The sequence below is a fragment of the Limnobaculum allomyrinae genome (assembly GCF_016649425.1).
GTDB classification, from domain to species: domain Bacteria; phylum Pseudomonadota; class Gammaproteobacteria; order Enterobacterales; family Enterobacteriaceae; genus Limnobaculum; species Limnobaculum allomyrinae.
In genome coordinates this window covers 57672-938212 of record NZ_JADRCR010000001.1, presented here as the reverse complement: position 1 = coordinate 938212, position 880541 = coordinate 57672, and the positions used below count along the sequence as shown (strand labels likewise).

General features: G+C 44.5%; 809 protein-coding genes, 13 tRNA genes, 3 other RNA genes, 9 pseudogenes, 2 riboswitches and 4 other annotated features (1 of these 840 only partly in view). Of the genes and pseudogenes, 411 read left to right on the top strand and 423 right to left on the bottom strand.

Annotated features, from left to right (window positions below; translation table 11 throughout):
* Positions 1-185 precede the first annotated feature (185 nt).
* The 10 genes from I2494_RS04370 to I2494_RS04325 all read left to right on the top strand — a co-directional run bounded on the left by I2494_RS04370 (position 186) and on the right by I2494_RS04325 (position 10957).
* Positions 186-767 (top strand): transglycosylase domain-containing protein, encoded by a 582-nt coding sequence (locus tag I2494_RS04370; RefSeq protein ID WP_218465272.1) that lies wholly within the window; start codon positions 186-188, stop codon positions 765-767.
* 257 nt (positions 768-1024) lie between these two features.
* Positions 1025-1735, top strand: coding sequence for a hypothetical protein (locus tag I2494_RS04365; RefSeq protein WP_218465273.1), 711 nt, complete (start codon positions 1025-1027; stop codon positions 1733-1735).
* Positions 1728-3257 (top strand): GH3 family domain-containing protein, encoded by a 1530-nt coding sequence (locus I2494_RS04360; protein ID WP_228350830.1) that lies wholly within the window; start codon positions 1728-1730, stop codon positions 3255-3257. Before I2494_RS04365 ends, I2494_RS04360 begins: the two co-directional genes overlap by 8 nt.
* Positions 3258-3265: 8 nt before the next feature.
* Complete coding sequence (locus I2494_RS04355) at positions 3266-4657, top strand: B12-binding domain-containing radical SAM protein (protein ID WP_228350829.1); 1392 nt, start codon at positions 3266-3268, stop codon at positions 4655-4657.
* A 6-nt stretch (positions 4658-4663) separates the two neighbouring features.
* Positions 4664-6010 carry a B12-binding domain-containing radical SAM protein gene (locus tag I2494_RS04350; protein ID WP_218465275.1) on the top strand — a complete coding sequence of 449 codons (1347 nt, stop codon included), beginning with the start codon at positions 4664-4666 and terminating at the stop codon, positions 6008-6010.
* Entirely contained in the window at positions 6010-7038 is a 1029-nt protein-coding gene (locus I2494_RS04345; protein WP_218465276.1) for a GNAT family N-acetyltransferase, read from the top strand. The genes I2494_RS04350 and I2494_RS04345 overlap by 1 nt, the downstream gene beginning before the upstream one ends.
* Positions 7035-8342 (top strand): B12-binding domain-containing radical SAM protein, encoded by a 1308-nt coding sequence (locus I2494_RS04340; protein WP_228350828.1) that lies wholly within the window; start codon positions 7035-7037, stop codon positions 8340-8342. Before I2494_RS04345 ends, I2494_RS04340 begins: the two co-directional genes overlap by 4 nt.
* The gene (locus I2494_RS04335) at positions 8339-9682 is read left to right on the top strand and encodes a B12-binding domain-containing radical SAM protein (RefSeq protein WP_218465278.1); all 1344 of its coding nucleotides are present in this window, start codon (positions 8339-8341) and stop codon (positions 9680-9682) included. Before I2494_RS04340 ends, I2494_RS04335 begins: the two co-directional genes overlap by 4 nt.
* 77 nt (positions 9683-9759) lie before the next feature.
* Positions 9760-10407: a phosphatase PAP2 family protein gene (locus tag I2494_RS04330; RefSeq protein ID WP_218465279.1), complete on the top strand. Its 648-nt coding sequence runs from the start codon at positions 9760-9762 to the stop codon at positions 10405-10407.
* Entirely contained in the window at positions 10370-10957 is a 588-nt protein-coding gene (locus I2494_RS04325) for a YybH family protein (protein ID WP_218465280.1), read from the top strand. Before I2494_RS04330 ends, I2494_RS04325 begins: the two co-directional genes overlap by 38 nt.
* Here the strand turns inward: I2494_RS04325 and I2494_RS04320 are convergent.
* A complete protein-coding gene (locus I2494_RS04320) occupies positions 10919-11848 on the bottom strand; it encodes a fatty acid desaturase family protein (protein ID WP_218465281.1) in 930 nt (309 codons plus the stop codon). The two genes, I2494_RS04325 and I2494_RS04320, sit on opposite strands and share 39 nt — an antisense overlap.
* Positions 11849-11969: 121 nt before the next feature.
* Positions 11970-13649 (bottom strand): GGDEF domain-containing protein, encoded by a 1680-nt coding sequence (locus tag I2494_RS04315; RefSeq protein ID WP_218465282.1) that lies wholly within the window; start codon positions 13647-13649, stop codon positions 11970-11972.
* 239 nt (positions 13650-13888) lie between these two features.
* On the opposite strand from I2494_RS04315, the gene copM reads away from it, so the two are divergent.
* Complete coding sequence (gene copM, locus I2494_RS04310; protein ID WP_218465283.1) at positions 13889-14275, top strand: CopM family metallochaperone; 387 nt, start codon at positions 13889-13891, stop codon at positions 14273-14275.
* A gap of 65 nt (positions 14276-14340) precedes the next feature.
* Here the strand turns inward: copM and mbfA are convergent, their stop codons facing one another.
* From mbfA to I2494_RS04295, 3 genes are all read right to left on the bottom strand, one after another.
* The gene (gene mbfA / locus I2494_RS04305) at positions 14341-15297 is read right to left on the bottom strand and encodes an iron exporter MbfA (RefSeq protein WP_218465284.1); all 957 of its coding nucleotides are present in this window, start codon (positions 15295-15297) and stop codon (positions 14341-14343) included.
* A 114-nt stretch (positions 15298-15411) separates the two neighbouring features.
* Positions 15412-18561, bottom strand: a complete 3150-nt coding sequence (locus I2494_RS04300; protein WP_218465285.1) for an efflux RND transporter permease subunit — start codon at positions 18559-18561, stop codon at positions 15412-15414.
* 19 nt (positions 18562-18580) lie between these two features.
* The gene (locus tag I2494_RS04295) at positions 18581-19762 is read right to left on the bottom strand and encodes an efflux RND transporter periplasmic adaptor subunit (RefSeq protein WP_218465286.1); all 1182 of its coding nucleotides are present in this window, start codon (positions 19760-19762) and stop codon (positions 18581-18583) included.
* A gap of 158 nt (positions 19763-19920) precedes the next feature.
* Here I2494_RS04295 and acrR point away from each other — a divergent pair, with 158 nt between their 5' ends.
* The 3 genes from acrR to I2494_RS04280 are packed head-to-tail and all read left to right on the top strand — an operon-like array spanning position 19921 to position 21524.
* Positions 19921-20562 carry a multidrug efflux transporter transcriptional repressor AcrR gene (acrR, locus tag I2494_RS04290; protein WP_218465287.1) on the top strand — a complete coding sequence of 214 codons (642 nt, stop codon included), beginning with the start codon at positions 19921-19923 and terminating at the stop codon, positions 20560-20562.
* Positions 20563-20599: 37 nt separating this feature from the next.
* Entirely contained in the window at positions 20600-20953 is a 354-nt protein-coding gene (locus I2494_RS04285; protein ID WP_218465288.1) for a DsrE/DsrF/TusD sulfur relay family protein, read from the top strand.
* A 34-nt stretch (positions 20954-20987) separates the two neighbouring features.
* A complete protein-coding gene (locus I2494_RS04280; protein ID WP_218465289.1) occupies positions 20988-21524 on the top strand; it encodes a hypothetical protein in 537 nt (178 codons plus the stop codon).
* 11 nt (positions 21525-21535) lie between these two features.
* Here I2494_RS04280 and rsmS read toward each other — a convergent pair whose 3' ends face one another.
* From rsmS to priC, 5 genes are all read right to left on the bottom strand, one after another.
* Positions 21536-21694, bottom strand: coding sequence for a pleiotropic regulatory protein RsmS (gene rsmS / locus I2494_RS04275; RefSeq protein ID WP_218465290.1), 159 nt, complete (start codon positions 21692-21694; stop codon positions 21536-21538).
* Between the two features lie 62 nt (positions 21695-21756).
* Positions 21757-22440, bottom strand: a complete 684-nt coding sequence (locus I2494_RS04270; protein ID WP_218465291.1) for a response regulator transcription factor — start codon at positions 22438-22440, stop codon at positions 21757-21759.
* A 34-nt stretch (positions 22441-22474) separates the two neighbouring features.
* Positions 22475-23971 (bottom strand): sensor histidine kinase, encoded by a 1497-nt coding sequence (locus I2494_RS04265; protein WP_218465292.1) that lies wholly within the window; start codon positions 23969-23971, stop codon positions 22475-22477.
* Between the two features lie 69 nt (positions 23972-24040).
* Positions 24041-25387, bottom strand: coding sequence for a vWA domain-containing protein (locus I2494_RS04260; RefSeq protein ID WP_228350827.1), 1347 nt, complete (start codon positions 25385-25387; stop codon positions 24041-24043).
* A gap of 112 nt (positions 25388-25499) precedes the next feature.
* On the bottom strand, positions 25500-26036 hold the full coding sequence (priC, locus tag I2494_RS04255; RefSeq protein WP_218465293.1) for a primosomal replication protein PriC: 537 nt from the start codon (positions 26034-26036) through the stop codon (positions 25500-25502).
* Between the two features lie 215 nt (positions 26037-26251).
* On the opposite strand from priC, the gene I2494_RS04250 reads away from it, so the two are divergent.
* From I2494_RS04250 to hemH, 9 genes are all read left to right on the top strand, one after another.
* A complete protein-coding gene (locus I2494_RS04250) occupies positions 26252-26632 on the top strand; it encodes a DUF454 family protein (RefSeq protein WP_218465294.1) in 381 nt (126 codons plus the stop codon).
* 152 nt (positions 26633-26784) lie between these two features.
* A complete protein-coding gene (apt, locus tag I2494_RS04245; protein WP_218465295.1) occupies positions 26785-27336 on the top strand; it encodes an adenine phosphoribosyltransferase in 552 nt (183 codons plus the stop codon).
* A gap of 76 nt (positions 27337-27412) precedes the next feature.
* Positions 27413-29440 (top strand): DNA polymerase III subunit gamma/tau, encoded by a 2028-nt coding sequence (dnaX, locus tag I2494_RS04240; RefSeq protein WP_218465296.1) that lies wholly within the window; start codon positions 27413-27415, stop codon positions 29438-29440.
* Between the two features lie 67 nt (positions 29441-29507).
* Positions 29508-29837 (top strand): YbaB/EbfC family nucleoid-associated protein, encoded by a 330-nt coding sequence (locus I2494_RS04235; RefSeq protein ID WP_130593684.1) that lies wholly within the window; start codon positions 29508-29510, stop codon positions 29835-29837.
* Positions 29837-30442 (top strand): recombination mediator RecR, encoded by a 606-nt coding sequence (gene recR, locus I2494_RS04230; RefSeq protein ID WP_218465297.1) that lies wholly within the window; start codon positions 29837-29839, stop codon positions 30440-30442. Before I2494_RS04235 ends, recR begins: the two co-directional genes overlap by 1 nt.
* A gap of 473 nt (positions 30443-30915) precedes the next feature.
* A complete protein-coding gene (gene htpG / locus I2494_RS04225; protein WP_218465984.1) occupies positions 30916-32793 on the top strand; it encodes a molecular chaperone HtpG in 1878 nt (625 codons plus the stop codon).
* 266 nt (positions 32794-33059) lie between these two features.
* Entirely contained in the window at positions 33060-33704 is a 645-nt protein-coding gene (adk, locus tag I2494_RS04220; protein WP_218465298.1) for an adenylate kinase, read from the top strand.
* Between the two features lie 91 nt (positions 33705-33795).
* Positions 33796-34032, top strand: a complete 237-nt coding sequence (locus I2494_RS04215; protein WP_218465299.1) for a hypothetical protein — start codon at positions 33796-33798, stop codon at positions 34030-34032.
* 115 nt (positions 34033-34147) lie between these two features.
* A complete protein-coding gene (gene hemH / locus I2494_RS04210; RefSeq protein WP_218465300.1) occupies positions 34148-35152 on the top strand; it encodes a ferrochelatase in 1005 nt (334 codons plus the stop codon).
* A 72-nt stretch (positions 35153-35224) separates the two neighbouring features.
* Here hemH and ybaL read toward each other — a convergent pair whose 3' ends face one another.
* From ybaL to I2494_RS04190, 4 genes are all read right to left on the bottom strand, one after another.
* Positions 35225-36922, bottom strand: coding sequence for a YbaL family putative K(+) efflux transporter (ybaL, locus tag I2494_RS04205; RefSeq protein ID WP_218465301.1), 1698 nt, complete (start codon positions 36920-36922; stop codon positions 35225-35227).
* Positions 36923-37143: 221 nt separating this feature from the next.
* Positions 37144-38361 carry an MFS transporter gene (locus tag I2494_RS04200; RefSeq protein WP_218465302.1) on the bottom strand — a complete coding sequence of 406 codons (1218 nt, stop codon included), beginning with the start codon at positions 38359-38361 and terminating at the stop codon, positions 37144-37146.
* Between the two features lie 182 nt (positions 38362-38543).
* On the bottom strand, positions 38544-39026 hold the full coding sequence (ybaK, locus tag I2494_RS04195; protein WP_218465303.1) for a Cys-tRNA(Pro)/Cys-tRNA(Cys) deacylase YbaK: 483 nt from the start codon (positions 39024-39026) through the stop codon (positions 38544-38546).
* A gap of 45 nt (positions 39027-39071) precedes the next feature.
* Positions 39072-39908 (bottom strand): TraB/GumN family protein, encoded by an 837-nt coding sequence (locus tag I2494_RS04190; protein WP_218465304.1) that lies wholly within the window; start codon positions 39906-39908, stop codon positions 39072-39074.
* A 202-nt stretch (positions 39909-40110) separates the two neighbouring features.
* Here I2494_RS04190 and I2494_RS04185 point away from each other — a divergent pair, with 202 nt between their 5' ends.
* Together I2494_RS04185 and I2494_RS04180 are read left to right on the top strand one after the other, a co-directional pair.
* Positions 40111-40689, top strand: coding sequence for an Ail/Lom family outer membrane beta-barrel protein (locus tag I2494_RS04185; RefSeq protein ID WP_218465305.1), 579 nt, complete (start codon positions 40111-40113; stop codon positions 40687-40689).
* Positions 40690-41045: 356 nt separating this feature from the next.
* A complete protein-coding gene (locus tag I2494_RS04180) occupies positions 41046-41306 on the top strand; it encodes a hypothetical protein (RefSeq protein WP_218465306.1) in 261 nt (86 codons plus the stop codon).
* Positions 41307-41390: 84 nt separating this feature from the next.
* Here I2494_RS04180 and copA read toward each other — a convergent pair whose 3' ends face one another.
* On the bottom strand, positions 41391-44117 hold the full coding sequence (gene copA / locus I2494_RS04175) for a copper-exporting P-type ATPase CopA (RefSeq protein ID WP_218465307.1): 2727 nt from the start codon (positions 44115-44117) through the stop codon (positions 41391-41393).
* A gap of 935 nt (positions 44118-45052) precedes the next feature.
* Between copA and I2494_RS04170 the strand changes: the two genes are divergently transcribed.
* From I2494_RS04170 to I2494_RS04135, 8 genes are all read left to right on the top strand, one after another.
* Entirely contained in the window at positions 45053-48769 is a 3717-nt protein-coding gene (locus tag I2494_RS04170) for an autotransporter outer membrane beta-barrel domain-containing protein (protein ID WP_218465308.1), read from the top strand.
* 187 nt (positions 48770-48956) lie between these two features.
* Positions 48957-49151, top strand: coding sequence for a hypothetical protein (locus tag I2494_RS04165; RefSeq protein ID WP_218465309.1), 195 nt, complete (start codon positions 48957-48959; stop codon positions 49149-49151).
* A 212-nt stretch (positions 49152-49363) separates the two neighbouring features.
* Positions 49364-51166: an NADPH-dependent assimilatory sulfite reductase flavoprotein subunit gene (gene cysJ / locus I2494_RS04160; protein WP_218465310.1), complete on the top strand. Its 1803-nt coding sequence runs from the start codon at positions 49364-49366 to the stop codon at positions 51164-51166.
* Complete coding sequence (gene cysI / locus I2494_RS04155; protein ID WP_218465311.1) at positions 51166-52863, top strand: assimilatory sulfite reductase (NADPH) hemoprotein subunit; 1698 nt, start codon at positions 51166-51168, stop codon at positions 52861-52863. The genes cysJ and cysI overlap by 1 nt, the downstream gene beginning before the upstream one ends.
* Before the next feature lie 9 nt (positions 52864-52872).
* Positions 52873-53607, top strand: coding sequence for a phosphoadenylyl-sulfate reductase (locus I2494_RS04150; RefSeq protein WP_218465312.1), 735 nt, complete (start codon positions 52873-52875; stop codon positions 53605-53607).
* 99 nt (positions 53608-53706) lie between these two features.
* Positions 53707-53892, top strand: coding sequence for a hypothetical protein (locus tag I2494_RS04145; RefSeq protein ID WP_218465313.1), 186 nt, complete (start codon positions 53707-53709; stop codon positions 53890-53892).
* Positions 53893-54215: 323 nt separating this feature from the next.
* On the top strand, positions 54216-54458 hold the full coding sequence (locus I2494_RS04140; protein WP_218465314.1) for a type II toxin-antitoxin system CcdA family antitoxin: 243 nt from the start codon (positions 54216-54218) through the stop codon (positions 54456-54458).
* Positions 54459-54460: 2 nt separating this feature from the next.
* A complete protein-coding gene (locus I2494_RS04135; RefSeq protein ID WP_218465985.1) occupies positions 54461-54769 on the top strand; it encodes a CcdB family protein in 309 nt (102 codons plus the stop codon).
* Here I2494_RS04135 and yghX read toward each other — a convergent pair.
* Positions 54750-55667: a YghX family hydrolase gene (gene yghX, locus I2494_RS04130; protein ID WP_218465315.1), complete on the bottom strand. Its 918-nt coding sequence runs from the start codon at positions 55665-55667 to the stop codon at positions 54750-54752. The genes I2494_RS04135 and yghX overlap by 20 nt on opposite strands.
* Before the next feature lie 193 nt (positions 55668-55860).
* On the opposite strand from yghX, the gene cysG reads away from it, so the two are divergent.
* From cysG to tam, 5 genes are all read left to right on the top strand, one after another.
* Entirely contained in the window at positions 55861-57297 is a 1437-nt protein-coding gene (cysG, locus tag I2494_RS04125) for a siroheme synthase CysG (RefSeq protein WP_218465316.1), read from the top strand.
* Positions 57298-57329: 32 nt separating this feature from the next.
* Positions 57330-58238 carry a sulfate adenylyltransferase subunit CysD gene (gene cysD / locus I2494_RS04120; RefSeq protein WP_218465317.1) on the top strand — a complete coding sequence of 303 codons (909 nt, stop codon included), beginning with the start codon at positions 57330-57332 and terminating at the stop codon, positions 58236-58238.
* A gap of 7 nt (positions 58239-58245) precedes the next feature.
* A complete protein-coding gene (gene cysN, locus I2494_RS04115; RefSeq protein WP_407657843.1) occupies positions 58246-59709 on the top strand; it encodes a sulfate adenylyltransferase subunit CysN in 1464 nt (487 codons plus the stop codon).
* Between the two features lie 6 nt (positions 59710-59715).
* Positions 59716-60312, top strand: coding sequence for an adenylyl-sulfate kinase (cysC, locus tag I2494_RS04110; protein ID WP_218465319.1), 597 nt, complete (start codon positions 59716-59718; stop codon positions 60310-60312).
* A gap of 199 nt (positions 60313-60511) precedes the next feature.
* The gene (gene tam / locus I2494_RS04105; RefSeq protein WP_218465320.1) at positions 60512-61300 is read left to right on the top strand and encodes a trans-aconitate 2-methyltransferase; all 789 of its coding nucleotides are present in this window, start codon (positions 60512-60514) and stop codon (positions 61298-61300) included.
* A 48-nt stretch (positions 61301-61348) separates the two neighbouring features.
* Here the strand turns inward: tam and I2494_RS04100 are convergent, their stop codons facing one another.
* Positions 61349-62338 carry a sulfate ABC transporter substrate-binding protein gene (locus I2494_RS04100; protein ID WP_218465321.1) on the bottom strand — a complete coding sequence of 330 codons (990 nt, stop codon included), beginning with the start codon at positions 62336-62338 and terminating at the stop codon, positions 61349-61351.
* A 175-nt stretch (positions 62339-62513) separates the two neighbouring features.
* Here I2494_RS04100 and I2494_RS04095 point away from each other — a divergent pair, with 175 nt between their 5' ends.
* The 3 genes from I2494_RS04095 to cueR are packed head-to-tail and all read left to right on the top strand — an operon-like array spanning position 62514 to position 63750.
* Positions 62514-62897, top strand: coding sequence for a hypothetical protein (locus I2494_RS04095; RefSeq protein WP_218465322.1), 384 nt, complete (start codon positions 62514-62516; stop codon positions 62895-62897).
* Between the two features lie 14 nt (positions 62898-62911).
* The gene (locus tag I2494_RS04090) at positions 62912-63325 is read left to right on the top strand and encodes a lysozyme inhibitor LprI family protein (protein WP_218465323.1); all 414 of its coding nucleotides are present in this window, start codon (positions 62912-62914) and stop codon (positions 63323-63325) included.
* Positions 63326-63348: 23 nt separating this feature from the next.
* The gene (gene cueR, locus I2494_RS04085) at positions 63349-63750 is read left to right on the top strand and encodes a Cu(I)-responsive transcriptional regulator (RefSeq protein WP_218465324.1); all 402 of its coding nucleotides are present in this window, start codon (positions 63349-63351) and stop codon (positions 63748-63750) included.
* Between the two features lie 396 nt (positions 63751-64146).
* Here the strand turns inward: cueR and I2494_RS04080 are convergent, their stop codons facing one another.
* A complete protein-coding gene (locus I2494_RS04080; protein ID WP_218465986.1) occupies positions 64147-64608 on the bottom strand; it encodes an NfeD family protein in 462 nt (153 codons plus the stop codon).
* Between the two features lie 5 nt (positions 64609-64613).
* Complete coding sequence (locus I2494_RS04075; RefSeq protein WP_218465987.1) at positions 64614-65534, bottom strand: SPFH domain-containing protein; 921 nt, start codon at positions 65532-65534, stop codon at positions 64614-64616.
* A 472-nt stretch (positions 65535-66006) separates the two neighbouring features.
* On the opposite strand from I2494_RS04075, the gene I2494_RS04070 reads away from it, so the two are divergent.
* Positions 66007-67239 carry an MFS transporter gene (locus tag I2494_RS04070; protein WP_218465988.1) on the top strand — a complete coding sequence of 411 codons (1233 nt, stop codon included), beginning with the start codon at positions 66007-66009 and terminating at the stop codon, positions 67237-67239.
* 294 nt (positions 67240-67533) lie between these two features.
* Here I2494_RS04070 and I2494_RS04065 read toward each other — a convergent pair whose 3' ends face one another.
* The 3 genes from I2494_RS04065 to tesA form a co-directional block, all read right to left on the bottom strand.
* A complete protein-coding gene (locus I2494_RS04065) occupies positions 67534-68388 on the bottom strand; it encodes a co-chaperone YbbN (RefSeq protein ID WP_218465325.1) in 855 nt (284 codons plus the stop codon).
* Between the two features lie 81 nt (positions 68389-68469).
* Positions 68470-69246 carry an SDR family oxidoreductase gene (locus I2494_RS04060; protein ID WP_218465326.1) on the bottom strand — a complete coding sequence of 259 codons (777 nt, stop codon included), beginning with the start codon at positions 69244-69246 and terminating at the stop codon, positions 68470-68472.
* 25 nt (positions 69247-69271) lie between these two features.
* On the bottom strand, positions 69272-69922 hold the full coding sequence (tesA, locus tag I2494_RS04055; protein WP_218465989.1) for a multifunctional acyl-CoA thioesterase I/protease I/lysophospholipase L1: 651 nt from the start codon (positions 69920-69922) through the stop codon (positions 69272-69274).
* On the opposite strand from tesA, the gene ybbA reads away from it, so the two are divergent.
* On the top strand, positions 69893-70579 hold the full coding sequence (gene ybbA / locus I2494_RS04050; protein WP_130591857.1) for a putative ABC transporter ATP-binding protein YbbA: 687 nt from the start codon (positions 69893-69895) through the stop codon (positions 70577-70579). The genes tesA and ybbA overlap by 30 nt on opposite strands.
* Positions 70576-73011: a putative ABC transporter permease subunit YbbP gene (gene ybbP, locus I2494_RS04045; protein ID WP_218465327.1), complete on the top strand. Its 2436-nt coding sequence runs from the start codon at positions 70576-70578 to the stop codon at positions 73009-73011. Before ybbA ends, ybbP begins: the two co-directional genes overlap by 4 nt.
* Positions 73012-73076: 65 nt before the next feature.
* Here the strand turns inward: ybbP and purK are convergent, their stop codons facing one another.
* From purK to I2494_RS04020, 5 genes are all read right to left on the bottom strand, one after another.
* On the bottom strand, positions 73077-74144 hold the full coding sequence (gene purK, locus I2494_RS04040; RefSeq protein ID WP_218465328.1) for a 5-(carboxyamino)imidazole ribonucleotide synthase: 1068 nt from the start codon (positions 74142-74144) through the stop codon (positions 73077-73079).
* Positions 74141-74650, bottom strand: a complete 510-nt coding sequence (gene purE / locus I2494_RS04035; protein ID WP_218465329.1) for a 5-(carboxyamino)imidazole ribonucleotide mutase — start codon at positions 74648-74650, stop codon at positions 74141-74143. Before purE ends, purK begins: the two co-directional genes overlap by 4 nt.
* A 227-nt stretch (positions 74651-74877) precedes the next feature.
* Positions 74878-75603, bottom strand: a complete 726-nt coding sequence (lpxH, locus tag I2494_RS04030; RefSeq protein ID WP_218465330.1) for a UDP-2,3-diacylglucosamine diphosphatase — start codon at positions 75601-75603, stop codon at positions 74878-74880.
* A 9-nt stretch (positions 75604-75612) separates the two neighbouring features.
* A complete protein-coding gene (ppiB, locus tag I2494_RS04025; protein WP_218465331.1) occupies positions 75613-76110 on the bottom strand; it encodes a peptidylprolyl isomerase B in 498 nt (165 codons plus the stop codon).
* A 258-nt stretch (positions 76111-76368) separates the two neighbouring features.
* On the bottom strand, positions 76369-77067 hold the full coding sequence (locus tag I2494_RS04020) for an IclR family transcriptional regulator (protein WP_218465332.1): 699 nt from the start codon (positions 77065-77067) through the stop codon (positions 76369-76371).
* Between the two features lie 281 nt (positions 77068-77348).
* Here I2494_RS04020 and I2494_RS04015 point away from each other — a divergent pair, with 281 nt between their 5' ends.
* From I2494_RS04015 to cysS, 5 genes are all read left to right on the top strand, one after another.
* Positions 77349-79682, top strand: coding sequence for a molybdopterin-containing oxidoreductase family protein (locus I2494_RS04015; RefSeq protein WP_218465333.1), 2334 nt, complete (start codon positions 77349-77351; stop codon positions 79680-79682).
* Positions 79683-79684: 2 nt separating this feature from the next.
* Positions 79685-80239 (top strand): 4Fe-4S dicluster domain-containing protein, encoded by a 555-nt coding sequence (locus I2494_RS04010; protein WP_179038479.1) that lies wholly within the window; start codon positions 79685-79687, stop codon positions 80237-80239.
* A gap of 12 nt (positions 80240-80251) precedes the next feature.
* Positions 80252-81121, top strand: a complete 870-nt coding sequence (locus I2494_RS04005) for a dimethyl sulfoxide reductase anchor subunit family protein (protein ID WP_218465334.1) — start codon at positions 80252-80254, stop codon at positions 81119-81121.
* 110 nt (positions 81122-81231) lie between these two features.
* Positions 81232-81675 carry a RidA family protein gene (locus I2494_RS04000; protein WP_218465335.1) on the top strand — a complete coding sequence of 148 codons (444 nt, stop codon included), beginning with the start codon at positions 81232-81234 and terminating at the stop codon, positions 81673-81675.
* A gap of 168 nt (positions 81676-81843) precedes the next feature.
* A complete protein-coding gene (gene cysS, locus I2494_RS03995) occupies positions 81844-83232 on the top strand; it encodes a cysteine--tRNA ligase (protein ID WP_218465336.1) in 1389 nt (462 codons plus the stop codon).
* Between the two features lie 61 nt (positions 83233-83293).
* Here the strand turns inward: cysS and folD are convergent, their stop codons facing one another.
* Positions 83294-84154 (bottom strand): bifunctional methylenetetrahydrofolate dehydrogenase/methenyltetrahydrofolate cyclohydrolase FolD, encoded by an 861-nt coding sequence (folD, locus tag I2494_RS03990; RefSeq protein ID WP_130591847.1) that lies wholly within the window; start codon positions 84152-84154, stop codon positions 83294-83296.
* Positions 84155-84752: 598 nt separating this feature from the next.
* Here folD and I2494_RS03985 point away from each other — a divergent pair.
* Both I2494_RS03985 and yicI read left to right on the top strand, forming a co-directional pair.
* The gene (locus I2494_RS03985; RefSeq protein ID WP_218465337.1) at positions 84753-86177 is read left to right on the top strand and encodes a glycoside-pentoside-hexuronide family transporter; all 1425 of its coding nucleotides are present in this window, start codon (positions 84753-84755) and stop codon (positions 86175-86177) included.
* Positions 86164-88479, top strand: a pseudogene (gene yicI / locus I2494_RS03980) (alpha-xylosidase). Before I2494_RS03985 ends, yicI begins: the two are co-directional and overlap by 14 nt.
* Positions 88480-89224: 745 nt before the next feature.
* Here the strand turns inward: yicI and I2494_RS03975 are convergent.
* The 6 genes from I2494_RS03975 to I2494_RS03950 form a co-directional block, all read right to left on the bottom strand.
* The gene (locus I2494_RS03975; RefSeq protein ID WP_218465338.1) at positions 89225-89413 is read right to left on the bottom strand and encodes a hypothetical protein; all 189 of its coding nucleotides are present in this window, start codon (positions 89411-89413) and stop codon (positions 89225-89227) included.
* 701 nt (positions 89414-90114) lie between these two features.
* Complete coding sequence (locus tag I2494_RS03970; RefSeq protein ID WP_218465339.1) at positions 90115-90384, bottom strand: hypothetical protein; 270 nt, start codon at positions 90382-90384, stop codon at positions 90115-90117.
* Between the two features lie 272 nt (positions 90385-90656).
* On the bottom strand, positions 90657-93353 hold the full coding sequence (locus I2494_RS03965) for a TOPRIM and DUF927 domain-containing protein (RefSeq protein WP_218465340.1): 2697 nt from the start codon (positions 93351-93353) through the stop codon (positions 90657-90659).
* On the bottom strand, positions 93353-93571 hold the full coding sequence (locus I2494_RS03960) for a hypothetical protein (RefSeq protein WP_218465341.1): 219 nt from the start codon (positions 93569-93571) through the stop codon (positions 93353-93355). The genes I2494_RS03965 and I2494_RS03960 overlap by 1 nt, the downstream gene beginning before the upstream one ends.
* On the bottom strand, positions 93564-93746 hold the full coding sequence (locus I2494_RS03955; protein ID WP_179038084.1) for a hypothetical protein: 183 nt from the start codon (positions 93744-93746) through the stop codon (positions 93564-93566). The genes I2494_RS03960 and I2494_RS03955 overlap by 8 nt, the downstream gene beginning before the upstream one ends.
* Complete coding sequence (locus tag I2494_RS03950; RefSeq protein ID WP_218465342.1) at positions 93739-93930, bottom strand: hypothetical protein; 192 nt, start codon at positions 93928-93930, stop codon at positions 93739-93741. Before I2494_RS03950 ends, I2494_RS03955 begins: the two co-directional genes overlap by 8 nt.
* Positions 93931-94115: 185 nt before the next feature.
* Between I2494_RS03950 and I2494_RS03945 the strand changes: the two genes are divergently transcribed.
* Complete coding sequence (locus I2494_RS03945) at positions 94116-94301, top strand: YlcI/YnfO family protein (RefSeq protein WP_179038306.1); 186 nt, start codon at positions 94116-94118, stop codon at positions 94299-94301.
* Positions 94302-94628: 327 nt separating this feature from the next.
* Here the strand turns inward: I2494_RS03945 and I2494_RS03940 are convergent, their stop codons facing one another.
* The 6 genes from I2494_RS03940 to I2494_RS03915 form a co-directional block, all read right to left on the bottom strand.
* The gene (locus I2494_RS03940; RefSeq protein WP_218465343.1) at positions 94629-95456 is read right to left on the bottom strand and encodes an antA/AntB antirepressor family protein; all 828 of its coding nucleotides are present in this window, start codon (positions 95454-95456) and stop codon (positions 94629-94631) included.
* A 12-nt stretch (positions 95457-95468) separates the two neighbouring features.
* Positions 95469-95819, bottom strand: a complete 351-nt coding sequence (locus tag I2494_RS03935) for a hypothetical protein (protein ID WP_228350826.1) — start codon at positions 95817-95819, stop codon at positions 95469-95471.
* On the bottom strand, positions 95819-96016 hold the full coding sequence (locus tag I2494_RS03930; protein ID WP_218465344.1) for a helix-turn-helix transcriptional regulator: 198 nt from the start codon (positions 96014-96016) through the stop codon (positions 95819-95821). The genes I2494_RS03935 and I2494_RS03930 overlap by 1 nt, the downstream gene beginning before the upstream one ends.
* A 126-nt stretch (positions 96017-96142) precedes the next feature.
* Positions 96143-97030, bottom strand: coding sequence for a hypothetical protein (locus tag I2494_RS03925; RefSeq protein ID WP_218465345.1), 888 nt, complete (start codon positions 97028-97030; stop codon positions 96143-96145).
* Between the two features lie 130 nt (positions 97031-97160).
* On the bottom strand, positions 97161-98375 hold the full coding sequence (locus I2494_RS03920) for a tyrosine-type recombinase/integrase (RefSeq protein WP_218465990.1): 1215 nt from the start codon (positions 98373-98375) through the stop codon (positions 97161-97163).
* A gap of 162 nt (positions 98376-98537) precedes the next feature.
* Positions 98538-98614 (bottom strand) — tRNA-Arg (locus I2494_RS03915).
* Between the two features lie 873 nt (positions 98615-99487).
* Here I2494_RS03915 and I2494_RS03910 point away from each other — a divergent pair.
* The gene (locus I2494_RS03910) at positions 99488-101278 is read left to right on the top strand and encodes a chitinase (protein ID WP_228350825.1); all 1791 of its coding nucleotides are present in this window, start codon (positions 99488-99490) and stop codon (positions 101276-101278) included.
* A gap of 104 nt (positions 101279-101382) precedes the next feature.
* On the opposite strand, the gene I2494_RS20515 is transcribed toward I2494_RS03910, so the two are convergent.
* The 4 genes from I2494_RS20515 to dkgB all read right to left on the bottom strand — a co-directional run bounded on the left by I2494_RS20515 (position 101383) and on the right by dkgB (position 104210).
* Positions 101383-101514: a hypothetical protein gene (locus I2494_RS20515; protein ID WP_267081184.1), complete on the bottom strand. Its 132-nt coding sequence runs from the start codon at positions 101512-101514 to the stop codon at positions 101383-101385.
* 345 nt (positions 101515-101859) lie between these two features.
* A complete protein-coding gene (locus I2494_RS03905; protein ID WP_218465346.1) occupies positions 101860-102192 on the bottom strand; it encodes a hypothetical protein in 333 nt (110 codons plus the stop codon).
* Positions 102193-102799: 607 nt separating this feature from the next.
* Positions 102800-103009 carry a hypothetical protein gene (locus I2494_RS03900; protein WP_218465347.1) on the bottom strand — a complete coding sequence of 70 codons (210 nt, stop codon included), beginning with the start codon at positions 103007-103009 and terminating at the stop codon, positions 102800-102802.
* A 397-nt stretch (positions 103010-103406) separates the two neighbouring features.
* Positions 103407-104210, bottom strand: a complete 804-nt coding sequence (dkgB, locus tag I2494_RS03895; RefSeq protein ID WP_218465348.1) for a 2,5-didehydrogluconate reductase DkgB — start codon at positions 104208-104210, stop codon at positions 103407-103409.
* A gap of 772 nt (positions 104211-104982) precedes the next feature.
* On the opposite strand from dkgB, the gene cspE (I2494_RS03890) reads away from it, so the two are divergent.
* From cspE (I2494_RS03890) to I2494_RS03865, 6 genes are all read left to right on the top strand, one after another.
* Positions 104983-105195: a transcription antiterminator/RNA stability regulator CspE gene (cspE, locus tag I2494_RS03890; RefSeq protein WP_108899827.1), complete on the top strand. Its 213-nt coding sequence runs from the start codon at positions 104983-104985 to the stop codon at positions 105193-105195.
* A gap of 295 nt (positions 105196-105490) precedes the next feature.
* Positions 105491-105709 carry a YgdI/YgdR family lipoprotein gene (locus tag I2494_RS03885; RefSeq protein WP_407657855.1) on the top strand — a complete coding sequence of 73 codons (219 nt, stop codon included), beginning with the start codon at positions 105491-105493 and terminating at the stop codon, positions 105707-105709.
* A gap of 185 nt (positions 105710-105894) precedes the next feature.
* Complete coding sequence (locus I2494_RS03880) at positions 105895-106155, top strand: putative hemolysin (protein WP_218465350.1); 261 nt, start codon at positions 105895-105897, stop codon at positions 106153-106155.
* A 399-nt stretch (positions 106156-106554) separates the two neighbouring features.
* The gene (locus tag I2494_RS03875) at positions 106555-107091 is read left to right on the top strand and encodes a hypothetical protein (protein ID WP_218465351.1); all 537 of its coding nucleotides are present in this window, start codon (positions 106555-106557) and stop codon (positions 107089-107091) included.
* Between the two features lie 87 nt (positions 107092-107178).
* Positions 107179-107832, top strand: a complete 654-nt coding sequence (gene alkB, locus I2494_RS03870) for a DNA oxidative demethylase AlkB (protein WP_218465352.1) — start codon at positions 107179-107181, stop codon at positions 107830-107832.
* A 172-nt stretch (positions 107833-108004) separates the two neighbouring features.
* Positions 108005-108379, top strand: coding sequence for a DUF805 domain-containing protein (locus tag I2494_RS03865; protein ID WP_218465353.1), 375 nt, complete (start codon positions 108005-108007; stop codon positions 108377-108379).
* 319 nt (positions 108380-108698) lie between these two features.
* Here I2494_RS03865 and copD read toward each other — a convergent pair whose 3' ends face one another.
* Together copD and copC are read right to left on the bottom strand one after the other, a co-directional pair.
* Entirely contained in the window at positions 108699-109580 is an 882-nt protein-coding gene (copD, locus tag I2494_RS03860; RefSeq protein WP_218465354.1) for a copper homeostasis membrane protein CopD, read from the bottom strand.
* A complete protein-coding gene (gene copC, locus I2494_RS03855; protein ID WP_228350824.1) occupies positions 109580-110017 on the bottom strand; it encodes a copper homeostasis periplasmic binding protein CopC in 438 nt (145 codons plus the stop codon). Before copC ends, copD begins: the two co-directional genes overlap by 1 nt.
* 350 nt (positions 110018-110367) lie before the next feature.
* On the opposite strand from copC, the gene leuE reads away from it, so the two are divergent.
* The 5 genes from leuE to I2494_RS03830 all read left to right on the top strand — a co-directional run bounded on the left by leuE (position 110368) and on the right by I2494_RS03830 (position 114018).
* The gene (leuE, locus tag I2494_RS03850) at positions 110368-111012 is read left to right on the top strand and encodes a leucine efflux protein LeuE (RefSeq protein WP_218465355.1); all 645 of its coding nucleotides are present in this window, start codon (positions 110368-110370) and stop codon (positions 111010-111012) included.
* 199 nt (positions 111013-111211) lie between these two features.
* Positions 111212-111592, top strand: a complete 381-nt coding sequence (locus I2494_RS03845) for a hypothetical protein (RefSeq protein ID WP_218465356.1) — start codon at positions 111212-111214, stop codon at positions 111590-111592.
* A gap of 54 nt (positions 111593-111646) precedes the next feature.
* On the top strand, positions 111647-111880 hold the full coding sequence (locus tag I2494_RS03840; protein ID WP_218465357.1) for a YceK/YidQ family lipoprotein: 234 nt from the start codon (positions 111647-111649) through the stop codon (positions 111878-111880).
* Positions 111881-112819: 939 nt separating this feature from the next.
* Positions 112820-113461, top strand: a complete 642-nt coding sequence (endA, locus tag I2494_RS03835; protein ID WP_321206094.1) for a deoxyribonuclease I — start codon at positions 112820-112822, stop codon at positions 113459-113461.
* A 242-nt stretch (positions 113462-113703) separates the two neighbouring features.
* A complete protein-coding gene (locus I2494_RS03830) occupies positions 113704-114018 on the top strand; it encodes a hypothetical protein (protein ID WP_130591832.1) in 315 nt (104 codons plus the stop codon).
* Between the two features lie 100 nt (positions 114019-114118).
* Here the strand turns inward: I2494_RS03830 and prfH are convergent, their stop codons facing one another.
* The 3 genes from prfH to I2494_RS03815 form a co-directional block, all read right to left on the bottom strand.
* A complete protein-coding gene (gene prfH, locus I2494_RS03825; protein ID WP_218465359.1) occupies positions 114119-114733 on the bottom strand; it encodes a peptide chain release factor H in 615 nt (204 codons plus the stop codon).
* Positions 114730-115869 (bottom strand): RNA ligase RtcB family protein, encoded by a 1140-nt coding sequence (locus I2494_RS03820; protein ID WP_218465360.1) that lies wholly within the window; start codon positions 115867-115869, stop codon positions 114730-114732. Before I2494_RS03820 ends, prfH begins: the two co-directional genes overlap by 4 nt.
* A 224-nt stretch (positions 115870-116093) precedes the next feature.
* Positions 116094-116720, bottom strand: coding sequence for a YiiX family permuted papain-like enzyme (locus tag I2494_RS03815; protein WP_218465361.1), 627 nt, complete (start codon positions 116718-116720; stop codon positions 116094-116096).
* A gap of 227 nt (positions 116721-116947) precedes the next feature.
* Between I2494_RS03815 and I2494_RS03810 the strand changes: the two genes are divergently transcribed.
* The 8 genes from I2494_RS03810 to tatA all read left to right on the top strand — a co-directional run bounded on the left by I2494_RS03810 (position 116948) and on the right by tatA (position 124072).
* The gene (locus tag I2494_RS03810) at positions 116948-117550 is read left to right on the top strand and encodes a CDP-alcohol phosphatidyltransferase family protein (protein ID WP_218465362.1); all 603 of its coding nucleotides are present in this window, start codon (positions 116948-116950) and stop codon (positions 117548-117550) included.
* A gap of 15 nt (positions 117551-117565) precedes the next feature.
* Positions 117566-118483, top strand: a complete 918-nt coding sequence (locus tag I2494_RS03805) for a phosphatidate cytidylyltransferase (protein WP_218465363.1) — start codon at positions 117566-117568, stop codon at positions 118481-118483.
* 18 nt (positions 118484-118501) lie between these two features.
* Complete coding sequence (locus I2494_RS03800; RefSeq protein WP_218465364.1) at positions 118502-119140, top strand: lysophospholipid acyltransferase family protein; 639 nt, start codon at positions 118502-118504, stop codon at positions 119138-119140.
* Positions 119137-120897 carry a bifunctional alpha/beta hydrolase/class I SAM-dependent methyltransferase gene (locus tag I2494_RS03795; RefSeq protein ID WP_218465365.1) on the top strand — a complete coding sequence of 587 codons (1761 nt, stop codon included), beginning with the start codon at positions 119137-119139 and terminating at the stop codon, positions 120895-120897. Before I2494_RS03800 ends, I2494_RS03795 begins: the two co-directional genes overlap by 4 nt.
* 398 nt (positions 120898-121295) lie before the next feature.
* Positions 121296-121607 (top strand): hypothetical protein, encoded by a 312-nt coding sequence (locus I2494_RS03790; RefSeq protein ID WP_218465366.1) that lies wholly within the window; start codon positions 121296-121298, stop codon positions 121605-121607.
* Positions 121608-121987: 380 nt separating this feature from the next.
* Complete coding sequence (locus I2494_RS03785) at positions 121988-123307, top strand: phosphatase PAP2/dual specificity phosphatase family protein (protein WP_218465367.1); 1320 nt, start codon at positions 121988-121990, stop codon at positions 123305-123307.
* A 19-nt stretch (positions 123308-123326) separates the two neighbouring features.
* Positions 123327-123740, top strand: coding sequence for a hypothetical protein (locus I2494_RS03780; RefSeq protein ID WP_218465368.1), 414 nt, complete (start codon positions 123327-123329; stop codon positions 123738-123740).
* A gap of 137 nt (positions 123741-123877) precedes the next feature.
* The gene (gene tatA, locus I2494_RS03775; protein WP_218465369.1) at positions 123878-124072 is read left to right on the top strand and encodes a Sec-independent protein translocase subunit TatA; all 195 of its coding nucleotides are present in this window, start codon (positions 123878-123880) and stop codon (positions 124070-124072) included.
* A 106-nt stretch (positions 124073-124178) separates the two neighbouring features.
* On the opposite strand, the gene lipA is transcribed toward tatA, so the two are convergent.
* From lipA to I2494_RS03680, 19 genes are all read right to left on the bottom strand, one after another.
* Positions 124179-125144, bottom strand: a complete 966-nt coding sequence (lipA, locus tag I2494_RS03770; protein WP_218465370.1) for a lipoyl synthase — start codon at positions 125142-125144, stop codon at positions 124179-124181.
* Entirely contained in the window at positions 125137-125808 is a 672-nt protein-coding gene (lipB, locus tag I2494_RS03765) for a lipoyl(octanoyl) transferase LipB (protein ID WP_218465371.1), read from the bottom strand. Before lipB ends, lipA begins: the two co-directional genes overlap by 8 nt.
* 142 nt (positions 125809-125950) lie before the next feature.
* A complete protein-coding gene (locus I2494_RS03760) occupies positions 125951-126373 on the bottom strand; it encodes a VOC family protein (protein ID WP_228350823.1) in 423 nt (140 codons plus the stop codon).
* A 252-nt stretch (positions 126374-126625) separates the two neighbouring features.
* Entirely contained in the window at positions 126626-126889 is a 264-nt protein-coding gene (gene ybeD, locus I2494_RS03755; RefSeq protein WP_140918083.1) for a DUF493 family protein YbeD, read from the bottom strand.
* A 125-nt stretch (positions 126890-127014) separates the two neighbouring features.
* A complete protein-coding gene (dacA, locus tag I2494_RS03750) occupies positions 127015-128241 on the bottom strand; it encodes a D-alanyl-D-alanine carboxypeptidase DacA (RefSeq protein ID WP_218465372.1) in 1227 nt (408 codons plus the stop codon).
* Positions 128242-128391: 150 nt separating this feature from the next.
* Positions 128392-129459 (bottom strand): endolytic peptidoglycan transglycosylase RlpA, encoded by a 1068-nt coding sequence (gene rlpA, locus I2494_RS03745; protein WP_218465373.1) that lies wholly within the window; start codon positions 129457-129459, stop codon positions 128392-128394.
* A 10-nt stretch (positions 129460-129469) separates the two neighbouring features.
* A complete protein-coding gene (mrdB, locus tag I2494_RS03740) occupies positions 129470-130579 on the bottom strand; it encodes a peptidoglycan glycosyltransferase MrdB (RefSeq protein ID WP_218465374.1) in 1110 nt (369 codons plus the stop codon).
* 20 nt (positions 130580-130599) lie between these two features.
* Positions 130600-132501 carry a peptidoglycan DD-transpeptidase MrdA gene (gene mrdA / locus I2494_RS03735; protein WP_218465375.1) on the bottom strand — a complete coding sequence of 634 codons (1902 nt, stop codon included), beginning with the start codon at positions 132499-132501 and terminating at the stop codon, positions 130600-130602.
* Between the two features lie 24 nt (positions 132502-132525).
* The gene (gene rlmH / locus I2494_RS03730) at positions 132526-132996 is read right to left on the bottom strand and encodes a 23S rRNA (pseudouridine(1915)-N(3))-methyltransferase RlmH (RefSeq protein WP_218465376.1); all 471 of its coding nucleotides are present in this window, start codon (positions 132994-132996) and stop codon (positions 132526-132528) included.
* Between the two features lie 3 nt (positions 132997-132999).
* Entirely contained in the window at positions 133000-133317 is a 318-nt protein-coding gene (rsfS, locus tag I2494_RS03725; protein WP_218465377.1) for a ribosome silencing factor, read from the bottom strand.
* 158 nt (positions 133318-133475) lie between these two features.
* On the bottom strand, positions 133476-134138 hold the full coding sequence (nadD, locus tag I2494_RS03720) for a nicotinate-nucleotide adenylyltransferase (protein ID WP_218465378.1): 663 nt from the start codon (positions 134136-134138) through the stop codon (positions 133476-133478).
* On the bottom strand, positions 134131-135162 hold the full coding sequence (gene holA, locus I2494_RS03715; RefSeq protein ID WP_218465379.1) for a DNA polymerase III subunit delta: 1032 nt from the start codon (positions 135160-135162) through the stop codon (positions 134131-134133). The genes nadD and holA overlap by 8 nt, the downstream gene beginning before the upstream one ends.
* On the bottom strand, positions 135159-135737 hold the full coding sequence (gene lptE / locus I2494_RS03710; protein WP_218465380.1) for an LPS assembly lipoprotein LptE: 579 nt from the start codon (positions 135735-135737) through the stop codon (positions 135159-135161). Before lptE ends, holA begins: the two co-directional genes overlap by 4 nt.
* Positions 135738-135751: 14 nt before the next feature.
* A complete protein-coding gene (gene leuS, locus I2494_RS03705) occupies positions 135752-138334 on the bottom strand; it encodes a leucine--tRNA ligase (protein ID WP_218465381.1) in 2583 nt (860 codons plus the stop codon).
* A 172-nt stretch (positions 138335-138506) separates the two neighbouring features.
* Positions 138507-139154 carry a hypothetical protein gene (locus I2494_RS03700; protein WP_218465382.1) on the bottom strand — a complete coding sequence of 216 codons (648 nt, stop codon included), beginning with the start codon at positions 139152-139154 and terminating at the stop codon, positions 138507-138509.
* Positions 139155-139327: 173 nt separating this feature from the next.
* Positions 139328-140053, bottom strand: coding sequence for an amino acid ABC transporter ATP-binding protein (locus I2494_RS03695; RefSeq protein WP_108899792.1), 726 nt, complete (start codon positions 140051-140053; stop codon positions 139328-139330).
* Positions 140053-140736, bottom strand: a complete 684-nt coding sequence (gltK, locus tag I2494_RS03690; RefSeq protein ID WP_218465994.1) for a glutamate/aspartate ABC transporter permease GltK — start codon at positions 140734-140736, stop codon at positions 140053-140055. The genes I2494_RS03695 and gltK overlap by 1 nt, the downstream gene beginning before the upstream one ends.
* Before the next feature lie 2 nt (positions 140737-140738).
* Positions 140739-141476, bottom strand: a complete 738-nt coding sequence (locus I2494_RS03685) for an amino acid ABC transporter permease (RefSeq protein ID WP_218465383.1) — start codon at positions 141474-141476, stop codon at positions 140739-140741.
* 97 nt (positions 141477-141573) lie between these two features.
* Positions 141574-142470, bottom strand: coding sequence for a glutamate/aspartate ABC transporter substrate-binding protein (locus I2494_RS03680; protein ID WP_218465384.1), 897 nt, complete (start codon positions 142468-142470; stop codon positions 141574-141576).
* A 512-nt stretch (positions 142471-142982) separates the two neighbouring features.
* Between I2494_RS03680 and I2494_RS03675 the strand changes: the two genes are divergently transcribed.
* The 3 genes from I2494_RS03675 to I2494_RS03665 all read left to right on the top strand — a co-directional run bounded on the left by I2494_RS03675 (position 142983) and on the right by I2494_RS03665 (position 146443).
* Positions 142983-144317 carry an MFS transporter gene (locus tag I2494_RS03675; RefSeq protein WP_218465385.1) on the top strand — a complete coding sequence of 445 codons (1335 nt, stop codon included), beginning with the start codon at positions 142983-142985 and terminating at the stop codon, positions 144315-144317.
* Between the two features lie 43 nt (positions 144318-144360).
* On the top strand, positions 144361-145566 hold the full coding sequence (locus I2494_RS03670) for a mandelate racemase/muconate lactonizing enzyme family protein (RefSeq protein WP_218465386.1): 1206 nt from the start codon (positions 144361-144363) through the stop codon (positions 145564-145566).
* A gap of 214 nt (positions 145567-145780) precedes the next feature.
* The gene (locus tag I2494_RS03665; protein ID WP_218465387.1) at positions 145781-146443 is read left to right on the top strand and encodes a GntR family transcriptional regulator; all 663 of its coding nucleotides are present in this window, start codon (positions 145781-145783) and stop codon (positions 146441-146443) included.
* Positions 146444-146484: 41 nt separating this feature from the next.
* Here the strand turns inward: I2494_RS03665 and lnt are convergent, their stop codons facing one another.
* The 6 genes from lnt to miaB all read right to left on the bottom strand — a co-directional run bounded on the left by lnt (position 146485) and on the right by miaB (position 152360).
* A complete protein-coding gene (gene lnt / locus I2494_RS03660) occupies positions 146485-148014 on the bottom strand; it encodes an apolipoprotein N-acyltransferase (RefSeq protein ID WP_218465388.1) in 1530 nt (509 codons plus the stop codon).
* A gap of 7 nt (positions 148015-148021) precedes the next feature.
* Positions 148022-148900, bottom strand: a complete 879-nt coding sequence (gene corC, locus I2494_RS03655) for a CNNM family magnesium/cobalt transport protein CorC (protein ID WP_130591804.1) — start codon at positions 148898-148900, stop codon at positions 148022-148024.
* A gap of 18 nt (positions 148901-148918) precedes the next feature.
* Complete coding sequence (gene ybeY / locus I2494_RS03650) at positions 148919-149392, bottom strand: rRNA maturation RNase YbeY (RefSeq protein ID WP_218465389.1); 474 nt, start codon at positions 149390-149392, stop codon at positions 148919-148921.
* Positions 149393-149404: 12 nt separating this feature from the next.
* The gene (locus I2494_RS03645; RefSeq protein WP_218465390.1) at positions 149405-150460 is read right to left on the bottom strand and encodes a PhoH family protein; all 1056 of its coding nucleotides are present in this window, start codon (positions 150458-150460) and stop codon (positions 149405-149407) included.
* 165 nt (positions 150461-150625) lie between these two features.
* The gene (locus I2494_RS03640; RefSeq protein ID WP_218465391.1) at positions 150626-150817 is read right to left on the bottom strand and encodes a hypothetical protein; all 192 of its coding nucleotides are present in this window, start codon (positions 150815-150817) and stop codon (positions 150626-150628) included.
* Positions 150818-150932: 115 nt separating this feature from the next.
* On the bottom strand, positions 150933-152360 hold the full coding sequence (gene miaB, locus I2494_RS03635) for a tRNA (N6-isopentenyl adenosine(37)-C2)-methylthiotransferase MiaB (protein WP_218465392.1): 1428 nt from the start codon (positions 152358-152360) through the stop codon (positions 150933-150935).
* 158 nt (positions 152361-152518) lie between these two features.
* Here miaB and ubiF point away from each other — a divergent pair, with 158 nt between their 5' ends.
* The gene (gene ubiF, locus I2494_RS03630; protein ID WP_218465393.1) at positions 152519-153709 is read left to right on the top strand and encodes a 3-demethoxyubiquinol 3-hydroxylase; all 1191 of its coding nucleotides are present in this window, start codon (positions 152519-152521) and stop codon (positions 153707-153709) included.
* Positions 153710-153799: 90 nt separating this feature from the next.
* Here the strand turns inward: ubiF and I2494_RS03625 are convergent.
* The 11 genes from I2494_RS03625 to nagB form a co-directional block, all read right to left on the bottom strand.
* Positions 153800-153874: transfer RNA gene (locus tag I2494_RS03625), tRNA-Gln, on the bottom strand.
* A gap of 26 nt (positions 153875-153900) precedes the next feature.
* Positions 153901-153985 (bottom strand) — tRNA-Leu (locus tag I2494_RS03620).
* A gap of 4 nt (positions 153986-153989) precedes the next feature.
* Positions 153990-154066: transfer RNA gene (locus tag I2494_RS03615), tRNA-Met, on the bottom strand.
* 218 nt (positions 154067-154284) lie between these two features.
* Positions 154285-154359: transfer RNA gene (locus I2494_RS03610), tRNA-Gln, on the bottom strand.
* A gap of 45 nt (positions 154360-154404) precedes the next feature.
* A tRNA-Gln gene (locus I2494_RS03605) sits at positions 154405-154479 on the bottom strand.
* A gap of 25 nt (positions 154480-154504) precedes the next feature.
* Positions 154505-154589: transfer RNA gene (locus tag I2494_RS03600), tRNA-Leu, on the bottom strand.
* A gap of 4 nt (positions 154590-154593) precedes the next feature.
* Positions 154594-154670, bottom strand: a tRNA-Met gene (locus I2494_RS03595).
* 258 nt (positions 154671-154928) lie between these two features.
* The gene (asnB, locus tag I2494_RS03590) at positions 154929-156596 is read right to left on the bottom strand and encodes an asparagine synthase B (protein WP_218465394.1); all 1668 of its coding nucleotides are present in this window, start codon (positions 156594-156596) and stop codon (positions 154929-154931) included.
* A 265-nt stretch (positions 156597-156861) separates the two neighbouring features.
* A complete protein-coding gene (gene nagC, locus I2494_RS03585; RefSeq protein WP_218465395.1) occupies positions 156862-158085 on the bottom strand; it encodes a DNA-binding transcriptional regulator NagC in 1224 nt (407 codons plus the stop codon).
* Between the two features lie 31 nt (positions 158086-158116).
* Positions 158117-159262, bottom strand: coding sequence for an N-acetylglucosamine-6-phosphate deacetylase (gene nagA, locus I2494_RS03580; protein WP_218465396.1), 1146 nt, complete (start codon positions 159260-159262; stop codon positions 158117-158119).
* 22 nt (positions 159263-159284) lie between these two features.
* Positions 159285-160085, bottom strand: coding sequence for a glucosamine-6-phosphate deaminase (gene nagB, locus I2494_RS03575; protein ID WP_218465397.1), 801 nt, complete (start codon positions 160083-160085; stop codon positions 159285-159287).
* A 376-nt stretch (positions 160086-160461) separates the two neighbouring features.
* Here nagB and nagE point away from each other — a divergent pair, with 376 nt between their 5' ends.
* From nagE to I2494_RS03560, 3 genes are all read left to right on the top strand, one after another.
* On the top strand, positions 160462-162411 hold the full coding sequence (gene nagE / locus I2494_RS03570) for a PTS N-acetyl glucosamine transporter subunit IIABC (protein WP_218465398.1): 1950 nt from the start codon (positions 160462-160464) through the stop codon (positions 162409-162411).
* Between the two features lie 249 nt (positions 162412-162660).
* Positions 162661-164328 (top strand): glutamine--tRNA ligase, encoded by a 1668-nt coding sequence (gene glnS / locus I2494_RS03565; protein WP_218465399.1) that lies wholly within the window; start codon positions 162661-162663, stop codon positions 164326-164328.
* A 99-nt stretch (positions 164329-164427) separates the two neighbouring features.
* The gene (locus tag I2494_RS03560; protein WP_218465400.1) at positions 164428-164841 is read left to right on the top strand and encodes a putative signal transducing protein; all 414 of its coding nucleotides are present in this window, start codon (positions 164428-164430) and stop codon (positions 164839-164841) included.
* 53 nt (positions 164842-164894) lie between these two features.
* Here I2494_RS03560 and fur read toward each other — a convergent pair whose 3' ends face one another.
* From fur to ybfF, 7 genes are all read right to left on the bottom strand, one after another.
* Positions 164895-165341 carry a ferric iron uptake transcriptional regulator gene (fur, locus tag I2494_RS03555; protein ID WP_130591792.1) on the bottom strand — a complete coding sequence of 149 codons (447 nt, stop codon included), beginning with the start codon at positions 165339-165341 and terminating at the stop codon, positions 164895-164897.
* Between the two features lie 180 nt (positions 165342-165521).
* Positions 165522-166571 (bottom strand): CobW family GTP-binding protein, encoded by a 1050-nt coding sequence (locus I2494_RS03550; RefSeq protein WP_218465401.1) that lies wholly within the window; start codon positions 166569-166571, stop codon positions 165522-165524.
* A gap of 80 nt (positions 166572-166651) precedes the next feature.
* Positions 166652-166846 carry a YbdD/YjiX family protein gene (locus I2494_RS03545; RefSeq protein ID WP_130591790.1) on the bottom strand — a complete coding sequence of 65 codons (195 nt, stop codon included), beginning with the start codon at positions 166844-166846 and terminating at the stop codon, positions 166652-166654.
* A gap of 94 nt (positions 166847-166940) precedes the next feature.
* Positions 166941-169007: a carbon starvation CstA family protein gene (locus I2494_RS03540; protein WP_218465402.1), complete on the bottom strand. Its 2067-nt coding sequence runs from the start codon at positions 169005-169007 to the stop codon at positions 166941-166943.
* A 610-nt stretch (positions 169008-169617) separates the two neighbouring features.
* The gene (gene fldA / locus I2494_RS03535) at positions 169618-170133 is read right to left on the bottom strand and encodes a flavodoxin FldA (protein WP_130591788.1); all 516 of its coding nucleotides are present in this window, start codon (positions 170131-170133) and stop codon (positions 169618-169620) included.
* Between the two features lie 121 nt (positions 170134-170254).
* Positions 170255-170545 (bottom strand): LexA regulated protein, encoded by a 291-nt coding sequence (gene ybfE, locus I2494_RS03530; RefSeq protein ID WP_218465403.1) that lies wholly within the window; start codon positions 170543-170545, stop codon positions 170255-170257.
* Positions 170546-170731: 186 nt separating this feature from the next.
* Positions 170732-171481 (bottom strand): esterase, encoded by a 750-nt coding sequence (ybfF, locus tag I2494_RS03525; RefSeq protein WP_218465404.1) that lies wholly within the window; start codon positions 171479-171481, stop codon positions 170732-170734.
* 96 nt (positions 171482-171577) lie between these two features.
* On the opposite strand from ybfF, the gene seqA reads away from it, so the two are divergent.
* Both seqA and pgm read left to right on the top strand, forming a co-directional pair.
* On the top strand, positions 171578-172099 hold the full coding sequence (seqA, locus tag I2494_RS03520) for a replication initiation negative regulator SeqA (protein ID WP_218465405.1): 522 nt from the start codon (positions 171578-171580) through the stop codon (positions 172097-172099).
* A 26-nt stretch (positions 172100-172125) separates the two neighbouring features.
* Positions 172126-173769, top strand: coding sequence for a phosphoglucomutase (alpha-D-glucose-1,6-bisphosphate-dependent) (gene pgm, locus I2494_RS03515; RefSeq protein ID WP_218465406.1), 1644 nt, complete (start codon positions 172126-172128; stop codon positions 173767-173769).
* An 83-nt stretch (positions 173770-173852) separates the two neighbouring features.
* Here the strand turns inward: pgm and I2494_RS03510 are convergent, their stop codons facing one another.
* The gene (locus I2494_RS03510; protein ID WP_218465407.1) at positions 173853-174281 is read right to left on the bottom strand and encodes an EamA family transporter; all 429 of its coding nucleotides are present in this window, start codon (positions 174279-174281) and stop codon (positions 173853-173855) included.
* Positions 174282-174670: 389 nt separating this feature from the next.
* Here I2494_RS03510 and I2494_RS03505 point away from each other — a divergent pair, with 389 nt between their 5' ends.
* From I2494_RS03505 to nei, 10 genes are all read left to right on the top strand, one after another.
* The gene (locus tag I2494_RS03505; protein WP_218465409.1) at positions 174671-175027 is read left to right on the top strand and encodes a hypothetical protein; all 357 of its coding nucleotides are present in this window, start codon (positions 174671-174673) and stop codon (positions 175025-175027) included.
* Between the two features lie 127 nt (positions 175028-175154).
* Positions 175155-175355 (top strand): YbfA family protein, encoded by a 201-nt coding sequence (locus I2494_RS03500; protein WP_218465995.1) that lies wholly within the window; start codon positions 175155-175157, stop codon positions 175353-175355.
* 337 nt (positions 175356-175692) lie between these two features.
* Positions 175693-176322 carry a response regulator transcription factor gene (locus tag I2494_RS03495; protein ID WP_218465996.1) on the top strand — a complete coding sequence of 210 codons (630 nt, stop codon included), beginning with the start codon at positions 175693-175695 and terminating at the stop codon, positions 176320-176322.
* 12 nt (positions 176323-176334) lie between these two features.
* Positions 176335-177876, top strand: a complete 1542-nt coding sequence (locus I2494_RS03490) for an MASE1 domain-containing sensor histidine kinase (protein ID WP_218465997.1) — start codon at positions 176335-176337, stop codon at positions 177874-177876.
* A gap of 73 nt (positions 177877-177949) precedes the next feature.
* Positions 177950-179293 carry an MFS transporter family glucose-6-phosphate receptor UhpC gene (gene uhpC, locus I2494_RS03485; protein ID WP_228350835.1) on the top strand — a complete coding sequence of 448 codons (1344 nt, stop codon included), beginning with the start codon at positions 177950-177952 and terminating at the stop codon, positions 179291-179293.
* A gap of 63 nt (positions 179294-179356) precedes the next feature.
* Positions 179357-180388, top strand: coding sequence for an ABC transporter substrate-binding protein (locus I2494_RS03480; RefSeq protein WP_218465411.1), 1032 nt, complete (start codon positions 179357-179359; stop codon positions 180386-180388).
* A gap of 65 nt (positions 180389-180453) precedes the next feature.
* Entirely contained in the window at positions 180454-182532 is a 2079-nt protein-coding gene (locus tag I2494_RS03475) for an ABC transporter permease (protein WP_218465412.1), read from the top strand.
* Between the two features lie 22 nt (positions 182533-182554).
* Positions 182555-183613, top strand: coding sequence for a ferric ABC transporter ATP-binding protein (gene fbpC / locus I2494_RS03470; protein ID WP_407657840.1), 1059 nt, complete (start codon positions 182555-182557; stop codon positions 183611-183613).
* Positions 183614-183754: 141 nt separating this feature from the next.
* Positions 183755-184513, top strand: coding sequence for a Nif3-like dinuclear metal center hexameric protein (locus I2494_RS03465; RefSeq protein ID WP_218465414.1), 759 nt, complete (start codon positions 183755-183757; stop codon positions 184511-184513).
* Positions 184514-184583: 70 nt separating this feature from the next.
* Entirely contained in the window at positions 184584-185375 is a 792-nt protein-coding gene (gene nei, locus I2494_RS03460) for an endonuclease VIII (protein ID WP_218465415.1), read from the top strand.
* Between the two features lie 718 nt (positions 185376-186093).
* Here the strand turns inward: nei and I2494_RS03455 are convergent.
* A complete protein-coding gene (locus I2494_RS03455; RefSeq protein ID WP_218465416.1) occupies positions 186094-187395 on the bottom strand; it encodes a citrate synthase in 1302 nt (433 codons plus the stop codon).
* Positions 187396-188076: 681 nt separating this feature from the next.
* On the opposite strand from I2494_RS03455, the gene sucA reads away from it, so the two are divergent.
* The 21 genes from sucA (at position 188077) to I2494_RS03350 (ending at position 206030) form a co-directional block, all read left to right on the top strand.
* Positions 188077-190887, top strand: coding sequence for a 2-oxoglutarate dehydrogenase E1 component (sucA, locus tag I2494_RS03450; protein ID WP_218465417.1), 2811 nt, complete (start codon positions 188077-188079; stop codon positions 190885-190887).
* A gap of 13 nt (positions 190888-190900) precedes the next feature.
* Complete coding sequence (odhB, locus tag I2494_RS03445) at positions 190901-192127, top strand: 2-oxoglutarate dehydrogenase complex dihydrolipoyllysine-residue succinyltransferase (protein WP_218465418.1); 1227 nt, start codon at positions 190901-190903, stop codon at positions 192125-192127.
* A 221-nt stretch (positions 192128-192348) separates the two neighbouring features.
* The gene (gene sucC, locus I2494_RS03440; protein WP_218465419.1) at positions 192349-193521 is read left to right on the top strand and encodes an ADP-forming succinate--CoA ligase subunit beta; all 1173 of its coding nucleotides are present in this window, start codon (positions 192349-192351) and stop codon (positions 193519-193521) included.
* Positions 193521-194426: a succinate--CoA ligase subunit alpha gene (gene sucD / locus I2494_RS03435; protein ID WP_218465420.1), complete on the top strand. Its 906-nt coding sequence runs from the start codon at positions 193521-193523 to the stop codon at positions 194424-194426. The genes sucC and sucD overlap by 1 nt, the downstream gene beginning before the upstream one ends.
* 181 nt (positions 194427-194607) lie before the next feature.
* Positions 194608-195783 carry a glycosyltransferase family 9 protein gene (locus I2494_RS03430; protein WP_228350822.1) on the top strand — a complete coding sequence of 392 codons (1176 nt, stop codon included), beginning with the start codon at positions 194608-194610 and terminating at the stop codon, positions 195781-195783.
* A 675-nt stretch (positions 195784-196458) separates the two neighbouring features.
* Positions 196459-198030: a cytochrome ubiquinol oxidase subunit I gene (gene cydA, locus I2494_RS03425; RefSeq protein WP_218465421.1), complete on the top strand. Its 1572-nt coding sequence runs from the start codon at positions 196459-196461 to the stop codon at positions 198028-198030.
* A 14-nt stretch (positions 198031-198044) separates the two neighbouring features.
* Positions 198045-199184 carry a cytochrome d ubiquinol oxidase subunit II gene (cydB, locus tag I2494_RS03420; RefSeq protein ID WP_130591769.1) on the top strand — a complete coding sequence of 380 codons (1140 nt, stop codon included), beginning with the start codon at positions 198045-198047 and terminating at the stop codon, positions 199182-199184.
* A 20-nt stretch (positions 199185-199204) separates the two neighbouring features.
* Positions 199205-199306, top strand: coding sequence for a cytochrome bd-I oxidase subunit CydX (gene cydX, locus I2494_RS03415; protein ID WP_130591768.1), 102 nt, complete (start codon positions 199205-199207; stop codon positions 199304-199306).
* Between the two features lie 2 nt (positions 199307-199308).
* Positions 199309-199602: a cyd operon protein YbgE gene (gene ybgE / locus I2494_RS03410; protein WP_218465422.1), complete on the top strand. Its 294-nt coding sequence runs from the start codon at positions 199309-199311 to the stop codon at positions 199600-199602.
* Positions 199603-199746: 144 nt separating this feature from the next.
* A complete protein-coding gene (ybgC, locus tag I2494_RS03405; protein ID WP_218465423.1) occupies positions 199747-200151 on the top strand; it encodes a tol-pal system-associated acyl-CoA thioesterase in 405 nt (134 codons plus the stop codon).
* Positions 200148-200831, top strand: a complete 684-nt coding sequence (gene tolQ, locus I2494_RS03400) for a Tol-Pal system protein TolQ (protein WP_218465424.1) — start codon at positions 200148-200150, stop codon at positions 200829-200831. Before ybgC ends, tolQ begins: the two co-directional genes overlap by 4 nt.
* A 14-nt stretch (positions 200832-200845) precedes the next feature.
* Positions 200846-201280 carry a colicin uptake protein TolR gene (tolR, locus tag I2494_RS03395; RefSeq protein WP_140918032.1) on the top strand — a complete coding sequence of 145 codons (435 nt, stop codon included), beginning with the start codon at positions 200846-200848 and terminating at the stop codon, positions 201278-201280.
* A 64-nt stretch (positions 201281-201344) separates the two neighbouring features.
* Entirely contained in the window at positions 201345-202397 is a 1053-nt protein-coding gene (tolA, locus tag I2494_RS03390) for a cell envelope integrity protein TolA (protein ID WP_218465425.1), read from the top strand.
* Between the two features lie 141 nt (positions 202398-202538).
* Entirely contained in the window at positions 202539-203831 is a 1293-nt protein-coding gene (gene tolB, locus I2494_RS03385) for a Tol-Pal system beta propeller repeat protein TolB (protein ID WP_218465426.1), read from the top strand.
* A gap of 52 nt (positions 203832-203883) precedes the next feature.
* On the top strand, positions 203884-204396 hold the full coding sequence (gene pal / locus I2494_RS03380) for a peptidoglycan-associated lipoprotein Pal (protein ID WP_130591761.1): 513 nt from the start codon (positions 203884-203886) through the stop codon (positions 204394-204396).
* Between the two features lie 9 nt (positions 204397-204405).
* Positions 204406-205170, top strand: a complete 765-nt coding sequence (gene cpoB, locus I2494_RS03375; RefSeq protein ID WP_218465427.1) for a cell division protein CpoB — start codon at positions 204406-204408, stop codon at positions 205168-205170.
* A gap of 210 nt (positions 205171-205380) precedes the next feature.
* Positions 205381-205456: transfer RNA gene (locus I2494_RS03370), tRNA-Lys, on the top strand.
* A 14-nt stretch (positions 205457-205470) separates the two neighbouring features.
* A non-coding RNA gene (locus I2494_RS03365) (RtT sRNA) lies at positions 205471-205592 on the top strand.
* A 56-nt stretch (positions 205593-205648) separates the two neighbouring features.
* Positions 205649-205724: transfer RNA gene (locus I2494_RS03360), tRNA-Lys, on the top strand.
* A 30-nt stretch (positions 205725-205754) separates the two neighbouring features.
* Positions 205755-205877, top strand: a non-coding RNA gene (locus I2494_RS03355) — RtT sRNA.
* 30 nt (positions 205878-205907) lie between these two features.
* Positions 205908-206030, top strand: a non-coding RNA gene (locus tag I2494_RS03350) — RtT sRNA.
* Positions 206031-206368: 338 nt separating this feature from the next.
* Here the strand turns inward: I2494_RS03350 and I2494_RS03345 are convergent.
* Positions 206369-206626, bottom strand: a complete 258-nt coding sequence (locus tag I2494_RS03345; protein WP_218465428.1) for a YjhX family toxin — start codon at positions 206624-206626, stop codon at positions 206369-206371.
* Between the two features lie 497 nt (positions 206627-207123).
* On the opposite strand from I2494_RS03345, the gene aroG reads away from it, so the two are divergent.
* Entirely contained in the window at positions 207124-208179 is a 1056-nt protein-coding gene (gene aroG / locus I2494_RS03340) for a 3-deoxy-7-phosphoheptulonate synthase AroG (RefSeq protein ID WP_218465429.1), read from the top strand.
* A gap of 71 nt (positions 208180-208250) precedes the next feature.
* Here aroG and gpmA read toward each other — a convergent pair whose 3' ends face one another.
* The 9 genes from gpmA to I2494_RS03295 form a co-directional block, all read right to left on the bottom strand.
* Positions 208251-209003, bottom strand: coding sequence for a 2,3-diphosphoglycerate-dependent phosphoglycerate mutase (gene gpmA / locus I2494_RS03335; RefSeq protein WP_130591710.1), 753 nt, complete (start codon positions 209001-209003; stop codon positions 208251-208253).
* Between the two features lie 191 nt (positions 209004-209194).
* The gene (galM, locus tag I2494_RS03330) at positions 209195-210238 is read right to left on the bottom strand and encodes a galactose-1-epimerase (RefSeq protein ID WP_218465430.1); all 1044 of its coding nucleotides are present in this window, start codon (positions 210236-210238) and stop codon (positions 209195-209197) included.
* The gene (galK, locus tag I2494_RS03325) at positions 210232-211383 is read right to left on the bottom strand and encodes a galactokinase (protein ID WP_218465431.1); all 1152 of its coding nucleotides are present in this window, start codon (positions 211381-211383) and stop codon (positions 210232-210234) included. The genes galM and galK overlap by 7 nt, the downstream gene beginning before the upstream one ends.
* Positions 211376-212446, bottom strand: coding sequence for a galactose-1-phosphate uridylyltransferase (galT, locus tag I2494_RS03320; RefSeq protein WP_218465432.1), 1071 nt, complete (start codon positions 212444-212446; stop codon positions 211376-211378). Before galT ends, galK begins: the two co-directional genes overlap by 8 nt.
* Entirely contained in the window at positions 212439-213458 is a 1020-nt protein-coding gene (gene galE / locus I2494_RS03315; RefSeq protein ID WP_218465433.1) for a UDP-glucose 4-epimerase GalE, read from the bottom strand. Before galE ends, galT begins: the two co-directional genes overlap by 8 nt.
* 187 nt (positions 213459-213645) lie before the next feature.
* Positions 213646-214227, bottom strand: coding sequence for a cysteine hydrolase family protein (locus I2494_RS03310; protein ID WP_218465434.1), 582 nt, complete (start codon positions 214225-214227; stop codon positions 213646-213648).
* Positions 214228-214264: 37 nt separating this feature from the next.
* Positions 214265-215767 carry a molybdate ABC transporter ATP-binding protein ModF gene (modF, locus tag I2494_RS03305; protein WP_218465435.1) on the bottom strand — a complete coding sequence of 501 codons (1503 nt, stop codon included), beginning with the start codon at positions 215765-215767 and terminating at the stop codon, positions 214265-214267.
* 258 nt (positions 215768-216025) lie between these two features.
* Positions 216026-216790 (bottom strand): nucleoside-specific channel-forming Tsx family protein, encoded by a 765-nt coding sequence (locus tag I2494_RS03300; RefSeq protein ID WP_218465436.1) that lies wholly within the window; start codon positions 216788-216790, stop codon positions 216026-216028.
* Between the two features lie 506 nt (positions 216791-217296).
* A complete protein-coding gene (locus I2494_RS03295) occupies positions 217297-218526 on the bottom strand; it encodes a phosphopentomutase (RefSeq protein ID WP_218465437.1) in 1230 nt (409 codons plus the stop codon).
* A 221-nt stretch (positions 218527-218747) separates the two neighbouring features.
* On the opposite strand from I2494_RS03295, the gene xapA reads away from it, so the two are divergent.
* From xapA to I2494_RS03270, 5 genes and pseudogenes are all read left to right on the top strand, one after another.
* Positions 218748-219581, top strand: a complete 834-nt coding sequence (xapA, locus tag I2494_RS03290) for a xanthosine phosphorylase (protein ID WP_130591698.1) — start codon at positions 218748-218750, stop codon at positions 219579-219581.
* Between the two features lie 116 nt (positions 219582-219697).
* Positions 219698-220954 carry a nucleoside permease gene (locus I2494_RS03285; protein WP_218465438.1) on the top strand — a complete coding sequence of 419 codons (1257 nt, stop codon included), beginning with the start codon at positions 219698-219700 and terminating at the stop codon, positions 220952-220954.
* 105 nt (positions 220955-221059) lie between these two features.
* Positions 221060-221218, top strand: a complete 159-nt coding sequence (locus I2494_RS03280; RefSeq protein ID WP_130591696.1) for a XapX domain-containing protein — start codon at positions 221060-221062, stop codon at positions 221216-221218.
* Positions 221219-221238: 20 nt separating this feature from the next.
* Positions 221239-222008: pseudogene (deoC, locus tag I2494_RS03275) on the top strand (deoxyribose-phosphate aldolase).
* A gap of 87 nt (positions 222009-222095) precedes the next feature.
* A complete protein-coding gene (locus I2494_RS03270) occupies positions 222096-222989 on the top strand; it encodes a LysR family transcriptional regulator (RefSeq protein ID WP_218465999.1) in 894 nt (297 codons plus the stop codon).
* Between the two features lie 97 nt (positions 222990-223086).
* Here I2494_RS03270 and modE read toward each other — a convergent pair whose 3' ends face one another.
* Positions 223087-223872 carry a molybdenum-dependent transcriptional regulator gene (modE, locus tag I2494_RS03265; protein WP_218465439.1) on the bottom strand — a complete coding sequence of 262 codons (786 nt, stop codon included), beginning with the start codon at positions 223870-223872 and terminating at the stop codon, positions 223087-223089.
* A 193-nt stretch (positions 223873-224065) separates the two neighbouring features.
* On the opposite strand from modE, the gene I2494_RS03260 reads away from it, so the two are divergent.
* The 4 genes from I2494_RS03260 to modC all read left to right on the top strand — a co-directional run bounded on the left by I2494_RS03260 (position 224066) and on the right by modC (position 226949).
* On the top strand, positions 224066-224209 hold the full coding sequence (locus tag I2494_RS03260) for an AcrZ family multidrug efflux pump-associated protein (RefSeq protein ID WP_140918013.1): 144 nt from the start codon (positions 224066-224068) through the stop codon (positions 224207-224209).
* A gap of 213 nt (positions 224210-224422) precedes the next feature.
* Complete coding sequence (gene modA, locus I2494_RS03255) at positions 224423-225196, top strand: molybdate ABC transporter substrate-binding protein (protein ID WP_218465440.1); 774 nt, start codon at positions 224423-224425, stop codon at positions 225194-225196.
* The gene (modB, locus tag I2494_RS03250; RefSeq protein ID WP_218465441.1) at positions 225193-225882 is read left to right on the top strand and encodes a molybdate ABC transporter permease subunit; all 690 of its coding nucleotides are present in this window, start codon (positions 225193-225195) and stop codon (positions 225880-225882) included. Before modA (I2494_RS03255) ends, modB begins: the two co-directional genes overlap by 4 nt.
* Positions 225882-226949: a molybdenum ABC transporter ATP-binding protein ModC gene (modC, locus tag I2494_RS03245; protein WP_218465442.1), complete on the top strand. Its 1068-nt coding sequence runs from the start codon at positions 225882-225884 to the stop codon at positions 226947-226949. Before modB ends, modC begins: the two co-directional genes overlap by 1 nt.
* 311 nt (positions 226950-227260) lie before the next feature.
* Here modC and I2494_RS03240 read toward each other — a convergent pair whose 3' ends face one another.
* Positions 227261-228085, bottom strand: coding sequence for a pyridoxal phosphatase (locus tag I2494_RS03240; protein WP_218465443.1), 825 nt, complete (start codon positions 228083-228085; stop codon positions 227261-227263).
* Between the two features lie 892 nt (positions 228086-228977).
* On the opposite strand from I2494_RS03240, the gene uvrB reads away from it, so the two are divergent.
* Entirely contained in the window at positions 228978-230999 is a 2022-nt protein-coding gene (gene uvrB, locus I2494_RS03235; RefSeq protein ID WP_218465444.1) for an excinuclease ABC subunit UvrB, read from the top strand.
* Between the two features lie 183 nt (positions 231000-231182).
* Here uvrB and I2494_RS03230 read toward each other — a convergent pair whose 3' ends face one another.
* Positions 231183-233831, bottom strand: coding sequence for a hypothetical protein (locus tag I2494_RS03230; protein WP_218465445.1), 2649 nt, complete (start codon positions 233829-233831; stop codon positions 231183-231185).
* A 206-nt stretch (positions 233832-234037) separates the two neighbouring features.
* Between I2494_RS03230 and I2494_RS03225 the strand changes: the two genes are divergently transcribed.
* Both I2494_RS03225 and I2494_RS03220 read left to right on the top strand, forming a co-directional pair.
* A complete protein-coding gene (locus I2494_RS03225; protein ID WP_218465446.1) occupies positions 234038-234310 on the top strand; it encodes a VF530 family protein in 273 nt (90 codons plus the stop codon).
* A 246-nt stretch (positions 234311-234556) separates the two neighbouring features.
* Positions 234557-235030: an outer membrane lipoprotein gene (locus I2494_RS03220; protein ID WP_130591680.1), complete on the top strand. Its 474-nt coding sequence runs from the start codon at positions 234557-234559 to the stop codon at positions 235028-235030.
* 61 nt (positions 235031-235091) lie between these two features.
* Here I2494_RS03220 and yvcK read toward each other — a convergent pair whose 3' ends face one another.
* Complete coding sequence (yvcK, locus tag I2494_RS03215) at positions 235092-236003, bottom strand: uridine diphosphate-N-acetylglucosamine-binding protein YvcK (protein WP_130591679.1); 912 nt, start codon at positions 236001-236003, stop codon at positions 235092-235094.
* A gap of 285 nt (positions 236004-236288) precedes the next feature.
* A riboswitch (molybdenum cofactor riboswitch) is annotated at positions 236289-236426 on the top strand.
* Here yvcK and moaA point away from each other — a divergent pair.
* The 8 genes from moaA (at position 236415) to rhlE (ending at position 242507) form a co-directional block, all read left to right on the top strand.
* Positions 236415-237398 carry a GTP 3',8-cyclase MoaA gene (gene moaA, locus I2494_RS03210; RefSeq protein ID WP_218465447.1) on the top strand — a complete coding sequence of 328 codons (984 nt, stop codon included), beginning with the start codon at positions 236415-236417 and terminating at the stop codon, positions 237396-237398. It overlaps the preceding riboswitch by 12 nt.
* 52 nt (positions 237399-237450) lie before the next feature.
* Positions 237451-237972 (top strand): molybdenum cofactor biosynthesis protein B, encoded by a 522-nt coding sequence (moaB, locus tag I2494_RS03205; protein ID WP_218465448.1) that lies wholly within the window; start codon positions 237451-237453, stop codon positions 237970-237972.
* 8 nt (positions 237973-237980) lie between these two features.
* Positions 237981-238490 (top strand): cyclic pyranopterin monophosphate synthase MoaC, encoded by a 510-nt coding sequence (gene moaC / locus I2494_RS03200; RefSeq protein WP_218465449.1) that lies wholly within the window; start codon positions 237981-237983, stop codon positions 238488-238490.
* Positions 238487-238732 (top strand): molybdopterin synthase sulfur carrier subunit, encoded by a 246-nt coding sequence (gene moaD, locus I2494_RS03195; RefSeq protein WP_218465450.1) that lies wholly within the window; start codon positions 238487-238489, stop codon positions 238730-238732. The genes moaC and moaD overlap by 4 nt, the downstream gene beginning before the upstream one ends.
* A 13-nt stretch (positions 238733-238745) precedes the next feature.
* A complete protein-coding gene (moaE, locus tag I2494_RS03190) occupies positions 238746-239198 on the top strand; it encodes a molybdopterin synthase catalytic subunit MoaE (protein WP_407657854.1) in 453 nt (150 codons plus the stop codon).
* Positions 239199-239385: 187 nt separating this feature from the next.
* Complete coding sequence (locus tag I2494_RS03185; RefSeq protein ID WP_218465452.1) at positions 239386-239964, top strand: flavodoxin family protein; 579 nt, start codon at positions 239386-239388, stop codon at positions 239962-239964.
* 162 nt (positions 239965-240126) lie between these two features.
* A complete protein-coding gene (locus tag I2494_RS03180; protein WP_218465453.1) occupies positions 240127-240828 on the top strand; it encodes a Bax inhibitor-1/YccA family protein in 702 nt (233 codons plus the stop codon).
* Between the two features lie 278 nt (positions 240829-241106).
* Positions 241107-242507 (top strand): ATP-dependent RNA helicase RhlE, encoded by a 1401-nt coding sequence (gene rhlE, locus I2494_RS03175; protein ID WP_218465454.1) that lies wholly within the window; start codon positions 241107-241109, stop codon positions 242505-242507.
* Between the two features lie 138 nt (positions 242508-242645).
* On the opposite strand, the gene I2494_RS03170 is transcribed toward rhlE, so the two are convergent.
* Complete coding sequence (locus I2494_RS03170; protein ID WP_218465455.1) at positions 242646-244244, bottom strand: ABC-F family ATPase; 1599 nt, start codon at positions 244242-244244, stop codon at positions 242646-242648.
* 277 nt (positions 244245-244521) lie between these two features.
* Between I2494_RS03170 and I2494_RS03165 the strand changes: the two genes are divergently transcribed.
* A complete protein-coding gene (locus I2494_RS03165; RefSeq protein ID WP_218465456.1) occupies positions 244522-245262 on the top strand; it encodes a hypothetical protein in 741 nt (246 codons plus the stop codon).
* 336 nt (positions 245263-245598) lie between these two features.
* Here I2494_RS03165 and I2494_RS03160 read toward each other — a convergent pair whose 3' ends face one another.
* Entirely contained in the window at positions 245599-246699 is a 1101-nt protein-coding gene (locus I2494_RS03160; protein WP_218465457.1) for a glycerol dehydrogenase, read from the bottom strand.
* A gap of 312 nt (positions 246700-247011) precedes the next feature.
* Between I2494_RS03160 and I2494_RS03155 the strand changes: the two genes are divergently transcribed.
* From I2494_RS03155 to I2494_RS03145, 3 genes are all read left to right on the top strand, one after another.
* On the top strand, positions 247012-248283 hold the full coding sequence (locus tag I2494_RS03155) for an MFS transporter (RefSeq protein WP_218465458.1): 1272 nt from the start codon (positions 247012-247014) through the stop codon (positions 248281-248283).
* A 42-nt stretch (positions 248284-248325) separates the two neighbouring features.
* Positions 248326-250041: a dihydroxy-acid dehydratase gene (gene ilvD / locus I2494_RS03150; protein ID WP_218465459.1), complete on the top strand. Its 1716-nt coding sequence runs from the start codon at positions 248326-248328 to the stop codon at positions 250039-250041.
* Between the two features lie 105 nt (positions 250042-250146).
* Positions 250147-251067 (top strand): dihydrodipicolinate synthase family protein, encoded by a 921-nt coding sequence (locus I2494_RS03145; protein WP_218465460.1) that lies wholly within the window; start codon positions 250147-250149, stop codon positions 251065-251067.
* A 91-nt stretch (positions 251068-251158) separates the two neighbouring features.
* Here the strand turns inward: I2494_RS03145 and I2494_RS03140 are convergent, their stop codons facing one another.
* Positions 251159-251914, bottom strand: a complete 756-nt coding sequence (locus I2494_RS03140; protein ID WP_218465461.1) for an IclR family transcriptional regulator — start codon at positions 251912-251914, stop codon at positions 251159-251161.
* Positions 251915-252110: 196 nt separating this feature from the next.
* Positions 252111-256085, bottom strand: a complete 3975-nt coding sequence (gene putA / locus I2494_RS03135; RefSeq protein ID WP_218465462.1) for a trifunctional transcriptional regulator/proline dehydrogenase/L-glutamate gamma-semialdehyde dehydrogenase — start codon at positions 256083-256085, stop codon at positions 252111-252113.
* A gap of 637 nt (positions 256086-256722) precedes the next feature.
* On the opposite strand from putA, the gene putP reads away from it, so the two are divergent.
* The gene (putP, locus tag I2494_RS03130) at positions 256723-258213 is read left to right on the top strand and encodes a sodium/proline symporter PutP (RefSeq protein WP_130591663.1); all 1491 of its coding nucleotides are present in this window, start codon (positions 256723-256725) and stop codon (positions 258211-258213) included.
* A gap of 60 nt (positions 258214-258273) precedes the next feature.
* On the opposite strand, the gene I2494_RS03125 is transcribed toward putP, so the two are convergent.
* Positions 258274-259155 carry an AraC family transcriptional regulator gene (locus I2494_RS03125; protein WP_218465463.1) on the bottom strand — a complete coding sequence of 294 codons (882 nt, stop codon included), beginning with the start codon at positions 259153-259155 and terminating at the stop codon, positions 258274-258276.
* A 191-nt stretch (positions 259156-259346) separates the two neighbouring features.
* Between I2494_RS03125 and I2494_RS03120 the strand changes: the two genes are divergently transcribed.
* Positions 259347-259790, top strand: coding sequence for a VOC family protein (locus I2494_RS03120; RefSeq protein WP_218465464.1), 444 nt, complete (start codon positions 259347-259349; stop codon positions 259788-259790).
* Between the two features lie 131 nt (positions 259791-259921).
* Here I2494_RS03120 and I2494_RS03115 read toward each other — a convergent pair whose 3' ends face one another.
* The 7 genes from I2494_RS03115 to glgB all read right to left on the bottom strand — a co-directional run bounded on the left by I2494_RS03115 (position 259922) and on the right by glgB (position 270890).
* Complete coding sequence (locus I2494_RS03115) at positions 259922-260398, bottom strand: AraC family transcriptional regulator (protein ID WP_218465465.1); 477 nt, start codon at positions 260396-260398, stop codon at positions 259922-259924.
* Between the two features lie 126 nt (positions 260399-260524).
* Positions 260525-261082 carry a hypothetical protein gene (locus I2494_RS03110; RefSeq protein WP_218465466.1) on the bottom strand — a complete coding sequence of 186 codons (558 nt, stop codon included), beginning with the start codon at positions 261080-261082 and terminating at the stop codon, positions 260525-260527.
* Between the two features lie 80 nt (positions 261083-261162).
* Positions 261163-263610, bottom strand: a complete 2448-nt coding sequence (gene glgP / locus I2494_RS03105; protein ID WP_218465467.1) for a glycogen phosphorylase — start codon at positions 263608-263610, stop codon at positions 261163-261165.
* Positions 263611-263794: 184 nt separating this feature from the next.
* Positions 263795-265228, bottom strand: a complete 1434-nt coding sequence (gene glgA / locus I2494_RS03100; protein WP_218465468.1) for a glycogen synthase GlgA — start codon at positions 265226-265228, stop codon at positions 263795-263797.
* A gap of 107 nt (positions 265229-265335) precedes the next feature.
* The gene (gene glgC / locus I2494_RS03095; RefSeq protein WP_218466000.1) at positions 265336-266613 is read right to left on the bottom strand and encodes a glucose-1-phosphate adenylyltransferase; all 1278 of its coding nucleotides are present in this window, start codon (positions 266611-266613) and stop codon (positions 265336-265338) included.
* 76 nt (positions 266614-266689) lie between these two features.
* Positions 266690-268699 (bottom strand): glycogen debranching protein GlgX, encoded by a 2010-nt coding sequence (glgX, locus tag I2494_RS03090; protein ID WP_218465469.1) that lies wholly within the window; start codon positions 268697-268699, stop codon positions 266690-266692.
* A gap of 4 nt (positions 268700-268703) precedes the next feature.
* Positions 268704-270890, bottom strand: coding sequence for a 1,4-alpha-glucan branching enzyme (gene glgB / locus I2494_RS03085; protein ID WP_218465470.1), 2187 nt, complete (start codon positions 270888-270890; stop codon positions 268704-268706).
* Between the two features lie 815 nt (positions 270891-271705).
* Here glgB and I2494_RS03080 point away from each other — a divergent pair.
* The 4 genes from I2494_RS03080 to I2494_RS03065 are packed head-to-tail and all read left to right on the top strand — an operon-like array spanning position 271706 to position 275670.
* Positions 271706-272650 carry a 2-keto-3-deoxygluconate permease 1 gene (locus I2494_RS03080; RefSeq protein WP_140917978.1) on the top strand — a complete coding sequence of 315 codons (945 nt, stop codon included), beginning with the start codon at positions 271706-271708 and terminating at the stop codon, positions 272648-272650.
* Between the two features lies 1 nt (position 272651).
* A complete protein-coding gene (dtnK, locus tag I2494_RS03075) occupies positions 272652-273926 on the top strand; it encodes a D-threonate kinase (RefSeq protein WP_218465471.1) in 1275 nt (424 codons plus the stop codon).
* Entirely contained in the window at positions 273916-274899 is a 984-nt protein-coding gene (locus I2494_RS03070; RefSeq protein ID WP_218465472.1) for a D-threonate 4-phosphate dehydrogenase, read from the top strand. The genes dtnK and I2494_RS03070 overlap by 11 nt, the downstream gene beginning before the upstream one ends.
* Positions 274900-274911: 12 nt before the next feature.
* The gene (locus tag I2494_RS03065) at positions 274912-275670 is read left to right on the top strand and encodes a DeoR/GlpR family DNA-binding transcription regulator (RefSeq protein WP_218465473.1); all 759 of its coding nucleotides are present in this window, start codon (positions 274912-274914) and stop codon (positions 275668-275670) included.
* A 51-nt stretch (positions 275671-275721) separates the two neighbouring features.
* On the opposite strand, the gene I2494_RS03060 is transcribed toward I2494_RS03065, so the two are convergent.
* From I2494_RS03060 to pbpG (I2494_RS03035), 6 genes are all read right to left on the bottom strand, one after another.
* Positions 275722-275994 carry a GNAT family N-acetyltransferase gene (locus tag I2494_RS03060; RefSeq protein WP_140918411.1) on the bottom strand — a complete coding sequence of 91 codons (273 nt, stop codon included), beginning with the start codon at positions 275992-275994 and terminating at the stop codon, positions 275722-275724.
* A 7-nt stretch (positions 275995-276001) separates the two neighbouring features.
* Positions 276002-276232 carry a (4Fe-4S)-binding protein gene (locus I2494_RS03055; protein WP_218465474.1) on the bottom strand — a complete coding sequence of 77 codons (231 nt, stop codon included), beginning with the start codon at positions 276230-276232 and terminating at the stop codon, positions 276002-276004.
* Positions 276233-276377: 145 nt separating this feature from the next.
* Positions 276378-276968, bottom strand: coding sequence for a Yip1 family protein (locus tag I2494_RS03050; protein WP_218466001.1), 591 nt, complete (start codon positions 276966-276968; stop codon positions 276378-276380).
* Positions 276969-277153: 185 nt separating this feature from the next.
* Entirely contained in the window at positions 277154-278095 is a 942-nt protein-coding gene (locus tag I2494_RS03045; RefSeq protein WP_218465475.1) for a DUF808 domain-containing protein, read from the bottom strand.
* Positions 278096-278199: 104 nt separating this feature from the next.
* Positions 278200-279126 carry a D-alanyl-D-alanine endopeptidase gene (pbpG, locus tag I2494_RS03040; RefSeq protein ID WP_218465476.1) on the bottom strand — a complete coding sequence of 309 codons (927 nt, stop codon included), beginning with the start codon at positions 279124-279126 and terminating at the stop codon, positions 278200-278202.
* Between the two features lie 254 nt (positions 279127-279380).
* Positions 279381-280298 (bottom strand): D-alanyl-D-alanine endopeptidase, encoded by a 918-nt coding sequence (pbpG, locus tag I2494_RS03035; RefSeq protein ID WP_218465477.1) that lies wholly within the window; start codon positions 280296-280298, stop codon positions 279381-279383.
* 735 nt (positions 280299-281033) lie between these two features.
* On the opposite strand from pbpG (I2494_RS03035), the gene I2494_RS03030 reads away from it, so the two are divergent.
* The 11 genes from I2494_RS03030 to I2494_RS02985 all read left to right on the top strand — a co-directional run bounded on the left by I2494_RS03030 (position 281034) and on the right by I2494_RS02985 (position 292840).
* On the top strand, positions 281034-281639 hold the full coding sequence (locus tag I2494_RS03030; protein ID WP_218465478.1) for a fimbrial protein: 606 nt from the start codon (positions 281034-281036) through the stop codon (positions 281637-281639).
* A gap of 102 nt (positions 281640-281741) precedes the next feature.
* Complete coding sequence (locus I2494_RS03025; RefSeq protein ID WP_218466002.1) at positions 281742-282428, top strand: fimbrial assembly chaperone; 687 nt, start codon at positions 281742-281744, stop codon at positions 282426-282428.
* Between the two features lie 97 nt (positions 282429-282525).
* The gene (locus tag I2494_RS03020) at positions 282526-285084 is read left to right on the top strand and encodes a fimbria/pilus outer membrane usher protein (RefSeq protein ID WP_218465479.1); all 2559 of its coding nucleotides are present in this window, start codon (positions 282526-282528) and stop codon (positions 285082-285084) included.
* A gap of 17 nt (positions 285085-285101) precedes the next feature.
* Positions 285102-285683 (top strand): fimbrial protein, encoded by a 582-nt coding sequence (locus tag I2494_RS03015; protein ID WP_218465480.1) that lies wholly within the window; start codon positions 285102-285104, stop codon positions 285681-285683.
* 34 nt (positions 285684-285717) lie between these two features.
* Positions 285718-286704 (top strand): type 1 fimbrial protein, encoded by a 987-nt coding sequence (locus tag I2494_RS03010; RefSeq protein ID WP_218465481.1) that lies wholly within the window; start codon positions 285718-285720, stop codon positions 286702-286704.
* Positions 286705-287382: 678 nt separating this feature from the next.
* A complete protein-coding gene (locus I2494_RS03005; protein WP_218465482.1) occupies positions 287383-287922 on the top strand; it encodes a fimbrial protein in 540 nt (179 codons plus the stop codon).
* A 97-nt stretch (positions 287923-288019) separates the two neighbouring features.
* Positions 288020-288706 carry a fimbrial assembly chaperone gene (locus I2494_RS03000; RefSeq protein ID WP_218465483.1) on the top strand — a complete coding sequence of 229 codons (687 nt, stop codon included), beginning with the start codon at positions 288020-288022 and terminating at the stop codon, positions 288704-288706.
* A 96-nt stretch (positions 288707-288802) separates the two neighbouring features.
* Positions 288803-289405, top strand: a complete 603-nt coding sequence (locus I2494_RS02995) for a FimD/PapC N-terminal domain-containing protein (RefSeq protein WP_228350821.1) — start codon at positions 288803-288805, stop codon at positions 289403-289405.
* Complete coding sequence (locus I2494_RS02990; protein WP_228350820.1) at positions 289342-291360, top strand: fimbria/pilus outer membrane usher protein; 2019 nt, start codon at positions 289342-289344, stop codon at positions 291358-291360. Before I2494_RS02995 ends, I2494_RS02990 begins: the two co-directional genes overlap by 64 nt.
* Positions 291361-291522: 162 nt before the next feature.
* Positions 291523-291711: a fimbrial protein gene (locus tag I2494_RS20510; RefSeq protein WP_407657853.1), complete on the top strand. Its 189-nt coding sequence runs from the start codon at positions 291523-291525 to the stop codon at positions 291709-291711.
* A 58-nt stretch (positions 291712-291769) separates the two neighbouring features.
* Entirely contained in the window at positions 291770-292840 is a 1071-nt protein-coding gene (locus I2494_RS02985) for a type 1 fimbrial protein (RefSeq protein ID WP_267081181.1), read from the top strand.
* Positions 292841-292891: 51 nt separating this feature from the next.
* On the opposite strand, the gene dusC is transcribed toward I2494_RS02985, so the two are convergent.
* Together dusC and I2494_RS02975 are read right to left on the bottom strand one after the other, a co-directional pair.
* Positions 292892-293827 (bottom strand): tRNA dihydrouridine(16) synthase DusC, encoded by a 936-nt coding sequence (dusC, locus tag I2494_RS02980; RefSeq protein WP_218465485.1) that lies wholly within the window; start codon positions 293825-293827, stop codon positions 292892-292894.
* Positions 293828-293903: 76 nt separating this feature from the next.
* Complete coding sequence (locus I2494_RS02975; protein ID WP_218465486.1) at positions 293904-296012, bottom strand: WG repeat-containing protein; 2109 nt, start codon at positions 296010-296012, stop codon at positions 293904-293906.
* Between the two features lie 280 nt (positions 296013-296292).
* Here I2494_RS02975 and I2494_RS02970 point away from each other — a divergent pair, with 280 nt between their 5' ends.
* Together I2494_RS02970 and I2494_RS02965 are read left to right on the top strand one after the other, a co-directional pair.
* Positions 296293-296853 (top strand): hypothetical protein, encoded by a 561-nt coding sequence (locus tag I2494_RS02970; RefSeq protein WP_218465487.1) that lies wholly within the window; start codon positions 296293-296295, stop codon positions 296851-296853.
* A 90-nt stretch (positions 296854-296943) separates the two neighbouring features.
* The gene (locus I2494_RS02965; protein ID WP_218465488.1) at positions 296944-297783 is read left to right on the top strand and encodes an aldo/keto reductase; all 840 of its coding nucleotides are present in this window, start codon (positions 296944-296946) and stop codon (positions 297781-297783) included.
* A 60-nt stretch (positions 297784-297843) separates the two neighbouring features.
* On the opposite strand, the gene moeB is transcribed toward I2494_RS02965, so the two are convergent.
* Together moeB and moeA are read right to left on the bottom strand one after the other, a co-directional pair.
* Positions 297844-298602 (bottom strand): molybdopterin-synthase adenylyltransferase MoeB, encoded by a 759-nt coding sequence (gene moeB, locus I2494_RS02960; RefSeq protein ID WP_218465489.1) that lies wholly within the window; start codon positions 298600-298602, stop codon positions 297844-297846.
* A gap of 3 nt (positions 298603-298605) precedes the next feature.
* The gene (moeA, locus tag I2494_RS02955) at positions 298606-299847 is read right to left on the bottom strand and encodes a molybdopterin molybdotransferase MoeA (RefSeq protein ID WP_218465490.1); all 1242 of its coding nucleotides are present in this window, start codon (positions 299845-299847) and stop codon (positions 298606-298608) included.
* A gap of 304 nt (positions 299848-300151) precedes the next feature.
* Between moeA and folE the strand changes: the two genes are divergently transcribed.
* Both folE and yeiB read left to right on the top strand, forming a co-directional pair.
* Positions 300152-300823, top strand: coding sequence for a GTP cyclohydrolase I FolE (gene folE, locus I2494_RS02950; RefSeq protein WP_218465491.1), 672 nt, complete (start codon positions 300152-300154; stop codon positions 300821-300823).
* 62 nt (positions 300824-300885) lie between these two features.
* On the top strand, positions 300886-302031 hold the full coding sequence (gene yeiB, locus I2494_RS02945; protein WP_218465492.1) for a DUF418 domain-containing protein YeiB: 1146 nt from the start codon (positions 300886-300888) through the stop codon (positions 302029-302031).
* A gap of 97 nt (positions 302032-302128) precedes the next feature.
* On the opposite strand, the gene sanA is transcribed toward yeiB, so the two are convergent.
* The 4 genes from sanA to I2494_RS02925 all read right to left on the bottom strand — a co-directional run bounded on the left by sanA (position 302129) and on the right by I2494_RS02925 (position 306402).
* Entirely contained in the window at positions 302129-302881 is a 753-nt protein-coding gene (gene sanA / locus I2494_RS02940) for an outer membrane permeability protein SanA (protein ID WP_140918407.1), read from the bottom strand.
* 357 nt (positions 302882-303238) lie between these two features.
* A complete protein-coding gene (locus I2494_RS02935; RefSeq protein WP_218465493.1) occupies positions 303239-304936 on the bottom strand; it encodes an NAD-dependent malic enzyme in 1698 nt (565 codons plus the stop codon).
* Between the two features lie 387 nt (positions 304937-305323).
* Positions 305324-306007 carry a CidB/LrgB family autolysis modulator gene (locus tag I2494_RS02930; RefSeq protein ID WP_218465494.1) on the bottom strand — a complete coding sequence of 228 codons (684 nt, stop codon included), beginning with the start codon at positions 306005-306007 and terminating at the stop codon, positions 305324-305326.
* Complete coding sequence (locus tag I2494_RS02925) at positions 306007-306402, bottom strand: CidA/LrgA family protein (protein ID WP_218465495.1); 396 nt, start codon at positions 306400-306402, stop codon at positions 306007-306009. The genes I2494_RS02930 and I2494_RS02925 overlap by 1 nt, the downstream gene beginning before the upstream one ends.
* 455 nt (positions 306403-306857) lie before the next feature.
* On the opposite strand from I2494_RS02925, the gene I2494_RS02920 reads away from it, so the two are divergent.
* Positions 306858-307070 (top strand): hypothetical protein, encoded by a 213-nt coding sequence (locus tag I2494_RS02920; RefSeq protein ID WP_218465496.1) that lies wholly within the window; start codon positions 306858-306860, stop codon positions 307068-307070.
* The gene (locus I2494_RS02915) at positions 307060-308490 is read left to right on the top strand and encodes an APC family permease (protein WP_321206095.1); all 1431 of its coding nucleotides are present in this window, start codon (positions 307060-307062) and stop codon (positions 308488-308490) included. The genes I2494_RS02920 and I2494_RS02915 overlap by 11 nt, the downstream gene beginning before the upstream one ends.
* 67 nt (positions 308491-308557) lie before the next feature.
* On the opposite strand, the gene allS is transcribed toward I2494_RS02915, so the two are convergent.
* From allS to I2494_RS02890, 5 genes are read right to left on the bottom strand one after another with little or no spacing between them, the layout of a single operon-like run.
* Entirely contained in the window at positions 308558-309493 is a 936-nt protein-coding gene (gene allS / locus I2494_RS02910) for an HTH-type transcriptional activator AllS (RefSeq protein WP_218465498.1), read from the bottom strand.
* On the bottom strand, positions 309459-310331 hold the full coding sequence (locus I2494_RS02905) for a DUF2877 domain-containing protein (RefSeq protein ID WP_218465499.1): 873 nt from the start codon (positions 310329-310331) through the stop codon (positions 309459-309461). The genes allS and I2494_RS02905 overlap by 35 nt, the downstream gene beginning before the upstream one ends.
* A gap of 58 nt (positions 310332-310389) precedes the next feature.
* Positions 310390-311655 (bottom strand): YlbE family protein, encoded by a 1266-nt coding sequence (locus tag I2494_RS02900; protein ID WP_218465500.1) that lies wholly within the window; start codon positions 311653-311655, stop codon positions 310390-310392.
* A gap of 31 nt (positions 311656-311686) precedes the next feature.
* Entirely contained in the window at positions 311687-313354 is a 1668-nt protein-coding gene (fdrA, locus tag I2494_RS02895; protein ID WP_218465501.1) for an acyl-CoA synthetase FdrA, read from the bottom strand.
* A gap of 14 nt (positions 313355-313368) precedes the next feature.
* Complete coding sequence (locus I2494_RS02890; protein ID WP_218465502.1) at positions 313369-314592, bottom strand: MFS transporter; 1224 nt, start codon at positions 314590-314592, stop codon at positions 313369-313371.
* A 362-nt stretch (positions 314593-314954) separates the two neighbouring features.
* Here I2494_RS02890 and I2494_RS02885 point away from each other — a divergent pair, with 362 nt between their 5' ends.
* Entirely contained in the window at positions 314955-315881 is a 927-nt protein-coding gene (locus tag I2494_RS02885; RefSeq protein WP_218465503.1) for a carbamate kinase, read from the top strand.
* 70 nt (positions 315882-315951) lie between these two features.
* Here I2494_RS02885 and rarD read toward each other — a convergent pair whose 3' ends face one another.
* Both rarD and sbcB read right to left on the bottom strand, forming a co-directional pair.
* Positions 315952-316881 (bottom strand): EamA family transporter RarD, encoded by a 930-nt coding sequence (gene rarD, locus I2494_RS02880; protein WP_218465504.1) that lies wholly within the window; start codon positions 316879-316881, stop codon positions 315952-315954.
* A 134-nt stretch (positions 316882-317015) separates the two neighbouring features.
* The gene (gene sbcB, locus I2494_RS02875; protein ID WP_218465505.1) at positions 317016-318446 is read right to left on the bottom strand and encodes an exodeoxyribonuclease I; all 1431 of its coding nucleotides are present in this window, start codon (positions 318444-318446) and stop codon (positions 317016-317018) included.
* Positions 318447-318696: 250 nt separating this feature from the next.
* On the opposite strand from sbcB, the gene I2494_RS02870 reads away from it, so the two are divergent.
* Positions 318697-319536 carry an ion transporter gene (locus I2494_RS02870; protein ID WP_218465506.1) on the top strand — a complete coding sequence of 280 codons (840 nt, stop codon included), beginning with the start codon at positions 318697-318699 and terminating at the stop codon, positions 319534-319536.
* Positions 319537-319585: 49 nt separating this feature from the next.
* On the opposite strand, the gene fucO is transcribed toward I2494_RS02870, so the two are convergent.
* The gene (gene fucO / locus I2494_RS02865; protein ID WP_218465507.1) at positions 319586-320737 is read right to left on the bottom strand and encodes a lactaldehyde reductase; all 1152 of its coding nucleotides are present in this window, start codon (positions 320735-320737) and stop codon (positions 319586-319588) included.
* Positions 320738-321085: 348 nt separating this feature from the next.
* Here fucO and I2494_RS02860 point away from each other — a divergent pair, with 348 nt between their 5' ends.
* Both I2494_RS02860 and I2494_RS02855 read left to right on the top strand, forming a co-directional pair.
* The gene (locus tag I2494_RS02860; RefSeq protein WP_218465508.1) at positions 321086-321610 is read left to right on the top strand and encodes a GNAT family N-acetyltransferase; all 525 of its coding nucleotides are present in this window, start codon (positions 321086-321088) and stop codon (positions 321608-321610) included.
* 785 nt (positions 321611-322395) lie between these two features.
* Complete coding sequence (locus I2494_RS02855) at positions 322396-323109, top strand: DUF1266 domain-containing protein (protein WP_228350819.1); 714 nt, start codon at positions 322396-322398, stop codon at positions 323107-323109.
* Between the two features lie 136 nt (positions 323110-323245).
* Here the strand turns inward: I2494_RS02855 and hisIE are convergent, their stop codons facing one another.
* Genes hisIE through hisG form a run of 8 tightly spaced genes read right to left on the bottom strand, consistent with a single transcriptional unit; the run spans position 323246 to position 330286 of the window.
* Entirely contained in the window at positions 323246-323857 is a 612-nt protein-coding gene (hisIE, locus tag I2494_RS02850) for a bifunctional phosphoribosyl-AMP cyclohydrolase/phosphoribosyl-ATP diphosphatase HisIE (RefSeq protein WP_218465510.1), read from the bottom strand.
* The gene (gene hisF / locus I2494_RS02845; RefSeq protein ID WP_218465511.1) at positions 323851-324627 is read right to left on the bottom strand and encodes an imidazole glycerol phosphate synthase subunit HisF; all 777 of its coding nucleotides are present in this window, start codon (positions 324625-324627) and stop codon (positions 323851-323853) included. The genes hisIE and hisF overlap by 7 nt, the downstream gene beginning before the upstream one ends.
* Positions 324609-325346, bottom strand: coding sequence for a 1-(5-phosphoribosyl)-5-[(5-phosphoribosylamino)methylideneamino]imidazole-4-carboxamide isomerase (gene hisA / locus I2494_RS02840; RefSeq protein WP_218465512.1), 738 nt, complete (start codon positions 325344-325346; stop codon positions 324609-324611). The genes hisF and hisA overlap by 19 nt, the downstream gene beginning before the upstream one ends.
* A gap of 5 nt (positions 325347-325351) precedes the next feature.
* Entirely contained in the window at positions 325352-325939 is a 588-nt protein-coding gene (gene hisH / locus I2494_RS02835; protein ID WP_218465513.1) for an imidazole glycerol phosphate synthase subunit HisH, read from the bottom strand.
* A complete protein-coding gene (hisB, locus tag I2494_RS02830; protein WP_218465514.1) occupies positions 325939-327006 on the bottom strand; it encodes a bifunctional histidinol-phosphatase/imidazoleglycerol-phosphate dehydratase HisB in 1068 nt (355 codons plus the stop codon). The genes hisH and hisB overlap by 1 nt, the downstream gene beginning before the upstream one ends.
* Positions 327007-327020: 14 nt before the next feature.
* Complete coding sequence (hisC, locus tag I2494_RS02825) at positions 327021-328076, bottom strand: histidinol-phosphate transaminase (protein ID WP_218465515.1); 1056 nt, start codon at positions 328074-328076, stop codon at positions 327021-327023.
* Positions 328077-329381, bottom strand: coding sequence for a histidinol dehydrogenase (hisD, locus tag I2494_RS02820; RefSeq protein WP_218465516.1), 1305 nt, complete (start codon positions 329379-329381; stop codon positions 328077-328079).
* A gap of 5 nt (positions 329382-329386) precedes the next feature.
* A complete protein-coding gene (gene hisG, locus I2494_RS02815; protein ID WP_130591617.1) occupies positions 329387-330286 on the bottom strand; it encodes an ATP phosphoribosyltransferase in 900 nt (299 codons plus the stop codon).
* Between the two features lie 46 nt (positions 330287-330332).
* Positions 330333-330458: a sequence feature (His leader region), on the bottom strand.
* A 276-nt stretch (positions 330459-330734) separates the two neighbouring features.
* Here hisG and I2494_RS02810 point away from each other — a divergent pair.
* Positions 330735-331562, top strand: a complete 828-nt coding sequence (locus I2494_RS02810; RefSeq protein WP_218465517.1) for an SDR family oxidoreductase — start codon at positions 330735-330737, stop codon at positions 331560-331562.
* 95 nt (positions 331563-331657) lie between these two features.
* Here the strand turns inward: I2494_RS02810 and artM are convergent, their stop codons facing one another.
* The 5 genes from artM to I2494_RS02785 all read right to left on the bottom strand — a co-directional run bounded on the left by artM (position 331658) and on the right by I2494_RS02785 (position 335384).
* Positions 331658-332323 (bottom strand): arginine ABC transporter permease ArtM, encoded by a 666-nt coding sequence (gene artM, locus I2494_RS02805; protein WP_218465518.1) that lies wholly within the window; start codon positions 332321-332323, stop codon positions 331658-331660.
* Complete coding sequence (gene artQ, locus I2494_RS02800) at positions 332323-333027, bottom strand: arginine ABC transporter permease ArtQ (RefSeq protein ID WP_218465519.1); 705 nt, start codon at positions 333025-333027, stop codon at positions 332323-332325. The genes artM and artQ overlap by 1 nt, the downstream gene beginning before the upstream one ends.
* 11 nt (positions 333028-333038) lie before the next feature.
* Positions 333039-333770, bottom strand: coding sequence for an arginine ABC transporter substrate-binding protein (gene artJ / locus I2494_RS02795; protein WP_218466003.1), 732 nt, complete (start codon positions 333768-333770; stop codon positions 333039-333041).
* A gap of 19 nt (positions 333771-333789) precedes the next feature.
* Positions 333790-334518 (bottom strand): arginine ABC transporter ATP-binding protein ArtP, encoded by a 729-nt coding sequence (artP, locus tag I2494_RS02790; protein WP_218465520.1) that lies wholly within the window; start codon positions 334516-334518, stop codon positions 333790-333792.
* A 275-nt stretch (positions 334519-334793) separates the two neighbouring features.
* Positions 334794-335384 (bottom strand): phosphatase PAP2 family protein, encoded by a 591-nt coding sequence (locus I2494_RS02785; RefSeq protein ID WP_218465521.1) that lies wholly within the window; start codon positions 335382-335384, stop codon positions 334794-334796.
* A 393-nt stretch (positions 335385-335777) separates the two neighbouring features.
* On the opposite strand from I2494_RS02785, the gene nikR reads away from it, so the two are divergent.
* Positions 335778-336236 carry a nickel-responsive transcriptional regulator NikR gene (gene nikR / locus I2494_RS02780; RefSeq protein ID WP_130591610.1) on the top strand — a complete coding sequence of 153 codons (459 nt, stop codon included), beginning with the start codon at positions 335778-335780 and terminating at the stop codon, positions 336234-336236.
* A gap of 79 nt (positions 336237-336315) precedes the next feature.
* Here nikR and yqhD read toward each other — a convergent pair whose 3' ends face one another.
* Complete coding sequence (gene yqhD / locus I2494_RS02775; RefSeq protein WP_218465522.1) at positions 336316-337473, bottom strand: alcohol dehydrogenase; 1158 nt, start codon at positions 337471-337473, stop codon at positions 336316-336318.
* Between the two features lie 328 nt (positions 337474-337801).
* Between yqhD and I2494_RS02770 the strand changes: the two genes are divergently transcribed.
* Both I2494_RS02770 and I2494_RS02765 read left to right on the top strand, forming a co-directional pair.
* On the top strand, positions 337802-338014 hold the full coding sequence (locus I2494_RS02770) for a YccJ family protein (RefSeq protein WP_218465523.1): 213 nt from the start codon (positions 337802-337804) through the stop codon (positions 338012-338014).
* A 133-nt stretch (positions 338015-338147) separates the two neighbouring features.
* Positions 338148-338990: a VanW family protein gene (locus I2494_RS02765; RefSeq protein ID WP_228350818.1), complete on the top strand. Its 843-nt coding sequence runs from the start codon at positions 338148-338150 to the stop codon at positions 338988-338990.
* Here I2494_RS02765 and I2494_RS02760 read toward each other — a convergent pair.
* Positions 338976-339215: a DUF6868 family protein gene (locus I2494_RS02760; RefSeq protein WP_218465524.1), complete on the bottom strand. Its 240-nt coding sequence runs from the start codon at positions 339213-339215 to the stop codon at positions 338976-338978. The genes I2494_RS02765 and I2494_RS02760 overlap by 15 nt on opposite strands.
* 89 nt (positions 339216-339304) lie before the next feature.
* On the bottom strand, positions 339305-339505 hold the full coding sequence (locus I2494_RS02755) for a 2-hydroxymuconate tautomerase family protein (RefSeq protein WP_218465525.1): 201 nt from the start codon (positions 339503-339505) through the stop codon (positions 339305-339307).
* A 203-nt stretch (positions 339506-339708) separates the two neighbouring features.
* Between I2494_RS02755 and cobU the strand changes: the two genes are divergently transcribed.
* The 4 genes from cobU to cobT are packed head-to-tail and all read left to right on the top strand — an operon-like array spanning position 339709 to position 342717.
* On the top strand, positions 339709-340269 hold the full coding sequence (gene cobU / locus I2494_RS02750) for a bifunctional adenosylcobinamide kinase/adenosylcobinamide-phosphate guanylyltransferase (RefSeq protein WP_218465526.1): 561 nt from the start codon (positions 339709-339711) through the stop codon (positions 340267-340269).
* 2 nt (positions 340270-340271) lie between these two features.
* Positions 340272-341015 carry an adenosylcobinamide-GDP ribazoletransferase gene (gene cobS, locus I2494_RS02745; RefSeq protein ID WP_267081179.1) on the top strand — a complete coding sequence of 248 codons (744 nt, stop codon included), beginning with the start codon at positions 340272-340274 and terminating at the stop codon, positions 341013-341015.
* A gap of 3 nt (positions 341016-341018) precedes the next feature.
* Positions 341019-341621: a histidine phosphatase family protein gene (locus I2494_RS02740; protein ID WP_218465527.1), complete on the top strand. Its 603-nt coding sequence runs from the start codon at positions 341019-341021 to the stop codon at positions 341619-341621.
* Positions 341622-341667: 46 nt separating this feature from the next.
* Positions 341668-342717 (top strand): nicotinate-nucleotide--dimethylbenzimidazole phosphoribosyltransferase, encoded by a 1050-nt coding sequence (cobT, locus tag I2494_RS02735; protein ID WP_218465528.1) that lies wholly within the window; start codon positions 341668-341670, stop codon positions 342715-342717.
* A 275-nt stretch (positions 342718-342992) separates the two neighbouring features.
* Here cobT and I2494_RS02730 read toward each other — a convergent pair whose 3' ends face one another.
* On the bottom strand, positions 342993-343703 hold the full coding sequence (locus I2494_RS02730) for a LuxR family transcriptional regulator (RefSeq protein WP_218465529.1): 711 nt from the start codon (positions 343701-343703) through the stop codon (positions 342993-342995).
* A gap of 281 nt (positions 343704-343984) precedes the next feature.
* Here I2494_RS02730 and I2494_RS02725 point away from each other — a divergent pair, with 281 nt between their 5' ends.
* Together I2494_RS02725 and I2494_RS02720 are read left to right on the top strand one after the other, a co-directional pair.
* Positions 343985-344413, top strand: a complete 429-nt coding sequence (locus I2494_RS02725) for a DUF4902 domain-containing protein (RefSeq protein ID WP_218465530.1) — start codon at positions 343985-343987, stop codon at positions 344411-344413.
* A gap of 97 nt (positions 344414-344510) precedes the next feature.
* Entirely contained in the window at positions 344511-345068 is a 558-nt protein-coding gene (locus I2494_RS02720; RefSeq protein ID WP_218465531.1) for an acyl-homoserine-lactone synthase, read from the top strand.
* 93 nt (positions 345069-345161) lie between these two features.
* On the opposite strand, the gene cobO is transcribed toward I2494_RS02720, so the two are convergent.
* On the bottom strand, positions 345162-345761 hold the full coding sequence (gene cobO, locus I2494_RS02715) for a cob(I)yrinic acid a,c-diamide adenosyltransferase (protein ID WP_218465532.1): 600 nt from the start codon (positions 345759-345761) through the stop codon (positions 345162-345164).
* Between the two features lie 297 nt (positions 345762-346058).
* Here cobO and I2494_RS02710 point away from each other — a divergent pair, with 297 nt between their 5' ends.
* The gene (locus I2494_RS02710) at positions 346059-347252 is read left to right on the top strand and encodes an amino acid aminotransferase (RefSeq protein WP_218465533.1); all 1194 of its coding nucleotides are present in this window, start codon (positions 346059-346061) and stop codon (positions 347250-347252) included.
* Positions 347253-347326: 74 nt separating this feature from the next.
* Here I2494_RS02710 and I2494_RS02705 read toward each other — a convergent pair whose 3' ends face one another.
* The 3 genes from I2494_RS02705 to I2494_RS02695 form a co-directional block, all read right to left on the bottom strand.
* Positions 347327-349054: an amidohydrolase gene (locus I2494_RS02705; protein WP_218466006.1), complete on the bottom strand. Its 1728-nt coding sequence runs from the start codon at positions 349052-349054 to the stop codon at positions 347327-347329.
* A 204-nt stretch (positions 349055-349258) separates the two neighbouring features.
* The gene (locus I2494_RS02700) at positions 349259-350611 is read right to left on the bottom strand and encodes an APC family permease (protein ID WP_218465534.1); all 1353 of its coding nucleotides are present in this window, start codon (positions 350609-350611) and stop codon (positions 349259-349261) included.
* A gap of 488 nt (positions 350612-351099) precedes the next feature.
* Positions 351100-351282 (bottom strand): hypothetical protein, encoded by a 183-nt coding sequence (locus I2494_RS02695; RefSeq protein WP_218465535.1) that lies wholly within the window; start codon positions 351280-351282, stop codon positions 351100-351102.
* Positions 351283-351326: 44 nt separating this feature from the next.
* On the opposite strand from I2494_RS02695, the gene I2494_RS02690 reads away from it, so the two are divergent.
* Positions 351327-352895, top strand: coding sequence for an ABC-F family ATP-binding cassette domain-containing protein (locus I2494_RS02690; RefSeq protein ID WP_218465536.1), 1569 nt, complete (start codon positions 351327-351329; stop codon positions 352893-352895).
* A 129-nt stretch (positions 352896-353024) separates the two neighbouring features.
* The gene (gene yajD / locus I2494_RS02685) at positions 353025-353369 is read left to right on the top strand and encodes an HNH nuclease YajD (protein WP_140917913.1); all 345 of its coding nucleotides are present in this window, start codon (positions 353025-353027) and stop codon (positions 353367-353369) included.
* Between the two features lie 78 nt (positions 353370-353447).
* On the opposite strand, the gene I2494_RS02680 is transcribed toward yajD, so the two are convergent.
* Positions 353448-353945, bottom strand: coding sequence for a hypothetical protein (locus I2494_RS02680; protein ID WP_218465537.1), 498 nt, complete (start codon positions 353943-353945; stop codon positions 353448-353450).
* Positions 353946-354302: 357 nt separating this feature from the next.
* Between I2494_RS02680 and rbsK the strand changes: the two genes are divergently transcribed.
* The 3 genes from rbsK to uriT are packed head-to-tail and all read left to right on the top strand — an operon-like array spanning position 354303 to position 357913.
* A complete protein-coding gene (rbsK, locus tag I2494_RS02675; RefSeq protein WP_218465538.1) occupies positions 354303-355526 on the top strand; it encodes a ribokinase in 1224 nt (407 codons plus the stop codon).
* A 30-nt stretch (positions 355527-355556) separates the two neighbouring features.
* Positions 355557-356504: a uridine-preferring nucleoside hydrolase UriH gene (gene uriH / locus I2494_RS02670; protein ID WP_218465539.1), complete on the top strand. Its 948-nt coding sequence runs from the start codon at positions 355557-355559 to the stop codon at positions 356502-356504.
* On the top strand, positions 356501-357913 hold the full coding sequence (gene uriT, locus I2494_RS02665) for a uridine transporter UriT (protein WP_218465540.1): 1413 nt from the start codon (positions 356501-356503) through the stop codon (positions 357911-357913). Before uriH ends, uriT begins: the two co-directional genes overlap by 4 nt.
* Positions 357914-357992: 79 nt before the next feature.
* Here the strand turns inward: uriT and eutH are convergent, their stop codons facing one another.
* On the bottom strand, positions 357993-359246 hold the full coding sequence (eutH, locus tag I2494_RS02660; protein ID WP_218465541.1) for an ethanolamine utilization protein EutH: 1254 nt from the start codon (positions 359244-359246) through the stop codon (positions 357993-357995).
* A 28-nt stretch (positions 359247-359274) separates the two neighbouring features.
* Positions 359275-360714, bottom strand: a complete 1440-nt coding sequence (locus I2494_RS02655) for an FGGY family carbohydrate kinase (RefSeq protein WP_218465542.1) — start codon at positions 360712-360714, stop codon at positions 359275-359277.
* A 245-nt stretch (positions 360715-360959) separates the two neighbouring features.
* Between I2494_RS02655 and I2494_RS02650 the strand changes: the two genes are divergently transcribed.
* The 4 genes from I2494_RS02650 (at position 360960) to I2494_RS02635 (ending at position 364892) form a co-directional block, all read left to right on the top strand.
* The gene (locus I2494_RS02650) at positions 360960-362360 is read left to right on the top strand and encodes an NAD(P)/FAD-dependent oxidoreductase (protein ID WP_218465543.1); all 1401 of its coding nucleotides are present in this window, start codon (positions 360960-360962) and stop codon (positions 362358-362360) included.
* Positions 362357-363571, top strand: coding sequence for an NAD(P)/FAD-dependent oxidoreductase (locus I2494_RS02645; protein WP_218465544.1), 1215 nt, complete (start codon positions 362357-362359; stop codon positions 363569-363571). Before I2494_RS02650 ends, I2494_RS02645 begins: the two co-directional genes overlap by 4 nt.
* A gap of 42 nt (positions 363572-363613) precedes the next feature.
* Positions 363614-364402, top strand: a complete 789-nt coding sequence (locus tag I2494_RS02640; protein WP_218465545.1) for a DeoR/GlpR family DNA-binding transcription regulator — start codon at positions 363614-363616, stop codon at positions 364400-364402.
* Between the two features lie 139 nt (positions 364403-364541).
* Complete coding sequence (locus tag I2494_RS02635; RefSeq protein WP_218465546.1) at positions 364542-364892, top strand: DUF1937 family protein; 351 nt, start codon at positions 364542-364544, stop codon at positions 364890-364892.
* Positions 364893-364950: 58 nt separating this feature from the next.
* Here I2494_RS02635 and I2494_RS02630 read toward each other — a convergent pair whose 3' ends face one another.
* The 4 genes from I2494_RS02630 to I2494_RS02615 form a co-directional block, all read right to left on the bottom strand.
* Positions 364951-365418, bottom strand: coding sequence for a (R)-mandelonitrile lyase (locus I2494_RS02630; protein ID WP_218465547.1), 468 nt, complete (start codon positions 365416-365418; stop codon positions 364951-364953).
* A gap of 37 nt (positions 365419-365455) precedes the next feature.
* A complete protein-coding gene (locus I2494_RS02625) occupies positions 365456-365872 on the bottom strand; it encodes a carboxymuconolactone decarboxylase family protein (protein ID WP_218465548.1) in 417 nt (138 codons plus the stop codon).
* Between the two features lie 131 nt (positions 365873-366003).
* Entirely contained in the window at positions 366004-367383 is a 1380-nt protein-coding gene (locus tag I2494_RS02620; protein ID WP_218465549.1) for a heavy metal sensor histidine kinase, read from the bottom strand.
* An 11-nt stretch (positions 367384-367394) separates the two neighbouring features.
* Complete coding sequence (locus tag I2494_RS02615) at positions 367395-368087, bottom strand: heavy metal response regulator transcription factor (RefSeq protein WP_218465550.1); 693 nt, start codon at positions 368085-368087, stop codon at positions 367395-367397.
* Between I2494_RS02615 and I2494_RS02610 the strand changes: the two genes are divergently transcribed.
* From I2494_RS02610 to I2494_RS02565, 10 genes are all read left to right on the top strand, one after another.
* Positions 368086-368358, top strand: a complete 273-nt coding sequence (locus I2494_RS02610; RefSeq protein ID WP_218466047.1) for a hypothetical protein — start codon at positions 368086-368088, stop codon at positions 368356-368358. The two genes, I2494_RS02615 and I2494_RS02610, sit on opposite strands and share 2 nt — an antisense overlap.
* Position 368359: 1 nt before the next feature.
* Positions 368360-369403: an alpha/beta hydrolase gene (locus tag I2494_RS02605; protein ID WP_407657852.1), complete on the top strand. Its 1044-nt coding sequence runs from the start codon at positions 368360-368362 to the stop codon at positions 369401-369403.
* A 113-nt stretch (positions 369404-369516) separates the two neighbouring features.
* On the top strand, positions 369517-370161 hold the full coding sequence (locus I2494_RS02600) for a flavodoxin (protein ID WP_218465552.1): 645 nt from the start codon (positions 369517-369519) through the stop codon (positions 370159-370161).
* Positions 370162-370171: 10 nt separating this feature from the next.
* On the top strand, positions 370172-370846 hold the full coding sequence (locus tag I2494_RS02595) for a DUF4405 domain-containing protein (protein ID WP_218465553.1): 675 nt from the start codon (positions 370172-370174) through the stop codon (positions 370844-370846).
* Between the two features lie 122 nt (positions 370847-370968).
* Positions 370969-372021: an ABC transporter substrate-binding protein gene (locus tag I2494_RS02590; protein ID WP_218465554.1), complete on the top strand. Its 1053-nt coding sequence runs from the start codon at positions 370969-370971 to the stop codon at positions 372019-372021.
* On the top strand, positions 372021-372755 hold the full coding sequence (locus I2494_RS02585) for a substrate-binding domain-containing protein (protein ID WP_218465555.1): 735 nt from the start codon (positions 372021-372023) through the stop codon (positions 372753-372755). The genes I2494_RS02590 and I2494_RS02585 overlap by 1 nt, the downstream gene beginning before the upstream one ends.
* Positions 372756-372939: 184 nt before the next feature.
* Positions 372940-373215 carry an SDR family NAD(P)-dependent oxidoreductase gene (locus I2494_RS02580; RefSeq protein ID WP_218465556.1) on the top strand — a complete coding sequence of 92 codons (276 nt, stop codon included), beginning with the start codon at positions 372940-372942 and terminating at the stop codon, positions 373213-373215.
* A 419-nt stretch (positions 373216-373634) separates the two neighbouring features.
* The gene (locus tag I2494_RS02575) at positions 373635-374942 is read left to right on the top strand and encodes an anaerobic C4-dicarboxylate transporter family protein (RefSeq protein WP_218465557.1); all 1308 of its coding nucleotides are present in this window, start codon (positions 373635-373637) and stop codon (positions 374940-374942) included.
* 55 nt (positions 374943-374997) lie between these two features.
* On the top strand, positions 374998-375720 hold the full coding sequence (locus tag I2494_RS02570; RefSeq protein ID WP_218465558.1) for a FadR/GntR family transcriptional regulator: 723 nt from the start codon (positions 374998-375000) through the stop codon (positions 375718-375720).
* Between the two features lie 56 nt (positions 375721-375776).
* Positions 375777-375989 (top strand): hypothetical protein, encoded by a 213-nt coding sequence (locus I2494_RS02565; RefSeq protein ID WP_218465559.1) that lies wholly within the window; start codon positions 375777-375779, stop codon positions 375987-375989.
* Positions 375990-376091: 102 nt separating this feature from the next.
* On the opposite strand, the gene I2494_RS02560 is transcribed toward I2494_RS02565, so the two are convergent.
* The 6 genes from I2494_RS02560 to modA (I2494_RS02535) form a co-directional block, all read right to left on the bottom strand.
* Complete coding sequence (locus tag I2494_RS02560) at positions 376092-377423, bottom strand: anaerobic C4-dicarboxylate transporter family protein (protein ID WP_218465560.1); 1332 nt, start codon at positions 377421-377423, stop codon at positions 376092-376094.
* 116 nt (positions 377424-377539) lie between these two features.
* Positions 377540-378139: an argininosuccinate lyase gene (locus tag I2494_RS02555; RefSeq protein ID WP_228350817.1), complete on the bottom strand. Its 600-nt coding sequence runs from the start codon at positions 378137-378139 to the stop codon at positions 377540-377542.
* Positions 378117-378584, bottom strand: coding sequence for a lyase family protein (locus tag I2494_RS02550; protein WP_228350816.1), 468 nt, complete (start codon positions 378582-378584; stop codon positions 378117-378119). Before I2494_RS02550 ends, I2494_RS02555 begins: the two co-directional genes overlap by 23 nt.
* A 278-nt stretch (positions 378585-378862) precedes the next feature.
* A complete protein-coding gene (locus I2494_RS02545; protein WP_218465561.1) occupies positions 378863-379492 on the bottom strand; it encodes an ABC transporter ATP-binding protein in 630 nt (209 codons plus the stop codon).
* Positions 379476-380261: an ABC transporter permease gene (locus I2494_RS02540; RefSeq protein WP_218465562.1), complete on the bottom strand. Its 786-nt coding sequence runs from the start codon at positions 380259-380261 to the stop codon at positions 379476-379478. Before I2494_RS02540 ends, I2494_RS02545 begins: the two co-directional genes overlap by 17 nt.
* A 27-nt stretch (positions 380262-380288) precedes the next feature.
* Positions 380289-381044 carry a molybdate ABC transporter substrate-binding protein gene (modA, locus tag I2494_RS02535; protein ID WP_228350815.1) on the bottom strand — a complete coding sequence of 252 codons (756 nt, stop codon included), beginning with the start codon at positions 381042-381044 and terminating at the stop codon, positions 380289-380291.
* Positions 381045-382560: 1516 nt separating this feature from the next.
* On the opposite strand from modA (I2494_RS02535), the gene I2494_RS02530 reads away from it, so the two are divergent.
* The 14 genes from I2494_RS02530 (at position 382561) to I2494_RS02475 (ending at position 392817) form a co-directional block, all read left to right on the top strand.
* Positions 382561-383157: a fimbrial protein gene (locus I2494_RS02530; RefSeq protein ID WP_218465563.1), complete on the top strand. Its 597-nt coding sequence runs from the start codon at positions 382561-382563 to the stop codon at positions 383155-383157.
* A gap of 117 nt (positions 383158-383274) precedes the next feature.
* Entirely contained in the window at positions 383275-385854 is a 2580-nt protein-coding gene (locus I2494_RS02525; protein ID WP_218465564.1) for a fimbria/pilus outer membrane usher protein, read from the top strand.
* Between the two features lie 90 nt (positions 385855-385944).
* Positions 385945-386670: a fimbrial biogenesis chaperone gene (locus I2494_RS02520; protein ID WP_218465565.1), complete on the top strand. Its 726-nt coding sequence runs from the start codon at positions 385945-385947 to the stop codon at positions 386668-386670.
* Entirely contained in the window at positions 386667-387464 is a 798-nt protein-coding gene (locus tag I2494_RS02515) for a hypothetical protein (RefSeq protein WP_218465566.1), read from the top strand. The genes I2494_RS02520 and I2494_RS02515 overlap by 4 nt, the downstream gene beginning before the upstream one ends.
* Before the next feature lie 131 nt (positions 387465-387595).
* Complete coding sequence (locus I2494_RS02510; RefSeq protein WP_218465567.1) at positions 387596-388039, top strand: hypothetical protein; 444 nt, start codon at positions 387596-387598, stop codon at positions 388037-388039.
* 202 nt (positions 388040-388241) lie between these two features.
* A complete protein-coding gene (locus I2494_RS02505) occupies positions 388242-388490 on the top strand; it encodes an IS1/IS1595 family N-terminal zinc-binding domain-containing protein (RefSeq protein ID WP_218465568.1) in 249 nt (82 codons plus the stop codon).
* A gap of 56 nt (positions 388491-388546) precedes the next feature.
* Positions 388547-388693, top strand: coding sequence for a hypothetical protein (locus I2494_RS02500; protein WP_218465569.1), 147 nt, complete (start codon positions 388547-388549; stop codon positions 388691-388693).
* Positions 388694-388730: 37 nt separating this feature from the next.
* Entirely contained in the window at positions 388731-389846 is a 1116-nt protein-coding gene (locus I2494_RS02495; protein WP_218465570.1) for an LPS O-antigen chain length determinant protein WzzB, read from the top strand.
* A gap of 69 nt (positions 389847-389915) precedes the next feature.
* A complete protein-coding gene (locus tag I2494_RS02490; protein WP_218465571.1) occupies positions 389916-390461 on the top strand; it encodes a hypothetical protein in 546 nt (181 codons plus the stop codon).
* A 75-nt stretch (positions 390462-390536) separates the two neighbouring features.
* Positions 390537-390740 carry a transposase gene (locus I2494_RS20770; RefSeq protein ID WP_456085657.1) on the top strand — a complete coding sequence of 68 codons (204 nt, stop codon included), beginning with the start codon at positions 390537-390539 and terminating at the stop codon, positions 390738-390740.
* A 40-nt stretch (positions 390741-390780) separates the two neighbouring features.
* Positions 390781-391269, top strand: a complete 489-nt coding sequence (locus tag I2494_RS02485; RefSeq protein WP_218465572.1) for a hypothetical protein — start codon at positions 390781-390783, stop codon at positions 391267-391269.
* A gap of 69 nt (positions 391270-391338) precedes the next feature.
* The gene (locus I2494_RS20505) at positions 391339-391467 is read left to right on the top strand and encodes a hypothetical protein (RefSeq protein ID WP_267081177.1); all 129 of its coding nucleotides are present in this window, start codon (positions 391339-391341) and stop codon (positions 391465-391467) included.
* 253 nt (positions 391468-391720) lie between these two features.
* Positions 391721-392263: a hypothetical protein gene (locus I2494_RS02480; protein WP_130591554.1), complete on the top strand. Its 543-nt coding sequence runs from the start codon at positions 391721-391723 to the stop codon at positions 392261-392263.
* Between the two features lie 95 nt (positions 392264-392358).
* Positions 392359-392817, top strand: a complete 459-nt coding sequence (locus tag I2494_RS02475; protein ID WP_130591553.1) for a pyridoxamine 5'-phosphate oxidase family protein — start codon at positions 392359-392361, stop codon at positions 392815-392817.
* Between the two features lie 350 nt (positions 392818-393167).
* Here I2494_RS02475 and ychF read toward each other — a convergent pair whose 3' ends face one another.
* Positions 393168-394259, bottom strand: coding sequence for a redox-regulated ATPase YchF (gene ychF, locus I2494_RS02470; protein ID WP_218465573.1), 1092 nt, complete (start codon positions 394257-394259; stop codon positions 393168-393170).
* A gap of 288 nt (positions 394260-394547) precedes the next feature.
* Here ychF and I2494_RS02465 point away from each other — a divergent pair, with 288 nt between their 5' ends.
* The gene (locus tag I2494_RS02465) at positions 394548-395204 is read left to right on the top strand and encodes a hypothetical protein (RefSeq protein ID WP_218465574.1); all 657 of its coding nucleotides are present in this window, start codon (positions 394548-394550) and stop codon (positions 395202-395204) included.
* Between the two features lie 73 nt (positions 395205-395277).
* Here I2494_RS02465 and I2494_RS02460 read toward each other — a convergent pair whose 3' ends face one another.
* Positions 395278-395412: an entericidin A/B family lipoprotein gene (locus I2494_RS02460; protein ID WP_130591543.1), complete on the bottom strand. Its 135-nt coding sequence runs from the start codon at positions 395410-395412 to the stop codon at positions 395278-395280.
* 521 nt (positions 395413-395933) lie between these two features.
* Here I2494_RS02460 and I2494_RS02455 point away from each other — a divergent pair.
* The 3 genes from I2494_RS02455 (at position 395934) to I2494_RS02445 (ending at position 397064) form a co-directional block, all read left to right on the top strand.
* Positions 395934-396212, top strand: coding sequence for an IS1/IS1595 family N-terminal zinc-binding domain-containing protein (locus I2494_RS02455; protein WP_218465575.1), 279 nt, complete (start codon positions 395934-395936; stop codon positions 396210-396212).
* A 326-nt stretch (positions 396213-396538) separates the two neighbouring features.
* On the top strand, positions 396539-396742 hold the full coding sequence (locus I2494_RS02450) for a hypothetical protein (protein ID WP_218465576.1): 204 nt from the start codon (positions 396539-396541) through the stop codon (positions 396740-396742).
* A gap of 16 nt (positions 396743-396758) precedes the next feature.
* Positions 396759-397064 (top strand): hypothetical protein, encoded by a 306-nt coding sequence (locus I2494_RS02445; RefSeq protein WP_218465577.1) that lies wholly within the window; start codon positions 396759-396761, stop codon positions 397062-397064.
* A gap of 157 nt (positions 397065-397221) precedes the next feature.
* Here the strand turns inward: I2494_RS02445 and I2494_RS02440 are convergent, their stop codons facing one another.
* A complete protein-coding gene (locus tag I2494_RS02440) occupies positions 397222-399669 on the bottom strand; it encodes a trimethylamine-N-oxide reductase 2 (RefSeq protein ID WP_218465578.1) in 2448 nt (815 codons plus the stop codon).
* A 16-nt stretch (positions 399670-399685) separates the two neighbouring features.
* Entirely contained in the window at positions 399686-400783 is a 1098-nt protein-coding gene (locus I2494_RS02435) for a NapC/NirT family cytochrome c (protein ID WP_218465579.1), read from the bottom strand.
* A 970-nt stretch (positions 400784-401753) separates the two neighbouring features.
* Here I2494_RS02435 and I2494_RS02430 point away from each other — a divergent pair.
* From I2494_RS02430 to I2494_RS02420, 3 genes are all read left to right on the top strand, one after another.
* The gene (locus I2494_RS02430; RefSeq protein WP_218465580.1) at positions 401754-402677 is read left to right on the top strand and encodes a glycosyl transferase family 90; all 924 of its coding nucleotides are present in this window, start codon (positions 401754-401756) and stop codon (positions 402675-402677) included.
* A 583-nt stretch (positions 402678-403260) separates the two neighbouring features.
* Positions 403261-404340 (top strand): hypothetical protein, encoded by a 1080-nt coding sequence (locus tag I2494_RS02425; protein ID WP_228350814.1) that lies wholly within the window; start codon positions 403261-403263, stop codon positions 404338-404340.
* A gap of 200 nt (positions 404341-404540) precedes the next feature.
* Positions 404541-406100 carry an autotransporter outer membrane beta-barrel domain-containing protein gene (locus tag I2494_RS02420; RefSeq protein ID WP_228350813.1) on the top strand — a complete coding sequence of 520 codons (1560 nt, stop codon included), beginning with the start codon at positions 404541-404543 and terminating at the stop codon, positions 406098-406100.
* A gap of 85 nt (positions 406101-406185) precedes the next feature.
* Here the strand turns inward: I2494_RS02420 and I2494_RS02415 are convergent, their stop codons facing one another.
* Both I2494_RS02415 and I2494_RS02410 read right to left on the bottom strand, forming a co-directional pair.
* The gene (locus I2494_RS02415) at positions 406186-407490 is read right to left on the bottom strand and encodes an anaerobic C4-dicarboxylate transporter (protein ID WP_218465581.1); all 1305 of its coding nucleotides are present in this window, start codon (positions 407488-407490) and stop codon (positions 406186-406188) included.
* Between the two features lie 70 nt (positions 407491-407560).
* Positions 407561-408985 (bottom strand): aspartate ammonia-lyase, encoded by a 1425-nt coding sequence (locus I2494_RS02410; protein ID WP_218465582.1) that lies wholly within the window; start codon positions 408983-408985, stop codon positions 407561-407563.
* A gap of 135 nt (positions 408986-409120) precedes the next feature.
* Between I2494_RS02410 and I2494_RS02405 the strand changes: the two genes are divergently transcribed.
* Positions 409121-410056, top strand: a complete 936-nt coding sequence (locus I2494_RS02405) for a LysR family transcriptional regulator (RefSeq protein ID WP_218465583.1) — start codon at positions 409121-409123, stop codon at positions 410054-410056.
* A 70-nt stretch (positions 410057-410126) separates the two neighbouring features.
* Here I2494_RS02405 and I2494_RS02400 read toward each other — a convergent pair whose 3' ends face one another.
* Positions 410127-410969 carry an AraC family transcriptional regulator gene (locus tag I2494_RS02400; RefSeq protein ID WP_218465584.1) on the bottom strand — a complete coding sequence of 281 codons (843 nt, stop codon included), beginning with the start codon at positions 410967-410969 and terminating at the stop codon, positions 410127-410129.
* A 118-nt stretch (positions 410970-411087) separates the two neighbouring features.
* Here I2494_RS02400 and I2494_RS02395 point away from each other — a divergent pair, with 118 nt between their 5' ends.
* The gene (locus I2494_RS02395) at positions 411088-411810 is read left to right on the top strand and encodes a sugar isomerase domain-containing protein (RefSeq protein WP_218465585.1); all 723 of its coding nucleotides are present in this window, start codon (positions 411088-411090) and stop codon (positions 411808-411810) included.
* A gap of 71 nt (positions 411811-411881) precedes the next feature.
* Here I2494_RS02395 and I2494_RS02390 read toward each other — a convergent pair.
* Positions 411882-411969 (bottom strand) — tRNA-Ser (locus I2494_RS02390).
* 214 nt (positions 411970-412183) lie between these two features.
* Between I2494_RS02390 and I2494_RS02385 the strand changes: the two genes are divergently transcribed.
* The 5 genes from I2494_RS02385 (at position 412184) to rlmG (ending at position 417448) form a co-directional block, all read left to right on the top strand.
* Positions 412184-413122 (top strand): 2-hydroxyacid dehydrogenase, encoded by a 939-nt coding sequence (locus I2494_RS02385; RefSeq protein ID WP_218465586.1) that lies wholly within the window; start codon positions 412184-412186, stop codon positions 413120-413122.
* Positions 413123-413189: 67 nt separating this feature from the next.
* Complete coding sequence (locus I2494_RS02380) at positions 413190-413927, top strand: phosphatase (protein ID WP_218465587.1); 738 nt, start codon at positions 413190-413192, stop codon at positions 413925-413927.
* 66 nt (positions 413928-413993) lie between these two features.
* Positions 413994-415667 (top strand): DUF4139 domain-containing protein, encoded by a 1674-nt coding sequence (locus tag I2494_RS02375; RefSeq protein ID WP_218465588.1) that lies wholly within the window; start codon positions 413994-413996, stop codon positions 415665-415667.
* Positions 415668-415704: 37 nt separating this feature from the next.
* On the top strand, positions 415705-416271 hold the full coding sequence (locus tag I2494_RS02370) for a TorD/DmsD family molecular chaperone (protein ID WP_218465589.1): 567 nt from the start codon (positions 415705-415707) through the stop codon (positions 416269-416271).
* Position 416272: 1 nt separating this feature from the next.
* Entirely contained in the window at positions 416273-417448 is a 1176-nt protein-coding gene (gene rlmG, locus I2494_RS02365) for a 23S rRNA (guanine(1835)-N(2))-methyltransferase RlmG (RefSeq protein ID WP_218465590.1), read from the top strand.
* A gap of 65 nt (positions 417449-417513) precedes the next feature.
* On the opposite strand, the gene I2494_RS02360 is transcribed toward rlmG, so the two are convergent.
* Together I2494_RS02360 and mdtH are read right to left on the bottom strand one after the other, a co-directional pair.
* Entirely contained in the window at positions 417514-418083 is a 570-nt protein-coding gene (locus I2494_RS02360) for a lipoprotein (RefSeq protein ID WP_130591526.1), read from the bottom strand.
* A 94-nt stretch (positions 418084-418177) separates the two neighbouring features.
* Positions 418178-419383, bottom strand: a complete 1206-nt coding sequence (gene mdtH / locus I2494_RS02355; protein WP_218465591.1) for a multidrug efflux MFS transporter MdtH — start codon at positions 419381-419383, stop codon at positions 418178-418180.
* Between the two features lie 142 nt (positions 419384-419525).
* Between mdtH and rimJ the strand changes: the two genes are divergently transcribed.
* The 3 genes from rimJ to murJ all read left to right on the top strand — a co-directional run bounded on the left by rimJ (position 419526) and on the right by murJ (position 422544).
* The gene (gene rimJ / locus I2494_RS02350) at positions 419526-420110 is read left to right on the top strand and encodes a ribosomal protein S5-alanine N-acetyltransferase (protein ID WP_218465592.1); all 585 of its coding nucleotides are present in this window, start codon (positions 419526-419528) and stop codon (positions 420108-420110) included.
* Positions 420111-420121: 11 nt separating this feature from the next.
* On the top strand, positions 420122-420796 hold the full coding sequence (locus tag I2494_RS02345; protein ID WP_218465593.1) for a YceH family protein: 675 nt from the start codon (positions 420122-420124) through the stop codon (positions 420794-420796).
* Positions 420797-421008: 212 nt separating this feature from the next.
* Positions 421009-422544 carry a murein biosynthesis integral membrane protein MurJ gene (gene murJ / locus I2494_RS02340; protein WP_218465594.1) on the top strand — a complete coding sequence of 512 codons (1536 nt, stop codon included), beginning with the start codon at positions 421009-421011 and terminating at the stop codon, positions 422542-422544.
* 114 nt (positions 422545-422658) lie between these two features.
* On the opposite strand, the gene argS is transcribed toward murJ, so the two are convergent.
* Together argS and I2494_RS02330 are read right to left on the bottom strand one after the other, a co-directional pair.
* On the bottom strand, positions 422659-424401 hold the full coding sequence (argS, locus tag I2494_RS02335; RefSeq protein ID WP_218465595.1) for an arginine--tRNA ligase: 1743 nt from the start codon (positions 424399-424401) through the stop codon (positions 422659-422661).
* A gap of 250 nt (positions 424402-424651) precedes the next feature.
* Positions 424652-425266, bottom strand: coding sequence for a RipA family octameric membrane protein (locus I2494_RS02330; protein WP_456085656.1), 615 nt, complete (start codon positions 425264-425266; stop codon positions 424652-424654).
* Positions 425267-425713: 447 nt separating this feature from the next.
* Between I2494_RS02330 and I2494_RS20500 the strand changes: the two genes are divergently transcribed.
* On the top strand, positions 425714-425845 hold the full coding sequence (locus I2494_RS20500; RefSeq protein WP_267081176.1) for a hypothetical protein: 132 nt from the start codon (positions 425714-425716) through the stop codon (positions 425843-425845).
* Positions 425846-426445: 600 nt separating this feature from the next.
* Here the strand turns inward: I2494_RS20500 and I2494_RS02325 are convergent.
* Entirely contained in the window at positions 426446-426658 is a 213-nt protein-coding gene (locus I2494_RS02325; RefSeq protein ID WP_218465597.1) for a hypothetical protein, read from the bottom strand.
* 397 nt (positions 426659-427055) lie between these two features.
* On the opposite strand from I2494_RS02325, the gene I2494_RS02320 reads away from it, so the two are divergent.
* The gene (locus tag I2494_RS02320; RefSeq protein ID WP_218465598.1) at positions 427056-427304 is read left to right on the top strand and encodes a GlsB/YeaQ/YmgE family stress response membrane protein; all 249 of its coding nucleotides are present in this window, start codon (positions 427056-427058) and stop codon (positions 427302-427304) included.
* A gap of 90 nt (positions 427305-427394) precedes the next feature.
* On the opposite strand, the gene pth is transcribed toward I2494_RS02320, so the two are convergent.
* Positions 427395-427985, bottom strand: coding sequence for an aminoacyl-tRNA hydrolase (gene pth, locus I2494_RS02315; protein ID WP_218465599.1), 591 nt, complete (start codon positions 427983-427985; stop codon positions 427395-427397).
* A gap of 308 nt (positions 427986-428293) precedes the next feature.
* Between pth and ychH the strand changes: the two genes are divergently transcribed.
* Entirely contained in the window at positions 428294-428578 is a 285-nt protein-coding gene (gene ychH, locus I2494_RS02310) for a stress-induced protein YchH (RefSeq protein ID WP_140917843.1), read from the top strand.
* Positions 428579-428753: 175 nt separating this feature from the next.
* Here ychH and prs read toward each other — a convergent pair whose 3' ends face one another.
* The 3 genes from prs to lolB form a co-directional block, all read right to left on the bottom strand.
* Positions 428754-429701 (bottom strand): ribose-phosphate diphosphokinase, encoded by a 948-nt coding sequence (gene prs / locus I2494_RS02305; protein ID WP_047781175.1) that lies wholly within the window; start codon positions 429699-429701, stop codon positions 428754-428756.
* 150 nt (positions 429702-429851) lie between these two features.
* The gene (ispE, locus tag I2494_RS02300; RefSeq protein WP_218465600.1) at positions 429852-430694 is read right to left on the bottom strand and encodes a 4-(cytidine 5'-diphospho)-2-C-methyl-D-erythritol kinase; all 843 of its coding nucleotides are present in this window, start codon (positions 430692-430694) and stop codon (positions 429852-429854) included.
* Positions 430691-431317, bottom strand: a complete 627-nt coding sequence (gene lolB, locus I2494_RS02295; RefSeq protein WP_218465601.1) for a lipoprotein insertase outer membrane protein LolB — start codon at positions 431315-431317, stop codon at positions 430691-430693. The genes ispE and lolB overlap by 4 nt, the downstream gene beginning before the upstream one ends.
* Positions 431318-431556: 239 nt before the next feature.
* Between lolB and hemA the strand changes: the two genes are divergently transcribed.
* The 7 genes from hemA (at position 431557) to I2494_RS02260 (ending at position 437612) form a co-directional block, all read left to right on the top strand.
* Positions 431557-432819 carry a glutamyl-tRNA reductase gene (gene hemA / locus I2494_RS02290; protein ID WP_218466008.1) on the top strand — a complete coding sequence of 421 codons (1263 nt, stop codon included), beginning with the start codon at positions 431557-431559 and terminating at the stop codon, positions 432817-432819.
* Between the two features lie 38 nt (positions 432820-432857).
* Positions 432858-433943, top strand: coding sequence for a peptide chain release factor 1 (gene prfA / locus I2494_RS02285; protein WP_218465602.1), 1086 nt, complete (start codon positions 432858-432860; stop codon positions 433941-433943).
* 9 nt (positions 433944-433952) lie between these two features.
* On the top strand, positions 433953-434789 hold the full coding sequence (gene prmC, locus I2494_RS02280) for a peptide chain release factor N(5)-glutamine methyltransferase (protein WP_218465603.1): 837 nt from the start codon (positions 433953-433955) through the stop codon (positions 434787-434789).
* Positions 434790-434837: 48 nt separating this feature from the next.
* Positions 434838-435230 (top strand): SirB2 family protein, encoded by a 393-nt coding sequence (locus I2494_RS02275; RefSeq protein WP_218465604.1) that lies wholly within the window; start codon positions 434838-434840, stop codon positions 435228-435230.
* Positions 435227-436042, top strand: coding sequence for an invasion regulator SirB1 (gene sirB1 / locus I2494_RS02270; RefSeq protein WP_218465605.1), 816 nt, complete (start codon positions 435227-435229; stop codon positions 436040-436042). Before I2494_RS02275 ends, sirB1 begins: the two co-directional genes overlap by 4 nt.
* Positions 436043-436099: 57 nt before the next feature.
* A complete protein-coding gene (kdsA, locus tag I2494_RS02265) occupies positions 436100-436954 on the top strand; it encodes a 3-deoxy-8-phosphooctulonate synthase (RefSeq protein ID WP_218465606.1) in 855 nt (284 codons plus the stop codon).
* 277 nt (positions 436955-437231) lie between these two features.
* The gene (locus tag I2494_RS02260) at positions 437232-437612 is read left to right on the top strand and encodes a DUF1090 domain-containing protein (RefSeq protein WP_218465607.1); all 381 of its coding nucleotides are present in this window, start codon (positions 437232-437234) and stop codon (positions 437610-437612) included.
* Positions 437613-437703: 91 nt separating this feature from the next.
* On the opposite strand, the gene dauA is transcribed toward I2494_RS02260, so the two are convergent.
* Together dauA and eco are read right to left on the bottom strand one after the other, a co-directional pair.
* Entirely contained in the window at positions 437704-439404 is a 1701-nt protein-coding gene (gene dauA / locus I2494_RS02255; RefSeq protein ID WP_218465608.1) for a C4-dicarboxylic acid transporter DauA, read from the bottom strand.
* A gap of 515 nt (positions 439405-439919) precedes the next feature.
* Positions 439920-440444: a serine protease inhibitor ecotin gene (gene eco / locus I2494_RS02250; protein ID WP_407657851.1), complete on the bottom strand. Its 525-nt coding sequence runs from the start codon at positions 440442-440444 to the stop codon at positions 439920-439922.
* A 378-nt stretch (positions 440445-440822) separates the two neighbouring features.
* On the opposite strand from eco, the gene I2494_RS02245 reads away from it, so the two are divergent.
* The 12 genes from I2494_RS02245 to I2494_RS02190 all read left to right on the top strand — a co-directional run bounded on the left by I2494_RS02245 (position 440823) and on the right by I2494_RS02190 (position 453049).
* The gene (locus I2494_RS02245; RefSeq protein WP_218465610.1) at positions 440823-441944 is read left to right on the top strand and encodes a M42 family metallopeptidase; all 1122 of its coding nucleotides are present in this window, start codon (positions 440823-440825) and stop codon (positions 441942-441944) included.
* A gap of 14 nt (positions 441945-441958) precedes the next feature.
* Entirely contained in the window at positions 441959-442237 is a 279-nt protein-coding gene (gene sgcB / locus I2494_RS02240; RefSeq protein ID WP_218465611.1) for a PTS sugar transporter subunit IIB SgcB, read from the top strand.
* 13 nt (positions 442238-442250) lie between these two features.
* Positions 442251-443564 carry a PTS sugar transporter subunit IIC SgcC gene (gene sgcC / locus I2494_RS02235; RefSeq protein ID WP_218465612.1) on the top strand — a complete coding sequence of 438 codons (1314 nt, stop codon included), beginning with the start codon at positions 442251-442253 and terminating at the stop codon, positions 443562-443564.
* Positions 443565-443608: 44 nt separating this feature from the next.
* Positions 443609-444415, top strand: a complete 807-nt coding sequence (locus tag I2494_RS02230; protein WP_218465613.1) for a BtpA/SgcQ family protein — start codon at positions 443609-443611, stop codon at positions 444413-444415.
* A gap of 126 nt (positions 444416-444541) precedes the next feature.
* Positions 444542-444988, top strand: a complete 447-nt coding sequence (locus tag I2494_RS02225; RefSeq protein ID WP_218466009.1) for a PTS sugar transporter subunit IIA — start codon at positions 444542-444544, stop codon at positions 444986-444988.
* A 2-nt stretch (positions 444989-444990) separates the two neighbouring features.
* Positions 444991-445641, top strand: coding sequence for a beta/alpha barrel domain-containing protein (locus I2494_RS02220; protein WP_218465614.1), 651 nt, complete (start codon positions 444991-444993; stop codon positions 445639-445641).
* Positions 445631-446434: a DeoR/GlpR family DNA-binding transcription regulator gene (locus tag I2494_RS02215; RefSeq protein ID WP_218465615.1), complete on the top strand. Its 804-nt coding sequence runs from the start codon at positions 445631-445633 to the stop codon at positions 446432-446434. The genes I2494_RS02220 and I2494_RS02215 overlap by 11 nt, the downstream gene beginning before the upstream one ends.
* Positions 446412-447068, top strand: coding sequence for a hexitol phosphatase HxpB (gene hxpB / locus I2494_RS02210; RefSeq protein ID WP_218465616.1), 657 nt, complete (start codon positions 446412-446414; stop codon positions 447066-447068). Before I2494_RS02215 ends, hxpB begins: the two co-directional genes overlap by 23 nt.
* 342 nt (positions 447069-447410) lie before the next feature.
* A complete protein-coding gene (locus I2494_RS02205) occupies positions 447411-448994 on the top strand; it encodes a vWA domain-containing protein (protein WP_218465617.1) in 1584 nt (527 codons plus the stop codon).
* A 722-nt stretch (positions 448995-449716) separates the two neighbouring features.
* Positions 449717-450940, top strand: a complete 1224-nt coding sequence (locus tag I2494_RS02200; protein ID WP_321206096.1) for an RtcB family protein — start codon at positions 449717-449719, stop codon at positions 450938-450940.
* 41 nt (positions 450941-450981) lie between these two features.
* Positions 450982-452004, top strand: coding sequence for an RNA 3'-terminal phosphate cyclase (gene rtcA / locus I2494_RS02195; protein ID WP_218465618.1), 1023 nt, complete (start codon positions 450982-450984; stop codon positions 452002-452004).
* A gap of 769 nt (positions 452005-452773) precedes the next feature.
* Positions 452774-453049, top strand: a complete 276-nt coding sequence (locus I2494_RS02190) for a transposase-like zinc-binding domain-containing protein (RefSeq protein ID WP_218465619.1) — start codon at positions 452774-452776, stop codon at positions 453047-453049.
* Between the two features lie 49 nt (positions 453050-453098).
* Here the strand turns inward: I2494_RS02190 and I2494_RS02185 are convergent, their stop codons facing one another.
* Positions 453099-453893 (bottom strand): sulfite exporter TauE/SafE family protein, encoded by a 795-nt coding sequence (locus I2494_RS02185; RefSeq protein ID WP_407657850.1) that lies wholly within the window; start codon positions 453891-453893, stop codon positions 453099-453101.
* 485 nt (positions 453894-454378) lie between these two features.
* Between I2494_RS02185 and I2494_RS02180 the strand changes: the two genes are divergently transcribed.
* Together I2494_RS02180 and I2494_RS02175 are read left to right on the top strand one after the other, a co-directional pair.
* Positions 454379-455572, top strand: coding sequence for a 5'-nucleotidase (locus I2494_RS02180; RefSeq protein WP_218465620.1), 1194 nt, complete (start codon positions 454379-454381; stop codon positions 455570-455572).
* Between the two features lie 43 nt (positions 455573-455615).
* The gene (locus tag I2494_RS02175) at positions 455616-456101 is read left to right on the top strand and encodes a GNAT family N-acetyltransferase (RefSeq protein WP_218465621.1); all 486 of its coding nucleotides are present in this window, start codon (positions 455616-455618) and stop codon (positions 456099-456101) included.
* A gap of 101 nt (positions 456102-456202) precedes the next feature.
* Here I2494_RS02175 and I2494_RS02170 read toward each other — a convergent pair whose 3' ends face one another.
* From I2494_RS02170 to agp, 4 genes and pseudogenes are all read right to left on the bottom strand, one after another.
* Complete coding sequence (locus I2494_RS02170) at positions 456203-457855, bottom strand: putative transporter (protein ID WP_218465622.1); 1653 nt, start codon at positions 457853-457855, stop codon at positions 456203-456205.
* Between the two features lie 323 nt (positions 457856-458178).
* The gene (locus tag I2494_RS02165) at positions 458179-458505 is read right to left on the bottom strand and encodes a YggL family protein (protein WP_218465623.1); all 327 of its coding nucleotides are present in this window, start codon (positions 458503-458505) and stop codon (positions 458179-458181) included.
* Positions 458506-458857: 352 nt separating this feature from the next.
* Positions 458858-459292 (bottom strand): hypothetical protein, encoded by a 435-nt coding sequence (locus I2494_RS02160; protein WP_218465624.1) that lies wholly within the window; start codon positions 459290-459292, stop codon positions 458858-458860.
* Between the two features lie 224 nt (positions 459293-459516).
* Positions 459517-460605 (bottom strand): annotated as a pseudogene (agp, locus tag I2494_RS02155) (bifunctional glucose-1-phosphatase/inositol phosphatase); the annotation flags it as partial.
* 420 nt (positions 460606-461025) lie between these two features.
* Here agp and I2494_RS02150 point away from each other — a divergent pair.
* From I2494_RS02150 to I2494_RS02120, 7 genes are all read left to right on the top strand, one after another.
* Positions 461026-461997: a P1 family peptidase gene (locus I2494_RS02150; RefSeq protein ID WP_218465625.1), complete on the top strand. Its 972-nt coding sequence runs from the start codon at positions 461026-461028 to the stop codon at positions 461995-461997.
* A gap of 24 nt (positions 461998-462021) precedes the next feature.
* Entirely contained in the window at positions 462022-462864 is an 843-nt protein-coding gene (locus tag I2494_RS02145) for a class I SAM-dependent DNA methyltransferase (protein ID WP_218465626.1), read from the top strand.
* A 702-nt stretch (positions 462865-463566) separates the two neighbouring features.
* Positions 463567-466455 carry an autotransporter outer membrane beta-barrel domain-containing protein gene (locus tag I2494_RS02140; RefSeq protein ID WP_407657837.1) on the top strand — a complete coding sequence of 963 codons (2889 nt, stop codon included), beginning with the start codon at positions 463567-463569 and terminating at the stop codon, positions 466453-466455.
* A 278-nt stretch (positions 466456-466733) separates the two neighbouring features.
* The gene (locus I2494_RS02135; protein ID WP_218465627.1) at positions 466734-467507 is read left to right on the top strand and encodes an IclR family transcriptional regulator; all 774 of its coding nucleotides are present in this window, start codon (positions 466734-466736) and stop codon (positions 467505-467507) included.
* Between the two features lie 15 nt (positions 467508-467522).
* Positions 467523-468425: a dihydrodipicolinate synthase family protein gene (locus I2494_RS02130; protein WP_218465628.1), complete on the top strand. Its 903-nt coding sequence runs from the start codon at positions 467523-467525 to the stop codon at positions 468423-468425.
* Between the two features lie 17 nt (positions 468426-468442).
* The gene (gene rhmD / locus I2494_RS02125) at positions 468443-469648 is read left to right on the top strand and encodes an L-rhamnonate dehydratase (protein ID WP_218465629.1); all 1206 of its coding nucleotides are present in this window, start codon (positions 468443-468445) and stop codon (positions 469646-469648) included.
* 84 nt (positions 469649-469732) lie between these two features.
* Complete coding sequence (locus I2494_RS02120) at positions 469733-471028, top strand: MFS transporter (protein ID WP_218465630.1); 1296 nt, start codon at positions 469733-469735, stop codon at positions 471026-471028.
* A gap of 55 nt (positions 471029-471083) precedes the next feature.
* On the opposite strand, the gene I2494_RS02115 is transcribed toward I2494_RS02120, so the two are convergent.
* The 3 genes from I2494_RS02115 to I2494_RS02105 are packed head-to-tail and all read right to left on the bottom strand — an operon-like array spanning position 471084 to position 474228.
* Complete coding sequence (locus I2494_RS02115) at positions 471084-473120, bottom strand: FUSC family protein (protein WP_218465631.1); 2037 nt, start codon at positions 473118-473120, stop codon at positions 471084-471086.
* Between the two features lie 9 nt (positions 473121-473129).
* A complete protein-coding gene (locus tag I2494_RS02110; RefSeq protein ID WP_218465632.1) occupies positions 473130-473987 on the bottom strand; it encodes an efflux RND transporter periplasmic adaptor subunit in 858 nt (285 codons plus the stop codon).
* Between the two features lie 4 nt (positions 473988-473991).
* Positions 473992-474228: a DUF1656 domain-containing protein gene (locus I2494_RS02105; protein ID WP_218465633.1), complete on the bottom strand. Its 237-nt coding sequence runs from the start codon at positions 474226-474228 to the stop codon at positions 473992-473994.
* 1150 nt (positions 474229-475378) lie between these two features.
* On the opposite strand from I2494_RS02105, the gene I2494_RS02100 reads away from it, so the two are divergent.
* The 5 genes from I2494_RS02100 to I2494_RS20765 all read left to right on the top strand — a co-directional run bounded on the left by I2494_RS02100 (position 475379) and on the right by I2494_RS20765 (position 479523).
* Positions 475379-475672 carry an IS1/IS1595 family N-terminal zinc-binding domain-containing protein gene (locus tag I2494_RS02100; protein WP_218465634.1) on the top strand — a complete coding sequence of 98 codons (294 nt, stop codon included), beginning with the start codon at positions 475379-475381 and terminating at the stop codon, positions 475670-475672.
* 410 nt (positions 475673-476082) lie between these two features.
* Positions 476083-477162 carry a YedE family putative selenium transporter gene (yedE, locus tag I2494_RS02095; protein ID WP_218465635.1) on the top strand — a complete coding sequence of 360 codons (1080 nt, stop codon included), beginning with the start codon at positions 476083-476085 and terminating at the stop codon, positions 477160-477162.
* Complete coding sequence (locus I2494_RS02090; RefSeq protein WP_218465636.1) at positions 477152-477403, top strand: DUF3343 domain-containing protein; 252 nt, start codon at positions 477152-477154, stop codon at positions 477401-477403. Before yedE ends, I2494_RS02090 begins: the two co-directional genes overlap by 11 nt.
* 669 nt (positions 477404-478072) lie before the next feature.
* Positions 478073-479098 carry an AraC family transcriptional regulator gene (locus I2494_RS02085; RefSeq protein ID WP_218465637.1) on the top strand — a complete coding sequence of 342 codons (1026 nt, stop codon included), beginning with the start codon at positions 478073-478075 and terminating at the stop codon, positions 479096-479098.
* Between the two features lie 251 nt (positions 479099-479349).
* Positions 479350-479523 (top strand): IS1/IS1595 family N-terminal zinc-binding domain-containing protein, encoded by a 174-nt coding sequence (locus tag I2494_RS20765; protein WP_456085655.1) that lies wholly within the window; start codon positions 479350-479352, stop codon positions 479521-479523.
* 643 nt (positions 479524-480166) lie between these two features.
* On the opposite strand, the gene I2494_RS02080 is transcribed toward I2494_RS20765, so the two are convergent.
* Both I2494_RS02080 and I2494_RS02075 read right to left on the bottom strand, forming a co-directional pair.
* Positions 480167-481060 (bottom strand): dihydrodipicolinate synthase family protein, encoded by an 894-nt coding sequence (locus I2494_RS02080; RefSeq protein WP_218465638.1) that lies wholly within the window; start codon positions 481058-481060, stop codon positions 480167-480169.
* A gap of 304 nt (positions 481061-481364) precedes the next feature.
* Positions 481365-482117 carry an IclR family transcriptional regulator gene (locus I2494_RS02075; protein WP_218465639.1) on the bottom strand — a complete coding sequence of 251 codons (753 nt, stop codon included), beginning with the start codon at positions 482115-482117 and terminating at the stop codon, positions 481365-481367.
* Between the two features lie 155 nt (positions 482118-482272).
* Between I2494_RS02075 and I2494_RS02070 the strand changes: the two genes are divergently transcribed.
* Positions 482273-482833, top strand: coding sequence for a VOC family protein (locus tag I2494_RS02070; protein ID WP_218465640.1), 561 nt, complete (start codon positions 482273-482275; stop codon positions 482831-482833).
* A gap of 57 nt (positions 482834-482890) precedes the next feature.
* Here the strand turns inward: I2494_RS02070 and I2494_RS02065 are convergent, their stop codons facing one another.
* The gene (locus I2494_RS02065) at positions 482891-484045 is read right to left on the bottom strand and encodes a MalY/PatB family protein (RefSeq protein ID WP_218465641.1); all 1155 of its coding nucleotides are present in this window, start codon (positions 484043-484045) and stop codon (positions 482891-482893) included.
* A 113-nt stretch (positions 484046-484158) separates the two neighbouring features.
* Between I2494_RS02065 and cutC the strand changes: the two genes are divergently transcribed.
* On the top strand, positions 484159-484923 hold the full coding sequence (cutC, locus tag I2494_RS02060) for a copper homeostasis protein CutC (protein WP_218465642.1): 765 nt from the start codon (positions 484159-484161) through the stop codon (positions 484921-484923).
* Positions 484924-485005: 82 nt separating this feature from the next.
* On the opposite strand, the gene I2494_RS02055 is transcribed toward cutC, so the two are convergent.
* From I2494_RS02055 to I2494_RS02035, 5 genes are all read right to left on the bottom strand, one after another.
* Positions 485006-486220: a lactonase family protein gene (locus tag I2494_RS02055; RefSeq protein ID WP_218466014.1), complete on the bottom strand. Its 1215-nt coding sequence runs from the start codon at positions 486218-486220 to the stop codon at positions 485006-485008.
* Between the two features lie 169 nt (positions 486221-486389).
* A complete protein-coding gene (locus tag I2494_RS02050) occupies positions 486390-487229 on the bottom strand; it encodes a YaeF family permuted papain-like enzyme (protein ID WP_218465643.1) in 840 nt (279 codons plus the stop codon).
* 35 nt (positions 487230-487264) lie between these two features.
* Positions 487265-488236: a tRNA 5-methoxyuridine(34)/uridine 5-oxyacetic acid(34) synthase CmoB gene (gene cmoB, locus I2494_RS02045; RefSeq protein ID WP_218465644.1), complete on the bottom strand. Its 972-nt coding sequence runs from the start codon at positions 488234-488236 to the stop codon at positions 487265-487267.
* Positions 488233-488976 (bottom strand): carboxy-S-adenosyl-L-methionine synthase CmoA, encoded by a 744-nt coding sequence (gene cmoA, locus I2494_RS02040; RefSeq protein WP_218465645.1) that lies wholly within the window; start codon positions 488974-488976, stop codon positions 488233-488235. The genes cmoB and cmoA overlap by 4 nt, the downstream gene beginning before the upstream one ends.
* Positions 488977-489106: 130 nt before the next feature.
* On the bottom strand, positions 489107-489502 hold the full coding sequence (locus I2494_RS02035) for an MAPEG family protein (RefSeq protein ID WP_218465646.1): 396 nt from the start codon (positions 489500-489502) through the stop codon (positions 489107-489109).
* 421 nt (positions 489503-489923) lie between these two features.
* Between I2494_RS02035 and I2494_RS02030 the strand changes: the two genes are divergently transcribed.
* The 7 genes from I2494_RS02030 to ruvB all read left to right on the top strand — a co-directional run bounded on the left by I2494_RS02030 (position 489924) and on the right by ruvB (position 495538).
* On the top strand, positions 489924-490184 hold the full coding sequence (locus I2494_RS02030) for an FmdB family zinc ribbon protein (RefSeq protein ID WP_218465647.1): 261 nt from the start codon (positions 489924-489926) through the stop codon (positions 490182-490184).
* Between the two features lie 14 nt (positions 490185-490198).
* On the top strand, positions 490199-491971 hold the full coding sequence (aspS, locus tag I2494_RS02025; protein WP_218465648.1) for an aspartate--tRNA ligase: 1773 nt from the start codon (positions 490199-490201) through the stop codon (positions 491969-491971).
* Position 491972: 1 nt separating this feature from the next.
* Positions 491973-492416 (top strand): dihydroneopterin triphosphate diphosphatase, encoded by a 444-nt coding sequence (nudB, locus tag I2494_RS02020; protein ID WP_218465649.1) that lies wholly within the window; start codon positions 491973-491975, stop codon positions 492414-492416.
* Positions 492417-492447: 31 nt separating this feature from the next.
* A complete protein-coding gene (locus I2494_RS02015; protein WP_218465650.1) occupies positions 492448-493191 on the top strand; it encodes a YebC/PmpR family DNA-binding transcriptional regulator in 744 nt (247 codons plus the stop codon).
* Entirely contained in the window at positions 493191-493715 is a 525-nt protein-coding gene (gene ruvC, locus I2494_RS02010; RefSeq protein ID WP_218465651.1) for a crossover junction endodeoxyribonuclease RuvC, read from the top strand. Before I2494_RS02015 ends, ruvC begins: the two co-directional genes overlap by 1 nt.
* Positions 493716-493892: 177 nt before the next feature.
* Positions 493893-494504 (top strand): Holliday junction branch migration protein RuvA, encoded by a 612-nt coding sequence (gene ruvA / locus I2494_RS02005; RefSeq protein WP_218465652.1) that lies wholly within the window; start codon positions 493893-493895, stop codon positions 494502-494504.
* A 17-nt stretch (positions 494505-494521) separates the two neighbouring features.
* The gene (gene ruvB, locus I2494_RS02000; RefSeq protein ID WP_218465653.1) at positions 494522-495538 is read left to right on the top strand and encodes a Holliday junction branch migration DNA helicase RuvB; all 1017 of its coding nucleotides are present in this window, start codon (positions 494522-494524) and stop codon (positions 495536-495538) included.
* A 75-nt stretch (positions 495539-495613) separates the two neighbouring features.
* Here ruvB and I2494_RS01995 read toward each other — a convergent pair whose 3' ends face one another.
* On the bottom strand, positions 495614-495877 hold the full coding sequence (locus tag I2494_RS01995) for a GrxA family glutaredoxin (protein ID WP_108899566.1): 264 nt from the start codon (positions 495875-495877) through the stop codon (positions 495614-495616).
* 295 nt (positions 495878-496172) lie between these two features.
* On the opposite strand from I2494_RS01995, the gene nfsA reads away from it, so the two are divergent.
* The gene (nfsA, locus tag I2494_RS01990) at positions 496173-496895 is read left to right on the top strand and encodes an oxygen-insensitive NADPH nitroreductase (protein ID WP_218465654.1); all 723 of its coding nucleotides are present in this window, start codon (positions 496173-496175) and stop codon (positions 496893-496895) included.
* Position 496896: 1 nt separating this feature from the next.
* On the opposite strand, the gene I2494_RS01985 is transcribed toward nfsA, so the two are convergent.
* Positions 496897-497085, bottom strand: a complete 189-nt coding sequence (locus I2494_RS01985; RefSeq protein ID WP_228350808.1) for a DUF4250 domain-containing protein — start codon at positions 497083-497085, stop codon at positions 496897-496899.
* 114 nt (positions 497086-497199) lie between these two features.
* On the opposite strand from I2494_RS01985, the gene I2494_RS01980 reads away from it, so the two are divergent.
* Together I2494_RS01980 and rlmC are read left to right on the top strand one after the other, a co-directional pair.
* Positions 497200-497694: a type III secretion system chaperone family protein gene (locus I2494_RS01980; RefSeq protein WP_218465655.1), complete on the top strand. Its 495-nt coding sequence runs from the start codon at positions 497200-497202 to the stop codon at positions 497692-497694.
* 44 nt (positions 497695-497738) lie between these two features.
* A complete protein-coding gene (rlmC, locus tag I2494_RS01975; protein ID WP_218465656.1) occupies positions 497739-498884 on the top strand; it encodes a 23S rRNA (uracil(747)-C(5))-methyltransferase RlmC in 1146 nt (381 codons plus the stop codon).
* Between the two features lie 4 nt (positions 498885-498888).
* On the opposite strand, the gene I2494_RS01970 is transcribed toward rlmC, so the two are convergent.
* The 3 genes and pseudogenes from I2494_RS01970 to I2494_RS01960 form a co-directional block, all read right to left on the bottom strand.
* Positions 498889-499386, bottom strand: coding sequence for a methylated-DNA--[protein]-cysteine S-methyltransferase (locus I2494_RS01970; protein ID WP_218465657.1), 498 nt, complete (start codon positions 499384-499386; stop codon positions 498889-498891).
* A 110-nt stretch (positions 499387-499496) separates the two neighbouring features.
* On the bottom strand, positions 499497-500228 hold the full coding sequence (gene artJ / locus I2494_RS01965; RefSeq protein ID WP_218465658.1) for an arginine ABC transporter substrate-binding protein: 732 nt from the start codon (positions 500226-500228) through the stop codon (positions 499497-499499).
* A gap of 125 nt (positions 500229-500353) precedes the next feature.
* Positions 500354-501213 (bottom strand): annotated as a pseudogene (locus I2494_RS01960) (LysR family transcriptional regulator).
* A gap of 263 nt (positions 501214-501476) precedes the next feature.
* On the opposite strand from I2494_RS01960, the gene bla reads away from it, so the two are divergent.
* Both bla and I2494_RS01950 read left to right on the top strand, forming a co-directional pair.
* The gene (gene bla / locus I2494_RS01955; protein ID WP_218465659.1) at positions 501477-502364 is read left to right on the top strand and encodes a class A beta-lactamase; all 888 of its coding nucleotides are present in this window, start codon (positions 501477-501479) and stop codon (positions 502362-502364) included.
* 32 nt (positions 502365-502396) lie between these two features.
* The gene (locus tag I2494_RS01950) at positions 502397-503239 is read left to right on the top strand and encodes an aminoglycoside phosphotransferase family protein (protein ID WP_228350807.1); all 843 of its coding nucleotides are present in this window, start codon (positions 502397-502399) and stop codon (positions 503237-503239) included.
* Positions 503240-503310: 71 nt separating this feature from the next.
* Here the strand turns inward: I2494_RS01950 and rimO are convergent, their stop codons facing one another.
* A complete protein-coding gene (rimO, locus tag I2494_RS01945; RefSeq protein WP_218465660.1) occupies positions 503311-504645 on the bottom strand; it encodes a 30S ribosomal protein S12 methylthiotransferase RimO in 1335 nt (444 codons plus the stop codon).
* A gap of 647 nt (positions 504646-505292) precedes the next feature.
* Here rimO and I2494_RS01940 point away from each other — a divergent pair.
* A complete protein-coding gene (locus tag I2494_RS01940) occupies positions 505293-505835 on the top strand; it encodes a hypothetical protein (protein ID WP_218465661.1) in 543 nt (180 codons plus the stop codon).
* Positions 505817-509821, top strand: coding sequence for an autotransporter outer membrane beta-barrel domain-containing protein (locus I2494_RS01935; protein ID WP_218465662.1), 4005 nt, complete (start codon positions 505817-505819; stop codon positions 509819-509821). The genes I2494_RS01940 and I2494_RS01935 overlap by 19 nt, the downstream gene beginning before the upstream one ends.
* Before the next feature lie 64 nt (positions 509822-509885).
* Here I2494_RS01935 and I2494_RS01930 read toward each other — a convergent pair whose 3' ends face one another.
* The 4 genes from I2494_RS01930 to znuC form a co-directional block, all read right to left on the bottom strand.
* Complete coding sequence (locus tag I2494_RS01930; protein WP_218465663.1) at positions 509886-510455, bottom strand: DUF1523 family protein; 570 nt, start codon at positions 510453-510455, stop codon at positions 509886-509888.
* Positions 510456-510747: 292 nt separating this feature from the next.
* Positions 510748-512433, bottom strand: coding sequence for an aspartate:alanine antiporter (locus I2494_RS01925; protein WP_218465664.1), 1686 nt, complete (start codon positions 512431-512433; stop codon positions 510748-510750).
* A gap of 217 nt (positions 512434-512650) precedes the next feature.
* Entirely contained in the window at positions 512651-513436 is a 786-nt protein-coding gene (znuB, locus tag I2494_RS01920; protein WP_218465665.1) for a zinc ABC transporter permease subunit ZnuB, read from the bottom strand.
* Complete coding sequence (znuC, locus tag I2494_RS01915) at positions 513433-514191, bottom strand: zinc ABC transporter ATP-binding protein ZnuC (protein WP_140918507.1); 759 nt, start codon at positions 514189-514191, stop codon at positions 513433-513435. The genes znuB and znuC overlap by 4 nt, the downstream gene beginning before the upstream one ends.
* A 67-nt stretch (positions 514192-514258) precedes the next feature.
* Here znuC and znuA point away from each other — a divergent pair, with 67 nt between their 5' ends.
* From znuA to lpxM, 3 genes are all read left to right on the top strand, one after another.
* The gene (znuA, locus tag I2494_RS01910; RefSeq protein WP_407657830.1) at positions 514259-515236 is read left to right on the top strand and encodes a zinc ABC transporter substrate-binding protein ZnuA; all 978 of its coding nucleotides are present in this window, start codon (positions 514259-514261) and stop codon (positions 515234-515236) included.
* A 20-nt stretch (positions 515237-515256) separates the two neighbouring features.
* Complete coding sequence (gene mepM, locus I2494_RS01905) at positions 515257-516573, top strand: murein DD-endopeptidase MepM (protein ID WP_218465666.1); 1317 nt, start codon at positions 515257-515259, stop codon at positions 516571-516573.
* 130 nt (positions 516574-516703) lie between these two features.
* Positions 516704-517681, top strand: coding sequence for a lauroyl-Kdo(2)-lipid IV(A) myristoyltransferase (gene lpxM, locus I2494_RS01900; RefSeq protein WP_218465667.1), 978 nt, complete (start codon positions 516704-516706; stop codon positions 517679-517681).
* 57 nt (positions 517682-517738) lie between these two features.
* Here the strand turns inward: lpxM and pyk are convergent, their stop codons facing one another.
* On the bottom strand, positions 517739-519181 hold the full coding sequence (pyk, locus tag I2494_RS01895) for a pyruvate kinase (protein WP_130591446.1): 1443 nt from the start codon (positions 519179-519181) through the stop codon (positions 517739-517741).
* Between the two features lie 276 nt (positions 519182-519457).
* Positions 519458-520303: a MurR/RpiR family transcriptional regulator gene (locus I2494_RS01890; protein WP_218466018.1), complete on the bottom strand. Its 846-nt coding sequence runs from the start codon at positions 520301-520303 to the stop codon at positions 519458-519460.
* Between the two features lie 359 nt (positions 520304-520662).
* On the opposite strand from I2494_RS01890, the gene zwf reads away from it, so the two are divergent.
* From zwf to mdtI, 5 genes are all read left to right on the top strand, one after another.
* Entirely contained in the window at positions 520663-522138 is a 1476-nt protein-coding gene (gene zwf / locus I2494_RS01885) for a glucose-6-phosphate dehydrogenase (protein ID WP_218465668.1), read from the top strand.
* A gap of 73 nt (positions 522139-522211) precedes the next feature.
* Positions 522212-522907: a 6-phosphogluconolactonase gene (gene pgl / locus I2494_RS01880; RefSeq protein ID WP_218465669.1), complete on the top strand. Its 696-nt coding sequence runs from the start codon at positions 522212-522214 to the stop codon at positions 522905-522907.
* Between the two features lie 108 nt (positions 522908-523015).
* Positions 523016-523657, top strand: coding sequence for a bifunctional 4-hydroxy-2-oxoglutarate aldolase/2-dehydro-3-deoxy-phosphogluconate aldolase (locus tag I2494_RS01875; RefSeq protein ID WP_130591442.1), 642 nt, complete (start codon positions 523016-523018; stop codon positions 523655-523657).
* A gap of 544 nt (positions 523658-524201) precedes the next feature.
* Positions 524202-524576: a multidrug/spermidine efflux SMR transporter subunit MdtJ gene (mdtJ, locus tag I2494_RS01870; protein ID WP_218465670.1), complete on the top strand. Its 375-nt coding sequence runs from the start codon at positions 524202-524204 to the stop codon at positions 524574-524576.
* Positions 524563-524895, top strand: coding sequence for a multidrug/spermidine efflux SMR transporter subunit MdtI (gene mdtI, locus I2494_RS01865; protein WP_218465671.1), 333 nt, complete (start codon positions 524563-524565; stop codon positions 524893-524895). The genes mdtJ and mdtI overlap by 14 nt, the downstream gene beginning before the upstream one ends.
* Before the next feature lie 309 nt (positions 524896-525204).
* Here the strand turns inward: mdtI and I2494_RS01860 are convergent, their stop codons facing one another.
* Positions 525205-525549, bottom strand: a complete 345-nt coding sequence (locus I2494_RS01860) for a RidA family protein (protein ID WP_218465672.1) — start codon at positions 525547-525549, stop codon at positions 525205-525207.
* A 300-nt stretch (positions 525550-525849) separates the two neighbouring features.
* On the opposite strand from I2494_RS01860, the gene I2494_RS01855 reads away from it, so the two are divergent.
* From I2494_RS01855 to rnd, 4 genes are all read left to right on the top strand, one after another.
* The gene (locus I2494_RS01855; RefSeq protein ID WP_218465673.1) at positions 525850-527766 is read left to right on the top strand and encodes an ATP-dependent DNA helicase; all 1917 of its coding nucleotides are present in this window, start codon (positions 525850-525852) and stop codon (positions 527764-527766) included.
* 86 nt (positions 527767-527852) lie between these two features.
* Positions 527853-528554, top strand: coding sequence for a tRNA (adenosine(37)-N6)-threonylcarbamoyltransferase complex dimerization subunit type 1 TsaB (tsaB, locus tag I2494_RS01850; RefSeq protein ID WP_218465674.1), 702 nt, complete (start codon positions 527853-527855; stop codon positions 528552-528554).
* A gap of 193 nt (positions 528555-528747) precedes the next feature.
* Positions 528748-530436, top strand: coding sequence for a long-chain-fatty-acid--CoA ligase FadD (gene fadD, locus I2494_RS01845; protein WP_218465675.1), 1689 nt, complete (start codon positions 528748-528750; stop codon positions 530434-530436).
* 79 nt (positions 530437-530515) lie between these two features.
* A complete protein-coding gene (gene rnd, locus I2494_RS01840) occupies positions 530516-531652 on the top strand; it encodes a ribonuclease D (protein ID WP_218465676.1) in 1137 nt (378 codons plus the stop codon).
* Positions 531653-531726: 74 nt separating this feature from the next.
* Here rnd and minE read toward each other — a convergent pair whose 3' ends face one another.
* The 3 genes from minE to minC are packed head-to-tail and all read right to left on the bottom strand — an operon-like array spanning position 531727 to position 533516.
* Positions 531727-531996: a cell division topological specificity factor MinE gene (minE, locus tag I2494_RS01835; protein WP_218465677.1), complete on the bottom strand. Its 270-nt coding sequence runs from the start codon at positions 531994-531996 to the stop codon at positions 531727-531729.
* Between the two features lie 3 nt (positions 531997-531999).
* Positions 532000-532815, bottom strand: a complete 816-nt coding sequence (gene minD / locus I2494_RS01830; RefSeq protein WP_218465678.1) for a septum site-determining protein MinD — start codon at positions 532813-532815, stop codon at positions 532000-532002.
* 23 nt (positions 532816-532838) lie between these two features.
* Positions 532839-533516 (bottom strand): septum site-determining protein MinC, encoded by a 678-nt coding sequence (gene minC, locus I2494_RS01825; RefSeq protein WP_218465679.1) that lies wholly within the window; start codon positions 533514-533516, stop codon positions 532839-532841.
* 149 nt (positions 533517-533665) lie between these two features.
* On the opposite strand from minC, the gene I2494_RS01820 reads away from it, so the two are divergent.
* The 4 genes from I2494_RS01820 to I2494_RS01805 all read left to right on the top strand — a co-directional run bounded on the left by I2494_RS01820 (position 533666) and on the right by I2494_RS01805 (position 536437).
* Complete coding sequence (locus I2494_RS01820; RefSeq protein WP_218465680.1) at positions 533666-533935, top strand: YcgL domain-containing protein; 270 nt, start codon at positions 533666-533668, stop codon at positions 533933-533935.
* A gap of 110 nt (positions 533936-534045) precedes the next feature.
* Positions 534046-535083, top strand: coding sequence for a lytic murein transglycosylase (locus I2494_RS01815; protein WP_228350806.1), 1038 nt, complete (start codon positions 534046-534048; stop codon positions 535081-535083).
* A 155-nt stretch (positions 535084-535238) separates the two neighbouring features.
* Positions 535239-535895: a fumarylacetoacetate hydrolase family protein gene (locus tag I2494_RS01810; protein ID WP_218465682.1), complete on the top strand. Its 657-nt coding sequence runs from the start codon at positions 535239-535241 to the stop codon at positions 535893-535895.
* Positions 535896-535990: 95 nt separating this feature from the next.
* A complete protein-coding gene (locus I2494_RS01805; RefSeq protein WP_218465683.1) occupies positions 535991-536437 on the top strand; it encodes a YcgN family cysteine cluster protein in 447 nt (148 codons plus the stop codon).
* Positions 536438-537064: 627 nt separating this feature from the next.
* On the opposite strand, the gene I2494_RS01800 is transcribed toward I2494_RS01805, so the two are convergent.
* Complete coding sequence (locus I2494_RS01800) at positions 537065-538804, bottom strand: M10 family metallopeptidase C-terminal domain-containing protein (protein ID WP_218465684.1); 1740 nt, start codon at positions 538802-538804, stop codon at positions 537065-537067.
* 578 nt (positions 538805-539382) lie between these two features.
* Positions 539383-541068 (bottom strand): annotated as a pseudogene (locus I2494_RS01795) (autotransporter outer membrane beta-barrel domain-containing protein).
* Positions 541069-542555: 1487 nt separating this feature from the next.
* Here I2494_RS01795 and I2494_RS01790 point away from each other — a divergent pair.
* From I2494_RS01790 to I2494_RS01780, 3 genes are all read left to right on the top strand, one after another.
* A complete protein-coding gene (locus I2494_RS01790; RefSeq protein ID WP_218465686.1) occupies positions 542556-543590 on the top strand; it encodes a YeeE/YedE family protein in 1035 nt (344 codons plus the stop codon).
* Between the two features lie 3 nt (positions 543591-543593).
* The gene (locus I2494_RS01785; RefSeq protein WP_218465687.1) at positions 543594-543821 is read left to right on the top strand and encodes a sulfurtransferase TusA family protein; all 228 of its coding nucleotides are present in this window, start codon (positions 543594-543596) and stop codon (positions 543819-543821) included.
* A gap of 147 nt (positions 543822-543968) precedes the next feature.
* Positions 543969-544343 (top strand): lysozyme inhibitor LprI family protein, encoded by a 375-nt coding sequence (locus I2494_RS01780; protein WP_218465688.1) that lies wholly within the window; start codon positions 543969-543971, stop codon positions 544341-544343.
* A 120-nt stretch (positions 544344-544463) separates the two neighbouring features.
* Here I2494_RS01780 and dsbB read toward each other — a convergent pair whose 3' ends face one another.
* Positions 544464-545003, bottom strand: coding sequence for a disulfide bond formation protein DsbB (gene dsbB, locus I2494_RS01775; RefSeq protein ID WP_218465689.1), 540 nt, complete (start codon positions 545001-545003; stop codon positions 544464-544466).
* A 300-nt stretch (positions 545004-545303) separates the two neighbouring features.
* Between dsbB and fadR the strand changes: the two genes are divergently transcribed.
* A complete protein-coding gene (fadR, locus tag I2494_RS01770; RefSeq protein WP_218465690.1) occupies positions 545304-546020 on the top strand; it encodes a fatty acid metabolism transcriptional regulator FadR in 717 nt (238 codons plus the stop codon).
* A gap of 56 nt (positions 546021-546076) precedes the next feature.
* Here fadR and yegS read toward each other — a convergent pair whose 3' ends face one another.
* Positions 546077-546976 carry a lipid kinase YegS gene (gene yegS, locus I2494_RS01765; RefSeq protein WP_218465691.1) on the bottom strand — a complete coding sequence of 300 codons (900 nt, stop codon included), beginning with the start codon at positions 546974-546976 and terminating at the stop codon, positions 546077-546079.
* A 129-nt stretch (positions 546977-547105) separates the two neighbouring features.
* Here yegS and I2494_RS01760 point away from each other — a divergent pair, with 129 nt between their 5' ends.
* Entirely contained in the window at positions 547106-547450 is a 345-nt protein-coding gene (locus I2494_RS01760) for an antibiotic biosynthesis monooxygenase family protein (RefSeq protein ID WP_218465692.1), read from the top strand.
* Positions 547451-547689: 239 nt separating this feature from the next.
* Here I2494_RS01760 and trhP read toward each other — a convergent pair whose 3' ends face one another.
* The 13 genes from trhP to sbcD form a co-directional block, all read right to left on the bottom strand.
* On the bottom strand, positions 547690-549054 hold the full coding sequence (gene trhP / locus I2494_RS01755; protein ID WP_228350805.1) for a prephenate-dependent tRNA uridine(34) hydroxylase TrhP: 1365 nt from the start codon (positions 549052-549054) through the stop codon (positions 547690-547692).
* Between the two features lie 326 nt (positions 549055-549380).
* Positions 549381-550220 (bottom strand): hypothetical protein, encoded by an 840-nt coding sequence (locus I2494_RS01750; RefSeq protein ID WP_218465694.1) that lies wholly within the window; start codon positions 550218-550220, stop codon positions 549381-549383.
* 54 nt (positions 550221-550274) lie between these two features.
* Positions 550275-550976, bottom strand: a complete 702-nt coding sequence (baeR, locus tag I2494_RS01745; RefSeq protein WP_218465695.1) for an envelope stress response regulator BaeR — start codon at positions 550974-550976, stop codon at positions 550275-550277.
* A gap of 2 nt (positions 550977-550978) precedes the next feature.
* Entirely contained in the window at positions 550979-552382 is a 1404-nt protein-coding gene (gene baeS / locus I2494_RS01740; protein WP_218465696.1) for an envelope stress sensor histidine kinase BaeS, read from the bottom strand.
* A gap of 15 nt (positions 552383-552397) precedes the next feature.
* Positions 552398-553822 (bottom strand): multidrug transporter subunit MdtD, encoded by a 1425-nt coding sequence (gene mdtD, locus I2494_RS01735; RefSeq protein ID WP_218465697.1) that lies wholly within the window; start codon positions 553820-553822, stop codon positions 552398-552400.
* Positions 553823-553863: 41 nt separating this feature from the next.
* Positions 553864-556968, bottom strand: coding sequence for a multidrug efflux RND transporter permease subunit MdtC (gene mdtC, locus I2494_RS01730; RefSeq protein WP_218465698.1), 3105 nt, complete (start codon positions 556966-556968; stop codon positions 553864-553866).
* A gap of 1 nt (position 556969) precedes the next feature.
* Positions 556970-560119, bottom strand: a complete 3150-nt coding sequence (locus tag I2494_RS01725) for an MdtB/MuxB family multidrug efflux RND transporter permease subunit (protein ID WP_321206097.1) — start codon at positions 560117-560119, stop codon at positions 556970-556972.
* Positions 560116-561339, bottom strand: a complete 1224-nt coding sequence (locus tag I2494_RS01720) for an MdtA/MuxA family multidrug efflux RND transporter periplasmic adaptor subunit (protein ID WP_218465699.1) — start codon at positions 561337-561339, stop codon at positions 560116-560118. Before I2494_RS01720 ends, I2494_RS01725 begins: the two co-directional genes overlap by 4 nt.
* Before the next feature lie 202 nt (positions 561340-561541).
* A complete protein-coding gene (locus I2494_RS01715; RefSeq protein ID WP_218465700.1) occupies positions 561542-562027 on the bottom strand; it encodes a FidL-like protein in 486 nt (161 codons plus the stop codon).
* Positions 562024-562824: a hypothetical protein gene (locus tag I2494_RS01710; RefSeq protein WP_218465701.1), complete on the bottom strand. Its 801-nt coding sequence runs from the start codon at positions 562822-562824 to the stop codon at positions 562024-562026. The genes I2494_RS01715 and I2494_RS01710 overlap by 4 nt, the downstream gene beginning before the upstream one ends.
* 203 nt (positions 562825-563027) lie before the next feature.
* Positions 563028-563939, bottom strand: coding sequence for a recombination-associated protein RdgC (rdgC, locus tag I2494_RS01705; protein ID WP_218465702.1), 912 nt, complete (start codon positions 563937-563939; stop codon positions 563028-563030).
* A 116-nt stretch (positions 563940-564055) separates the two neighbouring features.
* Entirely contained in the window at positions 564056-567736 is a 3681-nt protein-coding gene (locus I2494_RS01700) for an AAA family ATPase (protein ID WP_218465703.1), read from the bottom strand.
* Positions 567736-568989 (bottom strand): exonuclease subunit SbcD, encoded by a 1254-nt coding sequence (sbcD, locus tag I2494_RS01695; protein ID WP_218465704.1) that lies wholly within the window; start codon positions 568987-568989, stop codon positions 567736-567738. Before sbcD ends, I2494_RS01700 begins: the two co-directional genes overlap by 1 nt.
* 289 nt (positions 568990-569278) lie before the next feature.
* On the opposite strand from sbcD, the gene phoB reads away from it, so the two are divergent.
* Positions 569279-569968, top strand: a complete 690-nt coding sequence (gene phoB, locus I2494_RS01690) for a phosphate regulon transcriptional regulator PhoB (protein WP_218465705.1) — start codon at positions 569279-569281, stop codon at positions 569966-569968.
* Positions 569969-569991: 23 nt separating this feature from the next.
* The gene (gene phoR / locus I2494_RS01685) at positions 569992-571281 is read left to right on the top strand and encodes a phosphate regulon sensor histidine kinase PhoR (RefSeq protein ID WP_218465706.1); all 1290 of its coding nucleotides are present in this window, start codon (positions 569992-569994) and stop codon (positions 571279-571281) included.
* Between the two features lie 188 nt (positions 571282-571469).
* Here phoR and I2494_RS01680 read toward each other — a convergent pair whose 3' ends face one another.
* Positions 571470-571778 carry an ArsR/SmtB family transcription factor gene (locus I2494_RS01680; protein ID WP_218465707.1) on the bottom strand — a complete coding sequence of 103 codons (309 nt, stop codon included), beginning with the start codon at positions 571776-571778 and terminating at the stop codon, positions 571470-571472.
* Positions 571779-571898: 120 nt separating this feature from the next.
* Between I2494_RS01680 and I2494_RS01675 the strand changes: the two genes are divergently transcribed.
* From I2494_RS01675 to I2494_RS01665, 4 genes are all read left to right on the top strand, one after another.
* Positions 571899-572918: a permease gene (locus I2494_RS01675; protein WP_218465708.1), complete on the top strand. Its 1020-nt coding sequence runs from the start codon at positions 571899-571901 to the stop codon at positions 572916-572918.
* A 48-nt stretch (positions 572919-572966) separates the two neighbouring features.
* Positions 572967-573158 carry a phage integrase central domain-containing protein gene (locus I2494_RS20655; protein WP_407657823.1) on the top strand — a complete coding sequence of 64 codons (192 nt, stop codon included), beginning with the start codon at positions 572967-572969 and terminating at the stop codon, positions 573156-573158.
* Between the two features lie 271 nt (positions 573159-573429).
* Entirely contained in the window at positions 573430-574356 is a 927-nt protein-coding gene (locus I2494_RS01670; protein WP_218465709.1) for a hypothetical protein, read from the top strand.
* 13 nt (positions 574357-574369) lie between these two features.
* Positions 574370-574867: a GNAT family N-acetyltransferase gene (locus I2494_RS01665; RefSeq protein WP_218465710.1), complete on the top strand. Its 498-nt coding sequence runs from the start codon at positions 574370-574372 to the stop codon at positions 574865-574867.
* 86 nt (positions 574868-574953) lie between these two features.
* On the opposite strand, the gene I2494_RS01660 is transcribed toward I2494_RS01665, so the two are convergent.
* Entirely contained in the window at positions 574954-575568 is a 615-nt protein-coding gene (locus I2494_RS01660; protein WP_218465711.1) for a Crp/Fnr family transcriptional regulator, read from the bottom strand.
* A gap of 262 nt (positions 575569-575830) precedes the next feature.
* On the opposite strand from I2494_RS01660, the gene I2494_RS01655 reads away from it, so the two are divergent.
* The gene (locus I2494_RS01655) at positions 575831-576109 is read left to right on the top strand and encodes a hypothetical protein (RefSeq protein ID WP_218465712.1); all 279 of its coding nucleotides are present in this window, start codon (positions 575831-575833) and stop codon (positions 576107-576109) included.
* A gap of 362 nt (positions 576110-576471) precedes the next feature.
* On the opposite strand, the gene trpA is transcribed toward I2494_RS01655, so the two are convergent.
* The 6 genes and pseudogenes from trpA to I2494_RS01625 all read right to left on the bottom strand — a co-directional run bounded on the left by trpA (position 576472) and on the right by I2494_RS01625 (position 583401).
* Positions 576472-577275 carry a tryptophan synthase subunit alpha gene (gene trpA, locus I2494_RS01650; RefSeq protein WP_218465713.1) on the bottom strand — a complete coding sequence of 268 codons (804 nt, stop codon included), beginning with the start codon at positions 577273-577275 and terminating at the stop codon, positions 576472-576474.
* Positions 577275-578465: a tryptophan synthase subunit beta gene (gene trpB, locus I2494_RS01645; RefSeq protein WP_218465714.1), complete on the bottom strand. Its 1191-nt coding sequence runs from the start codon at positions 578463-578465 to the stop codon at positions 577275-577277. The genes trpA and trpB overlap by 1 nt, the downstream gene beginning before the upstream one ends.
* Before the next feature lie 33 nt (positions 578466-578498).
* A complete protein-coding gene (gene trpCF, locus I2494_RS01640) occupies positions 578499-579860 on the bottom strand; it encodes a bifunctional indole-3-glycerol-phosphate synthase TrpC/phosphoribosylanthranilate isomerase TrpF (RefSeq protein ID WP_218466021.1) in 1362 nt (453 codons plus the stop codon).
* Between the two features lie 3 nt (positions 579861-579863).
* A pseudogene (gene trpD / locus I2494_RS01635) lies at positions 579864-580859 on the bottom strand (anthranilate phosphoribosyltransferase); the annotation flags it as partial.
* 91 nt (positions 580860-580950) lie between these two features.
* Positions 580951-581053: a sequence feature (Trp leader region), on the bottom strand.
* Between the two features lie 216 nt (positions 581054-581269).
* Positions 581270-581839: pseudogene (locus I2494_RS01630) on the bottom strand (glutamine amidotransferase-related protein); the annotation flags it as partial.
* On the bottom strand, positions 581839-583401 hold the full coding sequence (locus I2494_RS01625; RefSeq protein WP_218465716.1) for an anthranilate synthase component 1: 1563 nt from the start codon (positions 583399-583401) through the stop codon (positions 581839-581841). The gene I2494_RS01625 and the pseudogene I2494_RS01630, both read right to left, overlap by 1 nt.
* A 43-nt stretch (positions 583402-583444) precedes the next feature.
* Positions 583445-583548, bottom strand: a sequence feature (Trp leader region).
* Positions 583549-583821: 273 nt separating this feature from the next.
* Here I2494_RS01625 and dbpA point away from each other — a divergent pair.
* On the top strand, positions 583822-585207 hold the full coding sequence (gene dbpA / locus I2494_RS01620) for an ATP-dependent RNA helicase DbpA (RefSeq protein WP_218465717.1): 1386 nt from the start codon (positions 583822-583824) through the stop codon (positions 585205-585207).
* A gap of 37 nt (positions 585208-585244) precedes the next feature.
* The gene (locus I2494_RS01615; RefSeq protein WP_218465718.1) at positions 585245-585535 is read left to right on the top strand and encodes a putative quinol monooxygenase; all 291 of its coding nucleotides are present in this window, start codon (positions 585245-585247) and stop codon (positions 585533-585535) included.
* Between the two features lie 64 nt (positions 585536-585599).
* Here I2494_RS01615 and rne read toward each other — a convergent pair whose 3' ends face one another.
* Positions 585600-588887, bottom strand: coding sequence for a ribonuclease E (gene rne / locus I2494_RS01610; RefSeq protein ID WP_218465719.1), 3288 nt, complete (start codon positions 588885-588887; stop codon positions 585600-585602).
* 601 nt (positions 588888-589488) lie between these two features.
* Here rne and rluC point away from each other — a divergent pair.
* On the top strand, positions 589489-590445 hold the full coding sequence (gene rluC / locus I2494_RS01605) for a 23S rRNA pseudouridine(955/2504/2580) synthase RluC (RefSeq protein ID WP_218465720.1): 957 nt from the start codon (positions 589489-589491) through the stop codon (positions 590443-590445).
* A 97-nt stretch (positions 590446-590542) separates the two neighbouring features.
* Here the strand turns inward: rluC and I2494_RS01600 are convergent, their stop codons facing one another.
* Positions 590543-591130 (bottom strand): Maf family protein, encoded by a 588-nt coding sequence (locus I2494_RS01600; RefSeq protein ID WP_218465721.1) that lies wholly within the window; start codon positions 591128-591130, stop codon positions 590543-590545.
* Between the two features lie 387 nt (positions 591131-591517).
* Between I2494_RS01600 and yceD the strand changes: the two genes are divergently transcribed.
* The 15 genes from yceD to nagK all read left to right on the top strand — a co-directional run bounded on the left by yceD (position 591518) and on the right by nagK (position 604399).
* A complete protein-coding gene (yceD, locus tag I2494_RS01595; RefSeq protein ID WP_218465722.1) occupies positions 591518-592039 on the top strand; it encodes a 23S rRNA accumulation protein YceD in 522 nt (173 codons plus the stop codon).
* Between the two features lie 16 nt (positions 592040-592055).
* On the top strand, positions 592056-592226 hold the full coding sequence (gene rpmF / locus I2494_RS01590) for a 50S ribosomal protein L32 (protein ID WP_108899505.1): 171 nt from the start codon (positions 592056-592058) through the stop codon (positions 592224-592226).
* A gap of 14 nt (positions 592227-592240) precedes the next feature.
* On the top strand, positions 592241-593269 hold the full coding sequence (gene plsX / locus I2494_RS01585; RefSeq protein ID WP_218465723.1) for a phosphate acyltransferase PlsX: 1029 nt from the start codon (positions 592241-592243) through the stop codon (positions 593267-593269).
* 6 nt (positions 593270-593275) lie between these two features.
* Complete coding sequence (locus tag I2494_RS01580) at positions 593276-594229, top strand: beta-ketoacyl-ACP synthase III (protein ID WP_130591398.1); 954 nt, start codon at positions 593276-593278, stop codon at positions 594227-594229.
* Between the two features lie 22 nt (positions 594230-594251).
* Positions 594252-595181 carry an ACP S-malonyltransferase gene (fabD, locus tag I2494_RS01575; RefSeq protein ID WP_218465724.1) on the top strand — a complete coding sequence of 310 codons (930 nt, stop codon included), beginning with the start codon at positions 594252-594254 and terminating at the stop codon, positions 595179-595181.
* A gap of 33 nt (positions 595182-595214) precedes the next feature.
* On the top strand, positions 595215-595949 hold the full coding sequence (gene fabG / locus I2494_RS01570; RefSeq protein WP_130591396.1) for a 3-oxoacyl-ACP reductase FabG: 735 nt from the start codon (positions 595215-595217) through the stop codon (positions 595947-595949).
* Between the two features lie 152 nt (positions 595950-596101).
* Positions 596102-596338: an acyl carrier protein gene (gene acpP / locus I2494_RS01565; RefSeq protein WP_029095374.1), complete on the top strand. Its 237-nt coding sequence runs from the start codon at positions 596102-596104 to the stop codon at positions 596336-596338.
* 84 nt (positions 596339-596422) lie between these two features.
* On the top strand, positions 596423-597664 hold the full coding sequence (fabF, locus tag I2494_RS01560) for a beta-ketoacyl-ACP synthase II (protein ID WP_218465725.1): 1242 nt from the start codon (positions 596423-596425) through the stop codon (positions 597662-597664).
* A 137-nt stretch (positions 597665-597801) separates the two neighbouring features.
* The gene (gene mltG / locus I2494_RS01555; RefSeq protein ID WP_218465726.1) at positions 597802-598821 is read left to right on the top strand and encodes an endolytic transglycosylase MltG; all 1020 of its coding nucleotides are present in this window, start codon (positions 597802-597804) and stop codon (positions 598819-598821) included.
* A 2-nt stretch (positions 598822-598823) separates the two neighbouring features.
* Entirely contained in the window at positions 598824-599459 is a 636-nt protein-coding gene (gene tmk, locus I2494_RS01550; protein WP_218465727.1) for a dTMP kinase, read from the top strand.
* Positions 599456-600433, top strand: coding sequence for a DNA polymerase III subunit delta' (holB, locus tag I2494_RS01545; RefSeq protein WP_218465728.1), 978 nt, complete (start codon positions 599456-599458; stop codon positions 600431-600433). Before tmk ends, holB begins: the two co-directional genes overlap by 4 nt.
* A gap of 28 nt (positions 600434-600461) precedes the next feature.
* Entirely contained in the window at positions 600462-601238 is a 777-nt protein-coding gene (locus tag I2494_RS01540) for a metal-dependent hydrolase (RefSeq protein ID WP_218465729.1), read from the top strand.
* A gap of 326 nt (positions 601239-601564) precedes the next feature.
* A complete protein-coding gene (locus I2494_RS01535; protein ID WP_218465730.1) occupies positions 601565-602275 on the top strand; it encodes an RNA ligase family protein in 711 nt (236 codons plus the stop codon).
* Positions 602272-603405, top strand: a complete 1134-nt coding sequence (locus I2494_RS01530) for an AAA family ATPase (RefSeq protein ID WP_218465731.1) — start codon at positions 602272-602274, stop codon at positions 603403-603405. Before I2494_RS01535 ends, I2494_RS01530 begins: the two co-directional genes overlap by 4 nt.
* Positions 603406-603487: 82 nt before the next feature.
* Positions 603488-604399 carry an N-acetylglucosamine kinase gene (gene nagK, locus I2494_RS01525; protein ID WP_218465732.1) on the top strand — a complete coding sequence of 304 codons (912 nt, stop codon included), beginning with the start codon at positions 603488-603490 and terminating at the stop codon, positions 604397-604399.
* A 64-nt stretch (positions 604400-604463) separates the two neighbouring features.
* On the opposite strand, the gene sodB is transcribed toward nagK, so the two are convergent.
* Positions 604464-605042, bottom strand: coding sequence for a superoxide dismutase [Fe] (gene sodB / locus I2494_RS01520; RefSeq protein WP_218465733.1), 579 nt, complete (start codon positions 605040-605042; stop codon positions 604464-604466).
* Positions 605043-605446: 404 nt separating this feature from the next.
* Here sodB and I2494_RS01515 point away from each other — a divergent pair, with 404 nt between their 5' ends.
* Positions 605447-605788: a Grx4 family monothiol glutaredoxin gene (locus I2494_RS01515; protein WP_218466022.1), complete on the top strand. Its 342-nt coding sequence runs from the start codon at positions 605447-605449 to the stop codon at positions 605786-605788.
* A gap of 48 nt (positions 605789-605836) precedes the next feature.
* On the opposite strand, the gene rnt is transcribed toward I2494_RS01515, so the two are convergent.
* Together rnt and gloA are read right to left on the bottom strand one after the other, a co-directional pair.
* Positions 605837-606490: a ribonuclease T gene (gene rnt, locus I2494_RS01510; RefSeq protein ID WP_218465734.1), complete on the bottom strand. Its 654-nt coding sequence runs from the start codon at positions 606488-606490 to the stop codon at positions 605837-605839.
* Between the two features lie 203 nt (positions 606491-606693).
* On the bottom strand, positions 606694-607101 hold the full coding sequence (gene gloA / locus I2494_RS01505) for a lactoylglutathione lyase (RefSeq protein WP_218465735.1): 408 nt from the start codon (positions 607099-607101) through the stop codon (positions 606694-606696).
* Positions 607102-607341: 240 nt separating this feature from the next.
* Between gloA and I2494_RS01500 the strand changes: the two genes are divergently transcribed.
* The 8 genes from I2494_RS01500 (at position 607342) to pdxY (ending at position 613848) form a co-directional block, all read left to right on the top strand.
* On the top strand, positions 607342-607581 hold the full coding sequence (locus I2494_RS01500; RefSeq protein WP_218465736.1) for a DUF1289 domain-containing protein: 240 nt from the start codon (positions 607342-607344) through the stop codon (positions 607579-607581).
* Between the two features lie 161 nt (positions 607582-607742).
* Entirely contained in the window at positions 607743-608264 is a 522-nt protein-coding gene (gene sodC, locus I2494_RS01495; protein WP_218465737.1) for a superoxide dismutase family protein, read from the top strand.
* 341 nt (positions 608265-608605) lie between these two features.
* Positions 608606-609049, top strand: a complete 444-nt coding sequence (gene slyA / locus I2494_RS01490) for a transcriptional regulator SlyA (RefSeq protein WP_218465738.1) — start codon at positions 608606-608608, stop codon at positions 609047-609049.
* Positions 609050-609250: 201 nt separating this feature from the next.
* Positions 609251-610354, top strand: coding sequence for an anhydro-N-acetylmuramic acid kinase (anmK, locus tag I2494_RS01485; protein WP_218465739.1), 1104 nt, complete (start codon positions 609251-609253; stop codon positions 610352-610354).
* A 66-nt stretch (positions 610355-610420) separates the two neighbouring features.
* Positions 610421-610729 (top strand): MliC family protein, encoded by a 309-nt coding sequence (locus I2494_RS01480; protein ID WP_218465740.1) that lies wholly within the window; start codon positions 610421-610423, stop codon positions 610727-610729.
* A 99-nt stretch (positions 610730-610828) separates the two neighbouring features.
* Positions 610829-611482: a pyridoxamine 5'-phosphate oxidase gene (pdxH, locus tag I2494_RS01475; protein ID WP_218465741.1), complete on the top strand. Its 654-nt coding sequence runs from the start codon at positions 610829-610831 to the stop codon at positions 611480-611482.
* A gap of 105 nt (positions 611483-611587) precedes the next feature.
* The gene (gene tyrS, locus I2494_RS01470; protein ID WP_218465742.1) at positions 611588-612859 is read left to right on the top strand and encodes a tyrosine--tRNA ligase; all 1272 of its coding nucleotides are present in this window, start codon (positions 611588-611590) and stop codon (positions 612857-612859) included.
* Between the two features lie 128 nt (positions 612860-612987).
* A complete protein-coding gene (gene pdxY, locus I2494_RS01465) occupies positions 612988-613848 on the top strand; it encodes a pyridoxal kinase PdxY (protein WP_218465743.1) in 861 nt (286 codons plus the stop codon).
* Between the two features lie 82 nt (positions 613849-613930).
* Here pdxY and gstA read toward each other — a convergent pair whose 3' ends face one another.
* The 10 genes from gstA to I2494_RS01415 all read right to left on the bottom strand — a co-directional run bounded on the left by gstA (position 613931) and on the right by I2494_RS01415 (position 624451).
* A complete protein-coding gene (gene gstA, locus I2494_RS01460; RefSeq protein WP_218465744.1) occupies positions 613931-614536 on the bottom strand; it encodes a glutathione transferase GstA in 606 nt (201 codons plus the stop codon).
* Between the two features lie 164 nt (positions 614537-614700).
* Positions 614701-616134 carry an oligopeptide:H+ symporter gene (locus I2494_RS01455; protein ID WP_228350804.1) on the bottom strand — a complete coding sequence of 478 codons (1434 nt, stop codon included), beginning with the start codon at positions 616132-616134 and terminating at the stop codon, positions 614701-614703.
* 126 nt (positions 616135-616260) lie between these two features.
* Positions 616261-616893 carry an endonuclease III gene (gene nth, locus I2494_RS01450; RefSeq protein WP_218465745.1) on the bottom strand — a complete coding sequence of 211 codons (633 nt, stop codon included), beginning with the start codon at positions 616891-616893 and terminating at the stop codon, positions 616261-616263.
* A gap of 19 nt (positions 616894-616912) precedes the next feature.
* Entirely contained in the window at positions 616913-617608 is a 696-nt protein-coding gene (locus I2494_RS01445; RefSeq protein WP_218465746.1) for an electron transport complex subunit E, read from the bottom strand.
* Positions 617609-618235 carry an electron transport complex subunit RsxG gene (gene rsxG / locus I2494_RS01440; RefSeq protein ID WP_218465747.1) on the bottom strand — a complete coding sequence of 209 codons (627 nt, stop codon included), beginning with the start codon at positions 618233-618235 and terminating at the stop codon, positions 617609-617611.
* A gap of 9 nt (positions 618236-618244) precedes the next feature.
* Positions 618245-619294, bottom strand: a complete 1050-nt coding sequence (gene rsxD / locus I2494_RS01435; RefSeq protein WP_218465748.1) for an electron transport complex subunit RsxD — start codon at positions 619292-619294, stop codon at positions 618245-618247.
* Complete coding sequence (gene rsxC / locus I2494_RS01430) at positions 619295-621478, bottom strand: electron transport complex subunit RsxC (protein ID WP_218465749.1); 2184 nt, start codon at positions 621476-621478, stop codon at positions 619295-619297.
* Entirely contained in the window at positions 621471-622049 is a 579-nt protein-coding gene (rsxB, locus tag I2494_RS01425; protein WP_218465750.1) for an electron transport complex subunit RsxB, read from the bottom strand. The genes rsxC and rsxB overlap by 8 nt, the downstream gene beginning before the upstream one ends.
* The gene (rsxA, locus tag I2494_RS01420) at positions 622049-622630 is read right to left on the bottom strand and encodes an electron transport complex subunit RsxA (RefSeq protein ID WP_130591367.1); all 582 of its coding nucleotides are present in this window, start codon (positions 622628-622630) and stop codon (positions 622049-622051) included. The genes rsxB and rsxA overlap by 1 nt, the downstream gene beginning before the upstream one ends.
* A gap of 114 nt (positions 622631-622744) precedes the next feature.
* Entirely contained in the window at positions 622745-624451 is a 1707-nt protein-coding gene (locus tag I2494_RS01415; protein WP_218465751.1) for a formate--tetrahydrofolate ligase, read from the bottom strand.
* A gap of 247 nt (positions 624452-624698) precedes the next feature.
* On the opposite strand from I2494_RS01415, the gene I2494_RS01410 reads away from it, so the two are divergent.
* The 5 genes from I2494_RS01410 to rlmA all read left to right on the top strand — a co-directional run bounded on the left by I2494_RS01410 (position 624699) and on the right by rlmA (position 628742).
* Positions 624699-625694: a bile acid:sodium symporter family protein gene (locus I2494_RS01410; RefSeq protein ID WP_218465752.1), complete on the top strand. Its 996-nt coding sequence runs from the start codon at positions 624699-624701 to the stop codon at positions 625692-625694.
* 210 nt (positions 625695-625904) lie between these two features.
* On the top strand, positions 625905-626831 hold the full coding sequence (locus I2494_RS01405; protein WP_218465753.1) for a Kdo(2)-lipid IV(A) acyltransferase: 927 nt from the start codon (positions 625905-625907) through the stop codon (positions 626829-626831).
* 290 nt (positions 626832-627121) lie between these two features.
* Positions 627122-627331 (top strand): transcription antiterminator/RNA stability regulator CspE, encoded by a 210-nt coding sequence (gene cspE, locus I2494_RS01400; protein WP_047780981.1) that lies wholly within the window; start codon positions 627122-627124, stop codon positions 627329-627331.
* Between the two features lie 199 nt (positions 627332-627530).
* Positions 627531-627737 (top strand): cold-shock protein, encoded by a 207-nt coding sequence (locus tag I2494_RS01395; RefSeq protein WP_130591363.1) that lies wholly within the window; start codon positions 627531-627533, stop codon positions 627735-627737.
* Positions 627738-627920: 183 nt separating this feature from the next.
* Positions 627921-628742, top strand: a complete 822-nt coding sequence (rlmA, locus tag I2494_RS01390; protein ID WP_218465754.1) for a 23S rRNA (guanine(745)-N(1))-methyltransferase — start codon at positions 627921-627923, stop codon at positions 628740-628742.
* Between the two features lie 36 nt (positions 628743-628778).
* Here the strand turns inward: rlmA and I2494_RS01385 are convergent, their stop codons facing one another.
* From I2494_RS01385 to I2494_RS01375, 3 genes are all read right to left on the bottom strand, one after another.
* Positions 628779-630026, bottom strand: coding sequence for a mechanosensitive ion channel family protein (locus tag I2494_RS01385; RefSeq protein ID WP_218466024.1), 1248 nt, complete (start codon positions 630024-630026; stop codon positions 628779-628781).
* A 218-nt stretch (positions 630027-630244) separates the two neighbouring features.
* On the bottom strand, positions 630245-631612 hold the full coding sequence (locus I2494_RS01380) for an L-serine ammonia-lyase (protein ID WP_218465755.1): 1368 nt from the start codon (positions 631610-631612) through the stop codon (positions 630245-630247).
* A gap of 274 nt (positions 631613-631886) precedes the next feature.
* Complete coding sequence (locus tag I2494_RS01375) at positions 631887-632462, bottom strand: CoA pyrophosphatase (RefSeq protein WP_218465756.1); 576 nt, start codon at positions 632460-632462, stop codon at positions 631887-631889.
* A 154-nt stretch (positions 632463-632616) separates the two neighbouring features.
* On the opposite strand from I2494_RS01375, the gene I2494_RS01370 reads away from it, so the two are divergent.
* Entirely contained in the window at positions 632617-632793 is a 177-nt protein-coding gene (locus I2494_RS01370) for a YoaH family protein (protein WP_218465757.1), read from the top strand.
* Between the two features lie 5 nt (positions 632794-632798).
* Here I2494_RS01370 and I2494_RS01365 read toward each other — a convergent pair whose 3' ends face one another.
* Positions 632799-633317, bottom strand: a complete 519-nt coding sequence (locus I2494_RS01365; protein ID WP_218465758.1) for a M48 metallopeptidase family protein — start codon at positions 633315-633317, stop codon at positions 632799-632801.
* A gap of 453 nt (positions 633318-633770) precedes the next feature.
* Between I2494_RS01365 and cspE (I2494_RS01360) the strand changes: the two genes are divergently transcribed.
* Positions 633771-633980: a transcription antiterminator/RNA stability regulator CspE gene (cspE, locus tag I2494_RS01360; RefSeq protein ID WP_130591357.1), complete on the top strand. Its 210-nt coding sequence runs from the start codon at positions 633771-633773 to the stop codon at positions 633978-633980.
* 87 nt (positions 633981-634067) lie between these two features.
* On the opposite strand, the gene I2494_RS01355 is transcribed toward cspE (I2494_RS01360), so the two are convergent.
* Both I2494_RS01355 and I2494_RS01350 read right to left on the bottom strand, forming a co-directional pair.
* Positions 634068-634328, bottom strand: coding sequence for an Arc family DNA-binding protein (locus I2494_RS01355; RefSeq protein ID WP_218465759.1), 261 nt, complete (start codon positions 634326-634328; stop codon positions 634068-634070).
* A gap of 159 nt (positions 634329-634487) precedes the next feature.
* Positions 634488-636431, bottom strand: coding sequence for an exoribonuclease II (locus I2494_RS01350; RefSeq protein WP_228350803.1), 1944 nt, complete (start codon positions 636429-636431; stop codon positions 634488-634490).
* 246 nt (positions 636432-636677) lie between these two features.
* Here I2494_RS01350 and ppnP point away from each other — a divergent pair, with 246 nt between their 5' ends.
* A complete protein-coding gene (gene ppnP / locus I2494_RS01345) occupies positions 636678-636962 on the top strand; it encodes a pyrimidine/purine nucleoside phosphorylase (RefSeq protein WP_130591354.1) in 285 nt (94 codons plus the stop codon).
* Between the two features lie 81 nt (positions 636963-637043).
* Here the strand turns inward: ppnP and fabI are convergent, their stop codons facing one another.
* The 7 genes from fabI to pspF all read right to left on the bottom strand — a co-directional run bounded on the left by fabI (position 637044) and on the right by pspF (position 644520).
* Positions 637044-637835, bottom strand: a complete 792-nt coding sequence (gene fabI, locus I2494_RS01340) for an enoyl-ACP reductase FabI (RefSeq protein ID WP_218465761.1) — start codon at positions 637833-637835, stop codon at positions 637044-637046.
* Between the two features lie 187 nt (positions 637836-638022).
* A complete protein-coding gene (sapF, locus tag I2494_RS01335) occupies positions 638023-638838 on the bottom strand; it encodes a putrescine export ABC transporter ATP-binding protein SapF (protein WP_218466025.1) in 816 nt (271 codons plus the stop codon).
* A complete protein-coding gene (gene sapD, locus I2494_RS01330) occupies positions 638835-639830 on the bottom strand; it encodes a putrescine export ABC transporter ATP-binding protein SapD (RefSeq protein ID WP_218465762.1) in 996 nt (331 codons plus the stop codon). The genes sapF and sapD overlap by 4 nt, the downstream gene beginning before the upstream one ends.
* Positions 639830-640720 carry a putrescine export ABC transporter permease SapC gene (gene sapC / locus I2494_RS01325; RefSeq protein ID WP_218465763.1) on the bottom strand — a complete coding sequence of 297 codons (891 nt, stop codon included), beginning with the start codon at positions 640718-640720 and terminating at the stop codon, positions 639830-639832. The genes sapD and sapC overlap by 1 nt, the downstream gene beginning before the upstream one ends.
* Complete coding sequence (gene sapB, locus I2494_RS01320; protein ID WP_218465764.1) at positions 640707-641672, bottom strand: putrescine export ABC transporter permease SapB; 966 nt, start codon at positions 641670-641672, stop codon at positions 640707-640709. The genes sapC and sapB overlap by 14 nt, the downstream gene beginning before the upstream one ends.
* Positions 641669-643369: an ABC transporter substrate-binding protein SapA gene (gene sapA / locus I2494_RS01315; protein ID WP_218465765.1), complete on the bottom strand. Its 1701-nt coding sequence runs from the start codon at positions 643367-643369 to the stop codon at positions 641669-641671. Before sapA ends, sapB begins: the two co-directional genes overlap by 4 nt.
* 143 nt (positions 643370-643512) lie before the next feature.
* Entirely contained in the window at positions 643513-644520 is a 1008-nt protein-coding gene (gene pspF / locus I2494_RS01310) for a phage shock protein operon transcriptional activator (protein ID WP_218465766.1), read from the bottom strand.
* A 200-nt stretch (positions 644521-644720) separates the two neighbouring features.
* Between pspF and pspA the strand changes: the two genes are divergently transcribed.
* The 6 genes from pspA to I2494_RS01280 all read left to right on the top strand — a co-directional run bounded on the left by pspA (position 644721) and on the right by I2494_RS01280 (position 648842).
* Positions 644721-645392, top strand: a complete 672-nt coding sequence (gene pspA / locus I2494_RS01305; RefSeq protein ID WP_218465767.1) for a phage shock protein PspA — start codon at positions 644721-644723, stop codon at positions 645390-645392.
* A gap of 81 nt (positions 645393-645473) precedes the next feature.
* The gene (pspB, locus tag I2494_RS01300; protein WP_130591345.1) at positions 645474-645707 is read left to right on the top strand and encodes an envelope stress response membrane protein PspB; all 234 of its coding nucleotides are present in this window, start codon (positions 645474-645476) and stop codon (positions 645705-645707) included.
* Positions 645707-646051 (top strand): envelope stress response membrane protein PspC, encoded by a 345-nt coding sequence (pspC, locus tag I2494_RS01295; protein ID WP_130591344.1) that lies wholly within the window; start codon positions 645707-645709, stop codon positions 646049-646051. Before pspB ends, pspC begins: the two co-directional genes overlap by 1 nt.
* A 127-nt stretch (positions 646052-646178) precedes the next feature.
* Positions 646179-646409 (top strand): phage shock protein D, encoded by a 231-nt coding sequence (locus tag I2494_RS01290; protein ID WP_130591343.1) that lies wholly within the window; start codon positions 646179-646181, stop codon positions 646407-646409.
* A complete protein-coding gene (locus I2494_RS01285) occupies positions 646390-647787 on the top strand; it encodes a YcjX family GTP-binding protein (protein ID WP_218465768.1) in 1398 nt (465 codons plus the stop codon). Before I2494_RS01290 ends, I2494_RS01285 begins: the two co-directional genes overlap by 20 nt.
* Positions 647784-648842: a YcjF family protein gene (locus I2494_RS01280; RefSeq protein WP_218465769.1), complete on the top strand. Its 1059-nt coding sequence runs from the start codon at positions 647784-647786 to the stop codon at positions 648840-648842. The genes I2494_RS01285 and I2494_RS01280 overlap by 4 nt, the downstream gene beginning before the upstream one ends.
* Before the next feature lie 79 nt (positions 648843-648921).
* Here I2494_RS01280 and I2494_RS01275 read toward each other — a convergent pair whose 3' ends face one another.
* Positions 648922-650193, bottom strand: coding sequence for an O-acetylhomoserine aminocarboxypropyltransferase/cysteine synthase family protein (locus tag I2494_RS01275; RefSeq protein WP_218465770.1), 1272 nt, complete (start codon positions 650191-650193; stop codon positions 648922-648924).
* A gap of 301 nt (positions 650194-650494) precedes the next feature.
* On the opposite strand from I2494_RS01275, the gene tyrR reads away from it, so the two are divergent.
* Positions 650495-652075, top strand: coding sequence for a transcriptional regulator TyrR (gene tyrR / locus I2494_RS01270; RefSeq protein ID WP_218465771.1), 1581 nt, complete (start codon positions 650495-650497; stop codon positions 652073-652075).
* Positions 652076-652146: 71 nt separating this feature from the next.
* Here the strand turns inward: tyrR and tpx are convergent, their stop codons facing one another.
* On the bottom strand, positions 652147-652650 hold the full coding sequence (tpx, locus tag I2494_RS01265; protein WP_218465772.1) for a thiol peroxidase: 504 nt from the start codon (positions 652648-652650) through the stop codon (positions 652147-652149).
* Between the two features lie 398 nt (positions 652651-653048).
* Here tpx and I2494_RS01260 point away from each other — a divergent pair.
* Positions 653049-653924: pseudogene (locus tag I2494_RS01260) on the top strand (L,D-transpeptidase family protein); the annotation flags it as partial.
* A gap of 412 nt (positions 653925-654336) precedes the next feature.
* Here I2494_RS01260 and I2494_RS01255 read toward each other — a convergent pair.
* The 5 genes from I2494_RS01255 to I2494_RS01235 all read right to left on the bottom strand — a co-directional run bounded on the left by I2494_RS01255 (position 654337) and on the right by I2494_RS01235 (position 658394).
* Complete coding sequence (locus I2494_RS01255) at positions 654337-654549, bottom strand: LPP leucine zipper domain-containing protein (RefSeq protein ID WP_130591336.1); 213 nt, start codon at positions 654547-654549, stop codon at positions 654337-654339.
* A gap of 371 nt (positions 654550-654920) precedes the next feature.
* Entirely contained in the window at positions 654921-656333 is a 1413-nt protein-coding gene (gene pykF, locus I2494_RS01250) for a pyruvate kinase PykF (RefSeq protein ID WP_218465773.1), read from the bottom strand.
* A gap of 333 nt (positions 656334-656666) precedes the next feature.
* A tRNA-Val gene (locus I2494_RS01245) sits at positions 656667-656743 on the bottom strand.
* Between the two features lie 33 nt (positions 656744-656776).
* Positions 656777-656853, bottom strand: a tRNA-Val gene (locus tag I2494_RS01240).
* A gap of 167 nt (positions 656854-657020) precedes the next feature.
* Positions 657021-658394 carry an MATE family efflux transporter gene (locus I2494_RS01235; RefSeq protein ID WP_218465774.1) on the bottom strand — a complete coding sequence of 458 codons (1374 nt, stop codon included), beginning with the start codon at positions 658392-658394 and terminating at the stop codon, positions 657021-657023.
* A 257-nt stretch (positions 658395-658651) separates the two neighbouring features.
* On the opposite strand from I2494_RS01235, the gene I2494_RS01230 reads away from it, so the two are divergent.
* Positions 658652-659260: a riboflavin synthase subunit alpha gene (locus I2494_RS01230; RefSeq protein ID WP_218465775.1), complete on the top strand. Its 609-nt coding sequence runs from the start codon at positions 658652-658654 to the stop codon at positions 659258-659260.
* Between the two features lie 65 nt (positions 659261-659325).
* Here the strand turns inward: I2494_RS01230 and aegA are convergent, their stop codons facing one another.
* Together aegA and I2494_RS01220 are read right to left on the bottom strand one after the other, a co-directional pair.
* Positions 659326-661329 carry a formate-dependent uric acid utilization protein AegA gene (gene aegA, locus I2494_RS01225; RefSeq protein ID WP_218465776.1) on the bottom strand — a complete coding sequence of 668 codons (2004 nt, stop codon included), beginning with the start codon at positions 661327-661329 and terminating at the stop codon, positions 659326-659328.
* Positions 661330-661642: 313 nt separating this feature from the next.
* Positions 661643-663184: a YdgA family protein gene (locus tag I2494_RS01220; protein WP_218465777.1), complete on the bottom strand. Its 1542-nt coding sequence runs from the start codon at positions 663182-663184 to the stop codon at positions 661643-661645.
* Between the two features lie 265 nt (positions 663185-663449).
* Between I2494_RS01220 and fumC the strand changes: the two genes are divergently transcribed.
* From fumC to I2494_RS01200, 4 genes are all read left to right on the top strand, one after another.
* Positions 663450-664847: a class II fumarate hydratase gene (fumC, locus tag I2494_RS01215; RefSeq protein ID WP_218465778.1), complete on the top strand. Its 1398-nt coding sequence runs from the start codon at positions 663450-663452 to the stop codon at positions 664845-664847.
* 343 nt (positions 664848-665190) lie between these two features.
* Positions 665191-666327 carry a sugar diacid recognition domain-containing protein gene (locus I2494_RS01210; RefSeq protein WP_218465779.1) on the top strand — a complete coding sequence of 379 codons (1137 nt, stop codon included), beginning with the start codon at positions 665191-665193 and terminating at the stop codon, positions 666325-666327.
* Positions 666328-666449: 122 nt separating this feature from the next.
* Positions 666450-667715 carry a GntP family permease gene (locus I2494_RS01205; RefSeq protein ID WP_228350802.1) on the top strand — a complete coding sequence of 422 codons (1266 nt, stop codon included), beginning with the start codon at positions 666450-666452 and terminating at the stop codon, positions 667713-667715.
* Between the two features lie 7 nt (positions 667716-667722).
* On the top strand, positions 667723-668871 hold the full coding sequence (locus I2494_RS01200; RefSeq protein WP_218465781.1) for a glycerate kinase: 1149 nt from the start codon (positions 667723-667725) through the stop codon (positions 668869-668871).
* A 58-nt stretch (positions 668872-668929) separates the two neighbouring features.
* Here I2494_RS01200 and I2494_RS01195 read toward each other — a convergent pair whose 3' ends face one another.
* Together I2494_RS01195 and I2494_RS01190 are read right to left on the bottom strand one after the other, a co-directional pair.
* Positions 668930-669067 carry a DUF2770 family protein gene (locus tag I2494_RS01195; protein WP_228350801.1) on the bottom strand — a complete coding sequence of 46 codons (138 nt, stop codon included), beginning with the start codon at positions 669065-669067 and terminating at the stop codon, positions 668930-668932.
* Between the two features lie 10 nt (positions 669068-669077).
* Positions 669078-670277, bottom strand: a pseudogene (locus I2494_RS01190) (MFS transporter); the annotation flags it as partial.
* Positions 670278-670744: 467 nt separating this feature from the next.
* Here I2494_RS01190 and mlc point away from each other — a divergent pair.
* The 3 genes from mlc (at position 670745) to I2494_RS01175 (ending at position 673767) form a co-directional block, all read left to right on the top strand.
* Positions 670745-671962 carry a sugar metabolism global transcriptional regulator Mlc gene (mlc, locus tag I2494_RS01185; RefSeq protein ID WP_218465782.1) on the top strand — a complete coding sequence of 406 codons (1218 nt, stop codon included), beginning with the start codon at positions 670745-670747 and terminating at the stop codon, positions 671960-671962.
* A gap of 260 nt (positions 671963-672222) precedes the next feature.
* Positions 672223-672894 carry a dethiobiotin synthase gene (gene bioD / locus I2494_RS01180; protein WP_218465783.1) on the top strand — a complete coding sequence of 224 codons (672 nt, stop codon included), beginning with the start codon at positions 672223-672225 and terminating at the stop codon, positions 672892-672894.
* 126 nt (positions 672895-673020) lie between these two features.
* Entirely contained in the window at positions 673021-673767 is a 747-nt protein-coding gene (locus I2494_RS01175) for an SDR family oxidoreductase (RefSeq protein WP_218465784.1), read from the top strand.
* A gap of 67 nt (positions 673768-673834) precedes the next feature.
* Here I2494_RS01175 and I2494_RS01170 read toward each other — a convergent pair whose 3' ends face one another.
* The 9 genes from I2494_RS01170 to I2494_RS01130 form a co-directional block, all read right to left on the bottom strand.
* Entirely contained in the window at positions 673835-674974 is a 1140-nt protein-coding gene (locus I2494_RS01170; protein ID WP_218465785.1) for an osmoprotectant ABC transporter ATP-binding protein OsmV, read from the bottom strand.
* Positions 674974-675621 carry an osmoprotectant ABC transporter permease OsmW gene (osmW, locus tag I2494_RS01165; RefSeq protein WP_218466028.1) on the bottom strand — a complete coding sequence of 216 codons (648 nt, stop codon included), beginning with the start codon at positions 675619-675621 and terminating at the stop codon, positions 674974-674976. Before osmW ends, I2494_RS01170 begins: the two co-directional genes overlap by 1 nt.
* Positions 675622-675631: 10 nt before the next feature.
* A complete protein-coding gene (locus I2494_RS01160; protein WP_407657849.1) occupies positions 675632-676558 on the bottom strand; it encodes a glycine betaine ABC transporter substrate-binding protein in 927 nt (308 codons plus the stop codon).
* A 40-nt stretch (positions 676559-676598) separates the two neighbouring features.
* Positions 676599-677315, bottom strand: a complete 717-nt coding sequence (locus tag I2494_RS01155; protein WP_218465787.1) for an ABC transporter permease — start codon at positions 677313-677315, stop codon at positions 676599-676601.
* A gap of 456 nt (positions 677316-677771) precedes the next feature.
* A complete protein-coding gene (locus I2494_RS01150; RefSeq protein WP_218465788.1) occupies positions 677772-678296 on the bottom strand; it encodes a hypothetical protein in 525 nt (174 codons plus the stop codon).
* Positions 678297-678606: 310 nt separating this feature from the next.
* Positions 678607-678948 (bottom strand): DUF1161 domain-containing protein, encoded by a 342-nt coding sequence (locus I2494_RS01145; protein ID WP_218465789.1) that lies wholly within the window; start codon positions 678946-678948, stop codon positions 678607-678609.
* 189 nt (positions 678949-679137) lie between these two features.
* Positions 679138-679509, bottom strand: a complete 372-nt coding sequence (locus I2494_RS01140; RefSeq protein ID WP_218465790.1) for a hypothetical protein — start codon at positions 679507-679509, stop codon at positions 679138-679140.
* Between the two features lie 160 nt (positions 679510-679669).
* Positions 679670-681061 carry an L-cystine transporter gene (locus I2494_RS01135; protein ID WP_218465791.1) on the bottom strand — a complete coding sequence of 464 codons (1392 nt, stop codon included), beginning with the start codon at positions 681059-681061 and terminating at the stop codon, positions 679670-679672.
* Positions 681062-681260: 199 nt separating this feature from the next.
* Positions 681261-681815 carry a hypothetical protein gene (locus tag I2494_RS01130; RefSeq protein ID WP_218465792.1) on the bottom strand — a complete coding sequence of 185 codons (555 nt, stop codon included), beginning with the start codon at positions 681813-681815 and terminating at the stop codon, positions 681261-681263.
* 229 nt (positions 681816-682044) lie between these two features.
* Here I2494_RS01130 and I2494_RS01125 point away from each other — a divergent pair, with 229 nt between their 5' ends.
* The 6 genes from I2494_RS01125 (at position 682045) to I2494_RS01100 (ending at position 686754) form a co-directional block, all read left to right on the top strand.
* Positions 682045-682656 (top strand): class I SAM-dependent DNA methyltransferase, encoded by a 612-nt coding sequence (locus I2494_RS01125; protein ID WP_218465793.1) that lies wholly within the window; start codon positions 682045-682047, stop codon positions 682654-682656.
* Between the two features lie 292 nt (positions 682657-682948).
* Positions 682949-683380 carry a hypothetical protein gene (locus I2494_RS01120; RefSeq protein ID WP_218465794.1) on the top strand — a complete coding sequence of 144 codons (432 nt, stop codon included), beginning with the start codon at positions 682949-682951 and terminating at the stop codon, positions 683378-683380.
* 137 nt (positions 683381-683517) lie between these two features.
* Positions 683518-684399 carry a PstC family ABC transporter permease gene (locus I2494_RS01115; RefSeq protein WP_218465795.1) on the top strand — a complete coding sequence of 294 codons (882 nt, stop codon included), beginning with the start codon at positions 683518-683520 and terminating at the stop codon, positions 684397-684399.
* Positions 684396-685277 (top strand): phosphate ABC transporter permease PstA, encoded by an 882-nt coding sequence (gene pstA, locus I2494_RS01110; RefSeq protein ID WP_218465796.1) that lies wholly within the window; start codon positions 684396-684398, stop codon positions 685275-685277. Before I2494_RS01115 ends, pstA begins: the two co-directional genes overlap by 4 nt.
* Positions 685278-685279: 2 nt before the next feature.
* Positions 685280-686038 (top strand): phosphate ABC transporter ATP-binding protein, encoded by a 759-nt coding sequence (locus I2494_RS01105; protein ID WP_218465797.1) that lies wholly within the window; start codon positions 685280-685282, stop codon positions 686036-686038.
* Positions 686039-686076: 38 nt separating this feature from the next.
* On the top strand, positions 686077-686754 hold the full coding sequence (locus I2494_RS01100) for a DUF7822 domain-containing protein (RefSeq protein WP_218465798.1): 678 nt from the start codon (positions 686077-686079) through the stop codon (positions 686752-686754).
* A 65-nt stretch (positions 686755-686819) separates the two neighbouring features.
* Here the strand turns inward: I2494_RS01100 and I2494_RS01095 are convergent, their stop codons facing one another.
* The 7 genes from I2494_RS01095 to I2494_RS01065 all read right to left on the bottom strand — a co-directional run bounded on the left by I2494_RS01095 (position 686820) and on the right by I2494_RS01065 (position 691499).
* A complete protein-coding gene (locus tag I2494_RS01095; RefSeq protein WP_228350800.1) occupies positions 686820-687590 on the bottom strand; it encodes a helix-turn-helix transcriptional regulator in 771 nt (256 codons plus the stop codon).
* A gap of 56 nt (positions 687591-687646) precedes the next feature.
* Complete coding sequence (locus I2494_RS01090; protein ID WP_218465799.1) at positions 687647-688195, bottom strand: kinase inhibitor; 549 nt, start codon at positions 688193-688195, stop codon at positions 687647-687649.
* Positions 688196-688404: 209 nt separating this feature from the next.
* Positions 688405-688827 carry a DUF2501 domain-containing protein gene (locus tag I2494_RS01085; RefSeq protein WP_218465800.1) on the bottom strand — a complete coding sequence of 141 codons (423 nt, stop codon included), beginning with the start codon at positions 688825-688827 and terminating at the stop codon, positions 688405-688407.
* Positions 688828-688876: 49 nt separating this feature from the next.
* Positions 688877-689149 carry an ATP-grasp domain-containing protein gene (locus I2494_RS01080; RefSeq protein WP_407657848.1) on the bottom strand — a complete coding sequence of 91 codons (273 nt, stop codon included), beginning with the start codon at positions 689147-689149 and terminating at the stop codon, positions 688877-688879.
* A 37-nt stretch (positions 689150-689186) separates the two neighbouring features.
* Positions 689187-689558: a DUF1801 domain-containing protein gene (locus I2494_RS01075; RefSeq protein ID WP_218465802.1), complete on the bottom strand. Its 372-nt coding sequence runs from the start codon at positions 689556-689558 to the stop codon at positions 689187-689189.
* 187 nt (positions 689559-689745) lie between these two features.
* Complete coding sequence (locus tag I2494_RS01070; protein WP_218465803.1) at positions 689746-690405, bottom strand: HAD-IA family hydrolase; 660 nt, start codon at positions 690403-690405, stop codon at positions 689746-689748.
* A gap of 170 nt (positions 690406-690575) precedes the next feature.
* Complete coding sequence (locus I2494_RS01065; protein ID WP_218466030.1) at positions 690576-691499, bottom strand: LysR family transcriptional regulator; 924 nt, start codon at positions 691497-691499, stop codon at positions 690576-690578.
* Between the two features lie 110 nt (positions 691500-691609).
* On the opposite strand from I2494_RS01065, the gene I2494_RS01060 reads away from it, so the two are divergent.
* Entirely contained in the window at positions 691610-692749 is a 1140-nt protein-coding gene (locus I2494_RS01060; protein WP_218465804.1) for an alanine racemase, read from the top strand.
* A 59-nt stretch (positions 692750-692808) separates the two neighbouring features.
* Here the strand turns inward: I2494_RS01060 and I2494_RS01055 are convergent, their stop codons facing one another.
* Both I2494_RS01055 and I2494_RS01050 read right to left on the bottom strand, forming a co-directional pair.
* Positions 692809-693558, bottom strand: a complete 750-nt coding sequence (locus tag I2494_RS01055) for a hypothetical protein (RefSeq protein ID WP_218465805.1) — start codon at positions 693556-693558, stop codon at positions 692809-692811.
* Between the two features lie 188 nt (positions 693559-693746).
* Positions 693747-694559, bottom strand: coding sequence for a class I SAM-dependent methyltransferase (locus I2494_RS01050; RefSeq protein ID WP_218465806.1), 813 nt, complete (start codon positions 694557-694559; stop codon positions 693747-693749).
* A gap of 210 nt (positions 694560-694769) precedes the next feature.
* Between I2494_RS01050 and I2494_RS01045 the strand changes: the two genes are divergently transcribed.
* Entirely contained in the window at positions 694770-695141 is a 372-nt protein-coding gene (locus I2494_RS01045; RefSeq protein ID WP_218465807.1) for a VOC family protein, read from the top strand.
* 59 nt (positions 695142-695200) lie between these two features.
* Here I2494_RS01045 and bhsA read toward each other — a convergent pair whose 3' ends face one another.
* Together bhsA and I2494_RS01035 are read right to left on the bottom strand one after the other, a co-directional pair.
* On the bottom strand, positions 695201-695455 hold the full coding sequence (gene bhsA, locus I2494_RS01040; protein ID WP_218465808.1) for a multiple stress resistance protein BhsA: 255 nt from the start codon (positions 695453-695455) through the stop codon (positions 695201-695203).
* Between the two features lie 243 nt (positions 695456-695698).
* Complete coding sequence (locus I2494_RS01035) at positions 695699-696130, bottom strand: carboxymuconolactone decarboxylase family protein (RefSeq protein ID WP_218465809.1); 432 nt, start codon at positions 696128-696130, stop codon at positions 695699-695701.
* A gap of 89 nt (positions 696131-696219) precedes the next feature.
* Between I2494_RS01035 and pdxR the strand changes: the two genes are divergently transcribed.
* The gene (pdxR, locus tag I2494_RS01030) at positions 696220-697647 is read left to right on the top strand and encodes a MocR-like pyridoxine biosynthesis transcription factor PdxR (protein WP_218465810.1); all 1428 of its coding nucleotides are present in this window, start codon (positions 696220-696222) and stop codon (positions 697645-697647) included.
* Between the two features lie 37 nt (positions 697648-697684).
* Here the strand turns inward: pdxR and I2494_RS01025 are convergent, their stop codons facing one another.
* Positions 697685-698269, bottom strand: a complete 585-nt coding sequence (locus I2494_RS01025; protein WP_218465811.1) for an isochorismatase family protein — start codon at positions 698267-698269, stop codon at positions 697685-697687.
* A gap of 19 nt (positions 698270-698288) precedes the next feature.
* A complete protein-coding gene (locus I2494_RS01020) occupies positions 698289-699353 on the bottom strand; it encodes an alkene reductase (RefSeq protein WP_218465812.1) in 1065 nt (354 codons plus the stop codon).
* 149 nt (positions 699354-699502) lie between these two features.
* On the opposite strand from I2494_RS01020, the gene I2494_RS01015 reads away from it, so the two are divergent.
* The 4 genes from I2494_RS01015 (at position 699503) to nemA (ending at position 703028) form a co-directional block, all read left to right on the top strand.
* Positions 699503-700378, top strand: coding sequence for a LysR family transcriptional regulator (locus I2494_RS01015; RefSeq protein ID WP_218465813.1), 876 nt, complete (start codon positions 699503-699505; stop codon positions 700376-700378).
* A 265-nt stretch (positions 700379-700643) separates the two neighbouring features.
* The gene (locus I2494_RS01010; RefSeq protein WP_218465814.1) at positions 700644-701225 is read left to right on the top strand and encodes a flavin reductase family protein; all 582 of its coding nucleotides are present in this window, start codon (positions 700644-700646) and stop codon (positions 701223-701225) included.
* A gap of 51 nt (positions 701226-701276) precedes the next feature.
* Positions 701277-701876: a TetR/AcrR family transcriptional regulator gene (locus I2494_RS01005; RefSeq protein ID WP_218465815.1), complete on the top strand. Its 600-nt coding sequence runs from the start codon at positions 701277-701279 to the stop codon at positions 701874-701876.
* 54 nt (positions 701877-701930) lie between these two features.
* Positions 701931-703028, top strand: a complete 1098-nt coding sequence (nemA, locus tag I2494_RS01000; RefSeq protein ID WP_218465816.1) for an alkene reductase — start codon at positions 701931-701933, stop codon at positions 703026-703028.
* A 139-nt stretch (positions 703029-703167) separates the two neighbouring features.
* On the opposite strand, the gene I2494_RS00995 is transcribed toward nemA, so the two are convergent.
* Both I2494_RS00995 and I2494_RS00990 read right to left on the bottom strand, forming a co-directional pair.
* Positions 703168-703473, bottom strand: coding sequence for a hypothetical protein (locus tag I2494_RS00995; RefSeq protein WP_218465817.1), 306 nt, complete (start codon positions 703471-703473; stop codon positions 703168-703170).
* Positions 703474-703589: 116 nt separating this feature from the next.
* Positions 703590-704516: a LysR family transcriptional regulator gene (locus I2494_RS00990; RefSeq protein ID WP_218465818.1), complete on the bottom strand. Its 927-nt coding sequence runs from the start codon at positions 704514-704516 to the stop codon at positions 703590-703592.
* 189 nt (positions 704517-704705) lie between these two features.
* Between I2494_RS00990 and I2494_RS00985 the strand changes: the two genes are divergently transcribed.
* Positions 704706-705869, top strand: a complete 1164-nt coding sequence (locus I2494_RS00985) for a mandelate racemase/muconate lactonizing enzyme family protein (RefSeq protein WP_218465819.1) — start codon at positions 704706-704708, stop codon at positions 705867-705869.
* A gap of 390 nt (positions 705870-706259) precedes the next feature.
* Here I2494_RS00985 and I2494_RS00980 read toward each other — a convergent pair whose 3' ends face one another.
* Entirely contained in the window at positions 706260-707696 is a 1437-nt protein-coding gene (locus tag I2494_RS00980) for a DKNYY domain-containing protein (RefSeq protein WP_218465820.1), read from the bottom strand.
* Between the two features lie 206 nt (positions 707697-707902).
* Between I2494_RS00980 and I2494_RS00975 the strand changes: the two genes are divergently transcribed.
* The 3 genes from I2494_RS00975 (at position 707903) to I2494_RS00965 (ending at position 709630) form a co-directional block, all read left to right on the top strand.
* The gene (locus I2494_RS00975; RefSeq protein ID WP_218465821.1) at positions 707903-708703 is read left to right on the top strand and encodes a hypothetical protein; all 801 of its coding nucleotides are present in this window, start codon (positions 707903-707905) and stop codon (positions 708701-708703) included.
* Positions 708704-708783: 80 nt separating this feature from the next.
* Positions 708784-709338: a hypothetical protein gene (locus tag I2494_RS00970; protein ID WP_218465822.1), complete on the top strand. Its 555-nt coding sequence runs from the start codon at positions 708784-708786 to the stop codon at positions 709336-709338.
* A gap of 28 nt (positions 709339-709366) precedes the next feature.
* Positions 709367-709630, top strand: a complete 264-nt coding sequence (locus tag I2494_RS00965; protein WP_218465823.1) for a hypothetical protein — start codon at positions 709367-709369, stop codon at positions 709628-709630.
* A gap of 15 nt (positions 709631-709645) precedes the next feature.
* Here I2494_RS00965 and I2494_RS00960 read toward each other — a convergent pair whose 3' ends face one another.
* From I2494_RS00960 to I2494_RS00930, 7 genes are all read right to left on the bottom strand, one after another.
* Positions 709646-709843, bottom strand: a complete 198-nt coding sequence (locus tag I2494_RS00960) for a hypothetical protein (RefSeq protein ID WP_218465824.1) — start codon at positions 709841-709843, stop codon at positions 709646-709648.
* Positions 709844-710074: 231 nt separating this feature from the next.
* Positions 710075-711202: an MBL fold metallo-hydrolase gene (locus I2494_RS00955; RefSeq protein WP_218465825.1), complete on the bottom strand. Its 1128-nt coding sequence runs from the start codon at positions 711200-711202 to the stop codon at positions 710075-710077.
* Positions 711203-711395: 193 nt separating this feature from the next.
* Positions 711396-712832 carry a 6-phospho-beta-glucosidase gene (locus I2494_RS00950; protein WP_218465826.1) on the bottom strand — a complete coding sequence of 479 codons (1437 nt, stop codon included), beginning with the start codon at positions 712830-712832 and terminating at the stop codon, positions 711396-711398.
* A gap of 38 nt (positions 712833-712870) precedes the next feature.
* A complete protein-coding gene (locus tag I2494_RS00945; RefSeq protein WP_218465827.1) occupies positions 712871-713266 on the bottom strand; it encodes a VOC family protein in 396 nt (131 codons plus the stop codon).
* 29 nt (positions 713267-713295) lie between these two features.
* On the bottom strand, positions 713296-714756 hold the full coding sequence (locus I2494_RS00940) for an AMP nucleosidase (protein ID WP_218465828.1): 1461 nt from the start codon (positions 714754-714756) through the stop codon (positions 713296-713298).
* A gap of 161 nt (positions 714757-714917) precedes the next feature.
* The gene (locus I2494_RS00935; protein ID WP_218465829.1) at positions 714918-715439 is read right to left on the bottom strand and encodes an RrF2 family transcriptional regulator; all 522 of its coding nucleotides are present in this window, start codon (positions 715437-715439) and stop codon (positions 714918-714920) included.
* A gap of 71 nt (positions 715440-715510) precedes the next feature.
* Positions 715511-716179, bottom strand: coding sequence for an FMN-dependent NADH-azoreductase (locus tag I2494_RS00930; RefSeq protein WP_218465830.1), 669 nt, complete (start codon positions 716177-716179; stop codon positions 715511-715513).
* 241 nt (positions 716180-716420) lie between these two features.
* On the opposite strand from I2494_RS00930, the gene I2494_RS00925 reads away from it, so the two are divergent.
* The 4 genes from I2494_RS00925 (at position 716421) to yidA (ending at position 719436) form a co-directional block, all read left to right on the top strand.
* A complete protein-coding gene (locus tag I2494_RS00925) occupies positions 716421-716759 on the top strand; it encodes a metalloregulator ArsR/SmtB family transcription factor (RefSeq protein WP_218465831.1) in 339 nt (112 codons plus the stop codon).
* An 82-nt stretch (positions 716760-716841) separates the two neighbouring features.
* The gene (locus tag I2494_RS00920; RefSeq protein WP_218465832.1) at positions 716842-718131 is read left to right on the top strand and encodes an arsenic transporter; all 1290 of its coding nucleotides are present in this window, start codon (positions 716842-716844) and stop codon (positions 718129-718131) included.
* Between the two features lie 4 nt (positions 718132-718135).
* The gene (arsC, locus tag I2494_RS00915) at positions 718136-718564 is read left to right on the top strand and encodes an arsenate reductase (glutaredoxin) (protein WP_218465833.1); all 429 of its coding nucleotides are present in this window, start codon (positions 718136-718138) and stop codon (positions 718562-718564) included.
* 62 nt (positions 718565-718626) lie between these two features.
* The gene (yidA, locus tag I2494_RS00910; RefSeq protein ID WP_218465834.1) at positions 718627-719436 is read left to right on the top strand and encodes a sugar-phosphatase; all 810 of its coding nucleotides are present in this window, start codon (positions 718627-718629) and stop codon (positions 719434-719436) included.
* Between the two features lie 51 nt (positions 719437-719487).
* Here yidA and I2494_RS00905 read toward each other — a convergent pair whose 3' ends face one another.
* From I2494_RS00905 to I2494_RS00855, 11 genes are all read right to left on the bottom strand, one after another.
* Positions 719488-720495: an NUDIX hydrolase N-terminal domain-containing protein gene (locus tag I2494_RS00905; protein ID WP_218465835.1), complete on the bottom strand. Its 1008-nt coding sequence runs from the start codon at positions 720493-720495 to the stop codon at positions 719488-719490.
* Positions 720496-720629: 134 nt separating this feature from the next.
* Complete coding sequence (fghA, locus tag I2494_RS00900; RefSeq protein WP_218465836.1) at positions 720630-721478, bottom strand: S-formylglutathione hydrolase; 849 nt, start codon at positions 721476-721478, stop codon at positions 720630-720632.
* Positions 721479-721554: 76 nt separating this feature from the next.
* The gene (locus I2494_RS00895) at positions 721555-722673 is read right to left on the bottom strand and encodes an S-(hydroxymethyl)glutathione dehydrogenase/class III alcohol dehydrogenase (RefSeq protein WP_218465837.1); all 1119 of its coding nucleotides are present in this window, start codon (positions 722671-722673) and stop codon (positions 721555-721557) included.
* Positions 722674-722734: 61 nt separating this feature from the next.
* The gene (locus I2494_RS00890) at positions 722735-723010 is read right to left on the bottom strand and encodes a metal/formaldehyde-sensitive transcriptional repressor (protein WP_218465838.1); all 276 of its coding nucleotides are present in this window, start codon (positions 723008-723010) and stop codon (positions 722735-722737) included.
* Positions 723011-723149: 139 nt separating this feature from the next.
* The gene (panD, locus tag I2494_RS00885) at positions 723150-723542 is read right to left on the bottom strand and encodes an aspartate 1-decarboxylase (RefSeq protein ID WP_218465839.1); all 393 of its coding nucleotides are present in this window, start codon (positions 723540-723542) and stop codon (positions 723150-723152) included.
* Positions 723543-723556: 14 nt separating this feature from the next.
* Positions 723557-724405, bottom strand: coding sequence for a pantoate--beta-alanine ligase (gene panC, locus I2494_RS00880; RefSeq protein ID WP_218465840.1), 849 nt, complete (start codon positions 724403-724405; stop codon positions 723557-723559).
* Positions 724406-724429: 24 nt separating this feature from the next.
* Positions 724430-725275, bottom strand: coding sequence for a 3-methyl-2-oxobutanoate hydroxymethyltransferase (gene panB, locus I2494_RS00875; RefSeq protein ID WP_218465841.1), 846 nt, complete (start codon positions 725273-725275; stop codon positions 724430-724432).
* Positions 725272-726114 (bottom strand): Rossmann-like and DUF2520 domain-containing protein, encoded by an 843-nt coding sequence (locus I2494_RS00870; protein ID WP_218465842.1) that lies wholly within the window; start codon positions 726112-726114, stop codon positions 725272-725274. Before I2494_RS00870 ends, panB begins: the two co-directional genes overlap by 4 nt.
* A gap of 47 nt (positions 726115-726161) precedes the next feature.
* Entirely contained in the window at positions 726162-726926 is a 765-nt protein-coding gene (locus tag I2494_RS00865) for a TIGR03915 family putative DNA repair protein (RefSeq protein ID WP_218466031.1), read from the bottom strand.
* Between the two features lie 9 nt (positions 726927-726935).
* Positions 726936-728198: a putative DNA modification/repair radical SAM protein gene (locus tag I2494_RS00860; RefSeq protein WP_218465843.1), complete on the bottom strand. Its 1263-nt coding sequence runs from the start codon at positions 728196-728198 to the stop codon at positions 726936-726938.
* A gap of 481 nt (positions 728199-728679) precedes the next feature.
* Positions 728680-729108: a universal stress protein gene (locus I2494_RS00855; RefSeq protein WP_218465844.1), complete on the bottom strand. Its 429-nt coding sequence runs from the start codon at positions 729106-729108 to the stop codon at positions 728680-728682.
* A 344-nt stretch (positions 729109-729452) separates the two neighbouring features.
* Between I2494_RS00855 and ivbL the strand changes: the two genes are divergently transcribed.
* The 3 genes from ivbL (at position 729453) to ilvN (ending at position 731651) form a co-directional block, all read left to right on the top strand.
* The gene (gene ivbL, locus I2494_RS00850; RefSeq protein ID WP_108899406.1) at positions 729453-729548 is read left to right on the top strand and encodes an ilvB operon leader peptide IvbL; all 96 of its coding nucleotides are present in this window, start codon (positions 729453-729455) and stop codon (positions 729546-729548) included.
* A 112-nt stretch (positions 729549-729660) separates the two neighbouring features.
* On the top strand, positions 729661-731355 hold the full coding sequence (ilvB, locus tag I2494_RS00845; RefSeq protein ID WP_218465845.1) for an acetolactate synthase large subunit: 1695 nt from the start codon (positions 729661-729663) through the stop codon (positions 731353-731355).
* A 2-nt stretch (positions 731356-731357) separates the two neighbouring features.
* Positions 731358-731651 carry an acetolactate synthase small subunit gene (gene ilvN / locus I2494_RS00840; RefSeq protein ID WP_108899404.1) on the top strand — a complete coding sequence of 98 codons (294 nt, stop codon included), beginning with the start codon at positions 731358-731360 and terminating at the stop codon, positions 731649-731651.
* A 74-nt stretch (positions 731652-731725) separates the two neighbouring features.
* On the opposite strand, the gene I2494_RS20650 is transcribed toward ilvN, so the two are convergent.
* On the bottom strand, positions 731726-731914 hold the full coding sequence (locus I2494_RS20650; RefSeq protein WP_407657847.1) for a response regulator transcription factor: 189 nt from the start codon (positions 731912-731914) through the stop codon (positions 731726-731728).
* Positions 731915-732136: 222 nt separating this feature from the next.
* On the opposite strand from I2494_RS20650, the gene I2494_RS00835 reads away from it, so the two are divergent.
* A complete protein-coding gene (locus I2494_RS00835; protein ID WP_218465846.1) occupies positions 732137-733315 on the top strand; it encodes a sugar efflux transporter in 1179 nt (392 codons plus the stop codon).
* Positions 733316-733387: 72 nt separating this feature from the next.
* Here the strand turns inward: I2494_RS00835 and I2494_RS00830 are convergent, their stop codons facing one another.
* Positions 733388-734131 (bottom strand): SDR family oxidoreductase, encoded by a 744-nt coding sequence (locus I2494_RS00830; protein ID WP_218465847.1) that lies wholly within the window; start codon positions 734129-734131, stop codon positions 733388-733390.
* 221 nt (positions 734132-734352) lie between these two features.
* Positions 734353-734538: riboswitch (yybP-ykoY riboswitch) on the top strand.
* A gap of 9 nt (positions 734539-734547) precedes the next feature.
* Here I2494_RS00830 and mntP point away from each other — a divergent pair.
* On the top strand, positions 734548-735117 hold the full coding sequence (gene mntP, locus I2494_RS00825) for a manganese efflux pump MntP (RefSeq protein ID WP_218465848.1): 570 nt from the start codon (positions 734548-734550) through the stop codon (positions 735115-735117).
* A gap of 111 nt (positions 735118-735228) precedes the next feature.
* On the opposite strand, the gene I2494_RS00820 is transcribed toward mntP, so the two are convergent.
* The gene (locus tag I2494_RS00820) at positions 735229-735888 is read right to left on the bottom strand and encodes a helix-turn-helix domain-containing protein (RefSeq protein WP_218465849.1); all 660 of its coding nucleotides are present in this window, start codon (positions 735886-735888) and stop codon (positions 735229-735231) included.
* A 247-nt stretch (positions 735889-736135) separates the two neighbouring features.
* Here I2494_RS00820 and eptA point away from each other — a divergent pair, with 247 nt between their 5' ends.
* Together eptA and I2494_RS00810 are read left to right on the top strand one after the other, a co-directional pair.
* Positions 736136-737773, top strand: coding sequence for a phosphoethanolamine transferase EptA (gene eptA / locus I2494_RS00815; protein ID WP_218465850.1), 1638 nt, complete (start codon positions 736136-736138; stop codon positions 737771-737773).
* Between the two features lie 32 nt (positions 737774-737805).
* Positions 737806-738180, top strand: coding sequence for a diacylglycerol kinase (locus I2494_RS00810; protein WP_218465851.1), 375 nt, complete (start codon positions 737806-737808; stop codon positions 738178-738180).
* 133 nt (positions 738181-738313) lie between these two features.
* On the opposite strand, the gene qseC (I2494_RS00805) is transcribed toward I2494_RS00810, so the two are convergent.
* Genes qseC (I2494_RS00805) through qseB form a run of 4 tightly spaced genes read right to left on the bottom strand, consistent with a single transcriptional unit; the run spans position 738314 to position 742376 of the window.
* Entirely contained in the window at positions 738314-739660 is a 1347-nt protein-coding gene (gene qseC / locus I2494_RS00805; protein WP_218465852.1) for a quorum sensing histidine kinase QseC, read from the bottom strand.
* Complete coding sequence (locus I2494_RS00800) at positions 739657-740319, bottom strand: response regulator (RefSeq protein WP_218465853.1); 663 nt, start codon at positions 740317-740319, stop codon at positions 739657-739659. The genes qseC (I2494_RS00805) and I2494_RS00800 overlap by 4 nt, the downstream gene beginning before the upstream one ends.
* Before the next feature lie 45 nt (positions 740320-740364).
* Positions 740365-741717, bottom strand: a complete 1353-nt coding sequence (qseC, locus tag I2494_RS00795) for a quorum sensing histidine kinase QseC (protein ID WP_218465854.1) — start codon at positions 741715-741717, stop codon at positions 740365-740367.
* Positions 741714-742376: a quorum sensing response regulator transcription factor QseB gene (gene qseB / locus I2494_RS00790; protein ID WP_218465855.1), complete on the bottom strand. Its 663-nt coding sequence runs from the start codon at positions 742374-742376 to the stop codon at positions 741714-741716. The genes qseC (I2494_RS00795) and qseB overlap by 4 nt, the downstream gene beginning before the upstream one ends.
* Before the next feature lie 177 nt (positions 742377-742553).
* Here qseB and I2494_RS00785 point away from each other — a divergent pair, with 177 nt between their 5' ends.
* Positions 742554-742964 (top strand): YgiW/YdeI family stress tolerance OB fold protein, encoded by a 411-nt coding sequence (locus I2494_RS00785; protein ID WP_218465856.1) that lies wholly within the window; start codon positions 742554-742556, stop codon positions 742962-742964.
* Positions 742965-743026: 62 nt separating this feature from the next.
* On the opposite strand, the gene I2494_RS00780 is transcribed toward I2494_RS00785, so the two are convergent.
* On the bottom strand, positions 743027-744391 hold the full coding sequence (locus I2494_RS00780; RefSeq protein WP_218465857.1) for a hypothetical protein: 1365 nt from the start codon (positions 744389-744391) through the stop codon (positions 743027-743029).
* On the bottom strand, positions 744376-745611 hold the full coding sequence (locus tag I2494_RS00775; RefSeq protein WP_218465858.1) for a hypothetical protein: 1236 nt from the start codon (positions 745609-745611) through the stop codon (positions 744376-744378). The genes I2494_RS00780 and I2494_RS00775 overlap by 16 nt, the downstream gene beginning before the upstream one ends.
* Positions 745612-745904: 293 nt before the next feature.
* Here I2494_RS00775 and I2494_RS00770 point away from each other — a divergent pair, with 293 nt between their 5' ends.
* The 3 genes from I2494_RS00770 (at position 745905) to I2494_RS00760 (ending at position 749793) form a co-directional block, all read left to right on the top strand.
* On the top strand, positions 745905-746519 hold the full coding sequence (locus I2494_RS00770) for a LysE family translocator (RefSeq protein WP_218465859.1): 615 nt from the start codon (positions 745905-745907) through the stop codon (positions 746517-746519).
* A 291-nt stretch (positions 746520-746810) separates the two neighbouring features.
* Positions 746811-748856: a TonB-dependent receptor domain-containing protein gene (locus I2494_RS00765; RefSeq protein ID WP_218465860.1), complete on the top strand. Its 2046-nt coding sequence runs from the start codon at positions 746811-746813 to the stop codon at positions 748854-748856.
* Positions 748857-748917: 61 nt separating this feature from the next.
* A complete protein-coding gene (locus tag I2494_RS00760) occupies positions 748918-749793 on the top strand; it encodes an alpha/beta hydrolase (RefSeq protein WP_228350799.1) in 876 nt (291 codons plus the stop codon).
* A gap of 64 nt (positions 749794-749857) precedes the next feature.
* Here I2494_RS00760 and I2494_RS00755 read toward each other — a convergent pair whose 3' ends face one another.
* The 6 genes from I2494_RS00755 to I2494_RS00735 form a co-directional block, all read right to left on the bottom strand.
* On the bottom strand, positions 749858-752380 hold the full coding sequence (locus I2494_RS00755; RefSeq protein ID WP_218465861.1) for a DUF3772 domain-containing protein: 2523 nt from the start codon (positions 752378-752380) through the stop codon (positions 749858-749860).
* Between the two features lie 48 nt (positions 752381-752428).
* The gene (locus I2494_RS00750; protein WP_218465862.1) at positions 752429-754390 is read right to left on the bottom strand and encodes a peptidase U32 family protein; all 1962 of its coding nucleotides are present in this window, start codon (positions 754388-754390) and stop codon (positions 752429-752431) included.
* 217 nt (positions 754391-754607) lie between these two features.
* Positions 754608-754892 (bottom strand): IS1/IS1595 family N-terminal zinc-binding domain-containing protein, encoded by a 285-nt coding sequence (locus tag I2494_RS20760; protein WP_218465863.1) that lies wholly within the window; start codon positions 754890-754892, stop codon positions 754608-754610.
* A 35-nt stretch (positions 754893-754927) separates the two neighbouring features.
* Positions 754928-756787, bottom strand: coding sequence for a TolC family protein (locus I2494_RS00745; protein WP_218465864.1), 1860 nt, complete (start codon positions 756785-756787; stop codon positions 754928-754930).
* Between the two features lies 1 nt (position 756788).
* Positions 756789-758960: a peptidase domain-containing ABC transporter gene (locus I2494_RS00740; RefSeq protein ID WP_218465865.1), complete on the bottom strand. Its 2172-nt coding sequence runs from the start codon at positions 758958-758960 to the stop codon at positions 756789-756791.
* A gap of 28 nt (positions 758961-758988) precedes the next feature.
* The gene (locus I2494_RS00735) at positions 758989-760242 is read right to left on the bottom strand and encodes an HlyD family secretion protein (protein ID WP_218465866.1); all 1254 of its coding nucleotides are present in this window, start codon (positions 760240-760242) and stop codon (positions 758989-758991) included.
* A gap of 957 nt (positions 760243-761199) precedes the next feature.
* Between I2494_RS00735 and I2494_RS00730 the strand changes: the two genes are divergently transcribed.
* The 5 genes from I2494_RS00730 to I2494_RS00710 all read left to right on the top strand — a co-directional run bounded on the left by I2494_RS00730 (position 761200) and on the right by I2494_RS00710 (position 771190).
* Positions 761200-764865 carry an Ig-like domain-containing protein gene (locus tag I2494_RS00730; RefSeq protein ID WP_218465867.1) on the top strand — a complete coding sequence of 1222 codons (3666 nt, stop codon included), beginning with the start codon at positions 761200-761202 and terminating at the stop codon, positions 764863-764865.
* 111 nt (positions 764866-764976) lie between these two features.
* The gene (locus I2494_RS00725) at positions 764977-767067 is read left to right on the top strand and encodes a type I secretion system permease/ATPase (RefSeq protein WP_218465868.1); all 2091 of its coding nucleotides are present in this window, start codon (positions 764977-764979) and stop codon (positions 767065-767067) included.
* Between the two features lie 14 nt (positions 767068-767081).
* Entirely contained in the window at positions 767082-768323 is a 1242-nt protein-coding gene (locus tag I2494_RS00720; protein ID WP_228350798.1) for an HlyD family type I secretion periplasmic adaptor subunit, read from the top strand.
* A complete protein-coding gene (locus I2494_RS00715; RefSeq protein ID WP_218465869.1) occupies positions 768324-770192 on the top strand; it encodes a TolC family protein in 1869 nt (622 codons plus the stop codon).
* A gap of 386 nt (positions 770193-770578) precedes the next feature.
* Complete coding sequence (locus I2494_RS00710; protein WP_168189626.1) at positions 770579-771190, top strand: response regulator transcription factor; 612 nt, start codon at positions 770579-770581, stop codon at positions 771188-771190.
* A gap of 288 nt (positions 771191-771478) precedes the next feature.
* Here I2494_RS00710 and I2494_RS00705 read toward each other — a convergent pair whose 3' ends face one another.
* The 3 genes from I2494_RS00705 to I2494_RS00695 all read right to left on the bottom strand — a co-directional run bounded on the left by I2494_RS00705 (position 771479) and on the right by I2494_RS00695 (position 774505).
* A complete protein-coding gene (locus tag I2494_RS00705) occupies positions 771479-771655 on the bottom strand; it encodes a hypothetical protein (RefSeq protein WP_218465870.1) in 177 nt (58 codons plus the stop codon).
* 840 nt (positions 771656-772495) lie between these two features.
* Entirely contained in the window at positions 772496-773158 is a 663-nt protein-coding gene (locus tag I2494_RS00700) for a DUF3313 domain-containing protein (RefSeq protein WP_218465871.1), read from the bottom strand.
* Between the two features lie 408 nt (positions 773159-773566).
* Entirely contained in the window at positions 773567-774505 is a 939-nt protein-coding gene (locus I2494_RS00695; RefSeq protein ID WP_218465872.1) for a helix-turn-helix domain-containing protein, read from the bottom strand.
* Positions 774506-774717: 212 nt separating this feature from the next.
* Here I2494_RS00695 and I2494_RS00690 point away from each other — a divergent pair, with 212 nt between their 5' ends.
* Both I2494_RS00690 and yjbD read left to right on the top strand, forming a co-directional pair.
* Positions 774718-775617: a manganese-dependent inorganic pyrophosphatase gene (locus tag I2494_RS00690; protein ID WP_218465873.1), complete on the top strand. Its 900-nt coding sequence runs from the start codon at positions 774718-774720 to the stop codon at positions 775615-775617.
* 74 nt (positions 775618-775691) lie between these two features.
* Positions 775692-775955: a DUF3811 domain-containing protein gene (yjbD, locus tag I2494_RS00685; RefSeq protein WP_130591216.1), complete on the top strand. Its 264-nt coding sequence runs from the start codon at positions 775692-775694 to the stop codon at positions 775953-775955.
* 79 nt (positions 775956-776034) lie between these two features.
* Here yjbD and I2494_RS00680 read toward each other — a convergent pair whose 3' ends face one another.
* The 8 genes from I2494_RS00680 to I2494_RS00645 all read right to left on the bottom strand — a co-directional run bounded on the left by I2494_RS00680 (position 776035) and on the right by I2494_RS00645 (position 784042).
* Entirely contained in the window at positions 776035-776334 is a 300-nt protein-coding gene (locus I2494_RS00680) for a c-type cytochrome (protein WP_218465874.1), read from the bottom strand.
* Positions 776335-776342: 8 nt separating this feature from the next.
* Positions 776343-776840 carry a TlpA family protein disulfide reductase gene (locus I2494_RS00675; RefSeq protein WP_228350797.1) on the bottom strand — a complete coding sequence of 166 codons (498 nt, stop codon included), beginning with the start codon at positions 776838-776840 and terminating at the stop codon, positions 776343-776345.
* Positions 776830-777543, bottom strand: coding sequence for an ABC transporter ATP-binding protein (locus tag I2494_RS00670; RefSeq protein ID WP_321206101.1), 714 nt, complete (start codon positions 777541-777543; stop codon positions 776830-776832). Before I2494_RS00670 ends, I2494_RS00675 begins: the two co-directional genes overlap by 11 nt.
* A gap of 2 nt (positions 777544-777545) precedes the next feature.
* The gene (locus I2494_RS00665; RefSeq protein ID WP_218466037.1) at positions 777546-778658 is read right to left on the bottom strand and encodes an ABC transporter permease; all 1113 of its coding nucleotides are present in this window, start codon (positions 778656-778658) and stop codon (positions 777546-777548) included.
* Between the two features lie 13 nt (positions 778659-778671).
* On the bottom strand, positions 778672-779952 hold the full coding sequence (locus I2494_RS00660; protein ID WP_218465875.1) for an ABC transporter permease: 1281 nt from the start codon (positions 779950-779952) through the stop codon (positions 778672-778674).
* 2 nt (positions 779953-779954) lie between these two features.
* The gene (locus I2494_RS00655; protein ID WP_218466038.1) at positions 779955-781349 is read right to left on the bottom strand and encodes a Fe-S-containing protein; all 1395 of its coding nucleotides are present in this window, start codon (positions 781347-781349) and stop codon (positions 779955-779957) included.
* Positions 781350-781506: 157 nt separating this feature from the next.
* A complete protein-coding gene (locus I2494_RS00650) occupies positions 781507-782034 on the bottom strand; it encodes an iron transporter (RefSeq protein WP_218465876.1) in 528 nt (175 codons plus the stop codon).
* 91 nt (positions 782035-782125) lie between these two features.
* A complete protein-coding gene (locus I2494_RS00645) occupies positions 782126-784042 on the bottom strand; it encodes an FTR1 family iron permease (protein WP_218465877.1) in 1917 nt (638 codons plus the stop codon).
* A gap of 646 nt (positions 784043-784688) precedes the next feature.
* On the opposite strand from I2494_RS00645, the gene I2494_RS00640 reads away from it, so the two are divergent.
* Together I2494_RS00640 and uspE are read left to right on the top strand one after the other, a co-directional pair.
* Positions 784689-785438, top strand: a complete 750-nt coding sequence (locus I2494_RS00640) for an FNR family transcription factor (protein WP_130591209.1) — start codon at positions 784689-784691, stop codon at positions 785436-785438.
* A 117-nt stretch (positions 785439-785555) separates the two neighbouring features.
* Complete coding sequence (gene uspE / locus I2494_RS00635) at positions 785556-786500, top strand: universal stress protein UspE (protein ID WP_218465878.1); 945 nt, start codon at positions 785556-785558, stop codon at positions 786498-786500.
* A gap of 64 nt (positions 786501-786564) precedes the next feature.
* Here uspE and pntB read toward each other — a convergent pair whose 3' ends face one another.
* Both pntB and pntA read right to left on the bottom strand, forming a co-directional pair.
* Positions 786565-787971 carry a Re/Si-specific NAD(P)(+) transhydrogenase subunit beta gene (gene pntB, locus I2494_RS00630; protein WP_218465879.1) on the bottom strand — a complete coding sequence of 469 codons (1407 nt, stop codon included), beginning with the start codon at positions 787969-787971 and terminating at the stop codon, positions 786565-786567.
* A 12-nt stretch (positions 787972-787983) separates the two neighbouring features.
* Positions 787984-789516: a Re/Si-specific NAD(P)(+) transhydrogenase subunit alpha gene (gene pntA, locus I2494_RS00625; RefSeq protein ID WP_130591206.1), complete on the bottom strand. Its 1533-nt coding sequence runs from the start codon at positions 789514-789516 to the stop codon at positions 787984-787986.
* A gap of 375 nt (positions 789517-789891) precedes the next feature.
* Between pntA and ydgH the strand changes: the two genes are divergently transcribed.
* A complete protein-coding gene (gene ydgH / locus I2494_RS00620; RefSeq protein ID WP_218465880.1) occupies positions 789892-790845 on the top strand; it encodes a DUF1471 family protein YdgH in 954 nt (317 codons plus the stop codon).
* 214 nt (positions 790846-791059) lie between these two features.
* Positions 791060-792454, top strand: coding sequence for an amino acid permease (locus I2494_RS00615; protein WP_218465881.1), 1395 nt, complete (start codon positions 791060-791062; stop codon positions 792452-792454).
* A gap of 285 nt (positions 792455-792739) precedes the next feature.
* On the opposite strand, the gene I2494_RS00610 is transcribed toward I2494_RS00615, so the two are convergent.
* Entirely contained in the window at positions 792740-793384 is a 645-nt protein-coding gene (locus tag I2494_RS00610; protein ID WP_218465882.1) for a Qnr family pentapeptide repeat protein, read from the bottom strand.
* A gap of 59 nt (positions 793385-793443) precedes the next feature.
* Entirely contained in the window at positions 793444-797331 is a 3888-nt protein-coding gene (gene hrpA, locus I2494_RS00605) for an ATP-dependent RNA helicase HrpA (protein WP_228350796.1), read from the bottom strand.
* Between the two features lie 228 nt (positions 797332-797559).
* Here hrpA and I2494_RS00600 point away from each other — a divergent pair, with 228 nt between their 5' ends.
* Positions 797560-798165, top strand: a complete 606-nt coding sequence (locus I2494_RS00600) for an FMN-dependent NADH-azoreductase (protein ID WP_218465884.1) — start codon at positions 797560-797562, stop codon at positions 798163-798165.
* A gap of 71 nt (positions 798166-798236) precedes the next feature.
* Here I2494_RS00600 and I2494_RS00595 read toward each other — a convergent pair whose 3' ends face one another.
* Genes I2494_RS00595 through I2494_RS00585 form a run of 3 tightly spaced genes read right to left on the bottom strand, consistent with a single transcriptional unit; the run spans position 798237 to position 801379 of the window.
* Positions 798237-798560 carry a YdbL family protein gene (locus I2494_RS00595; RefSeq protein ID WP_218465885.1) on the bottom strand — a complete coding sequence of 108 codons (324 nt, stop codon included), beginning with the start codon at positions 798558-798560 and terminating at the stop codon, positions 798237-798239.
* A 9-nt stretch (positions 798561-798569) separates the two neighbouring features.
* Positions 798570-798731, bottom strand: a complete 162-nt coding sequence (locus I2494_RS00590; RefSeq protein WP_218466039.1) for a YnbE family lipoprotein — start codon at positions 798729-798731, stop codon at positions 798570-798572.
* Between the two features lie 26 nt (positions 798732-798757).
* A complete protein-coding gene (locus I2494_RS00585) occupies positions 798758-801379 on the bottom strand; it encodes a YdbH family protein (protein ID WP_228350795.1) in 2622 nt (873 codons plus the stop codon).
* 156 nt (positions 801380-801535) lie between these two features.
* Between I2494_RS00585 and I2494_RS00580 the strand changes: the two genes are divergently transcribed.
* Both I2494_RS00580 and hslJ read left to right on the top strand, forming a co-directional pair.
* Positions 801536-802522, top strand: a complete 987-nt coding sequence (locus tag I2494_RS00580; protein WP_218465886.1) for a 2-hydroxyacid dehydrogenase — start codon at positions 801536-801538, stop codon at positions 802520-802522.
* Positions 802523-802698: 176 nt separating this feature from the next.
* Positions 802699-803130: a heat shock protein HslJ gene (gene hslJ / locus I2494_RS00575; RefSeq protein ID WP_218465887.1), complete on the top strand. Its 432-nt coding sequence runs from the start codon at positions 802699-802701 to the stop codon at positions 803128-803130.
* Positions 803131-803246: 116 nt separating this feature from the next.
* On the opposite strand, the gene I2494_RS00570 is transcribed toward hslJ, so the two are convergent.
* Complete coding sequence (locus tag I2494_RS00570; RefSeq protein ID WP_218465888.1) at positions 803247-803492, bottom strand: DUF333 domain-containing protein; 246 nt, start codon at positions 803490-803492, stop codon at positions 803247-803249.
* 606 nt (positions 803493-804098) lie between these two features.
* Here I2494_RS00570 and nifJ point away from each other — a divergent pair.
* Positions 804099-807641 carry a pyruvate:ferredoxin (flavodoxin) oxidoreductase gene (gene nifJ, locus I2494_RS00565; RefSeq protein ID WP_218465889.1) on the top strand — a complete coding sequence of 1181 codons (3543 nt, stop codon included), beginning with the start codon at positions 804099-804101 and terminating at the stop codon, positions 807639-807641.
* Positions 807642-807811: 170 nt separating this feature from the next.
* Here nifJ and I2494_RS00560 read toward each other — a convergent pair whose 3' ends face one another.
* Positions 807812-808087, bottom strand: coding sequence for an IS1 family transposase (locus tag I2494_RS00560; RefSeq protein WP_130591195.1), 276 nt, complete (start codon positions 808085-808087; stop codon positions 807812-807814).
* 503 nt (positions 808088-808590) lie between these two features.
* Here I2494_RS00560 and ttcA point away from each other — a divergent pair.
* On the top strand, positions 808591-809514 hold the full coding sequence (gene ttcA, locus I2494_RS00555; protein ID WP_218465890.1) for a tRNA 2-thiocytidine(32) synthetase TtcA: 924 nt from the start codon (positions 808591-808593) through the stop codon (positions 809512-809514).
* Positions 809515-809597: 83 nt separating this feature from the next.
* Here the strand turns inward: ttcA and zntB are convergent, their stop codons facing one another.
* Genes zntB through ydiJ form a run of 3 tightly spaced genes read right to left on the bottom strand, consistent with a single transcriptional unit; the run spans position 809598 to position 814140 of the window.
* Positions 809598-810581, bottom strand: coding sequence for a zinc transporter ZntB (zntB, locus tag I2494_RS00550; RefSeq protein WP_218465891.1), 984 nt, complete (start codon positions 810579-810581; stop codon positions 809598-809600).
* Positions 810582-810637: 56 nt separating this feature from the next.
* Entirely contained in the window at positions 810638-811060 is a 423-nt protein-coding gene (locus I2494_RS00545; protein ID WP_218465892.1) for a hotdog fold thioesterase, read from the bottom strand.
* A 26-nt stretch (positions 811061-811086) separates the two neighbouring features.
* Positions 811087-814140 carry a D-2-hydroxyglutarate dehydrogenase YdiJ gene (gene ydiJ / locus I2494_RS00540; RefSeq protein ID WP_218466041.1) on the bottom strand — a complete coding sequence of 1018 codons (3054 nt, stop codon included), beginning with the start codon at positions 814138-814140 and terminating at the stop codon, positions 811087-811089.
* A 296-nt stretch (positions 814141-814436) separates the two neighbouring features.
* Between ydiJ and ydiK the strand changes: the two genes are divergently transcribed.
* Positions 814437-815534 (top strand): AI-2E family transporter YdiK, encoded by a 1098-nt coding sequence (ydiK, locus tag I2494_RS00535; protein WP_218465893.1) that lies wholly within the window; start codon positions 814437-814439, stop codon positions 815532-815534.
* A 288-nt stretch (positions 815535-815822) separates the two neighbouring features.
* Here the strand turns inward: ydiK and ppsA are convergent, their stop codons facing one another.
* Positions 815823-818219, bottom strand: coding sequence for a phosphoenolpyruvate synthase (gene ppsA, locus I2494_RS00530; RefSeq protein ID WP_267081164.1), 2397 nt, complete (start codon positions 818217-818219; stop codon positions 815823-815825).
* A gap of 300 nt (positions 818220-818519) precedes the next feature.
* On the opposite strand from ppsA, the gene ppsR reads away from it, so the two are divergent.
* Together ppsR and I2494_RS00520 are read left to right on the top strand one after the other, a co-directional pair.
* The gene (ppsR, locus tag I2494_RS00525) at positions 818520-819341 is read left to right on the top strand and encodes a posphoenolpyruvate synthetase regulatory kinase/phosphorylase PpsR (protein WP_218465894.1); all 822 of its coding nucleotides are present in this window, start codon (positions 818520-818522) and stop codon (positions 819339-819341) included.
* 233 nt (positions 819342-819574) lie between these two features.
* The gene (locus I2494_RS00520; protein ID WP_218465895.1) at positions 819575-820624 is read left to right on the top strand and encodes a 3-deoxy-7-phosphoheptulonate synthase; all 1050 of its coding nucleotides are present in this window, start codon (positions 819575-819577) and stop codon (positions 820622-820624) included.
* A gap of 329 nt (positions 820625-820953) precedes the next feature.
* Here the strand turns inward: I2494_RS00520 and lplA are convergent, their stop codons facing one another.
* From lplA to I2494_RS00500, 4 genes are all read right to left on the bottom strand, one after another.
* Positions 820954-821970 carry a lipoate--protein ligase LplA gene (lplA, locus tag I2494_RS00515; protein ID WP_218465896.1) on the bottom strand — a complete coding sequence of 339 codons (1017 nt, stop codon included), beginning with the start codon at positions 821968-821970 and terminating at the stop codon, positions 820954-820956.
* A 98-nt stretch (positions 821971-822068) separates the two neighbouring features.
* Positions 822069-822437: a VOC family protein gene (locus I2494_RS00510; protein ID WP_218465897.1), complete on the bottom strand. Its 369-nt coding sequence runs from the start codon at positions 822435-822437 to the stop codon at positions 822069-822071.
* Between the two features lie 102 nt (positions 822438-822539).
* Complete coding sequence (locus I2494_RS00505; RefSeq protein ID WP_218465898.1) at positions 822540-823229, bottom strand: helix-turn-helix transcriptional regulator; 690 nt, start codon at positions 823227-823229, stop codon at positions 822540-822542.
* A 51-nt stretch (positions 823230-823280) separates the two neighbouring features.
* The gene (locus I2494_RS00500) at positions 823281-823745 is read right to left on the bottom strand and encodes a C40 family peptidase (RefSeq protein WP_130591186.1); all 465 of its coding nucleotides are present in this window, start codon (positions 823743-823745) and stop codon (positions 823281-823283) included.
* 327 nt (positions 823746-824072) lie between these two features.
* Between I2494_RS00500 and ltaE the strand changes: the two genes are divergently transcribed.
* Positions 824073-825128: a low-specificity L-threonine aldolase gene (ltaE, locus tag I2494_RS00495; protein ID WP_218465899.1), complete on the top strand. Its 1056-nt coding sequence runs from the start codon at positions 824073-824075 to the stop codon at positions 825126-825128.
* Positions 825129-825197: 69 nt separating this feature from the next.
* On the opposite strand, the gene tssE is transcribed toward ltaE, so the two are convergent.
* The 35 genes from tssE to cydH form a co-directional block, all read right to left on the bottom strand.
* Positions 825198-825611, bottom strand: coding sequence for a type VI secretion system baseplate subunit TssE (gene tssE / locus I2494_RS00490; RefSeq protein ID WP_218465900.1), 414 nt, complete (start codon positions 825609-825611; stop codon positions 825198-825200).
* A 12-nt stretch (positions 825612-825623) separates the two neighbouring features.
* The gene (gene tssJ, locus I2494_RS00485) at positions 825624-826163 is read right to left on the bottom strand and encodes a type VI secretion system lipoprotein TssJ (RefSeq protein ID WP_218465901.1); all 540 of its coding nucleotides are present in this window, start codon (positions 826161-826163) and stop codon (positions 825624-825626) included.
* A 10-nt stretch (positions 826164-826173) separates the two neighbouring features.
* Positions 826174-827214: a type VI secretion system baseplate subunit TssG gene (gene tssG / locus I2494_RS00480; RefSeq protein WP_218465902.1), complete on the bottom strand. Its 1041-nt coding sequence runs from the start codon at positions 827212-827214 to the stop codon at positions 826174-826176.
* Positions 827178-828944 (bottom strand): type VI secretion system baseplate subunit TssF, encoded by a 1767-nt coding sequence (gene tssF / locus I2494_RS00475; RefSeq protein WP_218465903.1) that lies wholly within the window; start codon positions 828942-828944, stop codon positions 827178-827180. Before tssF ends, tssG begins: the two co-directional genes overlap by 37 nt.
* 14 nt (positions 828945-828958) lie before the next feature.
* Positions 828959-830539, bottom strand: a complete 1581-nt coding sequence (gene tssA / locus I2494_RS00470; RefSeq protein WP_218465904.1) for a type VI secretion system protein TssA — start codon at positions 830537-830539, stop codon at positions 828959-828961.
* Positions 830529-834125, bottom strand: a complete 3597-nt coding sequence (locus I2494_RS00465; protein WP_218465905.1) for an ImcF-related family protein — start codon at positions 834123-834125, stop codon at positions 830529-830531. Before I2494_RS00465 ends, tssA begins: the two co-directional genes overlap by 11 nt.
* Positions 834122-835354 carry a hypothetical protein gene (locus tag I2494_RS00460; protein WP_218465906.1) on the bottom strand — a complete coding sequence of 411 codons (1233 nt, stop codon included), beginning with the start codon at positions 835352-835354 and terminating at the stop codon, positions 834122-834124. The genes I2494_RS00465 and I2494_RS00460 overlap by 4 nt, the downstream gene beginning before the upstream one ends.
* 1 nt (position 835355) lies before the next feature.
* Positions 835356-835619, bottom strand: a complete 264-nt coding sequence (locus tag I2494_RS00455) for a PAAR domain-containing protein (RefSeq protein WP_218465907.1) — start codon at positions 835617-835619, stop codon at positions 835356-835358.
* Positions 835620-835783: 164 nt separating this feature from the next.
* A complete protein-coding gene (locus I2494_RS00450) occupies positions 835784-836209 on the bottom strand; it encodes a hypothetical protein (protein WP_218465908.1) in 426 nt (141 codons plus the stop codon).
* Between the two features lie 96 nt (positions 836210-836305).
* Positions 836306-836980, bottom strand: coding sequence for a hypothetical protein (locus I2494_RS00445; protein WP_218465909.1), 675 nt, complete (start codon positions 836978-836980; stop codon positions 836306-836308).
* A 176-nt stretch (positions 836981-837156) separates the two neighbouring features.
* Positions 837157-837834 carry a hypothetical protein gene (locus tag I2494_RS00440; RefSeq protein WP_218465910.1) on the bottom strand — a complete coding sequence of 226 codons (678 nt, stop codon included), beginning with the start codon at positions 837832-837834 and terminating at the stop codon, positions 837157-837159.
* Complete coding sequence (locus I2494_RS00435; protein WP_218465911.1) at positions 837835-841794, bottom strand: toxin VasX; 3960 nt, start codon at positions 841792-841794, stop codon at positions 837835-837837. It abuts the gene before it with no gap.
* A 27-nt stretch (positions 841795-841821) separates the two neighbouring features.
* Positions 841822-842703 carry a hypothetical protein gene (locus I2494_RS00430; protein WP_218465912.1) on the bottom strand — a complete coding sequence of 294 codons (882 nt, stop codon included), beginning with the start codon at positions 842701-842703 and terminating at the stop codon, positions 841822-841824.
* Positions 842703-845876, bottom strand: a complete 3174-nt coding sequence (locus I2494_RS00425) for a type VI secretion system Vgr family protein (protein ID WP_218465913.1) — start codon at positions 845874-845876, stop codon at positions 842703-842705. The genes I2494_RS00430 and I2494_RS00425 overlap by 1 nt, the downstream gene beginning before the upstream one ends.
* A 4-nt stretch (positions 845877-845880) precedes the next feature.
* Positions 845881-848628, bottom strand: coding sequence for a type VI secretion system ATPase TssH (gene tssH / locus I2494_RS00420; RefSeq protein WP_218465914.1), 2748 nt, complete (start codon positions 848626-848628; stop codon positions 845881-845883).
* 159 nt (positions 848629-848787) lie between these two features.
* Positions 848788-849276 carry an Hcp family type VI secretion system effector gene (locus tag I2494_RS00415; protein WP_108899318.1) on the bottom strand — a complete coding sequence of 163 codons (489 nt, stop codon included), beginning with the start codon at positions 849274-849276 and terminating at the stop codon, positions 848788-848790.
* Positions 849277-849286: 10 nt separating this feature from the next.
* Positions 849287-851002, bottom strand: coding sequence for an OmpA family protein (locus tag I2494_RS20580; RefSeq protein WP_218465915.1), 1716 nt, complete (start codon positions 851000-851002; stop codon positions 849287-849289).
* Positions 851003-851240: 238 nt separating this feature from the next.
* Positions 851241-851900, bottom strand: coding sequence for a type VI secretion system protein TssL, short form (tssL, locus tag I2494_RS00405; RefSeq protein ID WP_218465916.1), 660 nt, complete (start codon positions 851898-851900; stop codon positions 851241-851243).
* Positions 851897-853249, bottom strand: a complete 1353-nt coding sequence (tssK, locus tag I2494_RS00400; RefSeq protein ID WP_218465917.1) for a type VI secretion system baseplate subunit TssK — start codon at positions 853247-853249, stop codon at positions 851897-851899. Before tssK ends, tssL begins: the two co-directional genes overlap by 4 nt.
* A 21-nt stretch (positions 853250-853270) precedes the next feature.
* A complete protein-coding gene (gene tssC, locus I2494_RS00395; protein WP_218465918.1) occupies positions 853271-854809 on the bottom strand; it encodes a type VI secretion system contractile sheath large subunit in 1539 nt (512 codons plus the stop codon).
* Positions 854810-854846: 37 nt separating this feature from the next.
* Positions 854847-855359 (bottom strand): type VI secretion system contractile sheath small subunit, encoded by a 513-nt coding sequence (tssB, locus tag I2494_RS00390; RefSeq protein ID WP_218465919.1) that lies wholly within the window; start codon positions 855357-855359, stop codon positions 854847-854849.
* Positions 855360-855939: 580 nt separating this feature from the next.
* Positions 855940-856701, bottom strand: a complete 762-nt coding sequence (btuD, locus tag I2494_RS00385; RefSeq protein WP_218465920.1) for a vitamin B12 ABC transporter ATP-binding protein BtuD — start codon at positions 856699-856701, stop codon at positions 855940-855942.
* Positions 856685-857686 (bottom strand): vitamin B12 ABC transporter permease BtuC, encoded by a 1002-nt coding sequence (gene btuC / locus I2494_RS00380; RefSeq protein WP_218465921.1) that lies wholly within the window; start codon positions 857684-857686, stop codon positions 856685-856687. The genes btuD and btuC overlap by 17 nt, the downstream gene beginning before the upstream one ends.
* Positions 857687-857778: 92 nt before the next feature.
* The gene (ihfA, locus tag I2494_RS00375; RefSeq protein WP_029095030.1) at positions 857779-858075 is read right to left on the bottom strand and encodes an integration host factor subunit alpha; all 297 of its coding nucleotides are present in this window, start codon (positions 858073-858075) and stop codon (positions 857779-857781) included.
* Positions 858076-858079: 4 nt separating this feature from the next.
* Positions 858080-860467 carry a phenylalanine--tRNA ligase subunit beta gene (gene pheT, locus I2494_RS00370; protein WP_218465922.1) on the bottom strand — a complete coding sequence of 796 codons (2388 nt, stop codon included), beginning with the start codon at positions 860465-860467 and terminating at the stop codon, positions 858080-858082.
* 16 nt (positions 860468-860483) lie between these two features.
* Positions 860484-861467 carry a phenylalanine--tRNA ligase subunit alpha gene (gene pheS, locus I2494_RS00365; RefSeq protein WP_218465923.1) on the bottom strand — a complete coding sequence of 328 codons (984 nt, stop codon included), beginning with the start codon at positions 861465-861467 and terminating at the stop codon, positions 860484-860486.
* Between the two features lie 97 nt (positions 861468-861564).
* Positions 861565-861687, bottom strand: a sequence feature (Phe leader region).
* Complete coding sequence (pheM, locus tag I2494_RS00360; protein ID WP_157953066.1) at positions 861638-861682, bottom strand: pheST operon leader peptide PheM; 45 nt, start codon at positions 861680-861682, stop codon at positions 861638-861640. It overlaps the preceding feature by 45 nt.
* Positions 861688-861831: 144 nt before the next feature.
* Positions 861832-862188: a 50S ribosomal protein L20 gene (gene rplT, locus I2494_RS00355; protein ID WP_027273088.1), complete on the bottom strand. Its 357-nt coding sequence runs from the start codon at positions 862186-862188 to the stop codon at positions 861832-861834.
* A gap of 37 nt (positions 862189-862225) precedes the next feature.
* Complete coding sequence (rpmI, locus tag I2494_RS00350) at positions 862226-862423, bottom strand: 50S ribosomal protein L35 (RefSeq protein ID WP_029095034.1); 198 nt, start codon at positions 862421-862423, stop codon at positions 862226-862228.
* Positions 862424-862520: 97 nt separating this feature from the next.
* Positions 862521-863063 (bottom strand): translation initiation factor IF-3, encoded by a 543-nt coding sequence (gene infC, locus I2494_RS00345; protein ID WP_218466043.1) that lies wholly within the window; start codon positions 863061-863063, stop codon positions 862521-862523.
* A gap of 3 nt (positions 863064-863066) precedes the next feature.
* Complete coding sequence (gene thrS, locus I2494_RS00340) at positions 863067-864995, bottom strand: threonine--tRNA ligase (protein WP_218465924.1); 1929 nt, start codon at positions 864993-864995, stop codon at positions 863067-863069.
* Positions 864996-865242: 247 nt separating this feature from the next.
* Entirely contained in the window at positions 865243-866031 is a 789-nt protein-coding gene (locus tag I2494_RS00335) for a DUF2071 domain-containing protein (protein WP_218465925.1), read from the bottom strand.
* A 77-nt stretch (positions 866032-866108) separates the two neighbouring features.
* Positions 866109-866978 (bottom strand): fructosamine kinase family protein, encoded by an 870-nt coding sequence (locus I2494_RS00330; RefSeq protein ID WP_218465926.1) that lies wholly within the window; start codon positions 866976-866978, stop codon positions 866109-866111.
* A gap of 206 nt (positions 866979-867184) precedes the next feature.
* Entirely contained in the window at positions 867185-867730 is a 546-nt protein-coding gene (locus tag I2494_RS00325; protein WP_218465927.1) for a YniB family protein, read from the bottom strand.
* A gap of 184 nt (positions 867731-867914) precedes the next feature.
* The gene (gene cydH, locus I2494_RS20645; RefSeq protein WP_168189621.1) at positions 867915-868004 is read right to left on the bottom strand and encodes a cytochrome bd-I oxidase subunit CydH; all 90 of its coding nucleotides are present in this window, start codon (positions 868002-868004) and stop codon (positions 867915-867917) included.
* A 297-nt stretch (positions 868005-868301) separates the two neighbouring features.
* Here cydH and purR point away from each other — a divergent pair, with 297 nt between their 5' ends.
* Together purR and I2494_RS00315 are read left to right on the top strand one after the other, a co-directional pair.
* Complete coding sequence (purR, locus tag I2494_RS00320; protein WP_218465929.1) at positions 868302-869318, top strand: HTH-type transcriptional repressor PurR; 1017 nt, start codon at positions 868302-868304, stop codon at positions 869316-869318.
* A gap of 337 nt (positions 869319-869655) precedes the next feature.
* A complete protein-coding gene (locus tag I2494_RS00315) occupies positions 869656-870039 on the top strand; it encodes a hypothetical protein (protein ID WP_218465930.1) in 384 nt (127 codons plus the stop codon).
* A gap of 54 nt (positions 870040-870093) precedes the next feature.
* Here the strand turns inward: I2494_RS00315 and htpX are convergent, their stop codons facing one another.
* The 9 genes from htpX to pgpB all read right to left on the bottom strand — a co-directional run bounded on the left by htpX (position 870094) and on the right by pgpB (position 878195).
* Positions 870094-870966, bottom strand: a complete 873-nt coding sequence (gene htpX / locus I2494_RS00310) for a protease HtpX (RefSeq protein WP_218465931.1) — start codon at positions 870964-870966, stop codon at positions 870094-870096.
* Positions 870967-871192: 226 nt separating this feature from the next.
* On the bottom strand, positions 871193-873247 hold the full coding sequence (gene prc, locus I2494_RS00305; protein WP_218465932.1) for a carboxy terminal-processing peptidase: 2055 nt from the start codon (positions 873245-873247) through the stop codon (positions 871193-871195).
* A gap of 19 nt (positions 873248-873266) precedes the next feature.
* The gene (gene proQ / locus I2494_RS00300; protein WP_218465933.1) at positions 873267-873962 is read right to left on the bottom strand and encodes an RNA chaperone ProQ; all 696 of its coding nucleotides are present in this window, start codon (positions 873960-873962) and stop codon (positions 873267-873269) included.
* Positions 873963-874095: 133 nt separating this feature from the next.
* A complete protein-coding gene (locus I2494_RS00295; RefSeq protein WP_218465934.1) occupies positions 874096-874554 on the bottom strand; it encodes a GAF domain-containing protein in 459 nt (152 codons plus the stop codon).
* Between the two features lie 82 nt (positions 874555-874636).
* A complete protein-coding gene (gene yciH, locus I2494_RS00290) occupies positions 874637-874963 on the bottom strand; it encodes a stress response translation initiation inhibitor YciH (RefSeq protein ID WP_218465935.1) in 327 nt (108 codons plus the stop codon).
* Between the two features lie 16 nt (positions 874964-874979).
* Positions 874980-875681, bottom strand: a complete 702-nt coding sequence (pyrF, locus tag I2494_RS00285; RefSeq protein ID WP_218465936.1) for an orotidine-5'-phosphate decarboxylase — start codon at positions 875679-875681, stop codon at positions 874980-874982.
* Between the two features lie 61 nt (positions 875682-875742).
* The gene (lapB, locus tag I2494_RS00280; protein ID WP_218465937.1) at positions 875743-876912 is read right to left on the bottom strand and encodes a lipopolysaccharide assembly protein LapB; all 1170 of its coding nucleotides are present in this window, start codon (positions 876910-876912) and stop codon (positions 875743-875745) included.
* A 6-nt stretch (positions 876913-876918) separates the two neighbouring features.
* Entirely contained in the window at positions 876919-877239 is a 321-nt protein-coding gene (locus I2494_RS00275) for a LapA family protein (protein WP_218465938.1), read from the bottom strand.
* Between the two features lie 200 nt (positions 877240-877439).
* On the bottom strand, positions 877440-878195 hold the full coding sequence (gene pgpB / locus I2494_RS00270) for a phosphatidylglycerophosphatase B (RefSeq protein WP_218465939.1): 756 nt from the start codon (positions 878193-878195) through the stop codon (positions 877440-877442).
* Positions 878196-878445: 250 nt separating this feature from the next.
* On the opposite strand from pgpB, the gene ribA reads away from it, so the two are divergent.
* Entirely contained in the window at positions 878446-879036 is a 591-nt protein-coding gene (gene ribA, locus I2494_RS00265) for a GTP cyclohydrolase II (RefSeq protein WP_218465940.1), read from the top strand.
* A gap of 69 nt (positions 879037-879105) precedes the next feature.
* Here ribA and cysB read toward each other — a convergent pair whose 3' ends face one another.
* On the bottom strand, positions 879106-880080 hold the full coding sequence (cysB, locus tag I2494_RS00260) for an HTH-type transcriptional regulator CysB (protein ID WP_218465941.1): 975 nt from the start codon (positions 880078-880080) through the stop codon (positions 879106-879108).
* 240 nt (positions 880081-880320) lie between these two features.
* A protein-coding gene (gene topA, locus I2494_RS00255) for a type I DNA topoisomerase (RefSeq protein WP_218465942.1) crosses the window boundary here: on the bottom strand, positions 880321-880541 show its end. 2368 nt of this gene lie beyond the right edge of the window; the window shows 221 of its 2589 coding nt (coding positions 2369-2589); its start codon lies off the right edge, out of view; its stop codon occupies positions 880321-880323.

Below are 880541 nucleotides of genomic sequence, written 5' to 3'. Positions count from 1 at the left end.
GTTAATAAGCATTAGCTAGACATCATCAAAAGTAGTGGTACAATTCCTGTGTTTCATTAATAATATAACCATTTGATTAACATACATAAAAATGTAGTTACTTGTGCTGGCAGGGCCCCCACCCAATTCTGGGGTTCTGTTTTTATAATCTTCATATCCCCTGTTTAATGGCACCGGTCGTCAAAATGATAAAAAAGATCCTCCGTTGGCTATTGTGTATTACAGCTACATTCTTCACTGGCATCATTTTTGCCTTATGCGGTTACTATTTTGTTGAAATCGCCCCCCACCGCAGTGAAATTAATGCATTATCCCAGTCACTGAATCAGGCTTCACGCCACAATCCTCAGGTTGATCCATTACTTTCTGTTATTTACCCATCACCATCGATTTATGTTTATGCCGCCCGGGATCTGTTTTCTAATTTTCATCAGGGACAACGAATTTCTCAGGGAAAATACCATCTGCATAATGCGTTATGGCAGCTTTGGTTAACCGTTTTGTACAGTCAGTCAGAAATAAACTCTGTCTGGTTATCTAATGCCTATTTTGGTACTGATAATGGCAAACCTGTTTATGGCCTTGAGAATGCGGCACGGATTCGTTTTTCGGTTCCTGTCTCTGCGTTGAATTGTTCACAGACCGTCGAGTTGTTGGCAATGCTACATGCACCTTCATTATACAAGGCGAAGCCTGAGTTCTTTAAACAAAGGGTGGAGAAATTGGAGCTGAAGGGGTGCTCAGATCGCAGTGGGAAGCAAGAATAACAGCGTTATGGGCTGGTTAATTATTCAGCCAGAATCATGATAATTAGCTTTGCTTATGATTTTTCTCAATTTTACTAAGCATATACTTGGATTTTACTAAACCCTAATCGTATGGCAGCTGCAAGGCGTGGCTGATACTATAAGCTTGCCCCTGTCATTTTGGGTTGATGAATAACAATGGATTCTTTTGTTGTTTAACGATGGATAGCGACACTGGAAAATATCTATATGTATCTTTCTTATGGAAAAGGTGAGTAATGAGCTATGTTGCCTATTTTCAGAAAATTAATACACTCTCCGTTTCCACGCGACAGCGAATGGCTGCGATCTATTTTCAGTGTTATGCCGGTAGTGATATCAAACGTTTTTTACTGGATCTGGAGAGTAAAGACGAAGTCCTGATGCTGGAGCATAATCAGGAGCTTGTCGGCTTCAGCAGCTTGCAATTCTATCCTTATCATCACTCCATGATTGTTTATTCCGGCGATACGATTGTCATGCCAGAGCACTGGCAGCAGCAGGTATTACATAAAGCCTGGATTCAGCGTATGGGCTTGTTTAAACAGCAACATCCGGGACTGCCTTTATATTGGTTTCTTCTGGTAAAGGGATACCGCACCTATAAATATTTAGTGGTATTTGCCAGAGAGTTTTACCCTCACTGGCAAATACCTCAACCAGAACTTAAGCAACTGGCAGATCGGTTAGCCGAACAGAAATTTGGCCAATTATATAATGCACAACGGGGTGTGGTTGAATGCCCTCCTGATTATGGTTTTCTGGCACAAAAGTTGGCGATTATACCGCCAGCGAGTCTGGCAAAACCGGATGCCCGGTTTTTTCTGGAAAAGAATCCCCATTATGCCGCAGGTCATGAACTGGTCTGTTTATGTGAAATCAGAGTGGATAATTTACCCTTACGCTGCCGTTCTTTACTGTTGAATCCGGTGGTTGAATATCGTGAATAACTCCCCCTGGCATCAGTTTCGCCATAGTGCGAGAAATGAAAATTCATCCGTAAGCGAGCGGCAAATTGCGTGGTTACGCCAGTGTCTGCAGCGCAATCAAAATTCGGCCTATGGTCAACGATATGGTTTCGAAAAAATCCAGAACGTAGTGGATTTTCAGCAACGAGTGCCGATGGTGGATTACGCTGAGCTGAGCCCCTGGATTAATAAACTGGCGTCAAATGAGCTTAATCAACTGTTTGTCGGCGAAGTTGTCGCGTTTGAAAAAACCGGGGGGAGCCATAGTGGTGGAAAACTGATCCCTTACTCTGCGCCGGGACTGGATGATTTTCGTTATGCCTTATCAGGCTGGTTGGCTCAATTGGTTGAACAATTCCAGATCGATCGGGGAAGCGCTTACTGGGCGCTGAGTCCGGCGATTACTCAGGCTACGGTAACGACAGGCGGAATTCCGATTGGCGGTGGTGATGCCCTCTATTTAGGCGCGGAATATTTGAGTGCATTTGCGCAAATTTCTGCTGTTCCGTTAACACTGGCGCAGGTTGTTGATGTTAACGACTGGCAGTTGCTTACCCTCTACTATCTGGTATGTCGTCGCGATTTAAGATTATTTTCGGTCTGGAGTCCCAGTTTTCTGATTCAGTTACTGGAAGGGCTGAGCAGTCGCCAACCGGCGTTATTAGCGTTGCTTCAATTGGGCGGAGAAATTGCGGGTCATCTGTTAGCAAAAGATCAAAGCGCAGCAGATGCTTATCAGTGTTATCTGAAATCTGGAGATACCCGCATTTTATGGCCTCAATTAGAGGTTATTAGCTGCTGGGCAGATGCCTCATCCACAACATTGGTGGCTCAACTGATGAGCTATTTTCCTTCCGTTTCTTTACAGCCGAAAGGGCTGCTGGCAACGGAAGCGATTATTACTACCCCATATCAACAAAATCAACCGCAGTTATGCGTGGACAGTAATTTTTATGAGTTTATCGATCGGCAGGGCCAAGTCTATCTGGCTGATGGTCTAACGGTAAACCATCATTACCAGGTGATAGTAACGACCAATAACGGATTATACCGTTATCGTATTGGTGATATGGTGCAATGTGTTGGATTTCAGCGGGATGTTCCACTATTGCGTTTTACCGGTCGGGCTGGTGTTGTCAGTGATTTGGTGGGTGAAAAGTTAACAGAGAGCTTTGTGAATGACTGCCTGTCTTCTTTAAAAGGTTTTGCCATGTTATGTCCGGATGATAAGACATCAGGCTATTACATGCTGATGGATAAACGATATGTACAGGACAATCAAGATGCTGTTGGCATAGTTGAACAACGATTAAATGAAAATCCGCAATATGCTTACGCCAGAACACTGTCTCAGCTAAGGCCACTAATCTGTTTATCTCTTGAACAACCTGAGCGCCATTATTTAGCCTGGCAATGTGCACAAGGAAAACGACTGGGAGATATTAAAATCCCCAGCCTGATGTCTGATAATAACTGGCGTAAAATCTTTCAAATAGTGGAATAGGTGCCGATATGGAATCTCATGTATTTACACACAATCGTAAAATGAAACTGGTGCTTATTTCACCAAAAGGGCCGCTATATCGTAAACGTGGCGGTATTTTTAAGCGTTCTTTACGCTATCAACCGCTAACGCTGACAACGCTGGCAGCGTTAACCCCTAAAGATTTACCGATAGAAGTGACGCTGATTGATGAAAGCATCACGGAGATTCCAGCCGATTTAACCGCCGATCTGATTGGTTTAACCGTGATTACCGGTACGGCCTCCAGAGCCTATTTTCTGGCCGATCAGTTTCGGGCAAAAGGGATGAGCGTTGTGCTGGGCGGCCCACATGTAACCCTGATGCCAGACGAAGCGGCAGAACATGCGGATACGATTTGTGTTGGTTATGCTGAACAGAGTTGGCCGCAACTGCTGCATGACTTTATGGCTGGGAAGCTTCAAAAACGCTATCAGCAGGCACCAGATTTTAATCTTGACGACTCCAATATGCCTTTTCCTGAGCGCCATCGGTTTAACAGTGAAGATTTCCTCACTCAGGCAGTATTTGAAGCGACACGCGCTTGTACTCATAACTGTGAGTTTTGCGTGGCGCCAACGGCCTGGGGTAGAAAACAGTATCAACATCCGGTTGAGTGGGTGGTGAATGATATTCGGCAGTTTGTGGAGCGTACCGGAAAGCGAAAGCTTATTTTTGTTGATCTGAACCTGGTATCCGATATTGGTTATGCCAAAGCGCTATTTACCGCCCTGATTCCATTAAAGATTAAATGGTTTGGTTTATCGACAGTGTTGATTGCCCATAATGAAGAGCTGATGGAGCTTATGGCCCGAAGCGGTTGCAAAGGCTTATTACTCGGCCTGGAAACGGTGACCACCGGCAGTCTGGGGGATGCGGGTAAGAAGTTCAATTCATCAGTTAACTACAAAGAGCTGGTGGCTAAATTACATAAGTTGGGTATTTCCATTCAGGGTTGTTTTGTTTTTGGTTTGGATCACGATACGGTGGATACCTTTGATGCCACGGTTGAATTAGTGATTGATGCAGGGATCGATCTTCCACGTTTTTCTATTCTGACACCATTCCCGGCTACGCCCTTGTACCAGCGTCTGGAGCAAGAGCAGCGTATTTTAACTAAAAACTGGGAGCTATATGATGCTCAACACGTGGTTTTCCAGCCAAAACTGATGACGGTAAAAGAGCTGGAGGATGGGCATGAAAGGGCATGGAAAAAAATCTATCAGTACAACAATATTGTTCGTCGCCTGTGGAATGCGAAAAATTTCCAACCGCTGGCGATTACAGCCAATCTGGGATATCGCTTCTATGCTCACAATCTGCATAAGTTCTATACCTGTGATTGGCCGATTGAGCATAATCCGGCAAAAAGCAGAGGGTAGAACATTATGCGTCTAACCTTTATTCATCCGGCAATTGGTCACCGGGCAAATGAATCCTATTTACGTTCCTGGCAGATGGAACCCCTGCCTATCGCGACGTTAAAGGGGTTAACGCCAGCGCATATTGAAACACGTTTTTATGACGATCGTATGGAGGTTATTCCCTACGATGAGCCAACGGATGCTGTTGCTATTTCGGTCGAAACCTATACGGCTAAACGAGCCTACCAAATTGCCAGCGAGTATCGCCGTCGTGGTGTTCCGGTGATTATGGGCGGGTTTCATGTGACGCTGGTGCCTGAAGAGGCCGCCCGCTATGCGGAAGCCATCATGACCGGAGAAGCTGAGTCCATATGGCATGAGCTGTTAGACGACTTACAGCACCAAACCTTAAAGCCCCACTATCGCGGAGAACAGACAGATCTCAGCCATGTCCGTGTAGACCGAAGTCTGTTTCGCAACAAACGTTATTTACCGATAGGGCTGGTGGAAACAGGGCGTGGTTGCCGTTTTCCCTGTGAGTTTTGTGCAGTACAAACTTTTTATCAGCGTAAATATCGTCGCAGAGATCCTGATCAGGTATTAAGGGAATTAACTGAACAGAAAAAGCATAAGAAATTGTTCTTTTTTGTGGATGATAACTTTGCCGGCAATATTAACGAAAGTCGGTTGTGGCTTCCTGACTTAGCCAGGCTGAATATGCGTTGGATTACGCAAATGAGTATTAATGCAGCCCATGATGAGAGTTTCTTAAAACAACTGGCTCAGTCCGGATGTAAAGGTGTACTTATTGGTTTTGAATCCCTCAATGAAGCCAACCTGAAACTGATGAATAAAAACTTTAATACCATGAAAGGCGGGTTTGTTCAGGCGTTAGCCAACTTGCGGAAATATGGTATTGCGGTATATGGCACCTTTGTTTTTGGCTACGACCACGATAGTTTAGATTCTTTCCAACAGGCAGTTACTTTTGCTCAGCAGCAGGGAATGTATATTGCTGCTTTTAACCATATGACACCATTCCCCGGCACACCACTCTATGCTCGTCTGCAACAGGAAAATCGTCTTCGTTACCAAAGCTGGTGGTTAGATGATAGCTATCGTTATAACGAGCTGCCATTTTTCCCTACTCAGTTAACACCGCAACAGGTTACTCAAGGTTGTGTTGAAGCGCGCAGGACGTTCTATGGATGGCGTTCTATTGCTAAACGTAGCTGGAATAATCGTCACGACTTCTTTATGTTTCGTAACTATTTTCCTATTAATGCCTTACACCATAATGAAATCAGTGCCCGTAACGGCTACCCGTTAGGTGATGAGACCTGGCAAGGCCCGTTGCTGGAGGTGAGATAGTGCGTTTTCAGACAGCATTGCCGCAGCATAGCCCGTCGCTATTACAATTGCTGGAAGAGAATGCTATGCAAGGCAAGATAGAAATGGTGATGACCCGACGGCCAGACTATTTTTCTAACCTGCACTATTTTGGCGCAGAGTACCCGGTACTGGCAGAAGAAAACGGACAGGCAGTAGGAATGTGTCAGCTAACCCGACATAACGGTTTTGTTAACGGACAACCGCAGCAATTGGGGTATCTGAATAGTTTACGTATTAGTCACGATTATCGACATCGTATTCGTATATTGAAGTCAGGTTTTGACTACCTTAAACAGCAACTGACACCACCGCAATACTGTTATACCAGCATCGCCAGCGATAATCTGACGGCGAGAAAACTGTTGGAAAAAGAGAGCCGGGGATTACCCCGTTATTGCCCATTGGGTGAACTGAGTACGCTGGCAATAAGTACTCAGCGAGGTCGTCATTTAGGATTGTGGCAAAATGAAGCACCACAACAATATCCGGAAGTGGTAGCGTTCTACCATCGGCAGGCGATACGTTATCAGTTAACCCCACAGTTAAGCGTTGAGTGGCTGATAAACTCCGGTTTGCCAGTATGGAGTTATCGGGTGAATGGTGAGTTGCAGGCCTGCGCGGTGTTATGGAACCAACAGCCGTTTAAGCAAGTGATGGCACTGGGCTATCATTCAATCTGGCGCGCCATCAGGCCAATTTATAACGGCTACGCCAGCCTGACGAAGCGGGTTGCATTACCACCGGAGCAGCAGGCATTGGATCAGAGCTTTCTGGCTTTTTTCGCCATTACGGATCCTCAGTATATGCTTTCTCTGATAGATGATGCCTTATCTCGTTGCACTACCCGGGTGCTAACGCTGGGGCTTGCCAGCAGTCATCCGATGTTGAAAGCTGTGATAAAACGTTTCCAGCCCCTGAACTATAAAACCTGTTTATACGGCGTTGATTTAGTTGCCAGTCCACCATGGCTGCAACAGGCAATAGCGCCGGAAGCGGCGATTTTATGAGAATTATTCTGTTACGCCCGAACATGGGCGATTATCGAACGACGGATGCCATGCCGCCGTTAGCCATTGGTATTCTGGCTGCTCGATCGATAGGTCATGAAGTCATTTTTTATGATGATCGGGTAGAAGAAATTCCGGAGACGTTACAGGCGGATCTGATCGCTATTTCTGTTGAAACGTTTACCGCCTTACGCAGTTATCAGTTAGCGAATCGATATCGTGCACAAGGCAATACGGTGGTTATGGGAGGGTATCATCCCACGTTTTTACCCGATGAAGTGCTGGAACATGCGGACAGCGTTATCATTGGTGATGCTGAAGGTGCCTGGGAACAATTACTACAGGATAAGCTTCAGGGAACTTTACAGCGTTATTATTATGGCGATCATAGTCTGCCGCTTAATGACTATCTTCTCGATCGCACTGTCTTCAGCGGTAAAAAATATGCTCCGCTTGAACTGATTCAATATACTCGAGGGTGTCGCTTTGCCTGTGATTTCTGTTCGATTCATGGTTTTTATCACTCCACTGTACGGGCCCGTCCTGTAGAACAACTGCGTGAGGAGCTGTTGGCTTTGGACTCTAATCGGTTTATCGCCTTCGTTGATGACAATCTGTTTGCTAATCGAACTTTGCTTGAAGCACTTCTGACGATGCTTAAACCATTAAAGCGGCGTTGGGGATGTCAAATCAGCATTGACGTAGCGAGAAATACACAGCTTTTAGATCAATTGGCCGAGGCGGGCTGTCGTTTTGCACTGATTGGCTTTGAAAGCCTGAATGCACAAAATTTAAAACAGATGGGAAAAGCCTGGAACCGTGCTGCCGGTGACTATGATGAGGTCGTGAAGGCACTTCACGATCGGGGCATTAATATTTATGGCACCTTTGTTTTTGGTTATGACGAAGATGATGAACAAACCATTCAGCAATCGATTGATTTTGCGTTACGTAATAAGCTGGAAATTGCCAATTTTAATTTGCTGATCCCTACGCCGGGTTCAAAATTATATCAGCGGTTGGCGCAAGAAGGGCGGCTGATTTCACCGCAGTGGTGGAAAGATCCTGACTATCGTTATGGCGATCCGATTTTTCAGCCGGAAAAGATAACGGCGGAACGATTAACGGCTCTTTGCTTCTCGGCTAAAAAGCAGTTTTACAGTTATCCTTCAATAGCGAATCGACTATTGAATTTAAAAAAACGAACCTACTGGAAAGATAGAGTGATTGCTTTGCTAGCCAATATCATTTCGCATCGGGAAATTATCAGAAAGCAGGGCAAACGGTTAGGGGAAAAGGGATGAAACTGACGCTGATTAAACCAACCATCGGACGGATGGAGCACAGTCTCTATATTGATGAAGGCCGCATGGAACCACTGATGTTAGGCATTTTGGCTGCGTTGACGCCGGATGACGTAGAAGTGGTCATGTATGATGACCGGATGGAGCAAATTCCCTTTGATGAAGCGACGGATTTAGTGGCAATTACGGTAGAAACCTATACCGCCCGTCGTGCTTATGAAATAGCCAGTGAATATCGTTCCCGTGGGGTTAAGGTCGTGATGGGGGGAATCCACGCCAGTTTGTTACCCGAAGAGGTGAGCCAGCATGCGGACAGCCTGTTTACCGGTGATGCGGAAACGCTGTGGCATGAACTGATAAACGATGCCCGTCATCATCGGTTAAAAGCGCGTTATGATGCGCCGGCGGGCACCGGGCAAATAACCCATTGCGGATCAGGCGTACTACCGCGCCGTGATATTTTTCGCGGAAAGGATTATTTGCCGATTACTTTGATGCAGTTTTCCCGCGGTTGTCGTTTTGCCTGTCAGTTCTGCGCGGTGAGCCAATATTTTGGGCGTAAGCACTACTTAAGAAAAATTGATGAAGTTGTGCGGGAAATTGAGCAGCAGGAACGTAAATTTATCTTCTTTGTGGATGATAATATTGCATCAGACCAACCAGCACTGATGGAGCTTTGCCATGCACTTACTCCCTTAAAAGTAAACTGGATTAGCCAGGCCAGTCTGGATGTGACCAAAAACAGCCAACTGATGTCGTTAATGCAAAAAAGTGGTTGTTGGGGAAACGTGATGGGTTTTGAGTCCATTAATCCATTGAGTTTAAGAGATGCCAGAAAATCGCCCAATATACGAAATTTCTCCCATTATGCCGATGAAATTGCGGTATTGCGGGATCATGGTATGCAGACCTGGGCTGCCTTCACCTTGGGCTATGACCACGACACCGTAGAAAGTATTGAACAAACGGTGGAGTTTGCCCTGAAGAATCGATTTGCGTTCGCGGCATACAATATTCTGATGCCATATCCCAATACTCCGCTTTATACCCAACTTCAGCAGCAGGGGCGGTTGTTGTATGACCAAAAGTGGTGGCTACATCCTGAGTATCGTTTTAATCAGGCAGCATTTAATCCTAAATTAATGACGGCAGAACAACTGACTCAAGCGTGCCATCAGGCGCGCAGTCAGTTCAATAGTTTACCTTCGATTATTCGGCGCTTTTCAGATATCAGAATGACATTACAATCGTTATCCAGAATGGCTTCATTTTGGCGCTATACGCTCTTGTTTCGTAAAGAGGTTCATAAAAAACATCAGATGCGGTTTGGTCTGAAGTGAAACCAAAAAATAATTCAGGTTATGTAATCAGGTTTTATGAGATTATGAATTAATTACAATTTAATCGATTGAGATAAATGGAATTCGCACCAGAGCCTTTTGCAAAACGTCTGAAAACCTATTTGATTTACTCTTGTTGGGTCGGGGTATTCTTTTTTGGGTTATATCCCACCATCAATTGGTTTACCAGCACACGTACTGATTATTTCTTGCTTTATTTACAGGCAGAATTAGCGATTCCTTTTATTCCGACTTTTGTCTGGTTCTATCTTTCCATGTATTTGGTCTTTATGTTGCCGGTATTTTTTCTGAATACCCGAGACTTAAAGAGGTTAGCCGCTGAACTTATTATTGTGACTGTTGTTGCAGCGATAATTTTCTTATTGTTCCCTGCGCAATTAGGATTCGTTCGTCAGCTACCGGAGAGTGGTATTTATCGGGAAATATTCGAATCTATTTTTGCGTTAGATAAACCCCATAATCTGGTGCCTTCACTACATGTGGCCTATTCTGTCACTATCGTTTTGGCCATATTAAAAAATAGTCAGGCTCTGGTTCGTTATAGCCTGATAATTTGGCTGTCAGGTTTAATACTTTCTACGGTGTTCACTCACCAACATCATTTGTTAGATGTTGTATCGGGTGTGTTGTTGTCGTTTTTCACTTATCAACTTATGGACAGGCGCTATGAAAAAATTACTGATTCTTGTCGTGATGCTGTTTAGCATTACTGTGCAGGCAGAAGAACAGGACAAAGTCATTCATGATGAGTTACGTCAGGCATTACAAACGGTGACCGATGCCATTAACAGCGGTGAATATGAAAAGATGCTGCCGGTTTTGAGTAAAGATATTAAGGCCACCCCTATTACCCAAGAATTTATCGACGGACAGCAGCAAGTAGTACCTTATTTTCAGAAATGGTTTGGCCCTGAGCGTTTTTTAAAGAAGTTAAATATTACCTTTGTGCCAGAGGTTGTGACCGAGCTATCACCAGATAAAACCTGGGGTGTGGTTTATGGCACCGGGATAGAGAAATATAGCCTGAGTGATGGACGCACCTATGATTTTCATACTCGCTGGACGGCAACGCTGGCGGTAGAAGATGGGCGCTGGAAGATAAAAGCCATCCATATTGGTACCGATTTTATGGATAATCCTCTACTGAATGAAGCCCGCGACACCATCATGAAAAGTGCAATAGGTGGTGTCGTAGGCGGTATATTATTAGGGGTGTTATTTGGCTTCTTCGTTTTCCGGAAAAAGAAACGCTAAATCTGCCGGTGCTCCCATTGGTGGCGCAGGGCGAATACCTTTCCACAGACTGAAATAGACCCGCCAGAAACTAGGCTGTTGTGCCTGACGATCAACTAACGAAGGCAGTTGATACCAGGGCACTTCTGGTTTCTGGTGGTGAGCCAGATGATAATGATAATTGAGCGCCAGCCAGCGCGATACCGGCAGTACTTTCAAATTCCAGGCGCCGTTTTTAACATCTCTGCTGCTCCAGGCATGATCAACGTATTGCAATGCTGACCAGTGAAGCGCAAAGGCAATTTGACAGGCGAGGTAGCCGATCCAGTTTAAATCCAGTAGCCAAAACAGCAGTGCCTGATAGCTAAACGACATAGCAATTTCATACCACACACGAAACGCGGGTAACTTGACCAGTTCAGCAACCTGAGGGCCAAAGCCTAATACCGGTGCAATCCTATTGACGAACAGGTTTGAACGGTAGAACCCACAGGCAAGCAAATAAATAGCGTTGCCTAATACCACAAAAAACCAATAAAAGCCCAATAAATTACCCATATAAAGCCAGGCGTTACGTAGCCATTTTGACTGTTGAGGTAAATAATAGTCATACAGCTCTTCATCGGTTCTGTTGCGGCGATGATGGTCCAGATGCGCTTTTTGCTGTAATAAAAATGAGGTGGGAAAAGCCCAACTGGCGATAGTCCCTATAATACGATTACCCCGTTCAGATTTAGCGGCTACGCCGTGTACCGCTTCATGCATCATAGCAAATGGCATATTGTTAATGAGTGCAAAAAACCAAATAGCGGCAACCGCCCAGTACCATGAACTATGGCTGGCTATCCATAAACAAGCAGCTGAAACGATCAGTGATATCAGCAATAAACCCAAATTTAAGGTAAATCTCATCCGTTGTGATCCCATCCATATTTAGCTATTGGCTGATAATATCGAATATGCCAAGCAATCGTCAGGTTATTTATCATAAAACATTGAATATGGCCGGAAGATAGTTGCGATTGATAAAGGGCTATTCGGTGGGGGTTTCAATCTGTTGCGTATAAGTAATTACCCGGTCTTTCCCGCTGGATTCAGCATAGTACAGTGCTTCATCGGCACGGTTAATGGCATGATTAATACTGGAGCGGTCTGCAAGCTCGGTGGTACCGATACTGATGGTAAAATAAACTTTCTCTTTTTCTGATTCCGGAACGGTAACAGAGAGATAGCGGGTTTTTTTGCATAATCTGTCGAGGGTTTTTTGCGCCTGCTGGTTGTCACAGTCATAGAGTAAAATGGCGAACTCTTCTCCACCGTAACGGCAAAACAGATCTTCTTTTCTGAAAAAAGTTTTAAGCAGTCGGGAGAATTTCATTAATACTTCATCTCCGCAACTATGGCCAAAACGATCGTTAATACGCTTAAAGTTATCGATATCTATCAAGGCCAGAGAGGCTTTGTATTGTTGTTCCGCAGGCAAGTATCGGATGGCATCCAGAAATGCCCGACGATTAGAAATTCCAGTCAGATAATCGGTGGTGGCACTTAATTGAAGTTTACGAATTAACTCTTTATTGCGGTTTTCCAGACGATATTTTTCTATCTGAATACTTTTCAGTTTAATCAGTGATTGAATTATAGATTCCAGTTCAAAACTAAAACGGCTTTGGTTTTCATTAAAGTTAATGTTCAGGTCATTATTAGAGAGTTGCGTAATGGCTTTCTGAACCAGCGTAAATGCACCACTAAGTTTAAAGATCATGACTGAAATCGGCAGTATGGCAAACAGAAAGAAGATAGCCAGGAAACACACCATGCTATAAATTTTAATTTTGGACAGGTAGATTTGATTGGCAGAAATATCGATAGCTTCGTTCAGTAATATCCTGTTTAACGCTGAAAGATGATATTTAGCCTGAAAATAGGAATAATTAACCTGTTGTAATCCAATATTGTTACTCGCAGTATGAACAAAATTATTGTAAATAAGATGATTTATTTTAATGGTGTCATGGCTAAAAACCTCGTTGACGAAGTTATCGATCTCTTCACTTTTGTTACTATTTTTAAGGTAATTTTTCTGTATTGAGATTAACCGACTTTCTGTTTCATCAATGGCTCCCAGCAGTTTGATGGCTTTAATCGCTGATGGCTGATCGATTGTTTGAGATACTTCAATATCAATCAATTGATCGATAAGTTCAGTGAAAAAACTATATAGCTGAGTGGTTAATCTGACACCTTCGATGGCGATCATAAACTCAGCGGAGTGGTTTTGAATCTGAATAATCTGATACTCAATAATCGACTCTAATCGATTAAAAGAGTAAGCGCTGGCAAAGCGTTTGTCCTTTCTTATTTCTTCCGATAATCGGTTAACTTCTAAAGCGGCATATTTATCGTGAGGAAATTCACCTGTTTTAGTCTCTTGTTCGGTAAACTCGAGCAGATTATTAATGGCTGTATCGACAGGATGATAATTTATCGGGCCGGCAATCTGATAATAAGAGGCCATTTTTGACGTCTGATGTTCATCATAAATACGTTCACCCGCTATCAACAATAACTGGAGATATTTGATTTTATTTTGTTCTTTGATGTTGGCGCGAAGGTCGGATAAATCACCGCTGATGGTAGAAACAGAAAGAATGCTCAGTGATGTAATAATGAATAAGATAATAAAAATAAAGAAATTTCTAATTTTCATCATTAAGGTTCCGTATGAAACTCACAACCTCAATGTCATGATAACTAATTGATCCCATTTTAGCATAATTTAATAGCCAATCAATTTGCTGCCTTGTCTTAATGTTACTGAATTATCGCCAGATAAAAGCACGATAGTGATTTTTCGACAATACTTTATCGGTAGCCAGTATCACCAAACTAAACTCAGGTTGGTTTGCTGGCTACATGATAAATCCATTTCTACAGTATCAGGTATTCACAATGAAAAAATCTATTTTGGTCTCGCTATTACTGTTCTTTATATGGGGAGCGGTTATCGCGGCAGAGCCGGTTAGCCATAGTGTGCATCAGCAAACCAGTGCGGCTATCGATGGTTCGTTGACGCCGGCAGGCAAAGAATATGCAGCTGCTATGAGTATGATGCATGAACCCATGATGGCTGCGGTTAGAGAACCCGACCCTGATGTGGCCTTTGTGAAAGGAATGATTCCCCATCATCAGGGGGCTATTGAAATGGCTCGTATTGAGCTGAAATATGGTAAAGACCCTGAAATTCGTAAGCTGGCGGAAGCGGTGATTAACGCTCAGGAAGAAGAGATCAACATGATGAATCGTTGGTTAGCAGAGCATAATAAAAGCGTTAAATAATGATGAGAATAACCATAACGCCGCCGGTGATCGGGCGTTGTTATGGTTATCTGAACATGAGAAAATTATGAGCTACCAATAATCAGTCCGGTCGCGAAAACCAGTAATCCCCCCACAACCACCTGAAAAGCAGCCTGCAGAAATGGCGTATCCATATAACGATTGCGTATCCAGGATATTGCCGCCAGTTCAAATATCACTACTACGCCGGAAACCGTCATCGCTGTCCAGAAATCACTGATAAGAAAGGGGAGGGTATGCCCCAGTCCACCTAAGGTAGTCATTATTCCGCAAGAGGCACCCCGCAACCAGGGATTTCCCCGACCGGTCAATGATCCATTGTCTGAAACGGCTTCGGCAAACGCCATGGAAATACCGGCACCAACGGAAGCGGCTAAACCAACCAGAAAGGCTTGCCAACTATCTTTAGTTGCCAGCGCTGCTGCAAACACTGGTGCTAATGTAGAAACAGAGCCATCCATCAGGCCAGCCAGTGAGGGTTGAACAATCTGAAGAACAAACAGACGGTGGGCTGATTTACTCTCTTTTTCCTGAACTTCCGGATTTATCAGCTGCTTTTCTAACTGCTCCGCCCGCAGTTGATGACGATGTTCTTCTGCAGAAAGATCATCTAATAGTTGGCGAATAGCGGCGTCAGTGGTTCTTTGAGCGGCTTGATAATAGAAGTTTTGGGTTTCTATCTCCATAACCTCTGACTGTTTTCTGACTTTATCAATACTCAGTGGGCGATTGAGCCAGATAGGTTTGCGCTCAACAAATCCTTTTACATCCTGACGACGAATTAATGGAATATGATCACCAAACTTTTCCTGATACAGCTTAATCAGGCGGTGTCGGTGTCCATTTTCTTCCCGGGACATAAGTTCGAAAATTTTTGCTGAATCAGGGTAGGTTTCCCGTAATCCTTCTGCAAATTCGTTATATATCTTGTGATCTTCTTCTTCTAACGAGATGGCCAGAGCCAGAATTTCCTTTTCTGAAAGCTCGGAGAAATTCTTCATGATGCCTCCGGAAATTTATCTGATGTGGCCTACGATATTAATCCCTTATTTGTAGTATGTAAAAAAACAGGGGCCGCAATTGCGGCCCCTGAGAGAAGTTAATGCGATCTTAACTTAGGATTTATGTTCAACAGCATGTGAATGCTCGATATCTTCACCGCGTTTACTAAAGCGGCGACGTACCACCACAAAGAACACCGGTACGAAGAAGATTGCCAGTATAGTCGCACTGACCATACCGCCCAGAACCCCGGTACCTACCGCGTTCTGAGAACCGGAACCTGCACCGGAACTGATTGCCAGCGGCAGTACCCCGAGCATAAAGGCCAGAGAGGTCATCAGAATTGGACGTAAACGCATACGTACTGCTTCTAATGTAGCCTCTATCAAACCCTTACCTTCTTTATCCATCAGATCTTTGGCGAACTCTACAATCAAGATGGCGTTCTTCGCCGAGAGTCCGACAGTGGTTAACAAGCCTACAATAAAGTAAACGTCGTTCTCCATACCGCGTAAAGTGGTTGCTACCAACGCACCGACAACCCCAAGTGGAACAACCAACATAACTGAGAATGGAATTGACCAGCTTTCATACAGCGCCGCCAGACACAGGAATACCACAATCAGAGAAATGGCATATAACGACGGAGCCTGGTTACCGGATAAACGTTCCTGATAGGACATGCCAGTCCAGTCATAACCAATACCAACAGGTAGCTGAGAGGCTAAGTCTTCCATCAGTTTCATGGCATCACCACTACTCTTGCCTGGTGCTGCTTCACCCAGAATTTCCATGGAAGGTAAACCGTTATAGCGTTCCAGACGTGGAGAACCATATTGCCAGTGTGCACTGGAGAAGGCAGAAAGTGGAACCATCTGACCATTTGCTCCGCGCACAAACCAGTTGTCGATATCTTTTGGTACCATACGGAATGGCGCAGCAGACTGAACGTAAACTTTCTTCACACGACCGCGGTCGATAAAGTCGTTTACGTAAGATCCACCCAGAGCGGTTGACAGGGTTTGGTTGATATCACTAATCGATACCCCTAAGGCCTGTGCTTTTTCCTGGTCGATAGTCAGTTTAAACTGAGGTGTATCTTCCAGACCGTTTGGACGAACCCCGACTAACATATCAGGATGCTTAGCAATCATACCTAACAGCTGATTACGTGCTTCAGTTAATTTCTCGTGGCCTAAACCAGCCTGATCGATTAACTGGAAGTCGAAACCAGAAGCCGTACCCAATTCAACGATAGCCGGGAGGTTAAAGGCAAACACCATACCGTCTTTAATCTGAGAGAATGCTTTGGATGCCCGACCTACGATGGCTGACACTTTATTGTCTTCCCCAGGACGCTCATCCCATTCCTTCAGTTTAATAAATGCCAGACCCGTATTTTGGCCTTGTCCACTGAAGCCGAAACCGCCAACAGTAAACACAGAAACAACGTTGTCTTTCTCTTTGGTAATAAAGTAGTCGCTAACTTCATCCAGAACTTTTTGGGTTCTTTCTTGAGTTGCACCCTGTGGCAATTGAACTGCCGCCAGGAATACACCCTGATCTTCTTCTGGTAAGAAGGAAGAGGGGAGGCGGATAAACAGCAATGCCATACCCACAACCAGAACCAGATAGATCAGAATATAACGACCGGTACTACCCAAAATATTAGCAACGCTATTGGTGTAGTGATGGGTATTCTTCTCAAACATGTTGTTGAACCAACCGAAGAACCCGGTGGTAGCGCCATGACTACCTTTTGCGACCGGCTTCAGGATGGTGGCACACAAGGCTGGTGTCAGAATCATCGCTACCAATACCGACAGCACCATTGCCGAAACAATCGTAATCGAGAATTGACGATAAATGGCACCGGTAGAGCCGCCGAAGAAGGCCATTGGCACGAATACCGCTGACAGTACCAGAGCAATACCCACCAGAGCGCCCTGAATCTGACCCATGGATTTCCGTGTGGCTTCTTTCGGTGGTAAACCTTCTTCCACCATGATCCGTTCAACGTTTTCTACTACCACGATGGCGTCATCAACCAACAGGCCGATGGCGAGCACCATGGCGAACATCGTCAGGGTGTTTATTGAGTAGCCAAACGCGGACAACACCGCAAAGGTTCCTAATAATACGACGGGTACTGCCATGGTTGGAATCAGGGTAGCACGCAGGTTTTGCAGGAACAGGTACATAACGATAAATACCAGCAGAATCGCTTCCACCAGCGTTTTGATTACTTCGTTAATAGAGATTTTAACGAATGGCGTTGTATCGTACGGATAAACGATTTTCAGGCCGGCTGGAAAGTATCTTTCCAACGCGCTTAATTCCGTTTTAACCGCTTCGGCAGTATCCAGTGCGTTAGCACCGGTAGCCAGTTTGATACCCAGACCAGAGGCTGGTTTACCATCGAAACGAGCAACCACGTTATAGCTTTCACCACCTAACTCAATCGTTGCCACATCTTTCAGACGAACCTGTGAACCATCAGAATTAATTTTTAACAGAATCTGACCGAATTGTTCCGGCGTTTGTAAACGAGTCTGCACAATAATCGAGGAGTTCAGCTGCTGGCCTTTTACCGGTGGTGTACCACCAAGCTGACCGGCTGCGATCTGGTTATTCTGAACTTTAATGGCATTATTAACGTCAAGCGGCGTTAACGAATAGTTATTCAGCTTATTAGGATCTAACCAAACGCGCATGGCGTATTGTGAACCGAACAGCTGTATGTCACCTACACCGTTGGTACGGCTGATAGGATCCTTAATGTTAGAACCCACATAGTCAGCGATATCTTCCTGACTCATGGAACCATCTTCAGAGATAAAGCCGGCAACCATTAAGAAACTGCTGGTGGCCTTTTTAACGCTGATCCCCATCTGTTGTACTTCTTGTGGTAACAGTGGTGTCGCCAGTTGCAGTTTATTCTGAACCTGTACCTGAGCGATATCTGGATCCGCTTTAGAGTCAAACGTCAGGGTGATTGAGGCGTTACCGGCTGAATCACTGGTGGATGACATATACATCAGGTTATCGATACCGTTCATATTCTGTTCGATAACCTGTGTGACTGAGTCCTGTACTGTCTTCGCATCGGCACCTGGATAAGATGCAGAAATAGAAACAGCCGGTGGTGCAATAGTAGGGTATTGCGATACCGGTAGTTGGACTAATGCCAGAGCCCCCGCCAACATGATAATTATGGCGATTACCCAGGCAAATATAGGGCGATCAATAAAAAATTTAGCCATCTGCTACACTCAATCTCGTTTATGATTTCGCTGCTGGTGCGTTTGATGCGTCATCTTTCGATTTTTCTGCATACTCTTTAGCGTTGACAGACGCGCCCGGTCTGATCTTTTGTAGGCCCGTAACAATCACGCGATCACCTGGCTCAAGGCCTTTAGTCACTAGCCAATCAGCACCAATGGCCTGACCGGTAGTAATAATGCGTGACTCAACTTTTCCTTCTTTGTCGATAACCAGCGTTGTGGCTTCACCACGTTGGTTACGAGTGATTCCCTGTTGAGGAACCAGCATCGCGTTAGGTTTTACCCCTTCGTCAACACGGGCACGAACAAACATGCCAGGAAGTAGCTGATTATTTGGATTCGGGAAAACAGCGCGCATGGTAATAGAGCCTGTCGTTTCATCAACGGTGACGTCTTCAAACTCCAAAGTCCCTTTTTCCTGATAAACGCTACCGTTATCAAAAACCAGACTTACTGCTGCTTTGCTTTCCTTCTTCAGTGAGCCGTCAGCCAGTTCTTGCTTCATACGCAAGAAGTCATTACTGGATTGAGTGACATCTACATAGATAGGGTCAAGCTGTTGTACGGTTGCCAGAGCCGTCGCCTGATTTGCATTCACCAATGCACCTTCGGTGACGTTAGATTTGCCAATCAAACCGCTGATAGGGGACATAACCTTGGTATATTCAAGATTGATGCGTGCAGTTTCCACTGCTGCTTTTGCCGCCTGTACGCCGGCTTCACCCTGACGTGCATTAGCTACGGCAGTATCGTAGTCCTGACGGCTAACAAAGTTGTTTTTTAACAGTGGTTGATAACGTTTCACGGTTAAACGCATCAGGGTCGCGTTGGCTTCTGCTTTGGCTAAATCAGCAACGGCGCTGTTATAAGTCGCCTGATAGGTCGCCGGATCGATTTGATAAAGAGAGTCACTCTCTTTGATCATGCTGCCTTCGGTAAACTGGCGTTTAAGTATAATACCGCTTACCTGTGGGCGTACTTCTGCGATACGGAAAGCAGATGTTCGTCCCGGAAGCTCAGTAGTGATATTGATTGGTTGTGTTTTTACCGTTACAAATTCAACTTCTGGAGCTGCGTGTTGGGCGCCCGCGTCGGATTTATTATCGCATCCTACGAGTACTAAACCGCTTGAAAGCATTAGCACCGCTGCCAGAGGCATCACCCCTCTGTTTCTACTCATAGATCAACCTCAACTCAATATTTCAATATCAGTTACCGTTATAGTTAAACTCAGGTAACCACACGGTTATTCTCAAAAAATTTAGTGTGCTATAATACAAACATTCATGTATGTATGTAAGCAATTACACAACACACCGCACATAAAGCATAAAAATTATGGGCCGCAAAACTAAGCAACAATCCCTGGAAACCCGTCAGCATATTCTTGATGCCGCTATGCAGGAATTTTCCCGACGCGGGGTATCCAGCACATCACTGAATGATATAGCCCTGACGGCAGGAGTGACGCGGGGTGCTATTTACTGGCATTTCAAAAATAAGGTCGATATTTTCAATGCAATGTGGACTCAAATAGAGTCTAGCATTGATGACGTAGTGCTGCGATACAGAAATGAATTTCCCTCAGAGCCGCTTTTAGCATTACGCCATACACTTATCTTTGTTCTTCAGGCAACAGTAACCGACCCTCGCCGAAGAACTTTACTGGGTATATTATTTCATAAGTGTGAGTTTGTCGGAGAATTGCTCTCATTACAACAAATTCATCAATCTTTATACCTTGAAAATTATGAAAGAATTGAGAAAGATCTGCGCTTGTGTGTTCAATATAAACAATTGGATGAACAACTGGATATCAGCCTTGCGGCCATTACTTTACGGGCATATATTTGTGGTCTGATTGAGAACTGGCTGTTTATGCCAGAATCTTATTCATTAGAACAGGAAGCCCCGCGGTTAGTTGATGCTTTTATTGACTTAATGAAACACAGCCCTTCTTTAAAGAAAGCGTGTTTTTAGCCTTCGGATAGAGTTACCCCATCACAGGAAATAACGGATGCAACGTATACTGGTTATCGCTAATGGCGCGCCTTATGGCAGCGAACTATTGTTTAATGCTTTACGCCTGTCTATCGCTATTCGCGAGCAGTCACCGGATTGTGAATTGAAACTGTTTTTGATGTCGGATGCAGTGAGTGCCGGGATTCGTGGGCATAAACCTCATGAAGGCTACAACCTTCAGCAGATGCTAGAGATCCTGACGGCTCAAAACGTTGAAGTTAAATTATGTAAAACCTGCACTGATGGCCGTGGTATTAGTCAATTGCCGCTGATTGATGGTGTAGAGATTGGTACATTAGTCGAACTGGCTCAGTGGACGCTGGCGGCAGACAAAGTGCTGACATTTTGATGAGTGATGCTATTTATCAGAATGGGTTTAATCAATGATGCATTCCCGTTCTGTTCTCCGTTCATCACCAGCGGCATTCCTCATATTGCTATTGGTGTTAATTGGAGTTTTACCACTGCTAAGTCAGGTATTGGCCTATTTTTGCTTATTGCTGGTGGATTCCAGTGCCTGGTTTAGCCGCGATTTGGTATTGAGTGAAGGATTTACCATTAGCCGGGTAGGGTTGCTTCAGATAACTCGCTGGTTTTGCCTGGCGGTTTTTTGTCTGGGAATACTGGCGATGGGGCATTTCTATGGCCGTTATATCCCTTTACCACGACAGCGGCTATGGCGTTATATCCCTTTTCTGATTTTTATTCTCTATGCTCAGGTGGTTTGTACACTGGTATTGTCTGCGGGGGGCGAGCCTATCATTGGTCGTCAACCTTATGATTTTGCTTTGCTGGCCTGCTTGCCTTTCCGTTGGATAGCCGTCCACTTAAAAGAACCGCAATGGTTACCACTATTAACCATGTTAACTTATACCCTGTTTAGTACAGGGGTATTTACTGCGCGACAGCAGAATAAGTAATTCAGGCAGGATCAAGTCTGCTTCTGCTCTTGTTCTGCCTTACGTAAAAAATCTTGTTCAACAATTTTCAGCGCGGCCAGTACGGTTTTGGCATCGATTTGGTTACTCTCCAGCAGATAAATCAAATCAACAGCCAGTTTAACCTCTTCAGGTGCTTGTTCCAGCGACATCAATGAATGCCTCGGCTAAGAGTGAGTGGTGCCGCTATTGTAGCGGCTTTTTCTGTCGCCCGTTATTCCTGATAACGATAACCGGCACCGTGTATGGTTTTAATCAGAAGCGGTACAACAGGATCGAGTTCAATCAATTTACGTAGTTTGGATATATGTTGATCCAATGTGCGGCTGTTAGGAAGGTGATCATATCCCCAGGCACAGTCAAACAGCATATCGCGCGTGACAACCTGATTCTTATGCTGCCACAGGCATATTAGAATTTTAATTTCGCGCAATGATAGCTCAATGACCTGCTGCCCACGTTTAGCGCACAGCTCTGCGGGAGATACCTGCAGATCGCCGAACTGAAAAATCTGATCGGGTGAGTTTTGTTTAGCTTTCAAACAACGGCGGGCAATGGTTTTGATTCTGGCGCGTACTTCATGAATACCAAAAGGCTTGTTGATGTAGTCATCGGCACCTAATTCAAGGCCTAATACTTTATCGATCTCTTCTCCTTTGGCGGAAAGAAAAACCACTGGCGTATGCTCATCATTTTTTCTGATTTCTTTGCACACCGAGTAGCCATCCAGCTCCGGCATCATAATATCCAGAATGATGAAGTCAGGCTGTTGTTGCTGGTATTTGGTTAATGCCACTTTACCATTTTCTGCAGTAATGATGCTGTAACCTTCGCGGGAGAGCATATCGCTCAATCCATTACGAATATGAACATCGTCTTCAGCAATTAAAATTTTCATAGCTATTCATCCGTTTTATGCGATCCGTTTTTTCTCAGGTACGCGGAAGACATAGGGTAAATTCCAGTCCGTTATCACGGTTTTCTGCCATTGGTGTACCCGACAGACTCTGTGCTAACTGAAGTGCGATCGTCAGACCAATACCGGTTCCGGTAACGCCTTCGGTAATCTCTGATTTCACCCGATAAAATGGCTGAAATATAGGCTTCAGCTCTTTATCGGGCAGGCCTTTGCCATAATCCCGAACGCGGATATAAATATTTTCATCATCTTGACAGGCGCTGAGCTGAACTTTTTTGCCCTCAGGGGCATACTTTTCTGCATTACTAAGCAGATTGCTGATGATTTGAGTTATCCGGTCGATATCGCTGTGGGTATTCAGATGCCCCTCAACGCTCAGCGCCAGATGAATACCTTTTGCTTCAAATACCGGGGTGAAAATAGTGTGAATCTGCGCCAGCAACTGGTTGATATCCACCGGCTGTAGATTGATTTTAGGTGATTTGGTAAACGTCAGGACATTTTGAATCAGGCGTGACAGGCGGCGACTTTCACTGATGATCACCTCCAGATAGTGAGTATTCTGACTCTCTTCTTCCTGCTCCATCTCTTTAAGCATTTCGGCATACAGCGTGATATTGGTGAGCGGGGTTTTTAATTCATGGGAGACCTGACTGACAAAACTGACCTGTTGACTGGCCAGACGGGTTGCCCGGTTAAATTCACGATACAGCGATAATGCAATTGTTCCCACGGCCAGAATGGCGATGGCTAACAGAGCGAGGGTGAAATAATAGAGCGAGTAGTTACTGTTATTGCTGGCATAATAGTCAATCTTCCAGGCATGAAGCGGGAAGGGCAACGCCTGATTATAGGTTGGCTGTTTAGTTTTATCATAGGCACGGGTCAGTGACTGATACAGCACTTGACCATTGTCTGAAATTATCAGGCTGTCCGGCTCATAGTTGAAATCGATACTGGAAACGATATCCGATAGCAACTTCACATAGGACAGCTTAAAGCCAATGATTTGATTGTTGAGTTTATGCCAGTAAATCAGTACCGGTTGTTGTTGCTCTTGCATTACATACCAGCCGGAATCAGGCCGCTTATCGTCAGATTGATGCTGTTTAGCGATAAGAATGGCGGGGTCCTGAATAATCGGCGTGATGAGCTCGACAAAACGGGACTCTTTTTGATTCAGCGGGTTATACGCATCGGGAAACACCAGTTTGTTATGTTCCAGTACAAACAGTGCTTCGATATCACTGTCCTGAGCAATCAGAGTATTGAGCGACAGAGGATCGAGTTTCAGATAGGCCAGAATAGCGCTCAGACGAATTTGCTTTTGTCCTAACTGCTGCAAAATAAAATCCTGAGTTTGTGCCACTCGAGTTTTTGCCAGCTGTTGGGTTTGATATTCGTTTAAGGTACTTTCCTGCGATAGAGTACGGTATCCAAAATAGCCAATCACTCCGACAATCAGGACAGTGACGACTATAAACAGATAAAGAAACTTTTTAGATTTCATTCCATACCCAACCATGTCATTGATGAACCGGAGATTAGATTACCTAATCCCCGGTGAAAAAAATGTTACTTAGTTTTTAGATTGCTGCTTTTGTGTCTTATAGGTGCTCTCTTTCATACTCTTACGGGAGACTGCCTCAGACTTGCTATCAAGATCTTCAGATAGCTTTTTATTCTCAATTGCGCTACCACTGGCTTTTTCTTTGGCTGCCGGGCTGCTGACGGAACCGGATAAAGCATCTAACGTGGAGGCATTGCGTTGAATAATCTGGTTTGCTTCATCTTTTTTGCCTTCATCCAGCAACTTAATGGCTTTCTCATTTTCAATGTTGGCTTTTTGAATTGCTGAGTCAACCACGATCTCTTCCTGTACCGCCTGTTTTACTGCCTGTTCTGATTTGCTGTAAGCAATATCAATGCGGTTTTCCAGATTATCCTTTTTGCTGGTTTGTAAGTTGTCATAACTGATAACCACATCGGCTAATGGTTTCTTCTCGTTCTCTTTGCCTTTAGGTGGAATAACTTCTAACAGGACATATTTTTCCTGATTGGAATACAGCTGGTTCATTTTTACCGTCACGTTATTGCCTTTAATATCACCTTCACGGCCTAACAGACGCACTGGCTTAGCCCCGTCTTGCAGACGAATGGTAATAGTGACTTCCTGAGCGACAACAGACATGACGTCTTTAAATTCACGCACAAATGCCGCTTCCAGATCGGCTGATTTTTCAACGAAAGCATGGTTACCATCGCTGTAGCTGGCCAGAGCGGTCATCAGGTCTTCGTTGTAGCTGGCTCCTAACCCAATGGTAGTAACGGCGATGCCTTGTTTCGCGGCAACAATACCTAAGTCAGCCAGCTCTTTAGTGCTGCTTGGCCCTACGTTAGCCTGACCGTCAGACAGCAGAATAATGCGGTTTACCTGGTCTTTTTTATGGAATTTATTAACTTCTTTAATGCCTTTGCTGACGCCGGCAAACAGTGCAGTCCAGCCTTGCGGGGTAATTTTGTCATTGATGGTTTTAATCAGTTTTTGTTTGTTATTGGCTTTGGTCGCAGGGATAACCACATGAGCATCGTCGTCGTAAGCAATAATCGAGATGATGTCATCGTCTTTTAACATATTGATTGCCAGTATTGCGGCTTCACGCGCTTTTTCAATACGGTCACCGGACATGGATGTCGAACGGTCAATAACTAATGCCAGATTGATAGGCGTATGTTTATCGGTGTCTTGTTTGGTACCTGTGAGAGAAACCTTCAGGTAGTTATGTTCTTGTGAGCCTTCCAGAATAATCGGAGATGACAATTCACTTTTGGTTATGACATAAGGTGCCGGGGTTACGGCGATCGATGTGGCGAAGGTTGAGCCAGATAAAAGGGCCAGAGCAGAAAACAGATACTTAATATTCATCACATAACTCCTGTAATTGGTGGTGTTCCGTCATTATTGGTGAATTTATTTTTGAGTTGTGTGTTTAATGCATAAGAATGTAACAAATTGTAACCGCTATCTGAAAATAGAATTACAAACCTGATTCCCGGCGTTCAATCTGCTTTTCAATTCGTTTAAGAGCTTGCCGACAGCGCATCAAACGGCCTTCCAGAGCCGCCAGCTCTTTTTGAATTTGCTGTTGAGCCGTCAGGGTAGTTTGCAGAATAAGCTGACTCTCTTTATCTCTCAGCATCTCTTGCAAGCGCCGCTCATAGTCCTGATGCTGAGCCAGCGTTTGATAAATATCGCTGTTGATTTTTACTGCGGTCGTATTACTTTTCCGCAAATTAAGGGTTGCCAGTTCGCGCTGTAACGCGGTGATTTGCGCCACAATTCGCTCAGCCAGAAAAGCCACCTGTTCCAGGCGGTTTTTATCCACTTCTTGCTTTAGCTGATGCAGATTTTTTTCTACTTCAGCCAGGTAATTACTCAGGCGTGAGTCGCGCTGGTTAAACAACTGATCATCGAAGCGGGGAGGCATTACGCCGGAGGCTGGGGCATCGGCAATGGCCTGAGCCAGTTGCTGAACCTGATGCTGTAAAGCCTGTAATAAAGCGCCGGTGTTCATAGGCATCCCTGATTGGTGTAAGGTGGCAATATTGGCCAGACGATAGTGTTTGCTGAAAATCGTGATGACATCTTATATCAGCGGGCGTTTGAATAAAAATTGGATATGGAATTTGGCTGAAATTGCACCAATTGTGCGAGAATGACTATCATTACGTTGGGGGGAGCGCTATTTTTGATTAGACTGACCCCTGGGTTTTCATTACGGGCGGAATTATGTATCGATGGTTTCTTCTCTGCCTTGGCTGGCTGGCGATGGGGTTAGCCTGTCTTGGCGTTATATTACCAGTCTTGCCAACCACCCCTTTTTTATTGTTGGCGGCCTGGTGCTTTGCCCGTTCCTCACCACGTTTTCATGACTGGTTATTGTACCGTTCGTGGTTTGGGCCCTATTTACGTCATTGGCAGACATATCGTGGTCTGCCTCCCGGTGCGAAGAGTAAAGCGATTTTGTTGATCGTTATTACTTTTGCGGTATCGCTGTGGTTGATTTCGCTACTGTGGGTCAGAGTGTTGCTGTTGGTTATTTTGCTGGTGTTATTACTCTTTATGCTGAGGTTACCGGTTATTGATCCATTGCAGCAAAAAAGTGATTAATTCCTTTATTGTGACAACTACCAGTTGCATTTCCTGCCTGCTTTGCATAGATTTGAGCGTTTTTCGCCGCTGTCCCCGTGTTTATTGATGGAAAAATAGACCCCGACACCGGCGTTATGGAATAGAACCGTTAGTTAACCGGGTACATATTTATGACGACGACAGAACAGCAGCTAACGCTGATCAAAGATAGCATTATGACTATCCCTGACTATCCAAAAGCAGGAATCCTTTTCCGTGACATCACCACGTTACTGGAAAACCCGGCTGCTTTTGCCGCAACCATTCAGATGATGGTTGATCATTATAAAGATAAAGGTATTACCAAAATTGTAGGTACTGAAGCACGCGGTTTTCTGTTTGGTGCGCCGGTCGCCTTAGCGTTAGGCGTTGGTTTTGTCCCGGTACGTAAAAAGGGCAAACTGCCTCGCGAAACGCTGCAGGAAACCTATGATTTGGAGTACGGCACTGACGTGCTGGAAATTCATACCAGCAGCATTCAGCCAAATGATAAAGTACTTATGATTGACGATTTGCTGGCAACCGGTGGCACCATTAGCGCTACGGTAAAACTTATTCGTCGTTTAGGTGGCGAAGTGAGCGATGCGGCTTTTGTTATCGAATTACCTGAACTGGACGGTCGTGCACGTTTAGCGGCTCAGGACGTTGAAAGTTATAGCCTTGTCTCGTTTGACGGTCATTAATCCAGAACAAACGTCGTCGCGAATCATCGGCTGTGGTAAGATGTTGCACCTATTTTAATCGACTTTTCTGGTACCAATGAGCTATCAAGTTCTGGCCCGTAAGTGGCGCCCACAAAGCTTTGCAGATGTTGTCGGTCAGGAACACGTTCTGACCGCCATCGCTAATGGTTTGTCCTTAGGACGAATCCATCATGCTTATCTTTTTTCTGGCACCCGTGGCGTAGGCAAAACCTCGATAGCGCGTCTGTTGGCCAAAGGTCTGAATTGCGAAAGCGGCATTACCGCCACCCCTTGTGGTAAATGTGGTAACTGCCGCGAAATCGAAGAAGGCCGCTTTGTCGATTTGTTAGAAATTGACGCCGCTTCTCGTACTAAAGTTGAAGACACGCGTGAATTACTGGACAACGTCCAGTATGCACCGGCCCGCGGTCGCTTCAAAGTCTATCTGATCGATGAAGTGCATATGCTCTCCCGCCACAGTTTTAACGCACTACTGAAAACGCTGGAAGAGCCGCCGGAGCACGTCAAATTCTTGCTGGCCACGACCGATCCCCAAAAACTACCGGTCACTATTCTCTCCCGTTGTTTACAGTTTCATCTGAAAGCGCTGGACGTGGAGCAGATAAAAGGCCAGTTGGACAAAATACTTCAGGCTGAACATATTCAGTCCGAACCCCGAGCGCTGCAATTGCTAGCCCGTGCGGCGGAAGGCAGTATGCGTGATGCCCTTAGCCTGACAGATCAGGCGATAGCCATGGGCGATGGCGTTGTTGCTACCGAATCCGTTAGCATGATGCTGGGCACGTTGGACGATGAGCATTCGCTGGCGTTGGTTGAAGCATTAAATCAGGCTGATGGCGAAAAGCTGATGTCATTAGTGACGCAGATTGCAGCTAAAGGCGTCGACTGGGAAACCTTGCTGGTGGATATGCTGGCCTTGTTACATCAGGTAGCGATGGTGCAGTTATTGCCATCCGCGTTAGATCCGTTACAGCAAAATGAGCAGCGGATGCGTGAATTAGCACGGCAAATGGCTCCGCAAGATCTACAGCTCTACTATCAGACCTTATTAGTCGGTCGTAAAGAGTTAGCCTATGCGCCAGATCGGCGGATGGGCGTTGAAATGACACTGTTGCGAGCCCTGGCTTTTCATCCTAAAGCAGTGATAAAAGCGCCGGAAGCGGTAGCGCAGAATACCAGTACGTCTGCCTCCCCGGTTTCCCGACCGGCTGCGCCTGTCCATGAACAGCGTTATGAAGCACAGAGCGTACCGGTTTATACTCCTCGTGATATGCCTTCTTCTGTTACATCAGAACCTCCTGCGGCAGTAACGGCAGCGCCCGTAGCGCAAACGCCATCTCAGCAAGAGGATCAAATTTCAGCGGGTTTGTCAGAAACCACCGCACAGATGTTACAGGCCCGCAATCAACTGCGGCGAAATCAGGGGAACCCCGACTCAAAAAAGGGTGAACCGGCGGCACCATCAAAAGTGAAGCCGGGATCTTCGGTGCTGGAACGCCTCGCTTCGGCAACCGAAAAGGGTACTGTTGCGCGCAGCAAAGTGCCATCATCCGCTCCCACTAAAAAAGATAGCTATCGCTGGAAAGCACAGCATGATTTTGAAGCGGTTAATGAGCCGGTAGCAACTCCGAAAGCCTTACGTTCGGCGCTGGAACATGAGAAAACCCCTGAACTGTCGGCGAAGCTGGCGCAGGAATCATTAATCAGAGATCCGTGGGCAGCAGAAATAAATCAAATGCCGCTGCCTAAACTGGTTCAACAACTGGCATTGAACGCCTTCAAACAACAGCTGTCTGAGAATGAGGTCTGTCTGCATTTGCGACCTTCTCAGCGTCATTTGAATTCGGAGTCTGCTCAGCAGGTGTTGGCTCAGGCTATCAGCCAATTAGCCGGACATCCGGTCACGCTGACCATTGTTGAAGATGAAGATATGACGGTTAAAACGCCGCTGGAATGGCGTCAGGCTATTTATGAAGAAAAGTTAACCCAGGCTCGGGAATCAATAGCCGCAGACCAGCATATACAGACGCTGTGCCGCTATTTTGAAGCCGAGCTGGATGAAGACAGTATTCGACCCGTATAACCGATCGTTGTTAGCTTAGTTAACGACGATGATTGATTTTTTACCCATAGCAAAGAGAGAGATAACCATGTTTGGTAAAGGCGGCCTTGGCAATATAATGAAGCAAGCTCAGCAGATGCAGGAAAAAATGCAGCAGATGCAGGAAGAGATTGCAAAGATGGAAGTCACCGGTGAGTCTGGTGCAGGTATGGTTAAAGTCACTGTAAACGGTGCTCACAACTGCCGTCGCGTGGAGATCGATCCAAGCCTGATGGAAGATGACAAAGAAATGTTGGAAGACCTGATTGCTGCAGCCTTTAATGACGCAGCTCGTCGTGTTGAAGAGACGCAAAAAGAGAAAATGGCTCAGGTTTCTGGCGGTATGCAATTACCCCCTGGCTTTAAGATGCCGTTCTGATGCAAACCAGCCCACTGTTAGAGTCTTTAATGGAAGCCCTGCGCTGTTTACCTGGCGTAGGGCCGAAGTCTGCACAGCGTATGGCTTTTCAACTGCTGCAACGCGATCGCAGCGGCGGCATGCGTTTGGCACAATCACTGACCAAGGCTATGTCTGAAATTGGTCACTGTCGTGATTGTCGTACCTTTACGGAAGAAGAAGTTTGTACCATTTGTAGCAATCAGCGTCGTCAAAACAGCGGCCAGATCTGCGTAGTGGAAAGCCCGGCAGATATCCACGCCATTGAGCAAACGGGTCAGTTTGCCGGTCGATACTTTGTGCTGATGGGGCATCTTTCTCCGCTGGATGGTATTGGTCCGAATGATATTGGACTGGATCGTCTGGAAGAACGATTAGCATCCGAAAAAATTAATGAAGTGATTCTGGCGACTAACCCAACGGTAGAAGGTGACGCCACCGCTAACTTTATCGCTGAAATGTGCGGTATGTATGGGGTGATGGCGAGCCGTATTGCCCATGGGGTACCAGTGGGTGGTGAGTTAGAGATGGTGGATGGCACCACGTTATCGCACTCTTTGGCCGGGCGACAGCAGATTAAGTTTTAGCTCTGAGATAGTTTCGTCCACCATTAGTCCTGTGCCTGAATCAACATTTGTGCAGGTGGCCGAGCAGGAGGCGCTTGGGCGAGCGCCTCCTGCACCTCCGCGCCTTCGCACACGAATTCAGGTCGCCTGACGGCGACTGCCTTCTTCCTTCATTCGGGCTTACGCACCGGCGCAGAGCCGCTCCCTACGTCGCTGCGCCTCGCCGAACATCCCTGTTCGGCGTGCTACCCTCTTTCAGTCGTCAGCTGAATTCCAGTGCTCCTGAAGGTCAAAATATTAAAGTCAAAAGATGAAGGTCAAAAACTGCTTCGTTGTTGTTGCTTTAGCTTCAGTTATTATGTTTTTTTAACTATCCTCCTACCATTACCTTGAAAACCCTCACCTTAATCCCCATCTGTTTAGCATTCCCATAGAGTCCAGGGCATGTAGAAATCTGCCTGAGTAAAATCAAGTAATTGAGGTAAGTAATGAGCATGAAAAGTCAGGAAACCAGAGGGTTTCAGTCAGAAGTTAAGCAATTATTACATTTGATGATTCACTCTCTCTACTCCAATAAAGAGATCTTTTTGCGTGAGTTGATATCTAACGCTTCCGATGCGGCAGATAAATTACGTTTTCGCGCGCTTTCCAATTCAGATTTATATGAAGGTAACGGTGAACTTTGTGTGCGGGTATCGGTTGATAAAGAGAAACGTACCCTGACGCTGAGTGATAACGGCATCGGCATGACTCGTGACGAAGTGATTGATAATCTGGGTACCATCGCTAAGTCAGGAACTAAAGCGTTTCTGGAGTCGATGGGAAGCGATCAGGCGAAAGATAGTCAGCTTATTGGTCAGTTTGGCGTTGGTTTTTATTCGGCTTTTATCGTTGCGGATAAAGTAACGGTTCGTACTCGTGCCGCTGGAACAGCAGAAGATCAGGGCGTTTTCTGGGAGTCTGCGGGTGAAGGTGAATACACCATTGCAGATATCAGCAAAGCTGACCGTGGTACCGAAATTACACTGCACCTGCGCGAAGGTGAAGATGAGTTTTTAGATGACTGGCGCGTGCGTTCCATTATCAGCAAATATTCCGACCACATTGCTTTACCGGTAGAGATTCAGGTTACCGAAGAGAAAGAGGGCGAAGAGCCGGTGGTTAGCTGGGAAAAGATTAATAAAGCCCAGGCATTATGGACTCGCAATAAAGCGGAAGTGACAGACGAAGAGTATAACGAATTCTACAAGCACGTTTCTCATGATTTCAGCGATCCGTTAGCCTGGAGTCACAATCGGGTAGAAGGTAAACAAGAGTATACCAGCCTGTTGTATATCCCTTCTCAGGCTCCATGGGATTTATGGAATCGCGACCATAAACACGGGCTAAAACTGTATGTTCAGCGCGTATTTATTATGGATGACGCTGAGCAGTTTATGCCGAACTATTTGCGTTTTGTCCGCGGTTTGATTGATTCTAACGACTTACCGTTGAACGTTTCCCGTGAGATTCTGCAAGATAACCGTATCACCCAAAGCCTGCGTAATGCCTGTACTAAACGGGTTCTGCAAATGCTGGAAAAACTGGCCAAGAACGAAGCGGATAAATATCAGCAATTCTGGCAGCAGTTTGGTCTGGTGTTAAAAGAGGGGCCGGCAGAAGATGGTGCTAACAAAGAGAGTATCGCTGGCCTGTTACGCTTTGCCTCTACCCACAACGACAGTGATGCACAAACCGTCTCTCTGGCTGATTACATCGGCCGTATGCAAGAAGGTCAGGAGAAGATTTACTACATTACTGCTGATAGCTATGCAGCGGCGAAAAATAGTCCACATCTGGAGCTGTTCCGCAAGAAAGGCATTGAAGTTCTGTTGTTATCCGACCGTATTGATGAGTGGATGATGAGCTATCTGACCGAATTTGATGGTAAATCTTTCCAGTCAGTCAGCAAAGCGGATGAAGCGCTGGACAAACTGGCGGATGCAGAAACTGAAGAGCAGAAAGAAGCTGAAAAAGCACTGGAACCTTTCATTGATCGCACTAAGACCTTGTTGGGTGATCGGGTAAAAGAAGTTCGTCTGACCCATCGTTTAACCGATACGCCAGCCGTAGTAACTACTGATGCGGATGAAATGTCGACGCAAATGGCTAAGCTGTTTGCGGCAGCAGGCCAGAAAGCACCAGAAGTGAAATACATCTTTGAACTGAATCCAGACCATGCATTGGTTAAGCGTGCATCCGAAGTTACCGATGACGCTACTTTTGGCGAGTGGATTGAGTTACTGTTAGATCAGGCATTACTGGCAGAAAAGGGCAGTCTGGACGATCCAAACAGCTTTATTCGCCGTATGAACCAACTCCTGTTGAAGTAATAATGACAGAAAGTTAACTGTACTAAACAGGCCGATAGTCCATGTCGGCCTGTAAATTTTTATTCATTTGAAAACCGCACAGGGAATAAAACCGGTAAAAAATACAAAAATAGTATATTTATTTCAGTAGGTTAATGTCCTTTTTTGTTTATTATGGCCTTTATCTCTGCTCAATCTGCCTCTTGAGCATCCTGACGTAGGGTGATAAGGTTCGCTGGTTTTCCATAATTTTTATATAAAAGCTAAAATTCTAGGGGATTTACGCAATGCGTATCATTCTGCTTGGCGCTCCCGGCGCCGGTAAAGGCACTCAGGCTCAATTCATCATGGAGAAGTACGGTATTCCGCAAATCTCCACCGGCGACATGCTGCGCGCAGCAGTAAAAGCAGGCTCAGAATTGGGTAAGCAAGCAAAAGAACTGATGGATGCCGGTAAGTTAGTGACCGACGAACTGGTTATCGCTTTGGTGAAAGAGCGTATCGCTCAGCCAGATTGCAAAAATGGCTTCCTGCTTGACGGGTTCCCTCGCACTATTCCACAGGCAGATGCGATGAAGGAAGCGGATATTCAGGTAGATTACGTACTTGAATTCGACGTTCCGGATGAAATCATTGTTGAACGCATTGTTGGTCGTCGTGTCCATGCTGCTTCTGGCCGTGTTTATCATATTAAATTCAACCCATCTAAGGTTGAAGGTAAAGATGATGTTACCGGTGAAGAGCTGACTATTCGTAAAGACGATCAGGAAGACACCGTGCGTAAACGTCTGGTGGAATACCATGCGTTAACTAAACCACTGATTAATTACTACAGTGCTGAAGCAAAAAGCGGCAACACCCGCTATTTCAAAATCGACGGTACCCGCAAAGTTACTGAAGTTAGCGATGAGCTGGCTAAAATTTTGGGATAATTCCCGAACGGTTTGAAGAACAAAGGCGACTCAGGTCGCCTTTGTTGTATATTAAACTGAATGCGTGTCAGATAATTTAGGGATAAATATCATGGTTCAATATCTTCGACTGTTGATGGTTGTCGCATTATTGGCGGGAACCAGTGCCTGTAGTTCTAATCCTGAGGTCGGAGTCATGGAAGCGCCGGGGGTATCATCTTGTGTATCCGCTGAGGAGGATGATGGTACGGCAGACTGCGTTAATTACGCTCCGGATGAACGTGTTGGTAGTGATATTGGAGTTCAGGATGCCGTAGCAGATGCTCCGGCCGTCAGGGCTGTTGAATAGTTTAAATCTCAGGCTATCGCAGCAGGTGCCATAATCAATCAACATAAGGCAGCAAGCGTCGGAATGAGTCAGTATAATATTCACTATTCGCCGCTAACATTTATCCCGGGAAATTATGTCGTCAGAACTCATCACAGATCTCACTGATTCTTCGCTTAATCGGCCTAAAACCGGCATCTTACTGGTTAATTTAGGTACGCCTGATGCGCCAACTGCGGCTGCGGTTAAGCGTTATCTGACTCAATTCTTACAGGATCGCCGGGTTGTGGATCTCAATCCATTGGTGTGGGCTTTTATACTGAAAGGGATAATTCTGCCACGTCGGGCACCCAGAGTTGCGAAACTCTACCATGAAGTCTGGATGGAGGAGGGCTCTCCGCTATTAGTTTACAGCCAGCGCCAACAGCGTGCATTGGCCGCTCGTTTACCACAGGTACCGGTAGAGTTGGCAATGACCTATGGTTCTCCTTCTGTTAAACAGGCACTTGACCGGTTACAAAGCCAGAATATCAAGCGTCTGGTGGTGTTACCGCTCTACCCGCAATACTCCTGTTCAACCACAGCAGCAGCCTGGGATGCACTTTCTGCTGAGCTGGCTAATCGTCGTGATCTGCCGGAAATCTCGTTTATTCGTGATTATGCAGCGCATCCGCTGTATATCGAGGCATTAGCGCGTTCTATTCAGGTGTCATTTGAGCTCTATGGCAAGCCAGATTTGTTGCTGTTCTCTTATCACGGTATTCCGCAGCGCTATGCAGATGAAGGTGATGATTATCCTCAACGCTGTGAAGCCACCACAGCTGGCGTTGTTGCGGCTTTGGGGTTAGAGCCTTCGCAGTACAAAATGACCTATCAGTCGCGTTTTGGTCGTGAAGTCTGGCTACAACCCTATACAGATGAAACCATGCGCTCACTGCCTTCACAGGGAGTAAAATCCATACAGGTGATTTGCCCGGGTTTCGCATCAGACTGTCTGGAAACCATTGAAGAGATTGAACAGCAGAACCGAGCCTTTTTTATGGAAAATGGCGGGGAGAGTTATCACTATATTCCTGCACTAAATGACAGTGCTGACCAGATCGACCTGTTTCAGGCGTTGGTTACCGAACGCGGATTATAATTAGCTTCTTATAAAATAAAGGCCAGTACTTGCCAAACGGCAGGTCACTGGCCTGATTGTTACTACTGAAGATTAAATGGGGCAACCTTCCATCATGGTGTCTTTTTTGCTTTCTCTGTCCTGATGCAATTCATCAATCATACTTTGTGCAATTTCACGCTCACCCATAATCACGTGGTTTGCACCACGTTCAGAAATGTATTCTACTTCGTCATCATAATGGGCTCGGGCAATAATCATCAGGTCAGGGCGTTGAGAACGGGCATAGGCTACAATCTCACCGGCTTCATAACCGTTAGGTGTAGTAACCAGCATACAGCTGGCACAGTCCAGTCTGGCCAATGTCATAATTTCATGATTACCGGCGTTACCCAGAACCGTACTGATATCGCGCTCCCGCAGAATTTCTACTCGTGAAAGTGAATTCTCAACCACCACTAATGGAATGTTCTGATCGTGCAGACGTTCGCAAAGGATATTACCGACCCGGCCATAACCGACCAGGATCACATGGTTACACATATCCACTGGAACCTGTGCCACTTCTTCTTCCACCACTTCTTCAATAATTTGATCTTCAATGGTTTCTGTCTTGGCAAGATATTGCCCAATCAGGTTAAACACCAGTGGGTTAAGCAGAATAGAGAGAATGGCGCCAGCCAGAATCAAACTCTGACCATCTTTATTCAGTACACCTAATGCAACACCCATACTTGCCAGTATAAAGGCGAATTCCCCAATTTGTGCCAGACTGGCAGAGATGGTCAGTGCGGTACGTTTTGAATGGCCAAACATACGTACAATCAGGAACGCGGCAATAGACTTGCCCAGTACGATAATCACCAATGTACCCAGTACAGCTAATGGCTGTTCAATCAACGTCATTGGCTCAAACAGCATACCAACGGAAACAAAGAACAGTACCGCAAATGCATCGCGTAGCGGCAGGGTATTTTGTGCTGCCCGGTGGCTCAGTTCAGATTCGTTAAGTACCATACCGGCAAAGAATGCGCCAAGAGCAAATGAAGCCCCAAACAGCTGCACAGAGCCGTAGGCGATTCCCATAGCGATAGCCAGAACCGAAAGGGTAAACAGCTCGTTGGAGCCGGTACCGGCGCTTTTTGCCAGTAACCAGGGTACTACCCGACGGCCGACTACAATCATCAGTACAATAAAGGCAATTACTTTACCAAGCGTTATGCCCAGAGAAATAGCCAGATTGGTAAAGTCACTGTGTCCTTGCTGCATAATGCCGGTGATCGCGGGTAACAGAACCAGCGCCAGCACCATAGCTAAATCTTCTACAATCAACCAGCCAATTGCTATCTTCCCCCGCTGGCTTTCAATCAGCTGTCTCTCTTCAAGCGCTCGAAGTAACACCACGGTACTGGCGGTGGAAAGACACAATCCAAATACAATACCGGTCATCATATCCCAGCCTAATCCATAAGCCAGGCCCATACCGAGTAGTGTTGCAACGGCTATTTGTACAATAGCGCCGGGAATAGCGATCTTTTTTACTGAAAGGAGGTCTTTGAGTGAGAAGTGCAACCCTACACCAAACATCAGCAGGATTACGCCAACTTCGGCTAACTGATGGGCTAGGGCTTCATCAGCGACAAATCCTGGAGTGTGTTTACCTGCGACAATCCCTGCAATCAGATACCCTACCAGAGGGGAAATTCGCAGACGATTGGCAATGAGGCCAAAAATAAAGGCCAGTACCAAGCCTCCGGCAATAGTGGTAATGAGTGGTGTAGAATGATCCATCAACGCTCCTTTTTGTTGTGGGGGAAAAGGGGACGTTTTAATTTTATGGTATTTATCGTACTTTTGCTTGGGAATATTTGCTATTTATGAAAAAAAGTATCAATTAATTACTGAATCGATTAAAGAGAGCCATTTCTACAATATTGAATCATTATCATCATGCTCCATAAGGTTTTTCCCTGCGTAGAAATTCTTTTTCTACGCAGGAGTCAACCTGATTACTACACCTTATGCTCAATATTTGGTAGCAGAGCGGTCAAAATTCCCAGCAGAGGAAGGAAAGAGCATATATGGTATACCGTCTCTATACTGGTTTGGTCGGCAACATAGCCCAATGCAGCGGCTCCCAGCCCTCCCATACCAAATGAGAGACCAAAGAATAAACCGGAAACCATGCCAATTTTCCCCGGAATCAGCTCTTGTGCATAGACTAAAATGGCGGAAAAGGCCGAAGCCATAACCAGACCAATAATCACGGTTAAAATACCGGTCCAGTACAGTGATGCATAGGGTAAAATGAGGGTAAACGGAGCTGCTCCAAGGATAGAGGCCCAAATAACATATTTACGCCCAATTTTATCACCGACAGGCCCGCCGATGATGGTTCCTGCGGCAATAGCAAATAAGAAAACAAATAAGTGTATCTGAGCATTTTGCAGAGTAACGCCGAATTTATGCATCAGATAAAAAGTATAATAACTACTTATACTGGCCAGATAGAAATATTTAGAGAAGATCAGCGAAAGTAGAATAAATAGCGAAAAGGCAATGGTGCTATTGGGCAATTTCTGTGCGGTAGATGGCCGTAATGGTTTTCCACCGTTGCTACGTTGTTGAGCTTGATACCAACGACCAATTTGTAATAGCACCACGATAGCCAGTAAAGGGGCAATAGCAAACCAGGTTAATGTACCTTTGCCATAAGGTGCAATGAACGCTGCAGCTAATAATGGCCCCAGTGACGCACCAAAGTTACCACCAACCTGGAAGATAGATTGCGCCATACCATGACGTCCTCCGGAAGCCATGCGGGCAACTCGGGATGATTCAGGATGGAATACCGAAGAACCGGTACCTACCAGCGCAGCGGCTAACAGCACCATATGAAAGTTTGAAGCATAAGCCAGCAATATCAGACCAATCAGCGTGAATGCCATCCCTACCGGCAGCGAGAAAGGCTTAGGGTGTTTATCAGTATAGAGCCCGATTAATGGCTGCAATAATGAAGCGGTTAACTGGTAGGTCAGGGTGATTAAGCCTATCTGGCCAAATGACAGTGAAAACTCCCCTTGTAGCATCGGATAGATGGCAATAATCAGGGATTGCGTCATATCATTAAGCAGATGGGAAACGCTGATTGCGCCTAATATGTGAAATGATGTTTTGCGCGAATTATCCACTGTGGGTGGCAATGTATCGGTACTGGTTTGATTTGTCATAGTATTCGTTATTGTTGCTGAAGATGCCTTAGAACATAGCCTAACCCAAAGCACAACCGATAAAGCCCTGAGCCGGACTTTATCGGTTGTACTTATGTTAAATGGGTGTGAAGTCAGTATAGCGTGGTGATGGTTAGCAATAAAAGCGTTATTGTGTGTTAAATCGCCATTTTGGTGAGGAATTAACGGCCTTCGGCTGCAATAGGGGCAAAGGTGGCTGAGGTTAAACGACACAGGTCAGCCGGTGCCAGTTCAATATCTAATCCACGTTTGCCACCAGAAATATACATTGTGGGAAAGGCTTCTGCTCCGGCATCAATGACGGTAGGAAGTCTTTTTTTCTGTCCCAATGGGCTGATACCACCAACCAGATAGCCGGTAACACGCTGAGCCTGCATTGGATCGGCCATTTCTACTTTTTTAGCGGACAGCGCTTTAGCCATTTTTTTCAGATCCAACATGCCGGATACCGGTACAACAGCTACGGCTAACTGTTTTGCATCGCCATTAATGCTGACTAACAGGGTTTTGTACACGCGTTTGGCATCCAGACCCAGTTTATTTACCGCTTCATCACCGAAATTGGTTTCATTAGGATCGTGATCGTAAGGATGCAGGGTATGGCTTACTTTTTGTTTTTTTAACAGATCAACAGCGGGTGTCATAGAAAATACCTTTCAAACTAACTGTCAGTAATATCAAAAATATGGCTAAAGAGGCGTGGTATTATCATAACCCGTTACGCCCGTATTTTCTTTCAATAGCTGTAGCAAATTATGCTCACCAAACAGGTGTAAGGCGCCGACCACTACCACATATTTTCCTTTTGGCAGCGCCAATAACTGCTGCTCCCACTGGCGATTGCGATTGGCAACCATCAGATCGTACAGTTCGCCCCCCATGCCGTAGGGTAAACTAAGGGGTTCATTATTAGGGTGTTGATTTAACCACCAGCCCACCATAATTTGCATTAGCTGTTCGTTATCCTGCCAGTGAGTCAGTGAATCCTGCAATAAAGGAATACCATTATTGGGAAGCTGTTCTAAAAGATTAAGCTGCTTTTGAGCGCCTTCCAGTTCAATAATCGGGATGTCTTGCTGATTTGCAATTTGTATCACTTGGTAGTCAACACCATATTCCCCTTGCAGGCCAAATTGTTGAGCCTGAGTATTTTGTAATACCAGTGCCGCCTGCCAGCCAGACTCTGTAGCGATATGTTTAATGTCCAGTTTGAGCTGTTGGCTAATTTTAGTCAGTTCCAGATACTCAGGTTCACTTAATCGTTCAGATAGATGAGGATAGTCACTACGGCCGTTAAAATTAACCGGTTTGGAAATATCGACTTCAACAATTATTCCATCAGCCTGTTTTAGACGTTCCAGCAAAGGGGCAGGGAGAGGAGACATATCCTTAGTCCCCATATGAATGCTTCCAACCAGATGCAGCTGACTACCGTTAGGCATCACCATGTCATAGGCAGGATAAGCACAAGCCAGTGGTGGAGCTAAACCTAAAACGATAGCCAGTTTTCGCAGAGTTTTGATCATCAGAATTCTCAAGCCAGGAATAACATCAGTTTATTAAGCATTAGTCATGCCAGGGGATCAAGGGGCGTATTATTAATCGATGTAAAAAAACAACTTATTTTAATTGACATTGCAATTATTTCATATTTAATTATTTCGTTTTTTACTTATATATCCGTGCTGTATTAAATGGATGAGTTATATATTTATATAAAGGAATTGTATGAAAAAAGTATTATTAGGTTGTCTTGTCGTTTGCAGTTTAGTTTCAACCAGTACAGTTTTAGCTGACACTCAAACAATATCTGCTGGTTATGCACAAAGCAAAGTACAGGATTATAAAAATATTAATGGTTTTAACCTTCAATATCGATATGAATGGGATTCACCAGTGAGTTTACTCACTTCATTTACTTATATGAGCGGTAGTGATAGCAATTCATATAATGATTCCTGGGGAGACCATTATAAAAATAGTCTTGATGTGAAGTATTATTCTTTATTAGTCGGGCCAGCTTATCGTTTGAACTCTTATGTGAGTTTATATGGTGCTGTTGGTGCTTCTTATACTAAATCTGATGGTTCTTATGAGTGGTACAATAGTGTAGGCGCTGATGAAGATGATGGACATCTGAAAGGCAGTTTGTCTAATAATTCAACCGAGTTTGCTTACGGTGCTGGTGTAATCATTAATCCAACAGACTATCTGTCTTTCAATGTCGGTTATGAAGGTTCAAAATTGGATCTGATGGGTAGCCATAGCATTAATGGATTTAATGTCGGTATAGGTTATAAATTCTAAAGTTGATGCATTGAGCATCATTGCATTAATAATATATAAAGTATTTTTTCGAAAGGCTTCAGCAATATTTTATTGATTAATATTCTAAATAAAGATGAAGCCTTTTTAATATAAGGTTAAATAAAATTTCACTGTAAGTATATTCTATTTAACTCGATATAATTATTTTTTAATGAATGGCTATGATTTGGTTTTATGCCGTTTTGTATTTTTATAGTTATCCATTCCTCAATGTTTAAAATGTGAAAATAAAAATCCGGATGATAAGGACTGTATCAATATCGTTTTAAACCCCAATCAAACGATCTGTTTTTTTTTGTCTAAACTTACCCAATAACACGACTCAGGAAATCATCATGATCAGTTCTCCATCTATAAGCCACGCGCTGGTGATAGCCATTTCGGCAGGTATTCGCGTTAAGGAAGTTTATGAGAGCGTGTCAAAAGTAGAGATGGTGATTTATATGTCCAGTGTATTAACGCTGGATGTTCGTCGGGTTATTGAAAGGGAAGAGCCGTCTTTACGTTACTGGTCAACGGAAGAAACACCAGACAATCCAGCCAGTGAGGGGTTTATCTGTGATGAATACCATGTTGGAATATCATTTCCTAAATAGATGTTGTGATGAATATAAAAGTGCCCCGGCCATGATAAACCACGCAGGGGCACTATTTTGATTCGAGTTTTAACTTTAGCTCAATTACCCTTTAGGTTTAAACCGCAACAGTCGGTTGGCATTCCCTACCACCGTAATAGATGACAGGGCCATTGCTGCGCCAGCGACTACAGGGCTAAGTAACGCGCCGGTTAAAGGATAAAGTACACCAGCCGCGATAGGGATACCCAGGGAGTTATAAATAAAGGCTCCCAGCAAGTTCTGTTTCATATTGCGTAATGTTGCTTTCGACAACGCCAATGCATCGGCAACGCCACTCAGACTATGGCGCATCAGGGTGATAGCCGCGGTTTCAATAGCAATATCACTACCGCCTCCCATGGCAATACCTACATCAGCACAGGCCAGTGCCGGAGCATCATTGATGCCATCACCGACCATGGCAACTTTATGGCCTGCTTGTTGTAGCTGCTTAATGGCATCGGCTTTACCATCGGGTAAGACACCGGCAATCACTTTATCAATGCCAGCCTCTTTAGCAATCGCCTTGGCGGTAACTTGATTATCCCCGGTTAGCATCACCAGTTGATAGCCTTGCTGATGTAAGCGTTGCAACGCCTGAATGCTGTCGTTTCTTAACGGATCGCGGATGGCGAATACCGCCACCAATCTACCGTTTGCTGCCAGTAATACCGGTGTAGCGCCTCGTTCTGCTTCAGTACGAATAGCCTCAGCAGCGGCGCTGATATCTACCTGCTGTTCATTCATCAGACGATCGTTACCCAGCAAGAGTACGGTTTCACTAACGGAACCACTAACCCCTAAACCTCGCAGAGTGCGGAACTCACTGACCTGCGGCAGACTTATTCTTTCTGCTTTGGTCATAATTGCGTGCGCTAATGGATGGCTGGCACCTTGTTCTAATGCCGCCGCCCATTCCAATACCTGATCTTCTGTTGACTGATTAAAGGTATGAATAGCGGTAACCTGCGGTTTGCCTTCAGTCAGAGTACCGGTTTTATCAAAAATCACAGTATCCACTGCGCTGGCCTGTTGCAGCGCATCCGCATCACGCACTAAAACACCTAATTCAGCGGCACGACCAACGCCGGATATAATTGACATCGGCGTAGCCAGACCCAGCGCACAAGGGCAGGCGATGATTAGCACTGTGGTAACAATCACCAGGGTATATACCAGTTGTGGCTGTGGCCCTATCAGATACCAAATCAGCCCGCTGATTAATGCAATAGCGACCACCACCGGTACGAATATCGCGGAGATACGGTCAGCCATACGACCAATTTCTGGCTTACTGCTTTGTGCCTGGCGAACCAGCTTAATGATGCGAGCCAGCGTGGTTTGGTTACCGATAGCACCTGCACGGAACAGGGCGCTACCATCCTGAACCACGGTACCGGCATGAACACGATCCTGTGCTGATTTTTGCTGTGGCATGGCCTCACCGGTCAGCATGGCTTCATCCAGCCAGATCTCACCCTGTATCACTTCGCCATCTACCGGAACCCGATCGCCGGCGGTAAGTCGAATCGACATACCCACCTGAACTTCAGACAGGGGGATCACTTTCTCACCCTGTTCGGTAACCACTTTGGCGGTTGGCGGTGTAAGATCCAGTAGTCGTTCAAGTGCTTTTGATGAACGCTGCCTTGCCCGCTGCTCCAGTGCATGTCCTAAATTGATCAGACCGATAATCATGGCGCTGGCTTCGAAATAGATATGTCGGGCAGCCATCGGGAAAATTTGCGGCCAGATAGCAACGCTGATGGAGTAAATCCAGGCGGCACCGGTACCTAATGCAATCAGGGTATCCATAGTGGCGCTTCGATTCATCAGGCTACGCCAGGCATTCACATAGAAGTGCCCCCCGGCGGCAATCATTACTGCCAGCGTTACCAGACCGGTTACAATCCAGTAAGGTTGGTTATCAGTAGTTACCATCATGGTGCCGCCAAAGACGCCCCACAGCATAAGTGGAATACCTAATGCCAGCGCCAGTGCGGACTGCCAACGGTATTTACGAATACTTTTTTGGGAGGTTTCTTGCTGGCGAGCGCGGCGTTGATCTTCATCCTGAATGATCTCCGCTCCATAACCGGCTTTCTGCACTGCATTGATCAGTTCAGCCTGCTGTGGCTGACCAAAAACCATGGCGCTGCGCTCTGCCAGATTGACTCGTGCCTGTTCAACGCCGGGAACGCTTTCCAATGCCTTTTGAACTTTGTTAACGCAGCTGGCGCAGCTCATACCGCTAAGCAGTAATTGTACGCTGTCATCGTTATCATCTGACATTACGGTTGGTAATACGTCTGCCGGATGGCTATTCTCCGCCGCTGTCATTGGCTCCGGCTTTTCTGATACTGACAGCGGCTCAGTTTTTGGGTGAGTGGTACCCGTGCTCAGGCTGGCTTCATAGCCAGCTTGTTTAACGGCTTCAATGAGTACTGAAGGTTCTGCGCTACCGTAGATGTCAGCTTTATCTAATGTAACATCCGCGGCCAGCACGCCATCAACAGCTTCCAGTGCTTTGGTCGTTGCACCAGTGCAGTGACCGCATGAAAGACCTGACAGATCTAATGTTACATCTGGTTTGGCGGTTTCAGCCTGATAACCGGCCTGTTCAACCGCAGCAATTAACTCAGCGTCAGGCAATTCACTGACGACTTTAGCCTGAGTAACATTTACATCGCTGGATTGTACGCCGGGTAGGGCGTCCAGTGCTTTTTTAACTCTACCGGCACAACCCATGCAGGACAAACCGGTCAGTTGCAAAATAGTAGTGTGTTGCATAATAAACTCCTGATTACTTGCTTAGATTTTTCTACCGTAATTGGCTTTTCTTAGCTGTAATGGAGTTTAAACCTTCCAGCAACGGGAAGGTCAAATGATTTTTTGGTATCTGATAAAAAGGGAGAATATTTATACTTACAGATTTATAACACCCCAATAGCGCCTTAATTATGAATGGTGAATTTTTATTGATTTTTTTATCACTATAAAGCGAATCAGCGGAATTGGTGGGGACATTTATTTCTACATTTAGTGCCGCTTTTACGCATCTGGCGATATCTGAAAAAAATTATTAATACATTGTATTTTATCATTTTTATTTCCCTATTACATTTTAAAACATTTTTTTAATAAGTTTAATAATCTTTCTTAAATGTGTGTCACTTCCGGGTTTTCAGGAATTTTACAACTTATTAATAGAAATAAAGTTTCTTTTTCTCTTATTTTTTTGATGTAACTTTAGGGTTTTGTATATTTTTTATCTTTCAAATACAATTAGTTAATGGATAGTGTGGATTTTCACATATGAATTTTGTGTTGATTTAATCAAGTGTTCTATTTTTTAATTTTATTATAAAAACATCATTTTATAATTTTATTTATTTTTATTTATTTTTTTAATAACGTGTTTTTTATTTTGTTTGTTTATTTTTAAATAGATTTAAATTTTGGTTAAAATGATTGTTTTTCAATCAGTTATAATTTTTTCCTCGTGTGTTTTGATTATTGTATAAATAATTTTTAATTAAGTTGGTGGTGGTGGGTTATTTTATTGACATTAATATTGTGGTGATTTTAATATGCGCGCATTAAAGGTTGCTGAAATTGATATTTTATCATTGAGTATTTTAATTGCTTTCCATTTTGGAAATGGATTGGTGAATTAATTATATGCTCTTGATGGATTTGTGTTTAATACAATATGGAATGTTGATATGAATAAGGTTTATCAGATAATTTGGAATAACACACTGGGACAGTGGGTTATTGCTTCAGAATTAAGCCGTGGAAAAAAGAAATCTGGCCGTGCGATTTCTCGCAATCATGTTGCCGCAGTGGTATTTGGCGGTTTAAGTTCACTCCTTTCTCTGGATGCTAACTCAACTGACTATAACGCTCAAATTTCTGTATCTAACGGTCAGACCTTGACCTTACAGCCGGGAGATACATTAACACCTCCATTAATTACGAATGCGCAGGGTGCGGTTAATGCCTCCGGACTGGGAACTTTGCTCAATGTTGATGGCACGATTATGACCGTGTCAACTGGCCCATCAAGAGCGGGTCATTATGAAGTTGCTATGCTGCTGGATAATGGTGCAGCAGCAAATATTAACCAAACCAGTATTGCATTAACTTCCTCGGACAATAGCGCTGATATCGCCAGAATTTTAAATGGTTCAAAAGCTAGTTTTACTGATTCGAATTTGACTTCAAGTGGCGGAGGGATTTGGGTTATTAATTCTGAGCTAAATATGAATAACAGTAATATCGAATCTACCGGAAATGCAATCAGTGGTTCAAATAATTCCACTGTTTCTTTAACAGACGTTCAAATTAACTTAAACGGCACGGGCTTAGCCAGTACTCAAGCGATAAGCATGATGAACGCTAATAGCTTGACGATGACAAATGTTAAAATAACGGATGCCAGAGATTATTCCAGCGCCATATATACTAATGCCAACACTAATCATATTGATAAATCCAATATTATCATGAATGGCAATGGTACTGACGGAATCGTTTTTGATAGTGGGCTTAATTTGTTTTTAACCGATACCAATATTACCTCCAATGGTGATACTTCCATGGGTTTAATCTCGGCGAATGGAGAAAGCGAGGTTAGAGGTGGAACCATTACCGGGTTAGGCTCTCAGTCTGTAGGTATTAGCGTACAAAACCCAAGTTTTAATCCCTATGATACCGCTTCTAACACGTCGGTTATTTTGAAAGCGACCGGCACTCGAGTTGAAATGTACGGTGATATAAGCATCGGCGTTTCGGCTGAAAGAGGGACAATAACGGAACTTAACGATAGCGATATTATCACTCATGGAAAAGCAAATCTTGCCTATGGTGATTCTGCGGGGATTTTTGTTATCGGTAATAATATTGCTGATGCTACCTATATGACCATTAATAACAGCCGTATTTCTACCAGTGGTGACGGTACTATGGGGCTTTTAACAGGCTATGGTGCAGGTACGGTGTTAAACGGTGGTACGGTAACCACTTCGGGTACAAAGGCCGCGGCGATCAGAGCATACACGTATGGCGCTGATGGTAAATTGATAGTGAATGATACCCTCATCGAAACTCAGGGAGATGAAGGCAGCGTCGGCGTATCCGTTAATGGCGTGGCTCAAGCGCAGTTGAACAATGCAGTGATTAAAACAGCTGGCCAGAATAGCTTTGGATTATCGGCTAACTCTCTCTATTTTGACCATGCTTATGGCTATGATATTTATGCTGAAGCGTTGGGTGCCGGTATTGAAGCTAATAATGTTCAGATTCAGACCACTGGCGTTTCTGGTCATGGTGTTTCTGTCTCTGATGGTAACAGTATTGTTTTGAAAGATAGTTCAATACATACCCAGGGAGCGAACGCTTACGGCCTACAGGCTCATAGTGATGTAGGCAGCCTTCAGTCAGATAACAATCCGGCTCAAATTACGGCTAACAATATTACTATTTTGACTGAAGGGAATGATGCATCTGGCGTAGTCGGTGTTGCTCAGGGCGCTAATGTGAATGCCGTGTTGGTTGAATTAAATGGCGGAACCATTGAGACCAGAGGGGCATCAGCCTCTGGATTAAGTGCTGAAGGCGACACTGACAGCAAAGTAAACATAAACGGTAGTAATATTCAGGTCCTGACCACAGGAGCCGGAGCTTCTGGTTTGTCTGTTAAAGATGGCTCAATTGACTTGAAGAGCAGCACCGTGAAGGCTACTCAGGGAAATGGTATCAATGCTTTAATGAACAGTGAGGTTAACCTGACTGACAGTGAAGTGACCGGTGGCAATGGTATCGGCATTAATGTCGATGGTGCTTCTGCATTTGCCTTTAATGCAAACAACTCTGTTCTGAACGGTGATGTGTTGGTTGCATCAGACAGCAGTACTGATATGACGCTGAGCAACAATTCAACCATGACAGGTGCTGCGCACGGTGTGACTAACCTCAACTTAACGGATAGCCGCTGGAATATGACCGACAGCTCTGATGTCGGTTTGTTGAATATTAACCAATCGACGATCTCGTTTAGCCCTCCGGTTTCCGGCAACTTTAAAACACTATCGGTAAATTCATTAAACGGTAATAACGGTACATTTGTTTTGAATACGGTACTGAATGAAGGTGGTGCCAATACTCAGAGCGATAAAGTACATGTAACCGGGGATGCCAGTGGTGACCATAACTTGCTTGTGAATAATGTGGGTGGTTTAGGTGCGTTGACAGTCGGTGATGGTATTCAAGTTGTTCAGATTGATGGTAACGAGAGTGGAGCCTTTAAACTGGGTAATACTGTCAGCGCCGGGGCTTATCAATATAACTTGTATCAGGGTGGTGTGACTGGCGCTAATGATTGGTATCTGCGTTCTTATCTGGAACCAACACCACCGCCAGCTCCAGAGCCAGATCCAATACCCGCTCCAGAGTCAGGTCTGACACCGGTTCCAGAGTTAGATCCGACACCGGCTCCAGTACCGACACCGGCTCATACGATATCCTATCGTCCGGAAGTTCCTGGCTACGTGGCGGCACCTTATCTGAACGAGCAGTATGGTTTTGATACCATTGGTACGATGCATGAACGTATCGGCGATAATGTCGTACGTAATACGGGTAGTGCGTGGGGACGTATTGGCGGTCAGCATATTGAGAATGAATCTGGCAGCTTTAGCTATGATACCGATACCTGGTTTGCTCAGTTGGGTGCCGACCTTTATCAGGCGACGAATGAAGCTCAAACGGAGATTACCTCTGGCATCATGTTGACGCTGGGTCAACAGAATACAGATGCTAATGACAGCTCCCGTAGTTTGAATCCAACATTATCAACGCAGACAGGTACGGTGGATACTCACGGTTATGGTCTGGGAGCTTACTATACCCGCATGGCACAGGATGGTAGCTATCTGGATTTAGTGACTCAGGGTACTTACTACCGAAATGACTATTCCAGCGATCATAATGCTAAACAGGATGGGTATGGCCTTGCGTTCTCGGCAGAAACCGGTAAGCCATTTGATACAGGGAATAACTGGAGTATCGAACCGCAGGCACAGGTGATGTATCAATATCTGTCGATGAACTCGTTCAACGATGATGTGAGTCATGTTGATGGCACATCACATAATAGCGTGCGTGCTCGCGGTGGTTTACGCATCACCAAACAAATGGACACCATGATGCCTTATGTATTGATGGATGTTATTCATACCATTACGGACTCTCCGGATGTTCGGGTAGCGAATACCACCATGACATCTGATTTCGATAAAACATGGTGGCAAATAGGTAGCGGAGTCAGCGCGAAAATATCGGATAATGCTTCGCTGTATGGTGATGTGAAATATCAGAAATCTTTCTCCTCCAATGTGGATGGTTACAGCGGTCATCTGGGGATCAAAGTTAACTTCTGATAATGCTAAATATCGTTAAGTAAGAAAACAGAAAACAGAAAACGGGAGAATTATTCTCCCGTTTTTCACTTAGAAAATTCATACCTGTTAAGATAACGATGATTATTGACTAAATGACATTTAACTGCCCAATCACTCTGGATAAGGTATGCAGGCTGTTTTGTCGCCCCGCGGGAATCCCAATATATTGCCAATTAATTGGTCGCCGTTAATCACCCCTTCATTAAAGTTGCCGCCATCTGTCGATAACGCTATACATTCCATCGGGATCAATGGGTCTTACCAGTGTGCCGATAAGACTGAATTACGATCTTCCTCTGATGCCGGATTACGCTATCTGGGCTGGGATTATCATGCGAATGAGCCGATGCAGCAGAACTGATGATTCCTCTGCCAGCGCTGCCTGAATCAGATACCGTAAATTGATAATGTTAACTATCAGATAAGCCAGCAATCGTGCCATTGGGTTCAGATATTCAGTAGCGCGACTTCCCCATATGCCTTTTTATTATTTGTTATGTCTATCCATTCTTTAATCTAATGAAACCAGCGGGATACTCTTAGACAGAATAATTCTAAAGGATCCGCATACCCATGTCAGATAAGGCTTTACCTGCACCGGTTTTACCGTTGTCACAGGAACAATTAGAACGGTTGAAGACCGCTACTTCCGGCTTGACGCCGGTACAGCTTGCCTGGGTATCAGGCTATTTATGGGGATTAACCGATCGGGATAGCAATACGCTTGCTGCGGTAATTCCCTCATCAACTTCTGCTACTACACGTCCGGTAACCATTTTATCCGCCTCCCAGACCGGCAATGCACGCAGACTGGCAACTCAGTTGCGTGACGACCTTAGTCATGCGGGGTTAGCTGCAACTTTAGTTAATGCAGGTGACTATAAATTTAAGCAGATCGATCAAGAGCGCCAGCTTATTGTAGTGGCATCAACTCAGGGGGAAGGCGATGCGCCGGAAGAGGCGATTGCGCTATATAAGTACCTGTTTTCCAAAAAAGCACCGGCGTTAAATCAGACGCAGTTTGCCGTTTTTGGCCTGGGGGATATCTCCTATGAAAACTTCTGTCAGACCGGGAAAGATTTTGACCAGCGTCTGGAGGAACTGGGAGCCAGACGCTTGCTGGCAAGAGTTGATGCGGATGTTGATTATCAGTCGTTGGCCGAGCAATGGCGTCATCAAATTGTTGAGCGTTTAAAAGCGGATGTTCCGGCTTCGCTGCCATCAGCGGTTGCCCATACGGCAGGTATCAGTGAAAGTCAGAGTAAATATACCAAAGAGCAACCGCTAATTGCTTCGTTATCGGTTAATCAGAAAATTACCTCTCGTAGCTCCGATCGCGATGTACGTCATATCGAAATCGATTTGGGTGACTCCGGACTAAGCTATCAGCCCGGAGATGCACTGGGTGTCTGGTTTCAAAACGATGCTGAATTGATTGAGACCTTACTGTCAGAGCTGGGTATCGCGGGGGATACTCAGGTTGAAGTTCAGGGTAAGCCACAACCGTTAAGGGATGCACTCAAATATCATTATGAACTGACGCAAAATACTGCTGCGATTGTGGAGTTTTATGCTAATCACAGCGGTGATGCACGTTTGGTTGAGCTGCTGACCGATAAAGCACATTTACAGGAATATGCCCATAACACACCTATTGTGGACATGGTTCGTTACGCACCTTCTGCAATGGATGCTCAGACATTGCTAACGATGTTGCGTCCTATCACGCCGCGTCTCTATTCCATCGCTTCATCACAAGAAGAAGTCGGGAGTGAAGCACATCTTACCGTTGGGGTGGTGCGCTATAGCGTGGATGGAAACCTTCGTACCGGAGGCGCATCTGGCTATCTGGCGGATCGTTTGGAGGAGGAAGGCGAGGTTGCGGTGTTTATTGAACACAACGACAACTTCAGACTGCCGGATGATCCATCCACACCGGTGATTATGATTGGCCCGGGAACCGGTATTGCACCGTTCCGTGCGTTTATGCAACAGCGTGAGGCCACCGGTGCAGAAGGTAAAAACTGGCTGTTTTTTGGTAATCCTCATTTTACGTCTGATTTTCTCTATCAGGTGGAGTGGCAAGGCTATGTGAAAAGTGGTCTGCTAAACCGTATCGATCTGGCCTGGTCGAGAGATCAGCAACATAAAGTGTATGTGCAAGACAAGCTTCGGGAGAACGGTCACGAACTGTGGCAATGGATTCAGGATGGCGCCCATCTTTACGTCTGCGGTGATGCAAACCGTATGGCGAAAGATGTGGAACGTGCATTACTGGACGTTGTGTCAACGCACGGGGCTATGGACTCCGAGCAGGCCGACGAATTTTTAAGCGAACTGCGTATCGATAAACGCTATCAGCGAGATGTTTACTAATGAGCAATGATTCAGAGATTAAACTGTCTGACAACGAACGGCTAAAACGTGAGAGTAACTTTCTGCGTGGAACCATTGCCGATGATCTGAAAGATGGCCTCACCGGCGGATTTCGTGGCGACAACTTTCAACTGATCCGTTTTCACGGTATGTATCAGCAAGACGATCGCGATTTACGTGCAGAGCGGACAGAACAGAAGCTGGAGCCGCTGTTGAACGTGATGTTACGTTGTCGTTTGCCGGGAGGAATTATTACTCCTCAACAGTGGTTGGGTATCGACCGCTTTGCCGCTGAGGATACACTGTACGGCAGCATTCGCCTGACAACTCGCCAGACTTTTCAGTTTCACGGCGTATTAAAAAACGATATTAAACCGATGCATCAACTGCTGCACCGATTAGGGATGGATTCGATTGCTACTGCCGGCGATGTAAACCGCAATGTGCTATGTACTTCTAATCCCGTTGAATCAGAACTGCATCAGCAGGCCTATGAGTGGGCAAAGAAAATTTCGGAACATTTACTGCCGAAGACCCGCGCCTATGCTGAAATTTGGCTGGATGGGGAAAAGCTGGAAACCACCGACGTAGAGCCTATTCTTGGTGCGACCTATTTGCCACGTAAATTTAAAACCAGCGTAGTGATCCCACCGGATAACGATGTGGATCTACACGCCAACGATCTTAACTTTGTTGCCATTGGTGAAAATGGTCAACTGGTTGGTTTTAATGTGCTGGTGGGTGGTGGCCTGGCGATGACTCACGGCGATAAGCTGACTTATCCACGTAAGGCTTCTGAGTTTGGTTATATTCCGTTAGAACATACGCTGGCGATCGCGGAAGCGGTAGTAACCACTCAACGTGACTGGGGTAACCGTTCAGAACGCAAAAATGCCAAGACCAAATATACGTTGGAGCGCGTTGGTGTTGATGCCTTTAAGCAAGAAGTAGAGAAACGAGCAGGGGTGACGTTTGCGCCGATCGTACCTTATCACTTCTCCCGCCGTGGCGATCGTATTGGTTGGGTAGAGGGCATTGATAAGCAATGGCATCTGACACTGTTTATCGAAAATGGTCGTCTGTTGGATTATCCGGATAAACCGTTAAAAACCGGCATGGCAGAAATTGCCAAAATCCATAAAGGGGACTTTCGCCTTACCGCTAACCAAAATCTGATTGTGGCGGGTGTTGCCGCGGAAGATAAAGCCAAAATAGAGAAACTGGCTCGTCAGCATGGATTAATTAATGATGGGGTATCGGAGCAGCGGAAAAATTCTATGGCCTGTGTTTCGTTTCCTACCTGTCCACTGGCCATGGCCGAAGCAGAACGTTTCCTGCCTGATTTTATTACTCAGGTAGAGCAGGTGATGGAAAAACATCAGTTGCCTGATGAACATATTATTCTGCGGGTTACCGGTTGCCCTAACGGTTGTGGGCGGGCGATGCTGGCAGAAGTTGGTTTGGTGGGTAAAGCGCCGGATCGCTATAACCTGCATATTGGTGGTAATCGTGAGGGTACGCGTATTCCTCGTATGTATCGAGAGAATATTACCTCGGCGCAAATACTGTCTGAGCTGGATAGCTTGATTGGCCGTTGGGCCAGCGATCGTCAGGAGCAGGAAGGGTTTGGCGATTACGTTATCCGGGCCGGGATTATCAAGCCGGTGGTTGACTCTGCGCGTGATTTTTACGATTAAGGGGACACAATGTCGTATCTGAATTTAGCCCAATTAAACCAGCTAACAGCGGAAGAGCAGAGAACTGAACTGGCGGAGCTTAACCGCCAGTTAGAGTCATTATCTGCTGCACGGCGTGTTGCATGGGCGTTGGAGAACTTGCCAGAAAACAAAGTACTCTCTTCCAGCTTTGGTATTCAGGCGGCAGTTTGTCTTCATTTGGTTACGCGTCAGCAGCCAGAGATACCGGTGATTTTAACGGATACCGGTTATCTGTTTCCTGAAACCTACCAGTTTATTGATAGCCTGACGGAACAGCTTAAGCTTAACTTGCAGGTTTATCGTTCTCCTTATTCTCCCGTCTGGCAAGAAAGTCGCTACGGCAAGTTGTGGGAGCAGGGCGTTGAAGGTATTGAGCGTTATAACCAACTGAATAAAGTTGAGCCAATGAACAGGGCTTTAGCTGAGTTACAGGCACAAACCTGGTTTGCCGGTTTACGTCGTGAACAGTCGAGTTCCCGGGCGCAATTACCGGTGCTCGCTATTCAGCGTGGAGTATTTAAATTTCTACCGATTATTGATTGGGACAACCGGCAGATTTATCAATATCTGACGGATAATGGTCTGAATTATCATCCTCTATGGGAGCAGGGCTATTTATCGGTGGGAGATACTCATACCACTCGTAAATGGGAACCCGGCATGAGTGAAGAGGAAACGCGGTTTTTTGGTTTGAAGCGAGAGTGTGGGTTGCATGAGGGGTGATATGTGTTGTTGGTTAAGAGGATAAATTGGCTTCAGAGAATATTCCGGTCGTAAAATCAGGGGTGCTTATATCGGCTTGGTGCTCGACCGGGAGACCATATGTACTCAGGATCGGAGTACGTTGGGCTTGGCCGGGCTACGGGCAGTTATGAAACACCTTGCGGTGTTTCACCCTTCGGGCCAGCGCAAGCGCTGTTCAAACAAGCATTCGCCTGTTTGTCGTTGGCTTACGCCAAGTCGACCCCACGCCCATCCCTCCCAACGATTGGCATTGCTAACAGATAGGGCATTTCGTTGGTGTGCGCCAAGTTGATCCCTACGGCAGTTTTTCTCAACTATCAGTATTGTTAACGGATAGGATGTTTCGTTGACTTATGTTAAGTCGATCCCCTTGGCATTTTTATTGCGTATTGCTTCGCAACTTAATGATATGTATATGGATTGAGTCAGACTGTTTGGATAGCATTTATGGCAGTTAATGAAATGGTTTAATAATCAATTTATTTACTGTGTTATCGGGGGTTATGAGTAAGCAGGGGCACTTTACATCCAGGTGTTAATCGGTCACTATATGTGCTATTAACACGTGTTTTTCACAGGGGTGAAAAATGTCAAAGACCCATGCCAAAGTAACCAAAAAGACGGTCAGTGTGACGTTGGATCCAATCTTATATCAAAAGGCTCGCGATATGGGCATTAATCTATCAGCGGTGTTAACTCAGGCTATTGAGGCGCAGTTGCAGGCTTTATCTGTTTCTCAATGGAAACATGATAATCAGCAGGCGATGGAAGAGTTAAATCGAATTAGTGAAGAGAGTGGTTTACTTTCAGATGAGTATCGGGCGTTTTGATGGTGCAATATACCGTCTATCGTAATACCGGTAATAACAAGGATTACCCGTATTTACTCAATGTACAAAGTCATCTGATTGATGCGTTAACCACTCGACTGGTGATCCCGCTTTTCCCCCGCAGCCGGTTTAAAGGAATGGTGCCTCAGCATCTGTGTCCGATATTAACCATCGGGGAAGTTGAGTATCTATTGATGACCCATGAAATGGCCAGCGTGCGCCAAAGTATGCTGGGTGACGCGGTGTGTCAGGCCCAGCATTACCGTGATGAAATTAAAGCGGCCATCGATTTTATGATTGATGGTTTTTAGTGCCATCTGTAGAGATCAAATATTTTCTGAACCAACTCAGGGTTCTGTCCCAGGCAAGCTCTGCTGCCTCTTTGTCATAACGCGGTGTTGAATCATTGTGAAAGCCATGATTAACGCCGGGGTAAATATAGGCTTCATAGGTTTTATTATTGGCTTTTAGTGCGGCTTCATAGGCAGGCCAACCTTCATTAATGCGGGTGTCTGACTCGGCGTAGTGCAGCAGTATTGGTGCTTTAATGTGCGGTACATCTTCTGTTTTGGGTTGACGTCCATAAAACGGAACGGCAGCACTGAGTTCCGGATAGGCAACTGCAGCGGCATTTGCCACACCACCACCGTAACAAAAACCAGTAATGCCGACTTTTCCGGTGGTAGCCTCGTGATGTATTAAAAACTCAATGGCAGCGAAAAAGTCATTCATTAGTTTCGTTGGGTCAATTTGCTGTTGTAGCTCACGGCCTTTGTCATCATTGCCGGGATAACCGCCTACCGAACTCAAACCATCCGGAGCCAGCGCTATAAATCCTGCTTTTGCCAGACGTCGGGCCACATCTTCAATATAGGGGTTTAGTCCACGGTTTTCGTGCACCACGACCACACCGGGTACTTTACCGCTGGCTTTCGCCGGGCGGACGAAATAACCCCTAACGCTGCCGTGTCCCAACGGTGATGGATATTGGATATATTCAGCAATAATTTCAGGATCGGTAAACTCTACCTGTTGCGCATAGCTATAGTCAGGCATCAGTAATGCACCAAGTGCCGCTGCTGATACGCCACCAACCACCATTCTGGTTGCCAGATCGAGGAATTCACGCTTGCTGATGCGCCCGTGTACGTAGAAATCAAAATACTCGAGCAGTGCAGGAGGGAAATCTTTTGCGGTGAGACGAGTCATATGCAGGCTCCAGGTTTGCTGCCATTTAAGTCAGTATAAATAATGGTCTGTAACAGGCCTTTTTGTAAACATAACGTTCAATAATCTTTTCCCTATTCCATTCAGCTATATCAAATTCCATTTGGTGATTTCATTCGTTAGCAACGACTCTCTATAGTCAGGTTATTGTTTTGTTAAGAACCTGAAGGTTATTGTGGATTATTTACCCCTGTTTGCCGATTTGAAACACCGCCCGGTGCTGGTTGTTGGTGGCGGTGAAATTGCCGCCCGTAAGATTGGCCTGCTATTAAGTGCCGGAGCGGACGTGTTTGTGGTGGCTAAAGTGCTTGGTGCTGAGGTAAATAAATTGCATCAGGAGAAGGCATTGCACTGGCTGGCGCAGGAGTTTGATACTCGTCAGTTAGACGATATTTTTTTGGTGGTGGCTGCAACCAATGACAGCACCGTGAATGCAAGAGTATTTCAGGCGGCTAATCAGCGCCGTCGTTTAATTAATGTGGTGGACGATCCTGCCCGCTGTTCATTTATTTTCCCTTCTATTATTGACCGTTCACCGTTAGTTGTTGCGATTTCTTCCGGTGGTAAAGCACCGGTATTAGCACGTTTATTACGGGAAAAGTTAGAAGCGTTATTGCCAGCCAGTCTTGGTCAGGTTGCTGACATAGCCGGTAACTGGCGTACTAAGGTTAAGCAGCAGCTCCATTCATTAAGTGAACGCCGTCACTTTTGGGAGCGCTTGTTTGATGGTCGCTTTGCTTCACTGGTAGCGGCAAATCGAGCCGAAGAAGCGGAGGCTGAGCTTGAGCAACAGCTATATCATCCTGCGTCAACAGTAGGTGACGTTACGCTGGTTGGCGCAGGCCCAGGAGACCCGGGACTGTTGACGTTAAATGGGCTACGGGCCATTCAACAGGCCGATGTGGTACTGCATGATGCGCTGGTTACGTCAGAAATACTGGAACTGGTGCGTCGCGATGCCACGTTAATTAGCGTAGGAAAACGTGCCGGAGCCCATTCCATACAGCAGGAAGAGACTAATCAATTACTGGTTAAATTAGCCCAACAGGGTAAACGTGTTGTGCGGCTGAAAGGTGGCGACCCTTTCATTTTTGGTCGGGGTGGCGAAGAGCTGGAAGTACTGGTTAATGCTGGTATTCCCTATCAGGTTGTTCCGGGTATTACCGCCGCTGCGGGAGCGGCAGCCTATGCAGGAATTCCACTGACTCATCGCGATCATGCGCAAAGTATTACGTTTATTACCGGACACTGTAAGCCTGAATCTGATGGCCTTAACTGGTCACAGTTAGCTCAGGGACATCAAACACTGGCAATTTATATGGGAACAGTAAAAGCCAGCGATATTCAACAACAGCTGATAAATCATGGTCGTTCAGCGTCTACACCGGTGGCGGTTATTAGCAGGGGAACACGCAGCGATCAGAAAGTGTTAAGTGGCACGCTCTCACAACTGTATGAGTTGGCCCGTGAAGCACCAACACCTGCGTTGCTGGTGATTGGTGAAGTTGCGGCGCTGCATCAGCGGCTGAACTGGTTCGGTGAATCTGCTCAGTCATCATTAACATCACAGAATAGTCCGGCGCAGTGGCAGTCGGTAGTCAATCTGGCCTGATGGCCTTCAGACAGAGAATTGAGGTATTGAACGTGGACGAAAAACGACTGACTCACTTACGCCAACTGGAAGCGGAAAGCATTCACATTATTCGTGAAGTGGCTGCTGAATTTGCTAATCCAGTGATGCTTTATTCCATTGGCAAAGATTCATCGGTCATGCTGCATCTGGCGCGTAAAGCCTTTTTCCCGGGTAACTTGCCATTTCCTTTATTACATGTGGATACCGGCTGGAAATTTCAGGAGATGTACCAGTTTCGCGATCGTACCGCCAAAGCTTATGGCTGTGATTTGCTGGTACATAAAAATCCGGAAGGGGTGGCAATGGGAATTAATCCTTTTGTGCACGGCAGTGCGAAGCACACCGATATTATGAAAACCGAAGGGTTGAAACAGGCACTGAATAAGTATGGTTTTGATGCCGCATTTGGCGGTGCCCGTCGTGATGAAGAGAAATCCCGGGCTAAAGAGCGTATCTACTCGTTCCGCGATCGCTTTCATCGCTGGGATCCTAAGAATCAGCGCCCTGAATTATGGCATAACTACAATGGTCAGATTAACAAGGGGGAGAGCATTCGCGTATTTCCGCTCTCTAACTGGACTGAGCTGGATATCTGGCAATACATCTTTTTGGAAAATATAGAGATTGTTCCTCTGTATCTGGCAAAACCACGGCCTATTCTGGAACGTGACGGTATGCTGATGATGATCGATGACAATCGCATTAACCTGCAACCGGGGGAGGTGATTGTGAAACGTAAAGTCCGTTTCAGAACCCTGGGATGTTGGCCACTGACCGGTGCGGTTGAGTCTGAAGCAGAAACCCTGTCGGAAATTATTGAAGAAATGCTGGTATCAACCACCAGTGAACGCCAGGGGCGGGTTATCGATCGGGATCAGTCAGGCTCGATGGAATTGAAAAAACGTCAGGGTTATTTCTGAGGAACAGATGATGAGTGAAGTGATTAATCAGCCTGTCAGCGTGAATGAGGCTATTGCCAGACAGATCGCAGAACAGGGCGGCGTTGAAGCTTATCTTCACGCTCAGCAAAATAAGAGCCTGCTACGTTTTTTAACTTGCGGCAGCGTTGATGATGGTAAAAGTACTCTGATTGGACGGTTACTGCATGATACCCGCCAGATTTATCAGGATCAGCTCACTACGCTGCATAATGACAGCAAACGTATTGGCACTGCGGGTGAAAAACTGGATTTGGCACTGTTGGTGGATGGCTTACAGGCTGAACGCGAACAGGGCATCACCATTGATGTAGCCTATCGCTATTTTTCTACTGAAAAACGTAAATTTATTATTGCCGACACACCGGGGCATGAACAGTACACGCGTAACATGGCAACCGGGGCATCCACCTGTGATGTGGCTATTTTGCTGATAGATGCGCGTAAAGGGGTGCTGGATCAGACCCGTCGCCATAGCTTTATTGCCACGCTGTTGGGGATTCGCCATCTGGTGGTTGCGGTAAATAAGATGGATTTGGTGGGATATCAGCAGTCGGTTTTTGAGCAGATTCGCACCGATTATCTGACGTTTGCTAATCAGCTTCCACAACAAATTGAGATTAAGTTTGTGCCGCTGTCCGCACTGGATGGGGACAATGTCGCCAGCGTGGGCGACAATATGCCATGGTATTCCGGAGCCACACTGTTGGAAATTCTGGAGACAGTCAACGTGGTGGCTGAGCAACAGCAAAAGCCTCTGCGCTTTCCGGTTCAGTATGTGAACCGACCTAATCTGGATTTTCGTGGTTATGCCGGTACCTTATCTTCTGGCGTGATTGAAACCGGACAGGCAATTAAAGTGCTGCCTTCAGGGGTAACCAGCCGAATTAAATCGATAGTGACTTTTGATGGCGAACTTCAAAAAGCCTGGCCGGGGGAAGCGATAACTCTGGTACTGGAAGATGAGATTGATATCAGTCGGGGAGATTTGCTGGTCGCGGCGGAAGATAACAGTTTGCAACCGGCTAGCGGAGCAACGCTGGACGTGGTTTGGATGGCGGAACAGCCATTGCAGGCAGGACAGAGCTACGATATTAAGGTATCAGGTAAAAAGAGCCGGGTACGCATAGAACGTATTGTGCATCAGCGCGACATCAATTCTTTGGAACAACGTCCATCGGAAAGTTTACCTCTGAATGGTATTGGTGTGGTTGAAGTGGTATTTGATGAGCCTCTGCTGTTTGATAGCTACCAGACTAATCAGGAGACCGGTAGTTTTATCTTTATCGATCGGTTAACCAATGTGACGGTAGGTGCTGGCCTGGTTCAGAAAACTGACATCACTCAAAAACAGCAACCAACCTTTAACAGCGATTTTGAACAGGAATTATTTGCTTTGATTCGTCGTTACTACCCTCACTGGGATATCAGTGGGGCCACTAACAAAGGGTGATGGCAGATGGAAAATAACATTGTCTGGCACGCTCATCCGGTTACCCGGATTGAACGGGAACGGCTAAATAAGCATGGCGCTGCCGTGGTTTGGCTGACGGGGCTGTCAGGTTCAGGAAAATCTTCCATTGCCGGTGCGTTGGAGCAAGCGTTATATCATCTTAATGTTCATACCTATTTGCTGGATGGGGATAATGTCCGACACGGCCTTTGTCAGGACTTAAGCTTTTCCGATCGGGATCGTAAAGAGAATATTCGGCGAGTCGGGGAAGTATCAGGCCTGATGATGGACGCAGGATTGGTGGTTATTACGGCATTTATTTCCCCTTATCGTGATGACAGAGAGAGCGTTTTGTTACGTTTACCTGCCGGTCACTTTATTGAGGTGTTTGTTGATACGCCAATTGAAGTTTGTGAACAGCGCGATCCGAAAGGGCTGTATAAAAAGGCCAGAAAAGGGGAAATCACTCAGTTTACCGGCGTTGATTTACCTTATGAGGCGCCTTTGAAACCGGATGTGCATTTGGATGGCAGACGGCCTGTGGAAGAGTTGGTAGCTCAGCTTATTGATTATCTGAAAGGGCGGGGAATCATTAAAAGCTAAACTTTTTATTTCCCTGATAACCAACAAGGCCCGCATGAGTTCTGATTCATGCGGGCCTTGTTGGCTGATAGCCTGATAAATCAGTCCCTGCCAAAACTTCATTATCTTTTTAGTCTTGTATATGTTATTCACTTCAATCTATTGATTCTGTATTTTAGATCTAATCCATCAGCGTATCGGCCGCTAATTAAGGAATATCATGAAAGACTGGAATCCTGACCTCTATTTACAGTTTGAAGCAGAAAGAACACGTCCAGCTGCAGAGCTCCTTTCTCGTATTTTTCATCCGGAAGCAAAACATATCAGCGATCTTGGCTGTGGGCCGGGAAACAGTACCGAATTACTCTATCAGGCCTATCCAAGGGCAAATGTTACCGGTGTGGATAGTTCTGAAACTATGCTGATACAGGCTAAACAGCGATTACCGGCCTGCCATTTTCAACAGGCTGATATTAGTACATGGCGACCGGATATCCCTCAGGATATCATTTACGCGAACGCATCATTGCAGTGGGTGCCGGATCATGATGAGCTGCTTCCTCATTTGTTACAGCAACTTTCCGATCGTGGTGTTTTGGCCTTTCAGGTGCCGGATAATCTGGAGCAGCCATCCCATGCCTTAATGCGCAAGGTAGCGATGGAAGGGGTCTGGTGGGAGAAATACAGTGAGAAGGTATTTAAACGTAGCCCGTTGCTAACGACAGAGGGATATTACGATCTGCTGGCTGGTCATGGTTATCAGGTTGATATCTGGCGCACTACGTTTTATCACGTATTGCCATCGGTCTCTTCTATTGTTGAGTGGGTGAAATCAACCGGACTTCGACCGTTTCTTTCGCCACTGGATGAGGTAGAACAACAACTATTTTTACAACAGTATCAGGCAGAGCTGGAGAAAGTGTTTACATCCCGTCAGGATGGCCAGGTTCTATTGCCTTTCCCCAGATTGTTTGTCATCGCCAGTAAAAAACGTTCAGTAATACATTAATTCAATCGTTAATCGCCTGAGGGAAAATGGGCCTCAGGCGATGAATCATTAGCGCTTACTGATTTGGTCGAAAATACCATCTGTTGAGAAGTGCTCTTTCTGTGCTTTTTGCCAGCCGCCAAAAACCTGATCGACAGTAAACAGACTTAGCTGCGGAAAGTTAGCGGAGAATTGTTTCAGCACTTCCGGGTCGCGTGGGCGGTAGTAGTTTTTAGCGGCGATAGTCTGGCCTTCTTTGGTGTAGAGATACTTCAGATAGGCTTCTGAGACTTCGCGAGTACCATTTTTATCTACCACGCTGTCTACTACGGCAACCGTTGGTTCAGCCAGAATAGACACGCTTGGTGTGACAATTTCAAACTGATCTTTGCCTAATTGTTCAATCGCCAGCAGCGCTTCATTTTCCCAGGCAATCAGTACATCACCGATGCCGCGTTCAACGAAGGTGGTGGTCGAACCACGCGCGCCGGTGTCCAGCACCTGTACATTGTTATACAGCGCCTTAACGAACTCCTGTGCTTTGGCCTGGTCGTTATTATTATGCTTCAGGGCATAGCCCCAGGCAGCCAAATAGTTCCAGCGAGCACCACCGGAGGTTTTAGGATTTGGCGTGACCACATTCAGGCCCGGTTTAATCAAATCGTTCCAGTCGTGTATTTGTTTCGGATTTCCTTTGCGTACCAGAAAAACAATGGTGGAAGTATAAGGTGCGGAGTTATCAGGTAAATGGGTGAGCCAATTCTTATTTAATTTACCATGCTCTGCGATAGCGTCGACATCATAGGCCAGAGCTAAGGTAACGACATCGGCAGAAATACCGTTAATTACCGAGGATGCCTGTTTACCAGAACCACCATGGGATTGCTTAATGGTTACCGTATCGCCGGTTTTATCTTTCCAATAGGTGGAGAAAGCTTGGTTGTACTGTTGGTACAGCTCTCTGGTAGGATCATAAGAGACATTAAGCAGATGTATATCTTTCGCAGATACGCCGGTCGCGGTAAGAAAAAGCAGTATGCCGATATTCCAGTTACGCATGGGTGGTCGCCTCATTAAATGGTTAGGTAATTAACACCTTGAGACTGCCAGAAAATAGAATTGGATAATAAAGAATAAAAAGATACTTTTTATAACAAGAAGGAATATCTCATTTATTTACTTTTAGCCTACGGGGTAGCATGGTAGTGACCATGACAAATTGGGGGTGGGATGAATGAAAGGATTTCTGCGTATTTTACGCTATCTGGTGCTGGTGATTGCAGTGGTTGCAATCTTCTTTACCTGGCAATGGTATTCATTGAAGAAAGAGGCTGAAGCGGCGTTTAACCATAATCCAGTGATTGCGCAATACTTAGGGAAAGTTAGCGTTGAGAAAATGGGTTTAAGCGTATTTTCAGCCCAATGTCCCAGTGGCTGTGAGCATTACCTGATGAAGCTACGTGGTGAAAAAGGAAATGCGATGGCGGTATCGGATTTGTCCAAAGGAAGCGAAGAGCTTTCCTATGCCATTTTGTGCCTGTCCAGCGGTGAGAACATTGCGTTAACTAAAGATGCTGAGTTGATTGTGGCAAATGGACGCGAGTCAGCCTGTCAATAAGCAGCATTAACTGAATGGAAATGATGAAAAATAGACAATGGCTATATGGCGTAATGTTTTCAGTTTTTAGCCTGAATGCTTATGCTGAGCTAGATTGCAGCAATGCGATGAATACGCTGGAGATTAATGCATGTGCCGAGCAAGAGCAGCAAATAGTAGAGAATAAGCTGAATCAAACATATCAAGCAGTGATGCAGATGATGAGTCAACCCGATCTACCCAGTATGTCTTTTGCCGCAGTGAAGAAAGATCTATTAGAGAGTCAGAGAGCATGGATAACCTTTCGAAAAAAAGATTGCGATGCGCTTTATGATTTTTATATAGATGGTTCGATTCGCAATGTAGTGTATATCTCCTGCATGAAGAAGCATGCCGAAAGACGAATTGATGATTTAGATCGTTATCTTACTGGCTCGACCCTGAAGTAGATAATGGATAAGCAGGTGGTGAGATGAATATTAGTCAGGTTGCCGAAAAAACGGGCTTAAGTAGCAAAGCGATTCGTTTTTACGAAGAGAAAGGGTTGATTACAACGCCCAGTCGTTCATTGAATGGCTATCGTACTTACAACTCTCGTAATATTGAGGAGCTGACATTATTGCGTCAGGCTCGGCTGGTGGGTTTTACTCTGGAAGAGTGCAAAGAGCTTTTGGCTTTGTTCCATAATGCCGATCGCCGTAGTGCTGATGTAAAAGCGCGTACGTTGGAAAAAGTGGCTGATATTGATAATCATATTGCTGAGCTGACGAAGATGCGAGAGCGGTTGATGGAGTTAGTTGAACTTTGCCCGGGGGATAATGGGGCTGATTGTCCGATTATTGATAGTTTTACCGGGTGTTGTAAGAAAGATTAGGAATAAAGAGGATTCAGTTTTGAGCCAGTTTCGTCCACTATCAGTGCGGTGTTCGAATAAGCTATTGTGCAAGTGGCCGGGTTAAGGGGGTTGGCGAACCCCCTTAACAATCCCGCGCTTTTGCACCCAAATCCAGATCGCCTGTGGCGACTACCCTCCGCCTTCATTCGGGTTTACGCACCGGCGCTGATTCGGTTTATTCGCCTCATCCATGAGGCTCACCCCTACGGGGCCAGCACGTTGTGCTGTTCAACATTGCTCCTGCAATTTTGTCCGGCGAAGCAGCGCTTCGCCAAATCTCCATGTTTGGCGTGCTACCCTCTTTCAGTTGTCGGCTGAATTTCAGTGCTCAATGAGCAGGTCAGGGGCCAGATAAAGAGCCAAAACACATTTTACTTAATGACTAAGCTCATCCCTGATAGCTTCAACAATCAGGGTGATGCTTTCTACTGCGATGATGCGAACTTCGGTTCCCTGCGGCAGATCTTCTGAGCATCGAATCGGCCAACTGCCGTCCGCCAGATTGATTCGGCCTGCACCGTTAATAATAGGGGAGCTCAGAACCATCTTTCTGCCAATTAGCTGTTTGTCAGGTTGATTCAGATGCTGATTTTCACTGACGGTTCGGGTTTTTAACCAATACCACCAGATAATGGCGGTCACCATTGTCAGAATGGCGAAGTTAACCCATTGCCAGCTCCAATCCATGGGAACAACCCAGGTTACCGCACCAATAATAATCGCAGATACGCCACTCCAGAGCAGATAACCATAGGTTCCCAGTAGTTCGGCGGCCAGTAACAGCCCGCCGAGTATCAGCCAGAAACGATATGGGTAAGCAGCCATGTCCTGAATAATATCCATTATTTTTTCGGCTCGCCTTTAAGTAACTCAGTGATACCGGCAATACTTCCCAGCAGATTGCCAGCTTCCAATGGCATCATCACCACTTTGCTGTTGTCCGCAGAACCAATAGATTGCAGGGCATCAGTGTATTTCTGCGCGACGAAGTAGTTGATTGCCTGAATATTGCCGGCAGAAATTGCATCAGAAACCATTTCGGTGGCTTTCGCTTCCGCTTCCGCGGCACGTTCCCGCGCTTCGGCCTGTAAGAATGCGGCTTGTCTTTCACCTTCTGCTTTCAGAATTTCAGATTGTTTTTGACCTTCAGCGCGCAAAATTGCCGCCTGACGAATCCCTTCAGCTTCCAGAATGTCAGCTCGTTTATTACGCTCGGCTTTCATTTGGGCGTTCATCGCCGCAATCAGTTCTGTTGGTGGACGAATGTCGCGAATTTCAATACGGGTGATTTTAATGCCCCATTGGTTAGTGGCTTCATCAACCACCTGTAGCAAACGGGTATTAATATGGTCGCGCTGGGAGAGCATTTCATCCAATTCCATGGAGCCCAGTACGGTACGAATATTGGTCATGGTCAGATTAAGAATGGCTGCTTCAAGATTGCTGACCTGATAGGCCGCCAGAGCGGGATCCCTAACCTGGATAAAACAAACGGCATCGATAGTTACGTTGGCGTTATCTTTGGAGATAATCTCCTGAGAGGGGACATCCAGCACCTGTTCCATCACGTTGATTTTACGACCTACTCGATCCATAAATGGAATGATCAGGTTCAGGCCTGGCATTAACGTTTTGGTGTAACGGCCAAAACGCTCAATAGTCCATTGATAACCTTGCGGCACGACTTTGATTCCGGCGAACAGTACAAATAAAACCAGCAGCACCAGAATGGCAATCACAATGGCAGAAGCATTAGGCAACATAATATCCATCCTATAATCCTTTAAAGTTTGTATACATTAAGTCTACGCGAAATTTAGTATTAGGGAAGCCAGAATGCGTCGGGAAAGGGTTATCTGACACCGGCTTTTTGAACCTCGCCTGCAGAAAAGTCTACAGGTTGTCAGGGTGAATAAAATTTTTTCAACGATGAGTGAAAATATTTATATCAAAATTATTCTTATTGGTTATAATCAGAAGGTTTGACTACACCTCTCTAAAAATCAATGAATTTGCTTTGTTTCTTATCGCCTTTGGTCGTTAAACCAATAGGTGCTCCTATTCCTGCGCCCAAAATATGGGATGGAAGGATAGGTAAGGTCAGAATGTAAATGGCCTGAGGTAAGCAACACATTGATTAAAGAGGTAATTCCGTAGACAAACGTCCGAATAGTAATAACTGATGACGATATAATTAATAAGGCGGGATTAACAGTGACCAATGAAGTGATCAACCTGACAGAAAGCCAAAGAGCGCCGGTTGTCGAAGAGGCAAAAAGAAGAAAGTATGCCTATAAAGCGGTTATCGCTTCTACCGTCGGTTATGCGATGGATGGATTTGATTTACTGATTCTTGGTTTTATTCTCAACGCGGTAGCTTTGGGATTAGGGTTAACCACCAGTGAGGCGGGATCTCTGGTCACCTGGACGCTAATTGGCGCGGTAATTGGTGGTCTGGTATTTGGTGTATTAAGTGATTACTACGGTCGGGTAAAGGTACTTACCTGGTCAATCGTTCTGTTTGCGGGTTTCACCGGTATGTGTGCTTTGGCACAAGGCTACTGGGACTTACTGATTTATCGTACTATTGCCGGTATAGGTTTGGGTGGTGAATTTGGTATCGGTATGGCGCTGGCCGCCGAAGCATGCCGACCGAATGAGCGGGCGCGCATGTCTTCATATGTTGGTATTGGATGGCAGGCTGGCGTGCTGGCGGCAGCGTTGTTAACACCGTTGTTGTTGCCGGTCATTGGTTGGCGCGGTATGTTCGCCATTGGCGTTATTCCGGCATTGGCCTCTTTCGTTATCCGCCACTATATTGGTGAACCGGAAATCTTTGTTAAAAAGAGCAAAGAAAAACGCAAAGGAAATCCATTTAAAGCGCTGATTTCCGATCGCGAAACCATCAAGGCCAGCATTGGTATCTCGATTCTGACGTCAGTACAAAACTTTGGTTATTACGGCATCATGATTTGGATGCCGTCTTATCTGAGCCAGCAGTTTAACTACTCCTTAACTAAATCCGCCATGTGGACTGCGGTAACCGTCCTGGGTATGGCCTTCGGTATCTGGTTGTTTGGTCAACTGGCTGACCGCTATGGCCGTCGTCCGATCTTTCTTATCTATCAGGTTGGCGCAGCGTTGATGGTATTAGCCTATTCACAACTAACCGACCCGTTTAGCCTGCTGATTGGCGGTGCCATTATGGGAATGTTCGTCAATGGTATGATGGGGGGATATGGCGCATTAATCTCAGAAGTTTATCCAACCGAAGCTCGGGCAACTGCGCAAAACGTCCTGTTCAACATCGGACGCGGTATCGGCGGCCTGGGGCCACTGGTAGTAGGATTAATTGTCTCCCTTTACTCCTTCCAGACAGCCATCGCACTATTGGCCTCACTATACGTGCTGGATATCCTTGCCACACTATTCCTGATCCCGGAAAAAGCCGGTAAACCGTTGGAGTGATAAAATTTATATAAAGCGTTTCGTGTAGTGACCAGATTTTAAAAGTCAATCGTTGGGAGAGACTGCCGTTGGGGGCGACTTGGCGTAAGCCAACGACAAACAGGCAAAGCCTGTTTGAACAGCGCTAGCGCTGGCCCTTAAGGGTGAAATACCGCAAGGTGTTTCATAACTGCCCCTAGGCTGGCTAGGCCCAACGCACTCTGGACTTAAGTACAAATGGTCTTCCGGCCGGGCACAAAGTCTATATATGCACTTTGTTATTACGGCCGGAATATTCTCAGAATCAAAACAACATTAATACAACAACGAATACAACCGACGTCTAAACTTCGCTGCCAGAGCATCACCGGTTCCCAGTGCCGCCAGAATATCTAACATGGTTTTCTTGGCGCTACCGTCTGCGGCATCCAGTGAGTGGGTTAGATGTTTCATTAGCAGGGTTAACGCTTCTTCATTACGTCCAACGGTATGCAACTGCAACGCTAACTGAACCGCCAGTTCGGCATTATCCGGCTGAGCTTCAACCTGCTGCTGTAGCTGTTGAATTTCCGGGGTATCAGCCGCCTGCTTCAGCAGTTCAATCTGCGCCACCAGACCCTGATAGCGAGTATCGCGATCCTGAAGAGGAATGGTTGCCAGAACGCTTTCGGCTTCATCGCTTCGGTTTAGGGCAATCTGCGTTTCTGCCAGCATCAGACCAATATCACTACGCTGATTACTTAACTGCCAGGCATCTTTCAGTAAGGGGAGCGCATCAATATATTTGCCCTCACGCATCAGCTCATCGGCTTCAGCAGCTTTCAATTCTTCTTCTTTCGGCAAGAAACGGTTTAACAACTCCCGAATAGCTTCTTCCGGCTGTGGCCCCTGAAAACCATCGGCAGGCTGACCATCTTTAAACAGATAAACCGTAGGTATCGCCCGAATACCAAACTGCCCGGCAATCATTGGCTGAGTATCACAATCAATTTTTGCCAGCGTAAATTTACCGGCGTATTCAGCCGCTAATTTTTCCAGAATCGGATCTAACAGTTCGCAATGCTGGCTACGCGGAGACCAGAAATAGAACAGTACCGGCACCTGAGCTGACTGCTCCAGTACTTGCTGAAAATTAGACTCGTTGATGTCAATGATGGCATTAGTGGTCATAATAGATTCTCTTTATTCAATTCTTCTTGTAAGCGCTATTAAACAAATATATGTGGGCATTATTATTCGCTTCAAGCGTTGTCAGCCTTTATTTGCCAAAATCTTATCCATCAGACGGTCAGGTAACAGACGCTTGCAAATAGCCATGGCTTTAGTTACCAGCGTGACACGATAGCGGATTTTTGCTCGCGGACTTTCCAGTGCATGACGAACGATGGGAATCAGTGCCTCCGGAGGTAGAGTGAAGCGTTTAGCTACCGGTGGGTTTTTTACCGGACTATCGCTCTGGGTTTGATTCACATTATCGCTAAAGGCTGTGCTAATGGGGCCTGGTTCAATCAAACTAACCTGAATACCACTGCCGTATAGTTCAAGCCGTAACGCATCTGACCAGGCTTCCAGCGCGTATTTACTGGCAGCATAAAGCCCGCGACCCGGGGTGGAGATAATCCCCATCACTGAGCTGGTTTGAATAATACGACCTTCACCCTGTTTCAACATCGACGGCAGAAGAAGCTGAGTTAACTCATGAGCACCAAACAGATTGGTGGAAAACTGCTGTTCAAACTGACGGCGGGAAATGGTGTTCAGCCGTCCGTACACACCATATCCGCCATTATTAAACAGTGCATAAAGTTTACCCTCGGTCATGGCTAATACTTCGGATGCCGCTTGTTGAATACTCTCACTGTCATCAAGGTCTAACCTGACTACTTCAAACCCTTTTTGCTGAAGCATGGCTATATCTTCTGCTTTACGGCAGGTGGCAATTACCCGATAGCCACGCTGTTTAAGATCGGTAGCGGTCACTAAACCAATACCGCTGGAACAGCCGGTAATTAAAATCGCCTTTTGCATAACTTTACATTCTCCGTAATCGGGCTTATTTCGCCTGTTTTTCAGCAGTAAGGCCAACATAAGGAGCCAGGGTTTGCGCCATAAAATCAGCTATTTCTGGCTGTGCTTCGGCAGTAGGGTGCAAGCCGTCAGGCTGCATCAATTCTGGCTTAATGGCGATTTTTTCCATGAAGAAAGGAAGTAATGGAATTTGGTGTTGCTGTGCTAACTTAGGGTAAATTGCTGTAAAGGCATCGGTATATCGACGACCATAGTTTGGGCTGATACGTATTTGCATTAACAGCGGCTGTGCATTAGCTTGTTTCACTAATGTAATAATATGTGTTAAATCCCGTTCAATATCGGCCGTCGGAAAACCTCGTAAACCATCATTTGCGCCCAGTTCTATCAGAACCCAGCGCGGCTGGTGCGTTTTCAGGAGCTCCGGCAAACGGGATAGCCCTTGTGCTGCGGTATCACCACTAATGCTGGCGTTAACTACGGCAGGGGCTTTAGGATTCAATTTCCAGCGTTCACCCAACTGTGTGGCCCAGGCCTGTTGGATAGGAAGCTGATAACCGGCGCTTAAACTGTCGCCCAGAATAAGTAGCGTATCCGCAGCAGCGATACGTATTGATGACAATCCCAGTAATAAAAGGATCGGGATATGCCTGAGAATAATGTTCTTGAAGTTCATCATTTAAATAAATTTGTTGGTGAAGGAGAGCATAAGCTCAACATCCTTACCGGAGTTGAGTTAGTTGTCAAATCTGCTGAAACAATAGCACTAATTGGCGAGTCAGGTTCAGGTAAATCGACACTGTTGGGTATTCTCGCTGGTTTGGATGATGGCAGCGACGGGGATATAAAGCTATTAGGCCAGTCATTACCAGGATTAGATGAGGAGGCCAGAGCCGCATTGCGCGCTCAAAATGTGGGTTTTGTGTTTCAATCTTTTATGTTGGTTCCAACGCTGACAGCGCTGGAGAATGTGCAGTTACCAGCCTTGCTGCGGGGAGACAATGAACGCAGCAGTAAAGAGCAGGCGATTCAGCTGTTAGAGCAGCTAGGATTAGGACAGCGCATCGGACACTTACCGGCGCAGCTTTCTGGTGGTGAACAGCAACGGGTAGCCATTGCTCGCGCTTTCATTGGTCGTCCTAAAATTCTGTTTGCTGATGAACCTACCGGAAACCTTGACCGCCAGACGGGGATAAAAATTGCCGATCTGCTGTTTTCTCTGAATCGTGATTATGCCACCACGCTGGTATTGGTTACCCATGATGAAACGTTGGCGGCTCGTTGCCAACGCAGACTGCGCTTACGCGACGGTAAGCTGTGGGAGGAGTCATGATTTGGCGCTGGTTTTGGCGGGAGTGGCGTTCCCCCTCGCTACTGATCGTTTGGTTCTCCCTAACTCTGGCGGTAGCCTGTGTATTGGCACTGGGCAGCATCAGCGACCGCATGGAGAAAGGGCTAAGTCAGCAGAGTCGAGATTTTATTGCAGCCGATCGGGTGTTAACTGCCAGCCGTCCGATATCTGCTGAGTGGTTGCAGCAGGCGGAACAAAATAAGTTGACGGTAAGTCGCCAACTGTCGTTTATGACAATGGCTTATGCTAACGATGTACCTTTGCTGTCATCGGTTAAGGCTGTTGATCTGAATTATCCGTTGTACGGTAAGTTAGAAACAGTACCCGAAAATCTGCGCCCGGAACCAGGGAGTGTTTTAGTAGCACCGCGTTTGCTGGCGCTGTTGAATGCACATCCGGGAGAGATGCTGGACGTCGGGGATGCCACTTTCCGTATTGCGGGAGAGATTCATCAGGAACCAGACTCGGGTTTTAATCCTTTCCAAACGGCACCGCGTATTTTAATGAACTATGCGGATATCGAAAAGACAGGAGCCGTTCAACCGGGTAGCCGTTTAACCTATCGCTATCTGTTTGCCGGTGCCGAGCAAGATCTTAATCGTTTTGGTGATTTTATTGCCCCTCAATTACGTCCCGATCAGCGCTGGTTTGGTATGGAACAGTCAGGAACTGCGGTGGGTAAGTCGCTACAGCGGGCACAAAACTTCCTGTTACTGTCTGCTATTTTAACGCTGTTATTGTCCGTCGCTGCGGTAGCCGTTTCAATGAGTCACTATTGCCGTAGCCGTTATAACCTGATTGCCGTATTGAAAACCCTGGGAGCAGGGCGACAGTCGCTGCGTAAGTTGGTGATCGGGCAATGGCTATCAGTACTGCTTTTGGCCGCCATTGTTGGCTGTTCTATTGGTCTGCTGTTTGAAAGAGGATTAATGGTGCTGCTGGCGCCGGTTCTGCCGAAAGCATTACCTGCGGCAGGTTTGTGGCCATGGATATGGAGTCTGGGAACATTACTGTTTATCTCTGTGCTGGTTGGCTTACGCCCCTATAAGCAGTTACTGGCAACCCGGCCTTTACGGGTACTGCGTGAAGATGTGGTGAGTAATGTCTGGCCGTTGAAGTTCTATCTACCTATTATTAGTGTTGTGGTGGTGCTGTTACTGGCTGCATTGGTTGGCTTTAACCCTATGTGGTGGGGCGCGCTGTTTGGTATTCTGGTGCTCTCTTTACTGCTGGGGGCTCTTGGTTGGTGTAGCTTGTTACTGTTGCGACATATTACGCTCAAGAGTCTGGCATTGCGTTTGGCAGTTAATCGTTTATTACGTCAGCCGTGGATAACCACCAGTCAGCTTTCAGCTTTCTCATTCTCGTTTATGTTATTGGCTTTGCTGTTTATGTTACGGGGCGAGCTGTTGGAACGTTGGCAGCAGCAAATCCCGCCGGGTAGCCCTAACTACTTTGTGATGAATATGACCAAACAGCAATTACCGGAACTGGAACAGTTCTTTACCAGTCATCAAATTGCACCAGGTGAGTTTTATCCGATCGTACGGGTACGGTTGACCCAAATAAATCAGCAGGAAGCCACTAAACTGGTGAAAGAGGACGATCCGGGGGGAGAGGCAGTTAATCGTGAACTGAATTTAACCTGGCTGCCCGTCAATAAACCATCACCAAACGATATTACCAAAGGTACATGGCCGCCAAAATTGGGTGAAGTCTCCATTGATGACGGTCTGGCGGGACGATTGAATCTGAATATTGGTGATAAGCTGACTTTTAGTGGAGATACCCAAACGTTTGAAGCCACAATTTCCAGCCTACGACGAGTTGATTGGGAAAGTCTGAAGCCTAACTTCTATTTTATCTTCCCGGAAGGTGCGTTGGACAATTTACCTCAAACCTATTTAACCAGTTTCCGCTACCAGCAAGAGGGGCCTGCGCTGGTTCAGCTAAACCGCCAGTTCCCAACGTTGAGCCTGATGGATATTGGTAGCATTCTTAAGCAGATTTCTACCGTATTCCAACAGGTGGCTCAGGCGTTGGAAGCGATGGTGGTATTGGTCGTGGTTTGCGGGGTATTACTGCTGTTAGCTCAGGTACAAGTAGGCATGCGCCAACGGCGACAAGAGTTGGTGGTGTATCGCACACTGGGTGCCGGAAAACGCTTGCTGAGGCGTACGCTGTGGAGTGAGTTCGCTTTACTGGGGCTGGCGGCGGGTATCACAGCAGCGATCGGTGCAGAAGTCTCTTTGTGGTGGTTGCAGTATAAGGTGTTTGATTTTCCATGGCAGCCAAACTACCTTATGTGGATAGTACTCCCACCGTTATGCGCTGCGCTGTTGTCGTTATGTGGTGGATGGTTAGGGGTGAGCCTGCTGAAAGGAAAGGCATTGTATCGACGCTATCAGGAGTAGTTATTTCTGATAATTAAACAGGATTCGTTCCAACAGGAACGAATCCTTTGGCCAACCTTTTCTGGCTAGCTTAATTTTTCTAAAGCCCAGTCAATGCCAGACCAGTAAGCCTTATCCATCATCGGTTTTAGCTGTAATAATGTCTGTTTTAGCGCCTGCGAGGTGGGATGATTCAGGTTTAGATGCCCAACTTTTCTACCTTCACGTACTTCTTTATCGTACCAGTGCAGATGAACCAGCGGCAGTGATAGCCACTGTGGGTTGGTATTGGTACCGATCAAATTGATCATCACTGATGGGGTTGCCACATTAGGTTGTGGCATGGGCAGATCCAGAACCGCGCGTAAATGGAGTTCAAACTGACTGATTGAGGCACCATTCTGTGTCCAGTGTCCGCTGTTGTGTACCCGGGGTGCCAGTTCATTAATCAGTAGATTATCGCCAACAATAAAGCATTCCATTGCCATCACACCAACATATTTCAGCTCATTGAGGATGGCACTAAGCATCTCTTCAGCCTGCTGCTGTAAGTGAGCGTTTGGCTCAGGAAACGCAACGCTGGTACGCAAGATGCCTTCTTCATGCAGGTTGTGAGTCAAGGGATAGAAAATGCATTCTCCCTGATGGTTACGGGCACCAACCAGAGAGACTTCACCGCTAAAGTAGATGCCTTGTTCAACAATGCATTCGCCATAGACTTCGTCAGGTAAATGCTGCTCGTCACCGGGTTTTACACGCCACTGCCCACGACCGTCGTAGCCACCCACCCGCCGTTTCACAATAGCCAGTGAACCGAGGCGATTGAGAATAGCAGGCCATTCGGTTGCTGCGTTTAGTGGTTGCCAGGGCGCTGTCGCCAGATTGAGTTTATCCAGCAATTGCTTTTGTGTCAGACGGTCGGCCAACAGAGGGAATATATCCCGATTAATAAAGCCAGTATGGTTTGCCAGTACCTGAGTTAATGGCGTATCTGGCCAGCGCTCAATTTCAGCAGTAATCACCGCATGCTGGTAAGGAACAGCTTCGGGTTCTGCATCCAGTCCTACGGGATAGACAGCAATTCCTAAAGGTTCTCCCGCCTGACGTAACATTCGACCTAACTGACCATTACCTAATACGCAAACGGGTTTCATACAGGTTCCCTCGGATCGGGATTATTCAATACTTCATCGGTTTGTTTACGGCGCCATTCAGTCAAACGAGTAGCAATTTGATCATCATGCAGAGCCAAAATTTGAGCGGCTAGCAGGGCGGCATTAGCGGCACCGGCTTTACCAATTGCCAGCGTACCAACGGGAATACCACGTGGCATCTGAACGATGGAGTACAGGCTATCTATACCGCTTAAGGCTGCGCTTTGTACCGGAACACCGAGTACGGGTACCAGGGTTTTAGCCGCCAGCATGCCCGGTAAATGAGCTGCACCGCCGGCACCGGCAATGATCACATCAAATCCATTGTTTTGCGCTTGCTCAGCAAAACTGAAGAGCTTATCTGGTGTGCGGTGTGCTGAGACAACTTCAGTATGAAAAGGGATGTTTAAGGCGGTCAGAATGTCGGCGGCAAATTGCATGGTAGCCCAGTCACTTTTGGACCCCATAACAATAGCAATTTTGGCCTTGGCAGCGTTGGCTGGCATAGGTGTGATGCTCCTGTATTAGTGCAGGCAGTAATTGAAATCTTAGGATAAAACATAACGCTACGACATACGGTTATCAACCAAAGCACGATAATATGTCGATACTCCCGGTACGAGGGCGTAGAGGATACCACGGCTCGCAGGTAAGGAAAACGTTTGCGTGGTGTGAATTATTATAATTTGGGCGGAGAAATCAGTAAAAAGGTGACAAAGCACCGATTTTAGAATCAGAGTGGAAAGCTTGCTAACTCAATTTGGTCATCGGGATTGACACGCAATACCGAGCCATTATCGTGCCAGGCACCCAGTACGGCACGTTGGGACAGGCGTCCGCCAATGGTCATATCATGAATGGCCGGTCTGTGAGTATGACCGTGTATCATATGTATTACCTGATGGTCTTTAAGTGCTTTAATGACCGCCAGTGGATTGACGTCCATCATTAAGGAAGATTTAGTGCGGTTACTTCTTTTACTTTGACGACGTAGTTTTCCGGCAATTTTTTGCCGTAAAAATAGCGGCAGGGACAGGAATATTTTCTGAATAATCGGATTACGAATATAACGACGGAAACGCAGATAACCAGGATCGTCGGTACACAACGTATCACCATGCATAATCAATACTTTCTGACCGTAAACGTCGATGACGCACTCTTCCGGCAATAACACCATTTTGCTGCGTTTGGCGAAATCTTTACCGATGAGGAAGTCGCGGTTACCATGAATAAAATAGCAGGGAATGCCTTTATCATGCAGTTCAGCCAGTGCGCGGGCTACGGTATCATGTAGCTCATTGGGATCATCATCGCCGATCCAGAACTCAAACAGATCCCCTAAAATATAGAGTGCATCTGCATGAACAGCCTCCCTTTGCAGAAAGACGAGAAAACCGGCAGTGATTGCCGGTTCATTGTCACTGAGGTGAAGATCGGCGATAAATAAAGTGGTCATCAATGATTATTATTCTTCGTCAACGGTGACGCTATTGATAATCACATCTTCAACCGGAACGTCCTGATGCATACCAGAGCGTTTGGTTTTAACGCTTTTGATTTTATCAACCACGTCTATACCTTCAACCACTTCGGCAAATACACAGTATCCCCAGCCGTCGCCGCTTTCTGAACGGAAATTCAGGAAGTCATTGTCCACCAGGTTAATAAAGAATTGTGCTGTTGCAGAGTGAGGTGCAGCGGTACGAGCCATTGCCAGAGTACCACGGGTATTTTTCAGCCCGTTATTAGCTTCGTTTTTAATGCTGTCGTTAGTGTTTTTCTCATCCATACCTGAAGTGTAACCGCCGCCCTGAATCATAAATCCGTTGATTACGCGGTGAAAAAGGGTTCCGTCATAGAAACCACTACGGCAATAGTCTAAAAAGTTCTGCGCGGTAACCGGCGCTTCTTTAGTGAAAAGCTTTATCGCGATATCGCCATGGTTGGTATGAAGAGTAATCATTAAATATCCTGAAATTTAGTAGTTAATCAATCAACTGTGTATTGTATCTTAAGGCGCTGATTGCTGCACCCATTGGTTTATAGCATTTTGAAATAGTTTACCAGTACTTTATTCTGGTTTTGTCACAGAGGTTGAATTATTAATTTATTAATCGGGGGTTAATAACGTTCATTGTGGCTGTTTGTACATAAATATAAAAATTCCAGCGGAAATTCCATATTAAATCTACCCGCAAGTCACTTGATTAATCGTTAATAATTATAACTTTATCTCTTGTATTGCAGAAATAAGTTGAAGAGCCAAAGGATGTAACTCTTTATGTGTATCAGGCAGAAATCCCATCATAACTGCAGCGCCGATCAGGCGCCCTGATGAGCTAAATATAGGGCAAGATATCGCCCGCGCACCGGGAATACCTTCTGTTTCTGTCAAACGAATAGAGTAGCCAGATTGGATGATTTGATGACGTTCTTCTTCGCTTAAGACTTTTTCATGCTTATAGCTTTCGTCATAAGTTAAAAAGATTTTTCCAGCCGCGCTGTTGCTTAGCGGAATAGGTGTATTGTCTCTGTAATCAATTTCAATATTCTTATTGCTTCGATTGTACTTAACTAAATTAATCAAATTGCCTTTTTGAATAGCAAGGCCAGTAGATATATTCAGGTTATCCCTAAGCTGGGATAACGCATTATTGATGGCCGTTAGCGTACCATTCTGCTTTTGTGCGGCAGTGCCTAATACGGACAACTTATTGCCCAGAGAATAAAGGCTGGTTTCCGGATCCTGATAAATCATATCGCACCGGCTTAATGACACCAGATACTTATGTAATCGACTTTTTGACAGCCCGGACAGGCGCGCAATATCAATTGCTCTGGCTGGTTTATCGTGTTCAGCAAGCGCTTCCAGAATAGTAATTGCAATTTCTACAGAGTTTATACCCTGGGTATCTGACATCCGAAACATGCCTCAACAAACGATAAGAATAGAAAATAACCCGAGAGTTTACCTTTTTTTCGGCGGTCTGACCAGAATAACCCCCTATGGAACTAACCCGAATAGGTCATTGAGGTGTTTTACCGTGCCTAATACTGATTAAGCATAAAGAGGTAAGTTGATCTCGATCAGTACACTATTGGTAAACCATGGTTAACTTATGGTGTCTTTCATGTGTTATTTAATTGAAAGGCGGGCTAATGTGAGGATGACCATAAAACATAAGATGTGGCGGAAACATCATGAAAAACATATCTGATATCAGACTGAATCGTCGAACCTTACTAAAAGGATTGGGGGTAATTGGCCTGGCCAGTATTTCGCCTTGCGCGTTTTCACTGGTTAGTGAGGATAAAAAACCATTACCAAGAGTTCGCTTAAAGCTCAGCGATTATCAGACTTTTCGCTCCACCTGCGCGATGGAGTGTTTACACTGCAATTTAACAGCCTACGTTTATCAGGGCGAGCTGAAAAAGATTGAGGCGAGTAAAGATTTCAACGTGAAGTGTTGCCTGAGGGGAATGAGCCGTACTAAGTGGGTTTATCATAAACAGCGGGTAAAAACACCGCTGCTTCGTGTGGGTGAAAAAGGGGAAGGTAAGTTTAAGCCTATCTCATGGGATGAGGCGTTGGATCTGATTGAGAAAAACATTCGCGATACGATTGCTACCCACGGTAATAAAGGAATGTTGATTTCTACCCATGCAGGCAATATGGACTCGATTAAAAACGACATGGGAAAAGCGTTTTTTGACTATCTGGGTGGTTCAACCAAACAGGCGGGTTCTCTTTGTTGTTCTGCGGTAACCGCAGCCATGATGCCAATGGTTGGATTACGCTATGCAGATATGCGAGATACCATTGCTGATAGTCGTTATATTCTTTGCTGGGGAAATAACCCGGCAGTAACCATGCAAGCCTATTTTAAAGAGTACATCAAGGCACAGGCCAATGGTGCTCGCTTGGTGGTGATTGACCCTCGTTTTAATGAAACGGCGGCGAAAGCCGATGAGTGGATTCCTATTGTACCGGGTACCGATACGGCGTTGGCGCTGGGTATGATAAAAATCATTATGGATGAGCAACGGTATGATGCTGACTTTTTACGTCAACATACAGGCGCCGTCTATTTAGTTGATGCTGAGAAAAAACAGCTACGGGAAAAAGCAGACGATACGGAAAGCTATCTGGTGTATGACACCCTAACGCAAAGTACCGTTCGTCATGATGCGCCAGGGATTGTCCCCGCATTAACTAAAGACGAACTGCCTGCCAATGCTGAATACACCACGGTATTTGAGCTGATTCGCACCGAGTCACAACAATGGGATTTAGCTAAAGTTGAAGCTGAAACTGATGTGCCGGCAGCGACAGTGCTTCGTCTGGCAAGAGAGTATGCCAGCAATAAACCATCGATGATCGTACAGAATATGTCAGGAGCACAGCGCACTGAGTTTGGTACTTATGTTGCTGCGGGGCAGTTTTATCTGGCATTGCTGACTGGCAACATGGGTAAGGCCGGCGGCGGTGTATGTGATGCAGGTGGTGTCCGTCAGATGCTGAAAATCAACGCCCCGTTGCCTGCACCAAAAGAAGTGCAAAAGATTCCACCTATTCCGGTATCAAAAGTGGGGGAGTGGATTGTCAATGAGAGGCCACATCCGATCAATTTCTGGTGGATTATGACCATGGGGGTACTGACTCAGTTGCCTAACACCAATATGGTGAAAAAAGCGCTGAAGAAGGTACCTTTTGTGGTGGTTGCCGACAACCTGATGACCTCAACCACACTGTATGCCGATTTAGTTTTGCCAGTAACCACTATTTTTGAGGACGTCAGCCTGATGGCCGGGGTTCGTAGTCACTATGTGCAACTGATGGAAAAAGCAGTGGAGCCGGTAGGCGAAGCCAAACCTGACTATTGGATTTTTGCCAGACTGGCAGAGCGCTTTGGTTTTGGTGATGTATTTAATCAACCAATCGAACACTACATTGAAAACTGTCTGGCCGGAACCGGAATCACTATTGAGCAACTGCGCAAAGGGCCGATTAAACCAGTTGATGCACCATGGATTCCATTTAAAGACGGTATTTTCCGCACGCCAACCAAAAAGGCCCACTTCTTTATTGAAGAGTGGCAAAAAAAGGACTTCGCGCCCATTGTCACCTATATGCAGGTGAAAGAGTCGCCGAAGGGCTCACCTGAACTTGCTCAGAAGTATCCACTGATGGCGGTTCAACGAAAACTGGCGCGTAGCATTCACTCCAGTCATGGTATGAATGAGTGGATCCTCGAAGTTCAGCGTAATCAACCCAATGTAATGATTCATCCGGATGATGCGGCCAGCCGTAATATTCGTCATGGAGAATGGGCAGTCGTCTTTAACCATCGGGGAGAGCACCGCGCATTGGTGGTTGTCACCCGTCAAATTAAACGCGGTGTTATCAGCCTGGATAACGGCTGGTGGGAACAGCAGGGGGGCAGCAGTAGCCATGTGACTAACGATTTGATTGAAGTACTGGGCACAGGGCATAGCTGTAACAGTACCTTAGTCGATGTCAGAGCGGAGGCATAATCATGGTCAGACAATATGGATTTTTAGTCGATATGCGTGGCTGTTATGGCTGTAAAACCTGCTCAATGGCCTGTAAGTCAGAAAATGCGACACCTACTGGTGTTTTATGGCGTCGCGTCAGAGAGTTTAACTTCGACGACCCTAATGGCATGGCATTTATCAGCATGTCCTGTAACCACTGTGACGATCCCCAGTGTATGAAGGTATGTCCAGCGGATACTTACAGTAAGCGGCCTGACGGTATTGTGGTTCAGGATCATGAAAAATGCATTGGTTGTCGGATGTGTATTATGGCTTGCCCATATAACGCTCCGGTATTTGATCCGGTAGAAGGAAAAACCAGCAAGTGCAACCTGTGTGCAGAACGTTTAGATGAAGGACTGAAGCCTCGTTGTGTAGAGTCTTGTCCGGCTGGCGTATTGCAGTTTGGTGATATTGATGAGCTACGTAAACGTTACAGTGCTGACTTATCACGCATTGAAACGCGCTACAAACTGCCGGATCACCGAATCAGTCATCCAAATATTGTGATCATCCCAGCGGGTGATAAGGAATAAGGAGATACCATCATGTCTGAATATGAACTTCCTTTAGTCTTTTTCACCGTATTGTGTCAGTGGGCCGTTGGCTCCATTATTGCTATTACGGCACTCATGACGGTTCAACCGATATGGTTGAATGAAGAGACGCGTTTTAACCGGTTGCGCTCTATGGCACTGGCTATTTTAGCTATTAACATCGTGGGTTCGTTTTTGTCACTGTTACATCTGGGTTCGCCACTGGGTGCCTATCGCGCTATTTTAGGTATTGGACACTCCTGGCTAAGTCGTGAAGTGGTGGCTTTCTTCCTGCTGAATGGCGTGGTGTTCATCTGGGCTGTAGTGATGTTTCGTTTTAACCGCAATCGTGCGCTGGTGAAAAGCGCCAGTTTTATTGCTTCTCTGGCGGGTATTGCGGCGATTCTGGTTTCGGCACAGGTCTATTATCAAATGGCCAGCCACCCAATGTGGCACTCGTTGATAACCCACCTCAGCTTTATTGCTACGGCACTATTGTTGGGTTTTGTCACCATCAGTCTGATGGTGGCGGTTTATCAATATCGTCAACAAGCGCAACAAGGCAAGACTCCGGGACTGCTGTTAACCGGTATTATGCTGGGTGTGTTGCTTATGTTATGTGTAGTGTTGTGGTACAGCCATGGTCTGAATGGACAAGGCCAGATGGTAGGCAGTGCTATTGCCGTATTAGGCTCAGGCCTGATGGGATGGTTGATCTTTGGTGGATTAATCACCGGAACCGGTGTTGCCACTTACCTGTATAAGCAATCATCTATTTCCATGACAAGCGCTACGCTGTTGATGCTGGTAGTCCTCTCAGCTGCCGTTTGCGGGCGGATGCTGTTTTATAGCGGGGTGATGAGCCAATCCCCTTGGTTCTAAATCATATCAACTGAAGCTGCCCGAAAATTTTATTCTGGCAGCTTTTTCATTATCAAATTGAGAAATAACCAATTTGTCGGTGATGTTAAATAATCTATAAGGATATTTTGATGCTGAAGAAAACCTGTCTGTCTGCTGTGATAGCTGCTGTGTTGCTATCTGTTGGTGTGGCACAGTCTGCTGAGCGAAATGTAGTGATGCCTGAGGGGGCTAAACCTTCAGCACTTTTCTCTCCGGCCATTGAAGCTAACGGTTTTATTTTTACTTCCGGTCAGTTACCTATTGATCCTGTAACCGGAAAGATGGTTGAAGGTATTGAAGCGCAAACGGAGCAAGCGATCGCCAACTTACGTTTGGTTCTGGAAGCGGGTGGTTCATCCCTGGATAAGTTGGTTAAAGTAAATATCTACCTGAATAATATTGATGATTATGCCAGTATGAATAAGATTTATGCCAAAGCATTTAAAGGCGCGCCTCCGGCACGAACCGCTTTGCAGGTAGGTAAGATCCCACTTGGCGCTTCAATTGAGATTGAAGGTATTGCAGTAAAATAGCGTTTTTTGATTAACTTAAATTTGGTTACAGTGGGGGCAGTCATCCTCCACTGCATCTTTTCATAGTGATATATACCTCATGAATCATGGGGTTCCTCTTGCAATGCCCTGATAATCAGGTTTCAATATATCTTTCCAATCAACTAATCAAACGGTAACAGGCTTCCAATGCTAAAGATTTTTAATACCCTGAGCAGACAAAAAGAGGAATTTAAACCCATTCATGCGGATAAAGTCGGCATGTATGTATGCGGGGTAACCATTTATGACCTGTGTCATATCGGGCATGGACGTACATTTGTTGCCTTTGATGTTGTGTCTCGTTACCTGCGTTTTTTGGGTTATAACCTGACCTATGTAAGAAACGTGACAGATGTTGACGATAAAATTATTCGTCGGGCTACCGAAAATAAAGAGAGTTGTGAACAGTTAACCACCCGAATGCTGGCAGAGATGCATGCCGATTTCGATGCGTTAAACATTGCTCGTCCTGATTTAGAACCTCGCGCGACTCACCATATTGCTGAAATCATTGAGCTGGTTGAACTGTTGCTGCAACGTAATCATGCTTATGTCGCTGATAACGGCGATGTGATGTTTGCGGTTGATACCGATTCTGATTATGGTTTGTTATCCCGCCAGAATTTAGAACAGCTTCAGGCAGGCGCCCGGGTTGAAATTGCTGATGTGAAACGTAATCCAATGGACTTCGTGCTGTGGAAAATGTCTAAACCAGGTGAACCGAGCTGGGCATCTCCGTGGGGAGAAGGGCGTCCGGGGTGGCATATTGAGTGTTCTGCTATGAACTGCAAACAGTTAGGTGAACACTTTGATATTCACGGTGGTGGTTCTGATCTGATGTTCCCACATCATGAAAATGAAATTGCTCAGTCGACCTGTGCTCACGATGGCCCTTACGTTAATTACTGGATGCATTCAGGTATGGTGATGGTCGATCGGGAAAAAATGTCTAAATCATTGGGTAACTTTTTCACTATCCGTGATGTGTTGAAACATTATGATGCCGAAACCGTGCGTTATTTCCTGATGTCCGGTCATTATCGTAGTCAACTGAATTACAGCGAAGAGAATCTCAAACAGGCAAGAACAGCTCTTGAGCGCTTGTATACTGCGTTGCGTGGTACGGATGAGGCGGTAAAAGCGCAGGGTAATACCGAGTTTGAAGCCCGATTCCGTGAAGCAATGGATGATGATTTCAATACTCCGGAATCCTATTCCGTATTGTTTGATATGGCGCGTGAAATCAACCGTCTGAAAGCCGAAGATATGGTCGCTGCTAATCAACTTGCTGCGGAACTGCGCCGTTTATCTGGCGTATTGGGATTACTGGAGCAATCTCCGGAATCTTTCTTACAGGGTGCCGGTCACAATGCTGATGACAGTGAAGTTGCAGAAATTGAAGCACTGATTAAGCAACGTAACGATGCTCGTCAGACAAAAGATTGGGCGATGGCGGATGTAGCACGTAACCGTTTAACCGAGATGGGTATCATTCTGGAAGATGGCCCACAGGGAACGGTTTGGCGTCGTAAGTAATTATTTTATGTGTAAAAAAAGCGCCTGATGGCGCTTTTTTTGTTTTTGTATCTAATTAATATCACATAGGATCGTGATAAAGCTCGCAGGCCTGTAAGGTATTCTGCATCAGCGTAGCTACGGTCATAGGGCCAACACCACCGGGAACAGGGGTGATCCAGCTGGCGCGTTCAGCTGCAGCTTCATATTCCACATCACCGACGACTTTTCCGCTTTCTAATCGGTTGATACCCACATCGATAACGATAGCGCCGGGCTTAATCCACTCGCCACGCACAAAACCAGGGCGACCAACGGCGGCAACAATCAAATCAGCCTCTCTGACTTTCTTTTCCATGTTGGTGGTAAAGCGGTGGGTAATGGTGGTGGTACAGCCAGCCAGCAGTAATTCCAGCCCCATTGGGCGGCCAACAATGTTTGAGGCGCCAATAACCAGTGCATCTAAGCCGTAGGTATTGATCTCACAGCGCTGCAGCATGGTAATAATGCCGCGTGGTGTGCAAGGGCGAAGTTTTGGCGTGCGTTGACACAGACGACCAATATTATAAGGATGGAAACCGTCAACATCTTTTTCCGGAGAGATACGTTCCAGAATCTTGATGTTATCAAAGCCCTGAGGCAGTGGTAATTGAACCAAAATTCCATCAATCAGCGGGTCGTTATTCAATGAATCAATGAGTTCAAGCAGCTCATTCTCAGTACAGGTCATATCCAGATTGAATGAACGAGACAAAAAGCCAACTTCTTCACAGGCTCGGCGTTTGCTGTTGACATAAATCTGAGAAGCAGGGTTTTCACCAACCAGAATAACTGCCAAACCAGGCGCGCGTTTGCCTGCCTGAAGGCGTTGTTGAACACTTACGGCAATTTCAGTTCTTAGTTGTTGAGCGATTGCCTTACCATCAATAATCTTTGCTGACATCTGAGAATAGATCCATTTTTTAACAACGGGTGTCATATTCTGTCAGAAGAGAAGCGTTCTGTCAGGGAGAAGTTGTGATTAATTAGAAAAGTGGGGCATCACAGATGATAAAGAGCCTAAACTGTTTTGGTTTGTATCTTATTATCTGACCCAATCCATCCAGATGGCAACCATATAGAAAACTGAACAAAGAAAAATAAAAGAAACGGTATAAATGATCTTTTCCATATCTGACTTTCACTCTTTATTATTTTATTTCGGAGTAAAAGGTAACATTGAAATCTTAACTAATTCTTAAATAGCAAAGTCATATCGAAAATAAGGTGTTGAGCTTGACTTAATAATGACTGAACAGATGAATAATTCCCCCAAAAGTAAACGGTAACCAAATAGAGCACATTAATTTATCGCTGATGCGTTGCAATTTAACGTTATTTTCAATACTCCTATCTCATTAATTTTAAAGATTTTTATTTAAACCCCCTCCGCGATCACATAAATCATAAAACATAAATTCATAATCAAAAAACACAATAGTTACCATTGATAATAGTAACTACAGTGATCAAGTTTATTTTTAACAGTTCAGGGAAAATTTATGCACAACCAGATTTTGTCTAAGCGGGAAAAGATTGGTTATGGATTGGGAGATGCAGCCAGTCATATCGTATTTGATAATGTTATGCTGTATATGATGTTTTTTTATACCGATATATTTGGTATTCCAGCCGGCTTTGTCGGCACTATGTTTTTATTAGCGCGGGCGTTAGATGCCATATCTGATCCTTGTATGGGGTTGTTAGCGGACAGGACTCGCACCCGTTGGGGAAAATTTCGACCTTACATAATATTCGGTGCCATTCCTTTTGGTATTGTCTGCGTATTTGCCTATAGCTCACCGGAGCTCAGTATGACCGGTAAAATGGTCTATGCGGCAGTAACCTATACGCTGTTAACGTTGATGTATACCGTAGTGAATATCCCTTATTGTGCACTTGGCGGCGTTATTACCGCTAACCCTACACAGCGAATCTCTTTGCAATCTTACCGTTTTGTACTGGCTACTGCTGGCGGTATGTTAAGCACCGTATTAATGATGCCTCTGGTAGAACTCATCGGCCAGGGTAATCAAGTGGTTGGATTTCAGGGGGGTATAGCGGTACTGGCGGTAGTAGCAGTAGTGATGTTGGCAATTTGCTTTGCTACTACCAAAGAGCGTATCAGTGATGATGGCGCCACTCAGGGAAGCGTACGTGAAGATTTAAGGGATATTATACGCAATGACCAATGGAGAATTGTTGGTCTGCTGACCATCCTTAATATTTTGGCCGTCGCGGTACGTGGCGGAGCCATGATGTACTATGTGACCTATATTCTGGGTAATCCCGCAGTATTTACGCTATTTCTGGTTACCTATTCTGTTGGCAACCTGTTGGGTAGTGCGGCAGCTAAACCACTGACTGACTGGAAGTGTAAAGTTAGTGTGTTCTGGTGGACTAATGCTGCTCTCGCCGTATTAAGTATTCTTATGTTCTGGGTACCCATTGGTGCCAATATCACCATGTTTGTCTTTATTTTTGTGATTGGAGTTCTGCATCAATTAGTGACGCCTATCCAGTGGGTAATGATGTCCGATACTGTTGATTATGGCGAATGGAAAGATGGCAAGCGTCTGACTGGGATCAGCTTTGCAGGAACGCTGTTTGTACTTAAGCTCGGTCTGGCTCTGTCTGGCGCCATGATAGGCTGGATGCTGGCGGGAGCAGGTTATGAGTCAGGTGCAGCGACACAGAACGATGGCACCTTATCCGTTATTGTTGCTCTTTTTACTTTGATTCCCGGAATTTGTTATCTGCTCAGTGCGCTGATTGCTGCCCGTCTTTATACCCTCAATACCCCATTTATCAATCGTATTCTGGCTGAATTAGCCGCTGGGGCAAAACGTAATGAACAAGAGTTCATCAAATCGTCAACCAACCATTCTATTAAGTCAGCGGAGGGTTTAAGCCATGAAAATCAGTGACGGTAATTGGCTGATTCAGGAGGGGTTGAGTTTACTCCATCCATTATATGTGTTTGAAGTGGAACAACATGAACGTGAAATGGTGATTTATGCTGCACCTCGTGATGCCAGTACACGTGGTGCTCAGGTTGATAGCCCGTTGTTTACCCTGCGTTTTTTCTCTCCCTTGGAGGGGGTGATTGGTGTACGTATTGAGCACTTTTCTGGTCGGATTGCCAGAGGTCCGGATTATCCGCTAATGCCACAAAAGACTCATACTCTTCAGTTTGATGATAATCCACAGTTTGCGTCGCTACAGAGTGGTAATTTGAGCGTACGGGTTACTAAAGGTAATGAATGGTCATTAGACTTCTTGCGTAATGGTGAACGCATTACCGGCAGTGTGGCTAAATCTAATGGCTATATTCAGAATGCGAATGATGGGAAAACTTACCTTTATGAACGTCTCGATCTCGGCGTTGGTGAAACAGTTTATGGCTTAGGTGAACGCTTTACGGCTTTTGTGAAAAATGGGCAAATCATTGAAACCTGGAATCGTGATGGCGGTACCAGCACTGAGCAGGCCTATAGAAATATCCCGTTTTACCTGACTAATCGGGGATATGGTGTATTAGTGAATCATCCTGAGTGCGTCTCGTTCGAGGTTGGTTCGGAAAAGGTATCTAAAGTGCAGTTCAGTGTTGAAGGTGAACATTTGGAGTATCTGGTTTTTGATGGCCCCACACCTAAGCAAGTACTGAACCGTTATACTTGCCTGACAGGACGACCCGCGTTACCTCCTGCCTGGTCATTTGGTCTGTGGCTGACCACCTCATTTACTACAAATTATGATGAAGCAACCGTAAATAGCTTTATTGATGGTATGGCTGAACGTCAACTGCCGTTACATGTATTTCACTTTGATTGCTTTTGGATGAAAGCGTTTCAGTGGTGCGATTTTGAATGGGATCCGGAGACCTTTCCCGACCCTGTTGGCATGTTAAAACGTTTAAAGGCACGGGATTTAAAAATATGTGTTTGGATAAACCCTTATATAGGGCAAAAGTCCCCATTATTTCGTGAAGCAATGGTGCGGGGATATTTGCTTAAACGTCCGAGCGGTGACGTATGGCAATGGGATAAATGGCAACCGGGACAAGGGATTGTTGATTTTACCAATCCTGATGCTTGCGATTGGTATGCCGGACATTTACGCCGTTTGATTGATATGGGGGTAGATTGTTTTAAAACAGACTTTGGGGAACGTATTCCAACCGATGTTCAGTGGCACGATGGTTCTTGCCCACAGAAAATGCATAACCACTATGCCTTTATCTATAACTAATTGGTATGGGACGTTTTGAAAGAAAAGTTAGGAGAAGATCAGGCTGTTCTGTTTGCCCGTTCGGCTTCAGTGGGTGCACAACAATTTCCGGTTCACTGGGGGGGCGATTGCTATGCAACTTATGAGTCAATGGCGGAAAGCCTGAGGGGCGGGTTATCACTGGGATTATCGGGCTTTGGTTTCTGGAGCCATGATATCGGTGGATTTGAAAATACGGCCCCGGCTCATATTTATAAACGCTGGTGTGCATTTGGCTTACTATCGAGCCATAGTCGCCTGCACGGCAGTAAGTCTTACCGTGTACCATGGGCATATGATGATGAAGCCTGTGATGTAGTTCGTTTCTTTACCGGTTGGAAATGTCAATTGATGCCATATTTGTATGCAGCTTCGGTACAAGCCATGCATCAAGGTACACCTGTTATGCGCGCTATGATGCTGGAATTTCCTGAAGATCCCGGCTGTGACTATCTCGATCGTCAGTATATGTTAGGGGATTCGCTGATGGTTGCGCCAGTATTCAGCGAACAGGGAGATGTACAGTTTTACCTGCCACCAGGTCGTTGGACGCATATGTATAATAATCGGGAAATCGCCGGAGGCTGGCATCGTGAACGTCACGATTTCCTCAGTCTTCCATTGTATGTACGGGCTAACAGTTTAATTGCGCTGGGTAATAATGATCAACGTCCTGATTATGATTATAACGATGGAAGTTGTTTCCATTTGTTTGCGCTGGAAGAGGGGGCATCAGCACAAGCAATGGTACCGTCTGCGACCGGAGAGGCTCAGTTTACCTTGATGGTACGCCGTGAAGGTAATCAACTGTATGTGAGCCACAAAGGTCATGCCCGTAACTGGAGTCTATGCCTGCGTAATATTCAACAACCCGTTAAAGTTGTTGGGGGAAGTGTGAAGGACAGCAAGCCAGGATGCATCATTGTGCCGGAGGCTGATACGTTAGTTATAAGTCTGTAATCATTATCGCTCCTGCTGCGGTGGGAGCGATTTTAAATCCCATCCCTGTAAGTACTCATCAGAATCATATCCAGCGTTGCTAAAGCTTATATGCTCACCGTATCGGGCAGGGCTGTTTATTGTCTGTAATTGATGGATCGGACAGGAGAGGTGTAAAACGGGTTATGATTTGAAATACTTTGAAGTCCCAGAAGGAGTAAATATAAAACGTTTTTATTAGATTAAATAGGGTTTTTTATCGATTCGAAAATCATGCCTATACACAATTCTATACACATTTGTTTTTTCTTAACCATTTTTGAGGTTGCTCACTTCAGTCCTGTAGCAGTGGATTTAACGAGATAAAATTTTTGACCTGTTTTTGCTCCAAATATTAGCTAAGGCTGCTCAGCGCAAGAGGTTATGCTGATTACTCGCCGTAAGTCTGTCAAATCCTGTCTAAATTTGCATAAATTAATATAGGCTAGTCAGGCATCAGTCTCGGAATAATTTAGGACATAGCCAATGCTTAAATATGGCTTCAGGTCAGTAATGGCACACACTAATGTTATTATCAGGTGTTTAATCCGTCATAATCAGTCCTAAATTTTAACTATCAACAGAGGGTGAGAAAGCGGCTATTTGTTGAAATAGTTTGTTTGACGAGCTTTACTATGAAATTTTGGCTAACCTCAGGCACAGCAAGGGATAGAGCGTTTTTTTGATGCTCAATCCGTCTAAGTCTGTCAAGGTAAATAAAGCTAAATCATCTGCGGGGTGCTGGTTTCTTCCACTGGTAAGCTGGTGATTTCATTCTTTGGTGATGGCGCTCTTTAGCCGCCAGTGTTGTCGCTATTCTCGTCCTAATCTCTAACAGGTCTTTACCATCCAAGGTTAAGCCCCGCTGATTAGCTACCTCAATTAGCGTTAATTCTACTGTCTGATGGTCTAGCATGATGTACCTCTGAGAACGGCGCTGTTATGAGAACCTATTATCGTTTGTCATGTTATCCGCATAAAGCACTATGCTGCTCTTTGGCGGTTTCCAATTCGATTTCCAGTAAAATACTTGCGTTTTCTTGCGGTCTGGGTGGTAGCTTTTTACTGGTAAAAAACATACTAAATTCTTTATATCAGTGGGCTTATAGCTTGGTTCACACTTAGTTCGCAGTGCGGATTTTTCTGCGTACTATTGCGGATTTTTATCGCTATTCTGATACGTACTCTTCAGGGTAAAACTCTACTCTATCCCGTGCTGACACTGGATAGCTCACATTATTTTCGCTTGGTTCGCACTGCGGACTTCATTCAAAAAACTTTGGTTTTCTTGGGGTTTAGGTGCGTACTTTTTAGGGCTTAATTAACTGATTTAACCCTGTCAGGATTTGGTTTACAGCTTGGTTTGCAGTGGTAACTCTTGGTGGTAACTTTTCATACTGGTAACCAAAATATACCCACCAAAATGTGACACTCATCACACTATATCTTTTGTATATATAAGCAAAAGTGCGTCGGTTTGGTCGGTTGGTCGGTTTTTTATATAAATATTGTTATTTATTAGATGGTTGGTGGCAATAAAAAAACCGACTTTGGCGTTTTCAAGGTCGGTTTTTCTCTTTTAAGGTCGGTTTTCTTGGTGAGTCAGCAACGTTGTGACTATAAAACAAGTTTGTTCTCGTAAATGAAGCTGTAAATTACGTCATATTTTCGAGCATAATTGTGGGCTAAATCTTCTAAAAAACTTGGCGCTAGCATTTCTTTTTGAGTGTCCAGAATATAGCCTTCAACTTTATCCGGTTCTATCATTTTTTCGTTTCGAATAATCAACTGATAGATTGCCTTGAAAAAACGCTCATCGTCCTTTGGGTGCCCTGTGTGCCACGTACTCACCCGAAGCCAGCTATCAAGCGGTGATAAATCTGACATTACTTACTCCCTCTCATATGATGATAAATCAACGTTGACGTTAGCATATTTGATGAGGTCTTTATGGTAAATAGAAATAACCTGCTTCATTAAGTATGTGGCAACCAAGTCGGTTTTTTCGGACTAAAGTCGGTTTAAGGTCGGTTTTTTCACTGCTATTAACTAATTGATATAAAAGGATACTCACATGAAAAACCGACCAACCGACCAACCGACCAAACCGACCTGTTTTTCCTCACATGTGAGAAATATCAGCGTGACTTACATCACAATTATTCTTCTGATTCACCGTCTATCTCTGGCTGGTAGCGCAGAACGATAAAGTGAGGCTGTTTACCATCAACCACCAGCGTTTTCTTAGTGATACCTTTCTTTGGCTTGTCCAGCATACCGGCATCCGCCAAAACCTGAGCAAAGGCGATATGGTTCGCACCTATAGCGATTTCATCTTTGAACACGGTAGGCCATGTATGAAAGACAATCTCTTCACTCATTCGATTTTTTACCCGATAACCGGCAAGGTCTTTAATCGGCAGGTCTCGCGGGTCACTGCTGGGGTGTGGCATATATCGGCTATAACCATAGCGTTGCAAGAATGACTCAGTCTGTTCTATCCATGCCTTAGCCTCTCGATTCTGCATACCAAACTCATTCACCCATGCGTTGAAGCTGTGCTGAAGTGCGTCACGGCTCTCTTGTACCGTCCAGCCAGTAAGATGATGAGATAAGAGCAATGCGGCTTCCAGAACGGCGAAGCGGGACGATACACGGCGAACCTGTTCGCTAGCTTCAGAAGGTAACAGGGATAACCAGCGGCGCTCTGCGGTTCTAGTTGCCTCGGCTGCGGCTTCTTTCTGGCTGGCAAGGTACTTTATCCATTCGCGGCCTACCGCGCCATAATGATTCTGACAGGCATCCCGCATAGCATCAGCATGAGCTTTACCATCAGCATAGCCATGAAACACGGTCGCTTTAGTGATAGGAACGTTTAGCAACCTGACCAGTTGACCGGCATTAACCTTTCCTCCATCAGCACGAATATAGCTCTCAAGGTCAATCTCGCCAGTACTAAAGGCCATAGCCCTCCAGCGTTTAATATCACGGTTACCGCCTTCTTTAGCCCCTTGAATCTTACCCACGCCGTTAAACAGCGCATAAGCAGCATCAGCAACGGCCTTGCGATTACTCCCTTGTCCAATTTCATCCAGCGGCATAAAGCCATCGTTATGAGCAGCCGCTTCGTTCACCAGACCTAACGCAGTGGAATACCACGTCAACTTCAGTCCTTCGGGTTCACCGTAGATACTGGTGGCTGCGTTACCAGTTGTTGTCTTACCTGCTGATGAGCCACCGAACAGATGAACGCCGAACCCGTCAGCATTGGCAAGACCAATCAATGGAGCAGCAAAGGCGCAGGCTATGCCTAACATCATGGAAGGGTTACCCGATGCCAGCAGTCCTACGCTATCTCGCCAGCTTTCCGCTGTCCCTTTCACCGTATAACCTTTAGCCGCAGCAGAACGCCCGTTAAACAATACTGGTTTATCTGGTTCACCAATAACAGAACCATCCGGCATGATGTATGCGCCACATTGCCAACCAGTAGCGCCAGCTATCGACCACATATCCCGCTTACCGCTACGCTGAAGATAGTCAGCAAGGATGGCCCGCAATCCGCTTCTTGCAGTGATAGACAGGCCACCAGCGCGTAACTTAGCCCAACCCTCGCGCTCGCCAATATCACGCATAGGGAGCGCCTCTGTGCGCTCTGTTTGACTGCCTTCAGGCGTCCATTTCAGAATCAGATAGCGCTCGTTATCATCCTCACCAATACCGGCAATGGTCAGCGGGTCACATAACCAGCTTTCACGCTCTATTTGTTCTCCAGTATCCCTGTCAGTTTTTGGTTCAACCCAATACAAACCTCCATGACGAATATCTGCATAAGGCTTTAATGGGTCACGTTTAACGGTCATTGGATTTGGTATTGCTGCTGGTGGCTCAGAATTACACTGATATAGAGACGCATTAAACGCGCCTGTAGCGTATTTTAAGCCGTTCAATTGTCGATAGTCGTCCCAGTCAGCCTTATGCTCTGTTGGTGGCAAGGCTACCCATCCGGCTACGGATTTAGCCGCCTGTTCTGCCTTCTCTTTGCCGGTATTGGGTTCGTCCGGCTTAATATCATTATCAGCAGCAATAATTATTTGCGCTTCAGGGTATTTCCGGCGCATCACTTCAGCAACCGGCTTCAGGTTACCGGCGTCAATAGCCGCTACCGTAAAAGCATCAGGACGCATCAGGTGAACAGATAGAGCCGTTGCTAACCCTTCAGCAATAATCACTGCCTGAATCTGTTCAGGTGGCTTCTGTACAGGATAGAAAGCGCCTTTCTTCGCTGAACCAGCTAATAACCGCTTATTACCTGCTGGTGTAATGGTCTGAGCGGCGCTTACTGCTCCTGACCCATCCACCAGCGAGACAAGTAAACGACCATCAGCCAGAACGGGAAGCGGAAATCCAGTTAGTCCTTTGCCGGTCAGGTAGCTATGCTCATGCTCAATGGCATTTTCTCTCAGACCGGTGTAGCGAGTGAGGAATGCCTGACGGCGTGATACTGCCTCAGCTTCATCCTGTTGCCTGTCAAATGCCATCTTTTGGTTGGTGGTTCTGGTTGAGCAAGTATCACCACCTAACGCCTCAGACACTATCTGCGCTGCCTCATAGTTAGAACATTGTTTTACCTTCCTGACCAGCTCCAAACCGTCACCAGCCCCGCAAACATTACAAAGGTGGGGGCCTCTGCCGTCCTTATCATCAAATCGAAACCGGTCATTTCCACCACAGGCAGGACAGGGGGCGTGAGTGCGAGGGTTCTCCGGCACATTGATGCCAATTGAAGATAATACTTCGCACCAGTGGCCTTGTGCTTTACTGGTTACATCACGGATTAAATCGAGATGTCTCATTAATCTGCCTCTCCCGCATCATGAGCATATTTCCATGCTACATCCAGAACCTCTAAAGCAATGCGCGTCTGATTTCCATCATTCAAAAGAATCAAACTGGCCTCAATCAGATTAGCTATACGGTTTAACTGGTCACGTAAATCCAAAACATCAACCAGACCAGAGCGGCTATTATCAGGGCTCTTCTGAAGGCTTTCATTTGATAGGGATTTACGCATCAGCAACCTCCGAAGACATCAGGGATAACAAGGTATCCAGCTTTTCAAGCAGAATGAAGGAAAGGGATTCTTTTACTGGTGTGTGCTCTGCCGCTTGCAGGCTATAGGTCAGAGCAAGACATTGCTCTACCAGCTCTTCAGATGTTAGCGGAGTTTTATCAATCAGATTATGCATGGCGAACCTCCTGACGAGAAACGAACACCAGAGAAGGGAACCCAGCCAGAGAACGGGCTTCTTGTTCATTAGCAGCAGTGACAGAGATAATCTGAAGTGGGAGAAGGTCAGACAGGCGTTGACGGCCCGAGCCAATAAGAAATGTAAATTTAGGGTGAGTTTGGGTATGCTGTATATCAGCCATAGCGTTAGCCTCATTAACGTTGCGGTTAGAAGCCCTTTGGTGTTAGTAGCACTGAAGGGCTTTGTTATTTCAAGGTGTATTTCACCTTGGGTTCTGAGATTACATTTAAGTGAAATACACTTCAAGTCTTTTTTTTCTTTGTTTTCGCGTATACTGACATACACCTAAATAGTGGAGTATGAGTAATGGCAACCGGCGCGAAGAACGCAAAATCACAAATGACAACTGTTCGAATCCCCCATGATGTAATGGAAGATATAGAAAAATTTAAAGAAGATGGGGAAAGTACTGCGGGCTTTCTCGTAACGGCGGCGAAAGGTGAGATTAAACGCCGACAACGTAAAAAGCCTAAAGAAGAAGCCAAAGACTGAACACACCTCAACGTTGAGGTCTGCTTATTTATCAAAAGGGTAGCATTCGCAGTGTTACCCTTTTTTATGGACTGAAGAAACTCACCTCGCGCGTAGTGATAGTGAGAAAATCTTCCCGCTTGCGTAGTGACTCCGATAAAATCTTCCTGTGCTTCGTGTAGTGATGTTGGAAAAACCTTCACGCGCATAATGACCGCAAGAAAATCTTGGTTATCAGCCTTGTGTAGTGACCACCCGAAAATCTTCATGTCAGGTTTTATCTGGTTCAATCTGCCAGTTTTTGGCAACGAATCAGTCAGGGAAAGAGCCCCGTTCTGTGTGGTGACGTCAGTCATTAGCCACCTCAAGTTGCTTAGCAAGATGGCGTTGTGACAGGCGGGTTAATTCGGTCTTACGCTGGTGATAATCCCAACCAAGCTCTATCAAAGTGATATTGCTCTGTTCAAGATATGAAAGGTGTTTTAACTGGTCGGCGGACATACTGTTGCGAGGGTCACCAGAGATACCATTACCCGTAGCCCATCGCTTGGCTGTCAGGCCACCAAGAACCAGACGGGCTATCATGTTGCTTTCACTGGTGTAGTGGTGAGCTTGCGTTAACTTGCCTTGTTCCGCTCTGGCTAACTCCAAGGCAGCGCACATTGGTTTAAAGTCGTTAGCCGCTGTAATACGAGCCTTTAACTGGTCTCGTAATTTTCGGACATCTTGAGGGGCAATATGCTGTAGCCGCTCTTCACACTGGATAAAGTAACGGCGAACAGCACGGCCTTGCTCATTTCGCTCAACCATAGCCAGTTCTTTAGCCATGCCAAGAGAGATACAGTAATCCTTACTGCGCCGGTCTCCACCTCGCTTAGTTTTCCACTGTTTAATCTGAACACTTTCTGTACTTTGATTCGCCAGATTTGGCGAATCAAAATTAATGTAATCTTGCTCGTAAATAAAACCGTATTCCTCAATCCTTCCCTTAATCCAATTGCTAAAGTCACGTCCAACACCTAAATAAGCGTGTAGCTTCTTAGCGCTGGTGGTTTGTATTTCTCGCCCATTAATATTATTTAAGCTAACCGGAACCAGTTCAGTTAATAAGCCAAGAGCCTGATTTTGGGTAAAGGAATTCCCTGCCGTTAATTCGGCATTTTTAATTACTGTCATATTAATTACCTGTTATGCGGCTTGTTTATCGTCTGGATATAAATTCAGAATGTCGTTTATTTCACTCAGGGTTAATGCTGGATAGCCTGAAGTGGTCGCTCTGGCATTAACCAGACTAATAACACGCTGAACGTCATCACGACAGGCGAAACGGTAGCGGTAATGTGAGCCAATGCCATCAGGGTTTCGCTCGTCTATACGCTCTAAGTGAATAGCGCAGCGGCGTTCTAATTCAGACGCATAATTCCGTCCAGAAGATAACCGGCAATAATAAAGTATTTCATTTTCAGTGAAGCCATTAACGCCAGTACGCAGCATATACAGGCGGGCGCGGTGCTTTTTTGGGGTGCTTTGATTTTTCATTACGCAGCCTCCCCGCGAGACTCAGCGATACGTTGATTAATCCATTCGTTTATTTCACTTTCAATAAACGCAATGGAACGGGTGCCAATCTTTACAGATTGTGGGAAGCGCTTTTGGCTAATTAATCGGTAAATCCACGCCTTGCTGTAACCAGTTCGACGTTGGACTTCAGGTAATCTAATAAGGGTTTGTGGCATTGGTATAACTCCTATAGTAGCCAGTGGTCTATAGGAGCAATTTAGTTAATAAAAATAGTTAATTCCATCACTGTACAATGCACAATGTATTGTCTCCAATGCACAACATACATTATGCGCTGGAGACTACCATTTAACATTGTTCTCCTTGGCATGGGTCAGTATCCAGAGTCGAATAGTTGTAATTTCATAAGAATAACCACGCTCATCTAGCCATACTTTATAGAATTTTGCTGCCGCTGCTGCGGATTTATGATTAGATTTATTTTTTAACCATTCATCGCAGACTATTCTCTTCGCTTCTCTATTACGCTTATGTTTAGAGTTGGTTGCTTTTGCCAATGCTTTCTTTTTTCTATTTTCTTTTATCTTTAATTCGTTATTTTCAGCCTGAATATCATTCGTTATTTTTTTATACTTTCCTGTTTCATGAATAATATTTCCAATAGACAATGCGTTACAGGCTATAATTGTTGAATCAAGAGATGTTAAAGAGATACTTCCTTCAAAGGACTCATAACGCTCTATGACAAAACTAATATAATGAAGAGCCAACGCTGCGTAATATTCTCTCGGTTCAGCATCTAAAAAACCATCTTCATTTTCATTCTCTTTAAGCCAGTCTAATATTTCATATAAAGCATCCACATCGTCCGTATTTTCAGCGCTTGGGCAATCTAAATCATTACTATCACCAATAAACTCTAAATGATGGGTGTACTTATCAAGATATTCCCATTGAAAAGGATACACATCATCGATACTAACTTCTTGCTCGGAATAATAAACCCTTCCTAATATCTCTTCTCGTAACTTATTAATGGCTAAATCTTTTTCTTCTTCAAAATACACTTGAATTAAATCAAAAATTAGATTCAGTACATTTTGAAGTTGCACGTCTGTTCTATTTTTTGCTTTTAGAATTCCCTGAGCTTCATAAGCAATACTGGATAGCTTTCCATATCTGTAAGGAACTCTTTTTTCTAACGAAAGAAATTCAACTTTTTCATCCACCGTGCCACCCCACAGCCTCTAAATTAATGGTTATGCTAGCCACAGAAGTCTGCGGATTTTCGGTAGCGAACCTAGGCATAACCTATTCTTTTAACGGCTACTATAATCTACTGCCGTCTACAAACCAACGTCACGCCCGCTTACCGAACGAGCCATGAACTACATTTCCATCATGCTCTAAACTATCTAGATAATCCGCATACCATTGGAGCATTTCCCCGCGCCCATCCAGATATTGAGCATGGTTATAAGTACCGCGAATACTGTTTTTATCTGCATGAGCAAGCTGAGTCTCAATCCATGCGGTGTTATAACCTTGTTCATGAAGAATTGTGCTCATTGTATGGCGAAAACCATGACCAGTAGCTTTACCGTTATAGCCAATACGTTTTATCACCTGATTTATCGCGGCTTCGCTCATTGGCTTGGTACAATCGTTCCGGCCCGTAAAGACTAATCGATATCGGCCCGTTATTTCTTTTAACTGGCTGAGAATATCAAGCGCTTGGTGCGACAGAGGAACTAGGTGAGGGCGGCGCATTTTCATTCGCTCGCTGGGGATTAACCATAGTGCTTTATCCAAATCGAACTCTTTCCACTCGGCGGCCCTCAACTCAATGGTTCGAACGCCAGTTATCATTAATAGCCGTGTTGCCAGTTGAGTGATTTTACTGCCGTGATATGAGGATAGCGTTTGCAGGAAAGGAGGTAATTCTGGAGCAAGCAGGTGAGGGAAGTGTTTCGATTTAGCCGTTTTTAACGCGCCGGTTAGCTCTGAGGCTGGATTGGTTTCGGCTCTGCCTGTTACGATGGCATAACGAAAGATTTGACCGCATGATTGGCGGACTTTTTTCATCCGTTCAAGGGCGCCTCTTGATTCAATCCGGCGTAATACTTCCAATACTTCTAACGGTTTTATTTCAGAAACTACACGCTGACCAAGGTAAGGAAATATGTCCTTTTCCAGTCCTTCTAACATGTCTGATGCATAACCAGCCGTCCATCCTTCAAGTTTATGCTGATGCCACTCACGGGCCACAATCTCGAAAGTGTTCGCTGCCGCTGCTTTTAGTTCTGCCTTTTCCGTTTTCCGGATTTCACTTGGATTAACATTATTGGCGACTAACTCTCTGGCCTCTGCTTTTTTCTGGCGGGCAGCAGACAGAGATACTTCAGGATAAGTGCCGAAAGATATCATTTTTGGTTTACCGGCGAATCGGTATCGAAAACGCCACCCCTTACTTCCGTTCGGTTCCACCAACAAAGAAAGGCCCTGACCATCATTAAGGGTATAGGCTTTGTCTTGAGGTTTAGCGGTACGTATTTGGATATCTGTCAGCGCCATGTGTATAGGAATTTCCATTGAACGGGTTCTATACACAATCTTATACACTATTGTGTATAGCTTTCAATAGACGCAGGTATACGTCGGGATAACGAAATTTGCTTGTGAGCTAGGATTTATCAAGGTTTAGTAGACTTTGGAATACTTAAAAATATTTTGAAGTGGCGCCCCCAGAAGGATTCGAACCTTCGACCTACGGCTTAGAAGGCCGTTGCTCTATCCAGCTGAGCTATGGGAGCGTAGAAGAAATTGCAATAATTCAAAACACCCTCAGGTGTTCCAGTGGGGTCGAATTATACGGCTCTTGCGGACTCAGTCAATGGCTTTTACGTGTTAATTCGGCGGGAGTGTTGTTTTCATCATCATACTGAATATAACTTAACCAATTATCATAGTTTTCATTATATTGTCGCTTAAAGGTGTCCAATAGAATGAAAGGATAAGCAGTTAAATAAATTAGCTGTTTTAAGAGGGGTATAAACGGAAAAATAGCTTTAATACCGTAAGGACAAGTGATTTATCATCAATGAAGTTCAATGATTTTATTCTGTTTTATATTTTGATATAAATATCATGTGATTAGTTTTTTAGTTGAATATTATCTTAATGAAACTTAAGGGTGATGTTATTTTATTTGAAATTATTCTTGACAAAAACGAGATGGATAATAGTAGTAAATTCAGTGTCAATGAAACTAAAGTATTAAATATTAGATGGGTGATAACATATTTTTATAACTTAAAATTTAATTTAATGCATTGATTTTTAATTAATTATTTTTTATTTGGTTTTGTTTTGTTAGTGTCCGTTTTTTATGTCAATTATTTTTTAGTTTTGTGTAACATATTTTGGCTGATATTTTTTTAATTGTGGTAATTTTTATTTATATCATCATGATTTACTGTGATTTTAATTTTTAATATATTTTTATCATAAATAAATTTCATAAGTTAGTATGAGCTTTAATAATTAAATTTCATTTGCTATAAAATTATTTTTACTTAAATAGACTAAATTAATAGTGTTGCTTGAAATTGACGAGTGAAATTCCCGTCTATTTATTTACTTATTAAGGCAAGAGGTAACACTATGCATTTAAAAAAATAAAAGTTATGGGAGGACTGGCTGCTGCAATAGTTTTCAGTACGTTCTCTGCTCATGCGGTACTTCAGGTCACCAGTACTGCAGCACCCTATACTATCAATGTCAGTGATTTGGACAAGAAAGAAAAGGAGCTGACTAAAGATCCGTTAATGCAGAAAGTGAAAGAATCTATACTCACCGCCAGTAATGATGTTGTGGAACAAATTGCAGCGGGACGCTCTTCAAACCCGGAGAACGTAAAGCGGGTAGAGAAGATTATTTCTCCGGAAGATTGGAATTATCTGTTTCCTCTACGCGCGCCGGAATATACCTATGAAAACTTTCTGAAGGCGATAGGTAAGTTTCCTGCAGTGTGTGGAACTTACCGTGATGGCCGAGATTCTGATGCCATTTGTCGCAAGGGATTAGCTACCATGTTTGCCCACTTTGCACAGGAAACTGGGGGGCATGAAAGTTGGAAACCAGAAGCAGAATGGCGTCAGGGGCTGGTTTGGTTACGTGAGATGGGGTGGAAAGAAGGTGATCCGGGCGGTTATAACGGTGAATGTAATCCGGATGTTTGGCAAGGACAAACCTGGCCTTGCGGTAAGGATAAGAATGGTCAGTTCATGAGTTATTTTGGTCGGGGAGCTAAACAACTTTCCTACAACTACAACTACGGACCGTTTTCTGAGGCAATGTTTGGCGATGTTCGTACCTTGCTGGATAAACCTGAGCTTGTCGCTGATACCTGGTTGAATTTGGCCAGTGCGGTTTTCTTTTATGTTTATCCACAACCACCAAAACCAAGTATGTTGCATGTAATTGATGGAACCTGGCAACCCAATGCTCATGATAAAGAGAATGGGCTTGTTCCGGGATTTGGCGTAACAATTCAAATTATTAACGGTGGCGTTGAATGTGGTGGCCCAACTGAAATCGCTCAGTCACTGAATCGTATCGCTTACTATAAAGAGCAGACCAAATATTTGAAAGTACCTGTTCCAGGTTCGGAAGTTCTTGGTTGTAAAAATATGAAGCAGTTTGATGCTGGTGGTGCTGGTGCTTTACCAATTTATTGGGAGCAGGACTGGGGATGGAGTCCGGATACGCCTGATGGTAGCACTTATGCCTGTCAGTTGGTTGGGTATCAGACACCGTTTACGGCATTTAAACAAGGCGATTACAGAAAATGTGTTGAACATTTCTTTAATGTAAAAGTTGTTGGAGGTAATGAGCCAACACCGACGCCGGAACCAACGCCAACGCCGGAACCAACTCCAGAGCCAACCCCAACTCCTGAGCCGGAGCCAACACCGAATACAGCACCGGTAGCCGTTTTGAGTGGGCCAACGGGCCCGGTAACCAGTGGCGCTCATGTGGTATTGAACGGTGCGAACTCCAGCGATCCTGATGGAGACAAACTGGTTTATAGTTGGATCATACCCGATGGGCAGACTATTTCTGGCGAAGATAAACAGAGTCTGTCATTTACTGCTCCAGAATTGACAGAAGGAAAACAATATCATTTTACCTTGACCGTTTCTGATGGAAAGCTGAGCAGTGCAGCAGAGTATATTTTAACTGTGATGCCGGTTGCTAAACCAGAACCGACTCCAGAACCTACTCCATCAGGTGATACCGGTCAATATCCGGCCTGGTCAGCGAAGAAAAACTGGAAACCGGGAGATATGGTGACCAACCGTGGAAAAACGTATCAGTGTCGTCCATTCCCAAATGGTGCGTGGTGTAATGTTGCTCCAGCCTATTATGAACCAGGAATAGGTTTGGCGTGGCAAGATGCCTGGACTCTGAAATAAGTTAATCAGGTCATTGCTCTCTAACCTTCACGCCAGCAATGTTGCTGGCGTGAAATTAAACGTTATGTGAACTGCAAAGTAAGATGGTAAGAGTAGGTGGGAGCTTAAAAGCTAATGCCAGTGCCGACGCCAATGCTGGCACCAGAACTACCTCCTGAACCGCTGACGCCAGTACCCTGATATGAAGAACAGGCCGCGAGTAGCAGTATCAATATCACTGGCATAATTTTCTTCATCTGTTTTCCTCTATTTAGTGACAAGGTTTTGTTGCGATTTTTTGGTTTTTGTCTCGAAGAGAGATATTGCGTAGATTTTGTCATGCCAACACTGGTTATGTCATTGAATAATTCTGAACTGCTTTGTATAAAGGGACGTTTGTACAAGAGCTGTGTTTTGACCCGAATTGATATAGTGAAAATATGTTTTTATTTCACTTAGATAGCTGAATCGCTGGCGTAGGTTTTTTGAGTATAAATGTTGCCTTTCAATGCCATCAGAGATGGTATTAAAAGAGGATAATTACTAATTTCAAATGAATAAAGTTAGTTAGAGTTATTCTTTCTAATCATATTGTAAATGCTTTATTCTGACATTGACATTGAGTTAGCTTGTTTCAGCATTTTACTTTTATATAACTCATTGTGAAGCTCTACGATTGCTATCATATTTGATATTGATGCTTTATCAGGGCCATAGGGACCGTAAGGCCCAATTTGGGTACCCGGAGCATACATTTTATCCAATGCCCATATGGCACAGCATTGGTTGTTGAGTTCAAAAATGATAGCTTCTTCTGTTGTATCGATAATACTGCCTTTTTTAAGTAAGGTAGTGATAAATTCGTCATAATCACGACTGTATTTTTGTTTATATCGATATCCATAAGCAAGATAGTGGTAGATGGTTTTTAACATAATGTTTCTATACTGTATTGATTTTTATTAGCATAGTTAACATTTTGATATTATCAACTATGGATGGAATATTTTCTTATGTACCTGAGTACAGTGCTCTGGTTATACTGCATATATGTTACATATAAGTTAAATATTAATCTGTTCCTTTATGACTTGAAAGATAAGTCATAAAGCGTGTCATTTATATAATAAAAATAACTGATTGTAAAATTCAATTTTATAAATTGTTTTTAATAATAGTTTTCATTTTTAAATTATGACCCATCCCTAAGTAAGGGAAATCTGGTCGTTATTAAAAACTTCAATTTAACTAAGGGATATGCTGTGGGGTTTTATTTTTTTTGATTAACTCTGAATGGTTATGGTGAAAATAAATTTTTGAATCAAGTAAGTATCAAAAAGATCATATTGATTAATGGCATGTTTTAATGTTAAGCCGAAAGTATTATTTGAAATATGTTTGATGCTTCTATTGTTAATATTTTTAAATTATACATTAAACGTTAACTAAGCAAGTTCTATTCTGTTAGCCGAAATATCTCTTATTAAGAGTGAACTGTAAAAAACAGCAGGCCTTAAACACAGCCTGCTGTTTGACTATCGTTTACTTCTTAAATGCGCCAAACGGATCTTTCAGCATATTGACAATTGAAGTGCCAATCAATGGAATCTTGCCCAGAGTGGCTTCAATGATTTTATTTTCAAAGTTATTGATAGATTCAGCAGCAGCACCCAGACCTAGTTTTCCCAGTGCGGAACCGAAGATTCCAGCACCATTTACTTGTTCAATTTCGCGTTCTGTCAGATTTCTCATTGTCATATCCTTATATTTTTCGAAGTCGAAAATTATATTAAGCTTTATATTTTATTTAATAAAAGCGTTTTAATGTTCTGTGCAGTTCTAATTTATGCACAGGGGTAATTTAATGGCTATCGGATATTAGTCAATGGTGTATTTATACGATCGTGTTGTTTATTTATCGTTATTTGTTTTTATTGAATCTTTTCTTATTTTTAATTTATTTAAATTTAGGAATTGTTTTATTTTTGTCTAAATAATATCATCCGGGTGACATTATTAGCCTTGAAATTATTTCAATTACGATGGTAAGCGAGTTTTAATAATGTAGGAAAGAGAGGGAAGTTGAAAACGTAAAAATATAATTAGCGGATATCGTTAGTCATATCCGCTCTTATTGTAGCTAAAAATGTTAATCCCAATCAGGTGCAAGGCCTTCCGGATTCACCAACCGACCTTCGCATTCCAGCTTAGCGATTTCAGTCATTTCTTCTTCAGATAAATGCAGTTGTTGAGCCAAGAGATTACTGGCCAGATTTTCACGTTTTGTTGAGGATGGAATAACGGCGTAACCTAATTGCATTGCCCAGGCAAGAATTACCTGTGCTGGCGTTGCATTGTGACGGGTAGCAATATTTTTTATGACCTCTTCTTGTAGTGCCTTGCCATAAGCCAGCGTCATATAAGAAGTAATCTCGATGTTATGTTTTTTCGCAAAATTAACAACCTGCTGATTTTGCAGATAGGGTGAGAGTTCTATCTGGTTGGTTGCAATATTTTCTGCTCCAACCGCGTTTATCGCACTTTGCATCAGGGCGATAGTAAAATTGGATATCCCAATCTGGCGAGTTAATCCCAGATTTTTTGCTTTAATCAGTTCCGCCATATACTCGGCAACTGGAACCTCATCGTTAGGTGAAGGCCAGTGAATTAATGTGAGATCAACATAGGAGGTTTTTAGTTTTGTCAGACTTTCGCGCAGGCTGGGGATTAACTTTTCTTTACTCAGGTTAGCAATCCATATTTTTGTGGTAATAAATAGTTCTTCGCGTTTAATACCACTTTGACTGATTGCTATGCCAATATCGGCCTCATTTTCATAAATTTGTGCGGTATCGATAGTGCGATAGCCTAAAGCGAGCGCATTACTAACAGAATCAATGACAACTTCATTCTGAAGGCGAAAAGTACCTAATCCGAACACAGGGATATTCATATCATTTTCTCTTTTGTATGATGGGGATGTAATAACTTTGTTATTGTTTGATCATCATGGCAAAAAAGAGATCGTAGAAAAAGCGGCCTTGCAGCATAACTGTTTTGCTTTAGCAGCAAAGATAGATTGGCTGAAACGGGAAAGATATATCAGGAAATTTTTATCAAATAAAAAATATCCCCATCAGCAGACAGGGATAATCATCTTGGTATTTAATATTTTGTTATTGTAATAGTAGCAGTGACATGATGAACGCCGCTTTGATTACAATGGCATATGCTTGTTCGAACACCAAATTAATAATAGTGATAATAAATTTCTTTTGTTAAGTACTTCTTAATTCGATAACAATAATAAACAGGCTGAAGTAAATTATTTTTATTGATGATTGTTAAATTTTTAAAAAGAGTAATTTATTTTTTATCTTTAAAATTCATTTAGATAGCTTGATATTTGGGTTCTGATTGTCTGCTTGGCTCTTTACTGATCAAGGTGTTGTTTCTTTATCAAGGCTGCTTTTAAATGGCAAGTTGTCACCGAAGTGAAAATAAATGGAAGAAATGATTGTGTAATCCAACTAAGTGTGGCTTAATGATTACCGGTTTGTAGTACAGACCTATTTATGTATAGTAATTTAAAGCAGTTCGCCATTTAGCGTTATCTCTGATATCACTTCTTCAAGAATTCCTTCTAATTAGTTCCCATAAGTAAAACTGACAAACAGACCATCAAATAATTTATGGTAATTTAATAAGAGTTAGAGGAATACACGATGTCTAATACAATGACTGGTTTAGTAAAATGGTTTAACAGCGATAAAGGTTTTGGTTTTATTTCTCCTAAAGATGGTAGCAAAGATGTGTTTGTTCACTATTCAGCTATCCAGGGAACAAACTTCAAAACTTTAGAAGAAGGTCAAGAAGTATCTTTCTCTATCGAGAACGGTGCTAAAGGCCCATCAGCGGTTAACGTTGTTGCTTGCTAATCAGCATTTCTGATAGTTCATTATGTAGAATTGGCCCAGTGGGTTAACGCATACTGAATTATTAATAAAAGCCTGGGATAATTACCCGGGTTTTTTTATGCTTAAAACTTGCCATACTCCCCGTAGAACTCCCTCATTTTACCGCACAAAAAGACTAAAAATAGTGGTTATCACCATCTCTTTTAGCACAACCTGTTTGTCATAGATTGAAATATTGAGCTATGTTTAAAAAGTAAACATACGTTTGATAACAGAAAATCATCTGAAGATGAGCACGATAGGGGAAATTAACATGATTAAAAAACTTACCATGATTTTATCGAGCCTGATTTTAGCATTTGGCCTTTCTGCATGTGCCAGCGATTATGTGATGACCACTAATAGTGGACAAATTATTGTGGCACATGGAAAACCAGTTTTAGATAAAGAAACGGGTATGACCAGTTATGTCGATCAGGATGGAAATGAACATCAGATAAAATCTGAAGAAATTTCAGAGATGGTCGAAAAATAGAGTCTGTTACTAATTCAGAGTGATTATATAACATTAGGGCCCCGCATTATGTCGGGGCCCTAATGTTATATAAGTAGATAATCGGCCAGCAGTAATTGATTATGTGATTTATAGTTAATACAGTCCCGCCAGATTGAGTTGGCGTTTTGCAAGCTTGATAGATATCAGTGAATAGGGGTCTGTTGATGAGAAAAATGATAAACGTAGTGTGTATTACATCAGGGCTATTTGTCGTTGCACTAATTCAAGGGTGCTCTACAGGTTCAAAAACTCAGGATGTTTCTGCTATTGGAGGGCAGGGAAATCCTGCAGATACCTATTGTGCCAGTGTTGGTGGTAAAGTTCAGCCAAGGCAAAATGCAAAAGGCAGCTATTCAGTTTGTTCTTTTAAAGATGGCTTACAGCTTGATACATGGGAACTTTATCGGGCTAATCATAAAAGTTGATCTTGGTTTTTTACATGGATACTAAGTCTAAAGTGGCAACCATTTGGACGATACCTCAAATTTGTTATTGACTTAATTATGCGCTATGCATTAATTTATATAGCGATTGAGCACATCCTCACCGAATGGCTTGATTAGATGTACTGTTAAATTGCTCGCTTCGCCCTGATCGCCATCAGGGCTTTTTCTTTTTCATACTCACCTGACGTCATTTGTTTTAATCTTCTGAATCTGAACAGCTTATCCTGGCAAAAAGTGCTTTTACTCAATTAATTCCAATAATGTCTTTTTGAGAGTGATCCATGATGGGATTCTTGTTGTAGATATCTGGTAAATATCTTTTGCAACATGCTAAAGTTGGGACACTTGGACAGGAATAATCATTAATAAGGGATAATTATGAAGAAAACCATACTTGCATTAACTATATTCATGAGCTTGCCTGCGCTGGCTGAAGATAGTTCAGTGGTGAAAGACAGTATCAAGAGTACGGTTTCCGGGGTGATTGCTGCGGGTAAAGATGCACTTAGCGGAGTGAAAGATGGTGTAGATGATGGACGTCAGTCGGGCAGTAGCATTGATGGTGCTATTATTGTGACAGATAAAGAGAATTTGGCTAAGTATGTTACTGTTTCTGTGTTATCTGCGGAAAAGGTAGCGGAGCAAGAGTATAAACTGACGCTGGCTTTACGTAATAACACCGATAAGATTGTTCGACTGTCGAATCTTAATGAAAGTAAATCACTTATTCTGATTGATAAAGATGGATTTATTTCCTCATTAAAAACGCCACTGACACCAGCAGAATTCGATATCACTATTCCAGAAAACGCAGGCGTTAAGCAACGTTATGTTTTTGGTGGTGTTGAGGATGTTCCTGCAATATTACGTCTTTATGGTATGGATATCACTGTACCCGCTCCTGAGGCTAAGTAAACTTTTCTGATTTATTATTCAGCAAATCATGTTTCCGACGATATTATACGGTATCGTCGCTCTTCCCGGTGTTGAGTAATTGTAACGATGACATTTGACTTATTTGAACACCTTGAGCCACCAGAGGTAGTCCGGGAAGAATTGGCGCCCGGAGCAGTAGTGTTACGCCATTTTGTTCTTCAACATACGAAAGCCATATTGGCTCAGGTAGCGTCAGTTGTTGAATATTCACCGTTTCGCCATATGACCACACCTGGCGGCTATGATATGTCAGTAGCAATGACTAACTGTGGTGATTATGGCTGGGTTACGGATCGTCAGGGGTATCGTTACAGCAGGAAAGATCCGCTCACGGGTAAACCGTGGCCACCAATAGCCCCATTACTCTCCCAATTAGCAATAGAAGCGGCTGAACAAGGGGGCTTTTCTAATTTTCAGCCAAACGTTTGTTTGATTAATCGTCATGCGATAGGCGCGAAGATGTCGTTACATCAGGATAAGGATGAAAAAAACGTTAATTATCCTATTGTCTCTATGTCGTTTGGCTTACCTGCTGTATTTCAATTTGGCGGACTTTTCCGTAGCGATAGTGTCCAAAAATGCGTACTGACCCAGGGAGATGTAGTGGTTTGGGGAGGCGTGTCTCGATTGGCCTATCACGGTATTCTACCGGTAAAAGCGGGTTATCATTCAGATACCCAAGATTGCCGCATTAATCTTACATTTCGTCAGGTTGATTAAGCCGTTTTCTCTATAGACTTAATGAGTAATGATAGCCAGTTATATAAATCTTTTTTAGTCTGATAGCAGATAAGATTTACTGAATGGCAATATTCATCTTCTGTAAATCTAACGTATATTGTTTCGCTAATGGTAAAAGACAAATCAAGTGAATTAACTAAAGGGTGATAGTGTGTCAGATGTATTTAATGCCTGGTTAAATGGATATCGACGAATTTTTGATTATAACGGTAGGGCAAGACGGCGCGATTTTGCCTGGTTTCTGTTGCTGCAGTTAGTCTTCTTTTTTGCTGTTGCCAGCATTGTCAGTATCCTGTTTGGTAATAGCGGGTTGATTACGGAAACCGTCGCCAGTGTACTTATGATGATAACAATATTGACCACCTTGTCATATAACGTTCGACGTTTACATGATTGCGGCCAGAGCGGATGGTGGTGTTTTGGTTATTTGATTCTTGCAGGGGTGTTCATCGTTGCTTCGCTAATGCTAAGGCCAACAGAAGGAAGTAACCAATATGGCCCTGACCCAAGGACTGCAACTCATTAATTTTGCACTATAATAAAAGAGCAGTTTGAGATTGCTCTTTTATTACAGGTGTTCCCGATGGCTGGTTTACCCTTATTTATCTTTATTATCTTTCCTGCCGTACTGGCACTATTCATACGATTTTTTTCCCGACTGGCGGGTAAAAAAGTGAGATTTTTGCCGATCTTTCTATCATTGGTCGTTATCAGTTTTTCTATGTCAGTTGTTTATGTTATTTACCACTATGGTTTTTATCAGCCCAATTAATTTGTATAGACAGAAGTTGTGAGTCTGACTTTTATATTGAAATACATGCGTTGTAAAATTGGAGTAGAAGGACTCAGGTGGGGGGAAGGGTAGCAAACAGGCTGACTAACGAGAGAACAATAATACCCAGCAGGATCTCCATCCCGGTACAGAATGAGAAATACCGTATAGTGTGGCTGCCTTGTTGATTCATTTTGGGTACCAGCCGATAGCGATTATACAGGGCAATCATAATCATCACGATGACCAGAATAACTTTGATTCCGAGCAGTTGTTGATAATCCGATGACCAGTCAACAGGCCAACGTTGCAGAATGAGGGCGCTATTGATGATACCGGTTAAAACGACCAATATGACAGCCAGATGGCCTATACGAGAAAACCGAATTAATGTATGTATGGCATCAGAACGATACAGCTCAACCGACAAATAACGCAGGCAAACTAATAAAGGAATAAGAGCCCCTAACCAGTATCCACCGCAGATTAAATGCAGAGCATGATTTATACGATGTAGCCATCCAATAGACCCGCTATGTAGTGTGGCATGGCCGACAAATCCCAATGAGATTAACAATAAAAAGGCCAACAGGCTAATCAGGTTAAAACGCCAGTAAATAGGAAGAAACAAACAGATAGTGGCAGTTAATGTAAATATAATTTGCCAGCGCCACGCCTGACCAAAGGTGGTTGAGAGGACATCTGCGAGAACGTCTATTTTAATTGTATCTGACCAACCATCTCCCATTAAGCCACTTTGTATACTGAGTAGTCCTGTTGAGGTCAATAGTGCTATCAGTAGGCTATAGGTTAATAATCTGTGTAGATCGTATTGAAGTGATAAACGAAATTTTCCATAACTCAGATAACTGACAAATACGGTGATACCAAACAGTAATATCACCGCACAGAAATGCAATAGTCTGAAAAAAATATAGAGAACTTCCAGACTCATTAATCAGCTTTTACTACAAATTTAAAAGAACCTTTAGTATTGTGACCATCAACAGATACGACATGCCAGTTAACGGTATATTGACCTGTTGATAACGATACTTTTAGTGGGGCGATTAGACGGCTGCTATTGGTGGTATCCAGAAGTAACTCATCGGTAGGTATGACTTTGTCATTCGGACCGAGTAGCTCAATTTTACTGAATTTTACTTCGACCCCTTCTGAATATGTTAATGATATCTCTTTTGGTGAAGTCGTCAGAGTGCTCTCTGCCGCAGGCGTTTGCTGTTTTAGATGTGCATGAGCTAACGCGGAGGGTGAGGCTAAGCTGAATAATATGATGAATAGTGACGTTAATAAGTGAGACAAACGAAAGTACATAGCTTTAACCTCATGGGAAGGAATCAAATGGTGGATCAAAATATTAACATTCTTCATTTTGTCCGTGTAGAATTGATAATAGTGCTCATTGGATGTAAATCAAGTAGTCCACAAAACTTTCCATAACTATTGAATTAATCATTATTTATTTTTTAAAATGATTAATTCTTCTTTTTTATCTAAAATTAAATTTAAATTGGTTTTTAATTCTGGATTTTTGGTTGTTTTATATCTTAATATCTGCTTTATTGTTTATTTATTGGATTTAAATTCTTTTTATTGGATTTGATTTTGGTTTATTTGTCTGTATATTCCCCCTTTAAGGCAACCGATCATTATTTTTTTGGTCGGTGTGGCGCTGAAAGTTTGTTTGGGCAAGTTTTCTGTTTGGTGGGGCGGATACGAAAATGCTTGAAAATTTTGGTGTAATAAATCTTTGGACTTATGTTATTGGTGTAATTTTCATTACATTAATACCCGGACTTAATTCTATTTTTGTACTGACCAGTAGTGCTAAGCATGGTGTAAAAGAAGGATATAAAGCTTCTTTCGGTGTTTTTCTGGGTGATGCCACATTGATTTTTTTGGCATTTATTGGCGTAGCTTCACTGGTTCGCACTTCACCACTATTTTTCAGCATTGTTAAATATGCCGGTGCGGCTTATTTGCTTTATTTGGGTGGGCGTATTCTTTATACCACGCTAATAAAAAGAGAAGGGCATACGGTTGCTGAAACGCCTAAAGCAACCAAAGAGCATACTTTTAGAAAAGCGCTGCTATTAAGTTTGACTAACCCTAAAACGATCATCTTTTATGTTTCATTCTTTGTTCAATTTGTTAGCCCTGACTACCCGAATACGGCGGTTCCATTTTTTATCCTTGGTAGCATATTAGAAGCATTTAGTATGTTGTATCTTTCCGTATTAATTTTTGGTGGGGCGACACTGGCTTCTATGTTCCGCCAGCGCTATGGATTAGCGAAATTATCTAATGGATGTATTGGTACATTATTTTTGGCATTTGGGCTTAAGCTGGCATTAGCAAGCTCTTAGTTTTAAACGATATATCAATGTTTAATGTCAGTTCTCATTTAATTATGGGAACTGGCATTTTTGTTAATAAATTGAAAGTCTGCTTGAGATAAGAGGGATTAACTGATATCAAAGATTAATGTGTTGGATAACGGGAGGTTATTCATTATGTGGCTGTCTTTGATAACAGAATATAAGTATCAAAAAGGGAATCATTAGCATGAGACATCATTTAAAGGCATTACTGGCCATTAGCGCTGTTGCGGTTACATTCAATTTGCCAATTGTTCAGGCAGAAAGCTATCAGGTTTGCATTGATAAATATACTGACGCTTCAGGAAACCGAACGGCATCTCTCAGTGATTGCCAGGGTAATGATTATGTTATTCGTCCTCAATCTATGAGGCCTACCTCTGTTGTTTCTGGTTCAGATCGCCGTATGTATTCCTCCGGCAGTGAACGTCCTTCTGGTCGTAATCAGGTTGATGAGTCTACCTATGCCAGCGATCGTTGGTGTGATGATAGTGGGTGTTATCGTATCCAAAACAAGCGTAATCTTTGTGTACTGGAAGTAACTGGTGAATTGGTTGACTGTAATTAATTTGTATCGATAATTTGTTGGTGTAATCGTTCGGGTAATCGGAAGGAAGTTATAATGATTAAGAAGATCATTATATTAGTCATGTTATCTTCTTTTCTCTGTGGATGTGGCAGTTTCGCCAGCCGGTTCGAAGGAGGATATCATGATGAGTATTACTCTGGTGTGAAATATTCCGTACATCAGGCCAACAGAGGTTATGGAGCTTACTATCTTGATATTCCTTTCTCTTTTATCCTGGATACCGTCATGTTACCTGCAGATATTATTCGTATAGAATCCACTCATTAGTTGCTTATAAACTGATCGGAAATTCAGGTTTTTTTGATGCCGGAAGGAATTGTTTTTAGCACACTTTTATTTTTTACAAACACATTGTTATGAGATTGATAAATAATTTCATAACAATGGTGAAATCACGCTGTGAATTTTTATATTTTCCTGGATTAAAAGAAAAATAAATTAGTGGATGTTATTTTTTGACAGATAAAAAATTCATGAACAAGTGCTATCTGGTGTCATGTCGATATTAGTGGATGAAGCAAATTGATATCTTTTATCCTTAAGGTGTAGGAACGCTTGGGATTACTTTTCTTTGTATAATCAATTGAATGCGTCTTATTTTGTGCTCGGTAATATCGTGAATACCTACAGGTTTGTAGCATTCAGAACATATTGAGCCATAAATATCGTCAAAAGATTCTACCTGTTGGTCAGATCGAAATGATGTGTTACCACACCTTGAGCATTGAAATTTAAAGTCAGGACACATAATCGCCCCTCAATAGGTTTAGCTAATATTTTCTTAAATAATTTATACCATAATTATTATATTAGAATAGGTGTTCTTTAGTACACTAAATTAAGATAACTGTTTCAGTTTGTGTTTTATCTTATGTTTTAGTTATCTTTATTATGTCCATTTAATATTTTTAAAATATATTTGATTGTGTATTTTTTTGTTTCTTTATCTAATTATAAAATTATTGTTATAAAAGTTAATTGTTGGTTAATTAATGTGTAATGGTAACTAATACAATCCTATTTCATTTTCTCTGGCTCTCTCTTTTTTGGGTATCATTTTTGTTTGTCTCCTTACTGAGTATCCGTTAACCTGCGGGCCTGATTTCAATGACTCCAGATATAAAAAATATGATTGGGTATAAATGGTGGGTGAGTACCCTTAGTCTGCTTTTTTTTCCGTTATATGGGTTGACAGCAAAACCAGAAATGTCAGGCCCCATTAGTTTTAATAAAGCCAAGCAACTGGCGATAGAAATCCACCGTGATATGAGCCAGAGCTTTTATTGTGGTTGTTCCATTCAGTGGTTTGGCCGTAAGGGAGTGCCCGATTTAGAAGGATGTGGATACCGAATCAGGAAAAATGTTGAGCGGGCTGGTCGTATAGAGTGGGAACACGTAGTACCCGCCTGGCAGTTTGGTCACCAGCGGCAGTGTTGGCAAAGCGGAGGTAGAAAAAATTGCACTCAAGATCCGATATATAATGTAATGGAAACCGACCTGCATAATTTACAACCTGCTATTGGTGAAGTTAATTACGATCGCTCTAACTTTCAGTTTGGTCAGTGGAATGGGGCTGCCACCCAATATGGACAATGCCAAATGAAAGTTGATTTTAAGAATAGAACCGTTGAACCACCGGAAAGAGCGCGGGGCGTGATTGCACGGACTTATTTCTACATGCGCGATCGCTATCACTTTCGGTTATCTAAACAACAAACAGAACTGTTTGATGTTTGGAATATGTTTTATCCCGTAACTGAGTGGGAATGTGAACGAAATCAACGCATATTGAAGGTTCAGGGTAATGATAATCCATATGTCTCGAAATTATGTGAAAGAGCAAGATAAAATTATCTAAATATTCTGTCGATAGTGATTAGTTTTAACATTTCAATTTCTGATGAAATTTTGTTTTATTGAGCTATATTAAAAATGGAAAAATAAGATATCTGTGTGTTACGTTTTATTTTTTATCACGCAGCTAAAAACTACTCATAGATATTTTTTGATGGTACAATTTGGGCTGAACAATCATGATGTTGTTCCAAGTTGTTGTTATTTTTATAATTAAATTTCAAGGAAATGAATAAATGAAACCTTCCCGCGTTCTTCTTTCTTCTGTTGTTGCTTTTTCTTTACTGGCTTTAAGTGGTTGTGGTGAAAAAGAGCCTGCTAAGGCTGCGGATAATGGTTTGCCAGCTGAGTGTAATGAGTATGTTAATACCATTACTACTTGTGTAAACAAACTGGGTAAAGACAACAAGGCTATGGCCGATCAGTTTAAAACTCAGATGGATGCTGCAACTGAATCCTGGAAACAAATGAGTGATAAAGAAGCGCTGAAAAACAGCTGTAAAGCTGCTATGGATGCATTCAAACCTACTCTGTCTCAATTAGGTTGTTAATCTAATTAATACTCACGCCGTAGTTATATAATTACGGCGTGGTATTGTAGATACTAATTTATTGATAATTCAAATTATTGATATTTCCTTCTGTCATCAACTATGCCGATTTAAAATTCACTCCTTTAAATACCCGTAGGGGATTTCCCCGTTCTATCTGATGATGGAACATACGGCGTTCCGCCTTTAGTTCAGCTCCGGCTTGCTGACGTAACTGCTCCAGACGGTGTGCTATCAATAATATTGCCAGGCGTTTGTTGGCGTGTTGACTTCTTTCTGACTGAACTTTGACACTGATACCCGTAGCAATATGAGTTGCCCGAATCGCAGAGTCGGTTTTATTGACGTGTTGTCCTCCGGGGCCTGAAGAACGTAATGACTCAAATTGAATTTCACTCTCCAACTCTGGATTATTTTGTTCAAATCGGGCAATGCCAATAAACCAATTCTTGCGTCCATGGTTAGGTCGATAAGGGCTATTGCATATCCATAATACCGAACCACACCAATTATCAGCCAACTGTGCCGCCCCGGTGCCATTAAGGGAAACCAGTACCGAGCGAAAGCTATCCGGCTGCCTGGCGGGTTCCATTTCCAGACACTCAACCTGAACGTTAACCGTATTAGCTTCTTTTATCAGCTGTTTTAGCGCTTTAGCAACGGCCAGACAGCATTCATCTGGCCCCTGAGCCGAGGAAATTTGCAATAGTATCATTCGCTTCTGCCTCCACTGGTTTTATAGGTCAAAACTGGCTTAAGGCGAGCCAGAATTTTGATTAACCCTGCTCCAGCCATGCTGTCGATTACAGTCTCAATCGATTTATAAGCTTGTGGTGCTTCTTCATAAATCAGTTGACGATCCTGACAGATAACCCGGCCTCCGAATTCGGTACGACTTAACTGAACCGGAGAGAAACGTTCAGACAAACGTCCCTTGCACTCCGTGCGTATCCATTTTCTGCCTGCACCGTGAGCCAGCGAATGAAGACTGATATCAGAAGCGGTTGGCATTACCAGATAGCTATAATCACCACGAGATCCCGGTATAATGAGTGGCCCCCGATTAGCAGGACTGGCACCCTTACGGTGTAGCCAACCATCAGTGCCGTTAACCTGTGCTGCTTCAACCAGATTGTGGTTAATATCTAACAGGCATTCTCCGGTTGTCTTAATCTGTTCCAGCAGCCGTTGAGCTATGAGGCGGCGATTGAATTTGGCAAAGAGTAACGCCTGATGATGGTCATTCAGATATTCCTCCGCTTCGGGGGTACCTGCCATTAATCCACCATGATTAAAACGTTCGACATGGCGACGTAAAATTGCCTGGCCTAATCCTCGTGAACCGCTGTGCACTAACAGCTGTAGCTGTTGTGGATTTAGGCCTAACTGATTAACTGCATCAGATTGATAAATTTGATCAACCTGCTGCAATTCAGCAAAGTGGTTTCCTCCGCCAACAGAGCCCAGAGCATCAGCAAAAGGAGACTGCATCATTTCCTCAGAAAGATGCTGTTGTAACCATTCAGAGCTGGCAAAATCCCCCATGCGGGAGACGCTTTTTTCTAACTTATCCAGATTAGGTCGTCGGGTCGGTATGGTGGTTTGCCACAATCCCATACCACAACCAATGTCATTACCCACTAATGCCGGATAAAAACGATTTACTGAAAAAAATGCTGCACCAACCGGATAACCTCTACCGGGATGCAGGTCTGGCATACCAACTACCTGAACCATATCCGGTAGTGAGGCGGTGGTGTTTAATTGTTGGATCGCGTTGCTTTCGATCCAGGTGTCATCCGACGCGATATAAGAGACGCGTTCAGATAAAGGACGAATAAAATTGCCCATATACCAATCCATATATTGGAGAAAAGATAAAATCGAATTGGCAGGCCGAAGCCAGGGAGTGTAACGGGTAGGGTTAGTCCTGGAGACGCCTGCAAAGGGTATTTAGTTGAATTTGTTGCATGATATACCTCCTTTGCCAGTGAAATGTGAGTCGAATAAAAAACGGCCGCATCATAGACCGCCGTTTAATAAATAGCAATATCTATTATTTTTGATTTACTCCGTTATTTTTTTCCCACAACGGTTAAAAGTGGTGAGTCAAATATTGCATCAGGAGATATAACGGTTTCATCCAGTGGGATTGACGAACCGTATCGTTCTGCCAGCTTCTTTTTTACTGGGGTGGAGGTGAGATCAAATTCTCGTAATTTTTGCAGGTTACCAATTTTCACACCAAGCGCATTAAAATAAATTTTCCATACCAGCTCTGAACAATATTGCTTCTCATCTGACCAGGAAAAACTCAGGTCATAGGGTGCATTAGCATATATTTGTGCAGCTTTTTGTATTTGACTTTGCTGCTCAACTGTCAGGGGATGCTTGAGCCTTTTAACGACATATTTACCGTTGACACCTCGTTCAATCCATTCATGTAATGGGGTGTATTGCACGCGTTTGGATGCTTCATAAACATAAGGCTTGTTATTTTTAAACAGAATAATACCCATATGGCTGTAAGGTGAATGTGTCGCTAACTGAATAGCCTTACTTTGAGAGGAACGAGATGTGTGGAATATGATGTCTCCTGATTGTGGTTGATAACCATAACTCTTTGGCAAAAAGATAAACAGTGAAACTACCGTGATAATGGCCAGGGTCGTCAGGAGGATGGGAAGTCTGGTTTTGGTCATAGAATTAAAGGGAATTGGTAAAATGATAGTGCCAGCATAACGGGTGTTGATGAAGTGAATGTGAAGTGATTTATGGTACGGGTAGTGAGTTGAATGCAGGAAAATGTTACAAATTAAATTATGCTACAACATAAGTTCCGGGCAGTTTTTGGTTGATTAGCATCTGGGGGTGCTGTAGCGTGAACCCACATATTGTAAGATGTTGTTTTTAGCTGTCACAGGGATTTATGACTCTATACGATCTTAAGCCACGGTTTCAGGCCTTATTGAGACCTCTGTTAAAACGCCTTTTTCGCGCAGGTGTAACGGCTAATCAGGTTACGCTGGCCGCTTTGATAGCATCGGTTGCTATTGGCTTACTGCTCTTCTTTTTTCCTCGTCCTGCTCTGTTTTTAATTTTGCCAATATTTCTGTTTATTCGTATGGCGTTAAACGCCATTGATGGTTTGTTAGCTCGGGAATATAACCAAAAATCAAAACTGGGCGCATTGCTTAATGAAACCGGTGATGTGATCTCTGACGCCGCACTTTATTTGCCTTTTGCACTGTTGCCAGGCGCAACGCCGTGGTTGGTGTTACTGGCAGTATTACTGTCTATCCTGACCGAGTTTTGTGGCGTACTGGCTCAAACAATTGGGGCTTCCCGGCGCTATGATGGGCCGATGGGAAAAAGCGACAGGGCGCTGATTTTTGGTGCTTATGCGCTGGCTATTTTTATTTGGCCAGTATGTATGGAATGGAGCTGGATACTTTTTTCTTTAGTATCTGTTTTATTAGTATGGACCTGCCTGAATCGCTGTCGCCGAGCATTGGCAGAGGTTAACTCATAGCCGGGGAGCCATAATATGAGTCCAATATTAGTTCGTGCGTTAATCATCATGTTTGCTCTGTTGATTGTCGCCAGCATTACCATTCGAGTCATGTCTCTGCGTTCACCAGAACGAGACTGGACAGAGCTGCGTCAGAGAATTAACACCTGGTGGTGGATTGTTATCGTTTTTGCGCTGGCGATTTCTACTCCCCGGGCTATTTCGCTAACGATTTTTGCCATTATCAGTTTCCTGGCGTTAAAAGAGTATCTGACACTTATACCAACCCGGCGTACCGACCATATGCCTTTGTTATGGGCCTATATCGCGATACCGATTCAGTATTACTGGATTGGCATTGAATGGTACAGCATGTTCCTGGTGTTTATTCCGGTTTATGTTTTCCTGTTCTTGCCAATGCGTATGGTACTAATCGGGAATAATAAGGATTTCCTTCACTCCGCTTCAATGCTGCATTGGGGGGTAATGACGACGGTATTTGCTATTAGTCATGTAGCTTATCTGACGGTATTACCTGGCAAACCAGAAACCGGGCCTTTGTTAGTGATTTTCCTGGTTGTTTTAACAGAGTGTAACGATATTGCTCAATACTTATGGGGCAAATCATTTGGCCGCATCAAAGTGATTCCAAAAGTTAGTCCGAACAAAACACTGGAAGGTTTAGTTGGCGGGGTAGTCACCACTATGTTCCTGGCCTGGTTACTGGGTGGAATATTAACGCCGTTGAATGGTTGGGAATCAGTTCTGGTTGGGCTATTGATTGGTGTCACTGGCTTTATTGGCGACGTGGTGATGTCTGCTGTTAAGCGTGATATTGGTGTAAAAGATTCGGGTAAATTATTGCCGGGGCACGGTGGTATTTTAGATCGTCTGGATTCACTGATTTATACCGCGCCGTTGTTTTTCCACGTTTTATATTATTTACACTACTAATTCGCGATGGGGGTCTGAGTGAACCGACTATTGCGTTTACTGTTTGTGGTGTTAGTTGCCTATCCGGTAGTGTTGGCATGGCTGGGTGTTTCCGTGGCTAACCGTAAACGCCTGCCGATAAAAGGGCCGGGAATTATCATTGCTAACCATAATAGTCATCTGGATTTATTGACGCTATTAACGCTGTTTCCACTATCAAAAGTACATTTGGTTCATCCCGCGGCAGCGGCTGATTATTTTCTGAAAAACCGCTGGGTAGCCTGGTTTGCTACCCGGGTGGTTGGCATTATTCCTGTTGTACGTGGTGGCGATCCAAAACAGAGCGATCCTCTGGCCGGGTGCGTTAAGGCGCTACAGGAAGGTAAAATATTAATTTTGTTCCCTGAAGGTACTCGTGGAGAACCTGAACAATTATCCGAATTTAAGTCTGGTCTGTGGTATTTGTGTCAGCAATTTCCAGAGGTACCGGTAACGCCAGTATTTATGCATGGACTGGGGCGTGCAATGGGGAAAGGGCAATGGATACCGGTACCTTTCTTTATTGACGTTTATGTTGATGAGCCTGTTTATTGTCGCTCAGATAAGTCGGTCTTTATATCTGATTTAAAACAGCGATTTGAATCGCTGCAAAATAATGCACAAGGGAGAGAATCATGAGTTTAGCGCAGCCTCGTACCGCAACGGAGAATTGGTTTAAAACGTCTGATGGAACGGAATTATTCTATCGTTGCTGGCCTCAGCACGAAGGAACTGCCGATAAAGTGATTGTACTTTTCCATCGTGGACATGAACACTCCGGTCGTTTGCAGCATATTGTAGATGAACTGAATATGCCAAATGTTCCAATGTATGCATGGGATGCCCGAGGCCACGGTAAAACAGCCGGAGAGCGGGGGTATAGCCCAAGCATAGGAACATCGGTACGGGATGTAGATGAGTTTGTTCGCTATGTTTCTGTTGACAGTGGCGTGCCGATGGAAAACGTTATAGTGATTGCTCAAAGCGTTGGTGCAGTATTGGCAGCCACTTGGGCCCATGATTACGCACCAAAAATTCGTGGACTAATCCTCGCTTCCCCGGCATTTAAGGTCAAACTGTATGTTCCATTTGCCCGCGCAGGTTTAGGGTTGATGAAGAGCTTCCGCGGTTTGTTCTATGTGAACTCGTATGTTAAAGGAAAATACCTGACTCATGATCAAGAGCGGGTTGATTCTTTTAATCAGGATCCTCTGATCACCCGGGCTATCGCGGTCAATATACTATTGGAACTGTACAGCACTTCTGAACGCATTGTGGCGGATGCGTCAGCAATTACTATTCCTACCCAGCTACTGATCTCCGGGGATGACTATGTAGTACATCATAAACCTCAGCATCAGTTCTATCAGCGGCTGAATACTCCAGTTAAAGAGAAGCATATCCTGAGCGGTTTTTATCACGATACGTTGGGTGAGAAAGATCGTCATCTGGCATTTGAGAAGATTCGGGCATTTATCGATAAGCTATTTAGCATGGCTCCACAACGTCATGATTATAGCGAAGAGGATCGCTGGAGTGCCAATGCGGACAAATATCGTGAGCTAATGGCTCCACTGCCGCATTATTCGATAAAACGTTATTATTATCGCGGACTGACTTCGGCAATGGCTTCTTTAGGGAAAGCATCAAAAGGGGTACGTCTTGGTTTCGAGACCGGTTTTGATTCAGGAAGTACGCTGGATTATGTTTATCGTAATCATCCGGAAGGCAGTAATAGCTTTGGGCGTTTTATTGACAAGCAGTACCTGAATAGCATCGGCTGGCGAGGGATCCGTCAGCGTAAGGTTAATATTGAAACATTAATTCGCCAGGCTATTGACGATCTTAAACAGCGTAATATGCCGGTACGTATCGTCGATATTGCTGCAGGCCATGGTCGCTATGTATTAGATGCTATAGGAGATGCGCAGGATATTGAGTCTATTCTTTTACGAGATTACAGCGAGCTGAATGTAGAACAGGGCAAGAAGATGATTGCTGAACGCCACCTGTCAGATAAGGCTGAGTTTGTCGTCGGTAATGCTTTCGATCGTCAAAGCCTGGCTGAACTGACACCAAATCCAACATTGGGAATTGTTTCCGGGTTATATGAGCTATTTCCTGAAAACAAAGATGTTCAGGCTTCGTTAATGGGGCTGGCAGATACGATTCCTGAAGGTGGGCTATTGGTCTATACCGGCCAACCATGGCATCCACAGCTTGAAATGATAGCTCGTTCCCTGACCAGCCATCAGAGTGGAAAACCTTGGGTGATGCGTTGTCGTACACAGGGAGAGATGGACAGCATGGTAGAATATGCAGGATTTGAGAAAAAGATTCAGTTGATTGATGACTGGGGAATTTTCAGCGTTTCTATTGCAGTACGGGTTAAATAGCATTTAAATAATCTGTTTTCGGAGGCCCTTATTTAAGGGCCTTTTTTATTGCTTTTAACTTATTTTTGATAAGTCTTTTTCTTTAGTTAATTTGAATTTTTCTTTTGGTGATTAAGTATTTATTTAATTTGCTTAATTGTTAATTATATTTTGTGCATAACTTAACAAAAAAACATTATTTTGTGAAAAAATTGTTTATCTTAATCTGTTTCTTGTGGTAGAAAATAAATATACAAAACGAAGTTTGCTAACTTAATTAAAAGAATTGTTTGTTGATTATATTTTCATCAAATAATGACGGGTGATTATCTTTATTGAATAATCATTAATATTAAATAAATAGTTAGTAACTAAGATAGATCGCATACAGCGATTTTGTATATGAAAGGAGATTTACCATGAGAGAATTAACGGTAGCAGAAATTAAAGTTGTATCTGGCGCTGGAATCTTTACTGATGCTTTTCGTGATTTTGGTCAGGGGATTGGCGATGCTATTGATATCGGTAATACTCCTGGAAACAAAGGTGAGTATGGTGCAGCCATCGGAAGTGCAATTGGAGCATTAGCAGATGGCGGGCTGAATTTAATCAAAGGAATTGGTGAATTTGGTGTGAATAGTATAGCTCAAGTTGGTGCACCAGTAATTGATTCAGTTTTTAACGGTGTTGCGGCTATTATTAAAGCTATCAATCCATTAAAAATAGGATGATGAAATAACTAAGACTCTCACCAGGGAAATAATATTTTATTTCCCGGTGGGGGCAAGATAATAGTGCTATTGTTCCTGATTCTCCTATTCTAAATTAATAAAATAGATTCTTTATTATTAGTTGATTTAGTTTTAAGTAAGATGATGTTGCTATAAATAATATATATATTATTTAATTTATAAAATTAAAGCTAAAATACAGCACTATTTGAATGATAGTGTGTGAAATATTTTCTGACAAAGGAAACTCATAAACATTATCGAAAGCACTTTCTAAATCAGCATGATTGGTTATGATAAAGCCAGAACAACGCGATAAAAGCGTTAAAAATGCAAACGATAGTGCCGGCTGACGGCGTATCATGGACTGAGTGCGTCGAATGAATGAACTAACATTAAATTCAGATTCTCGCCGGCAGCTTTGGCTACGAGCCGGTGTCTGGCTGCTGTTTTTGGCTCCTTTCTTCTTTTTAACCTATGGACAGGTAAATCAATTTACTGCAACACGAGATGATGTCGAAGTACTGGCATTTAGCTGGGAGTCATCAATTCCTTTTCTGCCCTGGACCATTGTTCCTTACTGGAGCATCGATCTGTTGTATGGCATTTCACTATTTATTTGCACTTCCCGCCGTGAGCTGATGGTGCATGGCTTGCGTCTGGCTATTGCCTCTGTTGCAGCTTGTGTCGGCTTTTTGCTTTACCCACTAAGATTTAGTTTTATCAGGCCAATAAGTGATGGCATGTTTGGTTGGTTGTTTCAGCAATTGGAGATGTTTGATCTTCCCTATAATCAGGCACCGTCGCTGCATATTATTTTACTTTGGCTGCTCTGGCTGCGTTTTTATCCCCATATCTCTGCAAAGTGGCGTTGGTTATTACACAGTTGGTTTGCTTTAATTGGTATCTCGGTTTTGACCACCTGGCAACATCATTTCATTGATGTGATTACCGGATTATTTGTCGGCGTTATTATTAGTTATGCCTTGCCGGTCGCTTCTCGTTGGCGCTGGCAACCAAGTCAGGATCCTTTTGCCCGCCGGTTAGCGCTTTACTATTATTCAGCAGCCTTGGTTTTAGCTGTGCTGGCTTACTGGTTGGGAAGTGTTTTTTGGGTACTGATATGGCCAGCGATTGCATTGCTGATGGTAGCGTTAGGCTATAGCGGGTTGGGGAGTGCGATTTTTCAAAAGAATTCAGCGGGTAGTATGTCACCTTCAGCGCGTCTACTGTTAGCGCCTTATCAAATTGGAGCATGGTGCTCATTCCGTTATTTTAGTGCTAAATACGATCGAAATAATCAGATTACTGAGGGTATTCTGTTAGGTAGTTACCCGCGCCATACTGTATCGGTAAGTGCTGTACTGGATATGACATCTGAATGGCAAAGGAGTACCCGTATTCCTGCCGTGGCCTATATTGCCTGCCCACAGCTTGATTTACTGGCACCGAGTGAAGAAGAACTACAGCATTCCGTACAGGCGCTTAATGAGCTATGTTCCCATGGGCAAGTGTTAGTTCATTGTGCATTGGGATTATCGCGTAGTGCGATTGTGGTCGCGGCATGGCTATTACAACAGCAGCGAGTGAACACCATCGCTGAAGCTGAAGCGATGATTCGTCGGGCTCGTCCAAAGATTATTTTCAGAGAATCTCATCTGAATACTTTGAATCGCTGGGCTCAACGTTACTTAATTTAATCATTGGGAAGATAACAGAATGATAACTGAGCATCCGATAGCAGGAAGAGTATTGGTCGCTACGTTGAATAGCTGGCGTTATTTTGCGGCACTTTCTGCTTTTGCTATGTTATTTACATTGCTTATGTTGTTTTTCGCTGACTACTCAGTGGTAATGCTGGCGATTTCTTTAGTGCTGGGACTTACTTGCCATTACTATTGCTGGCGTTTGTGGATGGACGTTCATCTGTTCAGGATTCTTTATCATTTTCCCGAAAAAACTGAGATTTTTGATACGGCGATCAATAAGTGTTGGGGAAAGAAAGGGGACAATTACCGCAGTCTGGATTCCCGCTGGGCAGGTGCTCGTCAATTGCTGCACCGGGCTGGTTTTTTAGTATTGGTTCAGTGGGGTATAGTTATCCTGACGGTTCTGTTTTCGGGTTTTGAGTAGATATTAGCAACAGAATAAGTACGGATTGTTTTAATCTGTTACATTTCAAAATTGTGCTTGCCTGATATTTATCGTACAAAGAAAGTAGGGTTAATTATGTCGAAGAAATCGACAGCAGATAAAGTAAGAAGGTTTATATGGCTGGTATAAGCATTACTAAATTGTTGATCATCGGTGCGCTGATCGTGCTGTTATTTGGTACTAACAAGTTACGTACTTTAGGCAGTGATTTGGGTGCAGCAATCAAAGGCTTTAAGAAAGCGATGGATAATGACACACCATCGGCAGATGCAACCAATGAAGCTGCTCCGCAGGTAGAAAATAAAAAGTAATTATCTGATTGACCTGCTTTCCAGGTTTATTAAATGAAAAAGCGTGCAATAAGTAGCACGCTTTTTTTATAAGGTTAATCTATCAATTCAGCGTAATCGGACTGGGTTATTTTACTTCTTCACCTTTTGCTTGCATATCAGCATGGTATGAAGAACGAACGAAAGGCCCACAGGCAGCATGAGTAAAACCCATAGCCGTAGCTTCAGCTTTCATTTCATCAAACTCAGCAGGGCTTACGTAACGTTGAACTGCAAGATGATGACGGCTTGGTTGTAGATATTGCCCCAGGGTTAACATGGTGACACCATGAGCGCGTAAATCACGCATGACTTCGATAATTTCCTGATTAGTTTCTCCCAGTCCAACCATCAAACCTGATTTAGTAGGAATATCAGGATGAGCCTGTTTAAAACGCTCCAGTAGTTTTAGAGACCAGCTATAGTCAGCTCCCGGACGAACCTGCCGGTAAAGGCGAGGAATATTTTCCAGGTTATGGTTAAACACATCGGGTGGCGTTGCCGTGAGTATATCTAAAGCACGATCCATTCGACCGCGAAAATCAGGAACCAGCGTTTCAATCTTAATGGTTGGATTCTTATCACGAATTGCGCTGATACAGTCAGCAAAGTGCTGCGCTCCACCATCTCGCAGGTCATCACGGTCAACTGAAGTAATAACCACGTAACGTAACCCCATATCCTGTATGGTTTGCGCCAGCTTTTGTGGTTCATTAGCATCCGGTGCCATTGGACGACCATGCGCTACATCGCAGAAAGGGCAACGACGGGTACAAATTGCGCCAAGAATCATAAAGGTTGCTGTACCGTGATTAAAACATTCAGCCAGGTTAGGGCAGGAGGCTTCTTCACAGACAGAATGCAATCCATTCTTGCGCATTGCTGCTTTGATTCCCTGAATACGGCTGGAATCTGCGGGTAACTTAATTTTCATCCATTCAGGTTTGCGTAGCATCTCCTGACGCTCAGTCTCCACTGACTTTACCGGAATTAGTGCCATTTTGTCAGCATCACGATATTTGATGCCGCGTTCCATCTGAATTGGTTTACTCATAGTCGTTAATATTCCAATAGCTTGGCTCGGGATGTTGATAACCGAGTAATTGTGTAAATTCCTGTATCAGGACAGGATGAACATGTTCAAAGCGGACTGATTCAGTTAGCTGTTTCATCTGAGTCATCTGCATACCCGCGTAGCCACAGGGATTAATACGGGTGAATGGCTCAAGATCCATATCGATATTCAAGGCTAAACCATGTAGCGAGCAGCCACGACGGATACGCAATCCCAGGGAACAGATCTTATCATGATTGACATAAACACCGGGAGCATCCGGGCGGGCTTTTGCCTGAATATCAAAACGGGCGAGAGTTTGGATGACCGTCTGTTCAAGGGCGGTAACCAACTCCCTGACACCCATCTTTTTTCGTTTCAGATCAATCATGATATACAACACTTGCTGACCTGGCCCATGGTAGGTGACCTGTCCCCCACGATCGCTCTGAATTACCGGAATATCACCGGCAGCCAGAACATGCTCGGCTTTACCCGCCTGACCCTGAGTAAATACCCGGGGATGTTGAACCAGCCACAGCTCATCGGATGTGGTACTGATTCTGCGATCGGTGAAGGTATGCATCGCCTGAGATACGGGCAGATAAGGTTGTACCCCAAGTTGACGTAAGATAATGGTGTCTTGTTGCAAGGAGGTCATCATAACGTTGCAAAAATGGTAAAAACATTATACCCACCGTTTGGGGAGACCACCAGACGAAATCGAAAGATTCAGTCTTTTAAAGCAATAGGAGAGCGTCGTGCTATCGAACGACTAAATAGTTTTGATGTTGAAACGGCACCTGTCAGGTGCCGATTTCACTCATAATCATCCAGCCTACGCCATATTTATCGGTGAGCATACCAAATCCACTGGACCAGAATGTGCGCTGAAAAGGTAAATTGACTTTTCCCCCGGAAGAGAGTGATTTAAATAAGCGTTCTGCGTCGACTTTACTGTCTGCTTTCAGGGAGAGGCTAAATCCGTTGAATTCAGGGTGGATGCGGTCGCACTGACCATCCGAAGCCATAAATTGTGAATGCCCCACGCTGACGTTGGCATGCATAATCTTATCTTTCCATTCATCGGGAACTGGGGTAAGCAGTGCGTCAGGGGACTCACTGTAGCGCATGATCATGGTGATTCTGGCACCAATACTTCGCTGGTAAAACTGTAATGCTTCTTCACAGTTACCGGCAAAAAACAGATAAGGCTGGACTTCCATCATATATCCTCTCTATCAATAGTCTGAATTAAAACGGTCGATGGTTTTCCTTATTTCAAGAATAGTGTTGACCACTGAGTTCTGCCACCAGTAGTTGAAATAGCGATGACAAGATATTTAGCAGAGAAATAAATGAATTACGCTGGAGGAAAGGGGGACTTGTCACGGAGGGTTACATAATGGGATGTTTGATTTAATAAAAAACGGACAGAAGAGTTCTGTCCGTTTTATTCATCACGTATTTTCGTTGGCTAATTACAACACCATACGCACAATTTCGATATCACCCAGCTCTTCATACAGTGTTTCTACTTGCTCAATATGAGTAGCATTAATAGTGATAGAGACGGAGTGGTAGTTTCCTTTGCTACTGGGTTTAACCTGAGGGTTATAGTCGCCAGGCGCATGGCGTTGTACCACTTCCACTACCTGGTCGACCAGCTCAGGTTGTGCCAGGCCCATCACTTTATAAGTAAAAGAACATGGGAACTCGAGCAGTTCATTCAGTTTCGTTTTCATGGTTGCTCCAACAAAAATTAAAAAAGTGTATGACCTATAAAAATTATAGCTCCCGCTGTGTGACGGGAGCTATATTTCATCAGGCTTATTGATTAGATGGGGCCTGAAATTTATTTTTCAAGGGACTAGCCAAACCAGCGATGGAATAGCAATTTGATATGGTCAACCATACGACCAAAGAAGCCACCTTCCTGTACTTCGTTTAATACAACTAATGGACGCTGCTCGATTGTTTTGCCATCCAGTTGGAAATTAATGGTACCAACAGCCTGTCCTTTTGCCAGAGGGGCATTAATCTCGCTGTTGGTCAGAGTATAGCTGGCCTTCAGATCGTTAAGACGTCCACGAGGAATGGTTAACGAGGCATTTTTATCGACGCCTAATTGAACACGGTCAGTATCACCAAACCAGACAGGTTCTGATGCAAATTCTTTACCTACCTGAAGTGGCGTAACGGTTTCAAAGAAACGGAAGCCCCAGGTCAGCAGTTTTTTACTTTCAGCTTCACGACCCTTAAAGGTACGTCCACCCATAACAACAGAGATTAAACGCATATTACCTTCAGTTGCTGAAGCAACCAGATTATAACCGGCAGCTGAGGTATGGCCGGTTTTAATACCGTCGACATTCAGGCTGGTATCCCACAGCAACCCATTACGGTTTGGCTGTTTGATATTATTGAAGTAATACTCTTTCTCTTTATACACTGCGTACTCTTCCGGTACGTCACGAATCAGTGCCTGACCAATAATGGCCATATCGCGAGCTGAACTAAACTGACCGGCAGCATCTAAACCATGTACGGTGCCAAAGTGGGTATTTTGTAACCCCAGCGCCTTCACATAGTTATTCATGATATTAACGAAAGCATCCTGACTACCGGCAACGTGCTCGGCCATAGCCACACAAGCATCATTTCCTGATTGAATAATAATGCCGCGATTAAGATCGGAAACTTTAACCTGAGTACCAGGTTGTAAAAACATCAGGGAAGAACCTTTAAATACCGGATTTCCGGTAGCCCAGGCTTCTTTGCTGATAGTAACATTATCATCCAGGCTGATTTTTCCTGCTTTAATGCTCTGACCAATAACATAACTGGTCATCATTTTAGTCAGGCTGGCAGGATCTCTGCGAGTATCGGCATTCATTTCTGCCAATACTTTGCCTGAGTTATAGTCCATCAGGATATAGGCTTCAGCATCAATTTGCGGAACGGCTGGAATGATAGTAGTAAGATTTACATCATCAGCTTTAACGACGGAAGTCGTTCCCAGAGCGATGAATGCGCCCAAAGTCAGACTTTTGAGCAGAGTATGGCGAAATGGTTTTGTAGATAGCGTCTGTTTCATAAGCGGGACAACAATATCCGTAGAAAGTTAATAACGGCCACAGTATAACAGGTGGCCAACCAAGGGGCACCCAACGCGTGTTGTTTTATGGGTATCCGGTGCCGTTGAATTTTTCCATGTCTGTGAGACGATGAGATGGCGACACGCTTATCAGCGCGATGCCACCAAAATAATACTATTAGGCTGTCCCTGGCTTGCTAAACGTTGTTGCAATTCTTGAGCTTGCTCTCTGGTACTGAAAGGGCCTAACTGGATGCGATAATAAGCACCGCCCTCAGACACCATTCCCGGCACATTCAGTTGGCTGCTTAATCTTTTTTGTACTTCCACAGCGTGTTGACGGTTATTAACTGCACTAACCTGAACCAGAAAACCGGTCGAGGTTGCAGTGACTGATTGAGCGTTATCTCTGTCAGGAGAAGCCGGTACGCTGATAGTTGAAGTTGGTGTTACGGGAACATTTACCCTTTCTGCTTGTGTTGGAGCACTAAGCAACAGGCTATGATTATTATCAGCAGGGGTTGGTATCGCAACCCGGTTGTCAGGTTGAGCGGGAATATTTACCGATACTTCCTGTTGAGCACTCAGGCTTTGTTGGGGAGTTGAAATTACCTGATTGCCAATTAATGGGCGACTCTGTAGCTCATAGGAGCGCTTCGCAACGGTTGAACCGATAGTTCCCGGGCCCGATAGTTGACCGTTTGGTGATACAACAATCGCATCCAACCTTACTTTAGTTTGGCCGGTAATATTCAGGCGATCGGCAGCAGCTTTAGACAGATCGATGACCCTGCCTTTGGTAAACGGACCACGATCATTTACTCGTACGACTAACTGGCGACCATTGCTTAAATTAGTCACTCGGACATAGCTGGGAAGGGGGAGAGTAGGGTGAGCGGCGCTTAACTCGTAGGCATCAAAGATTTCGCCAGTTGCGGTTTTGTTTCCATGCAACTCCTGACCATACCAGCTTGCCAACCCCTCTTCACTGAAGTTTTCTGGCTGAGTAATTATGCGGTAGCTTTTTCCTCTTACCTTATAATCTTTCATAGTGCCGATATTATAAGGTTCATAACGTGGCTCAACGCCGCTAATTTCAGCAGCGGGCCCGGAATGAGGCAAAGGAGGCAATGTCGGTGTTTTAGGTGGAGGAGGCGTTGACTCACAGGCCGCCAGCATGAAACCCATTGCACAAATCCATAGCCACTGTTTACGCATCAACTCGTCCTTAAACGTTTTTCGAAAGTAGTTTTCTGTGGGTATGTATCGACATAACAATACCCATCCCGGCCATCAGCACAATTAATGCCGAACCGCCATAACTGATGAACGGTAACGGTACGCCAACTACTGGCAAAATTCCACTAACCATACCGATATTGACAAAAACATACACACAGAGAATCATCACTATTCCGCCAATCAGTACACGACCAAAACTGGTTTGGGCATGGGCCGCGAGCATAAATCCACGAATAATGACGCATAAATAGAGAGCCAGTAGCACCAATACACCAATCAGCCCCAGTTCTTCGGCCAGAACGGCAAAAATAAAGTCGGTGTGTCGTTCTGGTAAAAACTCTAATTGTGATTGTGTTCCATGCAGCCAACCTTTGCCCCACAACCCACCGGAACCAATGGCAATTTTTGACTGAATAATATGATATCCGGCTCCCAGAGGGTCGCTTTCCGGATCGAGTAACATCATGACTCGCCCTCGCTGATAATCATGCATCAGGAAGAACCAAAGGACTGGAATAAAAGCGGCTACACCAAGGGCTGCAACAAATATCAATTGCCAGCTCATACCAGCAAGGAACAGAATAAATAACCCGGATGCAGCAACCAATATTGCTGTCCCTAAGTCAGGTTGGGCTGCAACCAGTAAAGTAGGGAAGAATATGATCACCAGAGCAATACCGGTGTTTTTTAATGAGGGGGGACAGGAGTCACGGTTGATATAGCGGGCAACCATCAATGGAACCGCTATTTTAGCGATTTCTGAAGGTTGAAATCGTACTACACCTAAGTCTAACCAGCGCTGTGCCCCTTTGCTGATCTGACCAAAAACGTCCACCAGAATCAGTAAGATGACACAGAAAATATACAGATAAGGAGCCCAGTTTTCATACACTCGGGGTGGAATTTGAGCCATTACCAACATCACACCAAATCCAAGAATAGTCTGGCTGATTTTTCGTTCCATCATATCCGGATCCTGGCCACTGGCGCTCCATAGTACAAAAAAACTATAGGCAAGCAGAACCAGCAGAAAGAAGGTCATAATGGGGTCAATATGGATTTTGGTCCATATGGTTGGTTTTTTGTTATCGCTCATTGGTTATTTATCAGCCACTGTCAGTCACCATCACTGTGTGATGCATTAAGTTCAGGCATTGCTGTGTTCTGATCGTTCAGCAATATGTGGTCAAGAATACGGCGTACAATTGGACCTGCATTACCACCGCCACCGCCACCGTTTTCAAGAATCATTGAAACAGCGACTCTTGGGCTGTCATAAGGGGCAAAGCCAACAAACAGTGCGTGGTCACGCAGATGCTCTGAAATCTTTTTGGCATTATAGACTTCATTCTTCTTCAGGCCGAACACCTGAGCGGTTCCTGATTTACCTGCGGCTTTATAAGGCGTACCGGCAAATACCCGGCGTGCTGTACCGTTAGGGCGAGAAACCACGCCATACATGCCATCTTTGGCAATTTCCCAGAAACCAGACTTTATGTCACCAATGTGAATATTCTCTTTCTGTTGATAGGGTACTAACTTGCCATTAATTTTTGTGCCGCTGAGTAAATGAGGCGTCTTAACCAGACCATCATTAATCAATGTCACCAGCGACTTAGACATTTGCATTGGTGTGGCAGTCCAGTAGCCCTGGCCGATACCAACTGGTATGGTATCTCCCTGATACCACTGTTTTTTGTGGCGCTTCATTTTCCACTCGCGGGTTGGCATGACACCAGGGTACTCTTCAGCAATATCAATGCCGCTATATTCCCCATAGCCAAATTTTCTCATCCAACCAGATAAACGATCGATCCCCATGTCATAGGCAACCTGATAGAAATAGGTATCAGCTGACTCTTCCAGAGCGCGAGTCACATCCAAATGACCATGACCGGAGCGTTTCCAGTCGCGATAACGTTTATCGGTGTTAGGTAGTTGCCACCAGCCGGGATCATAAATTGACGTTTTCTTGGTGATAACCCCTTCTGATAGTGCGGCGACGGCAACATAGGGTTTCACGGTTGAAGCAGGAGGATAGGTCCCCTGAGTGGTTCGGTTGATCAGTGGCCTGTCCGGATCGTTCAACAATTTTTGATAGTCGCTGTAGGCGATACCATCAACAAACATATTAGGATCATAACTGGGGCTGGATACCATAGCCAGTATTCCACCGTCTCGAGGATCGCTAACAACCACTGCCGCACGGCGAGTACCCAGTAACTCTTCAATATATTTTTGCAGATTTAAATCAATGGTCAGATAGATATCTTTACCTGCCTGAGGCGGTTGTTCATTTAGTTGACGAATCACTCGTCCACGACTGTTGACTTCAACTTCTTCATAACCTGGTTTGCCATGCAGTACTTCTTCGTAATATTTCTCAATACCCTGCTTACCAATATCATGTGTGGCAGAGTAGTCTTGCAGTTGGTCGTTGGCGGCCAGACGCTCTAAATCTTGTGTGTTTATTTTTGAAACGTAACCAACAACATGGGTGAGGGCAGAGCCGTAAGGATAGAAACGGCGCTGATATCCTTTTATTTCTATGCCGGGAAAACGATATTGATTAACGGCAAAGCGAGAAATTTGTAATTCAGTCAGTTTGGTTTTTAACGCAATAGGCGTAAAACGACGTGAGTTTTTACGCTCTTTTTCAAAATTAGCAATATCATCATCATCTAAATCAACAACGGAACGTAGCTCTTCCATTACACCTTTTAGGTTACTGATTTTTTCCGGAACTAATTCAAGCTGATAAATGGTTCGATTTTCTGCTAAAACCACGCCGTTACGGTCATAGATTAATCCGCGAGTAGGGGCAATAGGAACCAGTTTGATACGGTTGTCGTTAGAGCGAGTCTGATAATCTTCAAAACGTTTAATTTGAATGTTATAGAGGTTAGCAATAAGAATAGCGATAAGGATAATGACGCCAACAAGAGCAACCAGTGCCCGGCGTATAAATAAAGCAGATTCTGCCGTGTGGTCACGGAAGGCGTTAGGTTCTTTTTTCATCCAAAAACTATTTCATTCAATTTGCTATTCACGGTGATAAGGATGATTTGTTGTGATGCTCCATGCACGATAGAGGCTCTCAGCCACTAAAACCCTCACTAATGGATGAGGTAAGGCTAATGGTGATAAAGACCAGCTTTGTTCGGCAGCGCTTTTACAGGCGGGGGCTAAACCTTCCGGCCCACCAATCAGTAAACTCACATCGCGTCCATCCTGCTTCCATAACTCCAACTGCTGTGCCAGTTGTGGTGTCTCCCAAGGCCTACCGGGAATGTCTAATGTGACAATTCGGTTACCTTTACCCACGGCGGCCAACATGAGTTCACCTTCTTTTTCCAGAATACGCTTAATATCAGCATTTTTACCGCGTTTTCCCGCGGGAATTTCTGTTAATTCAAAGGGCATATCTTTGGGAAAACGACGGATATAGTCATTAAATCCAGTCTGTACCCAGTCGGGCATTTTAGTCCCTACTGCGATAAGCTGCAGTTTCACCCATTAGCTCCAGAGCTTTTCAAGTTCATATAGTTGACGACTATCTTCCTGCAATACATGAACAATAACATCATCTAAGTCGACCACGACCCAGTCACCGGCATTTTGCCCTTCAATCCCCAGAGGCAGCATACCCGCCTGACGAGCAGATTGAACAACATGGTCGGCAATAGACTGAACGTGTTTACTGGATGTGCCAGTACAAATAATCATACAGTCAGTAATGCTGGATGTTTTACTGACATCAATTCTGACAATGTTCAGACCTTTCAGATCTTCTATTTTATCAATAACGAATGATTGGAGCTCACTACCTTGCAAAGGTTCCCCTCCTGATAAAAATCTCTTCATATTATATGGAACATTCTACTATGTTACGGGCATGACAACATCAGTGGTCATCACCGCAATATAATTAAATGAACTTAACGAAATTTTATGTTTTTTAATCGATGGCGGATGATAGCATGATTCCAGCCTTAGCGGTATAAGCCCTGTTGTTCGATATACTGTTGCACGGATGGTGGCAGTAAGTCATCGAGACTAACGCCATTATGCTTGCGCTGACGAATATCAGTGGCAGAAATATCCAACAGTGGTGTATGGGCAAGGTAGATCAGACCGTTAGCCTGTTGCTTTAAATCATCAATATTGGTGGTACGGTGCTGCTCCAGCCAGCGCTCCAGTTCTGGTGTATCCAGCTTATCGGTATAGCCTGGACGGGCACAAACCAAAAGATGGCAATAATCTAATAGCGCTTGCCAGCGATGCCAGTAGTGCAGTGTCAATAAAGAATCCTGACCAATAATAAAGGCTAAAGGAATTTCTTCCCCTTGTTCACGGCGAATTTCTTCCAGCGTATCAATGGTATAAGATGGGGCCAGACGATGTAATTCACGTTCATCGACGGCAAATAGAGGATTACCGGCCACCGCCAATTTTACCATTTCCAGCCGTTGTTGAGTATTCGCTTCCGGCTGTGGTCGATGAGGCGGGACATGGTTAGGCAAGAGCGTAATACGATTAAGACCCACTTCCTGAGCTAAAGCCTCTACGGGTTTCAAATGCCCGTAATGGATAGGATCAAAGGTGCCACCAAATAAGGCGTGAATAGCCTCACCGCTTTCTATCTTGTCAGACATCTAAACGCGCCTCAGATAAAGGTTTGCCACATAGCAGCATCATAAGACTTTCCAGACCATCCCAAATTGACTGGCCAAAATCCTGTTTGACGATTAACTCAAGCTGGGTGAGTAGGGCGACAGCCTGATTCAATTGAACCGCAGTTAGTCGCTGTAAAGCTTGCGTTAACAAAGGGCGCCGATTTTGCCATATCTTTTGTTGATCGAATAGTGTCCTGAGTGGGGTTTGTTGCATTTTTCTTTGTAAACTCAAAAGATGCAGCAGTTCTCGTTGTAGCGTGCGGATTAAAATCAGAGACTCAGTCTCTTCCAGACGCAACTGATGGAGAATATGAAATGCTCTTTTGGCTTTCCCCGCAAGAATGGCATCAAGCCAATGGTAAGGCGTGAAGTGAGCCGCGTCATTAACTGCCTGCTCAACGCGTGGTAAAGTAAGCTTGCCATCGGGATAAAGCAGCGAAAGGCGTTCAAGTGCTTGAGATAGAGCCAGCAGATTACCTTCATAGCAGTAACACAAGAGTTGTATGGCTGCTTCATCGATTGTTAACTTAAACGTTTTGGCTCGTTGAGCAACCCAGCGTGGTAAATGAGCCTGCTCCGGTGTTAAACAGCTGACATAAACGCTATGTTCTCCCAGCGTTTTAAACCAGGCACTATTTTCCTGTGCTTTGGTAAGCTTAGGTCCGCGTAGAATGAGTAAAATATCCGGATTTAACAGCGCCGCTAATTGTTTTAGCTGTTCGCCAATGGACGCATTAGCACCATTTTCAGGAAACTGAAGGGTAAATATTTTTTTGCTGGAGAAAAGACTGAGAGACTGACATTCAGTAAAGATAGATTCCCAATCAGTTTGGGGACTAAGGTCGTAGCTAAAATTCTCATGAAAGTCTTGTGCTAAAGCAGTCCGACGAATCGCATCCTGACTCTCTTCCAGCAACAAGGGTTCATTGCCATAAAGTTGATAGCAACTGCGCAGCCCCTCATGGAGCTGCGCGTTAAGTTGCTCAGGATAGAGTCGAATCATTGAACCGTTACGGCACCGCGAGTGGGTGTAGTCGGCTGATTGTCTGACTCATCTTCTGGTTGTTCGGTGGTTTGAACAGTGATCAGTTTACGTACCAGCTGTTGCGCCAGTTGTTCTCTCATTTCCTGATAAAGCATTTCCTGTTCTGCATCTTTTGCTAATGCAGTTAATGGGTTATCAAAGAACGAACGAAATACTTTTGCACCAATTGGGTAAATACCTTTCCCAGGAATCATTACTTGGGCATTAGCGTACATAACCATTTGATACTCAGCAGTAGTACCATTCTGGAAAATAGAAACAGTATCCTGACTGGCAGCTAAACCGCCCAATCTTAAAGATGGAGTACTCTTTAAGGTTTTTTCATCAGTCGTTGAACTATCAACAATAGTCACACCACTTTGACGTAACTGGCTACGTACAGCCCTGGTCATTGGGCCATAAGGGTCAGACGTATCCAGAATCAGCGTATTTAACTCGCTAGGGACATTGGTAGTACCGCGTAAGTTAAACCCGCATCCGGCAGTGACCAGCACTGCCATAGCAATGATGATTGTTACAATAGGATGTCGCACATATACTCCTTGGCTTAACCTACAACCAGATTTAAAAGTTTTCCTGGAACATAAATCACTTTACGAAGAGTGACACCATCCAGATATTTAGCAATTTGAGGATCGGCCATCGCTATAGCCTTAACCTGCTCTTCGGTAATATCAGCGGCTACAGTGATTTTGCTCCGGACTTTACCATTAACCTGAACTACGACCAACTTCTCGTCCTCAACCATAGCGGCTTCGTCTGCAACTGGCCATGGTGATGAATCGATATCCCCCTGACCACCTAACGATTGCCACAGGGTGAAACAGATATGTGGGGTAAATGGATAGAGCAGACGTACAACCGCCAGCAAGGCTTCCTGCATTAGTGCACGATCTTGTTCGCTCTCTTGCGGTGCGCGGGTTAACTTATTCATTAACTCCATCACGGCAGCAATCGCGGTGTTAAAAATCTGACGACGGCCAATGTCATCATTCACTTTAGCGATAGTTTTATGCAGGTCACGACGCAGGGCTTTTTGTTCATCGTTCAGGGCGGCAACATTCAGCTCGGCAACGGCACCTTTTGACAAGTGATCATAAGCCAGACGCCACAAACGTTTCAGGAAGCGGTTAGCACCTTCAACCCCTGATTCTTGCCATTCCAGCGTCATCTCTGCTGGTGAAGCAAACATCATGAACAAACGAACGGTGTCAGCACCGTATTTTTCCACGATATCCTGTGGGTCGATGCCGTTATTCTTAGACTTCGACATTTTAGCCATGCCACTGTAGACCAGTTCACGACCCTCTTTATCAAAGGCTTTAACGATGCGTTGTTTATCATCACGTTCTACGGTGACTTCACTTGGCGCAATCCAGATTCGTTCACCGGTGCCGGAGGTATAATAGAAAGCATCCGCCAATACCATTCCCTGACACAGCAGGCGTTTAGCAGGCTCATCGGAAGTAACCATGCCGGCATCACGCAACAGTTTGTGGAAGAAACGGAAATACATCAGGTGCATGATGGCGTGTTCAATACCACCAACATATTGGTCAACCGGTAGCCAATAGTTGGCCGCTGCCGGGTCCAGCATACCTTTATCATATTGCGGGCAGGTATAACGCGCGTAATACCATGATGACTCCATAAAGGTGTCAAAGGTGTCTGTCTCACGCAGCGCTGGTTGCCCGTTATAAGTTGCTTTTGCCCATTCAGGATCGGCTTTAATTGGGCTGGTGATACCATTCATGGTGACATCTTCCGGCAGAATAACCGGCAGTTGATTTTCTGGTGTTGGTACAACCGTACCATCTTCCAGCGTCATCATTGGAATTGGTGCACCCCAATAGCGTTGACGGGAGACACCCCAGTCGCGCAGGCGGTAATTAATTTTACGCTCCCCTACGTTCATGGAGACCAGCTTATCGGCAATCGCATTAAATCCTGCCTCATAATCCAGACCGTCAAACTCACCAGAGTTAAACAGTACGCCTTTTTCCGTGCTTGCCTGCTGGCTTAAGTCTGGTTCTGTCCCTTCTGCGGTTAAAATGACCGGCTTAATCGGCAGGTTATATTTGGTAGCAAATTCCCAGTCGCGTTCATCATGACCCGGAACTGCCATAACGGCGCCTGTACCGTAATCCATCAGTACAAAGTTGGCGATCCAGATAGCCAGTTTTTCACCGGTCAAAGGATGAATAGCATAGAGACCGGTAGCAACCCCTTTTTTCTCCATGGTTGCCATTTCGGCTTCTGCCACTTTGGTATTCCGGCACTCATCAATAAATGCGTTCAGCGCTGGGTTGCTTTGTGCAGCGAGAGCAGCCAGTGGGTGACCAGCAGCAATAGCCACATAAGTCACACCCATAAAGGTGTCAGGACGCGTGGTATAGACCGACAGGCTGTCATCAGAACCATCGACAGCAAACTTGATTTCCACCCCTTCGGAGCGGCCAATCCAGTTGCGTTGCATGGTTTTAACCTGCTCAGGCCAGCTTTCAAGAGTATCCAGATCGTCTAACAGCTGATCGGCATAGGCCGTGATTTTAATAAACCACTGTGGGATCTCTTTACGTTCAATTGGCGTATCACAACGCCAGCAACAGCCATCAATAACCTGTTCGTTAGCCAGTACGGTCTGGTCGTTTGGACACCAGTTCACCGCAGAGGTTTTTTTATAAACCAGGCCTTTTTCATACAGCTTAGTGAAGAACCATTGCTCCCAGCGATAGTAATCAGGATCGCAGGTGGCCAATTCACGACTCCAGTCATAGCCAAAACCTAACAGCTTTAACTGGTTCTTCATGTAGGCAATATTTTCGTAGGTCCAGGGTGCCGGAGCGGTGTTGTTTTTAACTGCGGCACCTTCAGCAGGAAGACCAAACGCATCCCAGCCGATTGGCTGTAGTACGTTTTTGCCCTGCATACGCTGGTAACGAGAAATTACGTCGCCGATAGTGTAGTTACGCACATGGCCCATATGTAGTCGCCCTGAAGGGTAAGGCAACATGGAGAGGCAATAATATTTTTCTTTCGTTGGGTCTTCGGTGACCTGAAAGGTTTTATTTTCTTGCCAATGGTTTTGTACGTGAGATTCAATATCTTCCGGGCGGTATTGCTCTTGCATGGCGACGCATCGTCCTTCTGTTTTAATTTGCTAAATGACTGGCAGTAGCATTTATCTGCAATTGGGAAATAGATCCCCATAGGATAGCCGATAAGCGTCGGCCTCAACAATACTCAAAAGCATGGTAAATGATTTTTATGTTAAATATTTATCGCAAAACAGGGGATGACCTTCAGTTATGAGATTCTGAAGATGAATGTATTGGTGATGTACGTTGTTCACGATAGTAAAACAGACTGGAAATCAGACAGAGAGAGTAGCCAAATAGCTCAGCGCCTTCTTCAACGGCTGCTTTGACGTTATACATTAAGAAGCGAGACTCTTCAGGATGCAGGTTGTACCACAAGAATTTCATGCCAAACAGCCGGGAAAAAATCAGGATGCATACCAAACCAGAGATCATAAAACCGTAGTTGGGTGAACGGGTAAAATTGACCAGTTGCACCAATGTGCTTTTAATATTGAAAGAGACATAAAACAGACAAATGGCAGTAACCAGTAAAGCAGGGTAAAGCCAGAAGCCGTGATGGATCATATCCAGAACACTATCGAACTCACGGATAAGCATACAGCTAAAAAAGCCAGCAATCAGCACACTCGAATTTCTGATATCTACTCTTTTCCATGCCAGTCGCAGAAACAACAGAATGCTTATCAGAAGCATGGTTTCCTGAGAGATCTCAACAAATGAGAGCTCATCCAATTGATTACCGACCAGCGTAATGTCAAGAAACATCATTCCCGTCGCTATCGCGGCAGCCAGCGAATAAAGCAAAAATTGCTGTATGGCACGATACAAGATTGAGAGTTCAGTTTGCATAGACAATTACAATCATTAATAGGCTCTTTGGCACAATAAAACAAGGTGGGAAGTGTATCAAAGTGGTGTGTTTATACAGGACTTAATGTGCTGTTGTCTGAATTTTGTAGATTAGTTGTACAAAGGCTCTGCAAATTGCAGAGCCTTTGTACAGTGAAGGACTAATATTAATATTAGTGCAGAATTTTCGCCAGAAAATCTTTGGCGCGATCGGATTGAGGATTATTAAAGAAGTCATCCTTTTTGGTGTCTTCAATGATTTTACCTTCATCCATAAACAGAATTCGATGCGCTACTTTTTTGGCGAAGCCCATTTCGTGAGTAACCACCATCATGGTCATGCCTTCGTAAGCCAGTTCAACCATAACATCCAGAACTTCGTTAATCATTTCCGGATCGAGTGCTGAAGTTGGCTCATCAAACAGCATGGCAATAGGATCCATGCATAAAGCACGGGCAATGGCTACGCGTTGCTGCTGTCCACCAGAAAGCTGGCTTGGGAACTTGTTAGCATGGCTGGTTAATCCAACGCGATCCAACAGCGCCAATCCTTTCTTTTGCGCCTCATCTTTACTGCGGTTAAGTACTTTAATTTGTGCCAGCGTCAGGTTTTCAATGATTGACAAGTGCGGGAACAGTTCAAAGTGCTGGAATACCATACCAACCCGAGCGCGTAATTGTGCCAGATTAGTTTTAGGGTCGTTAACCGCAATACCATCAACCAGAATAGTTCCCTGTTGAATTGGCTCAAGGCCGTTAACCGTTTTAATCAGGGTAGATTTACCGGAACCGGAAGGGCCACAAACTACGACCACTTCACCCTTGTTCACTTCGGTTGTGCAATCTGACAACACCTGAAAACGGTCATACCATTTAGAAACATGTTTTAAGGAAATCATCAAACTGTCGTCCTTTTTTTCAAATAAGTTACAAGTAAGGAGGCGGATAAACAGACAATAAAGTAGACGAATCCGGCAAATAAAACCATCTCAATTTCGGTACCGGAAGTCTTACCAACGTTAGTCGCGCTGCGGAAGAAGTCCGCCAGCCCGATAACGTACACCAATGCAGTATCCTGAAACAGAATGATGCCCTGAGTCAGCAATAGTGGCGTCATGGCTTTAAATGCCTGAGGCAGAATAATCAAACGCATGGATTGCCACGGCGTCATGCCTAATGCCAGTGCGGCGGAGTTTTGTCCGCGGGCAACGCTCTGTAAACCGGCACGAATAATTTCTGAGTAGTAAGCCGCTTCAAACAGAGAGAAGGCGATAACGGCAGAAATAAAACGAATATCCGTTTGTGGTGACAGTCCCAGAAACTTTTGCAGTAGTTGAGGAACAATCAGGTAGAACCACATCAGTACCATAACCAGCGGTACGGAACGGAAAGTGTTAACGTATGCCGCTGCCAACATACTAATCCAGCGGAAAGGCGGTGGTGCAAGGCGGAAGATTGCTAATGCGGTTCCCCATGCAATACCAAAAACAATCGCGCTGATAGCAATTTTCAGCGTCACCCACATGCCTTCTAAAAGATAAGGCATGCTTGGAATAATGGTACTCCAGTCAAATTCAAGCATCATTATCCTCCAAAGGTGCCAGGCAGACGGGTTTTCTTCTCAACCAGCTTCATCAGTCGCATAACCACAATATTAATCAGTACGTAAGCGATGGTGACAGCAAGGAAGGATTCATAGGCGTAACCGGAGTACTCCAGCAGCTTATTGGCCTGTGCGGAAAGTTCAATCAGACCAATGGTTGATGCCACGGCGGAGTTTTTCACCATGTTAAGCATTTCAGAGGTCAACGGTGGAATAATGATGCGATAAGCGTTAGGTAACAGCACATGGCGATATGCCTGAGGCAGGGTTAACCCTAATGCCAGCGCAGCACCTCTTTGTCCACGAGGCAGTGACTGAATCGCGGTTCTGACCTGTTCGCACACACGGGCACCGGTAAAGAAGCCCAGACAGCAGACAGAGACCACAAAGAATTGAATATTTGGATCCAAGTCCCCTTTAAACCAATCACCAATAGATGCCGGTAATAGTTCAGGCACCAACAGATACCAGATAAAGAATTGTACAATTAATGGCACATTGCGAAATAGCGCAACATACAGGGTTCCCATTCCGGAAAGTACACGGTTAGGAACAGTGCGTAAAATACCAAACAGCGATCCCAGAATAAACGCCAGAATCCATGAGCATATGGATAGTGCTACCGTGACCTGAAAACCGGCCCATAGCCAATCCAGATAGGTAGTATTTCCAAACGGGGCTTGTTCTAAGAATATTCCCCAATTCCAGTTTCCAAACATAACTTAGCCCTTATTATTTCTTTTTATTGACATCCCATTACGCCAAATTGGACGTAATGGGAGCCAACCTAGAGCCGATAACTGCGATGTAACTCTGTTAGTTCAGGGCTTTATCGTTCGGTGCTTTAAACAGTTTTTTCATATCTTCTGACAGTTCGAAGTTCATGTTCAGATTCTTCGGTGGAATAGGCTGTTTGAACCATTTGTCATAAGATTTTTCTGCTGCGCCAGAGGTTTGCGCTTGAGCAATGGTTTCATCCATCAGCTTTTTAAACTGAGCATCACCTTTACGCAGCATACAACCGTAGGCTTCAAATGATTGTGGTTTAGCAACAATTTCCCACTGATCAGGTTTTTTCGATTTTGCTCTTTCGCCCGCCAGTAGTGCATCATCCATCATGAAGGCGACAGCACGGCCACTTTCCACGGTACGGAATGCATCACCGTGGTCTTTAGCACTGATGATTTTCATGTTCAATTTGTCGGAGTCGTTCAGCTTGTTCAGAATAGTTTCTGAGGTAGTGCCTGAGGTGACCGCAACGTTTTTATCTTTCAGATCGGCAAACTCTTTGATGCCAGAATCTTTTTTGGTTAGAAGGCGGGTACCTACCACAAACAGGGTGTTAGAGAAATCAACTTGCTTCTGACGCTCTACGTTGTTGGTGGTTGAACCACATTCAAAATCAAAAGTACCGTTCTGCAACAATGGAATACGGTTTTGCGAGGTAATCGGAATTAATTTGATCTGAAGGTTTGGTAAGTCCAGTTTCTTTTTAACCGCATCAACAATCAGGTTGGAGTAGTCTTGTGAATAACCGACAACATTCTGCTGATTATCATAGTAAGAGAAAGGAACAGAAGATTCCCGGTGACCAACGGTGATGACTCCCGTGTCTTTAATCTTCTTCAGTGTACCATCCAAATCCTCTGCGTGGAGCGCCGTACTTGTCAGACCCATTAAAACTAGCGGTAGTGCTAACTTGCGTAATTGCATGACTTACTCCTTCGTTGTTATCAGTATGATGTTGTAACCGTTTTTTGTTGCCCATCAGTCAGTCAGAAGACCGCCAATGATGTAATTAAAATGTAGTTTAATGCTGTGTTTGTGTAAAACAATTAACACCTTGTTTACCAGTAATTTGCACCATTAGTGAGCGAATTCACAGATATGCTTGCTTTTAGTGCAAATTTGCACCCTATTGGTGCATTCCGTCTTTAACAACCAGAAATTTCAGGATTATTTTCACCTTTTATCCGGCTTCAATAGATATGTAGCAAGGTGCGTGCCAAGTCTGAGATATGTTAAATTTTTGTTTGATAAAGCCACGACTGGTAAGAATCATCAGAAGAGAAGGGGGCAACAGAACATATATCAAAGCAAAGCTGGTCAATATTTGAGCTGATATATGATGTACTGAGATATCATATATCAGCGTAAGCACAGCGAGGTTTTTTCAATTAGTTTGGTATCTCATTTCCTGACAATAAGAATGAGGATAGTGAGGTATGGAGAGACAAACTAATGTTCAGACAGGCAGGGACACATTAAAAACCATCGGCAGACATATTATTCCTTTTGCCTTTATTCTTTATTTTTTCAACTACATGGACCGGGTTAATATCGGTTTCGCCGCTTTACAAATGAATGTCGATTTAGGGATCTCCAGCGTTCAGTTTGGACAACTCGCATCGGTATTCTTTATCTCTTATCTGGTTTGCCAGATACCCAGCAATATGATGATTCAGAAGTTAGGCGCCAGAAGATGGATTGGTTTCATTCTGATTGCATGGGGTGGGGTGACAACACTCCTATTTTTTGCCCAAAGCTTTGAACACCTGATGGTGGCACGTTTGCTGTTAGGGGTATTTGAAGCCGGGTTCTTCCCCGGGATGATTTACTATCTTGCCTGTTGGTTTCCTGCCAAAGAGCGGGCCCGTGTCACGGCGCTGTTTATGATGGCAATCGCAGTTTCCTCCGTAGTGGCAGCACCCATGTCCGGATGGATTATCCAGCACGCCAATTTCTTTGACCATGCTGGCTGGCGCTGGCTATTTGCCATTGAAGGTATACCGACGGTTTTACTTGGCGTTCTGACCTTTTATGTACTGTATGACCGCCCTCAGGATGCACCCTGGTTAACGGACAAACAAAAATCCTGGCTGATTGCTGAATTAAACACGGAAACTCAGGGGCAATCCGCGTGCAATTCAATGACGTTCTGGCAGATTATTCGTAATCCAATTTTATGGCGTCTGTCGTTTGTTTATATGTTTGTTCAGGCTGCTTCTCAGGCCAGTAACTACTGGTTGCCGGGGCAGGTAAAAGGATTTGCTCCCGGTCTGACGGATACCCATGTCGGTTTGATTATGGCGGTACCTTTCCTGTGCGCTATGTTTGCTATGCCTTTATGGGGTGCGCACTCGGATAAACAGGGGGAACGAAAATTTCATGCGGCATTACCGATGCTATTGGCGGGCGCGGCGTTTTTAGTTATTGCTACGGCGTTTTTAGTTATTGCTACGGCTGATTCTATGTCGATTCGGATGTTTGGCATGGTGCTGTTTGGTGTCGGTATCCTTAGTTATTACGGCCCGTTCTGGGCCATTCCTTCCATGTTGTTATCACCTGCCGGTTTAGCTATCAGCATCGCGGTTATTAACTCTTGCTCAAGCCTGGGAGGATTCTTCGCCAATTTAGGATTGGGGTATGTGGCCAAATCCTATGGATCTTATGGTGTCTTCGTGGTGGAAGCGATCCTGTGTGTTATCTCCAGCGTATTGCTTATCACGATGCGAATTCCTCGGGTAAAAGCAAAAACAGACCAAGCCGTAACGGCATAAATTTCGCAGTAACCATTATTTATATAACAGGATGGAGAGTTGTATGAAAATTACCAGCGTTGAAATTTTTGATTGTGAGGTTAATCGTCGGGATCCAAGAATGGCTCGTTTTAACCCGGTGATGGTACGTATCAACACCGATGCCGGTATTAGCGGTATTGGTGAAGTGGGTTTGGCATATGGCGCAGGGGCTAAAGCCGGGGTCGGTATCCTGCGGGATCTGGCACCAAGAATAGTGGGTAAAGATCCCATGAAGTCAGAGGCTATTTGGGAAAACCTGTTTCGGGCTACCTTCTGGGGGATGGGGGGCGGTAACGTCTTCTATGCCGGTATGAGCGCCATTGATATTGCGTTATGGGATATCAAAGGCAAAGTGCTGAATGCGCCCATCTATCAATTACTGGGCGGCAAAACCAACGAGAGATTGCGCGCCTATGCCAGCCAATTGCAGTTTGGCTGGAGCGATACTTTCCAGATGCTAACAACGCCAGAACAGTATGCCGATGCGGCACGTAAAGCGATTGCGGAAGGGTATACGGCGATTAAAGTTGATCCACTACAGGTTGATCGTAATGGTGGGCCGCCGTTAGATTGGGAGATTAACCAGAACTATTTTGGTCTGCTACTCGCTGATCAGTTACGTATGGGAGAAGAGCGTATTGCGGCCATGCGGCAAGCCGTAGGGCCTGATGTGGATATCATCGTGGAAATCCATTCTCTGTTAGGAACTAACTCAGCCATTCAGTTTGCCAGAGCCATTGAGAAATATAATATCTTCTTTTATGAAGAGCCGGTTCATCCACTCAATAGCGATAATATGGCGCTGGTTGCGCGCAGTATCAACATTCCGGTGGCGACGGGGGAACGTTCATATACTCGTTGGGGATACCGTGAATTGTTTGAAAAACAAAGCGTAGCCGTAGTTCAGCCTGATTTATGTTTATGTGGAGGTATTACCGAAGGCAAGAAAATTTGTGACTATGCCAATATTTATGATGCGACGGTTCAAATTCATGTTTGTGGTGGGCCTGTATCAATGGCGGCATCGCTACATATGGAAGCGGCTATTCCAAATTTCATTATTCATGAGCATCATACCCATGGTTTAAAAGCCTGTATTCGTGAACTCTGTACTAACGATTATCAGCCAGTTAATGGTTATTATTCCATCCCCGATCTGCCAGGATTAGGGCAGGAGCTTAATGAGGATATTGTGAAAGATTATCTGGCCTATACCATTACGGCTTAACTATTTTTATCTTCAGCCCCGCCCTGATTCTTTGGGTGGGGCGCTTATTCTGAAAGTATGATGCCATCGCTATATTTTCTTATCGCATAGTATATGATTCGCCTGATTGACTGATAAGAAGGTATTTCGTTACAGGTCTTGGCGATCCATCGGTCGGACGGTTTCAAGGCTGAAACATAGCAATCGTGACAAGATAGCTACAGCGAGGTCGACTATGCATTTAGAGATCCCAAAAACGTTAACTGAAATAGCGGCGGACAAAATTCGTCAAATGATAATTTCCGGCGAATTTGAATTTGGGCAGCAGGTGACGGAAAGCCAGCTATCAGAGCTGTTTGGCCTCAGTAAAACCCCGGTTCGTGAAGCATTATTGCGCCTCTGCTCTGAGCACTTAATTGAAATACGTCCGCGTTGTGGCACTTTCATTTGCCGTCTGACTGCGGAAGAAATTGATAATATCAGCGAATTAAGAATCGCACTCGAAACCTGCGCTATTCACAGTGCTTTAAATAAAAACCGCGAAAAATTGCTTACTGAGCTGCAACAGAATATTCAACGCTGTGAACCTTTTTTACTAAAACCCGATCGTGAAGCTTATCTGGCTTTAGATACTGATTTTCATCGCTCATTGCTTAAGTTTGCCAATAATCCCTATTTAATGGATATGCATCGCAATACCACTACCAAGGTATTAGCCATGCGTAACCGACTCACGTTCTCGCAGGAATATATAACTCGCTCGATTGAGGAACATAAAGAAATTGTTGAGGGGCTGAGTAGTAATAATTCAGAACAGGCATGTCGCGTGCTTAAACAGCATATCAACAGTGGCTTTACCGTACGGGCTAAACGATTATTGAGTGATGTTGCAGAATAGCGGGCTACAGAAATAATGAACCTGTAGCCCACTGAAGCACTCTATTTTGAACGGCGAGACAGCAACCAGGAACCACCGGTCAACAATAAAGTGATTAGCCATACCGGTAACGAACCCCAACGGGCATAAGGCGTCATACCGGTTGTTGGCGCTACCTTAACTTCCAGTACTTGACGTTTAAACTGTGGAATTCGGTCAATTACATCACCGTTGGCATTGATCGCCGCCGTCACGCCATTGTTGGTGCCGCGTAGCATTGGGCGACCCAGTTCTAATGCTCGCATGCGAGCCATTTGAAAATGCTGCAGCGGGCCAATAGAGTCTCCAAACCAGGCATCGTTAGAGATGGTCAACAGAAAGTCAGTATCCGGCGTGAAGTTATCTCTCACTTGTTGACCAATAATCACTTCATAGCAAATGACGCTGGTGATTTTATACCCGGCAACGTTAATCGGTGCTTGCAGATAATTACCTTCGCTGATTGATGACATCGGTAAATCAAAGAAAGCGGCCAGCGGGCGAAGAATCGACTCAAAAGGAACATATTCACCGAAGATAACCAAATGGTGCTTATTATATCGGTTAGCGCCGCCATACTGATAAGGTTGCTGGTTGCCCAATACAATCAGGGTATTGTAGTAATCAGAACGTTGGGGAGTTGTTCGATAATCAATAATACCGGTAATCAGTGCTGAGTTATTTTCACGGAAGTTCCGATCCAGCATGGATAAGAATGAAGCCTGTCTGGTTTCGATATCAGGAATAGCCGCTTCTGGCCAAATAATAATTCGGGATTTGCCGATATAAGGTCTGGATTCATTAACATAAGCTTCCAGAGTAGGTAGCAAATGGTCAGGGCTCCATTTTAGTGACTGAGCGATATTTCCCTGTACTAAAGCCACATCAACGGCACGTTCCGGCTGTTCGGTAAACCATTGAATCTGTTTGAGAGGCCAGGGCAGCAGCATGCAGAGCACGGCAATAATGCCGGGCAGAATACGACGCTGACAAATAGCAAACACCAGCATGCCGCTAATGGCGACCATCAACATATTGATGGCATCAACACCCAGCAGCGGTGCAATTCCTTTCAGCGGCCCATCGACCTGACTATAGCCGAACTGTACCCATGGAAAACCGGTGAAAACCCAACCGCGTAAGAACTCAGTAACCTGCCAGAGCGCGGGGGCCGCCAGCGCCAGGCGCCAGATGGTGGTCTTTGGCCAAAAGCGAGCCAGCAACCAACCAAACAGCATTGGATAAAGGGACAGATAGGCAGCCAGTAGTAATACCAGCCCGATACTGATTGGCATCGGCAGACCACCAAACTGGTCAATGCTGACGTAAACCCAATGAATACCAGACAGAAACAGACCGAGCCCCCACCAAAAACCAACCGACATGGCTTGCTTAGGCGTACGGTTCAGCGTCAGGGCAAGTAAGCCACAGAGCGAAACCAGCGCCATTGGCCACAGGTCAAAAGGGGAGAGTGACAAGGTGCCACAGGCACCTAAAATTAACGCCAGCGGCAATCGAATCCGCTGGCGATCAAAAATATGGGCTACAGCCATGTGATAATTAATCTTCTAACTGTGGTTGTGGCGATTCATTAGGAATCGTGACGTGTACCTGAATAATGCGCCGACTATCCGCCATAGCGACTTTAAACTGGTAACCCTCAATAGAGATGATCTCTCCCCGCGATGGCAGATGACCAAAGGCCTGCATAACCAGACCACCAATAGTATCAACCTCTTCATCACTGAAGTTGGTAGAGAAAACTTCATTAAATTCTTCTATCGGCGTTAAGGCTCTGACGGTGAAGGTGTGACGGCTGAGTTGGCGCACATCCCGGTCTTCCACATCGTCATATTCATCCTCGATTTCACCAACAATCAATTCAAGAATATCTTCGATGGTAACCAGACCAGAAACGCCGCCGAATTCATCAATCACAATGGCCATATGATAGCGTTGTGAACGGAACTCTTTCAGCATGCGGTCAACACGCTTACTTTCGGGCACCACCACCGCCGGGCGAAGAACCTGATCGATAGTGAAAGGCTGAGAATCTTTACTCATAAATGGCAATAAGTCTTTCGCCATTAAAATGCCTTCAATATGGTCTTTATCTTCGCTGATCACCGGGAAGCGGGAGTGGGCTGATTCGATAATCACATCCAGACACTCTTCCAGCGGCTGATTACGTTTTAGGGTAATCATCTGGGAACGTGGGATCATAATATCGCGGACGCGTTGCTCTGCGATATCCATGACACCTTCCAGCATATCGCGGGTATCGGGATCGATAAGATCGTTTTGTTCTGAATCGCGGATAAGTTCGACTAAGTCGCCGCGGTTTTTAGGCTCGCCATGAAAAAACTGGCCAAGAATCAGTGAAAAGAAGCCCTTTTTGGGTCCAGGGCTATCGTTACTTTGTGAATGATCGTCGCTCATGCATTCTTTATTAGTTAGTTAGACTGCGTCTTTTTCTGAGGCGTAAGGGTCAGGATAACCTAACTCTTGCATAATCTCAGTCTCTAAAGACTCCATTTCTTCCGCATCATCATCAATGATGTGATCATACCCTAACAGATGGAGGCTACCATGGACAACCATATGAGCCCAATGTGCGAGTAAAATCTTATTTTGTTCATCCGCTTCCTTCTCCACTATCTGGCGGCAGATGACCAAATCCCCCAACAGTGGCATTTCCATGCCGGGTGGTGCCTCAAAAGGAAATGATAGCACATTCGTCGGTTTATCCATTCCCCTATAGGTATGATTAAGCTGGTGGCTCTCTTCAATATCCACCAGACGAACGGTGACTTCTGCTTCTCGTTGGAAAGGAAGCACCGCCGCATCCAGCCAGCGTTGAATCTCCTGCTCATCAGGTAGCCCTTGAGTATTCTCACAGGCTACCTGTAAATCTAAAATCACGTGATCCATATCTGCCTTCAATTATTGCGCACCGGGCTCAGAGATTTGCTGATATTCGCGTTTGCGCTGTTCTGCCAGTGCGTCTTTACGTTTTTGGTCTTCAGCTTCCCATTCTTCATAGGCGATAACGATACGGGCAACCACCGGGTGTCTGACCACGTCTTCGCTATGAAAGAAATTAAAGCTGATTTCATCAACGTTGGATAATACCTCAATTGCATGACGCAAGCCGGACTTTTGATTACGTGGCAGGTCAATTTGCGTTACGTCACCGGTGATCACCGCTTTAGAGTTAAATCCGATACGGGTCAGGAACATCTTCATTTGCTCAATGGAGGTGTTTTGGCTCTCATCAAGAATGATAAATGCATCGTTTAGAGTACGGCCACGCATATAGGCCAGAGGAGCCACTTCGATAACGTTGCGCTCCATCAGCTTCTCAACCCGTTCAAAGCCTAACATTTCAAACAGCGCGTCATATAACGGGCGCAGGTAAGGGTCGACTTTCTGGCTTAAATCACCGGGCAGGAAACCCAGTTTTTCACCGGCTTCAACGGCGGGGCGGGTGAGCAGTATTCTGCGAATTTCCTGACGTTCCAGTGCATCCACTGCTGCCGCAACCGCCAGATAGGTTTTACCGGTACCGGCAGGGCCGACACCAAACGTAATATCATGATCGAGAATATTGGCAATATACTGAGCCTGATTTGGCGTGCGTGGTTTAATCATCCCTCGTTTGGTTTTGATAATGACGGCTTTACCGTACTCCGGTACCGAATCGGCAATTTGCTCTAAAACGCCAGATTCTTTAATGGCTAAATGTATTTGATCGGGTTCGATATCAGGAATAATTCCACGCACTGGTGCGGTATCAACATAAAGGGTGAGAAGAATATCTTTAGCAACCTCAACACAGGAAGCTTTTCCAACCAGAGTGAATCGATTATCGCGACGGTTGATTTCAATACCAAGGCGTCGTTCCAACTGTTTGATATTGTCATCAAATGGACCACATAGGCTTTTCAGTCGCTCGTTGTCTGCGGGTTCCAGTGAAACTTCCAAAGTATCAATTTTCAAGTAGTACCTCTTAATCTCGCGATGTGATTAATGAATAAGAATGTTTTTTGTACAGCGCTATTTATCTTTAATTATAGATAACTTACATCATTATTCATGTGGGATCTCAAATTCGCAACTATTGAGATAAATTCGATGAAATCACGTTTAGGGGAGGGGAATAACTCAGTGAGCGCCGCCGGTAGCCGCAATACATTGATAGAGGAACCAGCCAACCGAACAGGCGGCAGCCGCAGCCAGAATAAACAGAATGACAAGCACAGGGGATGAACGTTTATTGATATAGAACAGCAGGACGCCCAGAACCAACAACAAAATACACAGCAAGCCGATGGTTGGTAGAATGATCATGCCCATGTTTTACTTTCCCTGTGTCTGATGAATAATAATCTCAATGAAGCAGTAATTTGTGTTTCATAACATCATGATAAACAGGCTTTGTTTATCATGATGTTTTAATATGAAAACGACCTTATTGAGGTTGGTAAACGCCTACGCCTAAATCATCTTCTTTACGGGTACGAGCGATCACCTCTTGCGGTGAAGCCTGAACCCGCAGGTTCATTTGATCTTCGGTTCTTACCAGCTTGCCGCGCAGGGAGTTGGTATAGACATCGACAATTTCTACATCAACGAATTTACCAATCATATCCGGAGTACCTTCGAAGTTAACCACACGGTTATTCTCGGTACGACCGGACAGCTCCATAACGCTTTTACGTGATGTACCTTCCACTAAAATACGTTGGATGCTGCCTTGCATACGGCGGCTATATTGCATCGCCTGCTGGTTGATTCTTTCCTGCAGAATATACAGGCGCTGCTTTTTCTCTTCTTCGGATACATCATCGACCATATCGGCCGCTGGCGTTCCCGGACGGGCAGAGAAGATAAAGCTATAGCTCATATCGAAATCAACATCGGCAATCAACTTCATGGTTTGTTCGAAGTCTTGCAGGGTTTCACCCGGGAAGCCAACGATAAAGTCAGAGCTGATTTGCAGGTCAGGACGTGCCGCACGCAATTTGCGAATAATGGCTTTATATTCCAGTGCAGTATGGGTTCTGCCCATCATATTTAAAACGCGATCGGAACCGCTTTGTACCGGAAGGTGCAGGAAACTCACCAATTCAGGGGTATCTTTATAGACTTCAATAATATCGTCAGTGAACTCAATTGGATGGCTGGTGGTAAAGCGAACACGGTCAATACCATCGATACTGGCGACTAAACGTAGCAGGTCTGCAAAAGTGCAGATACCACCGTCAAAAGCGGGGCCACGGTAGGCGTTAACGTTTTGACCCAGCAGATTTACTTCCCGCACGCCCTGAGCTGCAAGCTGTGCTATTTCGAATAGCACATCATCACTTGGGCGACTCACTTCTTCACCGCGGGTGTAAGGCACCACGCAGTAAGTACAATATTTATTGCAGCCTTCCATAATGGAAACGAAAGCAGTAGGGCCTTCGGCTTTAGGCTCTGGTAAACGGTCGAATTTCTCGATTTCCGGGAAGCTGATATCAACCACCGGGCTACGAGTGCCGCTGGCTTTGTTGATCATCTCCGGCAGGCGATGCAGAGTTTGTGGCCCAAATATGACATCGACAAACGGTGCGCGTTGACGAATGTGATCTCCTTCCTGAGATGCCACACATCCACCCACACCAATAATAATATCAGGTCTGGTGTCTTTAAATGATTTCCAGCGACCAAGCTGATGGAATACCTTTTCCTGCGCTTTTTCACGAATTGAGCAGGTATTCAGCAATAGAACATCCGCCTCTTCAGCATCTTCGGTCAGCTGATAGCCATGGGTACTTCCCAGTAAATCGGCCATTTTAGATGAATCGTACTCGTTCATCTGACAGCCCCAGGTTTTTATATACATTTTCTTGGTCATAGATTCGTTACTCAGTACAGGTTAAAACCCTATGCAGGGCGCGTATTGTAATGGTTTGTTGTTCCCGTGACCAGCTTAAGCATCGCTTCGACGCTGAAGGAATTGTAAAAATCCGGTACACTCTGTGGTAGTAAGGATTAGCGCGGTGTGATAACAACATGAAAAAAACGATAAAACAATATGACGCCATTGTTGTCGGCGGTGGAATGGTTGGCGCAGCGGTTGCCCTTGGATTAGCGCAGGAAGGCTGGTCGGTAGCGGTAATAGAACATGATAACCCGGCTGCTTTTTCCGCTGATAGCGAACCCGACGTGCGGGTTTCAGCTATTGGTTGTACTTCAGTCAATCTGTTAAAGCGATTGGGTGCATGGGATGCTATTGCCTCAATGCGAATTACACCTTATCGCAAGCTGGAAACCTGGGAATGGAATGAGTCTAAAGTCGTCTTTGATGCCGCTTCGCTATCATTACCCGAGTTAGGGTATATGGTAGAAAACCGACTTATTCAACTGGGTTTATGGCAGCAGTTTGAGCACTGGCCATCATTAACATTGCATTGTCCTGCACGCTTAGTTTCCGTTATGCCATTGGAGTCTGAGGCAAAATTGAAACAGGTAACATTAGATAATGGCGAATGCCTGAGTGCGCCTTTAGTGATTGGTGCAGATGGTGCGGATTCAGCTGTCAGAAAGTTTGCCGGAATTGGATTAACCGGTTGGCAATATCGCCAGTCTTGTATGCTGATAACCGTTGAGACGCAACAACCTCAGCAAGATGCAACCTGGCAGCAGTTTTATCCTTCGGGCCCTCGTGCATTTTTACCACTGTTTGGACAATACGCTTCTCTGGTGTGGTATGACTCACCGTCTCGTATTCGCCAATTGCAGTCACTCTCTTTGTCAGAATTGGAAAAAGAAGTACTGCGTGAATTCCCGCAACGTTTGGGAAAGGTAAAAGTGAAAGCCGCAGGTTCATTTCCGTTAATTCGTCGTCATGCCCAACGTTATTATCAGTCTGGCATGGTGTTGGTGGGGGATTCAGCCCATACCATTAATCCTCTGGCTGGGCAGGGAGTTAATTTAGGCTATCGGGATGTGGATTGCTTATTACAGGTATTGCTGGAGGCACGTAAGAAAGGGGAAGAGTATGGTTCTGATAAGGTTTTAAGCCGTTATCAGCGTAGACGCTATCCGGATAACTTACTGATGCAGTCTGGTATGGATTTATTCTACAAAGCGTTTAGCAACCAACTACCACCACTGCGTTTGGTACGCAATCTGGCATTAATGGCAGCGGAACGTTCCGGTAAGCTTAAACAATGGGCCTTGAAATATGCGCTGGGGTTATAGTTAGCCGATTAACTATGCCAAACGGCAGACATAAAAAAACTCGCATCAGCGAGTTTTTTTATGTCTGGATAACCATGCTCAATAAGAGAATGGCTGGGGTACCAGGATTCGAACCTGGGGATGACGGGATCAAAACCCGTTGCCTTACCGCTTGGCGATACCCCACCAGTAATATTGTCGCTGAAGGAAAATGGTGCGGAAGGCGAGACTTGAACTCGCACACCTCGCGGCGCCAGAACCTAAATCTGGTGCGTCTACCAATTTCGCCACTTCCGCAAAATGGTGGCTACGACGGGATTTGAACCTGTGACCCCATCATTATGAGTGATGTGCTCTAACCAGCTGAGCTACGTAGCCAAATATTTTTTGCTTAACCTTCAACGGCGTTAAGGAGCGCATTATGCGGACATGTGTCGTTTTCGTCAAGGTTTTGATCTGCTTGTATAGTCGAAAACAGTCAGATTTGGGGATTAAACGATTTGTTTGATGACTTTTTGAGCAATGAGCAGAGGGGAGAACAAAAGAAAATTAACGCAATGGGAAATAATAAGAAGCACTGAAAGGAAAGAAGGAAATGGCTGGGGTACCAGGATTCGAACCTGGGGATGACGGGATCAAAACCCGTTGCCTTACCGCTTGGCGATACCCCAATAGGAGATAATTTCCAAAATAGCTTATAACTATAAGCAGAAAAATGGCTGGGGTACCAGGATTCGAACCTGGGGATGACGGGATCAAAACCCGTTGCCTTACCGCTTGGCGATACCCCACCCGAGCATTGTCATTGAAGGAAAATGGTGCGGAAGGCGAGACTTGAACTCGCACACCTTGCGGCGCCAGAACCTAAATCTGGTGCGTCTACCAATTTCGCCACTTCCGCAAAATGGTGGCTACGACGGGATTTGAACCTGTGACCCCATCATTATGAGTGATGTGCTCTAACCAGCTGAGCTACGTAGCCATAATAATTGCTTAACCTTCAACGGCGTTGCGGGGCGCATTATGCGTATCTGAGCCACGATCGTCAACTAGTTTTTTCTCATAAAGGGCACAGTTTTGTCTGATTGTTTGGCTAATAACCGATATGTCGATAAAAGCGACAAAAAAAGCATCAATTTGATGAGAGAAGGGTTAAAACCCTTTTTTGTTTCCATAGCAAAACGGGCCGAAGTGGCCCGTTTTTTTAACGCCAGATTAGCGAGTATTTTTATATAACGAATTAGCTTTTATAAGCCGATTGGTGAACACCTACTGCGCGACCTGATGGATCATCCAATTTCTTGAAGGATTCATCCCATTCAATCGCTTTAGCCGAAGAACAAGCGACAGAAGGGCCACCAGGAACGCATTCTGCAGCACTGGGTAGTGGGAAGAGTTCTTCAAAGATTTCACGGTATAAATAGGCCTCTTTAGAGGTTGGCGTATTATACGGGAAGCGGAAACTGGCATTTTGCAACTGCTGATCGCTGATTTGTTCGGCGGCAGTAGCCTTCAGGCTGTCAATCCAGCTATATCCAACACCGTCAGAGAACTGCTCTTTTTGACGCCACGCCACGCTGGCAGGAATATAAGACTCAAAGTTCTTACGAATAATATATTTTTCCATCTTACCGTTACCGCACATTTTATCTTTTGGATTAATACGCATAGCAACATCGAGGAATTTTTTATCCAGGAAAGGCACCCGAGCTTCTACCCCCCAGGCTGCCATCGCTTTATTGGCACGGGCGCAGTCATACATATGCAAAGCCAGAAGTTTCCGTACGGTTTCTTCATGAAACTCTTTTTCGTTTGGCGCTTTGTGGAAGTAGAGGTAACCACCAAATACTTCGTCGGCGCCTTCACCGGATAGCACCATTTTAATACCCATCGCCTTAATTTTTCGCGCCATCAGGTACATTGGCGTTGAGGCACGAATGGTTGTCACATCATAGGTTTCGATGTGATAAATCACATCGCGGATGGCATCCATTCCTTCCTGCACGGTAAAGTGAATTTCATGGTGAACCGTACCTAAATGACGTGCTACTTCCTGCGCAGCAGCCAGATCGGGAGAGCCTTCTAAACCAACGGCGAAAGAGTGGAGCTGAGGCCACCAGGCTTCGCTACGTTCGTCATCTTCAATACGACGAGCAGCATATTTTTTGGTAATTGCAGAAATAACGGAGGAGTCCAAACCGCCAGACAACAGCACCCCATAAGGAACGTCGGACATCAGATGACTTTTTACTGCCTCTTCCAGCGCGTTACGCAGTTCGTATTCATCAGTAGCATTATTTTTAACGTTATCAAATTCCATCCAGTCACGCTGATAATAGCGCTGGATTTTATGGTCGGTACTGGACAAGTAGCTACCGGCAGGGAACTCTTTAATCGTTTTACAAACGGGCACCAGCGCTTTCATTTCAGATGCTACATAAAAGTTTCCGTGCTCATCATGACCGGTATACATCGGGATAATACCAATATGGTCACGGCCTAACAGGTAACTGTTGTTGGTGCTGTCATACAGAATAAAGGCAAACATTCCCTGAAGATCGTCCAGAAAGTCGATACCTTTTTCCTGATACAAAGCCAGAATAACTTCGCAGTCTGACTCAGTCTGAAATTCATATTTATCTTTTAGCTGACGACGCAGTTCCTGATGGTTATAAATTTCACCGTTAACCGCCAGGACATGGGTGTGTACTGCGTTATACAGCGGCTGTGCGCCATTATTAACGTCGACAATGGATAAACGTTCGTGAGCGAGTATTGCCGTGTCAGATGCGTAGACGCCGGACCAGTCAGGACCACGATGACGCATAAGACGAGACATCTCTAATGCTTTTTTCCGCAGCTCAATCGGATCGGACTTAATATCGAGTACACCAAATATTGAACACATTGTTATCTCTCTTATTCCGTTGTCATTGAAGTTACTTAAATTCGGTCATATTAACTTAAGCAAGAATTAAGCCAGATTTTTAGTCAGGTTGCAGAGCGAATCCCGCCTCATTCAGGGCGATACTTTTTAGCATAGCAGCAGATTTGCACCAGGTTAGTGCGATGAAAGGTTTATTTCAGTGCAATGCCTTTAAATAAAACATTACACTGATTTCAAGATGATGTGACAGGTGATAAGTGAAAAAAGTTTTTATAAGCAATAAATATTAGTCGTTACTGTCGCCCAGCAAATGCTGTAACAGGACACCGTTAAGCATTGAGCGTTTTACCAGAGCAAAAGAGCCAATGGCAGAGCGGTGATCCAATTGAGTCGTCACCAATGGCAAGTTTTGTCGAAAGTTAATCAGAACCTGGTTATCAATACAGCGCTGAATAGAGGACAACAACACTTTTTGTGCTTCCGTGATATCGCCGGAAATCACTACTTTTTGAGGATTAAACAGGTTAATGGCTATAGAAATCGCTTTACCTAATTGATGACCGACATAATCAATCACATTAACGGCTAAATCATCACCTTTATTCGCGGCTTTGCAGATAGCAGAAATGCTACAGTCATCCAGGGTCAGCTTACTGTTATAGCCCTGACTGAGAAGGTTACGTACTCGTTGTTCAATGGCAAAATTTGACGCTACGGTTTCCAGACAGCCGAAGTTACCGCAATAGCAGCGTTCACCTAATGGGTCGATTTGAATATGACCGATTTCACCAACGTTGCGGTTTTTTCCCAGGAAGATTTGACCATTGATAATAAAACCGGCACCAGCACCGCGGTGAACGCGAATGAGCATAGAGTCTTCACAGTCTTGAGTTGCGCCGAAATAGTGTTCTGCCAGCGCCAGACTGCGAATATCGTGACCAATAAAACAGCTGATATTAAACCGCTCATGGACTATTTTGCCCAACTGCCAATCTGATACTGAAATATGTGGCATATATTTCACTATGCCATCTTCTGGATCCACCAGACCGGGGAGAGAGATAGCAATAGCGATCAATTCACGGATTTTGTTGCTGTAGGTATCAATAAAGTGAGCAATAGCCTGAAGAAGACCTTTTTCCAGTGCTTCCTGAGTGCGTTCAGGAAGAGAGTAGGGTTCTTCTATCAGTGCTTTACCACTGAGGTTATACAGAGTGATGGTGGCGTTATTACGCCCCAGACGTACAGCAACGGTATGGAAGTTTTTGTTTTCAGTAACAATAGAGACCGCCCGACGTCCTCCGGTTGAAGCCTGTTGTTCAACTTCTTTAATCAGGCCACGATCCAGAAGTTGTCGGGTGATTTTGGTGATGCTGGCAGGGGCCAGTTGGCTAAGTTCAGCGATCTGAATGCGTGATATAGGGCCTTGTTGATCGATTAAACGATAAACTACTGCCCCATTTAACTGCTTTACCAGATCGATGTTACCAATTTGACCGCCTGTCGTCATCGTTACCTCTGTTGTTATTGCCGGATCATGATTATTGTTTTTTCAATAAACCATTAACCCATGTATGAGTGATATTAAAATCATGAGTAAACGCGGTGAGATTGGCCACCTTACCGGTTTCAATGCTGCCTAATGTGTTGGAGACACCCATTGCCCTGGCAGGGTAGAGCGACGCCATACGAAGCGCTTCATCGAGAGGTATACCAATAAATTGAACGCTGTTGGCTACGGCTTCAATCATGGTTAAAGCGGAGCCGCTTAAGGTTCCATTTTCATCTACGCACATTCCGTTGCGGTAATATACTGGTTTACCTGCGAAAATAAAATGATCAATATTGGCACCGGCTGGTGCAGTTGCATCAGTTACCAGTACCAGTTTGTCAGCTTTCAGACGCTTAGCGTTACGAATACTTGCCCAGGCAACGTGGTGGCCATCCGCAATAACGCCGGTATAGATTTCAGGCGTATCAAAGATAGCCCCCATCAAACCAGGTTCACGACCGGTGATATAAGGCATTGCGTTATACAGATGGGTCGCAAAGCTAATGCCGGCAGCAAACCCGGTGCGAGCCTGATCGTAAGTGGCATTTGAGTGACCGGCAGAAACGATGATACCGGCTTCAGTAAGCTGGCGAATAACCTGACTGTCAACCTGCTCCGGTGCCAGAGTAACCTTGGTAATGACATCTGCATTTGCACACAGATAATCAATCATTGCCGCATCAGGTTTACGAATGAAATCGGGGTTATGCGTCCCTTTTTTCAGTACGTTAATATAAGGCCCCTCCAGATGGAGGCCTAAAGCCTGATGGCTATATTTACCAAGATAGCTACGCATAACCTCAATGGCATGTTTCATCATCTCATCACTGGAGGTGATAAGTGTTGGCAGGTAGCTGGTACAGCCTGACCTTTCGTTAGCCTGCTGCATGATTTCAAGGGTTTCAACAGATACAGCCTCCATGGAGTCGTTAAACTGAACGCCACCACAGCCATTAAGCTGAACGTCAATGAAACCTGGTGCCAGTATGGCACCTTGTAGATCCTGAACTTCGATATCTGACGGTAACTCACTTTGCGGGCATACACGCTGGATCAATCCATTGGCAATAATAACCGCGTGGTCATCCAGAATATCGTGGCCGGTATAGATCCGGCAGTGGGTTAAAGCATACATCACACACCCTCGCAGTAGTGGCTTAAAGCGCTTTAATATTTTCCGCCTCTAATTCACGGAAGTATTTAACAGTTTTAATTTTCAGTTCCATCGTGGAAGGCTCATCGCAAACCATGATAGCTTTTGGATGTAATTGCAGCGCAGAAACAGTCCATAAATGATTAACACAACCTTCAACAGCGGCCTGCAGTGCTTGAGCTTTGTTCAAGCCAGTAACCAGAATCATCACTTCTGCTGCGTCCATCAGGGTACCAACACCGATGGTTAATGCATATTTTGGTACTTTATTGATATCGTTTTCGAAAAAACGAGAGTTAGCAATACGGGTATCTTCCGTCAACGTTTTAATACGAGTACGAGATGACAGGGAGGAAGCAGGTTCATTAAATGCAATGTGACCATCATTACCCACACCGCCCATAAATAAGTTTATCTGACCGTATGACTTAATTTTATCTTCATAACGCTTACATTCAGCCTGAACATCGCTGGCGTTACCATCTAATAAGTTAATATTCTCTGGTTGAATATCGACATGATTAAAGAAGTTATTATGCATAAAGGAATAATAACTTTGTGGATGATGTTTCTCTAAGCCAATATACTCGTCCATATTAAATGTAACGACATGTTTGAAGCTAACTTCGCCGGCCTTATATAGTTCAATCAGACGGACATAGGTGCTCAGTGGCGTGCTTCCTGTTGGCAAACCTAATACAAAAGGGCGATCGGCCGTTGGTTTAAACGCATTAATGCGATTTGCTATATGGCGGGCGGACCATAACCCAACGTCTTTTGCACTTTCTAATGGAATAAGTCTCATGTCAAAACCTCTTGGTTACATAACACTGGCTATACTCATACGTGAAGGATAACGTGACATATTGAAATTAATGACTATAACTATAACGCACGTTAATGCAACACGCCTCTGATACTCTGTGAAGCTGATATTTTATATGATAAAATAAGTTGCGGTGTATAGCTAGTATTGTCATCCTGATATTAATCTTTTTGGTGATAATTATCACAAATCTGGAGGTTTTAATTTGCGATGCGAAATATATTTTTTACACTATGAATTAGATTGTGCATGAGTTGTGTCTTGTCTATCGACGGTAGCAGAGTTGTACGGTAGGCGCCTTATTGTTGAGTATAAAAAATAAGTCCTTTTTTAAGGACATGCAGGGGGAAACAAGGTGAATATACTTGGATTTTTTCAACGACTAGGGCGATCGTTACAGCTACCGATCGCCGTATTACCCGTAGCGGCATTGATGTTGCGCTTCGGTCAGCCCGATCTACTGAACCTGGCGTTTATGGCTCAGGCCGGTGCGGCAATCTTCGACAACCTGGCGCTGATTTTTGCTATCGGTGTGGCAGCAACCTGGTCTAAAGATAATGCGGGTTCTGCGGCATTGGCTGGTGCGGTTGGTTTCTTCATTTTAACTAAAGCAACAGTTACCATTGAAGCCAGTATTAATATGGGTGTGTTAGCCGGTATTATTTCTGGTCTGGTTGGTGGTGCGGTATATAACCGCTGGTGTGATATTAAATTACCAGACTTCCTGTCATTCTTCGGTGGTAAGCGTTTCGTTCCTATTGCAACGGGCTTCTTCTGTTTGATTCTGGCAGCGATTTTCGGCTATGTCTGGCCTCCAATTCAGGCGGCTATTCACAGCGGTGGCCAATGGATCGTTGAACAGGGCGCACTGGGTTCTGGTATCTTCGGTTTCGTAAACCGTCTGTTAATCCCGACTGGTCTGCATCAGGTTCTGAATACCATTGCATGGTTCCAAATCGGTGAGTTCACTAACGCAGCAGGTCAAGTGTTCCACGGCGATATCAACCGTTTCTATAACGGTGATGGCACTGCCGGGATGTTCATGTCAGGCTTCTTCCCAATCATGATGTTTGGTTTACCAGGTGCTGCATTAGCAATGTACTTTGCTGCAAAACCTGCGCGCCGCTCAGCGGTAGGTGGTCTGTTACTGTCAGTTGCGTTAACCGCATTCCTGACCGGTGTAACTGAACCACTTGAATTCATGTTCATGTTCCTGGCTCCATTACTGTATTTAGTACACGCCATTTTGACTGGTATCAGCCTGTACGTCGCTACCGCTTTAGGTATTCACGCTGGCTTTACCTTCTCAGCAGGCGCAATCGACTATGCATTAATGTTTAAACTGCCGGCAGCCAGCAGCAACGTTTGGATGCTGTTAGTGATGGGCGTGGTAGCATTTGTGGTCTACTTCCTGTTGTTCTCTTTCATTATCCGCGCATTCAATCTGAAAACACCGGGTCGTGAAGATGAAACTGAAGAAGAAGTCACCCCGGATAACAGCAATACCAGCGAAGGTCTGGATGCTTTAGCCAGCAGCTACATTGGTGTTATCGGTGGTAGCGATAACCTGACCGGTATTGATGCATGTATTACCCGTTTACGTTTAACGGTAAAAGACTCAAGTATTGTTGATAGCACTGCCGCTAAACGTTTAGGCGCAGCGGGTGTTGTTAAGTTAAACAAACAAAGTATTCAAATTATCGTTGGTGCTAAAGCTGAGTCTATTGCTGACAGCATGCGTAAAGTGATTGCTTCAGGTGTTGCACCTAAGTTTCAGGCAGCAGCAACGGCAGCAGCTCCAGTTCAGGCTGTAGCGAATAAACCAGCTGAAGTGAAAAAAGCAGCTTCAGTAAGCACGTTGATTTCTCCAATTACCGGTGAGATCGTGGCGTTGGAAGCCGTACCTGATGAAGCATTTGCCAGCAAGGCAGTAGGTGATGGTATTGCGGTTCGCCCAACGGGTAAAACCGTAGTGGCGCCAGCAAATGGTACACTGGTCAAGATTTTTGGTACCAACCATGCATTCTGCCTGGAAACTGAAAACGGTGCCGAAGTTGTCGTTCATATTGGTATTGATACGGTTAAACTGGATGGTAAAGGCTTCACTCGTTTAGCTGAAGAAGGCGCAACAGTGAAGGCGGGTGATCCGGTACTGGAGTTAGATCTGGATTATCTGTCAGCTAACGCTGCTTCCATTATCAGCCCGGTAGTTGTCAGCAATATTGATGACTTCTCTGGTATCACTGATGTGGCAACAGGTAGTGTAGTTGCAGGACAAACTAAGCTGTTTGATATCAAAGGATAAGATTAGTTTCTTGTCTGTAGATAGTTAAATATGAAGCGGGAAGGTGAATAACCTTCCCGTTTTTTTATTTGTGCTGATTTTAATGTAAAATGCTCCGCATTAATGCGTACGTATAACCTCTTTAATTCAGTCGCTTCTGTTCTGACGCGGGAATCGTGCAACTAACAGTTGTGTCCTGCGTGCGGTTGTTAGAAGATAACAAGTTATACGTTGTGAACGCTTTTGCATTTTGCATAGAGGAAAAAGTAAATGAGTGAGGCTGAAGTTCGCCCGACTAATTTTATTCGTCATATTATTGACGAAGATTTAGCATCAGGTAAACACACGACCATTGTGACCCGTTTCCCGCCTGAGCCAAACGGATATCTGCATATCGGTCACGCGAAGTCTATCTGCCTGAATTTCGGGATCGCACAGGACTACCATGGTCTGTGCAACTTGCGTTTTGATGATACCAACCCGGTTAAAGAAGATATCGAGTATGTGGAGTCAATTAAGCACGATGTTGAGTGGTTAGGTTTCCACTGGGATGGTGCTGTTCGTTACTCATCTGACTACTTCGATCAGCTGCATCAATACGCTGTTGAACTTATCAGTAAGGGACTGGCTTATGTAGATGAGCTGTCTCCTGAAGAGATGCGCGAATATCGCGGTACTCTCACTCAGCCAGGAAAAAATAGCCCATATCGCGATCGCAGTATTGAAGAAAACCTGGCTTTGTTTGAAAAAATGAGAAATGGTGAGTTTGCGGAAGGTAAAGCCTGTCTGCGTGCCAAAATTGATATGGCCTCCTCATTTATCGTGATGCGCGATCCGGTGTTGTATCGTATTAAGTTTGCCGATCACCACCAGACGGGGGATAAGTGGTGCATCTATCCGATGTACGATTTTACCCACTGTATTTCTGATGCGCTGGAAGGGATAACTCACTCACTTTGTACCCTGGAGTTTCAGGATAACCGCCGTCTGTACGATTGGGTTTTAGATAACATCACCATTCCATGCCATCCACGGCAGTATGAGTTCTCTCGCCTGAATTTAGAGTACGCCATTATGTCTAAGCGTAAGTTAAATTTACTGGTGACAGAGAAAGTGGTGGAAGGGTGGGATGACCCACGTATGCCGACTATTTCTGGCCTGCGTCGCCGTGGTTATAGCGCTGCGTCTATTCGTGAGTTTTGCCGCCGTATTGGTGTGACCAAACAAGACAATAACGTGGAAATGGTTGCGTTAGAAACCTGTATTCGTGAAGACTTGAATGAAAACGCCCCAAGAGCGATGGCGGTTATCGATCCGGTTAAAGTGGTGATTGAAAATCTTCCTCAAGGTCATGAAGAGATACTAACGGTAAGCGCACATCCTAATAAACCAGAAATGGGGACGCGTGCTGTACCATTCAGTCGCGAAATTTATATCGATCGCGCTGATTTCCGTGAAGAAGCAAACAAACAGTATAAGCGTTTGGTGTTAGGCAAAGAGGTTCGCCTGCGTAATGCTTATGTGATTAAAGCCGAACGGGTAGAAAAAGACGATCAGGGTAATATCACCACTATTTATTGCCAGTATGATAGTGAAACTCTGGGTAAGGATCCGGCTGACGGGCGTAAAGTGAAAGGCGTTATTCATTGGGTATCCGCATCTCATGCGTTACCGGCAGAATTTCGTTTATATGAGTGCCTGTTTAACGTACCGAATCCGGGGGCCGCTGAGGATTTTTTATCTACCATTAATCCTGAATCACTGAAAGTGGTGCACGGTTTTGTAGAGCCAAGTCTGGCGCAGGCTAAACCAGAGTTTGCTTATCAGTTTGAACGTGAAGGCTATTTCTGTGCAGACAGCCGTCATTCATCATCAGAGCATTTAGTGTTTAACCGCACCGTTGGCCTGCGTGACACCTGGGCTGCTCAGGCAAGCTAATTTTTAGTCTTGATTGAGAATGGTTAATATCAGAAGCCTGTCAGAGCAATCCGACAGGCTTTTTTAACAGTCAATGGATGTATTTTATACGGAGATATTATGGGACAACTGGTTGTCGTTGCTCGCTACTCTTATCCCCTTGAAGCCCAGATAGCAAAAAGCAATCTGGAAGCCGCAGGGATTAGTGCCCATATAGCCGATGTACATACTATCAATACTAACTGGCTTTACTCTGATGCTTTGGGCGGAGTCAGGTTGATGGTTGATAGTGATAATGTGCAGGAAGCTGAAGAGATACTTCGTCAGGACTTCTCTCAATCGGTGATAGAAGAGGCGGGGGAAGATGAAGAAGAATCACAATGGCGCTGTTCTCATTGCGGTAGTAGTGATGTCATCCCTTTTACTAAAGGTAAGAGACCCGCATTTGTGGTGTTTATTTTGTTAGGCTTCCCGCTGTTTAAGTATCAACACGGCATAAAGTGTAATGACTGCGGGGAGTTTACCCAAAAATAATGCCAGCAGTAGTTAGCTGCTGGCATATTTAAATCTGAAGTTACTAAAGCAACTTATTTAGTATCGTGTAACGTATCGTCTTTACGGCAATCACCAGAACTGCATTTGCCATACAGATACAAACTATGGTTAGTTAACTTGATGTTGTATCTTTCTGAAATTTCACGCTGACGTTGTTCAATAAACTCGTCGCTAAATTCAATTACGCGTCCACAATCCAGACAAATTAAGTGGTCGTGGTGATGTTTTTGCGTTAATTCAAATACTGATTTACCGCCTTCAAAACTATGGCGGGTTACGATACCGGCATCATCAAACTGGTTCAGCACACGATATACGGTAGCCAGCCCGATCTCTTCACCCATATCAATCAGTCTTTTATATAAATCTTCCGCGCTAACGTGATGGTTATCTGGCTCCTGAAGTATTTCCAGAATCTTAAGCCGTGGGAGCGTAACTTTCAGTCCAGCCTTCTTCAGTGCGATATTATTATCAGTCATGCAGATTTGTTCCTAAATTCGGGGCGCCATGAATCGCTAGCGAATGATTAACATAATTATAATATACCATTATAGAGCCAGACATATGAAATGAAAACCTTAGGGAGTCAGTTCAAGTTCGATAGAATCGATAGGTAGAATCATAATTCTGATGATATTCAACCGTTACTGGATCTGTTATTAGCTAACGGAGTGTGAAACTGCCGTGGCTAAAAACTCATTTCTTAATGTCTCAACAGGTAAATTACGCCCAATAATAACTAACAGCGTCTTACGAGGCTCTTTCTCAGCCCATTCGGTTCCGTAATCAAAACCAACAACTTTGTGCACACCCTGAACAATCAGACGGCGAGGTTCCCCTTCAATTGCCAGAATGCCTTTATAGCGTAGCATGTCATTGCCATATTTTTCGATGGCCGTTTCCATAAATGCACCAATCAGCTTGATATCAACCTCGCCGGTTTCAAAAACCTGAGAAGTAATATCATCATTCCATGAGCGGGCAAGGGGCCTGGATGTTTGATTTAAAGGACGAAAGTTTGTTGGTGCCTGTGAAGGTGCAGTAGAGGCCACAAAGGTGCCATTAAGATCAAAAGAGTCATCCATATTAAATGCCTGAATACCAATCCAGGCAGCTTTTTCCAGCTTACCGTGCTGAGCTTCACATACCAGTGCTCTGGCGTTAATGTTACGTAAACGTTCTAATAGCAGCGTTTTTGCTTCGCTATCGATACGGTCTAATTTAGTCAAAATAAGTCTGTCGGCAAAACCAACCTGAGAAACGGCAACCCGATGTTCGGTTAGCTGTTTCTGTGCATGTTCACTGTCTACCAGGGTAATAATGGCGTCTAACTGTAGACGTTCACGCAAAATATCATCAACAAAGAAGGTTTGAATCACCGGAGCCGGATCGGCTAATCCTGTGGTTTCTAACAACAGTCGATCAAAATTAAGCTGACCCGCATCCCGCTGCTCTAACAGGTTTTTTAAGGCTTCAGTCAACTCACCGCGCACGCTACAACATACACAGCCATTGGTTAATTCAATAACCTCAATACCGCTATGCTGCCCTAATAGTCCGCCATCTACGCCAACGGCACCAAATTCGTTTTCAATAATAGCGATGCGTTCGCCGGGGTAGTTTTCCAGCAAATGGTTAATCAGAGTCGTTTTGCCTGAACCAAGAAAACCGGTTAATACCGTCACCGGTAACTGAAGTGGGGTGGTCATAACGTGTTGCCTTTTTTATTTTAACCATACGCATTATTGCGTTGGTAAAATATCTGATGTGTCACAAAAAGAGTTAATGTCTAGCAGCAAGAACCATTACCGCTGCCATAGCGAGCCTGCTGACGCTCACGAAAGAACTCTTCATAAGTCATCGCTTCCTGATCCGGATGGGTAATGCGCATATGCTGAACATAATTATCATAGTCAGGGACGCCCACCATCAGACGAGCCGCCTGACCAAGATAGCGGCCAACTTTTGCGAGATCTTCAAACATAAGTGACTTCCCTTAATCAGGATGGCAGTAACCAGCGAATCAATAACCCGATACTGCCATCTTTTTACTATTAATGTCTATTTAACATCAGCGATTACTTAACCGTTGCCGATGCAGGCATTGGTTCGTAAGGTACTTCGTTCGCTGTTGGTGCTGGATTTGAACGCGCTTTAAACGCCGTACGTAAACCAAACACCACCACACTGATCATGACTAACATAAATAGTATAGTCAGACCCGCATCCAGTTGGTTGTTAAATATCAGTGCACTCATTTGATCCAGAGACTTAGCCGGAGCCAAAATTTGTCCCTGATCCAGCGAGGCTTGATATTTTTTAGCCAGAGCCAGGAAGCCAACGCGTGGGTTATCATCAAACACTTTTTGCCAACCGGCAGTCAGAGTACAAACCAGCAGGAAAATGGTTGGTACAACGGCAACCCAGGCATATCTTTCGCGCTTCATTTTGAACAGAACAACGGCGCACAGGGTCAACGCAATCGCTGCCAGCATCTGGTTAGCAATACCAAACAGAGGCCATAGGGTATTGATACCACCCAGTGGGTCAACTACGCCTTGATACAAGAAGTAACCCCATGCTGCGACACACAATCCTGTTGCTGTAATGTTGGCAACAAAAGAGTCAGTGCGCTTCATGGATGGAACAAAAGTTCCCATTAAGTCTTGCAGCATAAAACGACCAGCACGGGTACCGGCATCAACTGCGGTCAGGATGAACAGTGCTTCAAACAGAATGGCAAAGTGATACCAGAAAGCCATCATAGTTGGCCCAGTCAACTGACTCAGAATGTGCGCCATGCCAACGGCCAGAGTAGGAGCACCACCGGCGCGGGATACGATAGTGGTTTCACCAACGTCTTTCGCATACTGAACCAGAACTTCTGGTGTTACGGTAAAGCCCCAGGAGCTAACAACACTGGCTGCGGACTCGACCGTTGGACCAAGAATAGCCAGAGGGCTGTTCATCGCGAAGTACACACCCGGGTCGATAACGGACGCAGCGATTAACGCCATGATGGCAACGAATGATTCCATTAACATACCGCCGTAACCAATAAAGCGGGCATGGGTTTCGTTTTCCAGCATTTTAGGTGTGGTACCGGAAGAGATCAGTGCGTGGAAGCCGGAGATCGCACCACAGGCAATGGTAATAAACAGGAATGGGAACAGATCGCCAGCCCAAACCGGGCCAGTACCGTCAATAAATTGAGTCGTTGCCGGCATTTCCAGGCTAGGAGCGATGATAACAATACCAATAGCCAGACCAACGATAGTACCAATCTTCAGGAAGGTTGACAGATAATCACGCGGAGCCAGCAATAACCATACCGGAAGAACAGAGGCAATGCCGCCATAAATGATCAGAGCCCAAGTCAGCTGTACACCATCAAGGGTAAAAATTGGTGCCAGCGTTTCACTTTTAGCTACTTCACCGCCATAAATAATAGCCAGCATCAGTAAAATGAAACCAATAATTGAGATTTCCCCAATTTTTCCCGGACGGATATAGCGGGTATAAACCCCCATAAACAGCGCAATAGGAATAGTCACACCAACGGTAAAGGCACCCCATGGGCTGTTAATCAGCGCTTTAACGACGATCAATGCCAGCACTGCCAGAATAATGATCATAATCATAAAGGCACCAAACAGGGCAATAATACCCGGTACAGTACCCAATTCGCCTTTCACCAAATCGCCCAAAGAGCGACCATCGCGACGGGTAGAAACAAACAGAACCATAAAATCCTGAACGGCACCGGCAAGAACAACCCCCGCCAGAATCCAGATCATACCCGGCAAGTAGCCCATTTGTGCTGCCAGCACCGGTCCAACTAACGGGCCCGCACCAGCGATAGCGGCGAAGTGGTGACCATAAAGCACGTATTTGTTAGTAGGAACGTAATCCAGACCATCATTGTGGCGATAGGCTGGGGTCATTCGGGTCGAATCAAGGCCAAGAACTTTATTTGCAATAAATTTGCTGTAATAACGATAGGCAATCAAATATACCGATACGGCAACCACCACGATCCAAAGTGCGTTAACCTTTTCACCATTGTTTAAAGCAATGATGGCGAGCCCACAGGCGCCAAGAATAGCGACAGCGAACCATATAATATAGGACGCTATGCTGCGCATAAGCGTTCCTCCTCATTAATTAGAAGATAAATATTAAATAGGAAATTATTGTCGGGCACCCTAAAACAGACATTTATATGATGAATCAATAAAGTCGATATAAACATTGTTATCAGCAATGCAGGGCTCTATTTTAAATAATATGTCGTATCAGCCTATCCCCTCTGTTTATTATGGTTATGCGTTGTATATAACGTAAAATAGTTATATTCCAGTATTTGCCGTATGAGCTATTTTCTATTTGTATTAGTAAGTTAGATTTAAAACTAGATATATAAAAACTGTGTCATCAAATATTTTATTTATATCTGATAACAACTAGCCTAATTATAGTAATGAATTTGTAAAGTTTTCCAATGCGTTTAGCCAGATTGACTTTGCACTCGATCACAGGTTGATGAAATTTTTATTTTAATTTGTGATTTATGTCCACATTAATTATGTGGAGTTAATTTTGCTAAATTATTAGGAAGTTAAATTTATAGCAGGAGATAATAACCACCAGTACAGTTCTGGTGGTTATTATGTATTTGATTATTTGATTATTTGATTATTTGATGTTATGTATTACTTGTTTTTATTAAGTAATACAAAAGCGAAGGGTATAGAATTAAGCAAGATTCATTTCAGCAGAGATTTGTTTCACCCAGGCAGAAACACGCTCAGCGGTTAATTCTGGCTGACGGTCTTCATCGATGGCTAATCCAATAAAGTGTTTATCATCCGCTAAACCTTTAGAGGCTTCAAAATGATAGCCTGCCGTTGGCCAGTTACCTACGATGGTTGCGCCATGAGGTTCAATGATATCGCGAACGGTACCCATTGCGTCACAGAAATACTCTGCATAATCTTCTTGATCGCCACAGCCGAAAATAGCAACCAGTTTACCTTCAAAGTCAATCTCTTCCAGAGTAGGGAAGAAATCATCCCAGTCGCACTGAGCTTCGCCATAATACCAGGTTGGAATTCCCAACAGCAGCGTATCAAAACGCTCAATATCTTCTTTACTGCTTTTCGCAATGTCGTGAACTTCAGCAACTTCTTTACCAAGCTGCTTTTGAATCATTTTGGCAATGTTTTCAGTATTGCCAGTGTCGCTACCAAAGAAAATACCTACGGTTGCCATAACGATTTACACCTTTAATAAATATTAATACGTCGTATTCAATAATATAACATTGTTGATGCTGGTTGGCATCGTTAATCTGTGCTGCCTGGCACAAGGCCCGGAAAGCAGAACAGCGGTTTTATGACGGTCTGGAACGCTGCTTTTTATTCTCATTCAACAACAAGATTTCTATTAATTCACTACGGTTGATTCCCTGTCGGTCAGCCAGTTGATCCAGAACATCAACCGCATCCTGCGATAGCTTCAACTCTACACGTTTTAACCCACGAACTCTGTCACGTCGTAGCTGATTGCGTTTATTGATGCGCAATTGTTGATCGCGGGATAGCATGCTGGTTTTAGGACGACCAGGACGGCGTTCATCAGCGAAAAGATCCAGCGTGGTACGATCTAATTGTTCTTTTGCCATAAAATCAGAATACGAAACCAGATAGAAATAAATTTAATCATTCAGTTTAGGTGACAGCGGTAGTTACAGCAAAAATCATACCCTGCAATGTCACGTCGCCGCGGATGATAACGCAGTAGAATCAGCCAGCCAATGGTTTACCCTGTTAATTCAGCAAATAATTAACTTTCTAACCATCCGATCTCATCATCCTTGCAAAAATTTACGCACAATGCGAATAACATGTTGTGGCTTTTCAGCATGAACCCAGTGACCGCTACCGGCTACAACATAGGCACGGGCAGATGGAAACTGACGCGCGATGGCTGAGCGATAACTGTCCTGAATATAAGGGGAGAGCTCTCCACGAATAAAGATCATGGGATGTGTCCAGGTCGGCACTTCATGCCAGCCAATAATGTCTGCATAGCGTTGTTGTAACACAGGGACGTTAAATCGCCATTCACCCTGATGAAAAGACTTCAGTAAAAACTGAATGACTCCTTCGTGTAAACCCTGAGTCCGCATGATTTCAGCTGCTTCCGTTCTTTGTGTGGCCGCTGAATGCGTCACGGCATTCAGTGCTGCAAAAACATCGTCATGGTGGTTTTCTTGATAGGCGACGGGCGCTATATCAATAACTACCAACTGAGAAATACGCTCGGAGGCGATTTCCGTCAGCTTCATTGCGACTTTTCCCCCCATGGAGTGACCAATCAAAATGACTTGCTGAAGGTTGAGTTCATCGAGTAAAGCCAGTACGTCTTCAGCCATAAACTGATAACTCATTTCATCACTGTGGGGCGATAATCCATGATTACGCAGATCAATTTGTAGTGTTTGGTAATCCTGTTGAAGGTCGCGAGCCAGTACACCAAGATTATCCAGACTACCAAACAGGCCGTGAATCAGCACAATAGTTTGGCCATTTCCCTGAAGGCGATAGTTTAATTTCATAACAATGTCACATATTGGGTTGCTTTGCGTTAGAGTATCACGAGATGAACTTGTATAATTCCCCATGAATAACTAGCAAAGAATTATAGGACAAAGATGAAAACTATCGAAGTTGATGAAGAGCTTTATCGTTATATTGCCAGCCACACGTTACACATTGGCGAAAGCGCTTCTGAAATTTTACGTCGGATGCTTAATTTATCTCCGGCAGTGGCCGCTTCAAAGCAAGAAGCAGAAACAGTCATCCCGGTAGCGGTAACTGCACAGGCCGATCGTGTTCACGATGTTCAAAAACTACTTGATTCCGGCGAGTTAATCGCTCAGAAGAAAGCTGTGGATCGTTTTTTGTTGATATTGTCTACGCTATATCGTGTTGACAGGAGCAGTTTTGCTGACGCGACAGAGTTATTGCATGGTCGAACTCGTGTCTATTTCTCTCATTCGCAGCAAACCCTGTTAAAAAATGGCAAACATACTAAGCCAAAAAATATACCGGATACGCCATATTGGGTGATTACTAACACTAATACTGAACGTAAGCGCAGTATGGTTGAACAGATTATGTTATCAATGCAGTTTTCGGCTGAACTGACAGCCGCTATCTGCCTAACTATTTAATTTTACTGAATTTCAGGGAGAGTGTGATGGGTAATCATTCAAGAGCCGGGCAATTAGCCCGCCAAAGCGATCTGATAAATGTTCCGCAACTGGTTTCTGAATACTATGTTTTGCAGCCAGACAGTGATAATCCCGCACACTCGGTCAAGTTTGGGACTTCCGGACATCGTGGTAGCGCTTGCCGTCAAAGTTTTAATGAAGCGCATATCTTAGCCATTGCTCAGGCAATCGCAGAGAATCGGGCGGCTAATGGAATTACCGGGCCTTGCTATGTCGGTAAAGATACCCACGGTTTATCTGAACCCGCTTTTGTTTCCGTGCTGGAGGTATTAACTGCCAACGGTATTGATGTCATTGTGCAAGAGAATAATGGTTTTACTCCAACGCCTGCTATTTCTCACGCCATTCTTTGTTATAACCGCACAGGAAAGGCACTGGCTGATGGCATTGTGATTACCCCATCGCATAACCCACCTGAAGATGGCGGTATTAAATATAATCCACCAAATGGTGGCCCCGCGGACACCAATCTGACTCAGTGGATTGAAAACCGGGCTAATGAACTGCTGAAAAATGGTTTACAGGGCATTAAGCGTCAAACTCTGGCTGCTGCGAATAACAGCGGCCATATCCACGCACAGGATTTGATTCAACCTTATGTTGAACAGCTCGTGCATGTTGTAGATATGCCAGCCATTCAGAATGCCGGATTAGCTATTGGCGTTGATCCTCTGGGAGGCGCGGGTATTGAGTACTGGCAGCGTATCGCAGATGTATACAAATTAAACCTTAAACTGGTTAATGACGCGGTAGACCCTTCTTTTCGTTTTATGCACCTTGATCATGATGGTGCGATCCGCATGGATTGCTCATCGGAATATGCAATGGCAGGGTTGCTGGCACTTCGGGATAAATTTGATTTAGCCTTTGCTAACGACCCTGACTACGATCGCCACGGTATTGTGACCCCTAAAGGGTTAATGAATCCTAATCATTATCTGGCTGTCGCTATTAACTATCTGTATCAACACCGCCCACAGTGGAGCAAAGATATGGGGGTCGGCAAAACGCTGGTTTCCAGTGCGATGATTGACCGGGTAGTTACCAGTATCGATCGTAAGCTGGTTGAAGTTCCGGTTGGCTTCAAATGGTTTGTTGATGGATTATTTAACGGTACTCTGGGCTTTGGTGGTGAAGAGAGCGCTGGCGCCTCTTTCCTGCGTTTTGATGGTAAACCGTGGTCTACAGATAAAGATGGCATCATTATGTGCCTGTTAGCGGCTGAAATTACCGCAGTAACCGGTAAGAACCCACAGGACCATTACGAGCAATTAGCTCAGCGCTTTGGTGCACCAAGCTACAACCGAATCCAGGCACCGGCAACTCATGCTCAGAAAGCTATTCTTTCCCGCCTGTCTCCGGAAATGGTTACTGCTGATACGCTGGCGGGAGATAAGATTACAGCACGCCTGACAAAGGCTCCGGGTAATGGCGCCTCAATCGGTGGCCTGAAGATCATGACCGATAACGGTTGGTTTGCCGCTCGGCCTTCAGGAACGGAAGAAGCTTACAAAATTTATTGTGAAAGCTTCCTTGGTAAAGAACACCGCGAGAAGATTGAACGTGAAGCAGTAGACATTGTCAGCGCAGTTTTGGCTAAAGCTGAATAGTATGATTTAGCCTGACAGGTCAATTAAGAAAGGGCGTGGTAAGCGATTACCACGCTTTTTTATTATTTGATGTTCGGGAATAGTTATCCCAAAGCAACCAACAGCGCACCGACAGATATTAACCCAATACCGACACCGGTAAATAATGTCACTTTTTCACCAAACAGAATCACTGCCAGAATAACGGCAAATACGACACTGAGTTTGTCTATCGGAGCCACCTGAGAGACGGTACCATTCTTAATGGCCATAAAATAAAATAGCCATGATAAGGCACCCGCTACCCCGCTAAGAACAATAAAGAATAATGCCTTGCGGTCAGCCATTATTTCACCAATCATTTCCAATTTTCCCTGAACGACTACCACGCCAACCAGAAACAGCGCCATAACGATAGAGCGAATGGCCGTTGCCGTATTGGCGTCCAAATGTTGTAACCCGATTTTGCCAAAAATCGCTACCAGTGCAGCGGTGATGGCGGATAGCAGTGCGTATATTAGCCAGGTACTCATAATTTATCCTTCAATATCATACAGAGTAGGCGGGAATAGTTAGGTGATATTACGACTAATTCTCAATAACATACAAGCTTCAGCATAACAAAAACCAGGTTGGTTACTATTATCTGAATGTATTACGCAACTTTGTTAGTTGTCACTGGTGATGCAGAGATTAGCTGATTATGTTACTCGCACAAGTCATTCACATCAGGAATCGTTATGGAAAAGACACAGGAAATTAATCATCAAGAGCGGTTTATTCAACATCATTTTTACCAGAACTTACATCATTTAGCGCTACAGGCAGCGTTGAGAGGAATGGATGATGTGAGCTCTTCGAAAGTAGTATTACAGAAAAAGTTTAGGGGTCGAATGGTTAAGCGATAACAGGATGAATCATCATGTCTCAGGGATACCAATTACATTTCACCCACCAGTTTATTGATATGTTGACCGAAGCCGTTAACCAATCAACTATCAATACTCACTGGATGCAGAATTGCGTGTTACCCAATATTGCACGTTATCCTTGCCAGGGGCGCCTGTTTCTTAATCGTACAGCGACTAACAGTGATAACCAACGCTTAAGGTGGCAGTTGGCGAGGCGGTTTAACTGTAATGAGTTAAGAGAGTGGAGCGAGAATGGCTGGTTGATTATCTATTTGAACAAGCTACCACAGGTTTATTTTTTAGCGTTGATTCCGTTGCCCGCAACGGAAAGTAACAGGATGGAAGAGATTTGGCAGATAGCGAGTTAATATTTTATTTAACTGATCCGACCAGTTGAATGTGTAGTTATTATAGCGTAATATAAATCACAGTTAATCGGTGATTTTTCACCGCGGGTAAATTGCTGTTACTAAATAAGGGGAGGGGCAAGTCATGATGTATCAGAGGTATCCACTCTACCGTATTTTATTACGTCGTACAGGCGTAGTGTTGCTAACCATTATCACACTGCCGTTTATGGCATTTCGCAGTGATAAGAGCCGTTATTACAGCTATTTACATCGAGTGTGGAGTAAAACCAGCACTAAACCTGTCTGGTTGTCTTTGGCTGAAAAAGCACCTAAAGATTTTTATTAAATTGATGCTGTGATTCTCATCATTGATGACAAAATGCCCTGATATTTTATCAGGGCATTTTTTATACTTGCTACTTAATGATTTCTTGCGGCTACAAATTCTGTATTTTTTTACTGAAGATATATTCATTGATATTGAGAAAACAAAATCATTTGATATCAGGTTTAGATAAAAAACCAAACAAAACGCATTCAGATCAGGTGACTCGTTTCACCATTGGATAAAGAAGGTGGACAACAATAAAATTATTCACCACCTTAACACTTTTGATTTTCAGGGTTTGCTATCGTGGAGAATAATGAACATTATCTCCCTATTTCATACAGACCATGCAGATATGATTAATATTGCTCTGATTGATGACCATATTGTGGTGCGTTCCGGATTTGCGCAGTTACTTTCACTGGAAGAGGACATTCGCATCGTTGGTGAATACAACTCTGCCGCACAAGCATGGCCCCATTTATTGAAAGAGGGATGCGACATAGCCATTCTGGATATTTCTATGCCAGATGAAAGCGGTTTGAGTTTATTAAGGCGTATTCGACAGGTTCGTCCCGGTTTTCGTGCTATTTTCCTCAGTATTTATGATACCAACGCTTTTGTGAAAAATGCGGTGGATGCAGGAGCTTCTGGTTATTTAACTAAACGCTGTGGGCCCGAAGAGCTGGTGAGAGCCATACGCGCAGTGCATGGCGGTGGTTTTTATCTTTGTGCTGATGCGTTGCAGGCATTGCGTCAGACGGCTACCATTCCCAAAGAGCTGCAAATGTTAACGCCGAGGGAAAAAGAAATTTTTGATCTGCTGATCGCTGGCTTAAGTGCAAAAGAAATAGGGGAGAAATTATCCCTGAGTCATAAAACGGTTCATGTTCACCGGGCTAATGTGCTGGCAAAGTTGGAGTGTGACAGCATTATTGAGTTGGTTCATTTCGCCCTCGAACATCAGTTATTGGCAGAAAAGTAGATGGTATCCAGACTGGAAGCGCTTCACTCCACAGGGCTGAACTTGTTTGTGATGCTTAGCTTTACACTTGGCTGGGTTGCATTGTGGGGGATAAGCTTCTATCTGAATGCGGATGCTCAACTGGCGGTATTAATGTTTCCTCAGGCATGGACATTAACGCTGCTAATTTTGATCTCAAGACGATATTTCCCGGTAGTCATGCTGTCAGCCTGTCTGATTATTGGCTGGTTGCAGTATGAAAAATTGCTGGATACTAATGTCCTGCTGGCTTCCCCTTGTTTATCTCTGATTATTGCTCTGGTTGCCCGTCGTTTTTGGCACTATTTCACTCTTTACTGGCAAAAGTTACTTATGTTGCTGGCAGCGGTAATGGGTAGCACGATTCTGCATACAGTGTGTCTGGTTCACTGGTTGGATGTTTCATTGTCTGAGATGTTACTCACCACCTTTACCGGTGGCGTATTGCTGACGCCGTTTATCTATTTGCTGTATGAATATTTGAAACAGCAGAACCTGCAAACGTTACTGCCAACGGAAAATATTACGCCGCCGTTGCGTACTTCTTTACTGATTTGGTGTTCGCTGTTTTTTGCTATTGGTATCAGTATTCAACTGATGCTAACGCCTGAAATTGAGCGGTTACTGCTGATCTTTATCTTTTTACCTAACGTATTTATGGCCTATCGCTTTGGTTGGCAAGGCGGTGTTCTGGCTACGTTGTTGGGGAGTGTATTGTTGATTGCCACTCGCCATGCCAGTGGTTCTGAATACAATCCCATGGAACTAAAGTTATTTCTATCCATTCAGGCATTGCTGAGTCTGGGGTTAGGTATTGCGGTTAGTCGTCAGCAACAATTGGTGGAACGTCTGGAGCGTTACCGTAACCAGTTGGAGCGGGAGCTGGATACCCGACGGCAATTGACCGAACGACTGGTGCACACGGAAGAGCAAGTCCGTAAAGATATCGCCCGGGAACTTCATGATGAAATAGGGCAGAACATTACAGCGATTCAGATTCAGGCTGCGATTGTTAACAAAACTACCGACTCACCGATTTCCCTACAGTCAGTACAAAAGATTACTCATCTCTCTCAGCGTATCCATCAGGCTACCCGACAGCTATTACATCAACTCCGACCGCCGGTGTTGGAAGAGATGTCGTTGAAAGATGCGTTAACCCATTTGGCTCAGGAGTTCTCCTTTGCTGAGCGTGGTATTGAGTTTGAACTGAATTATCAATTGGACGACAGGCAGCTTAGCGACACCGTTATGTTTACCTTCTACCGTCTGGTACAGGAATTGCTGAATAACATTAATAAACACGCTCAGGCTAAAACCATTCGGGTATCACTCCATCAGGAGGATAACCAAATGATGACCCTGATAGTTAAAGATGATGGTATCGGTATGCCTGAACAAACCGGCGGAGGCTTTGGTTTACGTGGTATTGAAGAGCGAGTAAGGGCTCTGGGCGGTTACTGGGTACTCTCCCGTCAGGAAGGAACTTGCATAACTGTTAACCTCCCCACAAATTCGATAAATAAAGACCTTTAATTAGGAATTTTTCCTAGTTGCTTAAACCCTTGTCTCATTCATTTTCTGCTGCGTTTATCTACACTTCAAACTAATCGAGGGGGCACCGAGGCTCACTATGTCATTGACGGATGCACAGATAGAACAGCGTTACCGCTACTGGCGGCCCCGACTAATGATGTCGATGATTATCGGTTATGCCGCGTTTTATATGACGCGCAAAAGTGCCAACTTCGCCATGCCTGTGATGCAACTGGAACTGGGTTTGACCAAGGATGATATTGGTCTGATGGGAACCCTGTTTTATCTGGCCTACGGTATCTCTAAATTTGCCTGCGGAATGTTAAATGATAGCCGCAATATGCGCTGGTTTATGGGAGCAGGACTGGTTATCACTGGGGTATTAAATATTCTGTTTGCTTTCAGTTATTCATTATCGGCGTTGTTACTGATTTGGACACTTAATGGATTTTTTCAGGCCTGGGGATGGCCGCCTTGTGCAAAATTATTAACCCGTTGGTACTCCCGAAAAGAGCGGGGATTCTGGTGGGGATGCTGGAATATGTCCATCAATTTGGGTGGGGCCGCAGTACCGTTGCTTTGTGGTTGGTTAGCAATGGAATATGGCTGGCAGGCTGCGCTGTTGGTGCCAGGATGTATTGGTATTGCGTTGGGGCTTTGGCTCTGCCGACAGCTGTATGAAAGCCCTGAGCAGCAAGGATTACCTTCTGTGGGGCAGTGGTTTCATGATCCACTGGAAATTCGACAGGAGCAGTCCAGCCCACCGGCACCGATATTAGTCATTTTTCGGCGGGCTATTTTGTTTAACCCGACTATTTGGCTACTGGGTGTGTCTTACATATTGGTTTATCTGGTACGGATTGCGTTAAACGATTGGGGAAATATCTGGTTGGCAGAGAGCCACGGTATTGGTTTATTGAATGCCAATATGACTCTTTCTCTGTTTGAACTGGGAGGGCTTGCCGGAGCACTGTTTGCCGGATGGGGATCGGACTTACTGTTTCGCGGACAGAGAGCCCCCATGATTTTACTGTTCAGCATTGGCCTGTTTACCACCATGACATGCTTGTGGCTGTCACCGATTCACCATTATGGACTGTTGGCGATTGGTTTTTTCGGTGTGGGGTTCTTTGTTTTTGGTCCACAAATGTTGATCGGTCTGGCGGCGACTGAGTATACCCATAAAGATGCTGCCGGAACCGTAACCGGTTTTTTAGGCATTTTTGCTTACGTTGGTGCGGCACTGGCTGGATGGCCATTAGCTCAGGTATTACATTTTTATAGCTGGTCTGGATTTTTCACCCTGTTGACGTTAGCCACGGCGTTAATAGGTATGTTACTGATGCCCTTGCTGATGCTGGGTGTGGCGAAAAATGATTTTAATGTTTCGGTATCTCGTACTTCCGAAACACCTTAGTAAACCAAAATGACAAGTTGTATGGCTATTTCGTCATCTGAAAACAACACAAGGATCTACATAATGAAAAAAAGTACCCTGTCTGTTCTGATTGCAACTGGTCTGGCCGTGGCGACTCTGGCTACCGGCGCAATGGCTAAAGGTCGTCTGGTAATTTATTGTAGCGCCATGAACTCTATGTGTGAGGAAGAGGCTAAAGCATTCGGTGAAAAATATGATGTGAAAACCTCTTTTATCCGTAACGGTTCTGGTAGTACGCTGGCAAAAATCGAAGCGGAAAAGAAAAACCCACAGGCAGATGTTTGGTATGGTGGTACCTTGGATCCACATTCACAAGCGGGTGAAATGGATCTGTTGCAGCCGTACAAATCTCCTAATCTGGCGCAGCTAATGCCACAGTTCCAGGACCCTGCTACCCGTAAAGGCAACTACTCCTCGGCGATTTATATCGGTATCCTTGGTTATGGTGTAAATACCGACCGTCTGAAAGAGAAAAACCTGCCGGAGCCAAAGTGCTGGAGCGATCTGACTAATCCTGCTTACAAAGGCGAAATTCAAATTGCCGATCCGCAAAGCTCAGGTACCGCTTATACCGCACTGGCAACCTTCACTCAGCTATGGGGTGAGGACAAAGCCTTTGATTACCTGAAACAGCTGAATACCAACATTTCACAATATACCAAGTCAGGTATTGCTCCTGCTCGTAACGCTGCGCGTGGTGAGGCCACTATTGGTATTGGTTTCCTCCATGACTATGCGCTGGAAATTGAGAAGGGTGCACCAATCAAACTGGTAGCTCCTTGTGAAGGTACTGGCTATGAGATTGGTGGCGTTAGTATTATCAAAAATGCCCGTAACCTGGAAAATGCCAAACTGTTTGTTGACTGGTCGTTGTCTAAAGAAGCTCAGGAACTGTCATGGAAGAAAGGACAGTCTTATCAGATCCTGACCAACCTGACGGCAGATCCGGCACCAAACTCACTGAAATTAAACGAACTGAACCTAATCAAGTACGACATGGATAAGTATGGTGCTTCAGATATGCGTAAAGCGCTGATCTCGAAGTGGCTGAATGAAGTGAAAATGGGGCAATAAACTCCATCACGTCCCAATGGCTGTAGCAGCGGCTACAGCCTTTTCACCGCTACTGAGGTCGCGTTATGTCACAATCGCTCACTCTGCACGCTCGTCGTGTATGGGATCCTGTATTCTATTGGTTGCTATTGATAGTGGCTTCTTTTGCACTATTACCAGCGTACACTCTGGATTATGGCCTGTTTGAGTCAACATCCGATGAGCTGTTAGTCAGTTATGCCTGGCACAGCGGTGGGGTTGGCTGGCTGTGGTTTTTACCTCCGCTGTTACTACTTATTCGCCCAATTTCACCTTTATCACAGGAGCATCGCGGTCGTCATTTGTTTGATGCGGGTTATGCACTATTCTGTGTCCTGTTAACCATAGCTACTTCATGGTGGACACAGCAAGGATTAGGTTGGGCCACCGTACCATTGTTTTTCGCCTTGGGTGCCATCATCACTTTAGCCTGTGTGCGTATGGAATGGATGGGCGGCGATCGCTTTGTGATGGGCTCATTGGTGGCTATTGTAGCCCTGATTACCGTATTTATTCTGTTTCCGAGCATCGCTATTTTTGTGCCGATGTTCAAAGATGATAGTGGTGCTTTTGCACCATTCAATTTTATTCAATTACTAACCCAGTCCCATACGGTAGAAGTAATTATCAACTCTATTGGACTGGCCGCCGCCGTTGGTGCGGGTTGTACCTTCTTTGGTCTGGTGTGTGCCATTTACACCACGCGTATCGCTAAACGCTCTGCATTTGTCAGCCGTATCTTCTCTATTTTGCCTATTGTTACCCCTCCGTTTGTGGTTGGATTGGGGGTTACCCTGATGATGGGGCGCTCCGGTTATGTAACCAACTGGATGGTGACATATATGGGGCTGGAGAATACTAACTGGCTGTATGGTTTCACCGGGATATGGATTGCGCAGGTGCTGGCATTCACTCCGATGTCATTCATGATTCTCGATGGTGCTATCAAGACTATTCATCCGTCATTAGAGGAAGCATCCTATACTCTGCGGGCTAACCGCTATCAAACCTTTTATCGGGTCTTTTTACCGTTGCTGAAACCGGCGCTGGCAAACTCGTTTCTGATTGTTATTGTGCAGTCATTGGCGGACTTTAGTAACCCGTTAGTTCTGGGGGGTAACTTCGACGTACTGGCAACTCAGATCTACTTCTATATTACCGGTGCTCAGTTAGATTATCCGGCTGCCAGTACTCTTGGTGCTATTCTACTGCTGTTCTCCCTGTTTGTTTTCTGTATTCAGTACATGTGGATTGGCAAACGTTCTTACGTCACCATTTCCGGTAAGTTCTCTCGGGGTGATGTACAGCCGCTGCCGCCAACGCTGCAATGGGGAATCTCTCTGACGTTATATCTGTGGATTGCCTTTAACGTTTTGCTGTACGGCAGCATCTTCTACGGTAGCTTTACTGTTAACTGGGGTGTGGACTACACGCTGACGCTGGAAAACTTCATTAAGCTGTTTGGACAAGGCTTCAGTGACGGCGCATGGCCATCACTCATTGATACTCTGATTTTTGCCGGTATCGCCGCGCCGATTACCGCCTTCTTTGGTTTGTTGATTGCCTATATCGTTGTACGTCAACAGTTTCACGGTAAAAAAACTATCGAGTTTATTACCATGCTGTGTTTTGCCGTACCAGGAACCGTTGCTGGTGTCTCTTATATTCTGGCCTTTAACAGTGCGCCAGTTTATCTGACAGGGACAGCCGTGATCGTCATTATCTCAATGGTGATGCGTAACGTACCGGTTGGTATTCGTGCCGGTATTGCCGGGTTAGGGCAGTTAGATAAATCACTGGATGAAGCTTCTCTCAGCCTGCGGGCCGGATCGCTGCGTACCATTATTTATATTCTGTTGCCGCTGCTGCGCCCGGCGATTCTGTCGGCGCTGATCTATAGCTTTGTTCGTGCGATGACAACCGTTAGCGCCATTATTTTCCTGGTAACACCGGATACACGGGTAGCAACCTCCTACATTCTTAACCGTGTAGAGGATGGAGAGTATGGGATTGCTATTGCCTATGGTTCTATTTTGATTGTGGTCATGTTAGCTATCATCCTGATATTTGATTATCTGGTTGGTGAAGCACGCATTGCCCGCTCAAAAGCCAAGAACGCCGATTAATCACGGAATGGATACATTGAATATGACCAATCAACCGTCTAAAACAAACTTTGTAGAACTGAAGAATATCAATAAGAGCTTCGGTAAGAACACCGTGATTGATGAGCTGAATCTGTCAATTCCTCAGGGAAATCTGGTCACGCTGCTCGGGCCTTCCGGTTGCGGTAAAACCACCATTCTTCGGCTGGTGGCCGGGTTGGAAAAGCCAACCTCAGGGCAGATTTTTATCGATGGTGAAGATGTCACTGACAGAGCCATCCAGCAGCGGGATATTTGTATGGTGTTTCAGTCCTATGCGCTGTTCCCTCATTTATCGCTGGGGGACAATATTGGCTACGGTCTGAAAATGCTGCGTTTGCCTGCGGATGAAATTCACCAGCGGGTTAAAGAAGCCTTAACGCTGGTCGATCTGGAAGGATTTGAAGACCGTTTTGTTGACCAAATCTCCGGTGGTCAACAGCAACGAGTTGCCTTGGCCAGGGCATTGATTCTAAAACCGAAAGTACTGTTATTTGATGAACCGCTGAGTAATCTTGATGCCAATCTGCGCCGCAGCATGCGGGATAAAATTCGCGAGCTTCAGCAGCAGTTTAATATTACCTCTCTGTATGTCACTCATGATCAGAGCGAAGCTTTTGCTGTGTCGGATACCGTGCTGGTGATGAACAAAGGTAAGATCATGCAGCTTGGTGAACCAAAGCAATTGTATCGCCAACCGGCTTCGCGCTTTATGGCTAACTTTATGGGGGATGCCAACATCTTCCCGGCAACCCTAATGGCAGATGGCGTTGATGTGTTTGGTTACGTGGTACCGAAACCAAAAGAGTTTGGTCAGGCTACCGGTAATTACACCGTAGGCGTCAGACCTGAGGCTGTTGCTCTGGTGCGTGAAGGACAAGATAGCCAAAAGTGTCAAGTGGTGAGCGTTGCCTACATGGGGCCGCAGTATGAAGTTACCGTTAACTGGCACGGGCAAACGCTATTGTTACAGGTAAATGCGACACAGCTTGAACCCTCAGCCGGCGACCATTACTATCTGCATATTCATCCTCACGGTATGTTTATCTTGCCGGAGGAGTAATTTACTAATGTTATCTATTCAGGCCCTTCGGGGCCTGAATAATTTTCAGCGCATTAAAATCGTTGAAAAACGGATATACTTTGGAAAATTATGCCGGGTTACTGTTGCCGGTAAATTCATTTTTGCTTTAAGGAGGTCATCATGCTGAACAGAGAATTAGAAGGGTTGCTGAACGATGAGCTGAAAGTCAGGCAGTTCCGCGACTATGCCCCGAATGGATTACAGGTAGAAGGACGGGCTCAGGTTCAACGCATTGTGACTGGAGTGACTGCCTGTCAGGCATTGCTTGATGCTGCCGTCGAACTTAAAGCAGATACCATATTGGTTCACCATGGCTATTTTTGGAAAAACGACGAACCGGTGATCACTGGTATGATGCATAAGCGACTGAAGACTTTGCTGAATCATGATATTAACCTGTTTGGTTATCATCTTCCGTTGGATGGGCATCCGACACTGGGTAATAACGTATTGTTGGGTGAGGTATTGGGCTTTCATCATGCCAGTTCGTTAGATCCTCTGAGCCCGGATTGCTTAATCTGGCAATCCACGTTAGAGACTCCACTGACCGGTAGTGCACTGGCTGAAAGAATTGCTCATCGTTTAGGTCGTGAGCCCCTTCATTGTGGCGATCATGCTCCGGCTGAAATCCGTCGCGTAGCCTGGTGTACCGGTGGTGCTCAGGATTATATCAAACAGGCAGCAGAACACGGTTTTGATGCATTTATTACCGGTGAGGTTTCTGAACGCACTATCCATATCGCCAGAGAGATGGGCATTCATTTTTATGCGGCAGGTCATCACGCAACTGAACGTTATGGTATTAAAGCCCTTGGCGAGTGGCTGGCAGAACACCATAAGTTCGATGTGACCTTTATTGATATTGATAATCCGGTTTAATTAATATCGAGTATGACTTAATGATGCTCTGCACTATTTATGCAGGGCATCGTTGTTTTAAGGAGTTGATATGCCGGAAGGACCTGAAATTCGTAGGGCAGCAGACAAATTGGTGGATGCGGTTGAAGGTAAAGCCCTGACCTCCGCCTGGTTTGCTTTTCCTGAGTTAAAAGTATTTGAAAGGCAGTTAATCGGACAAACTGTTACTTCAATTGAGACCAGAGGCAAAGCGCTATTAACCCATTTTTCCTCTGGCCTGTGTATGTACAGCCATAATCAACTGTATGGCATCTGGAAAGTTGCGGAACCGGGCAAACGTCCTGAAACTAAACGTGACTTACGAGTAGCGTTAGAAACTGTGGATAAAGCTATTTTGCTCTACAGCGCTTCAGACATTGAGTTGGCGCCACTTGAGATTATCCTTCAGCATCCGTTTTTACAACGCATTGGCCCTGATGTCTTAGATATGACATTAACTGAAGCGGATATTTGTACTCGTCTGTTGGATAAAGCATTTCGTCGCAGACAACTGGGAGGCATGTTACTGGATCAGGCCTTTCTTGCCGGATTAGGTAATTATCTGCGAGCCGAGATTCTGTGGGCTGCGGAGTTACTTCCTCACCATAAACCCGAATCACTCACTGAGTTACAACTGGATAAGCTGGCGCACGCTTTGATTTCTATTCCTCGGCTTTCTTATCAGACGCGAGGAGAGGTGAACCCTAATCATCATCATGGAGCGCTGTTTGAGTTTCATGTGTTTGCCAGAGAAGGTCAAGTATGCGAAAGATGCGGGGCAGTGATTCAGAAGACTGCGCTGTCGTCGAGGCCGTTTTATTATTGTGGTGGGTGTCAGGAGTAATTGGGTTATACCCGTAGAGTAATTGTTTGGGAGAGGTGTAACCCAGAGTTGTGGTGTAGTGGAACCTGATGGGGTATTGAGAACGTTTCGTCCGCAAATCGTGCTGTGTTTTGCTCGGCTATCGTGCGGCGGGAGTGCAGAGGGCATTAGGGCGAATGCCCTCTGCACTCCCGCGCCTTCGCACACGAATCCAGGTCGCCTGGCGGCGACTTCCCTCCGCCTTCACTCGGGCTTACGCACCGGCGCAGAGCCGCTCCAGACGTCGCTGCGCCTCGCCGAACATCCATGTTCGGCGTGCTACCCTCATTCAGTTGTCGGCTGAATTCCAGTGCTCTTAAAGGTCGAAAGATTAAGGTCAAAAAATTGTTTAGTATTCAGGGCGTTGCCCTGAGTCTTTTTTGTCTTTAGATCTTTTAATTGAAGCTAATTGGAGGGAGAGGGTGCCGTGGGGGTCGACTTGGCGTAAGCCAACGAAGTGCCCGTAGGCAGCCTAGGCCCGACGCACTCTGTAGCTGAGTACAGATGGTCTTCCGGCCGAGCACAAAGATAATATGGGCTCCATCGCTATTACGGCCGGAATATTCTCAGAACCAGAGTGTGCAAATGTGCCCACTAATCCTGAGCCAGTGGTCTTTCGATCAAAACAGCATAACCCCAAACAAAAACCCCAGAGCATTACCCTGGGGTTTCCAATCCAACTAAAAAGACTTAAAAAACGTTACGATTTATCCTGACGCTTAGGGATCTGAGAATGAAACTCTCTCTCAGTATAACCGTTATATAGCTGACGCGGACGGGCAATACGGATACCGTCGGTGTACATTTCATTCCAATGGGCAATCCAACCGATAGTACGAGCAATAGCAAAGATCACGGTAAACATAGTCGTTGGGATACCGATGGCTTTCAGGATAATACCTGAATAGAAATCGACGTTTGGATACAGTTTCTTCTCAATAAAGTACGGATCGTTCAGAGCGATATGCTCCAGCTCCATCGCGATATCTAACAGCTCATCGCTAAGGTTCAGCTCTTTCAGTACTTCATGGCAGCTTTCACGCATAACAGTAGCGCGTGGATCGTGGTTTTTATACACACGGTGTCCAAAGCCCATCAGACGGAAAGGGTCATCTTTATTTTTTGCTTTCTCAATAAACTCAGGAATACGATCAACGCTGCCGATCTCTTCTAACATCTTCAGACAGGCTTCGTTAGCACCGCCATGAGCGGGGCCCCACAGAGAAGCAATACCCGCAGCAATACAGGCGAATGGGTTAGCGCCGGATGAACCAGCCGTTCTCACGGTTGACGTTGATGCGTTTTGTTCATGGTCTGCGTGCAGAATCAGAATACGATCCATAGCGCGCTCAATAACCGGATTCACCACATACTCTTCACATGGCGTCGCAAACATCATATGCAGGAAGTTACCGGCATAAGAAAGATCGTTACGTGGATAAATAAATGGCTGACCGACGGAGTACTTGTAACACATCGCCGCGACGGTTGGCATTTTGGATAACAGACGGAACGCCGTGATTTCACGGTGACGCTCATTATGTACATCCAATGAGTCATGATAGAAAGCAGCTAAAGCACCGGTTACCCCACAAAGTACCGCCATCGGGTGAGAGTCACGGCGGAAGCCCTGGAACAGGCGGGTAATTTGCTCGTGAATCATGGTGTGGCGTGTAACAATCTCTTTAAAGGTGGAAAACTGTTCTGGTGTTGGGGTTTCACCATACATCAGAATATAACAAACCTCTAAATAGGTTGAGTTTTTTGCCAACTGGGCAATAGGATAACCACGGTGTAACAGAACGCCTTCATTACCATCAATAAAGGTGATTTGCGATTCACAGGACGCGGTAGATAGGTAACCCGGATCATAGGTAAACAGTCCTTTTGAACCCAATGTTCTTACGTCTAAAACGTCTTCGCCCAGGGTACCTGATAATATGGGTAGCTCAATACTTCTGCCATCATCAAAGACTAACGTCGCTTTTTTTTCTACAGCCATGATTGTCTCCATAATTAATTCAGGTTAAGGGATTCTGGCAATTTATTAGCGGTGAAACCGTTGATTGCCTTTCCTATAAATAACTTGCTATTACATTTGCATAAATTTAGACCATCGTGAAGAGTAATTTTACTTTTTTTTTACAATTTAATGCTTCGTTAGCATTTATTTAACATATTAGATGATGCCTTTCACATAAACTTATTGTTTTTAATGGTTTTTTTATGATTGTGATCGTTGTCACTATTTGGGTAAATTGTTATCAATCTGTTTTTATTTGAATTGTATTTGTAAAATGAGGCTTCTATACTCATGGACACTTCCTGGACGGGATGTGCAACCTTTAGTCAGAAAAAGTAGGTTGTACCTCGTTAGTTGGATATCCGGTAAAGAGTGATTTTTTGAACATAATAATTGATATCACAAAGGGTTATGTTCAGAGAAATAATCTGTTTTAATAGGGGAACGCGGTTGTAATGAAGTGCTCAATTTCGTTTCAATACGCGCCAATTGTAAGCAGCAACAATCGTTTTATCAGTGCTGGATAAAAGCGGATCGAACAACTCTCTTTTAACAGTTCATTAAAATAAGCTTGTCAGCTTTTAGTAACAACGTGTTAGAGAAGAGAGTAGCGGGTTCATGTCGCAACACATACTGAAGCATGAAGCTTAAGAGGTCATAATGCAGAACGGCGCAATAAAGACTTGGTTAGACTCATCCTACCTTGCTGGTGCAAACCAGTCTTACATAGAGCAGCTCTACGAAGATTATCTGACGGATCCTGATTCTATCGATGAGAGCTGGAGAAAAATTTTCGATAAACTGCCTACTGATGTATTAAGCCCGGATCAATTCCATTCAACCACCCGTGATTATTTCCGTCGGTTAGCGAAAGATGCCAAACGTTACACGTCTAACGTTAGCGATCCGGAGAACGACGCTAAGCAAGTTAAAGTTCTACAGCTTATTAACGCCTTCCGCTTCCGCGGTCATCAGAATGCCAATCTTGACCCTATTAAATTACGTTATAAAGAGCCAGTGCTCGAGCTCGATCCTGCCTACCATAATTTAACCGAAGAAGATATGCAGGAAACCTTTAACGTTGGCTCTTTTGCCATCGGTAAAGAGACCATGAAGCTCAGTGACCTTTATCAGGCTCTGAAACAAACCTATTGTGATTCTATCGGTGCAGAGTACATGCACATTACCAACACAGAAGAAAAACGCTGGATCCAACAGCGTCTTGAGTCGGTAGTGGGTCGTGGTACTTATAGCAAAGAAGAAAAGAAATGCTTCCTGCAGGAACTGACAGCCGCAGAAGGGCTGGAACGTTATCTGGGGGCTAAATACCCGGGCGCCAAACGCTTCTCGCTGGAAGGTGGTGATGCGCTGATTCCAATGTTGAAAGAGATGGTGCGCCACGCCGCCAGAAATGATGCCAAAGAAGTGGTACTGGGCATGGCTCACCGTGGTCGTCTTAATGTGCTGATTAACCTGCTGGGTAAACGCCCGGGCGATTTGTTTGATGAGTTTGCCGGTATTCATAAAGAGCATCTTGGCACCGGTGACGTTAAGTACCATCAGGGTTTCTCATCTGATTTCGAAACTGATGGCAACCGTGTTCACCTGACGCTGGCATTTAACCCATCGCATCTGGAAATCGTTAGTCCGGTAGTTATTGGTTCTGTTCGTGCTCGTCGTGACCGACTGAATGCCACTGGCAGCAGTAATCAGGTTCTACCTATTACTATTCACGGTGATGCGGCCGTCATTGGACAGGGCATCGTTCAGGAAACGCTGAATATGTCTCAGGTTCGCGCTTATGAAGTAGGTGGAACCGTACGTATCGTTATTAACAACCAAATTGGTTTTACGACCTCATTCCCTCAGGATGTCCGTTCAACAGAATACTGTACCGACATCGCTAAAATGATTCAGGCACCGATTTTCCACGTCAATGCTGACGATCCGGAAGCGGTAGCGTTTGTGACTCGTTTGGCGCTGGATTATCGCAATACCTTTAAACGCGATGTGATGATCGATTTACTGTGTTATCGCCGTCATGGTCATAACGAAGCGGATGAGCCAAGTGCAACCCAGCCAATGATGTACACTAAAATCAGAAAGCAGCCTACACCACGTAAAGTGTATGCCGATCGACTGATTGAGAATAATGTGGTTACCTCTGAAGAAGTTACCGAGATGGTGAACCTGTATCGTGATGCGTTGGATCGCGGTGAATGTGTCGTTGAGGAATGGCGTCCACTGAGCACCCATTCAATGACCTGGGCACCTTACCTGAATCACGAGTGGGACGAAGAGTATGCCAATACCGTTGAAGTGAAACGCTTGCAGGATCTGGCTCGCCGTATCAGTCAGGTTCCTGAAAGTGTTGAGCTGCATCCCCGGGTTGCTAAAATTTATGAAGATCGCGCCCTGATGGCAGAAGGTGAGAAGCCATTTGACTGGGGTGCTGCAGAAAATCTGGCTTATGCAACACTGGTTGATGAGAGTACACCGGTGCGTATTTCCGGTGAAGACTCTGGTCGTGGCACCTTCTTCCATCGTCACGCGGTAGTACATAACCAAAAAGATGGTTCCTACTATATTCCGTTGGCCAATATTCATAATGGTCAAAGCGAATTCCAGGTATGGGACTCAGTACTAAGTGAGGCGGGTGTTCTGGCGTTTGAATATGGTTATGCCAGTGCCGATCCTCGCACGCTGACTATTTGGGAAGCACAGTTTGGCGACTTCGCCAACGGTGCTCAAGTGGTTATCGACCAGTTCATTAGCTCCGGCGAGCAGAAGTGGGGGCGTATGTGTGGTCTGGTGATGCTGTTGCCTCATGGTTATGAAGGTCAGGGGCCTGAACACTCGTCAGCACGTCTGGAGCGTTACCTGCAACTCTGTGCTGAACAGAATATTCAGGTTTGTATTCCTTCCACGCCGGCTCAGGTTTATCACATGTTACGCCGTCAGGCACTGCGCGGTATGCGTCGTCCGTTGGTGGTCATGTCGCCGAAGTCATTGCTGCGTCATCCATTGGCGATCTCTTCGCTGGATGAGCTGGCAAATGGTTCATTCCAACCGGCTATTGGTGAAATAGATAATCTGAATCCGAAGCAGGTAAAACGCGTGGTAATGTGTTCCGGTAAGGTTTATTTCGACCTGCTGGAGCAGCGCCGGGCGAGCGGAAAAAGCGATGTGGCGATTATCCGTATCGAGCAGTTGTATCCATTCCCTCATCAAGCCATGCAAAATGCTTTACAGGATTACGCCCACGTCAAAGATTTTATCTGGTGTCAGGAAGAACCTTTAAATCAGGGAGCCTGGTACTGTAGTCAGCATAATATCCGTGAAGTGATCCCTGAAGGTGCAACGCTGAAGTATGCCGGACGCCCTGCATCCGCTTCTCCGGCAGTAGGTTATATGTCCGTGCACCAGGAACAGCAAAAGAAACTGGTTGAAGACGCGCTTAACGTAAAATGAATAAGGATAAATAATGAGTAACATAGACATTCTCGTTCCAGACCTTCCTGAATCCGTTGCGGATGCCACTGTTGCGACGTGGCACAAAAAACCAGGCGACAGCGTTGAGCGTGATGAAGTACTGGTTGAGATTGAAACAGATAAAGTAGTGCTGGAAGTTCCTGCTCTGGAATCCGGTGTGCTTGATGCCATCGTAGAAGAAGAGGGTGCAACCGTCACCTCTCGTCAGCTACTGGGACGTTTACGTCCGGGTGATATTACTGGTCAACAAGTTACCGCTACACCTCAGTCGACAGAAGCGACGCCTGCTCAGCGCCAGACTGCCAGTCTGGAAGAGGGCAGCAACGATGCTCTGAGCCCGGCAGTTCGTCGTCTGATTGCTGAACATGGTCTGGATGCTAATGCCATTAAAGGTTCTGGTGTTGGTGGTCGTATCAGCCGTGAAGATGTCACTCAACACATTGCTCAACAGAAAACCAGCCCGGCTAAACCAGCTGCTAGTGCTGAAGCTAAAAAAGCGGACAGCAGTGCCTTATCGCATCGCAGTGAAAAACGCGTACCAATGACCCGCTTACGTAAGCGTATCGCGGAACGTTTGCTGGAAGCGAAAAACAATACCGCTATGTTGACGACCTTCAACGAAGTGAACATGAAACCCATCATGGATCTGCGTAAGCAGTACGGTGATGATTTTGAAAAACGCCACGGTGTGCGTTTAGGTTTTATGTCCTTCTACCTGAAAGCGGTGGTTGAAGCACTGAAGCGTTTCCCTGAAGTTAATGCCTCGATTGACGGTGAAGATGTGGTGTATCACAACTACTTCGACGTCAGTATTGCGGTATCAACACCGCGTGGTTTGGTCACGCCGGTACTGCGTGATGTTGATTCCCTCAGCATGGCTGATATTGAGAAAAGTATTAAGGATCTCGCGGTTAAAGGCCGTGATGGTAAGTTGACCGTAGAGGACTTAACCGGAGGTAATTTCACTATTACTAACGGTGGTGTTTTCGGGTCATTAATGTCTACACCAATTATAAACCCACCTCAGAGTGCTATTTTAGGTATGCACGCTATCAAAGATCGCCCAATGGCGGTTAATGGTCAGGTTGTGATTTTACCAATGATGTATTTAGCGCTCTCTTATGACCACCGTCTGATTGATGGTCGTGAGTCGGTGAGTTTCCTGGTGGCAATCAAAGATATGCTGGAAGATCCTACTCGTCTGCTGTTAGACGTTTAGGTCTTATACCGGTTTAAGCGTTAGTCGACACATATGTAGCCACGGGATCTGTGGCTACATAGCAACACTAAGTTAAGGACGATAGGTACCTATTCTCTGAAGTGTAATGAGAGTACATATCAGAATGAGTGTGTTTTCGAACTTAGTATTCGCTCAGCAAGCGGTATCTTTAGTGTCGAGAGGCGCAGTTCTTTAATCCCTACAATAATGGATAGAACATCATGAACCTACATGAGTATCAGGCAAAACAGCTTTTTGCTCGGTATCGCTTACCGGTACCAACAGGCTATGCCTGTAGCACGGCACAGGAAACGGTCGAAGCAGCAGAAAAGATCGGTCAGGGGCCTTGGGTAGTTAAGTGTCAAGTACATACCGGCGGTCGTGGTAAATCCGGTGGTGTAAAGCTGGCGAAGACTAAAGACGAAGTTCGTGAGTTTGCCGATCGTTGGTTAGGCCAACGTCTGGCAACTTATCAGACTGATGCAGCGGGCTTACCGGTTAATCAGATTTTGGTTGAAACGGCTACTGATATCGATCGTGAGCTTTATTTAGGTGCGGTGATTGACCGCAGTTCTCGTCGCGTAGTTTTCATGGCTTCAACAGAAGGTGGTGTTGAAATCGAGAAAGTTGCGGAAGAGACACCACATCTGATCCATAAAATGGTGCTGGACCCATTAACAGGGCCAATGCCTTATCAGGGCAGAGAACTGGCGTTTAAATTGGGCTTAACAGGTAAACAGGTCAATCAATTTACCAATATTTTTGTTGGTTTAGGGAATCTGTTCCTGCAATGTGACCTGTCTCTGGTGGAGATTAACCCACTGGTGGTTACCGGTTCCGGCGAGCTAATCTGTCTGGATGGTAAGTTGGATGTAGATAGCAATGCGCTATATCGCCAGCAAGAACTGCGCGATATGCGCGATCCAAGCCAGGAAGATGAGCGTGAAGCACATGCAGCGGAGTGGGAGTTAAACTACGTTGCTCTGGACGGTAATATAGGCTGCATGGTTAATGGTGCTGGTCTGGCGATGGGCACCATGGATATTGTTAAGCTTCACGGAGGCGAACCGGCTAACTTCCTTGATGTGGGCGGTGGTGCAACCAAAGAGCGCGTTAGCGAAGCATTTAAAATCATTCTGTCCGATGAAAAGGTAAAAGCGGTATTCGTTAATATCTTTGGCGGTATTGTTCGCTGTGACCTGATTGCTGACGGTATTATCAGCGCGGTTGAAGACGTTGGCGTTAACGTACCAGTGGTTGTTCGTCTGGAAGGTAATAATGCTGAACTGGGTGTTAAAAAACTCAGCGCCAGTGGCCTGAATATTATTGGTGCAGCCAGCCTGACCGATGCCGCTCAGCGTGTGGTCAGTGTAGCAGCCGGGGAGGTTAGATAATGTCCATTCTGATAGATAAAGATACTAAAGTCATTTGTCAGGGTTTTACCGGCAGTCAGGGTACATTCCATTCTGAACAAGCGCTGGAATATGGTACTAAACTGGTTGGCGGTGTGACCCCGGGTAAGGGCGGTACCACCCATTTAGGTTTACCCGTATTTAATACCGTGCGTGAAGCGGTTGAAGCTACAGGCGCTACTGCATCAGTTATCTATGTACCGGCGCCATTCTGCAAAGATTCTATCCTTGAAGCCGCGGATGCGGGGATTAAGTTGATCATTTGTATTACCGAAGGTATTCCGGTTCTGGATATGTTGACGGTAAAAGTGAAAGTTGATCAATTGGGCGTACGTATGATTGGCCCTAACTGTCCGGGTGTCATTACCCCGGGGGCCTGTAAGATTGGTATCATGCCGGGTCATATTCATAAACCAGGTAATGTGGGGATTGTCTCCCGTTCTGGTACATTGACTTATGAAGCGGTGAAGCAAACTACCGATGCCGGATTTGGTCAGTCAAGCTGCGTAGGTATTGGTGGCGATCCGATTCCGGGGTCTAACTTTATTGATATTCTGAAGCTGTTTGAGCAAGACCCACAAACCGAAGCCATTGTCATGATTGGTGAGATTGGTGGTTCAGCGGAAGAGGAAGCGGCTCACTATATTAAACACCATGTTACCAAACCCGTTATTGGCTATATCGCAGGCGTAACTGCACCTAAGGGTAAGCGTATGGGGCATGCTGGCGCTATCATCGCAGGTGGTAAAGGTACTGCTGATGAGAAGTTCGCTGCGTTGGAGGCTGCCGGCGTTCGTACAGTACGTAGCCTGGCGGACATTGGTGATGCGGTTAAAGCTTCGCTGGGAGCTCATGCTGCAAAAAAGATCTCAGCTGAAGTGAATTGATAATAAAAGTCACTTCATGACTAGTTTGTAAAAAAGCCGCTTATGCGGCTTTTTTGTTGTTTGTTATTCAATATTTTTTAGTAATCGTGTTGGTTTTACTATAAAAATCAATAATTATTACTTCAATTATATTATTTATTATAATCATTTGTTGAAGTTATATTGTTGTTTATAATAATATTTGTATATAAACATCCATAATCTGAGAGGTGAAACTCATTTTTGTGGACAATATCATTTTTTGCAACTTTTATCAGAGTCCATGATAGGGATTGTTATGAGTAAGTTATTAAAGCAGAAGTTAGCCGCTCTATTTATTACCGCCTATCGGCTCACTGGCTTTCGGGTTAAAAAATATCAACAGCCCTCTGATATCTCTGATTTAAAGAATATCGCTATTTTCTCTACTACAGCGTTAGGGGATTTTCTTCTCAATACGCCAGCAATTGCCGCTATTCGAAAAAGATACCCTGATGCCAATATCACAATGGTTGTTCATCAGCGAAATGCCATGCTAGTTGAAGGCAGTGATATGTTCAGCAATATCCTCTATTGGGACGGTAAGCTGAATGGTGTACTGAAACTCGTTAAAGCCTTAAGACGGCATCATCTTGACGCCGTGTTTCTGCTGCACTCCAGGGCACCTTATGACATCATTTCAGCAACACTGGCAAATTCAGACATTATCATTAAGGATGTGTATTACAACGACTATTTAGGCCTGCCTACTTTTTATCTCAACCCATATTTATCGGTGCCTGGCCATAAACGGATTGATGATGTGCACCTTATCCATAAAAAAGCAGAATTATTGCAGAGTATTGGAATCATCCTTCCTTCAGTGGAAATGATGATCCCGATTGAATTTCTTCCTGAGAAAAAGCATAGAAAGACAGTTGGCATTCATCCTGGTGCCTCTTCAGAAGAACGATGCTGGCCGATTGAATCATTTGCTATTGTTGCCACACAAATTATGATTAATTTTCCCGATATTGATATCGAACTTCTCGGTGGGCCGGGCGAGATTGAACGCAATAATCAACTGATACAATTATTACTTCCCTTTAGCCAGCGAGTGACAAACTCCGCCGGAAAAACAAATTTGAAGCAACTGGTTGAAAAAATAGCGTCTCTTCAATGTTTGATTGTTGGTGATACCGGGCCTTTACACGTGGCTATTGCAGTTAAGACACCCACGGTTGTTATGTTCCGGGGCACAAAGCATGCCGCAGGTACCAGGCCATTACAGGATTTGGCTCAACATAAAGTATTGATTACTGAAGAAGGATCAGGATTATCATCAATTAAGCCGGATGATGTTCTGAAAGGCGTTTATGAAATAATATCAACTCATTAGTTTTTTGTTTCAGTATCGCAGGATGTAAAACCACCGTCTTAATATCTCTGTTGTAATTTTGCTTTAAATAAGAAGAATTGCAGCAGTTTCTTTGTACTCTACTATTCTTTTTCTATCAGTACTTCATTTTCATCCAATAGAGTCGCTTATTAATATGAACGCTATTTTTTAATAAATAGTGTTTATTGTTTCTTTATTGTTTCTTGTTGTGTGTTTATGTTAATTAATTGTAGCGATTAAGCCATTTTATTTAGTATATATCGCCAAAATAGTAATTAAATGGAATTGAAAAATATTAAATCTATGGTGTAATTAGCGAAAATTGTTCTACATCAATTTTTATGCATGTGTGTTACATATCGATTTTGATTTGAGTTCACAATTCTGATTTTATTGTGAAATACCTATTTATTGTAAGGGATTAGAAGCGTAGTATTTAACGTGTGTTATAGGGTTGTTTAAGTTAATAGGTGTTTATGTTCAACAGGGCAGCGTGGATAGATAGTTAAGCGCTGTATGACTATTAGAATAGTTGATGAAACAAATATTGCTTACAGATTGATGTAAATTGATTTTTTAAGGCATTCACCTCTGGTGAGTAATGGGTGTAAGACAACAGGTACAGCATTAGTTTGGGTTGTTACCGTTTGTCTTCCTGAGGAGCAAGGAGTCAAGATGTTTGATATCGTCGAACTATCACGATTACAGTTTGCCCTGACGGCAATGTACCACTTCCTGTTTGTCCCACTAACGCTGGGTATGGCGTTTTTGTTGGCAGTCATGGAATCGGTATATGTGCTGACAGGTAAGCAAATATATAAAGATATGACCAGATTCTGGGGCAAGTTATTTGGTATTAACTTTGCACTGGGTGTGGCCACGGGTTTAACCATGGAGTTCCAGTTTGGTACAAACTGGTCTTACTATTCTCATTATGTAGGGGATATCTTCGGTGCGCCTCTGGCGATCGAAGGTCTGATGGCGTTCTTCCTGGAGTCAACGTTAGTCGGTTTGTTCTTCTTCGGTTGGGATCGTTTAAGTAAGGTTCAACACTTAGCAGTAACCTGGTTTGTTGCTTTAGGTTCTAACCTTTCTGCACTGTGGATTCTTGTGGCAAACGGCTGGATGCAAAATCCAGTTGCATCAGAATTTAACTTTGAAACCATGCGTATGGAAATGCTCAGCTTTTCGGAGCTGGTATTAAACCCTGTTGCGCAGGTTAAATTCGTTCATACCGTCTCTGCTGGTTATGTAACCGGTTCGATGTTTATTCTTGGCATTAGCGCATTCTACTTACTGAAGAAACGCGATCTGCCATTCGCCAAGCGTTCATTTGCTATCGCTGCCTGTTTTGGTCTGGCTTCAACCCTGTCAGTTATTCTGTTAGGTGATGAGTCTGGTCATGAACTCGGTGATGTACAGCGCGTGAAGCTGGCAGCTATTGAAGCTGAATGGGAAACACAGCCTGCTCCGGCAGCATTCAACATCATTAGTCTTCCTGATCAAAAAGAGATGAAGAACCATTACGCTCTTGAAATCCCTTATGCTTTAGGGATTATCGCCACGCGTTCTTTAGATCAACAAATCACCGGTCTGAAAGATCTGATGACAGAAAACGAGTTACGTATTCGTAATGGTGTTACTGCTTATCAGATGCTGGAAAAACTGCGTGCAGGGGATAAAGACCCAGCGGTACGCGCTGCCTTTGACCAGACCAAGAAAGATCTGGGATATGGCATCTTGCTGCATACACAAGCTAAAGATATCAACAACGCAACAGAAGCTGAAATTAAAGCTGCTGCTGCCAGCACTATTCCAGAAGTGGCTCCGCTTTACTTCTCATTCCGTATCATGGTTGCCTGTGGATTCCTGATGCTGCTGATAATCGGTATTGCGGTATATCAGGTTGCACGTAACCGTATCGGTGAGAAACCATGGCTACTTCGTTTAGCACTGTACGGTATTCCATTACCGTGGATTGCTTGTGAAGCCGGCTGGTTCGTTGCTGAGTATGGTCGTCAACCATGGGCGATTGCTGATGTCCTGCCAATTGCGGCGGCAACATCACACCTGACTACGGGTGATCTGTGGTTCTCAATCATTCTGATTTGCGGACTGTACACACTGTTCCTCATTGCGGAAATGTACTTAATGTTCAAATATGCGCGTCTGGGCCCAAGCAGCCTGAAAACAGGGCGTTATCACTTTGAACAAAGCAGTGCCGCATTAGCGCAAGAAACACGGTAAACAGGAGTCCAGACATGTTAGATTACGATACATTACGATTTATCTGGTGGCTGTTGGTTGGCGTGTTACTGGTAGGTTTCGCCATTACCGATGGTTTTGATATGGGCGTCGGTATCCTTGTTCCTATTATCGGTAAGACCAATACTGAACGTCGTATTATGATTAACAGTATTGCCCCTCACTGGGATGGTAACCAGGTATGGCTGATCACTGCTGGTGGTGCGCTGTTTGCTGCATGGCCACAGGCTTATGCCGCTGCATTCTCCGGTTTCTATATTGCGATGATTCTGGTTCTGGCGGCATTATTCTTCCGTCCGGTTGGTTTCGACTATCGCGGTAAAGTTGAAGATCAGCGCTGGCGTAACCTGTGGGATGGCGGCATCTTCTTTGGTAGCTTTGTGCCAGCATTGGTGTTTGGTGTGGCGTTTGGTAACCTGTTACAAGGTGTACCTTTCAACATCGACAGCATGTCCCACTTAACTTACACCGGTAACTTCTTCCAGCTGTTGAATCCGTTTGCACTGGTTGCTGGCGTGGTTAGCCTGATGATGTTAGTGACTCAGGGCGCAGCATGGCTACAAATGAAGACCACTGCTGAACTGCGTTTACGTGCTCGTGCCGCAACGCAAATTGGTGCTTTAGTGGTACTGATTGCTTTTGCAGCAGCAGGTGCCTGGGTGGTTTATGGTATCGATGGTTATGTTGTAACCTCGGCACTGGATTATACCGCTCCATCTGACCCGCTGAATAAGCAAGTTGCTGTTCAGGCAGGCGCATGGCTGATTAACTATAACAACTATCCGATTCTGTGGGCTGTGCCTGCATTAGGTGTGGTGTTACCGTTACTGACCATCATCAGCTCTCGTTGTAACAGCGGCGGTATGGCATTCCTGTTCTCATCACTGACCATTGCTTGTGTTATCTTTACGGCGGGGATCACCATGTTCCCATTCATCATGCCGTCAAACATTAACCCAAGTGTTAGTCTGACGATGTGGGATGCAACTTCAAGTCACCTGACTCTGACAGTAATGACCTTTGTTGCGCTGATTTTCGTACCAATCGTACTGATTTATACGATTTGGAGTTACGTGAAAATGTTCGGTCGTCTCGATAAGAAACACATCGAAGACAACCACGCTTCACTGTATTGATATCAACAAGGAGCAAAACAATGTGGTATTTTGCCTGGAGTCTCGGTACGTTGCTTGCCTGTGCATGTGGTATCATCGGTGCAGTATGGTATGAAACCAACAACGGGAATAAAGACGAATAATAATGGGTACTGTGTTTAATAAACTGTACGCTATTATGGATAAGGGCCCGTTTCGGGCCCTTTCTTTAATCTTAGCGTTTTCACTGGCGTTCTGCGTTTTCTGGGATCCTGCCCGATTCGCAGCTAAAACCAGTTCTATTGAAATATGGCAAAGTTTTCTGATTATGTGGGCCATATGCACCGGAATTATCCACGGGGTAGGGTTCCGCCCGCGGAGAATTCGCTGGAAAGCCTTTTTTACACCGCTTCCTGCAATTGCGATCTTGATCGCAGGCTTAGCTTACTTTTTGTCATAAGCTCATTTTCACATAGCAAAAATAATGGTCAGTTTTCCTAACTGAGAATTATTTTTGCTCTCATCTGCTGCTTTCCATTCCCAAGTGGTTTGCTCTTGCGTATAGTATCAGTCGGTTAGTTATAGAGTCAGACTGGATATATTTGTGAGTAACTTGCTGTTCAAATGGCCCGTTCGGGTCTATTTTGAAGACACTGACGCCGGCGGTGTAGTTTATCATGCCCGTTATGTGGCCTTTTATGAAAGAGCGCGCACTGAGATGCTGCGCCAATACAATTATAATCAGCAACAATTGCTGAGTGAGCATGTCGCTTTCGCTGTTCGTCGTATGGCCGTTGAGTATATTTTTCCTGCTCGTCTTGATGACATGCTGGAAATTGAAACTGAAGTGGTAGCTATTGGCGGCGCATCCCTTACGTTTGCACAACGCATCTTTGACCAACATGGTAAACTTTTAAGCCAGGCAGATGTGTTAGTAGCATGTATTGATTCACACTTGATGAAGCCAATGAAGCTTTCCAAGTCTATTGTCGCGGAGTTGAAGAAGTGACTGACATGAATATCATGAGCCTGTTTCTTGAGGCTAGTTTACTCGTAAAATTTGTAATGCTGATCCTGGTTGGGTTCTCGATTGCATCCTGGGCCATTATTATCCAACGTACCCGTATTTTAAGTACGGCAAGACGTGAAGCGGAAGCTTTTGAGGATAAATTCTGGTCTGGTATTGATTTGTCGCGTTTGTATCAGGAAAGCAACTCCCGCCGCGATGAGCTGGGTGGTTCCGAACAAATTTTCTATTCAGGTTTTAAAGAGTTCGCTCGCCTGCACCGCGCTAACAATCATGCGCCGGAAGCAGCCATTGAAGGGGCAACCAGAGCAATGCGCCTTTCTCTGAATCGTGAGCTTGAGAACCTGGAAAACCATATTCCATTCCTTGGTGTGGTCGGGTCTATCAGTCCGTATATCGGTCTGTTTGGTACCGTATGGGGGATTATGCACTCCTTTATCGCACTGGGCGCAGTAAAACAGGCTACCTTGCAGATGGTTGCGCCGGGTATTGCTGAAGCATTGATCGCTACCGCAATTGGTTTATTTGCTGCGATCCCTGCCGTAATGGCACACAACCGCCTTAGCTTGCGGGTATTTAAGCTCGAGCAGAATTATGACAACTTTATGGAAGAGTTCACCACAATTCTCCATCGTCAGGCGTTCTCAACAGAGACTAAATAAGCAAGGGGGCTAGCGTGGCGTATAAACGTACATCTCGGCGCAGTAGCACGGGTAAAACAGCTGAAATTAACATCGTTCCGCTATTGGACGTATTATTAGTGTTGTTGTTGATTTTTATGGCAACTGCACCAATTATTACCCAAAGCGTAGAGGTTGATTTACCGGATGCTTCCGATTCCAAAGCAGTTTCTACGGATAATAAACCTCCGGTTATTGTCGAAGTATCTGGAGTAGGGCAGTATGCGTTAGTTGTGGATAAAGAGCGCATTGAGCAGATCCCCGAGCAACAGGTGATTGCGGAAGCTCAGGCACGGTTAAAGGAAGATCCAAAAACAGTATTTTTAATCGGTGGCGCTAAAGAAGTTCCCTATGATGAAGTTATTAAAGCGTTAAATATGCTTCATCGTGCAGGTGTAACCTCTGTTGGGTTGATGACTCAACCGATATAATGGTTGAGTTTAGCTTAGTTAAGTCAGCGGTCTTGTCAGTTCATTTGTTTTTTGGAAGCAGCGAGTGGTAAAGGCAACAGAGCACGAAGATAAACTAAACCGTTCAGTAATGGTTTCGATAATTTTGCATATCCTGGTGATTGGCTTATTGGCGATCGGCGCGTTTATGCAAAAAGATATCCTGACCGGCGGGGGCGGTGGTGGCTCAGTTATTGATGCTGTGATGGTCGATCCTAACGCTATGGCTCAACAGTATGAACGCCAACAGCAACAAAAATCAGATGCCAAGCGGGCAGAAAAACTCAGACAGCAGGAAGTTGACCGTCAGGCTGAAGAGCAGCGTCAACAACAGGCCGCTGAGCAACAACGTCTGAAGCAGTTAGAAAAAGATCGTCTGGCTGCTCAGGAAGCAGCAAAAAAACAGGCGGAACAACAGCAACAGGCCGAGCAGGCAGCGAAGAAAGCGCAGGAAGCACAAAAGCAAGCTGAGGCTCAGGCTGCTCAGGCTAAGGCTGAAGCCGAAGCTCAACAAAAAGCCACGGCAGCCGCTGCAGAAGCACGAAAGAAAGCGGAAGCCGATGCTAAAAAAGCTGCTGATGACGCTAAAAAGCAAACCGAAGCATTAGCTAAGCAGAAAGCGGCAGAAGATGCCAAACAGAAGGCTGCTGCGGATGCTAAGCAAAAAGCCGCAGATGATGCCAAGAAAGCAGCGGATGCGAAAAAAGCCGCAGCGGATGCCAAAAAGGCTGCCGCAGAAGTCGATGATATTTTTGGCGGATTGGCTTCTGATAAAAATGCACCATCAGCTAATGGTGCTTCGGGTGGCGGTACTAAAGCAGGAGCCACGGGGCCTGAGGTTGATGCTTATATGTCGCAGATTCAATCTGCAATTATGCGAAATTTTTATGATGCGCAATTGTACAGAGGTAAAACCTGTACGCTGCGAATCAAGTTAGCACCAGATGGAACCTTGTTTAGTGTTCAGGCAGAAGGTGGGGATCCGGCGCTTTGTCAGGTTGCATTAGTGGCAGCAAGGCAGGCGAAGATACCGAAACCCCCATCAACTGCCGTGTATGAAAAGTTTAAAAACGCCCCAATCGATTTTAAACCACAGTAACTGGAAGATAGATAAAGAGAAATTACGTTTTAGACTTGATTTCTGATTGGTTATAGCCAATATTTGAACGGTTTAAACGTTGTCACTTTGTTACAAACGAGCAATTTATCAAGGCCATTCGGCCGGGATAAGGGAGAGAACATGAAGCATGCATTTCGACTAGCCATGGGTTTGCTGATTTTGTGGGCATCTGTGCTACACGCTGAAGTCAGAATCGTTATTACTCAGGGCGTGGATTCAGCCAGACCAATTGGTGTTGTGCCATTTAAGTGGACTGGTACTGGCGCTGCGCCAGAAAATATCGCTGATATTATTGCTTCTGATTTAAGAAACAGCGGCAAATTTAACCCATTGGCGGCTGAACGTAACCCACAATCACCAACCACCGTTTCTGAAGTGACTCCGGCAGCATGGTCTGCTTTAGGGATCGATGCGGTAGTGGTTGGACAAATCCAGCCAAGTGCAGATGGTGGTTATCTGGTATCTTATCAATTAGTTGATACCTCAACGGCCAGCCCAACGGTTTTATCGCAAAACCAATATAAGATCACTAAACAATGGTTACGCTTTGCGGCTCATACCGCCAGTGATGAAACCTTTGAAAAATTGACCGGCATTAAAGGTGCATTCCGTACTCGTATTGCTTACGTGGTACGTAAAGCCGGTGGTCAATTCCCTCATGAACTGCGTGTATCCGACTATGATGGATTTAACCAGTCAGTGGTTCACCGTTCACCAGAGCCGTTGATGTCTCCGGCCTGGTCTCCGGACGGTAGCAAAATTGCCTATGTAACTTTTGAAAGTGGTCGCTCTGAATTAGTAGTTCAGACGTTATCTAACGGCGCAATTAAGCGCGTTGCCGCTTTCCCTCGTCACAACGGTGCTCCGGCGTTCTCTCCGGATGGTTCTAAACTGGCTTTTGCATTATCAAAAGATGGCAGTTTGAATCTGTATGTGATGAACTTAGCTTCAGGTCAAATTACTCAGGTGACTCGCAGTCGTAGCAACGACACCGAGCCATCCTGGTATCCGGATAACCAAACTCTGGCGTACACTTCTGACCAGGGTGGACATCCACAAATTTATAAAGTGAATATTAACGGCGGTGCGCCGGTTCGCGTTTCCTGGGAAGGTGCTCAAAATCAAGACACGGATGTATCACCAGACGGCAAGTTTATGGCGATGGTGAGTTCCGCGAATGGTCAACAGCACATCGCTAAACTGGATCTGGACACAGGAGCGGTGCAAGTATTGACCGAAACCTTCCTGGATGAAACGCCGAGTATCGCACCTAACGGAACCATGATTATCTATAGTGCCACTGAAGGGCCGGGTAGCGTGTTACGTTTAGTTTCGACCGATGGGCGTTTTAAAGCGCGTCTTCCGGCAACTGAAGGTCAGGTTAAATTTCCTGCCTGGTCGCCGTATCTGTGATGCATGATGTTAAAAATGTATGGCAATCTTATTTATTAAAGGATCGAGAAAAATGCAACTGAATAAAGTGCTGAAGGGGCTGATGTTTGCGTTACCTGTTATGGCTCTGGCTGCATGTAGCAGCAGTGGCTCTGACACTGATGGTAGCCAGTCAGGTATGGGTGCTAATGGCGGTTACGGTATGGGTGGCAACAGTTCATCTCTGGATGAGCAAGCGCGTCTGACTCTGCAACAGCTGCAAAGCAACAACATCGTTTACTTCGATTACGACAGCTACGATGTGCGTTCTGATTTCGCTCAAATGCTGGATGCTCATGCAGCATTCCTGCGTTCAAACCCGTCTTACAAAGTGACTATCGAAGGTCATGCGGATGAGCGTGGTACTCCGGAATACAACATCGCACTGGGCGAACGTCGTGCTAATGCGGTGAAGATGTATCTCCAGGGTAAAGGCGTATCTGGTGAGCAAATGGCTATCGTCTCTTATGGTAAAGAGAAACCTGCAGTATTAGGTCATGACGAAGCTGCTTATGCTAAAAACCGTCGCGCAGTACTTGTTTACTAAGAGAAACTCATGAACCGTAATTTCAGATATCGTTTATTAGGTCTGTCGTTACTGGTTGGCATAGCAGCCCCTGGGGCTGCTATTGCTGCGTCAGATGATGAGCGCCTCACTCAGCTGGAGCGTATATCTAACGCACATGGGCAATTGCTGACTCAATTGCAGCAGCAATTGTCCGATTCGCAGAGAGATATTGATAGTCTGCGTGGTCAGATCCAAACCAATCAGTATCAGTTAGAACAAATTGTCGAACGACAAAAGATTATTTTGCAGCAGATAGATGAACTGGGCAGCAAAGGGGCTTCATCTGCCGCGAGTACTTCCAATACATCATCTGCCAGCGCGGCTACCACCACCGGCACAGCAGCAAGTACCTCAACCGGTGCTGCCGCAGCAAGCAGTGGTAATGAAAAACAGGATTACGATAATGCGGTAACCCTGGCTCTGGAAAAGAAACAGTATGATGATGCTATCACTGCTTTTCAGAGTTTTGTAAAACAGTACCCAAACTCCAGCTATCAGCCAAATGCTAATTACTGGCTGGGACAACTGAATTACAACAAAGGCAAGAAAGATGATGCGTCATACTATTTTGCTACGGTAGTAAAAAATTATCCTAAATCCCCTAAAGCTTCTGAATCAATGCTGAAAGTAGGCATTATCATGCAGGAGAAAGGTGAGAAGGATAAGGCTAAAGCGGTGTATCAGCGTATTATCTCCCTGTATGCGAACAGCGCCAGCGCTAAACAAGCAGAGAAACGTTTAAGCGCTCTGTAAGCTTTTGGTTATTATAATCTGCCTGTATTTTTACCAGATTGGCTATTTTATGAGGTCAGATGGGTAAAGATCAGGCAGTTAGATGCCGAAAGGGAAAATTTTTGTTGCACAAATTCCAGAAGTGATTAATATAAGCCGCCGTTGCAGGGGATAACTGGATACAGCATCCGCATGTAACAGATAGCAAATTAGTAAAGATAGTAAAGCTTAGGGTCGTTAGCTCAGTCGGTAGAGCAGTTGACTTTTAATCAATTGGTCGCAGGTTCGAATCCTGCACGACCCACCATTACTAAGCTTTAGCACGATAGATAATCGTGAGGATGAAGAACCAAAGGTTCGAGTCGAACGCAGTGAGATAACGTTGCCAGCGGCAACGGCCCGAAGGGCAAGGCCAAAGGCCGAGTAATCCTGCACGACCACCATCTAAGCCATTTCATCTTGATTTATTTCGTTGTTATCACTTCAGAATATCAATAATGGGTCGTTAGCTCAGTCGGTAGAGCAGTTGACTTTTAATCAATTGGTCGCAGGTTCGAATCCTGCACGACCCACCATTATTGAACAAGCGCCTAAGGCGCTTTTTTTATGTCTGAAAATCGTGGGGATGAAGAACCCGGGGTTCGAGTCGAACGCAGTGAGACAACGTTGCCAGCGGCAACGGCCCGAAGGGCGAGGCCAAAGGCCGAGTGATCCTGCACGACCCACCATTATTGAATAAGCGCCTAAGGCGCTTTTTTTATGTCTGAAAATCGTGGGGATGAAGAACCCAGGGTTCGAGTCGAACGCAGTGAGACAACGTTGCCAGCGGCAACGGCCCGAAGGGCGAGGCCACAGGCCGAGTGATCCTGCACGACCCACCATTATTGAACAAGCGCCTAAGGCGCTTTTTTTATGTCTGAAAATCGTGGAAAGACATCATCTCTGTTAGTACTTCAATTTACACTTCGCGCCAATATGCAGCATATATAAGATTTCTGGGCTCTGAATGGCATCTGTCAGCGTTATTCTTTCTAAACAGATAAATTCCTTCATCCTGATCTTTTTAAACGCTCAAGGATGGCATAGAGGGGCAACTGTTCAACACAAGGTTTAAATCTTCCATTGATGGTTTGAATAAATGACTGTCTGATTCATTGACTAAAAGAAGTAAAGGCGCAGTTTGACCTGCGCCTTCATCTGCCAAAGCACCAATATCAAACTATTGGTTATCTAACTGAGGGCGAACCGCTCGTAACCCAGCCATAGTGATACGATAAGGTTGACTGTTAACTGATTTGATCAGTTTTTTACGTTTTAGCTTACCGAAAATATCCAGGGTGCAATCGCTAAGTAAATATCCTTCCCGGGAATAACATTCAACGGAAGTGACACGACCAGAGATATCGCGAATATAAGTGATACGTCCACCTTTAGCGAGGACGTGAAGTGTACGTTGTTCTTGACGGGAAATATTCATACTGGAAAAACCTGTTAATCATCATGAGCAAACCTGCAAACACAAGGTGTTCGCATCCTGTTTTAGCGCATTGATAATCAGCCCGACGTAAGGTCGCGGGTGTCTGATTATCTGATGATTACATTCTCCAGCATCAAGCCTCTGATTGAGTTGAAAGGTGTTTACGGCGGGCATAATAACACACATTTTTGGTGTGGAAAAATTTGCTGGCGGGAAGTTGTGAGCCAGATTACATGTTAATCCACCTGTTTTTGGAGCTTCAAGCGTCATTCAGGCAAGCAATTTTTAGTTTTTCAAACACATTGTCACTAAAAGAATGTCTATTTATGGTGCTTTAGTTTATTTGAGTCATTTTTAACTATACAAAACTACGTCATTATCAATTTTTGCCATGTAATTATCTTTAATAAATAATGTCCGTTTCTCCGGTTGTTTGAAGGCAGGGGATTGTTGTAGGCTGTAATATTGTTGTTTGATTAGACACCGGATGGGTAAAAATGAACTACCAAAATGATGATATAAGAATAAAAGAGATTAATGAGCTGTTACCTCCGGTTGCGTTACTGGAGAAGTTCCCTGCTACGGAGAAGGCTGCTTTAACGGTCGCGGCTTCCCGCGAAGCGATTCATAATATTCTGGCAGGTGAAGACGATCGCCTGCTGGTGGTAATTGGGCCTTGCTCTATTCATGATATTGATGCTGCCCTTGAGTATTCTCGCCGTCTGGCTGAAGTACGTAAACGCCTTGATAAAGATCTGGAAATTGTTATGCGGGTTTACTTTGAAAAGCCGCGTACAACAGTGGGTTGGAAAGGATTGATTAACGATCCTAATCTGGATAACAGCTACCAGATTAATGATGGTCTGCGTATTGCACGTAAGCTATTGCTGGATATCAATGACAGTGGCTTGCCAACCGCCGGCGAATTTCTGGATATGATTACTCCACAATATCTGGCGGATTTGATGAGTTGGGGTGCTATTGGTGCTCGTACTACTGAATCCCAGGTTCACCGTGAACTGGCATCCGGTTTATCCTGTCCGGTTGGTTTTAAAAATGGAACCGACGGAACGATTAAAGTTGCGATTGACGCAATCAATGCTGCCGGTGCGCCGCACTGTTTTCTGTCAGTAACCAAATATGGTCATTCCGCGATTGTGAATACCCGTGGAAATCATGATTGTCATATCATTTTGCGTGGTGGTAAAGCGCCAAATTACAGCCCAGAAGACGTGAAAAACGTCAAAGAGAGTCTGAATAAGGCCAAACTGCCGCTGAACGTCATGATCGACTTCAGCCATGCTAACAGTAGCAAACAGTATAAAAAGCAAATGGAAGTGTGCGAGAGCGTGTGCCAGCAAGTTGCCGGTGGTGATAATGCGATTACCGGCGTAATGGTTGAAAGCCATCTGGTGGAAGGGGCTCAGAGCCTGGAAAGCGGCGAACCGCTAATCTATGGTCAGAGCGTTACCGATGCCTGTATCGGCTGGGACGACACCGAACTGTTGCTGCAAAATCTGGCCTATGCGGTTCAGGCTCGTCGCGGTAAGTAATAGAAAGTGTGAAATATAATAAAACGGGAGAGCGTTGGCTCTCCCGTTTTATATTCAACGTAATGTAAGGGCTATTTAGCCTTACCCTGATTAGCTACTGCCGCCGCCTTCGCTGCGATCTCATCCGCATCACCAAGATAGTAGTGCTTGATTGGATTCATATTCTCATCAAACTCATACACCAAGGGTACGCCGGTTGGGATATTGAGTTCCAGGATCTCATCCTCGGTCATATTATCCAGATACTTCACCAGAGCGCGAATAGAGTTACCATGAGCCGCAATAATGACACGCTCACCGCTGGCAATACGCGGTTTAATAACATCGCTCCAGTAAGGAATTACCCGTTCAATGGTGGTTGCCAGACTTTCGGTTACCGGTAATTCAGCTGGTTTTAGTTTGGCATAGCGTGGGTCGTGACCAGGATAACGCTCATCATCTTTAGTCAGCTCAGGAGGGGTAATAGCAAAGCCACGACGCCAAAGCTTAACTTGTTCGTCACCATATTTTTGTGCGGTTTCAGCCTTATTTAACCCCTGCAGTGCACCATAGTGACGTTCATTTAGCTTCCAGGATTTCTCAACAGGCAGCCATTGAGCATCCATCTTATCTAAGATGCTCCACAACGTATGAATCGCTCTTTTTAATACGGAAGTATAAGCAAAATCAAAGGCAAAGCCTTCTGCTTTAAGAAGCTCGCCGGCTTGAGCGGCTTCGGCTCTACCCTTATCGGAAAGTTCTACGTCAGTCCAACCGGTAAAACGGTTCTCTTTATTCCACTCACTTTCACCGTGTCTGACGAGAACTAGTTTTGTTACAGCCATCGTTATCTCCTTTCCATATATTCATTAAATGATAATGATTATCACTATACTCTTATTAAAATAAATTCAAATAGAAGGGTATGACTTAATGATAGATGAAGTTATCCATAACGAGGCAAATCAGAAGAGTAAAAAGCCCGAATTCATCAGTGATATCGGGCTTTTTACCTGGAAGTTAATAATGATGATAGTTAAGCCAAATCAAATTGATAGACAGTTGAAGAACGATAAGTTTGCTCTGGCGTTAACCAACAGTCAGGTTGCGGCCATTCCGGATGATTAGGGCTATCGGGTAAAAATTCGCTTTCCAGAGCGATGCCGGCAAAGCTGCCATAGGTTTTGCCATCGCGAGATGGTGTACCCTGTAAGAAGTTACCGCTATACAATTGAAGCGCAGGTTTAGTGGTAAATACGCTCATCTTCACCTTATTATCCGCAGACCAGAGTAGGGCAGCAGGCTGTTCTCCACTATGGCACTCCGGAGATAACAGGTAAGCATGATCATAACCGCTGACTTTTCGCTGGTATTCATCAGCAAGAAAATCTTGCATCAGGGTTTTAGGCTGACGGAAATCCATACTTAAGCCATTAACCTGCGTCAAATCTGCATCAGGAATACCTTCGCTATTTACCGGTAAGAAGTTATTGGCATTAATTTGTAGTCGATGATGGCGACTGTCCTGATTTTTACCATCCAGGTTGAAATAAGCATGATTGGTCAGGTTGACCGGGCAATCGCGATCGACAGTAGCCAGATAGCTAATTTCTATACGATTAGTTTCTGTCAGGGTATAGGTAACTTCTGCGGAAAAGTTTCCCGGATAGCCATTATCGCCGTCAGCAGAATAGATCTTAAAGGTCACCGATTGATCGCACTGGCTTTCAATTGTCCAGCGGCGCTGATCAAAACTGTTAGCACCACCGTGTAATTGATGATCGCCCTGATTAGCAGCCAACGCAGTTTGAATAGCCTGACGAATCAAACGTGAGTGAGCAATTCGATTGGCATAGCGGCCAACAGTAGCGCCCAAATAGGCACCCTGATGAAGGTAATCTTCCGGTTTGCTGCAACCCAACAGTAATTCACGTACTGAACCATCACCCATAGGCAGGCGGAAGGAGAGCCAGATAGCTCCCCAGTCCATCATTTGAGCCTGACTACCCGATTGGTTTGTCAGAGTAACAATATGAAATGGCTGAGCATCAGGAGCCAGCGCGGCAGTAGTTTCTAGCATAATCCAGCTCCTTCTGACGCCCGGCAAATATAGAACACTTCTTTCATGCCGGTTTGCTGATGATATTGTTGATGTACCACCTGACGGATCTCATCCACCAAATCCTGAGGAGCCAGCGCCACAATACAACCCCCGAAGCCACCGCCGGTCATACGTACACCACCGCGGTTGCCAATAACGGGCTTAATGATTTCAACCAGAGTATCGATCGCAGGAACAGTAATCTCGAAGTCATCACGCATCGAAATATGCGATTCAGCCATCAGGCGACCCAGTTCAGGCAGATTGCCTGCAGCCAGTGCATCAGCGGCGGCCAGAGTACGGGTATTTTCAGTGATTACGTGACGGGCGCGTTTAAATACCAGCGGATCCAGACTGGCTTCAGCCGCATTTAATTGTTCAATTGTTACATCACGTAGTGCAGTCACATTAAAGAAATCGGCAGCTGCTTCGCACTGTTTGCGACGGGTGTTGTATTCACTATCAACCAGTCCACGTTTCACGTTAGAGTTGATAATAATCACTGCCATATCTTCAGGCATAGAAACCGCTTTGGTTTTCAGACTGCGGCAGTCAATCAGCAGGGCATGATCTTTTTTGCCCAGTGAGGAGATAAGCTGATCCATAATCCCACAGTTACAACCAACAAACTGATTTTCAGCCTGCTGCCCGTTCAGCGCCAGCTCTACACCATCCAGCGGCAATTGATATAACACCTGAAAAGCTTTGCCAACCGCCACTTCTAATGATGCGGAGGAACTTAAACCTGCTCCCTGGGGAACATTACCGCTAATCACCAGATCGGCACCGCCGAACCCGGGTGCACGCTGTTGCAGAAACAGAATTACCCCGCGAATATAGTTAGCCCACATATATTCAGGATGGGAGGCGATATCTTCACCGAGAGTGAAGCTATCCTGTTGGTTGTGATAGTCCGCAGCAATCACGCGTACTACATTATCATCACGTTTAGCGCAGCTAATGACTGTCTGGTAATCAATGGCGCAAGGCAGTACGAAACCGTCATTATAATCGGTATGTTCGCCGATCAGATTGACTCTTCCCGGAGCCTGAATAGTCGTGTCAGGGAGATAGTCAAATTGCTGTTGAAAAATAGCCTGGGTTTTTTGCTTTAACTCACTCATTTGGCTCTCCTGACTCATTGTAATGCACATCGCTAACTGCTCTCAGACGTTCTGCGGCCTGCTCTGCGGTGAGATCTCGCTGTGATTCTGCCATCATTTCATAACCCACCATAAATTTACGCACCGTAGCGGAACGCAGCAACGGCGGATAGAAGTGAGCATGCAGTTGCCAGTGTGGATTATCTTGTGCGTTAAATGGTGCACCATGCCAGCCCATTGAGTAAGGAAAGGAGCTCTGAAACAGGTTATCATAACGACTGGTGAGTTTTTTTAATGCCAAAGCCAAATCCTGACTCTGTTCAGCGCTCAGCTCACTCATATGACGAATATGAGCCTTAGGTAATAACAACGTTTCAAAAGGCCAGGCGGCCCAGTAAGGAACAACCGCCAGCCAGTGTTCAGTCTCTACCACCGTGCGGCTACCGTCGGCCATTTCCCGCTTCGCATAGTCCACCAACATGGGGGAATGTTGCTGTTCGAAATATTCTCGCTGCAGCCGGTCTTCCCGTTCGGCCTCATTGGGTAGAAAACTGTTAGCCCATATTTGCCCATGGGGATGCGGGTTCGAGCACCCCATAGCCGCACCTTTATTTTCGAAAATTTGTACCCAGGGATAGCTTTTTCCCAGCTCGTCTAACTGCTGTTGCCAGGTACAAATGATCTCTTCCAAAGCGGGAAGTGATAATTCAGGCAGGCTTTTACTGTGGTCGGGAGAAAAACAGATCACCCGACTGGTTCCCCGTGCGCTTTGGCAGCGCATTAGCGGATCGACAGATTGCTCCGCGTCAGGGGTATCTGGCATCAGTGCGGCAAAATCATTGGTGAACACATAAGTTCCATGGTAATCGGGGTTCACATCACCGGTTACCCGAGTGTTGCCTGCACATAAAAAACAGTCCGGATCGTGAGCTGGCTGCCGGGTATGGTCTACGGATTCTTGCTGCCCTTGCCACGGGCGTTTAGCCCGATGGGGGGAGACCAAAATCCACTGTCCGGTTAGTGGATTAAACCGACGGTGTGGATGATCAACAGGATTAAAACCAACAGTATTGGTATTACTCATCGGGATACCCTTGAGGATTCATTGATTGCCAACGCCAGGTATCTGCACACATATTGTCCAGGTTCAGTTTCACCTGCCAGCCTAATTCATTCGCAGCTTTAGTTGAATCTGCCCAGTAACTGGCCAGATCGCCATCACGACGAGCAGCGAACTGATAAGGAACCGGTTTACCACAGGCTTTACTAAAGGCATTTACCACGTCCAGTACGCTGTAACCAAAGCCGGCACCCAGATTGTAGATATAAGTACCAGGATGATGAGTGACTTTATTTAGTGCGGCAACATGACCATCTGCCACATCGACTACGTGGATATAATCACGTACACAGGTGCCATCCGGCGTTGGGTAATCGTTTCCAAAGATAGAGAGATATTCGCGGCGACCAACGGCTACCTGAGCAATAAATGGCATCAAATTATTCGGGATACCCTGTGGATCTTCTCCCATCAAACCGGAAGAGTGTGCTCCAACCGGATTAAAGTAACGTAATAGCGCTACGCTCATGTCCGGCTGTGCTTTTTGTATATCTTCCAGACACTGTTCGATAATCAGTTTACTGTTGCCATAAGGGCTGGAAGGGCGGCGGGTTTGCATGGTTTCCACATAAGGGGTAACCGGTTGATCGCCATAGACGGTTGCGGATGAACTAAAGATAAAGTTCTTAACACCTGCCCGACGCATAGCATCTACCAGCGTTAAGGAGCCATGAATGTTATTGTCATAATATTCCAACGGCTTGTTGACTGACTCACCTACCGCTTTCAGCGCGGCAAAATGGATAACTGAGTCAATGCGATGTTCTGCAAAAATCTTATCCAGCAAAGCGGCATCGCGAACATCACCGTTGTAGAACGCAGGCTTATGGCCTGTGAGCTGTTCAATACGTTTAAGTACGCTGGCCTTACTGTTACATAAGTTATCGATGATAACCGGAGTATGTCCGGCTTCAATCAGTTGAACGCAAGTATGACTGCCTATGTAACCGATACCACCTGTAATCAGAACATTCACAAGACTCTCTCCACATATAAAGTAATTGAGGCAATGATAGCACAACAAAAATAGGGAAAAAGGTGATCGAGATAAAAAAATGAAAGCGTTTACATTTTGGCGGGAAATAATACATATGGCTATAGTAAAAAGAGGCTCCGCGTCATTAGCGCGGAGCAATCAAAACGATAAAACGGAGTTAACCTGATTATGACGCGTTATGTTCCTGCCACTGCATGCTGGTGGTGATTTCAGCTAATGGCGTCAGAGATTGCATACTTTGTTGATGAAGTTCCGGAGAAGCAGCAGCGCACAAATCTTCCAGAACCGTAACGTTAAATCCCAGATCGTGAGCCTGACGAGCGGTACTCTGGATAGCCATCAGGGAACTCACGCCACCCAACACGATATGGTCATATCCCCGACCGGTTAACCAGTCATAAAGGTTATTGCCTGCGAAGGCAGAAACCGCTTTTTTAATCACCACTTCATCTTCTGGTTGAACATCTAAATCTTTTACCCACTGACAACCAGGATCGCTCAGGCGCAGAGCGCCATTTTTTTTCGCCAGGTTAAACAATGGAGAGTAGGGAGGAATATCGTGGTAATCATCAGCAAAACCAACTTTCACCCAGATTACGGGGATATGGTGTCGACGGGCGAAAGCCACTGCCTGATTAGTTAATGGGATCAGGCGGCGTTCCTTCACTTGTTGGTGGCTACTGTTGGAACGCCCGTGTTCGCCGACAATTTCTTCAATAAGGTCAATGATAATTAAAGCACTGGACATAAGGTTTCCCTGTATTCATTGGCGGACATAATATTTTTCAGTCACTAATTTTAAGCATAGTCGACGAACGACAACCCGGCAGTTGTTCTATTGCATAAGCATAGCTATTGCCGGTAGGAATAAAGCTTAGACGATGAGTGATACATTCAGGTGCATCTTCTGCATGATGGGAAACAAACAGCAGTTGGCTGTTACCTTCACTCATCAACACATCGATCCAGCGTCTGACTAATTGTCGATTGAGTGGGTCGAGCCCTTGTAGTGGTTCATCAAGAATCAGTAGGGTAGGATGTTTTACCAGCGCCCGGGCAATCAGCGTTAACCGCTGTTGTCCCCATGACAGAGCATGAAAAGGGCTATCAGCCTGTTGGCTGAGGCCTAGTATATCCAGCCATTGCTGTGTGAGTTTTTCCTGAGTATCGGAAGTGGCCTGATAAATACCAATAGAATCCAGATAGCCAGAAAGAATGACATTACGTACGCTGGCGCTAACACGATAGTCCTGGTGCAGGCTGCTGCTAACATAGCCAATATGCTTTTTGATGTCCCATATGGTTTCACCACTGCCGCGACGGCGGCCAAATAGCGTCAGATCGTTACTGTATCCTTGTGGATGATCGCCGGTAATTAAACTGAGTAAGGTAGATTTTCCTGCACCATTAGGGCCAACAATTTGCCAGTGTTCATTGGGTTTAACCTGCCAGTTAAGGCCGTTAATAATGGGGCGATCGTTATAGGTAATCAAACAGTTATTCAGAGTGATGAGTGGAGTATTAGCAGGAAAAGTTGGCTCTGTGATAGTTTCAGGCGGAGGTAGAGAAATTCCGGCGATCCGTTCGCTCTGTGCCAGTTGTGCAACCAGAGCCTCTGACAAAATCTCCTGACGAGAACCTATGCTGGTCAAATGACAATCTGCCAGAACGCCAACGTGGGTAATAAAGTCGGGAATTTGGTCAAACCGGTTCAGAACCAGAACCAGTGTCAACCCATTAGCCGATAGCTCCTCCAGTAAATTGGCTAATTGCTGGCGCGAAGCTACATCTAATCCATCGAACGGCTCATCTAAAATCAGCAGGTCGGGAGAGGAAATGAGCGCCTGACACAGTAATGTTTTGCGAGTCTCTCCGGTGGATAAGTATTTAAACCGGCGGCTAAGCAGATGACTGATACCAAACATTTCCGCCAACTGTTGGCATTTGCTCTCATCATGATACTCTAACTGAATGATTTCGGCGGTGGTTCGGCCGGTGTCATCTTCCCCTTCGCTTAACAGATCGGTGTTATTACGCTGCCATTCTTCTTCAATAATTTTTTGTAGTTGTTCAAATGACAGGCGAACAATGTGTTGAAAATTGTTGTAGCGGGAACCGCTAAGCAAGACTAGCTCATCAGACAAGGCTCTGGCCAGCGCCGATTTTCCGCTGCCGTTAGAACCAACAACCCCCCAACTTTCACCTTCATTTAAGCAAAGTGCCGGTAGGGTTAAAGTTTTGGTATCACTTAATCGAAAGCATCCATCAGTAATAGTTAACTGTTTCATATCACGACCTTTGTACTTAGATATCAGTAAGTTCTTATTATTTTCTATGATGTGACTATAGCTGTTTATAAGCATCTCAAAATAAAAGCGAAATGACACCACATAAAGTGCTGCTTTTTAGCTAAACAGCAATTTTTTATTAGAAGGGATGGGGAAATATGCGATGTGAATAGAGGATTATAAATTGTGATGATTAATCTTTGGAGAATGAGCCTGTGAATTCCAGCTCTCACAGGCTTTTCATTAACTAAAATCCGATTAGAAATTATATTTGACCGAATAGATTATACCGTCCTGCAGGAAGCTTTCCCCCAGCCTGTTATCTGCATAACGGTACTGAATTCCGGTAGTAATCGATGGGTTTGGTTTCCACCACTGCGCCACGGCACCGTTGGTACCTTCCTTACCTCCGTTACCGGCGGCATAGCGAGCAGCACGATCAAACTCATACTCTGTCCAGTTAGTCAGTGCGAACTTTTCGTTCCACAGGTTAAAGTCATATCCGGCGACCCAACCAAATACATAACCGTTATTCCCGCTGTAATAGGTTTGGTCGGTGTAGCGCTTGGCAATAAAAGGCTTAAACCAGAACTGATCCAGTTTAACGTTATAGCCTAAGCCATAAAGGGCCATAACATCATGAAAGTTTCTGCCGTTTGGCGAACCATAGGTACCATAAACATGGCCGTACAGATTAAGACCGGTATCCCCAAGATAAATGCGGTTGGTGTTTTTGAAGGTGTAACGCTGTTCACTACCCGGTTTGTCGTGTCGACCGTTGAAAGGGTTTTCCCAGTCGAAAAAGCCATAGGTTTCACCCCAGGTAAAACCTGCACCGCCTTCCAGCTCCAGATAGGCAAAGTCATCTTTATGGGATTTGTTCGAGGTTCGGTGAGTCGTGTGAGATGTCCAGTCAAGATAGTGAATACCGATGTCAGCAAAACCCCACAGGTAATCGGCCTGAGTTGCGGGGCTGACAGCAACAGCAGTAAGAGCAACCATGCCGGAGAGATATTTTTTCATTAATGTTATTCCCTTTGTCCAATAAGCGTATTTGGGAAGTTATCCCGAATAGAATTTGATTGTTGTTATGCCGGAATAAAATGATGGCGCTGTATTATTAAAGGGGGGAAAGAATTAAAACCAATATTCAATTTTTAGTTATCAATATAATTTTAATATGAATGGTAATTAGCCTATTTAAAACAGGCTATTGTGATTATAAATTGAATCAGGATGATTTGATGTGAAATAATTATAATTCATTTTCTGTGATGGAAGTCAAAATATATAATGAAAAACGATAATTAAATTATCGGGTGACTCATTCAAAATGAAATGGTTAATGTTTTGATGTTGCAGCAGGTAATTAATTTGTTAATTAAATGAAGAATGATCTTATAAATAATTTTTACAGATTTAAAATAAATTAAGTATTAAATAACAACGGGGGCGTTAAATATAAACGCCCCCGAATATTGAGCTTAGTTTATTGATTGATTAGAAATAATATTTCTCAAAACAGAGGGTTATCGTTGGAGGGCCTTATTCAGAAAACTGCTGCCTTCATCGAATAGTGGTAGTTCAAACCAGGTAGCCAGACTTTGGCCAATATCAACAAAGGATTCCCTGATTCCCAGGCTGCCGTTTTGTACTTGCTTACCATAAACCAGAACCGGAATGTGTTCACGGGTATGGTCGGTGCCCGGCCAGGTTGGGTCACAGCCATGGTCAGCGGTGATAATGACCACATCGTCATCACGCAATAATGGATAAAGTTCCGGCAGGCGGCGATCAAACAGTTCCAGCGCTGCTGCATACCCAGAAATATCACGACGATGGCCATAGTTTTGGTCAAAATCAACAAAGTTGGTCATCACAATGCTGAAATCATTGTCCTGAGCGGTGGCTTCTAACGTGGCGTCCCACAAAGCATCCAGACCGTTGGCTTTAATCTTTTGACTAATGCCGACTCCCGCATAGATATCGGATATCTTACCAATAGCAATCACTGAACCCCCTGCATCAACCAGCTTTTTCAATACGGTATCTGCCGGGGGTTCTACCGCCAGATCGTGACGGTTACCGGTGCGGTTAAAACCACTGCTGGCATCGCCCACAAAAGGACGGGCGATGACTCGACATATATTATAAGGATCAACCTCTTCACGAGCGATTTCGCACAGTTGGTAAAGACGTTCCAGACCAAAGGTTTCTTCATGACAGGCAATCTGAAAAACTGAATCTGCCGAGGTATAGAAAATCGGTTTACCGGTCGCCATATGCTCTTGGCCATATTGGTCAAGAATTACGGTACCGGATGAATGGCAGTTCCCCAGATAGCCGGGCAGATTGGCTCTGCGTACCAGATTGTCCAGTAAGGTTTGTGGAAAAGTATTGGTTGGCTGACTAAAGTAACCCCAATCAAAACGCACCGGAACGCCTGCCAGCTCCCAGTGGCCGGAAGGGGTATCTTTACCGGAAGAAGCCTCTTTGGCTGCGCCATAGGCAGCACGAATAACCGGATTCTGATTAAATCCAGCGGGTAATTTACCGGTAGCCAGTTGACCCGCCAGCCCCAATCCCAGCTGTTCCAGATGAGGTAATTTTAATGGGCCATGGCGTCCCAGCTCAGCCCGGCCTGTTGCACAATATTCAGCAATGTGTCCCAGAGTGTCTGAACCGGTATCACCAAACGTACCCGCATCGGGAGTTGCTCCCACGCCAAAGGAGTCCATGATTAAAATAATCGCGCGCATATTATCTCCGAATAATAATTCAGTCAGTTAAATTATATAAATTTATATATAACAGGAATTGATTAACGTGGGTGAATTTAATCAATACTAAATCCGTATTGATCTTGTGGGAAAACAATATTGGATAAAGTGATTTGGCAGTCGGTATAAATAACAGGATTAAAAAGAAAAGCTTTATTGCGATTAAAACTAAAAAAACTCAATCAATGAGGAAAACTGTTATGTCACAAATAGAATTATCTCAAAATCCATTTTATGCTGCAGACATTATTCGTAAATATAAACCAGACTTTACACCTCGAGTGGCTTTTATTTTAGGCTCTGGTCTGGGGGCATTGGCTGAACAAATTGAAGATGCGGTTGCTATCTCTTATGAAAAATTGCCAGGGTTTCCGGTTAGTACCGTTCATGGCCATGCGGGTGAGTTGGTATTGGGAACACTTTCCGGCGTTCCGGTAGCCTGTATGAAAGGGCGCGGACACTTTTATGAAGGTCGCGGTATGACCATCATGACCGATGCTATTCGCACTTTTAAACTGTTGGGTTGTGAACTGTTGTTTTCAACCAATGCGGCAGGCTCTTTACGACCGGAAGTTGAGCCGGGCAGTCTGGTTTCTCTGAACGACCATATTAACACCATGCCGGGCACACCAATGGTTGGTTTGAATGATGAGCGTTTTGGTGAGCGCTTCTTCACACTGGCCAATGCCTATGATGCTGATTACCGCGCAGTGCTTCAGCAAGTAGCGAAAGAGTCAGGTTTCCCATTGTCCGAAGGGGTTTTTGTCTCTTATCCGGGGCCTAACTTTGAGACCGCCGCAGAGATACGCATGATGCAGATTATCGGTGGCGATGTGGTTGGTATGTCGGTGGTGCCGGAAGTGATCTCCGCTCGTCACTGTGGTTTAAAAGTGGTGGCAGTATCGGCGATCACTAATCTGGCAGAAGGATTAGGCAAGGTGACGTTGTCCCATGCTCAAACGCTGGCAGCGGCCGAGCTTTCTCGTCAAAACTTTATCACTCTGATTTGCGGTTTTTTACGCAAGCTGGCTTAAAACAGAGAACATCCATAAGGAGACAGGAATGTCTGTACTAATGAAGTTATCTGTGATGTTACATAGCGCGGTGTTACCCGCGATAGGTCAGCCATACGGCGGGAAGGGAAAACAACATGGGAATTAAAAATCGCTTAAAAATCATGTCGTTTTTACAGTATTCCATTTGGGGAAGCTGGTTGGTAACGCTGGGTTCCTACATGATCAATACGCTTCATTTTAACGGTGCATCAGTTGGCGTGGTGTATAGCACTAAGGGGTTAGCTGCGGTACTGATGCCAAGCCTGATCGGTATTATTGCCGACAAGTGGATGAGGGCTAACCGGGTTTATACCTTATGTCATTTGGCGTGTGCGGTGGCGCTGTTCTATGCCGCCAGTATTAATGAACCTGGCCTGATGTTTTGGGTGATGTTGATTAACGCCATGACATTTATGCCAACCATTGCGCTATCTAATACCATCTCTTATTACTGTCTGGAAAAAGCCGGACTGGATACGGTAAGTAATTTCCCACCTATTCGGGTGTTTGGCACCATCGGCTTTATTGTTGCCATGTGGACCATCAGCCTGCTGGGGCTTGAACTGAGCAACATGCAGCTGTATATCGCATCGGGAGCTTCGCTGTTACTGGCAGCTTATTCATTAACTTTACCTTCTATTCCAACGGCGAATAAAAAGCAAAATCAGACCTGGGTCAGTATGTTGGGACTGGATGCCTTTGTGCTGTTCAAAAAGCCAAGAATGGCGGTGTTTTTTCTGTTTGCCATGTTGTTAGGAGCGGTATTACAAATTACCAATACTTTCGGTAGTCCGTTCCTGCACGATTTTGCACTGAATCCGGAGTTTAAAGACAGTTTTGTGGTGAAGTATCCTTCCATTTTGCTGTCGGTTTCGCAAATGTCAGAAGTGCTGTTTATTCTGGCCATTCCATTCTTCCTTAAACGTTTTGGTATTAAAACCGTCATGTTGCTAAGCATGGTGGCCTGGTGTCTGCGTTTTGGTCTGTTTGCCTATGGCGATCCTTCTCCGGTGGGCTTTGTATTACTGATGATGTCAATGATCGTTTATGGCTGCGCCTTTGACTTCTTCAATATTTCCGGTTCGGTGTTTGTGGAACAGGAAGTCAGCTCGGATATTCGGGCCAGTGCTCAGGGGCTGTTTATGACCATGGTCAACGGTGTGGGTGCCTATGTCGGGGCTATCCTGAGTGGTAAAGCGGTGGATTACTTCTCTGTTGATGGGATTAAAGACTGGCACACCACTTGGTTGGTATTTGCTGCCTATGCCGTTCTGCTGGCAGTCGTTTTCTTCTTTACCTTCCAGTACAAGCATCAACCAGAAAAACTGGCTCAAACCAGTATCGCTCACTAAATACTGAAAACAGGCCCGTTTCGGCGGGCCAATATTCTCAGTTGGTCAATTTTTCAGGCCTGAGCATGACGGTCAGGCAATAGCAGTGTGTAAATGGAGTAGTAAATGAAAGAAATTCTATTATCTTCCGGAGTGGGCTTTGCCGTGGGTGCCCTGTGTACATTTCTTCGGGTTCCTATTCCGGCACCTAACGTCCTGCCGGGCGTGTTGACTATTGTCTTCATGTATATTGGTTATCTGGCTATTAAATGGCTCATGCAATAAGAAATAAAGGAACAAGCAACATGCAGAATTTAAAAACCATTGCACGACAGGCACTGAATCTGATGGATCTCACCTCATTGAACGATAATGACACTACAGAGGTTATCAATAAACTTTGTCAAAACGCCAAAACTGCTCATGGTCATCCAGCCGCAGTTTGTGTTTATCCGGCTTTTATTGCGGATGCGCGTCGTGCTTTAAGCGAACAGGGGATATCTGAAGTGCAGATAGCCACCGTCACTAATTTTCCGACCGGAGCGGCGGATGTGGCATTAGCCGAGCGAGAAACGAAGGCTGCTATTGCAGCAGGTGCTGATGAAGTTGACGTGGTATTTCCGTGGCGGCGTTACAGACGGGTGATACCCAAATCGGTTACGATCTGGTTGCTGCCTGTAAAGCAGCCTGCGGTGATAAATTACTGAAAGTGATTATTGAGAGCGGAGAGTTAAAAACGCCTGAATTGATTCGTCAGGCATCCATCATCGCTATTGATGCCGGCGCTGATTTTATTAAAACCTCCACCGGTAAAGTAGCGGTTAATGCCACGCCGGAAGCGGCGGAGATCATGCTTGGTGTGATTGCTGAAAAAGGCGGTCGCTGTGGATTTAAAGCCGCCGGGGGCGTCCGTTCAGCAGAAGAAGCACAAGTTTATCTGGCTATTGCTGCCCGTTTATTGGGCGAAGCATGGATAACACCTGCGCATTTTCGCTTTGGTGCTTCCAGCCTGTTGGCGAGTTTACTGGCAACGCTGGATGATAAACAGTCTGCTATCTCTCAAAATGGCTATTGATGTTTAAATTGTCATGATGAGGTTCTGACTGGCGGTAACATAAACTAACGATAATAAATACCCGGGACAGGAGTCGATGTGGATTCAATTGAACGCGTTTATCGTACTGACCTGAAGCTATTGCGCTATTTTTTAGCGGTAGCGGAAGAACTTCATTTTGGCAAAGCGGCGGTGCGCCTGAATATGTCGCAGCCGCCGCTCAGTATTCATATAAAAGAGCTGGAAGCTCAGCTGGGAACTATGTTGTTTATTCGTCATTCCCGCAGCGTTGCCTTGACCCATGCGGGAAAGGTACTAATGGAAGAGACGCGTAATCTGCTGGCGGCGACCAATCAGGCACTGGCCAGAGTTGAGCAAATAGGTAGGGGAGAAAGAGGGAGAATAGAATTAGGTATTGTTGGTACCGCGCTGTGGGGGCGGTTAAGACCGATTTTGCATAATTTTATTAAAGCCAATCCTACCGTTGATATTATCTTTCGTGAAAAATCCCCCGGTATACAGATGGCCATGTTGGAGCGCCACGAAATTGATGCCGGTATCTGGCGCATGGTTTCTATACCCCCTCAAGGGTTAACCAGCCTGCGATTACAAGAAGCCTCTTTTTTGGTGGCCTTACCGAGTGAGCATCGTCTGGCCCGATATGACGCTATTCCTCTGCACGAGTTAAGAAATGAAGCTTTTGTAACGCTGCCAGCGGTGCATTCGGATTGGTCCTTTTTACAAAAAGTATGCAATAAAGCAGGTTTCTCGCCGCATATTGTCCGTGAGGCTGTTGAACCACAAACGGTGCTGGCATTAATCAGTATGGGATTGGGGATTACGTTGATAGCGGACAGTTATGCTCAAATGAACTGGCCCGGGGTAATTTTTCGACCGTTGGAAGAGCGAATTCCTGCCGATGTGTATGTGGTTTATGATGAATCGCAGATCACTTCAACAACCCTAAGGTTGATTGATGAACTAAAGGTCGTTTCGGCCTAACGCCTTATTATTTGGTTATATCGGATGCCAATTAAATCCTCCGGGTGAGTGAAATAATTGGCACTTGTGCTAACTGACTAAAACCTATTCTGACGATTTAACACAGCGTAGCGATAATGACACTTTCGGCACTAAAGGTTGCCCATAGTGTTTGTCCTGATTGAACAGAGAGTGCCTCTGCTTGCTGATTAGAAATGGTAGAACAGAGCGTTTCTCCCCCATCTAATTGCACTAATACTTCGCTACGGTGTTCGCCGGAGTTTACCGATTTGACGGTACTGCGCAGACAGTTATCACTGACAGCAGGAGGTTGCTGGTGTAAGCCAATTAGCGGTGCTTTGATCAGCGCTAATACCTCTTTTCCCTGAGTAAGTTGCAGGCGAGTTATGCTTTGTTGAGTCAGGGAGGCATGAATTTCAGTTTTACCATCGTTCATCAGTACAGTAACGCAGTCTGGTTGACTCGCAGGCTGTTGATCGAGGATAGTGCCAAAGAACTGGTTACGGGCGCTGGTCTGGAGTGAAAAACGGGCGATGGCAGCCAGCAGACTGTCCAGCGGCATGGCGTCATCTTGTAATACATCAAAAGCTTTTTGCTGTATTTTTTCTAACAGGTCATATAGTTGAAGCAGGCGTTTACCATAGGGTGTTAAATGAGCGCCACCACCACCTTTACCGCCGGTAGCTCGCTCAACTAACAGGTTATCGGTTAACTGATTCATCTCATTAACTGCATCCCAGGCACTTTTATAACTGATCCCTGCCAGTTTGGCTCCCTGACTGATAGAGCCGGTATGCTCAATTTGTTTTAGTAAAGCAATACGACGAGGGTCAGCGAAAAGATGGCCTTGTAATTTTAGGGTAAGTAAGATTTCAGCATTCATCGCGATAAGGTCCGTTTGGTAAAGGCATATGGCATTGTCCTTTATTTTTGTCCTTCTGCCAAATGTACAGGCAGCACAGATAGATGAAAATTATCAGCAGATAGCTGATAAACTCTGTGTTATATTGATTAATACCGCTGGTAATAAAACCAGCGCGGACATGCGTCAGCATGAATAGTTAAATGAGGAACTTATGTTTGAGTTATTAAAAAGTCTGGTATTTGCCGCCTGTATGGTTCCCGTGGTGATGGCAATTATTTTGGGGTTGATTTATGGTCTGGGTGAAGTATTTAACTTTATCTCAAAATTAGGCCCAAGCAAAACCCGCAATAACTAGTTCCGCAAGGGATTAGTGTTAATTTGAATATTATAAGAAGCTGGCCTGCATTGCAGGCCAGCTTCTTTTCGTTTCTGCGATACCTCTTTTCGGTAGTTCTTTCATAAATCAAACATCAATCAATGACAAGTAAACAGGAAATCGTTATATTCTTGTCTATATATCGAAGGCGATATTGCCCGATATTATCGACAATAAAATAACGAGGCTAAAATGAAGAACAAACTGAAACTTACTCTGGTTGGATTGTTAGCTGCTGCTCTGCTACAAACGGCATCAGCCGCAGAAAAGATCACCGTATTTGCTGCGGCATCGCTGACCAACGCGCTGGAAGAGATCGCTACAGATTATAAGAAAAAGAGCGGCGTAGAGGTCACGTCCTCGTTTGCTTCTTCTTCAACGCTGGCTCGTCAAATTGAACAAGGTGCTCCGGCTGATATGTTTATTTCTGCTGACCAGCAGTGGATGGATTACGTAGTCGAAAAGAAACTGATGGATGACAAAACCCGTGTAACCCTGTTGGGTAACGATCTGGTTCTGGTTGCTCCACTTGATAGCCAGTTGAAACACGTTAATGTGAATAAAGTGACTGACTGGTCGTCTTTATTAAAAGATGGCCGTCTGGCGGTAGGCGATCCGGATCACGTTCCGGCAGGTATTTACACCAAACAAGCATTAACTTTCCTTGGTGTTTGGGATCAACTATCACCAAAAATGGCCAGGGCAAACAACGTACGTGCAGCATTAGCGCTGGTTGAGCGCGCAGAAGCGCCATTGGGTATTGTGTATGGTTCTGATGCGGTCGCCAGTAAAAAAGTAAAAATGGTCGGTATATTCCCGGACGACAGCCACTTACCGGTGGAGTATCCTATGGCGGCGGTAAAAGACCATGCAACCCCGGTTGTGCAGGAATTTGCTAAATATCTGACAACACCGGAAGCGTCGGCGGTATTTGAAAAATATGGGTTCAGTCCACGTACTAAATGATGTTATCTCAATATGAGTTAGAAGCCCTGCTGCTCAGCCTTAAAGTGGCTGGAGTAGCAGTCGCTTTCAGTTTACCTGTCGGTATTTTCGTTGCCTGGATTCTGGCTCGCTGCCAGTTTCCGGGTAAAGCGTTATTGGACAGTATTATTCATCTCCCTCTGGTGCTACCTCCTGTTGTTATTGGCTATTTACTGCTAATTGGCTTTGGTCGCAGAGGCATTATTGGTGAATGGCTATATCAGTGGTTTGGTTTTAGCTTTACTTTTAGCTGGCGTGGAGCGGCTTTCGCTTCCGCAGTTATTGCTTTTCCCCTTATGGTCAGGGCAATACGACTGGCGCTTGAAGCGGTTGACACCAAGCTGGAGCAGGCCGCCAGAACACTGGGAGCAGGCTTCTGGCGCGTACTGTTTACCGTAACCTTACCTCTGGCTTTTCCCGGTTTGTTAGCGGGGGTGGTGCTGGCCTTTGCCCGATCGCTGGGGGAGTTTGGCGCGACCATCACTTTTGTATCTAATATTCCAGGTGAAACTCGTACTATTCCCCTGGCGATGTATACCCTGATTGAAACACCCGGAGCAGAAGGCGATGCGGCCCGTCTGTGTATTATCGCTATTTTACTGTCGTTACTATCGTTACTGATGTCTGAGTGGCTGGCGCGCTGGAGTCAACGGAGGCTGAAAGGCTGATGTTAAAACTAAATTTTAAACAGCGCCTGGGAGCTTTGGAGATGGATATCTCAGTTGAAGTTCCCGGAGAGGGTATCACAGCAATTTTTGGCCTGTCTGGCGCAGGTAAAACCTCACTGATTAATGCCGTAAGTGGATTGACGCGTCCGGACAGCGGTGAAATTGTTTTAAACGACAGAGTGCTGGTGGATTGTTCGCGCGGAATTCACCTGCCGCCGGAAAAACGCCGTATTGGCTATGTATTTCAGGATGCGCGTCTGTTTCCTCATTACAGCACTAAAGGTAACTTACAGTACGGTATGCCAGCACAAATGCAGCGACAGTTTGATGATATCGTTGAGCTGTTGGGTATTAGTCATTTATTGAAACGTTTTCCTCTCACTTTATCTGGCGGTGAAAAACAACGGGTAGCCATTGGTCGGGCGTTGTTAACCGCCCCTGAACTGTTGCTGATGGATGAACCATTGGCCTCACTGGATGTACCTCGTAAACGGGAACTGATCCCTTATCTGGAACGTCTGGCGAAAGATGTGAATATTCCCATCTTGTATGTGACCCACAGTATGGAAGAGATTTTGCGTCTGGCAGAACAGGTAATCGTCTTGGATAGTGGCAAAGTGCGTGCCTCCGGGGAGTTGGAAAGCGTATGGGCCAGCGATGCGATGGCGCCATGGTTACAGCAGGATGAACAAAGTAGCGTACTGAATGTGACCTTATTGCAGCAACATGATAAGTATTCGATGAGTGCGTTGGCGTTAGGGGAGCAGTGCCTGTGGGTTAATCGGGTGGATGTAGCGCAGGGGCAAAGATTACGTATTCGTATTAATGCCGCTGATGTTTCTTTAGCACTCACTAAACCACAAGATAGCAGTATCCGTAACGTACTGGCTGCGGAGGTGACAGAAATTCATGCTTCGGACGATCGCATTGATGTGAAGCTGTCGGTAGGTCAACACGCCATTTGGGCGAGGATCACGCCCTGGGCTCGGGATGAGTTACAGATCGAAGTGGGGCAGTCTCTGTTTGCGTTGGTGAAGTCGGTGTCGATTAGTCGTGAGGCATGGTGATGATGATGCTATTTTTGATAGCGCGAATAAATCAACATCTGTGCATATTCCAACCGTAAAAACACGGTGCTTATATCTGTACCGAAAGTGGTCGGTAAACAATTTGTACTTGGTTATGATGTGCGTTGGGCCAGGCCGGGTAAGGGGGCCGTTATGAAATACCTTACGGTGTTTCACCCTTCGGGCCAGCGCGGGTGTTGTTCAAACAGGCTTTGCCTGTTTGTCGTTAGCTGACCCCACGGCGGCCTCTTCAGACGATTGGTTATTTCTTGGCGTAAATATTAAACCACCTTACGTTATCATCACTCTATTTACTGCTGCAAAACACGCTCACGGATGATATTCGCGATGGTAGGAGTGTCATTTTCTCCTGCTACCAGATTGGCGTGCATTTTTACTTCGTCGCTGCTATTGCCCATTGCGACGCCTAATCCTGCCTGAGATAGCATACTGACGTCGTTCAGGTTATCGCCGAAAGCAATGACGTTATTCATGCTGATTCCCTGAGATTCGACCCATTCACGCAGTCTGTTGCCTTTACTGTTACCTTGTTGAGCCAGATCTATCTGGTTATGCCATGAGCGTTCACAGGCCAGTCCCAGCTCTTTTTCTACCAGATTACTGAAATGACTAAGTACATCCGCATCATCGCTTGAGGTAGCAAATTTCCACACGTTATCAGCCTTATCGATCGCCGTTTCGAATTTATCCACATGCAGCATATTCGGGCGTTGGTTTTCCGGCAGGCGGGCAGCCCAGGCATACCAGCGGTCTATGCTGTCATCTTTTTGTTCAAAGGTCATGGCGTTATCAATGTACATCAGGCTTTGAATAGGGTGATTACGCAGTAATTGTGCCACGCGAGTTGCCTGTGGTTTTGTCAGTGGCGTTCCGGAGAGTACCTGCTGCTTTTGGTAGTGATAGGTATAAGTACCGTTACAGCAAATTGCGGGAGTATCCAATTGCAGAGCCTGATAGAAAGGATGAATAGCGACATGATGGCGTCCGGTAACGATAACCACTTTAACACCTTGTTGACGCGCAAGAGCCAGAGTATCGAGAGATTCCTGCAAAATCTGCTTTTGTGAGTTGAGTAAAGTACCGTCGAGGTCGAGAGCAATAATCTGATATTTCATGGTGGCTATATGGTCTGCTGTTAACGTGATAGGAGGGTGTGTAAGTCTCAATTCGAGCATAAAACCAGCATATTATCAAAGTTTAATTCCTGACTCTTTTTATCTGTGATGTGTAACATTTCTGTAACTAAAGCAGGGTATTGTAAAAGAGGGGAGAATTGAGCTGATTAACCTGAACATCATTAAATTGCCACTTTTAGCGGGGTAATACGAAAGTTTATGGTAAATGTGAGAGATCTTTATTCTGAGAAGAAAGAAGGAGGTAGCTGGTGAAATCATGACTCAAAAGAACGACTGTAAAATTTTTTTTCAATTATTTTTAAGAATAAATCGCTGGTAAACAGGATAAAAAAATTTTTAGAAGAGATGTTTTTTGCCGAGTTTCTGAAAAAGTCACCGGACGCAATGCAGCAGTATTAGTAGGAAAATTTTACTTATCCACCATTCCTGTGGATAACCTTGTGTATTAACGTTAGAAAAATCACCTCATCCCAGCCCTGATGCGGCTTTTCCAGTTTTTGTTTGCATTCTCGACGTCGATATAAAGATGTTTAATATCATTCAGTTATTTAAAATCAAGAGGCCAATATTAGACAGTAAATGCTTCAGTGATTATGACTGAAAAAATGAGTTGATTTGAGAAATGTCAACTCGTTTTTGGGGATAAATTACATTTCTATAACTTGACTATTGTCCCTTCTCGATATACCTGCCCTATTAGAGCAATAGTTGTTTTAAAATTAATCTGTTACTTAAATGAGGTTTTTTACTGGTTTAATATACAGTATACTGGAAGTGGTAAAAAACTGTCCAGCTCCACATAATAGAAATTGCGATCTTTATCGGACTTTATTTTCAGATAGCTAATCTTTTAATTCAGGTAGCGTGAATCATGAGTAAAACATTCAAATTAAACTCTGCTTTTCAACCCGCAGGCGATCAACCCGAGGCGATCAGACGGTTGACGGAAGGATTGGAAGATGGATTAGCTCATCAAACGCTACTTGGGGTAACCGGCTCGGGTAAAACGTTTACGATTGCCAATGTGATTGCTCAGTTGGAAAGGCCAACCATGATTCTGGCGCCAAATAAGACACTGGCTGCCCAGCTATACGGGGAAATGAAAGCCTTCTTCCCTGAAAATGCCGTGGAGTATTTCGTCTCTTATTATGACTATTATCAGCCAGAGGCTTATGTCCCCAGCTCGGATACGTTCATTGAGAAAGACGCATCGATAAACGAACATATTGAACAGATGCGATTGTCAGCAACCAAAGCTTTACTGGAGCGACGGGATGTCGTTTTGGTGGCGTCGGTTTCCGCTATCTATGGGTTGGGTGATCCGGATGCCTATTTGAAAATGATGTTACATCTGACGCGCGGTATGATCATCGATCAGCGCTCTATTTTGCAACGTTTGGCCGAATTACAATACACCCGTAACGATCAGGTATTTCAACGCAGTACTTTTCGGGTGCGTGGTGAAGTGATTGATATCTTTCCGGCCGAATCCGATGAGTACGCCCTGCGTATTGAACTGTTTGATGATGAAGTAGAGCGTTTGTCGGTTTTTGACCCGCTCACTGGTCAGGTTCAACAAGTTGTTCCCCGTTTCACTATCTACCCTAAAACACACTATGTCACACCGCGGGAACGCATACTGGAAGCGATAGAAGGCATTAAAGTTGAGCTGGCGGATCGTCGTCGGGTACTCCTGGCCAATGACAAACTGGTAGAAGAACAGCGCCTGAGCCAACGAACTCAATTTGATATAGAGATGATGAATGAGCTCGGTTATTGCTCCGGTATCGAAAACTACTCACGTTACTTATCAGGACGTGGGGAAGGGGCACCACCTCCAACCCTGTTTGATTACTTACCGGCTGATGGTCTGCTGGTGATTGATGAATCCCATGTAACAGTACCTCAGATAGGCGGTATGTATCGTGGTGACCGGGCACGTAAAGAGACGCTGGTGGAATATGGTTTTCGCTTACCTTCGGCGCTGGATAACCGCCCGTTAAGGTTTGAAGAGTTTGAACAACTGGCTCCACAGACTATTTATGTATCAGCTACCCCGGGAAATTACGAACTGGAGAAATCGGGTGGGGAAGTTATCGATCAAGTCGTGCGTCCGACAGGGCTGCTGGATCCGCTGATTGAAGTTCGTCCTGTGACTACTCAGGTGGATGACTTACTGTCTGAGATTCGTATTCGGGTAGAGAAGAACGAACGGGTACTGGTTACTACCTTAACCAAACGAATGGCCGAGGATTTAACCGAATATCTGGAAGAGCATGGAGAGCGCGTACGTTATCTGCACTCGGATATTGATACCGTTGAGCGAGTCGAGATCATCCGCGATCTGCGTTTAGGTGAGTTTGATGTACTGGTGGGGATCAACTTGCTGCGGGAAGGTCTGGATATGCCAGAGGTTTCATTAGTGGCAATTCTGGATGCGGATAAAGAAGGCTTCTTGCGTTCTGAACGTTCACTGATTCAGACCATTGGGCGTGCAGCACGTAATTTAAACGGCAAAGCGATTCTCTACGGCGATAGAATTACTAAGTCGATGGCGAAGGCCATTGATGAAACAGAACGCCGTAGAGCGCGGCAGATAGCCTATAACGAGGCTAACGGAATTGTTCCACAAGGATTGAATAAATCAATTGAGGATATTCTGGAGCTGGGTCAGGGGCTGGGTACGCTAAAACATGCCAAGGGTCGCGGTAAGAAGAAAGCGGCAGAGCCAGAGGCAGATTACACTGCACTGACACCACAGGCATTGGATAAAAAGATCCGTGAACTGGAAGGCAAAATGTATCAGCATGCGCAAAATCTTGAGTTTGAGGATGCGGCTCAGTTGCGGGATCAGTTACAGAAACTGCGGGAGCAGTTTATAGCCATATCATGATGTGATTTTGGGGATTATCCAGCCCCTGTATTGATGGGCTTTAGAGAATATTTCGGCCATAAAAGCAAGGCGTTTATATTACTTTGGTGCCCGGCAGGAATGTTCTCAAAATCTGATTTATCCGGTTTATTTGTAGCATAAAGGCGGCCAACCGGCCGCCTTTATCTTTTCTCTAAAATTACACTATCTAAAATGCCGGAACCCACCAACCCGTCTCTGGAACCCATGAGACAGGTTTCCCCGATCGAACTGATGCACATTTTCCATACGGTTACCTCCCCCCTGGAATTGCCCACCGCCTGAACGACTACCGTCAAAGTTTTGATTAATATTTTGACGTTGCTGAACACGATTTTGTCGATTCTGTTGGAAGTTATCCCGGTTGATATCAGCAGAAGATGAGAAGCTGCGATCTTCAGTGCGCTGATTAGCGCGGGTGCGGGCCAGTTGGTCGCGGTCTACACCGGCATTAGACGGTGGTGTAACCTGCTTAAGCTGACCGTTTGACTGAACCTGTTGCCAACCCTGACCCTTATCATAACGATAAACATGACCGTCTTTACCGGCGTAGAAGCCATTATCGGTATTGACGTGTCCGCCATGGGTAACTTGGCCAGTACTGGCATCATAGTGCACATAACCAGAACCATGAGCGTCGCCAGCGATACCCTGACTGTTAAATGCCCGGGCGGAAGTCGCTCCCTGATCGGTACGAGTGGCTACATGGGCACTATCGGTTACGCGGCCGGTACGGGTATTGACGCTGGTTCTGTTGTTGGCTCCAATGGCATTTCCGGTATCCGGATTGGCAATCGCTGCACCATGAGAAGCAACGGCTCTACCGGTTTGTGGATTATAGCGAACGTTGCCGGCAACGCCGGATTTGATTCCGGTGTAATCGTTGGTATTACGGGCAGCATAGCCATAGCCATGAGTACCCGTGGCCTGATTGTAGAAACTGCCCCTGACGCCAGTACCGTAGTTTCCGGTCCATGGGTTTGACCAGCCAGTACGAACACCTTGTGCAACGGTATTTCCCCAGCGACCATAAACATTGCTGATGGCAACAGAAGGGCCGTCATACCATGGGGTAGGGCCATCCCAATCGTACCAAGGCCCCCATGATGGGCCATACCAGGCGGAAGCCCATGCCCATCCGGCAATAAAGCCAACAGACCAGCCGACGTAAGGGTCATAACCAAAAGCGGCATTATAGCCATAGGTAGCAGGGCAGCCATACCAGACATTACCAACCCAGGCATTGCAAGGATAGCCAGTACCATAAACCACCACGCTATTACTGACGACAGTACCGTAATAACCTGGGGTATAACCGACATACACGACGCTGGAGGTATGTCCATATACATGAACATAAGTAACATAGTGAACCGGTGATGAAGCAGGAATGGTATAGATTATCGCCGGAACCGACAGTGCTACTGCCCAGGGGCCAGTTGATGAAGTCGCTGTAAACCAGATACCATTTTGTACGGCGTAAAACAGATTCTGATTAACTTCAATAACCGGCAACGCGCTATTAACAGCATAATGAAGAGTAGTGCCATCAATGGATTTAAACTGAGCTTTACCGCCGTCATAGTTAACATTAAGTTTTGCCTGCTGAATATTAACACTGGCGGTTTGTGGTATTGAGTTAGCAATCAGCGACTCTTTCGCTTCGGGAGTTCCCGGAATGGATGCCAGTACAGCACTTTTTGCACTGAGCGATGGTATTTTGGCGAAGTCTGCCGGTAATTTTTCACCGGGTACATACGTCCAGGGGCCTTTTGTTGAGTCAGACGTAAACCAACGCCCGGACAATAAAACATACCAGGCATTATTGGTCGCTGAATCAACGAACACATCACCGCTGGTATTGGTAACATACATTAATGCGGTATTTTCAATCGGGGCAAATTGTGGATCGCCATCAACCGTAATCAATTCTGTTGGTGTGGTTGCGGTATAGATAGTTGGATATTTGCCCTCCGCTAATGATTTTTTCATCACATCGCTGGGTTTTTCCATGACATCCACGGCTTTGCTTTTAACCGCTTCTTGCATCACTTGTTCAAAACCATCAGGGATAGTGGTCAGCGGTTGCCAGTTACCATCCAGCTTAGCGGCGGACATCCAGTGATTGGCAAAATAGAGATACCAGCGACTATCCTTCTCCAATAGCAACGAACGGGTATTGATCGCTCGACTGATACTTTCGATGGCAGTTGGTTTCGTTACGGGTTCCCCGTCGATCAGTACTAACAGTGCAGGGGTTAGTGAGAAAATAATTTGAGGTGGTTTATTATCTACCGCAATGCCGACCTGCTGATTTTCCGCCTGATTAATGGCCAGTGAGGCTTCAATTTGATCCAGATTAACCATCAGGTTTTTCTGAGGCAGCGCTTTTTTCACTAATGCCAGATAGTCGTTTTGTTTATCCGGAGCCGTTGGATAATTGGCTTTATCAATGCTGATATCGTGTAGTTGTGCTGTTCTGGCGGCGGTATTGGTATCAATTAATGCTGAAAACCAGATCACACCATAATCCAGTTGAGCCTTTTTCTTACCATTTTTATCGGAGACAGAACCTTTATTAACCGAGATTGCCAGACGTCCCTTCAGAGTATTCCCTTCCAGGCTATCCAATTGTGGCTGATAAAAAGTAATGGGTATCTTGTCAATGGTATAGCTGTGTGGCCAGGGCGCCGTTTGTGTACTGGCGTTTGTGTCAGATGCCGGGGCTGTTTTTGCTGCCTGAACTGGAATGGCAACAGCAAGAGACAGGCTAAGCAGTAAAGCAGTTAATCGATAAGAACGTGAGAGAAACATAATTGTGCCTCATAAGAAAAACCAAAAGCGTTGTAGTTAACTGCGTGATTCATAAGCGTATTCAGCATATAGCGTACCGGGATGCTTTACTAGTTTCCTTGGTTATATTTACGCTATTAATTATTTAAGGTTTAGGCATAAAGTGACCTTGGGACATCGGCTTGTTATACTTAGCCTCTATCGTCAGCACAGGCCGTTAATTTTTTATGCAACATCAATCTAAAGATCCTCTTCACGGTATAACCCTCGAACGTCTGCTGACGACGCTGGTGGATAAATTCGGTTGGGAAGCTTTGGCGCGTGAAGTCAATATCAACTGCTTTAAAAACGATCCCAGTATTAAATCTAGTCTGAAATTCTTGCGCCGTACGCCATGGGCTCGTAAACAGGTAGAAGATTTGTATGTCCATCACCAGTTGAGTCATCAGGCGAGTAAAGGGGATGAGGTGGAAAGTCCTTGGGGGAAATGGGAGAAGTAGTCAGTTTTTTCTATCGCTCACAAAACCAGCAACTCTTCCTGACACCCGATTAATCAATCCGGTGAAAACGCTAATCCCTCAATAAGTTAAACGTTTGATTCACTGGTAGTTTAATCTGTTAATTCATATCGTTTCCGGGGTGAAGTAGCGATCTACTGTTATACTTATTGAATTCACCTGACAGGAATGTCAACGTCGGTGTATCAGGATTGATAGCAGACAATTAAGTCTAAAGGGAGAATCAAGATGAAATCAGCATTTATTAAAACACTGGGTGTCGCTTGCATTGTATTAAGCATGGCAGGTTGTGCCTCGAATATCTCTTCCAGTACATACAATGATAAGCAAGTTGGGCAGGCCAGCCGCACCTATGCGGGGGTAATTGTCAGCTCAAGAGTGGTTGATGTGGAAGGTAACAGCAGCATTGGTGGGCTGGTTGGCTCAGCGGCCGGTGGTGTAGCAGGTTCTGCCATTGGTGGTGGTTTCCGGGCTAATGCGTTGGGTGCAATTGGCGGCGCTTTACTGGGAGGAATGCTGGGCTCATCCGTTGAAAGCAGCGCTTCTAAGCAACAGGCGATCGAGTATGTGATTCAAACTGAAAGCAACGGCATGATTACCGTAGCTCAGGGCATGGATCAACCGCTGTCTAACGGCCAAAAAGTTCTGGTGATTGAAGGTAAACCAACCCGCGTCGTGGCGGATACCCGTACTCAGAAATAGTTGAATAATGAGAATAAAAAAGCGCGAGAGATGAAACATCCTCGCGCTTTTTTATGTTGTTCTATCTGCCAAATTTTTGCAGTGCCGCTTCCAGCGCTTTATGCAGCATTTCACGATCGTGACGATAAGGGATATCTTCCGCTTCCAGAGGTTGTTGAACGATGACTTTGTCAGTAATGCCTTCCGGACTGGTATGCGGGCCAATAATAATACCGTCAATTTTCCGTCCACCGATAGCTTGCTCGATGATATCCATTTTATCTTTCAGACGAAGTGCTGCCGCAGCAGGGCTTAGCTCTTTCGCCAGATTACCAATATAGATGATCTTTGCTTTACTGCGGTGTAGCGCCTGAGCGATTTCAGTGAGTAGCAACGGTGGCAGCAGGCTGGTCATAAAACTTCCGGGGCCAATCAGGATTAGCTCTGCTTCATCAATGGCTTCTATGGCTTCACGGGTTGCCGGGACATGAGGTTCTAACAACAGTTGTTCTGGCATCTGCTTCAGGCTGTCGACATTGACTTCACCATAAACCACATTACCTTCCACATCTACTGCCGCCAAATCTACCGGATGCTCCGACATGGGGATCAGGTAAGCGCGTACTTTTAACAAATTACGAATCAGGTTTATGGCTTCTAAAGGACGGACGCTGAGGTTATCCAGCGCCTTAAGCATCAGATTACCCAGATTATGACCCGCCAGCTCGCCGTTACCGCTAAAACGGTATTCAAACATAGTGGAAGCTACGCTGGGTTCAGTAATCAGCTGGTTCAGACAGTTACGCGTATCGCCCCAGGCAATTCCGCCTTCTGATTTGCGGATGCGTCCTGTTGAACCACCATTATCCGTAGTGGTCACAATGCCAGTAAGGCGCGAACCTAAAGGGGAAAGCGCTGACATTACCCGGCCTAAACCGTGTCCTCCGCCAAGCGCCACCACATGTTCCAGATCGCTTAAAGTGCGATTACGCATAACATTCCTTTTTGTGAAGCTTATTTTTGCGGCATAAGTTAACCGATTTTGAAACAAAAGGCGAAATCTGAGTGATTTTGCATGACATGGGTCAATATTGACTTATATCAAGCTGTATCAGTTAGTTTTTCAGTAAGGTGCTTACAAATAAATTGAAGAATAAACGTTATATAATTAATTACATATCGATTTATAATTCTGGCAGTAAGCTAAATTACGCATTAGTATCTATATATTGCTCTGTTAATCACTCAGTTGTTAGTTATCAACTGAATTAGAGCATACAATGAAATGAAACTCTGAGCTGCTTCGACCTAAGTCAGTCAATGATATGGTGCTGCAGCCGTGGCTTAACGTCACCAGGGTGTATGGTAGAAATGCCTGCGCCTCCCGATATTGGAAAGGTGTTTTATGGTATCGCAACTGACCGATGCTTTTGATCGCAAATTTTACTATTTGCGTTTATCTATTACCGATGTTTGCAACTTCCGTTGCAACTATTGTTTGCCTGATGGTTATAAACCAAATTCAAACAAACGCTTCCTGACTCTTGACGAAATTAAACGCGTTGGGCGTGGCTTTGCTGAGCTCGGAACGGAGAAAGTCCGTCTGACCGGTGGTGAACCTACGTTGCGCCGTGATTTCGTGGATATCATCGCAGCAATCCGGGAAAACTCAGCCATTAAAACCCTGGCGGTAACCACCAATGGCTATCGGATGGCAAGAGATATTCAAAGTTGGAAAGAGGCCGGATTAACCTCAGTAAATGTCAGCGTTGATAGTCTGGACGCTCGTCAGTTTCACGCTATCACCGGACAGGATAAGTTCCGTCAGGTGATGGAAGGTATCGATGCCGGTTTTGCCGCCGGATTCAAAAAAATCAAAGTCAATACCGTGCTGATGCGTGATGTGAACGATCGCAGCCTGGTGACCTTTCTTGACTGGATCAAACATCGTCCAATTCAACTGCGTTTTATTGAACTGATGGAAACCGGCGAGGGAACCGATCTGTTTCGTAAACACCATGTTTCCGGCGAAGTGATCCGCCAGCAACTGCTGGAAAGAGGTTGGCAACAGGCGGTGCGTAGCCGTAGCGATGGCCCGGCACAGGTATTTACTCATCCCGATTATCAGGGCGAAATTGGCCTAATCATGCCTTATGAAAAAGATTTCTGTTTGAGCTGTAATCGCCTGCGAGTTTCTGCTGTAGGTAACTTGCATCTTTGCCTGTTTGGTGAGCACGGTATTTCACTGCGTGACCTGTTAGAGGAAGATAGCCAGCTCGAAGCGTTAAAAGATCGCATTCAGGAAAAACTTCAAACTAAAAAACAGACGCACTTCCTGCATCAGGGTAATAGCGGTATTACGCAAAACCTGTCATTTATTGGCGGCTGATAACCTACAACACGCTGGGTTATCAACAGACATTATGATTTAAGGAGCCTACATGGGACATGCAGCCAGCGAATTTATTCCGGTATCTATTGCGGTATTAACCGTTTCTGATTCCCGCGGGGAAGCAGAGGATACTTCTGGCCATTATCTGGTGGAAGCGGCCAAACAGGTCGGTCATCAGGTGGTTGATAAACGTATTATTAAAGATGATATCTATCAGATTCGTGCGGTAATTTCTGGCTGGATAGCGGACGAGTCTGTACAGGCAGTAGTGATAACCGGCGGCACTGGCTTTACCGTCAGAGATAATACCCCTGAAGCCATTTCACCGTTGTTTGATCGCGACGTTGAAGGCTTTGGTGAACTGTTTCGAATGATGTCTTATGAAGACATTGGCACGTCGACTATTCAGTCGCGTGCGTTGGCCGGTATTGCCAATCAAACCATTATATTTGCCATCCCTGGCTCAACCAATGCCTGCAAAATGGCCTGGGAGCGCATCATAGTCGAACAGCTGGATGCCCGTCACCGGCCGTGTAACTTTTTACCTCACTTAAGCAAAAAACAGAGATAAGCCACGACATGTCACAATTAACTCATATTAATGCTTCCGGCGAAGCGCACATGGTGGATGTTTCCGCGAAAAGTGAAACGGTCAGAGAAGCCAGAGCGGAAGCATTTGTTGAAATGAAAGCAGAAACGCTGGCAATGATTATGCAGGGTAGCCATCACAAAGGTGATGTATTTGCCACTGCGCGTATTGCCGGTATTCAGGCGGCAAAGCGTACCTGGGAGCTGATCCCACTTTGTCATCCGTTGTTACTCAGCAAGGTGGAAGTTTCTCTTGAAGCATTGCCGGAAAGTAATCGTGTACGCGTTGAGTCATGTTGTCGTTTAACGGGGAAAACCGGGGTTGAGATGGAAGCCCTAACCGCCGCCTCAGTGGCAGCCCTGACGATTTATGACATGTGTAAAGCGGTTCAGAAAGATATGGTTATTGGCCCGGTAAGACTGTTGGCGAAAAGCGGTGGCAAGTCTGGTGACTTTTTGGCCGAAGGCGGGGCAGTAACAAAGGAAGATAAAACATCATGATTAAGGTGATATTTTTTGCTCAGGTCAGAGAACTGGTGGGAACCGAACAGTTAGAACTTGTGGCGGAGTACCCAACCGTAGAGGCACTACGTCAGGCTCTGTGCACTCGTGGTAATAAGTGGCCGTTGGCACTGGAACCAGGAAAATTGCTGATGGCGGTTAATCAGACTTTAGTGACCGCAGACCACCCAATCGTAGATGGTGATGAAGTGGCATTTTTTCCACCGGTTACCGGAGGATAAGAGAATGCCAGATATAACGAATACCCGAATTACAGTAAGTCCGGCTGCGTTTCAGGTTGGCGATGAATACCAGTGGTTGTCCCAGTGCAATGATGATGGGGCGGTAGTTACTTTCACCGGTAAAGTTCGTAATCATAATTTAGGTGATAGCGTCAGTGCGTTAACCCTTGAGCACTATCCGGGCATGACGGAAAAGTCACTGGCTGAGATTGTTGAACAAGCGCGCCAGCGCTGGCCTTTGCAGCGGGTCAGCCTTATCCATCGTATTGGAGAACTGTTTCCCGGTGATGAAATCGTTTTCGTTGGTGTAACCAGTGCCCACCGCAGCTCTGCATTTGAGGCTGCTGAATTTATTATGGATTATCTGAAAACCAAAGCGCCGTTCTGGAAGAGAGAAGCCACTCAGGAAGGGGCTCGCTGGGTTGAGTCCCGCGACAGCGACAAGCAGGCTGCTGAACGCTGGTAATTAATCGACGATATTTATTATGTTAAAAAAGATTGGGGAGAGGTTTAAAACGCAAATGGCGTCTGATACCAAACTATCTGCCTAATCACCATCACATTCCCTGCCAGAAATGATATAATTCCCCGGTTACAGAAGCCTGTCTGAAGTTCAGGGCAGGCTTTGTTTTTTCGATTTTGAAGAGGTTTTGATGGCTCGTATAGCAATGGTGTATCACAGTGGATATGGACATACGGCAAAAGTTGCCGAAGCAGTAGCAAAAGGATTATCGGAAATCAGTGGCACACAGGTTGATATATTGCCCATCGATGCGGAAGGTAATTTGCCAGAACAGGCATGGGTTATTCTTTCAATAGCGGATGGCATCATCTTTGGTAGTCCGACCTATATGAGCGGGCCTTCCTGGCAATTTAAGAAGTTTGCTGATGCCTCTTCTAAACCCTGGTCTACGTTGTTATGGAAAGATAAACTGTTTGCCGGATTTACCAACTCCGCCAGTATGAATGGTGACAAGCTTAGTACCCTGGATTATATGTTCCACCTTTCCCAACAGCATGGTGGCATCTGGGCAGGCATGGGTATGCTGCCATCCAATACCAAAGCGGCAACCCGTCAGGATGTTAACTATATTGCCGGTGTTTCCGGACTGATGACGGTTTCTCCTGCTGATGCTTCAGTAGAGGAAGCGCCATTGTCTGGTGAACTGGAAACCGCTCGTCTGTTTGGTCAGCGAATCGCTCAGTTAGCGCAGCGCTGGTCAAGAGTGTAAACCATGCTCAGATATCTGGTGAAAGGAGGTATTTTCATCTATCTTTACCAGACATTACGAAATTATTTTTGCCATCAGGTGTCATAATATGTGATAACCTTGGGTATATTTAGTTGTTTTCACCCCTGTATTTTTGACTTAGAGATAAGAAGGACAAAATTAATGGATCCACGTCACAACGGTACTATCGTAGAACACGCCAATACCGGTATTCAGGCGTTTATGGCTCAGGTCTACGGATGGATGACCTGCGGTCTGTTATTGACTGCATTTACTGCCTGGTTCGTTACCGGAACTGCGCTTCAGTCATTCATTTTCTCCAGTAACATCACCTTTTTTGGTTTGATTATTGTGCAACTGGGCGTGGTGTTTTTCCTGTCCGGTATGCTTAATCGTATTAGTGGCGCTTTAGCCACAACGCTGTTTATGCTCTATTCGGTTCTGACCGGGTTAACGTTATCCAGCATCTTTATTGCTTATACCAGCAGCTCAATTGCCAGTACTTTCTTTGTTACTGCCGGTACTTTTGGTGCCATGAGCCTGTACGGATATACCACTAAGCGTGACTTAAGCAAATTAGGCAGCATGATGATCATGGGTCTGATTGGTATTCTTCTGGCTTCGCTGGTAAATATTTTCCTTAAGAGCCCGGCTCTGACCTGGGCAATCACCTATATCGGTGTGATTGTGTTCGTTGGTTTAACTGCTTATGACACACAAAAACTGAAAGCGATTGGTGAGCAGGTTTCTATTGATGACAGAGAAGGTTACCGTAAGTCTTCTATTATGGGTGCTTTGACGCTCTATTTAGACTTCATCAACCTGTTCTTAATGCTGCTGCGTATTTTGGGCGATCGTCGCTAATATCATCAGCGAGTTTATATTTAATAAGGGCGCGATTTCGCGCCCTTATTGTTTTCAAAAGCCCGCTCATTGCCGATTAATCATGATGTTCCTGAATAGTTACACTAACTGACATAAGTTCTGCTATACTGCTCACATCCGGCGTACTTCGGTCTACGCCATATTCCTCGCGGTAATGCCTCAACGTCATACCTCGTAATAATAATCTCGTCAGGACCGTAGCAAACGACAATCCCTTCAGGGAATGTTTGCCGGGCGAGTCTGGAGTTTTTCCTTATATGTCTTTTAATTCCCTCGGCTTAAGTGCCGATATTTTGCGCGCGGTTGAAGAACAGGGTTATCGCGATCCTACACCTATTCAGCAGCAGGCAATTCCTGTTGTTTTATCGGGTCGTGACTTAATGGCCTGTGCGCAAACGGGTACCGGTAAAACCGCAGGTTTTACGCTTCCATTATTACAGCGCCTGACGGCAAACGGTGAAGCCGCTCGCGGTCGTCGTCCGGTTAGGGCGTTGATTCTTACGCCAACCCGTGAGCTTGCTGCTCAGGTTGGAGAAAATGTGCGTGACTATAGCCGCCATTTAAACATTCGTTCGCTGGTGGTTTTCGGTGGTGTCAGTATTAACCCACAGATGATGAAACTGCGCGGTGGTGTAGATGTACTGGTGGCAACGCCGGGGCGTTTACTGGATTTAGAACACCAGAATGCGGTCGATTTATCTAAAGTCGAAATTCTGGTACTGGACGAAGCCGACCGTATGCTGGATATGGGCTTTATTCACGATATTCGTCGTGTTTTAGCTAAGCTGCCAGCCAAGCGCCAAAACTTGCTGTTTTCCGCGACGTTCTCTGATGAGATTAAAGGGTTAGCATCAAAATTACTGCACAATCCTGCTTCTGTGGAAGTGGCAAAACGTAATACACCATCAGAGCTGGTAGATCAGAAAGTCCACTTCGTTGATAAAAAACGTAAGCGGGAATTGCTGTCACAAATGATTGGTGAAGGCCAGTGGCAACAGGTGCTGGTATTTACCCGCACTAAACACGGTGCTAACCATCTGGCAGAACAGCTGAATAAAGATGGCATTACTGCTTCAGCAATTCATGGTAATAAGAGCCAGGGTGCCCGTACCCGTGCGTTGGATGAGTTTAAGAACGGTAAAATCCGCGTGCTGGTCGCTACCGATATTGCTGCCCGCGGTCTGGATATCGACCACCTTCCTCATGTCGTTAACTATGAACTGCCAAACGTACCGGAAGATTATGTTCACCGCATTGGTCGTACCGGCCGAGCAGAATGTACCGGAGAAGCAGTCTCTCTGGTGTGTGTTGATGAACATAAACTGCTGCGTGATATTGAACGCTTGCTGAAGTTTGAAATTGCGCGTATCGCTTTACCGGGATATGAGCCGGATCCAACGATTAAAGCTGAACCGATTATCAATGGTCGTCAGGGCAGAGGCCCGGGCCAAGGGCAGGGAGGACGTCCAAATTCAGGGCGCACTCGTCCGGCCGCTGGTCAAAATGCGGGCCGTAGTGATAATAGTCCGTGGGGCAATAAGTCTGAGGGACGGGGTGACAATAAGCCGCGTAGCCAGAAACCTCGTTCGGATAAACCCGCTCAGCAAAGACGCGCTTCATTCGCTGGCGCGCGTCGTTCGGAATCAGCGGGTAGTTAAATACCGTTGTGAATGCGTTTGATGTAATAAAAGCCATCTATTTATAGATGGCCTTTTAGATAGCGAGCAAATCAAAAATTATCATCAAACTAAAAGGCCACCTTTATAAGGTGGCCTTTGTTATTTTGTACTGACTAATCAGTTATTGATACCCTGACTACGCAAGTAATCATCATAATTACCGCGGAAGTCGGTGACTTTCTCAGGGGTGATTTCGATGATACGTGTTGCCAGTGAACTAACAAACTCACGGTCATGGGAGACGAAAATCAGTGTTCCCTGATACAGCTCCAGCGCCATATTCAGTGATTCAATAGATTCCATATCCAGGTGGTTGGTTGGTTCGTCCATAATCAAAATGTTAGGGCGAGTCATCATTAGCTTGCCAAACAGCATGCGGCCTTTTTCACCACCGGACAGAACTTTGATTGATTTCTTGATATCGTCCTGAGAGAACAACAGACGACCTAACACGCTGCGTACCGATTGTTCATCGTCGTTCGGCTGCATCCACAGGCTCATCCAGTCAAACACGGTCATATCGATTTCAAAATCTGACGCATGATCCTGAGCATAGTAACCAATGCTGGCGTTTTCAGACCATTTCAGACGACCTGAGTCTGGCGTTAATTCACCGATTAAGGTTTTCAGCAGGGTAGTTTTACCCACGCCGTTGGTACCTAACACGGCAACTTTTTCACCCACTTCCAGCATCAAATTGATGTTTTTAAACAGTGGAGCGTTACCATCATAGCCTTTCGACAAGTTTTCCACTTCCAGCGCATTACGGAACAGTTTCTTGTCCTGTTCAAAGCGGATAAATGGATTCTGACGGCTGGAAGCCTTAACTTCCTCCAACTGAATTTTATCAATCTGACGCGCCCGGGATGTTGCCTGACGGGATTTAGAGGCGTTTGCACTAAAGCGACTAACGAAAGATTGCAGTTCGTTAATCTGAGCTTTTTTCTTGGCGTTATCAGCCAGCAGGCGCTCGCGGGCCTGAGTTGAGGCAGTCATATACTCATCATAGTTACCCGGATAGACACGAAGTTCACCGTAGTCTAAATCGGCCATGTGGGTACAGACCATATTCAGAAAGTGACGGTCATGGGAAATGATGATCATAGTACTGTTACGATCGTTCAGCGTTTGCTCTAACCAACGGATGGTATCGATGTCCAGGTTGTTGGTTGGTTCGTCGAGCAGCAGAATATCTGGATCGGCAAATAGCGCCTGAGCCAGCAATACCCGAAGTTTCCAGCCGGGAGCTACTTCGCTCATCGGGCCGTAGTGCTGCTCTACCGGGATACCAACGCCTAACAGCAGTTCACCGGCACGAGACTCCGCGGTATATCCATCCATCTCACCGTACAGAACTTCCAGATCGGCAACTTTTAGCCCATCTTCTTCACTCATTTCCGGCAGATTATAGATACGATCGCGTTCTTCTTTGACTTCCCAAAGTTCAGCGTGGCCCATAATCACGGTATCCAGAACGCTGTACTCTTCATAGGCAAACTGATCCTGTTTCAGTTTCCCCAGACGTTCATTTGGGTCGAGGAATACGTTGCCGCCAGAAGGAGCCAGATCTCCACCCAGAATTTTCATAAAGGTGGATTTACCACTACCGTTAGCACCAATTAAGCCGTAGCGATTACCGCCGCCAAATTTGACCGAAATGTTTTCAAACAGCGGCTTGGAGCCAAACTGCATAGTAATATTATTGCTGATTAACAAAACGAATACTCATAGTTGAAAGTGTGATATTAGGCACATTATGCCACAGAACGCAGTGGTTTAGGCATCCCTGTGAGCAGACTATTTTTTCTGCATATTTTTAGGCGATTCTTAACAAGGAATCATTTAATACTATAAACAGAAAAAGCCGCATCAATTAATTTCATATTTTATTATTTTATTGTATTTATCTACTGAAACCATTGTCAGACGGCGGTCTCGGCAATATGATGCACCCATTATAGTTGTTATTCTATTTTTGGCAGGGAGTGCTGAAATGCCGGTCATTCTGGTTGTTATTATTCAAATCATGTGTGGCGTTCATGTGGTGAAAACCGGGCAGGAACGTTATTGGTTATATCTTATCATTGGTTTACCGGGTATTGGTTGTGCGGTATATGCACTGGCAATTTTATTACCGGACTTGTTGGGCAGCCGGGATGGAAAACGCTTGCTTGGTAAAGCTCAGGACAAAATGGATCCGGAGCGTCATGTACGTATGTTACGTGATGAGCTGGTGATTACAGAAACCAGTCAGAATTATGTACGTTTAGCGGATGAGCTGTTACGTATTGGCAGACCGCAGGAAGCGGTGACAAATTATCAAAAAGCCTTAACCGGCATCTTCGTTCAGGATCCCGATATTTTAGTTAAGCTGGCTCAGGCAGAGTTTGATAGCCACGATCCGGTCTCCTGCCAGAAAACACTGGAACGACTGATTAATGCCAATCCTGATTATCGTTCTCAGGATGGTCATTTACTGTATGCCAGATCGCTACAGCAAACTGGCGATCTGGCTAAGGCAGAAGATGAATTCAGAGTATTGGTCGAATACTACACCGGACCGGAAGCACGTTTTCGTTATTATCAGTTACTGCTCGAAAAGGGTGATAAGTCAGAGGCTAAGCATCAGTTGGAAACCATTGCTGTGATGGCACGACGCGCTAAACCACACTATCGTAAAATGCATAAAGAATGGCTGACGAAGGTGAATCAGGAGTTGAAGGCGCTGGGATGATGTTGGATTTTTTATTTTAGGTTGCTGATAAATCAGCACTTGCGTATATTCCGACCGTAAAAACACAATGCTTATATCTACACCGATAACGGTCGGTAAACAATCTGTACTTAGCTACGCAGCGCGACGGGCCTGGCCGGGTTAGGGGCGGTTATGAAACACCTTGCGGTGTTTCACCCTTCGGGCCAGCGCAAGTGCTGTTCAAACAGGCTTTGCCTGTTTGTCCGGCAGCTAAAGCTGCTACGACCCCCAACACCCGCCCCTCCCGTCGATTGGCTATCTTAATAAACTGAACTACCAGACTTTATCAGCAGTCTCTTTTGGTTTTTTATTATCTCAGGCGAACAGTTTACGTCTTTGCCCCTCAGCATCAGCCGCCCTCAATGCCGCCAGTACATTTTCTGCGCTGATTTCGTGGGGTTCGTTGTGGATAGTTTCTCCCTGACTGCACGAGGCTTCGGCGACTTTCATCAGGTCATCATCACTGACCTGTTTTAGGCCTATATCTTCCAGTGTGGTTGGCAGACCGACATCACGACAGAATTTATATACCGTATCGATCACTTCGGGTTCCCGGTCGGTGAGCATAAGCATTGCCAGTGTGCCAAAGGCGACTTTTTCTCCGTGCCAGTAGCTGTGGGTTTGTGGCAGTACCGTTAAGCCATTATGGATAGCGTGAGCTGCTGCTAAACCGCCACTTTCAAAACCTAATCCGGAGAGCAGAGTGTTGGCTTCAATAACATGTTCCAGAGCCGGGGTGACCTGCTGTTGTTCACAAGCAGATTTAGCCAGCACACCATATTGTAGCAAGGTGTCATAACATAAACGGGCTAAACCATAAGCTGACATTGGGCCAGGGCGCCCGGTCATATTGCCAGCCATTTTTATGCGGCAATCTTCTGCTTCAAACCAGGTTGCTAATGCATCACCAATGCCGGAAACCAGAAAACGTACCGGAGCCTGAGCAATAATTTTTGAATCAACCAGCACCACATCAGGGTTGCGAGGGATCATCATATAGCGTTTGAATTTCCCTTCCTGAGTGTAAATCACCACTAAAGAACTGCATGGCGCATCGGTAGAGGCCAGAGTGGGTACAATAGCAATAGGTAACTTAAGGAATGCGCCGGTTGCTTTGGCGGTATCTAATGTTTTACCCCCGCCAATACCAACGATTACTTCAGCACCGTAGTTTTGTGCCAGTGCAGAAATACGATCGATCTCTTCATCAGAGCATTCGCTGTTAAACACTTCAACCTGACAGGCAATTTTGCCCTCCAGCGCTTTAGCGATGTCATTACCCAGCTTTTGATGAACGACAGGATCTTGCAGAATCAAGGCTTTCTGACCCAGACGCGATAGTTCATCACCTAAACACTTTTCAACCGCCCCTGAACCTTGTACGTAACGACCAGGGAAAATAGCAGTAGTAATCATTTTAGCTCCTTAATAGTGATAAAAATGGTTACCAGTGCTTATTGTTCTTTATGTAGAACTATTGTTCTGCTTGTGGGTATGTTCTTCCTGAAATGATTAGTCGTCAACTTCAAAATGGCGAAAGTTGCGTCAGTTCACAGATATTCAACTTTGGCAATTTACCCCATTGACTCTTTTATGTAGCGCGAGGAATATTGTTCTGCATATTGAATAATTGTTCTGTATGTAGAACAAATTGCGTAACAATGAATAACAAACAACTAACGTACTCGCGTTTTTTATCATTTAGCGGTTGAACCAAGGAACATAGTAATGAGCACAGATTCAAGTAAACCTATTCCTAAAGGGCGCTGGATGCATATCATCCCGGCAACCATTTTGGTCTATATCGTGGCTTATATGGACCGAACCAATATCGCAATTGGTATTGCCGGAGGTATGGATAAAGACTTAGGCATGACGGCGTCATTCGCCGGACTGGTGGCTGGGATTTTCTTTATCGGTTATATCTTCCTGCAAATACCCGGCGGTCATATTGCAGAACGCTACAGCGCTAAGAAATTTATTGCCTGGACAATTGTCGCCTGGGGAGGATTTGCCCTGCTAACCGGCTTTGTGCAAAACCCAACTCAGTTACTGATTATTCGTTTTATTCTTGGGGTAGCTGAAGGTGGGGTATATCCAGCTATTCTGGCGTTAATCGGTCACTGGTTTCCCAATGAAGAGCGGGCCAGAGCCATTGCCTTTTTCCAGATGAATCTGGCGGTTGCCTCAATTATCACAGGCCCGCTATCCGGCTGGTTGATTGAGCTGCACGGCTGGCGAGAAATGTTCATCATTGAAGGGGTACTGTCACTGGCACTGCTGTTTGTCTGGATGCCGTTAGTATCTGACCATCCTCATCAGGCTAAATGGCTGGATCCACGGGAACGTGAGTGGATTGAGAAAAAACTGGCAGAGGATCGTATGGGGGCTTCTGTTGATGATAAAGCCAGCATTAGCACCATTATTCGTAGTCCAAACCTGTGGAAATTGATTGGTATCTACTTCTTTGTTCAGGTCGGGTTCTATGGTTTTGCGCTGTGGATGCCTAACCTGATTAAAAACCTGACCGGTAGTGGTATGACCATGGTGGGTATGCTGACCGCTGCGCCTTATGTACTGTGTATCTTCGGTCAATACTATATCGCTAAGTGGTGTGACAAGACGATGAATCGTCGTCTGTATACCGCGATCCCTCTGGTTGGTTTTGCTATCTGTTTAACCCTTTCTCTGTTACTGAAAGAGAGCATCTGGCTTTCTTATGGTGTCATGGTGCTGTGTGGCTTCTTCTTACAGGCTTATGCAGGTCCATTCTGGACGCTACCACCGTTGCTATTCCCATCCAATGTGTTAGGTGGTGTACGTGGAACCATTAACGCATTAGGTAACCTGGGTGGATTTATTGGTCCATATCTGGTGGGACTGTTAACCATGACAGTTAGTCAGACGGCGGGCATGTTTGTACTGGTCGCCGCCTTAATGATAGCTGTTTTTCTGTTATTTACACTGCCGGCTATTACCGCCCGGCCACCGAAAAAATAATCAGCAATGTCGTGAAGAATTAATCATTAAAGGAACCACAAAATGAAACAGAAATGTCAGGGCGCTCGTGATTTATGGTCGCAGTTAGATGCACTGCGTATGGGAATGAACTACAGCAAAGAAGATACTCAGAAACCCCAGGTACTGATTGATGACTGTTATGGCGAAAGCCATCCGGGAAGCTTCCACCTCAATGAACTGGGCTATGAAACCATGTTAGGGGTTCATGAAAGTGGTGGCCGAGCAGTACGCCATCATGTCACCGACATTTGTGATGGCTGGGGGCAGGGGCATGATGGTATGAACTACATTCTGGCTTCGCGGGAAGCGATAGCCAATATGGTAGAGATTCATGCATCGGTAGTGCCTTATGATGGCGCGGTACTGATTTCCAGCTGTGATAAATCGGTTCCGGCCCATTTGATTGCTGCTGCTCGTCTGGATATGCCATTGATTCATATTCCTGGCGGTTCTATGCGTCCGGCTCCGAATATGAGCACTTCCGATTTAGGCGGGCTGACGGCCAAACTGAAGAAAGGTGAGATTAGCGTGAAGCAGGTAGAAGCGCATCAGCAGTGCGGTTGTCCTACTGCCGGCGCCTGTCAGTTTATGGGAACCGCCAGCACCATGCAGTGTATGTCAGAAGCCTTAGGTATGGCGTTGCCGGGTAGCGCTATTATGCCTTCTACCATGTCAGAGATCCGTCGGGTAGCCCGTGCAGCGGGGCATCAGGCCATGTATCTGGCAGAGAAGAACATCACCTCAGCCAAAATATTAACGCCGGCGGCGTTTGAGAATGCCATTAAAGTACACGCAGCCATTGGCGGTAGCACCAATGCGCTGATCCATTTACCGGCCATTGCCCATGAATTGGGTTGGGAGTTGAAGCCGGAGATCTTTGACCGTATCAACCATGACATCCCTTATCTCACCAATATTCAACCAAGCGGTGAGTACGTGACAGAACTGTTCTGGTTTGCCGGTGGTGTACCGATGATTCAATGGTTACTGCGCGACAAACTGGATCTGGACGTGATGACCGTAACGGGGCGTTCATTGGGGGATAACCTGGACATGTTACAGCAATCCGGTTTCTTTGAACGTAATCAGGGCTATCTGGCTAATCATAAAGTGAAGCCGGAAGAGGTCATCAGAAAGCCGGAGTCAGCCACCAAGAAAGGCTCCATCGCTATTCTAAAAGGCAATATTGCACCGGATGGGGCGGTTATCAAATATGCTGCCTGCCGTGCCGATATGCATCAGCACGTAGGCCCGGCCAAAGTGTTCAATTCAGAGGAAGATGCGCAGCAGGCGATTATTCATAACCGGGTGAATCCGGGGGATGTGCTGTTTATTCGCTACGAAGGCCCTAAAGGTTCCGGCGCACCGGAAATGTTGATGACTACTGATGCCATTGTGTATGACAACCGTCTGGATGGTCGAGTTGCATTGATTACCGATGGTCGTTTCTCCGGTGCGACCAGCGGCCCGTGTGTAGGGCATGTTTCACCGGAAGCGGCTGATGGTGGGCCAATTGCACTGGTGGAAGACGGTGATTTAATCGAAATGGATGTACCAGCCCGTAAGTTGAATATCGTTGGTATTAATGGTGAGCATAAAACGCCGGAGCAGATTGAGGTCGTTATGGCTGAACGTCAGGCTAAGTGGGTACGCCCGGATTATTCTCATCGTAAAGGCGTGTACAAACAGTTTACTGAGCGAGCGGCTTCGTTAATGGCTGGTGCCTATACCAGTTAAGACTCTGTCATCATAACAGGACAAGTAAGGCCTCCGTCGCGGTTAAACGTGACGGAGGCAAAGTAACAGAGATGTAATTCATTAGTAATAAGACAGGATAATACAATGGCTGACCTGAATAAGTTTAGAGGCGTTTTTCCTCCGGTACCGACGATTTTTCATGCGGACGGACAACTGGACACCGTAGGAATGGGGGCGCTGATTGATAAATTAGTCAATGATGGCGTGAATGGTATGTTAATCCTTGGCAGCGGCGGTGAGTTTTGCCATATGCCTAAAGCACAGCGTTTTGAAGTGGCTGAGTTTGCGGTAAAACATATTGCCGGTCGAGTTCCTGTATTATTAGGCATTAGCAGCCCAAGCACTCAGGAAGTGATTGAGTTTGGCCTGCATGCGGATAAGTTGGGAGTAGATGCCGTACTGGTACTGAATCCTTACTATGCATTGCTTAATGAAGAGTATATGTATAACCACTTCCGCACTGTAGCGGAGAGCATTCGTTCTCCGGTTATTTTGTATAACTTCCCGGCATTAACCGGTCAGGATATCAGTGTAAATCTGATTGCGCGCCTGGCAAAAGAAGTCAGCAATATTATCGGCATTAAAGATACCGTAGATAATATCAGTCACGTACGTGAAATTATTAATCAGGTGCGGCCAATAAGCTCGGACTTTGTGGTGTTCTCCGGTTATGACGAATATATGATGGATACCCTGATTATGGGCGGTAATGGTGCTATTCCGGCAACCTCTAACTTTGCATCTCAGATTACCTGTGGAATTTACCGGGCGTTTAAAGCGAAAGATTATGAAACCATGTTTGAACTACAGCGTCAGTTATCGCGTTTATCAACGGTGTATAGTTTAGAGACACCATTCTTTGGTGTGATTAAACAAGCGATTAAACTGTGCGGATTGAATATTTCTACCGAAGTTTTGGCTCCGGTACAGAAACTATCGGAAGAGAAAAAACAGCAATTGATGAAGGTATTGACCTTTGCTGGCATACCTTATCAGGATCGCTAATTTGTCTGTACAGTAAAAATAGTTATTGAGAAAGCAATCAGACTTTCGTCTATTGGCGAAGGTCTGATGTTTTTTTGGGGCGAGATTCAGGCTACTTTAGTTGTTGAGCCAACTGCTGTCCTGCTTCCATCACCAGAGAGGCCAGATATTCTCGTTTATCGTCCGGGATTTGGAAAGCTACTCCGGAGGTACTAATAGCAGCAATCGCCTTGCCCTGCGGGTTAAGCACCGGAACGGCAATGCAGCGAACGCCCTGACTATCCTCTTCATTATCATAGGCCCAGCCGCGCACACGGATCTCAGCCAGCTCGGCTTTCAGTACATTGATATCGGTAATGGTAGTATCAGTAATACGAGTCAGGACTTTATCTTCCGGCAACAGCGCATCTACTTCTTCATCACTTAAATGCGCCATCAGCGCTTTACCTAAACCGGAACTGTATAACGACAAGCGCTTGCCTTCCCAACTGCGGATAATAATCGCCTGTGGGCTTTCCAGTTTAGTCAGATAGATAGGTGACGAACCCTGTAATACCCCTAAATGGCAGGTTAGATTAGTTTTATCGCGTAATGCTGTCAGTACCGGCAGGGCGATTTTTTTGATGTCGTACTGCTCAACGGCTTTATTACCGAGTTCATACAACCGCAGGCCAAGATAGTATTTATCATTCTCCTGGCGCAGCAAACCGTGAGCCACCATGCCGTTGAGCAACGAAGACGTGCTGCTTTTTGCAATGCCAACGCCCTGATAAATCTGGCTAAAGGTGGCACCATTTTTATCAGATAAAAAGTCACAAATACGAACAACTTTATCCAGCGCAGGAATTTGTGTAGTGATTGTTTTCATCGCGGTACTTATACAATAGGCATTGTTAAAGGAGCTGAACAGAATTCAGGGTAGGCTATAGTATAACCAGTATATGGAATTAAATAAAACGGACATGGGAATCAATGGGATATGGGCGCTGTTTCCCGGGGATTTACTAAGGCGAGTTATCGATAATATACAGGGCTTAGTGTTTACCAAGCCCTGTAATAGCAGATCAACCAATGGTCATTAAACTGGCGTTACCACCGGCAGCGGCGGTATTAATGCTTAATGCACGCTCCAGTATCAAACGCTCTAACAGAATGTTGGTATCCCCATGGGCAAACCCCTGTACCGATAATATTGGCCCGTCGCGCTGGGCGATCTGTTCACTAATCAGTTGCAGTTTGTCGCTGTCGCCGTGGTACAACACGCCGTCAAACGCCACTTCGGTATTATGCCAGTCGGCAACAAAGCCGATTTGTGACTGAACCGGCTCCGGCAGGTTTTTATGCAGCGAACGGGTGAAGTTATGATCTACCCACAACACTTTGGAGCCACTGGCTAAAACAGCGGCCAGTTGAATCAACGCGTCCTGTTCTTCATGATGTAAGCACAAAATACGATGGCGTGGCATTAACGCATAGCTGTTGCGTTCACCGGTCGGGCCGGTAAGCAGACGAATGGTTCCCGCCTGAGAATAATTAGCGTAGCTGTCACATAACGCTGCCAGCGGACGATTCTCTTTTTTCAGTGCCCATTCTTTAAATGCATTTAATGGCTGTAATAGTAGCTCTTTGGTGCGAGTATCCACCAGACGTTCCCGATCGCTACGTGACAGCGCTTTAGCAATGGCATCATCCGGGCGATGGGAAAGCAGGCGATATAGATACAGCGGGCCACCGGCTTTAGGCCCGGTTCCGGATAAACCTTCACCACCAAACGGTTGAACGCCAACCACGGCACCAACAATATTTCGATTTACATACAGATTACCCACGGCTGCCCGCTCAGTAATTTTGGCGATGGTCTCGTCGATACGGGTGTGAATACCCATGGTTAATCCGTAACCTGCCGCATTAATTTGCTCGATTAACTGAGAGACATTTTCACGTTGATAACGCACCACATGTAAAACCGGCCCGAACACCTCTTTGGTTAGCTCGTCGAGGCTTTCCAGCTCAATCAAAGTTGGTTGTACGAAGGTGCCTTTTGTCAGCAGGGCGCTATCTGAATGACAGTCAAATGAAGACTGATAAACTTTACGTCCTTTGGAATGCATGGTTTGGATATGCTGTTCAATATTTGTTTTTGCCTGAACATCAATTACCGGGCCGATATCCGTTGATAAACAATCAGGATTACCCATTTTGCATTCACTCATTGCCCCTTTCAGCATGGTGATGGTTTTATCAGCGATCTCTTCCTGCAAGCAGAGAATGCGCAAAGCAGAACAGCGTTGTCCGGCACTATCGAAGGCGGAAGCAACCACATCGTTAACTACCTGTTCAGTCAGGGCTGAGGAGTCTACGATCATGGTGTTTAAGCCACCGGTTTCGGCAATCAGTGGAATGGTGTGGCCTAACGTATCAAGCCTTCCGGATATGTTACGTTGTAATATCATTGCTACTTCGGTTGAACCGGTAAACATGACGCCGCGAATACGTTTATCATTCACCAGTTTGGCGCCAATGGTTTCACCTTTACCGGGCAGGAGTTGAACCGCTCCGGTTGGAATTCCTGCCTGATGCATTAAACGAATCGCCTGAGCCGCAATTAATGGCGTTTGCTCCGCCGGTTTAGCTAATACGGTGTTACCTGCCGCCAGTGCAGCAGCAACCTGACCAGTAAAAATGGCCAGCGGGAAGTTCCACGGGCTAATACATACCACCGGGCCTAAAGGACGATGGGTTTCATTGCTAAAGTCATGCTGTACCAACTCAGCGTAATAGCGCAGGAAGTCGATAGCCTCACGCACCTCAGAAATCGCATTATTAAAGGTTTTTCCAGCCTCTCTGACTAACAGGCCAATCAGTGGTTGCAGCTGGTTTTCCATCAGGGATGCGGTACGGTTTAGCAGTTCTGCCCGCTGCTCTGATGGGGTGGCTGACCAGATAGGCGCAAAGTTCACCGCGCTGTTGAGTGCCTGCTCGACATCCTGTTCAGTTGCCTCTTTGACCCGTCCAACACAGTCGCGATGGTCTGCCGGATTGAACACTTTCTCTGCTGTTAGGTCACTGTTGGTTTCACCGTCAATCATCGGTTCAGCACACCAGGTATGAGACGCGCCAGCTAACAGGGCGGAGGACAGTGAAGCCAGACGCTGCTCATTAGAGAGATCTAACCCGTTAGAATTCAGGCGTACGTTGCCATACAAATTGCGCGGTAATGGAATTTTAGCGTGAGGTTTACCCAATTCACCTTCCGCCACTGACTGCGCTTCAATCACTTTAACCGGATCGGCCACCAGTTCATCGAGAGTGATACTGTGGTCAGCAATACGGTTAACAAAGGAGGTGTTCGCCCCGTTCTCCAGCAGGCGACGCACCAGATAGGCCAGCAGGGTTTCATGAGTACCCACCGGCGCATAAATACGACAAGGGCGTTGTAACTTCCCATCACTGTGTTTACCCACAACGTGATAGTAGAGCGGTTCTCCCATACCGTGCAGGCACTGGAACTCGTACTGGCCAGGATAGTAGTTATGACCAGCCAAATGATAAACTGCCGCTAAGGTATGGGCATTATGAGTAGCAAACTGCGGATAAATTGCCTCCGGTACCGCCAGTAGTTTACGGGCGCAAGCCAGATAAGCGATATCGGTATACACTTTGCGGGTATACACCGGATAGCCCTCAAGCCCGTCGGTTTGTGCGCGCTTGATTTCGCTGTCCCAGTATGCGCCTTTGACTAAACGAATCATCAGGCGATGCTGGCTGCGATGCGCCAGATCGATCAAATAGTCAATCACATATGGGCAACGTTTCTGATAGGCCTGAACCACAAAACCGATACCATTCCAGTTAGCCAGACGCGGTTCAAAGCAGAGTTTTTCCAGTAAGTCTAACGAGATCTCCAACCGGTCAGCTTCTTCGGCATCAATATTCAGACCAATATCATATTGGCGTGCCAGCAGGGTCAGTTCCAGCAGGCGAGGGTAGAGTTCGATCATCACTCGTTCATATTGAGCCCGGCTGTAGCGAGGGTGAAGTGCCGACAGTTTAATAGAGATCCCCGGCCCTTCGTAAACACCACGGCCATTGGCTGCTTTACCGATGGCGTGAATCGCCTGTTGGTAAGAAAAGAGATAGCGTTGAGCATCAGCTTCGGTGAGTGCAGCCTCACCCAGCATGTCATAGGAATAACGAAAACCTTTATCTTCCTGCTTGTGGGCATTGGCTAAGGCTTCAGAAATGGTCTCACCGGTAACAAACTGTTCCCCCATCAGACGCATCGCCATATCCACCCCTTTGCGGATAAGCGGCTCACCACTCTTGCTGATAATTCGATTAAGGGATGAGGAAAGCTGAGACTCATTGTGAGTGGAAACCAGCTTGCCGGTTAACAATAATCCCCAGGTTGCGGCATTAACAAACAGAGAAGGGCTTTGTCCCAAATGGGAGTGCCAGTTACCGTTACTGATTTTGTCACGAATAAGCGCATCACGAGTGGCCTTATCCGGAATACGCAGTAACGCTTCAGCCAGACACATTAACGCCACGCCTTCAGAAGAGGAGAGAGAAAACTCTTGTAGTAATCCCTGAACCATACCGGCACGACCAATGGCAGTTTTTTGCCCGCGTAGTTTTTCGGCTAGTTTGTAGGCGAGCTGGTGTGCTGCATTGCTTTGCTCTGCGTTCAGGCGGGCTTGTTCCAGCAGTCGCGGAATAATTTCGGTTTCCGGCGTACGGTAGGCGGCAGTAATGGCGGCACGGTTAACGGACTGAGGTTGTACGTTTTCAGCAAATTCCAGAAAAGGCTGGCAAGCCTGCTCGGGTTCTGGCTCTGGCAGAGTATCGTCATCTTGCCGGTTGTCCTGGTCATTGGCCGACAGTTCGAAAGGGATATTACCCTGTTCCAGCTGTTCTAAATAATTGAAAATAGCCTGTTTAATCAACCAATGAGGAGTACGGTCCAGGGTTTGGGCCGCTTTTTTTATTCGGTCGCGTGTCGCTTCATCCAGCTTAACGCCCATGGTGGTCATTCCCATTTTGTTTCCTCTACGCCTGTTGTCAAAATCAGGTAGTTATCATTAAGCTTCTCTCGGATCGCTGCAGAATTCAGTTCGAAAGAAGCGTAAAACATCGAAAAATAGATAAATGGTTAGGCTGAATTGAAAATTATCGCTCACTGAGAATAGGCAGTAAAACCTCAATGTTGCAACTTTGTTTTAATATGGTTGCACCTATTATGTGATCTCGATCCATGATGGTGAATAATTCTATTTAAATGCCATTTTTTGGAATATCTGACAGATGCTTGTAATCTATTGATAAGATATGGATAATTTCGGACTTTTGCGCATCACAGTTTGGCAGGGGAATTTTGTTGCAGGCGGAGTAATAATTTTATAAATGTGATCTGCTGTAACATAAATGTAATTTAATTGTTAATTATATTGTTAATCTTTTATTTTGTTGACTAGGATTGTAAGACGCACTGAATCACAGGTGACACTTTAAATTCGCGTTTTAGTTTATGTCGCGCGCTCCGTTTTCTGGCAGTGGTGAAACTTCGGGATAACATCGCTACCGCTTCTGTTTAATCAGAATCGGCTCAGATCCTCCCGCTAGCAGCGACAAACAACGTCAACTGAATATTTTAAAATAATGAAAGTGGAGAGTTGCATGAGCGCCAGCATGCCAATGTTAGTGACCTTTGTGGTCTATATCGTGGGAATGATTGTTATTGGATTAGCGGCCTATCGGGCAACTAATAACTTTGGTGATTACATTCTGGGTGGCCGTCGTCTGGGGAGTTTTGTTACCGCATTATCTGCCGGTGCTTCAGACATGAGCGGTTGGCTATTAATGGGTTTACCGGGAGCGGTTTATCTGTCGGGTATTTCAGAAAGCTGGATTGCTATAGGTTTAACCATTGGTGCTTACCTGAACTGGCGTATTGTTGCCGGTCGTTTACGGGTACATACCGAGATTAACCATAATGCATTAACACTACCGGATTATTTCACCACTCGCTTTGAAGACAAAAGTCGTATTTTAAGAATTTTTTCTGCGGTAGTAATTTTGATTTTCTTCACTATTTACTGCGCTTCCGGAGTGGTTGCGGGTGCCCGACTGTTCGAAAGTACCTTCGATATGGACTATGGAACCGCATTATGGGTTGGCGCGGCGGCAACTATAGCCTATACCTTTATAGGAGGGTTTCTTGCTGTTAGCTGGACAGATACCGTTCAGGCGTCGTTGATGATATTTGCGTTGATTCTGACCCCGGTGATGGTAATTATCGCGGTGGGTGGTATCGATAGCTCAATGATTGTGATTGCAGCGAAAAATCCGGAATACCTGGATATGTTTAAAGGTTTGAACTTTGTCGCCATTCTCTCACTGTTAGGTTGGGGATTAGGTTACTTTGGGCAGCCACATATTCTGGCGCGCTTTATGGCAGCAGACTCTCACCACGTGATTCACAATGCCCGCCGTATCAGTATGACCTGGATGATTTTTTGTCTGGGTGGCGCAGTGGCGGTTGGCTTCTTTGGTATTGCGTTCTTCTCCAATAACCCGACCTTGGCAGGGAATGTGAGTGAAAACGGCGAGAGGGTGTTTATTGAGCTGGCTAAATTATTATTCAACCCATGGATTGCCGGTATTCTTTTGTCGGCTATTCTGGCGGCGGTGATGAGTACTTTGAGTTGCCAACTGTTAGTGTGTTCCAGTGCATTAACCGAAGATTTCTATAAGGCATTCCTGCGTAAAAATGCCAGTCAAAATGAGCTGGTGTGGGTAGGTCGTCTGATGGTATTGCTGGTTGCGGTGATTGCGATTGTGTTAGCCGCTAACCCGGATAATCGGGTATTAGGTCTGGTGGCTTATGCCTGGGCAGGTTTTGGTGCCGCTTTTGGCCCAGTGATCCTGCTATCAGTCATCTGGTCAGGCATGACAAGAAATGGTGCGTTGGCTGGTATGGTGGTTGGTGCGGCAACGGTATTGATTTGGAAACAGTACGGGTGGTTTAACCTGTATGAAATTATTCCGGGCTTTATCTTTGCTTCTATTGCCATTGTCATTTTCAGCAAGATTGGCAGCCAGCCAACAGAGAAAATGATTGCTCGCTTTAATGAAGCTGAAAAAGAGTTTCAGAGCGAAAAAGAATAATTCATTGATGTGCTTTATTTATGGCGCCAGATGGCGCCATTTTTTTATTCAAAATATCCGTTATTTATCTCTAATTGGCATATAGATGTCGGTGATCAGATCGGCTTCCGGTGTATCGTAAGGACTATTAATATAAATTTCGAACGGTGGCTGGTCTGCACACTCATAACCACTGTCAGGCAGCCATTGGCCATAGAAGGTATTGTAAGCCTGTTCCAGTGTGTTATAGGGGCCCGTATGACGGTATCGTGCATAGCGTCCTGCGGCCAGCTTAATGGTACGAATGTTTTTATCTTCCGGCTCTTTTTCCAGCGGCTGAATAAACTGAATACAGGCATCTGACTGACACTTCTCCGGTGCGGTAGTAATAGGGTCGTCATAGTAGATACCGATACCGTATTTTCCCTGTGCTTCAAGATGATTGGCGGTAACCCATTGCCATAATTGATGGAATGCCTGCTGAATGCCGGTATAGGGGCCAATATGCCTTACGCCATAAACAATAACGTCTTCCCGGGTTTCGATAGTGATATTCATTTTAATGATCTCCGTACAGATTGGGGGATAGATTGAAACAGGAGTTTGACAATCAGGTTGTGTTCCCGCCTTACGATATTGGGCAGGGGATAAAGCAAACTGATGTTTAAAAGCGCGCGAGAAAGACTGAGGCGTTTCATATCCGGCTTCCATCGCGATATGGGTAATAGGAAGTGAGCCGCGGGCAATCTGAGCGGCTGCCCGATCCAGGCGCAATCGGCGATGAGTATCCGCCACGGTTTCTCCCATTAAGGCAGCATAAATACGGTGAAAGTGGTACAGAGAAAATGCGGATGCTTTTGCCAGCGTAGCGATATCTACCGGTTCATCTAACGATGCGGCGATCAGGCGATGAACCCGTTGAACCCGGCGACGATAATTTTGTTCAGTTTTGGACTTCCGCATAACGTATTGTTCCATTTAGTATTTATAATTCCTGAGGGGGATTATAACGAGGGCGAAGTGGAATACTTATCATGGATTGCGGAAAATTGGTTATTTTTTGTTTGATGTGAGATGGGTACGAAAGGGAGAACGTTGAGGCAATGATAATTTTTAAAACCTCAGCGTGTCATGCATATGAAGAGGATACAAAAATGACTAAGAAAGCAAACTGGTTCGATAACGTTGAAAATCGCACTCATCCGTGGCCAGGATTAACCTGGCTGACGGCTGCACTTTGTGTTCCTGATGTCAGAAAGGCCATTGATTTTTATACTAATACTATGAATATGGTGGCCATTGCTGAACTGGAAGATGATGATGGCACCATGCTGTTTGCAAGAATCAGATACAGAGGCACTAACTTTACACTTAACAAGGAACACTGGGATTCAGACCTTCTTAGTCCGTTATCATCAGGGCAGGCACCTGCGTTTATGTTTTATTTGTACGTAGATGATGTAGAACAGCTGATGGAAGCCATGGTTGATGATGGGGCAACGGTTTTGGCTGCGCCGGATAAGATGTTTTGGAGCGATTTGAAGGCCAGAGTGAAAGATCCTTTTGGCTATATCTGGGATATTGCACAAAAGCTGTAAAACATAAAGATTGCTACAAATGTTTATCAGTAGCTTACACCAGTCAATAAATAACAGACTAATAAAATAGCCACATGTTACTGATATAAATAAACATGTGGCTTATAGATTGGCATTTTTATGGTATCCGTTTACTTCCCCGTCACCGGAAAATAAAGGTCAGTTATCAGCTCGTCTTCCGGCGTTTCCATTGGATTATTTCGATACACTTCAAACGATGGCTGGTCGGTTTTCCGGAAGTCACTGGCAGGCAACCAGTTGTTATAAAACTCGTTATAAACCGGCTCCAGCGCAGAGTAAGGGCCGATATGACGATAGGTGGCGTAGCATCCACCGCTTATTAAGACGGGTCTGACAATTTCAGAGAGCTGTTGGTTTGACAGAGAATGTTCAAACTGTAAACAAGCATCGGAACGGCACTGTTCAGGGGCTTTAACTTTTGGGTTGTCGTGGTAAATAGCAATTGCCGACCTAACCTGACTGGTGAGATCTTCCGCCAGTGCCCAGTCCCAAAGTGCATTAAATGCCTTATGAATTTCAGGATAAGGGCCACAGTGTCTGATACCGTAAACAGTGATCGTTTCCCGGTTTTCGATGGTGATATTCATAGCGTATCCCTAAGATTATTCAATCAATGGTAGCAAAGTTAACCACACTAATAGCGTATTTGGATAGAAATCAATGTGCTGTTAAAAATATAGCTCAGTTGCATCTTCACGGTTTATTCATCAGGGTTAATCCTGATGAACGTTACTACTAATAAACGCAATAACGCTTTCGTTGTCTGCCAGAGTCATTTCCCTGGGAATACCGATGTATCCCTCATCGGTAAAAATAAAAATATATTTGTCATGAGTGATGACGGATTTAACAAAGCTCCATTTAAGAGCAATAACGAACTGTGCGCGAATTTGGTTGATACCATGTTCACCAATCTCAATGATTTCATTGTGTTTTGATGGAGCTGCTTGAAGGTGTTTTTTCACTTTTTGGGATAGGCAAAAGTTATAACGAATACCTTCAAAATAGATACCGAATATGAACGCTAAGGCCAGTTTAACCCAGAGATCATAGCGTTCGGGGATCCCATCCCACATCATAGCGACCACAATTAAACAGAAGTAGAAAATAACATTAGCAATACGTTGGAAAATACTCCGACGTTTATTGCTATTTAATACCAGAAACAGACGCGCAGCTTCCTTGTGCTCACGGTAGGGCATTGCCGGGATGGTATATCTGAATTTTACCGTGCCAATATTTCCATCAAATACATCTGATTTATCAGTCATTCCTGTTATTTCCGCGGGTAAAAAAATCCCCTGTCGAAACAGGGGAGTTAATTGCAAAATAATACCACAATATGTTCTGGTTATAGCTTCGTAGGCTTAATTTCCCAAATCTCTTCGGCATACTCCTGAATGGTACGGTCAGAGGAGAAGTAGCCCATATTGGCAATATTCAGTGCTGCTTTACGTGCCCAGAGGTTTGGTTTGCGATAAAGTTTATCCACCTCGTCGTGCATATCCACATAAGAGCGATAATCCGCCAACAGTTGATAGTAATCACCAAAGTTAACCAGTGAATCAAACAGAGCACCGTAGCGATGAGGATCTTCAGGATTAAACACCCCGGTAGCAATTTGATTTAATACCTGATTCAGCTCCATATCTTCTTCGTAGATTTTACGCGGGTCGTAGCCATGGGCTCGCAGCATTTCAACCTGTTCGGTGGTGTTACCGAAAATAAAGATATTCTCATCACCGACATGTTCTTTCATTTCCACGTTAGCGCCATCGAGGGTGCCGATGGTTAAAGCACCGTTCATGGCGAACTTCATGTTACTGGTGCCGGATGCTTCTGTTCCCGCCAGAGAGATTTGTTCTGACAGATCGGCAGCCGGAATGATCATCTGCGCCAGACTCACACTGTAGTTAGGAATAAATACCACTTTCAGCTTGTTCTTGATGCGCGCATCGTTGTTAATCACTTTAGCCACGTCATTGATCAGATGAATAATCAGCTTAGCGTTAACATATGATGAGGCGGCTTTTCCGGCAAAAATAACCGCTTTAGGTACCCAGTCGGCATCCGGAGATTGCAAAATGCGGTTATAACGAGTGATAACCTGTAGCAAATTAAGTAACTGACGTTTGTACTCATGGATTCGCTTAATCTGCACATCAAACAGCGCATTAGGATTAAGAATCACATTAAGGTTTTCAGCGACATACTCCGCCAGCTTTTTCTTGTTTTGCAATTTAGCCTGTTTGATTTGGTCAATAAAGGCCGGGAAATCGATGGCTTCATTCAGATAAGAGAGCTTACTCAGATCGGTGCGCCAGGTTTTATCGATGGTTTTATCCAACAGTTCGGAAAGAGGGCGGTTAGCCAGCCCTATCCAGCGTCTTGGCGTTACGCCATTGGTTTTGTTACAGAAATGGTGAGGGAATATCTTAGCAAAATCGGCAAACAGTGATTTCACCATTAGTTCGGAATGCAGCGCCGAAACCCCATTGACCTTATGACCACCAATAACTGCCAGCCATGCCATTCTTATCCGGCGGCCGTTAGATTCATCAATCAGTGATACACGGCTTAATAAACCCGGATCGTCCGGATAGTGCTCTTTAACCACATTCAGGAAGTATTCGTTAATTTCAAAAATGATTTGCAAGTGACGAGGCAGAATTTTGCCCATCATATCCACCGGCCAGGTCTCCAGCGCTTCACTCATCAGCGTATGGTTGGTATAAGAGAAGATACGAATCGTCATCTCCCAGGCATCTTCCCATTTGAAATTGTGATTATCGATCAACAAACGCATTAGTTCAGGAATGGCCAGAACCGGGTGAGTATCATTCAGGTGAATGGCGACCTTCTCCGCCAGATTGTCGTAGGTTTCATAGGCCAGCCAGTGGCTGTGCAGAATATCCTGCAGCGTGGCGGAAACCAAAAAGTACTCCTGACTTAAACGCAGCTCGCGGCCTGATGAGGTAGAGTCGTTAGGGTAGAGTACCCGGGATACGTTCTCTGAATTGTTCTTATCTTCTACCGCAGCAAAATAGTCGCCCTGATTAAACTTACCTAAGTTAATTTCGTTACTGGCACGTGCTGACCATAAACGCAGAGTATTGGTAGCATCCGTATCATAACCAGGAATAATCTGGTCGTAGGCGCAGGCCAGAATCTCTTCGGTTTCTACCCAATGAGACGTTTTACCTTCGGTTTGCACTCGACCACCAAAGAACACTTTATAGCGGATGTTGTGGCGTGGAAATTCCCAGGCATTGCCGTATTCCAGCCAGTTATCCGGAGATTCCGCTTGCTGACCGTCAACGATGTTTTGTTTAAACATGCCATATTCATAACGAATGCCGTAACCGCGAGCGGGCAGACCCAGTGTCGCCAGAGAATCCAGGAAGCAGGCGGCCAGACGACCCAAACCACCGTTACCCAGACCCGGATCATCCTCTTCATTAATTAACTGCTCGAGATTGAAGCCCATGCTATCAAGAGCCTGAGCCAGATCGTCATAGATACCCAGATTTAAAAGCGAGTTAGACAACGTTCTGCCAATCAAAAATTCCATCGACAGGTAAGAGACGCGACGACCAGACTGGGAGAAATGTGCGCGAGTAGAGCGCAGCCAGCGTTCAACCATCAGGTCTCGTACGGAAAATGAGATAGCATTTAACCAGTCATGCTCTGTGGCCAGCGCCGGTTCTTTACCAATGACAAACTTCAATTTTTCTTGAATGGAATTTTTTAGATTCCGGATGCGTTCTTCGGGTGTTTCAAAATTAAATTGTGAAGACATAGGTTTCGTCCATATTGTGGATGTGTCAGCGTTAAGGGCAAATCCATTTTTTGCCAGAGGCCCTGTGAATTTTAATTATCAGTAATTGGGTTTCATGGTTTGAAACCCAGTTTGGTTTTAAGTGGTATTTCCATGCGATCCCTATTTAAGTTATCGTTCAATATTTCAGCAATGCAAGGAAAAGCTAACTTAAATGTTGGTACATGGTTAAATATTTTTCGGCGGCAATGTCCCAGCTAAAGTCCATTGCCATAGCCTGACGTTGTACCCGGCGCCACTTAACCGGTTCTGCCCAAAGGGCGAAAACTCGTCGAATAGCATCATTTAATTCGTTCACCTGACTATCACGGAAGACAAAGCCGGTGGCTAATTTATCCGCCAGATTTTCCAGTGAGCAGTCAATGACCGTATCCGCCAGGCCGCCGGTATATCTAACCAGAGGGAGGGTGCCGTATTTCAGGCCATAAAGTTGTGTCAAGCCGCACGGTTCAAAGCGACTGGGAACCAGAATGACATCTGCTGCGCCAATGATGTTATGAGCCAGTGCCTCATCATAACCAATACGCACTGCGACTTGTTTAGGGTACTGGCTGGCGATATCCAGATAGGCATCCTGAAGGTGAGCATCGCCGCTACCCAACAGGATAAGTTGACCACCCAATTCCAGCAGTTTTGGCAGAGACTCTAACAGCAGATCCAGCCCTTTCTGGCTACTCAAGCGGCTTACTACACCAAACAGCGGCGCATCAGGAGTAACCGTCAGGCCGTGTTGATATTGCAACGCTGCTTTGCATGCGGCTTTGCCAGCCATCTTTCTCGGATGATAGTTCTCAGGTAACAGAGGATCAGTCAGCGGATTCCATATTTGATAGTCAACGCCGTTAAGAATGCCGGTTAACTTACCGTAATACTGACGTTGCTCAAGCAGGTTTTCCATACCGAAGCCGTATTCCGGACGGGTTATCTCTTTAGCGTAAGTGGGGCTGACGGCGGTGATCATATCCGCGTAATACAAACCCGCTTTGAGATAAGAGATTTGGCCATAAAACTCCAGCCCGTCAGGTTGCATAAAATGAGAAGGAAGCTGAAGCTCATGTAAATGCCGGGCAGAAAATTGCCCCTGATAAGCCAGGTTATGTACGGTAAATACTGAACGAGCCGGATAGCCTCGCGCGGCCAGATAGGCACCTGCCAGTCCGGCGTGCCAGTCGTGGGCGTGAACAATTTCGGGCTGCCAGTAAGGATCGATAGCGCAGGCCAGTTCACAGGCAACCCAACCTAACAACGCAAAGCGTTTATAGTTATCACCATATTCATGTTGACCCCCATCGTGATAAGGGCTGCCGGGACGATCATAAAGGTGTGGGGCATCAATCAGATAGATTCCGACGTTATTATAGGTACCATAACGCAGCGTTATTTTACCGGCAAAGGTCTCCTGTTCGGTGACCAGTGAGGTTTCTCCAATGCCTTGCATCAAGGCGGGAAAGCCGGGCATCAGCAGGCGAACATCCGCCCCTGCGGCAATCTGAGCTGCGGGAAGGGCACCGAGTACATCAGCCAGTCCTCCCGTTTTTAATAGTGGATATAACTCAGAACATGCGTGTAAAACTCGCATCCTAACTCCTGTCTGAAAATAGAAATACCCCCGGTTTGCGATAACTCGCACAAACCGGGTTAAATATTAAACATAATGGATAGTCACCTGATTTTCAGGATTCCTGATTATAATTTCGCCAGCATCTCTCTGTTTATCAAAACAATCCCTCCTTCGGAGCGATAGAAACGGCGTTCATCTTCTGCCACATTTTCCCCCACGACTAAGCCTTCCGGCAAATGGCAGCCCCGATCAATAATACAGCGACGCAGGCGACAAGAACGGCCAACATAGACATCCGGTAGCAATACCGTGGAATCAATGGTACAGAAGGAGTTAACCCGAATCCTTGGAAACAGCACTGAATTCACCAGAACCGAACCGGAAATGATACAACCAGCGCTAATCAGTGAGTTCATGGTCATGCCGTGGCTACCTGAGCGATCCTGTACGAATTTAGCCGGTGGCAGAGGTTCCATATAAGTACGGATTGGCCAGGTTTTATTGTACATATCTAACTCAGGAGTAACCGATGCCAGATCGAGGTTAGCGCTCCAGTATGCGTCAATGGTTCCAACGTCGCGCCAGTAGGGTTCGGCATTCACGTCAGAGGTTACGCAGGAGAGATTAAATGGATGTGCCCATGCCACGCCCTGAGAGACGGCTTTAGGGATTAAATCCTTACCAAAGTCATGATGGGTTTCCATGTTCAGGCTCTCTTCTTCCAGCAGTTGGTAGAGATACTGAGCATTGAATACATAAACCCCCATGCTGGCTAAAGACATATCCGGCTGGTCAGGCATGGCCGGTGGATTCACCGGTTTTTCCAGGAATTGAAGAATGCGTTCATCTTCCCCGATATCCATAACGCCAAATTCAGAGGCGACCTCACGTGGTACAGCAATGCAGGCTACAGTACACTGGCTGCCTTTTTCTACGTGATCCAGCAGCATGCGCGAATAGTCCATCTTGTAGATATGGTCACCGGCCAGAATAACGATATATTCAGCCTTATAACGGCGGATAATATCCAGGTTTTGATAAATAGCGTCAGCGGTACCACGGTACCATTCTTCATGATCTTCACGCTGCTGGGCTGGCAGCAAGTCAACAAACTCATTCATCTCTTCATTCAGAAATGACCAGCCGCGTTGAATGTGTTGTACCAGTGAGTGGGAGTGATATTGCGTTAAAACACCAATTCGACGGATCCCTGAGTTCATACAGTTCGACAAAGCAAAGTCGATAATGCGGAATTTTCCGCCAAAGTGTACTGCGGGTTTTGCTCGTTTGGAGGTTAAATCCTTCAGGCGCGACCCACGTCCTCCTGCAAGTATCAATGCCACCGATTGCTTAGGTAACTGTCTTGCTAACATGAGTTGATGATTGGTGTCCTGTTTAACCATTTTTCCTGCAGCCATCTTAAAATCCTATGTAATCAAATTGAGTCAATAAATACCGGGATCGGTATAGTTAAATTTTTTAGTTTCTATTGCGTAGCACACTAATACTGCGGGGTGACGCAATACATTTGGTATCGCCCACGCCAATATCAGCAACGGAGAACGGCGGGGCGATATGCCATTGTCCGGAAGGTAAGTTCAGGGTTTGTAGTTGGTCGGTACGGTTGATGACAACAAGCCATCCTCCTGACAGTAAAATCTGTAGAGGAAGTGGCTCAGTGCGTTCCCATTCGTCCGTTGACATGGATTGTCCCTGTGCGTTAAGCCATATCACATCTTTATTACCGTTTGACGATGTGGTTTCACCTGTCCACCATGCTTCAGTCGTTAAGGCGGGGATTTGCTTACGCAGTGCTATCAGGCCTGAGGTAAACGCCAGTAGCGCTTGATCGGCCTGAATCCAGTTAAGCCAGGTCAGGGAAGAGTCCTGACAGTAGGCATTGTTATTACCTTGCTGGCTGTTGCCCAGTTCATCACCGGCTAACAGCATCGGTGTGCCCTGTGACAGCAACATGGTGGCTAAAAGTGCACGAATGCTGGCACTGCGACGCTGTAATATTGCCTCGTCCGCCTCCAGTCCTTCGGTACCGTGGTTGTAACTGTAGTTATTGCTGTTTCCATCACGGTTCTCTTCACCATTCGCCTGATTATGTTTTTGATTGAAACTAACCAAATCCCGTAGCGTGAAACCATCGTGGGAGGTGATCTTGTTAATTGAAGCGTATGGCAAACGTTGATGGTGCTGGAAAATGTCGCTGGAGGCGGCATAACGACGGGCAAAAAGCCCCAGCGTTGAAGGCTGTTGTAGCCAAAAACTGCGGATGTTGTCGCGAAAGTGATCGTTCCATTCGGCCATCGGTGCCGGGAAATGGCCAGACTGGTAACCGCCCTGACCAATATCCCAGGGCTCTGCAATCAGTTTGAGTTTTGACAACATCGGATCGTGCTGTAATTGGGTTAATAGTGGAGACTCGGGGGAGAAGTCGGGCGTTCTGCCCAATACGCTGGCCAAATCAAAACGGAAACCATCAACATGACATTCGGTGGCCCAGAAACGCAGACAATCCAGTACCCATTGCATTGCTGCGGGTTGAGTAAGATTTAATGTATTACCGCATCCGGTCCAGTTCTGATAATCACCCCGTTCATCGAGCCAGTAGTAGCTGGGGTTATCAATACCGCGCAGAGATAACACCGGCCCCGGAAGATCCAACTCAGCGGTGTGGTTAAACACCACGTCCAGAATTATTTCAATGCCAGCCTGATGTAGTGCTTTAACCATATCGCGGAATTCAGCGAGTGGCGTGGTTCCAGGACGCTGAGACCAGTAGCCTGGCTCCACGGCAAAAGGTGCCAGCACGTTATAACCCCAGTAATTGGTTAAACCAAGCTGTTGCAGGCGGGGTTCGTCAACATGAAGCTGAATCGGCAGTAGTTCCAGCGCAGTAATTCCCAACCTTTTTAGATATTGAATCATGGCCGGATGGGCAATACCCGCGTAGGTACCTCGCAGAATGGCTGGAATATCCGGGTGGGTTTTGGTCAAACCACGGACATGGGCTTCATAAATAATGGTTTCAGACCATGGCGTCCGGGGGAGAGTGTCGTTTTGCCAGTCATAGCTTTCATTAGTTACGATGCTTTTCGGCATAACGGCAGCACTGTCTGCATCGTCAGGATAATCATTGGCATCGCTCAGCAACGGACTATCCATGACTTTGCCATCCAGCGCCTGACAATAAGGGTCGATTAGCAGCTTATGCGGATTGAAACGGAATCCTCGTTGAGGATCCCATGGCCCATGCACCCGATAGCCATAGCGCAATCCAGGTATTCCGGTTGGCAAATAACCATGCCAGATATCGCCGGTTCGTGAAGGCAACATTAAACGCTGCTCTTCGCCATCCTGATTAAACAGGCACAGTTCTACGTTGTCTGCGTGTGCCGAATAAAGAGCAAAATTGACGCCCTGACCATCAAAATGACTGCCAAGAGGATAAGGACTGCCTGCTGCTAAAGTGACCGTCATGCTACTAATCCTCCCGTTGCAGATAAAGAGTAGAGAGTGGCGGTAATACCAGACTTAACGAGTGTGCCCGATTGTGGGACGATATCTCTTCACTATGAACGCCACCGAGATTACCGGCATTACTACCGTGATAATATTCAGAGTCGGTATTCAGTATCTCTTTATAGTGCCCCGGCAAATTAATGCCCACACGGTAGTTTTCCCGCAGTACCGGAGTGAAATTGCTGATGACAATCACTTCATTGCCCGAATCATCACGACGTATAAAGGCAAAGACCGAATTCTGATGATCGTCTACTACTAACCATTCAAATCCATTTTCAGCATAGTCCAATTGATACAACGGAGCATGTTGCTGATAGCAATGGTTCAGGTCGCGGACTACATTTTGTACTCCGTTATGCCAGCCACCGTGAATAGGGTCTAACAGATGCCAGTCGAGGCTACCGTCGTGATCCCATTCGCGTCCCTGAGCAAATTCACCCCCCATAAACAGCAGTTTTTTGCCGGGATGGGCCCACATAAAACCGTAGTAGGCGCGCAGGTTGGCAAATTGCTGCCAGGTATCGCCGGGCATGCGGCCAAGCAATGATCGTTTGCCATGTACCACTTCGTCATGAGACAGAGGAAGAACAAAGTTTTCCGTATGGGCGTAATACATGCCAAAGGTCATTAAGTTGTGGTGATACTGGCGATAAACCGGATCCAACTTCATGTAGTCCAGCGTGTCGTGCATCCAACCCAAATTCCATTTGTAGTGAAAACCGAGACCGCCAGCTTCAGGTGGCAAGGTTACACCGGCAAAGTCAGTTGACTCTTCCGCTACGGTGATGGCGCCGGGACACTCGATGCCAATGGTTTTGTTGGTATAGCGAATAAATTCGATGGCTTCGAGATTTTCATTACCACCGTACTGGTTTGGTATCCATTCACCTTCCGCCCGACTGTAATCCCGATAAACCATAGAGGCCACGGCATCAACCCGCAGTCCATCAATGCCAAACCGTTCTATCCAATAGAGCGCATTGCCTGCCAGATAGTTTCTGACTTCATGGCGGCTATAGTTATAAATCAGCGTATTCCAGTCCTGATGGTAGCCTTCCCGTGGGTCGGAGTATTCGAACTGTGCAGTACCATCAAACAGTGCTAGGCCGTGGTCGTCACTGGGGAAGTGAGCGGGAACCCAATCCAGCAGAATATTAATGCCAGCCTGATGTGCCGTTTCGATCAGGTAACGAAAATCTTCTAAAGTGCCAAAGCGGCGAGTAGGGGCATACATACCGACCGGTTGATAACCCCAGGAGCCATCAAACGGGTGCTCATTAATCGGCAGAAGTTCAATATGGGTAAACCCCATATCCTTAACATAAGGTACTAACTGATCCGCCAGTTCGCGGTAGCTGAGCCAGCTATTATCGTGCAGGTGACGCCGCCAGGAGCCCAAATGAACCTCGTAGACAGACATTGGCGCAGTAAAGTCATTTGCCTGACGGCGTTGTTGAGTCATTGCCACTCGGGATGGAAGTTGGTTGACGCGAGATGCCGTATCTGGTCGCATTTCGGCGGCAAAAGCATAAGGATCGGCTTTCAGACGAGTGACATTATTGCAGTCGATAATTTCATATTTGTACAGCTGACCCTCATGTATATGGGGAATAAACAACTCCCAGATACCGCTCTCGCGACGAAATCTCATTGGATGCCTGCGGCCATCCCAGAAGTTGAAATCGCCTACTACCGATACACGAGTAGCATTAGGTGCCCAAACGGCAAAGGTCACGCCGTCAACATTGTCCATACTGGTGAGATGTGCACCGAGTCGTTCATAAGGGCGCAGGTGGGTACCTTCAGACAACAACCAGGCATCCAGTTCCTGCAATAGAGGGCCAAAGCGATAAGGGTCTTCAATTATCTGCTGGGCATCTCCCCAATCAATCATTAGCTGGTAGCGATAAGGGGTTTCGCTGGGAGAGAGAGTGCCGGAAAAGAAGCCCGTCTGGTCAGTTTGTGTCAGTGTGAGTAGTATCTTTTGTGTGTCTTTGTCCAAAACGCTGACTTGGCTAGCATCAGGAGCGAAGGTGCGAATGGCATAGCCATCTGCGGTTTTATGAATCCCCAAAATCGAGAATGGGTCTGCATAATGGCCGGAAGTTAGTTGTTGGATCGTGCCTCTGTCAATAGTGCCGGACATCCATATTCTCCCAATATGTTATTTATTGGCTTAAAATAAAAACCCAGCCAATAAAAAATATAATATCGCTAATTAATAGGCGCGATATTAAATTAAGTGCCTTGTTTTACCTTACTGAATCATCAGATTAAAACTGTGAGTTAGTTCTTGTAATTCATATAATAGCAGCTATACAGCTCTTTTCAGCCAAATAGATACCTCTCATTTATTATCACTAAGGGTACCAATGACAGACGGTAAATAAGATAACAATCTTAAATTTCACGATGGAACCTGGCTGTTAAAAGGGTAAAAATAATAATACTTGAGTTTCATTTTTGTAATTAATTCCATATAAATCATCGGTTAATGAAATATTTAATGTGTTTCTCCCCACTTTAATTATTCAAAGGGTTTATTAACGCAGGGATGATCCAATAAATAGTATTGGTATTAATGGTGATTAATTTATGTCTGAATCACCAGGCTGATAGCTTAATTAATATATTCATATTCATTATTAGCATAACCACCTTTTCAGCCAGCGCCAGTTTGTCATCTTATATTGTCTGACAAATAGGTTTTATTTTGATACCACACTATTATTTGCCACTCTGTGATAATTAAATTTTTATGATTATATTTAGTCATGTATAACTAAAACTATTCGATACAATTAAATGAAAGGGAGAGATTGACTGGTTTATTGAGTGATTTAGTTCAGTTGTGATTACATTTAATCAAAAATGATAGAAATGTTATCATGGTCACAGTATGATAATTGTGATTAAATATAATCAATGCTGACCAATAAAAATCACTATGCTGAGGATACAATGAACATTAAAAAATCGATAGAGAAAATCCCTGGCGGCATGATGGTGGTTCCATTAGTTTTAGGCGCCATTATCAATACATTTATACCAGAAGCACTTCAGATTGGTGGGTTTACCACAGCACTGTTTAAGGGCGGGGCAGCACCACTGATTGGCGCATTTCTTTTATGTATGGGTGCGGGGATAAGCATTAAAGCTGCTCCTCGTGCTTTGCTGCAGGGCGGTACTATTACGTTAACCAAATTACTGGTTGCTGTTGCCATCGGCCTTGCCGTTGAGCGTTTCTTTGGTGCGGATGGCATTTTCGGTTTAACCGGGCTGGCCATTATTGCTGCCATGAGTAACTCAAACGGTGGACTCTATGCGGCGTTAGTGGGCGAGTTTGGTAATGAACGCGATGTTGGCGCTATTTCCATTCTGTCACTGAATGATGGCCCTTTCTTTACCATGATTGCATTAGGTGCGGCGGGTATGGCCAATATCCCAATGATGGCGTTGGTGGCTGTGCTGGTTCCATTAGTCGTGGGGATGATTCTGGGTAACCTTGACCCACAAATGCGTGATTTCCTGACTAAAGGTGGCCCACTTCTGATTCCTTTCTTTGCTTTTGCATTAGGTGCAGGTATCGATCTGCATATGCTGCTGAAAGGTGGTCTGGCAGGAATCGCACTGGGTGTTCTGACTACGCTGGTTGGTGGTTTCTTCAATATTAAAGCAGATCGTTTGGTAGGGGGTTCCGGGGTTGCCGGTGCGGCGGCATCCAGTACAGCAGGTAATGCGGTGGCAACGCCATTGGCAATTGCTACTGCTGACCCATCCTTGACTGAGATAGCCAATGCGGCTGCGCCATTAATCGCAGCATCGGTTATTACTACGGCTATTTTGGTTCCGATCCTTACCTCTTGGGTGGCAAAACGTAACGCTCGCTTAGCGGGAGAAAACTAAGATGAAAATGCTGGTCATTGCAGATGATTTTACCGGTGCCAACGATACGGGCGTTCAACTGGCTAAAAAAGGTGCCCGGACAGATGTGCTGTTGCATGAGAAACCATTACGTAGCCATAAAGCCGATGTTTTGGTGATCAATACGGAAAGTCGAGCTGCAACTGCCCGGCAGGCGGCGGAGAGTGTTACCCGGGCTATCAATGCCCAGCTTTCCGCTGATAGTTCATCACTGTTAGTGTATAAGAAAATTGATTCCACTTTCCGCGGTAATGTTGGCGCGGAAGTGGAGGCAGCTATGAAGGCCAGTGGCGCAAAAATAGCACTGGTGGCTGCGGCAATCCCTGCGGCGGGGCGAGTTACGCTCAATGGATTATGTCTGGTAAACCGTATTCCGCTGGTGGAGACCGAATTTGCCAGCGACCCAAAAACGCCAATCCATTCGTCACGTATTAAAGATATTATTGCTGAACAAACGACACTGCCTGTTCATGAAATTTCGCTGGAGCAGGTACGTTCGGGCAAGTTAGCTGAGGTATTGAAACCACTGGCTCAAGGCGCTGAATGTATCGTGGTGCTGGATGCGGAAGTAGAAAGTGACTTATCCGCCATTGCCGACACGCTTATTACACTGGAGCAAGCCTATTTATTGGTTGGTGCCGCCGGATTTGCCGGCGCTTTACCTTCCGAACTTTATCTAGAACCTCGGGAGCGATTACCGGTACTGGTCGTTGCGGGGTCGATGAGCGAAGCGACCCGTAAACAGATTATGTATGCCCAAAGGGAAAAGTCCCTGGCAATCATTGAAGTAGACGTTGAAAAACTGCTCGGTGCAGAAAGCCTGAGTGAAATGAAACAGATTATTACGCAGGCGGCAGACGTATTGCGTCAACACCAACACTGTGTGTTACGCACTTGTAGGGATGAGGCCGCTCGCCAAAAGATTGACCAATTGTGTGAACGCTACCAGCTTAGCCGTCAACAGTTAGGTGACAAAATTAGCTCAACCCTGGGAGCGATAACCCTTGAACTGCTGGCCTTGTCGCAAATAGGCGGATTATTCCTGACCGGTGGGGATATTGCTATTGCCGTTGCGCGCGCACTGAATGCTGAAGGTTATCGTATTTCTGCCGAGGTTTCCCCTTGTATCCCTTGTGGCACATTCGTTAACAGCGAGATTGATGATTTGCCGGTGATTACCAAGGCCGGGGGGTTTGGTGCGGACAACGCCCTGAGCGACGCCATTTATTTTATTGAGGAGATGTATCATGGGAAGTAAAACTATTGCCGTCACGATGGGGGATCCGGCAGGGATCAGCCCTGAAATTATTATCAAAGCGCTGGCTGAAGGTAGTTTGTCAGGCGCGCCGGCGGTAGTGATTGGTTGTCTGCATACTTTACGTCGCGTGCAGGCACTGGGTATTGTTCCTGAAGTGGAACTACGGGAGATTCAGCAAGTATCGCAAGCGCAATTCACGCCAGGAGTTATTCACGTATTGGATGAACCGCTGGCGGATCCTGAAGCCTTGGTACCGGGGAAAGTTCAGCCGCAGGCGGGTGATCTAGCCTATCGCTGTATCAAACGCGCGACAGACCTGGCGCTGGCAGGAGAAGTGCAAGCTATCGCTACCGCACCACTGAATAAAGAAGCATTGCATTCAGCCGGTCATCTCTACCCTGGGCATACTGAACTATTGGCTAAGTTAACCAATACCCGTGATTATGCCATGGTGTTGTATACCGATACTCTGAAAGTGATCCACGTGACCACCCATATTGCGTTGCGTAAGTTTCTTGATACGCTAAATCGCGATCGGGTTGAGACGGTAATTGGTATGGCTGACACCTTCTTAAAACGTGTTGGTTTTGAGCATCCACGCATTGCCGTTGCCGGGGTGAATCCGCATGCCGGTGAGAATGGTCTGTTTGGTGATGAAGAGATAAAAATATTAACCCCCTCCATTGAAGCCATGAAAGCGAAAGGTATTGATGTTTATGGCCCCTGTGCGCCTGATACCGTATTTTTGCAGGCTAACGAAGGTCGTTATGACATGGTGGTTGCGATGTATCACGATCAGGGGCATATCCCACTGAAGCTATTGGGTTTCCATGATGGAGTTAATATCACTGCCGGTTTGCCGTTTATTCGTACTTCAGCCGATCACGGTACCGCATTTGATATTGCGTGGACAGGTACAGCCAAATCTGAGAGCATGGGAATATCCATAGAGTTAGCTCTGAAACTTGCCTGATATACGAGTGCCATGAAAGGACAAAGTCGTCTGGATCAGATTATGGACTATTTAAAAAGCCATAATCTGGTCACCGTTGAACAGTTAGTTGCGGCGATTGATGCTTCACCGGCAACCATTCGCCGCGATCTGATTAAGCTGGATAAGCAAGGTGTGATTATTCGCAGTCATGGTGGTGTTACTCTTGACCGCTTTATCCCCGATCAGCCTACTACCCATGAAAAGATTCACCGTAACCAGCATGAGAAGCAGGCCATAGCTCAGTATGCCGCCGGCATGGTAAAAGCCGGTGATTCAGTGGTATTGGATGCGGGAACCACCATGATGGAGCTGGCTCGTCACTTGACTCATCTCCCGCTACGAGTGATTACCACAGATCTACATATTGCCTTGTTTTTGTCTGCGTTTAAGCAAATCGAAGTTACGATCATTGGTGGCAGAATAGATGATAGTAGCCAATCCTGTATTGGCGATCACGGTCGTCGATTACTGCGAAATATCTATCCTGATGTGGCTTTTGTTAGCTGTAACTCCTGGAGTCTGGAACGAGGCATCACCACACCAACAGAAGAGAAAGCAGGATTAAAACAAGACCTGGCTGCCAATGGACGTAAACGCGTTTTGCTGGCGGACAGCAGCAAATATGGCGCCTACTCTCTGTTTTGCGTAACGCCACTCAACACGTTAACCGATATTGTGACGGACAAAGGATTAACGCCTGAGGTTCAGCATAAGCTACGGCAGCAGCCGTTTGTGTTAAAGTTGGTGTAATAGATGACTATTCTGCACCAAACAGAATAGTCACTAATGATGCTGTTTAATTCAGGCCCGAATATCCTGATATTCAGGCGTGGTATCAAATTCATGTTTCGCGAAAGGGCATAACGGAATAATTTTTCGATGTTCGCCGCGCATCTTCTCCACGACTTTATATACCAACTTTTTCCCTACACCCTGACCCTTTAGTTTTTCATCAACATAGGTATGATCAATAATGGTCAGCTTTTCTCCCGTGGGAACAAAGGCGACCTCAGCCAGCATGTTGCCGTCTTTATCATTGACGTAGAAACGATTTTCACCTTCAAGAATGTTAATTTCCATACTATTTCTCTCTGTATTGCAGGGCACCGCTTGGGCAAGTATCAATCACGCGTTTAACTTCTTCAACGCTGGCATTATCCGGCATAATCCAGGGTTTACGGGACAGTTTAAAAATATTGGCATTTCCCCGCACGCAGTTGCCTGAATGTTGGCATATGTCAGTATTAAAATAGACATCGATTTTTTCGCCGGTATAGCAGCGATAGCCTTTCTCGGTTAGTTCATTGCTCATAAATCGCTCACTTATTTTTATGATTATCTTGTTACCTGTTAAGTATAGATAACTGTTTTAAAAAGGCATTAGGATTTATTCAGAAACAAAAAATCACAGAAATAGAAAAGGGGCGAAATCGCCCCTTACTGACAGATAATGATTATTACCAGAAGTGGGAACCATATCCCCACATTAATACGGTAATGGCCAATAATGCTTCCAACACCAGTATGCCTAAGGCCAGCGTTGAGCTGGAGAAGATAAACCCTTCGTTATGGTCAATATTCAGGAAAGTCGGGATGCCGGAGTAGAGTAGATAGGCGCAATAACACAGGCCAATAATACCCGCTAACAGACAAAGCCATACTAATGGATAGAGGGCAACCAAACCGCTCAAAAACATAGGTGTTGCGGTATAGCCAGCAAAAATAATGCAACGTTCAAGGCTGGGGTGCTGAGTATAGCGACGAGCCATCAGATGAATAATCCTTCCGACAACGGCTACCGCAGCCAGCAACATGCCATAAAAAATAATGGCAATATAGGCAGCCGTAAACAGCGATACTTTTATGGCGGGTTGATCACCAATCATCCAGCCAAACTGAGTGGTTCCAATAAATGAACAGACAACAGGAACGGCTGCCAGTACCAGAAGGTTACGGGTATAGAGATGGGTAATGGTTTCCTTCTCTTGACTGATTTGTTGGAATTCACGGCCAGGATGGGCCAGAAGTCCCCATACGTGATTGAACATCATATGACACCTCCGAGCTTACTGAAAACCCTGTCAGGTAAGAGATCCTGCCTGAGTGCTCAGGTTTCTTCTACGGTCACCAGATAAGTATATAAACAGCGGGAGGGAATAGTTGGAGTGTGGGAGAGAATTGTATTTCAAAACATGTCAACCTGTCGAAAATACGACAGGTTGACAGTGAGATATTAGCTTGCTTTTTCAGCATTTTTCTTCGGTTTAAGTTTACCGAGCAGTGTAACTAGCAGTAACACCACCGCACCGGCAACAACGCCGAACAGCATATTGAGCACAGTAGGGGTTAGCATATTGAGAATGCTACCAACGGTTGGCAACGTTAATACTGACACTGAAGCACCTTCGATAAGGTGGTGAATCATCGGTAATCCGTGAGTCAGAATGCCTCCGCCCACCATAAACATCGCTGCGGTGCCAACAATGGATAAAGTTTTCATCAGGTAAGGGGTAACGTTGACTAAGCCACTACCAATTATGCGAGCAATACTGGCTTTTTTGCGGCTCAGGTAAAAGCCCACGTCATCCAGCCTGACAATACCGGCGACTAAACCGTAAACCCCAATTGTCATGACGATCGCAATGCCGGACATCACTAAAACCTGCTGTAAAAAACTGGCATTGGCAACGGTACCGAGAGTGATGGCAATAATTTCTGCTGACAAAATAAAGTCAGTTCTGATGGCGCCTTTAACCTTTTGCTTTTCATAAGTAGCAATCTCTTCAGGTGACAAGGCGGGCGTCTCCTGATGCTCATTTTCAGTATCGGCTGTTTTAGGATGTAGATATTTGTGGGCCAGCTTTTCAAATCCTTCATAACAAAGGAAAGCACCACCGACCATCAGTAGCGGAGTGACTGCCCAGGGTATGAAGGCACTGATTGCCAGCGCCAATGGCACCAGAATCAGTTTATTCAGAAATGATCCTTTAGCGACGGCCCAGACTACCGGTAATTCTCTGTCTGCCCTAACACCGCTTACCTGTTGAGCATTAAGCGCTAAATCATCACCCAATACACCGGAGGTTTTCTTGGCTGCAACCTTGGTCATCAGCGCAACATCATCCAGAACGGCGGCAATATCATCTAATAATGCGAGTAAACTACTTCCTGCCAATTTTTAAAACTCCTGAAAAAAGGGAAATCAATGTGTCCTTACTCATTATGGAGGCAAAGCTTACCTGATGGGATGTTGGCTGCCTATAGAAAACTTTCAGACTACTACCTTTGAGTTGTTTCCAGCGACTTCTGCTTTTTATAGTTTTTTGCAGCAGCGGGTACTGGCGGGGCTTCTCCGGTTTCCATCCATTTACGTAAACGGTTGGCGTCGGCAAAATGGGTATACTTACCAAATGCATCCAGAACGACTAACGTCACATCCCGATTAGCAATGGTGGTACGCATTGCCAGACAGTGTCCTGCTTTATTGGTAAATCCGGTTTTGGTGAGTTGAATATCCCAGTCGCCTTTTTTAACTAAATAGTTGGTATTGCGGAAATCCAGGGTATATAGCGGATTCTGGAAGGTAACTGTTTTTTCCTGCGTAGTACTTAGCTGACTGAGCAGGGGATAACGTTGGGAGGCAAAAAGCAATTTGGTCAGATCGCTGGCGGTAGAGACATTTTGCTCAGACAGGCCAGTAGGTTCGACATAGTGGGTATGGGTCATGCCCAGTGCCCGGGCTTTATCATTCATTGCCTGAATAAAAGCCTGATAACCACCAGGGTAGTTATGGGCTAACGCCGCAGCGGCACGGTTCTCAGAAGACATGAGCGCCAGAAGTAACATATCTTCACGGGAGATTTTACTGCCGACTTTAACCCGGGAATAGACACCTTCTAATTCATGAGTCTGGTTAATGGTCACCGGAATAACTTCGGATAATGGGAGCTGTTTATCCAGCACGACCATTGCCGTCATTAACTTGGTAATTGAAGCAATGGGAACCACTTTATTTGGTGCAGCAGAATAGATCACCTGACGGTTTTTCATATCAATCACTAAAGCGCTACCGGAGGCAATTTCAGGTTGAGATAAAACAGCGGGTACAGTAGACGATTGTGGGTTAGCAAAGGCATGGGGTAATGAAACGGTACCTGCCGAACATAACAGCAAACCTAACAGGGAATAACGAAGTTTTATGCGCATAGTAACCAATGTTATTTCAGAAAAAGGGTTGGGATAATTCCAATTGGGGCAAGTATAAATGAGGTTGTTGTTTTTCGCCTATGGGACGATATGTAATTAATTATTTTAAACCAGGGCCAAGGCTCTTCGCAGCTAAGTTCAGGTGGTTTACTGGCCGTTATTGGTGCTGATATCAACACCAATAACGGCTGAAACAGGCATAACTGCGGATTGATCTGATTTGTCAGCAGCCTGCGACTATTCCAATTACGGTATTACCCCTGACGAACCTTCTGCTTTTTGGTGCTTTTGCTGGCATCCGCAACCGGTAATGATGGGGTTGTCTCTATCCAGTTCCGCAGTCGGTTTGCGTCGGCAAAATGAGTGTATTTACCGTAAGCATCTAACATCACTAAAGCAACTTCCCGATTACCAATCACGGTACGCATTGTCAGACAGCGGCCTGCTTTATTAGTAAAACCAGTTTTGGTTAACTGAATATTCCAGTCATGGTCACGAATCAGATGGTTAGTATTACGGAATTCGAGGGTATATCTGGGATTTTCAAAAGAAACGATTTTCTCCGGCGTGGTACTAAGCTGGCTAAGCATTGGGTATTTTTTAGTCGCCATGACCAGTTTGCTCAGGTCGCGGGCAGTTGACACATTTTTCTCTGATAATCCTGTCGGCTCAACATAACGAGTATGTGTCATTCCCAGAGATTTAGCCTTAGCGTTCATTGCGCGAATAAATGCTTTATATCCACCGGGGTAATTGTGTGCCAGGCTGGCTGCTGCACGATTTTCAGACGACATCAACGCCAATAGCAGCATATCTTTACGGGTAATTTCACTGCCTACTTTAACTCGTGAATAAACCCCTTTCAATTCAGGTGTTTGATTAATTCTGACCGGAATAACCTGGGTTAATGGTTGTCTGGCATCGAGAACTACCATCGCAGTCATTAACTTTGTAATAGAAGCTATTGGTGCAACTTTATCCGGATTTGTAGCGTAAATAACTTTACCAGTATTGATATCTACAACCAGTGCACTTTGGGATGAAAGACCTATTTGCGGTGATGAAGTCGTTGATGCGTTTTTATTGTTTTTAGCCGTTGCTTCGGGCATTGCCACCATGCTGGAGGACAGGATGAGCAGGCTCAATAAAGAAAATCGAATTTTTTTGCGCATAGTTTACTGACTTCCATTGAGTTATCGGTATAGAACAGGATGTTCTGCTGCTGAAATTATAATTTATAGTTATGCAATTCGCACAGGCAATTTGTGGCATATCGACATAATAATAGGGGGTATTTGTAAAAAAATGTATTCCCGGGGTTTTGGAAGAAATCGTCTTCTAAACATTGCTCCGTTATTAACAGAACCAGAAATCGCTCTTGTACCTTTGCCTGACTTTATATTTAAACAACAAAGAGTAGTTTTTGAGAGGTTATCACTCCCCTAAAAAACAAACCTTCATTATTACTGAGTGGTGATTTATGTTTTTTAAGTTAATTGAATATTTTGTTTAATCATGCATTTTAATTATTTAAATTTTGATTTAATTTTAATTATTAAACTGATAAGTGTCTTTAAATATTCTTAGTTTAAGAAGCGTTGCATTTATTTTTTTATTAATATGTATTTAGTTGTTTTTTGTTGTTATTTCTTTTGTTTTTTAAATTTTTATATTAAAGATTAGTCTCATATTGGAATATTTATAATATTGACTTGAATGTAATGAATGGCTGAATATGGCGGTGTTTTGAGACTCTCTGGATATATTATTTGTTTCTCTGAACGCGGTTCTTTTATTTCTTTTCGCTTAGTTTTTATAAGTATTTATTTAGTTGATTAATGATGAGTTAGGATCGATATAATTTGTCGGTTTTAATTCTAAATGTAATAATGGATTAGGACATTGATATGAAAGTTGAAATTAAAAAAGTATTACTGATTGCAGCGCTGCTGACTGCAATTCCATCATCAGTTATGGCTGGAACTATTACTTTTAAAGGTAAAGTTATTGATGCCGGTTGTACTGTTGATATTGATGCCGGTTGTACTGTTGATATTGATGCCGGTTGTACTGTTGATATTGATGCCGGTTGTACTGTTGATATTGATGGTAATACTGACGAGACGATTGATTTAGGGTCAACACCTAAAGGTGATTTCACCAGTGCGGGTGTGACTGGCGCACCAAAATCTTTCGTTATCAATTTAAAAGGTTGTCCGGTAGCTGGAACAGGTGTTCCAACAATGGCATACGTTAAATTTAGTGGTACCACTGACAGTAAAAATACTTATTTCAAAAATAGCATAACAACAGGTGCTACTAACGTTGCCGTATTGCTGAAAGATGAAAAGGGTAATGACATTATCAACAATGATGGCAATGAAGCGATCGCTATTCCAACTACCGGTGGTGATATCGCTGTGAACTATACAGCGCGTTTAGTTGCTACTGCTACTGGCGTTACATCAGGTGACGTTCAATCTGTGGTTACTTATACCGTTAGCTATAACTAATCATTCGTTAATACCTACAGTTTTGAACCAGGTTACCGCTGGTTCAAAACTGCTTCTGATTTGAAATTTGCTCAGTTTTAACCGATATAAAAGGATTTAATGATGAAATCATTATGGATGCCGGTATTTTTTTCTTTGCTGATGACGACTGTTTTCCCGACAAGTGCCAGCGTCGTTATTGGCGGCACGCGCGTCGTTTTTGATGGCAGTAAGAAAGAAACTTCAGTGTCGTTAGAGAACAAAGATAATGTTGCTAATTTAGTCCAATCCTGGATTACTCCGGCAGATGCAGATACGCCCAGTAAAGACGCCATCATTATTACACCACCGCTATTTCGGTTAGATGCCGGCGACAAGAATGTATTGCGTATTGTTCGTTCAGGAGCACCAATGCCAGAAGATCGTGAGTCGATGTATTGGCTGAACGTTAAAGGTATTCCATCTACGGCAAAAACTTCATCAAGCAATTCGCTACAAATCGCCATTAACTCAAGAGTTAAGCTGATTTATCGGCCAGCAAGCCTGCAAGATACTCAGCCTGAATCATTAACTCAGCAACTGGTATGGGGAAAGAGCGGTAACAATATCACGGTAAATAACCCAACGCCGTACTACATGAACTTTGCCCAAATCAAAGTTAATGGTAAAGAGGTTCCGGAAGTAACTTATGTCGCACCTCGCTCTCAGGCTGTTTTTCCACTCCGTCAAAATGCAGGTAGTGGGAAGGTGACATGGCGAATTCTTAATGATTTCGGCATGGCCGGTGCAGAGCATTCAGCCAGTTTCTAATTCGCACTCTTTTTGTTATGCCGTGATGTGGCTTAAAGGATGAGTTTATCCACATTGCGATCAGGGATTGATCGAAACAGTTAATGGTGTAAGCAAGATGGAATTTTCTAAAAATTATCCTCGTAAATCGGTGATTGCGGTAAGTTTGTTATCGGCGTTATGTATACCCTATGCCGAGTCACAGGATTACTTTAATCCGGCATTGCTTGAAATGACCAGTACAGCGCCTCCTTCTGTCGATTTGTCTTCTTTTGAAGCGGGTGCCCAGGCTCCCGGTATTTATCACGTTGATATTTTTATTAATAAACAACTTGTTGATACCAGGGAAATTGAATTTAAACAGGTTGAGATTGCGCCGGGAAATAATCAGCTTCAACCATGCCTGAGTGTAGCTCAATTAAAAAGCTGGGGGGTAAAAACAGAAAATTATCCAGACCTCGGTGATATCAAAAGCCAGTGCGCCAACTTTTCTGCTATTCCGCAAGCGACAGCTGAGTTCAAATTTAGTGAGCAGCGTTTAAATTTAAGTGTTCCACAGATTGCCATTGTCTCTTTTGCCCGAGGTTATGTACCTCCGGAACAGTGGGATGATGGCATTAATGCATTATTGCTGAATTATAGCGTGTCGGCATCTACCACGGTAATGCGCAACGGTTCTGGCGGTACACAGAATAATCAATATGTTAACTTACGTCCGGGGGGTAATCTTGGCCCATGGCGCTATCGTAACTACTCGACCTGGAATCATGGTGATGATGGACAAGATAGTTGGAATTCTGTCTATAACTATGTCACTCGCGATATTAAATCATTAAAAAGCCAACTGATATTGGGTGATAGCGTTTCACCCTCTGATGTGTTTGACAGCATGGCATTTCGCGGCGCTCAGGCTTCTTCTGATGATGATATGTTGCCGGATAGCCAGCGTGGTTTTGCACCCGTTATTCGGGGTATTGCACGCAGTAATGCGGAAGTAACAATTGAACAAAATGGCTACACCATCTACAAAACCACCGTCCCTCCGGGCGCATTCGAAATTAACGACATGTATCCTACCGGTGGTTCAGGTGACATGCAGCTTACCATTAAAGAATCTGACGGTAGTGAGCAGCATTTAGTGATCCCTTATGCCTCTTTACCGGTATTACAACGTGAAGGCCGGCTTAAATACAGCCTGACAGCCGGACAAACACGCACCAACGATAGCAACGAGCAAAAACTGAATTTTGGTCAGATGACGGCGATATATGGTATTCCCTGGGGCACAACCATTTATGGTGGGGCTCAGCAGGCTGAAAACAAATACAGCTCAGTTGCATTAGGGGCTGGCGTTAATTTGGGGGATGTTGGTGCATTATCGATGGACGTTACTCAGGCATGGTCAAAACTTTATGCTGAAAACGACTCATCGTCATTCGAACAACGAGATGGCCAGTCTTTACGGGTACGTTACAGTAAAAATATTGTCAAAACGGGGACTAACTTCAACGTCGCTGGCTATCGTTACTCTACCAGTGGGTATTACACCTTGCAGGATACGTTGAGTAGCTATAACGATAATTCTGACAATAATATTGGACGACGCCGTAATCGTACCGATGTCTCTTTATCTCAGGATGTGGTGTTTGGCTCTGTCTCACTGAGTTTGATCAATGAGAATTATTGGGACAAAAGCCGTGTGAGTTCAGTCAGCGTTGGTTATAACAATAACTGGAAAAGCATTAACTACGGTTTTAACTATACCTACAGTAAGAACTCAAGAAATAATCGTGATGATAGCGACAATAATCAGAAAAACGTAGATCAGCTGTTCTCCTTCAATGTCAGCATTCCATTAGATAAATGGTTAGCAGGCAGTAGTGCAACTTATAGCCTGAATAGCGCTAAAAACAGATCGACTACCCATAACGTTGGGCTCAATGGTACCGCACTGCAAGATAATAATCTTAACTGGAGTGTACAGGAGGGCTACGTTAGCGACGATCGGGCTAATACCGGTAGTGCCAATGTTACCTATCAGGGAACTTACTCCAAACTTAACGCAGGCTATGGCTATGACGACTATGCCGATCGATTTAGCTATGGTGTTCAGGGCGGAATAGTCGTGCATGGTGATGGTGTTACGCTTTCTCAACCATTGAGCGATACCGTGGTGCTGGTTAAAGCGCCCGGAGCCAAAGATGTACCGGTTAATAACCAAACTGGTGTGAAGACCGATTTCCGTGGTTATGCCGTTGTGCCTTATGCCTCGCCTTATCGTAAGAGTGATATCTCTCTGAACACTGAAGACATCAAAGATAACCATCTGGAACTGGATGATACCAATAAGAGTGTCGTTCCAACCCGGGGGGCTGTGGTGCGTGCTGAGTATATGACTCAGACCGGATATCGGGCATTGATTACTCTTGAGCATGCAAATGCTGTAATTCCTTTTGGTGCCGTAGTGAGCAATAGCAGCACTGGTGATAGTAAGGAATCGAGTAAAAGTAGCATCGTCGGAGATGGCGGTCAGGTCTTTGTTGCTGGTTTACAAGACGAAGGGCAGCTTTTGGTGAAGTGGGGGAAATCAGCCAATGAACAATGCACGGTGAATTACCGAATTTCTCCACAAGAAACCACCTCTGGTGTATTAACTTTACGTGAAAAATGTCTTTAAGGACAGGGAGCATAGTCATGATGGGAACCGACAGCAATAAAGTGAAATGTTGCCATTGGATGCACAATTTATGGTTAAAGGGGTATCTCTTTTTGGGGCTGATGGGCATAGTTTTTAATGCTGCAGCATACAACAATTCTGATTCAGTACCTCTTAACGTTACGGGTTCCATATATGCATCATCATGTACGGTTACTTTTCCTGGCGATATTAATTTAGGCACTTACTATCGACAAAATATATCAATAGCCGGGGCTAATACGTCGGATATTCCGGTTACGGTTAGCCTGACTGATTGCTCACCGTTTATCAGTAAAGCCACGGCAAGTTTTAGCGGAACCGCTTATACCGAAGACGCTGGCTATGAATCTATTCTGTATGCCAATAGCATTGCGGGTGGTGCTCAGGATCTGGGGTTACAACTATTGAGTAGCGATCCAGTGGTTACGCTGGGCAATAATGCTAATTATGTGATCAATATTGATTCCTCAACAAAATCTGCCTCATTGAATATAACCGCCCGTATGTACACCCCACATGGTTCTCCAACAGCGGGTGATTTTAGTGCTGCTGTAACCATCAACTTTACTTATCAGTAAGTTTTGTTATGGCCCGAGATGAAATGGAAGTCTTATGAAAAAATATTTATTTTTAGTTCTGGTTTTTTTTAGCTCAATCACTGAGGTTCATGCAATTTGTGAACGAGCCTGGTTGACTGATATTGCAACTTCAAACCTGACATTACCTAAAAATATTGTGGTGGAGAGTCGTAATTATAATGGCGGCGAGGTGATTTACTCATCCGGGTGGCCGGGTTCCCGGCCTTCAAGTGCACAAATTAACAACTGTGGTGACAACTATGTTGTTGGTTTTTATTATATGAATCCCCCTCAGGCTAATGGTACGCCAGTGGGAGATATGGTGTTTCCTACCGGCCTGACCGGGTTAGGGGTAAGAGTCTACACAATGAATCAGGCCGGCCCCTATGACTATATCAGGGCTATTGATAATAGTTTCCAACCCGGAGACGGAAGGGCTGGTCACAAGTTAAATAACCCCAGCTACCATTTAGAGTTGGTTGCTACTGGCGGGCCGATTAGTTCAGGGATACTTTCCTTTGGTTCACCTATTGCCCGGGTTGATTTCCGGGAGAGTCCCGGAAGTACCTTAGGGGATTCATCGGTAGGTTCCCAATTAACCGTGTCCACCAGTGTGATTACGGTGAAAGCCATGGGGTGCAATGTGACCGGCTCCCCAGTTAATTTACCGCTGGGTAATATTAAGCTGTCTGATTTTGATTCGAATACTAAAGTTGGAACGGCTTCAGCCCCTCTGACATTGAACTGTGAGCCGGGAACGAATGTTTCATTATCCGTAGCGGCTCCTCAGGTGACGTCAGGGGATACGGCCAATAATACCGTGATCGCCTTAACCAATACAGGTTCTCCTGGTGTAGCCAGCAATGTTGGTGTTCAGCTTGGACTTCAGTCCAGCGTGTATAATACCAACAATAATGGCCTGCCGTTGAATACGCCAATTGCACTGGCAACCTCGAAGCGTACCAGCGATGCCGATGGCACGATTAGCGTTACGGGGGGGGCCCCGCATCAATACCGATGACAATTACGGCTACTTACTATAAAACCGCAAGCCCTGTTGGCCCAGGTCAGGCCAATGCCACAGGAACATTGAACTTTACTTATAATTAATGGCACGGAAAGGGCATAATAAAGGTTATGCCCTTATTGGAAGTTATTTAATTAAAATAATGGAATTAAGTAAGCGTTCTTTGATAGTTTCCTAATCCTGGCAAGATGATAAAATCTGACATTAAATGAGTTTTCAGTTTGTATATTTTTCTTCCATATTATCTCTGCATCTACGATGCTTTACCTCTCTATATTTGATTACTCCTGCTAAAAACGCCTCCTTTTATCAACATAATTAAGTTTTCAGTATTAATTATTTTACATTTCCATTCTGATTAAAATTTAGATTTTGTTATTTTTATAACCATATCCATCTTTGTTGGATATTCATTTTTTCTTTTAAGTCCAGATGGTTAAGAGTCTATTATTGGATTTCTAATTATATTGACGGAAATATGCTAATCGCCTAAATACAGGAAAGCCCTTAGTAATTCTAGGTGTTTGCGCCTTGATAAGGTCAAATTGAGCTATTTGTAGCTTGGCTTTTTTGAATTGGTATAAATGTTTTTGAATAAATAAACACTGAGATTTAGATGATATGACTTATCACTCTCTGTTTTTGACTGTAATAATGAATTAGGACATCACAATGAAAGTTCAAATTAATAAAGTATTACTGGCTGCGGCTTTATTCACTGCAATTCCATCATCCGTTATGGCTGGCACCATTACTTTTACCGGCAAAGTTATTGATGCAGGCTGTACTGTTGATGTTGATGGTTCTACTGACAAGACGGTCGATTTAGGTTCAACACCTAAAAGTGATTTAGGTGATGCGGGTATGACCGGAGCACCAAAGGCTTTCACTATCAATTTAACCGGCTGTCCGGTAGCGGGTGCAGGTGTACCGACCACTGCATCGGTTAAGTTTAGTGGAACGACTGATGGCAATAATACGTACTTCAAAAATAGCCTGACCGGCGCAACGGCTGCAACTAACGTTGCGGTATTGCTGAAAGATAGTGGCGGTACAGACATTATTAACAATGATGATAATCAACCGATTTCGATACCGAGTGCGGGTGGTGATATTACTGCCAACTACACTGCTCAGTTAGTCGCTACAGCGACAGGTGTTACATCCGGTGAGGTTCAGTCTGCGGTTACTTACACCGTTAGTTATAACTAATTAATCGTTAACGCATACAGTCCTGAACTGGGTTATCCAGTTCAGAACTGTTTTTTAATTAGTCTGCCCCGTAGTGTTAAAAATAAAGGATTTCACGATGAAGTTATTATGGACCCCCATACTTTTCTCTCTGTGTATAACGACCGTTTTTCAGGCTAATGCCAGCGTTGTTATTGGCGGAACTCGTGTGATCTTTGATGGCAGTAAGAAAGAAACCTCGGTGTCGTTAGAGAATAAGGATAATGTCGCTAATTTAGTTCAATCCTGGATTACACCCGCCGATGCCGATACCCCAAATAAAGACGCCATCATTATTACTCCACCACTGTTCCGGTTAGACGCCGGTGATAAAAACGTATTGCGTATTGTGCGTTCAGGATTGCCAATGCCGGAAGATCGGGAATCAATGTACTGGTTAAACGTCAAGGGCATTCCATCAACCAACAAAAACTCATCAAGTAATTCATTGCAAATCGCCATTAACTCAAGGGTTAAGCTGATTTATCGACCGGTAAGTTTGAAGGATACCGTGCCCGAATCATTAACTCAGCAACTGGTATGGGGCAAGAGCGGTAACAACATTACTGTAAATAACCCAACGCCGTACTACATGAATTTTGCACAAATCAAAGTTAATGGCAAAACGGTACCTGATGTGACTTATGTGGCCCCTCGTTCTCAGGCAGTTTTTCAACTACATCAAAATACAGATAGTGGAAAAGTGTCATGGCGAATTTTGAATGACTATGGCATGGCTGGCGCAGAACATTCAGCCACCTTTTAATTTGCACTCTTTTTGTTCTGTTGAGGTGTGAATGAATTGTCAACAAATTCACATTATTGCCAGGGATAGACAGAGACAGTTTATGGTGTAAGTAAGATGGTAATCTGTAAAAACTCTCGTCGTGAATTGATTATTGCAGCCAGCCTGCTGCCTACGTTATGTGTACCTTATGCCGTGTCGCAAGATTACTTTAATCCGGCATTGCTTGAAATGAATAACTCAGTACCTCCTTCCGTTGATTTATCTTCATTTGAAGAGGGGGCTCAGGCTCCTGGTCGTTATCGTGTTGATGTCTTTATTAACAAACAGCTTGTTGATACGAAAGAGATCGATTTTAAATCAGCAGGAAGTGAACAGAGTAATAGCAAGCTTCAGCCCTGTTTAAGTGTGGAACAGCTAAAAAGTTGGGGTGTAAAAACTGAAAATTATCCCGACCTCAATTCGCTCAATCATCAGTGCGCCGATTTATCGGCAATTCCACAGGCTACTGCGGAATTTAAGTTTAATGAACAACGCCTGAATCTCAGTATTCCACAAATAGCGGTGCTCTCTTTCGCCAGAGGTTATGTGCCTCAGGAACAATGGGATGATGGCATTAATGCACTACTGCTCAATTATAGCGTGCCGTCAGAACCATGCCGCGCCATGGTTCTGACGGCACACAAAATAGCCAATATGTTAACTTACGTCCCGGGATAAACCTTGGTCCCTGGCGCTATCGTAATTACTCTACCTGGAATCATAACGACGACGGACAAAAAAGTTGGGACTCAGTTTATAACTACGTTTCCCGGGATATTAAGTCATTAAAAAGCCAGTTGATATTGGGTGACAGCGTTTCACCATCAGATGTGTTTGACAGCATCGCCTTTCGTGGCGGTCAGGCCGCTTCTGATGACGACATGCTACCAGATAGCCAGAAAGGTTTTGCTCCGGTAATTCGGGGGATTGCACGCAGCAATGCGGAAGTGACCGTTGAACAAAATGGTTACACCATCTACAGAACTACCGTCCCTCCAGGGGCCTTTGAAATTAACGACATGTATCCTACCGGTGGTTCAGGAGATATGCAGCTTACCATTAAAGAATCTGACGGTAGCGAGCAACATCTGACAATCCCTTATGCTTCTTTACCGGTATTACAACGGGAAGGGCGTCTCAAATACAGCCTGACCGGAGGAAGGACTCGTTCTAACGATAGTAGTGACCAAAAAATGAATTTTGGTCAGATGACAGCGATATATGGTATGCCATGGGGCGTCACCCTGTACGGTGGAACTCAACTGGCTGAAAGTAAATACAATTCAGTGGCATTAGATAGTGGCGTTAATTTGGGAGATATCGGTGCATTATCGATGGATGTCACCCAAGCCTGGTCAAAAATACATAGCCCGGACAACTCATCAATTGAACGGCAAAACGGTCAATCTTTACGGGTACGCTATAGCAAAAATATTATTAAAACCGGCACTAACTTCAGTGTGGCGGGTTATCGCTATTCTACCGGCGGGTATTACACCCTACAGGATATGCTGAATACTTATAACGACAATGCTGACAATGATAATGCCGGGCGTCGCCGTAACCGTACTGATATTTCATTATCACAAGATGTAGTGTTTGGTACCATGTCTCTTAGTTTAATCAATGAGAACTACTGGGACAGAGGCCGTATGAGCTCGGTCAGCATTGGTTATAACAACAACTGGAAAAGCATCAGTTATGGTTTTAACTATACCTACAGCAAAAACTCTGACAATAGTAACCGTTCCAACTACGATGATTCCGGTCATGGTAAAAGTACCGACCAGATATTCTCCTTCAATGTCAGTGTTCCATTAGACAAATGGCTATCAGGCAGTAGCGCAAACTATAGCCTGAATAGTGCGAAGCATGGCCCAACCTCTCATAACATCGGTCTTAACGGAACCGCACTACAAGATAATAATCTTAACTGGAGTGTACAACAGGGATATGTGACAGAAGGCAATGCCAATACCGGCAATGCCAATGCCACTTATCAGGGAACTTACGCCAAGCTTAATGCCGGTTATGGTTATGATGATTATGCCGATCGATTTAACTACGGCGTTCAGGGCGGGGTTGTGGTACATGGCGACGGCGTGACGCTCTCCCAACCACTCAGCGATACGATTGTACTGGTTAAAGCCCCCGGTGCCGAAGGGGTTCCTGTTAATAATCAAACCGGCGTGAAGACTGACTTTAGGGGCTATGCTGTCGTACCTTACGCTTCCCCTTATCGTAAGAGTGATATCACTCTGAATACCGAAGAAATTCCTGATAATAACCTTGAGCTGGATGATACCAGTAAGAGCGTGGTTCCAACGCGCGGCGCGGTAGTGCGCGCTGAATATATAACACAGACCGGATATCGGGCACTGATGACTCTTGAATATGCAGGAGGGATGATTCCTTTTGGCGCCATCGTTAGTCAAGCCAGCGATACTGAAGCATCAGCTAAAAGTAGCATCGTAGGAGATGACGGGCAGGTGTACGTTGCCGGTTTGCAAAATGAAGGTCAGCTTTTAGTGACGTGGGGAAAATCAGCCGGTGAACAATGTATGGTGAATTACCGAATTTCTCCACAAGAAACCAGCTCTGGTGTGCTGATCTTGCGTGAGAAATGTCTTTAATGGCGAGGACACAATGATGATGGAAATAAACAATAAAAAAGTGATGTGTTGCCATCGGCGTCAGAGGTTATTGATGAAGGGATATTGGTTCATCGCATTACTGGGCATGGGGTTTAATGCCACTGCGTTTAATGCTTCTACGTTACGGATGGCGCTCACGATCTGGGGCTGCAGTTATTTAATAACGACCCCGTAGTTTCTCTGGGTAATAACACCAGCTATGTGCTGAATATTGATGCAACAACTCAATCTACCGCATTAGTGATGGCTGCTCGCATGTATACCCCCCACGGTGCGCCGACGGCAGGGGATTTTGGTGCAACAGTTACCATTAATTTTACTTATGACTAGCGTGAAATAGCTTGGGTAAATGGGGTTAAGTTCTGCTCGATATGAGATGGATATAATGATGAAAAAGTATTTATGGTTAGTGTTGATATTATGCTCTGTGGTTTCGGAGGTGCATGCAGATTGCAGGCGTGCCGCAGGTAATAATGTTTCTGTTTCCAACCTGACATTACCCTCTAAGATTGTTGTGACCAGTCAGAACTATGTTGGTGGAGAAGTCATTTATGCGTCAAGTTGGCCTGGTTCACAACCGTCGAGCGTACAAATTACCGGGTGCGGAAAAAATTATGTTGTTGGTTTTTTCTATCTTAATGCGCCTCAGGCCAGTGGCACCCCAATGGGCGATATGGTCTTTCCTACTGGTGTAACAGGATTAGGAGTAAAAGTATCCACCATGAATCAGGCCGGTCCTTATGATGCGGTAAGGGCTATCGATAATACTTACCAGCCGGGAGACGGTAAGTCGACACATAACTTGAATCATTCCTCTTACAACTTACAGCTTATTGCGACCGGAGGGCCAATTAGTTCGGGAACGCTCTCTTTTGGTTCTCCCATTGCGCGAGTTGATTTTCGGGAAAGTGCCGGAAGTTCTTCGGGAGATGTGGCATCGCAATTCACGGTATCGACCAGTGCTATTACCGTAAAAGCCATGGGGTGCAATGTAACCGGTTCTCCGGTGAATTTACCTTTGGGGAATATTCAGTTGTCGGATTTCGACTCTAACACTAAGGTGGGAACCGCTTCGGCAGATTTGACACTAAACTGTGAACCGGGAACCAACGTTTCGTTATCTGTTGCTGCCCCTCCGGTGACTTCAGGGGATACGGCTAACAATACCGTGATTGCTTTAACCAATGCAGGATCTCCGGGTGTTGCCAGCAATGTAGGTGTACAACTCGGGTTTCAATCCAGCTTATATAATACCTATGATAACGGGCTGCCGTTAAACACACCGATTACACTGGCAACCTCTACACGTACGACTGATAAAAACGGTACTGTCACGGTCAGTGGTGGTGCACCTGGTTCAATTCCGATCATGGTGACCGCGACGTATTATAAAACCGCAAGCCCCGTTGGCCCAGGTCAGGCTAATGCCACAGGAACATTGAACTTTACCTACAACTAATGGGTATTGGAAAAGGGCATAATCATAATAAAGGTTATGCCCGACAAGATATTATTTGAATGGAATAATGGCGTCGGCAAGTTGTTGCTTATCGGTAATGGTTCTTATTGTGGCAAACAATTCAGCGGCTTCATCATATTCTTTACGTAAATAACCCAACCACTGCTTAGTTCTGGCAATATTATACAGTCCGGTATCAAACGGATTCTCAGTCTGAACGTATTTTTTCAGCAGTTGCAGAACCTGTTCCCATGACATTTTGTTCTGCTGGTGCTTAATCACTGAACCCAAATTGGGAACGTTCAGCGCACCTCTGCCCACCATCAGATCCTGACAGCCGGTTATCTCCAGACAGTGCCGGGCGTCTTCACTACTCCAGATCTCACCATTGGCGATGACCGGAATGGATAAACGCTGGCGAATGTCACCAATTGCCTGCCAATTGATTCTATCCGCTTTATAGCCGTCTTCTTTGGTGCGTCCATGAACCACCAGTTCGCTGGCGCCACCTTGCTGTGCAGCATCGGCAATTTCAAAGCGATGGTCGATAGACTCCCAACCCAGACGGATCTTTACTGAGACAGCTTTATCGGCGGCAACCGCCTGACGCATAGCGCGGGTTACCTGATAGATGGTTTCTGGCGTTTTTAACAGGCTGGCTCCGCCATCACCACCGACGACGCGTTTGGCAGGGCAACCGCAGTTAAGATCTACCCCGTGTGATCCCAGCTCGGTTACCCGAAAAGCATTTTCTGCCATCCACTGAGGGGAATTTCCTAATAGCTGAACACGTACCGGCGTGCCAGATTTAGTTCGTCCACCGTTACGCAGCTCCGGACAAAAGCGATAAAAAGCTTTGGCTGAAAGCAGGGTATTTACCACCCGAACAAACTCGGTGACGCAAAGGTCGTAGTCATTAATCTCTGTGAGAAGCTCACGAACAAAGGCATCCAATACGCCTTCCATTGGAGCTAACATTACACGCATGGGATCACCGAATAATAGATAAAAAGAAGCGGGTGCATTCTGTCACACCCGCCTCAGGGATATCAATGCTGTCAGGCTACTTATCCTTCTTTTTCACTACCTCTTGTCCTTTTTCATCATAGGTCACACCGTTGTACTGGGTGTAGGTGGCTTTATCGCTATCCTGATGATTGGTATAGGTATAAACCGAATCATTAAAGGTGTGAATGATCTGATTTTTGCGGTCAATTAAAAGAGTAACCTTATCATTTTCTACTTTGGCACTGCCGCCCTGAAACATTTCTGCCGATCGATATATCAACGGAATAACTAACTTACCTGAAGTATCAATATAGCCATATTCATCCTTGACACCTTTCACTGCTGCCAGACCGTTAGAGAAGGGATAAATAGTTTCGTATTTGCTGACATCAAGACCGGCATTCTTTCCGCTACGATTAATATAATAACGTTTGCCATGGGCATCGGTTACCGGCAATAGACCATCCTTACCAAAGCTGGAAAAGCTATCCAACTGATAATAATGGTTATCATTGAGTTTTTTACCATTTACATCGTAGATATCATAATGTTGATACAGGTAGTACTTGTCATTTTCAATGGCATAGTAAGGGGTATTACCTTTTAACGGTTCGATGGTGCGGGTAGTGTATCGGGTAATAATATTGCTGCTATCGAAGGTTACAACATCAAAGGTTCCTTTCAGAATAAGCTGAAGGTTATGGCTACTATATATTTCGTAGTTACGATCAAATTTTTTGTTATTGATGTTATAAGCACCGAAAAAATTATCGCTTATTTCAATATCACTATATTTTACAGGTAAGATGATTTGATGAGTTTGTATATTCAATAGCCCCTGAAGACGGGAACGGTCGTTTTCTTTAGTAATATAAACATATTTATTTTGCAGTAGCTTTGGTTCATATTGGCTAAATCTAAAAGGTTGAAGCTCAAGGCGTTTCTCATTTCTGTTTAACCGATAAACGGAAGTATCGTTAACATTTTTATGTGCCTCTGTAGCGTAATAATAATCGCCAACGGCATATTCAAGCCGGTTATAGCGTGGAGCAATAATCCATTCGCCCTGTTCAGATATTAATCCATACTTTTTTCCGGTGTTATCTTGTGCGCTGGTCAGGCCATTAAAGTAACGTTGATCGCTTTGGGTTAGTTGAAATGAATAGGTTTCTCTTTTGGATTCCGGATACAGATACAGGTTAATCGCCGAAACCTCTCCCTGAAACTGATAAGTAGCAATAAAAACCGGTGGGTGAGTTTTATGAGTCTGTTCCTGAGAAGGGTAGTTATTGAGAAAGAACTGTAGCAGTGCTTCTTTATCCGTAATTTGGTGACTTTCTATTTGTTGCAGAGCCTGTTCGGTAAAGGTGTAAAGCAGGCTAATATAATAATTGTCATTACTATAAGATGAAGACCCAAGCGGTTTTAATGCCTGACCGCTGCTGTCGATTCCTTCAACATGAAGAATATTTTTATGGACGGATTCGGACAATTTAAGCTCAACTTCCTGACCGGACATTTGCACCAGTTCAATTTGCTCCTCAACAGATTTATCACCATGACTAAAGTGCAATTGCTTTGACTGAAGGGGTAATGTGTAACTTGCTGTCATTGAAAGACTGGCAATACGTTTGGTGCCATTAAGACTCCCTTTGCCTTCCGTATCAGCACTGCTTATTGTGGCGGTGGAACCATCAATAAAAGTGACGCTGGTAATGTTTAACTCATGTTCGGGATAGTTGTAATCATCATAGTTTTTAATTAATTGAGACAGATGATAGGAATTATAGTTAGTCTGAATAGTCGATAGATCGCCAGAGATGGACTGGTAAAATGACAAACTGTTCAGATATTCATGGTATTTACTGTTTATTTCTGTCGCAGATAATGGAATAAATTTATCTACATGCTCTGTTTGTTGGTCTGTTGTAGAACCTGCGGAAATTCGTATTGAACTAAATTCCTGGTACTTTTTCAGGCTATCGGACTGTTCTCGTAATCTCTTTTTTATTTGTGGGAAGCTGTATTTTTTAAATTCGTTACGAAGTTCTGTTTCCATCTCTGGCGTTATTGCGTGCTCTTGCGCCAGTAAATGAGTGCTGCACAATAAACTCAGTGAGAGTAATGCGTATTTCAACGGCAAGTGAAAGAGCACTTTTGACATAGAGATAAATACCTTTTAATACAGGCTAAACAGCCTGCTTCATTGTTGTTAAATAAATCGAACGGAAATTAAATTTTTCTGACGGTGATTTTGCCATGATATCAATCAGTTTTATCAAAAATAAATTCAACCTGTGTGATTTATCGAGTAAGCAAAATTAAATATCCAATAAAGGATTAATTAACTAAAACAAACCTGACAATTTTATTCGTAATCGCCCAATCTGGTACATACTGTTTATATTCGTTTTATGATTTTAGAATCCAACAGGAAAGCAATCATGGTCAGACAAAATAAGGTGTTTACGCCTTTGTGTAGTGTTTATCAACGATTAATGGGCGTTCTGGCCGTAACCCTGATATTACTTCCCCTGGGACTGGTTCAGGCAGCGGAAGACGATGGCAGCATCTCCTTTGCAGGTAACTACCGAATTGTCGATCCGGAAAGTGGTGAGGTTTCTCCAACGCTATTACACATTAGCCCATATCAAAAAGGTGATGAAGACAATCTGACTGAAAGTCAGTTAAAAAAACGTGCCTGGGTTGCTGAGGATATGGAGACCAAAGAAAAAGTATTTTTTGACCGAATGGACGAGAAGGATAGTGAGGTAGCCGCAGGGCTGAAAGCCCATGGTTGGGAATGTGCAGTCTCTTCACATTTGTTGTTGTGTGGTGGCAAGGTGGGTGAAAAGCCATTTGACGGTGAAGATTTTACCAGTCAAACCGGTTGGTTACTGATTGTGTTGCATCAGGGGCCGGTAGAGCTAATTAAATGTGGGTCTGAGAGTTGCGATGAACCATCAGAGGAACAATCGCCAAATAATGATGACAACATTCTGTAATTGCGGCATCTGAAAGGTTTCTTTAATAACAACTATGAGAGGATACCAATAGAATCTATTTAATTTGACATTAAGCATAAGGACTCAAATATGAAAAAAAGAGGGCTACAGGATAAAGTAAAGCTTAATAATGGTGTGCTCATGCCCCAGCATGGATTTGGGGTATATAAAATCGATAATCAGGCAGATGCCGAAATAGCTATCAATAAAGCGTTGGAGGTCGGGTACCGTTCTTTTGATACCGCTCAGCTTTATCATAATGAAGGAATTCTGGGTAATTTATTGCAGCAAAGTGGCGTTGCCCGCGATGAACTGTTCATCACCACTAAAATTGGTGATGATAATCAAGGCTATGATGCAACGCTCTCATCCTTTGATCTGTCAATGAAAGCGCTAAAACTGGATACGCTGGATTTATTGCTGGTGCATTGGCCAAGCCAACAACATTTTTTCGACACCTGGCGCGCGCTGGAACGATTGTATAAAGAGATGCGAGTACGTGCCATTGGCGTTTGCAACTTCAACGTCAGTCATCTGGATAGATTAGCCAATATGGCAACGGTAGTACCTGCGGTTAATCAGTTTGAATGCCATCCTTACCTGACCCAGTATCCCCTGAAAGATTATTTGAAACAGCACAACATGGTGGCTGAGGCCTGGAGTCCTTTGGGAAGAGGGATGGTTCTTGACGATTCTGTACTAAAAACTATCGCAGAATATTATCATAAGAGCACGGCGCAGATAGTGTTGCGCTGGCATCTACAGCAGGACATGGTAATAATTCCTAAATCGGTTACACCATCACGTATTGCGGAAAACGCGGATATTTACGATTTTGCGCTGTCTGACGAACATATGAAGATGATTGATGGATTGAACCGTGATTATCGCACCGGACAGGATCCGGATGATGTCTATCTGAAAATCTGATGGGTTTTCGTGTTGAATAAGACGTGTTGAGGCGGATAAACGTTATCTGCCTCTGTCATATTAATTGGTCGAGCTGCAAACCGGGCAGTTGGGGTCTCGTGGCAATTTCATTTCTCTAAACTGCATGGTCATGGCATCAAGGGTTAATAGCTTACCGGCCAGCGGTGTGCCAAATCCGGTCAGAACTTTGATTGTTTCTGTCGCTTGCATAGCACCAACAATGCCTACCACCGGTGACATAACACCCGCTTCCACACAGGTTAACGCTTCTGTACCAAACAGCCGGCTGAGACAGCGATAGCAAGGCTCATTTTGCTGGTAGGTAAACACACTGATTTGGCCTTCCATACGAATAGCCGCTCCGGAAACCATCGGTTTACGCAGGGTAAAGCAGTGCTGGTTTAAGCGATTGCGGATTTCAACGTTATCGGTGCAGTCCAGTATAATATCCACTTGAGCAATCAACGCTTGCAGTTGGTTATCGTCAAGATTTTCATTGACCGTATGTAATGCCACGTTGGGGTTAATATCCGCCAGTGTCATTCTGGCGGATTCCACCTTCGCCATACCAATACGGTCGTCACGATGTAAAATCTGACGCTGTAGGTTAGACAAAGAAACCGTATCGAAATCCAGCAGGGTTAGCGAACCAATACCCGCCGCACACAGATATTGGGAGGCCGGACAGCCCAAGCCGCCCAAACCAACAATCAGCGCGGAAGAGGCTTTAAGCTTCTCCTGACCATCAAAATCGAATCCCCGCAGGATAATTTGGCGGTTATAGCGCAGCGTTTCGGCATCGCTTAATTCCGGCAGCATGAGTTAACTCTCCAATAGCGGATTAAATGGCTCAACGGTTACCCATTCACCGGCGGCCACCGAGCCGCGATCCTGTTCCAGCACGATAAAACAGTTTCCCTGACTGAATGAGCTAAACACATGAGAGCCCTGATGGCCTGTGGTTTTTACCTCCAACTCACCCTGAGCATTGCTGGATAAAATTCCGCGCTGGAAATCCATTCTTCCCGGCGTTTTTTTCAGGACAGAGGTAGTTTTCACTTTAATCTGACGTGGTTTTTGCCACTGGCTGTAGCCACTCAGCTTCATTAATAATGGTTGAACTAATTGATAGAAGGTCAGGGCGGCGGAAACCGGATTTCCCGGCAGGCCGCAAAACAGGGAATCGCTTAACTGACCAAAAGCAAAAGGTTTTCCGGGTTTGATGGCCAATTTCCAGAAACTAATTTTGCCCATTTCATCCAGGATCTGTTTGGTGTAGTCCGCTTCACCGACGGAAACGCCGCCGCTGGTGATAACAACGTCTGCCTGTGCATTGGCTTTGGCAAAGGCTTCACGAATAGCCGCTTCATCATCACGGATAATACCCAGATCGATAACCTCACAATCCAGTTTTTCCAGCATTAAACGTACGGCAAAGCGATTGGTGTCATAAATCTGGCCTTCCTGTAATGGTTGGCCGATGGTTTGTAGTTCATCACCGGTTGAGAACAGAGCCACTTTAAGGCGGCGATATACGGTAACCTGATCAACACCCAGAGAGGCCAGCAGTGGAAGCTGAGCAACACCTAATTTTGAACCGGCAGGGAGTACTTCTGCGCCCTGACGAATATCTTCACCGGCTAAACGAATATTTTGTCCTGCCTTTGGCATGGTGGTAAAACGCACGCCGTTGTCCTGAACTTCTGCCTGTTCCTGCATGATGACGGCATCTGTACCGGCCGGGATTGGGGCTCCGGTCATAATGCGGATACAGCTGGCCGCAGGCCATTCACCATGAAATGGCTGACCGGCAAAGGCTTTACCTGCAACAGGCAATATGCTGGACTCGGTAACTTCGTGACGGCGTACGGCGTAACCGTCCATAGCGGAATTATCAAACGGCGGTACGTTCAGCGGTGAGGTTATTGCTTGTGCAGTAATACGATCGGCAGCCTGAGTTAAATTGATTTGCTCGGTTTTGCCAACCGGTTCAACCTGAGAAAGTAATTTATCTAAAGCCTGACTCAGCGTAAGAAGTGAGGAAGAAGTTGAACAACAGTCCATCTGACGGCTCCGTTACAAACCCATAAGGTTTGGGGTGAGGATATAAAAATATCGGTTTATTATGCCCGAACAACAGCCATCTCACAATTTGTTGAGATATGGGTTTCGTCGGAAAATATCTCTGCGGCGGGGGTAAGTCATCAACCATCATCCCAATTTCAAGATAACACTTGGCTTAGAAACATCCGCTTATTTAACAATATTTCTACAGAATGCTGGATAAACCTCGTCGGCTAAATTACAGTGTCAGGCTAAGGTGTGATCCTTATCAAAGATATTGCCATAGATAGGTTGGAGAGAGACGATGTCATCCCTGAGTAAAGAAGCGATGTTAGTTCATGCAGCATTAGAAGCCAGAGGACTGGAGACCCCGTTACGCGGTCAACCTTTGGATGCCGGTACGCGCAAACAGAAAATTGAAGAGCATATGACGTCGATTATGCAGTTGCTTAACTTGGATCTGTCCGATGATAGTCTGGCAGAAACGCCAAAGCGTATTGCTAAAATGTATGTGGATGAGATTTTCTCCGGTCTGGATTACGCCAATTTTCCTAAAATCACCCTGATTGAAAACAAAATGAAAGTGGATGAGATGGTGACGGTTCGGGATATCACTCTAACCAGCACCTGTGAACACCATTTTGTCACTATCGATGGTAAGGCGACCGTGGCTTATATCCCTAAAGATTACGTGATTGGCCTGTCAAAAATTAACCGTATCGTTCAGTTTTTCTCTCAGCGCCCTCAGGTGCAGGAGCGTTTAACTCAGCAAATTTTGCTGGCGTTACAAACTCTGTTGGGAACCACCAACGTTGCGGTATCTATTGATGCTATTCACTACTGCGTGAAATCACGCGGTGTATGCGATGCCACCAGCTCCACCAGTACCACCTCTATCGGTGGCATCTTTAAAAGTAATCCAAGTACTCGTCAGGAATTTCTCCGGGCAGTACGCCACTCCCCACACCATATCTGATTCTGCATTTACCTGTGCAGCACGATGAAAACCGGTCAGTACAGAATAACGGGAAGGCATTAATGCCTTCCTGCCGTTTTGAACAATTGGATAGCGCTCGCGGCCTGGCGCTGTTAGGCATTCTGGTGATGAATATCGGCGGATTTGGTTTACCTAAATCTGCCTATATGAATCCTGCCTATATCGGTATGCCCTCTTTCAGCGACGGTTTGGTCTGGTCGCTACTCAGTACTTTTGTGCAGGGTACCTTTCTGGCTATGTTCGCTATGCTGTTTGGTGCAGGCTTGCAGTTGTTGAGTAAACGCAGCGCCGGATGGAATGTCTCGCGTCTGTTTTGGCTGGCTTTGCTTGGTTTTTGCCACAGTGTTTACCTCTGGGATGGTGATATTCTGCTGACTTATGGTCTGGTAGGCCTTGGCAGCATGGTCATCATTCGTACCACCTCCACATCCCGTAGCCTGATGCGTACCGGTATTCTGCTGTATTTTATTGGATTGGCAATCATGCTATGGCTGGGTTCGCTACCGGGTAGTGGATTCAGTGAGGACTGGACTCCCTCAGCCAGGACTCTGGCCTATGAAACTGCATGGAAGCTAACCGGCGGCGAGCTGGCTCATGCTGAACGTCTGAAGATGACGTTAATGATTCAACTTTCAGTGATTCTTCAGTATGGCTGGGAATTGGCAGGATTGATGCTCATCGGGGCTGGGTTGCTTCATAGCGGCTGGTTATTGGGCAAAGCTTCATTAACCGATTATCGCCGTCAGGGATGGCTTCTGTTCGCGCTTTCGCTGTTAATACATGTTCCTGCCATGATAATGCAGTGGTGGACTGAGTGGGATTTCGTTATTGCCGGATACTATCTTCAGGTGCCTAAAGAAATTGCCGCGACGTTACAGGGAATAGCCTATCTGGCGTTATGGTATGGTTATGGTCAGTCAATGAGCTGGTCAAAAGTCAGCGCCGTTTTGTCGCGAGTAGGGCGAATGACGTTAAGTAACTATCTGCTACAGACGTTGATCTGCACGACGCTGTTTTATCACTATGGCTGGTTTAACCATTTTGATCGCTTACAGTTACTGGCGATGGTACCGGCTATTTGGTGTGTGAATATTCTGTTTTCAGTGCTGTGGCTGAAGTATTTCAAACAGGGGCCGGTTGAATGGCTATGGCGACGGTTGACGAGTTTAGTGGCTGTTGAGTCATGACAGATAATGGTTTCTGAATGGGCAGAGTGGTGATTTAAGCACTTATCTTTACCATATTCCTTCGATTGCTAATCCGAATATCCTTCCCTATGACCTATTAGTGTCCCGAAGCTCTGGCATTTCGCAACGGAGGCACTGTATTTAAATCTTCCAGTTCAAACAGCTGTTCCGGTGATACGGCCGGATAATCCTGCACATCGCCTTCCAGACTGTATGGCGTAGGGATTGGTACCATAGGCCCAAGGAATCGAGGTTCCCGCTTTAAAATATAGAGATCGGTCAGCGCACCAAGTCGGGCTACGACTTCACGCGCGCGCACCATAAACATATTTTTAGGCGAGGGAACGGCATAGCATTGAGCCTTAATACCGCTATGTAACGCGATAAACAAAGCACGTTCACAGTGAAAACGTTGAGTAATGATGGTGAATTCGTTGGCACCAAACACTTTACGCGTACGGATAATTGAGTCCAGCGTTCGGAATCCAGCATAATCGAGCACGATATCAGAGGCAGGAACGCCCGCCTGGATAAAATCCTTACGCATAGTAATTGGTTCGTTATAGTTCAACTGAGCGTTATCACCACTGAGTAACAGGTAGCTAATTTTATTACTGTTATACAGGTTAACGGCACCCTGAATTCGGAATTTATAATATTGATTGATAACGCCGGTACGCACATATTTGGATGTACCCAGCACGACGCCAACATGGCTTGCGGGGAGTTCTTCGATGTTTTCGTACACATAAGGGGCAGTTCGCCAACTAATCCAGCGATCGAGCAGCAGAGCGGTGCATAGCATCAATGCCAGCAACACTAACAGGCTATATATCAATCGTTTCAATATCATAGTTGGTTCATAGTTGGTCATTTTAAAATGAACGGCAGCTCTCAAGGCTACTTTACGGCAAGACCGAAAACAAGATGGCTTAAACTAAAAAATTGCTAAGCAATGAGTAAATTATTCGTAATGGTGAGAAAAGCAGCACGCTTTTAGCTTGCTGACACACTTAATAAATCGATATTTGAGGATATTCCGACGGTAATGGCCCCTGTGGTTATATTTATATTGAGCACGGCCGGAAGATGATATGAGCAATATCGTTTTTACGGCCGGAATGTCCTCAGTAGCGGATTCATTGAGTCAGACAGCGCCTCAATAAATAACGGCTCTGAATCGAGCCGTTATTAAACAATAATAAAATCAGAACGAAGTCCGCTTATACCGGCGATACTGCGGATCCCAGAAGTTATTATCGATTTCTTGCTGCAAGGCTTCATCAGACGTCACAACTGCAACGGATTCCAGCTGTGCCATTTTAGCTACTTTCAGCGCGATATAGCGGGAAACCTGCTGAATGTCATCCACTTCAGGTAACAGAGCACCTTCGCCATGTTTAGCCAGTGGAGAACAGTCAGCCAGTGCGCGACTGGCTGCCATCAACATACCATCAGTAACCCGACTGGCTTTAGCCGCAAGCACACCAAGACCGATACCCGGGAAGATATAAGAGTTATTACACTGAGCAATTGGGAACACTTTATCTTTATACATTACCGGAGAGAACGGGCTACCGGTAGCCACTAATGCGGCACCGTCAGTCCAGTTGATAATATCTTCAGGGCGTCCTTCAACGCGTGAAGTTGGATTAGACAGAGGCAATACGATTGGACGGGCACAGTGTTTGTGCATTTCACGAATGATCTCTTCGGTAAACAGGCCTGCCTGACCCGATACACCAATCATGACCGTTGGTTTTGCATTACGTACCACTTCCAACAGTGAAATAGCTTCATTTTCAGTATGCCAGTGGTTGAGCAATTCATGTTTTTGAACCAGCTTAGACTGGAATTCAAGTAAATTTGGCATCTTATCGGTTAACAGACCAAAGCGGTCAACCATAAATACCCGTTCTCTGGCTTCATTTTCGCTTAAGCCTTCAGCAATCATTTGGGCGATGATCTGTTCGGCGATACCGCAACCGGCAGAACCGGCGCCCAGGAATACCACGGTCTGATCTTTCATCTGGCTGCCGGCAGCGTGACTGGCAGCAATTAAACTACCCAGCGTAACAGCCGCGGTGCCCTGAATATCATCGTTAAAGCAGCAAAGCTCATGACGATAGCGATTAAGCAGCGGCGTAGCGGTCTGCTGTGCAAAGTCTTCAAATTGCAGCAGAACGTTTGGCCAGCGGCGTTTTACCGCACTGATAAAGGCATCAACAAATTCAAAATATTCATCACCGGTAATACGCGGATGACGCCAGCCCATATACAGCGGATCATTCAGACATTGTTGATTGTTGGTTCCCACATCCAGAACCACCGGAAGGGTATAGGCCGGACTGATACCGCCACAGGCGCAGTAAAGAGAGAGCTTACCGATAGGAATCCCCATGCCCCCGATGCCCTGATCGCCCAGGCCAAGAATACGTTCACCATCGGTTACCACAATCACCTTAACGTTTTGTTTAGTGGCGTTTTGTAGCATGTCATCAATATTGTCTTTATTCGGATAGGAGATGAACAGGCCACGGTGGCGACGATAGATATCAGAGAAGTGCTCACAAGCCTCGCCAACGGTTGGAGTGTAAATCACAGGCATCATTTCGCTCATATGATTTTCAATCAGGCGATAGAACAGGGTTTCGTTAGTGTCCTGGATATTACGCAAATAGATATGCTTATCGATATCTGTTTTAAAACCTAAAAATTGCTTATAGGCACGCTCAGCTTGCTCTTCGATGGTTTCAATTGCTTCAGGCAACAGACCGTGGAGGTTAAAGTTACTGCGTTCTTCCTCAGTGAAAGCGCTACCTTTATTCAGCAGTGGGGTTTCAAGCAGGGCAGGACCAGCATAGGGGATATACAACGGACGTTTACTTTCGTGTTCCAGTTCCATGAAATTGGCTCTTTTAGATCAGGTAAAAGGATAGTCGGGCAACTGCGACCCGTAATCGTCCGCCGATTTTAGGAAACTCAACACAAATGTACAATCAATGTTGCTAATATATAGATATTTTGTTGAATATTGAGATCCAAGCGACATAAATCATGAGTTGGCGATTTCGGGTCTTAGGGCGCTAGTCTACCTGAAAAATTTTCTTTTGTTCGGCCTAAGCTGTGAAAAAATGTAAATAAAATAGGGAAATAGCAATTCCCGTTGTTTCTATTGTTTTTAGTTATTTAAGAAAATATTTGACGGAAAAAGCGTTACCCGAAGAAAGGAGAACGGGGCACAGTAAAAGCAATGTGATTGCTGATCATAACCCCGGATTTATTTTATCAATTAGCCAAACAGTTTTACTAACACCGGAAAAACAAACGGAGCAGCCAGCGAAGTAATAATACCGCAGATCACCAGCGCTAAAGAGCTATAGGCACCTTCCTGATAATCTTCTTCAGCGCAACGCGCTGTTCCGAGGGCGTGAGCCGTTGAGCCAATCGCTAATCCTCTGGCGGACGGTGTTTTTATTTTTAACATATTGAGAATTGGGTGACCAAACACCGCACCAAATATTCCCACAAACATAACGCAAATAGCGCTGATGGTGGGAATGCCATGTATAGATTCGGCCGTCGCCATCGCAATGGGTGTCGTGACTGATTTGGGCAATACCGAAGCAGCAATTTCCGGCGATGCACCAAGCAATAATGCGGCAGCGGTACCGGTAATCATAGCAACCAGGCTACCAACCAGACAGATGGTAATGATGGACTTCCAGCGTGCACGTATCTGGTGTAACTGCTCATACAGCGGGAAAGCCAGCGCCACCACGGCAGGCTGTAGCAGATCGTTGAGCAGTGAGCTGCCGGCAAAGTAACGGTCGTAGCTGGTATGAGTCAGTAACAAGACAGGAATGATAATAAACAGCGAAATTAACAGCGGATTAAGCAATGGTTGTTTTAACTTAATCGCCAGTTGACGAGCACCATAAAATGCGACCAGAGTCAGAGGAATAGCCCACCACATTATGATGATTCCTTATCAGATTTCATTCGTCTGATGCCATGCATATAGTGTGAGGAGTAGCCGACCACCAACATGGTTATCAAACTGCTGATCAGACAAGAGATCACCAAAGGACCAAACTGGCTGACGAGCTGAGGATAGTACTTTATTACCCCAACGCTGATAGGAACAAACAGCAAGGCCATATGACGGATAAACAGGTAACAGCCCGGTTTTACCCAGTTGGAGGGTAATATTTGAGTAGAGAGTAAGGTAAAAAGTAATAGCATGCCAATAATACTACCCGGAATTTTCAGGGGAAGCAGGGTAGAGATGGCGTTGCCAGCTAACAAACAAAGATAAATCAGAACAAAGGCTCGGAGGTATTGCCAGCAGAGTCTCAGGAACGGCAGCATAAAAAGTCCCTCTGCATTAGAATTGGATTTATCATACAATTAAATTTTATTAATGTGCTATGGATCACACAATAAATGTAATGAAAGATCGTTTCAAATCATTTCTGAAAAGCATCAAATGGTTCATTGCCGTTATCAGTATAAAACAAAAATTTAACCGCTCATTTTTCATCAAATTAATCGATGTTATTCCTTGTTTATTAAATAGTTTTTTAAGCGCTTTTTTGCAGGTAAAAAATATTTATTTTGCACTATTGGCAAGGGGATTGTTGTGGTGCAAAATGCATCAAATAATGAATAACCGGCGTAAAATGACGTCGGTTATTTTTTTGCATCCGACCAGAGAAAAATGGTTATAAATCTTAAAGATATTAGATTTATAGGGCTTATTCCGAGGTTAATAAATATTCACTTATACCGCTTAATTTTGGTAACTTATTGAATAAGGAATAAAAATGAAAAATACCCTTCTCAAACCACCTCTCTGCGTCGGTAATCAATACCGCCGCAGTGACTATGGCGCACGGCAAATCCAACGCCTTACCCGTCGATGTTATACCCCCTTAAATTTTAGCCGCTTGTTAAGTTATTCCCCTGCGGCCTCTCTGCTTTGTGTGTTATCGAGTAAAAAAGTTGAGAGCATGGGGGAATATGGCTATGTCTATTAGTCTTTCTGCAACTTCTATACCTGTCGCTAACCGCGTTCAACTCAAACGTTCACTAAAACTGTGGCAAATCGTCGTTATCGGTTTGGCGTACCTGACGCCAATGACCGTATTCGACTCGTTTGTGATCGTTTCCGGTAAGACAGAAGGCCATGTCCCAAGCGCTTATATTCTGGCACTGGTTGCCGTACTGTTTACTGCTATCAGTTATGGCAAGTTAGTACGTCAGTTTCCGGAAGCGGGATCGGCATATACTTATTCGCAAAAGGCGATAAATCCTCATGTGGGCTTTATGGTGGGTTGGTTATCATTGATGGACTATATGTTCCTGCCAATGATTAACACGCTGCTGGCAAAAATATATTTGTCGGCACTGTTCCCTGAAGTTGCGTCATGGATATGGGTTGTCGGCTTTGTTTTCATTATGACGGTGATTAACCTGCGTAGCGTTAACTGGGTGGCAAACCTGAATATGATTCTGGTGTTTTTCCAGATTGCTATTCTGGTAGCATTTGTCTATCTGGTTTGGGAAGGTTTACATCTTGGTGATGCTGGCCGATCTCAGGTTGATATCACCAGACCGTTCTTCTCCAGCGAAGCGCAAATGGTACCGATCATTGCCGGTGCAACGGTACTTTGCTTCTCGTTTCTGGGGTTTGACGCGGTTAGTACCTTGTCAGAAGAGACGCCGGATCCTAAACGCGTGATCCCTAAGGCTATCTTCCTGACGGCTCTGTATGGTGGCATCATTTTCGTCACGGTTTCTTTCTTTATTCAGCTCTACTTTCCGGATTTAACCATACTGAACGATCCGGATAACGCAACGCCAGAAATCGCGCTGTACGTTGGTGGTAAGATGTTCCAGTTCATTCTGCTGTGCTGTACGGTAGTTGGGGCACTGGCATCAGGTCTGGCTTCACATGCCAGTATTGCCCGCCTGTTATACGTGATGGGGCGTGACAACGTACTGCCGGAAAAAGTGTTTGGTTATGTGCATCCAAAATGGAAAACACCGGTAACCAATATTTTACTGGTTGGTGTAGTGGCTCTGGCCGCGCTGTTCCTCGATCTGGAAAGTGCCATTTCGCTGATTAACTTTGGTGCACTGGTTGCTTTCAGCTTTGTGAATATTTCGGTTATCTGGTTCTTCTTTGTGCGCCAGAAGCGTAATAAAAGCGCGAAGGATATTTTCAGCTTCCTGATCCTTCCGCTGATTGGCGCAATTATGATCGTTATTCTGTGGCTGAATCTGGAAGAAGATTCACTGCGTCTTGGCTTGATTTGGGGCGGATTGGGGCTGTTGTATCTGATCTATATCACCCGTGGATTCCGCCGTCCGGTACCAACGCTGGGGGCTAATCGGGGAGCGACACCTGCATTATTGCCCGATAATGGTGATAATACAGTCACTGAAATTAAATAATTCCGTGTAATTACCTGAAAGGGCGTCGATATATGGCGCCCTTTTTAGTTACTGTTTAGCGATATTATTATTCCAGATTCGGACGCCGATCGATATTGGTCAGAAAGCCGCTAATCTTTTCATCATTATGTTTAAATAACGATACAATTTCCCGCACCGCTTTGCCCATGCGTTCATGATGGCTCCAGGCCAGAGAGAGCGGGGAAGGTTGACGCTTATTCTCCACTTCTTTAGTAATCAGCTGACCATTATCAATAAAGCGCTGACACAGGTTCTTAGGCAGAAAACCAACCCCCACTCCCAGCAGATGACACTCCAGTTTAGTGTGTAAATCAGGAACTTTAATCTCTTTTTGACCGGAAAGTAGCCAGGCCACCCGTTTAGTGAGTTTGAGAGAGGTATCTTCGATATTGATAGCGGGATAGGCGCGCAGCATATTATCTGTGAGAACACCGCTTTTAGTTGCCAGTGGATGATTGGGGGAGAGAACAAATACCCAGCTAACATCACCAAAAGGTAACAGGCGAATAGTATTGGAGAGTGATTCAGAACCGGTAACGCCAATGGCGAGCTGAAAATCATCATGCAACATGGCGTCCCAGACTCCCATATAAACCTGACGTGAAAGTCGGAATTGAGTAAAAGGAAAACGCTGATGCAGCCAACTAAGTAGTTTTGCTGCGGCACTGGCGTTATAAAGCAGGTTATTCACCACCAGATTAACCTGACGCTCTACGCCGTCGTTAATCTGATTAAGCTCATCCGGCATGCCATCTATCCAACTTAACCATTGATGACAGCGTTCCAGAAGATGATTGCCTGCCGGAGTCAGAGAAACCGTACGAGTGGTTCGCAAAAATAGCTGAGTGCCCAGGCTTTCCTCCAGCATTTTGATGCGATAGCTGATTGCCGCCGGGGTTTTATGCAGATTCTCTGCCGCTTTGGAAAAGCTTTTGCTTTCAGCCACTTTAATAAACGTTCGTAGTGTTTCCTGATCGAGCATAGGGAAGATCCTTCTGGAGGTTTAACTTAAGCCAACAAAGTGCAACGTGCATGCCCAACAGCGTGTCAGCGCCAGAAGTATGACCATGCTGTAATACTCTATCTACAGCCAGTTGGGTCATGGGGGATGAACGAGCCAGACAGTGTAGTAAATGTGTTAGGGATGACGAGTAATGTCCGAGTGTAGCATGATGCAAATAACAAGCGCTGACTTCAGTAGTTAATAAACATAACGCTTTTACTGAGCTATTTATTAATGGTGCCTGTTGTAAACGGGCACGTAAGGTCGGAATAGAATGCAGAATGGCCATTGCACCAACCAGCATATCGTCTCCGCTAGGGGTGAGCCCCGGGCCCAGACCAATAATTGATTGCCATTGGGGTTGTTGTCCTGCAAACCAGTTCGTTAGTTGCTGATGGAAATGGAAAATCAGAGGCGAGGCAGTAGAAATAGCCTGACCTAAATGGCCTGACAAGCCTGTAGGATGTGAAGTGTTTAGTAATAAAGTTGATAGGGCTGAGTATACCGACGATGATAGAATCGGGAGGTGTAGTGCCATAGAGCGTTGAGGGGAAATTAGCAGGTTATCTGACGTGTAGAGCCCTTGCTGACGCATGGTGAACAGATCGCCGACTTTCAACTGTTGATGTAATTGGTCAAAGTCAGCAGTGCGTAATAGCCACCCCATTGGGCTGATGCCCTGACCATAGCGGTGTAGCGTTAAGAGTTCACCCCTGGTGTTTTGTAAATTGATCGCCTGACTGAAACGGCTATGACAGATTAAACTATCGGGCTGTAATGGAGAAAAGGCACTGACCGCCAGCGTGAAACGAGGCATATCTATTTCTCCTGTAGTGGGTGCCCAAAGGCACCCGGTGAATATGATGTTGTTGCAATTACTCAGCTTGAATATTCATAGACTCGGCTAATGCCTCCAGCGCGAGCTCAAAGCAGGGGAGCGGTGCTCGTACCGTACCGGCTCCTACCTGACCGACACCAGCCTCTTTATGAGCAATACCGGTGTTGATCAGTGGCGTAATTCCGGTTTCCACTACTCTGCGAATATCCAGACCTACACAAGCCCCCTGAAAGTTCCATGATGGAATTTGCAGTAATGGATTATGTTGTAAGTAGATTTCGCTCATCTCTTCAGACGTTTCCTGAGCTGCTTCCATTCCGCCAGCACCCACGAAACGCGTAACGCCAGGTGCGGCAATCATCGCGGCACCGCCAACGCCAAAGGTTTCAGTAATGGCACTATCGCCGATATCCGGGTTAGCATCATGTTGACTGAAACCGGTAAAAAACAGTCCCTGAGGTGTATTGACCGGAGCAGTAAACCAGCGATCGCCTAACCCGCTCACCCGAATCCCAAAGTCGCGGCCATTACGTGTCATGGCCGTAACGATAGAACCAGCCTTGATATCAGCAGCGGCGTCCATCACAGCTTTACAGTAAGCCATCGCCAGATTGAGGAAAAATTGGTCGGTGACGCTAAGGAACTGCAATACTTCTCCTAACCGTGCTTTATCGCCATCCTGAAGGGCAATAGAAGGGGCAAGAATTCGCATCAGTAAGGCCGATGCGGCGATATTTCTCTGATGAAACTCATCTCCCATGGTAATGGCCTGAGCCATCAGAGCGGTAAGGTCAATACCATCTTCCATATCACTCAAGGCCTGCTGTAACACTGGCGCAAGCGTGTCGCGCATCCAGCGTAAGCGCCGCTGCACATCATCACCGTAGGCACCAAAACGCATCACCTTACCGATTCCTTCGTTCAGGTTGCAGTAAGCGGAGTTGCCGTGAATTCTGTTTTTAATTTCAACCACCGGCATATTGGCGGAGGTAATACCTCCCATTGGGCCTACCGCATTGACGTGATGGCAGGGAATAAAGTTAATTTCACCCTTTTCCAACAGACTTAAAGCCTGTTGTTCATTCTCAGCCCAGCCTTCAAACAGGCTGGCACCAATACAAGCTCCGCGCATAGGTCCGGTCATATCTTGCCATTGAATGGGGGGGCCTGCGTGTAACAGTACTTTTCCCTGAGCCAGTTCAGGAATAACATCCCGTGCGGTACGTACCCCAACCCAGTATGGGCGGGCTTCTTTGATACGTTCAATGATAGCGGCATTGGCCTCAGAAATAGATGCATACATGATTCGGTACCTTCTTATTAATTCAATGTTATTAATTTAATTTTTTCAGCAAAGCGGCCAGATGTTGATTGCCACCGGCAGCAGGAGCCCATTGATAGTGAACAACCGGGCAGCCGGCGGTTTGTAAATCCTGAGCAAAACTGCGCAAACCTGCATTAATGACTTTTACACCTTGCAGTAGCGGTGGCTCGGTGATTGGTTGATGAGAAGGGTGGCGGGTGGTCAGATGGTGTGCCAGTAATACGGCTTCTTGCAGGGTATTCATCACCACGATATCGCCATTGATGAGAGCATCAATTTGTTCTGCACGCGGCTGTGGGTCTTGCTGAGTACCGGTCACGGTAGCGATCACCACTAACGGATGTTTATTTCCCCGAGCTGTTCGAATCTGGTTGACCGCTTCGACAACAGCCAACGCCGGATCGTCACAGGCTCCATATCCCAGCACCACATCTAACAGTAGCACTCCTGTCTCAGGTTGGTTTGCCAGCTTTTGGATCTCTAATGAGCGAGTGGTAGGGTCTATCATCGGATGTGGCCGACCAACGGTATAAACATCATCTCCCAGGTCGATCAGTTTATGACCTTGGGCATTTAGCATAATGCCTTGGTGGTGATGCTTATCCGTTTCTGCTCCAATTTGATCTGCCAGCAGCATTGCTGCTTCAGCTGCCAGGGTTCCTCCGGCGTACAGACCAAGTATTTTTCTTTCTGTTACATCAGGTTGATTAGTTGCAATCTCTTCCACATTTGCCAGCATTACTGCCAGCTGTGCCGCTTCTGCCAGTGAACTGGCCAACCACACATTACCATCATGACGCTTTTCTGGTTTCGCCCCCAAGAACAGAGCCACCACCGGTTTAGCAATGGATTTCATTGCCGCCAAAACTTTCAGGCGAACGCTTTCTGCAGGCGGTTTGGAAACAAAAGCCAGTACTTTGCTCTGGCTATCTGCTGCCAGCATTTCAAGCGCGCTCAGTGCGCTGATACCACCCACTTCAGCACTCAGATCGCGCCCACCCAAACCTAATGCATGGGTTACACCCTGACGTAGCAGCGCAATTTGTGAGGTGAGTTCCTGAATACCGGTGCCTGATGCGCCTATTACACCAATACTGCCTTTGGGCAGAACGTTGGCAAAGGCCAGAGGAGCGCCAGCCACCATGGCAGTACCACAGTCAGGCCCCATCACTAACAGCCCTTTGGCGCGTGCACTCTGTTTCAGAGCAATCTCTTGCTCAAGGGATACGTTATCGGAGAACAACATGACATTTTTACCGTCATCCAATCCTTGTTGTGCCAGCTCTGCGGCATATTCACCGGCAATGGAAATAAGCAGCAGGTTAGCGTCAGGCAGTTTTTGCTGTGAGCTTTCCCAACGACGTGCTTTTTGCAGATGCTGTCCACCACTCTGGCCTTGAGCTATGGTGTTTAACTCATTTTCCAGAGACGTGCGGATGATATCGATAATTTCCGGCATCTGTTCATGAGTCCGAATCGCCGCGCAAATGTCGTTTGGGGTTGCAGTCGTGAAATCCGAATGCCAGAAGCCCGTAGCTTCTAACAGTGCTTTATTAGCCGGAGTACCCATCATCACAGAGACTTCATCCACTCCCGGTGAGGCGCTTAACTTGCGGGAAATGAGCATCAGACTAACTGAATCCTGAAAACTCCCTTTTTTTACGAAAGCGTAAATCATTGTGTTACCTCAGATTATTTCTTTTCTTTTAAGAACAACATGCCAACCAAACCAATGACTAACAGGATGGCAGAGAGATAGAAGCCAGAGGCCAGACTACCGGTGATATCGCGGGCGGCACCGGTGATGATTGGGGCCAGAATGGACGAGCTCATTCCGATAAAGTTGAACAGACCGAAGGCAGTACTGTAGTTGTTTTCATCAACGCTATCGGCAACCAGTGCTACCAGCACAGGATCGAGAGCCAGCTTGCCAACTAAGCCATAAATGCACAGTGCAATAACAACACCGGTCATACTTGGCATCCAGACAATGGATAACAGGCTCAGAGTGGCGAGGGGAACCAGGATCAGAATTAGGGGTTTACGTTTACCTAAACGATCGGAAATAGAGGAGAACAATAAGGCTCCCGGAATGGAGATCCAGGCGACTAATGAAGAGATAAAGCCAGTTTCATTACCCGGAATACCTCGCTCACTTTGCAGATAATAGGGGAGCCAGGTCAGGATAACGAAGAACCCAAACAGGCTGCAAAACACCATCAGGTAGACGCGCAATAAATTACGGTTTTTCAACAGATCGCCGAGTTTACCTTTTTTAACCGGTACACCATCAGCGCTGGTTTGAGCTTTCTTTTTTTCTTTGATAAAGAACCAGATAGCTAAACCAGTTAAAATGCTGGGGATAGCCATCACGTAAAATGGCATACGCCAGCTGTAACCCTGATCGTAAACCAGCCAACTGGATGACATCAGACCCAGTGCAATACCAAATGCCATACCGCTGTTAATAATGGCACTGCCAAGGGAACGGTACTTTTTCGGGATCTGTTCAGAGGAGAGACCATATTGAGGCCCGTAATAGGTTCCTTCACCGGCACCGGTTACCACGCGAGCAAATAATAATGTTGTCCAGCTTTTGGCCCAGCCGGTAACGGCGGTAAATACGCCAAACAGTAAGAAGCCGGGTACCAGAACCTTTTTCTTACCGATTTTATCCCCCAGAACCCCGGCAGGAACTTGTAATAGAGCATAAGAGAAATAGAATACTGAATTCAGAATACCGAGTTGAGTTCCGGTTAAACTAAACTCTTTTTCTAATTCACCCATGACAGGATTTAATATTGTTCGGTCAGCATACATAAATATCCAACCTAACCAGAATAGAAAAATAGTTACCCACCATGCAGGTATTCCGGTTTTTTGTGGCGTTGCCACATCATTGACTGAGTCTGACATATATATACTCCATGTTTTAATATTATTTAACCTATTCAATAGTCATATTTATTTTTTCGATTAATAAATTTATGACACTGTGTAGAACAGGTTCTGTCAGGGAAACTATATGAATTAATGATACTTTCAGGTGAAGTGCGTCACATTTATTTTATTGTGAGGTAATTTTATTTATTGATGTTTCCATTATTAAAAAATTTTTAAAAGTGATTTATTAAATAAATTTAAATAAATCGAATGATGTTGCATTTAATTATAAAAGAGTTTTTAGGTTATTAATTAATTTCTATCAAGATCACATTTTGTTTTTATATTAAATATATTTTCTCTGTCTGGAGTTATTTCTGGTGATGAGGATTTAAATGAAAAAGACATTAGTGATTGCATTAGGCGGTAATGCATTATTACAACGAGGTGAAGTATTATCTGCTCAGAATCAATATAAAAATATTGAACAGGTTGCCAGCGTTGTTGCTGCACTGGCACCCAAATACCGGATAGTTATTGTGCATGGCAACGGCCCACAGGTGGGCTTATTAGCGCTACAAAATCAGGCCTGCGATCTGGCTCCACCTTATCCATTAGATATTTTGGTAGCGGAAACTCAGGGTATGCTGGGTTATATGATCACCCAAACATTGGGGCAGATGAGCAACATGCCAACTATCAGCAGTTTGCTGACGCGTATTGAGGTCGATCCTGCGGATATTGCTTTCAATGATCCCAGTAAATTTATTGGTCCGGTTTACCCGCCCTCGCAAGAACAGGCGCTGGTGGCGAATTATGGCTATAAGATGAAGCGTGACGGGGAATATTTACGTCGGGTCGTGGCTTCTCCCCGACCACTGCGAGTACTGGAAATAGATGCGATTCGTCATTTGTTATCTCAGGGCAATCTGGTGATTTGTGGCGGTGGAGGTGGCGTACCGGTTGCTCATGGCGAGAGGGGCTTTGTTGGCGTTGAAGCGGTAATTGATAAAGATTTGGCCGCGTCGTTACTGGCAAAAGAGTTAAAGGCCGAGTACCTGATGATACTCACCGATGCTGATGCGGTATATCAGGACTGGGGGACGCCACAGGCGCGCGCTTTACGTAATGTAACGGTAGAGACATTACGACCATTTGCAGCACCTGATGGTTCTATGGGACCTAAAGCACAGGCGGTGATTGAGTTTGTTGAACAGACGGGAAAAACAGCCTTTATTGGTGCGTTAAAAGATGCCGCTGACATTTTAAAAGGAAATAAAGGAACCAAGGTGGTCAGCACACAGGAAGCGATAGTGAATTAGTGAATAGATTCTGCCGCATTATTCTTATATAAAAGCGATGAATAATGCGGCAGGAAAATTCTGAACTATGTTAAATCACTTTTGGTTTTGATTGATTATCCGAAACCAAGAGATCTCCGCGTCGTCTCTGCAGAATCCATCCTTTTAGCAATCCTGACATACAAAACAGCAATCCAATCCAAATCAGGGTGAAGCTAACGCCCTTCACTTTATCGAACGCTTCATTAAATAAGAAGATCGCCAGTAAGAACTGAATGGTGGGTTCAATATATTGGGATAATCCAATTACAGTTAAGGTAGTGCGTTTAATAGCGGCTGCGAAAAATAGCAGAGGCAGCAGGGTGACAGGAGCCGTCAGAGCATAGTAAATGCGAGTTGTGGTATCGGCATCGGTTAATGCACTTTCGCCGCTGGTGGATAACCAAATGGTTAAACCAATGGCTACGGGAAACAGCCACAGCGTTTCAACGGTAAGGGCGGTGATAATGTCAAAACGAATAAATTTACGAATCAGCCCGTACAGCGCAAAAGCGCTGCCCATAATTAATGCTAACACCGGTAATTGACCGTATTGCCAGAGCTGATAACTGACACCGGCAAAAGCAAACAGCACCGCCAGTTTCTGGCTAAGGCTTAGACGCTCATGCAAAAAAATCATGCCCAACAAAATAGAGAATAGTGGATTAATAAAGTAGCCAAGGCTGGCGGCTAAAACCTGATCGTGAGTCATCGCGTAAGTAAAAGTGCACCAGGAGATAGCCATAACGCTGGTACCCAGCAGGCAAAACAGCAGCGAACGTTTATCCTGCCAAACTTCTTGCCAGCGAGTGCGCTGTTTTATCAAAGGACGAACTAACAATAGCAGGGGGAGAGACCATAAAACCCGTTGAGCCAACATTTCAATGGGTTCGGCACCGGGCAACAGGCGATAAAATAGTGGAGTGATACCCCACAATATAAAAGAGAAGATTGCCAGCGCGGCTCCTGATCTGACCATCATAGTGCCGATGTCCTGCTTTAAACGAGTGATGAGACCATGATACACCGCGATAAAACAGAGAGATAGCAGACTAAATCAATTAAAACGCCATATATCAGAGAGTTCTGCTATATGGCGCTAAATAGTAGAAGAGACTAGCCAACTAACTGTTCTGCGTAGCGGAACAGAGCCTTAAGCTGAGAAACTTTGTCTGCATTATCGCTGTGTAGCTGTGCCAGTTGCTCAATTTTAGCGACGTATTTTTCCAGACGTTCTGGACTTAACATCTCCTGACGATGTGCCAGCCAGCGGCGTTGTTCTGCATCATCCAGCGTTTTTGGATAGTTACGGGCACGGTAGCGGAACAACAGAGTTTCCAGCCTGTTATCGCTAAAGGCCAGCGTTAATGCCGGCAGGTTTTCCGGTTTGGTTTTCTGAATGATGCCAATGGCTGCGCGATCGGCATCGCTGAAGAAGCCATCATATAATCGACCATCAACATCAGTGGGCGGTGTAAACGGCGTTGCTTCACTGAAGATAGCAATAACTTTTTCGCGCAGGTCGGGGCTCTGGCGCAGTAATTGAAGATTGGCCAGACAGCGTTGACGATCGATACCTAAACGATCCGCATTTTCCGGCAGCAATGTTTTAGCCGGGGCCAGCACCGGGCACTTATTGGTATGCACCAGTTTTAATGGAACCGGTGATTCACCCTCACCAAGTTCATCACGGCGAGTATAGAGACGTTCACGTAACGTATCGGCATCCAGCTCCAGCAGCGGCGTCATATCTCCGGCTAAGTCACAAACAATTACCGCGTTATTATTATCCGGGTGCCAGGCCAGTGGTGCGATCCAACTGGTATTTCCCCGCAGAGCTCCAAACATACCGGATACGTGAACCAACGGGGTCATTTCAGCAATATCGATCAGATTAGCGACTTTGCGCTTATTTCTTAACTGATACAGATAATCAAACAGTTTCGGCTGGGCTTGCTTCACCAGCTTTGCCATAGCAATAGTGGCGTAAACATCGGACATTGCATCGTGAGCGTGGGTATGTTCCACACCGTTGGCTTTGGTGAGGTGCTCCAGCTTAAAACTGGGTAAGCCATCATCATTCAATGGCCATTGAATCCCCTCGGGGCGCAGGGCATAACAGGCACGCATCACATCCAGTAGATCCCAGCGGGAATTGCCATTTTGCCAGCTATAAGCATAAGGATCGTAGAAGTTACGGTAAAAAATATTCCGGCTCACTTCATCATCAAAGCGAATATTGTTGTAACCCAGAATGCAGGTATTTGGGGCACTAAAACTATCGTGAATTTGACGGGCAAACTCCGCTTCAACCATCCCTTTACTGATTGCTTCCTGAGGAGTAATACCGGTAATCATCACGGCATCAGGATCGGGAAGATAGTCATTGGCGGGTTTACAGTAAATAACTAATGGTTCAGCAATAATATTGAAATCACTATCGGTACGGACACCGGCAAACTGAGCGGGGCGATCGTAGGATGGACTAATACCGAAAGTTTCATAGTCATGAACGTAAAAAGTTGGCTGGTCTGCTGGGTTTTTCATCTTACGAATAGTCTTTAGTTGTCTGCCGGTTATCTGATTTCTGGTTGGTAAGGATAACATTAAAAGCCGAATCAATCGGTAGAATTTATCCATGGCGGTTTAATGTTGTGGGAACGTCCGGGCTTATTGAGGATATAACCATCTCCCCAATGAATAATAATTATTATTGATATAATTACAGTGATTAATTAAGTGGTATAACTAGCTGCATTATCTGTTCTAATTTCATCACTATGGTTGGTATATTTTTATGTCTGAAACTATGCATTCTTATGATCAGGTTAAACGCCGGATTTATCTGCTGTGTTTTAGTATCAAAACTCCAATGGGAAAAGCTGTGTCTCTGTTTTGGGGCGGAATAGCATTACTTATCGTACTGACTGAATTTATGCGGATGGGAGGATTAGGATTTAATTATAATCATCCGGCGTTTTATCATCAGATGGATATCATCTTTGTTTTGTTGTTTTCTTTTGAATATTTGATGCGACTTTGGGTCACACCTAAGTTTATCAAGTATCCAACTTCAGTCATGGGATTGATTGATTTAATTACCACGCTCAGTCTTTATTTGATTTTATTATTTCCTGAGCTGGTTGCGCATTATGAGAATTTTATGAGGTTGGGGCGTATTCTCTGTATTTTGCGCCTGTTTAAACTATTGGGTGTCATGGATGATGTGGCGTTTTTTCATCGTTGTATTTTAAAAGCCAGAAGCAAATTAATCCTGTTCTTATTTTGCATTGTGATTGTAGCAATGATGAGCGGCGGTATTATGTTTGTAATAGAAGGTCCGCAAAATGGATTCACTAATCTGGGATCTTCAATCTATTGGGCGGTAGTGACACTGGCTACCGTTGGATATGGGGATATTACCCCCCATACTATGCCTGGTCGTATTATTGCTTCAATGTTGATTATATTGGGCTATTTGTCACTGGCGATACCCACCAGTATTCTTTCGGCATATGTGATGGCAGAAAGGGAGCATAAAATTTCTTTTCGTTGTCCGATATGTCAACACGTAGAGCATGAACGTGATGCCCGATACTGTAAACACTGTGGTGGCAAACTGAGTAGTAACGGCTGAGGTGAAGAACAGCCCTTTAGATGAACTAAAGGGCTGTTAATATAGTAAATTAATAAATAGAACGGTACAGCGCTTTAATCTCTTCTACGTTAGTATCCCGAGGGTTGCCACCGGTACATACATCGTCAAAGGCGGCCTGAGCCAGCGCATCGATATCATTTTCTTTCATACCAACATCACGCAATCTGGCTGGAATACCAACATCTTTGCTCAGTTGCTTCACTGCATCAATAGCGGCTTCGCGGACTTCTGCCAGCGGCATATCTGCCGCGCCATTAACACCCATAGCAATCGCAATAGCGCGGAACTTATCACCGGTAAAATCGGCGTTGTAAGCCATGATATGTGGCAACAGGATAGCGTTAGCCACACCATGAGGCGTGTCGTAAAAAGCGCCCAATGGATGCGCCATGCCGTGAACCAGACCTAAACCAACGTTAGAGAATCCCATACCGGCAATGTATTGACCTAACGCCATATCTTCAACGCCAACAGGATCGCCTTTTACCGATGCGCGCAGAGAACGGGCAATAATCTCAATAGCCTTCAGATGCATCATATCCGTCAATTCCCAGGCGCCTTTAGTGGTATAGCCTTCGATGGCGTGGGTCAGGGCGTCAATACCGGTTGCGGCTTTTAGTGAGGCAGGCATGCTGGCCATCATTTCGGAGTCAATAATAGCAATAACCGGAATATCATGCGGGTCAACGCAGACAAACTTACGGCGTTTCTCTTCGTCGGTAATGACATAGTTAATGGTAACTTCAGCGGCGGTACCGGCGGTGGTAGGAATGGCAATCATGGGAACACAGGCGTTTTTAGTTGGCGCCACGCCTTCCAGGCTTCTTACATCAGCATATTCAGGGTTATTGATAATAATGCCAATTGCTTTACAGGTATCTTGTGGAGAGCCACCACCAACGGCAATCAGGTAATCGGCTCCGGACTGCTTAAATTTCGCTACCCCTTTTTGCACTACGGCAATCGTTGGATTAGGGATAACTTCATCGAAGATCTCGTAAGGCAGTTTGACTTCATCCAGCAGTTTGCTGACTTTGGTTGCCACACCGAACTTAATCAGGTCTTTATCGGTGACCAGCAGCGCTTTTTTAAATCCGCGTTTTTTCACTTCATCCACAATGTGGGAAATGGCTCCGGCACCGAAATAGGAGGTTTCATTGAGGATCATTCTATTTGCCATGTTATAGCTCCATAAGATTGTTATATTTAAAAGCGATTAAAAATGAATCAATTCTTGAAGTTATCTAAATTGGCAGTTCATGCTGTTTTCCAGCCGGCTGAACCGAACTCCATGTCTATGAACTTAGAGTAATTAACTTTCCTGTCAGAAAATTGATATAGGTTAGGAAAGGGGGGGAACAGTTATTTTTGGTTATTATTTCCAGAAAAAAAGAATAAACATTGATGTCAGGCCTCAAAACAAAATATCTGACTCTAGCCTAATGGAAGGGTTGGCAATAAGGTGACTATTCGGTATGTTTTATCGATCTTCTAATTTCAACTATCAGGATATTTATTTTCTCACATCATGAAAGTTACCCGATTACACAGTACTAATGACGCACTTTTTCCAACCTTTGAACGCCTTTATCGTATCTCTTTCCCCGAATTTGAGCAGCGTACCTTTGAACATCAGGCGAAAGGGTTAACGGCAAAAAACTATTTTCTTCACTGCTACGAAGAGAATTCGCAGTTTGTTGGTTTTGTGGCCTATTGGGTGTTCGCTGACTATCTGTATATCGAACACTATGCCATTAGCGATAAGGTTCGCGGACAGGGTTATGGAACCCGTTTACTGGGGGAGTTGATTGCTTCAACAAATAAAACGGTGATTCTGGAAATTGACCCGGTGGTGGATGATATCTCGCAAAAACGCTTGCGTTTTTATCGCGCATTGGGGTTTGTGGAAAATGATTTCTCTCATGTTCACCCGCCTTATCAGGGTAAGTTTCATGGGCATCAGCTGAAAGTTTTAAGCAGCGGACGAAGGATTACTGAAGCGGAATATCAGCGATTTAATCAGGATTTGAAATCGGTAGTGATGGCGAAGTAATAAATAAAAAAGCCAGCCAGGTGCTGGCTTTTAGGATAGCGGTCTTTTATGAGAATTAAGAATAAATACGGCTCGTAAAAGAAAATGATATCTATAACTGATAAGGTCTAATCTGATTAAGTCAATATGAGTTATTTTCATTTAATCAAGAGTCTTGAAGTTATTTTTAAAGAGATAATTTTAACCATATTGATGATTTTTTTATCTATGAAGATTAAAAAATTACTTTTCAATTTGATAACCAGCCAGCTAATCGTTTAAAAAGACTTATCAACATTTATTTTTATCATTTAATTATTTTTGTTGATTTCTCTTGTGAATTAGTCTGGTTTAAAGTGTTGATGAGTTTTTTGTTATCTGAATGATATCTTTTTTTAAATATCCATATAAATTAATAAGTAATATTTATTTTACGCGCTCTTTTTTTAAGGTGATTGATTCTGGATTTTATTGCTATTTATTGTTTTATAATGAATTTAACTAAATCTTACATCTAAAATTAACGGTTATATTGAAAGGCAAATTTACTAAAAGTAGAATTCAGTTGTTGTGGATTTTTTAGATATGTTGTTGAGTAATTATCAAGATTATCTGGAATTTTCTATCTATCTAAATATAAAGGGAATTAACTAATGTCATATGTATTGATCATTTTTGTTGTTGCTATTTTATTCGGTGGCTCTTTCGCGTATAAAAATTACATAATGAAAAATATAAACTCTCCTGAAGCCAAAGCTAAAAGGAAAGGGACTGGAACAAATCCGGACACTGAAGAGTTTATTAAAATGGAACAACAATATCCGGCCAGAGCAGGGGAAGAGAAAAACTTAGCCTTTGGTGTTTTATTTATCAATGGTGGATTATTTGCCGGGCCAACCAGAACATTACATATTAACGCTAAGGTTGATGACGTTAAAAAGTATGATTTGGACCAATACTGGGATATAAAAGATACTGATTCAGCAAAAGAAACGTTAAATCAATTAGCTTCTCTGCCGTCTAATAATGGTTTCTCCCCATCATCAATTTATTCAGCCAGCGCTAAAACGTTTTTTACTCATTTCGAGAAGCTATCTCCTGAACAACAAAAGGATCCGGCGGAACTTAATAAATGGGTACAGGCTTTAGAGCAAATTAATCAGAATATAAAAGTTGAAGCGTTCGGTAAGATGTATGAACGTTTAAGTTTGAGCTATCAGCAAATTATGGGCCTGCAAAATATTGATGCATGGGATATCGAACGTTTAGCGGGTACCGCCAGAAAATGCTATTTTGCCGGGTACATTACCGAAGATGAATGTTACCAATATCTGGCTCAGGCGCGTAGCCTGGCAACGGCTCGTTATGCTAACTGGCAAGAGTATCTGGTGTCATTTATGACCGGACGCGTAGTTTGTTACAAAGAGACGGGTTTTGATCAGTGGATTGATGTCGCTCAGGGGCTGCTGGAAACGCCAAACAGCATCTGGGATCAGAATAAAGGCTTATGGACTAAGTAAGCTAAACAGGTAGTAAAAAACACCGTCCTCTTATGCTAAAGAGTGACGGTGTTTTTTTATTTGAGTTATTTGGTGAATGACTAAGGAAGAAGACGCCGAGTTATCTTTTCTGTACCCTCGTCAACCAAACTACCTATTACTTATGCCTTTCCCGCAGCCGGTTAATCACTGAACTTAAATTCAAATCTTGATCCTGTAGCAGAACCAGTAAGTGATAAACCAGATCGGATGCTTCATTAGTTAGCTCTTCACGGTCATTCACTGTTGCCGCCAGTGCGGTTTCTACGCCTTCTTCTCCTACTTTCTGAGCAATGCGTTTGGTTCCGCTGGCATACAGTTTGGCGGTGTAAGAGGTAGACGGGTCCGCCTGCTTACGTGAGGCCAACAACTGTTCTAACTGATAGAGAAATGTCCATTCGGTTTCCGCCGGGGCAAAGCAACTGCGGGTACCGTTATGGCAGGTTGGGCCAACCGGACTCGCCAGAATCAGCAGGCTATCGTTATCACAGTCCGGCGTCATGCTGACAACATTCAGGAAGTTGCCGGAGCTTTCGCCTTTGGTCCATAAACGCTGTTTTGTTCGGGAGAAAAAGGTGACTTTACCGCTTTGTTCAGTGGCGTGTAAGGCTTCCAGATTCATATAGCCTAGCATCAGAACTTCACCGGAAACCGCATGCTGGACAATCGCTGGCATCATACCGTCGACTTTTTCCCAATCCAGCTGGCTATGCTGCTGTTGCGTTAACATGTTCTGATCTCCACTTGATTATCGGCAAGATAGCGTTTTAGTTCACCGATATTGATAATTTGTTTATGAAACACCGATGCAGCCAGTGCGCCGTCAACGTTAGCGACGTTAAATGCATCGAGAAAATGCGCCATTGTTCCGGCACCGCCAGAGGCAATAAGCGGAACTTTACAGACCTGGCGTACCAGCTTCAGCTGTTTCAAATCATAGCCGTTACGGACACCATCCTGATTCATCATATTTAGCACAATTTCACCGGCTCCGCGCTTTTGTACTTCCTGTACCCAATCCAGTGTGTTCCAGGCGGTGGCTTTGGTGCGGGCTTCGTCACCGGTAAATTGATAAACCTGATAGCTTTCCTGTTCAGCGTTATACCAGGTATCAATGCCCACCACGATGCACTGCACACCAAAACGGTCGGCTAACTGAGAGATCAGTGATGGATTAGCTAATGCCGGGGAGTTAATGGAGATTTTATCCGCGCCAAACGAGAGGATCTGACCGGCATCTTCAATGCTTTTAATCCCACCGGCAACACAGAAGGGGATATCAATCACTTCTGCTACTTTTGAGACCCAGCTTTTATCCACCACGCGGCCATCGGAAGAGGCGGTAATATCATAGAATACCAGTTCATCCGCGCCTTCTTCAGCATAGCGTTTGGCCAGTGGAACAATATCACCAATGATTTCATGATTACGAAACTGTACGCCTTTAACCACCTGACCATCACGAACGTCCAGACAGGGTATTATCCGTTTTGCCAGCATGAAATGGCCTCCTCTACGTTAAATTTACCGTCCAGCAGGGCGCGACCAACGATCACGCCTTTTACTCCGCTGGTGCGCAGGGCAGCAATATCATTCAGACTGCCAATGCCGCCGGATGCCTGAAATGCAACGTCCGGATAACGCTGGCTAATTTCACAATATAAATCGACGTTGGAACCGGCCAGAGTACCGTCGCGGGAAATATCGGTGCAGAGCACGTGCTTTAAGCCATAGGGAAGATAGCGTTCTACTATCTGTTCCAGTGTTTGGCTGGAGTTTTCCTGCCAGCCGCTAATGGCCACGTTTTTATTACCGTTATCATCAATGCGTACATCCAGCGCCAGTACCAATGCATCGGCACCAAAACGTTTAAACCATTGTTCTACCATTTCGGGCTGGCGTACGGCGGTTGAACCAATAACGACCCGGCTGGCACCGGCATCGATTAAATCACTGACGTCTTGTTCTGTACGAATACCGCCACCAATCTGAACCGGAACCGAAACACCGGCTAACAGTTTACGTAATAAAGGTAACTGGCGAGCTTTTGGATCTTTAGCACCGGTTAAATCAACCAGATGCAGTACCTGAGCACCTTGTTGCTGATATTGTTGCAGGCGCGGCAGTGGGTCGTTGCCATAGTCGCGCTGTTGTCCATAATCTCCCTGATGCAGACGCACTACGCTGCCGTCAATCAGGTCTAATGCGGGAATAATCATCTCAGTTACATCTCCAGAAAGTTTTTCAGCAGTTGTGCGCCGGCCTGACCAGAACGTTCTGGATGAAACTGTACGCCGAAGAAATTGTCTTGCTGTACTGCGGCGGTGAAGGGCTCGCCGTAGGTGGAGTGCGCGATAGTGGCTGAACATACGGGCATAGCGTATCCATGTACGAAATAGAAATAAGCACCGTCCTCGATGCCGCGAAACAGATGATGACCCGCCAGTGGATTGACATTATTCCAGCCCATATGAGGGAGGGGCAGGTTGTCCGCTTTCATCTGCTTGATCGGAGCATCAATAATGCCCAGCGTATCTGTTGAGCCTTCTTCACTGCTTTTAGCCAGTAGCTGCATACCGAGGCAAATGCCTAAAACCGGTTGAGTACAGGCTTTGATTAAAGGGATTAACTCACGTTCGTTCAGTATTTTCATAGCGGCAGAGGCGGAACCCACACCGGGGAGAAATAGCTTGTCGGAGCGCAGGACAATGTCAGGATCCCGGCTCACTACCGGGTTATAGCCCAGGCGCTTTACCGCATAAGCCACCGAAGCCAGATTGGCACAGCCGGTATCTAAAATCACCACTTCCATTACAGCACCCCTTTTGAGCTCGGCAGGGTATTACCCTCTACGCGGATTGCCTGACGCAGGGTACGGCCAAAGACTTTAAACAGGCTCTCCACTCTATGGTGGTCATTCTTACCTTTGGTTTTCAGATGTAAGGTGACCGCCATTGAGTAAGAAAGCGAGTGGAAGAAGTGTTCTACCATCTCTGTGCTCATATCGCCAACGCGCTGATGGGTAAATTCGGCTTTGTACTCAAGGAAAGGACGACCGGAAATATCCAGCGCACAGCGGGCCAGACACTCATCCATTGGTAGCGTAAAACCAAAACGGCCAATACCGCGTTTATCACCCAATGCCTTTTTAAGCGCTTCGCCCAGTGCCAAACCGGTATCTTCAATGGTGTGGTGATCGTCAATAAATAGATCGCCTTTCACATTGATATTCATACGAAAACCGCCATGAGTGGCTATCTGATCCAGCATATGGTCAAAGAAACCAATACCGGTGTGAATTTTGCTGTCGCCCTCGCGATCCAGCCAGACTTCCACATCAATGGAGGTTTCTTTGGTGGTGCGAATAACATGAGCGTGGCGGTCTGACTGAGTTAACTGTTCAACGATTTGATTCCAGCCCAGTGTATCGCGCTGGTAGCGAATACCCTGAATACCCATGTTTTTCGCCAACTGAATGTCAGTTTCCCGATCGCCAATTACCCAGGAGTTCTCATAGTCCATCACTGCTTTATGCATATAGGCCGCCACCATTTTGGTTTTAGGCTTGCGGCAGTCACATTTGTCTGCGGGCATGTGCGGACAGATCAGGGTTTCTTTAAAGCAAATTCCTTGAGAGGAGAGGATCTGCATCATCAGGTTGTGCGGTGGATCGAAATCTTCCTGCGGAAAACTGCTGGTTCCCAGTCCGTCCTGATTGGTGATCATCACCAATTGATAACCGGCATCCTGTAATTTCAGTAGGGCGGGAATGACCTGTGGCTCTAACGCCAGCTTATCTAACCGATCTACCTGAAAGTCTTCAGGGGGTTCGGCGATGATGGTACCGTCGCGGTCAATAAACAGATATTTTTGGCTCATGGCGGCTGTTTTCCTTAAAAGTTTTTCAAAGCGTCAGTGACGGCATCGCATTCACGCTGGGTGCCGATAGAGATGCGCAGGCATCCTTTCAGTCCCGGCTGTTTGTTTTGGTCTCTGAGTATAATTCCTTTATCCCAAAGCGTCTTAAAGGCTTTTTCTGAATCTGTCAGGTTAAATAACAGATAGTTAGTTTCGCTGGGATAAACCTGGGTTACACAGGCGCATTGAGCTAACGTGAGCTTCAATTGATCGCGACGGGCATTGAGTTCCGCTACCCGTTTACGCATGGTGGATATACCCGTTTCACTCAGTGCCTGTGCGGCAATGTCTGCCACCGGTGTTGATAGTGGATAAGGGGCGATCACTTTCAACAGCAGATTGATAATCTCTTCGCTGGCGAGGGTAAAACCACAGCGTAAACCGGCCAGTGCAAAAGCTTTGGACAGCGTACGCAACACCACCAGATTAGGGTACTTGCTGAGCCAACTGACTACGCTGGCTTCAGGACAAAACTCTATATAGGCTTCATCAACCACTACCAGTGCGCGCCCGGCAGTCATTGCCAGCAGTTCACGAATGTCGTCCGGATTGATCAGGTTTCCGGTTGGATTATTTGGACTGCAAACGTAAACCAGTTTTACGCCTTCCAGTGCAGAGGCAATGGCGGGTAAATCTAACTGCCAGTCAGCTTTACTGGCGACAGTCCGGCGTTCAACACCGAGGGTTTCTGCACTTACGCTATACATACCATAAGTTGGCGGGCAGTAGAGCACGGCGTCTTTACCCGGTTCGCAGAAAGCTCGCATCAGTAATTCAATACCTTCATCAGCGCCACGGCTAACGATAACCTGTTCTGGTTTTACGCCCGCGTAAGTGGAGTAGCGTTGAATTACCTGAACCGGTTGGCATTCCGGATAGCGGTTTAAATTTTGCTCTGTAAGCTGATAGCTGGTGGCTTCCGGATATTCGTTGGCATTCAGCCAAACGTCACCATTACCGCCAATACGGCGAGCTGACTGATAAGGCGTTAACTTTCTTACATTATCGCGGGCTAATTGTTCAATACTCATTTACGCCTCCGGATTCAGTTGTTTTAGTTTGGCGACGCGCAAAGAGACAGCCTGTTTGTGGGCGGTCAATTGCTCAGCCTGTGCCAGGGTTTCAATCGTCGGGGCCAACGCCATAAAACCCTGTTGGGTTAGCTGTTGAACGGTCATACGCTTTTGAAAATCCGCTAAACCTAAGCTTGAGCTGGTGGAGGTATAACCGTAGGTCGGCAATACGTGATTGGTTCCGGATGCGTAATCACCGGCGGATTCCGGTGACCAGTCGCCAAGGAACACTGAACCAGCGCTGGTAATTTGCTCCACCAGTGCTTCAGGATCGCGTGTCTGAATGATTAAGTGCTCCGGCCCATACTGATTACTGATATCAACACACTGATCCAGATCCCTTGTTACAATTAAACGACTTTCTGCCAATGCCTGACGGGCAATATCTTGCCGTGACAATGTCACTAATTGTTTTTCAAGCTGCTCAGAAACGGCCTGAGCGATGTCTCTGTCCGGAGTCAGTAAAATAACCTGAGAATCGGGGCCGTGCTCTGCCTGAGATAGCAGATCTGAGGCGATAAAAGCAGGAGTAGAACCGCTATCAGCAATGACCAGAACCTCTGAGGGGCCGGCGGGCATATCAATCGCAGCACCGCCAATGGCCTGACTTACCTGACGTTTGGCTTCGGTCACATAGGCGTTACCAGGCCCGAAGATTTTATCTACTTTAGGTACGGTTTCACTACCAAATGCCATGGCAGCAATGGCCTGTGCGCCCCCCAGTTGAAAAACGTTTTTAATACCACACAGTTTTGCGGCATACAGAATTTCATCGGCAATTGGCGGTGGAGAACATAAAACGACTTCTTTACAGCCCGCCAGACGAGAAGGAATACCTAACATCAATACCGTTGATGGAAGTGGTGCGGTACCTCCAGGAATATACAAGCCGACAGATCTGATTGGGCGAGTAACCTGCTGGCAACGTACGCCAGGTTGGGTTTCGATATCCACCGGTGGCAATATTTGAGCCTTATGAAAGGTTTCGATATTGCGTGCGGCTATAGCCATCGCCTGTTTGATTTCATCGCCTAAACGTTCAGAGGCGGCATTGATTTCCTGCTCGGTAATACGCAGGCTGGTAGTTTGCACTTTATCAAACTTGGCGTTAAGCAGGGTTAGCGCACGATCACCACCGGCTTTCACCTGTTCGATAATTTCGCTCACCGCGGCACTGATACGGTCAGATGCATTTACCGCAGGACGTGAAAGCAGTTCTTGCTGCTGCTGTTTATTGCATTGTTCCCAGAAGGTCAGTTGCATGGTGGTTACTCCATCATTTTTTCGATTGGTAACACCAGAATTGAGCTGGCACCGAGTTTTTTCAGGCTTTCCATGGTTTCCCAGAACAGCGTTTCGCTACTCACCATGTGCATTGCCACGCGGTTTTTATCACCGGCCAGCGGCAGAATGGTAGGGCGTTCGGCTCCGGGAAGCAGGGCGACAATCTCTTCCAGACGATCGTTCGGCGCATGCAACATGATGTATTTAGATTCTCTGGCCTGAATCACTCCTTGCATACGGGTTAGCAGTTTATTGATCAGCTCTTGTTTTTCGTCAGAAATTTCACCATCGCGTTGAATCAGCGTGGCTTTAGAGCGATAGATAACGTCCACTTCACGCAGGCCGTTGGCTTCCAGCGTTGCTCCGGTAGAGACTAAATCACAGATGGCATCCGCTAAACCTGCCCGAGGGGCAACTTCGACTGAACCATTTAAAAGACAGGATTTAAAACGAACTTTTTGTTCGTCCAGATAGCGTTTTAACAAGTGAGGATAAGAGGTCGCGATACGGCTGTTTTGTAAACATTGTGGGCCGGTATATTCGGCATCCAGCGGCATAGCGATAGAGAGACGGCACCCGCCAAAATCAAGGCGACGCAGGGTAGTGTAACGAGGATCTTCTCCCTGAGCACGGCGGCTCAACAGCTCTTCTTCCAGGACGTTTTCACCGATAATGCCGAGATCTACTACGCCATCCATAACCAGGCCGGGAATATCGTCATCACGTACGCGAAGAATATCAATGGGCATATTTTCTGCGAAAGCGATCAGGCGCTGTTGCTGGAGGTTTATTTTGATACCACAGCTGGCGAACAGCTTCTGGGATTCATCACTTAAACGACCTGATTTCTGCATAGCTATTCGTAAACGGCTTTTATCTAACATGGTAATCCTCTTATCTCTCTAATTTATTCTTCTTAAATCGTGGGCATTAAAAAAGCCCTCGGAAGGATTCTTCCGAGGGCTCTCTCTAACATTCTGTTCGCCACTGGAAGATCCGTTGATCGTCTTCCAGCACCAAAGGCCTGAAGACTAATCAGGGTGATGGTGATGATGGTGGTTAAACAGAACGTTATTCATAATATTTTGCGCCTTGAATCAGATAATTTATTTATGTCGCTGCTAAGTAACCTACCCATTGTTTAACAGAATGGCAACTACTTTTTTAAATAATTATGCAGAATGTAGAATAGGTAAGAAAATCATAGCTGAACGATCTACTTTAAATTTCGGACAGTTACCGAATTAAACAGGTAAGGCGGTTAGTTTTGGCTTATATTGTATAACGTTACTCCAATAATCAGAGTCATATATATCTACAGGTAAAATGCAGATGAAGAAGGTTTCCATAATTGGTTTAGGCTGGCTTGGAATGCCGCTGGCACTTTCACTGGCAGGACAGGGATATATTGTCGCAGGCAGTAAAACCACGCAGGATGGCGTTGAAGCGGCCCGCATGTCGGGTATTGATGCGTATCCTTTAGTCATGACACCTTCGCCAGAATGTGATGCAGAGGATTGGGAGCAACTACTGAACTGTGATGTGTTAATCATTACGCTACCGGCCAGCCGGGATCCTGAAAGGGCGGATATCTACCGCCAGTCAGTACAGCTTTTAGTCGATAGTGCTTTGAGTAAGCAAATTTCCCGCATTATTTTTATCAGTTCAACATCAGTATATGGGCCAGGAGAAGGCGAAATAACCGAGGACTCCCCTCTGAAACCAGAACGCGTCTCAGGCAACGCGTTGGTGAGCATAGAAAACTGGTTACATGATATGCCTCATCTTCAGGTGGATATTCTGCGTCTGGCGGGGTTGGTAGGGCCCGAGCGTCATCCTGGGCGCTTCCTGTCCGGTAAACAAGAGCTACCAGAGGGAAACTGTGGCGTAAATCTGGTTCATCAGGAAGATGCTATTGCAGCGATTCAACTATTGCTGAAGCAGCCACAGGGTGGGCATGTTTATAACCTGTGCGCGCCACTGCATCCACGCAAACAGGACTATTATCCGCAGATGGCAAAAAAACTGGGCATAGCACCACCGCAGTTTACGCCAACAGATCGTACATCGCTGGGGCGAATCATTAACGGACAAAAGATATGTCGGGAATTAGGATTTGAATACCGCTTTGAAGATCCGGCACTGATGCCGTTGTTGTAGTTAAACCAAGATAGTCTTCCGGCCGCACTTGATGCTTATATAAGTACATCGAGTGCGGCCGGAATAATCACTAATAATGATTTATTTGACGTTAATTAACGATGCTCAAATGCCAGTGCTTTTTTCTCAATTAACCGCATCATCAGCGTGAGTAAACCATTAACACACAGATAGATAATACCCGCTGCGCCATACACCATCACATCATAGGTTCGACCATACATCAGTTGGCTATAACCCATCACTTCCATCAGCGTAATGGTATAGGCCAGAGAAGTACTCTTGAATACCAGAACAACTTCGTTGGAATAGGAAGAGAGCGCTCGTTTAAAAGCATAAGGTAATAAGATCCGCAGAGTTTGTGCTTTAGACATACCCAATGCAGAGCAAGACTGCCACTGACCCGATGGAATGGCTCGTACTGCGCCGTGGAACAACAATGTGGAGTAGGCCGCGCTGTTTAAAGCCAGCGCAATCATAGCGCACAACCAAGGCTCGGACAGTAATTGCCATAACACCGGGAATTGCTTGATGCCTTCAAACTGGCCCGGGCCGTAGTAAATCAGAAATATTTGTACCAGTAACGGGGTACCGGTAAATAGCGTGATATAACCTTTCACTACCCAATTAATGACCGGCGTTTTTAACGTCAGAACCACGGTAAACAGGATAGCCAGAATCAGTGCCACAATCAGAGAAACAATCGTCAGCGTCAGGCTGGTATGTAACCCTTGTAATACATCCGGTAGATACTGAAACATTATGAAGCCTCCCGTTCAAAGCGCGTAGTACGTCGCTCAATCAGGGAGAGAATATGTTGGCTGATTAGCGTGATGGCTAAATAAACCAGCGCGGCAATCATAAACCAGGTAAACGGTTCCTGAGTACGAATAGCAATACTCTTGGTTTGCAGCATCAGGTCATTGACACTAATCAGTGAAACCAGAGCGGTATCTTTTAACAGAACCAACCACTGGTTTCCTAAACCCGGCAGGGCATGACGCCACATTTGTGGCATGATCAAACGAAAGAAAATTGCACTTTTGCTGATGCCCAGCGCCTGACCTGACTCCCATTGTCCACGAGGAACGGCTTTCAATGCTCCGCGCAGAGTTTGTGAGCCATAAGCTGCATATAGCAATGACAGGGCAATCACGCCACACAGGAATGGGCTAACATCAAAGTTTTCAATATTTAATTGAATAGTGAGGCCCAGCAGAGTGAAACCATCCGCCAGAGTCATCAACAGCTGTGATGCGCCGAAATAGATAAACAGCACCACCAGAATTTCTGGCAAACCGCGTAGTATCATGACAACACCGGTAGCGATATAGCTAAGAAACTTCAGGCGAGATGACTCCCATACGGCGAAAAACATAGCCAATATCAGACCCAACACCAGAGAGCATACTGCCAGGCCGACGGTCATACCGGCGGCGCTGGCTAATGGGAGAATTTCATTCATTATTTGTCAGATTACTTCTGGAACCATTTGTTATAGATAGTCTGATAGGTACCATCTTTCTTGATTTTATCCAGTGCGCCATTCAATTTGTCGCGCAGGTCGGTATTTTTCTGGTTTACTGCAATAGCGAAACCCGTACCAAAATAGGCATTATCTGTGACCCTGTCACCAACACTGGTTAAATCATCATTTTTCTTCAACCATTCAGCGACAACCGCCGTATCACCAAACACGGCGTTAATACGGCCACTTTTCAGATCAAGAATGGCATTCTGGTAGCTATCATAGGCAACCGGTGTGATTTCGGTATGCTTCTCCAGCAGATATTTCTGGTGAGTGGTACCATTTTGCATGCCGACTTTTTGTCCTTTCAGTGCAGCTAAATCAGCCACTTTGCCTTTAATCGCAATAAACTGAGCGGAGTTATCATAGTAAGTGTTGGTGAAGGCAACCTGCTCCAGACGCTCTGGCGTAACGTCCATTGCGGCAATCGCCGCGTCAAAGCGACGGAATTTCAGTCCGGGAACCAGGCTGTCAAAACCCTGGTTGGCAAAAGTGCATTCAGCCTGAAGCTCTTTACACAGCGCATTAGCCAAATCGATATCAAATCCTTGAATTTGATTTTTTGCATCAACAAACTCAAACGGAGGATAGGATGCTTCGGTAGCAAAACGAATTTTTTCTGCGGCGACGGCAGAGAGGCTAAAGCTGGCAAGCAGAGTGGCGACCAGTAATTTTTTCATATCCAGACTCCAGAGAGGCTTAATGGGAGAGATAACCGGCAAACTCTTTGGTTTGCGGGTGAATAAAGGCATCGGCGGTACCGTATTCCACGACATGGCCTTGCTCCATATAGACCACCCGACTGGCAGTCTTTTTGGCAAACTCGACTTCATGGGTCACGATAACCTGGGTAATGCCGGTATCAGACAGTTCACGAATGATGTTTACCACCTGAGCGGTAATTTCAGGATCCAGCGCTGCAGTCGGTTCATCAAATAACAGTATTTGAGGTTCCATCATTAACGCTCTGGCAATAGCCACACGCTGCTGCTGCCCACCAGAAAGGTGTAATGGGAAGCGAGTACTGAACTCCTGTAAACGCAGGCGCGCCAGCAATTTCTCTGCCCGATCGATAGCCGCTTCTTTAGACAAGCCTAAAACCCGACAAGGGGCTTCAATCAGATTTTGCATTACCGTCAGATGGGGCCACAGGTTATATTGTTGAAATACCATACCGACATTACGACGTAATTCACGAATGGCATTTTCTGACGGTGGCTGACTAAAATCAAAGTGGTTACCGGCGATGGAAAGCTGCCCGGAAACTGGCATTTCCAATAGATTTAATACTCTGATAAGTGAGCTTTTACCTGCACCACTAGGGCCGAGTAACACTAAGGTTTCTCCGCTTGGGCAGTCCAGTGTGATGTCAAACAGTGCCTGATGGCTACCGTAGAAACAGTTTATCGCTTTTAAATGAATACTCATGCGCCAATACTGAATAGTAATTAATGCGTTAATGGTAACGTTGACCGGATAGGGATGCAATCAAAGCCGCATAAAATTTGCAACGACTTCACAATTAACGGAAAACGGAATGACTAAATCATCGACTATTTACCGGTCAATGCAGCAGATTTAGTTTAGGCCATGTTTAAAAGCGGCACAAAAGGAGATAACAAAAAGAGTGAGGGAAGAAAGGAAACATTGGCTGCCAAAGACAGCCAATGGGTGTGGCTCAATCATTTTTCTGACAACATTAATTATAGAATTGCGCAATAAACCTCATAGGCAGCCCAACCTAAGACCGCACCAGCCGGCAAATCGATAATATAGTGTTGCTTGGTAAACATACAGGAAAGCGCAATCAGAACCGGGAACAGGAACACCCAAGGTCCCAGAGTACCGTATGCTAATAATGCGGTTAACGTAGCAACGGATACGTGCATGCTTGGGAAACAGTTAGATGAGTCATCAAATTTTTGCACAAACAACAAGAACTTTTCAGACCAGCTTTTACCAGTATTCATGCTACGCCAGTGAGATGGCGTAGAGACTGGAAACAGCATAAAGAATGTCATCTGCATAACCAGAAGAACAATATAGCTGAAAACAATCATGATGAAGTGACGGGAATCTTCCACAATCCAGTTGATATACAAAATGGCAGGATAATAGAGGAAACTGTAAATCCATGACCAGGATGGCCAGAACGGGATTTTTTCGTCAATGGCAGAGCTAAATTCACGAACCTTGGTAATGGTATGGCGTTGAGTAAAAAAGTAAAACTGATAAACACCAACAATCAGAATACCACTTAAAATAAGATTGATAACATAATCGATAGGACTCATGGGTTATTCCCTTAACTGATTTAGTATTGGATCTTGTTGTTATATTGCTCTGTTAATTAATCGTGGGCGATAGTATATAAATTGAAGCAACTTGTGTACCTCAAACTCTGCATAGTCGGCGATTATCGCAACATAATTTGTATCAAACTATGAAAATGTTTCAGATTTACAGCCAGTTAATATAATTGGTTTTGAAACTAAATTTTTGCTTCTTTATATACTGAATGATGACCGTTACCTTCTGAGTAACTATTTATCTGAATATATAACTTGTTGTTATTTATGTAATTAACTCTTTTTAATGGCGCGTTGGCAAATATGCCTGGCCTCGACGCATCAGGACTTTCCCGTTATGATGAGCCAAGACCTGATTGATACCTTTGGAGAACGGTGATGCAGCGTATAACGATTTCTATTGATGACGACCTGATGGAAGAGATAGATAACATTATCAAGCAAAAAAACTATCAAAACCGTTCAGAAGCGATCCGCGATTTAACCCGCACAGGTATTCAGAACTCCTCTTTAGTCGTTGAAGGTAATCCTCCTTGTGTGGCGGCATTGGTTTATGTTTATGACCATGAGTCTCGTGAGTTGTCTAAGCGATTGACGCGTACTTTTCATGAGCAGCATGACTTAACATTGGCCAGTCTGCACGTTCATCTCGATCACGGTAGCTGTATGGAAGTCTCGATGCTGAAAGGTGATGCTGAGCGGGTGGGGCAACTGGCGGAGCAGGTGATTACGGAACGAGGCGTAAGATATGGTAAGTTGGTGATGGTACCGGATAATAGTGGCGGGCATTCCCATCATCACCATCATGATGACGAACATGACCATCATCATGATTAATATTTTCTTTAAAATATAAAAAGAGAAGGCCCGGATTATTATCCGGGCCTTCTTGCTTATTGAACTAACAAAAAAACATTTAACGTGCTGATTCGTAAATCTTCTGACTGTCAGCTAAAGTGATATCGCGGTGTTCGCCAAGTTGAGTCATGCCGTGTTCTTTTAGCTTTTCGATCAACGCAGGGATCGAGCTACCATCTAACTTATAGTCAGACAAGCGCGTAGGTGCCCCCATTTGTTGGAAGAAGTTTTCAGTGGCTTTAATTGCCGCTTCAATGCGCTGATCTTCAGTACCGGTATCAATGTTCCAGACGCGTTCTGCGTATTGTAATAGTTTTTCCCATTTTTGTGCTTTCTTGGCCCGCATAATGGCAGGCAGAATTATAGCCAGCGTTTGTGCGTGATCCAGTCCGTGCATTGCGGTCAACTCATGACCCAGCATATGGGTAGCCCAGTCCTGAGGCACACCAGCACCAATCAGGCCATTTAATGCCATGGTAGCGCACCACATAATATTAGCCCGCACCGCATAGTTTTCCGGCTCTTTTAACGCTTTTGGACCTTCTTCTATCAGTGTCAGCAACAGACCTTCAGCAAAGCGATCCTGCACTTTGGCATCAACCGGATAGGTGAGGTATTGCTCCATGGTATGAATGAATGCATCAATAACCCCGTTAGCAATCTGACGAGGAGGCAGAGTATAGGTGGTAACTGGATCCAGAATAGCAAATTGCGGCATGACGAAAGGAGACATAAATGCTTGCTTATCGCCCGTTTCACGACGGCTAATAACGGCGCCGTCATTCATTTCAGAACCGGTTGCCGGGAGAGTTAATACTGAACCAATGGGTAATGCTTTAGTGACTTTTTTTCCACGGCTGGTGACGATTTCCCAGGTTTCGCCCACATAATCAGCCGCCGCGGCAATAAATTTTGTGCCGTCCAGTACGGAACCACCACCAACGGCAAGCAGGAAATCGATCTTATTGTTATGCACCATTTCTACGGCTTGCATCAGAGTTTCATAAGTTGGGTTAGGTTCAATACCGCCAAATTCAAACAGGGTATATCCCTTCAGCGCATGATGAACCTGCTCCAAAACGCCATTACGTTTAATACTGCCGCCGCCGTAAGTAATTAATACCCGTGCATCGGCAGGAATAACCGTAGGGAGTTGAGCAATCTGACCCTGACCAAACAAAACTTTTGTAGCAAGATGAAGGCTGAAATTATTCATAGTGATAGATCCTGACGGTAACATGATGGATAAGAAACAGTAGTTTTTTTGTTTCAGAAAAGCTTAACAAGATACTTCATTAACATTAACATAAAACCGATGGGTAATTGGTCTGTTTAATGTAAATGAGTGATTCATGGAAGAGGCTAACTTACTGAGTAACAGAATATTCTGTCATAAGGGCTTTAACCAGAACGTTAGATATTGAGTATACTAACGTTATTCACCGGTTTTTTTACGTGCAAAATCACAAGGTTGAACAATACTGTTAGACAGTGCTTTGAAAGTGATAAAGCCACGTCTGAATAACCCGTTGGGAGATATTGAAATGCAAAGACTAAGAATTAAAGAGTGGGCTAAAATTCGTGAAACATCCGTCGAAATTGCAGAGGCTATTTTTGAACTGGCTGATAACGATGAAGTAAAAGCACAGCAAATTTGGGACGAAGGCAGCGATGAAGTTCTGCCACTGGCATTTAGTAAAACCGATGCGGATCGCCTCTACTGGGGGGAAGAAACCATCGAGCGTAAAAACGTCTGATAACTCACCGTATGTTTTAACGCTATTCAATAACGTCGCCTAATGCGACGTTATTGATGTTGATACAGTTGAGCGTAATAACTTCATATAAAACACATATAAATCAATTAAGCTCAGTGCACAGGTTTAATTAATGGATAAAATAACCATGCGCAGACCCTTCTCTTCATATCATCCCTGGCTTTACTGGTTGCGGGTACAACAACGGCGTTTGTTTCGTCAAATAAGCTGGCGACTGGGTTCCCGTCGTTACACCAGCCGATTGATACCAGAACAGCGTCTGGAATATCGTTTTATCAAACACACATCTAAACTTATCCGTAAGTTAGGCAATAGCGATATTGCTCTGCAACATAACAAAGTGATCAACCTTAAACTGGCAACGGTGGCAACCAGCGGTATTGTGATTGCACCGGGGGAATACTTTTCATTCTGTCGTCTGGTGGGTAAACCGACGACAAAACGCGGGTTTGTTGAAGGTATGGAACTCTCTTATGGCGAGGCTCGCCAGGGAATTGGCGGTGGAATTTGTCAGTTAAGTAACCTTATTCACTGGATGGCTATTCATTCACCATTAGTGGTAGTGGAACGAGCTAACCATAGTTTTGACCCTTTTCCCGATGAAGGGCGAATTTTACCCTTTGGTTCAGGTGCTGCCATTTTTTATAACTACATCGATCTGGTTTTTCAAGATACCTTCCAACTGGTATTTAATGTGGCAGAACATCAGTTAGAGGGGGAATTACTGTGTAACAGGCCACGGGAAGTGAAATACCATGTCTATCAGCAGGCACATCGCTTTGTTCGCCGGGGAGAGCAGGTATGGCGACAAAATGAGATCTGGCGAGATATATCAACCAAAGGGCAGGAACCGATAATCCTACAGTCAGAATGTTTGTATCGTAATAATGTGGTGGTCAAATATCACGTGGATTCCGAACAACTGGAGCCGGGGCAGTCATTAACCAGAGGGTAACAGCAGGCTCAGTGTTATCCACGGCACTAAATTAAATATCAGAATGCCGATTTTATATATTGCCATCCCACCGTAGTGAATAGCATCAAAGGTGGCATCAGGGAGCTGAAACCAACGGCGATGCAGACGATAAATCGATGTTTTTGCTAACACTATTGCGATAAACCAAATAATCAAAACAGCATAATTAATTACCGTACAGTAAAGTAAAGCGTGTTTAATCATATAAAAATCCATTGTTTTTTCCCGTACAGTTGCTTTGATTAAACAATGGCAATGCCGAATGGTTGTAACCGCCATTCGGCATTGGCAAATTATTTTTTCTTTCTTAATTCAGTAACGGGAAATCCACCAATTCCCCAGTTGTCCATATCTACTTCATCAATAACCACCAAAGTGGTTGCCGGATTTTTATCCAGGACTGTAACCAATAGCTGAGTAACTCCCTCTATTAGCTGCTTTTTTTGTTCCGCGGTAGCGCCTTCTTTAGTGATTTTAATATTGACGTAGGGCATGACTAAATTCTCCAGTTGGTTTATTCAGAGGTTTTTTTAAGGCGTTGACATTAAATTATGGGCAGCATCAGCCACTTTTACCAGCAACGATTTATCGGTAGTTGAGTGCTGGCGTAAAAAGGCGTTATTCTTAATGCTAACCGGTGTTGATATGGCTACTCTATGAGTGAGATAACCAATAATTGCATGCAGGACAATGAATTATGATTTTGATTACCGGCGGCGCTCGTAGTGGAAAAAGCCGGCTGGCTGAACAACTGGCTAACGAGAAAGCGTCAGCGTGCGGAGGAAACGTACTCTATATTGCCACCTCATTGGTTACTGACGATGAAATGGCTCGACGTATTGAACAACATCAGCAAATGCGGCCTTCGCACTGGCGTACTCATGAAGGCTATCGACAGTTGGGTAATGAGATTCGTCAGCAATCTGCTTTTTTCCCGGTAGTGGTGCTCGAATGCATAACGACGATGCTGACTAACCTTATCTTTGACTGGGCAGGAGATAGCGATCCTGACCGGCTTGATTATTTGGCGCTTGAACGTTGGCTGGAACCACAAATTGATGATTTATTGAAGGCCAGTACCGAAAGCCGAAGTGAAATCATTATGGTAACTAATGAGCTGGGGTGCGGTATTGTGCCTGAATACCCGTTGGCGCGACATTTTTTAGATATTGCCGGGCGAGTGAACCAGAAATTGGCGCAACAGGCGAATGAGGTACACTTTGTGGTATCGGGAATCGATATGAAAATTAAAGGTTAATCATGAAATTTATTAAACTTTTTCTGGTCTCTTTGCAGTTTTTGACTCGAATCCCGGTTCCGGGACGCTATACGGACAGTATTGAAATAAGTGAATATCGTCGAATGGTGATGGCGTTTCCTCTCGCCGGATTAACCGTTGGCTTAATTAGCGCTTTTGTCTTAACTCAACTGTGGTGGGGAAACCTACTGGCTTCAGCCTGTGCAGTTTTGACTATTGCCATGATTACCGGAGCGTTCCATCTGGATGGCTTAGCGGATACCGCCGACGGCATATTTTCTTCCCGCCCAAGAGACCGCATGCTGGAGATTATGCGTGATAGCCGCATTGGTACTCAGGGTGCGTTGGCGCTGATATTCAAGATCTTGCTACATGTACTGGTGGTATATCAGTTAGCTGAAAATCAGGCTTCAGTCGCCCATTTATTGATTGTTGCGCCAGTCGTTGGTCGCTCACTGAGCGTACTACTGATGTACCGACAGAACTATGCCAGAGAGAGTGGTATGGGGAATCTATTTATTGGCAAGATTGAACGAGGGGAATTCTATACCGCCTTACTGATTGGCGTGGTGTTGGTATTTTTGTTCGCCGGTGGATATGGTGTATTGATGGCCGCTGTAGCTGGCGTATTGTTATTGGTTTATCGGGCGTTGATTCAAAGCAAACTGGGTGGACAAACCGGGGATACGCTGGGTGCCGGTATTGAAATCGCCGAACTGCTCTTCCTGCTGTTAATGGTTCATTGATCAATGCGCTTATATTTAGTGCGTCATGGCGAAACTCAAGTCAATCAGCGTGGCGTCTATTCTGGTTCTACCGATCATGCACTTAATTCACAGGGTATCGTACAGGCGGAACTATTGGCTAAAGCGTTATCCGGCATTCAGTTTGACCGAATCGTGACCAGTGGGCTAAGGCGAACTCAGCAAACAGCAGAATATATCTCCGGCATTGATAAACAACACCATCAACGATTAGAAGGATTAGATGAGATCCATTTTGGCCTCTGGGAAGGGCGTCACTATCAGGAGTTGGAGCAAAACGATAGCCAGAATTATGCCAACTGGTGTTTGGACTGGAAGAGCGTTGCTCCCCCTGAAGGCGAAAGCTTTAATCAGTTCAATTTGCGAATTCATCAATCTTTCACCGCCTGGTTAAGTGAAGCTGAAGCAACCGGTTTAGATAACATCCTGTTTGTTGGTCATCAGGGAACCTTACGCTGTATTTTGCTCTCGCTGATGAAAATGCCAGCAGAAGGCTTTTGGTATTTTACTTTCAGGCATGACGCTTACAGCGTTATTGATATTCATCAGGGACATGCGGTGATTCAACAGTTAAACGTTCTGGCCTGATCCATTTATTCTGTTATACAACAACCACAAAAGGTAGTGACTGTTTATGCAAAGCTTAAACCAAATCATCGCGCAAATACGCCCACTGGACAGGCTGGTGATGGAGGAAATGTCCATCAGACTGGATGGTTTGGTAAAACCTGTTGGTAGTTTGGGAAGATTAGAGCAATTGGCTATTCAACTTAGCGGTATTTATCGCAACCTGAATATCAGTGCTTCACATAAACAGTTGATTGTCATGGCAGCAGATCACGGCGTTTATGCGGAGGGGATCACGTTGGCGCCGCAGGCTGTCACCTATTTGCAAATGTTGAATATGGTAAAAGGTGTTTCTGGTGTTTGTGTACTGGCAAAACAGATGAAGGCGGATGTTTTGCTGGTGGACACAGGTATCGATTCATTACCTATCGAGGGTGTTTTAAATTATAAGGTACGTCGCAGCAGTGGAAATATTGCGACTCAGGCAGCCATGAGTCGTGAAGAGGCTATAACACTGTTGGAACGCAGCGCCCGGCTGGCTATAGAGCAGGTTAATCATGGTGTCAGATTAATTGGTACCGGAGAACTGGGAATGGGAAATACCACGCCAGCTGCGGCGATTGTTAGTGTGCTTTGCGATGCTGAACCTGAACACACTGTTGGTGTTGGGGCTAATTTTCCGCAGGATCGCATGCAACATAGAATTGAGGTAGTCCGTAGGGCAATTGCTATTAACCAACCGGATGCTAACGATAGCATTGATGTATTAGCAAAAGTTGGAGGGTTTGATCTCGGTGGTATGGCTGGCATTATGATTGGTGCCGCTGCCGCAGGGGTACCCATTGTTTTGGATGGCTTTCTCTCTTGTGCAGCAGCCCTGATCGCAGTGAATATTGCGCCACAGATTCATCCTTATTTGATACCTTCCCACCGTTCTGCTGAGAAAGGCACACAGTTAGCGTTAGAAAAACTGAATCTTGTTCCTTATTTAGAAATGTCCATGCGATTGGGTGAAGGTAGCGGGGCGGTAATGGCATTTCCAATAATAGATGCTGCCTGTGCGATGGCGACTAAAATGGGGAGTTTGAATGAATCAAATATTTTATTATCAGATTGATTTTCGATTCATCAAATTGCACACAAAATTAGACTGTAGTATTATTTCATTATGGTATTAAATAAAATAAATTTTTTAAAATAATAAATCAATAATACTGCATAGTTATAGGAAGAATAATTATTTATTTCAGGTAACTATTAGAATGATAAGTAACAATAAATGAAATATTATTCTGATTGTGTAGAAATAGAAACGAAAGTTAGTTTAAATAGAAAACAATCAGGCAGATTTCAGCGAATAATATTATTATAATCCCTGCTTATCCATACCATCTATAACAGATTGAGTACCATTGCTTTAACTGTTGCGGCTGTTTTATTAGAGACAGATAGTTTTTTAAGAATATTATTTACATGGAAATTAACGGTTCTGTCACTGATAGACATTAAGATAGCAATTTCATTTGAGGTTTTGCCTTCTGCCGTCCAGCGTAGAATATCTTTTTCTCGTTTAGTTAGCTGATAATCGGCATCATGATTTTCTTGTGGTAAGAGGTATTCTGCCAGACGATTATGGGCAATTTGAGAAAGCCAGATAAGAGAAGGGGCTTGAACCAGCAAGGTTTTAGCGGTGTAGTGCTGGTCGGGACTGGCAAAGGTTAACATTCCGACTCGACCCTCAGAATCTTTCTGAGCCTGAGAAATACCATGGTTAATGCCAAATGCTTTAGCCTCTTCCCAAAAGTAAGGGGATGTTCTGTATAAGTCATCCTCCCAAAATAACGCCTGGGTAGAGCGTAGGCCATGTTGAACGGTTGGATCTATTTCAAAATAATTATTGGAGTGGTAGGCCTGATTCCAGCCAGTGGGGTAGTTATTAATAACTTGTGGTGGCTGTGCTGATAATGGATATATAGGTCTTACTCCGTAAGCACAATATTCAAACCCCAAATCGCTGGCTGCTTTTTGTAATGTTTTAAAGAAGGAATCTTTATCTTTGGTTTTTGATAAATTTTCATAGGTTCGATATAAATTAATTTTCAAAACCGCTTCCTTCGATAGCAAAACATTTAGAAATAACCCAACGGGAAATCGATATCGTTTAACAAGGCAACGACATGATAAATTTTTATACACTTAATTATAATATATACACGAAGCCCGTCAGGTAGCCAGTGCGCAATATAAATTATAGTTAAACAACTGACTGATTGTAGTAACTAGTATACTAATATCATAATTTTGAGCTGTAAATAAAATATGTTGTACTAACCAAGCTTGATCACAACTTAAGATACCAAAGTTTAACACTTAAGGAGATGTGTGTGCAGAAGAAGAAAGACATTGCTATAGAAAATCATGATAAATGCCATGTAAATAGCGTGGACTATCGAATTAAAGTCGATCTCGATTTTTTTAAAAATGTTGAATTTACTCATCTTTATTCTGCTGCGCATGCGGAACCTGAAGATTTGCGTTTTCAAGAGGGCGTGCTAACTGCGATTACCGGCTATACGGAATGGGTTAGTCAAATATCTCCGGTTTTATCAATTGGTTGGGATTGGGAGTTGCGTTATGAGAATGCCAATTGCCAATATGTGAAAATTGGACCCGTTTTTAGTAATATCGCTTTTCATATGGACGAAAATCTACAGAATGAAATGGACGAAGAAGAGTATGTACAGCAGTTACTCGATAGCAAAATAGCTGAGATTGAATGGAGTGAAAAAATTCTTCAGTCTATCACGCAATAATTCAGTCAGATAGCTAGTAGATCTGTCAGGTTACGTTCTGTAATCCAATGTTATTAATATATTTTTCCAATAAATTTACAGTGTGGGAAAATATATCATGGAATTTTTATCAGGTTCACCTCGTAACTTACCTTCTGGATTAGAAAATGAGCTTGCTGCATATCGCTATAAGGTTTTTGTTGAGAAGCTGGGTTGGGAGTTAAATACTCCCATCGGATATGAGCGAGACCAGTTTGATAAGCCTGATACGGTGTATGTTATCGCCAGAAATAGCCGGAAAGAGATCATAGGATGTTCCAGGTTATTACCAACGACAGAACCCTATTTGCTAAGTGAAGTATTTCCTGAGCTATTGAATGGAAATCACCCACCAAGTTCACCTTATATATGGGAAATCTCTCGTTTTTCTGCGCTTGATTTAAATGCGTCCGCGTTGGAAAAGCAGCGGGGTAGTCTTTCATCAGTCGTTGCGGCAGGTTTATTGAAAGAATCAATAAATTACCTTGCCCAGTATAATGTGAAAACCATTGTCACGGTCTCACCCTTGGCAGTAGAGCGATTAATCAAAGGGTTAGGTTATAAAGTTCACCGTGGAGGGCCTCCTGTATTGGTTGATGGCCACCCGGTTATTGCCTGTATTATTGATGTGAGATAGCAAAATTCTCCATCAACAGGTTGATCCTGCGCTCATAGCCAATAAGTTATGCTGAAAACATGATTTATTGGCTATTTAGCTTTTTTTGCTGTGTTACCAGTCAATTCCTTGTCTTGCCTGTAATCCCTGATCAAAAGCGTGTTTTATTGGTCTTAATTCGCTAACAGTATCCGCCATTTCAATTAGTGTGCGATGACAACCTCGCCCGGTGATGATGACTGTTTGCCCTTGTGGACGGCCTTGAAGTGCCTGTATGACCTCATCCAGGTCGATATAACCATAGGTAATCATATACGTCAGCTCATCCAAAACCACCAAATCTAATAACGCATTGGATAGCATTCGTTTACCGTGTTGCCATACCTCTTGTGCAGCTAAAGTATCACTGGCCTTATTTTGTGTTTCCCAGGTAAAGCCGGTAGACATCACCTGAAACTCGACGCCATGCTGAGATAACAGATTTCGCTCTCCACACGCCCAGGTACCTTTTATAAATTGAATAACAGCCGCTTTCTGACCATGACCAACGGCTCGCGCTACGGTACCAAAAGCAGCAGTACTTTTACCTTTACCATTGCCGGTTAATATCAGCAGTAACCCGCGATCCTGCGTGGCGGCAGCTATTCGTTCATCAACTTGCTGTTTAATTTTTTGCTGGCGCTGCTGATAACGTTGTTCGTTTTGATTGGTCATGGTGAGTTTGCCCTTTGGTGAATCATAAGTGCTAAGCTTAGCAACGATTTTTACCTGTTATCCAGAAATATCCAGTCAGATAAAAACAGGATAATCATGCTACTGGCGAGTTTTTTACTTTCAGGGTAATGTGAGGGAGAGTTAAACCAGTTTCAGATGCGATTGATTTATATTGACGCTATCCGTTCCTGATTGTTTATATATATGCCATATAAAAAAGAAAAGAGTCATATGTTTTCGTCAATGATATATAAACACCTGAACAGCGAAGCGTGCAGTCAACTTAAGGGGTAGGGAATGTTTCAACACGTTAATGCATATGCCGGAGATCCAATTCTTTCTTTGATGGAAGAGTTTTCTAAAGATAAGCGTGAGTCAAAAGTGAACTTGAGCATCGGTCTTTATTACGATGAGCAGGGGCGAATTCCTGTTTTAGATTCGGTATCCCAGGCAAGAGAAAGACTGTTTAAAACCAATCATGACCCTCTGGTCTATTTGCCGATGGACGGTATGCCTGCTTATCGTACCGTAACTCAACATCTATTGTTGGGAGAGGATAATCCCGCATTAGCGGCTAATCGAGTGGCAACTATTCAGACGCTGGGGGGTTCCGGAGCTTTAAAAGTAGGCGCCGATTTTTTACATACCTACTTCCCTGAGTCAGAAGTTTGGGTCAGTAATCCTACCTGGGATAATCATGTAGCGATTTTTGAAGGTGCAGGTATTAAGGTCAATCGTTATCCCTATTTTGACAGTGAAACCCGCGGAGTTGCTTTTGAGCAAATGCTGGCAACCTTGAAGACCCTACCGGCAAAAAGTATTGTACTGCTGCATCCTTGTTGTCATAACCCTACGGGAGCCGATCTTCTGCCGGAGCAGTGGGATAAAGTGGTTGAGGTATTGGCAGAACGTGAGCTGATTGCCTTTATGGATATTGCTTATCAAGGCTTTAGTAAAGGTTTGGATGAGGATGTTTATGCCATTCGTGCAGTGGCTAAAGCGGGTATTGCTTGTTTACTGTCTAACTCTTATTCAAAGAATTTTTCTATTTATGGTGAACGCTGCGGCGGCCTTTCGGTTTTTTGTGATAATTCGGATGAGGCATCCAGAGTATTGGGGCAACTCAAAGCGACCGTTCGCCGTAACTATTCGAGCCCGCCATTGAGTGGTGCACTGGTTGTCGCTACTGTCCTGTCCGATCCACAGTTAAAAGCAATGTGGATGGGAGAAGTGGCTGAAATGCGTTCCCGGATTCTGCACATGCGTCAAAAAATGGTTGAAGTGATGACTCAGGCATTACCGGGTCGTGACTCAAGCTACCTGGTGAAGCAAACCGGTATGTTCAGTTACACGGGCTTAACGCCAGAGCAAGTCGATCGGCTAAAGCATGAATATGGTATCTATCTGGTGAGAAATGGCCGTATGTGCCTGACCGGATTAAATGCGACTAACGTTGAGCGAGTGGCTAAAGCATTCTCTGAAGTATTGTAGTTAATAAAAAACACGCCCGATAATCATATTGGGCGTGTTTTTTTATCTACCGCTTAGAGGCTAATATCAATCTTTTATACCAGCCCGGCGCGATATACCGTCTTCCCACCAACAACCGTACGCAGTACTTTTACGTTTTCGATATCTTCCGCGGGAATATTGAACACATTTCGGTCCAGAACAATCATATCGGCAAATTTACCGACTTCCAGCGAACCGATAACATCTTCACGATGTTGAGCATAAGCTGAGTCGATAGTTGCTGCACGCAGTACTTCAGTAACGGTTAGATTGCGATCATTGTCCAGTCTCGGTGGTGTGACACCATCCACAGTACGTCCCTGACGGGTGGCTGCGACCTTCAGGTCGTACCATTCATCCAGACCATCAATAGGCCAGTCGCTACCAAAAGCGACAACGGCGCCGGCATCGATAAATTTAGCGATAGGCTCCAGCTCCTGAAAACGCTGTTCTCCCAACATATGGCGTTCTGCAATGATGAGTTCTGGCGTTGGGGCTGCCCATTGGAAAGAGAGGCAGGCAATGGCTCCCAGACGGGCAAAACGGGCATAGTCTTTGGCATTAACCAGTTCGTTATGGGCCAGCCCCGGGCGAATATCCTTATCAGGATGGGCTACTCGCATTTTTTCAATGGCATCTAAAGCAATGGAGACAGCGCCTTCACCCACGGTATGCAGATGAGGATCAAAACCTGCGGCAGCAATCTTCTCCATCAGTTCATCAAGAATTTCAGGGGTAAAATAGAGGTCACCATAGCGATCGGTAACCTGCCAGTCTGGTTGAGCTTCGGTGCCTTTATTAATGGTATAAGGCTCCAACAGAGAGGCGGTCATGGTTGGTGGCTGCAATACGCCGTCAACAAACATCTTGATATTACGTAAGCCGATTCCCGGTTCTGGTTGCCATTCAGCCTGGTGGTAGCGGTTTGCAAACTCAACGGCTTTTTCTACCGCTCCGGCAACGGCTTCTACACTATGGGCATCATCTGGCGTGATCTCACGGGCAGCCTGAAAACGCACGGTAAGTTGACCTTGCTTTTGCAGTTCGCTAAAGGCATCCAGCTGTTTGGCGGAAACCCGAGCGTCCATCACCGCGGTGACACCCTGAGCGTTAAGGGCGTTTTGCACCAGCGCCGCCACTTTTACCGCCTGTTCAGCCGTCAGAGACGGAATACTGTCAACTGCCCGCATTGCCGGCGCATCTTCCAGTATGCCGTTCAGTTCACCATTTGGATATTTACCAATCTTGCCATCACTGGGTTCAGGTGCATTTTTATCAATACCGAACAGCTCCAGAGCACGACTGTTAGCCAACATGGTGTGGCAATCGTTAGAGAACAGGATCACCGGGCGTTGAGTATTCAGACGATCCATATCGGAACGATACATATCAGTGCCGGCTGGAATCATGCCCTGACGCAGCCATGCGGTCACTTTTAACCAGTCGTTTTCACCTTTCAATACATCTTTATCCAGATGCAGCTGTACGCGTTGCAAAATTTGTTCGATAGTCAGAGACTCATAGTTCAAATGACAGCCAGATAGCTGCTCACCCCCCCAGAATGGGTGCATATGACCATCGATAATGCCTGGCATCATCATTTTTCCCTGCAGATCGATTTGCTCAGTGTTTGCACCGACATAGCCTTGAAGCTGTTGAATATCGCCACAGGCCAGAACTCTGCCACCTGCAATCGCAATAGCATCAACGATGCTGTTTTGAGCATCTGCAGTGTAGATATATCCATTAAAATAAATGACGTCGGCTACGGTATTACTCATCATCAATCATCCAATTGTTGATTAAAAAATGTTACGGGTTGGCGCAATTAACAGCTTCAACCAATGTTTAATTCCCACTGTTGCACTTGCTATCTCTGGTTGAGGGATTAGCAAGAGAGCAAAAGAGGGCGGCTAAAATAACAAAGCGGGGAGAATTGAATTCTCCCCGCTCAGGCGGCACCTGAAACTCATTGATGAGTAACGTTAGCCGATTATCAGGTCAACCTCTTCAGAGGAGATTGCCGGAGGCGTTTTACTGAAGCCTCGGGTAATAAATGCCAGATAAATAGCACCAATCGATAACCAAATCAGACCAACGGTGAGGGCATAGCCGTCCAGGCTAGTCCATAGCCACAGGGTTAACAGAACACCAATGGATGGCAGAATCAAATAGGTAAATAGCTTCATGGCACTGTGAGGCGTTTTGCTGTCAATAACGAAATGCTTAATTACCGTCAGGTTAACGAAGGTAAAGGCAATCAGTGCGCCAAAGCTGATCATTGACACCACCATATTGAGTGACAGCACCAGAGCGAACAAAGAAGTCACGCCAACAAAGATAATCGACAATACCGGGGTTTTCAGCCGTGGGTGAATGTAGGCAAATACCGATTTAGGTACCACACCTTCACGTCCCATGGCATAGAAAATTCGCACAATACTGGCCTGAGAGGTCATGGCGGAAGCAAATACGCCGATGACATAAGCAAAGGTGAATGCAGAGGCCAGCAGCGCACCACCAACTTTACGCATCACCGCCAGCGTTGCGGTATCGGTGTCAGGCAGAAAATCCTGCCATGCCGGATACACCAAATGAGAACAGTAAGAGATGATGATAAACATCACTCCGGCAATAAATACGGTGTACATGATGGCGCGCGGTAGGGCGCGTTTGGCATCTTTAGTCTCTTCTGCCATGGTTGAAATGGCATCAAAACCCAGAAAAGCCAGACAGAGTATGGCTGCGCCAGCGAATAATCCGGATGTCTGCCCCTGTACTATAGTAATTGGCGCCATTAGGGTTTCGATATCAAAATCAATTGGCGTCTGGAAACAGAGATAAAGGAACAGCGCAATAAAAGCTAATTGCATGATGATAATTAGCATATTCATTGAGCTAACCAGTTTAATTCCTAATATATTTAACGAAGTCACGATAAATATAGTGGTGCAAATAATCGCCCACATTGGAATCGCCGGAAATTCAGCATGCAAATAGATACCAATCGCCATGTAGTTGATGATTGGCAGAAACAGATAGTCGAGTAGCTGTGTCCAGCCCACTAAAAAGCCAAGATTGCCGCCAAATGTTTTTTGGACATAAGAGTAGGCAGAACCTGAAAGAGGCAGGGCGCTGGTCATTCGACAGTAGCTGAGTGCTGTAAAAAGAACGGCTGCTAAGGTGATAACATAAGCGACAGGCAGATGGCCTTCGCTGAGTACAGTAACTTGACCATAAGTGGTGAAGATACCTAAAGGAACCATATAGGCCAATCCAAAGAATACTAACGCAGGGGTGGTTAATACTCTTGTCATACGTACCGCATTGTGTTGCATTATTTTCCAAGCCCTTCCCAAAAGCCCTGACCAATGCAGCCTATATATAGTTGATATAGCACTGCACCTGAAATAATCGATGTTGCGCTCATTTTCAGTGAAACCCTTAAATCAAAGCGACATCAGAAATAATGTCTGATAAAAGAGAGCTCAATGAAACGTTGAAAAGCCACACGCTTTTCATCCGCTGGGGTGAACGCAGGGGGCGTACCTTATAGCACTTAAACCCGTTTGGCAATAATTAGTCGCCGCACAGTAAAATTTTATCATAAATAAATTGATGAAAGCCAGATGTGACAAGGCCTGTAGGATGGTTCAATGTGGCGAGTATTATTGATTTAATAAGATAATCTATTGTATGTTTTTTGTTATTCAGATGAATGGATTGGTTACTTTAAGTAATACCCTTTATAAGAACTGAATATCCAATAATGTGACCATTGCCTGAAGACAGATAATAAGAATGATCCATCAGGCTAATTGGCGTTTTAGTTATTCGCTTGTATAACCAAAAGACAATTTGCTAAAGTAAACACACCTGTCTGACTGGAGTTTGCGCCGAAATGAATAAATAACCCTGAATTGCCGATAACAGATATCCATCTTTTTTGAGGCAGGGTTATATATGCGCAAACATCACCATCTTCTTTTTGCTCATCGTTTTTTAGCATATTGATGCTCTGTCTTATCGCCATATTGATTTTTGAGGTGATAAATGACCGCAATTTCTCTTCACCAACTGCATTTTCAGTTCAGCAGTGACAGGGTGATCTTTCAACAATTAAGCCATAGTTTCCTGCCGGGTAAGCACGCTATCGTGGGTGACAACGGCAGTGGTAAATCGGTGCTGGCGGCACTGATTTGCAGACAGTATTTACCCGATGCCGGAACGCTGATTGGGCCAACATCCCCAGGTTTTTTAACTCAACGGTATGATTTTGAGAGAGTGACGATTGCTGATTTTTTAGGCCATGGCACCTGTTTAGCTGCGCTTCGTCGAGTGTTCTCCGGTTATTTTAGTCCGGAAGATTTACTGTTATCTGAAGATAACTGGCTACTGGAGGAGCAATTAAGGCAGCAATTAGCTGATATTAATATCACCGCCGATCCACAACGGCTGGTTGCCTCCCTGAGCGGTGGAGAGCAAACCAGATTAATGTTACAGGCGCTATTTACCGGCGATCATGACTGGTTGATTCTTGATGAGCCGGGCAACCACCTTGATTTAGCTGGCCGTCGCTGGCTCCAACAGGAAATTGAACGCTATGCAGGAAATTTACTGTTAATTAGCCACGATCGCGATTTATTGGAACAGATACCGCAGATTCATGAACTGTCGGAAGGTAACTTGCGAAGTTATGGGGGAAACTACAGTCTATACCAGCAACAAAAACAGGAGCAGCACTCGGCACAATTGCGGCAGTTAGCTCATCAGAAGGAACAGCTTAAAACTTTGCGTATTGCGCAACAAAACAGCATTGAACGGGCGGAAAGGCGTGCTAAAAGCGGTAAAAAGTTACGCGATAGCGGCAGCCAATGTCTGTTACTGCTGGATAAAATGAAAAACAGTGCGGAGATGCGTCGATCTTCAAGCTTACGCCATGCGGATCGTAAAATTGAGCAGACGCAAACCACCATTGCCGATATGCAACAAAAGCTACAACAGCCTAAAGCGTTAAATATGGTCATTGATACCCAGAGCAAAAAGAGTCGTTATGCTGTTCAGATGGATAAGTTGATCATGCCTTATGGCTATCAGGGGGAGATAACTCAAACCATCTTCCCCGGCGAACGCTATTGGTTACAGGGACATAATGGTTGTGGCAAATCAACGTTATTGAAAATTCTGGCAGGGGAGATAATACCTCAATCGGGTACAGTGAAAATGCAGGGCCGTATTGCTTATTTCGACCAGCATCAGTCACTGCTTCAGGATTCACTATCGGTTTTGGATAACCTGCGTTATCTGGCATCAGGCCTGACAGAAAGTGAATACCGGACTCAGTTAGCCAATATTGGTTTTCGGCGAGATAGCGTGTTTAAGCTGGCAGGTTCGCTTAGCGGAGGGCAGCGGGTCAGACTGGCATTACTGGCAATAACCAGTGGTTCACAACCGGCTTCTGTACTGTTGTTGGATGAACCGGACAATCACTTAGATTTACAGGCCAGACAAATGTTTGAACAGGCGATAGCGGGTTATAATGGAACGTTGGTGGTTGTCAGTCATGACCGGCATTTTGTTGAGAACATTGGAGTGACTCATTGTCTGGAGCTCATATCATGATGTTAAACCCTTTGCCGTAACTCGTTGATGGTTTCCATACTGGCTGCTTTTTCTGTTTGTGAAGGTGAGGGGTTTAACTATAAGATATCAGGCAGACAAGGTTTTGATTTTTTAATCTGAAGGTTTCATATGGCCTATATACCAAAGAACTACGCCAAACTTGAGAATGGCTACCGTGAAAAAGCGTTGAAGCTGTTTCCCTGGGTTTGCGGCAGATGTTCCCGCGAGTTTGTCTATTCCAACTTAAGAGAGCTGACAGTGCATCACATCGATCACGATCACTCTAATAATCCGGAAGATGGCAGCAATTGGGAAATGTTGTGTCTGTTTTGCCACGACCATGAACACTCAAAGTATACCGAAGCGGATATCTATGGTTCAACGGTGGTTGCCGGGGAAGATGCTCAACAGGATCAGGGACTGGCGACCCATAACCCGTTTGCTAATTTGCGCGATTTAATGAATAAAAAATAGCCAAAGCGACAGTGCCACAAACGATCGTTCATCACAAGGATTACCCTATTGATGACCGATCGTTTTTATTTTTAGTGGTTAAACCACGGTAATGAAAGGGGCAGCCATTTGCTGTAACCGTTCACACACTTCGTTAAAGGTCTGCTGATTCTTTAGCATGCTTTTCAAAATACGGTACTTACCATGACTGGTGGTAATTTCTAATGCCTCATTATGTTGTGCATTAACCCGTTCCAGTTCACGTATATCACCATACATGATGGTAATCACTTTTGGCCTGACATGACCTTTAGGGTAATTGACGGAATCAGAAGTAAAGATAACGTTCTGCCGCTCAGAAAAGCTATTAAGCAATATGATAAACGCCATCAATGTCAGTAGAGCAAAAATCAGTGCGGTAGCAGAAAGCAGGTACCGCGCCTGTTCAGCTGTCACTGAGGCGGATTGCCCAACAACTAACCACTGCTCGGTGTTATTGATTTGATTATATGAAAACCAGGCTAACCAGCCGAAAAAACCGATACCCATTAAAATAAACAATCGATTTATTTTGTAGGGGTACTTTACGATATCCATGCATTGTTCCTGTCAGCACTGCGATAGGTTCAAAACCATAATGCCAGAGGTTATAGAAAGCCAGAGAGTAACCCAATTTACACATTAGTGCCATTTTGTGTCGGATAATGTGGATGCTATTAGACATCATCCCTGCCAGCCTTCTTCAATACGATTAAAAATTAAATAATTCACACTTTTGATGATATCGTATAACACGCATTTTATAATTAATAATCACCTATTTATCAATCAATTGCAATTAAATGAGCTTCTGTTTACTTCCGTTTGCTTCTGATTTGGACTTGAGTGTATGACTGTAATCACCCTCTGTGTTTTTATCATTAACTACTATTACTCTGGTACAGAGGAGGGAACATGTTTTTAGAAGAAAGAAGAGAGAGAATTCTGACTTTTTTAGATAAAAACGAACGGGCAACGGTAAATCAGTTGGCCTTGATGTTCTCTGTTTCTAAAGAGACGATACGTTACGATTTAAGAGTATTAGCTCAAAAAAGCTTGTTGTTGCGCTGCCACGGTGGCGCTCAGGTGTTACGGAAAACGCTGCAATCGGATCTTATTACCCCATCACCTGATATGGATATTGCCTCGTTACTTAAAAAAATTGGCAAAAAGAAAAAACGGACTTCATTGTTGAGCAACAGCCAAACGGTTCAGGGTAACGTTTGTATCTTAGGTTCTTTTAACGTTGATATTGTGGCAAAAGTAGAACGTTTCCCTAAAGGCGGTGAATCGCTGATGGCAATTAACAGTACCCTTGGCCCCGGAGGCAAAGGTGCCAATCAGGCGATGGCAGCCAGTAATGCCGGTGCAAAAGTACATTTTGTCTGTAAAACAGGCAAAGATCAGTTTAGTCAGTTTGCTTACCGCCATTTAAGTGATTCGGCAATTCATTCTTTTACTCTTTATCAGTCGGATGAAGCGAGTACCGGCAATGCGGTTATCTATGTTTCTCAACAGGATGGGGAAAATATGATTGCTATCTATCCGGGAGCCAATAAAACCATTACTGAAAGCGAAATTATTGCTATTAGTGAGCAACTAAAAAAATCTGACGTATTACTGGTTCAGTTGGAAAATAATTTTGATGCCACATTCAATGTAATGAGGCTGGCCAATGCACTTGGGGTCAAAATCATCCTTAACCCGGCACCCTACTCGCACGAAATATTACAGTTCATTGAATTAGCTAATATTATTACCCCTAATGAAACGGAAGCTTCATTGTTCTCGGGTATTGAAGTGACGGATATGACCAGTGCGCAGAATGCTGCCCGTGAAATCGCCCATAAAGGGGTTCAGACGGTAATCATTACACTGGGAAGCAATGGGGCGCTGCTCTATGAAAACAGTCAATTTCAACATATTCCCGCATTACCCGCCGTTGCGGTAGATACCACCGGTGCGGGTGACGCTTTTACCGGCGCACTAACCGCGGCCATTGCTTCAGGACAGAATCTGGGGTGGGCGGTGAAATATGCCACGGCTTTTGCCTCTTTGGCGGTGGAACGGGAGGGGGCTTCAAATATGCCGACTCATCAACAAGTCATGCATCGGCTCTCGTTAAATGCCGATTTTTAATCACACGTTCAATTCAGGAGTATTAACAACATGGTAAAAAAAATCATTCTGGATTGCGATCCCGGTCATGATGACGCAATCGCTATGTTACTGGCTCACGGTAACCCCAATATTGAATTACTGGCGGTGACGACAGTCGTCGGTAATCAGACATTAGAGAAAGTAACCCGCAATGCGCTGGCGGTGGCGCGGATTGCCAATATTACCGGTGTTCCTTTTGCTGCGGGTTCGGCCCGACCTCTGATTCGTCAGGTAGAAATTGCTCCTGATATTCATGGTGACTCTGGTCTTGATGGCCCGGTACTACCTGAACCGGCATTTGAAGTGGATTCTCGCCATGCGGTAGATTTAATCATTGAAACCATTATGTCTCACCCACCCAAGACGGTAACCATTGTTCCAACCGCAGGTTTAACCAACATTGCATTAGCTGCCCGTCTTGAACCACGTATTGTTGAGCGTGTGAAAGAGGTGGTATTAATGGGCGGTGGTTACCATGTGGGAAACTGGAGCGCGGTAGCCGAATTTAATATCAAAATTGATCCGGAAGCGGCGCATATCGTTTTCAATGAAAAATGGCCATTAACCATGGTGGGGCTGGATCTTACTCATCAGGCATTGGCAACCCCTGATGTGGTAGAAAAAATCAGAGCAGTGGGAACCAATCCGGCTAAATTTGTTCTGGAGCTGCTTGAGTTTTTTGGCACCATGTACAAAAGCGCTCAGGGTTTTGATTATCCACCGGTACACGATCCTTGTGCCGTTGCTTATGTTATTGATCCTTCAGTGATGACCACTCAAAAAGTACCGGTTGATATTGAACTGACAGGAACCTTAACGCTGGGAATGACGGTTGCTGATTTCCGCTCACCGCCTCCGGCAGATTGCCATACTCAGGTCGCCGTAAAGCTTGATCATCAGCGTTTTTGGGATTTGGTGGTAGATGCCCTTGAGCGTATCGGTGAGGTAAAAATATGACCAATACCTCTTCTGGATCTTCAACGGTAAGTGTAACGGTACTGATGACAGCGTTGCTGGCAGCCTGTATCGCCTTTCAGCTGAATGCCAGTATGCTAGGCCCGGTGTTGGTCACTATTGCTGAGGAATTACATTCTGATGAGGCGGCGGTTTCATTATCTCAGACCGCTTTTTTCACTTCAGCGGCACTGTTTTCGCTGTTCTTGCCTCGACTGAGTGACATTGAGGGACGTAAAAAAGTATTAGTCTGGATGCTGGTGATTATGACCGCAGGGACTATTTTAGCCGCCTTAGCACCTAATATTGAAACGCTGTACGTAGCCCGAATTATTCAGGGCGTTTCCGGCCCGGTAGTTCCATTATGTTTATTGATGTTGCGCCATGAAATATCCGATCCGAAAGTTTATGGCACCATGATGGGAATTGTTACTGCGGTAAATGGTGGCATCGCGGGTATTGATGCCATCGCCGGTGGTGTACTGGCGGCTAACTTTGGTTTTCGCTCGGTATTCTGGGTGATTACTGCGGTTGCAGCGATTTCTACCTTGCTGGTGATTAAATGGGCACCCGAATCCCGTCCTTCAGCAGGAACCAAAATGGATTGGCCTGGCGTTGTCTTACTGGTGCTTTCTTTAGCGTCAATGCTGATAGCATTAGGACAGGCAGGAAATATCGCCGCAGTAAACTGGCCGCTGGTGATTGGTTTGGTGATTTTCTCTGTGGTGATGTTTATCTCTTTTTGGCAGGTTGAAAACCGCAGCCAGCACCCGCTGGTAACGACATTCTATCTTAAGCAGCGTAGTACCTGGGCACTGTTGCTAACCACCATTCTGACCATGACAGGGATTTTTGCTATCGTAAACGGTTTGGTTATGTCCTTTGCTCAAAACCAGTCTGTGGGTTTTTCGTTAGGTGCAGATACTGCCGCATTAGCATTTCTGACGCCTTATGCACTGATTGGCTGGTTAGTCGGGCCTTTCTCTGGTCGACTGGCTCCAACTTTTGGTTATAACAATGTACTGCGCATTGGTCTGTCAGGAAGCATTGTGGCGATTCTGTTAATGATGTTTATTGGCCTGCACTCCTTACCGGTACTGATTGCCGCCGTCTTGCTGATAGGCATGACCTATGCGGGGATCGCCAATATTATGCTTAATGGATTAGGGATTGTGTTATCTCCTAAAGATAACCCCGGTTACCTGCCGGGAATGAACGCAGGTGCATTTAACCTGGGTGCAGGACTGAGTTTTGCGCTGCTGCCAGCGGTGCAAATTATGACTACACCAGAGGGTGCCAGCTCACCTGTGGGGTATTTCAATGGAATTACTGTGGGATTAGCCATCACCGTTCTGGCGCTATTGGTTTCGTTTTTAATTCCAAGGCCGGTCAGTGCGGAAGTGAAGCCGTGATGTGATATGGATTTGTGTATCGGTCGTTAAAAAGCCGGGATTACCCCGGCTTTTTATTTATGTGGAATGAATGTGGCTTTTAGCCCATAACCGCCTGAGGTGTCGCTCCCGGTACGGTTTGTCCGGCTTTTTCTTGCTCATCGTCTTCCTGTTGGAAACGTTCAGCCGCAGGAACAGAGATTTTAATGGCGATCATCACTGCCAGGAAACCACCGACCAATTTACCTAGCAGAATTGGAATGACCAGTGTTGGCTGGAAGTTAGCAGTAAAGGCCAGATGATCCCCAATGGTTGCCTGAGCGCATACGCCAAAAGCTACGCACAATACTTTGTCACGGGCACGCATATTAATAAATAAATGGTAAGTGGCAATGATATTGGCTAACACCATAATGAACGCCAGTGCGCCGGTATCGGTTAACTTCAGTACTTTGCTCAATGCGCCAACCATACGTTTGCAGTACTTCTGGAACAGATAACAGATAGGGAAGGTACCTGCCAGCATGATGCCGATATAGCCGGCGATTTCGATGGCTCTGAACAGCTCTTTCTGATCGGCAAACAACGGGTCAAATCCCCACGCGCCAAACACTCTCGCAAATACCCCAGTGAAGTGTTCGATGATGGAACAGGCCAGAACCAGTTTGATAAAGGCATCCATAATTTTGCCGAACACCAGAAAGCCAGCCACCATCAGTTGAGGGCGATACTTCAGACCGGCAGCCAGCAGGAAACAAAATACAAACAGCGGCGCCAGATATTGCAACATCGTGATGAAATCCAGCGTCAGATGATGTAGTGCCGGAGAGTTAGTGGAGATAACATCGCGTACCGGAATATTGTTAAAAGTAATCAGTAACAGAGAAGCTAAGACGCCAAATGGAATACTGATCAGCCCCGCCATAGCACCTAATGCCAGATATTTATGATCCTGACGATTAAGCATGGTTAGCCCCACCGGAATCAAATACACAATGGTTGCCCCGGATGTGTAACCAATCAGCATGGCGGTAATCCACATATCGCGATTAGCGGTTAAGGCATCGGCCAACTGATAGCCGCCCATATCAACCGCGATAATCGATAGCGCAGCGATAGAAACATCGGAACCAACGGCGCTGAATACCGGTCCCAGCAAATGTGATATTGCCTGAGACAGTAAAGGTACCGCGGCCATGATACCCGCCTGAGCCAGAAATACCGGGCCGATAGAGTGTATGCCGTTAACAAACTCTTTTCCCAGCCCGCTGTCTGGTTTAATGATGGAGGCCAGTGCACCGACCAGCGTTCCCACCATGATGAGATAAATAACATAGTTGCCGAACTCAGCCATGGGATATCCTTTTAAATTTATTATTTTATTAACTGCGTAAGTTGCGTGAACGGGCAATAATGTCTTGATACTTTTCCATTACGCCGGACATGGAACTGCGGTTTGGTTTAGTAATTTGGGCATCTTGTTTAAAGCTAATAGGGCGTTCGATTCCCAATCCTTTTCGTGCCAGCATGGCGGCTCCCAGTGCCGTGACTTCACGGTTTGCAGGGGCAACAATGTTTTTTTGAATCAGATTGGCGAGGAACTGTTTGAAATATTGGTTAGAAGACAGGCCACCATCAACAGAGATGGCGTCACCCAGTGGAGAAAGCTTATCCATAGCGAGAATCACTTCTGCCGATCGCACCGCGATGCCTTCCAGTACCGATTGCAGAAGATCTTTTCTTTCGATATCCAACGATAATCCCGCCCAAAGACCAGCGGCAGAACGATCCCAGTATGGACAAGCCAGACCGGACAACGCCGGAACAAAAGCCAGCCCGCGAGATATTGCCGAATCGTTGCTGAAGTCGCTTAACTCATCAAAATCGTCAAGCAGGCCAATTTTTTTCACCCAATTGATAGCGGATGCGGCGTTATATACACCGCCATCCAGACCAAAAATTGGCTTTTGATCGGGAAACTTCCAACATAATGTAGGTAACAGTCCGGAGCCTTTGGTTTCTGCGATAGCCGTTCCGGTTAAGGATTGCAGGAAAGCACCGGTACCAAATGTGACTTTTGCATCTCCCTGATTCCGGCAGCCATGGCCATAGGTTCCGGCAAACTGATCGACAATGACGGCGGTAACCGGGGTAATGTGCCCATCCAAATTAATGCTGCCAAAGTCACCTACCGTATCGCGAATTTCCGGTAGGCAGTGCATAGGAACGCCGAATATTTCGCATAGTTCAGGATCCCAGGTGAGGGTGTGGATATTGAACAGCGAAGTACGGGATGCGGCATTATAGTCAGTGCAGTAAATGCCACATAAACGGTCAAGAAAGAAGGCATCCATGGTACCGATACGCAACTTTCCTTTATCTGCCAGCTGCTTAACACCGACGATATTCTCAATAATCCAGTTCATCTTGCTGGCGGAAAAATAGGGATCGAGTGGCAACCCGGATTTTTGTTGTACTAAGGGTTCCAGCCCCTGATCTTTCATGTGTTGAATACGCTTTTCCGTGCGCATGTCCTGCCAGATGATGGCGTTATACAGTGGTTTTTTGCTATCTGCATGCCAGGCGACAATACTTTCTCCCTGATGGCAGATCCCAAGAGCATCGACCACTTCACAGCCAGACAGACACTTCATCATGTTTGCCAGAATTTCTTCCGGATCGTGTTCAACCCAACCACTGTTTAAGGTGATTTGCTTATGTGGAATGCTCATGGGGGAGTGAGACCGGCCATTTTCATCAAAAACTACGATTCTGGTTCCGGTCGTTCCCTGATCGATGGCGGCATAACGTTGGTTAAGCATTGTTCACTTCCCTAAATATTATTGTTGTAAATTGGAGTGTTTTTTTGATTATCTCGATCAAACGGAAATAAAATCCACAAAAATATCACATTATGTTTCTCATATGTGACAAACATCACAACAAATTAACATTGTGGCATTGTTTTTGTTATTGGTGGTTATTGATGTTGTTTGTGATGTTGATACTGTGGATTTGATGTGGTTTTATGTATTCAGGAAACAAAATTTATCGGGATTACCTGAAGATGAAAAAGCAAAATGACCAGATTTGGGATGTGATCGTCATTGGTGGCGGCGTAGTGGGCTGTGCCGTTCACCGTAAGTTCGCTTTGATGGGCGCTAAAACGCTGCTGCTGGAAAGGGGGGGCGATATACTCTCTGGTGCCAGTAAAGCCAACAGCGCTTTGTTACATACGGGATTTGATGCACCACCAGAAAGTCTGGAATTGGCCTGTATTCAAAATGGCTACCGTGAATTCATGGATATCAAAGACAAAATGAATTTACCGTTGCTGCAAACCGGTGCGTTGGTTGTCGCCTGGAGCGATGAGCAATTGGCTAAACTACCGGGTATTGTTGAACAGGCCCATCGCAATGGTGTGATGGATGTTGAACTGATTGATAAAGAGGAAGTCTATCGGCGTGAGCCCAAGCTGGCAGCCGGAGCTCTGGCTGCGGTAAGTGTACCGGGGGAAGCGGTGATGGATCCGTGGAGTTCCCCATTAGCCTACCTGACTCAGGCGGTGAAACATGGTGCGAGTTACCAATTCCACTGCGAAGTGGAAAGTGGGGCGCTGGAACAAGGAATGTGGGTTTTACAAACCAAAAAAGGTGAGTTTCGTGCCCGTTTAGTGATTAACTGTGCCGGTATTAATGGAGATATTGTTGAAAGTATCTGCCATCCATCACCTTTTCAAATTAAGCCCAGAAAAGGTCAGTTCCTTATTTATGATAAAGCGGCAGCGGAAGACATCAACGCGATTATTCTGCCGGTACCAACTGCAATCACTAAAGGCGTTTTGCTAACCAAAACCATTTTTGGCAATTTACTGCTGGGGCCAACGGCAGAAGAACAGGACGACCGCTGGAAAGCGGAAGTGAAAGAAGAGGTGTTGGAAGACCTGATTCGGCAGGGCAGCAAAATGTTGCCCAGCTTGCATAACTATACGGTAACTGCCACCTATGCAGGATTGCGCCCGGCAACAGAAGAGAAACACTATCGTATTGCTGACTACCCGGAAAAACAGTGGATCTGCGTGGGCGGTATTCGTTCTACCGGGCTGACTTCTGCCTTAGGTGTTGCTCAGCATATTGCCAGTCTGTATTTGCAGAATTTTTCTCCACTGTTTGAATTCAATCCACCTCAAGAGATTATCTGGCCACAAATGCCGGTACTGTCTGAATATCATCAACGTGATTATCAACATGAGCATAATGGCGGCATCGTTTGTCACTGTGAGTTGGTAACCCGACGAGAAATTGAAGCCGTATTTGATTCTGATATCCCGCCGGAATGCCTTGGCGGATTACGTAGACGTACCCGAGCCATGATGGGGCGCTGCAATGGATTTTTCTGCAGTAATAAAGTGGCAGAAATTATTAACGATCGCTTTGAGAACACACTGGCTGTGGAGGTGCTGAAATGAGACTGAATTATGATGCGATCATTATTGGTTCTGGCCCTTCCGGTATTGCTGCTGCTACCGAGCTAAAACAGCAAGGAATTAATAATATTGTGGTTCTGGAACGCGAATCGCAGGCCGGTGGCGTCCCCCGACACTGCCAACATCCCACCTTTGGTTTATTAAGCTTTAAACGTCCGATGAAAGGCGGGGCATTTGTACAAAAGATTCTGGCATTAAGCGCCGGTGTACCGGTAATGACCAATACCACGGTGGTAGAAATTCGCCCAGAAGGAAAGTTGCTGGTCTCCTGTGATAAGGGACTGGTTGAGATGCAGGCTAAGCGGGTATTGATTGCTACCGGCGCACGCGAAACGCCGCGTCATCCGCGTTTGGTCTCCGGGTTACGACCTCAGGGGGTGTTGACGACCGGAGCACTACAGCAGTTTATTTACCTTAACCGCCAGAAACCTTGCCGGAATCCGGTGATTATCGGCAGTGAGATTGTTAGCTTTTCTGCTATCTGGACGTTGCGTAATGCAGGTATTAAAGCCAAAGCGATGATTGAATCTCAGCCACGTATAACGGCCAATCGCCCCTTGAGTTTGTTCCCTGCACTGATGGGAGTACCACTGCATTTAAATAGCAAGTTGGTTGAGATTGGTGGATTAAATCGGGTGGAGTACGTGGTGATTGAGCGTAATGGCCAAAATGAACGCATTGAGTGTGATGCGGTTATCTTCACCGGGGAGTTCACGGGTGAAAATACCCTGATTAGAAAGAGTCATCTCGACTTTATTGCCAATACTGGTTGTCCGGTGGTGGATACGAATGGGCGCTGTTCTGATGCGGCTTACTATGCGTTAGGTAATATGCTGCATCCTGCCGATATGGGAGACCAGTGCTATCTGGAGGGAAAAGTGATTGGGGAGGTAGTTGCCAGAGATCTGCATAAAGAAAATGAATCGGCGAGTCATCGCATTACTATCCAACATGATAACCACATTTTGTTTACTGCACCGGGCTGTGTGGACAAAACGGCAGCCAATAGTCAGTTTGATCTGAATATTCGGGTGAAACAGGCGATTAGTGGACAGGTCACGGTAAAAGCAGGCAGTACCATTTTGTATCAGGGAAATCACCGCTGTATGCCAGGGCGTCGAGTCATGTTGAAAAATGTGAATGCAGAATTGATACCGCTAAATGCTACAGAAATCAGCGTGAGTATCGTATAGTTGAGTGAAAGTTAACTACTTAATAATAGGGTATAAAAATATATGGCTGAAGGACGTTCATCTAATTTCCGGCATCAAACGATTCTGGAACAGTTATCCTCTAACGGTCAGGTATTTGTTCACGATTTAGCTGAGTATTTTAATGTTGCACAGGAAACCATCCGTCGTGATCTGACTAAGCTGGAGTCGCAAAAGTTACTGAAAAAAGTTCACGGTGGTGCGGTGAATATCCAGTCTAAATTTGAGCGAAACTTTTCTGAACGGGCTAAGGTGGCTATTGATGAAAAGAAAGCCATTGCAGTAAAAGCGGCGGGGGTGATTAAGTCTGGCGATACGCTGTTTATTGATTTTGGTTCAACCACGGTTGAATTCAGTCAAAGTGTGAAGATGATTAATAACCTGACAGTGATTACTAATTCACCAGTGATTGCCAGCATCATGCAAGAGAATCCAACCATAGAGACCATCTTAATCGGTGGTCAGTTTATTGGATCTCAATATGCCTGTCTGGGGGCGATTGCCCTGAGAAATATCAGCGAGCTATTTGCCGACTACGCAGTTATTGGGGTGGGTGCCATCGATGCACATCGTGGCATCATGGATCAGAATGTCGACGAAGCTGCCGTAGCCAGAAAAATGCTGGAAAACAGCGATAAACTCATTGTGTTAGCGGATTCATCCAAAGTGAATAAGCATGCGATCAATCTGGTCACCGGTTGGGAGAATGTTGATATTTTAGTCACTACCAGTAAAGATTTTAAGATCGCGGATAAAAGTAATGCGGTTAGCACCAAAGTTATTCTGGCTAATACCACAAGTGATGCGGAATAGATAAATAGCATTTCGCATGAGTTAATTAAAATTTTGTATTCAATGTCAGGCCATTAATTCTATGGCCGGCATTTCCCTACGCCTGATTTAAGGCACTTAAAAATTATCTGATTGATTTATATAATGTAAAGGAAAAATAATGAAGCTCTATTTTATTGCCTGTCCTTATTCAGACCCAAATCCGGAAATTGTTGAACAACGTTTTAACCAGTGCACTGAAGTCGCGGCGAAATTGTCATTAGCCGGGTATGCGGTATATAGCCAAATTACCATGACCCATCCAATTAATGTGGTAGTAAGTGAGCAGGGCAAAAAGATTAGCTGGACGCCTATTGATGAAGCTTATATGGCACGCTGCGATGAATTGATTGTACTGACGTTACCCGGCTGGGATAAAAGCAGTGGCGTAGCGGGAGAAATTGAATATTTTCAATCCCGCGGCAGGCAAGTATGGACATATGATGAGTTCGCGCAGGAGTATGATATATAAGCCGCGGTCAGACAATGGGTTTAGAAGAATCCACGCCATGGCGTGGATTTTTAGGTTATTAGCGCGGGTATTGGCTATCGGTAACTTTTTCCATCCAGGTTACGCTACGTCCTTCCAGTGATTCTGATATGGCAATGTGAACCAGCGGTTGACTGGCTGATGCACCATGCCAGTGTTTAACGCCGGGTGGAATCCATACCACATCACCGGTTTTGATTTGCTGAGCTTCGTTGCCCCATTGCTGTACCCAGCCGGTTCCGGAAGAGACAATCAGTGTCTGGCCAAGTGGATGTGTATGCCAGGCGGTGCGGGCACCTGCATCAAAAGAGACAATACCACCGCCAATTCTGGCGGGAGAGCTTCGCTGAAAACGGGAGTCTACTTTTGCCGTACCGGTAAAATAATCAGCTGCGCCAATGGTAGTAGGTTGAGAACCTGCCGGGCTGACGATAACATTATTCTGCGTTGCCATAGCGGATACAGGTAATGACAGGGCGGCGAGAGCAAGGATAATGGCTTTTTTCATGACGGATTCCTTGGTGATGATCAGACTGAAAATGTGCTTATTTATTTTCTTTAAAAACATCTTTGGCTATTGAAATGGCGGTGACGGAATTTGGCCAGCCGGAATAGAATGCCAGTTGAGTGATGGTTTCAATTAACTCTTCCTGTGTTACCCCATTTTGGCGAGCAAGGCGAAGATGCGAACGTAACTGATCGGGGCGGTTCATCGCCACCAAAGCACTAACCGTAATCAGGCTTCGATCTCTTTTAGATAGCTGTGGGCGTTCCCAGATATCGGCATACAACACGTCATCAGTGAGTTGAGCCATTTTAGGGGCAATATCCCCCATGAGTTGCTGTGCACGGGAAGGGGCTTTATTTTGAGTCGCTGTATCCTGAGCGTGGGCATATACGGTGACTGAACTGGTAAATATTAAAGTGGTGCAGATTAAAGAACGTCTAATCATTTTTTTCATTGTTCATTTCCTTTGTTATCAGTGAAGTTAAATCTGGATATCAACGAAGATGAAACAATGTTACCGAATGACTGATGTCATCAGCCTGACAACCCACTGACATATTTGTCAGAAAGCATTTATTTATCAATTTAGTGAAGGTTAATTGCCAGCGTCAGCCCAAAAGTATTAACACCATGGTGGCTACGGGCAAATACATCGCCCTGATGCATTAATGCCACCGCCCGAACGATAGAAAGCCCCAGGCCATGATGGGTATTGCTACTGGTGCGTGATAAATCCACGCGATAAAAACGTTCAAACAGGCGAGTTAAATGCTCTGAAGCAATGGGCTCACCGATATTCGTGACCGCAACAGAAGCAAAACCCTCTTCCTGGTCGATAACTATTTTAACGGTGGTGTCTGGAAAAGCATGCCGGGCACTGTTTTCCAACAGGTTTGCCAGTGAACGATGAAACAGACGTTTATCGATACGGGCAATAACATCACCCTCTACCTGAATAGTAAGATTCTTCTCTGCAAAAGAGGGCTCTACATATTCTGTCGTTTTAATCGCCTCCTCACGTAAAGAGACTTCAGTTAATTGCGTAGCGTGTTCACCGGCCTGTGCATGAGACAGAAAAAGCATGTCATTGACGATCGACGTCATTCTTTCAAGCTCTTCCAGATTGGATTCCAGTAGATCTTCAAGTTGGTGAACCTCTCGTTTGCGTGACAGGCTTAATTGGGTTTGTCCAATAAGGTTAGTCAGTGGTGTTCTCAGTTCATGAGCCACATCCGCATTAAAGCTTTCTAATTGTTGCCATGCCACTTCCTGACGTTTAAGCACCCCATTAAATGCCATCGCCAGTTTTTGCAACTCATCCGGTAGGGTTGTGGTATCCAGACGTTGGCCTTGAGTTCCGGGCGCAAGCTGGTGTGCCTGTTCACTAAGATGATTAACCGGGCGCATCCCGATTCTGGCAATGGCATATCCCAGTAGCGTCACCAGAAAAACACCAAAAGCCGTAATGATAATCAGCATACGGGTAAATTCATTTAGTGTCCCCATATAGGGTGTGGAATCAATCGTCACCACATAGCGCAACGAGGGACGTTCACCGGCAGCAGGAATTTCTGTAATCAACAGAAACAGAGAGCAGGCATCTTCTGTGGCTCCGGCAACTTTACTGAATCCGTTATCCAAAGCAGCTAAATTAACGCCGGCCGGGGCGGGGCCACCCACCTGAAACTGCGCGTCATCACTGAGAACCCAATACTGAACGCGACCTCCCTCTGCTGCTGACAGATCGGCAAATTTAGTGGCCAGCGTTTGCCAGCCATCCAGTGTTGTTCTGGCTTGAATCCATGGTTCCATCAATGAATGACGGAACAACAGTTCATTATGCATTTGCCTTTGCAGTGAGTCGTGCAGAGAGCTTCTTAACAGAAGGCCAGAGGTGGAGACAATCAGAATGGAAGCTAAAGCAAACATCAATGCCAGTCGGCCAGAGATAGAACGTTTCATCATCAAAGTCTTCACTATTTTGCCGGGTGCTCCGGCCTGATTTCAAGAACGTACCCCATGCCACGTACGGTATGCAGTAATTTCACCGGATAAGGCATATCTATTTTTGCTCTTAAACGTTTAACCGCCACTTCGACCACATTGGCATCACTGTCAAAATTCATATCCCAAACCTGTTCGGCAATCATCATTTTTGACAGTATTTCGCCCTGATGTCGGGCCAGAAGGCTTAACAGAGCAAACTCTTTAGCGGTTAACTCCAGGCGATTTCCTGCCCGGGTAACACGTCGGGCCAGAAGGTCGAGATGTAAATCGTGAATTTGTAATTGAGTGACATCGGCTCCATCACTGGGGCGGCGTCTTAGCAGGGCTTGAATACGTGCAACTAACTCAATCAGAGAGAAGGGCTTAGGCAGATAATCATCGGCACCGTGACGTAACCCCTTAACGCGTTCATCTACTGAACCGCGAGCAGACAGCATTAATACCGGTGTTTGTTTACAGGCACGTAATCCTTCCAAAACACTGTAACCGTCTATGCCTGGCAACATCACATCCAACACAATGGCATCGTAGTCATACTCGAGTGCTAAATATAATCCATCTGTTCCGTTAGCGGCTACATCGACGGTAAATCCCAGTTCGCTGAGAGCCCGATTGATGTAAGAAGAGGTTTTTTCTTCATCCTCTATCAGAAGTAATCGCATGTTTTTCCCCTTTATTCTTCAGGGTGATAATACACCTGTTACCACTATCTTAACGGCTGATCGCCAACATGTAGCTGACATTTTCCTGACATTTTTGTCAGAAAACCTCGATTTTAAACTGACAGAAATGTTATCTGGCGGTCACGTTGATGTCAGCCAACCCCATTTAGACTACCTGAAAATCAATTCCCTTATTCAGCAACTGCAAGGGAGAGTCCGGAATATTAAATCGTTAATTCCCTATCAGGAGACCACTTCTAATGAAACATAACATGTTCAGAACCACGCTATTAGCTGCAATGATAACGATTTCATCTGGAGCAGCACTGGCAGCAGACTATAAGAAAAATCCCTTTACGCTAACGTATGACGGTGCAATTACTGACAATGTGAAAGGCAACGTCAATATTCATCCGGTTACCTATAAGCTTAATGGAATTGATATTGCTGCCAATGTGTATACCCCGGCGAACTATGATCCCGGTAAAACCTATCCAACGGTAGTGGTAGCTCATCCGAATGGTGGAGTAAAGGAGCAGGTGGCGGGTTTATATGCCCAACGGCTGGCAGAACAGGGATATATCTCGATTACCGCCGATGCCGCTTATCAGGGGGCCAGTGGTGGAACGCCGCGTAATGTCGATAAACCCGCTCATCGAATTGAAGATATCCATGGTATGGCCGATTTTATCAGTCAGTATGCCGGTGTTGATGTTGAACGTTTAGGCTTGCTGGGCATTTGTGGTGGCGGTGGTTATTCGCTAAAAGCGGCGCAAACGGATAAACGTTTTAGTGCCGTTGCCACTCTGAGCATGTTTGATTCAGGTCTGGTCAGACGTAATGGTTATGTTGACTCTCAACTCGATACCATCCAGCAGCGTTTAAAACAGGCTTCTGACGCTCGGGCACAAGAAGCAGCCGGCGGTGACGTTATCTATACCGGTGATGCCAAATTGACGGATGAACAGATCGCGCAATTACCGTTTGACCTGTACCGTCAGGGGTTTGAATATTATGGAAAAACACACGCACACCCCAATTCTACTTTCAGATATACCTTGAGCAGCCTGCTCGATTTAATGCGTTTTGATGCCAGCAGCAATATGGATTTAATCGACAAACCGCTGTTAATGATGGCGGGTAGTAAAGCTGATTCCCTGTATATGACACAAAACGCGTTTAGCCTGGCGACCAATGCAAAAGATAAAGAGCTGTTTTTGATCGATGGGGCAACCCATATTGAAACCTATTGGCAGCCGCAATATGTCAATCAGGCGATGGATAAGCTGAACCAGTTTTTTGCTAAAAATCTTTAACGGATAAAACCGTATATGACTTGTCTGTGCCTGGCAGTGATCGCCCCTGTATTAAGAGGATAAGTGTTTGCTGGCAGGCCAAGTTAAATCCTTTTTTACTATCGGGAAACGTCATGAAAAAAATCGTCATTCTTTTTTTGTCAGTGGCCTTCAGTAGCCTGAGTGCTATTGCAGAACCAATAAATCAGCACGGCTCCAAAACACTGATTGTCTATTTCTCTCAGCCAGAAGAGGTGAAGCTAGAGGGGATTGATGGCGTTTCCGGAGCCAGCATTTTAGAAAAAAATAGTCAGATATTGGGCAGTACACAATATCTCGCTCAGGTTATTCAACGTTATACGGGGGGAGAATTATTTCGAATTGAAACCGTTATCCCGTATCCAACACAGCACGAGCCATTACTACGCTACGCGGAACAAGAACTGCGAGATAACCGACACCCCGAATTGAAAGCTAAAATTGATAATCTTGCTGATTACGACAGGATTTTTATTGGCTATCCCATATGGTGGTACAAGATGCCAATGCCAGTGTATAGCTTTTTACAACAGCACGACCTGAGTGGCAAAACCCTCATTCCTTTTACCTCACATGGAGGTAGCCGTTTCTCTGATTCTCTTCGTGAAATTAAACGCCTGCAACCTGATGTTCAATTAATCACTCAGGGGCTGGCTATTTCCAGAGATGATGTGGCAGATGACAGCACCGTAACCAGAGTCAGTGACTGGTTGAATCAATTGGCTAACATGCAGCAATAACGGACTTGAGATGAGAAAAAAATATCAGTGTCAGGTTATGTTGGATGTGGTCATGGTTTCAATTCTACTTTCATTAATGGGATTTCATCTATGGAGTGAATATGTCCACGAATGGCTTGGTGCGGTATTTTTTTTAATGGTGGTATTACATGTGAGTTTGAATATTCACTGGATACAAACCCTATTTCAGGGAGAGTACTCTGCTTTTCGCATCCTGAAACTGGCGATAAATTTTCTTCTGATGCTACTGTTTTTATCTGCGGTGATGAGTGGTGTCATGCTTTCGCGACATATACTTCCCAATTTCATTATGCATAATTCATCTGATTTGGTCCGAAAGATACATATGACCAGTGTACATTGGGGATTCGTCGTTATCGCTTTACACTTTGGCGTTTACTGGAAAATGCTGGCTAATTTCTTCTGCAAAATCTGGCACATTTCACCTGACTCTGTCTCGGTCAGGCGTGTGCTTCCGGCACTTTTAGGCATGGTTTCCGGTTATGGTTTTTATGCTTTTATTCAACGAGGGATATTGCCCTATCTACTACTTCAGGTCGATTTTGCCTTTTTTGATTTTGAAGAGTCAACGCTTCTGGTTTACTGGGATTTTTTTGCCATCATGATTTTTGGGGCTTATCTGACCCGATTTTTGATATGGCTGATAATATTCAGACAACAGTAAGGTGTTCGGCACGGTCTGATAGTAAAAAAGAGACTGAGGTCTTCAAATGTTGAAGTGGCTCTTGTTATTCGGGATACCTTTCGATATATAATTATTTATATATCGAATAAAGAGGATTGCTAATGACATTTTTATCTCGCCGTCTGGTGCTTGCCTGTTTGACTCTGCTTATCTCTTTTTCTACTTTCGCCGATCGCCAGGTTACCGACCAGATTGGTCGTACGGTAACCATTCCTGACCAGGTTGACAGGGTAGTGGTTCTGCAACATCAAACATTGAATCTGCTGGTGCAAATGAATGCTACCGACAAGATTGTAGGCATTCTGGCCAACTGGAAACAGCAATTAGGTAACAATTATGCCAGTCTGGTTCCTGAACTAAACGGTAAAGCAACGCTGGGCGATTTAACCCATGTGGATGCAGAAAGCCTGGTGGCATTGAAGCCACAGGTAGTTTTTGTTACTAACTATGCCCCTCAGGAGATGATCGATAAAATCAGCGCATTGGGTATTCCGGTGCTGGCTATTTCATTGCGTCATGATAATCCGGGGGAACAGTCGAAAATCAACCCAACCATGGATGATGAAGAACAGGCTTATAATTTGGGATTGAGGGAAGGCATTGAGCTGATTGGTCATGTCATCAATAAGCCTGAAGAAGCCAAAGCACTGGTGGATGCTGCCTTTGCAGGCCGCCAAATTGTTACCGATCGTTTAAATTCACTGACAAAACAGCAGCGTGTACGTGCTTATATGGCCAATCCCGACTTGAGCACCTATGGTTCTGGTAAATATACCGGACTGATGATGAATCATGCGGGAGCACTGAATGTAGCAGCGGCCACGGTAAAAGGCTTTAAGCAAGTTTCATTGGAGCAAGTTATTGTCTGGAATCCCCAGGTGATTTTTGTTCAGGATCGTTACCCTAACGTGGTGGATGAAATTACTCATGATGCGAAATGGCAACCTATCGATGCGGTTAAAAATCACCGCGTGTGGCTGATGCCAGAATATGCGAAAGCCTGGGGTTACCCGATGCCGGAAGCTATCGGTTTAGGTGAGTTGTGGATGGCGAAAAAGCTCTATCCTGAAACGTTCAGCGATATTGATATGCGTAAAGAAGCGGATCGCTGGTATCAGCGTTTCTACCGTACTCATTATCAGGGTATTGATTGATGTTAAACGTGCTGGCTGCGGGCAGTTTGCGTCGAGTCTGGACTCCGCTGATGATGAAGTTTCAGGCTGAAACAGGTATGGCGGTGGAGACTCATTTTGGGCCAGCAGGTTTGCTGCGCCAGCGTATAGAAGCAGGTGAAAGCTGTGATCTCTTTGCGTCAGCCAGTGCCAATCATCCGGCGATACTGGCTGAGGCCGGACTTGCCTCAGGTTGTATACCTTTTGCCACTAACTGTTTGTGCTTAACCGTAGCGCGACGGGTTACTGTGGCGGGTGATGACTGGTTGTCATTGCTGAGTAATCCTCAATTACGCCTGGCGACCTCTACGCCGGGGTGTGATCCTTCCGGTGATTATGCCTGGCAACTGTTTGATAATCTGGAACGCTATCAGCCCGGTTTAGGTGAAAGCCTCAAAAACCGGGCGCTATGTTTGGTGGGGGGCGTAAATAGTGTTGCCATCCCACCGGGAGAGATGGCGGCCAGCTGGCTGATTCGTAGTGAGCAAGCCGAAATGTTTCTTGGCTATGCCAGCTATGCTTCAAGTTTGAGGCAACATACGGATATGTTGGTTTGCGATATTCCGGCAGAGATGAATGTAGTCGCTGATTACGTTTCTGCTATATGTAGTGAAATGGGGACGGCTCTTGGCGCATTTCTTCGTACCCCAACGGCAACGTATATTCTTAAAGAGTATGGGTTTGGTGTTGGACTCTCTTCTGGTTCAGATGGCTGAGTTTAATCAGGCTCTGTTTTTATTCTCTTGTTTATAGCATTTAACCTTCTACTCATAACCTAAATTCCCCTACATTATTTGCGGCCAATCTGGTGCTTATTCAACCGATCCCCCTTGTTATAGTGTTTTCAGATAAAGGTGATACCACCTTTGAACATGTCTAAAGCCAATATAATGAGAAAGTATGATGACCAGAAAACCAGAAGGAAAAGAGATACTAATAACCGGTGAAACATTCGGTATTGGTGAAGCGATTGCCAAAATTTATGTGAAAGAAGGCTGCAAAGTTGCTTTACATGATATTGATGAACCGTGCCTGAAGAGGGTGGCCGGTGGAATGTTTAATCAAGGCTTTGATGTTATCTCTCTGGTGGTAAATATAAGATCGTATTGTATGTTTATTAAACAAACCAGCGTTAATAATTCGTATGATGTCTATTTATGCAGTTTGAGTAGATAATAATTAATTTTTATTCTTCCCGGTGCTTTAATATTTTCTAATTATTCAAACCATTAATAATTAACTATTCTGAATGAAATAAAGATTTGTCATTTTTCGGTTCATTATTTTTTCTCTTTAAAAACAATATGGTGACTCATTTTGGTAAAATCTTAACACATTGTCTTGTCTCTGTTTTTTAATCAATTCATGTTAGCTATTGCGATACCCGAGACAAATATCGACTAAGATTAATTATGTAATTACGGGCAAACAGAAGTGCTGGCGAAATAACGAGGTGCCAGTTTACTCTCATGATTTATATCAATGTTGATTAATTAAACACTTCAAATGCAGCTGACAATTTAAATGACTTAATACATTATGCAGAATGTTTTTGATTTCTTATCTCTGCAAATAATAACGATAAGGTGATACAGATGGATCTCTTTTTAGTGCAACTCGCTGTCGTGTTGTTATGTATAGCTATTGGTGGAAAAATTGGTGGAATAGGGCTGGGTGCTGCAGGGGGAATGGGGCTGTTTGTACTGGCGTTTCTGTTTCATCTGGAACCTGATTCTCCGCCGGTTAGCGTCATGCTGATTATTATTTCGGTTATTACCTGTATCACCATTCTTCAGGCCGCGGGAGGGCTTGATCTTCTGGTATCGCTGGCAGAGAAAATGTTACGCACCAGACCCAATGCGATTACTTTTCTGGGGCCATTCGTCTGTTATATCTTCACCATCATGTGTGGAACTTCTTATATTGCTTTCTCGGTTTATCCGGTGATTGCGGAAATCGCTACCGATGCCAGAGTCCGTCCGGAAAGAGCCATGTCTATGTCGGTAATTGCGGCCAATATGGCACTGGTTGCCAGCCCGATTAGTGCAGTTGTGGTGGGAATGCTGGCAAAAGCAGCCTCATTAAATATTACCCTATTGGATATTCTCTCTATTACGGTACCGGGCACGCTGTTAGGTTGTTTAGCCGGTTGTCTGTTTGTGTATAAGAAAGGTGCAGAGTTGTCCGATGATGAGGAGTTTGTTCGGCGTCAGCAGGCAGGTGAGTTCGATTTAACTACACTGTCAGCGGCAAAAATTGGCAATCCGACTCAGGCTAAAATCGGTCTGGCTATTTTTGCCGTTGGTGTACTGTTGATTGTTATTTTGAGTTCTTTTAAAGCGATGAGACCTGAATGGCACGGTGAGGTGATGTCAGTTTCTACCACCTTGCAAATACTGATGTTAACCACTGCCAGCCTGATTATGATTTTTTGCCGCATTCCGCCGGAAAAACTCCATGAAGGTTCGACCTTCAAGTCCGGTTTAATCGGCGTGGTAGGGATCTTTGGCTTATCCTGGATGACCGGTACTTTCTTTGGTACCTACAACGATCTGTTTATTACCAACTTCTCTCATATTCTGAATGAGTATCCGATGGTGTTCGGTCTGGTGCTGTTTTTCCTGTCGATACTGATTTACAGCCCGGCAGCTACCATTATTGCGCTGATGCCATTAGGGGTAGCGATGGGGCTTCCGGCGTATACCCTGATAGCATTACTGCCTGCCGCCTGTGCTGTGTTTATTATTCCCGGTGGTGCGCAAATCGCCTGTGTAGCCTTTGACCGAACCGGCACCACCCGGTTAGGTAAGTATGTTATTAACCACAGTTTTCTGCTGCCCGGTATGGTATCGTTAGTGATGTCGGTTGTTTTTTGCATGTTGATTGCTAAAACATTCTACTGATTTACCGACTAAATAACTTATATCTTATTGAATTAGCGAAGTAAGGGAGCTGTTAATGGGTTCTGAATCGGTTTTTTTTGAAAAAGTGCGCTCGCATATTTTAGAGCAGGCAACTTTAGGCGAACGAATTGAAACGGAAACAGAACTGGCGGCGCGTTTTAAGGTTACTCGCTATCAAATAAGAAAGGTGCTGACCTCGCTGACCCAAATGGGAATTTTAGATAGATCGCCTAAAAAAGGCAGTGTGATTCGCCAGATGAACACCGATACTTTAAGCGATCAGATGCAGATTCAGTTTGGTGCGGCGGGGTTTGATATTAATGAGTTTTTAGAAGCGCGGGTGTTAATTGAGTGTGCGATTCTGCCTTTAGCCATTAAGCGTATGACGCCGGCACTGATGGGAAAATTAGAAAACACCCTGAATCAGATGGAAGAGTTTGCCCATATTCCTTCCAAAGCAGACCAGTTTGACCGGGATTTCCATCTGCTGATTTTGCAGGCCTGCGGCAATCGCGTGTTGCAGGTGTTCTCTGATGTACTGATAACCTACTTTGACAAAACCTCTGCGTTATTGAACTCTTTTGGTCCGGAGTATTTTGTTGATATTGCCCGGCAGGAAAAAGCGATTCTGAGTGCGATTAAAAGCGAAGAGGTTGAGTTGGCGGTAAAACTGTTGCGGGAGCATTTGGTGAATACTTCACAGACTCTGCCGCCAGAGAATGTTGCTGTTAGTAAACCGAAGGTTAAGCGCAATAATAAAAAGGCTGATAAAGAGTAATTTGTTGGCTTTTTGTCTGTTTTGATTTTGGCGAATATTCCGGCCGTAAAGGCGGTGTGTTTATACCAACGTTGTGTCCGGCCGGAAAACCATCGGTACTGAGTTTCCGAGCGCGTCGGGTCTGGATTCCCTGGGGCAGTTATGAAACACCTTGCGGGCCAGCACAAACACTGTTCAAACAGGCTTGCCTGTTTGTCGTTGGTTTACGCCAGGTCGACCCCAGCGGACAACGCTTTGCGTTGCCCCGAAGGGCAGGCGTCAGCCTGTAAATCTCCCCCTCCGATTGGCTATTTTTAGATATAAGATCTAATTGATAAAACTTAATCCAAAAACTGACAAAGGGTAATCTGTCAGTTTTTGGTGTGGTTTAGCTAGAACACAATTTTAGAAATGAAATAGCCTGCAACTACTGCTGATATAACCATCACAAAACCTGGCCGTAGGTAACTGTGGTTGATAACGTATTTACCCAACCGGGTGGTGCCGGTTCGGTCAAAGGCTACGCAACCAATTTGGCCTGCACCGGGAACGATAAAGTCGCCACAGGTTGCCGGGTACATAGCAACCAGCAGCGCAGGGGGGATCCCCATGGCTGCGCCTAATGGCATTAGCGCTGCCACCGTGGCGGACGGGCTGAAGATAACTGCCGAGAAGCAGAACAAAATTAAGCCAAATAGCATCGGCCAGGATTCAACCATGTGTTTGAACAGTTCTTCGAACAGAGGACGATAGGCATCGAAGAAGGTACCGGTCATCCAGAAAATACCGAATACACCAACCACGCCAATTAAACCGGAACGGAATACTGAGCCGGAGGCAAACTTATCGCTGGGTACTTTACTAAAGATAATGATAAACAGGGCTGCTGCCAGCATGACCATTTGGATCAGAGCTGGAGTGGCCAGAGGCACCATTTTTCCGCCCACTTCCCAGGCGGGCAGCAGAGACTTGACGGAGCCAAACAGAATAACGGTGGCAACGCCAATACCAAAAATCAGTACCCCAACTTTAGCGCCAAACGTTGGTTTATAAGCCTGTACTTCTTTTTGCTCAACGTGCAGTGACTGATAGTCACCTGCGGCAACTCTGCGTTGGAATTCCGGATCGTTCTCCAGCTCTTTTCCACGTTTAAATACGGAGAGACACCCACACAATGTACCAATAATGAACGCAGGGATACTCACTCCGAGGATTTGGATAATAGAAACGTCATACATCGACAGGGCTGCTATCATACCTGCGGTTGCGGCACTCATTGGGCTGGCGATAACCGCTATACCCGCGGCGATAACGCACATCGACATGGGCCGTTCGGGCCTGATTTTAGCTTCAGCGGCAACTTCTGCCACCACCGGATATACAGCAAAAGCCACGTAAGCCGTTCCACAAAACATGACAAACAGTGAGCAGATGAAAGGGCCCAGAAAGGTGATTGCGCTGGGTTTTTTCCGCAGCATCTTTTCCGCGACGCGCACCAGAAAATCAAGACCACCGGCACCTTGTAATACGCTGGTACAGGCGATAACCGCGATAATAATTAATAATACGGCAATCGGTGGTGAGGCAGGTTGTAAGCCGAACAGTAGCGTCAGTATACATACACCTAACCCCCCGGCCGCACCCAGTCCAACCCCGCCATAACGTCCACCCACACCGATACAAACAAGTACAACTAACAGTTGAACCCAGAATAATTCAGACATAAGAGTCCCTCCTACAACATGCAAAAAGCACGGCAGTCATATAGGTTATTTTTATTTAAGGCATCAGCGCAGAGTGATGAGCCGATGCCCTATGACATGATTGGCTAGTTCAAGGGCTATAACAGGCTCTTGGCCAGAGCGATCTGCTTAGTCACGGCATCAGGCGCTGTACCGCCGTAGGACTGTCGGGCACCGACTGAGGCTTCCAGCGTAATATCTTCATAGATATCGTTTTCAATTTGTGGATGGAAGCTGTGGTACTCATCGAGTGTCAGTTGATTAAGCTTTTTGCCATGCTTAATGCAGTAGTTCACTACGCTACCTACCACATGGTGAGCATCACGGAACGGAATGCCTTTGCGTACCAGATAGTCGGCCATATCGGTAGCGGTTGAGAACCCACGGTCTGCCGCATCCCGGGTTTTATCTTCATTGATTTTCATTTTCTCGATCATTGGCGCAATAATCTTCAGGCCGGCTTGCAGGGTATCCATTGAGTCATAGACCGTCTCTTTGTCTTCACTCATATCGGTGTTATAGGAGAGGGGGAGGCCCTTCATAATGGTGAGTATCGCCATCAGATTGCCATAAACCCGACCACCTTTGCCGCGCATTTTTTCCGCCACGTCAGGGTTTTTCTTCTGCGGCATAATGCTGGAACCGGTACAGAAATCGTCAGACAGTTCGATAAACTTAAAGTCCTGGCATGATGACATTAAAATTTTGTTCTGCTTTGGCCACAATGGTTGCTTGTAGCGCACGGATATTCTGTTGAATTTCCAGAATAGTCGCGCGCATATGCATTTTAGAGTCCAGCGTGGTTTGGTCGTTTCGGCTTCTTCCGGTATGTAGTTTTCCACCTACGGGGCCTACGATCTCGGTCATGCGTTTTTCAATTGCCATATGAATATCTTCATCAGCGGTACTGAAAACAAACTGGCCGTTTTCGATCTCTTGCTCTACTTTTTTAAGTCCGCTAATGATGGTGTCTGCATCACTTTGGCTGATGATATTTTGACGCCCCAGCATGGTTGCATGGGCGATGCTGCCTTTAATATCGAATGGACATAGCCTTTGCTCAATCATGATGGTTGCATTGAACTCTTCGACAAGTTTGTTGGTTGGTAAATCAAATCTGCCGCCCCATAGTTTTGATGACATGTTACTTTTCCTCGTTAGATTATTTTTTATACATAAAAGAACGTAATGAATCTGAACTACAACACACAGTCATATTGTCGACAATTAAGATTATAAAAACGACAATATGGATCACATAATCGACAAATGAATTTTGACAGAAAGTAATTGTTGTTCTTTTTGTGTGAATTTTTTGTTTAACAATGTGAGAGGTAGGGAGAAAAATGATGAGAAATCAACTCTGACGGATAACGCTATAGGCAGGCTTCTTCGAATTTAAAGAGAAGAGATCATGGGGATTATCCGTTAGTGGTTACGGCTAAAAGGCGGCCATCATCTATAGCTAAATGCTGCCGGGCTAGCGCTTCAACCTCTTTCGGCTCATGAGAGACTAATAACAGGGTGACGGAAAACTCGGATTGTATGGTTTTCAGTGCCTGCCATAAACGCAGTCTGACTGACCAGTCAAGGCTGGAGAAAGGTTCATCCAGTAATAATAATCTTGGTTGGCTAATTAACGCTCTGGCTAACGCTGCCCGCTGTTGTTCCCTACCAGAAATTTGTGAGGGATAGCGTTTAGCTAAATGTTCTATTTCCAGTAACTGTAATAAATCACGGCGCTTTTGCCAATCTTGTGGCTGCTTTGCTGCGTATTGAGCAAGGCGAAGATTGTTTTCTATTGTTAGGTAAGGGAACAGATATAAACGTTGATTTAAGTAGCGGCAAGGACGCTGCCAGATAGGCAATGTATCCATGCACTGGTCCGCAATGGAAATCGAGCCCTGATAGTGAATATTGCCAACAATGGCATTGAGTAACGTGGTTTTGCCACTACCGGAAGGGCCGCATATTGCGGTACAGGTTCCGTGCTCAACGGAAAAACTGACCTGTTTTAAAATACCGCAGGAAAGGTTATTCACTTTTAACATCGGGAATCCCTTTTTGTTGTAACAGATGCAGTATCAGTAACAGGAAGACGGCAAACAAAATTAATAACAGGGCGCAGCCAACCGCTAACGAAAAATCACCGCTGGCAATATTCAAATACACGGCAATAGGCAAGGTTTCGGTTTTCATTCGTGTTGCGCCAGCCAGCATTAGCGTGGCGCCAAACTCCCCCAGTGCACGGGACATTGCCAGCACACAACCACTGAGTAATGAACGCCAGACTAATGGAATTTCAACCAGGCAAAGGGCTTTTAACGGGGTGAGCCCTAAGTTATAGGCCGTATGCACATAGGCGGGAGCGATAGAGGTAAAGGCAGCATAGGCGCTGCGGGTAATAATGGAACAGGCGACATAGGTTTGAGCAATAACAATACCAAAGGGAGAAAACAGCCATTGGGATATCATCGGTGCCACTTTACCTAATGGCCCGGATTGCCCCAGCAACAGCAGCAGCCCAATGCCGACCACTAAAGGTGGCATCACCATTGGCAAATCCAACAGTATGTTGATAATTCGCTTTCCGGGTACGTGCAAACGAGCCATGGCCCAGGCGGCGGGAAGACTGATGATACAGGCCAGCAGCAATGAGATGAGCGCCGTAGTGACAGATAACATTAACGCAAACTGAATCTCACTGTCTGACAATAGCTGGATAAGGTGACTAAAACTCAGTTGAGTAAAGAGTGAGCATAGCGATCCTACGATTAAAAAAAGTAGGATCGCCAGAGGTAATAACGTTAATTTTGCCACCTGTTAACCTGTATCCGTATTAATCAGTTAATTGCACTTTACCGGTAGGTATCCCCGATCGGTAAAGTTTTTTATGCCCTGCGGAGAAGCAAAAAATTCAGCCAGTTGTCTGGCAATCTCCGGCTGAATACTGGTTTTTAGCACGGCAATCGTGGCGACTTCTTCGGGGGTTCCATCCGGCGAAGGTAACAGCGTTAGGGTGTCCTGGTTTTTGATAGCATCAGAACGACCAATAACGGCTGCGTCTACATCACCATTCAGTAAATAAATCAGGAGCTGTTTAATGGTCGTAGCCTGTACCACGATTTTGGCTTTTAGCTCTTTTTCATAACCACTGGCGACCAGTAACTGCTCTCCACTTTTGCCTAAGGCAATGGCTTTAGGATCGCCCATACCAATCTTAAGATTACTTTTCGCCAGTTCAGCCAGAGTATGAATATCACCACCGGTGGCTTTTCTGACGGCCATGACCGGTGTATGAAGTACTAGTGGGTAAGAGGAACTCACCTCTCCCTGTTGCTGCAATTTCTCAACGTAGTCCGCAGAGCCGGGCAGAAAAACATCACCGGTTTTCGTCAGATTAAAGCGGGTAAGGATTTGTCCTGAACCGCCATACTCAATCACCACTTTATGGCCAGTATCTTGTTCAAACTGTTTTACGATCGATTCTACAGGCTGACGTAAACCTGCTCCGGCATAGAGGTGTAATTCTGCTGCGCTGGCAGAATAACTGGCTAGTAGTAAGCTCATCAGGGTAAGTGCTTTTTTGAATAAACGAGGCATAACGGATTTCTCATTATTATTAAATACTGTTCTGGCGTTGGGTTCGATGACTTAGACAGCATGATAAACAAAAGCTATCGATATGTTATTATTTATATAGCGATAATCAATGTAACATGCCTGTTTGACAAAACAAAGATGGTTTGAATACCACTTTAGCGTTGTTTCAATCGACTATAGTGAGGGTAAAAAAGTGATTTACTGGTCCGCTCTTGATCTATTCGTGGCGGAGTAAATCGAGCACCCGACATCAAAGGTGGTATGGCAAAAGTAATCAGATAAAAGATGGAAATGAAGTATTTCGTATTAAAGCTACACACCTTTTGAATCATTATGAATGAATGCGTTTATCCGATTCTATTTTTACGAACAGGACTGATGAAGATGCGATGGTTATTTGATATTACAGTAACTGAAGATCTCGCTTGTCATTGAATGTATCCTCTATTGGTATTTTTACAAAAATATTCCGACACTTTTACCCATCATCTTAACTATGCTAAGTATGAAAAATTGCATTTGATGAAAAAATTAATGAGAAAACCTGAATTTTTTATGGCTGGAATTTAGCAAGTTGATAATGATTCTGAGCAAACCATGGGGTAGTTATAGTTTTATCGCTTTGAGTTTATCGCTAATTACAATGTATTTTTTATTTAATGTAGTATTCATTTTTATCTGCGGCTTACATTTTCATAAACAAGAAAATAAATTAAAACTAAAATCATTTAATTATGTAACTATTTCCTTGGTTATTATTATTTTCATTCTTATCTTTCGCTTTCTCTGAAGAAAAATCAATAATGTTTGCTGTTAATTTATTTGGTTAACTTTTGATTTTATTGGGTATTTTTTTTGATTTCAATCAATTTATATTGAGTGCATTATCTATGATTAAAATTCAAATTACTCATAATTGGTAGTGTCATTATTTTTATTTTAATTATCTTTAAAAAGGTTATTTTTATGTAATGGATTTATTAAATCTATTACTCTTTTTTAAATTTACAAAAAAATAGGTGGATTGAAAAAAAGTTTTATCGGCTATATTCATTAATTATTCATATTAATTATCTTATTAAAATACTACACATTGGGTTTATTGATCGTTTTACTTAATTGAATTGGTTTTTATTGCTGGATTAATCATATTGCACAGCATTATTGATCGTGTTCTAATGCTGAAAAGCGATAAAAAGTGATTTATTGATGTTTTTTTTGAATAAATCACTACATGGTGATTTCAGGGTGATGGGGCGACGTTGCTCTTATTTAATGGACTTTTAAAAACATTAAGATGATAGAAAAATAATTTCAACACATTAAGTTATTCTCATTAACTTATTTTGAAAGATGAATTCTCATGCATATAAAAAGATGAGAGTGTTTACGTGAGTAGAGCATGGATAGCTGCATTCGCAGGCCATCTGTCTGTGTCTCAGATCATGATGATATAACCAAAAAATACACATTGGTTATTTAATTTAGAAAGTGAAATACCAACATGGAGTTTGTTATGAAATTGAATAAATATCTTTTGGCAACCGTTGTGGCAACGGCTTTAAGTAGTGCGGCCGTTCAGGCGGCTGATGGAACGATTACTTTTAACGGTACCGTGACGGATTCAGCCTGTACCGCGATTGCATCTGTTACTGCGGATACCGTAGCAACCGGTACGCCAATTTCAGCTACGCTGACCTTGCCGCCGGTTACCACTACCACGCTGAACGCTGCGACAGGCACTTATGCTGGTCAGACTCCGTTCTCTATCCAGTTAACCGGATGTGAGGCAGCCACAGGGCTGAGCAACGTGCGTGCACTGTTCACCACCTCTAACACGCCGTCTGGTGATGCCCATGTGATGGCGAATACTGCTGCGACAACACCGGCAACTAACGTCGCGGTTGCCATCATGCAACAAAACGGCACTACGCAGATTGACCTCAATGGAGGTATGGGCGGTACCGCAACCGATCCGGGGGCTGCATTACCGGTTGCCGGCTCTCCAGGGCCACTTAATCTGCACTACAAAGCGGCTTATAAGTCACTTAACCAGAGTGTAACGGCCGGTAACGTGACTGGAGTGGCTGATTTCGTCATCTCCTACTTCTGATAACTAACTCACTGCATTTAATAGAAATAACAACCACCACGACAGTGATTGTCGTGGTGGGTATGAAATGACTTAACGGACTGAGAGAAAGTCAAAATGATAAAGTTACCTAAGCGAATGATTATAAGAAAAAAATGCACTTTATCGGTTATTGCTGCGTCGATTTTACTGTCATTTTCTTCTGGCGTATGGGCAGAAGAAAATGACAGTGAATTTGAAAGTGCGTTTTTGCGAAAAGACAAAAATGGCGCTTCGCCAGACATCTTTCTCTACAAAAATGCCATTGCACCCGGAATGAAACGGGTGGAAGTGGTGGTCAATGACCGGATCACCGATGTGTATGAAGTGAATTTTGTTCCTCAGTCACAGGGGGGGCAGGTAGTGCCCTGTCTGAATCGTCGGTTGTTGAATGACGCCGGCGTTAAAACCGAACTGTATGACAACTGGCGAACGTCACTAAAAAATGATGACGGGCCTTCAGAAGCATCAGCCGTTTGTGATGATTTAGAACAGCGTATTCCGGCCGCCAGAGTATTTTATGATGATGCGCATCAGCAATTGCGCCTGACCTTGCCGCAGGAAGCAGTAAATAGCCAGCGATTTCAGATGATTTCGCCTAAAGAATGGGATGATGGTACACCAACCTTACGTACCGCTTATAACGGCTATTTTTATCATTCCCGGCAGAAGAACAGCGGCAGTGATGGCGGGCGACATATTAACAATAGCGCCTTCGTCAGTCTTAATAGTACCGCCAGTTTTGGTGCCTGGCGGGTCTATAGCTTTGATACCTTTAACAAGAATCCGGATCGGGGCTGGCAGAGTAACCATGACCGGTTGTATGCCGAGAGAAATATTGTTTCGCTGAGTTCCAAAATTTCTGCAGGGGATATTTATACCTACACCCCCAGCAATATTATGGGGGTTATCCCACTGCGGGGTTTTACCCTGGGTACTAACGAGCGCATGTTGCTGGAGTCGCAGTTTACTTATGCGCCGATTATTCGGGGAACGGCGCGTACTAACGCCCGTTTGATTGTACGCCAGCGAGGAAACATCGTTTACAGCAGAACGTTGACGCCGGGTGCGTTTGCCATTGATGACCTGTACTCCGCTCAAATGGGGGCTGACCTGGATGTAACGGTAGAAGAGACCGACGGTACTGAGCAAAAGTTCAGCGTTCCTTATACTTCTCTCCCCAATATGATACGACCCGGAGCACTACGCTATAGCTTGTCAGTAGGGGAGTACCGGGATAATCAATCAGACAAACCGGTGATGGGAGCGCTAAGTATTGAGCGGGGATTTGAGGCCTTTACCCTGAATGTTTCCGGTCTGGGCTCAGATGATTACCAGTCAGTTGCTGTGGGTGCAGCCTGGAATATCGGCAATATTGGGGCATTTTCACTGGATATGGCGCAGGCCCGTTATACCTATGACCGGGTATCCGGTCAGCATGATAAAGAGACTAAAAATGGTACCGCATTGCGCCTGCTGTACGCCAAACAGTTTGATACCACCGATACCGGATTACGTATTTTGGGTTATCAGTATCGCTCGGAGCACTTTCTCTCGTTTTCCGAATTTAACAGCCGTAATTACCACCGCCGGGAAGGGTACGATAACGACTACGAAGATGGCGATAGCCTGTGGAACAAACGGCGTCGCAGCCGCCTTGAAGTGAACGTTAATCAGGGAATGCAAGATTACGGCAGCCTTTATCTGACGCTGAGTCAGGATCGTTACTACGGCACCTCAGAAAAAACCACTTCGGCTTCTGCGGGCTATGGATTTATGGCAGGACCAGCCAATATCAGTCTGGCCTATACCTACAGTAAAAATGGCAAAGGGGATAACGATAATTCACTGAATCTGGGCATCAGTATTCCTTTGCGCTGGGGAGAGAGGGGCAAAAATTATAACTCGGTGAATTACAACCTGACCCGCAATAAAGATAACCGTTACAGCCAGTCGGTAGGCCTCTCGGGCAGCAGTCAGAACAGTCCGCTGTCCTACAGCCTGAACGTACAGCGAGATTATCAGGAAAAGTTCAGTGAGTCCGCCTCCCTGAGTTATGACTCCAGTCTGGCGATGCTGAATACCTCTATCAGTCACAGTGACTATTCGGATCAATTTTCGGCGGGGATGTCTGGTGGTTTAGTTCTGTATAAGGGCGGGCCAATTTTAACCCCACGAATGGGGGACACCATCGCTATCGTGGAAACCCCGGGTGCATCAGGTGTCGGCGTGTCAGGCAGTAATAATCAAACCGATTATTTTGGGCGTGCGGTAGTGAACTACCTGAGCCCTTATCGCTACAACACCATTAGTCTGGATACGACTAATACTCAATCGGTAGAGCTGAAAGAGTCTGCCAGAAAGGTGGTGCCCACCGAGGGCGCGGCAGTACTCCTGCGTTTTGCCACCCGAGTGGGGCGACGGGCGATGGTGATCGTTCAGGGCCCAAATGCGGTACCGGTAGGGGCGATAGTGACTGTTGAAGGACAGGATGAAGAGGCCGGTATTGTGGGCAATAACGGTTTGACTTACCTGACGGGACTGGACGCTCGCAACGATGAATTACTGACCGTTTCCTGGGGCAGAAACAACCAGCAGTGTCAGTTTACGTTGCCCAAATTGCCGGATGCCGACGATAAATCACAATGGCATCAGAAAATCCCGGTGAACTGCCGCTGACAGCCAGAGTTAACCCGGAGCAATCGCCCGATATTGAATAGTGATGAATTGAAAGGAAGTGGAAAAATGATGTTGAACAGGCTGAATAACATGAAACGTACAACTCTCGCCGCACTGGCTTTGGGAACCCTGTTGCTCTCGGCACAGACTTTCGGTGCGGTTCGGCCACAGCTAACCCGAATTGTGGCTTATGCAGCCGACAAAGAGACACCGATTGAGGTCATTAATGAGAGTCAGGAAACCTACCTGATTCAGTCCTGGCTGGAGGATTTAAAGGGCAATGAGAACAATCTACCGTTAGTGCTAACGCCGCCGGTAATGAAGATTGCTGGTAAGCAGGAAGGCAAACTGCGTCTGGTGGTGTTACCGGCAGAAATCCCACAGGACAGGGAATCAGTGTACTGGTTGTCGATTCAGGAAATCCCGCCCAAGGCGAAAGATAATGAGAACAATAAACTGGTGCTGGCCATCCGTAGTCGTCTGAAGGTGTTTGTGCGTCCAGAGGGGCTGGATGGTAGTAAGGCCGCCGATGCGGTGAAGTCATTACAGTGGGATGTTGAGCGTGATGGGGGTGAAGTATGGCTAAAGGCCACCAATCCAACCCCTTATTACATCAGTTTTGGCAAGCTGGAACTGAAGGCGGGTGGTACAAACGGCACCACGCTGGAAAGTAAAACAGCGATGCCGGCACCGATGAGCAGCCAGCGCTATGCGGTACCGAAGAGTTTTAAAGGTAAATCAGTAACGCTGACCTACAGTGCGGTGAATGATTATGGTGGGGAGACTGAGGTGTTGAGTACGGGGGTAAGATTATGAAAAAACCGTTAAAATCATTTATTGCTATCGGTGTGTTGAGTCTGATGGCAGGGAATGCATTTGCTTATACTGTAAATCATTCATTTACTTGGGTTACCCCAGACTGTCCAAAATTGTCGGGTTCGGGGAGTTCAGCAAATCCTGCCCTAAATAAAAGTGCGGGATCTTGTACCTTTACATATCCGGATAATAGACCGTTTAACCAGGCAAGAACATTAATCGTAGATAACCATTTGCCTAATGGTTCGGTGCTTTATTCTTGGAGCTATGATAATTTTCTCCCCAACTTTGGTTGGTCCTGCACAAGCTCGGGAATTAAACAATGCGCAAATACTGTAAAATCTAATACAGGAGTAATCGTCAATGATATTCCATATAGATTAAATATGACCTATTTATCCGGCGCCACACAGTTATCCCCTGGTATTTATAAAACTTCAATAGAAGGTATTGGTATAAAGTTTTACCTGAAAGTATCAGGAGATACATTTTATAATTTCGGCACCTGCAACACCTCAACTGCTAGCTACATTGGCGCAAGCGGCAATATTAGTAACCCTGCTGCAGGCAGTGAACTGGTTCTGGGAGGAGGCTCAGGCACCTCCGTTAATGGTGTTCTTTATGCGTCTATGCACTGTGACTCTAACACAGATAACAATATTCCAGGTCGCAATCTGCATTTACTTAAAGGAAAAGTGAATTATTCCATCAGGGCGGAACTGATAAAAACGGGCGATATTACGACGTCAGGGGCATTAAGCATTATAGGTGCAGTGGTGGTTCTTCAATTATAAGTCCAAACCCTCTGAATTTAACGGTTCCTACTAGTGCTTTCCTTGGTGGTGATGCTATCAAGATACAGCAACCAGCGTGCAGATTACGCGGGGCAACAAATTATCAGATTAATTTAGGTCGCTGGGTCAATATGGCCGCCAGTTCTATTCAGCCGAATGTTAGTTTGCCCATTAGTGGAAATATAAAATCGGTGGGGCTGAATCTTGAATGCTCTGGCAAAGTTAATAATGTTGAATTCAGTTTTCAGGATACCGGTGCGTCGCCATTAACTAACCATAATATTAGTATTTATGACAGTATTGGTGGACAAAAAATTGAAGGGCTGGAAGTGGAAATGCTTTATAACGGTACTCGCCTGGATGTCCATAAAATGGGCGAAGCGACGACGACCTATAAAACGAATACTGGTACCCACGGCAGCATAAAAACCAATCCATCCGATTTAACATACAATAGCCAAAGCAGTGCCTCATTCGGAGCGCGTTTTGTTCAGCGTAGCGCTATTAAACGTAATGGAGTGGCTTATACCGGTCCGGTAACCGGAAAAGTTAATATGTTCGTCACCTATTATTAATAAAATAATAAACACTAAACCGAAATTACCAATGGTTAAACATTAAGTTAATACCTATTCTCAATCTGTTTTTGGGAAGCCACTAACACAAGTTTTATTTATAAAATTAACTATTAGCCTTTTGTCATAATTCAAGATTAATTTATTTAACTTATCAGTATTTACAGATTTATTTAAAAGTGAAGTTACAGGAGAAAATACCATGTTCAATAAAAGAATCGTTTGTCGATATTGCTTTAAAGGTAATGCGATTAAAAAACACGGCACTGCACCTTCAGGTTATCAGCGCTATTTATGCGGTCACTGTAAACGAACTTTTCAGGGGGAATATATTTATAACGCTTATAAGTCACCTGAAGAATTAGAAAAAAAGAAAGAGTATTTAAATAAAGAAAGACTCTCCTTACTCAAGAGCCTGTCCAATATTGATAAGCCGGGCATGGTTAATTAATTGAAGGTCATTAAACCCGGATACTCAATAACTATCCTGACCGATAAGAGAGCCTTATGGTGATAACTCATAAGGATATTAATGCAGGCAGGGAGTTATTTTCCATTATTGCTCTCAGCCTGTCACTGAATTACCTGGTAGTGGCAGAAGATAAAGATAGTTTAGTGGGCGGACAGACTAATAATAAGTCGGTTAAGTCATGATGCCGTGCAACCGGCAACCACCAGAGAGATTCCGAATATGAAGAGCATATTTGCAGATAATAACAATCCCCAAACGTTGGGCTATCGACCATCACATAGCGATGAGATTGACCTTATCGACCTTCTGATGCAGTTGTGGCAGGGGAGATGGTGGATAATCACCTTGACCGCCGTGGCATTTTCTCTGGGATTAGCCTATGTGATGGTGGTGAAAGAGCAGTGGAATGCTAAATCCTACCTTACCGCCCCCAGGATTGCCGAGTTTGGCGCTTATCTTGAACAACGACGAGCCTTTGCTCTGGTGCTGGGACTAAACGAAACGCCGACGGATATGTCACAGCGTCTGTTTAACCATTTTACCGCGCTGGCGTTGAGCCCGAATGAAAAATATACCTACCTGTTGAACACTAACTATTTCCGTCAGGAAACCGAAGGGATGACAGAAGTTGAACAGCGGCTTTGGTTGGAACATATGGCAGAAAAGGAGCTGGTCATTTCATCTCCGGATGAAAGAAGACAATTACCTTACTTTATTCTGGAAGCAAAAGCCGACAGCTCAGAGACAGCTAAAGCACTGATGGAAGGCTATCTTACCTTTATTAATCATCGAGTGTTGCAGCGGGAAGATACGGAGTTTCGTAACAGCATTACCGCATTGGTTAATGTCCGACAAAAAGAGCTGTCGGATATCGAATTCAGTTTGCAAACCCAACATGAAAACCAGCTAACAGAACTCACCCGGGCGCTGGAAACTGCCAGACAAGCAGGTATTAAAGACTATTACACCAGTGCCGCCGACAATGGCAATACCAAAATTGAGCTGACCAACAGTGTGCACAAATACATGCTGGGGGAGAATTTCTTAAGCGCGGAGATAAACGGATTAAAAAGCAATCCACTGGTGTATCCGGTTCGCTACTACGATATTCAACGAGAAATACAATTGCTTGCCCCGCTATTAATTCAAACATTACCGGAACAAACCTACAGCTATCAGCGCACGCTGGATGCCTCAGTTAAAAAGCAGCGCCCCAAAGTTATACACATTCTGGCTCTCTGCATTTTGGTGGGGGGAATGATAGGGATAGGTGCCGTTGTATGCCGTGAGGTGTTAATCAATTACCGCCGCCGATGCTCATTGATGAATAGCTGAGTCTGTTTTATTCCCTGTACCGGGACTATCTGATTCTTATTAAACACATTAACAACTAAGGAAACCGTAATGAAACTAACCACGCTATTATCTGGATTGATCCTGGTCCCGACGCTGCTTTTATCCGGCTGCGATAACGAAGAGAAAAAAGCCTGTGAAAACGGCAATATCCTGAGCGGAAAAGCATGCATCACGCTGCCGGATGGATTTATCAAAATGCCGGAAGAAATACTGAAACAGAAATACCCACAGGCACAGCGCCCTAGCGAAGCCTGGTATATGGAAAGTGAGAACGGCAAAGTATCACTGGCTTTCAGTCAGACAACTCAGGCCGTAAAGGCGTCTCAACTTCCGGTGCTGGCTGAAAGTATGAAAACCCAACTGGTTGCCTTCACCCCGAAAGTAGTTGAGGTCACGGTTAACGGCCAAAAAGCAATGCAACTGGAAATGTTAACTCCGGATGGAACCAATCCTGGGAGCCCAAAAAACCTCAATATCATGCAGTTCTCATCGATGAACGACAAACTGCTGATAACCACCTTCAGCGTTAGTGAAGATCTGCAGGACAAATACCTTCAAAACGGTAAAGCGGCACTGGCTAGTCTGGTCTGGTAGTGATTTTGATTAAAACCAGGTCGCTAATTTAACGGTGGCCTGTTTAATTCCATCATATTGATAATACGAATAATAATGAATAACAGGAGTATCACTATGTTAAATAAAAACCAATTCTCAGTACGATGTCCGTTTTGTGAAGGGAGTCATTTTAGACGCTATGGCTATAGCAAAGCTAAAGCTCAGCGTTATTTATGTTGCGACTGCAACAGGACATTTCAGAATAAATATATTTATGTGATTAACCGATTAAAAGTGGCAGAAACAGTAACGGGATAATTTATTCCATTGGAAGTTTTAAATACAGGGAGTCATCAAGATGAAAAAACGAACATATAACGGGTTTATTGTTCTGGGAGTCGTTATTTTTGTTGCCGGACTGGTTTTTTCAGCCACCAGTGGTTATGCGGTTTGGCGTAGTTATGAAAGTATCGGCATTTATACCTTTACTTCTACCGGCGAAATTATGGTGAAAGAGGAGCGGGAACGTACCGGGCGGAGAACCAGTAAGGTGGTTAATCGTCATTATGCCGTGTTTGCATCGGCAGATGGAAAGTACCGTTCGGAAGAAAAGATCTCGCCATCGTTAAAAACCGGGATCTCCCGGGGCGGTAAATATAACCTTGAGCGGGAAGTGTTTATTGATCGAACCGGGGATTACAAAGTTACCGCTCCACAGAGCAAAGATATTCATGACAATCGAGTCCGGACTAATTTTATGGTTGCAGGACTGATTAGTCTGTTTGATGGCGTAATGATTTTTATAACCTGGCGTATGCGGCGGCGGTATATCTTAAATTCGATGTAGATAGTCATCTGTTGATACCGCAACCATTGGATTAAATGAGAGGGAATGATGTTCAGGGATGAAACCGGAATGTTTTTGTTTTCTTTAAGTATTGATATCGCCATGATGGCAATGATGGGTTACGTGATGGTTACTCTGATTATCCTTGTGGTTTCAGGGTGTATTGGTATTTGGGAACGATGTGAGCGAAAAAAGTAATCTGATTTTATCTATTCATGCCCGTTACTGATAAGACATTATTTAGATGTCTGTGCTAGATTCAAATTTATTCATTATCTTACATTTTATGATATTTAATTAACTATATGATCATTATGATTTTTAAGTAATTTTTAGTGTTAGTTTGAGAAGATGTATTTCGTTATAACACACTTTAATTTTAGTTTTTATATCCTCATTGGAAATGAGATGAGTTTAGATAAATAACATTAAATATCTGACAGGAAGAAATATGAAAGTAAAAACATTATTAGGGATGACGATGGTCTTTTTCGCCTTAGCAACGATGGGAGGCAATAGCTATGCGGATACCAAAACCAGATCGGTATTCAATGGAAAAGCCCGTATGGAACTCCCCGCTGAGTATCAGAAAATGCCGGATAACAAACTGAAAGAAGCCTATTCAAGCTCAGGTCGCCCAAAAGAAGCATGGTATATGACGGATCGGAATACCGGCGCAATGGTGACTTTCAGCCAGTTTGAAATGAAGGGTAAAAAGATGGCTGAGTCTAATTTACGCGCCGTGGCTGAGGGGATGGTCGAAGAGTTTGGTTCTTCCCCACCAACGATGAGAGAGGGTAAGGTTAATGGTCGAAAAGTGATCTGGCTGGAATTACAGAAGATGAGCATAAAGTCATCGGGAAAGCGTGCCTCTATGATGCAATTATCTGAGTATCGCGGAAGTTTACTGGTCACGACTCTTATTGTTGATAATGATAAGGGAGATAGACATTATAGCGCGGGTAAACGAGCCCTGAAGACATTGTCTTATTAATTGAGCTGAATGCCGCTCGATAAATATGGTGGTATAACGCCATTATTAAATGAGTCCATTATTGGCGATGTAATGAAAAAGAAAGGAGTGCATTTATGCCGGTTTATCAAGAGAGTATTAAGGTTTTAGAATCCTTATTTGCCAGGGATAGTTTTTTTGCCTTTGCTACCTCAAAAGATAATGTCCCATCGGTCAGAATTGTCGATGCGTTTTATGATGATTATTGCTTTTATATTGTTGTTTCCGGAAGAACTCAAAAAATAAGAGAAATCGCGCTGAATGAAAATGTCGCATTGTGTCATGAAATGTATCGTTTTACAGGCAAAGCATACAATATAGGGCATCCACTTCAGCCAGAAAATCAAGAGATTAGAAGCAAGCTGATTAAAGTATTTGAGCCATGGTACTTTGCTCATAATAACGAAGACAGCAACGAGATGTATTATATTAAAGTAGAGTTAGTAACTGGGTTTTTCCATAAGGATGGAACAGGATATCGAGTGGATTTTATCAATAAGAGCGCAGAATCAATGCCGTTTGAATTTGGTGAGTAGTGAGTCAGTTTGAAAACAGCCAATATTTTATTGAGTAATAATCCACCTGCATAGCAGGTGGCTTTGACACAGCCCCTAAAAGGGGGCTAACTGCTGTATAAACACCATCTCATTACTATTTCTGTATTTCAGTCTGCATAAAACCAAGTCTGTAACTCACATCAATATGATGAAATAAGAAGAATAATCGACTTAGTATTTATTCGGGCAAAGCCCTACAAGAACAATCACCACCTCCAGAGGAGGTGGTTTAAGAATGACAATTAAAAAATCCACGCAGTTGCGTGGATTTTAAGTATTTTGTCGCCCTGATAAATCACCTGGAGATGTTATCGGGTTTGCCAGGTGATTTAGACGTTAAACAAGAAATTCATTACATCGCCATCTTTAACGATATAGTCTTTCCCTTCTGAACGCATTTTACCGGCTTCTTTAGCGCCTTGTTCACCCTTATAAGTGATGAAATCTTCAAAGGCGATGGTTTGAGCGCGGATAAAACCCTTTTCAAAGTCGGTATGGATTTTACCGGCGGCCTGCGGGGCGGTAGCACCGACAGGAATTGTCCAGGCACGAACTTCTTTTACACCGGCGGTGAAGTAGGTTTGCAGGCTTAGCAATTCATAACCAGCACGGATTACGCGGTTTAAACCGGGTTCGGTCAGACCCATTTCAGCCATAAACTCATCACGTTCATCGTCATCCAGCTCGGCAATATCGGACTCGACGGCAGCACAAACGGCAACCACGACTGAACCTTCAGCAGCGGCAATTTCACGGACTTTGTCCAGATACGGGTTATTTTCAAAACCATCTTCATTGACGTTGGCAATGTACATCGTTGGTTTCAAGGTCAGGAAGCTTAAATAACGCAGCGCGGCTTTCTCTTCGCTGTCCAGATTCAGAGCGCGCAACATACCGGCATTCTCTAAATGTGGCAGACACTTTTCTAATGCCGCCAGCTCAATTTTGGCATCTTTATCGCCACCTTTAGCTTTTTTCTGTACGCGATGGATAGCGCGTTCACAAGTTTCCAGATCGGAATGGGCTAGTTCGGTATTGATAATATCGATGTCTTCAGCCGGATCTACTTTGCCTGATACGTGAATAATATTGTCATTCTCAAAACAGCGAACAACGTGACCAATTGCTTCGGTTTCACGAATATTGGTCAAAAATTGGTTACCCAGGCCTTCACCTTTAGAAGCCCCTTTAACCAGGCCGGCAATATCCACGAATTCCATGGTAGTCGGCAGAATGCGCTGTGGCTTAACGATTTCAGCCAGTTGGTCGAGGCGCGGATCGGGCATGGGTACGACACCAGTGTTAGGCTCAATTGTACAGAACGGAAAGTTAGCCGCTTCGATACCCGCCTTTGTTAACGCATTAAACAGGGTTGATTTGCCTACGTTAGGCAATCCAACAATGCCGCATTTAAATCCCATAACTCATCTCACCTTAAAATTGTTTAATATCAGCAAGTTAATCAATACCTTGCTCAAAGCACTCTAAATTGATGCGCTATTATACACATTATGAGATTTTTATCGCTAATTGGGTATATCAGTCGATAGCTAAGGATGAAGAGAGCGGTAGTTAAAACTTTTGCTTTACACCTCCTTTTAAAGGAGTAAGCCACAACCAATAAACAGGATGGTAAGACTGTGATGCAGATGATCCCTTGTTTTATATAAAGATGCTTTAATGAACAAAATTTATCGGGAGATGAGTTAATGGAGCAGTTTTTATTAGATCTTAAAACCGGAATTTTGGACGCACAGTGGTGGAACGTATGGCTTCAACTTGCCATGCTGGGGCTGTTTCTGGTGGGTTACCTCTGGTTTATTCGACTGAAGTCGGGCGCTGAGTTTAAAGCCATGAAAGATAACTTTGCTGAACTGATGGAGCAAAACCGTCGGCTAACTCAGGAAACAGAACAGATCAAACGTGAGTTGGAAAAAGGAACCATTGCCTATCAGATCAAGCTGTCGAAATATCATGACAGAGCAATGACTTCGTTAGACGAAGTCTATTTGGAGTTGTATTCCATTGTATCTGCCGCCAGGCAGTTTTGTTCTTCTTCCCATCCGGACTCTAAGGCTTTTTACGATATTACCCATGAGGTGAAAGCCACTATTAATCGACATCGCTTGTGGATTGATGAAACGCTATATCAGCAGATGATGGTATTTATTGAACAAGCGAAAGAGAAAGTTTCCAGCTCGATGATAAATGAACGACAACTGATTAATATTGAAGCCGGTGAGGAAAGCAGGGCTGAATTTCTGGAAATGAAAGGGGAGTCAATATCTCGTTTTTTAACAGAAGAATTAGACGGAATTATGGGACAGTTAAAACTGGAAATTCAACGGCATTTGAAACCAGAATAATTTAATTCCATAAACAGACAGACCCTCGACAACAATAATGAGGGTCATTATCTGTACTATTTAACAGTTGAAACTAGTAGGTACTTCTCTGTATTGCTTCACCACCAGCTTCAATATCCTGCCCAACACCGCGAGTCGTATTGCAGGCAGACAGCAGACCACAGAAAAGAACTAATGAAAGAATGGCAATAGCACGTTTCACTAACATTGGCATTATCCTCCGTAGAAAGAACAAGGGTGTATGGTTAAGGTTAGTTGAAAACTGAGTGATTACCATAAAAAAATAAAAATTTTAGACTGAGATTATTAAGTATATTTTATGATAATAAATCACTCAGATATATCCGATAAAATATAACTGAGGATTTTCAATGATATTTGAGTATCAAATGTTGGCTAATTGAATGATTTATCAGGTAACATAATCATATTATTGAATTTATTTTCTGTTTCGTGAAGTTGCGATTCAACCTTATCAAACCGATAATACGGCTTGATCGATTTAATTTAAACTGTATATAATTCCCGACCGGTTTATCATTCATTTTATCAACGTTATTGTATTATCAGTTTAGTGGGTAATTAACTGAATGGTAGTGATGTCCGGGATATAAAAATAGATTACTGTAAAAGATAATGCTTTTTCTCTTTACCTTCAGGTATGGAGGAAGGTGGCTGTCTGACATTTATAGTGGTAATGGATGCATATTTTTTAAAAAGGAGGTTATTATGGAAGTGAGGCAGTTAGTTTGTCACCATTGTAATGTACCTGGTAGGATAAGACGTCATGGTCAGGCGCGCTCCGGGATTCAACGTTATCTTTGTGTTTTATGTAAAAAAACATTTCAAGTTTCTTATATTTATCAAGGTCATGAGACAAATATCGCTAAACAGATTAAATCTCTGTTGGCTGAAGGACAAAGTCGTGAGCAAATCTCTCGTTCTTTGGGGGTTAGTCTGAAAAATATAGATCGTCATATTTATATGTTGGAAAGTGAATCTATATAAATAGGTTCTTATTCTAATTTTTATCACATCCAGCGCTCTTTTTATTAAGAGCGCCGTCATTTATATTTTTGATGTTTTTATCAATGCATTTAGATTTCGCCTTAATGAAATCATAAGTAATTTAAATAATTCCTTAATCAATACTCAATATATATTTTATTTAATGCAAATATACCTTTATTTTTTTGCCATTTAAATAAATATGACTATCTCATTCTGAATCATTTATATATATTTCTTTAACGGCACGAATGGCCGTATTGGCGCTATTTGTATATAAACCAAGACTATTTTAAGTAATATTATTACCTTACTAAGGATTCAGGATGAGAGAGCTATCAAGCACAGAAATAGAGCAGGTAAATGGAGCAGGGATTTTTACTGACATAATATGGGACGCAATTCATTTAGCTGTTGATGTACCATCACGTCTTGCCGGAAATGTTGTAGGCGATAAGATTGGTGGAACCATAGGGACTATTATAGCAACGCCGATAAACTGGATTTACTCCCTGTTTAATAAGAAATAATTTTAAGGATGAAATAATGAGAGAGCTAAGTATTGTTGAAGTTGAGCAGGTATCGGGAGCGGGTTTTATTCAAGACTCAATGGCTTCTGTAGGCGGTTTTCTGGGTAAAACGTTTGGTGATACCGGTATTACTGTGGTGAAGGGCATCGCTGGTAAATTCTCACCTGCATTAGGAGCCGGTCTTGATCTTCTGACTTCAACAGGCATTGTTAATGGTGAAAATGTAGGCCATCTGGCGGGTTATACAGCAGGTGCATTTGTTGAAGGTACATTCAGTAGCATTGGCACCAGCTTTAAGAACAAATTTAATTTCTGGAAGTAATGTCAGCAGTAGCTGCGAAGTCATCGAATGCCACATCCAGGTATTAACTTAGAATGACAGCTACATTAACGATATTGAAGTTGTTACGACGCCACCAATAAAAGACCCCCGGTAAATATCCGGGGGTCTTTTTTATGCCGTCATTTGACTGACTAAATTAAGCGCTTTCACCTTTTGGTGGATCAAAAGCGGTTAGCGTTAAAGCAGGGCCAGTGTATTTCTCAATGGAAACTAATGCGGTATTTCCGGAACAGCCGTTAGCCAACTGAGAGGTCGGAATATCAAGGGTTAATACGTTAGCTGCGCCATTTTTACAAATACCGGTCGCTGGATCCAAGTCAGGCCATGCGCCTTCGTGAATACAAACGACACCTTGTTTAATGCCATCAGAGACAACGGCTCCCACTAATACCTGACCACGGTTATTAAACGCTCTGACCAGATCGCCATTAGCGATACCGCGCGCTTTTGCATCTTCCGGATGGATAGTAATTGGTTCGCGGTTAGCCACTGCATATTGCTCACGCAGTTTGGCATAGTTAAGTTGGCTGTGCAGACGATGAGCAGGGTGAGCAGTTAATAGCTGCAACTGTCCCTCTTTGGCGTTACCTTTCCATTCGTCTGGCGCAAGCCAGCTTGGATGGGCAGGACAGTCAGCATATTTAAAGCCCTCGATAGTTTTAGAGAATATCTCAATTTTACCGCTTGGTGTTCCCAGAGGGTTCATTATCGGGTCGGCACGGAACTCAGCAAAACGAATGAATTTTTCATTTTTATCGTTTTTACGCATCTCAATCAGTTTATTTTCCTGCCAGAACTGATTGAACTGCGGCATCGCTACGCGCTGAGCACGGGCACCTTTTTGAGCAGCATCATAGAACTCACGCAGCCAATCCATCTCTTCTTTACCTTCGGTATAGACCTTACGTCCTCCCGGCTTCAGTAATTCAGACATGTCAGCAAAAACATCAAAGTCATTACGTGATTCAAACTGCGGTGGCACAACTTGCTTCATCGGTACCAAATGTTGATTACTGTAATCACCGGTCATCGTCAGGTCGTTACGCTCAAACGATGTGGTGATTGGCAATACGATATCCGCATGTTTAGCGGCAGCAGTCCAGTAGCATTCGGAGATAACAATCATCTCTGGCTTCTGCCAGGCTTTAATCAGCCGGTTAGTATCCTGATGATGTGTAAAGTTAGCACCGCCAGCCCACCAGATCATTTTGATATCCGGGAAGGTCATTTCATGACCATTGTGCTGATATTGACTACCTGGCTTTTCCAGCGCTTCAACAATACGCGCCAATGGGAAACTATTTACCGCGTCGGAAGCTGCCCAGTCATTACCCGCAGACGAGGCTCCGGCTACTGAGGCTGAAATAGCAGAAAGTACACCGCCGCTACGAGTTGGATTACCACCATTAGAGTAGTGGTAGGAGAAACCAAAGCCGCCGCCTTCGGTACCAATCTGGCCTAACATAGCTGCCAGAGTGACAAGCATCCAGTGTATTTGCTCACCATATTGCTGGCGTTGCATGCCCCAACCACCCATGAGCATGGTGCGGTTTTTACTGAAAATTTCGGCCAGCAGCTCAATTTGCTGTGCGGGAACGCCACAGATGGCTTCCGCCCAGGCCGCTGTTTTTGGCGTATTATCACTTTTACCTAACAGATACTCTTCAAAACGGTCATAGCCGGTAGTGTATTTATCCAGGAATGCTTTATCGTGCATGGACTTGGTTACCAGCGTATGGGCAATACCTAATATCATGGCTACATCGGTGCCCATATTAGGTGCCAGCCACTGGGCTTTGTCACCAAAGAACTCAATGGTTTCTGAACGCATTGGGTCAATGGCGATAACGGTTTTGCCTGAACTTTTTAACTGATTAAAGAACTCAAGACCCTGTTCATCAGTACTGCTCCAGGCAATTTTCAGTGTATTCAGCGGGTTGACACCCCACAAAACAACAACCTGAGTATGTTCTAAAATGACCGGATAAGTAGTTTGTTGCTCATAAACCTCAACGGAGCCTACCACGTGAGGCATAATCACTTGGGCTGCACCCGTTGAATAGTCGCCCATATGACCAGAGTAGCCTCCGGCAAGGCTCATATAGCGTTGTAGCAAAGTTTGAGCTTTATGTAATACACCACTGGAGCGCCAACCGTAAGAACCAGCAAATACTGATGCTGCACCGTGTTCTTTACGAATGCGCATATGCTGCTCATGAATCAGCTTCATGGCCTCATCCCAGGAGATTTTTACAAATTCATCGCTACCGCGTTTGCCATCAGGTTTACCCGGGGCATCTAAAAAGCCTTTACGCACCATTGGATATTTCACCCGGGCATTACTGTGCACTTGATCCGGTGCGGTGGTTTGCAGGCTGTTCGGTATGGTTTTTGCCAACGCACCTTTTGATGAAATCACTTTGCCATCTTTGACTTCAACCTGCATGGCACCCCAACGGCCGGCTGTTAGGATCGTACCGGCTGGCGCATCTGCCCAGGCCGGTAATGGAATTGCAGAGGAGATCGCCATCGCCCCTGCGGTAACACCTGCACCTTTAATAAAACCTCTGCGAGTAAGATTCATATGCCATCCTCTTTTATTAGTGACTGTTTATATCTTTGGCGTTGTATTGGAAATACTTGGTTAAAATATCCAAATCCTGTGGAGAGATATCAGTTCTGGCTCCCATGCCTTTTGCCACAGCGGGCCAGGCATTGACGGTATAGTGTTTGGAGGAGATTTTGGCGTGACAGCCGGAACAGTAAACGTTGTCTAAATTTTCGGCGTAGCTCCATAGTGGGGTCAGATCAGACAATACGGGTTCGGTTATGGTGGCGACTAAGGTTACCGGACGCCATTGGTTGTCGTATTCATCCTTAACAAAGTCAGCGTTAATCTTTAGTGCTTTTTCCCCTTGTTCAGTCAATGTTGCGAGAATCAGGCGCTGACCTTTTTCCAGATAGATAACCTGTTCAGCCCCTTTCATCTGGCTTCCGTTCAACTCAACTTGTCGACCGGACGCATCGGATTTCAGCACTTTTAACGCAGTAGCAGGGTAGGCGGTTCCCAGTTCACTGAGTTTGACTGGCTGAACCGGATAGACCAGTTTCGCATCCTGAGAGGTTTGCTTAGCTTCACTCAGTAACGCTTCTTGTGCTTTTTCATCCATTTTAATTTCTGGTGGGAAGTGAGCTACACCCTTATGGCAATCAATACAGGTCTGTTTCTCTTTAATACCCAGTTCATGCATCTTTTGGGCATCGGCACTTTGAGCCTGGATATCCATCGCATCAAATTGATGACATGAACGACAGGTTGCCGAGTCGTTTTGCTGTAATTGGTGCCAAACCGTTTGTGCCATAGCCAGACGCTGCTCTTCATATTTTTCAGGCGTATCAATTTTTCCTGTGACAAACTGATGGTAAACGTCTTTGCTGGCTTTCATTTTTGCCAGTAAGAAATCAACTGGAGCCTGTGGAATATGACAGTCTGAGCATTCAGCACGAATACCTTTCTGGTTTTTAAAGTGAACTGAACCCTGATATTCTTCATAGGCCGCCTGCATCGTATGGCATGAGAGGCAAAAACTGGTTTCTGAGGTTTTGTGTAATACATAGCTGCCACCGCTAAACGCAAACAGCCCCAGCAATAATGCTGAACAGATAAATAGTAAAAACTTTGACTTCCTTCCTGCCATAATAAATAACCATCCTCATTATTAGATTCAGTAGCGTCTGTTATTGGTTGAGTTTTTAATAAAGAAATATCACTACCCATTTATGATTATTAATAATAGTAATTATTTCTATTATTAATGTATATGCAGTACATCACATTATTTTCACGAGTAGATAGATATTCGTTATGTTAAAAAATATATAGCGAAAGTGTTTTTCTGCTATATGGGAATGCGTAGTTTTCATTTCAAAAATAAAATTATTAAATTTTTTAAATCTCATAACAATAAGTAAACATAATTAATTATTTTATGTCACATTCCTGATTTTTTAATATGTTTTTATTATAACTAATTGATATTAAATGAAATGATTATTCTGTTGATATTAGGGGTGATTAGCCAGGATAGCCATGTGGATTGATGAGGTTACATTCTAAAGATTATTGTTCTGATATTTTTTATTTTATAAGTATAAATTATCTACTTTGTTTTACATCATATTTTACTCATCAGCTATGAACGCTATTTTTATTATTAATGTATTTAGCGCAAAGAACTTACAAAAGCCTTTTATAATCGGAGGTTGTGCATTACAGAGTATCCACTGTTACTACTGTTTTTTTGATAAGTGCTATTGAATAGCCATTTAGTAGTGAGCGTTTGAATAACATGATTTATATATTCCTGGTGTTTTGCTTATATATAATGAGGAAAGGTATGTGTGAAATGAGAAAATAATAACCATGGTTATTATTTTATTGGGTTATATTTTGTTTGTGATATTTTGTAAAAAATGGATGTTTGCACGGAACATAAATGAAAAATAAAGAACCAATATCAGGTAGGGTTGGTACAGTTGAGTGGGGGATTATCCTTTCTGATGTACATAACACTGAATTACGTGATAAATATTGCTTTAAAAGCAGAGAGTTTTGATTGGTAAGACTACACTTATTCAAGAGTATTGTGATGCCAGGAAAAGGTATTTATGCATAGTGAGAAGATCCCATTTTATACTAAAAATATTATCAAGGATTTGATTCCCCGATCTTTTTTTCGGAGAAATATTCATCGATTACTCGATAGCATTAGCGACTCTCAACGGGACTACATTGATTATCGAGTGAATTACTACAATAAACTCAATAAGCCCTTTGTTTTGGATGAATCAGCCATTGAATGTGGCAAATTGACGGTTAAGGGTCATCCCAGTAGCTATTATTATGACTTAATGGAGTCTGCACGCTATTTTGATCCTCATCTACGCTTTAACTATTTTCTCGGTGATATAAAGCATATTCCGGATAAACCGACTTTGTTAAAAACGCGGCCAATAGCCGGAGATAATCAAAATTCGGTGTTGTTGAAGCTAAACAAAATACGCCATTTTCGTCTGTTTAATGATTCGATCCCTTTTGAGCAAAAGCGGGATATGGCCGTGTTTCGAGGCGCTTGCTATCAGGATGCCAGAAAGCTGTTACTTGATAACTTTCATGATTCCCCATTAGTTGATGTGGCCGATACCGGGCGATATGCTGATGCAAAAAGAAAGAATCTGATGTGTGAAACTGAACAGATGAAGTATAAGTTCATCATCAGCATTGAAGGGAACGATGTTGCCACGAATCTGAAATGGATTATGCACTCTAATTCTCTCTGTTTTATGCGTAAGCCACGTATTGAGAGTTGGTTTATGGAAGGAACATTGGTTCCTGATTTCCATTATGTGTTACTAAAAGATGATTTTTCCGATTTGGAAGAAAAAATAGCTTACTATTCTCATCATATTGATGAGGCTAAAATGATTATCAATAACGCTAATACCTATGTGTCACAGTTTCTTGATAACGTGCAAGAGACGGCGATTTCTTTGTTAGTGATGAAGAAGTATTTTTCCCTGTCGGGACAGTAAATTGCACTGTTTTCCTGGAAGTAGACAAGACGGTGGTCATTATCCACCGTTCTATTTTCTGATGTATTAAGGTATGCCACTCCATTAAATGTATTATTTAAATAAAATTCGATATTAATTATTACTGATTAAGTAGTAACGGTGGTGATAATTTTAATTTAAATATTTTTTTATCAATTAGATACAATAAGTTATTTTTAAAGTAACAGATTAGTTTTATGATTGTAATCAATAAAAAACCTTTTAATATAAATAGATATATTAAAAGGTTTTCTGATTTCACTATTATAATTCTATTTTTATGGTGATAATTTATACTACGTGAAACACTTTAATAAATGAGTAATTTATTTTTTAATATTTCTTTTTATTTCTAATGGTTACAGGGCTGTCTGATTAAAATCCTTATATTTTCGTAACTAAGGCTACCAATTTGCTAAATGTGTGTGTTAATATTTATACATAGTCTCTTAATTAATGCTTAGCTAATGATCTTTTTTTGTTTTTAGGCAACGCATTTATTTTTGATACTTTGATTTAAGTGACGCATTGGATACGCCTTTCTACCTAAGGGATTTAGATTATGAAACTTAAGCCGCTTGTATTGGCGCTACCAGCGCTATTTTCCTTATCGACGACTGTTCACGCCGCGGTATTTCCCCAGGATCCGTTTGAGCCTAACAAAAAATCACCTGCTATCTCGGATATTCTAAATAACGCTGATTATTCCGATGACGGAGAGCGTATATCGAATGTGTGGAACTCGGTATATCGGGCAACAATTGACGATCACAAATACATTTATAATCGTGAAATTATCAGAACCCGTTTGGATGCGATGGGGCAGATACTCACTATTTCTAACAATTCATACAGCCTGAATACCACCATCAATTCTGCGCAGTTTACCATGCAAAGCAACAGTGTTGCCGTTGGTACACTGGTGAAAGGCACCGTCAGTGATGGTTCAAAAATCTTAGGTGGCTATTTACAGCTTAGCAGTACTGCAAAAGCATTTGATACTTTAGTTGAAAGTAATGGCAGCATATCGGTTAACAACGGAGCTGAAGCTTATAACACAACGGTCATGGCCGGTGGATTACAGGTTATTGACAGTGGTGGTTATGCTCAGGCAAACCTGATTGACGGTGGTAAACAGCAGTTATCCGTTATGAGCACTGCGGTTGTTGAAGATACTTTGGTTAAAAATGGCGGTGAGCAGATTATTTATGGCGGCACTGCAACGAATTCTCATATCGGTAGCGGCAGTTATCAATTAGCCAGTGGTGTCGCTATCGACACTAAAGTCTATGATGGCGGTTTCCAGTTGGTGTATGCCGGTTCTGGTGACGAAAAGATATCCGATCAGAATGGGACTATTTATGCCGGTGGGCGTCAACTGGTTCAGGCCGGTATTTCTGACGGAGCACAGGTTTATGGTTGGCAGTTAATTACCGCGGTTGATGGTGAGTGGATAAATGGCGACTGGATTATGGATGGCACTTCAGTGTCACGTCAGCAGAAGTCAACCAATGCCACCATCCATGAAGGTGGACGCCAGCAGGTACAAACCGGTATTTCTGATGGTGCAAAGGTGTATGGCCTGCAAGTTGTCAGCGGTAGTAAAGGCGGCTGGATTAGTGGCCTCAGGACGGATGGATAGGTAAGCGGCCTCTGGCCCAGAATGCAACCATTTATGGCGGCGGCGTACAGCGGGTTGATTATTATGGTGAAGCTAAAGATACGTTAATTGATGGTGGTTCGCAGTTCGTCGATGAACGTGGTCACGTTGAAAACACCACAATTCAGGGAAATGGTCGTTCAACGATTGCTTACGGTGGCTATTCTACCGGTACCATGGATGTGAATGATGGTTCTTTAACGCTGATTGCCGGTGACAGCCACAGCTGGACCGGAAATTTAGGCAAAGGTGCCTACGCCAGCAATGTGAATCTGAATAGTGAAAACTCACGACTGTACGTTCAACATAATGACACCACTTCTGAGTCAACGGCCACAGTAGCAAATTTAGCCATGAATAATGGTTCGGTTGTTTTTGGTCGTCAGGATGGAAGTGATGCAGGTAAGTATAGTCGTCTGGAGTTGGAAAACTTGTCGGGTACCGGTACCTTTGTGATGAGTACTAATATTAATGGTGAACAGGGGGATTTCCTCAATATTAGTGACTCTATCAGCGGTGCTTTTAACGTTAATGTCAGAGATTCTGGCCAGGAGTTAAGATCGACGATCGCGGGTGTTAATCCCCATCACCTGATTTTTGCTAATGGAAGTACAACGGATAGCTTTACTCTGCTGAACGGCAGCGTCGATCTGGGTGCCTATAAGTACTATTTAGTACAAGGAGAGGCAGGGGATCAGGACAACTGGTATTTATCACCAACATACGTAGAGCCTGAAGTGCCAGGCCCTGTCGATCCGGAAGAGCCGGGCCCTGTTGATCCGGAAATACCTGGCGGTGAAGGCCCGGGAGGTGTTTCGCCAAATCCAGAACCTGAGCTATCAGATAGCGCGAAATCGGTAATTGCGTTAGCTAACGTTACGCCAACCATCTGGGACGGTGAACTATCAACATTAAGAGCGCGTTTAGGTGATTTGCGTGATAACCGTGCACCGCAAAATGGCGCCTGGGGTAAATATATTACTAACCGTTATCGCGTTTCTACCGACAATGTTGGCTATAAGCAAGACATGAATGGTGTCATGCTGGGTGGTGACCATGGAATTGAGCTGGACGGTAGCCGACTGATTATTGGTGGCTTGTTCTCTTATACTCATTCTGAACTGGATTCACGCAGTGGTGACGGTAAAGTGGATAGCTATGCTTTAGGTTTGTACACCACGTGGTTAATGGATAATGGCTATTATCTGGATGGGGTGTTGAAAGCAAACCACTTCAGAACAGAAAACAATGCCAGATTTAACGACGGCAAAACCAAAGGCACAGATAATACCAATGGTATCGGTATTTCTCTGGAAGCGGGTAAGCATATTAAACTGGATAGCTATTTCATCGAGCCTTACCTGTTAGGTTCTGCATTCCACGGTGGAAAAACCAGTTATAAACTGGATAGCGGTATGAAAGTGAAAGCGGATTCTGCACAATCGTTGAAGGCAGAAGTTGGTACCACATTTGGTAAGTCTTTTGTTTTGGCTGATGGCTCTATTATCAAGCCTTATGGCCGATTAGCCGTGAGCCATGAGTTTAAGAAAAACAATGACGTGATTATTAATGATACCGAACGTTTCACCAATGATATGTCCGGCACGGTAGGCAAGTATGGCGTTGGTCTTACTGCACAGTTTAATGACCAATGGTCAACTTATGCGGAAATCAACTACGCTAACGGCAAACATATCGAAATGCCATACAGCGGTCATTTAGGTGTTCGTTATAGCTTCTGATGTCATTGAGAGTTAGCAATGAAAAACGCCATTCTGGAAGGAATGGCGTTTTTTTTGCGTTATGGTTTCCTGAGTGATGAGCCTGTCAGAGAACCAGGTTTGCCAACATAAAGCCCACCGGAATGGCGCAAACAATCCCCAATAAACCGGGCAAGAAAAAAGGATGATTGATAATAAAGCAGCCATTCCATTTTTTGCTCAAAAATGAACCGGTATCATCAGTAGCGATGGCGAATGCGGTGGTGGGATAGATATTGGTGATATACAAGGCGCTAACAGCTACAAAGCTGGCTAAAATCGTCGCTGCATCAACATGCAAGGAGGCTGCAATAGGGATTAATAATGCGCTGGTTGCCCCCTGACTAAATAGTAGGGCACTGGTAAAGAAGAAAACCACCGCCAGCAGCGCAGGATACTCCTGTAGTATTTCTCCGGCTGCAGTTTTTATTTCAGGAATATGTACGCCAATGATGGTTGCGCTTAACCAGACAATACCCAGAACTACAATTAATGATTCGGCACCATCCTGGAAGATTGGCGCTTTCTTTATGGTTGTTAGCTCTACTTTACACATTAATACCATAATGAATGAGGTCAGTAGCATGGTGATCACAATGATATCCTGCGAGCCCAATTTATGACCAATTATCGGTTTAAACAGTAGCATCAGGACAATAAATGAGACACCGCCCAGGAAGATCCACACTGAACGTTTAGCTTCTTTGGTGGCTTCAACTAGTTTTATTTCTGGCGGTATAAAGTTAACTAATCCCTTATTTACTCGTTCAATATAGATAGGATCGTCTTTTAGCTCGATTCCCTGACGACTGGCAACAAACGCCGCTACGGCAGAACCAAATATTGCTGCGGGCATGATAACGCATAAAGCTGAACCGAAACTGACGCCCATCTGTTCAACCACGACGTACATAGCGGCAGTGGCCGCGGATATAGGAGAGGCGGTAATGGCTATCTGAGAGGCGACCACCGCAGAGCTTAGCGGCTGACTTGGGCGAATACCGTTCTCTTTAGCCACCTGCTGGATGACGTTAAGCACCGACATGGCGGTATAACCGGTTCCCGCTAAGGTGGTGAGCACAAAGGTCGTTGCCGGTGCCAGAATATTGATATAGCGAGGGTGTTTTCTTAATAATTTTTCGGCGCACTTAACCATATAACCCATGCCGCCAGCCTGCTGCATCACTGACAGTGCCAGAATGACGGATAATATAATTAACATAACGGCGATAGGAATATCTCCGGGCGGTAACCCAAGGATAAAAATAACAATGGCTAACCCTAATCCTCCCGCCAAGCCTACGCCAATACCTCCCAGACGTGCGGCTAATACTATCGCGCCAAGCAGTATGATTATCTCTAGTATTAACATAATGATTTTCCTTATTATTGTTATAATTCAATCGATTGTGTAAACAGCCCCGTTTAGGGGCGGTTTGACCTCATTGGTTTTCCTGGTGATAGCGATGAATGGCGGCGGCGCTGGCTGTGGGATCGCACATGGTGATTGGATCGAGCAAATAATCTGCCTGTGATTCAGTCAGAATTTTTTCAGCAATCACAACTTCACGGACGCTCAGATTCTGTTCAAAGGCCTGAGTGGCAACCCGACTGCCAACTTTGTATCCAAACAGCGTGGAGATAACCGTGGCTAATGCAGTGCTTTGTTCGGCATAACGACGGCATACTTCAATGTTGGGTTGCAGATCCAGCAAACATTTATCGATAAGAATTGGGATAGCGTTAGTGAGTAGACCGCAGGATTCGAAAAGGGCTTTGATGATTACCGGTTCCCATACATTGAGATCCAATTCACCACCCTCAACGGCCATGGTGATGCTGAGATCGTTACCAATCACCTGATAGGCAATTTGGTTAATCAGCTCCGGAATAACCGGATTAATTTTCCCCGGCATAATTGAGGATCCCGGCTGAACGGCGGGTATCAAAAGCTCATTAAAACCAGCCCGAGGCCCGGAACCTTGCAGGCGAAAATCCGTCGACATCTTCGAGAGAAAGACCGCCAGCTTTTTAATCTGCGCAGCCACTTCAAGATAGCTATCCCCATTTTGTAATCCGTCGAAGAAATTCTCTTCGGCAACAAAGGGTTCGCCGGTGATTTGCTGTAACAGGGGATAGACATGTTCAAGATACCCCTGTTGAGTGGATAAACCGGTTCCAATGGCAGTGGCGCCTAATGGCAGAGCAAAAGTTTGTTTACGGGCTTCTGTCAGCGACTGGTGTAAACGCTTAATTTGATGATGGTAACCGCTAAATTGCTGGCCTACTGTCATCGGTACGGCATCTTGCAGGCAGGTTCTTCCCAGCTTAACGACATGAGCGAATTGTTTGGTTTTTTGTGCCAGCACCTTTTCAAGGCGACTAACGCCAGAGATTAAATCCACCAGATTCAGGCAGCAGGTAATTTTCATTGCGGCGGGGATCACATCGTTGGTTGACTGGCACATATTGACGTGAGTATTAGGATGAACAACATCGTAACCTTTATGACCTGTTAGGATTTCATTAGCCCGGTTAGCAATAACTTCATTCATATTCATGTTGGTGGAGGTTCCTCCACCGCCCTGAAAAATATCAATGGGAAACTGATCGTCGAACTTATGCTCCATCACTTCAGTGGCAGCTTGAATGATGGCTTTGGCAATGGTTGGATCTAGTGCATTAATTTCACTGTTGGCTTGGGCGGCGGCGCGTTTTATGGCCGCAATAGACCAAAGATAGTTAGGGACATCAACAGCGGTTTTACCCGACACCGCGAAATTTAACCGGGCCCGTTCTGTCTGAATACCGTAATAAGCATTATCCGGTATCATCATATTTCCTAATAAGTCTGTTTCGGTTCTCATAAATAAACTCCTGTTTGAATTGACAGGATTCATTATGTGGCAGGGTTTTTATCGAAAATGAGAGCAAGATCGGCTACGAAACAGCAGTTGAGAATATAATGAATAGTATTAAAAATATTTATAATTGGCGTAAATATGAAGAAAGTCACTTTTGATTTGCATCAGCTCAGAGCTTTTATTACGGTTATCGATACCGGCTCTTTTAGCGCCGCTGCCCGCCAGCTAAATCAGACTCAATCCGCTATTTCGCAGCTTATCTTGCAGTTGGAAAAATCATTAGATAGCCAACTGATTGATAGACGGCATCGTCCGGTGAAAGCGACGTTACTGGGGCATGAATGTTATCGCTTCAGCATGAAAATTTTGTCCGAGTGTGGGGAAATGCAGAACTGGTTACATACCATTGATAGTGGGAAATTACCGCGTTTGCGATTGGGGCTGGTGGACTCTGTTGTCGCTATTGCCGGGTTACAAATTTTAAAGTACCTGCAACCTAAAGTGGATAAAGTTAGCCAGATAACCGGCACAGCCCCTGAACTGTTAGCTGCACTACAATCCGGCAAGTTAGATGTGATAGTCACCATGATTCATGGCGATGTGCCGGAATCGCTGTCTCTGTATCCGCTTATTACCGAAAAGTTCTTTGCCGTAACGCCAATAAGCTGGCCGCAACAGAGTCTGGAACAGTTGTGTAAGCGTCAGAATTACATAGCCTATGCCAACTGGACGCCAACAGGTGCACAAACCCTCAACTGGCTGAAATGGCGCAAGCTTAAACCTAATATTCAGTTCGAGTTGGCGAGAGCGGATCACATATTATCTATGATCGCCTCCGGACATGGATGGACACTGGCAACCCCGATGTTTCTTGCTAATGACTTTAGTTTATTGTCATCGCTGAACTGCGATCCACTGTCTGCACCCGGGCTGAGCCGAAAAATGGCGATATTATGCAGAGAAGGGGAGTTGGAGAATTTTATACCGTCATTTACTGTGGATATTAAGCAGTTAGTTGAAGCGACGATTGATGAACATATGACAGAGCGTTGGCCGTGGATGTATCAGCGGTAGAGGTAAGAATATAGGGACTCGAATTTTTGGTTATTAACCTGAATCTCTGTTTCATCACATCCGGAATATATCAAATTGAATTATTTCTTCGATATCTGGCGGGTGTTTCATTAACGGTATTATTGAATTGACGGTGAAAGTAGCTAACAGTCTGGAAACCACATTGCGATGCAATGACGGATAAAGAAAGTGAACTTGTTCTTAATAAAAAACAGGCCTTGTTGATTCGCAGTTGCGATATATATCCACTAAATGACAATCCAACAAAGGTCGCTAAATCTCGTTTTACTGCACTGACACTGCAATGAGCATGGTCGGCCACCTGTTGGAGTGTCACCGGTGATGTGAAGTTATTATCGAGATAATTCAATATCTTCTCTACTCGCTGGTTTCGATAGGGTAAGAGAGGATGCCTTTCTGAAATGTATTTAAGGCCTTTATCCTCGATCAAAAGTTCAAATAGCAATGCAAGCAGGCTCAGGCGAGTCAGTGGCGAGTTGCTGGTTGTTATCTTTCTGAACAATGGCTCACTCAGCTTTGCACACTCAGCAGAGAATTGAATGGCCGGTGAGGCTTGGGAAAATAGTTGGCTTATTGCACGATATTCTTCCATACCGCTAAGTAACTGCCGATTAAACCAGGTTTGTGGGATCAGAATGACAAAAATCTCACTGGCAGAGTCCGTTGGAACACCTTCCCATGAGTGAGGCTGCCAGGGAGCAATAAAGACAAGATCCGGAGAGCTGTAACTGGAGGCATGATTACCAATATAGCGTTTCCCTTCACTGTATAGCGTCAAGGTAAGTTCATATTCATGATGATAATGCCACTTAAAGGGGATGTCGTGCAGCTTTAGGTGCGTTGAAAACCATGAGGTTGTTGTTTCATATCGGAATGTTTCACGCTTAAGCATGGGTTATCTCACGTACAATTTTGAGCTGATTGTGCATTATTCTGCGCTAATACTAAACTAAACTTACCTATCTTTCTGGATAATGAAGGTTATTATTCCTGACAGAGAGCGACATAAAATGATTACTGATTACTTTCACACAAGTCTTCCTCACATCAACAACGTGTTACAGAGCCAGAAAGAACAAACCGAGTGTGTTGCTGAACGAATGGTAAAAACTATTCGGGATGATGGCATTATTTATGCGTTTGGAACAGGTCACTCTCACATGATTCCAATGGAGCTGTTTGGGCGGGCAGGTGGATTAGCTAATGTGTGTGCGATGCTTGACGAAACTATTTTAAATGGTGGTGGGGCAAGGCGTTCGAGCAGGATGGAGCAACTATCCGGGCTCGCCGATGTTATCTGGCAAAGCACGCCGCCAGGTACAGGGGATATGTTGTTTATTGTCTCTAATTCCGGCAGGAATGCCGCTATTGTTGAAATGGCATTGAAAGCCAAAGAGGAAGGGGTTTTTACCGTTGCTATTACTTCACTGGCACAATCAAAGGCTAATATGTCACTTCATCATAGTGGGAAAAAACTGTATCAACTTGCTGATGTTGTGCTGGATAATGGCGCCCCTGACGGCGATGCACAAATGAAATTTGGCGATTATGTTACCGGGCCTTTATCCACGTTAACCGGTATTATTCTTATCAACTCACTGGTTTGTGAAAGTGTACGGTTATGTCAGGAGCGTAATATCCCAGTGCCGCTATTTCAGAGCCAGAATACAGAACGAAAGACAAATAACGATGTGTTGTTTGAACGCTTCGTATCCCGAATTCCTCGTTTCTGAAATGGAAATAACGGCGTTAGTGTAATTGATTCAGAAATGAAAAAGACCTGCTAAAAGCAGGTCTTTAAATATGGCGGTGAGGGAGGGATTCGAACCCTCGATACGTTGCCGTATACACACTTTCCAGGCGTGCTCCTTCAGCCACTCGGACACCTCACCAAATTTTGTGGTTGCAGCAAGGATTATTCACCGCAACGGGGCGCTACTATAGGGAGAAGGCGAGGTTCGGTCAAGTATAAATTCAAGTTCTTGAGCTATTTGGTTAAGCTATCAGCAAATTGTCGTTTATGTCCGCGGATGGAATCAGGTAGATTAGAGGAGTGCTACACATTTACCCTCTGATTCAGCAAATCTTTTATCTTCTGGAGCTGCCATGAATATTCTCTTTTATCATCCTTATAATGATGCCAAACCTTATCTGGAAGGCATTCCTGCCCGTTTGCCGGGTGCAAAAATCAGAGTATGGCAACCGGGGAACGATCAACCGGCAGATTACGCCATTGTCTGGCTACCACCTTATGAAATGCTGGCAGGGCGTAAAGGTTTAAAAGCGGTTTTCAGTTTAGGTGCCGGAGTTGATGCTATTGTTGCCCAATTAAGAGAGCGACCGGAGATGCTGGCACCAGGTGTTCCGCTGGTTCGACTGGAAGATGCGGGCATGGCCAGCCAGATGGAGGAGTACGCCAGCGCGGCGGTATTACGCTATTTCCGCCGTCTGGATGATTATCAACGACTGCAGCAGCAAAGTCGCTGGCAGTTTCTGGAACCCCATACCTATGAAAATTTCACCATTGGCGTGATGGGGTTAGGGATTTTAGGCGCCAGTGTGGCGCAGCGACTGTCATCCTTTGGTTTTTCGGTACGCGGTTGGAGCCGAAGCAAAAAGCAAATTGATGGTGTAACCACATACAGTGCCGAACAGTTGCCTGAATTTCTCAACCAAACCCGTCTGATTGTGAATTTATTACCCAGAACGCCGGATACTCAAGGTATACTGAATAAAGCGTTGTTTGACCAACTGCAAAAAGGTGCATACCTGATCAATATTGCCAGGGGAGCGCATTTGGTCGAAGCGGATTTATTAGAGGCATTAGATAGCGGTCAGCTAAAAGCGGCAACGCTGGATGTTTTTGCTTCTGAACCGTTATCCCGACAGCATGTATTCTGGCAGCGTCCGGAGATTACCATAACGCCGCATATTTCAGCCATTACACAACCCCAAACCACCATGGACCAGATATGCGCTCGGCTGCTGGCTTTTCAGGCAGGAGAGCCAATCAGCGGTATTGTTGATATTATTAAAGGATATTGATCCGTTCCAGACAAGAAATGGATTAGAAACGTTTTACAAGCACAGCAATAAAAGAAGGAAGTTCGTTATGTACCCGGTTGATTTACATGCGCATACCGTAGCCAGTACCCATGCTTACAGTACAATAAGTGATTATTTCGCCATTGCCAAACAGAAAGGTATCAAGCTGTTTGCTATTACTGACCATGGCCCAGATATGGCAGATGCACCGCACCGCTGGCATTTTATGAATATGGCAGTTATTCCTCGTATGGTGGATGGTGTTGGCATTTTGTACGGCATTGAAGCGAATATCAAAAACCTTCAGGGCGAAACCGACTGTGATGAGCAGATGGATAAACAGTTAGATCTGATTATCGCCGGATTCCATGAACCCGTACTACAACCCATGAGTCGCGAAGAAAATACACAAGCGATGATAGCGACTATTGCCAGCGGCAAGGTACATATTATTAGTCATCCGGGTAACCCAAGATACCCTATTGATATTATGGCGGTGGCGCAGGCTGCGGCTAAACATAATGTAGCGCTGGAAATTAACAACTCTTCATTTATTCACTCCCGCCTGGGTAGTGAGAAAAACTGTGTTGAAGTGGCTAAAGCCATTCGTGATGCTGGTGGTTGGGTGGCGTTAGGTTCTGATTCTCATGTGGCGTTTGCACTGGGTGGTTTTGATCACTCTCTCAAAGTATTGAAGGACATTGAGTTCCCCGAGGAGAGAATTCTCAACGTAACGCCGCGAAGATTGCTAAACTTCCTGGAATCACACGGTAAAAAGCCAATTCCTGAACTGGCCTCGCTTTAAGTCCGGTAAGTCATTTATTACCTGAGCGGTTAAACGAAATTCATTAATATTTAAGGATAAATATCTATGTCATTAATTACCTCCGGTCGTTTCCAAACCACGGTACTGGGTGCAGCCGTGGCACTGGCTTGTTCCGTCTCCGCTCAGGCAGATACCCTCACAGAAAAGATGACGTTAAATAACGTTACCGTATTTATTCGTGGTGCAGAGCTGTTTAACAGTGGAAAAGTCACATTACCCGCCGGTGAGAGCGAAGTGGTATTTACCAATATCGCCAGCGGCTTAAATGAACAAAGCCTGATGGTTGAAGCGGATAATGGTGTGGTCGTTCAGTCATCGGGGGTACGCCGTGATTTTCTCAGTGAAAACGTTTCACCTGAAGTGGAAGCACTGAAGAAACAAATTGAAGCGGAAGTTCGTGAGCAAAGTAAGTTGAACGTACAACGTGAGGTAATTCAGGCTCAGTTAGCGGTGCTGGAGAGTAATCGTGCACTGGGTAATGAAAAAGAAGGAACTTCGGTTGAACAAGTAAGCCAAATGTTACAGTTGGTTAATGGCAAAATGAATGAACTCTTGATGAGTGATATTGACCTCAGAGAGAAGTTGACCGACGTCGAAAAAAACATTAATAAGCTGAACAATCAACTGGAAGAAGCCCAACAAAAAAACGCTCAGGCAGTTAATCAAGTGGTGGTGAAGTTTTATGCACCAAAAGCGGCATCCAGCAATATTAAACTTTCCTATGTGATTAACTCCGCAGGCTGGGTTCCTACTTATGATGTTCGGGTTGATAGCATTACGGAACCGGTAAAGTTGGGCTATAAGGCCAATGTGTTCCAGAATAGCGGTATTAACTGGGATAAAGTTAATCTGACCCTTTCTACCGGTAACCCAAGTGAAGGCGCTCAGGCACCGCGGTTATCTCCGTGGTATGTTGATCTGTATCGACAGCCAATTCTGTCGTCGAAAAGTGCCCGATATGAGAGAGAGGTGCCTGCGCCAATGGCGATGCCAGCTCCCGTAATGGAAATGCAGGAAGACAGGGCAGTTCAGGCAGAGATGGCTGCTACTGAGAGAAGAGCTAAGACATCAAAGCCGCTGTCTGACTATGTGGTTACCGATGTTGGCGGTGTGAATACGCGTTTTAGTATCGCTTTACCGTATAATATTGCCGCCGATGGCAAAGGGCATTCGGTGTTGATTAAACAGGTGGATGTTCAGGGGGACTATCGCTATGTGGTAGTACCTAAACTGGAACCGGATGCTTTCTTACAAGTGCAGTTAAAAGAGTGGGAAAAACTGAATCTGCTGCCAGGAAAATCCAATATCTTCTTTGAAGGCTCGTTTGTAGGACAGGGATATATTGATATCCGCAACGTTAAAGAGACGCTGGATCTCTCATTAGGCCGGGATAAGAAGATCGTAGTGACTCGTGAAAATGAAAAACAGGTAACCGGAAAAGCAGAGTTTTTTGGTAACTCAGTCAGTCAGCAATATACCTACACTCTGGATATTAAGAATACCCGGAAAGAACCGGTGAAGCTGGTGGTGCAGGATCAGGTTCCCGTCAGTAAAGATGCTTCCGTTACTGTTGAGGGGCTGAAATATGATGGTGCAACCTTCGATAAAAATACCGGCGAGGTACAGTGGTCGCTGGATCTGACACCAAATGAATTACGTAAACTGGGCTTATCTTATACGGTGAAGTATCCGAAAGATCAGCTGGTTATTGGTTTATAATTATCGTTTTTTTTACTTAAGTTAACAGGTCAATTTGATGAATGAGTTTTCTGTAGTCTGCCGTATTCTGGGTTCACTGTTTTATCGCAGCTCTCAGGATCCGGTTCTGGATCCGTTGTTTGCTCTTGTAGCTGACGGCAAGTTGAAGCAACACTGGCCGCTGGAGCAAGACGATCTGCTGGACCGTATGGGACAGGGATTGGATCGTAAGGTTCTGGAGGCTGACTATCAGGCGATGTTTGCCGCAGAGGGCAGCGTTTCCCCTTATAGCTCTGATTACGAAGACGGAGCAGGAGAAGCGGAGACACGTGCTTTCCTGACTCAATGTGGTATGCCGTTAACTGAAGCACCAGCGAATCATTTTGGCCTGCTATTACTGGCGGCTTCATGGATTGAAGATAATGCGCTGGAATCGGATGAAGTGCAGGCTCAACTGGTGCTGTTTGATGACTATTTATTGCCATGGTGCGGGCGTTTTCTGGGGAAAGTTGAAGCGCATGCCACAACCGCTTTCTTCCGCACTTTATCCATGGTGAGCCGCGAAGCATTACAGGCAATGCGTGATGAACTGGCTGAAGTTTCCGCTGATGAAGGAAATGAATAAGATGGAAACCGTCATTAACAGTGATGAATCAGAACTGGCACCGTCGGTGTTTGCCCATCTGTCGTTAGCCCGTTATCCCGAGTTTGATACTGCCAGCAGTTTGCAGGCCTGGGATGCAGCGGATGAGTACCTGATTAATACTGTCGATCAGCAAAAATTAGCGCAAGGGCCGGTACTGCTACTGAATGATACTTTTGGTGCTTTAGCCTGTGAATTACATCAGTATCATCCGGTAAGCTATGGCGATTCCTACGTTAGCCAACTGGCGACGTTGCGTAATTTACAGCTAAATAATCTGTCGGCTGATAACGTCAGCTTTATTGACAGTGTAACGCCGCTATCAGCTAAACCGGCAGTGGTGTTGATTAAAGTGCCTAAAGCGCTGGCCCTGCTAGAACAGCAACTGTACGCGCTGCGGGAAGTCGTAGGGGAAGATACCCAAATTATTGCCGCAGGAAAAACCCGTGATATTCACACCTCTACGCTGCAATTGTTTGAGAAGGTTCTTGGCCCAACCCATACCAGCCTGGCATGGAAAAAAACGCGATTGATATTCTGTCAGTTTAACCAGCCGCAAGTTGCGCCGTTTAATGAGCTGGTCAGTTGGCCACTGGATGGAACTGACTATCTTATCCATAACTATCCTAACGTATTTTCTCGCACCTCTCTGGATATCGGGGCTCGTTTCTTTTCTGAACATCTGCCGTCCGGATTAACCGGAACGCTGGTGGATTTAGGTTGTGGTAACGGCGTTCTGGGGCTTGGTTTACTGGAACAAAACCCGGAAGCTGAAGTGATTTTCCGCGATGAGTCTTTTATGGCGGTGGAATCGAGCCGGTTAAACGTAGAAAAGAACCGACCGCAGGATATTGAACGTTGCTTCTTTGAAGCTGACCACTCGCTGGCAAATGTTGAACGTAACAGTTTGCAGGGAATTGTATGTAACCCACCGTTTCATCAGCACCACTCGGTAACGGACTACATTGCCTGGCAGATGTTTAATGACGCCAAACGCTGTCTGGCAATTGGTGGTGAGCTGCGTATCATTGGCAACCGCCATCTGGGATACCACCAAAAGTTAAAACGTTTGTTTGGTAATTGTGAATTACTGGCATCTAATAAAAAGTTTGTGATTTTGCGTTCGGTGAAGGCACCAAGGAAGAGCCGCCAGAGCTGAATTGAAGAGTAATAAAAAGGCGCATCGGGTCTTCCGTATGCGCCTTTTTTAATGCGATTAATTCATTATTTAATAAAGTCGAAAACCAGTTTGCCTTCTTCTACTTTAATGCCTTTCGCTAATTTCTGTGCCGTTGCTTCTAACGCACTGTTAGCCGGATTCAGAACATATACCGGTTGGTCATTAAAATAGAGTTGCAGTGCACTATTCAGCAATGGAATAAAGGTTTTCACATTTTTTACTGCACCCTGAGTCGTTTTCAGATCATAGTCTGCCAGTTCCAGATCTTTCAGATAAACGGCACCTTTTACCGGGTCAAAGTCCGGACGGGCGTTGATGGTTAGCTGAAGATTGGCATCCTGATTGCCTAAAATAGATGAAATAGCAAACACGGCATTACCGGTTAACGTCACCTTATTTGGCGTATCGCGACCAATTTTAGCATTCAGATTATTCAGGGATAGATCGGCATTGACCAGACCGCTCAGGTTAAAGCTGCGCGATGCTTTATCAGTATGAGTGGACAAATATTTATTAATTGATTGCTCACTTAACGCATATTGAGAAACCTGATTACAACCAAACAGCAGCCCGATAACCAGCACGGCACAAACGCGGGAAAAAATTCTAAACATACTTACCCTTATATCATTCTATCAAACAGTCCATTTCGCCATAGAGTAGCAATTACTTTATAGACAGAGCAAACCTAAATCCGTTCAGAATATTTCATGATGCCATGGCTTTGGTATTCATACTTCCTGGAGAGAACTGACGATGTAGCGCCAGCGCAGTGATTATTCCGACTACCCCCAAAAGCAACCAGGGAACTTCAGGCAGGTTCATCTCATGTCCAATATCATACAGCCATCCGCCCCCGGTATAGCCAATTGCGCCACCAAAAGCTAAACCTAATTTGCTAAATCCCATATAGCTGGCACGGGCGTGAGGGTTTGACAGGGAAGCGCTTAACGTTTCGCGAGCAGGCTCAGCAATAATCAAACCGAGATAGAAAAAGAAAATCAGGGCCAGAATGCCAGAAAGGGAATGAACAAACCCTAACGGCATCAGACTAAACGTCATTAATAGTAATCCCACCATTAAGCGCTGATCGAGGCGGAAATATTTTTCGCTCCAGCGAGCAATAGGATAGAGCAGAGATAGCGAGAGAATAGCCTGAATCAGATACATCCAACGAATCGTTTCCGGTGCGCCAGAAACTTCGTTTACCAGTAATGGCAGCATTAACATCACCTGAATGGATAACACATAATAACCGGTGAGCGTTAGTACATAGCGACGGAAATAGCTGTCCTTCACTGCCGCTTTAATTCCATTCATGATAGGAGCGCGTACCGAAGTGGAAACCCGATAGGCCGGTAATACAAATGCGTTTAACGCAGCAGCCAGTACGAAGAATGCGGCACCAAACCAACAAACCCAGTGAAAATCATAACGTAGCAACCAACTGCCTAATAGCGCACCAATCACCACACCGGCACTGTCCTGCATCATTAACAGCGAATAGAAACGGCCGCGTTCATGGGGACGGGTTAATTTAATCACTAATGCCACTCGCGGAGGGTCAAACAACGTGCCGCCAAAAGCGGAAAGGGCGCAGGAAAAAATCAGGATCCAGGGCTCATCTGCTAATGCCATGGTGGCAAAGCCTGCGGCGCGTAACAGCATGCCGGTTACTATCAACGGTTTGGCACCAAAACGGTCGGCCAGTGCGCCACCAAAAATTCCTAACCCTTGTTGAAGAAACTGACGCAGGCCTAAAGCCAAACCTACGACTAATGCGGCCCAGCCAAGTTGGTCAACAAATCGAATTGAAATAAGCGGGAAAACGACAAAAAAACCAAGAACAACTAGCAGGTTATCTAATAATAGAAAATACTTACCTAAGCTTCTGACTCGCGATACCCGAGGCATAATTTCACCGTCAGCGAAAAAATAAATAAAACAAGGGGGATTCTGTCGCTATTTTGAACTTTATTACTGAATAACGATACCAATTTAGTACACTATCTTTGTCATTTAATGCTGTCTTTCCATTTTTTATAAGGGGTTCCGGATGTTTGGCTATCGTTCGAATGTTCCTAAGGTATCATTAACGACGGACCGCCTGGCGGTGCGCCTTGCCTGCGAACGTGATGCCTACCGGCTTGCAGACTACTATACCGAGAATAGAGAGTTCCTGAAGCCCTGGGAACCGGTGCGTGACCAGAGCTATTGTTATCCTTCCGGTTGGCAGGTGCGATTAAATCTGATTAATGAGTTGCATAAACAGGGTAATGCTTATTATTTCCTGCTGCTCGATCCCGATGAAAAAGAGGTCAGAGGCGTTGCCAATTTTAGCAATGTCATTCGGGGCGATTTTCATGCCTGTATTCTGGGATATTCCCTTGGACAAAAATGGGAAGGCCAGGGATTAATGTACGAGGCGCTACAGCCAGCATTACGCTACATGCTTAACCAACAGCGAATGCATCGAATAATGGCTAACTATATGCCCCACAATCAGCGCAGTGGAAATTTATTATTACGATTAGGTTTTGAGCGTGAAGGGTATGCTAAACAGTATCTGCGAATTGATGGAAACTGGCAGGATCACGTTATGATGGCTTTAACAAACCTTGACTGGAAACCGGCGATTTAAGGAGTCGATAGATGAAATATCAATTAACGGATAGTGAAGCCCGGATTATCGGCAGTATGCTGGAAAAAGAGGTGACGACACCGGATCAGTATCCTTTATCACTAAACAGCTTAATGACCGCCTGTAACCAGAAAACCAGCCGTGAGCCAGTAATGGATTTAAGCGAACTGGATGTTCAGGAGACGCTGGACAGCTTGCAGAAAAAATATCTGGTACGTACCGCCAGCGGAATTGGTGGACGGGTTGCTAAATATGTCCATCGCTTTTGTAACACTGAGTTTGGTGATTTTAAACTGTCACCGGCCGAGCTGGCGGTAGTTTGCCTGTTATTATTGCGAGGCCCTCAAACTCCGGGCGAATTGAGAACTCGCTCAAACCGATTGTATGAATTTTCGGATATCAGTGAAGTTGAACAGGTGCTGGAAGGGCTGTCCAATCGGGAAGATGGCCCCTATGTTGTTAAGCTGGCGCGGGAACCGGGTAGAAGAGAGAGTCGTTATGCTCATCTATTTTGTGGGCCAGTAGATGCCGCCTCTTTTAGTTCAGCAGGTTCAGCGTCAGAAAACAGGTCGTCAGAAGCCTCAGAAGAGTTAAGTGAACGCGTACAACAGTTAGAGACCGAGGTTGCCTTACTGAAGCAGCAATTGGCCGACCTGAACGAAAAGTTTGAGATTTTAGTTGGTTAGCTGGTGACATTGTCACTAAAAATAAAGTTAATTTAAATCAATTAATTAAGTAAATATTTTCATCCTGAATTGTTGCTGACTAAGTGCGATTCAGGGTGAAAATCACATTTTTATACGCTTTTAGATTGGTGATTCAACGGACTAACCGTACACTACGCCTCAGTCAGCCATCGCACCGATAGCGATGCCATTAATAAGAATCGTTTAATTACATGAATTTATTAAAATCACTTGCCGCAGTCAGCTCAATGACCATGGTGTCACGGATTCTGGGATTTGCCCGTGATGCGATTGTGGCGCGGGCATTTGGTGCCGGAATGGCAACGGATGCCTTTTTTGTCGCCTTTAAGCTACCTAATTTACTACGACGTATTTTTGCCGAAGGGGCATTCTCTCAGGCATTTGTCCCTATTCTGGCGGAGTATAAAACTCAGCAGGGTGAAGAAGCCACCAGAACCTTTATTGCTTATGTATCCGGCCTGTTAACGTTGGTATTAGCGCTGGTGACGTTTCTGGGGATTGTTGCTGCGCCGTGGGTAATTTGGGTCACAGCACCTGGATTTACTGATGAGCCTGATAAATTTGCTTTAACGACTCAACTGTTACAGATTACTTTTCCCTATATTTTACTGATATCTCTGGCATCTTTGGCTGGTGCAATCCTCAACACCTGGAACAGATTCTCTGTACCGGCATTTGCTCCCACGTTATTAAACGTCAGTATGATTGGTTTTGCTTTATTTGGTGCTCCTTACTTCAATCCACCAATTATGGCGCTGGCATGGGCTGTGGTAGTAGGGGGAATCCTGCAACTGCTCTATCAGTTACCGCATCTGAAAAAGATTGGAATGTTGGTGTTACCTCGTCTCAATTTGCGAGACAGCGGCGTCTGGCGTGTTATGAGACAAATGGGGCCTGCGATTCTTGGTGTGTCAGTGAGCCAAATTTCGCTGATTATTAATACTATTTTTGCTTCATTTTTGGCGTCGGGCTCCGTGTCCTGGATGTATTATGCTGACCGCTTAATGGAACTGCCATCCGGGGTATTAGGGGTTGCGCTGGGGACGATTTTATTACCTTCGTTAGCGAGAAGTTTCTCCAGCGGTAATGCAGAAGAGTACTCCGGGTTGATGGATTGGGGGCTGCGTCTCTGTTTTCTTCTGGCTTTACCTTGCTCGGTAGCGTTGGGGGTTATCTCTGAGCCATTGATTAAATCGCTATTCCAGTATGGTCAGTTTAGTGCTCATGATGCAATGATGACCCGTCAGGCGTTAATTGCCTATTCGGTTGGGTTGATGGGACTGATTTTGGTTAAAGTTTTGGCTCCGGGATTTTATTCCCGTCAGGATATTAAAACTCCGGTCAGAATCGCTATTTTCACACTGATTGCTACTCAACTGATGAACCTGGCGTTTATTGGCCCTCTGAAACATGCTGGCCTGGCACTGTCTATCGGTATTGCAGCCTGTCTTAATGCCGGTTTGTTGTTCTGGCAGTTGAAAAAACGTAAATACTTTCAGCCAAAAACGGGTTGGGGGATTTTCTTTCTTAAGTTAGTTATTGCGCTTTTAGTTATGACTGCGGCGTTAGTTGGCATGGTCTATATTATGCCGGCCTGGGATATTGGTAGCATGTTGATGCGTATATTACGCTTGTTGCTGGTGGTCGTTGTTGGTGTCGTGGCCTATTTTGGCACATTGGGTTTATTAGGTTTTCGTATCAGGGATTTTGCCCGTCGGATAGCTTAGGCTGAGTCGTTGTCGGAAGTTAAGTCATCCCGATTAAAAAACGAAACGGAATAACAATATTACCGCAATAATAAAGGCGCCGATGGCGCCTTTAATGTCATCATTAAAACAACATTACATCCGTTCAACCGTTTGAATACCCAATGTATCCAGACCCAGCTTCAACGTACGGGCCGTAAGCGCGGCTAATTTCAGACGACTCTGGCGAGTGCTTTCGTCATCAGCATTCAGAATTGGGCAGTTTTCATAGAAGCCGGAAAACAAGCCAGCCACATCGTACAGGTAAGCACACATCACATGCGGTGTACCTTCACGGGCTACGGTGTAGAGCGTTTCTTCAAATTGCATCAGACGAGTTGCCAGTGCTTTCTCTCGCTCATCAACAATTTTTAGTGCGCCGGTTAACTTACTTTCATCAATGCCAGCGCGTTTAAAAATAGAGGCCACGCGTGTGTAGGCATACTGCATATAAGGTGCGGTGTTACCTTCCAACGCTAGCATGATGTCCCAATCGAACACATAATCTGTGGTACGGTTTTTAGATAAATCCGAGTATTTAACGGCACCAATACCTACTGCGTTAATCACCTCTTTTAGCTCATCAGGCTGCATGTCCGGGTTCTTATCCAGAATCAGGTTATGCAGTTTAGCATCCGCATTCTCAATAGCTTCATCTAACAGATCGGACAGCTTAATAGTGCCACCAGAACGGGTTTTAAACGGTTTTCCATCTTTACCTAACATCATGCCAAACATGTGGTGTTCCAGTGTCACACTGTCCGGAATGTAGCCAGCTTTACGCACAATGGTCCATGCCTGCATCAGATGTTGGTGCTGACGAGAGTCAATGTAATAAAGAATGCGTTCAGCACCTAAGGTTTCATAACGGTATTTAGCGCAGGCAATATCGGTTGTGGTATACAGGAAGCCACCGTCATTTTTCTGGACGATAACCCCCATAGGTTCACCTTCTTTATTCTTGAATTCATCAAGGTAAACGACCGTTGCCCCTTCGCTTTCTACTGCCAGACCTTTGGCCTTAAGATCGGCCACAATACCGGGCAACATCGCGTTATAGATACTTTCACCCATAATGTCGCCAACGGTTAAGGTAACATTCAGACGCTGATAGGTAAGAATATTCTGATGCATGGTCACGTCGACCAGTTTGCGCCACATGGAACGACAATATTCATCACCGCCTTGTAGTTTTACCACATATTCACGAGCACGTTCTGCGAAAACCGGATCGGAATCATAATGCTGCTTAGCGGTACGATAGAAGGCCTCCAGATCGGATAAGGTCATATTATCCGCGTTCTCATTTTCCATCTTTTCCAGATAGGCAATCAGCATACCAAACTGGGTTCCCCAATCGCCAACGTGGTTAGCACGGATAACGTTATGGCCTAAAAATTCCAGGGTACGAACAACCGCATCACCGATGATAGTAGAGCGCAGATGACCCACGTGCATTTCTTTGGCAACGTTTGGTGCAGAATAGTCAACCACAATGGTCTGTTTATGAGCTGGAGTGACATTTAATTTGTCGTCTTGTAATGCCAGTTCCACTTTGGACGCCAGCCAGTCAGGAGCCAGGAAGATATTAATAAACCCCGGCCCTGCGATTTCGATTTTATTGGCGATGGGGGAGAGATCCAGATGGGTTAATACCTGCTCAGCCAATTGACGAGGAGGGAGACCGAGTTTTTTCGCTACGGCCATAATGCCATTGGCTTGATAATCACCAAACTGTGCTTTGGCAGACTGACGCACTTGAGCTTCACAATCTGCCGGTGCGCCAGCAGCAATGAGTGCCTGGGTAATTTTATCTGATAAAAGAGCCTGTATATTCACCGGATTACCTTATTACGACCTGTTATATAATTCTGCGAAAACAGCGGCAAGCTATAAACACCGTTACAATGTTTGAATTGGTGCGGGCTTACCACTTTCTAAAGAAAACCGGTGAATAATACCCGATCTTATGGATTACGTCAGCTTTAGTGCAGAGGAGGAGTGCGAGATAAAAACGCTTATTTGGACAAAGGGTATGCAAATAGGCGATAGACACGGGAGGATTGAAAACAATTAAAGAATGGGAAGACTAGTTATTGGTGGTTTTATACTGTTGTGCGATATCCAACTCTTTGTTATCTATCTCCGCATCATCTTTGGAAGAGAACATGCATAAGAATATATTTATTGCGATAGACAGGAACACCATAATCAGGAATGGAATACACAAGAATAATGTATTCATTAAGGAGAGTGAGACACCATTGATATAAACAAGGTAGTAGAAGAACTTTACGACTGAAATGACGGGCAGAGTACACCAAAAAACAAAGAATATGACATTCAACGTTTTATTGAGTAACAGGGAGGTATTGTTATTTTGATTAGACTTCAGTTCAGAAATCATACGTACTGGCTTTTTTGAGCATTCTGCCAGTTGACTCTCTAACTGACTGACGTGACGATACCAGCTCTTATGCCAGTAATTATTATTTACAGTAACCCGGTACCAGACGTGAGCAATGGTAATACCCATTATCGAAATAACCATTTCGATAAAGTAGGTAATCAATGTAGAGGTACTGAAAAACACAATGCCGAAAAACAGCGTAATAATAGTACTCACAACAAGAAAAAGCATACTTCGTTGCCAGTAAGACTGAGCTTCAGCTTTTTTCAAATTATGTGCGTGCTTGAGCGACATTCTTGTCAAGTGACATAAATCATTGCACACATGTGCATCCTCGGATTTATGCACCGTATCTTTATTTGAGTGCATGTTCATCTATCATCCATTATAGATATACTCCTTACAGCTTACCTGAACAGGCGTTAAGACTCAATGGTCAATACGTAACACCCGCGTGAATAATACATATCTACAGTTTGGATTTTAACAGCTTTTTACATACCGATTTTACCATTAAATGGGGATTAAATTGTATTGTTTGTTGAGTTTACGCAATAATATTCTTACAAACATTAGTTTTTGTGCGTGATTATGTATTGGATTTATGATAATCATGGTAATTGTGTCGTAAAATGTGTTTGGGTTAACTTAATGTGTTGCTTTATAATAAATTATATTAGCTTTGAATAAATTATTAGTATGATGAACCTGAGGTGTTGGAAGATTAACTTTGGTATCCATATGGCTAATCAATCTGGCAACAGCCGTGTTTTTCAGATAAATATTGATAATAAGAAAGCTTTCCTGACAAAAGAGATACCATCGGCAGATGCGACAGATTATCTCTATCATAAAAATGAGCCGTTACAGTAGGTTAATTCTCTGCTTCTGATCTTATTTAAGAGAATTGGTCAGTCAAAATTTAGTTTTATTCTTAAGCTAATGATTGATGAGTGGCGATAAATCAGGTGGTCAAATAACGTTCAAAAATTAGTTGATATACTGCATTCATGTTTTTCCAGCCAGTCAAATATTGAAATTTGTTGATAGTAAATTGACCAATGAAAAGAGGAATGGCAGGACGGCATTCATTTATTGTTTATAAAGCATGAAAATGAGTTTCATCGAGCTGATTTTATCTGGTTTATTATGTCGTTATAAAAGCTATACTAAGGCAATAACAAGGACTATCAGGAACGCACTATTTATGAAGTTTTATCATGAAATCACCAGCGACGGGCTTAATACTGATATATGCTACAGTGTGGTTATTCTGGGTACCCCATTGAGAGCTTCCAGACGTATTCATCATCCGGCTACGCGAATCAGGCAAGAACAAGCAAAGAAAGCTCTCCGGCGTTCTTTGTGTAAAACCAGGAAATTTATCCGTATCCATCAATTATCGGAAGAGGCATGGTCCGCTTTTTGTGACAGATAAGCAGGGTGGTTCTGTACCCGATAATTCGCCTGTCATTATCGGGTTAGTGTTTCCAGTTGTTCAATGACTTCTTTGAAGGTATTAAACGGCCGTTCAGTTAGTAAACGAAATCGGCGCTGATAAATTTCTGCCAGTAGATATTTTGACTCTTTCCTGTAAACCACAAATCCATTTGGTATATCGATCTCAAAGCTGATATTGCCATTAAACACGCTGACAATGTGGCCGTTAACTTCCAGTCTATTCATATTGACTCCAATCCATGTCATCACTATTTATTAAAGCGGTAATTATTAGAAAAAGTTAACCGTATATGCATAAAGATGATTGATACAATATTGAGCAATCGTCAGAAGCTAACACGCCTGTGAAAGAGGAAGTAAAAAGAAGTCATTTTACGAGATTCAGATAGCTTAAAGTCTAAGTTTTAAATAGTTATTTTATATCAATAAGTTAAATTTAAAACCATAATGAGTGATAATGGTTATTCTGTTGAAATCACATACAAAAATAGAAATTTGAACGGGTAACAACTATGATTAACGGGTGGCAACATTAAGGAAAAGGCCGTTCAGCTAATTAGCCGAATTATCGGTGATGATGAACAGCTAGTCTGACAGGAATGTGTTTTTTTTGGAGGTGAATATGGTTTTTATTGCTTGGATTGTATTAGGTTTAATTGTCGGTATTTTGGCTAAATGGATCATGCCTGGTAAAGATGGCGGTGGTTTTATCGTAACCGTTATTCTGGGTATTGTTGGTGCATTAGTTGGAGGATATATCAGTTCCTTCTTCGGTTTTGGAACTGTAGATGGTTTCAATATTGGTAGTCTGGTTATTGCCGTTCTTGGTGCGTTGTTGGTTCTGTTTATTTACCGCAAAATCAAGGGTTAATCAGTTAGCCACGATGTATCTTCAGCCGCTAATCCAGCGGCTGATGTTTTTTGTGGCTGGTATAATTTATTCGCAAAACTCAGTTGATAATTATGCTGTGGCTTTAAAAGCGTGTAATCGATTCATTGCTTTAGTGATATCTTCTTTGATCAGAATATCTGTACAACGCACCGCTTCATCAATGGCTTCATCAATCATCTTCTGTTCAGAGGCCGGTGGTTTACCGAGAACAAATCCTGTTACTTTATTTTTGTCCCCTGGATGGCCAATACCAATTCTTAATCGATAAAAGTTAGGATTATTACCCAGTTTGTTGGCGATATCTTTCAAGCCGTTGTGACCACCATTCCCACCACCCAATTTTAGCTTTGCTACGCCAGGGGGAAGGTCGAGTTCATCATGAGCTACCAGAATTTCATCGGGCGCAATACGAAAAAAATTGGCCATTGCCAGTACCGCTTTTCCACTTAAATTCATAAAAGTAGTAGGAACCAACAACCTGATATCGTCACCAGCGATATTCAGACGAGCGGTATAGCCAAAAAATTTAGCTTCTTCTTTTAACGGTTGATTATGGCGTTCAGCCAGCAGATCAACAAACCAGGCCCCGGCATTGTGGCGAGTTTGAGCATACTCTGCCCCAGGATTAGCTAAACCAACGATTAATTTAATACTACTCACAATCAATTCCTACAAAACAGTATGATGGTATCGGGAAGACAAAATAATAAGCGGCTTAGTTTACTCTTAGTCCATCGAATTACAAAATCAGCTACCTGATAGCCTGATTGAAGCGTTGTACCTATCGACAAAGCGTTGTTATTGCCGTAGCACAAATTGCTAAAATTGCTGTCTAATGAATTGTAAGCAAATTGTAAGGATTATTGGCCAACCTGTGATCGTAGCCACACAAATAATGTATTTACGTGTCTATACTCATAGTGAAAGTAAGGTTAAGTCACTTCAGCAAGCTTTTGGTGGAGGGTACTATGAAACGCAGAAACGCAGTTTTACTCGGCAATATCCTAATGGGACTAGGTTTGGTTTCAATGATTGGCGGCGTAGGCCTGACCATCGTTGGCCATCTGAAGGATGTGGTACTTTTACCCGGAGATCTAGCCCATATACCCGTGATGGGGATTTTCGTTGGCGCCTTAGTGTGGTTGGTTGGTGCTCGTATTGGTGGGCGCGACCGGGTTGCAGATCGCTATTGGTGGATCAAACACAGTGACAACGGTGCTCGCAGATGTGGGTATCGCCATAAACATCTGTAGTTTAAGTTTATGGTTAAGTCAGCCAAAAGCTGAGCAGTAGGGTGTTGTTGTTATTTATTAAATTAACCATCATATAGGTACACTTATTATGATGCTTATCAATTGAAAAGCCCGCTATTCAATACTGAATAACGGGCTTTTTTCATTAGACAATTTTTTGCTAATACTTGAGAAATTAATGCTCAAACATGGCAGAAATTGACTCTTCGTTACTGATGCGGCGAATTGCCTCAGCCAGCATGCCAGAAAGCGTTAATGTACGGACTTTATTAATCGCTTTGATTTCGGCAGATAGCGGAATGGTGTCACAGACTACCACTTCATCAATCACGGAGTTTTTAATGTTATCAACGGCATTACCTGAGAAGATCGGGTGGGTCGCGTAAGCAAATACACGTTTAGCGCCACGCTCTTTCAGTGCTTCAGCCGCTTTACACAGGGTGCCACCGGTATCAATCATGTCGTCAACTAAAACACAATCGCGGCCGTTAACATCACCAATAATATGCATCACCTGAGAAACGTTAGCGCGCGGGCGGCGTTTATCAATGATAGCCATATCGGTATCGTTAAGCAGTTTAGCGATAGCGCGGGCACGAACTACGCCACCAATATCTGGAGAGACAACAATCGGGCTTTCCAGATTTTGTTGTAGCATGTCTTCCAGCAGAATTGGGCTACCGAATACGTTATCAACTGGTACATCGAAGAACCCTTGAATCTGTTCTGCGTGAAGGTCTACAGTTAATACGCGGTCAACACCAACGCTGGAAAGAAAGTCAGCAACAACTTTAGCAGTGATTGGTACACGGGCAGAACGTACACGACGATCCTGACGGGCATAACCGAAGTAAGGAATTACCGCGGTAATACGACCAGCAGAAGCACGACGCAGGGCATCAACCATAACGACTAATTCCATTAAATTGTCATTGGTTGGTGCACAGGTGGATTGGATAATAAAGATATCGCCACCACGTACGTTTTCATTAATTTGAACACTCACTTCACCGTCACTAAAACGGCCTACAGCGGCGTCACCAAGAGATGTATAAAGACGATTGGCTACACGTTGTGCTAGTTCCGGCGTAGCGTTACCAGCAAAGAGCTTCATGTCAGGCACGAGAAGAACCTCAGGCTTGCATCCAGATAAGATATCATCGCGGACAGGGATAGAGCTGACCCATTGATGATATACGGAAATAGAGACCACAAAATGCTGTAAACAGGGCTGACTCCAGAATAGCTTTGGTTACAACATTTAAAGTAGTGCTCATTCTTGCCTTGAGAGTACAGCTTGCAACGGTGAGGTATTGACACCTTGCGCAACAAAACCATGTAACCACTCAGGGGCTTGTTTTAACACGTCAACAGCCGCTGCCTGCGTATCGAATTCCGAAAATACACAAGCACCTGTTCCCGTTAAACGTGATGGTGCATATTCTAACAGCCAAGAAATGAGCTGTTCAACCTCGGGGAACCTTTTTCTTGCGATTGGTTCACAATCATTTAAAAAAGGTGAGGCTAAAAGGGTGGTGAGAGTACGCTTTGGCGTATTTCTAACCAGATCCGGATCGTTAAAGATGAAGGGTGTGGGAATATGTACTCCCGGATGAGCAACTAAATACCATTTCTCTTTTGGTTGGGCAGGCTGTAATTTTTCACCAACGCCTTCAGCAAAAGCAGCATGTCCATAAATAAATACCGGAACATCAGCACCCAGCGTTAATCCAATTTTGCATAATTGGTCGATTGTCAGCCCACATTTCCACAGATGGTTAAGGGCTACCAGTACCGTTGCAGCATTGGATGAACCACCGCCAAGGCCTCCCCCCATAGGTAAAATTTTAGTGATGGAAATATCAGCCCCCAAATGACAATTGCTAAACTGTTGTAGCATTCTGGCCGCGCGTACAATCAAGTTTTGTTCATTGGGAACGCCATCAATTGGCGTTAACAGGATAATCTGATTATCCTGACGTGGTGCAAAATTTAAGGTGTCACCATAATCAAGAAACTGAAACAGTGTTTGTAAATCATGATAGCCGTCAGGGCGACGGCCATTAATATACAAAAACAGATTCAGTTTGGCGGGTGAGGGCCAGTCAACCATCATTGCAGTGTCCAGCTGTCCATTTTCAGTTTAATGCGCTCTTCGTCATGGGCGATTTCCAGACGACTCGGCAGTGCTGGTTGAACGTCCTGATTATAAGCCTGATAGTCAACAGTCCAGGTTTGTCCGTTTTGTTCCAGTGTGACTTTATGCAGGCGAGCTTCTGGTGTCAGCGTGTAATTTTTGGCGTCGGCCGGCAAGCCCAGCATCCACTTACGCATATTATTCAATGGAATGCTCATCCCTGTCAGTTCCTGAATCATCTTTTCGGCATCATCGCTGACATAGCGCTGGCCCTGATCGTCAGTTAACTGCACCAGACCTGGCTGAACGTTTAGCTCCATAACTGTATTACCTAATGGATTGGTTAATACTAAACGGTATTGGTCAGGATTCTGTTGTTGCCAGAAAAATCGGGCATACACTTTTTGTTCAGATGAAAGATAAGCAAAAGCACCACGAGTTTGATATTGAGACAGAGCGGTTACTTGCTGTTGGTGTTTTTGCCACTCAGGGGAAGAGGGCGAAACAGCGGTACCCTGTTGACCGGTTAAAGTACAGGCAGTCAGAAATAGGCTGGCTAAAGGGATCAGTTTTAGAAAAGTAGAAGTCCGTATAAATGTCATGATGTTCTCGCCGGGATCCTGTCGATAACCGATAACGCTAATCACCTTAAGGTAAAACGTCAATCGGATTGTTATTACGTGTTAAAACTAATGGCGTAAAGTATATCTGTTTTGTGCCGATAAATCCCGCAAACGCACTCTCACGATAAGTAGTGACTTTTATTGGTAGTCAGCATCAAGTAGAATATGCTAACGAAATACTGATTCAACTGAGAATCTACAATAACTATAACTATTTAATGACGCTGCTTGCACTTGGAATCAATCATAAAACTGCCCCGGTATCATTGAGAGAAAAGGTTACCTTTTCCCCTGATACATTAGGTGATGCATTGCAAAGCCTGCACCAACAACCTTTGGTGCAGGGCGGTGTCGTGTTGTCTACGTGTAACCGAACCGAGTTGTATTTAAGTGTTGAACAGAATGACAATACGCTGCAACAGCTCATTAAATGGCTATGTCACTATCATCAGTTGTCACCAGAAGAATTAACTAAAAGTCTGTACTGGCATCAGGATTCTGACGCAGTCAATCATCTGATGCGTGTTGCCAGCGGGTTAGACTCTCTGGTTCTGGGGGAACCTCAGATACTGGGGCAGGTGAAGAAAGCTTTTGCCGAGTCGCAGGAACACCGTAAGTTAAATACTGAACTTGAACGTTTATTTCAAAAGTCGTTCTCCGTAGCGAAACGGGTTCGTACTGAGACCGAAATTGGCTCCAGTGCAGTGTCGGTTGCGTTTGCTGCTTGTACGCTGGCTCGTCAGATTTTTGAATCCATGAGCGACGTAAATGTACTGTTAGTTGGTGCCGGTGAAACCATTGAGTTGGTGGCGCGTTATTTACGTGAGCATCAGGTTAAAAAAATGGTTATCGCTAACCGTACACGGGAAAGAGCGCAGCAGTTGGCGGATGAAGTTCAGGCGGAAGTTATCACTCTGCCTGAAATTGATGAACGCTTATATAAAGCGGATATTGTTATCAGTTCGACCGCCAGTCCGTTACCTATTATTGGTAAAGGTATGGTTGAACGTTCGCTGAAAGCGCGTCGTAACCAGCCAATGTTATTTATCGATATTGCTGTACCACGTGATATCGAACCTGAAGTAGGTAATCTGTCAAACGTCTATCTTTATACCGTTGATGATCTGCATGCGATTATTGAACACAATTTATCACAGCGCAAAGCGGCGGCGGTTCAGGCTGAAGATATTGTTCAGCAAGAAAGTGCCAACTTTATGGCATGGATGCGTTCACAGTCTGCCGTTTCCTCTATTCGGGATTACCGTGCAATGGCGGATGGCATTCGGGAAGAGTTAGTGGAAAAGGCGTTGTCCTCCATTGAACAAGGGGCCAATGTTGAAAGTACGATTAACGAACTGGCCCATAAGCTCACCAACCGTCTTATTCACGCCCCAACCAAATCTCTTCAGAAAGCGGCAAGCAGCGGCGATCTGGAACAATTGAATGTATTACGTGACAGCCTCGGGCTGGATCAGTATTAGTTTTCTTTTATTTTTATTCACAAGGTGTTTAGCCACGCATGAAACCTTCTATTGTTGCTAAATTAGAAGCATTACAAGAGCGTCACGAAGAAGTACAGGCTCATCTGGGAGATGCATCTGTTATTGCCGATCAGGACAGATTCCGTGCGCTTTCGCGAGAATATGCACAACTGGAAGATGTCACCAACTGTTTTCGTCAGTGGCAAAAAGTGCAAGAGGATCTGGTGGCCGCAGAAATGATGCTGGCCGACCCTGAAATGCGTGAAATGGCTCAGGAAGAAATCGACGAAGCCAAACAACAAATTGAAACGCTGGAGCAGCAACTTCAAGTACTGCTGCTACCAAAAGACCCTGACGATGAGCGTAACTGTTATCTTGAAGTCCGTGCGGGAACTGGCGGTGATGAAGCGGCTATTTTTGCCGGCGATCTGTTTCGTATGTATAGCCGCTATGCGGAATCCCGTCGCTGGCGGGTTGAGATTATGAGTGCTAATGAAGGTGAGCACGGCGGTTATAAAGAGATCATTGCCAAAGTAACCGGAGATGGGGTGTACGGCCAGCTTAAGTTTGAATCTGGTGGTCACCGGGTGCAACGTGTGCCAGAGACTGAATCTCAGGGGCGTATCCATACTTCAGCCTGTACCGTTGCAGTGATGCCAGAAATTCCAGAAGCGGAGTTGCCGGACATTAACCCGGCCGATCTGAAAATTGATACTTTCCGTTCTTCCGGTGCGGGTGGTCAGCACGTTAACACCACTGACTCTGCTATCCGGATAACCCACTTACCAACCGGTATAGTAGTGGAGTGTCAGGATGAGCGTTCTCAGCACAAAAACAAGGCTAAAGCACTGTCGGTGTTAGGTGCACGTATTCGTGCTGCTGAGATGCAAAAACGTCAGTCTGAAGAGGCGTCAACACGTCGAAATCTGCTGGGTTCCGGTGACCGTTCTGACCGTAATCGTACCTATAACTTTCCTCAGGGGCGGGTGACCGACCATCGTATCAACCTGACGGTTTATCGTTTAGATGAAGTGATGGAAGGAAAACTGGATATGCTAATTCAACCTATTGTTCAGGAATATCAGGCTGACCAACTGGCAGCATTATCTGAGCAGGATGCATAATTTGACACCATGACATTTAATCAATGGTTAGAGCAAGCAATCGCCAGATTAACCGGCGGTGACAGTCCTAAACGGGATGCGGAAATCCTGTTGGGGCATGTGACGGGAAAAACCCGAACATTTCTGATGGCGTTTAGTGAAACAAAACTGGATGCTGAACAGGAATCTTGTCTTGAAGAGCTATTGTGCCGAAGACTACAGGGAGAACCTATTGCCTATCTGGTAGGTTCTCGCGAGTTTTGGTCACTGTTATTAAAGGTTTCTCCGGTCACGTTGATTCCCCGGCCAGATACTGAAAAGTTGGTGGAGTTGGCATTAGAGCGCTTACCCACCGTTGATTGTGATATTCTGGATTTAGGTACAGGCACCGGTGCTATTGCATTGGCGTTAGGTCATGAGCGCCCCGATAGTTCAGTAACGGGTATCGATTTCCAGGCCGAGGCGGTTTCACTGGCGCAAGATAATGCAGATAATTTGAATATCAATAACGTCCATTTTGTTCAGGGTGACTGGTTTGAACCACTTAATGACGCCTATTTTGATATGATCGTCAGCAATCCTCCTTATATTGATGAAAGCGATCCGCATTTGAGCCAGGGGGACGTGCGTTATGAACCAAACAGCGCGTTAATTGCCGCACAGCAAGGCTTTGCTGATTTAAACCATATTATTGAACAAGCACCGGAATACCTTAAGCCGGGTGGCTGGCTATTGCTGGAGCATGGTTGGACGCAGGGAGAGCAGGTACGAACTCTGTTTAAACAGCGAGGCTTTGAATTAATCGCTACCCATCAGGATTACGGTGGCAATGAGCGGGTAACATTGGGACGCTGGTTTAAACATTAAACTTGATTTATCACCGATTAAACACCAAATAAACAGGAACAGCTTTATATGTACATATGGTTAAAACATTTACATGTGCTCACTGCAGTAATCAGTATTGTACTGTTTATTTTACGTTTTTATTGGAAGTGGCGGGGCTCTGCCATCATGCAGCAGCGTTGGGTGAAGATAACACCTCACCTGAATGACACAATTCTTTTTGTCACAGGGATAGTGTTAATCTTTATCACTCACTTTTATCCATTCTCGGTTCAGGGAACCTGGTTAACTGAGAAGCTGGTAGCTGTGGTGATATATATTGTTTTGGGATATATAGCTCTGGGAAAACGGAATCGGAGCCAGATGGTAAGGTCGGTCGCCTTTATGGTGGCGATCCTCTGCCTGTATCTGATAGTTATATTAGCAACAAATAAAATGCCGTTATTTATGGGGTATGCATGAAGCGCGGAAACATAACTGATTTTGAGTTTAACAGTCATCCGTTAAGTGAAGGTATTTACCTGATTACTCGGTTTATTCGTGACGATTTTCCGGAAGATCAGGTTCGTTATGAGTTAGACCAGTTAGCTGAAAAAGCCAGATCTCTGATTTCTGAAGAGCTGGATGCGGACTTACAGCTCGAGCAGTTACTGGAGTTGTTCTACCATACCTGGGGGTTTGGTGGTGCAGCTGGCGTTTACAATTTGTCCGATACCTTATGGTTAGATAAAGTGCTAAAAACCCATCAGGGAGCACCTTCATCATTAGGTCTGATATTGATGTATATTGCTAATCGACTGGATATTCCCCTCTATCCGGTGATTTTCCCAACGCAATTACTGATTAAAGCTGAATGGTTGAATGGTGACAGCTGGGTGATTAATCCGCTGAATGGTGAGACATTAACCAGCCATATTCTGGATGTCTGGCTGAAAGGGCATCTGGGTATCAGTGCTACATTAAGTAATGATGACTTGAGTGATGCAGAAAACAGTCAGATTATTATACGGTTACTGGGTTCTCTTAAAGGTGCACTAATGCAGGAGAACAAACCGGAGCTGGCACTGAGAGCCAGTGAGTTAGCCTTGAGTTTTGATCCGGAAGACCCCTATGAGATTCGCGATCGTGGTTTGATTTATGCGCAGCTTGAATGTAACCACATTGCAGCAAAAGATTTAAACTATTTTGTAGAGCAGTGCCCGGAAGATCCGGTAACGGAGATTATTAAGTTACAGCTTAACAATATTGAACAAAACTCCGTTACGCTTCATTAAGATGCGGTCAATAACGGTGGTTAAATCTGTTAATCAAGAGATTAAGGAAAAGTCAGCATGAGTCAGAAAGTGGTTAAAATTGGTGACATTAAGGTAGCTAACGACCTGCCATTTGTCCTGTTTGGCGGTATGAACGTGCTGGAGTCGCGGGATCTGGCGATGCGTATTTGTGAGCATTACGTTACTGTTACACAAAAGTTAGGCATCCCTTATGTCTTTAAGGCCTCTTTTGACAAAGCCAATCGTTCTTCTATTCACTCTTACCGTGGCCCGGGTCTGGAAGAGGGGATGAAAATTTTTCAGGAGTTGAAACAGGCGTTTGGGGTAAAAATCATTACTGATGTACATGAAAGCTGGCAGGCGCAACCGGTAGCCGACGTGGTTGATGTCATTCAGTTACCTGCATTCCTTGCTCGTCAGACTGACTTAGTGGAAGCTATGGCGCGTACTGGAGCAGTTATCAACGTTAAAAAACCACAGTTTGTTAGCCCCGGACAAATGGGGAATATCGTCGATAAATTTAAAGAAGGTGGTAACGATCAGGTTATTCTCTGCGATCGCGGCAGTAATTTTGGCTACGATAATCTGGTTGTGGATATGCTGGGCTTTAATGTGATGAAGCAGGCGACAGGCGGCCATCCGGTGATTTTTGATGTAACCCATGCCTTACAGTGCCGTGACCCGTTTGGTGCAGCATCTGGTGGGCGTCGCGCGCAGGTTGCGGAACTGGCTCGTTCCGGTATGGCGGTAGGTATTGCCGGTTTGTTTATTGAAGCGCATCCGGATCCTGCACATGCTAAGTGTGATGGCCCTTCAGCGTTGCCTTTAGATAAACTGGAACCGTTCCTGGCACAGATGAAAGCTATTGATGAACTGGTTAAGAGCTTTCCGGAGCTGGATACCAGTAAATAATATTCTACGATAGTGATGTGAAAAGGAGAGCCCGGGCTCTCCTTTTTTAATATGAAATTATTGGTGTTAATTTTTTAACACGCATTAATTTTTATCCCATTAATTATTTATTTTCCCGTGTACTAATGTTGAGTTATATTTCTATTAATCTGCGTTAAGAATCTTTCAGTAAATGCTACTAATTGTTTCAATGGCTTGATAACGTGTGTTTGCGTGTTATTATCCCCAAATTCTCAAAGGGTTGAGGATAATTAATTGCTTTCCAGGGAGATAGCATATGTTTAAGAAAATCTGTTTAATTGTTCCTCTGATTATTTCTCCAGCCGTTTTCGCGGCGGGATCCAACGCGGGTAAAGATTACTGTGCGATAAAAGAGGAGAAAATTAATCAGCAAATAGAATATGCAAAGAAATATAACAACCCAAACCGTTTAGCGGGTTTGGAACGGGCATTAAGTAATGTGAAAGCGCACTGTAGCAATAAAGGTTATATTGCTGATGCCGAGAGTAAGATTGCGGATAAAGAACGCAAAGTTGAAGAGCGTCGTCAGGAACTGGCTGAAGCAAAAGCGTCCGGTAAGTCTGACAAAATCAGCAAAAAGCAGAAGAAGCTTCAGGAAGCGGAAGCCGAACTGGATGAAGCACTCAATTCACTGTAGTTATTCAGTTAATTTATTAAACTTTATCAGTGAAAATGATAAGCCCCGTTTAATGCGGGGCTTTATAACAATGAATTACCAACGTTTCCAATTAGTCAGGAACGCCAGACTTCGCCATTAATGCCTCTTCCATAGAAGCATAGAACGCCAGTTTACCCGCAATCGGTTTAATACCTGCCCGCGCCAGTGTTTTTAATGGTTGATACTGAATATCACAGTTAATCAATTCGGTACCTTCCGGCAGAATATCAATAAATCGTTGGAATGCACTAAGACCACCGGCATCCAGTACTGGCACAGCATCCCATTGCAGGATAATTACTGGTTGATTTTCAATACATAATGCCAGTTCATTAAAGATTCTTTCTGCAGCAGCAAAAAACAACGGGCCGCTAACGCGCATAACCAGACGGTCAGGTGTTGATTCTGTCGTCATTTCTGTTAAGCGTGTCATACGCGCAATGCGGCGCATAAACAGTAATGAGGCCAGAACGATACCAACGGTAATGGCGATAACCATATCAAACAGTACTGTGAGGCTCATACAAAGCAGCATGACAATAATGTCGTCTTTTGGCGCACGGCGTAAAATATCGATAACTTTATGCGCTTCACTCATATTCCATGCCACCAGCAGCAGCAGTGATGACATGGCAGCCAGAGGCAAATAGGAAAGTGCCGGAGCTAAAACCAGTAAAGCCATGATCACCAATACTGAATGAACAATGGCAGAGACAGGGGAGCTGGCGCCTGCCCGAACGTTTGCGGCGGAGCGGGCAATTGCGGCAGTAGCGGTAATCCCGCCAAAGAAGGGTGCGGTTAGATTTCCCAACCCCTGACCAATTAATTCACCATTAGAGTGATGTTTTTTGCCGGTCATACCATCCAGTACCACGGCACAGAGCAATGATTCAATTGCTCCCAGCATAGCCATTGAGAAAGCGGCAGGTAGTAAAGCTGAAATGGTATTCCAACTGAGCTCAACTGTTTTGCCACTGATATCAGGGATGTTCCAGGGCAGCACAAACTGGGGAAGAATGGGTGGAATACCTTGGCCGCTGCTGCCATCAGGCATTAGATAATGAAACTTGGAGCCAATGGTAGCAACTGAATAACCAAACCAGGAGAGTATGGCCATCACGGCAGTTCCTGCCAGCAATGCCGGTAAGTGTCCGGGAATGCGTAATTTTAAACGCGGCCATAATACCAGTACTGCTAAGGTTACGCTGGCAATCAGGGTATCAGCCCAACTGATGGTTGGCATAGCGGAAGCTAATGCAACGACTTTATCGATGTAGTGTTCCGGTACATCCAGCGTCAGGCCAAAGAAATCCTTAATCTGCATGGTAGCAATGGTAATACCGATACCAGAAGTGAAGCCCAGGGTAACTGAGATTGGAATATATTCAATCAGGCGGCCAAAACGAGCCAGCCCCATGATTACTAAAAATACCCCAGACATCAGAGTGGCAATCAGCAAGCCCGACAGGCCAAACTGCTGGGAGACCGGGTAGAGAATAACGACAAAAGCGGCGGTTGGCCCGGAAACGCTATAGCGAGATCCACCGGTAACGGCAATCACAATACCGGCAATAGCCGAAGTGTACAGACCATATTGTGGTGGTACGCCACTGGCGATCGCCAATGCCATTGCCAGCGGAATTGCAATAATCCCTACAGTAATACCGGCAATAATGTCTTTAAGGAAACGTTGAAGTGTATAGGATTCGCGCCAACAGGCATCAATCAGTGCACTGAACGGTCTGACACCGTTAATTCCATGCGTTTTCATCGTGGGATAACCTGACCCTAAAATAGAGCTAAAAAAATGGCGGGCCATCGCGACCCGTCGCAAATTTATCTGATAACCATACTCCCTTTGTAAAATTATTGCATGGGGTATATCAATGAATATGACTATTTCATTGTGAAGTAAAAATAATCGGTGTATTACCCGATAAAATATAATTAATGCTTTGTTTGCTAAGGGTAAATCAGGTGTTAAAAACTAAGGTTAAATCGATCTGAATGTTTAATCAGAAACACGCAGGGGCAGTTCTGACTAACTATCTGATTAATTTAAGTAAGTGCAGTTCATATCAGGTTGAAAAAGGAAGGAATAATACAGAGCGTTTAAGATGTGCATTATCTGATTATAGCGGCTGGTTCACTATTCTCTGTCGGACAGGCTAAAAAACATATTGTGATATCAAAAAGTTTAAACAGGAGGGAATGAAACAGGGAGTAACGTGCAAACAGAATATCTGAATTCAGATGTATCTGAAAGCACGTTGGCAATAACAGCGATTATTTAACTTCTGCCGCGGTGGTTTCATCCGTGGTTGACCAAATGCGGTAACGAACCTGAATATCCTGTGGAGCATAAATTACGATAGGCAATTTGCTGTTATAACGTTGCAGAAACTCACCATGAGGAATAGTGACCAGCGCTTTGTGTTTTTTGCCATCCGGGCAAGCCATCATGGTTGAAACCGGGCCGCTTACATCACTTAAAACAAAGTAGTTATATCCCCATCCTTCGAGATCTTTGTTCTCCAACTTACCGCCGAGCATTTGACGGTTACAGTCGACTTCTATCTCTTTTCCCATCACCAGTTCGACTTTCAGGTTATTTTCATTTTCAACAGCAGGTAGAAAAATAGCGTGGCGAACCTGACCTTTTTGTGCTTCAGGGTAAGGGGCGATCTCTTTCAGTTCCGGCGTTTTAGAGGCTGGAGCAATCTCTTTTGTCACAGATGTTTCCTCTTTCGATGCGGAACCAATATGGTTATGGCTTGGCGTTTCAGCCAGTACATGGGTAGAGATACTCATTAAAGCAGCTATCAGGGTGAGTTTGATCTTCATTCGCTATTTTCCTTCTTTAAATAAACTAATTGTAAGCATTATATGCTGATAGTGATAATGCTTCTACTACAATCGTCGAATTCATGTTTCAGCTCATTACCGATGCCATTTAATTCCATTGTCAGATGAAAAACAATCAAAGCTAATGAGTGAATAATGCTAACAATCACTTTAATTGATTATTTTATTTTGAAATCAATCACAGAACTCACGATTGGCAAGGATTTACACCATTAGTGGTGATGATTGTCACAATTTTAACGCCATTGGAAGCATATAAACGTTCAGTAGTTGATTGAATGGAGGTGGGTTAATGCCTCCTAAATAGCGAAATGGGGCGGATATATGACGTTTGATGTGCAAAAAAATTTACTCAGCTTATTGGCGCTGGATGGAATTTCAGGTCATGAACATAAAATAGCGGCTGTTATGCAGCAGCAGTTTAGCCAGAGTGCTTATCAGGTATGGCAGGATCGATTAGGGAATGTCGTTGCTCAATACGGCAGCCAGGCACCTGATGCTTTCAGATTGATGATCTTTGCGCATATGGATGAAGTGGGTTTCATGGTGCGCAAGATTGAAGAGAATGGATTTTTACGTTTTGAACGAGTAGGTGGCCCGGCACAAATCACGATGTCGGGTTCAACCGTGAGATTGGAGGGTGAACACGGCCCGATACAAGGTTGCATTGGCATTAAGTCTTATCATTTCAGTAAAGGTGATGAACGCACACAGGCTCCAGGTATTGAGCATTTATGGATTGATATTGGCGCAGCAGATAAACAGGATGCTGCACGAATGGGGATTAAAGTTGGAACACCAGTATGTTTATATAATCCACCACAACTTTTAGCCAACGATCTGGTTTGCAGTAAAGCACTGGACGATCGATTAGGGTGTACTGCTTTGTTGGGCGTTGCCGCAGCAGTAGAATCGATGGATCTGGATATTGCCCTTTATCTGGTGGCTTCGGTTCAGGAAGAGTTTAATATCCGGGGGATTTTGCCCGTATTGCGGCGAATAAATCCTGATATGGCCATTGGCATTGATATTACACCATCTTGTGATACCCCTGATTTATCTGATTACTCGGATGTCGTTATCAATAAAGGCCCGGGAATTACCTGCCTGAATTACCATGGGCGCGGCACGTTAGCCGGCCTTATTACCCCACCTAAACTGATCGCTTTTCTGGAAAAAACGGCGGCAGAGCATCAAATCCCGGTACAACGAGAAGTGGCTCCGGGCGTGATTACTGAAACCGGCTATATCCAAATGGAGCAAGATGGCATTCCTTGTGCCAGCCTGTCTATTCCTTGTCGCTATACCCATTCTCCCAGTGAAGTCGCCAGCGTACGTGACCTGAGTGACTGTATTCGATTATTAACCGCCATAGCCAGGGTTAAGGGGCAACAGTTTCCTGTTACCTCCCGTCAGGCTCAGGCACCTGACAACTCTCTCCTATGATGAGGTACAACAAGATGAAGAAGATACTGGTAGCCTGTGGAACAGGCATGTCCACCTCAACCATGATTGCACAGCGCCTACAGGAATACTTAAGTGCGCAAGGGATCCCGGTGAGTACATCTCAATGCTGTCTGAATGAGATCCCTTATAACTGTAGCGGAATGGATCTGATCGTGACATCCATGAAAGTGGATAAAGATTACGGCATTCCCACGTTGAACGGGGCACCGTTATTAATCGGTATTAATGATGATGCGCTTAAAGAAAAAGTCAAAGCACTGTTAAGCCAATAAGGCGGGAGGCGTTATGTTTGATTACATTTTGTCTCTTGGCGGAACTGTTTTCGTACCGATGGTTATGATTTTGATTGGTTTGATTTTCAGAATTCCTGTTCTGCAGGCGGTGAAGGCAGGGGTAACCGTAGGTATTGGTTTTGTTGGTATGGGGCTTGTGATTGTTATGGCTATCGATAGCCTCAGCCCGCCAATAAAAATTATGATTGAACGTTTCGGTCTGAACCTGCACATATTGGATGTGGGGGCAGGGCCAGCCTCTGGTGTGGGTTATGCCACAGCCATTGGTGCCATTATTATTCCGGTGATTTTTTTACTCAATATTGGCATGTTGGTTACGCGATTAACCAAAACCATGAACGTTGATATTTATAACTACTGGCACTATGCCATCACTGGTTCAGTCGTACAGTTAATGACAGGAAATATGATCTATGGCGTGCTGGCAGCAATCTGCCACGCGGCGCTGTCACTGAAAATGGCCGATCTGACGGCTAAACGAGTACAAAACATTGTTGGGTTAGACGGTATCTCCATTCCTCAAGGCTATGGTTCCAGTTCGGTACCTCTGTTTATCTTATTGGATAAGCTTTATAGCTATATTCCATTCCTTAAAGGCCGAAATATTGATGCGACTGAGATTCAGAAACGTTTCGGTATGGTCGGTGACCCGGTGATTATCGGTGTGGTACTGGGGTTGATTTTTGGATTATCCGCTGGAGAAAACTTTAAAGGCACGATGACACTCATGATTACCGTCGCGGCGATTATGGTGTTGTTCCCGAGAATGATCCGTTTGATTGTAGAAGGATTAATGCCCATTTCAGACGGCGCGCGTAAATTTTTCCAGAAATACCTTCATGGACGGGAAGTCTATATTGGTCTGGATACTGCCGTAACTCTGGGGCATCCAACCACCATTGCCGTCGGTCTATTGTTGATTCCGATTATGTTATTGATTGCCAGCGTACTGCCCGGTAATCAGGTCTTGCCACTGGCCGATCTCCCCGTTGCTCCATTTTTCATTTGTATGGCAACCGTGATTCATCGCGGAGACCTGATTCGTACCTTGATTAGCGGCGTCATTGTGATGATTACCGTATTGCTTATTGCCACTCAATTTGCGCCTTACTTCACCGAAATGGCCCGTAATGGCGGGTTTAGCTTTGCCGCGGATGGGGCACAAATCAGTGCATTATCCGTAGGGAACATGTTTGGCTGGTCGATTGTTGAGTTAATGGCAATGGGCATCATTGGTGTTGTGATTGCGGTGGGGGCGGTATGTGCAATGGTGCTGTGGCTACGAACTAAAGAACTGTCAGCATAATTAGTAATTTTTATTCATGTCTTAATTAAACAGGAGTAACAGCGATGAGTTGGCTTAAGTCAGTTATTGGCACAGAAAAAGCGGTGATAGCCATGTGTCATTTTCGAGCACTACCGGGAGATCCGGGATTTGACGTCAGTAAAGGGATGAGCTGGGTAATTGACCGGGCATATGATGATTTGACCGCATTACAGAATGGCGGTGTGGATGCGGTGATGTTCTCCAATGAATTTAGTATGCCTTACTTAACCAAGGTGAAACCCGAAACCTCAGCGGCAATGGCACGCATTATTGGCCAGTTAATGGCAGAAATTCGGGTTCCGTATGGCGTTAACGTGCTCTGGGATCCGGTAGCCTCTTTTGATTTGGCCATGGCGGTAGATGCACTGTTTATCAGAGAAATATTTACCGGGGCTTATGCCAGTGACTTCGGTGTTTGGAACACGAATGTGGGTGAAACTATTCGACATCAGCAACGGATTGGCGCAGAAAAGGTGAAAACTCTGTTTAATATCGTACCGGAAGCGGCTGTCTATTTAGGTCATCGGGATATTCAGTCTATTGCCAAATCAACGGTATTTAACAATCGGCCGGATGCCCTCTGTGTTTCTGGTTTGACCGCCGGGAGTAAAACCGACTCGGCCACATTGAAGTTAGTAAAAGATACGGTACCGAACACAGTCGTGTTGGCAAATACCGGTGTTTGTCTGGAAAACGTAGAGGAGCAGTTGTTGATTGCTGATGGTTGCGTTACCGCCACGCACTTTAAGAAAGATGGCATCTTTGAAAATTTTGTTGATGGCGATCGCGTAGCGCGATTTATGGATAAGGTTCGCAGTATTCGCCAATAGAAAGGGATAAGCAAAATGCTTATCCCTGATAATTAGCCATTCAACAGGCTATTCCCCCGGAGTCTTCGCCAAAAGTACCTTCGGGGGAATATTACAATAACCTAATAGTTAAAGGAGTCAACGATGCTGATTGAGGATTGCAAAACTACGCAGGCTTCTCGCCATGTTGAATCATGGCGAGAAGCAGTGGCACTGGCGGCCACACCTTTAATTGAACTTGGCTATGTAAAAACAGAATATATTCAGGGCATTATTGATAATACGCTGGAATATGGCCCCTATTATCTGATAGCGCCGGGAATCGCCTTACCCCATGCGCGTCCACAGCAGGGGGCTCTTCGTAACGGCGTGGCATTTACCACGTTGTCGCAACCCGTGAGCTTTGGCCATGATGAGTGCGATCCTATCTGGCTGCTTATTTGCGTCAGTGCAACTGATGCCGAACAGCATATAAAGACTATTCAAACGATTGTTTCCTTACTGGATGATTCTGCGTTGATAGCTGAAATACAAAAGGCTAAGAGTGATAACCAACTTTATCAGCTATTACATTCGGCAACGGTGGATATTTGATCATGTTAACCACTATCCATCCTTCATTAGCTTCTGCCAGTCAGCTTGAGTTAGGAAGAACCCTGGAACGGTTGAATGTGGCGACGATAGGGTCGATACATTTAGATATTGAAGACACCAGTTTTATCCGAAACATCACCTTTGGTTTAAAAACGGTTACTCAGGTTGCGGGCGCTACACATCATCCATTGTCGTTTCATTTGATGGTCAGCGACCCATTTCCATGGATTGAATGGCTGAAACCAGTTAATCCAGACTGGATATTTGTTCATGTTGAAACACTGGCAAATCCCGCTGAGATTCTGGCATTAGTCAGAGGAGTTGGCAGTAAAGTGGGACTGGCTTTCAATCCGGCAACGCCGCTGGAGCCTTATTCTTATCTGGCTTCACTGGCGGATAGCATAATGATTATGACCAGTGAACCTGACGGTATGGGACAACGTTTTAATCCTCTTTTGATAGATAAAGTTGTGCAGGCCACATCGTTGTTTAAGTCCATGGAAATTTGGGCAGATGGCGGTATTACCTTTGCCGCAGCCCGCAAACTATATACCGCCGGAGCACGACATTTGGTACTGGGGCGGGCGCTATTTGCTTCAGAGGATTATGTAACAAACGTCGATACTTTTCGGGAGGTGGGGTATGAGCGATAAACGTTCTGATCGAATGCGCAATATCTTGCACTATCTGTGGCAACATAAAAAGATAGAGACGCGTCAGGCTGTTGAACTATTCGGTTATGCTGAAGCATCTGTCAGACGGGACTTTCAGATTATTGTAGATGGCTATCCGGGAATGGTTCGCTGCCACGGGGGGATTGTGTTTGACAAAACCACTGTCGATCAAGAGTACATTTTTGACGTTAAACAAAGTATTCAACGGGTGGCGAAGCAGGATATTGCTCAGGTTGCCCGTAACATGATAAAGCCGGATGACTGCATTCTGCTGGATTCAGGTTCAACCTGCCTGGAACTGGCAAAACGGCTGTCAGACATCTCCGCCAAAGTCATTACCACCGATGTAAAAATAGCCAATCAACTGGGGTGTTATAACCAACTGGAGAGCTATATCGTTGGCGGCATGATTCGCTCCGGATACTTTTCTGTAGGTGAAAGCCTGGCTGTTGATATGCTGAAGTTATTTTCAGCGGATAAAACTTTTATGTCTTGTGATGCATTATCTCTGGAGAGTGGAATAACCAATTCCACGGTTTTTGAGGTTGGGGTAAAGAAAATGCTGATCCAGCGGGCGCGGCAGGTGGTATTACTGGCGGACCACAGCAAATTTGATCAGATAAAACCTCACAGTGTGGCGACGTTACTCTCGATGAGCTGTATTATTACCGATGCATTATTGCCCGAGGAGACGTTTCAACGTTACCGACAGGCGGGTATTAATATCATCAGAGCGGGAGAGCGAGGGTATGACGACGGCTATTATCTTTGATATGGATGGTGTACTGGTAGATTCAGAACCTGTTTGGGTCAAAGTTGAACAAGAAATTTATTTGCAACGTTACAATGTACATTTAAGTGATGAGGATTTTAAAGATAGTGCCGGTATCCGTATCGACAAATTACTGACAGAGCATCACCAACGTTATTCACTTCCGTTACAAGACGTACCTCTTCGCGTTGAAGAAATCGTTACAGAAGTTGGTCGCCGGATTCAAACTCACCCTCAGCCTATGCCAGGTGTTGTTGAGCTACTGGAAACTATTCAGGGACATGGTTTACCGATGGTAGTTGCCTCTTCTTCACCTCAAAAGCAAATTGCCCGCGTATTGGATGCCTTAAATATCAGCCATTACTTCTCTCACCAAATTTCTGCCGAAGGAATGATCAACGGTAAACCTCATCCAGCCGTATTTTTACGCGCAGCAGAAATACTCTGCGTTAATCCGGAAGAGTGTATTGTAATTGAAGATGCCGTTAACGGTATGGTGGCGGCTAAAGCTGCCCAGATGAAAGTGATAGTTATGCCTGCGCCAGAAGCGCGTCAGGATAAACGGTTTGGATTAGCCGATATACAGGTTAATACGTTGAGCGAAGTTTGGCAGGCAATTCAGCAGTTAAAATAGACCTATCCTGCCATCATTCAAACTCGAGTACAGAATGGCAATGTAGTCACAGATTACATTGCCATTAATTATTAAATTTTATAAAAGCTTATCTTTATAGATAAGTTAATCCTCAATTTGTTTTCTGGTATTTAACCTCTCAAAATTAAATTAAAATTTAATTCCATTTAATTTCAATAAATTAAAAATATTTTTTCATAAAATTTAAAAATTGGCACGCTTATAGCTATATATCTGGCATGAAGGGCAGAACGTTAGAACAGATAATCAAAGATTGATTGTGATAACAAAGAAGATGGTGTTCTGCCCACCAGATTAAATTTGTCTCAAAGGAGAATGAGAATGGCGAATGCCCAATTGTTTAAATCACTAAAAGGTCGTTGGTTACCAAAAGCTAATGATAAGAATGAAGCTGGTGGAACGGCATATCGTTTTAATGCAGAACATGCATTAGCTCAGTACGCTGCAACAGGTTGTTTAAATGGCACTTATTATGCTTCAGCAGAAACGCAGTTAGACACCGTAATGGCGTTGTGCTCTCAGGTTGATCCGTTGATGCTGGCAAAGATTGCTGTGTATTGCCGCCAATATGGTTATATGAAAGATATGCCGGCACTACTGTTAGCAATACTGTCCGTTAAAGGAAAAGAGTATTTACCAATGGCATTTCCACTGGTAGTCGATAACGGCAAAATGCTGCGTAACTTTGTGCAGATATTACGTAGCGATACCGTTGGACGTAAATCTCTGGGATCACGTCCTAAAAAATTAGTTCAGGATTGGTTAAATAATGCCAGTGAACGAGCACTGTTATCAGCCGCAGTAGGTAACAATCCTTCGTTGGCGGATGTGGTAAAAATGGTACACCCAAAACCACAAGAAAGCTGGAGAGAAGCCTTTTTTGCCTGGTTAATTGGCAAACCTTACGATGAAAACGCGTTACCGCCAATTACTCGCGCGTTTGAGCAATATAAACGTCAGGGGAATTGTGATGAAGGTGGATTACCGGCAGTACCATTTCAGATGTTGACGTCATTGAATTTAACTCCCGCTGACTGGGCAGAGATAGCAAAGCAGGGCGGCTGGCAGATGGTGAGAATGAATCTGAATACTTTTGCCCGTCACGGCGTATTTGAGTTACCGGGCATGGCAAAAATTATTGCTGATAAGTTAAGTGACAGAAAAAACATAATGCAGGCAAAAGTGTTTCCTTATCAGCTCATGACGGCATATCAGTCGGCCAGTAAAGAGATACCTCTGATGGTACGTGAAGCATTGCAGGATGCACTGGAAATTGCATTAGAAAACGTCTTACCTGTAACAGGAAAGATGGTGGTGTGTCCGGATGTATCTGGTTCTATGCACTCTCCGGCAACCGGTTATCGCCCCGGGGCAACAACCGTAACCCGCTGCGTTGATATTGCGGCATTAATTGCCGCCACGTATCTGCGTAAACAGCGCGATACATTAATTGTACCCTTTGAGTATCAAGTGGTAGAAAGTAATCGGGTAGCCTTGAACCCAAGAGATACGGTACTGACTAATGCAGCCAAACTGGCAGGCGCCTGCGGTGGTGGAACGGATTGTAGTGCCCCGTTGAAATGGCTAAATGCCAAAGGTATTCGTGCAGATTTGGTGCTATTGGTTTCGGATAATGAATCCTGGGGAAGCATCGATAGCAAGAGAAGTGGTGCAACGGAAACTATGCGTCAGTGGGAAATGTTTAAGCGTTTTAATCCGTCGGCCAAACTGATTTGTCTGGATATTCAACCCTACGCAACCACTCAGGCAAAGGAGCGAGAAGACATTCTGAATATTGGCGGTTTTTCTGACACGGTATTTCAGATGATTAGCGCATTTTCCCAAGGACAAATGCAATCCGAACACTGGTTAGGTGAAATTAATAAAGTGACATTGTCACAATAACTGAGCATTGTGGCATAACAGAATAGAGCAGGATGAAAAGGAATTTATCTTCCCGATCATCATAATGTTATGCCACTCCTGATAAAGGAGGAATGCCGATGGAACTACATCATCACTAATGAGGAGGTCACGGGTTCGAATCCCGTCGGTTCCGCCACAATGGAATCGTAGCTCAGAGGCAGAGCACCGGATGCTTGCATCCAATACGTTTCATCACTTTTGTCCTCCGCTTTTTCAGGGCCAGAGTCAGATTAAATAGTTTAAGTAATAGTTGGAATAATTACAGAACAACGCAAACAGGTAACAAATGCCCGCAGGGATTACATGGTTTAGCCGGTTCGAACCCGGCCTCCGCAAGGAGATATCTCTGCATCACTGGTTGTTATCGGTTTGCTTTACCAATCAGCGGTAAATGCAGGTGAAACTACAGTGTTCCCGGTTCGAGTCCGGGTTACTGAGTCATCAGTAATAGCTCAACAGGTAGAGCGAGTGTTTCGCACAATATTTGTTACCGCAGCTAAATACAGGGCGAATGCCGGTGGAACTACATCCAAGTACAAAGGTCGCGGGTTCAACTCCCGCCGGAATCTAACCAGGTTCCGTAGCTCAGTTGGATAGAGCATTGTGAATGTTTCACCAAAACTTGTCGCCCGACCTTAATAAAGACTGTTTGTTGAAATAACAAGACAAACAACGAAATGGAAGAGAATAAAGGATAAATAATGAAACCTTCAATTCAGGTAATGAACGTTGAAAATGGCCGTCCGGTAAAAATGTGGACTCAGGGAGTGCCGGTTGAAGACGAAGCCAAGCGTCAGTTAGAAAACACGGCCAAAATGCCGTTTATTTTTAAACATATTGCAGTGATGCCGGACGTACATTTGGGTAAAGGTTCAACCATCGGCTCTGTTATTCCTACCGTAGGGGCGATTATTCCGGCCGCGGTAGGGGTGGATATCGGTTGTGGAATGATTGCGGTGAGAACATCGCTGCACGCCAGTGATTTGCCGGATAACTTATCTGCGGTGCGAGATGCTATAGAGCGAGCGGTACCACATGGGCGAGAAGTTAATCGATCCAAGCGAGATAAAGGTGCCTGGAATGATGTACCTGACGTGGTAAACCGTGCCTGGTTGCAGTTAGACCCTGACTTTAAGCAAATTATTGATAAGTACCCTAAGTTGAAAAATACCAACAATCGGGTTCATTTAGGAACGTTGGGAACCGGTAACCACTTTATTGAGGTTTGTCTGGATGAGAATCAGGCTGTGTGGTTTATGTTGCACTCTGGTTCTCGCGGTATCGGCAATGCCATCGGAAGCCTGTTTATTGAACTGGCTAAGAAGGATATGCAACGACACTTTATCAACTTACCGCATCAGGATTTAGCCTATTTGGTCGAAGGTAGCGAACATTATAACGATTATGTTTTTGCTGTTGATTGGGCACAGCGTTACGCCCGACTAAATCGTGAAACTATGATGAATAATGTGATTTCAGCAGTGCGTAGTGTTATCACTAAGCCCTTTACTTTAGAGATGCAAGCGGTGAACTGTCACCATAACTATGTACAGAAAGAGCAGCATTTTGGTCAGGAGGTATTGGTTACGCGTAAAGGTGCGGTGAGCGCTCAAGCGGGTGAACTAGGGATTATTCCTGGATCCATGGGAGCTCGATCTTTTATTGTGCGAGGAAAAGGTAACCCGGATGCATTTTGCTCCTGTAGTCACGGAGCCGGTCGAACCATGAGCCGTACCGAAGCTAAGCGCCGCTTCTCAATAGAGGACCAGATCAAAGCGACGGCAGGTGTTGAATGCCGTAAAGATTCGGACGTTATTGATGAGATACCAATGGCTTATAAAGATATCGATGCAGTGATGACCGCGCAGTCAGAACTGGTAGAGATTGTTCATACTTTAAAACAGGTGGTTTGTGTTAAAGGATAATTACCTGACGCTTAAGGTATAAGATTTAGAAGGAACGTGAAGTGCAATGGATTGAAATCGATGGATCAAAAGGCGAAGGCGGAGGGCAAATTCTCCGCAGCGGATTATCGCTGTCTATGATCACGGGTAAAGCGGTACGTTTTACCCATATACGAGCCGGGCGGAGTAAGCCCGGCATCATGCGCCAACATTTAACTGCGATTCTGGCAGCACAGCAGATCTGTGCTGCTCAGGTGAGTGGGGCAACATTAAACTCAACCGAGTTGACCTTCATTCCTGGTCAAATTAAGTCAGGAGACTATCAGTTTGATTTAGGGGGCGCAGGCAGTTGTGCATTGGTATTACAGACGCTGTTACCGGCTTTATGGTCAGCTAATGGTGAAAGTCGGGTGAGATTGAGCGGTGGTACGCATAATCCAATGGCGCCGTCTATCAGCTTTTTACAACAGGTTTGGCTACCACTAATGGCCAAAATGGGTGCTAAAGCGAGTTTAGCGCTGCATCGTTATGGTTTTTATCCTGCAGGTGGTGGTGAAGTAGAGGTTACGGTTTATCCTGTTAAGCAGTGGCAGGCACTGCATATCCCCCAGCGAGGTAAACTGGTTGATATCAGCGCACAAGCTTTGATTGCTGATGTACCTTATTCAGTGGCCGTCAGGGAGTTAAATATCGTAAAGCAGCAGTTAAAGGCAGAACAATCAAAATTAAACTCGATTGACGCATCATCGGCAAAGTGCTCTGGTAATGCGCTGTTGGTAAAACTGCAATTTGAACATTTAGCAGAACTCTTTTGTGCAATAGGTACTAAAGGCAAAGCGGCAGCAAAAGTAGCACTGGAGGCTTGTGATGAAGCTCAGGCCTATTTGAAGTCGACAGCAGTAGTAGGAGAGTATTTAGCCGATCAACTGCTGTTGCCAATGGCAATAGCCGGGAATGGAAGTTTTACAACACCGGCAATAACCGATCATATTTCTACTAATGCTTTGGTTATTAATCAGTTTTTTGATTGTTGTATTGATATTCAATCGATAAATCAAGTCGCAGAAATACATATTCGAAAGTAGTGAAACAGTAAGTCACTCTGTTTCATTGATGAATAGCACCAGAGTCAGATAAAGGCACTCCAATGAGGAGTGCCTTTATTTTTTTAAAGAATGGGTTAGTTCATTTTTGGATTCCGTTTTAGCAGACATTATATTTTTAAAAAAAGCTAACAACCTATTCTTTTTAAGTTAATTCTTACTTTTTTGCGTAAGTTATCTTTTTTTAATTTGGTATAAATAAGGTTTTACTTATATATTTTTATGCCGATTTTGTTAGTATTTATTTTAATCTTAATTTTTAATTTGAATTTTTATTTTGTTGTTGTTTTGTATTTATATATTTATTAGAAATTCAAAATTATTATTCAAATATGATTATTTTTAATTAATAAATATTTAAAAAAATGAATAATTGCTTATTTAATGTAAGTTTCAACTAATTTGAATCATATTTGTATTTAATTAATCAATTGATTTTATTGATATATATTAATTTTTATAATGTTTAATTGGTAATTTCGATTGTTTCTAAATGATCGAGTGTTAAGAACGATTTATTTTGATTTCACTTTCAATTTAATATTAAACTACATTATAAATATGTGCCGATACATTATTAAATGGAATGGGTTTAGATAATAATGCGTAAGCATGACTATATGTTGTGCCGCAAAAAATAATTGTTTCTGTTAAAAACAATCAATTCAAAAATGTCTGAATCCTATCTCTATTACTTGGAAGTGAATAAGCCTGTTGAAACTTTAATACACGCTCTTATTGGGAGAGAAAAATGAAAGCTAATAAACCAATTTGTCATTACTGTGGCGATTCAACAGCTGTGAATCGGCATGGAACAGCGCAAAATGGCTATCCAAGATTTTACTGTAAATCTTGCAAAACAACATTTCAGACCAGCTATATCTATAAGGGCTATGAAGAGAATATCCTGAGACAAATAAAACGTATGTCAGAGGATGGCTATACGCCTGAAAGAATAAGTTACGAGCTAAAAATCGCTTTGACCTCAGTTCGTCAATATATGAAATACGAGACAATCAAGCAGTAATACTATTAAGTTGAATCGTTAGCCTTGACTCAAACAAGGTAAGAGCGGGTTAGACTGATGACGACAAGCGATAAAGCATGGTCATCGCGCTGCAAAGAATAAAGGCAAAAGTGATTAGCTGAAAGGTTCGTTCCGAAATGTTTTTAAGCAAGAATTTAGCTAAGGGGATTGAAAGTATTGAGCCCAGGCTGAGTATCACTGCCAGATGGAGGTCGGTATATCCACCCTGACCATATGCCAGGGCAGAAGCACCAGACAGCAGCATGGTCACAAATACTGAGGTTCCTATTGCTTGTTTGATATTCATTCCGGCATATTTAGTTAAAATGGGTAGCATCACAACTCCACCACCGACACCCGTTGCTCCAATGGTCATGCCTGCTGCGATTCCTGGCAAAATAAAGCGGGAGATTGGTATTGATGTTTTCGTAAGTTCATCATCAATCAACGTGGTAGAGTGAAATAGTTGGCTGCAAAAGATAAAGAGCGACAAAGCGATAGCCAGAACAATTAATATATTGATACTTAACTGAACATATTGATGCCAGGCATCAATGCTGGCTAACAGCGTAATTCCATAGCTGGCAATCAGTGTACTGGGTAACATAATAGAAAGAATGATCAATGAGCGTTTGAGTGGGATATTACCCAAGCGGAAGTGAACTCCGGTTGAAGATATTTTCATTAACATCGACATCAAATTTGCCGTTGCAACCGCAGTTAAGGTATCCATACCAAACAACCAGATTAATACCGGAAGAATAAGAACTCCGCCACCAACACCAGTGGTACTAATAATCAGCCCCAACAGTGCTCCAATAAGCATTTTGGCTAACAGAGCCAGCAACATTGTCATATCAGTGATTTCCGCTAAATCTCTTCACAATCATACCACGTCAAAAATGCACCGGGCTGAAAAATCCCCCGCCTCTAAACACGCTTACAGGACACGTTTAACAACAGTGAGAAAAATCAGGGAAAACCTCGCTGAAAGTTGTCGCTGTAATCAATATTTATCAAAGGGGAACAATCCTGCTATAGCGTAACAAAGAGGGGAAAATGAAATACATTTATCAACCTGACTGGAACAAAAATGAGAAATAATGAATACTGAGTTTCAGTCGTGTTGTTTTTAACGAAAATAAATTTGATTTCGGTGGTACAAACGTTAAATTGACAGCTGATTACAGACATAGCAAACACAGACATCAAGCGCTAAAAATGACTAACAAGAGAGTTAGTGAGTTTACCTAAAAGAAGCCATATGTCTGAAATCAATGCTATGGATGGTTGGGCATCTACAATATTAAAGGGAAATAAAAAAACATTATGGCAATCGATCTATCTAAAACGTTGGTGATAGGTATCTCAGCTACAGCGCTATTTGATTTATCAGCCGACAACGATATGTACCAGGAAAAGCTGCAGCAAGATCCTGATTCAGCAATGAAAGAGTTCCGGCGTTATCTGCGGGGAAATGAAGACAAACCGCTGGATGATGGTGCCGGCATGCCGTTGGTAAAATCAATACTGGCCTTAAATGAGCACAAGAAGGCCAATGATGACGGGCCGGTAGTTGAAATCGTCGTGGTTTCTCGCAATGCGCCTGAAGTTGGTTACCGGGTATTAAAAGAGATCAAAAAACGCGGTTTAAACATTTCCCGTTCAGCGTTTACTTCTGGTGAATCAATTAGCGATTATCTTGACGCATATTATATTGATTTGTTCCTGACAACCGATACGCAAGAAGCGAAACGGGTAATGGATAATAATCAGTGTGCTACTGCTTTGGTGTATGCACCGAAGAAGACGCTTGCTCAGAGCACATTGCCTCAGCTCAGATTTGCTTTTGATGGTGACGCAGGGATTTTTAACGCCATTACCGGCGATCAGACTGAAACATCGATTAACCCGGGGCCTCATGCCAACTTACTGATTAAATTATCTAAGGTACAAGAGCGTATCTCTGAAAGTTTAGATCACTCACCACTTCGGGTTGCATTGATTACCTCTCAAAACAGTTCCAGCGATCCGGCTGAAATGACCATGATTGATACACTGAAGCATTGGGGTATCTATATCAATGATATTTTCTTCCTGGGTGGTTTACAAAAGTCTCGTTTCCTCAAAGCATTCAAACCGCATATTTTCTTTGATAGTCATGATTCTCAGCAAGATGCAGCAGAATTTGATATGCCTTATGCCAAAGTCATGTATACCAATCAAGCTGAAACATCATCGATAGAAAAGAAAGCGGGCGAAGCGGAGGCGTTGGAAGAGGTAAAAAAGTCTGAAACACCAAAAGCAGAAGCTAAAGATACGGTAGAAAAGAAACCGACTGTTGTGGTGGAAGAAGATGACGATGAAGACGAAGATGATGAAAAGCTGACGACGGAAGAAAAGAAAAAAGAGGGGAAGGAATTAGGCGTTTCTTTAGATGAATGCTTGAGTCCGGCTCCACCAGAAGATTTAAGTAATTTGCTAAACAAGTTTATTCGCAAAAAACCAGCTGATGCAGAATAAGGTTGTTTGATGGTTAAGTTAACATCAGGATCCGTTTTTAGTTATGAATGTTGATATTGTTATTGCGGACTACCAGAATTCTGCACAGGGTGAAGATCTGCTGATGCTATTGGATGGTTATGCTCAAGACCCTATGGGCGGTGGCGAAGCGTTAGAACCATCTGTAAAGGCGAATTTACTGGGGGAATTGGCAAAGCTACCTCATGCCTTTACCATTTTGGCTTATGTCGACAATAAGCCGGCAGGTTTGATTAACTGTTTTCTGGGTTTTTCAACTTTTGCAGCCAAACCTTTGGTGAATATCCACGACGTGGTGGTTAGCTCATCATTTAGAGGTTTGGGGCTTAGTCAGAAAATGATGGCTAAAGTTGAACAGGTCGCCCGAGAGAAAGGCTGTTGCAAGATGACACTGGAAGTACTCGAAGGTAATCAAGTGGCTAAAAACAGTTACAGTAAGTTCGGCTTTTCGGGTTATGAGCTGGATCCGCAAATGGGAAAAGCCGTTTTTTGGCAAAAGAAGCTAAGTTAACCAAATAGAAAGCGATGAGTTTGTGTATCGTCTTAAAAAGCAAAGAGCATCCGATAATCGGATGCTCTTTTAGTTTATAAGTAACCTTTAGATTGTTATATCTAAATCCAGAACATCAGCGCCAGAATCTGTGGTGACATAATTCTGAGAAACATAGCTAATGGATACACTGTTGCATAAGCAAGAGCGGCAGCACCACTGGTAGGGTGCATTCCGTTAGCAAAAGCCAATGCAGGTGGATCGGTCATTGAACCAGCCAGTAACCCACAAATGACCAGATAGTTCATTTTGGCTACGGTATAGGCCAGTAAACCGACGATCAGCAGCGGGATTATGGTGATAAGCGCACCATATCCCATCCAGACAATACCGTCACCATTGAGCAAGGTATTAATAAAGCTGGCACCGGATTTAAACCCAACGACAGATAAGAATAGTACTATTCCGAGTTCGCGTAATGCCAGGTTGGCGCTGGGCGGCATAAACCAGTGCATTTTTCCCAGGGTGCCAATTCGACCAAGGATCAGCGCGATAACCAGCGGCCCTCCGGCCAGACCGAGACGTAACGCGGCAGGAAACCCGGGAATAAACAGCGGAATAGAACCCAGTAATACACCAAGTCCAATACCAATAAATACCGGCAACATCTGTACTTGTTGAAGGCGCTGTTGAGCATTACCGACGATATCAGCCACAATATCAATAGAAGAGGGTTTACCAACCAGATTAAGAATATCACCAAAATGTAATGAAAGGCTGCGTCCCGCCATTAGTTCAACGCCTGCCCGGTTGAGACGAGTAATTACTACGTCATAACGGTGCAGATTCAAATCACCAATTTTTTTACCCATGACTTTTTCGCTGGTCACGACTACCCGAGCCATTTTTAGATCGCTGGTGCGGGTGGACAGAGAAACATCCACCTCATTACCAATAAGTAGCTTAGCCTGATTAAGTAATTGTCGATCGCCGACCAGATGCAATAAATCTCCCAGTTGTATTTGAGTAGAGGCGGACGGCACCATCAATACATTGTCTCGTTTTAATCGGGAACAGATAATGCTATCACCATTAATAATAGGGATATCTTGCAGCTGTAAACCATTCAGGTTGGTATTGCACACTTCTACGTTAATGGTTTGCAGATTATCCGCAGAGGCGCCGGACTGGCGATCGAACTCTTTTGCGGACTGGTCAACGCTGATTTTGAATGCCAAACGAATAATCCACATCACCAGCAGAATGCCGCAAATACCAAAAGGATAAGCCATCGCATAAGCCATACCCATTTGGTTAACTAATACACCGTCGGCATGAAGATCGGTTAATACCTGTTGCCCGGCACCGAGAGAAGGGGTATTGGTGACCGCACCAGAAAAAATACCTAAGATAATCGGAAGAGGGATATTGAATAGTTTATGCAATCCGGCAGTCACTACACAACTGAGGATGACCAGTAAAAAGGCAAAGCCATTTAAGCGTAGTCCGGAGCGTCGTAATGAGGCGAAGAAGCCAGGGCCAACCTGAATACCAATAGTATAAACAAACAGAATCAGGCCAAATTCCTGTACGAAATGCAACATGCTTTCGTCAAGTTCAATATGGTAAGCATGGGCAAAGTGACCTACGATGATACCGCCAAATAATACACCACCAATGCCTAACCCAACGCCACGAATTTTCCAGTTGCCAATCCATAAACCGAGTACGGCAACCAGCGCTAACAGGCTGACTGTCAGGGCAATATCACTCATTATAACCATCCTTGCACAGGTGCTTATAGCTCTAGTCGGTTAATCATTTTGATCTTTGTATCGTCAATCTGTTTCAAATACAGACAAACTCATCATAGAGAAAAGTGATATTAAAATTGTGACTGGCTCGGCGAAACAGAGGAATTAGCCACGATAAAAATTGATATTTATCATAATAATGGCATTTGCACGAAACGATTCAGGAAAGAATAGAAAAATGAGTAAACTTCAGCGACCAGGAATAAAGAGAAGGGCTAAAACAGGAAGAGTCTGGCGACGTAATTAATCGCCAGACAATATTACCTGATGGCAAACAGAGAAGATTATTCCCACCAGATATCGTATAACTCGCTGGTTTCGACATTTTCCATGCCGTTTTGTGTTAGCCAGTTAGCAATCAGGGTACGGTGCTCCTCGGTGCAACTGCCGACTTTTTGCAGGCAGATAATACCTTCCCAATCTAAATAACCGCTGCCACCAAAACCAAGGCCGTTGGGCTCGATGACTTCTTTAATCATGCGATTAATAAAAGCGTCAATGGTATCGATATCAGTACCCTGAGCGAAATTCCAGTTAACGGTAAAGCCAATTTCCTGAAACTCATCCAGATGTAATTTTTTACGTAAACGACGACTGCGCTGCTGAGCCATGAGTTCATCCTCTGAAAGAAAAAGGGAATCTTACTCGGATGTGGTGATAGCGTCCAGTCAGAGAATGAACCCGGATATATCGGATTGATAAAAAACAGAAACGATAACTAATCTATTTCTTTTTATCCTCTTCATGAGGATGCTTTTTCTCATGCTTTTCGCGACGTTTTTCTTCAGGGGTTTTCAGTGGTTTTTTCTTCTGATCGTGACTCATGATATTTTCCCATGATGTGTGAGTACATTAATCAGTTAAGACCGGGTTTAGCAGTTATGCAAGTTAAGAGAGAAAATCAGCTAACAGAAAGCATAAAGGGAGAGTTTTGGCGACATCTCCCGATTTTGCATTCAGGCGTTATGAATAAAAAGCAATGCGTACCAGTTTATAAATACCATCTACGGGTTCAATCACCAGATTGTAGCCGTTGTCGCTATTCTCATGCTCAATGATATAACCTTCGGGGCTAACGGCATCGAGAACCTGAGTTTGATCCGCATCTCCCTGACGATATTGGTTGGTTTTAATCAACTTCACCATTTCTGCATCAAATAGTTCATTATATTGAGACAGAAATTCCTCCTCATTCTGAAAAATCATTGGAGAGTGTTCATAATCGCTAAATGGGAAGTTCATCATTTTAGCGACGGCTTCTTTATCCTGGCTGCTTACGGCAAGCTGTAAATCATGCCAGAAAATAGTGAAATCTGAGTGTTTATCAAACTGGTAGTAGCTCTCTGTAGCAGACGCTTCCTGAGCATTAATAGCAGGAGAGAAAGAAATACCAAGCATAACAACCAAAGCGCCTATCATATTTTTCAGCATAGTGAATTACTGTCAGTAAGATGTTATGAGATGAGTATAAATTATATTTGGTAAGTGGTTTATTAGCTGACCAGTAAATAATTTAGTGGCTATCACAAAATATAAAAAAATATCTGAGCAGATTAAAATGTTGTTTGCTGAATAGCAATCACCTCGTGAATCACGAAGTGATTGCCGGATAAAAATGAGGGTTATTCGGTCTTAGGTGTCGATTCCTGCAATGCATTGAGTGCTTTGGAGAAATTTTCAAAAGAGCAGAAACCATTATTATCGACAGGGCAATCACTCATCTCCAGTACGACTCGCTTAGGAGGGTGATTTAGGGTGAGTTTATCGCCACGGCGAATTTGTTCTTTAGTTTGATAAATATATTCAATCTTGATTAAATTTTTATCAGTAGCTTTATCTTTCCAGCGTTCAAAAACAATTTTTCCGCCAATGGGTGTTTTCTCGAACTGACCAGGTAATTGGTATGGCTTAATCTTTAATACCGAAAGTAAAGAAACAACATTCGAGTCATGGCCAACTAACAGGTTAAATTTTGCCGGTTGACGCATTACATCTTGGGTAAAGATGGCATTAATGTACTTAACCAGTGGGGCAGAAACATCTTTGGCTACCAGCGGTGAACCAAATAGTACTTCACCATAACGATCTTTAATCGTTGCCAGCATTTTCCATTCACTATCTGTCTGTATAGCGCCCCAGGCAATGTCCTGTGCCGGAAATCCTTCATAATATTGCAGAATAAAGGCATCTGAAATAGAAGTACCAATGCGCAGAGGGCCACTGACGCCAGGCTCTTTATCTTTAGCAATAGTAAACTCGGCCGGTTCACTGGCTAAATCACAGCGTTTGTCTGTCAGACAGACACTGCCATTTTTATAATCAGTAATTTTACTTAATAAGTCATAAGAGGGCTTTAGCTCTCGATTTAAACCCGCTAATCCATCCGCACTGGCTTCAGCATTCATGGCTGTAAGTGCCGATTGTTTAAATTCCTCAGAACCATCGTGAATAATGGGATTAAAGTTTGGATCCATTACACCGAGGTCGGTTTGATGAAAAATTTTCACGTCGCATCCGGGAAATGCGCCCAGGGTAAAGTATTGAGCCGTGGCAAGCGTTCTTTGCAGGCTGTTGGCATAGATAAAGGTATCTTTAGCCAAAGGACAGGTATCTTTAATGAAGAGTTTTTCCTGTGTTAACCAGGAGCTGACATATTCACCAAAGTAGCTTTCAAGAATACCGCCCTTAGAAGTGAGGTGCCCACCTTTAGTCTCCCACTCTGGCTAGCTTTTCGGTGTTGATATTGCGAGAACACTACCTGAATTAGCCAAAGGTGCGCGCAGGCCATGACGACTGAATAAAACGACCTGTTCCAGTTGATATCCTTCGGGAGTAGCCGATACCACAGGTAAGCAAGGAAAAACAGTCAGTAGACTCAGACTGCATAGCAACGCTCGGTAGTTGAATTTTTTTATCATGACAATATCCATATATTGATATGAAAGGGAGCGATAGTTTACCTGTGAAAAACCAATAATGTGTTGGTTATTTATCACAAAGAAGTTGAATTTATTTCATCTGAACAGAAAATGTGTTGCAATTTGAGTGTGCAATGGCATTTCCACCTCCGAGAGGACTGAACGGCCTTTCAGTATGCTTCAATAGAGCTATCGCCAGCAGAGAAAAAATCTATGTTTAACGCCAATGGTTCCATCATTGATGTGCCCGGAATAAAAGTGGGGCATCAACAGAATATGACTTCGATGACTGGATGCAGCGTGATTATTACTGAGCATCCTTCGGTATGTGGTGTCGATGTACGAGGTTCTGCTCCCGGTACACGGGAAACTGACTTACTGAGTGCAGTTAATGCAGTGGATAAGATACATGCCTTGTTACTCTCTGGTGGTAGTGCCTATGGTCTGGATGCAGCAACAGGCATTATGAAATATCTGGAGGAGCAGCATATCGGTTTCGATGTGGGTGTCGGCGTGGTACCCATAGTACCAGCAGCAGTGATTTTCGATCTTTCACTTGGTGATGCAAAAATTCGACCCGATGCGGCAATGGGATATCTGGCGGCGCAGATTGCCAGTAAAAATAGATATCCTGATGGCAACACGGGTGCTGGCGCTGGCGCAACCGTAGGGAAGTTAGTTGACGATCGTTGGCGCATGAAAGGTGGGTTGGGAAGTGCATCAATAACCCTGTCGAATGGGCTGGTTGTTGCAGCCATGGTAGTCGTCAATGCAGTTGGTGAAGTTCGGGATCCTGATACGCAACGCGTCATTGCCGGAAGCCATGATGGTCAGGGACGAATCCAGGATATGCTGGCTTTGATGCTGCAGAATGTGACCGATCCTGGCCCAGTCGGAACCAACACAACTATTGGTGTAATTGCCTGTAATGCCAATATGAATAAAACCCAAATGACCAAAGTTGCCCAAATGGGTCATGATGGACTGGCCAGAACGATTTACCCGGTACATACCATGAGTGATGGCGATACCTTGTTTGCACTGACTACTGGTGGTATCGATGTTTCGATAAATCTGTTAGGTACGTTAGCCGCAGAGGTGGTGGCCAGGGCGGTAGTTAATGGCGTAAAGGCCGCTATAGGTGTACTTGGGGTTCCTGCATGGCGAGATTTAAATAGAGAATAAGAAAGATAAAGGAAGCAATAATTAATGAATTTATTGGATATCAACCGTCGTTCAATTCCTGCTTTACCGTGGGACTCTGGTGAAAAAATTCCCTGGAACAATCCGGAATTTAGTCAACGTATGCTGGAAAATCATCTGTCGCAACAACATGACTGGGCCAGTCGTCGTTTAGTTGTTATTCAACGGCAGGTCGAGTGGATTTCACAACAATTACCTGACAAACAGGCAAAAATACTGGATCTCGGCTGTGGCCCAGGTCTCTATACCGGGATGCTGGCCAAATTAGGCTATCACTGCGTCGGCGTTGATTTCTCACCTGCATCAATAGCTTATGCCACTGAGCAGGCCAAAAAACAGCAAATAAATGTTGAGTATGTTTTAGCTGATATTCGTGATTATCAATCAGATCAGAAATTTGATCTGATCATGCTGACTTTCGGTGAATTTAATGTATTCACTGCTTCTGATGCTGAACAGATTTTGGCAAATGCCACATGGTTATTAAATGACCATGGTATTCTGGTTGTTGAAGTTCATACTTATGATGAAGTTCGTCGGCAGGGGGAAAGCTTATCATCATGGCAAAGCCATGAGACGGGACTATTCTCCACCAGCCCACATCTGTTATTGCAGGAAAATTATTGGGATGAACAACAAGCTACGGCGACGACTCGTTATCTGATAATTGAGACTCAGCAGGGGAATGTCCTGGAATATGGTTCGACCATGCAGGCGTATACAGAATCACAGTACCTTTCTATGCTTGAACATTGTGGTTTAAAAATGACCCGTCAATTAACACCAGAGCAATGGCCTGTCGGGGAAACCTTTACCGATAAGCTGATAGTTTATGTTGGTTATAAGTAATCATTAGCGTGTGATTAAGCATAAATTTTTTAAATTTAATTCATCTATTTATGCTTACTAAATTTTTTCACTGAAGAAATAATTTATTACAATTTCATTGTATTAAAGTTTTTTGTTTTTTTATTTATAAGTTTTTAATTTGTTTAATTCCATTCATTAAAGAGTTGTTTGATTTCTATGCTCTTTATCTTTCAGAAGTAAGTCATTTCTATCTTATGATTTTATCAGAGATCTCAATCGCAACGTTTTTTCTATAAGTTATTACTCCACTATAAAATTTTGATTAAAAATCAATATATTGGTTTGGTTTTATTGTGTGAATTTCATTTGGAATTATATCAAACACAATAATTAGATCGAAATAATCGATCGAATAATTCAATGTGATAGTATTTATCTATCAATTGTTGTGTGTTTGTTTGATAATAACGATTTGTTGTTTCATAAAATTAACATTACCTTTCCATGGCAATGAATAATTCTTTAAAGCGTGTCTGTTTTATTAATCAATGTATTTTTTTAATTTATATTTGCATTTTTACGTATGATTAATTGTTTGCGGGAATGTGTTTATATTCTTCACTGTTAATGATGATGAAGGATTTATCTGATGAGCAATAGATATAAGCCCCAATAAAATGAATGAGTTAGCTTATTCATTAAAGGATGTTGTTAGTATTTAATGGAGTAGGATGGATTAGTATGGATAGGTCTTTGTATAAAAAGGAATATCAGGGAAAGTTCTCCGGTAAAATCTCAAAAAGTATCTTACAGAATCAGTTAGCCATGAGCGGCTTACTGAGCGTTAGCGTACTGTTTTTTCCTTCGATGGTACTGTCACAGGATATTGGCAGCCAATCGTCTCAAACCATAGTACTGAATGATGGTGATAACATCAGGGCCGATCTTGAGAATAATAGTACGCTCTATGGTGTATTGAATCGTTATAACACCCAGTCTTCAATTAACCTGGCAAATGGTGTCACTATTACGGCGGAAAAGCCAACGGGTCAGGCCAAAGGAATCATTGTTGATGGTACCAACTCAACGCTAACAGCGAATCGTTTAACGGTAAACAGTAAAGGTTTAACCAGTACCGGTATCGATATCGGCGGTAGTAAAAACAATGTTGATTTGGGTACTGGCAGCAAAATTACTGTTGAGGGAACCAACGACGCGCAAGCTTATGGACTTCGTGTTGGTGGAGCATCGACATTGAAAGCCAATGCATTATCTATCGAAACTAAAGGCGGTAATGGTGTCGGTGTCGGCGTGGATAATCAGGGGACATCGGTAGATCTCGGCAAAGGAAGCTCTATTACTACCAATGGACGAGGTAGTGTTGGTCTGTATATTTTTGGTGCCAATGGTAATGCAGCTAATGGGCCTGCCAGTTTTAAAGCGACTGAACTTACTATTAATACCCAAGGGTATAGTGCCTATGGTATCAATGCTCAGAAAAATTCTTTGATCGATTTAGGTCAGGGCAGCACGATTAACACCGCCGGAAATTATGCTACAGGTATATGGAACTGGGGCATACTTAAGGCGGATGCATTAACTATCAATGCCACAGGAGCTGATAGTATCGGTATTGAAACCCGTGAGGGCGGTACCGTTACCGTTGGTGCTAATAGCCACATTTCATCAGAGTTAGCTGGTGGGATTGTTGCTTCCGGCAATGGCGCTATTATCGACTTCACCGGCGGTGAATTAGCCCGCAATACCATTTTCTCCGGTGGTTCTTATGGTGCTTCAGCGCAAGGTTCAGGTTCAGCGATTCATTTATATAATACGGATGTCACTATTGACCGCCGCGGTGCATTAGGACTGGGTCTTTGGACATTGGGCGGTGGTGTTATAACCGCCGATAATCTGACGATTAATGGTGCTGCAGCAACGCGCGGTGTTTATGCCATGACCAATAGCCAGATTGATCTGACAGGAAATACCACAATAACAATGGCGAATCCGTTGGATATGGCGATAGCGACTCAACACAATGATGGCTATGCGGCCAGTCGGATTAATGCGTCCGGAAAAATGATCATTGATGGCGGTATTCTTTCCCGCGGAGGGCTGATTAATATTGATATGGCTTCCGGCTCCCGCTGGACGGGTCAGGCTTACAGTGATGGCGTTAATGGTGGTGCATTAAATATCGCCATGACGGATAGTCGCTGGAATATGATTGCTGATTCTAATTTGGATAACTTAACGCTGAACAACAGTACCGTTGATTTTGCAGAGGATAAAACGGGTTCTTTACTGACGGTTAATCAGTTAAGTGGCAACGGCAACTTCATTATGCGAACGGATATCGTCGGTGATGGCGATGGTGTCAATAATAGTGGTGATAAACTGGTGGTAACCGGCAGCAGCAGTGGCGATCACACGCTGACTATTCTCAATCGAGGTAGCCTGGCAACTACCGGTAATGAAGTGTTGACCGTAGTGGAAACCGCGGATGGTCAAGCGACCTTTACCAATTCAACACAGGTAGAACTGGGTGGTTATCTGTATGACGTGCGTAAAGCGGGGAATAACTGGGAACTGTATTCTTCAGGTGTTTATGTTCCCCCTCCGACGCCGGATCCTGATCCTAATCCAGACCCGGAGCCAGAGCCGAATCCGGGGCCGAATCCAGGCCCTAATCCGGATCCTAATCCCGAACCTGAAATTACTACAACGGCTGACGCAGGCGCCAATTTCCTGAATGTCGGTTATTTAGTGAACTATGCAGAAATACAGACTTTGCTACAGCGTATGGGCGATCTACGGCAAAATAACGAACATGGCGACATGTGGCTAAGAGGCTATGCCGGTAAGTTTGACTCGTTTTCTGGTGCCAAACTGAGCCGTTTTGATATGGATTACAGTGGCGTGCAACTTGGGGTAGATAAGCGAATTTCTCCGGAGTTACCGTTATTTATTGGTACTTTTATGGGGCAAACGCGAGGCAGTCCAAACTATACCAGCGGTGATGGTACAGTCGAGTCGAGCCATATGGGGCTCTATGCCAGTTACATGGCGCCATCAGGGCTATATTTTGATGGCGTGGCAAAATATTCTCGTCTGAAGAATCAGTTTGATGTACTTGATAGCCAGAATAACCATGTTAACGGTAGCGGTAGTTCTGATGGCGTGAGTTTTTCACTGGAGTCTGGTCAGAAATTTAGTTTGAATCAGCCGGGGAATGGTTGGTATATCGAACCTCAGATGCAGTTTACTTATAGCCATCAGGATGCCGCCAGAATTAAGGCGGCTAACGGATTGATTGTTGATTTGGGCAGCTATGAATCAATGATCGGGCGTGCCGGAGCCGTAGTGGGTTATGAAATATTAAGTGGTAATAATGCGCTTAATGTTTATGTTAAAACTGGCTATTTACGCGAATTCTCCGGGGATGCAAACTATCGTTTGAACGGCTCTCTGGAAGAACATACCTTCAAAGGCAACTGGTGGAATAATGGTGTTGGTATCAGCGCCCGGATAAATAAGCAACATACCCTTTATCTGGATCTGGATAGCGCCAGTGGTAATAAATTCAACCAACGTCAGATTAATGGTGGTTATCGCTTTAGCTTCTGATCATTATTCATTTTGCATAACAGGCAGCGATTTATTCGCTGCTTTTTTTTGCCGCCAGTAAGCCGGAAACTCCTTTTTTAACCATTCTTTCTGTTTTCCAACCCATTGTATTTTATTCATTATTGGTCGAATTTTTCCATCATATTGGAATATTTAATGCAAGAAAGTTGGATAAATAATATGCCGTGAGATGAGTATCACAAATTAACAACGTGGTTATTGTTTGCCCGGTTAGACGTGATAAATATGAAGTCTAATATAAAAGAATGAGTTCCAATATGATGGAAATTGATAAAAAATCAAAAGTGCCAGCATTAACCAGAGCCATCGATATTCTCAACTTCGTTGCTGAGAATGGACATTGTTCGGTGACGGATATTGCCTCAAATCTCTCTCTGCCGAAAAGTTCGCTTTATTTAATGATTGATGAACTGAGAAACCTTCGGTTGTTGGCTCAAAGTGAAGATGGTTCTCTGCGTTTAGGATTAAAGTTGATGGAGCTGGGTAGCCGCTCTGTAGAACAACTGGACTTGCGTCGTATCGCCAAAGACTATCTTACTCAGCTAATGCTGGAGACCGGATTAGTTTGTCACTTAGGTATTCTGGATGATAACGATCCTATTTACCTGCTAAAAATAGACTCCAAAAGCACCATTCAGGTGCGCTCATGGGAAGGGAAGCGCCTTTCATTATATAGCTCAGCGTTGGGTAAATGCCTGTTAGCCTGGACAAATGTCGAACGGCAAAAAGCATTGATCTCTGCCATTGAATTTAAAGTCGTCACGCCTTACACCTTAACCTCCGAAGAAGCATTGATGAATGAATTAGCGTTAATTCGGCAGCGTGGCTGGAGCTTCGATAATCAGGAAGATCTACTGAATATTCAGTGTATTTCCGCCCCAATATTTGATTCATCCAACAAAATGATTGCCGCAATTTCGGCGGTAGGAACCACCTTGCAAGTTAATGAAAACAATTTGCAGATGTTAGCGGAAAGAGTAATGCATGCAGCAGAACTGATTTCCAAAGAGCTGGGACATAGTCACAAGTAAGGAGCAAAAATAGTCATGATTCGACCTTCTGGTATATATAGCGCAATGCTGACCCCATGGAAAAATGGGGTGCCTGATTTAGCTGAACTCAGAAAGATTGTTGATTTTCAAATCGATGCGGGATTGACCGGGTTATTTCCTGTAAGTTCGGTTGGAGAATCGGGTCTGATGTCGTTCGAACAGAAGTGTGCGCTGATGGAAACGGTTATTGACCAGGCTGCCGGGCGAGTACCTGTATGGTGTGGTATACCGGCCAGTACTGCGCAAGAAAGCATTGCACTGGGGAAATTTGCCAAAGAGAAGGGCGCGGCGGGTTTAGTTTTGATGCCACCGGTCTTTTATCGCCATTCATCTGAAGTGATTGTCGCCACTATGAAACAGATTATCGAAAGCACAACGCTACCGGTATGTCTGTATAACATTCCATTCTTTGCCGATGCTATCACACCAACAATGGTTGCTGAGCTGGCGCAATTACCAAATGTGGTCGGTATCAAAGACTCGGGGGGTAACGCCGTTGAGTTTATGCAGATGCTCTCACTCTGTGGTGAGGTTAATCCACAGTTTAACGTGCTGACCGGGCGTGAAGAGTTTCTTTATCCATCGCTGAAAGCGGGTGGTAAAGGCTGTATGACGGCGACAGCGGGTGTATTACCTGAAGTCATGGTGAAAATCTATCGCCTGACGATGGAAGGAAAAGATCAACAGGCTCATCAATTACAAATGGCGGCACTGCCAGTGATGATGATGCTGTCTTCATTACCATTCCCACTGGGTTATAAACTGGGAATGGAAATAAGAGGGTTCAACATGGGGGAAACACCATTCCCACAAGTTGATTCAGTAAAAGAAAAGGCTAACTCAATAAAAAATAAACTAGAGAAAGCCCTGCAACAACTTCTAAATATTGCCAACTAGCGAAACAGAGGATAACCATGAACTTACCTAAAATCAAACAGGTTAGAGCCTATTTTATGGGTGGAGCGACCGCAGAGAAGGGGTCTGGCGGTGCGGATTATCATGATCAAGGCGACAAGCACTGGATTGACGATCATATTGCTACACCAATGAGTAAATATAAGCAGTATGAGCAATCCCGTCAGTCATTCGGGATTAACGTGCTGGGCACACTGATCGTTGAAGTAGAAGCTGAAAACGGTGTGAAGGGATTTGCCGTTTCAACCGGCGGTGAAATGGGATGTTTTATTGTAGAAAAGCATCTGAATCGCTTTATTGAAGGCAAATGCGTGTCGGATATTAAGCTGATTAACGACCAAATGATGAACGCCACCATGTATTATTCTGGCTCTGGCGGTCTGGTCATGAATACCATCTCCTGTGTCGATCTGGCGTTATGGGATCTGTTCGGAAAAGTGGTTGATCTGCCGGTGTATAAACTGTTAGGCGGCGCAGTGCGTGATGAGATTCAGTTTTACGCGACGGGAGCTCGTCCCGATCTGGCAAAAGGTCTGGGTTTCATTGGTGGAAAAATGCCGACCCACTGGGGGCCACATGATGGTGATGCCGGTATTCGCAAAGATGCGGCTATGGTCGCCGATATGCGTGAGAAGTGCGGCCCTGATTTCTGGCTAATGCTGGACTGCTGGATGAGTCAGGACGTGAACTATGCGACTAAGCTGGCTCATGCCTGTGCACCATACAATCTGAAGTGGATTGAAGAATGTCTACCTCCACAGCAATATGAGGGATATGCTGAGCTAAAACGCAACGCGCCTCCGGGAATGTTGGTTACCTCTGGTGAACACCACGGTACATTACAGTCGTTCCGTACTCTGTCTGAAACCGGCATTGATATTATGCAGCCAGACGTTGGCTGGTGTGGTGGCTTAACGACGCTACTGGAAATTGCTGCTATCGCCAAATCGCGTGGTCAATTGGTGGTTCCACATGGTTCTTCCGTTTATTCACATCATGCGGTAATCACATTTACCAATACGCCGTTCAGTGAGTTCCTGATGACCAGTCCGGATTGCTCAACGATGCGCCCACAGTTCGATCCTATTCTGCTTAACGAGCCGGTACCGGTTAATGGGCGGATGCATAAATCAGTTCTGGATAAACCAGGTTTCGGTGTTGAGCTAAATCCGGCGTGTAAATTAACTCGTCCTTACACACACTGATATTTGATTAGCCGTTAATTAAATAATAAGCCTGCCGATTAGACGGCAGGCAATATCAAACTCTATATCATTAAGGATCTAGTCATGACTACGGTTCTCAACACGGCTGTAACTAAAACAAGGTGGCGTCTGGTTCCCTTTATGCTGACGCTGTATATTTTGGCCTTTCTGGATCGCGCCAATATCGGTTTTGCCAAGCAGTCCTATCAGTTAGATACCGGTTTAAGTAACGAAGCTTACGCCCTGGGTGCCGGTATTTTCTTTATTGCGTATGCCTGTCTGGGGGCACCAGCCAGTTTGTTAATGAAAAAATTTGGTGCCAGAAAATGGATCGGTGTTACGACGTTATGCTGGGGGGTTTTATCCTCTGCAATGGCTTTTTGTGATACTGAATGGAAATTCCTGACGGTTCGTACGTTATTAGGGGCTGCTGAAGCGGGCTTCTTCCCGGGAATGATTTATCTGACCTCACAATGGTTTCCTCAACGTACCCGAGCCAGCGTAATGGGATTGTTCTATATGGGGGCGCCACTGGCATTAACACTGGGTTCCCCGCTCTCTGGTGCACTATTGGAAATGCACGGTTTTGCCGGACATCCGGGTTGGTTTTGGATGTTTATGATTGAAGGGGCTCTGGCCGTTATGGCGGGCTTCTGGACATTCTGGTATTTGGATGACAATCTGGAAAAAGCGCGCTTTTTAACAGCCGAAGAGAAAAAAGCGTTAATTGATCAGATATCCAGCGAAGAGTCGAAGAAACAAACTTCAAGACTGATGGATGCGGTTAAGAATGTTCAGGTGTGGCATTTGGCAATTATCTATATGCTGATTCAGATAAGTGTATATGGCCTAATTTTCTTCCTGCCAACTCAGGTAGCGGCACTGATGGGGACCACCGTAGGCTTTAAGGCTTCAATGGTGGCTGCTATTCCGTGGATTGCGGCGATGTTTGGTACTTACTACATTCCTCGTTATTCAGACAGAACCGGAAACCGTCGTAATCTGGCCGCGCTTACACTGGCTGTTGCCGGTATCGGTATCGGAGTGTCTGCATTTGCCTCACCGGTAGTAGCTATTATTGCACTATGTTTTGCTGCTGCTGGTTTTATTGCCGTACAGCCGGTGTATTGGACAATGCCAACCAGCATGCTATCTGGCGTGGCGCTGGCCGCCGGGATTGGTTTCGTCAATATGTTTGGTGCGATCGGTGGCTTTCTGGCACCGCTAATTCGAGTGAAAGCTGAAACGGTAATGAATAATTCAATGGCTGGATTGTTGACATTAGCGGTACTGACTCTTGTAGGGGCTATGGTGATTATGGCGCTGAAAAAAGATAAGGTTGCAGAAAACACAACCGGGGCTGTTGCTGAGGCTAAGTAATATCTTTCTGTTAACGTAAAAATAAGCCCCGATAATCGGGGCTTATTTTTTACTATCAGGCTGGTTTTGTTTGTTCCGTCAGGGTACCCGGCATACCAGTGGTGGCTTGTTGTAACTGGGAGAGGGAACAGTAGAGACGCCAAATCAATCCGGCTAGCTCTTTGGCGGAGGCATCATGATGGCGGGAAAGAACGGCGCTCATTTTTTGTAGCTCTTCCAGAGCCACCTCCAACGAGCGTTGTTGAAAGCCTTTTTCTGTCATGATGCCTTTTAAACAGCGAATACAGACTTCCCGAACTACCACCAATGGATCTGAACGGGTTTCCCACTCACGCAGTTGCCATACAACATGGCTACAGTTAAGCAGAACAACGCCCCAACGTAATACCCAAATGCGAACCTGTTCATCTTTACTCTGGGTTAGCTGGCTGATGCGGTGATAGACCATAGACTCGAAATAGCTTTCGGTTTGAGAAGGTTTCTGGCTCAACTGCCCCATAAAGTTACGGCGCAATGCCCGAATAATCCTGCGGCTTTTCACTTTATCAGAGCTGGGTCTCAATATTTGAAAGGCGGCTCCGGCAAGAATAACGCCCGCCAGTTTGCCAAAGTCATCATTAATGTAACTGCTAAAGTCGTAATCAGGAGGATTAGTAATGGTTAAGAATGAACCCATAAAAACGATTAGCTGCCCCCAAAGAGAAGCATAACGAGGATGCTGCAACTTTAGCATCTGCATAGTGAGTAATACCGGAAGTAAAAAGGCGCAGAATACCCAAAAATCATCGATTTGAATCATCAGACCAAACTTAACCATATAACAGGCAATAGAAAGCAGAACGATGGCTTTAATTAATGTCATGACACTATTGATAGGGGAAGGTGTGGCAGAATAGAGAACACAACTGATAGCCGTCAATGTTAATGCAGAAGCACCCGCATCCCATTGGGTATTTATCCAATAGGCACAGCCGATCACAATACATAAAAAAGTTCTTAATGCGTTATAGGCGGCTTCAGTAGAATCGGTGTGTTGAGCGATACTTTTGAATTTCGGTGGTTGCAGGTCACTGTCAGCCGCAGAGGCCTCCAGGCGAAGCAACCAATGGCTGGACTCCAGATAGAGCCAGCAAAAGTGACGCAACCGCAGCCAAACCGTACGATGACGGAAGTCACTTTCATCCGTTGGGTATATTTCTTGTAATAGCTTAGCCAGTCGATACTTATTGGTATCGGGTTTGCCAAGCTCGGTCAGTAAACGATGTAAAACGTCAGGCAAATTTTCAGGTCGATCCGGCCAGTTGATCATCAAACGGCGAATGCCGGAAATTACGCTGGTAAGACGTAATTGCTGGTGCAGCATATAGTTAAGAATATTATTACGCCTACGCAGGCGATAATGGCTCCAGACAGCCTGAATCCTCAATACGTTCATGGTCAATATTTGGTTGATGATACCTTCATGAGAGGTGCGTACTTGTGGTGTAATTTCCGCATGCCACAAGCTTTCAGCATGTTCTAACAGACGGTTATGCATTCTTTTTAGCGAGTCAAGCAGAGTGGAACCATCGGAGGTACTGGGCAAAATCATCATCATGATGGCACCACAAACAATACCAGTGACTACTTCACATACTCGTGCCTGAGTGGTATTAAAAACTTGTAACGAGTCAGTACTGTCCGTCAAAGAGAAGGTAATAATGGCAGCGGTATAGCCCGCCAGAGCAAATGCATACGAGACATTGTTTTGGTAGTGGTTCGATATATAAGTACACAACGATAGCCAGCCAGCAATGGCAAAAGTAAACAACCAGGGGTCGTTCAGACAGCTGCCCGCAATTAACATTGAGGCCAGAGCACCCAACAAGCTCCCCAAAATACGACCTATGCTTTTACTGATAACACCACCAATGGTAGGAAAGCTGACGACTGCCGCAGAGGTCATGGCCCAATAAGGTGCATCTAAATCCAGCAAAAAGGCAACGCCAAGGGCCAGGCACATTGCAATAGCATTGCGCAAAGCATAGCGCCACTGTGCTTGAGTCGCTTTTCCCCAAGGGGTATTTTTCCATTCAAGCCAGGAAATATTCACACTATGCACCTATTGATGAATAGAAACGGAGCAAGTGGTTCCGGCAATTAGCAAAACATTTTCAGGTACAGTGGTGAGCTTTATTCTTACGGGGACTCGTTGAGCAAGGCGAACCCAGGGAACGTTAGGCTTAACATTCATCAACATATCCACATCACCATCGACACTTTGATCGGAAATAGCCCGACCAATACTCTCAACTTTGCCACTTAAAGGAATATTACCGTTATACAGTGTAATGCTGGCGGCATAACCGGGTTTAATATGGCTTAGTTTAGTCTCTTCAAAATACCCCATAACATAGAAAGAGTGGATGTCGACCAGAGCAACCAAAGGTGTACCTGATGTCGCATAACTTCCCGCACGAATTTGTAAGTTGGTCAGATAGCCATCTGTTGGGGCATAGATATTGGTATGGGAGAGGTTCCATTTTGCCTGATTCAGACTGGCCTGTGCGGCTTTATAGTTTGCCTGCATGGCCTGAACGTTGAGATTAGCATCGTCCAGCTCTTCTTTAGAAATGACACCGCCGCTTAATCGACCACGTCGTTCTGCCTCATGATTGGCTTTGCCCAAATCGGATAGTGCTTTTGCCAACGCCCCTTCAGCTTTATCTACTTCAATTTGATAGGCACTGGCATCAATGATAAACAGCAAGTCACCTTTTTTGACCATCTGATTATCAGCAGCATTAACCAGCGTTAGCTTGCCGGAAACTTCAGGGGTAATGTTAACCAGTTCAGCCCTGACTTTCGCATCACGAGTCCAGGGGGATTGCATATAGTAATTCCATAGCCACCAACCAGCGCTCAGGGCAATGGCAAAAATAATGACGGTAGAGAAGTATTTTATGACATTAATCTTCATATGATTACCAATGGGTTAACATCCACATAGCGCCGCTGACGGCAATAATAAATATAGAAAGATCCATCAGGGTAGGATGCCAAATATCGCCAGAGTAAAGCCAGTCGCGAATGGCACGATGAACTAATAACCAGATGATGAAACCAAGAAAAAGCGCTTTAAATATCGGAGGAAAGTAGAGAGAGGCGCCGAACACCAGATCGGATAATGCACTGTTCTTATCTATTAAACCAATATCCACGTTAATGATACCTGTCTGATGTGATGTAAGTTAATTTTGTCAGATATTCTGACTAAGACACAGCGGTATAACCTACATTTACTGAAAAGCTTTCGACTAATACCAGCATAGCACTATCAATTTATAGGATCATTATACTTATCAGACGTGATGTAAGAACAAGCGCTTTACTTACTATTTTTTTATCAAAAAAATAAACCATAATTGCACTTTATTACGTGATACTTATAATAGAATGCGTAGTATGGCAGTAAGAGTTCACCTAAATTTAACTCTGGTTAACTGATGGTAATTAATTATTTTTAGTATAATGCCAATGATAAGATTAGTGTTTAATACTATTAGTCTGTTATTATTATATTTCTATAATTACCCTATGTAGTGCTGATAAAATAGCATTTTAAGAATTATTATAAGCAATAAAATATGAATATACAGGTGCTACTCCGGTAGTCGAAATTACAACAACTTAAATCAAACTTAATCAATAAAAACAATGCAGTAAGTCAATGTTGAGAATATTACAACGATAAAAAAATCATTATCAATAGTTAATAGCTATCAAAATGGTTGTTATGTTAGGAATTAACGATTTGTAATCAAGTGGTTTTAGATATTACTCTCAAGGCCAATGAAGGTGTTTGTTTATTCGCATTATGGTTTTGAATTTTGCTCAATAATTATATTAACCCCCTCATTGAAACGAATGGTTGAAGAAAATTAATATTATTTAATTATTTAGTTTCTACTGATTTGCGATTATCTTTTAAGACTTAATGTCAAGGTTGAAAATAGCGGTGAAGTAGATCATGTTTTTAGCAAATGATGAGCTTGATATTTTGAGATTTGAATTTCAAATATAGAGAGTATCTCTTGAGCTTTTAGAGATTTGAATAGCTATCGGGATTGTTACTCAATGATCCCGGTTTCCTGCTAGGGGTAACCTGTAGCAGGAAAAACAGAATTCACAGTGTGAATAATGAAGTAAACATAATAAAAAGGCTGAATGTTTTTTAAACATAACGGCCAAAGAGAACGGCAACTGGAATCCAATATGGAATGGTGAAATTGTCGTATCTTTATGATGCAAAAGGACATGTGGTGGTTTGTTATATGCTCTTTTTATCAGAAGTATATGAGGAGAAGTAAGATGAAGGAAAATCTGCCTGTTTGTCACCACTGCAGTAAGATAGACAGCGTCCGTAAGCATGGATTAGCGCGCTCCGGAGTGCAGCGCTACTATTGCACATCCTGTAAAAGAACGTTTCAGGTTCGTTATATATATCTGGGAAATGAAACAAATATTCTGCGTCAGGTTAAGGCTTTACTGGATGAAGGAAAGAGCCGGGTAGATATTAGTCATATATTGGGGGTTAGTCAGGGAATTATCGACCGCCATATATACTTGATTACACTGGAAGAAGAAGAAAAGATCGGAGCATAAGCGAATAGGCGAAAGTTTGGCTGCCTGCTTAATACAATGGTGGATTATGCGGTTTTGTATATTGTTAAAAGATATCAGGATCGTCATTTATACCATGTGTCGGATCTTAGTTTAGCCTGAGGGCGAATACCTGACGGGAAGAGGAGGGCAGAAACTCTTCCCGTTTATTATTTCTACAATCTGCTATCTATCCTATCTATTCTGTTTCATTCCACGCTTACCAACTTATCTTATCTGGTAAATGCTTATAATGGTTATTTTTACCATTATAAAGTGTGTTTTCCCTTTGATATTGAAAAGAATAACGTGACTTAAGTACAAGAAGTCCTGTGCAATGCAGTATAAAATACCCTTCAACTTAATAGGTCTATTAGTAGGGATTTATCCCGCCATCAAAGGAAACAACAAAAATGTCTAGATCATGGATATTAATTATCTCAGGTATTGTTATTGGGGCTATTGCGTTAGCGTTGGCTATGGCAGGGAATCCGCCCAATATGGGGGTTTGTGTCGCTTGCTTTATTCGAGATAGTGCCGGTAGTTTAAATCTTCACTCAACAGCAACAGTACAGTATCTGCGTCCGGAAATATTTGGTTTTGTTATTGGTGCTTTTGCGGCGGCATTAATATTTAAAGAATTCAAGGCAAAGGCCGGTTCGGCACCGATTATCCGTTTCACTCTTGGTTTCCTGATGATGACAGGATGTCTGGTTTTTTTAGGCTGCCCATTACGCATGGTTTTACGCATTGGTGCAGGAGATTTAAATGCGGTAATAGGGTTGGTAGGGCTGGTTGTTGGCATTGGTATTGGCAGCCTGTTCCTGAAAAAAGGGTTCTCACTGCCGCGTAATTATAGTCAATCTTCCATTGAAGGAATTCTGTTTCCGGTTACCTGTATTGTTTTACTGATAATGTTTTTGTGGAATAGCGATATCTTTAGCGCCAGCGAGAAAGGGCCAGGCGCCAGTCATGCGCCGGTATGGTTATCCATTATTGCTGGTTTGGTGATTGGTGTGGTTGTTCAACGTACGCGTTTTTGCTTTATAGGTATGGCAAAAAATGTTTTTCTGTCGCGTAACTACAACATGGCTCTGGGTGTTTTAGCCTTAACGCTAATTGTGGCCGCGGGTAATCTTTACCTGGATAAATTTACGTTGGGTTTTGATAATCAGCCAATTGCTCATACTGACGGTGTATGGAATTTTCTTTCAATGATGTTAGTTGGGCTTTGTGGTGTATTCATTACAGGCTGTCCATTACGTCAGTTAATCAGTGCCGGGCAGGGGAGTTCTGATGCCGCGATTAGCGTGTTGGGAATGTTGATTGGTGCCGCATTTGCACATAACTTCTCTTTTGCATCAAGTCCTGCAGGACCGACAGAGAATGGAAAAATTGTGGTTATCGCAGGCATTATTCTGGTATTAGCTATTGGCGTTATCTATACCGTAATGACGCGGAAGTTTCTGGAAAACGCTACGGATGAGTCGTGAATATCTGTTTCTTTTTCATACGCCTCTGGGAGTAATCCAGCTGAAAAAGAGACTAAATGAATGGGGAATCCATTTTCTGGTTATTGATGCTCCCAGAGTGCTCTCAGCAGAGTGTGGCATGGCAATGCGTTTTGAGCTAACTGAATCACACCAATATTCGGCTCTGATAAATTCACAGGTTAAATCGATTTATCAGATAACAACCGAAGGTTATGTTGTTTTGTGGCTGGATGCTCAATAATCAAACAAATATCGATAACAAAAAAAGCGTCCATATAATGGGCGTTTTTTTTTGTGTTTTTTTACTAAAGAAACCATGATTTTGATTCTATTAACTGCTTTTATTGTTTATTGGCGTCTATTGGTCTGATTTGTTTTTTTTCACATTTTCATCCATAAAGATAGCATTATCAGACAATCTTCATCATTAAAGTTACTTATCGACTTTTCTAATTAAATTCTATCTATCAAATTAATCAGTATTAACTCGCTTACTGGAATGCAAAATATAAAATCTCTGCCATTTTTTCGTTTTTTGGATAACGTATTTCCTTAAACTAGTCTAACTTGTAACGTCTATTAAGACTAATAGCATTTGAAAACTGGCTGTTTTATCAGTGTACTGAGTAAAGAAAGGCCACTTCTCAAATAATTAATGGAACCTGGTACAGTAAAAGTGAATTTTGTTATCGGGATGGCGAACTGCCTTCGGGAAATACCTGTTTGTTGTGTATCGGTTATTTAATAAGAATATTCCTATCATGGCTGAATATATGACATTTATTTAGCAAAACCACAGCAATGCCGGGTAGTTATTTTAATACCATCAAAAACTTCGGTTAGCCAATTGGATGTCAGGGCAACATTTTAAATATCCTGAAAGCGAAGTATCAATAAGAAAGAGTGCTAAATGTCTTCATCATCGATCTATCAATGTAATGTTTATTTCGGGCTGGATGTCGCACGAGCTTCAGATATTCTTTATGGTGGATATTTTGAACATCGACTGTCTTCTTCTGCGCAATTAAGTTTATATCATCAAAGAGTTATATTGGATGATATTCGACTGGAGACGGGAAACTATAGTTTCCCTATTATTGCCAGAGGATGCACCCCCTCGGACAGTATATGCATTGGTTTTATGGCGCATGGTAGCGATGTGACCCGTTATAATACGGTGCCTATTGGTACCGATGAAATACAAATTTACCCGGAAGGAACTGAGCTGTTATATCAATCATCCGGGTCATCTCGTTGGGTTATTTATGCCGTTTCCCGTACGAGACTACAGCAGGCAATGCACGCATTTAGTGGTCAGGAAGTGACATTATCAAAAGAGAATATTGTTTCATTAAAATTGCCTGAGGGCTGTATTGATAAGCTGTTAAAGCAAACCAACGAAGTTTTTACGATTGCTCAAAATTGTCCAGATTCCAGTCCCCGAATGGATATTCTCAAACGGTGTCTGGAACAATTATTGCTCAGTTATAGCCAGATCATTTGTGATGCCATGTCGGCATCTTCAATCGAAAAAAAGAGTAGTGTATCTCAGCGCCACAATAATCTTATTTTGGACAGCGAATATTTTGTTATGTCTTGCGATGATGTAAGTGCCAGTTTGATCAATATCGCTCAGCGAACAGGGTATAGCCTTAGAGCTCTTGAACTTATTTTCCGTAATTCGGTAGGTATGTCACCGGGAAAATGGTTTCTAAATCTGAGGTTAAACGGGACATTGCGCGATCTGTTGATGGCGACACCAATAAGTACCGTATCCGGTATTGCTACCCGTTGGGGGTTTCAGCACCTTTCTCGCTTTTCGGAACAATACCGTAAAACCTTTGGTGAATACCCAAGCCACACATTAAATCGAAGTAAGAAGAGAGAGGGAACAGTTTTTTCCGAAAGGGAATTTGAAAGCCAGATAAACTCTTAATCAATTGATTTTATTATTGTAGTGCGAGTGTTTATGGATAAGCCCGGATAAGGGAAGTCACGCTTACGACAAGTTTAAAAATTAGTAAAACTAAATATTTCAGTTTGATTATTATCATTAATATTTAAATAACCAAATATCCAAAAATATATTTTCTGTGTTTTTTTCGTTTTTTGGATAACGGAATAGTGGAACATATATTACATTGTTCGTGTTGTTTCATTGAACCTAAACTAAAGCAGGAGCGCATTATGTTTAAGAAGAAGACGCCATGTCGTTATTGTCAGGATAATCAGTCTGTCAGGAAACATGGAAAGGGACGTGCCGGTTATCAACGTTTTTATTGTGTAAACTGTAGTCGTACATTCCAGGTGAAATACGTCTATTCAGCTTATTATAAAAATCCAGAACCAGCTTTATCCTAAAGATAAAGGTTATTAGAAGTATTTGTCATAAAGTCAATTACCATGTTAGAAATAAGTGATATATCGTTTTGATGATAATTGTCATCTTGATGCTTGTTTCATCATGGTCATAACCTCATGATAACAAAATAGATAATATAAATTATCACTTTAACTATAATTGTGAGGTACTTATCAATACAATTGAAGAATATCTACTGAATAAATAGTTTATCTCTGTTTATTTTATTGAGAAGCCCGTTGAGTAGCGGGCTTTCATTTTAACTGTATCTATAATTACTTCTCTTATTAAGTACACCTAAAAGATCTTCCTTAAATCTTATTAATAAATAAGTTAACTTATTTAGATTGTTATATTTCTTATTTAATTATCGTTTACATTCTTTTAATAAAATTTATATTGATTAATGATGATATCAATTTTTAATATCGTAATAAGTTAAATTAACTATTTGGGATGATTGCAATAGCGTTAGCACGTTTTATGTACTGAACAACAACGCAATTTTCCCTGAAGTGAGCCCTATTTCAGCGTTGAACAGGTTCAGAGATGAAATCATTCTGTCTGTCATTCACACTAAGATGCATAGATAAAATAAACCCTACATAACATAGTAGGGTTTATAGAGCGGTTTAGAGGGTATTATTTAATATCAAATAGCTTGTCAACGGCAGCTAACTGATCTGTATTAAGTTTACCGCCGTAGTTGCGAGAAATTGGCTCAAGGTATTTATATTTTCTGGCTACGGTCGTTTTAATTGTGGTCACGAAATCGTCGCCAATAGCATAGATACCAGATAGTCGCCCAATTTCTTCATGTAGTGCGGCAACTTCGGCAAGATCGTTAGCCTGGTAGGCAGTTTTAATTTTTGTGAACAGTTCTGGTACAACATTATTTAAGCCAGAAAGTACGCCTGCACCACCATTCATTAAATTAGGGACAAAGTATTCATCATAACCAGCAAATATAGAGAAATCTTTACGTACTGGTGCCAGAGCCCGAACAATAAGGCGAGTATGTGAAGAACAGTCAACGGTATCTTTGATGCCAACAAAATTAGGGCATTCAAGAGCGAGTTTTAACACCAATGCCGCATCTACATCGCAGCCGGTACGGGCAGGGAAGTTATAAATCAGCCACTTTCCTTTAAAGCGATTGTTTAAATCGATAAAATATTCATAGAGTTGTTTTGGCGTCTGGGCATAATAGTAATGAGGCAGAGCCATTACAGCTTCATAACCTTCGGCATAAGCGATATCGGCCAGATGTACCATGTCATTAACGCAGGTCGTTGATACGTGAGCAATCATCGGCAGCTTAGTCATCTTACGTGCTTTTTTCAGTAATGCTTCACGCTCATTCAGATTCATGGTGACAAATTCACCAATCGTTCCCATCAATAAGATCCCATCGGTTCCTGAAGCGGCCAGACGATCGAAATGTTTCTGTAACGCATCGTAATCAATTTCACCGCTGGTTTTAAATGGTATGACAGAAGGGCACCAGGCACCGGAAAACAGGGCTTTATTACTCATCTCTTATTCCTCTGATGATTCACAACATAATTTCCCGGGTATGATGCCACCAAGTCATTAATGACATTATCTGACCCGGATGTTTGTTCTGATCGCTTACAACGAAAATGCGGTCATCACGGGCTATATGCTACTGCTCAATTAACTCTCATATACGGGAGTTTTAATCTTGTATGTGAGAGCTAAAACTATACCGAAGATAAAACCGTTGTTAAAGCAACATAATGGTAATTGGCGGAGGCAGATCACAGAATTGAATGATGAATCCGCAGTGAGGTACTTTGCGGCAGGCGGGAAGAAATAATTAACGAATGGATTCAGACAGCATATTGGCCGCGGTTTTTACTAACTCAACAAATTCTGGAATTTTTTCCTCAGGAACCTGAAAACTAACGCCAGACATACTAATAGCAGCGATAACTTTATTATTTTGGTCAAAAACCGGAGCAGAAATACAGCTCACTCCCTCATAATCTTCTTCGTTGTCAAATGCCCATCCTTGCCGACGAACTGTTGCCAGTTCAGCTTTAAATGCGCTACGAGTAGTAATTGTGGTTTTGGTTTTTGCTTCCAGCGTTTCTTCTGGTAACAGGCGGTCGATCTCGGCCTCGGGTAACCAGGCTAAGAGACATTTTCCCAGACTGGAGCTGTGTAATGACAGTCTCTTTCCCAGCCAACTTCGGACAACTATCGCTCCAGGACTTTCAATTTTTGCCAGATAAATCGCAGAAGTATTATCCAAAACGCCTAAATGACAGGCTAATCCGGTGCTATCACGCAAGAAAGTCATTGGATTAATAGCAAGTTCCCGAATATCAAAACTTTCAATTGCACGAATACCCAATTCAAACAGAGTCAGCCCCAAATAATAGCGGCCTTTTTCCTGGCGCAGAAAACCATGGGCGACCAGGCTATTAAGTAATGTCGCTGTTGAGCTTTGGGCCAGATCCAGGTTTTGATGAATTTGGCTAAAAGTGACACTGCCTTGAGCAGAGACATATTTTAAAATACGAGTCGTTTTATCAATGGCCGGTGTTTTGGTGGTAATCTCTTGCATAGCGCTCTGGGTCTGGGGCAGATAGTAAATCGCAGTGTAAAGTAAAAATGAGACAAACTCAAAATGCTGGCTACCATTAACGGTGGTTTTGCGTAACTGGCGTTATTATGAATAATAGTCAACGGTTAGTCGTTTATTAAAGGCGGAGTACAGAAGTGCCATCATTTAAGGATATTGCAGAGCTTAATGATTTACATCAGAGTTTACCGGCATTTGTTGCTAAGTTGCATCAATTGCTTACGCGTCTGGCGCTGTCGTTGGAAACTTATCATGCGGATCATATCTCCGTCCGTTGTTTTCAGAAAACCACGGCAGAACGTTGGCGCAAGGGATTAATGCAGTGTGGCGTGCTGATGTCTGAAAAGATAATCAATGGGCGTCCTATCTGTTTATTTAATCTGCATGAGCCATTACAGGTTGGTCAATGGCAGATCGATTGTGTCGAATTACCCTATCCGGGGGATAAACTTTATCCACAAGAGGATTGGGAACATGTTGAATGGGTCGTACCTGGCGATCCTGAAAGTTTTCACCAAACAGCGCTGGCGCTATTTTCAGATGATATTTTGTTGATGCCACAGCTAAAATTAAAATTCAGTAATCCCACCGGAGAAGGGGAAAGATTACCCAATCCAACCTTGGCGGTAACCGATAATGGAGTAACCGTTAAGTTTCATCCATTCAGTATTCAGGATGTGGTCAGAAGTGAAAGTTAAGCGATGGTAGTAAAGGAAAAAACGGCCACCTTATGATTTAATCGTGGCCGTACTCTGTCAGACTAAAGCGGGTAAGTTTGCTACGGCATTTGCCATACGGGTTAATGCCTGTTCCAGCAACGCTCGCTGGCAGCCAAAATTCAGCCGAACAAAGTTTGGATTACCAAAGTCACTGCCAGGAGATAAACCCACACCAGCCTGCTCAAAGAATGCGTGCGGATTGGTTACTGCTAATCCTGAAGCATCAATCCAGGCCAGATATGTGGCTTCGACGGGCATTAATTTTAGCCCCGGAATCGCATTAATGCTTTCCATTACCAGATCCCGATTACCGCGCAGATAAGTTAATTGCTCCTCCAGCCATTCATCCCCGTTCTGATAAGCTGCTGTTGCCGCAACATAAGCCAGAATATCTACGCTGGGAACAATACCGGCTCTGGCTTCGGTAAAGCGATGGCGTAATGCTGCGTTTGGAATAATGGCAATTGAGGCGCCTAATCCGGCGATATTAAAGGTCTTGGATGGAGACATTAACGTCACAGAACGTTGAGCTGCATCTTCGCTAAGAGAGGCAAAAGGAATGTGCTCTAATCCCTTTTCCAGCAATAGATCACAGTGGATTTCATCTGAACAAACAATCAGATTATGTCGCTGGGCAAAATCAAGCTGAGCCGCTAATTCATGGCGACGATAAACAGTTCCTCCAGGATTTTGTGGGTTACACAACAACAAGAGCTTTTCTGAACCCGATAGTTGATTCTCAGTCGCCTCCAGATCTAACACCCAACGTTTGTTTTGTAGCTTAACCGGTGCAGAAACCTGATTTCGGTTAGCGAAGCGGGCAGATTTCATAAATGGAGGATAGATGGGGTGTGGTGCAATAGTACTTTGCTCCGGAGTAGTTAATGCCCGAACGCATAAGTTTAATCCACACACCAATCCGGGTAGAAAAACCAGCCATTCTGGTTTTACTTCCCATTGATAGCGCTCTTTCATTCGCTGAATGAACACTTCAACCAGTTCAGGTGAAGGGTAGCCATAACCAAATACACCATGGGCTATTCGTTTTTGTAGGGCTTCAATAACAGAAGGAGGAGATTTAAAGTCACTATCCGCAACCCACAGGGGAATAATCTCCTTATCTTCATATTTATGCCACTTATCACTATCGGTGTGACGTCGCTCCACATACAGATCAAAATTAGATGCCATAATAAAACCTTTAGTGCGCCTTTGATTGGGTGTTATTTATTAAAGTGTAGACTACGCCAGATGTGTTCTCTTGCTCAAGAATTGTTTTGTTTTTACTTGATTTAGGGGGAAAGATGTCAAAACTGGAGGTGTGTTGTTATAGCGCCGATTGTGCCATAAAGGCCGAACGCGCTGGCGCGGATCGTATAGAACTTTGTGCAGGCAAGCAAGAAGGGGGAATTACGCCGAGTATCGGCATGCTTGACTGGGTTTCTCATCAGCTTTCTATTCCGGTTCATCCGATTGTACGTCCAAGAGGAGGGGACTTTTGCTATAGCGAAAATGAGTTTGCCATTATTAAACGTGATATTGACCAGATTCGTGATCTTGGTTTCCCCGGTATCGTCATTGGGATCCTGACGGAAGACGGTCATATTGACGTTGAACGTATGCAGCAAATCCTCCGTCAGTCGGAGGGAATGTCTATTACCTTTCATCGGGCGTTTGATATGTGTGCTAATCCGTTACTGGCACTGAGCCAACTGACGGATTTGGGAGTGGACCGTATTCTGACGTCGGGACAACAGCAGACTGCTGAAGTTGGATTACCCTTAATTCGTACCTTGATTCAGCAAAGCCAACGGCCGGTTATTATGCCCGGCGGAGGTATTCGCCTGACCAATATTCATAAGTTCATTGAAGCAGGGGTTCAGGAGATTCATACTTCAGCCTGTCAGACTATTCCTTCCTGCATGCGTTATCGTAAGGCGGGAGTGAGTATGAATACTGACAGTGAGGCCGATGAATTTGCTCAGTTTCAGGTTGATAGTGATATGGTGGCGGCCATGAAGGAAGTTTTTGCTCCCAGCGTGGTACGGTTTCGCCAACAGATAGGGTAACCATCCCCGGATGACATAAAGGCCAGATATCAATCTGGCCTTTTTACTTTGTTATTTTCATCAAATTTTAGAGAGTGGCTAACTACTGATGAGTAATAAACAGCATTTGCGATGGACTACCGACAGGGGTAAAGCGATGAGTGAATGTCAGTTTGCCATTGGTTGGGTCGAGGTTAAATTGAGTGATGTTATCGCTACGCTGGTTCATGGCGTACAGTGACTGACCATCCGGGGAAATAACCAGCGTACGAGTGTAGTCACCATGCGTCCAAATATTATCCGCCAGCGTTAAGCTACCGTTCTCATTAATATTGAAATGAGAAATACTGTTATGCAGACGATTCGCTACATACAGATGATGACCATCCTGGCTGAGCACCAAGCCAGAAGCGAAGCTGGTTCCTTTATATCCATCAGGCAGCGATGAGACCGTTTGTTGTTCTGTCAGTTTTCCATTTTCGGCATCAAATAAATAGATGCTCAGCGTGGAGGACTCTTCATTAATCAAATAGACATGTTTATTCGTTGGGTGAAAAACAAAATGGCGAGGGCCGGCACCTGCTGATGATGCAGCGATAAAAGGTGGATTGTTAGCTGAAAGAACGCCATTACTGCTATCCATCCGCCATTGATAAATACGGTCTAACCCCAGGTCAGTAGAGTAAACAAATTTACCATCAGGATCGCTGGCTATCATATGAGCATGGGGACCATCATGATCGCTAAAAGCGAAACTGCCTTCGACAGCCGCTGCGGGCTTACTTGCTCCTGGTTCTCCACTACTTTGTTTGACCGATGCCGGACGCCCCAGCGAACCATCTTTATTAATCGGGAAACTGGCGATGGAGCCGCTAATATAGTTTGCCACCAGCAGATACCTACCATCGGGGTGAATTGAAAGATAGACCGGGCCAGCGCCCTGAGAGTCAACTTCATTCAGCTTTTTCAAACTGCCATCCTGGCTATTTACGGCATAAGCCGTGAGTGAACCATGTTTTCCACCGTTGTAGTTCACGACTTCACTGGCGACATAAAGATGTTTGCTGTTGTTGTCTAATACCATTTGCGCAGCATTAGGAATATTGCTAACCAGTTTATCTTTTGTAAGCGAACCCTCTTTGTCTACCTTCATCAGGTAGATACCTTCGCCATTAGGATTATAGGTGGCAACATAAGCCATGGTTTCAACGGAAGGCATTGCTGATGGTTCGGTATTAGCTAAAGCGGGAAAAGTAACAAGAGAAGATAATCCAATAATGATATTGCGGTAAATTGCTGTGGTTGCTGAACCATCCATGCGCTTTCTCTTCATATAATCTCCTGTATTTTTATAAAGGTACGACATCCCTTAAAAGTGTAAGTAAGACAAGAGTGAATGCCGGAGTGTAATGATTAACAATGGATTAATGATTACCCCAGATCTTGAAAAGATCAAATAAACCATGCTGAAATTTGGCTTATCCCTGTTACTTGAAGCTAAAGAAGTCCTGAATCGAAGCGGTAGTGTTTTCAACGATACCTTTTTTCAGATGGCCTACATACAACAGTGGTTTATTTGGGGTCAACGAGGCGACATCACCTTCGCGCATATGAAGTAGATCTACAGGGCTGACCCAAACCGGATCGGAAGCAGTGATAGGACGTCCGGCTCGATTGTAGGCTTCAATGACAAACTGGGAACAGAAAAAGCTACCTTTGGCATCATCGTCTGAGCCCAGTTGAACTTTAGCTAATGTGCTAATGCAACTATTGCGGAATTTTTCAGAGAATGGATTCAGGCTACATAACTGACGTGTCATCATAAACGGTGCCATCAAAGCCACACCATTATAGTTATAGCGTTGACCAACCTGTGACTCTGAGAAGTCACGAATGGCTAATGCTTGTTCTACTGATAATTCAGGCACCCGGAAGACAATAATCTTGGAGTTGTGATCCATCACTTTATCCAGAGAAACGATTTGTACTCCACTGCCACCAACCGCCTCAACGACCTGGTCGTTGCCTAAATAAATTGCGGCATGGCTAACCGTTGAAGCGCTAAACAGACGGATGCCTAATGAGGTAGGCCCATAAGGTGAGGTTAACAGAATATCACCAGCAGCCATTTCCGTAGCTGGAATAACCAGACTTCCGCCTTCAGGATAGGAGTGAAGACGTTGCATCTGGATCTCTACCGGAAGTGCATTGGCGGTACCAGGCTGGTCATCTTCTTTTTCCGAAATTTGCATTGTGCAGCCGCTAAGTAAAAAGCAGCCACTGAATACAATGGCAAACAGAGAAATAACGGGTCTGCAAAATATCATGGTTTAATCCTTTAATCCGCTAAACAGACCGAGAGTTATGGTCTTTTAGCTACAATAACAGCCCTGATGGGAGCCGGGTATCCTTCAATAGTTTTACTGTGATCTTGCGGGTTCAGAAATTCAGCTAACGAATCACTGGTCATCCAATCAGTTTTGCGTTGTTCTTCGATGGTAGTAGGGCAAATATCGACAATGCGGATATCAATAAAGCCGCATTTTTCCAGCCAGTTAACCAGAGCCGCCGCTGACGGAATAAAATAGACGTTACGCATTTGAGCATAGCGATCGCCTGGCACTAAAACCTGATGTTCATCACCTTCAATCACGATGGTTTCCAGCACCAATTCACCACCAGAAACTAACTGATTTTTTAATTGATACAGATGGTCGAGAGGAGAGCGACGATGGTAGAGCACTCCCATGGAGAATACCGTATCAAATGCTTTTAATTCTGGTAATTGCTCAATACCTAATGGCAATAAATGTGCTCGCTGATCGCCACCTAACAGTTTACGTACCGCTTCAAACTGGCATAAAAACAGTTGGGTAGGATCGATACCAACGGCTAAATGAGCGCCAGCACCAATCATGCGCCACATGTGATAACCGCTACCGCAACCAACGTCTAACACGGTACGACCAGCTAAAGAAGAGATATGGGGGACAACACGCTCCCATTTCCAGTCCGAACGCCATTCAGTATCAATATGAATGCCATAAAGGTTAAACGGCCCTTTACGCCAGGGCATCAATGTTTTCAAATGCGTTAATATACCCAACTGTTGACCTTCACTCAGTTCAGGAGAGGTATTCGCAGTAACACTGTGTAATAAGTCTAGCGGCTCGGGTTTAATGGTTGGCATATATTCAACGGCGTTAAACCACTGTTTGAATTGTCCGTGATGGGAACTCTTCTGCCAGGCAGCAATTTGTGCCGGCAGAGTTTCTAACCAGTGACTAAGGGGGCCTTTAGCAATCAGTCGGTAAAAATCACCAAACTCAATCATGATTTAGCCTCCTCTTTTACCGCAATCAATGAGCCAAAGTTAAAGCATTGAAACCAGGTTTCGGCATGGTTGAAGCCCGCCTGATGCAGACGAGTTTTGTGAGCTTCAACGCTGTCGGTACGCATGACGTTTTCCAGCATGCTGCGTTTCTGACTGATTTCCAGCTCGCTATAGCCATTCGCGCGTTTGAAATCGTGGTGCATATCAAACAATAATTCACCAATTTGCCGATCTTCAAAACTAAATTTTTCCGATAACACCAGAATGCCGCCGGGCAGCATTCCCTGATAGATTTTATTCAGTAAACGTTGGCGATCATCGGGTTCGAGAAATTGCAGGGTAAAATTCAACACCACCATTGAGGCATTATGAATTTCAACATCACGAATGTCAGCCTCAATGACTTCCACCGGCGTAGCCGCGCGAAAAGCATCAATATGACGGCGACAGCGTTCAACCATTGCCGGTGAATTATCGACGGCAATAATATGGCAGCCATCAACTTTAATATTACGTCTAACCGACAGGGTTGCAGCGCCGAGAGAACAACCTAAATCATAAATATGGGTATTGGGGCGAACAAAACGTTCAGCCAGCATGCCAATCATCGAGATAATATTGGAGTAACCGGGAACGGAGCGTTGAATCATATCCGGAAACACTTCGGCGACCTGTTCATCGAAAGTCCAGTCACCCAGTTTATTTATTGGGGCAGCAAATAAGGTATCGCGGTTTGACATAGCAATAGAAAGAGTCAGAACAATGAAATAAGGGGCACAGTTTATCAGAGCAGTGGGGGAATGTCTGTAAACCCCGCGGCAAATAACCAACAGTGTGATAATGATGGGTTGGTATTTCTGCAATACAAAATTAGTACAGAATCAGAATTTGCTCCCACGGCAAATAATAGATATTGGCACAAATCATCATTACCATAGAAATATAGGTAGCCGCCATACCAGAGCGACGCCAGAACCAGTCGCGATGACGTAAAGCATAATAATGGCTGAGACGACCAGCGAATAACATAATTCCACTAACGTGAACTAACCACACATTAGCGCCATTCATTTCCATAATTACCATTAATATCAGGCTAATAGGAATATATTCCACGGCATTGCCATGAATACGAACAGCCATCTGCAACTCATAAAAGCCGCCATCGCCAAAAGGAACCCGATATTGGGTACGAAGCTTTACTACATCAAGAGATAGCTTAAATAATAGTAGTGCGCCCAGCACGGCATACAGTGCGCTAACCATTTATCACCCCACAGATATGATTTTTTGCAACAGAATAATAACCGGATATAGCAAAAAATTCCGCTATAAAGAAATAAGTTTAGCTTACTTATTATTTTATAAGACAAAAAATATGACGATAAAGTTGAATTATTATCATCAAATTTAATTTTCAGGGAAATAATTAGCAAAGTTGTGGATAAAGCAACGTCATAATTCTTGTTCAGAAATAAGTAAACGAGCAGATTTTAAAAACAAGAGTGCTGATTTTTTGTTCGTTTAAGCATAAATTAGTTTGAATCAGGTTGATGTCACCTGATGTAGCACTTATCGGCAGTGATAATTTCCTTTATAATAGCCGCCTTTTGGGTGACGCTATGGGTTAACATTTCAGCTTCATCCTGAATGAAATAACAAACGATCGGTATTCAGAATCATTATTATGCCTATTTATGAATATGAGTGTGGTATTTGCCACCATCGTCTGGATAAATTACAGAAGTTAGCGGATGCCCCTTTGGTCGAATGTCCGGAGTGTGGTGAATCAGCATTAGTTAAATTGGTCTCCCCGGGAAATTTTCATTTGAAAGGTTCCGGCTGGTATGCGAGTGAAGCCCCGCAAAGCCGTAAGAATACTTCATCAGATACCCCTTGTGCTGGGGCCTGTCAGGCGAATTGCCCGGGCGCAGCATTAGCTGAATAAAAGGATAGATCGTTATGCGTACTCATTATTGTGGACAGCTCAATACCACTCACGTTGGGCAAGAAGTAACCCTGTGCGGCTGGGTCAATCGTCGTCGTGACTTAGGTGGCTTAATTTTTATCGATATGCGTGACCGCGAAGGTATTGTGCAGGTATTTTTTGATCCTGATTGCAAAGCTGCATATGAACAAGCCTCTGAGTTACGTAATGAGTACTGCATCCAGATCGTTGGAACCGTACGTGCCCGTCCTGAAAGTCAGGCAAACAAAGATATGGCAACCGGTGGCGTAGAAATTTTCGCCCATACGCTGAATATCATTAACCGTTCAGAGCCATTGCCGCTGGATTCTAACCAAAATAATACTGAAGAGCAGCGCCTGAAATATCGCTATCTGGATCTGCGTCGCCCGGAAATGGCAGAACGCCTGAAAGCCCGAGCGCGTATTACGGCATTTGTTCGTCGCTATATGGATAGCAACGGTTTTTTGGATATTGAAACCCCAATGCTAACTAAAGCGACACCGGAAGGTGCTCGTGACTATCTGGTGCCAAGCCGGGTACATAAAGGCAAATTCTATGCTCTGCCTCAGTCCCCTCAACTGTTTAAACAGTTGCTGATGATGTCCGGTTTTGACCGATATTATCAAATCGTGAAGTGTTTCCGCGATGAAGATTTACGGGCAGATCGTCAGCCAGAATTTACCCAAATCGACGTCGAAACCTCCTTTATGAGTGCAGAACAGGTTCGGGCCATTATGGAAAAAATGGTTCGTGAACTGTGGGCAGATGTGAAAGGTGTTGATTTAGGCCAGTTCCCAAGCATGACCTTCGCTGAAGCGATGCGCCGTTACGGTTCTGACAAACCGGATCTGCGTAACCCAATGGAGCTGGTTGACGTTGCTGACTTGTTGAAAGATGTTGATTTCAAAGTATTCTCTGGCCCGGCAAACGACCCTAAAGGTCGTGTTGCAGTGCTTTGTGTACCCGGTGGTGCGCAATTAACCCGTAAACAAATTGATGACTACACTCAGTTTGTTTCTATTTATGGTGCTAAAGGTCTGGCCTGGATGAAGGTCAACGATCGTAATGGTGGCATGGATGGCGTACAGAGTCCGGTAGCTAAATTCCTCACTGCTGAGATTATCGAAGCGATGCTGGAACGTACTCAGGCAAAAGATGGCGATATTCTGTTATTTGGTGCTGACAGCTTTAAAGTAGCAACCGACGCCATGGGGGCACTGCGACTGAAAGTGGGTCGTGACCTGAAGATCACTAATGAAAACAGTTGGGCACCGTTGTGGGTTATCGACTTCCCTATGTTTGAAGATGACGGAGAAGGTGGCTTAACGGCAATGCACCATCCGTTTACTTCACCAAAAGAGATGACTCCTGAGCAATTGGTTGCGGATCCTGAGTCAGCTATTGCCAATGCTTACGACATGGTACTGAATGGTTATGAAGTGGGTGGTGGTTCAGTTCGTATCTACAGTGGTCAAATGCAACAAGCCGTATTTGGTATTCTGGGTATTAATGAACAGGAACAGCGTGAGAAATTTGGTTTCTTACTGGATGCGCTAAAATATGGTACACCGCCGCATGCAGGGATTGCATTTGGTCTGGACCGTTTAGTCATGTTACTGACCGGTACTGAAAATATTCGTGACGTTATTGCCTTCCCGAAAACGACGGCAGCGTCTTGTCTGATGACTGAAGCACCAAGCTACGCTAATCCGGCATCGTTGAAAGAGCTATCTATCAGCGTAGTCACAGAGAAGTCAGACAAGTAATATGAAGCAGTTTAAGCGCCCGGAATCTGTGCTGGTTGTGATCTACAGCCGTGATAGCGGACGGGTGCTTATATTACAACGTAACGACGATCCTGACTTTTGGCAATCGGTTACCGGTAGTCTGGAAGCGGGAGAGTCTACGGAACAAACGGCGCTGCGCGAGGTCAAGGAAGAGGTTGGCATTGATATTCAGGCAGAAACGCTGATTCTGCAAGACTGTCAACGCAGTGTTGAATTTGAAATTTTCACACATTTTCGCCACCGTTATGCGCCAGGTACAACGCATAATCTGGAACATTGGTTTTGTCTGGCACTACCCAGCGAGCGTGAGATTGTGTTGACTGAACATCATGCTTACCAATGGTTGGAAAAAACGCAGGCTGCTCAACTGACAAAATCGTGGAGCAATCGGCAGGCGATTGAAGAATTTGTTATTTCTCATTAAGCCTTAACCGGCTTTCGACTGGAGATTTTTTATGGCAGGTCATAGTAAATGGGCCAATACCAAGCATCGTAAAGCGGCACAAGATGCAAAACGCGGTAAAATTTTTACAAAAATCATTCGTGAACTGGTCACAGCAGCCAAATTAGGTGGTGGTGACCCAGGATCGAACCCGCGTTTACGTGCTGCTATCGATAAAGCGTTATCAAACAACATGACGCGGGATACCTTAAACCGCGCTATTGCCCGCGGTGTGGGTGGTGGTGATGATAACGATATGGAAACCATCATTTATGAAGGTTACGGTCCTGGCGGTACAGCGGTTATGGTTGAGTGTTTGAGTGATAACCGTAACCGTACTGTATCTGAAGTTCGCCATGCGTTTACTAAAACTGGTGGTAACCTGGGTACTGACGGTTCCGTTTCTTATCTGTTTACTAAGAAAGGCGTGATTTCCTATGCGGAAGGTACCGATGAAGATGCGGTAATGGACGCAGCATTAGAAGCGGGTGCAGACGACGCTGTGACTTATGATGATGGCGCTATCGATGTTTTCACCACACCAGAAAGCTTTGGTGATGTGAAAGATGCGCTGGATGCAGCGGGTCTGGTGGCTATCGCGGCTGAGGTTTCCCTGATCCCATCAACCAAAGCAGAACTGGATGCAGAAACTGCACCAAAACTGCTACGTTTGATTGATATGCTGGAAGATTCCGATGACGTTCAAGAGGTTTACCACAATGGTGAAATCTCTGATGAGGTTGCGGCAACGCTTTAATGGCCATTATTCTTGGCATTGACCCCGGCTCGCGAATTACCGGTTACGGCGTAATTCGTCAGCAGGGGCGTAAGCTAGAGTATCTCGGTAGCGGTTGCATTCGCACCGCTGTCGACGATCTTCCCACTCGCCTTAAGCTGGTCTACGCCGGCGTCAGTGAAATTATCACCCAGTTTCAGCCCGATTTCTTCGCCATTGAACAAGTATTTATGGCTCGTAATGCTGACTCAGCATTAAAACTGGGGCAGGCGCGTGGTGCGGCAATTGTTGCCGCAGTCAATGCGGATTTACCGGTATTTGAATATGCTGCTCGTCAGGTTAAACAAACGGTAGTCGGGCACGGAGCCGCAGAAAAATCACAGGTACAGCACATGGTGAGAACCTTGCTTAAACTGGCGGCTAACCCACAGGCCGATGCTGCTGATGCGCTGGCAATTGCTATTACCCACTGTCACCTGAGTCAAAATACCATTCGCATGGGCAACGCCAGATTAACGCTGGCTCGCGGGCGAGTTGGAGAATGATTGAGTGAAATGCTGATGCTAAGTGATGCGGCGATCAAATAAATAGAACAAAAGCTGGATATTTATCCAGCTTTTGTTTGTAATACGTGTATAAATAGAGATATTGAGCGGCAGCCCACTTAAGACGAACGTTTATCTTCAGTTTCTGCCCTGTGTAAGCCATAAGGAGCCTGAGTCGTGATTGGTCGTTTACGTGGAGTTATTCTGGAAAAACAGCCACCTGAAGTTTTGCTTGAGGTAAATGGTGTTGGTTATGAAGTGTTTATGCCAATGAGCTGTTTTTATGAATTACCCGATCGGGGTCAGGAAGCCATTATTTTCACTCATTTTGTAGTGCGTGAAGATGCTCAATTGCTATATGGCTTTAATGATAAGCAGGAGCGGGCACTGTTTCGCGAATTGATTAAAGTGAATGGCGTAGGGCCAAAGCTAGCTTTGGCTATTCTCTCTGGTATGTCAGCGCAGCAATTTGTTCACGCGGTTGAACAAGAGCAAATTAGCATATTAGTTAAACTCCCGGGTGTTGGAAAGAAAACTGCTGAACGTTTAGTGGTGGAAATGAAAGATCGCTTCAAAGGGCTTAATGGCGATCTGTTTAACAACAATAATGATTTGCTTCCGCTTAGCCCGTCGAAAAGCGCGGATAACGATGCGGAATCTGAAGCGGTATCTGCACTGGTTTCTTTGGGGTATAAACCGCAGGAAGCCAGCAGACTGGTTAGCAAAGTGGTAACACCGGGTGCTGACAGTGAAACCCTGATCCGTGAAGCATTGCGTTCTGCACTGTAAGTAGAAAGAGAAAAAGCATGATTGAAGCCGATCGTTTGATTTCACCCGTAGCACAGTTTGAAGAAGAAGACCCTATTGACCGTGCAATGCGCCCCAAACTGCTGAGTGAGTATGTTGGGCAGCCCCACGTTCGTGAACAGATGGAAATCTTTATTCAGGCCGCCAGATTGCGTGGTGATGCGCTGGATCATCTGCTAATTTTTGGCCCTCCGGGACTAGGGAAGACCACATTGGCTAATATTGTGGCTAATGAGATGGGGGTAAACCTGCGAACCACTTCCGGCCCTGTTCTGGAAAAGGCCGGGGATCTGGCAGCAATGCTAACCAATCTTGAACCGCATGATGTGCTGTTTATTGATGAGATCCATCGCCTTTCGCCAGTAGTAGAAGAGATCCTGTATCCGGCGATGGAAGACTATCAGTTGGATATCATGATTGGTGAAGGCCCGGCGGCACGCTCTATCAAAATTGATTTACCTCCGTTTACTCTGGTGGGCGCCACAACACGTGCAGGTTCACTCACTTCGCCGTTACGCGATCGTTTTGGTATCGTACAGCGTTTAGAGTTTTATCAGGTCGCCGATCTGGAATCGATCGTTTCACGTAGTGCTCTGTGTATGGATCTTAATTTGTCACAGGAAGGGGCAAATCAGATAGCCCGTCGGGCACGAGGAACACCACGTATAGCTAACCGCCTGCTGCGCCGGGTACGTGATTTCGCCGAAGTCAGAGCTAATGGTGCTATTGATGGCGATGTGGCAACCCGGGCGTTGGATATGCTGGATGTTGATGCTGAAGGTTTCGACTTTATGGATCGTAAGTTGCTACTGGCCATTATCGATAAGTTTATGGGTGGCCCGGTCGGGTTAGATAATCTGGCGGCGGCAATTGGTGAAGAAAGAGAAACTATCGAAGATGTTATCGAACCCTATTTGATTCAACAGGGCTTCATTCAACGTACGCCAAGAGGGCGTATGGCTACTCAGCATGCCTATCAGCATTTTGGCATCACCAGAGATGATGAACGGCGCTAATTTGTGGTTAATAAAGATAAAAAAACCGGAGAACATAGCTCCGGTTTTTTGTTGAGTCAGATTAATTATCAATAATTATTGATACAGGCTCAGATTTTCTTTCGCATAAGCTTCAAAATCAGTGCAACCACCAATGTGAACCTGGTCGATAAAGATTTGAGGTACGGTTTCTACTGGTTTACCAACGGTTTTTTCCAGGTCGGCTTTAGTAATACCTTCTGCATGAATATCAACGTAGTTATAGCTGAAATCGTCGCGTTCCTGACTTAATTTTTCTGCTAATTCTTTAGCACGAACACAATAAGGACACCCAGGACGTCCAAAAATCACAACAAACATGAATACTCCTTAAAATTATTAGAATGTTCGGCTTTTCGCCGTTAGCCAATATGATAAAAACTGCATTACTATGCCCGTCACAGACAGTAAAAAAAAGCAGGAATTACCTGTCAGTTTGATAAATCTTACCTATCTGACACTAACTGTATAAATTTATAAAGAAAAATTTGTGTAAAAAAACATATAGCAGTTGGCCGATGGGGAATCATTTTCTGCCAGAGGTGTTGCTTGTGTTACGATAACCCGTGTTTTAAGCCTATATACACGTTCTACCAACCCCAAATCAGGACTTCTTATGACACCGACCATCGATCTAATTTGCTCTCATCGTTCCATTCGTGCCTTTACACCTCAGCCGATAACAGATGAACAACGTCAGGCAATCATTCGGGCCGCGCAGTCGACATCGAGCTCCAGCTTTTTGCAATGCAGTTCGATTATTCGAGTGACCGATCCCGATTTACGTTTGGCTTTGGTTGAATATAGCGGTGGTCAAAAACATGTGGCTCAGGCGGCGGAATTTTGGGTATTTTGTGCTGACTATCATCGCAATCAGGAAATTTGTCCTGAAGCCGAGCTGGGCTATGCCGAGCAGCTATTGTTAGGGGCAGTAGATACCGCCATGATGGCGCAAAATGCTTTAACGGCAGCAGAATCATTGGGGTTGGGTGGCGTGTATATTGGTGGCTTAAGAAATAATATTGCGGCAGTGACGGCGTTACTGCAGTTGCCAAAACAGGTATTGCCGTTGTTTGGTTTATGTTTGGGTTATCCCGATCAACATCCTGAACAGAAGCCCCGTTTGCCGGCGGAGATTGTGGTGCACGAGAATAGTTACCAACCATTAAATCGGGAGTTACTGGCACAATATGATGCCCATATTGTGGCTTATTACGAGGCTCGTTCAGAAAATAAAAAGCATGTGAGTTGGAGTGAGCAAATAGCCGCCACGGTTCGTAAAGAACGTCGCCCGTTTATTCTGGACTACTTACATAAGCAGGGATGGGTGACTCGTTAAGTTAGCGAAACTGGTTATTGGATGGCTGGTATTGATAACCAGCATCCAATAATTTCTTTATCAATGCTTCCTGGTCAATATCATAACTACGTGCCAAATCATCCAGCGATTCAAATTCATCTCTTAGTTTCATATTAATAATACTAAATAACAGATGAGGCTCCATGGCTAAAAAGTTTCGACGTTGCATATTTTTTCCAGTGATAACATAAAAATTCATAATAACTTACCTCATCCGGTGATAAATAGGGTAATATTCGTGCGTTATTGCACTTTCTTTTTGATTTACTGAGGACATACCATAATGGATAAGCTGATCGTCCCTGATCTGGCCCTAATGCGTAGTTGGCTTGAACAGTTGGGCATCGCCTTTTTCGAATGTGATTCTTGTCAGGCGTTACATTTACCGTATCTGCAAAGCGTGGATGGTATTTTTGATGCGAAAGTCGATCTGCTCGAAAATGTTATTCTGTTCTCTGCCGTGGCGGAAATTCGCCCTGTAGCACTGATTCCTCTGGTTGCGGATCTTAGTCAAATTAATGCTTCATCATTAACGACTAAAGTATTTATTGATGTTCAGGATGACAATTTACCTAAGCTGGTTATTTGTCAGTCTCTGAGTGTTGCTGCAGGTATCACATTAGAGCAATTCCGCTTGTTACTTCAGGAAGCAGAAGAGCAAACCACCCAGATTATTATGGAAGCCAGAGCTAACGAGCTACTGACAGTCAGCGATAACGAGCGTGAAACTGAAGAAGACATTCAGGTGATTCACTCAATTACCCACACTATTCATTAATTTTCCTATATCTGCTTAATCCAATAGCCTCGGAGTCCGTTCTGATGCAGTGCCAGCTTCACGCCGCAGGGCTTTGCTATTCATGCCAATGGATAGACAAACCCTATCCACAACAATTGGAAGAGAAACAGCAAGAATTAATGACACTGCTGGCGTCGATGCCCGTTGAACAGTGTTGTATGCCGATATTCGGTGCTGAGGCAGAGTTTCGTAATAAAGCAAAAATGGTGGTAAGCGGCAGCGTTGAACGTCCGGTGCTGGGGCTGCCTGTCAAACAGGGGGAGGCGGTCGATTTATGCGCATGTCCACTTTATTCGGAATCGATGCGCGATGTGTTTCCGTATCTTAAACAGTTTATCGCCCGGGCAGGATTAACACCTTATAACGTAGAGCGAAAAAGGGGTGAGCTAAAGTTTATTTTGCTTACCGAGAGCCGTTTCAACGGCGGTTTGATGCTGCGTTTTGTATTACGTTCAGAATCAAAACTTCAGCAACTGCGTCAGGCGTTACCCTGGTTACAGACACAGTTACCTCAGTTACAGGTCATATCAGCCAATATCCAACCGGTTCATATGGCTGTGCTGGAAGGGGAGCAGGAAGTCATCCTCACCCGGCAGGATGCGTTAGAAGAGCAACTAAATCATATTCCTCTGTATATTCGACCACGAAGTTTTTTTCAAACGAATCCTGAGGTGGCAGAAACGTTATATGCCACAGCAAGGGCGTGGGTCTCCGCGCTGAATATTCACAGTATGTGGGATCTGTTTTGTGGTGTAGGGGGTTTTGGTCTTCATTGTGCGGCTAATTCCGGAATTAAACTAACCGGCATTGAAATCAGCGCAGAAGCGATAGAGTGTGCTAAACGCTCGGCGGCCGCTATTGGCTTAACTGATATTGAGTTTGATGCGCTGGATTCAACTCAGTTTGCCCGCAGCAAGCATCAACAGAATATTCCGGATTTGGTACTGGTTAATCCACCGCGTAGGGGAATTGGTACAGAGCTATGCGAATATTTGAGTCAAATGTCCCCGGACTGGATCCTTTACTCCAGCTGTAATGCACAAACTATGGCAAAGGATATTTGTCAGCTGAACGGCTATCGGATAATAAGAGTTCAACTGTTTGATATGTTCCCCCACACCGCACATTATGAAGTCCTGACGTTGTTACAACGTATTGAGGCGAAGTAAAGTCTCAGCGCTTATTCTCTTTATAGGGAATGCCTTCCAGTTCTAATAGCGCTTTTTTTACGTGTAAACCACCAGAATAGCCGGTTAATGAATTATCTTTGCCCATCACCCGATGGCAGGGAAGAATAATGGCAATAGGATTAGCCCCCACGGCTCCACCCACAGCCTGAGCACCTTTGGGTTTATTGATCGCAGCAGCAATATCGCCATAGCTAACAACTTTTGCGTAATCGATGAACTTCAACTGATGCCAGACGCTTTTTTGAAACGCTGAGCCTTCCGGTTGACAAGGGATTAAGCTGAAATCTACTTTTTTACCGGCAAAATAATCGGAGAGGGTTTTCACCACCAAACTAATCATTGGATGATGGCTATTTTCAATCCATGTCGATTCTGGCTGGCGACGTTCTACTTCATTGGGTAACCAAAGCTGGCGCAGAGCAATATCGTCTGCCACGATGCGCAATTGACCAACAGGGGAGAGATAGAGTTGATGGTACATAACAGATTACCCTTTAACCGAAAACCAGTGAAAAAGTATATTAACACTGCAAAACTCAAAGTAAAAATGACCTCATAAAGAGGCCATTTTTATATAGCTAACGGAATGAATTATTGCGGAAACCACTTATGGCTGATTTGCTGATAGGTGCCGTCTTTCTTCACCGCTTCCAGTGCGGTATTAATTTTATTCATCAGTTCAGTGTTATCCTGACGTACTGCAATACCTAAACCTGCGCCAAAATAAGCAGGATCGGCAATATGCTCACCCAGAGTAACCAGCTCAGGGCTGGTTTTTAGCCACTCGTTTACTGCGGCAGTATCACCAAATACTGCATCCAGACGACCATTCTTCAGGTCGATAACTGCAGTTTGGTAGCTATCATAAGGAACGGTTTTAATTTCAGGATGCTTTTCATTCATGTATTTCTGATGGGTAGAACCATTCTCCATACCCACTTTTTTACCTTTCATCTGATCAACTGAAGTAATCGTGCCTTTACGAACAATCAGAACCGCAGAGTTCGCGTAATAAGGCTGGCTGAACAGAACCTGCTTGCTACGTTCAGCGGTAATGTCCATACCGGAAATCACCACATCATAACGACGAAATTTCAGGGCAGGAATCAGGCTATCAAATGCATGGTTAGAAAAAGTACATTCTGTTTTCATCTCTTTGCAAAGTGCTTTGGCCAGATCGATATCGAAGCCTGCAATATTGCTGTCTTTATCCATAAACTCAAACGGCGGGTAAGTTGCCGATGATGCAAAACGGATAGGATCAGCGGCTTGAGCAGATAACGCAGCACCAGCTAATAACAGAATGGCTACAACTTTCTTCATGGTACAGACTCCGATAGTAAAAAGGTTATGACTATTTATTCGTATAAATCGAATATATATTCATTAAATATGAATAGGCAAGCAAAATCTTCATTAACGATGAAAGAGATGAAAAAAGAGTCGGTTTACGCCTCCTGACATATCCACTCTTGAAATAGCTGCATTGCAGGAGTGAGATGCTTTGACTTCAGCCGGGTCAGCCAGTAACTCCCCATATTAACTTCTGTATTGAAGGGGCGAACAAGGGCTCCGGTTTCCAGTTCTCGTGCAAACATGTTGGAAGGGGCTAAAGCAACCCCGACATGTTGTATGGCGGCTTCAACCATGAGACGGGAAGAGTCAAAAATCATGCCATTTGGTCGCCATGGGCTGAGGCCTGCATTGATTAACCAGCAATCCCATTCCTCCTCTCGATAAGAACGAAGAAGTGTTTCTTTAGCCAGATCGTCTGGTTTTTCAGCCGTTTAGCGATCTCAGGCGAACATAAAACGGTCAGTGGTGCATCGAATAATAACGTATTGTCACTGGTTGACCAGCTACCCTCACCAAATCGAATGGCGAAATCCAGCCCTTCAGCAGCAAGATTTACCACGTTATTATTGGTCAGTAATTTTAATTCGATGAAAGGGTACTTTTCATGAAATTTCCACAGCCGGGGAAGTAACCAACCCACAGCGAAAGTACCCACAGTAGCGACCGTGAGAACTTCATGAAATTCGCCCCCTTCAAATCGTTTTAGCACTGTCTGGATATGGTCAAAGGCTTCGGTTAATACCGGAAGTAAAACCTGAGCCTGTTCAGTCATCTCCAGGCCACGAGGTAAGCGTTTAAAAAGTACGGTACCCAGCTGTGCTTCGAGTAAACGAACCTGTTGGCTCACCGCCGCCTGAGTGACGTTTAGTTCAAGGCCAGCACGGGTAAAGTTCAGATGTCTTGCTGAGGCTTCAAAAGCGCGCAGTGCATTAAGAGGAAAAAAAGATCGCATTCATCGATACCTATAAGTTTTTCTTTACCCTTGGTGAAAATAACCTTGCTTGTGAATTACTTTATAATGATTGATATTGCTAGAGTTATAACTAATTCAAAATAATAATATCTACCATCATAGCCACTAATTTGACAATGGTAATAGTATTTCTTTTGGTGGGTGAGAGAGCCATTATTTTTTGATGAGGTGATAACGAATAACTGTATTGCGTATTTTGAGAAAGCGATATTTTTAATACATTCTTATTTGACGAGACTAATATGACTAAAAATATGTTGCGGAAAAGTCTGCTGGCAGTGGCTGCTTTTGTACCTTTTATCACTTTTTCTGCACCACTGTTGGCGGCGGCAGCAAACCAAACTTCAATCATTCAGCACAATCTGGCTGAATTAGAAAAAAGTACTGGAGGACGACTGGGTGTTGTACTGATCAATACCGCGGATAATTCAAAGGTTGTTTATCGTGGTGATGAACGTTTCCCAATGTGTAGCACCAGCAAGATGATGGTGGTTGCCGGAGTATTAAAACAGAGCGAAACACAGAACGATCTTTTGAGCCAGCAGGTAGATATCAAAAAGAAAGATCTGGTCAGTCATAGCCCGATTGCAGAACAGCGTTTAAATAAAAAGATGTCATTGTTGGAGTTAAGCGCAGCCACGTTACAATACAGCGATAATGCGGCTATGAATAAGCTGCTCGAGCAACTGGGTGGCCCCAAAAAAGCCACGGCATTTGCGCGCTCCATTGGTGATCAAGCCTTTCGTTTAGATCGTACTGAGCCAACGCTAAATACGGCCATCCCCGGTGATAAGCGTGATACCACAACACCATTGGCCATGGCGGTCAGCTTGCAAAAATTGACGCTGGGTGATGCGCTTGCTGCACCACAGCGAGCCCAATTGATTGAATGGTTAAAAGGGAATACCACCGGTGCCGCCAGTATTCGTGCAGGGTTACCAACAGAGTGGGTAGTGGGTGATAAAACAGGTAGCGGTTCTTATGGCACAACCAATGATATTGCGGTTATTTGGCCAACGGATAAAGCGCCATTAATTTTGGTTACTTATTTTACCCAGAACGAAAAAGAGGCTAAATCCCGCAGAGAAGTTTTAGCATCGGCAGCAAAAATCGTTACTCAGGGTCTCTGATTTTTCATATTAAACAGGATGGGTGTTGAGCATTGACCAGACAAATTACCGGGTTGTCGGAGGGGTTAATCAGGCTACGTGATTATTTGACCCTTTGGCAGCTTACCGAGGATGGAGAACCGTTCCACACCCATTCCAGCTGGCTGCAACGAGTTTGTTATGACAACCGTCCAGCCATGCTTAAAATCGCCCTATCCGCTGAAGAGCGAAGAGGTTCCCAACTGATGATGTTGTGGGATGGTCGGGGGGCTGCCAGAGTGTTAAGGCAAGGTGGTGATGCTATATTGCTTGAGTATCTGTCAGGAGAACAATCACTGGTTAAAATGGCAATGGAAAATCAGGATGATCAGGCTACTTGTATTATTTGTCAGGTCGTTAATCAGCTACATTCACAACCCATAGCGCCGTATGCTGAATTAGTTTCTTTATCAGAGCGGTTCAAATCACTCTCTTTGGCTGCAGAAGAGCTGGGTGGCGTTTTTAGTCAGGCTGAATCCGTTGCTGCCCGATTATTTGCACAACCTCAGGATATAACGATTCTCCACGGAGATATTCACCACGGAAATATTTTGGATGCCGGGGAGCGAGGATGGTTGGCAATTGATCCCAAAGGATTATTGGGGGAGCGAGGATTTGATTTCGCCAATATTTTTTGTAATCCCCGGGCAGATATTGCTACCAGTGCGCAGCGATTTTTCCGACGATTGGAGATAGTGACCGAAACAGCGAATATCGAGCGTAATCGTCTGCTGGCCTGGATTATTTCGTGGTCGACACTTTCGGCAGCCTGGTTTATCGAAGAGGGCGGGAATCCGGAAACACCATTGGCTGTTGCACAGTTGGCACTGAGAGAACTGGGGGATAGCGATTTTTAATTCGGTTTATATAAAAACCCCGGCTGATATGAACCGGGGCTTTTATATTTATCTGTTAAATAGGCGCAGCGTTATCTTGCTACAGAACCCCACAGATCATATTCGTCTGCATTCTCAATAGTGACCTGAACAATGTCGCCCACTTTAACCTGACGCTCTTCATTCAGATAAACTACACCGTCAATTTCCGGGGCATCAGCCATACTTCGACCGATGGCACCTTCTTCATCAATTTCATCGATAATCACCGGTAGCGTCAGGCCAATTTTGTCTTGTAAGCGTTGGGCAGAAATTTGTTGTTGCAACTGCATAAAGCGGTGGAAACGCTCTTCTTTTATCTCTTCCGGTACCTGATCGGCAAGCTCATTAGCCGCCGCGCCTTCAACCGGACTGTATTTAAAGCAGCCTACGCGATCCAGTTTAGCTTCTTTAAGGAAGTCTAACAGCATGGTGAAGTCTTCTTCCGTTTCACCCGGGAAGCCAACAATAAAGGTAGAACGCAATGTCAGTTGCGGGCAGATTTCTCTCCAACGCTTAACGCGTTCCAGTGTGCGTTCTACAGAACCAGGACGCTTCATCGCTTTCAAAATTTTTGGACTGGCATGCTGCAAAGGAATATCCAGATAAGGCAGAATTTTGCCAGCGGCCATCAATGGAATAACGTCGTCCACATGAGGGTAAGGGTAGACGTAATGTAAACGTACCCAAATTCCCATAGTGGAGAGTTGTTCACACAGACTAACCATATCAGTTTTCACCGGCTGACCGTTCCAGAAACCGGTACGATGTTTCACGTCTACACCGTAAGCTGAAGTATCTTGTGAAATTACCAGCAGCTCTTTTACTCCGGCATCAACCAGACGTTTAGCTTCATCCAACACGGAGCCAATCGGACGGCTGTCCAGGTCGCCACGCATGGAAGGAATAATGCAGAAAGTACAGCGATGATTACAGCCTTCGGATATCTTCAGGTAAGCATAATGCTTCGGCGTTAGCTTAACCCCTTGAGCAGGAACCAGACTGGTGAATGGATTGTATTCTGGCTTTGGCGCATAAGTATGAACATGGGCTAATACCTGTTCATAGCTGTGGGGGCCAGTAATTTCCAGTACCTTAGGATGGACTTCACGGATCTGATCTTCTTTCGCTCCCAAACAGCCCGTTACAATAACTTTGCCGTTTTCAGTTAATGCTTCCCCAATGGCCTCCAGCGATTCCTGTACAGCGCCTTCAATAAAGCCACAGGTATTAACGATAACCAGATCGGCACCTTCGTAACTTGGCACCACTTGATAACCTTCGGTACGCAACTCAGTAAGAATGCGTTCTGAATCGACCAGATTTTTAGGGCAGCCTAAAGAAATAAAACCGACTGTTGGAGCATGGGGTGTTGTAGTTTGGGGCATTATACAAAACTCATTGATTTAGTGATTCAGCAGCGAACCGATTTATCGGTATTCACGACTGGTGGCGACTGGGGCAGAATTCTACCGATGTCGAAGCCAAAATCATATAGCCAGATGCGGTGATTTGACTGGCTGATAGGTGGCAGTAGTGTAGAACATCAGACAGATAAAATCAGAAAATTTGAGCTTCAAAATGAATCTAATGTTAAGTGGTCTGATAAAAAACTATGATTCAACTCGTTAATTTTTTATTTTTAATAATAAACAACGCGATTATGTTTTGTGTGTATTTAAAGATGGTCTTCAGTAAAAACAATCAATCGGGCTTAAAAAAACTAACCATTTAGCATTGGTCAATCGATTGGCTTATAAATAATCAGAAATTTTCCGATAAGAACGAATTATCATTACTCTATGTTTTTTAATGATTTTATTTATTAAATGATAACATATTGTTTGTTTTTTATACCATTGTGTCTGCTTAAACGAATATTCTAAATTTTCCCAACGAATATATGAACATTTTTTGCTCTAAAAAGTGTGGATCTACAATGATACTTTGGTATCATTAGTTATCTGTTTTATTCTGTGCTTATTAATTAACAACGCATTAAATAAATATCAATTACTCTTATCCTGGATAGGATATGGACGCAAATATAAAAGGGATTGTTTTGAGCAACTCATTTAACCATTCAAAAACAAACGGTAAACATCCTGAGTATGCGTTTAAAAAGAAACGCATCGCGATGGCTGTTATCGCCGGAGCCTTTTCCACGCTTTCTGCTACTTTTCCGCAACTGGTTAATGCAAATGGCAGCAATATCATTCTTCATCATGACCAGGAAATGACCATTGATACCGAAATGGACATCAGGCCAACTAATGTATCGAGCACTGGCCGCGTGCTGATTGGTTTTCAGGAGTATATAAAAGAAGGGACTAATGGAACCCTTACCGTTACAGAGAACGGTAATCTTACCGCCAGACTAATCAACCTTGCCCGTCACCCAAATTCTTATGCGGTAATGAATGTTGAGAAAGGCGGTAAAGTTCACGTTATTAATACCAGTTATGCTTATCCAATGGCGGTTGGTGGTGACGGTGGAACAACTGACTCGGTTGGGGCGGTTGGAATACTTAATATCACCGGACCGGACCGGGAAGTGAAGTGGTTGTTACCCCGTTAAACCAGTCGCTTTCTCTGGGGAGTGGCGAGGTTTCAATAGGTAGTAATGGTGCCACTGGCTATCTGAATATCACTGATGGCGGAAAGTTTAGCGTCAGAGACAATGATGGTACTGACAGAGGTGTCGGAATTTATATTGGTAGCCGGGGAGCGAATACCACCAAAGGTTATGTAACGGTTGACGGTGCCGGTAGTGAGTTTTATGCCGAAAACAGAATCCTGGTTGGTACCTATAATCAAGGAATACTAACAGTGACTAATGGCGGAACTGCAAAAGCGGATTCCTATATTAGCGTTGGTCGGGTGGAAAATATTCAGGGTGAAAGCCTGCTCTCTGTTACCGGAAGTGGTTCATTAGCACAGGCAGAGAACATCTATATTGGTGAAGGTAACAAGAGCCAAAGTGCGGTTGTTGTAGCCGATGGGGGAACCCTGACCAGTGAAAATAATATTTATATTTCCCGATATTCAGGCTCTCTTGGCGAATTAGTTGTTGGTGGACGTGCCGGAGAAAGCGCATTGGCTGCCGGTACTGTTAATGCCAGTGTTATCCAGTTTGGTCAGAATGGTTTGGTTGGTAACGGTAAAATCACCTTTAATCACACCAATGATGATTATCAACTGAGTGCTACTGTTGTTGGGCTGGGTGCGATTAATGTACTGAGTGGAAATACTGAACTAACCGCAGATAACACGGGTTTTACTGGTAAATTTACTATTGAAAATGACGGTACGCTGACGGCCCGACAACAGCAAAATTTGAGTAATGTTGATATCTCAAATAATGGTACCTTGACGCTGCTTAGCAATAGTGACTGGGAACTGATTAACAAAATTTCAGGTAATGGCCTGATTAATGTTGATACCAATAACAATCAATTTAGTTTCGCTGCCAATACCGGTAATGCTTTTACCGGTACTGTGGCGCTAAACAATACTCGTTTTACGCTTGATTCATTAAACGTTCCACAAAACATTCAGTTCCTGACGGATACGACACTGCAGCTTAATAGTGGCAGCCAGGCAACCGTTGGAGTCGGGGCTCAATCCATTGGCGGATTAACCTTTAATGGTGGTCAGCTATCTTTTGACACAACGATCACCCCAGGTGAGCTGCTCTCTTCTAATTGGGTTGAGACTTCCACTAATAGCGTTCTGGACATTAGTGGTACCGGTTCTATTCAAGTCTCGATGCCGCCTGCTGTACCTAACGATATACCGGTGATTAATGGCAATAAATCTTTGTTAGAGCAAGATGATGAGCAGACGTTAATCATGTTGGTCAAGGCAAATGGCAGCGTGACCGGAACCGGCGGCCAGCTTAACCTGATTGATGAAAACGGTAATGCAATCAGCAATGCTCAACAATTAGATGTGTCTCAAAATGGAAGTGTCGTTGCCAAAGGAACCTACGACTTTCAGTTAAGCAGCGGTACAAATAATGATGGTTTGTACATTGGTTATGGATTAAAACAGTTGGAATTGCAGGGTAGCGGTAATAATGCGCTTATTCTGACGCCTGCCACAGGTTCCAGCGGCTTAGCGACTGACTTGCGTGCCAAACTGACTGGAAGCGGCGATCTGGCCATTGATGCCATGGGTCAAACCGTCTCATTATCTAACGGCGGTAATGATTACACCGGCGAAACGTTTGTTCGTCAGGGGGCTCTGTCACTGGCAAACAATAATGTATTGGGGCAGACATCTCATCTACAGTTAAATGCTGATACTCAGGTATTGATGAATAGCTATCAGCAGTCGGTGGGTAAACTGAGTACGGCGATTGACAGTCAGATAAATCTTGATGATGGCAGCCAACTTACCATTACCTCAGCACAACGAGCAATTGGTGATAATAATGGTGGTTTAATTGCACAAGATACATTAACAGGAACGGGTAGCTTAATACTGGACAAGAGTGCCATGGTGGTAAATGGCACTAATGAACAGTACAGCGGCGATGTAACTCTGAATAACGGCTCATCTGTAGCTTTAGAGCAGGCGAATGGTCTGGGAGCCTCAGGGAAAATTACGGTGACTGGCGCTGACGATAAATTGACGCTATCCATTACACCTGATAATACGATCCCAACCCATGCCTTTACCCGGACGTTGGCAGGCCAGGGCGTTGTATCTTTGCAAGACAGTACCGATATTACCCTGAATGCGGATAACAGCGGCTTTAGCGGTCTGTTTACGGTGGCTCAGGATTCCACATTACGTGCCGCTGCAGTATCCCATTTGGGAAGCGCCAGCATCGATAATCAGGGTGAACTTTACCTGACGGCGAATAATAACTGGATACTGGAAAATGATATCTATGGTAGCGGTGACCTGTATAAGCAGGGCGCTTCCATAATGGTCGTCAATCGTGATTTAACCTACACCGGTAATACAACCGTAGAAAATGGCACACTGGTAATTGGTGACAATACGGGGACGACCGGAGCGCTTTCTGCCAGTGCGCAAGTGAACGTGTTATCCGGTGCCATACTGGGTGGTAGCGGTAATGTTGCCGGAGATATCGATAACGCCGGTATGATTACTGCGCTGAATGCATTATCAGGTTATGAATCTGCTGCTGCCAGCCAATTTACCGTTGGTGGGATTAACAACAACGGTATTATTCGTTTAGCTGGCGGAGCTACGGGCAACCAACTGAATGTGAATGGTAATTATACCGGTAATAGCGGCAGTCAATTAATAATTAATACCCAACTGGGCGACGATAACTCGGCAACGGATAAATTGGTGATTAATGGTGATAGTGCAGGGGCTACCGATCTGATTGTTAATAACATGAACGGTGCAGGCGCAGCAACTCAAAATGGTATTCAGGTTGTGAGCGTGAGTGGCGCTTCAGACGCTGAATTTAAACTGGCTAACCGTGCGGTAGCCGGTGCCTATGAATATTTACTGTATAAAAATGGTACCACGACAGAGGATGGTCATTGGTATTTACGTAATACTACCGAAGATCAATCCGGTGGTGAGGATAATGGTGGCGGCGTTAAACCAGAAGAGGTCACGCCGGAAGAGAGCACACCAATTTATCGCCCGGAAGCAGGCAGCTATATTGCTAATATGGCCGCAGCAAAAACGATGTTTAATTTGCGTCTGGAAGATCGTGAAGGTCGTGCGGAAAACAGCAGTATGTGGCTACGTCAGTCAGGTAGTCACAATCGTCAACGAGAATCTTCCGGGCAATTACGCACCACTACCAACAGTTATGTAATACAAGGTGGCGGTGAAATTCTGTCCCATCAGTTTGGTGCGCAGGATCGTTTAGGCTTAGGACTGATGCTGGGATACGGTAATGCCAGCAGTAAAACACGCTCCACCTTTACGGGTTATCATTCCAAAGGCCGTGTCGATGGATATACCGCTGGGGTATATGGTACCTGGTATCAGGATGCTAAAACCTTAAACGGCCTGTATCTTGATAGCTGGTTGCAATACAGCTGGCTGGATGCCTCAGTCAATGGTGAGAAGTTGTCACAAGAAGACTATGACATTAAGGGATACAGCGCATCACTTGAAGGTGGTTACCGCTTGCCGGTTTATCAGGGACTAAATGGTAATGTGTTTGTTACTCCTCAGGCTCAAGTCATCTTCAATGCGCTGGATGTTAATGACTATCGTGAAACTGGCGGTACCTATGTTCGCTCCAACGGTAAAGATAATGTCCAAACTCGCTTAGGGTTAAAAGTTTCCCGGGATGGCGTTCACGATAAAGATAAAGGAACGAATAAGCTGTTTACTATCTATGCTGCCATTAACTGGCTGTATAACAGTGAAGTGACCGGTGTTTATATGAACGATGTGCATCTGGAGCAGGTTGGTAGCCGTAATATTGGTGAGCTGAAGCTGGGTGCTGAAGGGCAAATAAACAACCATCTTAACCTGTGGACGAATGTCGCTCAGCAGATAGGTGGTGATGGCTACAGTGATACATCAGTTAACGTTGGTATTAAATACCGTTTCTGATGATTGGTCACCATAAAAAACGGCAGCCTTTTGGCTGCCGTTTTCAATTTAGAGTGAATATAAATTACTTAACAATAGAACCATCAGGACGTCTCAGATCTTTACGATCGCGCCAGTTGGTAATAATCGTTGGCAGCGCAGCCTGAATGGCGATCAGAACGAACCAGATAATCCAACCCAGAACTTTCATTACGGTATAAAAAGAGAAACCAGAGGCGTCAAATCCATCAACAGGTTTAATGGAGATAATGTTTTTGAACATATGAACCATATTAAAGCGCCAGCCGTAGTGAACTACCCGGGTAATTTGATTGGCATCATTAGCAGATTGAGCCTGAGCCTGGATATCAGCGCTGTTAAATTTGAAATACCATGGGAAGCTCCAGCCGGTATCTTCATTACGGTAGACCATAATCTTTTTCTTTTCATCGATAGTGTAAATGTAATACACATCGCGCGTTGGGCCATCAGCCGGGTTTTCTGCGGAAATAGGGCCATCGTTATCAACGCGTTTCACTTCAGAACCGGTGATTTTGACAATATCAGTTGAAGGCAGATAGAAGCTGCAAAGAAGAGCAGTACCGATAGCAAAACAGACCAGATAACCGATAAATATTTTTTTGATTAATGACATAAGAATCACGCTTCCCTATGAGTTTTGGGGTAATGCACTTCTTATATTGTATGTCATTGCTTAATGACATGCATGAACAAATCGTGAGAGTTACTGAATTACAGGCAATAAAAAACCCGATAAGTATGAAACGTAAAAATGACTTATCGGGTCAACCTCAATGAGGGAGTTTTAAAGTAAAGCAGTGGCACTATTTAAGACGTGAATAGGTTGAAATAGTTCATCACGTAAGCAAGATTTTTTTCACTTTTTTTACACTTATCCATAATGTCATGATTTATATGAAATTATTTTATGGCAAACTTGGCCAAATGATAATGATTAATGAACCCGCCAGCGTGAGTAATACGTTTGCAATCGCATAGGTACCTGCATAGCCCAGCGCAGGAATGTTACTACGGGAAGTATCACTGATAATTTCCATCGCTGGCGCACAGGTTCTGGCTCCCATGATGGCGCCAAATAGCAAGGCCCGGTTCATTCGTAAAACATAAGCGCCAAACAGATAGCAAATAACGACGGGAACCAGACTAACCAGTAAACCGGCAATCAGCATTTGGCCACCAACCAGTCCCAAATTATTACCAATACCGCTACCGGCACTTAATCCAACACCAGCCATAAATACCATCAATCCGAACTCTTTAACCATATTGAGGGCACCTTGAGGAATGTAACCAAAGGTCGGGTGATTAGCCCGCATAAAGCCCAGCATAATGCCGGAGAACAGCAGGCCGGCAGCATTACCAATACCAAATGAAAAGTTACTGAACTGGAAGGTGATTTGACCAATCATCAGACCAAGAATAAAAAAGGCACAAAAGGCCAACAGATCGGTAACCTGACTATGAATAGAGATAAAACCAATACGTTCAGCTACGCCCTTAACTCGATGAGCATCACCGCTGATTTGCAGAACATCACCGGCATTCAACACGATATTATCGTCAATGGGCATCTCAATCTGACTACGAATAACCCGATTAAGGAAACAACCATGGTCGGTCAGGTTTATCTGACTCAGGCGTTTGCCCACCGCATTATTGTTTTTTACTACGATCTCTTCAGTGACGATGCGCATATCCAGCAAATCGCGTTCAAATACCTCTTTACCATTGCGAAAGCTGGGATCTAATCGGGCATGGGCATCCGGATAACCCACCAATGAAATCTCATCGTTGACTTGCAAAACCGCATCCCCATCAGGGGAAGCGATAATGCCATTGCGACGAATTTTCTCAATATAACAGCCAGTCTGACGATAAATACCCAGTTCACGTAGATTTTTACCCCCAGCCCAGGCTACCAGTTCAGGGCCTACACGATAGGCTCGAATTACCGGCAGATAAACTTTACGTTGGCTATCATGATCCAGGCCGCGCTCTCTGGCGATTTGCTGAGCACAGGTGGATAAATCTTGTCGCTGTAATTTTGGCATATAACGAGCAGCAAAGATTAAGCTGACCAGACCAATCAAATAGGTCAGAGCATAGCCCAAACTGAGATGGTCCTGGGCTGTAGCTAATATCGTTGTATCAGAGGTGGTATGACGCAATGTATCACCGGCACCGACCAGCACCGGTGTTGATGTCATCGAGCCGGCCAGCATCCCGGCGGTGAGGCCGATATCCCATTTAAGGAATTTGCCCAGTCCCAGCGCAATACACATCGCACTACCAACCAGAATCAGAGCCAGTAAAAAATAGTTTTTTCCATCGCGGAAGAAGATAGCAAAGAAGTTTGGACCGGCTTCAACACCAACGCAGAAGATAAACAGCATAAAGCCCAGGCTTAAGGCTTCGGTATTTATCGTAAAATGCTGATAACCCAACAATAAGGAGATAACCAGAACGCCGATTGAGCCGCCCAGTTGAACTGAACCCAGCCGAATTTTCCCTAAACACAAGCCTAATGCTAATACTACAAACAGCAAAAGAATGTAGTTACTGTTTAGCAGGCTGATAATATCAATATTCACAATGTTAACTTTACGTCATTTGCAATGAATGAATAGTGGATTCATCTTTATAATCCACATAAAAAAGAGTCTTGCACTGACGAAAAATCTGTCATCTGCAAGACCTTTATATTTCGGACAGGCTATTTTAAAGCTTATTGCCATATCATTCATACTAAAAAATACGGCTTTACCTCACGAGATCAATAAATTTTTATTCTCTTTATTTCTCATAAGATTAATCGGATTGTCTTTTCATCAAACTAAGGATGAACAAACAGCAGGAGCAAAGCACGACGGAAGGGCCAGCAGGCGTATCGTGGAAAGCGGAAAGCGTCAACCCACCCGTTACGGCAATAATTCCAATAATAACTGCAAAACCAGCCATTTGTTCTGGTGTGCGTGAAAATCTGCGCGCGGTAGCAGCAGGAATAATCAGTAATGAGGTAATAATCAGTGCTCCAACAAATTTCATTGCCAGACCAATAGTTAAGGCAGTGACCAGCATCAGTAATAACCGAACTCTTTCAGGATTAATACCATCAACGTGCGCCAATTCAGGATTAATGGTTACTGATAATAAGGAACGCCATTGCCACCATAAAATCGCCAGTACCACAACCACACCGGCACCAATCATCCATAGATCATTAACCGTAACAGAGAGCAGATCGCCAAACAGATAAGCCATCAGGTCAACACGAACATTCGACATTAAACTGATAGTGACTAAGCCTAAAGAAAGGGCGCTATGGGCCAGAATACCTAACAGCGTATCGACGGCAAACTGAGGGCGACGTTCCAGCCATACCAAACCAACTGCCAGCAACAGGGTGATAGCAATTACTGCATAAAAAGGATTAATGTTCAGTAACAAACCAAAAGCGACACCCAGTAAAGAGGAGTGTGCCAGCGTATCACCGAAATAAGACATTCGGCGCCAAACGACAAAAGAGCCTAAAGGACCTGCGGCCAGCGCCAGTAATACGCCCGCCATCCAGCCCGGAAATAACAGTTCTATCATGCTTTATTACTGCCTGAAGTTTTAAGAACAATACGACCTTGCAGGTCATGTTGATGATTATGACGGTGGTGATAAACCGCTAATTGGCGGGCTCCGCGGTGGCCAAACATCGCAATAAACTCCGGATGTTCAGAGACGGCTTCCGGTGCACCAGAACAGCAAATATGTTGGTTAAGGCACAGCACTTCATCCGTTTTTGCCATAACTAAATGTAAGTCATGAGAAACCATTAATACCGCACAGTTTAGTTCGGTACGCAGTTTCTCGATCAGATCATACAATGCCAGTTGCCCATTAACGTCAACACCTTGGGTCGGTTCGTCCAGTACCAGCAATTGAGGGCGATTTAACAGAGCCCTGGCCAGTAAAACGCGCTGGGTTTCTCCGCCAGACAGTTTTTGCATGGGCATTTTTACTAAATGCTTTGCCTGAACGCGGCTGAGAGCCGGCAGAATATCCTCTTTTTTTACACCGGGACGCAGGCGCATAAAACGCTCAACGGTCAAGGGCAGAGTAGGATCAAGGTGCAATTTCTGTGGCACATAGCCAATACGTAAATCTTTAGGGCAGCTAATTTTCCCTGACGCAGGGGAGACCAAGCCTAAAACAACGCGAACCAGCGTCGATTTACCGGCACCATTTGGGCCAAGCAGGGTAAGAATCTGACCTTCATTCAGGGTCAGAGAAACATCGGAAAGAACTTTCCGGCTACCGAAAACAACAGAAATATGTTCTAACTTAAGCAAACTGGACATTTTTCATTTTTCTTGCAGAATTCAAGATGTGTTATATTATAACATATCAAAGGCAATTACTATTCAAATGAGATTAGAACAAATGCAGCAAACAGCAAATACGAAATGGTTTAACCGCATGATTTTGGCTGGAACACTATTAACAGCAGGCATCGCGGTTAACGCATCGGCCGCGGTTTTAACCTCAACTAAACCACTGGGGTTTATTGCGGCAGCCATTACCGAAGGGGTTACACCGGTAGAAGTACTGCTTCCGGATGGTGCATCGCCGCATGATTATGCGCTTCGTCCGTCAGATGTCCAGAAAATACGTTCAGCGGACTTAGTTGTATGGATAGGTCCGGATATGGAAGCTTTTCTGACTAAACCATTACAACAGGTAAATGAAAAGAAACAAATTCCATTAGCCAGCCTGGATTCAGTAAAACCATTATTGATTAAAGGCGGTGAAGATGACGATCATGATGAGGGGCATCATGAACAACATACTGATAATGCTCACAATCATGACGAACATGACCATCATCATGGTGACTATAATATGCACATTTGGATGTCACCGGAAATAGCGAAACAGTCTGCAATTGCAATTCATCACAAATTATTGGAACTTATGCCACAAAATAAGGACAAATTAGATGCTAATCTTACTCAGTTCGAGAAACAACTAGAGCTGACAAAAGAAAATATTGCTAATATAATGCAGCCGTTGCGTGGCAAAGGATATTTTGTTTTCCATGACGCTTATAATTATTTTGAGAAAACATTCGGTTTAACCCAATTAGGGCATTTTACGATAAACCCCGAAATCCAGCCCGGAGCGCAACGCTTACACAATATACGAACACAGTTGGTTGAGCATAAAGCAGTATGCGTTTTTGCTGAGCCACAATTCCAGCCAGCCGTCATAAATGCTGTCGCCCAAGGGACGAATGTCCGCATCGGAACACTGGATCCGTTAGGCAGCAAAGTAACGTTAGGTAAAGATAGCTACGTACAGTTTTTGACCCAGCTATCCCAACAGTTTACGAGCTGCCTGGAGTAACAGAACGAGGAATTCGAGTAGTGCTCCAAGTCGTTAGAACCATTGCGCTGTTTTATAATAATTTACCACGGCCTCATAAGTTTACCTTTGGGGCTCTTCTGTTTCTCACCTGGAGTATGTTGGTTTGGCAGGCGGCAGTATATAAACCAATAACGGAATCGCCGCTTCCTTTACCCACAACGACCGCAACCGATGGCAGTATTTCAACCGATGCTGATGATGCTGAACCGATGGATCAGCCAACGCCTGATGATGAAATTCCTAAGGATGAGTTGGATGAAACCACCAGCGATGCGTCAACACCGAACGAATATGTGGTTTCTAATGGCGATACTCTTGGCAGTATTCTGACTCAGTTTGGTATGGATGCCTCTGATATTTATTTACTGGCCAATAAGAACAGTGCATTAGCTAATCTGAAAATTGGTCAGCAGTTGAACTGGGTGCTGGATGATGAAGGTACGCTGCAATCGTTGACCTGGGTAGTTTCTCGCCGGGAGACGCGTGTATATGAACGCGCAGAGAACGGCTTTAAAGAAACTATCAATACCTTAAAAGGTGAGTGGAAGAATGCTGTTGTAACCGGAAAAATGGACGGGAGCTTTCTGGTTAGTGCCAGAGCCGCAGGTTTAACGAATTCGGAAATTCGTGCGGTAACCAAAGCGCTTCAATGGCAACTGGATTTTCGTAAGTTGCGTAATGGCGATCGTTTCTCGGTATTACTTTCCAGAGAAGTGCTGGATGGTAAGAATGAGCAAAGCCAATTGATTGGCGTAAGAATGCAGAGCTCCGGTAAAGATTATTATGCTATTCGCTCGGGCGACGGTAAATTCTACGACCGTGAAGGTTCTGGTTTAGCAAAAGGTTTCCTGCGTTACCCAACGCCCAAGCAATATAAAGTGACATCGCCGTTTAACCCGCGTCGTTTGCATCCAATTACCGGTCGTGTAGCACCGCATAAAGGGGTCGACTTCTCTATGCCGATTGGCTCTCCGGTTCTGGCAGTGGGTGATGGCGAAGTCGTGGTCGCTAAATTCAGCGGTGCGGCAGGTAACTATGTGGCGATTCGTCATGGTCGCCAGTACAGCACTCGTTATATGCACTTGAATAAGATTTTGGTGAAGCCTGGTCAGAGAGTTAAGCGAGGCGATCGTATTGCATTGTCCGGCAATACCGGTCGTTCCACCGGGCCTCATTTGCACTATGAACTGTGGGTTAACGAGCTGGCAGTAAACCCATTAACCGCAACGCTTCCACGTTCTGACTCTCTGATTGGTAAGGATCGTGCGGAATATCTTGCCCAAGTTAAAGAAGTAGTTCCACAACTTCATCTCTGAGAATAAAATAGAACGCTGCTAATCATTTGGCAGCGTTCTATTTTTCAAACACTGTTTAATTATTTCTATTCATCAGGTGAGCAGACTATTATCAACTGCAGGGTTGTTCATCTATCTAATGAGTTTTGGCATGCAAAAACAACAGCGTTCAAATATTGAGTTTATTCCCCTATTTAAGAAGTCCTTTTTTCTGCCTAAATATTGGGGCGTCTGGCTGGGGGTTGGCGTTATGCTGTTATTGGCCTATGTGCCAGTAAAAATCAGAAACCCAATGTTGGCATCGTTGGCTAAACTTGCCGGCCGATTTGTGGGCAGTGCCCGACGTCGTGCCAGAATCAATTTATATTATTGCTTTCCTGAATTAAGTGAACAACAACGGGAAGCGATCATTGAACAAATGTTTGTCACCGCCGTTCATTCCACCATGTTGATGGTAGAGCAGAGCGTACGCAGCCCGGAATATCTGATGAAGCGAGTACGCTGGCATGGTGATGAGCAACTGGATGCTATTCGTGCTTCCGGACGCAATGTGATCTTTATGGTACCGCACGGTTGGAGTGTGGATATCCCGGCAATGATGATGGCAGCGCGCGGCCAGCCGATGGCGGCTATGTTTCATAATCAAAAGAATGAGCTGGTTGACTGGATGTGGAATACGGTACGTCGCCGCTTTGGTGGGCGGATGCATGCCCGTCAGGATGGGATTAAACCATTTATCAGTTCAGTACGTCAGGGCTACTGGGGATACTATCTGCCGGATCAGGATCATGGTGCTGAACACAGCGAGTTCGTTGATTTTTTTGCTACTTACAAAGCAACATTGCCTGCGGTTGGTCGATTAATGAAAGTATGCCATGCGGCAATTGTGCCGCTATTCCCGGTTTATCGTTCTGATGAAGGTATTTTAGATATCTATATTAACCCGGAAATGAGCGACATTGCCGACGCTGACCAACATACGATTGCTCGCCGAATGAATGAAGAAGTTGAGAAATTGGTTCGTCCTAATCCGGAACAGTATGTTTGGGTACTTAAGTTTCTGAAAACCAGAAAAGAGGGCGATACAGAGCCTTATAAGCGCAACGACTTGTGGCCAAAGGATAAATAATTTCTATTTCAAATAAAAAGGGCCCATTTGGGCCCTTTTTATTAATGAAAAATCGAATTACTCAATTCGCAGAATACGACAAGTATTAGTACTACCAACCAGCGCCATCACGTCACCCTGAGTAATGATAACCAGATCGCCAGACATCAGGAAACCACGATCGCGCAGTTGATTGGTTGCCGCCATTGCCGCTGCCAGACCATCGCAATCACCCGTAAACATCACCGGTGTCACGCCACGGTAGAGGGCACACAGGTTCAGGGTTTGTTCATGACGAGACATAGCGAAAATAGGCAAACCGGAACTGATACGAGACATCATCAATGCGGTACGACCCGACTCGGTCATGGCGATAATAGCGCTAATGCCTTTCAGGTGGTTAGCGGCATACATCGTCGACAATGCAATGGTGTCTTCAACGTTGTCAAACTCCACATCCATTCGGTGTTTGGATATATTCAGACGAGGCATTTTCTCTGCCCCAACGCAAACGCGAGCCATTGCTGCAACAGTTTCGGCAGGATACTGACCGGCGGCGGTTTCTGCTGAAAGCATCACAGCATCGGTACCATCCAGTACGGCGTTGGCAACGTCCATGACTTCTGCACGGGTTGGCATTGGATTGGTGATCATCGACTCCATCATCTGAGTTGCGGTGATAACCGTACGGTTTAGCTGACGAGCACGTAAAATCAGTTTTTTCTGCACGGCAACCAGCTCAGGGTCACCAATTTCTACGCCCAGATCGCCACGAGCGACCATGATAGAGTCAGATGCCAGAATGATATCGTCGATGGCTGCATCAGTCGCTACGGCCTCAGCACGTTCAACTTTAGCGACAATTTTAGCATTGCAACCGGCATCGCGCGCCAGGCGGCGTGCATAGTTCAAATCTTCACCGGTACGAGGGAAAGAGACGGCTAAGTAATCTACGTTGATTTTTGCAGCAGTGATGATATCTGCTTTATCTTTTTCGGTTAACGCATCGGCAGAGAGGCCGCCACCCAGCTTGTTAATACCTTTATTGTTTGACAGCGGGCCACCAACGGTAACTTCGGTAAACACTTTCATTCCCTGAACTTCAAGTACTTTCAGTTGTACACGACCATCATCCAGTAACAGGATATCGCCGGGAACAACATCTGCAGGCAGGCCTTTATAATCGATACCGACTTTTTCTTTATCGCCATCACCAACAGACAGATTAGCGTCCAACAGGAATTTGTCGCCAACATTCAGGAATACTTTGCCTTCTTTAAAGGTCGACACTCGAATTTTAGGCCCCTGCAAATCGCCTAAGATGGCCACATGCTTACCTAATTTTGCTGAGATTTCTCGAACTTTGTTAGCGCGGAGTTGGTGATCTTCGGGGGTTCCGTGGGAGAAGTTTAAGCGGACTACGTTGGCACCTGCGGCAATGATTTTTTCTAAGTTATTGTCACGATCGGTTGCAGGGCCTAACGTGGTAACAATTTTGGTTCTTCTAAGCCTTCTGGACATGTATCACTCCATTCAACATGATAAGTTTTGACCTAATCAGTGTGTTTTTAAAGCGTTAGTACTAATAAAAATCAGACATATGGTATCTGCCTGACTTTAAAAAATTTCAGTGGTCTTAATTTCTGAGGGGTTTTATACCACTATATAGCTAGCTTCTCAAATAAGAGCTGTCACGTTTCATATCACAGCAGGCTAATCGTTTGCTTAATATCAAATTATCAGGTTTAGTGATTAAACTGTGTTTTCATTTAATTGAAACTGTGCATGAAATAAAGTTTAACGATCTTTATCAAAACGCGATTGCTTCAGGGCATCTTTAACGCGTTTCAGGTTATCTCTGGCAAGGCTGCTGCGGAGGGTAAATCCTGTTGCCAATACATCAATAATCGTTAACTGAGCAAGGCGGGAAACCATCGGCATATAGATATCGGTATCTTCAGGAACATCAAGTAAAATAGAGAGATTGGCGGCATTTGCCAGCGGCGTTCCCTGAGAAGTAATGGCAATCACCGTAGCACCATTTTGGTTGGCAATGCTAGCCAGCTCAACCAGACTTTTGGTTCTGCCACTGTGGGAAATTAACACTACCACATCACCCTGGTTGGAATTCATACAACTCATACGTTGCATTACAATGTCATCAAAATAGATCACCGGAACGTTAAATCTGAAAAATTTGTTCATGGCGTCATGAGCAACAACGGAGGAGGCGCCATAGCCAAAAAATGATATTTTTTTCGCTTGAGTCAGTAAGTTAACGGCTCGATTAATGGCTATAATGTCAAGACTGCTCTTCGCCATATTTAAGCTGGCAACGGCAGATTCAAAGATTTTATAGGTAAAGGCATCGGTGGTGTCGTTTTCATCCACATTGCGATTTACATAAGGCGTTCCATTGGCCAGACTTTGCGCCAGCGCCAGTTTAAAATCAGGAAAGCCTTTGGTATTTAACCGGCGGCAAAAACGGTTAACGGTTGGCTCGCTAACGTTGGCAATTTTAGCTAAGGTAGCAATGCTGGAGTGAATGGCAGTTTGTGGCGCGGCTAAAATAGCATCAGCAACTTTCTGCTCTGATTTGCTTAATGAATCTCGAAATTGGTGAATTCTTTCCAGCATATTTATATCCCGCTGTATTTGCCTATTACATTCAAAGGAGAAATCAATCTCTGATTTGTGGAAATATACTACGTGATATCAGATCGTGCAGTAATAAAGCATTATTTTGTAATTTTTTTTCAGAAAATTTGACTCACATCTGATTTTAACGTTTTAACAGCACGAAAAGAGCAAGTGGATAGCTAAATATTTTTTATATTTAATGGGTTACCTATTAGTCTCGCAAGGGTTTACTACAGGTTTTTACTTTTTTATCCACCTATTTACGTCGGTCAGATAAAGAGGTACATTACTTATGTAATAAAATTACAAGATTTTTTTAAGTCGTACACCTACATTTTTACGGCTTAATTGAGGAGATAGTTATGGTAGATGATTCGATAGCTCAAGCCTGTGATTTAGTCATTTTTGGCGCTAAAGGTGACCTGGCTCGCCGCAAGCTATTACCGTCACTTTATCAACTGGAAAAAGCCTGCCACATTCACCCGGATACTCGCATTCTGGGCGTAGGTCGTGCTGACTGGGATAAGGCTGCTTATACTGATGTTATCGAAAAAGCACTGACCACCTTTATGAAAGAGGAAATCGATCCAGAGGTTTGGAAGCGATTAAGTGCACGTTTAGACTTCTGCAATCTGGATGTTACTGATATTCCTGGCTATAACCGACTGGGTCAGATGCTTGATCAAACCAGCAGAGTCACCATCAACTATTTTGCTATGCCACCAAATACATTTGGTGCAATTTGCCGCGGTTTAGGCGAAGCCGGATTAAATAAATTTCCCAGCCGTGTTGTGATGGAAAAACCGCTGGGTACCGATTTAAAATCTTCTCAAGAAATTAACGATCAGGTTGCTGAGTATTTTGATGAATCTCAGGTTTACCGCATCGACCACTATTTAGGTAAAGAGACAGTTCTGAACCTGTTAGCGCTGCGTTTTGCTAACTCGCTGTTTTCTGCCAAGTGGGATAATACTGCCATTGACCACGTTCAAATTACCGTTTCCGAAGAGGTAGGTATTGAAGGGCGCTGGGGTTATTTTGATAAAGCAGGGCAGATGCGTGACATGGTGCAAAATCACCTGTTACAGATTTTAACCATGATTGCGATGTCTCCCCCGGTGGATTTAAGTGCAGACCGTATTCGTGATGAAAAAGTGAAAGTGCTGCGTTCTCTACGCCGCATTGACCACACCAATATTCGTGAAGCAACGGTCAGGGGGCAATATACTGCCGGGTTTGTTCAGGGACAGAAAGTGCCGGGCTATCTGGATGAAGAAGGTGCCAACAAGCGCAGCAACACCGAAACCTTCGTCTCTCTGCGGGTGGATATTGATAACTGGCGTTGGGCTGGCGTACCGTTCTATTTAAGAACCGGTAAGCGTTTGCCGTCCAAGTGTTCAGAAGTGGTTATCTACTTCAAGAATTTGCCAATCAATCTGTTCCGAGATTCTTACCAAACATTACCACCAAATACCTTAACCATTCGTCTTCAGCCTGATGAAGGCGTAGATGTACAGATCCTGAATAAAGTGCCGGGTCTGGACCATAAGCACCGTCTGCAAACAACCAAACTGGATCTGAGCTTCTCCGATACTTTCCATGAACAGCACGTTGCTGATGCCTACGAGCGTTTGTTGTTGGAAACCATGCGCGGTATTCAGGCGTTGTTTGTTCGTCGTGATGAAGTCGAAGAAGCCTGGAAATGGGTTGATTCTATTATGGATGCCTGGGCTGCGGATAATGAACCGCCAAAACCGTATCAGGCAGGTACCTGGGGGCCCGTAGCATCGGTTGCTATGATCACCCGCGATGGCCGCTCATGGAGCGAATTTGAATAAATAAGACAAAACGATGCCATCCTCTCAGGTTAGAATGGGATGGCTATAACGATTGTTAATGAAGGTAACTACCATGGCAAACTTAACTAACTTCCCATCAACGGATGATTTAAATCGCCGCTTAGCGCAACAGGTGGTCTCTGAGTTGCAAAAAGGAATTGATACTAAGGGAAAAGCGAGTCTTGTAGTCTCCGGCGGCAAAACCCCGTTAGGTTTATTTAAATTGCTTAGTCAGCAGCCATTGGCCTGGGAAAAGGTCACCATTACTTTAGCTGATGAACGTTGGGTGGACAGCAGTGATGATTCCAGCAATGAAAAGTTGGTACGTGAAAACTTATTGCAGGAACACGCAGCTACGGCACATTTTGTCTCATTAAAGAATGAGAGTCTCACGCCATTTGAAGGTGCAGAAGGGATCGAAAAATCTCTGAAAGAGATAGCTAAGCCTTTTGATGTTGTGATTTTGGGTATGGGTGATGATGGGCATACGGCATCATTGTTTCCCGGAGCCGAGAATTTATTTCCGGCACTGGATATGAAGTCTAAACGGCTGTGTATGGGAATGACGCCATTAACAGCACCGTTAGACCGATTAACGCTGACGCTACCTGCTTTGTTGAACAGCCGCCATATCTTCCTGCATCTGGTGGGAGAGAATAAGCGGGCGGTTTACCATCAGGCACAGGAAGGGGATGATGTTAATGAAATGCCTGTCCGTGCGGTAATACACCAAACCCATACGCCGGTAGATGTGTTCTGGTCTGCATAACGATTTAAATAATCCTGCGTGTGGCGAGTCAGTTGCACGTTTATTTTAACGGCTGCGACGTGCCTGGCTGAGTCAGGTATTTGATTAGCCACATGGAGATCTCACGAGATGAAAAACTGGAAAGTAAGCGCTGAAAGTATCCTGTCTGATGGGCCGGTTGTTCCTGTTATTGTTATTAAGGAACTGAAAGATGCCGTTCCTCTGGCTAAAGCATTAGTTGCCGGTGGTGTTCGCGTACTGGAAGTGACCTTGCGTACTCCTTGTGCTATGGACGCCATTCGCGCCATTGCCAAAGAAGTGCCTGAAGCTATTATTGGAGCAGGTACAGTGCTGAACCCTCAACAACTGGCTGAAGTTGCAGCAGCAGGTGGTCAATTCGCTATCAGCCCGGGTTTGACCGAGCCTTTGCTACAGGCGGCTGTTGAAGGCAATATGCCTTTGATTCCGGGAATCAGTAGCGTTTCTGAACTGATGCTGGGTATGGATTACGGTTTACGTGAGTTCAAATTCTTCCCGGCGGAAGCTAACGGTGGCGTAAAAGCGCTTCAGGCAATTTGTAGCGCGATCTCTTCAGTTCGTTTCTGTCCTACCGGTGGTATTACCCTGAACAACTGCCGTGACTATCTGGCGCTGCCTAGTGTGTTGTGCGTGGGTGGTTCATGGTTGGTTCCGGCAGATGCTATTGCGAAGGGTGATTTTAACCGCATTACTGAACTGGCTCGTGAAGCAGTGGCGCACGCGAAAGGTTAATTCTCTCTGTTGTTTGGTTACAGATAAATCCCGTTGGCTTAATAACCGACGGGATTTTTTTATAGCCGTGTTTTAATTATATTAAATGCATATTAATGCAGAGGGACTATTCTGGTACTGATATAAGTTATTTAATGCAATGACTAAAGGTGGTTAAATTTATAAATATATTATCTTTTGTGTGTTTACTTTCGTTATTTCCCTGTGGTAAAAATAGAGCTGTAAATAAACTATTCTGGAGGGGTAAGGGCAAATCGTGGTTTTATCACACGACTGACAACCAAATTTCATGATGAACATTCAACGTTCTGTGCTACAAACATCAACTTTTGTCTTCTTTATTTCAGCTATTTTGGCCAGTGAGCTTAACTGGAGCTCTGCACTTTAGCGTCTTCTCCCAGCCTGTTTGGTATATCAATACATTAATTCTGATGTCGCTAATCTATTTTGCGATGAATAATATTTGCTGTCGGTAAATATTATTTTTGGCATCAAAAAATTTAGTGGTCAGGATTATTAAATAAAAATAATCTGGAGAAGAAAAATGATTTATTGGCTGCTGTTATTAATGGCAATTATTACTGAAGTTATTGGCACTTTATCGATGAAATATGCCAGCGAAACCGGAAGTATTTATGGGCACATCATTATGTATATGATGATTACCCTATCTTATCTTTTATTATCCCTTTCCATTAAACGTGTTGCACTGGGAGTGGCCTATGCTTTGTGGGAGGGCGTTGGGTTTTTATTGATCACCACATTCAGCGTGCTGTTGTTTGGGGAAGAAATCTCAGTCGTTAAAGTCGTTGGTCTGGCAGTACTGCTGCTGGGTATCGTGTTGATTAAGTCAGGCACGCAGAAACCAACAGGGAAATCGCAATCCAAAGTGATGGAGAAACATCATGCAACAGCTTGAGTTTTACCATATCGCATTTTTGGCACTGGCGATTGTATTGGAAATTATCGCCAATATATTTCTGAAACTCTCAAACGGCTTTAAGCGTTTTTGGTTAGGAATACTTTCGCTGGTTTGTGTTTTGGGTGCATTTAGCTCACTGGCTCAGGCAGTAAAGGGAATGGATTTATCCATCGCCTATGCGTTATGGGGTGGTTTTGGTATTGCCGCGACTATTGCTGCCGGTTGGATTCTGTTTGGACAGAAGCTAAACGCCAGAGGCTGGGTTGGATTGATGTTACTACTGCTTGGGATGGTTATTCTTAAGTTAGCGGTTTGATGCTGAACTTAAAAATAATCTTCATTTATTATGGTGCTTAAACAAACCCGATAAATTGGTCTCAATGGGTATTCCGATCGTAAAATCTAATATGCCAATATTGATTTTGTGCCCGACCGGAATACCACCGGCACTGGGTTTCGAACCGATGAGCACCATAGCTGAGAACAGACGGTTTACCGACCGTTTTCGGCGCAGAGATAAGCACCGTGTTTTTACGGCCGGAATATTAACCGCTGCTGATTTGCCAGCACTCCAGATTAATGGCAACAAACCTCAGAGCGCGGTTTGTTTTGCAAAATTCTTAACCTAACATGCCGCCACAATCTTAATTTCCACTTTATATTGTGGCTTCATCAACGCAGCTTCTACGGTACAACGCACTGGCGCATTACCTTCCGGAACCCAGGCATCCCATGCGGCATTCATTGAGGCAAAATCAACCCGATCGGCTAAAAAGATAGTGACGTCCAGAATACGTTCTTTACTGGAACCTAACTGGCTAAGCATGATATCGATATCAGCAAGAACGTTCGCCGTTTGAGCGGTTACGTCTGCATCCAGATTGTCAGGTACGCTGGTATAGTAAATAGTGTCGTTATAAATCACAGCATCAGACCAGCGTTTGGCAGGGTTAATTCGTTTAATTGTCATGGTGTATTGCTCCTGAATTTATCATGGTGATTTCATATTAATGGCATAAGGTTAAGATAACCACTCTTGTGGATCAATTCTCTAATAGAAACAAGCATAAACCTGATGCTAAAAATGTGCATTAGCGCAGCGGTTGTTGGCAAGTCAACTTACTGAATATCAGCCAATTTCTTGTTATATGAGCAAACAGGGTGGTGGTGACAGGTGAGGACAGGCATAATAAGCAACTTCTTTTACCGTATCGGCGCTATGCTGGCGGTCAGACTCATTCAACAAGCTTAACCCAACGGATACTCATACTTGGCAGATGATTTCGCACCCAAAGGTGCACTAGCTCAGGCAATTAGAGGTTTTAAGCCGCGTGAACCGCAGCGCGTAATGGCCAAGGCTATCACTCAGGCAATCAAGAAAAAACAGGAACTGGTGGTGGAAGCAGGTACCGGCACAGGAAAAACCTATGCTTATCTGGTGCCGGCAATACGTTCTAAACGTAAGGTTATCATTTCAACCGGCTCGAAGGCCTTGCAAGACCAGCTGTTCGCCCGCGATTTGCCCACAGTTGCTACCGCACTGGAATTTAGTGGCAAGCTGGCGCTGTTAAAAGGGCGCTCTAATTATCTGTGCCTTGAGCGCATGGAACAACAATCCATGACCGGGGGAGAACTCACTAATTCAACGCTTAACGATCTGGTCAATTTACGCCGTTGGTCGTCCAGCACTGTGGATGGGGATGTAAGTACCTGTACTCAGGTAGCGGAAGATAGCTATATCTGGCCTTTGGTTACCAGTACTAATGACAACTGTTTGGGTAGCGATTGTCCCTATTATAAAGAGTGTTTTGTAGTCAAAGCTCGTCGTCGGGCAATGGATGCAGATCTGGTCGTGGTCAACCATCATCTTTTTTTAGCCGATATCGTGGTGAAAGAGACTGGTTTTGCTGAGCTTATCCCGAATGCCGATGTCATGATTTTTGATGAAGCCCATCAATTGCCAGACATCGCCAGTCAATACTTTGGCCAGCAGGTTACCAGTCGTCAGCTATTGGATTTGGCAAAAGACATTATTATTGCTTACCGCACAGAAGTGCGGGATATGGCGCAACTGCAAAAGAGTGCCGATCGTTTAACCCAAAGTACTCAGGATTTCCGACTGGCACTGGGAGAACCCGGCTTCAGAGGTAATTTACGGGATGTTCTGGAACAACCCGCTATCCAACGTGCACTGTTATTAGTCGATGATGCACTAACTCTGTGTTATGACGTAATAAAAATGGCATTAGGTCGTTCGGCCTTGCTGGATGCTGCTTTTGAAAGAGCGACTCAGTACCGAACACGTCTTGATCGTCTGAAAGATGTTACGATTCCCGGCTATAGCTATTGGTACGAGTGTGGAGCTCGCCATTTTGTGTTGGCGCTGACGCCGCTTTCCGTATCGGATAAATTCCGTGATTTAATGGACGAAAAAAAGGGCAGTTGGATTTTTACTTCAGCAACGCTCTCGGTTAATGATTCTTTGGATCACTTCAGTCAGCGTTTAGGGTTGGAAAAAGCCGAAACACTTATTCTTGCCAGTCCGTTTGATTATGAAACACAAGCATTGCTATGTGTGCCACGTTTTCTGCCATCACCTAATCAATATGGTGGAGCTAAACAACTGGCAGCCATGCTGCAACCACTCATTGAGGCTAATGACGGCCGCTGCTTCTTTTTATGTACTTCGCACCAAATGATGCGTGATTTAACCGAAGCCTTCCGAGAGAGCATGACCTTACCGGTACTGATGCAGGGAGAAACCAGCAAAGGCAAGCTGCTGTCTCAATTTGTTGATTCCGGCAATGCATTACTGGTGGCAACTAACAGCTTTTGGGAAGGGGTAGATGTGCGCGGCGATGCACTGTCCTGTGTCATTATCGATAAACTACCCTTTACCTCACCGGATGACCCGTTGCTTAAAGCGCGCATTGAAGATTGCCGACTGCGTGGCGGCGATCCTTTTAATGATGTTCAACTTCCGGATGCCGTTATCACTCTGAAGCAAGGGGTTGGACGGCTGATTCGAGATACTGACGACCGAGGGGTGATTGTCATTTGTGATAATCGATTAGTCATGCGTCCTTATGGGGCTATTTTCCTTAACAGTTTGCCGCCAGCGCCCAGAACGCGTGATTTAACCAAAGCGATTGAATTTCTTCATCAACGCTCAAAGCCTGATGAATAAAACTGCTCACCTAATGAATAATAACCATCATCAATATGATATGATTGGCGGATTATTTTTATCTGTAATCCCGCCTGAGGTTTTCTATGTCAACGCGAATTCTTGCGCTTGATGCAGCCACAGAAGCGTGCTCCGTTTCCATCTGGAATGACGGTAAAGTTCATGCTTTGTACGAACTGTGTCCTCGTGAACATACCCAACGTATTTTACCTATGGTTCAGCAAATTTTAGCTGAAACCGGTCTTACTCTGGCCCATATGGATGCTCTTGCTTTCGGCCGCGGTCCGGGGAGTTTTACCGGCGTGCGAATTGGTATTGGTATCGCACAAGGATTAGCCTTAGGCGCTGATTTACCCATGATTGGCGTTTCAACACTGAATACGATGGCTCAGGGTGCTTATCGAATGACCGGCATGACGCAAGTCCTGACCGCTATCGATGCCAGAATGGGAGAGGTCTACTGGGGGCAGTATCAACGCTCTTCACAAGGGGAATGGAGCCTGATTAATACGGAGCAGGTTCTGTCACCACAGCAGGTTAAAGAACAGCTTAAATCCACTCATGGTGAATGGGCTATCGCCGGTACCGGATGGGAAACCTATCCGGATATGGCAAACGAAACCGAGGTGATAATTCGTAACGGTAAAATGCCGTTGCCACAGGCAGAGGATATGCTGCCTTTGGCCGTTTCCTGTTGGAAAAAAGGCGAAACTCAAGCGGTAGAGTCGGCAGAACCGGTCTATTTACGTAATGAAGTGACCTGGAAAAAACTACCCGGTCGGGAATAAAGGAAGACCATTCTCGTTTTCCTTTATGCTTTTGTCAGAGAATGTAATTTTTTGATATTACAGTGGTAATAGAATATTAGCCTATGTTAAGCATAGGGATATTAACGGTTAAGTTCACTGTAATCAGTCTTGTTCTGTGTAAAGAATAACCACGACAGAATGAAGACAAAATATCAGATACAGGAGTATTTCATTGAATAAGGTATGGTTATCCCGTTATCCCAAAGATGTTCCGGCAGAGATAGACCCTCAACGCTATCCATCACTGGCGGATATGTTTGAAAATGCGGTGAATCGCTTTGCCGATCAGCCTGCTTATATTAATCAGGGGAAGGTGATGACCTTCCGTCGATTAGAAAAGCGCAGCCGGGCTTTTGCCGCCTACCTGCAAAATTCACTGGGATTGAAAAAAGGTGACAGGGTTGCAGTAATGATGCCGAACCTGTTGCAATATCCGATTGTACTGTTTGGTATTTTGCGTGCGGGTATGGTGGTGGTGAATGTGAATCCACTGTATACCCCAAGAGAGCTGGAGCACCAGTTAAATGACTGCGGCGCAAAAGCGATCGTTATTGTGTCGAACTTTGCCCATACGCTGGAAAAAGTCGTTAAGCAGACGCAAATTGAACATGTCATTCTCAGCAGTCTGGGAGATCAGCTCTCTGTTGGTAAACGTTCTCTGGTCAATTTTGTCGTTAAGTACATTAAAAAACTGGTGCCCAAATACAATCTGCCCGGAGCGGTATCATTTCGTAGTGCTTTACATAAAGGACGTAACCAACAGTATATTAAACCACGGTTATCACCTGATGATTTGGCCTTGCTGCAATATACCGGGGGAACTACGGGGGTGTCCAAGGGGGCCATGCTGACTCACGGCAACCTGTTGGCCAATATGGAGCAAGCGCGTGCTGCCTATATTCCTCTGTTGATTGTGGGTCAGGAACTGGTAGTGACAGCTCTGCCGCTTTATCATATTTTTGCGTTAACCGTAAACTGCCTGCTGTTTCTTGAAGTGGGGGGATGTAACCTGTTAATCACTAATCCACGTGATTTAAAAGGCATGGTGAAAGAGCTTTCCCGTTATCCATTCTCGGCATTGACAGGGGTGAATACCTTGTTTAATGCACTCATCAATGATGAGGATTTCCGCGAGTTGGATTTCAGCCATTTGCGTATTACCGTTGGTGGCGGTATGTCGGTTCAGCGCAGTGTTGCAGATCGTTGGCAACAGCTGACCGGAACCCATTTGCTGGAAGGTTATGGCCTGACCGAATGTTCACCACTGGTTGCGGGTAATCCTTATGATTTGCAGCAATACAGCGGCAGTATTGGTTTACCGGTAGCATCTACGGAAATACGACTGGTTGACGATCGGGGGATTGATGTACCAGAAGGGCAGCCAGGCGAACTTTGGGTCAAAGGCCCACAAGTAATGAAGGGCTACTGGAATCGTCCTGAAGCGACGAATGAAGTGTTAAATGATGGGTGGTTGGCCACCGGTGATATTGTGGTGATGGACGAACAGGGATTTATGAAGATCGTCGATCGCAAAAAAGATATGATTTTGGTTTCCGGATTTAACGTTTATCCTAATGAAATTGAAGAGGTGGTCGCCAGTCACGCGAAAGTATTGGAAGTGGCTGCCATTGGCGTGCCAAATGAAGTTTCCGGGGAAACGGTGAAAATTTATGTGGTTAAAAGAGATCCAAGCCTGACTAAGGATGAGCTTTTAGCACATTGTCGTAGTGGATTAACCGGTTATAAAATCCCAAGAATTGTTGAATTTCGTGATGAACTGCCGAAGTCTAACGTGGGTAAGATTCTACGTAAGGATCTGCGCGATGAAGCTATTAAACAGCAAGCGGGTACTCAAGAGTAATTAGCTTGTGATAAGGCATAGATAACGCCGGTTTTCCGGCGTTATTTGTGTCAGAAACTAACAAATAAGAGACTATGTTTTGGATTATCAACTGATAACAACCGATGTTGAATTACAACAGGTTTGCGAACGTGCCAGTCTGGTTTCACGCATTGCGCTGGATACTGAATTTGTTCGAACCCGAACGTATTACCCCCAGTTAGGATTGATTCAACTTTATGATGGTGAACAGGTCGTTTTAATTGACCCGTTGAATATTCAGCAATGGGAACCCTTTCGCGCACTATTAATTAATCCAAAAGTCATTAAGTTTCTCCATGCCTGTAGTGAAGATTTGGAGGTCTTTCTCCACGAATTTGGCGTATTGCCAGAGCCTATGATCGATACCCAAATACTGGCGGCATTCAATCAACGTTCTCTTTCTACGGGATTTGCAGCACTGGTTGCGGAATATCTGGATATTGAGCTGGATAAAAGCGAATCCCGAACGGATTGGTTGGCGCGTCCCCTAACCGAAAGGCAGTGTATTTACGCCGCGGCAGATGTTTTCTATCTGCTACCTATTGCTGATTTGATTTTGCAAGAGACCGAGCAACTAAAATGGCTGGATGCGGCTAAAAATGAGTGCATGATGATGAGCAAGCGCCGTTGTGAACTGCTTGCTCCTGAAGATGCCTATATTGAGATTAATAACGCCTGGCAGTTAAATCGCCGTCAGTTAGGGTGCCTGAAGCTGTTAGCTGCCTGGCGTTTAAATTACGCCCGTGAACGAGACATGGCGGTTAACTTTGTTGTCAGGGAAGAAAATCTGTGGCAAGTGGCTCGACACCAACCATCATCAATGGGGGAACTGGAGCCATTAGGTCTAAGCGGGCCCGAAATTCGTTACCATGGAAGAACCATGCTGCGCTTAGTGGCCGAAGGTCAGCAGTTGCCGGAAGAAACCTTACCAGAAAAAATATCACGGATAGTAGATCACGCGGGCTATAAGAGAGTGTTTAAAGAGATTAAAACGCTGATTCAGACTATTTCCAGCGAAAGTGGACTGAATGTTGAACTTCTGGCATCGCGCCGTCAGATTAATCAGTTACTGAAGTTTTTCTGGCAGCAAGAGGGCAGCGAACAGCCAGAGCTGATGCAAGGATGGCGAGGACAGCTAATGAGCGAGCGTTTAAGCGCATTGCTTGAGCAGGAAGCCAGAGCCTTTATGTCATAACTGGTAGCCTCAATTAAAGCAGAAAACCGCCTTAAAAGGCGGTTTTTCTCATGTTATAACACCATTCGGTATGATTAACGCTTCACTTCATCATGTTCTGGTAGCGTTACATTCAGCTCCAGTACTGAGATATCATCGCCTTTCTGCTCCAGTTGAACGGTCACCATCTCCGGATCGATCTGCACATACTTGCAGATAACCTCAAGCAGGTCACGCTTCAACTGAGGTAAGTAGTGCGGCTCACTATCGCCGCGACGACGTTCCGCAACGATAATTTGCAGCCGCTCTTTAGCGATATTGGCGGTTGGCTTTTTACGAGACAGGAAAAAATCTAACAATGCCATGGCTTATGCCCCTCCAAACAGTCGCTTTAACAGACCTTTCTTCTCTTCAGTCAGGAAACGGAATGGTATTTCTGCACCTAACAAACGCTCAACAGTGTCCGCATAAGCTAAACCAGCATCAGATTCGGTATCCAGAATGACAGGTTCACCCTGGTTGGAAGCACGTAGTACCGACGGGCTTTCAGGAATAACACCCAGCAGAGGAATGCGTAGAATTTCCAGTACGTCTTCAACGCTTAACATATCACCACGGTTAACGCGGCCAGGGTTATAGCGGGTGACCAACAAATGCTCTTTGATTGGTTCTTCGCCATTTTCAGCACGACGAGATTTTGATGCCAGAATACCCAGAATACGGTCAGAGTCACGTACTGAAGAGACTTCCGGGTTAGTAGTAATAATGGCTTCATCTGCGAAGTACAGTGCCATCAGGGCTCCGCTTTCAATACCAGCGGGAGAGTCACAAACGATAAAGTCGAACTCCATTTCAGCCAGATCTGCCAGTACTTTTTCTACGCCTTCTTTAGTTAATGCATCTTTGTCGCGAGTTTGAGAGGCAGGCAGAATATAGAGGTTTTCTGTACGTTTATCTTTAATCAGTGCCTGGTTAAGCGAAGCATCACCCTGAATGACATTAACAAAGTCATACACTACGCGGCGTTCACATCCCATGATTAAGTCGAGATTACGTAACCCGATATCGAAATCGATAACGACAGTTTTATTTCCTTTTTGTGCTAAACCAGTAGCAATGGCAGCGCTGGAGGTGGTTTTACCAACGCCCCCCTTACCGGAAGTAACAACAATAATTCGTGCCATAAGGTGTTCCTTGTAAATAAGGCTTAATTTAATGATTCAATAGTTAAAATGCTATCTTGCAGAAACAGTCTTGCGCTGCGCTCATAGAATGTAGATGGAATTCTGTCACTTAGCCAATATTCACCGGCAACCGAGACCAATTCAGCAGCTAGCTGGGTACAAAAAAACTGACTGGTAATATCGCCACTGGCACCCGCCAGAGCACGACCGCGCATCATGCCGTAAACATGAATATTACCATCGGCAATAAGTTCGGCGCCGGAACTGACCGAGCTGATAACGATAAGGTCACAACCACGAGCGTAAATTTGCTGGCCGGTACGAACAGGGGTGCTAATTATTCTTGTTTTCGGCGGCGGAGGAGGTGGCGTAGCAGCTTTGGTGACTTTACCTGCCTTGCCTTCTGTCAGCAGTGGTAAACCGGCAGATTGGATAGAGCGTTTTTGTTCATCATTATGATAACCACTTACACCAACGACGCGTAAGCCAGCATCCATTACTGCACGCTGCACCTGTAACCAATCAGCATCAGGTGTCAGTGCAGCTACGTTCAAAACCACGGGCGCATTTTGTAGAAAAGCGGGGGCTTGCTTCACTTTTTCAGTTAAAGCTTCCCGAATGATACTAGGTTCTGAATGATTCAAATGAACAACAGACAGAGTAAAACTACTGCCTTTTAATTCAACTGGCGATTGTGACATCTATCCTACTCAGTTTTGGCCCCCGCTATTATAGCCAGAGCACTGTTTTAATGTTCAATATTGTAAAATGCACGAACGTATAGCTGCATGTTATAGTTAGCGGCATATCTAGGCAAGTCAATGACTCAATTAATTAGAGCGAAAGAACAATGTTGTGTGCAATTTACCGTAGTAATAAACGCGATCAGACCTATCTTTATATTGAGCAGCAGGATGATTTTTCTAAAATCCCTGAAGCATTAATGAACAGTTTCGGTAAACCTGTGTTTGTTATGACACTTAACTTAGAGCAAAGGGCTAAATTAGCCTCAGCCGATATCACCAGAGTAAAACAAGATTTGATGGAACAGGGGTTCTACTTACAAGTTCCGCCTCCGGTAGAAAGTCTGTTAAAAACGCCGGATGACCTCTACGATTAAACCGCATTTAATTTTAAGATAAATGGTTTGATATTATTTGGCGCTTCCATAGCGTTGTAAAAATAGATTTTCTTATGCGGATTACGTAAGAATAATTTGGGATGACGATAGTGAAATTATCGACAATTGCCTGGTTGACAGCTGTAGTGCTGGTTGCCGGATGCAGCAGCAAAAACCTTCAGGCTCAACCAAGTATTAATAACGCTTCAGGTGGCACTTCAGCATCGGAACAAAGTGCGGCTTATAACGAATCACAGTTTCCTGCCTATGTAGAAAAGCTTAAGGCCAGAGCCTTGAGTGAAGGTATCAATCAACAAACTATCGATCAGGCATTTGCGAATGTCTATTTTTTGAGCCGGGTGATTGATTCAGACAAGAATCAGTTAGAAAAAAAGATCACCCTCGATGATTATCTGCAGCGCGTATTACCAACCTGGAAAGTAGAGCGCGCACGCCAAATGTATCAGGCCAATAAAACTAAACTCAATAAGGCCAGTAAACGTTCAGGTGTTCCTGCCAGCTATATTGTGGCGCTATGGGGTATGGAGAGTACTTTTGGCAAACGTCAGGGGAAAGAAGATATCATTTCTGCTCTGGCAACGTTAGCGTTTGAAGGACGCCGTGAAGAGTTTTTTACTAATCAGTTGATAGCCGCATTGCAAATTTTGCAGCAAGGTCATATTCAGGCTGACCAATTTAAAGGTTCGTGGGCAGGGGCAATGGGCCAAAGCCAGTTTATGCCAACTTCATTTCTTAAATATGGGCTGGACGGGAACGGTGACGGACGGATTGATATCTGGAATACTCTGGATGATGTTTTCGCTTCAACTGCAAATTATCTGGCAACCGAAGGCTGGAATTCTAATGAAGGTTGGGGACAAGAGGTTAGGGTAACAAAAGATCTGACGGATAACGTTGTTGGTCTGGAAGATAACAAAGTGAAAACCGTAGCCGAATGGCAAAAACTGGGGATTGTGCTGTCGCATAAAGTCTCCGCTAATCAGCGAGCCTGGATTATTCAGCCTGATGATGCGCAGGGGAGAACATTTATGGTATTTAACAATTTTCGAACTATCATGCACTGGAACCGTTCTACTTACTTTGCGATCAGTATCGGCACTTTGGCAGATAAAGTTGTACAAAACTAAGCGTTTAATCTAAGTTTTTGTTACCGATGTAATGATACTATCGGACGATAACACTCGGACAACACCAAACGATCCGGCATGATGTTGGGTTGAAAACAATAATAAATGACAACATTGATAAAATCAGACAAAGGTTATGAAGGAGTAGCAATCATATGTATCAACATCGGGATTGGCAGGGTGACCTGTTAGAGTTACCTGTGAGTAAAGTGGTTTGCGTTGGCAAAAATTATTCAGACCATATCAAAGAGATGGGGGATAATACGCCTCAACAGCCGCTTCTGTTCATTAAGCCTGAAACAGCGTTATGCGATATTACTCAGCCAATAGCAATTCCGGACGGATTTGGTTCCGTTCATTATGAAGTCGAACTGGCGGTACTCATTGGGTTACCGTTAAAAAATGCAGATGAAGGGCGCGTTGCTAACGCAATCGTAGGATACGGCATTGCTATTGATTTAACCCTGCGTGATTTACAGGCCGAGTGTAAAAAAGCAGGCGAACCTTGGGAAAAAGCCAAAGCATTTGATAATTCCTGTCCTATTTCTGGTTTTATTCCGGTAGGGCAATTTGGTGATGCTCAACAGGCTTCACTATCACTGTCGATTAATGGTCAGGTGCGCCAGAACGGGAATACCCGTGAAATGATTACCCCGATTCTGCCGCTGATTTCTTACATGAGCCGCTTCTTTACGCTGCGCCCTGGAGATATTGTTTTGACCGGTACACCTTCGGGCGTAGGCCCAATTGAACATGGTGATAGCTTCACCGTTGCGCTTAATGGTAAAGAAATTACCAGCCGCGTGTTATAATCGTTTCATATCGTCTAAAACAGACGCCTGTAGCCAACAGTTACAGGCGTCTGTTTTTAGATTAATCCCTTATTTATTAATACCGGAATACCATCATGAGCCAATCCTTTTTTTGGCAGCAAAAAACGCTGCCCGAGATGACCGATGACGAATGGGAGTCGTTGTGTGACGGATGTGGTCAGTGCTGTTTAAATAAACTGATTGACGAAGACACCGATGAAATCTACTTCACTAATGTTGCATGCAATCAGCTTAATATTAAAACTTGTCGATGTAGCAATTACGATCGTCGTTTTGAGCTGGAAGAAGATTGCATCAAATTAACGCGTGATAATTTACCTACTTTTGAATGGCTTCCACCAACCTGTGCCTATCGTCTGATAGCAGAAGGGAAGGCGCTACCGGAATGGCATCCACTGTTAGCCGGTTCTAAATCAGCTATGCATGCTGCCAGAATTTCAGTGCGTCATATTGCGGTTCCTGAGAGTGAAGTGATTGACTGGCAGGATCATATTTTAAATAAACCCGATTGGGCCAGGTAATAATTTGATTTATAAAGTTAAATCTATCTATTGTTAATTGTCTGAGCATAAGTGGAACATTGTCGATAAAATTTGCGTTCAGTATTTTCATTTGGTCGTTATCATTTTCACTCATCCATTTACCATAAACGCTATAGACCATTTGAGCTGAAGTATGTCCCATTTATTTGACTACAATACAGCGGTGGTGAGCCTGATTGTCCTGTTACTACTATCAGTTTTGAGGCGTGAAATGGGCAACCACAACTATATTTCTACTAATTGTTATTGGTCATTTCTTTGTATTAATATTCTCCCACGCGAGCGCATAAATTTTTTCACACCTCATTCCTGTATTAATGGCAATCTGCCAGATATTCCTGACGCATAATGTTTTCTATTTCACGCATAGAGAAGGGCATCCCGTAGCGCGCTTTGTAAGCTACGCCAAAAGCGTGTAAGTCTATATCGACTTTTCGTGTTTATCAGGTGGCAGGTCTGCAAGATTGTGGCTCATGATAATGTCTCTTTTGCCTTGATATTATACATAACAGGGACAAGGGACTATTGTGTTACCCGGCCCCCTTTATTATTCATCCTGAAGATCGGGATTTTATAGGGCACCGGATAACACTTACTACATATGCATTAACCCATAATCATTGATGTTTGTGTCATCATATAATCATCAATAATTGTTGAGTTATTCGCCAGAGGCATCGTTTGACTTGCCATGATATCAACGAGTGACTCTATTTGGTCAATAGATAAAGTCACACCGTCCTGAGTTTTGATTTGTTCCAGTTTAGCGTTGTTGGAATACCATCCATAAACTGTAACTTGATCGGTGGTACCAAGCACGTTAATTAACAGAGATTCATCTCCCCATGAGGAATATTTTGAGAACCATAGTTGATCAATAGAAATATCATTAAACAACAAAATGTCGGTATCTGTGGCTGGTACGTTATTATTATTATATTCGTCTATAGTATCTCGGCCATCTCCTTGACTAAAAATATAAGTGTCACTCCCTCTGAAACCGGCTAATGAATCATTCCCTTTACCACCAATAAGAATATTGTCGCCAAAGTTACCATGTATAGAATTATTTAAATCATTGCCAGTAAGATTTGAGTTAATACTCCATCCTGTATTCAAACGAACATTTTCAACATGCTCAGGCATAACGTATGTAGCAGCATAAATTGAATCTATTTCTATTGTGTCGAAGCCACCATTTTGCTCTTCAATGATACGAAAATCTGTACCATGTATTTGATATAGGTCATTACCATCACCGCCATATAACGTATCACTACCATGTGAAATTAGTTTATCATTACCCGCTCCGCCATATAGAGTATTTGTGCCTGAACCGCCATCTAGCCAATCATTCCCATCACCCCCATATAATTTATCATTACCATCATTCCCACTGATAATATTGTCCAGTTTGTTACCATAGATAATATCATCACCCTGTCCACCAATAGCATTTTCTATATTAGCGCCATAGGCTATACCGATTGCACGTGTACCATCATATTCCCAGCCGTTCCAGGAGGAGTCTTTGATAAATAAATTGCTTCGTGTGCCATCATTCAAATTTAGTTCCACACCTAAAATAAACTCACTGACATCAATGGTATCAATACCACCGCCATCCCAAATAGTCTGAAAGTTTTTTAACGTTTCCGGTGTGTACTTGTATACCGTATTGCCCGCATTATAATTGTAATTAGCACCATATATACTTTGTATGGCTTGTATATCATAAATACCAAGCGTACTAGTGGTAGCCCATGATGTTCCATCTTTTGGACTTCCATTTTCATCGAATTCATAACTTCTGACTTTTTCACCATACACATCGTTAATCAAAGAATGATATGACATTACGGAATCTACCGTTGTATAGTCTGGATTATCGTTAATAGGGCCATCATCAAAGCCTAATAGGTGTAATACCTCATGCATTGTAGTACTTCTTACCTTAGAGCTAATTGAGGTATTTGTATCAGAATAGTTGTTAAGATGTTTAATGGTGATACCGGCCTGTCCTGAGTGGAGGTCGGCCCCGCCCCCCATAGGAAAGCTATCTGTCCCAGAAACAATTTCAAACCCACCTGTTGCGCCAACAGGATAATTAACTTCTTTAAAGTTTATGTTTATTACATTACTAATTTGTTGCAGAGCATCTCGGACCATATTTTTCGCTAACTCATTAGTGATGGGCTCAATAGTCGTATTAGCTGGATTGGTCTCACCAGGCATATACCAATAATAGGTATTACCTTCAGTAGGCAATAATCTGCTGCCTCCTTCCCTGATAAATTGATCAATTTCAGGGTTGCCGGTTAATTTAATATCATTTGCAGTAGCCATATATATCCCCATTAGAATTAATAAAATTTAAGGTAAGTACTGTTATTGTTTCATTCAGTTAATACTTGAGGAGAAACAATGTCGAGAGTTATTATTTTTTGATTTAAAAGAAGAAATAATGAATGCAGTTAAATTAATAACCTATCTGAAAATGAATTGCTATCATTTCATGCGAAATATACAAGCGATATTTTATATATTATTCACTGAACCGTAGGCGCTGGTAAAATATCAAATTCACGCCCTCCATATCAGTATAATTAAAACAGCAGTGGCACAGATACCACTTATGATTGTTGCGAATTCGTCAGGCTGGTTAATATAATTCCCACTCCTTTTCCTGATTTTGCTGTAAAAGTGAATCGACGTTAGCTGTCCATAAGCTGGTTTTAATCGCAACTCATTTACTGTGGTAATGATTCCACACAGTACCAGGTATTACTTTGTCAGTGCGGGCGCTTCATTAATCGATGTAAGTGGTGATTAGATTTCATCACTCACCCTCGGGATCTGGTGCCGTGTCCCGTCCTAAAATACGTTAACAGTTTTTAGGACGGGACAAAGAGGATGACCAATTATCAGAAGCTATATTTAACACCAATAGTCGCCTGAGTATCACTGTAACCGTCTCCACCTATCTGTTGACCAATGCTACCCCACGCATTTAGATTGGTATTTAAGTGGCCTTCAAGGCCAACTTTAATTTCCCCAATGTTACGAGTACCAGCTTGAAAATCTGAAACGCCATTCATGGTGACGCCAAAACGCTTACTGTTATATAACCAGTTAGCTTCAATAAATGGCTGGAACATGCGACCAGTATCATTGTCAAATTCGCTATGACCCTGACGATAGGCTCGTAGCCCTAAGCGGGTGGCCAGGTTATCTCCGTTACCAGTAACCCGGGTACCATTAGCCTCATAGTGATTGTCTGCATGAATTCCCATCCAGGTGAGCTGAGCTTTGGGTTGTAACCAGTAACTGATTCGTTCACTCTGACCCAGTTTGAAACTGTAACCCGTTTCTAAAGACGCTAACCATCCTTTGGAGTCATACTTTTCTTTAGCAAGACCATCTCCCTGAACGGTATTATCAAATCAGGCATATTGAACCCAACTGTCAACATACAGTCCCGACTTGTCCGCCTGATTGGCATACCAGGTACCGTACAGACCAACGGCATAGCCATCAACCTTATTTTTAGCCCGATAAGCGGTGTATTTAGCATCCGTATTACCATGAGCATAACCGTAACCAGCCATCACCCCCAGATGGAGTCGATTAAGACCATCAGTACTCCATTGAGCAACATCGCCACCGATTTGAACAACATAGCGATTGGTTTGAGTTTTAGATTGGGTTGATTTGGTTTTACTACGGTTGTGGCCACCTTCCTGACGTAACCACATACTGGTAACTTTAGTTTTACCCGTTAAGTAGTCAGTGTATTGGGTTTCCCCAAGACGATTATGCAAGCGGGATACAAACATGGTATTTGCTGCTGACAGGTTAGCAATATAGGCACCACTTTCAGGTCGAATGATTTTAGTCTCGTTGGTACTATTATCGTTATTGCCAGGTTCTTCTGGTTTTGGTTCCGGAGCAGGTTCCTCGGGTTTTGGTTCTGGCTCTGGTGTTGGTTCAACGGGCTCAGGTAAAATACTGCTGGTCAGGTACCAGTTATTGCCTGATTTGGCTAAATCGTACTCGTAAGCACCAGCCACAATACGACCACTTTTGACAAAAGCATCATCTGTTGAACCTTGAGTAGAAATAATCTCGATGCCGTCAATTGTTTCAGCCCCAGAGCCTCCGACATTATTAACCATGACATAAGACAAACCGGATGCCTGGCCGTTAACAATTAATTTATCGGTCTCAGAAGTATCGTTATGCAAAACTGTATTGAAAACCAGTGTTCCACCATGACCAATATAATTATCATTAATGGTTAATGTCTGGTAATCACTTCCTGAATGCTGGAAGTTAATAACAGCACCTTGGTTGAGTGTTAAATCAGTGAGTGTTGAGCTGTTTGACATATTCCAAACGGAATTAGTCATAGCTAATGAGATTGTGCCTATTCCTTCGTCATTCTCTTGAGTATAAGAGGAGCCATTCCATAATGATTCATCGGTTAAGTTAAGTATAATTTTGCCGGTTTCAAACGTTGAATAATGTCCGCCACCCGCTACAATATCGCCCTGGATAATATAACGGCCACCAGCAGAACCATTAATAAAACCGCCGGTAGTGGCATACATCGCATTGCTGGTTTGATAAATATTATCACCTGTCATGGTGATAGTATTACCACCTAAAAGGTTGACTACGCCACCATCATAAGCTCTCACGCCATGAGAACCCGCCCACTGTGAACTTTGATTGTTATTAACAATAATGTGGCTATTGGCACCCAAGTTAATAATACCGCCATTAGTTCCATTACTTTCTCCTGATGCATTTACTGCATGGGCATTAAGGCCATTAACGGTAATCGTGGCTCGTTCACCTATATTAAGTACTCCCGATAAGAAGGTTGATGCGGCATGGGCATTATTACGGGAAGTTGAAATTATGGCATCATTCCCTAAGGTAATTTGTGCAGAATCGGTACTCCATATGGCGCCAGCACCGCTACCACCAGAAACAGAAAAATTTGCATTATTACCCAGTACAACCTTGGTTCCGTTTCCATTAGCAAAAAGACCATAAGAAAGACTTTCAATTGCGGTAATCGTTGCATTATTCCCCAGGGTTATTTGACCTGAATTTATCACATAAAGGGCAGAAGCATTCTTTCCTGTGGTCGAAATGGTGGCATTGTCGCCTATAATTGCTATTCCTGAGCTACGACTAAAAATACCGTAGGCATATTCACCTGAGGTTGAAATAGAGGCTCTGTTGCCTAATTTTTTTTCTTCACCAGAAGCCAATACGCCATATTCACGAACTCCTGTTGTAGAAATTTCAATATCATCAACGGGTTCGCTAAATGCTGGTGATGTAAACGGCACTGGGCTAAGTATTGTGGCAATAATGATTGCGATTTTCGAATGTTTATAATTTGAGGAGTTCATAATTTATACGCTCACCTGTAATTGATTAGTTAGAAAAGAAATTATTTCAGGTGGAGTTTTTTTTGGTTTTTGTATTAAAAAATAGAATCCAGAAAAGTTTCCGGGTAATGGTTTTTGATCAGTCATGAGAATACATCCTTATATTAATAACCGTCGATATTATTATTTTCGCAAAAACAATATCCAGTCATTAAATGTATATCATATAACTAACATGTTGCAATGAAAGTTTATATAATAATTTAAATCAATGGATTTAATTGATTTCTCTATGGATTTATTACTTTGTTATATATTTTTTTGAAAATAATTACATGGGTATATATTTCTTTATTTTGCTATATTCATGTTATTAAATGATTAATTATCAGTCTTTGTCGTGCTTTAAATGGATCAAGGGATTGAATAGATTAGTGTATTGATAATAATCAGATCATATAATTATGAAGTGAAATAATTTATTTTTTGAAAGGGTAACTAATCATAAAAAATGGGATTAATAAATTAAAAAAACTTCAATGAAAATTTAATGATGGATATTAAATTAATTACAAGAATTGATATTATTATCAATAAATGATTATTTTTCAGATTGAAGCGTTGTATACTCCACGCTCGTTTGTTTTTACAACTTGATTATGGCTTACGCCATTGAGCTGGAGTTTTCCCCTATGACAGGTCTGTTTTTGGGTCTTCTTCTCGGTTTTGTCATGCAACGTGGGCGTTTTTGCATGGCAGGAGGGTTACGGGACCTTTATTTGTTTCGTGATAGTCGAATGACTATTGCTATGCTAATCATCATTACTCTTCAAAGCATCGGTCTGTTTATTCTTATTGACTTAGGTTGGGCGAAGTTACCTTCGGGAGATTTTCGCTGGCTGGCAACCCTGGTCGGAGGATTGATGTTTGGTATAGGAATGGGGCTGGCAAGTTCTTGTTCTACCGGAGCCTATTATCGGGCAGCGGAAGGGTTAATAGGAAGTATGGTGGCAGTGTTGGGTTTTGTTATATCCAGCTGGTTTATCCGACAGCCAAATGGAAAGCAGATCTTTGCGCCAATTAATGCGCCTTCGTTACCTGATGCACCACTTACCCAAACATTTAATATCTCTCCCTGGATTGCGGTTTCTGTTTTAACTATCACCACGCTGTTTCTGGTATATCGCCATTTAAATAAAAAATCTTATCCTATTCCTCAGCTTCAACCCAGAAAGCAGGGGATTTCCCATTTGCTTTTTGAGGCCAGATGGCATCCTTTCGTTACTGCAACCATTATAGGCATTATTGCTTTATTGGCATGGCCATCCAGCCTGCTTTCCGGACGAGTAGGAGGACTGGGTATCAGTGGGCCAAGCGCGCAACTGTTTTCTTTAATTACTGAAGGAAAAACAGGATTCTTTGGCTGGGCTGGATATTTACTGATTGGAATATTTGTTGGTGCGCTTATTGCTGCCTGGGGAAGTCAGGAACTAAGAGTTCGCTCCCCGGGTTGGAAGGCGTTAGTCAAAAGTTTATTCGGCGGCTTACTAATGGGTATTGGCAGTGGATTAGCGGGTGGTTGTATGTTGGGGAACACAGTGGTTAATACCGCCTGGTTCTCATGGCAAGGATGGCTGTTTATTCCCTGTATTTTAGTCGGTAGTTGGCTGGTAAGTTATTTCACTATTATCATTCCTAATCAATCAATTAAGAAAAGCGAGGCATAACATATGAAAACCATCATACTGGATACCACAGGTAAGCTCTGTCCATTCCCATTAATTGAAGCTAAAAAACATATCGCAGAGCTTAATTCTGGTGACACTTTAGTGATTGAATATGACTGTGCTCAGGCAACCGAAAATTTGCCTCGTTGGGCTGTTGAGGATGGTCATGAAGTGACAAGTTTTAAACAAACCGGTGATGCGCAATGGCAAATTAGTATTCAAAAAGGTTAAGAATATCTATTTTATGATTAACCCTCTCAGGAGGGTTTTTTATGATTTTCTTAGAAGAGGCGTAGTTTCTGATAGTTATATTCTGCTTATAAAAATAAATATTACTGTATAGAATAACGCGTCAAATTAACTAAAAGGTCGTTTAATATGCGTCGAATTCTTGTTGCTTTAACCGTAATGGTATCAGCCAATGCATTAGCGGCGGGCTGTGCGGCACCACGTAATGCCTTCGATCAGGTTTATTGTAGTAGTACCGAGTTTTCTCAATTAGACCGTGATTTAAACCAACAGTATTCTCGTGTGGTGAAGTTAGTCAGTGCAGAACAGAAGGCTATTTTGAAGAAGAGCCAGCTAAATTGGATCAAGCAACGGGATGATAATTGTAGCGAAGAGAAGAGTAGCGGATACTTTGTTAATTTAACCTGCGCTAACAATATGATGAATGAACGTATTGCGTTTCTGAAAGAACGTGAGCGTGAATGTAGCAGCACGGGCTGCGTATCCTCTAAACTGGCTGATTAAGCTAATCGTCTTCTGAGCCTCGCAATGCGGGGCTTTTTTATCTCCGTCACTTTCTAAACGTTACTAACAAAAAAGCGCCATAATCGGCGCCTTTTTGTCATTGATCTTCTGATTGAAATATCAGAGCGGGTTATTGTAGAAAAAACGTCTCTTTGGTTTAACAAATTGAGCAATAATAACCAAAGCAACAATCACTAAGTTAATAGCAAAAATAATCAGTAACCACTGCGGCATTTCCAGAGAAAGGAATGACCACTGTTTTTCACTGCAATCACCATTAGCTACAAATACAGCAGGTAATAGCTTATCCAACGGTAACCAGGATGGGAAGTTAACAAAGATATCGCAAGTATTTGCCGGAGAAGGATAAAGTTGAATCATGGTGTGTTTCCATGTCAACAGAAGACCTTCGATAGTGCTATATAGCCATACAATAATAGCCAAAAAGCGTATCAGCGTAGAGGAAGGTGCCAACATACCAATCAGGGCTGCGCCTAAAATACCAAACAGCGCGCAACGTTCGTAAATACAGAGTACACAAGGTCTCAGTAACATCACGTGTTGGAAATAGAGGGCAATTAACTCAAGTACAATAACAATCAGAGCCAGAAGGAACCAGGCGCTTCTTCCTTTAGAACAGCTATTTAAATAACATAACATGATTAATTCACTTTAATATGTATGAGCGATCGCCGATAGCGGTAGTTTAAACTAGTTTTATTTCTATGCCATCTTTCAAATGACATTATGGTTAAGAATTTCCCTGTTAGCCAAGTATTTCTTCCTGCCTGCTTGATTTAGGGGGAATAAGTAATTTTTTACACTGAAATTAACCTATTTTTGCAATCCAAACCACAGTTTACTCTATTAGATATTTTGGAATGCTATATCCGGCTGTGGGCTTCTGGTATGATGCAACAAATCGTTTTAATTTTTGTACCTTAATGGAATAGCACTTTTATGGTGATCAAAGCGCAGAGTCCGGCAGGATTTGCGGAAGAGTATTTAATTGAGAGCATTTGGAACAACCGGTTTCCTCCGGGGACCATTCTGCCTGCAGAGCGTGAACTCTCCGAACTTATTGGCGTAACTCGTACCACATTGCGTGAAGTATTGCAGCGTTTAGCCCGAGATGGCTGGCTGACTATTCAGCACGGTAAACCAACTAAAGTAAATAATTTTTGGGAAACTTCCAGCCTGAGTCTGTTAGAAACTTTGGTACGTTTAGATCACGATAGCGTTCCTCAGTTAATCGATAATCTTCTGGCCGTCAGAACGAATATTGCCGCTATCTTTATTCGGGCTGCGGTTCGTCAAAATCCGGAAAAAGCCCAAGAGGTTTTAGCTCAGGCGAATGACGTTGAAGAACGTCCGGAGCTATTTACTGAGTTGGATTATAATATTTTCCGCGGTTTAGCTTTTGCCTCCGGGAATCCGATTTATGGTCTGATTCTTAACGGTATCAAAGGTCTGTATATTCGTGTTGGCCGTTACTATTTCTCTAACCCGGAAGCACGTCAGCTAGCCTTGAACTTCTATCAGCGTCTTTCTGAGTTGTGTCGCGACAGATTACACGATCAGGTGATGGAATCTGTGCGTCAGTACGGTAAAGCCAGCGGTATTATCTGGCATAAAATGCAAAGTAATATGCCAAAGGATTTAGCCGAAGCGAATTAATCGGCATTCGAAGTGGTTTAGTGAAAGGGCGCAATAAGCGCCCTTTATTATTGAGTTCAAATTAATAAAGGGCAATTCTCTGGTAAGTGACACCGAATTGCGGCGGGTATTACTTCAATTTGAAATTTATTGCCTTTTAACGGCTCACCATCAAGGTTGAGAATCATTTCATGGTTGGAGGTAATGGTTAAGCTGCTTAAGGATTTCTCGATGATATGCTCACTGTCTTTACCACCCATTAGGCTGGAAAGCAAAGCCGGGAAAGATTCATCTGCCATCAGGATCGCAAGCTGTAGCTGACCATCATTAATTTTCGCCTCAGGACACAAAGGATGACCGCCGCCGGCTTGCTTGCCATTACCGATACCAATAACCAGAGCCTCTCCGGACCAATCAAAGTTATCTGCTGTAATGGTGCACTTGTCAGGTTTTAGCGTATTGGCCTGAGTGATGCCATGTAACAGGTAAGAAAAACCACCTAACGCTGCTTTAAGTTTATCCGGTGTTTCGGTGGTGATTTTGGTACCAAAACCACCGGTAGCCATATTAATAAAATAGTGCTGTTGATTAACCTTCACCATATCAATAGCGACCGGATTACCGTTAAGTGCCAGAGTTAAAGCCTGATAAGGTTGGTCAGGTATTTGGCAGGCGGTGGCAAAATCGTTGGCGGTTCCCAGCGGTAAGATCCCCATGGCGGGTTTGGAATGGCTGTCCAGTTGTACGAGAGCCGTTGCAACTTCATTGATGGTTCCATCACCACCTCCGGCAATAACCAGGTCAGCTTGTTCCCGTTGAGCCTCTGCCACATACCGACTGGCATCACCATATTCCCAGGTGACTCTGACGTCGAGTTGGTATCCTTGTTCCCTGAGTTTTTTTATAGCGTCCCGAACTTCGGGTGTATTGGCACCTTTACCGTTCAAGATAATAAAAGCATTGGGTGAGAGAGCCATAACATCTCCTGAAAGAGAGAGTGACGAAAAGATAAAAACAGTATAACGACTCATTGGCGAGTGATAATATTTTTACCAATTGTTTACATTATAATAATTCGTTGCCTGATAAATATAAGGAACCAAATAATGATTGCAGTAATCTTTGAAGTACAGATAAAACAAGGGCATAAGCAAGAATATCTGGATTTGGCGGCGAAATTAAAACCTTTACTGAGTGAAATTGATGGTTTTATTTCTATTGAGCGGTTTGAAAGCCTGTCTGAGCCAGGCAAAATTTTATCTCTTTCATTTTGGCGCGATGAAAAGGCCGTTCAACAGTGGAGGCAGTTAGAGTTACATCGTCAGGCGCAGGCTAAAGGACGGGCGACAATTTTTAACGATTATCGATTGAAGATTGCCGGCATTATTCGGGATTATGGCATGACGGACAGAGAGCAGGCCCCGGATGATAGTCGTGTTATGCATGGCTAAATTATCGGGAAAGAGGGGGGAATTGAATTTAGAAGAGCCCTAAAAAAAAGAAACCAGCCCAAGGGAGATTGGACTGGTAAGGAGGTGGTTTCTATTAAAGAGATAATAGGAACACAACTAGTTATTAATCTTTAGGACTGAGATAGTAGTCCTTTTATTTGCTAATAGATGTGATCTATTTCTAATAATTTGAATTAAAGCGTGTGATTTTTATCATCGCCAGTGGAAAAAAATGATTTTTATGCACTGTGCGGATTTCTGGTGCTGTTGTTTCCGGCTAAATTGCGCATCAGCAAAGCATATTCCAGATTTACATCATCCGGTACGGGCAGGTAGACCACATGACCATTACCCGGAGCGACTTCTGTTGGCTGACCTTTGCTGGTTTCCATCGATTCAATAGTGAAATGGATATTTCCCTGTGGGGTCATCATCTCCACACTGTCACCAACGGAAAATTTATTTTTTACATCAACGGCGGCTAAGCCATTGCGACGCTCCCCGGTAAATTCCCCGACAAATTGCTGACTGTCAGAAATAGAATAACCGTAATCATAATTTTGATGTTCATCATGCACATGGCGACGAAGGAAACCTTCGGTATATCCACGGTGAGCTAATGACTCCAGCGTTGTCATCAGTGATTCATCAAACGGTTTACCGGCAACGGCATCATCAATAGCCCGACGATAAACCTGTGCGGTGCGTGCGCAGTAGTAAAATGATTTGGTGCGACCTTCAATCTTTAATGAATGAACACCTAACTGGGTCAAACGCTCTACGTGTTGAACGGCGCGCAGATCTTTAGAGTTCATAATGTAAGTGCCGTGTTCGTCTTCAAAGGCACTCATGTATTCGCCAGAGCGAAGTGCTTCTTCAATCATAAACACTTTATCCGTAGGCGCTCCGGCACCTAATGTAGGCTCAACATTTTTTACCGGAATGGGCTCATGAATATGCACAATGTTACCTGTGTCATCTTCTTTACCTTCTTCTACTTTATATTCCCAACGACAGGCGTTAGTACAAGTGCCCTGATTAGGGTCGCGTTTATTAATATAACCTGAGAGCAAACAACGGCCAGAATAAGCCATACATAACGCGCCATGCACAAAAGTTTCCAGTTCAATATCCGGAACCTGTTGGCGAATTTCTTCAATCTCTTCCAGTGATAACTCACGAGAAAGAATTACCCGGGTTAGTCCCATCTGTTTCCAGAATTTTACCGTTGCCCAGTTTACTGCGTTAGCCTGTACAGAAAGGTGAATATCAATATCAGGAAACGCTTCCCGCACCATCATAATCAAGCCAGGATCGGACATGATTAATGCATCGGGCCCCATTTCAACGACCGGAGCCAAATCACGAATAAAGGTTTTTAACTTGGAGTTGTGGGGGGCGATATTAACTACCACATAAAACTTCTTGCCAAGCGCATGGGCTTCATTAATACCTAAAGCCAGATTCTGATGATTGAATTCGTTGTTGCGCACTCGCAGGCTGTAGCGAGGCTGACCGGCATATACTGCGTCTGCGCCATAGGCAAAGGCATAGCGCATATTTTTCAGCGTACCGGCCGGAGAAAGTAATTCCGGTTTAAACATGTTGTTGGTCTCTTAGTCTGATCACAAGTCAGAGCCGCACCTTGAAGGTACAGCCTTGGGAAAATCCCAGGGGCGGAATTGTAGACCTGGTTGAGCGGAATGGCAACGGCAGGGTGAAACAAGTGGTTCGATATTTTTTGATTGCAGATAAAGTCCGATGGATGCGTTTTATGATTGGAATAATGCGCTGAAGGGGGAGATTACCGCCAGTAGAATAGGTCGAAGTGCTTTGTAGCTGAATAAAGATGATCTTCCGGCCGGGCACCATGGTGGTATGTGCAATATCGCGCTTACGGTCGGAAAATTCATCAATGCCAGGTTACTTATCACCAATAAGTGTAGGTTGATCGCAACACCGTCGTTCTATCTACCACATAGGTTGGAAACAACTCCAGCTCCTTGCTGACAGATTTAGTGCAATCATTACGCTCATTCCATTCCAGACAGTCAGTTTTTTTGCCGCCAAGATAGTAAGGTGAAACAGTAAGTTCAATCATTCCACTGGCTCGTTGTTGCTCGTCATACAGATAGCTGATGCTCATGGTTGGGCTGATTAAGGAGAAGGGCTTATTATCGGGTTGATAGAAGAAGCGATATTCACCATTTACTGATTCATCACTACCGCTCAATAAACTATAAGCCATCCGGAATTTATCATCAGTTTTATAGATGCCGTTGGTTATGCCGTTTTCAGCCTTCTTTTCATCACTACCGGAAATGTAATTATCCGTTGAGCTGACGATTAACCCTTTGTCATCTGTATGATAATCAATTGCGCCTTCCCGGGCATAAAACAGTTTATTCATACCAAACAGGGTGACGTTATAACTGTTTCTCCAACCCTGTTGGTTTTTACTAATGTCGTAGCTGGAATCAATACGAAAGCGGAGTTCATTGCGGGTCATTTGAGCATACATACCGGTCAACTGGCCGCAGCGGTCATAGTTAAATTTATAGTAAAAAGCTGACCGGGTATTGTCGCTTTCCGTGATAGTTTCTACTTCTCGGGCATGATTAAACTCAGGCATGCTTAACAGCGCCAGATGATTATTAATAATAATATCTTTGTTCACTGCGCAGTTCTCACTGGTATCAGCATGGGCTACAGAGGCCAGCAAGGCTGGAATAACCAAAACGAAAAGGGAACTCTTAATAACTAAACTCATTAACCTGACAACTCCTGTTGTGTTATTCCATTATGGCTTAGAAAAGTATGAATATTACTCTTCCCAACGGTAGCCTAATCCATATACCGAACGAATGAAGACCCTCTCTGGTGCTAAGGTTTCCAGTTTACGGCGTAAATTTTTAATATGACTGTCCACGGTACGATCGGTTACCACACGATAGTCATCATAAAGGTTATCCAGCAGTGATTCCCGGGTTAGTACCTGACCCGGATGGGTTGACAGGGCTTTAAGCAATCGAAATTCGGCGGCGGTTAGATCAAGGCTGGTATTGTTATAACGAACCTGAAACTGTGATTCATCCAGCTGCAATCCAGATGTCAGTGAGGGTAGCTCTCTGGTCGGTAAATAACAGCGCCTTAAAATGGTTTTAACCCGCGCTACCACTTCTCGGGGGCTATAGGGCTTACAAATATAATCATCAGCACCGATTTCCAGTCCGGACAGGCGATCGATCTCTTCAGTTTTCGCCGTCACCATCACCACCGGAACATCAGAAAACGTACGAATTTCACGACACAGAGTGATGCCATCAACACCCGGTAGCATTAAATCTAACAGGATCAGTGAAGGAGAGTATTGTTTCACCCAGTTAATCACTTCCTGTCCTTGAGTAATCAAATGCGTGCGATACCCGGCAGCTTGAAGATAATCAATTAACAGCTGACCCAGTTTAGGCTCATCTTCTACAATCAATACTGGCGGTAAGTCAGACAATAGGATGTTTTCTGTCATAGTTATTGGGATACCACTTCCGTTACCAACGGTAAGAGTAACTTAATTTCCAGCCCGCCCAAAGTAGAATGACTGGCGCTAATTTCTCCACCGTGAGCATCAACAATATTCCAGCAGATGGATAAGCCTAGTCCTGAGCCGCCGCTGGCGCGGTTGCGTGAAACTTCAGTACGATAAAAACGCTCAAAAATTTGACTCAATTGCTCATCGGTGACGCCGGGAGCAGAATCCTGCCAGTGTAAAAGTATCGATTGTTTAGTCACGGTGGCAGAGATATGCAGTCGTCCCGGCGCATCGTGGTTAGCGGCATCGGTATAGCGCAGGCTGTTCTCTAATAAGTTGTGAAATAACTGCGACAGACGATCCGGATCGCCAAACACCAGAGCGCTTTGTGGTAACTCAGTTTCAATGGCAAGACCCTTATGGCTGAAGCGGCTGTGATAGGCAGCAATCGCCTGCTCCAGTAAGGCTATCAGGTTGAGATTACTCTTTTTGTAGGTTAATGCCCCCAGATCGGATAACGACAGCTGGTGCAAATCATTCACTAATTTAGTCAGGGATCGCACTTCAGCCTGCAAAGAGTGTAATGAGGTCGGGGTTAGCTGACGTACTCCGTCCTCCAATGCTTCCAGTTCTCCCTGCAATACGGCTAATGGTGTGCGTAATTCGTGGGAGACATCGGCAATAAATGCTCGTCGCATGCGTTCATTTTTTTCCAGCGTGTTGGCCAGTTGGTTAAAATCATTGGCCAGAATACCCAGTTCATCTTTACTGGTGACAGGAACCCGGGCGGAAAAGTCTCCGGCCGCCAGTTGATGAGTACCGGTAACAAGGCGTTTTACCCGGGATAGCAGGCTGCGGGAAACCAGTAGTGTAGCAATAGCTGCCAGTAAGGTTGATAGGCCTATTAACATCCAACTGGTGCGATTTTGTTGTTTGGCAAAGTTGATATCGGCACTACGGGTTAGTTTTTCGCTGGGCATACCAACAATCCAGCCGATGGTTTGCCCGTCCAACATGATAGCTTTACGGGTAGCCTGACGTGGAACGGGATGGGAAGACCCGGCGAGGATGTGGTTCTGAGTATCAAAGATCCAGAAGGGAACACGCCATCCCTGAGGCGGTAATGCCCGCTCGTCATTTTCATCATCGCTTTGTTCAACCGAGCGCAATAGTTGGTAAATAGTTTTCTCATTGCGCTGGAGAAATTGCCAGTTCCCTTCATGACGATAGCGTTCAGCCAGCGCATTCCCCAGTAAACTTAAACGCTGCTCATTACTGGAGCGAATATAATCAGTAAAACCACGTTCAAAGCTCAGGCGAACGCCCCAGTGCATGGTAATCAGAACCAACATGCAGGTAGCTAAAATAGCGAAGAACAGTTTTCCGGTAATCCCCATTTTCATTCGATTTGCTTTCCGTCAGTTATCGGGCTTATTACGGCGATTACCGGAACCCAACAAGACGTTTTTGGCGCTGTCTTTGGGCACTCGGGCAAAAATTGCCGTTGGAATTAACATAATTAGACCAATACACAAATAGGTATATAAGAATGCTTGTTGTACTTCAGGGCTACTCACCGCGACGTGATGCATTGAGAAGACACCCAGTAAAATCCCGGCGGTACTCACGCCCAGACTCATAGAGAGTTGCATAACCATCGATAGCAGACTGTTACCGCTGCTGGCAAACTCATCGGGCAGATCTTTTAGCGTCAGGGTATTCATGGTGGAAAAACGTACGGCATTAGTCACACCGAGCATAAATAGCAGAAATGGAATAACAATATACCATCCCAGCATGCCGGCGACGGGGATCATCAGCGTAATAGCCGGTAAGGCTAAGGTCGCAATACTGAGAACTACCCGATAACCATAACGGTTAACGATTTGTACCACCAGACGTTTAATACTCATGCTGCCGATGATCATCGAAATCATCATCAGACCCGCGTGGAATGGAGAAAATCCTAAGCCGATTTGTAAATAAAGCGGTGTCATAAAAGGCAACATTCCGCTGCCAATTCGGGCAAACAAACTGCCGGTCAGTCCCAGCGAGAAGGTGGGGATTTTAAACATCGCTAAATTGAACAGTGGTGCTTTTGCCCGACGAGCGTGCAACCAATAAAGTCCGAGTGCAGCAATGCCGCTGGCACATAACAAGAGGATAGTAGCCGGAGCCAGTCCTAAACCAGAATGGCCATCCAGAGAAAGAGTAATGGTCGCCATACCAATGGCCAGCAAAATAAAGCCAACCACATCAAAGGGGCGCGGCGGCATTTTGTAGTTAGGCATAATCATCAACGTTGCCAGTACGCCGATAATACCAACCGGAATATTAATCAGAAAAATCCAGTGCCAACTGGCATACTCCACCAGAAATCCACCCAGTGCAGGCCCCATCAGCGGCCCAATTTGCCCGGGTAAAGTGACAAAGGTCATGGCTGCCATATATTGTTCCCGGGGAACGATTTTCATCACAGTTAATCGGCCAACAGGTACCATCATGGCACCGCCAATTCCCTGGATCACTCGCGCACGTACCAGCTCCTGTAAATTTTCTGACTGAGCACAAAGCAGAGAACCTAAAGTGAAAAGTACAATAGCAGACAGGAATACGGGCTTAACGCCAATGCGATCGGCTAACCAACCGCTGGCGGGCAACCCTACGGCAACCGTAAGAATATAAGCCACAATCACCGATTGCATTTGTAGCGGGCTTTCATTCAAACTAACGGCCATAGAAGGTAAGGCCGTATTCAAAATAGTGGTGTCCAGCGACTGCATAAAGAAACCCAGAGCCACAATCCACAATTGCCAGCGCACATTAGCAGGGCTATTTTTCATTTTGTATTGGCTCCTCCGGCCAGACTAATGCGGTTAGTGGCTTATGAGTGACGGGTTGTCCCGGTCATCAGTTTTGATGCCGATGACAGGCGACGGTTCTTATACCAGAGTCTTAAGCGATCAAAGTAGAGATAGATCACCGGTGTGGTATACAACGTTAATAGTTGGCTCATTACCAGCCCACCAACAATTGTGATACCCAGAGGTTGTCGTAATTCAGCGCCGTCGCCGCTACCAAGAACCAGTGGAACCGCCCCAAAAATAGCAGCCAGTGTGGTCATCATAATTGGTCTGAAACGCAGCAGGCAGGCCTGAAATATGGCTTCTCGAGGCGTCAGATTACCTTGCCTTTCTGCGGTGAGAGCAAAATCCACCATCATGATGGCATTTTTCTTCACCAAACCAATTAACAACATCACGCCGATCAGGGCTATCAGGCTGAATGGCGTATCAAACAGCTCTAAAGCCAGTATAGCGCCAACCCCGGCAGAAGGCAGAGTAGACAAAATGGTCAGTGGATGAATATAGCTTTCATACAAAACACCCAACACAATATAGACAGTGACGATGGCGGCAATAATCAGGAATATCTGTGATTGCAACATTTCCTGAAATACCTGGGCAGTACCGGCAAAAGATCCTCTGACCGTATTGGGAACGCCTAATGCAGTCATGGTTCGTTCAATGGCCGCGGTAGCTTCTGATAACGAATAGCCGTCCGCCAGATTAAATGAAACGGTAGACGCGGCGGAAAGTCCCTGATGGTTAACCGATAACGGCGCATTTGCCGGCATCCATTGAGCAAAGTAGGAAAGGGGGATGGGTTTACCATCCTGATTGATGACAAACATCTTATCCAGCGCACTCTGATCTTGGGCAAATTCAGGAGCGACCTCCATGACCACCTTGTACTGGTTCAGCGGTTGATAGATGGTAGAAATCTGCCGTTGTCCAAATGCATTATTCAGCAGCGCGTTGGCAGCAGAAACATCAATTCCTAATCGCGACATGGTTTCACGGTTATAGGTGATGGCTATTTCTGCCCCTTTGTCCTGCTGGTCAGAGTTAACGTCCGCCAGTTCAGGCAGGGTGGCAAATGCCGTTCGAATTTTTGGCTCCCATTCGCGCAGGGTACTCAGATCATCAGATAATAAAGCATATTGATAACCGGCGTTAGACTGACGGCCACCGGCTCTGACATCTTGTACCGCCATTAAAAACAAGCTGGCTCCGGGTTCCTGAGAGAGTTTACTTCTCAGTCGGCTTATCACTTGCTGAGCTGAGGCTTTACGTTCAGTGAGTGGCTTCAGAGAGATAAACATCGAACCGCTATTAGTACGTGATCCACCGGTAAAACCGGTGACATTATCCACATCCTGATCGCTACTGACGATTTTCATCAGCACTTCCATCTTTTTTTTCATCGCCTGAAAAGAGATGCTCTGATCTGCCTGTACAAAGCCCATTAGTCGCCCGGTATCCTGTTCAGGAAAGAAGGTCTTTGGTACGTTCATATACAACCAAACGTTGAGCACTATGGTGCTAAGAAAGACCACGAACACTAATCGTGAGTGGTCTAACGTCCAATTAAGGGTGCGGGCATAGCCTTGTTGTAAGCCAATAATGATGCGACCGAAGCCTTGTGATGAAGGGGGACGTTCCTGTTTTCTGGCCCGTAACAAGCGGGCACACATCATCGGCGTTAAAGTCAGTGAAACAATCAGTGAAATTCCAATCGCGACTGACAATGAAATAGCAAATTCACTGAATAAACGGCCGGGCAGTCCACTCATAAATAACAATGGAATAAAAACCGCTACCAGAGAAAGACTCATAGAGAGAACGGTAAAACCAACTTCACTTACGCCTTTCAGCGCGGCATCAAAAGGTTTTAGTCCTGCTTCAATATGGCGGGCAATGTTTTCCAGCACCACAATGGCATCATCGACCACAAAGCCGGTGGCAATGGTTAAAGCCATTAGCGACAGATTATTCAGGCTAAAACCGAGCATATACATGGCAGCACAGGTACCAATCAGTGAAACCGGTACAGCAACCGCCGGGATCAGCGTAGCCCGGCCAGAACGCAGAAACAGGAACACCACCAAAATCACCAGTGCAATAGCAATGACTAATGCACGTTCAACTTCAACCAGTGAGGCGCGGATAGTGGGTGAGCGATCCTGAGCAATCGCCAGATTAATTGCGGCAGGGATATAGGATTGCAGTTCAGGCATTTCGGCGCGAATACGATCTACCGTATCGATAATATTGGCATCAGCAGAACGACGAATCATAATCAGAATAGCCGGAACACCATTTGCCATACCGGCATTACGAATGTCTTGTACCGAGTCGGTGACGGTGGCCACATCCTGTAATCGCACGGCGGACTGATTATTATAATGAATAATAATCGGCTTATATTGTTCGGCGGTCTTAATCTCATCATTGGTTTGAACCTGCCAGTTTTGCTCATCGGCCTTCAGAAAACCCTGAGGTTTACGAACGTTGGCCTGACTAATGGCGGTTCTGACATCGTCTAATGAGACACCCTGATTAAATAGTGCCTGCGGATTAAGTTGTACCCGTACCGCGGGGAGAGAGCTACCGCCAACAGAAACATCACCAACCCCCTCCAGTTGAGAGATCTTCTGCGCCAATTGTGTTGAAGCATAATCGTATAGCTCACCCTGACTGTAAACATCGGAAGTTAACGTCAGGATCATGATGGGTGCATCGGAAGGGTTAGCTTTGCGATAAGTTGGTCTGGAAGGCATGCCGCTGGGCAGCAGATTATGTGCAGCGTTGATGGCTGCCTGTACGTCACGGGCGGCACCATTGATATCCCTGTCCATATCAAATTGCAGAATGATGCGAGTACTGCCCAGTGAACTGGTTGAGGTCATCTCATTAACACCGGCAATGGCACCCAGTGAGCGTTCAAGTGGGGTGGCAATGGACGATGCCATGGTTTCCGGAGATGCCCCAGGGAGAGAAGCACTAACGGAAATCACCGGAAAATCAATTTTAGGTAAAGGAGATACCGGTAATAACCTGAAGCCAAGGATACCGCTGAGAATAATCCCCAATGTCAGCAAAATGGTGGCTACCGGACGGTTAATAAACAGGGCATAGAACTTCATATCACATGCCGCCCTGAGTCGTTTCAGTTGGCTGAGTGATAACCGGCTTATGACGACTCAAACGGTCAAACATCAAATAGATAACCGGGGTAGTAAATAAAGTGAGCACCTGGCTGACTAACAGACCTCCCACCATACAGATCCCTAGCGGTTGACGCAGTTCTGCACCAATACCAGTACTGAGCATGAGAGGTAACGCACCAAGCAATGCTGCCATGGTGGTCATCAGGATAGGACGAAAACGCAGTAAACAGGCTTGATAAATAGCATCATAAGGGGTTTTCCCCTGTTCTCGCTCTGCTGCCAGCGCAAAGTCGATCATCATGATCGCGTTCTTTTTCACAATACCGATAAGCAGAATGATGCCAATAATAGCAATAATATCCAGTTCCTGACCGGATAACATCAGCGCCAGTAAGGCGCCAACGCCCGCACTGGGTAAGGTAGAAAGGATCGTCACCGGATGAATAAAACTCTCGTACAATACGCCAAGTACGATATACATCGTGACAATTGCCGCCAGAATTAACCATAAGGTACTGCTTAAAGAGGCCTGAAATGCCAGTGTGGCGCCTTGAAATTGTGTTGTAATGTCGCTCGGAAAACTCAGTTCCTGTTCAGCCTGAGTGATGGCTTTTGTGGCTTCACCCAGTGAGACGCCAGCCGGTAAGTTAAATGACACGGTAGCTGAGGGAAATTGAGCAATACGGTTAACGGATAATGGGCCGAGCCGTTGTTCAATAGTGGCAATATTGGTTAAACGAATTGACTGACCGCTGCCATTTTTCAGGTAGATATCATCAAAAGCGTTCAGCACTCGTTGCTGATCAACTTGCTGCTCCAGTACCACCCGATACTGATTAGCCTGAGTGTAAATAGTAGAGATCAATCTCTGACCGAAGGCGTTATACAGCGCATTATCAATGCTGCTCATATTAATGCCTAAACGACTGGCTTCATCACGGTTAACATTCACATAAGCGACTAATCCCTGATCCTGCCAGTCGCTGCTGACATCGGCCAGTTCCGGTAATTGCTTAAGACGATCCAGCAACTTAGGTACCCAGAGCGTCAGTTGCTCCAGTGACATGGTTTGCAGTGTGAACTGATACTGGGTGAGGCTTACCCGATCTTCAATCGTTAAATCCTGTACCGGTTGTAGATAAAGAGTGATCCCCGGAATGGCTTGCACGCTGTGTTGAAGGCGTTCAATAATTTTAGGTGCACGGTCATCTCGCTGGCTCAATGGCTTCAGATTAATTTGCAGTCGTCCATTGTTTAGGGTGGCGTTACTACCATCAATACCAATAAAGGACGAAACGCTTTCTACCGCAGGATCCTGTAATAGGATGTTAGTGACAGCCTGCTGGCGTTCAGACATGGCTGAAAAAGAGATGGACTGTGGCGCTACCAGTGTTCCCTGAATCAGTCCGTTGTCCTGTAATGGAAAAAAGCCTTTAGGAATGAACAGATAAAGCAGAACCGTAAGTCCCAACGTTCCGGCTGCTACAGCCAGTGTCGTCCACTGATGTTTTAAGACCAGAGTCAGATAGCGTCCATAACCGGCAATAACTCGTTCAAAAAAACGTTCACAGGCCAGAGAGAAGCGATTTTGTTTACGCAAGGATTCGTGATTTAGCAGTCGTGCACACATCATTGGCGTTAGTGTCAGGGAAACTACGCCAGAAATCAGAATCGCAATGGTCAGCGTCAGGGCAAATTCATGGAACAGGCGGCCAACTACATCCCCCATAAACAGTAACGGTATTAATACCGCCACCAGCGAGATCGTTAGAGAGATAATGGTAAAACCGATTTCCCCTGCGCCTTTCAGTGCCGCATTGAGCGGCTTTTCTCCCTGTTCGATATAGCGGGAGATATTCTCTATGACGACGATTGCGTCATCTACCACAAAACCAGCGGCAATAATCATTGCCATTAACGTCAGGTTATTGATGGAAAAACCGAGGAAATACATCGCGGCAAAGGTACCGATTAATGATAACGGTACTGCTACACTGGGAATAATGGTTGCGGGAACATTGCGCAGGAAGAGATAAATCACCATCACTACCAATATCACCGCCAACAACAGTTCAAATTGTACATCGTTAATAGAGGTGCGAATGGTGACGGTACGATCAGTCAGTATCTGAACTTTTACCGACGCGGGCAGACTCTCTGTCAGTTGTGGCAGTACATGACGGATCTCATCGGCGGTGGTAATAACATTGGCACCGGGCTGGCGTTGAATATTTAAAATAATGGCCTGTTTTTGATTGGCCCAGGCGGCTAATTGAGTATTTTCTGCACCTTCTTCAATATTCGCTATATCTTGCAGACGAACCGGGGCGCCATCTTTATAAAATACGATCAACTGGCGATAGTCCTGTAACGACTTCATCTGATCGTTTGCCGACAGGGTCGCGGAACGAGTAGGGCCGTCAAGGTTACCTTTAGCGGTATTAACGTTGGCACCCGTAATTGCTGTACGTACAGTTTCGCTATCCAGACCGTAGGCGGCTACCGCCTGAGGATTGAGAATAACGCGTACCGCAGGTCGTTCACCACCGGATAAACTAACCAAACCAACGCCTGAAACTTGGGAGATCTTCTGCGCTACTCGGGTCTCTATCATATCCCGTACCTGACTCATGGGTAAGCCATCAGAAGTGACAGCCAGTGTCAGAATTGGGGCATCGGCAGGATTAACCTTACTGTAGATTGGTGGATAGGGTAAATCATTGGGTAGCAGGTTGGTTGCCGCATTAATTGCCGCCTGAACCTCTTGCTCAGCCACATCCAAATCCAGATCGAGCTGAAACTGAAGGGTAATCACGGAAGCGCCGCCGGAACTTTGAGACGACATTTGTTTCAGGCCAGACATCTGACCCAACTGCTGCTCGAGTGGGGCGGTAATGGCTGAAGTAGTCACATCGGGGCTGGCACCAGGGTAGAGCGTCACTACCTGAATCGTTGGGTAGTCCACTTCGGGTAATGCAGAAACTGGCAGAGATTTATAACCCAGTATTCCCGCTAACAGTAGAGCAATCATCAGCAGTGTGGTGGCTACCGGACGTAGTATAAACTGGCGCGATGGCCCACCGCCTGACATTATCTCGTCTGTGTGCTGTTCAGGATATTCGCTCATTTTGTATCCTGCGGCTGACCAGTGGTTTTAGTCTTGGGTGCTGACAGGGATTGTGGCGTGACAACTTCAACTTGCATATCCTGTTTCAGTCGGTCAACACCATCAGTTACCACCCGTTGTTCCGCTTTAATACCGCTGGAAACCACCACAGTCTCGCCGGTACGTAATCCGACCGTGACGGGTTGCTTACTGACTTTGTTCTCGTCATTAATTACCCAGACAAAGTTTTCATTATTGCCAGTCTGAATAGCTGCCGCAGGGACAACAATGGCATTATCCAACGTATCAACCTTAATTCTGGCGTTCACAAACTGATTAGGAAACAGTTGATTATCCTGATTGGTAAAACGCGCTTTTAATTTGATAGTGCCGGTAGCGGTGTCGATCTGGTTATCCAGACTGAGTAGTGTTCCTGTGGTTATTAACTGCTTATTTCCCCGATCCCAGGCTTCAACCGACAAACTTTTGCCCTGATTATAAGCAGGCAAAATAGCATTCAGATCGGTTTCCGGTAAAGCAAACAGCACATCAATAGGGTGGGTTTGGGTAATAACAACTAATCCGGTGCTGTCACCACTGGAAACATAGTTACCCACATCAACCAGCTTCAGGCCAACCCGACCAGAAATAGGGGCAGTAACTTTACTGTACGTCAATTGCAGATTAGCGCTGTCAACGGCCCCTTGCGCTGCTTTCAGGCTACCCTCACTTTGCTTTACCAACGCTTGCTGCGTATCCAACTGTTGTTGTGAGACCATATTGGTTTTAATCAGTTTTTGATAACGGACTAAATCACGTTTGGCATTGCTTAACGTAGCCTGCATATTCAACAATTGCCCCTCAGCCTGGGTTAACTGTACCTGATAGGGGCGAGGATCAATTTCAACCAGTAGATCGCCGGCATTAACTTCCTGACCTTCCGTAAAGTGTATTGCCATGATTTGGCCATCTACCCGATTGCGTACGGTAACGGTATTGGCTGCGGTTACCGTACCCAATCCACTAAGATAGCGAGGAATGTTTTGTACATTCGCAGTGGCAACCTGTACCGGAGGGAGCGGCATATTACGTCGTCCACCGCTGGTGGGTTGGGATGATTTAGTTGCACCTGGTGCCTGAGCTGTATGGCTGTTATGCCAATACAACCAGGCTCCAATAGCAACAACGGCGACAATAATGAGCGGTAGTGGGCGTAATAAACGTTTAAATTGCAGTGTCATGATTAGAAGCTCACTTAAACAGCTCAATGGTGGAGCTATTACTCTGAATTAGTTGGGAATACTGTGATTTTATCAGTATAACTGGTTCGGGGAAAAAAATGATGAAGGAAATATGGAAGTTCGGTAATGAAGCGTAAGCTGGATGTCTGTTTTATGTAATGAAGAACGATGACAGAATCCAGCTAGTTAGCGATGGTGAGTGTTATTCACATAAGAAGTAGGGCAAAGTTCCGCTGGAGAACAGACGCTTTCCACTATTCATTTTGATAATGACCAGATGGGTCGACTCATTTTGTTCAGTACTGAAACGATAGAGATAACGCTCTCCCAACGCTTTAGGCAAATTATCACTATTTTCTAAAGATACCTGTGTAGTGCTTAAAACATAGTTGTTAGCTTTGTTGTGGGTATAATCAAACTGTACTTTGCGATTGATGGTGTAATTGTGTCCATCTACAAGTAAATTTCCCATAATGATGTTGTAACCTTTACCATTACCATCAAAATGAAATCTCATTTCAGAGTTTAATACCGCTTCTTTTTCTTTACTCACTTTTTCAAACAGATAGGTGGTGTTGGCTGAACAGGTGAATTTATTGTTGCCACTGGCATAAAACAGATACAGACCAACCGCCAGTAAGGCAGTAACGATCAATGTGGCAATCACAGATAACTTGATATTGTTCATTTCACTTTTACCACATAGAAATTGAAGCAAGAGGTATTAGATTTATCCGGATCTCTGTCGCAGACCTGAATTGACTCCCGACGATCGTCTGCGGGAAGACTAAAATAGACATTTTTAGGGCTGTCGCAGGCGATGGCAAATTCATCTAACCGCTTTTTCAAATTGGATAAATCAGTAGGCTTTTGATTGTGAATGAAAATATCACACTGTTGATATGTTTCCTGATGATAGTAATCAGCAAAATAGCTCGGTTTGCTGGTAAACATGTCTAAAGCAAAATAGAACACAAAAATAAACAGGGCTGCAACCATCACTATTCGGGTGTAATACCAGAAAAAACGACTTTTAGGCTGTGGCACGGGAGAGGCGTCATTATTACCATTGATCGTAGAGGCGTTGATCAATGGTTTTTTGGCAATATACGGTTTTTCTTTGCTGTCATCACTGAAGGTACGATAGCTGGTGATAACTTTTAGCTCTACATCAGTGGATAGCTGCACACCATATGAGTAGGTGGTCAGGATAGGTTCAAATTCACCTAATTGATGAAAAGCCTGAGTAATGTCGCTCAGTTCAGATACAACTGCTTTAGCTGTGTTAGTAACGTTTTCAGTCTGTTCAATTTCGCTGGTTAGTTGTTCAAAAGGAACAATCTGATAACCACTGTCAATCAGACGCAGAAATAATCGTTTAGCATTACTACTGAGCGTGCTCAATTTACGGGGATCGTCAAGTCGACTTAATCCACCGGTAAAAGTGTTAAACATCACTCGGTCATTAATAATATAGTTATGCAAACATTCCCTCCGGACACTTATTTCTCACTGGTGTTTTAATCTGTGATTTCGCGCATTCTGCACATTAACTCACCAGATTGCAGAGAAATAATAGCATTACGTAAATTGGGGTTATTTCGCTAAAAACAGCTAATTGTTATTTATCATACTAATAGAGATGCTATTTCACCTCTATTAGCATTATCTTTTGTTTTTTAATGCTATTATTCGCTATGCTCACCGCCGAGCGCTTCAATTAATTCTTGAATTAACTGAGCAACTTCGCCGGTCATCAGAGTAAAATCTGCATCAAAGCGCGCAGCATAATCTTCTTTATCAATATCCTGATTTTGATCGCGAATAGTTTCAGTAAATTTAATGCGTTTCAGACTGCCATCATCAGCAATCACGAACTGAATACGCTCACGCCATTCCAGCGCCAGTTTGGTGACCAGTTTTCCTGCTTCAATATGTACTGCAATTTCATCGCTGACCAGTTCCTGGGCCTTACAACGAATAACGCCACCACCCTCAAGAATCGCTTTCAATTCAGCTTCATCCTGCAGAACAAATCCAGTGGGTGCCTGACCAGAACGAACCCATTCGGTAAGCGTTAATTCAATAGGGCTTTCCAGTGTTAAAGGGACTACCGGTAACGAACCTAAACTTTTACGCAGTAGAGCCAGTGTATCTTCAGCTCGTTTGGCGCTGGCGGCATCAACAATAATTAAACCGTTAACCGTATCAATCCACAGACTGGTTTGATTAAAGCGGCTAAATGCGCGAGGTAATAAACTGTGTAATACCTCGTCCTTTAATGCATCTTTTTCAGTCTTTTTTAATTTTCTATGTTGTTCGGCTTCTAACTGCTCAATTTTTGCCTGTAGAGCCTGCTTAATCACCGGAGAGGGCAGAATTTTCTCTTCCTTGCGGGCAACGATCAGAATTTGATTACCTGATACGTGGGTTAAGGCATCACTCTGTGACCCTAAAGGAGAGACCCAGCCTGTTTTTGCCATATCCTGGCTGCCACAAGGGGTAAATGTTAATGGCTTCAGCTGCTTTTCCATCTCATCGGCAGACAGATGGGTTTCGCGGCTGAGGCGATAAATCATTAAATTCTTAAACCACAACATAGTTATTTCCATTAAAAAGAGCAGAGCTCTGTATAAACATAGCCGCCATCATAACCAATCGCAAAGCGTCTTGCTGTGATTTTGGCTAACGAAACTTATGAAATAATTGAATAATGCTATTCTTTGAACCGATCATCCAATTTACTGATACCTAATCCATTCACTTTACGAACCCGAATCTGAACCGGAATTCGTTCTTTCATGGCATCGATATGGCTGATAACCCCAATGATTTTGCCGCTGGCGTTCAGGTTATCTAAGGCATCCAGTGCAATATCCAGCGTTTCGGCATCAAGAGTGCCGAATCCTTCATCAAGGAACAGAGAGTCAATACTGGTTTTGTGGCTGACCAAATCAGACAATGCCAGTGCCAGCGCCAGACTAACCAGAAAACTTTCTCCACCAGACAGGGTTCGGGTATCCCGTAAGTTATCAGCCTGCCAGGTATCGACAACCTGTAGTTCAAGAGCGCCGCTCTCTTTACGCTGTAGCAGATAACGACCATGTAGTCGATTTAGCTGCTGATTAGCCAGATAGACTAAGTGATCCAGTGTGAGACCCTGAGCAAATTTACGGAACTTTGCACCATCACTGGAACCAATCAAATTATTCAGATAGGCCCAATCATCAACTTGCTGTTGAAGCTGAGTAATACGTTCCACCAGTGACTGCTGATTAATCCGGTTTTGTCGATCGTTTTCCAGCTGTTGGCGAATTTCCCCCTGACGGATACTGTTAGCTTTATTCTCTTCAGCCAGTTGAACTATTCGTAGATTGAGGTCTGCAATATTACTTTCTTCTGACAGGGTTTCCGGTCGATGAGCCAGATGCTGTTGCCGATGTTTATTCACTTCGTTAAACAGCGTTTGTGCCTGAGACAACGCATTAGTGAGCGTCTCTTTGAGTTCGCGAAGCTGCTGGTGTAATTCCGGAGGTAACAGGGCATCCAGAAAATCAGCCTGATGACTGAAAGGACTTTGCTGTAACGCTGCGCTAAATTCATCCTCAGCACTGTTAGTTTTTTGTTGCAGTTGCTGTTGTTGAGATAACAGGGTGGAATGCTGCCCACTGAGCGCTGTCAGCCGATCGTTCAGTTGCTGCCAGGTGTTTTTGCTATTGGTCACCATCAGCTCAAGAGCTTGCTGCTGTTGCTGAAGCTGCATTATTGCATCATCAGTTTGCCGATCGCCAAATAGTTGATGGCGTTGTTGTTTGAGCTGTTGTGATTCATGCTGGCAACGGGTGAGCTGCGTCTGGTTTTCTGCGGCTTGATTATTCAGACTTTCCAGTCTGGTTGCCAACGTGGCTATCTGAGTATTCAGGGTAATTAATTGCTGCTCTAATGCTTTTTGGTCATTAAGACGCTCTTGCCACTGCTGCCACTCAATTTTACGTGTGTTATACCAATGATCGTACTGTTCTGGTGGTGGAAGCGTTAGTTCATAATGGGCCAAAGCAGTTTGCAGTTGTTCAGACAGTATTTGGTGATCCTGTTGTAATAACAATCGAGCTTGTTCAGATAGCTGTTGTTGCTGAGTTCTATTCAGCACATCCTGAGCCAGCAACGTCACCCGTTGTTGTGCTTCCTGAGTTGCATTGTGTTGCTTATTCAGCCGATCTTTTTCTTGCTGCCATTGTTGCTCGGCTTGTTCAAGTAGGTTTATCTGCTGTTGTAATTGCTTCTCTTGCTGACGCAGGTTCTCCAGATACTGTTCGAATTGCCCGGTCTCAGTAAGAGATAGCTTGATATCCAGTTGTGTGCAGTGTTGTTGCCACTGTTGGCTGATGTCACCCAGCTCCTGATTCAGATTATTTAACTCTTTTGTCAGCTGATTTTGCTGGTCACCCTGTAGTGCAATTTTACTTTTTAGCTCAATGCCAGCATCATGCAGTTGTTGAAATTCGGTTCTTAATTGAGCCAGGCGTTGCTGGGTATTTGATGTTTTTGACGAGGTGTTTTCAGCCGTTAATGGATGTTCAATAGAGCCACATAGCGGGCAGGGTGAGCCAGGCTGTAATAACGCTCTTTCCTGTTCAAAACGATTAATGATCAGTTCTTGTTCAGCCAGTTTCTCCACATCAGACAGATGGACTTTTTTATCAGCGTATTGTTGGCGTTTGGTTAGCAAATCCTCATCGAGCTGTTTAATGGCCATCGAGAGTTCATTTAGCTGAGTTGATCGAGCCTGATACTGTTTAGTGACTTGTTGATAGCGTTGAAACAACAGCGTGAGAGACTGTTGCCTGTCTCTGGTTTGGGCAAGATTATGCTGTTGTTGTTTTAATCCATTCAGGTCGTGCTGAGTTTGCAGTTGCCGGAAGATAGCATCATTCTGGTCAAAATGTTGTTGCAGTTGTTGAAGCTGTTCTTGATGTCGTTTCTGTGACAATGTCACTTCATTTAACTGTTGATGCAGCTCATCAATCTCTTTTTGCTTAAGCTCCGCTAATTGTTGGGTCTTCTGTAACTCGTTATTAATGCGAGTGAGTTGACCTAATTGCTGTTGCCATAAAGGGAGGTTTTCTCCCCAATATTGATGGTATGGGTGAGATTGAAAATAGTCATTTAGCGTTTGTTGTCGGCTGAGCAGTTGATGTTGTTGTTGCAAGCCAGCGTCATACTCACCTTGCTGTTGTTGCCGCTGTAGGGCGAGTGTAGTATGTGTTGATTCCAGTTGGGTTAACTGGTTGGCCTTATTTCCAATCTGTAAATCCAGCGGCATCACTTGAGTGTTAATCAGGGTACGGGTTAGCTCATACTGTTTAAGCTGTGATTCCCGTTGTTGTTCTGCCTGTTCGTGAGCTTTCAGGGCAATGGCAATCTGTTGTTTGAGTTCGGTTTCAGCTTGAGTGAGACGAACTATTTCCTGTTCATTATCTTGTTGCTCCTGGCGTAAACGCATCAAATGTGTATGCAGAGGACGCAGCTTTTCTGCCGGTTCGCTTCGTTGTAATTTTTCCAGTTGTGGCTGTTGATGTTGCCAATTCTGCTGAGCCAGATTTAGCCGCTGTTGGCACTGAGACTCCTGAAGCAGGTACTCGTCTTGTTTCTCCAACCATTGTTTACCCACCAGCAGGCGTTCAGTTTGCTGAGCCAGCAATTTTTCCTGTGTTTGCAGCTGTTGTGATTGCTGATTTAGCGCCAGAGTTTGTTCTTCTGACAATAATTGTACGCTGCCCAATAGGGTATGCAGGGTATCCAGCTGATTTTTAGCCTCTTTATGGGACAGGAAAACCTGCTCAGAAATATGACCATAAATCTCTGTGCCGGTTAGCTCCTCCAATAGTTCAGCTCGTTCATTGGGTTCTGCATTAAGAAAAGCGGCAAACTCTCCCTGAGATAACATCATGGACTTAGTGAAACGACTAAAGTCTAATCCGGTAATTTGAGCGGTAAGATCGAGCTTATCGCGTATTTTGTCGGTAATGATTTTGCCATCGCGAATATAAGCCAGTTCAACTTTAGGCGTTTGCAGATTACCGTCCGGGCTGCCTTTCGCCCGGCGTTGGCTCCAGAATGCGCGATAGCCAATGCCCTGAACTTCAAACTCTACCTCAGCCAGTGACTCGGCGGTGTGATGGGTCATCAGTTCATTTTGGGTGGGAGATACGTTGAGACGCGGAGTTTTGTGATAAAGCGCCAGACAAATAGCATCCAAAAGCGTTGTTTTGCCGGCGCCAGTAGCGCCGGTAATGGCAAACAGGGCGTTATCGCAAAAGGGTTCCTGTGTGAAATCGATTTTCCACTCGTCTTTCAGCGAGTTGATATTTTTAAGCCGCAGGCTAAGAATGCGCATCACACGGCTCCTTCATCAATAGGATGTTCTGTCTGTTCTGCCATTTCCTCGACTAACGAATGAAACAGTTGTCGTACCCGCTGATGTTGCTGTTGAGTGCTTTGATTATCGTCGTCATCCAGTAGTAACCTGCGTTCAAAGACTTCATTTACCGTGAGTTCTGATAGCGTCTCTTTTTCCTGACGCTGAATGGCCTGTTGCGTGAGTGCTTTACTACGACGCAGTAATATTACTTCAACCGGTAATTGCTCTGCTATTTGCTGTATTTGCCGCTGAATGTCATTCAGGTAGAGGCGTGAATCTACTTCAATATCCAGCCAGATGGTTTTCTGTTCTTGCTGATGTCGAAAACCTTCCAGTGCAGATTTTATTTCCTCAAGATCGCCTTTAATTAAACGCATAGGCTGAAATTGCGGCACGGGAAGCAAAGTAATTTGTGGCTCTGCCTGAGAGGAGAACTCCACCAGCACTACACTTTTTTCCTGACCGCTTTCGTCAAAACTTAAAGGAATAGGGGAACCGGAATAGCGAATATATTCTGATTTAGCCACTTTTTGTGGACGGTGAATATGCCCTAAAGCGATGTAATCCGCTGGGGGGAATGCTTGTGCTGGAAAAGCATCCAGTGTACCGATATAGATATCGCGGACGGAATCACTGGTGGATGCTCCGACAGTGGTTAAATGTCCGGTAACAATAATCGGCAAATGTTTGGTGTACTGTTGTTGCTGCTCCTTTGCCAGTTGGTATATCTGCTGGTAGTGCTGACTGATCGCTTCCAGTAAAGCTTGTTGTTTCTCACTACCGGATTGCCCTGCCTGGCTGGAGAGCACATCTCTTGCCCGAACAAAAGGAATAGCGCATACCAATGCACCGGGTTCACCCTGTAAGTTATTCAGAACGATAAGCTGTTGTTCCGGTTGTTGTGTAACACTGGCTATCACCTGAGTGTTGAGATAGGTCAGTAATTCTCTGGATTCATTGAGCATCGCAACAGAGTCATGATTTCCACCCAATACCACTAACTGACAGCCGGTTGGCTGTAATCCCACTATAAACTGATTGTATAATTCACGGGCATAGCTGGGGGGAGACGTGGTATCGAAAATATCACCCGCCACAATAATGGCATCAACCTGATGCTCGGTAACTTTTTCAGTTAACCAGCGCAAAAATTCTGCATGTTCAGCCGCACGGCTTTTGGTAAAGAAGTATTGTCCAAGATGCCAGTCAGATGTGTGAATAATGCGCATGAATCCTCTCTGTCAAAAAATAGCCATGTGGTGCGCTATGGTTATTGGGATTATACGCAGCAGAGATGGTCAGGACTACCTTAGTGAAGGTTCAATTAACGGAAAACGTTGTTAACGTAATAAAAGTGTCATATATCTGTAGCATAATGCCAATGCACTATAATCCAGCGTACTTTAAGTTGCAGACATATTGACGATGCTATTGGCGTTTCTGCAACTCAAACTATTAGGGTATATAATCATTCAACTCGCATTGTGTTGAGAAAAAACAACAAAGAGCAGAGCCCGCATGATAAAACGCATACTGGTGGTTGAGGATGAAGCACCTATACGGGAAATGATTTCTCTTGTTCTTGAACAAAATGGTTTTCAGGCCATCGAAGCAGCGGATTTTACCGTAGCACAATCTTTACTCATCGAACCTTTCCCCGATCTGATCTTATTGGATTGGATGTTACCGGGGGGATCGGGTATTCAACTGATTAAATATCTGAAGCGCGATCCTCTGATGAAGGCGATTCCTGTGGTGATGCTAACCGCCCGTGCTGAAGAGGAAGATCGCGTCCAGGGGCTGGAATCCGGCGCTGATGACTATGTGACGAAGCCTTTTTCCCCTAAAGAACTTTTGGCGCGCATTAAAGCGGTGATGCGCCGAACGTCGCCGATGACCGAACATGAAGCTTTGGTATTTGATGGCTTAACCTTAGAACCATCATCTCATCGGGTTATGGCGGATGACAAACCGCTGGATATGGGACCAACGGAATACAAACTGTTGCACTTCTTTATGAGCCATCCTGAACGGGTATATAGCCGTGAGCAGCTGCTTAATCAGGTATGGGGAACCAATGTGTATGTTGAAGATCGAACCGTTGATGTATTTATTCGTCGCTTGCGTAAGACCCTTGAAGTCAGCGGTTATGACAAGATGCTGCAAACCGTACGTGGTTCAGGCTACCGTTTTTCAACCCGCTTTTAAGTTAACTGGTTAGGGACTCGCTTGTGCTAGAACGCCTGTCGTGGAAGAGAATTGTCATTGAGCTATTGCTGTTTTGCCTTCCGGCATTGCTGTTAAGCATTTTTATTGGTCATCTGACGCTGTTACTGCTGATTTCAGCACTCGGTGCTTTACTGTGGCACTTTTATAATCTGCTTAAATTATCGCACTGGTTATGGTTGGATCGCAGCATCATGCCGCCCCCAGGGCGAGGCAGTTGGGAACCGTTATTCTATGGGCTGTATCAAATGCAGCACCGCAATCGCCAGCGCCGTCGAGAATTAGCCTCACTGATTAAACGCTTTCGTAGCGGTGCCGAATCGCTACCTGATGCCGTGGTATTAAGTACCGAAAGCGGACATATCTTTTGGTGTAACAAGCTGGCTCAACAAATGCTGGGATTTCGCTGGCCAGAAGATAATGGTCAGCACATTCTTAATTTGATCCGCTATCCACAATTTGCCGAATTTATTAAGCGTAAACAGTTTGATGAGCCATTAACCCTAAAGTTTAATAAAGGCAGTTATATTGAGTTTCGGGTAATGCCTTATGATGAAGGGCATATGTTGATCTCTGCCCGGGATGTATCGCAAATCCGGCAATTGGAAGAAGTTCGACGTAAATTCTTTACCAATGTAAGTCATGAACTGAAAACGCCGCTTACGGTTTTGCAGGGGTATATTGAGATGCTGGGTGATGACGATACTCAACCGGCGATTCGTCATAAGGCGTTAACCAGCATGAAAGGCCAAACTGAACGGATGAGCAGTCTGGTGAATCAATTATTGATGCTATCACGTATTGAAGCAGCGCCTCGCTATGCGTTAAATGAAAAGATTAACGTACCGGTTCTGTTAGATAGTCTTGCCCGTGAAGCCGCTATTTTGAGTAATGGCGAACATCAGCTTCATTTTGATGTTGATGCCAAATTGCAAGTGCTGGGTAATCAGGATCAGCTTTACAGCGCTATGTCTAATCTGGTGTATAACGCTATCAACCATACACCGTCAGGCACAGAGATTAACGTGAGTTGGAAGTTAACGCCTCGCGGTGCGCAATTTAGTGTGAAAGATAATGGCCCGGGCATTGAGCAACAACATATAGCCCATTTGACGGAGCGTTTTTATCGTGTAGATCCATCACGCTCCAGCCAGACCGGAGGCAGCGGTTTGGGGCTGGCAATAGTTAAACATGTGCTGAATCACCATGATTCCCAATTGAGTATTGAAAGTCAGTTAGGGGTTGGAAGTGAGTTCAGGTTTGTGTTGCCGGGAAGGTTAGTGGTGGATAAATAGTTATTGTTTATGAGTATCAAGAAGAGGCAGAATCTAGTTCTGAGTTAGTTTCATCCACTAAGTGTGTTGCGTTCGCAGTAACATTAAGGTGGGTGGCCGGGCAGGAGGCATTAAGGTGGACGCCTCCGTAACGTTCCCTATATTTCTTTGTTAATATGTTCTATTGGGTCTGGAATAAAACAACGATGCTATTTATTAGCATCAGGCTTTACACTATTGATACAGCACTCATCTTGTAAATACTGGATGATACCCTCCAGAACGTCATACTGAGCAATGCACATAAGCGTTCGACTTTCCCTATTTTGCTGAAGTAGCCCAACAGACACGAGTGCTGATATATGATGACTCAGAGTCGAGGCTGGGATTTCTAGCTGCTTTTGCAATTCACCCACAGGTAACCCTTGATTACCCGCTTTGACCAGATGTTTAAAGATAAACAAACGCGTAGGATGACCTAATTCTTTCAATGCCTTAGCGACCATTTCCAGTTGCATATTCAGCTCTCTTCGGTAAGTGATATTTCGATAATACCAGAAATATCTATTGCCTGATATATCATTTCGAATATACTGGAAATATAGTTTTAATATTTATGGAACGTTAAGGATTAAAAGATGAATGATGGGTTAGGTATGTTGATGGATGCGTTAAACATGTTTTTATTTTTGGCTACCGAGCTGTCGCTGTTGTTTCTGGTGATTAGCCTGGGTGTCAGTTTTATACGCCAAAAAGTTCCGGATACTAAAATCCAGACGATGTTGGGTGCCCGTAAAGGTAGAGGATATGTCATTGCTGCACTGCTCGGGTCTATCACTCCATTTTGTAGCTGTTCTACAATTCCTATGTTACGTGGGTTGCTCTCCGCCAGAGCGGGTTTCGGGCCGACACTGACTTTCTTGTTTATCTCACCGCTGCTCAATCCTATTATTGTTGGATTGATGTGGGTAACGTTCGGACTGAAGATCACCTTGCTGTATACCTCCATTGCTGTTGTTGTGTCTGTGTTGTCCAGTTTTTTGCTGAGTAAATTAGGTTTTGAACGGTATGTAATTAATGCGAAAGAGACCAAAGGAAAATCTTGTTCAGTAAGCTGTTCTGCACCAGAGCCAACGCTTCAGGCAGCTTCATGCTGTAACAGTGAACCATTTAATCAACCAAAACGCGTAGTTCAGGTTGATTCGTGTTGTAGCAGTGAGAGCAGTAAGATACCAACAACATCAAGTTCGATATCACTGGCATGGCAGGATGCATGGAAACAGTTCAGGGAGGTATTTCCCTATCTTCTGGTTGGAGTACTGATTGGTTCTTTTATTTATGGTTTTGTACCTACGGAATGGATTGCCAGACATGCCAGTGGTGATAACGTCTTTGCTATTCCATTAAGCGCAGTGGTAGGTATTCCTCTTTATATCAGAGCTGAAGCAATGATCCCGCTGGCGTCGATTTTAATGGCTAAAGGGATGGGGATTGGCGCCGTGATGGCGCTGATCATCGGGAGTGCAGGAGCCAGCTTAACAGAAGTTATTCTGCTGAAGTCTATGTTCAGAACACCGATGATTATTGCATTTCTTACCGTAATTTTAGGTATGGCAGTGTTGATGGGATATCTAACTCAACTATTCTTCCGGATATAAAATAAGAGAGCTTCTATGCTCGCTTCAGCATGATTTATTAATTCAAAGGTGGCGGAAAAATCTCTGCAAAGCTATCAGCGCGTATTGGAGCGGTATGCTTTCCCGCTATTGGGCAAAATGCCTGTGAGCAGCTTGAAAACACCTGACTTTCTTGATGCGTTGCGCCGTGTCGAAGCCACGAACCATTTGGTGTCCATGAAGTTTCTGTATACGGAGTCGGGGGCTGGGGCGGTGACGTGAGAATGCGGCAAGCCTATGGTGCATCGGGTAAAAAAGCCCGGCAAAGGTGGTTATGACTTCTGGGGCTGCACCGGCTGGCCGGAGTGTAATGGAAAATCATAGCCTATAAAAACAGCCTCTTGAATCCGTGAATGAATATTCAAGAGGCTGCTCGATTTTGGGTCATTTGACCTTTCTTGCTGCTTGAGAAACAGTTATTTGTATTGCACCACTGCTGGCAATTTGGTCAGAGAAAAGGCCATTTAGAAAATCATCTTTGAGGATACGGCCAATGAATACAATAAATAGCAAGATATTAGAAAAGATAGGCGACGAAAAAATAGTAGATAAACTCCTTTCTTTGTCAAAGTCAGACTTAAATTCGGTACTGTTAGAAGTTTTTGAAAAACAGACAGATAGGTTTACCGCGGCTGATGTTTTAAAAGTGTTTCAATTGAACCGTTTTTCTACGCCCAGCGATATTAACCCGGCAAATTTTCATGATCTAGAAGCTCAATTACTATTAGCAGCGCAAAAAATGGATATACAGACTGTTCTTCTTTCACCATCTGCTCCTCTTGGAAGTTGTAGCGTATTTGGGTGTGTTGATCAGTACAATATTGTCAGTGCAGTGCGTGGTACAGAAACCTTGGCCGATCCATCTAATATGCTGGCAATTATTATTGCTGACAAATTAAAAAAAAGAAAAGAAAGCAACACGTATCCATTGCATTACGCTGCAACTGCAAGAGTTACTCGGGCGCAACAATATTCGGGCATGGGTTTTTTTGCTCATTTTGGCATTTTTTGTATGGTTTCTTCGGGCAAAGATACTGGATCTTATCGCTGCGAAACAGAGCTTTTGGACAAACATCTTCTTTTTTATAAAGATTTTTTCCAGGAACAATTCAGCACAAAATTATCCATCGTTTTGCGAAAAAGAAATGGATATAAAGATAGTGACGGCTTTTTTGCCAAAATGTCCGAAGTTATTCAAAATGCGTTCCCTGATGTGTCACTTTCTTATGATTCTAGCGATATGGACAATAAATATTATCAGGGGATCAATTTCAAAATATTCGTGGAAATAGATGGTGAAAAGATTGAAATCGGTGATGGCGGATTTGTTGATTGGATTTATCAAATGCTCGGAAGTAAAAAACAAAAATGCCTAATAAGTGGAGTTGGTTTGGATAGGCTTCTCTTTTGTAAGGCATAAAGTGAGAATAAAAATGGAAATTAAAAAACTATCTTACGACTATGTGAGCGACATTGCCATATTCGCCAATAACAAAAAAATTGCAGACAATTTGCGCGATATTTTCCCGCATCCCTATACAGAAGAAAACGCACGGCAATTTGTCGAATTTTGCATTGATACCCCCGAAAGCAAGCAAGTAAACCGTGCAATTTTCCATGACGATAAAGCTGTCGGCGTTATTAGCTTAACGTTGGGCGAAGATGTTTACGCCAAGAGTGCTGAAATCGGCTATTGGTTAGCCGAGCTATATTGGGGCAAAGGGATTATGACCGATGCCGCCAGGCAAATGTGCTGTATTGCATTTGGCCAATACAACCTTGCAAGGCTCTTTGCGGCTGTTTACTCATATAACAAAGAATCTTGTAAAGTTCTGGAAAAATGCGGATTTGAAATGGAAGGGGTGTTGAAAAAATCTGTGTTCAAGAATGGGCAGTTTTTTGATTCCTATATGTATGGCTTAGTAAACTGACAGGAAAACAAAGAATACAGCCACCAGAAGATGCAAAAAACATCATTCCGGTGGCTGTATTTTATTTTGTATTTACTGATTGTTCATCACATGGAGTAACGCGAAAGAAAATCTTCGTCTGTAACAACAAATTTTTTCTTTTCGTATAAAATTGCTCCTTGCTTCATACATTCTTCAATAATTCTATTCACGCTTCGTATTGGAGCGTTAACCTCTTTAGAAAGTTGGATTTTTGTAAGGTTGCATAATGTATTATTTTTATGATGAATGAATACCCTGCGTAAAACACGTTCTTTAATTGTCAATGATGAAAGTTCTTCAATAATATCACTATTGATAATTAACTTATGCGCGATTTCTTGAATCAGAAACTTTGTTGATTCAAAATCTTTACTCAACCATTCTAAAAAATGATCTTTATGCAGGGTATCAACTACACATTCTGTAGACGCAGTTATAGAGACGGGCTTTCTTCCTTTGTAAAATTGCTCTATTTCACCAAAGAAACTCCCCTCTGCATATAGATAGATATTAGAGAATGTTCCTTTTAAAGTTGGAATATACGCTTCTGCCTTCCCCTCTATCATAAAGTATACGGAATCATTTTCTCTTTCTGAGAAAAGGATTGCCTCGCCTTTGCTATATCTTTTGCGCTTAATTTTTTGCCTGAACTTGTCGGGGATTTCATCATATAAATTCATGTTATTTCACCGTAAAACTATTTTGGGTCAAATGACCTATTCGTTTTTATACAAAAAGTTTAGCACGGAACACAAGAGGAAAATTTGTAGAGAAAAAATCTCATAAACGCCAAGCTGCTGCGCACAGTTCGGTATCCAATAAGCATCCCGCATCGAGAATGCGTTTGGTGCCTCTGTGCGTTAGCCCTATGAGAAATGGACTGCTATTTCTCGCTTGTGGCGTTCAAATAACCGCTTTGTAGCATTACAGGCGGTTTTTTATATGGAGCAGCATCGTAGCGGTGTGCCGAAAACTCCAAAAGGAGTTTTGGACATGGCAAAACAGACAGGCAACCGTATGGCGTTCAAAGATTTTGAGGAACAAGCGAATGACTTCATCAGTTTGACATTTGATTATTGTGAAGAAGAACTACGGCGCATCCCGTCACACGACTCGCTTCCGAAGAACCTAAAACGTCAGGCATTAGCTTTTGCCACTATATCAGTACAGCAAAGTATTGAAGCGTTTCTGGCGATATCACAAATAGCAGACAATAAATAATTATAACCTAGGCGCTTGCGAAACGTGTGCGCCTTTCCTTTAATTTCAAGCGCCGAGCCGAAGGCGAGTACGCATCACCTGGAGGGCAGGAGCGCGGTACATGTATCGTGCCTGTCTGCCTCTTCGTTACGTTATACGATTATAAAGGAATATATAGAATTAACGCACATAAGTTGCTTCTCGCCATAAGTTTCCAAACCTTTCCTATTTGTTCATAACCGTACATGAACTTTTACAAATGATTACGGTAACGCTTCATAATTAAAGAATATTGCTGACAGTTCAATATGTTATGGATGAAGTCGTAATCAAACAGGCCCGCTAAACAGCGGGCCTGTAATAAGATAAAACACACTAACTTATCACTTAGTTGCTGCCTTCATCCCTTTAACAAACTCTGCCAGTTTTTCCAGCATAATTTTCGGCTGTTGATGACTTTGTTCGATAATCTTCACAATGGCTGAACCGGAGATAGCGCCCGCTGCGCCGCTGGTGAGAGCCGCTTTTACCTGTGAGGGTTCTGAGATGCCAAAGCCCTGAATAGGCGGCGCTGCATTGTATTCTTTCAGCTTGGCGACCAGATGCTCCAGTGGCAGATGAGCCTTATTTTCTGCACCAGTAACACCGGCGCGCGAGAGCAGGTAGGTATAACCACGGCCATGAGTAGCAATTTGGCGTAATAGTTCATCGTTGGCGTTAGGCGGGCAGATAAAGATTGGCGCGATATTATGACGCTGTGCCGCCAGACGATAGGGTTGTGATTCTTCCAGTGGGACATCCGCAACCAGTACGGAATCTACACCAACTTTTGCACACTGTGCATAAAACTCGTCAATACCGCGACTAAACACCAGGTTAGCGTACATCAGTAAACCAATCGGGATATCAGGGTGTTTTGCCCGGATCTTGCCTAATAACTCAAAGCAAAGTGACGGTGTCACCCCTGAGGCAAAAGCACGTAAGGTGGCGCTTTGAATCGTTGGGCCATCAGCCAGCGGGTCGGAGAATGGAATCCCCAACTCCAGAGCATCGGCGCCTGCGGTAACTAAGGTATCGATAATTTCCAGCGAGAGCTCCGGGTTTGGGTCTCCCAGCGTAACAAAAGGAACAAAAGCGCCCTGGTTGTTGGCAGCCAGACGTTCAAATAATTGTTGATAACGATCCATCAGATTTCTCCCCGCGCTTTTAAAATATCATGAACTGTAAAAATGTCTTTATCACCACGACCGGATAGATTGACCACCAGAATTTGTTCTTTTTCCGGCTCTGCGGCAATCATTTTCAGGGCGTAAGCCAGGGCATGAGAAGACTCCAGTGCAGGGATAATTCCCTCATGGCGGGATAGTTGTTTAAAGGCATCCAGCGCTTCATCATCAGTAATTGAAACGTATTCTGCGCGACCTATGCTGTTCAGGTGGGCATGTTGTGGCCCAACAGAAGGGAAATCGAGACCGGCAGAAATTGAGTAGGACTCTTCAATTTGGCCTTCGCTGGTTTGCATCATCGGTGACTTCATACCAAAGTAGATACCAACGCGGCCGTGTTTTAATGGTGCTCCGTGCTGTCCGGATTCGATACCTAATCCGGCAGGTTCAACACCGATCAGTCGAACGCGGGATTCTTCGATAAAATCGGCGAACATACCAATGGCGTTTGAGCCACCGCCAATACAGGCGATAACCGCGTCCGGCAGACAATTTTCACGCTCTTTCATTTGCTCTTTGGTTTCTTCACCAATCATCCGTTGGAACTCACGTACGATGGTTGGGAATGGATGTGGCCCCGCAGCAGTACCCAGCAGATAGTGAGCGGTATCATAATTACCAGACCAGTCGCGTAGCGCCTCATTACAGGCATCTTTCAGGGTGGAAGAACCACTGTGAACAGGAATAACTTCAGCACCCATCAGGCGCATTCTGAAAACGTTTGGTGACTGACGCTCAACGTCTTTAGCTCCCATGTAAACCCGACACTTTAAACCCAACAAGGCACTGGCTAATGCCGCTGCAACACCGTGTTGGCCAGCACCGGTTTCAGCGATAATTTCGGTTTTGCCCATGCGTTTTGCTAACAGGGCTTGACCCAGTACCTGATTGGTTTTATGAGCACCGCCGTGTAATAAATCTTCACGCTTCAGATACAGCTTGGTTTTACTTCCCGCCGTCAGATTGCGGCACAAGGTCAATGGTGTTGGGCGACCAGCATAGTTTCTCAGTAAATCTTGAAATTCAGCATGAAATGCCGGATCTCTTTGAGCACTGACGAAAGCCTCTTCCAGTTGCTGTAATGCGGGCATCAGGATTTGAGGTACATACATCCCGCCAAACTCGCCGAAATAGGGGTTAAGTAATGTCATGTTATATCCCTTAGTCTTCCACTTTTGTCGTTATTAATAGTTGCGTAGTATGCTAAATACCGCGTTGATTTTAGTAATGTCTTTATGACCAGGCTCGCTTTCCACGCCGGAATTGAAATCCAGCCCCTGACAGCCAAGGTTGGCTGCTGCAGCGGTATTGCCCGGGTTTAATCCACCGGCTACCATTGCCTTGTCCAGCGTTTGGCCTTGCAAAACTTGCCAGTCGAAAGTTTGTCCGGTACCACCAGCACCATTATCCAGGACATAGCAATCAACCTGAGGATGATTCAATTCGGGTAGCTGACCATCAACCGTTTGTGCTTTCCAGATCAGGCAAGTTGCCGGTAAGCGTGAACGTAAGTCATCAATATAGTCGTTATCTTCATTACCGTGCAGTTGAACGGCTGAGAGATTAAGTCGTTCAACCGCCAGACAAATGGTATCGGCTTTCGCATTGCTGAATACACCAACCCAGTTTAATGGGGCTGCAGCTACTACTTTTTGAGCCTGAACTAAATCAATATAGCGCGGCGATTTGCCGACAAAAATTAAACCGCCATATACGGCACCAGCATGATAAGCGGCAGCCGCATCTTCTGATCGGGTTAATCCACATACTTTATTCGCACCGAAAAGAACGCGACGTATGGCCAGATCCAGATTTTCTTCGGACATCAGTGCGCTTCCAATAAGAAAACCATCAGCGTACTGGCTGAGTTCACGCACTTGCTGGTAGTTATGAATACCGGATTCGCTGATAACGATAGTGGATTCAGGTAACTGTGGTGCCATGGTACGGGTACGATTCAAATCGATGGAAAGATCGCGTAAGTCCCGATTATTAATGCCAACAACACGAGCCTGTAGTGCAATAGCTCGTTGTAGCTCACTTTCATTACTGGCCTCCGTTAACACGCCCATATTGAGAGAGTGAGCAACGGCGGACAGCGCGATATATTGTTCATCATCCAGCACTGAAAGCATCAGCAGAACGGCATCGGCATGATAAAAGCGAGCTAAATAGATCTGATATTCATCAATAATAAAATCTTTGCACAAAACCGGTTGATGAACCTGATTACTGACCAGCGTTAAATAATCAAAATTGCCTTGAAAGTATTTTTCATCGGTCAATACAGAAATAACAGAAGCAAAATTACGGTAACTTTCTGCAATGGCACGCGGATCAAAATTCTGGCGAATTACCCCCTTTGATGGAGAGGCCTTTTTACATTCCAGAATAAAAACGCTGTTATCACTGGTTAATGCCTGGTAGAAGTTACGCTCGCTGGGAATAACTTTATGACGAAAGCTTTCCAGTGGCTGTTTTTGACGACGTTCTGCGACCCAAACTTGCTTATCACGAACAATGCGCGTTAATACGGTTTCTTGCATCATTTATCCTCTTGCCGCCAGTGCCTGCACTCTATCGAAGGCGACACCACTATTAATCACATCCATTGCCTGTTGTGCGTTGGCACGCAGATTTTCTTGTCCAAATAATCTCATTAATAATGCCACATTTGCTGCTACAGCAGACGCATGAGCAATTTCACCTTTACCTTGTAACAAGCGAGACAAAATGTCACGGTTTTCTTCAGGTGTACCACCTTCAAGGTCAGACAGGGTATATTGCTTCAGGCCAAAGTCTTGATTAGTTAACTGATAACATACGATTTCACCATCCCGCAGTTCAGCCACTTGAGTTGGGGCATGTACAGCAACTTCATCCATTCCTCCACCATGAACCACGGCAGCCTGTTGGTAGCCAAGTACTTTCAGCGCTTCAGCGATAGGGCGTACCAGTTCCGGGCTGTAAACACCAATCACGGCTTTTTTAGGGCGAGCAGGATTGATTAGCGGCCCCAGCACGTTAAACAGGGTGCGGGTTTTTAATTGTTGACGAACCGGCATGGCGTGACGAAAACCAGCGTGATACTGTGGCGCAAACAAAAAGCAAACGCCTAAATCATCCAGTGCCTGGCGAGAAATATCAGCGGGTAAGTCCAGTTTAATGCCCATTGCCGCCAGCAAGTCAGAAGAACCTGAACGGCTGGATACGCTCCGGTTACCGTGTTTGGCAATTTTGATACCACAGGATGCGGCAACAAACGCACTGGCTGTTGAGATATTGATGCTGTTAGTACCGTCGCCTCCGGTACCAACGATATCGGCAAAATCGTAATCCGGACGCGGGAAGGGCACAGCGTCAGCTAAAAATGCATTGGCGGCGCCAGCGATTTCATCCGGAGTTTCACCACGAACCTTCATGCTAATAAGGGCAGCAGCCAGTTGTGAAGGCTCCAGTTCTCCATGTGCAATGCTGCTAAAAAGCATTTGGCTTTCCTGCTGAGTTAATGATTCAGCACGGAATAATTTATTAAGAATCGATTGCATCATGTCTTGTGTTTGCATTTTCGTGTTCGCCGTTTTTATGAAGATTTGTTTCTTTGCCAGGGTGCTGATCGGTAAGTGAAAAGCGCCCATAAAAAAGCCCGCATTTTGCGGGCTTTTGGCTATTTGCTTTATCAGATGACAAATTGGTGCAAGTAAACCGCCCGCTAAGGGAGGAGTCGCCACCAACGATTTGCTAAAATATTTAATGTCATCATGATATTACCTTTGTGTTGTTGTGTTAGTTATTGACTGCATCTGTGTACTAGTAAACTAGTTTTATGTATCACTGTCAATATATTTAATATAGAAAAATAAAAATATTTTTATTTTTTCAGTTAAATCGATTTTTCAGTTAAAAGAAGAAATTTATTTATCTATTTTTCATATGGTTAATCACTTCAGGAAAGAGCCCATTCTAATGTTTGATCTAACAGACGCGCTCCCTGAGTGGTTAAGATAGATTCAGGATGAAACTGAAAACCACATACGCGATGCTGGTCATGGCGAACGGCCATTACCATCTGATTAAAATGTGCATTAATCGTGAGTTCTGAAGGGATCTCGGTACCTACCAGTGAATGGTAGCGAGCTACGGGCAATGGCGATGATAGCCCTTCAAACATCGCCATACCATCATGGGTAACCAATGATGATTTACCATGCAGGATTTCGCCGGCCTGACCAACAGTGCCGCCATAGGCCTCAACGATAGCCTGATGCCCAAGACAGATACCGATAACAGGCAGCTTGCCAAGTAGAGTGGAGAGTAATTCTGGCATGCATCCGGCTTCTGACGGCTTACCCGGGCCCGGTGAAAGCATTAATACCGGATTACTCATACGTTCAATATGCTGAATAATCATATCGGCAGGTAATTGATTACGATAAATGGTTACCTGATGACCACTGGCACGCAATTGATCCACCAGGTTATAGGTAAAGGAGTCGATATTATCGAGTAATAAGATATCAGCCATTAGAAAATCTCCTTAACCTGATGGGCGCTGGCAATAGCCCGTAATACGGCTCTGGCTTTATTGCGGGTTTCATCTGCTTCTGATTGAGGATTCGAGTCCAGAACAACGCCGGCTCCGGCCTGAATCGTTGCAATACCGTCTTCGACATAGGCGGAACGGATAACAATGCAGGTGTCCAGATCGCCATGGGCGGTAAAATATCCAACCGCACCGCCATAGCTGCCGCGGCGAACACCTTCATATTGAGCAATCAGCTGCATGGCCCGAACTTTAGGGGCACCACTTAAGGTTCCCATGTTCATGCAGGCTTGATAGGCGTGCAGAGCGTCGAGATCCTTCCGGAGTGTACCTACCACCCGTGAAACCAAATGCATTACAAAAGAGTAACGGTCAACTTTGGTTAAGTCGGCCACATAGCGACTACCCGCTTCGCAAATGCGTGCCAAATCGTTACGTGCTAAATCGACTAACATGATGTGTTCTGCCAGTTCCTTGTGATCGGTACGCATATCCAGTTCAAAACGACTATCCAGATCTTTATCCAGTGAGCCGTCAGGTCGACGACCCCGTGGACGCGTACCGGCAATAGGGTAGATTTCAATTTGACGGCTATTGGCTTCATATTTCAGCGCACTCTCTGGTGAGGCGCCAAACAGCGAGAACTCTTCATCCTGCATAAAGAACATATAAGGGCTGGGATTACTCTCTTTCAGGGTTTGATAAGCCGCCAGTGGCGAAGGGCAAGGCAAAGTGAAACGGCGTGAAGGTACCACCTGGAAAATATCCCCACAGCGAATAGATTGCTGTAGCTCACGAACAATATCCCCGTACTCTTCATCACTACGATCGCAATTTAACTGCATACTATCGAGTGCCGGAGCTGTTACCGGAGAAGCAGGTGCACGTAACTGTTGTTGAATTTCGATCAGCCGTGATTTCAACCGCTGTTGTTCAGTATTGTCTTGGCTAAACAGGCTGGCCTGAAGGCGGGAGACGCCATTTTGATGATCGAGAATCAGTAGCGTTTCAGCCAGATAAAAACAGAAATCGGGGCAGCGACGATCGCTTTCCAGAGCCGGTAGATCCTCAAAACCAGCAACCAGATCGTAGGCGAACAGACCACCAAAAAACATAGCGTCACGTTGATCCTGAGGGACACTAACCAGAGTAAGTAACTGACGTAATGAGTCAAAAACTGAGATGGATTTTAATCGGGCGTCTTCATCCTGTACCGCATCAATCTCCGGATAGATTAACTCACGTTGTCTTACACTAATATGGTTCTCGACCTCGTTTGGTAGCCGCTGATCTAACAAAGACAGTAACGCATTACCATTTTCTGTCAGTGCCCGGAGCGTAACCCGGCGCCCTTCAGCGGTAATCCGTAGTGCGCTATCAATCACCAACAGACTTTTTAGATTTTGTTTACTGTCAACTTCAGCTGATTCAAGTAACAAAGTGGACGGGCGATTATTACAGAATTGGGTAAAAATAGCCGTAGGATCGTCACGGTATGGCGTCTCTGCGGTTAATAATTGCATTGTTGGTTTCTGTGTTTGCATGTTGTACGCCAGTATTAGTTAGTTATTTATTAATATTCAGACAATAAAAAAGCCCGCAGTTTGCGGGCTCTTGGGCTATTTGCTTTATCAGATGACAAAATGGTGCAAGTAGGCCGCCCGCTAAGGGAAGTCTCGCCACCAACCTGTCAGTACAATAAGGAATGTCATCATGATAGTTACCTGTTTTAATCGTCCGATCTTGCGTACTAGTAAACTGGTTTTGATGATAAGTGTCAACTGCTTTCCTTGGGAAACATGAAAATTATTTTACGTGATTTAAAACAGGGCGATAGCAGAATGCTATTTGAATGTGTTTTATCAGGGTAACAGTTATAAGCATCAATAAGGCAAAAAATCTGATAATATCTGCTACTCGTCTGGTCTGGGCCAGTCCGTTCACTTTCTGCTAAAGAGTCTTCTGTGAGTACAACACTATCCTTTTCTGAATTGCCGCTGGATAAAGCGCTAATTGATAACCTGCATGAGCTGGGTTATGCACAAATGACCCCAATTCAAGCCGCAGCGCTGCCCGTTATTTTACAGGGGAAGGATGTGGTGGCACAGGCAAAAACAGGAAGTGGGAAGACCGCTGCGTTTGGTATTGGATTGCTGTCCGCTATTCAGGTTGATGCCTATCGGACTCAGGCACTGATACTTTGTCCTACCAGAGAACTTGCCGATCAGGTTAGTAAAGAGCTTCGTCGCCTGGCTCGCGCTATTGCCAATATTAAAGTATTAACGCTATGCGGTGGTCAACCGATGGGAGCTCAGGTAGATTCACTGGCTCATCCAGCCCATATTATTGTTGGTACTCCGGGGCGAATTCAGGATCACTTACGCAAAGGGAATCTAACCCTGCATGATTTAAATATTCTGGTGTTGGATGAAGCAGACCGAATGCTGGATATGGGGTTCTCTGATGAAGTCAACGACATTATCAGCCATACACCATCTCAGCGTCAGACATTGCTGTTTTCTGCTACTTATCCGGTAGATATTGAAAAAATGAGTGAACGAGTTCAACATTCACCCGAACGAATTATTATTGAATCGGCGGATGATCGGATTCATATTGAACAGCAATTTATTGAAGTGACCACACAGCAGCGTATTAGCCTGCTACAGAAAATTCTTTCCAGCATTCAGCCAGAATCATGCGTGGTATTCTCCAACACAAAACGGGACTGCCAGGAGATAGCCGAGACCTTGAGCGCCGCCGGTAGTAGCGTATTGGCTCTACACGGTGATTTAGAACAAAGGGATCGGGAACGAGTGCTGGTTCAATTCGCTAATCAAAGTTGCCGGGTACTGGTAGCAACTGATGTGGCAGCCAGAGGATTGGATATTAAGGATCTTCCATTAGTCGTTAACTTTGAGTTACCTTTTGATCCTGAAGTCTATATTCACCGCATTGGTCGAACCGGTAGAGCGGGGGCGCAGGGAATGGCCATAAGTTTTTGTACGCTGAATGAGCTGCAGCGTGCTCACGCTATTGAAGATTATCTTTCTGAACGTTTAGAGTGGAAACAGGCAGAACGTTTTAACCATAGTGATGTTCAGCCGGTGGTGTCGAATATGTTGACGTTAAGTATTGATGGGGGACGTAAAGCTAAAGTTCGCCCGGGAGATATACTTGGTGCATTGACCGGCGATGCCGGTTTAACCGCGGCTGATGTTGGCAAGATAGCTATCTTTGATACTCAGGCTTATGTGGCTATTCGCCGCCAGCGAGCCAGATTCGCCCTTGAACAATTGCGTAATGGAAAGATTAAAGGCAAAAATTGTCGGGTGTGGTTAATTAAATAATTTTATTGTGATGACATAAAAAGGCTAAGGATCTTAAATGAGCGAAATAACGATTGTTGCAACACTGACTATTAAAGCAGATTTTCAGGCTCCTTTAATGGATGCACTAAAAAAACTGGTTGATAGCAGCAGGGCTGAAGAAGGCTGCCTGCAATATGATTTACATCAGGATAATAAAAACCCATTGGTTTATGTGTTTATAGAACGCTGGGCATCACAAGAAATACTGGATATTCACAGTAAATCGTCTCATTTTGTTTCCTTTGGTCAATTTACTAAAGGCAAAATTGAATCACTGACGATTAATTTAATGTCGAAAGTTTATTAATTTTCTTAAGTGATAAAAAAACCCGCTTAATGCGGGTTTTTTGTTTTTGCTATATCACAATCAATTAATCATCAATTGGAGCCGGTCTTGCGGCAGGAGCGCTGGCATAATTAGTCGCAGCATGACCACCTGCTGAAGGCTTAGCAACGACTTCTTCTTTAGCGGTTGACGCTTCTTCAGGTTTAGCCTGTGGAGCCGCAGGGGCTTCTTCAGCTGTTTCTGACTCAGGCATCACTGGTTTAAAGGCAGGGGAACTGGCAACACTAGACGCCTTCTTCTCAACCGATTCAATATTAATAACTTCAACCGCTGATGTTTCAACTTCAACTACCGTCTGAATCACTTCTTCAACGATAGCTTCAGGTTCAGCATTGAATGACGGAGATGCTGCCGGAGCGGATGAGCTACCACCAGAAATCGCTTCAGGTGCCAGCACTGATTCACTCTTCAATGGTTTTGGTGCTTCAATCGGAGCGATATCAAGCGGTGCAGGTGCTTCAACATGCCATACGGTTTCTACTGATGGCGTAACAACCAGTTCAGTTTCCGCAGCTGGCTGTTCATCTCTTTCAGCAATATAGGTTACCGCAATGGCTGGTTCACTTACCGCTTCAGCAGGCACTGTCACTTCAGCAATAACTGAAGTTGCGACCAGAGGTTCTGCTGCTGTTTCAACGACGGCGACTGGTGCTTCAACAATGGCTGGAACTGCAGATACAGCTTCAGTCCGTTGGTTATTGGCGGCTTCCAGAGCTTCAACCGGTTCGAAAACTTTTACCTGTTCTGTCGCCAGAGCGGCATAGTTAATACAAACTTTACCTGACGCCATCTCTGGTGAAGCCACAGCCAGACTTAATGGCATTGGCGATGTGGTAGGGTACTTTTCATCGCGATAACGACGACGACGTTGTCCACTAACGCGCAGGTGACGAGGAGAGCGGCGAGAACGACGCGGCATGCCGTTGTTGTCAGTTGCGTTGTTATAACCGTTTTTCTCTCCATCAGTTTCATCAATTGCCGGTGTTGGGGCGACGATGTTTTCACTGATAACGGCTGGCTGAGGCAGTAGCTTAATCTCTTCTACCGGAGTAACAGGCGTTTTAACCGCAGCGACGGGTGTAATGTTTTCTGCCGTTTGGTCGTTTTGAGCCGCAACACGAACTTTTTGGTTCATTTGACGACGCTGACGACGTTGAGCTGGCGCCTGAGCCGGTTTTTCTTCCTCTGCGGAAACTTCATTTTCTACAGTGGCTTCCACTTGCTCTGCTTGTGCAGCCTGTTGCTGCTGTTGGCGCTTGTCTTCATTACGACGACGTTGACGTTCTGCACGAGTTTCACGACGGTTTTCATCACGAGGTGTGGTGGTAGCCGTAGCTTCCTGTACATTTTCTTGTGGTGCAGCAGGAGCCTGACGATTATTACGGCGTGATTCCTGATTATTATCGCGGTTTTGACGATCGCTGTTACGCTCGTTGCGCTCATTACGGTCGTTATTACGATCATTGTTACGATCGTTATTGCGGTCTTTACGATTGTTATTACGGCGATTGTTGCGACGATCTTGCTGATTGCCGGATGATTTCTCAGCCGGTGTTTTTTCAACAGGAGCGGCAACGGTTTCTGCTGGCGCTAACAGATTTTTTAATCCGCTAACAAAACGAGAGAACAGACCCGGCCCCGCTGGTTGGCTGGCCACTGGTGTAGCAACAACGGGTGCCTTTTTCTCTTCGACCGGAGCAGATTCTGTAGGCATAGAGAAGCTGGTTAATGCAGGCTGTTCCGGTATTTTACGCTCAAGAACGGTCTCTTCTTCAGATTCGGTTTCAGTTTCGTGCAACTGTGGCAGCATATAGCTCAACACATTGCTTTCTTCGCCTGGTTTTTTACGAATCACTTCATAATGTGGCGTTTCCATACGATCGTTTGGAACCACCACCACGCGAACTTTGCCGCCAGAACGACGTTCAATAGCATTAACTGATTCACGTTTTTCGTTTAACAGGTAAGAAGCAATTTGCACCGGAACAATGGCATCAACTTCTTTGGTATTGTCTTTCAGCGCTTCTTCTTCAATCAGACGCAAAATAGACAGAGATAACGACTCGTTATCACGTACGGTGCCGGTACCATTACAGCGAGGGCAGACGTGATGACTGGATTCACCCAATGAAGGGCTCAGGCGCTGACGGGACATTTCCAGCAGGCCAAAACGAGAGATACGACCAATTTGAATACGGGCACGGTCCTGACGAACGGCGTCACGTAAACGGTTCTCTACTTCGCGCTGATGGCGAATCGGGGTCATATCAATGAAGTCGATAACGATTAAACCACCCAGGTCACGCAAGCGTAACTGGCGGGCAATTTCATCCGCAGCTTCCAGATTAGTATTAAAGGCCGTTTCTTCAATATCACCACCGCGAGTGGAACGAGCGGAGTTGATATCGATAGCGGTTAATGCTTCGGTAGTATCAATAACGATTGAACCACCAGAAGGAAGGCGCACTTCACGCTGGAATGCAGATTCGATCTGCGATTCAATTTGGTAGTGACTAAACAGCGGGATTTCACCAGTATAAGGTTTAATTTTGCTGCTGAAGTCAGGGCGGCCTAACGCGGCGATATGCTCTTTAGCCAGGTCGAGAATTTTGATGTTATCGATCAAAATCTCACCAATATCCGGACGTAAATAGTCTCGGAAAGCACGAACAATAACGTTGCTCTCCTGATGGATCAGGAATGGAGCAGGGCGACTTTCTGCCGCTTTTTTAATGGCTTCCCAGTGTTTTAAACGGAAAGACAGATCCCACTGTAAAGCTTCGGCAGATTTACCTACACCTGCGGTACGGACAATCAAGCCCATGCCGTTAGGGATCTCTAGTGAATCCAGAGCTTCTTTTAACTCCTGACGATCGTCACCCTCGATACGGCGAGAAATACCGCCAGCGCGTGGGTTATTGGGCATCAGAACTAAATAACTACCGGCCAGACTGATAAATGTTGTCAGTGCTGCGCCTTTATTTCCACGTTCTTCTTTATCGACCTGAACAATAACTTCCTGGCCGACATGCAGTACATCCTTAATATTCGGACGACCCTGAGACGCAGAGTTGGATGAAAAATACTCGCGGGAAATTTCTTTGAAGGGGAGGAAACCGTGTCGTTCTGCACCGTAGTCAACAAATGCCGCTTCAAGGCTTTGTTCAACGCGGGTGATCTTACCTTTATAAATGTTTGCCTTTTTTTGTTCATGCCCTGGACTTTCAATATCTAAATCATACAGACGTTGCCCGTCAACTAAGGCTACACGCAACTCTTCCTGTTGAGTTGCGTTAATCAACATTCTTTTCATTAAAAAATACTCATTTTTTTACATTGTCAATTGAGTCTACGCATAGAGGAACTGATGGACAGCGTTAACCGACGGCCCCGAGTCTTATCGCAAAATCGTCAACCTCACGGTTGTCGCCTGCACAGGGGCGCATTATCTCGGTAAGCCTGTATTTCTTTGTGAAAACAGCGCTTTTTATTGGGGAAAGCCGTTCCTGAAATCTGTGGAAATCGGGTCCCTTTATACTATCCAGGCCACTACCCGTAGCTCGCTAATTGCCTGATACTCAATGCGTCTTACGCCATTGCTGCACTACTTGAGCTATCTGCAAATTTCATTTTTCCCTGTTATCTCACTTTAAAGTGAGTCAGGGTAGAAAATCAGCCACATTATCAACTGCCAACTGCATTATGGCAAGGTGACTTTTACTCAGATACATAATAATGTAAAAAACGTGTTAAAGTTAACGACGACAGAGGCTTACATGCCTGAATATGAAGACATACTTGCAACACGTATCTTATTTATTTTTCAGCTCAAATAGCACTATTAGTAAGTGTAGTCATTAAAACAGGTTAATAAGGCATATTTAGCAAAAAATGATCGTGCTAGAATCAGCGTTATGAAAACAAATCAACCAACTGTACAAACTGTCACCATTACTGCCGATACGGCAGGGCAACGCATCGATAACTTTTTAAGAACCATGCTGAAGGGCGTGCCAAAAAGTATGATTTATCGAGTGTTGCGTAAAGGTGAGGTTCGCGTAAATAAAAAACGCATTAAACCGGAATATAAGCTGGAAGACGGCGATATTATTCGAATTCCTCCGGTTAGAGTGGCCGAACGGGAAGAATCAGTCGTTTCCGCCAAGTTAGATAAAGTCGCCGCGCTGGAACACTGCATTCTTTACGAAGATGACTATATTTTGGTCATGAATAAGCCTTCAGGTACGGCGGTTCATGGCGGAAGCGGTTTGAGTTTTGGCGTAATAGAAGGCTTAAGAGCGCTTCGACCAGACGCTAAATTTCTTGAGCTGGTTCACCGTTTAGATCGTGAAACCTCTGGTGTTTTGCTGGTAGCGAAAAAACGTTCGGCATTGCGTTCGTTACATGAACAATTACGTTTAAAGACCATGCAAAAGGATTATCTGGCGCTGGTTCGTGGTCAATGGCAGTCCCATTGTAAAGTGGTACAAGCCCCTTTGCTGAAGAACGTATTGCAGAGCGGTGAACGAATCGTACGGGTTGATGCGGAAGGTAAACCCTCAGAGACTCGTTTTAAAGTAGAAGAGCGTTTTGAGTTTTCTACGCTGGTTAAGGCTAGTCCGGTAACGGGAAGAACTCACCAAATTCGTGTTCATACTTTGCATGCTGGTCATCCTATTGCTTTTGACGATCGCTATGGTGACCGGGAATTTGATCAACAGCTTGAGCATACTGGTCTAAATCGTCTGTTCCTTCATGCGGCCAGTTTGCGTTTTGAACATCCATCTACCGGGGAAACGATGAGAGTAGAGGCGCCGATGGATAAAACGCTTCATCGTTGTTTAACCGTATTACGGGCGCAAAAGTCTTAATTTTTCTGATGATTCGCACTTTTGTCTGGGTTTAATTAAACCGCAAAAGTGCGAATAACTAATTTAGTCCAATCAACATCAGTGACATTGTCACATTTTATTTTCGATTCAATGGATTCATACCATTTTTTATCAGCATATGATTAAGGGCTATTAAAGGAAGCCCAATCAGACTATTTGGATCCCGTCCTTCCAGCCGTTCAAACAGCGTAATACCTAAACCTTCGGATTTAAAACTCCCTGCGCAATACCAGGGTTGTTCTTGATCAACATAGGCTTCTATCTCTTCCTGACTCAGATGACGGAAAAAAACAGTAAAAGGTTCACATATCACCTCTGCCTGTTGATTATCACCGTGATATAAGCAAAGGCCGGTGTAGAAGGTAATAGATTGTCCGCTAGCTTGAGTTAATTGGGCAATGGCGTTTTCCCGATTAAGCGGTTTTCCGGTGATTTGGTGGTTTAGAACACAGACCTGGTCAGAACCAATAATTAAGCTGTCTGGATTATTTTTAGCGACGGTTTCGGCTTTACTGGTTGCCAGCCGAATAACCAACGCTTCTGCAGATTCATTGGCCTGTGGTGTTTCATCCACATCTGGCGCAACACAGATAAAAGGAAGCCCCAGTTTTTCCAGTAGAGCCTGGCGGTAGGGTGATGTTGAAGCCAGAATGAGTGTTGTCATATTTTTTTATCGTATAAAAACATTGAGTTTGTTGAAACAAACATAATAAAGGTAATTCATTCGATAGTCATAATAGGATCGGGAGAGTATTTATTTTCGATGGAATATGATGATTAATTAGTTACTGTTTAATGACTATTAAAATAATTTGAGTGATTAACAAAGCTTATCAATTTATTACGTGGCGGCAATAAATTCTGTTTTTATTTTATAAATTAATAAGTAACCTGGCTTTTTTGGAGTATTTAATTTTTATTAAAACAATAGCGAAACAGCGCCGGCTGTTTTAAACTATGCCCACTCGAAAAAGCTGAGATCGTTAAAAGCACGTTATTTGCGTGCATTTCCTTTGACTATCAGCCATGACAACGATAATATGCGCGCCCTATGCAAAAGGTAAAATTACCCTTAACTATTGATCCGCTCCGTACGGCTCAGAAAAGTCTGGATTACTCAGGTATTTATTCAGGCGCTCAGGCTCAGCGGTTAGCAGAATCAGTAGTAAGTGTGGATGGTGATGTTGAAGCTGCTTTATCATTTAAGATTGATAATCAGCGGTTGGTTGTGATTACAGGGCAGGCCACGGTTCCCGTAACCTTGATGTGTCAGCGTTGTAATGGCAACTTCCCTTACACTATTCACGCAACGTATTGTTTCAGCCCGGTCAAGAATGATGAGCAGGCAGAAGCATTACCGGCAGGCTATGAGCCGATTGAAGTCGATGAGTTTGGCGAAATCAATCTGCTGGCAGTCATTGAAGATGAACTTATTCTTTCATTGCCAATAGCGCCGGTTCATGAATATGAACACTGTGAAGTGTCCGAAGCGGACATGATTTTTGGTGAACTACCGCCAGAGGCGGAAAAACCAAATCCATTTGCCGTATTAGCCAGTTTAAAGCAAAAGTAACCGAGGAGTAAGGTCGATGGCCGTACAACAGAACAAAAGTACCCGTTCAAGACGTGGCATGCGTCGTTCACATGATGCATTGACTACAGCTGCAGTATCTGTGGATAAAGTCTCAGGTGAAACTCACCTGCGTCACCACATCACCGCTGACGGTTACTACCGTGGCCGCAAGGTTATCACTAAATAATCACTGGTGATGCCTTGTCTCGTCTAACCATTGCGTTAGATGCTATGGGCGGGGACTTCGGTCCCTGCGTAACAGTGCCTGCAGCCTTGCAGGCATTGGCTTCTAATCCCGCACTCAATATCAAGTTAGTTGGTAATCCATCCGATATTCAACCACATCTTAATCAATGTGATTCGGCTCTTCTTCAACGTCTTCAACTTATTCCCGCAGAACTAATGGTGGCTAATGATGCCAAACCTTCTCAGGCTATTCGCAATAGTCGTGGCACTTCTATGCGTATTGCGCTGGAATTGTTAAAAGAAGGCGAAGCTCAGGCCTGCGTTAGTGCCGGAAATACCGGTGCGTTGATGGGATTAGCCAAAATGATGCTTAAACCACTGGATGGTATTGACCGCCCGGCGTTGGTGACAGCCTTGCCAAACCAGAAAGGGGGTAAAACTCTGTTACTGGATTTAGGTGCCAACGTTGAGTGTGACAGTGATATGCTGGTTCAGTTTGCTGTGATGGGGGCTGTGATGGCGGAAGAGATTCTGCAAATTAGCAACCCACGAGTGGCGTTACTGAATATTGGTGAAGAAGAGACCAAAGGCCTTGATAATATTCAGGCTGCTGCGGCTATACTCCGGGAAGTTCAACAGATAAACTATATCGGTTATCTTGAAGGTAACGATCTTCTGACTGGCGAAACGGATGTGTTAGTATGCGACGGTTTTGTCGGTAACGTTACGTTAAAGACACTGGAAGGCGTAGTTAGAGTATTCCTTTCATTACTGTCGTCAGGGAAGCGGAAACGATTATGGTGGATGAAATTAATCAGTTATTGGTTTAAAAAGAGTCTTTCCAAACGTTTCGGCCATTTAAATCCTGATCGATATAATGGTGCCTGTCTGTTAGGATTACGCAGTTCCGTGATTAAGAGTCATGGGGCAGCAAACCAACAGGCTTTCACCGTAGCCATTGAGCAGGCAGTGCAGGCCGTGGAACGACAGGTTCCTATGCAAATTGCAGCTCGCCTTCAGGCTGTATTACCTAAGAGTGAATGATCGTCCATGTATACAAAAATTCTCGGTACAGGCAGCTATCTGCCTGTACAAGTGCGTACCAATGCCGATCTAGAGCAGATGGTAGATACAACAGATGAGTGGATTGTCTCCCGTACAGGGATTCGTCAACGTCATATCGCCGCAGCGGATGAAACCGTTGCTACCATGGCATGCCACGCTGCTGATAAAGCAATTGAAATGGCAGGGATTGATAAAGATGATATTGGGTTGATTATTGTTGCAACCACATCATCAAGCAATGCATTCCCCAGCGCTGCCTGTGAAGTACAAAAATATTTAGGCATTAAAGATGCAGCTGCATTCGATATTGCCGCTGCCTGTGCCGGTTTTGCTTACGCCATTAGCGTAGCAGATCAGTATGTTAAAACTGGTTTTGTTAAAACCGCTCTGGTTATCGGTTCTGATGCGTTAAGTCGCACGCTGGATCCAGAAGATCGCGGTACCATTATTCTGTTTGGTGATGGCGCCGGTGCGATTGTGGTTGGGGCATCTGATGAGCCAGGAATTATTTCTACTCATTTACACGCTGATGGTCGTTATGGTGAGTTATTAACCTTACCTAATCACGATCGTGTCGATCCTTCCAAACCTGATTATCTGACGATGAAGGGTAACGATGTGTTTAAAGTGGCGGTAACAGAACTGGCCCACATTGTTGATGAAACCCTTGATGCCAACAATATCGATAAATCTGAACTGGACTGGTTGGTTCCTCACCAGGCTAACTTCCGGATTATTTCCGCTACCGCGAAAAAGCTGGGTATGGAAATGGATAAAGTGGTCATTACGCTCGATCGTCACGGTAACACCTCGGCAGCATCGGTGCCTGCGGCACTGGATGAAGCGGTTCGGGATGGACGTATTCAACGTGGTCATCTTATTTTGCTGGAAGCCTTTGGTGGCGGTTTCACCTGGGGTTCTGCGCTAATTCGTTTTTAAGTTAGGATCTGGAAAAATAATTATGAGTCAATTTGCAATCGTATTTCCGGGACAGGGTTCGCAAACCGTTGGTATGTTAGCTGCGCTGGCAGAAGAGCTTCCTGTCGTTCAGGAGACGTTTGCTCAGGCTTCTGAAGCTCTGGGCTACGATCTTTGGTCACTGGTACAACAGGGGCCGGAAACTGAACTGAATAAAACATGGCAGACTCAACCTGCACTGTTAGCTGCTTCAGTTGCTATCTGGCGCGTTTGGCAACAGCAGGGCGGTAAACAGCCTGCTGTGCTGGCAGGCCATAGCCTGGGTGAGTATTCAGCGCTGGTTTGTGCTGGCGTGTTGGATTTTAAAGACGCGATTAAACTGGTTGAACTGCGCGGTAAGTTGATGCAAGACGCTGTACCAGAAGGTACCGGCGCGATGTATGCCATTATTGGCCTGGATAACGACGCTATCGCGAAAGCTTGCGAAGCGTCGGCTCAAGGGCAAGTAGTCTCTCCGGTTAACTTTAACTCTCCGGGTCAGGTGGTTATTGCTGGTAACAAAGAAGCCGTTGAACGTGCCGGTGCGGCCTGTAAGGCCGCCGGAGCTAAACGCGCTCTGCCATTGCCTGTTAGCGTACCGTCACACTGTGCTTTGATGAAACCGGCTGCAGACAAACTGGCTGAAGCATTAAAATCAGTTAACTTCAACGCACCACAAATTGCCGTAATTAATAATGTTGATGTTAAAGCTGAAGCTGATGGTGAAGCGATTCGCAACGCATTGGTACGTCAACTGTATAGTCCGGTTCGTTGGACTGAAACTGTTGAGCATATGGCGACTGAACAGGTGACATTCCTGTTGGAAATGGGCCCTGGAAAAGTTTTAACCGGATTAACCAAGCGCATTGTAGATACCTTGTCAGCCGCTGCGGTTAACGATCCAGCCAGCTTACAAAGTGCTCTGGAGCTGTAAGCCGGAACCGAGTTTATCCTAAAGGGGAAATGCATGAAGTTAGACGGAAAAATAGCACTGGTCACTGGCGCAAGCCGGGGTATCGGCAAAGCTATCGCTGAAAAACTGGTTTCTGAAGGGGCTCGTGTTATTGGCACAGCAACGACAGAGAAAGGTGCAGAAGCGATTAGCGAATATTTGGGCACTCATGGAAAAGGATTGGCACTAAATGTGACTGATTCCGCATCTATTGAATCTGTGCTTGAGACTATTCGTGCTGAATTTGGTGAAATTGATATTCTGATCAATAATGCGGGTATTACCCGTGATAACCTGTTAATGCGCATGAAAGATGATGAGTGGCAAGATATTATTGACACCAATCTGACGTCCGTTTTCAGATTATCAAAAGCAGTTATGCGTGCGATGATGAAAAAACGTTATGGTCGGATAATTACTATTGGCTCAGTTGTTGGTACAATGGGTAATGCAGGGCAGACAAACTACGCTGCGGCTAAAGCTGGCATTATTGGTTTTAGTAAGTCGCTGGCGCGTGAAGTTGCCTCAAGAGGCATTACTGTCAATGTTATTGCACCAGGTTTCATTGAAACTGATATGACGCGTGCATTGACAGATGAACAACGGTCAGGCATTTTGTCACAAGTCCCAGCTAACCGCTTGGGCGAAGCAAAAGAGATAGCCAGCGCTGCTGCATTTTTAGCCTCTGATGAAGCTGGATATATTACGGGTGAAACCTTACATGTGAATGGTGGCATGTATATGCTATAAGAATCGCATTTTTTTTAAGCAATTTGCGCTAAATTTAGCTAAATAGTTTAAAATTGTGGTTCGACCAGCCGATATTTGGTTGCATCTTTTTCAACATTGAATAAACTACGAAAACCATCGCGTTAGCGAGTTTTGATAGGAAATTTAAGAGTATGAGCACTATCGAAGAACGTGTTAAGAAAATCATTATTGAACAACTGGGTGTTAAAGAAGAAGAAGTCAAAAACGCAGCTTCTTTCGTAGAAGACCTGGGTGCTGATTCTCTTGACACCGTAGAGCTGGTTATGGCTCTGGAAGAAGAGTTTGATACTGAGATTCCAGACGAAGAAGCAGAGAAGATTACTACTGTTCAAGCAGCGATTGATTATATCACTGCTGCTAACGCGTAATCAGACATATCTAGGCGGTCACTCGACCGCCTAAGTTTTTTCTCATTTCCATATACAAATCATTCCCCCTCTGGAGGATTCAACGTGTCTAAGCGTCGAGTTGTAGTGACTGGAATGGGCATGTTATCCCCTGTCGGCAACACTGTAGAGACTACATGGAAGGCTCTCCTTGCCGGGCAGAGTGGTATCAGCCTAATAGACCATTTCGATACTAGCGCCTACGCAACGCGTTTTGCTGGTTTAGTTAAAGGTTTTGACTGTGAAGAGTACATTTCTCGCAAAGATGCCAGAAAAATGGACCCTTTTATTCAATACGGTATTGCAGCTGGCATTCAAGCCATGAAAGATTCCGGTATTGAAGTTACAGCAGAGAATGCACCGCGTATTGGTGCAGCTATCGGTTCAGGTATCGGTGGCCTTGGCTTAATTGAAGAGAACCACAGCGCATTGATGACGGGTGGCCCACGTAAAGTAAGTCCATTCTTTGTACCTTCGACCATTGTGAACATGATTGCCGGTCATTTATCCATTATTTATGGATTAAGAGGCCCAAGCATCTCTATTGCAACGGCATGTACATCTGGCGTGCATAATATTGGTCATGCAGCGAGAATTATCGCGCATAACGATGCCGATGTCATGTTGGCCGGCGGTGGCGAAAAAGCCAGTACTCCTTTGGGAGTGGGTGGTTTTGGTGCCGCACGAGCATTATCTACCCGTAACGATAATCCTCAGGCAGCAAGTCGCCCGTGGGACAGAGACCGTGATGGTTTCGTGCTGGGTGATGGTGCCGGTATTATGGTGCTGGAAGAGTATGAACATGCTAAGAAGCGTGGCGCTAAAATTTATGCTGAGATCGTTGGTTTTGGCATGAGTAGCGATGCTTATCATATGACATCACCTCCGGAAGATGGTGCAGGAGCAGCATTAGCGATGGAAAATGCGCTACGTGATGCTAATGTGACACCGTCACAAGTTGGTTATGTTAATGCACACGGAACATCTACTAACGCAGGCGATAAAGCAGAAGCGCAAGCGGTGAAGACTATCTTCAAAGAAGATGCGAAGCGTGTCATGGTTAGCTCAACCAAATCGATGACGGGCCACCTGTTGGGTGCTGCCGGTGCAGTCGAATCAATTTTCTCTATTCTTGCTTTACGCGATCAGGCAATTCCACCAACCATCAATCTGGATAACCCGGATGAAGGTTGTGATTTGGATTTTGTTCCTCATGAAGCGCGTCAGGTAAAAGGAATGGAGTACGTATTATGTAACTCATTTGGTTTTGGCGGTACTAACGGTTCTGTACTGTTCCGTAAAGTGTAATGTCAGAATAAATAAGTTCTGTAATGAGTAAATAAACGGCCTGGTATATTCACCGGGCCGTTTTGCTTATAAAATCGGGATAATTTCGTTAAACGACCAAACGTTTCAGAAACACGCTTGTAGGGAATGCCAGGGCAATGAAGAAAAAAATTTTAGGGATCTTTGCAATATTGATACTGGCGGGAGCTGCCGGTTTATTTGCCGGATATAAATGGCTACAGAAATATGCAGAGACACCGCTGAATATCGAGCAGGAAACCTATTTCACGCTGCCAGCAGGAACCGGACGCGTGGGTCTGGCCCAGTTACTGGTTGATAAAAAACTGATTGATGAAATTAAGCCTTTCCCATGGTTACTGCGAGTTCAGCCAGAACTGGGGGGATTTAAGGCGGGTACTTATCAGGTCACTCCCGGAATGACTTTAAAACAGTTATTACTATTATTGCGCTCTGGTCGTGAAGCCCAATTCTCGATTCGCTTTATTGAAGGTACCCGGATGAAGGACTGGATGCCTTTATTATCCGATGCCAATTTTTTACAGCACACGCTGAATGGCTTGAGTAATAAAGAGATTGCGGAGAAATTAGGCATTCAGGATCCGGAACATCCGGAAGGATGGCTCTATCCTGACACCTATAATTATACGGCGGGAACCAGCGATCTTGCGGTACTGAAGCGAGCTTATTCACGCATGAAAGCGGCGCTTGATGAAGCCTGGGCTGGCAGAGAAGATAATCTTCCTTATAAGACGCCGTATGAAATGCTGATTATGGCATCAATCATCGAGAAAGAGACCGCGCTGGATTCAGAAAGAGATAAAGTTGCTTCGGTCTTTATCAATCGGATGCGTATTGGTATGAAGTTACAAACAGACCCAACGGTTATTTATGGTATGGGTGACCAGTATAACGGCAATATTACCCGCAAAGATCTGACCACAGCGACCGAATACAATACTTATGTGATTAACGGTTTACCCCCAACGCCAATTGCTATGCCGGGACTAGCCTCACTGAAAGCGGCAGCCCATCCGGCAAAAACGCCCTATCTTTATTTTGTCGCAGATGGTAAAGGTGGACATACGTTTACCACTAATCTGGTAAGTCATAATCAGGCTGTACAGGTTTATCTCAAGACTTTACGAGCAGGAAAATAGGCATGACCAAAGGTAAATTCATTGTTATTGAAGGGCTGGAAGGCGCAGGTAAAACCACCGCCCGGGATACTGTGGTAAAAGCACTGCGCGATAGTGGTATCCAAAATATTGTCTTTACCCGTGAGCCAGGGGGAACACCGCTGGCGGAGAAGTTACGTGAGCTGGTAAAGCAGGGTGTTGGAGATGAAGTTCTGACAGATAAGGCTGAACTTTTAATGATGTATACCTCACGGGTTCAGCTAGTTGAAAATGTGATTAAACCGGCATTAAGTCGAGGCGATTGGGTGGTAGGCGATCGCCACGATCTCTCTTCTCAGGCTTATCAAGGCGGAGGTCGGGGAATCGATAATCAATTGATGACAACCTTGAGAGATACCGTTTTGGGCGATTTTCGTCCGGATCTGACATTATATCTGGATATCCCACCGGAGGCCGGACTAAAGCGCGCCAGAGCTCGTGGTGAACTGGATCGTATTGAGAAAGAGTCACTGGGCTTTTTTGAACGAACTCGTCAACGCTATCTTGAACTGGCACAAGTGGATCCGAGCATTGTGACAATTGATGCATCACAACCATTAGAAAAAGTGACAGCCAACATTCAAACAGCAATACATCATTGGTTGGAGCACCGCACGTGATTTGGTATCCGTGGTTAACGCCCGCCTATAAACAACTCGTGGCTCAATATGCCTCTGAGCGTAAGCATCACGCACTATTATTACAATCCGTGCCGGGATGTGGTGATGAGCTATTAATTCAGGCGCTGGGTCGTTGGCTGATGTGTCAAAACCCGCAGGGGGAAAAGACCTGTGGCGTTTGCCATAACTGTAATTTGATGAAAGCGGGCACTCATCCTGACTGGCATGTGGTTGAGCCTGAAAAAGGGAAGACCGCGATAGGTGTGGATCAAATACGTCAACTGACAGAAACCTTATATAATCATGCGCAGCAAGGTGGTGTTAAAGCCGTTTGGTTTACACAATCTGAATTACTTAGTGAAGCTGCGGCCAACGCTTTACTGAAGACCCTTGAAGAACCGCCTGAAGGCACCTATTTTTTATTAGGTAGCCATGAAATTTCTCAAATACCGGCAACCATACGTAGCCGTTGCTTGTTGTGGACGCTGAGCTGCCCATATGAAGCATTCAGTATTGAATGGCTGTCACGACAGAATGCAGGACAGCAGGAGAGCCTGAAAACCGCATTGCGGCTTAGCCATGGCGCCCCGTTAGCGGCACAACAATTGTTGACCGCGGAAGTGTGGAAACAGAGAGAAGCAGTGTGTCAGGGATTGGATAGCGCATTCTCTCAGCGGGATTTACTGTCATTTTTACCGCAGCTTAATCATGATAACGCCAATGAGCGTATCCACTGGTCCGTTTCCCTGTTGTTAGATGTGGTTAAATATCAGCAGGGTGCAGCAAACTTTGTGGTTAATCAGGATTGCATACTGCTAATACAACGGCTGGCTACGATGGGATCAACTTCGCTATTTAATCAACTGGCACACGATTGGTTAAATTGTCGATATGAACTGCTAAGCGTTGCCGGTGTAAACAAAGAGTTGTTACTGACCAATATGCTAAATCAGGCTGATAGCTTACTGGCCTGATTATCTATTCTAACGAGTTAATATTCCTATGTATTTAGTTGATTCACATTGCCACCTTGATGGTCTGGATTACGCCGGACTGCACACTGACCTCAGCAGCGTACTTCAACAGGCAAGAATGCGTGATGTTAAAGCCTGTCTGGCGGTGTCTACTACACTGCCCGGGTTTAAAACGTTGAAGCAGATGGTGGCCGGACATGACGAAGTATTTCTTTCTTGTGGCGTTCATCCATTAAACCTGGATGAAGTTTACCAACAGGAAGAGTTACTGACGTTGGCTGACGATCCTCGTGTAATAGCTCTGGGTGAGACGGGGCTGGATTACTATTATCAAAAAGATAATATTCCACTGCAGCAAAACTGTTTTCGTCAGCATATCCAGGTAGGGCGAGAATTGAATAAGCCAGTGATTGTTCATACTCGCGATGCACGTACCGATACATTAGCTATTTTGAAAGAAGAGAAAGCGGATGAGTGCGGTGGTGTTCTGCACTGTTTCACGGAAGATTGCGATACTGCCAAAAAGCTTTTAGATATTGGTTTTTATATTTCATTCTCAGGGATAGTCACTTTTCGTAATGCTGATGCCTTACGTGAAGCAGCCCGCTATGTTCCTCTGGATAGAATGTTAGTTGAAACAGATTCGCCTTATCTGGCACCGGTACCGCATCGAGGTAAAGAGAATCAACCTGCGTATGTACGTGATGTGGCGGAGTATCTGGCGGTATTAAAGCGCGTTGAGTTGGAAGAGTTTGCTGAAATTACCACCAGGAATTTTAGTCAATTATTTAAAGTTACGCTGTAACTTAAGTTTCAATTATCCCGGATCGCCAGACAGTGATTGATGTTTTGTCTGGCGATTTGTTTTCTACCCGGTAATAATATTTATCCATAATCTGTTGATAAAGTCATCTTTACCCTGTTAAGATGCGCCCGCCTTCAAGTTACACCGCGTTAAAATCCCTCTGTTTTACGCACTATCATCTGCTCATTTGGGTAGGATGAACTCTGCACAACTATTTCAACGAATCTGTTTTTAACGAATTAATACTGTTAGTCCGCAATCGCGGAATACCAATGTCGGATAGTCTCGTAATGAAATAATGTGCATCTAAAAAATGGATTAGCATTATGGATATGCAATCGAGAAAATATGGCAGAACTTACCATTATCCATTTTCTCCGGGAACCACCAGTGACGATCGTATCAACCATCAATGGTGGTGTGATATTGAAAGGATACCTAACCTGATACATACCGAGAAATTGGATGGTGAAAATAACTGCCTGAATAAATATGGTGTATTTGCTCGTTCTCACGCCGCACCAACACAATCGGCCTGGACCCAGCAGATTCGCCAGCGTTGGCAATTAATCAAAGATGATTTAGGTGATATAGAAATTTTTGGTGAAAATCTGTATGCCATTCACTCCATTGAGTATCACAAACTGGAGGATTATTTCTTTGTATTTGCCGTACGTCATAAAGATATGTGGCTAAGTTGGGAAGAGGTTGGTTTTTATGCCGAGCTGTTTGATTTTCCTCGTATTCCACAAATAGATGTTATTGAAGCAACCAGTGAGTCAGCATTCAGTAGCCTGATTATTCAGCATGCAGGTCAGGAGAGTCATTTTGAATCCTGGGATACGCATTCCCATCAACGTTGTTCGATGGAGGGAATTGTTACCCGTAATAGTGAGGCCTATCCGGTAGCGGATTTTTCTCATAACGTATTTAAGTATGTACGAAAAAATCATGTGAAAACCGATATTCACTGGAAGAGTAACTGGCAGCGAGCGCCGCTTTATTATGAACGAGATGCAACAGGAGGCTTGAAATGAGCTGGATGCTAAGCAGTGATAAGTCATGGCCATTCCTGCGGCAGAATTTTTCATGGGTCGCTGATATGGATGGTGTCATGCAGGATCCGTATCACCATGCCGAAGGCGATGTGTCGGTACATACTCAACATGTATTAGCCGCGCTGATATCATTACCTGAATATCAGCGATTAACGGTGTTACAGCAGGAAGTCTTATGGAGTGCTGCATTGCTTCACGATGTGGAAAAACGCAGTACTACCCGAATCGATTATGATGGACGTATTGTTTCACCCGGACATGCCCGTAAAGGTGAGCTGACTGCACGCCAGATTCTATTTAGGGATCTGGCTACACCTTTTGCTATCCGAGAGATGATAGCTGCTTTGGTACGTTATCATGGACTACCCTTGTGGATTATGGAAAAACAGGATCCACAAAAGTCACTGTTTTCTGCATCCTTACGGGTCGATACGCATTTGCTGGCACTCCTTGCCAAAGCAGATGTACTTGGTTGGGAATGTACTGATGCAGAAGAATTATTAAATCGTATTGAACTGTTTGAGCTGTATTGCTCTGAACAACAGTGCTGGCGACAGGCACGGGAATTTCCCTCTGTGGAAGCCAGATATCGTTATTTCTCTACTGACAATGCATCGCCGGATTACCAACCTTATGATAATTATCAAAGTCAGGTCACGTTATTATCCGGATTACCGGGAATGGGAAAGGATAGCTATATTCAGCAATATTTTCCGTCATTACCAGTAATTAGCCTGGACGATATTCGTCGGCAACATCGTATTGCGCCAGATGACAAAATGGCGAATGGTTGGGTAGTCCAACAGGCTAAACAGCTGGCAAGAGAGAAATTACGGCGCGGTGAAGATTTTATCTGGAATGCGACTAATATTACCCATCAGATGCGTCAACAACTGATAAATCTGTTTGTCAGCTATAAAGCCAGAGTCAGGGTGGTGTACATAGAAGTACCTTATGTGAAATGGAAACAACAAAATAACACCCGAACCTATGCAGTACCCAATATGGTGATGGAACGTATGTTAGCTAAACTGGAGTTACCGGTTCCGGAAGAAGCGCATGAGGTTATTTATTATATTGATGGTCGAATAGAGTCGGCGTTTTTATAGTGTATTTTCTATGATTTAACTGATTGTTAAATCATAGCCTCAAAGGCTATAGTCAGGGATAAATATTATTTAGGAGTCTGATATGTATTATGGTTTTGATATGGGTGGCACAAAGACGGAATTGGCTGTCTTTGATGCAGACTTAAATCAGTTATGGCAGAAGCGAGTTCCAACGCCTAAAGATGATTATCAGGCTCTGCTACAGGTATTTATCGATCTGACTAATGAAGCTGACCAGCGGTTCAATACTAAAGGGCAGATTGGTGTCGGCATACCAGGAATTGTTAATGCTAAAGAGGGAACGGTGTTTACCACCAATGTCCCGGCGGCTAAATATAAACCTCTGGTTGCTGATTTGACTCAATGTTTACAACGCCCGGTGAAAATAGACAATGATGCTAACTGTTTTGCTCTGTCTGAAGCATGGGCGCCTGAGTTTCGGCAATATCCAACGGTACTGGGATTAATTCTGGGTACTGGTGTAGGCGGTGGTTTTGTGGTTAACGGAAAAGTCATTTCCGGGAAAAACGGTATTGCCGGTGAAATAGGGCATTTGAATCTGACAAGTGCTGCTGATAAAGTTCTGACGGATGCGGTACCTCAAATAGTTTGTGGCTGCGGTAAAATGGGGTGTTTTGAAGGCTATTTGGCGGGGCCTGGGTTTGAGCGTATCTACCGTAGCTTTTATCACAACCCGCTGACCGCAGTGCAAATCATTGAGAATTATTATGCGGGTGATGCATCAGCTAAAGTTCATGTTGAACGTTACCTTACCGTCTTATCCATCTACCTCGGTAATATTCTGACACTATTCGACCCGCATTTGCTGGTCATTGGTGGAGGATTGTCGCAGTTTGATGAAATCTATCGCTTATTACCTGAGTATTTACCTCAGTACTTGTATGGTATGGCAACCCTGCCGGCCATTGAGAAGGCGCGTTATGGTGACGCCGGGGGAGCTCGGGGGGCAGCTTGTCTTAATTTGGTAGATTAATCGAGCAATACTTTTAGATAAAAAATGCCGCAATTATATGCGGCATTTTTGTGTTACTGGAGAATTATGCCAGATTTTTAGCAACAAATTCCCAATTAACCAGCGCCCAGAAATTTTCTAAATATTTAGGACGGGCATTACGGTAATCGATGTAGTAAGCATGTTCCCATACGTCTACGGTTAACAGTGGCTTATCGCCATCGGTCATTGGGTTAGCCGCATTGGAAGTATTTACGATAGCTAATTTACCATCAGCTTTTTTTACCAGCCAGGTCCAACCTGAGCCAAAGTTTTTTACAGCTGAATCAGATAATTGCTCTTTAAAAGCTGCGAAAGAACCGAAGTTTTTAACAATGGCGTCTGCCAGTGCACCAGTAGGTTCACCACCTGCTTTAGGCGCCAGACAGTTCCAGTAAAAGGTATGGTTCCAGACTTGAGCTGCGTTATTGAAGATCCCACCAGAAGATTTCAGAACGATCTCTTCTAAAGATTTACCTTCAAACTCAGTACCTTTTATTAAGTTATTCAGGTTAACAACATAGGTGTTGTGGTGTTTACCGTAGTGATAGTCCAGAGTTTCAGCGGAAATATGTGGTTCCAGGGCATCTTTAGCATAAGGAAGGGCTGGTAATTCAAATGACATTTTATTGCTCCTCAAGAAAAAAATAGTGCTCATTGATTTCATCAACCCTGAGTAACCAGTTGTATGAATCATGAGTCATTTGCAAAAAAACTGTTGTTACTTTGTTATAACTTATGATTTTATCAACTTTTTTTTATATTTAAAGGGAAATAGTGGAAAAGATCGGCGTCATAAAAAGATTCATCAATGAAGGTGTTGGTATCAAAGGAACCGGAGAAAAATAAAAATTGCCTGAGAGATTAATTTAAGCTCGAAATAAATCAGGTAATTAGGTTATAAGTCAGACATTATAGAATGTTCTCCGTCTGCTATACTATAACCCTATAAAAAGTGGTATTTTTTCCTGTCAATATAGCCGCTACAATAGTCATACAATAAGCGCAATGTCTGCTTGAGGAAGCAAAATAATGACAACACTAGAAAAGATTCAGCGCCAAATCGCTGAAAACCCAATTTTACTCTATATGAAAGGCTCTCCAAAACTACCTAGCTGTGGTTTCAGCGCTCAGGCTGTTCAGGCGCTGTCTGCTTGTGGCGAGCGTTTTGCATATGTAGATATCCTACAAAACCCTGATATTCGTGCCGAATTACCTAAATATGCTAACTGGCCAACTTTTCCTCAATTATGGGTGAACGGTGAGTTAGTTGGCGGCTGCGATATTATTCTGGAAATGTATCAACGTGGTGAGTTGCAGGCATTGTTGAAAGAAGCTGCTGCAAATGCAGGTTCTCCGGACGCAGAGTAATTAATCGGTTTTGCCATAAAAAGCCCCGAAGAGCGGGGCTTTTTATCGTTAGTCTCTGACTTGCTGGTCAGGCGTTACTGGCCAACCACCAAGTTTCTTCCAACGATTAACCAGTTCGCAAAATAGTTCAGTGGTTCTTTCTGTGTCGTAAAGAGCCGAATGAGCCTGAGAACTATCAAAAGCGATACCCGCCGTAATACAAGCTTTTGCCAGTACAGTTTGCCCAAGTACTAAACCACTTAATGCAGCCGTATCAAAGGTGGCAAAAGGGTGAAAAGGGTTACGCTTCAGGCCTGCACGTTCTGCGGCAGCCATCAGAAAACCATGATCAAATGTGGCATTGTGCGCAACAACAATAGCCCGATTACAGTTCTGGTCTTTAATTCCTTTACGTACCATTTTGAAAATAGCATGCAACGCATCGTGCTCACTGACTGCTCCACGCAGTGGATTAGTTGGGTCGATACCGTTGAAGGCTAAAGCATCAGGAGAAAGTATTGAACCTTCGAAAGGTTCAATATGAAAATGCAAGGATTGATCGCGCATCAACCAACCCTGATCGTTCATTTTTAAGGTAAAGGCAGCTATTTCTAATAACGCGTTAGTTTTTGCGTCAAATCCTGCGGTTTCCACATCAATTACAACGGGATAAAACCCACGGAAACGCTCGCTTAAACTGTTTTGAGTATTATTATCAGACATGTCTACCTGTTCTTTAAAATTTTCAAGTCGCTATTATGCCAAATTTTACTCTCTGATGCTTGGTATAATCGTTATCTTAGATTGAGGTAACCTCAAATTAAGAAATAAAGCTAACCGATCATCAAAAAAGAATAAAATGAGAAAAAGAGGGTGTTTATTGAGCATACCGAAGCATGCTCAACGATTAGAAAAGAAAATATTAATTAGTTGCCCAATGCTTGACTGGCTTGCTTATTTTCGATCAGTTCAATTTTATAGCCATCAGGATCTTCAACGAATGCAATAATAGTGGAACCACCTTTTACCGGGCCCGCTTCGCGAGTAACATTTCCACCCGCCTGACGTATTTGTTCACAGGTAGCAGCAACATTATCAACACCCAGAGCGATATGACCGAATGCCGTTCCCATCTCATAACTTTCGACACCCCAGTTATAAGTCAGCTCAATAACTGCACCTTGACTTTCATCACTGTAGCCGACAAATGCTAACGAGTATTTATATTCGGTATTTTCGCTGCTGCGTAATAAACGCATACCTAATACTTTGGTATAGAAGTCAATAGAACGCTGTAAATTACCTACTCGTAGCATGGTATGAAGCAAACGCATGTCGTTATCCTCTTGGTTGTTAAAACTTTCACTCGGTATTTTCAAACAAGTCTATCTGCTGTCCAGTATACCCGAGACTGAACCGAAGTGTTTAGTGGATTGATACAGTAAGTATCAATCGGAGCGTAGGGGCATCAGTCATGCCTGAATACAATAAACTCCTTGCTTTTTATCATAGTTCAATCTATTACCTATCAATACTGATTATTTTGTCTGCTAAGTAATACACTGAGTCCGACTATGCCACAGCAACTGGAATTTTTTGATATCCCTTCGCCATGCCGCGGCGTTTGTCAAAGTGACAGCCGGGGATATTGTCTGGGCTGCTTTAGAAGTAGGGATGAACGTTTCAAATGGATGACATTAAGTGATACTGAAAAACGTGATGTTTTACGGCTTTGTCACCAGCGTAGGCTCATCCGAAATCGAAAAGCCGTTGGGCAAGATGATAATCAACCAGAGCAACCTTCTTTATTTTAAATTAACTACTTCTTTTTGGTTATTAGCAAGTTAAAACGCTTTCGTTTATTTTACATAGCGTGATAACGATCACTTAGCTTGATGTTTACCCTGCAATTACTTCATTTATCACTCATAATAATATTGCTTACATAATAAGCGATTTATTAAAAGGATAAACAATGAAACGTTATTTAACTGCATTAGCTGCTCTGGTTATTTCAGGTGGGATTCAGGCTGCAACGGTTGAGGTTCCTGTTAATAGTGTTTCCGCTGAAGGAATCGGACAATCAATAGGTAGTGTAACCATTAGTGAAACAGATTATGGGTTGCTATTTACTCCTAACTTGAAATCATTACCAGCAGGTGTACATGGATTCCATATTCATGAAAAAGGAAGCTGCGAACCAGGAATGAAAGAGGGTAAATCAGTTGCTGCATTAGCTGCGGGGGGGCATTTTGACCCGGAGAAGACGGGTAAGCATCTGGGGCCTTATGCTAATGGCCATTTAGGTGATTTACCGGCAATTTACGCTACGGCTGATGGTACAGCGACTTATCCCGTATTAGCCCCGCGTCTGAAAACTATTGGCCAAATTAAAGGCCACGCTTTGATGGTTCATGCTGGTGGAGACAATCATGACGATCATCCAGAACCACTTGGTGGTGGCGGAGCAAGATCGGCTTGTGGCGTAATTAATTAATTTATCACACATATTATTACTTAATTAATTTAACTCTTTTCCACCTATTAACGCCAATATATGTTGGCGTTAATTCCGATCTGTAATTATTTAACATTAATACAGTAATTAATTCAAAATTAATTAATATATCAATTATGATTTCAACTATTTGAAATTAAAGATAAAAATAAATCATCATCTTAATTTGAATGATTAAAGTACATGTTAATTGTCGTTCAAATCATATTTATTGAAATTAATTGCAGATTAATGTTTTAATTATTAGCAATTGAGTGGTGAAAAAAGCCATAATTAGCTTTGTAATAATATCATTTACTTTACTACTATCGGATTAACACATGAATTCAAAAACAGAATATACATTAGGTGCGGATATTGCACGTTTAGTACGTAGCTGGAGAAGCATCATTGATCTTCAGCTTAAACCAATCGGCTTAACTCAAACACATTGGATTACGCTTTACTATCTAAATGGGCTACCTCCAAATCAATCACAAATACAATTAGCGAAAGCAATTGGAATAGAACAACCTTCATTAGTCCGTACTTTAGATCAATTAGAGGGTATGGGCTATGTCAGAAGAGATCCTTGCCCATGCGATCGCAGAGCAAAACAAATTAATCTGACAGAAGATGCCAAGCCAATTTTGAATCAGGTGAAAGAGGTTGTTGATGGCGTTAGAGAAGGCATTCTGCGCGGCGTCAAGGACGAAGAGTTAGCAACATTTGTCAATCTGATCAGGAAGTTTGAGCAAAATATTGCTGATTTATCTGGAAAATAGTTTTCTGGTGAACATCAGATTAAATAACTTCGCGTATTTAATGGTTAAGCACCCCCGTCAGGGGGTGTGCACCTTGTCTCTGTATAAAAAGATATCCCACACTTTCCTCGATTAATCTCTGGCAATTGCTGATTTTTTTGCTCTAATACCTGTTGTGGTCATTTTGATTTATTCATCACAATTATTGAGAAGGTATTAATCATGAAAGCAGGCAACTATATTGGCGTTATGTCAGGTACCAGTCTGGATGGTGTCGACGTTGCATTAGTCGAAATTGATAATGTTGCTGTGACACAAATTGCCAGCTATTCACACCCTATGCCTGTCGATCTCAAAGTAGATGTTTTGTCAGTATGTCAGGGACAAAAGACTACGTTATCTCAAATTGGTCAATTAGATCTTCGTTTAGGTATTTTGTTCGCTGAAGCTATTCAGGGTTTATTGAATACTCACCATATTAAACCAGAAACAATTACTGCTATTGGATGCCACGGGCAAACGGTCTGGCATCAGCCGGATGGGACTTACCCTTTTACGATGCAGCTTGGAGATAACAATCGCATTGCTGCCAGTACCGGTATTGTGACTGTTGGCGATTTTCGCCGTAAAGATATGGCGTTTGGTGGGCAGGGTGCGCCATTGGTGCCTGCTTTTCATCAGGCCTTGCTGATGGTGGAAGATGAGCGGCGAATTATTCTGAATATTGGCGGTATTGCTAATTTATCTTTGTTGATACCGGGGAGGGATGTCACGGGTTTTGACTCTGGCCCGGGGAATATGCTGATGGACGCCTGGATTCAACAACAGCGAGGGTTACCTTATGATAAAGACGCGATGTGGGCACGTCAGGGGCAAATTAGCGAATCTTTATTACAGCAGATGATGTCTGATGCCTATTTTGCGCTACCGGCTCCGAAAAGCACCGGGAGAGAGTATTTTAATATACAGTGGCTACAACATCATTTAATCAATTTTCCTCATCTCAAACCTCAGGATGTACAAATTACGCTGGCTGAGTTAACCGTGCGAACCATTATCGATCAGGTAAAAGCTTCAGGTGGTTGTGACCGATTATTAGTATGCGGCGGCGGTGCGCGGAATCCCTATCTGATGACGCGTATGGCTGAAGTCCTTCCAGAAACTGTCGTAGATACCACAGATAACTACGGCATAAGCGGTGATGATATGGAAGCTATTGCTTTTGCCTGGCTGGCTGCTCGTACACTATCGGGATTGCCAGGAAATTTGCCGGCAGTTACCGGAGCATCCAGAGCAACCGTGTTAGGGGCTATCTACACGCCATAGTCTAAACTTAGATACATCAATCTATTGGTATTCTATTTTTCTTATCATCAACCATGGGAGACAATGATGAAAAAGTTATTAGCCGGGGTTTTCGTTATAGGGTTAGTTGGTTGTACAGTGACAACAGAGCAGCGGGTTGAAGGCACCGCACTTAGTTACCAATGTGAGGGGCAATCGCTGGCTGTGATACTGAATAATGAAAAACAGACAGTTAATGTCATTATTGCCGGAGAACCTCAACTGCTTCATCAGGTGGTGTCTGCTTCCGGTGCGAAATACAGTAATAGCAAATACTCTTTCTGGTCTAAAGGTGATACGGCAATGGTATTAAAAGGTGACGATATCATTATTAACGACTGTAAGCTGGTTCAGTAATCGATTTTTTTCTGTGGATTTTCTTTCCTGCAAGGTTTGAAATCCGACAGCAGTGAGTGCAAGATAAGGCAAAATAAGATACCCATAGGTTTTCTGATTATGCCAACTCAATTAAGTGATGATATTGCTGACCTACGGCGTGAATACACTCAGGGTAGTTTGCGCCGAAAAGATTTACCTGAAGATCCGCTGGTTTTGTTTGAATTATGGTTAAAACAAGCCTGTGAAGCTCAAATCCCCGATCCTACCGCAATGTGCGTTGCTACCGTTGATGCTCAAGGGCGGCCTTCTCAGCGTATTGTGTTACTAAAGCATTATGATGAAAAAGGTTTCGTCTTTTATACCAATCTGGGCAGCCGCAAGGCGCAACAAATTGCACAAAATAATCAGGTTAATTTATTGTTTCCCTGGCACTTTTTTGACCGGCAGGTAATGGTTTCCGGTAAGGCCGAGCGTCTTTCATCCATCGAAGTGCTGAAATATTTTCACTCACGTCCTAAAGACAGCCAGATTGCCGCCTGGGTATCTCAGCAATCATCCCGAATTTCAACCCGTGGCGTATTGGAAAGTAAATTTCTGGAGTTAAAACAGAAATTTCTTCAGGGTGAAGTTCCATTACCCAGTTTTTGGGGTGGATTCCGCGTCAGTATTGAGGAAATGGAGTTTTGGCAAGGTGGAGTAAATCGGTTACACGATAGATTTGTTTATCAGCGTGCAGAAAATCACTGGAATATTGATCGACTGGCACCTTAAATACTGGTCATTGCGTTAATCGGCGTTTATGCTATCCAGTTCATTAAAACTAATTAATTCAGCGGTAATAAATATCGCAACTTATAACAACGGAGTTATGTATCGATGGCGAATAACCTGATTAAACAATTGCAGGAGCGGGGGCTGGTAGCCCAGGTTACGGACGAAGAGGCACTGGCAGAACGACTGGCGCAAGGGCCTATCGCACTGTATTGTGGCTTCGATCCTACCGCTGATAGCTTGCATTTGGGCCATTTGGTTCCGTTATTGTGTTTAAAACGTTTTCAGTTAGCCGGACATCAGCCCGTTGCATTAGTAGGCGGTGCTACCGGTTTGATTGGTGACCCTAGCTTTAAAGCAGCTGAACGTAAACTGAATACCGAAGATACGGTTGCTGATTGGGTGGATAAAATTCGTCAGCAGGTTTCACCGTTCCTGGATTTTGATTGTGGCAGCAACAGCGCCAAGATGGCCAACAACTACGATTGGTTTGGTGGTATGAAAGTGCTGACTTTCCTGCGGGATATTGGTAAGCATTTTTCAGTTAACGCGATGATTAATAAAGAAGCGGTAAAACAGCGTCTGAATCGTGATGATAGCGGAATCTCTTTCACTGAGTTCGCCTATAACTTGCTACAAGCCTATGATTTTGCCTGTCTGAATAAAGAACATGGCGTTGAATTACAAATCGGTGGTTCCGATCAGTGGGGCAACATCACCTCCGGTATCGATTTAACCCGTCGTCTGCATCAGAAACAAGCTTATGGCTTTACCGTACCGTTAATTACTAAATCTGATGGTACTAAATTTGGTAAAACTGAAGGTGGTGCGATTTGGTTAGATCCGAAGAAAACCAGTCCTTATAAGTTTTATCAGTTCTGGATCAACACTGCTGATGCGGATGTGTATCGCTTCCTGAAATTCTTCACCTTTATGAGTATTGAAGAGATTAATGCACTGGAAGAAGAAGACAAAAACAGCGGCGTAGCGCCGCGTGCTCAATACGTGCTGGCAGAGAAAGTAACCCATTTAGTGCATGGTGCTAAAGGGTTAGATGCAGCAAAACGCATCACTCAAAGCTTATTCTCTGGTGAACTGGCGGATATTACCGAAGAAGACTTCGCTCAACTGGCTCAGGATGGTATGCCTGCCGTTGAGCTGGAGAAGGGGGCTGATTTACAGCAAGCGTTAGTCAGTGCAGAGCTGGTACCGTCGCGCGGCCAGGCCAGAACCATGATTAGCTCAAATGCCGTAACCATCAACGGTGAAAAACAATCCAGCCCGGAATATGTCTTCACCGATAGCGATCGTTTGTTTAATCGCTATACGTTATTGCGTCGTGGTAAAAAACATTATTGTTTGCTGATTTGGAAATAAGCTGGAAATAAATTGTTCCATAAATTCGGTCGCTCAGCGGCCGAATTTTTTGCCTTGAGCATAGCATTCGGCGTTTGATATCTGACACAATATTGCTAATACCTTTCTTATATTAGGGACATGCCATCATGAAAAATATCTTATCCATTCAATCCCACGTGGTATATGGCCATGCAGGGAATAGCGCGGCTGAATTTCCTATGCGCAGAATGGGTGTGAACGTATGGCCGCTAAATACGGTACAGTTTTCTAACCATACCCAGTACCGTCAATGGGAAGGGTGTGTAATGCCCGCCAGCCATTTAACGGATATTGTCCGTGGCATCAGTGAAATTAATCAGTTGGTACATTGTGATGTCGTTCTGAGTGGTTATATTGGTTCACCGGAGCAGGGAAAGAGCATTTTAAATGCAGTAGCATCCGTTAAAGCCGCAAATCCTAAGGCGCGATACTTTTGCGATCCTGTGATGGGGCATCCGGAAAAGGGCTGTATTGTCGCCCCAGGCGTTTCAGAATTTTTCTGTCAGGAGGCATTACCTCTTAGCGATATGATGGCACCAAACCTGCTGGAGTTAGAAATATTAAGCGGTAAAACCATTACTTCGGTTGATGAGGTTGTCAGCGCCGCTCGTGAATTGTGTAAACAAGGCCCTGAGCTGATTTTAGTTAAGCATTTGAGTCGAGCTGGTTATCGTGCCGATGCCTTTGAAATGGCTTTGGTTACGCCTGATGAAGCCTGGCATATCAGTCGTCCTCTGGTCGATTTTGGACCTCGTCAGCCGGTTGGGGTGGGTGACATCACCAGTGGCTTATTGCTGGTTAATTTATTACTGGAAAAATCATTACCTGATGCATTAGAACATGTCACCGCGGCTGTTTATGAGGTGATGCTGGAGACCCAGCGCAGAGGGAAGTACGAGCTGCAATTGGTGGCTGCACAGGACAAAATGGTTAATCCGGAACATCATTTTAAAGCAATTAAACTCTAAGATTACATCGATATGTATCGTAATGTTTACAAATAAAAAAACGGGCTTTTAGCCCGTTTTTTATCTTCTGACTAAGAAATAATCAATGTAAGCCTTCAGCTTTAAGCGCAGCGGCTGTCGCTGGTCTGGCGGCAATTCGTTCCATATAAGCAGCCAGTGATTTTAATGCGCTCAGATCCAGTTTAACCGCAGCGGCCCAACGGGTTACGGTAAACAGATAGGCATCGGCTACGCTAAATGATGCACCTAAAACATAATCTTGCTTTTCCAGTACGCTATCAACATAGGTAAATTGCTTAAGTAATTTCTCTTTAGCAATTTTCTTATACTCTTCAGGCGTCTGTGGATTAAACAGAGGGCTAAAGCCTTTATGCAATTCAGTTGAAACAAAGTTCAGCCATTCAATAGCATGATAATATTCTGGTGTTCCTACGCCAGGCATCAGGTGTTTACCCGGAACTTTATGTGCAATGTACTGAACAATAGCCACACCTTCCGTCAAAATACTGCCATCATTTAACTCCAGAGTAGGAACTTGTCCTTTTGGATTGACGGCCAGAAAATCTGCACCATGCTCAGTTTTTTTGGTGGCTAAATCCACTTTTTCTACCGAGTAGTTAAGACCGCTTTCATTCAAAATGATATGGGGAGATAAAGAACAGGCACCTGGCTTATAATATAATTTCATTAAAACTCTCCGAGCAGTTAAAGGTATAAGATTAACGGTATGAAGCGTTAAGGTATCGTATTCTATCCTGCCTGAAAGATGTTTGATATATGTTGTGAAATAGTAACTAAATATCAGTAAAAAAATGGTAAAGCGTAAGTTTAATCAATTAAGTCGCCATTAAGTTATCGTTGATTGTTTTGCATCATTCTGTGTATGAGAGGTGCCGAGATAACCATCAATACCGCAATAACGGCAGTAAAAATGCCAATCTTCATAAACCATTCGCTATATAACGCCAAAGAAATATAAGGGGAATCACTGTTTAATGGGGCGATTGTTTGTGCTGCAATTTTGCCCGCCGTTAGTGCCGCCGCCGCAAAGGTGAAAAACCATATTGAGGTGATAAAGTTTTTCAATTCAGACGGTACCATGCGGTTAACTACGATAAGCCCTAATGCTGAAATAGACAGATGACCAATGCTGTGTAATGCATAACTTAAAATTAACCAGTTAGCAGAGATAAAACCGGAGCTGTCAGAGAAAGCCGCTGCCCAAGGTAAAACCAGAAATGAAGCGGAACAAAGTACCATTCCAATAGCGAGCTTATGGGGAATAGGCAGGTAACTACCCAGCCGGTTATATAAGGCTGCCAGCATAGGGGCGGTAATGATAATCCAAATAGGATTTAGTACCTGAAATTGTTCCGGCAAAAACGAAATACCGAATACCTGATGTGAAACGTGGTTAATAGCAAAAAAATTAAGGGAAGTAGGTATCTGAAGATAGAGCACGAAAAAGACAAACACCATTGCTAACAGAATAAAAATAACACCTATTCTTTGGCGCATTACGGGCTCAAGACGAACGAGCTGTTTCCAATAAAACAGGATATTGGCGATGAATAAAACGGCCAAAATCCAGGGGGCAATGGCTTGATTGTGCAATAAGAAAGTACTGAAAATGATGGCGACAGCGATAATAACTGTTACCAGCAAGATTATCTTTAATGGAACAGGTTGTTGATCGGCCAGGCTTCCATGGTTATTGAGGTAATGTTTACCGAAAATCAGATGAATAATAACCAGAAACAAACCAAATACACCCAAAGAAAAAGCTATATTCCAGTCATAATGGTGAGCAATCCAGGGGGTCAAAAGTATCGAGATAATAGAGCCAAAACAAGCCAGAATGTGGTACAGCGTAAATCGCGTACGGTTGTAAGTATCAGACAGCAGAGACGCAGGTATAGTTTTAAACAGTCCATGTCCTACAGCAATAGTCGCCAGTCCGGGATAAATAAGTCCATTTTGATGACTGGAAAAGACTAACAGGACATAGCCGCTCATCATAACTAATGAACCTAAAAGCAGGCTGCGCCTGATGCCTATAACCTGTTCACCCAGCCAGCGACCAACGGAAATAAAACCAAAAGCTAAAGCAACATAGGTAGAAAACAGTCTGAAAGCATCGGCTTGCGTCAGTTCAAGCTGCCAGACAAAATAGAGAACGAGAATGCTTTGTAAACCGTAATAGCTAAAACGCTGCCATAACTCCAATATTGATACCAGATAGAACGTTCGGGGCTGGTTAAAAAGATCCTGAGTTGCTATAGACACGATCACCTCTGACTTTAAGATCGTCTAACGAGCGGCGATATTGGTTAATTATGGCTTTAAGTTTAGTTAAAGTAGCAGAAAACCCAAGGAGTTATCACCAGATTACGGCCATCTACATGTTGTGTACTATTCGGTTTTTTCTTTAAACTCGCACAGATCTTCAATTAAACAAGAACCACAACGAGGCTTACGAGCAATGCAGGTATAGCGGCCATGTAAAATTAACCAGTGATGGCAATCTACTTTAAACTCAGCAGGAACGACTTTAAGTAACTTTTCTTCTACTAACTCAACGGTCTTACCTGGGGCAAAACGAGTACGATTACAGACACGGAAAATATGGGTATCGACCGCAATCGTTGGCCAACCAAAAGCAGTATTTAAGACGACATTGGCGGTTTTACGACCCACTCCCGGTAAGGCTTCAAGGGCTGCGCGATCTTCAGGTACCTGACTGTTATGCTTTTCAATTAGAATACGGCAGGTTTTAATGACATTCTCAGCCTTGCTGTTAAACAGGCCAATAGTCTTGATGTACTCTTTAACACCATCAACTCCTAATGCCAAAATTGTTTCAGGCGTATTGGCAATTGGGTAGAGTTTGGCGGTTGCTTTATTTACGCTAACATCGGTTGCCTGTGCTGAAAGTAACACCGAGATCAATAGTTCAAATGGGCTGGAGAACGCCAGTTCAGTGGTTGGCGTTGGGTTGTTATCACGCAGCCGGGTTAATATTTCTATGCGTTTTGCCTGATTCAAACCGGGTATCCTTACTTTATTATTTAATGTTTTCACCTGACAGAGTAGAAACTTTTACCTCTGTGGTTTTTTGTTTATAGGCTTTAACTTTCTCATCAATAACATATTTCAATGCCAGTAGAAAACCGAGGCCTAAAAAAGCACCGGGAGGTAATATTGCTAACAGGAAAGCATTATCCAGATGCAACACCTCGATACGTAGTACCTTAGCCCAGGAACCCAACAGAGAATCGGCTCCGTCAAACAGGGTACCATTTCCCAGAATCTCACGCATGCCGCCCAAAATAAACAGCACTATAGTGGCGCCAAAACCCATAGCAAAGCCATCCAGCGCAGATAAAGACACCGGGTTTTGTGCGGCGTAGGCTTCTGCCCGACCGATAACTATACAGTTGGTGGTAATCAGAGGAATGAAAATACCTAATGATTGATACAGGCCATAGGCGTAGGCATTAATCAATAATTGAACGACGGTAACTACGCAGGCAATGATCATAACGTAAATAGGAATGCGGATCTCTTGTGGTACCCAGCGGCGCAGGGCAGATACCGCCACGTTAGTACAAACCAAAACTAATGTAGTAGCAAGGCCAAGTCCAAGAGCATTGGTTGCGGTAGAGGATACTGCCAGCAATGGGCAAAGGCCTAATAGCTGAACCAGCGCAGAGTTGTTCTTCCACAAACCCTGATTAAGCAGCGTCTTTATTTCGCTCATTTACTCTGCCTCACAGTGGGGTAATGACTCAAATTGCTGGTGATGTTGCTGTATATAGAGCGTTGTTTGTTTTACCGCTTTTACCACTGCTCTGGGAGTGATAGTGGCTCCGGTAAATTGATCAAACATACCGCCATCTTTGCGTACCAGCCATTGCTTATCCTGCTCACCATCAACCTGTTTACCGGCAAAATGGGTGATCCAGTCGGAAATGCGTAACTCTATTTTATCGCCCAGTCCGGGCGTTTCATGATGTTCAAGAGTACGAACGCCTAGCACATTACCATTAAAATCAGCGGCAACCATCAATTGAATAGCGCCAGAGTAGCCATCAGGAGCAGTGGTTTCTATTACCGCCGCTACCGGAGCATAACCTTTACGGGCAATAAATAGCCGATGGGCGCTATCGGTTCCTAAAGACTTGTCGGTGACAACGTAACATTCATTCTGTAGTGCATTATCATAAACAGTTGACGGAATAACCTGATCAAAAAGCGCTTTTTGCTGTTGAATCGCCTGTTTCTCAATGGTGGATTTAGTCAGCAGATAAACACCTGAAGTAATACCGGTTGCCAGTGCGGCATAAAGCGCTAACGTCAGGCCGTGTCGTCTCATGGTACTCAGCATGGGGGCTCCTTAGCGATGTCCATAAGCACGAGGTTGAGTATAGTGGTCGATCAACGGTACGGTAATGTTTGCCAGTAAAATAGCAAAAGCTACCGCATCAGGATAACCGCCATAACTACGAATCAGCCAAACCAGTACGCCAACTAACACACCGAAAATCAACCGACCTTTTACCGTAGTAGACGCTGTTACCGGATCGGTAATAATAAAAAAGGCGCATAACATGCTGGCTCCCGAAAACAGGTGAAACCACGGAGCCGCATTATGTGAGGGATCCAGTAGCCAGCCAATGGTGGAGACAATGGCTAGCGTCAGCAGAAAACTAACGGGGAGATGCCATTGGATCACTTTTTTCCCAAGCAGGAATAGTCCGCCAAGCAGGAATCCGACGTTTACCCACTGCCAGCCAATACCCCCCAAACTGTTATAAATGGGCTGACTTAATACTTCAGTAATGCTGTGACCGCTGCGCAGTCCGGTCTTTAAGGTATCTAACGGTGTGGCCTGACTGACACCATCAACCCCTAGCATTAATTTGAACACATCATCACCTTGCGTGCTGTGTCCGCTAAAAATAATACTCAGCGTATCCATCAGGCTGATATGGGTTGCCTGCAGCGGAGCTGGAGGCAACCAACTGCTCATTTGCACCGGGAAGGAGATCAACAGAATAACGTAGCCGACCATTGCCGGATTGAAAGGATTTTGTCCTAAACCACCATACAGCTGCTTGGCGATTACAATAGCGGCAAAAGTCCCGATAACAATAATCCACCAGGGTGCCAGAGGAGGAATGCTGATACCTAATAATAGGGCGGTTAGTAGGGCAGAATTATCACTTAGCTGGGAGGCAATTGGCTGATGTCGCAGCTTTAATACCGCGGCTTCAGCACATAAGGCAACAAATGAAGCCAGCACAACTTGAATTAAATTACCGTAACCAAAGAAATACCATTGAGCAGCAATTCCCGGTATACAGGCCAGTACCACCAACAACATTAATCGCTGTGTTGATTGCTGACTGTGTGAAAATGGTGAACTGGTTATACGAAATGACATCTATTCTTCACCTGTTGCGGTTAACTGAAGTGCGGCCTGTTGAGCTTTACGGGCTTTCACCCGAGCAATAGCCTCGGCAACGGCAGCTTTACGTTCATCGACTTCTGCTACTGGTTGCGTCTCAATGATTTGGTCTTGTTGTTCCGAGAATTCAGATTGCTGCTGTATCTCCTGACGTTGCTCTTTTCGCGCTTTAGCGCGAGCAATAGCTTCAGCTACAGCAGCTTTGCGATCGTCAGCAGGTGATGTGGCTTGTTGAGTAAACGTTGTGTCTTTTTGAACTATGGCGGCGGCAGCAGGCATTGAGTCAGCTTGTTGCTGTGCTTTACGCGCCTTAACACGTGCGATAGCCTCGGCAACCGCATTTTTACGCTCATCAGTATTCGATGTCTCCGAAGAAACATTCTGCTCAACAGGTTTTATTTCATCTTGCTGCTGTTGTCCTTTTTTTGCTTTAGCACGAGCTATAGCAGCCGCCAACGCGGCTTTACGTGAATCTTGTTCAGCATCAACGTTACTGTTAGTGGAGGGTGCAGATTGTTCAGTGACTTGTCGCTGGGCTTTTCTGGCCTGCCTGAGCGCAATAACAGCACTGTTATCCGGTAGTAATTTGCCATCAACGGATTTAATTACCGGTATTGTTGAGCTATTACTATTTTCAACGGATTTTTGCTGATTTACTCGCTCCAGAGCGGCCTGAATAATATGGTTGTCTTTATCATCTAAACGGGTTTCAGCCTTTTTATGGCGTTGTTGACGTGCTAATTTCTCTTTTTCCAGACGAGCCTGTCTGGCTTCAAAACGAATTTTAGCGGTACGAGCCAATTCAGCTAATTGATCTTGCTCGCGTATTTCTGCTTTTTCCTGACGGTAATATTGAACCAAAGGAATATTACTGGGGCAAACGTAAGCACAGGCACCACATTCAATACAGTCGAATAGATTATAGTTGCGTGCTTTTTCATGTTCCTTGCCGCGACTAAACCAATAAAGCTGCTGAGGCAATAATCCAGCAGGACAGGCATCAGCACACTGGGTACAGCGAATACAGGCCTGTTCCTGTTGCGGTGGTTCAATCTCATCGCTGGACGGAGCAATAATACAGTTACTCATTTTGGTTACCGGTACCTGGATATCCGGTAATGCGAAGCCCATTAATGGGCCGCCCATAATTACCATCGGTTTGGTTTGAGGTTGATACTGCATCTGTTTCAGCAATTCAGAGACCGGAGTGCCTAACAAAACCCAAAAGTTACCCTTATTCTGAAGCGCATCTCCTGTTAAGGTAACGATACGTTCAATCAGCGGTTCACCATTAATCACAGCACGTTTGATGGCGTATACCGTGCCAACGTTTTGCATTAACACTCCAATATCCGAGGAGCGTCCACCATGAGGTACTTCAAGTCCGGTAAGAATTTTAGTTAACTGTTTTGCACCACCGGAAGGGTATTTGGTCGGGATAACACGCAGAGCAATATCGGCAGATCCGTTACGCTGTAACGCATCTTTCAACTGCTGAATTGCCTCGGGTTTATTATCTTCAATACCAATCAGAATGCTTTCAGGTTTCAGTATATGACGCAGGATTTCACAACCGGTAATTAGCTCATCGGCGTACTCCTGCATGAGCCGATCGTCAGCGGTAATATAAGGTTCGCATTCAGCGCCATTAATAATCAGAGTTTTTACCCGGCTCAATGCACCATTAATTTTACTGGCGGTAGGGAATACTGCGCCTCCCAGCCCGGCAATACCAGAACGATGAATATGAGCGATTAACTGTTCTGGTGTATAAGAGCGGTAATCATCCAATGCATGTAACTCAGCCCACTGTTCAAGCCCATCTGGTTTCAGGCGAATACAGCGTTCGGGAATGGCAGATGGATGGGTACTTGGATAATAATCGATATTTATCACAGTACCGGATGTGGATGCATGTACCGGTAAAGCCCGATTTTTACCGGTAGTTAGCTTTTGGCCTTTAAAGACATAATCGCCTTCTTTAACCAACAGCTCACCCTCTGGCCCAAGATGCTGTTGCAGAGGGATCTGTAGATAATCCGGTAGCGCAGAACGTCTGATAGGGATAAGACGCGTCTGATCTTTCATCTCCGGAGGATGAATGCCACCATCGAAATCCCAAACTTTGGTTTTTCTAAACTTAGCAAATAGATCAAACATGTGAATTAATCTCTATCACTTTAACAGATATGGCTTGCAGGTCCCATTTCCAGGTTGAAGTTGTCTGTTCTATCGGGCGCATTTCAATGCAGTCAGTAGGGCAAGGGGCAACACAAAGATCGCATCCGGTACAAAGATCGGTGATTACGGTATGCATAGCCCTGGTTGAGCCGACAATGGCATCAACAGGACAAGCCTGAATACATTTGGTGCAGCCAATGCAGTTATTTTCATCAATAAATGCCACCTTACGCACCGGATTACTTTCCATCGTAGTTTGATCAAGCGCTTGAGGTTCGATGCCCAGTGTATCCGCCAGTTTTAGCATCACAGCCTCACCACCAGGGGCGCATTTATTAATCATTTCACCATTATTAGCTACGGCTTCTGCATAGGGGCGACAGCCAGGATAACCGCATTGACCACACTGGCTTTGGGGCAATAGAGCCTCAACCTTATCAACGATAGGATCGGCATCCACCTGAAAACGGCGGGCAGCAAAACCTAAAATAGCACCGCACACCAACGCCAGTAGCGTGAGTGCAATAATGCTGGACCATAAAGAAAACATTAAAACCTTACCAACCCTGTGAAGCCCATAAATGCCAGTGACATTAATCCGGCGGTAATTAACGCGATGGATGAACCTTTAAATGGAGCCGGTACATCAGCAGAGGCCAGACGTTCACGAATAGCGGCAAAAAGAACCATAACAAATGAAAACCCAACTGCAGCGCTAAAACCATACACGGTAGACTGCATAAAATTGTGTGATTGATTAACGTTAAGTAACGCTACGCCCAGCACCGCACAGTTAGTGGTAATCAATGGTAAAAATATTCCCAGCAAACGGTAAAGTACCGGGCTGGTTTTACGCACGACTAACTCTGTGAACTGAACCACAACGGCGATAACAAAAATGAACGCCAGGGTGCGCAAGTAAGACAACCCTAACGGTTCTAAAATATAATTCTCAACCAGCCATGCACAGATGGAGGCAAGCGTCAGCACAAATGTTGTTGCTAATCCCATTCCGATGGCTGTTTCCAGCTTTTTCGACACTCCCATAAAAGGGCATAAGCCTAAAAACTTAACCAACACGAAGTTATTGACAAAAACAGTGCCAACAAAAAGTAGCAAATAATCGCTCATTAAACTGCCTAAAAGAGAAGAAGCCGCCATATTATCAATAATTGGCGGCTTAATCACAACACTGTAAGTGTAGGGGTATTGGTATTTACCTCTATTGAGGTAAATTAAACGGCGTTAGCTCAAGCCAATAATATCCCCGGATTGGTCGATATCAATATTACGATAGGCGGGTAAAGTACCTAAACCCGGCATAGTCATAATATTTCCTGCATAAGCACGGATAAATCCAGCACCGGCAGAAACCCGGAAAGAAGAAATAGTGACAGTAAAATCTTTTGGCACATTTTTTAATGCAGGATCGGCGCTGATCGACAACGGCGTTTTTGCTATACATAACGGAAGATGACCAAACCCGGCTTTCTCCAGTTGTGCTAACTGGTCAGAGGCTTGAGCGGTCAGAACCGCTTGTTTTGCGCCGTAAGTATTAACCAGGGTCTGCACTTTTTCCAACAGGCTAATGTTATCAGGATAAAGTAGGGTAACTTCCTGTTGTTTTTCGCAAACACGGGAAACCAGTTCAGCCAGTTTTGCGGTTCCGGCACCGCCAGCAGCGAAAGCATCACTGATTTCTACACCTTCCGCACCACAAGACAGAGCATATTCGCGCAGATATTCCAGCTCTTCGCCTGAATCAGTTGGGAATCGGTTAATGGCAATGACTACCGGTAAACCATAACGTTTGGCGTTAGCAATATGCCAACCTAAGTTCTGACACCCCTGAGCTAATAGTTCAACATTACTTTCAGCGATTTCCGCTGGCAGTGGTTGCCCTGGTTTAATATTAAACTTACCGCTATTAGCTTTCAGACTACGCAACGTTGCCACCAGAACTACACAGGATGGCTTGATACCGGACTGGCGATATTTGATATTGAAGAACTTCTCCATTCCCATATCTGAACCAAAACCTGCTTCGGTTACAACATAATCAGCTTGCTGCAACCCAATACGGTCAGCGATAACAGAAGAGTTACCATGAGCAATATTGGCGAAAGGCCCGGCATGGATCAGCACCGGTGTATTTTCACTGGTTTGCATCAGCGTTGGCTGGATGGCATCTTTCATTAATACTGTCATGGCACCGGCGACTTCCAAACGCTCTGCGGTAATGGGCTTACCGTGAGTATCGAGAGCAAGGATGACGCGACCAATACGTTGACGCATATCTTTCAGGTCTTCTGACAGCGCAAGGATCGCCATCAGTTCAGAAGCGGCCGTAATATCATAACCATCAGCGCGCTCAACACCGTTAACGCCACCACCGACGCCAACCATTATATGGCGCAAAGCACGGTCATTGTGGTCAACTACACGCTTCCAAAGAATATGGTTGATATCAATATTTAACATTGGCAGGCCAGTTTGCTCGGTAAACTGATCGCCTAAACGGTGTTCATGATACAAACGAGCATCTAATGCGGCAGCGGCCAGATTGTGCGCGGCAGTTATTGCATGGATATCACCGGTAAGATGAAGGTTTAGTTTCTCCATTGGCAACACTTGAGCCTTTCCGCCGCCAGCCGCACCACCTTTCACACCAAACACTGGGCCAAGACTTGGCTGGCGAATACAGGCGATACAGGGTTTGCCGATAAAATTAAAACCCTGACTTAAACCAATAGTGGTCACGGTTTTACCTTCACCCAATGGCGTCGGAGTAATGCTGGAAACTAAAACCAGTTTACCTTTAGAAGCCTGAGGATCGATTAATGACAAATCGACTTTGGCCATACTGGAGCCATAAGGGATAAGGTATTCTGAAGTGATGCCATAACGTTGTGCAATTTCTTGAATTGGCTTAAGTGATGGTGAAGATGCCATTCTCTACATGATCCTATGTATTAAAATCAAGATACCCAGTGGGCGGGAGTAAGCGAAGGCCAAATTATGTCATAAATCAAAGTAAAAAAGGGCAAGAATAATCATTTTATTTGTTTTTTAAGTTTGGCAAATCTGCTGATAATGAAGGATAGGTATCGTTTGCGTCATGACGAAATTTGCATTTTTGCTAAAACCGCATAGATTACCAGATTCTATTGATTAGGTTTGTTGTTGAAGGTTGTTATCCATGTCGTGGTTAAAGTTTTTAAAGGTCGATTCTTTCCTGATAATGCTGATTGGCGTAATGATTTTAGCAACGCTCTTTCCCAGTGAAGGGGATGCCAGAGTATTTTTTGGATATCTGACAAAAGCGGCAATTGCGTTACTATTTTTTATGCATGGAGCAAAACTTTCGCGGCAAAATATCCTTAATGGTATTCGACACTGGCGTCTACATCTGATTGTTTTTGCCAGCACATTTGTCCTGTTTCCATTATTGGGTCTTGGTTTGTCAGTGTTTGTACCTGACCTGATGTCAACAGGTATCTATCTGGGTTTTCTTTATCTTTGTGCTTTGCCTGCCACCGTTCAGTCAGCGATTGCTTATACCTCGATTGCTGGTGGTAATGTAGCGGCGGCGGTGTGTAGTGCTTCAGCATCGAGTTTATTAGGCGTATTCATATCACCTATTCTGGTTGGACTGTTAATGCATACACAAGAGGGGGAGCAGGACACAGTACAGGCAATTATTGATATTGTAATACAATTGATGTTGCCCTTTATTATTGGACACCTTTCTCGTCCCTTTATTGTTAATTGGATTGAAAAATATAAAAAACTAATTAATACCACCGATCGCAGTTCCATATTATTAGTGGTTTATACTGCTTTTAGCGATGCCGTTATTGGTGGAATATGGCATCAGGTTAATCAATGGTCCTTGTTAATTATTATTATTTTCTCAATATTACTATTAGTAATTGTATTAGCTATTAATACCTGTCTGGCTAAATGGATGGGTTTTAGTATCCAGGATGAAATAACGATTATATTTTGTGGATCTAAAAAGAGTCTGGCCAATGGCATACCTATGGCTAATGTGCTTTTCCCTGCCGCATCCGTCGGAATGATGGTGTTACCTTTGATGATCTTTCATCAAATTCAACTGATGGTATGTGCATTTTTAGCACAGCGCTATGCAAGAAAAATCGCTATAATGAAAGAATCATCAGCCTATAAATAACCGTGACAATCTTTAATTATAAAAAGTGTTATTTTATGTAAATAATTGTCTTGATAAGAACTTGCTTATCAAGCCGTTGTCATACAGTATGCACAGCGTTGTCTCAATTACACGTTAATTTGCTATCTCTTTAGCCTATTAATATCTATTTGAACAAAGGCTAAGTTTGTCCATTAGCGCTGCCTTGCAGCAAGAGAAAGCAGAACCTGAATGTCGAAATTTAAACAACCTGAATTTCATTACTCCTACCTGATGCCAAAATATTGGTTAACCTGGTTTGGACTTATTACGCTCTATTTATTAGTGCAGTTACCATACCCAGTGATTCATTTTATTGGTACCCGGACAGGTCATCTGTCAATGCGCTTTTTAAAGCGTCGTAAGCATATTGCCCGGCGGAATCTGGAGCTGTGTTTTCCAAACCTGAGTTTAGACGATAGAGAAAAACTGTTGGTTGAAAACTTTGAATCATTAGGTATGGGGCTACTGGAAACAGGAATGGCCTGGTTTTGGTCTGATAACCGAATCAAGAAATGGTGTAAAGTTGATAATATTGAGATCATGTCGCGTATTCGTGCCGATGGAAAAGGGGTGTTGCTGGTCGGCGTCCATTTTTTAACCCTCGAGTTAGGGGGGCGCATATACGGTATGTATAATCCGGGTGTTGGTGTTTATCGGCCACATAATAACAAATTGATGGATTGGGTTCAGTGTAAAGGTCGCAGTCGTTCAAATAAGTATTTTATTGACCGGCATGATATTAAAGGCATGATTCGTGAACTGCGCAAAGGAGAGATACTTTGGTATGCTCCCGATCATGATTACGGCCCACGTAACAGTGTCTTTGCACCATTCTTTGCCGTTCCTCAAGCAGCAACAACCATTGGAACCAGCATATTAATGCGTCAGGCTAATCCGGTTATATTGCCCTTTACGCCAAAACGGCATACTGATGGTAGTGGTTATACGGTAATGGTTACAGAACCACCAACCGGCTTCCCGATGGATAACTCCACAGAAGCAGCAAAATTTATGAATAAAGTGGTTGAGAAAGAAATATTGAAAGCACCTGAGTTGTATATGTGGCTACATCGTCGATTTAAGACGCGGCCAGCAGGTGAGATATCTCTTTATTAATCAATTTATAAGGGTGAAAAGTAACCAGTTACGTTGTTTTACCCAAAAGAGTGAGAAATCGCTTGCGTTATGTGGTTCATTATGAGTAAATGTGAACCGGCCTGTGCTACAGACCTATTTATGTACGACATTAGAGTAAAGCAGTTCCTTCTTAAAGCCGTTATCTTTTGATTTCGCTTATTAGACGAACATCTTCTTAGTGCCTCCATAAGTAATGACTCTGAAAATCTGGCCATAATGCCTATACCCTATGATGTATGGCAGGTTAACTAATTTAAAGGTAAGTAAAGATGTCCAAGAAAACTGGCAAAGTTAAATGGTTCAATGAAAGCAAAGGTTTTGGTTTTATTGAGCAAGATGATGGTGGTAAAGACGTATTCGTTCACTTCTCTGCTATCGCTAGTGAAGGTTTTAAAACTCTGGCTGAAGGCCAGAAAGTTGAATATACCATTCAAGACAGCCCACGCGGTCCAGCAGCTGCAAACGTTGTTGCTCTGTAATTAGCAGCAAACGTTAAGGAAGATAAGATAAGTCTCTGACTTTCTTAGCTTCAGTGACAAGGAACCCGCATCGCTGATGCGGGTTTTTTTGTGGTCTTGGAACAGAAAATTACTTGAACCTGATATTCCAGGTACAGATGTTGTAAAAACTTACTGTAGAAGGAAATAAAATAACTGAACAAATTAAGAGGTAAAAAATATGACCCTAAGAATGGGACTCGTAAAATGGTTTGATAAAAACCAAGGTATCGGTTTAATTACTCCACTTGATGGTAGTAGCGAACTGTACGTAGATCGTAAATCAATTGCGACATCAACTAAATCATTGACTGAAGGGCAAAACGTAGAGTTTTCTACTTATAAAACTTCCCGCGGTCTGTTAGCAACGGATGTTATCGCATTTTAACCAGTTAATTGACAATGATATGGAGGAAGAGATTAATTAGAGTTTCTGCATTATTAACGTGTTAAATCACAATTAGCACGCCTCTCAAACCTTGCTGCTTTAATGTTATACTTCCTTCATAAAAATTTTATTTACTGATATATCGGTTTTTCCGGTATCCAATATTTTCGTCAGGATTTCGCTATGCAATATCAATGTCCACTTTGTCACCACCCGTTGCAATTGGACAATCAGGTATGGCAGTGCACTCATCGCCACCAGTTCGATCGGGCAAAAGAAGGGTATGTGAACCTGATGCCCGTTCAGCATAAAAAATCTAAAAATCCTGGTGATAACCAAATGATGATGCAGGCCCGCCGCCAGTTTCTGGATGCGGGCTATTACCAACCATTAAGAGATGCCATTTTCTCGTTATTGGATAATTCATTATCTAATGATGTGGCTCCTCAGGCGCTATTAGATATAGGCTGTGGTGAGGGTTATTACACGGGATTTCTGGCTGAAAAACTAAAGCAACGCCGAGATATTACGGTGTATGGGCTGGATATTGCTAAAGGTGCAATACGTTCAGCAGCTAAGCGTTACACTTCAGCTGAGTTTTGTGTCGCATCCAGCCATCTTTTACCCTTTAGCGATCAATCGATGAATGCGGTATTGAGAATTTATGCTCCTTGTAAGGCTCAGGAGCTTAGCAGAGTCATTAAGTCAGAAGGTTTAGTCGTTGCTGTCACTCCCGCCCCCAATCATTTGATACAGCTTAAAGGGCTTATTTATCAAACCCCTCAACCTCATCAGGATAACGAGGAACAAATAGAAGGGTTTTGTCTGATAGAAAGTCAGCGTTTAAGCTATAAATTGAATTTACCGGGTGAGCAGGCGGTTAATTTACTACAAATGACGCCATTTGCCTGGAAAGCCTCAGAGCAATTGATCGCTGAACTTTCTGATAATCCTGATTTTTATTGTGAAACGGATTTTTACATCCGTTTATACCGCAAAAAATAATAAACGGGGCCTAAAGCCCCGTAGAACATCTCATTTTTAAGCCAGATTGTTAACCATTGCCCGCATATCACTACCGGTCGGTGTTTGATGCAATCGCAAACCGAACTGTGGAATGATAGAGAAGATATGGTCGAAAATATCCGATTGAATACCTTCATACTCAACCCAGGCAACCGTATTGGTAAAGGCGTAAATTTCCAAAGGAATGCCTTCGGAGCTTGCCTCTAACTGTCTGACCATTAAGGTCATATTCTGATGAATTCCCGGATGAGCTTTAAGGTAAGCGTGTATATAAGCGCGTAATGTGCCAAGGTTAGTTAACCGACGACCATTAATCGGCAGGCTTAGATCAATATGGTGCTGATGATTATATTGATCGATCTCTTTTGCTTTACTCTCTATATAAGGTTGAAGCAGGTAGCTATGCTGTAGCGACTGCTGTTGGTCAGGTGATAAAAAACTGACGCTGGTAGCATCAATTCTGATGCTACGTTTGATGCGACGACCGCCGGATTCTGACATAGAACGCCAGTTTTTAAACGAGTCGGAAATCAGAGCATAAGTAGGTATGGTTGTAACCGTATTATCCCAGTTACGAACTTTCACTGTGGTTAAGCCAATATCTAATACCGCACCATCAGCACCATATTTTGGCATTTCCAGCCAGTCGCCAATTTTTAGCATATTGTTAGCCGACAATTGAATGCCGGCAACTAACCCTAAAATAGGATCTTTAAATACCAACATCAGAACTGCGGTCATTGCCCCCAAACCGCTGAGTAACAGAGCAGGGGACTTACCAATTAAAATTGAAATAATCAGAATAGCAATGAAAATAGCAGCAATGAGTTTAATGCTCTGGAAAATACCTTTTAACGGTAACTGACTGGCAATTTTAGTTCTCTGAGACAAGCTAAGTAGCGTATCCAGCATAGAAAACAGAGAAAGCAGACCATAAATCAGAATCCATAACTGCGCGCAGGTAAGAATAAACTCCAGAACTTCCGGATCGCGCGTTAGCCATAAGGATGAAACCACGTGAACAATAATACCCTGCAATACAAAAGATAAACGATCAAACAGGTTATGTTCGATAAGTAACTGACGCCAAAACTTATGGTTTTTAGCCTCACTTTTTCTCATGCTTTTGAGGATAACATGGTGAAGAAACAGGTGAATAACCACAGAAAGTAAGATGATCATGGTTAGTGTCAGCACCAGGATAATCATTGGTGTGGCTTCAACGCCCAATTTGCTTAAAATAAGCAGTAAATATTCCCGCATTAACTTCTTCTCCATATAAAAAACCAAATTCAGCAGGCAAAAATTGAGCCATTAACTGAAATACAGCTATTAACCTAATGATTTATCTGGTGGTGTCAATGTCGGATAGAGAATTAATCGGGAAAACAGGCAATTGTGTTGATCGGCAGGTAATAAGTTAGAGAAGTGCAGAATATTATAAACGCCCTCTCAACCAATAAGAGGGCGCCAGGATGATATTAATCGCAGTGAACAACTTTAATAGCCAATCCACCACGTGATGTTTCACGGTATTTGGAATTCATATCCTTACCGGTTTCATACATAGTCTCAATCACCTTATCCAGTGATACTCGAGGTTCACTGGTACGACGTAGTGCCATACGCGCTGAGTTAATCGCCTTAACCGAGGCAATAGCGTTACGTTCAATACAAGGTACCTGAACTTGCCCTGCGACAGGGTCGCAAGTTAATCCCAGATTGTGTTCCATGCCGATTTCAGCAGCGTCACAAACCTGTTGAGGACTACCACCCAGTAACTCAGTCAATCCAGCAGCAGCCATTGAACAGGCTACTCCCACTTCTCCCTGGCAGCCGACTTCAGCGCCAGAAATGGAAGCATTCATTTTGTACAGGGTGCCGATAGCGCCTGATGCCATAAAATAGCGAATATAAGCCTCTGGACTTACTGGCTGGATAAAATGGTCATAATAAGCCAGAACCGCAGGTACAATACCGCAGGCACCATTGGTTGGGGCTGTAACAACACGACCACCAGCAGCATTCTCTTCATTTACAGCTAAGGCAAACATATTAACCCAATCGATAATATTCATTGGGTCGTTAGACAACTTATCAGAAGAGATCAGCATGCGACGCAGTGGTGCTGCTCGGCGTGGTACCTGCAATGGGCCTGGTAAAACACCTTCGGTATTCATGCCGCGATCGATACAATCACGCATGGTTTGCCATACAGCCGCAAAGTAAGTTTCGATTTCTTTTTTGCTGTGCATAGCCAGTTCGTTCTGCATCACCAGGCCAGAGATAGACAGGCCATGATGTTTGCATAAATCTAACAGTTCTGATGCAAATTTGAACGGGTAAGGTACCGTCACTTCGTTTTCAGATGTTTTACCAAAGTTTTCTTCATCAACAATAAAACCACCGCCAATAGAGTAATAGGTTTTGGTATAAATCGTTTTATTGTCGGCGAAAGCGGTAATTGTCATACCATTTTCATGTAATGGTAGATTATCACTGTGGAAAACCATGCCACCCTGGCGAGGGAAATCAACTTCCTGTTGGCCATTAGCCAGAGGGAGACGCTCAGTCGTTTCTACATTACGAATAAAACCAGGAATGGAATCAATATCTACTGTGGCGGGTAAATTACCCGCCAAACCCATAATAATTGCAATATCTGTATGATGACCTTTGCCTGTCAGCGAAAGGGAGCCGTAAACATCCACGACGACTTTACTGACAGAAGAGATTAGCCCTTTATGACAGAGATCATCGACAAACTCTTTGCCCGCTTTCATCGGACCAACGGTATGTGAACTGGATGGGCCAATACCAATTTTGAACATGTCGAAAACGCTAATCACACAAAACTCCTCAGTAGGTAAACTTGTTTAATCATTTGGCCGAAGTGTTAAATAACACCAGAAATATTATGGATATTCATCAGTCAAATGACCTGCCTGAAATTATCTGAATAAGATTTCATCTTGGCTCATAAGCTAATTATAGTCTTTTTGCATAGTGTTCGGCTATAAATATAGTGTATTGAAAGGTATATTCTTGACGGTGATTGCTGGCTTTCTAATCAGTTAAAACTCAAAAGGAAATTAGTTGCAAGAAACTTTAATTACTTGTTAATTAATAAGATATAAAGCCTTTAACTTGAATTGATAAGCGTTGGAGAATAGCGGCGGTAAGTCCCCAGATCAAATTATCAGCATAATAAAGAAAGTAGACACGTAAAGGTTTACCGCGGCGAACAATATCAATGAAATGATAGTTATCACTGTTTAAAGCATAATCCAGTGGGACTTCAAACAGCCTCTCTACTTCATAATGATTTTTACTGAAACTTAATCCGGGAGGTAATACCCCCACAACCGGGGTTACCTGAAAACCACTTACGCTGTCCATTGCAGGGAGCTGACCAATAATCTCAACGTTTCCCGGATTAAGACCAACCTCCTCATAGGCTTCTCTGAGTGCAGTAGTCTCTGGCAATATATCTGTATCATCGGTTGCACCACCGGGAAAGGCGACCTGACCCGGATGTTTACGCAAAGCCGAAGAACGTTTAGTTAACAGCAAGGAAGGGGGCCTGCCATTAATTATTGGGATTAATACCGCGGCTTTTCGTAGCTGATGAGTGTCATAGGCCGGAGGCGGTAATTGAAGCTGAAAACGTTGGATAAAATGTTGAAGAATATCGCTCATTAGCCATTATCACTGAAATTTCTGGTTAAATAGCCGAGATTAACGGGAGATATTCCCGGCGATGTTTCATTCTGTGCTATTATAGCCGTTAGTAAAATGATTTTGTGCAATTGCGCAAAAAAGCTGTTTTATCCTACCGGGAACATAGAAATATATGACTACGATCGGTTCACATGCACTTCGTCACGATCAGCAGCAAGACGCTGTAGAACGCATTCAGCAATTAATGGCCGAAGGAATGAGCAGTGGAGAAGCTATTGCTCTGGTAGCCAAAGAGATTAGAGAAACACATCAGGGCGAGCAAACTTTTGCCTCTTTTGATGATGAATAATTCTTTTACGAATTAGCATCAGAATAAAGCGCACCACATTTCTCCAGGTAAGTAAGATAAAGTCGGGTATCTAACTCCAATTGATGGTAGTTTGGTTCCATATAACAGCATAGATTATAGAATTCTTTATTGTGCTGCTTCTCTTTTAAGTGGGCTAATTCATGCACCACGATCATTCGTAATAATGCTTCAGGCGCTGATTTGAATAAATTTGATATTCTTATTTCTGCTTTTGACTTTAATTTACTACCCTGAATTCGGGATATTGAAGTGTGCAAGCCTAATGCATGTTTGATAATGTGAATTTTATTGTCATAACAAACTTTGTTAACTAATTGAGCATTCTTCATGTATTGGTTTTTTATCTCAGTCACATACTGATATAGCATTTTATCGGTGACGTAGATATGTGGCGCAGGGTAACGGCTTAGTAATAAAGCGCCTAATTTTTCTTGTTTAACCAGTTGAGCTACCTGTAGTTTGAGGTGTTCCGGGTAGCCTGCGAGATAGGGAAGGGAATTCACGTTATTTTTCTTGTGCAAATCAATTTATAGTATAAATAGGTCTTTCATTCTAACAGTTAATAAGTTTTTCTGCATTACAGATTAGTGGGATTAGTTTGATTAATGAAATTAATGTCTCATTATACCTGATGCCTAATTAATATTAGGATAAGAACATTGATAAGTATTTGCTTAACCGTTTCGATGGCAATTAAAAAACAAAAATATGTGCTCTTGATCTAATTTTTTATTCAGTTGCTGAAAACACCTTGCCTAAATTTATTGGATATGCGGTAATGTTTTTGGTCAGTAAAATAGAGCTACTTCAGATAAGTCATTTTGAATCAAGTATTCCCGGCAAGTTCGTTATCCTTAACTTCTTCCAGGTTCTCTTCTTCAGTGCTTAACATAAGTAACCACAACTACCGACCTTTCGTGCCTTTTGGCAGGTTAAACATCAATAGGAATTTTGTAATGTCTAAGAAAACTGGTCACGTTAAGTGGTTCAACGAAAGTAAAGGTTTTGGTTTCATCACTCCAACTGATGGCAGCAAAGATGTGTTCGTTCATTTCTCTGCTATCGTTAATGATGGTTTCAAAACTCTGGCCGAAGGCCAGCATGTTGAATTTTCTATTCAAGACAGCCCACGTGGCCCGTCTGCGGCTGAAGTTGTTGCTCTGTAATTTATTACACAATAACCGTATTGCCAAAAACCCGCATTGAGCGGGTTTTTTATTGCCTGAAAATAGTCAGAACAGAGCTCTTATGACTTAATCAGCTTTTTTCTTCAGCTCTTTTACCGCTTTCTTCAGTACCTTACGAATACGATTCACATCAGAAGCGGGGAGCTCTACGCTACCAGCACTCTTTTTTTTGCTTACAGAGGGCGCTGTTTCGGTCTGACTGGTAAAACTCTCTTCCAGTCGTTTGATAATTTCAGCGTTCATTGAGTGTTTATTGTGTTCTGCCTGGGCTTTTAATTTTGCCCTTAACTCAGCGGGAATTCGTACGCTCAGCGAAGTAATCGTCATAATGATGCTCCCGTTTGACTATATGAAGGAAGAGTAAAACATTAGCTGTTGATAACGTTATAACCTCTTTAATGTAGCGGATAAAGGATAATCAGCAATAAAAGATAAATGCGCGCTGAAAATCAGCGCGCATTCAAAAGATAAGAATAAGAGATGGCGTTAAGAGAGTGATGGAGCGGGACGAGCGATGATGCTACGAGTCTCCATTCGAACCTCTGCAATAGTGACCTCCAGCGAATCACCCTGACGATAAATCACATTGCCATTAAGCTGTATGGTACCGTTCTCTGCGCTGCACACCAGTTCATCACGTACCGGGTGAATAAATGGAGCCGGAATAAATGCCACTGCACCATTTTCAAGCAACTTAATTCTCATGCCGCCGCGGGAGATATCCATAATCTCTGCCTGATAGCGAATGTCCGTTCCTGCTTTATCTTGTAAAAAGCGCGCATATAACCAATCACTGACATCTCGCTCTGCAATACGATTAGCCCGACGGCGTTCTGTCAACGGTTGCATTACACTTTCATCCGGTGCTGTGGATGGACTGTCGTGAATGAGTGCTTTTAATAAGCGATGATTAATAATATCGCCATATTTACGAATTGGAGAAGTCCAGGTAGCGTAAGCTTCCAGTCCCAAACCATAGTGTGGCGCTGGCGTAGTGCTGATCTCCGCATAGGTTTGGTATTTGCGAATACGGCTATCTAAATAGGATGTTGGTTGTTTATCCAGGAAGCGGCGTAGTTCGCAAAATCCATCAAGTGTCAGGATCTTTTCTTTATCAAACTCAGCCCCATTGAGCTCCAAAATATTGATAGCCTGATCGACCAGAGTAGGGTCGAAACCTGCATGGACGTTAAAGATCCCATAACCTAATCGTGTTTTCAGCACAATAGCGGCACATATATTAGCCACAATCATTGACTCTTCTACAATACGATTAGCAATACGGCGGTATTCAGTAATAATATCCAATACCTGACCATTTTCGCCGAGAATAAAGCGATAATCAGGCCGATCTTTAAATACCAATGCATGCTCTGTTCGCCAAGAGATACGGCGTAGTGCAACCTGATGTAGTAACTCTATTTGCTGCGCTATTTCCGGCTGTTCTGGTTTCCAGCCGTCAATACCTTCAATCCAGTCCGAGAGTTTTTCATAATCCAGTTTCGCCTTAGATGTTATCCAGGCACAGAAAAACGCAATATCATCACTGATTGAACCATCTGGAGAGAGGGTTACCTGACAAACCAGTGCCGGACGACGTTGGTTAGGCAATAGGGAGCAAAGATTATCCGATAGTTCTCTTGGAAGCATCGGGATATTGAAACCCGGCAGATAATTGGTAAACGCTCGTTTTAATGCTGTCTTATCCAGCTCACTTCCGGGCTTCACGTAAGCGCTTGGATCGGCAATAGCGATGGATAGTCGAAGCAACTGGTTATCCAGTTGTTCAACGTATAGCGCATCATCCATATCTTCGGTAGATTCGCTATCAATAGTGACAAAGTTTAACTCGGTTAAATCACGGCGAACAATTCCATCATCCTGAATAGTTTCTGACGTCCATTCTGGCGCAGCTCGCTCTAACTGATGACGTGACAATGTCACCCACCATGGTGCTAAATGGTCGTCTCCATGGGTAATGTACTCATTGATTTGCGCCTGAAATCCACGATTATCTTTCAATGGATGGTTGGTTATCTCCGCAACGACCCAGTCCCCCTGAATTAAAGTGTGAGTCAGTCCTTTTACTGGTTTACATGGAATGACATCTTTAATCATTGGATGGTCGGGGATCACCATTAACCGGTCATTCTTTTGCTGAATACGACCAATAAAACGTGTCAGAAAGGGTTCTATTAGCGTTTCCGGTTCTGCTAACTCACGGTCTTTCTCCGTATGAATGGTGGCGGAAACACGGTCACCATGCATAACTTTCTTCATTTGAGGCGGTGGAATAAAGTAGCTTTTCTGATTATCTACTTCAAGAAAGCCAAAACCTTTTTCGGTGGCCTTAACAATGCCTTCAACCCGTGGAGTATTAGCATGAAGTTGCTGTTTAAGCTGAGCGAGCAGCGGGTTATTTTGAAACATATATGAGGAGCGCTATTCAATGAGTTAACCATTTTTATGATGGCTTGTTTTACACAAAAGGCGTGTCGGGAGCAAGCTTATCCTGTCGTTTACCGCAATTAATTGATATGTCATGATAGTGAAGTCCGATAATAAAAAGGTGAATATCGGTTATGCTTCACAAACTGACATTTTGTTTGTGACAATAATTCACTGATTTTCTTAATATAAAGATTCTGTTTTACAACTCACATCAGGTACCCAATTATGCTCAATGTAAATGAATATTTTGCCGGAAAAGTAAAATCGATTGGCTTTGAAAATGGGAGCATTGGTCGTTCCAGCGTAGGGGTGATGGCGGCAGGTGAATATAACTTTGGTACAGCACAACCTGAAGAGATGACAGTGATTACTGGTTCTCTTAAAGTGCTGCTGCCGGGTGCGACGGAATGGACGGTGTTTTCCGCAGGGGAGTCATTCCATGTACCGGGGAAAAGTGAGTTTAACGTTCAGGTATGTGAGAGTACGGCCTATCTGTGCCGCTATTTATAATAATTTCTGATTTGTAGTTAAGAATGTAGTTAAGAATATTTCGGCTTACCGCATCAGCAGTAAGCCGAAATTATGTGAGGATTAGGCTTTTAGCTCAAGCTCATTCATTGCAGCGATGCTGAAACCACCATCAACGTGCAGAACTTCACCACTCACGCCTGCAGACAGGTCAGAGCACAGGAATGCTGCTGAGTTACCTACATCTTCAATGGTCACAGTACGACGAATTGGAGTAACAGCTTCACAGTGAGCCAGCATCTTTTTGAAGTCTTTGATGCCGGAAGCGGCTAATGTGCGAATTGGGCCAGCGGAGATTGCGTTAACACGAACTCCTTCAGGCCCCATTGCGTTAGCCATATAGCGAACGTTAGCTTCCAGAGAAGCTTTAGCTAATCCCATTACGTTATAGTTTGGAATAGCGCGTTCAGCCCCTAAATAAGAAAGGGTCAGTAATGCAGAGCCCGGATTTAACATGCTGCGGCAAGCTTTGGCCAGTGCTACGAAACTATAAGAGCTGATATCGTGAGCAATGTTGAAGCCTTCACGAGTTACCGCGTTTACATAGTCACCATCTAACTGGTCGCCAGGAGCAAAACCGATAGAGTGAACGAAACCGTCGAATTTAGGCCATACTTTAGCCAGTTGAGCAAACAGCTCAGTAATGCTTGAATCTTCAGCAACATCGCATGGTAATACGATCTTGCAGCCCAATTCGTTAGCAAACTCTTCTACGCGAGATTTCAGTCTTTCATTCTGATAAGTCAGCGCCAGTTCTGCACCTTCACGTTTCATTGCTTGTGCAATACCAAAGGCGATTGAACGATTGCTGGCAACGCCAGTAACCAGAATGCGCTTACCGGTTAAAAAACCCATAGCTATGATCCTTGTAGTCAATTTGATGGCCGCCGGAGTATACCCGGAACAGTCATTGTTAAAAAAACGGAGCAATTCTATCATGCACTACGATGGATAGCGCATGTTTGTCATACTGCTCCGATCAGTGATATGAAACAGGTAGCGTTATTGGCTATTTTGGGGTTCCATATTCTGCTACCTGCCGTTAAATATCTGAAACATCTTTACGCCAGTGATCGGCGGTTAACGCTTCGGTAAAGTGGCTGTTAATCATTCGGCGGGTGATATCATGCAGCGGTGAAGCGATAACTTCTGCTGTATTACCGCGTTCAACCACTTCACCATTTTGCATGACCAGTAGTTGGTCGCTGACATGTTTAATCATGCCGAGATGTTGGCTTACATAGATATAGGATATACCGTGCTTTTCCTGTAATTCCATCATTAAATTCACTAGTTGTGAACGCATGGACATATCCAGTGACGCTAATGCTTCATCGGCAATGATAATTTTAGGTTGTAATATTAATGCCCTGGCCAATGCAACCCGTTGTTTCTGACCAGATGCCAGCATTTGTGGGTAATAGTAAGCATGGTCTGGGAGCAAACCCACCTGACGCAAGGTCAGATTAATCTGTTTTTCCCGTGCGGAGGCTTCCAGATTGGTATTCAGCTTCAGGGGAATATCCAACAACTGGCCAATACGTTGTCGTGGATTAAATGAGGTATTTGGGTCTTGAAAGATCATGCGAATATGCTGACTGCGGTAACCATAATCACCAAACTCCAGTTTATGATCTCCGATCATCATTTCTCCCGACGTTGGTTTAATCATGCCGGAAATCATTTTTGCCAAAGTTGACTTGCCTGAACCGTTCTCGCCAATAATCGCCATAGTTTGCTTTTCACGCAGAATAAAGCTGACGGGTTTTACCGCTTCCAGTTCATGAGGGCGAAACAAGCCTGTCCGAAAATGGAAGGTTTTGGATAAATTACGGACTTCAAGTAAGGTACCCATCAGGATGGCTCCTCATAGTTAAGAGGAAAATGGCAGGCAAACTTATGGCCTTTCACATCTCTTAATCGTGGTGTTTCTATGCATTTTTTCTGCGCATAAGGACAACGAGGCCCCAGACGACAACCAATGGGCAAATGCTCAAGAGAGGGAATAACACCCGATAAGGTATTTAAACGGCTTTTATGGGGTAAAGCACGACCAAAATCAGGCATTGCACGAATTAACGCCTGTGTATAGGGGTGGTGAGGTGCAGTCAGTAACTCATCACATAATGCGCTTTCTACCGTTTGACCACAGTACATTACATTAATTCGCGTTGCCCATTTACTCATCATTTGCAGGTCATGACTAATCAACAGAATAGTGGTGTTGTTATTTTGATTCATTCTGGCCAGCAAGCGGAAGATTTGTGCCTGAGTTGTCGGTTCCATTGCGTTAGTGGGTTCATCGGCAATCAGCAATCTTGGTTGATTAGCCAACGCAATGGCAATCATGACTTTCTGACATTCACCTTCCGTGATCTCGTAAGGATAACTGCGCATGATATCTTTGTGGTCTTTAATACCTACCCGATGTAGTAGCTCAATGGCCCGATGTTTACGCCAGTTAAAGCGCTGCCACCAGTGGCCTTTATAAGTCCATCCGGGAATAGCCTGAATTAGCTGGCGGCCGACTCTTTCTGAGGGATCCAGACAGGATTGCGGTTCCTGAAAGATCATTGAAATATTATGTCCCACCAGTTTTCTGCGCTGACGAGGGGTAAGCTTTAATAAGTCGATATCATCTAAACGGAAACGGTCAGCAGTAATACGCCAGTTATCCTTACTGATGCCGCAAATAGCCTTAGCTATCAGACTTTTTCCTGAACCGGACTCACCCACAAGTCCCCGAATTTCTCCTTCGGTTAGGGTGAGGCTGACGCGATCAACGGCTTTTACCGGACCATCGGCAGTCATAAATTCAATGGTGAGATTACGAATATCGAGTAAAGGCATTATTCATCACCCGTAGAGATAGCCCGGTATAACCCATCGCCGAGAAGGTTGACCAGCAATACGCTAATCATAATAGCAGCACCCGGTAACATCACACTCCAGGGCGCTACATACAATAACTCCAGAGAATCTCCCAGCATGGCTCCCCATTCAGGTGATGGCATTTGAGCACCAAGATTCAGAAAGCCTAACGCAGCAATATCCATAATTGCCATAGAAAGTGAACGAGTAAATTCTGTCACCAGTACCGGAGCAATATTTGGCAGCAAACCATTCCACAGAATATAGGCGGTGGATGCACCGTCCAGACGTGCTGCGATAACATACTCCTTTTCCAGCTCATCGTGAACGGTTCTGTATATGGTATGAACCATACGAGGTAATAACGCCAGCCAGATGGCGAACATGGCATGTTCCAGGCGTGGCCCCAGGAAGGCAACAACAATGATCGCCAGTAGTAAAGATGGAATGGCCAGTAACGTGTCCAGCATATGGTTTAATGCAGCAGAACGTAATCCATGACTGACACCAGCGAATAAACCAAGCAGGGTGCCGCAAAAAGCAGCGGCTAAGGTAACCAGCAGCGCTGAACCAAACGTTGGTGCTGCACCATTAAGCAGACGGCTTAACAGATCCCGACCTAAATCATCAGTTCCCAGAAAGAAGGATACATCACCATGACGAGACCAGGACGGTGGCAGAAGCTGGTAACCGAGAAACTGCTGATCGAGCTGGTAGGGTGCGATTAACTCACCAAACAGACACAAAACAATCAACATAACAAAACCATAAAGACCAATCATAGCCAGAATGTCTTTATGGATCCGCTGCCAGATATAGCTCATGGCTCCCGGCATTTTCTTTTCGCGGTATACGTTATCGGAAAGCATACCACTCCTTATTTTTAAAAGGGTTAGTCATTGCGCTAAAGATATCGGCAATCAGGTTAACTGCGATGGACAGACTTCCCATTACGATAATACCTGCGGAGATCACCGCAAAATCCTGTTGACGAATTGCCAGAATTAACCAACGGCCTAAACCCGGCCAGTTAAACACTGACTCAGTGATCATTGCCAGAGCTAACATAGTGGAAAACTGTAAACTCAGTTTAGGAATGATCATCGGTAGGGCATTGTGCAGCACATGACGACGAATAATGGTAAACCGGGACAGACCGCGAGTTGCCGCGGCTTTAATGTAATTCTGTCCAATAATTTGAATGACGCTTTGACGCGTCAGGCGAATAACTTCCGTTGTTGGTGCCACGGCCAGAGTGAGTACGGGTAAAATCAGGTGTTTCAATACGCTGACAATAATTTCTTCACGATAATGTGAATCAGAGAACCAGGCATCAATTAATGCGACGCCGGTAATGGGTTTGATTTGATATAACAAATCATAACGACCGGAAACCGGTAACCAGCCAAGGGTTAACGAGAAAAACAGCATCAGTAGCAATGCAAGCCAAAAGATAGGAATAGAGAAGCCAAACAGAGAAAAGGAGGTAATAATATAGTCAGGCCATTTCTCTTTTGACATGGCTGCCAAAATACCGAGTGGAATCCCTAAGCCTAAAGCAATCACAAAGGCAAAAATGCACAGTTCAAGAGTGGCAGGAAACACAATTTTTAACTGTTCGCCGATAATTTGTCCATTAATGACCGAAGTACCAAATTCTCCCTGAAGCAGGCTCTCCATATAAAAAACGTAAGCATCAAACAGACGCGCACCAGCCAGCGGTGCATTAGGTGTATAGTAGGAAATACTGAAGCTAACAAAGGTTAGAATCAGTAACGTTATCAATGCCAGCAGTAGCCGCCTGAGAATATAAATAATCATTTATTATTCGTCTCTGATTTTTCCCGATACACGCCGGCAAATGAAACGTTGCCCAGAGGACTCAAGACCAGTCCTTTAATATCGTATCGATAAGCCTGAATTCTTAATGAAGAGGCCAGTGGCAGAACGGGCAGCTCTTCCGCCAGAATCTTTTGAGCTTTAGTATAAGTCTCAATTCGCATGGAAAGATCCTGAGAAGTTACCCCTTTAGATAACAACTGATCGAACTCTTGATTACACCAACGGGCGTAGTTAGTTTGTGACTCAATACCGGCACAACTCAGTAGCGGCCGGAAAAAACTATCAGGATCGTTGCTGTCGGTGGCCCAACCAGTTAACGTTAGATCGTGAGCATCATCGCTAAGGCGAAGCTCCTGAAAACGCCCCTCAACGGGAACAATCGTGACCTTAATATTTACTTTGGCCAGATCTGCCTGAAGCAATTCTGCCGTTTTCAGCGGGCTGGGATTATAAGCCTGAGAGGCAGTCGGTACCCAAAGGTGTAACCGAAGGTTATTCACCCCCGCTTCTTTTAATAACTGTTTAGACTTCTCGATATTGTATTCTGTAATTTCTGATTCATTGTCATAAGCCCATGATGTCCGGGGAAGAATCGATGAGGCTGTCTCAGCGGTGCCATAATAAATTGATTGCATCAGACGCGGGTTATTGATGGCGAGTGCAATCGCATGACGTACCCGACGATCGTTGAACGGCGCCTTGCCGGTATTAAACGCCAGATAGGCCACATTCATACCGGTACGTAGCGAAATACGCAAACGAGGATCATCACGCAAGATAGAAAGCTGACTGGCAGCCGGGTAAGCTAAAACATCACATTCACCGGTAAGTAGTTTCGATAACCGACCGGTGCCTCCAGCGCCTAAATCAATGACCACCTGCTGCATTTTAGGTGAGCCACGCCAGTAATCTTTATTACGGTACAAGCGAACAAATTGCCCGGGATGATACTCATTTAACAGAAAAGGCCCCGTGCCTACTGGTTGGCGATCGATACGTTCCTGCATTCCTGCGCGAGTCAGATTATTTGCATATTCAGCCGAAAGAACAGGGGCATAGTGGGTAGCCAGATGCCAAAGGAAAGAGGCATCCGCATTATGCAGTTCAATATCGACGGTATAGTCATTAACTTTACGAATACTTTTTACCGAGTCAGAAAACTGCATGCTGTCGAAATAAGGATAATGCCCACCATTTACCATATGATAAGGCGCTTCAGCATTAAAGATTCTGCTGAAACTGAATACTACATCATCAGCATTCATGGTGCGGGTTGGGGCGAACCACTCAGTGGTTTGGAATGTTACTCCTTTGCGCAGGTGGAAACGGTAAGTTGCACCATTGTTCAGACTTTCCCAACGTTCGGCCAGTTCGGGAATCAATCGATAGGTATAAGGGTCAACATCTAACAAGCGGTCGTATAACTGAGCGGCAATGGTATCAATCATCACGCCGCCATTAGCTATTTGTGGGTTGAAGCTATCAACAACACCGCTGACGCAATAAACAAAACCGCTCTGACGAATATCGGGCTGAGCAGGCTTTGATGGTACCACCGCCGTTGTCGATCCCGGAGTGGTAATCAAGGGTGGCGTTTCCAGTTTCCCGGTTGGTGCTGCCCATGCTGGAAGAAGAAAACCGGCACAGAGCAACGCCCCAATTTTTAAACCGCGCATATATAAAGGATTCTTTGATATATAGTTCAAGTTATCGATTATACAGGAGTATAGCCGTCATCCCAATGCTTAGCATTGCTTAAGCAATGTTTCGTTATAACCGTATAGCAATTATGCGAAAACTGTCTGAAAACTGAGCATTGTCACTGTTTGTCTTGCTCATTCTTGCGTAGCATTCCTCTTAGCTGGTGATAGCTAAGACCTAATAACCTGGCTGCCTGCCGTTGGTTATATTGGGACTGTTCCAGTGCTTTGGTTATCATTGATTGTTCCTGTTGGGATAACCACTGTTTTAGGTCGAGAGGTAATGCGGGTAGTTCAGAGTCAAGTCTGTCATTGCTTGTGACCGACAATTTCTCTGAGTCAATATTCGTGGAGAGGCGTATAAAGGGGTCGATAATAATGTTATCTAAAGGCATTTCATTTTCCCCATGGCGATAAACCGAACGTTCTACCACATTCTTTAATTCACGAATATTTCCTGGCCAGCTGTAGTTCATTAAAGTTTCAACCGCCTGGGGAGTAAAGCCGGGAAAGAAAGGGTATTCCAGCTCTCGGCACATTTGGATCGCAAAGTTATCGGCCAGTAACATAATGTCCTGACGACGTTCCCGTAACGGAGGCAGGTTAATGACATCAAATGCCAGGCGATCAAGCAGGTCGGCACGAAACTTACCGGCTTTTGCCATCGCAGGTAAATCTTCATTGGTGGCACAAACCAGGCGAACATCAACCTGCAGAGGTTGGGTGCCGCCAACCCGTTCTAACTGGCCGTACTCAATTACCCGCAATAGTTTTTCCTGAACCAGCATTGGGGCATTTGCCAGTTCGTCTAAAAACAGCGTACCGCCATCAGCACGTTCAAAACGCCCCAAATGTCTACGTTGTGCGCCGGTAAATGCCCCCGCTTCATGACCAAACAGTTCTGAGTCCAGAAGCGTATCGCTCAATGCGGCACAGTTAAGTGATATAAAAGGGCCTTGCCAGCGTTTGGATAAATAATGCAGACGATGAGCTATCAACTCTTTACCTGTACCGCGCTCACCAATAATTAACACCGGTTTGGTTAACGGAGCCACTTGAGATGCTTGTTCAAGCACCTCAATAAAACTGTTTGCTTCACCAATAATATTATCTATAACGTCAGTCATGGTTAATTTCGCCAATAGTTGGTTTTTTTCATCAAACCATTTTTTGCATGTAAATAGCAACAAAAATTAAATTACTTTAAAATCATAGGATTAAAAAATTTTAAAAGTTGGCACGCTTCTTGATATATCTATGGTAACTAACATGAATGGCAGTACATGCCAGTTAATTGATTAACCACTATGTAGAAGAGGATATAACCATGGGTATTTTTTCTCGTTTCGCTGATATCGTAAACGCTAACATCAGCAGCTTATTAGAGAAGGCTGAAGATCCACAAAAAATGGTTCGCCTGATGATTCAGGAAATGGAAGACACACTGGTAGAGATTCGCTCAACATCAGCTCGTGCACTGGCAGAGAAAAAACAATTATCTCGCCGTATTGAACAAGGGGAGGCTCAACAAGCTGAATGGCAAGAGAAAGCTGAACTGGCATTACGTAAAGATAAAGAAGACCTGGCTCGTGCTGCACTGATTGAAAAGCAGAAAGTTGCGGATTTGGTCGCAGTGTTACAGTCCGAACTGACTATCGTCAATGAAACTCTTGATCGTATGCGTAACGAAATTGGTGAGTTGGAAGCGAAACTGAGTGAAACTCGTGCTCGCCAGCAGGCATTAACCTTACGCCATCAGGCAGCCAGTTCTTCACGTGATGTTCGTCGTCAACTGGACAGTGGTAAAATTGACGCAGCAATGGCGCGTTTTGAACAGTTTGAGCGTCGCATTGATCACATGGAAGCGGAAGGGCAAAGCGTTGGTTTCGGTAAGTCGAAGAGCCTGAGTCAGGAGTTCACCGAGCTGAAAGTTAACGAGCAAATTGATAATGAATTAGCGGCCCTGAAAGCTAAAATGAATATGAACAAAGACGCCTAATCATAACAGGCTGATGAGGTCGCTTATTCAGAAGGTATGGATAAGCGACAATCTAAGAATTCTAGATAAGAAGGAATATCAATGAGTTGGCTACTGGGTTTACTTGCCATACCGCTGACAATATTTATCTTGTTTGTTGTCCCTATCTGGCTCTGGTTGCACTACCGTGGAAAGCAGAGCGATGGTGGGCAATTAAATCAGCAAGATATGCAACGGTTAGCAAAACTTACTGATGAAGCGCAAAGAATGCGTGACCGCATTCAGACTCTGGAAGCTATTTTGGATGAAGAACATCCAAACTGGAGACAACGTTAATGAACAATAAACTGTATCGTATTCCTGATGAAGGCATGATTAGCGGCGTATGTGCGGGAATTGCGCGTTATCTGGGCATTCCGGTACTGGTGGTTAGAATTTTAGCCCTGTTAGCATTAGTGTTTGGTTTCTTCTTTGTCACTGTCGTGGTCTATTTCACCATGGTGTTCTTTTTGGAAAGTGCACCGGTCGAAGAAGCAAACTTGCATAGCCGAATTCCTGCCCGCCAGCGAATGAAGCAAGTTGAACAAGAACTGGCAGCCAGCGAACAGCGTCTGCGCGATCTGGAACGTTATTTGACCTCTGAGACTTTTCAGGTGGAAAGTCGATTTCGTCGCCTGTAATAACGGCATTATAAGTTACGGTCATTATCTTCATACAATGCGGGCAACCCTCTGTTCAGGGAAGCTCGCATCGACATGTCATCATCTTCCGATGAGATAGCATAACCCAAGAGATTCAGGAACAATCATGCAAAAGTCAGCTAAACTGCAGGCTCTTATTCAACCGCTAATCACGATAATATTGTTCTTTGGCCGCTCTTATGCTCCGGCGTTAGTGCTATCATTCCTGTTAAAAAGCAAATTATGGCGACCGGTTCGACTGTTACTGGTCATGTTTGGTGAGCCACTGTTAAGAAAAGTGTTTGGTTCCATTGCCTGGCGCTTTAAAAAGGGTTCGGATGAAACGACTGCAAAATGAAATAAATTCGTTGGTTAACCGCGGGTTGGATCGTCACTTAAGACTGGCGGTCACTGGGCTTAGCCGTAGCGGAAAAACGGCATTTATTACCGCGTTTGTTAACCAACTTTTGAATGTGAATAATGGCGCCCGTTTGCCTCTGTTTTCCGCTGTACGAGAAGAGCGATTGCTGGGAGTAAAACGAATTCCACAGAAAGATTTTGGGATTCCGCGTTTTACCTACGATGAAGGACTGGCATCGCTGTATGGCTCACCGGCGAGTTGGCCAACGCCAACTCGTGGCGTTAGTGAAATTCAGTTAGCGCTGCGTTTTCGTTCCAATGATTCTTTGATACGCCACTTTACCAGCCATTCCACACTCTATCTGGAAATTGTCGATTATCCGGGTGAGTGGCTATTAGATTTACCCATGCTGGAACAAAATTATCTGGAATGGTCTCATCAAATGAACAGCATTCGGCAGGGAGAGCGTGCCGAATGGGCAAAACCCTGGCTTGAACTTTGCGCTAAATGCGATCCGTTAGGGCCGGTTGATGAGAATTTATTGGCGGATATAGCTCAAGCCTATTGTGACTATTTGCTGCGTTGTAAGCAGGAAGGGCTGCATTTTATTCAACCGGGTAGATTTGTGTTACCCGGCGATTTAGCCGGTGCTCCGGCATTACAGTTTTTCCCATGGCCAGAGATTAATCCACAAAATGAATCCCGACTGGCGCAGGCTGATAAGCGAACCAATTGGGGAATGCTGAAAGCTCGCTATGATTACTATTGTCAGCATGTAGTAAAAGGTTTCTATCGCGATCACTTCATGAAGTTTGATCGCCAGATTGTGCTGGTGGATTGCCTGCAACCGTTAAATAACGGCCCACAGGCATTTAACGATATGCGACTGGCTTTGACGCAGTTAATGCAGAGTTTCCACTATGGTCAACGCTCTTTGTTCCGGCGTCTGTTTTCTCCCTGTATTGATAAGTTGATGTTTGCGGCCAGCAAAGCTGACCACATTACACCGGATCAGCACGCTAATTTGGTCTCTCTGCTACAACAGCTGGTACAAGAAGCATGGCAGAATGCGGCATTTGAAGGCATCAGTATGGATTGTGTAGGCCTGGCATCAATACAGGCAACAGATAGCGGTATGATTGAACATCAGGGAAATCGCCTGCCGGCTCTGAAAGGTTACCGCCTGGAGGATGGTCAACCATTAACCGTCTATCCCGGTGAGGTACCGGCTCGTTTACCGGAACCGTCTTTCTGGCAACAGCAAGATTTTCACTTTGATCAATTCAGGCCTAAGCCAATGAGTGTAGACACGCCACTACCTCATATTCGTTTAGATGCCGTTATGGAGTTTTTGTTAGGAGATAAGCTTAAATGAACCAGCCAATAAAAGGGCGCATCACCTTTGATGAGCCACTGTTGGATGAAAAAGAGCCTGTTTTACGCAGCAACTTGCAGTTTAACCAGCAAGAGGCAGAAAACTTCTTTCCTACCGCACCTGAACTGGAAGAGGAGCAGGAAGAAGGCGAAGCTGAAGGCATTATTATGAATGCCCTTAAGCCAAAAACTAGCCTGTGGCGTAAAATGGTCACTTTTGGGCTGGGAGTGTTTGGCATTAGCGTAGTGGCTCAGGGGATTTATCGTATTTCTGATGCAATTCAGAATCACGAATGGATTACGCTGGGGGCTTATAGTGCCGGCGCAATTATTGTTGTAGCCGGTGTTGGCTCAGTGATAACCGAATGGCGTCGTTTATATCGCCTGCGCGAACGAGCGGAAGAACGGGATATCGCCAGAGAACTGTTACACAGTCACGCCTTGGGCAAAGGACGTGAGTTTTGTGAAAAGCTGGCTGTTCAGGCGGGGATTGATAAAAGCCATCCGGCATTACAACGCTGGCAGGCCTCTTTGCATGAAACACAAAACGATCGGGAAGTGGTTTCGCTGTATGCCAAATTAGTTCAGCCAGTGCTGGATCAACAGGCTCGTCGTGAAATCAGTAGTTCTGCTGCGGAATCGGCCTTGATGATTGCTGTCAGTCCGCTGGCCATTGTTGATATGGCATTTATTGCCTGGCGTAATATTAGACTGATTAATCGCATCGCCAGTATTTATGGTATCCAGCTAGGTTATTTTAGTCGTATCCGACTGTTTAAACTGGTTATGCTCAATATCGCCTTTGCCGGGGCTACCGAATTAATTCGCGAGGTAGGAATGGACTGGATTTCTCAGGACATTACCGCCAGATTATCTACCCGTGCTGCGCAGGGAATTGGTGCCGGTTTATTGACTGCTCGTCTTGGCATAAAAGCCATGGAGTTATGCCGTCCATTACCTTGGATGGACGATGATAAGCCACGGTTAGGGGATTTCCGTACCCAACTGATTGCTCAGATAAAAAGTAAACTGCCGAAAGGCGGAAGTCGTAAATAATCAAGGCGGATTTTCCAAATAAGAAAGGCGGCACCCATTATTTATGGCGCCGCCTTTTTTCTTATGATGCGATTAACGACTATCCGGCGTTCAGTGCTTGTTCCAGATCGGCCAGAATATCCTCAATGGCTTCAATACCAATAGATAAACGGATCATCTCTGGCTTAACACCGGCTTTGGCTTGCTCTTCTTCAGACATTTGTCGATGAGTCGTTGATGCAGGATGACAGGCCAAAGATTTGGCATCACCAATATTCACTAAACGTTTAAAGATTTGCAGCGCATCATAGAATTTTACGCCGGCAGAATAGCCGTCTTTCAGGCCGAAAGAGAGAATAGCGGAAGGGGTGCCATTCATATACTTTTGTGCTAATGGATAATGAGGATGGTCTGGCAGACCGGCGTAACTGACCCAGGCAACCTTATGATGCTGTTTTAAGTAGTCGGCAACTTTTCTGGCGTTTTCTACATGACGTTCCATACGCAGTGATAAGGTTTCAAGCCCCTGCAATAGTAAGAACGCATTCATGGGCGAAAGGGCGGCACCACAGTTACGTAAAGGAACGGTTCTGGCGCGGGCAATAAAGGCCGCAGCACCAAAACTTTCGGTGTAGACGACACCGTGATAGGCCGCTTCCGGCGTAGTGAACATCGGGAATCGCTGTTGATACTTTTCCCACGGGAAGTTGCCGGAATCGATAATGGCACCACCCAATGAATTACCATGACCACCAACATATTTGGTAATTGAGTGAACAACAATATCAGCACCAAACTGTATTGGTTTACACAGTACCGGAGAGGCTACGGTGTTATCCACGATCAACGGAACGCCACGGTCGTGAGCAACCTTTGCCAGTCCTTCAATGTCGACAATGTTTCCTGCTGGGTTGCCAATGCTTTCGCAATATACTGCTTTGGTATTGTCATCGATAAGCTCAGCGATTGCCTGTGGGGAGTCATCACGGGCAAATTTCACATTGATACCAAAACCGGGCAGCATATGGGCAAACAGAGTATAAGTACCCCCATACAGCTGTGGTGTACTGACAATATTGTCTCCTGCCTGAGCCAGAGTCTGGATAGCATAACTGATAGCCGCACTACCGGCAGAAACCACGAGTCCTGCGATACCGCCTTCAAGGGCCGCCATGCGCTTTTCTAAAATATCATTGGTTGGATTCATTATTCGGGTATAGATGTTGCCAGGTACCGCCAGATTGAACAGATCGGCACCGTGCTGAGCATTGTCAAACTCATAAGCAACCGTTTGATAGATGGGTACAGCAACAGATTTGGTCGTTGGATCGCTTTGAAATCCATGATGCAGGGCTAGTGTTGCGTCTTTCATTCGCTATTCTCTTTTTTCTATTTTTAGAGGGGATATGTTTAAGGAAATGTTACTTAATCATTGTTTATTGTTAAATGAAACAGGCAAATGATTATTTTAGCCGATTATTCTTTATACTATGCCTTGAAAAGCCTGACTAAATCGTAAAACGGCGTTATTGATGACCATGGTTGAGTGTATCCAATGAGTTTCTGTTAAACCTGTCAACTTTTTGTGACACTCCTCTTCATCTGAACCGGCTCTACGGGTATGATAGGGACAACAATCGTTACCGCGTGCTCGTTAAACAAGGCTATTCACAATGCGTCTTGAAGTCCTCTGCGAAGATCGTCTGGGATTAACCCGTGAACTACTTGATTTGCTGGTTGCCCGCAATCTTGATCTACGGGGCATCGAAATTGATGTCAGTGGCAAGATCTACCTTAATTTTTCCTCTATTGATTTTGATGTATTCAGTGCATTAATGGTGAACATTCGACGGATTACTGGCGTAACCGATGTTCGCACCGTCTCCTACATGCCTTCAGAACAGCGCTTACACGCATTGAGAGCGCTACTGGAATCTCTACCTGAACCGGTGATCTCTATCGATTTGAAAGGGCGGATCGACCTGGCGAACCATGCGGCACTGATGCTGTTTGGCCTTTCAGAGGAGAGAATTCTTACTCAGACCGCATCCAGCCTGTTAAGTGGCTATAACTTCCTGCGTCATTTGGAAGGGGAAAATATCGTTCCCCATTCGGAACGAGCTATTATTCGCGGTCAGGATTACCTGATGGATATCACACCTATCTATCAGAGTGATGACGATCAACAACCAAAAAATGTGACCGGTGCAGTTATTGTTCTCAAGTCCGCTGCCAGAATAGGGCGTCAACTACAGAATAAGAACGTAGCGGATAACAATGCATTTGGTCATATCGTTGCCATCAGCAGCAAAATGAAACTGCTGATAGAGCAGGCCAATAAATTGGCAATGCTGGATGTTCCTTTGCTAATTATTGGCGATACCGGAACCGGTAAAGATGTTTTAGCTCAGGCTTGCCACGTTCGCAGCGCTCGCCGGGATAAGCCGTTTTTGGCAATTAACTGCGCCTCTTTACCTGATGATGTGGTGGAAAGTGAGCTGTTTGGCCATGCGGGAAGCGCGCAGGTTGAAAGCAAGAAAGGATTTTTTGAACAGGCGAATGGTGGTTCAGTTCTGCTGGATAATATCAGTGAAATGTCACCAACCATGCAGGCAAAATTATTACGTTTCCTGAATGATGGCACTTTCCGGCGGGTGGGTGAAGATCAGGAAGTATATGTGGATGTACGTGTGATTTGCGCAACGCAGAAAAGTCTGTTTAATTTGGTCAGCCAAGGCTTATTCAGAGAGGATCTCTACTATCGCCTGAACGTACTAACGTTAACGATCCCTCCGTTACGGGAACGTGTTTCCGACATCATGCCGTTGGCCGAGCAATTTATTACGCTGTTCGCCGATCAGCTCGGCGTTCATCGTCCTAAATTGGCTCCGGATTTAACACCATTATTAACTCAATACGGCTGGCCGGGTAACGTCAGACAACTGAAAAACATTCTTTATCGGAGTTTTACTCAGTTGGAAGGCAATGAGCTACAGGTTAAAGATATTGTATTGCCTGAAGTGTCAGCGGAAATGATGCTGAATAATAACGTTATGGATGGCAGCCTGGATGAGATCTGTAAACGTTTTGAATGTTCAGTATTAACTCAGTTGTATAGCAGCTACCCAAGTACCCGTAAGCTGGCGAAACGTTTAGGGGTATCCCATACGGCGATAGCTAATAAACTCAGAGAATATGGCCTAAGCCAGCCATCCCGTACTGCTGAAAATACAGAAGCTATTGATAATGAGTAAAGCAAAACTCAGTAAAACAGAAGGGAGCCACCGGCTCCCTTTTTCATGCAATGTATTAGATAGTAATGCGATTACTTCAGTACGGCTAATGCAGCATCATAGTCTGGTTCAGTAGAGATCTCTTTAACCAGTTCGCTGTAAATGACGTTATCGTTAGCATCCAGAACAACTACTGCACGAGCCGTTAAGCCTTTTAACGGGCCATCCTGAATATCCACACCATAATTTTGCTTAAACTCAGGATTACGGAATGTAGACAGGGTAACCACATGATCCAGACCTTCTGCGCCACAGAAACGAGCTTGAGCAAAAGGGAGGTCGGCAGAGATACATAACACAACCGTATTGTCGACATCACCCACGCGTTGGTTAAACGTTCTGACGGATGTAGCACAAACAGAAGTATCTACACTTGGAAATATGTTAAGTACTTTGCGTTTACCGGCATAGGTACTTAATGTGACATCAGAGAGATCTTTTGCTACCAGTGTAAATGCTTTTGCACTGTCACCTGCTTTGGGTAATTGCCCGGCAACGGATACCGGATTGCCTTTCATTTGTACGGTTTGAGTCATAACTGCCTCCAGTGAATGTTACTTTAAATTAACAATTAAGTTATCTTAGTCCAACAAAATAGTTTTGGATATCTCAAAATAATTTAGTCTTACCATGAATTGTTGGTGTTATTTCTTCCTGAGCTAATTTTTCTTTTAAAATCAGCTTATTCAAATGGAGTGATGCGATTTTTGCTGGCTTCTATTGTTCTGATTGGCAAAAAAATTGATTATTTTTCGCCGGACAACAGGTAGCATCTCTGTATGAATGATCTGTTTTGATTCATAATAGTTGATGATAGATGTAAACTGATGGTTACCCTCGTCTGCGGTAAACCAGACAAATTAACTGATATAAAGCTGAAGTTTAGGAATTAAGAATGAACCGTGTTTTTGCAGTTTGTAAGGCTGTACTGGCTATGTTATTCGTTGGTCATTTTTCTGTAGCTCAGGCTATGGAATATCCGCTACCACCGTCTAATAGCCGTTTAATTGGTGAGAATAGGGTATTGATTGTTCCGAATGACGGACGCTCACTGGAACGAATCGCCTCAGATTATCAAATCGGCCTGATTGCTATGCTGGAAGCAAATCCGGACGTCGATCCACTGTTGCCAAAAGCGGGTTCAGAATTAATTCTTCCGCTACAAATGATCCTGCCGGATACACCACGTGATGGCATCGTTATTAATTTGTCGGAACTTCGCCTTTACTATTATCCTAAAGGAAAAAATACCGTTATCGTTTATCCAATTGGTATTGGTCAGTTAGGTCGTGATACCCCGGTAATGACAACGACGATTATCGAAAGAAAAGCCAACCCAACCTGGACGCCAACCGCGAACATTCGTAAGAATTATGCGGCAGAAGGTATCATTTTACCGGCAGTCATTCCGGCAGGCCCGGAAAACCCAATGGGTTTATTTGCTTTACGTCTGGCAGCTGCTGGCGGCACCTACCTGATTCACGGTACGAATGCGGATTTTGGTATCGGTATGCGTGTTAGCTCTGGTTGTATTCGCTTACGTCCTAATGATATCGAAGAGCTATTTAATACCGTTCCGGTAGGAACTCGGGTTCAAGTGGTTAATGAGCCGATTAAAGCAACGGTAGAGCCCGATGGTTCTCGTTATGTTGAGATTCATCAGCCATTGTCTAAGTCTGAAAATGACGATCCACAGACTAAGCCAATTGAGATCCATCCTAGTATCGCAACATTTATTAATAATCCATCAACTGACTCTTCCCGTGTGAACGCTGAAATTGAGCGTCGTTCCGGATTACCGTTGCTGGTGAATCGTTAATATCGTTAACGGTAGTGACAAATAAAGCAGTGGGAAAGGTTTCCCGCTGCTTTAATAATATTTCCCGTCATAATGTTTTCCCTTAGATATATTTTCCTGATGTAACTTAATTATTTTCCTTCCGGTTAAATCATCTCATCCTTGATATTCTATTTCGACGAATAATCGCCTGAGCGTTAATTTGAGGCGTTTTATCTATTATGGCTTACATAGACCTTAATTTTCTTTTAATAAGCTTAAAGAGGAGAGGAGGCGCTATTATTGCCATTAAAGAGTGACCGAACCGAAGCAGAAGGTTTAGGGTAGTGCAGATGATGAAACAAAAAAGCGAGAAGCAGTAACTGGCGAATACGGATAAAAAAAATGGCGCACTTAAGTGCGCCATTTCCCCTTACGAGAAATATTATTTCTTGTAAGAACGAGTCATGTTGTCTAAACGTTGGTTAGCACGAGCTGCTTCATCTTTAGCAACTTGTACATCAGAACGTAAAGCAGCAACATCGCTGATCAGTTGAGTCAGCTTGCTGTTAGTTGAAGTGTCAGTGCTTTTCGCACAACCAGCTAACAGAGTAGCACCTAAAATTACAGCACCCAGTACCACTTTAGTACGGTTCATATTTACACCCTCAATTTGAGTTAACTTTTTGCATGTAGCCCGATAAGTATTACACAAACTTTTTCGGAATGAGAATAATTTTTTAACTTCTCGCAAACTATTTTGCTTGTTTGGTTAAAGAATAGTCAAAACAAATTTTTATTTGCGAAAAAAAGGATTTTACGCTACTAAAAAAAGTGAACGTGTGGTGATAAAAAATTTATCTAAAGATAAGTGGGGGAAATAACCCTGTATTTTTATACACCATTATCTATTTTTGGATAAAAAGATATAGCACAATTAGTCAATAATCCTGACAGCAGATTTAACTCCAAAACAGATAAAAAAAAACGCCACCTGAATCAGATGGCGTTTTAATGTTACAAGAGTTGTTAAAGAATATGTACGGAAGCAGTATTTGTTGTGCCGCTGGCAACCAGTGCACCAGATACCATTACGATAACATCATTCTTTTGAGCCAGGCCGCTGGTTAACGCCATTTCTTTACCAATACGGTAGAAATCATCGGTAGATGCGATCTCTTTAACCACTTGAGCGGTAACACCTTTGGTCAGAACTAACTGACGAGCGGTAGTTTCGTTGGTAGTTAATGCCAGAATCGGAGCGGTAGGGAAGTATTTACGGATAGCTTTCGCTGATTTACCGCCTTGAGTAGCCACAACAATCAGTACTGCATCCAGCTTCTCTGAAGTTTCTACTGCGCCACGACACACGGCTTCGGTAATACGTAATTTACCGGAAGAGGTCAGCTTGTCTACGCGGCATGGCATCACACGATCGGTACGATCGCAAATAGTGGCCATGATGGTAACGGATTCCAGTGGATATTTACCCTTAGCACTCTCACCTGACAGCATAACGGCATCAGTACCGTCCAGAATGGCGTTTGCAACGTCACCGGCTTCAGCACGGGTAGGGCGAGGGTTTTTGATCATGGAGTCCAGCATTTGCGTTGCGGTGATAACCACTTTACGAGCCTGATTACACTTCTCGATCATCATTTTCTGAGCAAAGATAACTTCTTCAACCGGGATCTCAACACCAAGATCACCACGAGCAACCATGATGCCGTCTGACGCTTCGAGGATTTCGTCGAAGTTATTCAGGCCTTCCTGGTTTTCAATTTTGGAGATGATTTGAATGTGCTCACCGCCGTGTGCTTTCAAATGCTCACGAATGTCTAATACGTCTGAACGTTTACGGATAAAAGAGGCAGCAACAAAATCAACGTTTTGCTCACAGCCAAATACCAGGTCTTTTTTATCTTTTTCTGACAGAGCAGGTAATTGAATGGATACGTTTGGCAGGTTGATACCTTTGTTTTCTCCCAGGTCGCCGCTGTTCAGTACTTTACACACAACTTCTTTAGCGCGGACTTCGATAACTTCCATACCAATCAAGCCATCGTCAACCAGTACGGTATTACCCACTTTCAGGTCTTCCGCAAAGCCACTGTAGGTCACAGCAACACGCTCACTATTACCAACAACGCTTTGGTCAGTGGTAAACGTGAAGGTTTGACCTGCAACCAGAGAGGCATCATTGCCGCCTTCCAGTTTCATGGTACGAATTTCCGGTCCTTTGGTATCCAGCAGAATAGCTGCTTTTTGACCCGTTCTGGCCAATACTGCTCGCAGATTAGAAATACGTTGTCCGTGCTCATTATAGTCACCATGAGAAAAGTTCAAACGCATTACATTCATACCTGCATTTAGCAGCTTACCCAAAACTTCTTCTGATTCAGTTTTTGGACCGATGGTACATACAATTTTAGTCTTTTTCATGATGATAATTTTTACCGATATTTTTGTGTGGAAAGAAAACGAGAGCCTGCTATTGAGGCTTCAGAAAAGAATACACGCGCAATCAGGTTACTTTCAGTATTGCGAAACATAGCCAATATCGCCAGTCTGTGGATAGAAATCATCCTTTATACCGAAGAAACTGCGGTTTGCTCATCTGCTGAAACCTTTCAACTCACTATTTTGCCTATTATAAAGGGGAAATGCACCAGAAGAAAATGGATAAATGTCGAAATAATAATGTAATAAGCAGCTAAATTTAGTGAGAACCTACAAAAGTGCCGGAAACAGGGGGATGAGAGGGGATGAAAAAAATGGTGCGCCCTAGTGAACTCGAATCACCGACCTCCACCATGTCAAGGTGGCGCTCTAACCAACTGAGCTAAGGGCGCTTTGGAATTCCAGATACTGCAAAAAGCGATATCTGGTGCGTCCGAGTGGACTCGAACCACCGACCCCCACCATGTCAAGGTGGTGCTCTAACCAACTGAGCTACGGACGCATATTCAGTATCGTTAAAGGCTAATACATTAACGATGCGCACGAATATTAACGATGAAGTGACTCACTGGCAAGGAGAAAAAGTGATTTTCTTCTGTCAACATCGCTAACTGGTGACTTACTGTTCAGGCAGCCTCTTTTTTGTCCAGCAGGCTGCCTGAGAAGCGGTTAACGCTGAGCCCGGGATAGAATTAACTCTACAGGTTGTTTTTGTAACCAACGCATACGTAACATCATCAATACAGCAGAAGCACTTAAACCAACGATAAACCCAATCCAGAAACCAGCAGGCCCCATTGCCGGAACCAACAAATCAGTCAGGCCAAGACAATAACCAACCGGTAATCCAATGATCCAATAGGCAGTAAACGTAATGTAGAAGATGGAACGAGTATCTTTATAACCACGCAGAATACCGCTGCCAATAACCTGAATAGAGTCAGAACACTGATATACCGCTGCCAGTAACATCAAATGTGTCGCCATCATGACTACCGCAGGGGTATCGTTGTATAGCAGCGCTATCTGATGACGGAAAACCACAGTAAACAACGCTGTGACAGAGGCCAGACTTAACCCCATGACTAATCCGGTATAAGAGGCCACTTTAGCCTCATCAACTTTCTTCTGTCCCAGTTTAAAGCCAACACGAATTGAGGTTGCTACACCCAGCGCCAGAGGGATGACGAAAACCAGACTACTAAAGTTAAGGGCTATCTGGTGTCCGGCGACAGAAACAACACCCAACGGTGAAACCAGTAATGCAACGACCGCAAACAGAGTAACCTCAAAAAAGAGTGCCAGAGCGACCGGTAAACCGAGGTTGAACAAACGCTTGAGGGTAGGCATACAGGGTTTTTCAAAAGTACTGTATTGAACAATATCTTTCTGAGAACGGGCAGAACGTACATAGAGTTTGAGGCCAATAAACATCACCCAATATACCGATGCGGTAGCAATACCACAGCCTACGCCACCCATAGCAGGAAAACCCAACTTGCCATGAATCATCACATAATTGACTGGTATATTGACCAGCAAACCAATAAAACCAATCACCATACTGGGTTTGGTTTTTGATAATCCATCACACTGGCTGCGATAAACCTGAAACAGCAAATAACCTGGCGCTCCCCACATAATCGCCCGCAGGTAACGAACGGTGATATCGGCCAGTTTCTCATCGATATTCTGCATGTGTTCGATAATATAATGGCTGTTATACAACACCACGATTAAAAATAGGGAAATGAACAGAGCCATCCACACCGATTGCGTTACCTGATGGGCGATCTCTTTTCTGCGTCCGGCACCGTTCAGTTGTGCCACTACCGGAGTCAGAGCCATTAACAACCCTTGTCCAAATAGAATAGCGGGTAACCAGATGGATGTACCAACGGCTACTGCGGCCATATCGGTGGCACTAACATCTCCGGCCATGATGGTATCAACCACACCCATGGCGGTTTGAGAGAATTGGGCTGCAATAACTGGAATGGCTAAAACCAGCAGATTACGCGCTTCACGGATATACTTCTGCACGTACTTACCTTTAATTTATTGAGATTAAAACAAAAAATGTCACTGAAATATGAATACCACAGTGATAAACGAAATGTGAGGGGCATGATTCTACCTGTTAAGCGTCAGTAATCAAATGAAACACACATGATTAAAATTCAGAAAGCAGAATAAAAGCGGAAACTGGATTTGGTTTTTATATCAAATTGCGTCAAACTTCCGATTAGTTGATTTTGTACATCATTAAAATGTCACTACTGATTATTGAGGCCTATTGAATGTTTACCGGAATTGTTCAGGGTACTGCTCCTGTTGTTGAAATCGAAGAAAAAGCTAATTTTCGCGTCCATAAAATGAAGTTTCCTGCCGAGCTGTTGCCAGACCTGGAGACCGGCGCTTCCGTTTCACATAACGGCTGCTGTTTAACGGTAACGGAAGTGAATGGTGATATCGTCAGTTTCGATTTAATGAAAGAGACATTACGAGTAACCAATTTGGGGGCACTTTCTGTCGGTTCAAAAGTTAATCTGGAGCGGGCAGCCAAATTTGGTGATGAAATTGGCGGTCATTTAATGTCTGGCCATGTCATGTGCCAGGCGGAAATCATGAAGATTTTGATTTCAGAAAATAATCGTCAAATCTGGTTTAAGATGCCGGAAGATCTGATGAAGTATGTGTTAAATAAAGGGTTCATTGGTATTGATGGGATCAGCCTGACGATTGGCGAAGTCGTCAAAAGTCGTTTCTGTGTGTATCTGATACCGGAAACTCTGGAGCGTACCACATTGGGAACTAAGCGTTTGGGTGACACGGTTAATATTGAAATCGATCCACAAACTCAGGCTGTTGTTGATACAGTTGAACGTGTTCTGGCCAGTAGAAATTAACCACGCATTGGTCGACAAAAAGACAGACAATCCCCACTTTAATCGTGGGGATTGTTGTTTATGAATCAGGATACTTTATTCAACAGCAATTCTGGTCGATCGTCTTCAGTTAAGAAACTAACAATGCTTTTCGCTGCTTTACGCCCATCAGCAATAGCCGTTACCACTAAGTCAGCACCTCTGACCACATCACCACCGGCAAACACTTTCGGGTTGCTGGTTTGGCAGGCAAAACGATTCAAATGTGGTGCGACGATAACACCGTAGCTATCGAGTTCCACACCCATTTCTACCAACCATGGCATGGCGTGAGGGCGGAAACCAAAGGCTTTGATGACCGCATCAGCAGGTTGTACAAACTCAGAGCCTTGAATCACCTTCGGACGTCGGCGGCCTTCAGCATCAGGTTCACCCATTTCAGTCCTGACCAGTTTCACACCACTCACGTGACCCTCGTCATCCAGTTCAAGTGATACCGGTTGTACGTTGAACATAAACTCAACGCCTTCTTCCCGGGCATTTTTCACTTCTTTCTTGGAACCCGGCATATTCGCCTCATCACGACGATAAGCGCAGGTCACTTCTGTAGCGCCCTGACGAATAGATGTGCGCAAACAGTCCATCGCGGTATCACCACCACCCAGCACCACCACACGCTTTTCTGACAGATTGATATAAGGTTCTTCTTTTAGCTCTGGCAGGTGCATCACTTTTTTAGTGTTGGCAATCAGGAACGGCAGGGCATCATAAACCCCTGATGCATCTTCATTATCCAGTCCTGCACGCATGGATTGATAAGTACCCACGCCAACAAAAACCGCATCATAATCGTTAAGCAGAGATTCGAAAGCGACATCTTTACCAATTTCAGTGTTCAGATGGAACTCAATACCCATACCGGTAAAGATTTCACGACGATGAACCATCACATCTTTATCCAGTTTAAACGAGGGGATACCAAAGGTCAGCATACCGCCAATCTCAGGGTGACGATCAAATACTACGGCATTAACGCCATTGCGAGCCAAAATATCGGCACAGGCCAGACCGGCAGGGCCAGCGCCAATAATAGCGACTTTCTTACCTAATGATTTAACCTGAGACAGGTCAGGTTTCCAGCCCATCTCAAATGCAGTGTCAGTAATGTAGCGTTCAATATTACCTACGGTGACACCCCCTAAATTATGCAAAGTACAGCTACCTTCACACAGGCGATCCTGTGGACAAACCCGACCACAAATTTCCGGCAAGCTACTGGTTTGATGAGAAAGCTCCGCAGCTTCAATGATACGGCCTTGTTTTGCCAGAGAGATCCAGTGAGGAATACGGTTATGCAGTGGGCAAGTCCACTCACAGAATGCATGATTGCCACAGGTAATACAGCGGTTGCCCTGGGTTTCAACTTGCTCAGGGGTGAAGCGTTTATAGATCTCAACAAACTCAGTTTTTCGCAATGGTAAGTCGACTTTAATGGCATCACCACGCGGAATAATAACTTTTCCAGCCAGTTTATTTACCGTGTCATTTTCTACCTGTTGAACGCCTCTGGTTGCTCCCATTGGGTCTTCACGCAGTGCAGCATGACGGAGTTTTTGCTGTTGTTGCTCAAGCAAGTATTCCTGACTAAATACTTTTAATGCTTTAGTCGGGCAATTGGCTACACAAGCTGGACTTTCTGCATCATCGGCACACAGGTCACATTTATGGGCAGTCGTGCGATTTGGGCCGCCATCAGCGAAAGTTACGCTCTCTTCAACCATGCCAATTGCACCAAACGGGCAAGCTAAAACGCAGGTTTTACAACCAATGCATTTTTCTTTATCTAACTGAATACAGTTATCACCATGGGTTAGGGCAGCACTAGGGCAAACCTGAACACAGGGCGCATCTTCACAGTGCCGACAGGTGACCGCGGTTTTAATGCTGGCGGTTTTGATAACTTTAATGCGAGGGAAATAGAGCTCAGGAACCTCAGGGTGTTTGCCCTGATTATGAGTCATGACACAGGCAACTTCACAGACACGACATCCGATACAGGCTTTTGCATCGGCTATGACAAAGCGGTTCATAAATACTTCCTGTAAAGATCCGATTTAATCGGATTGCTTATAATTAGCTATATAGGGATTACCATCACTTTTATTATGGTTATGGTGTTTATCACAGGAAAGCGAGGTTAACAATAGTGAAAATGCTGGAGAAAGTTTGTGAAAAACTGGCTGAGGGCAAATGAAATTGAAACAGAATTTCATTTAATTTTTTGATTGTAAAAAGGTATTTTTGCTAAAGCTTATTAAATACTTATTTGCTGATACGTTTCCGCTGGAAACAAATTATTTCAAGCGGAAACGTTTATTTATTGCTGTTCGATTATTATATGAACTATTCCATGCCAGACATCATAAATAAATTGATGAACTGTTCAGCCGGCATTTTCTGTCCATTCAGATCAATCACACCATCAGCATAGTTAAAGCTGCTGGTAATGGTGTTGTCATCTAATTTGCTGATCATCTTTTGTGCCAGTCCAAGGCTAACCATTTGTTGAACAGATTCTGTTGCCTGAGCTTGAGCTTCTTCAGCAGAAAGGCCATCAGATATCTCATGACTAATTTTGACTTGCTCATTCAGCATAGGGATAGAAAGTTTACTGCTGCTGCTAAATGATTTAATTGAACTTATCAGCAACTGAGACATATCTTCCATCGCCATATTTTGCGGATCGGGTTTCATCATGGTCAAAGACATATCAACCTGACTTTCACCTTTATCATTTTTCCAGATAAAAGGCGCGATGCTGATTACCGGATTAGCGTCAAGGAAAGCCATCAGGTTATTCATCATCATGTTACCGGCCTGTTCGGCTGACTCTTCAGCAGGTATACCAAGGAACAGGTAAGTTAGTTGGTTTGAGTTTTGATTCAGGTATTGCAGTGCTTTGCCATCAAACTGATCCAGCTTGAGTTTCAGACTGCCAGAACCAATGTTCTTCCCCTCGATGCTCATTTGACCGATAGTGGTATCAACCACCTGATTAATAAACTTATCGGTTTCCTGTGCATTGCTGGAAATCAGGAGATTATTGATAACCAATTTTGGCTGTTGCTTAACGGTATAAGTAACGTTTTTCAGTTCAATATCGCTGACGCCTACGCCAAGATCGAATTTACCAATTTTACCGTTGCTTTTTATTGTCAGACCATCCATCACTAACTGGTCTACATCTGTCTCTGCAATAATAAATTTACCAACGCTGGCCGTTGCCTGATACTCCTGGGCTTTATTTTGGGTCACATCAATCTTAGCGCTGTCGTATGACACCGTACGACCTTCATCGGTTAATTCAAACGGAGAACTGGTCAGGGTAACTGCTTCTTCGCCTTTAATAACCTTAGCCACACCATCAACAGTTAATCCACTGAATTTGAATGCATCAGCATTTTTTCCGGTTAACGGTTCCAGCACTAACTTCAGATCAGAACTGCCGCTATAAGAGGTCAAAATATCAACGGAGAGAGGGGACTTACCACCGGCCATTTCAAATAGCTCATTCAGCGAGTCTTGCTTCACCAGCTCGGTTTTTGAGTAAGCCAGTTTAGGAATTAAACTAAATTTTGCCAGTGGGAAAGGGCCATGGCTGACTTGCTGATGGATGGTTACGCTATCTTTCTGCGGGCCTTGATCGCTGGTTTGATCGATCATTTCAAACTGATAATTAATGGTGGAAGAGAAAATACCACGTTGATAATCAGCAACAGAAAGTTTTGCCTGATATTCAGGAGCATTTTTATCAATGTAGGCTTGGGCATCAACAATGGATCTATTTACCTGATCCTGGATCATTTTTCCGGTATACCATGCGCCACCAACCCAGGCACCACCCAGTACGACTAATACACCAACTGCAACTATCGATTTTTTCATCGTTCGTTCATCCTGTTCCTTTGTCGTTAACGACTTACAATATCAGCGCGTAACTATACTCATGACTAACTAAAGTAAGTGCTGATTGTCTGCTGAAAGACAGTCTATAAGCAACAATAGTTAAAAAGATTTTACATATAGTTAAATAATATTAATGATTCTCATCTTCATTAAACAGTGGAATGTCACATATTCCTTGATAGCATTATGAGATGATTGTTACCGTTTATTAACATCTTTATTGACCAGAAATCAGGAGAAACTCATGGTTGCTATGCGTACAGAAAAAGATTCAATGGGCCCGATTGAAGTACCTGAAAACAGCCTTTGGGGCGCACAAACTCAGCGTTCACTGGAGCATTTCCGTATCTCTCAGGAGAAAATGCCTAAGGCGTTAATTCATGCTTTGGCCCAGGTGAAGCGCGCGGCTGCTACGGTTAATATGCAATTAGGATTATTGGATGAGAAGAAAGGTCAGGCCATTATCAGTGCAGCCGATGAAGTGCTGGCTGATAAACATAGCAATGAGTTTCCTCTTTCTATTTGGCAAACCGGTTCCGGTACTCAAACCAATATGAATATGAACGAAGTGCTCGCCAATCGCGCCAGTGAAATTTTAGGCGGTAAGCGGGGAAACGATCGTTTAGTTCACCCTAATGATGATGTAAATAAAAGTCAGAGCTCTAACGATGTATTTCCAACCGGAATGCACGTTGCGGCGGTGATTGCGGTACGTAGCCATTTATTACCGGAGCTGAAAGCATTACATAAAGTTTTAGCCGATAAATCCGAAGCATTTCACGATATCGTCAAAATTGGCCGCACCCATTTGCAGGATGCAACACCGCTAACGCTAGGACAGGAGATTTCAGGTTGGGCAGCAATGCTGTCATATAACATCAAGCACATTGAAAATTCGATACCGCATCTCAGTGAACTGGCTTTAGGTGGAACCGCCGTTGGTACCGGACTGAATACCCACCCGGAATATGCCGTTCGGGTTGCGAAAGAGCTGGCCTCATTAACCGGACAGCCGTTTGTTACTTCTCCAAATAAATTTGAAGCATTGGCAACCTGTGATGCGCTTGTTCATTCTCATGGTGCATTAAAAGGGTTGGCCGCCTCACTGATGAAAATTGCTAACGATGTACGCTGGCTGGCTTCTGGCCCCCGTTGTGGTATTGGTGAAATTGCTATTCCGGAAAATGAACCAGGTAGCTCAATTATGCCGGGCAAAGTTAATCCAACCCAGTGTGAAGCGCTTACCATGCTATGTGCTCAGGTAATGGGTAATGATGTGGCGATTAATATTGGTGGAGCATCCGGTAATTTCGAGTTAAACGTTTATCGCCCAATGATTATTGATAACTTTCTGCAGTCAGTTCGTTTACTGGCGGATGGCATGAACAGTTTCAATCAGCATTGTGCCATTGGTATTGAACCAAACAGAAAACGAATATCTCAATTACTGAATGAATCATTGATGCTGGTAACGGCACTTAATACTCATATTGGCTATGACAAAGCCGCTGAAATCGCGAAAAAGGCCCATAAAGAAGATCTCACTTTGAAAGCATCGGCACTGAAGTTAGGTTATCTGACCGAGGTGCAATTTGATGAGTGGGTCAAACCAGAAGATATGGTTGGCAGCATGAAGAAATAAGGTTGCTTTACTAACGAAACAATGATTTTAAAATCCGTAATCATATTTAAGTGATTACGGATTTTTTAGTGCCAGAAATAATTAGCTAATTCGTGAGCCGCATCCCTCCAGAGCCTTCCTCGAAAACAAAATGATACTTTTTCAATGAACTACAAGGGATTAGCAACTAATTGTTGAATTTATAATCATTATTTTTGTGTAAAACAACAATATACCGTGCCATTTCAATGCTATTTTTGTTTTTTAAACCAAGACATTAATGTTCTTATTCGTTAATAAACAGAGACATCCCAGTCAGTGTCATAACAGTTTGTTTTACCAGAATTAGTTCTGAGAGACTTAAATGCACATTATTCGATCCAATTACCTTAAAGATTCTACCGCGCGCCAGATTGTGCAGCGCACTATGAGTATTATTCACTACTCCGTTAATGTTATGGATGAGCATGGGGTAATCATTGCATCCGGTGAGCCAACCCGAATTCATCAGCGCCATGAGGGGGCCATATTAGCGTTGACTGAAAATCGTATTGTGGAAATTGATAATGCCACTGCCAGTCAGTTGAAAGGGGTTAAACCAGGCATAAATTTGCCCATCAGTTTTCAGGATCAATTGATTGGTGTTCTGGGGATATCCGGAGAGCCTTCGGAAGTCAGAGCTTACGCGGAACTTGTTAAAATGGCCGCTGAGTTAATTATTGAACAGATGGCATTACTGGAACAAAAGCAGTGGGATAAACGCTATCGGGAAGAGCTGGTTAACCAGCTTATTTTACAAGATGTTTATTCAGCATCGTTAAATTCAATGGTCTCTTATCTTGGGGTCAATCTATTGCAGCCCAGAGTAGTCGTGATCGTGGAATTACATCAACCAGACAGCGAGGTATTACGTAACCTGATTGATTTTTTCGAATACAGCGCGCGTGACCATTTGGTTACTTTTACCGACTTCAATGAACTGGTGGTATTGAAACCCATTAATCTCAGGCAAGGAGAGTGGGATCCTCAACAAGAGATGGCCGAGCTACAACGCTTCAGAGGGCAGATTGAGTCAGCAGGATTCTTCCGTATGACAGTCGGAGGCTATTTTGCCGGAGAAGGTGGCATCAGGCGTTCTTATCAAACGGCTAAAGCTACACAGGCGATGGCTCAGCGTTTGAAACTCAAAAATAAATATGTGTTCTATTCGGATCACGCATTACCCGCACTATTAGGCGGTTTAGCCGATAGCTGGCAGGCGCAGGAACTATCAAGAGTATGGTTAAAGCTAGTGGCTCAGGATAGCAAAGGCATTTTACAAACCACGCTGAAGCAGTATTTCGAACAGAATTGTGATCCTTCTCAAACCGCAGCAAGTCTGTATATCCATATCAATACGTTGCGCTATCGATTACAGCGAATCGAAGAGATAACTGCATTGAAGATCAATGATATGCAACAAGCCGCCTGGCTTTACATTGGCATGAAATTGCAAAGCTAGTTTGTATATTTCTACAACTTCTTCAATCAAATCATCCAGCTATTTAGCTGGATGTCTCAAGATTAAATTCGGTTTCACAGACAGTATCTATTATCCCAGTACCTTACTTATGGAGAATAATAATGACAACCGTCTCTGCAATAGGGGCGATAGCGGCTTTAGTGGTTGCCATCGTTCTGATATTAAGAAAAGTCTCACCGGCTTATAGCATGATGATTGGTGCTTTGGTTGGTGGTTTAATTGGCGGCGCCGATTTGGTTCAAACAGTTACGTTAATGGTGACCGGTGCACAAGGTATAACTAACGCCGTATTACGGATTCTGGCCGCTGGCGTGCTGGCTGGGGTATTAATTGAATCAGGCGCGGCAAACACCATTGCGGAAACCGTCGTGCGTAAAGTTGGGGAAACCCGGGCACTATTAGCGTTGGCCATCGCGACCATGTTATTAACCGCCGTTGGCGTATTTATTGATGTAGCGGTGATTACCGTTGCGCCAATTGCACTTTCCATTGCCCAACGAGCTGACCTGTCAAAAATGGCTATTCTGCTGGCTATGATTGGTGGTGGTAAAGCGGGTAATGTGATGTCACCCAATCCCAATTCTATTGCTGCTGCCGATGCATTTAACGTGCCGCTAACCTCGGTCATGATGGCGGGTATTGTGCCAGGAATTTTTGGTCTTATCGTAGCTTACTTTCTGGCGAAGCGTCTGGTTAATAAAGGCAGCAAAGTTGAATCTCATGAGGTGATCTCTCATCAGGCTGGAAGTCAACCGGGCTTTTTAGCGGCTATCAGTGCTCCTTTAGTTGCTATTGCTTTGTTATCACTGCGTCCTCTTGCCGGTATCTCCATTGATCCATTAATTGCTCTACCGGTTGGTGGATTAGTGGGTGCGTTAATGATGGGGCGAATTAAACAAAGTAATACGTTTATGATAGCCGGTTTAAACCGTATGGCTCCTGTCGCCATCATGCTGTTAGGAACAGGAACGCTGGCTGGCATCATTGGTAATTCAGGTTTAAAAGAAGTGCTTATTGATGGGCTTACCGCTTCCGGTTTACCCCCTTATCTGTTAGCGCCAATCTCAGGTGCCATCATGTCAATGGCAACCGCATCAACTACCGCGGGTACCGCTGTGGCTTCCGGTGTATTCAGCCATACTTTATTGGAACTGGGTGTGAGTGCATTAGCCGGTGCAGCCATGATCCATGCCGGTGCCACGGTACTTGATCACTTACCGCACGGTAGTTTTTTCCATGCCACTGGCGGAAGCGTAAATATGCAAATCAGAGAACGCCTTAAGTTATTACCTTACGAAACGGTGATTGGATTAACTATCGCTATTGTTTCTACATTGATGTTTGGTGTGTTTGGACTGGCAGGATAGAGCTAATATGAAAATTGTAATCGCACCCGACTCTTTTAAGGAAAGCTTGTCTGCTATGCAGGTCGCTACTGCAATTCAGCAGGGATTTCATGAAATTTATCCTGATGCTGAATATATTAAAGTCCCCATGGCAGACGGCGGTGAAGGAACGGTTGTTTCTATGGTTGAAGCGACCGGTGGGCAGTATTTTAGACAATCGGTCACCGGCCCATTGGGTCAACCGGTTGATGGCTATTGGGGATTGATGGGCGATGGTAAAACCGCGGTAATCGAAATGGCGGCTGCATCCGGGCTTCATCATGTTCCACCTGAATTACGCAATCCCTTATTGACCACCAGTCAGGGTACCGGAGAGTTAGTTCTGGCGGCGTTGGCGTTAGGTGTTAAACATATTATCCTCGGGATAGGTGGCAGCGCGACTAACGATGGTGGCGCGGGTATGATGCAGGCTCTTGGCGTACAATTTAAAGATGCTCAGGGCAATTCACTCAATGTTGGTGGCGGAGCCCTGAGTAATCTGGCTGACATTGATGTAAGTGGATTAGACCCTCGTTTAGCTGACGTAACCATTACCGTGGCTTGTGATGTTAATAATCCACTGTGTGGGCCATCCGGCGCATCGGCAATATTTGGCCCGCAAAAAGGGGCTACACCAGAAATGGTTAAAACGCTGGATGCGGCACTATTCTCTTATGGTTTATTGATTGAGAAAGTGACGGGAAATTCAGTATTAAATGCAGCGGGGGCCGGTGCCGCAGGTGGAATGGGCGCGGCGTTATTGGGGTTATTAAATGCAGAACTTAAACCGGGTATAGATATTGTTATCAAAGCATTAGATCTGGAGCATCTGTTAGAAGGCGCGGATCTGGTCATTACCGGCGAAGGACGTATTGATAGCCAGAGTATTCATGGTAAAACGCCAATTGGTGTGGCGCGTTCAGCTAAACGCTTTAATAAACCGGTTATTGCACTGGCCGGAGGATTAACTCCGGATCATCAGGTGGTACATGATCATGGTCTGGATGCGGTGTTCTCTGTGCTTACCCGGGTGGGTTCATTGCCGGACGCTTTGCAGCAAGCAGAAGATAATCTGAAAATTACAGCAAGGAATATAGCCAGTATCTGGAAAATGGCTCAAATATCCCCCAAAAATTAACAGGGATACACGTAATAAAGGAGCCTGCGGGCTCCTTTATTTATGTAAATAAAATCAATTACTCATAAAACCAGACATAATAGATATCCAGCAACAGAACAATGATCCAAATAACGATATAAATCATCATATGTTCCCGAATATTATTCATCACTGCCTCAATAATGCGTGATATCAGGTCTTTCTTTTCTTTCACCTTAACCTCTTTAGTGGCTTTTCGGTTTTGCTGATGCTTCCGGCAAACGAGCAAGATAACGCCCGATAAACAGGGCACAAAGTAACATTCCGGCGAGAAATATAACTAATCCAGTCCAGCCATAGTTATGCCAGAAAAAACCACCTAAGGTTCCGGCGATGCTGGAACCGACATAGTAGAAAAACAAATACAGTGCTGATGCCTGACCTTTGGCTCGTTTAGCCCGGTGGCCAATCCAACTGCTGGCGATGGAGTGTGCGGCAAAAAAACCGGGAGTAAAGATCAGCATACCAATAAAGATAAGCCAGATTGATGAAAACAGACTAATACATAGCCCTAATAACATCAGTGCGACAGAGCAGAGAAATACCGGGCCACGACCATATTTTACGCTCAAAGAACCGGCTTTAGGAGAACTAAGGGTACCCGTCAGGTAAACCAGAGAGAGTAAGCCAATAAATGCCTGACTGATATAGTAAGGAGGTTCCATCAGACGATAGCCGATGTAGTTAAATAGCGTAACAAACGCCCCCATTAATAAAAAGCCCTCAGCAAACAGCAGAGGCAGGCCACGGTCATGCCAGTGTAAACGAAAGTTTATTAACAAGGTTCGGGGGCGCAGAGATGAGGGGCGAAAGTGACCAGAAGGAGGCAATATACGCCAAAAGACAATAGCCGCAATCAGGGCAATACAGCCAATGCTACCCAGCGTAATTCGCCATGAGAACAGGTCTGTCATCACGCCGCTGATAAGCCGCCCACTCATACCACCAATAGAGTTACCGCTGATATATAGCCCCATAGCGAAAGCGACAAACATTGGGTCAATCTCTTCGCTAAGGTAGGTCATCGCAACCGCAGCCACTCCGCTTAATGCCAGGCCAACCAACGCTCGCATGATTAAAATACCGTGCCAACTGGTGGTTAATGAACTGGCAATTGTTAGCGTGGCAGCCAGCATCAGGGCAACTACCATCACCGGCTTACGTCCCACAGCATCAGATATAGGCCCGGTAAACAGTAAACCTACCGCCAACATAGCGGTGGAAACCGATAATGATAAACTGCTACTGGCCGGCGAAATGCCAAAATCATGGGAAAGTATGGGTAAAATCGGCTGAACACAATAAAGCAGGGCAAAGGTTGCCAGACCGGCAGAAAACATCGCCGCAGTGACCTTCATAAAATCAGCGGTTCCCCTGACGATAAAAGGAGAACGGGAACGCGACATTTTTACTTTAGTGACGGGATTAGAAACCGGCAAGGTGTTTAAATCAGGTTCAGGGGCTGCCTCATCGGCAGAAGTCTCTGCCAGATTTGTCGGCTCGGGCTTATGCTGTGCCACGATGATTCCTCAGCCATAACTGGCAATAATCAGGAAATTAAAACTATACGTTGGTGACAAATATTGTCGGGTAAACGATAATCGAAATCCATTTATGATATTAGCCGGAAAATGCCAATTTTATTGCTGTCATCATCGCAGGTTGAATAAATAAGAACCAGTTAGCAGTAAACAATGGCTTAAATGATAGAAATAAAAACGAATCCTGTTAATCTGCCTGACGTTGTCGGTTAAATCGTATTGATTTTATTATATATTGCAACACATATAAATTCCGATAGCAGGGTAATATATTCCAAAAGATTTAATCAGCTGTATTCAGAGGCAACAACGTGAATAGAGAAGGGCAGCCGGGCCACATTGACCACATCAAACAGACCAATACTGGCGCGGTATATCGACTTATCGATCAGTATGGTCCTGTATCACGTATTGATTTGTCTAAACTCTCCCATCTGGCGCCAGCCAGCATCACTAAGATCGTTCGTGAATTGTATGATGCCCATTTGGTTAAAGAGACTGAATTCAGTGAAGCGGGGAGTCGTGGTCGCCCGGCAGTCGGTGTCGAACTGGATACTCAGGCATGGCACTATTTAAGTGGCCGTGTTCATTATGGTTATCTGACGCTGGCTTTAAGAGACCTAAGCAATCAGTTAATTATTGAAGAGCAAATTGATTTTCCCATCGATGAAAACAGCTCCTGGCTGGAACGCTTTATCTATCAAATAGAATCTTTTTTTACCCGCCATCAGAAACTGCTGGAGCGTCTGACGGCTATTGCCATTACTATGCCGGGCATCATCGATGCGACTGCGGGTGTGGTACACAAAATGCCATTCTACAATGAAGAAAATGTCCCGTTAGGCCCCATGCTCAGCAAAAGAACCGGCTTACCGGTATATGTACAACAGGATGTCTCTGCCTGGGCCATCAGTGAAGCATTGTATGGTGCGGCATTTGGCTGTCAAAATGTCATTCAGATCGTTATTGATGATGTGGTGGGCGCTTCTGTTATTACCGATGGACGAATTCTTCATGCAGACTCCAGTCGCCGAATTGAGATAGGGCACACTCAGGTAGATCCAAAGGGGAAAGCTTGCTATTGCGGAAATCATGGCTGTCTGGAGACTATCGCCAGCATGAGTAATATTCTGGAGAGAACTCGACAGCTGTTGCCTTCTCATCCCGACTCTATGCTTAATTTCTCACCGGTTACCATTGAAAATTTATGCGATGCGGCTAACAAAGGCGATAAGTTAGCCAGAGAGATCATCTGTTATGTTGGGGAAAGCATCGGACATATCGCTGCAGTGATGGTTAATATCTTTAACCCGGAAAAGATCATCATTGGTTCGCCGTTAAATGCCTCTTCTGGCACGCTCTATCCGGCAATAGAGCAGAGTATTCATCAACAATCTTTACCGCAGTACCGGGCGGATATCCGTATTGCCCCAACTCACTTTGTGAATGTAGGAACCATGCCTGGGGCGGCTTTGGTGAAGATGGCGCTATACAATGGCTCTCTACTGGTTAAGCTTCTTCAGGGATAATCTGCTTTAAAAACTTAAACTTCCATTATTTACCTCTAAATAAGTATAACGCTTTGTTTTTTAAAAAAGATATCAGCTGTTTTAGCAAATCTTGAGCTAACGCAATCTATTCAATCAGGCCTTAGCCTAGACTTTTGATCCTGAGATGAATATCACTGCTTATGAATTCTATTATCTATTTGTTGCTTATTCCGTTTTAGCGACCCGGCATTTGATACGAATCAACCATTTATTTAGAAGGTTTCGGAGCAATAACTTTTATGCCGAATCGATTTTTTGTAACCGGTACTTGTACTGAAGTGGGCAAAACCGTCATTTCACGGGCTCTGTTACAATCGTTTATTAAACAAGGAAAGCGTGCTGTAGGGTATAAACCTATCGCAATTGCTTCCCACACGACCGATGAGGGGGCGCGAAATCATGATGCCATGATTCTCCAATCCTCCTCATCTATCAGTGTTTCTTATGATGAAGTTAATCCGGTAATCATTGAAGATCATGCGGCGTTAACTTATAGCGACAGTCCAATGGATTATGCGCGTCTTTCCCGGGGATTGAGCCATCTTCAATCACAGTCTGATGCTGTGATTGTTGAAGGTACTGGCGGCTGGCGTTTCCTGTTGAACGGTATGCGTCCTATTTCTGACTGGGTGATTGAAGAAAAGCTTCCGGTTATTTTAGTGGTGGGCATTCAGCTTGGTTGCATTAATCATGCAATTTTGACGGCTGAAGCCATTACTCGTGATGGACTGAAGATTGCGGGATGGGTAGCAAATCGAATCAATCCCGGTTTAGCCTATTATGCAGAAACCATCGAAGCGCTTAAACAGAATATTCCTGCACCATTGATTGGTGAACTGCCGTATCTCTCCCGACCAGAAGAACGAGACTTAACCAGTTTTATCGATCTGAGCCGCATAAAAAACAGCTGATATTGCATTGCTGTCATCTCATTAATCAACGATGATGGAAATGTGAGGCAGAAATTGAGTCCTCTCCTTTTGGCTTACCAGTAGCCAAAAGGTTTTCTTATATACAAACAGGCAAGGGGAAATGTAATGGTTGTTTTTGTTACCGGTGCATCTGCAGGATTTGGTCAGGCGATTGTCAGAAAATTTGTTACTCAGGGCCACCATGTAATTGGTGTAGCACGCCGTGCGGAGCGTCTTCAGCAGCTCAAAAATGAACTGGGCGATAAGTTTCTTCCCGTTGAATTAGACGTTTGCGATCGTGAAAAACTACTGGCTACATTAAATACACTGCCGGCTGCGTTTAAAAATATTGATCTGTTGGTGAACAATGCGGGTTTAGCATTAGGCCTGGAACCTGCTAATAAAGCGGATTTCAGCGACTGGAGCACCATGATTAATACTAACGTGACGGCACTGGCATCAGTTACTCATGCCATTCTACCGCAAATGGTTGAACAGAATCGTGGCCACGTGATTAACATTGGCTCAATCGCCGGAACATATCCATATCCGGGCGGAAACGTATATGGCGCAACCAAAGCTTTTGTGAAGCAATTTAGCCTTAATCTGAGAGCCGATCTGGCGGGAACTGCCATTCGTGTGACGGACGTTGAACCAGGGTTATGCGGCACCACTGAATTCTCTAATGTACGTTTTAAAGGGGATGATGCCAAAGCGGCCAGCCTGTATGAAAACGTCCAACCACTAACCGCGACCGATATTGCCGAAACCGTATACTGGATTGCCACTCAACCAGCCCATGTAAACGTTAACCGCATTGAGTTAATGCCAGTGGCGCAAAGCTTCTCACCGTTGAAAGTTACGAAAGATTAGTCATTTAATCCAAATATAAAAGCGCCTGTTCGGCGCTTTTAAGATTAAAGATTAGTGGCAATATCGCTTAAGTCGCGGAAATCTTCCGCTTGGTACGCCCGGAACTCAGATAACTGGCAATATAATCCTGAGAGATCTCACCGCTATACCGTCCTTCTTCATCCACAATTGGCATCCATACCAGGTTGTGCTCATAAAGTTTTGACAATACTACTCGCAGGTTATCTTCTGCTCTGGCAGTAATGGTGATCGGGTGAGTTAATTCACCACACAAACCTTCGGCACCGCGAGCTTCACGACGCTTGATAAAGCCTAATGGTTTTTCATCATCATTTACCACAATAATAGATCGCATATCATTGTCATCCATAATGGTAAACGCTTCACTTAATGGCGTAGAGCGGCGAACGGTTAAGGTTTCTTGCATATCAGTAACATCACCGGCCTGAACTAACAGCAGGCGTTTTAAGGTACGATCCTGACCAACGAACGACCCAACAAACTCATCAGAAGGTTTAGCCAGTAATTCATCTGGTGTAGCGAACTGAACAATTTTTCCCTGACGGAAGATAGCAATACGATCGCCCAGTTTAAGTGCTTCATCAATATCATGACTGACCAGAATAACGGTTTTTTTCAGCTTACGTTGCATCTCCTGGAACTCGTTTTGAATAGACTCACGGTTAATCGGGTCAACGGCACCAAAAGGCTCATCCATCAGTAACACCGGAGGATCCGCAGCCAGTGCACGAATAACACCGATACGTTGCTGTTGACCACCGGACATCTCTTCTGGATAACGTTTAAGAAAACGTTTTGGATCAAGTGCGACCATATCCATTAGCTCACTGGCGCGCTCTTTACAGGCCTTTTTATCCCAACCCAGCATACGCGGTACAATAGTAATATTTTCCTCAATGGTCATATTAGGAAACAGACCGATTTGTTGGATTACATAACCAATTTTACGACGCAGGGTAACAGTATCTAACCCTGAAGTGTCTTCGCCATTAATTAAAATACGGCCGCTGCTAGGCGTAATCAGGCGGTTGATCATTTTCAGCGTCGTGGTTTTACCACAGCCGGAGGGCCCCAGCAGAACGCACATTTCACCGGCAGGAACATGCAAATTAATGTTATCTACGGCGTTAAATGCCTTACCACTTTTTTGTTTAAACTGTTTTGTCAGATTTTCTAATTTAATCATTATCGAATTCCTTTAGGCGTCAGGGCAATTTGTAAACGGTGTAATAACCAGTCCATCGCGATCGCCAACAGGCTGATCATAACCGCGCCGGCGATTAATAAACGCGGGTCGCTTCGACTGATGCCATGCAATAACAGCAGGCCTAATCCACCGGCACCAATAACGGCTGCAATAGCCATAACACCGATATTCATTACCACAGCGGTGCGTACACCACCAAAAATCACAGGCAAAGACATTGGGATTTCAACCCAACGCAAACGCTGCCAGAATGTCATACCAATTCCACGACCCGCTTCTCTTAACCCGCCAGGCAAATTACTCAGCGCGATATGGGTATTACGTACAATGGGTAGCAGAGAGTATAAAAATACTGCTGTTACCGCAGGAACAAAGCCAATTCCCTGGCCAATAATTGAGAAAACGGGGATCATCAGGCCAAACAGAGCGATAGAAGGAATAGTCAATGCCACTGTGGCCAGACTCAGTATGGGTGTTGCTAACCACTTATAACGCACAATCAGAATGCCCAGTGGCACACCGATAATAATCGCCAGTCCAACGGCGATACTCACCAGAAGCATGTGCTGTGCGGTTAAGCCCGCGATATAGCCAGCGTCTTGCCACATATAGGAAAGAGTTTCCATCATTGCCTCCTTAAAGCAAACCGTTGTCTTTTAAGAATTGAGTGGCAACCCGTTCAGCGGATTGGTGTTCAATATCCACTTTGGCGTTCAGGGCCGAGATGACATCATTATCTAACAGTCGGGACAGGGTATTCAGGGCATCCGCCAGTTCTGGTGTAGCATTCAGAACTTCTGCACGTACGGTGGGCGTGACAGCGTAACTTGGAAAGAACCCTTTATCATCTTCAAGTACTTTCAGATCAAAGCCATTTACCCGCCCATCGGTGGTATAAATCAGGCCCGCATCAACAAAACCATCACGAATGGCGTTATATACCAAACCGGGGTCCATCTGACGAATTTGTGGTCGTTCCAGATTTAACTGATAGGTATCCTGCATAGGTTTCAGGCCATCAGAACGGTTAACAAATTCAGGATCAAAAGCTACCATCCAGTTATGTTTAGCATCGGTTTTCTGGATTTTCGTAATGCGTTCAACCAGTTGTGAAAGGGTGCTGATATTCTCTTTTTCTGCACGAGTACGCTGCATGGCAAAGGCATATGTGTTATTCATTTTTGCCGGTTCCAGCCAGACAATACCCTGTTTAGCATCCAGTTTTTTCACCGTATTGTAGGTTTCTTCTGCCGACATGGCGTCATGAATGTGGTTATAAACGATTAGCGAAGTACCCGTATATTCCCAGGCAATATCCACCTGCTTATTCAGCATAGCATTACGAATAATCGTAGAAGCGAGGTCTGTTTTAGGGATAACGTTAATACCTTTAGTTGCCAGGTATTGAACAGTAATGGCAGAAAGAATGTGCTGTTCAGTAAAGTTTTTACTTGCCAGCACCAAAGGGGCGGCGTGAACGGTGACGCTGGTTAATAGCAGTGCACTGAGTACACTAAACTTCGCCGTTCGTCTCCATTGTAGGTATCGTTGTTTTAATTTAATCATAATTATCCAAATCTGTTGTGGTATGTATGTATCTGACTTATTTCACCAGTTGCGGGCTTAGCACATAGCTGAGGCCAGCAAGAAGGGTATCCAAAGCTAAAGCGATAATGGCGGTTGCAGCAGCACCAAGAATTAGCAACGGGAAGTTATTCAGATAAATTCCGGGAAAAATCAGCTCGCCAAAACTGCTGGCGCCAATCAGGAAGGTTAATGGAACCGTCCCCACATTGATGGCGGCAGAAACGCGAACCCCGGACATAATCACAGGTAAAGCATTGGGTAATTCCACTTTCATTAAGCGCTGCATGGGTGTCATGCCGATACTGTTGGCTGCTTCAATTAATGAAGGTGGAATCGAACGAAGTCCTGAATAGGTATTGCGAACAATCGGTAACAATGAAGCAAGGAAAAGGGCAAAGATAGCGGGTTTATCACCGATACCCACAACAACCATGGCTAACGCCAGTACCGCTAATGGCGGCAATGTGTTACCAACATTAAATATCTGCATAGCCGATTCTGCCCAACGATGAGCAAAAGGGCGACTAAGCAGTACACCACTGGGTAAGCCAACAATCAGCGCCAGAAACATTGAACATCCGACAAGAAACATATGTTGCTTACCGAGATAGGTCAGATCTTCCGCGTGAAGTTTCAGCGTATCCATACCAATGCCGTAAATCAGTAGGGAAAGCACCGCAATAAACAGCAGGCCTCCTATCATGATGCGTCTTAGTAACGCGGATTTATGCATATATATTATCCCCCAGGATAGAGTGAACTACGAGTGAGCAATTCTTCAGGCAACAAAAAATCGTCACTAATGGGTATTAGCTAAACGAAAATAGAGAAAACATTGAATATTTCGGAAGTGTTCAGCAAAAAATATTAATTTATAGATGAGAGACAGCATTTCCTCAACTCATCGTACCTTTAAAGGTATAACATCATGTTTGAGCCAATGCCAAATTATCGGATGAATTAATTCATATGAAATTAATAGTATTCTTCGCTACAGCCCTTGTTATCACTGCGTTAGAAGAAATTTAACTTTTTTTACAACATAAAAGTTACAACGTAACAAATAATCATTAAGGCAATAATAAGAAGAAATTTTTGAGTATCAATAGATTCTGATATATAAAACCCGGAAACAAGGTATTTCCGGGTTTTTTGGTTGCTACATTACGAGGGGAATTATAAGTAAATTCTAATAAGAAATTGTTTCTAAAGCTTTTTTACCAACAGTAAGATATTTTTCTTCTAAATCAGATGTCGTATTAAATGTACTGATTAATAGTTTTCCATTCAGGCTGGAAATCAACATAACATTCTTTATTTCAAGATCATCGCTATCTGGATCCGGAGTTGTCATTTCAATCATTACTGCTTTATGACCATTGATCTTCACTTCAGTTAATTCTGGTGAAAACTCTTCAAGTTGAGCTTTCATCGCTTCACTGGCCAGAGATAATTGATCTTCCGAAATTTTATTTTCAGTCAAATTAAATGCAAAAGTAACTTTACCATTCTCAGCCTGATAAGCTTCACCAGGACGACTATCCGCTGGATATTTTTTCTGGAGCTGGCTATCTGACATCAGGGAAAAGTTTTCAGGGAATGTGATGGCAGCTTTCCCATCTAATATATTTCCCTTTACTTTTGATTCTTCAGAACAACCAGATAATAAAAAAACCGCAGAAATTAAAGTAGTAAATATAAACTTTTTAAACATTCGGGCTAAATCCTTATAAATAAATTATTTAAATGAACATGCCTTAAATCAATTTAAGGTGCGCGGGTAATATAATTTAAACATAATTTATGTCAAACACACTTTATAAAAAAATAATCAATGCATTGATAATAATGTATTTTATATTATTGAAAATGAGTAAGTGAGAAGTTAAAAGACATTAGTTGCAATGTATTTTTCAATATTTTATCAAATAATATATTGACAATATAAATTAGAATTAAGATATATTGAACAGAACAATATTTTAAATAAAATGCCCTCAATATAGAGGGCATTAATCATTAGGTTACGGTTGGGTTTGTGGCTGAAGATCCGGATGTTCAGTATCTTCTACAACAGGCGCTTTTTCTGAAATACTATTATCGGATGCAACTGGCGTAGCTTCAGCGACATGATGTTTGGAGTATACGATCTTCTGTTTGCCCTGTTCGCAATTACCAACCACAGTTTCACCCGTTTGCTCTGCCTGCTCAACAGGAACCACACTTAGCTGAAATCCGGATTCAGGTACACCATTGTTTATAATTTTCTGGGCTATTTCAGCTTTAATTTCATCACAAGTGGCAGCAAACGTAGCTAATGGAGTCAACAGCAGAGTGGCTGTTAGTAATAGTAGAGATTTTTTCATCGAGCGTTCCTCTGGTTGTGCATAACACATGGGTTATTCGATAGATAGATGACAATAACTTAATCATTCTAGCAGAAATTATCTTTTTAAATTTCTAGCTTCTTCAGGTTTTGTAAGACATTAGCAATAATAACCCGCTAGTAAGCCAGGCGGGTTATTACTGTTCAGAAAGGAGAGTCAATCGTAGCGTTATTCAGAGTTTTTCGAATTCGACTTAAACAGCGAGTAGTTGCGTACAAAAATAACGATGCCAAAAACAATGAATCCAGCGCCCATGATAAATGGAAGATTCGTCATACTGCCGTCTTTATAGCCAAAGTAGGCAAATACCAATCCCATAAAAAGATAAAAAATAGGGGCAATCAATATATTTTTAGGAGCCGCTGAATAGACTTTGGCATTTCTTTGAACAATCGTATTGTAAGTTTCAACAACTTCTTCATGTTTACCTGCGCAAGCTAAACCATGGCCCAGATCGTTTGCACAATCAGGGCATAACCCTTTGTGGCAGGCTTTACAAGTACCAATAGCCTCAACATCCTGATGATTAAAACAACGCATCCCTTATTCCTATAAAATCATAATATTTCTGCAATACCTGTACCTTACCATCAGGTCAAATCAGTGAAAAGGATATGGCTGTAATAGGTGGGTAATGAAGGGTGCTGGAAATAATAATGCAGCCCGCAGGCTGCATTATTTTACGTTGATAAGCTTGAGATTAACGGTGAGCTAATTCGCCATCTTCTTCTGATTCAAAAACGCTTTTATCCGTTTCTTTCAAAATTTGACTGGTGATAGTACCGGCAGTCATTGCACCGTTTACGTTCAGTGCGGTACGACCCATATCAATCAACGGCTCGACCGAAATCAGCAGGGCGACCAATGTAACAGGCAGCCCCATAGTTGGCAGCACAATCAGGGCAGCGAAGGTTGCACCACCACCGACACCGGCAACGCCAGCTGAACTAACGGTCACAATAGCAACCAGGGTGGCGATCCACATTGGATCGAATGGATTAATACCAACGGTTGGCGCGACCATAACGGCTAACATCGCCGGGTAAATACCCGCACAACCATTCTGACCAATAGTGGCACCAAATGAGGCAGAGAAGCTGGCAATAGTTTCTGGTACACCTAAACGGCGAGTTTGTGCTTCGACGTTCATCGGAATACTGGCAGCACTGGAACGACTGGTAAACGCAAACGTTAATACTGGTAATACTTTCTTGAAGAATTTAATCGGATTAATACCGCTAAAGGTCAGTAGAATACCGTGTACCACAAACATCAGCCCCAGAGCGATGTAGGAAGCTACGATAAAACTGCCCAGTTTGATCAAATCCTGAATATTAGAACCGGCCACCACTTTGGTCATTAACGCCAGAACACCGTAAGGAGTCAGTTTAATCACTAAACGAACCAGCTTCATTACCCATGATTGCAGGGTATCAATTGCAGTCAGAACACGTTGACCTTTAACTTCGTCATCCTTTAACAGTTGCAATGAAGCAACGCCCAGGAAAGCAGCGAAGATAACTACACTAATTATCGAGGTCGGGCTGGCACCCGTCAGATCGGCAAACGGGTTTTTAGGAATGAAAGACAGAATCAGTTGAGGTGTTGTCAGATCGGCAACTTTACCCATATAGTTGGATTCAATCGCTCCCAGACGCGCAGTTTCCTGAGCTCCCTGAACCAGACCTTCTGCCGACAAGCCAAACAGCAGGGTAATCATAATACCGATAAATGCGGCGATCATGGTGGTAAAAAGCAGAATACCAATAGTCAGGAAACTAATTTTTCCTAATGAAGATGCATTATGTAGTTTGGCTACCGCACTCAAAATTGAGACAAAAACTAATGGCATAACAATCATCTGTAACAGCTGAACGTAGCCATTACCAACAATATTAAACCATGAGATGGATTCTTTAAGAATAGGACTATTCGCACCATAAACCAGTTGTAATCCTAAACCAAAAATAACGCCGACAATCAGGCCGATCAGCACTTTTTTCGCCAGACTCCAATTGGTATGACGCGTTTGCGCCAGAAGAAATAGCAACGCTATAAAAACCAGCACATTTATAATTAACGGTATGTTCATTCCCGACCTCAGTCAAAATTATCATTCTGTTCAAATAGTAAGCAATAAATATTGCGTGGAAGTATTGTAACAGTTAAGCAATATTACTACTTATAGCAAAATAGTATTGTTTATGCTGTTTAATTGTATATAAAAAATTATCCATATGATTAGTAAGCTATTTATTTATGATAGCCGTCACCATTAGGAGTGATAGTTGTTATGAAAGGTCTAAAGGGCGCTGGTATCGAATGATAAAATAGGCTGATAACTGATGGTTAAATTCACCAACAATATCTGCTGATAACCCTTTAGTATGTGCATTCAGAGAATGCAGATTATCTTGATTAATAAAAGCAAAACCCGTTTGGTATTGAGACGGGGATAAATATTGCCACATATATTGATACAACCCCTTAAACACGCCCAAGCCAGCAGCTTGTTTTGATATGCAAACAGGGCCAAATACAAAAGGTTTATCCAAAAGCTCTGGAGAAAGAGTATGAATTAATGTTTTCAACATTGAATCAACAACCGGAGAAGGTGAACCGTCAGAAAAGGGCGACAGGCCTAAAAATCCCAAAACATGTTGTTTCTCACCCTCTGCAATCAATAATCCTAAGCGTTGATTAATTGATGACAACATGGCTGTTGTGAAACGCTTATCCAGAAAACCCCGGGAACGATCGCTATGTTCAACATCAGGATAAAAGGGCTCAGCTACTTTTAATATTTCCGGATAGTTAGCTGGAATGGCGCGTTGATATTTAATCATGTTAACTATTCCTTATATCGACCGTAAAATATCATCATAGCCCGAACAGCCAGTATCGTTGATTATAAATTGCTATGAATCTAATTTTATTAAGTTTATTTGCATTAACAGCGGATATTATTGAAACTTACTATTGGCACAAGATCATCGGAACGGGCAATGAGACACTCAAAGTAATGATTTGCTAAATAGCTTACTGTGACACTGTCACTAAAATAGTGGTAATGATATGACACATCCTGCGGCCAACAAGATTATTGAGCTTTACCAAACCCATGCAAAAGACTGGGACGCACTACGAGGAAAGTCACTGAATGAAAAGGCATGGCTGGATAAATTGATATCCATCTTACCGGATCCAAGTAACGCCACAGTATTAGATATCGGCTGTGGTTCCGGAGAACCGATAGCTCAATACCTGATTGAACAACAGATAGCATTAACAGGAATCGATAACGCATCATCAATGATAGAGATCTGTCAGAGAAGATTTCCGGATAGTCAGTGGCGAGTTGCAGATATGCGAACGTTATCGTTAAATCAAAAATTTGACGGACTGATCGCCTGGGATAGTTTTTTTCATCTTAACCATGAAGACCAACGAAAAATGTTCTCGGTATTTAGTGCGCATGCAAAATCTGGCAGTGTGTTGATGTTTACCAGTGGACCGGAGCATGGTGAAGCGATTGGCAGATTCTGCGGAAAGCAACTTTATCATTCGAGTCTGTCTGAAGAGGAATACAGACAGTTATTAAATCTGAATGGGTTTGATGTTGTTGACCATATTGTTGAAGATCCTGAATGTGGTCATCATACAATTTGGTTGGCCAGACATCGATAAATTGAAGGTTTGATATGGTGACTGTAAATGGATAGCGACAGGAATTACAGCAACCAAAGTGCCAGAAACTGCTTAAATCGTTATCGGTGCGTATAATGTATATTATGTTAAATAAGATATCTAAAAGTATTATATGTATTATCCCTTCACTCCTCATTGTTCTAAGCCCTTATTGCATAGAATTTAGTCAAGCTACGATTATTCAATATATCTTAATTTTACAGGCCTATCTTGAACTAAATACTTCATCTGTGTTCTGTTTTTTACTAAAAATCTAGATGAGATAGAGGAAATGTATACATCTACATTACCGACTATGATGAGACGATCTGTTTTTTTAACCATATATAGTATATTAGAATTTAATACATCTAAATTCTGTAAAGGTAAAATTGATGCTATTCAATTTCCCCTTAAGATAGATGAGTTAAATGGAAGAGGCATGAAAAGATGTATTATATTTTTGGAAAAAATTCTAAAATTAAAAAATTCTGAAACTATTAATAGATTAAATACAATGGGAATAATACGGAATTTTTGTATACATAATAATGGTATTATTGAAAAGGAAAATAAAACAAAAGTTTCACAATTAATCAAGTTGAGTAAAGGATCATTGATTATTCAGGATGACACTCTTGTTTTTAATGAAGGATCTATTGAATTTTTTATTGATATAATAAGACAGTTTTTTAATGAAATAGAGTCTACTCTTAATAATTAAAGGGACTGTAATTTAAATTGTGTAATTACGTGTTTTTGATATGTTCACTCCAACAACGGAGACAGGTAAACTATGGGCGAAACGGTACGTCCGGCTTCGACAGACTTCAAAACAGCAATATTTACCAACAGGTAAAGGTGAGTAATAGCAATAAAAGCGCCGGTTTTCTGCTGCAACTGGCAACGGCGCTTACCGTCAGCGGCATAGGTTTGATTTTCTTTATGGTGATCGCCTTTGCCCTGCCGGTATTTACTTCTAATTACGGCTCTGATGATATCGAGCTGTTCTCATGGCATTGGAACCCGGTTAAAAATCAGTTTGGTATCTTACCGATGATCGCCGGTTCAGTGCTGTTATCTGTTTCTGCTGTTGCCCTTGCATGGCCTCTGGCATTGGGTTTGTGCAGTTGGTTATTGAATTCATCCGCACCCTATTCTTCGGTTTCACGCCGTTTGCTGTTTCGCCCTGTTGCCGGATTGGTTCGTTTTATGACTGCGGTTCCTACCGTAGTGTACGGATTTGTGGCGATCTTTTTGCTGGTACCACTAATTCGGGAGGCTATGGGCGGAGGTTCCGGCCTGAACTGGCTTTCTGCGGCTTTGGTACTCAGCTTACTGCTACTGCCAACCATGGTACTGGTTATGGAAGCGGGACTTCGCCCGCGCATGGAACAACTGCATCTGACTACTGCTGCCCTGGGTTTTAATCGATTACAGTCTTTTGCTTACTTTGTTTTGCCACAAGGGCGGCGCTGTTTATTAACCGCGTTGGTCTTAGGTTTTGGTCGTGGTGTGGGCGATACTCTGATCGCTTTGATGCTGTCCGGGAACTGGCCTCAACTACCTTCGTTACCTGTCGACAGCTTACGAACACTAACAGCACATATGGCTCTGGTTACCGCTAACGAAGTGGGCGGAATGGCCTATAACTCCCTGTTTGCTGCCGGCGCTATTCTTCTGCTGATTAATGGTAGCGTGAGTCTGGCGCTGCGCCGTCTGGAACGTAGGGCTGATCGATGAGAGTCGATAGGTTAACCGTAACATTCAATATTATCGGCTGGTTGGCCGTATTGCTGTTGTTGTTGGCCATGGGTTGTATGTTGGGTTTTCTGTTAATACGCGGATTACCGACCATCAATTTGTCGTTATTTTTTGGTGATGTCTCCCCCAAAGAAGCTATTCTCGGTCTGCGCCCGGTATGGGACGGAATATGGCCAGCCTGTGTAGGTACACTGCATTTAGTTTGCCTGACGGTTGCGATAGCGTTGTTCCCCGGTATTGGCTGCGGTATCTATCTGGCTGAATATGCCAATGAGCGTCAGAAAAGATGGTTAGGTAGCGCCATTGATATTCTGGCGGGCATCCCTTCCATTGTTATGGGCTTGTTTGGCTTTACTCTGATTCTGTTTTTACGCTATACCTTTTTACCCCATGCCAATACCGGTATGTTGCTGGCTGCCGTTTGTCTCGCTTTGCTTATTCTCCCGTCTATTGTCTTAACCACTCGGGAAGCGCTAAACGCGATTCCTGAAGATTTACGTCTCACCTGTGCCGCATTAGGATTTAGCCGCCGCCAGCGTTTACGCCATATTCTACTCCCTGCTGCCAGCCGCGGAATTCTTGGCGGCATCATGCTGGCCTTTGGGCGAGCGGCAGAAGATACCGCAGTTATTTTGCTCACTGGCGTGGTGGCAAATGCCGGTCTGGCCAATGGGATTTTTGATAAATTTCAGGCTCTGCCGTTTACTATTTACTACACGGCTGCACAGTACCAAACTCAGGAAGAGCTTCAGCGCGGTTTTGGTGCCGCACTGATCTTATTACTGCTGGCTGGCGGGCTACTACTGTCTGCTTATGCGATTGAGCGCACTTATCACCGTCGCTGGAAAAAAGGATAACCATGAATAACGCTGCTCAGGTTCGTCATCTGACCATTACTTTTGATGGTAAACCTATCGTTAATGACGTCAGTCTGGATATTCCATCCCATCAAATTAGCGTACTGGTTGGGCGTTCGGGTTCAGGCAAAACCACCTTTCTTCGTGCATTCAATCGATTAAACGAAGAGCATTCCGGCTGTCAGACCACCGGTGAGCTCAGTTTAGACTTGGGTAATGGTTTAGAGAATCAGTCTGATATTTTCTCGGGGTCAGTTACGGCACTTCGCCTGCGGGTTGGAATGCTGTTTCAAACTCCCAACGTATTGCCCGTTAGTATATGGCGAAATATCGCTATGCCGCTGGAAAAGCTAACCAGCCTCTCCCGCGAAGCAATTTCACAACGGGTGGAGAAAAGTCTGAATGATGTCGGTTTATGGTCTGAAATCCGAGATCGGCTTCATTCTCCTGCTACCCGGTTATCCGGTGGTCAGCAACAAAGACTATGTCTGGCTCGCGTTCTGGCTCTGGAGCCTAAAATCTTACTGCTGGATGAGCCCACAGCATCTCTTGATGTATTGGCTTCAAAACATATCGAACAATTGCTGCAACAGTTAGCTGATCGTTATACCATTATTATGGTTTCTCACAGCCTGTCTCAAGCCTGTCGTTTAGCTAACCGGCTGTTTGTCTTCGATAGTGGCAATATGGTAAAGAGTTTGAATGAGCCGGATGAGATAACGGAAAAGAAATTAACTGCGCTGATTGAACCTCAGGTTTAAACAAAAATGTCTTTAAAATACGTTAACAAGGAGTGACCATGGCAAACCGTTCTTATCTCTATAGCCTTAGCAATCAACCCACCGCTTATGCCGATCGTCCTGAAACCATTTCCGGGCTTTCAGAATGGCCATACGGTATCCCTTTTTCCTATCGGTTACTGATGTCAGGAAACCCACAGCTATGCGCTTCGTTAATCTCGGACGGTTTTTCTGGCGAACCCGAAGGTAATAAAACCAGGCTATATGCTATCAGCAGTGATTTCGAAACAGGTTTTGCACGATTAAACAAATTTTTCTCCATTTTGAATACGCTGGTAACCAATGAAGCACCTCAGCTTATCGCTGAAATGAAAGAGGCAATTCAGTTTCTTGAAGCACATCGCGACCGCTATCTTCTGCTGGAAACCATTGAGCTGGATACCATGACTGAAAGCGAAGAAACCAAGCTACGTGCCTGTGTTGAAGATGAAATTAACAACTGCTTACTTGCCGGTGCGGCTGTTGATGCTCTGCCAGATAATGTTATTGAAGCGGGTGATATTTTGAAAAAAGCCACCCAACAACAGAGCAATTCTCAGTTCGATGCGTTTTATGGATTGCGGTTGGATGATGACTGTGACGACGCTCGTTTTGACTATCCTTTAGGGGCTTCCCAGTGGAGCGATATTCTGTATTTTAGCCTTTGGAACCGTGCAGAGTTCGATGCGAATAATTAACTAACAAAAATATTGGGTTGTCCATCGACAGCCCTTTTGCCACAAAAGCCTCCCTGTTTCGCTCTTCATTCTGACTTAATTGCCTGACGCAGTGCCCTTGGCGTAATTTGAAAACGCTTTTGGAAACGAGAGGTAAAACGAGATGGGCAACGGTAGCCGTTTTCTCTGGCTATTTCACTGATGGGAATCTGAGTAGTTTGGATGGCATTTAATGCATTTCCTAATCTGACATCATCAAGAATTTCCTGAAAGCTGGTTCCCCCGGCGGCAAGATGGCGATGAAATGTCGATATGGCCATATGCATCTGGCTGGCTACCTGACTTGCTGTCCAGTTAGTCCCCGGATCCAGCAACAGTAAGGTCTGGCACTTATTTACTAAAGAGTCATTTTGCTGATATAGCAAGATATTGGCAGCGTTACTATTTTTCAGAACCAGCAGAATGCCTTGTGTAATATGCTCCATTAACGAATCAGAGAGTTTATGCTTAAAAGCATCGGTGATTTGATCCCAGCAATAAATCAATTCCGCATTGAATTTGATACAAAACCCTGGCTTTTTACTCTCGCCTAATGAAGATGGATATTGTTTCCTGAATTGCTCGACTAAAGCGGGTGGTATATACAGAATCTCTGCCAGATAGCTGCCATCCTCCGGGTAATTAGCCACATTTAACTGATAACCTGCGGGAAGAAGAATCAGTTGGGTGTTATCTGCCGTTTCTGTATGCTCCCCCCACTGAATGATCTTTTTTCCCCTTCTGACCCGGCAGAGTGCAGGCATCAGAAATTTTACCCGATGCAATTCATGGGCATGGCGGGAGCTTATGGTCTGCATATTTAAACTCATCACTTTATTTTCATCTGCCTGCATATTTTATTTTCTACCTCCCGTTAGCGACCATAAACGGGCACTATCTCAGCGGTTGCCAGCTTGTTGGCATTAAGCATAAAACCAACTAAAGCACCGCTTGAATCGTTATCGATAGGAAGACTCTCAGTTTTCAGTGCCCAAACTTTGAAATGGTAATGATGTGGCCGATCGCCTTTTGGAGGACATGCACCACCAAACCCTGCATAGCCAAAATCATTTCTGCCCTGAACTGCACCACCCGGAAGCTTAGCGTTTTGCTGATTTCCGGCATCGGCCATCAGAGAATTAACCGTTGCGGGAATATTTACCACCGTCCAGTGCCACCAACCACTACCTGTGGGCGCATCTGGATCAAAAACAGTAACCGCAAAACTTTTTGTTCCCTCTGGTGCGCCAGACCAAACAAGAGATGGTGATTTATTCCCACCATCACAACCAAATCCCTGAAAAACCAGCGAGTCAGATAACTGCACATCCGATTTTATTTCATTACTTGTCAGATGAAACTCCCCGGCCTGAACAGATAAAGAAACAAGCATTAGCGCCGCAATACCAGTGTACTTATTCATAAAAATACCTTTGTTTAACCATTAAAGTTCAAACATTGTATTAATATTGGACGCAGAATATCGTGCAAATAGACTCATTAATCGTGCAAATTTTATCAGAATTGAATACTTTTGCTTAATGTCTTGTAGGGTAATGAAAGGAAGAGCGAATATCAGCGTGGAATGATGAACGGTATGTTGGTTAAACATACCGTTGTACGGAAATTAGCTTATTTAGTGATAAAATTAACGCCCTGACTTAGCGCTACATCACAAGCTTTAGATTTAACCTTTTCCCCTAATGCAGAACTGCCAAGGGCATTGAGGTCAAGCACCTTATCATTCTTAAGTTTGAGCAAACCATGTAAGCCATCCTGATAATCTTTTTGCTGGCTGGCTTTGCTGTCGTTCAGGCCCAGCTTCTCTTTCAGTTTATTTTTGATATTTTCAGGATCGGTCGCTTCAGTGATCTTTCTCTTTACACAGTACTCCATCACGCCCGCAGTATTACTCATGGTTTTAGCGGTGACTGCCTGAGCTCCTCCGCTTAACAGACTGGTCAGAGATGCCAGAGAGAAACCTTTGTTTTCATTGGCCGCATAAGCGGTGGAGGCAAACAAAAAACTTAAGGCGATTACTTTAGGGAAATTCATTTTGTTACTCAATTTATTAGCCTGTCGATTGCTGAATAATAGTCGAATTTTATAGTAAATTCAGTATTTGCACCAAACGCTGCGCAGGCCATTCTTTTATATCTGAAACTTGCCTATCACCGATTTCTATCAATCTAAGTTCTCCGGCATCATTGTTTGCCATATCTATAGTGAAAAAAGGACTTCCAATCCCTTTGGCAATCTCAGTAGCCAGAGTTGGTATAAGGTTATCGGAAGAGTAAACTTTTCCTTTTAAAACAAAGTAACGTCTTTCACTCTGCTCATCAAAATGCTCAAAATGCTCAAAATGGCGCAAACGAATACCACCTTCAATCTGACCCCGATATTGTTTAAGAAGTTTATCCTCTTTTATTTTTCTGGTTGTAATCTATCGCCGCCAGGATAAGTGCCTTCAACGCAGGCTGATTGATTTTATCACCTGCAAAAAAATCAATGGCGCGCCACACTTTACCATCAAGCGCTGCGTTAAAAAGTTTATCAGGATCCTCAAGGCTGGCACCGTGGGAAAAGGTGATTTTTACCTTTTCTTTATGAGCATTTGCCACCGCAATCATTCCACTACAAGACCACACCGGGCTACCTTTCCATTTCCACTCTTCAACAATTTGTTGATCGGCCTCAAGCATGCACTGACGGATCTCAGTCAGCATTTCTCCTCGCCAGTCGCAGAGCTCAGCAATCAATTTATCTATCTGTTGTGATGGATTCATCAATGATCCTCATAAAATATTTGGTGGATTCATTGAGTATATGTAGTAGGTGAATTTTTGCGGAATGTTGGGGGATTATCGTTATTTAGGCTTCAACAGAGGTTTTTTGTGACATTGTCACCTCATATATAGAAAAGCCACTAAATAATAATCAGTGGCTTTTGCTTATAGTAGCTAACCGGTTAATTTAACTAATATACTTTTCTATCGCCGCAGGCAGATCGTTTAATGTTGGCATCTCTTCAATTGGCAAAGGCGCCTGTTCTGGTGCTTTCAGGCCAATTCTATTATGCCAGAATGTAGGAATACCCACTTTTGCCGTTCCAATCAGGTCATAAGCTGAACCAGCCACAAAAATGGCCTCTTTTGCCGTGACACCCGCCAGATCCAGAGCCAACTGATAAGGCCTTGGGTCGGGCTTATAAAACCCTGCCCGATCGGAGGTGACAACAATATCAAAAGGAACCCCTACTTGTTCTGCTGCCATATACCCTAAGCGCTCGGAGCAATTGGTGACTACGCCTAACTGGTAATCCTGCTTTAACAGACTAAGCACTGACGCTGCTTCAGACCATGGTTGAAGATTTTTCCAGTTTTCATCCAGCTGTCTGGCAAGGTCAGAATCTAATCCGGATGCGATTGCGGCTTCTTTTACCAGTGTTTCATAAGGGCGATAGGCGCCACAACCATAAGTGAGCTTTAAGTAAGTCATACGCCACTTTTTACCCAGCTCCTCTGAACCGGCGGTTTCATTCCATACCTGCCAGGAATCAATTAATGCGGTTAATAGATCAAACAAAATAATTTTTGGTGTATTTGGAGACTGGCTTGCCTGAGGCTGATTCATAACTTGCTCCTACTGGGGTAAGTAACAAAATGATGATCGGGCAGCATTAACTTATGATGGGCTTTCAATATTATCTAAATCAATACTGTCTAAACTTTCAGCGAGTATAGACAGCATGTAATTAAGAGTAAATTAAGCACTAATAACTATATTGTTAAGAAAAACTTAAATTAGTTTCTTTTTCCGTTTACTTTTTGCCAGGGGGGTTCCGGGCTAAACTGCTGTTTTAACAATGTCATAAAGGCGTGAACTCTTTCGGGCATTCCCTTACGCCGATGGGTTAACGCAACAACCGGAGCTTCGGGCAATACCCATTCAGGTAACAGTCGTATTAAAAGCCCCTGTGACAGAGCTTCTGCTACATCCCACTGGGAACGCATAATAATTCCCAATCCATCCTTAGCCCATGAACTGACGACATCACCATCGTTACTGCTTAATGACGGTGCGATTCTGATAGTTTGTTTTTTACCCTGCTGTTCAAAGCTCCATAGCGTGGTGTCTTCGTTATTTTCCTGTAACGCAATGCTTGGGTAACTCAATAAATCCTGGGGTGATGTGGGAATGCCGTGATACTCAACCAAGGCAGGCGCAGCACAGATAAAACGCTGGTTTGGCGCAATGGTATGTACGATAAGATTGGAGTTATATAACTCTCCGATGTGCAAAATCAGATCGAATCGCTCCTGTTCTTCCAGCAAAGGTTGCTCTGAAAGCTTTAATAACACCTCGACTTGCGGATACAAGCGATGATACTGAGCAATGATTTCAGTTAAATACTTTCGACCAAATCCAAACGGGGCATTAATTTTTAGCGATCCCACTAATTTACCATGTTGCTGCATCACCTCTTCTAACAGCGCTTTATGTTGCTCCAGCAGCGTCTGGCCTTTTCGACACAATAATTCACCCTCTTCGGTAAAATGGAGTCGTCTGGCCGTTCGGTCAATAAGATGTATATCAAGACGGGCTTCCAGCTGTTGGAGTCTCTGGGTTACTGCGGAAGGCGTTACATTCAGGAACCTTGCTGCTCCCACCAGTGAACCATGCTGTTTAATCGCCAGCAGGAATTGAAGATCAAGAGTATCTATCATCATCTCATCCGGATTAAATTCAGAATAGCTAAATAATAGAGTTATAAATTGTTAATTTAAACTTAAATATCTAATGGCTATATTGGATTAGTCAATATGGAGGCCACGATATGCCAATGAAACAGATTCCGATTAATCAAGAAACACCTTACCTTCTTTTAGATATCAATAAGCTGGATGCCAATATTGCGCGTATGAAAGCACATCTGGCACCGTTGAATGTTACCCTGCGTCCCCATGTAAAAACCAATAAGTCGGCTCAGGTTGCCGCTCGTTTCTTTAGTACCGCTGACAAACCAATTACCGTTTCAACGCTGCATGAGGCTGATTTTTTCGCTCAACATGGATTCACTGACATTCTGTATGGGGTGGCCATTGCACCAAATAAGTTTGAACATGTAAGAAAGTTAATTAGCACAGGAGTCGACCTTAAACTAATCCTTGATAATGTTCAGAGCGCTCAACTACTGCTGGATTTCTCCTCGCTGCACCATTTACCGGTTAACGTCTTGCTGGAAATTGACAGCGATGGTCATCGCTCAGGTTTACCACCTTGTGATGGGGAAATTGAACAAATTGCCCGACTACTGCAGGGAAGTTTAGTCACCCTATGTGGCGTAATGACCCATGCAGGTAACTCTTATAACAGCCGTTCCCTCAGCGAAATAGAGCAATATGCTAATCAGGAGCGGGATGCGGTAGTTTCCAGCGCAGAGATGCTGCGCTCGTTAGGGGTTAATGTCACTATTGTCAGCGTTGGCTCAACACCAACGGCACTCTTCAGTAAAGATCTTACAGGCGTCACTGAAGTCCGGGCCGGCGTTTTTGCCTTTTTTGATTTGGTTATGGCTGGCTTAGGTGTCTGTAAAGCGGACGATATTGCACTATCGGTTGTCACAACGGTGATCGGACACCAGAAAGAAAAAGGCTGGGTGATTGTTGATGCAGGCTGGATGGCGCTTTCACGGGATCGTGGTACCGCTAACCAAAAGGTCGATCAGGGTTATGGCATTGTATGTGATATGAACGGACGCCCGATTGGCGATTTGATTGTCAGTGCCGCCAATCAGGAGCACGGTATTATTAGCTCCAGAAGCGGCAAGCATGTGGATGGGCTTCCGGTGGGCACGCCATTACGTATTCTGCCCAATCACGCCTGTTCTACTGCCGCTCAGTATGATGGTTATTATCTGCTGAATTTAGACGGGAGTTCTGATACCTACTGGCCGAGAATTAATGGCTGGCAGTAATTTTTCATTGGCCGCTTAACTCGCTGAATGTAAGAAGAATTAAGCGGCTATTCAATTAATTAACGCTTTTCGCAGGGTTCTGGTGCATAACGAGAATCCTGAGGGAAAGCCTGTGGTTTACAATCAGGTAGTTTTTCTGGCGCGATTTCAAACAACGCCACGCCAATAATGCCGGTGTTTTTCACATCGCCAGCAAGGGATTTTGCTGCATAACTCTCTTCTGGTTTAGAAAAACGGAATGCGGCTACCGCAGAGTCGCTCTTGCGAAACCCTTCAATCTGCAAAGATGAGCCAGGTCGAAGCAGATAGCCTGAGCGTGACAGCGAGCCGGCCTGACCAGAAATAACATCTAACCCATCGATGGTAGCAACTACTTCATAAGTTGTAGTATTACTGCGGTTACGGAAAGAGAGTTGGTAGCGATCCCCTTCTTTGGCACTCAGCGCGTACTCGCCGTTACTCCGCTGTTTGATTGCCATATTACGGCCGCTGTCATCCTGAATATTCATTTTTACCGATGGTACTAAAGTCAGGTCGGTTCGATTTTGGCCAGTGACTTTTGAGCCAGTATAATAAATTTCAACCAGGCTCTCCGGCGTATTACGTAAACGGGTAGCCTCAACGCTAACCACGTTGGAGTTAACATTCTCCCCCCATTTAGTACCAAGATTCTGAGAGAGTTTAGCCGCCGGTGCGCTGTCTTCCACGGCCGTTGATTCAGAGGAAATGTGTTGCTGGCTACTACATCCTGCAAGGATCATAACCAGACCAAAAATTAAGGCGATATTACGTTTGATATTGATTTTCATGCCAGCTCCTGCCTGTGGTTTTCGTTCCTGTAAGATGATAAATCAAATTGGATATCCGTTGTGTGATAGCAACAAACTGGTTGTTGTTTAGCCATTATTCATTAATGTCCTTTCTTTTTCCAGTTTGATAAACGTAGTGGTGTTTAGCCTCTCCTGCTCTCCATCGAATCTGGCTGATAGTCATAAAATTATCTCTGAGACTGATTTTTATCCCATGAAATAAATGCCCAACCGCGCAGCGGCGAGATTAATGGTTCGGGGCCATTTTTACCTTGTTGATAGTATTTATGCAGGTTGTCGCGCTCCCGATCGGTTAATTCCCCTAACGACCAGCTAACGGTTTTTTCAAACTCTTCGTAACTGTCTGTTCTGGCCTGACAGTTACGGCTATAGATGTAGTCCAGACGAGGATTAATACCCATCTGACACAAAATATTTAATGGATAGATATAGTTAGGTAAACCGGTATTTTCTCTACCCAATGCGCGTAAAATTCGAATATCCATGAAATGAGGATCAATAGTATGGGTGGTATAAACCCGCATTCGTGCTTTATCGTGAAGTTTTTTTAGTGCGGCCCCCATATCAGCAACCAGCGTAGAGCGTGAAGCAACCACAATGTCGCTTGGTGGAATGTCATCCCAGTTATCATCCCATGCTCGTTGAAATAAGGTTACGTTGCCCAATGCCATCACGTTGGCCCGGCGCTTGGCTACCTCCAGCATTCCGGCACTGTAGTCCAGCCCGTAAACGTGCTCGAGCTTATTTGCTGCCTGAAGGCAAATGGTACCTGGGCCACAACCAATATCCAGCAATGTTTTTGCACCCGTTAAATCCATCATCGACAGAAATTTTTTCAGGTACTCATCTTCAGGATTTGCACAACTCTCTGCTATTTTCTCTGCTTTTGCATCCCAACTGCTGGCAGGTTTGGTTACCCTTCCGGCTTTAGCCATATGGTTTTTATACAGAGAGGAAAAATCAATATCGCTAATAATCATGGTTTCAACCTTGTTAACGCTACATATTCTGGTTTCGTTATTTTTCATTGTATATAACGAGTCTAAGGAAGTCGCGTTCATAATTTATGCAGTTATTGTTTAACAAAATAGTCATCCGCTTTACTAAGATCTCTCTCCCATTTTTACTACTCTTTATACCGTACAATTCTTAGCCAAATAAATTCTCATCATGAGCTCAGAGGAAACCCAATGAAACATAACCCTACAGTTTGGTTTGAAATTTATGTTTCAGATATGGAGAGAGCCGTTAGTTTTTATCAGTCGCTATTAGATATTGAATTAACAAAGCTGTCTGATACCGATACGGAATATTTTATGTTCCCTTATCAGGAGGGTATTGAAGGTTCAGGTGGTGCGCTGGTTAAGAGTAATGAAGGTGCGCCGGGAAGTACAGGCCCTCGCATTTATCTCGCCTGCTCCGACTGCGCTATACAAGTGAGTAAAGTGGAAGCAATTGGTGGACGGGTGATTTTACCAAAGCAGTCCATTGGCGAGTTTGGCTTCTGTGCCACCATTGAAGATACTGAAGGTAATGTGATTGGATTGCATAGTATGCAATAACGTGCAGTCAGAAAAATTGAACAAAAAAAAAGGAGGAAACCCTCCTTTTTTCATGCTGATTACTTATAAATAATAGCTACACCATTCAATTTATCATCACCACCGGCGGAGATAATTTTATAGGAGGTGGCACCTGCTTCATCGGCTTTTTGGGCTAACTGTCTTTCTAACTGATCGAGGGTACTGGCACCAGACACCGAAACGCTGCCCACTTTATTTAAACCGTTACCAGAATTGACCTGATTTGCCGCAAATGCACTTACAGAGAAGGCTCCCGCCATTAATGCTGCTAATACTAATTTAGTCACTTTCATTTCATTACACCTCGTAAAATATTAGAAAAAGTACTGCTTTCGGGATGTATTCTACGGGGTGGTATCTGACCTGAGCATGACCGATAAATGACAATTTTGTCATCTGACAAAAATATACATTTCTTTTTAAAATATGGGGATAGCGAAATATTGCCCCACCAATATAAAAGTATTATGGGGCCTGATATTCACAATGTTGGTTAATTTCAATTTAAAGTGGAATAACAACGCTATCCATCAATATTACTGACGTAAACTGATGGCAATACGGTTAAACGCATTCATTAAACCAATTGCCAGAGTCAAATCAGATATTTCATTATCGGTGAAATGCTGCTGTAACCGCTGATAAAGTTCATCAGAACTGTTTTCAACCGAAATATGAGTCAAACCTTCAGCCCATTGCAGCGCAACCTTCTCTTTTTCACTAAAGGCTGACGATATTTGCCATCCTGCCAGCGTGTCGATTTTATCGTTAGAGACATTCAGTTTACGCAGTTCATCGGTATGCATTTTTAAACAAAAAGCGCAGCCATTAATTTGAGAAATGCGTAAATCAAGTAACGCAATCAGTTCAGGGCCGACTGAACTGCTATGCAGCGCTTGTTTACAGGCAATGAGTCCCTGATAAGCCTGAGGGGAAAGTTTAGGATAAGAAAGACGTAACTGAGACATAATGTTCTCCATGGTGATATTTGATGACTAGTTTTGTCTAAATATGCCCTACAATAAAGAGCCATAAATTGACTTTTTTTATAGGCCATATGAATCGTTTTTTAACTGACATCAACTTCTCTACCCAGTTGCCGGTCTACCAACAGCTATGCTGGCATATAAAACAGGCGATTTTTGACGGTCAGCTAAAATCCGGCCAGCGCATTCCATCAACCCGAAATCTGGCAAACCAACTGAATATCGCCAGAGGCACGGTGGAAAAAGCCTATGACATACTGACGGATGAAGGATTGCTGATGACCCATCAGCAACGCGGTACTTTCGTCGCTAATATTCCGTTAGCCATTCAGCCAGCGCAAAACGTACAACATAATCATTTAAGTTCGGATTTGAAGGTCAGCGATCGCCTGCTGCCTTTTCAACTGGGGGTGCCTGCGGTAGATGCCTTCCCTTTAGCCAAATGGAACCGTCTGCTGGGCCATATTAGTCGAACCATCCGAAATGCACTATTAGCCTATCCGGATCCTCAGGGTGAAATGCCATTGCGTGAAGCCATCGCCAGTTATTTAAGGATTTCACGCGGTATTGATTGTCATCAAAACCAAATTTTTATTACCGCAGGATACAGTTCCGCAATTCGCTTAATCACCTCCGTTATTCTGTCTGCTAATGATAAAGTTGCTATTGAAAACCCGTGTTTTCCTCAGTCTCGTATTCTTCTGTCAAATCTTGGTTATCAAACCATTCCTGTTGAAGTTGACAGTCACGGCCTTAATCCCGATCGGCTTGGTTCAGATATTGCCAAAGCGGTTTTACTTACCCCTGCCCATCAAAGCCCGTTAGGCGTCACATTAACGCTGGAACGCCGGATTAAACTTATCGATTGGGCAACCCAAAATCACCATTGGCTGATTGAGGATGACTATGATGGTGAATATCGCTATACCGGCTACCCACTTCCGGCATTGAAAAGCCTGGATACTCAACAGCGCGTTTTTTATGTTGGATCATTCAGTAAGGTATTGTTTCCTGCCCTCAGACTGGCCTATTTCGTCGTTCCTGAGTCCCAAATTGAAGCCTTCAGTCAGTATTTCAAATTCCAGCCCTGTTTATGCCCGGTATTAACTCAATTAGCCGTGGCTAAATTTATGAACGATGGGCACTTTTTCCGTCATTTAAAAAAGATGCGGCAGCTGTATGCCAAACGACGTGAGCTGTTAGCCAATGCTCTGGAAAAAAACTGTCCATTGGTCTCTAAAATTGAATGCCATCAGGGAGGTATGAATATTATTGCTCATCTGCCATCCTCTCTTAATGATAAGAAAATATCGATCAAAGCCAGACAGCATCAGTTAGCCGTTGAAGCACTAAGTGATGGATATGCCGCCGAAACAGTGCCAGAGAAAAGGCAAAATGGATTATTGCTGGGATTTACTAATATCGATAGCAGAGAAAAAGCTGAACAGATTTGTTGTGCGCTACAAAAGGTGATTACTGATGAATATGGACTGTTATGAGAAAAGGCTCCCTTAATACCGGGAGCCTTGATATCAATTATGCAGTCAGGGATTCCATAAGAACCTGAACTAGTTTACCGCCTTGCGGGGTAGCCCAACTGCCTGCCAGTTCTGCAATCAACTGATTGGTCGTCGTTAGCGTGACCCCATTCTTCTCCATGCGTCGTAGCGCAATATCATCTGCCATTGGGGTTGGTGAGGCCCCGGCATCAGCAACAACCTGAACGTCAAAACCATCCCGGACTAAGCTCAATGCAGGATAAACAGTACATACGTCATTGGTTACGCCAGCAATAATAATCTTTTTACGACCGCTGGCTTTTACCGCTGCCGCAAAATTCTCATCATCCATAGCATTAACGATTCCCTGACGTTTTATGCGGGCTGCAAACGCTTGAGGTAAAATGGCTTCCAACTCACTCAATAATGGCCCCTGAGCCTGTTCTTCCATACTGGAGGTTAACACAACGGGCAACTTCAGAATATTGGCAGACTTAGCCAGCATCAGAGCGTTACGTTTCACCTCTTCAAATGGTGAAGATTTTGCCCAGCTCATGGTGCCAATTTGATGGTCGATCAACAATAAAACAGCATTGTCGGCACTAAAGTTTTGATAACTCATAATTGTCTCCCGGATGCTTTTAGATTGCGTTCAGTGAAGGATAATCGGTATATCCCTGTGCGCTACCGCCAAAAAAGGTATTACGATCGGCTTCATTCATCGGTGCGTTCGAAATTAACCGTTCAACAAAATCCGGATTGGCCAATACCATTTGACCATAAGCCTCCAGTTCGGCCAGACCGGATTGCACATCGCTACCAATCTTCTCCCGGGGCTGACCGGGGCGATTAACAATAAGGGTTTGCTCCCAGCGTTCACGTATCTCTTTCAGCAGTGGTTCATTGCCCTGCTCCATAATATGCAGGTAGGCCAGACCTAATTTATTCAACTCAGCAACCAGATAACGATAAAGCGCAGGCCCTTCTTCACCTTCATCAATACCCCACATAGTGATGCCCGGAGATAAACGGATAGCCGTTCTGTCAGCACCAATTTCTTCCGCTACCGCAGCGGCTACTTCTAATGCAAAGCGAGCCCGATTCTCTATTGAACCGCCATATTCATCAGTACGGGTATTGGCGCTTGGTGCTAAAAACTGTTGGATCAAATAGGCATTGGCACCATGAATTTCTACACCATCTGCCCCTGCTTCAATGGCACGGCGTGCTGCAAAACGAAAATCGGCCACGGTCTGGCGTACCTCTTCAGTACTCAATGCTCTGGGCACCGGAATATCCTGCATGCCTTTAACGGTAAACATTGGTGTTGCTGGCGCAATGGACGAAGGTGCAACGCCCTGACGGTGATGAGGCGTATTATCAGGGTGCGACATACGTCCGGCATGCATCAATTGAATAAAAATATGTCCCCCCTGGTTATGTACGGCGGTAGTTATTTTGCGCCAGCCGGCAACATGTGCATCGGTATAGATTCCCGGCGTCATCAAATAACCTTGTCCGTCATCAGAGGGTTGAGTACCTTCTGCAATGATAAGACCAACGGTGGCGCGTTGTGCATAGTATTCCGTCGCCAGCTCACCCGGAGTGCCATCGTATTGCGCTCTGCTACGGGTCATTGGGGCCATAACCAGACGGTTTGATAAGGTATAACCACCAACCTGAACCGGAGTAAATAACTTATTCATGATCAATTCCTTGCGTATTATCGGTACTGGCAACAGCGTCTCTGTGCCACCCGAAGGTTAATTTGTGCTCGGGAGTATCATGGTTTAAAAACAAAATGGGATAAATAGGGTAAAATGGAAATCATTAATCCATTGATGGGGCAATAGAGATGGAAATGCTAAATGATATGGCGCTGTTTGTTGAAGTGGCAAAAGCCATGAGTTTCCGCAGGGCTTCGGAAGCCACTGGCGTACCCAACTCAACGGTTTCACGGCGCATCAGCGCATTAGAAAAAGCCATCGGATTGAGGTTATTACACCGCACAACCCGCAAAATCGAACTAACAGAAGCGGGTCAAATTTATTATGACCGCTGTCGACGAATTGTAGAGGAAGCCAGGCTGGCGCATGAAGCATTAGGTGATATTTTGGCACAGCCCAGCGGTCTGTTGCGCGCCTCTTTACCGGTAGATTTTGCCATTAACTATATGGTGCCGCTGTTGATTGAATTTGCTGAACAATACCCGGATATTCGGTTTGAATTTGACCTAACGCCCCGCAGAGTTGACCTGGTAGCCGAACCTTTTGATGTGGCTATTCGCATTGGGGAACAAAAAGATTCAAACCTGATCGCCCGACTATTAGCCAATCTGCCTGCTCATCTTTATGCTTCGCCAAAATATCTTGAAAAGCATGGTGCACCTTCTCACCCACAGGAACTTATTCAGCACCAATGTTTAGGTTTTCCCCGAAATGGTGTCTGGACGCTACATAATTTCGAAGCGGAAGAAAAAGTTGAAGTGAATGTTAGCGGTCGATTTATGCTGAATAACGTGGGAATGATTCGACGCCTTGCCGCCTTCGAGCAAGGGATCGTACTGTTGCCACAGGAAGTGGTCACTGAAGATCTGGCGGAGGGTCACCTGTGTCGAATATTGCCACAGTGGCAGGGAATGCCGGTTCCTGTCTATGCATTGACAGAAACCCGGCTGTTACCGGCAAAAACCCAACGTTTTATTGAGTTTTTGCGAGATCGAATGAGATAACTGACTAACGGTAATACTTGTGAAACCACGGGTGTTATAAAAACTAACGCCTTGATGGGTAGTTATCAATCCACTGTTTCAGTGAGCTTAAAATTTGGCCGAAATCCTCTTTTTGTAAAGCAAAAACCAGATGCCAATGCTCTTTTTCCCCGAATTGATTCTTCAGTGGAAAATGTGGCTTTAATTCACAGTTAAGAGTGATTGATTAGTTTATGTTTTCTTCCTATGTTGAATAGCAATCAAATTGTAATGAAAGGATCGTCAGATGAGCCACTTCCTGCCAATAGAACTAAAACATGCCAGCCGCTTACTTAACCACGGGCCAACGGTACTCATTACCAGCTACGATCCGGAAAATGGTCATCGTAATGTGATGGCTGCCGCCTGGTCGATGCCGGTGGAGTTTGAACCACCAAGAGTCGCTATTGTGGTAGATAAAAGCACCTGGACGCGTGAACTGATTGAAAAAACAGGATCTTTTGGTATTTGTATTCCTACCGTCTCGATGGTCAATCTGACTTACGCCGTGGGTAGCGTATCGGGTCGCGATGAAGATAAATTTAACCGTTTCTCAATTATTGCTAATCAAGGCCCATCTCTCGGCCTTCCGGTAATTGAATCTGGTTGTGCAGCCTGGATGGAGTGTCGGCTTTTAACCGAATCCGGCGCTCAGCAAAAGTATGATACTTTTTTTGGTGAGGTGATTTCGGCCGCTGCTGACCAGCGCGTTTTTATTAATGGTCACTGGAATCTTAATGAAAACAATACGGATTTGCATACCCTCCACCATCTGGGAGGTGGAAATTTCCTCACCGATGGCCGCCAGATTAAGACCCAATTTGTTTAAAAACGTAAATCAGGATTGCATTAGACCGACTGGTCTATTATAGTGAGTTTTATGAATCGACATCCAGAACATGATACGCGTGAACATCTCCTTGCTACCGGGGCTCAACTTTGTCTGAGTCGCGGCTTTACCGGCATGGGATTAAGCGAAATGCTGGCAAAAGCTGAAGTGCCTAAAGGCTCTTTTTACCACTACTTTCGGTCAAAAGAGGCATTTGGTGTGGCTATGCTCGATCGCCATTACGCGCTATATAATCAGCGATTACAGCAGCATTTTTGTCAGAAAAATGCCAGTTGGCGTGAACTGATCGTCAACTGGTATCAACAGAGTCTGGACTATTTTAATCAGCATCGTAGTTCCCCCAATTGTCTGGTGGTAAAGCTGTCAGCTGAAGTGTGTGATTTGTCAGAAGATATGCGTAACGCGTTGGATAACGGAAGCGTTCAGGTTATCGCTCACCTTGCCAACGCGCTTGAAAAGGGACGCTCTGAGAAATGTTTCGATTTTCCCGGCGAAGCTCGAATGCAGGCTCAAGTCATGTACGCCCTTTGGCTTGGTGCCAGTTTGCAGGCAAAAATTTCACGTAGTTCTATACCGCTGGAATGCGCTATTGAACACGTTACCCGGCTTTTAGTGGAGCCTGTCTCCTGACAGGTTCTTTTATTTTTCTTATTTATAGACGACCGGTCTACTCGAGGATGTATCATGTCAGCAGATAAATTGTTTACCCCATTAAAAATGGGTGCCATTACGGTACCAAACCGCATTTTTATGGCTCCATTAACGCGTTTACGTAGCATTGAGCCTGGCGATATCCCTACTCCACTCATGGGCGAATATTATCGTCAGCGCGCCAGTTCCGGGCTGATTATCAGTGAAGCAACCCAAATATCAGCACAGGCTAAAGGCTATGCGGGAGCTCCGGGTTTACACAGCGCTGAACAGATCGCCGCCTGGAAAAAAATTACTGATGGCGTACATGCAGAACATGGTCATATGGCAGTACAGTTCTGGCATACCGGACGTATTTCTCATAACAGTTTACAACCAGGCCAGCAGGCTCCGGTTGCTCCATCAGCGATTAGTGCCGGAACCCGCACCTCTCTGCGTGATGAACAAGGCCATGCAATACGGGTCGATACTTCTATGCCACGCGCATTGGAAACGAATGAAATTCCTGGCATCGTTAATGATTTCCGTCAGGCTGTAGCCAATGCACGAGATGCAGGATTCGATTTAATCGAGCTGCACTCTGCACACGGTTATCTGTTGCATCAGTTCCTTTCTCCTGATGCTAACCATCGTACCGATCAATATGGTGGCAGTCTGGAAAATCGCGTTCGCCTGGTTCTGGAAGTGGTGGATGCCGCCAGTAAAGAGTGGAGTGCTGACCGTATTGGTATCCGTGTCTCGCCTCTTGGTACCTTCCAGGGAGTGAGTAATGGCGATAATGAAGAAGCTGACGCCCTTTATCTGATCGAACAATTAGGTAACCGTGGAATGGCCTATTTGCATATGTCTGAGCCTGACTGGGCTGGTGGTCAACCTTACAGCGATGAATTCCGCCAAAAAGTGCGTGAGCGTTTTAGTGGTGTGATTATCGGTTCTGGTGCTTATACGCCAGAGAAAGCCGAAGCGTTGATTGCCAAGGGTTATATTGATGCCGTTGCCTTTGGCCGTTCATATATTGCTAACCCGGATCTGGTAGAGCGTTTACATCGTAAAGCCGCGCTTAATGAACCGCGTCCGGAATCATTTTATGGTGGTAATGCAGAAGGTTATACCGATTACCCAACCCTGTAATTGCTGAATAAAGGTGGATCTGGTGATGCCGGATCTGCCTTTTTATTACCATTATCGTGACAACGTCACTCCAACGATTTATCTATATAAAAAACCAGTGGTTTTTCCCTCACTGGCTCTCTTATCTCATTCAGTACTTCTATACTTTTGGATAACCCTGCTCTTGTAACCAAAGACGTCCTGCTTCAATTGCCGGACTTTGTACAAAGGTAACGAGTAAAAAACCAACAAATACACCAATTATTGCACCACCAATGGCTCCGCCCAGAGGCAGGAAAGCTGCAATAATCGCCGATGCAACAATGACAATAATAAGACGAATCCAAAATGCAGATCCAATGCGTTTACGCCCTTCTTTATTGCACTCTTCAAACAAACGTTTTTGCTCTTGTTTATCTAATCCCTTTAATTCAGGCACATTATCAGCAGACCAATATATTTTCATAAATCCCTCTAAATTCGTTGAAATCAATGATAAAACGCGGCGATTATAGTGACTATTCTAAGCCAGAGCCAGATATCACCTGTGGTTATTTTTAACGTCGAGCTTCCTCAATAATTCTACTGCTGGTCTTCAACAAAAATACGCCATAGCTCTTCAACGGCTTTAGACATTTTTGTTGCAGGTCGATATAAACGGATTTCCACCGGGATACACAGATCTGAATCTTTATCGGTGACCGCAATAATCGTTCCGTTTTTTACCTCCGGTTCGGCCAAAGACTGTGGCAACCAGGCTATACCATCTCCTGCTCTGACCATCGCCAGCAGCGTTGCTGCCAAATCGGAGGTAAAGGCCACTTCCATCCCCCGTTTAACCCGATTAATGGATGCGGTATTTGAAATAATGCGCCCTAAACCTGACTCGCCGCTAAATGACAGGTAACGAAATTTTTTCCTGTTATTCAACGTCCATAATGGTTTTGTTGAATCAGCAGAAACCGCGCTGTAAGGAATGAGTCTGTCCAATCCTAAACGGATACTAAAGAACTTTTCCTGCTCAAGATTAATATGCATATGAGGATGGTAATGGCAGAGCAAAAATTGACAGCTCCCCTGTAAAATCAATCGTTCACAGGATTTCAACGTGTCAGATAGCAGTCGGAAAGATCCAAATCGCACAATCTTGTCATTGCGCCTTAACAGTTCAGGGAAAAAGGAAAAAGAGAGTGCATGGGTCGCGGAAAAAACCACATCAGGCTGTTCTTGCCCGGCCACATCCAAAGCTTCAGTTCTTACTGCATAAAGTGCTCTGATCAGCTCAGGCGCCTGGCCACAAAACATCTCTCCGGCTCGCGTCAGGTCAACTCCGCGTCTGTTTCGTTCAAACAAGGCGGTACCTACCCATTCTTCAAGAGACTGGATCCGTCGACTAAATGCGGGTTGCGTCACATAACGTAACGCCGCTGCTTTAGAGAAATTAAGGGTTTCTGCCAGTGCTACACAGTCTTCAAGCCATGTTAATTCCAGGTGATGCCGATTTTGCATTACAGCCATCCTTACAGGCATTAGATGAAGATGATTTATCCCCTTAGTATGTGGCTATACCAGATTGCTTTTCAATCAAATAGTGGCTGTGACGATAATAACTGTTTGAAATACAATTCATTAATCATGCATGGCTTACGATGCCATCCTGTCTGGCCACCTTTTCAGCCGTAAAATAAGGAGAAAAGAATGCGCATAATCGACGTTGTTGAAATCACTAAACCCATTGCATCCCCTATCAGAAATGCCTATATCGACTTCAGCAAAATGACCACCAGTCTGGTTGCAGTAGTTACCGATGCAGTTATCGACGGTCGACGGGTAGTTGGATATGGCTTTAACTCTAATGGTCGCTATGGTCAGGGAGGCCTTATTCGCGAACGTTTTCGCGATCGGATCTTACAGGCGGAGCCTGACAGTCTGCTTAATCAACACGGCGATACCTTCGATCCTCATCGCATGTGGGATGTGATGATGAACAATGAAAAACCCGGCGGTCACGGTGAGCGATCCGTTGCCGTGGGCACGCTGGATATGGCAATTTGGGATGCCACGGCAAAGATTGCCGGCAAACCATTATTTCGCATGCTGGCAGAGATGAAAGGTGTTGAAGCAAATCCTCGCGTATTTGTCTATGCCGCCGGAGGCTATTACTATCCGGGTAAAGATCTGACAGCGCTGCGACAAGAAATGCGTAGCTATCTCAATCGCGGCTATAACGTGGTTAAAATGAAAATTGGTGGTGCGCCACTGGAAGAAGACCGCCGCCGTATTGAAGCGGTGTTAGATGAAATTGGTAACGAAGCGCAACTTGCCGTGGATGCTAACGGTCGTTTTGATCTGGAAACTGGCATTGCTTACGCTAAAATGCTGCGTGAATATCCGCTATTCTGGTACGAAGAAGTTGGCGATCCCCTTGATTATGCATTGCAGGCAGCGCTGTCAGAGTTCTATCCCGGCTCAATGGCAACCGGTGAAAACCTTTTCTCACATCAGGATGCCCGTAATCTTTTACGATATGGCGGCATGCGCCCGGATCGTGATTACCTGCAATTTGACTGCGCCCTCTCCTATGGCTTAGTGGAATATCTGCGCACGTTGGATGTTCTGGAGCAGTTTGGCTGGTCGCCAACCCGCTGTGTTCCACATGGCGGACACCAGATGTCATTAAATATTGCCGCCGGTCTGGGACTTGGTGGTAATGAGAGCTACCCTGATCTCTTCCAGCCTTATGGCGGATTTCCTGATTCCGTGACCGTTGAGGATGGACATATTGTCATGCCTGAACTGCCGGGGATTGGTTTTGAGGGAAAATCGGACTTAATCAACGTGATGCGTGCACTGGCTGAATAATGCGCCGGGAATAATTAAACTGCAAGCCTGTGATTGATCGGTGCAGGCCTGCAGTTTAATACTCACTATGTTGCCACGGCTTGTACTATTCCTTCCGGAATATAACCATCAAAACTTTTGGTAATGTCTTCGGTAGCAACATGAAAGTTTACCGTTTGAGTTGTCGTCAGCATCCCTTTTACTTGGATCAAACCTCGGATTGAATCATCCGGATCCCGGCAGAATATCAGGTTCTCATATCAAATTACTTCAAAGAATTTCAATTAATGAAATTAGCTTGTTGTTAATTAAAAATAAAAACACAATAGCAATAAGTTAGAACAGAATGAAAATAACGATCCAGTTAAGATAAATAAGAATCAACTTAAACAATATAAGTAATTTATTATTTTAATTCCAAAATGAATACGATGATTTAGCATGACTGATATTATTAACCTCTGGCATATCACGTACACTACGTAAATATTGCTCCTTCAGTTTTCTGGTTATCCGTTGATCTTGCTGTAATTGTTGTTTGAATGCCGGGTAATCAATAATTAAATAGAGTGATTCGTTCATACTAATATTCTGACCACTGGTTGATGAAAAATAATAGTTACCTTTAGCCAACCATACGGTGCCAAGTGCCCTTCTGTTGCGTTCAAAAGTATCAACCGGTTGCCAGTCAGATAATGACACGTCAGGTAAAACAGAAAGTACGGTATTTTTGCTTACTAATCCCCGGCTTCTTTTCCCCCAAACCTCATACGAGATTAAAACAATGGTATTTTTATCCGTAACCCATACTCCCGGAGCCTTTTGTTCTGAAAGTGGCTGTGATTTATCGTTACCAAAAGGGTTTGGACCCGCATATTTAAATTTTTTACCCTGATAATCCCAATAAAAAACGCCATTATCGTTGATAAATAATTCGTGATTTGCCCGATCGCGATCGGCGACAAAAAGGTTTAGCCCATGCGTATTTTTTCCATCAATAACCGCTGGAAAAGGCGTTGCGCCAAAATAGTAGCTATTGATTTTGGCATCCCAACCATAATCTGTTTGCCACTGGTCGCCGTCCGGAGAGAATGCACTAAAAGTCACTGGGTTTGCATCAGGCAGAGGCTTTCCCTGATAATAAACATGCGTGTTATCAGCCAAATAGCGGTCATGTATTCGGTCTTTTAAATATCCCTGTCCATAGTGTACCGATTGAATACTGCTACCGTCGGCTTTTGAAATCATCACACCTTCATAAAACAGATGTTGACCATCGGAGAGATAATTCTGTCCCCAGGTTTTCAGATTGCCATAAACAACATTCTCCATCTGGCTTAAGATAAAATCCCGACGCCTCGGGCGGTCAGGGTTATCATAATCTTTATCACGTACTATTTCGTGCCACCAGTAATAGCCCGGGTTCTTGCGTTCTTCGCTACAAAAATAGGTGTTATGACCATCGCTGATATATCCCTGAGAGGTATAAATGACGTGTTCAGGCTGCAATCCTTGAATGATATGAGTGCCACAGAATACTGACTGATTATCTTTGGCTAATGGCGCCAGATATCGGGAAGAATAGACTTGAAAGTCACTGCTATTTACACCAGGCAGCAGGTAATACCCCTGAAATGGAATATTGACATAAACTTTTTGCTGATAGCTGTAATAACGCCCACCAAGCGACTTGCTGTTACGCCCAAAATCGCTGGAGTTTGAATCTCGCCAAAGGTTAGTAAAGATAAATACCGAGAACAACAATCCCAGTAAAATAGAGAAAATGGCAAAAAGTTTTAGCCAAAATGTGCCGGGGAATTTTCTGGTTTTTGGTGTCTCTACGATCATAAGGTATTCCTTTACCTGATTCCAATAACATCCTGCTATTGTACTGTTATATAATACACGGGTTGAGATATGTGATACAAAACCAATAATAACCCCGATAAATATTCACCTATCATTACAACCTCTTTTTGCTATGGCGCGGCTGTTGAGTACATCAACACTCCCCTCGTTTTGTTCGCCAATAAATCATCGGAAGAGTGACGAATATGCTGAAGAAAATTATCTACCTGTTGTTATGCTCATTTTTATTCACCAATAGCCTGCCTCTGTTAGCCAAGTCGCGTGTTGTTCATGTAGTCGTTGCCTTGTGTGACAACAAATATCAAGGGATTGTTCCGGTGCCTGAAAAAATTGGCAATGGACAAGACCCGGTGAATAATCTGTATTGGGGAGCGGCTTATGGTGTGAAAACCTTCATCAAGAAACAGCCAAACTGGCAGCTTGTTAACTCTTCAGCCAATCCACAAAAAAACATATTGGAACGTATCGTTTTTAAACATAAAACCGATGATGTTTATCTGGTAGCGGATGCCTACGATGGCCAATATATCGGCCAAACCATTGATGATTTTTATCAATACATCGGCGGGGCGAAAAAAGCCAATCTGGATATTCAACAGAAATCTATCGATACCGGCGGTGGCGCCGATCTGGTGGTTTACATTGGTCACAATGGCCTGATGGATTTTTCAATTGCTCAGTTAAATTTAAATCCACCTGATATACGTGATGAAAAAACCAGAGCTTTGAATGCTCAGCGACAAGCGGCCGTATTTGCCTGTAAAAGTAAGCCCTATTTTCTGCCTAAATTTGAACAAACGGGGATTAAGCCGGCAATGATGACTACCAACTTTATGGCACCGGAAGCTTATATTCTGAATGCGTTAGTAGATTCCTGGATTAAACGGCAATCTCCGGAACAAACGCGTGAAGCGGTGGCACAGGCCTATGCTAAGTATCAGAAAATTAGTATAAAAAGCGCCAAAGGGTTATTTGCAACTCAATAGAATAAACGATGGCTGCGGGTAAAATTGACCAACAGCGCTGAAAATTTTTATTCGTCCGGGGGATATAAGGAATAGTGACCATGGATGCTATCAAAAAACGGAAAATGGTTATTGCTCTGATATTCGCTGCCATTATTGCGGTAATTATTGGGCTTACCCTCTTTCCATCACGCCAGCATCAGATTGTGTTAACCCATCAGGGAGATAATCCCCCATCCTTACAGCGTTTATTTCAACAGTTAGAGAAAGATAAATTCACCACAGAACAACGATCTTCTTCTGACACCCTGGCTTTTTATCGCTGCGAAACTAAAGAAGATTATCGTTTCAGCGGTTCTGGTGTACGCAGTTTTTACTTTAGCCGTACTTTTCCAATAAAAGCACCTATTGGCAATGTTTACCCTGATTTCCATTTATATGTATTGAGTTTTGAGAATGCACAACAGGCCAGTGCCTATGCCATAAAAATCAACGCGGCTAAACGTTATTATGATAGTAATGATGATAAGTGCGAATTCGATAAAGCTCCCTGGAAAATCGTCACTCATGGCCCGACGCTGTATTACCTTGATACCAGAGCGCAGATGTTGGTAGATTTTATTGAACGATACGGGAAGTTATTAGAAAAAGAGTAATTTGACGTCACTATCACCGGAACATTTTATGGTCAAAAAAAGAAATTTTATCATTGCGATCCTGTCAGCTGTGCTTTTCGCCATGATCTTTTACGTTATCTGTTATGCCCGAATTGGTACCGGACGATATTGTTACGAAAGCCCGGAAGTTCGCTGGCGTTTAGCCATTTATACCGGCGAGTGTAATGATGAAACTGGCTGCTTTTACGCTAAAAGAGCCGGTACAGGCATACTGGAATACTTTGGTATTCGCCCCGCGCCGGATAACGGCTGTCGGGAGGCCGGACAGTAAAATATCTATACCCTGCTACCTTGGCTTATAACAAGAACGTCCGTCGCGGCACTTATGATGCCCCTGATAAGAATTCTCTCTGTCTCTTGGTTTATCCCGATGATGATATCTGTCGTCGTCGTCGTCACTATCGCTGTCCATTAATAACACTGCCGCAGCAATACCAACCAGCCCTATGATAAGCCCGGCAGATGCGACATCTTCAGAATCCATATTTGCGCACCCTACCATCGATAAACAAACGGCACCAATCATTGAATTTCTCAACCCTGCTTTCACTTTTTATCTCCCTCTGCTGCCTCCTGTTGGGCTGTTTAACAGTACGGGCAATAGCCAATATGCTCAATGCAGCTTAAGGTAAAAGAAGTGAAAAGATTGAGTAAAGCGGAGGGATGAAACGAGCGTTATCGTTTCAATCCAGAGTCAAAAGATAGTTGAAACGTGCTATAGGTTAGCGATCTTTTCCCACCAATGATGAAAAGTCTGAGTTTTATTATTAAGCCAAATGGGTTCACCTATCATCGGTGTCAGCAGATGATAGCTTTTGTTTTCACTTGCCTTAACGGCACGGATAAATGGATCGTTCCAGGCGTGATAAGCGAGAGAGAATTTTCCCGTATGGGCAGGTAGCAGTGCTCTGGCATGAAGATCTTCTGCGGCTTGCGCTGAGTCTTCCGGCATCATGTGGACATAACGCCACCCGTGATCATATTGTCCACTATCCAAAATTGCCAAATCAAAGCCATTAAACTGTCGTCCTATCTCAGCAAAATGAGGGCCATAGCCACTATCACCACTAAAAAATAGTTTTTGCCCGTCGGTAATTAAAGCAAAGGATACCCATAAGGTAGAATTGCGAATAAACCCACGGCCGGAGAAATGGCGAGCAGGTAAAAAATGAACGGTTAATTTATCATCCAATTGCAGAGACTGGTTCCAGTCACCCTCATAGATTAGATCCGGATTATATCCCCAACGCTTAAAGCTACTGCCAACCCCTAAACCGGTAATCACCCTTTTAACGTTATCTTTCAACGCAATAATGGTTGGATAATCAAGATGATCCCAGTGATCGTGGGAGAGCAGTAAATAATCAATATCTGGCATCTCCTCTACTGTGTACAAACTGGTACCGGCAAAAGCCTGATTAGTGAATGGAACCGGAGAAGCATTGATACTAAATACCGGATCAATAAGAATGCGTTTCCCTGCCAGTTGCAGATAATAGGATGAATGCCCCAACCAGATAACGACATCCTGATTTGCATCTAATGTTAACAGGTTGGTTTTGGCTGACGGTATCGGTACTGATGGTATTGCTCGCTCTTTTTTAGTGAACAGATATTTGATCAAGATTGTTGCCATGTTCTCTTCATTATCACTTGGTGGTATTGGCAACTGATTTTGAAACGCCCCATTAACATAATTTGGCGACTGGCTGATACGAATTAAATCTGCGCCCACAGGCCGTTGACCAAACTTTGGCTGCTGCATATAGACATAGCTCCCGACGACTAACGCGCCAAGGAGTATTAATAAACTCAATAGCATTTTGCTTACTCCTCGCTTCATCAGAACCTCTCTGGATAATGGTGCTACCCATTTTCATCAAGCCATTGTCTAATATTACAATGGCTTATCTTATGCTGCCAGAGGGCGAAATACGCAAGAGCCCATGAATTAAATTCATAAATCATTTGCAACAGAGAGATCATCAGAAGCTCAACTATTACCTCTATAGATAATAGTTGAGTTCAGCATTGAATTAACGTTGAGCACCGTTGGAAGCGATCACGTTTTTATACCAGTCAAAACTTTTCTTTTTAGAACGCGCCAGCGTACCGCTACCGTCATCATTCATATCGACATAGATAAATCCATAGCGTTTGGCGTACTCGCCGGTAGTAAACGAGACACAATCGATACAACCCCAAGGGGTATAGCCTAATAAATCAACCCCATCAATGGCCACCGCTTTCTCCATCTCAACGATATGCGCCTTCAAATACTCAATCCGATAATCATCATTAACGCTACCGTCCGCTTCGCGCACATCAATAGCACCAAAACCATTCTCCACAATAAACAGCGGTTTCTGGTAGCGTTCGTACAGTTCTGAAAGGCTATAGCGCAGACCAATCGGGTCGATTTGCCATCCCCATTCAGAAGCCTGCAAATAAGGATTCAATTTACTGCCTTCAAAAAACGTTAAGGCGCTTTCCGACTTGGTGTAATCTGGCGAAACAATATTAGACATGTAATAACTAATGGCCAGATAATCAGCACAGCCATTGCGCAGGATCTCATCATCACCGGGTTGAGTAGTAATCGTGATATTGTTACGTGCCCATTCTTTTACAATATAAGCCGGATAAACGCCACGCATCTGAACATCGCTAAACACATATTTTTGCCTCATCGCTTCCTGAGCAAAAACTAAATCCTCCGGGCGACAGGTTGCCGGATACAACGGCATCATATGGATCATGCTGCCAATCTTGAAATCCGGATTTATTTGATGTCCACGATTAACCACTTGAGCACTGGCAATAAATTGATGATGAAGCACCTGATACATTGCCTGTTCCGGATTATCATAATCGGTAAATATCACCCCGGAATTACAGTAACCAAACAGCGGATATTTCCAGTTACGTTGATTGTTAATTTCATTGAAGGTGATCCAGTATTTCACTTTACTTTTATAGCGCTCCATCACTACTTCACTAAAGCGAACAAAGAAATCAACGACGTTACGGTTATGCCAGCCACCGTACTCTTTCACCAAATGATAAGGCATTTCAAAATGAGAGAGGGTAATTACCGGTTCAATTTGGTGTTTCTGTAGTTCGTCAAACAGATCGTCATAAAACTGTAACCCGGCCTCGTTGGGTGTTTGTTCATCTCCATTAGGAAATATTCTGCTCCAGGCAATAGAGGTTCGAAAACATTTAAATCCCATCTCGGCAAACAGAGCGATATCATCTTTGTAACGCGAATAAAAATCGACACCCAGATGGTTAGGATAAACATATTCGGGCAGTACACCATCTGTCATCACCCGGTCAACACCATGAGAACCTTTAGACAATACGTCTGCGATACTCACGCCCTTTCCGTCCTTATTCCATCCGCCTTCAACCTGATGAGCCGCAACGGCGCCACCCCATAAAAAACCTTCAGGAAATCCATTTTGCGCCATATAACTCTCTCCTCCGTTTCTGCCCTGTTTGACAGAACCTAATCACTAGTTTTTGCGTAATAGACAAACGCCAGCTTATTACCGTCAGGATCGCGCACATATGCGCTGTAAAATCCTTCACCATATTGAGGGCGAAAGCCGGGAGCACCTTCACTGGTACCGCCATTGGCAACAGCAACAGCATATAAACGATCGATGGTGTGAGTATCCGGCGCATTAAACGCCGCCATTACGCCGTTACCAATTGTGGCGTTTTCCCCATTAAACGGGCGGCCAACACATAAACCAACACTGTGGTTGTCACTGAATGTACCCCACGACGCCCCTTCATCATTACTGCCACCTCGGGGATGGCCCAGAATCTCCATCAGGGAATCGTAAAACGCGATCGCCGTAGGAAGATGGTTAGTGCCCAGCATAAGATAAGAGAACATTCTAACCTCCTGACTTTTTTACCGCCGTTTTAACGGAATGGCGGTTCGTTAAATGTACGTAGTTTGCGGGAATGGAGCTTATCTCCTTCAGCTCGCAGTAAATCTATGGCTCGAATACCAATTTGCAGATGTTCTGATATTGCCCCTTCGTAAAAATGGTTTGCCTGTCCCGGCAGTTTAATTTCCCCGTGCAGTGGCTTATCAGAAACACATAACAGCGTGCCATAAGGTACCCGAAAACGATAACCCTGAGCGGCAATAGTGGCGCTTTCCATATCAACCGCAACCGCACGGCTCAGGTTAAAACGTCTGGCTGATACGGAGAAACGCAGTTCCCAGTTGCGGTCATCGGTGGTAACAACGGTACCGGTTCTCAACCGCAGCTTGACCTCTTCTCCCGGCATTCCACTCACCACTTTGGTGGAGTCATATAGGGCTCGCTGCACTTCAGCAATGCTGGGGATTGGGATATCCGGTGGTAACACCGCATCCAGAACATGGTCATCTCGTAAATAGGCATGAGCCAAAACATAATCGCCAATGCGCTGGCTTTCGCGCAATCCACCACAGTGACCAATCATTAACCAGGCGTGTGGACGCAGTACCGCCAGATGATCACAGATAGTCTTAGCATTGGAAGGCCCGACGCCAATATTGACCAGTGTGATTCCCTGTCCGGAGGAGGAAATAAGGTGATAAGCCGGCATTTGGTGCTTTTTCCAGGCCAGGTCTGATGCAGTTCTTTCCGGATCGGCGTTTTCCGCAGTGATATAGCTGCCACCAGCACATGATAGTGCCTGATAAGGACTGGATGGATCAAGAATCTGTTTGCAGGCCCAACTGATGAACTCATCCACATAGCGGCTATAGTTAGTAAATAAAACATAAGGTTGAACATGTTCAACCGGTGTTCCGGTATAGTGTTTAAGCCGTGCTAAAGAGAAGTCGGTGCGTAATGCGTCAAAGTGAGACAACGGAAAGGTATCTCCGGCACTAGCCAGACCATCGGTAATATCATCACCAATTTTAGCCAGGTCGGTAGTAGGAAAGTGCTGCACTATCCCAGCGGTCATCGTGCGATCCAGCATCAGATCGGAACCGTCTATCACAAACGGGTAAGGTATCTCTTGCTGTGACGGTGTCACTTCAAAAATAGCGCCATAATCATGTTCCAGCAATCCTAACTGCTCTGTCAGATAACGGCGAAACAGATCCGGTCGAGTTATGGTTGTGGTGTATTGCCCCGGATGTGCAAAGCGCCCGTAAGCACGAGTACGTAAATGTTCCTGAAACTTACCATCCCAACAAACCCGCAGTTGAGGATAGGAAAATAGCCCTTTCTCTCTGGCTTTCAGATCCGGCAAGGTTCCCTGCTGAATAAAAGCACCAATGGCGCTACGCAGCGCACTTAAGGCGGATTCATATTGTTGTTCGAGTTTATCGATGGCTTCAGAAGCAGTAAGACGAGTACTAAATGGTTGCTGATTCAAGAGAGCTCCTTTAAGGGCAAATGGAGACAGTCACTAAATTAGTGGGTTAGGGTAATAATAGAATAGCTTACTCATCAGTGGAAGTTTTTGATAAATAAGCGCTGTGGCAAATTTCCCACAGCGCTGCGATTTTAAAAATTCAAAATCAGAAAGGACAGGAGTCATTCAGATGAAACGCGGTGATTTGAAGGTCGGGACTCAAACCACTGTAATATTTGCTGATTAAATTCAGCCGGTGCTTTTTTATTAGTAGATGCAGACAGCGTTGCCAGCGTGTGTTGAGAGAAAACCAGCCGCATAGCCTGCTCTGCTTCTAACATAATGCGGTGAATTGAACATACACCTTCAGTTGCCCACTGAGGCGCAGGTTGTTCAAATACCGCACAGCGTTCACGTATCTCTTTACACTCAAATAACCCTTTATTGCCATCAACGGCTTCGACCACATCTTTAACCGAGATAGATTCAGGTGAACGAGCCAGGTGAAAACCGCCTCTGGCCCCTTCCGTTGAGCTCACAATGCCGGACTTTTTTAACTTAGTAAAAATCTTAGCTAAAAAGTCGACAGGAACTCCCTGCAATTCAGCTAAATCACGCACGTTTGCTTCTTTGATTCCGTCGCGCTGGCTAATATACAGCAAACAATGCAGTGCATACTCAACCCCCGAACTGACAAACGCCATGACTCCCCCTGAATAATTAAAAGTGTTATTGCTGCGCTAAAGTCTACCGCAGAACGCTTTGGGTGTCCTGCTTATACCGCCATTTCTGGCTTGTTGCATTTAGCCATTGTGGTTGCCCACTGTGCAGCCAATTGGTCGAGATCGTTATGTGCGCGAACTAATGCGGCTTCACGAGCCTCAGCAATAGTAAATTGCAGCGGTTGAGCATCAACAAATTGTGGCGCTTCTACACCAATAAATGCAAAAGCCGCTTTAAGTACTGGCGTCGTGGCATCCATATGGCTATACGGTGAACCCTGACGTAAATCGGCGCCGCGAGTGGTAATAAATAGCACTTTTTTATCACCCAATTTACCAACGGTAGAACCATCCGGCAGTAAATCATAGGTCACGTTAGTACGGGTAATAGCATCGATAAAGGTCTTAAATGTTGATGGAATCGTCCAGTTATACATTGGCATTGCACATACCAGCACATCAGCATCCATCACTCGTTGGCACATGGCATCAGATGAAGCTAATACTTCATGCATTTTCTCAGTTCGCTCTTCTTTCGGCGTATAGGTCGCCTGTACAAACTCTGCGGAAACGTGAGGCTGAACGTCCTCGGTAACATCGAGGTAATCAATTTCAAACTCAACACCATTACTCTTTAATTGCTGAAGAAAATAGCGACCCAGAGCACGTGAGTTAGACCACTGGTGGAATTTTGAGCTCGCATCAATATGTAATATTTTCATCTGTGTTCCATATGCTTAATTGAAAATAAATGTCGAAGATTTAACTACGACCAATCTTGTCGTAGTTAAGGTATCGCTTTTTATATTTTTCGGCAAGGGGAATTTTTTCTTATTCGAATCCAGAGATACAACAACACGCATTGGTCAGCCTATATATTCGATAAAGCAGATATGTTTTATTTGACTCTGTGATTTATCACCGTATGATAATGTCTGACTTTCACCTAACCGGATATTGATTATGGGGTCATTAACACCACTTCAGCTGTTTAAAACGTTATCAGATGAAACTCGCCTGACCATCGTATTATTATTGAAGGATTCCCATGAACTCTGCGTTTGTGAACTCTGTGAAATCCTTAAACTGCCACAACCGAAAATATCCCGACATTTAGCTATGCTCAGAGAGCATGGCATTCTGCTCGATCGTCGTGAAGGAAAATGGATTCACTATCGACTTTCGCCCCACATATCGCAGTGGGCAGGTAACATTATTCAACAAGCCTATAGTAGCGAGCTTAACCAAATAAAAGCGCTTAGTTATTCTACGTTAACAGATAATAAACCAGGTCGTTGTTGATAAAATTTTTACCCTTATATATGCGTTTTTTCGAATATATAAGGAAGAATTGAAATAAAAATAGTATTTATGGAGGTTTTTGATGTGGTTGGCGCTGAGTATTTTTCTTCTCACCCTTATTCTGGTTATCTGGCAACCAAAAGGATTAGGTATTGGCTGGAGTGCCTCGTTTGGTGCCCTTCTGGCTTTGGCTACTGGCGTGGTTCATTTGAACGATATTCCTGTCGTCTGGAATATCGTTTGGAACGCCACAGCCGCTTTTATCGCCGTGATTATCATCAGTCTATTATTGGATGAATCAGGCTTTTTTGAATGGGCTGCATTACACGTCGCCCGTTGGGGAAATGGTAAAGGTAAGCGACTTTTTACCTATATTGTTTTATTAGGAGCCTCCGTAGCTGCGCTGTTCGCTAACGATGGTGCGGCCTTAATATTAACGCCAATTGTGATTGCTATGCTTCTGGCATTAGGATTCAACCGGGGGGCTACGCTGGCATTTGTGATGGCAGCTGGATTTATTGCTGATACCGCCAGCTTGCCTTTGGTGGTATCAAATCTGGTTAATATCGTCTCTGCTGACTACTTCGATATTAGCTTCAGCCATTATGCAGCCATCATGGTTCCGGTCAATATAGTGGCTATTCTGGCTACATTAATCACGCTTCACTGTTTTTTTGCCAAATCGATTCCAGATAGCTATGACATGAAATTATTAAAGTTACCGGAAGAGGCAATACGTGATCGTAAAACCTTTAAAGCGGGATGGTTAATTTTAGCCCTGCTGCTGATTGGCTTTTTCGGTTTAAATCATTTAGGTATCCCGGTTAGCCTGGTTGCAGCAGTAGGTGCTATTACACTTTGGCTTATTGCACGAAGAAGCCGAATCATTGATACCGGTAAGGTGATCCGCGGGGCACCATGGCAAATTGTAATCTTCTCGTTGGGCATGTATTTGGTTATTTACGGTTTACGTAATGCAGGGCTTACTCATTATATTGCTCAAATATTAGACCTATTGGCTGAACGGGGGCTGTGGGCAGCGACATTGGGTACCGGTTTCCTGACGGCGGTCATGTCGGCAATAATGAATAATATGCCAACCGTGCTGGTCGGCGCACTTTCAATTGAAGGCAGTTCGGCAACTGGCGTAATAAAACAGGCGATGATTTATGCCAATGTGATCGGTTGCGATCTTGGCCCGAAAATTACACCGATTGGCAGTCTGGCCACCCTGCTTTGGCTGCATGTATTAGCGCAGAAAAATCTTACTATCTCCTGGGGCTATTATTTTCGGGTTGGTATCATTATGACGTTTCCCGTTCTTTTGATAACGTTAATAGCCTTGGCTATTCGCCTCTCATTTTTGGTATAACACTATGCGAAAAATTACTATTTATCATAATCCTGCTTGTGGAACCTCTCGTAATACGCTGGCATTAATCCGTAATAGCGGTGTGGAGCCAACGGTTATTCTCTATCTGGAAAATCCTCCTGGTCGCATTGAGTTACTGGGTATAATTGAAGATCTGCAAATGTCTCCCCGGGAGCTGTTACGTAAAAACGTTGAGCCTTATGAAACATTAAATCTGGCACAAGCTCACTGGAGTGATAGTCAAATCATTGATTTTATGCTGCAATACCCTATTCTGATTAACCGCCCAATAGTGATTACTGAACGGGGAACTAAACTTTGTCGCCCTTCTGAAGTGGTACTGGAAATATTACCGGATCGCCAATCAGGTGCTTTTACTAAAGAGGATGGCGAACAGATAATTGATGAACAGGGTAATCGGATTATTAAGTAACAATATTCATTAGCAATCTGTCTCTTTCGCTAATCTTTCAGCCTACTGTTTAAGGGAACGTCATGACTGTAAAATTAATCGCCATCGATCTGGATGACACGCTGCTTCAGGATGATAAGAGCATCTCTCCCGCTGTAAAACAGGCGGTGAGTCAGGCGCAATCCCAGGGAGTTCATATTGTTTTAGCTTCAGGGCGACCTTATAGCGGTATGCAAGGATACATAAAGGAACTGGGTCTGGATAAATCGGGTTGTTACTGTATTTCCTATAACGGTGGATTAGTACAACATGCAGGCAGCGGTGAAGTGATTAAGCAAACCCTGTTAACCATTGATGATTATAACCATGTTAGTGCCCTGTCCTTGCATCTTAATATTCACTTTCATGCCTTAACTTATGATGCTCTCTATACGCCAAACCGGGATATCAGCACTTATACCGTACGGGAAGCCTTCCTCAGTCACGTTCCGTTAATCTACTGCCCAATCGACGAAATGAAAGCTGACCTGATGTTCCCTAAAATGATGTTTATTGATGAGCCAACGATTCTCGATGCGGCGATAGAAAACATCCCAGCCAGCTATCATGATAAATATACTCTGGTGAAAAGCTCACCTTTCTTTTTGGAAGTATTACATAAGGAAGTTGATAAAGGGGCGGCAGTCAAATTTTTGTCCCAACGGTTAAACATTCAGCAATCAGAAGTGATGTGCATTGGCGATCACCATAACGATCTTCCGATGATCAAGTTTGCTGGCATTGGGGTTGCCATGGGGAATGCCTCTGATGAAATTAAGCAACATGCTCAATTTGTCACCCGCACTAACCAGCAAGATGGCGTGGCGTTTGCCATTGAGAAATATTTAGCTTAATCATCAGGAATATTGTTCAGGGGAGATCGGGCATGATTTCCCCACATCCAATCAGTCAAAGACCGGCTGCCAGTATTCAGCGTGGTACGCCTCAAAACAGAGTGCAATTTGCTGTGCCGTGGTTTTATCTTCTGACAGTTCAGGCAGTTGCTCCTGACTAAACCAACCGCTTTCTATGGTTTCGCTGTTAGCAACAAAATGACCGCCAATCACTTCGCACTGAACAAAAACTTTGCAAATACCATAGGCATAAATTGGCGTGTTATGAAGATTACGATCCTGTAGCGCAATTAATCGGGTCGCAATAACGTCTAATCCCGCCTCTTCTTTCACCTCTTTTACCGTATTAGCCCGGATAGACTGATTCACATCCACCCATCCTCCCGGCAAAGACCACTCACCGCTATTTTCTTTGACTAATAATATTTTATCTTCGTCAAATATCGCCGCCCGACAGTCCAGTTTAGGGGTTTGAAAACCGGTTTCATTGCAGAATACACTACTGACATGGGCCATCGGTAGGCCGCTATATTGACTGACGATCTCCGCCGATAGCTGACGAATTCGTTCAAAACGCTCCCGATCGTAAACATCCTGCGAGTAATGACATCCTGTCTGACCAATAAACTGCAACTCAACGGCCCACTTTAGCCAGCGCATCTCATCTGATTCAGTTGATTTCTGTTTCAAAATCATAAAGATATCATCAGGTAAATTGAGGTAGTGATTGGCATAAATATGCTTTACTGAACGACAGCACCATAAAGCCAAAGCAAAATCTATCCCGGATTCTGACGCCAGACATGCACTTTCACCGGATGCGCCAATCCATAATGTCTTGGTTTTCTCTTTAACGGTTTGCGATAAATATCCAGCCATACCATTTTCTTTGTCATCAAAATACATAACTTCGGCGTATTGAGATAAAGCCGGATCCCGTTGAACATTTTCAGAACAGAGTAATCCCACCCGATAGTTTTGTTGTTTTAACTGTTGCAGGAGCAAGCCGGCATTATCGGGTAAGCATTCATAATCAAAAATAATATGGCTGTAATGCATAGTGACCTGATGAAGGAGTCTGGAGACTGAATAGCGTTATCGTAGCAGTATGATGAGGTATTTTACAGAAGGATAAAGGACGTTATCCGGCGCAATTTATGCCGCCGGATACTATTTTAGTTACAACGTCACTGCTATACCTGCTGCAAATGTTTCATATGAAACTCAAGATGTTGCTCAATAAAGCTGGCGATGAAATAGTAGCTGTGGTCATAGCCTTGTTGCATACGCAGGGTTAACGGGTAGTTTCTGTCGGCCGCAACCTGAACTAAACGTTCCGGCTGAAGTTGCTCACCAAGAAAACTGTCGTTATCCCCTTGATCCACTAACATCGGAATAGGTTTTCCCTGGTAGTTTTTTAGCAGTTCACAGGTATCCCATTGCTGCCAGCTTTGACGATCTTCGCCTAAATAAGTCTGGAATGCATTTTGTCCCCAGGGAACGTCCATTGGGTTGACGATAGGTGAAAACGCCGATACCGAACAAAAACGTTCCGGATTACGTAGTGCCATCACCAATGCGCCATGCCCGCCCATAGAGTGACCAGATATGGCTTGAGCACCGTTAAAACCTAGCTTATGACTTAACAGTTGAGAAAGCTCATCACATAAATAGTCATACATTCGGTAATGCTCAGCCCAGGGCTGCTGAGTGGCATTCAGATAGAATCCTGCTCCCTGACCTAAATCCCACTGGCCTACATCTGCCACAGCTTCCCCTCGGGGGCTGGTATCCGGCATCACTATCGCCATACCCAATCGGGCGGCAATGCGCTGTGCCCCCGCTTTGGTAGTGAAATTTTCATCGTTACAGGTTAACCCTGACAGCCACCATAACAGTGGCGGTGATGGATAACGAGATTGGTCAGGAACAAACAGGCTGAAAGTCATGGCGCAGCCAAGTGTGGATGAATAGTGGCGATAACGCCGCTGGTTGCCATCAAACACTTTGTGTTGCTCAATAAGCTCTACTTCATTCTGCATTTAAAGGCTCCTTTGATAAATTTGGCGATGCCGAAACAGAGCACAGCAATAAACCTGTGCTCCATCAAACTCATCACTATTTATCGCCAAAATGGATAACGGTACGAATAGACTTACCTTCATGCATCAGGTCAAACGCCTGATTAATCTCTTCCAGCGGTAAAGTATGGGTAATGAACGGATCGAGTTGAATATCCCCTTTCATCGCCTGTTCTACCATACCCGGTAATTGGCTGCGCCCTTTTACACCGCCAAAAGCAGAACCGCGCCATACGCGTCCGGTAACCAGTTGGAATGGTCGAGTGCGGATCTCCTGACCTGCGCCGGCTACGCCGATAATGACGCTTTCACCCCAACCCTTATGGCAACACTCTAGCGCTGAGCGCATCACATCAACATTACCGATACATTCGAAGCTGTAATCCACTCCGCCATCGGTCATTTCCACAATCACATCCTGAATTGGTTTATCGTAATCTTTAGGATTGATGCAGTCTGTCGCGCCCATCTCTTTAGCCAGTTTAAATTTGTCCTGATTGATATCAATAGCAATAATTCGGCCGGCCTTAGCCTGTACTGCCCCTTGAATCGCTGCCAGACCAATTCCCCCCAGACCAAAGATAGCCACCGTGTCTCCCGCCTTAACTTTCGCGGTATTATGAACAGCGCCAATGCCGGTAGTAACGCCGCAGCCTAACAGGCACACTTTCTCCAACGGTGCTTCAGGATTGATTTTTGCCAGCGAAATTTCCGCCACTACCGTGTATTCACTGAAGGTACTGGTACCCATATAGTGATATATAGGCTGACCATTATAAGAGAATCTGGTTGTGCCATCTGGCATTAGACCTTTCCCTTGTGTAGCTCTGACCGCCTGGCACAGGTTAGTTTTACCTGACTTACAGAACTTACACTCGCCGCATTCGGCGGTATATAACGGTATAACATGATCCCCGGGCTTCAATGACGTGACGCCGTCACCAACTTCAACCACGATACCACCACCTTCATGGCCTAATACCGCAGGGAAAACCCCTTCAGGATCGTCACCGGATAGCGTAAAAGCATCCGTATGGCACACACCGGTATGGGTGATACGCACTAATACTTCGCCTTTCTTTGGTGGAGCAACATCAATTTCAACGATCTGTAACGGTTTTCCGGCTTCAAAAGCTACGGCAGCACGAGATTTCATAGGGTTTCTCCATCAACATTTATTTAAAACTAGCGGCATCAGGCTAGTCAGGTAGAAATAGTTACTTCAGGTAGGAATGAATAAGAGTTGCAAGTTCATCAACTTTAGTGGATTGTGATTCGCCTGAAGGGAGTATATCCCGCAGTTCGTCACGCAGATGTGTCTCTAAAATATCGTTCATTAACCCATTAGCCGCACCACGAAATGAGGCTATTTGCTGTAGCAGCAGTTGGCACTCCTTACCGGATTCCAGCGCCTTTTCCAGCGCTTCCACCTGCCCTTTAATTTTACGTACCCGGGTGAGGATTCGTTTTTTATCTGCATCTAACTTTGGCATGGAATTGCTCTCTTTATAGTATAGGGGGGTATACTATATGAATATAATAATCAGAGCAAACCAGCAGATAATAATGACGAGATAAATAAAAGAAGTATCGACAGATAGTGGCCTGAACGCTCAGGCCACTATCTGGAGATTAAGCCAGATCTTCTAAACGACCATGCTTTTCATAGCGGGAAATGCGGATAATGCCATTATCATCATCAACAAACACCACCTTAGGCTGATGAGTCTTAGCCTCTTCCGGTGTGAGTTGGGCATAACACATAATGATCACTTTATCCCCTACTTGTACATGACGAGCCGCTGCGCCATTAAGACAAATCAGGCCACTGCCTCTTTTCCCTGAAATAGTATAGGTTTCAAATCGGCTACCATTATTGATATTCACAATCTGAACTTTTTCATATTCCAGAATGCCTGAAGCATCTAACAGATCCTGATCGACAGTAATGCTGCCGATATAGTCCAGTTCGGCCTGAATAACGGTTGCCCGATGGATCTTGCTTTTTAACATGGTTAATTCCATTGACCGCCTCTTATTTAAAAATCAAACACAAAGTTATCAATTAACCGCGTTTTACCAATGTAAACCGCCATGGCGCACAAAACGGAGGCATCAATACGTTCAACCGGTGTCAACTTGCTGGCATCAACAATAGAGACATAGTCAATTTTTGCCATCGGTTCCTGTAAAATGCAGCGCTCCATTTGGGAGATAATCTCCGCACACTGCTTTTCGCCCTGCTGCATTAACTTACGGCCCAGGTGAATCGCCCGATACAGGCAAAGTGCCGCCTGTCGCTGTTCTGCATCTAAATAGCTGTTGCGTGAACTTTTCGCCAAACCATCATGTTCACGAATAATTGGGGAGCCCACCACCTGAACATCAATATTCAAATCACTCACCATTTGGCGAATGACGGCCAGCTGCTGAGCATCCTTTTGTCCAAAATAGGCGCGATCGGGCTGAACAATATTGAAAAGTTTGCTCACCACCGTACAGACTCCGCGAAAATGGATTGGGCGACTGCGACCACACAACTCTTCTGTCAGGCCGGTCATATCAACAAAACTGCAAAAATCGGCTGAATACATCTCTTCCGCTTCCGGATGGAAAATCAGATCCACCCCTGCCTGTTGGCAGAGTAAGCTATCTTTATCAAGATCTCGCGGATAGCTGGCCAAATCTTCCGTTGGCCCAAACTGCATTGGATTCACAAAGATTGAGGTAACCACTTTGTCATTCTCTGCTTTTGCCTGAGTCATCAGACTCTGGTGGCCTTCATGCAGATATCCCATAGTAGGCACTAAGCCGACCTGCAACCCGGCCTTTTTCCAGGCTTTAACCGTTTCTCTTACTTGCTGAATGGTTTTGACTATCTGAACCAACGTTGTTTCTCCTGTTGATATACGTTATGTGCGGGAAAACTCACGCTGAAGTTTTGCCATAATTGCATCATCGATACGGAAAATATGCTCTTCTGCCGGAAAACTTCCTGACTTGATTTCGCGAATATAACTGTCAAAACCGGCTTTCATTTGCTCACCAACATTATTGAACTGTTTGGCAAATTTCGGCGCAATTCCACCATATAATCCCAACATATCCTGATAAACCAGCACCTGTCCATCGCATCCGGCTCCGGCACCAATTCCAATGGTTGGTATTGTCAGGCATTCTGAAATCAATGTAGCCAGCGTTGCCGGAACACACTCCAGTACCACCGCAAATGCCCCTGCTTGTTCCACGGCCAGCGCTGAATTGATAATTCTGCGTGCAGCTTCTTCATCACGTCCCTGCACTTTAAATCCACCAAAAGCATTAACCGATTGTGGCGTTAATCCTAAATGCCCCATCACTGGAATAGCTGCTTGAGTAATGGCTTTAATTTGTGGGCAAATCTCCTCGCCCCCTTCCAGTTTAACCGACTGAGCATGCCCCTCTTTTACCAGTCTGCCTGCGTTATACAACGCATCCTGTACAGAGATTTGATAGGACATAAATGGCATATCGGTTACCACTAACGCGCGTTTAGCCGCTCGGGCAACTGCTTTGCTGTGATGGATCATATCTTCCATCGTCACTGACAGTGTATCTTCATAGCCCAGCATAACCATACCCAGAGAATCCCCCACTAACAGGGCATTAATACCCGAATCATCCATCAGTTTAGCGGTTGAGAAATCATAGGCGGTTAACATGGTGATTTTGTCGCGACTGAGTTTTTGCTGTTGTAAGGTCACAACGGTATTTTTCACTGTTTTAACTCCGCTTCAATTAATGAGTAATCCCTGTCCGGATTCTTTTGTTTGGCTACCTTCAATAAAACCCGAGATAAACCAAGATAAATATCACGTTCCTGCTCACCCAACGCCTTAAGGTGTTGGCGAATAGTGGTTACATCACCTCTTTCCAGAGGCCCTGTTAATGCGTTGACCATGCCGGATGAGCAAATATTTTCAGCGTTACCAAGAAATAACGCATTCCAGGCTTTATCAGAAAATGTCCGATCAAAGCCACATTGCTGAAAAATATCGGAACTCATTTTAGTCAAACCAATCACTAAATTGCTAACCATAACAGAAGCTGCGTGATACAACGCTTTGTTTTCGGCACTCATAGTTCTTACTGAATTACCCAGCGACTCAATAAGCGTGGTTATTTCTATCAAATTAGTTTGGCTACCTTCAACGGTAAAATAAACCTCAGGTAAAGATTCAACAGAGTGAAACTTATCATGAATGGCATAAATGGGATGGATGGAATATCCGTAGGCGTTATATTGCTCAATACCATCAAAGACTGATGATGAGAGTGCTCCACTACAATGACAGATGTTTTTTCCTGCTATGGGATACGGCTTCAGTTCTTGCCAAAGTGTTGTGATAACCGTATCCGGTACGGTTAAAAACAGTGTGTCGCAAACCTGAAGTAAAGAGGAGATCTGACTGAAAAACTGACTACCGGTAAACTTCGCCGCATCCCGGGCATCTTGCGGGTTACGACTATAGTAGCCAACAACATTAATGCCCCTACTGGCAAAATATTTGCCCAAGGTAAAGCCGACTTTTCCGGCGCCAATAAACCCTATATTCAAAATTGCCCACCTGACAACTCATCTATTTGCAGGGTTATACCATAGCGTTAATTTTGCATTTCCGGTAGTAAATGCCAAAAGCGTGCAGGCATATGTTGGCGTTGCTGTCGCTTATTGATTCTTTCAGTAATCGTTATTGCTTTAAAATAGTTTCGCCACAACGTCTGGAATTGCTGTTCATCTTCCGCTAATAGCGTTGGATTAATTTTTCCGTCAATCAAAGTATTTTCATCTGGCAAGATGATTTCTTCAACTCGTTGCAAATTATAATAAAAACCATATCCACGCCGAATGTCATACAGTGCCCAATGTTGATCGGCAAAACGATCAATAAAGTGACGAAGCGCTAATGGCAATGTGTTGTAATCCGGAGCCACCGGAGCAAAGAAAATATTCTCTTTCGTTTTCTGAAAGCGCACAAACTCGATCAAATACATCGTATCTTTACTCACTTTTTTGGCCAGTTTTAGCATAGCCATCACATCTTCATCAGCAAAGTGTGTTTCTACCGAATGGGGTGAATCTATCACTTTACAGATATAACGAAATATCAAATGGTCGGCTTCTGGCAGTTCTGACTGCCATACGTGGTGAATGTGGTTCAACGCCTGCTTCGATAATTTCTTACGTAATGCCGCCCATACACGATCGGATTTATTCGCATCGGTGACCGTAGTGTGGACTCTCTCCATAAACATCGGCTCAATATCGCCTTCTGTCAGGAGCGTTTGGGGAAAATGCTTAATCTTGTAAGCGTCAAATACCACACTTAACAGGCCATCGAACGTTTTGTCATAATAAAAAATAGACATCATGTTCCCCTAATCGGCAAAACCGAATGAGAGTTGTTGTTGTGCAGGTGATGGCAGTGATGGCGTATCTCGCAAAACGCTTTTGACATATTCTGGTGTCGCTTCATGAATGGTGTAATGTGGTAGCTCATTATTGGTAATAAAATACTGTGCTCGTTTTAACACTACGCCAATTTTCTTTAATCCATTCAGATTCAATCGCCCATGTTTTCGGGCCACCATAATCATTTTTGCCGACTTAACGCCTACACCGGGTATGCGTAAGATTGTGGCGTAATCTGCTGTATTCACATCTACCGGAAATCGTTCCGGATGGCGAATTGCCCAGGCCAATTTAGGATCCATATCCAAATCAAGATAAGGGCTTTGGTCATCCAGAATTTCACTGGCGTTAAACTGATAGAAACGCATTAACCAATCCGCCTGATACAGTCGATTTTCCCGTTTCAGGCAAGGATCTTTCACTACCGGTAAACGTTTGTCATAGGTATTCACCGGGATATATCCGGAGTAATAGACGCGCTTCATGCTTTGACGCTGATACAACGCAGATGAAAGATGCAGAATATCTTTATCATTATCTTTAGCTGCACCTACAATGATTTGAGTACTTTGCCCTGCCGGTGCAAATCGTGGCGCTGAACGGAATTTACGTCGATCCTCCAGACTTTGCACCATACCCTGTTGAATATAGTGCATCGGCTTATATACGCTCTGGTGATCTTTTTCTGGCGCCAGTAATTTCAGATCCTGTTCCAGAGGGATCTCAAGATTCACACTCAGACGGTCGGCATACAACCCTGCCTGATGAACCAGTTCCTGACTTGCTCCCGGAATCGTTTTCATATGGATATAGCCATTAAAGTGGTGAACCGTACGTAAATCCTTCACCACCCGCAACATTTTCTCCATAGTATGATCCGGACTTTTTATCACACCAGAACTCAGAAACAACCCTTCAATATAGTTACGTCGATAGAATTCAATCGTTAGTTCTGCCAGTTCACCGGGCGTAAATGCTACCCGCTCAATATCGTTACTGCGGCGGTTAACACAGTAAGCACAATCAAACAGGCAAAAGTTAGTCAGCAATATTTTAAGCAATGAGACGCAACGGCCATCTTCAGTAAAACTGTGGCAAATTCCCCAACCGCTGGTACTACCTGTCATTCCCGCTTTGTTACGTCGCGTGGTTCCACTGGACGAACAGGAGACATCATATTTCGCTGACTCCGCCAAAATGGTCAGCTTGTGAAGTACACTCTCTTTCATGTTGCTCTCCGGCGTTATCATTTACCATTAAAATACTGTATAAATATACAGTCATCAATATTTGATAATTACCAAAACAGCAGAGATCAGCGAGAAAAGTAACAACATGAATCTAATCAAAATGATAAAAGAACCTGATGCTTTAGTTTTTATACCTTAGGCTAACGATATAGCCATCATTGGGAGAGACTGGTGTGGCGGTCGTAACCGCTTTAGCGGTCAGATAAACAAAGCATGTTTGAACAACGTTAGCGCTGGCTCGCAGGGTGAAATACCATAAGTTATCTCATAACGCCCCGTAGTCCGACAGGCTCGATATACTCCAATGCCAAGTACTGATTATTTTCCGACCGGGCACATCATCAATATATGCACGATGCCATTAGGGTCGAAATATTCTCAACAGCTGATTTATCAACAATTCAACAAAATATAGGTGATGAGCCATCATCCGACAGCTCATCACAGGATGTGAACGGCCTTACCTAACGATAAGCACCGATGTAGTGGCATAGCGAACAATGCTGGAAGCATTAGATCCTAATAAGTGCGTTTTTATATTAGGTCGTTTAGAGCCGATAACAATTAAATCCGCACCGATCTGCCCTGTAACTTCGACAATCTCGTCTCTGACAGAGCCAAAGCTCATTGAATAAGAGACGCGATCTTTAGGCAAGTCGATAGTGGCTGCAATTTCTTCCAGCTTTTTTTGGGCCTTAACCGCTGCTTTATCTTGCAGCTCCATATAGCCTAACTCGTAGGAATTGATGATGGTTGTTGACATGGGGAATACATGAAGCAGCCGGATTTTAGCATCTGACTGTTTCGCCAAATACACCGCATATTCCAATGCTTTGCGGGTTAATTCGTCTTCCATGATATCTACGGGTACTAAAATAGATTTGTACATGTTGCACGCTCCTATTTTTGTATACCTGGATCATCTCTTTAATTATATCGGAGAAATGACAATCTGTTGTGATCTGGTTAACTTATTGAACTATCGATAGATGAAATTAATTTGTATGAAAAATGAGCTTGTCAGGAAATGCTTTAAAATAAGCATCATTAATATCTGAATGTAACCCATAGCGCATTCACAGAGCACCATCGGTATTTCCGGCCATACAGTGATAAACCTCTCACTTTTTATGACTAAATAAAAAAATTAATCAAACCGGGTTGTGCATGTTTCTTCACTGTGCTTTTATTAACGGTACTGACATTTTATATATTGAAAAGGTAAACCCTGTGATGCCATCTCAATTCACTTCGACTCTCCTCCTTACCGCGCAACCTGCCGCGGTGGTCGTCGTGCGTGTGGTGGTGGTCGTCGGCAGTGCGCCGTAACGGGTCCTAATCAACGTAACGATTTCGAAACCCCGCCGGCGCAAACCGGGCGGGGTTTCTGCTTTATAGACTCCCTGCCCCGAATGCCCGGCCTAACGTAAAGGAAAAAATTATGGCCACTTCGGGTATGCCACATCAACGAACCCGTTTTACGGGTGCTGAATTAATTGTTTATTTACTGGAACGTCAAGGGATCAAGACGGTCGCAGGCATTCCTGGAGGCGCAGCATTACCACTGTATGATGCATTGGGGCAAAGTACCATTATTCATCACGTGCTGGCGCGTCATGAACAAGGCGCCGGCTTTATTGCTCAGGGTATGGCTCGTTCTACCGGCAAAGCCGCCGTTTGTATCTCATCCAGCGGCCCTGGTGCCACTAATCTGGTAACCGCTATTGCTGATGCCAAATTGGATTCAGTCCCACTGGTTTGTATTACCGGTCAGGTTGCTTCCAGCATGATCGGTACCGATGCTTTTCAGGAAGTCGATACCTATGGTATTTCGATTCCCATCACTAAGCATAACTATCTGGTACGGGATATCAGTGAACTGCCAAAGATTATGTGTGATGCATTTCGTATTGCCGAATCGGGTCGTCCTGGCCCGGTATGGATTGATATCCCTAAAGACGTTCAAACTGCCACTATCGAGCTGAGCGAGTTGCCACCTATTCCGGTACCCGACCAGCCACCAATGTTTGATACTGCTCTGGTGACACAAGCCGCAGAAATGATTAATCAGGCTAAGCGTCCGGTGTTGTATCTGGGAGGCGGGATCATTTGTGCGGATGCCCATAAACTGGCAATAGAGCTGGCTGAACGGGCTAATTTACCAACGACCATGACCTTAATGGCGCTGGGAACCCTGCCCGCAGAGCATCCATTATCTTTAGGTATGTTGGGAATGCATGCCAATCGCAGCACTAATCTGATTTTACAAGAGTCTGACCTATTGATTGTTATGGGCGCACGTTTTGACGATCGCGCTATCGGTAAAGCTGAACAGTTCTGCCCTAATGCAAAAATCATTCATGTGGATATCGACCGTGCTGAACTGAGTAAAATTCGCCAACCACAAATTGCCATTCATGCAGATGTCGGCCAGGTTTTGCAGCAGTTATTACCTCAAATTACTGCGCAGCCTCATACTGAATGGATTGAAACCGTTAATCAGTTCCGTCAACAATATCCGATCCAGATGCCGGATGCGGATAACCCATTAAGCCATTATGGACTGGTACTGGCTGCCGCCCGTGCAGTAGATTGTGAAGCCGTTATCACTACCGATGTGGGCCAACATCAAATGTGGGTTGCGCAGGCTTATCCCCTGTGTCGCCATCGTCAATGGCTAACCTCCGGTGGTTTAGGCACCATGGGATTTGGTTTACCGGCTGCGATTGGTGCTGCACTGGCGGATCGTAATCGTAAGGTTTTATGCTTCTCTGGTGATGGTAGTCTGATGATGAATATTCAGGAAATGGCAACGGCGGTTGAGCATAATCTGGATGTGAAAATTATTCTAATGAACAATCAGGCTCTGGGGTTAGTTCACCAACAGCAAACGCTGTTTTATCAAGAGCGTATTTTTGCTGCGGCTTACCCTTATCGTACTGACTTTATTAAAATTGCCGCTGGCTTTGGTATGGATACCTGCGATCTGAACGCGGAGCAAGATCCGGAAAGCGCACTGGCAGAGGCTATTCGCCGCCCAGGCCCCTGCCTGATTCACGCATTGATCGATATTAACCAAAAAGTTTTTCCGATGGTGCCACCGGGTGCCGCTAACATCGAAATGGTTGGAGCTTAATTATGTCTACAGAACAGTCTCAACAACATCAAATTGCCTTAGAGCTCATTGTTCGCAACCACCCGGGCGTTATGTCACATATTTGTGGCCTGTTTGCCCGCCGGGCATTTAACGTAGAAGGCATTCTCTGTATGCCATTAAAAGGCGATGCACAAAGCCGTATCTGGCTATTAGTGCAGAAAGATCAACGCCTGTCTCAGATGGTCAGTCAGGTAGAAAAACTGGAAGACGTACAACAGGTCAAATACAGTGAAGATCTACGCGTCTTTGATCAATTAAGAAACTTTATACAATAAAGTCACATTTTTCTGTGAGGGTAACTTAAATTACCCTCACAGGAATATTAAACCTGACTCCGGTTGCATAATAATTATCCCGGCAGACCACAGAGTTTATACAAGTCCATTGAGTTCTTAAGGTTTAATTTGTACATAATATTATATCGATGAACACTCACTGTTTTTACACTGATATTAATTTTATCACCAATATCCTTATTACTCATACCCTGAGAGATATATTGAAATATCTCATATTCTCTTTTAGATAATGAATCGATTTTTTTAACTTCATCATCATATAGATTATATTTAGGAATACACTGAAACCCATCAATAACCGTAATGAAATAATTAACTCAGGTTATTGATTAACTGATTAATTGGTCGCTATTAACGATTAATATTTTTGTTATCACTAAGTTATAGAATTAAAACGCCTTTTTATTTCATTTCAAACGGCGTATTATCCGCGCAGTTCACTATTTGAAACGATTCACTTTATGCGATCTCTCCCTGCCTCTTTAAAACAAATGACGGATATCACGTCGCTGGCTTTTCTGTTTATTGCCTTTTTAACTGGTATTGCCGGTGCATTACAGACGCCAACCCTGAGTCTGTTTTTAACCACAGAGGTACAAACTCGCCCTGTTCTGGTCGGCCTGTTTTATACCGGTAGCGCTATCATTGGCATTATTATCAGTCAGATGATCGCCAGCTATTCGGATAAATCCGGCGATCGCAAAATGCTGATTATTCGCTGTTGTTTGTTCGGCGCATTAGGCTGCATATTGTATGCTTTTAATCGCAATTACTTTCTGCTGCTGACGGTTGGTGTGGTGCTATCCACTTTTGGCTCAACGGCGACACCACAGTTATTTGCTCTGGCCAGAGAACATGCAGATAAAACCGGCCGTGAAGCGGTGATGTTTAGCTCCATTTTACGGGCGCAGATATCGCTAGCTTGGGTAATTGGTCCACCATTGGCTTTCGCACTGGCTCTGGGATTTGGTTTTAAAACCATGTATTTCTCTGCGGCTATCGCATTTGTACTATGCTCTGTCGTCGTTTGGTATGCCTTACCTTCCATGCCCAAGGTGAAACAGACAACGAATACTCCCATTCAGGCACCTCGACAGAACCGTCAGGCGGTGCTGCTGCTATTTATTGTTAGTTCTCTGATGTGGACCTGTAACGGCATGTATATCATTAATATGCCGCTCTATCTGATTAGCGAACTACAACTGCCTGAGAAACTGGCTGGGGTAATGATGGGAACCGCTGCCGGTTTAGAGATTCCGGTCATGCTGATAGCGGGTTACTACGCCCAACGATTGGGTAAACGTAGACTCATGCATTACGCTATTGTTGCCGGATTACTGTTCTATATCGGGCTATTCTTTTTTACTTCGCCCTGGATATTGCTGGTTCTGCAACTATTGAATGCCATTTTTATTGGTATTCTGGCGGGTATTGGTATGCTCTATTTTCAGGATCTGATGCCGGGTCAGGCCGGAGCCGCCACAACCTTGTTTACAAATACCGTTAGGGTTGGCTGGATTGTCGCAGGTTCACTGGCGGGTACCGTTGCAGAGTTATGGAGTTTCCACTCGGTATTCTATATTGCTGCGGCTATGTGTCTGGTAGCGACACTGTGTTTGTTAAAGATTAAAGTCGCGTAATCTTCTGATTATCTCACCGACGAGATACACCAGTATCCTGATAAAAGATACTGGTGATGTTCATTACCACAGTTAAATAATCCCGCCATTTACTCTCAGCGTCTGCCCATTAACCCATGCCCCATCTGGCCCGGCTAAATATGATACAGCTGAGGCTATATCTTCTGGTTGCCCCAAACGTTCCAACGGTGCCAGATGCGCTAATTTCTCAACCAACTCCGGGGATTTACCATTCAAGAATAGTTCGGTCGCCGTTGGTCCCGGAGCAATGCTATTCACCGTAATATTACGGCCTCGCATCTCTTTAGCCATTACGCTGGTTAATGCCTCAACCCCTGCTTTCGTGGCGGCATACATGCTATAACCTGGCTGTAATAAACCAACTACCGATGAAGAAAAATTGATAATTCTGCCGCCGTGTTTTAGTCGTTTTGCCGCTTCTCGCGAAGTGTAGAATGTTCCTTTCAAATTAATATCCAGCAACCGGTCTACATCAGCATCGTTCATCTCTTCAACGGTTGCCAGCGCCATCACGCCGGCATTATTAACCAGTATATCGATGCCACCGAAGGCTGATTCTGCCTCATCAAACAGGCGTTTAACCGAGCTGGCATCACTGATATCCGCCTGAATGGCGATAGCCTGCGCTCCCGCTAATTGCAGTTGATGAACTAACTCATCCGCCATAACTTGATTACCGGCATAGTTGATGACGACAGAAAATCCATCAGATGCTAATCGTTCTGCGATGGCTGCACCAATTCCCCGGGATGCTCCGGTAATTAGAGCGACTTTATTTATAGCGTGTTGCTTCATAATTTTGTCCCACCTGATTGGTTTGTTTAATCTTATGGCTATGATTTATTTTAGCCTATCGTCGACACGATATTAACGTGTAGAAAATTAATTGTTTTTATTTCATATAAGTAGCAGATATAAATGCCAGAACGCAGATGATAATAAGAATCATTTTACCTTATTCATTGATATTATTGAGTTATTTATTCTTGGCTATCCTGAGAACGAGTGTTAAACTGCCTGCCGTCATTGGGGAGTAGCCGGTTTTTGTTAACACAACAAAAGCGCCTGTATCAACATACTCGCATGAACTACATAGGTTCAGCGTGGTGCAGGCAACCGTCAGGTAGGCGAGACCATAGACATATTGCACACACTGTAGGTTGGGAGGTGTGCAATATGTATATGAGGAGCCCCGGCCGGAGAAACTAACAGTGAACATTTCTGCAACACTTATCCTTGCTTTTGGTATGTCTATGGACGCTTTTGCAGCTTCCGTAGGTAAAGGCGCAATTCTGCACAAACCTCGTTTCAGAGAAGCATTCCGCACAGGACTCATCTTTGGCTGCATCGAAGCTATTACACCATTAATTGGTTGGGGGATTGGGCTGGTTGCTGGTCAATATATTACCGAATGGGATCATTGGGTTGCCTTCACCCTCCTGTTCATTCTGGGATGTCGCATGATTGTTGAAGGCTTCAAACAACCGGAAGCCGATGCGCCAAAACTACGCCGTCACTCCTTTTTAATCCTTGTTACTACCGCTTTTGCTACCAGTCTGGATGCTATGGCGGTTGGCGTTGGTCTTGCCCTGCTACAGGTGAATATTATTCATACTGCAATGGCCATTGGCCTGGCGACGATGATTATGGCAACGCTGGGAATGATGCTGGGTCGTTTTATCGGCCCTATTCTTGGTAAACGTGCCGAAATTATTGGTGGAATAATCCTGATTGGTATTGGTATTAATATCTTATTTGAACATTTGGAATGGGCTGCTTAACGCTCAACCTGACAGCAATTATCGCCCATCCACACATGGGCGATATTAACGGCCGTTAGCGATTCCCGCCGATTTATCCTGATATATATGCCGTTATCTATCTTTTATTCACTACTCTATCTGTTCTGCATCGGCTCTGGCTTGATTCAATATTGCTTTCGCTATCCATTGTGTTACCGCCTGAACATCATCATTTTCTAACTGCCAGATATCTTTCAAGACCATAAATACTTCGGAACCATAAATAACCGACAAGGCGTGGTTTACCTTTTCTACCAGTTCCGCAGGCAGCTCATCATTAAGTGGTGCTGTAACCTGCTTAAGGATCTGTTTACGATGACCTCTGACCAATTTTTCTCGTTTAGTGGTTACGTCTACTGCATCATCCGCTTCTGATTTAAACAATGAAGCCCGTTCTTCAGCCCACTGTTGTAAAGATAGCAATAATGCTGCACGTAATGCACCTTCATGCTTAAACATTTGCGGATAGGCAAAACTCAATAACTCATTAACCCGTTCTTCAACTCTGGTTTGCTCTGGCTGCCATAAAATGATGGGCTTAAGACTTTCATCCACTACGGCAGAAATCAGGTCACTTTGAGTTGGGAAATAGCGATAGGCCGTTGCTCTGGAAACCTGCGCTTCTGTGGCTAATTCTGTTACGGTGGGAAAAGCGCCTTTTTCAAATAATTTCATCGCCTGCTTAATCAGAAGATTATATTTTCTTCTTTTTAAGTTGGTCAGTTCACGTTCTTCAATACCAGATTCCATTTATTGCCTCTGTTTTGTATTAAAAGCCTTGTTCTAAATATAGTATCAAAATATTTCAATAATAAAGATAAATTAATGACATTGAATAACTTTAATAATTTCAATGAGTAAATATCTATCAGGTAACGAATTCAAGGAACATTTTTTCCCTTATAACATCTACACTTAATCACTTAATAATTGATTAAGGATTAGCTGATTAACTACAGACTATTCGCAAACTATTAATTTTCAGAGATAGTCATTTATGAGAAAAGTTGCTCGGCTAAAATGTAATGATATTCTATTTGTAATTACCGTTACGCTGTTTATCACCTTTGTTCAGAATACCCGTTTCTTTTATCGGGCATGGCAAATCATCGAGCCGGACTCCCTGCGCAATATTATTTTTTCCGCATCTATGCCGGTTCTATTATTTTGCTGTCTGAATGTCATCTTTAGCTTACTGCTGCTTCCTTATCTCCGTAAACCTGTCGCTATTATCTTCATTTTAGCTGGTGCTGCCGTTAATTACTTTATGTATAGCTTTAATACGGTAATTGACAGAAATATGACACAAAATGCGCTGGAAACTAATCTCCATGAAGCCCTTGACCTGTTCTCGTTCAAAATGGTGTTGTGGTTTACACTAATTGGCATCATTCCTGCCCTCATTGTGGCATGGACAAAGATCACTCCCTCTCGCAGCTGTTGGCGTTTTGTGTGGGTAAGAGCGACAAACATCATCGTTTCATCACTGGTGATTGTGTTAATCGCGCTGTTTTTCTATAAAGATTACGCGCCATTTTTCCGCAACAATAAAGATATGGTTAAACTGCTGACCCCTTCTAACGTTATTGGTAGTCTGGTCAATAATCTGTCTAACTATATCGACTCCCGTAAACCGTTTGAGCAAATTGGTCTTGACGCCCATAAAGGCCCATTAATCACACAGCAACCTAAAAAAACGTTACTGGTGTTAGTTCTGGGAGAAACCGCCAGAGCAGAGAACTTCTCTTTAGGTGGTTATTCACGTAATACCAATCCTCAGTTAGCGAAACGGGATAATGTCACCTATTTCGATAACGTTAGCTCTTGTGGTACTGCTACTGCGGTTTCTGTGCCTTGTATGTTCTCCAATATGACCAGAAAACAGTACAGCGAATCAACCGCTAAACATACCGAAAATGTCATGGATATTCTGGCACGAGCTAACGTTAATGTACTGTGGCGAGATAATGACAGCGGGTGTAAAGGGGTGTGTAATCGTGTTCCGAATGAAGATCTCACTACCTTGAAACTGCCAGAGCTCTGTAAAGATGGCGCCTGTCTGGATGATATTTTGCTGTATAAGTTGGATGATTACATTAATACCCTCGACAACGACGGCATCATTGTTTTACATCAGATGGGAAGCCATGGCCCCAGCTACCATCAGCGTTATCCTAAAGAGTACCGTCAATTTACGCCAACCTGCGATACCAATGATATTCAGGATTGTGATGTAGCCAGCTTGCGTAATACCTATGACAACACCATCGTCTATACTGATGCCATGTTGGATAAAACCATCAGTCTGTTGCAAAAACATGAAGATAAATTCGCTACCGCAATGATTTATCTGTCTGACCATGGTGAGTCTTTGGGTGAGAATGGCCTGTATCTGCACGGTACACCTTATGCTATCGCCCCAAGCCAGCAAACTCACGTACCTATGTTGATGTGGACTTCTGCTGAATATCGTCAGGTACAAAAACTGGATGAGGGCTGTTTAGCCAAAGAGGCAAAACAGAACGAATTCAGCCAAGACAATCTATTTCACTCTTTGTTGGGTATTTTCAATATTCAGACAACGGAATACCAAGCGACACTGGATATGTTCCAGAGCTGTCGCAAAGCCAGTTAACTCACCATTCTGATGATCGGACAGGAGAAATTATGAGTAAAGTTCAAGCGACAGGCATTACCCGTATTGTTAATGCTGCCGGATATTCCCGCGCCGGGTTGGTTGCAGCCTGGAGAAATGAAGCTGCCTTCCGTCAGGAGGCTATTTTATGTTTGGCCGCAGTCGGTATCGCCTGTGGGCTGAGTATTACCTCTGTTGAACGAATTTTACTCATTGGCTCAGTGATTCTTGTGGTGGTCGTTGAATTACTGAACAGTGCGATTGAAGCTGTCGTAGACAGAATTGGTACCGAACATCATGAATTGTCGGGGCGGGCTAAAGATATGGGGTCTGCTGCGGTGTTGATAACATTACTGCTGGCTGCGTTGGTATGGGGCGGGGTTTTATTACCCTATGGATTTAAATAATTCTTTCTAACTTTATTGATGTCTCTTTTCATTTTTTAAATATTCCGGCCGTGCACAATAATGAGATACCCTTTGTGCTTACGGCCGGAAACTATTTTATTACCGGCAATCTGCCGGAACCTCTACATCATCGTTAAAGCTCAACACTAACTCTGAATCCACCTTCCTCACGATTGGCGAAATTAATCTCCAGACCATGCAGTTCGGCAATTTGCTTAACAATGGAAATACCCAAACCACTGCCGATTTTTGTTTGTCCTGGTGGACGATAAAAACGTTCGCCCAATCGCTGTAAGTGTTCTTGAGTGACACCTGGCCCACTGTCTTCAATCAATAATTGCTGTTCGGTCAGCGTGATGCTGACGGTACCTTCTGCCGGGGTGTAGTGCAGCGCATTATCCACCAGATTTCGAATCAGCAATGACAGCAAAACTTCATTTCCCTGTCTGTCTGGCGGCATACCCTGATAGTTAATCTGCAGATTTATTTGCTGCTCTTTTGCACTGGCAAAAAAGGCAGGCTGCATATCCTGTATTAACGGCTGCCAGTGAATGGTTTGTTGCTCCGGAATACCGGATTGGGCATCCAGTCGGGATAATGTTAATAGTTGATCCACCAGTCGGGAAGCTCGGTCGATACCAATCGTCAGGTTATTTAACGCCCTTTTCTGTACTTCAGGTTTATTTACCGTTAATTGTGCCACCTCGGTTTGAACCCGAAGAGCCGTTAACGGGCTGCGTAACTCATGAGCAGCATCAGAAACAAAGCGTCGCTCCCGCTTAAGCATATCGCCAATACGAGCAAACAGCAGATTTAGTGCATCAACAAAGGGTTGAACCTCCGGCGGTAGACGTTTCTCTTCAATCGGTGTTTCATCATCCGGTTTTCGCTGTTTAAGCTCAGAAGTCACCCGTTTAAGCGGCGCTAATTCACGATTAATCATTAGCGTGATGATAATCAGCATAATTGGGATCATCGTTCCCCAAGGGGTAACCTGATGATCGAGCAAAATCGACTTCGCCAACCTTTCCCGATAGGCATTTTTCTGCCCAACCGCGATAATAAAACGCTGATCCTGAGACTTCAGCCATAAAACACGCCATAGCTTACTTTCTCTGAATTCGGGCTTCTCTCCTAACTGAGTATCCGTTGGAGAGTAAAAGAAATCAGGGACATCATCCCTGTCAGTCAGTAACTTTTTGCCATCAGTGGTAAAAATAGCAAATGAGAGCGCATCCCTGGCTTGTTTAAATTGATCGGGACGAAATGAGGTATTGTCATTTTTAGGCTGAATCGCCAACAAATCGTCTAATCCGGAGCGCTCCAGCCGTTTGGCGAAAATAATCTGTTCTGCATCATAGGCCAGCCGAACTCGATGACGAACTTTTACATAGCCAATAGCTGACGAAATAACCCAGGAAAGCAGAATAAGAATAGTGAAAATCAGGATAAGGCGAGTACGCAGGCTTAATCTTTTCATTTTTCATCGCCTAAGGCATAGCCCATGCCGTAAATAGTACGGATCAGGTCTTTACCCAATTTATGACGTAAATTATGAATGTGTACTTCTACCGTATTACTGATGACGTCATCACTCCATGAATATAACTTTTCTTGTATCAACGCCTTACTTAATACCCGGTTCTGACTGAGTAAGAATAGTTCCAGCAATTTTAATTCCCGGGATGTAAGCACTATGGGTTCCCCGCTTTTGGTCACCACATAGTTAGCAGTATCTAACGCAATATCTTTATATTGAATGATTGAGCTTAATTGCCCGTGACGACGGCGTACTAAAGCCTGAAGACGAGCCGCAACCTCCTCCAGAGCAAAAGGTTTACATAAATAGTCATCCGCACCAAACTGCAATCCACTGACCCGCTCTTTTATGGCATCCCGGGCAGTTAAAATCAGTACCGGCGTGTCTATTTTTTTCTGACGCCAATATTTAAGAATATCCAACCCATCAATATGGGGCAGGCTCAAATCGAGGATAACGGCATCATAAGGTGCCGAATGAATCGCATTTTGTCCCTGTAAACCATCACTAAACCAGTCAATAGTGAAACCTAATTCAGTCAGGCCAACCTGAATTCCATCACCAATCAACTCATCATCTTCAACCAGCAGAATCCTCATGCCGGAGCTCCTGTGTAATTAGTTTTACCAATATTAATTAACTGGTTAATGCCAGCTAATCACAACTTTAAAACCACCTTGATCTCGATTGCTAAATTTAGTGCTCAACCCATGCAAATGCGCAATGCGCTGTACTATAGACAATCCTAACCCGCTACCGGTCTTCTCTTGACCCGGGGGACGGAAAAAACGCTCACCGATACGTTGCAAATATTCATCGCTGACACCCGGCCCTTCATCTTCCACGCTAAAACTATGTTTATCTAACGTCACCATAATAGTGTTGCCTTGTCGGCCATAGCGAATAGCATTATCCAACAAATTACGAAGCAAAACAGAGAGTAACAGCTGCTGTCCCTTAACCGGTGTTGGTGTCTGCCTGATATCTAAACGGATATCAATATTTTCAGCCTGAGCTTTAGGATAGATATCAGCAATAGCATTTTGTAATAGCGCCTGCCACTCAATTTGCTGTATATCGTCCAGCTGTGAAAATGAATCCAGTCGTGAAAGCATTAATAATTGATCCACCACTCGTGTAGATCTGTCTATCCCATCAGTCAGGTTTGCCAGCGCATGCTGACGCATTGCTTCATCATCACCCGATAGTTGCACCACTTCTGTCTGCACTCTGAGTGCGGCTAAAGGACTACGCAGCTCATGAGCCGCATCGGAGGTGAAACGACGCTCCCGCGCCAGCATCGTACCAATACGGTTAAATAATTTATTTAACGCATCAACGATTGGCTGTATTTCTCCGGGAATTCGGGGCGTTATTAACGCTGATGCATCATCCGGCTGACGTCGATTAAGTTGTTCGGCAATATGACGCAGTGGTTTTAATTCACGAGTAATCAACCAAACCATCAATAAAGCCATGATGGGTAGCGCTATCAGCCAGGGTTTAAGCTGTGAAACCAGCAGATCTTCTAACATATCATCACGATAGTCCAATTCCTGACCGACGGCGACAATATAGCGATTATCGGCGGTTTTTAACCAGACAATGCGCCACAAATCGTCATCCTCTCTAATGGCGCTATTTGCAAAGCCATCCTGATGATAGTTGAAGATAAAATTACTGCCATTATCACCATCGTGTAATACCATTTCACCATCAGGCGTAAAAATGGCAAAAGCCAAGGCATCATCATCCTGAGCGCCCCGGTTATGGCGCAATAACTTTTTAGTCTTAGGTAGCTGCTGCGAAATATTACCGATGGTGGCTGGCTGCAATACCGAAAGCCGCTTGGCAAATATCATTTGCTGCGTATCAAAAATTTCATCAATATTTTTACTGGTTTGCCGCCACGCCAAAAAGCTTGCTACCGACCAGGTTATCATCACCAGTAGAATAAACAGCAGGATCAGACGCAGTTTCAAACTCAGGGTTTTCACTTCTTCTCTCCCAGGGTATATCCCACACCGTGTACCGTGCGGATAAAGTCATTCCCCAGTTTGCGTCGCAAATGATGAATATGAACTTCAACCGCATTACTGGAGACCTCTTCATCCCAGTTATACAATTTTTCTTCAATTAGCGGACGCGGCAAAACCCGACCAATATTATGTAAAAACAGCTCCAGAATGGCTAATTCTCTTGGCTTAAGGATTACCGGTTCGCCATGGCTGGTTACGCTCATGGTTGCTGGTTCATACACCACATGTCCATAGGTGAGCGTTGGCGTAAGTTGACCATGGCGCCGGCGTATCAACGCCTGCAATCGAGCGGCCACTTCCGTCAGGGCAAAAGGCTTACACAAATAGTCGTCAGCCCCTTGCTGTAGCCCATCAATACGCTGTTCCAGCGCATCACGAGCGGTCAAAATGAGTACCGGTATATCGTGACCGCTTTTACGCCAGTCGCGTAAAATATCCATGCCGTCAATACCGGGTAAAGAGAGGTCAAGAACAACGGCATCATAAGGCGCAGCGTCAATTGCCTGTTGACCGCTTTTCCCTTCGGAAAACCAGTCCACACTGAACCCCATTTTAGTCAGTCCGGATTTGATTCCGTCACCAATCAGCCTATCATCTTCAATAAGCAAGATGCGCATAATGTCCTCCTGTTGATTAACGGCCCATTTTTACAGGATAAATCCCGGTATGGCTATTGCCTGAAGCCGGATACGCAAAAATATTTTTTATTTTCATTCTATTAAGATCCTGTTAAGAACTTAGTGATTTAATAGTTAGCGAAAAGAGTAGATCACCTGTCATTGAGGGAATAAAACATGAAAAAATTAACGATGTTAGCTTTGGTTGCCACATTAGTCAGTGCGCCTGTCTTTGCTCAAAATAGCGCTGCAAATGGTGGATTTAGCGGCCCCGGAGCAACGACGACTGCCCCAGCTCAACAAGGAGGCGGTTTTTCAGGCCCTAATGCAGGCACCATGACGGTTGAGAAAGCCTTAACCATGAGTGATGATACCTGGGTTACCCTGCAAGGAAATATCGAACAGCAAATCGGTAAAGAGTTGTATGTTTTCCGGGATAAAACCGGCACCATAAATGTTGATATTGACCATAAGCGTTGGAATGGCCTGACTATCACCCCAACCGATACCGTGGAGCTGCAGGGTGAAATCGATAAAGACTGGAATTCTATTGAGCTTGATGTGAAGCAAATTAGAAAGATTAAGTAATGTAATTGTAAGGGGAACAACGACTATGTGTTCCCCCTATAACTATCCCAAATCAGATATTTTTATTGCAAATTAACTACTTGATAGCTAAGGCCGGGGTTCTTTTTCTGATCCGGTATTTTATATGCGTCAGGGAAACGAAACAGGCGATTATGCCATGCATCCAAAATAATATTATCCCCGGATAATTTCTCCATTGACTGCCACTTCATACTGTTATTGTTGGAAAATGTTATATATTCGCGATCCCACTGATTTCTCTCAAGGATAAATGTCCGCTCGCCAACATAAAGCTTCCCTAAATGCTCCGTCCCCGTTTCCAGAATAGGGTCGTATATTAAATTATTATTCAGTCGATTTAGTGAATAGAGCGACCGAGTATTTTGTCGGGTACCTTCTATCATCACAAAATAGATTTCATGATTCGGAGACTGCTGCATATCCATGATCGTCATGCCGCCATCCCAGAGAGTCTGATTTTCTTGTCCATTCTGAATATTGATACTTATAAATAATATTCTCTTGAGGCTGGAATCCTCTCTGTCCGCTACCCATAACCAAGTGATTATTTGATCCTGTTGATTCACTGCCCACTGGTGACGTTCATAATTTGGCGACACTTCATAATTTAGAGAGGTTCTCTGATTCAGAATAACCTGGTATTTTGATGCTAACTCCCAGCTATCGGCGACCAGTGACCAACTTTTTCCCTGATCCTGAGTCTGATATACTCGCCCGCCCCATGACAATAAATAGTGACTACCGCTGTAGAATTTAATAAATTCCATGCCTGATATTTGCTCACGCGTTGGTAATTGCCATAGCTTTAACCATTGCCAGTCACGCCCACCATTTTCAGAGTAATAAACAATCGGATTATCTTTATAAATCACATCGGTAATGATGTAGCAATGCCCTGAAGCATCGCAGCCTTGAGCAGTAACGCCACCGGTAAAACGGGCACTAAAATAGAGTTTATTGTTCTTCTCTGTCATAACGTGGGTTATTGGAAATAAATCACTCTTATTATTTTTTCTGTAATCATAAGGTTCCAAAGGCAAATTGAGGCGATAGTTCAACACGTCTTGTATTTTTTGTGCTCGTTCGGGAATCAGTGCATCCAGTAATGGAGGAGAGCCATCTGCGAACAGGTCAATTTGTAAAATATTAGCGACATAGCTAATGCCCTGATAATAACGTTGACTCTCTTTACTAAGAACGCTTCCCCTGGCAGTAATAAGCACGCCATCTGAATAACTACTTATTTGATAGTCAGCCATATCCTGAGAGGTTTCCCCATCCAGATGATGTGATTGCCATTGCCATTTAGCGGCAAAACCGGTGAATTCTATGCCATAGGTTAGCAAGACCGTTGCTGATAACAGTATAACCAGAGTAGCTATTCGTATTTTTACCGACGAAAACATTCAATATGTTCCTGTATAACGTTGGTTCTTCCCTGACGTTGTCGTAATAAATAGAGCATGCTTCGTGTAATTTGCGTGTTACGCCCCTGGCTGGAACGACGATAAAAAATCAAATTGGTTATCTCAAGAATAAGCATCAATACACAAAAAAAAGATATCGAGAATAATCCGAAAATAATCATTACTTCTATATATTTCATCCAGTCCCAGCGGTCTGGCAATGCATCAGCATCCCACCATTCAACGACATTAATACTGCTGATAATAAACAACATAAAAAGGAAAATAAAAGACAACAAGTAATAGGCCCCTTTAAAATCTTTAGGTGACATATACATTCGATTTTTATTCAGATAAGCAGAACCATCGACCTCATTAAAAAGGCCACATATATTCTTATTTTCCCTATTATATATCAGGGTAACACTATCATTTTTGGTTAAAAAAACCGGATGCTGATTGGTATTAAATTTAGGCCCTAAGAGAGGATCGGTAATGTAATAAGACAAATTATAGTTTTGATTCTGACACCGGACAACAGTCTCATTAATATGTACATGGCCATGTTTCATATTTAAAATATGATGCTGACGAGTAACAGAATTGACCTTATCTCGAATCAATACCAAAGAGTGACTACATCTTTCGTTCAGGCTGTCTATCCTGTCGGCCTCTTCTTGTGGTTGTGGTGGTACTAAACTATCATCCAACAAGCACTGTGACCTATCTCCCTGCATAACAGCATTGAGACCTCTCTGTAGCTCGTCATTAAATCGCCCCTCTGCAATAAGGTTAATACTGGCAAATTTAATAAAAAAATATCCCACCGCTAATACAGGGATCAGAATCAGTAATAATGCCCAGAAATAAACAGCTGTCAGAGCAACCAATATCCCAAGAGTCGCTATCAGGCTTATCTTTTTTATCAAGGATATCGATGATGAAGTGACAGAATCATGTTGGTATTTTTTGGGCTCCATTACGCCCTTATCTGTAGAATACAACCAGTGAAGATAATAGCTACCATCACTCAATGGACTGGCTCCAATACAAACTTCATCTCCCGGCTCTAATTTTGTTAATAACTCGCTGTGACGAAAAAACTGGTTTTCTCCATAAAAAACCTGATTGCCCGCCAATATACGGAATTCCTGATTAATTCCGGCAGCATTTTGATCGTATCGTTTAAACGTTAAAGTAAAAAAGTAGTTCTTTTTCATCTTTGAGTATTATTTCTGCTTAGAGGAAGAGGCTATTGAATGTCAGGTTTTATTGATATCACATTAAATCAAATAATTAGTTCGAGTATACTGACGATAGCGAAATTGTTAAATAACAAAATGCGCAGGTAGCTACCTCGATCGATTTTTTATAAAAGTACATAACCAGACGTATCCACCGGCCTTTATGATTAAAAATTCAAACGTACCTCATTAACCACTTTGTATTTTTATTAAGCTCTGACATTATCAAGACTTAAAACCTGCAACCATGGATATATGTTGGAGTTTATATGCTGGAGACCTCACTTTTTGTTGCCACTATTGCTACCCTTGGCATGCTCTCACCGGGGCCTGATTTTTTTCTGGTGATTAAGAACGCCGCTCGTTATCGCCGTTCGGTGGCAATGGTAACCGCTTTAGGGGTTATTCTCGGTGTCGCCACCCATATGTCATATTGTGTCGCTGGTTTAGCGGTCGTTATTACCGCGACGCCGTGGCTGTTTAACCTGTTAAAGTATGCAGGCGCACTTTATCTCATCTGGATTGGTATTCAGGCACTGCTATCTCGTGGTGGTAGTAAAATGGATATCACTAACCTGAGCCACCAACATACCAGCTATAAAAATGCCTTTATTCAGGGATATTTGTGTAATTTGCTTAATCCCAAAGCCACACTGTTTTTTCTGTCGGTTTTTACCCAAGTGTTGAGCCTTGATTCCAGCACCGGTGAGAAATTATGGTACGCCTTTATTATCTGGATCCTTGCCGCTATCTGGTGGCCACTGTTAGTCGTTCTGATCCAAAGTGCTCCTGTTCGTCGTGGGTTGGCGAAAGTTCAAAGCATGGTGGATAAAGTACTTGGCGTGGTATTGATCGGTTTAGGTATTAAAGTTGCTTTAGGCTAACCCCGGTTAATAAGCCGCCATCAGGCGGCTCCGTGTTTTCGTTTTTAACCAATCATCATTAAAATGTGACGCTGTCACAAGAAATTACCTTCTATAGATTCACTTCCCTTACTTATCACTCAATTCGAAATCAATTTCCACCACAAGCTAACAATAATTATTATCATTCGCATTATCATGTAGTAGCATATGCAACGCTTATTTATCGGGCATTTAAACCAATAATAAAGATTCGGCATCCGGCTTCGGAGCACAATCTTTTGTTTTTATTATCATACTCAGGGATACACAATGAAAACCAGATCGTTAAACACACTCTGTCTGGCTATTATCAGTAGCTTCACCCTTCCCGCGATAGCAGCCGACAGTGAAGAAACTATGGTTGTCACCGCATCAGGATTCCAACAGACATTGCGTAATGCTCCGGCCAGTATCAGCGTTGTAACGCGCGAACAGCTGGAGAAAAAGCCCTTCCATAATTTGATCGATGCAGTAAAGGATGTTGAAGGCGTCAGCATAACCGGCAGCGGTACCAATAGTCAGGATATTTCTATTCGTGGCTTACCCGGTGATTACACCCTGATTCTGGTTGATGGAAAACGTCAGAACAGCCGGGAATCTCGTCCTAACGGTAATGGCGGTTTTGAATCAGGCTTTATACCACCAATGGAAGCTATCGAACGTATTGAGGTAATTCGCGGCCCGATGTCAGCGCTGTATGGTTCTGATGCTATGGGTGGTGTAATCAATATCATTACGCGTAAAGCCGGTAACGAATGGAACGGCGCAATAAGTATGGATGCCACTCTGCAGGAAAATGCCGACTCCGGTAATATTTATGCGGGTAATTTTTATCTCTCTGGCCCGCTGATTGAAAATCGCGTTGGCTTCCAGTTATATGGCTACGGTAACTATCGACCAGAAGATGACATTATTGAAGGATACAACGAAAACGATAATAAAGGTGTCACGGCCAAGCTAAGTTTTACACCAACGGATACCCAACAAATTGTTTTAGAAGGTGGTCGCGAGATACAAAAACGCGAATCTACTCCTGGAAAATCCATTGAAGCGTACACCGTCCGCGGCTCGCTTAAACAACCAAATCCCAAAACAAATATCAATAATGAGCGTAATCACTGGGCGTTGACTCACACAGGACAATGGGGCTTTGGCTTTTCCGACATTAGCGTTTATCAGGAAAAAACCCGACGCAGTACTGAAACCCACACTCTCAACAGCACTACCGGCTCCTGGAGTGGTGGTTACAGCGACAGAAAACCGGAAATCACCAATACCGTAGTAGATGCCAAGCTAACCCTTCCCCTGCCATCAAATATGGTAACTCTTGGCGGCCAGTATCAATATTCTGAATTAAGCGATGATTCCACCACGGGGAAAACAACCGCAGAGAAGACAGAGGTCACTGCCTGGCAAAAATCGATATTTATCGAAGATGAGATCGCCTTACTGGATGATTTAACCTTTACCGGCGGCGTACGTTTAGACGATCATGAAACCTACGGTGATTACTGGAACCCTCGCGGTTATCTGGTCTATCACCTGACAGATGAAATTACATTAAAAGGTGGCGTGGCAAAAGCTTTTCGCGCCCCAACCTTGCGTGAAATCAGCCCCGGCTATGGTACTGCTACTCAAGGGGGCGCCGGCATTATGTACGGTAACCCAGACCTTAAGCCAGAAACCAGCGTAAATCAGGAAATTGGTATTGCTTACGATCATGAGTCTGGCTTTAATGCAGCTCTGACGCTATTTAATACTGATTTTAAAAATAAACTCACCAGTTACAGTACCGGTGGTAAAGATCCTGTTACCGGTTTAAACCTGTACACCTATGACAATGTAGGTAAAGCAAATATCAAAGGTGTGGAAGCCTCTACGACTATCCCATTAGTAACCAACTGGACTCTGGGTGTGAACTATACCTATCTCGACTCCAAACGTAAAAGCGACGATGAATTCTTCACATCAGGTGAATCACTCAAAGGGCAACCTTTGGCACAAACGCCTAAACACAGCGCTAATGCAAAGTTAACCTGGACGGTTAATGACGATTTGGATACTTATACCCGCGTCACCTATACCGGTAAACAAGTATGGGCGGCACAACGTAATAGCTATACCGGCCCTCGTTATCGCGATGGTTTTACTACTGTTGATATGGGGGGTAGTTACCAAATCAACAAAAATACCCAGTTAAATCTGGCCGTGCTGAACATTACCGACGAAACCGGTGATGATATCAATACTAACGGTGGGAACTGGATCGTTGAAGATGGCCGCCGCTATTGGGTCGGTATTAACGTGAAATTCTGATGTGTATGGCGGAGCCTCTATTCTGGCTCCGCCTGATAAATTCATAAGCAATGGTATTCCCATGTCTAAATTAATTGCGCTGTTCTCCATGTTGCTGTTTTCCGTCACCCTCAACGCCAAACCTCAGCAAACGATCCCGCCCGTTGATAGCGCTGCTTATCAGCACTTCCAAATTCAACAATATGATATGAATGCCGATGAACACCGAAATTACCGAATCTATATTGCGGTACCCCATACACCACCGCCGACTTCCGGTTATCCGGTGTTATATATGCTGGATGGCAACGGACAGTTCCCACTGGCGGTAAATAGTTATCATCCGGATAATGGCCCCGCCCCATTAGTCATCGCCATTGGTTACCCTACTGATGTCAGCTATAACACCGTACCACGCACTCGTGACTATACTCCTCCAGCCGAAGGAGAAGAGTTTGCTCAGGGTGGAAATGCTGAACTGTTTTATCAGTTTATCAACCAACAGCTGAAGCCTTGGGTCAACCAACACTATGCGGTTAATCAACAAAAGCAGACATTAGCCGGCCATTCATTTGGTGGCTTATTTACGCTCTACACTCTGTTTAATCATCCTCAACAATTCCAACACTATGTTGTAGCCAGTCCTTCAATCTGGTGGGGAAATGGTGTAGTTATCCCTGCTCGTACTCCATTACTAACTCAATGGCCGGAGTCCATCACGATAACAGTTGGCGAGTATGAAGAAAAACCTAATCCGGCAGATGCCAGTAAACCGCAAAATGCGGAGCGTGCTAAAAGGCAGGCAAAGCGTCAACAGGTCACCAAAGCCCGCACACTAGCGGAAGAGATGAAGCAACAGGGCGCAAAGGTAACTTTCATTCTGTTTCCGGAGAAAAATCACGGTAGCGTTATCCCGGATGCGGTGAGAAACGCCGTAATGACGGCGGGAAAAGCGTAAAATATCAATGGATAGCCCCTCCTGTTAACCCCCTTAATTGGGCGTTAACAGGAAAGTTTATTTACTATTCATCTTCTTTTTTGCTGTTGTCCGTATAAGCTGCGGCAATCTCTGGCGGCAGGTTTTGCACCACTAAGCTCTGTGGGCTGGAAAGCTTAACGTTTGCCGCCCGTAAACGCTTCAAAATATCAAACAACAGATCGCTTTTGGTTCGGCTGACCACTCGGGGGCTACTGACGTAGCCGGTTACGCTTAACGTAATGCCATCAGGCGTTAACTGACTAAAAGAGACTGACGGTGCTGGCGTATCCTGAATGGCTTCATGCGCGACATAAGCTTCCAGTAAAATACCCCGTACCTGTTCAGGATCGATATCCAATGGGAAAATCAGAGGAATGGTTGCCACACCCTGAGCATTTCCCATTGTCACATTACGTACGTTTTGAGAAATGAGCTGAGAATTGGGCACAATCACCGTCGATTTATCGCTAAGCTGAATTTCAGTAGCCCTGACATTGATACGACGAATATCCCCTTCAACACCACTGATACTAACTAAATCCCCTACTTTTACCGGTCGTTCCGTTAACAGAATCAAACCTGAGATAAAGTTCTTAACAATCTCTTGCAGACCGAAACCGATACCCACTGATAGCGCACTAACAATCCAGGCCAGTTTATTCCACTCAATACCCAGCAATGACAGGGTAATCAGAATCAGTAGTACATAACCAATATTGCTGAACAGCGTGACTAACGACATGCGCATACCGGTATCCATCGCCGTTTTGGGCAGGAACTTAGTTCCCAGCCAGCGACGAGCGGTGCGCAGAATATACAAACCTACCACCGCACTGATCAGCGCGCTCATAACGTTTGCCGGAACGATATTGATTTTACCGAAACTATCACTTCCCAGAATATCGACAGCTTTATCAACGATAGTCATTGGTGTGGTAGCACCATAAGTACCGTTAAACAGAGCAATCGCCGCAAACATAACCAGAATGGTATTTCCTACGGCAGAAAACAGAATAGTTGCCTGTTCCAGGTAGCGATTATCCAGACTTAGTGCTTGCTTAATCCATTTCCCACTGGCGTGGTTGACAGAGAACAGGCTTTCACACAGATCACCCATCAACTTAGTGGTTAAATAAAGACAGGAGAAAACAATGCCAACCCACACCAGTTCATAGGTTAAAAAACGCGCCAGTGGAATATAACCAATCAGCAATGCTAATACGATAGCGACAGACACGGCACTGACCACCAGATGAATCAAACTCGCCATCGAAGTGCGTGGTTCAAGCGGTTCACCTAACGCCACCATCTCCCGGCGAATACGGTTCGTCCGACGAGTTGCTCGCCATACCAATAAAGCAATTAACAGTGACGCAATACCGTTACTGAAGATCGCGGCGGATACGCTGCTACCAATCACATTATTAAGCTGTTCCAAAGTACCAAAGAACATGAGCAGAATAGCAATCCCGCTAGGATAAGGCTTTAATGCACTAGCGATCATATCCGGCATCGGTACCAGTCGCCACGATGGCCGTTGAATAGAGAGCAATGCCCTGCCCAGGCCGGCAATCAAACCGGAGAAAATGGTTAGCCCTAACAGGCCATTGGCGAAGTTATCTACCAATGGTGGTAGCGTATTATTACGGGCAAAAACCAGATAGAGCAGATTGGCACCGCCATAAAGCGTAATAACCGTCACAATAACCGTCGCAAAGGCTAAAAAAGTACGGCGTAAGCGCCCATCCGGAAAACCCCAAATGCTTAACCAGACCAGTGCCTTTTCAAGATATTTGCGGGCATAGACCCAAACAGCAATAGCCAGAACCATCAAAGCGATGGAACCAAACAGCCGATCCGGTTGCCAGGCTTGTGCAATATTATCGGATAGCTGTTGGCTAAAACTGGCAATTTTAGTTCTGTCATCCACCTGTGGACTAAAGATCGGAGCCCAAAAACGCGGCCCTAAAATACTCCCTGAATTCAGCGCCAACTGAGTTTTCAGCGCATTTCGCCGTAATTCTATAATTTGCTTTGAAAGATTGCTGGCATTGGTTTTTAGCGTTTGGGAGTGTTCTAACTTTTTCTCGGTTGCCGCTTTATCGGCGTTTAATGCCGTGCGTTGTTTTGTGACTTCAGGCGTTTCGTCCAGCGCTCCGGGTGCCGGGGCAGGCCCGATAACATCCAGTTGGGCTTGTATTTGCGTTAATACCGGCGTCAGAATACTGATGTACTCATCCGCTTTATGAGAAACCTCCAGCGCCTGAGTATTCAGTAAACTGAACTCTTTGTCTTTGGTAACGGCAGAAACCTGTTGCTTAATATCACTAAGCCGTTGCTGTAAGCTTTCAAGTTCTGCGGTACTGACATCTTTCTTTTCTTCTTGTTCTGAATCCTGATCTTGTGGCTTATTTCCCTGAGTTTGATCCTGTGGTTTATTTACCACAGACTTGGTATTACTGTTAGCAGCAGGTAGTGATTTGGGCGCTGCATATACTGAAGGTACCGTTGTGCCAATCACCGCCAATGAACAAATTAAAAGCAATACCTTTGAAAATCGATACATACAGCAATACTCCAAACGTCACTACATGTCAGATTGAGATAGTTAATATTACAGTTTTGGCTTGATAGTCTTTTTTAGCTCATCAACAGAGATAGAAGCCACAACGCTCCCTGCTAATGGTGCTTTTAAAACATGCGGCTTAATCTTGCCCCATACCTGCATTTCACAAGGTTTACAGTCAAAGGTTAACGTCAAAACTTCATCATTGTGTACCAGTTGCATTGGCGTTGCCCGCCCTTTGACACCCTGAACACCTTTGGCCTGTTTAGGACATAAATTAAAGGCAAAACGCAGACAGTGTTTGGTAATCATTACCGGCACATCTGATTTTTCCTGATGAGCTTCATAAGCGGCATCAATCAATTCGACACCAAATCGCTGATAAAACTCCCTGGCTTTATGGTTATAAACGTTAGCAAGGAAGCTTAAATGAGTTTCAGGATAGACTGGCGCAGGTTCAGAGACCGGTAACCGCTCAGCACGCTGATAATGTTGTAGTCGGGCTTCTGTTAGTGCATCAATCGTATCCCGTCGTAACTGATTCAACTGAGCGCTGGGAATAAAATACACCGCCGGTAAGTCAACGGTCACTGAAGTAGCACGATAGATAGTTTGTCCCAGTTTGGATAATCCATCTTTCAGGCTTTGTAATGATTTCTCCGCCTGATTTGCCACTTCAAAATCACCATTAAGTGACGTTGTAACGCAACCCCCCTCTTCACTGGTCGCCGTCAGCAATAATTCAGCCGCCACCTGTGTTAAGTGTAGTTCAACGTTCACCTTACGTTCACTGGATGACTTGAGCAACGACTGTTGCCACAGATGATCCAGGTTACGGTTTAGCGGATGATTCGGTCGTAACTTGCTAAATTCAGGCAACATTTCATTAGGATAAACCCGATAACGAAGTTCTGCCGTTTTCTCTACTTTACTGGCGCGAAAACCAACAATTTCTCGCTTAATAAGTACATTCAGACCATCACCATTAGTCAGTGGCTCAATCACGCTGACATCCAGATAGTTCCCACCGACTTTAAGCACTTCACCAACCGGCAAGCCGATATATTTAGGTGAATCAAATGCGCCGATATCCATCTGCCGTTGGTTAACAAAGTAATCGGTGCTTCCCCGATGGAACGTCTTCTCCGGATTCGGAATAAAGTGATGTTGTGTTCTACCGCTGGAAGCGGCTGACAGATCCGAACGTTGAAGCAAAATTTGATCGATCTGCTGGCGATAATAGGAGGTGATGTTTTTCACATACCCCATGTCTTTATAACGCCCTTCTATTTTAAAAGAACGCACACCGGCATCAATCAACGCAGACAGGTTTGCTGCCTGGTTGTTGTCTTTCATTGAGAGCAAGTGTTTGTCATAAGCCACAATCCCGCCTTTATCATCTTTTAAGGTATACGGCAGTCGACAGGCTTGTGAACAATCGCCCCGGTTGGCACTACGCCCGGTCTGAGCGTGGGAAATATAGCACTGGCCAGAGAAAGCTACGCATAAGGCGCCATGAATAAAAAACTCAATTGAGGCACTTACGTTATGTTTGATTTGCCGAATCTGTTCCAGATTAAGCTCTCTTGCCAGAACCAGTTGTGATAACCCTACATCAGATAAAAATTTCGCTTTTTCAACCGTTCTGATATCCGTTTGGGTACTGGCATGCAAATCAATAGGTGGAATATCTAACTGTAAAATGCCCATATCCTGGACGATCAATGCATCCACACCGGCATCATACAGTTGATAAATAAGCTGCCTTGCCGGTTCTAATTCATCATCATGTAAGATGGTATTTAGGGTAACAAACACTTTGGCATAATAGTGGTGAGCAAAAATAACCAGCTCAGCAATATCTTTCAGACTGTTTCCGGCATTATGACGAGCGCCAAAGCTGGGGCCGCCAATATAAATGGCATCGGCACCATGCAAAATAGCTTCACGGGCAATTTCTACATCTCTTGCCGGACTAAGTAGTTCTATCTGATTGTCTGAAAGTCTCATATTTCACTGAATTATATAGTAGTTAATCGTATCAAACAGGTAGCAAACATAAACATGTTGGTGGCAGTCGCTACAGCGTGCGGCATTGTACATTAGATTTGAATTTCCGCGCATGAGGATCTTATTAATAGCGGGGAGTTTATCTGATATGAAGTTTAGATGATTATCCCGCCATCAGGCGGGATAAATCAAAACAGGAAACAGCGGACAGGAATAGTTAGCAGGTCTTATTTTCTATAGAAATTAAATATAAGTAGCGATCGAGTACCATAGCGGTGATGCCTAAACTTCGGCAAATCTCCATTTGGGTTTTCCCCTTTTCACTTAACGCTTCAATCTGGCGTAAAATATTTCCTTCATTACCCTGATAGATATAACTAATTTGAAATGTTCGCCCACATCCTGAACAGTAATATCGCTGCAATCCGGAACGTGCTCTGCCGTGTCGACGAACACAGTTTTTTCTACCGCAGTGATGACATATGATGGCCCCGACTTTCATTTTGAATGCCTCCCTATATATTCAAACTCCTTACATCAATTCAACGTACTACTTTTTATGGTTGATACATTTAGCTGCCCCAAACTGGAAGCCAATGAAAGCCGGGCTAAATGCCAGTCCACCATCGTGTTCACATTATTGATTTGCGCTTCCGATAAATCATTTTGTGTATTTAGCAGTTCTAAAATGCTACCAACACCTGATTGATAACGGCCTCGGGCAATCTCATAAGCACGACTGGAAGATGCCACTAAATCGCGCATATTCTTCAGGTTATTTTGAGCTGTCGATAAGCGTTGATAGGTTTGCCATACCTGCAGAGCTATATTTTGCTTGGTTTGAACAAACTGATTTTGCGTCAGTTCCAGTTTATTCTGCGCTGCCCGTACGGCGTTATATTGGCTAAATCCACTAAACAGAGGCACTTTGACATTAACCCCCATATACAGCTCATCACTGTCATAACCCGGGCCATATTTAGGACGATCGTTACCCCAACGAGAAGTGAAATAGACCGAAGGTAAAAAGCCTCTTTTTGCTACGCTCAGCTCTTTTTCCGATACGGTAATTTGCTCTTTAGCTGCCAGTAACTGTGGATGTTGGTTTAAGGCTTTTTCAATTAACTGATTAATATTATTCAGTGAGCTTTGAGACGGAACCGACAACCCTTTCTGAAAGCTAATATCTTTAGTGATATCCTTACCTAAGATAGAAGCCAGCGCTCCCATACTGTTGCGTACTTCGCCTTCTGCCTTAATTCGGTAGTTAGTGGCCGATAAGGCGGCGTTTTTAGCCTGAAGCTCATCGGCTAATTCACCAACCCCCGCCTCTCTTTTTCCCTGAGTGACCTGTAAACTTTTATAAGCGATAACTTCAATATCTCTGGCGGCTTCCAGATAGGCTTCTGAAGCGATAACCGCAAAGTATTTTTGTGCGGCATCTAACACCACATCCTGTAAATCCGACAGAGATAAAAACTCGACCGCAATAAGCTCACTCTTTGCCTTATCAACACTGGCTTCGCGCTGACCAAAATCAAACAGCAACCAACTGAGTTCCAACGTGTTTGCCCAGGACTCGGTTTTGGTTTTGTAATCTTTCTTGTCAACGGTTTGAGTTAACTCTCTGTGACCAAAACTGCTATTTAAGTCTACCGTTGGCATATAGCCCGCATAGCTGCTGTCTTTGGCAATCTGATATTGATGCAGGTTTAACCAGGTCGCTTTAGCCTTAGGGTCATTACACATCGCCATGACCACGACGTCATAAAAGCTTAAATTTCCCTTACCCTGACCAGCACCCAGACAAGCGTTGTCATTCAACGTCTTTTTACTTGAGATATCAGCAACCACCGGCGCTTCAATTGGCTGTGGTGCTATTGTTTGAGGCTCTGGTTGTACAATATCCGGGGTTACCGGTTCTATCGTAACCGGGGCCGCTGCTACCGTTGTTGATTGCGACGATGACGGTGACGGACTCCCCTTGAGATACTCGTCAATACCGGGTAACGATGCCGGTTTTGAACTTGAGACAGGGGCGGCAGAATTTACTGCATTCTTCACCGGCATCGTTTTTACCGGTTCATAACCAATCGTACGGGAAACGCTCGTTGCTTTCACCGGCACAGAACCCGTTGAACTGGAAACAGTGACGGGTTTTGTTACTGTTGGTTGAGTTGCAGTTGGTGTTGCTGACGTTGTTGATATCGACTTAACCGGCAATGGCCCTTTGGTGCTGGTGAGCGGTGCAGACTTTGCCGATGATGAGCTATTTTTGGGCTGTCCGGAAGTACTTAGTTCATCGATAAGACTCATCACATCATTACGACTTGCCGCAAAAGATGTTGATGGAAATATGGCTGAATAAACCAGACTGGCAAGAATAATCTTCTTCATTTTAGCTTCCTTGTTCCGCAGCAGGCTCTGTTGACGGTGCTGCCGACGCGAAAAGCTGTGCCGGTGTCAAATCGTGTCCCACTGTTCCATTTTCAATAACGATAATGCGATCAACCATAGCCAGCGTTTGAGGGCGATGAGCAATAACCAGACGTGTAATCGCCAGCTGACTTACCGCGGTATTAACGTGTTGTTCTAACTGCACATCCAGATGGCTGGTGGCTTCATCCAAAATCAGTAATTGCGGCTGTTTATACAGTGCTCTGGCTAACAGAATCCGTTGTTTTTGCCCACCTGAAAGCGCAACACCCATATCACCCACCAGGGTGTTATATTGCATTGGCATTTGTTCAATATCGTGGTGAATAGCTGCCATCATAGAACACTTAATCGCTCTTTCATGACTGACGCTGTGGTCAAAGAAAGTGATGTTATCCATGATAGAACCGGCGAACAGCACGTCATCTTGCAATACTGTCGCGCTGAAACGACGTAGGTTAGCTACCGTCAGTTGTTTCAGGCTAACACCATCAATCAGGATATCGCCGGATACTGGCGTTAAGCTGCCACACAGCAGTTGGCTTAATGTGGTTTTACCACAGCCGGAAGCCCCTGCCAGTGCCACACACTCACCCGGCTCGATGACGAATGAGATGTCTTTAATGACATAAGGCTCATGTTCTGAATAACGGAAACTAACATTATCGAATTCAATACGTGGTGGTTGAGTTTGTTGGGCATACTGTTTCTGTTCTATCACATCTTCCGGTTCAGTCAGCACAATATCGGCCAAACGTTCGGTTTGAATACTCAACATTTTTAATTCAAAGAACTTATCTACCAGGCTGCTGATACGGCTACTAAACTGCCCCTTATAAGAGGTAAACGCCATTAATACCCCAACGGTGAACGTTTGATCCATCACCATGGTGGCGCCAATTCCTAAGACCAACAGGTTTTCAATACCAAACAATAAGCCATTAAGTTGCTGATAGTAGATCTGTAACTTCTGAACTCTGACACCTGAGTTAATCTGACTAATCAACAGCGCCATCCAGTCTGACATACGCTCATTCTGACGTTGAAACAATTTGATGGTTCTTACACCACGAATGGTTTCCAGAAAATGACTCTGTTGTTTTGCGCCGTGGATAATCTGCTCTTCTGTTGCCATGCGCAATGGACGGTACCAAAGTATCCGACCAATAACGTATAACAACATCGTGATAAGACAAATGGTTGCCAGATAAGGGCTATAGATGTACATCATGATTAATGTGACGATAGTCATCATGCCGTCAAGAATGGCCACAAAGAATGATGATGAGAGTGTTGACTGAATAGAGTCAACTGCGCCAAAACGGGACACAATATCCCCTAAATGACGTTTCTCAAAATAGCTGATTGGTAACCGCAAGAGATGACGGAATACACTGTCGCGCCACTGCACGCTGATGGATGTAGAAATATACATCATCACCCACGCCCGCACGGCCGAAGTAAGCTGTTGAACCAGCATCATAACGCCAAACCCAACAATCAATGTGACTAACAGATTCCTATCGTTAGATACGATCACATAGTCAATCGTCCATTGGGTAAATAACGGTGAAATAATACTGAATAGCTCTATTCCTAAGGCCAATAACAACACCTGAATAAAGCTGCTTTTAAGACCTGTAATTTTACCGATTAGATCGCGAAAACGAACCTTACGTCTGACTTCCTGTGGCTTAAATCCTTCATCTGGCCAAAGCTCAACGGCAACACCAGTAAACGATTTTGAGACCTCTGAAAACGCCAGTTGGCGTACCCCAAAAGCGGGATCGTGAATAATACACTTATTCCCTTTAATCGCTTTGAGTACCACAAAGTGGGAAAACTCCCAATGCAATATGCAAGGTAATTTAAGCTTGGGTAAATCTTCCATTTCCAACCGTAAAGAACGGCTGGTCAAATTCATCTGCTTAGAAATATTCAACAGTTGAGTAAGATTGGCGCCCTTCTGAGAAATACTGTATTTACCGCGTAAAGTAGCCAGGTCAATATTGTAATTATAATAACCAGCGATCATGGCTAAACAGGCAAGACCACATTCAGCCGATTCCGTTTGGATCAGTACGGGTAAGCGCTGGCTGATTAGTCCAAAATTGATTTTTTTAACGAAACTCATCCCTATTATTCCCTTGTTGCTTTAACCCTTAGTCAGTCGCTTTCTTGGTGATACTCAACAAGGGTTCCAATACCCATTCGTAGAGTCTTCTTTTATCCAGTGTGATATCCGCTTCCAGTTCCATACCAGGCTGTAGCGCTTTATCTTTTCCATAAACGCTAATCAATTGCTTATCCGGTTTTACTACGATTTGGTATAGCGAGGCTTCATTACCCACATTCGTGGTACTTTGTAATTCATGTTGCAATAAAGCCGCCTTAGAAATAGACACCACTTCGCCACGGTATTGACCAAATTTTTGATAGGGGTATGACTGGTAACGTAGCCAAACTTCAGCGCCTTCCTGAATAAAACCCACGGCGTTGCTTGGCGCATAAAGATGAACCATCAAAAGTGAGTTTTCAGGAACAATACTGACCATTGGCTTACTGCTATCCACAAATTGCCCGGTTTGAGCCACGGCTGCGGTTATCGTGCCGCTTTGTGGAGCCTGAATAGTAATTTCACGTTTAGCTTCGCTTTCAGCAAGCTCTTGTCGGGTCGTCGAGATATTGCGATCGATCTGTGCCTGTTGTTTATCAAACTTCAGCAATAATCCATCCAACTCAGATTGCCTTCCCGCCAGCTCTTTCTGAGCATTAATTCTCTCACGTTCATAGCTACTCAGGGCACTTTGCTGCTGCAATAGCTCCTCTTTCACCCGTTCAAATTGTTCCAGAGAGATATACTCTTTCTTATAAATCTCTTGATACTGCTGCTGGCGGCGTTGAACCAACTGCAAAATTTTACGCTGATTAACTATTTGCTTATCTAAGGTATTAACCTGATCGTTTAACTGCCGAATATAATTTTGCAGCAAAGATTTCTCAGCGATAAATTGGGCTTGGTTCTTAGCTAAGTCTTCATTCAGAGACTCGAGTCTGGACTGAATCTGAGTACTAATAGCCTGCTGAGTACCACTACTGTTTTGCGACTCCCTTTCGCTGGAAATGATATAGAGCACATCCCCTTTTTTGACCTGCTCTCCCTCTTTTACTTTTTTGTCTGTCACTACACCGTATTGCGGACTATAGACTTTGATCACTCCACGATCGGGTACTAACTGTCCTGTAACAGTCTGTTTTCTCGTATAAGAAAACAAAATGCAAAAAAGCACGATAAATACAGTAATGGCGCAAACAAAAGCAGTAAAAAATTTCAATGTTAAAGGCGTACTTAACATAACGCTGCCAAGCCACTTTTGCTTTTCTGCCTGAAGCGCCTCCTGGCGAAATAGCCCCATAAGCCATTTTATCCTTAATAATTATTACGTTAACTAGATTACTGGCGATATATTCTTGATTAATATGACGCTGAAAAATTGATAAATTTGCTTATTGCCTCATCAATTTACAAGCCGATAACTGACTTCAATTTTATAAAAATAAGCCATTCCAAAATTTAATATAATTTTGTTATAAATATATCGAACACTTAACTTAAAAACCTTAAGCAACCCTTTAAAATCCAATTAAAAAAAACAAGACAAGACTTAATTAAAATAAATTAATCACCTATAAAAATAGGTATTGATCTCAATTTTTGTAATATAAATGGATTTTATGAGCCACCGATAAAAGGATATAACAATATTCCTACCCAATGCAATATATGCTAAGTTTAAAAATGAATGACACTCATCTCTTAAAGACATATAAGAATAATTCATCTTATAAGAATCGATCTCAAAACCTATCAAATCCAATAGCTATCAGGAATGCATTTCAAACTAAAAATATTTAGATCAACAACGCATCATTAAGTAATGACCAATAAAACAATAAGCCAGCAACATCATAAATACAATGGGATTTACATAGAAACAAGTAAAAACCCAACTCACTAAAGCTAATTAAAATGAAATATAAATACATTTGCAATTAAAATTTACAAAAAACAAACCAATAATAAGTAATGGTTAACTATAAATAAATAAACGCTTATTTTATAGTAAAAACACTATTTTATCTTTTCTTATAATTTGCATTACATGATTTTTTTGATAAATTTACCCGGTGTGTAATAGGCCCCTAAGTCTAAATTAGGAGAGTGAGTCTTTCTGAATTGAAAGGCATCTTAATTGCGCACTTAAAAAATTATAGTTAATTACGATTTAATGGAAAAAAATTAGCTTTTTTGTAGCCGGGACTATTTTTAATTTTAAACGCTAATTTTTACACCTCAAATATAGGTTATGGATATGAAACTATACGTACAAAAAGCAGGACAAGCCGTTGAAGAAGTCTCACTGACGGGTTCAACACAAATCAGTGCAACACCAGGTACTCGCCTTTTCGTGGAAGCCAATGACGGCGCTATCACCCACATGTCACGTTCTGGTTCACAGTTAGTTGTGAACACTGCTGATGGTAAAGTGATCAACGTAGATAACTTCTTCGGCTCAGCTGACCAAGGCATGAGTTCATTAACCATTGATAATAGTGCTGAGTCAGGTTTACCGGAAAAGCAGATCGTTCTTGGTGATGACAGACTCTATGCTGATGGTAGCGAAGTTATTGCCTATACTCCTGAGCAGTTAAAAGAAGTTATCTCTGGTTGGGATTATTATGAAATGCGCGGCGAAGAAGCGGCCGCTGCCGGTGATGACGACAACACCGGTCTGTTTGTTGCATTGGGCTTAGGTGCTGCCGGTATAGCTGGTTTGATTGCCCTGGCAAATGATGATGATAATGGACATAGCTCCAGCGGTGTCAATCCAAATCCTACGCCAGACCCTAACCCAAGTGAAGTGACTGACCCAACGCTGATCACTCTGAACCGTTCTAATGGTTCAAGCCTGACGGGTACCAGTGATGCTAAAAACGCAACCGTCTACATTGATATTAATAACGATGGTACTTACGACTATACAGCAACCACTGATGCTGATGGCAACTGGTCTTTCCCTACCCCAACATCTATTCCTGATGGCGCAACCGTTAGCGTTTGGGTATTAGATAGTAAAGGTGAAAAAATTGAGGTTAGCACCGTTATCGATGCAACCGCACCTGACTTCATTTCAATGACTGTTTCTCAGGATTTAGCGGTTATCACCGGTAAAACTGAAGCTGGCGCTGTTGTTAAGCTGGATCTGAATGGTGACGGTACTGCTGAATACACCGTCAAAGCAGACGACAACGGTAACTACAAATTTACCCTGGAGAATGGCGCCACTCTCGTTCCAGGTACCAGCGTCATCAGCCTGGCGGATGATTTAAATAACGTTTCTCAAGTAACTATTCCAGTAGCGACTAAAGCAACTGTATTAGGTATGAGTGACGGCACCAATGCGATGGATCTGTCTACCACGACAGAAATCACCTCTCCTACTCTGCACGGTCTGGGTACGCCAGGCGCTGTAGTTCAGGTTATGGATGGTGATACCATTATCGGTACTACCACTGTTGGTACCGATGGTAACTGGAGCATTAAAGCAACTGATTTACCTGTTGGTAGCCATTCTTTTGGCGTTGAAACCGTTATCAATACCCCGGTTAGCGGCCCAAGCAAAGAAAACACTGCAAATATCACTTTCGAACAAAAACCTTATGACATGTCAGTTATTGTTGCTGATATCCGTGAGATTGAAATTGATAACAGTATTGATGCGCCAATTTCAATTACCCGTGCTCTGCCAAACGGCGGATATCTGGTAGCTTACCCACAAGCTGAAGCTGCTGGTTCTAAATTCTATGACATCAAAGTCAAGATTTTTGATGCCAGTGGTCAAATGGTTTCTGAACTGACTCTGGGTGAGAAAAATGTCGCTGATGGCTACAGCCGTGACAGCGCTAAAGCTTACTTAAGTAACTTTGACGTTGCGGTTTCTCCGGTTGATGGTGCAATTACCGTTCTGTATTCCAGAAACGAAAATCCTTCAAGCTATACCGGTAATGATGTTGTATTCCAACGTTTCTCTGCTGATGGCGCAGAAATCACTTCTGGTCCACAAGTTATCGCCTCTTCCGGTGATATCGGCGGTATGAATGGTCTGCTGACCAGTTTACTGCCAGACGGTTTAGCAAATCTGATCACCAATACCCTGTCAGGTATTGTGAATCCGATTGCAGACTTCATGACCAATGCACTGAAAACCATTGATTTCCTGAACATCCTGCCTGATACCGATTTTAAAGCGTTAGTTGACCTGTTTGTAAATGGTCTGACTGACCGTATCTACTCTGTGCTGTTTGGTCAGGGCCTGTTGAGCTCATCGATTGTTCAAATGGAAGACGGTAGCGTTGTATTTACCGGCACCCGTTTTATTGAGCCATTAGACCTGGAAAACATGGTTGAGAACGCTGACGTTTCTGGTTTTGTCAGAGAGTTCATGGACGCATTAGGATTAAAAGGTATTCCTATTGTTGGTTCAGTTATCGACTGGATCGTTGAAGGCGTTCTGAATCTGGCCGTTCAACCAATTGAAGGTTTCGTTGACACCATTCTGACCTGGTTCGACCTGAATGCTTTCGAAGCTGGCGCAAACCTGTACAGCGTTCGTTACGCTCAGGATGCCAATGGCAATCTGGTTAAAGTCAGTGAAAATACTGAAGCACCACATGACTTCTCTCTGGGTGGATTCTTCACTGAAAACGGCTATATCACTACCAGCAATGGTATTTTCGATAAAGCAGTTAACTGGATCTTTGGTAATGATCCAACCAGCGACAGCGAAGGTTTAGTTGGTGCCGATCTGGGCGGCGGTCAATATGCCGTAATCTGGCAGCAGGCTTGTAAAGACTGGTCTATCGATCAATTACTGAAAAACCCGGTTGACCTGAAGATCTCTGTTGTAGATTTCAATACGGGTAAGATCTTACTTGATGGCGCTACGCTGAATACTGATGCTCCAAGAGGTTCTGCTGACGTTTCACCTAAGATCATCACACTACCTGATGGCACCTTCGCGGTATCCTGGGTTCGTGTAACCGGCAGTGATATGGGTGACGTATTAGTTCAACGTTTCCAACTGTTGGGTGGCAAACTGGTTGCTGTTGATGCACAACCAACCGTAGTTAACAGCACTACTGATGGTGCTCAGGGCGTACTTGCTGGCTCCTTAACGGGTGCAAACGACATTACCGTTCTGGAAAATGGTAACTACGTTGTTAGCTGGGCGTCTGTGACAACTCAGGGTGAATCTCACGTTGTGTCTCGTGTGTTCGATATGAGTGGTCATGCTATCACCGATGAAATCATCGTTGATAAAGGCGTTGACGATCCGGGTATTTGTTCTCTGCCTTCTGTTGTTGCTCTGGCTGGTGGCGGTTTCGCTGTTACCTGGTCTGAAGTTTCTGAGACAGGCGGTAACCTGTACAGCCGTACTTATAACGACGATGGTTCAGTACGTGGTGCAGGTGAAACCGGTGGGGATGTTTCTAACCCAGGTCACTACATCAAAGGCACTTTAGAATCCGCTGTTGGTACCAACGGTGATGACGTTATTGATGCACGTAATGGCGTGACTAATGTTGTTGCTAACGATGGTGATGACCGCATTCTGGTCATGTCTGATGGATTTAAATCTATCGATGGCGGCAATGGTTTTGACACAGTTGTATTTGAAGATAAATCAGCTAAGACCATTGATTCAACAACGCTGAACAAGCTGCATAACATCGATCAAATCGATCTGAATAACACTTCTGCACTGACTTTAGATGTTAAGTATGAAGATCTGATTAAGCTGAACGATGATAAGCACCTGTTTGTTAAAGGTGATGCAAATGACAAAGTCGACCTGGATTTAACCAGTTGGACTAACGTTGCAACCGCTAACAAGTCTGGTGTGCAATATAACCTGTATGTCTACGATAAAGACGAAGACGCTCAGGTTTGGGTACAAAATACTATCGCTGTAATTTAATACCTCTCTCAGGGGCGAGTTCCTTCGCCCCTTATTAATTAATTACTATTCATTAATAGTAATTAATTAATAAGTTAGCCGTTATATGAATATTAATTCAAAGGATTGGTTATGGATTTTTCTCCATGGAATGAATGCGTGACGATTGTTGCCAAAGAGTTAGGCATTAATGTCAGCACTAATAATTTAAAACATATCGTTCAGAATGGTGGTGAACGCGATGAGGTAATGTATAACCTGATAAATTACATTGGGTTACAGTGCAAAGAAGTTAATGAGAAATTAGAAAAAATTCCTGCGCTATTATTCCCTGTATTAGTGCCATTAAAAAATAACCAAGCCGTTGTGGTATATGATATTAATGAAACTCATGCCACATTATCATTTCCTATATCTCCGGATGTTAAAACGCAGGTTAATTTAGAACAACTGGAATTAATGAGAGATGGCGCTCTCTGGTTAATTTATCCAAAAGAAAGAATAGAAGACAAACGTGTTGATGAGTTCCTTAAACCTTATAAAGGTAATTGGTTATTTCAATTAATTGCTAAAGACACCAAGTTTTATGGACAAATTGCACTGGGTGCTTTGTTTGGTAATATTCTGGCCCTCTCCAGCGCCCTGTTTTCCATGCAGATTTATGACCGGGTTATTCCGGCTCAATCCTATTCAACATTATGGGTTCTGTTTATTGGGGTCATGGTTGCCCTGCTGATGGATATGGGTTTACGTCTTGCCCGAGGCCATTTGGCCGATGCTATCGGAAAGAAAACTGACCTGTTTATGTCCGGCATGTTTTTCTCCCGGGCATTGAGAATGAAAAACGATGCCCGTCCAAACTCCACCGGTGCCTTTGTTGCCCAACTGCGAGAAATCGAACATATCCGTGAATTGCTGACGTCAACAACGGTCGTCGCTATGGTGGATATGCCATTTATTCTGATCTTTATTGCCGTGATTGCATTTATTGGCGGTCCTTTGGCGTTTGCTCCATTACTGGCAATTCCTTTGGTGGTTATTCCCGGCTTGATTGCTCAGTGGCCTCTGTCCCGTTTATCTCAAAAAGGTATTCGTGAAAGTGCTATTCGTAACGCCATGCTGGTAGAAACGGTTGAAGGTCTGGAAGACATTAAGATCATGCAGGCTGAAGATCGTTTCCTGCGTACCTGGAATGAATGTAATACCACCACGGCTCAAATCTCTTTAGAACAAAGACATTGGTCAAGCCTGATTACTAACTGGTGCCAGTTTATACAACAGTTAGTGTATATCAGCGTAATTGCGCTGGGTGTTTATCTGGTTATCAATAACGATATCACTACCGGTACCCTGATTGCCTGCTCCATTCTGTCCAGCAGAACTGTGGCACCGTTAGGACAACTGGCATCCGTATTAACCCGTTGGCAACACGCCAAAATGGCAAAAACCGGTTTAGATGAGTTCCTGAAAAAGCCACTGGATCAAAAGCCATTTAGTGAAACCCTGCATACCGATGAAATCAAAGGCAACTTCAGTTTAAAAAACGTTAAGTATCGCTTCAGCTCTGATGCACCCATGGTCTTGGATATTGACAGACTGGAGATTAAACCGGGAGAGAAAGTCGCCATTCTGGGTTCTATCGGTGCCGGAAAATCATCCCTGCTACGTCTGATTTCAGGTATTGCTGAAGCAACAGAAGGTGAGCTGTTACTTGATGGTCTGGTAATGAAAGATATCTCTAATAACGACATTCGCCGCGATATCGCCTATTTACCACAGGGAGCCCAGCTGTTTCACGGCACTATCAGAGACAATTTAATTATGGGTAAGCCTCAAACCTCCATAGAACAAATTGTTGAAGTACTCAATATTGCCGGTGCTGCCAGCCTGTTAAAGACAGGAAAAGGACTGGATTTGTCCATAGCGGAAGGCGGTCGGGGGTTATCGGGTGGTCAAAAGCAAACATTGTTGCTGGCCAGAACCCTGCTGCGTAACTCCCCGGTTCTGTTCCTTGATGAACCAACAGCCAATATGGATGAGAAGTTGGAAAACCATGTGGTTGCTTCACTGCGAGATCATATTAAGGACAAAACCTTTGTGGTGGTTACCCATCGACAGGCACCTTTAAGACTGGTTGACCGGGTTATTGTTATGAATCAGGGGAATATCATCCTTGATGGACCAAGGGATCAAGTATTGCAGAAGCTGCAAGCAACTAATTAGTCAGGATGATGAAAATGAGTTTGTTTAGTAAGAAGAAAAAAACCATCAGCATGCATGGCGACCCGGTGCAAAAGCACACCTATATCATCTGGATGATTTTATTAACCTGCTTTGCCCTGCTGTTATGGGCCAACTATGCAGAACTGGACGAAGTTACCAGTGGTCAGGGAACAGTTATCACCTGGAACCGTTCACAGATAATTCAAGCCAGAGATGGTGGTGTTATTCGTGAATTGATGGTTCGTGAAGGCGATCTGGTGAACGCAGGTCAACAATTAGCGGTTCTGGACGCCACTCGCTTTCAGGCAGGATATGACGAAATTGGTGCAAAAGTTAAAGGGCTGGCAGTGAGCATCGCTCGTTTAACCACAGAAATAAAGGATGACAACAGCAAACCAGACTTCTTGTTGTTACTACGCGAGTTCAGCGGCGGCATCGCCTATAAGGATATGTCAGACGAAGAGCTGTTAGCGGATAACAAAGTATTGATTGACCATGAAATGTCCCTGCTCATTACCCGTCGCAGAGGTTTGGATGAAAACATATCGGGCCTGCAACGCAGCTTAAAACTGACGGTTAATGAGTTGAACCTGATTCGTCCGTTAGTGGTAAAGGGAGCCGTAAGCCAGGTTGAAGAACTTCGCTTAAGAAGAGAAGAAAACGAGCTAAAAAATAAAATCACTGAAGCTCGCAACCATTACTTTGAGCAGGCTAAAGAAGAGCTGGTTAAAAAGAAAAATGAACTGGATTCCATCTACTTTCAGCTGTTGCAAAGAAAAGACCAGTTAACCAGTACGGTTATCAATTCACCGGTAAAAGGCATCGTTAAAGACGTACAGGTGACTACCGTTGGTGGCGTACTGGAACCGGGCGGAAAACTGATGGAAGTGGTTCCATCTGAGGATCAACTGGTTATCGAAGTAAAAATAAATCCAAGGGATATTGCATTCATTCACCCAAATCAAAAGGCAATCGTGAAAGTTAGTGCCTATGAATCATCAATATACGGAACCATGGATGCAACAGTAGAACGAATCTCTCCGGATACCATTCAGGATCAGGTACGTCGCGAACAGTACTACTACAAGGTCTTTGTTCGTACTGAACGTTCTGCTCTGGAAACACCGGACGGCAAGATACATGAAATTGTCCCGGGAATGTTGGCTACGGTTGATATCAAAACAGGGAAAAAATCAGTTCTCGACTATCTGATTAAGCCATTGAATAAAGCCAAAGAAGCGCTGAGGGAAAGATAAGTGATTCGATACAATGAAATCATGTTCGCGCTGGTTGTCAGCTACTTCTCTACGCTGTCAGCGGAAACAAGCGCCGAGACATTGAATGAAACGTTGCAAATGGCCGTTAATCGGTCACCAACGATAAAATACCATTCAGGAAAAATCGCCTCCGCAGAGAGTACGATTGGCGAAGCCCGAAGCGGCTGGCTACCCAACGTTTCTGTTAATGCGGGTAATGAGGTCATGCGCAGCAATAAGAAGGACAGCGATGGCAGCAATACCTATTCGGTAAAAGTCGATCAGACTCTGTTTGATTTTGGTCGGGTTGGCGATCAGGTTGAATACGCCGAGCATAATAAATCGTCAGAGGTATACACTGCACATGATGAAGCCGAAGTGCTGTCATCAAAAGTTTCTGAGACCTATTTAAATATTCTGAAATATGAACAGTTAATTGACATCAATAAGAAAAATACGATTGAGCATCGCAACATTCTTGGCCTGGCAGAAGCCAGAGCCAGTGGTGGTGTTGATAGCCGTGGTGATGTTGAACAGGTTGAAGTGCGGATCAAAGGATTGGATGCAGAACTGGCAAATTATGAAGCTCAACTAAAAGCGGCTCAGGAAGATTATTATATTTTAGTAGGCAAACGCCCTTCCGGGCTAAGTATTCCTGATGTCAGTCCATTGAAAGCTAAACTTGCGGTGAAAATGAAAGAACGAATTTCAGCTTCACCACGCGTCGAAGCGATCAGAGCAAACCGGGATGCCGCCGCCGCAGAATATTCTTATACCAGCAAAAGTTGGCTCCCTGCCCTTAGCGTCTCCGTCTCTCAAGGTAAATTGAGTACCAATGGAGAAAATGATACGGTCGTGATGCTCAACGTAAACAGTAATATTTTTGACGGTGGTGGTGCTATCTATCGCAGCAAAGGTGCTGCTCAGCGAGTAGAAAGTGCCCGCTGGAATATTGAAAAATCTATTGAGGATTTATCCACTAAAGTCTCTCAGATGTATCAGGAAGCACTGAGCCAGGAAAATCAGTCCAACATCTATGCTCAACGTATACTCCATTCTCAGGAAGTTAAAGAGCTTTACCATGAGCAGTACAAAGTAAACCGTCGTTCTGTGTTGGATTTATTAAACTCGGAACAGGAACTTTTTCAGACGATGAGCAATAAAGTGAATGCAGACTTTAACTTCCGGGTTCTGCTTATTCGTGTATTCTCTGAATTAGGTGAGATAAACAAAGCGTTTAATATCAAAGTAAAATTTGAAGAAGACGACGGTGGTAATTTAGTTTCTAACCTGTTTGGCGGCAATAAACAGCCTCAGAAAGCCGCGGAACCTCAGATAGCAGAAACAATAATACCGGAACCACTGGTTATTCCTGCAGCCCCGCAGGCGGTAGAACGCAGACCGGAAATTATTTATTCACCAAGCGTTCAAAGTACCACGATAAACAAACCGGAAACCACGACATCACAGAACGTTCAAACCACTGCGTTCACTAAACCTGACGTTGTACCATCAGGCAATGTTCAGACAACGGTAATCAATAAACCCGAAGCGACCACATCACGAAATGTTCAAAATATTGTCGTTAACAGACCAGAGATCGTGGTTAGCAAACCAGAAATAACACCATCACAAAACATTCAAACCAGCACTATTGAACGTCCGCAGGTTTCTATACCGGCACCAAATAATAATAATGATGGTTATATCACTAAACCATATAAATACTCTGAATCGCAGCCAGCTCAAACGCCAGCAGCGATAACTCAGCAAAATATCAGAAAAGAATCGACTGTTAATCCAGCTATTCGTTCCACACCTAAAGGGATTGATGACCCTCTGCTTTTAATTGGTGTCAGAAAGAAATAGCGTTAGACCATTATATTTAATCGTTCTTAATGGACTGATCGGTTATTTATTTTAATGAATAGTGATTTTCAGTGTTTTATGTTAAAAATGGGCGAAGCTTCCAAGGAGGCCGTTATATATGAGGGATCTATATAATTATTGCGGTAGGAAATTATATCAAATTGAAACATAAGTAATCATATTAGTATAAAGGGATTTTATTAGTGCATCGTACAGATTAAGAAATCCCTGATGATTTTATTCATTAGTAATACATATATCTCTATTAATAGTTCACAACTCTGGTTAATGAATCTATTTTCTGTGATCTATTTCTGGTATAGAGATCATTGCATTCAACACATTAAATACGGATGCGAGTATTAAACAACGATAGGCGCTTAAAAATGGACAAAGGCAAAATAAAGACATTAATTGTCGATAATAATCAATTCGTATGTTTCGCAATCAGTGAAATCTTAAAGAACACTGACTTTCTGGATATCGTAGGTGCTATTCATTCTACAACTGGTGTTGTCGATATGATTAAAAATCAGGATATACAGCTGGTATTAATCAATATTGATCTGATCAATAATGATAAAGATAAACTGGTAAAAGAAATACATGGTGAAAATTCATCGACTAAAATTATTGGATTGACTTCTGAAAACTCAAACTCCAATATCATCAATTCATTAGACGTTTCAATCGATGGTATCATCGATAAAACTAACGATATCGAATCACTGACTCTGGTATCTAAATTGGTGATGAACGGCTTTCAGTGCATCCCTAAAAATAAATTGTGTAACGATAAAGTCAATAAAACAGCGATGCTAACTAATCGCGAACGCGAAATTTTACAGTTCATCACTCAGGGTATGTCAAACAAAGATATCGCAGAAAAGCTAAATATAAGTAGTAAAACCGTTAGCGTTCATCGTTATAATATTATGTTTAAACTGGAAATAAAAAATTCTCTCGATCTGTTTAAGCTAGGTAGTTTTTCCATCTAATCAGCTATTATGTAAAACTTGGGGGCGTAAAGGAGGGAATGAGACTAATTCCCTGCCTTTCCCTTATGTTATCGAAGTACATTTTCATCCTCCTCATTTTTTAAATTATTAACACTGTTAACGCTTTTGATGAAAAACAACCCTTTATCTGCCTGTTTATTAATCAATGGTAAATCTATAATCAAGTTATTATATAAACATAATGAACCACACATTAAATAATCTCAATACAGGAAGCCTTCTTTTAGAAAAAAGTCAGAATGGAAAATTATGATATTTATTAGCCAACTATCTATTAAAGTGATCATCACAATTATCACTTTCTGAACCATCTTTCAAAATAGCAAATAAACCGATGGCACAAAATATATAAAGGAGAATAAATGCACATAAAGAAAATATGATCATAAAATTTGATGACCACTCTACTATTGCTTGTAAAATATCTTGTATTACACCAACCATAACAATAACTCCTCATTAGTAACATATTGCTGCGATGCATGCTAAAGGCAATATTATTGCTAACCTGTAGCTTTCCTGTAATCATCAGTAACGGCTGCTAATCTAACGCCGATTTAGTAACAACGTTATCCATAAAACGAAATAGACACAAAAGCGTTTCATAATGAAATGGTTACGCCAGAAATAAAATTATCACATTGATTTATAATGAAAATAATCAAAATAAAATTATTGTTTTATAAATTACGAGGGAATATATGTGTTGTCGGGAGATAAGGATGGTCAAAAAACAGAAGTAAAATCCCCACCAGAGTGCTCTAAGTGGAGATTTGTCGATTACTACATACCAAACACTATGGCATGCTGATAATAAAAAGCGTTGAATAAAATATCAGCAAAACGGTACCCGTTACGGTTAATAATACTTTCATAGTGAACTCCTCGCGAACCTAATGAGTACGGATAAAACAGGTAGTATCAGAAGCGCTAACCTTTAACTTTTTGATACTGCTTACTATAAAGATAGTTTGTTGTTTCTATTTTGTCACTTCAATGTAAATAAGATGTTATTGTTCATTTTGTTCATATAATTTATATCAGATAAAAAACCAATTTTCATCTGAAAAATCAATACATTTTTTCGTCAAAATAGAACTATATGATTACTACGACATTAATCACTAGAATATCTGTAATTAAAGATTTGGACTATCAATGTGATAGGTCAATTCTGTCCGGCTGGACTCAACTAAACCTGGCGGTTGGGGGAAACGGTATCTGGCAATATGTATAAAAAAAACGCCACAGATATCTGCGGCGCCTTGTACAAACAAAAATAACTTACTCTCTGTAACGCTGAATATCCGATGCCATATCGGTAACAATCTTTTTCAAGTCTTCTGCGGTTACTTTTTGAGAATCATTACTCAGTTGCTTACCAAAGCCTTTACGTACGACTTCAAATACCGTTTTACCCGTACTGGCGTCAATTAATTGGCCTTCAAACAGTAAGGTTGTGTCCTGATCGCGCTCTCCAGTTGCCGCCATTGTGCCAGCAATAACTAAAGCGACAGGGATAACTTCATAAAACTGTAAACCCTCGGTAGAGGCAGCAACACCGGTAATTGCACCACGGAAAATCAGCGTGTTTGGTGTTTTTGGTGAATTAACCAGATTCAGACGTTGGCCAAAAGCAGCTTTAACATTTTGGTTAGTATAATTTAATACCTGATCCAGGGTTTGTTGCGTAACTTGTGCGTTAGGCTTTGGAGCCGGGTAATAAACAATTGGTTCATAATAAAGGTTCTGATAATTTTGAGCTTTAAACGATGGATCCATCCAGCGTAATACTTCCTGCCCTGATGCACTTTCAGCTTTATGCAGTTTTGAATAATCAGGTAAAAAACCTGAATAATCTTTAGTGTCCGCTACCTTCGAGGTACAACCGCCTAATAAAAGACTACCGATAACTACTGCTGCGGAGATATGCTTCATCGCCAACATACTTAACCCCTACTAATTATGTAATCGTCAAATCGATTGTTTTGTTAAGCAGAGCACTATTTCTACATAAAAGAGAAGATTGCAAGAATCTGTTAATTGCTTTCTTATTCTTTCATAGAGCTATCTTGCCCCAACCAATGGTCTTAAATACCTTCTCTGTCGGTACACTCAGTATAGATGCTATTAATGAGGCTACCGTGAAAATTATTATTCCTGAAATATCAATAAAAAGGCGTTATTGACTGCACAATATATAATGAATATTAAAATAATTTCAATTGATTATTTTAATCTAAAAATAGTCAGCACAAGTTACTAATCTGGCTGCTAAAGACGAAGGACAATACTTTACTTTCATTTAATTAGCTGGTTGTATTTTTCCATTCCCTGTTTGTTTAACTTTATGCTTCATTTATTACGTTCGCGTACCCGACTCAGTGTTTTACTGGGCAATTCACCAAACATATCACGGTACTGTGCGGAAAAACGCGCGAGATGTTGAAACCCCCATCGGGTAGCCACATCCGATACCGTCATGTTCGGTTTAGCCTCCATTAAATCACGCAATGCGCCATTCATTCGCATATTCACAAACCAACTTTTAGGCGACATACCTACCGAATTTTTAAAAATAAACTCCAATGCCCTCAAGGTATAACCCGTAGCTTTAGCCAGATCGCTCAATTTGAGATTATTTTCCTGCCCCGACAATATCAACTGCTCAGTTGCCATTATCAATTGCCCGTGAAGTTGAGCCAGACTATTTGGTTTTATTGAGTCAGGTTGACCATCAGAAGCACAAATAGCCTTAATAAAACTATTTAATAGTGCTGCTGACAGCATTTTGGTGACATCTTCACTTAACTCTATATTTCCGGGCTGACAGGCCATCTGTCGAATCTCCTGAAACATAGTTTTTAACTGTTCGTAGTTTTCAGCCTTTAGCGGGAATGTCATGATCCGATTAGGTATCAGTTTAATTTTGCCATCATCATAATCATTTAATGCTTTTTGTAATTTCTCTCTGGGAATCGAGTACGCAAACCATTCAGCCTCCCCCATCGACTGATAAAGAATATCTGAACCTTCTGGATAAATACGTAAGTTACCGACACCAATAGGCATCCCGTTATATCGGGTATATTCTCCTCCTTTGATAGTAAGTCCTAAATGAATATATTCCGATGATGCCTTCCCTCTGCCAATGAGTGCAGACAGGTGACGCCCGGACTCCAGGCGAGTTTCACCTAATGAAAGCCGAAAATTATACGCTTCATTATTGTTTTCAAAACTCATGATCCTGCGTTCAAAGTAGCCTCCCTCCACTACCTCAATCTTATTAACCATATCCAATCCATGGCTAATATTTTCCCGATACCGTGACGAGGATGTCATAACTACTTAACCACCTGATTAATTTAATGAGTTTATAATAAGAAATCTCAAAAGCTGTGACTTACATAACCTGTATAAGTTTAAGGTATAGTAATATTAGCGGAGACTCTGATAATTAAGTCCCCTGCATCCCGCACTTTTCATCTTCAGTATAAGGTAGATTTATGATCTCGGTATTTGGCCACCTAAACCCGGACAGCGATTCAGTATGCTGCGCCATTGTTGTCAGCAACTGGCTGAACGTTACCGGTCGTCCGGCAACGGCTTATCGCCTCGGGGAGCTAAATCCAGAAACCGAATTTATCTTGTCACAGGCACAATGCGCATCACCGCCATTGCTTGAACACAATATCGCTAATCAACCTGTATGGCTGGTTGATTTCAGTGATTTAGAACAAGGCCCTGAGAATCTGAATAAAAGTCAGGTAATTGGTTTAATTGATCATCATCGCTTGGGTTCGTTAATCACCACAGAACCCCTGGACGCATGGATAAGAAGAGTCGGCTGTTGTGCCACGCTGGTTTTTAATATTGTTACTCACACCCCAGACTATCAATTAAGTCCGTCACATGCATTACTGCTGCTCGGTGCAATACTCAGCGATACCGTAGCTTTCCAGTCTCCCACCACGACAGAACAAGACAAACAAACCGCTCATCAGCTAAGCCAGATAGCTAATGTCGATTTGGACTCCTTTACGATTAAACTGCTGGACGCTAAAACTGATATCAGTGGGCTTAGTATTGAACGTCTACTACAAAAAGACGAAAAAAATTATCAGATTGGAGATTATAAGCTGATTCTTGGTCAAATAGAGGTTAGCGATTTCTATGCCATTGAAAACCAACTACCCGCATTACAGCAGGAGATAGAAAAACGAGCACAGAGTGAAGGATTAAATTTTTATGTTTTGATGATAACGTCTTTATCCGGGTCAAAGAGCCGCCTCTACTTTTCCCAAAACAATCCCATCACTCAGTCACCGATTACCATTGAAAATATGTTAAGTCGCAAAAAACAGTTAGTCCCTTGGTTAACCCAAAAACTGAATGCAGACAAATAATTAAGTAGGGTGCATACCCACCATCTGATTTTCACGTTACACTGAATACTATCTGCCATCGGGAAGGAGTAATAATGAAGAAGTTAACCTTAAAAGACTTAACTGAAAGCCAGTTACAGCAGATTAAAATGAAACAGGCACAATTAAAAAGGGAATTAGGCCGTTCTTTAACCAATAGTGAGCTCAACAAAGCAAAAGAAGACGTTATTGCTCAAATAATGAAAGAGTTGGAAAAAGAAGAGAAGAAAGCCCGGGCAGAAAAAAAGAAAGATAAATATGTTCCCAGCGATGAAACCTTTAGCTGGAGCAAGAAGAATCATTCTCGTGGTGTTCGGTAATCGTTAATCCAGACAAAAAAGCAAACGTCGGGCTTAGCCCGACGCGTACAGAAGGTGATTTCACCACAATATCTGCAAATTACTTCATCGTCGGGATAAACTTTGCCAGATTTTTAATATCCTCATCCGTCAGCCGTTTTTTAACCTGATTTCCCGCCCCCTTCACATCGCCATTCCGCCGCTCTGTTAACGCTTCAATAATCTGCGACTCCGTCAGGCTGATTAATGGACGAGCTTTATTCAGTGCCGTTTTTTCCCCCTTCTTGCCATGGCAGGAAGCACAATTCATGTTATAAAACTTTTGTTCTGTCTGCGCGGCAATTACCGGATTCATCCCACTAAACAACAGCAATATTAACCCCAGATAACCAGTTTTCATCAGCGGCATTATCCTTTAGCCTTCTGAAAAATGGCCTTCAGTTGAGGCTCGTGCATCATTCCCACATACTGTCCTTGTAAGGTTCCCTTAGGATCAATCAAAAACGACGTTGGAGTACCAATAACCTGATAGCGCTCCTGAGTAATCGCCAATTGGTCACGTACATTAGGGAATGAAACCTTCATATCCGTTAATAATGCCTGAATATTGGCATCTTCTTTATCGGTGTTGATACCAACCACCACGATATTATCCCGATATTCCTGACTCAATTTCTCCAGCGTTGGCATCTCTGCCAGACAACCACCACAGTTAGAAGCCCAGAAATTTAGATAAACATATTTTCCTTTCCACTGTTCCAGAGATGCTTTATTACCGGATAAGTCATAAGCTGCCAGTGTAGGCGCCGGTGTACCAATCTTTGCTTTTTCCTCTTTACATCCAGACAGCAGCAATACCGCACTGATAAGCAGCAACACACCAGATTTACCCATGTTAAACCGCATTTTCCACCTCGCGATTATTCACTTCTTCACTCAGGTACTTTCCATGCTGTAATCGAACAATACGATCGGCGAAACGCCCAAGCTCAGGGTTGTGGGTTACCATCACAATAGTTCGCCCTTGCTTATGCAAATCCGTTAATAAACCTAAAACTAACTGTTCATTTTGTTCATCCAGATTTCCCGTTGGTTCATCGGCAAAAATCACTGGCGGTTCATTCACTAACGCCCGGGCAATACATACCCGCTGCTGTTCACCACCAGAAAGCTGGCTGGGTAAATGGTCAAAACGATGGCCTAAGCCGACCTGCTCCAACACATTACGCGCCGCCTTCTCATCAACCACGCTATGGTAATGCTGAGCCAGCATTACATTCTCCAGCGCAGTAAGGAATGGAATCAGGTGAAACTGTTGAAACACCAACCCAATTTTATCCGAACGGAAAGCCCGACGCCCTTCTTCATCCAGCGCAGCGGCATCGGTACCATCAAGCAGTACCTGACCTTCACTGGCGGTATCCAGGCAGGTCAAAATATTCATCAATGTGGTTTTGCCTGAACCGGATGCCCCCATGATGGCAATAAACTCTCCGCGTTTAATTTGCAGGTTAATATCATCCAGTGCGACAACCTGACCAAAACGTTTATACAAATGGCGGGTTTCAATTACCCATGGTGAGGAGCTCTGACTAACTGATTGCGTCACCGTTATTCTCCTTTTAGAACTTTAGCCGGTTCAATCTTCACGGCACGGTAAGTCGGTAAAACGGCTGCAATCAAGGCAACCAATAATGACAGGATAAAGGTTAATGGAATAACCTGAGCACGCAGATCGATGGAGGCAGAGAACACCGTTTGCCCCAGAATCTGGGCCAAAATATAGCCGATAGCTACGCCAGCAATAATAGCAAACAGTGCGATAATCATGGTCTCCGCCATAATCTGACGCACAATATCTCGGCCTTTAGCACCCAGCGCTTTTTGCAAAGCAAACTCTTTCGAGCGCTCGCTGACAATCGCCATCAGCGTGGTATTTACACACAGGGTCGACAATACCAGGATCACCAGAGAGACTAAGCCCATCAATCCTTTAATCTTATCCAGTACCTGACCTTCACTGGCCGATACCTTACGAATAGGTCGAATTTCCAGATCCGGATAACGCTGCTGTAACCGTTGGGCAAAGTCATCTACCTGACCAGCTTCGTTACTGACGCTCAATAAACCATGGCTGATCACCCCCGGCTGTTTCAGCCAGCTTTGGGCTAAAGGCAGATTGATAATCAATACGTTATCCGTCGCGTCACCGGATTCAACAATACCTCTGATTTGCAGTGATTTTTTTTGCTCACCATCAACCAACACCAGAGAATCCCCCACTTTTAATTCGAGGCGATTAGCCAACTTATAGCCAATCATCGCTTTACGATCGTCAAAGCTAACGCTAAGCCAACTGCCCGTTACTTGCCAGTAAGGAACAATTTGTTTAAGTGACTCAAATCTGACGCCCATGACCACGACCTTTTCCAGCTCAGTACGCGCCATGCCATATAAATACGGGCTTTCAGCCCCAATTAACCCTTTAGGTGCCTGTTCAATGATCTGTTCATAATCATTTAACGGTAAGGTATTACCATGTCCTGGGCCAATATAGAAATTAGCGCCAAAGGTGCGTAATTCCTGGCTCATCTTAGTATTGATATCGAAATAGACCGCTGACATTGTCGTCACAATCGCAGCCCCAACAGCCAGTGCAGCAAAAATCACCACGACCCGCTGCATTCTTAGCTTCAGTGCCCGTAATACCAGACGCCAGAACATATTTTGACAATGATTAGCGCCCATACAGTACCTCCACAGGATACAGATGAGCGATACGCCGTGCCGGGAACCAGGTACCCGCCAGCGCAATTAATACTGACAGTACCAGAACACAAGGTACGACAATCCAGGCAAAACTTAATGGTGCATCAAACAACATCAGGCCAATGCCTTTCGCCAACCCCCAGCCAGCAATGCAACCCAATAATCCACCAATTACACCGCTCATGGCCGCCTCCAGATAGAACAGCATCATGATTTGCCACTGTCTCGCGCCCAGTGCCTTCATTAATCCTATCTCTTTGGTGCGTTCCATAATATTACTGGTCATCAAAGAAGCGATCCCCATTGCTGATGCCAGTAATGCCGCCAGAGTCACTACCGCCAGCAGCAATTGAATCTTTTCAATCACAATCCCTTCTGAAGCCGCTACCTGCCAGATTGGCCTCACGCCTGAACCAGAAATGGCCTCTTCTAACTGATGCGCAATCGAAGAGACATAAGCAGTGCAGTACCACAGGTCATACTCTTCAGCATCTAACGACTCCAGATCGGCTCTGGCTTTACGCGACAGCTCATTTTCAGGCACCGTCAATGCCGATACTCGAATAGCCTGTACTTTACCCTGAAGCCCCAACAGTTCCTGAACCTGAGCCAAAGGCAAGACCAACTGCTGTTCCTCATCGCCACCACTGGCCAGAATGCCACTGATGGTCACATTCAGTGTAGCTTTTACGCCCTTTAACGTGACAATGTCACCAACCTTCCACCCGGTTTGTTGTGCTAACTGCTGGCCTAACAGAGCTTCTTGCTTTTTACCGGCCTCATCTGGCCACTGACCTGAAACCTGCCAATAGGTGCTGATAATCTTCTGACCGGTGTGATAATTCTCTTCATCCGGCACATCTACCTTTTGCTCAAAGAAGGTTCCTAAAACTGGAATAGTTTTCCCTTGAACCTCCACTTCACCGCTCAACAATGGCGCAAAGCCCATAATGTTGTTGCGCCAGAAAATATCTTTAATATTAGGAAGTTCTGCCTGATCGAGAAAATCCTGCCCGGCCAGTGGGTTACTCTTTTCACCAAACAAAGACGGTAAGGTGGCCTGTCCTGCCGGTTCAATCAGTATGTTGGCGCCGTAGGATTTCATCTCCCGCGCCATTTTGTCACCAATATCTATCGATACCGCCAGCAACGCTGAAACCAGCCCCGCAGCCAGAAAAATCGTCATCACCGCTAATAACTTTTTACGGATATTTCGCGACCATGACTGTCGTAACATAAGCCACAGCATGGTTATTGTTCCTCCTTCACGAACTTCTCAGGATTGTCCCTGAAGGCTTCATAATTTGCAGCCGTAGAGAAGAAGTAAGTTTTGCCAGCAAAGGTATAGCGATGTTCTGCTTTAGTATTGGTCAGTTTGCTGCCATCAACCGGATCAGTCACTTCCAGCGTCACAATGGTAGAGAAGTAATTTAGCCCACTCTCCAGCGATTTTTTACTAATGGTCAATTCTGTATCGGTCATCTCCCATTCATCAATTGGTACCGGATTACAGCCGCCGGGTTTACCAATTGAAGGGATAAAGATCCGTACATCGCAGGCCACACAGATGACCTGATTACCTTCCATAACATAACCCTGATCGCCACACAGCAGACAGGCATCAAATACCACGCCCAAGCGTAACTTATCCGGATAGCGGTTTATGACAAAGAAACGTACCGCCTTACCATCTTCGGCTACCCAGACAAAGCGATGAAGTTTACCGTCCCTTACCTGCTCAACGGGAATATGCACCAGACCATCGCTGGCCAGCGTTACTGGTAGCGCTTCAGAAAGTCGTGGTGGCTGGGAGGCGACTTTATCCCAGTACAATTGAGCTCCGGCAATCAGCAGCGCTAACAATAGTGTGATAACAAAAATTCGGCGGGAATCCTGATAATGTGCCACCGCTTTGCGATGTTCGATAGGACGAGGCTCTGCCCGGGCGATAGAACGAGGCTCTGCCCGGGCGATAGAACGAGGCAGCACCACTTTAATGAAATAAACGACGCCGCTAAATAACAACACGCCAGCACAAACATAACTGGTCAGATTATTGGCATTAGTGACCTTCGCCACATAGCTGAGTAATGATTTAGTTAATTCAACCACCTGCAATTTCATCAACACCAACATCAGCTCACCGGACAGCGGAGCCAACAGCAGCAATGACAAAATAATCAGTAACGGCCAGCGTAAGTAGCGTAGTTGACGCATACAAAATGTCATCAATGCACCAGAGAATGCTACCAGGATTAATCCCGCGACGACTGCGCTGATATTTAATAACAAATCCGTATTGATAACGTTGGTAGCCGTGATCGCACTAAGATTTGGCGTCTGCCCCCAACGCAATGCGGCCACAAACAATAAGACTAACTGCCAAAAGTAACCAACTTTTAATAACGATACCAGTTGGCTCAGCAAGAACAGTACTATCAGCGTCAGTTGCAATGCCGTAAAAAACAGCACCCACTGTTGAGATGTCGGAAGATTAATACCGCTTGCCGTTCCGGCAAAAAATCCCAACAGGCTTAACCAGATTAATGGACGAACACGAGGCGTTTTGCGTAAAGACCAGCTAAGCCCCAGCAGCAAGGCGGTTGGCAGAAATGATTGTAAGACCGAAACCAGAAAATAACTCATCATTGACATGTACCCCGCTCACTGACACACCGGGAGCGGCACTGTATTCAGAAATTATTGTTAGTTATATGGGCTATCACCGTCCCATATAACCAACAACACAGAAATATCAAACAACCGCCGGGTAAGTAAAATCACTCACCCGGCGAGGCTGGACTTAGTTCAGACCGACATATTTAAAGTCGAAGCTAACATCAAACGGTTTCCACCAACGACCAACACCGGTTTCGCTATCGGTGTGACGATGTAAACCTGCTTTTGATGGCGGTTCAATGTGGTAAGTGACTTTATAGTTACCGACACCCATCATTTTAATATTGGCTCCGTAGTGAGGGCCATCGCCAGCAACCATTGGCATGAAGGTACCTTCCTGCTTTTCACCGGTATCGGTATTAACCAGGGTGTAAGCGATGGTTAGGTATGGCATCCACTCTCCGGCACCAAAACCATTCTTGTTACCTTCAACTGAATGGATATCAGCTTCCAGATGAATATCAGCTTTAGCTGCTGGTAGCCCCATACCGCGAGGTTCCATGTCGATCGGTTGCAAATAAACCGCAGCAATCTCCATTTCATTCATTTTGACAGGTTCACCGGCTGGATATTCTTTAAAAGCCAATGCTGCAGGTGCAGTAAACAGACCCGCAATCAGCGCACCAGTCACTAATGTTTTATTCATTGCCATCTTTTTTCCATCCTCTTTATTATCAATATTGATATTGCCGCTTTTTCCACGGCATTAAGAACAAACGCAAAGCAACGATCAAAGCTTCCTGTTATGTATTCGCCGCTGTCGCAGACGAATTTTTTTTCATCACCCAAAGTGCAATCAGAGCGGCTACAATCAGTACCGCCTGTGGAGTCAGGGTTTCGATATAGGGGTAAATCCCCAGCCAGGATATTTCAGGCATACCTGACAACAACGTAGGCTCAAACAGTTTTCCTTCGATCAACTCCAGAACACCCTTGCCCGCGAAAACAAATGCCATCAGATACATAAAACTACCGGTGAACATAAAGAACGGTTTCAACGGTAACTTCACTACGGTAAAACGCATGATCAGATAGGCAATCAGTAAAATGACACAGCCAATAACAAAGCCGGCCAGAATAGAAAGGTGACCGCTGACCGAGGTGGAATCCCCCATCAGGGCAAAATAGAACAGAACGGTTTCAGCCCCTTCACGGTATACCGCCAGAAAACAGGTTAACCAGAGACCAACCATCGAACCGGTACTTAACGACTGGGAAAGTTTACCTTCCAGGTAAGCTTTCCAGTGACGAGCTTCCACTTTAGACAGTAACCAATAGCTCATGGAGAACAACATCACTACCGCTATTAACATGGTGACGCCTTCCAGTAACTCACGGCTGGCACCGGAGTTAGAGAATAGCCACTGGAATAGTACCGCCGTGATTACACTGGCAACCAGAGCAACATACACCGACTGACGAATTAACGGCAGTTTGTCGTGGTGATTGTTTTTCACCAGATAGGCCACTATGGCGGCGACAATCAGCAGCGCTTCTAAGCCTTCACGCACAATAATTAACAGGCTATAGACCAACAGGCTCCAGCTAGTCTGACTACCACTACCCAGCATTTCCACGGCAGTATTTAGATCCTGTTGCAATGCCTGAGATTGTTGTTGGATCGACTCAACCGGTTGTCCAGCTTTAATCTGGCTCACCATGCGGGTGAAGTAACCTTCAATTTTGGTTTTAAATGCGGAATCACGGGAGCCGATCTTATTCTCCATTCCACTGGCTTCAAACAGGTCAAAGTAGGCATCCTGAATAGCCATCATCGCCCCTTTACCATCACCAGAATGATATTGTTCCAGCGCTGCATTAACCGCCTTATCGATATCTGTAACCACTTTTTGCCAGTCGGCATCTGGTGTTGTATCTTCAATAGCTCCGTTAGTTGCCGCTACAGCTTGCTGTGTATCACGTGTCGTTGGCAGCCCGGGAAGAAGGTCTTCAAGATCCTGTAATAAGGTCGTGATGCGGTAGCTGACTTCATTCATCTGCTCCGCTTCGCCACTGATTTTAATCAGTTCATTAAACTGGCGATTAATCTCTCCAGCCTGCTGAGAAGAGCGGTTTTGGCGAACGGACATCTCCATCTCAGAGTTTTTAAACCCATCATATTGAGCCTTTTGAACTCGAAGACGCGCTTCTGCATAGTTATTTTGTTGATACAGAGTGATAGCCTCTGCCAGCAAATCATCAATGGTTTTAAAACTCTGCTGCCAATAAGGAGCTATTTGATCATTATCATAGGTACCATGCTGTTGCTCAGCAGTCAGTTGGTGACCATCAGCCAGTACAGGTAATACGCTATCCAGTTCCCCTTTCAGCCAGTTAATTTTTTCATCAACTTCGCTTTGCGGTTTACCGTCACCAATCATCTTTCTGATTTCACCGAAAGCGGCTTCCATCTGATAGCTTTTTTGTGCAGAGATATTGATGCGAATCGGCCCTTCCAGATTTTCAAATACTTCAAAGTAAGCCATCTGGACTTCGGTACGCGCATCAGCAATTTGTTGCTGTTGGTAGAGTTGAGAAGTTTTATCTAAGCGCTGGCGAATATCATCCGTCAACTGCTTATAATCGGTATCCGCGACAACAACAGCGCTGAGCGCCAGCCATCCAATGCAGAGCAACAAAGCTTTCTGAATAATACGCATAATTATGATATACATTCTCACAATGATATTTATTCTCATTATACGTAGTTAACTCATATAATAAACCTGATCTCTATCAAACTATGGCAAAAGCAGAGACAGATATCTCTGATTACGAAAAAATCTGGATAGCTCAGTATTTGGTCAGAAAACAGCTCCTCTGGCACAGAGTAAACTGCATAAGTCGAAAGATGGTGGATTTAGCTTTATCTCACCCGTTAACTAAATTGGCCTAAAAAATACCTGTCAATTATACTAGGCTTATAGTTGTACGAGTGATAACCTGAAAAAACAGCCAAAAAATGACCATAATGTTAAATAATCATCAATTATTATCGAATTAAGCACAATAATTTAGTGTTTATCTTCGTGTTAAGGTCATAAATCAGGTCAAATATCCGTATATTTCTTTTTTTTAACCAAATTTTTAGGTTTGAGGTTAAAAAAGCATCAAATCCACATATCCATAATAACAAAGTGGTTATTAATATGGTGCGAGAGAAAATTAATCACCATTAGAATCATAATGTTATTGGTTTTTTGTTGTAACGCTCACAACTCTTGTACCGACTTTTGCTCAAGCCTTACCTATTGGGCGAAAAACTGTTAAAATTGACACATATCAAATAAAGTAGAGTTAAATTTTATGATTCCGGAAAAGCGAACAATTCGGCGCATACAATCAGGCGGATGTGCAATCCACTGTCAGGATTGCTGTATCAGCCCGTTATGCATTCCTTTTACGCTGAATGAGCATGAACTGAATCAGCTCGACAATATTATTGAGCGTAAAAAGCCGATTCAGAAAGGTCAGGCACTGTTTAAAGCAGGTGATGACCTGAAATCTCTGTATGCTATTCGCTCCGGTACCATAAAAAGCTATACCATCACGGAACAAGGTGATGAGCAGATCACTGGCTTCCATCTGGCTGGCGATTTAGTGGGCTTTGATGCCATCGGCAATCATATGCACCCAAGTTTTGCTCAGGCACTGGAAACATCCATGGTGTGTGAAATTCCATATGAAGTGTTGGACGATCTGTCTGGCAAAATGCCAAGCTTGCGTCAGCAAATCATGCGCCTGATGAGCGGTGAAATTAAAGGCGATCAGGACATGATCCTGTTGCTATCGAAGAAAAATGCTGAAGAGCGTCTGGCTGCGTTCATCTATAACCTCTCCCGCCGTTTTGCACAGCGCGGTTTCTCTCCAAGAGAGTTTCGTCTGACCATGACTCGTGGTGACATTGGTAACTATTTAGGCCTGACAGTCGAAACCATCAGCCGCTTACTGGGTCGTTTCCAAAAAAGCGAAATTCTGAGTGTTAAAGGTAAATATATTACTATTCAGGATATCGACACTCTGGCCGAACTGGCTGGTCAGAATCAAAGCGAATAATCATCGTCGGATCAAGATTTTACCAGAATCTTGATCCGAGTCCCGTTCCTCTTCTGTTCTGTTCCCGTTATATAGTTTATCTTTAACTATACTTTAGGTATTTAACGGGAGGCGCTCATGGCACACTATCAAAATCTTCTTGTCGCAATCGATCCGGATGAAGAGGATCAAGCAGCTCTACGGCGCGCCGTCTATCTTGTTCGCCGTAACGGCGGAAAAATTAAAGCGTTTCTGCCCATTTTTGATTTCTCTTATGAAGTAACCAGCCTGCTTTCTCAGGATGAGCGTATGGCGATGCGTCAAAGCGCTATCGATCAGCGCGTCGCCTGGATACGCCAGTTAAGCCACTACTATCTGGAATCTGGTGTTAACATCGAAATTAAAGTGGTCTGGCATAAACGCTATCATGAAGCAGTCATTGAAGAGATTATTGCGCATAACCATGATCTTCTGCTCAAAGCAGCTCACCAACACGATATGCTGGAATCGGTGATTTTCACCCCGCTGGACTGGCATCTGTTACGCAAAGCACCTTGTGCGGTATGGATGGTAAAAGATCAGCCATGGCCAGAACACGGAAAAGCACTGGTTTCTGTTAACCTTTCCAGTGAAGAAGATTTTCACGATGAACTGAACCGTAAACTGGTAAGAGAATCGTTGGAACTGGCAACCTTCGCTGACAGTACCGAAGTACATCTGGTCAGTGCATATCCTTCTACCTCAATCAATATTGCTATTGAGTTACCAGAGTTTGATCCTACGGTTTACAACAACGCCATTCGCGGTCAGTTTTTGGTGGCCATGAAAGCACTGCGCCAGGAATTTGGCATTCCCGAAGAGCTAACCCACGTTGAAAAAGGCATGCCGGAAGATGTTATCCCTGCTGTAGCAGAACAGATTCATGCCGGTATTGTCGTATTGGGTACCGTTGGCAGAACCGGGCTCTCGGCCGCTTTTATTGGTAACACTGCAGAACGTGTGATCGGACATCTGAAATGTGACCTTCTGGCACTGAAGCCAGACGATACTTCAGAACATGACGATCATGATGATGAAGATTAATCGAGCTTGAGTTATTAAAAAGGGCCGCAATTGCGGCCCTTTGTTTTGCTTACTTCAATGAAACTTATAAAGCACGCAGGATTTTATCTACGCTCTCTTTCGCATCACCAAACAGCATTTGGGTATTTTCTTTGAAGAACAGAGGGTTCTGAACGCCAGCATAACCGGTATTCATAGAACGTTTGAATACGATAACGTTCTGCGCTTTCCACACTTCAAGCACTGGCATACCCGCGATAGGACTACGAGGATCTTCCATCGCCGCCGGGTTAACCGTATCGTTTGCACCAATAACTAATACAGTATCGGTATCCGGGAAATCTTCGTTGATTTCGTCCATCTCCAGTACGATGTCATAAGGTACTTTGGCTTCTGCCAGCAATACGTTCATATGGCCTGGTAAGCGACCAGCAACCGGGTGAATACCAAAGCGAACTTTGATACCACGTTCACGCAGCTTAGCGGTAATATCCGCAACCGGATATTGCGCCTGTGCTACCGCCATACCGTACCCTGGGGTGATGATAACAGAGCTTGAGTTCTTCAACAGTTCTGCCACTTCTTCCGCCGTTGTTTCACGGTGTTCACCCACTTCCTCGTCCTCACCGGTAGAGGAACCATCGGTACCAAATCCACCGGCAATAACACTGATAAATGAGCGGTTCATCGCTTTACACATGATGTAAGACAGAATCGCACCGGAAGAACCAACCAGCGCACCGGTTACGATCAACAGATCGTTGCTTAACATAAAGCCCGCAGCAGCTGCTGCCCAACCGGAGTAGGAGTTCAGCATTGAAACCACTACCGGCATATCAGCACCGCCGATAGAAGCGACCAGATGCCAACCAAATGCCAGTGCAATCAGCGTCATTATCAGTAATGCAAACACCTGGAATCCGGTGCTATCGCTGTTAACGAACAGAACCATCAGCACAAATGAAACCAATACCGCGGCCAGATTCAGCTTATGGCGATGAGGTAACATCATTGGCTTAGATGAAATAATGCCGCGTAGTTTACCAAACGCTACTACCGAACCGGTAAAGGTAACCGCACCGATGAAGATCCCGAGGAATACTTCAACGTTGTGAATGTTTAACACCACTTGCAGTTCGTGTGCAGGTACGCCTTCCATATGTGGGCCAACGATATAGCTGTTAAAACCAACTAATACCGCAGCCAGACCAACGAAGCTGTGCAGAATAGCAACCAGCTCCGGCATTTCGGTCATCTCTACTTTTCTGGCGAGATAAATACCGATAGCGCCACCAATGATCATCGCCATGATAATCCAGCCCACATTACTTGAGTAAGGCCCGAAAATCGTCGCGATTAAAGCAATCGCCATCCCCAGTACGCCAAAGGTGTTACCCATTTTTGACGTTTCATGCTTGGATAAACCAGCAAGACTGAAAATAAACAGAACCGCGGCAACAATATATGCGGCAGTAACTAATCCTCCAGACATATTTGTTACTCCTTAGTTCTTCCGGAACATTTTCAGCATGCGCTGGGTGACGGTGAATCCACCAAAAATATTTATACTGGCAATCAGTACCGCGATAAATGAGAAGAATGTCACCCATCCACCGTGACCGATCTGCAACAGTGCCCCAACCACAATAATGCCCGATATGGCATTAGTTACGGACATTAATGGGGTATGCAGCGCATGACTTACGTTCCACACCACGTAGTAACCAACCACACATGCCAGTGCGAAAACGGTAAAGTGGGAAAGGAAAGAAGCCGGTGCAACACTGGCCAGCCAACCAAACAGAATGATCGCCAGCGCCAGTAAGGCATACTTTTTCACTGGTGAAGACGGTGCGGCTTCAGCTTTGGCCGCCATCACATCAGCGACTTTTGGCTTCTGTGGCTGTGCTGAAACTTTAATTGGTGGTGCAGGCCAGGTGATTTCACCGGTTTTGACTACCGTAACACCGCGAATTACATCATCTTCAAAGTTAATGTCTAACTCGCCATTCTTCTCTTTGCACAGCAGCTTTAATAAGTTAACCAGGTTGGTGCCATAAAGCTGAGAAGATTGCGTTGGTAGACGGCTTGGCAGATCGGTGTAACCGATAATTTTAACGCCGTTTGGTGTTTCAGTAATCTGATCCGCTACGGTCAGATCGCAGTTACCACCGTTTTGTGCCGCCAGATCAACGATAACGCTGCCAGGCTTCATGGATTCAACCATTGCGGTAGTAATCAGTTTTGGTGCCGGTTTGCCAGGAATCAATGCGGTAGTAACAATAATGTCCACATCTTTAGCCTGAGCGGCAAACAGCTCCATTTCGGCTTTGATAAACGCTTCAGACATCACCTTCGCGTAACCATCACCACTGCCGGCCTCTTCCTCGAAATCTAACTCAAGGAATTCAGCACCCATACTCTGAACCTGTTCTTTTACTTCAGGACGGGTATCAAATGCACGGACAATCGCTCCCAGACTGCCTGCGGCTCCGATAGCTGCCAAACCGGCAACCCCTGCCCCTATCACCATCACTTTTGCCGGAGGTACTTTACCTGCGGCAGTAATTTGACCAGTAAAGAAACGACCAAACTCGTGTGCAGCTTCAACAATCGCGCGATAACCGGCGATGTTAGCCATTGAGCTTAGTGCATCCATTGACTGAGCACGTGAAATGCGAGGTACCGAATCCATTGCCAATACGGTAACTTTTTTGTCAGCCAGTTTCTGCATCAATTCTGGATTTTGCGCAGGCCAAATAAAGCTGACCAGCGTTGTGCCTTCTCGAAGCAATTCGATTTCAAACTCTTCTGGCGCATTAACTTTCAAAATAATATCTGACTGCCAGACATCATCAGTTGAGACAATCGTTGCCGCGGCAGCTTCATAAGCTGAGTCCTCAAAGCTGGCAAGTTTACCTGCTCCTTGTTCTATGGCTACAGTGAAGCCTAACTTGATTAACTGCTCAACCGTTTTCGGTGTTGCAGCAACCCGGGCTTCATTGGCCAACCGCTCTCTTGGTACACCAATTCGCATAATATTCCCTTTCATCTGTCGTGGATGATAAGTGTATTGTTAAATCTTACTTATTTATTACATTATTGAGCCGAGAACACTGGATTTGCGTAATAACCACAAAAAGATAATTACCCCGGTTAATTCAGCTGCCTATAACCTACTGAAAATATACTCGGCGATCCACCGTTCTCTCTCTTTATCCGCAAGTTTTTTATCTGATTGTTATCAAAGTAGTGTAAATCAGCCTGATTTCTGGCTAACCTAGTGATAACGGAATGATGAAAAATGCTAAAGCATCCCCTGTAATTCCATGACATAATCGCTTACCCTTGTCGGTACTGATTTATGCATACGTTAACAAATGTTAATAATTAAGGCGTAAAGGATCCTTTTATGAAGCTGAAGACAACGCTAATTACTACAGCCCTGCTTTCCGGAATGGCTTTCTCTGTGTTTGCTGCCGAAGAACTCACCCCTGAGAAGGCTGATTCATTAGCACCTTTTGACAGAATCACCTTCTCTGGTCGTTACGATAGTATCTACGACGCTAACAAAGCAGCATCAAAACAAGCGGATAAGCGTGGTGCATCAGCGTTCTTTGTTCGTGATATTAGTGAAGTTAATAACGGCAGTAATTCACGTGTTACCGTTGATCTGTACCATACCGACGCTAAACCAGCCGTTGAAGAAGTGAAGTACCGCATGTATAACGGTGTGCGTGAATTACCTCGCGACGAAGCCAGCAAGCTCGAACCTTTTGATACCGTTTCTATTCGCGGTAACTTCCCGCTTCAGGACGATATCAACAGTACGATTGGTAAGCTGGCCAGTGAGAAAGGCGCTTACTCTTTCTTTATCGTCAGACAAATTGATGCAAACCGTGGTGCTAACCAGTACATAACAGCATTTATCTATAAGAAAGATGCTCCGGAACGTAAAGTTCAAATAAAAGCTGACCCTATTCCGGCTGATTCAGAAGCAGGTAAAGCGGCACTGGCTGCAGGTGGTGAGGCGGCTGCCGAAGTTGAAATTCCAAACGTAGCATCTTCCACGTCTTTCAGTGGTGATGTAGGTCGTTTCTTTGAAACTCAGACCAGCTCAGAAGGCTCCCGTTATACCGTGACGCTTAAAGATGGTACTAAAGTTCAAATGCTGAATAACGCAACGGCAATGAAAATGACACCGTTTGACAGCATTACCTTTACGGATAACTTCAGCAACTCAGTTGAGATGTATGAACAGATTGCTAAACGCGCAGCAGCGAAAGGTGGTAAATATTTCCACGTAACCCGCGAGTGGCAAAAAGGCAGTGGCAACACTACCGTAACGGCAGATATCTTCAAATAAATCAAAATATTATGAAAATTAAGGGCGATAGATTATCGCCCTTTTTTATTGCCAGTATTCCCCCTTCGATGTTCGGTCCTTTTTCAGTGCATTAATCCATTGCAACGTCAGTCATCGCTACGTAGAATCAGCAAAATTTTTTAGCCAATCTGCGACAGCATATGTGTTGTAGCCCGACAGGCTAATTTGACCGCTCTTTATCAGGTATCTGACGTTGGAAAAAAAACTCGGCCTTACCACGCTAACTGCGCTGGTGTTAAGTTCTATGCTCGGCGCTGGCATATTCAGCCTTCCGCAAAATATGGCTGAAGTGGCAAGCCCGGCAGCGCTGCTGATAGGTTGGGCCATCACCGGTACCGGTATTCTGTTTCTGGCTTTCGCTCTATTGCTGCTAACCCGTATTCGCCCCGATCTGGATGGCGGTATATTTACCTACGCTAAAGAAGGCTTCGGTGAACTGATTGGTTTCTGTTCCGCCTGGGGTTATTGGATTTGTGCTGTAGTAGCCAACCTCTCCTATCTGGTCATTGTGTTTGCCGCACTGAGTTTTTTCACTGATTCTCCCGGACACGTGGTTTTTGGTGAAGGTAATACCTGGCAGGCTATGCTGGGGGCTTCGGTACTGTTATGGATAGTTCACGGATTAATATTACGTGGGGTACAAACCGCTGCACTAATTAATCTGATTGCTACCCTGGCTAAACTGATTCCTATCGCGTTATTTATTATTCTGGCAATTCTGGCTTTTAATATTGACGTTTTTAAACTCGATTTTACCGGCGTTAATCTTGGGCAACCGGTTTGGGAGCAAGTAAAAAGTACCATGCTGATTACCCTGTGGGTGTTTATTGGTATTGAAGGTGCCGTAGTGGTTTCCGGTCGGGCAAAACATAAGGCCGACGTAGGGCGCGCAACCGTATTAGCCGTTCTGATGGCGTTGTGTGTTTATCTGCTGATCACACTATTATCGCTGGGTGTCGTTCCTCGCGTTGAGTTAGCCGGGATGCGTAACCCATCCATGTCTGGCGTCATGGTTATGTTGATGGGGCCAATTGGTGAAATTGTTATTGCTGCGGGCTTAATTATTTCAGTATGCGCAGCCTATTTGAGCTGGACGATTATGGCTGCTGAAGTTCCATTTTTAGCGGCTCAGCATGGTGCTTTTCCTCATGCGTTTATTCACCAAAATCATAAAGGCGCGCCATCAGCATCGTTATGGTTCACTAACGGCATTATCCAGCTCAGCCTGTTGCTAATCTGGCTGACGGGAAGTAACTACAATACTCTGTTGATCATCGCTTCTGAGATGATTCTGATCCCCTATTTTCTGGTTGGTGCTTTCCTGTTGAAAGAGGCTATTCGCCGAAAAAGTATGAAACTGGGGCTAACCGCTGCCGGAGCCAGTATTTATGGTCTGTGGTTAATTTACGCTTCTGGTCTGGAAAACCTGTTTATGTCAGTGGTGCTGTATGCCCCTGGTATTCTGGTGTTTATCTATGCTCGCTATGCTGCAATTAACAAAAAGAAACCACTGAACGTCACTGAGCGCGCCATTATTGTATTGTTGTTTGCCTTGCTGGCACCGGCGTTGTGGATGACGTTATCGTAGTTGAGTATCGAGTCAGTTTCGTCCACTAATAGTATTGAGTTCAAATAGACTACGGTGCAAGTGGCCGAGTTAAGGGGGCTTGCGAGCCCCCTTAACAATCCCGCGCTTTCGCACACGAATCCAGGTCGCCTACGGCGACTACCTTCCTCCATCATTCGGCCTTAACGCACCGGCCCAGAGCCGCTCCCGGCGTCGCTGTGCCTCGCCCCGCATCCATGCGAGGCGTGCTGGCCTCTTTCAGTCGTCAGCTGAATTCCAGTGCTCATAGAAGGTCAAGGTCTACTACTAAATAACAATTATCCCCAACGGCTCCAGCAGTTGACTCTGTTGCTCCTGAGTAATCTTCACCCCGGCAAGATTAACCCGCCGCACATCAATTTGACTCAAATCGCAGTTGGTCAGGTCGCAACTGGTGAAGTCTGCTGATTCCCAGTCGATATGGTGGAATTCGCCGCCGGACAAATCGGAGCCACAAAATCGGGCAGCTAACAGGTTAGCTTCCGACCAGCGGTTTTCTGGCAGTTCGCACTGTTCTAAAACGACATCTTCAAAATTACAGTAACTGAAGTTATTGCGTAAAAAACTGGCGGAGCAGAAATAGCTGTTGCTACCGATCATATTCACAAAGCTGGCGCCTTTAAAATTCGCCCCCAATACTTTGCAATCGGCTATTTCTAACCCCATCGCATCAATATGTCGGAAATCCGTCAGGCTCAGATCACAATGGTGAAAATGGCTCTCTTTCAACACAGTGCGATAAAACGAGCAACCGCTGTCTTGTTGCTCGTCATAGAATTTACAGTGCAGGAATTGCATTTCACTCAGATCAGCACGGTCAAAGCTGCATTGATAAAACTGACAATGCTCAACGACTTCATCAGGAAAATCACTACGAATAAACGCTCTATCCCGAAATACCTGATGCTTCATCGCTAATATCCTTCAATCTAAGTTCCACCTTATTAATTAAGCTAAGGTGGAACATTTAGTTACACTGTAACCTTATCAATGGCCTGTTGAATACGTTTATCCGAGATTGGGGACGGCGTACCCAATTGCTGAGCAAAATAACTAACCCTCAATTCCTCGATCATCCAGCGAATTTCTGTTACTTCATCACTGAGTGGCTTATGAGGAGGAAGCTTATTCAATAGTTGTTGATACATCTTCTGAATATGTTCAACTTTCAGCATTTGGGCACGGTCGCGATGAGGATCAATTGGCAACTTATCGATTCTACGCTCAATAGCCTGTAGGTAACGCAAAATATCCGGCAATCTGTGCCAGCCGCTTTCACAAACAAACCCACGGTAAATAAGACGTCCCATTTGCGCTTTAATATCTGACAACGCCAATGCAACCGACATATCTACTCGCCCTTTAAGACGTTTATTAATGTTATGTGCAGTGGTCAGAATCTGTTCAACCTGTTTGGCAATCGCTACCACGCTCTCATTTAACTCAGCCCGAATAAACTCTTTCAGTGAGTCAAAAGAGGCTTCATCCCAGGCCGGGCCACCGTGTTCAATAACCAGCTTATCCACACCGCAGGCAATGCAGTCATCAATTAAGTCCAGCACTTTACCAAATGGATTAAAATAGAGCCCCAGTTTGGCTTTATTCGGCAGCTTCTCATGCAAATATTTAACCGGAGAAGGAATGTTCAACAATAGCAGGCGACGGGTTCCCTTCCACATCACTTGCTGCTGTTCCTGCTCGGTTTCAAATAGCTGAATACCTACGCTGTCTTTTTCATCGGTTAATGCCGGATAAGCCTTAACGGAATACCCCCCGCGTTTTTGCTCAAAACGTTGAGGCAATGAACCAAAAGACCAGACATGAAGTCCGGTTTGTTCAATGCCGTCATCGGCAACCGCAGACAGCGTTTGCTGAACTTCACCTTTAAGCTGACGCTTTAATTGAGGGAGATCTTTGCCTTCTGCCAGCATTTTGCTTTTATCATCGATCACCCGGAAAGTGATTTTAAGATGATCGGGAATCTGATCTAATTGCCATGACTCTCGTGACACTGTCACTCCCGTCATTAAACGCAGTTCTCTTTCCAGAGAGTCTAACAGGCTCATTTCCAGAGGCTTAGCCCTTTGCAGGAAAGCTTCAGCATAGTTTGGCGCAGGAACAAAATTGCGGCGGATTGGCTTTGGCAATGATTTAATTAGCGCAATAACCAAATCCCGACGTAAGCCCGGAATTTGCCAGTCAAAGCCCTCTTCCTGTACCTGATTAAGTATCGGTAATGGAATATGAATAGTAACGCCATCCGCGTTCGCTCCGATCTCAAACTGATAGGTAACCCGTAACTTAAGGTTTCCCTGATACCAACTGTTCGGATAATCCTGAGCGCTGATTTTACTGGCACCTTCTTTAATCAACATCGATTTTTCGAAATTAAGCAGTTCCGGCTGCTCACGAGAAATCTTTTTCCACCAGCTATCAAAATAACGACTGGAGACTACCTCTTCACCAATGCGGCGATCGTAGAAATTAAACAGTGTTTCATCATCTACCAGAATATCGCGGCGACGTGATTTGTTTTCCAGCTCTTCAACTTCAGACATCAGGCGCAAATTGGCTTTAAAGAATGGATGGCGAGTTTGCCATTCTCCTTCTACTAAAGCATGACGAATAAACAATTCACGGCTAAGAACCGGGTCAATCGTCCCATACTGAACTTTGCGTTCATTCACTATTGGCAGACCAAACAGCGTCACTTTCTCACTGGCAATTACCGCGCCCTGGGCTTTCTCCCAGTGCGGATCGCTATAAGCATGTTTAATCAGGTGCTGAGCCAGGGGTTCGATCCATTCTGGTTCCACCCGGGCGGCTATACGCCCCCATAAGCGGGTGGTTTCCACCAGTTCAGCGACCATGACCCATTTTGGCGGCTTTTTAAATAAACCAGAACCGGGAAAGATAGAGAAGCGCGCATTGCGGGCGCCGGTAAACTCATGCTTATCCAAATCTTTTTGACCAATATGGGATAATAAACCGGAAAGCAACGCAGTATGCACCTCACGATATTCAGCGGGTGTGCTATTTGCAGGGAATCCCAGTTCTTTTACTACCTGCCGCAATTGGGTATAAACATCCTGCCACTCGCGTACGCGCAAATAGTTAAGGAAATCCCCTTTGCACAGTTTACGAAACTGAGATGAAGACAATTCTTCCTGCTGTTCACCCAGATAATTCCACAGGTTCACAAAGGCCAGAAAGTCTGAATCTTTATCAATAAATCGACGATGTTTTTCATCCGACGCCTGCTGTTTCTCCAGCGGACGTTCACGCGGATCCTGAATCGATAACGCTGAAGTAATAATCATCACTTCGCGTACACAACCATTCTTCTGCCCTTCAATCACCATGCGCGCTAAGCGCGGATCAATTGGCAATTGAGCCAGTTGACGGCCTACAGGAGTCAGATGTCCTTTACCCTGTTCATTGTGTTCAATGGCACCCAGTTCTTCTAATAGCCGTACACCGTCCTGAATATTGCGTTTATCCGGCGCTTCTACAAATGGAAAGGCGGCGATATCGCCCAATCCAATAGCAGTCATCTGCAAAATAACCGATGCCAGATTAGTACGCAAAATTTCCGGATCGGTAAACTCTGGACGGGAAAGAAAATCCTGCTCGGAATAGAGACGAATACAGATACCATTCGATACCCGACCGCATCGCCCTTTACGCTGATTAGCTGAAGCCTGAGAAATGGGTTCTATTGGCAAACGCTGAACTTTAGTTCTGGCACTGTAGCGGCTGATTCGGGCGGTACCTGGATCGATAACGTATTTAATTCCCGGTACAGTCAATGAGGTTTCAGCCACGTTAGTTGCCAATACTATGCGTCGACCGGTATGGGATTGAAACACCTTATTCTGGTCGTTATTCGACAGACGCGCATATAGCGGTAGCACTTCGGTATGCGCAATTTCTTGCTTATTAAGCGCATCTGCCGTATCGCGGATTTCGCGCTCACCGCTCATAAACACCAGAATATCTCCCGGTGCTTCATGCATCAGTTCATCGACCGCATCCAGAATGGCTTGAGTTTGATCCCGTTCGCTGTCGTCAGCCTCTTCTACAATTGGACGATAACGCACTTCTACCGGGTAAGTACGGCCAGATACCTCAATCACCGGTGCATTATTAAAATGCCGGGAGAAACGTTGAGGATCGATGGTTGCCGACGTAATAATGACTTTAAGATCCGGGCGCTTCGGTAATAACTGACGCAAATAGCCCAGAATAAAATCGATATTCAGGCTACGTTCATGGGCTTCATCAATAATGATGGTGTCATACTGGCTTAGTAAACGATCTTGCTGTATTTCTGCCAGTAAAATACCATCAGTCATCAGCTTAACCAGCGTAGTGTCACTGATTTTGTCGTTAAAACGAACCTTATAGCCTACTGCAGACCCCAGCGTTACACTCAATTCATCAGCAATACGCCCTGCAACAGAGCGAGCTGCCAGTCGCCTTGGCTGAGTATGACCAATAATGCCCTTAATTCCCCGCCCTAGTTCAAGGCAGAGTTTTGGTATTTGCGTGGTTTTACCCGACCCCGGCTCTCCGGCGATGATAACTACCTGATGGTCACGAATGGCGGCCAACAGTTGATCTTTCTTCTGGCTAACCGGCAGATTTTCCGGGTAACTAATCTTCGGACAGGCCGCCTTTCGGTTGGCTACTCGTTGCAAACCGCTCTGAATGTCAGAATTAATTTCTGCCGCAATTAATGATAATTTTTCACCATTGGTGATTTTACGGGCGCCGTCCAAACGGCGACGCAGCCGCTTCTGATCGCGCAACATTAAATGCCGAATTTGACCGGATAATGCGGCTAGTGGGGATTTCACTGTCTGGGATCCTGTGCTGAATAAACCGATGTGTACCATTGATGGTTCTGTTACTCATTATATTACCACAAACCTGATTTATAAGCGGATAAGTCACTTTTTTATCTTGTTCAAAAAATTAGAATAACCCTATCTAATTATTGCGCTATCAAATTGAAGCTTGGCCGAATATGATGTAATACATCACGGGGGCACCCTGTTATTGATCAACATAAACAAGGAATTATCATGAGTAAGGTTTTAGTCATCAAATCAAGTATTCTTTCTGGTTATTCTCAGTCAAATATTTTAGCTGATTTCTTTGTCGAAAAATGGAAACAAGAGCACCCGTCTGATACCGTTACTGTACGCGATCTGGCAGCTAATCCTGTTCCTGTATTAGATGGTGAACTGGTTGGCGCAATGCGCCCATCCGATCAGCCAATGACTGCTCGTCAACAAGAAGCACTGGCGCTGTCTGATGAACTGATTGCTGAACTGCAAGGTAACGATGTTATTGTTATCGGTGCACCAATGTATAACTTCAATATCTCGACTCAGTTAAAAAACTATTTTGACCTGATTGCTCGTGCTGGCGTGACGTTCCGCTACACCGAGAAAGGACCAGAAGGTTTAGTCACCGGTAAGAAAGTTTATATCTTAACCAGCCGTGGTGGTATTCATAAAGATTCCCCAACCGATCTGGTTGCTCCTTACCTGAAACTATTCCTGGGCTTTATCGGTATTACTGATGCTGAGTTTGTCTATCAGGAAGGCGTTGCTTACGGCCCTGAAGTAGCTCAAAAAGCGCAAGAAGATGCGAAATCCTTTATTCAGCAATACGTTTCTGCCTGATAATCGATCTTCTCAATATTATGTAAAAGCCCCTGAATCAGGGGCTTTTATCATTTAATTCGTGGTAAATATTACTTCTTAAGCCACTGGCCATTAATACCTTTGACGTATTCTCCGGCCTCTGCTCTATTCACTAATTTTTGCCCGGCCATTTTAGCCACATCATTTACATTCACATTATTTTCCGCCGCTACCGACTTATACTGCTCGGTACGGGCCTGGTTGATTTTATCTGTTAATGCCTGTGCTTCTGCCGTCGGTTTAACCGGTGCAATATAGCCATTCAGTGTTTCACCCACCAGCCCCTGCTGTTTCGCTTCTTTTAAGGTTAACGCACTGGCAGCCACACTAAACAGCAGTACCGTGGCGATCAATCCGGTATTGATTAGTTTCATTGCCATTCCTTAAAAAATATCCGATTGTGTCTTCAGCATTTTTTCGACGTCTTTATCGACTTTAATATGAATCTCATGCTCAATTTTGACATTCATATTAATCACAATTGGCTCTGTTGATGGTGCAATCTCAATTCTTGGCACACAACCGCCAAGAGCAAAGGCCGTCATCACCGCTAACCATCCAAATTTATTCACTAATTATGCTCCTTCGGTAATGAGAAGATCTGTTGCAGATTGTCCTGCAAATTATCGCCAAACCGTAAGCTACGCCATAGCTGGAAAATATCTTCTTCATGATGGTAATTGAGTTTCACTAAACGCTCAGCATTCTTGGTTGGATTAAAACCTTCTATCTGTGCGTCCATGGTCAATAATCCTAAATTACTTACGTTAACATCCGCTCTGGAACGACGGATCTCCATATAACGTAACCAATCCATAATGTCACCGGTTGCCATATTGTCATCGCTGATGGCCTGTACCATATCTTTATCCAGACGCAGAGTAAGATCTTTACTATTCTCCACCCAGCCTCCTTTCACCAGCCACTCCGGATGATTCAGATACAGCGGCAGCTCACCATCTACTTTACCGGACATGGTAAACTGCTTCGGTTTCAAAATGGTAAATAATTCACTGAGATCGACGCCTTTGACCGTAAGAATAGCCGGATCTTTCTGTGGTATTCGTAACTGTTGCATACCGATATGCCCCTGTAGCATATCTACACCGACATTGGTTAATCGTAAAGGCTGGCGCTCCGAATGAGGATAATACCCTTGTAAATCAGCGGTAATATTGCTCATATCAAACAGGTTATTGAGCTTTTTCACTCTTAACTTAACCGGAGATTGCGGCCCTAGCTGCCACACATGATCCTTCAGACGATAGGACATGACGAAATCAAGTCCGCTCAGCTCGCCGTCTTTTAACCACATACCGCCATCTTTCACTACCATATGACCGCCGGCTTCAATTCCCTGCGTTTCGGAAATCGAAAACGCCGATTGCGCATACAGCGTACCTTTGCGAATTTTAAAACCGAGATCCGGAGCCAGTAAAGTCTGGAAAACCTCCAATGACTGTTCAGGCCACCAGCCTTCTCCCCGGATGCGTTCACCATCCCAACGGCCACTCAATTTTATTGGCCCAATTTTTTTAGTGCTGAGATCGCCCTTCCACTGGAAGTTTGCCGGATCTTGTCCGAAGAACTGAATATTTAGCGTAGATGGTGGTAAATAACCGCCATTATCGAACTCAACTTTTTGCGCCTGCAATTGCCATCCGGCACGATACTGACCTTCAGCACGATTCCAGCTCAGTGGTTCCGCCAACACTAACCGGGGCTTATTCACTGTAACTTGTCCATAGACCAGATGATTAAAGCCCGTTGATAATGTCTGCAAGTTAATCAGGCTATCGTTCCACTCCCCTTTGCCGGACATATCCCATTTGGCTTTCATTGGAGGCATATCACCATTGCCCCAAAAGTTCCATTCCCAGTGCCCTTGATCAATCCAGAAATCCCGGGAACGCCCATCCAGATGCAGCTTATATTTACCCCAGTAACGATGGCTGGCATTAATAATGGTTTGCAAACGACCACTGATGCCTTTGTCCGTTACTTTTATTCCCGCCAATGGGAATCGGGCTTCATGCAGATAAATATCCGGGGTTACAGCTCCGGTTACGCGCAATAAAGAACCGGACAATAGATTAAGGGTTGGATTAGCGATAGTCCCTGATAGCTTACCGGGAATAGTAGTATATAAAGATAACTGTTCTTCATTCATCTTACCGGTAAGTTGAAAGTTTAAATCGCTCTCTTTCAGGCTAATTTTACCCGGTGCAAATGTTAATACCGCGTTGCCTTTACCTGCACTGCCCTGAGTAACCACATTCAGCCGCGCTTCAATATTGGCTTCATTATAATCACTGCTCCAATCCGTGAGCGTCATACTAATGCCGCCGGTAAATGGCTGGGAAGCATAAGGCCAACGCCATTGCCCCTGAGTCACAACCAGACGTTTACCCTCCAGCGTCCAGGGAACATCCAGCAAGCTCTCTTTCTCACCCTGCGGGGTGACTGTCAGATGACCATCCTGCTGTTGCCAGTTTAGTTTTAGCAGCAGCGGTTTATTTACGTAGGTGGTAACAAATTCGCCATCGATATTTCCCTGTTCAGGAATAGCATCCAGACTGACAGGTACCTGTATCTCACCATTTAACTGAATAATGTCATCGCTATCCGGAATATGCAGGCTGAGAGACTCTAATGTCAGCATCTGTCGATCGTTTAATAATGCCGATCCAGAAAGTAAATTCCCTTTAACACTAAGACGCTGGCCTTGTTTATTACTGGTTAGATCAACCCGGCCTGAGTAGGATTCCCACGGCGTAATACTCAGGCGATCCAGGGATAGCGAAAAAGCGGGCAGCTGTTTTTGAATATCAGCAATCGACAAAGGTGTATCATCATCGACAGACGTTTCTTGAGTTGTTAACTTCTCCAGACAGTGGGTATCGATATCCAGAGAATTTCCATGCAGCTTCCACTGCCTGTCCTGATAAATCAGCGTTAACGGCCCCGCATCAGCTAAAAAACAGTCCTGAGCCAGAAATTGAATGCCGTTTAAAGAAATTCCGCGCTTGATTAACTGTGGGGGCTGAGTAAATATCAGCTGTGTTCCTTCCGGTAACCAGAGGCCGGCAACTTTAGGTAGCCACGTTGAGATCGTTGCCCATAGCGTCATTAATGACAATATCAGTATGGTCACGACAATCAGAACGTATTTAACAAAACGACCTATTACCACGCCTAAACTACCCCGGAACGCGAATCAGGCGGAAAATATAGCATATTAATAATATTGGCTAAACTGATTCTAATACTGGTTACTAACTATATCGTTAAATTGTCCTAACTCCCGATATCTGATAAATTAATTCTATAATTCTGGTGGAGATATGTGATGAAACTTGCTATTTACAGCACAAAACAATACGACAGAAAGTATCTTGAAGTTGCTAATCAACGTTTTGGTATCGATCTCGAATTTTTTGACTTCAAACTGAGCCCGCAAACCGCTAAAACCGCGGAAGGTTGTGAAGCCGTTTGCATCTTTGTTAACGATGATGGAAGTCGTCCGGTGCTTGAGGAGTTAGCAAAATCAGGCGTCAAAATTGTGGCATTACGCTGTGCCGGATTTAATAATGTTGACCTTGATGCGGCGAAAGAGCTGGGTCTACAAGTGGTTCGTGTTCCTGCCTATTCACCGGAAGCCGTCGCCGAACATGCGATTGGATTAATGATGAGCCTTAATCGTCGTATTCATCGCGCCTATCAAAGAACCCGCGATGCCAATTTCTCTCTTGAAGGGTTAATTGGCTTTAATATGCATAACCGTACCGCAGGCATTATCGGTACCGGAAAAATTGGTATTGCCACTATGCGGATTTTAAAAGGGTTTGGTATGCGCTTGCTGGCATTTGACCCTTATCCGTCACCGTTGGCACTGGATTTAGGGGCTGAGTATGTCGATCTGAAAACCCTGTATGAACGTTCTGATGTGATCTCTTTGCATTGCCCATTAACGCCAGAAAACCATCACCTGCTAAATGCCGCTGCCTTTAAACAAATGAAAGATGGCGTGATGATTATTAATACCAGCCGGGGTGGTTTAATTGATTCTCCTGCTGCTATCGAAGCACTGAAACAGCAAAAAATCGGTTCATTAGGCATGGACGTTTATGAAAACGAAAGAGATCTGTTCTTCGAAGATAAATCTAACGATGTGATTCAGGATGATGTATTCCGTCGCTTGTCTTCCTGTCATAACGTGCTGTTTACCGGCCATCAGGCATTTTTAACTGAAGAAGCATTATTAAGCATCTCTGAGACCACACTTCAAAATATTCAGCAATTAGAGCAGAACCAGCCTTGCCCTAATTTACTGTAATAATCGTCTATTTTATCGCCGGTAGTCACAATATTATGTTAACTACCGGTAAATCATTGTAAATCTCTATTTACTCTCATATTTAATATGGTAAAACACGTTCAAATTTAAACCGATAAAATAGCAACGCATTGATTATCGGATCAATTTCCACGTCATGACTTTTGGGGATTATAATGAAAATAGCTTTACCTTTTATTATTTCGGCCGTCCTGCTTAGCGGCTGTACTTTAACGGATGGCAATGCAATAAAAGAGAGTGATTTACAACATCATAATTTTATTCTGACCAGCGTTGATGGCGAGCATATGGCTGATACCACTAAAGACAAACGCCCATTAAATATTGAGTTTGGCGAGAATATGCATGTTAGTGGTGCAATGTGTAATCGCTTTATGGGTCAGGCCAGGTTAAAAGATGGGGTATTAACCGCAACACAACTGGCTTCTACCCGAATGGCCTGTTTAGATGAAAAAATGAACCAGTTAGACCAAATCATTGCTGTAACGCTGAATAATGGCGCTAAAGTATCCCTGGATCAGGGGGTATTAACCTTAAGCTCAGCACAGCATACGTTGACCTATAAACTCAGCGATTGGGTCAGATAATATTAATGATAATTGCTTGTATTTAAATAATAAAAAACCGGAAAAGAGCCTGTTGCACCCTTCCGGTTTTTTCATATCAATTTGATATCAATTTCAACTAAATCACATACGTATACTTAATAACGTTTACCGTTTGAAAGCTGACAGTTACTCACTACACTGCCATCCAGATTATGTGAAGTGGTTGGCATTCCCCCCATGCTATTGCAGTTGGCTAATGCCATTTCATCCATCGGCGCTGCTCTTGCAGTCTCTTCGGTGATCATGGAGTTATGGGGTAACAATCTCACCTGATCGGGCTGACTACTACATCCTGCCAATAAAAGTGCACCAAGTGCAGCCAGACAGATTTTTCCCTTCATGTTTACCTCTGTTATTGTATTTTCAGCCACAAAAAACCATCTGCAATGATGGTTAGTTTAAGTTTGGCTAAGAATTAACCTGAAATTAATATTCTGATTACTTTATTTCGCATTTTTTGTAATAACTTAAACTCTTAATTAAGTTATTATCTTGCCGCTAATTAATTAGCGATCCACTGCTTTTCAGTTAATCTGACTGATTTTTTACCAGCGCCATTTGCGCTGGTTTTTTTATTCGTATTTTGCTCAACCGGTATACTCCGGAAAACCAGAGCGTTCAACTGCACTGGATCACAAATTTAATAATCATATTTAGCGTATATGATGCCAATAGTCCAGCGTTGAAGCCTTATTCTGCAAGCTTGCCCCTGATAATAAGAGGGGAATTCAATAACCCTCAATATCTTAGTGATAATAACTATCATTATTTTCTGTCACAGAATGTAATAACACACAAAACAACAGCTGCCCAAACTCTCTTATCTGATATGATGAGTTGCGATTTCGGAAGATATAAAAACCATTAATAACTATCCAATCCAATGTATTTATTGTTACTCAGGTCTCTGACCTGAGAGAGCTAATGTCAATAAAGGTATTGAATCTATGATTACTACCGATGGTAACAGTGCAGTTGCCTCCGTGGCGTATCGTTCCAACGAAGTTATCGCCATTTATCCCATCACTCCCAGCTCAACCATGGCTGAACAGGCTAATGACTGGTCGGAATATGGTACTAAAAACGTTTGGGGCGACGTTCCCCGCGTTATGGAAATGCAATCCGAAGCCGGTGCAATAGCTACCGTTCATGGTTCATTACAAACGGGGGCATTGGCCACTTCATTTACCTCATCGCAGGGATTATTACTGATGATCCCGACCCTGTATAAACTGGCGGGTGAGTTAACCCCATTTGTATTGCATGTTGCCGCCAGAACCGTCGCTACCCATGCCTTGTCTATTTTTGGCGATCATTCTGATGTTATGGCAGTTCGCCAAACCGGCTGTGCAATGTTGTGCGCCAGCTCGGTACAGGAAGCTCAGGACTTTGCCCTGATCTCACAAATGGCGACGTTAAACAGCCGAATTCCGTTTATTCATTTCTTTGACGGATTCCGTACCTCCCACGAAATTAATAAGATTGTTCCCATCAGCGATGACTGCATTCGCCAGCTATTACCGATGGAGATGATTAGTGCCCATCGTAAACGTGCATTAACACCTGACCACCCGGTGATCAGAGGGACATCAGCCAACCCGGATACTTACTTCCAGTGCCGGGAAGCCGCTAATCCCTGGTATGACCAAACTTACCAGCATGTTGCCGATGCAATGCAAGCTTTTGAGCAACAAACCGGTCGTTATTATCAGCCGTTTGAATATTACGGTCACCCACAAGCGGATCGCGTAATTATTCTGATGGGCTCTGCCTGTGGTACAACCGAAGAAACAATCGATACCTTACTAACCCGCGGTGAAAAAGTCGGCATGTTAAAAGTTCGACTGTATCGTCCTTTCTCTGCTCAACACCTACTTGAACAATTACCTCAAAGCGTAAAACGAATTGCCGTTCTCGATAGAACCAAAGAGCCTGGTGCGCTGGCTGAGCCACTCTATCTTGATATTATGGCGGCGCTGGCAGAAGCATTCTCCCGAGGTGAGCGGGATACACTGCCACAGGTTATTGGTGGTCGTTATGGTCTGTCTTCTAAAGAGTTTGCACCAGAATGTGTACTGGCTATCTTCAAAGAATTAACGCTGGAAAAACCGCGTCCGCGCTTTACCGTTGGTATTTTTGATGACATCACTGGCCTGTCATTGCCGTTGGGTGATGACAGCATTCCACAAAAAGCTTCTCTGGAAGCACTGTTCTTTGGACTTGGTAGCGATGGCACCGTTTCTGCTACCAAAAACAACATTAAGATTATCGGTAACGGTACGCCACTTCACGCTCAGGGTTACTTTGTTTATGACTCCAAAAAAGCCGGTGGTTTAACCGTTTCTCATTTGAGGGTAAGTGACTACCCAATACATTCTGCCTATCTTATTTCTCAGGCGGATTTTATTGGTTGTCATCAAAATCAGTTTATTGATAAATACCAAATGGTCGAAAAACTGAAACCCAATGGCACTTTCTTGCTGAATACCCCCTATAGCAAGGATGAGATCTGGCAACGCTTACCACAGGACGTTCAGGCTTTATTGCATCAGCGTAAAGCGCGTCTGTTTATTATCAATGCGGCGAAAATTGCCAGAGAATGCCACCTGGCCAATCGAATCAATACTGTTATGCAGATGGCCTTTTTCCATCTGACCCAAATTATTCCTGGTGATGTTGCACTACAACAGCTACGGGACGCTATTGCTAAAAGCTATAGCGCCAAAGGTCAGGATATTGTCGAGAATAACTGGCAGGCGTTAGACGCCACTATCAGTGCACTGGAAGAAATTCCCCTACAGCCGGTTAATTCACTCAGCCCAATGCGCCCTCCGGTGGTTTCCGACAGCGCCCCGGACTTTGTCAAAACGGTAACCGCCGCGATGTTAGCTGGTCTGGGTGATGCGTTACCGGTATCTGCCTTCCCACCGGACGGTACCTGGCCTTCTGGTACTACTCGTTGGGAAAAACGTAATATTGCAGAAGAGATCCCGATTTGGGAGGCACCGCTATGTACCCAGTGTAACCACTGTGTTGCCGCCTGCCCTCACTCTGCTATTCGGGCTAAAGTGATTTCGCCAGACACGTTTGCAGATGCACCAGACGATCTGCAATCATTAGACGTTAAGTCAAAAGACATGCGCGGACAGAAATATGTTCTGCAAGTTGCACCGGAAGATTGTACCGGTTGTAACCTGTGCGTAGAGGTATGCCCGGCTAAAGATCGCCAGAATCCAGAAATTAAAGCGATTAATATGAAATCTCGCCTGGATAATCTTGAGGTTGAAAAACGTCATTACGATTATTTCCTGCAACTACCGGAAATTGATAAGAGCAAAATTGAGCGAATTGATATTCGAACCTCTCAATTAATTACCCCACTATTCGAATATTCCGGAGCCTGTTCCGGATGTGGTGAAACGCCCTATATTAAGTTGCTAACTCAACTGTATGGCGATCGGCTACTGATTGCCAATGCGACAGGTTGTTCATCCATTTATGGTGGTAACTTGCCAAGTACTCCCTATACCACTAACGCAGATGGTCGCGGGCCGGCATGGGCTAACTCGCTGTTTGAAGATAACGCAGAGTTTGGCCTTGGTTTCCGCCTGACGGTCGACCAGCATCGTGAACGCACCTTACGTCTGATAAATCAGCTGGCATCTCAGTTACCCGCTGAGTTAATTGCTGAACTGCAAGCTTCTGATACCAGCGTAGAGCAGCGCCGTGAACAGATCGTACAGCTACGGACACTGCTGGCAGCGATTGATTCAGCGGAAGCTAAAGAATTAGCCGAATGTGCCGATTATCTGGTAGATAAATCTATCTGGCTGATTGGTGGCGATGGTTGGGCGTACGATATTGGATTTGGTGGTCTCGACCACGTAATGAGCCTGACGGAAAACGTCAATATTCTGGTGCTGGATACCCAATGCTATTCCAATACGGGTGGCCAACAGTCTAAAGCAACACCTATCGGTGCCGTCACTAAATTTGCTGAACGAGGTAAGCGTAAAGGACGTAAAGATCTTGGGGTAAGTATCATGATGTATGGTCATGTGTACGTAGCCCAAATCTCTCTCGGCGCGCAGTTAAACCAAACGGTCAAAGCGATTCAGGAAGCGGAAGCTTATCCGGGTCCGTCATTGATTATTGCTTACAGCCCGTGTGAGGAACATGGTTACGATTTGGCATTTAGTCACGACCAGATGAAGCAATTAACCACTGCTGGCTTCTGGCCACTGTATCGTTTCGATCCTCGTCGTGTTGAAGAGGACAAACCGGGTTTAACCCTTGATTCCCGCCCACCGTCTGATGGTTTAGCTTCGGCTTTGTTAAAAGAGCAGCGTTTCCGCCGTTTGAATACGATGGAACCCAATGTTGCCTCCGCTCTGCACGCTCAGGCTGAAAAAGATGTTCAGAATCGTTATAACTTACTGAGTCTGCTGGCTGGAAAAACGGTAGAGAAAATTGAGTCTGAACCATCATAAATAAACGGAAATAACCGATAATATAAAAAAATAAAGCACCCTAAGCGGGTGCTTTATTTATTCTTAATTAAAGAAATAAACGTTTATTTAAGAATGCCGTCTTATTTTTAATAAAAATAGTACTGACTTAATATTTTAAATCTATCACTCAATAATAATAGTGATAAGAATTAACTTATTCCTTCAGCCGTCTTCAAATAACGCATTACTGTGTTTAAACCAACTTTTAACGTTCTGCTGGTCTGTCGTATACCTGCCCCCTGAGAGGCCATTTCAATAATCTTTTCTTTCATTCCTGGCTGATGCGCTCGGTACAAATAAGACAACTGGAATGTTCTCCTACAGCTATTACAATAGTAACGCGGATAACCACCTCGCCCTTTACCATGTTTTCTGACTGGTTTTGTCTCATTACAATGGCGGCATGCGACTTCAATAGTGACCATTTTCCATCTCCTTTTGGACCCAAAAACATCAAGTAAGTAATCATGGCAGTGATAATTTCAGAATATTATTAACCTTCAGGTTTCTATAACATTCTAATTAGAAATGAATTAAGTGCTTAATAGCAGCCTAACTACCTCAATATTATTCAGAACAACCACGATATTAATTAATCCGCGTAATTCTTATGTTGGTATACCTGTTCGATTCTAATATATATTTCTCAATTACATCACTGGTATAATTGACAGTTCTGCATAAGATAATTTCATAATCGTTTTATAAATTAACTTATTTGAATCGAGTTTTTGGTAATAACTCGAATTAAGACTAACTATTTAGAGTTACTTTATGTTGGTTTTTACCATTATCATCGGTTTTAGCCGCTATCAAAGCGTATTCTTCTACTGACAACACCCGCAATAATCCGTACCATACACCTCCACGATTTCCCGGCAGATTATCTCTGCTAACAGGCAACAATCAGGCAGACAGAGTTACCGCTATGAGCATAACAGCAGCGCTGAATCAGAAAGAGCAATATAACCTAAATAAACTGCATAAACGTTTGCGCCGCAATGTGGGCGAAGCCATCGCAGATTTTTCGATGATTGAAGATGGCGATCGGGTCATGGTTTGTCTCTCCGGCGGAAAAGACAGTTATACCATGCTGGATATTCTGCAAAATTTGCAGCGCAGCGCACCGGTCAATTTCGAGCTGATTGCCGTTAATCTGGACCAGAAACAGCCTGGTTTCCCTGAGCACGTATTGCCAGAGTATTTAAAAACGCTGGGTATTGAGTACAAAATTGTCGAAGAAAATACCTACGGTATTGTAAAAGAGAAAATCCCCGAAGGTAAAACTACCTGCTCCCTTTGCTCTCGTCTGCGTCGCGGTATTCTTTACCGTACGGCGACCGAACTGGGTGTAACTAAAATCGCGCTGGGCCATCATCGCGACGATATTCTGCAAACTCTGTTTTTAAATATGTTCTATGGCGGCAAACTAAAAGGGATGCCACCAAAGCTTATCAGTGATGACGGTAAACATATTGTTATCCGCCCATTGGCTTACTGCCGTGAAAAAGATATTGAACGCTATGCTGAGGCGAAAGCTTTCCCGATCATTCCCTGCAATCTTTGTGGTTCGCAACCTAACCTACAGCGTCAGGTAATTAAAGATATGTTGAGAGACTGGGATCGCCGTTATCCGGGCAGAATTGAAACGATGTTCAGTGCTATGCAGAACGTTGTCCCTTCTCACCTGTGTGACCGTGAACTGTTTGACTTTACGGCTATTCAGCGAGGTATGGAAGTTATTAATGGCGGTGATTTGGCATTTGATCGGGAGGAATTCCCGCTACAGCCCGCTGGTTTTGTGCCGGATGAAAATGAAGATTTGGGGATTGATGTTGTTGAAGTTAAGTAATGGTTTTATCTTCAAATCAGAAAATAACCTCAATTAATAATGAATCAGCCCCAACATCCGTCCAGGGCTGATTCATAAAATATCTACAACCACTTACTCTTCTTAAGCCACCACAGTATCCCTCCGCCAACAACTGCCAGACAGGTACAGAAGATGGCAAAGGCATGCTCTTTGCCGCCACCGGGAATTCCCCCCAGATTTACGCCAAACAGCCCGGTAAGAAAGGTCGCTGGTAAAAACAGCATCGCCATTAGCGACATGGTATAGGTACGACGGTTCATCGCATCAGCCAACTGAGAGTTGATTTCATCAACTACCACCGCAGTACGTGCAATTGTTGCATCCAGATCGTCCAGACCTCGCCCTAATCTATCGGCAATATCCTGCATCCGATGGCGATCTTCATTACTCATCCACGGTAACCGTTCACTGGCCAGCCGGGAAAAAACATCCCGCTGAGGCATCAAGTGACGACGCAATACAATCAACTGCTTACGAATAAGTGCAATAACACCCCGTTCCGGCACTTCTTTATCCAGTAATCCGTCTTCAAGTTCTATAACGCGACCATGGATATCATCAATAAAATCGCTGACCTGATCGGTCAGAAAATCCAAAATTTCCACCAGCCAGCTTCCACTATGAGCGGGGCCGGTTCCTTTTTTTAACTCTTCCACCACTTCATCAACCGCATGAATAGGACGATGGCGACTGGAAATAATTAAACTATCGGTAATAAATACTCTTAGCGTCACCAACGGATCGGGAACCGATTCACTGTTCAGATTAATGCTGCGAAGAATAATTAATGTTCCGTCCCCCTGACGGGCAACGCGTGGACGACAGCTTTCTCCGGACAGAGCCTCTTTAAAACTCTCTGGCAATAGTGGCGTTTCATTTAACCAGTTAAGGCTTTCTGGCTGTTCATAATCTATATGTATCCAACAAGGCTCTGCCGCAGTTGCTTCCGTTTTATCCGTAACCGGCAATATACCGCCCTTACCGTTTAACTGATAAGCGTGGATCTCCTGCGGAACCTCTAATTGATTACCGCTTACCCTATTCACATCAACCACCTATTTAAAATAACCAGCGACTCTCTTGTTATGAAGAGCGCGGTTTACTAACGTAATTTCTTATCCAGAACTGCCGTAGTTAGTCGGGAGATACAACAAAGCCTGTTGGCTTCATCATAAATTTTAATCTCCCATACCTGATGGCTGCGGCCTAAATGAATAGCTGTACATACCCCCCGAACCGTTCCCTGTTTAGCTGCCCGAATGTGGTTCGCATTAATATCAATGCCGACTACCTGCGCTTCTCCCTCTGTGCACAGATAACCAGCGACGGAACCAATAGTTTCTGCCAGCACCACCGAGGCACCACCATGCAACAGACCAAAAGGCTGAACGGTACGATGATCAACCGGCATCGTCGCTTCCAGGCTGTCTTCTGTTTGTGACGTGTAAACAATACCCACATGCTCGATCATGGTTCCTTTCGACATCTGGTTCAGTTCTGCCAGTGTCTTATGACGTTTCCACATAGATTACTTACCTTGTTAATTGTTCATCACACCAGCTCAAGCAAAGCCTGAAGCGGGTGTTTTAAGACTACGTGACTAAAACGTTTAACCTGACTACGACATGAATACCCCGTAGCCAGACAACGACTGGCATCTTTACCTTCTAACGCTTTTTGCCAGGATAACGCATAAATACCAGCGGAATTATTCAAATTATCCGCTTCATGACCATAGGTTCCCGCCATCCCACAACAGCCAAGGCTAACGTTATTTAATTTAGCACCAAAGTGACTAAACAGGTTTTGCCACTGTTTGCCACTGGCGGGTAGAGCCGTACTCTCAGTACAGTGGCTAAACAGATACCAGGGAGCCTGTTCTACCTCTTTCATTGGGAATCTTGCCAGGTTATCACTCAGCCATTCATGTACCAGTTGTACTTTAAAATCACCCCGTTTCTCACCTAAAATCTGGCTATACTCATCGCGATAGCACAGAACCAGTGCCGGATCGACGCCCACCATCGGTATGCCTAATTTAGCAACCCGATTTAGCATATCCGCCGTACGCTGGGCAGTTTTGGCAAACTGTCGCAAAAAGCCTTTAATGTGTTGCGCTTTACCATTGGGACTAAACGGCAGCAGCACAGGTTTTAGTCCAAGCTTCTCTATCAGGTGAATAAAATCCGCCACCACTTTGGCATCGTAATAGCTGGTAAAGGGATCCTGAACCACTAATACGTATTGTTGTTTGCTCTGGCCATCGATTCTTTCCAATTGCTCCAGCGTCATGGTGCAGGCCTGATGCCCCTGTAGTTGCTGTTTCAGCGTTGGAGAAGAAAGCAACGGCAAATTCACCATGCCAATACTTTTTGCCCCCAACGACTGAACCCAGGACTGACGAATAAAGAAGTTAAACACTTGCGGCGCTTTTGCCATCACTGGGGCATAGTTTTCTACTGATGCGACAATATAGTCCCGGGCCGGACGGAAATAGCGCGTATGATACAGCTGAAGGAAACGGGAGCGAAATGCCGGAACATCAATCTTTATCGGACATTGAGTGGAGCATGCCTTACAGGCCAGACAACCCGCCATAGACTGCTTAACTTCATGGGAGAAATCATATTCCCCCTGACGTTGGCGCAGACTATTTTTGGTCTTATCCAGCAAACTGCGCCAGCTTAAGCGTTGTTCACCCAGTTGCTTTTCAAGAGCCAGAGGATCAACACCCTCTTCTGCCAGTAATCTTAGCCACTCCCGCACCAGTGTTGCCCGGCCTTTTGGTGAATGTACTCGATTGGCGCTGACCTTCATTGAAGGGCACATTGGGCTGTTAGCATCAAAGTTGAAACACAGGCCGTTACCGTTACATTCCATTGCACCTTTAAAGGAGGTTCTAACTGCCAGCGGGATACGGCGGTCAAAAGTGCCACGTTTTACTGCATCCACTTTATAAAGGGCATCATCTCGCCCGATTGGCGCACAAATCTTACCCGGATTCAGTCGATTGTCCGGATCAAACACCGCCTTAATTCGACGCAATTCGTCATACAGTTCAGGGCCAAAAAAATCAGGACTGTATTCCGCCCGAAATCCTTTACCATGCTCCCCCCATAACAAACCACCGTATTTGGCCGTCAGGGCAACAATTTGGTCTGAGAGCTGTTTCATTAGCAGCTCTTGTTGTGGATCACACATATCTAACGCAGGTCTGACATGCAATACACCCGCATCCACGTGACCAAACATACCGTAAGCCAGATTATGACTATCCAGTAACGCACGAAACTCTGAAATATAGTCGGCCAGATGTTGTGGGGGTACACAGGTATCTTCAGCAAACGGAATAGGTTTAGCTAAACCTTTAGCATTACCCAACAGACCCACCGCTTTTTTACGCATCGCATAAATGCGTTCAATATCGGCTAAATCACTGCATAACTGATAGCCAATTACGCCAGCTTCGCCCTTTTCCATCAGCTGATCCAACCGGGAACAAAGAAACTCAGCCTGACGACTAATCAGTTCAGGATCCTGGCCGGCAAACTCAACGATATTTAGCCCCTGCATATCTTTACCCGGTACATCGGTAATCAGATTTTTCACTGACTCCCAGACAATATCTTCACGGGCCAGATTAAAAACCTTAGAGTCTACCGTTTCTACCGATAGCGCATTGGCCTCAACCATTAGCGGCGCATTTCTTAACGCCGAGTCAAAGCTATCGTACTTAATATTGACCAGTCGACGCAGTGCCGGTAACGGTGTGATATTCAGTCTGGCTTCGGTAATAAATGCCAACGAGCCTTCAGAGCCAGTCAAAATGCGCGAAAGGTCAAATGTTTCCAGGTCATCACTAAAAACATGTCTGAGGTCATAACCGGTGAGAAAACGGTTCAGTTTAGGAAATTTGTCGATAATAAGCTGGCGCTGCTGACGGCATCGTTCCAGTACCGTATGGTAAACCTGTCCCGCGGCCGTTTGTTGTGAGGCTAACTGCTCAGCCAGCGCTACTGGCATGGCATGAGTATCCAACAATTCCCCGTTAAGCAAAACGCTTCTTAGCCCCAGAACATGGTCAGAGGTTTTTCCATACACCAAAGAGCCCTGACCGGACGCATCGGTATTGATCATTCCCCCCAGCGTTGCCCGGTTACTGGTTGACAGTTCTGGCGAGAAAAAATAGCCATGGGGCTTCAGATATTGATTCAGTTGATCTTTAACTACACCGGCTTCAACACGAACCCATCCTTGTTCTAAATTCAGCTCAAGAATACGATTCATGTAACGCGACATATCAACCACAACACCATCATTGAGTGACTGCCCATTCGTACCCGTACCGCCTCCCCTTGGAGTAAATTTAACGGTTGAAAAATCAGACTGCTGCCCGATTCGGGCAATCAACACAACATCTGCGGTAGATCGTGGAAACACAATGGCCTGTGGCAACATCTGATAGATGCTGTTATCCGTTGACATGCTAAGGCGATCCGCATATTGAGTTGCGATATCACCACTGAAACCTGCCTGTTTTAAGGCGTCTAGATACTCCTGAACCGGTGACTCAACACCAGGTGCTTGCTTTAGCTGTGGAATCATTGCCATTAGTCTCTTTGCGTTATTTTTTATTTTATTATGTTGTAAACATTACCCAATCCAGCGAACTAAACTAGCATACTGTTTTATCGTTTGCGTAGCCCATCCATTAAATTTATCGCAACTCTTAGCACCTTCTCTCAAGGCAAATGAGAGACTCTCTGTTCATTAACATGCTATTGCTGGCATTTTCGCTTAAATGATAGTTATCAGTTTATTAATTAAAATAGCGTAACCGTCAGCTATACCCGATACTATAGCTTAGTTATTAACAACTCTATTTCATGATGAGTACATCCATGACGCAACCGAAAAAACGTTTTGACCTTGCACGTCTGATGTTTGGAATACTGTTTATTCTTGTAATGATCGTTGTCTGCCTTTGGGTCGTTCGGCCTTTTATCTTAGGCTTTGCCTGGGCTGGCATGGTGGTTATTGCAACCTGGCCATTGTTGTTAAGGGTACAAAAATACACCGGTGGGCGGCGAACTCCGGCCGTGATCTTCATGACGCTGTTATTGGTGGTGGTGTTTGTTCTGCCTTTTGGTCTGGTGATTAATAGTATTGTAGACAATAGTGGTCAGTTAGTTGATTGGGTCGGAAAACCAGAAAACTGGCATATTCCTAAACTCGCCTGGCTAAATGATATTCCGGGCGTTGGTCGACGCCTGTACCGCAACTGGCAATCAATGACCACCGATGGTGGTAAAGCATTGGTTGCCAGCATTCAGCCATATGCAGGTGCGGCTACAACCTGGTTTGTTTCTCAGGTAGCCCACGTTGGCGGTTTTATGTTGCATGGTACGCTGATGGTGGTCTTCAGTGCCCTTCTTTATGCTAAAGGGGAAGCTGTGGCCAAAGGTATCCGTCACTTTGCATTACGTTTAGCCGAGAAGCGTGGTGAAGCAGCAGTTATTCTTGGTGCTCAGGCCATTCGCGCCGTTGCGCTGGGAGTGGTGGTTACGGCCCTGACTCAAGCCCTGTTGGGGGGTATCGGCTTAGCCATATCCGGGATTCCTTATGCCACTTTATTAACCGTGTTGATGTTTATTTGTTGTCTTGCACAGATCGGGCCATCGTTAATTCTGTTCCCGGCGGTGTTCTGGCTTTACTGGAGCGGAGATAACACCTGGGGTACGGTGCTGTTAGTGTGGAGCTGTATTGTGGTTTCCATGGATAACTTCCTGCGTCCTGCATTGATTCGCTTAGGGGCGGATTTACCGCTGTTGTTGATTCTCTCCGGGGTTATCGGAGGATTACTGGCCTTTGGTATGATTGGCTTGTTTATTGGTCCGGTGGTGCTGGCGGTATCGTATCGTTTAATTTCTGCCTGGATTGATGAAGTTCCTGAGCCGACGGATGAGTTGCCGGATTTGGAACGGGATCTGAATATTTGATTTGTTTTGATTAGGGATTAAGTATTGAGAATATTCCGGCCGTAAAGACGATATTGCGCATATCACTTTTGTGCTCGGCCGGAAGACCATCAGTATTCGGCTTTGGTGAATATCAAACCATTTGACTCCTCTGGTTATTCCAGCCGTAAAAGCAATATTATGTATATCGCCTTTGTGCTCGGCCGGAAGACCAACTGTATTCAGCTTTGGACTACGTCGGGCTTAGCCCGACGATTGTCTTCGTTAACAAAGTTCACAAGCTAAACAACTAACTACGTTATTACACGATCAAACCGTTTCTGCGCTTTCTTCTGCCAGTGCCATCCAGGTTTTAATCACGGTGTCCGGGTTTAGGGAAAGGCTGTCGATGCCTTGTTCCATTAACCATGCGGCGAAATCTTCGTGGTCTGATGGGCCCTGACCACAAATCCCGACGTATTTGCCCTTTTTCTTGGCGGCTTTTATCGCCATAGAGAGTAAGGCTTTTACTGCATCGTTACGTTCGTCAAACAGCTCGGAAACCACACCAGAGTCACGATCCAGACCCAGAGCTAGCTGTGTCATATCGTTAGAACCGATAGAGAAGCCGTCAAAATGTTCCAGGAACTCTTCGGCTAATAATGCGTTAGACGGTATTTCACACATCATTATCACTTTCAGCCCGTCCTGACCGCGTTTCAGTCCTTCATGTGCCAGACGATCAATAACCGCCTTAGCCTGATCGACGGTGCGTACAAATGGGATCATAATTTCAACGTTAGTCAGACCCATTTGGTTACGAACCCGTTTAACCGCTTCACACTCCAACGCAAAACAGGCTTTAAAGTCTTCGGAGACATAACGACCTGCACCACGGAATCCCAGCATTGGGTTCTCTTCATGAGGTTCGTAACGGCTTCCACCAACCAGGTTGGCGTATTCGTTAGATTTAAAGTCGGACAGGCGAACGATCACCCTCTTCGGCCAGAATGCAGCGGCTAGCGTTGCAATACCTTCTGACAGGCGGCCAATATAGAATTCAACCGGATCGTCATAACCAACCATCAGTTCGCGGATCTCTTGCTGAACCGACTCTTCCTGCTGGTCAAACTCCAGTAAGGCTCTTGGGTGCACACCAATCATGCGGTTGATGATGAATTCCAGACGCGCCAGGCCAACCCCTTCATTCGGCAAACGCGCGAAGTCAAAGGCACGATCCGGGTTACCGATGTTCATCATGATTTTTACCGGAATCTCTGGCAGTTGGTTCAACTGAGAACTTTGAACCTTAAAGTCCAGAATATCCTGATAGATAAATCCGGTATCGCCTTCGGCGCAGGATACGGTAACTTTCTGCCCTTCATGTAACAATTCGGTGGCGTTACCACAACCTACCACCGCAGGAATACCCAGTTCGCGGGCGATAATTGCCGCATGACAGGTTCTTCCGCCACGGTTAGTCACGATAGCCGCCGCGCGCTTCATGATCGGTTCCCAATCCGGATCGGTCATATCGGTTACCAGTACGTCACCCGGCAGAATACGATCCATCTGGCTTAAATCGGTAATCACTTTTACCGGCCCCGCACCTATACGGTTACCAATGGCGCGCCCTTCCGCCAGAATTTCACCACGCTTATGCAGCTGGTAACGTTCCATCACTTGTTCATTCTCATTAGAGCGAACCGTTTCCGGACGAGCCTGTACGATGTACAGTTTTCCGGTATGACCATCTTTTGCCCATTCAATATCCATTGGGCGGCCATAATGCTTTTCAATCAGCAGGGCCTGATGAGCCAATTCCTGAATCTCCTCGTCCCGCAGACTGTACTGTACGCGATCCGCTTCAGGTACATCTTCAATACAAACCTGCTTGCCATGTTCCTGACTATCGGAATAAACCATACGAATCTTTTTCGAGCCAATAGTACGGCGGACGATAGCCGGTCTGTCATTCAGCAGAGTTGGTTTATGCACATAGAATTCATCCGGGTTAACCGCACCCTGAACCACCATTTCACCTAAACCATAAGCCGAGGTGATAAAGACCACCTGATCAAAGCCCGATTCAGTATCAATGGTAAACATGACTCCGGCAGAGGCTAAGTCAGAACGCACCATGCGCTGAACCCCGGCTGAGAGCGCCACACCTCGGTGGTCATAGCCCTGATGTACACGGTAAGAAATCGCACGGTCGTTAAACAGCGAAGCAAATACATGCTTAATCGCTACCATTACCGCATCAATACCCTGCACGTTAAGGAAAGTTTCTTGCTGGCCGGCAAACGACGCGTCAGGCATGTCTTCGGCGGTGGCGGAAGAACGAACCGCAAATGAAGCACCAACATTACCTTCTGACAGCGTTTGATAAGCCTGGTGAATCGCTTGTTCCAGCTCTGGCTGGAATGGCGTATCGATGATCCAGCCACGAATTTGTGCTCCGGCATCCGCCAGGGCTTTTACGTCATCCACATCAATTTGGTCGAGCAGTTGATAAATGCGCTGATTTACGCCACTTTGCTCAAGAAAATCATTAAACGCCTGAGCAGTAGTAGCAAAACCATTAGGAACCGATACGCCCAGTTCGCTCAGATTAGTGATCATTTCCCCTAAGGAGGCATTTTTACCCCCAACACGATCAACATCATGCATTCCCAGTTGGTTGTACCAAACAACGTTATGTTGATTACTATTGATATCAGGCATCAGAGATGTTCCATTATTGAGTCAATAAAACGGATTAAATAGCAAAACAGGTTTTATACCGGACAGGTCAAAAATCCAGATACATAAGAAAGCTTACACAGCAATGAACAACTTATGAAATGGTTAATCGTTTCCGCATTTAAACTGAGTTTTCTTAGACTTATAAATACTGTACCTTGTTCGTAATCGCGCTTTTTATGCGCATATTCAACAACGGTTTTGGAACAATTTTGTTCATATCGATAGTGTGATTTTAAGAAAGAGTTATCTCATAATTAAAATCAGCAACAGGAGAACGCCATGGAGCGTACGGTTTTCTATATTTCTGACGGCACGGCAATTACCGCCGAGGTATTAGGGCATGCGGTGTTATCTCAATTTCCCATTAGTCTGAATCAATACACTATCCCTTTTGTGGAGAATGAAGCCAAAGCCCATGAGGTTCGCCAGCAAATTGATGATCTGTACCAGAAAACCCAGCAGAAGCCACTGGTGTTTTACTCGATAGTTTCACCTGAAATTCGGGCAGTTATTGAGGCGAGTCAGGGCTATTGTCAGAATATTGTTCATACACTGGTTGCCCCTTTACAGCAGGAGTTAGGCATTGCGCCACTGCCCTCCGCACACCGTACCCACGGATTAACTGCCAACAATCTGGTGAAATATGACGCCCGTATCGCCGCTATTGATTATACTTTGGCGCATGATGATGGTATTTCACTACGAAATCTGGAAGAGGCTCAGGTGATTTTGTTAGGTGTTTCCCGCTGCGGTAAAACCCCTACCAGCCTCTATTTAGCCATGCAGTTTGGTATTCGCGCCGCTAACTATCCGTTTACTGCCGATGATATGGATAATATTCAGCTTCCCGCCGCACTTAAACCGTTCCAACATAAGCTGTTTGGCCTTTCTATCGACCCGGAACGGCTATCCGCTATTCGTCAGGAGCGCAGAGAAAACAGTCGTTACGCATCATTACGCCAGTGCCGTATGGAGATTGCAGAAGTTGAAGCGTTATACCGCAAAAACAACATCCGCTTTCTTAACAGCACCAACTATTCTGTAGAAGAGATCTCGACCAAACTGTTGGATATTTTAGGTATGAGCCGCAGAATGTATTAAATGTTTTATCGGGGAAGGCTTAAATCTTCCCCAATTTTGTCTCCGTAGCGCCATCACCTCACCGCCAAACTTTGCCATTAAGCTGACTTTCTCGCTTCACCATCAATATTTAACAAATGGCAACGAATTAATTTAATCAACTATTTGCAACCCTTGCTGTTTCCGTTATTGTGATATGCATCACTTCCCGGTATCTCACCGACGAGAAGATAAGATTTAGAGAAAGACAATTCATGAATAAAACTGATGAGCTCCGCACCTCGTTGATTGACAGCCTGGTGACCCCTGAGCGACTGGCACAGCTGTTTCCAATTACTGAAGATATCAGCACTAATATTACCCGGTCGCGTCAGCGTATTGAAAAAATTATTCACGGTGAAGACCGTCGATTGCTGGTTATTGTTGGCCCCTGTTCCATTCACGATGTTGATGCCGCAATGGATTATGCCGAACGGTTAAACGTTTTACGCGACCGTTATCAGGATCGTCTGGAAATCGTGATGCGCACTTACTTTGAAAAGCCGCGTACCGTGGTGGGTTGGAAAGGTATGATTTCCGATCCCAATCTGGATTGTTCTTATCAGGTTAATCAGGGATTACAACAGGCTCGTGAACTTTTACTAAAAATCAATCGATTGGGTATGCCTACCGCCACTGAATTTTTAGATATGGTGATCGGACAGTATATTGCCGACCTGATTAGCTGGGGTGCTATTGGTGCCCGTACTACCGAAAGCCAAATCCATCGAGAGATGGCATCGGCACTCTCTTGCCCGGTTGGCTTTAAAAACGGTACTGATGGCAGTACTAAAATTGCTATTGATGCGATTCGTGCCGCACGTTCCAGTCATATGTTCCTGTCACCGGATAAATCAGGCCAGATGAGTATTTATCGCACCAGCGGTAACCCTTACGCCCATATTATTCTGCGCGGCGGTAAGACGCCAAACTACCATGCCGCGGATATCGCAGGCGCCTGTGACAATTTGCGTCAGTTCGACCTGCCGGAGCATTTGGTGGTGGACTTTAGTCACGGTAACTGTGAGAAGTTGCATCGCCGTCAGTTAGACGTGTGCGAGAATATTTGTGAGCAGATAAAAGCCGGTTCTATGGCGGTTGCCGGTGTGATGGCAGAAAGCTTTTTAATCGAAGGGACTCAGAAGCTTCAGGCCGGACAACCTCTTACTTATGGGCAGTCGATTACCGATCCTTGTTTGAGTTGGGGAGATACGGAGAAGATGCTGGAGAGTTTGGCTGCGGCGGTGGAATCGCGGTTTAGTTAAGTCTTTTTGTTTAACGATTTTTGAATCAGCTTTTGTGAATATTCCGGCCGTAGTTATGTAGTACTTATATTCCCTATGTGCCCGGCCGGAAGACCATCTGTACTTAAGCTTGGAGTGCGTGGGGCTGGTCAGTCCAGGGCAGTTATGAAACACCTTGCAGTGTTTCGTCCTTCGGGCCAGCGCAAGCGCTGTTCAAACAGGCTTTGCCTGTTTGTCCGGTAGCTAAAGCTGCTACGATCCCAACGGCAGTCTCTCCCTCCGATTAACTTTGCTAACCGCACATCCTTAGTTTTTAACAATTTCCGGAAAACCATCAATCACTATTGTTGTTATCTGACAATCTCCGCGATCCAGTTGCCCAGTTCGGTGAGTTCTTTTTCCTGTTCGGGGAACTGTTTTATCAGATCGACGCATTGTTGTTTTAATGCGTCGCTGTGGTAGATGGAACCCTGTAGGTTTTCTGCCAGTGTTTCCAGTGGTGCCGGAGTCAGGCTATCGGTAAATATTTGGGTTCGGGTGATGTGGCCTTTTTCTACATCAAAATGCAGTTCCACACCACCCCAGACAAAGCGTTGATCCAGTAAGTGGGTGAATGCCGGAGCCTGACCAAAGTTCCACTCCCAACTGCTCTGACGAGCAAAGGTATCCACAAAGTTGGGTAAATCCGGTAATGCATCCGGAGAGATATGCTCAGCAACCACCTGCTCACCATAATGTTCAAAGAATGATTTAGTGACAGCGTCACAGATTTGCTGATGGGTAATGGTTGGCAAAAGCTGTTTCAGGTTAGTTACCCGCCCTCTGACGGAGGTGATACCTTTAGCCTGTAGCTTCTTAATATCCGGATTAAGGTAGTTTGCCAGTCGGGTTAAATCCGCATCCAGCAGTAAGGTGCCATGGTGGAATCCCCGATCCATGGTTTCCCGATAGGCCGATCCGGAGACTTTGCGTTCACCTTCTGCGGTATTCACTACCAGATCGTTACGTCCGGAGGCAGTAGCTTCAATACCCAGAGAATTTAAGGCGTTGACCACAATAGCGGTAGAAATGGTTTTGTCATATTCAGGTTTTCCCGCCATAAAAGTAAAGCAGGTATTACCTAAATCATGAAATACCGCGCCGCCGCCGCTGCTACGACGAGCCAGCTTAACGTTATCTTCCTCCATACGGCGAGTGTTGCACTCTTTCCACGGATTTTGCGCTCGTCCGATAACCACCGTATCCGCATTACGCCATAAAAACAGCACTCGCTGTGTGGCAGGCATTTGGCGAAAAATACACTCTTCTACTGCCAGATTAAACCAGGGATCATAGGAATCAGAGATAAGCAGACGCAAAGAAGACATAAACATTATCCATCCGGTAATAAGATAATTAATCTTAACATGGATAACGTTATTTCGTGCGATTAAGCGGGAATTTTCCCGCTTAATCATCAGGCTAGCTATTCGCTTATGGCAAAAACTCGTAGCCGGTGGCCATCTGGATCTTCCGCGGTGAAGGTATAACCAAAGTCCATCATTTGAGGCGTTTGCAGGATAGATACCCCCTTTTGTTTCCACTGTTGATAATAGTCGTCAACCACCTGGTTAGAGGCAACGGCGAAACCTAATTCTCCACTGGCAGTAATTTCACCGGCTTTAGGCTCTACCGTATGTTTAGACCATAACCCCAGCAGCACCCCTGAAGAAAAACGGAACATGGCAAACGTAGGTGAAGCTTCCACAGCCGGTTGACTCAACAGGTTCTGATAGAAATCTTTGCTGGCTGTTGGATTATCCACATAAAAGACAAACATATTGGCATCTAACATTTTACTCTCCTTAAGATAAATGAAATCAATGCTGCCCTGCTTTAGTTCAGCGGTGATGCATACATCCTAAGGAGAAACAGTGACAGTTTATGTCAGTAGTGTTTATTGGCGGGAAATATTGTTTTGACGATACCACTCGTTTAATAACGTTTGACGACGTCGGGGGTATTTATTGCCAGTGGTTTGCAGGTTTGTAATGCGATCCAGTCGAAAATTACGTATCTCTTTTCTTAATTCACACCAGGCTACCAACAGGCGGATTTGATCGAAAAAACCAATGGCAAAAGGCCAAATGGTACGCTCGGTTTGTCGCCCATTCTGGTCACCGTAGTGAATGACCAGTTTATGTTCTGCTTCAATCGCCTGACGAATATCCAATACTAACGGCTGACAAAGTAACGATGAATCTGTCGGCCCGACCAATAAGGGAGACTCATCCAGCCGATAACGTAACGCCGGGGTAACGATGGCGGATATTTTGGCTAATGCCTGTCTGGCGGAACCCGCCAGTTCACTATCCGTTCGTTCTGACACCCAACGTGCACCCAGTACCAGCGCTTCAATCTCTTCAGCAGTGAACATTAGCGGCGGTAAAACAAAACCTTCACGCAATACATAGCCAAGCCCCGTCTCTCCTTCGATTTGCGCACCCTGAGCCTGCAGGCTGCGAATATCACGATACAGAGTACGTAAGCTGATATTAAGTTGAGAGGCCAGATCGGCACCGCTGACGGGATAACGATGATTACGAAGAAGTTGCAGCAGTTGAAGCAGGCGTTCTGAACGAGACAAAATAACCTCTTCTCTCTTACTGCAACATAGTAATAAATGGACGCTGATGCATCACAGACGGCGAGATTGCCAGTAGGCATTCTTCCAGTATGGGCTGTCCAGTGAAGACGTCATCACCCCTTTACTGGTGGATGCATGTAAAAATGCGCCATCGGCATCATAGATACCAACATGCAGCCCGTTTTCACCCCTGCCGGTTTTAAAGAATACCAAATCGCCAGGCATCAGCTCATCGCGAGAGACTTTAGAACCGACCTCAGCCTGTAGTTTTGTGGTGCGGGGAAGATTGATATTAAACCGATCGTGGAAGGTTTTGTATACAAAACCGGAGCAATCCACGCCGCTGCGGGACAAGCCGCCATAACGATAAGGCGCACCCCGCCATTCACGATGTTGCTCTTTAAGCTGCGCTAATACGAAAATAGGATCGGAAAGTTTTCCGCTCGGCGGCGGTGTATTACTGGAACAACCTGCCAGTACCAGTAAAACCAGAAGCAATAGATATCGTAAATGCATCGGTCTCTCTTCTCCACGCTTTATGCACATAACTTTTTCATAATTAGCTTAAAAAACGAGAAAAGACAAGGTTTCAGTGCAGTTTAGTCCATTTAACTGGCATCTTTTGCCAATTAATCGTTTTTGCTGCTGTTTTTGAGTGGTGAAATAGTGCCATCACTACCCCGGCATTAAGCTAATCAATATCAGTTTAAACTCACTTTTTGGCTAAGTGATTATCAGCAGAAACAATCTCACTTCATTTTTATCTTTTTTGTTACTCAATGAGCATGATACAAAGGAAGCATATAATTTTGTTGTTCCTCATTATTCAGTAAGGTGCCCAATATGATAGATCTGCGAAGTGATACCGTAACCAAGCCCGGAAAAGCCATGCGACAAGCGATGGCAGATGCTGCTGTTGGTGATGATGTGTATGGTGATGACCCCAGTGTCAATCAGCTGGAACACGAAGCCGCAGCACTATCCGGGAAAGAGGCAGCATTATTTTTGCCAACCGGTACTCAGGCTAATCTGGTCGCCCTGCTAACTCATTGCCAACGTGGTGAGGAATATATCGTTGGACAAAAAGCCCATAACTATATGTTTGAAGCCGGTGGTGCTGCCGTATTAGGCAGCATCCAGCCTCAACCTATTGATGCCGCAGAAGATGGCACCTTACCGTTAGACGTCGTCGCCAGCGTCATTAAACCTGATGACATTCATTTTGCCCGTACCAGGCTACTGTGCCTTGAAAATACCCATAATGGTAAAGTGCTGCCGCTGGACTATCTCCATCAGGCATGGGCATTTACCCGCAAAAAGAAATTAGCTCTGCACGTGGATGGTGCTCGTATTTTTAACGCCTCAGTGGCCATGCGAGTTCCTTTAACCACCCTAACCCAATATTGCGATACGCTGACTATTTGCCTGTCAAAAGGCCTTGGCGCACCGGTAGGTTCACTGCTGTGTGGCAGCACCGAATATATTAAACAGGCCCGACGTTGGAGAAAAATGGTCGGTGGCGGTATGCGTCAGGCTGGAATACTGGCTCAGGCGGCTCTGTATGCCCTGCACCATAACGTAGAGAGACTGCGCGAAGACCACGACAACGCACAATGGTTGGCAGAACAGCTGGCCGCGTTAGGCGTGGAAGTAGTTTCTCCCGGTGCGCAAACCAATATGCTATTCCTGCGCCTGCCGGCTAACGAAGTCAGTCAGCTTGGCCCGTGGATGAAACAGCGCGGTATCTTAATCAATGCCGGCCCAATCACCCGTCTGGTCACCCATCTGGATGTCTCACGGGAAGATCTGAAGCGGGTGGTAGATTTATGGCGGGAATTTAAGGGAAGAATCGCTACTCCGGGCAGCGGAGATAGTGGCGCACGGGGAATTTATGGGTGATGGGTGTTGAGGTTTGAGTTGAAACCGCCTTCGGGGAGGCGGTTTTGGTCATGTTAAACAGACAGACTCTCACCGCACCGTCAATCGTCTCAATATCGCCCTGCCTTCCGGCATAAAATAAGTACCGAAGCGCACCAGCCCTATCTCTTTTAAATGGCAGGTTAAGGTGTAACTAAGGATCATATCTTTTCCTCCCGGCTCCAGCGTTAGCTCTACGGCGTACAGGCGGGGTTCATACATCAGTAAGGTATGCTGAATGGCGCGCATCAGGCTGTGGGCGGATGAGGGTAATTCCTGATAAATCAGGCTGAGATCCGGTAAACCGTAATCCGGCAGGTACTTAATTGCACCGGCCCGGCTATTAAGGATGCGTTGAATATTGTCCATCACGCTGAGTATGGTTTGAGTCTGTTCATTCACCTCATCTACCGCAATACCCGATTTAAAATTTCCCATCAGGGATTCATACAGTGACGGTCCCATAAAGACTCCTTGTTATTTGACCGGAACTAAACCAATTTCCGCGTAGTTAGCCACCAGCAGGCGTGGTTTATCCGCATCCAAATCATTACGTTCAATCAGCACTCGCCAGCTGTTGTCATCCAGATTTGGGGTACGAAACAAGGCGACCACACCAACAAAAGAGGCTTCTTTATGCATTGGGGAATCCAGCGTAATGGCAGAAGACGGATTCAATACCACCTCATCCCGGGAGATAAAGTCAGCCCCCAGCACCTTTTCATCATTCTCCAGCAGATCCTGATAGCTGGCTTGCTCGAAGTTTTCTTTTTTACCCAACTGATAGGTACGGATCACCAGCGAAGCAGGAACGCCGCCGTCGCCGGGGTTAAGCTGCGCTCTGGCAGCAAAATCCAGATGCAGCACTTTAATGTCTTTGATAAAAATCGCTTTGGCAACGCTGACCGTTCCATCCGTTGCGGTTTGCATCAGCCCACATCCCGTCAACAGGCTACCCAGTAACATCGTGCCGACAGCGAGTCCTGTTACTGACTTATTATTCTTGTGCTGTTTCATCGTCATTCCTCTATTGCTGTCCGGCGGCTAAACCCACATAGCGCCCCAAATTGACCGTTATTGCCTGATGTTGTTTATCCCGTTGTTTTATGCCCAGCACCGCCGTGAGCCCTAAACGCACCCGTGACTCTCCCAATTGTGCTTTCGGTAACAGTGAACGTTTCACTTTCATGTTCATACAGGCATCAAAGCGATAGCCCAGATAGGCGCGCAGCAGCGCCATTAAATCGGTATGAATGGATTCGCCGGGCAACAGCCCTTCTACCTGATGAATATCGACGGGGGTGATGGTGACGTGCACCGCACTGTTGCTCTCTTTGAAACGTCGGCCTAAAACCGCCGAACGTTGCAGGCTAATGGGTTCATCCCGTTGTAATCTGGCGGGAGACTCAAGGTTGATCCATTGAGGATAAAACTCCCGCACCTCAACCTCTGCGCCGGGCAACAGCAGATTCACTACACAACGTAAACCATCACCGGTACGGGTACGTTGGGTAATCAGCCCCATCAACGCCAGAAAGCGCGACGGCGGAGCGGCTATCTGCTCGCTGGAACCTTCAATACCAAACCCCGCCAGCCCCAGCAAACACTGAGAGACCAAATCGGTACCGCCGGAACGAAATCCCGCCGGATAGTAGTATTTCAGCCAGATGCGGTAATATTGGGTCATCACTCGATGGTTGAAAATATCGAGAAATCCTTCCAGCGATTCATGCCCTTCCTGCCGTTGAACAATGTCATCCAGCCAGGCGTAGGGCAGCACCGCATCAACACCATACAGTCCCAGAAAAGTAGTACGCACCGTCGGTGGACGCTCGGGATACTCCCGATCCCACTCCACCCGCTTCATTTCACTGGCGGGAAAGCCCATCTCCGGCACGGGTCGAAAGCGAATCGGATCGGTGGCAGGCGTTTCCGTTTTGCCCAACGGCGGTAAATCCGGATGCTGCTGTTCAATATACTGACAGAACTTATAAAAATTCATTCGCGGCACTTGCCGGAATAGTCCTTCCATCAAAGGGGAGAACGTGCTGTCTTGCTGTCGGTCCATTTTAAACGTTTCCCTGTAGGTAAAAGCACTAACGTCAGACGGGTAAAGAGATTCAGGTCGGCATACAGTGCAAAGAACTGATGCAGCAGCTCACCGAACAGTGCCACATCCCCTTCGCCGGAGAACTGATGGGTATTCAGCGTGATTTCAATCTCTACTCCGCGTTCCAGCATCCCCTTCGTCATGCGCTGTACCGGTTTGTGTTTTACATCCACAATCCCTTCCAGACGGCGACGATTGAGTTCATTGTCCGTCCAGTCGTACAGTGCCAGCGTGCCGCGCAACACCTCGGCATTCATTAATGACAGATAGTTAGGTGCTAAATGGGATAACACCCGCCAGTGAAAACGGTCATTGACCGGCGGGTAACACGGCAATGTAGGCGCACACAGATTGCGTACCGCCATCACACCATTCTGGCTATGGGTAATTTGATTGATAGATGCGTTACGCAGTGCCTTACGGGGTAACATACCGTTAGTGCCGGTAATGCGCAGGGAGAGCGTTTCATCATAAACTTCTTCGGCTCGTTCCCACACCTGCCCGCCAAGAATCAGCCAGGTATCATGCAGTCCGGAAGCTCCGCGCCGCACTCGCGTATGGTAATAACGTTCCGGAGCATCATGGCGCAACATCCCGCCGCGATGGCGGAAGCTGGTAAAGGGAACATAACTGGCACGACCGTGGCGGCTGATAGACTGAACCGCATCTACTGCGTAGATCTCAATATGTCCATCCTGCTGAAGCAGCGGGCGCAACAGATATTCGCTATCCAGTTGATTAACTCTGACTGGATCGGCTTCCATCGGAAACAGATTAATCACCGGTGAACAGTGCAGACGAATATTTTCTGCATTAAAAGGCAGATCGTCAGCCCAGATTTCGTTCAGAACCAGCTCCAGTTCAAAGGCATTACAATTTGCCGGCATCTGCGCCAAATCGAGCCCCTGTAAATCAACAAACATAAACTTTTCGCGGAAAGTGAAATACTCCAGCAGCAGTTGATAACCACCGAAGGCGTTATCCGGCTTTAACCATAACCGCTCATCGGGAGAAAAACCCGCCGGAATTATGCGACCGTTAAACGGCTGCAATACACCATCCTGATAGCCGGGATAGCGAATTTTCATAGCGCCCACCTGATACACCATGGCGCGGTACAGGGCTGAAGCCACTGGCGTATCGGCATTGATATACAGCCGCAGAGTAGACAGATCCATCTGTTTTCTGTCTGCCATTTCACCAAAATCAAAACGCAGATGGATAACCGATCGTCCATCCTGATGGCTGCGAATTCCCGCACGGGTAATCTTGATGGGCTGAATTTCAACCCGCTGGGTAGTCTGGTATTTACAGCGGGTTCTTGATGGCCCCACCGGCGCGGTTTGCACCCCAAAACCCGGCTCGACGATCTCTTTTCGTGCCAGTACGTTGTAGTCCGGCAATAACTCAACTATCGATAGCGAAGGAATAATCCGCAAATAATGCGGCCACAGCAGGCTAACGACCCCTTCGGTAAGTTCTGGCAGATCATCATCCAGCTTCTGGCGTAATCTCCCCATCAAAAAGGCAAAGCCTTCAAACAGCCGTTCTACGTAAGGGTCTCTGTCACCCACTCGGTCAAGGTTCAACAGGCCAGCCCTGTCCGGGTGCACCTGTGCAAACTCTTTACCTGCTTCACGCAGATAACGCATTTCCGCTTCGTAATAGCGTTTAATCAAATCATCCATTGGAATGGGTGCCCTTAAAATGTCAATGCGCGAGCAGGATGCAGTATCGTTAGCTCACTGAGTAGTTGATCGGCTTCTTTGTTCAGCGCTGTTTTGTCGGCATCTTTCAGTACGCTTTTTTGTTGAACCAGTTTTAACAGGCGGGACTTGAGTTCAAACACCAGATCCGGCTCCCAGCCGGTTAAGCGGTAGTTATCACACTCCCGGTTTAGCCCGTTCAACAGGCGAAAAGCCATATCCCGCTGCCCGTGCTGCTCTGCCAGACGTGCCAGCAGCATACGGTGCAGATAGCGCTGACGGTCGGTTACCATATCCGGCAGGCTGTTCATCCAGTTAAAAGCCGACTCCAGCCCATCTCGACCGGCAATTTCCATCGCCTGCTGTTCGATTTCCCCCCAGTTGCCGCCAACATCCACCGGAATTGGCGCCAGCGCTTCTCCTTCATCCAGATGACGGATGGAAGCTGACGACGCTATCCAGCTCAGGGTGTCATCATCGGCAAATGGCGTACCATCGCTATAGGTCAGTCGTTCCAACCCTTTTAACCTATCCAGCATTAGTGCCACATCTGTCAGGCAGATCTCTTGCCAGCCGTTATAAGGCGCGCCGGCATTGAGCATGGCATCACAGGCATAGCGTTGCAGATCGAGCCAGAAGTGGTTTGCCGCTTCTGAAAATGCACGCTCCACTTGTTCCAGCAGTTCAATCCAGCTCTGCTGAAGCCACAGACGGTTAAGATGCTGTTTCAGCTCGCTGCGGGGAGCAATCAGGCGGGTGGCATATTGATTATCGTGTGGAGGTAAAGTAGTGACAGTGTCCCATCTGATACTGCGTATCAGACGAAACGCCGCCAGATAGCCATCGGGCTTCTCGCGTAAAAATGCAGAAATCTGGCGAGTTTGATCCAGCACCTCCCGTAATGAGCGCACCTCTTCGCTCTTCACTTTCAGACCGCTGGTTGAAACTGTGCCAGATAATGGCGTTACCGGCGCAGATGGCAATGGCTCCGGTTCCGGGCTTTCCAGACGGGTTTCAAATAGTCGAATCAAACCGCGTAAATCTGGCTGCAGTTCTGTTTCCCACTGTTTGGTATAACTAACCATCAGTGATAACGCAGAAATAGCCCGCTCCAAGTCCTGATGTTGAAAGCTGCTTTGCGCTTCCAGTAAATCAATAAACTTACTGCTGGCTAACCACTCAACGGAAGATTTTTTGCTTTCGGCACGTTTGGGATACAGCTCGGCGTCATAACGCGCCACCAGACCGGCCATCAGCTCCAGACCATCTGCCAGGCCGCTAATACCATCGAGACGCAGACGAGCCCAGGCGTAATAAGACGCAACGCGAATATCTTTAGTGCGCTTTTGTAATAGCTTTTCACTGATTTCAATAATCAACGCTGCATCGATGCCGGACAGCTTGGCGATCTCTTCTTTTATCAATTGAAAGTCATCGTCATAGCTGGGGTCGATACCAGCGGGATTGTCCCCTTCAATCGGTATCAGCCACGATTGCCAGTGCTGTTGAATCCGCTTTTTCACCCCTTCCTGCGGATCGCGGCTTCCAAACAGGGCTTGCAGTAAATTAGTTAGCATCGTGTTCTATTCTCATCATCGGTACGACTTTTTGTTCTTCGCCGGAATCCGGCGTCGGATTTTCGTCGGTCGCCGTTTCTTCAGTGGATGTTTCCGTTGGTTTCGCTTCTTCCACCTTATCTGCCGCAGCCTTTTTCTTACGATACTTGGCGGGCATCACCGTGGAGGCATCGGCGGTAGAAACCGGTGTATGTTTGCGTGGACTGGCGGCTGGTTTGGTCGCCGGTTTAACCGGTTGAATATCTCCGGAGGCATCGGGCATCATTGGCGTTCGGGAAGTGACGAACACATTAGCCGGTAAGGTGAAGCCTTTCAGACCCAATAACTCCACTGGCCCGCTATTGCTCTGCACCCGCAGGATATAATTAAGATCGCTACCGTCATCCGCTTTCCACACTACCCGATAACGGGTGCTGTCCAGTTGAGTGATGTTGGCTTTCTCCAGCAGACGAACCCAGCCCCAACTGCCTTTTGGACTATCAAACAGCCGCAACCCGGTTTGTTCGGTACTCCAGCTTAGCTGAGCGCCTGGCGTGTAGGCGTCGCCCGGCCAGCTCAGGGTTTTCCAGCTTTCCATCTGGTTGAAATAGCTCAGGGTGGCACCATCCAACAACAGCTCAGTCTTGGTAACACCCGGACTAGGTCGTGCCATCAACTCGAAGGTCATACCTGCATCACCGTTGGCATACAGCATGCCGGAAAGACGGCTGAGTTGATTTAATGCAGCAATAAACTGTGGATTAAGGGTTAGTCCCTGAGAGTTCAATGCATCGGCAACCCAAACGTCCCCTTGCTTATGCAACATTCCCCCCAATTGAGTGCTGACAAAGCGTTCGATCAGGCCGGTATCCGGTCGCAAAAAACGCCCCAGTTCAGGCAGGGAAACATCATTGGCCGTGGCCTTAAACGGATAGCGACCGTTAAAGGCGCGGTACCACGGATCGGCAATGCTTTCGCGCCAGGCATTATTAAAGCTCATGGCGGCCGGTTCCAGTACCGCCTGCCACGCCTGTTCCAACGGCTGAACGAACAGATTACTACCAAAGCCAGCCCACTCTTCCCCCATGCTGGCGGCAATCAGGCTGCCATAATCACGGGTATCGGTTAAGTCGATGGCCTTACCTTCAAATACAGTTTTAGCCAGCGATTGAGTCATCGCCTGTGGATCCGGCGCGCTGGTAATTTGCTGAAGCTTAAGACGCACCCGGGTAACACGGGTCAGATAGGTTTGCAGGCTAAGATTGTCACCGCTCTCTTTGGTGGTGGCCTGCACAATACGCAATAGCGGCGCAAAGGTGCCGTCCAGCGGGCCAACTGGCGTATCGTCATCCATCGGGATGGCATCCAGCCTTTTGGCCTTGCTGCCGAACACTTCCTGGGCTGATTTCACCAGAGTTTCGGTCAATGCCCGTCCTTTTTGCGCAGTTTGCCCCTGATATTTGACGGTATTCATCAGGGCAATCAGCGGTGACTGACGGGCATCCGCCAGCAGGGTCAATTGGTCAATCACATCGGACATGGATTCAGCCCTTGTCCAACTGATGCTGTTCAGGAAGTTAAGCCAGGCGGCACTGTAGTCGGTAAAGTAACGCTCGCTCAGTCGCTGTTTTAGGACTTCTGGCGATATATCGTTGGCCTGCTGTTTACCGCCGTCAGTCAGCACCCAGTCAATCTCTTCACGACGATTTTTCACTGCTTTATCAATCTCTTTCTCCACCATGCCTTCCCAGGCATCGCGGGTAAACATGCCCGGCACTTCTTCCTCGGTGGTAAACAGCGTGCGGCTGTCCATGCCGTTGAGCACCTGATTCAACGACATATTGCCGTAGTTTTGCCCTACGCGACGCAGTATTCCCTGATAAATGGCCGTTTCAGCATTTTGCATCCCGATATGGTTCATCAATACCTGACGGGCATCGCTGACCAGCATTCGGTCGGGCTTAATCGCCCATTCAGGATGACGGGAGAGATTGCTGGCATAGAACTGCATCAGCTCCGGGCCGACGCTTTGCCATACGCCATCAGAGACGGTAGCAGGCGCGCGCTTGTTATTTTCAATCAGAATATTCCCTAACAGCGGCGCATCAACCCGATCGGGACAGGACAGCATCAGATAGGCTTTCAGGCGATCGTAACCCGCTTTAGCTAACTCCGCGCGTTCCGGACTGTTGGGGGGCATTTGTACCAGTTCGGTCAATTTGCCGTGCAGGTTATCCACGATTGGCTGCTGGATATTTTGCTGGTTAGCGGTGTGATAATGCGGCCATAACACCGTTAGCAGTTTATTATTGGTACTTAAACCAAAGCGCAGGTACCACGGGCTGCCGTGTTCCGCGCGATATTGCAGTTGGGAAATCTGCTGTTTAAACGCCTGCTGGCACGTTAAACGCTCGGTCATGCTAACGTTAAAATCAGTACTCTGTTTTGCCAGATTTTCCGCTGATGAGATAAGCCCCCGGTTACCAATGTAAGAGATAATACAGCCCAGACCAAACAGCAGCACAATACCTAATACCGTTGCCACCGCGCTGTTTACCCACTGAATACCAACCCCACGCCCTTTGGCCTTGCGGCTGTCATCGGTGACCACCTGCCATGCTGGCGAGGCAAGAAAAGTATGATCTGCCAGGGTATCTGGTCGGATAGCTTTCGAGGTAAACAGCAAACCACGCAGTTGATTCCCCCCCTGAGCGGCAACAAACGACGGTAACCAGCCACGCAGACGAGGAATATCCCGCTGTTCCAAATCCTGAGCCAGCTGTAGCAGAAAAGCGTGACGATGGTTAATCATCACCTGCTCCATACCAATGTCAGTGGTTTGTTTTACCAGTGCGGACAGCAGTTTTGTCAGGGTATCCGGTTGCGGTTTGGCGGGGAACAGCGTGCCCACCTGAAGCTCTTCCCGTTCATCCTGCGTCCACTCCATGGTACGAAGATCCAGCAGATATAGCGGAGCCGCCCAACGTAACAGCTTATTACGGCTGTACATATGCCACAGCGCGGTATCCTGAAAGGCTTTCTGCTTTTTGCTCGGTTCATAGTGGCTGGCAGACACCACCCATACCTGAGCATCGATCGGCCTGCGCCAGCGTAGTTTTTTCAGCTGTTTTAACCATGCCTCATCCAGAGGTGCCTGAGATGAACCACCCCAAATCAATAAGGCATCGTTGCTGGTTTGCCAACCCTGAGTGGTCAACCCCGGCGCCACTTGTTCTACGTCGGCGGCTTCACCGGTAACTAACAGCCAGCGTAACTTACGGCGCCAGGAAAACAGGCCGTAGCGGTGGCGGAGGTGGGATTGGAGATCTGAAAATACATTCCCGGAGGTAGTTTGTGTATGATTATCAGAATCAATATGACTATTATCTTCTTGCTTAAATTTAACAGCTACAAGCTTATTTAATATTAAAACAATTGCGTAATGAAAATGTGATAATACTAAAGCGGCAATAACAACTGCTGCTGTTGCTAATATCTTTTCATTCTGTTCCTGAAGAAAATAAAAGCTATCTTTCCAAATGAAAAATATAATCGTTAATGTTACAACCAATAGAAATAGAATCCATCCAATGGTGATTTTCTTCATGATGCATCCTTCATATTTTGGTTGGGATTATATTTTGAAACTACTGAAGCGCTTATTTCTGACTTTCCACACAAGATTAGCTGCTTTTCTTGCCAGTCAATCGCTTGTTCAATGGCAATGGCTAGCGAAAGCCAATAGGCACAATGACCTGCATAGCCAAGTGAAAAATCAATATTAAGATTATTATCAATAGTAATTTTATTCTTATTAAAATAGGATGTTGCTTCCACAATGGCTTCCGGTGAAATATTGCTATACCACATTGTGGTTAATGGCAATTGGCTTTTATCTCCCCACAATAAGACGTTATTTAATATCTTATCCAGATTTGAACCATGCTCAGTTCTGAATATTTCAGCAATGCTATTTTGATCCAAATCATCTATTAATAATTTATCTGACTCAATTAAACCACATCCTGACAATAATAATGCTGTTGCCACTTCAGCACTATTGGCTTGTGGAAAGCTAAACAGGTGGCAGCTAATCGTCAGTAATAGCGCGTTGTCATTAGTGGTGTTATCCAGCCATTTATCCAAGAAGGTATATCCGAACTCCGCTGATTCCACTTTTAGGGATGTATGATGAAATTCTGTTTTCCAGACGGTATTGAATATCTCCAGGATTTCTTTTTCAGAAAGAGGCACATCAATAAACAGCCTTATATGCAAAGGAGCAATTTTCGATAGTTCAGATAGTTTTTCTTGAAAGCTATTTTTTATATCCTGAAATACTGTCGATAAACGTTGGGAGAAGTTAGATTCAGAAACGTTATGTTCCAATGGTAACGCGCTATGTGGAATAGCGGTTCCTCCCGCATGTGGTCGTTGTGATACGATGCTAATTTCATGTTTGAAAATGCCCTTGGCGTTACCAAACTTTCCATGTTGGGTATAAATAAAATTTGCCAGTACATACAAGGGGCGTTGACCGAAATCAATCAGTTGCTGGAGACGCAGGTCGCGACGGGCATTCCATTGTGTCACGTAATATTGTCGGCATCCATGAAGATAAAAACTGTATAAAAAAAGCAGTAGCCAGAGAAGAAAAGGTAATCCCAATAAACAGAACCATAACCAAAAGTCAGTGAATTTATAAGATTGGCTAAGTAATAAAGTTAATAATGCACAACCTAGTAGAATAATAAATAATAGAGCTACCCAATACCATATACCCGCCCTTTTGGGCTGTGATAGTGGTGGTGGGATTTTTGTCAAATCGACGGGCATTTTAAGATTTTCCTACCGTACTAATTGAAGAAATTAAAGTACAACCACATTCTGTTTTATGCCCGTCAAGAGCCACAGGAATCCCCTGATCTTTAAATGTTTCTTCACCTCCAATGATTTTATTGATTCCATGTCCACTTTGCGGACAATTCACTAAATCACCTACCCGAGCTACACCTTTTCCATGAATAATCATGGTGGACGATGCAGAAATTACTTTACCACCGTGATCCGTTGCATCACCCAGTCGAATAACACCTTTCATATATTTCACTCCATTGAAAAATGGAAATAAGATTCTTATTTAATTTGAAATAAATTAAATATTATTTTGATTTAAAGACTAAAATTTCATGGGATTAGTTTAGAAGCTTATATTTAATAAATAGACATATCATGCATATGTATATGTATATATTGAATTGACTCTTAGCTATTTTTTTGCCAGATATCTTTATAGAAATCGTTATCTAATAGATTCTTTAAATTTTCTGACTGCCATTTACCTCCAAGCAATAACTTAGGAATGGTAATACTCATATCTTTATTTACATTACACTTTATGAGCATTAAATGAATTGCTGCAAAACTGACACGGTCAAAATGATTTATGTCTTCATAGGGAATAATCGTCGTATTACCCACATAATTTCCCATTCGGTTTAAATGAAGAAAAACTATTTCATTTTCAGAGAAGTACATAATCGATGCCTGGCCAAATCTTAAGATATTTGTTATCCATGAAATAATAGTGACTGGCTTAATTTGACAATAGACATAGTTTTTCTCATCTATGTTATTAGTAAAGGCACTAAGGTACTGTTTAATATTTTCTTGCTTTATCCCATCGTTCATATTCGATCCTGATTATTTAGTGATGCAATAATGAATAGTGTCCATATCTATAACCAATATCATAGCCATCTATTAGTTAGTAATTCTCAAACAATGTTATAAATAATAACCAATATCATCTCCATCTCTTAAGCCAATAATCTTACCCTCTACTTTTCTAAATGAAACGTTTTTTTCATAAAAGCCTGTTCCTTTATCTAATAGAGGTGAATTCATATTGTATGGCTCAAGCAATGCTACAGATGAAATCCATTCGGGTATGTTTTCAACAAAATATGAAAATGTTACATTAGTCTCAGTAAAATATTGATTACCATTTTCATATTTAACTTTGTTAACGTCCTTTATATTTTCAATGACTATTTTCCCAAAGCAAAAATAACTATTACTTTTAATACTTCCATCACCTAGATTTCTAATATGTGTACTCAGGTATTTCTCTCCCTCTTTAGTTAAACTATACTTGTAGATAGATAAACTATTATTTATCAATTCCTTATTTAACAATCCAGCTTTAACAAATGCAGGTAACCTAACGTCTAGCTTCTTCTTATTATATGAAGACCAATCCTCATCTTTTGAGGTTATCGGTTCCACAACGTAAGGAAATGTAACGTTACCAATATAATAACAAAATGCCTTATTACCTTGTGGGTTTAATATATCATATTCGTGCTGTAGATTAATTTTTTCATCACTATAACTATCACACCCAAATACAGTCAGACATACTAAACATAAAGAAACTCTCAACTCACGCTTATAATACATGAACCACATCTCAATAATAAAAACTCTAATTAAGCCCTAAATTCATATTTCGCATAAAACTATAAAAAACACATTCTCTAATAACATTTATACTTAGTATCTAACACAATAGTTTTCATTTTAAAATGATAAAAGCTTCTCTTTATTTTCTAAATAAACATACTATAATTGCAATACTAAAGAAAATAACCAATTTTCTCACCAGCACTCATACCAACAATCTCACCATTAATCTTTACTAACGATATTTTCTTTTTATAGGGGCCGATACCATTATTAAAAAGGGGGCCTTTAGTATTGTATGGCTCAAATAATGCCGGTGATAATGCCCACTCGGGTATATTTTCTACTGTATAGGTAAACGTAACCAAAGTTTCTGGAGGTGTGATGTTATTACCATGATCAACTTTTTTAACACTCTCCACACTCTGAATAACAACACGTCCAAAACAAAAATAATTTTCATTTTTTATTCTTGTTTTTAAATTTCTATTATATATATACAGATAATCTTTACCTTTATCTGTAAGATGATATTCATAATTAGCATCCTCATTGCCACTGATTTTATTGCTAATCAACAAACCGGAATTAACAAATGCAGGTAATCTTACTGACAAGTTTTTTTTATTATTAACAACCCAATCAATATCATTGTTTTTTATGGATTCATTAATATAAGGAAACTGAACATTACCTATATAATAACAAAATGCTCTATTTCCTGTAGGGTTTAACTCATCATTTTTACTTTGTAATGATTCTTTCATATTATCATAATTATCACACCCAAAAATCATGCACGAACTTAACAGAATAATCATGTTATGATATTTAGAAAAGAACATTCTCACTTACACCTCCGCTTTATAAGAATATGTACAAATCAATGGATTACTATCTTTACCATTTTCTTTTTTTGTTATCCAATATTGAGTTTGACAACAAATTTCATGATCTCCCGTAAACTCACCTATTTTATAATAAATAATAAACATATTTCTTAATTGATCATGATAACTATATTCTTCAGATTCAATTAATTCATTATTTTTTCTTACACTGAATGACGATAATTTTCCTTGAGAATCAATTATAGGAAAATTACTATCTTTATTTATAGTTAAAACCATAGATTGTTGAGTTTGTATATTCAATACTCGTATAGTTCCCTTAAAGTCACTTAAATCGATATCATAGCCAGGCAAACTCATATTAATATACAATGCCCGACTATCCCCCGATATCCCCTGCCTCTCACTGGCAAGTATCACTGCACGCTGTGATGATGTCGGCACCCCTAATGTACTGTCATCCGCATTAGGAATCCTTCTATAAGCAGCTTCAATCTCTTCATCACTCATGGCTTCAATCTCAGCCTGCTTATCCGTTGCAATATCAGAAGAGCCGATTAATGACGATTCTTTCTCTATATTAAGGACAGATTTCATCCCCATCCGCGCCACAAAATAATCATTCAACGCATTCGCCATTCCTATTTTAGTTAACGGATAAGGTGAACCTTTCTCTTTATGTTCCCAGTTACCAAATAAACACCGGTTTAACCACAATTCTATCGCTTCCCAATTGTCAGAATCATCAGAGAATACCCAAAAGAGTAACAATGCCGCTATTCCGGCAATAATACCCAGCGCAAGCAATATCCCACCAAATATCCCCATCACACCGATTATGCCTAATGACTGAAGCAATAATATACTGCTGGAAAATATCTGCAATCCACCACCAATACAATAGACGTAACCCAGCTTATTCTCCCCTGCAGCTAACATTTTTCTACTTTTTGATAAATTGGTAACGCCTTCAATAATACCTACTATCGCCAGTACACCACTGGCCGTTATAACAGAAATATTACCAGAGAAATACAATGCTTTCGCAGCACTCTGCATCGCACTGGTCAGCTGTGGAGTTCCTGCCATTAGCATATGAAATGACATTCCCAATGATTTAACCGTACTGTCTATCAATTTAACGCTGGTAGCGACTATCGTTGCAAATGAGATCTCCAGAGATCTGGAAATTTCATCCCTTTCTGTTTGCCCTAAGCCTGTAACAGCTGCCAGTTTCTCTTTATTTTCATTATAAGACGCCAGTTCTGATATTAATGATGCCGCGGTAAAAAAGCTTGCCTTAGCATTATCGGTGACTATTGTTCTCACCGTATTGTTGCTCATCGCACTTAAATCAGGAGCGGTAGTCAGAGAACCTAACTGTAAAAAACCTTTTTTATCATTTAGCTCTCTTAATGCAGTACGAAATTCTGAGGCACTATTAATACCGCCACTACTATTCAGTATCAGCGGTTTAAACGTATTGTAGAGCTCGTCAATATTTTCCCCAACAGATACAAGCTGTAACGTTACCGTTGCTGCGCTATCAGCTTCTGTTAATGTTGGAATCGCGGGAAGTATTGATGTATTACGATCGGTCTGTTCTCCCGTACTACTATCAACAAATACCACTGAATTTAATGCATAACACCGTGCTATTGCGGCAGCGTCCCGTATATTGACCGTGGCTTCAACGGTACAAGTTTCGGTACCATTCAATGCCATCATCGCTTCCATAATATGTACACGGAATAGCTCTAATCCTATCATTTTGTCATCATGATATTTTTGAGAAACGCCGGCGGATGCTTTAGCAATCAATAACTCATACAGATTGACCAGATGCTGACCTTTTTCCGCGGTAAACTGAATATCTAATTTACCGTTATGTGTTTTCTCTATAATACTAATGACTTCTTTCGTTGAAATAACTCTCTTCTTTTCTTCGCTTTGTTTTTGTCTGAGCTCTAATAACATATTCCAGAAACTACTTTTTTGTTCTTTAGCTTCTGCCGATCCTTTGAATAGATGGTAGTAGAGCGTGGACTTATCCCTTAATAAGACATCCCACACTCCAAATTGATAATCTAACTTTATATTTCCTAATGATGTGAAATCCATTATCTGGATTAAATCCATTACATAACCAATATGGTTATTTGAACAATTAGTTTCACACTCAATATTCCAGAAAGGCACATCATTATAACTCCCCGGGTCGGGAGCAAATGTACTCTTACTACTCCCATCACTACTGCCTAATAGCCATGTTGTATAAGTAAAATAATCCACAGAAAAATCATGAATATCTTTAATCAACTTATCATACATCGCCTTATCTTGTTTTCTAAAGTCGCTTATTCTGGAAGTGCTAAGCCTTTTTTCTAATCTGGACCATTCTTTATTTAATTGCTGATTGACATTAGCAGCCGCCGTATCCGGTTTTTTATACCGTTTAACATCATAACATTCACCCGGATTAAATTTTGCCTTCTCCGCTGCAATTTCTAACGCCGTCATTGGTACTTCAATATGCCCAGGTGGCACATACATCGCTAATTTAGAGCCTTCAACAATCATCCCGTATTGTGTGTGAGTATAATCACCAACGGTACTTTCAAGATAAGTTTTTCTCTCCAGCTTATAATTATCGATATAGGTTAAAATTTTACGTAGATGGAGGTTCTTCTCATTAAAATAGGAATAAGGTCCTGATGATTTTCTAAGATAGTTTTTATCTAAAAAACTGCGCTCACCTATCTTGACATTCGTCATTGTCACATAGGTTCCCGATGGGGACATTCCATACTTCCTCTCGTTAATGTCCCCTTCTTTGTAGTCTTCATCATACATGATCTGACTTTCTTCAGGATGCTGCTTGCGGTAATCGTCAATATCTTCTTTTAAAACGTTATCTATCTGGGTATTACCTTCTAAAGCTTTATCATAAATACTCTGCATACTAGTGGTAAAAATGCTCTCAGCCTCTACAATGGCCATTGCAATCGGTTTAATCATCAACTGACGTTGATAACTCAACTCCTCTGCAACACCAAAAGTATCTTCAACAACTAAAGCCGCAACTGAACTTACCTGATAGGCATCACCCGTACTCTGTAATCTGGTAACTTCCAGATCTACCAGACCTGAATCTGCTTTTAAACTGTTAAACTGATGAATCGTGGCAAAGTTATTGGTAGATTTATTCTTTTCCTGCGTGCTCTTTTCTTCATCCTGATAAAAATGGTAAGTGACTTGCTCCTGACTTAACAGTAATTCCATTAATTTCTTACTGCCGCCAGACAAATCTGAAAAAGCAAAACTGCGACCTTCTGAACTAAGGTCTGCCGGAGAGTTTTTTTGATCCAAATTGATTTTACTAAAGCGTTTTAGTTTCTTGCTACCCGCAGGTTCAGTTTCATATTGTTTACGGACATCTTTTGACCATGCTCTACGGCTATAAGCAACATAAGCTTCTCCACCATAAACCTCAGTATCAATATGAACAAATAATCCCGGAATATTATGATTTTGAGAAGTACAGGATACAGGTAGCTCTTTAACAAATTTTTCCTGCATTTCATCAATACTTTTATGACGAAATACACCTGAGGGGGTAATTTCATATCCCAGAAATTCTTTACTACCTACTTCTTGTCCCTTCTCTGTACCAGCTTTTGTGCGAGTGAGAAGAATATAAACATATCCTGTTCTTAACGTTCTATAAGCATAAGAATAGTTGCTCAGTTTATTTTTAGGCTCACGACTCCCTAAAGAAGCAATATTTTCAGACCATCCACTTACTTTATAGTCTTTGCGAATAATCGCTTTTCTTACCAAAAAAAGTGGGAAACCTTTACGTTTACATACACCACACTCATTACCTGATAAGGCTGATTTCTTTTCAGCGGTTTCATATAAGAAATTATCTTGTTGTTTATTATTTGTATTCTCAGACATATTTATCTCCCTATCTCCTAAATTCCGTTATTTCAAAGCCATAAAGTGACGCTGTTCTATCGCCTTCATCCTTGCAGGTAAACTGCCGGGTGCTATCCTTGCCTCATTAACTGCTTGTGCCATTAACGGGTTTTTCATTAGATCACCGTATTTCAACGATAATAGTGAGAATATATATTTATCTTCCATGTTGGTTAGTCTCTGTTCCCAAGCTTCACGATATAACCTGGCCACGCGCAATAACGCAAAATCATCAAGTGGAGATGCGGAACATTCAACCCAACCGTTATAAAGATGAAACAATGCTTTACTTTCTTGCTGATAAAATTTTGCATCTTCAGATATGAATATATCTATTGGTTCCGGCAATCGCTTTAAACGAGTTATATGCCTTAAAGTAGAATTTACAGACAGGTAACAATAAGAATTAAATATATTGAGAGTTGCAGCTAACCATTCATCACAAATCTTATTTCCATCATGCAATAGCTGCATTCTTAAAGGTTCATAAAATGCAGTAAACCGCATACTACACATTTCACTAATTGACTGGGCTATTCTTACAATATGCTTTGCCACAATTTCTGGAGGTAATTCGCTGGTCATCCAGCCACAAACATAACGTTTGCTAAACAAACGTTCACTATTAGCTTGTATCAGGCTAAATTTAGTAATACGACTGTCTATATCATCATTTGGTCTGGCAAGTACCACTAGTTGTGGACATGAAAATAGCTCGTGGGTTAGATCCGGTCGTTCTACTACCGTGATAGCATCATTTCCAAGGATATTTTTTAGATTATTTAAATTCACAAGATCTAATTCACTGACAGAAGCTAATCCATCTAATAATAAATATCGATACATTGCTTTATCGTTATTTAATATTGAAATAAGCTGTTTTTCCATTATGCCGTCTCCGAACAAGATGCGCCTGCTGGTAATTCAGGTTTAGGAGGTGAATAACTTTCAGGTCCGATAATATTAAAACTTGCAACCTTACCTTTAATATCCCCTGGTCCGATAACCGTAATACTTCCACCTTCCAAGACAATAGCCGCACCATCACAAGCCAAAGTTAAACGCGTTTTAGCATTAATTATTACTTCGTTATCAGTACTTGTTATCACCATATTTTGTTTAGACGTTAAATCCATTTCATCATCTTGAGCCTGTAGCTCCAGCTTTCCTTTAGCCGCAAAGATCTTTATTCCCATTTTGCTGGCAAACAGGCTGATTACATCACCCGCAGTGACCATAAAACGTTTAAATGCACTTATATCTACGGTATTTTGTGCAGTATGAATGATATTTTCACCTGCCGTTTGTTGAATACTTGTTGGTGTAACCGAAGCAATACCTGCAGGTGCATAGGATAATATTGACGGTCCTTTCATAGAATTAAGGGATGATTGTAATAGTGCATTCTGTGCCTGAATATCAGCAAGCTCTGCTTTAGCGGCGGCGGCCATTTTATTTAACTCTTCAACCATCTTATGCGCCTGCTCCAACTCAGCAATCACATTATCCATGGTTAGTTGCTGTTTTTCAGCCTGCGGTTTTTCTTCAGAAGTTATATAAAGCCCTTTCCCCGCCCTTATCGCCCCCCACTCATCGGTGCGCAGCTCAAACCCTTCTCCCCGCTGTTTACGCTCAGCATCCACCAGATGCCCCATATTCAGCTGGGTTTTGCCGTATTCGGTGGCGACTTTGATGTGTTCTTTACCGCGCTCGTCGTCCATCCGCAGTTTGTTATTGGCCGGGGTGCGAATAACGTTACGTTTATGGTTGGCGACGGTAACCACATCCCCATGACGGGAGTCGTGCATGGCGTGGGCGATATACGGACGGTCGGGGTTGCCTTCAGTAAAGGCGATAGCCACTTCGGTGCCGTCAATCAGCGGGAAGTGGATACCGTAGGTTTCACCGGCGTAGGCTTTCGCCAGCCTCATCCACAGGCTCTCTTCCCCTTTACGCCAGTTGTCGTTCAGGTCGAAGTCCATCTTCACCCGATAACGACCCTGAGCATCAATATAACTGTAGGTGTCGTTATCCGGGCTGGTCACCCGTGCCGGTAAGGTGCCGCTGATGGTCGGCCAGACCAGACGAGCCGGACGATACGGGCGCAGGACGTCGTAAGGAATACCGGTAAAGCTGATAACGTAAGCCTGTTGACGGTCGCCCTGAGTCTCTACTGACACAATCAGAATGCCGCTGCCCGCTTCCGCTATCGGCGAGCCGGATACGGTCAGAATCTGTCCCGGTGCCAGATGGGATAAGGTGGTTTTACCACTAATAGTAATTTGTTCGGTCATAAAGCGCTGATGGCGCAGGCGGGCATACCAGGCGCCCTGACCGACAGCTTCCGGTTCATCACTGGCGCCGTCTTCAGCTTCACTGTCGTTCAGGCCATTTAACAGGTCACCGCCCTTATCCGATAAACCACTCAGGGAACTACCGACGCTGTCGAAAGCGCCTTTGGCCTGACCGGCCATGTTCTGCACCGCACCGGTCACACCGGAAACTGCTGAACCGGCCGCAGAGCTGACCGCTGAACCAACAGAACCCGCTGCTGAACTGGCCATATCGCCAATACCGGCACCAGACGCGCCACCGGCAATACCCGTTGGCGACAGGGTTGATGAAGCTAATGAAGCGCCCTGACCGGCGGCTCCGGCAATGCCTCCCGTTACACCACTCACGGCACCGCTAACTGAACCCGCCACCCCGCTTAACTGGCTTACGCCGGGAATATCCCCTAAGCCATTCGGCATCATATTGCTGAACTGACCCAGTAAATCATCCTGCGCATTGGCGTGGTTAACCACTTCCCCTTTATCACGGTAGTGCTCACCATAAACATAGTGCTGACCGCGGGTGGTTTTATCTTTTTGCGCGCCGTTGACTTCCGATTTCATACCGGTTTGAGCATTACGGTAGTTATAGTCCTGGGTCAGTACGCTTTGTGGTACGGTTTTACGCGCTACTGACATGTCCCAGACCGATTCCACGCCATTATCGTTATTGCCGGATGGCTGACGATAGCTGGCGGTCGGGCCGTCCTGATATTGTTGTTCTGAATCGCCAAACACCACCACATCACAGCTGTGTTTGGTATGGGTTTCAAAGCTGAACCAGATACCGCTGTCCGCTAGCAAACGGCGAATAAAGGTTAAATCACTCTCCTGCCACTGAGTGATGTACTCTTTCACCGGATAGGTTTCTGTCAGTTCAAAACGGAAATCCACCCCGGTCATTTCATGTTGACGCAGAACCTGTTCCACCACCTGAGGAACCGTCTGATTCTGGAAAATGGCACTGTTCTGGCTGTTGTCCAGCAGAGCTAAACGGGGAGATAAGGTAATGGAATAGCGGGCTTCGTCTGCCGAACCGGACAACTGGCTGAAAGCGGTGACCACGCCGTACAGAATCCGGGTTTCACTTTCACCACCCGCCAGCGAGCTGGCCATCCCCCCCAGCGATGACAGGCTGGAGCCGGCCTTACCCAGTAACCCCGAAGCCCTACCGGCGATACCGCCAATGGAATTTGCCATGCCGCCCAGCTTGCTTACCGCCGAGCTGGCCTGATTCACCATCCCCATACCGCGACTGGCCATCTGGCTGACGCTGTTAATGGAAAAACCACCGGAAAGAGAATTAGATGCGCTGCCTATCTTGTCGCTGAACATGCCACCAAAGGCATTAAACGCGCTCATCAGTTCATTGCTTAACTGACCAGCTGCACCGCTCAGGCTGCTGATACCACCCGGTGCCAGCGTAAATACCGCTTTTTCACTCAGCACCTGTTCCATGGTCAGGCCATGTTGTGCGGTAAACTGAATGTCGTATTGCCAGGTTTCACTCAGGTGCTCATGGCCCTGTACGCTTAATACTGAAAGTTGAGCATTCAAGCCATCAATCGCCAACTGATAACGGTTTAACCCATCACCTAATGATGAAAAGCTTGCAGCAGAACTGTTACCGCCGCTATTACTGCCCTGACCTGACATTCCCCCCAGACCATAGGCCTGAAGCTGTTCGTCCAGCAGATCTTTACCTTTTTTTATCAGTTGGTCTTTCATTCAGTTACTCCTTTTCTGACTCAGAAACGCCCAGGGTTATCTCTGCTTCCGGTGCAGAATGTGTAATTGAGGTAGTTCCGTGTTCAATAATATCCAGCGTAATGCCTTCCTGTTCGCTGTAACCTAAGGCCAGCGCTTTGGCTTTTTTCTGCTGTGATTGCATATGCAGCAAGGTTTGCGACAAGACCGGCAAGATTTGCTGATTCAGCAAGCTATCGATATTACGGGCTCCACTGTCTGGCAGCAGACAGGCGCTCACCAGCTCGTCAAACAGGCTCTCTTCCACCCTGAATTCAATGCCGTAGTGACGCTGTAATCTTTCCGCCACTTTGCCCATTTTTATCGCCACAATTTTTCTTAACGCATCAGCACCCAGCGGACGGTAAATCACCGTCTGGAAACGGGCCAGTAAGGCTGGCTGGAAGTGGTCACGCAGAATAGGATGGATCACTTCATGCAACATTGCGGTAGTCGCCTGTGGCTGCTCTTCCAGCAGCGCCATCATGTAGTCACTGCCCAGGTTAGCGGTCATCAGAATCACGGTATTGCGGAAGTCAATTTCACGCCCTTCACCATCGCGCATAAAGCCACGATCAAACACCTGATAAAACACATTGATCACATCACGATGGGCTTTTTCTACTTCATCCAGCAGAACCACGCTGTAAGGACGGCGACGTACTGCTTCGGTCAGTACACCGCCTTGCCCGTAACCCACATAGCCCGGAGGTGAACCTTTAAGTTGAGAAACCGTATGGGCTTCCTGATATTCAGACATATTGATGGTAATCAGTGAGCGTTCGCCGCCAAACAAAATATCTGCCAGCGCCAGTGCGCTTTCGGTTTTTCCGATACCTGATGGCCCCACCAGCAAGAATACCCCTAATGGCCCTTGCTCCGGCGTCAGGCCAGTTTTCGCTGCCCGCAGGCGCTGAGCCAGTGATATCAGCGCTTCATCCTGCCCAATCACCCGCTGTGCCAGTTCGCTTTCTAACATTAGCAGGTTGCTTTGCTCATCTTTCATCAGGCTTTCTAACGGTACGCCAGTCCAATCGGCAATCACGCTGGCAACGGTGCGGCTGTCGACATCCAGTGATAACAGAGGTACCGAATCCTGTACGTCGTAAAGCTGTTGTTGAAGCTGATTGATCTGTTCCGTGATCTCCTGCGGCGTTTGTGGTAAATCCGACTGGTTCAGCCAGGAACGCAACTCAATTAACTGCTCAATAATTTGCTTTTCATGAGTAAACTGTACGGTGCGTTGCTCAATTTTCTGAATCAATACTTGCTGCTCAGTTTTAATCTCATCCAGACGGGATTCCGGGATCGCTTCCCCCAGCTCTCTGTCTTCACTCAGGGCGATATACTCATACTCCAGCGCGGAAAGCCGGGCTTCTAATAATGTGATCTCTTCCGGAATGGTATCTAACCCCATACGTACCCGGGCTGAAGCGGTATCCAGCAAATCCACCGCCTTGTCCGGTAGCTGGCGACCCGTGATATAGCGACGCGACAATGAAACCGCTGTGCGAACCGCTTCATCTAAGATATGTACTCCATGATGCTGGGCATAGCGAGACTTAAGGCCGCGCAACATCAGGGCCGAGGTTTCATCATCCGGCTCATCCACTTTCACCATCTGAAAGCGCCGTTCCAATGCTGCATCACGTTCGAAATACTGCTTGTATTCAGACCAGGTGGTGGCGGCAATGGTGCGCAACTCACCCCGTGCCAGTGCGGGTTTCAGCAGGTTAGCCGCATCGGCGCCGCCCGCCTGATTTCCGGCACCGATAATGGTATGGGCTTCGTCAATAAACAGCAGAATTGGCGTTGGTGACTGTTGTACTGCTTCAATGACATTTTTTAATCGCTGTTCAAACTCACCTTTTACGCCGGCTCCTGCCTGTAACAAGCCTAAGTCCAGCGTATGAATATTGACCGGTTTTAAACTGTCCGGAACGTTACCTTCGGCAATGCGCAGCGCCAGTCCTTCCACCAGCGCAGTTTTCCCTACGCCAGGCTCACCCACCAGAATCGGGTTGTTTTTGCGACGGCGGGATAAGATATCCACCATTTGACGAATTTCCACATCACGACCAAAAACCGGATCGATTTTTTGTTCTTTTGCCCGGGCAGTGAGGTTGATGGTGAAACGGTCTAATGCAGTGGGTTGTGCCGGTGCCGCTGCGGTTTTATTGAGCGAACCCGCGGGTGCTGTAGGGACGATATCTGCACTGACGGATTCAGCGCTATCGTAAGTTGGCGCGTTAACCCGCTCAGGGCTCTCATCAGAAAGCTCGTCCAGAATGGGTAATAAACGCTGAAGCTGAACCTGAGAAACACTGAGCAATGGCCAGGCGTCCCGGGCTTTCAGCCACTGAGGGTTGTCGATCAGCGCCTGAAGAATATGGGCTGAGCGTACGGAATCTGCATGATTTTCCAGCGAGGCGATAAGCCAGGCTGACTTTAACAGCTCTTGAACTACGCCGGATAAGACCGGCTTTTGCTGTACCGTATGGGGTAAAGTTTCCAGTTGGCTAAGCAATGCCTGCCATACGCCATCCAAATCCAGCTCATAGCGACGTGCGATCACCGTCATATCGCCGCACCCTTGCTCCAGCAATTTCAGCAACCAGTGCTCTAAGGTAATTTCTGGATGTGCGCGCGTCTGACACAGGCTGGCAGCCGCCTCCAACGCTCTGGCGCAATAAGGGTTTAGTCGACGTAGTAATACGGAAGGATCGGTGATCATTGGCTGCTCCCTGGCACAACATGATTTTATATTGGAGATAGATGCACCGGCAGAAATCCTCCGGTGCATGATGGTGCGAATACCCTAGGTCATTGGAACAGTGGCAAGGCAGCAAGTGAACGCAGCTAACGCCGCCACTGTTTCAAGGACGACGGGGATTTAGCCGCGGCCTTCGTTCCAGCTATCCGCGTGGATGATGTTGCCATCTTTATAAGTCCACGTGATTTTTTCATAACGCACTTCCACTTCTTCCAGGTGGTTGTAACGCTCTTTGCTTGGATCTTTGATGTTGTGCATGATTGGCTTAATAGAAACCACTTTCACACTGTCCATCAACGTGTTGAAGTACTCAACTTCCTGACCGGAATCATCAATACGGAACCATTTGATTTCAGCAGATTTCAGGGTTTGACCCGTGGTCACTGCTTTGTACAAATAAGGGGATGAAGAATCCACTTCTTTAACGAAAGTTAAAGGTGCATGTACGCGAGTACCGGTTAATTTGCCGGTGTTACCATCAGTTGGAATATGAACCTTATGGTCAAACTCAACCAGTTCAATACTGCCTTCACGTCCTTGAACCGTCACCGATCCCTTGATGTCTGCACCACCATCATCTTTAACAAACAGATATGCAGGAATTGCCATTACTCTCTCCTTAGTTTTGTTGAGATATCTGATGCCCGGCGCCCGGCTGACACGCCGACGCTTCTGGCACCAAACTGATTTCCACCCGGCGGTTAGCCGCTCTTCCTTCTGCTGTCTCATTGTCAGCAATCGGTTGAGTTGCCCCGTACCCCTGAATGGCGAAACAGGTTTTCTCGATATCACTGGTCTCTATCATCCAGTCGCGAACCGATTCCGCTCTGGCCAGTGACAGCGTCTGATTACTCTCTGGATTTCCTGTGGCATCGGTATGGCCCGCAATCAGAATCAGCCATCCCGGCTTGGCTTTAATATTGATTAAAGCGTCTACAAGAATTTTGGTTGAACCGGTTTTCAGCTGTGCTTTTCCGGTATCAAACAGTGACATACTGTCCAGTCGCACCAGCTTCGGTGCTTCCTCTGGTGGAGGTGGCGGTGGCGGAGGTGGTGGCGGTTGATAAGTTTTAATCGCCACATCCAGCGGCATAATCAAACGCCCCGCGGTATACAACCCCAGCCCTAACCGCTCTGGTTCCCCTTCCCGGTAATACTTATCTAACAATTGACGATCGGTTTTCAGCACGTTCAGGCTGGTTAACTTTTCGTCGTAGCTGTCCATTGCTATCTGCCGGTAAGCATTCAGATCTCCGGCAATATGTTGCAGCAACTGGCGATTGTTATAAGCCGATGCGCACAGCGCGACTGCAGCAAATAACGCTGTCAGCATCACCGCATGACAAACCGCCCGTTTCTTTGCCGGTAGCTGACAGTACACCGGCATATCCTCCACTAATCGCTCAGGCAAAACGATTGACTGATTCGTCGTTGAGGCCGCTGGCAGCGATAAGGTGGTAACATCGGCTAAATAGCGCTGCCAGACGTTTTCACTTTCACCCGGTAAATTAATGTTCAGGCACGCTACCGCCCCCGGTATCCACTGGGGAACCGGCTGTTGTGTATCGTTTAGTACCTGAATAACCTGCTCATCCAGCCACTGTTGTAATGTTTTCAACATCACCGCCATATGCTGGCGCCGATATTGGTGTTGCGGCTCTCCCTGCTGACACCACTGATTAAGCGGCGTATGGCAGTCATCTAAAATGCGTATTCCCGAACTCTGTTTATTCCACCAGAACCAGGGGGCTGACTCAGAGGGCTCATCACCCAGTCGGGCATTAACTGCCAGATACCCCGGCAGCTTATAGCCGCTGGTTTTGCTGGCATCCGCCCATGACTGGCGAAACGTTTGCAGATAGCCCACCAGTGACTGGCTGTTGATATAGCGTTCAGGAGTTAGTGTGAACAACACCCCTATCCTTCCTGCCATCTCAGGCCAGCGGCCACTCAGGGCATCGGCCGTCAGAGAGAGCGCCGACATATCCGGTACTGCAATCCAGATACTTTTACCGCTTATCGCTACCTGCCGATCCTCTTGTTCAGCAAAGTAACCGGTGGTGGCATCGCCGGTGACTAATATCACCGGTAACCGGCGCCTCAGGCGCTCCGGCAATGCTTCCAGTTGTCTGTCCAGCGCATCCAGATAAGGCGATACATGCTTAACCTGTCTGGTATACCGTAAGGTGCGCCACCCTTTATATCCGCTGACCAACAGGGTCAGCACACAACCTATAACTACCCAGCCGGTTGGCAAGGGTAGGAAGAACAGCAGCAGAGCCAGACAGAGACAGGTGGCATACAGCAGCTGCACTCGCCAAGGGTAATCACCCACATTCACATCCTTAATTTCAATCCCACGTCGATTTTGCAATGCCGTATCGTTGTGCAGGATCCCTTACCCCATCGATAAGGTGATACCCGGGTATAACGCTAAGCTATCCACACGTCTTAAGGTCAATACCCAGGGGACTTCCCCCTATTGCTGTGTAAGTTTTTCTCTCCTGTAAAACGCCTGATTAATTGCATTGTTTTTCATACCGGCTGCATCACAGAGCCGGATTGAAAAGTTGTTATGCGTTCTGTAATAGCTGAACCAGTGTGCTGTCCAGGTGCTGGCGTAACAGCATGTACAGTAAAATCACTGCCATCACGGAAATACCAGTCCAGAACAGCAGTGAAGAGTTACGCCAGAAGCCACCTTTCCCCTGCACCGCATTGATCATCGACATATTTTTAGCCGTTGATAATTCAGGCAGCAGCTCACGAACCGCCATCACCAGCTGTTCTCTTTCTGTCTGCGGCTGAGACAAATAGCGCCCCTGAAACCCCAACCCCAAAATACGGTCATAACAAGCCAGCACTAATTGAGCACCTTCCGGATGGCGTATTCGCTGACGAATGCGCTCAAACAGTTCGTCACCTGCCCGGTAAGTTTTAAAAAAGGTGACCTGTAGCGGCGTGCCCTGCCAGACGTCGTAACCTTCATCGTTATTACGTAACAGCACGGTTTCATCCAGCAAAGCACAGGCGGCGTAGCTGATATCGTTAACCTCATCAGTTGCACATTGCATGTCGGTTAAGCGCTTACGCAGTTGATTGATTTGCTCTACGCAACGTTTGTATAGCGCTTCCCCTTGTTCAACCACTGAGCCGGCACGCAAATGAACCACCGTCAGGGCGATATCACGTAACAATTCATCAATGGAGACACTTTTCAGGTTTTGGCTCATGATTTAAGTACCGCAAACAGTTCCAGAGAAACGTCCGGCAACGAGCGTGGAACATAAAACTCACAGCAACGTGCTGCCAGCATGCTCTGCGCGGCCGGGTGGGTTAAGTCCAGAGCGAAGTACTGATTATCCAGACGCAACGGAATAGCTGCCGGTACATGGCTTAATGCTTTGAGGGGAATGCCAGACAGTGCCGAGTTGATAATTTGATTCACATCATCTGGCGAACCCACTTTGCACAATACCGGCATTAGCTCCAGCAGTTGATGCGCCGGTAATGATGAACGTACCGACAGGTAGAAGTCTGTATCCTCTGTCAGTCGACTATCCTGTAAACGACCAGACCAACGAGTACCATTGCTGTGAACCAAATCGATAGCAATTACTCTCGATGGCAGGCTGGCCTCCAGCAATTGACCAATTAGCTTAAACAGCGGCGGAAACACCATATTTAACTGGCTATGCTGATAGGACGGGATCGCCTCAACGTCATGCTCCAGCGAGAACGTCAATAACGCACCGGCCAGCGAAACCAATTGTTGATAGAGCTGTTCCGGATGGGTAACCGGATACTGCTGTAAAAATTTAAGCAATGGCTCATGGCTGTTCAGCGCGTTAAGCAACCAGAACAGAGACACATCAGCGACAGCGAATTCCGCCATTTGCTGATTGCGTTCACGACGCATACCCATCAAACGTTGGCGTTTTGACTGCACCTGAGTGCATAACATATCAAGCTGTTGAGTCAGTACGCCGTTGCTGGCAGTTAAACTCAGTAGCGGTGGTAAGAAAGCCTGCTCAATGGCAAACAGACCGTTAGCATCACGTTTCAGGCGAACCAGTGGACAGGTGAGATAATCCCCCTGTTCTTCGAAATCGAACAGTAACGTGAGCGCATAGCGCTCAACGGCAATGGATTCATTCCCCTGACCAAACACGTCCTGAATTTCAACCCATTCCTGCCGGTAGCGTAATGGCCGTTCCGAGTAGTTACCTTCCTGATGGCAGTTTCCACCGTTAGCATGTAACAGCGGCAACCCCAACAGAACCGTGACTTCATTACGGTCGGCAGGAATGCTTTGTTTCAGGTCACGTGCCGGCGGTAACGCATCAGAGACGTCGGTATCTATCCAACTGCCATCGGGAAAACGCACGCTTAAACTTTCTGCATTGAGTTTATTCAATGTTAAAGCCTGAGCGTCAAACGCCACACGCTGAACCCCCCAGGGATTAGCCAGGCTAAGCCTGGCAATCTGGTCGTTACTAAACGCTTCCCATCGACTTTGTTGCTGGAATTGTTCCGGCGACAAAAACGCACCTTCGCTCCATAACGGGCGGTGGATCTTCATTATTTCAAACTCCGGATAAAATTAAGCCTTGGCCTTTGGCATTTGAGAAACCATCGATAAATTGATGTCCATGCCTTCAATCTGGAAGTGAGGAATAAGGAATGTTTTCACACGGAAGAAGCCCGGGTTATCGTCAATATCTTCTACGACAACTTTTGCCTGACGTAGCGGATGTGACGCCTGAACTTCATCGCTCGGATCGGTCATTTCGGTGACCAGATTATTGATCCAGGCATTCAGTTCCAGTTCCAGTACACGACGGTCTTTGGTCGCGCCGATGTTTTCACGTTGAATAACTTTCAGGTAATGAGCAATGCGCGACAGCAGGAAAATGTACGGTAAACGGGCATTGATCCGGCTGTTAGCGGTGGCTTCTTTGGTGTCATACAGCGCAGGCTTCTGGGTTGAGTTAGCCGAGAAGAAGCACGCATAATCACGGTTTTTATAGAAGGACAACGGAATGAAACCCAGGTTAGCAAATTCAAACTCGCGGGTTTCCGGAATAAGTACTTCCGTTGGGATTTTAACCTGATTACCGGTACCCAGGTCATACAAGTGGATTGGCAGATCGTCAACCAAACCGCCAGCCTGTGGACCTCGAACCTGTACGCACCAGCCGTTACGCACGAAGCTTTTCACCATATTGGCGGCAAAAGCAAAGGAGGCATTAGTCCACAGATAACGATCGTGATCCGGCCCTTTCACCTCTTCGGTGTAGTTGAAGTTACGCACCGGTACTGTGTCTGGCCCATAAGGCAGACGCGCCAATACACGCGGCAGCGTTAAGCCCACATAGCGGGAATCATCGGTATCGCGGAAGCTTTTCCACTTGGTGTATTCAGCACGATCAAAGTAGTTAGCAATATCTTTAATTGCCGCCACTTCTTCCATGTTGTTCTTACCAAAGAATGCCGGGCCTACGGAGGCAATAAACGGCATATGCGCCGCTGCCGCCACTTTAGAGATATTGCGCAGTAAGGCAATATCCTGTGGGCCACGATCAAACTCAAAGTTAGAAATGGTCACACCAATTGGTTCACCACCCGGGGTGTCATATTCCTGAATGTAGGTGTGACGATAAAAACCGGTTTGAATGGTTTCTGGTGCATCTTCGAAATCTTGCTGTAACGCTTCTTTGGAGGCATCCAGCACTTCGATTCTGACGTTACGGCGGAAATCGGTACGATCAACAAGAAATTTCAAACCACGCCATGCCGACTCAATAGATTGAAACTCCGGATGATGCATTACTGCATCCAACTGCTCGCTCAACTGTTTGTCGATTTGGCTGATATGGAAATCCAGCAGGCTTTTATCCAGCTTATCCACTTTTTGCGCCGATTGCTGAACCATATTCAGAAATACGTTAACCGCCATGGTGACACGCTCATCTGCAGAGGCCTCTGCCAGCGCATCGTTATCCTGAAACTTAACGATATCGTCAAATTGAGCAACCGGGGTGAGATTAATTTTATCAAACAGAGACTGATAAACGCTGCTGGCATCTTTTACTACGGTGCTGGCAGTTTTAGAACTGGAACCTTGTGTAGAGGTAGACATAGAAAATCCTTATAAAATACGTATCAAAGAGTAATGATTACTGAGAATCAGAGCCGTTTGGCAAAGAACCAATTGCTGCTAATTCAGCGCGCAGTTCGTCCGATAGTTGCTCATCTTTTAAAATACGTTCCAGTTCCAGACGGAAAGTGGCGTTATCCAACAGATTGGATTTCAGGTCGCGTAATAAATTACGCATGGCGAGTAATGAACGTAATGCCGGGATCTGTTTGGCGACTTGTTCCGGTTCGAAATCTTTCATATCTTTAAAACTTAACGATACGTTAGTTTCAGAATCATCACCGGCCAGTGTGTTTTTGATAGTGAGTTTGGCTTTAGGGTTTAAATCCGCTAATACGGCGTTAAAGTTATTTTTATTGATGGAGATTTTTTCTCTTTCCGCAATCGGTCGATTTTCCTGACCGTGGCTGTAATCTCCCATTACTAATAACTTCAGTGGTAACTCAACTTTTTTCTGTGCGCCACCGGTATGAAGATCCAGTTTAATATTTACGCGCGCTGCGGGAACTTCATTTTGAAAGCTGTCAGCCATAGTCTTAGTCCTGATCCTTATTGGTAAAAAACACCACAACTACTTTCCCTATTTCCTTATGTATCAACTACCTGAAATATCCGAGCGCTCGGATGAGGTTCTACCTCATGGTCGATAACCGTGGTTCCGTCTTATTGGTTATTGATAAAAGTTATATTCACTTTTGCGAATAACGTTATATCCACATAAAGATTAAATTGAACTTATTAGTATAAAAAACACTCAACCCATTAACTTGATTTGGTCTTTTTTATATCAAAAAGTTCGCTGACTAGATACCTGTCAACCTTGACAGGTATTGTGTTGGTATTATCTTAATTTATTGATTTTAATAAAAAATAAAAATTAAAATATTAGAAAGAGAATGTAATGAAGGGTATTTTTTAATCAATAGAATTTTATTATAAAATAATAACTCTAACTATTAATTATCATTTATTTTGATTTTTAATAGAGGATAAATTAAGAAATTAATGCGTTTTAATTTCTTCCTTAACAATTATTTCAGTTGAATTAACTAGTAAAAACATTATTTTTTTGTGATGAACTTCAAATAAATTCTTTATGGTCAAAAAAAATATTAAAAACTTTGATTAATTGCTCTTAACCAACGCTGTTCATCAATCTGAAATAATTCAAATCCAATATGAAAAACATTTTCTAACTGTTGAACAGACATGACTTTGTCGGTCGTACCCGAGGCGATCAATTTCCCCTGATAAAGTAACCATGCTTCATCAGCATGATGCAGCGTATGGTTCAGATTATGAGCACTCACGATAGCGCTGGCCCCTTGCTGACAAAACTGCGCTAATAAATTATCCAACGCTGCTTGCTGTGCCACATCAAGGCTGTTCATTGGCTCATCAAGCAATAGAAGCCGTGCTTCAGGGTTCAGTGCCGGCCAAACCTGTAGAAACACAGCGGCCAGTCTCACTCTTTGCCACTCACCACCAGAAAGTTGGCTTAATGGCCGGTTTAATTTATCCGTTAATTCTAATTGTTCAGCCAAAAACATCACTACCGTTTCAGCTTGTGCAGCGGTCGCAACTTTAGGTTGATGTAAGGCAATATATTGAAAAACTTGCATCATCGCCCTGTTGTCCTGCTGCTGGCTGAGATAGGCACGCATACCAGCCAGTTTCACCGCTGAATAATGATGAATATTTTGTTGCTGTAGCTCGACAATACCCTGATAAGGTAATAAACCCGCAATGGCGGCTAACAGAGAGCTTTTACCGGCACCGTTTGGCCCGATCACATGTATCAACGTTCCCGAATCTGCCGAAACGGTTATATCGGATAAACGGGATGATAGTGTGATATTAGTAAGTTTTAGCATGTCGCAATAACATCCAAATAAAAAGCGGTGCTCCAATAGTTGAAGTAATAACCCCAATGGGTAATTCAGCGGATGACATGGCGACTCTGGAAGCTAAATCGGCCATTAACAAAAGCGTTGAACCAGCCAGAGCACAGCCGGTGAGTAAATAACGGTGATCGGTAATCCCTGCCAGCCTCAACATATGGGGAATAATTAACCCAATAAATCCAATAATTCCTGCCAAAGCCACACTGGTTCCCACCACCCACGCAATAATCATGACAAAAATATTGCGCCAAACCACTAATGGAACGCCTAACTGACGTGCCTGATCTTCACCCAAAGAGAGCAAATTGAGTTTATTACCCTGATAAATCAGCCAAACCAATGCCGGAACCAGTGCCAGAATTAACCATTTCTGCTGCCAGCCAATACCGCCAAAACTTCCCATTAGCCAGTACAGTAACTGACGTAAATCCATACTGGAACTGAAGTAGACTGCCCAGGTCATAATGGCACTACAGGCAATTCCTAACGCGAAACCAATCAACAACAGTCTGGCACCCGGTAACAATTTACGTCGGGATAACGCTAATAAAATCAAGGTTAGAATTAATGCGCCCAGAATAGCATTCATGCTCATCAACCAGACGGGTAACAAACCGCCGCCCAGTAAAATGGTCAACACCAGAGCAACACCGGCACCGTTGGCGACGCCCAATAATCCTGGTTCTGACAATGGATTATCAAACAGTGACTGCATTACTGCCCCTGACATGGCCAGCCCCGCCCCTACGGCAATCACCGCTAAAGTTCTCGGAAGACGCAATTGCCAAACAAATAGACGTGCCTGTTCGCTAAACCACTGTTGAGGCGGCAGCCAGATATCTCCGGCCGACAGGCTGATAACCATAGTGATAACTAAAAGCAACGCAAACAGACAGAGTTTTATTCTGTCTCTACGTTGTTGTCGTTGTTGTAGCTGAGTAAAACGCAGTCCCATGTCGTTACAGGGTTCTCGGATTGTGAGCATTAAGTTTAGGTGATGATACAAAAGAAAAAGGCCGCGTGCGCGGCCTTTTTAGGTCTGATGTCTTATTCTTTCGGCGTAGCGTTCTCAACCCGGCTCTTTAACTTCTGACCCGGACGGAAAGTGACTACCCGGCGTGCAGTGATAGGAATATCTTCGCCAGTTTTTGGGTTACGCCCCGGGCGTTGACTCTTATCCCGCAGGTCAAAATTACCGAATCCGGAAAGTTTGACTTGTTCACCGTTTTCCAAAGCTTTACGTACTTCTTCAAAAAACAGTTCAACGAGATCTTTTGCATCACGTTTACTCAGGTTAAGCTTTTCGCACAAGTGTTCAGACATTTCAGCTTTAGTAAGCGCCATAGGTTCAATCTCTCAAGGATGCTTGGAATCGCTGTTTCAATGCCTCTACGCATTCTGCAACGGTAGCGGCAATTTCCTCTTCTTCTAGCGTACGCGTGGTATCTTGCAATGTCAGACTGATAGCCAGGCTCTTATACCCCTCAGCGACACCCTTACCTCGATATACGTCAAATAAGTTTACGCCAACCATCTGATTTACGCCAACTTTTTTACATATTTCTAATACATTGGCAGCAGGTATGCTTTCAGCCACAACAATTGCGATATCACGACGGTTTGCCGGGAAGCGGGAAACCTCTCTGGCAAGCGGTACTCGGCGTTCTGAGACCTTATCCCACAACAGTTCGAATACCACTGTACGACCGTTGAGATCGAGCTTACGCTCAAGCTCAGGATGCACTACACCAATGTATCCAATGCGTTCGCCATTTAAATAAATAGCCGCACTTTGGCCGGGGTGTAATGCAGGGTTTGCTTCGACTTTAAACTCAATCTCCGACAATTTACCCGTCAATTCTAATACCGACTCAAGATCGCCTTTTAAATCATAGAAGTCAACTGCTTCACGCGCAAGGTTCCAGTGCTCTTCATAGCGATTTCCTGCAATAACCCCTGCCAGCATAACCTCCTGCCGGACACCAAATTCTGCTGCTGCATCAGGAACAAAGCGTAAACCGCTTTCAAACAGTCGTACACGACCCTGTTGGCGGTTCTGGTTATACACCACTGAAGTCAGCAATCCACTCCATAATGAGAGGCGCATAGCTGACATTTCAACAGAAATTGGGTTAGGTAAAATTAACGCTTCCTGTTGAGGATGCAGTAAATTTTGTATCTTAGGATCAACAAAACTATAGGTAATCGCTTCCTGATACCCTTTATCCACCAGTAAAGCTTTTACCCGACGTAATGGTAAGTTTGCTTCACGATGTGGCGTCATCTCCAGATTGGCGCGTAGGGGGACATTTGGAATGCTGTTATAACCATAGACACGAGCAATTTCTTCGATCAAATCCTCTTCGATTTCCATATCGAAACGCCAGCTTGGTGCAACCGCTTTCCAGTTATCACCTTCACGGGAAACTTCACAACCTAAACGGCTCAGAATATCGCTAACTTGCTCATCAGAAATTACGTGGCCAATCAGTTTATCCAGCTTTTCACGACGCAGTAAAATAGTGGCGCGTATCGGAAGCGTGGTTTTATTGGTAGCGTCAATAACCGGGCCCGGTTGACCACCACAGATATCCAGCAGCAGGCGCGTTGCTCTCTCTAATGCGGTTTGCTGTAGTGCAGGATCAACCCCTCTTTCATAGCGATGAGATGCATCGGTATGTAAACCAAAGCGACGTGCACGACCGGCAATTGCCAGCGGGTTAAAGTAAGCACTTTCCAGGAAGACATCTTTTGTCTCTTCATTGACACCAGAATGCTCACCGCCAAAAATCCCACCCATAGCCAGTGGTTTTTGACGATCGGCTATCACAACAACATCCTGACCCAGTTTCACTTTATTACCGTCCAGTAAAACCAGCTCTTCATTCTCTTTTGCCATACGTACGACGATACCGCCATCAATGCGATCTAAATCGAACGCATGCATTGGATGGCCCAGTTCCAACAGTACGTAGTTGGTCACATCCACAACCGGATCGATAGAGCGAATACCACAACGACGCAGCTTTTCTTTCATCCATAATGGCGTAGCGGCTTTTACATTAATACCTTTCACAACCCGGCCCAGATAGCGTGGACAAGCTTCACTGGCATCAACCTGAATGGAAATAACATCCTGAATAGTTGCTGCTACAGCAGACATATCAGGTTTGTTCAATGGTAGCTTATTAATCACGGCGACATCACGGGCAACACCGATGATACCCAAGCAGTCAGCGCGGTTTGGTGTTACGCTGATTTCGATGGTCGCATCGTTTAACTTAAGGTATTCCCGCACATCCTGACCGATTGGCGCATCTTCCGGCAGTTCGATAATACCGCTGTGATCGTCACTGATACCCAGCTCAGAGAAAGAACACAGCATGCCTTCAGAGGGCTCACCGCGTAGCTTGGCAGCTTTAATTTTAAAGTCACCCGGAAGTACTGCACCAACAGTAGCACAGGCTACGGTTAATCCTTTACGGCAGTTTGGTGCACCACAAACGATATCCAGCAGGCGATCGCCCCCCACATCAACTTTGGTAACACGCAACTTGTCCGCGTTAGGATGCTGACCGCACTCCACAACACGACCAACAACAACACCGGTAAATTCACCGGCTACGGGTTCCACGCCGTCTACTTCCAGACCGGCCATGGTAATTTGTTCAGACAGTTGGTCACGATTAATCGCAGGGTTAACCCATTCACGCAACCAGGATTCACTGAATTTCATGTTTTGGCTCCTGCTATTATTTAAATTGTTTTAAGAAACGAAGATCGTTTTCAAAGAAAGCACGCAAATCGGTGACACCGTAACGAAGCATGGCCAAACGTTCCATACCCATACCGAAGGCAAATCCGGAATAGACTTCAGGGTCAATACCTACGCCACGCAGTACATTTGGATGCACCATGCCGCAGCCCAGCACTTCCAGCCATTTACCGTTTTTACCCATTACATCCACTTCTGCTGAAGGTTCAGTAAACGGGAAATAGGACGGACGGAAACGTACCTGTAAATCTTCTTCGAAGAAATTCTGCAAGAAATCGTGAATGGTTCCTTTCAGATTGGTAAAGCTAATGTCTTTATCAACAATCAGCCCTTCCATTTGATGGAACATCGGGGTATGCGTCTGATCGTAATCGTTACGATATACGCGACCCGGAGCAATAATACGAATTGGCGGCTGTTGATGATTCATAGTACGAATCTGTACGCCAGAGGTTTGGGTACGCAGCAGACGCTTGACATCAAACCAGAATGTATCGTGATCTGCACGTGCCGGGTGATGACCAGGAATGTTCAGGGCATCAAAATTATGATAATCATCTTCAATTTCTGGGCCGTTAGCCACAGCAAAGCCCAGTTCACCAAAGAAGTCGGCGATACGATCTATGGTACGGGTTACCGGATGTAACCCGCCATTTTCCATACGACGACCAGGCAAAGACACATCAATGGTCTCTTCTGCCAGACGAGCATTTAACGCCGCAGACTCCAACGTGTGCTTGCGAGCGTTCAGGGCATCCTGAACGTCCTGCTTGGCCTGATTGATGACCTGCCCGGCGGCAGGGCGATCTTCTGCTGGAACATCGCGCAGCGATGTCATTTGCAGCGTCAGGTGACCTTTCTTGCCTAAATATTCCACGCGAACTAAATCTAACGCGGCAACATCATGGGCTTCTTCTATAGCCGCCTTTGCATTGGCAACCAGTTCAGCGAGATGTGGCATTATTTTCCTCTTCTTCCGGCTCTGGAGTTCCGATATCTGGTAATGAAACCCGGTTTATAAAATAGCGATACTGTTAAATTTCAATATTACTTCAGGCAACAAAAAAGCCTCCATCAGGAGGCTTTTGGCGCTAGTTTCCGTTTCTTCTCTTACGCGCAAGCCTCCCGATGTCAGGAGCTAAAGTAAAAGAAGAAACGGAAAATAGCAGAATTCATACTTGCGTTACCTTGTTGTTATTTTGGTTAGTATCAAAAATCAAGCTTATAAAATGTACTGCGACTGACAATACTACGAATACTGTTTAATTTCACGTATTTAAGCAAAAAAGTAAAAGAGGGAGCTTTCACTCCCTCTTTTATCTGACTTACGCCAGAACTGATTTTGCTTTTTCAACTAAAGCAGCAAATGCCACTTTATCGAATACTGCGATATCAGCCAGAATCTTACGATCGATTTCAACAGAAGCCTTTTTCAGACCATTGATGAAACGGCTGTAAGATAAACCGTTTTGACGGGCAGCAGCGTTAATACGTGCAATCCACAGCTGACGGAACTGACGCTTACGTTGACGACGGTCACGGTAAGCATATTGTCCTGCTTTGATTACTGCCTGGAAGGCAACACGATATACGCGCGAACGGGCACCGTAGTAACCTTTCGCTTGCTTCATTATTTTCTTGTGACGTGCACGTGCGATTACACCACGTTTTACGCGAGCCATATGCTCTCTCCTATCGACTTATTATCTGAATTAAAAGTTATGCGTATGGCAGACATGCCACGACCAGACCCAGATCCCCTTTGGAGACCAGACCTTTCGGACGCAGGTGACGTTTACGCTTAGTAGCTTTTTTAGTCAGAATATGACGTAGGTTGGCATGCTTACGCTTAAAACCACCAGAGGCGGTTTTTTTAAAGCGCTTAGCTGCGCCACGCACAGTTTTGATCTTTGGCATTTTAAATATATCCACTTCGCATTGTTAATAAAACGAACCAGTTGGGCGAATAAAATCCGGATGGCGTTAACCACCCGGATATTATTACTTGTATGCCTTACTGTTTCTTCTTAGGGGCGAGCACCATCACCATCTGACGTCCTTCAATCCTACTTGGGTAGGATTCAACAACGGCCAGTTCGGCGAGATCGTCACGGACGCGGTTAAGCACTTCCATACCGATCTGTTGATGAGCCATCTCACGACCGCGGAAACGCAGTGTGATTTTAGCTTTATCACCCTCTTCCAGAAAGCGAATCAGGCTGCGGAGTTTTACCTGATAGTCGCCATCATCTGTACCAGGTCGGAATTTAATTTCCTTGATCTGGACAACTTTTTGTTTTTTCTTCTGCTCTTTCGTAGCCTTACTCTTTTCATAGAGGAATTTGCCGTAGTCCATGACCCGGCAAACTGGCGGCTCAGCATTTGGGCTGATCTCTACCAGATCAACACCAGCTTCTTCTGCTTTTTGCAGTGCTTCATTCAGACTAACAATCCCCAATTGCTCGCCATCGATGCCTGTTAGTCGCACTTCACGGGCGCGAATCTCGTTGTTTATGCGATTAGGACGCGCTGTTTGAACTCTTTTTCCGCCTTTAATACCTTATTCCTCCAGTTGATTAAGACTACGACTGCGAATTTCTTGTTGCAGTTTTTCAATCACGTAACTTACGTCAAGACTGCCTAAGTCTTTACCACGGCGGGTACGCACGGCAATTTTGCCGGCTTCTACCTCTTTATCGCCGCAGACTAACATATATGGCACACGTCGTAGAGTATGTTCGCGGATTTTAAAGCCTATTTTCTCATTTCTCAAGTCCGCTTTCGCACGAATGCCCGCAGCTTGAAGTTTTTTCGTTAATTCTTCGACATATTCGGCCTGGCCGTCGGTAATATTCATCACCACAACTTGCTGCGGAGCCAACCATGTCGGGAAGAAACCTGCACATTCTTCAGTCAGAATACCGATAAAGCGCTCTAATGAACCCAGAATAGCGCGGTGAATCATCACCGGCACATGACGCTCGTTATCTTCACCAACGTAAGAAGCGCTTAAACGCTCTGGTAATGAAAAGTCGAGCTGCACAGTACCACACTGCCATGCACGATCCAAACTATCATGCAAAGTAAATTCAATTTTAGGACCGTAAAACGCCCCTTCACCTGGCTGATAATCAAATTCCAGACCGTTAGCCGTCAATGCTTCTGCCAGATCGTGCTCGGCTCTATCCCACATAGCATCAGTACCAATGCGCTTTGCAGGACGAGTTGATAATTTTACGCTGATATTTTCAAAACCAAAAGTGCTATACAGATCGTAAACCATTTTAATACAGCTGGTTACTTCTACACGCACCTGCTCTTCAGTACAGAAAATATGTGCATCGTCCTGAGTAAAGCCACGAACCCGCATTAAACCATGCAGAGAACCTGAAGGCTCATTACGATGACAGCTACCAAACTCAGCCATTCTCAACGGCAGGTCACGATATGATTTTAGACCCTGATTGAAAATCTGCACGTGCCCCGGGCAGTTCATTGGTTTAATACAGTATTCACGGTTCTCAGAGGAGGTGGTGAACATGGCTTCTTTATAGTTTTCCCAGTGCCCGGTTTTTTCCCACAGCACACGGTCCACCATAAATGGCCCTTTCACTTCCTGATAATCGTATTCTCTGAGCTTCATACGCACAAAGGCTTCCAGCTCACGGAAAATCGTCCAGCCATCGTTGTGCCAGAACACCATACCCGGTGCTTCTTCCTGCATATGATACAGATCAAGCTGCTTACCAATACGACGGTGGTCACGCTTGGCAGCCTCTTCCAGACGCAGTAAATAAGCCGCTAATTGCTTTTTGTCAGCCCATGCGGTGCCATAAATACGCTGCAACATTTTATTATTGCTGTCGCCGCGCCAGTAAGCGCCGGAAACTTTTTGCAGCTTGAAGTTATGGCAGAAACGCATATTTGGCACGTGCGGACCACGGCACATATCAATATATTCTTCATGATGATACAGCGCCGGATGTGCGTCGCGGCTGATGTTTTCATCAAGAATACGTAATTTATAAATTTCACCACGGGCTTCAAACGTATCCCGGGCTTCTTGCCAGCTAACTTTCTTCTTGATGACATCGTAATCTTTCTTAACCAGCTCCATCATGCGCTGTTCAAGCAGATCGATATCTTCCTGATTTAACGTTCTGTCGATATCAACATCGTAGTAAAAACCATTATCGATGGTTGGACCAATCGCCATTTTGGTATCAGGCCAAAGTTGCTTAATTGCATGGCCTAATAGATGAGCACATGAGTGGCGGATAATTTCCAGACCATCATCGTCTTTGGCTGTAATGATTTCCAGATTCGCGTCGTTTTCAATCAGATCGCAAGCGTCAATACGCTCACAATTAATACGACCGGCGATACAGGCTTTAGCCAGACCAGGGCCGATATCACGAGCAATATCCATAACTGAGACGGCATGGTCGTACTGACGTTGGCTTCCATCAGGAAGAGTAATAACTGGCATTATAATTCCTTAGTTACAGTGGTGACCCATACGCAAGATCACATGCAAACAATATTTTTTATATTTAAATCAATGGATTGATACCTTTTTCGACTCACTGTTATCGAACGGCCACTCAATTGTGTACACACATTGATTTGTCGGTTTACGTTTTACAAAAACGAAGGGCGAATTTTAACACTGTGCGCAGTAACAGGATAGTACAAAATAAAAAAAGCCCTATTATCTCAGTGCTAATTAAGCCTGGCTAATCAACCAATCGGGGTGGCAAATAAACGGTAAACTCATCCATCGGCTCAATCAGCACATTGTAAGGCGATTGCTGTTCAGTTTCCGTAACTAACCCTAAGCGGCTTAACAGGTCGAAACGCCCGTGTATCAGTCGCTCTGGCATCACATGGAGCTGTTTATGCCAGACCTGATAACTGCCTAACTTTCCATCCCGACGATAAAAAAATCCGTTAAGTGGATGGGTCAGATAAACCATGCCGGTTTCCAGATCGGGAAATCCGGGAAGCGTAATATTATCATCAGGATCCTGAGCCAGTTCCACACTGGCGGATGCCCATTCAGCCTGAGTTTCCATTCGGTATTTTATATAACGAAATTGTTGTTCATCATATTCACAATCAAACGTAACTTTTCCGCTATACCAGGGCAGATTCCATAATAATCGGGGAACAAACAGCGTCCATGAATCCAGTGTTGTACCTAAAAACCAGACACATTTTTCTCCTGTTTTCGTATCAATCACATAAATACGATAGTTGGTTTGCCCCATAGTAAATTTTGGGAAGGGATAAACCGCAGAGGTAAAATCAACATCAATAAAAGGTACTACTGATAATAACCCCTTTTCCTGACCATCAATCATAATGGTATCCAGCTTAAAACGTTCTGAAATCAAACCATTAAATCGCTGAGGGTCTATCGCATAGGTAATAATGGAAAAATGTTTTAGTCGACAAAAAACATCAATACCTGATGGTTTAGGTTGAGGATGAAGGAAATCTTCAAAGAATAGAGGTATCTGCACTATCACTCCCTGATTATCAGTGCTAATAACTTTTATTGCCTGTCAAAAGAGCCATTTTGACAGGCAATCGTCAATAATTACAACTCATCACCAAACAGCTGAGTTACTGCCTGCTGTGCGACATGTATATGCTCACCGCCAAACAAATTAGCCCGGTTCAATAGATAATAAAGTTGATATAACGGTTGGCGTTCGATAAAACTGGCGGGTAAAGGCCAAACGCTTTGATAGCCATCGTATATTTGCGGTGGTAAATCAGGATACAACGGCAACATGGCTAAATCGCACTCACGATCTCCCCAATAGCACGCCGGATTAAATATTATCGGCCCCACCGCGCTCACACCGCAGTTTGCCGGCCATAAATCACCGTGAAGTAAAGAGGGTTGTGGATGATGGCTTTTCAGCCGATGGCTGACAATATCGATGATGGTATCAATATCGCCATAGTGCAGCCCTTTCTCGTCTGCCAGTTGAAGCTGCCAGCCTATACGCTGTTCGGCAAAAAACACATTCCAGTAACGCTGCCAACGATTAGGTTGCGGGGTGGTTGCCAAGTCACTGTCAAAATCCAGCCCAAATTGCGGCTGGTCGCTCCACTGGTGTAATCGAGCCAACTGTTGCCCCAGACAATAGGCGTGGTGAGCATCCAGTGGTTTTAACGGCAGGTATTCCAGCAATAGAAAACTAAAATCACGATCGTAGCCAACACCATAAACCTCTGGCACCCGAACCGTGCCACTCTTCGCTAAAGCCGTAAGTTGATCGAACTCCGCGTTAAAGATAGGCAGAATATCCCGCGTGTCATACTTGATGAAAACCTCTTTTTTGCCGTTGCTTACCCGGCGAGCATGATGAATATCACCCCCTGACAGCTCCTCCTTTTCAGTAATTGTATAAGTCTCGCCCAAATACTCACTTAATAAACGACTGACGGATTGCCACATGACATCACCCCAAGGTTATGATCAAGATAGACTCAGGTTAACCTTTTGATTCCAGCGAAACTTCGATCCAATGCACAGCTTTGGTCTAAAAAGATCGCTACAGGTTGATTTTGATATCGCAGGCCGCGGGAGACCCAAAGATTAACCTACAGACGCGGTATAATTACCGGTCTGTAGCATTAAGCGTAGAAGGCAATGAGGGAATATTAAAGCCGATTGATCAGATACAGGATGATATAGATAAAAATACCCCATAAAACCGGAGAAACATACAACAACCCAAATTGTGCAAAGATTGAGGTATTCGGTATGGAGATCAGCTTCTCCAGATCCTTGAATGAACGAGCTTCATCGCCATTCATCGCTTCCAGTATAGCCCTTTCTCTGACCCCTTCCCGCACGTTATATACACGCTTAGCCAAACGAGCGCCGGAAGCCTGTAACGCCAAACCAATAAACATCAGCAGGAAAATCACAATAAACCATACGCTACCGCTGGCAGACCAATTGCTAATATCAGGTATTGGGGAGTTGCCCCAAAAATACTCCAGGAATGAAGTGTACTGACGAACAATTTTAATAATAACCTGCACAAAATCCATAATCATTGCAGTCATTTCTTGCATGTTGGTCTTAGGTTCAACCAGATACTTCAGTACAGAGATAACCGTTGAAATTAATGCCGGAATAAAAATAACAATTCCCGCAATACGTTTAATCAACGCGACTGTACTGGCCTGTTGGTGAGTCATTCTGCCTCCATGTTGAAACACCGATTTTTTATCAAATCAATCACAAAAAAATTATGTTCCGGTTAACGGAACATAATCTGACAATTCCCGGAAAGAGTGGTATCACATTGAACTGCAATGCTATTTATCACCCTGCCAGAAAGTATAAAGCTCGATACATAACATGAATCGAGCTTTTAATATATTAGTGTGTTACCGCGATTAAACTGTAAGTAACGATAACAAATAAAGCAAAAACTACTGTGCTCAGTGACCATCTCAATTCAGCAGACATATCTTCTTCCTTTACGTAAACGTGATTAGACACGGGAATCATTGTAAAGCGCTCAACAAAAATGTATACCCCAAAGCGATTTTTCCATGATATCTCTTGGACTTTTGTATCAAATGCGCCAAAATTCACCGCCTGTTATCACTGAAAGGCATATAAGCCACAAGCAGTGATGGTTAAAGGAATTCTACACCGTTTTGCTTTTAATGTGTAATGCGTTGGTTATAAACAAAGGCAAACGTTAACATATCAGCTTACACTGTATCTGATACCAGTTTAAGCTCAGGAGTGCTCTGTTTCATGGCAACTATAAAAGATGTGGCAAAACACGCTGGCGTTTCAACTACCACCGTTTCCCACGTTATTAATAAAACGCGTTTTGTCGCCGAAGATACCAAAGCTGCCGTTTGGGCAGCGATTAAAGAGCTTAGTTATTCGCCCAGTGCCGTTGCCCGTAGTCTGAAGGTGAACAATACCAAAACCATTGGTTTATTAGCAACCGCCAGTGGTTCACCCTATTTTGCTGAAGTTATTCAAGCGGTTGAAGAGGCTTGCTATAAAAAAGGCTATACGCTGATTCTGTGTAATACACAAAATGATTTGGAGAAGCAGCAAGCCTATCTGGCTATGCTGGCGCAGAAACGTGTTGATGGGCTGTTAGTGATGTGTTCTGAGTATCATCCCCCATTGCTTTCCCTGTTAGAAAATTATCACGCTATTCCTATGATGGTGATGGACTGGAATAAACACCGTGGCTTTACCGATAATATTGAGGATAACGGCTTTCATGGTGGTTATCTGGCTGCCCGTTATCTGATAGACCGCGGACACAGAGAAATCGCGACAATCACCGGTCAACAGAATGAATTTACCGGCCGTGAGCGCCACAAAGGTTTTCTTCATGCCTTGAAAGAAGCCAATATTGATATTCTCCCCGAGTGGATTATCGAAGCAGACTTCCAACCACAGGAAGGCTACGATGGTATGGTGAAACTGATGAGCCTCAAGAAACGCCCTACGGCGTTGTTTTGTGGTGGTGATGTGATTGCCATGGGTGCTCTGTGCGCAGCTGGAGATATAGGTTTTCGCGTGCCTGAAGATATTTCGGTGATTGGTTATGACAATATTCGCCATACTCGTTTCTATAATCCTCCGTTAACCACTATTCAGCAACCCAAAGAGAGCCTGGCTATTATGGCGCTGGATATGTTACTGGACAGGATTATTAATAAACGTGAAACTTCCCATTCTATTGAACTGCATCCTGAACTGGTTGAACGAAAATCTGTCGCTGATGGCCCTTATTTGAAAAAATAGCCATCACTGAACTTTTGCTCCAGAACCAATTTCCACCGTTTGGGTGGTTTTGGAGCATACTCCCTTCCCTCTATTCTTCTTCGTTTATCATATCTACAGCCAGATAACATACCTGGAAGTTTGATTCAGACTGAATATCGGCCTATATTTTAATTGATGTATTAATCAGGTACAGGATTTAAATCTGCCGTTCAGAGTCTGATAAAAACATACAGACAGGCTTTGAATCACAAATGGTCATCTTATGATATCTTCAACATTGCCCCATCGTTTTCGCTCCCTGCACTTCGGGATAATCTTAGCCAGTATTAGTTTGACGTTATCGGCCTGTTCTTTTATGCCATCTCATGTCGACATGAGTTCAGCTCAACTTAACGTGACGGACAAGGCGAATGATGGTAAATCACTGAATGTAGATTTTGTTGCTGTACGCAGCGATAAGTTGGTACAAAAGATTGAAACTCTTAGCGCCAGCCAGTGGTTCGAGCAGAAACAACAGCTGCTAAAAGACAATCCTGATAATTTAATAGTATGGCCAGTAACCATGTTACCTGATTCGCAAATTACCGTAAAAAATGTCCCTATTTCGGGAAAACCAGCGGATTCTCTGATTCTGTTTGCTGGTTATCAAAGTAAGGGAGCTCATCGCTTAATACTGAATGATGTGCGTCATCCGAAGCTAGAATTTCGGGATGACGATGTCTATCTGTTCGAAGATTAACAAAATCAGGGAGCCATATGGCTCCCTGATTTATGCTAAGCATTTCACGTATTATTACTTCAGGTAGGTTCCTGCACGTAATGCTTCAATACGCTTGTCTAACGGAGGATGAGACAAAAACAGTTCACTAAATGTTTTGGACTTACCGTTAATGCAAAATGCCATCATTGTAGACTCTTCCTGTGGCTCATAGCTGGTTTTCAGTCGTTGCAGAGCGGCTATCATCTTTTCACGACCAACCAGATTAGCGGAACCGGCATCGGCCTTAAATTCACGATGGCGAGAGAACCACATCGTAATAATGCTGGCCAAAATGCCAAATACCAGTTCCAGCACCATAGACACGATAAAATAGACCATGGTGTTACCCGATGAACTTTCGTTATCGCGATTCATAAAGCCAGCAGCTACCTGAGCAATCAGACGTGAAGCAAAAATAACGAAGGTGTTTACTACCCCCTGAATCAGGGTCATCGTCACCATATCACCGTTAGCAACATGGCTGATCTCATGAGCCAAAACCGCTTCTGCTTCATCACGGCTCATGTTTTGTAATAATCCCGTGCTCACAGCAACCAAAGATGCATTTCGTCTGGCACCCGTTGCAAATGCGTTAATATCAGGTGCCTGATAAATGGCAACCTGTGGCATTGCAATACCCGCCTGCTGCGACTGGCGTCTGACAGTTTCAACTAACCAACGCTCAACTTCATTCCCGGGTTGTTCAATAACTTGCCCACCAACGGAACGGAGCGCCATCCACTTTGACATTAGCAAAGAGACGAATGCGCCACCAAAGCCAAACAGGCCAGCCATGATCATCAGCCCTTGAACGCTGCGCCCCTGAATGCCGGTTAAACTCAGCACTATGCCAAAAACCACCATAACTGCGAGGTTTGTTAATAAAAATAACGCTATACGCATCATAAAATGATAGTTTCCTCAGAGAAATAAAATAATGTTCTTACCTGACAGATCTTATGGGCTAATATCCAAAATTCAAGTGTAAACAACAGTCATATAACAATTAGATCATAACTTTACAATTACAGGTGATTAACATCACATTTCGCCTGCCATTGGTACTTTTTGATGCTGATAAAAAAGGCGCCCACAGAGCGCCTTTCACTTATTGTCTTTAAAATGTTGCGATTTAGTCTTTCTTTACCGCTGCCGTTGCTTGCGCAGCATCATTTTTTTCTAACTCAGCTAAATCTATCGCAATCAGCACAGTCTCATCCAGATAAGGATCGGCTTCCTTATAATCTTTTGGTAAATCTTCCAGTGATTTCAACTTACTTTTGCCTTCACGTTCCAGTCGATCGTTGATACGTTTTAGACGAATCGCATCATCTTCACTGCTCTCTTTTTCACGTTTAGCATAGTTTAGTGAAATCGTCGCGCGCTTATCTTTATTAGCCTTATAACGGGCAATATCCTGCATGATGAACTGGAACTCGGGATCTTTAGCAATTCGTTCATCATAGTTTTTCTTCAGGATTGAAATATAGCGAGATTCATCACCTAATAAAGAGTAGGTTGCTTTGTCAACGCTATCCCACGGTAATGCGTTATCTTCAAAACTTTCACCTGTTTCTACCGGATCGATACCCGTAGGCATAATGATATCTGGCGTTACCCCTTTGCGCTGAGTACTGCCACCGTTAATGCGGTAGAATTTTTGAATGGTGTACTGTACTGAACCTAATTCAGGCCAGTCAGGACGTAACATTTGATCATAAATACGGTTTAATGCACGATGTTGTTGTACCGTACCTTTACCAAAGGTTGGCTCTCCAACGATCAAAGCGCGACCATAATCCTGCATTGCCGCAGCAAAAATTTCTGATGCAGAGGCACTAAAGCGGTCGACTAATACCACCAATGGGCCTTTGTAGTAAACAATGCCATCGGTATCGCTGTCTTCACGAATTTTTCCGTTATTATCACGAACCTGCACTACCGGACCGCTCGGAATGAATAGCCCGGACAGAGAAACCGCTTCGGTTAATGCCCCACCACCATTCGTGCGCAAATCGATAATAATGCTATCAACGTTTTGCTTAGTCAGTTTCTGCAGTTGTGTTTTAACATCTTCCGTCAGACCAACGTAGAAACCTGGAATATCCAGTACGCCTACCTTCTTCTTGCCAACGGTTTTCAGGGTCATCTTAACTGCACGGTCTTCCAGTCGGATTCGTTCGCGCGTCAGCACCACCGTCTTCGATTTAGCCCCTTTGGCCGCAGGTAAAATCTCAAGGCGAACTTTACTGCCTTTTGGCCCTTTGATTAACGCAACAACATCATCCAGTCGCCAGCCGATAACATCAACCATAGGTTTATCTTGTTGGCCTACACCAATAATTTTATCACCAACAGCGATGGATTTACTCTTGGCAGCAGGCCCACCGGCAACCAGTGAGTTGATTTGCGTATAGTCATCTTCCATCTGTAACACGGCGCCGATACCTTCCAGAGAAAGGCTCATTTCCGTATTAAATTGCTCGGTATTTCGAGGGGACAGATAGCTGGTATGCGGATCAATTTCACGGGCAAACGCGTTAATAAATGACTGGAAAACGTCTTCACTTTTCGCCTGGCTTAAACGCTTAATAGCAGATTGGTAACGTTTGGTCAGAATATCTTTAATTTCTGGCCACTCTTTACCGGCAAGCTTCAGGTTGAGCTCGTCATATTTGACTTTTTCGTACCACAGCTTGTCCAGCTCTTCTACGCTGGTTGGCCACGGTGCTTTACTGCGATCGACCTCAATAGCGTCATCGCCATCAAACGTCATTGGTTTATCCAACAGCGTTAACGCATAGGTTAAACGCTCAAAACGACGTTTCTGTGCATAGTTGTACAGATCGTAAGCCGTATCCAACTGTCCGGACTTTAATTCGTCATCCAGTTTGGTCTTTTTATCGGCAAACTTAGCGATATCAGAAGCCAGTAAAACATTGTGGCTAAAATCTAAAACATTCAGATAACGATTAAAAATCTTCTCTGAAAATGCATCATCGAGATCAAATTGACGATAGTGTGAACGCGTAAAACGCGATGTTACACGTTCACTCACCGTGGCGTGCTGCCCTTCTTGTTTTAAGACCGGCAGTTGATCGACACGGGTTATCGTCGTTTCCTTAGCATAACTTAATCCTGCGAGAAATAAGCTTGCAATGGCCGTTAACCGGATTAAGTTACTCATGCTTTGGCTGACCTCCAACTTAAAACTGTAAATGCTCTGCTCGAACCAGCATAGCTAAACCTGAAGCGAGTTGAACCCGAACACCATCTTTAGCGATTTCGAGAACTGTTGCATCCATGGCGCTCTGACCAGCACGTACTTTAACGTTTTGCCCGGTTTTAAGTGCAGCAATATCGGCGGCAGAAGCAGGACGGAATTTTTCAGCCACTTTAACTGCAGGCGCCGGAGCCATAGAACGTGTCGGAGCAGGTTTTGCTTTCGCTTTTGGCTGAGACGATGGCTGAGTCGCTCTATTATCCGATGCTGCTTTTTTAGCAGCAGGACGAGGACGTCGAGCCTGCGGAGCCTCTCCTGATTCTTTACGCTGTGCCGCACGCTGAGCCTGAACTCGGGCTTTCGCCTCTTCCAGTTGCTTACGCGCATGCTCTACGTGCTGTTCTTCCAGCAGCCCACAATCCGCACCGTCTAAATCAACACGCTGAGCATTTAATTTCAGACCGTGTAGATAACGCCAACTGGAGGTGTATAAGCGTAACGCAGTACGTAGTTGTGTTTTACTGAACAAGGTCTCTTCAGGCAGTCGGGTTACGACATCCTGAAAGATTCCAATTTTCAGCGGCCGGGCTTCACCCTCAAGGGTAAAACAAAGCGGGAATTTTTCTGCCAGATAGGCAATCACTTCTTTACTGCTGTTCAACTTAGGTTGATTTTCCATGAAATTTCCTGATTACAACGAACTCACCCAAAAGCGCAGGCGTAGATTACGCGCCATTATAATCACGCTTTTAGTAAAAGCTACGTTATCCGCACTTCAAGTTTAAACTAATGATGATAACCGTCTGTAAATATTAGCTGATATGTTGAGAAATCAACGCAACAATATTTTCCAAACCCTGTTGATCATCACTATCAAAACGACCAAATACTGTACTATCTATATCTAAAACAGCGATAATGTTATTTCTCTGATAAACAGGAAGCACTATCTCCGCATTGCTTGCACTGTCGCAGGCAATGTGTCCTTCAAATTGATGAACGTCATCAATACGTTGAATTTGATTTTCCTTAACTGCCGTACCGCAAACTCCCCTACCAACAGGGATACGTGTACAGGCAATCTTTCCCTGAAAAGGTCCCAGAACCAGTACATCATCTTGCAACAGGTAGAAACCTGCCCAGTTAACGGCTTCCAGTCGCTCAAATAATAAAGCACTGGTATTAGCAAATGTCGCTATCAGATCCGGCTCCCCTGCAATCAGTGCTGCCAGATCCCGGTGCAACTCGGTATAAAACGCTTTTTTATTCATTTTATCAACATAAACTATAAAACAGACTGACAGAAATTTAACTGAAAAAGTGAGATATCATTCCAAAAATCCAGTAGTTAAACTAACCACCCGCCAGTTTAACTTTGAATCCTTTATATTCTAGCAGCACTTTTAACTCATCGCGTTTATCACCTTGAATTTCAATCAGACCATCCTTTACCGCACCGCCACATCCGCACTTTTTCTTTAGCTCGGCAGCCAGTTTCTGCAATTCGGTATCGTCGAGATCCAAACCGGTGATAATACAAACACCCTTTCCTTTACGCCCACTGGTTTGCCGTTGAATTCTGACGACACCATCCCCTTTGGAGCGTTCAACTTTAACCTCTTCCGGTTTAATACGGCCGGAATCAGTAGAATAAACTAAACGACTGTTATTATCTGTCATGATCGTGCCACATTGATTAGGCCAGACTGGCCAGAATATTCTGCAAAGCCTGAGCCGGATTAGCCGACTGTGTAATAGGACGACCAATAACCATATAGTCGACACCCGCATCCAGAGCCTGTGGAGGCGTCATTACCCGGCGCTGATCGCCAATATCACTACCTACAGGGCGAATACCCGGTGTCACTAACTGGAATGCCGGCCCAAACAGTGATTTCAAATGACGAGCTTCATGGGCTGAACACACAACACCATCAAGGCCATTATCTTTCGCCAGACGCGCCAACCTTTCTGCATGTTCTTCCAGCGAAGAGGTAATACCAATGCCTCTTAAATCGCTCTCATCCATACTGGTTAATACTGTTACGGCAATTAGCTTAGGCGCAGAATCGCCATAAGGCAAAAGTGCTTTCTTCGCCGCTTCTAACATACGCCCCCCGCCGCTGGCATGCACATCAACCATCCAGACGCCCAATTCAGCTGCTGCCGCGACGCTCTTCGCTACCGTATTAGGAATATCATGAAATTTCAGATCTAAAAAAACATCAAAACCACGATGATGTAACTCACGTACCAATTCAGGACCACAAAGAGAGAACATCTCTTTACCAATTTTCAGCCGGCAATCTTTAGGTTCTATTTTATCGGCCAGTTCAAGCGCTGAGCGTTGATTATCGTAATCCAGTGCAACAATTATGGGTGAAGTCGACATCGACATACTGTTTTCCTGTAATGCATTTTTACTAAAAAAACCTGACTGCTATCAGGCTATCATCTGTTTATTGACCATCTAACCCACGGATAGGTTTCACCGTTGACCATGCCCGACAAGATGGGCAATGCCAGTAGAGGGAATTAGCCGTTAACCCGCATTTTTCACAACGATAACGTGGGCGAATACGAATTTGTTCACCAACCATCTCGCGTAACACGATCAGGCTCTCTTTCGCCCGTCCTTCTTCTGCTTCCGCCAGTTGGTAATCCATCAGACGATAGAAACCACGGGTAGTTGGATGAAGCTGTAATTGACGGTTAATATAGGTTTGAGCGACATCCCGACCTTCAGTTTGCTCCAGCATATCCGCCAGTCTTAATTCTGCCTCTGAACCGGTGTTTTCTGCCACACAGCGCTTCAGGTACTCTATCCAACGCTCAGGTTGCTGTAACCGTTGATAGCATTCATACAGCATGGGGATAGTTTCGCTGACAAAATCTTTATCCTGCTCGATAACTCGCTCGAGCTCATTAATCGCTTTGGTATCATCACCGCGGGCAATCCAGATACGGCCGGACATAATCGATACCCGGGCGCAGTTTTTATCTGCAGAAGCGGCCTTTTTCAGCAGCCCCATGGCTTTATCCAGATCTTCAGAGCCTATCGCCTGTAAGGCTAACTCACAGTAAAAATGGGCAATCTCAAGTCGAAACTCATCTTTTCCCGCTTTAACCAATTTTTCAGCCATTTCAATCGCCTGCTGCCAATCGCTGGTTGCCTGATAAATAATCAGCAACTGCTTCAACGCAGGAACACGGAAGTCAGCTTCATCAATTAGCTGGATAAACATCTGTTCAGCGCGATCGTAAAGGCCTGCCGCCATATAGTCCCAGCCTAATTGCTGGGTAACCAGCAAACGCTGTTCAAACGTCAGGGAAGCACTCTCAATCAAAGACTGGTGAATACGGATAGCCCGGTCAACTTCACCCCGTGAACGGAATAAGTTACCTAAGGTCAGGTGAGCTTCAAAAGCGCCGCCATCCTCTTTTAACATATCAACAAAGAGATCAACGGCTTTATCTTGTTGGTTAGAAAGCAGAAAGTTAACCCCGTCCACATAACCGCGTGACAGTTTATTCGCTTCCTGCTGCCGCTCCTGTTGTACGCCTCTTCGGCCCATATACCAGCCGTACGCGGCGGCTACGGGCAACAACAGAAACAGCAGTTCTAGCATACAGCCTTATTCCTTTGTGGGTTGCGGCAACGCCACAGGTGCAGGCTCGCTGACCGGTGACGGAGAAGGTGTAGCAGCTTGTTGTAAACGTTTAATCTGACGCTCGGCACGACCTAAACGCAAACGTAAACGTAGATAAAACAGGCCACTGATCAACCAGCCCAGAATAAAGCCACCGCCGAATAATATCGCCAACAGGGTAGACAGAGCATAATCACCCTTGGCAATTAAGAAGTTGAACGTAACGACCTGTTCATTATGTGCGCCTAATGTTACTGAGATAACCAGAATAACAACGGCGATGAGTCCAATTATTAAATATTTCACAATGCTATCCAAAATGGAGATAAACGGATGAATTATACCAAGAATACTTGATTAATGTTCTATAACTTAGCATTTCTACTCACAGATAGAAAATCTCTCTTCTTTCCGTGAGCTGTTTATCACTGACATAACCTAATAATACTATCACACAATCTTACTGACTCTGGAGAGTCCTGGCGAATAGTATCGTTTTGTATTCACTATTCTTCGCACTTTTCCGTAATGTTCACGGCAACCGGCCTGGGAGAAAACACCCAAAATTCGGCCACTCGACAGCCCAGATAAGCCAATAGACCACTGAGTAAAACAGAAACAATTAAATCTTCCGGCCAGTGCATTCCAAGCAACAATCGGCTACCTGCCACGGTAACGGCCCAGGCCATCAGAATAACAGCACTTATATAACGACGGCGTGGCCACAGCATTCCTATTCCCAACAGAGCCCAGGTTGCCGTGAACAGTGTATGGCCTGATGGAAATGAGTAGCCAGTTTCTCGTTCCCAGTGCTTAGACAGCCAGGGTGGAACTCTCTCTTCATCTTTAAGATGCTGCTCCACAATGCGAGCCCGTTCTTTGCGCGGCAATGCATAAAACGCATTATCATCCAGTTGATATTCATTCTCCATCCAGAGAACAAACGGACGAGGTTCTTCCATGGTCTCTTTAATGGCTGATTTTATGCCCTGCCCACCAACAATTGTCACTGCCAGTATAGCTATCAGCAAAGCACCTGGTTTAAATGCGAGTCGCAAACGCCAGACAAACCATAGTGCCAGCACCACACTGGTAATGGCTCCCCAGGGAGAACTGGCGGTTTCTGTCATCCAGAATAATGGTTTAAGAATAGGATTGTCTTCATTGGGTGTCCATGTCCAGTCAATAAACCAAACAAATACCGGCATCACTAAAAGGACTAAAACCCCAATAGATATTCGCTTTGCAAGCCTATTTAACATATTACGTCTCAGTTCTGATATAATAACAGCGGTCTATAATCCCACAAAAATGGCTAAAAGAGTAAAAATACCGCCCTTAGCCGGCTGATTTTTTCTTAACTATTCAGCAACAAAATTCATTTGATTAGATTATACTGATACGCTTTATCCGACTGATAAAGTCATAAGCATTAGAATTACTGTTTATTTTCGCCGAGTCTTCGCGAAATAACAGGATTCATAACGTAGCAATAGGTTATTGGAGAGTATCATGCAGCTAAAAAGAGTGGCAGAAGCCAAACTACCGACACCATGGGGCGATTTTCTAATGGTCGGTTTTGAAGAGCTTGCCACAGGGCATGACCATGTAGCACTGGTATTTGGTGACATCAGCGATCCAAAACCTGTTTTAGCCCGGGTTCATTCAGAATGTTTGACTGGCGATGCATTATTTAGCTTACGCTGTGATTGTGGTTTCCAACTGGAGGCTGCATTACAGCATATCGCTGAAGAAGGTCGCGGTATTCTGCTCTATCACCGTCAAGAAGGTCGTAATATTGGGCTATTAAATAAAATTCGCGCTTACGCCCTTCAGGATAAAGGTGCCGACACGGTTGAAGCTAACCATCAGTTAGGCTTTGCCGCCGACGAGCGCGACTTTACTCTGTGTGCTGATATGTTCAAATTGCTGAATGTTGGTTCTGTACGCCTGCTAACCAATAATCCAAAGAAAGTTGAGATCCTGTCCGACGCCGGTATTAATATCGTTGAGCGAGTACCGCTACAGGTTGGGCGCAATCCTAAGAATGAAAAATATTTGGATACTAAAGCCGCCAAAATGGGGCATCTACTGTCTAAATAATTTACGCCGCAGTAAAAACAAATATAAAGCCCGCCATTTGGCGGGCTTTATCGTTCTGTCTACCTGAGATTATCGCACCGGTAACTCAATATTTTCAAACAGCGCATCGATCTCTTCCTGAGTTCTCGCCGCTACTGCTTTATCAACCACATCACGGGTTAAATGCGGTGCGAAGCCTTCAATGAAACTGTACATATAGCTACGCAGGAACGTAGTACGCCGAAAGCCTATTTTCGTCGTGCTGTGAGAGAAAATATGGCTGGCATCCAACGCCACTAAATCAGGATCTTCAATAGGATCTACCGCCATATTAGCCAGAACACCAACCCCCAGCCCTAAACGAACATAGGTTTTAATCACATCCGCATCGGTAGCGGTGAAAACAATTTTGGGTGTTAACCCAGCCCGACTAAAGGCAATATCTAACTCAGAACGCCCGGTAAAGCCAAAGGTATAAGTCACCAGCTGATATTCCGCCAATTCTTTGATACTAACTTGCTTCTTGCTGGCTAATGGATGATCGGACTTCACAACAATCGCGCGATTCCAGTGATAACACGGCAACATCACTAAATCTTCGTAAAGGTGTAGCGCTTCTGTAGCAATGGCAAAATCAGCATTACCTTTTGATACAGCTTCAGCGATTTGAGTTGGCGACCCTTGATGCATATGCAGTGAAACTTTCGGGTAACGTTCAATAAAGGTTTTAATTGATTTTGGTAGCGCATAACGCGCCTGAGTATGGGTAGTGGCAACATACAGAGACCCTTGATCGGGATAAGTATGTTCACCGGCAACCGACTTAATGGCATCTATTTTGGATAACACTTCTCGGGCAATACGTACTACTTCCTGCCCGGCGGGTGTCACTTCAGTTAAATGTTTACCGCTGCGGGTAAAAATCTGGATGCCCAGCTCATCTTCCAGCATTCGAACTTGCTTGCTGATGCCGGGCTGCGAAGTATAAAGGCGCTCGGCTGTAGAAGAAACGTTAAGGTTATGATTCACCACTTCAACAATATAGCGAAGCTGTTGTAATTTCATGCTTTACACCACCACTTAGCAAGTATCTCAATACTGAAAATAAAAAGTTATATTCCATTGTCCAGTCAGTGAAAACATCCCTCTCATCGCACCACTGAAGGTTTATCCGGATACTAAAGGCACTCGCAGAAAATCTGCTCTGTTTTACCTGTCATTAGATAAAAAGAAAAACGCCCTGCTGTTAAATGACACACAGGGCGTTATATATCAAGTAATATTCTACTTAATCAGCAACTTTCATTACTTTTTCGGTGCTTCAGCCCACTTGCCATCGGTATAAAACGCTGACCAACCGGTGGCTTTGCCGTTCTTTTCAGATGCCACATATTGTTGTTTAGTTTTACGACTAAAGCGAACAATTGCTTTGTTACCTTCAGGATCGGCAACCGGTGCATCAGCCAGATAGCTTAGCTTCTCTGGTAAACGATCTTTAAAGCGACGCAGTTCTTCTACCGTTGGTG

What these genes read in the sequence shown, in the direction of transcription:
- I2494_RS02205 (WP_218465617.1), top strand. Translation starts at nt 447,411, where the DNA reads ATGGCGAATGCCCAATTGTTTAAATCACTAAAAGGTCGTTGGTTACCA.
- tssC (WP_218465918.1), bottom strand. Translation starts at nt 854,809, where the DNA reads ATGTCTACCTCTACACAAGGTTCCAGTTCTAAAACTGCCAGCACCGTA.
- ybgE (WP_218465422.1), top strand. Translation starts at nt 199,309, where the DNA reads ATGGGTACTGTGTTTAATAAACTGTACGCTATTATGGATAAGGGCCCG.
- nagA (WP_218465396.1), bottom strand. Translation starts at nt 159,262, where the DNA reads ATGTATGCTTTAACCCACTGCCGGATCTATACCGGCCACGATATTCTG.
- I2494_RS04170 (WP_218465308.1), top strand. Translation starts at nt 45,053, where the DNA reads ATGAATAAGGTTTATCAGATAATTTGGAATAACACACTGGGACAGTGG.
- I2494_RS01675 (WP_218465708.1), top strand. Translation starts at nt 571,899, where the DNA reads ATGAATGATGGGTTAGGTATGTTGATGGATGCGTTAAACATGTTTTTA.
- I2494_RS01660 (WP_218465711.1), bottom strand. Translation starts at nt 575,568, where the DNA reads ATGAATTTATATGATGAAATCCCCGACAAGTTCAGGCAAAAAATTAAG.
- I2494_RS02220 (WP_218465614.1), top strand. Translation starts at nt 444,991, where the DNA reads ATGTTAACCACTATCCATCCTTCATTAGCTTCTGCCAGTCAGCTTGAG.
- yvcK (WP_130591679.1), bottom strand. Translation starts at nt 236,003, where the DNA reads ATGCGTAATCGCACTTTAAGCGATCTGGAACATGTGGTGGCGCTTGGC.
- proQ (WP_218465933.1), bottom strand. Translation starts at nt 873,962, where the DNA reads ATGGAAAATCAACCTAAGTTGAACAGCAGTAAAGAAGTGATTGCCTAT.
- glgA (WP_218465468.1), bottom strand. Translation starts at nt 265,228, where the DNA reads ATGCGAGTTTTACACGCATGTTCTGAGTTATATCCACTATTAAAAACG.
- uriH (WP_218465539.1), top strand. Translation starts at nt 355,557, where the DNA reads ATGGTAAAAAAAATCATTCTGGATTGCGATCCCGGTCATGATGACGCA.
- I2494_RS01655 (WP_218465712.1), top strand. Translation starts at nt 575,831, where the DNA reads ATGGAGCAGCATCGTAGCGGTGTGCCGAAAACTCCAAAAGGAGTTTTG.
- I2494_RS02545 (WP_218465561.1), bottom strand. Translation starts at nt 379,492, where the DNA reads ATGTTAAAAGTGAATAACCTTTCCTGCGGTATTTTAAAACAGGTCAGT.
- I2494_RS03680 (WP_218465384.1), bottom strand. Translation starts at nt 142,470, where the DNA reads ATGCAATTACGCAAGTTAGCACTACCGCTAGTTTTAATGGGTCTGACA.
- I2494_RS04010 (WP_179038479.1), top strand. Translation starts at nt 79,685, where the DNA reads ATGGTCAGACAATATGGATTTTTAGTCGATATGCGTGGCTGTTATGGC.
- I2494_RS02090 (WP_218465636.1), top strand. Translation starts at nt 477,152, where the DNA reads ATGAGTCGTGAATATCTGTTTCTTTTTCATACGCCTCTGGGAGTAATC.
- zwf (WP_218465668.1), top strand. Translation starts at nt 520,663, where the DNA reads ATGGTAGATGATTCGATAGCTCAAGCCTGTGATTTAGTCATTTTTGGC.
- uvrB (WP_218465444.1), top strand. Translation starts at nt 228,978, where the DNA reads ATGAGTAAAACATTCAAATTAAACTCTGCTTTTCAACCCGCAGGCGAT.
- I2494_RS00950 (WP_218465826.1), bottom strand. Translation starts at nt 712,832, where the DNA reads ATGGCGCAAAATGGATTTCCTGAAGGTTTTTTATGGGGTGGCGCCGTT.
- I2494_RS02410 (WP_218465582.1), bottom strand. Translation starts at nt 408,985, where the DNA reads ATGAGAACCGAAACAGACTTATTAGGAAATATGATGATACCGGATAAT.
- ybeD (WP_140918083.1), bottom strand. Translation starts at nt 126,889, where the DNA reads ATGAAAACGAAACTGAATGAACTGCTCGAGTTCCCATGTTCTTTTACT.
- I2494_RS02230 (WP_218465613.1), top strand. Translation starts at nt 443,609, where the DNA reads ATGAGTTGGCTTAAGTCAGTTATTGGCACAGAAAAAGCGGTGATAGCC.
- I2494_RS01205 (WP_228350802.1), top strand. Translation starts at nt 666,450, where the DNA reads ATGACAACCGTCTCTGCAATAGGGGCGATAGCGGCTTTAGTGGTTGCC.
- copC (WP_228350824.1), bottom strand. Translation starts at nt 110,017, where the DNA reads ATGAAGAATGTTAATATTTTGATCCACCATTTGATTCCTTCCCATGAG.
- I2494_RS02370 (WP_218465589.1), top strand. Translation starts at nt 415,705, where the DNA reads ATGAATGAGTTTTCTGTAGTCTGCCGTATTCTGGGTTCACTGTTTTAT.
- I2494_RS03955 (WP_179038084.1), bottom strand. Translation starts at nt 93,746, where the DNA reads ATGCATAATCTGATTGATAAAACTCCGCTAACATCTGAAGAGCTGGTA.
- gloA (WP_218465735.1), bottom strand. Translation starts at nt 607,101, where the DNA reads ATGCGTTTGCTTCATACCATGCTACGAGTAGGTAATTTACAGCGTTCT.
- lplA (WP_218465896.1), bottom strand. Translation starts at nt 821,970, where the DNA reads ATGTCTTCTTTGCGTCTGCTTATCTCTGATTCCTATGATCCCTGGTTT.
- allS (WP_218465498.1), bottom strand. Translation starts at nt 309,493, where the DNA reads ATGCTCGATCAGGAAACACTACGAACGTTTATTAAAGTGGCTGAAAGC.
- I2494_RS04065 (WP_218465325.1), bottom strand. Translation starts at nt 68,388, where the DNA reads ATGACCACTAATGCCATCATTGACATCAACGAGTCTAATTTTCAGCAA.
- I2494_RS01385 (WP_218466024.1), bottom strand. Translation starts at nt 630,026, where the DNA reads ATGCGGGAATATTTACTGCTTATTTTAAGCAAATTGGGCGTTGAAGCC.
- I2494_RS03295 (WP_218465437.1), bottom strand. Translation starts at nt 218,526, where the DNA reads ATGCGCGCGATTATTTTAATCATGGACTCCTTTGGCGTGGGAGCAACT.
- I2494_RS00990 (WP_218465818.1), bottom strand. Translation starts at nt 704,516, where the DNA reads ATGCAAAATCGGCATCACCTGGAATTAACATGGCTTGAAGACTGTGTA.
- I2494_RS03550 (WP_218465401.1), bottom strand. Translation starts at nt 166,571, where the DNA reads ATGACCACCCCACTTCAGTTACCGGTGACGGTATTAACCGGTTTTCTT.
- purE (WP_218465329.1), bottom strand. Translation starts at nt 74,650, where the DNA reads ATGCCAGCCAACGCTGCCAAGGCCAAAATTGCTATTGTTATGGGGTCC.
- fabD (WP_218465724.1), top strand. Translation starts at nt 594,252, where the DNA reads ATGAGTCAATTTGCAATCGTATTTCCGGGACAGGGTTCGCAAACCGTT.
- I2494_RS00520 (WP_218465895.1), top strand. Translation starts at nt 819,575, where the DNA reads ATGAATAAAACTGATGAGCTCCGCACCTCGTTGATTGACAGCCTGGTG.
- I2494_RS00935 (WP_218465829.1), bottom strand. Translation starts at nt 715,439, where the DNA reads ATGGCGTTTGTCAGTTCGGGGGTTGAGTATGCACTGCATTGTTTGCTG.
- I2494_RS02140 (WP_407657837.1), top strand. Translation starts at nt 463,567, where the DNA reads ATGGATAGGTCTTTGTATAAAAAGGAATATCAGGGAAAGTTCTCCGGT.
- I2494_RS01995 (WP_108899566.1), bottom strand. Translation starts at nt 495,877, where the DNA reads ATGTTTGTTGTGATTTTTGGACGTCCTGGGTGTCCTTATTGTGTTCGT.
- I2494_RS03015 (WP_218465480.1), top strand. Translation starts at nt 285,102, where the DNA reads ATGATGGGAACCGACAGCAATAAAGTGAAATGTTGCCATTGGATGCAC.
- rdgC (WP_218465702.1), bottom strand. Translation starts at nt 563,939, where the DNA reads ATGTTGTGGTTTAAGAATTTAATGATTTATCGCCTCAGCCGCGAAACC.
- I2494_RS00720 (WP_228350798.1), top strand. Translation starts at nt 767,082, where the DNA reads ATGAGTTTGTTTAGTAAGAAGAAAAAAACCATCAGCATGCATGGCGAC.
- mltG (WP_218465726.1), top strand. Translation starts at nt 597,802, where the DNA reads ATGAAGAAAAAAATTTTAGGGATCTTTGCAATATTGATACTGGCGGGA.
- I2494_RS01940 (WP_218465661.1), top strand. Translation starts at nt 505,293, where the DNA reads ATGGACGCAAATATAAAAGGGATTGTTTTGAGCAACTCATTTAACCAT.
- ltaE (WP_218465899.1), top strand. Translation starts at nt 824,073, where the DNA reads ATGATAGATCTGCGAAGTGATACCGTAACCAAGCCCGGAAAAGCCATG.
- I2494_RS02645 (WP_218465544.1), top strand. Translation starts at nt 362,357, where the DNA reads ATGAGACTGAATTATGATGCGATCATTATTGGTTCTGGCCCTTCCGGT.
- I2494_RS00920 (WP_218465832.1), top strand. Translation starts at nt 716,842, where the DNA reads ATGTGGTTGGCGCTGAGTATTTTTCTTCTCACCCTTATTCTGGTTATC.
- I2494_RS02625 (WP_218465548.1), bottom strand. Translation starts at nt 365,872, where the DNA reads ATGAAAAAAATGATTAGACGTTCTTTAATCTGCACCACTTTAATATTT.
- xapA (WP_130591698.1), top strand. Translation starts at nt 218,748, where the DNA reads ATGTCACAAATAGAATTATCTCAAAATCCATTTTATGCTGCAGACATT.
- glgC (WP_218466000.1), bottom strand. Translation starts at nt 266,613, where the DNA reads ATGGTTAAACAGGACACCAATCATCAACTCATGTTAGCAAGACAGTTA.
- I2494_RS03695 (WP_108899792.1), bottom strand. Translation starts at nt 140,053, where the DNA reads ATGATTTCCTTAAAACATGTTTCTAAATGGTATGACCGTTTTCAGGTG.
- I2494_RS01930 (WP_218465663.1), bottom strand. Translation starts at nt 510,455, where the DNA reads ATGTCATTAATCAAAAAAATATTTATCGGTTATCTGGTCTGTTTTGCT.
- I2494_RS03050 (WP_218466001.1), bottom strand. Translation starts at nt 276,968, where the DNA reads ATGTTCAATCACGTATGGGGACTTCTGGCCCATCCTGGCCGTGAATTC.
- I2494_RS03960 (WP_218465341.1), bottom strand. Translation starts at nt 93,571, where the DNA reads ATGCGTAAATCCCTATCAAATGAAAGCCTTCAGAAGAGCCCTGATAAT.
- I2494_RS00820 (WP_218465849.1), bottom strand. Translation starts at nt 735,888, where the DNA reads ATGGAATCTGGTATTGAAGAACGTGAACTGACCAACTTAAAAAGAAGA.
- I2494_RS01025 (WP_218465811.1), bottom strand. Translation starts at nt 698,269, where the DNA reads ATGAGTTATCAAAACTTTAGTGCCGACAATGCTGTTTTATTGTTGATC.
- I2494_RS04145 (WP_218465313.1), top strand. Translation starts at nt 53,707, where the DNA reads ATGTACTCAGGATCGGAGTACGTTGGGCTTGGCCGGGCTACGGGCAGT.
- yciH (WP_218465935.1), bottom strand. Translation starts at nt 874,963, where the DNA reads ATGACAGATAATAACAGTCGTTTAGTTTATTCTACTGATTCCGGCCGT.
- I2494_RS02375 (WP_218465588.1), top strand. Translation starts at nt 413,994, where the DNA reads ATGTCATTAATTACCTCCGGTCGTTTCCAAACCACGGTACTGGGTGCA.
- I2494_RS01535 (WP_218465730.1), top strand. Translation starts at nt 601,565, where the DNA reads ATGGATATGCAATCGAGAAAATATGGCAGAACTTACCATTATCCATTT.
- I2494_RS00590 (WP_218466039.1), bottom strand. Translation starts at nt 798,731, where the DNA reads ATGACGGCCTTTGCTCTTGGCGGTTGTGTGCCAAGAATTGAGATTGCA.
- I2494_RS01810 (WP_218465682.1), top strand. Translation starts at nt 535,239, where the DNA reads ATGTATCAACATCGGGATTGGCAGGGTGACCTGTTAGAGTTACCTGTG.
- I2494_RS02180 (WP_218465620.1), top strand. Translation starts at nt 454,379, where the DNA reads ATGGCAATCGATCTATCTAAAACGTTGGTGATAGGTATCTCAGCTACA.
- I2494_RS20770 (WP_456085657.1), top strand. Translation starts at nt 390,537, where the DNA reads ATGAATAACAGGAGTATCACTATGTTAAATAAAAACCAATTCTCAGTA.
- aegA (WP_218465776.1), bottom strand. Translation starts at nt 661,329, where the DNA reads ATGAACCGCTTTGTCATAGCCGATGCAAAAGCCTGTATCGGATGTCGT.
- nei (WP_218465415.1), top strand. Translation starts at nt 184,584, where the DNA reads ATGCCGGAAGGACCTGAAATTCGTAGGGCAGCAGACAAATTGGTGGAT.
- lpxM (WP_218465667.1), top strand. Translation starts at nt 516,704, where the DNA reads ATGCAAAAACAACAGCGTTCAAATATTGAGTTTATTCCCCTATTTAAG.
- ruvB (WP_218465653.1), top strand. Translation starts at nt 494,522, where the DNA reads ATGATTGAAGCCGATCGTTTGATTTCACCCGTAGCACAGTTTGAAGAA.
- I2494_RS02165 (WP_218465623.1), bottom strand. Translation starts at nt 458,505, where the DNA reads ATGGCTCAGCAGCGCAGTCGTCGTTTACGTAAAAAATTACATCTGGAT.
- I2494_RS02515 (WP_218465566.1), top strand. Translation starts at nt 386,667, where the DNA reads ATGAAAAAACCGTTAAAATCATTTATTGCTATCGGTGTGTTGAGTCTG.
- eptA (WP_218465850.1), top strand. Translation starts at nt 736,136, where the DNA reads ATGAGAAAAGTTGCTCGGCTAAAATGTAATGATATTCTATTTGTAATT.
- tatA (WP_218465369.1), top strand. Translation starts at nt 123,878, where the DNA reads ATGGCTGGTATAAGCATTACTAAATTGTTGATCATCGGTGCGCTGATC.
- I2494_RS03935 (WP_228350826.1), bottom strand. Translation starts at nt 95,819, where the DNA reads ATGAAAAATCAAAGCACCCCAAAAAAGCACCGCGCCCGCCTGTATATG.
- folE (WP_218465491.1), top strand. Translation starts at nt 300,152, where the DNA reads ATGTCATCCCTGAGTAAAGAAGCGATGTTAGTTCATGCAGCATTAGAA.
- I2494_RS01035 (WP_218465809.1), bottom strand. Translation starts at nt 696,130, where the DNA reads ATGTCTCAGTTACGTCTTTCTTATCCTAAACTTTCCCCTCAGGCTTAT.
- corC (WP_130591804.1), bottom strand. Translation starts at nt 148,900, where the DNA reads ATGAGCGACGATCATTCACAAAGTAACGATAGCCCTGGACCCAAAAAG.
- I2494_RS03260 (WP_140918013.1), top strand. Translation starts at nt 224,066, where the DNA reads ATGTTTGAGTTATTAAAAAGTCTGGTATTTGCCGCCTGTATGGTTCCC.
- I2494_RS03070 (WP_218465472.1), top strand. Translation starts at nt 273,916, where the DNA reads ATGGGAAGTAAAACTATTGCCGTCACGATGGGGGATCCGGCAGGGATC.
- I2494_RS02440 (WP_218465578.1), bottom strand. Translation starts at nt 399,669, where the DNA reads ATGAATCTTACTCGCAGAGGTTTTATTAAAGGTGCAGGTGTTACCGCA.
- ppnP (WP_130591354.1), top strand. Translation starts at nt 636,678, where the DNA reads ATGCTCAATGTAAATGAATATTTTGCCGGAAAAGTAAAATCGATTGGC.
- trpCF (WP_218466021.1), bottom strand. Translation starts at nt 579,860, where the DNA reads ATGCAAGAAACCGTATTAACGCGCATTGTTCGTGATAAGCAAGTTTGG.
- minE (WP_218465677.1), bottom strand. Translation starts at nt 531,996, where the DNA reads ATGGCATTGTTAGATTTTTTCCTGTCTCGTAAAAAGCCAACCGCCAAT.
- rne (WP_218465719.1), bottom strand. Translation starts at nt 588,887, where the DNA reads ATGAAAAGAATGTTGATTAACGCAACTCAACAGGAAGAGTTGCGTGTA.
- fghA (WP_218465836.1), bottom strand. Translation starts at nt 721,478, where the DNA reads ATGCAGAATGAAGTAGAGCTTATTGAGCAACACAAAGTGTTTGATGGC.
- I2494_RS01405 (WP_218465753.1), top strand. Translation starts at nt 625,905, where the DNA reads ATGTCGAAATTTAAACAACCTGAATTTCATTACTCCTACCTGATGCCA.
- rlmA (WP_218465754.1), top strand. Translation starts at nt 627,921, where the DNA reads ATGCAATATCAATGTCCACTTTGTCACCACCCGTTGCAATTGGACAAT.
- I2494_RS00660 (WP_218465875.1), bottom strand. Translation starts at nt 779,952, where the DNA reads ATGCTGTGGCTTATGTTACGACAGTCATGGTCGCGAAATATCCGTAAA.
- I2494_RS00865 (WP_218466031.1), bottom strand. Translation starts at nt 726,926, where the DNA reads ATGTCTATTTTTTATTATGACAAAACGTTCGATGGCCTGTTAAGTGTG.
- I2494_RS03545 (WP_130591790.1), bottom strand. Translation starts at nt 166,846, where the DNA reads ATGTTTGAAGATCTCGCAAAAGTTGGCCGCTATCTTGGTCAGGCGGCT.
- ydgH (WP_218465880.1), top strand. Translation starts at nt 789,892, where the DNA reads ATGAAGCTGAAGACAACGCTAATTACTACAGCCCTGCTTTCCGGAATG.
- mrdA (WP_218465375.1), bottom strand. Translation starts at nt 132,501, where the DNA reads ATGAAAAAAGAACCTAACGCCTTCCGTGACCACACGGCAGAATCTGCT.
- I2494_RS03805 (WP_218465363.1), top strand. Translation starts at nt 117,566, where the DNA reads ATGAGTCCAATATTAGTTCGTGCGTTAATCATCATGTTTGCTCTGTTG.
- I2494_RS02360 (WP_130591526.1), bottom strand. Translation starts at nt 418,083, where the DNA reads ATGTTTAGAATTTTTTCCCGCGTTTGTGCCGTGCTGGTTATCGGGCTG.
- fumC (WP_218465778.1), top strand. Translation starts at nt 663,450, where the DNA reads ATGGTTGCTATGCGTACAGAAAAAGATTCAATGGGCCCGATTGAAGTA.
- hisD (WP_218465516.1), bottom strand. Translation starts at nt 329,381, where the DNA reads ATGCAACTGACCTTCTGGGAACAATGCAATAAACAGCAGCAGCAAGAA.
- I2494_RS00545 (WP_218465892.1), bottom strand. Translation starts at nt 811,060, where the DNA reads ATGTGGAAACGTCATAAGACACTGGCAGAACTGAACCAGATGTCGAAA.
- znuC (WP_140918507.1), bottom strand. Translation starts at nt 514,191, where the DNA reads ATGTCCAGTTTGCTTAAGTTAGAACATATTTCTGTTGTTTTCGGTAGC.
- I2494_RS02990 (WP_228350820.1), top strand. Translation starts at nt 289,342, where the DNA reads ATGCCGCGCCATGGTTCTGACGGCACACAAAATAGCCAATATGTTAAC.
- ppiB (WP_218465331.1), bottom strand. Translation starts at nt 76,110, where the DNA reads ATGATTACTCTTCATACCAACCATGGCGATATCGCGATAAAGCTTTTC.
- I2494_RS03810 (WP_218465362.1), top strand. Translation starts at nt 116,948, where the DNA reads ATGACTCTATACGATCTTAAGCCACGGTTTCAGGCCTTATTGAGACCT.
- I2494_RS04215 (WP_218465299.1), top strand. Translation starts at nt 33,796, where the DNA reads ATGGTTCAATATCTTCGACTGTTGATGGTTGTCGCATTATTGGCGGGA.
- I2494_RS02575 (WP_218465557.1), top strand. Translation starts at nt 373,635, where the DNA reads ATGGATCTCTTTTTAGTGCAACTCGCTGTCGTGTTGTTATGTATAGCT.
- I2494_RS02385 (WP_218465586.1), top strand. Translation starts at nt 412,184, where the DNA reads ATGAATATTCTCTTTTATCATCCTTATAATGATGCCAAACCTTATCTG.
- I2494_RS02570 (WP_218465558.1), top strand. Translation starts at nt 374,998, where the DNA reads ATGGGTTCTGAATCGGTTTTTTTTGAAAAAGTGCGCTCGCATATTTTA.
- cydA (WP_218465421.1), top strand. Translation starts at nt 196,459, where the DNA reads ATGTTTGATATCGTCGAACTATCACGATTACAGTTTGCCCTGACGGCA.
- I2494_RS01725 (WP_321206097.1), bottom strand. Translation starts at nt 560,119, where the DNA reads ATGAGCGAATATCCTGAACAGCACACAGACGAGATAATGTCAGGCGGT.
- I2494_RS03945 (WP_179038306.1), top strand. Translation starts at nt 94,116, where the DNA reads ATGGCAACCGGCGCGAAGAACGCAAAATCACAAATGACAACTGTTCGA.
- kdsA (WP_218465606.1), top strand. Translation starts at nt 436,100, where the DNA reads ATGAGTCAGAAAGTGGTTAAAATTGGTGACATTAAGGTAGCTAACGAC.
- I2494_RS01285 (WP_218465768.1), top strand. Translation starts at nt 646,390, where the DNA reads ATGAAACGACTGCAAAATGAAATAAATTCGTTGGTTAACCGCGGGTTG.
- I2494_RS20760 (WP_218465863.1), bottom strand. Translation starts at nt 754,892, where the DNA reads ATGAAAGTCGGGGCCATCATATGTCATCACTGCGGTAGAAAAAACTGT.
- I2494_RS03510 (WP_218465407.1), bottom strand. Translation starts at nt 174,281, where the DNA reads ATGAGTACCTGGCTAATATACGCACTGCTATCCGCCATCACCGCTGCA.
- I2494_RS01540 (WP_218465729.1), top strand. Translation starts at nt 600,462, where the DNA reads ATGTATTTAGTTGATTCACATTGCCACCTTGATGGTCTGGATTACGCC.
- I2494_RS00500 (WP_130591186.1), bottom strand. Translation starts at nt 823,745, where the DNA reads ATGCATTTACGATATCTATTGCTTCTGGTTTTACTGGTACTGGCAGGT.
- artJ (WP_218465658.1), bottom strand. Translation starts at nt 500,228, where the DNA reads ATGAAGAAAGTTGTAGCCATTCTGTTATTAGCTGGTGCTGCGTTATCT.
- eco (WP_407657851.1), bottom strand. Translation starts at nt 440,444, where the DNA reads ATGAGTATCTCTACCCATGTACTGGCTGAAACGCCAAGCCATAACCAT.
- I2494_RS04100 (WP_218465321.1), bottom strand. Translation starts at nt 62,338, where the DNA reads ATGCGTAACTGGAATATCGGCATACTGCTTTTTCTTACCGCGACCGGC.
- I2494_RS01105 (WP_218465797.1), top strand. Translation starts at nt 685,280, where the DNA reads ATGAATAACGCTGCTCAGGTTCGTCATCTGACCATTACTTTTGATGGT.
- sgcC (WP_218465612.1), top strand. Translation starts at nt 442,251, where the DNA reads ATGTTTGATTACATTTTGTCTCTTGGCGGAACTGTTTTCGTACCGATG.
- sapA (WP_218465765.1), bottom strand. Translation starts at nt 643,369, where the DNA reads ATGCGCGGTTTAAAAATTGGGGCGTTGCTCTGTGCCGGTTTTCTTCTT.
- I2494_RS02585 (WP_218465555.1), top strand. Translation starts at nt 372,021, where the DNA reads ATGTTAAACGTGCTGGCTGCGGGCAGTTTGCGTCGAGTCTGGACTCCG.
- I2494_RS02200 (WP_321206096.1), top strand. Translation starts at nt 449,717, where the DNA reads ATGAAACCTTCAATTCAGGTAATGAACGTTGAAAATGGCCGTCCGGTA.
- I2494_RS03030 (WP_218465478.1), top strand. Translation starts at nt 281,034, where the DNA reads ATGAAAGTTGAAATTAAAAAAGTATTACTGATTGCAGCGCTGCTGACT.
- I2494_RS01445 (WP_218465746.1), bottom strand. Translation starts at nt 617,608, where the DNA reads ATGAGCGAAATAAAGACGCTGCTTAATCAGGGTTTGTGGAAGAACAAC.
- pspA (WP_218465767.1), top strand. Translation starts at nt 644,721, where the DNA reads ATGGGTATTTTTTCTCGTTTCGCTGATATCGTAAACGCTAACATCAGC.
- yajD (WP_140917913.1), top strand. Translation starts at nt 353,025, where the DNA reads ATGGCCTATATACCAAAGAACTACGCCAAACTTGAGAATGGCTACCGT.
- uriT (WP_218465540.1), top strand. Translation starts at nt 356,501, where the DNA reads ATGACCAATACCTCTTCTGGATCTTCAACGGTAAGTGTAACGGTACTG.
- ybeY (WP_218465389.1), bottom strand. Translation starts at nt 149,392, where the DNA reads ATGGATCACGTGATTTTAGATTTACAGGTAGCCTGTGAGAATACTCAA.
- I2494_RS01175 (WP_218465784.1), top strand. Translation starts at nt 673,021, where the DNA reads ATGGTTGTTTTTGTTACCGGTGCATCTGCAGGATTTGGTCAGGCGATT.
- I2494_RS02890 (WP_218465502.1), bottom strand. Translation starts at nt 314,592, where the DNA reads ATGTCAGACTCAGTCAATGATGTGGCAACGCCACAAAAAACCGGAATA.
- I2494_RS02620 (WP_218465549.1), bottom strand. Translation starts at nt 367,383, where the DNA reads ATGATGAAACGTTCTATCTCTGGCCGACTGGCATTGATGTTTGCTTTA.
- rbsK (WP_218465538.1), top strand. Translation starts at nt 354,303, where the DNA reads ATGTTTTTAGAAGAAAGAAGAGAGAGAATTCTGACTTTTTTAGATAAA.
- I2494_RS01150 (WP_218465788.1), bottom strand. Translation starts at nt 678,296, where the DNA reads ATGTTTAAAAAGTTTATATTTACTACTTTAATTTCTGCGGTTTTTTTA.
- I2494_RS04060 (WP_218465326.1), bottom strand. Translation starts at nt 69,246, where the DNA reads ATGCAAAAGGCGATTTTAATTACCGGCTGTTCCAGCGGTATTGGTTTA.
- lipB (WP_218465371.1), bottom strand. Translation starts at nt 125,808, where the DNA reads ATGATGACCTCCTTGCAACAAGACACCATTATCTTACGTCAACTTGGG.
- I2494_RS03685 (WP_218465383.1), bottom strand. Translation starts at nt 141,476, where the DNA reads ATGTTTGGAAACTGGAATTGGGGAATATTCTTAGAACAAGCCCCGTTT.
- I2494_RS02455 (WP_218465575.1), top strand. Translation starts at nt 395,934, where the DNA reads ATGGAAGTGAGGCAGTTAGTTTGTCACCATTGTAATGTACCTGGTAGG.
- I2494_RS02395 (WP_218465585.1), top strand. Translation starts at nt 411,088, where the DNA reads ATGATTACTGATTACTTTCACACAAGTCTTCCTCACATCAACAACGTG.
- I2494_RS01005 (WP_218465815.1), top strand. Translation starts at nt 701,277, where the DNA reads ATGAATCGACATCCAGAACATGATACGCGTGAACATCTCCTTGCTACC.
- trhP (WP_228350805.1), bottom strand. Translation starts at nt 549,054, where the DNA reads ATGTTTAAACCGGAATTACTTTCTCCGGCCGGTACGCTGAAAAATATG.
- I2494_RS02615 (WP_218465550.1), bottom strand. Translation starts at nt 368,087, where the DNA reads ATGCGATTACTTCTGATAGAGGATGAAGAAAAAACCTCTTCTTACATC.
- ychF (WP_218465573.1), bottom strand. Translation starts at nt 394,259, where the DNA reads ATGGGATTTAAATGCGGCATTGTTGGATTGCCTAACGTAGGCAAATCA.
- fadR (WP_218465690.1), top strand. Translation starts at nt 545,304, where the DNA reads ATGGTGATCAAAGCGCAGAGTCCGGCAGGATTTGCGGAAGAGTATTTA.
- I2494_RS01135 (WP_218465791.1), bottom strand. Translation starts at nt 681,061, where the DNA reads ATGAACATACCGTTAATTATAAATGTGCTGGTTTTTATAGCGTTGCTA.
- I2494_RS01800 (WP_218465684.1), bottom strand. Translation starts at nt 538,804, where the DNA reads ATGGCTACTGCAAATGATATTAAATTAACCGGCAACCCTGAAATTGAT.
- I2494_RS03505 (WP_218465409.1), top strand. Translation starts at nt 174,671, where the DNA reads ATGTCTCAGGGATACCAATTACATTTCACCCACCAGTTTATTGATATG.
- I2494_RS00580 (WP_218465886.1), top strand. Translation starts at nt 801,536, where the DNA reads ATGAAACTTGCTATTTACAGCACAAAACAATACGACAGAAAGTATCTT.
- I2494_RS04295 (WP_218465286.1), bottom strand. Translation starts at nt 19,762, where the DNA reads ATGAGTAGAAACAGAGGGGTGATGCCTCTGGCAGCGGTGCTAATGCTT.
- I2494_RS02935 (WP_218465493.1), bottom strand. Translation starts at nt 304,936, where the DNA reads ATGGAACTGGAACACGAAAGTAAACGTCCGTTGTATATCCCCTATGCT.
- I2494_RS02080 (WP_218465638.1), bottom strand. Translation starts at nt 481,060, where the DNA reads ATGAGTAATAAAGCCCTGTTTTCCGGTGCCTGGTGCCCTTCTGTCATA.
- I2494_RS02690 (WP_218465536.1), top strand. Translation starts at nt 351,327, where the DNA reads ATGACCGCAATTTCTCTTCACCAACTGCATTTTCAGTTCAGCAGTGAC.
- I2494_RS00415 (WP_108899318.1), bottom strand. Translation starts at nt 849,276, where the DNA reads ATGGCAATTCCTGCATATCTGTTTGTTAAAGATGATGGTGGTGCAGAC.
- glgP (WP_218465467.1), bottom strand. Translation starts at nt 263,610, where the DNA reads ATGTCTTCACAATTTAATTTTGAAACACCCGAAGAACGCATCCGGAAT.
- ybaL (WP_218465301.1), bottom strand. Translation starts at nt 36,922, where the DNA reads ATGGATCATTCTACACCACTCATTACCACTATTGCCGGAGGCTTGGTA.
- I2494_RS01355 (WP_218465759.1), bottom strand. Translation starts at nt 634,328, where the DNA reads ATGACGATTACTTCGCTGAGCGTACGAATTCCCGCTGAGTTAAGGGCA.
- I2494_RS03930 (WP_218465344.1), bottom strand. Translation starts at nt 96,016, where the DNA reads ATGCCACAAACCCTTATTAGATTACCTGAAGTCCAACGTCGAACTGGT.
- I2494_RS03220 (WP_130591680.1), top strand. Translation starts at nt 234,557, where the DNA reads ATGAAATCAGCATTTATTAAAACACTGGGTGTCGCTTGCATTGTATTA.
- I2494_RS01410 (WP_218465752.1), top strand. Translation starts at nt 624,699, where the DNA reads ATGTCGTGGTTAAAGTTTTTAAAGGTCGATTCTTTCCTGATAATGCTG.
- I2494_RS02110 (WP_218465632.1), bottom strand. Translation starts at nt 473,987, where the DNA reads ATGAAGATTAATGTCATAAAATACTTCTCTACCGTCATTATTTTTGCC.
- I2494_RS02970 (WP_218465487.1), top strand. Translation starts at nt 296,293, where the DNA reads ATGGTCAGACAAAATAAGGTGTTTACGCCTTTGTGTAGTGTTTATCAA.
- I2494_RS04325 (WP_218465280.1), top strand. Translation starts at nt 10,370, where the DNA reads ATGAAAAAATTACTGATTCTTGTCGTGATGCTGTTTAGCATTACTGTG.
- I2494_RS02320 (WP_218465598.1), top strand. Translation starts at nt 427,056, where the DNA reads ATGGTTTTTATTGCTTGGATTGTATTAGGTTTAATTGTCGGTATTTTG.
- I2494_RS02930 (WP_218465494.1), bottom strand. Translation starts at nt 306,007, where the DNA reads ATGTGGTGGGCTATTCCTCTGACTCTGGTCGCATTTTATGGTGCTCGT.
- I2494_RS01045 (WP_218465807.1), top strand. Translation starts at nt 694,770, where the DNA reads ATGAAACATAACCCTACAGTTTGGTTTGAAATTTATGTTTCAGATATG.
- I2494_RS01050 (WP_218465806.1), bottom strand. Translation starts at nt 694,559, where the DNA reads ATGATTATTAGCGATATTGATTTTTCCTCTCTGTATAAAAACCATATG.
- odhB (WP_218465418.1), top strand. Translation starts at nt 190,901, where the DNA reads ATGAGTAACATAGACATTCTCGTTCCAGACCTTCCTGAATCCGTTGCG.
- I2494_RS03815 (WP_218465361.1), bottom strand. Translation starts at nt 116,720, where the DNA reads ATGACCAAAACCAGACTTCCCATCCTCCTGACGACCCTGGCCATTATC.
- I2494_RS20515 (WP_267081184.1), bottom strand. Translation starts at nt 101,514, where the DNA reads ATGAAGAAAATTATGCCAGTGATATTGATACTGCTACTCGCGGCCTGT.
- pntB (WP_218465879.1), bottom strand. Translation starts at nt 787,971, where the DNA reads ATGTCTGGAGGATTAGTTACTGCCGCATATATTGTTGCCGCGGTTCTG.
- sodC (WP_218465737.1), top strand. Translation starts at nt 607,743, where the DNA reads ATGAAACGTTATTTAACTGCATTAGCTGCTCTGGTTATTTCAGGTGGG.
- I2494_RS00965 (WP_218465823.1), top strand. Translation starts at nt 709,367, where the DNA reads ATGGTCAAAAAAAGAAATTTTATCATTGCGATCCTGTCAGCTGTGCTT.
- nagK (WP_218465732.1), top strand. Translation starts at nt 603,488, where the DNA reads ATGTATTATGGTTTTGATATGGGTGGCACAAAGACGGAATTGGCTGTC.
- tssB (WP_218465919.1), bottom strand. Translation starts at nt 855,359, where the DNA reads ATGGCTGACAGCTTTCAAAATGAAGTTCCCGCAGCGCGCGTAAATATT.
- acrR (WP_218465287.1), top strand. Translation starts at nt 19,921, where the DNA reads ATGGGCCGCAAAACTAAGCAACAATCCCTGGAAACCCGTCAGCATATT.
- I2494_RS01985 (WP_228350808.1), bottom strand. Translation starts at nt 497,085, where the DNA reads ATGCAACGTCGAAACTTTTTAGCCATGGAGCCTCATCTGTTATTTAGT.
- I2494_RS00640 (WP_130591209.1), top strand. Translation starts at nt 784,689, where the DNA reads ATGATTCCGGAAAAGCGAACAATTCGGCGCATACAATCAGGCGGATGT.
- yidA (WP_218465834.1), top strand. Translation starts at nt 718,627, where the DNA reads ATGACTGTAAAATTAATCGCCATCGATCTGGATGACACGCTGCTTCAG.
- I2494_RS04260 (WP_228350827.1), bottom strand. Translation starts at nt 25,387, where the DNA reads ATGAATATTAAGTATCTGTTTTCTGCTCTGGCCCTTTTATCTGGCTCA.
- moaC (WP_218465449.1), top strand. Translation starts at nt 237,981, where the DNA reads ATGTCACAATTAACTCATATTAATGCTTCCGGCGAAGCGCACATGGTG.
- I2494_RS01820 (WP_218465680.1), top strand. Translation starts at nt 533,666, where the DNA reads ATGTTGTGTGCAATTTACCGTAGTAATAAACGCGATCAGACCTATCTT.
- prfH (WP_218465359.1), bottom strand. Translation starts at nt 114,733, where the DNA reads ATGATACTATTGCAAATTTCCTCGGCTCAGGGGCCAGATGAATGCTGT.
- moeB (WP_218465489.1), bottom strand. Translation starts at nt 298,602, where the DNA reads ATGCTGCCGGAATTAAGCGATGCCGAAACGCTGCGCTATAACCGCCAA.
- I2494_RS00985 (WP_218465819.1), top strand. Translation starts at nt 704,706, where the DNA reads ATGCGCATAATCGACGTTGTTGAAATCACTAAACCCATTGCATCCCCT.
- sbcB (WP_218465505.1), bottom strand. Translation starts at nt 318,446, where the DNA reads ATGAAAAACCCAGCAGACCAGCCAACTTTTTACGTTCATGACTATGAA.
- I2494_RS00760 (WP_228350799.1), top strand. Translation starts at nt 748,918, where the DNA reads ATGTCTAAATTAATTGCGCTGTTCTCCATGTTGCTGTTTTCCGTCACC.
- gltK (WP_218465994.1), bottom strand. Translation starts at nt 140,736, where the DNA reads ATGCTTGAATTTGACTGGAGTACCATTATTCCAAGCATGCCTTATCTT.
- fur (WP_130591792.1), bottom strand. Translation starts at nt 165,341, where the DNA reads ATGACTGATAATAATATCGCACTGAAGAAGGCTGGACTGAAAGTTACG.
- I2494_RS01090 (WP_218465799.1), bottom strand. Translation starts at nt 688,195, where the DNA reads ATGAATAAGTACACTGGTATTGCGGCGCTAATGCTTGTTTCTTTATCT.
- moaA (WP_218465447.1), top strand. Translation starts at nt 236,415, where the DNA reads ATGGTATCGCAACTGACCGATGCTTTTGATCGCAAATTTTACTATTTG.
- I2494_RS04300 (WP_218465285.1), bottom strand. Translation starts at nt 18,561, where the DNA reads ATGGCTAAATTTTTTATTGATCGCCCTATATTTGCCTGGGTAATCGCC.
- cspE (WP_108899827.1), top strand. Translation starts at nt 104,983, where the DNA reads ATGTCTAATACAATGACTGGTTTAGTAAAATGGTTTAACAGCGATAAA.
- rimO (WP_218465660.1), bottom strand. Translation starts at nt 504,645, where the DNA reads ATGCCCCAAACTACAACACCCCATGCTCCAACAGTCGGTTTTATTTCT.
- I2494_RS03020 (WP_218465479.1), top strand. Translation starts at nt 282,526, where the DNA reads ATGGAATTTTCTAAAAATTATCCTCGTAAATCGGTGATTGCGGTAAGT.
- I2494_RS03540 (WP_218465402.1), bottom strand. Translation starts at nt 169,007, where the DNA reads ATGCGCAGCATAGCGTCCTATATTATATGGTTCGCTGTCGCTATTCTT.
- yjbD (WP_130591216.1), top strand. Translation starts at nt 775,692, where the DNA reads ATGAAGAAGTTAACCTTAAAAGACTTAACTGAAAGCCAGTTACAGCAG.
- purR (WP_218465929.1), top strand. Translation starts at nt 868,302, where the DNA reads ATGGCAACTATAAAAGATGTGGCAAAACACGCTGGCGTTTCAACTACC.
- galK (WP_218465431.1), bottom strand. Translation starts at nt 211,383, where the DNA reads ATGAGTGAGTTAAAGCAAAAAACCCAGGCTATTTTTCAACAGCAATTT.
- I2494_RS03905 (WP_218465346.1), bottom strand. Translation starts at nt 102,192, where the DNA reads ATGTTAAAAACCATCTACCACTATCTTGCTTATGGATATCGATATAAA.
- I2494_RS03920 (WP_218465990.1), bottom strand. Translation starts at nt 98,375, where the DNA reads ATGGCGCTGACAGATATCCAAATACGTACCGCTAAACCTCAAGACAAA.
- trpB (WP_218465714.1), bottom strand. Translation starts at nt 578,465, where the DNA reads ATGACATTACTTAACCCCTATTTCGGCGAGTTTGGCGGGATGTATGTA.
- I2494_RS02710 (WP_218465533.1), top strand. Translation starts at nt 346,059, where the DNA reads ATGTTTCAACACGTTAATGCATATGCCGGAGATCCAATTCTTTCTTTG.
- tam (WP_218465320.1), top strand. Translation starts at nt 60,512, where the DNA reads ATGAAAGACTGGAATCCTGACCTCTATTTACAGTTTGAAGCAGAAAGA.
- trpA (WP_218465713.1), bottom strand. Translation starts at nt 577,275, where the DNA reads ATGGATCGTTATCAACAATTATTTGAACGTCTGGCTGCCAACAACCAG.
- copM (WP_218465283.1), top strand. Translation starts at nt 13,889, where the DNA reads ATGAAAAAATCTATTTTGGTCTCGCTATTACTGTTCTTTATATGGGGA.
- sapD (WP_218465762.1), bottom strand. Translation starts at nt 639,830, where the DNA reads ATGCCTTTACTCGATATTCGTAATCTCACCATTGAATTTATGACTGCC.
- cysS (WP_218465336.1), top strand. Translation starts at nt 81,844, where the DNA reads ATGCTAAAGATTTTTAATACCCTGAGCAGACAAAAAGAGGAATTTAAA.
- I2494_RS04285 (WP_218465288.1), top strand. Translation starts at nt 20,600, where the DNA reads ATGCAACGTATACTGGTTATCGCTAATGGCGCGCCTTATGGCAGCGAA.
- pal (WP_130591761.1), top strand. Translation starts at nt 203,884, where the DNA reads ATGCAACTGAATAAAGTGCTGAAGGGGCTGATGTTTGCGTTACCTGTT.
- ybbP (WP_218465327.1), top strand. Translation starts at nt 70,576, where the DNA reads ATGATTTGGCGCTGGTTTTGGCGGGAGTGGCGTTCCCCCTCGCTACTG.
- I2494_RS01720 (WP_218465699.1), bottom strand. Translation starts at nt 561,339, where the DNA reads ATGACACTGCAATTTAAACGTTTATTACGCCCACTACCGCTCATTATT.
- pheS (WP_218465923.1), bottom strand. Translation starts at nt 861,467, where the DNA reads ATGCCACATCTCGCTGAACTGGTTGCCAATGCAAAGGCGGCTATAGAA.
- I2494_RS02590 (WP_218465554.1), top strand. Translation starts at nt 370,969, where the DNA reads ATGACATTTTTATCTCGCCGTCTGGTGCTTGCCTGTTTGACTCTGCTT.
- I2494_RS01415 (WP_218465751.1), bottom strand. Translation starts at nt 624,451, where the DNA reads ATGGCATCTTCACCATCACTTAAGCCAATTCAAGAAATTGCACAACGT.
- I2494_RS03145 (WP_218465460.1), top strand. Translation starts at nt 250,147, where the DNA reads ATGGCTGACCTGAATAAGTTTAGAGGCGTTTTTCCTCCGGTACCGACG.
- tssE (WP_218465900.1), bottom strand. Translation starts at nt 825,611, where the DNA reads ATGGGACCGTCACTGTATGAATCCCTGATGGGAAATTTTAAATCGGGT.
- ydiJ (WP_218466041.1), bottom strand. Translation starts at nt 814,140, where the DNA reads ATGATTCCACAGCTAAAGCAAGCACCTGGTGTTGAGTCACCGGTTCAG.
- I2494_RS03465 (WP_218465414.1), top strand. Translation starts at nt 183,755, where the DNA reads ATGCTGAACAGAGAATTAGAAGGGTTGCTGAACGATGAGCTGAAAGTC.
- I2494_RS03675 (WP_218465385.1), top strand. Translation starts at nt 142,983, where the DNA reads ATGGAGAGACAAACTAATGTTCAGACAGGCAGGGACACATTAAAAACC.
- sbcD (WP_218465704.1), bottom strand. Translation starts at nt 568,989, where the DNA reads ATGCGCATTATTCACACATCTGACTGGCATCTTGGACAATACTTCTTT.
- I2494_RS03225 (WP_218465446.1), top strand. Translation starts at nt 234,038, where the DNA reads ATGCAACATCAATCTAAAGATCCTCTTCACGGTATAACCCTCGAACGT.
- I2494_RS00855 (WP_218465844.1), bottom strand. Translation starts at nt 729,108, where the DNA reads ATGTACAAATCTATTTTAGTACCCGTAGATATCATGGAAGACGAATTA.
- folD (WP_130591847.1), bottom strand. Translation starts at nt 84,154, where the DNA reads ATGTCAGCAAAGATTATTGATGGTAAGGCAATCGCTCAACAACTAAGA.
- I2494_RS00610 (WP_218465882.1), bottom strand. Translation starts at nt 793,384, where the DNA reads ATGAAGCATCAGGTATTTCGGGATAGAGCGTTTATTCGTAGTGATTTT.
- lipA (WP_218465370.1), bottom strand. Translation starts at nt 125,144, where the DNA reads ATGAGTAAACCAATTCAGATGGAACGCGGCATCAAATATCGTGATGCT.
- cysC (WP_218465319.1), top strand. Translation starts at nt 59,716, where the DNA reads ATGGAAAATAACATTGTCTGGCACGCTCATCCGGTTACCCGGATTGAA.
- I2494_RS02995 (WP_228350821.1), top strand. Translation starts at nt 288,803, where the DNA reads ATGGTAATCTGTAAAAACTCTCGTCGTGAATTGATTATTGCAGCCAGC.
- btuC (WP_218465921.1), bottom strand. Translation starts at nt 857,686, where the DNA reads ATGGGACTGCGTTTTACTCAGCTACAACAACGACAACAACGTAGAGAC.
- baeR (WP_218465695.1), bottom strand. Translation starts at nt 550,976, where the DNA reads ATGACAGAAAACATCCTATTGTCTGACTTACCGCCAGTATTGATTGTA.
- dacA (WP_218465372.1), bottom strand. Translation starts at nt 128,241, where the DNA reads ATGAAACAGACGCTATCTACAAAACCATTTCGCCATACTCTGCTCAAA.
- I2494_RS00705 (WP_218465870.1), bottom strand. Translation starts at nt 771,655, where the DNA reads ATGGTTGGTGTAATACAAGATATTTTACAAGCAATAGTAGAGTGGTCA.
- I2494_RS02555 (WP_228350817.1), bottom strand. Translation starts at nt 378,139, where the DNA reads ATGTCATCATGCCAGGACTTTAAGTTTATCGAACTGTCTGACGATTTC.
- I2494_RS02605 (WP_407657852.1), top strand. Translation starts at nt 368,360, where the DNA reads ATGTTCAGAACCACGCTATTAGCTGCAATGATAACGATTTCATCTGGA.
- ybaK (WP_218465303.1), bottom strand. Translation starts at nt 39,026, where the DNA reads ATGACACCCGCTGTTGATCTGTTAAAAAAACAAAAAGTAAGCCATACC.
- minC (WP_218465679.1), bottom strand. Translation starts at nt 533,516, where the DNA reads ATGTCACAATCGCCAGTTGAATTAAAAGGCAGTAGTTTTACTCTGTCT.
- rpmI (WP_029095034.1), bottom strand. Translation starts at nt 862,423, where the DNA reads ATGCCAAAGATCAAAACTGTGCGTGGCGCAGCTAAGCGCTTTAAAAAA.
- znuB (WP_218465665.1), bottom strand. Translation starts at nt 513,436, where the DNA reads ATGATAGAACTGTTATTTCCGGGCTGGATGGCGGGCGTATTACTGGCG.
- I2494_RS03670 (WP_218465386.1), top strand. Translation starts at nt 144,361, where the DNA reads ATGAAAATTACCAGCGTTGAAATTTTTGATTGTGAGGTTAATCGTCGG.
- I2494_RS01785 (WP_218465687.1), top strand. Translation starts at nt 543,594, where the DNA reads ATGAAAACCATCATACTGGATACCACAGGTAAGCTCTGTCCATTCCCA.
- I2494_RS02560 (WP_218465560.1), bottom strand. Translation starts at nt 377,423, where the DNA reads ATGTCTGAATTATTCTGGGTTCAACTGTTAGTTGTACTTGTTTGTATC.
- cysJ (WP_218465310.1), top strand. Translation starts at nt 49,364, where the DNA reads ATGTCAGATAAGGCTTTACCTGCACCGGTTTTACCGTTGTCACAGGAA.
- rnt (WP_218465734.1), bottom strand. Translation starts at nt 606,490, where the DNA reads ATGTCTGATAATAATACTCAAAACAGTTTAAGCGAGCGTTTCCGTGGG.
- I2494_RS02435 (WP_218465579.1), bottom strand. Translation starts at nt 400,783, where the DNA reads ATGGCAGGAAGGAAGTCAAAGTTTTTACTATTTATCTGTTCAGCATTA.
- hisB (WP_218465514.1), bottom strand. Translation starts at nt 327,006, where the DNA reads ATGAGCCAAAAATATCTGTTTATTGACCGCGACGGTACCATCATCGCC.
- I2494_RS02245 (WP_218465610.1), top strand. Translation starts at nt 440,823, where the DNA reads ATGACGTTTGATGTGCAAAAAAATTTACTCAGCTTATTGGCGCTGGAT.
- I2494_RS02215 (WP_218465615.1), top strand. Translation starts at nt 445,631, where the DNA reads ATGAGCGATAAACGTTCTGATCGAATGCGCAATATCTTGCACTATCTG.
- I2494_RS01220 (WP_218465777.1), bottom strand. Translation starts at nt 663,184, where the DNA reads ATGAAAAAATCGATAGTTGCAGTTGGTGTATTAGTCGTACTGGGTGGT.
- I2494_RS01375 (WP_218465756.1), bottom strand. Translation starts at nt 632,462, where the DNA reads ATGAGCGATATTCTTCAACATTTTATCCAACGTTTTCAGCTTCAATTA.
- alkB (WP_218465352.1), top strand. Translation starts at nt 107,179, where the DNA reads ATGACATTTGACTTATTTGAACACCTTGAGCCACCAGAGGTAGTCCGG.
- putA (WP_218465462.1), bottom strand. Translation starts at nt 256,085, where the DNA reads ATGGGAATGACCACCATGGGCGTTAAGCTGGATGAAGCGACACGCGAC.
- tssL (WP_218465916.1), bottom strand. Translation starts at nt 851,900, where the DNA reads ATGAGCCAAAACCTGAAAAGTGTCTCCATTGATGAATTGTTACGTGAT.
- cueR (WP_218465324.1), top strand. Translation starts at nt 63,349, where the DNA reads ATGAATATTAGTCAGGTTGCCGAAAAAACGGGCTTAAGTAGCAAAGCG.
- pbpG (WP_218465476.1), bottom strand. Translation starts at nt 279,126, where the DNA reads ATGCGCATAAAACTTCGTTATTCCCTGTTAGGTTTGCTGTTATGTTCG.
- I2494_RS02075 (WP_218465639.1), bottom strand. Translation starts at nt 482,117, where the DNA reads ATGCAAGAGATTACCACCAAAACACCGGCCATTGATAAAACGACTCGT.
- tssJ (WP_218465901.1), bottom strand. Translation starts at nt 826,163, where the DNA reads ATGAAACAGCACAAGAATAATAAGTCAGTAACAGGACTCGCTGTCGGC.
- pstA (WP_218465796.1), top strand. Translation starts at nt 684,396, where the DNA reads ATGAGAGTCGATAGGTTAACCGTAACATTCAATATTATCGGCTGGTTG.
- sapC (WP_218465763.1), bottom strand. Translation starts at nt 640,720, where the DNA reads ATGCTTTCCGATAACGTATACCGCGAAAAGAAAATGCCGGGAGCCATG.
- I2494_RS03665 (WP_218465387.1), top strand. Translation starts at nt 145,781, where the DNA reads ATGCATTTAGAGATCCCAAAAACGTTAACTGAAATAGCGGCGGACAAA.
- I2494_RS03875 (WP_218465351.1), top strand. Translation starts at nt 106,555, where the DNA reads ATGAAGAAAACCATACTTGCATTAACTATATTCATGAGCTTGCCTGCG.
- I2494_RS03010 (WP_218465481.1), top strand. Translation starts at nt 285,718, where the DNA reads ATGAAAAAATATTTATTTTTAGTTCTGGTTTTTTTTAGCTCAATCACT.
- I2494_RS00675 (WP_228350797.1), bottom strand. Translation starts at nt 776,840, where the DNA reads ATGCGGTTTAACATGGGTAAATCTGGTGTGTTGCTGCTTATCAGTGCG.
- I2494_RS02150 (WP_218465625.1), top strand. Translation starts at nt 461,026, where the DNA reads ATGTTTAACGCCAATGGTTCCATCATTGATGTGCCCGGAATAAAAGTG.
- I2494_RS03110 (WP_218465466.1), bottom strand. Translation starts at nt 261,082, where the DNA reads ATGACTGATAAATCAGATGTATTTGATGGAAATATTGGCACGGTAAAA.
- panD (WP_218465839.1), bottom strand. Translation starts at nt 723,542, where the DNA reads ATGGAATTAACCATGTTAAAAAGCAAGATCCATCGGGCAACCGTTATT.
- mdtD (WP_218465697.1), bottom strand. Translation starts at nt 553,822, where the DNA reads ATGAAAAATAGCCCTGCTAATGTGCGCTGGCAATTGTGGATTGTGGCT.
- dusC (WP_218465485.1), bottom strand. Translation starts at nt 293,827, where the DNA reads ATGCGTGTAATGTTAGCTCCAATGGAAGGCGTATTGGATGCCTTTGTT.
- cutC (WP_218465642.1), top strand. Translation starts at nt 484,159, where the DNA reads ATGTCAAAACTGGAGGTGTGTTGTTATAGCGCCGATTGTGCCATAAAG.
- I2494_RS00435 (WP_218465911.1), bottom strand. Translation starts at nt 841,794, where the DNA reads ATGTCTGAGAATACAAATAATAAACAACAAGATAATTTCTTATATGAA.
- sapB (WP_218465764.1), bottom strand. Translation starts at nt 641,672, where the DNA reads ATGATTATTTATATTCTCAGGCGGCTACTGCTGGCATTGATAACGTTA.
- I2494_RS03495 (WP_218465996.1), top strand. Translation starts at nt 175,693, where the DNA reads ATGATTAATATTGCTCTGATTGATGACCATATTGTGGTGCGTTCCGGA.
- rarD (WP_218465504.1), bottom strand. Translation starts at nt 316,881, where the DNA reads ATGATGGTCAGATCAGGAGCCGCGCTGGCAATCTTCTCTTTTATATTG.
- ihfA (WP_029095030.1), bottom strand. Translation starts at nt 858,075, where the DNA reads ATGGCGCTTACTAAAGCTGAAATGTCTGAACACTTGTGCGAAAAGCTT.
- I2494_RS02580 (WP_218465556.1), top strand. Translation starts at nt 372,940, where the DNA reads ATGATGACCAGAAAACCAGAAGGAAAAGAGATACTAATAACCGGTGAA.
- I2494_RS00930 (WP_218465830.1), bottom strand. Translation starts at nt 716,179, where the DNA reads ATGAAAATATTACATATTGATGCGAGCTCAAAATTCCACCAGTGGTCT.
- modE (WP_218465439.1), bottom strand. Translation starts at nt 223,872, where the DNA reads ATGAATGCTGAAATCTTACTTACCCTAAAATTACAAGGCCATCTTTTC.
- acpP (WP_029095374.1), top strand. Translation starts at nt 596,102, where the DNA reads ATGAGCACTATCGAAGAACGTGTTAAGAAAATCATTATTGAACAACTG.
- I2494_RS03160 (WP_218465457.1), bottom strand. Translation starts at nt 246,699, where the DNA reads ATGATTACTACTGCTATTTTCCCTGGTCGTTACGTACAAGGTTCAGGG.
- tesA (WP_218465989.1), bottom strand. Translation starts at nt 69,922, where the DNA reads ATGAACTTCAAGAACATTATTCTCAGGCATATCCCGATCCTTTTATTA.
- I2494_RS00955 (WP_218465825.1), bottom strand. Translation starts at nt 711,202, where the DNA reads ATGAAGCGAGGAGTAAGCAAAATGCTATTGAGTTTATTAATACTCCTT.
- I2494_RS00895 (WP_218465837.1), bottom strand. Translation starts at nt 722,673, where the DNA reads ATGAAATCTCGTGCTGCCGTAGCTTTTGAAGCCGGAAAACCGTTACAG.
- rsxA (WP_130591367.1), bottom strand. Translation starts at nt 622,630, where the DNA reads ATGAGCGATTATTTGCTACTTTTTGTTGGCACTGTTTTTGTCAATAAC.
- I2494_RS01075 (WP_218465802.1), bottom strand. Translation starts at nt 689,558, where the DNA reads ATGAATCCATCACAACAGATAGATAAATTGATTGCTGAGCTCTGCGAC.
- rpmF (WP_108899505.1), top strand. Translation starts at nt 592,056, where the DNA reads ATGGCCGTACAACAGAACAAAAGTACCCGTTCAAGACGTGGCATGCGT.
- I2494_RS01760 (WP_218465692.1), top strand. Translation starts at nt 547,106, where the DNA reads ATGATTGCAGTAATCTTTGAAGTACAGATAAAACAAGGGCATAAGCAA.
- I2494_RS01395 (WP_130591363.1), top strand. Translation starts at nt 627,531, where the DNA reads ATGACCCTAAGAATGGGACTCGTAAAATGGTTTGATAAAAACCAAGGT.
- I2494_RS00315 (WP_218465930.1), top strand. Translation starts at nt 869,656, where the DNA reads ATGCCATCTCATGTCGACATGAGTTCAGCTCAACTTAACGTGACGGAC.
- uspE (WP_218465878.1), top strand. Translation starts at nt 785,556, where the DNA reads ATGGCACACTATCAAAATCTTCTTGTCGCAATCGATCCGGATGAAGAG.
- I2494_RS03820 (WP_218465360.1), bottom strand. Translation starts at nt 115,869, where the DNA reads ATGGGCAATTTTATTCGTCCTTTATCTGAACGCGTCTCTTATATCGCG.
- I2494_RS03780 (WP_218465368.1), top strand. Translation starts at nt 123,327, where the DNA reads ATGATAACTGAGCATCCGATAGCAGGAAGAGTATTGGTCGCTACGTTG.
- dnaX (WP_218465296.1), top strand. Translation starts at nt 27,413, where the DNA reads ATGAGCTATCAAGTTCTGGCCCGTAAGTGGCGCCCACAAAGCTTTGCA.
- I2494_RS00945 (WP_218465827.1), bottom strand. Translation starts at nt 713,266, where the DNA reads ATGTTCTCTTATCTTATGCTGGGCACTAACCATCTTCCTACGGCGATC.
- I2494_RS00775 (WP_218465858.1), bottom strand. Translation starts at nt 745,611, where the DNA reads ATGAAAAAGAACTACTTTTTTACTTTAACGTTTAAACGATACGATCAA.
- ppsR (WP_218465894.1), top strand. Translation starts at nt 818,520, where the DNA reads ATGGAGCGTACGGTTTTCTATATTTCTGACGGCACGGCAATTACCGCC.
- I2494_RS20500 (WP_267081176.1), top strand. Translation starts at nt 425,714, where the DNA reads ATGGCTAATCAATCTGGCAACAGCCGTGTTTTTCAGATAAATATTGAT.
- lpxH (WP_218465330.1), bottom strand. Translation starts at nt 75,603, where the DNA reads ATGACCACTTTATTTATCGCCGATCTTCACCTCAGTGACAATGAACCG.
- I2494_RS03125 (WP_218465463.1), bottom strand. Translation starts at nt 259,155, where the DNA reads ATGCGGAAGTCCAAAACTGAACAAAATTATCGTCGCCGGGTTCAACGG.
- ubiF (WP_218465393.1), top strand. Translation starts at nt 152,519, where the DNA reads ATGAAAAAAACGATAAAACAATATGACGCCATTGTTGTCGGCGGTGGA.
- pdxY (WP_218465743.1), top strand. Translation starts at nt 612,988, where the DNA reads ATGAAAAATATCTTATCCATTCAATCCCACGTGGTATATGGCCATGCA.
- modA (WP_228350815.1), bottom strand. Translation starts at nt 381,044, where the DNA reads ATGCCTCGTTTATTCAAAAAAGCACTTACCCTGATGAGCTTACTACTA.
- I2494_RS03560 (WP_218465400.1), top strand. Translation starts at nt 164,428, where the DNA reads ATGGGACAACTGGTTGTCGTTGCTCGCTACTCTTATCCCCTTGAAGCC.
- dkgB (WP_218465348.1), bottom strand. Translation starts at nt 104,210, where the DNA reads ATGAATATCCCTGTGTTCGGATTAGGTACTTTTCGCCTTCAGAATGAA.
- I2494_RS03080 (WP_140917978.1), top strand. Translation starts at nt 271,706, where the DNA reads ATGAACATTAAAAAATCGATAGAGAAAATCCCTGGCGGCATGATGGTG.
- cysI (WP_218465311.1), top strand. Translation starts at nt 51,166, where the DNA reads ATGAGCAATGATTCAGAGATTAAACTGTCTGACAACGAACGGCTAAAA.
- bioD (WP_218465783.1), top strand. Translation starts at nt 672,223, where the DNA reads ATGCCGAATCGATTTTTTGTAACCGGTACTTGTACTGAAGTGGGCAAA.
- cobT (WP_218465528.1), top strand. Translation starts at nt 341,668, where the DNA reads ATGCAAAGCTTAAACCAAATCATCGCGCAAATACGCCCACTGGACAGG.
- glnS (WP_218465399.1), top strand. Translation starts at nt 162,661, where the DNA reads ATGAGTGAGGCTGAAGTTCGCCCGACTAATTTTATTCGTCATATTATT.
- I2494_RS02530 (WP_218465563.1), top strand. Translation starts at nt 382,561, where the DNA reads ATGAAATTGAATAAATATCTTTTGGCAACCGTTGTGGCAACGGCTTTA.
- I2494_RS00785 (WP_218465856.1), top strand. Translation starts at nt 742,554, where the DNA reads ATGAAAAAATTAACGATGTTAGCTTTGGTTGCCACATTAGTCAGTGCG.
- I2494_RS01350 (WP_228350803.1), bottom strand. Translation starts at nt 636,431, where the DNA reads ATGTTTCAAAATAACCCGCTGCTCGCTCAGCTTAAACAGCAACTTCAT.
- fldA (WP_130591788.1), bottom strand. Translation starts at nt 170,133, where the DNA reads ATGGCAACCGTAGGTATTTTCTTTGGTAGCGACACTGGCAATACTGAA.
- I2494_RS00830 (WP_218465847.1), bottom strand. Translation starts at nt 734,131, where the DNA reads ATGAAGCAACACGCTATAAATAAAGTCGCTCTAATTACCGGAGCATCC.
- I2494_RS01130 (WP_218465792.1), bottom strand. Translation starts at nt 681,815, where the DNA reads ATGATTAAATATCAACGCGCCATTCCAGCTAACTATCCGGAAATATTA.
- I2494_RS03830 (WP_130591832.1), top strand. Translation starts at nt 113,704, where the DNA reads ATGAAACCTTCCCGCGTTCTTCTTTCTTCTGTTGTTGCTTTTTCTTTA.
- rplT (WP_027273088.1), bottom strand. Translation starts at nt 862,188, where the DNA reads ATGGCTCGCGTAAAACGTGGTGTAATCGCACGTGCACGTCACAAGAAA.
- I2494_RS02505 (WP_218465568.1), top strand. Translation starts at nt 388,242, where the DNA reads ATGTTCAATAAAAGAATCGTTTGTCGATATTGCTTTAAAGGTAATGCG.
- I2494_RS03795 (WP_218465365.1), top strand. Translation starts at nt 119,137, where the DNA reads ATGAGTTTAGCGCAGCCTCGTACCGCAACGGAGAATTGGTTTAAAACG.
- I2494_RS02810 (WP_218465517.1), top strand. Translation starts at nt 330,735, where the DNA reads ATGAAGAAGGTTTCCATAATTGGTTTAGGCTGGCTTGGAATGCCGCTG.
- yqhD (WP_218465522.1), bottom strand. Translation starts at nt 337,473, where the DNA reads ATGAATAATTTCAGCCTTCATCTTGCTACAAAAGTTTTGTTTGGTCAG.
- I2494_RS01860 (WP_218465672.1), bottom strand. Translation starts at nt 525,549, where the DNA reads ATGACAATTAAACGAATTAACCCTGCCAAACGCTGGTCTGATGCTGTG.
- I2494_RS03055 (WP_218465474.1), bottom strand. Translation starts at nt 276,232, where the DNA reads ATGAGCAATGAACTAACCGAGAAAGGCTATCGCTGCTATACCGGCGAA.
- I2494_RS01280 (WP_218465769.1), top strand. Translation starts at nt 647,784, where the DNA reads ATGAACCAGCCAATAAAAGGGCGCATCACCTTTGATGAGCCACTGTTG.
- I2494_RS04015 (WP_218465333.1), top strand. Translation starts at nt 77,349, where the DNA reads ATGAAAAACATATCTGATATCAGACTGAATCGTCGAACCTTACTAAAA.
- I2494_RS01480 (WP_218465740.1), top strand. Translation starts at nt 610,421, where the DNA reads ATGAAAAAGTTATTAGCCGGGGTTTTCGTTATAGGGTTAGTTGGTTGT.
- baeS (WP_218465696.1), bottom strand. Translation starts at nt 552,382, where the DNA reads ATGAAAATGGGGATTACCGGAAAACTGTTCTTCGCTATTTTAGCTACC.
- I2494_RS01970 (WP_218465657.1), bottom strand. Translation starts at nt 499,386, where the DNA reads ATGTACCATCAACTCTATCTCTCCCCTGTTGGTCAATTGCGCATCGTG.
- mrdB (WP_218465374.1), bottom strand. Translation starts at nt 130,579, where the DNA reads ATGAGCGATAACAAAAAACCAACCATATGGACCAAAATCCATATTGAC.
- I2494_RS02100 (WP_218465634.1), top strand. Translation starts at nt 475,379, where the DNA reads ATGAAGGAAAATCTGCCTGTTTGTCACCACTGCAGTAAGATAGACAGC.
- I2494_RS01980 (WP_218465655.1), top strand. Translation starts at nt 497,200, where the DNA reads ATGGATAAGCTGATCGTCCCTGATCTGGCCCTAATGCGTAGTTGGCTT.
- I2494_RS03845 (WP_218465356.1), top strand. Translation starts at nt 111,212, where the DNA reads ATGAGACATCATTTAAAGGCATTACTGGCCATTAGCGCTGTTGCGGTT.
- fbpC (WP_407657840.1), top strand. Translation starts at nt 182,555, where the DNA reads ATGACCAATCAACCGTCTAAAACAAACTTTGTAGAACTGAAGAATATC.
- I2494_RS01120 (WP_218465794.1), top strand. Translation starts at nt 682,949, where the DNA reads ATGTATACATCTACATTACCGACTATGATGAGACGATCTGTTTTTTTA.
- I2494_RS00800 (WP_218465853.1), bottom strand. Translation starts at nt 740,319, where the DNA reads ATGAGGATTCTGCTGGTTGAAGATGATGAGTTGATTGGTGATGGAATT.
- I2494_RS00980 (WP_218465820.1), bottom strand. Translation starts at nt 707,696, where the DNA reads ATGATCGTAGAGACACCAAAAACCAGAAAATTCCCCGGCACATTTTGG.
- I2494_RS00510 (WP_218465897.1), bottom strand. Translation starts at nt 822,437, where the DNA reads ATGTTAGATGCCAATATGTTTGTCTTTTATGTGGATAATCCAACAGCC.
- prfA (WP_218465602.1), top strand. Translation starts at nt 432,858, where the DNA reads ATGAAACCTTCTATTGTTGCTAAATTAGAAGCATTACAAGAGCGTCAC.
- pykF (WP_218465773.1), bottom strand. Translation starts at nt 656,333, where the DNA reads ATGAAAAAGACTAAAATTGTATGTACCATCGGTCCAAAAACTGAATCA.
- mdtC (WP_218465698.1), bottom strand. Translation starts at nt 556,968, where the DNA reads ATGAAGTTCTATGCCCTGTTTATTAACCGTCCGGTAGCCACCATTTTG.
- I2494_RS00725 (WP_218465868.1), top strand. Translation starts at nt 764,977, where the DNA reads ATGGATTTTTCTCCATGGAATGAATGCGTGACGATTGTTGCCAAAGAG.
- I2494_RS01715 (WP_218465700.1), bottom strand. Translation starts at nt 562,027, where the DNA reads ATGAACAATATCAAGTTATCTGTGATTGCCACATTGATCGTTACTGCC.
- I2494_RS03280 (WP_130591696.1), top strand. Translation starts at nt 221,060, where the DNA reads ATGAAAGAAATTCTATTATCTTCCGGAGTGGGCTTTGCCGTGGGTGCC.
- I2494_RS02915 (WP_321206095.1), top strand. Translation starts at nt 307,060, where the DNA reads ATGTCTATTAGTCTTTCTGCAACTTCTATACCTGTCGCTAACCGCGTT.
- pheT (WP_218465922.1), bottom strand. Translation starts at nt 860,467, where the DNA reads ATGAAATTCAGTGAATCCTGGTTGCGTGAATGGGTTAACCCTGCGATT.
- I2494_RS00465 (WP_218465905.1), bottom strand. Translation starts at nt 834,125, where the DNA reads ATGAAGAAAATCACCATTGGATGGATTCTATTTCTATTGGTTGTAACA.
- I2494_RS01155 (WP_218465787.1), bottom strand. Translation starts at nt 677,315, where the DNA reads ATGCATAAATCCGCGTTACTAAGACGCATCATGATAGGAGGCCTGCTG.
- rsxC (WP_218465749.1), bottom strand. Translation starts at nt 621,478, where the DNA reads ATGTTTGATCTATTTGCTAAGTTTAGAAAAACCAAAGTTTGGGATTTC.
- I2494_RS01140 (WP_218465790.1), bottom strand. Translation starts at nt 679,509, where the DNA reads ATGCGTTGTTTTAATCATCAGGATGTTGAGGCTATTGGTACTTGTAAA.
- pntA (WP_130591206.1), bottom strand. Translation starts at nt 789,516, where the DNA reads ATGCGAATTGGTGTACCAAGAGAGCGGTTGGCCAATGAAGCCCGGGTT.
- I2494_RS03455 (WP_218465416.1), bottom strand. Translation starts at nt 187,395, where the DNA reads ATGGCTGTAGAAAAAAAAGCGACGTTAGTCTTTGATGATGGCAGAAGT.
- sodB (WP_218465733.1), bottom strand. Translation starts at nt 605,042, where the DNA reads ATGTCATTTGAATTACCAGCCCTTCCTTATGCTAAAGATGCCCTGGAA.
- putP (WP_130591663.1), top strand. Translation starts at nt 256,723, where the DNA reads ATGAGCGCCAGCATGCCAATGTTAGTGACCTTTGTGGTCTATATCGTG.
- bhsA (WP_218465808.1), bottom strand. Translation starts at nt 695,455, where the DNA reads ATGAAAGTGACTAAATTAGTATTAGCAGCATTAATGGCGGGAGCCTTC.
- btuD (WP_218465920.1), bottom strand. Translation starts at nt 856,701, where the DNA reads ATGCTAAAACTTACTAATATCACACTATCATCCCGTTTATCCGATATA.
- hxpB (WP_218465616.1), top strand. Translation starts at nt 446,412, where the DNA reads ATGACGACGGCTATTATCTTTGATATGGATGGTGTACTGGTAGATTCA.
- I2494_RS02520 (WP_218465565.1), top strand. Translation starts at nt 385,945, where the DNA reads ATGAAACGTACAACTCTCGCCGCACTGGCTTTGGGAACCCTGTTGCTC.
- I2494_RS00570 (WP_218465888.1), bottom strand. Translation starts at nt 803,492, where the DNA reads ATGAAGGGAAAAATCTGTCTGGCTGCACTTGGTGCACTTTTATTGGCA.
- ispE (WP_218465600.1), bottom strand. Translation starts at nt 430,694, where the DNA reads ATGATGGTTGACTGGCCCTCACCCGCCAAACTGAATCTGTTTTTGTAT.
- I2494_RS04235 (WP_130593684.1), top strand. Translation starts at nt 29,508, where the DNA reads ATGTTTGGTAAAGGCGGCCTTGGCAATATAATGAAGCAAGCTCAGCAG.
- I2494_RS04140 (WP_218465314.1), top strand. Translation starts at nt 54,216, where the DNA reads ATGTCAAAGACCCATGCCAAAGTAACCAAAAAGACGGTCAGTGTGACG.
- I2494_RS02510 (WP_218465567.1), top strand. Translation starts at nt 387,596, where the DNA reads ATGGCCGCCAGTTCTATTCAGCCGAATGTTAGTTTGCCCATTAGTGGA.
- I2494_RS04185 (WP_218465305.1), top strand. Translation starts at nt 40,111, where the DNA reads ATGAAAAAAGTATTATTAGGTTGTCTTGTCGTTTGCAGTTTAGTTTCA.
- I2494_RS03005 (WP_218465482.1), top strand. Translation starts at nt 287,383, where the DNA reads ATGAAAGTTCAAATTAATAAAGTATTACTGGCTGCGGCTTTATTCACT.
- miaB (WP_218465392.1), bottom strand. Translation starts at nt 152,360, where the DNA reads ATGACCAAGAAAATGTATATAAAAACCTGGGGCTGTCAGATGAACGAG.
- I2494_RS01200 (WP_218465781.1), top strand. Translation starts at nt 667,723, where the DNA reads ATGAAAATTGTAATCGCACCCGACTCTTTTAAGGAAAGCTTGTCTGCT.
- moeA (WP_218465490.1), bottom strand. Translation starts at nt 299,847, where the DNA reads ATGGACTGTTGTTCAACTTCTTCCTCACTTCTTACGCTGAGTCAGGCT.
- I2494_RS02170 (WP_218465622.1), bottom strand. Translation starts at nt 457,855, where the DNA reads ATGAGTGATATTGCCCTGACAGTCAGCCTGTTAGCGCTGGTTGCCGTA.
- I2494_RS03480 (WP_218465411.1), top strand. Translation starts at nt 179,357, where the DNA reads ATGAAAAAAAGTACCCTGTCTGTTCTGATTGCAACTGGTCTGGCCGTG.
- aspS (WP_218465648.1), top strand. Translation starts at nt 490,199, where the DNA reads ATGCGTACTCATTATTGTGGACAGCTCAATACCACTCACGTTGGGCAA.
- pbpG (WP_218465477.1), bottom strand. Translation starts at nt 280,298, where the DNA reads ATGCGCAAAAAAATTCGATTTTCTTTATTGAGCCTGCTCATCCTGTCC.
- seqA (WP_218465405.1), top strand. Translation starts at nt 171,578, where the DNA reads ATGAAAACTATCGAAGTTGATGAAGAGCTTTATCGTTATATTGCCAGC.
- I2494_RS03185 (WP_218465452.1), top strand. Translation starts at nt 239,386, where the DNA reads ATGGCTCGTATAGCAATGGTGTATCACAGTGGATATGGACATACGGCA.
- I2494_RS02490 (WP_218465571.1), top strand. Translation starts at nt 389,916, where the DNA reads ATGAAACTAACCACGCTATTATCTGGATTGATCCTGGTCCCGACGCTG.
- I2494_RS02480 (WP_130591554.1), top strand. Translation starts at nt 391,721, where the DNA reads ATGAAAGTAAAAACATTATTAGGGATGACGATGGTCTTTTTCGCCTTA.
- cobU (WP_218465526.1), top strand. Translation starts at nt 339,709, where the DNA reads ATGATTTTGATTACCGGCGGCGCTCGTAGTGGAAAAAGCCGGCTGGCT.
- artJ (WP_218466003.1), bottom strand. Translation starts at nt 333,770, where the DNA reads ATGAAAAAATTACTGGTCGCCACTCTGCTTGCCAGCTTTAGCCTCTCT.
- mdtH (WP_218465591.1), bottom strand. Translation starts at nt 419,383, where the DNA reads ATGCCTCGGGTATCGCGAGTCAGAAGCTTAGGTAAGTATTTTCTATTA.
- I2494_RS00450 (WP_218465908.1), bottom strand. Translation starts at nt 836,209, where the DNA reads ATGAACGATGGGATAAAGCAAGAAAATATTAAACAGTACCTTAGTGCC.
- I2494_RS03970 (WP_218465339.1), bottom strand. Translation starts at nt 90,384, where the DNA reads ATGTCAGATTTATCACCGCTTGATAGCTGGCTTCGGGTGAGTACGTGG.
- I2494_RS02085 (WP_218465637.1), top strand. Translation starts at nt 478,073, where the DNA reads ATGTCTTCATCATCGATCTATCAATGTAATGTTTATTTCGGGCTGGAT.
- rimJ (WP_218465592.1), top strand. Translation starts at nt 419,526, where the DNA reads ATGTTTGGCTATCGTTCGAATGTTCCTAAGGTATCATTAACGACGGAC.
- I2494_RS01230 (WP_218465775.1), top strand. Translation starts at nt 658,652, where the DNA reads ATGTTTACCGGAATTGTTCAGGGTACTGCTCCTGTTGTTGAAATCGAA.
- I2494_RS00770 (WP_218465859.1), top strand. Translation starts at nt 745,905, where the DNA reads ATGCTGGAGACCTCACTTTTTGTTGCCACTATTGCTACCCTTGGCATG.
- I2494_RS02325 (WP_218465597.1), bottom strand. Translation starts at nt 426,658, where the DNA reads ATGAATAGACTGGAAGTTAACGGCCACATTGTCAGCGTGTTTAATGGC.
- tyrR (WP_218465771.1), top strand. Translation starts at nt 650,495, where the DNA reads ATGCGTCTTGAAGTCCTCTGCGAAGATCGTCTGGGATTAACCCGTGAA.
- I2494_RS00425 (WP_218465913.1), bottom strand. Translation starts at nt 845,876, where the DNA reads ATGAAAGACCAACTGATAAAAAAAGGTAAAGATCTGCTGGACGAACAG.
- I2494_RS02445 (WP_218465577.1), top strand. Translation starts at nt 396,759, where the DNA reads ATGAGAGAGCTAAGTATTGTTGAAGTTGAGCAGGTATCGGGAGCGGGT.
- I2494_RS01100 (WP_218465798.1), top strand. Translation starts at nt 686,077, where the DNA reads ATGGCAAACCGTTCTTATCTCTATAGCCTTAGCAATCAACCCACCGCT.
- cmoB (WP_218465644.1), bottom strand. Translation starts at nt 488,236, where the DNA reads ATGATTGAGTTTGGTGATTTTTACCGACTGATTGCTAAAGGCCCCCTT.
- slyA (WP_218465738.1), top strand. Translation starts at nt 608,606, where the DNA reads ATGAATTCAAAAACAGAATATACATTAGGTGCGGATATTGCACGTTTA.
- cpoB (WP_218465427.1), top strand. Translation starts at nt 204,406, where the DNA reads ATGAACCGTAATTTCAGATATCGTTTATTAGGTCTGTCGTTACTGGTT.
- I2494_RS02635 (WP_218465546.1), top strand. Translation starts at nt 364,542, where the DNA reads ATGAAGCTCTATTTTATTGCCTGTCCTTATTCAGACCCAAATCCGGAA.
- ybfF (WP_218465404.1), bottom strand. Translation starts at nt 171,481, where the DNA reads ATGAAATTAAACTATCGCCTTCAGGGAAATGGCCAAACTATTGTGCTG.
- ruvC (WP_218465651.1), top strand. Translation starts at nt 493,191, where the DNA reads ATGGCCATTATTCTTGGCATTGACCCCGGCTCGCGAATTACCGGTTAC.
- glgX (WP_218465469.1), bottom strand. Translation starts at nt 268,699, where the DNA reads ATGACGGTCACTTTAGCAGCAGGCAGTCCTTATCCTCTTGGCAGTCAT.
- I2494_RS00745 (WP_218465864.1), bottom strand. Translation starts at nt 756,787, where the DNA reads ATGAAGAAGATTATTCTTGCCAGTCTGGTTTATTCAGCCATATTTCCA.
- I2494_RS01095 (WP_228350800.1), bottom strand. Translation starts at nt 687,590, where the DNA reads ATGCAGACCATAAGCTCCCGCCATGCCCATGAATTGCATCGGGTAAAA.
- tolB (WP_218465426.1), top strand. Translation starts at nt 202,539, where the DNA reads ATGAAGCATGCATTTCGACTAGCCATGGGTTTGCTGATTTTGTGGGCA.
- I2494_RS00765 (WP_218465860.1), top strand. Translation starts at nt 746,811, where the DNA reads ATGAAAACCAGATCGTTAAACACACTCTGTCTGGCTATTATCAGTAGC.
- ydiK (WP_218465893.1), top strand. Translation starts at nt 814,437, where the DNA reads ATGACGCAACCGAAAAAACGTTTTGACCTTGCACGTCTGATGTTTGGA.
- I2494_RS03300 (WP_218465436.1), bottom strand. Translation starts at nt 216,790, where the DNA reads ATGAAAAAATATCTCTCCGGCATGGTTGCTCTTACTGCTGTTGCTGTC.
- I2494_RS03165 (WP_218465456.1), top strand. Translation starts at nt 244,522, where the DNA reads ATGCCGGTCATTCTGGTTGTTATTATTCAAATCATGTGTGGCGTTCAT.
- I2494_RS04350 (WP_218465275.1), top strand. Translation starts at nt 4,664, where the DNA reads ATGCGTCTAACCTTTATTCATCCGGCAATTGGTCACCGGGCAAATGAA.
- sucC (WP_218465419.1), top strand. Translation starts at nt 192,349, where the DNA reads ATGAACCTACATGAGTATCAGGCAAAACAGCTTTTTGCTCGGTATCGC.
- priC (WP_218465293.1), bottom strand. Translation starts at nt 26,036, where the DNA reads ATGAACACCGGCGCTTTATTACAGGCTTTACAGCATCAGGTTCAGCAA.
- I2494_RS02130 (WP_218465628.1), top strand. Translation starts at nt 467,523, where the DNA reads ATGATTCGACCTTCTGGTATATATAGCGCAATGCTGACCCCATGGAAA.
- apt (WP_218465295.1), top strand. Translation starts at nt 26,785, where the DNA reads ATGACGACGACAGAACAGCAGCTAACGCTGATCAAAGATAGCATTATG.
- I2494_RS04365 (WP_218465273.1), top strand. Translation starts at nt 1,025, where the DNA reads ATGAGCTATGTTGCCTATTTTCAGAAAATTAATACACTCTCCGTTTCC.
- I2494_RS02720 (WP_218465531.1), top strand. Translation starts at nt 344,511, where the DNA reads ATGGAATTTTTATCAGGTTCACCTCGTAACTTACCTTCTGGATTAGAA.
- I2494_RS01070 (WP_218465803.1), bottom strand. Translation starts at nt 690,405, where the DNA reads ATGAATCAGCCTCAGGCAAGCCAGTCTCCAAATACACCAAAAATTATT.
- I2494_RS02600 (WP_218465552.1), top strand. Translation starts at nt 369,517, where the DNA reads ATGAAAAAAATCGTCATTCTTTTTTTGTCAGTGGCCTTCAGTAGCCTG.
- I2494_RS02650 (WP_218465543.1), top strand. Translation starts at nt 360,960, where the DNA reads ATGAAAAAGCAAAATGACCAGATTTGGGATGTGATCGTCATTGGTGGC.
- I2494_RS00975 (WP_218465821.1), top strand. Translation starts at nt 707,903, where the DNA reads ATGCTGAAGAAAATTATCTACCTGTTGTTATGCTCATTTTTATTCACC.
- I2494_RS03985 (WP_218465337.1), top strand. Translation starts at nt 84,753, where the DNA reads ATGCACAACCAGATTTTGTCTAAGCGGGAAAAGATTGGTTATGGATTG.
- arsC (WP_218465833.1), top strand. Translation starts at nt 718,136, where the DNA reads ATGCGAAAAATTACTATTTATCATAATCCTGCTTGTGGAACCTCTCGT.
- gpmA (WP_130591710.1), bottom strand. Translation starts at nt 209,003, where the DNA reads ATGGCTGTAACAAAACTAGTTCTCGTCAGACACGGTGAAAGTGAGTGG.
- mbfA (WP_218465284.1), bottom strand. Translation starts at nt 15,297, where the DNA reads ATGAAGAATTTCTCCGAGCTTTCAGAAAAGGAAATTCTGGCTCTGGCC.
- prmC (WP_218465603.1), top strand. Translation starts at nt 433,953, where the DNA reads ATGACATTTAATCAATGGTTAGAGCAAGCAATCGCCAGATTAACCGGC.
- I2494_RS20765 (WP_456085655.1), top strand. Translation starts at nt 479,350, where the DNA reads ATGTTTAAGAAGAAGACGCCATGTCGTTATTGTCAGGATAATCAGTCT.
- ybfE (WP_218465403.1), bottom strand. Translation starts at nt 170,545, where the DNA reads ATGGCAAAAGAACAATTAGATCGTACCACGCTGGATCTTTTCGCTGAT.
- I2494_RS00735 (WP_218465866.1), bottom strand. Translation starts at nt 760,242, where the DNA reads ATGGGGCTATTTCGCCAGGAGGCGCTTCAGGCAGAAAAGCAAAAGTGG.
- I2494_RS02190 (WP_218465619.1), top strand. Translation starts at nt 452,774, where the DNA reads ATGAAAGCTAATAAACCAATTTGTCATTACTGTGGCGATTCAACAGCT.
- tmk (WP_218465727.1), top strand. Translation starts at nt 598,824, where the DNA reads ATGACCAAAGGTAAATTCATTGTTATTGAAGGGCTGGAAGGCGCAGGT.
- I2494_RS04000 (WP_218465335.1), top strand. Translation starts at nt 81,232, where the DNA reads ATGCTGAAGAAAACCTGTCTGTCTGCTGTGATAGCTGCTGTGTTGCTA.
- I2494_RS02330 (WP_456085656.1), bottom strand. Translation starts at nt 425,266, where the DNA reads ATGTCGCTCAAGCACGCACATAATTTGAAAAAAGCTGAAGCTCAGTCT.
- artM (WP_218465518.1), bottom strand. Translation starts at nt 332,323, where the DNA reads ATGTTTCAGTATCTACCGGATGTATTACAAGGGTTACATACCAGCCTG.
- modB (WP_218465441.1), top strand. Translation starts at nt 225,193, where the DNA reads ATGATGTTATCTCAATATGAGTTAGAAGCCCTGCTGCTCAGCCTTAAA.
- I2494_RS02345 (WP_218465593.1), top strand. Translation starts at nt 420,122, where the DNA reads ATGAAATATCAATTAACGGATAGTGAAGCCCGGATTATCGGCAGTATG.
- cydX (WP_130591768.1), top strand. Translation starts at nt 199,205, where the DNA reads ATGTGGTATTTTGCCTGGAGTCTCGGTACGTTGCTTGCCTGTGCATGT.
- I2494_RS01020 (WP_218465812.1), bottom strand. Translation starts at nt 699,353, where the DNA reads ATGAATAAGTTATTTACTCCGGTTCAGGTTGGTGGTTATACCTTATCA.
- I2494_RS02680 (WP_218465537.1), bottom strand. Translation starts at nt 353,945, where the DNA reads ATGGATATCGTAAAGTACCCCTACAAAATAAATCGATTGTTTATTTTA.
- I2494_RS00960 (WP_218465824.1), bottom strand. Translation starts at nt 709,843, where the DNA reads ATGGATTCTGAAGATGTCGCATCTGCCGGGCTTATCATAGGGCTGGTT.
- phoB (WP_218465705.1), top strand. Translation starts at nt 569,279, where the DNA reads ATGATAAAACGCATACTGGTGGTTGAGGATGAAGCACCTATACGGGAA.
- I2494_RS01210 (WP_218465779.1), top strand. Translation starts at nt 665,191, where the DNA reads ATGCACATTATTCGATCCAATTACCTTAAAGATTCTACCGCGCGCCAG.
- purK (WP_218465328.1), bottom strand. Translation starts at nt 74,144, where the DNA reads ATGAAACCCGTTTGCGTATTAGGTAATGGTCAGTTAGGTCGAATGTTA.
- cobS (WP_267081179.1), top strand. Translation starts at nt 340,272, where the DNA reads ATGAAATTTATTAAACTTTTTCTGGTCTCTTTGCAGTTTTTGACTCGA.
- I2494_RS02485 (WP_218465572.1), top strand. Translation starts at nt 390,781, where the DNA reads ATGAAAAAACGAACATATAACGGGTTTATTGTTCTGGGAGTCGTTATT.
- I2494_RS02640 (WP_218465545.1), top strand. Translation starts at nt 363,614, where the DNA reads ATGGCTGAAGGACGTTCATCTAATTTCCGGCATCAAACGATTCTGGAA.
- I2494_RS03310 (WP_218465434.1), bottom strand. Translation starts at nt 214,227, where the DNA reads ATGTCCAGTGCTTTAATTATCATTGACCTTATTGAAGAAATTGTCGGC.
- I2494_RS02655 (WP_218465542.1), bottom strand. Translation starts at nt 360,714, where the DNA reads ATGCTTAACCAACGTTATGCCGCCATCGATCAGGGAACGACCGGAACC.
- I2494_RS00700 (WP_218465871.1), bottom strand. Translation starts at nt 773,158, where the DNA reads ATGTTGGCGATGAAGCATATCTCCGCAGCAGTAGTTATCGGTAGTCTT.
- I2494_RS04330 (WP_218465279.1), top strand. Translation starts at nt 9,760, where the DNA reads ATGGAATTCGCACCAGAGCCTTTTGCAAAACGTCTGAAAACCTATTTG.
- leuS (WP_218465381.1), bottom strand. Translation starts at nt 138,334, where the DNA reads ATGCAAGAGCAATACCGCCCGGAAGATATTGAATCTCACGTACAAAAC.
- nfsA (WP_218465654.1), top strand. Translation starts at nt 496,173, where the DNA reads ATGACACCGACCATCGATCTAATTTGCTCTCATCGTTCCATTCGTGCC.
- I2494_RS02015 (WP_218465650.1), top strand. Translation starts at nt 492,448, where the DNA reads ATGGCAGGTCATAGTAAATGGGCCAATACCAAGCATCGTAAAGCGGCA.
- I2494_RS02550 (WP_228350816.1), bottom strand. Translation starts at nt 378,584, where the DNA reads ATGTCATCAAAACTATGGGGCGGCAGATTTGATTTACCAACCAACAAA.
- moaD (WP_218465450.1), top strand. Translation starts at nt 238,487, where the DNA reads ATGATTAAGGTGATATTTTTTGCTCAGGTCAGAGAACTGGTGGGAACC.
- I2494_RS00330 (WP_218465926.1), bottom strand. Translation starts at nt 866,978, where the DNA reads ATGTGGCAATCCGTCAGTCGTTTATTAAGTGAGTATTTGGGCGAGACT.
- I2494_RS02630 (WP_218465547.1), bottom strand. Translation starts at nt 365,418, where the DNA reads ATGAAAAAAGCCATTATCCTTGCTCTCGCCGCCCTGTCATTACCTGTA.
- pspB (WP_130591345.1), top strand. Translation starts at nt 645,474, where the DNA reads ATGAGTTGGCTACTGGGTTTACTTGCCATACCGCTGACAATATTTATC.
- I2494_RS01875 (WP_130591442.1), top strand. Translation starts at nt 523,016, where the DNA reads ATGAAAAACTGGAAAGTAAGCGCTGAAAGTATCCTGTCTGATGGGCCG.
- recR (WP_218465297.1), top strand. Translation starts at nt 29,837, where the DNA reads ATGCAAACCAGCCCACTGTTAGAGTCTTTAATGGAAGCCCTGCGCTGT.
- yghX (WP_218465315.1), bottom strand. Translation starts at nt 55,667, where the DNA reads ATGACTCGTCTCACCGCAAAAGATTTCCCTCCTGCACTGCTCGAGTAT.
- I2494_RS00680 (WP_218465874.1), bottom strand. Translation starts at nt 776,334, where the DNA reads ATGAAAACTGGTTATCTGGGGTTAATATTGCTGTTGTTTAGTGGGATG.
- I2494_RS00695 (WP_218465872.1), bottom strand. Translation starts at nt 774,505, where the DNA reads ATGGTTAATAAGATTGAGGTAGTGGAGGGAGGCTACTTTGAACGCAGG.
- nifJ (WP_218465889.1), top strand. Translation starts at nt 804,099, where the DNA reads ATGATTACTACCGATGGTAACAGTGCAGTTGCCTCCGTGGCGTATCGT.
- mdtI (WP_218465671.1), top strand. Translation starts at nt 524,563, where the DNA reads ATGCAACAGCTTGAGTTTTACCATATCGCATTTTTGGCACTGGCGATT.
- I2494_RS04020 (WP_218465332.1), bottom strand. Translation starts at nt 77,067, where the DNA reads ATGTCAGATACCCAGGGTATAAACTCTGTAGAAATTGCAATTACTATT.
- I2494_RS04180 (WP_218465306.1), top strand. Translation starts at nt 41,046, where the DNA reads ATGATCAGTTCTCCATCTATAAGCCACGCGCTGGTGATAGCCATTTCG.
- I2494_RS00970 (WP_218465822.1), top strand. Translation starts at nt 708,784, where the DNA reads ATGGATGCTATCAAAAAACGGAAAATGGTTATTGCTCTGATATTCGCT.
- I2494_RS01750 (WP_218465694.1), bottom strand. Translation starts at nt 550,220, where the DNA reads ATGAGTTTAGTTATTAAGAGTTCCCTTTTCGTTTTGGTTATTCCAGCC.
- thrS (WP_218465924.1), bottom strand. Translation starts at nt 864,995, where the DNA reads ATGCCAGTTATTACTCTTCCTGATGGAAGCCAACGTCAGTACGACCAT.
- tssG (WP_218465902.1), bottom strand. Translation starts at nt 827,214, where the DNA reads ATGGACCGACAGCAAGACAGCACGTTCTCCCCTTTGATGGAAGGACTA.
- I2494_RS03180 (WP_218465453.1), top strand. Translation starts at nt 240,127, where the DNA reads ATGGATCCACGTCACAACGGTACTATCGTAGAACACGCCAATACCGGT.
- I2494_RS02765 (WP_228350818.1), top strand. Translation starts at nt 338,148, where the DNA reads ATGGATAAAATAACCATGCGCAGACCCTTCTCTTCATATCATCCCTGG.
- I2494_RS01790 (WP_218465686.1), top strand. Translation starts at nt 542,556, where the DNA reads ATGACAGGTCTGTTTTTGGGTCTTCTTCTCGGTTTTGTCATGCAACGT.
- I2494_RS02920 (WP_218465496.1), top strand. Translation starts at nt 306,858, where the DNA reads ATGAAAAATACCCTTCTCAAACCACCTCTCTGCGTCGGTAATCAATAC.
- I2494_RS01680 (WP_218465707.1), bottom strand. Translation starts at nt 571,778, where the DNA reads ATGCAACTGGAAATGGTCGCTAAGGCATTGAAAGAATTAGGTCATCCT.
- I2494_RS04315 (WP_218465282.1), bottom strand. Translation starts at nt 13,649, where the DNA reads ATGATGAAAATTAGAAATTTCTTTATTTTTATTATCTTATTCATTATT.
- I2494_RS03230 (WP_218465445.1), bottom strand. Translation starts at nt 233,831, where the DNA reads ATGTTTCTCTCACGTTCTTATCGATTAACTGCTTTACTGCTTAGCCTG.
- I2494_RS00460 (WP_218465906.1), bottom strand. Translation starts at nt 835,354, where the DNA reads ATGCCCGTCGATTTGACAAAAATCCCACCACCACTATCACAGCCCAAA.
- modF (WP_218465435.1), bottom strand. Translation starts at nt 215,767, where the DNA reads ATGAAACAGTTAACTATTACTGATGGATGCTTTCGATTAAGTGATACC.
- moaB (WP_218465448.1), top strand. Translation starts at nt 237,451, where the DNA reads ATGGGACATGCAGCCAGCGAATTTATTCCGGTATCTATTGCGGTATTA.
- I2494_RS00810 (WP_218465851.1), top strand. Translation starts at nt 737,806, where the DNA reads ATGAGTAAAGTTCAAGCGACAGGCATTACCCGTATTGTTAATGCTGCC.
- I2494_RS01255 (WP_130591336.1), bottom strand. Translation starts at nt 654,549, where the DNA reads ATGAACCGTACTAAAGTGGTACTGGGTGCTGTAATTTTAGGTGCTACT.
- leuE (WP_218465355.1), top strand. Translation starts at nt 110,368, where the DNA reads ATGCTTGAAAATTTTGGTGTAATAAATCTTTGGACTTATGTTATTGGT.
- pyrF (WP_218465936.1), bottom strand. Translation starts at nt 875,681, where the DNA reads ATGTCGATGTCGACTTCACCCATAATTGTTGCACTGGATTACGATAAT.
- I2494_RS00755 (WP_218465861.1), bottom strand. Translation starts at nt 752,380, where the DNA reads ATGTATCGATTTTCAAAGGTATTGCTTTTAATTTGTTCATTGGCGGTG.
- ilvD (WP_218465459.1), top strand. Translation starts at nt 248,326, where the DNA reads ATGAAACAGAAATGTCAGGGCGCTCGTGATTTATGGTCGCAGTTAGAT.
- I2494_RS04200 (WP_218465302.1), bottom strand. Translation starts at nt 38,361, where the DNA reads ATGACAAATCAAACCAGTACCGATACATTGCCACCCACAGTGGATAAT.
- I2494_RS00890 (WP_218465838.1), bottom strand. Translation starts at nt 723,010, where the DNA reads ATGCCAAAGTTAGATGCAGATAAAAAACGAATCCTCACCCGGGTACGT.
- I2494_RS04150 (WP_218465312.1), top strand. Translation starts at nt 52,873, where the DNA reads ATGTCGTATCTGAATTTAGCCCAATTAAACCAGCTAACAGCGGAAGAG.
- hisC (WP_218465515.1), bottom strand. Translation starts at nt 328,076, where the DNA reads ATGAGTATTGAACAATTAGCCCGCGATAATGTAAGAAAGTTAACGCCT.
- I2494_RS01055 (WP_218465805.1), bottom strand. Translation starts at nt 693,558, where the DNA reads ATGAAAATCAATATCAAACGTAATATCGCCTTAATTTTTGGTCTGGTT.
- nudB (WP_218465649.1), top strand. Translation starts at nt 491,973, where the DNA reads ATGAAGCAGTTTAAGCGCCCGGAATCTGTGCTGGTTGTGATCTACAGC.
- cspE (WP_130591357.1), top strand. Translation starts at nt 633,771, where the DNA reads ATGTCTAAGAAAACTGGTCACGTTAAGTGGTTCAACGAAAGTAAAGGT.
- I2494_RS03475 (WP_218465412.1), top strand. Translation starts at nt 180,454, where the DNA reads ATGTCACAATCGCTCACTCTGCACGCTCGTCGTGTATGGGATCCTGTA.
- I2494_RS02465 (WP_218465574.1), top strand. Translation starts at nt 394,548, where the DNA reads ATGGAGCAGTTTTTATTAGATCTTAAAACCGGAATTTTGGACGCACAG.
- I2494_RS01500 (WP_218465736.1), top strand. Translation starts at nt 607,342, where the DNA reads ATGCCACAGCAACTGGAATTTTTTGATATCCCTTCGCCATGCCGCGGC.
- I2494_RS00650 (WP_218465876.1), bottom strand. Translation starts at nt 782,034, where the DNA reads ATGGCAATGAATAAAACATTAGTGACTGGTGCGCTGATTGCGGGTCTG.
- I2494_RS00595 (WP_218465885.1), bottom strand. Translation starts at nt 798,560, where the DNA reads ATGAAACTAATCAATACCGGATTGATCGCCACGGTACTGCTGTTTAGT.
- pyk (WP_130591446.1), bottom strand. Translation starts at nt 519,181, where the DNA reads ATGTCCAGAAGGCTTAGAAGAACCAAAATTGTTACCACGTTAGGCCCT.
- I2494_RS02885 (WP_218465503.1), top strand. Translation starts at nt 314,955, where the DNA reads ATGAAAAAGACATTAGTGATTGCATTAGGCGGTAATGCATTATTACAA.
- galT (WP_218465432.1), bottom strand. Translation starts at nt 212,446, where the DNA reads ATGAGTAATACCAATACTGTTGGTTTTAATCCTGTTGATCATCCACAC.
- I2494_RS00445 (WP_218465909.1), bottom strand. Translation starts at nt 836,980, where the DNA reads ATGTATTATAAGCGTGAGTTGAGAGTTTCTTTATGTTTAGTATGTCTG.
- I2494_RS02050 (WP_218465643.1), bottom strand. Translation starts at nt 487,229, where the DNA reads ATGATATTTTGCAGACCCGTTATTTCTCTGTTTGCCATTGTATTCAGT.
- rlmG (WP_218465590.1), top strand. Translation starts at nt 416,273, where the DNA reads ATGGAAACCGTCATTAACAGTGATGAATCAGAACTGGCACCGTCGGTG.
- cspE (WP_047780981.1), top strand. Translation starts at nt 627,122, where the DNA reads ATGTCCAAGAAAACTGGCAAAGTTAAATGGTTCAATGAAAGCAAAGGT.
- fucO (WP_218465507.1), bottom strand. Translation starts at nt 320,737, where the DNA reads ATGGCAAATAGAATGATCCTCAATGAAACCTCCTATTTCGGTGCCGGA.
- sgcB (WP_218465611.1), top strand. Translation starts at nt 441,959, where the DNA reads ATGAAGAAGATACTGGTAGCCTGTGGAACAGGCATGTCCACCTCAACC.
- I2494_RS00740 (WP_218465865.1), bottom strand. Translation starts at nt 758,960, where the DNA reads ATGAGTTTCGTTAAAAAAATCAATTTTGGACTAATCAGCCAGCGCTTA.
- sucA (WP_218465417.1), top strand. Translation starts at nt 188,077, where the DNA reads ATGCAGAACGGCGCAATAAAGACTTGGTTAGACTCATCCTACCTTGCT.
- I2494_RS04280 (WP_218465289.1), top strand. Translation starts at nt 20,988, where the DNA reads ATGATGCATTCCCGTTCTGTTCTCCGTTCATCACCAGCGGCATTCCTC.
- I2494_RS02430 (WP_218465580.1), top strand. Translation starts at nt 401,754, where the DNA reads ATGCATAGTGAGAAGATCCCATTTTATACTAAAAATATTATCAAGGAT.
- I2494_RS02595 (WP_218465553.1), top strand. Translation starts at nt 370,172, where the DNA reads ATGAGAAAAAAATATCAGTGTCAGGTTATGTTGGATGTGGTCATGGTT.
- I2494_RS02925 (WP_218465495.1), bottom strand. Translation starts at nt 306,402, where the DNA reads ATGCTGCCGTTCCTGAGACTCTGCTGGCAATACCTCCGAGCCTTTGTT.
- asnB (WP_218465394.1), bottom strand. Translation starts at nt 156,596, where the DNA reads ATGTGTTCAATATTTGGTGTACTCGATATTAAGTCCGATCCGATTGAG.
- I2494_RS00600 (WP_218465884.1), top strand. Translation starts at nt 797,560, where the DNA reads ATGAGTAAGGTTTTAGTCATCAAATCAAGTATTCTTTCTGGTTATTCT.
- I2494_RS02965 (WP_218465488.1), top strand. Translation starts at nt 296,944, where the DNA reads ATGAAAAAAAGAGGGCTACAGGATAAAGTAAAGCTTAATAATGGTGTG.
- I2494_RS02770 (WP_218465523.1), top strand. Translation starts at nt 337,802, where the DNA reads ATGCAAAGACTAAGAATTAAAGAGTGGGCTAAAATTCGTGAAACATCC.
- tssH (WP_218465914.1), bottom strand. Translation starts at nt 848,628, where the DNA reads ATGATCACCGATCCTTCCGTATTACTACGTCGACTAAACCCTTATTGC.
- I2494_RS01670 (WP_218465709.1), top strand. Translation starts at nt 573,430, where the DNA reads ATGAATACAATAAATAGCAAGATATTAGAAAAGATAGGCGACGAAAAA.
- ybbA (WP_130591857.1), top strand. Translation starts at nt 69,893, where the DNA reads ATGCCTGAGAATAATGTTCTTGAAGTTCATCATTTAAATAAATTTGTT.
- nagC (WP_218465395.1), bottom strand. Translation starts at nt 158,085, where the DNA reads ATGACGACAGGCGGTCAAATTGGTAACATCGATCTGGTAAAGCAGTTA.
- I2494_RS00690 (WP_218465873.1), top strand. Translation starts at nt 774,718, where the DNA reads ATGATCTCGGTATTTGGCCACCTAAACCCGGACAGCGATTCAGTATGC.
- rlpA (WP_218465373.1), bottom strand. Translation starts at nt 129,459, where the DNA reads ATGCGTAAACAGTGGCTATGGATTTGTGCAATGGGTTTCATGCTGGCG.
- I2494_RS03000 (WP_218465483.1), top strand. Translation starts at nt 288,020, where the DNA reads ATGAAGTTATTATGGACCCCCATACTTTTCTCTCTGTGTATAACGACC.
- I2494_RS02475 (WP_130591553.1), top strand. Translation starts at nt 392,359, where the DNA reads ATGCCGGTTTATCAAGAGAGTATTAAGGTTTTAGAATCCTTATTTGCC.
- I2494_RS00645 (WP_218465877.1), bottom strand. Translation starts at nt 784,042, where the DNA reads ATGCGTATTATTCAGAAAGCTTTGTTGCTCTGCATTGGATGGCTGGCG.
- cydH (WP_168189621.1), bottom strand. Translation starts at nt 868,004, where the DNA reads ATGTCTGCTGAATTGAGATGGTCACTGAGCACAGTAGTTTTTGCTTTA.
- dtnK (WP_218465471.1), top strand. Translation starts at nt 272,652, where the DNA reads ATGAAAATGCTGGTCATTGCAGATGATTTTACCGGTGCCAACGATACG.
- hslJ (WP_218465887.1), top strand. Translation starts at nt 802,699, where the DNA reads ATGAAAATAGCTTTACCTTTTATTATTTCGGCCGTCCTGCTTAGCGGC.
- I2494_RS01170 (WP_218465785.1), bottom strand. Translation starts at nt 674,974, where the DNA reads ATGATTAAATTAGAAAATCTGACAAAACAGTTTAAACAAAAAAGTGGT.
- I2494_RS01290 (WP_130591343.1), top strand. Translation starts at nt 646,179, where the DNA reads ATGCAAAAGTCAGCTAAACTGCAGGCTCTTATTCAACCGCTAATCACG.
- lapB (WP_218465937.1), bottom strand. Translation starts at nt 876,912, where the DNA reads ATGCTAGAACTGCTGTTTCTGTTGTTGCCCGTAGCCGCCGCGTACGGC.
- I2494_RS03900 (WP_218465347.1), bottom strand. Translation starts at nt 103,009, where the DNA reads ATGAGAAATCTGACAGAACGCGAAATTGAACAAGTAAATGGTGCTGGA.
- I2494_RS04320 (WP_218465281.1), bottom strand. Translation starts at nt 11,848, where the DNA reads ATGAGATTTACCTTAAATTTGGGTTTATTGCTGATATCACTGATCGTT.
- prc (WP_218465932.1), bottom strand. Translation starts at nt 873,247, where the DNA reads ATGAGTAACTTAATCCGGTTAACGGCCATTGCAAGCTTATTTCTCGCA.
- I2494_RS02460 (WP_130591543.1), bottom strand. Translation starts at nt 395,412, where the DNA reads ATGTTAGTGAAACGTGCTATTGCCATTCTTTCATTAGTTCTTTTCTGT.
- I2494_RS02145 (WP_218465626.1), top strand. Translation starts at nt 462,022, where the DNA reads ATGAATTTATTGGATATCAACCGTCGTTCAATTCCTGCTTTACCGTGG.
- pspF (WP_218465766.1), bottom strand. Translation starts at nt 644,520, where the DNA reads ATGACTGACGTTATAGATAATATTATTGGTGAAGCAAACAGTTTTATT.
- yeiB (WP_218465492.1), top strand. Translation starts at nt 300,886, where the DNA reads ATGCCTTCCTGCCGTTTTGAACAATTGGATAGCGCTCGCGGCCTGGCG.
- I2494_RS02135 (WP_218465627.1), top strand. Translation starts at nt 466,734, where the DNA reads ATGATGGAAATTGATAAAAAATCAAAAGTGCCAGCATTAACCAGAGCC.
- ttcA (WP_218465890.1), top strand. Translation starts at nt 808,591, where the DNA reads ATGAGCATAACAGCAGCGCTGAATCAGAAAGAGCAATATAACCTAAAT.
- pspC (WP_130591344.1), top strand. Translation starts at nt 645,707, where the DNA reads ATGAACAATAAACTGTATCGTATTCCTGATGAAGGCATGATTAGCGGC.
- ychH (WP_140917843.1), top strand. Translation starts at nt 428,294, where the DNA reads ATGAAACGCAGAAACGCAGTTTTACTCGGCAATATCCTAATGGGACTA.
- hisA (WP_218465512.1), bottom strand. Translation starts at nt 325,346, where the DNA reads ATGATTATTCCCGCATTAGACCTGATTGACGGCAGCGTAGTGCGTCTG.
- htpG (WP_218465984.1), top strand. Translation starts at nt 30,916, where the DNA reads ATGAAAAGTCAGGAAACCAGAGGGTTTCAGTCAGAAGTTAAGCAATTA.
- I2494_RS00925 (WP_218465831.1), top strand. Translation starts at nt 716,421, where the DNA reads ATGGGGTCATTAACACCACTTCAGCTGTTTAAAACGTTATCAGATGAA.
- I2494_RS02610 (WP_218466047.1), top strand. Translation starts at nt 368,086, where the DNA reads ATGTTTTTCCCCTTTATTCTTCAGGGTGATAATACACCTGTTACCACT.
- pgm (WP_218465406.1), top strand. Translation starts at nt 172,126, where the DNA reads ATGGGTAATCATTCAAGAGCCGGGCAATTAGCCCGCCAAAGCGATCTG.
- tssF (WP_218465903.1), bottom strand. Translation starts at nt 828,944, where the DNA reads ATGGATGATTTGATTAAACGCTATTACGAAGCGGAAATGCGTTATCTG.
- yedE (WP_218465635.1), top strand. Translation starts at nt 476,083, where the DNA reads ATGTCTAGATCATGGATATTAATTATCTCAGGTATTGTTATTGGGGCT.
- tssK (WP_218465917.1), bottom strand. Translation starts at nt 853,249, where the DNA reads ATGAAGATCCACCGCCCGTTATGGAGCGAAGGTGCGTTTTTGTCGCCG.
- I2494_RS03120 (WP_218465464.1), top strand. Translation starts at nt 259,347, where the DNA reads ATGACTAAGAAAGCAAACTGGTTCGATAACGTTGAAAATCGCACTCAT.
- I2494_RS03115 (WP_218465465.1), bottom strand. Translation starts at nt 260,398, where the DNA reads ATGAATATCACCATCGAAAACCGGGAAACGATCACTGTTTACGGTATC.
- I2494_RS04270 (WP_218465291.1), bottom strand. Translation starts at nt 22,440, where the DNA reads ATGAAAATTTTAATTGCTGAAGACGATGTTCATATTCGTAATGGATTG.
- pgl (WP_218465669.1), top strand. Translation starts at nt 522,212, where the DNA reads ATGGCAAACTTAACTAACTTCCCATCAACGGATGATTTAAATCGCCGC.
- I2494_RS02900 (WP_218465500.1), bottom strand. Translation starts at nt 311,655, where the DNA reads ATGTATGCATCTATTTCTGAGGCCAATGCCGCTATCATTGAACGTATC.
- I2494_RS02870 (WP_218465506.1), top strand. Translation starts at nt 318,697, where the DNA reads ATGTCTGAAACTATGCATTCTTATGATCAGGTTAAACGCCGGATTTAT.
- I2494_RS02275 (WP_218465604.1), top strand. Translation starts at nt 434,838, where the DNA reads ATGTACATATGGTTAAAACATTTACATGTGCTCACTGCAGTAATCAGT.
- I2494_RS04190 (WP_218465304.1), bottom strand. Translation starts at nt 39,908, where the DNA reads ATGATCAAAACTCTGCGAAAACTGGCTATCGTTTTAGGTTTAGCTCCA.
- ilvN (WP_108899404.1), top strand. Translation starts at nt 731,358, where the DNA reads ATGTCTACAGAACAGTCTCAACAACATCAAATTGCCTTAGAGCTCATT.
- I2494_RS04090 (WP_218465323.1), top strand. Translation starts at nt 62,912, where the DNA reads ATGGAAATGATGAAAAATAGACAATGGCTATATGGCGTAATGTTTTCA.
- I2494_RS03285 (WP_218465438.1), top strand. Translation starts at nt 219,698, where the DNA reads ATGGGAATTAAAAATCGCTTAAAAATCATGTCGTTTTTACAGTATTCC.
- znuA (WP_407657830.1), top strand. Translation starts at nt 514,259, where the DNA reads ATGAGATTAGAACAAATGCAGCAAACAGCAAATACGAAATGGTTTAAC.
- nikR (WP_130591610.1), top strand. Translation starts at nt 335,778, where the DNA reads ATGCAGCGTATAACGATTTCTATTGATGACGACCTGATGGAAGAGATA.
- eutH (WP_218465541.1), bottom strand. Translation starts at nt 359,246, where the DNA reads ATGGCTGAGTTCGGCAACTATGTTATTTATCTCATCATGGTGGGAACG.
- nadD (WP_218465378.1), bottom strand. Translation starts at nt 134,138, where the DNA reads ATGTCTGACAAGATAGAAAGCGGTGAGGCTATTCACGCCTTATTTGGT.
- lolB (WP_218465601.1), bottom strand. Translation starts at nt 431,317, where the DNA reads ATGACATTTATACGGACTTCTACTTTTCTAAAACTGATCCCTTTAGCC.
- I2494_RS02120 (WP_218465630.1), top strand. Translation starts at nt 469,733, where the DNA reads ATGACTACGGTTCTCAACACGGCTGTAACTAAAACAAGGTGGCGTCTG.
- I2494_RS04095 (WP_218465322.1), top strand. Translation starts at nt 62,514, where the DNA reads ATGAAAGGATTTCTGCGTATTTTACGCTATCTGGTGCTGGTGATTGCA.
- I2494_RS04340 (WP_228350828.1), top strand. Translation starts at nt 7,035, where the DNA reads ATGAGAATTATTCTGTTACGCCCGAACATGGGCGATTATCGAACGACG.
- I2494_RS04265 (WP_218465292.1), bottom strand. Translation starts at nt 23,971, where the DNA reads ATGAAATCTAAAAAGTTTCTTTATCTGTTTATAGTCGTCACTGTCCTG.
- dauA (WP_218465608.1), bottom strand. Translation starts at nt 439,404, where the DNA reads ATGAAAACGCATGGAATTAACGGTGTCAGACCGTTCAGTGCACTGATT.
- I2494_RS01060 (WP_218465804.1), top strand. Translation starts at nt 691,610, where the DNA reads ATGCCAATGAAACAGATTCCGATTAATCAAGAAACACCTTACCTTCTT.
- pgpB (WP_218465939.1), bottom strand. Translation starts at nt 878,195, where the DNA reads ATGTTAAATAGGCTTGCAAAGCGAATATCTATTGGGGTTTTAGTCCTT.
- I2494_RS03345 (WP_218465428.1), bottom strand. Translation starts at nt 206,626, where the DNA reads ATGAATATTTCCCGTCAAGAACAACGTACACTTCACGTCCTCGCTAAA.
- I2494_RS00295 (WP_218465934.1), bottom strand. Translation starts at nt 874,554, where the DNA reads ATGAATAAAAAAGCGTTTTATACCGAGTTGCACCGGGATCTGGCAGCA.
- hemA (WP_218466008.1), top strand. Translation starts at nt 431,557, where the DNA reads ATGACGCTGCTTGCACTTGGAATCAATCATAAAACTGCCCCGGTATCA.
- fabI (WP_218465761.1), bottom strand. Translation starts at nt 637,835, where the DNA reads ATGGGTTTTTTAACCGGTAAGCGCATTCTGGTTACTGGCGTTGCCAGC.
- murJ (WP_218465594.1), top strand. Translation starts at nt 421,009, where the DNA reads ATGAATTTATTAAAATCACTTGCCGCAGTCAGCTCAATGACCATGGTG.
- I2494_RS02860 (WP_218465508.1), top strand. Translation starts at nt 321,086, where the DNA reads ATGAAAGTTACCCGATTACACAGTACTAATGACGCACTTTTTCCAACC.
- I2494_RS01145 (WP_218465789.1), bottom strand. Translation starts at nt 678,948, where the DNA reads ATGAAAAAATCTCTACTATTACTAACAGCCACTCTGCTGTTGACTCCA.
- dsbB (WP_218465689.1), bottom strand. Translation starts at nt 545,003, where the DNA reads ATGTTATGTTATTTAAATAGCTGTTCTAAAGGAAGAAGCGCCTGGTTC.
- rsxB (WP_218465750.1), bottom strand. Translation starts at nt 622,049, where the DNA reads ATGTTTTCTTTATGGTCCAGCATTATTGCACTCACGCTACTGGCGTTG.
- I2494_RS02985 (WP_267081181.1), top strand. Translation starts at nt 291,770, where the DNA reads ATGAAAAAGTATTTATGGTTAGTGTTGATATTATGCTCTGTGGTTTCG.
- sucD (WP_218465420.1), top strand. Translation starts at nt 193,521, where the DNA reads ATGTCCATTCTGATAGATAAAGATACTAAAGTCATTTGTCAGGGTTTT.
- cysN (WP_407657843.1), top strand. Translation starts at nt 58,246, where the DNA reads ATGATGAGTGAAGTGATTAATCAGCCTGTCAGCGTGAATGAGGCTATT.
- I2494_RS00665 (WP_218466037.1), bottom strand. Translation starts at nt 778,658, where the DNA reads ATGTTCTGGCGTCTGGTATTACGGGCACTGAAGCTAAGAATGCAGCGG.
- I2494_RS03760 (WP_228350823.1), bottom strand. Translation starts at nt 126,373, where the DNA reads ATGATGGAAGTCCAGCCTTATCTGTTTTTTGCCGGTAACTGTGAAGAA.
- cysB (WP_218465941.1), bottom strand. Translation starts at nt 880,080, where the DNA reads ATGAAATTACAACAGCTTCGCTATATTGTTGAAGTGGTGAATCATAAC.
- I2494_RS04370 (WP_218465272.1), top strand. Translation starts at nt 186, where the DNA reads ATGATAAAAAAGATCCTCCGTTGGCTATTGTGTATTACAGCTACATTC.
- I2494_RS02030 (WP_218465647.1), top strand. Translation starts at nt 489,924, where the DNA reads ATGCCTATTTATGAATATGAGTGTGGTATTTGCCACCATCGTCTGGAT.
- lnt (WP_218465388.1), bottom strand. Translation starts at nt 148,014, where the DNA reads ATGGCTGTAGCCCATATTTTTGATCGCCAGCGGATTCGATTGCCGCTG.
- I2494_RS04005 (WP_218465334.1), top strand. Translation starts at nt 80,252, where the DNA reads ATGTCTGAATATGAACTTCCTTTAGTCTTTTTCACCGTATTGTGTCAG.
- I2494_RS02380 (WP_218465587.1), top strand. Translation starts at nt 413,190, where the DNA reads ATGTACCCGGTTGATTTACATGCGCATACCGTAGCCAGTACCCATGCT.
- I2494_RS00780 (WP_218465857.1), bottom strand. Translation starts at nt 744,391, where the DNA reads ATGTTTTCGTCGGTAAAAATACGAATAGCTACTCTGGTTATACTGTTA.
- I2494_RS02740 (WP_218465527.1), top strand. Translation starts at nt 341,019, where the DNA reads ATGCGCTTATATTTAGTGCGTCATGGCGAAACTCAAGTCAATCAGCGT.
- I2494_RS01600 (WP_218465721.1), bottom strand. Translation starts at nt 591,130, where the DNA reads ATGACAACACTCATTCTGGCTTCAACATCACCCTACCGCCAGGCTCTA.
- I2494_RS03790 (WP_218465366.1), top strand. Translation starts at nt 121,296, where the DNA reads ATGAGAGAATTAACGGTAGCAGAAATTAAAGTTGTATCTGGCGCTGGA.
- I2494_RS00835 (WP_218465846.1), top strand. Translation starts at nt 732,137, where the DNA reads ATGCGATCTCTCCCTGCCTCTTTAAAACAAATGACGGATATCACGTCG.
- I2494_RS01015 (WP_218465813.1), top strand. Translation starts at nt 699,503, where the DNA reads ATGGAAATGCTAAATGATATGGCGCTGTTTGTTGAAGTGGCAAAAGCC.
- I2494_RS00995 (WP_218465817.1), bottom strand. Translation starts at nt 703,473, where the DNA reads ATGAAAATATATTGGTCTGCTGATAATGTGCCTGAATTAAAGGGATTA.
- I2494_RS02160 (WP_218465624.1), bottom strand. Translation starts at nt 459,292, where the DNA reads ATGCTTGGTATTTCTTTCTCTCCTGCTATTAATGCTCAGGAAGCGTCT.
- qseB (WP_218465855.1), bottom strand. Translation starts at nt 742,376, where the DNA reads ATGCGCATCTTGCTTATTGAAGATGATAGGCTGATTGGTGACGGAATC.
- nagB (WP_218465397.1), bottom strand. Translation starts at nt 160,085, where the DNA reads ATGAGACTTATTCCATTAGAAAGTGCAAAAGACGTTGGGTTATGGTCC.
- I2494_RS02975 (WP_218465486.1), bottom strand. Translation starts at nt 296,012, where the DNA reads ATGTCAAAAGTGCTCTTTCACTTGCCGTTGAAATACGCATTACTCTCA.
- ilvB (WP_218465845.1), top strand. Translation starts at nt 729,661, where the DNA reads ATGGCCACTTCGGGTATGCCACATCAACGAACCCGTTTTACGGGTGCT.
- I2494_RS00455 (WP_218465907.1), bottom strand. Translation starts at nt 835,619, where the DNA reads ATGAAAGGTGTTATTCGACTGGGTGATGCAACGGATCACGGTGGTAAA.
- sirB1 (WP_218465605.1), top strand. Translation starts at nt 435,227, where the DNA reads ATGAAGCGCGGAAACATAACTGATTTTGAGTTTAACAGTCATCCGTTA.
- ivbL (WP_108899406.1), top strand. Translation starts at nt 729,453, where the DNA reads ATGCCATCTCAATTCACTTCGACTCTCCTCCTTACCGCGCAACCTGCC.
- I2494_RS00750 (WP_218465862.1), bottom strand. Translation starts at nt 754,390, where the DNA reads ATGAGACTTTCAGACAATCAGATAGAACTACTTAGTCCGGCAAGAGAT.
- I2494_RS03965 (WP_218465340.1), bottom strand. Translation starts at nt 93,353, where the DNA reads ATGAGACATCTCGATTTAATCCGTGATGTAACCAGTAAAGCACAAGGC.
- copA (WP_218465307.1), bottom strand. Translation starts at nt 44,117, where the DNA reads ATGCAACACACTACTATTTTGCAACTGACCGGTTTGTCCTGCATGGGT.
- I2494_RS02700 (WP_218465534.1), bottom strand. Translation starts at nt 350,611, where the DNA reads ATGCAACACAATGCGGTACGTATGACAAGAGTATTAACCACCCCTGCG.
- I2494_RS01530 (WP_218465731.1), top strand. Translation starts at nt 602,272, where the DNA reads ATGAGCTGGATGCTAAGCAGTGATAAGTCATGGCCATTCCTGCGGCAG.
- qseC (WP_218465852.1), bottom strand. Translation starts at nt 739,660, where the DNA reads ATGAAAAGATTAAGCCTGCGTACTCGCCTTATCCTGATTTTCACTATT.
- I2494_RS00325 (WP_218465927.1), bottom strand. Translation starts at nt 867,730, where the DNA reads ATGACTCACCAACAGGCCAGTACAGTCGCGTTGATTAAACGTATTGCG.
- adk (WP_218465298.1), top strand. Translation starts at nt 33,060, where the DNA reads ATGCGTATCATTCTGCTTGGCGCTCCCGGCGCCGGTAAAGGCACTCAG.
- I2494_RS02755 (WP_218465525.1), bottom strand. Translation starts at nt 339,505, where the DNA reads ATGCCCTACGTCAATATTAAAATCACTAAAGAAGGCGCTACCGCGGAA.
- yceD (WP_218465722.1), top strand. Translation starts at nt 591,518, where the DNA reads ATGCAAAAGGTAAAATTACCCTTAACTATTGATCCGCTCCGTACGGCT.
- I2494_RS02525 (WP_218465564.1), top strand. Translation starts at nt 383,275, where the DNA reads ATGATTATAAGAAAAAAATGCACTTTATCGGTTATTGCTGCGTCGATT.
- I2494_RS01780 (WP_218465688.1), top strand. Translation starts at nt 543,969, where the DNA reads ATGCGTCGAATTCTTGTTGCTTTAACCGTAATGGTATCAGCCAATGCA.
- I2494_RS01010 (WP_218465814.1), top strand. Translation starts at nt 700,644, where the DNA reads ATGAGCCACTTCCTGCCAATAGAACTAAAACATGCCAGCCGCTTACTT.
- hisH (WP_218465513.1), bottom strand. Translation starts at nt 325,939, where the DNA reads ATGGAAGTGGTGATTTTAGATACCGGCTGTGCCAATCTGGCTTCGGTG.
- htpX (WP_218465931.1), bottom strand. Translation starts at nt 870,966, where the DNA reads ATGATGCGTATAGCGTTATTTTTATTAACAAACCTCGCAGTTATGGTG.
- I2494_RS02035 (WP_218465646.1), bottom strand. Translation starts at nt 489,502, where the DNA reads ATGGTTAGCGCACTGTATGCCGTGCTGGGCGCACTACTATTATTTAAG.
- I2494_RS01125 (WP_218465793.1), top strand. Translation starts at nt 682,045, where the DNA reads ATGACACATCCTGCGGCCAACAAGATTATTGAGCTTTACCAAACCCAT.
- I2494_RS03500 (WP_218465995.1), top strand. Translation starts at nt 175,155, where the DNA reads ATGTATCAGAGGTATCCACTCTACCGTATTTTATTACGTCGTACAGGC.
- galM (WP_218465430.1), bottom strand. Translation starts at nt 210,238, where the DNA reads ATGCTAGAAACTACTGCCGCGCTGGCTCCTGATGCTCAGCCATTTCAT.
- fdrA (WP_218465501.1), bottom strand. Translation starts at nt 313,354, where the DNA reads ATGATTTACGCTTTCGTAAAAAAAGGGAGTTTTCAGGATTCAGTTAGT.
- I2494_RS00905 (WP_218465835.1), bottom strand. Translation starts at nt 720,495, where the DNA reads ATGCATTACAGCCATATTATTTTTGATTATGAATGCTTACCCGATAAT.
- I2494_RS01065 (WP_218466030.1), bottom strand. Translation starts at nt 691,499, where the DNA reads ATGATAGATACTCTTGATCTTCAATTCCTGCTGGCGATTAAACAGCAT.
- copD (WP_218465354.1), bottom strand. Translation starts at nt 109,580, where the DNA reads ATGAGTCTGGAAGTTCTCTATATTTTTTTCAGACTATTGCATTTCTGT.
- yegS (WP_218465691.1), bottom strand. Translation starts at nt 546,976, where the DNA reads ATGGCTCTCTCACCCAATGCTTTTATTATCTTGAACGGTAAAGGTGCC.
- pdxR (WP_218465810.1), top strand. Translation starts at nt 696,220, where the DNA reads ATGAATCGTTTTTTAACTGACATCAACTTCTCTACCCAGTTGCCGGTC.
- I2494_RS03065 (WP_218465473.1), top strand. Translation starts at nt 274,912, where the DNA reads ATGAAAGGACAAAGTCGTCTGGATCAGATTATGGACTATTTAAAAAGC.
- I2494_RS02695 (WP_218465535.1), bottom strand. Translation starts at nt 351,282, where the DNA reads ATGCTAAAAAACGATGAGCAAAAAGAAGATGGTGATGTTTGCGCATAT.
- I2494_RS02760 (WP_218465524.1), bottom strand. Translation starts at nt 339,215, where the DNA reads ATGATTAAACACGCTTTACTTTACTGTACGGTAATTAATTATGCTGTT.
- I2494_RS03025 (WP_218466002.1), top strand. Translation starts at nt 281,742, where the DNA reads ATGAAATCATTATGGATGCCGGTATTTTTTTCTTTGCTGATGACGACT.
- I2494_RS03910 (WP_228350825.1), top strand. Translation starts at nt 99,488, where the DNA reads ATGGGAGGACTGGCTGCTGCAATAGTTTTCAGTACGTTCTCTGCTCAT.
- rluC (WP_218465720.1), top strand. Translation starts at nt 589,489, where the DNA reads ATGAAAACAAATCAACCAACTGTACAAACTGTCACCATTACTGCCGAT.
- I2494_RS01580 (WP_130591398.1), top strand. Translation starts at nt 593,276, where the DNA reads ATGTATACAAAAATTCTCGGTACAGGCAGCTATCTGCCTGTACAAGTG.
- I2494_RS02405 (WP_218465583.1), top strand. Translation starts at nt 409,121, where the DNA reads ATGAAGAAAGTCACTTTTGATTTGCATCAGCTCAGAGCTTTTATTACG.
- I2494_RS01625 (WP_218465716.1), bottom strand. Translation starts at nt 583,401, where the DNA reads ATGCAAACACAGAAACCAACAATGCAATTATTAACCGCAGAGACGCCA.
- I2494_RS02905 (WP_218465499.1), bottom strand. Translation starts at nt 310,331, where the DNA reads ATGCCTCGTTTCACGCTGGCGGTCAGTGCCTTTTCTCCATTACAGCCC.
- rsxD (WP_218465748.1), bottom strand. Translation starts at nt 619,294, where the DNA reads ATGTCATTTCGTATAACCAGTTCACCATTTTCACACAGTCAGCAATCA.
- rsxG (WP_218465747.1), bottom strand. Translation starts at nt 618,235, where the DNA reads ATGCTGAGTACCATGAGACGACACGGCCTGACGTTAGCGCTTTATGCC.
- I2494_RS02260 (WP_218465607.1), top strand. Translation starts at nt 437,232, where the DNA reads ATGTTTAAGAAAATCTGTTTAATTGTTCCTCTGATTATTTCTCCAGCC.
- rlmC (WP_218465656.1), top strand. Translation starts at nt 497,739, where the DNA reads ATGCAGTGCCAGCTTCACGCCGCAGGGCTTTGCTATTCATGCCAATGG.
- I2494_RS03880 (WP_218465350.1), top strand. Translation starts at nt 105,895, where the DNA reads ATGAGAAAAATGATAAACGTAGTGTGTATTACATCAGGGCTATTTGTC.
- glgB (WP_218465470.1), bottom strand. Translation starts at nt 270,890, where the DNA reads ATGTCCGGCACTATTGACAGAGGCACGATCCAACAACTAACTTCCGGC.
- mdtJ (WP_218465670.1), top strand. Translation starts at nt 524,202, where the DNA reads ATGATTTATTGGCTGCTGTTATTAATGGCAATTATTACTGAAGTTATT.
- I2494_RS02175 (WP_218465621.1), top strand. Translation starts at nt 455,616, where the DNA reads ATGAATGTTGATATTGTTATTGCGGACTACCAGAATTCTGCACAGGGT.
- rhlE (WP_218465454.1), top strand. Translation starts at nt 241,107, where the DNA reads ATGTCTTTTAATTCCCTCGGCTTAAGTGCCGATATTTTGCGCGCGGTT.
- holA (WP_218465379.1), bottom strand. Translation starts at nt 135,162, where the DNA reads ATGATTCGACTCTATCCTGAGCAACTTAACGCGCAGCTCCATGAGGGG.
- I2494_RS02500 (WP_218465569.1), top strand. Translation starts at nt 388,547, where the DNA reads ATGGTGATAACTCATAAGGATATTAATGCAGGCAGGGAGTTATTTTCC.
- osmW (WP_218466028.1), bottom strand. Translation starts at nt 675,621, where the DNA reads ATGGAAACTCTTTCCTATATGTGGCAAGACGCTGGCTATATCGCGGGC.
- modC (WP_218465442.1), top strand. Translation starts at nt 225,882, where the DNA reads ATGTTAAAACTAAATTTTAAACAGCGCCTGGGAGCTTTGGAGATGGAT.
- I2494_RS03975 (WP_218465338.1), bottom strand. Translation starts at nt 89,413, where the DNA reads ATGCTAGACCATCAGACAGTAGAATTAACGCTAATTGAGGTAGCTAAT.
- ppsA (WP_267081164.1), bottom strand. Translation starts at nt 818,219, where the DNA reads ATGCCTGATATCAATAGTAATCAACATAACGTTGTTTGGTACAACCAA.
- cobO (WP_218465532.1), bottom strand. Translation starts at nt 345,761, where the DNA reads ATGACCAATCAAAACGAACAACGTTATCAGCAGCGCCAGCAAAAAATT.
- fabG (WP_130591396.1), top strand. Translation starts at nt 595,215, where the DNA reads ATGAAGTTAGACGGAAAAATAGCACTGGTCACTGGCGCAAGCCGGGGT.
- ribA (WP_218465940.1), top strand. Translation starts at nt 878,446, where the DNA reads ATGCAGCTAAAAAGAGTGGCAGAAGCCAAACTACCGACACCATGGGGC.
- artQ (WP_218465519.1), bottom strand. Translation starts at nt 333,027, where the DNA reads ATGAATGAAATTCTCCCATTAGCCAGCGCCGCCGGTATGACCGTCGGC.
- I2494_RS03940 (WP_218465343.1), bottom strand. Translation starts at nt 95,456, where the DNA reads ATGACAGTAATTAAAAATGCCGAATTAACGGCAGGGAATTCCTTTACC.
- pdxH (WP_218465741.1), top strand. Translation starts at nt 610,829, where the DNA reads ATGCCAACTCAATTAAGTGATGATATTGCTGACCTACGGCGTGAATAC.
- anmK (WP_218465739.1), top strand. Translation starts at nt 609,251, where the DNA reads ATGAAAGCAGGCAACTATATTGGCGTTATGTCAGGTACCAGTCTGGAT.
- bla (WP_218465659.1), top strand. Translation starts at nt 501,477, where the DNA reads ATGACTAAAAATATGTTGCGGAAAAGTCTGCTGGCAGTGGCTGCTTTT.
- I2494_RS00860 (WP_218465843.1), bottom strand. Translation starts at nt 728,198, where the DNA reads ATGAAAGAGAGTGTACTTCACAAGCTGACCATTTTGGCGGAGTCAGCG.
- I2494_RS02855 (WP_228350819.1), top strand. Translation starts at nt 322,396, where the DNA reads ATGGAACAACAATATCCGGCCAGAGCAGGGGAAGAGAAAAACTTAGCC.
- I2494_RS02415 (WP_218465581.1), bottom strand. Translation starts at nt 407,490, where the DNA reads ATGTTAATACTAGAGATAATCATACTGCTTGGCGCGATAGTATTAGCC.
- rhmD (WP_218465629.1), top strand. Translation starts at nt 468,443, where the DNA reads ATGAACTTACCTAAAATCAAACAGGTTAGAGCCTATTTTATGGGTGGA.
- I2494_RS03700 (WP_218465382.1), bottom strand. Translation starts at nt 139,154, where the DNA reads ATGCAAACTGAACTCTCAATCTTGTATCGTGCCATACAGCAATTTTTG.
- I2494_RS03640 (WP_218465391.1), bottom strand. Translation starts at nt 150,817, where the DNA reads ATGGGCATGATCATTCTACCAACCATCGGCTTGCTGTGTATTTTGTTG.
- tyrS (WP_218465742.1), top strand. Translation starts at nt 611,588, where the DNA reads ATGGCGAATAACCTGATTAAACAATTGCAGGAGCGGGGGCTGGTAGCC.
- hisIE (WP_218465510.1), bottom strand. Translation starts at nt 323,857, where the DNA reads ATGTTAACGCAACAGCAGCATAGCCAGCTGGATTGGGAAAAAGTCGAC.
- gstA (WP_218465744.1), bottom strand. Translation starts at nt 614,536, where the DNA reads ATGAAATTATATTATAAGCCAGGTGCCTGTTCTTTATCTCCCCATATC.
- I2494_RS00730 (WP_218465867.1), top strand. Translation starts at nt 761,200, where the DNA reads ATGAAACTATACGTACAAAAAGCAGGACAAGCCGTTGAAGAAGTCTCA.
- hemH (WP_218465300.1), top strand. Translation starts at nt 34,148, where the DNA reads ATGTCGTCAGAACTCATCACAGATCTCACTGATTCTTCGCTTAATCGG.
- cmoA (WP_218465645.1), bottom strand. Translation starts at nt 488,976, where the DNA reads ATGTCAAACCGCGATACCTTATTTGCTGCCCCAATAAATAAACTGGGT.
- I2494_RS04335 (WP_218465278.1), top strand. Translation starts at nt 8,339, where the DNA reads ATGAAACTGACGCTGATTAAACCAACCATCGGACGGATGGAGCACAGT.
- I2494_RS02705 (WP_218466006.1), bottom strand. Translation starts at nt 349,054, where the DNA reads ATGAGTAATACCGTAGCCGACGTCATTTATTTTAATGGATATATCTAC.
- I2494_RS01085 (WP_218465800.1), bottom strand. Translation starts at nt 688,827, where the DNA reads ATGAATTTCCCTAAAGTAATCGCCTTAAGTTTTTTGTTTGCCTCCACC.
- I2494_RS20505 (WP_267081177.1), top strand. Translation starts at nt 391,339, where the DNA reads ATGTTTTTGTTTTCTTTAAGTATTGATATCGCCATGATGGCAATGATG.
- modA (WP_218465440.1), top strand. Translation starts at nt 224,423, where the DNA reads ATGAAGAACAAACTGAAACTTACTCTGGTTGGATTGTTAGCTGCTGCT.
- I2494_RS02055 (WP_218466014.1), bottom strand. Translation starts at nt 486,220, where the DNA reads ATGGATGGTTCAGCAACCACAGCAATTTACCGCAATATCATTATTGGA.
- tsaB (WP_218465674.1), top strand. Translation starts at nt 527,853, where the DNA reads ATGTCAACGCGAATTCTTGCGCTTGATGCAGCCACAGAAGCGTGCTCC.
- hisG (WP_130591617.1), bottom strand. Translation starts at nt 330,286, where the DNA reads ATGTTAGATAAAAGCCGTTTACGAATAGCTATGCAGAAATCAGGTCGT.
- I2494_RS03240 (WP_218465443.1), bottom strand. Translation starts at nt 228,085, where the DNA reads ATGAAATATCAGATTATTGCTCTCGACCTCGACGGTACTTTACTCAAC.
- I2494_RS00560 (WP_130591195.1), bottom strand. Translation starts at nt 808,087, where the DNA reads ATGGTCACTATTGAAGTCGCATGCCGCCATTGTAATGAGACAAAACCA.
- nemA (WP_218465816.1), top strand. Translation starts at nt 701,931, where the DNA reads ATGTCAGCAGATAAATTGTTTACCCCATTAAAAATGGGTGCCATTACG.
- I2494_RS04355 (WP_228350829.1), top strand. Translation starts at nt 3,266, where the DNA reads ATGGAATCTCATGTATTTACACACAATCGTAAAATGAAACTGGTGCTT.
- I2494_RS01275 (WP_218465770.1), bottom strand. Translation starts at nt 650,193, where the DNA reads ATGAAAGACGCAACACTAGCCCTGCATCATGGATTTCAAAGCGATCCA.
- cydB (WP_130591769.1), top strand. Translation starts at nt 198,045, where the DNA reads ATGTTAGATTACGATACATTACGATTTATCTGGTGGCTGTTGGTTGGC.
- I2494_RS02065 (WP_218465641.1), bottom strand. Translation starts at nt 484,045, where the DNA reads ATGGCATCTAATTTTGATCTGTATGTGGAGCGACGTCACACCGATAGT.
- I2494_RS01615 (WP_218465718.1), top strand. Translation starts at nt 585,245, where the DNA reads ATGAGCGAAATAACGATTGTTGCAACACTGACTATTAAAGCAGATTTT.
- I2494_RS01700 (WP_218465703.1), bottom strand. Translation starts at nt 567,736, where the DNA reads ATGCGCATTCTTAGCCTGCGGCTTAAAAATATCAACTCGCTGAAAGAC.
- I2494_RS02495 (WP_218465570.1), top strand. Translation starts at nt 388,731, where the DNA reads ATGAAGAGCATATTTGCAGATAATAACAATCCCCAAACGTTGGGCTAT.
- I2494_RS00655 (WP_218466038.1), bottom strand. Translation starts at nt 781,349, where the DNA reads ATGAGTTATTTTCTGGTTTCGGTCTTACAATCATTTCTGCCAACCGCC.
- artP (WP_218465520.1), bottom strand. Translation starts at nt 334,518, where the DNA reads ATGAGTATTCATTTAAAAGCGATAAACTGTTTCTACGGTAGCCATCAG.
- I2494_RS02400 (WP_218465584.1), bottom strand. Translation starts at nt 410,969, where the DNA reads ATGCTTAAGCGTGAAACATTCCGATATGAAACAACAACCTCATGGTTT.
- hisF (WP_218465511.1), bottom strand. Translation starts at nt 324,627, where the DNA reads ATGCTGGCAAAACGGATAATACCCTGTCTGGACGTTCGTGATGGTCAG.
- endA (WP_321206094.1), top strand. Translation starts at nt 112,820, where the DNA reads ATGTCAGGCCCCATTAGTTTTAATAAAGCCAAGCAACTGGCGATAGAA.
- I2494_RS03140 (WP_218465461.1), bottom strand. Translation starts at nt 251,914, where the DNA reads ATGAAAACAATCACTACACAAATTCCTGCGCTGGATAAAGTTGTTCGT.
- I2494_RS01665 (WP_218465710.1), top strand. Translation starts at nt 574,370, where the DNA reads ATGGAAATTAAAAAACTATCTTACGACTATGTGAGCGACATTGCCATA.
- I2494_RS03785 (WP_218465367.1), top strand. Translation starts at nt 121,988, where the DNA reads ATGAATGAACTAACATTAAATTCAGATTCTCGCCGGCAGCTTTGGCTA.
- I2494_RS02785 (WP_218465521.1), bottom strand. Translation starts at nt 335,384, where the DNA reads ATGAGTCCTATCGATTATGTTATCAATCTTATTTTAAGTGGTATTCTG.
- minD (WP_218465678.1), bottom strand. Translation starts at nt 532,815, where the DNA reads ATGGCACGAATTATTGTTGTTACTTCCGGTAAGGGGGGCGTTGGTAAA.
- I2494_RS01370 (WP_218465757.1), top strand. Translation starts at nt 632,617, where the DNA reads ATGACTACGATCGGTTCACATGCACTTCGTCACGATCAGCAGCAAGAC.
- tpx (WP_218465772.1), bottom strand. Translation starts at nt 652,650, where the DNA reads ATGACTCAAACCGTACAAATGAAAGGCAATCCGGTATCCGTTGCCGGG.
- I2494_RS01805 (WP_218465683.1), top strand. Translation starts at nt 535,991, where the DNA reads ATGAGCCAATCCTTTTTTTGGCAGCAAAAAACGCTGCCCGAGATGACC.
- I2494_RS03840 (WP_218465357.1), top strand. Translation starts at nt 111,647, where the DNA reads ATGATTAAGAAGATCATTATATTAGTCATGTTATCTTCTTTTCTCTGT.
- I2494_RS00430 (WP_218465912.1), bottom strand. Translation starts at nt 842,703, where the DNA reads ATGGAAAAACAGCTTATTTCAATATTAAATAACGATAAAGCAATGTAT.
- I2494_RS03950 (WP_218465342.1), bottom strand. Translation starts at nt 93,930, where the DNA reads ATGGCTGATATACAGCATACCCAAACTCACCCTAAATTTACATTTCTT.
- aroG (WP_218465429.1), top strand. Translation starts at nt 207,124, where the DNA reads ATGAACTACCAAAATGATGATATAAGAATAAAAGAGATTAATGAGCTG.
- I2494_RS04250 (WP_218465294.1), top strand. Translation starts at nt 26,252, where the DNA reads ATGTATCGATGGTTTCTTCTCTGCCTTGGCTGGCTGGCGATGGGGTTA.
- I2494_RS02450 (WP_218465576.1), top strand. Translation starts at nt 396,539, where the DNA reads ATGAGAGAGCTATCAAGCACAGAAATAGAGCAGGTAAATGGAGCAGGG.
- I2494_RS04075 (WP_218465987.1), bottom strand. Translation starts at nt 65,534, where the DNA reads ATGTTGCCTAATGCTTCTGCCATTGTGATTGCCATTCTGGTGCTGCTG.
- tssA (WP_218465904.1), bottom strand. Translation starts at nt 830,539, where the DNA reads ATGCTAACTAATTTACTGCAAGCCCTGTTTGGAAGCCGCGATCCGCAG.
- I2494_RS03155 (WP_218465458.1), top strand. Translation starts at nt 247,012, where the DNA reads ATGAGCACAGATTCAAGTAAACCTATTCCTAAAGGGCGCTGGATGCAT.
- rsmS (WP_218465290.1), bottom strand. Translation starts at nt 21,694, where the DNA reads ATGTCGCTGGAACAAGCACCTGAAGAGGTTAAACTGGCTGTTGATTTG.
- I2494_RS00710 (WP_168189626.1), top strand. Translation starts at nt 770,579, where the DNA reads ATGGACAAAGGCAAAATAAAGACATTAATTGTCGATAATAATCAATTC.
- I2494_RS02425 (WP_228350814.1), top strand. Translation starts at nt 403,261, where the DNA reads ATGAAACTTAAGCCGCTTGTATTGGCGCTACCAGCGCTATTTTCCTTA.